The 922,746-nt window shown below is 62.3% G+C and carries 853 protein-coding genes, 5 tRNA genes, 2 pseudogenes and 5 riboswitches (2 of these 865 only partly in view); of the genes and pseudogenes, 345 read left to right on the forward strand and 515 right to left on the reverse strand.

All coding sequences use genetic code 11. The annotated features are described in order from the left end of the window. The 3 genes from FFI94_RS19600 to FFI94_RS19610 form a co-directional block, all read left to right on the forward strand. Window positions 1-777, forward strand: the 3' portion of a protein-coding gene (locus FFI94_RS19600; RefSeq protein ID WP_138869298.1) for an ABC transporter permease. Its footprint begins 87 nt before the window's first position; the window shows 777 of its 864 coding nt (coding positions 88-864); the start codon falls outside the window, past its left edge; it ends in the stop codon at window positions 775-777. 34 nt (window positions 778-811) lie between these two features. Continuing rightward, on the forward strand, window positions 812-1,858 hold the full coding sequence (locus tag FFI94_RS19605) for an isopenicillin N synthase family oxygenase (protein ID WP_138869299.1): 1,047 nt from the start codon (window positions 812-814) through the stop codon (window positions 1,856-1,858). Window positions 1,859-1,922: 64 nt separating this feature from the next. Continuing rightward, window positions 1,923-2,567: a GntR family transcriptional regulator gene (locus tag FFI94_RS19610; RefSeq protein ID WP_138869300.1), complete on the forward strand. Its 645-nt coding sequence runs from the start codon at window positions 1,923-1,925 to the stop codon at window positions 2,565-2,567. A gap of 66 nt (window positions 2,568-2,633) precedes the next feature. Here FFI94_RS19610 and FFI94_RS19615 read toward each other — a convergent pair. Continuing rightward, window positions 2,634-2,707, reverse strand: a tRNA-Met gene (locus FFI94_RS19615). 444 nt (window positions 2,708-3,151) lie between these two features. Between FFI94_RS19615 and FFI94_RS19620 the strand changes: the two genes are divergently transcribed. After that, window positions 3,152-3,706 (forward strand): transglycosylase family protein, encoded by a 555-nt coding sequence (locus FFI94_RS19620; RefSeq protein WP_138869301.1) that lies wholly within the window; start codon window positions 3,152-3,154, stop codon window positions 3,704-3,706. 115 nt (window positions 3,707-3,821) lie between these two features. Here the strand turns inward: FFI94_RS19620 and FFI94_RS19625 are convergent, their stop codons facing one another. Then, entirely contained in the window at window positions 3,822-6,779 is a 2,958-nt protein-coding gene (locus FFI94_RS19625) for a UPF0182 family protein (protein ID WP_138873294.1), read from the reverse strand. Window positions 6,780-6,926: 147 nt separating this feature from the next. Here FFI94_RS19625 and FFI94_RS19630 point away from each other — a divergent pair, with 147 nt between their 5' ends. Beyond that, window positions 6,927-7,529: a PPA1309 family protein gene (locus tag FFI94_RS19630; RefSeq protein WP_138869302.1), complete on the forward strand. Its 603-nt coding sequence runs from the start codon at window positions 6,927-6,929 to the stop codon at window positions 7,527-7,529. A gap of 10 nt (window positions 7,530-7,539) precedes the next feature. Here FFI94_RS19630 and FFI94_RS19635 read toward each other — a convergent pair whose 3' ends face one another. Further along, complete coding sequence (locus tag FFI94_RS19635; protein ID WP_185993258.1) at window positions 7,540-8,586, reverse strand: PDZ domain-containing protein; 1,047 nt, start codon at window positions 8,584-8,586, stop codon at window positions 7,540-7,542. Window positions 8,587-8,677: 91 nt separating this feature from the next. On the opposite strand from FFI94_RS19635, the gene FFI94_RS19640 reads away from it, so the two are divergent. The 3 genes from FFI94_RS19640 (at window position 8,678) to FFI94_RS19650 (ending at window position 12,450) form a co-directional block, all read left to right on the forward strand. Next, window positions 8,678-10,120, forward strand: a complete 1,443-nt coding sequence (locus tag FFI94_RS19640; protein ID WP_138869303.1) for a zinc-dependent metalloprotease — start codon at window positions 8,678-8,680, stop codon at window positions 10,118-10,120. 109 nt (window positions 10,121-10,229) lie between these two features. Continuing rightward, a complete protein-coding gene (locus FFI94_RS19645) occupies window positions 10,230-11,123 on the forward strand; it encodes a hypothetical protein (protein ID WP_138869304.1) in 894 nt (297 codons plus the stop codon). Window positions 11,124-11,127: 4 nt separating this feature from the next. Beyond that, on the forward strand, window positions 11,128-12,450 hold the full coding sequence (locus FFI94_RS19650; protein WP_185993259.1) for an AarF/ABC1/UbiB kinase family protein: 1,323 nt from the start codon (window positions 11,128-11,130) through the stop codon (window positions 12,448-12,450). A gap of 8 nt (window positions 12,451-12,458) precedes the next feature. Here FFI94_RS19650 and FFI94_RS19655 read toward each other — a convergent pair whose 3' ends face one another. Both FFI94_RS19655 and FFI94_RS19660 read right to left on the reverse strand, forming a co-directional pair. Further along, window positions 12,459-12,749: a WhiB family transcriptional regulator gene (locus FFI94_RS19655; protein ID WP_185993260.1), complete on the reverse strand. Its 291-nt coding sequence runs from the start codon at window positions 12,747-12,749 to the stop codon at window positions 12,459-12,461. A gap of 375 nt (window positions 12,750-13,124) precedes the next feature. After that, window positions 13,125-15,248, reverse strand: a complete 2,124-nt coding sequence (locus tag FFI94_RS19660) for an ATP-dependent DNA helicase UvrD2 (protein WP_138869306.1) — start codon at window positions 15,246-15,248, stop codon at window positions 13,125-13,127. 102 nt (window positions 15,249-15,350) lie between these two features. On the opposite strand from FFI94_RS19660, the gene FFI94_RS19665 reads away from it, so the two are divergent. Further along, window positions 15,351-15,608, forward strand: coding sequence for a mycoredoxin (locus FFI94_RS19665; RefSeq protein WP_260684212.1), 258 nt, complete (start codon window positions 15,351-15,353; stop codon window positions 15,606-15,608). A 4-nt stretch (window positions 15,609-15,612) separates the two neighbouring features. On the opposite strand, the gene nudC is transcribed toward FFI94_RS19665, so the two are convergent. Then, window positions 15,613-16,509, reverse strand: coding sequence for an NAD(+) diphosphatase (gene nudC / locus FFI94_RS19670; RefSeq protein WP_138869307.1), 897 nt, complete (start codon window positions 16,507-16,509; stop codon window positions 15,613-15,615). A gap of 42 nt (window positions 16,510-16,551) precedes the next feature. After that, a complete protein-coding gene (locus tag FFI94_RS19675; protein ID WP_138869308.1) occupies window positions 16,552-17,619 on the reverse strand; it encodes a TrkA family potassium uptake protein in 1,068 nt (355 codons plus the stop codon). Between the two features lie 80 nt (window positions 17,620-17,699). On the opposite strand from FFI94_RS19675, the gene FFI94_RS19680 reads away from it, so the two are divergent. After that, a complete protein-coding gene (locus tag FFI94_RS19680; RefSeq protein WP_138869309.1) occupies window positions 17,700-18,113 on the forward strand; it encodes a hypothetical protein in 414 nt (137 codons plus the stop codon). Here the strand turns inward: FFI94_RS19680 and FFI94_RS19685 are convergent. Continuing rightward, complete coding sequence (locus FFI94_RS19685) at window positions 18,110-21,487, reverse strand: ATP-dependent DNA helicase (protein WP_138869310.1); 3,378 nt, start codon at window positions 21,485-21,487, stop codon at window positions 18,110-18,112. The genes FFI94_RS19680 and FFI94_RS19685 overlap by 4 nt on opposite strands. After that, entirely contained in the window at window positions 21,488-24,832 is a 3,345-nt protein-coding gene (locus FFI94_RS19690; protein ID WP_138869311.1) for an ATP-dependent DNA helicase, read from the reverse strand. Window positions 24,833-24,895: 63 nt separating this feature from the next. On the opposite strand from FFI94_RS19690, the gene FFI94_RS19695 reads away from it, so the two are divergent. Genes FFI94_RS19695 through FFI94_RS19705 form a run of 3 tightly spaced genes read left to right on the forward strand, consistent with a single transcriptional unit; the run spans window position 24,896 to window position 27,779 of the window. Continuing rightward, window positions 24,896-25,672, forward strand: a complete 777-nt coding sequence (locus tag FFI94_RS19695; protein WP_138869312.1) for an alpha/beta fold hydrolase — start codon at window positions 24,896-24,898, stop codon at window positions 25,670-25,672. A 41-nt stretch (window positions 25,673-25,713) separates the two neighbouring features. Beyond that, entirely contained in the window at window positions 25,714-26,013 is a 300-nt protein-coding gene (locus FFI94_RS19700) for an MGMT family protein (protein WP_138869313.1), read from the forward strand. 14 nt (window positions 26,014-26,027) lie between these two features. After that, a complete protein-coding gene (locus FFI94_RS19705) occupies window positions 26,028-27,779 on the forward strand; it encodes an NTP transferase domain-containing protein (protein ID WP_138869314.1) in 1,752 nt (583 codons plus the stop codon). A 2-nt stretch (window positions 27,780-27,781) separates the two neighbouring features. Here the strand turns inward: FFI94_RS19705 and FFI94_RS19710 are convergent, their stop codons facing one another. The 8 genes from FFI94_RS19710 to FFI94_RS19745 form a co-directional block, all read right to left on the reverse strand. Continuing rightward, window positions 27,782-28,177: a hypothetical protein gene (locus tag FFI94_RS19710; protein ID WP_138869315.1), complete on the reverse strand. Its 396-nt coding sequence runs from the start codon at window positions 28,175-28,177 to the stop codon at window positions 27,782-27,784. Beyond that, window positions 28,174-28,752: a hypothetical protein gene (locus FFI94_RS19715; protein WP_138869316.1), complete on the reverse strand. Its 579-nt coding sequence runs from the start codon at window positions 28,750-28,752 to the stop codon at window positions 28,174-28,176. Before FFI94_RS19715 ends, FFI94_RS19710 begins: the two co-directional genes overlap by 4 nt. Before the next feature lie 38 nt (window positions 28,753-28,790). Beyond that, window positions 28,791-29,507 carry a sirohydrochlorin chelatase gene (locus tag FFI94_RS19720; protein ID WP_260684213.1) on the reverse strand — a complete coding sequence of 239 codons (717 nt, stop codon included), beginning with the start codon at window positions 29,505-29,507 and terminating at the stop codon, window positions 28,791-28,793. Then, window positions 29,473-30,612, reverse strand: coding sequence for a uroporphyrinogen-III synthase (locus tag FFI94_RS19725; RefSeq protein ID WP_138869317.1), 1,140 nt, complete (start codon window positions 30,610-30,612; stop codon window positions 29,473-29,475). Before FFI94_RS19725 ends, FFI94_RS19720 begins: the two co-directional genes overlap by 35 nt. After that, on the reverse strand, window positions 30,609-31,004 hold the full coding sequence (gene nirD, locus FFI94_RS19730) for a nitrite reductase small subunit NirD (RefSeq protein WP_138869318.1): 396 nt from the start codon (window positions 31,002-31,004) through the stop codon (window positions 30,609-30,611). Before nirD ends, FFI94_RS19725 begins: the two co-directional genes overlap by 4 nt. Window positions 31,005-31,094: 90 nt before the next feature. After that, the gene (gene nirB, locus FFI94_RS19735) at window positions 31,095-33,596 is read right to left on the reverse strand and encodes a nitrite reductase large subunit NirB (RefSeq protein ID WP_138869319.1); all 2,502 of its coding nucleotides are present in this window, start codon (window positions 33,594-33,596) and stop codon (window positions 31,095-31,097) included. Between the two features lie 56 nt (window positions 33,597-33,652). After that, window positions 33,653-35,053, reverse strand: a complete 1,401-nt coding sequence (locus tag FFI94_RS19740) for a nitrate/nitrite transporter (RefSeq protein ID WP_138869320.1) — start codon at window positions 35,051-35,053, stop codon at window positions 33,653-33,655. 115 nt (window positions 35,054-35,168) lie between these two features. Beyond that, window positions 35,169-36,398, reverse strand: coding sequence for a CynX/NimT family MFS transporter (locus FFI94_RS19745; RefSeq protein WP_138869321.1), 1,230 nt, complete (start codon window positions 36,396-36,398; stop codon window positions 35,169-35,171). 91 nt (window positions 36,399-36,489) lie between these two features. Here FFI94_RS19745 and FFI94_RS19750 point away from each other — a divergent pair, with 91 nt between their 5' ends. Next, on the forward strand, window positions 36,490-37,155 hold the full coding sequence (locus FFI94_RS19750) for a FadR/GntR family transcriptional regulator (protein WP_138869322.1): 666 nt from the start codon (window positions 36,490-36,492) through the stop codon (window positions 37,153-37,155). A 21-nt stretch (window positions 37,156-37,176) separates the two neighbouring features. On the opposite strand, the gene FFI94_RS19755 is transcribed toward FFI94_RS19750, so the two are convergent. The 3 genes from FFI94_RS19755 to FFI94_RS19765 are packed head-to-tail and all read right to left on the reverse strand — an operon-like array spanning window position 37,177 to window position 40,439. Continuing rightward, a complete protein-coding gene (locus tag FFI94_RS19755; RefSeq protein ID WP_033231496.1) occupies window positions 37,177-38,031 on the reverse strand; it encodes a TIGR02569 family protein in 855 nt (284 codons plus the stop codon). Between the two features lie 47 nt (window positions 38,032-38,078). Further along, window positions 38,079-39,266, reverse strand: coding sequence for an adenylyltransferase/sulfurtransferase MoeZ (gene moeZ / locus FFI94_RS19760; RefSeq protein ID WP_138869323.1), 1,188 nt, complete (start codon window positions 39,264-39,266; stop codon window positions 38,079-38,081). A gap of 42 nt (window positions 39,267-39,308) precedes the next feature. Further along, window positions 39,309-40,439, reverse strand: coding sequence for a DUF3152 domain-containing protein (locus FFI94_RS19765; protein ID WP_138873299.1), 1,131 nt, complete (start codon window positions 40,437-40,439; stop codon window positions 39,309-39,311). A gap of 285 nt (window positions 40,440-40,724) precedes the next feature. Between FFI94_RS19765 and FFI94_RS19770 the strand changes: the two genes are divergently transcribed. Then, the gene (locus FFI94_RS19770; RefSeq protein ID WP_138869324.1) at window positions 40,725-41,387 is read left to right on the forward strand and encodes a TetR/AcrR family transcriptional regulator; all 663 of its coding nucleotides are present in this window, start codon (window positions 40,725-40,727) and stop codon (window positions 41,385-41,387) included. A gap of 100 nt (window positions 41,388-41,487) precedes the next feature. Here FFI94_RS19770 and FFI94_RS19775 read toward each other — a convergent pair whose 3' ends face one another. Both FFI94_RS19775 and FFI94_RS19780 read right to left on the reverse strand, forming a co-directional pair. Next, on the reverse strand, window positions 41,488-41,718 hold the full coding sequence (locus FFI94_RS19775; protein WP_033231168.1) for a DUF3107 domain-containing protein: 231 nt from the start codon (window positions 41,716-41,718) through the stop codon (window positions 41,488-41,490). Between the two features lie 105 nt (window positions 41,719-41,823). Beyond that, window positions 41,824-42,519, reverse strand: a complete 696-nt coding sequence (locus tag FFI94_RS19780) for a ferritin-like fold-containing protein (RefSeq protein ID WP_138869325.1) — start codon at window positions 42,517-42,519, stop codon at window positions 41,824-41,826. Between the two features lie 429 nt (window positions 42,520-42,948). Here FFI94_RS19780 and FFI94_RS19785 point away from each other — a divergent pair, with 429 nt between their 5' ends. Both FFI94_RS19785 and FFI94_RS19790 read left to right on the forward strand, forming a co-directional pair. Then, complete coding sequence (locus FFI94_RS19785; protein ID WP_260684214.1) at window positions 42,949-44,538, forward strand: DEAD/DEAH box helicase; 1,590 nt, start codon at window positions 42,949-42,951, stop codon at window positions 44,536-44,538. Between the two features lie 9 nt (window positions 44,539-44,547). Further along, window positions 44,548-45,750 carry a PQQ-binding-like beta-propeller repeat protein gene (locus tag FFI94_RS19790; protein ID WP_138869327.1) on the forward strand — a complete coding sequence of 401 codons (1,203 nt, stop codon included), beginning with the start codon at window positions 44,548-44,550 and terminating at the stop codon, window positions 45,748-45,750. A gap of 7 nt (window positions 45,751-45,757) precedes the next feature. Here the strand turns inward: FFI94_RS19790 and FFI94_RS19795 are convergent, their stop codons facing one another. Then, entirely contained in the window at window positions 45,758-46,555 is a 798-nt protein-coding gene (locus FFI94_RS19795; RefSeq protein ID WP_138873300.1) for a ParA family protein, read from the reverse strand. Between the two features lie 84 nt (window positions 46,556-46,639). Between FFI94_RS19795 and FFI94_RS19800 the strand changes: the two genes are divergently transcribed. Beyond that, entirely contained in the window at window positions 46,640-47,260 is a 621-nt protein-coding gene (locus FFI94_RS19800; protein ID WP_138869328.1) for an acid phosphatase, read from the forward strand. 5 nt (window positions 47,261-47,265) lie between these two features. After that, the gene (locus FFI94_RS19805) at window positions 47,266-47,745 is read left to right on the forward strand and encodes a GNAT family N-acetyltransferase (protein ID WP_138869329.1); all 480 of its coding nucleotides are present in this window, start codon (window positions 47,266-47,268) and stop codon (window positions 47,743-47,745) included. A gap of 4 nt (window positions 47,746-47,749) precedes the next feature. On the opposite strand, the gene FFI94_RS19810 is transcribed toward FFI94_RS19805, so the two are convergent. After that, window positions 47,750-48,229, reverse strand: coding sequence for a hypothetical protein (locus tag FFI94_RS19810; protein ID WP_138869330.1), 480 nt, complete (start codon window positions 48,227-48,229; stop codon window positions 47,750-47,752). Between the two features lie 41 nt (window positions 48,230-48,270). On the opposite strand from FFI94_RS19810, the gene FFI94_RS19815 reads away from it, so the two are divergent. Both FFI94_RS19815 and FFI94_RS19820 read left to right on the forward strand, forming a co-directional pair. Continuing rightward, a complete protein-coding gene (locus tag FFI94_RS19815; RefSeq protein WP_138869331.1) occupies window positions 48,271-49,227 on the forward strand; it encodes a diacylglycerol kinase family protein in 957 nt (318 codons plus the stop codon). Between the two features lie 253 nt (window positions 49,228-49,480). Further along, on the forward strand, window positions 49,481-49,735 hold the full coding sequence (locus FFI94_RS19820) for a WhiB family transcriptional regulator (RefSeq protein WP_003940950.1): 255 nt from the start codon (window positions 49,481-49,483) through the stop codon (window positions 49,733-49,735). Between the two features lie 126 nt (window positions 49,736-49,861). On the opposite strand, the gene FFI94_RS19825 is transcribed toward FFI94_RS19820, so the two are convergent. Both FFI94_RS19825 and FFI94_RS19830 read right to left on the reverse strand, forming a co-directional pair. Further along, a complete protein-coding gene (locus FFI94_RS19825; protein ID WP_138869332.1) occupies window positions 49,862-51,364 on the reverse strand; it encodes a sensor histidine kinase in 1,503 nt (500 codons plus the stop codon). 10 nt (window positions 51,365-51,374) lie between these two features. Then, the gene (locus FFI94_RS19830; RefSeq protein WP_033231176.1) at window positions 51,375-51,590 is read right to left on the reverse strand and encodes a biotin/lipoyl-binding carrier protein; all 216 of its coding nucleotides are present in this window, start codon (window positions 51,588-51,590) and stop codon (window positions 51,375-51,377) included. Window positions 51,591-51,718: 128 nt separating this feature from the next. On the opposite strand from FFI94_RS19830, the gene FFI94_RS34780 reads away from it, so the two are divergent. Next, entirely contained in the window at window positions 51,719-51,793 is a 75-nt protein-coding gene (locus FFI94_RS34780) for a 50S ribosomal protein bL37 (protein WP_095887907.1), read from the forward strand. A gap of 92 nt (window positions 51,794-51,885) precedes the next feature. Here the strand turns inward: FFI94_RS34780 and rsrA are convergent, their stop codons facing one another. Beyond that, the gene (rsrA, locus tag FFI94_RS19840; protein WP_033231177.1) at window positions 51,886-52,167 is read right to left on the reverse strand and encodes a mycothiol system anti-sigma-R factor; all 282 of its coding nucleotides are present in this window, start codon (window positions 52,165-52,167) and stop codon (window positions 51,886-51,888) included. Beyond that, window positions 52,164-52,889: a sigma-70 family RNA polymerase sigma factor gene (locus FFI94_RS19845; RefSeq protein WP_260684215.1), complete on the reverse strand. Its 726-nt coding sequence runs from the start codon at window positions 52,887-52,889 to the stop codon at window positions 52,164-52,166. Before FFI94_RS19845 ends, rsrA begins: the two co-directional genes overlap by 4 nt. A gap of 148 nt (window positions 52,890-53,037) precedes the next feature. Between FFI94_RS19845 and ybaK the strand changes: the two genes are divergently transcribed. The 4 genes from ybaK (at window position 53,038) to FFI94_RS19865 (ending at window position 56,477) form a co-directional block, all read left to right on the forward strand. Beyond that, window positions 53,038-53,532 (forward strand): Cys-tRNA(Pro) deacylase, encoded by a 495-nt coding sequence (gene ybaK / locus FFI94_RS19850; protein ID WP_138869333.1) that lies wholly within the window; start codon window positions 53,038-53,040, stop codon window positions 53,530-53,532. Window positions 53,533-53,895: 363 nt separating this feature from the next. Beyond that, window positions 53,896-55,098: an LPXTG cell wall anchor domain-containing protein gene (locus FFI94_RS19855; protein ID WP_138869334.1), complete on the forward strand. Its 1,203-nt coding sequence runs from the start codon at window positions 53,896-53,898 to the stop codon at window positions 55,096-55,098. A gap of 160 nt (window positions 55,099-55,258) precedes the next feature. Further along, complete coding sequence (locus FFI94_RS19860; RefSeq protein WP_185993261.1) at window positions 55,259-55,708, forward strand: class F sortase; 450 nt, start codon at window positions 55,259-55,261, stop codon at window positions 55,706-55,708. Window positions 55,709-55,754: 46 nt separating this feature from the next. Continuing rightward, window positions 55,755-56,477 (forward strand): SIMPL domain-containing protein, encoded by a 723-nt coding sequence (locus FFI94_RS19865; RefSeq protein ID WP_138869336.1) that lies wholly within the window; start codon window positions 55,755-55,757, stop codon window positions 56,475-56,477. On the opposite strand, the gene FFI94_RS19870 is transcribed toward FFI94_RS19865, so the two are convergent. Next, entirely contained in the window at window positions 56,474-57,226 is a 753-nt protein-coding gene (locus FFI94_RS19870; protein ID WP_138869337.1) for an SOS response-associated peptidase, read from the reverse strand. The two genes, FFI94_RS19865 and FFI94_RS19870, sit on opposite strands and share 4 nt — an antisense overlap. 49 nt (window positions 57,227-57,275) lie before the next feature. Between FFI94_RS19870 and aroA the strand changes: the two genes are divergently transcribed. Next, window positions 57,276-58,583 carry a 3-phosphoshikimate 1-carboxyvinyltransferase gene (gene aroA, locus FFI94_RS19875; RefSeq protein WP_138869338.1) on the forward strand — a complete coding sequence of 436 codons (1,308 nt, stop codon included), beginning with the start codon at window positions 57,276-57,278 and terminating at the stop codon, window positions 58,581-58,583. After that, the gene (rsgA, locus tag FFI94_RS19880) at window positions 58,538-59,569 is read left to right on the forward strand and encodes a ribosome small subunit-dependent GTPase A (protein ID WP_138869339.1); all 1,032 of its coding nucleotides are present in this window, start codon (window positions 58,538-58,540) and stop codon (window positions 59,567-59,569) included. Before aroA ends, rsgA begins: the two co-directional genes overlap by 46 nt. A gap of 88 nt (window positions 59,570-59,657) precedes the next feature. On the opposite strand, the gene FFI94_RS19885 is transcribed toward rsgA, so the two are convergent. The 6 genes from FFI94_RS19885 to FFI94_RS19910 form a co-directional block, all read right to left on the reverse strand. Next, complete coding sequence (locus tag FFI94_RS19885; protein ID WP_138869340.1) at window positions 59,658-60,899, reverse strand: fatty acid desaturase; 1,242 nt, start codon at window positions 60,897-60,899, stop codon at window positions 59,658-59,660. A 115-nt stretch (window positions 60,900-61,014) separates the two neighbouring features. Next, window positions 61,015-62,277, reverse strand: a complete 1,263-nt coding sequence (locus FFI94_RS19890) for an acyl-CoA desaturase (RefSeq protein ID WP_138869341.1) — start codon at window positions 62,275-62,277, stop codon at window positions 61,015-61,017. Window positions 62,278-62,301: 24 nt separating this feature from the next. Continuing rightward, entirely contained in the window at window positions 62,302-63,420 is a 1,119-nt protein-coding gene (locus tag FFI94_RS19895) for a ferredoxin reductase (RefSeq protein WP_138869342.1), read from the reverse strand. Window positions 63,421-63,537: 117 nt separating this feature from the next. Continuing rightward, a complete protein-coding gene (locus FFI94_RS19900; RefSeq protein ID WP_138869343.1) occupies window positions 63,538-64,032 on the reverse strand; it encodes a DUF6912 family protein in 495 nt (164 codons plus the stop codon). A gap of 41 nt (window positions 64,033-64,073) precedes the next feature. Continuing rightward, window positions 64,074-65,483 carry a wax ester/triacylglycerol synthase family O-acyltransferase gene (locus tag FFI94_RS19905; RefSeq protein WP_138869344.1) on the reverse strand — a complete coding sequence of 470 codons (1,410 nt, stop codon included), beginning with the start codon at window positions 65,481-65,483 and terminating at the stop codon, window positions 64,074-64,076. Then, complete coding sequence (locus FFI94_RS19910; protein WP_138869345.1) at window positions 65,477-65,941, reverse strand: HAD-IA family hydrolase; 465 nt, start codon at window positions 65,939-65,941, stop codon at window positions 65,477-65,479. Before FFI94_RS19910 ends, FFI94_RS19905 begins: the two co-directional genes overlap by 7 nt. Before the next feature lie 126 nt (window positions 65,942-66,067). Here FFI94_RS19910 and FFI94_RS19915 point away from each other — a divergent pair, with 126 nt between their 5' ends. Next, entirely contained in the window at window positions 66,068-66,604 is a 537-nt protein-coding gene (locus FFI94_RS19915; RefSeq protein WP_138869346.1) for an Rv3235 family protein, read from the forward strand. Between the two features lie 26 nt (window positions 66,605-66,630). On the opposite strand, the gene secA is transcribed toward FFI94_RS19915, so the two are convergent. The 18 genes from secA to FFI94_RS20005 all read right to left on the reverse strand — a co-directional run bounded on the left by secA (window position 66,631) and on the right by FFI94_RS20005 (window position 86,993). After that, window positions 66,631-69,468, reverse strand: coding sequence for a preprotein translocase subunit SecA (gene secA, locus FFI94_RS19920; protein WP_138869347.1), 2,838 nt, complete (start codon window positions 69,466-69,468; stop codon window positions 66,631-66,633). A gap of 133 nt (window positions 69,469-69,601) precedes the next feature. Continuing rightward, entirely contained in the window at window positions 69,602-70,282 is a 681-nt protein-coding gene (gene hpf / locus FFI94_RS19925) for a ribosome hibernation-promoting factor, HPF/YfiA family (protein WP_138869348.1), read from the reverse strand. A 173-nt stretch (window positions 70,283-70,455) separates the two neighbouring features. Further along, window positions 70,456-71,157 (reverse strand): ComF family protein, encoded by a 702-nt coding sequence (locus FFI94_RS19930; RefSeq protein ID WP_138869349.1) that lies wholly within the window; start codon window positions 71,155-71,157, stop codon window positions 70,456-70,458. Between the two features lie 55 nt (window positions 71,158-71,212). Further along, window positions 71,213-72,985, reverse strand: a complete 1,773-nt coding sequence (gene lpqB, locus FFI94_RS19935) for an MtrAB system accessory lipoprotein LpqB (RefSeq protein ID WP_138873302.1) — start codon at window positions 72,983-72,985, stop codon at window positions 71,213-71,215. Continuing rightward, complete coding sequence (mtrB, locus tag FFI94_RS19940) at window positions 72,985-74,724, reverse strand: MtrAB system histidine kinase MtrB (RefSeq protein ID WP_185993262.1); 1,740 nt, start codon at window positions 74,722-74,724, stop codon at window positions 72,985-72,987. The genes lpqB and mtrB overlap by 1 nt, the downstream gene beginning before the upstream one ends. After that, window positions 74,721-75,398 carry an MtrAB system response regulator MtrA gene (mtrA, locus tag FFI94_RS19945; RefSeq protein WP_138869350.1) on the reverse strand — a complete coding sequence of 226 codons (678 nt, stop codon included), beginning with the start codon at window positions 75,396-75,398 and terminating at the stop codon, window positions 74,721-74,723. Before mtrA ends, mtrB begins: the two co-directional genes overlap by 4 nt. 115 nt (window positions 75,399-75,513) lie before the next feature. After that, window positions 75,514-76,155 carry a dTMP kinase gene (locus FFI94_RS19950; RefSeq protein WP_138869351.1) on the reverse strand — a complete coding sequence of 214 codons (642 nt, stop codon included), beginning with the start codon at window positions 76,153-76,155 and terminating at the stop codon, window positions 75,514-75,516. A gap of 78 nt (window positions 76,156-76,233) precedes the next feature. After that, window positions 76,234-77,712: an adenosylhomocysteinase gene (gene ahcY / locus FFI94_RS19955; RefSeq protein WP_138869352.1), complete on the reverse strand. Its 1,479-nt coding sequence runs from the start codon at window positions 77,710-77,712 to the stop codon at window positions 76,234-76,236. Window positions 77,713-77,799: 87 nt separating this feature from the next. Continuing rightward, window positions 77,800-78,420, reverse strand: a complete 621-nt coding sequence (locus FFI94_RS19960) for a TetR family transcriptional regulator (RefSeq protein ID WP_138869353.1) — start codon at window positions 78,418-78,420, stop codon at window positions 77,800-77,802. 34 nt (window positions 78,421-78,454) lie between these two features. Next, window positions 78,455-78,637, reverse strand: coding sequence for a rubredoxin (locus tag FFI94_RS19965; protein ID WP_033231503.1), 183 nt, complete (start codon window positions 78,635-78,637; stop codon window positions 78,455-78,457). 3 nt (window positions 78,638-78,640) lie between these two features. After that, complete coding sequence (locus FFI94_RS19970) at window positions 78,641-78,820, reverse strand: rubredoxin (RefSeq protein WP_138869354.1); 180 nt, start codon at window positions 78,818-78,820, stop codon at window positions 78,641-78,643. Then, window positions 78,817-80,040 carry an alkane 1-monooxygenase gene (locus FFI94_RS19975; protein WP_138869355.1) on the reverse strand — a complete coding sequence of 408 codons (1,224 nt, stop codon included), beginning with the start codon at window positions 80,038-80,040 and terminating at the stop codon, window positions 78,817-78,819. The genes FFI94_RS19970 and FFI94_RS19975 overlap by 4 nt, the downstream gene beginning before the upstream one ends. Window positions 80,041-80,150: 110 nt before the next feature. Beyond that, on the reverse strand, window positions 80,151-81,644 hold the full coding sequence (locus FFI94_RS19980; RefSeq protein ID WP_138869356.1) for an amino acid permease: 1,494 nt from the start codon (window positions 81,642-81,644) through the stop codon (window positions 80,151-80,153). A 51-nt stretch (window positions 81,645-81,695) separates the two neighbouring features. Then, on the reverse strand, window positions 81,696-82,622 hold the full coding sequence (locus FFI94_RS19985) for a cation diffusion facilitator family transporter (RefSeq protein WP_138869357.1): 927 nt from the start codon (window positions 82,620-82,622) through the stop codon (window positions 81,696-81,698). Between the two features lie 2 nt (window positions 82,623-82,624). Beyond that, window positions 82,625-83,842 (reverse strand): mannose-6-phosphate isomerase, class I, encoded by a 1,218-nt coding sequence (gene manA, locus FFI94_RS19990; protein ID WP_138869358.1) that lies wholly within the window; start codon window positions 83,840-83,842, stop codon window positions 82,625-82,627. Next, window positions 83,842-84,951: a tobH protein gene (locus tag FFI94_RS19995; protein ID WP_138869359.1), complete on the reverse strand. Its 1,110-nt coding sequence runs from the start codon at window positions 84,949-84,951 to the stop codon at window positions 83,842-83,844. The genes manA and FFI94_RS19995 overlap by 1 nt, the downstream gene beginning before the upstream one ends. Before the next feature lie 132 nt (window positions 84,952-85,083). Continuing rightward, window positions 85,084-86,457 (reverse strand): phosphomannomutase/phosphoglucomutase, encoded by a 1,374-nt coding sequence (locus tag FFI94_RS20000; protein WP_138869360.1) that lies wholly within the window; start codon window positions 86,455-86,457, stop codon window positions 85,084-85,086. A 137-nt stretch (window positions 86,458-86,594) separates the two neighbouring features. Continuing rightward, window positions 86,595-86,993, reverse strand: a complete 399-nt coding sequence (locus FFI94_RS20005) for a DUF3499 domain-containing protein (RefSeq protein WP_138869361.1) — start codon at window positions 86,991-86,993, stop codon at window positions 86,595-86,597. Window positions 86,994-87,073: 80 nt separating this feature from the next. Between FFI94_RS20005 and FFI94_RS20010 the strand changes: the two genes are divergently transcribed. Next, window positions 87,074-87,562: a metallopeptidase family protein gene (locus tag FFI94_RS20010; RefSeq protein ID WP_138869362.1), complete on the forward strand. Its 489-nt coding sequence runs from the start codon at window positions 87,074-87,076 to the stop codon at window positions 87,560-87,562. A 185-nt stretch (window positions 87,563-87,747) separates the two neighbouring features. On the opposite strand, the gene FFI94_RS20015 is transcribed toward FFI94_RS20010, so the two are convergent. Further along, the gene (locus tag FFI94_RS20015; protein ID WP_165826358.1) at window positions 87,748-88,011 is read right to left on the reverse strand and encodes a WhiB family transcriptional regulator; all 264 of its coding nucleotides are present in this window, start codon (window positions 88,009-88,011) and stop codon (window positions 87,748-87,750) included. Window positions 88,012-88,413: 402 nt separating this feature from the next. Here FFI94_RS20015 and cofD point away from each other — a divergent pair, with 402 nt between their 5' ends. The 3 genes from cofD to FFI94_RS20030 are packed head-to-tail and all read left to right on the forward strand — an operon-like array spanning window position 88,414 to window position 91,328. After that, complete coding sequence (cofD, locus tag FFI94_RS20020; RefSeq protein ID WP_033231206.1) at window positions 88,414-89,406, forward strand: 2-phospho-L-lactate transferase; 993 nt, start codon at window positions 88,414-88,416, stop codon at window positions 89,404-89,406. Next, the gene (locus FFI94_RS20025; protein ID WP_138869363.1) at window positions 89,403-90,770 is read left to right on the forward strand and encodes a coenzyme F420-0:L-glutamate ligase; all 1,368 of its coding nucleotides are present in this window, start codon (window positions 89,403-89,405) and stop codon (window positions 90,768-90,770) included. Before cofD ends, FFI94_RS20025 begins: the two co-directional genes overlap by 4 nt. Beyond that, the gene (locus FFI94_RS20030) at window positions 90,771-91,328 is read left to right on the forward strand and encodes an NUDIX hydrolase (RefSeq protein ID WP_138869364.1); all 558 of its coding nucleotides are present in this window, start codon (window positions 90,771-90,773) and stop codon (window positions 91,326-91,328) included. A gap of 4 nt (window positions 91,329-91,332) precedes the next feature. Here FFI94_RS20030 and FFI94_RS20035 read toward each other — a convergent pair whose 3' ends face one another. From FFI94_RS20035 to rfbD, 4 genes are all read right to left on the reverse strand, one after another. Continuing rightward, complete coding sequence (locus FFI94_RS20035) at window positions 91,333-92,106, reverse strand: SGNH/GDSL hydrolase family protein (protein ID WP_138869365.1); 774 nt, start codon at window positions 92,104-92,106, stop codon at window positions 91,333-91,335. 32 nt (window positions 92,107-92,138) lie between these two features. Continuing rightward, on the reverse strand, window positions 92,139-93,218 hold the full coding sequence (locus tag FFI94_RS20040) for a sugar phosphate nucleotidyltransferase (RefSeq protein WP_138869366.1): 1,080 nt from the start codon (window positions 93,216-93,218) through the stop codon (window positions 92,139-92,141). Between the two features lie 70 nt (window positions 93,219-93,288). Beyond that, window positions 93,289-94,161: a glycosyltransferase family 2 protein gene (locus FFI94_RS20045; protein ID WP_138869367.1), complete on the reverse strand. Its 873-nt coding sequence runs from the start codon at window positions 94,159-94,161 to the stop codon at window positions 93,289-93,291. Between the two features lie 43 nt (window positions 94,162-94,204). Further along, a complete protein-coding gene (rfbD, locus tag FFI94_RS20050; protein ID WP_138869368.1) occupies window positions 94,205-95,059 on the reverse strand; it encodes a dTDP-4-dehydrorhamnose reductase in 855 nt (284 codons plus the stop codon). Between the two features lie 94 nt (window positions 95,060-95,153). Between rfbD and FFI94_RS20055 the strand changes: the two genes are divergently transcribed. Continuing rightward, window positions 95,154-96,668, forward strand: a complete 1,515-nt coding sequence (locus FFI94_RS20055) for an LCP family protein (protein ID WP_313905578.1) — start codon at window positions 95,154-95,156, stop codon at window positions 96,666-96,668. A 21-nt stretch (window positions 96,669-96,689) separates the two neighbouring features. Continuing rightward, complete coding sequence (locus tag FFI94_RS20060) at window positions 96,690-97,403, forward strand: TIGR03089 family protein (RefSeq protein ID WP_138869370.1); 714 nt, start codon at window positions 96,690-96,692, stop codon at window positions 97,401-97,403. A gap of 20 nt (window positions 97,404-97,423) precedes the next feature. Here the strand turns inward: FFI94_RS20060 and FFI94_RS20065 are convergent, their stop codons facing one another. The 7 genes from FFI94_RS20065 to FFI94_RS20095 form a co-directional block, all read right to left on the reverse strand. Then, complete coding sequence (locus tag FFI94_RS20065; protein WP_138869371.1) at window positions 97,424-99,871, reverse strand: ABC transporter permease; 2,448 nt, start codon at window positions 99,869-99,871, stop codon at window positions 97,424-97,426. Then, complete coding sequence (locus FFI94_RS20070; protein ID WP_138869372.1) at window positions 99,868-100,668, reverse strand: ABC transporter ATP-binding protein; 801 nt, start codon at window positions 100,666-100,668, stop codon at window positions 99,868-99,870. Before FFI94_RS20070 ends, FFI94_RS20065 begins: the two co-directional genes overlap by 4 nt. 113 nt (window positions 100,669-100,781) lie before the next feature. Further along, window positions 100,782-101,474, reverse strand: a complete 693-nt coding sequence (locus FFI94_RS20075) for a response regulator transcription factor (protein WP_138869373.1) — start codon at window positions 101,472-101,474, stop codon at window positions 100,782-100,784. Window positions 101,475-101,484: 10 nt separating this feature from the next. Continuing rightward, window positions 101,485-102,666, reverse strand: coding sequence for a sensor histidine kinase (locus tag FFI94_RS20080; protein ID WP_138869374.1), 1,182 nt, complete (start codon window positions 102,664-102,666; stop codon window positions 101,485-101,487). Window positions 102,667-102,686: 20 nt separating this feature from the next. Next, entirely contained in the window at window positions 102,687-103,064 is a 378-nt protein-coding gene (locus FFI94_RS20085) for a hypothetical protein (protein ID WP_138869375.1), read from the reverse strand. Window positions 103,065-103,070: 6 nt separating this feature from the next. Beyond that, a complete protein-coding gene (gene purE / locus FFI94_RS20090) occupies window positions 103,071-103,589 on the reverse strand; it encodes a 5-(carboxyamino)imidazole ribonucleotide mutase (RefSeq protein ID WP_138869376.1) in 519 nt (172 codons plus the stop codon). Then, window positions 103,573-104,841, reverse strand: a complete 1,269-nt coding sequence (locus FFI94_RS20095) for a 5-(carboxyamino)imidazole ribonucleotide synthase (protein WP_138869377.1) — start codon at window positions 104,839-104,841, stop codon at window positions 103,573-103,575. Before FFI94_RS20095 ends, purE begins: the two co-directional genes overlap by 17 nt. A gap of 139 nt (window positions 104,842-104,980) precedes the next feature. On the opposite strand from FFI94_RS20095, the gene FFI94_RS20100 reads away from it, so the two are divergent. Further along, window positions 104,981-105,571 carry a GtrA family protein gene (locus FFI94_RS20100; protein WP_185993263.1) on the forward strand — a complete coding sequence of 197 codons (591 nt, stop codon included), beginning with the start codon at window positions 104,981-104,983 and terminating at the stop codon, window positions 105,569-105,571. A gap of 22 nt (window positions 105,572-105,593) precedes the next feature. On the opposite strand, the gene FFI94_RS20105 is transcribed toward FFI94_RS20100, so the two are convergent. The 5 genes from FFI94_RS20105 to FFI94_RS20125 are packed head-to-tail and all read right to left on the reverse strand — an operon-like array spanning window position 105,594 to window position 109,696. Continuing rightward, complete coding sequence (locus FFI94_RS20105) at window positions 105,594-106,901, reverse strand: HAMP domain-containing sensor histidine kinase (protein ID WP_138869378.1); 1,308 nt, start codon at window positions 106,899-106,901, stop codon at window positions 105,594-105,596. A gap of 8 nt (window positions 106,902-106,909) precedes the next feature. Then, window positions 106,910-107,590, reverse strand: coding sequence for a response regulator transcription factor (locus FFI94_RS20110; RefSeq protein ID WP_138869379.1), 681 nt, complete (start codon window positions 107,588-107,590; stop codon window positions 106,910-106,912). Window positions 107,591-107,627: 37 nt separating this feature from the next. After that, window positions 107,628-108,182: a PH domain-containing protein gene (locus FFI94_RS20115; RefSeq protein ID WP_138869380.1), complete on the reverse strand. Its 555-nt coding sequence runs from the start codon at window positions 108,180-108,182 to the stop codon at window positions 107,628-107,630. Between the two features lie 31 nt (window positions 108,183-108,213). Further along, entirely contained in the window at window positions 108,214-108,789 is a 576-nt protein-coding gene (locus tag FFI94_RS20120; RefSeq protein ID WP_138869381.1) for an HdeD family acid-resistance protein, read from the reverse strand. Between the two features lie 52 nt (window positions 108,790-108,841). Then, the gene (locus FFI94_RS20125) at window positions 108,842-109,696 is read right to left on the reverse strand and encodes a biotin--[acetyl-CoA-carboxylase] ligase (protein ID WP_138869382.1); all 855 of its coding nucleotides are present in this window, start codon (window positions 109,694-109,696) and stop codon (window positions 108,842-108,844) included. A 116-nt stretch (window positions 109,697-109,812) separates the two neighbouring features. Here FFI94_RS20125 and FFI94_RS20130 point away from each other — a divergent pair, with 116 nt between their 5' ends. The 3 genes from FFI94_RS20130 to FFI94_RS20140 are packed head-to-tail and all read left to right on the forward strand — an operon-like array spanning window position 109,813 to window position 112,444. Next, entirely contained in the window at window positions 109,813-111,453 is a 1,641-nt protein-coding gene (locus FFI94_RS20130; RefSeq protein WP_138869383.1) for an acyl-CoA carboxylase subunit beta, read from the forward strand. Next, window positions 111,450-111,788 (forward strand): acyl-CoA carboxylase epsilon subunit, encoded by a 339-nt coding sequence (locus tag FFI94_RS20135; RefSeq protein ID WP_138869384.1) that lies wholly within the window; start codon window positions 111,450-111,452, stop codon window positions 111,786-111,788. The genes FFI94_RS20130 and FFI94_RS20135 overlap by 4 nt, the downstream gene beginning before the upstream one ends. A gap of 14 nt (window positions 111,789-111,802) precedes the next feature. Then, on the forward strand, window positions 111,803-112,444 hold the full coding sequence (locus tag FFI94_RS20140) for a nucleoside triphosphate pyrophosphatase (RefSeq protein ID WP_138869385.1): 642 nt from the start codon (window positions 111,803-111,805) through the stop codon (window positions 112,442-112,444). Here FFI94_RS20140 and FFI94_RS20145 read toward each other — a convergent pair. Further along, window positions 112,429-114,183 carry an MFS transporter gene (locus FFI94_RS20145; RefSeq protein ID WP_138869386.1) on the reverse strand — a complete coding sequence of 585 codons (1,755 nt, stop codon included), beginning with the start codon at window positions 114,181-114,183 and terminating at the stop codon, window positions 112,429-112,431. The genes FFI94_RS20140 and FFI94_RS20145 overlap by 16 nt on opposite strands. A 171-nt stretch (window positions 114,184-114,354) precedes the next feature. Between FFI94_RS20145 and FFI94_RS20150 the strand changes: the two genes are divergently transcribed. The 9 genes from FFI94_RS20150 (at window position 114,355) to FFI94_RS20190 (ending at window position 123,288) form a co-directional block, all read left to right on the forward strand. Continuing rightward, window positions 114,355-115,836, forward strand: coding sequence for a condensation domain-containing protein (locus FFI94_RS20150; RefSeq protein WP_138869387.1), 1,482 nt, complete (start codon window positions 114,355-114,357; stop codon window positions 115,834-115,836). Next, window positions 115,836-117,299, forward strand: coding sequence for a condensation domain-containing protein (locus tag FFI94_RS20155; RefSeq protein WP_138869388.1), 1,464 nt, complete (start codon window positions 115,836-115,838; stop codon window positions 117,297-117,299). Before FFI94_RS20150 ends, FFI94_RS20155 begins: the two co-directional genes overlap by 1 nt. A 130-nt stretch (window positions 117,300-117,429) precedes the next feature. Continuing rightward, entirely contained in the window at window positions 117,430-118,332 is a 903-nt protein-coding gene (locus tag FFI94_RS20160) for a sulfurtransferase (protein ID WP_138869389.1), read from the forward strand. Then, window positions 118,329-118,745, forward strand: coding sequence for a SufE family protein (locus tag FFI94_RS20165; protein WP_138869390.1), 417 nt, complete (start codon window positions 118,329-118,331; stop codon window positions 118,743-118,745). The genes FFI94_RS20160 and FFI94_RS20165 overlap by 4 nt, the downstream gene beginning before the upstream one ends. A gap of 10 nt (window positions 118,746-118,755) precedes the next feature. Further along, complete coding sequence (locus tag FFI94_RS20170) at window positions 118,756-120,168, forward strand: condensation domain-containing protein (RefSeq protein WP_138869391.1); 1,413 nt, start codon at window positions 118,756-118,758, stop codon at window positions 120,166-120,168. A gap of 140 nt (window positions 120,169-120,308) precedes the next feature. Continuing rightward, the gene (locus FFI94_RS20175) at window positions 120,309-122,105 is read left to right on the forward strand and encodes an acetyl/propionyl/methylcrotonyl-CoA carboxylase subunit alpha (protein WP_138873305.1); all 1,797 of its coding nucleotides are present in this window, start codon (window positions 120,309-120,311) and stop codon (window positions 122,103-122,105) included. Window positions 122,106-122,188: 83 nt separating this feature from the next. Then, complete coding sequence (locus FFI94_RS20180; RefSeq protein ID WP_138869392.1) at window positions 122,189-122,599, forward strand: DUF1707 domain-containing protein; 411 nt, start codon at window positions 122,189-122,191, stop codon at window positions 122,597-122,599. 3 nt (window positions 122,600-122,602) lie between these two features. After that, window positions 122,603-122,944 (forward strand): hypothetical protein, encoded by a 342-nt coding sequence (locus FFI94_RS20185; RefSeq protein ID WP_138869393.1) that lies wholly within the window; start codon window positions 122,603-122,605, stop codon window positions 122,942-122,944. Continuing rightward, window positions 122,941-123,288, forward strand: a complete 348-nt coding sequence (locus tag FFI94_RS20190) for a VanZ family protein (RefSeq protein WP_138869394.1) — start codon at window positions 122,941-122,943, stop codon at window positions 123,286-123,288. The genes FFI94_RS20185 and FFI94_RS20190 overlap by 4 nt, the downstream gene beginning before the upstream one ends. Window positions 123,289-123,309: 21 nt before the next feature. Here FFI94_RS20190 and FFI94_RS20195 read toward each other — a convergent pair whose 3' ends face one another. After that, the gene (locus tag FFI94_RS20195) at window positions 123,310-124,110 is read right to left on the reverse strand and encodes a tyrosine-protein phosphatase (RefSeq protein WP_138869395.1); all 801 of its coding nucleotides are present in this window, start codon (window positions 124,108-124,110) and stop codon (window positions 123,310-123,312) included. A gap of 104 nt (window positions 124,111-124,214) precedes the next feature. On the opposite strand from FFI94_RS20195, the gene uraD reads away from it, so the two are divergent. The 6 genes from uraD to FFI94_RS20225 are packed head-to-tail and all read left to right on the forward strand — an operon-like array spanning window position 124,215 to window position 130,893. Further along, on the forward strand, window positions 124,215-124,733 hold the full coding sequence (gene uraD / locus FFI94_RS20200; protein WP_138869396.1) for a 2-oxo-4-hydroxy-4-carboxy-5-ureidoimidazoline decarboxylase: 519 nt from the start codon (window positions 124,215-124,217) through the stop codon (window positions 124,731-124,733). Beyond that, window positions 124,730-125,059, forward strand: coding sequence for a hydroxyisourate hydrolase (gene uraH / locus FFI94_RS20205; protein ID WP_138869397.1), 330 nt, complete (start codon window positions 124,730-124,732; stop codon window positions 125,057-125,059). Before uraD ends, uraH begins: the two co-directional genes overlap by 4 nt. Before the next feature lie 17 nt (window positions 125,060-125,076). Continuing rightward, the gene (gene pucL / locus FFI94_RS20210) at window positions 125,077-126,000 is read left to right on the forward strand and encodes a factor-independent urate hydroxylase (RefSeq protein WP_138873306.1); all 924 of its coding nucleotides are present in this window, start codon (window positions 125,077-125,079) and stop codon (window positions 125,998-126,000) included. Beyond that, complete coding sequence (locus FFI94_RS20215) at window positions 125,988-127,385, forward strand: 8-oxoguanine deaminase (protein WP_138869398.1); 1,398 nt, start codon at window positions 125,988-125,990, stop codon at window positions 127,383-127,385. Before pucL ends, FFI94_RS20215 begins: the two co-directional genes overlap by 13 nt. 8 nt (window positions 127,386-127,393) lie before the next feature. Next, window positions 127,394-128,200 carry an FAD binding domain-containing protein gene (locus FFI94_RS20220; protein ID WP_138873307.1) on the forward strand — a complete coding sequence of 269 codons (807 nt, stop codon included), beginning with the start codon at window positions 127,394-127,396 and terminating at the stop codon, window positions 128,198-128,200. After that, window positions 128,197-130,893 carry a molybdopterin cofactor-binding domain-containing protein gene (locus FFI94_RS20225; protein WP_138869399.1) on the forward strand — a complete coding sequence of 899 codons (2,697 nt, stop codon included), beginning with the start codon at window positions 128,197-128,199 and terminating at the stop codon, window positions 130,891-130,893. Before FFI94_RS20220 ends, FFI94_RS20225 begins: the two co-directional genes overlap by 4 nt. Here FFI94_RS20225 and lat read toward each other — a convergent pair. Both lat and FFI94_RS20235 read right to left on the reverse strand, forming a co-directional pair. Further along, window positions 130,878-132,212, reverse strand: coding sequence for an L-lysine 6-transaminase (gene lat, locus FFI94_RS20230; RefSeq protein WP_138869400.1), 1,335 nt, complete (start codon window positions 132,210-132,212; stop codon window positions 130,878-130,880). The genes FFI94_RS20225 and lat overlap by 16 nt on opposite strands. Window positions 132,213-132,277: 65 nt before the next feature. Then, on the reverse strand, window positions 132,278-132,739 hold the full coding sequence (locus FFI94_RS20235) for an Lrp/AsnC family transcriptional regulator (protein WP_138869401.1): 462 nt from the start codon (window positions 132,737-132,739) through the stop codon (window positions 132,278-132,280). A 30-nt stretch (window positions 132,740-132,769) separates the two neighbouring features. Here FFI94_RS20235 and FFI94_RS20240 point away from each other — a divergent pair, with 30 nt between their 5' ends. Both FFI94_RS20240 and FFI94_RS20245 read left to right on the forward strand, forming a co-directional pair. Beyond that, a complete protein-coding gene (locus tag FFI94_RS20240; RefSeq protein WP_138869402.1) occupies window positions 132,770-134,026 on the forward strand; it encodes a VOC family protein in 1,257 nt (418 codons plus the stop codon). Further along, window positions 134,023-135,528 (forward strand): aldehyde dehydrogenase family protein, encoded by a 1,506-nt coding sequence (locus tag FFI94_RS20245; RefSeq protein ID WP_138869403.1) that lies wholly within the window; start codon window positions 134,023-134,025, stop codon window positions 135,526-135,528. Before FFI94_RS20240 ends, FFI94_RS20245 begins: the two co-directional genes overlap by 4 nt. Here the strand turns inward: FFI94_RS20245 and FFI94_RS20250 are convergent. The 3 genes and pseudogenes from FFI94_RS20250 to FFI94_RS20260 form a co-directional block, all read right to left on the reverse strand. Continuing rightward, window positions 135,479-136,264 (reverse strand): alpha/beta fold hydrolase, encoded by a 786-nt coding sequence (locus FFI94_RS20250; RefSeq protein WP_138869404.1) that lies wholly within the window; start codon window positions 136,262-136,264, stop codon window positions 135,479-135,481. The genes FFI94_RS20245 and FFI94_RS20250 overlap by 50 nt on opposite strands. Beyond that, window positions 136,261-137,326: pseudogene (locus FFI94_RS20255) on the reverse strand (isopenicillin N synthase family dioxygenase). Before FFI94_RS20255 ends, FFI94_RS20250 begins: the two are co-directional and overlap by 4 nt. Then, window positions 137,307-138,698, reverse strand: coding sequence for a uracil-xanthine permease family protein (locus FFI94_RS20260; RefSeq protein ID WP_138869405.1), 1,392 nt, complete (start codon window positions 138,696-138,698; stop codon window positions 137,307-137,309). The pseudogene FFI94_RS20255 and the gene FFI94_RS20260 overlap by 20 nt, the downstream one beginning before the upstream one ends. A 147-nt stretch (window positions 138,699-138,845) precedes the next feature. On the opposite strand from FFI94_RS20260, the gene FFI94_RS20265 reads away from it, so the two are divergent. The 3 genes from FFI94_RS20265 to FFI94_RS20275 are packed head-to-tail and all read left to right on the forward strand — an operon-like array spanning window position 138,846 to window position 141,586. Continuing rightward, window positions 138,846-139,409, forward strand: a complete 564-nt coding sequence (locus FFI94_RS20265; protein WP_138869406.1) for a helix-turn-helix domain-containing protein — start codon at window positions 138,846-138,848, stop codon at window positions 139,407-139,409. Window positions 139,410-139,436: 27 nt separating this feature from the next. Then, window positions 139,437-140,432, forward strand: a complete 996-nt coding sequence (locus tag FFI94_RS20270; RefSeq protein WP_397495574.1) for an acyl-CoA dehydrogenase family protein — start codon at window positions 139,437-139,439, stop codon at window positions 140,430-140,432. Between the two features lie 38 nt (window positions 140,433-140,470). Further along, the gene (locus FFI94_RS20275; RefSeq protein ID WP_260684216.1) at window positions 140,471-141,586 is read left to right on the forward strand and encodes an N-formylglutamate amidohydrolase; all 1,116 of its coding nucleotides are present in this window, start codon (window positions 140,471-140,473) and stop codon (window positions 141,584-141,586) included. Here the strand turns inward: FFI94_RS20275 and FFI94_RS20280 are convergent. Further along, window positions 141,583-142,914: an anaerobic C4-dicarboxylate transporter family protein gene (locus FFI94_RS20280; RefSeq protein ID WP_138869408.1), complete on the reverse strand. Its 1,332-nt coding sequence runs from the start codon at window positions 142,912-142,914 to the stop codon at window positions 141,583-141,585. The two genes, FFI94_RS20275 and FFI94_RS20280, sit on opposite strands and share 4 nt — an antisense overlap. A 118-nt stretch (window positions 142,915-143,032) precedes the next feature. Between FFI94_RS20280 and FFI94_RS20285 the strand changes: the two genes are divergently transcribed. Together FFI94_RS20285 and FFI94_RS20290 are read left to right on the forward strand one after the other, a co-directional pair. Further along, window positions 143,033-147,553: an ATP-dependent helicase gene (locus tag FFI94_RS20285; RefSeq protein ID WP_185993264.1), complete on the forward strand. Its 4,521-nt coding sequence runs from the start codon at window positions 143,033-143,035 to the stop codon at window positions 147,551-147,553. A gap of 14 nt (window positions 147,554-147,567) precedes the next feature. Then, window positions 147,568-148,359 (forward strand): DNA-formamidopyrimidine glycosylase family protein, encoded by a 792-nt coding sequence (locus FFI94_RS20290; protein WP_138869410.1) that lies wholly within the window; start codon window positions 147,568-147,570, stop codon window positions 148,357-148,359. Here FFI94_RS20290 and FFI94_RS20295 read toward each other — a convergent pair. Next, window positions 148,346-148,915, reverse strand: coding sequence for a TetR/AcrR family transcriptional regulator (locus tag FFI94_RS20295; RefSeq protein ID WP_138869411.1), 570 nt, complete (start codon window positions 148,913-148,915; stop codon window positions 148,346-148,348). The two genes, FFI94_RS20290 and FFI94_RS20295, sit on opposite strands and share 14 nt — an antisense overlap. A 52-nt stretch (window positions 148,916-148,967) precedes the next feature. Here FFI94_RS20295 and FFI94_RS20300 point away from each other — a divergent pair, with 52 nt between their 5' ends. Both FFI94_RS20300 and FFI94_RS20305 read left to right on the forward strand, forming a co-directional pair. Continuing rightward, the gene (locus FFI94_RS20300) at window positions 148,968-149,909 is read left to right on the forward strand and encodes an oxygenase MpaB family protein (protein ID WP_138869412.1); all 942 of its coding nucleotides are present in this window, start codon (window positions 148,968-148,970) and stop codon (window positions 149,907-149,909) included. 17 nt (window positions 149,910-149,926) lie between these two features. Further along, the gene (locus FFI94_RS20305; RefSeq protein ID WP_138869413.1) at window positions 149,927-150,463 is read left to right on the forward strand and encodes a hypothetical protein; all 537 of its coding nucleotides are present in this window, start codon (window positions 149,927-149,929) and stop codon (window positions 150,461-150,463) included. Between the two features lie 614 nt (window positions 150,464-151,077). Here FFI94_RS20305 and FFI94_RS33785 read toward each other — a convergent pair. Together FFI94_RS33785 and FFI94_RS20315 are read right to left on the reverse strand one after the other, a co-directional pair. Further along, window positions 151,078-151,254: a hypothetical protein gene (locus FFI94_RS33785; protein ID WP_185993265.1), complete on the reverse strand. Its 177-nt coding sequence runs from the start codon at window positions 151,252-151,254 to the stop codon at window positions 151,078-151,080. Window positions 151,255-151,450: 196 nt separating this feature from the next. Further along, window positions 151,451-152,980, reverse strand: a complete 1,530-nt coding sequence (locus tag FFI94_RS20315) for an HNH endonuclease signature motif containing protein (RefSeq protein WP_138869415.1) — start codon at window positions 152,978-152,980, stop codon at window positions 151,451-151,453. Window positions 152,981-153,510: 530 nt separating this feature from the next. Here FFI94_RS20315 and FFI94_RS20325 point away from each other — a divergent pair. Further along, window positions 153,511-153,825, forward strand: a complete 315-nt coding sequence (locus tag FFI94_RS20325) for a hypothetical protein (protein ID WP_138869417.1) — start codon at window positions 153,511-153,513, stop codon at window positions 153,823-153,825. Here the strand turns inward: FFI94_RS20325 and FFI94_RS20330 are convergent, their stop codons facing one another. Continuing rightward, on the reverse strand, window positions 153,826-155,568 hold the full coding sequence (locus FFI94_RS20330) for a glycerol-3-phosphate dehydrogenase/oxidase (protein ID WP_138869418.1): 1,743 nt from the start codon (window positions 155,566-155,568) through the stop codon (window positions 153,826-153,828). A gap of 89 nt (window positions 155,569-155,657) precedes the next feature. Here FFI94_RS20330 and glpK point away from each other — a divergent pair, with 89 nt between their 5' ends. Beyond that, entirely contained in the window at window positions 155,658-157,148 is a 1,491-nt protein-coding gene (glpK, locus tag FFI94_RS20335) for a glycerol kinase GlpK (RefSeq protein WP_138869419.1), read from the forward strand. Between the two features lie 51 nt (window positions 157,149-157,199). Here the strand turns inward: glpK and FFI94_RS20340 are convergent, their stop codons facing one another. Both FFI94_RS20340 and FFI94_RS20345 read right to left on the reverse strand, forming a co-directional pair. Continuing rightward, a complete protein-coding gene (locus tag FFI94_RS20340; RefSeq protein ID WP_138869420.1) occupies window positions 157,200-158,393 on the reverse strand; it encodes a PLP-dependent aminotransferase family protein in 1,194 nt (397 codons plus the stop codon). Window positions 158,394-158,577: 184 nt separating this feature from the next. Continuing rightward, on the reverse strand, window positions 158,578-159,981 hold the full coding sequence (locus tag FFI94_RS20345; protein ID WP_138869421.1) for an NAD(P)H-quinone dehydrogenase: 1,404 nt from the start codon (window positions 159,979-159,981) through the stop codon (window positions 158,578-158,580). A 178-nt stretch (window positions 159,982-160,159) separates the two neighbouring features. Here FFI94_RS20345 and FFI94_RS20350 point away from each other — a divergent pair, with 178 nt between their 5' ends. Next, window positions 160,160-160,630 carry a gamma-glutamylcyclotransferase gene (locus FFI94_RS20350; protein ID WP_138869422.1) on the forward strand — a complete coding sequence of 157 codons (471 nt, stop codon included), beginning with the start codon at window positions 160,160-160,162 and terminating at the stop codon, window positions 160,628-160,630. 32 nt (window positions 160,631-160,662) lie between these two features. Here FFI94_RS20350 and FFI94_RS20355 read toward each other — a convergent pair whose 3' ends face one another. Genes FFI94_RS20355 through FFI94_RS20370 form a run of 4 tightly spaced genes read right to left on the reverse strand, consistent with a single transcriptional unit; the run spans window position 160,663 to window position 164,811 of the window. Then, window positions 160,663-161,739 (reverse strand): hypothetical protein, encoded by a 1,077-nt coding sequence (locus FFI94_RS20355; protein WP_185993266.1) that lies wholly within the window; start codon window positions 161,737-161,739, stop codon window positions 160,663-160,665. Window positions 161,740-161,794: 55 nt separating this feature from the next. Next, window positions 161,795-162,943 (reverse strand): M20 family metallopeptidase, encoded by a 1,149-nt coding sequence (locus FFI94_RS20360; RefSeq protein WP_138869423.1) that lies wholly within the window; start codon window positions 162,941-162,943, stop codon window positions 161,795-161,797. Next, the gene (locus tag FFI94_RS20365; protein ID WP_138869424.1) at window positions 162,940-164,100 is read right to left on the reverse strand and encodes a M20 family metallopeptidase; all 1,161 of its coding nucleotides are present in this window, start codon (window positions 164,098-164,100) and stop codon (window positions 162,940-162,942) included. Before FFI94_RS20365 ends, FFI94_RS20360 begins: the two co-directional genes overlap by 4 nt. Window positions 164,101-164,112: 12 nt before the next feature. Next, window positions 164,113-164,811 carry an enoyl-CoA hydratase/isomerase family protein gene (locus FFI94_RS20370; protein WP_138869425.1) on the reverse strand — a complete coding sequence of 233 codons (699 nt, stop codon included), beginning with the start codon at window positions 164,809-164,811 and terminating at the stop codon, window positions 164,113-164,115. 67 nt (window positions 164,812-164,878) lie between these two features. On the opposite strand from FFI94_RS20370, the gene FFI94_RS20375 reads away from it, so the two are divergent. Next, entirely contained in the window at window positions 164,879-165,664 is a 786-nt protein-coding gene (locus FFI94_RS20375; RefSeq protein WP_138873310.1) for a purine-nucleoside phosphorylase, read from the forward strand. Then, window positions 165,661-167,265, forward strand: a complete 1,605-nt coding sequence (locus FFI94_RS20380; protein WP_138869426.1) for a phospho-sugar mutase — start codon at window positions 165,661-165,663, stop codon at window positions 167,263-167,265. Before FFI94_RS20375 ends, FFI94_RS20380 begins: the two co-directional genes overlap by 4 nt. A gap of 1 nt (window position 167,266) precedes the next feature. Here the strand turns inward: FFI94_RS20380 and upp are convergent, their stop codons facing one another. After that, entirely contained in the window at window positions 167,267-167,890 is a 624-nt protein-coding gene (gene upp / locus FFI94_RS20385; protein ID WP_138869427.1) for a uracil phosphoribosyltransferase, read from the reverse strand. Window positions 167,891-167,972: 82 nt separating this feature from the next. Between upp and FFI94_RS20390 the strand changes: the two genes are divergently transcribed. Genes FFI94_RS20390 through FFI94_RS20410 form a run of 5 tightly spaced genes read left to right on the forward strand, consistent with a single transcriptional unit; the run spans window position 167,973 to window position 171,198 of the window. Further along, complete coding sequence (locus FFI94_RS20390) at window positions 167,973-168,287, forward strand: hypothetical protein (RefSeq protein WP_138869428.1); 315 nt, start codon at window positions 167,973-167,975, stop codon at window positions 168,285-168,287. Continuing rightward, the gene (locus tag FFI94_RS20395; protein WP_138869429.1) at window positions 168,284-169,261 is read left to right on the forward strand and encodes a C40 family peptidase; all 978 of its coding nucleotides are present in this window, start codon (window positions 168,284-168,286) and stop codon (window positions 169,259-169,261) included. Before FFI94_RS20390 ends, FFI94_RS20395 begins: the two co-directional genes overlap by 4 nt. A 13-nt stretch (window positions 169,262-169,274) precedes the next feature. Beyond that, a complete protein-coding gene (locus tag FFI94_RS20400) occupies window positions 169,275-169,619 on the forward strand; it encodes a hypothetical protein (RefSeq protein ID WP_138869430.1) in 345 nt (114 codons plus the stop codon). Then, window positions 169,616-169,915: a YbaB/EbfC family nucleoid-associated protein gene (locus FFI94_RS20405; protein ID WP_138869431.1), complete on the forward strand. Its 300-nt coding sequence runs from the start codon at window positions 169,616-169,618 to the stop codon at window positions 169,913-169,915. Before FFI94_RS20400 ends, FFI94_RS20405 begins: the two co-directional genes overlap by 4 nt. Before the next feature lie 47 nt (window positions 169,916-169,962). After that, on the forward strand, window positions 169,963-171,198 hold the full coding sequence (locus tag FFI94_RS20410) for a primosomal protein (protein ID WP_138869432.1): 1,236 nt from the start codon (window positions 169,963-169,965) through the stop codon (window positions 171,196-171,198). A gap of 23 nt (window positions 171,199-171,221) precedes the next feature. Here FFI94_RS20410 and FFI94_RS20415 read toward each other — a convergent pair whose 3' ends face one another. Genes FFI94_RS20415 through FFI94_RS20425 form a run of 3 tightly spaced genes read right to left on the reverse strand, consistent with a single transcriptional unit; the run spans window position 171,222 to window position 174,007 of the window. Continuing rightward, window positions 171,222-172,304, reverse strand: a complete 1,083-nt coding sequence (locus FFI94_RS20415) for an adenosine deaminase (protein ID WP_138869433.1) — start codon at window positions 172,302-172,304, stop codon at window positions 171,222-171,224. Between the two features lie 10 nt (window positions 172,305-172,314). Then, window positions 172,315-173,610 (reverse strand): thymidine phosphorylase, encoded by a 1,296-nt coding sequence (locus FFI94_RS20420; RefSeq protein ID WP_138869434.1) that lies wholly within the window; start codon window positions 173,608-173,610, stop codon window positions 172,315-172,317. Further along, window positions 173,603-174,007 (reverse strand): cytidine deaminase, encoded by a 405-nt coding sequence (locus tag FFI94_RS20425; RefSeq protein ID WP_138869435.1) that lies wholly within the window; start codon window positions 174,005-174,007, stop codon window positions 173,603-173,605. The genes FFI94_RS20420 and FFI94_RS20425 overlap by 8 nt, the downstream gene beginning before the upstream one ends. A gap of 252 nt (window positions 174,008-174,259) precedes the next feature. Between FFI94_RS20425 and sdhC the strand changes: the two genes are divergently transcribed. Genes sdhC through FFI94_RS20445 form a run of 4 tightly spaced genes read left to right on the forward strand, consistent with a single transcriptional unit; the run spans window position 174,260 to window position 177,655 of the window. Then, entirely contained in the window at window positions 174,260-174,664 is a 405-nt protein-coding gene (gene sdhC, locus FFI94_RS20430) for a succinate dehydrogenase, cytochrome b556 subunit (RefSeq protein ID WP_072782401.1), read from the forward strand. A gap of 1 nt (window position 174,665) precedes the next feature. Beyond that, window positions 174,666-175,121 carry a succinate dehydrogenase hydrophobic membrane anchor subunit gene (locus FFI94_RS20435; protein ID WP_138869436.1) on the forward strand — a complete coding sequence of 152 codons (456 nt, stop codon included), beginning with the start codon at window positions 174,666-174,668 and terminating at the stop codon, window positions 175,119-175,121. Window positions 175,122-175,136: 15 nt separating this feature from the next. Continuing rightward, a complete protein-coding gene (sdhA, locus tag FFI94_RS20440; RefSeq protein ID WP_138869437.1) occupies window positions 175,137-176,888 on the forward strand; it encodes a succinate dehydrogenase flavoprotein subunit in 1,752 nt (583 codons plus the stop codon). Beyond that, complete coding sequence (locus tag FFI94_RS20445) at window positions 176,888-177,655, forward strand: succinate dehydrogenase iron-sulfur subunit (RefSeq protein WP_033231276.1); 768 nt, start codon at window positions 176,888-176,890, stop codon at window positions 177,653-177,655. Before sdhA ends, FFI94_RS20445 begins: the two co-directional genes overlap by 1 nt. Window positions 177,656-177,716: 61 nt before the next feature. On the opposite strand, the gene FFI94_RS20450 is transcribed toward FFI94_RS20445, so the two are convergent. Continuing rightward, window positions 177,717-178,289: a dihydrofolate reductase family protein gene (locus tag FFI94_RS20450; protein WP_138869438.1), complete on the reverse strand. Its 573-nt coding sequence runs from the start codon at window positions 178,287-178,289 to the stop codon at window positions 177,717-177,719. Window positions 178,290-178,400: 111 nt separating this feature from the next. Between FFI94_RS20450 and FFI94_RS20455 the strand changes: the two genes are divergently transcribed. Then, a complete protein-coding gene (locus FFI94_RS20455; RefSeq protein ID WP_138869439.1) occupies window positions 178,401-179,696 on the forward strand; it encodes a D-alanyl-D-alanine carboxypeptidase family protein in 1,296 nt (431 codons plus the stop codon). 133 nt (window positions 179,697-179,829) lie between these two features. Further along, entirely contained in the window at window positions 179,830-180,975 is a 1,146-nt protein-coding gene (locus FFI94_RS20460; RefSeq protein ID WP_138869440.1) for an LLM class flavin-dependent oxidoreductase, read from the forward strand. Window positions 180,976-180,985: 10 nt separating this feature from the next. Here the strand turns inward: FFI94_RS20460 and yhjD are convergent, their stop codons facing one another. The 7 genes from yhjD to FFI94_RS20495 all read right to left on the reverse strand — a co-directional run bounded on the left by yhjD (window position 180,986) and on the right by FFI94_RS20495 (window position 187,558). Continuing rightward, on the reverse strand, window positions 180,986-182,017 hold the full coding sequence (gene yhjD / locus FFI94_RS20465; RefSeq protein WP_138869441.1) for an inner membrane protein YhjD: 1,032 nt from the start codon (window positions 182,015-182,017) through the stop codon (window positions 180,986-180,988). Between the two features lie 60 nt (window positions 182,018-182,077). Beyond that, a complete protein-coding gene (gene trpS / locus FFI94_RS20470) occupies window positions 182,078-183,112 on the reverse strand; it encodes a tryptophan--tRNA ligase (RefSeq protein ID WP_138869442.1) in 1,035 nt (344 codons plus the stop codon). Between the two features lie 26 nt (window positions 183,113-183,138). Further along, window positions 183,139-183,633, reverse strand: coding sequence for a barstar family protein (locus FFI94_RS20475; protein ID WP_138869443.1), 495 nt, complete (start codon window positions 183,631-183,633; stop codon window positions 183,139-183,141). After that, window positions 183,633-184,100: a ribonuclease domain-containing protein gene (locus tag FFI94_RS20480; RefSeq protein WP_138869444.1), complete on the reverse strand. Its 468-nt coding sequence runs from the start codon at window positions 184,098-184,100 to the stop codon at window positions 183,633-183,635. The genes FFI94_RS20475 and FFI94_RS20480 overlap by 1 nt, the downstream gene beginning before the upstream one ends. 9 nt (window positions 184,101-184,109) lie before the next feature. Then, window positions 184,110-184,955 carry an exodeoxyribonuclease III gene (locus tag FFI94_RS20485; RefSeq protein ID WP_138869445.1) on the reverse strand — a complete coding sequence of 282 codons (846 nt, stop codon included), beginning with the start codon at window positions 184,953-184,955 and terminating at the stop codon, window positions 184,110-184,112. A gap of 25 nt (window positions 184,956-184,980) precedes the next feature. After that, window positions 184,981-186,120, reverse strand: a complete 1,140-nt coding sequence (locus FFI94_RS20490) for an MFS transporter (protein ID WP_138873311.1) — start codon at window positions 186,118-186,120, stop codon at window positions 184,981-184,983. A gap of 214 nt (window positions 186,121-186,334) precedes the next feature. Further along, entirely contained in the window at window positions 186,335-187,558 is a 1,224-nt protein-coding gene (locus tag FFI94_RS20495; protein ID WP_138869446.1) for an NADP-dependent isocitrate dehydrogenase, read from the reverse strand. Between the two features lie 306 nt (window positions 187,559-187,864). Then, a riboswitch (SAM riboswitch) is annotated at window positions 187,865-188,009 on the forward strand. Window positions 188,010-188,152: 143 nt separating this feature from the next. Between FFI94_RS20495 and FFI94_RS20500 the strand changes: the two genes are divergently transcribed. Both FFI94_RS20500 and FFI94_RS20505 read left to right on the forward strand, forming a co-directional pair. Then, window positions 188,153-189,448 (forward strand): bifunctional o-acetylhomoserine/o-acetylserine sulfhydrylase, encoded by a 1,296-nt coding sequence (locus FFI94_RS20500; RefSeq protein WP_138869447.1) that lies wholly within the window; start codon window positions 188,153-188,155, stop codon window positions 189,446-189,448. Window positions 189,449-189,480: 32 nt separating this feature from the next. After that, a complete protein-coding gene (locus FFI94_RS20505; RefSeq protein ID WP_397495575.1) occupies window positions 189,481-190,584 on the forward strand; it encodes a homoserine O-acetyltransferase in 1,104 nt (367 codons plus the stop codon). 4 nt (window positions 190,585-190,588) lie between these two features. Here the strand turns inward: FFI94_RS20505 and FFI94_RS20510 are convergent, their stop codons facing one another. Beyond that, window positions 190,589-191,581: a hypothetical protein gene (locus FFI94_RS20510; protein ID WP_138869449.1), complete on the reverse strand. Its 993-nt coding sequence runs from the start codon at window positions 191,579-191,581 to the stop codon at window positions 190,589-190,591. Between the two features lie 149 nt (window positions 191,582-191,730). Between FFI94_RS20510 and FFI94_RS20515 the strand changes: the two genes are divergently transcribed. Further along, window positions 191,731-193,563: a DEAD/DEAH box helicase gene (locus FFI94_RS20515; RefSeq protein ID WP_260684217.1), complete on the forward strand. Its 1,833-nt coding sequence runs from the start codon at window positions 191,731-191,733 to the stop codon at window positions 193,561-193,563. Continuing rightward, window positions 193,563-194,135 carry a hypothetical protein gene (locus tag FFI94_RS20520; protein WP_138869450.1) on the forward strand — a complete coding sequence of 191 codons (573 nt, stop codon included), beginning with the start codon at window positions 193,563-193,565 and terminating at the stop codon, window positions 194,133-194,135. The genes FFI94_RS20515 and FFI94_RS20520 overlap by 1 nt, the downstream gene beginning before the upstream one ends. Before the next feature lie 3 nt (window positions 194,136-194,138). Here FFI94_RS20520 and FFI94_RS20525 read toward each other — a convergent pair whose 3' ends face one another. Together FFI94_RS20525 and FFI94_RS20530 are read right to left on the reverse strand one after the other, a co-directional pair. After that, a complete protein-coding gene (locus FFI94_RS20525) occupies window positions 194,139-194,423 on the reverse strand; it encodes a DUF3017 domain-containing protein (RefSeq protein ID WP_138869451.1) in 285 nt (94 codons plus the stop codon). A 5-nt stretch (window positions 194,424-194,428) separates the two neighbouring features. Beyond that, window positions 194,429-195,286 carry a bifunctional methylenetetrahydrofolate dehydrogenase/methenyltetrahydrofolate cyclohydrolase gene (locus FFI94_RS20530; protein WP_185993267.1) on the reverse strand — a complete coding sequence of 286 codons (858 nt, stop codon included), beginning with the start codon at window positions 195,284-195,286 and terminating at the stop codon, window positions 194,429-194,431. A gap of 64 nt (window positions 195,287-195,350) precedes the next feature. Between FFI94_RS20530 and FFI94_RS20535 the strand changes: the two genes are divergently transcribed. Further along, complete coding sequence (locus FFI94_RS20535; protein ID WP_138873313.1) at window positions 195,351-195,830, forward strand: GNAT family N-acetyltransferase; 480 nt, start codon at window positions 195,351-195,353, stop codon at window positions 195,828-195,830. A 25-nt stretch (window positions 195,831-195,855) separates the two neighbouring features. Here FFI94_RS20535 and FFI94_RS20540 read toward each other — a convergent pair whose 3' ends face one another. Together FFI94_RS20540 and FFI94_RS20545 are read right to left on the reverse strand one after the other, a co-directional pair. After that, window positions 195,856-196,464 (reverse strand): pentapeptide repeat-containing protein, encoded by a 609-nt coding sequence (locus FFI94_RS20540; protein ID WP_138869453.1) that lies wholly within the window; start codon window positions 196,462-196,464, stop codon window positions 195,856-195,858. 42 nt (window positions 196,465-196,506) lie between these two features. Further along, window positions 196,507-197,175, reverse strand: a complete 669-nt coding sequence (locus FFI94_RS20545; RefSeq protein WP_138869454.1) for an excalibur calcium-binding domain-containing protein — start codon at window positions 197,173-197,175, stop codon at window positions 196,507-196,509. A 118-nt stretch (window positions 197,176-197,293) separates the two neighbouring features. Between FFI94_RS20545 and FFI94_RS20550 the strand changes: the two genes are divergently transcribed. Beyond that, on the forward strand, window positions 197,294-197,758 hold the full coding sequence (locus FFI94_RS20550; RefSeq protein WP_138869455.1) for a tRNA (cytidine(34)-2'-O)-methyltransferase: 465 nt from the start codon (window positions 197,294-197,296) through the stop codon (window positions 197,756-197,758). Window positions 197,759-197,762: 4 nt separating this feature from the next. Here FFI94_RS20550 and FFI94_RS20555 read toward each other — a convergent pair whose 3' ends face one another. Next, a complete protein-coding gene (locus FFI94_RS20555) occupies window positions 197,763-198,674 on the reverse strand; it encodes a LysR family transcriptional regulator (protein ID WP_138869456.1) in 912 nt (303 codons plus the stop codon). Window positions 198,675-198,765: 91 nt separating this feature from the next. Here FFI94_RS20555 and FFI94_RS20560 point away from each other — a divergent pair, with 91 nt between their 5' ends. Then, window positions 198,766-199,851: a TDT family transporter gene (locus FFI94_RS20560; RefSeq protein ID WP_138869457.1), complete on the forward strand. Its 1,086-nt coding sequence runs from the start codon at window positions 198,766-198,768 to the stop codon at window positions 199,849-199,851. Here the strand turns inward: FFI94_RS20560 and FFI94_RS20565 are convergent. Continuing rightward, window positions 199,848-200,159 carry a rhodanese-like domain-containing protein gene (locus FFI94_RS20565; RefSeq protein ID WP_138869458.1) on the reverse strand — a complete coding sequence of 104 codons (312 nt, stop codon included), beginning with the start codon at window positions 200,157-200,159 and terminating at the stop codon, window positions 199,848-199,850. The genes FFI94_RS20560 and FFI94_RS20565 overlap by 4 nt on opposite strands. Window positions 200,160-200,292: 133 nt before the next feature. Here FFI94_RS20565 and FFI94_RS20570 point away from each other — a divergent pair, with 133 nt between their 5' ends. Beyond that, a complete protein-coding gene (locus FFI94_RS20570) occupies window positions 200,293-201,069 on the forward strand; it encodes a BPL-N domain-containing protein (protein WP_260684219.1) in 777 nt (258 codons plus the stop codon). Here FFI94_RS20570 and FFI94_RS20575 read toward each other — a convergent pair. The 8 genes from FFI94_RS20575 to FFI94_RS20610 all read right to left on the reverse strand — a co-directional run bounded on the left by FFI94_RS20575 (window position 201,026) and on the right by FFI94_RS20610 (window position 214,830). Then, window positions 201,026-202,261 carry a heparan-alpha-glucosaminide N-acetyltransferase domain-containing protein gene (locus FFI94_RS20575; RefSeq protein ID WP_138869459.1) on the reverse strand — a complete coding sequence of 412 codons (1,236 nt, stop codon included), beginning with the start codon at window positions 202,259-202,261 and terminating at the stop codon, window positions 201,026-201,028. The two genes, FFI94_RS20570 and FFI94_RS20575, sit on opposite strands and share 44 nt — an antisense overlap. Further along, on the reverse strand, window positions 202,258-202,998 hold the full coding sequence (locus tag FFI94_RS20580) for a BPL-N domain-containing protein (RefSeq protein WP_138869460.1): 741 nt from the start codon (window positions 202,996-202,998) through the stop codon (window positions 202,258-202,260). Before FFI94_RS20580 ends, FFI94_RS20575 begins: the two co-directional genes overlap by 4 nt. Then, window positions 202,995-207,059, reverse strand: a complete 4,065-nt coding sequence (locus FFI94_RS20585) for a Pls/PosA family non-ribosomal peptide synthetase (RefSeq protein ID WP_138869461.1) — start codon at window positions 207,057-207,059, stop codon at window positions 202,995-202,997. Before FFI94_RS20585 ends, FFI94_RS20580 begins: the two co-directional genes overlap by 4 nt. 781 nt (window positions 207,060-207,840) lie before the next feature. After that, window positions 207,841-211,128 carry an error-prone DNA polymerase gene (locus FFI94_RS20590; protein WP_138873315.1) on the reverse strand — a complete coding sequence of 1,096 codons (3,288 nt, stop codon included), beginning with the start codon at window positions 211,126-211,128 and terminating at the stop codon, window positions 207,841-207,843. 123 nt (window positions 211,129-211,251) lie between these two features. Next, window positions 211,252-212,022, reverse strand: coding sequence for a (2Fe-2S)-binding protein (locus FFI94_RS20595; protein ID WP_260684220.1), 771 nt, complete (start codon window positions 212,020-212,022; stop codon window positions 211,252-211,254). Further along, window positions 212,019-212,786 (reverse strand): ABC transporter ATP-binding protein, encoded by a 768-nt coding sequence (locus FFI94_RS20600; protein ID WP_138869462.1) that lies wholly within the window; start codon window positions 212,784-212,786, stop codon window positions 212,019-212,021. Before FFI94_RS20600 ends, FFI94_RS20595 begins: the two co-directional genes overlap by 4 nt. After that, complete coding sequence (locus FFI94_RS20605) at window positions 212,783-213,823, reverse strand: iron ABC transporter permease (RefSeq protein ID WP_138869463.1); 1,041 nt, start codon at window positions 213,821-213,823, stop codon at window positions 212,783-212,785. Before FFI94_RS20605 ends, FFI94_RS20600 begins: the two co-directional genes overlap by 4 nt. Next, complete coding sequence (locus tag FFI94_RS20610) at window positions 213,820-214,830, reverse strand: ABC transporter substrate-binding protein (protein WP_138869464.1); 1,011 nt, start codon at window positions 214,828-214,830, stop codon at window positions 213,820-213,822. The genes FFI94_RS20605 and FFI94_RS20610 overlap by 4 nt, the downstream gene beginning before the upstream one ends. Window positions 214,831-214,948: 118 nt before the next feature. Further along, window positions 214,949-215,096, reverse strand: a riboswitch (cobalamin riboswitch). Window positions 215,097-215,234: 138 nt separating this feature from the next. On the opposite strand from FFI94_RS20610, the gene FFI94_RS20615 reads away from it, so the two are divergent. Then, window positions 215,235-215,735 (forward strand): hypothetical protein, encoded by a 501-nt coding sequence (locus FFI94_RS20615; protein WP_138869465.1) that lies wholly within the window; start codon window positions 215,235-215,237, stop codon window positions 215,733-215,735. 54 nt (window positions 215,736-215,789) lie between these two features. Here the strand turns inward: FFI94_RS20615 and FFI94_RS20620 are convergent, their stop codons facing one another. Then, window positions 215,790-216,155 (reverse strand): hypothetical protein, encoded by a 366-nt coding sequence (locus FFI94_RS20620; protein ID WP_260684221.1) that lies wholly within the window; start codon window positions 216,153-216,155, stop codon window positions 215,790-215,792. Between the two features lie 138 nt (window positions 216,156-216,293). On the opposite strand from FFI94_RS20620, the gene FFI94_RS20625 reads away from it, so the two are divergent. Further along, a complete protein-coding gene (locus FFI94_RS20625; protein WP_138869467.1) occupies window positions 216,294-218,414 on the forward strand; it encodes an MMPL family transporter in 2,121 nt (706 codons plus the stop codon). Between the two features lie 111 nt (window positions 218,415-218,525). Further along, a complete protein-coding gene (locus tag FFI94_RS34320) occupies window positions 218,526-218,648 on the forward strand; it encodes a hypothetical protein (RefSeq protein WP_260684222.1) in 123 nt (40 codons plus the stop codon). 13 nt (window positions 218,649-218,661) lie between these two features. On the opposite strand, the gene FFI94_RS20630 is transcribed toward FFI94_RS34320, so the two are convergent. From FFI94_RS20630 to FFI94_RS20640, 3 genes are read right to left on the reverse strand one after another with little or no spacing between them, the layout of a single operon-like run. Further along, window positions 218,662-219,570 (reverse strand): sucrase ferredoxin, encoded by a 909-nt coding sequence (locus tag FFI94_RS20630; protein WP_138869468.1) that lies wholly within the window; start codon window positions 219,568-219,570, stop codon window positions 218,662-218,664. A gap of 14 nt (window positions 219,571-219,584) precedes the next feature. Beyond that, a complete protein-coding gene (locus tag FFI94_RS20635) occupies window positions 219,585-220,157 on the reverse strand; it encodes a YdeI family protein (protein ID WP_138869469.1) in 573 nt (190 codons plus the stop codon). Window positions 220,158-220,166: 9 nt separating this feature from the next. After that, window positions 220,167-220,670, reverse strand: a complete 504-nt coding sequence (locus tag FFI94_RS20640; protein WP_138873317.1) for a hypothetical protein — start codon at window positions 220,668-220,670, stop codon at window positions 220,167-220,169. Window positions 220,671-220,786: 116 nt separating this feature from the next. Between FFI94_RS20640 and FFI94_RS20645 the strand changes: the two genes are divergently transcribed. Next, window positions 220,787-221,638: an alpha/beta hydrolase gene (locus tag FFI94_RS20645; protein WP_138869470.1), complete on the forward strand. Its 852-nt coding sequence runs from the start codon at window positions 220,787-220,789 to the stop codon at window positions 221,636-221,638. Between the two features lie 81 nt (window positions 221,639-221,719). Here the strand turns inward: FFI94_RS20645 and FFI94_RS20650 are convergent, their stop codons facing one another. The 6 genes from FFI94_RS20650 to FFI94_RS20675 all read right to left on the reverse strand — a co-directional run bounded on the left by FFI94_RS20650 (window position 221,720) and on the right by FFI94_RS20675 (window position 228,936). After that, window positions 221,720-222,904: a 13E12 repeat family protein gene (locus tag FFI94_RS20650; protein ID WP_260684223.1), complete on the reverse strand. Its 1,185-nt coding sequence runs from the start codon at window positions 222,902-222,904 to the stop codon at window positions 221,720-221,722. Window positions 222,905-223,087: 183 nt separating this feature from the next. Beyond that, a complete protein-coding gene (locus FFI94_RS20655; protein ID WP_138869471.1) occupies window positions 223,088-224,044 on the reverse strand; it encodes a R2-like ligand-binding oxidase in 957 nt (318 codons plus the stop codon). A gap of 66 nt (window positions 224,045-224,110) precedes the next feature. After that, on the reverse strand, window positions 224,111-225,772 hold the full coding sequence (locus tag FFI94_RS20660) for a sulfatase-like hydrolase/transferase (protein ID WP_138869472.1): 1,662 nt from the start codon (window positions 225,770-225,772) through the stop codon (window positions 224,111-224,113). 75 nt (window positions 225,773-225,847) lie between these two features. Continuing rightward, on the reverse strand, window positions 225,848-226,603 hold the full coding sequence (locus FFI94_RS20665) for an alpha/beta fold hydrolase (protein WP_138869473.1): 756 nt from the start codon (window positions 226,601-226,603) through the stop codon (window positions 225,848-225,850). A 21-nt stretch (window positions 226,604-226,624) separates the two neighbouring features. Next, window positions 226,625-228,178 carry a DNA polymerase Y family protein gene (locus FFI94_RS20670; protein ID WP_185993269.1) on the reverse strand — a complete coding sequence of 518 codons (1,554 nt, stop codon included), beginning with the start codon at window positions 228,176-228,178 and terminating at the stop codon, window positions 226,625-226,627. Next, a complete protein-coding gene (locus FFI94_RS20675; protein WP_138873318.1) occupies window positions 228,175-228,936 on the reverse strand; it encodes a hypothetical protein in 762 nt (253 codons plus the stop codon). Before FFI94_RS20675 ends, FFI94_RS20670 begins: the two co-directional genes overlap by 4 nt. 275 nt (window positions 228,937-229,211) lie before the next feature. Between FFI94_RS20675 and FFI94_RS20680 the strand changes: the two genes are divergently transcribed. After that, the gene (locus FFI94_RS20680; protein ID WP_138869475.1) at window positions 229,212-230,411 is read left to right on the forward strand and encodes a serine/threonine-protein kinase; all 1,200 of its coding nucleotides are present in this window, start codon (window positions 229,212-229,214) and stop codon (window positions 230,409-230,411) included. Here the strand turns inward: FFI94_RS20680 and FFI94_RS20685 are convergent. Both FFI94_RS20685 and FFI94_RS20690 read right to left on the reverse strand, forming a co-directional pair. After that, window positions 230,401-231,807 carry an FAD-binding oxidoreductase gene (locus FFI94_RS20685; protein WP_138869476.1) on the reverse strand — a complete coding sequence of 469 codons (1,407 nt, stop codon included), beginning with the start codon at window positions 231,805-231,807 and terminating at the stop codon, window positions 230,401-230,403. The genes FFI94_RS20680 and FFI94_RS20685 overlap by 11 nt on opposite strands. Further along, on the reverse strand, window positions 231,804-232,652 hold the full coding sequence (locus FFI94_RS20690) for a class I SAM-dependent methyltransferase (RefSeq protein ID WP_138869477.1): 849 nt from the start codon (window positions 232,650-232,652) through the stop codon (window positions 231,804-231,806). The genes FFI94_RS20685 and FFI94_RS20690 overlap by 4 nt, the downstream gene beginning before the upstream one ends. Before the next feature lie 126 nt (window positions 232,653-232,778). On the opposite strand from FFI94_RS20690, the gene FFI94_RS20695 reads away from it, so the two are divergent. The 6 genes from FFI94_RS20695 (at window position 232,779) to FFI94_RS20720 (ending at window position 238,241) form a co-directional block, all read left to right on the forward strand. Then, window positions 232,779-233,456 carry a helix-turn-helix domain-containing protein gene (locus tag FFI94_RS20695; RefSeq protein ID WP_138869478.1) on the forward strand — a complete coding sequence of 226 codons (678 nt, stop codon included), beginning with the start codon at window positions 232,779-232,781 and terminating at the stop codon, window positions 233,454-233,456. A 111-nt stretch (window positions 233,457-233,567) separates the two neighbouring features. Further along, a complete protein-coding gene (locus FFI94_RS20700; RefSeq protein ID WP_138869479.1) occupies window positions 233,568-234,152 on the forward strand; it encodes a M15 family metallopeptidase in 585 nt (194 codons plus the stop codon). Window positions 234,153-234,154: 2 nt separating this feature from the next. Next, on the forward strand, window positions 234,155-234,796 hold the full coding sequence (locus FFI94_RS20705) for a phosphatase PAP2 family protein (protein ID WP_138869480.1): 642 nt from the start codon (window positions 234,155-234,157) through the stop codon (window positions 234,794-234,796). Between the two features lie 53 nt (window positions 234,797-234,849). Then, window positions 234,850-235,548 (forward strand): response regulator transcription factor, encoded by a 699-nt coding sequence (locus FFI94_RS20710; protein WP_138873319.1) that lies wholly within the window; start codon window positions 234,850-234,852, stop codon window positions 235,546-235,548. Further along, the gene (locus tag FFI94_RS20715; protein WP_138869481.1) at window positions 235,545-236,951 is read left to right on the forward strand and encodes a cell wall metabolism sensor histidine kinase WalK; all 1,407 of its coding nucleotides are present in this window, start codon (window positions 235,545-235,547) and stop codon (window positions 236,949-236,951) included. The genes FFI94_RS20710 and FFI94_RS20715 overlap by 4 nt, the downstream gene beginning before the upstream one ends. Before the next feature lie 84 nt (window positions 236,952-237,035). After that, window positions 237,036-238,241, forward strand: a complete 1,206-nt coding sequence (locus FFI94_RS20720) for an MFS transporter (protein ID WP_138869482.1) — start codon at window positions 237,036-237,038, stop codon at window positions 238,239-238,241. A gap of 6 nt (window positions 238,242-238,247) precedes the next feature. Here the strand turns inward: FFI94_RS20720 and FFI94_RS20725 are convergent, their stop codons facing one another. Genes FFI94_RS20725 through FFI94_RS20735 form a run of 3 tightly spaced genes read right to left on the reverse strand, consistent with a single transcriptional unit; the run spans window position 238,248 to window position 241,730 of the window. Beyond that, a complete protein-coding gene (locus FFI94_RS20725) occupies window positions 238,248-239,702 on the reverse strand; it encodes an MFS transporter (protein WP_138869483.1) in 1,455 nt (484 codons plus the stop codon). A gap of 40 nt (window positions 239,703-239,742) precedes the next feature. Next, window positions 239,743-240,402, reverse strand: coding sequence for a response regulator transcription factor (locus FFI94_RS20730; protein ID WP_138869484.1), 660 nt, complete (start codon window positions 240,400-240,402; stop codon window positions 239,743-239,745). Further along, entirely contained in the window at window positions 240,399-241,730 is a 1,332-nt protein-coding gene (locus FFI94_RS20735) for an ATP-binding protein (protein ID WP_138869485.1), read from the reverse strand. The genes FFI94_RS20730 and FFI94_RS20735 overlap by 4 nt, the downstream gene beginning before the upstream one ends. Before the next feature lie 93 nt (window positions 241,731-241,823). Here FFI94_RS20735 and FFI94_RS20740 point away from each other — a divergent pair, with 93 nt between their 5' ends. Beyond that, a complete protein-coding gene (locus FFI94_RS20740) occupies window positions 241,824-243,182 on the forward strand; it encodes a PspC domain-containing protein (protein ID WP_138869486.1) in 1,359 nt (452 codons plus the stop codon). Beyond that, entirely contained in the window at window positions 243,182-243,418 is a 237-nt protein-coding gene (locus tag FFI94_RS20745; protein WP_138869487.1) for a hypothetical protein, read from the forward strand. The genes FFI94_RS20740 and FFI94_RS20745 overlap by 1 nt, the downstream gene beginning before the upstream one ends. A gap of 54 nt (window positions 243,419-243,472) precedes the next feature. On the opposite strand, the gene guaA is transcribed toward FFI94_RS20745, so the two are convergent. After that, the gene (gene guaA / locus FFI94_RS20750) at window positions 243,473-245,044 is read right to left on the reverse strand and encodes a glutamine-hydrolyzing GMP synthase (RefSeq protein ID WP_138869488.1); all 1,572 of its coding nucleotides are present in this window, start codon (window positions 245,042-245,044) and stop codon (window positions 243,473-243,475) included. A 369-nt stretch (window positions 245,045-245,413) separates the two neighbouring features. On the opposite strand from guaA, the gene FFI94_RS20755 reads away from it, so the two are divergent. Both FFI94_RS20755 and FFI94_RS20760 read left to right on the forward strand, forming a co-directional pair. Then, window positions 245,414-247,180 (forward strand): Ig-like domain-containing protein, encoded by a 1,767-nt coding sequence (locus FFI94_RS20755; RefSeq protein WP_138869489.1) that lies wholly within the window; start codon window positions 245,414-245,416, stop codon window positions 247,178-247,180. Between the two features lie 51 nt (window positions 247,181-247,231). Then, the gene (locus FFI94_RS20760; RefSeq protein WP_138869490.1) at window positions 247,232-248,989 is read left to right on the forward strand and encodes an Ig-like domain-containing protein; all 1,758 of its coding nucleotides are present in this window, start codon (window positions 247,232-247,234) and stop codon (window positions 248,987-248,989) included. A gap of 69 nt (window positions 248,990-249,058) precedes the next feature. On the opposite strand, the gene FFI94_RS20765 is transcribed toward FFI94_RS20760, so the two are convergent. The 3 genes from FFI94_RS20765 to guaB form a co-directional block, all read right to left on the reverse strand. Beyond that, a complete protein-coding gene (locus FFI94_RS20765; protein ID WP_138869491.1) occupies window positions 249,059-250,813 on the reverse strand; it encodes a GMC oxidoreductase in 1,755 nt (584 codons plus the stop codon). 175 nt (window positions 250,814-250,988) lie between these two features. Next, a complete protein-coding gene (locus tag FFI94_RS20770; RefSeq protein ID WP_138869492.1) occupies window positions 250,989-252,128 on the reverse strand; it encodes a GuaB3 family IMP dehydrogenase-related protein in 1,140 nt (379 codons plus the stop codon). A 41-nt stretch (window positions 252,129-252,169) separates the two neighbouring features. Beyond that, window positions 252,170-253,693 (reverse strand): IMP dehydrogenase, encoded by a 1,524-nt coding sequence (guaB, locus tag FFI94_RS20775; protein ID WP_138869493.1) that lies wholly within the window; start codon window positions 253,691-253,693, stop codon window positions 252,170-252,172. A 245-nt stretch (window positions 253,694-253,938) separates the two neighbouring features. On the opposite strand from guaB, the gene FFI94_RS20780 reads away from it, so the two are divergent. After that, the gene (locus tag FFI94_RS20780) at window positions 253,939-254,343 is read left to right on the forward strand and encodes a DUF5319 domain-containing protein (RefSeq protein WP_033231326.1); all 405 of its coding nucleotides are present in this window, start codon (window positions 253,939-253,941) and stop codon (window positions 254,341-254,343) included. A gap of 114 nt (window positions 254,344-254,457) precedes the next feature. On the opposite strand, the gene FFI94_RS20785 is transcribed toward FFI94_RS20780, so the two are convergent. The 3 genes from FFI94_RS20785 to FFI94_RS20795 all read right to left on the reverse strand — a co-directional run bounded on the left by FFI94_RS20785 (window position 254,458) and on the right by FFI94_RS20795 (window position 256,947). After that, window positions 254,458-255,387 carry an anti-sigma-D factor RsdA gene (locus FFI94_RS20785; RefSeq protein WP_138869494.1) on the reverse strand — a complete coding sequence of 310 codons (930 nt, stop codon included), beginning with the start codon at window positions 255,385-255,387 and terminating at the stop codon, window positions 254,458-254,460. Then, window positions 255,380-255,958, reverse strand: a complete 579-nt coding sequence (locus FFI94_RS20790) for a sigma-70 family RNA polymerase sigma factor (protein ID WP_033231328.1) — start codon at window positions 255,956-255,958, stop codon at window positions 255,380-255,382. The genes FFI94_RS20785 and FFI94_RS20790 overlap by 8 nt, the downstream gene beginning before the upstream one ends. Window positions 255,959-256,125: 167 nt before the next feature. Next, a complete protein-coding gene (locus tag FFI94_RS20795) occupies window positions 256,126-256,947 on the reverse strand; it encodes a hypothetical protein (protein WP_260684224.1) in 822 nt (273 codons plus the stop codon). A gap of 582 nt (window positions 256,948-257,529) precedes the next feature. Here FFI94_RS20795 and FFI94_RS20800 point away from each other — a divergent pair. From FFI94_RS20800 to FFI94_RS20815, 4 genes are all read left to right on the forward strand, one after another. Beyond that, on the forward strand, window positions 257,530-257,826 hold the full coding sequence (locus tag FFI94_RS20800; RefSeq protein WP_138869495.1) for a WhiB family transcriptional regulator: 297 nt from the start codon (window positions 257,530-257,532) through the stop codon (window positions 257,824-257,826). A gap of 195 nt (window positions 257,827-258,021) precedes the next feature. Further along, entirely contained in the window at window positions 258,022-258,681 is a 660-nt protein-coding gene (locus FFI94_RS20805) for a fasciclin domain-containing protein (protein ID WP_138869496.1), read from the forward strand. A gap of 86 nt (window positions 258,682-258,767) precedes the next feature. Then, a complete protein-coding gene (locus FFI94_RS20810; protein ID WP_138869497.1) occupies window positions 258,768-259,472 on the forward strand; it encodes a sigma-70 family RNA polymerase sigma factor in 705 nt (234 codons plus the stop codon). 1 nt (window position 259,473) lies between these two features. After that, window positions 259,474-260,208, forward strand: a complete 735-nt coding sequence (locus FFI94_RS20815; RefSeq protein WP_138869498.1) for an anti-sigma factor — start codon at window positions 259,474-259,476, stop codon at window positions 260,206-260,208. A gap of 84 nt (window positions 260,209-260,292) precedes the next feature. Here FFI94_RS20815 and groL (FFI94_RS20820) read toward each other — a convergent pair whose 3' ends face one another. Continuing rightward, window positions 260,293-261,903 carry a chaperonin GroEL gene (gene groL, locus FFI94_RS20820; protein WP_138869499.1) on the reverse strand — a complete coding sequence of 537 codons (1,611 nt, stop codon included), beginning with the start codon at window positions 261,901-261,903 and terminating at the stop codon, window positions 260,293-260,295. A gap of 86 nt (window positions 261,904-261,989) precedes the next feature. After that, complete coding sequence (gene groES / locus FFI94_RS20825) at window positions 261,990-262,289, reverse strand: co-chaperone GroES (RefSeq protein WP_003940763.1); 300 nt, start codon at window positions 262,287-262,289, stop codon at window positions 261,990-261,992. A 229-nt stretch (window positions 262,290-262,518) separates the two neighbouring features. On the opposite strand from groES, the gene FFI94_RS20830 reads away from it, so the two are divergent. Continuing rightward, a complete protein-coding gene (locus tag FFI94_RS20830; RefSeq protein ID WP_138869500.1) occupies window positions 262,519-264,237 on the forward strand; it encodes a TIGR03767 family metallophosphoesterase in 1,719 nt (572 codons plus the stop codon). Here FFI94_RS20830 and FFI94_RS20835 read toward each other — a convergent pair. Beyond that, window positions 264,227-264,766, reverse strand: a complete 540-nt coding sequence (locus tag FFI94_RS20835) for a potassium channel family protein (RefSeq protein WP_260684225.1) — start codon at window positions 264,764-264,766, stop codon at window positions 264,227-264,229. The genes FFI94_RS20830 and FFI94_RS20835 overlap by 11 nt on opposite strands. A 186-nt stretch (window positions 264,767-264,952) precedes the next feature. Between FFI94_RS20835 and FFI94_RS20840 the strand changes: the two genes are divergently transcribed. Beyond that, window positions 264,953-266,488 carry an Hsp70 family protein gene (locus FFI94_RS20840; RefSeq protein ID WP_138869502.1) on the forward strand — a complete coding sequence of 512 codons (1,536 nt, stop codon included), beginning with the start codon at window positions 264,953-264,955 and terminating at the stop codon, window positions 266,486-266,488. A gap of 1 nt (window position 266,489) precedes the next feature. Here FFI94_RS20840 and tsaD read toward each other — a convergent pair whose 3' ends face one another. The 7 genes from tsaD to FFI94_RS20875 are packed head-to-tail and all read right to left on the reverse strand — an operon-like array spanning window position 266,490 to window position 272,937. Then, complete coding sequence (gene tsaD, locus FFI94_RS20845) at window positions 266,490-267,527, reverse strand: tRNA (adenosine(37)-N6)-threonylcarbamoyltransferase complex transferase subunit TsaD (RefSeq protein ID WP_138869503.1); 1,038 nt, start codon at window positions 267,525-267,527, stop codon at window positions 266,490-266,492. Beyond that, window positions 267,524-268,015 (reverse strand): ribosomal protein S18-alanine N-acetyltransferase, encoded by a 492-nt coding sequence (rimI, locus tag FFI94_RS20850; protein WP_138869504.1) that lies wholly within the window; start codon window positions 268,013-268,015, stop codon window positions 267,524-267,526. The genes tsaD and rimI overlap by 4 nt, the downstream gene beginning before the upstream one ends. Next, a complete protein-coding gene (gene tsaB / locus FFI94_RS20855; RefSeq protein WP_138869505.1) occupies window positions 268,012-268,659 on the reverse strand; it encodes a tRNA (adenosine(37)-N6)-threonylcarbamoyltransferase complex dimerization subunit type 1 TsaB in 648 nt (215 codons plus the stop codon). Before tsaB ends, rimI begins: the two co-directional genes overlap by 4 nt. A 53-nt stretch (window positions 268,660-268,712) precedes the next feature. Beyond that, the gene (tsaE, locus tag FFI94_RS20860; protein ID WP_138869506.1) at window positions 268,713-269,195 is read right to left on the reverse strand and encodes a tRNA (adenosine(37)-N6)-threonylcarbamoyltransferase complex ATPase subunit type 1 TsaE; all 483 of its coding nucleotides are present in this window, start codon (window positions 269,193-269,195) and stop codon (window positions 268,713-268,715) included. Beyond that, window positions 269,185-270,240, reverse strand: a complete 1,056-nt coding sequence (locus tag FFI94_RS20865; RefSeq protein ID WP_138869507.1) for an alpha/beta fold hydrolase — start codon at window positions 270,238-270,240, stop codon at window positions 269,185-269,187. The genes tsaE and FFI94_RS20865 overlap by 11 nt, the downstream gene beginning before the upstream one ends. Next, a complete protein-coding gene (gene alr / locus FFI94_RS20870; RefSeq protein ID WP_138869508.1) occupies window positions 270,237-271,442 on the reverse strand; it encodes an alanine racemase in 1,206 nt (401 codons plus the stop codon). Before alr ends, FFI94_RS20865 begins: the two co-directional genes overlap by 4 nt. 55 nt (window positions 271,443-271,497) lie before the next feature. Continuing rightward, on the reverse strand, window positions 271,498-272,937 hold the full coding sequence (locus FFI94_RS20875) for an NAD(P)H-hydrate dehydratase (RefSeq protein WP_138873321.1): 1,440 nt from the start codon (window positions 272,935-272,937) through the stop codon (window positions 271,498-271,500). Between the two features lie 39 nt (window positions 272,938-272,976). Between FFI94_RS20875 and FFI94_RS20880 the strand changes: the two genes are divergently transcribed. Then, window positions 272,977-273,342, forward strand: a complete 366-nt coding sequence (locus FFI94_RS20880) for a plastocyanin/azurin family copper-binding protein (protein WP_138869509.1) — start codon at window positions 272,977-272,979, stop codon at window positions 273,340-273,342. 62 nt (window positions 273,343-273,404) lie between these two features. Here FFI94_RS20880 and glmS read toward each other — a convergent pair whose 3' ends face one another. Then, complete coding sequence (gene glmS, locus FFI94_RS20885) at window positions 273,405-275,267, reverse strand: glutamine--fructose-6-phosphate transaminase (isomerizing) (RefSeq protein ID WP_138869510.1); 1,863 nt, start codon at window positions 275,265-275,267, stop codon at window positions 273,405-273,407. 89 nt (window positions 275,268-275,356) lie between these two features. On the opposite strand from glmS, the gene FFI94_RS20890 reads away from it, so the two are divergent. Further along, window positions 275,357-276,214: a dienelactone hydrolase family protein gene (locus tag FFI94_RS20890; protein ID WP_185993270.1), complete on the forward strand. Its 858-nt coding sequence runs from the start codon at window positions 275,357-275,359 to the stop codon at window positions 276,212-276,214. On the opposite strand, the gene FFI94_RS20895 is transcribed toward FFI94_RS20890, so the two are convergent. The 10 genes from FFI94_RS20895 to eccCa all read right to left on the reverse strand — a co-directional run bounded on the left by FFI94_RS20895 (window position 276,175) and on the right by eccCa (window position 287,333). After that, window positions 276,175-276,486, reverse strand: a complete 312-nt coding sequence (locus FFI94_RS20895; protein WP_138869511.1) for a hypothetical protein — start codon at window positions 276,484-276,486, stop codon at window positions 276,175-276,177. The two genes, FFI94_RS20890 and FFI94_RS20895, sit on opposite strands and share 40 nt — an antisense overlap. Beyond that, window positions 276,483-277,748 (reverse strand): hypothetical protein, encoded by a 1,266-nt coding sequence (locus FFI94_RS20900; RefSeq protein WP_260684226.1) that lies wholly within the window; start codon window positions 277,746-277,748, stop codon window positions 276,483-276,485. Before FFI94_RS20900 ends, FFI94_RS20895 begins: the two co-directional genes overlap by 4 nt. Beyond that, window positions 277,748-278,065 (reverse strand): hypothetical protein, encoded by a 318-nt coding sequence (locus tag FFI94_RS20905; RefSeq protein ID WP_138869512.1) that lies wholly within the window; start codon window positions 278,063-278,065, stop codon window positions 277,748-277,750. The genes FFI94_RS20900 and FFI94_RS20905 overlap by 1 nt, the downstream gene beginning before the upstream one ends. 128 nt (window positions 278,066-278,193) lie before the next feature. Further along, on the reverse strand, window positions 278,194-279,537 hold the full coding sequence (gene glmM, locus FFI94_RS20910) for a phosphoglucosamine mutase (RefSeq protein ID WP_138869513.1): 1,344 nt from the start codon (window positions 279,535-279,537) through the stop codon (window positions 278,194-278,196). 145 nt (window positions 279,538-279,682) lie between these two features. Further along, on the reverse strand, window positions 279,683-280,192 hold the full coding sequence (gene rpsI, locus FFI94_RS20915) for a 30S ribosomal protein S9 (RefSeq protein WP_033231346.1): 510 nt from the start codon (window positions 280,190-280,192) through the stop codon (window positions 279,683-279,685). After that, entirely contained in the window at window positions 280,189-280,632 is a 444-nt protein-coding gene (gene rplM, locus FFI94_RS20920) for a 50S ribosomal protein L13 (protein ID WP_033231347.1), read from the reverse strand. Before rplM ends, rpsI begins: the two co-directional genes overlap by 4 nt. Before the next feature lie 321 nt (window positions 280,633-280,953). Next, window positions 280,954-281,250 (reverse strand): WXG100 family type VII secretion target, encoded by a 297-nt coding sequence (locus FFI94_RS20925; RefSeq protein WP_138869514.1) that lies wholly within the window; start codon window positions 281,248-281,250, stop codon window positions 280,954-280,956. A gap of 117 nt (window positions 281,251-281,367) precedes the next feature. After that, on the reverse strand, window positions 281,368-281,673 hold the full coding sequence (locus FFI94_RS20930; RefSeq protein ID WP_138869515.1) for a WXG100 family type VII secretion target: 306 nt from the start codon (window positions 281,671-281,673) through the stop codon (window positions 281,368-281,370). A gap of 171 nt (window positions 281,674-281,844) precedes the next feature. Then, on the reverse strand, window positions 281,845-283,341 hold the full coding sequence (locus tag FFI94_RS20935) for a type VII secretion-associated protein (protein ID WP_138869516.1): 1,497 nt from the start codon (window positions 283,339-283,341) through the stop codon (window positions 281,845-281,847). Continuing rightward, a complete protein-coding gene (gene eccCa / locus FFI94_RS20940) occupies window positions 283,323-287,333 on the reverse strand; it encodes a type VII secretion protein EccCa (RefSeq protein ID WP_138869517.1) in 4,011 nt (1,336 codons plus the stop codon). The genes FFI94_RS20935 and eccCa overlap by 19 nt, the downstream gene beginning before the upstream one ends. Window positions 287,334-287,577: 244 nt before the next feature. Between eccCa and eccD the strand changes: the two genes are divergently transcribed. Beyond that, window positions 287,578-289,044, forward strand: coding sequence for a type VII secretion integral membrane protein EccD (gene eccD, locus FFI94_RS20945; protein ID WP_138869518.1), 1,467 nt, complete (start codon window positions 287,578-287,580; stop codon window positions 289,042-289,044). Between the two features lie 17 nt (window positions 289,045-289,061). Further along, complete coding sequence (gene mycP, locus FFI94_RS20950; protein ID WP_185993271.1) at window positions 289,062-290,480, forward strand: type VII secretion-associated serine protease mycosin; 1,419 nt, start codon at window positions 289,062-289,064, stop codon at window positions 290,478-290,480. Here mycP and FFI94_RS20955 read toward each other — a convergent pair. Next, complete coding sequence (locus FFI94_RS20955) at window positions 290,459-292,585, reverse strand: ABC transporter permease (RefSeq protein WP_138869519.1); 2,127 nt, start codon at window positions 292,583-292,585, stop codon at window positions 290,459-290,461. The genes mycP and FFI94_RS20955 overlap by 22 nt on opposite strands. A 154-nt stretch (window positions 292,586-292,739) precedes the next feature. Here FFI94_RS20955 and FFI94_RS20960 point away from each other — a divergent pair, with 154 nt between their 5' ends. After that, window positions 292,740-293,390 (forward strand): TetR/AcrR family transcriptional regulator, encoded by a 651-nt coding sequence (locus FFI94_RS20960; protein WP_138869520.1) that lies wholly within the window; start codon window positions 292,740-292,742, stop codon window positions 293,388-293,390. Here the strand turns inward: FFI94_RS20960 and eccB are convergent. After that, window positions 293,383-294,846 carry a type VII secretion protein EccB gene (gene eccB / locus FFI94_RS20965; protein ID WP_138869521.1) on the reverse strand — a complete coding sequence of 488 codons (1,464 nt, stop codon included), beginning with the start codon at window positions 294,844-294,846 and terminating at the stop codon, window positions 293,383-293,385. The genes FFI94_RS20960 and eccB overlap by 8 nt on opposite strands. A gap of 62 nt (window positions 294,847-294,908) precedes the next feature. Between eccB and eccE the strand changes: the two genes are divergently transcribed. Then, the gene (gene eccE, locus FFI94_RS20970) at window positions 294,909-296,552 is read left to right on the forward strand and encodes a type VII secretion protein EccE (protein ID WP_138869522.1); all 1,644 of its coding nucleotides are present in this window, start codon (window positions 294,909-294,911) and stop codon (window positions 296,550-296,552) included. 5 nt (window positions 296,553-296,557) lie between these two features. Here eccE and FFI94_RS20975 read toward each other — a convergent pair whose 3' ends face one another. Both FFI94_RS20975 and FFI94_RS20980 read right to left on the reverse strand, forming a co-directional pair. Further along, window positions 296,558-297,115 carry an NADPH-dependent FMN reductase gene (locus FFI94_RS20975; RefSeq protein WP_138869523.1) on the reverse strand — a complete coding sequence of 186 codons (558 nt, stop codon included), beginning with the start codon at window positions 297,113-297,115 and terminating at the stop codon, window positions 296,558-296,560. Next, window positions 297,112-297,705 carry a TetR/AcrR family transcriptional regulator gene (locus FFI94_RS20980; protein ID WP_138869524.1) on the reverse strand — a complete coding sequence of 198 codons (594 nt, stop codon included), beginning with the start codon at window positions 297,703-297,705 and terminating at the stop codon, window positions 297,112-297,114. Before FFI94_RS20980 ends, FFI94_RS20975 begins: the two co-directional genes overlap by 4 nt. A 57-nt stretch (window positions 297,706-297,762) precedes the next feature. On the opposite strand from FFI94_RS20980, the gene FFI94_RS20985 reads away from it, so the two are divergent. Further along, a complete protein-coding gene (locus FFI94_RS20985; protein ID WP_138869525.1) occupies window positions 297,763-298,905 on the forward strand; it encodes an acyl-CoA dehydrogenase family protein in 1,143 nt (380 codons plus the stop codon). A 56-nt stretch (window positions 298,906-298,961) separates the two neighbouring features. Here FFI94_RS20985 and truA read toward each other — a convergent pair whose 3' ends face one another. From truA to rpsJ, 32 genes are all read right to left on the reverse strand, one after another. Next, entirely contained in the window at window positions 298,962-299,846 is an 885-nt protein-coding gene (gene truA / locus FFI94_RS20990; RefSeq protein WP_138869526.1) for a tRNA pseudouridine(38-40) synthase TruA, read from the reverse strand. 5 nt (window positions 299,847-299,851) lie between these two features. Then, on the reverse strand, window positions 299,852-300,400 hold the full coding sequence (gene rplQ / locus FFI94_RS20995; protein ID WP_138869527.1) for a 50S ribosomal protein L17: 549 nt from the start codon (window positions 300,398-300,400) through the stop codon (window positions 299,852-299,854). 29 nt (window positions 300,401-300,429) lie between these two features. After that, the gene (locus FFI94_RS21000; RefSeq protein WP_033231361.1) at window positions 300,430-301,491 is read right to left on the reverse strand and encodes a DNA-directed RNA polymerase subunit alpha; all 1,062 of its coding nucleotides are present in this window, start codon (window positions 301,489-301,491) and stop codon (window positions 300,430-300,432) included. Window positions 301,492-301,611: 120 nt separating this feature from the next. Next, complete coding sequence (rpsD, locus tag FFI94_RS21005) at window positions 301,612-302,217, reverse strand: 30S ribosomal protein S4 (protein ID WP_033231362.1); 606 nt, start codon at window positions 302,215-302,217, stop codon at window positions 301,612-301,614. A 24-nt stretch (window positions 302,218-302,241) separates the two neighbouring features. Further along, window positions 302,242-302,655: a 30S ribosomal protein S11 gene (rpsK, locus tag FFI94_RS21010; RefSeq protein ID WP_003940683.1), complete on the reverse strand. Its 414-nt coding sequence runs from the start codon at window positions 302,653-302,655 to the stop codon at window positions 302,242-302,244. Beyond that, complete coding sequence (gene rpsM / locus FFI94_RS21015; RefSeq protein ID WP_033231363.1) at window positions 302,655-303,029, reverse strand: 30S ribosomal protein S13; 375 nt, start codon at window positions 303,027-303,029, stop codon at window positions 302,655-302,657. Before rpsM ends, rpsK begins: the two co-directional genes overlap by 1 nt. A 249-nt stretch (window positions 303,030-303,278) precedes the next feature. Beyond that, window positions 303,279-303,392, reverse strand: coding sequence for a 50S ribosomal protein L36 (gene rpmJ, locus FFI94_RS21020; protein WP_003938068.1), 114 nt, complete (start codon window positions 303,390-303,392; stop codon window positions 303,279-303,281). Window positions 303,393-303,483: 91 nt separating this feature from the next. Then, on the reverse strand, window positions 303,484-303,705 hold the full coding sequence (gene infA, locus FFI94_RS21025; RefSeq protein ID WP_003418601.1) for a translation initiation factor IF-1: 222 nt from the start codon (window positions 303,703-303,705) through the stop codon (window positions 303,484-303,486). A gap of 355 nt (window positions 303,706-304,060) precedes the next feature. Further along, on the reverse strand, window positions 304,061-304,858 hold the full coding sequence (map, locus tag FFI94_RS21030; protein ID WP_138869528.1) for a type I methionyl aminopeptidase: 798 nt from the start codon (window positions 304,856-304,858) through the stop codon (window positions 304,061-304,063). After that, window positions 304,858-305,403 carry an adenylate kinase gene (locus tag FFI94_RS21035; protein ID WP_138869529.1) on the reverse strand — a complete coding sequence of 182 codons (546 nt, stop codon included), beginning with the start codon at window positions 305,401-305,403 and terminating at the stop codon, window positions 304,858-304,860. The genes map and FFI94_RS21035 overlap by 1 nt, the downstream gene beginning before the upstream one ends. Continuing rightward, window positions 305,400-306,719, reverse strand: a complete 1,320-nt coding sequence (gene secY, locus FFI94_RS21040; protein ID WP_138869530.1) for a preprotein translocase subunit SecY — start codon at window positions 306,717-306,719, stop codon at window positions 305,400-305,402. The genes FFI94_RS21035 and secY overlap by 4 nt, the downstream gene beginning before the upstream one ends. A gap of 239 nt (window positions 306,720-306,958) precedes the next feature. Then, complete coding sequence (rplO, locus tag FFI94_RS21045; protein ID WP_138869531.1) at window positions 306,959-307,402, reverse strand: 50S ribosomal protein L15; 444 nt, start codon at window positions 307,400-307,402, stop codon at window positions 306,959-306,961. Between the two features lie 2 nt (window positions 307,403-307,404). After that, window positions 307,405-307,584, reverse strand: a complete 180-nt coding sequence (gene rpmD / locus FFI94_RS21050) for a 50S ribosomal protein L30 (protein WP_003940751.1) — start codon at window positions 307,582-307,584, stop codon at window positions 307,405-307,407. Then, window positions 307,584-308,255 (reverse strand): 30S ribosomal protein S5, encoded by a 672-nt coding sequence (rpsE, locus tag FFI94_RS21055; RefSeq protein ID WP_033231368.1) that lies wholly within the window; start codon window positions 308,253-308,255, stop codon window positions 307,584-307,586. Before rpsE ends, rpmD begins: the two co-directional genes overlap by 1 nt. A 31-nt stretch (window positions 308,256-308,286) precedes the next feature. Continuing rightward, entirely contained in the window at window positions 308,287-308,694 is a 408-nt protein-coding gene (gene rplR, locus FFI94_RS21060) for a 50S ribosomal protein L18 (protein WP_003940996.1), read from the reverse strand. A gap of 1 nt (window position 308,695) precedes the next feature. Beyond that, a complete protein-coding gene (gene rplF, locus FFI94_RS21065; RefSeq protein WP_033231370.1) occupies window positions 308,696-309,235 on the reverse strand; it encodes a 50S ribosomal protein L6 in 540 nt (179 codons plus the stop codon). Window positions 309,236-309,250: 15 nt separating this feature from the next. After that, window positions 309,251-309,649: a 30S ribosomal protein S8 gene (gene rpsH, locus FFI94_RS21070; RefSeq protein ID WP_003940873.1), complete on the reverse strand. Its 399-nt coding sequence runs from the start codon at window positions 309,647-309,649 to the stop codon at window positions 309,251-309,253. A gap of 303 nt (window positions 309,650-309,952) precedes the next feature. Then, a complete protein-coding gene (locus tag FFI94_RS21075; protein ID WP_033231372.1) occupies window positions 309,953-310,138 on the reverse strand; it encodes a type Z 30S ribosomal protein S14 in 186 nt (61 codons plus the stop codon). A gap of 4 nt (window positions 310,139-310,142) precedes the next feature. Next, entirely contained in the window at window positions 310,143-310,709 is a 567-nt protein-coding gene (gene rplE, locus FFI94_RS21080) for a 50S ribosomal protein L5 (RefSeq protein WP_033231373.1), read from the reverse strand. 1 nt (window position 310,710) lies between these two features. Then, complete coding sequence (rplX, locus tag FFI94_RS21085; RefSeq protein ID WP_033231374.1) at window positions 310,711-311,028, reverse strand: 50S ribosomal protein L24; 318 nt, start codon at window positions 311,026-311,028, stop codon at window positions 310,711-310,713. Beyond that, a complete protein-coding gene (rplN, locus tag FFI94_RS21090) occupies window positions 311,028-311,396 on the reverse strand; it encodes a 50S ribosomal protein L14 (RefSeq protein WP_003940951.1) in 369 nt (122 codons plus the stop codon). Before rplN ends, rplX begins: the two co-directional genes overlap by 1 nt. A 328-nt stretch (window positions 311,397-311,724) precedes the next feature. Next, window positions 311,725-312,006: a 30S ribosomal protein S17 gene (gene rpsQ / locus FFI94_RS21095; protein ID WP_003941020.1), complete on the reverse strand. Its 282-nt coding sequence runs from the start codon at window positions 312,004-312,006 to the stop codon at window positions 311,725-311,727. Beyond that, window positions 312,003-312,239: a 50S ribosomal protein L29 gene (gene rpmC / locus FFI94_RS21100; protein ID WP_033231375.1), complete on the reverse strand. Its 237-nt coding sequence runs from the start codon at window positions 312,237-312,239 to the stop codon at window positions 312,003-312,005. The genes rpsQ and rpmC overlap by 4 nt, the downstream gene beginning before the upstream one ends. Beyond that, window positions 312,239-312,655, reverse strand: a complete 417-nt coding sequence (gene rplP, locus FFI94_RS21105; RefSeq protein ID WP_003940899.1) for a 50S ribosomal protein L16 — start codon at window positions 312,653-312,655, stop codon at window positions 312,239-312,241. The genes rpmC and rplP overlap by 1 nt, the downstream gene beginning before the upstream one ends. A gap of 3 nt (window positions 312,656-312,658) precedes the next feature. Beyond that, a complete protein-coding gene (rpsC, locus tag FFI94_RS21110) occupies window positions 312,659-313,465 on the reverse strand; it encodes a 30S ribosomal protein S3 (RefSeq protein WP_138869532.1) in 807 nt (268 codons plus the stop codon). Beyond that, the gene (gene rplV / locus FFI94_RS21115) at window positions 313,465-313,869 is read right to left on the reverse strand and encodes a 50S ribosomal protein L22 (RefSeq protein ID WP_033231377.1); all 405 of its coding nucleotides are present in this window, start codon (window positions 313,867-313,869) and stop codon (window positions 313,465-313,467) included. The genes rpsC and rplV overlap by 1 nt, the downstream gene beginning before the upstream one ends. Next, a complete protein-coding gene (gene rpsS, locus FFI94_RS21120; protein WP_003940820.1) occupies window positions 313,866-314,147 on the reverse strand; it encodes a 30S ribosomal protein S19 in 282 nt (93 codons plus the stop codon). The genes rplV and rpsS overlap by 4 nt, the downstream gene beginning before the upstream one ends. 13 nt (window positions 314,148-314,160) lie before the next feature. Further along, window positions 314,161-314,997, reverse strand: coding sequence for a 50S ribosomal protein L2 (gene rplB, locus FFI94_RS21125; protein ID WP_033231378.1), 837 nt, complete (start codon window positions 314,995-314,997; stop codon window positions 314,161-314,163). Between the two features lie 39 nt (window positions 314,998-315,036). Continuing rightward, the gene (gene rplW / locus FFI94_RS21130) at window positions 315,037-315,342 is read right to left on the reverse strand and encodes a 50S ribosomal protein L23 (RefSeq protein WP_033231379.1); all 306 of its coding nucleotides are present in this window, start codon (window positions 315,340-315,342) and stop codon (window positions 315,037-315,039) included. Next, window positions 315,339-316,019: a 50S ribosomal protein L4 gene (gene rplD / locus FFI94_RS21135; protein WP_033231380.1), complete on the reverse strand. Its 681-nt coding sequence runs from the start codon at window positions 316,017-316,019 to the stop codon at window positions 315,339-315,341. The genes rplW and rplD overlap by 4 nt, the downstream gene beginning before the upstream one ends. Continuing rightward, window positions 316,016-316,672, reverse strand: coding sequence for a 50S ribosomal protein L3 (rplC, locus tag FFI94_RS21140; RefSeq protein ID WP_138869533.1), 657 nt, complete (start codon window positions 316,670-316,672; stop codon window positions 316,016-316,018). Before rplC ends, rplD begins: the two co-directional genes overlap by 4 nt. A gap of 17 nt (window positions 316,673-316,689) precedes the next feature. Beyond that, entirely contained in the window at window positions 316,690-316,995 is a 306-nt protein-coding gene (rpsJ, locus tag FFI94_RS21145; protein ID WP_003938093.1) for a 30S ribosomal protein S10, read from the reverse strand. Window positions 316,996-317,497: 502 nt separating this feature from the next. Between rpsJ and FFI94_RS21150 the strand changes: the two genes are divergently transcribed. The 5 genes from FFI94_RS21150 to FFI94_RS21170 all read left to right on the forward strand — a co-directional run bounded on the left by FFI94_RS21150 (window position 317,498) and on the right by FFI94_RS21170 (window position 322,577). Further along, window positions 317,498-317,986 carry a hotdog fold domain-containing protein gene (locus FFI94_RS21150; protein WP_138869534.1) on the forward strand — a complete coding sequence of 163 codons (489 nt, stop codon included), beginning with the start codon at window positions 317,498-317,500 and terminating at the stop codon, window positions 317,984-317,986. 230 nt (window positions 317,987-318,216) lie between these two features. Then, window positions 318,217-318,630: a chorismate mutase family protein gene (locus tag FFI94_RS21155; RefSeq protein ID WP_260684227.1), complete on the forward strand. Its 414-nt coding sequence runs from the start codon at window positions 318,217-318,219 to the stop codon at window positions 318,628-318,630. Beyond that, window positions 318,627-320,726: an aminodeoxychorismate synthase component I gene (pabB, locus tag FFI94_RS21160; protein WP_138869536.1), complete on the forward strand. Its 2,100-nt coding sequence runs from the start codon at window positions 318,627-318,629 to the stop codon at window positions 320,724-320,726. The genes FFI94_RS21155 and pabB overlap by 4 nt, the downstream gene beginning before the upstream one ends. Before the next feature lie 6 nt (window positions 320,727-320,732). Next, entirely contained in the window at window positions 320,733-321,617 is an 885-nt protein-coding gene (locus FFI94_RS21165) for a prephenate dehydrogenase dimerization domain-containing protein (protein ID WP_138869537.1), read from the forward strand. A gap of 9 nt (window positions 321,618-321,626) precedes the next feature. Beyond that, the gene (locus tag FFI94_RS21170) at window positions 321,627-322,577 is read left to right on the forward strand and encodes a diiron oxygenase (RefSeq protein ID WP_138869538.1); all 951 of its coding nucleotides are present in this window, start codon (window positions 321,627-321,629) and stop codon (window positions 322,575-322,577) included. 3 nt (window positions 322,578-322,580) lie between these two features. On the opposite strand, the gene FFI94_RS21175 is transcribed toward FFI94_RS21170, so the two are convergent. After that, window positions 322,581-323,441, reverse strand: a complete 861-nt coding sequence (locus tag FFI94_RS21175) for a glycosyltransferase family 2 protein (protein WP_138869539.1) — start codon at window positions 323,439-323,441, stop codon at window positions 322,581-322,583. A 335-nt stretch (window positions 323,442-323,776) separates the two neighbouring features. On the opposite strand from FFI94_RS21175, the gene FFI94_RS21180 reads away from it, so the two are divergent. From FFI94_RS21180 to FFI94_RS21200, 5 genes are all read left to right on the forward strand, one after another. Further along, window positions 323,777-324,766 carry an ATP-binding cassette domain-containing protein gene (locus FFI94_RS21180; protein ID WP_138869540.1) on the forward strand — a complete coding sequence of 330 codons (990 nt, stop codon included), beginning with the start codon at window positions 323,777-323,779 and terminating at the stop codon, window positions 324,764-324,766. 29 nt (window positions 324,767-324,795) lie between these two features. Further along, the gene (locus FFI94_RS21185; protein WP_397495576.1) at window positions 324,796-325,626 is read left to right on the forward strand and encodes an ABC transporter permease; all 831 of its coding nucleotides are present in this window, start codon (window positions 324,796-324,798) and stop codon (window positions 325,624-325,626) included. Continuing rightward, entirely contained in the window at window positions 325,623-326,489 is an 867-nt protein-coding gene (locus FFI94_RS21190) for an ABC transporter permease (RefSeq protein WP_138869542.1), read from the forward strand. The genes FFI94_RS21185 and FFI94_RS21190 overlap by 4 nt, the downstream gene beginning before the upstream one ends. A gap of 134 nt (window positions 326,490-326,623) precedes the next feature. After that, a complete protein-coding gene (locus tag FFI94_RS21195; RefSeq protein ID WP_397495479.1) occupies window positions 326,624-327,676 on the forward strand; it encodes an alpha/beta hydrolase in 1,053 nt (350 codons plus the stop codon). Between the two features lie 143 nt (window positions 327,677-327,819). Beyond that, complete coding sequence (locus FFI94_RS21200) at window positions 327,820-329,517, forward strand: amidase (protein ID WP_138869543.1); 1,698 nt, start codon at window positions 327,820-327,822, stop codon at window positions 329,515-329,517. 8 nt (window positions 329,518-329,525) lie between these two features. On the opposite strand, the gene FFI94_RS21205 is transcribed toward FFI94_RS21200, so the two are convergent. From FFI94_RS21205 to FFI94_RS21250, 10 genes are all read right to left on the reverse strand, one after another. After that, entirely contained in the window at window positions 329,526-335,321 is a 5,796-nt protein-coding gene (locus tag FFI94_RS21205) for a non-ribosomal peptide synthetase (protein WP_138869544.1), read from the reverse strand. 211 nt (window positions 335,322-335,532) lie between these two features. Beyond that, window positions 335,533-349,212 carry a non-ribosomal peptide synthetase gene (locus tag FFI94_RS21210; protein WP_138869545.1) on the reverse strand — a complete coding sequence of 4,560 codons (13,680 nt, stop codon included), beginning with the start codon at window positions 349,210-349,212 and terminating at the stop codon, window positions 335,533-335,535. 122 nt (window positions 349,213-349,334) lie between these two features. After that, the gene (locus FFI94_RS21215) at window positions 349,335-377,936 is read right to left on the reverse strand and encodes a non-ribosomal peptide synthase/polyketide synthase (RefSeq protein WP_138869546.1); all 28,602 of its coding nucleotides are present in this window, start codon (window positions 377,934-377,936) and stop codon (window positions 349,335-349,337) included. Window positions 377,937-378,429: 493 nt separating this feature from the next. Continuing rightward, window positions 378,430-379,080, reverse strand: coding sequence for a 3-oxoacid CoA-transferase subunit B (locus FFI94_RS21220; protein ID WP_260684228.1), 651 nt, complete (start codon window positions 379,078-379,080; stop codon window positions 378,430-378,432). After that, window positions 379,077-379,832, reverse strand: a complete 756-nt coding sequence (locus FFI94_RS21225) for a CoA transferase subunit A (protein WP_138869547.1) — start codon at window positions 379,830-379,832, stop codon at window positions 379,077-379,079. Before FFI94_RS21225 ends, FFI94_RS21220 begins: the two co-directional genes overlap by 4 nt. A gap of 12 nt (window positions 379,833-379,844) precedes the next feature. After that, complete coding sequence (locus FFI94_RS21230; protein WP_138869548.1) at window positions 379,845-380,663, reverse strand: CoA ester lyase; 819 nt, start codon at window positions 380,661-380,663, stop codon at window positions 379,845-379,847. Further along, a complete protein-coding gene (locus FFI94_RS21235; RefSeq protein WP_138869549.1) occupies window positions 380,660-381,154 on the reverse strand; it encodes a MaoC family dehydratase in 495 nt (164 codons plus the stop codon). Before FFI94_RS21235 ends, FFI94_RS21230 begins: the two co-directional genes overlap by 4 nt. An 11-nt stretch (window positions 381,155-381,165) precedes the next feature. Continuing rightward, window positions 381,166-382,329: an acyl-CoA dehydrogenase family protein gene (locus FFI94_RS21240; RefSeq protein ID WP_033236942.1), complete on the reverse strand. Its 1,164-nt coding sequence runs from the start codon at window positions 382,327-382,329 to the stop codon at window positions 381,166-381,168. After that, window positions 382,329-384,365, reverse strand: a complete 2,037-nt coding sequence (locus FFI94_RS21245) for an acetyl/propionyl/methylcrotonyl-CoA carboxylase subunit alpha (RefSeq protein ID WP_138869550.1) — start codon at window positions 384,363-384,365, stop codon at window positions 382,329-382,331. Before FFI94_RS21245 ends, FFI94_RS21240 begins: the two co-directional genes overlap by 1 nt. Before the next feature lie 5 nt (window positions 384,366-384,370). Further along, a complete protein-coding gene (locus FFI94_RS21250; protein WP_138869551.1) occupies window positions 384,371-385,960 on the reverse strand; it encodes a carboxyl transferase domain-containing protein in 1,590 nt (529 codons plus the stop codon). Between the two features lie 98 nt (window positions 385,961-386,058). On the opposite strand from FFI94_RS21250, the gene FFI94_RS21255 reads away from it, so the two are divergent. Beyond that, window positions 386,059-386,658: a TetR/AcrR family transcriptional regulator gene (locus FFI94_RS21255; RefSeq protein WP_138869552.1), complete on the forward strand. Its 600-nt coding sequence runs from the start codon at window positions 386,059-386,061 to the stop codon at window positions 386,656-386,658. 67 nt (window positions 386,659-386,725) lie between these two features. Continuing rightward, window positions 386,726-387,454 (forward strand): GTP pyrophosphokinase family protein, encoded by a 729-nt coding sequence (locus FFI94_RS21260; protein WP_397495577.1) that lies wholly within the window; start codon window positions 386,726-386,728, stop codon window positions 387,452-387,454. Window positions 387,455-387,608: 154 nt separating this feature from the next. On the opposite strand, the gene FFI94_RS21265 is transcribed toward FFI94_RS21260, so the two are convergent. Continuing rightward, window positions 387,609-387,869, reverse strand: coding sequence for a GlsB/YeaQ/YmgE family stress response membrane protein (locus FFI94_RS21265; protein ID WP_138869553.1), 261 nt, complete (start codon window positions 387,867-387,869; stop codon window positions 387,609-387,611). A 286-nt stretch (window positions 387,870-388,155) separates the two neighbouring features. Here FFI94_RS21265 and dctA point away from each other — a divergent pair, with 286 nt between their 5' ends. Next, window positions 388,156-389,553 carry a C4-dicarboxylate transporter DctA gene (dctA, locus tag FFI94_RS21270; RefSeq protein ID WP_138869554.1) on the forward strand — a complete coding sequence of 466 codons (1,398 nt, stop codon included), beginning with the start codon at window positions 388,156-388,158 and terminating at the stop codon, window positions 389,551-389,553. On the opposite strand, the gene FFI94_RS21275 is transcribed toward dctA, so the two are convergent. From FFI94_RS21275 to FFI94_RS21285, 3 genes are all read right to left on the reverse strand, one after another. Continuing rightward, window positions 389,531-390,895, reverse strand: a complete 1,365-nt coding sequence (locus FFI94_RS21275; RefSeq protein WP_138869555.1) for a PQQ-binding-like beta-propeller repeat protein — start codon at window positions 390,893-390,895, stop codon at window positions 389,531-389,533. The genes dctA and FFI94_RS21275 overlap by 23 nt on opposite strands. Beyond that, complete coding sequence (locus FFI94_RS21280) at window positions 390,892-392,316, reverse strand: hypothetical protein (RefSeq protein ID WP_138869556.1); 1,425 nt, start codon at window positions 392,314-392,316, stop codon at window positions 390,892-390,894. Before FFI94_RS21280 ends, FFI94_RS21275 begins: the two co-directional genes overlap by 4 nt. Window positions 392,317-392,455: 139 nt before the next feature. Then, window positions 392,456-394,690, reverse strand: a complete 2,235-nt coding sequence (locus FFI94_RS21285) for an MMPL family transporter (RefSeq protein ID WP_138869557.1) — start codon at window positions 394,688-394,690, stop codon at window positions 392,456-392,458. A gap of 107 nt (window positions 394,691-394,797) precedes the next feature. On the opposite strand from FFI94_RS21285, the gene FFI94_RS21290 reads away from it, so the two are divergent. Continuing rightward, window positions 394,798-396,261, forward strand: coding sequence for a hypothetical protein (locus FFI94_RS21290; RefSeq protein WP_138869558.1), 1,464 nt, complete (start codon window positions 394,798-394,800; stop codon window positions 396,259-396,261). Window positions 396,262-396,296: 35 nt separating this feature from the next. Here the strand turns inward: FFI94_RS21290 and FFI94_RS21295 are convergent, their stop codons facing one another. The 7 genes from FFI94_RS21295 to FFI94_RS21320 form a co-directional block, all read right to left on the reverse strand. After that, complete coding sequence (locus FFI94_RS21295) at window positions 396,297-397,409, reverse strand: NDMA-dependent alcohol dehydrogenase (RefSeq protein ID WP_138869559.1); 1,113 nt, start codon at window positions 397,407-397,409, stop codon at window positions 396,297-396,299. A gap of 47 nt (window positions 397,410-397,456) precedes the next feature. Further along, complete coding sequence (locus FFI94_RS21300; RefSeq protein WP_019744236.1) at window positions 397,457-398,956, reverse strand: aldehyde dehydrogenase family protein; 1,500 nt, start codon at window positions 398,954-398,956, stop codon at window positions 397,457-397,459. A 223-nt stretch (window positions 398,957-399,179) separates the two neighbouring features. Next, a complete protein-coding gene (locus FFI94_RS34325) occupies window positions 399,180-399,305 on the reverse strand; it encodes a hypothetical protein (protein ID WP_260684229.1) in 126 nt (41 codons plus the stop codon). Between the two features lie 502 nt (window positions 399,306-399,807). Beyond that, window positions 399,808-401,469 carry a sigma-54-dependent Fis family transcriptional regulator gene (locus FFI94_RS21305; protein ID WP_138869560.1) on the reverse strand — a complete coding sequence of 554 codons (1,662 nt, stop codon included), beginning with the start codon at window positions 401,467-401,469 and terminating at the stop codon, window positions 399,808-399,810. A gap of 3 nt (window positions 401,470-401,472) precedes the next feature. After that, on the reverse strand, window positions 401,473-403,110 hold the full coding sequence (locus FFI94_RS21310; protein WP_138869561.1) for an AMP-binding protein: 1,638 nt from the start codon (window positions 403,108-403,110) through the stop codon (window positions 401,473-401,475). Window positions 403,111-403,276: 166 nt separating this feature from the next. Further along, window positions 403,277-404,626, reverse strand: coding sequence for an MFS transporter (locus FFI94_RS21315; RefSeq protein WP_185993273.1), 1,350 nt, complete (start codon window positions 404,624-404,626; stop codon window positions 403,277-403,279). Between the two features lie 220 nt (window positions 404,627-404,846). Continuing rightward, the gene (locus FFI94_RS21320) at window positions 404,847-405,392 is read right to left on the reverse strand and encodes a hypothetical protein (RefSeq protein ID WP_138869562.1); all 546 of its coding nucleotides are present in this window, start codon (window positions 405,390-405,392) and stop codon (window positions 404,847-404,849) included. Between the two features lie 185 nt (window positions 405,393-405,577). Between FFI94_RS21320 and FFI94_RS21325 the strand changes: the two genes are divergently transcribed. Further along, complete coding sequence (locus tag FFI94_RS21325; RefSeq protein WP_138869563.1) at window positions 405,578-406,453, forward strand: glycosyltransferase family 2 protein; 876 nt, start codon at window positions 405,578-405,580, stop codon at window positions 406,451-406,453. 3 nt (window positions 406,454-406,456) lie between these two features. Here FFI94_RS21325 and eutC read toward each other — a convergent pair whose 3' ends face one another. From eutC to mftE, 9 genes are all read right to left on the reverse strand, one after another. After that, complete coding sequence (gene eutC, locus FFI94_RS21330) at window positions 406,457-407,230, reverse strand: ethanolamine ammonia-lyase subunit EutC (protein ID WP_138869564.1); 774 nt, start codon at window positions 407,228-407,230, stop codon at window positions 406,457-406,459. Continuing rightward, window positions 407,227-408,639: an ethanolamine ammonia-lyase subunit EutB gene (locus tag FFI94_RS21335; RefSeq protein WP_138869565.1), complete on the reverse strand. Its 1,413-nt coding sequence runs from the start codon at window positions 408,637-408,639 to the stop codon at window positions 407,227-407,229. Before FFI94_RS21335 ends, eutC begins: the two co-directional genes overlap by 4 nt. Then, window positions 408,636-410,099, reverse strand: a complete 1,464-nt coding sequence (eat, locus tag FFI94_RS21340; RefSeq protein WP_138869566.1) for an ethanolamine permease — start codon at window positions 410,097-410,099, stop codon at window positions 408,636-408,638. The genes FFI94_RS21335 and eat overlap by 4 nt, the downstream gene beginning before the upstream one ends. Window positions 410,100-410,211: 112 nt before the next feature. Next, a complete protein-coding gene (locus FFI94_RS21345; protein ID WP_138869567.1) occupies window positions 410,212-410,784 on the reverse strand; it encodes a DUF779 domain-containing protein in 573 nt (190 codons plus the stop codon). A 57-nt stretch (window positions 410,785-410,841) separates the two neighbouring features. Next, entirely contained in the window at window positions 410,842-412,365 is a 1,524-nt protein-coding gene (gene adh, locus FFI94_RS21350; protein ID WP_138869568.1) for an aldehyde dehydrogenase, read from the reverse strand. 165 nt (window positions 412,366-412,530) lie between these two features. After that, window positions 412,531-413,835, reverse strand: a complete 1,305-nt coding sequence (locus FFI94_RS21355; protein WP_138869569.1) for a transcriptional regulator — start codon at window positions 413,833-413,835, stop codon at window positions 412,531-412,533. Between the two features lie 73 nt (window positions 413,836-413,908). After that, entirely contained in the window at window positions 413,909-415,396 is a 1,488-nt protein-coding gene (mftG, locus tag FFI94_RS21360) for a mycofactocin system GMC family oxidoreductase MftG (RefSeq protein ID WP_138869570.1), read from the reverse strand. Beyond that, a complete protein-coding gene (gene mftF / locus FFI94_RS21365) occupies window positions 415,393-416,790 on the reverse strand; it encodes a mycofactocin biosynthesis glycosyltransferase MftF (RefSeq protein WP_138869571.1) in 1,398 nt (465 codons plus the stop codon). Before mftF ends, mftG begins: the two co-directional genes overlap by 4 nt. Window positions 416,791-416,860: 70 nt before the next feature. Next, window positions 416,861-417,553 carry a mycofactocin biosynthesis peptidyl-dipeptidase MftE gene (gene mftE / locus FFI94_RS21370; RefSeq protein ID WP_138869572.1) on the reverse strand — a complete coding sequence of 231 codons (693 nt, stop codon included), beginning with the start codon at window positions 417,551-417,553 and terminating at the stop codon, window positions 416,861-416,863. 165 nt (window positions 417,554-417,718) lie between these two features. Between mftE and FFI94_RS21375 the strand changes: the two genes are divergently transcribed. Then, the gene (locus tag FFI94_RS21375; protein ID WP_138869573.1) at window positions 417,719-418,957 is read left to right on the forward strand and encodes an HNH endonuclease signature motif containing protein; all 1,239 of its coding nucleotides are present in this window, start codon (window positions 417,719-417,721) and stop codon (window positions 418,955-418,957) included. A gap of 74 nt (window positions 418,958-419,031) precedes the next feature. Here FFI94_RS21375 and FFI94_RS21380 read toward each other — a convergent pair whose 3' ends face one another. From FFI94_RS21380 to mftA, 7 genes are all read right to left on the reverse strand, one after another. Then, window positions 419,032-420,981 (reverse strand): mycofactocin system FadH/OYE family oxidoreductase 2, encoded by a 1,950-nt coding sequence (locus FFI94_RS21380; RefSeq protein ID WP_138869574.1) that lies wholly within the window; start codon window positions 420,979-420,981, stop codon window positions 419,032-419,034. Then, on the reverse strand, window positions 420,981-421,802 hold the full coding sequence (locus tag FFI94_RS21385) for a mycofactocin-coupled SDR family oxidoreductase (RefSeq protein ID WP_033236396.1): 822 nt from the start codon (window positions 421,800-421,802) through the stop codon (window positions 420,981-420,983). Before FFI94_RS21385 ends, FFI94_RS21380 begins: the two co-directional genes overlap by 1 nt. After that, window positions 421,799-423,727, reverse strand: a complete 1,929-nt coding sequence (locus FFI94_RS21390; RefSeq protein WP_138869575.1) for a mycofactocin system FadH/OYE family oxidoreductase 1 — start codon at window positions 423,725-423,727, stop codon at window positions 421,799-421,801. The genes FFI94_RS21385 and FFI94_RS21390 overlap by 4 nt, the downstream gene beginning before the upstream one ends. 26 nt (window positions 423,728-423,753) lie before the next feature. After that, the gene (gene mftD, locus FFI94_RS21395) at window positions 423,754-424,932 is read right to left on the reverse strand and encodes a pre-mycofactocin synthase MftD (protein ID WP_138869576.1); all 1,179 of its coding nucleotides are present in this window, start codon (window positions 424,930-424,932) and stop codon (window positions 423,754-423,756) included. Window positions 424,933-424,972: 40 nt separating this feature from the next. Then, window positions 424,973-426,187: a mycofactocin radical SAM maturase gene (mftC, locus tag FFI94_RS21400; RefSeq protein ID WP_138869577.1), complete on the reverse strand. Its 1,215-nt coding sequence runs from the start codon at window positions 426,185-426,187 to the stop codon at window positions 424,973-424,975. 76 nt (window positions 426,188-426,263) lie between these two features. Beyond that, window positions 426,264-426,551, reverse strand: a complete 288-nt coding sequence (mftB, locus tag FFI94_RS21405) for a mycofactocin biosynthesis chaperone MftB (RefSeq protein ID WP_033236400.1) — start codon at window positions 426,549-426,551, stop codon at window positions 426,264-426,266. Further along, a complete protein-coding gene (gene mftA / locus FFI94_RS21410) occupies window positions 426,536-426,631 on the reverse strand; it encodes a mycofactocin precursor MftA (RefSeq protein WP_072782308.1) in 96 nt (31 codons plus the stop codon). Before mftA ends, mftB begins: the two co-directional genes overlap by 16 nt. 103 nt (window positions 426,632-426,734) lie before the next feature. Between mftA and mftR the strand changes: the two genes are divergently transcribed. Both mftR and mftM read left to right on the forward strand, forming a co-directional pair. Beyond that, entirely contained in the window at window positions 426,735-427,334 is a 600-nt protein-coding gene (mftR, locus tag FFI94_RS21415) for a mycofactocin system transcriptional regulator (RefSeq protein ID WP_138869578.1), read from the forward strand. A 12-nt stretch (window positions 427,335-427,346) separates the two neighbouring features. Next, window positions 427,347-428,171 (forward strand): mycofactocin oligosaccharide methyltransferase MftM, encoded by an 825-nt coding sequence (mftM, locus tag FFI94_RS21420; RefSeq protein ID WP_138869579.1) that lies wholly within the window; start codon window positions 427,347-427,349, stop codon window positions 428,169-428,171. A gap of 20 nt (window positions 428,172-428,191) precedes the next feature. Here the strand turns inward: mftM and FFI94_RS21425 are convergent, their stop codons facing one another. Together FFI94_RS21425 and FFI94_RS21430 are read right to left on the reverse strand one after the other, a co-directional pair. Further along, window positions 428,192-428,401 (reverse strand): DUF4287 domain-containing protein, encoded by a 210-nt coding sequence (locus FFI94_RS21425; protein WP_138869580.1) that lies wholly within the window; start codon window positions 428,399-428,401, stop codon window positions 428,192-428,194. Between the two features lie 41 nt (window positions 428,402-428,442). Continuing rightward, window positions 428,443-428,892 (reverse strand): DUF6314 family protein, encoded by a 450-nt coding sequence (locus FFI94_RS21430; RefSeq protein ID WP_138869581.1) that lies wholly within the window; start codon window positions 428,890-428,892, stop codon window positions 428,443-428,445. A gap of 72 nt (window positions 428,893-428,964) precedes the next feature. Between FFI94_RS21430 and FFI94_RS21435 the strand changes: the two genes are divergently transcribed. Further along, on the forward strand, window positions 428,965-429,435 hold the full coding sequence (locus FFI94_RS21435) for a MaoC/PaaZ C-terminal domain-containing protein (RefSeq protein WP_138869582.1): 471 nt from the start codon (window positions 428,965-428,967) through the stop codon (window positions 429,433-429,435). 8 nt (window positions 429,436-429,443) lie between these two features. Here the strand turns inward: FFI94_RS21435 and FFI94_RS21440 are convergent, their stop codons facing one another. Next, on the reverse strand, window positions 429,444-431,108 hold the full coding sequence (locus FFI94_RS21440; protein ID WP_138869583.1) for an ABC transporter permease: 1,665 nt from the start codon (window positions 431,106-431,108) through the stop codon (window positions 429,444-429,446). Beyond that, window positions 431,105-432,040 carry an ABC transporter ATP-binding protein gene (locus FFI94_RS21445; RefSeq protein WP_138869584.1) on the reverse strand — a complete coding sequence of 312 codons (936 nt, stop codon included), beginning with the start codon at window positions 432,038-432,040 and terminating at the stop codon, window positions 431,105-431,107. Before FFI94_RS21445 ends, FFI94_RS21440 begins: the two co-directional genes overlap by 4 nt. A gap of 68 nt (window positions 432,041-432,108) precedes the next feature. On the opposite strand from FFI94_RS21445, the gene FFI94_RS21450 reads away from it, so the two are divergent. Further along, window positions 432,109-432,600 (forward strand): GbsR/MarR family transcriptional regulator, encoded by a 492-nt coding sequence (locus FFI94_RS21450; RefSeq protein ID WP_138869585.1) that lies wholly within the window; start codon window positions 432,109-432,111, stop codon window positions 432,598-432,600. On the opposite strand, the gene FFI94_RS21455 is transcribed toward FFI94_RS21450, so the two are convergent. From FFI94_RS21455 to mdo, 7 genes are all read right to left on the reverse strand, one after another. Further along, window positions 432,597-433,301 carry a MadR family response regulator transcription factor gene (locus FFI94_RS21455; protein WP_260684230.1) on the reverse strand — a complete coding sequence of 235 codons (705 nt, stop codon included), beginning with the start codon at window positions 433,299-433,301 and terminating at the stop codon, window positions 432,597-432,599. The two genes, FFI94_RS21450 and FFI94_RS21455, sit on opposite strands and share 4 nt — an antisense overlap. After that, window positions 433,298-434,683 carry a MadS family sensor histidine kinase gene (locus FFI94_RS21460; RefSeq protein WP_138869586.1) on the reverse strand — a complete coding sequence of 462 codons (1,386 nt, stop codon included), beginning with the start codon at window positions 434,681-434,683 and terminating at the stop codon, window positions 433,298-433,300. Before FFI94_RS21460 ends, FFI94_RS21455 begins: the two co-directional genes overlap by 4 nt. A gap of 13 nt (window positions 434,684-434,696) precedes the next feature. After that, the gene (locus FFI94_RS21465; RefSeq protein WP_260684510.1) at window positions 434,697-435,839 is read right to left on the reverse strand and encodes an iron-containing alcohol dehydrogenase; all 1,143 of its coding nucleotides are present in this window, start codon (window positions 435,837-435,839) and stop codon (window positions 434,697-434,699) included. 274 nt (window positions 435,840-436,113) lie between these two features. Next, complete coding sequence (locus tag FFI94_RS21470) at window positions 436,114-436,437, reverse strand: hypothetical protein (protein ID WP_138869588.1); 324 nt, start codon at window positions 436,435-436,437, stop codon at window positions 436,114-436,116. A gap of 41 nt (window positions 436,438-436,478) precedes the next feature. Further along, on the reverse strand, window positions 436,479-437,996 hold the full coding sequence (locus FFI94_RS21475) for a MadC family VWA domain-containing protein (RefSeq protein WP_138869589.1): 1,518 nt from the start codon (window positions 437,994-437,996) through the stop codon (window positions 436,479-436,481). Beyond that, window positions 437,993-439,096: a MadB family AAA-type ATPase gene (locus FFI94_RS21480; RefSeq protein ID WP_138869590.1), complete on the reverse strand. Its 1,104-nt coding sequence runs from the start codon at window positions 439,094-439,096 to the stop codon at window positions 437,993-437,995. The genes FFI94_RS21475 and FFI94_RS21480 overlap by 4 nt, the downstream gene beginning before the upstream one ends. A 79-nt stretch (window positions 439,097-439,175) precedes the next feature. Next, the gene (mdo, locus tag FFI94_RS21485; protein ID WP_138869591.1) at window positions 439,176-440,450 is read right to left on the reverse strand and encodes an NDMA-dependent methanol dehydrogenase; all 1,275 of its coding nucleotides are present in this window, start codon (window positions 440,448-440,450) and stop codon (window positions 439,176-439,178) included. A 361-nt stretch (window positions 440,451-440,811) separates the two neighbouring features. On the opposite strand from mdo, the gene FFI94_RS21495 reads away from it, so the two are divergent. After that, entirely contained in the window at window positions 440,812-441,867 is a 1,056-nt protein-coding gene (locus FFI94_RS21495) for a ferredoxin--NADP reductase (RefSeq protein WP_138869593.1), read from the forward strand. Here the strand turns inward: FFI94_RS21495 and FFI94_RS21500 are convergent. Next, complete coding sequence (locus FFI94_RS21500) at window positions 441,851-443,077, reverse strand: glycosyltransferase 87 family protein (RefSeq protein ID WP_138873329.1); 1,227 nt, start codon at window positions 443,075-443,077, stop codon at window positions 441,851-441,853. The genes FFI94_RS21495 and FFI94_RS21500 overlap by 17 nt on opposite strands. 83 nt (window positions 443,078-443,160) lie before the next feature. Beyond that, a complete protein-coding gene (locus tag FFI94_RS21505; protein WP_138869594.1) occupies window positions 443,161-443,907 on the reverse strand; it encodes a DNA alkylation repair protein in 747 nt (248 codons plus the stop codon). Between the two features lie 319 nt (window positions 443,908-444,226). On the opposite strand from FFI94_RS21505, the gene FFI94_RS21510 reads away from it, so the two are divergent. Beyond that, window positions 444,227-444,592 carry an SPW repeat protein gene (locus FFI94_RS21510; RefSeq protein WP_138869595.1) on the forward strand — a complete coding sequence of 122 codons (366 nt, stop codon included), beginning with the start codon at window positions 444,227-444,229 and terminating at the stop codon, window positions 444,590-444,592. A gap of 48 nt (window positions 444,593-444,640) precedes the next feature. Here FFI94_RS21510 and FFI94_RS21515 read toward each other — a convergent pair whose 3' ends face one another. Both FFI94_RS21515 and FFI94_RS21520 read right to left on the reverse strand, forming a co-directional pair. Further along, window positions 444,641-445,408 carry a glutamate racemase gene (locus tag FFI94_RS21515; protein ID WP_138869596.1) on the reverse strand — a complete coding sequence of 256 codons (768 nt, stop codon included), beginning with the start codon at window positions 445,406-445,408 and terminating at the stop codon, window positions 444,641-444,643. A gap of 63 nt (window positions 445,409-445,471) precedes the next feature. Next, entirely contained in the window at window positions 445,472-446,650 is a 1,179-nt protein-coding gene (locus FFI94_RS21520; RefSeq protein ID WP_185993274.1) for an NAD(P)/FAD-dependent oxidoreductase, read from the reverse strand. Between the two features lie 187 nt (window positions 446,651-446,837). Here FFI94_RS21520 and FFI94_RS21525 point away from each other — a divergent pair, with 187 nt between their 5' ends. Genes FFI94_RS21525 through FFI94_RS21545 form a run of 5 tightly spaced genes read left to right on the forward strand, consistent with a single transcriptional unit; the run spans window position 446,838 to window position 449,369 of the window. After that, complete coding sequence (locus tag FFI94_RS21525) at window positions 446,838-447,302, forward strand: Asp23/Gls24 family envelope stress response protein (protein ID WP_138869597.1); 465 nt, start codon at window positions 446,838-446,840, stop codon at window positions 447,300-447,302. Beyond that, window positions 447,299-447,628, forward strand: a complete 330-nt coding sequence (locus tag FFI94_RS21530; RefSeq protein WP_260684231.1) for an Asp23/Gls24 family envelope stress response protein — start codon at window positions 447,299-447,301, stop codon at window positions 447,626-447,628. Before FFI94_RS21525 ends, FFI94_RS21530 begins: the two co-directional genes overlap by 4 nt. 1 nt (window position 447,629) lies before the next feature. Beyond that, window positions 447,630-447,809, forward strand: coding sequence for a hypothetical protein (locus FFI94_RS21535; protein WP_033236416.1), 180 nt, complete (start codon window positions 447,630-447,632; stop codon window positions 447,807-447,809). Then, the gene (locus FFI94_RS21540) at window positions 447,802-448,809 is read left to right on the forward strand and encodes a DUF6286 domain-containing Asp23/Gls24 family envelope stress response protein (RefSeq protein ID WP_260684232.1); all 1,008 of its coding nucleotides are present in this window, start codon (window positions 447,802-447,804) and stop codon (window positions 448,807-448,809) included. The genes FFI94_RS21535 and FFI94_RS21540 overlap by 8 nt, the downstream gene beginning before the upstream one ends. Beyond that, window positions 448,806-449,369 (forward strand): hypothetical protein, encoded by a 564-nt coding sequence (locus FFI94_RS21545; protein WP_138869598.1) that lies wholly within the window; start codon window positions 448,806-448,808, stop codon window positions 449,367-449,369. Before FFI94_RS21540 ends, FFI94_RS21545 begins: the two co-directional genes overlap by 4 nt. Window positions 449,370-449,683: 314 nt before the next feature. On the opposite strand, the gene tuf is transcribed toward FFI94_RS21545, so the two are convergent. The 14 genes from tuf to FFI94_RS21615 form a co-directional block, all read right to left on the reverse strand. After that, window positions 449,684-450,874, reverse strand: a complete 1,191-nt coding sequence (gene tuf / locus FFI94_RS21550; protein WP_138869599.1) for an elongation factor Tu — start codon at window positions 450,872-450,874, stop codon at window positions 449,684-449,686. Between the two features lie 151 nt (window positions 450,875-451,025). Beyond that, on the reverse strand, window positions 451,026-453,128 hold the full coding sequence (gene fusA, locus FFI94_RS21555) for an elongation factor G (RefSeq protein ID WP_138869600.1): 2,103 nt from the start codon (window positions 453,126-453,128) through the stop codon (window positions 451,026-451,028). A 204-nt stretch (window positions 453,129-453,332) separates the two neighbouring features. Beyond that, window positions 453,333-453,803, reverse strand: coding sequence for a 30S ribosomal protein S7 (gene rpsG, locus FFI94_RS21560; protein WP_003941856.1), 471 nt, complete (start codon window positions 453,801-453,803; stop codon window positions 453,333-453,335). Beyond that, complete coding sequence (gene rpsL / locus FFI94_RS21565) at window positions 453,803-454,177, reverse strand: 30S ribosomal protein S12 (protein ID WP_003941908.1); 375 nt, start codon at window positions 454,175-454,177, stop codon at window positions 453,803-453,805. The genes rpsG and rpsL overlap by 1 nt, the downstream gene beginning before the upstream one ends. 364 nt (window positions 454,178-454,541) lie before the next feature. Then, window positions 454,542-455,066 carry a DUF3558 domain-containing protein gene (locus tag FFI94_RS21570; RefSeq protein WP_138869601.1) on the reverse strand — a complete coding sequence of 175 codons (525 nt, stop codon included), beginning with the start codon at window positions 455,064-455,066 and terminating at the stop codon, window positions 454,542-454,544. Continuing rightward, window positions 455,063-455,620: a DUF3558 domain-containing protein gene (locus FFI94_RS21575; RefSeq protein WP_138869602.1), complete on the reverse strand. Its 558-nt coding sequence runs from the start codon at window positions 455,618-455,620 to the stop codon at window positions 455,063-455,065. Before FFI94_RS21575 ends, FFI94_RS21570 begins: the two co-directional genes overlap by 4 nt. A 22-nt stretch (window positions 455,621-455,642) precedes the next feature. Continuing rightward, on the reverse strand, window positions 455,643-456,269 hold the full coding sequence (locus FFI94_RS21580) for a TetR/AcrR family transcriptional regulator (protein ID WP_138869603.1): 627 nt from the start codon (window positions 456,267-456,269) through the stop codon (window positions 455,643-455,645). Between the two features lie 43 nt (window positions 456,270-456,312). Continuing rightward, window positions 456,313-457,098 carry an enoyl-CoA hydratase family protein gene (locus FFI94_RS21585; RefSeq protein WP_138869604.1) on the reverse strand — a complete coding sequence of 262 codons (786 nt, stop codon included), beginning with the start codon at window positions 457,096-457,098 and terminating at the stop codon, window positions 456,313-456,315. 13 nt (window positions 457,099-457,111) lie between these two features. After that, on the reverse strand, window positions 457,112-458,272 hold the full coding sequence (locus FFI94_RS21590) for an acyl-CoA dehydrogenase family protein (RefSeq protein WP_138869605.1): 1,161 nt from the start codon (window positions 458,270-458,272) through the stop codon (window positions 457,112-457,114). Beyond that, window positions 458,272-460,257 carry a biotin carboxylase N-terminal domain-containing protein gene (locus tag FFI94_RS21595; protein WP_138869606.1) on the reverse strand — a complete coding sequence of 662 codons (1,986 nt, stop codon included), beginning with the start codon at window positions 460,255-460,257 and terminating at the stop codon, window positions 458,272-458,274. Before FFI94_RS21595 ends, FFI94_RS21590 begins: the two co-directional genes overlap by 1 nt. Window positions 460,258-460,265: 8 nt before the next feature. After that, the gene (locus FFI94_RS21600) at window positions 460,266-461,864 is read right to left on the reverse strand and encodes an acyl-CoA carboxylase subunit beta (protein WP_019744291.1); all 1,599 of its coding nucleotides are present in this window, start codon (window positions 461,862-461,864) and stop codon (window positions 460,266-460,268) included. Further along, window positions 461,861-463,009: an acyl-CoA dehydrogenase family protein gene (locus FFI94_RS21605; RefSeq protein ID WP_138869607.1), complete on the reverse strand. Its 1,149-nt coding sequence runs from the start codon at window positions 463,007-463,009 to the stop codon at window positions 461,861-461,863. Before FFI94_RS21605 ends, FFI94_RS21600 begins: the two co-directional genes overlap by 4 nt. Then, a complete protein-coding gene (locus FFI94_RS21610; RefSeq protein WP_138869608.1) occupies window positions 463,006-464,727 on the reverse strand; it encodes an acyclic terpene utilization AtuA family protein in 1,722 nt (573 codons plus the stop codon). The genes FFI94_RS21605 and FFI94_RS21610 overlap by 4 nt, the downstream gene beginning before the upstream one ends. After that, window positions 464,724-465,524, reverse strand: a complete 801-nt coding sequence (locus FFI94_RS21615) for a TIGR03084 family metal-binding protein (protein WP_138869609.1) — start codon at window positions 465,522-465,524, stop codon at window positions 464,724-464,726. The genes FFI94_RS21610 and FFI94_RS21615 overlap by 4 nt, the downstream gene beginning before the upstream one ends. A gap of 109 nt (window positions 465,525-465,633) precedes the next feature. On the opposite strand from FFI94_RS21615, the gene FFI94_RS21620 reads away from it, so the two are divergent. Genes FFI94_RS21620 through FFI94_RS21630 form a run of 3 tightly spaced genes read left to right on the forward strand, consistent with a single transcriptional unit; the run spans window position 465,634 to window position 467,854 of the window. After that, entirely contained in the window at window positions 465,634-466,434 is an 801-nt protein-coding gene (locus tag FFI94_RS21620; RefSeq protein WP_138869610.1) for a crotonase/enoyl-CoA hydratase family protein, read from the forward strand. Further along, the gene (locus FFI94_RS21625; RefSeq protein ID WP_138869611.1) at window positions 466,431-467,291 is read left to right on the forward strand and encodes a DMT family transporter; all 861 of its coding nucleotides are present in this window, start codon (window positions 466,431-466,433) and stop codon (window positions 467,289-467,291) included. The genes FFI94_RS21620 and FFI94_RS21625 overlap by 4 nt, the downstream gene beginning before the upstream one ends. A gap of 44 nt (window positions 467,292-467,335) precedes the next feature. Next, on the forward strand, window positions 467,336-467,854 hold the full coding sequence (locus FFI94_RS21630; RefSeq protein ID WP_138869612.1) for a gamma carbonic anhydrase family protein: 519 nt from the start codon (window positions 467,336-467,338) through the stop codon (window positions 467,852-467,854). Between the two features lie 49 nt (window positions 467,855-467,903). Here the strand turns inward: FFI94_RS21630 and FFI94_RS21635 are convergent, their stop codons facing one another. The 5 genes from FFI94_RS21635 to FFI94_RS21655 form a co-directional block, all read right to left on the reverse strand. Further along, entirely contained in the window at window positions 467,904-468,890 is a 987-nt protein-coding gene (locus FFI94_RS21635; protein ID WP_138869613.1) for a pirin family protein, read from the reverse strand. Window positions 468,891-468,930: 40 nt separating this feature from the next. Then, window positions 468,931-470,025, reverse strand: coding sequence for an LLM class flavin-dependent oxidoreductase (locus FFI94_RS21640; RefSeq protein ID WP_138869614.1), 1,095 nt, complete (start codon window positions 470,023-470,025; stop codon window positions 468,931-468,933). A gap of 149 nt (window positions 470,026-470,174) precedes the next feature. Then, window positions 470,175-471,701, reverse strand: a complete 1,527-nt coding sequence (locus tag FFI94_RS21645; protein WP_138869615.1) for a DHA2 family efflux MFS transporter permease subunit — start codon at window positions 471,699-471,701, stop codon at window positions 470,175-470,177. Then, window positions 471,698-472,168 (reverse strand): MarR family winged helix-turn-helix transcriptional regulator, encoded by a 471-nt coding sequence (locus FFI94_RS21650; RefSeq protein WP_138869616.1) that lies wholly within the window; start codon window positions 472,166-472,168, stop codon window positions 471,698-471,700. The genes FFI94_RS21645 and FFI94_RS21650 overlap by 4 nt, the downstream gene beginning before the upstream one ends. A gap of 88 nt (window positions 472,169-472,256) precedes the next feature. Next, window positions 472,257-473,222: an NADPH:quinone oxidoreductase family protein gene (locus FFI94_RS21655; protein WP_138869617.1), complete on the reverse strand. Its 966-nt coding sequence runs from the start codon at window positions 473,220-473,222 to the stop codon at window positions 472,257-472,259. Between the two features lie 377 nt (window positions 473,223-473,599). Here FFI94_RS21655 and FFI94_RS21660 point away from each other — a divergent pair, with 377 nt between their 5' ends. The 8 genes from FFI94_RS21660 to FFI94_RS21690 all read left to right on the forward strand — a co-directional run bounded on the left by FFI94_RS21660 (window position 473,600) and on the right by FFI94_RS21690 (window position 482,976). Then, window positions 473,600-474,319 (forward strand): ANTAR domain-containing response regulator, encoded by a 720-nt coding sequence (locus FFI94_RS21660; RefSeq protein ID WP_185993275.1) that lies wholly within the window; start codon window positions 473,600-473,602, stop codon window positions 474,317-474,319. Between the two features lie 3 nt (window positions 474,320-474,322). Then, window positions 474,323-475,429, forward strand: coding sequence for a glycosyltransferase family 4 protein (locus FFI94_RS21665; protein ID WP_138869619.1), 1,107 nt, complete (start codon window positions 474,323-474,325; stop codon window positions 475,427-475,429). Window positions 475,430-475,545: 116 nt separating this feature from the next. Continuing rightward, entirely contained in the window at window positions 475,546-476,406 is an 861-nt protein-coding gene (locus tag FFI94_RS21670; RefSeq protein WP_138869620.1) for a glycosyltransferase family 2 protein, read from the forward strand. Between the two features lie 5 nt (window positions 476,407-476,411). After that, complete coding sequence (locus FFI94_RS21675; RefSeq protein ID WP_138869621.1) at window positions 476,412-477,572, forward strand: glycosyltransferase family 4 protein; 1,161 nt, start codon at window positions 476,412-476,414, stop codon at window positions 477,570-477,572. Beyond that, a complete protein-coding gene (locus FFI94_RS21680; RefSeq protein ID WP_138869622.1) occupies window positions 477,569-479,464 on the forward strand; it encodes a hypothetical protein in 1,896 nt (631 codons plus the stop codon). The genes FFI94_RS21675 and FFI94_RS21680 overlap by 4 nt, the downstream gene beginning before the upstream one ends. Then, complete coding sequence (locus FFI94_RS21685; RefSeq protein WP_138869623.1) at window positions 479,461-480,417, forward strand: hypothetical protein; 957 nt, start codon at window positions 479,461-479,463, stop codon at window positions 480,415-480,417. The genes FFI94_RS21680 and FFI94_RS21685 overlap by 4 nt, the downstream gene beginning before the upstream one ends. After that, a complete protein-coding gene (locus FFI94_RS33790; RefSeq protein ID WP_185993276.1) occupies window positions 480,414-481,724 on the forward strand; it encodes a lipopolysaccharide biosynthesis protein in 1,311 nt (436 codons plus the stop codon). Before FFI94_RS21685 ends, FFI94_RS33790 begins: the two co-directional genes overlap by 4 nt. Window positions 481,725-481,737: 13 nt before the next feature. Continuing rightward, a complete protein-coding gene (locus tag FFI94_RS21690) occupies window positions 481,738-482,976 on the forward strand; it encodes a glycosyltransferase family 4 protein (RefSeq protein ID WP_185993277.1) in 1,239 nt (412 codons plus the stop codon). Here the strand turns inward: FFI94_RS21690 and FFI94_RS21695 are convergent. Genes FFI94_RS21695 through FFI94_RS21710 form a run of 4 tightly spaced genes read right to left on the reverse strand, consistent with a single transcriptional unit; the run spans window position 482,943 to window position 491,123 of the window. Then, window positions 482,943-483,962 (reverse strand): glycoside hydrolase family 6 protein, encoded by a 1,020-nt coding sequence (locus tag FFI94_RS21695; protein WP_138869625.1) that lies wholly within the window; start codon window positions 483,960-483,962, stop codon window positions 482,943-482,945. The genes FFI94_RS21690 and FFI94_RS21695 overlap by 34 nt on opposite strands. Beyond that, window positions 483,959-488,059 (reverse strand): non-ribosomal peptide synthetase, encoded by a 4,101-nt coding sequence (locus FFI94_RS21700; RefSeq protein ID WP_138869626.1) that lies wholly within the window; start codon window positions 488,057-488,059, stop codon window positions 483,959-483,961. Before FFI94_RS21700 ends, FFI94_RS21695 begins: the two co-directional genes overlap by 4 nt. Continuing rightward, window positions 488,056-489,279, reverse strand: coding sequence for a cytochrome P450 (locus FFI94_RS21705; RefSeq protein ID WP_138869627.1), 1,224 nt, complete (start codon window positions 489,277-489,279; stop codon window positions 488,056-488,058). The genes FFI94_RS21700 and FFI94_RS21705 overlap by 4 nt, the downstream gene beginning before the upstream one ends. Beyond that, window positions 489,276-491,123, reverse strand: coding sequence for a non-ribosomal peptide synthetase (locus tag FFI94_RS21710; RefSeq protein WP_138869628.1), 1,848 nt, complete (start codon window positions 491,121-491,123; stop codon window positions 489,276-489,278). Before FFI94_RS21710 ends, FFI94_RS21705 begins: the two co-directional genes overlap by 4 nt. Window positions 491,124-491,408: 285 nt before the next feature. Here FFI94_RS21710 and FFI94_RS21715 point away from each other — a divergent pair, with 285 nt between their 5' ends. Continuing rightward, a complete protein-coding gene (locus FFI94_RS21715) occupies window positions 491,409-492,104 on the forward strand; it encodes a GAF and ANTAR domain-containing protein (protein ID WP_138869629.1) in 696 nt (231 codons plus the stop codon). A 7-nt stretch (window positions 492,105-492,111) separates the two neighbouring features. Here the strand turns inward: FFI94_RS21715 and FFI94_RS21720 are convergent, their stop codons facing one another. The 3 genes from FFI94_RS21720 to FFI94_RS21730 are packed head-to-tail and all read right to left on the reverse strand — an operon-like array spanning window position 492,112 to window position 496,872. Next, complete coding sequence (locus FFI94_RS21720; protein WP_138869630.1) at window positions 492,112-493,947, reverse strand: bifunctional diguanylate cyclase/phosphodiesterase; 1,836 nt, start codon at window positions 493,945-493,947, stop codon at window positions 492,112-492,114. A gap of 29 nt (window positions 493,948-493,976) precedes the next feature. After that, window positions 493,977-496,136, reverse strand: a complete 2,160-nt coding sequence (locus FFI94_RS21725; RefSeq protein ID WP_260684233.1) for an Rv1355c family protein — start codon at window positions 496,134-496,136, stop codon at window positions 493,977-493,979. After that, window positions 496,105-496,872 carry a hypothetical protein gene (locus FFI94_RS21730; protein ID WP_138869631.1) on the reverse strand — a complete coding sequence of 256 codons (768 nt, stop codon included), beginning with the start codon at window positions 496,870-496,872 and terminating at the stop codon, window positions 496,105-496,107. The genes FFI94_RS21725 and FFI94_RS21730 overlap by 32 nt, the downstream gene beginning before the upstream one ends. Before the next feature lie 148 nt (window positions 496,873-497,020). Here FFI94_RS21730 and FFI94_RS21735 point away from each other — a divergent pair, with 148 nt between their 5' ends. After that, entirely contained in the window at window positions 497,021-497,779 is a 759-nt protein-coding gene (locus tag FFI94_RS21735) for an acyl-[acyl-carrier-protein] thioesterase (protein WP_138869632.1), read from the forward strand. Here FFI94_RS21735 and FFI94_RS21740 read toward each other — a convergent pair. Continuing rightward, entirely contained in the window at window positions 497,776-497,976 is a 201-nt protein-coding gene (locus tag FFI94_RS21740; protein ID WP_138869633.1) for a hypothetical protein, read from the reverse strand. The two genes, FFI94_RS21735 and FFI94_RS21740, sit on opposite strands and share 4 nt — an antisense overlap. Before the next feature lie 73 nt (window positions 497,977-498,049). On the opposite strand from FFI94_RS21740, the gene FFI94_RS21745 reads away from it, so the two are divergent. Then, window positions 498,050-498,547 (forward strand): histidine phosphatase family protein, encoded by a 498-nt coding sequence (locus FFI94_RS21745; RefSeq protein ID WP_138869634.1) that lies wholly within the window; start codon window positions 498,050-498,052, stop codon window positions 498,545-498,547. Here FFI94_RS21745 and FFI94_RS21750 read toward each other — a convergent pair. Beyond that, window positions 498,544-499,551 (reverse strand): MsnO8 family LLM class oxidoreductase, encoded by a 1,008-nt coding sequence (locus FFI94_RS21750; protein WP_138869635.1) that lies wholly within the window; start codon window positions 499,549-499,551, stop codon window positions 498,544-498,546. The genes FFI94_RS21745 and FFI94_RS21750 overlap by 4 nt on opposite strands. Window positions 499,552-499,638: 87 nt before the next feature. Between FFI94_RS21750 and FFI94_RS21755 the strand changes: the two genes are divergently transcribed. Then, the gene (locus tag FFI94_RS21755) at window positions 499,639-500,025 is read left to right on the forward strand and encodes a glyoxalase superfamily protein (RefSeq protein WP_138869636.1); all 387 of its coding nucleotides are present in this window, start codon (window positions 499,639-499,641) and stop codon (window positions 500,023-500,025) included. A 53-nt stretch (window positions 500,026-500,078) separates the two neighbouring features. Here FFI94_RS21755 and FFI94_RS21760 read toward each other — a convergent pair whose 3' ends face one another. The 27 genes from FFI94_RS21760 to FFI94_RS21890 all read right to left on the reverse strand — a co-directional run bounded on the left by FFI94_RS21760 (window position 500,079) and on the right by FFI94_RS21890 (window position 527,209). After that, a complete protein-coding gene (locus FFI94_RS21760; RefSeq protein ID WP_138869637.1) occupies window positions 500,079-504,035 on the reverse strand; it encodes a DNA-directed RNA polymerase subunit beta' in 3,957 nt (1,318 codons plus the stop codon). 115 nt (window positions 504,036-504,150) lie between these two features. Beyond that, on the reverse strand, window positions 504,151-507,657 hold the full coding sequence (gene rpoB, locus FFI94_RS21765; RefSeq protein WP_138869638.1) for a DNA-directed RNA polymerase subunit beta: 3,507 nt from the start codon (window positions 507,655-507,657) through the stop codon (window positions 504,151-504,153). 433 nt (window positions 507,658-508,090) lie between these two features. Further along, window positions 508,091-508,858: a hypothetical protein gene (locus FFI94_RS21770; protein ID WP_138869639.1), complete on the reverse strand. Its 768-nt coding sequence runs from the start codon at window positions 508,856-508,858 to the stop codon at window positions 508,091-508,093. A 36-nt stretch (window positions 508,859-508,894) separates the two neighbouring features. Then, window positions 508,895-509,551 (reverse strand): hypothetical protein, encoded by a 657-nt coding sequence (locus FFI94_RS21775; RefSeq protein ID WP_185993278.1) that lies wholly within the window; start codon window positions 509,549-509,551, stop codon window positions 508,895-508,897. A 102-nt stretch (window positions 509,552-509,653) separates the two neighbouring features. Then, the gene (locus FFI94_RS21780; RefSeq protein ID WP_138869640.1) at window positions 509,654-510,901 is read right to left on the reverse strand and encodes an MCE family protein; all 1,248 of its coding nucleotides are present in this window, start codon (window positions 510,899-510,901) and stop codon (window positions 509,654-509,656) included. Continuing rightward, window positions 510,898-512,130 (reverse strand): MCE family protein, encoded by a 1,233-nt coding sequence (locus FFI94_RS21785; protein WP_138869641.1) that lies wholly within the window; start codon window positions 512,128-512,130, stop codon window positions 510,898-510,900. The genes FFI94_RS21780 and FFI94_RS21785 overlap by 4 nt, the downstream gene beginning before the upstream one ends. Continuing rightward, window positions 512,127-513,374, reverse strand: coding sequence for an MCE family protein (locus FFI94_RS21790; protein ID WP_138869642.1), 1,248 nt, complete (start codon window positions 513,372-513,374; stop codon window positions 512,127-512,129). The genes FFI94_RS21785 and FFI94_RS21790 overlap by 4 nt, the downstream gene beginning before the upstream one ends. Beyond that, the gene (locus tag FFI94_RS21795) at window positions 513,374-514,369 is read right to left on the reverse strand and encodes an MCE family protein (protein WP_138869643.1); all 996 of its coding nucleotides are present in this window, start codon (window positions 514,367-514,369) and stop codon (window positions 513,374-513,376) included. Before FFI94_RS21795 ends, FFI94_RS21790 begins: the two co-directional genes overlap by 1 nt. Beyond that, the gene (locus FFI94_RS21800; protein ID WP_138869644.1) at window positions 514,366-515,445 is read right to left on the reverse strand and encodes an MCE family protein; all 1,080 of its coding nucleotides are present in this window, start codon (window positions 515,443-515,445) and stop codon (window positions 514,366-514,368) included. The genes FFI94_RS21795 and FFI94_RS21800 overlap by 4 nt, the downstream gene beginning before the upstream one ends. Then, window positions 515,442-516,803, reverse strand: a complete 1,362-nt coding sequence (locus FFI94_RS21805) for an MCE family protein (RefSeq protein WP_138873335.1) — start codon at window positions 516,801-516,803, stop codon at window positions 515,442-515,444. The genes FFI94_RS21800 and FFI94_RS21805 overlap by 4 nt, the downstream gene beginning before the upstream one ends. Then, the gene (locus FFI94_RS21810; RefSeq protein ID WP_033236461.1) at window positions 516,800-517,660 is read right to left on the reverse strand and encodes an ABC transporter permease; all 861 of its coding nucleotides are present in this window, start codon (window positions 517,658-517,660) and stop codon (window positions 516,800-516,802) included. Before FFI94_RS21810 ends, FFI94_RS21805 begins: the two co-directional genes overlap by 4 nt. A gap of 5 nt (window positions 517,661-517,665) precedes the next feature. Next, entirely contained in the window at window positions 517,666-518,460 is a 795-nt protein-coding gene (locus FFI94_RS21815; protein ID WP_138869645.1) for an ABC transporter permease, read from the reverse strand. A gap of 9 nt (window positions 518,461-518,469) precedes the next feature. Then, window positions 518,470-519,585 carry an ABC transporter ATP-binding protein gene (locus tag FFI94_RS21820; RefSeq protein ID WP_313905579.1) on the reverse strand — a complete coding sequence of 372 codons (1,116 nt, stop codon included), beginning with the start codon at window positions 519,583-519,585 and terminating at the stop codon, window positions 518,470-518,472. Between the two features lie 255 nt (window positions 519,586-519,840). Then, window positions 519,841-520,227 carry a 50S ribosomal protein L7/L12 gene (gene rplL / locus FFI94_RS21825; protein ID WP_033236464.1) on the reverse strand — a complete coding sequence of 129 codons (387 nt, stop codon included), beginning with the start codon at window positions 520,225-520,227 and terminating at the stop codon, window positions 519,841-519,843. Between the two features lie 78 nt (window positions 520,228-520,305). Continuing rightward, a complete protein-coding gene (gene rplJ / locus FFI94_RS21830; protein ID WP_138869647.1) occupies window positions 520,306-520,899 on the reverse strand; it encodes a 50S ribosomal protein L10 in 594 nt (197 codons plus the stop codon). Between the two features lie 399 nt (window positions 520,900-521,298). Further along, window positions 521,299-521,991 carry a hypothetical protein gene (locus FFI94_RS21835; protein WP_138869648.1) on the reverse strand — a complete coding sequence of 231 codons (693 nt, stop codon included), beginning with the start codon at window positions 521,989-521,991 and terminating at the stop codon, window positions 521,299-521,301. Between the two features lie 159 nt (window positions 521,992-522,150). Continuing rightward, a complete protein-coding gene (gene rplA, locus FFI94_RS21840; protein WP_003941982.1) occupies window positions 522,151-522,870 on the reverse strand; it encodes a 50S ribosomal protein L1 in 720 nt (239 codons plus the stop codon). A gap of 112 nt (window positions 522,871-522,982) precedes the next feature. Continuing rightward, complete coding sequence (rplK, locus tag FFI94_RS21845; protein WP_003941896.1) at window positions 522,983-523,417, reverse strand: 50S ribosomal protein L11; 435 nt, start codon at window positions 523,415-523,417, stop codon at window positions 522,983-522,985. 61 nt (window positions 523,418-523,478) lie between these two features. Then, window positions 523,479-524,330, reverse strand: coding sequence for a transcription termination/antitermination protein NusG (gene nusG / locus FFI94_RS21850; RefSeq protein ID WP_138869649.1), 852 nt, complete (start codon window positions 524,328-524,330; stop codon window positions 523,479-523,481). Between the two features lie 83 nt (window positions 524,331-524,413). Beyond that, on the reverse strand, window positions 524,414-524,905 hold the full coding sequence (gene secE, locus FFI94_RS21855; RefSeq protein ID WP_185993280.1) for a preprotein translocase subunit SecE: 492 nt from the start codon (window positions 524,903-524,905) through the stop codon (window positions 524,414-524,416). Window positions 524,906-524,936: 31 nt separating this feature from the next. Beyond that, window positions 524,937-525,009 (reverse strand) — tRNA-Trp (locus FFI94_RS21860). Between the two features lie 185 nt (window positions 525,010-525,194). Beyond that, the gene (gene hadB / locus FFI94_RS21865; RefSeq protein ID WP_138869651.1) at window positions 525,195-525,620 is read right to left on the reverse strand and encodes a (3R)-hydroxyacyl-ACP dehydratase subunit HadB; all 426 of its coding nucleotides are present in this window, start codon (window positions 525,618-525,620) and stop codon (window positions 525,195-525,197) included. Further along, the gene (gene hadA, locus FFI94_RS21870; protein ID WP_138873336.1) at window positions 525,607-526,119 is read right to left on the reverse strand and encodes a (3R)-hydroxyacyl-ACP dehydratase subunit HadA; all 513 of its coding nucleotides are present in this window, start codon (window positions 526,117-526,119) and stop codon (window positions 525,607-525,609) included. The genes hadB and hadA overlap by 14 nt, the downstream gene beginning before the upstream one ends. A gap of 128 nt (window positions 526,120-526,247) precedes the next feature. Then, entirely contained in the window at window positions 526,248-526,415 is a 168-nt protein-coding gene (gene rpmG, locus FFI94_RS21875; RefSeq protein WP_003941903.1) for a 50S ribosomal protein L33, read from the reverse strand. 61 nt (window positions 526,416-526,476) lie between these two features. Beyond that, a tRNA-Met gene (locus tag FFI94_RS21880) sits at window positions 526,477-526,549 on the reverse strand. Window positions 526,550-526,594: 45 nt separating this feature from the next. Then, window positions 526,595-526,667: transfer RNA gene (locus FFI94_RS21885), tRNA-Thr, on the reverse strand. Between the two features lie 459 nt (window positions 526,668-527,126). Further along, window positions 527,127-527,209, reverse strand: a tRNA-Tyr gene (locus tag FFI94_RS21890). A 222-nt stretch (window positions 527,210-527,431) separates the two neighbouring features. Here FFI94_RS21890 and FFI94_RS21895 point away from each other — a divergent pair. After that, window positions 527,432-527,923, forward strand: a complete 492-nt coding sequence (locus FFI94_RS21895; protein ID WP_033236471.1) for a YajQ family cyclic di-GMP-binding protein — start codon at window positions 527,432-527,434, stop codon at window positions 527,921-527,923. Window positions 527,924-527,990: 67 nt separating this feature from the next. Here FFI94_RS21895 and htpX read toward each other — a convergent pair whose 3' ends face one another. Both htpX and FFI94_RS21905 read right to left on the reverse strand, forming a co-directional pair. Continuing rightward, the gene (htpX, locus tag FFI94_RS21900) at window positions 527,991-528,854 is read right to left on the reverse strand and encodes a zinc metalloprotease HtpX (RefSeq protein WP_138873337.1); all 864 of its coding nucleotides are present in this window, start codon (window positions 528,852-528,854) and stop codon (window positions 527,991-527,993) included. A gap of 139 nt (window positions 528,855-528,993) precedes the next feature. Then, window positions 528,994-530,043 carry a polyprenyl synthetase family protein gene (locus FFI94_RS21905; protein ID WP_138873338.1) on the reverse strand — a complete coding sequence of 350 codons (1,050 nt, stop codon included), beginning with the start codon at window positions 530,041-530,043 and terminating at the stop codon, window positions 528,994-528,996. A 104-nt stretch (window positions 530,044-530,147) separates the two neighbouring features. On the opposite strand from FFI94_RS21905, the gene FFI94_RS21910 reads away from it, so the two are divergent. Further along, window positions 530,148-531,410, forward strand: coding sequence for a geranylgeranyl reductase family protein (locus FFI94_RS21910; protein ID WP_138869652.1), 1,263 nt, complete (start codon window positions 530,148-530,150; stop codon window positions 531,408-531,410). A 13-nt stretch (window positions 531,411-531,423) separates the two neighbouring features. Here the strand turns inward: FFI94_RS21910 and FFI94_RS21915 are convergent, their stop codons facing one another. Genes FFI94_RS21915 through menD form a run of 4 tightly spaced genes read right to left on the reverse strand, consistent with a single transcriptional unit; the run spans window position 531,424 to window position 535,413 of the window. Further along, window positions 531,424-532,122, reverse strand: coding sequence for a demethylmenaquinone methyltransferase (locus FFI94_RS21915; protein ID WP_138869653.1), 699 nt, complete (start codon window positions 532,120-532,122; stop codon window positions 531,424-531,426). A gap of 37 nt (window positions 532,123-532,159) precedes the next feature. Continuing rightward, complete coding sequence (locus FFI94_RS21920; protein WP_221937764.1) at window positions 532,160-533,302, reverse strand: glycosyltransferase family 1 protein; 1,143 nt, start codon at window positions 533,300-533,302, stop codon at window positions 532,160-532,162. Between the two features lie 57 nt (window positions 533,303-533,359). Next, window positions 533,360-533,803, reverse strand: a complete 444-nt coding sequence (locus tag FFI94_RS21925; protein WP_138869654.1) for a DUF3592 domain-containing protein — start codon at window positions 533,801-533,803, stop codon at window positions 533,360-533,362. Continuing rightward, on the reverse strand, window positions 533,800-535,413 hold the full coding sequence (gene menD, locus FFI94_RS21930) for a 2-succinyl-5-enolpyruvyl-6-hydroxy-3-cyclohexene-1-carboxylic-acid synthase (RefSeq protein WP_138869655.1): 1,614 nt from the start codon (window positions 535,411-535,413) through the stop codon (window positions 533,800-533,802). Before menD ends, FFI94_RS21925 begins: the two co-directional genes overlap by 4 nt. A 67-nt stretch (window positions 535,414-535,480) precedes the next feature. Between menD and FFI94_RS21935 the strand changes: the two genes are divergently transcribed. Beyond that, a complete protein-coding gene (locus tag FFI94_RS21935; RefSeq protein WP_138869656.1) occupies window positions 535,481-536,080 on the forward strand; it encodes a flavin reductase family protein in 600 nt (199 codons plus the stop codon). Window positions 536,081-536,123: 43 nt separating this feature from the next. Further along, window positions 536,124-536,951 carry a siderophore-interacting protein gene (locus tag FFI94_RS21940; protein ID WP_138873340.1) on the forward strand — a complete coding sequence of 276 codons (828 nt, stop codon included), beginning with the start codon at window positions 536,124-536,126 and terminating at the stop codon, window positions 536,949-536,951. A gap of 65 nt (window positions 536,952-537,016) precedes the next feature. Here FFI94_RS21940 and FFI94_RS21945 read toward each other — a convergent pair whose 3' ends face one another. Genes FFI94_RS21945 through FFI94_RS21955 form a run of 3 tightly spaced genes read right to left on the reverse strand, consistent with a single transcriptional unit; the run spans window position 537,017 to window position 539,169 of the window. Continuing rightward, the gene (locus tag FFI94_RS21945) at window positions 537,017-537,463 is read right to left on the reverse strand and encodes a DUF6918 family protein (protein WP_185993437.1); all 447 of its coding nucleotides are present in this window, start codon (window positions 537,461-537,463) and stop codon (window positions 537,017-537,019) included. 48 nt (window positions 537,464-537,511) lie between these two features. Next, window positions 537,512-538,522, reverse strand: a complete 1,011-nt coding sequence (locus tag FFI94_RS21950; RefSeq protein ID WP_138869658.1) for an o-succinylbenzoate synthase — start codon at window positions 538,520-538,522, stop codon at window positions 537,512-537,514. A 2-nt stretch (window positions 538,523-538,524) separates the two neighbouring features. After that, complete coding sequence (locus FFI94_RS21955; protein ID WP_138869659.1) at window positions 538,525-539,169, reverse strand: PaaI family thioesterase; 645 nt, start codon at window positions 539,167-539,169, stop codon at window positions 538,525-538,527. A gap of 83 nt (window positions 539,170-539,252) precedes the next feature. Between FFI94_RS21955 and FFI94_RS21960 the strand changes: the two genes are divergently transcribed. After that, window positions 539,253-540,146, forward strand: a complete 894-nt coding sequence (locus FFI94_RS21960) for a 1,4-dihydroxy-2-naphthoyl-CoA synthase (protein WP_138869660.1) — start codon at window positions 539,253-539,255, stop codon at window positions 540,144-540,146. A 47-nt stretch (window positions 540,147-540,193) separates the two neighbouring features. Next, entirely contained in the window at window positions 540,194-540,580 is a 387-nt protein-coding gene (locus tag FFI94_RS21965) for a VOC family protein (protein WP_138869661.1), read from the forward strand. Window positions 540,581-540,648: 68 nt separating this feature from the next. On the opposite strand, the gene FFI94_RS21970 is transcribed toward FFI94_RS21965, so the two are convergent. The 5 genes from FFI94_RS21970 to FFI94_RS21990 form a co-directional block, all read right to left on the reverse strand. Further along, a complete protein-coding gene (locus tag FFI94_RS21970; RefSeq protein WP_144298294.1) occupies window positions 540,649-541,008 on the reverse strand; it encodes a hypothetical protein in 360 nt (119 codons plus the stop codon). Between the two features lie 2 nt (window positions 541,009-541,010). Next, a complete protein-coding gene (locus FFI94_RS21975) occupies window positions 541,011-541,754 on the reverse strand; it encodes an ABC transporter ATP-binding protein (protein WP_138869663.1) in 744 nt (247 codons plus the stop codon). Further along, window positions 541,751-542,494, reverse strand: a complete 744-nt coding sequence (locus FFI94_RS21980) for an ABC transporter ATP-binding protein (RefSeq protein WP_138873341.1) — start codon at window positions 542,492-542,494, stop codon at window positions 541,751-541,753. The genes FFI94_RS21975 and FFI94_RS21980 overlap by 4 nt, the downstream gene beginning before the upstream one ends. 7 nt (window positions 542,495-542,501) lie before the next feature. Next, the gene (locus FFI94_RS21985) at window positions 542,502-544,754 is read right to left on the reverse strand and encodes an ABC transporter permease (RefSeq protein WP_138869664.1); all 2,253 of its coding nucleotides are present in this window, start codon (window positions 544,752-544,754) and stop codon (window positions 542,502-542,504) included. Window positions 544,755-544,833: 79 nt separating this feature from the next. After that, window positions 544,834-546,258, reverse strand: a complete 1,425-nt coding sequence (locus FFI94_RS21990; RefSeq protein WP_138869665.1) for an ABC transporter substrate-binding protein — start codon at window positions 546,256-546,258, stop codon at window positions 544,834-544,836. 262 nt (window positions 546,259-546,520) lie between these two features. Between FFI94_RS21990 and FFI94_RS21995 the strand changes: the two genes are divergently transcribed. From FFI94_RS21995 to menE, 5 genes are read left to right on the forward strand one after another with little or no spacing between them, the layout of a single operon-like run. Beyond that, window positions 546,521-547,714, forward strand: a complete 1,194-nt coding sequence (locus tag FFI94_RS21995; protein ID WP_138869666.1) for an inorganic phosphate transporter — start codon at window positions 546,521-546,523, stop codon at window positions 547,712-547,714. Window positions 547,715-547,720: 6 nt separating this feature from the next. Then, entirely contained in the window at window positions 547,721-547,984 is a 264-nt protein-coding gene (locus FFI94_RS22000; RefSeq protein ID WP_138869667.1) for a hypothetical protein, read from the forward strand. 55 nt (window positions 547,985-548,039) lie between these two features. After that, window positions 548,040-548,369: a DUF3349 domain-containing protein gene (locus FFI94_RS22005; RefSeq protein ID WP_138869668.1), complete on the forward strand. Its 330-nt coding sequence runs from the start codon at window positions 548,040-548,042 to the stop codon at window positions 548,367-548,369. Window positions 548,370-548,373: 4 nt separating this feature from the next. Further along, window positions 548,374-548,679, forward strand: coding sequence for a DUF3349 domain-containing protein (locus FFI94_RS22010; protein WP_033235450.1), 306 nt, complete (start codon window positions 548,374-548,376; stop codon window positions 548,677-548,679). Then, complete coding sequence (gene menE / locus FFI94_RS22015) at window positions 548,676-549,815, forward strand: o-succinylbenzoate--CoA ligase (protein ID WP_138869669.1); 1,140 nt, start codon at window positions 548,676-548,678, stop codon at window positions 549,813-549,815. Before FFI94_RS22010 ends, menE begins: the two co-directional genes overlap by 4 nt. 54 nt (window positions 549,816-549,869) lie before the next feature. On the opposite strand, the gene FFI94_RS22020 is transcribed toward menE, so the two are convergent. Continuing rightward, window positions 549,870-550,763, reverse strand: a complete 894-nt coding sequence (locus FFI94_RS22020; RefSeq protein ID WP_138869670.1) for a type IV toxin-antitoxin system AbiEi family antitoxin domain-containing protein — start codon at window positions 550,761-550,763, stop codon at window positions 549,870-549,872. A 175-nt stretch (window positions 550,764-550,938) separates the two neighbouring features. On the opposite strand from FFI94_RS22020, the gene FFI94_RS22025 reads away from it, so the two are divergent. Beyond that, window positions 550,939-551,946: an ATP-binding cassette domain-containing protein gene (locus FFI94_RS22025; RefSeq protein WP_138869671.1), complete on the forward strand. Its 1,008-nt coding sequence runs from the start codon at window positions 550,939-550,941 to the stop codon at window positions 551,944-551,946. Continuing rightward, window positions 551,943-552,770: an ABC transporter permease gene (locus FFI94_RS22030; protein ID WP_138869672.1), complete on the forward strand. Its 828-nt coding sequence runs from the start codon at window positions 551,943-551,945 to the stop codon at window positions 552,768-552,770. Before FFI94_RS22025 ends, FFI94_RS22030 begins: the two co-directional genes overlap by 4 nt. 9 nt (window positions 552,771-552,779) lie before the next feature. Here the strand turns inward: FFI94_RS22030 and FFI94_RS22035 are convergent, their stop codons facing one another. Continuing rightward, a complete protein-coding gene (locus FFI94_RS22035; RefSeq protein WP_260684234.1) occupies window positions 552,780-555,965 on the reverse strand; it encodes a BTAD domain-containing putative transcriptional regulator in 3,186 nt (1,061 codons plus the stop codon). Between the two features lie 61 nt (window positions 555,966-556,026). Between FFI94_RS22035 and FFI94_RS22040 the strand changes: the two genes are divergently transcribed. Further along, entirely contained in the window at window positions 556,027-556,896 is an 870-nt protein-coding gene (locus tag FFI94_RS22040) for a 1,4-dihydroxy-2-naphthoate polyprenyltransferase (protein ID WP_138869674.1), read from the forward strand. Here FFI94_RS22040 and FFI94_RS22045 read toward each other — a convergent pair whose 3' ends face one another. From FFI94_RS22045 to FFI94_RS22065, 5 genes are all read right to left on the reverse strand, one after another. Continuing rightward, window positions 556,897-557,277 carry a phage holin family protein gene (locus FFI94_RS22045; RefSeq protein WP_138869675.1) on the reverse strand — a complete coding sequence of 127 codons (381 nt, stop codon included), beginning with the start codon at window positions 557,275-557,277 and terminating at the stop codon, window positions 556,897-556,899. It abuts the gene before it with no gap. Between the two features lie 39 nt (window positions 557,278-557,316). Then, complete coding sequence (locus FFI94_RS22050; protein WP_138869676.1) at window positions 557,317-557,865, reverse strand: Clp protease N-terminal domain-containing protein; 549 nt, start codon at window positions 557,863-557,865, stop codon at window positions 557,317-557,319. Between the two features lie 4 nt (window positions 557,866-557,869). Beyond that, window positions 557,870-558,103 carry an HTH domain-containing protein gene (locus tag FFI94_RS22055; RefSeq protein ID WP_138869677.1) on the reverse strand — a complete coding sequence of 78 codons (234 nt, stop codon included), beginning with the start codon at window positions 558,101-558,103 and terminating at the stop codon, window positions 557,870-557,872. 72 nt (window positions 558,104-558,175) lie between these two features. After that, a complete protein-coding gene (locus tag FFI94_RS22060; RefSeq protein WP_138869678.1) occupies window positions 558,176-558,913 on the reverse strand; it encodes a 1-acyl-sn-glycerol-3-phosphate acyltransferase in 738 nt (245 codons plus the stop codon). Window positions 558,914-558,932: 19 nt separating this feature from the next. Beyond that, window positions 558,933-559,205 carry a hypothetical protein gene (locus tag FFI94_RS22065; protein WP_138869679.1) on the reverse strand — a complete coding sequence of 91 codons (273 nt, stop codon included), beginning with the start codon at window positions 559,203-559,205 and terminating at the stop codon, window positions 558,933-558,935. 142 nt (window positions 559,206-559,347) lie between these two features. Here FFI94_RS22065 and FFI94_RS22070 point away from each other — a divergent pair, with 142 nt between their 5' ends. The 21 genes from FFI94_RS22070 to FFI94_RS22160 all read left to right on the forward strand — a co-directional run bounded on the left by FFI94_RS22070 (window position 559,348) and on the right by FFI94_RS22160 (window position 571,312). Beyond that, the gene (locus tag FFI94_RS22070; RefSeq protein WP_138869680.1) at window positions 559,348-559,557 is read left to right on the forward strand and encodes a helix-turn-helix domain-containing protein; all 210 of its coding nucleotides are present in this window, start codon (window positions 559,348-559,350) and stop codon (window positions 559,555-559,557) included. Between the two features lie 71 nt (window positions 559,558-559,628). After that, on the forward strand, window positions 559,629-559,898 hold the full coding sequence (locus FFI94_RS22075) for a hypothetical protein (RefSeq protein WP_138869681.1): 270 nt from the start codon (window positions 559,629-559,631) through the stop codon (window positions 559,896-559,898). Continuing rightward, window positions 559,895-560,029 (forward strand): hypothetical protein, encoded by a 135-nt coding sequence (locus tag FFI94_RS34330; protein WP_260684235.1) that lies wholly within the window; start codon window positions 559,895-559,897, stop codon window positions 560,027-560,029. The genes FFI94_RS22075 and FFI94_RS34330 overlap by 4 nt, the downstream gene beginning before the upstream one ends. Before the next feature lie 140 nt (window positions 560,030-560,169). Beyond that, a complete protein-coding gene (locus FFI94_RS22080; RefSeq protein ID WP_138869682.1) occupies window positions 560,170-560,397 on the forward strand; it encodes a hypothetical protein in 228 nt (75 codons plus the stop codon). Between the two features lie 53 nt (window positions 560,398-560,450). Next, window positions 560,451-560,753, forward strand: coding sequence for a hypothetical protein (locus FFI94_RS22085; RefSeq protein ID WP_144298295.1), 303 nt, complete (start codon window positions 560,451-560,453; stop codon window positions 560,751-560,753). Beyond that, a complete protein-coding gene (locus FFI94_RS22090) occupies window positions 560,750-561,952 on the forward strand; it encodes an RtcB family protein (protein ID WP_138869684.1) in 1,203 nt (400 codons plus the stop codon). Before FFI94_RS22085 ends, FFI94_RS22090 begins: the two co-directional genes overlap by 4 nt. Before the next feature lies 1 nt (window position 561,953). Continuing rightward, window positions 561,954-562,280: a hypothetical protein gene (locus FFI94_RS22095; protein ID WP_138869685.1), complete on the forward strand. Its 327-nt coding sequence runs from the start codon at window positions 561,954-561,956 to the stop codon at window positions 562,278-562,280. Then, window positions 562,277-563,683 carry a ParB/RepB/Spo0J family partition protein gene (locus FFI94_RS22100; RefSeq protein ID WP_138869686.1) on the forward strand — a complete coding sequence of 469 codons (1,407 nt, stop codon included), beginning with the start codon at window positions 562,277-562,279 and terminating at the stop codon, window positions 563,681-563,683. Before FFI94_RS22095 ends, FFI94_RS22100 begins: the two co-directional genes overlap by 4 nt. Then, window positions 563,683-563,832 (forward strand): hypothetical protein, encoded by a 150-nt coding sequence (locus tag FFI94_RS33795; protein WP_185993282.1) that lies wholly within the window; start codon window positions 563,683-563,685, stop codon window positions 563,830-563,832. Before FFI94_RS22100 ends, FFI94_RS33795 begins: the two co-directional genes overlap by 1 nt. A 6-nt stretch (window positions 563,833-563,838) precedes the next feature. After that, on the forward strand, window positions 563,839-564,561 hold the full coding sequence (locus tag FFI94_RS22105; RefSeq protein WP_138869687.1) for a hypothetical protein: 723 nt from the start codon (window positions 563,839-563,841) through the stop codon (window positions 564,559-564,561). Beyond that, a complete protein-coding gene (locus FFI94_RS22110; RefSeq protein WP_138869688.1) occupies window positions 564,558-565,163 on the forward strand; it encodes a hypothetical protein in 606 nt (201 codons plus the stop codon). The genes FFI94_RS22105 and FFI94_RS22110 overlap by 4 nt, the downstream gene beginning before the upstream one ends. Continuing rightward, window positions 565,160-565,468, forward strand: coding sequence for a hypothetical protein (locus FFI94_RS22115; protein ID WP_138869689.1), 309 nt, complete (start codon window positions 565,160-565,162; stop codon window positions 565,466-565,468). The genes FFI94_RS22110 and FFI94_RS22115 overlap by 4 nt, the downstream gene beginning before the upstream one ends. 214 nt (window positions 565,469-565,682) lie before the next feature. Beyond that, window positions 565,683-565,985 carry a hypothetical protein gene (locus FFI94_RS22120; RefSeq protein WP_144298296.1) on the forward strand — a complete coding sequence of 101 codons (303 nt, stop codon included), beginning with the start codon at window positions 565,683-565,685 and terminating at the stop codon, window positions 565,983-565,985. Next, window positions 565,982-566,797 carry a hypothetical protein gene (locus tag FFI94_RS22125; protein ID WP_138869691.1) on the forward strand — a complete coding sequence of 272 codons (816 nt, stop codon included), beginning with the start codon at window positions 565,982-565,984 and terminating at the stop codon, window positions 566,795-566,797. Before FFI94_RS22120 ends, FFI94_RS22125 begins: the two co-directional genes overlap by 4 nt. Then, the gene (locus FFI94_RS22130; RefSeq protein ID WP_138869692.1) at window positions 566,794-567,330 is read left to right on the forward strand and encodes a hypothetical protein; all 537 of its coding nucleotides are present in this window, start codon (window positions 566,794-566,796) and stop codon (window positions 567,328-567,330) included. Before FFI94_RS22125 ends, FFI94_RS22130 begins: the two co-directional genes overlap by 4 nt. Before the next feature lie 332 nt (window positions 567,331-567,662). Next, window positions 567,663-568,625, forward strand: a complete 963-nt coding sequence (locus tag FFI94_RS22135; RefSeq protein WP_144298297.1) for a hypothetical protein — start codon at window positions 567,663-567,665, stop codon at window positions 568,623-568,625. Continuing rightward, a complete protein-coding gene (locus tag FFI94_RS22140; protein WP_138869694.1) occupies window positions 568,618-569,343 on the forward strand; it encodes a hypothetical protein in 726 nt (241 codons plus the stop codon). Before FFI94_RS22135 ends, FFI94_RS22140 begins: the two co-directional genes overlap by 8 nt. Beyond that, entirely contained in the window at window positions 569,340-569,720 is a 381-nt protein-coding gene (locus FFI94_RS22145; RefSeq protein WP_138869695.1) for a hypothetical protein, read from the forward strand. The genes FFI94_RS22140 and FFI94_RS22145 overlap by 4 nt, the downstream gene beginning before the upstream one ends. Before the next feature lie 189 nt (window positions 569,721-569,909). Then, window positions 569,910-570,146, forward strand: a complete 237-nt coding sequence (locus FFI94_RS22150) for a hypothetical protein (RefSeq protein ID WP_138869696.1) — start codon at window positions 569,910-569,912, stop codon at window positions 570,144-570,146. Continuing rightward, the gene (locus FFI94_RS22155; RefSeq protein ID WP_138869697.1) at window positions 570,146-570,484 is read left to right on the forward strand and encodes an HNH endonuclease; all 339 of its coding nucleotides are present in this window, start codon (window positions 570,146-570,148) and stop codon (window positions 570,482-570,484) included. Before FFI94_RS22150 ends, FFI94_RS22155 begins: the two co-directional genes overlap by 1 nt. Before the next feature lie 354 nt (window positions 570,485-570,838). Further along, a complete protein-coding gene (locus FFI94_RS22160; protein WP_221937765.1) occupies window positions 570,839-571,312 on the forward strand; it encodes a hypothetical protein in 474 nt (157 codons plus the stop codon). An 8-nt stretch (window positions 571,313-571,320) separates the two neighbouring features. Here the strand turns inward: FFI94_RS22160 and FFI94_RS22165 are convergent, their stop codons facing one another. Next, entirely contained in the window at window positions 571,321-572,169 is an 849-nt protein-coding gene (locus FFI94_RS22165) for a toll/interleukin-1 receptor domain-containing protein (RefSeq protein WP_138869699.1), read from the reverse strand. A 45-nt stretch (window positions 572,170-572,214) separates the two neighbouring features. Between FFI94_RS22165 and FFI94_RS22170 the strand changes: the two genes are divergently transcribed. From FFI94_RS22170 to FFI94_RS22315, 30 genes are all read left to right on the forward strand, one after another. Continuing rightward, window positions 572,215-572,667: a hypothetical protein gene (locus FFI94_RS22170; protein ID WP_138869700.1), complete on the forward strand. Its 453-nt coding sequence runs from the start codon at window positions 572,215-572,217 to the stop codon at window positions 572,665-572,667. Next, the gene (locus tag FFI94_RS22175; RefSeq protein ID WP_138869701.1) at window positions 572,651-574,297 is read left to right on the forward strand and encodes a terminase; all 1,647 of its coding nucleotides are present in this window, start codon (window positions 572,651-572,653) and stop codon (window positions 574,295-574,297) included. Before FFI94_RS22170 ends, FFI94_RS22175 begins: the two co-directional genes overlap by 17 nt. A 20-nt stretch (window positions 574,298-574,317) precedes the next feature. Then, window positions 574,318-575,703 carry a phage portal protein gene (locus FFI94_RS22180; protein ID WP_138869702.1) on the forward strand — a complete coding sequence of 462 codons (1,386 nt, stop codon included), beginning with the start codon at window positions 574,318-574,320 and terminating at the stop codon, window positions 575,701-575,703. Next, window positions 575,703-577,568: a hypothetical protein gene (locus FFI94_RS22185; RefSeq protein WP_138869703.1), complete on the forward strand. Its 1,866-nt coding sequence runs from the start codon at window positions 575,703-575,705 to the stop codon at window positions 577,566-577,568. Before FFI94_RS22180 ends, FFI94_RS22185 begins: the two co-directional genes overlap by 1 nt. After that, a complete protein-coding gene (locus tag FFI94_RS22190) occupies window positions 577,565-577,813 on the forward strand; it encodes a hypothetical protein (RefSeq protein ID WP_138869704.1) in 249 nt (82 codons plus the stop codon). Before FFI94_RS22185 ends, FFI94_RS22190 begins: the two co-directional genes overlap by 4 nt. Window positions 577,814-577,913: 100 nt before the next feature. After that, window positions 577,914-578,501: a hypothetical protein gene (locus tag FFI94_RS33800; RefSeq protein WP_185993283.1), complete on the forward strand. Its 588-nt coding sequence runs from the start codon at window positions 577,914-577,916 to the stop codon at window positions 578,499-578,501. A 15-nt stretch (window positions 578,502-578,516) separates the two neighbouring features. Beyond that, window positions 578,517-578,900 (forward strand): capsid cement protein, encoded by a 384-nt coding sequence (locus FFI94_RS22200; RefSeq protein ID WP_138869705.1) that lies wholly within the window; start codon window positions 578,517-578,519, stop codon window positions 578,898-578,900. A 17-nt stretch (window positions 578,901-578,917) separates the two neighbouring features. Further along, window positions 578,918-579,874: a major capsid protein gene (locus FFI94_RS22205; RefSeq protein WP_138869706.1), complete on the forward strand. Its 957-nt coding sequence runs from the start codon at window positions 578,918-578,920 to the stop codon at window positions 579,872-579,874. A gap of 12 nt (window positions 579,875-579,886) precedes the next feature. Beyond that, on the forward strand, window positions 579,887-580,279 hold the full coding sequence (locus FFI94_RS22210; RefSeq protein ID WP_138869707.1) for a hypothetical protein: 393 nt from the start codon (window positions 579,887-579,889) through the stop codon (window positions 580,277-580,279). Beyond that, a complete protein-coding gene (locus FFI94_RS22215) occupies window positions 580,279-580,617 on the forward strand; it encodes a hypothetical protein (protein ID WP_138869708.1) in 339 nt (112 codons plus the stop codon). The genes FFI94_RS22210 and FFI94_RS22215 overlap by 1 nt, the downstream gene beginning before the upstream one ends. Beyond that, window positions 580,618-580,953: a hypothetical protein gene (locus FFI94_RS22220; protein WP_138869709.1), complete on the forward strand. Its 336-nt coding sequence runs from the start codon at window positions 580,618-580,620 to the stop codon at window positions 580,951-580,953. It begins immediately after the preceding gene. Beyond that, on the forward strand, window positions 580,950-581,336 hold the full coding sequence (locus tag FFI94_RS22225; RefSeq protein WP_138869710.1) for a hypothetical protein: 387 nt from the start codon (window positions 580,950-580,952) through the stop codon (window positions 581,334-581,336). The genes FFI94_RS22220 and FFI94_RS22225 overlap by 4 nt, the downstream gene beginning before the upstream one ends. A 71-nt stretch (window positions 581,337-581,407) precedes the next feature. Then, window positions 581,408-582,334: an Ig domain-containing protein gene (locus FFI94_RS22230; protein ID WP_138869711.1), complete on the forward strand. Its 927-nt coding sequence runs from the start codon at window positions 581,408-581,410 to the stop codon at window positions 582,332-582,334. 106 nt (window positions 582,335-582,440) lie between these two features. Then, window positions 582,441-582,797 (forward strand): hypothetical protein, encoded by a 357-nt coding sequence (locus FFI94_RS22235; RefSeq protein WP_138869712.1) that lies wholly within the window; start codon window positions 582,441-582,443, stop codon window positions 582,795-582,797. A 45-nt stretch (window positions 582,798-582,842) separates the two neighbouring features. Further along, window positions 582,843-583,187, forward strand: a complete 345-nt coding sequence (locus FFI94_RS22240; RefSeq protein WP_138869713.1) for a hypothetical protein — start codon at window positions 582,843-582,845, stop codon at window positions 583,185-583,187. Between the two features lie 158 nt (window positions 583,188-583,345). Continuing rightward, window positions 583,346-583,630, forward strand: a complete 285-nt coding sequence (locus FFI94_RS22245) for a hypothetical protein (RefSeq protein ID WP_138869714.1) — start codon at window positions 583,346-583,348, stop codon at window positions 583,628-583,630. Between the two features lie 11 nt (window positions 583,631-583,641). Next, complete coding sequence (locus tag FFI94_RS22250; protein WP_138869715.1) at window positions 583,642-588,717, forward strand: hypothetical protein; 5,076 nt, start codon at window positions 583,642-583,644, stop codon at window positions 588,715-588,717. A 9-nt stretch (window positions 588,718-588,726) separates the two neighbouring features. Beyond that, window positions 588,727-589,572, forward strand: a complete 846-nt coding sequence (locus FFI94_RS22255) for a hypothetical protein (RefSeq protein ID WP_138869716.1) — start codon at window positions 588,727-588,729, stop codon at window positions 589,570-589,572. Next, entirely contained in the window at window positions 589,572-591,227 is a 1,656-nt protein-coding gene (locus FFI94_RS22260; protein ID WP_138869717.1) for a hypothetical protein, read from the forward strand. Before FFI94_RS22255 ends, FFI94_RS22260 begins: the two co-directional genes overlap by 1 nt. A gap of 30 nt (window positions 591,228-591,257) precedes the next feature. After that, on the forward strand, window positions 591,258-592,040 hold the full coding sequence (locus FFI94_RS34335) for a peptidoglycan-binding protein (protein ID WP_260684236.1): 783 nt from the start codon (window positions 591,258-591,260) through the stop codon (window positions 592,038-592,040). Window positions 592,041-592,152: 112 nt separating this feature from the next. Then, the gene (locus FFI94_RS22270; protein ID WP_138869718.1) at window positions 592,153-592,566 is read left to right on the forward strand and encodes a hypothetical protein; all 414 of its coding nucleotides are present in this window, start codon (window positions 592,153-592,155) and stop codon (window positions 592,564-592,566) included. Between the two features lie 3 nt (window positions 592,567-592,569). Then, on the forward strand, window positions 592,570-592,872 hold the full coding sequence (locus tag FFI94_RS22275; protein ID WP_138869719.1) for a hypothetical protein: 303 nt from the start codon (window positions 592,570-592,572) through the stop codon (window positions 592,870-592,872). A 3-nt stretch (window positions 592,873-592,875) separates the two neighbouring features. Beyond that, window positions 592,876-593,205, forward strand: a complete 330-nt coding sequence (locus FFI94_RS22280) for a hypothetical protein (protein ID WP_138869720.1) — start codon at window positions 592,876-592,878, stop codon at window positions 593,203-593,205. After that, on the forward strand, window positions 593,198-594,259 hold the full coding sequence (locus tag FFI94_RS22285) for a hypothetical protein (protein ID WP_138869721.1): 1,062 nt from the start codon (window positions 593,198-593,200) through the stop codon (window positions 594,257-594,259). The genes FFI94_RS22280 and FFI94_RS22285 overlap by 8 nt, the downstream gene beginning before the upstream one ends. Continuing rightward, the gene (locus FFI94_RS22290) at window positions 594,256-596,127 is read left to right on the forward strand and encodes a hypothetical protein (RefSeq protein ID WP_138869722.1); all 1,872 of its coding nucleotides are present in this window, start codon (window positions 594,256-594,258) and stop codon (window positions 596,125-596,127) included. Before FFI94_RS22285 ends, FFI94_RS22290 begins: the two co-directional genes overlap by 4 nt. Next, window positions 596,124-596,345, forward strand: a complete 222-nt coding sequence (locus FFI94_RS22295) for a hypothetical protein (protein WP_138869723.1) — start codon at window positions 596,124-596,126, stop codon at window positions 596,343-596,345. Before FFI94_RS22290 ends, FFI94_RS22295 begins: the two co-directional genes overlap by 4 nt. After that, complete coding sequence (locus FFI94_RS22300) at window positions 596,329-597,357, forward strand: hypothetical protein (RefSeq protein ID WP_138869724.1); 1,029 nt, start codon at window positions 596,329-596,331, stop codon at window positions 597,355-597,357. The genes FFI94_RS22295 and FFI94_RS22300 overlap by 17 nt, the downstream gene beginning before the upstream one ends. After that, complete coding sequence (locus FFI94_RS22305) at window positions 597,357-598,244, forward strand: hypothetical protein (RefSeq protein ID WP_138869725.1); 888 nt, start codon at window positions 597,357-597,359, stop codon at window positions 598,242-598,244. Before FFI94_RS22300 ends, FFI94_RS22305 begins: the two co-directional genes overlap by 1 nt. 679 nt (window positions 598,245-598,923) lie before the next feature. Beyond that, on the forward strand, window positions 598,924-599,820 hold the full coding sequence (locus FFI94_RS22310) for an AAA family ATPase (protein ID WP_221937766.1): 897 nt from the start codon (window positions 598,924-598,926) through the stop codon (window positions 599,818-599,820). Then, window positions 599,813-602,047: a S8 family peptidase gene (locus FFI94_RS22315; protein WP_138869727.1), complete on the forward strand. Its 2,235-nt coding sequence runs from the start codon at window positions 599,813-599,815 to the stop codon at window positions 602,045-602,047. The genes FFI94_RS22310 and FFI94_RS22315 overlap by 8 nt, the downstream gene beginning before the upstream one ends. A 474-nt stretch (window positions 602,048-602,521) precedes the next feature. Here the strand turns inward: FFI94_RS22315 and FFI94_RS22320 are convergent, their stop codons facing one another. From FFI94_RS22320 to FFI94_RS22335, 4 genes are all read right to left on the reverse strand, one after another. Beyond that, the gene (locus FFI94_RS22320) at window positions 602,522-603,475 is read right to left on the reverse strand and encodes a hypothetical protein (protein WP_138869728.1); all 954 of its coding nucleotides are present in this window, start codon (window positions 603,473-603,475) and stop codon (window positions 602,522-602,524) included. Window positions 603,476-603,534: 59 nt separating this feature from the next. After that, window positions 603,535-604,254, reverse strand: a complete 720-nt coding sequence (locus FFI94_RS22325; RefSeq protein ID WP_138869729.1) for a DUF2637 domain-containing protein — start codon at window positions 604,252-604,254, stop codon at window positions 603,535-603,537. Beyond that, a complete protein-coding gene (locus tag FFI94_RS22330; RefSeq protein ID WP_138869730.1) occupies window positions 604,251-605,084 on the reverse strand; it encodes a replication protein in 834 nt (277 codons plus the stop codon). The genes FFI94_RS22325 and FFI94_RS22330 overlap by 4 nt, the downstream gene beginning before the upstream one ends. A gap of 141 nt (window positions 605,085-605,225) precedes the next feature. After that, a complete protein-coding gene (locus FFI94_RS22335; protein WP_260684237.1) occupies window positions 605,226-605,840 on the reverse strand; it encodes a tyrosine-type recombinase/integrase in 615 nt (204 codons plus the stop codon). 511 nt (window positions 605,841-606,351) lie between these two features. On the opposite strand from FFI94_RS22335, the gene FFI94_RS22340 reads away from it, so the two are divergent. Further along, window positions 606,352-606,888: a GNAT family N-acetyltransferase gene (locus FFI94_RS22340; protein ID WP_138869732.1), complete on the forward strand. Its 537-nt coding sequence runs from the start codon at window positions 606,352-606,354 to the stop codon at window positions 606,886-606,888. On the opposite strand, the gene FFI94_RS22345 is transcribed toward FFI94_RS22340, so the two are convergent. Continuing rightward, window positions 606,854-607,957 (reverse strand): PLP-dependent cysteine synthase family protein, encoded by a 1,104-nt coding sequence (locus tag FFI94_RS22345; protein WP_138869733.1) that lies wholly within the window; start codon window positions 607,955-607,957, stop codon window positions 606,854-606,856. The genes FFI94_RS22340 and FFI94_RS22345 overlap by 35 nt on opposite strands. Continuing rightward, window positions 607,954-608,340, reverse strand: coding sequence for a DUF4229 domain-containing protein (locus FFI94_RS22350; protein ID WP_138869734.1), 387 nt, complete (start codon window positions 608,338-608,340; stop codon window positions 607,954-607,956). The genes FFI94_RS22345 and FFI94_RS22350 overlap by 4 nt, the downstream gene beginning before the upstream one ends. Before the next feature lie 237 nt (window positions 608,341-608,577). Between FFI94_RS22350 and FFI94_RS22355 the strand changes: the two genes are divergently transcribed. After that, window positions 608,578-608,784 (forward strand): BldC family transcriptional regulator, encoded by a 207-nt coding sequence (locus tag FFI94_RS22355; protein WP_033235774.1) that lies wholly within the window; start codon window positions 608,578-608,580, stop codon window positions 608,782-608,784. Window positions 608,785-608,923: 139 nt separating this feature from the next. Further along, the gene (locus FFI94_RS22360; protein ID WP_033235464.1) at window positions 608,924-609,130 is read left to right on the forward strand and encodes a hypothetical protein; all 207 of its coding nucleotides are present in this window, start codon (window positions 608,924-608,926) and stop codon (window positions 609,128-609,130) included. 142 nt (window positions 609,131-609,272) lie between these two features. Here FFI94_RS22360 and FFI94_RS22365 read toward each other — a convergent pair whose 3' ends face one another. The 7 genes from FFI94_RS22365 to hemL form a co-directional block, all read right to left on the reverse strand. Further along, a complete protein-coding gene (locus FFI94_RS22365; RefSeq protein WP_397495578.1) occupies window positions 609,273-610,676 on the reverse strand; it encodes a MinD/ParA family protein in 1,404 nt (467 codons plus the stop codon). Between the two features lie 333 nt (window positions 610,677-611,009). Next, the gene (gene ccsB, locus FFI94_RS22370; RefSeq protein ID WP_138869736.1) at window positions 611,010-611,972 is read right to left on the reverse strand and encodes a c-type cytochrome biogenesis protein CcsB; all 963 of its coding nucleotides are present in this window, start codon (window positions 611,970-611,972) and stop codon (window positions 611,010-611,012) included. Continuing rightward, the gene (locus FFI94_RS22375) at window positions 611,969-613,630 is read right to left on the reverse strand and encodes a cytochrome c biogenesis protein ResB (protein WP_138869737.1); all 1,662 of its coding nucleotides are present in this window, start codon (window positions 613,628-613,630) and stop codon (window positions 611,969-611,971) included. The genes ccsB and FFI94_RS22375 overlap by 4 nt, the downstream gene beginning before the upstream one ends. Further along, the gene (locus FFI94_RS22380) at window positions 613,627-614,457 is read right to left on the reverse strand and encodes a cytochrome c biogenesis CcdA family protein (RefSeq protein ID WP_138869738.1); all 831 of its coding nucleotides are present in this window, start codon (window positions 614,455-614,457) and stop codon (window positions 613,627-613,629) included. Before FFI94_RS22380 ends, FFI94_RS22375 begins: the two co-directional genes overlap by 4 nt. Beyond that, on the reverse strand, window positions 614,454-615,065 hold the full coding sequence (locus tag FFI94_RS22385; protein WP_138869739.1) for a TlpA disulfide reductase family protein: 612 nt from the start codon (window positions 615,063-615,065) through the stop codon (window positions 614,454-614,456). The genes FFI94_RS22380 and FFI94_RS22385 overlap by 4 nt, the downstream gene beginning before the upstream one ends. Then, complete coding sequence (locus FFI94_RS22390; RefSeq protein ID WP_138869740.1) at window positions 615,062-615,721, reverse strand: histidine phosphatase family protein; 660 nt, start codon at window positions 615,719-615,721, stop codon at window positions 615,062-615,064. Before FFI94_RS22390 ends, FFI94_RS22385 begins: the two co-directional genes overlap by 4 nt. Window positions 615,722-615,774: 53 nt before the next feature. Further along, the gene (gene hemL, locus FFI94_RS22395; RefSeq protein WP_138869741.1) at window positions 615,775-617,100 is read right to left on the reverse strand and encodes a glutamate-1-semialdehyde 2,1-aminomutase; all 1,326 of its coding nucleotides are present in this window, start codon (window positions 617,098-617,100) and stop codon (window positions 615,775-615,777) included. Window positions 617,101-617,210: 110 nt separating this feature from the next. On the opposite strand from hemL, the gene FFI94_RS22400 reads away from it, so the two are divergent. After that, window positions 617,211-617,558, forward strand: coding sequence for a hypothetical protein (locus FFI94_RS22400; RefSeq protein WP_138869742.1), 348 nt, complete (start codon window positions 617,211-617,213; stop codon window positions 617,556-617,558). A 31-nt stretch (window positions 617,559-617,589) separates the two neighbouring features. Further along, window positions 617,590-619,521 (forward strand): acyl-CoA dehydrogenase, encoded by a 1,932-nt coding sequence (locus FFI94_RS22405; protein ID WP_138869743.1) that lies wholly within the window; start codon window positions 617,590-617,592, stop codon window positions 619,519-619,521. Window positions 619,522-619,560: 39 nt separating this feature from the next. Here FFI94_RS22405 and FFI94_RS22410 read toward each other — a convergent pair whose 3' ends face one another. Then, on the reverse strand, window positions 619,561-620,583 hold the full coding sequence (locus tag FFI94_RS22410) for an ABC transporter permease (RefSeq protein WP_138869744.1): 1,023 nt from the start codon (window positions 620,581-620,583) through the stop codon (window positions 619,561-619,563). Between the two features lie 108 nt (window positions 620,584-620,691). On the opposite strand from FFI94_RS22410, the gene FFI94_RS22415 reads away from it, so the two are divergent. Further along, on the forward strand, window positions 620,692-621,279 hold the full coding sequence (locus tag FFI94_RS22415) for a TetR family transcriptional regulator (protein ID WP_313905546.1): 588 nt from the start codon (window positions 620,692-620,694) through the stop codon (window positions 621,277-621,279). Here FFI94_RS22415 and FFI94_RS22420 read toward each other — a convergent pair. The 9 genes from FFI94_RS22420 to FFI94_RS22460 all read right to left on the reverse strand — a co-directional run bounded on the left by FFI94_RS22420 (window position 621,270) and on the right by FFI94_RS22460 (window position 631,044). Next, complete coding sequence (locus tag FFI94_RS22420; RefSeq protein ID WP_138869745.1) at window positions 621,270-622,145, reverse strand: TIGR03619 family F420-dependent LLM class oxidoreductase; 876 nt, start codon at window positions 622,143-622,145, stop codon at window positions 621,270-621,272. The genes FFI94_RS22415 and FFI94_RS22420 overlap by 10 nt on opposite strands. 125 nt (window positions 622,146-622,270) lie before the next feature. Continuing rightward, window positions 622,271-623,884, reverse strand: a complete 1,614-nt coding sequence (locus FFI94_RS22425; RefSeq protein ID WP_138869746.1) for an ABC transporter substrate-binding protein — start codon at window positions 623,882-623,884, stop codon at window positions 622,271-622,273. A 100-nt stretch (window positions 623,885-623,984) separates the two neighbouring features. Continuing rightward, window positions 623,985-625,046 carry a DUF1214 domain-containing protein gene (locus FFI94_RS22430; RefSeq protein ID WP_138869747.1) on the reverse strand — a complete coding sequence of 354 codons (1,062 nt, stop codon included), beginning with the start codon at window positions 625,044-625,046 and terminating at the stop codon, window positions 623,985-623,987. Between the two features lie 52 nt (window positions 625,047-625,098). Next, window positions 625,099-626,244 (reverse strand): sulfotransferase, encoded by a 1,146-nt coding sequence (locus tag FFI94_RS22435; protein WP_138869748.1) that lies wholly within the window; start codon window positions 626,242-626,244, stop codon window positions 625,099-625,101. Window positions 626,245-626,283: 39 nt separating this feature from the next. Next, window positions 626,284-627,075: an SDR family oxidoreductase gene (locus FFI94_RS22440; protein WP_138869749.1), complete on the reverse strand. Its 792-nt coding sequence runs from the start codon at window positions 627,073-627,075 to the stop codon at window positions 626,284-626,286. Beyond that, window positions 627,069-627,428, reverse strand: a complete 360-nt coding sequence (locus FFI94_RS22445) for a nuclear transport factor 2 family protein (RefSeq protein ID WP_138869750.1) — start codon at window positions 627,426-627,428, stop codon at window positions 627,069-627,071. Before FFI94_RS22445 ends, FFI94_RS22440 begins: the two co-directional genes overlap by 7 nt. 66 nt (window positions 627,429-627,494) lie before the next feature. Beyond that, window positions 627,495-629,396, reverse strand: coding sequence for a sulfate adenylyltransferase subunit CysN (cysN, locus tag FFI94_RS22450; RefSeq protein WP_138869751.1), 1,902 nt, complete (start codon window positions 629,394-629,396; stop codon window positions 627,495-627,497). Next, window positions 629,396-630,301, reverse strand: coding sequence for a sulfate adenylyltransferase subunit CysD (cysD, locus tag FFI94_RS22455; RefSeq protein ID WP_138869752.1), 906 nt, complete (start codon window positions 630,299-630,301; stop codon window positions 629,396-629,398). Before cysD ends, cysN begins: the two co-directional genes overlap by 1 nt. Continuing rightward, window positions 630,298-631,044 carry a 3'(2'),5'-bisphosphate nucleotidase CysQ gene (locus tag FFI94_RS22460; protein ID WP_138869753.1) on the reverse strand — a complete coding sequence of 249 codons (747 nt, stop codon included), beginning with the start codon at window positions 631,042-631,044 and terminating at the stop codon, window positions 630,298-630,300. Before FFI94_RS22460 ends, cysD begins: the two co-directional genes overlap by 4 nt. 254 nt (window positions 631,045-631,298) lie before the next feature. Between FFI94_RS22460 and FFI94_RS22465 the strand changes: the two genes are divergently transcribed. Continuing rightward, a complete protein-coding gene (locus FFI94_RS22465) occupies window positions 631,299-631,910 on the forward strand; it encodes a TetR/AcrR family transcriptional regulator (RefSeq protein ID WP_138869754.1) in 612 nt (203 codons plus the stop codon). A 13-nt stretch (window positions 631,911-631,923) separates the two neighbouring features. On the opposite strand, the gene FFI94_RS22470 is transcribed toward FFI94_RS22465, so the two are convergent. The 11 genes from FFI94_RS22470 to FFI94_RS22520 form a co-directional block, all read right to left on the reverse strand. Continuing rightward, window positions 631,924-632,205, reverse strand: a complete 282-nt coding sequence (locus tag FFI94_RS22470) for a metal-sensitive transcriptional regulator (RefSeq protein WP_033235483.1) — start codon at window positions 632,203-632,205, stop codon at window positions 631,924-631,926. A gap of 31 nt (window positions 632,206-632,236) precedes the next feature. Then, window positions 632,237-632,494, reverse strand: a complete 258-nt coding sequence (locus FFI94_RS22475; RefSeq protein ID WP_138869755.1) for a hypothetical protein — start codon at window positions 632,492-632,494, stop codon at window positions 632,237-632,239. Next, window positions 632,487-633,008: a hypothetical protein gene (locus FFI94_RS22480; protein ID WP_138869756.1), complete on the reverse strand. Its 522-nt coding sequence runs from the start codon at window positions 633,006-633,008 to the stop codon at window positions 632,487-632,489. Before FFI94_RS22480 ends, FFI94_RS22475 begins: the two co-directional genes overlap by 8 nt. Then, window positions 633,001-633,438 carry a hypothetical protein gene (locus FFI94_RS22485; RefSeq protein WP_138869757.1) on the reverse strand — a complete coding sequence of 146 codons (438 nt, stop codon included), beginning with the start codon at window positions 633,436-633,438 and terminating at the stop codon, window positions 633,001-633,003. The genes FFI94_RS22480 and FFI94_RS22485 overlap by 8 nt, the downstream gene beginning before the upstream one ends. Window positions 633,439-633,666: 228 nt before the next feature. After that, window positions 633,667-634,317, reverse strand: coding sequence for a hypothetical protein (locus FFI94_RS22490; protein WP_138869758.1), 651 nt, complete (start codon window positions 634,315-634,317; stop codon window positions 633,667-633,669). A gap of 138 nt (window positions 634,318-634,455) precedes the next feature. Next, window positions 634,456-635,430 carry a porphobilinogen synthase gene (gene hemB, locus FFI94_RS22495; protein ID WP_138869759.1) on the reverse strand — a complete coding sequence of 325 codons (975 nt, stop codon included), beginning with the start codon at window positions 635,428-635,430 and terminating at the stop codon, window positions 634,456-634,458. 77 nt (window positions 635,431-635,507) lie between these two features. Further along, the gene (locus FFI94_RS22500; RefSeq protein ID WP_138869760.1) at window positions 635,508-637,070 is read right to left on the reverse strand and encodes a bifunctional uroporphyrinogen-III C-methyltransferase/uroporphyrinogen-III synthase; all 1,563 of its coding nucleotides are present in this window, start codon (window positions 637,068-637,070) and stop codon (window positions 635,508-635,510) included. A 60-nt stretch (window positions 637,071-637,130) separates the two neighbouring features. Next, window positions 637,131-638,120: a hydroxymethylbilane synthase gene (gene hemC / locus FFI94_RS22505; RefSeq protein WP_138869761.1), complete on the reverse strand. Its 990-nt coding sequence runs from the start codon at window positions 638,118-638,120 to the stop codon at window positions 637,131-637,133. Then, window positions 638,117-639,478, reverse strand: a complete 1,362-nt coding sequence (locus tag FFI94_RS22510; RefSeq protein ID WP_138869762.1) for a glutamyl-tRNA reductase — start codon at window positions 639,476-639,478, stop codon at window positions 638,117-638,119. Before FFI94_RS22510 ends, hemC begins: the two co-directional genes overlap by 4 nt. Then, complete coding sequence (locus tag FFI94_RS22515) at window positions 639,475-640,359, reverse strand: redox-sensing transcriptional repressor Rex (protein WP_138869763.1); 885 nt, start codon at window positions 640,357-640,359, stop codon at window positions 639,475-639,477. The genes FFI94_RS22510 and FFI94_RS22515 overlap by 4 nt, the downstream gene beginning before the upstream one ends. 141 nt (window positions 640,360-640,500) lie before the next feature. Continuing rightward, on the reverse strand, window positions 640,501-640,761 hold the full coding sequence (locus FFI94_RS22520; protein WP_033235492.1) for a glutaredoxin family protein: 261 nt from the start codon (window positions 640,759-640,761) through the stop codon (window positions 640,501-640,503). A gap of 201 nt (window positions 640,762-640,962) precedes the next feature. Here FFI94_RS22520 and FFI94_RS22525 point away from each other — a divergent pair, with 201 nt between their 5' ends. After that, a complete protein-coding gene (locus FFI94_RS22525) occupies window positions 640,963-641,958 on the forward strand; it encodes an HAD family phosphatase (protein ID WP_138869764.1) in 996 nt (331 codons plus the stop codon). A gap of 45 nt (window positions 641,959-642,003) precedes the next feature. Here FFI94_RS22525 and FFI94_RS22530 read toward each other — a convergent pair whose 3' ends face one another. The 7 genes from FFI94_RS22530 to FFI94_RS22560 all read right to left on the reverse strand — a co-directional run bounded on the left by FFI94_RS22530 (window position 642,004) and on the right by FFI94_RS22560 (window position 647,497). Beyond that, the gene (locus FFI94_RS22530) at window positions 642,004-643,029 is read right to left on the reverse strand and encodes a lysophospholipid acyltransferase family protein (protein WP_138869765.1); all 1,026 of its coding nucleotides are present in this window, start codon (window positions 643,027-643,029) and stop codon (window positions 642,004-642,006) included. Next, window positions 643,026-644,117, reverse strand: a complete 1,092-nt coding sequence (locus tag FFI94_RS22535; protein ID WP_138873344.1) for an NAD-dependent epimerase/dehydratase family protein — start codon at window positions 644,115-644,117, stop codon at window positions 643,026-643,028. Before FFI94_RS22535 ends, FFI94_RS22530 begins: the two co-directional genes overlap by 4 nt. A gap of 296 nt (window positions 644,118-644,413) precedes the next feature. Next, complete coding sequence (locus tag FFI94_RS22540; RefSeq protein ID WP_003402602.1) at window positions 644,414-644,515, reverse strand: 30S ribosomal protein bS22; 102 nt, start codon at window positions 644,513-644,515, stop codon at window positions 644,414-644,416. A 258-nt stretch (window positions 644,516-644,773) separates the two neighbouring features. Then, window positions 644,774-645,010, reverse strand: coding sequence for a helix-turn-helix domain-containing protein (locus tag FFI94_RS22545; RefSeq protein WP_003941845.1), 237 nt, complete (start codon window positions 645,008-645,010; stop codon window positions 644,774-644,776). Between the two features lie 126 nt (window positions 645,011-645,136). Continuing rightward, complete coding sequence (gene proC, locus FFI94_RS22550; RefSeq protein ID WP_138869766.1) at window positions 645,137-645,952, reverse strand: pyrroline-5-carboxylate reductase; 816 nt, start codon at window positions 645,950-645,952, stop codon at window positions 645,137-645,139. Between the two features lie 34 nt (window positions 645,953-645,986). Continuing rightward, the gene (locus tag FFI94_RS22555) at window positions 645,987-646,847 is read right to left on the reverse strand and encodes a thioesterase family protein (RefSeq protein WP_138869767.1); all 861 of its coding nucleotides are present in this window, start codon (window positions 646,845-646,847) and stop codon (window positions 645,987-645,989) included. After that, window positions 646,847-647,497 carry a MerR family transcriptional regulator gene (locus FFI94_RS22560; protein ID WP_138869768.1) on the reverse strand — a complete coding sequence of 217 codons (651 nt, stop codon included), beginning with the start codon at window positions 647,495-647,497 and terminating at the stop codon, window positions 646,847-646,849. The genes FFI94_RS22555 and FFI94_RS22560 overlap by 1 nt, the downstream gene beginning before the upstream one ends. A gap of 168 nt (window positions 647,498-647,665) precedes the next feature. Here FFI94_RS22560 and FFI94_RS22565 point away from each other — a divergent pair, with 168 nt between their 5' ends. From FFI94_RS22565 to FFI94_RS22580, 4 genes are all read left to right on the forward strand, one after another. After that, complete coding sequence (locus tag FFI94_RS22565; protein ID WP_138869769.1) at window positions 647,666-648,292, forward strand: TetR/AcrR family transcriptional regulator; 627 nt, start codon at window positions 647,666-647,668, stop codon at window positions 648,290-648,292. Between the two features lie 128 nt (window positions 648,293-648,420). Further along, window positions 648,421-649,887, forward strand: a complete 1,467-nt coding sequence (locus FFI94_RS22570; protein WP_138869770.1) for a wax ester/triacylglycerol synthase domain-containing protein — start codon at window positions 648,421-648,423, stop codon at window positions 649,885-649,887. 3 nt (window positions 649,888-649,890) lie between these two features. Next, window positions 649,891-652,203, forward strand: a complete 2,313-nt coding sequence (locus FFI94_RS22575; RefSeq protein WP_138869771.1) for a glycerol-3-phosphate 1-O-acyltransferase — start codon at window positions 649,891-649,893, stop codon at window positions 652,201-652,203. Beyond that, window positions 652,200-653,633: an HAD-IB family hydrolase gene (locus FFI94_RS22580; protein ID WP_138869772.1), complete on the forward strand. Its 1,434-nt coding sequence runs from the start codon at window positions 652,200-652,202 to the stop codon at window positions 653,631-653,633. The genes FFI94_RS22575 and FFI94_RS22580 overlap by 4 nt, the downstream gene beginning before the upstream one ends. A gap of 15 nt (window positions 653,634-653,648) precedes the next feature. Here FFI94_RS22580 and FFI94_RS22585 read toward each other — a convergent pair whose 3' ends face one another. The 3 genes from FFI94_RS22585 to FFI94_RS22595 are packed head-to-tail and all read right to left on the reverse strand — an operon-like array spanning window position 653,649 to window position 656,540. Further along, entirely contained in the window at window positions 653,649-654,482 is an 834-nt protein-coding gene (locus FFI94_RS22585; RefSeq protein ID WP_138869773.1) for a sugar phosphate isomerase/epimerase, read from the reverse strand. A gap of 7 nt (window positions 654,483-654,489) precedes the next feature. Continuing rightward, complete coding sequence (locus FFI94_RS22590) at window positions 654,490-655,590, reverse strand: hypothetical protein (RefSeq protein WP_138869774.1); 1,101 nt, start codon at window positions 655,588-655,590, stop codon at window positions 654,490-654,492. After that, a complete protein-coding gene (locus FFI94_RS22595) occupies window positions 655,590-656,540 on the reverse strand; it encodes a Ppx/GppA phosphatase family protein (RefSeq protein ID WP_138869775.1) in 951 nt (316 codons plus the stop codon). Before FFI94_RS22595 ends, FFI94_RS22590 begins: the two co-directional genes overlap by 1 nt. Before the next feature lie 66 nt (window positions 656,541-656,606). On the opposite strand from FFI94_RS22595, the gene FFI94_RS22600 reads away from it, so the two are divergent. Beyond that, a complete protein-coding gene (locus FFI94_RS22600) occupies window positions 656,607-657,392 on the forward strand; it encodes a hypothetical protein (RefSeq protein WP_138869776.1) in 786 nt (261 codons plus the stop codon). 56 nt (window positions 657,393-657,448) lie between these two features. Here FFI94_RS22600 and FFI94_RS22605 read toward each other — a convergent pair whose 3' ends face one another. The 8 genes from FFI94_RS22605 to FFI94_RS22640 form a co-directional block, all read right to left on the reverse strand. Further along, on the reverse strand, window positions 657,449-658,138 hold the full coding sequence (locus FFI94_RS22605) for a response regulator transcription factor (protein ID WP_138869777.1): 690 nt from the start codon (window positions 658,136-658,138) through the stop codon (window positions 657,449-657,451). Continuing rightward, window positions 658,135-659,370, reverse strand: a complete 1,236-nt coding sequence (locus tag FFI94_RS22610; protein ID WP_138869778.1) for a cell wall metabolism sensor histidine kinase WalK — start codon at window positions 659,368-659,370, stop codon at window positions 658,135-658,137. The genes FFI94_RS22605 and FFI94_RS22610 overlap by 4 nt, the downstream gene beginning before the upstream one ends. A 162-nt stretch (window positions 659,371-659,532) precedes the next feature. Further along, complete coding sequence (locus FFI94_RS22615; protein ID WP_185993285.1) at window positions 659,533-660,288, reverse strand: phosphoglyceromutase; 756 nt, start codon at window positions 660,286-660,288, stop codon at window positions 659,533-659,535. A gap of 80 nt (window positions 660,289-660,368) precedes the next feature. Next, entirely contained in the window at window positions 660,369-661,970 is a 1,602-nt protein-coding gene (locus FFI94_RS22620; RefSeq protein ID WP_138869780.1) for an AMP-binding protein, read from the reverse strand. Between the two features lie 140 nt (window positions 661,971-662,110). Further along, window positions 662,111-662,608, reverse strand: a complete 498-nt coding sequence (locus FFI94_RS22625) for a YbjN domain-containing protein (protein ID WP_138869781.1) — start codon at window positions 662,606-662,608, stop codon at window positions 662,111-662,113. Then, window positions 662,605-663,963, reverse strand: a complete 1,359-nt coding sequence (gene mshA, locus FFI94_RS22630; RefSeq protein WP_185993286.1) for a D-inositol-3-phosphate glycosyltransferase — start codon at window positions 663,961-663,963, stop codon at window positions 662,605-662,607. The genes FFI94_RS22625 and mshA overlap by 4 nt, the downstream gene beginning before the upstream one ends. 12 nt (window positions 663,964-663,975) lie before the next feature. Next, window positions 663,976-664,803 carry an alpha/beta fold hydrolase gene (locus tag FFI94_RS22635; RefSeq protein WP_138869783.1) on the reverse strand — a complete coding sequence of 276 codons (828 nt, stop codon included), beginning with the start codon at window positions 664,801-664,803 and terminating at the stop codon, window positions 663,976-663,978. Further along, the gene (locus FFI94_RS22640) at window positions 664,749-665,975 is read right to left on the reverse strand and encodes an MFS transporter (RefSeq protein WP_138869784.1); all 1,227 of its coding nucleotides are present in this window, start codon (window positions 665,973-665,975) and stop codon (window positions 664,749-664,751) included. Before FFI94_RS22640 ends, FFI94_RS22635 begins: the two co-directional genes overlap by 55 nt. 102 nt (window positions 665,976-666,077) lie before the next feature. On the opposite strand from FFI94_RS22640, the gene FFI94_RS22645 reads away from it, so the two are divergent. Genes FFI94_RS22645 through FFI94_RS22655 form a run of 3 tightly spaced genes read left to right on the forward strand, consistent with a single transcriptional unit; the run spans window position 666,078 to window position 668,290 of the window. Beyond that, a complete protein-coding gene (locus FFI94_RS22645) occupies window positions 666,078-666,851 on the forward strand; it encodes a PIG-L family deacetylase (protein WP_138869785.1) in 774 nt (257 codons plus the stop codon). Window positions 666,852-666,896: 45 nt separating this feature from the next. Beyond that, on the forward strand, window positions 666,897-667,289 hold the full coding sequence (locus FFI94_RS22650; protein ID WP_138869786.1) for a PaaI family thioesterase: 393 nt from the start codon (window positions 666,897-666,899) through the stop codon (window positions 667,287-667,289). After that, complete coding sequence (locus tag FFI94_RS22655; protein ID WP_260684240.1) at window positions 667,286-668,290, forward strand: tocopherol cyclase family protein; 1,005 nt, start codon at window positions 667,286-667,288, stop codon at window positions 668,288-668,290. Before FFI94_RS22650 ends, FFI94_RS22655 begins: the two co-directional genes overlap by 4 nt. Here the strand turns inward: FFI94_RS22655 and FFI94_RS22660 are convergent. After that, complete coding sequence (locus FFI94_RS22660) at window positions 668,256-669,125, reverse strand: LysR family transcriptional regulator (RefSeq protein ID WP_138869787.1); 870 nt, start codon at window positions 669,123-669,125, stop codon at window positions 668,256-668,258. The genes FFI94_RS22655 and FFI94_RS22660 overlap by 35 nt on opposite strands. A 70-nt stretch (window positions 669,126-669,195) precedes the next feature. On the opposite strand from FFI94_RS22660, the gene FFI94_RS22665 reads away from it, so the two are divergent. After that, window positions 669,196-669,552 (forward strand): nuclear transport factor 2 family protein, encoded by a 357-nt coding sequence (locus FFI94_RS22665; RefSeq protein WP_138869788.1) that lies wholly within the window; start codon window positions 669,196-669,198, stop codon window positions 669,550-669,552. Window positions 669,553-669,567: 15 nt separating this feature from the next. Here the strand turns inward: FFI94_RS22665 and FFI94_RS22670 are convergent, their stop codons facing one another. After that, window positions 669,568-670,830, reverse strand: a complete 1,263-nt coding sequence (locus tag FFI94_RS22670; protein WP_138869789.1) for an ROK family protein — start codon at window positions 670,828-670,830, stop codon at window positions 669,568-669,570. Window positions 670,831-671,146: 316 nt separating this feature from the next. On the opposite strand from FFI94_RS22670, the gene FFI94_RS22675 reads away from it, so the two are divergent. Next, entirely contained in the window at window positions 671,147-673,468 is a 2,322-nt protein-coding gene (locus FFI94_RS22675) for an arylsulfatase (protein ID WP_138869790.1), read from the forward strand. Window positions 673,469-673,483: 15 nt separating this feature from the next. Next, window positions 673,484-674,233: an SDR family NAD(P)-dependent oxidoreductase gene (locus tag FFI94_RS22680; RefSeq protein WP_138869791.1), complete on the forward strand. Its 750-nt coding sequence runs from the start codon at window positions 673,484-673,486 to the stop codon at window positions 674,231-674,233. Window positions 674,234-674,263: 30 nt separating this feature from the next. Here the strand turns inward: FFI94_RS22680 and FFI94_RS22685 are convergent, their stop codons facing one another. From FFI94_RS22685 to FFI94_RS22700, 4 genes are all read right to left on the reverse strand, one after another. After that, window positions 674,264-675,001, reverse strand: coding sequence for an ESX secretion-associated protein EspG (locus tag FFI94_RS22685; protein WP_138869792.1), 738 nt, complete (start codon window positions 674,999-675,001; stop codon window positions 674,264-674,266). Next, window positions 674,998-676,539, reverse strand: a complete 1,542-nt coding sequence (locus FFI94_RS22690) for a hypothetical protein (RefSeq protein ID WP_138869793.1) — start codon at window positions 676,537-676,539, stop codon at window positions 674,998-675,000. Before FFI94_RS22690 ends, FFI94_RS22685 begins: the two co-directional genes overlap by 4 nt. 85 nt (window positions 676,540-676,624) lie before the next feature. Continuing rightward, window positions 676,625-677,821 (reverse strand): Ig-like domain-containing protein, encoded by a 1,197-nt coding sequence (locus FFI94_RS22695; RefSeq protein ID WP_138869794.1) that lies wholly within the window; start codon window positions 677,819-677,821, stop codon window positions 676,625-676,627. A 33-nt stretch (window positions 677,822-677,854) separates the two neighbouring features. Then, the gene (locus FFI94_RS22700) at window positions 677,855-678,898 is read right to left on the reverse strand and encodes a UDP-N-acetylmuramate dehydrogenase (RefSeq protein WP_138869795.1); all 1,044 of its coding nucleotides are present in this window, start codon (window positions 678,896-678,898) and stop codon (window positions 677,855-677,857) included. 74 nt (window positions 678,899-678,972) lie between these two features. On the opposite strand from FFI94_RS22700, the gene FFI94_RS22705 reads away from it, so the two are divergent. From FFI94_RS22705 to FFI94_RS22715, 3 genes are read left to right on the forward strand one after another with little or no spacing between them, the layout of a single operon-like run. Continuing rightward, a complete protein-coding gene (locus tag FFI94_RS22705; protein ID WP_138869796.1) occupies window positions 678,973-679,470 on the forward strand; it encodes a DUF2505 domain-containing protein in 498 nt (165 codons plus the stop codon). 60 nt (window positions 679,471-679,530) lie between these two features. After that, window positions 679,531-680,031: a DUF2505 domain-containing protein gene (locus FFI94_RS22710; protein ID WP_045063896.1), complete on the forward strand. Its 501-nt coding sequence runs from the start codon at window positions 679,531-679,533 to the stop codon at window positions 680,029-680,031. Between the two features lie 6 nt (window positions 680,032-680,037). Beyond that, window positions 680,038-680,826 (forward strand): class I SAM-dependent methyltransferase, encoded by a 789-nt coding sequence (locus tag FFI94_RS22715; protein WP_138869797.1) that lies wholly within the window; start codon window positions 680,038-680,040, stop codon window positions 680,824-680,826. Window positions 680,827-680,908: 82 nt separating this feature from the next. Here the strand turns inward: FFI94_RS22715 and FFI94_RS22720 are convergent, their stop codons facing one another. Next, window positions 680,909-682,354: an Ig-like domain-containing protein gene (locus FFI94_RS22720; RefSeq protein WP_185993288.1), complete on the reverse strand. Its 1,446-nt coding sequence runs from the start codon at window positions 682,352-682,354 to the stop codon at window positions 680,909-680,911. A gap of 154 nt (window positions 682,355-682,508) precedes the next feature. Next, on the reverse strand, window positions 682,509-683,087 hold the full coding sequence (locus FFI94_RS22725; protein WP_138869799.1) for a hypothetical protein: 579 nt from the start codon (window positions 683,085-683,087) through the stop codon (window positions 682,509-682,511). Between the two features lie 126 nt (window positions 683,088-683,213). On the opposite strand from FFI94_RS22725, the gene FFI94_RS22730 reads away from it, so the two are divergent. After that, window positions 683,214-683,984 carry a DUF2993 domain-containing protein gene (locus tag FFI94_RS22730; RefSeq protein WP_138869800.1) on the forward strand — a complete coding sequence of 257 codons (771 nt, stop codon included), beginning with the start codon at window positions 683,214-683,216 and terminating at the stop codon, window positions 683,982-683,984. 40 nt (window positions 683,985-684,024) lie between these two features. Here the strand turns inward: FFI94_RS22730 and FFI94_RS22735 are convergent, their stop codons facing one another. After that, complete coding sequence (locus tag FFI94_RS22735; protein WP_138869801.1) at window positions 684,025-685,143, reverse strand: SMI1/KNR4 family protein; 1,119 nt, start codon at window positions 685,141-685,143, stop codon at window positions 684,025-684,027. A 143-nt stretch (window positions 685,144-685,286) separates the two neighbouring features. Between FFI94_RS22735 and FFI94_RS22740 the strand changes: the two genes are divergently transcribed. Then, complete coding sequence (locus FFI94_RS22740; protein ID WP_138869802.1) at window positions 685,287-686,771, forward strand: HNH endonuclease signature motif containing protein; 1,485 nt, start codon at window positions 685,287-685,289, stop codon at window positions 686,769-686,771. Window positions 686,772-686,789: 18 nt separating this feature from the next. Here the strand turns inward: FFI94_RS22740 and deoC are convergent, their stop codons facing one another. Continuing rightward, a complete protein-coding gene (gene deoC / locus FFI94_RS22745) occupies window positions 686,790-687,455 on the reverse strand; it encodes a deoxyribose-phosphate aldolase (RefSeq protein ID WP_138873346.1) in 666 nt (221 codons plus the stop codon). A 64-nt stretch (window positions 687,456-687,519) separates the two neighbouring features. Between deoC and purU the strand changes: the two genes are divergently transcribed. Then, entirely contained in the window at window positions 687,520-688,407 is an 888-nt protein-coding gene (gene purU / locus FFI94_RS22750) for a formyltetrahydrofolate deformylase (RefSeq protein ID WP_138869803.1), read from the forward strand. 16 nt (window positions 688,408-688,423) lie between these two features. Here purU and FFI94_RS22755 read toward each other — a convergent pair whose 3' ends face one another. The 6 genes from FFI94_RS22755 to FFI94_RS22780 form a co-directional block, all read right to left on the reverse strand. Continuing rightward, window positions 688,424-689,455, reverse strand: a complete 1,032-nt coding sequence (locus FFI94_RS22755; RefSeq protein WP_138869804.1) for an alpha/beta fold hydrolase — start codon at window positions 689,453-689,455, stop codon at window positions 688,424-688,426. A 51-nt stretch (window positions 689,456-689,506) separates the two neighbouring features. Next, on the reverse strand, window positions 689,507-690,442 hold the full coding sequence (locus tag FFI94_RS22760; protein WP_138869805.1) for a diiron oxygenase: 936 nt from the start codon (window positions 690,440-690,442) through the stop codon (window positions 689,507-689,509). 105 nt (window positions 690,443-690,547) lie between these two features. Then, window positions 690,548-690,841: a DUF2516 family protein gene (locus FFI94_RS22765; protein WP_033235530.1), complete on the reverse strand. Its 294-nt coding sequence runs from the start codon at window positions 690,839-690,841 to the stop codon at window positions 690,548-690,550. Window positions 690,842-690,934: 93 nt separating this feature from the next. Then, entirely contained in the window at window positions 690,935-691,780 is an 846-nt protein-coding gene (locus FFI94_RS22770; RefSeq protein ID WP_138869806.1) for a heparin-binding hemagglutinin, read from the reverse strand. Further along, the gene (locus FFI94_RS22775; protein WP_260684241.1) at window positions 691,770-692,279 is read right to left on the reverse strand and encodes a helix-turn-helix domain-containing protein; all 510 of its coding nucleotides are present in this window, start codon (window positions 692,277-692,279) and stop codon (window positions 691,770-691,772) included. The genes FFI94_RS22770 and FFI94_RS22775 overlap by 11 nt, the downstream gene beginning before the upstream one ends. Before the next feature lie 106 nt (window positions 692,280-692,385). Then, the gene (locus tag FFI94_RS22780) at window positions 692,386-693,678 is read right to left on the reverse strand and encodes a DUF445 domain-containing protein (protein ID WP_138869807.1); all 1,293 of its coding nucleotides are present in this window, start codon (window positions 693,676-693,678) and stop codon (window positions 692,386-692,388) included. Between the two features lie 127 nt (window positions 693,679-693,805). Between FFI94_RS22780 and FFI94_RS22785 the strand changes: the two genes are divergently transcribed. Both FFI94_RS22785 and FFI94_RS22790 read left to right on the forward strand, forming a co-directional pair. After that, window positions 693,806-694,540 (forward strand): TetR/AcrR family transcriptional regulator, encoded by a 735-nt coding sequence (locus FFI94_RS22785; RefSeq protein WP_033235533.1) that lies wholly within the window; start codon window positions 693,806-693,808, stop codon window positions 694,538-694,540. 49 nt (window positions 694,541-694,589) lie between these two features. Then, a complete protein-coding gene (locus tag FFI94_RS22790; RefSeq protein ID WP_138869808.1) occupies window positions 694,590-695,444 on the forward strand; it encodes a polyphosphate kinase 2 family protein in 855 nt (284 codons plus the stop codon). 7 nt (window positions 695,445-695,451) lie between these two features. Here the strand turns inward: FFI94_RS22790 and FFI94_RS22795 are convergent, their stop codons facing one another. Beyond that, the gene (locus FFI94_RS22795) at window positions 695,452-695,673 is read right to left on the reverse strand and encodes a hypothetical protein (protein ID WP_185993290.1); all 222 of its coding nucleotides are present in this window, start codon (window positions 695,671-695,673) and stop codon (window positions 695,452-695,454) included. Window positions 695,674-695,773: 100 nt separating this feature from the next. Here FFI94_RS22795 and FFI94_RS22800 point away from each other — a divergent pair, with 100 nt between their 5' ends. Beyond that, window positions 695,774-696,352 (forward strand): DUF2231 domain-containing protein, encoded by a 579-nt coding sequence (locus tag FFI94_RS22800; RefSeq protein ID WP_138869809.1) that lies wholly within the window; start codon window positions 695,774-695,776, stop codon window positions 696,350-696,352. Window positions 696,353-696,364: 12 nt separating this feature from the next. On the opposite strand, the gene FFI94_RS22805 is transcribed toward FFI94_RS22800, so the two are convergent. Further along, a complete protein-coding gene (locus FFI94_RS22805; RefSeq protein WP_138869810.1) occupies window positions 696,365-696,793 on the reverse strand; it encodes a DUF6292 family protein in 429 nt (142 codons plus the stop codon). 147 nt (window positions 696,794-696,940) lie between these two features. On the opposite strand from FFI94_RS22805, the gene FFI94_RS22810 reads away from it, so the two are divergent. Beyond that, window positions 696,941-698,212, forward strand: a complete 1,272-nt coding sequence (locus FFI94_RS22810; RefSeq protein WP_138869811.1) for a glycosyltransferase — start codon at window positions 696,941-696,943, stop codon at window positions 698,210-698,212. Between the two features lie 72 nt (window positions 698,213-698,284). On the opposite strand, the gene FFI94_RS34785 is transcribed toward FFI94_RS22810, so the two are convergent. After that, window positions 698,285-698,860 (reverse strand): STAS domain-containing protein, encoded by a 576-nt coding sequence (locus FFI94_RS34785; RefSeq protein WP_397495579.1) that lies wholly within the window; start codon window positions 698,858-698,860, stop codon window positions 698,285-698,287. A gap of 39 nt (window positions 698,861-698,899) precedes the next feature. Between FFI94_RS34785 and FFI94_RS34340 the strand changes: the two genes are divergently transcribed. The 3 genes from FFI94_RS34340 (at window position 698,900) to FFI94_RS22825 (ending at window position 700,443) form a co-directional block, all read left to right on the forward strand. Beyond that, window positions 698,900-699,031: a hypothetical protein gene (locus FFI94_RS34340; protein ID WP_260684242.1), complete on the forward strand. Its 132-nt coding sequence runs from the start codon at window positions 698,900-698,902 to the stop codon at window positions 699,029-699,031. 171 nt (window positions 699,032-699,202) lie between these two features. Continuing rightward, window positions 699,203-699,634, forward strand: a complete 432-nt coding sequence (locus FFI94_RS22820) for an ATP-binding protein (RefSeq protein ID WP_138873348.1) — start codon at window positions 699,203-699,205, stop codon at window positions 699,632-699,634. Continuing rightward, window positions 699,631-700,443 carry a SigB/SigF/SigG family RNA polymerase sigma factor gene (locus FFI94_RS22825; RefSeq protein WP_138869812.1) on the forward strand — a complete coding sequence of 271 codons (813 nt, stop codon included), beginning with the start codon at window positions 699,631-699,633 and terminating at the stop codon, window positions 700,441-700,443. The genes FFI94_RS22820 and FFI94_RS22825 overlap by 4 nt, the downstream gene beginning before the upstream one ends. Before the next feature lie 10 nt (window positions 700,444-700,453). Here the strand turns inward: FFI94_RS22825 and FFI94_RS22830 are convergent, their stop codons facing one another. The 4 genes from FFI94_RS22830 to aceA all read right to left on the reverse strand — a co-directional run bounded on the left by FFI94_RS22830 (window position 700,454) and on the right by aceA (window position 706,320). Continuing rightward, window positions 700,454-701,494 carry an NAD(P)-dependent alcohol dehydrogenase gene (locus FFI94_RS22830; protein ID WP_138869813.1) on the reverse strand — a complete coding sequence of 347 codons (1,041 nt, stop codon included), beginning with the start codon at window positions 701,492-701,494 and terminating at the stop codon, window positions 700,454-700,456. Window positions 701,495-701,558: 64 nt separating this feature from the next. After that, window positions 701,559-703,865, reverse strand: a complete 2,307-nt coding sequence (gene metE / locus FFI94_RS22835) for a 5-methyltetrahydropteroyltriglutamate--homocysteine S-methyltransferase (protein ID WP_138869814.1) — start codon at window positions 703,863-703,865, stop codon at window positions 701,559-701,561. A gap of 91 nt (window positions 703,866-703,956) precedes the next feature. Then, window positions 703,957-704,853 (reverse strand): 3-hydroxybutyryl-CoA dehydrogenase, encoded by an 897-nt coding sequence (locus FFI94_RS22840; protein ID WP_138869815.1) that lies wholly within the window; start codon window positions 704,851-704,853, stop codon window positions 703,957-703,959. A 177-nt stretch (window positions 704,854-705,030) separates the two neighbouring features. Then, entirely contained in the window at window positions 705,031-706,320 is a 1,290-nt protein-coding gene (gene aceA / locus FFI94_RS22845) for an isocitrate lyase (RefSeq protein ID WP_003941533.1), read from the reverse strand. 520 nt (window positions 706,321-706,840) lie between these two features. On the opposite strand from aceA, the gene FFI94_RS22850 reads away from it, so the two are divergent. Beyond that, window positions 706,841-707,128: an FmdB family zinc ribbon protein gene (locus FFI94_RS22850; protein WP_138869816.1), complete on the forward strand. Its 288-nt coding sequence runs from the start codon at window positions 706,841-706,843 to the stop codon at window positions 707,126-707,128. Window positions 707,129-707,156: 28 nt separating this feature from the next. Then, the gene (fmdA, locus tag FFI94_RS22855) at window positions 707,157-708,416 is read left to right on the forward strand and encodes a formamidase (protein ID WP_138869817.1); all 1,260 of its coding nucleotides are present in this window, start codon (window positions 707,157-707,159) and stop codon (window positions 708,414-708,416) included. 1 nt (window position 708,417) lies between these two features. Here fmdA and FFI94_RS22860 read toward each other — a convergent pair whose 3' ends face one another. Continuing rightward, the gene (locus tag FFI94_RS22860) at window positions 708,418-708,957 is read right to left on the reverse strand and encodes a hypothetical protein (RefSeq protein ID WP_260684244.1); all 540 of its coding nucleotides are present in this window, start codon (window positions 708,955-708,957) and stop codon (window positions 708,418-708,420) included. A gap of 136 nt (window positions 708,958-709,093) precedes the next feature. Between FFI94_RS22860 and ramB the strand changes: the two genes are divergently transcribed. Continuing rightward, a complete protein-coding gene (gene ramB / locus FFI94_RS22865; RefSeq protein WP_138869818.1) occupies window positions 709,094-710,506 on the forward strand; it encodes an acetate metabolism transcriptional regulator RamB in 1,413 nt (470 codons plus the stop codon). A gap of 212 nt (window positions 710,507-710,718) precedes the next feature. Here the strand turns inward: ramB and FFI94_RS22870 are convergent, their stop codons facing one another. The 9 genes from FFI94_RS22870 to FFI94_RS22910 form a co-directional block, all read right to left on the reverse strand. Next, a complete protein-coding gene (locus tag FFI94_RS22870; protein WP_138869819.1) occupies window positions 710,719-711,738 on the reverse strand; it encodes an alpha/beta hydrolase in 1,020 nt (339 codons plus the stop codon). Between the two features lie 135 nt (window positions 711,739-711,873). Next, the gene (locus FFI94_RS22875) at window positions 711,874-712,872 is read right to left on the reverse strand and encodes an alpha/beta hydrolase (RefSeq protein ID WP_138869820.1); all 999 of its coding nucleotides are present in this window, start codon (window positions 712,870-712,872) and stop codon (window positions 711,874-711,876) included. Window positions 712,873-712,940: 68 nt separating this feature from the next. Beyond that, window positions 712,941-714,584, reverse strand: coding sequence for a class I adenylate-forming enzyme family protein (locus tag FFI94_RS22880; protein WP_138869821.1), 1,644 nt, complete (start codon window positions 714,582-714,584; stop codon window positions 712,941-712,943). A 9-nt stretch (window positions 714,585-714,593) separates the two neighbouring features. Then, window positions 714,594-715,298: an ABC transporter ATP-binding protein gene (locus tag FFI94_RS22885; protein WP_138869822.1), complete on the reverse strand. Its 705-nt coding sequence runs from the start codon at window positions 715,296-715,298 to the stop codon at window positions 714,594-714,596. Next, window positions 715,282-716,076 carry an ABC transporter ATP-binding protein gene (locus tag FFI94_RS22890; protein ID WP_138869823.1) on the reverse strand — a complete coding sequence of 265 codons (795 nt, stop codon included), beginning with the start codon at window positions 716,074-716,076 and terminating at the stop codon, window positions 715,282-715,284. Before FFI94_RS22890 ends, FFI94_RS22885 begins: the two co-directional genes overlap by 17 nt. Continuing rightward, window positions 716,073-717,077, reverse strand: coding sequence for a branched-chain amino acid ABC transporter permease (locus tag FFI94_RS22895; protein ID WP_138869824.1), 1,005 nt, complete (start codon window positions 717,075-717,077; stop codon window positions 716,073-716,075). Before FFI94_RS22895 ends, FFI94_RS22890 begins: the two co-directional genes overlap by 4 nt. Further along, window positions 717,077-717,952 carry a branched-chain amino acid ABC transporter permease gene (locus FFI94_RS22900; protein WP_138869825.1) on the reverse strand — a complete coding sequence of 292 codons (876 nt, stop codon included), beginning with the start codon at window positions 717,950-717,952 and terminating at the stop codon, window positions 717,077-717,079. Before FFI94_RS22900 ends, FFI94_RS22895 begins: the two co-directional genes overlap by 1 nt. Before the next feature lie 15 nt (window positions 717,953-717,967). Beyond that, window positions 717,968-719,152: an ABC transporter substrate-binding protein gene (locus tag FFI94_RS22905; protein ID WP_138869826.1), complete on the reverse strand. Its 1,185-nt coding sequence runs from the start codon at window positions 719,150-719,152 to the stop codon at window positions 717,968-717,970. Window positions 719,153-719,269: 117 nt separating this feature from the next. Further along, window positions 719,270-720,013, reverse strand: coding sequence for a TetR/AcrR family transcriptional regulator (locus FFI94_RS22910; protein ID WP_138869827.1), 744 nt, complete (start codon window positions 720,011-720,013; stop codon window positions 719,270-719,272). A gap of 265 nt (window positions 720,014-720,278) precedes the next feature. Here FFI94_RS22910 and urtA point away from each other — a divergent pair, with 265 nt between their 5' ends. The 9 genes from urtA (at window position 720,279) to FFI94_RS22955 (ending at window position 728,614) form a co-directional block, all read left to right on the forward strand. Then, on the forward strand, window positions 720,279-721,541 hold the full coding sequence (gene urtA, locus FFI94_RS22915; protein WP_138869828.1) for an urea ABC transporter substrate-binding protein: 1,263 nt from the start codon (window positions 720,279-720,281) through the stop codon (window positions 721,539-721,541). Window positions 721,542-721,589: 48 nt separating this feature from the next. Further along, window positions 721,590-722,474, forward strand: coding sequence for an urea ABC transporter permease subunit UrtB (urtB, locus tag FFI94_RS22920; RefSeq protein WP_138869829.1), 885 nt, complete (start codon window positions 721,590-721,592; stop codon window positions 722,472-722,474). Further along, the gene (urtC, locus tag FFI94_RS22925; RefSeq protein WP_138869830.1) at window positions 722,471-723,577 is read left to right on the forward strand and encodes an urea ABC transporter permease subunit UrtC; all 1,107 of its coding nucleotides are present in this window, start codon (window positions 722,471-722,473) and stop codon (window positions 723,575-723,577) included. The genes urtB and urtC overlap by 4 nt, the downstream gene beginning before the upstream one ends. Beyond that, window positions 723,574-724,392 (forward strand): urea ABC transporter ATP-binding protein UrtD, encoded by an 819-nt coding sequence (urtD, locus tag FFI94_RS22930; protein ID WP_138869831.1) that lies wholly within the window; start codon window positions 723,574-723,576, stop codon window positions 724,390-724,392. Before urtC ends, urtD begins: the two co-directional genes overlap by 4 nt. A gap of 3 nt (window positions 724,393-724,395) precedes the next feature. Further along, entirely contained in the window at window positions 724,396-725,088 is a 693-nt protein-coding gene (gene urtE, locus FFI94_RS22935; protein WP_138869832.1) for an urea ABC transporter ATP-binding subunit UrtE, read from the forward strand. 1 nt (window position 725,089) lies between these two features. Beyond that, on the forward strand, window positions 725,090-725,791 hold the full coding sequence (locus FFI94_RS22940) for a GntR family transcriptional regulator (RefSeq protein ID WP_138869833.1): 702 nt from the start codon (window positions 725,090-725,092) through the stop codon (window positions 725,789-725,791). A gap of 121 nt (window positions 725,792-725,912) precedes the next feature. Then, the gene (locus FFI94_RS22945; protein ID WP_138869834.1) at window positions 725,913-726,902 is read left to right on the forward strand and encodes an LLM class flavin-dependent oxidoreductase; all 990 of its coding nucleotides are present in this window, start codon (window positions 725,913-725,915) and stop codon (window positions 726,900-726,902) included. Window positions 726,903-726,911: 9 nt separating this feature from the next. Further along, window positions 726,912-728,084, forward strand: a complete 1,173-nt coding sequence (locus tag FFI94_RS22950) for an MFS transporter (RefSeq protein WP_138869835.1) — start codon at window positions 726,912-726,914, stop codon at window positions 728,082-728,084. Beyond that, window positions 728,081-728,614: a carboxymuconolactone decarboxylase family protein gene (locus tag FFI94_RS22955; RefSeq protein WP_138869836.1), complete on the forward strand. Its 534-nt coding sequence runs from the start codon at window positions 728,081-728,083 to the stop codon at window positions 728,612-728,614. The genes FFI94_RS22950 and FFI94_RS22955 overlap by 4 nt, the downstream gene beginning before the upstream one ends. Window positions 728,615-728,620: 6 nt before the next feature. Here the strand turns inward: FFI94_RS22955 and FFI94_RS22960 are convergent, their stop codons facing one another. Continuing rightward, complete coding sequence (locus FFI94_RS22960; RefSeq protein ID WP_138869837.1) at window positions 728,621-729,196, reverse strand: TetR family transcriptional regulator; 576 nt, start codon at window positions 729,194-729,196, stop codon at window positions 728,621-728,623. 68 nt (window positions 729,197-729,264) lie between these two features. On the opposite strand from FFI94_RS22960, the gene FFI94_RS22965 reads away from it, so the two are divergent. Beyond that, entirely contained in the window at window positions 729,265-730,863 is a 1,599-nt protein-coding gene (locus FFI94_RS22965; RefSeq protein WP_138869838.1) for an MFS transporter, read from the forward strand. 52 nt (window positions 730,864-730,915) lie between these two features. Here the strand turns inward: FFI94_RS22965 and FFI94_RS22970 are convergent, their stop codons facing one another. Beyond that, window positions 730,916-731,767 carry an SDR family oxidoreductase gene (locus FFI94_RS22970; protein WP_138869839.1) on the reverse strand — a complete coding sequence of 284 codons (852 nt, stop codon included), beginning with the start codon at window positions 731,765-731,767 and terminating at the stop codon, window positions 730,916-730,918. 117 nt (window positions 731,768-731,884) lie between these two features. On the opposite strand from FFI94_RS22970, the gene FFI94_RS22975 reads away from it, so the two are divergent. Further along, the gene (locus tag FFI94_RS22975; RefSeq protein WP_138869840.1) at window positions 731,885-732,298 is read left to right on the forward strand and encodes a helix-turn-helix domain-containing protein; all 414 of its coding nucleotides are present in this window, start codon (window positions 731,885-731,887) and stop codon (window positions 732,296-732,298) included. Window positions 732,299-732,323: 25 nt separating this feature from the next. On the opposite strand, the gene FFI94_RS22980 is transcribed toward FFI94_RS22975, so the two are convergent. From FFI94_RS22980 to FFI94_RS22990, 3 genes are all read right to left on the reverse strand, one after another. Then, complete coding sequence (locus tag FFI94_RS22980; protein ID WP_138869841.1) at window positions 732,324-733,316, reverse strand: iron-siderophore ABC transporter substrate-binding protein; 993 nt, start codon at window positions 733,314-733,316, stop codon at window positions 732,324-732,326. A gap of 134 nt (window positions 733,317-733,450) precedes the next feature. Then, window positions 733,451-734,854, reverse strand: a complete 1,404-nt coding sequence (gene lpdA / locus FFI94_RS22985) for a dihydrolipoyl dehydrogenase (protein WP_138869842.1) — start codon at window positions 734,852-734,854, stop codon at window positions 733,451-733,453. 49 nt (window positions 734,855-734,903) lie between these two features. Next, window positions 734,904-735,890, reverse strand: a complete 987-nt coding sequence (locus tag FFI94_RS22990) for a dipeptidase (protein WP_138869843.1) — start codon at window positions 735,888-735,890, stop codon at window positions 734,904-734,906. Between the two features lie 223 nt (window positions 735,891-736,113). Here FFI94_RS22990 and FFI94_RS22995 point away from each other — a divergent pair, with 223 nt between their 5' ends. The 3 genes from FFI94_RS22995 to FFI94_RS23005 all read left to right on the forward strand — a co-directional run bounded on the left by FFI94_RS22995 (window position 736,114) and on the right by FFI94_RS23005 (window position 740,526). Then, window positions 736,114-737,160 (forward strand): alpha/beta hydrolase family protein, encoded by a 1,047-nt coding sequence (locus FFI94_RS22995; RefSeq protein WP_138869844.1) that lies wholly within the window; start codon window positions 736,114-736,116, stop codon window positions 737,158-737,160. Window positions 737,161-737,345: 185 nt separating this feature from the next. After that, window positions 737,346-738,392 (forward strand): alpha/beta hydrolase family protein, encoded by a 1,047-nt coding sequence (locus tag FFI94_RS23000; RefSeq protein ID WP_138869845.1) that lies wholly within the window; start codon window positions 737,346-737,348, stop codon window positions 738,390-738,392. Between the two features lie 82 nt (window positions 738,393-738,474). After that, a complete protein-coding gene (locus FFI94_RS23005) occupies window positions 738,475-740,526 on the forward strand; it encodes a prolyl oligopeptidase family protein (RefSeq protein WP_138869846.1) in 2,052 nt (683 codons plus the stop codon). 4 nt (window positions 740,527-740,530) lie between these two features. Here the strand turns inward: FFI94_RS23005 and FFI94_RS23010 are convergent, their stop codons facing one another. Both FFI94_RS23010 and ppk2 read right to left on the reverse strand, forming a co-directional pair. Continuing rightward, a complete protein-coding gene (locus tag FFI94_RS23010) occupies window positions 740,531-741,364 on the reverse strand; it encodes an alpha/beta fold hydrolase (protein WP_138869847.1) in 834 nt (277 codons plus the stop codon). Window positions 741,365-741,408: 44 nt separating this feature from the next. After that, window positions 741,409-742,323 carry a polyphosphate kinase 2 gene (gene ppk2 / locus FFI94_RS23015; RefSeq protein WP_138869848.1) on the reverse strand — a complete coding sequence of 305 codons (915 nt, stop codon included), beginning with the start codon at window positions 742,321-742,323 and terminating at the stop codon, window positions 741,409-741,411. 138 nt (window positions 742,324-742,461) lie between these two features. Between ppk2 and FFI94_RS23020 the strand changes: the two genes are divergently transcribed. Continuing rightward, window positions 742,462-742,665, forward strand: a complete 204-nt coding sequence (locus FFI94_RS23020) for a PspC domain-containing protein (protein WP_138869849.1) — start codon at window positions 742,462-742,464, stop codon at window positions 742,663-742,665. 70 nt (window positions 742,666-742,735) lie between these two features. Here the strand turns inward: FFI94_RS23020 and FFI94_RS33805 are convergent, their stop codons facing one another. The 4 genes from FFI94_RS33805 to FFI94_RS23035 all read right to left on the reverse strand — a co-directional run bounded on the left by FFI94_RS33805 (window position 742,736) and on the right by FFI94_RS23035 (window position 745,378). Next, window positions 742,736-742,879 (reverse strand): hypothetical protein, encoded by a 144-nt coding sequence (locus FFI94_RS33805; RefSeq protein WP_165826256.1) that lies wholly within the window; start codon window positions 742,877-742,879, stop codon window positions 742,736-742,738. A gap of 59 nt (window positions 742,880-742,938) precedes the next feature. After that, entirely contained in the window at window positions 742,939-743,130 is a 192-nt protein-coding gene (locus tag FFI94_RS23025) for a hypothetical protein (protein WP_260684246.1), read from the reverse strand. Between the two features lie 185 nt (window positions 743,131-743,315). Next, window positions 743,316-743,462 carry a hypothetical protein gene (locus tag FFI94_RS33810; protein WP_185993291.1) on the reverse strand — a complete coding sequence of 49 codons (147 nt, stop codon included), beginning with the start codon at window positions 743,460-743,462 and terminating at the stop codon, window positions 743,316-743,318. 473 nt (window positions 743,463-743,935) lie between these two features. After that, entirely contained in the window at window positions 743,936-745,378 is a 1,443-nt protein-coding gene (locus tag FFI94_RS23035) for a wax ester/triacylglycerol synthase domain-containing protein (RefSeq protein ID WP_138869851.1), read from the reverse strand. Between the two features lie 275 nt (window positions 745,379-745,653). On the opposite strand from FFI94_RS23035, the gene FFI94_RS23040 reads away from it, so the two are divergent. Then, complete coding sequence (locus FFI94_RS23040) at window positions 745,654-746,463, forward strand: IclR family transcriptional regulator (RefSeq protein ID WP_260684247.1); 810 nt, start codon at window positions 745,654-745,656, stop codon at window positions 746,461-746,463. Here FFI94_RS23040 and FFI94_RS23045 read toward each other — a convergent pair. Continuing rightward, a complete protein-coding gene (locus tag FFI94_RS23045; protein WP_138869853.1) occupies window positions 746,432-746,971 on the reverse strand; it encodes a VOC family protein in 540 nt (179 codons plus the stop codon). The genes FFI94_RS23040 and FFI94_RS23045 overlap by 32 nt on opposite strands. A gap of 25 nt (window positions 746,972-746,996) precedes the next feature. Between FFI94_RS23045 and FFI94_RS23050 the strand changes: the two genes are divergently transcribed. Next, window positions 746,997-747,899 carry a DUF559 domain-containing protein gene (locus tag FFI94_RS23050; RefSeq protein ID WP_313905549.1) on the forward strand — a complete coding sequence of 301 codons (903 nt, stop codon included), beginning with the start codon at window positions 746,997-746,999 and terminating at the stop codon, window positions 747,897-747,899. A 136-nt stretch (window positions 747,900-748,035) separates the two neighbouring features. On the opposite strand, the gene groL (FFI94_RS23055) is transcribed toward FFI94_RS23050, so the two are convergent. The 3 genes from groL (FFI94_RS23055) to FFI94_RS23065 all read right to left on the reverse strand — a co-directional run bounded on the left by groL (FFI94_RS23055) (window position 748,036) and on the right by FFI94_RS23065 (window position 751,329). Continuing rightward, entirely contained in the window at window positions 748,036-749,658 is a 1,623-nt protein-coding gene (gene groL / locus FFI94_RS23055; protein ID WP_033235579.1) for a chaperonin GroEL, read from the reverse strand. A 246-nt stretch (window positions 749,659-749,904) separates the two neighbouring features. Further along, a complete protein-coding gene (locus tag FFI94_RS23060; RefSeq protein ID WP_138869854.1) occupies window positions 749,905-750,462 on the reverse strand; it encodes a DUF6764 family protein in 558 nt (185 codons plus the stop codon). Between the two features lie 81 nt (window positions 750,463-750,543). Continuing rightward, the gene (locus tag FFI94_RS23065; protein WP_138869855.1) at window positions 750,544-751,329 is read right to left on the reverse strand and encodes an HAD-IIA family hydrolase; all 786 of its coding nucleotides are present in this window, start codon (window positions 751,327-751,329) and stop codon (window positions 750,544-750,546) included. Window positions 751,330-751,401: 72 nt separating this feature from the next. Between FFI94_RS23065 and FFI94_RS23070 the strand changes: the two genes are divergently transcribed. The 5 genes and pseudogenes from FFI94_RS23070 to FFI94_RS34790 form a co-directional block, all read left to right on the forward strand. Further along, window positions 751,402-752,550 (forward strand): CdaR family transcriptional regulator, encoded by a 1,149-nt coding sequence (locus FFI94_RS23070; RefSeq protein ID WP_138869856.1) that lies wholly within the window; start codon window positions 751,402-751,404, stop codon window positions 752,548-752,550. Window positions 752,551-753,011: 461 nt separating this feature from the next. Beyond that, window positions 753,012-753,143 carry a hypothetical protein gene (locus FFI94_RS34345; RefSeq protein WP_260684249.1) on the forward strand — a complete coding sequence of 44 codons (132 nt, stop codon included), beginning with the start codon at window positions 753,012-753,014 and terminating at the stop codon, window positions 753,141-753,143. 359 nt (window positions 753,144-753,502) lie between these two features. After that, entirely contained in the window at window positions 753,503-753,625 is a 123-nt protein-coding gene (locus FFI94_RS34350) for a hypothetical protein (protein ID WP_260684250.1), read from the forward strand. A 370-nt stretch (window positions 753,626-753,995) separates the two neighbouring features. After that, window positions 753,996-755,456, forward strand: a complete 1,461-nt coding sequence (locus tag FFI94_RS23080) for a wax ester/triacylglycerol synthase domain-containing protein (protein WP_138869858.1) — start codon at window positions 753,996-753,998, stop codon at window positions 755,454-755,456. Window positions 755,457-756,582: 1,126 nt separating this feature from the next. Beyond that, window positions 756,583-756,719 (forward strand): annotated as a pseudogene (locus FFI94_RS34790) (IS3 family transposase); the annotation flags it as partial. A 452-nt stretch (window positions 756,720-757,171) separates the two neighbouring features. Here FFI94_RS34790 and FFI94_RS23085 read toward each other — a convergent pair. Continuing rightward, complete coding sequence (locus tag FFI94_RS23085) at window positions 757,172-757,660, reverse strand: hypothetical protein (protein ID WP_138869859.1); 489 nt, start codon at window positions 757,658-757,660, stop codon at window positions 757,172-757,174. Between the two features lie 556 nt (window positions 757,661-758,216). Here FFI94_RS23085 and FFI94_RS33815 point away from each other — a divergent pair. Continuing rightward, window positions 758,217-758,360, forward strand: coding sequence for a hypothetical protein (locus tag FFI94_RS33815; RefSeq protein WP_185993292.1), 144 nt, complete (start codon window positions 758,217-758,219; stop codon window positions 758,358-758,360). A 1,191-nt stretch (window positions 758,361-759,551) separates the two neighbouring features. Here the strand turns inward: FFI94_RS33815 and FFI94_RS23090 are convergent. Continuing rightward, window positions 759,552-760,262, reverse strand: a complete 711-nt coding sequence (locus FFI94_RS23090; protein ID WP_138869860.1) for a hypothetical protein — start codon at window positions 760,260-760,262, stop codon at window positions 759,552-759,554. 1,235 nt (window positions 760,263-761,497) lie between these two features. Between FFI94_RS23090 and FFI94_RS23095 the strand changes: the two genes are divergently transcribed. Further along, complete coding sequence (locus tag FFI94_RS23095; protein WP_138869861.1) at window positions 761,498-762,751, forward strand: FAD-binding oxidoreductase; 1,254 nt, start codon at window positions 761,498-761,500, stop codon at window positions 762,749-762,751. On the opposite strand, the gene FFI94_RS23100 is transcribed toward FFI94_RS23095, so the two are convergent. After that, a complete protein-coding gene (locus tag FFI94_RS23100; protein ID WP_397495483.1) occupies window positions 762,717-764,147 on the reverse strand; it encodes an amino acid permease in 1,431 nt (476 codons plus the stop codon). The genes FFI94_RS23095 and FFI94_RS23100 overlap by 35 nt on opposite strands. Before the next feature lie 172 nt (window positions 764,148-764,319). On the opposite strand from FFI94_RS23100, the gene FFI94_RS23105 reads away from it, so the two are divergent. The 8 genes from FFI94_RS23105 (at window position 764,320) to FFI94_RS23140 (ending at window position 772,383) form a co-directional block, all read left to right on the forward strand. Continuing rightward, window positions 764,320-764,787, forward strand: coding sequence for an SRPBCC family protein (locus FFI94_RS23105; protein ID WP_138869862.1), 468 nt, complete (start codon window positions 764,320-764,322; stop codon window positions 764,785-764,787). Between the two features lie 35 nt (window positions 764,788-764,822). Next, window positions 764,823-765,269 carry a hypothetical protein gene (locus FFI94_RS23110; protein ID WP_138873352.1) on the forward strand — a complete coding sequence of 149 codons (447 nt, stop codon included), beginning with the start codon at window positions 764,823-764,825 and terminating at the stop codon, window positions 765,267-765,269. Next, the gene (locus FFI94_RS23115; protein ID WP_138869863.1) at window positions 765,259-766,266 is read left to right on the forward strand and encodes a MerR family DNA-binding transcriptional regulator; all 1,008 of its coding nucleotides are present in this window, start codon (window positions 765,259-765,261) and stop codon (window positions 766,264-766,266) included. Before FFI94_RS23110 ends, FFI94_RS23115 begins: the two co-directional genes overlap by 11 nt. A 26-nt stretch (window positions 766,267-766,292) precedes the next feature. Continuing rightward, the gene (locus FFI94_RS23120; RefSeq protein ID WP_185993293.1) at window positions 766,293-766,790 is read left to right on the forward strand and encodes a hypothetical protein; all 498 of its coding nucleotides are present in this window, start codon (window positions 766,293-766,295) and stop codon (window positions 766,788-766,790) included. A gap of 146 nt (window positions 766,791-766,936) precedes the next feature. Then, window positions 766,937-767,650: a phosphatidylserine decarboxylase gene (locus tag FFI94_RS23125; RefSeq protein WP_138869865.1), complete on the forward strand. Its 714-nt coding sequence runs from the start codon at window positions 766,937-766,939 to the stop codon at window positions 767,648-767,650. A 56-nt stretch (window positions 767,651-767,706) separates the two neighbouring features. Continuing rightward, window positions 767,707-768,543: a phosphatidylcholine/phosphatidylserine synthase gene (locus tag FFI94_RS23130; protein ID WP_138873353.1), complete on the forward strand. Its 837-nt coding sequence runs from the start codon at window positions 767,707-767,709 to the stop codon at window positions 768,541-768,543. Between the two features lie 21 nt (window positions 768,544-768,564). Next, complete coding sequence (locus FFI94_RS23135; protein ID WP_138869866.1) at window positions 768,565-770,751, forward strand: AAA family ATPase; 2,187 nt, start codon at window positions 768,565-768,567, stop codon at window positions 770,749-770,751. Between the two features lie 9 nt (window positions 770,752-770,760). Then, window positions 770,761-772,383, forward strand: a complete 1,623-nt coding sequence (locus FFI94_RS23140) for an amidohydrolase (RefSeq protein WP_138869867.1) — start codon at window positions 770,761-770,763, stop codon at window positions 772,381-772,383. A 105-nt stretch (window positions 772,384-772,488) separates the two neighbouring features. Here the strand turns inward: FFI94_RS23140 and FFI94_RS23145 are convergent, their stop codons facing one another. The 3 genes from FFI94_RS23145 to FFI94_RS23155 are packed head-to-tail and all read right to left on the reverse strand — an operon-like array spanning window position 772,489 to window position 775,579. Then, window positions 772,489-773,508: a DUF2804 domain-containing protein gene (locus FFI94_RS23145; protein WP_138869868.1), complete on the reverse strand. Its 1,020-nt coding sequence runs from the start codon at window positions 773,506-773,508 to the stop codon at window positions 772,489-772,491. A 2-nt stretch (window positions 773,509-773,510) separates the two neighbouring features. Further along, a complete protein-coding gene (locus FFI94_RS23150) occupies window positions 773,511-774,263 on the reverse strand; it encodes an isocitrate lyase/phosphoenolpyruvate mutase family protein (protein WP_138869869.1) in 753 nt (250 codons plus the stop codon). Window positions 774,264-774,310: 47 nt separating this feature from the next. Beyond that, on the reverse strand, window positions 774,311-775,579 hold the full coding sequence (locus FFI94_RS23155; RefSeq protein ID WP_138869870.1) for a cytochrome P450: 1,269 nt from the start codon (window positions 775,577-775,579) through the stop codon (window positions 774,311-774,313). A 117-nt stretch (window positions 775,580-775,696) separates the two neighbouring features. On the opposite strand from FFI94_RS23155, the gene FFI94_RS23160 reads away from it, so the two are divergent. The 3 genes from FFI94_RS23160 to FFI94_RS23175 are packed head-to-tail and all read left to right on the forward strand — an operon-like array spanning window position 775,697 to window position 779,080. Continuing rightward, the gene (locus FFI94_RS23160; RefSeq protein WP_138869871.1) at window positions 775,697-776,311 is read left to right on the forward strand and encodes a TetR/AcrR family transcriptional regulator; all 615 of its coding nucleotides are present in this window, start codon (window positions 775,697-775,699) and stop codon (window positions 776,309-776,311) included. 26 nt (window positions 776,312-776,337) lie between these two features. Beyond that, window positions 776,338-777,723: a hypothetical protein gene (locus FFI94_RS23165; protein ID WP_138869872.1), complete on the forward strand. Its 1,386-nt coding sequence runs from the start codon at window positions 776,338-776,340 to the stop codon at window positions 777,721-777,723. Between the two features lie 13 nt (window positions 777,724-777,736). Beyond that, the gene (locus FFI94_RS23175; RefSeq protein ID WP_260684251.1) at window positions 777,737-779,080 is read left to right on the forward strand and encodes a hypothetical protein; all 1,344 of its coding nucleotides are present in this window, start codon (window positions 777,737-777,739) and stop codon (window positions 779,078-779,080) included. On the opposite strand, the gene FFI94_RS23180 is transcribed toward FFI94_RS23175, so the two are convergent. Further along, window positions 779,037-779,450 carry an NUDIX domain-containing protein gene (locus FFI94_RS23180; protein WP_260684252.1) on the reverse strand — a complete coding sequence of 138 codons (414 nt, stop codon included), beginning with the start codon at window positions 779,448-779,450 and terminating at the stop codon, window positions 779,037-779,039. The genes FFI94_RS23175 and FFI94_RS23180 overlap by 44 nt on opposite strands. A 193-nt stretch (window positions 779,451-779,643) precedes the next feature. On the opposite strand from FFI94_RS23180, the gene FFI94_RS23185 reads away from it, so the two are divergent. From FFI94_RS23185 to mnhG, 6 genes are read left to right on the forward strand one after another with little or no spacing between them, the layout of a single operon-like run. Beyond that, a complete protein-coding gene (locus tag FFI94_RS23185) occupies window positions 779,644-782,478 on the forward strand; it encodes a Na+/H+ antiporter subunit A (RefSeq protein ID WP_138869876.1) in 2,835 nt (944 codons plus the stop codon). Continuing rightward, window positions 782,475-783,092, forward strand: coding sequence for a Na(+)/H(+) antiporter subunit C (locus FFI94_RS23190; protein ID WP_138869877.1), 618 nt, complete (start codon window positions 782,475-782,477; stop codon window positions 783,090-783,092). The genes FFI94_RS23185 and FFI94_RS23190 overlap by 4 nt, the downstream gene beginning before the upstream one ends. Window positions 783,093-783,109: 17 nt before the next feature. After that, window positions 783,110-784,759, forward strand: a complete 1,650-nt coding sequence (locus FFI94_RS23195; RefSeq protein ID WP_397495581.1) for a Na+/H+ antiporter subunit D — start codon at window positions 783,110-783,112, stop codon at window positions 784,757-784,759. Continuing rightward, the gene (locus tag FFI94_RS23200) at window positions 784,756-785,325 is read left to right on the forward strand and encodes a Na+/H+ antiporter subunit E (RefSeq protein ID WP_138869878.1); all 570 of its coding nucleotides are present in this window, start codon (window positions 784,756-784,758) and stop codon (window positions 785,323-785,325) included. The genes FFI94_RS23195 and FFI94_RS23200 overlap by 4 nt, the downstream gene beginning before the upstream one ends. Then, complete coding sequence (locus FFI94_RS23205) at window positions 785,325-785,594, forward strand: monovalent cation/H+ antiporter complex subunit F (protein WP_378652762.1); 270 nt, start codon at window positions 785,325-785,327, stop codon at window positions 785,592-785,594. Before FFI94_RS23200 ends, FFI94_RS23205 begins: the two co-directional genes overlap by 1 nt. Next, entirely contained in the window at window positions 785,591-785,935 is a 345-nt protein-coding gene (gene mnhG / locus FFI94_RS23210; RefSeq protein WP_138869879.1) for a monovalent cation/H(+) antiporter subunit G, read from the forward strand. The genes FFI94_RS23205 and mnhG overlap by 4 nt, the downstream gene beginning before the upstream one ends. Here mnhG and FFI94_RS23215 read toward each other — a convergent pair. The 5 genes from FFI94_RS23215 to FFI94_RS23235 form a co-directional block, all read right to left on the reverse strand. Next, window positions 785,901-787,205: a phosphatase PAP2 family protein gene (locus FFI94_RS23215; RefSeq protein ID WP_185993438.1), complete on the reverse strand. Its 1,305-nt coding sequence runs from the start codon at window positions 787,203-787,205 to the stop codon at window positions 785,901-785,903. The two genes, mnhG and FFI94_RS23215, sit on opposite strands and share 35 nt — an antisense overlap. 185 nt (window positions 787,206-787,390) lie before the next feature. Further along, entirely contained in the window at window positions 787,391-788,515 is a 1,125-nt protein-coding gene (locus FFI94_RS23220; protein ID WP_138869880.1) for a glutamate--cysteine ligase, read from the reverse strand. A gap of 87 nt (window positions 788,516-788,602) precedes the next feature. After that, a complete protein-coding gene (sodC, locus tag FFI94_RS23225; RefSeq protein WP_138869881.1) occupies window positions 788,603-789,307 on the reverse strand; it encodes a superoxide dismutase[Cu-Zn] in 705 nt (234 codons plus the stop codon). 89 nt (window positions 789,308-789,396) lie between these two features. Beyond that, window positions 789,397-789,984, reverse strand: coding sequence for a LytR C-terminal domain-containing protein (locus FFI94_RS23230; protein WP_138869882.1), 588 nt, complete (start codon window positions 789,982-789,984; stop codon window positions 789,397-789,399). A gap of 71 nt (window positions 789,985-790,055) precedes the next feature. Further along, window positions 790,056-790,424, reverse strand: coding sequence for a DUF3263 domain-containing protein (locus tag FFI94_RS23235; protein ID WP_138869883.1), 369 nt, complete (start codon window positions 790,422-790,424; stop codon window positions 790,056-790,058). Between the two features lie 183 nt (window positions 790,425-790,607). Between FFI94_RS23235 and FFI94_RS23240 the strand changes: the two genes are divergently transcribed. The 3 genes from FFI94_RS23240 (at window position 790,608) to FFI94_RS23250 (ending at window position 792,905) form a co-directional block, all read left to right on the forward strand. After that, a complete protein-coding gene (locus tag FFI94_RS23240) occupies window positions 790,608-791,204 on the forward strand; it encodes a peptide deformylase (protein WP_138869884.1) in 597 nt (198 codons plus the stop codon). 71 nt (window positions 791,205-791,275) lie between these two features. Next, window positions 791,276-792,085, forward strand: coding sequence for an N-acetyltransferase (locus FFI94_RS23245; protein WP_138873356.1), 810 nt, complete (start codon window positions 791,276-791,278; stop codon window positions 792,083-792,085). A gap of 16 nt (window positions 792,086-792,101) precedes the next feature. Continuing rightward, a complete protein-coding gene (locus FFI94_RS23250; RefSeq protein ID WP_138869885.1) occupies window positions 792,102-792,905 on the forward strand; it encodes an exodeoxyribonuclease III in 804 nt (267 codons plus the stop codon). Between the two features lie 8 nt (window positions 792,906-792,913). Here FFI94_RS23250 and FFI94_RS23255 read toward each other — a convergent pair whose 3' ends face one another. After that, window positions 792,914-793,300: a GNAT family N-acetyltransferase gene (locus tag FFI94_RS23255; protein WP_138869886.1), complete on the reverse strand. Its 387-nt coding sequence runs from the start codon at window positions 793,298-793,300 to the stop codon at window positions 792,914-792,916. 150 nt (window positions 793,301-793,450) lie between these two features. After that, window positions 793,451-793,558: riboswitch (TPP riboswitch) on the forward strand. Between FFI94_RS23255 and thiC the strand changes: the two genes are divergently transcribed. Continuing rightward, window positions 793,551-795,158, forward strand: a complete 1,608-nt coding sequence (gene thiC, locus FFI94_RS23260; RefSeq protein WP_138869887.1) for a phosphomethylpyrimidine synthase ThiC — start codon at window positions 793,551-793,553, stop codon at window positions 795,156-795,158. It overlaps the preceding riboswitch by 8 nt. Beyond that, window positions 795,155-795,997, forward strand: coding sequence for a bifunctional hydroxymethylpyrimidine kinase/phosphomethylpyrimidine kinase (gene thiD / locus FFI94_RS23265; protein ID WP_138869888.1), 843 nt, complete (start codon window positions 795,155-795,157; stop codon window positions 795,995-795,997). The genes thiC and thiD overlap by 4 nt, the downstream gene beginning before the upstream one ends. 23 nt (window positions 795,998-796,020) lie before the next feature. On the opposite strand, the gene FFI94_RS23270 is transcribed toward thiD, so the two are convergent. From FFI94_RS23270 to thiO, 7 genes are all read right to left on the reverse strand, one after another. After that, window positions 796,021-796,878 carry an adenylate/guanylate cyclase domain-containing protein gene (locus tag FFI94_RS23270; RefSeq protein ID WP_138869889.1) on the reverse strand — a complete coding sequence of 286 codons (858 nt, stop codon included), beginning with the start codon at window positions 796,876-796,878 and terminating at the stop codon, window positions 796,021-796,023. A 42-nt stretch (window positions 796,879-796,920) separates the two neighbouring features. Next, window positions 796,921-798,378 carry a M28 family peptidase gene (locus tag FFI94_RS23275; protein WP_138869890.1) on the reverse strand — a complete coding sequence of 486 codons (1,458 nt, stop codon included), beginning with the start codon at window positions 798,376-798,378 and terminating at the stop codon, window positions 796,921-796,923. 106 nt (window positions 798,379-798,484) lie between these two features. Continuing rightward, on the reverse strand, window positions 798,485-799,255 hold the full coding sequence (locus FFI94_RS23280; protein ID WP_138869891.1) for an ABC transporter permease: 771 nt from the start codon (window positions 799,253-799,255) through the stop codon (window positions 798,485-798,487). After that, the gene (locus tag FFI94_RS23285; RefSeq protein ID WP_138869892.1) at window positions 799,255-800,229 is read right to left on the reverse strand and encodes an ABC transporter ATP-binding protein; all 975 of its coding nucleotides are present in this window, start codon (window positions 800,227-800,229) and stop codon (window positions 799,255-799,257) included. Before FFI94_RS23285 ends, FFI94_RS23280 begins: the two co-directional genes overlap by 1 nt. A 107-nt stretch (window positions 800,230-800,336) precedes the next feature. Then, window positions 800,337-801,089, reverse strand: coding sequence for a thiazole synthase (locus tag FFI94_RS23290; RefSeq protein WP_138869893.1), 753 nt, complete (start codon window positions 801,087-801,089; stop codon window positions 800,337-800,339). Then, window positions 801,082-801,297 carry a sulfur carrier protein ThiS gene (gene thiS / locus FFI94_RS23295; RefSeq protein ID WP_138869894.1) on the reverse strand — a complete coding sequence of 72 codons (216 nt, stop codon included), beginning with the start codon at window positions 801,295-801,297 and terminating at the stop codon, window positions 801,082-801,084. Before thiS ends, FFI94_RS23290 begins: the two co-directional genes overlap by 8 nt. Beyond that, entirely contained in the window at window positions 801,294-802,373 is a 1,080-nt protein-coding gene (gene thiO, locus FFI94_RS23300) for a glycine oxidase ThiO (protein ID WP_138869895.1), read from the reverse strand. Before thiO ends, thiS begins: the two co-directional genes overlap by 4 nt. Next, a riboswitch (TPP riboswitch) is annotated at window positions 802,374-802,519 on the reverse strand. Between the two features lie 26 nt (window positions 802,520-802,545). Between thiO and thiE the strand changes: the two genes are divergently transcribed. After that, window positions 802,546-803,238, forward strand: a complete 693-nt coding sequence (gene thiE, locus FFI94_RS23305; protein ID WP_138869896.1) for a thiamine phosphate synthase — start codon at window positions 802,546-802,548, stop codon at window positions 803,236-803,238. Window positions 803,239-803,457: 219 nt separating this feature from the next. After that, window positions 803,458-803,589 (forward strand): hypothetical protein, encoded by a 132-nt coding sequence (locus tag FFI94_RS34355; protein WP_260684257.1) that lies wholly within the window; start codon window positions 803,458-803,460, stop codon window positions 803,587-803,589. Between the two features lie 100 nt (window positions 803,590-803,689). Here the strand turns inward: FFI94_RS34355 and FFI94_RS23310 are convergent, their stop codons facing one another. Next, window positions 803,690-804,295 (reverse strand): NUDIX hydrolase, encoded by a 606-nt coding sequence (locus tag FFI94_RS23310; protein WP_138869897.1) that lies wholly within the window; start codon window positions 804,293-804,295, stop codon window positions 803,690-803,692. Window positions 804,296-804,459: 164 nt separating this feature from the next. On the opposite strand from FFI94_RS23310, the gene FFI94_RS23315 reads away from it, so the two are divergent. The 3 genes from FFI94_RS23315 to FFI94_RS23325 are packed head-to-tail and all read left to right on the forward strand — an operon-like array spanning window position 804,460 to window position 809,139. Next, window positions 804,460-805,824 (forward strand): hypothetical protein, encoded by a 1,365-nt coding sequence (locus tag FFI94_RS23315; RefSeq protein WP_138869898.1) that lies wholly within the window; start codon window positions 804,460-804,462, stop codon window positions 805,822-805,824. Next, on the forward strand, window positions 805,821-806,807 hold the full coding sequence (locus FFI94_RS23320) for a glutamate ABC transporter substrate-binding protein (protein ID WP_138869899.1): 987 nt from the start codon (window positions 805,821-805,823) through the stop codon (window positions 806,805-806,807). The genes FFI94_RS23315 and FFI94_RS23320 overlap by 4 nt, the downstream gene beginning before the upstream one ends. A 7-nt stretch (window positions 806,808-806,814) precedes the next feature. After that, window positions 806,815-809,139, forward strand: coding sequence for a serine/threonine-protein kinase (locus FFI94_RS23325; RefSeq protein WP_138869900.1), 2,325 nt, complete (start codon window positions 806,815-806,817; stop codon window positions 809,137-809,139). Window positions 809,140-809,166: 27 nt separating this feature from the next. On the opposite strand, the gene FFI94_RS23330 is transcribed toward FFI94_RS23325, so the two are convergent. From FFI94_RS23330 to FFI94_RS23355, 6 genes are all read right to left on the reverse strand, one after another. Then, a complete protein-coding gene (locus tag FFI94_RS23330) occupies window positions 809,167-810,366 on the reverse strand; it encodes an acetate kinase (protein ID WP_138869901.1) in 1,200 nt (399 codons plus the stop codon). Next, complete coding sequence (gene pta, locus FFI94_RS23335; protein ID WP_138869902.1) at window positions 810,363-812,447, reverse strand: phosphate acetyltransferase; 2,085 nt, start codon at window positions 812,445-812,447, stop codon at window positions 810,363-810,365. Before pta ends, FFI94_RS23330 begins: the two co-directional genes overlap by 4 nt. A gap of 146 nt (window positions 812,448-812,593) precedes the next feature. Then, window positions 812,594-813,607, reverse strand: a complete 1,014-nt coding sequence (gene fgd / locus FFI94_RS23340; RefSeq protein WP_138869903.1) for a glucose-6-phosphate dehydrogenase (coenzyme-F420) — start codon at window positions 813,605-813,607, stop codon at window positions 812,594-812,596. 80 nt (window positions 813,608-813,687) lie between these two features. Continuing rightward, the gene (locus tag FFI94_RS23345) at window positions 813,688-814,035 is read right to left on the reverse strand and encodes a YidH family protein (RefSeq protein WP_138869904.1); all 348 of its coding nucleotides are present in this window, start codon (window positions 814,033-814,035) and stop codon (window positions 813,688-813,690) included. Beyond that, on the reverse strand, window positions 814,032-814,508 hold the full coding sequence (locus FFI94_RS23350; protein ID WP_138869905.1) for an RDD family protein: 477 nt from the start codon (window positions 814,506-814,508) through the stop codon (window positions 814,032-814,034). The genes FFI94_RS23345 and FFI94_RS23350 overlap by 4 nt, the downstream gene beginning before the upstream one ends. Next, window positions 814,508-815,191 carry a hypothetical protein gene (locus tag FFI94_RS23355; protein WP_138869906.1) on the reverse strand — a complete coding sequence of 228 codons (684 nt, stop codon included), beginning with the start codon at window positions 815,189-815,191 and terminating at the stop codon, window positions 814,508-814,510. The genes FFI94_RS23350 and FFI94_RS23355 overlap by 1 nt, the downstream gene beginning before the upstream one ends. Window positions 815,192-815,352: 161 nt before the next feature. Here FFI94_RS23355 and FFI94_RS23360 point away from each other — a divergent pair, with 161 nt between their 5' ends. Then, entirely contained in the window at window positions 815,353-816,261 is a 909-nt protein-coding gene (locus FFI94_RS23360; protein WP_138873357.1) for an alpha/beta hydrolase family protein, read from the forward strand. Between the two features lie 15 nt (window positions 816,262-816,276). Here the strand turns inward: FFI94_RS23360 and FFI94_RS23365 are convergent, their stop codons facing one another. The 14 genes from FFI94_RS23365 to FFI94_RS23425 form a co-directional block, all read right to left on the reverse strand. Further along, window positions 816,277-817,419, reverse strand: a complete 1,143-nt coding sequence (locus FFI94_RS23365; RefSeq protein ID WP_138869907.1) for an LLM class flavin-dependent oxidoreductase — start codon at window positions 817,417-817,419, stop codon at window positions 816,277-816,279. A 1-nt stretch (window position 817,420) separates the two neighbouring features. After that, window positions 817,421-818,227 (reverse strand): DUF1684 domain-containing protein, encoded by an 807-nt coding sequence (locus FFI94_RS23370; protein WP_138869908.1) that lies wholly within the window; start codon window positions 818,225-818,227, stop codon window positions 817,421-817,423. Continuing rightward, window positions 818,224-819,594 (reverse strand): NtaA/DmoA family FMN-dependent monooxygenase, encoded by a 1,371-nt coding sequence (locus FFI94_RS23375; RefSeq protein ID WP_138869909.1) that lies wholly within the window; start codon window positions 819,592-819,594, stop codon window positions 818,224-818,226. Before FFI94_RS23375 ends, FFI94_RS23370 begins: the two co-directional genes overlap by 4 nt. Before the next feature lie 26 nt (window positions 819,595-819,620). Then, window positions 819,621-820,739: an LLM class flavin-dependent oxidoreductase gene (locus FFI94_RS23380; RefSeq protein ID WP_138869910.1), complete on the reverse strand. Its 1,119-nt coding sequence runs from the start codon at window positions 820,737-820,739 to the stop codon at window positions 819,621-819,623. Beyond that, the gene (locus tag FFI94_RS23385) at window positions 820,726-822,348 is read right to left on the reverse strand and encodes an ABC transporter ATP-binding protein (protein WP_138869911.1); all 1,623 of its coding nucleotides are present in this window, start codon (window positions 822,346-822,348) and stop codon (window positions 820,726-820,728) included. Before FFI94_RS23385 ends, FFI94_RS23380 begins: the two co-directional genes overlap by 14 nt. Further along, the gene (locus FFI94_RS23390; protein WP_138869912.1) at window positions 822,345-823,235 is read right to left on the reverse strand and encodes an ABC transporter permease; all 891 of its coding nucleotides are present in this window, start codon (window positions 823,233-823,235) and stop codon (window positions 822,345-822,347) included. The genes FFI94_RS23385 and FFI94_RS23390 overlap by 4 nt, the downstream gene beginning before the upstream one ends. Then, entirely contained in the window at window positions 823,228-824,241 is a 1,014-nt protein-coding gene (locus FFI94_RS23395; RefSeq protein ID WP_138869913.1) for an ABC transporter permease, read from the reverse strand. Before FFI94_RS23395 ends, FFI94_RS23390 begins: the two co-directional genes overlap by 8 nt. A 2-nt stretch (window positions 824,242-824,243) precedes the next feature. Further along, complete coding sequence (locus FFI94_RS23400; protein WP_138869914.1) at window positions 824,244-825,884, reverse strand: ABC transporter substrate-binding protein; 1,641 nt, start codon at window positions 825,882-825,884, stop codon at window positions 824,244-824,246. 167 nt (window positions 825,885-826,051) lie between these two features. Further along, on the reverse strand, window positions 826,052-826,141 hold the full coding sequence (locus tag FFI94_RS34795) for a putative leader peptide (RefSeq protein ID WP_317823110.1): 90 nt from the start codon (window positions 826,139-826,141) through the stop codon (window positions 826,052-826,054). Between the two features lie 9 nt (window positions 826,142-826,150). Next, window positions 826,151-826,245: riboswitch (SAM riboswitch) on the reverse strand. Window positions 826,246-826,353: 108 nt separating this feature from the next. After that, window positions 826,354-826,887, reverse strand: a complete 534-nt coding sequence (locus tag FFI94_RS23405; protein ID WP_138869915.1) for a GNAT family N-acetyltransferase — start codon at window positions 826,885-826,887, stop codon at window positions 826,354-826,356. After that, window positions 826,884-827,999, reverse strand: a complete 1,116-nt coding sequence (locus tag FFI94_RS23410) for an FAD-dependent oxidoreductase (protein ID WP_138869916.1) — start codon at window positions 827,997-827,999, stop codon at window positions 826,884-826,886. The genes FFI94_RS23405 and FFI94_RS23410 overlap by 4 nt, the downstream gene beginning before the upstream one ends. 10 nt (window positions 828,000-828,009) lie before the next feature. Further along, window positions 828,010-828,981 (reverse strand): ABC transporter substrate-binding protein, encoded by a 972-nt coding sequence (locus tag FFI94_RS23415; RefSeq protein WP_138869917.1) that lies wholly within the window; start codon window positions 828,979-828,981, stop codon window positions 828,010-828,012. 35 nt (window positions 828,982-829,016) lie between these two features. Beyond that, window positions 829,017-829,802: an amino acid ABC transporter ATP-binding protein gene (locus FFI94_RS23420; RefSeq protein ID WP_138869918.1), complete on the reverse strand. Its 786-nt coding sequence runs from the start codon at window positions 829,800-829,802 to the stop codon at window positions 829,017-829,019. Next, window positions 829,799-830,773 (reverse strand): amino acid ABC transporter permease, encoded by a 975-nt coding sequence (locus FFI94_RS23425; RefSeq protein ID WP_138869919.1) that lies wholly within the window; start codon window positions 830,771-830,773, stop codon window positions 829,799-829,801. The genes FFI94_RS23420 and FFI94_RS23425 overlap by 4 nt, the downstream gene beginning before the upstream one ends. 526 nt (window positions 830,774-831,299) lie before the next feature. Between FFI94_RS23425 and FFI94_RS23430 the strand changes: the two genes are divergently transcribed. The 8 genes from FFI94_RS23430 to FFI94_RS23470 all read left to right on the forward strand — a co-directional run bounded on the left by FFI94_RS23430 (window position 831,300) and on the right by FFI94_RS23470 (window position 837,738). Continuing rightward, complete coding sequence (locus tag FFI94_RS23430) at window positions 831,300-832,067, forward strand: sulfite exporter TauE/SafE family protein (protein WP_138869920.1); 768 nt, start codon at window positions 831,300-831,302, stop codon at window positions 832,065-832,067. Window positions 832,068-832,104: 37 nt separating this feature from the next. Next, window positions 832,105-832,914 (forward strand): HAD-IIA family hydrolase, encoded by an 810-nt coding sequence (locus FFI94_RS23435; protein ID WP_138869921.1) that lies wholly within the window; start codon window positions 832,105-832,107, stop codon window positions 832,912-832,914. Between the two features lie 286 nt (window positions 832,915-833,200). After that, the gene (locus FFI94_RS23440) at window positions 833,201-833,743 is read left to right on the forward strand and encodes an alternate-type signal peptide domain-containing protein (protein ID WP_138869922.1); all 543 of its coding nucleotides are present in this window, start codon (window positions 833,201-833,203) and stop codon (window positions 833,741-833,743) included. A gap of 8 nt (window positions 833,744-833,751) precedes the next feature. Further along, window positions 833,752-834,318, forward strand: a complete 567-nt coding sequence (locus tag FFI94_RS23445) for a hypothetical protein (protein WP_138869923.1) — start codon at window positions 833,752-833,754, stop codon at window positions 834,316-834,318. Continuing rightward, entirely contained in the window at window positions 834,315-834,926 is a 612-nt protein-coding gene (locus tag FFI94_RS23450) for a signal peptidase I (RefSeq protein WP_138869924.1), read from the forward strand. Before FFI94_RS23445 ends, FFI94_RS23450 begins: the two co-directional genes overlap by 4 nt. Before the next feature lie 18 nt (window positions 834,927-834,944). Continuing rightward, on the forward strand, window positions 834,945-835,574 hold the full coding sequence (locus FFI94_RS23455; RefSeq protein ID WP_138869925.1) for a hypothetical protein: 630 nt from the start codon (window positions 834,945-834,947) through the stop codon (window positions 835,572-835,574). Further along, window positions 835,571-837,154: a signal peptidase I gene (locus FFI94_RS33820; protein WP_185993294.1), complete on the forward strand. Its 1,584-nt coding sequence runs from the start codon at window positions 835,571-835,573 to the stop codon at window positions 837,152-837,154. The genes FFI94_RS23455 and FFI94_RS33820 overlap by 4 nt, the downstream gene beginning before the upstream one ends. Further along, window positions 837,151-837,738, forward strand: a complete 588-nt coding sequence (locus FFI94_RS23470) for an alternate-type signal peptide domain-containing protein (protein ID WP_185993295.1) — start codon at window positions 837,151-837,153, stop codon at window positions 837,736-837,738. The genes FFI94_RS33820 and FFI94_RS23470 overlap by 4 nt, the downstream gene beginning before the upstream one ends. 44 nt (window positions 837,739-837,782) lie before the next feature. Here the strand turns inward: FFI94_RS23470 and FFI94_RS23475 are convergent, their stop codons facing one another. Genes FFI94_RS23475 through FFI94_RS23485 form a run of 3 tightly spaced genes read right to left on the reverse strand, consistent with a single transcriptional unit; the run spans window position 837,783 to window position 839,886 of the window. Beyond that, on the reverse strand, window positions 837,783-839,006 hold the full coding sequence (locus tag FFI94_RS23475) for an O-succinylhomoserine sulfhydrylase (RefSeq protein WP_185993296.1): 1,224 nt from the start codon (window positions 839,004-839,006) through the stop codon (window positions 837,783-837,785). Continuing rightward, on the reverse strand, window positions 839,003-839,422 hold the full coding sequence (locus tag FFI94_RS23480; protein ID WP_138873359.1) for a rhodanese-like domain-containing protein: 420 nt from the start codon (window positions 839,420-839,422) through the stop codon (window positions 839,003-839,005). Before FFI94_RS23480 ends, FFI94_RS23475 begins: the two co-directional genes overlap by 4 nt. Window positions 839,423-839,460: 38 nt before the next feature. After that, window positions 839,461-839,886: a hypothetical protein gene (locus FFI94_RS23485; protein WP_138869928.1), complete on the reverse strand. Its 426-nt coding sequence runs from the start codon at window positions 839,884-839,886 to the stop codon at window positions 839,461-839,463. Between the two features lie 230 nt (window positions 839,887-840,116). Here FFI94_RS23485 and FFI94_RS23490 point away from each other — a divergent pair, with 230 nt between their 5' ends. Both FFI94_RS23490 and FFI94_RS23495 read left to right on the forward strand, forming a co-directional pair. Then, window positions 840,117-841,511 carry an FAD-dependent oxidoreductase gene (locus FFI94_RS23490; protein ID WP_138869929.1) on the forward strand — a complete coding sequence of 465 codons (1,395 nt, stop codon included), beginning with the start codon at window positions 840,117-840,119 and terminating at the stop codon, window positions 841,509-841,511. A gap of 119 nt (window positions 841,512-841,630) precedes the next feature. After that, window positions 841,631-842,518, forward strand: coding sequence for an amidohydrolase family protein (locus FFI94_RS23495; RefSeq protein ID WP_138873360.1), 888 nt, complete (start codon window positions 841,631-841,633; stop codon window positions 842,516-842,518). On the opposite strand, the gene FFI94_RS23500 is transcribed toward FFI94_RS23495, so the two are convergent. The 3 genes from FFI94_RS23500 to FFI94_RS23510 all read right to left on the reverse strand — a co-directional run bounded on the left by FFI94_RS23500 (window position 842,422) and on the right by FFI94_RS23510 (window position 845,618). Further along, window positions 842,422-842,904 carry a DUF456 domain-containing protein gene (locus FFI94_RS23500; protein WP_138869930.1) on the reverse strand — a complete coding sequence of 161 codons (483 nt, stop codon included), beginning with the start codon at window positions 842,902-842,904 and terminating at the stop codon, window positions 842,422-842,424. The genes FFI94_RS23495 and FFI94_RS23500 overlap by 97 nt on opposite strands. Next, window positions 842,901-844,136: a formate-dependent phosphoribosylglycinamide formyltransferase gene (gene purT / locus FFI94_RS23505; RefSeq protein WP_138869931.1), complete on the reverse strand. Its 1,236-nt coding sequence runs from the start codon at window positions 844,134-844,136 to the stop codon at window positions 842,901-842,903. The genes FFI94_RS23500 and purT overlap by 4 nt, the downstream gene beginning before the upstream one ends. 63 nt (window positions 844,137-844,199) lie before the next feature. Beyond that, window positions 844,200-845,618, reverse strand: a complete 1,419-nt coding sequence (locus FFI94_RS23510; RefSeq protein ID WP_260684260.1) for a diguanylate cyclase — start codon at window positions 845,616-845,618, stop codon at window positions 844,200-844,202. 978 nt (window positions 845,619-846,596) lie between these two features. Between FFI94_RS23510 and FFI94_RS23515 the strand changes: the two genes are divergently transcribed. The 3 genes from FFI94_RS23515 (at window position 846,597) to FFI94_RS23525 (ending at window position 851,685) form a co-directional block, all read left to right on the forward strand. After that, window positions 846,597-848,330 carry an ABC transporter ATP-binding protein gene (locus FFI94_RS23515; RefSeq protein WP_138869932.1) on the forward strand — a complete coding sequence of 578 codons (1,734 nt, stop codon included), beginning with the start codon at window positions 846,597-846,599 and terminating at the stop codon, window positions 848,328-848,330. After that, a complete protein-coding gene (locus tag FFI94_RS23520) occupies window positions 848,327-850,477 on the forward strand; it encodes an ABC transporter ATP-binding protein (protein WP_138869933.1) in 2,151 nt (716 codons plus the stop codon). Before FFI94_RS23515 ends, FFI94_RS23520 begins: the two co-directional genes overlap by 4 nt. 107 nt (window positions 850,478-850,584) lie before the next feature. Next, entirely contained in the window at window positions 850,585-851,685 is a 1,101-nt protein-coding gene (locus FFI94_RS23525; protein WP_138869934.1) for a CaiB/BaiF CoA-transferase family protein, read from the forward strand. Between the two features lie 52 nt (window positions 851,686-851,737). Here the strand turns inward: FFI94_RS23525 and FFI94_RS23530 are convergent, their stop codons facing one another. Beyond that, the gene (locus tag FFI94_RS23530) at window positions 851,738-852,859 is read right to left on the reverse strand and encodes a bifunctional 2-polyprenyl-6-hydroxyphenol methylase/3-demethylubiquinol 3-O-methyltransferase UbiG (RefSeq protein WP_138869935.1); all 1,122 of its coding nucleotides are present in this window, start codon (window positions 852,857-852,859) and stop codon (window positions 851,738-851,740) included. A gap of 63 nt (window positions 852,860-852,922) precedes the next feature. Continuing rightward, the gene (locus tag FFI94_RS23535) at window positions 852,923-854,398 is read right to left on the reverse strand and encodes a PLP-dependent aminotransferase family protein (RefSeq protein WP_138869936.1); all 1,476 of its coding nucleotides are present in this window, start codon (window positions 854,396-854,398) and stop codon (window positions 852,923-852,925) included. Between the two features lie 340 nt (window positions 854,399-854,738). Between FFI94_RS23535 and FFI94_RS23545 the strand changes: the two genes are divergently transcribed. After that, window positions 854,739-855,209 carry a 5' nucleotidase, NT5C type gene (locus FFI94_RS23545; RefSeq protein WP_138873362.1) on the forward strand — a complete coding sequence of 157 codons (471 nt, stop codon included), beginning with the start codon at window positions 854,739-854,741 and terminating at the stop codon, window positions 855,207-855,209. A 54-nt stretch (window positions 855,210-855,263) separates the two neighbouring features. Here FFI94_RS23545 and FFI94_RS23550 read toward each other — a convergent pair whose 3' ends face one another. Continuing rightward, window positions 855,264-856,553 carry an adenylosuccinate synthase gene (locus FFI94_RS23550; protein WP_138869938.1) on the reverse strand — a complete coding sequence of 430 codons (1,290 nt, stop codon included), beginning with the start codon at window positions 856,551-856,553 and terminating at the stop codon, window positions 855,264-855,266. 305 nt (window positions 856,554-856,858) lie between these two features. On the opposite strand from FFI94_RS23550, the gene FFI94_RS23555 reads away from it, so the two are divergent. The 3 genes from FFI94_RS23555 (at window position 856,859) to FFI94_RS23565 (ending at window position 858,880) form a co-directional block, all read left to right on the forward strand. Next, on the forward strand, window positions 856,859-857,518 hold the full coding sequence (locus FFI94_RS23555; protein WP_138873363.1) for a hypothetical protein: 660 nt from the start codon (window positions 856,859-856,861) through the stop codon (window positions 857,516-857,518). Then, on the forward strand, window positions 857,515-858,285 hold the full coding sequence (locus FFI94_RS23560; RefSeq protein WP_138869939.1) for a site-2 protease family protein: 771 nt from the start codon (window positions 857,515-857,517) through the stop codon (window positions 858,283-858,285). The genes FFI94_RS23555 and FFI94_RS23560 overlap by 4 nt, the downstream gene beginning before the upstream one ends. 103 nt (window positions 858,286-858,388) lie before the next feature. Continuing rightward, window positions 858,389-858,880, forward strand: coding sequence for a GNAT family N-acetyltransferase (locus FFI94_RS23565; RefSeq protein WP_138869940.1), 492 nt, complete (start codon window positions 858,389-858,391; stop codon window positions 858,878-858,880). Between the two features lie 78 nt (window positions 858,881-858,958). Here FFI94_RS23565 and FFI94_RS23570 read toward each other — a convergent pair whose 3' ends face one another. Continuing rightward, window positions 858,959-860,308, reverse strand: a complete 1,350-nt coding sequence (locus FFI94_RS23570) for an HNH endonuclease signature motif containing protein (RefSeq protein ID WP_138869941.1) — start codon at window positions 860,306-860,308, stop codon at window positions 858,959-858,961. Between the two features lie 127 nt (window positions 860,309-860,435). After that, window positions 860,436-860,927 carry a helix-turn-helix domain-containing protein gene (locus tag FFI94_RS23575; protein WP_138873364.1) on the reverse strand — a complete coding sequence of 164 codons (492 nt, stop codon included), beginning with the start codon at window positions 860,925-860,927 and terminating at the stop codon, window positions 860,436-860,438. Between the two features lie 58 nt (window positions 860,928-860,985). On the opposite strand from FFI94_RS23575, the gene FFI94_RS23580 reads away from it, so the two are divergent. From FFI94_RS23580 to FFI94_RS23590, 3 genes are all read left to right on the forward strand, one after another. Then, window positions 860,986-862,401 carry an MFS transporter gene (locus FFI94_RS23580; protein ID WP_138869942.1) on the forward strand — a complete coding sequence of 472 codons (1,416 nt, stop codon included), beginning with the start codon at window positions 860,986-860,988 and terminating at the stop codon, window positions 862,399-862,401. Then, the gene (locus FFI94_RS23585; RefSeq protein WP_138869943.1) at window positions 862,398-863,567 is read left to right on the forward strand and encodes an acetyl-CoA C-acyltransferase; all 1,170 of its coding nucleotides are present in this window, start codon (window positions 862,398-862,400) and stop codon (window positions 863,565-863,567) included. The genes FFI94_RS23580 and FFI94_RS23585 overlap by 4 nt, the downstream gene beginning before the upstream one ends. 156 nt (window positions 863,568-863,723) lie before the next feature. After that, window positions 863,724-864,317, forward strand: coding sequence for a helix-turn-helix domain-containing protein (locus FFI94_RS23590; protein ID WP_138869944.1), 594 nt, complete (start codon window positions 863,724-863,726; stop codon window positions 864,315-864,317). A 25-nt stretch (window positions 864,318-864,342) separates the two neighbouring features. Here the strand turns inward: FFI94_RS23590 and FFI94_RS23595 are convergent, their stop codons facing one another. The 6 genes from FFI94_RS23595 to FFI94_RS23620 form a co-directional block, all read right to left on the reverse strand. Beyond that, window positions 864,343-866,169, reverse strand: coding sequence for an ABC transporter ATP-binding protein (locus FFI94_RS23595; RefSeq protein WP_138869945.1), 1,827 nt, complete (start codon window positions 866,167-866,169; stop codon window positions 864,343-864,345). After that, window positions 866,166-867,026, reverse strand: a complete 861-nt coding sequence (locus FFI94_RS23600) for an ABC transporter permease (protein ID WP_221937768.1) — start codon at window positions 867,024-867,026, stop codon at window positions 866,166-866,168. Before FFI94_RS23600 ends, FFI94_RS23595 begins: the two co-directional genes overlap by 4 nt. Then, the gene (locus FFI94_RS23605; protein ID WP_138869946.1) at window positions 867,023-867,982 is read right to left on the reverse strand and encodes an ABC transporter permease; all 960 of its coding nucleotides are present in this window, start codon (window positions 867,980-867,982) and stop codon (window positions 867,023-867,025) included. Before FFI94_RS23605 ends, FFI94_RS23600 begins: the two co-directional genes overlap by 4 nt. After that, a complete protein-coding gene (locus FFI94_RS23610; protein WP_185993297.1) occupies window positions 867,979-869,901 on the reverse strand; it encodes a prolyl oligopeptidase family serine peptidase in 1,923 nt (640 codons plus the stop codon). The genes FFI94_RS23605 and FFI94_RS23610 overlap by 4 nt, the downstream gene beginning before the upstream one ends. After that, on the reverse strand, window positions 869,898-871,544 hold the full coding sequence (locus tag FFI94_RS23615) for an ABC transporter substrate-binding protein (RefSeq protein WP_185993298.1): 1,647 nt from the start codon (window positions 871,542-871,544) through the stop codon (window positions 869,898-869,900). Before FFI94_RS23615 ends, FFI94_RS23610 begins: the two co-directional genes overlap by 4 nt. A gap of 236 nt (window positions 871,545-871,780) precedes the next feature. Then, complete coding sequence (locus tag FFI94_RS23620; protein WP_138869949.1) at window positions 871,781-872,437, reverse strand: class I SAM-dependent methyltransferase; 657 nt, start codon at window positions 872,435-872,437, stop codon at window positions 871,781-871,783. A gap of 249 nt (window positions 872,438-872,686) precedes the next feature. Between FFI94_RS23620 and FFI94_RS23625 the strand changes: the two genes are divergently transcribed. Then, on the forward strand, window positions 872,687-873,628 hold the full coding sequence (locus FFI94_RS23625; protein ID WP_138869950.1) for a DUF808 domain-containing protein: 942 nt from the start codon (window positions 872,687-872,689) through the stop codon (window positions 873,626-873,628). On the opposite strand, the gene FFI94_RS23630 is transcribed toward FFI94_RS23625, so the two are convergent. The 9 genes from FFI94_RS23630 to FFI94_RS23670 all read right to left on the reverse strand — a co-directional run bounded on the left by FFI94_RS23630 (window position 873,629) and on the right by FFI94_RS23670 (window position 882,896). Next, window positions 873,629-873,952, reverse strand: a complete 324-nt coding sequence (locus tag FFI94_RS23630) for a putative quinol monooxygenase (protein WP_138873366.1) — start codon at window positions 873,950-873,952, stop codon at window positions 873,629-873,631. A gap of 102 nt (window positions 873,953-874,054) precedes the next feature. Beyond that, on the reverse strand, window positions 874,055-875,704 hold the full coding sequence (groL, locus tag FFI94_RS23635) for a chaperonin GroEL (RefSeq protein WP_138869951.1): 1,650 nt from the start codon (window positions 875,702-875,704) through the stop codon (window positions 874,055-874,057). A 92-nt stretch (window positions 875,705-875,796) separates the two neighbouring features. Continuing rightward, the gene (locus FFI94_RS23640) at window positions 875,797-876,822 is read right to left on the reverse strand and encodes an NAD(P)-dependent alcohol dehydrogenase (RefSeq protein ID WP_138869952.1); all 1,026 of its coding nucleotides are present in this window, start codon (window positions 876,820-876,822) and stop codon (window positions 875,797-875,799) included. Further along, the gene (locus FFI94_RS23645; protein ID WP_138869953.1) at window positions 876,819-877,556 is read right to left on the reverse strand and encodes an iron-sulfur cluster assembly protein; all 738 of its coding nucleotides are present in this window, start codon (window positions 877,554-877,556) and stop codon (window positions 876,819-876,821) included. The genes FFI94_RS23640 and FFI94_RS23645 overlap by 4 nt, the downstream gene beginning before the upstream one ends. After that, window positions 877,553-878,599, reverse strand: coding sequence for an amidohydrolase family protein (locus tag FFI94_RS23650; RefSeq protein ID WP_138869954.1), 1,047 nt, complete (start codon window positions 878,597-878,599; stop codon window positions 877,553-877,555). The genes FFI94_RS23645 and FFI94_RS23650 overlap by 4 nt, the downstream gene beginning before the upstream one ends. A 45-nt stretch (window positions 878,600-878,644) precedes the next feature. After that, entirely contained in the window at window positions 878,645-878,986 is a 342-nt protein-coding gene (gene mimD, locus FFI94_RS23655) for a propane 2-monooxygenase effector subunit MimD (RefSeq protein ID WP_138869955.1), read from the reverse strand. Further along, the gene (locus tag FFI94_RS23660; protein ID WP_138869956.1) at window positions 878,983-880,089 is read right to left on the reverse strand and encodes an aromatic/alkene monooxygenase hydroxylase subunit beta; all 1,107 of its coding nucleotides are present in this window, start codon (window positions 880,087-880,089) and stop codon (window positions 878,983-878,985) included. The genes mimD and FFI94_RS23660 overlap by 4 nt, the downstream gene beginning before the upstream one ends. Window positions 880,090-880,118: 29 nt before the next feature. Next, entirely contained in the window at window positions 880,119-881,177 is a 1,059-nt protein-coding gene (locus FFI94_RS23665; RefSeq protein ID WP_138869957.1) for a 2Fe-2S iron-sulfur cluster-binding protein, read from the reverse strand. Window positions 881,178-881,264: 87 nt separating this feature from the next. Then, entirely contained in the window at window positions 881,265-882,896 is a 1,632-nt protein-coding gene (locus FFI94_RS23670) for a methane monooxygenase (RefSeq protein WP_138869958.1), read from the reverse strand. 189 nt (window positions 882,897-883,085) lie between these two features. On the opposite strand from FFI94_RS23670, the gene FFI94_RS23675 reads away from it, so the two are divergent. Beyond that, window positions 883,086-884,870: a sigma-54-dependent Fis family transcriptional regulator gene (locus FFI94_RS23675; protein ID WP_138869959.1), complete on the forward strand. Its 1,785-nt coding sequence runs from the start codon at window positions 883,086-883,088 to the stop codon at window positions 884,868-884,870. Window position 884,871: 1 nt separating this feature from the next. On the opposite strand, the gene FFI94_RS23680 is transcribed toward FFI94_RS23675, so the two are convergent. After that, window positions 884,872-885,828 (reverse strand): YafY family protein, encoded by a 957-nt coding sequence (locus FFI94_RS23680; protein ID WP_138869960.1) that lies wholly within the window; start codon window positions 885,826-885,828, stop codon window positions 884,872-884,874. A gap of 64 nt (window positions 885,829-885,892) precedes the next feature. Between FFI94_RS23680 and FFI94_RS23685 the strand changes: the two genes are divergently transcribed. Next, window positions 885,893-886,357: a pyridoxamine 5'-phosphate oxidase family protein gene (locus tag FFI94_RS23685; RefSeq protein WP_185993299.1), complete on the forward strand. Its 465-nt coding sequence runs from the start codon at window positions 885,893-885,895 to the stop codon at window positions 886,355-886,357. On the opposite strand, the gene FFI94_RS23690 is transcribed toward FFI94_RS23685, so the two are convergent. The 3 genes from FFI94_RS23690 to FFI94_RS23700 all read right to left on the reverse strand — a co-directional run bounded on the left by FFI94_RS23690 (window position 886,347) and on the right by FFI94_RS23700 (window position 888,909). After that, entirely contained in the window at window positions 886,347-887,276 is a 930-nt protein-coding gene (locus FFI94_RS23690; protein WP_138869962.1) for a cation diffusion facilitator family transporter, read from the reverse strand. The two genes, FFI94_RS23685 and FFI94_RS23690, sit on opposite strands and share 11 nt — an antisense overlap. 84 nt (window positions 887,277-887,360) lie before the next feature. Continuing rightward, window positions 887,361-888,506 carry an aromatic acid exporter family protein gene (locus tag FFI94_RS23695; RefSeq protein ID WP_138869963.1) on the reverse strand — a complete coding sequence of 382 codons (1,146 nt, stop codon included), beginning with the start codon at window positions 888,504-888,506 and terminating at the stop codon, window positions 887,361-887,363. Beyond that, a complete protein-coding gene (locus FFI94_RS23700; RefSeq protein ID WP_138869964.1) occupies window positions 888,493-888,909 on the reverse strand; it encodes a DUF3151 domain-containing protein in 417 nt (138 codons plus the stop codon). Before FFI94_RS23700 ends, FFI94_RS23695 begins: the two co-directional genes overlap by 14 nt. A 123-nt stretch (window positions 888,910-889,032) precedes the next feature. Between FFI94_RS23700 and FFI94_RS23705 the strand changes: the two genes are divergently transcribed. Next, on the forward strand, window positions 889,033-889,755 hold the full coding sequence (locus FFI94_RS23705; RefSeq protein ID WP_260684261.1) for a nuclear transport factor 2 family protein: 723 nt from the start codon (window positions 889,033-889,035) through the stop codon (window positions 889,753-889,755). Between the two features lie 95 nt (window positions 889,756-889,850). On the opposite strand, the gene fbaA is transcribed toward FFI94_RS23705, so the two are convergent. Further along, window positions 889,851-890,888 carry a class II fructose-bisphosphate aldolase gene (gene fbaA, locus FFI94_RS23710; RefSeq protein WP_138869965.1) on the reverse strand — a complete coding sequence of 346 codons (1,038 nt, stop codon included), beginning with the start codon at window positions 890,886-890,888 and terminating at the stop codon, window positions 889,851-889,853. 181 nt (window positions 890,889-891,069) lie between these two features. On the opposite strand from fbaA, the gene FFI94_RS23715 reads away from it, so the two are divergent. Both FFI94_RS23715 and FFI94_RS23720 read left to right on the forward strand, forming a co-directional pair. Then, the gene (locus FFI94_RS23715; protein WP_185993300.1) at window positions 891,070-891,804 is read left to right on the forward strand and encodes a VTT domain-containing protein; all 735 of its coding nucleotides are present in this window, start codon (window positions 891,070-891,072) and stop codon (window positions 891,802-891,804) included. 31 nt (window positions 891,805-891,835) lie between these two features. Further along, the gene (locus FFI94_RS23720; RefSeq protein ID WP_138869966.1) at window positions 891,836-892,498 is read left to right on the forward strand and encodes a DedA family protein; all 663 of its coding nucleotides are present in this window, start codon (window positions 891,836-891,838) and stop codon (window positions 892,496-892,498) included. Between the two features lie 65 nt (window positions 892,499-892,563). Here FFI94_RS23720 and FFI94_RS23725 read toward each other — a convergent pair whose 3' ends face one another. The 7 genes from FFI94_RS23725 to FFI94_RS23755 form a co-directional block, all read right to left on the reverse strand. Beyond that, complete coding sequence (locus tag FFI94_RS23725) at window positions 892,564-893,676, reverse strand: GTP-binding protein (protein WP_138869967.1); 1,113 nt, start codon at window positions 893,674-893,676, stop codon at window positions 892,564-892,566. Between the two features lie 26 nt (window positions 893,677-893,702). After that, window positions 893,703-894,827, reverse strand: coding sequence for a glycoside hydrolase family 76 protein (locus FFI94_RS23730; RefSeq protein ID WP_138869968.1), 1,125 nt, complete (start codon window positions 894,825-894,827; stop codon window positions 893,703-893,705). A 67-nt stretch (window positions 894,828-894,894) separates the two neighbouring features. After that, on the reverse strand, window positions 894,895-895,575 hold the full coding sequence (locus tag FFI94_RS23735) for a TrmH family RNA methyltransferase (RefSeq protein ID WP_138869969.1): 681 nt from the start codon (window positions 895,573-895,575) through the stop codon (window positions 894,895-894,897). Then, window positions 895,575-896,171, reverse strand: a complete 597-nt coding sequence (locus FFI94_RS23740) for a hypothetical protein (RefSeq protein WP_138873369.1) — start codon at window positions 896,169-896,171, stop codon at window positions 895,575-895,577. Before FFI94_RS23740 ends, FFI94_RS23735 begins: the two co-directional genes overlap by 1 nt. Before the next feature lie 74 nt (window positions 896,172-896,245). Further along, window positions 896,246-897,028: an SDR family oxidoreductase gene (locus FFI94_RS23745; protein ID WP_138869970.1), complete on the reverse strand. Its 783-nt coding sequence runs from the start codon at window positions 897,026-897,028 to the stop codon at window positions 896,246-896,248. Further along, window positions 897,021-897,731, reverse strand: coding sequence for a lysoplasmalogenase (locus FFI94_RS23750; protein ID WP_138869971.1), 711 nt, complete (start codon window positions 897,729-897,731; stop codon window positions 897,021-897,023). The genes FFI94_RS23745 and FFI94_RS23750 overlap by 8 nt, the downstream gene beginning before the upstream one ends. A gap of 63 nt (window positions 897,732-897,794) precedes the next feature. Then, window positions 897,795-898,475: a 1-acyl-sn-glycerol-3-phosphate acyltransferase gene (locus tag FFI94_RS23755; protein ID WP_138873370.1), complete on the reverse strand. Its 681-nt coding sequence runs from the start codon at window positions 898,473-898,475 to the stop codon at window positions 897,795-897,797. 64 nt (window positions 898,476-898,539) lie between these two features. Between FFI94_RS23755 and FFI94_RS23760 the strand changes: the two genes are divergently transcribed. Together FFI94_RS23760 and FFI94_RS23765 are read left to right on the forward strand one after the other, a co-directional pair. Beyond that, a complete protein-coding gene (locus FFI94_RS23760; RefSeq protein WP_138869972.1) occupies window positions 898,540-899,094 on the forward strand; it encodes a TetR/AcrR family transcriptional regulator in 555 nt (184 codons plus the stop codon). Between the two features lie 55 nt (window positions 899,095-899,149). Continuing rightward, window positions 899,150-899,599 (forward strand): MarR family winged helix-turn-helix transcriptional regulator, encoded by a 450-nt coding sequence (locus FFI94_RS23765; RefSeq protein WP_138869973.1) that lies wholly within the window; start codon window positions 899,150-899,152, stop codon window positions 899,597-899,599. Window positions 899,600-899,643: 44 nt separating this feature from the next. Here the strand turns inward: FFI94_RS23765 and pyrE are convergent, their stop codons facing one another. The 5 genes from pyrE to clpB form a co-directional block, all read right to left on the reverse strand. Next, window positions 899,644-900,177, reverse strand: coding sequence for an orotate phosphoribosyltransferase (gene pyrE, locus FFI94_RS23770; RefSeq protein WP_138869974.1), 534 nt, complete (start codon window positions 900,175-900,177; stop codon window positions 899,644-899,646). A 53-nt stretch (window positions 900,178-900,230) separates the two neighbouring features. Continuing rightward, window positions 900,231-901,031 carry an SDR family oxidoreductase gene (locus FFI94_RS23775; protein ID WP_138869975.1) on the reverse strand — a complete coding sequence of 267 codons (801 nt, stop codon included), beginning with the start codon at window positions 901,029-901,031 and terminating at the stop codon, window positions 900,231-900,233. Window positions 901,032-901,081: 50 nt separating this feature from the next. Beyond that, complete coding sequence (locus FFI94_RS23780; protein WP_260684517.1) at window positions 901,082-901,990, reverse strand: hypothetical protein; 909 nt, start codon at window positions 901,988-901,990, stop codon at window positions 901,082-901,084. Between the two features lie 95 nt (window positions 901,991-902,085). Beyond that, window positions 902,086-903,015: a hypothetical protein gene (locus FFI94_RS23785; RefSeq protein ID WP_260684262.1), complete on the reverse strand. Its 930-nt coding sequence runs from the start codon at window positions 903,013-903,015 to the stop codon at window positions 902,086-902,088. A gap of 163 nt (window positions 903,016-903,178) precedes the next feature. Next, window positions 903,179-905,731: an ATP-dependent chaperone ClpB gene (gene clpB / locus FFI94_RS23790; RefSeq protein ID WP_138869976.1), complete on the reverse strand. Its 2,553-nt coding sequence runs from the start codon at window positions 905,729-905,731 to the stop codon at window positions 903,179-903,181. Between the two features lie 213 nt (window positions 905,732-905,944). Between clpB and FFI94_RS23795 the strand changes: the two genes are divergently transcribed. Both FFI94_RS23795 and FFI94_RS23800 read left to right on the forward strand, forming a co-directional pair. Next, the gene (locus tag FFI94_RS23795) at window positions 905,945-907,123 is read left to right on the forward strand and encodes an FAD-binding oxidoreductase (protein ID WP_185993301.1); all 1,179 of its coding nucleotides are present in this window, start codon (window positions 905,945-905,947) and stop codon (window positions 907,121-907,123) included. A 15-nt stretch (window positions 907,124-907,138) separates the two neighbouring features. Next, window positions 907,139-907,885, forward strand: a complete 747-nt coding sequence (locus FFI94_RS23800; protein ID WP_138869978.1) for an FAD-binding oxidoreductase — start codon at window positions 907,139-907,141, stop codon at window positions 907,883-907,885. 3 nt (window positions 907,886-907,888) lie between these two features. Here the strand turns inward: FFI94_RS23800 and FFI94_RS23805 are convergent, their stop codons facing one another. Then, window positions 907,889-909,049 (reverse strand): globin domain-containing protein, encoded by a 1,161-nt coding sequence (locus FFI94_RS23805; protein WP_138869979.1) that lies wholly within the window; start codon window positions 909,047-909,049, stop codon window positions 907,889-907,891. 250 nt (window positions 909,050-909,299) lie between these two features. Between FFI94_RS23805 and FFI94_RS23810 the strand changes: the two genes are divergently transcribed. Beyond that, window positions 909,300-910,484, forward strand: a complete 1,185-nt coding sequence (locus FFI94_RS23810) for a nitric oxide synthase oxygenase (protein ID WP_138869980.1) — start codon at window positions 909,300-909,302, stop codon at window positions 910,482-910,484. Between the two features lie 19 nt (window positions 910,485-910,503). Here the strand turns inward: FFI94_RS23810 and FFI94_RS23815 are convergent, their stop codons facing one another. Next, window positions 910,504-911,904, reverse strand: a complete 1,401-nt coding sequence (locus tag FFI94_RS23815) for a CitMHS family transporter (protein WP_138869981.1) — start codon at window positions 911,902-911,904, stop codon at window positions 910,504-910,506. An 89-nt stretch (window positions 911,905-911,993) separates the two neighbouring features. After that, a complete protein-coding gene (locus tag FFI94_RS23820; protein ID WP_260684263.1) occupies window positions 911,994-913,001 on the reverse strand; it encodes a tripartite tricarboxylate transporter substrate binding protein in 1,008 nt (335 codons plus the stop codon). 159 nt (window positions 913,002-913,160) lie between these two features. Here FFI94_RS23820 and FFI94_RS23825 point away from each other — a divergent pair, with 159 nt between their 5' ends. Both FFI94_RS23825 and FFI94_RS23830 read left to right on the forward strand, forming a co-directional pair. Further along, complete coding sequence (locus FFI94_RS23825; RefSeq protein ID WP_260684264.1) at window positions 913,161-914,819, forward strand: ATP-binding protein; 1,659 nt, start codon at window positions 913,161-913,163, stop codon at window positions 914,817-914,819. After that, window positions 914,816-915,484 carry a response regulator gene (locus tag FFI94_RS23830; RefSeq protein WP_138869983.1) on the forward strand — a complete coding sequence of 223 codons (669 nt, stop codon included), beginning with the start codon at window positions 914,816-914,818 and terminating at the stop codon, window positions 915,482-915,484. Before FFI94_RS23825 ends, FFI94_RS23830 begins: the two co-directional genes overlap by 4 nt. 9 nt (window positions 915,485-915,493) lie before the next feature. Here FFI94_RS23830 and FFI94_RS23835 read toward each other — a convergent pair whose 3' ends face one another. After that, window positions 915,494-916,168 carry a GntR family transcriptional regulator gene (locus tag FFI94_RS23835; protein ID WP_138869984.1) on the reverse strand — a complete coding sequence of 225 codons (675 nt, stop codon included), beginning with the start codon at window positions 916,166-916,168 and terminating at the stop codon, window positions 915,494-915,496. 274 nt (window positions 916,169-916,442) lie between these two features. Between FFI94_RS23835 and FFI94_RS23840 the strand changes: the two genes are divergently transcribed. After that, a complete protein-coding gene (locus FFI94_RS23840; protein WP_138873372.1) occupies window positions 916,443-917,858 on the forward strand; it encodes an MFS transporter in 1,416 nt (471 codons plus the stop codon). A 2-nt stretch (window positions 917,859-917,860) separates the two neighbouring features. After that, on the forward strand, window positions 917,861-918,562 hold the full coding sequence (locus tag FFI94_RS23845) for an aspartate/glutamate racemase family protein (RefSeq protein ID WP_138869985.1): 702 nt from the start codon (window positions 917,861-917,863) through the stop codon (window positions 918,560-918,562). 92 nt (window positions 918,563-918,654) lie between these two features. On the opposite strand, the gene FFI94_RS23850 is transcribed toward FFI94_RS23845, so the two are convergent. The 3 genes from FFI94_RS23850 to FFI94_RS23860 all read right to left on the reverse strand — a co-directional run. After that, window positions 918,655-920,229 (reverse strand): AMP-binding protein, encoded by a 1,575-nt coding sequence (locus tag FFI94_RS23850; protein ID WP_138869986.1) that lies wholly within the window; start codon window positions 920,227-920,229, stop codon window positions 918,655-918,657. Window positions 920,230-920,337: 108 nt separating this feature from the next. Beyond that, window positions 920,338-922,551, reverse strand: coding sequence for an arylsulfatase (locus tag FFI94_RS23855; protein ID WP_138869987.1), 2,214 nt, complete (start codon window positions 922,549-922,551; stop codon window positions 920,338-920,340). An 11-nt stretch (window positions 922,552-922,562) separates the two neighbouring features. After that, window positions 922,563-922,746, reverse strand: the end of a protein-coding gene (locus tag FFI94_RS23860) for an SDR family NAD(P)-dependent oxidoreductase (protein WP_138869988.1). Its footprint extends 641 nt past the window's final position; 184 of the gene's 825 nt are visible here — the last part of the coding sequence; the start codon falls outside the window, past its right edge; it ends in the stop codon at window positions 922,563-922,565.

The raw sequence follows: 922,746 nt of genomic DNA on the forward strand, positions 1-922,746 counted from the left end.
AAAATCGGGAGCATAATCCTGTTTCCCCTTCTCTCGTTGGCCGGCGCCCTCGCACTCTGGTCGATAGTGAGCAACCTAGTCCTCTCACCCGAACGCCAGTTCATGCTGCCGCCACCCAGTCGAGTGCTCACGCAGTCGCTACTCGACTGGAAACACTTGGGCCCGATGCTCGAAGCTCTGGCCGTCACCGCACAGGTCGCGGCTGTGGGCTTTGTCGTCGCCGTTGCGATCGGCGTCGGAACCGGTGTGCTGATGAGTCAGGCCAAGTGGATCGAACGGATCGTCTACCCGTATGCCGTTGTGCTTCAGGTCATTCCCATTCTCGCGATCGTCCCGTTGATCGGCCTGTGGTTCGGCTACGGCATGACTGCCCGCACCTTGGTGTGTGTACTGATCGCAGCGTTCCCCATCATCACGAACACCCACTTCGGTTTGCAGTCCGTCGACCGGGGACTGCACGAACTCTTCACTCTCGGACGCGCATCCCGCTGGGACCGGCTGGTAAAGCTCGAACTGCGGGCTGCGATGCCTGCCATTCTGACCGGCATCCGCACCGCGTCCGGACTGGTCGTTGTCGGCGCCATTATCGGCGACATGTTCTTCGCGAAAGGACAGCCAGGCATCGGCACCCTTCTCGACGTCTACCGCAGCCGACTCCAGTCCGAGGATCTGATCGGCGCAATCGTCATCGCATCGCTTTTCGGCGTTCTGGTCTTCTCCGTCTTCGGATACCTCGCCCGCGTGCTGGTCGGTAAGTGGCACACGTCAGGCCGCTGATCGACTTGCTCTTACTTGAAAAGGACATACTGACATGAGCTTCGAGATTCCCACTATCGACATCAGCCCCTACCTCGCGAACTCGCCCGACGAACGCCACCACGCCGCCCGCGCTGCCGTCGCTACCGAACTGGACCGGGCCTGCCGCGAAGTCGGCTTCATTCAGATTGTGGGACACGGCATTCCCCGTGAGTCGATCGACGGACTGGCCTGTGCGCTGGACGAATTCTTCGACCTGCCGTTGAACGTGAAGAAGACATACGCTCGCTCGTCTTCCGAGAATCGCGGCTACTCGCCGCCGAAATCGGAGTCGTTGAGCATGAGCCTGGGCGTCGCGTCCGCAAACATGATGAACGACTTCTACGAAGCTGTTGTCGTCGGAACCGAGGTTACCGACTATCCAGGACTCGACCTCCCCGAATCCAGCTACGCCGCCAACACCTGGCCGGACGCCACACCCGGGTTCCGGCCGGCCGTCGAGCACTACTTCTCCCATGCGGAGACTTTGGCCGCAATCCTGATGCGCGCCTTCACCGATGCGTTGGGTTTGGAGAAGGGATATTTCGACTCCATGCTCGACCATTCGATCAACGCGTTGAAGATGAACAACTACGCGCTCGAAGAAGGCGACATCGATGTCGCCGGCGAAATGACCGGCATGGGCGCACACACCGACTTCGGGATTCTGACCATTCTGTGGGCCGATCAGGTTCCCGGCCTTCAGATTCTGGGCGCCGACAATCTCTGGCACGACGCCCAACCCGCAGACAACGCACTGCTGATCAATCTCGGCGACGCAATGGCTCGATGGACCAACGACCGCTGGCGGTCCACGATTCACCGCGTGGACCCGCCGATCGTCGGCGGCCGGATCATCAGACGGCGTTCTGCCGCATTCTTTTTCGACGGCAACTACGACGCCGTAATCGAGGCTCTGCCGGGAACACTGGCGCCAGGTGAGGTCGGATATCCGCCGATCACGATTGCCGAGAACATCGCGGCAAAAGTCGCCGGATTGAAGGGTGGGATCGCCCCGGGTGGGGACTTGCGAGAAGCCGAACGGGTGCGTGCGGCCGGGTAATGTCAGCACTGTGCAAGGGGACCGCGAAAACTATGACCAGCGAATCTATGACCAGCGAGAAATCATGACCACAACCGAACGTGCGCCACTGACCGAATCGGTGCACGAGAGTCTCCGAGAGCTCATCTTCTCCGGCGAACTTGCGCCGGGTACGCCGCTGAGTGTCCCCGCGCTCGCAACCAAGCTGAATGTCAGTAGAACACCGGTTCGTGAGGCCGTGCAGCAGTTGATCTACGAGGGCATCGCGGTGCATACCCGCAACGCCGGTGCGAGGGTCGAATCACTCGATGCGGACTCACTGCGCGCGGTGTTCGAGGTCCGGGAGGTCTTGGACGGCCTGGCAGCATTCAGCGCCACAACGCGCGCAACGCACGACGTCGTGTCGCAACTGAACACGATGGTCGAGGAGCAACGCGAATTGCTGGACACCACACCGGATCGGAGACGCGATTCCGCATTGGATCTCGAGTTCCACAATCTGATTCGAGAGACAGCGGCCAATGTCCCACTCAGCGAGGCTCTGCACCGTCTGGATGGCCAGTCGCACCTGTTTCGGACGGATATGTGGGGTTCGGATCTGAACCGGCGCCTCGCCGTAGCCGAGCATGCCCGGATCGTCTCGGCCATCGAGACCGGTGACGCCATTGGTGCCCGCGCCGCAGCGAGCGCTCACGTCGCCGGACTACTCGTCCGTACGACGCGCTGCTGACCACCACAACACGCGAACAAAAAAGAACCGCCGCACTGGATTCCAGTGCGGCGGTTCTTTCTTTAGTAGCGGGGACAGGATTTGAACCTGCGACCTCTGGGTTATGAGCCCAGCGAGCTACCGAGCTGCTCCACCCCGCGATGCATGGATAAAACTACACGAGCCGGCGAACAGATTGCAAATCGCCTGCGCCAGAGTCACATCCAGGCCTCGAACCGCGATTTTTCGTGACCGGCTTCACAATTTACCCGTGACCATCAACACATAACGAGTATGTAACGGCGCCGCTTCGAATCCGCATCGGTGGGAGTTGACCTGGCGATTGTCCGAAAAATCCCGACCCATACCGAACAGTTCGCTCGTAAAACTGTGAAGTGAACCTTGAAAGCAACTGCCGTACGGTCGATCCCGGCCCGAATCAACCGGGCGAACGCCGACCCGCCGCTGCTTGACTCTGCCCCGCGGGATCGGAACCCCCGAAACCTTCGAGGGGCAGAGACACGGAGAGACAAGCGCCCGGGACGAACGCACCACCTCGACCCGCAGGCCCGCCGTTGTCAGCGAGCGCGGAGAGGATTTACCCCATGTCTTACACCAGCATCAGCAAGCGTGCAGTAGGCACATTGGCCGTAGCCGGCGCCCTCGTTGCAGTGCCCCTCACCATCTCCGCCGGCACAGCATCCGCAGCCACCCACAACTGGGACGGCGTCGCAGCCTGCGAAAGCGGCGGAAACTGGAACATCAACACCGGCAACGGCTACTACGGCGGCCTGCAGTTCTCACAGAGCACCTGGACCGCCAACGGTGGCTCCGGCTCCCCCGCAAACGCGTCGAAGGAAGAGCAGATCCGCGTTGCCGAGAACACCCTGCAGTCCCAGGGTCCGGGCGCATGGCCCAGCTGCGGCAGGCACCTGACCGTCGCATCCGAGGAGCAGGCTCCCGCACCGGCACCGGCCCCCGAAGCAGCACCGGTCGTCGCAGAAGCACCCATCGCCGCATTCCAGATCCCGGCCGAGTTCAAGCCCGCAGCACAGCAGGCCTACGACTCCGCTCGCGCACTTGCCGACCAGTACGGATTCGGCGCGCAGTTCCAGCAGCTCGCCGACACCAACCCGCAGGTGCTCGCAGCACTTCGCTGACACCGGTCGCACAGGAACACACGCACACAAACACGCGTACACAAACACCAAGGCCCACCATCCGATTGGATGGTGGGCCTTCGTGTTCTGCTACAAAGTGTTCTGCTACAAAACCTTACTTCGGCAGCGCCTGGTAGGCGTCAACTGCCTTCTGCAGACGATCCAACGCGGCGCCGTACGCAGCGAAGTCGCCACTCTGCTGGGTAGCTCGCAGATTGGTCAATGCCGCATCGAGCTCCGCGACCACTGCAGCGGTGTCCGTCGGTGCCGGCGCCGGGGCACCGGGCGTCGGATTGGTTTCCGTGCTCGTATCCGGAGTCGGGGCTGTCTCGGCCGTTCCGCCCGGAGCCGTTGCCACCCCGGCAGCACCGCCGTTGTCGAAGATCTGACCGAGAGCCTCGGCCAGCGTCGACGCGTAGCCGACCCGGACACGTCCGGACACACCCGGTTCCTGGTAACTCGCCAAGACACGAGAGAGCTGCGGGAACGACGTACTGGCATTACTGCGTTCGGTGTACATCGGCTCGACGTAGAGAATGCCGCCCTTTGCGATCGGCAACGCCAACTGGTTGCCGTATCGAATCGTGTTGGTTCTCTCGAGGATCGATTTCTCCGAACCCACTCGCGGATCCGAGATCATCGAGTTCTGAGACTGCGACGGACCCTGCGTCTGTTTGTCCGTCGGCAACTGCAGGACGGTGATCTTGCCGTAGTTCTTCGGATCCGAATCCACCGAAATGTGCGCCGAGAGGAACTCACGGCGGAAGCCGACCATCGGGCTGATGAGTCGGAACGACGGCTCACCGGTCTCCTGATCGCCGACCATCACGTAGAACGGCGGCTCGTTCTGATTGGAACCTTCGACCGTCGGCTCGTTGGGCACCGACCAGAACGCGTTGTTGGTGAAGAATTCGGTCGGGTTGTCGACGTGGTACTTCGCCAGCATTTCGCGCTGGACCTTGAACAGATCCTCCGGGTAACGGAAGTGCGCACGCAGATCGTCGGAGATCGCGCTCTGCGGCTGGACGGTGTTCGGGAACACACCCTTCCAGGCGTTGAGGACGGGATCGTTGTCGTCGACCTGGTACAGCGTGACCGTGCCGTCGTAAGCGTCGACGGTGGCCTTCACCGAGTTACGGATGTACGACACCTCCTTCTTCGGGAGAAGTCGGCCGGTGGTGGCGTCGACACTGTCGGCCACCAAGCCCTCTAGCGAACTGCGCTGCGCGTACGGGTAGTTCTCGAGCGTTGTGTACGCGTCGACGATCCAGACGATCTTGCCGTCCACGGCAGCCGGGTAGGCGTCGCCGTCCATCGTCAGCCACGGAGCAACCTGGCCGACGCGATCGCGCGGGTCACGGTTGTAGATGATCTTCGAATCGGAGCCGACCGCACCCGAGAACAGGATGTTGCGCTCGGTGTACTTGGCAGCAAACGCCAACCGGTTGAACCAGTTTCCGATGTCGACACCGCCGGATCCGGTGTACGTGTACTTGGTCTGCTCGGTGTCGTACTCACGCGGTTCCGAGCCGCTCGACCCGCCGACGATCGCGTAGTCCGCAGTGCCCTGAGCGATGACCTCGCCGTAGTAGACACGCGGCTGGTCGACCGGGATGACCTGCGTTCCCGCGGCCAGCGACGCGATGTCACTGACCGTGTAGATCGGGTAACCCGCGTTGTTGTTGGCTGCTTCCTTGGTCGGGTCGAGGACCGGAGCGGTGATCCTGTTGGCCGGTGCTGCCACCAGGCCGTCACCGTGCGTGTAGACGGTGTGCTTGTTGATCCAGTCCGTCTGGTTGCCCTGCAGGTTGTTCGGCGAGAGTTCACGCGCCGCGACGATGTAGTCCTGCATTTCGCCGGCGACCTCGTAGCGGTCGATGTCGAGCGACGGCGGGAACCCGTAGAAGTTCTGACGCTGCTGCTGCTGCGTGAACGTGGGCGAAAGAATGTTGGGATCGAGCAAGCGCGCGTTTGCAATGGTCGTGACATCGGCCGGAACGTCCCGCGGAATTGCGGTGGCGTCACCCGAGTACGGCTGATACGTCACCTTGTCGTCGGTGATGCCGTACGCCTGCCTGGTGGCAGCAATATTGCGCTCGATGTACGTGCTTTCCTTGTCTGCAGCGTTCGGCTTGACCGAGAACTGTTCGACGATCATCGGCCACACGGCACCGACAAGTACCGACGACAGCACGAGCAGAGCAACAGCCATCGCCGGGATACGAAGATCACGCGTGAAGATGGCCGCGAAAAACGCCAGGGCACAGATCACTGCGATCGACAGCAGGATCAGCTTGGCCGGCAGCACCGCGTTGATGTCGGTGTAACCGGGGCCGGTGAATGTGGGCTCCTTACGATCACTCGAGAGCAGCGAGTACCGGTCGAACCAGTACGCCACTGCCTTGAGCAGAACGAAAGTCCCTGCCAAGACTGCCAATTGGATACGCGCAGCCGACGTGAACGTTCCCCCACGGCCGGCGAGTTTGATGCCACCGAAGATGTAGTGCGTGAGAAGGTTCGCCACGAATGCCAGGAGAACCGCGACGAAGAGCCAGTTCAGCACGAAGCGGTAGAACGGCAGATCGAACGTGTAGAAACCGACGTCGAGGTTGAACTGCGGATCGGTGATCCCGAACGAACCGCCGTTGAAGAACAACTGGATCGTGACCCAGTTGGCCTGAGCGATCAACCCGGACAGCAATCCGATCGCGATCGGGACGATGACACCGAACAGACGCAGACGCGACATGACGGTGGTGCGGTAGCGCGCGATCGGATCATTCGGACCCGACACCGGAACGAAAACCGGACGCGAGCGATACGCGAGCATCATCGCCAACCACACGATGGCACCGACTACAACACCCACGACGAGGAAGAGCAGCGCCCGGGTGAGCAGAACCTTGGTGAAAACGCCTCGGAAATTGACCTCGCCGAACCACAGCCAATCGGTGTACATGCTGATCAGCCGGGGACCGATCAGCAGGAGGACCGCAACAATTACGGCTACCCCCAACAGAATTCGACTGCGTCTGGACAGAGAGGGTAAACCTGCGGGGGGCCGCATGCCCACGTGCCACGCTCCAAGATTCGGCGACGCCGAGACGTCGCAACCGAGTGCATCGATCAGTGCAGCCAGGTCCGAGTGGACTTGGCCGTTTCGGACCACTCTACGTAACAACAGTCACGGCATGACAACACGAGGTGCAAGGATGAACGGGTGAGTGAAGAAAATCCGAACAGGTCACCGAAGGCTCTTGCCCGGTGCGTTCATGAAGTTGTCGACCACATCGACGCCGAAGGCTGGGATCAGCCGCCCAAGTTGTATGCCTTGGTACCCACCGAGTTGCTTGCCGCAGCCGAACCGGGCCTCCTCGATCAACTCGAGGACGGGGCCGAATACACCCCGATCGAACAGGAGCCGCTCCCCGACGACATCATCGGCGGATCACGAGCGCTCGAAGAGTTCCTGGCAACGACCAACTGGCCCGAGTCCGTCGAGGGTTGCATCCTCGTTCAGGAAATCGTGGTTCTGCCGCCCGCCGCGGAATCCGATCTCGACCATGCCGTCGAGCCGGTCGTGACCGACGAGCACGCAGCCGACGAAATTGCTCGACTGACGGCCGATGCCCACCCGGATCGACGTGCGGCACGCCTCTTTGTCGGCGTTCTCCGCGACGGCCCGTCCCTGTCGCTGTTGCAGATGCGCCCGGACGAGGACGCAGATCCTTACGCCGAGCCGGCGCTTTTGACGTACGACGGGTTGGCTCCTCACCTCGTTCACGCGCTGTACGCGACGCTCGACGAGGTCGAAGAGGACTAGCACGGAAGAACTAGCAGCTGGGTGCGTCGCCGCCCGAGTTGATGCTGTCGAGTGCGTCCACCGCGCCGGACAGGTTGTCGACCTTCACGAGTCGAAGACCGTCCGGCGCGTTCTGTTTTGCCTCGTCGCAGTTCTGCGCGGGGACGAGGAACGTCGTGGCACCGGCGTCGGCGGCGGCGATGAGCTTGAAGCGGATTCCTCCGATGGGGCCCACGGTGCCGTCCGAATCGATGGTTCCGGTTCCTGCGACGAACTGCCCGCCGTTGAGTTCGCCCGGCGTCAACTTGTCCAGCAGAGCGAGGGTGAACATCAGTCCGGCCGACGGCCCTCCGATATCGGCAAGATTGAACGTCACGTCGAACGGAACGTCGGGAACTTCTTCCGGTGTGATGCCGAGGTAGCCGGACTCCGGTTGGTTGGGCCGGGCTCCGACCGTGACGGGCACAACCGTTTCGGCTCCGTCGCGAATCACGGTGACCGGTACCTGCGTGCCCGGCGCTATCGCCGCAACAGTTTGTTGCACCGCACCGACCGTGTCTACCGGGGTGTCGCCGATCTTCACTAGAGTGTCGCCTTCGGCCAACGCGCCACTGGCAGGGCCGTCTTCGGTGACCTTCGTGACGGTCAACGCGACTGGCTTGCCCAGGAAATTGAGGGCCGCGAGTTCCGCACTGTTCTCGGACTGCTGGAAGTCGGCGGTGTTGGCCTGCTGAATTTCTTCCTTGGTCTTGCTCGGCGGGTACACCTCGGCGCGAGGAACCAATCCGTGGTCGCCGCTGGCCCAGAGACCGAAGGCCTCGAAGAGATTGAGACCGTCGCGAACGGAGACAGTGGTCATATTGAGGTTGCCGGTCGTTGGATCGAGCTCGGTGCCCTCGATGTCGACCACCGACTTCGTGACCTGCTTGCCGTCGACAGTGGTGTCGACTGTGCCCAGCGTGTTGAACGTCGGTCCCGGACCGAGCGCGACGTACGGAACGGTGACGAGGGATCCGACGATGCCCAAGACGACGATGGGAGCTAAGGCGGCCAGGAGAGTCACGATCCGTCGATTCACCTTGTCCAGGGTAGAGCCATTGCCTTCACTGTTCGCCATCAGCGTGACAGCGCGCATTACTCGAGGCCTCGAACCCTTGTACCGTTGAGGTATGAGCAACATGCCGTTCGGCTTCTCCAACTCCGACGACGATCCCGACCGCGACAAGAACGCGGCCGGTGGCAATCCGTTCGGGGGTGGTGACATGCCGTTCGGGTTCGGCGCTGGCGGTGAAGGTTTCGACCCCGCACAACTCGGGCAGATGCTGACCCAGTTCGGCCAGATGCTCAGCGGCATGGGGTCGTCGATGGGTTCCGGCGGGTCCGGTCCTGTCAATTACGACGTCGCGAAGAAACTCGCGCGCCAGCAGATCGGTTCTGTCACACCGATCACGGAGGGCAACGTCAAGGCCATCGCCGACGCGGCTCATCTCGCGGAACTATGGCTGGACGCTGCAACGACGCTGCCTGCCGGCGCCACCAAGACGGTTGCGTGGACGGCTAACGACTGGCTCGACAACACCATCGACACCTGGAAGCGCCTGTGCGATCCGGTTGCCGAGAAGGTGTCTGGCATGTGGGCGCAGGGTTTGCCGCCGGAGGCCGCTCAGATGGCCGGCCCGATGATGGGAATGCTCACGCAGATGGGTGGACTCGCGTTCGGTTCGCAGCTCGGTCAGGCTCTCGGCCAGTTGTCCAAGGAAGTGCTGTCCTCCACCGACATCGGTCTCCCCCTCGGTCCCGCCGGCACCGCCGCGCTTCTTCCCGCAGCAGTTCAGTCGTTCAGTGACGGGCTCGAACAGCCCAATCAGGAAATCCTGGTGTTCCTCGCCGCACGTGAGGCTGCTCACCATCGCCTGTACAGCCATGTGCCGTGGTTGCGCCAGCGAGTGCTGTCCACCGTCGAGGAATATGCCCGTGGGATCACCATGGACTTCTCGGCAATGGAGGAATTCGCGAAGGACCTCGACCCGTCGGCCCTGGCCGACCCGTCCAAGCTCGAAGCCCTCATGCAACAGGGCACCTTCGAACCGCAGACAACACCGGAGCAGAAGGCCGCTCTCGAGCGCCTCGAAACACTGCTGGCCCTGGTCGAGGGCTGGGTGGAGACGGTAGTCACCGCCGGACTCGGCGAACGCCTGCCTGGTGTTGCCGCGATGAGCGAGACGCTTCGCCGTCGACGCGCCACGGGCGGACCGGCAGAGCAGACCTTCGCAACACTCGTCGGTCTCGAACTTCGTCCGCGCAAGGTCCGCGAGGCCGCAACACTGTGGCAGCGCTTGACCGCCGAAGCCGGAATGGAAGCTCGCGACGGCGTCTGGTCGCACCCGGACCTGCTGCCTGACTCCACTGACCTCGATGCCCCGACGTCGTTCATCGAACGTGTCACCGGCGGCGGCGAGGCCGGTAACTTCGACGATCCGATGGCTCAGCTCGAGGCATTGCTGGCCAAGGAACGGGCCGCCGAGGAAGCCATGGACAAGACACAGACAGACAAGACACAGACAGACAAGACACAAGACAAGTCCGCTGAGGACGATCAGGACGGCAAGTAAACCGAAAAGTTGCGATCCACGTCGAAGGGCGAGGTCAGCGCCTCGAAAGCCTGTGGATAACTACGATTTTCGCGATCAGGCGAGCTCAGCTCACTGTCATCATCGGTGAATGAGCACACCGAACACCACACGATCCGTGGGTCCCGAATGGGATTCACGGATCGTTGTTCTTCTGCGCCCGGACGGCCGGCTTCAACTCGGATGGCGACCGGGGAAAGCTGTGGTCCTGACTCCCCCTGCCGGAGTCGACGGCAGGGACCTGCAAGCCCTACTCCGCTTGATGGACGGACGCACGAGTATTGCGACCATCATGTGGACTGCGACCCGGCGCGGCATCAGCACCGCGGTCATGACCGAACTGCTCGCCGAACTCACCACAGGCGGATACCTGCGGCCAGTCCGGGGCGGCACCAGCCGAACCGGAGCAATTCGTGTCCACGGGCAAGGTCCGTTGTCGGACTCCATCACGCAGGCACTACGCCACGGCAGCACGCACATCCAACGCTCGCACGGCTACCGCAGCAGCCATGTCGTTGCCGGGTGGCGGAATGTACTTGTCGTCCTGACCGATGACGTCGTCACCGATCCTCGCCTGGTTGCCGACCTCGTTCGGTGCGGCATCCCCCACCTTGCAGTTCACCTGCGCGACGGCTGCGGCGTCGTCGGACCGTTGGTACTGCCCGGACACTCGAGTTGTCTGCGATGCGCCGACATCACCCGGGCTGCCCACGATCCGGACTGGCTGCACCTGGCTGCGCAGTTGCTCGGTAGCGCCGGCTACGCCGAACCCGCGATGATCCATGCGACCACCGCGCTCGCTCTGTCCGAAATCGAGTCCGCGATCAGTGCGTCCGAAGCGACGCCGCCGGTCAGCTTGTTCTCCACCCTCGAGATTGATCTTGTCCCGTATCGCATCACCACACGTCGCTGGCCTCGGCAAACGTCGTGCAGTTGCCATTACCTCGCACCCGTGACGGGCGCAGGCGGCGTCCGTCAGACATGATGGTGTGGTGTCCGACATCCCGCGCAAAAGCTCCGCCCGTACCGCCAAACTCGCAAGCATTCCGATTGGGATGGCCGGGCGGGCCGCAATGGGCTTCGGGCGCAAGCTCGCCGGTGGTGACAAAGACCAGATCGACGCCCAGCTCAGTGCCCGGGCCGCGGAACAGTTGTTTTCGGTTCTGGGGGAACTCAAGGGCGGCGCCATGAAGCTGGGCCAAGCACTCAGCGTCATGGAAGCGGCCATTCCGGAGGAATTCGCCGAGCCGTATCGCGAGTCCCTGAACAAGCTCCAGGCCGCCGCGCCGCCGTTGCCCGTCAAGCAGGTCCACAAGATGTTGGATCAGCAGCTGGGAACCAAATGGCGTGATCGGTTCCAGTCCTTCGACGACACACCCACCGCGTCGGCAAGCCTCGGGCAGGTCCATCGGGCCGTGTGGTCGGATGGACGGGACGTGGCCGTCAAGGTGCAGTACCCCGGCGCCGACGACGCCCTGCGCGCCGACCTCAAGACTCTCGCCCGATTTGCGGGCCTCTTCGGATCGGTGATGCCCGGCGTCGACGTGCGTCCGGTCATCGAGGAGTTCACCGCGCGCACCGAGGAAGAACTCGACTACCGGATCGAAGCCGACAATCAGCGAGCATTCGCTGCGGAGTTCGACGGCGATCCGCAGTTCGTCGTCCCGCGCGTCGTTGCGAGCGCGCCGAAAGTTGTTGTCACCGAATGGATGACGGCAACACCGCTGACCAGGATCATCGAGAGCGGAACCCCGAACCAGCGCAATGCCGCCGGTGCACTCCTCGCCGAGTTCCACTTCGCGTCACCGGCGCGCGTCGGCCTGTTGCATTGCGATCCGCACCCCGGGAACTTCATGTTGCTCGACGACGGCCGACTGGGTGTCATCGATTTCGGCGCGGCGGCACCGTTCCCGAACGGACTCCCGACAGTCTTGGGAACAATGGTGAGGTTGGCCGTCGACGAACGATTCGACGAACTGACGGAACTGTTGCGCGCCAACGGTTTTGTCATTCCGGGCCGCACGGTCACCGACCAGGAAATCGCCGACTACCTACGCCCGTTCACCGATCCGATCCAGACCGAGTCTTTCCACTTCACTCGAACGTGGCTTCAACGAGCCGCCGGAACTGCGACCGATTTCAACAGCGCGCAGTTCCGGACGGCCCGGGCACTCAACTTGCCGCCCGAGTACCTGATGATCTTCAGAGTCCTCCTCGGCTCGGTGGGCATTTGTGCCCAGTTGGACGCGTACGCCCCGTACATGGAGATCCTGACCCGGTGGCTGCCGGGATTTGCGGAACCGCAGGTGTAACAGGCTCCTCAGGCGCACACGAGTTGCTTACGGGGTCTGCCCCTGGGCCTCTTGGTTGCTATGACCGCACCGTGGTCGAGGATTTCTCCGCCCCACACTCCCCACGGCTCGCCGCGGTCGAGAGCTGCACCCAGGCAGAGGGAGCGGATGGGGCACTGCGCGCAGAGGGCCTTGGCTTGTTCGAGTTCTGCCGGGGACTCCGCGAACCACAGATCGGGATCGGACACGCGGCACGGCAAGTCGTGGCGGGTGGAAGCGATCTCGATGAATGTGACGGCTCGACATGTCTGGGTAGACAACTCGTCTCTCCTAGCTTGGATGCGACGTGGATGTGTCGCAAAAAATGGGTTCGATGGGTGCGAACCACAACCGAGCGGGGAAACCGGAAAGCACGGGATCCAACACAAAGGCCACGGTCCGCGTAATGCGGGGTCCGTGGCCGTAAGTGAACGGATGCGTCTTATCGAGGATTTTCTCGATGGCTTAGAGACACGGACCAGATTGCTGCTGCGCGCAGCTTGGCGGCGGCAACAGCGAAGTGTTCACGCACCGGGTACGAAATCATGTTCGTCATTTTTGCCACCTCCATTTCTGATCGGTCCGGATAATTTCAGCGCACGAGTCTCCCCGTAGCACTGGAAACCAGACTAGAGAATTCTCGGAAACTGCACAACCTATTTTTGACCTGCGGTTTTGCAGATAATGAGGACGTCTTCGCCGTAGTCCTCGAGTTTTTTCGGCCCGATTCCATTGATGGCAACCAAGCCCCGAGCGTCCTGCGGGCGTTGCTCGGCAATGGCGGTCAGTGTGTTGTCACTGAACACGACGTAGGCGGGCACCTTCTTTTCCCTCGACTTGTCGAGGCGCCACGCGCGCAGGTTCTCGAGTAATTCGACGTCGATGTTGGACGGGCATTTCTCGCATCGACCGAGCATCGTGGCCGACGTTCCCATGAGCGGCTTTCCACAGACACGGCAGCGCTGACGCTTCTTGCCCGACTGCGCCGGTGTGGCAATCCGTGAGGCCGGGGAATCCTCGGGGATCAACCCGTTCAGGAACCGTGAGCGGCGTCGGGATTTTCGGCCACCCTCGTTGCGCGCCAATGCCCAGGACAAGTGCAGATGCTCACGGGCGCGCGTGACACCGACGTAGAGGAGCCGACGCTCTTCTTCGACGGCGGCCTCGTCCGGGGCGGAGTTGGCGTCACCGAGCACGTGCTGGATGGGGAGCGTGCCGTCGTTGAGGCCGACCAGGAATACGGCGTCCCACTCGAGGCCCTTGGCGGCATGCAACGACGCCAGCGTGACCCCTTGGACTGTTGGTGGGTGCCGCGCTTCGGCGCGCGCCGTCAGTTCCTGCAAGAGGCCGGGAAGTGTCAGTTCGGGATCGTGGACCAACTGCTCTTCGGTGAGTGCAACGAGCGCGGTCAATGACGCCCAGCGTTCACGCGCCTGGGTGCCTGCCGGTTCCTCGTTGGTCAGTCCGAGTGGTGCCAGTACCGCCCGGACCAGCGAGAGAAGTCCGGTGCCACTGTCTGCGCCGTCAGGGAGATCGTCTCGGCCGCCGGCTTGCCGCAGCGCCGTCACCGCCTGACGAACCTCGGTGCGAGTGAAGAAACCCTCGCCGCCCCGCACCTGGAATGGGATGCCCAGCTTGGTGAGTGCCTGCTCGTGCACTTCGGATTGCGCGTTGATCCGGTACAGGATCGCGATCTCGGCGGCCGGTGTTCCGGCGGCGATCAGACGTTTCACCGACCGGGCAATGGCAAGCGCCTCGGACGGTTCGTCGTTGAATTCCGCGAACTCGGGCTCGGGACCCGGCGCGCGTTGTCCGATGAGCTGCAATCGGGTGCCGGCGATTCGCCCGGTGGCAGCGCCGATGACCCGGTTGGCCAGCGAGACGACCTCCGGCGTCGAGCGATAGTCACGTTCGAGCCGGACCACCGTTGCCTCGGGAAATTTCCGTGAGAAGTCGAGGAGGTAGTTCGGGGTAGCTCCGGTGAACGAGTAGATGGTCTGGTTGGCGTCGCCGACAACGGTGAGGTCGTCGCGGTCACCGAGCCACGCGTCGAGAACGCGCTGCTGCAGCGGCGTGACGTCCTGATACTCGTCCACCACAAAGCAGCGGTAGCGCTCACGGAACTCGTCGGCCACGGACGAGTGCTCCTCGAGTGCGGCAGCGGTGTGCAGGAGGAGATCGTCGAAATCGAGCAGCATGCCGTCCTGGCCGCGCGCCTTCAGTTCTTCGTACGCTGCGTAGACCTGCGCCACCTTCGCCGGATCGGCAGGTGCCTCCCGGCGGAACTTGGCAATAGTGCGGGGGTAGTCCTCCGGCGCGATCAGCGACGCCTTGGACCACTCGATCTCACTCGCGAGGTCGCGCACGCTTTCGGTGCTGGTCGGCAAACCGACCCGGGCAGCGGCGCTGCTGACAACCGCGAACTTGCGATCCAGCAGGCGCCATTCGGTATCGCCGATCACCTGCGGCCAGAAGTACTTGAGTTGCCGCAGCGCAGCAGCGTGGAACGTGCGAGCCTGCACCTGGGGGCCGCTGCCGCCAACACCCAACTCTCGCAGTCGGCCACGCATTTCACCGGCGGCGCGCGCGGTGAACGTGACCGCCAGGACCTGCCCGGCCTGCACATGACCGTCGGCAACCAGGTGGGCAATTCGCCGGGTAATCGTGCGTGTCTTGCCTGTTCCGGCGCCCGCGAGTACACATACCGGGCCGCGTGGAGCGAGCACGGCGGCTGATTGTTCCGGGTCCAGTCCGGTGTCCGCAGGCATGCGCACCATCATGGCAGGGCGTACCGACAGCTCCGCCGCGTGCCCGAGCGGATGTGGGCAAGCGAACACGGCCGGTTACGGAACAACAACCGAACTCGTGGTGTTATATGCGCCGTGACTACTTCCGAAAAAGCTCCTGCCCTCACCATCTACTCGACCACGTGGTGCGGCTACTGCCGTCGCCTCAAGACTCAGCTCAACGCGTCGGGCATCGAGTACACCGAAATCGACATCGAGGACAATCCCTCGGCAGCCGAATTTGTCGGCAGTGTCAACGACGGCAACCACATCGTCCCGACCGTGAAGTACGCCGACGGCAGTGTGGCCACCAACCCCTCGCTCAATCAGGTGAAGGCGGCTCTCGGCCTGTAAGGCGCTACTTGACCCAGCTCTCGAGCATTCCTCGCGCAATCGAGATGGAACCGGGCAGGAGCAGCGGCGCGTCCGCGTCGGATGCCCAGTCCCCCAGTTCGAGAGCAGATCGCACCTCGTCTTTGGTGAACCACCGTCCCTCGGCGATCTCGCCGTCCGCGAACACCAGCGGATCGGCGGGGTCGCCGATGGCCGTGAATCCCAACATCACCGAACGTGGGAACGGCCACGGCTGACTGCCCAGGTAGCGGACGCTGTGGACGTCGACGCCCACCTCTTCCTTGATCTCGCGCACCACACACGTCTCGAGCGACTCCCCGGCTTCGACGAAGCCGGCGAGGATCGAGAACCGTCGCTGCGGCCACGTCGGCTGACGAGCCAGCAGCACTCGATCCGCGCCGTCGTGTACCAGGCAGATCACTGCCGGGTCGGTGCGCGGAAACTCCTCGTGGCCCGTGGTCGTGGAAATGCGTGACCACCCGGACATCGTCGGCTCACTCGGAGCCCCGTCGATCGAGCTGAATCCGGCACTGTCGTGCCAGTTGAGAATGGCGATCGCGCCCGTCAGTAGACCCGCGTCCGCATCGTCGAGGGTTCCGCCCAACATCCGGAGATCCGACAGTTCGCCGGCAAGGAGTGACACGCGCACAGCCCACACATGCTTGTTGTCGCGAATTCCGAGAAACACCGCACCGCGAACAGGTTCCGCACCCAGGTCAGTGGCCTCGCCGAACACCAACTGCCCACCGGAGACCTTCACCTGACTGCGCGAGTTGACGCGCAAGAGCAGCGCGTCACCCCACCCCGCGGTCAGAGCGGCTGCGTCGGACCGCAATTCCTCGGCGCGGCCGACACTCGAGCGGGAAAGCAGAGGGGTTTCGGTCAGCTGGAAGTCGTTCACGCTGACGACATTACTGGGCGCCGAAATATCAGCTGACGAGTATCAGCTGACGACGCGACGGATGTACAACAGTCGATCGTTTGCCTCGACAGCATCGACCTCCGGTGAACCGACCCGAACCAGACGCCCGTCGCGGACAACTCCCAGCACGATGTCGGACAGGTGACGCGGCGATCCACCGACCTCGTCACGTTCGACAGCACGCTCGGCAATCGCGAATCCCGCCTCCGGCGTCAACAGATCCTCGATCATCTCGACAACCGTGGGTGTGGTGGTGGCGATGCCGAGGAGCCTGCCCGCGGTTTCCGAGGAGAGAACCACCGAATCGGCGCCGGACTGACGCAGGAGATGCGCGTTGTCCGCCTCACGAATAGCCGCGGCAATTCGTGCCTTCGGCGCGATCTCGCGAGCGGTCAACGTCACGAGCACCGCCGTGTCGTCGCGGTTGGTTGCGACGATGATCGAATTTGCCCGCTGCGCTCCCGCGAGGCGAAGCACGTCCGACTTGGTCGCCGAACCGAATACCGTCACCAGGCCCTTGGCCTCAGCGGCGTCCAACACAGCCCGATCGGTGTCCACGACCACGATCTCGGATGCGGACACACCGTCGCCGATCATGGCTTCGATTGCTGTGCGCCCCTTGGTGCCGTATCCGACGACGACGGTGTGATTACGCACTTGCTGCCTCCAACGCTGAATTTTGAACGCCTGACGCGAACTCTCGGTCAGAGCTGACAGTGTGGTTCCGACCAACACGATCAAGAAGAAGATACGAAGCGGCGTGATCAACAAAACGTTGACCAGACGCGCCGACGGAGTGAACGGCGTGATGTCGCCGTAGCCGGTAGTCGAGAGCGACACCGTGGCGTAGTAGATGCAGTCGAGAAGCGAGAGCTCGTTGTCCTGCGCGTCGCGATACCCCGCCCGGTCGATGTACACGATGAGCACGGCGGCCGCGAGCGCGCCGAGTGCCACCAGAACCCGTTTGTAGATAGCGCGGGCAGGACTGGTCTGCAGCTGCGGAATTCGCAGCACCCCGACAAGGGCAAAGTCAGGCTGGTCGGCCAATGATTCCGACCTGGAAAAACGCGCCCGGAGCTTACCGGCCATACTTGCAACTCTCTCACTAGTAACTTCGCAGACGCATCACAGTAGTGGCACGGACTGACTCTGTGAGGCAGGGTAGGCCAATGTCCTCGAAAAGTACGACGTCCTCGAAAAGTACGACATCCAGCCAGGCCGCGGCAATTCGACTCTCTGTTTTGTTGCTCGGCGCCGGAACCATGCACTTCGTAGCCCCGTCATTCTTCGACAGCACCGTCCCACGCCAACTCCCCGGCGAAGCTCGCACGTACACCCAGGTATCGGGTGTCGCAGAACTGGCAATCGGGGCTGCCCTGGCGATTCCGAAGACGCGCCGGTTGGGTGCCGGTCTGGCAGCGGCGCTGTTTGTTGCAGTGTTCCCCGCCAACATCCAGATGGCGGTGGACTGGTGCCGCAGCAACAAGACGTCCACAGCCCAGAAGGTGGGGTCGATCGCGCGCCTTCCGGTGCAAATCCCCTTGGTGACCGAAGCTCTCAAGGCGCGACGGAACGCGGGCTAGCTCTCCTCGCGGGCTCCTGCCGTGCGGATGAGGTGCGCCAGCGCTTCACCGTCCGGCAGGTTCTCGGGCGAGATGGTGCGCCCGGTCCGCACGTAATGGAATGCCGCGCGAACCTTGTGCAGTGGAAACTCGTCCTTCCGTCCCGACGCGCGGGCCCGCGCGGACATCAATTCACCCCACGCCACACGGTAGGCGGCCAACTGCATCACGACGGCGTCTTCGTTGGCCGCGGACGGTTCGGCTCCGGTCTTCCAGTCGATGACCGTCCACCCCCCGTCCGAGTCCGCGAACACCGCGTCGATTCGGCCGCGCAAAACCGTTCCGGCAATGGAGGTTTCGAACGGAACCTCCACTTCGACGGGGCTGCGGTTGGCCCACGGAGAACGCAGGAAGGCATCCTGCAGTTTGACCAGATCAGTCTCCGGGCCCGCTCCGGTATCGGCGGCGCCGGGCAGTTCGTCCAGATCCAACAACCGCGTTGCGCCGAAACGTCGCTCGATCCATGCATGGAACGCGGTGCCGCGCCGGGCCAGCGGGTTGGGCGGATATGGTAGCGGCCGACGCAAACGCGCCGCGAGTTCATCGGGATCGGCTTTGAGGTCGACCAACTGTGTGACCGAAAGCTGCGCCGGGAGAATCACTTCGGCACGTGCGTTGGCGCGGGCCTCTCGCTCGGCCAGGAGCACAGTGACATCCGATGCCCAGTTCTCCGGGTCGTCTTCCGGTTTCAGCTCGTCGGGCTCAGCCTCGGAAGGCTCAGTCGCAGTCGGTTTAGCCAACTCTGCCAGTACCGCGGCCGCGCCGGCCTCCACCGCTCCGCGCCGTGAACCGAGCGGATCCGGTGGCCACTGAGCAGTTCTCGGTGTGGATGCCAAGGGGTTCTCGGTATCGGGCTCGGGGTCCGGCGCCCAGGTCTCGACAACTCCGATGCCCGGAGTCTCGGTAACCGTCTGGTGCAATTCGGCCAGGAACTCCGACGGCCCCTTGGGCTCGGCTCCCGACTCGGCCCAGTGGTGCGCCGAAATGAACAGTGCCCGTTCGGTTCGTGTGAGGGCAACGTAGAACAGTCGCCTGTCCTCGTCGAGTCGACGATCTCCGAGAGCCTGCTTGTGTGCGTCGATCGCGTTCTGCAGATCCTTGCGGTTGTAGACATTCTCGAGATCGAGCACGGGGACACCGTCCGCCGAGTCTGCGTCGACGGCACGGTCACCGCGCAACGACGGCGGCAATTCTGCGAGCGCTCCCAGCCACGAACCGGATGCCGTCGACGATGGAAACACCCCGTCACTGACGTGCGGGACGGCAACCACTTCCCATTCCAGGCCCTTCGCGGAGTGCACCGTCAGAATCTGCACCCGATCCGGTGCGACTTCCACTTCGCCGGGCGTCAGCCCCTTTTCGATCTGTTCGGCGGCAGCAAAGAAAGCAAGCATTCCCGTGAGATTCGAGGTGGGCCGCGTGGCGTAGTTGGCAACAACATCGGCAAAGGCGTCGAGGTGCTCGCGACCGGCTGTTCCCAGCACACCGAGCCGGGTGCGCGCGCCTGCCTCGATTCCGATGCCGAGCACCCGCTCGACTTCTGCCACCAATTCTGTGAGCGGTTGTCCGATGCGCTCGCGCAACGACGCCAGTTCACCGGCCACGGCGCCAATGCGCGCATAGCCGAGTGCCGAATAGTTCTCTGCCGGACCAGGGTCCGATATCGCGTCGACAAGTCCTGCCTGCTCGGCCTGCTCACCGGGCAGCGAATCCTGCACGGCTTCGGCGAGCGCTGCCGAATCGGTAACGGCTCCGGCCGTGCCGTAGCCGGCGGAAATCGCGAGCTCCCGGGATCGCTTCGACAGCGCCGCCACGTCCTTGGCGCCGATCTGCCAGCGCGCCCCGGTCAGCAGGCGCACCGCGGCACTGCCCGCCAACGGATCGGCTACTACCCGCAGCATCGCAATGACGTCGGCAACTTCGGGTGTGTGCAGGAGTCCGCCGAGGCCAACCACCTCGACCGGCAAGCCGGCTGCCCGCAGTGCTTCGGCCAGCGGCGCGGCGTCGGCATTGCGGCGGATCAGGACTGCTGCGGTGGGCGGTGGCCGGTTGTCCGCGCGGGCCGCGTCGTACTGCTCGGCAATTTTCTGCGCCACCCACAGCCGTTCCTGCTCGACGTCAGGCAACAACGCGAGCCGGACGTCGCCGGCAACTGCCCCCGGCCGGGCCTTCAATGTGCTGACGGCAACCCCGCGTCGACGAAGCGGCGCCGACGAGAGATTGGCAAGTTCGAGTGCCTCCGGGGGATTGCGCCAGCTGGTCAGCAATTCGAGGGTCGGGGCCGGGTTTCCGTTCGCGAGTGGGAAATCCGACGCAAAACGCGGGAGGTTGGCTGCCGATGCGCCGCGCCACCCGTAGATGGATTGCATCGGATCGCCGACTGCCGTCAAGGCCAGACGAGCATCGGTGCCGCCGCCGAACAGCGAAGACAGCAACACACGCTGAGCGTGACCGGTGTCCTGATACTCGTCGAGAAGGACCACCCGGAAGCGGCTCCGTTCCGCTTCTCCTACTTCGGGGTGCCCCGACGCAACGCGGGCGGAGAGCGACATCTGACTACCGAAGTCGAGGGCTCCTTCCCACCGCAGTGTCTCGGACAGCCTCGCTACCAGCGGCAGGAGTTCGACGCGCTTGTGCTGGACGTCGAGATATCCGAGCAGTTCCTTGCTCGGCCCGCCGCGCTGCTTCGGGCCGGCAGGCAATGTGTGGATCAACGCGTCGAGTTCCGCGTGAGCGCCGCGCAATTGATCCGGGTCGACGAGATGCTCGGAAAGCTGACCGGCAAGTGCCAGAACGGTTTCGGTGATCGACCCGGGATTCTTGTCGGTATCGAGATCACCATCCCAGCCGCTGACAACCCGGTGCGCCACCTGCCACAGTTCCGTCTCCGAGAGAAGTGTCGCCGACGGTTCGATAGGCAGAAGCAGACCGTGTTCGGACAGCAACCGGCCCGCGTACGCGTGATAGGTGCTGACCTCGGGTTCACCGGCCAGGATCCGTCCGCGCACTCCACCGGTGGGGTCGAGGGCGCGCAGAACATCGGAACCGGCCAGCCGCGCGAGGCGCTTGCGGATACGAGTGGTGAGCTGTTGCGCGGCTTTTCGGGTGAACGTCAGGCCCAACACAGCCTCGGGGTCGACAAATCCGTTGGCCACCAGCCAGACGACGCGAGCTGCCATCGTTTCGGTCTTGCCGGCCCCGGCGCCTGCAACCACCAGCGTCGGGCCCAGTGGTGCGGCAATGACCGCTGCCTGTTCCGGCGTCGGCGGATGCTGACCGAGAGCTACCGCTAGATCGACCGGGCTGATCTTGGGTCGCCTCGCTTTGGATGGCATCTAGGAACTCACCTGCCGTCCTTCGTCATGGGCGGGACAACTGGACCGCACCGGGCAGTGGCGGCATCCGTCGTTGACCCTGGCCAGATACTGCGGGCCCTGCGTCGCCGCAGCGGCGTTGTGGATGACATCACGCCACATCTCGACGGCCTCGGCGGTCAACGGCGGCTGAACACGCTGCGTTGCACCGTCTTTCTTGTTGGACTTCGCCACGAATACCAACCGGGCCCCACCCGGTTGCGTAGCCGGCTCACCCGCTATCGCCCCTTCCGCTGCTGCCACCTGATAGGCCGCCAACTGCGCGTGGGACTGCGCCGCGTCGTTGCTGACGGGGTTTCGCGCAGTCTTGACATCGATGACAACGGGGCGCCCCTCGGTGTCGCGCTCGAGTCGGTCGATACGTCCCCGGAGTTTGACGGCCGGTTCCCCTTCTTCGCGCGGCTCGAGGATTCCCTCGACCGCGACCTCCACCCCCACTTCGGTGAGTTCGCCGCGGGTGGAGCTCATCCAGGCGGTGAACGTAGCCAACATTTCCCGAGTGCGATTGAGTTCGCGGCGCGAGTACCACTGCGAACCCAAATCGATGGATTCCCAGGCATTCTCGAGCGCTTTCTCGACCTGATCCGGGGGAATACGCCCCGCGAGCGCCTGCACGAGAGTGTGGACAAGTGTGCCCGCGATGGCATGCGTGTTGTCTCCGTCGGAACCGCCATGACGCTCGAACACCCAACGTAGCGGACATGTTTCGAGCAACTCGATGGTGGACGGCGAGAGTGCCACCGGACCGTCCTCCGGCTGCCATAACGGTTCCAGGGTGCTGGGTGAGCTGGTGCCGTACCACTGATCGGGGTGCGCGCCGCGCACTCCCGCGGCGGCGAGACGCGCCAACTGGCGAGCCGCCCGCGCATGCTTCTCGGGATCGCCCGCGGCGAGATCCGGATCGCACACCACACTGCGCAGTTGGGCAACCAACGCCGGTAAGGACAGCACTCGGGTGTCGCCGGGTTCGGGGGCAAGCACGGCCGGTTCACCCGTGCCGTCGTCATCGAACTGATCACCGCGCAGCAGCTCGTCGACAAACCGTGACGGCACCAGATCGGTGTCACCCGAGGCGGATTCGACGGCTGTCACCAATAATCGACGGCGCGCCCGACTGCACGCCACCAGGAAGAGCCGACGCTCCTCGGCCAGCAGCGGAGCCGTCCGCGACAACCGCTCCTCGGCGGAATCGCTGCCGTCCGAGACACCGTTGATCAGGTCGATGAGCGCCTCGGTCCGAAGAAGCGAACCGCGTGCCCGCAAGCTGGGCCACAGTCCTTCCTGAACACCGGCCACCGCGACAACTGCCCATTCGCGTCCGGCCGCTGCGTGCGCACTGACGACGGTCACAGCATCGGGCGCGATCACCGACCGCGAGCGTGAATCGGTGGGGATTTCCTGACTGGTGAGGTAGTCGACAAAACCCGCGAGCTGCGAACGTGGCAGCCGATCCACGTAGGTGGCTGCGGCATCGAAGAGCGCAACCACTGCGTCGAGGTCGCGATCGGCCTGCGAGCCGATCGGGCCGCCGCGCGCCGACGCGGCCGCCCAGCGGCGTTCGAGCCCGGTGGCCTGCCACGCTGCCCAGAGAACTTCCTCGACGCCGAGCCCCCGATCGAGCGGCACGCGGGCTTTACGCAACACGGACAGCACACGATTCAACGCGGCGGATTCGACGTCGGTGAGCTTGGCGGTCAACCGCTTGGATTCTGCGCGGTCCTCGTCGATCAGAATGAGCCGCAACAGTTCTGCGGAATCGCGATCCTTCCCCGAAGCAAGTTCGATGCGGCGCAGACCACGACGCAACCGCCGCAGCGTGACGGGTTCGGCGCCGCCTACAGGGCCGGACATGAGCGCCAAGGCGTCGTCGCCCGTGAACCCGTCTCGCCCGAGAGCCCGCAGCAGCAGAAGTAGCCCGGACACCCCGTGCTGGCGGGCAAGTGGCAGTTCGGTGGCTGCGGTGGTGACGGGGACGCCTGCCGCCAGCAAGGCGCGCCGCAGCGGAGCCAAGGTACGCGGAACCGAACGCACGATGACCGCCATGTCCGACCACGCAATACCGTCGAGGAGGTGCGCACGCCGCAACGTGTCCGCGACGACGGCCGCTTCCTTGGCCGTGGTGCCCAAGACGCGAACCGACGCGTGACCGGGATTGTCGTCCGACAGGTCGGCGGGTACCGCAATGCGGTGAGCAAGGTTGCCGGGCAATCGTGCGGCGATCTTCGCGGCAATTGCCGCGACGTCGGCGTTGTTGCGGTGCGTAGTCGGCAGGATGACTGCCCGCTCGTCGCCCTTGTCCGCCAGGTCGAGGAGGAAACGGGAATCGGCCCCGCGGAATCCGAACACGGACTGATCCGGGTCGCCGGCGACGACCGTCGTCGCCGTTCCGGTTCCGATCAGCCGAACCAACTGCGCGGCTTGCGGATCCAGATGTTGAGCATCGTCGACCAGGAGGTGACGGATGCGGGCGCGTTCGGATCGCAACAACTCGGGATCCGTGGCAAACGCAGTGAGCGCGGCACCGATCAACTCTGCGGCATCAAGGGCCGGCGCGGTTGCCTCCGGGGCCTCGACGCCGACGGATGCACGCAACAGAACACCCTGCTCGTAGACCTCGGCGAATCGGCCGGCAGCCACCCATTCCGGACGGCCTTTACGCTTGCCGAGCTTGATCAGATCTTCCGGTCCGAGGCCGCGTTCGTTGGCACGCAACATCAGATCGCGCAGTTCGACCGCAAACCCGTTCATGCCCAGCGCCGGCCTCAGTCGCTCCGGCCAGTACTGCGCGCCGTCCTCGATGTCGCCGCGCAACATCTCACGCAACACCGCGTCCTGTTCGGCGCCGGTGATCAACCGCGGCGGAGCATTACCGTGCGCTGCTGCCTGCAACCGCAGCACGGCAAACGCGTAGGAGTGCACGGTACGGACCAGCGGTTCACGAGTTGCCTGCGGGCCACGCTCGCGTTCGAACCCGAAGAGCCCTGCGGTGATCTGTTCACGCACCGCTGTTGCCGCCCGACGCGACTGCGTGAGGACCAGAACGGATTCCGGATCTTCGCCGCCGGAAATCTTGGCCACCGCAAGATCGACCAGCAGTGACGTCTTGCCCGTTCCCGGACCGCCCAGCACTTGCCAGGGATTCCACTGGGCACCGCCGAAGGCCAGCATGAACGGGTCGTCGTCTGGCTCGGCGAACAACTGCGCAGCGGCATCGTCCCACTTCCGCGGAACGAGTGAGGGCGCGGCCCGATGCACCAACCGCGCCCGCGGGATGGTGTTCTTGGTGCGCACTAACGTCTCACTCACCCAGGCATTCCATCAGAGGGCACCGACACGGCACACATTGCCCACGTCGGGCAAGATTGGCCTGTGCCTGCACTCCACACCTATCTGTACGGCCCGGCCGATGCGCCGGAGATACTCTCGCTGCACGGTCTGACCGGCCACGGCCGACGGTGGCAGTCGATGGCCGAGAATCAGCTTCCCGACGCTCGCTGGATCGCTCCCGATCTGCGTGGGCACGGCCGCTCGACCTGGGCTCCGCCGTGGAACATCGAGGCACATGTCGCCAGCCTGATCGATACCCTGGACGAGCATGCACGCGGCCCGGTCCTGATAGTTGCCCACTCGTTCGGCGGCGCTGTGGCACTCCATCTTGCGGCGACGGCGCCGGAGCGCGTCCGCGGCTTGGTGTTGCTCGATCCTGCCATCGGACTCGATCCGGAATTCATGGGCAGAGTGGCCGAACTCACGATCGGTTCCCCCGATTACACGGATGCCGCCGAGGCACGTTCGGAAAAAGTTCACGGTTCCTGGGGCGAGGTGCCCACCGCAGTCCTCGACGAAGAATTCGAGGAACATCTCATCCACCTCGACAACGGACGCGTCAACTGGCGACTCTCCACTCCCGCCGTCGTCACCGCGTGGGGAGAACTCGCGCGGCCACTGGTGCTCCCGCCGAGTTCCATGCCAACGGTGATCGTCCAAGCCATGAAAGTGCAACCGCCTTACGTCACCGACGAGTTCCGGGCGGCAATGACCGAACACCTCGGCCCGCACCTGACCAGCGTGGAGTTCGACTGCGACCACATGGTGCCGCACGTGCGCGCCGACGAGGTTGCGGCCCTGATCCGCACATTGCTCTGACCCTCACTGCTTGCTCTGACCCTTGCACCGAGAGGCACACCATGGCAGCCACCACGGACGAACAGATCGAAGAGGTCCGCCGACTCGTCGCATCCATTCCCTCCGGATTTGTCGCCACCTACGGCGACATCGCCGACGCCGTAGGGCTTTCCAGCCCACGAACGGTCGGGTGGATCATGCGTACCGACTCCTCCGATCTCCCCTGGCATCGGGTTCTGGGTGCATCCGGCAAACCCGCAGCGCACCTGGCCCATCGCCAGATTGCGAAGTTGGAATTGGAAGGCGTGCCGATCAAGGACGGCCGGATCGACATGTCGCGCGCACGGCACACCTTCCCGTAGGGCAGCATGGACTCATGACCGCCCATCCGCCCACGTGTGCGCTGATACTTGCCGGCGGGCGCGGCACCCGGATGGGTGGTGTCGACAAACCCGGACTTGTGGTGCACGGCCGCCGTCTACTCGACATTGCGCTCGCTGCCACAGCACATTTAGGCACCACGGTGGTGGTCGGACCGCATCGCGGGGACCTCGACGCCGGGGTCGTGCAAACCCAGGAGTCACCGATCGGCACCGGGCCGGTAGCCGCACTCTGGGCCGGACTCAATGCCGTCGATCTACCCGACGACGCAGTAGTGGTCGTCCTGGCAGCCGATCTGCCGCAGATCAGTCGCGGCGTCGTCGACGCCCTCGTGGATACTCTCGACACCGCCCCACCCGATAACCCGGTGACGTGCGCCGTCGACGAGAACAACCGAACACAATTTCTGTTGTCCGCGTGGCTATTCCATGAACTTCGCGACCGCATCGCAGCACTGCGCGAACGCGAAGGCCTCGACAATCAGCCGATGAAAAAGATACTGACCCCAGGATTCTCGACACTTCAGGTAAGCGGCACAGCCGATTGTGATACTCCCGAGGATCTCGAACGGGCGCGGGAGCTACCTCGACTGACAATCACCGAGGCCCGCGCCGCGATTCTGGAGTCGCTCACACCCCTGCGCCCCCGCCGAGCCGTGCTAGCAGAGAGTCTGGGCGCCGCACTGGCCGAACCCCTTGTCGCACAGGGCGATCTACCGCGATCGCCCGTCTCCGCGATGGACGGCTATGCCGTCGCAGGTGACGGCCCCTGGCGGATCCGCCAGGAAATCCGCGTCGCCGGCGCCGACGCCACACTTGAATTGGCAGACGGTGAAGCGATCCGCATTGCGACGGGAGCGCACCTTCCGACCGGCGCCAGCGCAGTAGTCCGAGACGAACACGTGGTCGCCGAGGACACTCCCCCGCGGTTGACGCTGCTACCGAACACGCCGCTACGCAACGACGCTCGACCCCAGGGCGAAGACTGGACCGTCGGTTTCACCATCGCACCGGCCGGTACACCGGTGACACCGGTAACCGTTTCGGCAGCCACCAGCGGAGAAGTTGTCGAAGGCGCGGTTCGCGGTCCGGTGCGTGCGCGGGTCGTGACAACCGGTGACGAAATCCGCCGAGACGGACCGCTGCGCGAAGGCCAGACGCGTGATTCCATCGGCGGCATCCTTCCCCTTCTGCTCGAGCGATGCGGTGCGACGTGCATCTCCGACACCCATTTACGCGACACCGCCGACGGTTTCGCGAACACCCTCGCAGCTGACGACAACGCCGATCTCATCGTGATCGTCGGTGCGACAGGCGGCGGCGCTGCCGACGAAATGCGTTCCGCGTTAGACCGTCTCGGTGCCCGAATTGTTGTCGGCCGGGTCGCGTCGCGTCCCGGCGGTTCACAGATCACGGCAGTCCTGCCCACCGGAAAAGTGGTTCTCGGCCTCCCCGGTAATCCCTATGCGGCAGTCACGACGTTGTTGACGATGCTGCCTACCATTGTCAGTGCGCTCACCGGGCGAACTCCCGTGCCGCCGTTGCTCGGCGTTGTCGCGAATGCCTCCCAAGTCAGCTCAGATGCTTTGCGGTTACTTCCGGTGACGCAGATCGATGACGGCCGCTGGCACGCAGATCCTTCGGTACGAACCTCGCATCTGGCGGGTTTGATCGGCAGGGCAGCGTTTGCACTTGTGCCCGCATCTGCACCCGACAATGTCGTTGCCGAACTTGTACTGCTGGGATGAGGTCACCATTCCCGGTATGACGTACCCTGGTACAGCGTGGGCGCGGTGCTCCGGTTGCGTCTGCGGAGTAACACCGCATACAGCACACTCATTGTGACAATCGCGCCGAGCAACAACGAGTACACACCCCACAACACCAGGAATGGTTGCAACCAACCGGCGTCCACGGATTGACCGCGCGCGCCGACGCAGTACAGCGTGAAGTTGGTCGACGTGCCGTCGTCGGTGGCAAAGGTGTCGGAAATAACCATGCCCGTCGGCGCCGGGTCCGCGCAGAACAGTGGTGCCAGGTGTGCAACTTGGCCGGGCCAGATCACCGACGAGATCAGGGCGACAAAAATCGCCACCACGACAACAACGACGGTGGAGATGAACACCGTTCCGAGGCGCCGGCTCACAGCGGCTGCACCATCGTCGGTGTTCCTGACGGATCGAAGACCACCAGGACACGACTGCGGGGTGACTCGACCAGCACCGCCGCGTGGACGGATTCAGTTCTGCTCACGGAGATTCCGGTGACCTCACCATCCTCGAGAGCACTATTCGCGAGTGCGTCGTCGACCAGCATCTCGACGTTGCGCAGGGCCGGAATCTCGTCCAGGGTGAACGATCGCGCGTCGAGATCGTCGGTCACGCTGACCATCACCGGGCTCGGGTCACCGAGCCTGGCGCCGTCGAAGTTGAATCTGTCGAGCTGATCGAGATTATCTGGATCACGCACGGTGACACCCATAGTCGTGTCCGGGCTGATGTCGATGCTCGTCACCGCCAGAGAATTCACCTGGTAGTGCTCGGCGAGTTGCCGAAATCCGTCGTCGACCAAAGCGGTGGTCATCCCACCGCCACGCTCACGCATCTCTTGTTCGAAATCAGCGCGATCCACCGCACCGATGCATCCGCTCAGAGTCGCCGCAGTCAGGCCGGCTCCCACCATCCACACCGTCGAATGCCGCTTCCACCTACCCGACAACATGACGGCAGGATACCCGAACGGCCTGTACCTGAACGACCTCAGATCACCACTACGCCGCGGCGAGCGGCCGAATACCGGTTGACCACAAGGTCCACGACGCCGGGATCAACACCGAGAGGTTCGGTGACGCCGTCGGCGCCGGCCGCACCAAGACGTTCGTGAAACAAACCGTGAGCAAGAAGATACGACGCGATGAACACTCGGCGCGCACCGCGAACCCGCGCCGCTGCAACAACATCCGCAACCTTGGGTGTCCCGGTTGCGATGTACCCGATATCGACCCGCATGTCGGCCTGTTCCGCCAACATCAGTGCGGCGCGCTCGACGTCGCGGAGCGCGCGCGAATCGGAAGAACCGGCTGCGGCAAGGACTATCGCATCGCCGCTGCGCCATCCGGCATCACGCAACCGCCGCATCAGGACGCCGGCCAACGCGGGATCGGGACCGAGTGCGGGCGTCACCGTGACGCCCCTGTGCCCACTTTCTTCCACCTCGCGTCGTACGTCGGTGTGCACGTGATATCCCGACGCCAGGAACGCGGGTACCAAAATGGCCCGGCCGGGAATATCGCGGAGAACCTCCGACGGCGACGGACCCAGGACGTCGACAAAGGCCACCCGAGTTGTCCCTACCCGGGCACTGACCGCTTCGGCCAGTGCGGCAACCATTTCCACGCCCTTCGCACTACGTGTGCCGTGGGCGACCAGAACCAGGACGTCGCTAGAGTTCGGCGTATTCGGTGGGATCGAGCGCAAGACGATAACCTCGTTTCACAACGGTTTGAACGGCTTTGGGAGCGCCGAGGCACGCACGCAGGCGTGCGACGGCGGTTTCGACGGCGTGTGTGTCGTCTCCGCTTCCCGGAAGGGCGGCCAACAGTTCGGCTCGCGAGACGACGTGCCCCGGCCTCGCCCCGAGGGATCGCATGAGCGACATACCCGCCGGTGAGACTGCTCGGACTTCTCCGTCCACGACAACACAGCCACCGCGGATACTGATTTCGTGGTCGCCGGCCTGAATCCGGTTGGCACGCTGCGGAAGTTCGTCGACGATGTGTCTCGCCAGAGCGCCAAGACGGGCCCGAGCCGGCGCTGTGGTCGGAACGTGCAATGCCTCCAGCGGCGCCGAAGTCACCGGCCCGACACACACCGCTGTTACCGGTCCGCGCATGGCATCGAGAATGGTGTCGAGTCGCCCCGTCGTATCCGCGCGCATCAGGATCGACGCAACCGCCGGTGCACTGGTAAAACTGACGGCATCGATTGCGGACGACGCGATGGCGTCGATCATCCGGTCGAGCAGTGTCGGATCTTCCGGCGGTTCCCAGCGATAGACCGGGACTGCGATGACCTGGGCACCCGCGTCACGCAGCACCTGGCAGAAATCGGGGATCGGTTCCCATTCCGTAGTCGCGCCGTGTAGCTGGACGGCAACTACCTTTCCCGAAACTCCCTCGGCCAGCAGATGTTCGAGTACTTCAGCCGAGGATTCGGATGCCGGAGACCATTCTTCGCGCAGGTCCGCTGCCCGAATCGCACCCTTTGCTTTGGGTCCGCGGGCCAGTAGTCGTGCCGAATTGAGTGCGGCGGAGAGATTCTCGGCTTCACCCCACCCGTCCGCAGCTTCGAGCCAACCACGGAATCCGATGCCGGTCGTGGCAACAACCACCTCGGGTGGACTCGCGATAATCTGCCGCGTCACCCGTTCCAATTCGCGGTCGTCGGCGAGCGGGATGATGCGGATAGCCGGAGCGTGCACCACTTCCGCTCCCCGACGGGTCAGCAGCATCGCAAATTCATCGGCACGGCGCGATGCCGTGATCCCGACCGTGAACCCCGCCAGTGGCATGTTGTCAATCACGAGACGGATTCGACAGCCCGAATAGTGCTGTGCACCTGCACGACGCCGGCCCAGACTCTGATCTCGTACACCGGAAGCGACACCGACTCGTCGTCGAGTGCCCGGCCGTCGATCAGCGAGAACGCCTGCTTGAGCAACGGCGACACCACGATCGGTTCACCGTCACGGTCTCCGACGAGTCCTCGCGACATCACCGATGCGCGTCCGTACGGATCGAAGTTGCCGACGGCCCGCAAGGTGCCGTCCTCGAGGAGGAACAGCGCCACCTGCTCACCGCCGCGGAGCAGCACTGCAACCCCGCGTCCCGGGATGAGATGACTCAGTGGGCACGCCGAAGTCCATTCCAGTCGTTCGGAATCCAGCTTGGCGATCTGTGCATCGATGACACTCATCGAAGTCCTCCTGTCGATCCGGCGAGCGCGTCGCACGGGTTCTTGTCTTAGTTTGTACGGACCCCGTGTTACCCACGGGTTACGCAGCGATTACCGGCGCGTGGGGATGCTCGGCATACCCATCAGGACGGGAACCTTGCGCACTCCGGTCACGTCGAACACAACCGTCGGGTCGGCTTCTTCCGGCGCGTTGACAAACGAGACGAACCGCGACAACTTCTCCGGATCACCCAGTACACCAGCCCATTCGTCCTGGTAGCCCTCGACGTGCTTGGCCATCAACGCCTCGAGTTCCTCGCCGATACCCAGACTGTCCTCGCAAATCACGGACTTGAGGTGGTCGAGCCCACCGTCGAGCGAATCCACCCACGGCGCGGTGCGCTGAAGGCGATCAGCGGTGCGGATGTAGAACATGAGATAGCGGTCGATGTACTTGACCAAGGTGACGTCGTCGAGGCCACCAGCGAGCAACTGAGCGTGTTTGGGAGACTGTCCGCCGTTGCCACCCACATACAGATTCCAACCGTTCTCCGTCGCGATGACACCGACGTCCTTGCCGCGGGCTTCCGCACATTCGCGGGCACATCCCGAGACGCCGAACTTGATCTTGTGCGGCGAGCGAAGACCGCGATAGCGGTTCTCGAGGTCGACGGCCATTCCCACCGAGTCCTGAACGCCGTAGCGGCACCAGCTCGACCCGACGCAACTCTTGACCGTTCGCAGGGACTTGCCGTACGCCTGCCCCGACTCCATTCCTGCATCGACCAGGCGCTTCCAGATTGCCGGCAACTGCTCGACCCGAGCGCCGAACAGATCGATGCGCTGGCCGCCGGTCACCTTGGTGTACAGACCGAAATCGCGCGCTACCTCACCGATCACGATGAGCTGTTCCCCGGTGACCTCACCGCCGGGCATGCGCGGCACGACCGAGTACGTACCGTTCTTCTGAATGTTGGCCAGGAAGTGGTCGTTGGTGTCCTGCAACGACGCCTGCTGACGGTGGAGGATGTGATCGGAATCCGTGGATGCCAGGATCGACGCGACGACGGGCTTGCAGATGTCGCAACCGGAACCCTTGCCGTACTTGGAAATCAGAGCCGAGAACGTTCGGGTTTGCGTCGACTGCACGATCTGGAACAGCTCTGCCCGCGACTGCGCGAAGTGCTCGCAGAGCGCCTTCGACATCACGACGCCGGAATCGGCGAGCAACTGCTTGACAGTCGGAAGGCAACCGCCACAGGTGGTTCCTGCGCTGGTGCACGCCTTCACCGACGCGATGTCGCACGCGCCCGCCGCAATCGCACCGCAGATGGCACCCTTGGTCACTCCGTTGCACGAGCACACCTCGGCGTCGTCCGGCAGCGATCCCGCACCCGGCTTCTCCCCCGCGGGCGAAATCAATGCCGCTGGGTCGCCGGGCAATTCGCGACCGACCAGTGGGCGCAGTGACGCGTAGGCTGACGCGTCACCGACAAGAATGCCGCCGAGCAGGATCTTCGCGTCGTCCGAAACGACGAGCTTGGCGTACGTTCCCTTGGCTGCGTCGCTGAGAACAACTTCGAGAGCACCGGGCGAGGTGGCCATGGCATCACCGAAGCTGGCGACGTCGACGCCCATGAGCTTGAGCTTGGTGGACATGTCGGCACCGGGGAAATCTGCGCCGCCGCCGAGCAGACGGTCGGCGACGATCTCGGCCGTCGTGTAGCCGGGAGCGACCAGACCGTAGCAACGGCCCTCTACCGCAGCACATTCACCGACTGCATAGACGTGTCCGTCCGACGTCACGCAACCTAGGTCGGTCAGGATACCGCCGCGCTCACCGACTGCGATGCCGGCGTCGCGGGCCAGCTGATCGCGCGGACGGACTCCGGCGGAGAAGACGAGCAACGACGCGTCGATAGTGGAGCCGTCGGACAGTTCGACCACAACTCCGTTGTCGGACTGTGAGATTCCGGCCGTACCGACGCCGGTGTGGACGGTGAGCCCCAACTCGGTGACGAGCCGAGCGAGCAAAGCACCGCCACCCTCGTCGACCTGCATCGGCATCAGGCGCGCGTTGTGCTCGACGACGTGTGCCGTCATTCCCATGAGCGAGAGCGCATTTGCGGCCTCCAGCCCGAGCAGACCGCCGCCCACTACTACGCCGACAGCGCCTGGGCCTGCCTTCTCTGCTGCGGCCCGGATACCGTCCAGGTCGTCGAGGGTCCGGTAGACAAAGCATCCGTCGCCGTCATGGCCGGGCACCGGCGGAACAAAGGGGTACGAACCGGTTGCCATCACCAGCGCGTCGTAGGAGATCGTGTTGCCGGCCGTTGTCGTGACCGTTCGTGCGTCCTTGTCGATCGAGAGCGCACCCTCCCCCACCCGGAGATCGACCAGGCTGTCACCGACGTAGTCGTTGCCTGCCAGCGCCAATTCCTTCGGATCCCACACTCCCACATAGGAAGACAATCCGACGCGATCGTAGGCGGCGTACTGTTCGTCGCAGAGTACGGTCACCGACCAGACGTTTGCCTCGTCGCGCGAACGTAGTGCCTCGACGAAGCGATGTCCGACCATTCCGTGTCCGATGACAACTACCGATTTGCTCATGACGCGCCTACTTCCAAAGGTAACGAGGGAGTTCTCGAGATTGTGCGGGCCGATCGTCAGGCTGTGACTGAAACCTTCACGTCGTCGACGTCTGTGGTCAGCGTGGACGGCTTGCGCAGGAAGACGAACCAGGTCACCGCGATGCAGGCGATGTAGAAGGCGAGGAACACCCAGAACGCCATGGTGGCCGACTTGGCGGGGCTGGTGTACGACGCGCGCAGCACCAGGTTGATGCCGACACCGCCCAAACCGCCTACCGCACCGGCAAATCCGATGAGCGCACCGGATATGCTGCGCGACCACGTTGCCTTTTCGGCCCGATCCATGTGGTCGAAGCTCTGAGCCTTCGCCTCGAAGATCGCGGGGATCATCTTGTACACGGATCCGTTGCCGATACCCGAGAGCAGGAACAGGGCGATGAACCCGAGAACGAACGTCACCATGATCCCGGCACTTGCGACGCCTGCGGTGTTGTCGTCCATCGTTCCGGCCGTCACGAGGATCGATGCCGCGAATGCCATGGCGACAAACGTCCACATCGTGATCTTGCCGCCGCCGATCCGGTCGGCCAGTTTGCCGCCGAGGGGGCGAGCGATCGAGCCGAGGAGCGGTCCGATGAACGCGATCTGTGCTGCATGCAGCGCCGCCGCGGCCGGAGTGGCACCGCCGGCGAGGAAGTTGATCTGCAGAACCTGACCGAAGGCGAAGCTGAATCCGATGAAGGAGCCGAACGTACCGATGTACAGGAAGCTGATCACCCAGGACTCGGAGAACTTGAGCGCCTTGGCCATCGAACGCAGGTCCGACTTCTGGTTGCCCAGGTTGTCCATGAACAGTGCAGCGCCGACCGCTGCCGCCGCGATGAACACGAGGTAAACAGCGCACACGATCCACGGAGCGCGGTTGCCGACGGTGGCGATCACCAGCAGACCGATCAGCTGGATCATCGGAACACCGATGTTTCCGCCGCCTGCGTTGAGACCGAGCGCCCATCCCTTGAGTCGCTGCGGGTAGAAGGCGTTGATGTTGGTCATCGACGACGCGAAGTTACCGCCGCCGATGCCGGCCGTGGCCGCCACCAACATGAAGGTGGTGTACGACGCACCCGGGTTCATCATCAGATACAGCGTGAGAAGTGTTGGTATGAAAAGGAACAGCGCACTCATAACTGTCCAGTTGCGACCACCGAAGCGCGCGGTGGCGACCGTGTATGGAATGCGGAGGATCGAACCCACCAAGGTGGGAACCGCGACGAGGAAGAACTTTCCGGCCGCGTCGATGCCGTAGATCTCTGTGGGCATGAACAGCACCATGACGGACCAGATCGACCAGATCGAGAAGCCGACGTGTTCGGCTACGACTGACCAGATCAGGTTTCGCTTCGCGATGTCCTTGCCGCCGGATTCCCAGGCGTCGACGTCCTCTGCATCCCAATGCTCGATGTAATGACTCACCAGGGCCTCCTGAATGTGTGGGAGACCTAAAGGTAGAAAACGGTTATTGCGCCGGTGCTGCGCGCCGTGACCGAGAAGTCAATTGATCCTCACCCCGTAACAGGACCTCGTGTGAGAACTATCGAGCGTGCCAGGAGTCCTCGAGCATCCGCGGCTTGCAGGCCTGATAGGCGCCGACCAGCACCACGACGACAGCAACGACGAGCAATCCGAAGGGCGCCGCATAGCCGTCCGTCGCGTCGTGAAACACGCCGAACAGCAACGGTCCAAGGCAGGCCACCGTGTAACCGATGCCCTGAGTGAAGCCGGACAACGCCGATGATCCGACGTGCGAACGCGTACGGAGGTTGATCAGTGTCAGCGCCATCGGGAAGGTGCTCGGACCAAGGCCCAGGACAACCACCCAGACGATCGGTGCGGCCATCGGCGCAAAGTACAGGCCGGCAAAGCCGATGAGATAACAAGCAGCACACGCGATCACTACGGGGAACGGATTGGCGATCCGGGCGCAGAGCGTCGGCGCACCGAAGGCCGAGACCAGACCCATCACCGAGAAAACACCGACCATGGTTCCACCGAAGGCATCACTGGCGCCGGCGTCGCCGAGGATCGACGGGATCCACGTGAACATCGAGTAGGTGATCAGCGACGTCATACCGAACATGCCTGCCATCCCCCAGGCAACGGGTGAACGCCACACCTGACCGCGGCGACTCGCGTCGGCGACCGGTGCCACAACCGTTTCTGCGTCGGCGTTGCGCGAGCGTGCCAGAGTGATCAACCACGGAACGGCGGCGGCAAATCCGAAGGCAGCCCACCATCCGATGGAGAATCTCCATCCGAAGGCGTCGGCCACGGGAACCGCGACAAAGGCCGGAACGATGGTGCCGATCTGCACGGCCACGATGTAGACCGAACTCATGGTGGCAAGGCGATCGGAGAAGTACCGCTTGACCAACGGTGGGATCACGACGTTGCCGATACCCATACCCGCCAGCGCGAGAGCCGACAGGGCCAGCAACGACCAGGTTTGAGACATCATGGCGCGCAACAGCATTCCGACCGCCGCCATGATCATGGCAATCAACGCGGTACGTTCGAGACCGAGCCGCTTCGCCAGGGCCGGCGTGATGAGACCGAAGGCGGCGAACATAGCCGTCGGCACCATCCCGAAGACGCCGACCACAGAACCGGAAAAACCGAACTCGTCCTGGATCTGCGATGCGAGCGGAGAGAACGACGTCACCGCAAGGCGAAGTACGAGCGCAGACATGGCAATGGCAGCGAAGACGAGCACACGGCCTTTGACGAGCGAGCGGGGTTCTGTTCTCTCCAGTTGAGCAGTCACCGAGAAATCATAGGATGACCGGACGAAATGACACAAGGGAGATAATCTAGCGTCACCACCGCTCAGTCACCCGGAAACCGAGGAACACCACGTGCAACCCGTTCGACGCGCCAGCCTCATCTCACAGGTCACCGAACAACTCCGCGACGAAATACGGAGCGGAACGTGGCCCGTCGGAACGAGGATCCCCACCGAACCCGAACTGACGGAACTGACGGGCACCGGGCGCAACACCGTGCGCGAGGCCGTGCAGGCACTGGTCCACGCGGGCATGCTCGAGCGCCGACAAGGCTCGGGAACCTACGTTGTCGCACTCTCCGATCTGGGAAGCACCCTCGGCAACTACTTCGCCGGAGCGCACGAGCGCGACGTACTCGAACTCCGGCGAGCACTCGATATCACCGCGGCGACGCTAGCGGCCGCCCGGCGCACAGACGACGACGTCGCCGAGCTGACACGCCTGCTCGCGGTCCGGGCAGCCACCTGGGAGGGTCACGACACCACAGCGGCCGCCGTCGCCGACGCGGCACTACACCGCGCGATTGTCGCGGCCAGCCACAATGTGGTGTACCTGGAGTTCTACGACTCCCTGCTTCCCGTCATCGAATCAACGATCCATCAGCACATCGACGCCACCGGAGAGGGATTCCACAGCCGGCACCAAAACCTCGTGGCGGCGGTCATCGCTGGCGACGCTCGGGCCGCCTCGGATGCAGCGCGCGATCTTTTCGAAGGCCTGGTCGCCGACTTCGGCTGAGCTCGAGCTAGAGAACTCGAGCTAGAGAAGCAACCGGACGATATCGGAGGTGCGGGCCAGACCGGGAAACGCGTCCGCCGTCGACCGGGGGTGCAGCACATGAACGGCCAAGCGGAACATCACGGCGCGAAGCAGCATCTGCGGCCACTCCGGCAGATCCTCCCACCGACCCACCAGAGCCTCGTCGGCGCCGCCCCACGATATGGCGTCGACAACCGCAACAGCTGCGGCCCAGGCCGCCGGTCGCCAGTACGGCGTGATGTCGGTGATTCCGGGCGCCATGCTGCCCGAGAACAGAACGGTGCCGAACAGGTCACCGTGCACCAATTGGTCGGGACTCTGAACCGGTTTACGGAGCGTGGCAAGGCCCGCGATCAGTTCGAGGCTCTTCCGTCCATCGGGTGTCGGCGACTCGAGCTGCTCGACGCCCTTCGCAATTCTCAGCGGAACCGTTTCCCAGGCCGCGCGGTCGGCGGCGACAAACACGTCGACCTCGGCCCACGGCGGGACAGGCGGCTGGGCGAGGAACCGTGGACGCTCCAGCGACGCCGTAGCGGCGTGGAGCCGGCACGACATGGAGACAACCTCGTCGTGCCGTGGTTCAGGCGTTCCGACGATGAAAGTGTCTGCACGCCAGCCCGATACGACGTATCGACCGTCAGTGGAACGGACCGGACGGGCCAGACGCACCCCGTCGACTTCGAGATTCTCACGCACTTTTGCCGACCAGGCCGCGCGCGCATGATCCGCGACAGCAGAGAGGACGACGTCTCCACACAGCCAACCGCCGTCCCAATCCGCACCGAGTGGGATGGGCTCAACTTCGCGGAGGCCGAAGGTGGAGCACACGTGCTGGGGAGGTTGGCCTGTGCTCACCACCCCAACGCTACCGGTGCGAACCCGGTACGCGGCGCAAGGCACGCCTAGTAGAGCGGCAGAGAAGTATCCACCTGTTTTGCCCACGCGATGGCACCACCCTGCAGATGGACGGCATCGGCGAACCCCGCGCTCTTGACGACAGCAAGCGCCTCGGCCGACCGGATACCGGTTTTGCAGTACAGAACTATCTGCTTGTTCTGCGGCAACGACGCCAACGCCTCACCCGAGACGATCCGCCCCTTCGGAACCAGAACCGCATCCGGCAAGTGCATGATGTCCCACTCGACGGGTTCTCGCACGTCAACGAGCTGCAACCCGCGACCGCTCGCGATCAACTGCGCGAGTTCGGGTGCGGTGATCGTCGAACCGGTCGCAGCGGCACTCGCTTCGTCGGACACCACGCCACAGAACTCGTCGTAATCGATCAGTTCCGTTACCGGCGTCCGCGACGGATCACGTTGCAACCGGATTGTGCGGAACGTCATCGACAACGCGTCGTACATCATCAGGCGGCCCAGCAACGGTTCGCCGATTCCCGTGATCAGTTTCACGGCCTCGGTTGCCATGATCGAACCCACAGTGGCGGGCAGGACGCCGAGCACACCGCCCTCCGCACACGACGGCACCATGCCCGGCGGCGGAGCTTCGGGATACAGATCGCGATAGTTCAGACCCACTCCCCCCGGCGCGTCTTCCCAGAACACGGAAACCTGGCCTTCGAAGCGATAAATCGAACCCCACACGTACGGCTTGCCTGCGATGACGGCCGCGTCGTTCACGAGATAGCGCGTCGCGAAGTTGTCGGTGCCGTCGAGGATGAGGTCGTACTGCGAGAACAATTCCACCGCATTGGAGTTGTCGAGGCGGAACTCGTGCAAGCGCACGTCGACGTGGTCGTTGATCTCGAGAATCGACTCGCGTGCGCTGACCGCCTTGGAGCGGCCGACGTCCGAGCGGCCGTGAATGACCTGCCGCTGCAAATTCGACATGTCGACTTCGTCGAAATCGACGATGCCGATCGTTCCCACTCCCGCCGCAGCGAGGTAGAGCAGAGCGGGCGATCCGAGTCCGCCGGCCCCGATGAACAGGACCTTCGCGTTCTTGAGTCGCTTCTGACCCGACATCCCGACGTTCGGAATGATCAGGTGCCTGCTGTACCTGGCAACTTCTTCCCGGCTCAACTCAGTGGCTGGTTCCACCAGAGGTGGCAGGACGACGGGTGATGCGGACACGCTCAAACTCCTGAATTAGCTACTGACGCTCTCGGATACGGCTCACGCTCTCGGATACGGCCACGGGTTGAAGCGGCAGGTCAGTCCGTTCATCGGGACGACCCCGTCCGGATCGAGGACCGCGATGTCGTTGTTCGCGGTTCCGAACGTCTGCTGCATCATGATCGGCGCCAAACCACCTTCGGTTTCGCACGGCTGATGTTGGGCGTACCCGATGGCATGGCCGACTTCGTGGTTGATCTGATATTGCCGGTACGAACCGATGTCACCCTGGAACGAGATTGCTCCACGAACCCATCGCGGCTCGTTGAGCAGAACTCGATCCATACCCGGGTTGTAGCACGAGCCTTCGAGTTCGATCTCGTAGCCACAACCTTCACGGATGGTCATCTGGGAGGTCAACGAGATACGGAAATCGGGAGAACCGGAATCGATCCGCCGGAACGCAACCTTCGGATCGTTGGTCCAACTCTTGGGATTGGCCAGCGTCTGATCGATCATCCGGCCGTACGACTCGTCGCCACCGAATCCGGTCGTATCGACACCGTCCTCGATTTCGACGGTATAGGTGAACTCACGCTCCGTGCCCTGGCCGACCTTGCCGGTAGTTCCGGGGACGATGTGCCACGTGCCACCACCGGTGACCGCAAACGGTCCGCCCTCCGGAAGCGCTCCGGACGGTATCGACGCCGCGAACTGGCCGTCGGCAGCCGGCGGCGCCCCGATGACATCGGTCCCGTCGGTGCTGTGCGCGAGATCGGCAGTTGCCTTCGTCGACGACGAGGAATCCGAGACAGGATCGGAACGCAGAGCGTCGAAGATCACGAATATCGTCAGAATCACGAGCACGGGAATTGCGTACGCCCGCCACCCGTACGTCGCAACGAACTTGCCCAACCGGCTCTGCTTGCGGGCGCTGCGATCCGGCCGCGGGGTGCGTGGGGTCTTTCCCACCTGTCTCTTCGTGGGATCCCACTGCGCTCGCAACGGCTGGTGCGACGCAATTCCTCGGTAGTCGCGCTCTCCGTACATACGGTCCTCGTGCGTACGGTCTTCCTGCATCGGCGCTTCCTGCACACGCTCTTCACCGTCGGGGTTGCCCCACGGCTCGCTCACTCCGCTGCGCATTCGAAGCTCGTCACGGTCAGGGTTCTGCGTAGATCGTCCACGCATGCGCGGTCCCCCTGGGTCAGTCACGGCTCCAGAATCTCACATCCCACAAGCGGCAGGCTCCGACCGCGCAAAACCCGCAGGCAAGGGCGTGTCAGATGTGCCGACCACCACATCAGACCGATCGAGGATTCCGCTTGCCGAGACGGAAAAACGCGAGCGCGCGACACACGGTATCGTTCATTCAGCTACGGCCGATGTGACGGAGGATACTGGCGAGTACGCATTCGTGACTCGACATATTCGTGCCGCGGCCGAATTTTACTTTTGCTCAGATTGGACAGCGACATGACAGAACTCGCGGATCGGACAGAATCCGATCGCGGTACATCGGCCGGTAAGCCGGCTGGAACCCGTCGCAGCACCCGCCTTCCGCGAGATGCACGCCGACTCCAACTCCTCGCCGCTGCCAGCGAGGTGTTCGTAGCCAACGGCTACCACTCTGCGGGTATGGACGAGATCGCCGAATGCGCGGGCGTCAGCAAGCCGGTCTTGTACCAGCATTTCCCAGGCAAACTCGAACTGTATGTAGCAGTTCTGCAGAGCTACGTCGACAGTCTCATCTCCGGTGTCCGACAGGCCCTGCGCTCCACTACCGACAACAAACAACGCGTACGCGCCGCCGTGCAGGCATTCTTCGATTTTGTCGACAACGATTCACAGGGCTTCCGCCTCGTCTTCGAGTCCGACATCATGGGTGAGCCGCAGGTCCAGACGCGGGTCGAGCAAGCCACCGAAGCGTGCGTCGACGCAGTCTTCGACCTGGTCAGCCACGATTCCGGCCTCGACCCCTACCGGGCGCGCATCCTTGCCGTCGGCCTGGTGGGCGCTAGCCAGTACACAGCACGGTACTGGCTGGAGGCAGCTCGCCCGATCCCCAAGGAAGAAGCCATCGAGATCACGGTGACTCTGGCGTGGGGCGGTCTGTCGAGAGTGCCACTGCAGTCCTAAGACACTGCAGTCCTAAAACACTGCAGTCCTGAACACGTTCGACGAAAAAAGGCGGGCAGTCTCATCCGAGACTGCCCGCCTTTTTCATTTACCTAACGCATCAGACGGTAGGCGCAAACCCAACCTTGCGGATATCGGACGGACCGATCTCCACGTATGCAACGCGGCTCGCCTGCACCAGGAACTTGCGGCCCTTGTCGTCGACGAGCGAAAGAACGGGCTCGCCGCCACCGAGGACGCCTGAGACCAATGCCTCAACCTCGTCCGGGGTCTGTTCGCTGTTGACGATGAGCTCACGCGGGCTGTCGATTACACCGATCTTGACCTCCACGGTCAACCTCCGAACTGTTCGTGAAATACATCAGCTGTCCTGGCCAGGCTAGTGCAGCATCACTCCCACATGCTCGCTGCCGCTCTGTGCCGATAGCGAACAGGCTCAGACCAGTCCGAGCGTGGCCATCCGCTCGGCATGCTTTTCCTGCATACCGTCGAACAACGCGACCACGCCATTGAGATCACCCGAGGCGGAAATCACCAGGTCGGTGAGATCGTCGCGCTGTGCGAGAACAAACTGCGCCTGGGTGATCGCCTCACCGAGCAGTCGGCGTCCCCACAGCATGAGACGGTCCTTGACGCGGCTACTCGCCTCCACTGCGGCCTTCACTTCGAGGACCACGAATTCGGAATGTCCGGTCTGGGAGAGAACGTCCTCGACGATCTCGGCCACGTCCTCCGGCAACGAGTGACCGATTTCCCGATAGAAGTCGGCAGCAATTCCGTCGCCGACGTACGCCTTCACGAGGGATTCCATCCACGTCGACGGGGTGGTCGACGCGTGGTAGTTGTCCAGTGCTCGAACGAAGGGATCCATGACCGCAAAAATCTCGTGCCCACGTTCCGTCAGAGCTGTACTCAACGTCTCGAAGTGCGCCATCTCGGCCGCTGCCATGCTGGCAAATGCAACCTTCCCATGCAGGTCAGGTGCCATCTGCGCGTCTTCGGACAAGCGATAGAACGCTGATATCTCGCCGTACGCGAGTACCGCGAACAAATCGATCACGCCGGGATGGTCGGAAGGCACCCGGCCGGCGGTTCCAGTGTCAGTCGAAGCATCAAGATCGTGTGCGCCCATGCCTACGAACTCTAGTGCCACATCCCCGCTCGGTCCCCTCGATCACCCCATGTCGACAGGGGTGATCTAGGCCATGCTTTGCTGGGAATTGCCCGGTTACCGTTACAATGGTTTCGGGAGTCCGCTTAGTTTCCCCCGCCCGTTCATTCAGCGGGGATGATCTAGTACTCACGGACCCCACAGATAATGTGCGCGCACCTGCATCGAAGGTTGTTGCCCGCTTCGCCGAGATTTCACGGACGGCATCAGAACATCGGTCCGCGAAACCCCAGTGCTGAGGCGTAGGCAAGGCCGACGAACAAGAGGGCATCGACTTCGGCCGATTTACGGCCAGGCCCCTTACCTTGTGCGTGCGTACCGCAACGAGGAAAGGCTAGTCCCCTGAGCAAGATCACGATCGACCACGAAGACGAAGCAACAGAAAACACCGTGTCAGTCCAGCTCGACGACACCCATGTACCCCCGACGTTTGCCGAACTCGGTGTCCGCGACGAAATCGTCCGCGCGCTGAACGAGATCGGCATCGAACGCACTTTTGCCATCCAGGAACTCACACTTCCGTTGGCTCTCGCCGGCGACGACCTCATCGGTCAGGCCCGCACCGGAATGGGCAAGACCTTCGGTTTCGGCGTCCCGCTGCTGCACCGCATCGCCACTGCCTCCAATGGCACCGCTGCCCTCGACGGCACGCCCCGCGCCTTGATCATCGTCCCGACCCGCGAACTGTGCATCCAGGTTGCTCGCGACCTCGAGAACGCCAGTAAGTACCTCCGCGTCGGAGATCGCGGTCTCCAGGTTCTGCCCATCTACGGCGGCCGTCCCTACGAAGCTCAGATCGCGGCACTCCAGAAGGGCGTCGACGTTGTTGTCGGCACCCCGGGCCGCCTGCTCGACCTCGCGAACCAGTCGCACCTGATTCTCGGCAAGGTCGGCGTTCTCGTCCTCGACGAAGCCGACGAAATGCTCGACCTCGGCTTCCTGCCCGACATCGAACGCCTCATGGGCATGGTCCCCGACAAGCGTCAGACGATGCTGTTCTCCGCGACCATGCCTGGCCCGATCATCACCCTGGCGCGCACCTTCCTGACGCAGCCGACGCACATCCGTGCCGAGGAAGCCGAATCGTCCGCCGTGCACGATCGCACGAGCCAGCACATCTACCGTGCACACGCACTCGACAAGGCCGAGATGGTCGCCCGCGTGCTGCAGGCCGAAGGTCGCGGCGCAACCATGATCTTCACCCGCACCAAACGCACCGCCCAGAAAGTCGCCGACGATCTCGCCGAGCGCGGCTTCTCCGTCGGCGCCGTCCACGGTGACCTCGGACAGATCGCCCGCGAGAAGGCTCTGAAGGGCTTCCGCAACGGCAAGGTCGACGTTCTGGTCGCCACCGACGTCGCTGCTCGCGGTATCGACATCGACGACGTCACCCACGTCATCAACTACCAGTGCCCTGAAGACGAGAAGACGTACGTCCACCGCATCGGCCGCACCGGCCGCGCCGGACGCACCGGCATTGCCGTCACGCTGGTCGACTGGGACGACATCCCTCGCTGGCAGCTCATCGACAAGGCACTGAGCCTCGGAATGCCCGACCCGGTCGAGACGTACTCGAGCTCTCCGCACCTGTACGAAGAGTTGTCCATCCCGGCCGACGCCAAGGGGACCATCCGCAAGGCTGCGCCGGAGAAGGCACAAGCCGCACCCGAAAAGGCGAACGCGGAAAAGAAGGCTGCTGCCGACTCCGACGGCACCGAAGAGAAGGCCGCTCCTCGCCGCAACCGGACCCGTCGCCGTACCCGGGCGGGCAGCGAGTCAGCTGACGCAACTCAGACCACAGCAGCTCAGACCACAGCAGCTCAGACCACAGCAGCTCAGACCACAGCAGCACCTACTGCGGATGCTGCTGCACCTGCCGACGATGCTGCCGCGTCAGCCGACTCCGACGCCGCATCCAAGCCGCGCCGCCGCCGTCGTCGTCGCCCGGCGCAAGCCGTTGCGGCAGCCGCAGCAGAGTAAGCTCCCCATGTGCTGGCACCTGAACGGCGTACTCGCTCTGATGTAATCGCGGCGCTCGGTATCGCGCTGGCCGTGATCGTGGCGGTGACCGTGGTGTGGTTGCGCAGTGATGCGCGCGGAACCACCTCGGTCACCGCTGACACGACTCTCCCGCCGTTGACGACGTCCGTGGCTCTTCCGGACGTCTTGCGTGAAGTGTGGGCGTTCCCGAGCGCGGACTCCACGGCTCCGATCGCCGTGGGCAACGCGGCAGTCACAGCGGACGGCTCAGACGTGGTCGGGCGCGACCCGGCTACCGGGGACGAAGTGTGGCGCTACTCGCGCAACTATCCGCTGTGCGGAGCTATCGGATCCTGGGATCGAGTCGTCGCGGTGTACCAGGACAATCGTGGGTGCTCACAGGTCACCTCTCTGGTTGCCGACACCGGAGCGCGTAAAGACCAGCGCAACAGCGACGCCGACCCGTCGGTGACGCTGTCCGCCGACGGCACCTATGTCATCTCACTCGGCGACACCCGCATGGAACTGTGGCGCTCCGATCTGGTGCGCACACTCGAGTACGGCCGCGTCGACGCCCCGGTCAATCCCAACAAGCAGCCGCACGCCGGGTGCGAATTACTCAGTGCCGCTTCCAGTTCCAGCCGTGTATCCGTCCTCCAGAAATGCGAGGGCGACGCGTCGAACCGCCTGACGATCATCAATCCCGCACCGAAGGACGCACAGGAACCGCAGGAATACGGCACCGTTGTCCTTCCGGATTCCGAGGGTGCCCGCGTAGTCGCTGTATCCGGTGAAAAGACCGCCGTCTATCTCCCCGCCGGCAATGGAACCGTCTCACGGCTCAGCATTTTCGACGGCGCCGGCACCGCACTGGTCGACTACCCCGTCGAGGGCGTCGACTCGGAGCGCGCAACCCTACGTGTCGACAAGAATTCCATCACCTGGTGGACAGGCACCCAGACGATCAATCTTCGATCGAACGACTTGACCCCCACCTGGATCGTCGAGGGAACCTCCGGCCCTGGCACCCTGGTGTCCGATCAACTGCTTGTCCCCGTACCCAACGGGATTACCGTGATCAACCCCGCCGACGGCGCCGTCATCCGCATGATCGGCGTCGACCGCGGCGACGTCACGTCACCGATCGTCATCGCGAGCGCCGGCGACACTGTCCTCGAACAGCGCGACGGCACCCTGGTCGCGCTGCGCTGAACTACCGTCAGACCGTCAGATCCGGCACAAAGGTGACGACTTCGCTTCCGGCCCAATGCTTTACGAGGTTCGCCGCCAAATCGCGATACGCGTCGGCGCCCTTGTTCTTTCGGCCGGCCAAGACCGTCGCACCCGACGCCGACGCCTCGGCGAACTTGACGGTCCGCGGGATCGGCGGAGCGAGCACAGGCAACGAGTAGCGATCGCTCACGTCGGCGAGAACGTCACGACTGTGCGTTGTCCGAGCGTCGTAGAGCGTCGGCAGTGCACCGAGCAGAACCAGGTCCGGATTGGTGATGGCCTGCACTTCGCGGACCGTTCGCAAAAGCTGCCCCACACCGCGATGCGCCAGCGTTTCGCATTGCAGCGGAACAAGAACCGACTGCGCCGCCGTCAATCCGTTGAGCGTCAACACACCCAGCGACGGCGGGCAGTCGATGATGACGACATCGTAGTTTCCGAGCAGCGGAGACAGTGCACGCTTGAGCGCGAACTCCCGGCCGGGACGCATCAGCAGGAGCGCCTCCGCTCCCGCCAGATCGATGGTTGCCGGCAACAGGTCCATACCGTCACCGGTCGGCAGGATTGCATCGGCGGCGTCCAGATCCCCCGCCAGGACTTCGTTGACCGACCGTTCGAGCCGATCGGGATTGTGTCCGAGCGAGAACGTCAGGCATCCCTGAGGATCAAGATCCACCACCAGTACGCGTTGACCGAGGGCGGACAATGCCGCACCGAGGGAGGCGACGGTCGTGGTCTTGGCCACGCCGCCCTTTTGATTTGCCACTGCGAGAACCGTCGTCACAGATAGATCCTTGCGCATTTCGAGCGAAGAGGCGAACGCTACACGCGGATGCCGCGTCTCGAGTTGTCCTGCAATGATGGGCACATGGCCTCTTCGGTTCGCAGCACCGGCACGTCCGATCCCCGCGTGATTCTCCTACGTCACGGCGAAACCGAATGGGCCCGCAGCGGTAAACACACCAGCCGCACCGAAGTCCCACTCACCGCGCTCGGCGAGATCCAGGCCACCGCGACCGGCAACCGCATTCGGGCACTCGGCCTCCGCAATCCCATGATCCTGACCAGCCCACGGCTGCGCGCCCAACGCACCGGCGACCTTGCCGGCCTTCCGGACGAGCGGACATGGGATGCATTGTCGGAGTGGGATTACGGGGACTACGAGGGACTCACCACGCCCGAAATTCGGCGAAGCGTCCCCGAGTGGACCGTGTGGACTCATCCGTGCCCTGGCGGCGAGCATGCCGATGAGATCGGCGCCCGCACGGATATGGTGCTGAGCCTCGTGACATCCCAATTGCCCGAGCGGGACGTCATCCTGATCGGACACGGGCACTTCTCCCGCGCTCTCATATCGCGATGGCTCGAACTGCCCGTCTCCGAGGGCCGACGATTTGCCCTCTCCCCCGGCGCCTATTCCGTGCTCGGGTACGAACACGGGTCGACCCATCTCCTGCACCACAACGTGCCACCGCTCGTGGAAGGGTGAGTGCCATGATCCGACGCGCCACTCCCGCCGACATCCAGCCGATCACCGACATGATCTACGAACTGGCCGACTATCAGAAGGCCATCGACGAGTGCACCGTCAAGCCCGCGCAGATCAGCGAAGCCCTCTTCGGTGACGCGGCGTCCGCTTTTGCCCATGTCGCGGTCTCCGACAATGGCGATGTTGTCGGCATGGCGCTGTGGTTCCGCAATTTCTCGACCTGGGAAGGCGTCTACGGCATCTACCTCGAAGACCTGTACGTGAAGCCCTCCGAGCGCGGATCAGGCCACGGCAAAGCCTTGTTGGCGGCGCTCGCGAAGGAATGCACGGACAACAACTACTCACGCCTGTCGTGGTCGGTGCTCAAGTGGAACACACCGTCCATCGAGTTCTACGAGTCCCTCGGCGCCGAGGCCAAAACGGAATGGACCACCTACCGACTGACCGGCGACCACCTGGGTTCGCTGGCCGCGCTGGCTCGCTAGAGCCTCAGCTGTCGGTCTTGTCCTGGTTTGTCTTGTCCTGGGCCGTTTCGGTCTCTTCGGTCTCGATCTCGTCGGAAAACGATCCGTACTCGAGCGCCATCCACTTGGACGTGGGCGCGGAGAACAGGAAAACCAGCGTGGCGAGAACAACCGCGCCGAGTACAACGCCGAGAAACACCTGGTGCGAGTCGGTCAAAAGCGACCAGGCAACCGGCAGAAGAAGCAGCTGCGCGACAACGGCAATAGCTCGTCCCCACCGCCGGCCCGTCAATAGCGCGATACCCGCGGCCAACACGGCACCACCGAGAATCGCCACCCACGCGGCCAACCCGTACCCGTTGGTCACGCTCTGATCGTGCCCGGTCAGACCCCGAATTACCGCTACCACGGCAAAGCCGGCTGCAACAAGACCTTGCAGCGTCACGAGGGCACCCGCCCACCTGACTGTGTTGGGAAGGGTATTCGGACTGGCAGTATTCGGCACGAGACCAGCCTAGAACACGACACCGGATAGGCTGATGCCCCGTGCGCGCACTGCTGATCGTCAATCCCAATGCCACCTCGACCACCGCGGCCGGTCGTGATCTGTTGGCTCACGCTCTCGAGAGCCGGGTGCGACTGACCGTGACGCACACAACCCACCGGGGTCACGCCGCCGAACTCGCACGGCAAGCACACGAAGACGGTTTCGGTGTGGTGATCGTCCACGGCGGCGACGGCACCGTCAACGAAGTGGTCAACGGCCTTCTCGGGTCACCGCACCCCACCTCGATGAAAGCCGTGCCCGTCGGACCCATTCCGACCGTCGCGGTTGTTCCGGGTGGATCAGCCAACGTATTTGCCCGCTCGTTGGGTATCGCGCCTGATCCTGTCGACGCCACCAATCAACTCATCGATCTCCTGAGCGAGCGGACGCGTCGACGCATCGGACTCGCACACGCAGACAATCGTTGGTTCACGTTCAACGCCGGCATGGGCCTCGACGCCGATGTGTGCGAGGCCGTCGACGCCAGTCGTAAGAACGGTGATCCTGCTACACCGAGTCGATACGTGCGCACCGCGATCGCCGCATTCTTCCGGGCCAAGCGAGCCGAACCTGCACTGACCGTCCACCTTCCGGGCCAGGATCCGATTCCGGGCGTCCACTATGCCTTCGTGTCCAATTCCAGCCCGTGGACCTATCTCGAAGCGCGCCCCGTACACACCAATCCCGGAACGACTTTCGACTCGGGGCTCGGACTCTTCGCTATGACGAGCACCAAAGTCCTTCCCTCGCTGAAGGTTGTCCGGCAACTGTTGGCGAGCGGCGCGGAACCGAAATCGAAAGTGCTCGTACGCACCGATGACGTCGCAACCATCACCATCGAATCGTCACGGCCGATCGGTTTTCAGATGGACGGAGATTTCATCGGACTACGCAAATCGGTCGAATTTACCGCCGTACCGGACGCGCTCGAGGTGTTCGCTCCGCTTCCCGCGTGATCCACACAACTGCTTTGACCTGCATAAACAGTGGAAAAACGCCATTGCGCTCCGGTAAAATGCCGATGACTACAAGGTTGCCAACCGGTACGTCCGAATTTAGTGAGTTGGCCCACGAACCTGTCGAAATCTATTGACATACTGCGAGTTCGTGAAAGCATTCACAAGTAACAGTGCGGAAACATTGATTACGCACACACAAACTCATTGGTACCAAACGGTGTATTCACACCCAGCTTAAGGAGCGAAAAGGATGGACTGGCGCCACAACGCAATCTGTCGCGACGAGGATCCCGAACTGTTTTTCCCCGTGGGAAACAGCGGACCGGCCCTCGCACAGATTGCTGATGCCAAGGTTGTCTGCAACCGCTGCCCCGTCACCGCCGAATGCTTGTCCTGGGCTCTCGAGTCCGGTCAGGATGCAGGCGTATGGGGCGGCATGAGCGAAGACGAGCGTCGCGCACTCAAGCGTCGCAACGCACGTACTCGCGCACGCACTTCCGTCTAGGCAAGTACCTCAGACGTTCGACGAGAACGCGAGTACAGCCCCTCCCGTTTTGCCGTCGAAGACGACAGCCCGGCACACCATGGTGCCGGGCTTTTTGTCTGCTCGAAATATCGCGATCGACGCGAATCAGTAACGCGCACTTCGCCTGCCGAGCGGCACACGGAGCACCGCATCGGTTCCGCCGCCACTTCCCGGGTGCAATCCGAGCGAACCACCGAGCTCCGCACCGAGCAGCGTCCGCACGATCTGCAACCCCAGACGGTCGGATTTCTCGAGACTGAAACCCGCAGGCAAACCACGCCCGTTGTCGTGAATGATCACGTCCAGCCACCGCGCCGAACGCTCCGCGCTGAGAGTCACGGTGCCGGCGACGCCTGGATCGAACGCATGCTCTATCGCGTTCTGTACCAACTCCGTCAGCACCATCACCAGCGGCGTCGCCCGCTCGGCGGAGAACACCCCGAAACTGCCCTCACGCCGGATCGTCACGGGCGCACCGACTCCCGCGACATCGGAAAGCATCGGAACCAACCGGTCGATCACTTCGTCGAGGTCGACTTCCTCGTCCACCGACATCGAGAGCGTGTCGTGCACCAACGCAATCGACGTCACTCGTCGTACCGATTCGGTCAGGGCCTGACGCGCTTCGTCATTGCTGGTTCGCCGAGCCTGCAGGCGCAACAGCGCCGCGACGGTCTGCAAATTGTTCTTCACACGGTGGTGAATCTCGCGGATGGTCGCGTCCTTGCTGAGCAGGGCACGATCTCGCCGTTTCACCTCGGTGACGTCACGGACGACAACAGCAGCGCCCACATGGCGTCCACCCGGCTTGAGAACCAACGCACGCAGCAGCACGGTCGCACCGCGCGCTTCGATCTCCATCCGTCGACCGGGCTTGTCCGCCAAAGTATCTCGGATGTAGCCGGCAGCCTCTTGCGATTCGAACGGGTCGGTCACCAGCATCCGCGTCACCGCGGCGAGATCCTGGCCCACGAGGTCCGCACTCAACCCCATCCGGTGATAGGCCGACAACGCATTCGGGCTCGCGTAGACCACCCTTCCCTCGGTATCGAGCCGGATGAAACCGTCGCCCGCACGCGGACTCGAGTTGGTATCCGAACGCGATTCCCGAACCGGGAACGTGCCGTCACTGATCATCTGACACAGGTCGGCGGCACAATCCAGGTATGCCACTTCCAACGGACTCTGCGCCCGCTGCTGCGACAGGTTGGTATCGCGACTCAGGGCGGCAATGACACGGCCGTCCAGTCGCACCGGCAATGCCTCCCGGCGCGGCGGCATACCTTCGCGCCAGTCTGCGTCCTCCGCCCGTACCACCTGTCCCTCGACCAACGCACGCAGAACTTGCGGATGCTCGGACTCCGACACGAGCGTTCCGACAGCGTCCTCCGGGAACGCCGTCGACGCAGTGGTCGGGCGGCAATGCGCGACGCAGATCACGCTTCCGGACGGCTCGGACTGATCCGATTCGGCGGCCACCCACAGGAGGACGTCGGCGAACGAGAGGTCGGCGAGGAGTTGCCACTCACCGACCACCCGTTGCAGATGATCGACGGCGACGCCGGGGAGGTCGGTGTGTTCGGCCAGGAGGTCGCTGAGCGTGGACATTCGCGAACGCTTAGGAGATCACGGCGATCAAGTCGCCTTGCTGAATGACATCGCCGACCTTGACACCCACGGTGGTCACGGTTCCCGCGACCTCTGCCAGCACCGGAATCTCCATCTTCATGGACTCCAGGATGACCAGAGTGTCACCGTCCGCGACAACATCGCCCTCGCTCACGACAACTTGGAACACCGTGGACACCATTTCCGCGCGCACATCTTCTGCCATCGTGAACCTCACTTCTGCCGAGAACCGGTAAGACTTCCGTCGCCGGGAGACCCGATCGACCTGCCAATGGAACCACACCGGCGTGGGCGTGAAAGAATGACGCGAAAGAAACAGAAGGGAGACCAATCATGGGTAAGCGCGGTCGTAAGAAGCGTAGCCGTAAGGGCAGTGCAGCTAACCATGGCAAGCGTCCAAACGCCTGACATGTAGTGCACCAACAACAAGGGGCGGGGAAGCAATGATTGGCTTCCCCGCCCCTTGTTTGTTCTTGACGTCTCAGACGCCCCCAGCCGGACTATTTGTCGGTTTCGGTACTCGTCACGATGATCGTGCGTCGCAACTCGATGGTGAGCCTCTGACGCAGGCTCTCGGGTGCATGTTCGCCACCGCACTTGCGGCTGATCAGACTCTTGACCTTCTCTTCGATTCCGTACGCGGCGAGGCAGGAACCGCAATCGTCGATATGCCGCTGCAGACGTGCGCGACTGGCATCGTCGCATTCACCGTCGAGCATCAACCACACGTCGGCAATGACCGCCGAGCAGTCGAGTCTTTCGAATTCGTCCTGCGTGCTCATCGGACAACACCTTCCGCTTCGGCAGCCACGTCCTTCTCGCCGCGGTTGAACCCGCGGTCCTTCGCGACGTCAGCCAACAATCCGCGCAATTGCTTACGGCCGCGATGCAGCCGCGACATCACAGTTCCGATGGGCGTGCCCATGATCTCCGCGATTTCCTTGTACGGGAAACCCTCGACATCCGCGTAGTACACGGCCATCCGGAACTCTTCGGGCAGCTCTTGCAGGGCAGCCTTGATGTCGTCGTCCGGAAGCGCGTCGAGCGCCTCGACCTCAGCGGAACGCAGCCCGGTGGACGTGTGTTCCGCCGTGGCAGCCAACTGCCAGTCGGTGATCTCGTCGGTCGGATACTGCGCCGGCTGGCGCTGCTTCTTCCGATACGAGTTGATGTACGTGTTGGTGAGAATCCGGTACAGCCAGGCCTTGAGATTGGTTCCGTCGCGGAACGACCGGAAGGCCGTGTACGCCTTGATGTACGTTTCCTGAACCAGATCCTCGGCGTCCGAGGGATTACGCGTCATCCGCAGTGCGGCGCCGTAGAGCTGGTCGAGCAAGGGCAGCGCATCCCGCTCGAAACGGGCAATCAACTCATCCGCAGTTTCGGGCGTTTCGGACGCGACAGCATCGGCGGGTTCGGTGACCTCCGACTGTTCGTCCTTGGGCCGGTCGTGTTCCAGCACTCTGATCCCTTCACTAGCCGTGGGGATCAAGGTTACCGCCATCGTCAGTTCCGACCTATGGGCCGGTCGTGGCTCGCACACAGCCAGCACGGTCGCTCCTTCACTTTTTCCGGATGTATCAAGCAGTACCAACACCACTGCCTCGGACAACATTCCCTCTCTACAGGCGGTACGGACATAGAGTGTCGGAATGGCCGGAACTGCGACCCCTGCGACCAAACTCCTCGAGAACTCGAAGACCGCGCATCATGTTCACAGCTACGACCACGACCCGCGCGCGGAATCCTTCGGCGACGAAGCCGTCACCGCCCTCGCCGGGTCCGTCGGAGTCACGGCAGATCAGATATTCAAGACGCTGGTCATCAAACTCGACACCGGGAAATTGGCCGTCGCCGTACTCCCCGTCCCGAACAAACTCTCACTGAAAGCTGCTGCCGCCGCACTCGGCGCAAGCAAAGCCGCCATGGCCGACCGCGCCGACGCAGAGCGCTCGAGCGGCTACGTCTTCGGTGGCATTTCCCCCTTGGGGCAACGCAAGAAACTGCCAACAGTGATCGACGAGTCAGCACTCGCGTGGGATCGCATCCTGTGCAGCGCGGGTCGACGCGGACTCGAAATCGAACTGGCGCCCGGTGATCTTGTCGAACTGTGCGGCGCAACGACAGCGTCGATTACAGCCGGCTGAGTTTCGAATACTGCGGTTTCGGGCCTGTGGGCCTAAGGTCCCGACCGTCCCTACACCTAAGGTCCCGTCAATAGCCAGCCGACGGGACATTTCTCGGCAAGATTCACCCCTGAAATCACCCTTTGTCCCGAATTCGAAATGCGTTACGACGCAATGGATTAGCGCACTTCTGTGAAATAGCGCACGTTCAGCAAATCGGACTTGACGGACATAGCGACCATCGAGTTACCTTAAGTTGAACATTTGATCAACTACCCGCCGCCATCGGCGCACTCTTCGATCTGCCCTGCCCGGCCCTGATGTGCCGTGCCTCCGATTCGAGCTGTGCATCGCCGCTTCCGGGACCCGAAAGGTCATACTGTCGTGAAGAATCAGCGCGGACGTACCAAGATCTACGCAGCAGCAGTAGCCGTCGCAAGTTTCACCGCATTCGCGGGAGCGGCGCCGGCGGCGGCAACCGACGACGACAACGGCGAGGCGACTACAGCGCAGACAACCGCCGAGTCGCCCACGACCACTGAGTCGGCAACTCCCTCCGAGTCCGCGCCAGCAACAACTCCAGCAACGTCATCGGCAACGTCTGAGACGACAACGACTGCCACCGCGACCACCACGGCAGGCACGACAACACCGTCAGTCGCCGCAAAGTCGACCCCGGCCTGGAACTCACCGACAGACGGAATCGCCGCAGGTGGGCGCGAATATTCGGTCTCCCCTGGAACCGTCACGGTGTATTACCCCGACGGCCAGAGCGCTGCGATGGGCCAGCACATCAACTTGACGATCAAGAACCCTGACACTGGCGCCACCATGCAGCTGGGAACACACATCGACGGCAACGGGCAGTGGACCGAGAAGTACATCGGCCAATCCCCCTGGGTGCTCGACATATCCTCACACCCCAATTTCCCGGGGTGGGAAAACTTCGAGATCGTCTGGGTTCAGGTCGACGGGCAGAACTACCACTACGGCGAGCACGGCGAACCGCCGATGCCCTCCGATCTCAAGACACCCGAAACAACAACCAGCACAACAACACCGGCGACGACCACACCCGCAACCACCACGCCTGTAACGACGACACCAGACACGACGACGACCGTTCCAGACGGCCCGACTCCCCCGACGACAACCGCAGTCGCGACGACCACCGACACCACCGAACCGACCACCACCACGTCCCCGCCTGTCACCATCTCTTCCGCAGTGTCGACACCGTCGGCGACGTCGATTCCCACAACAACCACTCGGGTGATCCTGATTCCCCCGATCATCGTGGGAATCCCGAAAAGCGACGGCGCGACCCCGGCACCCACGACGGGACCGTCGAAGGAACGGGTGTACGTGGTCACTACGCCCGAGGGTTACAAAGTCCACGGTTACGACGATCCACAGGGCACGTTTGTCCCCCTGGCCTACGACGACGCTCTGGTGTTCCAGACCGGGGCAAGTGAGTCCACAGGACCGTCCGGTGTGGTGATCGCGGGAATCGGTGGCGCGGCTTTGCTGGTCTCCGCTGCGGGTGCGTTTGCTCTGCGTCGCAAGAATGCACTGCGCCGGCACTGAGATGCACTGCGCCAGCACTGATCGGTGGCGTGTCCTGATCCTGGCAGTGCTTTTTCTCCTACTGCCAGGGTGCGGGGTCTCCGGGCAAGCTCGGCCGGAGACCCCGCACACATCGGTCGACACGATTCCTCCCGATTCGCTTCAATCGCAGTCGGTCCCGATGGCACAGCCGAGGCAGCTGTCGATCGCCGATCTGGGAATCGATGTACCCGTGCTCCCGATGCCTGCCGGTGCTTGCCCCGTGCTCGATCCGCCGACGTTGGCGGACGCGTACTGGGTCGGGTGCCGCAGTGAACCTGGAACAGACAGTGACGGAACGGTTTTTGTCATCGGGCATGCGGGTGCCGGGACTCCGGCAGTGTTCGACACACTGCCCGAGATCGTGGTCGGCAGCACGGTGCTGATCGAAACGGATTCCGGCACACTCGAGTACACAGTTCGTTCGACCGCGCTGTACGAGAAGCTCGGCGAAGCGCAGGAGTCGCCGGAGTTACGCCTTCGACAGCCGGGACGACTGGTCCTGGTGACGTGTTACCTGGAGAACGGAACAACGCTGTCGTCGAAGAATTTTGTTGCCTACGCCGAGATCACCGGCGCCCGGGCTCGATGACGGGATTCGACCACGCGGCGTAGCGGGAGTCGCTAGCCTCTGGGCCATGAACTTCACGGCCGTCCGACCACACCTGACAACGCTTGCGGTAGCCGCGGCGCTCGCGATCTCGCTCACCGCATGCGCAAGCACCGATAACACGACCAAAGAGGTCACCGTCGTCGGAACAGGTGAGGTGCGCGGGGCCCCCGACATTCTCAGCGCGGGCATCGGAGTCGAGGTTGTTGCTCCGGACGTGTCGGGAGCGGTCTCCCAAGCGAACGAGAGAGCGCGGGCGACGATCGACGCGATGGTCGCCGCAGGTGTGGCTGCCGAAGACATTCAGACCAGTGATCTGTCCATCCAGCCGCAGTACGACGGGACAGGTGGTCCGTTCGGCGGCGCAGCCGTGACGGGTTACCGCGCGACGAACTCGGTGCGAATTGTCGTCCGGGATCTCAGTAAGGCGTCCGCCGTGCTCGACGCGGGAATCGCTGCCGGCGGTGATGCGGCACGCCTGAACACCGTCGCCTTCGATATCGACGACGATTCGGCGTTGCTCGCCGACGCTCGGACCCGCGCATTCGAGGACGCCCAGAACCGTGCAGAGCAATACGCCGATCTTTCCGGGACATCACTCGCGAACGTTGTCACCATCACTGAGGCTCACAACACCACCGGCAACCAGAACATGATGCGTTCCCCGGACGCCTCGATGAGCGACATGGTGATCGCGCCGGGAACCCAGCAGGTGTCCTTCGAGGTCACCGTGACGTGGGCGCTCGATTAGAGGAGGCTGATCTGCTCGCCCGCGCGGTCGATGTCCGGCTCGATCAGTTCGTGTCCGTTGTTCTTGACACTGTTGACGAGGGGCCGGACTCGATCGATCTCGATCTGGTCGAAGAGGTCGGGTACCGGTTCGAGCAACGACGGGTTCGCGCCGTGATCGGGGTCGAGCCACGCCTCCCAGCGGTCGCGAGGTAGCGCCAGTGGCATCCGGTCGTGGACCTGTTCGAGGTGACCGAGTGAGTCGACAGTGACGATGGAGCAGCTCAGGGCGGGGCTCGCATTCTCGACCTTCGGGTCCCGCCACGCTGACCACACGCCTGCCATGAACAGCCGTGATCCATCGCCTGGGTGCATGTAGTACGGGATCTTCGACACTTTTTTGCCGCCCTGCGGTTCGGTCTGCCACTCGTACCACCCGTCCATCGGGACCAGGCAGCGCTTGTACTTGAACGCGGTCCGAAAGGCCGGTTTCTCCGCCAACGAGTCGGCACGAGCGTTGAACAGGACCGGGCCTTTGCCCAGTTCTTTCGTCCACGAGGGCACCAACCCCCATCGCATCTGCCGAATCCGCTTTGTCGGATCACTGTCGGGGTTCTCGCGATCGTGGCGCTCGACAACCGTCAGCACCGGCGTTGTCGGTGCAACGTTGTAGTCCGCTGCGACGGCCGACGAATGTTCCGTCTCGTCGATTGCATCGAGTTCGACTGCCAGGCTCGCCGGGTCCGCTGTGGTCGCATACCTTCCGCACATGACACCCAGGGTGGCACGGTTTCGACCAATCTCCCACCGATGAGAGAAGATGGACCTCGTGAGTCTGAGTCTGTGGAGCGCCCCTGTAGCCAAAACGCCGGTCGACGCAGTGGTGACACTGCCCGGATCGAAGTCCATCACCAACCGAGCTTTGATCCTGGCAGCGTTGGCGGACGGTCCGTCCACCCTCACCGGAGCACTCCGCAGCCGCGACGCCGACCTCATGATCGCGGCATTGCGCGACCTCGGGATCGGTATCGAGGAAGCGGGCGATCCCAGCACGCTTGCCGTCACACCCGGCCCGCTGCGCGGCGGCGACGTCGATTGTGGGCTCGCCGGTACCGTCATGCGATTCCTCCCGCCCCTGGCTGCCATGGCTGACGGCATTGTCCGTTTCGATGGCGACGAGCAGGCCCGGACGCGACCGCTCGGCACCATCCTCGAGGCTCTGCGAGGGCTGGGTGCGCAAATCGACGGCGACGCTCTCCCGTTCACGGTGACCGGCACGGGATCACTGCGCGGCGGAACAGTCACCATCGACGCGTCCGGTTCGTCACAGTTCGTCTCCGGGTTGCTGCTCTCGGCCGCAGCGTTCGAGGAGGGCGTCACCGTGCACCACAGCGGCAAGCCGGTTCCGTCGATGCCCCACATCGACATGACCGTCGACATGCTGCGCGCCGCCGGTGTGTCCGTCACGACACCGGCCACCGGCGGCGACGCCGACACCTGGCGGGTCGAACCCGGACCGGTGCGCGCGATCGACTGGGTCATCGAACCCGATCTGTCCAACGCCACCCCGTTCCTAGCAGCGGCGGCCGTCACCGGCGGAACCGTCAGCGTGCCGTTGTGGCCGTCGTCGACAACGCAGCCCGGTGACGCGATCCGCGACATTCTCACTTCGATGGGAGCCGAGGTCACACTCGCCGACGGCACCCTCACCGTGCGAGGCCCCGAAATCCTGCGTGGCATCGACATCGACCTGCACGACGTCGGTGAACTCACCCCGACAGTCGCGGCGCTCGCAGCCCTCGCAGAGGGAACGTCCCATCTGCGCGGCATCGCGCATCTGCGTGGCCACGAGACGGATCGCCTGGCTGCACTGGCCGACGAGATCAACAAGCTGGGCGGATCCGTCACCGAAACCGATGACGGACTGACCATCGTTCCCGCGAAACTGCATGGCGGGCAATGGCTCTCGTATGCAGATCACCGCATGGCCACGGCCGGCGCGATCATCGGCCTGGTCGTAGACGGTGTCGAGGTCGACGACGTCGCAACGACGGCCAAGACGCTGCCGGGCTTCGAGAACATGTGGACAGACATGCTGACATCCTCCACGCGAAAGGCAAGCTTCTGAGCCCGCGGCAGTACGACGAGTCCGACGTCCGGGTCCGCCCCGGCCGCGGATCACGTCCTCGCACCAAGACCCGTCCCGAACATCTGTCGGCCGAATCGGGGATGGTGGTGTCGAAGGATCGTGGCCGTTGGGGTTGCGTCCTGGGCGGCGATCCCGACCGGCTGATCGTGACGATGCGCGCCCGCGAACTCGGCCGAACACCCATCGTCGTCGGCGATCAGGTGGACATAGTCGGCGATCTGTCGGGCAAAACCGATACGCTCGCTCGCATTGTCCGGGTCTCCGAGCGTTCCACCGTGCTTCGACGCACCGCCGACGATACGGATCCGTTCGAGCGGATCGTGGTCGCCAACGCGCAGCAACTGTTGATCGTGGTTGCGTTGGCCGATCCGCCGCCGCGCACCGGCTTTGTCGAGCGCGCCCTGGTCGCGGCGTACGTGGGCGGTCTCACGCCTATCGTGTGCCTGACCAAGAGCGACCTGGAACCGCCGGAGGAGTTCGCCAGCACGTTCGCCGACCTCGACATCCAGGTGGTTGTAGCCGGTCGTGACGATCCGCTGGACGAACTCACCGCCATCCTGCACGACAAGTTGACGGCCCTGATCGGACACTCGGGCGTCGGCAAGTCAACGTTGGTGAATCGTCTTGTCCCCGATGCCAATCGAGCCGTCGGCATCGTCTCCGGCGTGGGTAAGGGACGGCATACGTCGACACAGTCGGTGGCGCTCCCTCTCGCCGAGGGCGGTTGGGTGATCGACACGCCAGGTATCCGCTCGTTCGGCTTGGCCCACATTTCACCGGAGAATGTCGTCGCCGCTTTCTCCGACCTCGCGGCACAGATCGAGGACTGCCCCCGGGGATGCACGCACCTCGGCCCGCCGGCGGACCCGGAGTGCAAACTCGATCTTCTCGAAGGAAAATCGGCCCGTCGAGTAATTGCCGTGCGGCAACTCCTCGAAGCCATCAAATCCAACGACCAGTACTGACGAACGACCAGTACCGACGAACGACCAGTACCGACGAACGACAAAGCCCAGATACCGAAATCGGTATCTGGGCTTTGTCGGCAGCTGATCAGCGCAAGCCGAGCAGGCTCCGCAGCTTTCCACTCTTACGCTTTTGCGCGATGGCGCTCTTGAGTCCACGACGACGGCCAGTGACAGGATCGATAGTCGAGGAGGCCTCGCCGTCGAACATCAACTCGGATGCCGTTTCCGGCGCATTGTCGACGGTGTCCTTGAGGTACTTGTTGGGCAGCGACAACTTGGCGATGGTGCGCCACGACTTGGCGTACTGCACCAGGAAAGGCCCTGTCGTGTAAGGCAAGTCGTACTTGTCGGTGAGCTCGCGAACCTTGACCGCGATGGCCGGGTACCGGTTGCTCGGCAGGTCGGGGAACAGGTGGTGTTCGATCTGGTAGCTGAGGTTTCCGGACATGAAGTCCATCAGCTTGCTGCCGTCGATATTGGCACTACCGAGCATCTGACGCAGGTACCACTGCGCCTGCGATTCACCGTCGATGTCTGCCTTGGTGAACTTCTCAGCGCCGTCCGGGAAGTGCCCGCAGAAGATGATGGCGTTTGTCCACACGTTGCGGATGATGTTGGCGGTGAAGTTGGCACTGAGCGTGCTCTTCCACGCCGGTCCCGTGAGGGCCGGGTACACGACGTAGTCCTTGACGAGTTGCTTGCCGACCTTTTCGCCGACCTCGCGCAATTTACGACGCGTGTCGTCCATGTCCGCGCGACCCTTGGCCACCTTGCCGAGCTCGAGGTGCTGCGCGGCGATGCCCCACTCGAAGAAGAGCGCAAGCAGAGTGTTGTAGACGAGGTTGCCGGAGTTGAACGGCTTCCATCGCTGGTCGCGGGTGACGCGGAGCAATCCGTATCCGACGTCGTCGTCCATGCCGAGCACGTTGGTGTACTTGTGGTGCAGGAAGTTGTGCGTCTGCTTCCAGTGCGCCGACGGGCCGGTGACGTCCCACTCCCACGAGCTCGAGTGGATTTCCGGATCGTTCATCCAGTCCCACTGCCCGTGCATGACGTTGTGGCCGAGCTCCATGTTCTCGATGATCTTTGCAACACCGAGGATGCCGGTGCCGAGCAGCCACGCGGGGCGCTTGCGGCTGGCAAACAGGATCGCGCGACCACTGACCTCGAGGGTTCGCTGGAGACGAATGACATTGCGGACGTAGCGTGCGTCTTTCTCGCCACGCGAATCTTCTATGTCACGACGGATCGCATCGAGTTCACGACCGAGCGCTTCGACGTCGGCTTCGGTGAGATGCGCATATTCCTTGACGTCTGCAATCGCCATGCGGGCCTCCTACGGTGAGTTCTTGTCGAAAAGTTCATGCCGAACGGATTCAACACGACCTACTCTAGCGTAAGTTACGGCACCGTAGGTTAGCTTTTGCTCGATGTAATCTATATCACTTCTTGCGCTTCGGCAGGCGGGAACGCGCTTGCGACTTCAAAGCAGTCAACAGACCCATTCGCTTGCCGGTCACCGGATCGGTCCGCAGATCGTCGACCATCGCCATTGCAGCACCTTTGATGCCCGGCTCCCGGAACCGCAGTTCCGAGGACGTTTCCGGCGCATTGTCCGAGGTCGCGATCAACCACTTGTCCGGCAAAGCCAGTTTGTGAATGGTGCGAAGCGCAAGCAGATACTGCTTGAACAACGAACCTGTCGTGTACGGAAGATCGAACTTCTCGCACAAGGCCCGCATCTTCACAGCGATCTCCGGATAGCGGTTGCTCGGCAGATCCGGGAACACGTGATGCTCGATCTGGTAACTCAGGTTGCCGCTCATGAACCCCATGAGCTTGCCGGAATTGAAGTTGGCACTGCCGAGCATCTGACGCAGGTACCACTCGTGACGGGTTTCCTGCTCGAACTCGGCGACGGTGAACTTTTCCGCACCATCGGGAAAGTGGCCGCAGAAGATGACGACGTACGCCCACAGGTTGCGAACGAGATTCGCGGTGGCATTGGCCGTCAGCGTCGATTTCCAGGCAGGCCCGGTCAGCAACGGGAAGACCACAAAATCCTTGCCGACCTGCCGGACGATCTTGCGCGCAAAATCCTTGTTGGCCTGAGAATTCAGCTGCCCCTTCGCGGCACCCTCCAACTCCGAAGCCGCAGTCAGGTCGTGGAGCGCGATGCCCCACTCGAACGTCGCCGCCAGAATCACATTGGCGATCGGCTGCAGGAGGTTGATCGGCTTCCACGCCTCGTCCCGCGTCATCCGCAGGATCCCGAAGCCCAGATCCTCGTCCATCCCGACAACATTGGTGTACGTGTGATGCTGGTAGTTGTGTGCACGTTTCCAGTGCTCGGACGGACCCGTCTGATCCCATTCCCACGAGCAGGAATGAATCTCCGGATCGTTCATCCAGTCCCACTGCCCGTGCATCACGTTGTGCCCGAGTTCCATGTTCTCGATGATCTTCGAGATGCTCAGCAGCGCCGTGCCCGCCAACCAGGCGGGCCGGTACTTGCTGCCGAACAGTGCGATTCGGCCGCCGAGTTCCAAGGCGCGCTGAACGCGAATGACCCGACGAATATAGCGAGCATCCCGGATTCCACGAGAGTCTTCGACATCAAGTCGAATCTGGTCCAGTTCACGCCCGAGCGCTTCGACATCAGCTGCGGTGAGGTGCGAAAACTCTTTGATGTCGGTGATTGCCACCGTTGTCCTCCGTGTGCCTAGAAGCTATGCGTCCAGCGTACAGTCGCCCGCCGCAGCGGAAATGCATGTCTGGATGCGTTCACCCTCGACATGCTGCTTTCCCGAGCGTAGGTCGATTGCATGACCGGAAACGAGAGGTACAACACAAGTCTGGCAAATGCCCATTCGGCAACCGAAAGGCATCAGGGCGCCAGATTGCTCCCCAGCTTCGAGAAGGGTTGTCGCACCGTCCACTGTGACGGTCTTTCCCGACTTCTCGAACGTGACGGTGCCACCGTCTGCGGACGCATCGATCCTCGACACCGCGAACCGCTCCATGTGCAGGCGGTCTTCGATCCCCTCGGCCTTCCACACGTCGTCGATCTCGTCGAGCAACGGCAGGGGCCCACACGCCCAGGTGTGGCGCTCACGCCAATCCGGGCACACCTGATCAAGCGAACTGAGCTTGAACTTTCCGTCCCGGCGGGTGAGCTGAATGTGGCTGACAAAATCCTCGTGCTCGCCGTGCAGTGCCGTCAACTCGTCCGCGAACATGACATCGGATTCCGTGGGAGCGGAGTGCACGTGCATGACATCGGGCAACTGGCCGCGCCGGTTCATCGTGCGCAGCATGCCCATGACCGGAGTGATTCCGCTGCCTGCCGTGATGAACAGGATCTTCTCCGGCGGCGGGTCTGGCAACGCGAAGTTGCCGGCCGGCGTGGCCAGGCGGACGATCGTTCCGGACGGAACGGCGCCGCTCACGAGGTGACTCGAGAGGAAGCCCTCGGGCATCGCCTTCACCGCGATGGAAATCTTCTTGTTCTCCCAGTTGGGCGGCGACGTCAACGAGTACGACCGCCAATGCCATCGCCCGTCGATGTGCAGGCCGATGCCGATGTACTGCCCCGGCTGGTAGTTGAAGTCGAACCCCCAACCCGGCTTGATCACGATCGTCGCGGAGTCCTGCGTTTCCGGCCGAACTTCGACGATCCGGCCACGCAGTTCGCGCGCCGACCACAACGGATTTGCCAGATGAAGGTAGTCGTCAGGCAAGAGAGGTGTGGTCAATCGTGCTGCGGCACCGCGCAGCAAATTGAGCTTCGACCGCGCTGCCGGAACTACCGACGCTGCCGGTGCCTCGATCCAGTCCTTCAGACCCATCAGACCTCCACCTCTCACCTGCGATGCTCACGCGCAATACCTATGCCTACGCTATCGTAGGTTATCAGGTTACGGTACCGTAGGTTACTTCATAGTAAGGACAGCGGGTGTCCGATATCAGAGCAGGTCGAGCAGGAACGGCAACTCTTGCGCCGCGTACCACGCCAACTCGTGATCTTCCGCGTCACCGAGGGTGAACTCCGCGTCCGTATCGCCGAGATCAGCAGCATCGACAATCCCCGCAGCCCGCTCGATATCCGGTTCGGCCTGGGCCAGATCAACATGGACGGACGCGACCTGCGCCATCGTGACCGGACCGGCCAAGCGGACCACCGCATCGTCGAGATCCGGACGCAACTTCGCGTCGTCGACATCCGCGGCAACCACCGCGCGGCGGAACGTCACCGGTCCGTCGGCGCCGGCGATCAAACGCAACGACGCGCGCGCCGCCTCACTCATCGCGACTTCCGCCAATTCGTCGTCGTCCCCGGCTGCATAGGCCTCACGCAATGCCGGGGTGACGGCAAACGCAGTCCGACTCATCGGGTCGAACTCCTGATCGGCAACCAAACGCTGCAGAATTTCCACAGTTGCCGGTACGAACACCCTCATGAGACCACCTTCGTTTGACTGTCACGACGCGCGAGAAACACTTACCGACTGGCGTCGGTCAACTCCTCGAGAGACTCGAAGAGCAACGAACGCACCACGTCGACATCCGACATCGCGTCACGGTCGGCATTCAAACCGTAGTAGACATTCCCGTCATACGACGTCAAGGCAATACTGAGTGTCTGATTCTTCAGCAACGGCGAGACCGGATACATCTCTTCCATCCGCGCACCACCGATGTAGAGCGGAAACTGCGGACCCGGCGCATTGGTGATCATGAGATTGAACATGCGCTGCGAGAGACTGCTGGCCGCGCGCGCACTCATCGCGTGGAGAGTGGCCGGCGCGAACCCCGACATCTTCACCATCGTCTGAGCGGTCACCCGACGGCCCTGACGCGCAAAGGCCTCCGTGGCGTGCGCGACGTGCGACAACCGGACGACGGCATTGGGCTCCCCCACCGGCAGGTCGATCAGGAACGACGACACGTGACCCGGCGCCTGCGGGTCTTCGACGTCCGGGCTGTCCGGACCGTCGATGTACACGGACATCGGCACCATCGCGCGGACAACGCTCGCCTCGGTGACCGGCTCTCCCCGCGACAACAGCCAGTTCCGCAAGGCGCCGGTGACCACCGTGAGGATCACGTCGTTGATCTCGCACCCGTACTTCGCCCGGATCCGCCGATAGTCGTTCAGTGGAGTCTTTGCGACGGACAATCGTCGACTCCGCGAGATCGGCGCATTGAGTGGACTGTTAGGGGCTACCTGCGCGGCCGTACGCACGACAGCGGCAACCTTGCCGACAGCACTGACCGCCTCCGTCATCGACGTCGTCACGTCGCCCAGCGCGGCCCTCGCCCGGGCAACACCCTCACCCGGACTCGTCACCAGATCAGCGAGCGCACCGATGAGCAGATTCAGATCACTCGGCGGCGGGGCAGGCATCCACAACTCTTCCGCACCGGGCGAACGCTTCTCTTGCGGGTCGAACAAGACCTGACTGATCTCGAGTGCGGTATCACCGTCGACCAAAGCCGAATGCGATTTTGTGAAGATTGCAAACCTGTCGTCGGCCAGACCCTCCACGAGGTACATCTCCCATAGGGGCCGAGTGTTGTCCAGCGGCCGGGAAATGAGGCGCGCGATCAGATCGTTCAACTGCTCGGCCGACCCCGGTTTCGGTAGCGCCGACCGGCGGACGTGGTACGTGATGTCGAAATCTCGATCGTCGACCCACACCGGACGCGCCAGACCCAGAACAACTTCGCGGACCTTCTGCCGGTACCGCGGCACCAGGCTGAGTCGCTCCTCCACGAGTCGCAGCAATTCGTTGTGATCGATCCCCGTGCCCGGCTGCCGGAAAATCCCCAGCGAACCGACATGCATCGGAGTACTACCGGCTTCGAGAAAGTAGAAGGCCGCGTCCTGAGTCGTCAATCTGTTCACCATGATTGTTCACCCGCTGGTAGATCGTCCAAACCAGCCGCATCATCCAAACCGTCCGCACCGTCTAGGTCGAGCAGTATCGACAACTCCTCGATCGTGCCGGCCGGGTCGTAGTGATGGACACCCACCATGCCGACGGCGACGGCGCCTCGAACATTTTCCTCGAGGTCGTCCACGAACACGCAGTCCTGCGGACGCAGACCCAGCCGTGTCGCGGCCAGAAGATAGATATCGGCATCCGGCTTTGCCATCCCGACGTCACCGGAGAGCACGACGTCGTCCACCAACACCCCGTCGCCGAGATCACGGAGCCACTGCGCGTCCGATCCGCCGGGATCGTTGCTCACGATGCCCGTCACGATGCCCGCGCTACGAGCCCGCCGAACCACCGCACTGAGACCGTCCAGGTCAGACCCCGGACCGAACAGCACGCCACCCACATCCAACAGAAGTCCCCGCACGAGATTTACATTAAGGTGCGGCCGTGATCTCTGCGACATCTGTGGGTGTTCGTGTCATACTTCTCACCATCGTTCGGGGGAGCGATGAAAGAAATCCGCGTTGAAAAATATCCGGGGGGATACATCATGACCATCGACCAACACGTCGACGTGCACAACACACCACAACGATTTCTCCGACCGGCGCCGCAGAGCGAACCGCCGGCCGATTCCCTGATGATCAGGCGAGCACCTGCCCGAACCGAACGAGTGCTGGGCAGCGCGCGCAAAACACCACACAGCGGAACATCGGGACACAGTGCAGCATCGGGACACAGTGCAGTACAAGACAGGCCCGCGGCCGAACCGGTCGCACCCGGTGCCGATGTCTTCTGGAACACGTCACTGCGCCTCGTCCTCGAAGTCCTCGATCAACGACGAAGTCCCGCACATCTCAAGTCCATACTGTCCCCGACGGTGATGGAACTTGTTCAGCGCCTGTCCATTTCACATGATCCCACGCGCGGACTCGGCGCCGCTCGGACACATGTGAACACCACTTCGCCGCACGCCGCCGAAGTGTGCGCGACCTTTCGACGCGGCCCACGAACCTTCGCGATTGCAGCCAAGATCGAGAACACCGACAACAAAGGCTGGATGGTCACCGCACTACACGTGGTGTGACCATCCAGCCTTTGTAGGTGGAAAAATCAGCGCTTGCGCTTGGACTTGGGTGCGCGGTTGCCCTTTGCCTGCGTGCGAGCCGCTTCACGACGCTCTCGACGCGACGCGGTCTCCCCCGCGTCGACGGCCGGATCGCGAGTGGCCTTTGCCTTCCCGTCCTCGTCCGGACCGGTGTACGTCAGCCTGGACGGGCCGTCGTCGTCAAGCCCCTTGGCGCGCAACGCCGATGGAGCCGGCGTACCGGTGTTGCCAGCAGCAGCTTGCTGTGTCGGCAGCGGCTTCGGTGCGGTCGCGGACGCCGCGGCAGCGGAGCCAGCCGTCACCGAGATACCCGAAGTGGGCTGCGCGGGAGCAGATTCGACCTGAAGGTTGAAGAGGAATCCGACGGACTCCTCCTTCAAGCCTTCGAGCATCCCGATGAACATGTCGTAGCCCTCGCGCTGGTACTCGACCAACGGGTCGCGCTGCGCCATGGCACGCAGGCCGATACCTTCCTTGAGGTAGTCCATCTCGTAGAGGTGTTCACGCCACTTGCGGTCGAGCACGGACAGGAATACCCGGCGTTCGAGTTCGCGCATTCCGTTCTCGCCGGCAATCGCGTCGATCTCGGCTTCGCGCTTCTTGTACGCAGCATGCGCGTCGTCGAGCAGGGCGGTGCGCAGTTCGTCCCGCGTGAGGTCGCTGGCGATTCCACCGTCTTCGCCCACGAGAGCCTTGTAGTCGATGCCCACCGGGTAGAGGGTCTTGAGTGCCGTCCACAGCTGCTCGAGATCCCAGTCCTCGACGTATCCCTCGGCGGTCGCGCCGTCGACGTACGCGGTGACGACGTCGGTGATCATCTGTTCGACCTGGCCCTCCATGTCCTCACCCTCGAGGATCTGGCGGCGTTCCTTGTAGATCACGGTGCGCTGCTGATTCATGACCTCGTCGTACTTGAGGACGTTCTTACGAATCTCGAAGTTCTGCTGCTCGACCTGGGTCTGCGCGCTCTTGATGGCCTTGGAGACCATCTTGGCTTCGATCGGAACGTCGTCAGGCAGGTTGAGGCGCGTCATGATCGATTCGAGCGCGGAACCGTTGAATCGGCGCATGAGCTCGTCACCGAGCGAGAGGTAGAACCGCGATTCTCCCGGGTCGCCCTGACGACCGGAACGGCCGCGAAGCTGGTTGTCGATACGACGCGATTCATGGCGTTCGGTGCCCAACACGTACAGGCCGCCGGCTGCGCGAACCTTGTCGGCATCGGCCTTGACGTCTTCCTTCACCCGGCTCAGGACGTCGTCCCACGCGGCTTCGTACTCTTCCGGCGTCGTAACCGGGTCGAGGCCGTTCTTGCGCAACGCGATGTCGGCGATGATGTCCGGGTTACCGCCCAGCACGACGTCGGTACCGCGGCCGGCCATGTTCGTGGCGACCGTCACCGCACCGGAACGACCGGCCTCGGCGATGATGGTTGCTTCCTTCTCGTGGAACTTGGCGTTGAGGACGTTGTGCGCCACGCCGCGCTTGGTGAACTGCTTGGACAGGTACTCCGAGCGTTCGACGCTGGTGGTACCGATCAGAACCGGCTGACCGTTCTCGTGGCGCTCGACGACGTCGTCGACCACGGCGTCGAACTTGGCTTCCTCGGTCTTGTAGATGAGGTCGCCGTTGTCGACACGGATCATGGGGCGGTTGGTCGGGATCGGAATGACGCCAAGGGTGTAGGTCTGGTGAAGCTCGGCGGCCTCGGTCTCGGCGGTACCCGTCATGCCGGACAATTTTTCGTACAGACGGAAGTAGTTCTGCAGGGTGATCGTGGCGAGGGTCTGGTTCTCAGCCTTGATCTCGACTTTTTCCTTGGCCTCGATGGCCTGGTGCATGCCCTCGTTGTATCGACGGCCGACCAGCACGCGGCCGGTGAACTCGTCGACGATGATGACCTCGCCGTCGCGGACGATGTAGTCCTTGTCCTTGGTGTAGAGCTCTTTTGCCTTGATGGCGTTGTTCAGGTAGCTCACCAGCGGCGAGTTCGCGGCCTCGTACAGATTGTCGATTCCGAGCTGATCCTCGACGAGTTCGACTCCGGCCTCGTGAACACCGATGGTGCGCTTGCGGATGTCCACCTCGTAGTGGACGTCCTTCTTCAGGAGCGGCGCGATACGCGCGAACTCGCTGTACCACTTGCTGGAGCCGTCGGCCGGACCCGAGATGATCAGCGGCGTGCGGGCCTCGTCGATCAGGATGGAGTCGACCTCGTCCACGATGGCAAACGCATGTCCACGCTGGACCAGATCGTCCAGGGAGTGCGTCATGTTGTCACGCAGGTAGTCGAACCCGAACTCGTTGTTGGTGCCGTACGTGATGTCGGCCGCATACGCGACCCGACGCTCGGCCGGCGTCATACCGGAGAGGATCACACTGGTCTCGAGACCGAGCGAACGGTGAACACGGCCCATCCACTCGGAGTCACGCTTGGCCAGGTAGTCGTTGACTGTCACGACGTGAACGCCTTCACCCGCGATGGCGTTGAGGTACGCGGGCAACACACAGGTCAGGGTTTTGCCCTCACCGGTCTTCATCTCCGCGACATTGCCGAAGTGCAGGGCCGCGCCACCCATGATCTGCACGTGGAAGTGCTTCTGGTCGATGACTCGCCACGACGCTTCACGCGCGACAGAAAACGCCTCAGGCAGCAGCTCGTCCAGCGTCTCACCAGCGGCGTAACGCTCACGGAACTCGTCGGTCTTGGCCTTGAGTTGATCGTCTGTCAGGCCTTCTACCTCGGGCGACAGTGATTCGACATGCTCAGCAATGTGCTTGAGGCGCTTGACCATGCGACCTTCACCAACACGGAGCAGCTTCGATAGCGACAGCGACGGCACAGTCTTGTTCGTCCTCAATCTTCGGCAACAAATGGGTGACACACTAAAAATCCGGCCGGGGTCCGAAAACTCCGGCCGGATTCCATGGTAGGCGCTAACTCGAGGTTGCGAGGCAACCCCACCTACAGATCGGTCATGTCAGGCGGATCAACCCGTAGTCGAATGCGTGCCGACGGTAGACGACGGACGGCTTGTCCGACTCCTTGTCGTGGAAGAGGAAGAAGTCGTGACCGACCAGTTCCATCTCGTAGAGAGCGTCGTCGATCGTCATCGGCTCTGCCGGGTGATCCTTCGTGCGGACCACGCGTCCTGGGCCGTCGTACTCGTCCGGCTCTTGGCCGTTCAGAGAAATATCGGGTGCGACACCGAGTGAGTCTGCGTCGACGAGCGAGGCGGTTGCCTCGGCGACGGACAGCGGTCGCTTGTCACCGTAATGGACCTTCTTGCGGTCCTTGGTTCGACGGAGGCGGCTCTCGAGTTTGTCGATCACCGATTCGAATGCAGCGTAGAAGCTGTCCGCGGCGGCTTCTGCTCGCGCTACCGGCCCTTTGCCGCGGGCAGTGATCTCGACTCGCTGGCAATTCTTGGACTGACGTCGATTGCGTTCGTGCTGAAGTTCCACATCGAAGTGGAATATGGAGGGGTCGAAGTGTTCCAATCGCGCCAGCTTGTCCGAAACATAAACTCGGAAGTGATCGGGTATCTCGACATTGCGTCCCTTGACGACGATGTCGGACCTCGGAACAGCGGATTGCGCGGAACGCTCGGTGGTGGCGTCCTCGATGAAAAACGAGGCTTGCGAAGGGGTCGTCACTCGTACCTCCCAATTACGGCCCCGCTCAATGATTGAGCGGCGGCAAGTTCTTCAATACCGAGAGGGGATCCGCCCGGCATCAGGATTGAAGTACCACCTCCCACCTGTTTTCGGGTGTGCCGCCGACGCTAGTACGTAATCCGCGCGAGTGCCACTGTTAGCCGGAAATTCATTCACACGCCAGCGATCACGAGCACGAGATTTGTCCGGATTCCAATCCTCGCGAGCGCCCGAATCGATTCTGCCGCAGTCGCTCCCGTCGTCAGAACGTCGTCGAGTAGTACCACGTCGACGTGACGATTCACCAATCCGACCCCCGCGCGTGTCACCGCGATCTTCTCGGCCACATTGGTGGCCCGAGCAGCGGCGGACAAGCCGACGGAATCGCGGACGCCACGTGTCATGGCCAATGCCGAATGAACTTCGACACAGTGCGTCGGCAGGACCTCGCGGGCCGCACGAGCAATGCGGCGGACCGGATCACCGCCGCGTGAACGGGCGGCGCGCGAACGGGACGGGGCCGGGATCAGGACCAAAGGCCGACGCGTCGGATGGTGGAGCTCACCCCACCGGACCAGATGCGTCAGCGCTTCGGCCACAGCGTCTCCCAGTGGCTCAGCGAGGTCGCGTCGGCCCCGCTCCTTGATCTCGATCACGCTGCGCCGTCTGGGGCCACTGTATGGACCGAGCGCCCAGGCCGGCGCGCCGGGATCGACTCGAGGTGTGAGGCGGATCGGATGGTCGCGAAGCGTGGCGGCGCACTCCTCACACCAGCGCACGCCGATCCGTCCGCATCCCCCGCACTCACGCGGCAACACCAGATCGAGCGCTGCTCCCCCGAGACCGCTCCATGTCCGAAATCCACCGACCCCCATACCCGTCAGTGTGCAGAGGCCCACCGACAGCAACCCTCGTGCACCGCCGGATTCCTCAGCCTGGCAGTACCGGAATCGCCTTCTGCCCCGTCAATCCAGGCACCTCACGCCACAACCTGTCGCCCGCGGGATCGTTGTTGTTCAACTGGAAAACCGCCCGGGCGTCGGCAACGTACTCGGTGGTCGGCGACGCGTCGACGGACACCACGGGCGCCGTCAGATTGCCCCGGGGCAACGAGTCCATTCGAGAGCCGTCGATCGCGACTTGCACAACCGGGACATCGGAGTTGTTGCGTGCGATCACGATGGTGTCGCTGTTACTCCAGTCGAGTGAGAGCGCCGTGCTCCCCAATCCCGGAGCCACAGCCCGTGGATTGGTCAAAGCGAAAACTCCGCTGGGCAGGCGGACCACGATCGCCAGATACACCTTGCCGTCGATGATCATCGCCGCTCGAACTCCGTCACGGGACAGGCGCAGTTCGGTGATGTTCGATCCCATGGGGATCAATGCGCCCACGTCCACGTTCATGACCGATACCCGGCCGCTGGTGGGCTCTCGAACCACGCGCACGACGGTGTTGCCGTTGACCGCCGCCCAAATGGTGTTGTTGTCGAGTTCCCACGTCGGCCGGGTGATCACCGGCGCGTCGAGTACCGGAACAGCACCTTCGGCATAGGTGCCCAGCGACAACGAAAACCTTTTTGCAGGATCAGGATTCGCGGTATCCGCCACTGCGGCTACGGCCTTGCCGTCGCGAGAGAGCGCAACGGATGCAAGATTGCCGGCAGTGCCGGCAAATCCGGGAACCGGAGTCACGCCCTGTTCGCCGACACTGACCAGTGAACCGTCACGAAGGGCGTGCAATCCGACTGTCGCACCTGTCGTCGCCAACGGATTCGTGGACGCGACGTCGGCAGTTGTCCAGCCTTCCGGATGTGCAGCATCGAGGGGCGCCCCGTCCACCAGCAGTACGTAGGGTCCGGCGACGTCAGCGCTGGCCAATGTCCAGATGATCTGCGCGGCAAACAATCCGCGAGTTTCGGGGTCCATCGACTGATCGATCCGGAAATCGATGCGGACGCCGCCGAGACCGACACCTACCTGACCGGATCGACCGTCGGCCTTCGTGATGGGCCCGATCACCGAGACACCCGTGCCCAGTTCGTTGCGGACAGCCGACGCGAGCGCCTCCTTGGGCCCCTCGATCAACAGGCCGACCAACTGAGCGGTCACCTGGTCCTGGGAGCCCGATATCCACCGCAGATCCGGAACCATGGTCTGACCGCTGGGATCCGGGAAGAACAACGACTTCCGTTGATACGCACCGAGGAACGCCGGACGCTCCATGATCACACCCGAAGGAAGATCGTTGATCCGCCACTCACCGTCGACCAGAGTCAACGTCATCTTGGCTTCGTAACTGCCGTCTTCGGGAACGTAAATTCCCCCGGGCTCGAGCCGCCCGACCTTGTTCACGCGAATCGTGTAGACCGCTTCCTGATCTGTTCGCGATTCGGACAGTGTGTCGACCTTGTCGACAATGATCGCCGTCGCCGCGTCGTCCCATTTCGCGGACATCTCGGGGGTCAGGTACTGCCGGGCCGCCAGGTGCCGGTTCGCGGGTTCGGTGTTCGCTTTCACGAAGTCCCGCAACAACAAATCGGGCTCACGGCCCGAGGCCGGCGGCGAGACGGGAGTTCCCGGTGCCGCAGTGGCAAGTGTCCCGATCGCCTGCGGCGACGACGATGCCGGCAGACTCGCACACGCGCCGGTCAGGAGCACCGCGCTCAGCCCCAGCGCCAACAGACCACGGCGATATCGCTGCATCACGAACGCTCACCTCCTTGCGAGCCGGTTCGTGATTCGGTGTCGTGCGGCGTCGGAATCGACGACGTGACCTCCCCGACCTCTTCGGCGACGATGTCCGCGTTCGACGGGGTGCGTACGAACTTGGCCGTCGTCGGCTTGAGCGGAAGCGGGCTGGACACCAGCTTCTTGCCGCGCACTCGCGGCAATGTCAGACGGAAGCACGCCCCGACACCTGGCTCACCCCAGGCTTCGAGTTTGCCGTCGTGCAGATTGGCGTCCTCGACGCTGATCGCCAAGCCCAGACCCGTGCCGCCGCTACGACGGACCCGCGACGGATCGGATCGCCAGAAACGGTTGAACACAAGTTTCTCCTCGCCGGGACGCAGTCCGACGCCACTGTCTCGAACGATGAAGGCCAGAGCGTCGTCGTCGGCTCGCAGGCGCAGCAGGATGGGTTTACCTTCCCCGTGATCTATGGCGTTGGCGAGGAGGTTCCGCAGGACCCGTTCGACTCGGCGTGGATCGACGTCGGCGATGACCGGATCGTCTGGCATGTCGACTATCAATTCGGTACCGGATTCACGGGCGAGGTGGCGAACAGTGGACACCGCGGCGCGCGCACACATCCTGACGTCGAGTTGCTCGGACGCCAGTTCCGCAACGCCGGCGTCGTGCCGGGAAATCTCGAGCAGATCGGCCAGCAGACCTTCGAATCGGTCGAGTTCGGCGACAAGCAGTTCCGACGAGCGTCGGAGTATCGGATCGAGGCTCTCGCTGCCGTCGTGGATGAGGTCCGCGGCCATTCGCACCGTAGTGAGCGGGGTGCGCAGTTCGTGGCTGACATCGGACGTGAAGCGTTTCTGCAGATTGCCGAATTCCTCCAGCTGGGTGATCTGCTTCGAGAGGCTCTCGGCCATTTCGTTGAAAGACATTGCGAGACGAGCCATGTCGTCCTCGCCGCGAACCGGCATGCGTTCCTTGAGTCGGCCGTCGGCGAAGCGCACGGCGATCCTCGACGCGGATCGGATCGGCAGCACTACCTGCCGCGCGACGAGCAGCGAGATCGCGGCCAACAGGACCAGCAGGACGGCGCCACCGATCAACAGGGTGCTGCGGACCAGCGACAGGCTGCGATCCTCGCTGGCGAGCGGGAACACGAGATACAACTCGAGGCCCGAGATCGACGACGCTGTGGGACTGCCGATGATCAAGGCCGGACCGGAGTAGCCTTCCGGATCCGAGACCGTCGCGAACTGGTAAGCGATCTGGCCGTTGTGAACGAACTCACGCAAGTTTTCGGGGATCTGGTCCGCCGGTCCGGCATATACCGGATCTCGGGGCCCGTCTTGCTCGACGATCAGCGCGGGATCGAAAGTGCCCGCGGAACCCGATGCTTGACCGCCCGATTGATTGCGGCTCGTCAAGCTTGACGCCGCACTCTCGAGTTGGTCTTTGAGCGCTGCACTGCCGTCGACTCCGGCCAGTTGATCTTCGACGACGCCTCTGGCGCGATCCATCTCCTCCGTGGCGGCGGTGATTTTCGCTTCGAGCAGTCGGTCGGTGATCTGGCTCGTGAGCACAACACCGAGAATCACGATCACGATCAACGACAACGACAGCGTCGAGACGACAACCCGCAGTTGCAGCGATCGTCGCCAGGTGTGGGCGAGGGTGTTGCTCAGTGAGTGGCACCACCGCAGAAAAGGCGTCAGCCACCGATTGAGGCGGCGACGCCAACGAGAAACGCCACCGGTCACGGCGGTCCGGCCTTGTAGCCGACACCCCTCACCGTCAAAACCACTTCGGGATTCTCGGGATCGGTTTCGACCTTGGCGCGCAGACGCTGGACGTGGACGTTGACCAGGCGGGTGTCAGCAGCGTGGCGGTAACCCCACACCTGTTCCAGGAGCACCTCACGGGTGAACACCTGTCGGGGCTTACGCGCAAGAGCAACGAGGAGATCGAATTCGAGCGGGGTGAGCGAAATCTGCTCGCCGCCGCGACTGACCTTGTGCGCCGGCACGTCGATCACGATGTCGGCAATACTCAGCAGTTCTGCCGGTTCTTCCTCGGTGCGACGCAGTCGAGCGCGAACCCGGGCGACCAGTTCCTTGGGCTTGAACGGCTTCATGATGTAGTCGTCCGCGCCGGACTCGAGGCCGAGGCCAACGTCCACGGTGTCGGTCTTTGCAGTCAGCATCACGATGGGAACGCCGGAATCCGCACGCAGGACCCGACATACGTCGATGCCGTTCATGCCGGGCAGCATCAGGTCGAGCAGGACTAGGTCGGGCCGAGTCTCGCGCACTGCCGCAAGTGCAAGAGTTCCGTCGCCTACCACGTAGGGATCAAAACCCTCACCCCGCAGTACGATCGTGAGCATCTCGGCGAGTGCCGTGTCGTCGTCGACAACCAGAATCCTTGGTTTCATATCCCTATCGTTGCATCTTCGAGTCGTAATTAAGACCGTTACGTGACTGTGCGGCGTGCCGCGTGTTCCCTCTACTGTGCCGGAAACTTCCGAATCGGGTCGTCATCGTGACGCATCACGCGAAATCGGCCAGTTTGCGGGCAAGATCCGACGGGTCCGTATCGGGACCAATGACCCACCACGGCGACACCCACTCGGTTGCCGCCAGCTGTGAGTACAGTTCGCCGGTTCGGATCTGCAGGTCTCCGTCGCGCTCGTAAGCATCACGCTCGCGAGTCGAATCTTCCACCTCACGACTGCGAGCACGCTCGTTCGCGAGCGCGATCGGTACGTCGAGGTACATCTGGAGATCAGGTACCGGGAGGCCGAGGCGACTCAGTTCCAGATCGCGAACCCACGCCACCATCTCGCCGTCGACGCCCTGATGCACGCGCGCCGCGTTGTACGCGGCATTGGACGCAACGTAGCGATCGAGTAGGACAATGTCGTTGGCGCTCAACATTTCCGAGATCTGCGACGAAGCGCCGGCCCGATCAAGAGCGAACAGCACCGCCATCGCGTTCACCGAAGCGGCGAGGTCGCCGTGAGCACCCTTGAGCGCCTCTGCGGCAAGGTCCGCATGGATCGACTGACCGTAGCGGGGAAAATCGAGTGTGGCGATCGAAGTACCGCTCCGCTCGAGTTCGTCGACGACCTTGCCGATCAACGTCCGCTTGCCGGCTCCGTCGAGCCCTTCCAACGCCACGAGTACTCCCACGGCTGACAAGCCTATCCCCCAGCCCGCAGACGCGGACCGGGGGACGGTGAGAGCTGGTGACGACCGAACCGAAACAGCTCAGTAGCGGTAGTGCTCGGGCTTGTACGGGCCTTCGACGTCGACGCCGATGTACTCTGCCTGCTCCTTGGTGAGCTTGGTCAGCGTGCCACCGAGTGCCTCGACGTGGATCTTCGCGACCTTCTCGTCGAGGTGCTTCGGGAGGCGGTAAACCTCGTTGTCGTACTCCTCCGGCTTGGTCCACAGTTCGATCTGCGCGATGACCTGGTTGGAGAAGCTGTTGCTCATCACGAACGACGGGTGGCCCGTCGCGTTGCCGAGGTTGAGCAGACGACCCTCGGACAGCACGATGATCGAGTGACCGTCGGCGAACGTGAATTCGTCGACCTGCGGCTTGATGTTGATCCGCGTGACGTCGCCCGACTTCTCGAGGCCGGCCATGTCGATCTCGTTGTCGAAGTGACCGATGTTGCCCAGGATGGCCTGGTGCTTCATGGCCTTCATGTGCTCGAACGTGATGATGTCCTTGTTACCGGTGGACGTGATCACGATGTCGGCCCAGCCGATGGCCTGCTCGACGGTCTTGACCTCGAAGCCGTCCATCAGTGCCTGAAGGGCGTTGATCGGGTCGACCTCGGTGACCGCGACGCGAGCGCCCTGGCCGCGAAGTGCCTCGGCACAACCCTTGCCGACGTCTCCGTAACCGCAGACCAGCGCAGCCTTGCCGCCGATCAGAACGTCGGTGCCGCGGTTGATGCCGTCGAGCAGCGAGTGGCGCGTGCCGTACTTGTTGTCGAACTTGCTCTTGGTGACCGAGTCGTTGACGTTGATAGCGGGGAACGTGAGTTCACCGGCAGCGGCAACCTGGTACAGGCGCAGAACGCCCGTGGTGGTCTCCTCGGTGACGCCCTGGACGGACTCGGCGATTGCCGTCCACTTTCCCTTGTCGGACTCGAGGGACTGACGCAGAAGTGCAAGGAAGACCTTGTACTCGTCGGAATCCTGGTCGTCGTCCGTCGGCGGGACGACGCCGGCCTTCTCGAACTGTGCGCCCTTGAGCACCAGCATGGTGGCGTCGCCGCCATCGTCGAGAATCATGTTGGCAGGCTCACCCGGCCAGGTCAGCATCTGCTCGGCTGCCCACCAGTACTCTTCGAGGGTTTCACCCTTCCAGGCGAAAACCGGAACGCCCTTGGGCTCTTCCGGGGTGCCGTGCGGACCGACGACGATAGCCGCGGCAGCGTGATCCTGCGTGGAGAAGATGTTGCATGAAGCCCAGCGGACCTCGGCGCCGAGCGCGGTCAGCGTCTCGATCAGCACCGCAGTCTGAATGGTCATGTGGAGCGAACCGGAAACGCGAGCGCCCTTGAGCGGCAAGACCTCTGCATATTCACGGCGAAGTGCCATGAGACCCGGCATCTCGTGCTCGGCGAGTCGAATTTCCTTGCGACCGAATTCCGCGAGCGAAAGATCTGCAACTTTGAAGTCGACACCGTTACGGTTGTCGGCCACGGGTGTTGTTGAAACTGAGGTCGTCATCGTCCCTCTCCTGGTTGACGTGCATACTCCACTCAAGGCTATCCGCTCGACCCACGCAGTAGGACATCACCGTGATCACGGCGAGACTCATACCGTGCCGCGCGCACCTCGGGCAACATCGATGAACGGTCCGAGCAGCGCACCAAGATCCTCCGCGACCGACGCCCCCGACTCGGGCGGCATCGAGATGTAACTGAGCCCCAGTCTCGCAATTGCCCTGGCCAGGATGCCCGCGTCCTGGGCCGACGCCTGAATCCATCCACGCTGAAAGCTCTCCGACAACCGGGTCGATGCCCGGTCGATGATCACGGCACTGTCCGTTGTGATCAAACGCAACAAATCGGGTTTCGCCTCCCCCGTCAGGAGCGAATGCACCAATGGATCCATCGCACTCGAGGCAAAAAACGCCCCGAACCCTGACATCAGGGCATCGACACTGCGTCCCTCGTTTGCCGCAACGGCGTCGTCCACAGCGTCGACAAACCCGTCCGCCAGCCGCAGTGCGTACGCCTGCGCCAGGCCTTGCCGCGAACCGAACTCGTTGTAGAGCGTCTGCCGGCTGACACCCGCGTGCTTGGCCAGAACGGTCAGACTCACCTCGGACCAGTCGCGCTCGGTCAGCAATTCGCGCATCGAATCGAGCACCGCCCCGCGCAGCAGCAATCGCGACGCCTCTTTCTGCGACAGGCGGGTGGGCGTCGACATCATGGTCACGAGACTACCGCCGCACCCGCCGACCCACTCAGGCCCGTTCGATCTCCACCATGAAGAAATCACTTTTCGCCGCGCCGCAATCCGGGCAACTCCAGTCGTCCGGAATATCGTCCCAGCGAGTGCCCGGCTCGATGCCGTCGTCGGGCCAGCCTTGCGCCTCGTCGTACTCGAATCCGCACTGCGCGCACTGATACAGCTTGTAGTCGTTCATGATTCACTCCCCTGTCATTGCCGGAACAGCTTCGAAGTCCAATTTTTCTCGAACGCCACAATCCGGACAGCACCAGTCGTCGTGGACCGCTTCCCACGGCGTTCCTGCCGGAAACCCTTCTCGCGGAGCGCCCTTCACCTCGTCGTAGACGTACTCACACACTGGGCATTTGTAGGCACTCATGCGCTCGCTCCGTACCGCGCGAGGATCTTCTCGCGCTTGGCCGGCTGGATATTGACGCGGGTGATATCACCGTCATAGTGAGCAATGACCTTGGGGTCCATTACTTTTCGCCACAGCGGTGGTACGTAGGCCAGCATGATCATGCTGGCATACCCACTCGGAAGATTCGGTGCACCATCCATGCTGCGGAGCGTCTGATAGCGGCGCGTGGGGTTGGCGTGATGATCACTGTGACGCTGCAGGTGATACAGGAAGATGTTGGTGCAGATGTGATCACTGTTCCAGCTGTGTGCCGGAGCGGCACGCTCGTATCGGCCGCTGGCCAACTTCGTCCGCTTCAGTCCGTAATGCTCGAGATAGTTGACCGTCTCGAGCAGGCAGAAGCCGAAGACCGCCTGCAGGAACAGGAACGGCAGAATCGACAGCCCGAACACTGCGGTGAGCACAGCGAACAGCACTACCGACATCAACCACGAATGCAGGACGTCGTTGCGAATTGTCCACGGCTTCTTACCCAATCGATCCAGCCGCGACTTTTCGAGTTCCCATGACGATCGCAGGGATCCCCACACACTGCGCGGCAAGAAGGCCCAGAAGCTCTCACCGAATCGAGAGGACGCGGGATCCTCCGGAGTTGCCACCCGGACGTGATGACCGCGATTGTGCTCGATGTAGAAGTGACCGTAGAAGGACTGCGCCAGGGTGATCTTGGACAGCCATCGTTCGAGATCGTCTTTCTTGTGGCCGAGTTCGTGCGCCGTGTTGATTCCGATGCCCGCAACGCATCCGACGGTGATTGCCACACCGATCTTCGATACCAATCCGAGTCCGCCGTCGATACCGAGCCACGAGAGGTCCGTCGCCGACCACAGGTAGCAGGCCATGACAAGGCTGACCAGCTGGAACGGAATGTAGATGTACGTGCAGTAGCGGTAGTACTTGTCGTTCTCGAGCCTTTCCATGACGTCGTCCGGCGGGTTCTCGCCATCCGGCCCGAAGAAGATATCGAGGATCGGCAGCAGCACGTACACCAGCAGCGGTCCGATCCACCACCACACCGGCGAGACCGCGCCGAGACCGATGTTGTTGAACAGAGCCACCATTCCCACTGCTATGAAAATCGCGACCGGGGGAACCAGGCCGAGCAGCCAGAGATGCCGTTTCTTGTCGCGCCACTCCCCCGATATCTGATCGGATTGTGCGCCCACGTGTGTCGACACTGCGTGCCTCCTCCATCCGGAACGACCCACGACTGTGAGTCACTTCACTCTGAAGTAGACAATACTGGCTATGTTGTAAAAAAACTATACAAATACTGAAATTTGTACACTCATTCGATTTCGCCGCGCTCGCGCTTTCCGATCAACGAATGGCGACGGCTGTACGCGAAGTAGATGACTACGCCGATCGCCATCCAGACGACAAACCGCAACCAGGTCTCCACCGACAGATTGAACATGAGCCACACGCACGCCAGCACCGCAAGAATCGGAACAACCGGAACCCACGGAACTCGGAATCCGCGGGGCAGGTCCGGACGGGTCCTGCGCAGAACAATCACTCCGATCGAGACGAGGACAAACGCGAACAACGTTCCGATGTTCACCATTTCCTCGAGCGTGCCGATCGGAAAAACGCCGGCCAGTACGGCAACCACCACACCGACAAGCACGGTGATCCTGACCGGAGTCCCATGCTTTCCGGTCGGCGCCAACCGACGCGGCATCAAACCGTCGCGGGCCATCGCAAAAAGCACACGGGTCTGCCCCAGCATCAACACCATGACTACGGTTGTGAGTCCGGCGAGGGCACCGAACGAGATCACGTTCTTTGCCCACGTGATGTCGTGGAACGCGAATGCCGTTGCCAGATTGGACGTGTCGCCTTCGAGTTCGCGGTAGTTCACCATCCCCGTGAGTACCAGCGTCACCGCCACGTACAGCACGGTGACGATGAGGAGTGAGCCGAGAATTCCACGCGGCAGGGCCTTCTGCGGTTCCTTCGTTTCCTCCGCGGTGGTGGCGACGACGTCGAATCCGATGAACGCGAAGAACACCAGGCTCGCTGCCGCCAGGAGTCCGTACCACCCGAACGTGCTGCCGCCGGCGCCGGTGACGTACGAGAACAGCGACTGATGGATGCCCTCGCCGGTGCTACCGGGCTGCGACGGCGGAATGTACGGCGTGTAGTTGTCGGTGTCGATGTAGAACATGCCGACGATGATCACGAGCAGCACCACGGCCACCTTGATCGACGTGATCACCAGCGACACCCGTGAGGAGAGCTTGGTTCCGGTCACCAGCAACACCGTGATGACCACGATGATCAGCACGGCGCCCCAGTCGAAGGAGATCGGCCCGAGTTCGACGATCGGACTCCGTGAGCCCATCACCTCGCCGAGATACAGCGACCACCCTTTTGCCACCACCGATGACGCCAACGCGAATTCGAGGATGAGGTCCCAGCCGATGATCCAGGCGACGAACTCGCCGAACGTTGCGTACGAGAAGGTGTACGCGCTTCCCGCGACAGGAACCGTCGACGCGAATTCTGCGTAACAGAGCGCCGCCAGGCCGCAGGCGATCGCGGCGATGACAAAGGCCAGGGACACAGACGGCCCGGCGACATTGCCTGCCGTCCGAGCCGTGAGTGTGAAGATTCCTGCGCCGATGACCACCGCAACACCGAATACGGTGAGATCCCAGGAGTTCAGATCTTTTCGGAGTTTCGTCTCCGGTTCGTCGGTGTCCTTGATGGACTGCTCTATCGATTTGGTTCGGAACAACTTGGAACGACCGGATCCGGCCTCGTCCTTGATCGCCACTGCCGCCTCCTTAGAGATGGCATCAGCCTAAGCCTGTGCGAGAGGCTTTGTTCAGGGTTTGCGAGTGACCAGTTTGTCCAGATCAGGTTCGAGGTAGATCACGCGTGCCGCCGGAACAGCAGCACGCACACGCGCTTCCGCCTCGTCGATTGCGGTCGCGACATCCGAGATGGTCGAACCGAACGGCACGGCAACCTTGGCCGCAACCAGAATCTCCTCGGGACCGAGGTACTGGGTCTTGCAATGGATGACTCGTTCGATGCGGGTTCCGTCGACCAACGCGGCCAGGATCAGATCGGTTTCGGCGCTGGTCGCGCCTTCCCCGATCAACAGGGATTGCATTTCGACGATCAGGACTATCGCGATGATGCCGAGCAGCACGCCGATGCACAGGGTGCCGATGCCGTCGAACACCGGATTGCCGGTCACCATCGTCAGGCCGACGCCGCCCAGTGCCAGTACCAGTCCGATCAGTGCGCCGGTGTCCTCGAGGAGGACTACCGGCAGTTCAGGACTGCGCGACGTACGGATGAACGACCACCACGACGCGTTTCCCTTCAGTGGACGCGATTCCTTCATCGCGGTGAAGAAACTGAACCCTTCCAAGCACATGGCGATGACCAGAATCGCAATGGCCACGAAGGGCGAGTTGAGTTCCTCCGGATGTTGAATCTTGTGAATGCCCTCGTAGATCGCGAACAGCGAACCCAGGGTGAAGAGCACCAGAGCAACCACGAACGAGTAGAAGTAGCGATTGCGCCCGTATCCGAACGGGTGCAGTTGGTCGGCTTCCTTCTCGGCCTTCTTCTGTCCGAGTAGTAGCAGTCCCTGATTGGAGGTGTCGGCCACCGAGTGCACCGACTCGGCGAGCATCGACGACGACCCGGTGATCAAGAATCCAGCAAATTTAGCTACGGCAATTCCGGCATTGGCTCCCAATGCGGCCAGGATTGCTTTCTTTCCGCCCTCTGCCGACACGACTACCTGCCGACCGTGGCGCTGAAAACCTGTGCCGTTTTGCTTCGCGCCGAGATTTCCACGAGCGGTTCGTCCGCGGAAATCCACGCTGCGCGACCACGATCGAGTTTCAGTTCGCCGGCCCCACACCGCAGCGTCACGGAACCGTCCGTGCACATCAGGATGCGTGGTTCCCCGGCCGGAACGACGCTGTCCGTCACATCCCCACCCAACTCGATCCGCGTCAGCCGAAATTCCGGAGCGGGCGTCGGATAGACGATGTCCGCGCTGCCCGCGTGCGGCGCCGGGTCGAGAATCGTGATGTCGGAACCGTTGAAGTCGAGGACTCGAAGCAATTCAGGTACATCGACGTATTTGGGGGTCAGTCCGCCGCGCAGAACGTTGTCGGAGTTCGCCATGATCTCGACAGCCAGCCCGTGCAGGTAGGCATGGAGGTTTCCGGCGGCCAGGAAGAGTCCCTGACCTGGTTCGAGTGTGACCCGATTCAGCAGCAGCGCGGCCAGCACTCCGGCATCACCCGGGTACGACTCGCCGAGTTCGAGTGCTGTGCGGATCTCGGCGGCAAATTCGACGTCTCGGGACGACGCGTAACCGATGCATCCCGCGAGGACGGCCGGCAGCAATGTTCCGAGTGCGGTGGACGGCAAAGTTATCCACGTCGTGAACAACGCCCGCAGACCGTCCGAATCCGGTTGTCCTTCAAGAAGACCGATGTACGGCTCCAGCTCGGGCACCGCCAGTGCGCGCAGCATCTTGACTGTCCTCGTCGGTTCGCGGAATCCCGCGAGCGCTTCGAAGGTGCTCAGCGCGACAACCAGTTCCGGTTTGTGGCTGCCGTCCTTGTAATTGCGGACAGGTGAGTCCATCGGAACACCGAGGTGGTTTTCCCGGTGGAAGCCCTCTTCTGCCTGGCGTGCGCTCGGGTGCGCTTGCAAGGACAGTGGCTCCTCCGCCGCCAACAGCTTGAGCAGGAACGGCAGGCGTTCCCCGAAGTCCTCGATGTTCTGTTCGCCCAATTGCCGTGCCGGATCACTGGCGAGCACATCGAGCAACGACTCGGTGCCATCGTCGGTGACGACGCGCGCAGGATCGCCCGGATGGGCGCCGAGCCACAACTCCGCCTCGGGATGTGTGGATGGCACGGGAAGCCCACGAAGTTCGGCAATAGCCGTACGCGACCCCCAGGCGTAGGACCGCAGAGCGCCCTCGAGTTCTTGCACTAGCGCGACCCACCCGTCAACTGCACGTACGCGGACGCCATGTCCACTCTCGATGCCAAGACAAACACCTGTTCCACTTCCGATACCCCCGTATTGGCGCTGTCCTCGTCTGATGTGATCACCAGATCCGCATCGGCCAGCGCATCCATGCGTCGCGTGACCTCACCGCGTCCCGCTTCCATGGCAAACACGAATGCCCGAACCGGGTCGATCGGCAACGGGCCGTCGAGCTCCGGATCGTGGAAGAACGGATCGTGAAAAACCGAATCGCGAGCCCCGGCTGTCGGAGCGAACAGGGCCCGGGCCGCTGCGATCACATCCGACAGTTCACCGGAAGCCGCGGAGCGCCCTGAGGCCAGAAGCGACGCGCTTGCGTAGTCGGCAAGACCAGTGGCAACCGCGCCAAGGCCACACACGACCACGCGGCGATCACGCATCCTGGTAGCCAGGGATTTGGCCGGATTGTGAAACACCTCGTTCGACACACCGTCGCTGATAGCTTCGGCGTCGACGGCGTCCGCAATCCGATCGAGGGACGACGGTCCGGCTTCGGTCTTCTCACGGTGGTCGATCTCACGGTGGTCGAGCGCCGAAACCACCGCAACGAAGACCGCGAGAAAACGCATCATCGTGTGGCGCGGAGCCGTGAACACACGCGCAGGCAAAGTCATCGTGCGCCCGGCCGCTGCTGCCCGCATCGGTCCCTCTTCGGGAACCGCGACAACAACTTCTGCGCCGCGGCGTACCGCCCCGTCGACGGACTCCACGAGACGCGGATCCCCGGCGTCGTCACCGGCGACCACCACGACGTCGAGGGGTCCCACCCACGACGGCGTCCGATCGAGCAACACCAGAGGGCACGGCACAGCATTGCCGAGCAGGGCGACCGCGATCCGGGCGGCGTATCTGGCGCCGGCCGATCCCGCGATCAACACGACGCTTCGTGGACGCAGCCCGGCCAACCGATCGAGCGAGCCTTCCGCGACGGCCGAAGCCGTCGAACGAATCTGTGCGCCCCCCATGGCTACCGAACGCAGTAGCCCCTCCGAATCGGCAGCTGACAATGCGTCACTGTCGTCGAGGTCGAGGAGCGGTGTCGGCGCTGTCATCTCACCGCACCCCCTTCTCCGTAACAACTTCTCTCGCAACCAACGTCGACCGCAGCACTGCGTGCGCGGATAGTCCCCCAACTATCCCAGGCGGCCGACGCGCCGACAAACCGATCGGGCAGAAAAATGAACTCAGCCTCGAACGATCGCCAGAATCTCGCCGACCAACGCGTCGACATCTGCCTGCGTCGGAGCTTCGACGTTGAGTCGGAGCAACGGTTCCGTGTTGGATGCCCGCAGGTTGAACCACGCATTACCGGACAAGTTGACCGTGACACCGTCGAGGCGGTCGACGGAGTCGGTGCGGTCCGCGAACGCCGCAAGCACGGCCGCGGTTCGATCGGCTGCATCGGCAACGGTCGAGTTGATCTCACCGGATGCGCTGTACCGGGTGTACTCGGCCATCAGTTCCGACAGCGGCCGGTCCTGCTCACCGAGTGCGGCCAGCACGTGCAATGCGGCCAGCATGCCGGAATCGGCACCCCAGAAATCGCGGAAGTAGTAGTGAGCGGAATGTTCGCCGCCGAAAACTGCGCCCGTTTCGGCCATCTGCTGCTTGATGAACGAATGGCCGACGCGGGTGCGGATCGGAACGCCACCCAGTTCGGTGACCAGTTCCGGCACCGCGTGCGAGGTGATGAGGTTGTAGATGATCGACGCGCCTGGCTCCTTGGCCAACTCGCGCTGCGCAACCAGTGCCGTCACGGCGGACGGGGACACCGGATCGCCCTTTTCGTCGACCACGAAGCAGCGGTCCGCGTCACCGTCGAAGGCAAGACCGACATCTGCGCCCGTCTCACGGACATATGCCTGCAGATCGACCAGGTTGGCCGGATCAAGCGGGTTCGCTTCGTGATTGGGGAACGAGCCGTCCAATTCGAAGTACAAGGGCAGAACATCGAGCGGCATCGGACCGAAGACGGCGGGCGCAGTGTGTCCACCCATCCCGTTACCCGCGTCGACGGCAACCTTCATCGCACGCATCTCGGACAGGTCGACAAGCCCGCGCAAGTAGCTTGCGTACTCGTCGAGCACATCCTTACTGCTGACCTGACCGGCCGGACCGTCGAACTCGGGAACTCCGGAGACAACCTCACCCGAGATGACAGCAAGACCGGTGTCCTGACCGACCGGCTTGGCACCGGCGCGGCACAACTTGATGCCGTTGTACTTCGCGGGGTTGTGGCTTGCGGTGAACATCGCACCGGGGCAGTTCAACAACCCGGAAGCAAAATAGAGCTCGTCGGTCGACGCCAGTCCGATGTGCACGACGTCGAGGCCCTGCGCGACGACACCCTCGGCAAACGCAGCCGACAGCGCAGGTGAGGACTCGCGCATGTCGTGACCGATCACGACGGTCGACGCGGCGCCCTCCTCGTCGCGAACCAAACGGGCGAACGACGCGCCGACATCACGGACAAAATCTTCGTCGATCTGCTCACCGACCACGCCACGGACGTCGTACGCCTTGATGATTGCAGCAACCGACTCGGCTGTTCGCCCCACTGAATTCATTCTCCTTGTGTGCGCATCCCGACGGACATTTCCGCAGGACACTGGAAGTTCGCAAGACGCTGGAAGTTCTGAGCAAGCCTAATGCTTCACGCGCGACTACGGGATGTCAGGCGAAAGCGGCCGACAATTCAGGCCGACGGATCCGGCAGAACACGCAGGTGACCGCGACGACCGGTGCGGACCGTGGGAGGTGCAACGGAACGGGCGTCCTCGCCTGCGGACACGCCGGTGTCCTCACGTCCCTTGGCGCGGTCACCGAAACCTGCCTCACGGACAGCTTCGGCAAGAGCGGTCAAATCGTCTTCGTCCGGGGTGCTGGTCGAGAATCCACCCTCGTACCGGACCATTTCCCAGCCCTTCGGGACCGTGATACGCGACGCATGGTTGTCACACAGATCCCACGAGTGCGGTTCAGCGACGGTCGCGAGAGGACCGACTACCGCAGTGGAGTCCGAGTAGACATACGTCAACGTCGCGACGGCGGGGTTCTTGCACCCGGGGCGGCAGCAGCGACGCAGAGATCTCACAGGTACGGAGCCTAGCCCTCCCCGCGGCGGGAACCTACTCGGACACACCGACGGAGCGTCACTGTCGTAATCTCGACGGCATGTCACGCTCCCCCCGCCGACGGTCGGTCACCACCCGTTCGATCGAACGGCACGGCCGCGGCCTGCGCGGACCCTTGTTGCCGCCGGAAGTTCCGGCACGGCGCACCCGAGCGGAGAAATTCGATCTCCTCGTGATGGACGCGTTTGCTCCGGTGGACCTGGCTTGGCACGACCGGCTGAAAAAACTCGACATCGCCGTCGACGAGGTTCCCAAGATTTTTGCCCGTGATCCGGATTCGGTGAACTGGCCACCGGAAGTCGTCGCAGACGGACCTGTTCCGCTCTCACGTTTGATTCCTGCGGGCATCGATCGCCACGGCAAGACGACACGTGCGCGGATTGTGTTGTTCCGTAGACCGTTGGAGCAGCGTGCCAAGAATCCGGACGAACTCACGGATCTGGTTCACGACGTGCTGGTGCATCAGGTCAGTACGTTTCTCGGTGTCGACCCGTCTGTGATCGATCCGACGTTTCCCGAAGAAGACTGAGCTAAGAAAAAGACTGAGCTAAGAAGAAGACTGAATACCCTTACATCAGGGCCGAAAGTCCATATTCCCGAAAGACAAGTATCTCTGAAAGTCTGTGCACGACCTGCAATTCCCCGTTGCAGGTCAAGACTTTTCGCAGACCGTCCCGTCAGCCCCGACGCTGACAGAACCGATTCAGCAGCAGATCAGATGATCCCCCGCTTGAGACGCCGACGCTCGCGCTCCGACAACCCTCCCCAGATTCCGAACCGTTCGTCGTTGGCGAGTGCGTAGTCGAGGCACTCGTCACGAACCTCACAACCGAGGCAAATACGCTTGGCTTCCCGAGTAGATCCACCCTTTTCGGGGAAGAACGCTTCGGGATCGGTCTGTGCACAGAGTGCACGTTCCTGCCATTGATCCTCGATGGTGTCGAACAGTTCCTCGAAGCCGGTCACGAGACTCAGCACCGGCCGAGTTGTCACCGCCTCGATATCACTGCAGGCACCTTCTGCTGCGCCTGCTTGGGAATCGGTCTGCGGTTCGTAGCTCACTGTCATTGCCAGAGCACTGATCTCGACATTTTCATTGGGCATCGTTCCGCCTCCTCACCTGTAATAGCGCAGAATTTCACTCCGTATTTCAACCCTTTTCAACCCCACCCCGTTGACCACTCGAAACTACGTTCGAATGTGATCCCGCTGCAGGCAAACTCGCCGACATCGGTGGAATGACACATTTGAGATTACACACGTCCAGCGTGTCGCGGTCAAGCTAATGCACAGGAATCCATTAGTATTCCGGCCCGAGTTTTGCCTCTGACACACCGCCCAGCAGACACGGCAAGTCGAGCACCGCCTAGGCTTTGTCAAGTGAACGTGACTGTATTGGTTGGCGGCGTCGGCGGAGCTCGTTTCCTCCAAGGAGTGCAACATGCACTCGGCATCTCCGGTGGTGAAACGCTCGAGAAATATCAAGGCCCACACCGGATCACAGCAGTGGTCAACGTCGGCGACGACGTCTGGATGCACGGTCTGCGCATCTGCCCCGACCTCGATACCTGCATGTACACCCTCGGCGGCGGCATCGACACCGAGCGCGGCTGGGGCCACAAAGGCGAGAGTTGGAACGCAAAGGAAGAGCTCGCCGCGTACGGCGCAAAGCCGGACTGGTTCGGGCTCGGCGACCGCGATATCGCCACCCATTTGATCCGGAGCCAGATGCTCCGAACGGGCTATCCACTCTCCGCAGTTACCGAAGCGTTGTGCAATCGTTGGAATCCCGGCGTTGATCTGATACCTGTCAGCGACGATCGCAGCGAAACGCACGTCGTGATCACCGACCCGGAAGACGGCGAGCAAAAAGCTATCCATTTCCAGGAATGGTGGGTACGTCACCGCGCTCACGTCCCGACCCACAGCTTTGCTCACGTCGGCGCCGAACAGGCCAAGCCGGCTCCCGGAGTGCTCGAGGCGATCGAGAACGCGGACGTCGTCCTGATCGCTCCGTCCAACCCGGTTGTCAGTGTCGGCGCGATTCTGGCCGTGCCCGGCATCCGTGGCGCACTACGCACCACCGCTGCCAAGGTGATCGGCCTCTCCCCCGTGATCGGCGGAAAACCGTTGCGCGGAATGGCGGACGAATGCCTCGACGTCATCGGTGTCGAGACGACGTCAGAAGCAATCGGTCGCCACTACGGCGCCCGGTCGATCAACGGCATCCTCGACGGCTGGCTGATCGACGAAGGTGACACCGCCGACGTCGACGGCGTGGATGTGCGCGCCGTCCCGCTGATCATGTCCTCCCCCGCGGCCACCGCCGAGATGGTGGCCACAGCATTCGATATCGCCGGAGTGTCGCTGTGACAACAAACACGACCGAACAGGCCCCCGGCGATCACTCGCCCGGCGCAGCCATCGAAGTGATTCCCGTTCAGGGTCTTCCGGAGTTCCGCCCCGGTGACGATCTGGCGGGCGCCCTCATCGAGGCAACGCCGTGGCTCCGCGACGGCGACGTTCTTGTCGTGACGAGCAAGGTGTTCTCGAAGGTCGAAGGCCGCATCGTCTCGTCCCCGACCGACCCAGACGAGCGTGATGCTGCGCGGCGCGTTCTGGTCGATCAGGAAGCCGTACGCGTCGTAGCGCGCAAAGGCCGAACCCTCATCACGGAGAACAAGCTCGGGATCGTTCAGGCCGCATCCGGCATCGACGGCTCCAACGTCGACGGAGCCGAGTTGGCTTTGCTGCCCGTCGATCCCGACGGTAGCGCTGCCGCGCTCCGCGCTCGGGTGTTCGAGAGCACCGGCAAGTCCGTCGCCGTCGTGGTGACGGACACCATGGGCCGGGCGTGGCGCAACGGACAGACCGACGCTGCGATCGGCGCCGCCGGCATCCCGGTGTTGCACGGCTACCTCGGAGCACAGGACAGTCAAGGCAACGATCTGATCGTGACCGAGATCGCCGTGGCCGACGAAATCGCCGCAGCCGGCGATCTGGTCAAGGGCAAGCTCGGCGGTGTACCGGTTGCCGTCGTGCGCGGACTGCGTTTCCAGGACAACGGTTCCACGGCCCAGGACCTCATCCGGCGCGGAGCCGACGATCTGTTCTGGCTCGGTACGGCAGAAGCAACGACCATGGGCCGCGGCCAGGCACTGCTTCTGCGCCGCTCCATTCGCACGTTCAGCGAGGACCCTGTCGACGCCGACGCAATTCGGTTGTCCATCGCCGAGGCGTTGACCGCGCCGGCGCCGCACCATACCCGACCCGTTCGCTTCGTATGGTTGCGCACCAACACTATTCGTCAGCAGCTACTGGAAGCACTGCGCGAGAAGTGGCTGGCCGATCTGCGCGCAGACGGCCGCACCGAGGAGTCCGCACAGGCCCGTGTCGCCCGCGGCAACATCTTGTTCGACGCCCCGGAAATTGTCATCCCGTTCTGCGTCCCGGACGGCGCGCACAGTTACCCGGACGAGCGCCGCAGCGCTGCGGAGTCCACGATGTTCACCGTGGCTGCCGGAGCGGCAGTGCAGGGCTTGCTGGTCGCGCTCGCCACCCGCGAGATCGGAAGTTGCTGGATCGGTTCGACGATCTTTGCCGCCGACACGGTGCGCGAACATCTTGGCGTACCCGCCGATTGGCAACCACTCGGCGCCATCGCTATCGGCCACCCCCTCGAACCGCTCACTCCCCGTACGGCTCCGACGCCCGGCGACGCATTGGTGGAGATGTAGGTGAGCGCCGAGACTCTGCACGCGTCCGCCACAGGCGTTCTGGAACAGTGGATTACGCCGTCGGCGCACAACGAGTCCCTCCGGCACACCATGTTGGCGTTTCTCGGCTCCGCACCCGACGGATGCCTTCGTCGTCATGCGGCCGGACACATCACCGCGTCGTCGCTGGTTGTCGACGAGAGCCTCCAGCACGTCCTGCTCACTCTGCATCCGCGCGTCGGGAAGTGGATTCAGCTCGGCGGACACTGCGAACCGAGCGATGACACCGTGATCGATTCGGCGTTGCGGGAGGCTCGCGAGGAATCGGGGATTCACGATCTGCACATCGACCCCGCACTTCTCTCCGCGCACACGCACCCCATCACCTGTTCGCTCGGCGTCCCGACGCGTCACCTCGACCTGAGGTTTCTTGTTGTGGCACCGGACAACTCACCGATCGTGCGCAGCGACGAGTCGACGGACCTGCAGTGGTGGCCCGTCGACTCTCTCCCCGACAACGCCGAGCACGAGACCGTCAACCACATGATCTCGCTGGCGAGGTTGCGTCGCCGCGCCTGAACCTTCAGGCTTGGAAAGCGGGCGCCAACTCGGGCCGTTTGGCGCTGACTCCATCACCGGAGGACACACCCTTGACCCGCCGAGCCAGCCACGGCACCAGGAACTCTCGGGTCCATTGACGGTCTTCGCGCCGGGCTTCATTCTTGGTCTGCACCGGCACGGGTCCGAGATCGGGTGCGGTGAGCGTGTGGTCCACACCGATGGCGTCGAGCACGTGAGCGGCCATGTTCTGATGTCCGGCAGGTGACATGTGCAGGCGGTCGAAGTCCCACATCCGCAGATCCTGGTACTCGGCGAACCGCCAGAAGTCGACGATGGTCGCGCCGTGCCGGTCGGCTACTTCACGCACCAATTCGTTGTAGATGGCCATGCGTCCACGGAGTTTGCCGAAGAACGCGGACCACCCGGTGTCGTAGGCGGTGAACATCACTACGCGAGCACCGGATTCGGTGAGCGCGGCAATCGCGGTGTCATAGCGGGCGACCACGGCGTCGAGGTCCAACTTCGGTCGCATCATGTCGTTGCCGCCGGCGTAGATCGTCACGAGGTCCGGCTTCATGGCAAGTGCAGGCCCCAACTGCTCCTCGATGATGGGACCGAGCAGTCGACCCCGAATCGCCAGATTCGCGTACCGGAAGTCCGGGTTGCCGATTGCCAACTGCTCCGCGACACGCTCGGACCAACCTCGTAGTCCGTTGGGGAATCGCTCGTCTGTGTCGCCGACACCCTCGGTGAACGAATCACCGAGGGCGACGTAGCGGCTCGGAAATGAAGTCATCCGACCAGTATTCCAGTTGCGAAGCTCAACAATCACACATCTGTGCTGAAGCGCACGCCGCCGTCCGGCAGCGTCACGCCGGGCCACACCCGCGCGCCGCGGAGCAATTCGCAGCGCGCACCGATATCGGCACCGTCACCGATCACCGCGTCGCGGATGAGAGCGCGAGGCCCCACCCGAACACCGAATCCGAGGATCGATCGCTCGACGACTGCCCCGGCTTCCACCACTGCGCCGTCGAACAGGATTGCGCCGTCGAGGCGGGCGCCGGCGCCCACTTCAGCGCCACGCCCGACAACCGTGCCGCCGATCAGTACCGCTCCGGGCGCCACGCCGGCCCCTGGGTGCACCAGGGACTCGCCGCGCGGGCCGTCGAGTGCGGGTGACGGTGCGATACCGCGAACCAGGTCGGCGGAACCACGCACGAAGTCCTCCGGAGTACCCATGTCACGCCAGTACGACGTGTCGACGTGACCGAAGACGCGTTTGCCCTCCGCCAGCAGGTTCGGGAACACCTCACGCTCGACCGACACCGGGCGACCCTCGGGGATCTGCTCGATGATCTCGCGCTTGAAGACGTAGCAGCCGGCGTTGATCTGATCCGTCGGCGGATCCTGGGTCTTCTCCAGGAATGCGGACACCCGGCCTTCTTCGTCGGTGGGCACACAGCCGAACGCGCGCGGATCGCCGACTCGGACGAGGTGCAGGGTGACGTCCGCATCCGTTTTCGTGTGTGTGTCGAGGATCGCGTTCAGGTCGGTGCCGCCGAGTACGTCACCGTTGAACACCATGATGTTGTCGCCGCGAAGTTTCGGAAGGACGTTGCGGATACCGCCACCGGTTCCGAGCGGTTCGCTTTCGAAGACGTAGTCGATCTCGAGGCCCATCTTCGATCCGTCGCCGAAGTAGTCCTCGAACACCTCTGCCTTGAACGACGTACCGAGCACGACGTGCTTGATGCCCGCAGCTTCGATCCGCGCGAGCAGGTGCGTCAGGAAAGGCAGACCGGCCGTCGGCAACATCGGCTTGGGGGCCGACAAGGTCAGCGGGCGCAGGCGAGTGCCCTTGCCGCCTACCAGGATTACCGCGTCGGTCGGAGTAGGTTCGGTCATCGTTGTTGTCCCCTGGGATTCGAAACTGAAGTGTCATCGGTCGGGTGGTCTGTGCGAGCGCGCGAGCGCACTATTCGTCTGCAGCGCGTTCGCGGACTGCGGATGCGACGGCGATCTTGGAACGAAGTGCCAGGCCGCCGCGCAGCGCCAGACGCAGCGGGGCCTGCCACCAATGCGGGTGGCGGTCGGCTTGGAAACGGTAGGCACTGCGGTGGTGCGCCGGCAGCATCAACTCCGGATGACGCCCTGCCGCATGCCCTTTCGCGTGGGTTACCTCCGCGGAGGGCACAAACACGTTGAGCCAACCCGCTTTTCCGAGGCGATCACCGAAATCGACGTCCTCCATGTACATGAAGTAGCGGGAGTCGAACCCGGAGATCGCATCGAAGGCATCCCGGCGAACGAGCAGGCACGACCCGGACAACCAGCCGACTGCGCGCTCGGTGAGTGCCTCGTTCTCCTGGCGGTAGCGAGTGGTCCACGGATTCTTCGGCCACACCGTGCCCAGAATTGCGTGTCCCGCACCGGAAGTGATGTCGGGCACCGATCGCGCCGACGGGTACACGCTGCCGTCGGGTTCGAGGACCTTGGGCCCCAGCGCACCGGCCCTTGGCCACCGATTTGCCGCAGACACCAATTCGTCGAGTGAACCGGGGCTCCATTGGACGTCCGGATTGGAAATCACGATGAATTCGATAGCGGGATCGATCTCCGCTACAGCCCGATTTATCGCGCCTCCGTACCCGATATTTCCACCGGTACGGAGCAGTCGGACGTGCTCGTACTTGCGCTCAGCGGCCTCGGGAGTTCCGTCGGTCGACCCATTGTCGGCCATGATGACCTGGGGTTTTTCTGTCGTCGCGTCGGCGAGTGTGCTCAAAAAGTTCTCGAGATGCTCGCCGGGCGAGTACGTCACCGTTACCACGGCCAGCTTGGGACTCACGCCGGTCAGCCTAGCCGCCCGGAGCGCTCCATCTGAACTTTGCTCACGCGATTGCGTCGTGAAGCGCCTCACGCCACGGGCGCAACGGGGTCAAGCCAGCGGCCGCCCACGCATCACCGGACAACACGGAGTACGCGGGGCGCGGTGCCGGGCGTACAAATGCGGCGCTGGTGCACGGGCGTACTCGATTCGGATCGGCACCGACCTCCTCGAACACCGCGCGCGCCAGATCGAACCAACTGGCCTGCCCGGCATTGGTGGCGTGCAGCGTCGAGGACCCCGTGAAGGGACGTGACGCCAGTTCCAGCAGACCGGCCGCCAGGTCGACGCTGTACGTCGGCGAACCGATCTGATCGTCGACGACGTCGATGAAGTCCCGTTCACTTTCGAGGCGGCGCATCGTGCCGACAAAATCGCCGGCCTCGCCCGAGTAGACCCAGGCCGTGCGAACGATCACGGAGTCAGCGCCGGATTTGCGGACGGCTTCCTCGCCGGCGAGCTTCGTGCGGCCGTAGACCGTCGACGGCCCGGTGGGCGAATCGACCTCGTAGGGGCTGTGTGCGTCACCGGGGAAGACGTAGTCGGTGGATACGTGGATCAATCGGGCACCCGCCCGAGCGCAGGCCCACGCCAGATTGCTCGGCCCGGTCTCGTTCACTGCCGTAGCCGCTGCCTCATCCGACTCCGCGGCATCCACTGCCGTGTACGCGGCGCAGTTGATCACCACCGTCTCGGGAGAGAGAACATCGGACGTCAGAGCCCGTTCGACGGCGTCATGATCGGTGATGTCCAGCTGCGCTGAACCCAGGGCGACAACGCCTCGACCCGCCGAGAGCGCAAGCGATTCGATACGGCTTCCGAGCTGGCCGCGTGCCCCTGTGAGCAGGATATTAGTCATACCCGTCAGTTTGGCACGCCGCTGCCAGGTACCCGACCTGGAGCGAAGAGACCAGTAACCTGGATGGGTGTCACACCAGCAACCCCCACGTCGCGTGCGTCCGCAGCCTGCGCCTAGTCGAGCGAAGACCAGCCCAGGCCGGATAGCCGTCGCCGTCGTGTCGGTCCTGGTGTTGCTGGTCACCGGCTTCGCGTGGCGCGGGGTGGATTCACTGCGCAACTCCCTGGCCACCGCCAGCGGTCTCGGTTTGGGCGGCGGCAAGGACGGCGCCATCGACATCCTCATGGTGGGAACCGACAGCCGCACGGATGCGCACGGAAATCCACTCACCCAAAGCGAGTTGGATTCACTGCGCGCCGGTGAAGAAGTTGCCTCCAATACCGACACCATCATCTTGATCCGTGTTCCCAACGACGGCAGTTCCGCCACCGCGATCTCCATTCCCCGCGACGCGTACGTCAACGTCCCCGGCATCGGGATGTCGAAGATCAACGGAGCCTTCGGAGCAACCAAGGAGACCGAGCGTCTGCGTCTGGTCAACAACGGAGCCAGCGAATCGGAGTCGGACCGCAAATCCACCGAAGCCGGTCGCGAAGCTCTCATCGAATCCGTCGCGAACCTGACGGGTATCACCGTCGACCACTACGCCGAAGTCGGTCTGCTCGGATTTGTCCTGCTCACCAATGCAGTCGGCGGCGTCGACGTGTGCCTCAACGCTGCAGTGAACGAACCGCTCTCGGGCGCAAACTTTCCGGCCGGCCAACAGACTCTCGACGGATCGAACGCTCTCAGCTTCGTCCGGCAACGTCACGATCTCCCCCGCGGCGACCTCGACCGCATCGTGCGTCAGCAAGTCTTCATGGCCTCCCTCGTGAGCCAGGTCCTCAGTGCAAAAACACTCAGCGATCCCGGCAAACTCAGCTCGTTGACCAACGCCGTTTCACGCTCGGTCGTGATCGACGACGATTGGGACATCATCGAATTCGCGAAACAGCTGCAAAATCTGGCGGGCGGCAAGGTCCAGTTCGAAACCATCCCGGTGCTCGACATCAACGGTATGACCGACTACGGCGAGTCGATAGTCAAGGTCGATCCGAAAGAGGTCAAGAAGTACGTCGCGAACCTCGTCGGCGCCGACGTCGAGGAAGAGGAGACGACTTCGGCGGCGCCCACCGTCGATGCGTCGAAGTTCACCGTCGACGTCGCAAACGCCAGCGATATCGCCGGCCTTGCGAGCGGAGTCTCCGAAGCGCTGAGCGCACTCGGCTACCGCGAGGGTGACGTCGGAAACAACACGGGCGCAGACGTATCCGAGTCAACGGTCTTCGCGAAATCCAAGGACGACGACGCAGCCCTTGCCGTCGCCGAAGCATTGGGCGGTTTGAGTGTGAAAGCGGATTCGTCGTTGCCCTCGAACACCGTTCGGGTTGTTCTCGCCTCCGACTACTCCGGTCCCACGTCCGCCGATTCCGTGTCACCGACGGATTCCGGGTCGGTGTCGGCGTCCGGGACACCGGACTCCGCGAGCACCACCGAAACCAGTCCGACGCCCGCTCCCGCCGGCCCGCCGATCGATGCGGCATCCAGCGGACCACGCTGTGTGAATTAAAGCTCTGCGTAAACTGAGCGGATGCCTTCAACTCCCGACAATCTGACCGACGCACTCCTCGGACCGATCCTCGTGGCCGACCCTGCCGGACCACGGGTCACGTACTACGACGACGCGAGCGGCGAGCGCATCGAGTTGTCGGCAAGCACCCTGGCGAACTGGGCTGCCAAGACCGCAAACATGGTACGAGACGAGTTCGCTCTCGAGCCGGGAGCAAAAGTGGTTGTGCTGCTGCCGGCCCACTGGCAGAGCGTTGCCGTCCTACTCGGGGTGTGGTGGGCCGGGTGCGAGGTTGTCCTCTCCCCCGAGTCCGACGCCGAACTGGCTTTTGTGACGGCGGATCGCCTCGATGACGTCGCCGATGTCCCCGAGGTCGCAGCTCTGTCCCTCGACGCATTCGGCAAAGGACTCAGTGACCTGCCGATCGGAGTTGCCGACTACGCGACGTCCATCCGCGTGCACGGCGATCAGTTCCGCGGCACCGGCGCCGGCGCTGCTCTGGAAGGCCGATCGGTTGCGGAAACCGTGCGCGCGGCAACGGAATCCGCCGCTGCTCGCGACCTCACGTCTTCCGATCGTGTGATGTCCGGTGCGTCGTGGGATTCGGCTGAAGAAATGATCGACGGATTGCTGTCGGTGCTGGCGGCCGGCGCGTCGCTCGTGCAGGTAGCCCACCCGGACGCGGATGCCACCGCGCGCCGAGTGGGCACCGAGAAGGTCACGAAGCAGTTCTGATCGCACTCAACCAGGCAGTCTCAACTCGACAGTGCTGTGACGGGTGAGACCATCCCGGCCCGGCGGGCTGGCAGGAGTGAGGCGATTACTCCTGCGATCCCGCCGATCAAGGTGATGGCCACCAACTGTGCCCAGGGCACGGCGCCGAGCGACACGTCGCCGAGTCCGAAGACCGACGCCGTTCCCGCGACTCCGAACACCAGACCGAAGACAACACCGATCACCGAGGCGACTCCCGCAACCAACAGTGCTTCCCAGATCAGCATCGCTCGAATTCCCTTCCTGGTCAGTCCGAGTGCGCGCAGCAGTCCGGATTCTCGACGCCGCTCGAGAACGGAAAGTGCCAGGGTGTTCCCGACGCCGATCAGCGCGATGATGACGGCAACGGACAGCAAGCCCGCAACCACCATGAGCATGGTGTCGAGGATCGAATCGAGCGTCGAACGCATCTCGGTCATACCTTGAACGTCGCTACCCGGCGCCACCTGACGCGCGAGTTCGGTGATGCGGTCGGTGGCGGCGAGCGCCTCCTCGTCAGTGGGGGTGTCGAGTCTGACCCAGTACGCGTCGATAGTTGGGGTGGATGCCATCGCCAGGTCTGCTCGATCCACCAATGCGGGTTGACCTTTCACACCCTCGATCACACTCACGGTCAGTGGTCCACGATCTCCGCGAACGGTGACGGTGTCACCGGCGCCGAGTCCGTAGTCGCTCAGGTCGGCGGGTGAGAGCACGAGTTGGCCCGGCGCCGGCACTGAAATATCGGTACGCAGAACGTCTTTCACCTGCGCTGCGTCCACGCCGTATCCCTGCAGGTTCCCGTGCCCGTCGAGCAACAGGTCGGCATTGACCAGGCCGCTGACGGCCTGCACTCCCGCTATCGCGTCGATGCCGGTACCCAGGGCCTGCGGCAGTGGCGCGGATCCGGAACTGCTCACCATGACATCGACCGGAAACTGGCTGTCCATCGCGCCCGGCGCAGCGTCTTTCACCGTGGCGATACCCACCACCATGGTGCTCGTCAATGCCACCCCGATCAGCAAAGCCAGTGCTGTCGCAGAGGTTCGGCGCGGATTCCGGCCGGCGTTACCCGCTGCGAGTTCACCCACCGAGCCGATCATCCGCCCGAGGACGCCGCCGGCCGCAGTGATCAGCGCCGGCACGATCCGACCCGCCAGGGCCGCGACGCCGACAAACGAGAGCAACCCGCCGACTGTTGCCACCAGCACTTGCTGCCCGATGACACCCAGCACTGTCGCCGCGACTCCGCCGAGTAGCGCCACGATGCCGAAGGCAACCCGAATCGCCGACGTCGCAGCGCGTTCGGGCTTCGACTCCATCGGTACCAGGGCCGCCAACGGCGACAACCGCGTTGCCGCACGGCCGGGTGCCGATGCCGCAACCATCGTCATCACGATTCCGACGACCAGCCCGACCAGCAGAGTCATCGGTGTGACGGTCAGGGTCGACAGCGGCACCGGTACGTCCGCTGCAGTGGACACCGCACCGATCGTGGCCGCCAATCCGATGCCCAGTCCCACTCCGAGTATCGATGCGATCACACCGACGGCGCCGGCTTCGGTCCGGATGCTGCGACGCACCTGCGTGGCGGTCGCGCCCACACACCGCAGTAACGCGAGTTCCTGCGTTCGAGCGGCCAACAGGACCGCAAACGTGTTGGCGATGACCAGTGCCGCGACAACTACCGCAACCGCACCAAAGGCCAGCAGCACGGTGCTGAGAATGTCCGTGCCGCCGAGGTACTGGGCTGCGGCGGCGTCGGTGGCGGATTCCGCACTGACAACGCTCGACCCGGCCGGCAGCGCGTGGGCCACCCGCTCCACAAGTTGATCCGGCGTCACCGAGCCGTCACCGACGATGCGGAACTCGCGGGTGGCCGAGTCCCCGGCCCACGTCGCTGCCTGCTCCGGTGTAGCAAACACCTTGGTACCGCCGAGCCGTTGCGCCGACCCGCTCAGATCAACAAACCCGACAACCCGACCACGCGGGTCGGCGGCGCCGTCCTCCGAATTCGCAGCGGTCACGATGATCCCGCCGCCGAGGGGAATTCCCGAATCAGCGCTCACGAGAACCTCTCCCGGCGACGTCGGCCATTCCCCTCGGGTGAGGTTTTGCCAACGCAGCTGCGGGCTGTCGGCCACGGACAGCACATCTCCGTAGGACACGCCCTGCTCCGCGGAATCGACCCGCACGTAGCCCGCGATATCCTCGGCCACTGCCGACACACCCGGTACGCCGCGCACGGCCTCGAGGCTCACGTCCGGACCCGACGCGACCGCGTCCGTCATGTTGTACTGCGCCGCAAGCGATGTCCGGACGCTGGCGGTCACCGTCGAACTCAACGTCAACGTCGCGACGATGTAGCCGACGGCGATCACGACGGCCAGTATCGACGCAACATATCGGCCCGCGTGTGCTCGGGCCTGAGCAAAAGCCAGCGCTCTCATCGGAAGACACCGGTAGGTTGCGCGGCATTGTTCGTACCGGCGGTGGTGAGATCGTCCGCCCCGAGTCCACGCATCGCAGCCATCACCGAATCAACGGTGGGGCCGGAGATCTCACCGGCAGTACGACCGTCCGCAATCAACACCACGCGGTCGGCGTACGACGCCGCAACCGGATCATGGGTCACCATGACCACGGTCTGACCACTCTCCCGGACCGCGGTGCGCAGTAACCCGAGAACTTCTGTGCCGGAACGTGAATCCAGATTTCCGGTGGGCTCGTCGGCAAAAATGACGTCCGGCTGCGGCAACAATGCTCGCGCCACCGCGACGCGCTGCTGCTGTCCGCCGGACAGCTCGTGCGGAAGGTGGTCAAGTCGCTGGGTCAGGCCGAGCGTTGTGACCACCTGGTCCATCCACGCCGGTTCGGGTTCACTGCCGGCCAGCTTCATCGGAAGCACCATATTTGCGCGGGCCGTGAGCACCGGAAGCAAGTTGAAGGCCTGGAATACGAAACCGATCCGCTCGCGGCGCAATTCGGTGAGTTCGGTGTCGCCGAGCTTGGTGATCTCCGTGTCTCCGAGATAGACCTGCCCACCCGTCACCGTGTCGAGGCCGGCCAGGCAATGCATGAGCGTCGATTTTCCGGAGCCGGACGGACCCATGATCGCCGTGAACATTCCCCGGCCGAAATCCACGTCGATGCCGCCCAAGGCGTGGACGGCGGTATCGCCGTTGCCGTAGACCTTGGTGACACCGCGCGCCGTGATTGCAGGCGCATTATTCCTGTGCTGATTCATGTTTACGACGCTATGGGAGCACCGGGGGCGGGCGCGTCGGAGCGCGGACCGATTTCGGGTTCACCGGTGTCCTCCCACAGGAGGACACCGGATCAGTCTTCAGCAGTACAAGGCTAGGAGTCAGCACTCAACAAGTCGGCGCGACGGACCAGTCCGATCTGGAACGCAAAGACAACTGCCTGCACCCGATCGCGGGATCGGGTTTTCGAAAGAACCCGTCCCACATGAGTTTTCACGGTCGTTTCGGAGACATGGAACTTGGCGGCGATTTCCGAGTTCGAGAGCCCGTAAGCCATGGCCTCGAGTACTTCGATCTCCCGCGGGGTGAGATCACCTGGCAACGCAGCCTCGGGGGCAGAGCCTTCGAGGAGTGGCCCGACATGCTGAAGCAGACGCCGCGTGGCCCGCGCCTCGATGACGGCGTCGCCTCGGTGAACCGTGCGAATGGCGTCGAGCAACTGCTCCGGCGGCACGTCCTTGAGCAGGAATCCACTGGCACCTGCCCTGATGGCGGACATCACGTACTCGTCGTTGTCGAATGTGGTCAGTACCACAACCTTTGGAGCATCCGCAGTGGTCAACAGCCGCCGCGTTGCCTCGATCCCGTCCATGTTCGGCATCTGGACGTCCATGAGCACCACGTCGACCCGCCGGGTTGCCAACTGCGCCAGGCCTTGCTGCCCGTCGGACGCCTCCAGCACCACTTCGAGGTCGGGTTGCGAGTCGATCACCATCCGGAAGCCCGCTCGAACCAATTGCTGATCGTCGACAAGAGCCACTGCAATCGGGGCCACCGGGTTGTCCATGGATGACACCCTAGATCCTCTCGTACGGCAGCACCGCATGCACGGCGTATCCGCCGCCTGCCTGGGGGCCGGCGGTAATGGTCCCGCCGTGCAGTCGCACACGTTCCGACATCCCGATCAGCCCCTGCCCACCAGGCGAGGATTCGACCAGCGCAGCACTACCGCCGCGGCCGTCGTCGGCGATGCGCAGTACGAGTTGGGTATCGGTCCAGGTGATCTCGACGCCCGCATGGGCACCGGGTCCGGCGTGCTTGAGTACGTTGGTCAGCGATTCCTGCACGATCCGGTACGCGGTCAGACCGGCACCGGCGGACAGGTCGCGTGGTTCGCCGGTCACGGTCGCGTCGACATCGAGTCCACTGCGCCGCAGGTCTCCCAGCAGAGTGTCGATGTCGCCGGCGCCTGGGATCACCGCAAAATCTCGCGGTCGATCTTCGCGGAGTACCGAAAGAAGTGCCCGCATGTCGGTCAAGGCCGCCCGTCCCGTCGACGCGATGGTTTCCAGCGCTCGAACCGCTGCCTGCGGATCCTTGGCTGCGCTGTATCGACCGCCGTCCGCCTGGGCAATCACGACGGTGAGCGAGTGGGCAACGATGTCGTGCATCTCACGGGCGATCCGCGAACGCTCACTGATGGTGGCGATCTCGGCTTCCTGCGCCCGCTCGAGTTCGAGCAGTCGCGCGCGTTCGGTGAGGCCCTCCAACTGCTTGGTGCGCACGCGGCGCAAGTCACCGAATGCCCAGACAGCGAGCATCAAAATCATGAGGCCGACCGATTGAAACATCTGCGCGGAAAGCGTGATGCCGTCGTAGCCGAAATATCGGAACTCCGCGGCGACCGCCCCGAGCAACGCAATCCCCAAGCCGGTGTAACTGCTCCACCGTGCGCCGTAGGCGGCAAGGGCGTACAGCGAGATGGGAACTGCGACAGCCGAGCCGAGCAGAGTGTTCCCGATGACAAGCAGATGCAACACAGCGAATGCAGCGATCAGCATGCCGGACAACTCCGGGCGGGATCGTCGCCACGCCAACGGGATGCTCATTCCGAGCGAGACGATAACGGCCCAGACTCCGGCAGTAGCGGCAGTCACCAAGCTCAGTAAGGCAACCGCGGCGGCAAACGTGATATCGATGCCGCGCGCATGTTCCGTGGTCCAGCGCACAAATCGTTCACTAGTCGGAAAACGAGCCATGCCGCCCACAGTAGCGCTACTCAAACTCGGTAACCGCCGTCTTCCAACCCGGCTTCGATCTCGAACGCGTTGCGCGGGCCGGGGTGGCGCAGTTCCTCACACAGGTACTTCGGACCGAATGTCAGTCCGTGCCTGGCCCATTGGTCGGCGTGAATCGCTTCGTGACGTAACACTGCCCGAGTGGTGTTCCGGCGGGTCAGATACACACCACCGAGAGTTGTTCCGCCGCGGACAAATCCGTGTCGCATCCCGGAAGCCACGAAGATCCCGAACTCGTCGTCGAAGGTGACGTCGGCACCGAGGGCGCGTGCGTAGATCAGTGCCACCCGCGTGACGAAAGCGGCCTGCGCGCTGCCCCGACTCGCTCGGATCAGCGGCAGACCGCTCGGTACGTTCACGAAAACTCAGCCCAGCAATTTTTCGCGCAGCGCCTTGTCCTTCTCGAGCACCATGGCCTCGAGGCTTTCCTGGAAGGTCACCATGGCTGCCTGCAGCGCCGGATCCGAAGCACCGAGGATGCGGGCCGCGAGCAGTCCGGCGTTGCGGGCGCCGCCGATCGACACCGTTGCGACGGGGACACCCGCGGGCATCTGCACGATCGAGAGCAGCGAGTCCATACCGTCGAGGTACTTCAGCGGAACCGGCACACCGATGACCGGCAACGGCGTTGCCGAGGCGACCATTCCGGGCAGGTGCGCGGCGCCGCCCGCGCCGGCGATGATGACCTTGATGCCGCGGCCGGCAGCGTCCTTCGCGTAGTCGAGCATGCGCTGCGGCGTGCGGTGCGCCGAGACCACACCGACCTCGAACCGAATCCCGAACTCTGCGAGCGCTTCGGCTGCGGCTTCCATCGTCGGCCAATCGGAGTCGCTGCCCATGATCAGGCCGACCTGTGCGCTCATGCTCTCACTCACCGTGTACATCCCATCCGTCGGTCCATACTGCATACGAAAGCCAGTGCGCTGCCCGCTCAGCTCGTTCCCGAACTGCGGCAACGTAATTCGGGTCGTCGATCGACCCTGCCCCGCCCACGATGTTGACGTGACCGATCTTGCGGTCCTTGCGCTCACCTTTGCCGTACAGGTGAATCTTGGCGTCGGGCATCCGCGCGAAGAGATGGTGGACACGCTCGTCCATGCTCATCTCGGGAGCTTCGGGAGCGCCCAGAACATTGGCCATCACCGTGACCGGAGCGATCGGTGACGTGTCGCCGAGCGGGTAGTCGAGCACGGCGCGCAGGTGCTGCTCGAACTGCGACGTCCGGGCACCGTCCATGGTCCAGTGACCCGAGTTGTGCGGGCGCATCGCCAATTCGTTGACCACCAGGCGGCCGTCGGTCGTCTCGAAGAGTTCCATGGCCATAGCGCCGACAACCCCGAGCTCCGAGGCGATCCGCAGCGCAAGCTGTTCGGCTTCTGCAGCGACAGCATCAGTCAGATCCGGAGCCGGCGCGATGACAACGGCGCACTGGCCGTTTCGCTGCACGGTCTCCACGACAGGCCACGACGCACCCTGGCCGAACGGTGACCGCGCCACCATCGCCGACAATTCCCGGCGCATCGACACCATTTCCTCGACGATCAGCGGAACACCCTTGTCCAGCTGCTCGGTGACGATCGCCTCGGCTTCGTCGGAGTCGTCGGTAATCCACACACCGCGGCCGTCGTATCCGCCGCGTGTTGCCTTGATGACAACCGGCCAGCCGTGCTCGGCGCCGAAACGCACGACATCCTCGGCCCACGTCACCTCGGCGTACGCGGGCACCGGTGCGCCCAGCTCGGCCAATTTACGACGCATCAGCAGTTTGTCCTGAGCGAAGATCAGTGCCTGCGGCGGCGGCTGCACGTTGACGCCCTCGGCCACCAGCACCTCGAGATGCTCGGTCGGAACCTGCTCGTGATCGAACGTGAGCGCTGTGGATCCGACGGCGGCGCGGCGCAGTGCGTCCAAGTCGTCGTGGCTGCCGAGAACAACGTCGGGGCTGACCTGAGCGGCCGGCTCGCCGGCCGTCCCGGACAACACCCGGAGCGTCTGGCCGAGGGCAACAGCTGCCTGGTGAGTCATGCGCGCGAGCTGTCCACCACCGATCATGGTGACGACAGGCATGGCCTTGTTCGCCGGTCGCGCGGTGGTCGGGCGGGGGGAAGACTGAACTGTGTCGTTATTGCCGGTCACGGCTCTCTATGTTGTCATGCGCCGGATGTTGTCATGCGCCGGGGCGGGCGCATGGCCTGGCAGAGCGTATCTGTGATTCTGCTGATGATTTCCGAACAAAACCATGACTCGGCGGTTTTCTTTCGTAAACTCATCTGTTGTGTCATTTGTCGACGGGGTAATAGCCCGCATACCCCAGCCGTTCCGAGACATTGCCCTGCGTCACAGCGAGCTGATCAAGTTCGCAATCGTCGGCGGCACAACCTTCCTGATCGACTCGGGCATCTTCTACACACTCAAACTCTCGATCCTCGAATCGAAGCCCGTCACGGCCAAGATCATCGCCGGCGTGGTCGCGGTGATCGCGTCGTACATCCTCAATCGTGAGTGGTCGTTCAAGAATCGTGGTGGGCGCGAACCCGCGCACGAGGCAGCGCTGTTCTTCATGATCAGCGCGATCGGCGTGGTGATCAGCTTCATTCCGCTGTACATCTCGAGCTACGTCTTCAACCTGCGCGTTCCCGAAGTCAGCTTGACGACGGAGAACATCGCCGACTTCATCAGCGCCTACGTCATCGGCAATCTTCTGCAGATGGTGTTCCGCTTCTGGTCGTTCCGTAAGTTCGTGTTCCCGGAAGAGAACGCAGAGATCGTGAGCGACGACACCGTCGTTGGTCAGGACACCGTCGTTGGTCAGGACACCGTCGTGGTCGACCCCAACCGCACCGAAGAGGAACTCGACCAAGCCTGACGCGTCGCGTCAAACAAGATTCTCAGCGAGGTTCGCGCAGTCTGTCGACGTCCACCGGCTTTTCGGACGCCACTGGCAGGAACACGGCAAACAGGGCTGGCATGCGACGTTGCAGCTCGAGTCGGCCGCCGTCCGCTTCGATCAGTGCCCGCGCGAGCGCCAATCCGACGCCCGTCGAACCGGCGCCGGAGAAGCCCCGATCGAAAATGTGCGGAGCGAGGTTGTTGTCGACCCCGCCGCCCTCGTCGGTCACCTCGATACAGACCATTGCTTCGCGCTTGGGAACTCCGTCGATCAAGCGAACGGATACGGTGCAGGTTCCGTCGCCGTGGGCAAATGCGTTGTCGACCAGCACGGACACGGCTTCGCGCAGACGAGATCCTGTTGTCGACGCGCTCACGCCGCGGTCGCCGATCAACCGGAGTTGCCGTCCGGCATCTTCGAACTGCGGCCGCCAATCCCGACAGACGCCGTCGAGTTCGCTGACCACCGAGACTGTGGTGGCCGCGGAACCACTGCTGCGCGAGGACCGCACCAGCTCGTCGATGCCCTCCGTCAACCGATCCACTTGGGCCATGGCTTCTTCGGCTTCGTGAACGACGTCAGGATCGCTGTGCACCGACAACTCGTCCAGACGCAGCCGCACTGCGGTGAGTCGGCTGCGCAGTTGATGCGAGACGTCAGCGACCAGCGCTCGCTCCCGCTGTAGCCGGCCGGCAATTTCGACGGTCGCGGCATCGAGAACATCGGACACGCGGTCGAGTTCGGGAATGTCATGGCGTCGTGGGTCGGGCCGGAAATCCCCTTCGGCCAACCTCGCCGCCCGTTCGGCGACGTCTTGCAGGGGGCCGGCCAGTCGACGCGCCGTGACCACCGCGACAACGGCTCCGGTGGTGATCGCAAGGAGGACCAATACCCCCACCGCGCCTACGGCCTGCTTCTGCTGCGTCCGCAATCTCTCCGACGGCACTTCGAGGCGCAGTGACCCGGACGATCCCATCGCCAACGACTCGACCAGCGGATTTTTCACCGTCGCCTCGCCGATGTCGACGCGAGCGGCCCCGTCCGACCGGGTGGGGTACACGACAACCAGTCGAGCGTCGTTCGGAGTGAGCAAGCGGAGCGCGTCGGTATTGAGGGCTCCGTCGACAACGCCGAGAGAACCTTCCTGCGCGATCACCTCGGTGGCCATGCGATCGAGCCGTACCCGCAAATCGTTGCGGCTCACGTCTTCGACCCACAACCAGGCTGTGTAGATGAGCGGAACGCCCAGCAACAACGCCGTGAGGATGACGACCCCGAGAATCGATTGGAGAATCCGCCGACGCATCGTGCGAACTAGTCCGTGTTGATGCGGAAGCCGACCCCACGCACGGTAGCGATCCGACGTTCGACCGCAGGGCCCTCGTCGCCGATCTTCCGTCGCAGCCACGACATGTGCATGTCCAAGGTTTTCGAGCCGCGTAGCTCGACGTCGCCCCAGACCTCACGCAGGATCGTATCGCGCGAAACCACTTCACCAGCGTGCTCGAGGAGCACCCGCAGAAGCTCGTATTCCTTGTTCGCCAAGGCGATCTCGGATCCGTTGACGAGGACGCGCCTGGCGGCCGGTTCGAGGCGGATGCCGCCGACCTCGACGATGCTGTCCTCGCGGCTGCCGTGTCGACGCAGGAGTGCGCGCACTCGGGCCATGAGTTCGGCCAACCGGAACGGCTTGCCCACGTAATCGTCTGCGCCGGCGTCGAGACCGACGACAAAATCGACCTCGTCGGTTCGGGCCGTGAGCATCAGTACGGCCAGGGACGTCCGGTGAGCGCGAATCTGTCGGCACACCTCGAGACCGTCCATTCCGGGCAGGCCCAGGTCGAGGATCAACAGATCGAAGTCACCTTCGAGCGCCTGCTGCAGTGCCGCAGGACCGGTCTGTTCCACCGTGACCGTGTACCCCTCCCGCCCCAATGCTCGGGCAAGTGGTGCGGCAATGGCCTCGTCGTCTTCGGCTAGCAATACGGCAGTCACAGGGACAGCGTACGGACAGCGGGCCTTTGCGCGGTCATTACCAAGCGTTTTCGTCGTCCTCGCCGCGGTCCTCGGGCCGGTTCCGCTCGTGCTGTTGCTGGGTGGAATCGAAAACCTGGTGATAGAGCAGGGAATGCACGTGCTCCACGTCCGGGATGTCGTCGAATTCGAGCGGATCGTCACTGGCCGAGGCGATCACGAGCGTGCCGGTCTTGAGAAGCCTGTCTACCGGGCCGTGCCGGAACTGGACGTTACTGATCCGGCCCATCGGGATGTCGATTCCGGTGTGGGTCAACACACCTTGCCGGATCAGGACCCGTCGATCGGTGACGATGAAATGCGTGAACTTCCAGACGGTGAACGGCGCCACCGATCGCCACGCGATCACTCCCAGCCAGGCAACGCCGATCACGATCGACAGCACGGTGCGCGCCGTCCCGTCGACCTGTTTCTGGGTCACGCCGAGCAAAAACCCCGCCACCGCCGTCGCCAGGACAAACGTGAGCGCGGGAACCACCAGCATCTTCCAATGTGGATGCCGATGCAGGATCAGTTCCTCGTCCTGGGCGAGCGCATCTTCCGGATATCCCATGACGGGAAGTGTGCCATCTCCCCCCGACGGATTACGGCTGGGAGAGCTTGCGCAACACGAACGGCGTGACGACGATGACGATGCCGTAGAGCAGCATCCAGACACCGACGACGATGCGGAAGACCTCGAGCGACAACTCGGGCTGCAGCAGCACAACCGCGCCGGCCACGATGCTGATGACACCGAGCACTATCGACAGGCCACGATCTGCCGTGCCACCCGACGCCGCGTCGACGATGTCGAGCACGCCGCGGAACACCCACCACGCGCCGATCACCAGTGCGATCAGCACGACGGTCTGCAGTGGGCTACGCAGGACGAGGAACCCGAGGAGCACCGCCAGCGCGCCCGAGATCGCGACGAGCGTCCGAGTACCACCGCTCGCGGTGACGTCCGCAAACGATCGGATGATCTGCACGATCCCGAAGGCGAACAGCTGAATGGCGATCACGACCGCGACGACAAAGAGTGTGGCATTGGGCCACACGAGCACCGCGATACCGAGGCCGAGCGTCAAGAGGCCGAACAGGACCGTCATTCCGGTCAGAACGCGCCGTGCGCTTTCTGCCATTTCTGAGTCGGTCGGAAGCACGATCGGTGTGGTCATAACCGAAAAATATCACCCGAAGGCCCAAAAAAGGACAGGACGCGCGGTTCGGCTAGTCGGCGATCGGCGCCGCCCGCAGATGCGTGATGTCGCCTGCGGCAACGGCAAACGTCTCGCCACCACTTCCCTCGATCTCGATGACCACACGACCGGACGTGTCGATGTCCGTCGCCGTGCCGAAAACTTCCTTGTCACCCGGCAGGACCGCCCGCACCCGCTTGCCGAGAGTTCCGCACCGCTCGCGGTACTCGGCTGCCAGCACGCTTGTATCCCATCCCGAGTTCTCCCAGCTGCGGAACTGCGTCGCCAGTTCCCGCGCCAGAGCCCGCACCAACGTGTCCCGATCAACGGTCTCCGCGTTTTCGAGAAGAAGCGACGTGGCCGTCGGCACCGGCAGTTCCTCGGCGCCGAGACTTACGTTCAATCCGATTCCCACGACCACCGCGGGTTCCGGGGTGGTCCGAGCGACCTCGGCGAGAATGCCGGCCACTTTCTTGTCACCGATCAGAACGTCGTTGGGCCACTTCAGTTCTGCGGGCACCTCGGCCACCGTGCGCAACGCGTCGACGACGGCGATTCCGGTGAGCAGCGGCAGCCAACCCATGTCCGCGAGGTTCAGTCCGGGCATGCCGAGCAGAACCGACATCGATATCTGTGCCTGCGCCGGGCTGACCCACGTGCGCGAGTGTCGCCCGCGGGCGCTTTCCTGGTGTTCGGCGAGCAGCACATGGCGATCGGCGCCGAGATCCGACGCGCGCGCCAGAAGGTCCGCGTTGGTCGACCCGGTGCGCTCGACGACGTCGAGCCGATTCCAGAACGCACGCGAATCGCTGGTGCCGTCACTGCGTACGAGTGCGCGTCGCAACGCCGCTTGATCGAGGGGTGGTCGGTTCAGATCAGTCCACATAGCCCCAGCCTAAAGCGACGAGCAGTATGTACTGGTCAGTAGCTTAGGCGGATGAAATCGCAACAATCGGACCTGCCGTCGAACCGGCCCGAGTCGGCTCGTTAAGCTCACGACTCATGACCACTGTCCAAGAGCCCAACGCGCCGGAGGCGGCGACCGCACCCGATATCCATACGACCGCGGGAAAGCTCGCGGATCTGCGGATCCGGCAAGCACAGGCGCAAGCACCGAGTGGCGAAGCCGCCATCGACAAGGTGCACGCCAAAGGCAAGCTGACCGCCCGTGAGCGCATCACCGCCCTCCTCGACGAGGGCTCGTTCGTCGAACTCGACGCCCTCGCCCGTCACCGCTCGGTGAACTTCGGCCTCGCCGAGAACCGTCCCGTCGGCGACGGCGTCGTCACCGGTTACGGCACCATCGACGGCCGCGACGTCTGCGTCTTCAGCCAGGACGCCACCGTCTTCGGTGGATCACTCGGCGAAATCTACGGCGAGAAGATCGTCAAGGTCATGGACCTCGCGATCCGCACCGGCCGCCCGCTGGTCGGCATCAACGAAGGCGCCGGAGCACGTATCCAGGAAGGCGTCGTCTCGCTCGGCCTGTACGGCGAGATCTTCCACCGCAACGTCCAGGCGTCCGGCGTCATCCCGCAGATCTCCCTGATCATGGGCCCCGCCGCCGGTGGCCACGTGTACTCCCCCGCGCTGACCGACTTCGTCGTGATGGTCGACGAGACTTCGCAGATGTTCGTCACCGGCCCCGACGTCATCAAGACCGTCACCGGCGAAGACGTCACCATGGAAGACCTGGGCGGCGCACGCACCCACATGGTCAAGTCCGGTGTCGCGCACTACGTCGCGTCCGGCGAGCAGGATGCCCTCGACTACGTCAAGGACCTGCTGAGCTACCTGCCGTCCAACAACCAGGCAGCAGCACCGCGCGGCGAGATCACCGATCCGATCGTCGGGTCCATCGAGGAGAGCCTCACCGCCGAGGACGTCGAACTCGACACCCTCATCCCGGATTCGGCGAACCAGCCGTACGACATGCACGAGGTCATCCGTCGCATCCTCGACGACGACGAGTTCCTCGAGGTCCAGGCCGAGCGCGCGATGAACATCATCGTCGGCTTCGGTCGCGTCGACGGCCGCAGCGTCGGCATCGTCGCGAACCAGCCGATGCAGTTCGCCGGTTGCCTCGACATCGACGCATCCGAGAAGGCTGCGCGCTTCGTCCGCACCTGCGACGCGTTCAACGTGCCGATCATCACCCTCGTCGACGTTCCGGGCTTCCTGCCTGGCACCGAGCAGGAGTACAACGGCATCATCCGCCGCGGCGCGAAGTTGCTGTACGCGTACGGCGAGGCCACTGTGGGCAAGATCACCGTCATCACCCGCAAGGCTTACGGCGGAGCGTACGACGTCATGGGCTCCAAGCACATGGGCGCGGACCTCAACCTGGCGTGGCCGACCGCACAGATCGCCGTCATGGGCGCATCGGGAGCCGTCGGATTCGTCTACCGCAAGCAGCTTCTCGAAGCAGCGAAGAACGGTGACGACGTCGACGCATTGCGTTTGAAGCTGCAGAACGAGTACGAGGACACCCTCGTCAACCCGTACGTCGCCGCCGAGCGTGGATACGTCGACGCAGTCATCCCGCCGTCGCACACCCGCGGTCAGATCGTTTCCGCTCTGCGCCTGCTCGAGCGCAAGTCCGTTTCCCTTCCGCCCAAGAAGCATGGGAACATTCCCCTATGACCACAATTACCGAGGACATCACGACGGAAGAGGTCACAGTTGTGGCGACTTCGTCCGTCAACGGTGCCGATGTCGACGGCGCCGTCGCTGACGCCGCGGTGACCGAAAAGGCCGAGACTCCGGTTTCGGATGCGGCGGTCATCAAGATCGTCAAGGGCTCGCCCACCGACGTCGAGATTGCCGCGCTGGTCAGCGTTCTTGCCGCTGCATCGGGTGGTTCGGCTCCCGCCGAGTCGCTCCCGACGGAAACGTGGGGAGATCCGACGCAGTTCCATCGCACGCGTGCGCCGTTCTCGCCGTACTCGTACCTGAACCCGTTCGGACGGCGTACCTGATCTAGCCTGCTTGTGTGACTCAACTAGTTCTGGCTTCGGCATCCCCGGCACGCCTCGCAGTTTTGCGGGCGGCCGGGGTTTTGCCTGTTGTACGTGTTTCCGGTGTCGACGAAGACAAGATCGCGGGTGAACTCGGATCGGATGCGGCCCCACAGAAGGTGGTCACGGTGCTGGCCGAGGCAAAGGCCGCGGAGATCGTTCCCGGCCTACTGGGAGACGGCTTGACCGATGTTGTTGTCGTCGGCTGTGATTCGATGCTTCTGATCGACGGGGAGCTTCAGGGAAAACCGGGCAGTGTCGATGTTGCGCGGCGTCGTTGGGCCGCGATGGCTGGCCGTAGCGCCACACTGCTCACCGGCCATTGTGTGATGCGGGCGATCGAAGGGCAGATCGTGCGCGTCGCGTCCGATCACAGTGCCACGGTGGTGCATTTCGCGAATCCGTCCACCGAAGACCTCGAGGCGTACCTCGCCACCGGTGAACCCCTGCAGGTTGCCGGCGCTTTCACGCTGGACAGCTTGGGCGGATGGTTCGTCGAGAAGATCGAAGGCGACCCGTCGAGCGTGATCGGCATCGGATTACCTTTGGTGCGAACCCTTTTGGAGCGCGTCGGTGTGTCCGTCTCCGACTTGTGGCGCACTCAGAGCGTCTTCTGATCTTCCATCACCAGAGTATTGACCTTCGGCAGGCCCAGCGAGGCAAGAGCAATCGCCAGCGCTATGACGGAAATGATCGTCAGCACGCTGCGCTGGGCCTGCAGGAAGGCTTCACCCGCCGCTGATCTGGTGGACGCGTATGCCGCTGTGACGGCCACCTGGGCTGGGCCGCTCGCTGCGGCCGCGGAACCTTTCGAACTGCATTCCGGCGCCACCGTCATCGGTGAGCCGGATTCGAGTTGGCTTGTCGCACAGTCGACAAAGGTCTTTTCGGCAATGTCGCGAATACCGGCGTTCAGGCCTGCAGCTTCGAGGGTAGCGACGTAGTTTTCTCGCTCCCCCTGCACGGCGGCGGGTGCATTGCCGGCGACAAGCGAGAAGAAAACAACTCCGATCAATGCCAGTCCGATCGAGCTGCCTACTTGCTGCACGGTGGGCAGCAGGCCAGACACCGAACCTGCGTGTTGTGGCCGCACGGAAGCGAGAATGGCCGTCTGCAACGGTGCGACGAACAGACCGAGTCCGGCGCCGCCGATCAGGAGTGGTCCAGCCAGCGAAAGCCAGGACGGGTCTGTCCCTACCCGGCCGAGAATGGTCGAGAGTGTCAGTAGTGATCCGGCAAAAACCACCATGCCCACAATGAGCACGCGGTTGCCGAGCAACCGGTACACGGCCGACGAGAGCACTGCCGCCACCCCCATTCCCACCGCCCACGGCAATGTCATGACTCCGGCGCGAAGTGGGGAGAACCCGAAACCGAACTGCAGTGTCAGGCTGATCGTGAAGATCAACGACGTCAGCGTGCCGAAGAAGACGAAGGCCAGGGCTGCGCCCACGGCAAAGGCCCGGTCACGAAAGAGTTCGAGGCGCAGAACAGGATCGCCGCCGCGTTTTCCCAATCTGTATTCATAGAGGACAAACGCCACCGCGATCGGAACCGACGCCGCGATCATCACCACGAGCGGGGTGGGCCACCCGCGGGCACGGCCCTCGGCCAACGGGAAGATGAGCAGGAAGAGCGCCAGTGACGACAACAGCGCGCCCACCAGGTCAAGCGTGCGTACGGCATCCGCCTTGGCGTCGGAAAGGTGGAAGTAGCCCACGATCAGAGCGGCGATGCCGATCGGGATATTGACGAAGAAGATCAGCCGCCAACCCCAGTCGAAGAGATTCCACTCGATGAGCAGTCCGCCGATCAGCGGGCCACTGACCGTCGCCAGACCGATGGTTGCTCCGTAGATCCCGAACACGCGTGGATGACGGGATTTGGGAAACAACCCCGAGATGATCGCAAACGTCTGTGCGGACATCGAACCGGCCGCAAGACCCTGCAAGCCACGACAGACGATGAGCATCGTGGCACTCTGCGCCAGTCCACAGAGCAGCGATGCGACCACGAACACCGACAATGCGGTCAGGAAGACCGCTCGGCGCCCCCACAGGTCACCCAAGCGCGCTGCGGTGATGAGCGAACAGGCAAACGCCAGGACGTACACGCTCACCATCAGCAACTGAGCTGAGACACCGGCGCCCAAATCGACAGCGATGCTGGGCAACGCTACGTTCACGATCGTTGCATCGAGTAACTGCATGAATGCCGCAGCGAGGCTGGTCGCAAGACCGAGCCACGGCGTCAGTGACGATCGGGTGGACGACCGGGTGGACGACCGGTCACGGGTAGTGGGAAGCACCCGGCCACAGTAGACGAGGTAGTTGCCACCCTGTCCGTCTGACGGCATCCTGGATACGTCACTATGGATATCACCCCAATGTTCGACTGATGTGGTTGTGATCATTATCGGTTTAGAAAAGGGAAGAACAGACAATCCGTTCTCCCGAATGGGATAGTTCATCATCTGTCCAACTCCAGGACGGATCTTCTCTCACGACATGCGCAGGAGCCCTACTCGATGGATCTGAACCTGATCACCCATTGGCGTCCACAACCCGGGAGGGTGGTCGAATGGGGGGTCACCGACACGTGCGCCGCGAGCGCTGCCGGAGCACAGATCAATCGGGATCTACCTCCTACGACGATGCAGGATCGTCACTTTCGACGTGCACGGATCGCCGCCGAGAACGGTGATCACCAGTCGCCCTGGATCGGCATCGCCTTCGATTTCGACGGCCCGCTCGACCGGGCGGCGATGACGCGCGCCCTGACGAAGTACGTCCGCCGGCACGACACCCTGCACAGTTGGTTCTCGTTCGACGCCGCAATGACAGATCCTGCAGACACCGACTTCCCGGTTCGACGCCATGTGGTGCCGCCCGAGACCATCGATCTCACATACCGGGAAGGTCCGGAACTGAGCGATCCGGAGGACGTCCGGGCTCTGGTCGAGCAGAAGTTCGCCGCCGAAACCAGTGGATTGGGTTGGCCTGCGTTTGTCTTCGGTGCGATCGAACACCTCTCGACCCCATCACCGCGCTTCACTCTGTTCCACGCGATCGATCACGCGCACACCGACATGTATTCGATGGTGCTGACGTACGCGGAGCTGCGCGCACGCTACGCCGCGGAAACGGCCGGAACCGAAGTCGAGCTTCCGCCTGCGGGCAGTTATGCGCAGCTGGGTCGAGCCGAGAAGGACCTCGCCGCGACCCTGACCATGGAATCTCCTGCGGTTCACGAGTGGCTCGGCTACCTCATGCGCAGCGGTGGGTCCTTCCCCGGATTTGCGCTGCCGCTCGGCGCCGAGGACGCCCCGAAACCGGCGATCGGATCGCGGTTCGATTTGGCCGACGATATTGAATGCGAGAAATTCGGCGCAGTCTGCAAGGAAAACGGATCGAATTTCATCGGTGGAATTTTCACTGCGCTCGCTATTACCGAATTCGAACTGGCAGGCCGGGACAAGTACATCGCGCTCTCGCCGGTCAGCACTCGATCCGAGGCCGACACATTCTCACAAGGTTGGTACGTCAATCTGATTCCGGTCGGAATCGATATCGGGGAGCAACACACGTTCACGCAGTTGGCGGAGATCGGCCAGCAGGCGTATCACCGGGGCAAGGAACTTCTGGACGTTTCCGTTCAGCAAGTGATCGACGTCGTCCTCGCTGCCATGGGTGACGCGGGAGCGTCGACCGGAATTACGAAGACGTTGACGCCGCCCCCCATCGTCTCTTACATCGACGGCCGCCGCACACCGGGAGCGGAAACCTACGTCGAGACCAATGCCACCGGCATCGTCGGTGGTAAGGAAACACAGATCGCCTCGATGTGGATCAATCGGGTGCAAACCGGTACCTGGATGGCCATTTCTCATCCCGACACACCGACGGCACACGAGTCGGTCACCCGCTTCGCCAAGCACTTGTCGAATGTCATCACAACTGTTGCCACACAGGGTGATTACTCGATCTCACGCGCGTCCGGCGTCGCCTGATGCATGTCACATCGATCGATCGATACGGCCTCGAACCTGGCGTAGTCACCGAATGGTCGCTGCAGCCGGCCGACGGCGCGGTCACGGAATCCGCGATTCCACCGTCGTACAATCAGCATTTCCACCTCGAGACTGCGCGCACTCATGGCGTCGGCCGAAGTGTCTGGATGGCAGCAGCTTTCGACCTTCCCGGACAATTGAACCGCCCGGCACTGGATCTGGCTCTTCGCCTGTTCATCAGTCGGCACGACACGTTGCACACCGGCTTCGAGGTCGGCGAGTTCGGTGCGGTTCGAATGGATCTGGACCATGCGACCGCAACCATTGTCACGTCCGAGCCGCTGACGACCGCAACCACCGCTGAATTGCGCAGCCATCTCAAGAAGCGATTCACCGAGGTCTGCGATCCTTTGACCTTCCCCGCGTACACCTTCGCGACCGTCGAGCGCGCCGAGCATTACACGGTCCTGAGCGCGTTCGACCACACCTTGGTGGACGGCTATTCACTGGTCATCGCCCTCGGCGAGCTTCGTCAGATCTACGAAGGTCTGAACGCGCTGCCCGCACTCGACGACGCGGGCGCTGTTGCCGACGTGATGAGCCACCTGGGTGATCCGGGCAGCTTCGTGCGCTACTGCGAACTCGAAGCAGACGGATTGGTTCCCATCGAGAACGATCCGCGTCTGCGGGAGTGGGAGCGGTTCTACGAGATCTGCGGCGGCACGTCGCCGAGTTTCCCCCTCGATCTCGGTGTGGAGGGCGGACATCCGGCGCCGCAAGGTGCGGACGTGCGGGTTCTCCTCGATGCCGATCGCACTGCGGAGTTCGACTCGATCTGCACAGCGGCGGGCGGCAGTGTCTTCACCGGAGTTCTCACGGCGATGGGGATGACGGTGGAATCGACTACCGGGAAATCCACACTGCCCCTGCAGTTTCCGTTGCACATTCGCAAGGATCCGCGCTGGGCGGACGCGATCGGGTGGCTCACCACCAGCGCACCGATCACCGTGCGGGTCACTCCGGACCGCGATTTCGGTGCGTCGCTGGCACATACACACGCGTCGTTCCGCGTGGCACTGACACTCGAAGGTCTCACGATGGCGCAGGTTCGTGATGCGTTGGGCGAGAAGATCCGTCGCACTCGCACCGATGTCTTCATGGTTTCCTACATCGACTACCGCAGGCTTCCCGGCACCGACGATCACGACGAACTGAACGCCCACCACATCAGCAACGTCACAGTGGCCGACGACGCACAGTTCTGGATCTCACGGACGAATCGCGGCCTGTCCTTGCGGTCGCGGTTCCCGGACACCGACGTAGCGAACGTCACGATGGTGAAGTTCCTCACCGAACTCGACCGTGTACTCCACGACATCTGCGATCGCGGCGTGACGCCGATCGGAAGTCTGACCGAACAATTGAGGGATTCGGCGATCGGAGCGGGAACACCGCGGATCTAGCCCGATCCGAGTGCGTGGGCAGCGCGAGCAGGTGCCCACGCACTCGTTCGAGCGACTCTCACGCGGGGAGCGCCTAGAATCGTTGAAGTCCGTCTATCGACCCGATCGATTCGCCTTACAGGAGCCACCCGTGCCCGTTGCCCCCGATCCTTCACCCGCGTTTGCCGAGTTCAGTAATCCCGACCGGTTGGTCTCCACTGAATGGCTGTCGGCAAATATCGGTGCGCCGGGACTGAAGGTGGTCGAATCCGACGAGGACGTGCTGCTCTACGACATCGGGCACATCCCCGGCGCAGTCAAGATCGACTGGCACCTCGACCTCAACGATCGAGTCACGCGCGATTACATCGACGGCGAGGCCTTTGCCGAGCTGATGAATCGCAAGGGCATCAGCCGCGACGACACCGTGGTCATCTACGGCGACAAGAGCAACTGGTGGGCGGCATACGCGCTGTGGGTGTTCACGCTGTTCGGCCATGAGGACGTCCGTCTGCTCGACGGCGGTCGCGACGTGTGGATCGCGGAGAACCGCGACACGTCGTTCGACGTCCCCTTTGCCACCTCCACCGGTTATCCGGTGATCCCGCGCAACGACGCTCCTATCCGCGCCTTCAAGGACGATGTCCTGGCGCATCTCGGTGACGGCCCGCTGATCGATGTGCGGTCGCCGCAGGAGTACACCGGCGAGCGCACCCATATGCCCGATTACCCGGAAGAGGGTGCGCTGCGCGGCGGTCATATCCCCAGCGCCCGGAGCATTCCGTGGGCCAAGGCCGCAGCACCCGACAGCCGGTTCCGCACCCGCGCGGAACTCGACGAGATCTACGGCGATCTGTCACGCGAAGACAAGATCGTGGCGTACTGCCGTATCGGCGAGCGGTCGAGCCACACGTGGTTTGTCCTCACCCACCTCCTCGGGTACCCCGACGTCCGCAACTACGACGGTTCCTGGACCGAGTGGGGCAACGCCGTGCGTGTTCCGATCGCTGTCGGCGAAGAGCCCGGAGACGTTCCCGCCGGAGTATCGGCATGAGCGGATTGCCGGAGCCACTGGCGGAGATCGTCGACGACTTCGCAGCCGTCGGCACCTCGGACAAGCTCACTCTTCTTCTCGAGTTCAGTCGCGAGTTGCCACCGCTGCCGGCCGAGCTCGAACAAGACGCCATGGAACCCGTTCCCGAATGCCAGTCGCCGCTGTTCCTTTCGGTGGACGATTCCGATCGTGACAAGGTCCGTCTGTATTTCAGCGCGCCTGCCGAAGCTCCCACCACTCGCGGTTTTGCCTCCATCCTGGCCCAGGGCCTCGACGGGCAGAGCGCCGACGCGATCCTTGCGGTTCCCGACGATTTCTACTCGGCACTCGGCCTCGCGGAAGCAGTCAGTCCCCTTCGCCTGCGCGGCATGTCCGCGATGCTCGCGCGTATCAAGCGCCGCTTGCGGGGCTGAACACAAGAACATGGAATTCACCGAACTTGCCGACTACGCGATTCCCAGTGGATCGCTCGTCGAATGGCTTCCGTGCGCAACCGGTCAATGGACTCCTGATCCGCGGCCGGCGTCGTACATCCATGAGGCACACCTGCAGCGCTCGTCCGCGGGCGCCGGCGAACAATCTTGGCTGGGAACAGCTTTCGAGATCCCGGGGCCGCTCGACCTCGACGCCTTCCGAACTACTCTGCAGCAGTGGATCGATCGACACGAGGTTCTGCGCTCGCACACGTCGCTCGATACGGAGTCGGGTGAGATCACTCGGCACACGGTTCCCGTGAACGGGATCGATATCGGTGTTGTCGACCACGGATACAACTCGCCGAGCCAGGTCAACTTCGAGCACCTGCACCGTCTGTTCGACGAGTTTGCGTCGCCGCACAGTTGGCCGTCGTACGTCTTCGCGACTCTCACTCCGCGAAGCGACGACGCCCCGTTCACAGTATTCTTCGCGGCCGATCATTCGATCATCGACGGTTTTTCCATCGTCTTGATCGCTCACGAGATCGCGTCGCTGTATCGCGAGAATCTGACCGGTCAGCCTGCCAACTTGTTCCCGGTCGGCAGTTATGTCGATTTCGGGGCTCAGGAACGCGAACAGATGGCCGATCAGGATGCCGAAGACGCTGCTCTCGATGTCTGGCGTGAGGCCCTGGCAGGCAGCGGACTCCCCCAGTTTCCGCTGCCTATCGGCGACCGGGGAACCGAGTCGCAGAACGGGCTGTCGACGTGGCTTCTCGATACCGATCAATCGAAGGCGTTCAGCGCCAGGTGCGCCGCGAGCGGGGTGGGCTACTTCGCGGGACTGCTCAGCCGTCTGGCAGCCGTCGGACACGATGTCGCGGGCGTTGATCGATTCCGGGTCGTGACGCCGATCCACACTCGTACCGCTCAGGAATGGGCCGGCGCGCTGGGGTGGTTCGTCGGTTTGTGTCCACTCGACATCGCGGTTGATTCGGAGCTTTCGTTCGACACTCTCGCCGAGCGCGCGGCGGCATCGATGTCCGCGCGCAAACCAGCCGCGGCGATACCGTTCGATCGCATCGGAGAGAAACTCGGAACTCCGATCCGGCCTCGATTTGTGGTGTCCTACATGGATGTTCGATTTGTCCCTGAAGCGGCGCAGTGGCCCGAATGGAAAGCACGAGCGCTGCGCAGCAAGGCATACACCCATGACGTCTACCTCTGGATCAATCGAACCCCACAGGGCCTCAATCTTGCCGTGCGCTATCCCAACAACGACACCGCGAACTCGTCGGTGCACAGGTATGTGGCAGCGTTCCGTCGAGCGATCGAGGAATCGGTCGCAGGCAACGAAGAGAAGAACCCTACAATCGACGCTCCCGGCTACTCACCGGTAGCTTTGCAAACCGTTTCATGAGCCAGGTCCAGGTAGACCGATCCGGTTGCAACCTGCATCGAAGCAGTGAATACACTCCAAAACGATGCCAGTAAGACTTCGACGGTGACCCCTCGTGAATACACCGGAGGAGACAGATAATGCGAACTACAGGAGGCTCAGTGCCCAGTCATGCCAGCGCGCACATTACGAAGGTGCTTGTCGCGAACCGCGGTGAGATCGCGGTGCGGGTCATTCGGGCAGCCAAGGACGCCGGCTACGGCAGCGTCGCTGTCTACGCCGAACCCGATGCCAACGCACAGTTCGTAAAGCTCGCAGACGAGGCGTTTGCCCTCGGTGGACAGACGTCCGCCGAGTCCTACCTCGTATTCGACAAGATCCTCGACGCTGCCCGTAAGTCCGGTGCAGACGCCATCCACCCGGGCTACGGTTTCCTCTCCGAGAACGCCGACTTCGCGCAGGCCGTCATCGACGCGAACCTGATCTGGATCGGTCCGTCACCGCAGTCCATCCGCGACCTCGGCGACAAGGTCACCGCTCGCCACATCGCAGAGCGCGCCAAGGCTCCCATGGCAGCCGGCACCAAGGACCCGGTCAAGGGCGCCGACGAGGTTGTCGCGTTCGCCAAGGAGTTCGGTGTCCCGGTCGCGATCAAGGCTGCCTTCGGCGGCGGTGGACGCGGCATGAAGGTCGCGCAGACCATCGAGGAAATCCCCGAGCTCTTCGAATCCGCTACGCGTGAGGCCATCGCCGCTTTCGGTCGCGGTGAGTGCTTCGTCGAGCAGTACCTCGACAAGGCCCGCCACGTCGAAGCTCAGGTCATCGCCGACCAGCACGGCAACGTCGTTGTCGCCGGTACCCGCGACTGCTCGCTGCAGCGTCGCTTCCAGAAGCTCGTCGAAGAGGCTCCGGCCCCCTTCCTGACGGACGACCAGCGCGCACGCATCCACGCGTCCGCGAAGGCCATCTGCAAGGAAGCCGGCTACTACGGCGCCGGAACGGTCGAGTACCTGGTTCAGGGCGACACCATCTCCTTCCTCGAGGTCAACACGCGCCTGCAGGTCGAGCACCCGGTCACGGAAGAGACCGCGGGCATCGACCTCGTGCGTCAGCAGTTCCTCATCGCCAACGGCGAAGAACTCTCCATCAAGGAAGATCCCACCCCGCGTGGACACTCCTTCGAGTTCCGCATCAACGGTGAAGATGCCGGCCGCGGCTTCATGCCTGCTCCCGGCCCGGTCTCCGTCTACCGCGAGCCCACGGGCCCCGGCGTTCGCGTCGACTCCGGTGTTGTCGCCGGCGACGTCATCGGCGGACAGTTCGACTCCATGCTCGCCAAGCTCATCGTTACGGGAGCCACCCGCGAAGAAGCTCTCCAGCGGGCTTCGCGCGCGTTGGCCGAGTTCGAGATCGACGGCCTCGCGACCGTCCTCCCGTTCCACCGCCACATCGTCGAGAACCCGGCATTCGTCGGTGACGGCGAGAAGTTCGACATCTACACCAAGTGGATCGAAACCGACTGGGAAAACACCATCGAGCCGTACGCCGGTTCCGGTGCTCCTGTCGACGACGAGGACGAGGCTCTGCCGCGTCAGAACGTTGTCGTCGAGGTCGGTGGACGTCGTGTCGAGGTTTCCCTCCCGGGTCAGTTCTCGCTCGGCAACGGCGGCGGCGCGGCATCCGGTGCCATCCGCAAGAAGCCGAAGGCACGCAAGCGCGGCGGCGCGGGCGGCGGCGCAGCATCCGGTGACGCCGTCACCGCTCCGATGCAGGGCACCGTCGTCAAGGTTGCCGTCACCGAAGGCCAGGAAGTTGCCGAAGGCGACCTCATCGCTGTCCTCGAGGCCATGAAGATGGAAAACCCCGTCAACGCGCACAAGGCCGGTATCGTCACCGGACTGTCCGTCGAGGCCGGCGCAGCCATCACGCAGGGAACGGTTCTCGCAGAACTGAAGTAAGACCATCTGCCTCTGTGCGCCTTCTCGGTAGTTTCCCACTACCGAGAAGGCGCACAGTCGTTTCCGGCCACTAGTCTGTAGCCATGGCTGACGTTCCCGACATTCGTATCGGTACCACTGAACGCGAACAAGCGCTCTCGCTCCTGAGCGAGCACTTTGCCGCCGGTCGCCTCACTGTCTCCGAGTTCGACGAGCGCAGCGCAATCGTCACTGCGGCAACCACCCGCAGCGAACTGACCCCGGTGTTCCAGGACCTGCCAGGTACGGTGCCGACTCCAGCGGTAGACACTGCTCCCGCGGCCCGGAAATTCGACCCCGACTGGTCCGGTCGCATCATGGCGGTCATCCCGATTCTTGCCCTCATCCTCTTCTTCGTCACCGGCACGTGGCTGTGGTTTCTTGCTATCCCCCTGGCCGGTGCCCTGCTGTTCGGGACGGACGCCGAACGCAAGAAGGCACGCAAGAAAAAACGTCGCGACGACAGGAATTCCTGATTCATGGACCCGATAGAAATCAACGCGGGCGCGTGGTATCTGCGAGCGTTGCGCGCAGACGAGCGTGTCGACGACAGACCGGCGCTTGCCGACGGCGGTATCACCGACCCCGAATACGTCGGTCAGCGGAGCGCTCAGTGGCGTGAAAACAGCGTCTACTCGTGGGCGGTGTGCCAACCCAACACCGGTGAGCTTCTCGCGGAGGTCGTCCTGACGCCGCACGCCCCCACTGCCACCCTCGACGGTTGGGCGAGGACCGGTCACGACGACGCTCTCACGACGGCGTGTGCTGCCGTCGCGAGGTTCGCCGAAGGTGCACTGGATCTGAGCGTGACGCAGCAGTGAAGAACCACCGGTACTGGCCACTGGCGATAGCCGTGGTCATCGCGTTGATCATGCTGTTCTCTCCCGGCTCCACCGTTCCGTCCGGGCCGGAGAACAGCGACAAGGTCACCCATACGGTGATGTTCGTCGTTCTGGCGATGACGTCGTTGTACGCCCGAATCCCCTGGTGGCTCACGGCGCTGTGGCTGATCGCCTTTGCCGCGGTATCCGAAGTCCTGCAGGGTGTGTTGCCGATTTCGCGTTCAGGCTCGGTGTGGGACGCGGCCGCGGATCTGGTCGGTATCGCGATCGGCATCGGGATCGCCGCGGCGGTGGGATACCGGCGACGGGCCCGCGCCGTCTGACCCGCGCCGTTTGACCCGAGATCAGCCGATCAGGTTGCTGCGCAAGCGAGTCTGGGTGTCCTGGTCGATCTTCAATCCGTCCGTGAAGTACGACTCGATGGAACCGTGCACCGATTCCACTTCGGCCAGTGACGCCTCCAGGTACTCCGGCCGTACCCCCAGGACACCTTCGAGCAGCGTCGGGTTCCCACCCGAGGCGGCAAATTTCTCGAAGAGCGGCGCGAACAGTGGAAGCAGGATCGTGTTGGTCAGCAGGTAGTCCTCGAACACCGCGTCCTTCGACGCGCCGAGGAAGAGCAGCAGCGCCGCCGCGGCCCATCCCGTCCGGTCTTTCCCCGTCGTGCAGTGGATGAGTGCCGGCGCACTCGACGGCTCTGCCAGATCGAGGAACAACTGGCGGTACGACGCCACCGCGCTTGGCAAGGTCACGAAATCGCGGTAGCTGCCCTCGAAGTACTCGAGCGCCTGACCGCTTCCCAGCAACTCCGACGCGGCCCGCGGATCCGCGATCATCTGCTGCATCTGGGCGGGGATGGCTCGATACTGCTTGTCCGCCAATACGTCCAGTCCGAGTTCCCGGATTCCGGCCGGCGTCCGGTCTGGTGCTGTTTCACGCTCGGAGGCGGTTCGCAGGTCGTAGATCGTGGTGACTGCCAAGTCGGCCAGCGTTTTCTCTCCTTCTGCGTCGAGTGACGCCAGATCGGTAGAGCGGTACACCGCGCCGGTTCGCACCGAACCGCCGAATCGACACTCCGGTCCCCCGATGTCGCGCAGGTTCGCCAGGGAAGGAACAACGGAGGACGGCCGGGGATTGTCAGTCATGTCTATGAAGATACTCACCATGGTGCACAGGACAATTGCGACTGAGCGATCTCCCGTAATTGCTGCGCTACATTTCCGAAACATGTTCGGATAATGCTGTGGACATGCCTACAACGAATTCCAGTGGTCTCGATGCGTTCAACGCACTCGCTGACCAGTCGGCGGCGTCGGCACTGCTCGAATGCTGTCACTCGGACTCCTGGGCGGGCGCGCTCGCGGCGGCGCGGCCTTTCGAGAGCGTCGACGCTCTGCTGGAGTGCGCGGATTCCGTGCTGCGCGACCTACCCGAATCAGAGATCGACAAGGCCCTCGCGGGGCACCCTCGTATCGGTGAGCGCACCGATAGTGCGTCGTCGAGCCGGGAACAGGCCGCGGTATCCACCGCCGGCGACGACGTTCTCGAGCAGTTGCGGATCAAGAACGCCGAGTACGAGGGCAAGTTCGCGCACGTCTATCTGGTCTGTGCGAGCGGCCGGTCGGCCACCGAACTTCTCGACGTTCTCGGCAAGCGCCTGGGAAACGACCCGGAGACCGAACGCCGCGTGCTACGAATCGAGTTGGCCGCTATCAATCGCATCAGACTCACTCGTCTGATCGACTCGTTGTCCGGAGATGACGCATGAGCAAGGTACTGAGTACGCACGTCCTCGATTCGACAACCGGCAACCCGGCGCAGGGTGTCCACGTCCAGCTCTGTGCGTCGGACGGTTCACCGATTTCGCAGGCCGAGACCGACTCCGACGGCCGGGTCGCCGAACTTGCCACAGCCGGCCTGACTCCCGGCATCTACCGCCTGATCTTCGACACCGGAACATATTTCGAGTCGATCGGACAGGAATCCTTCTATCCGGAAGTGACAGTGACCTTCCGGATCGACAACACGAGCCGTGGGTATCACGTCCCGCTGTTGCTGTCCCCCTTTGCCTATTCCACCTATCGCGGAAGCTGAGAACCACTGTGAACACCATCAACACGACCGCCGCACCGCTCTCCGGAACCATCGAACTCACGGGGCATCAGTACGGCAAAGCCGAGAACCGGGTAGTCCGGATCTACCGCGACACCCCTCGCCACGAGATTCACGACGTCAACGTCTCCACTTGTCTGCGAGGCGATTTCGCCGATGCGTATCTCACCGGTGATCAGTCGAAGGTGCTTCCCACCGACACGCAGAAGCAGACCGCATACGCGTACGCCAAGGAGAAGGGGCTGATCTCGATCGAGTCGTACGGACTCGAACTCGCATCGCATTTTGTCGACGACATCGAACCGGTGACGGGCGCCCGGATCGAGATCGAGGAGTACGCCTGGGAGCGCGCGGTGGTCGACGGCGCCGAGCACGATCACACGTGGATTCGTAAGGGCCAGGAAGTGCGCACCGCCTCGATCACGCACGACGACACCGGAACCTGGGTGATCGGCGGCCTGAAGGACCTGGTTCTGCTCAAGTCCACCGGCAGTGAGTTCTCCGGGTTCCTGCAGGACCCGTACACCGTCCTCGAACCCACGCAGGACCGCGTCATGGCCACGACGCTGGTGGCGCAGTGGCGATTTGTCACCACCGACGTCGACTGGGAAGCGGTGTACGTCGCCGTCAAGGCCCAAATCGTCAAGCAGTTCGCGACGGTGCACTCACTTGCACTGCAGCAGACACTTTTTCAGATCGCCAAGGCAATCCTCGAGGAGTTCCCGATCATTGCCGAGGTGCGGTTGTCCGCACCCAACAAGCATCACTTCGATTACGCGCTCGGCCGTTTCGGAATCGAGAACGACAACGAGGTGTTCCATGCCGCGGATCGCCCGTACGGTCTGATCCAGGCTGCCGTCAGCCGCTCGGACGCGCCGGACGCCGGCCCGTCGTGGACCACCTACGCCGGATGGCTTTCGTGACCGACTTCGTCATCAACAGTGCAAACTCCGTGACCGACTTCGTCATCACGGGTGCGCACGTCGTCACGATGGACGGCGCCCGCACCGAATTCACCGACGGATACGTCGCCGTCACCGGGAACACGATCAGCGCCATCGGGCGCGGGCCCGCCCCGGAGTTTCCCGGGGCACAGACCGTCGACGCCCGCGGTTGCCTCGTCACGCCGGGTCTGGTGAACACCCACCACCATCTGTACCAGTGGATCACTCGCGGCCTGGCTGCCGATTCGACGTTGTTCCAGTGGCTGACCACCCTGTACCCGATCTGGGCGGGCATCGACGCCGACGCCGTGCACACAGCCGCGACCGGTGGCCTCGCTGCGTTGGCAAAAACGGGATGCACCACCACCACCGATCATCACTACGTGGTTCCACGCGATGCCGGTGACGTGTTCGAAGCGGAGATCACGGCGGCAGCTCAGGTTGGTCTGCGATTCCATCCGACTCGTGGGTCGATGGACCTCGGGCAGAGTTCTGGTGGACTACCACCCGATCACGTGGTGGAAAAGCTGGACGACATCCTCGCAGGCACCGCATCCGTCATCGACCGGTGGCACGACCCCAGCCCCGATTCGATGCTGCGAATCGCGGTGGCGCCATGCTCCCCGTTCTCGGTCACCGAGGCGTTACTCCGGGAGTCCGCGGTTCTGGCCCGCGAGGCCGGCGTCCGGATGCACACGCATTTGGCGGAGACCCTGGATGAGCAGGACTTCTGCGCAGAACTGTTCGGATGTACTCCGATGGAGTACATGGAGCGAGTCGGTTGGGTCGGCCCGGACGTGTGGTTCGCGCACGCCGTCCACCTCGACGATTCCGCGATTGAAACGATGGCACGCACGGGAACCGCTGCGGCACACTGCCCTACGTCCAATGCGCGACTCGGCGCCGGGATAGCCCGCACCCGCGAATTACTCGACGCCGGCGTCACGATCGGGCTCGGAGTCGACGGCGCAGCCAGCAACGAGGCGTGCAGTCTGGTCGAGGAATCACGTCACGCCCTGCTTTTCGCCCGCGCACGCGGCGGCCCCCAGGCTCTGACGGTTCGCACCGCACTGGAACTCGGGACAATCGGGGGCGCGCGGGTTCTCGGCCGTGAGCACGAGATCGGCTCCCTCGAAGTGGGAAAACTGGCCGACCTCGCGGTGTGGGATCTGAACACACTCGCGCACACCGGAATCACCGACCCGGTCGCGGCATTGGTACTCGGCTCGACACCACCACTGAAACTGCTGATGGTGAACGGAGCGGTTGTTGTCGCAGGCGATCGGGTAACCACAATCGACGAGGACGTCGTCGCATCGGACGTCGCTCGCGCACACCTCGACCTGGTGCGAAAGGCCGGGTGAGCGACGCAATGGATCTGCACACCGTCGATCAGGTTCTGGTACCGGCCACGCGGACCGATCTTCCCGGTCCGTCGACCGGTGTCGGATTCATCGGGGGCGGCACCTGGCTGTACTCGGAACCGCAACCCCATCTGAGCACTCTTGTCGATCTGGCCGGTTTCGGCTGGGAACCGCTCATCGTCAACGAGCGCGGCCTCGAAATCGCCGCGACGTGCACGATCGAAGAGCTGTGCCGCTCGGAACTCTCGGGGCAGTTCCGGGCCGCACAGTTGTTTCGGGACTGCGCGGACGCACTATTGGCATCGTGGAAAGTGTTGCGCCACGCCACCGTCGGCGGAAATATCGCACTGTCGTTTCCCGCCGGCGCCATGACAACGATGGCCGTCACTCTCGATGGCGAACTGACCGTCTGGAGTCCGTGCGGGCGTGAGTACCGAGTGGCCGTGAAGGATTTTGTGACCGGGAACGGCACGAACTCGCTGGCCGTCGGCGAGATCATTCGGAGCATCACGCTCCCCACCCGGTCGCTGCTCGCGCGCACCGCGCTACGCAAGCTGGCTCAGACCTCGCTCGGGCGGTCTGCGGTTGTCGTGGCGGGCCGAAAAGACGTCGCGGGCTTCACGCTCAGTGTCACAGCAGCGACGCAGCGACCCCACGTCTTGCGATTCGACGCGCACCCGACCGCTGCGGAACTGGCCGAATCACTACGCCTGATTCCGAACGACGAATTTTTCACGGACGTCCACGGCAGCGCCCCCTGGCGCGAGTCGATGACAGCACTACTGGCCGAAGAGGTCAGGGAGGAACTCACATGAAGTACTCCGTCGACGGGGTTCCCCGCGACGACGAACCGCGTCCGGGACAGTGTTTGCGGACGTTCCTGCGCGAGCACGGCACCACGTCCGTCAAGAAAGGCTGCGACGCCGGAGATTGCGGCGCGTGTTCGGTGCTGCTGGACGGCACCCCGACCCATTCGTGCATCTTCCCGGCGCACCGCGTCGGCGGACACGAGATTGTGACCGCAACCGGACTCGGCACCGAAGGTGCTCTGCACCCGACGCAACAGGCGTTTGTCGACGCCGGCGGATTTCAGTGTGGTTTCTGCACCGCAGGCATGGTCGTGACGGCGTCGGCGCTCACGTGTGCACAGAAGGCGAACCTGCCGCAGTCGATGAAGGGAAACCTGTGCCGCTGCACAGGATATCGCTCGATCCGCGACGCCTTGGCTGGAACGAAGAACATCGAAAACGTGGATCGCGACGCGGCGCAGGGACGTTCGGTTGCGGCCCCGGCATCGAGTCGAATCGTCACCGGAACGGAACCTTTCACGCTGGATCTGGCCGAAGGCGACGTCCCGTCCGGCCTGACACACGCGGCGGTCCTCAGCAGCCCACACCCCCATGCATACATCAAGAACATCAACACTGCGGCAGCGCAGTCCGCGCCCGGCGTCGTTGCCATCCTGACCTATCTCGACAGCCCGGATGTTCTCTTTTCCACGGCACGCCATCAGGACCGCAGCGACGACCCGGACGACACCCGCATCTTCGACCGCACCGTGCGTTTCATCGGTCAGCGAGTTGCCGCCGTCATCGCAGAAACACCGCGGGACGCGCAGCGTGCATTGGCATTGATCGAGGTCGACTTCGAGGTTCGCGCCGCGGTGTTCGATCCCGAGCCGGCGCGCTCGCCCGGCGCGCCGCTTCTGCACGCGGACAAGGATGTTGCTGCGCGTATCGCCGAGCCGGCGCGCAACGTCGTCGCCGCCCTGCACGACGGCGTGGGCGATGTCGAGAAAGCGCTCCGTGCATCCGCTGCCGTCGTCGAAGGCACCTGGCAGACTGCTCGCGTTCAGCATGTCGCCATGGAAACCCACGCCGCGGTGGGCTGGCTGGACTCAGGTGGCCGGCTTGTCATTCGCAGCAGCACGCAGGTGCCGTTCCTGGTTCGCGACGAGCTGGCGCACATCTTCGGTCTCGCCCGCGAGGAAGTCCGTGTGTTCACCGCGCGTGTGGGCGGCGGTTTCGGCGGCAAGCAGGAAATGCTGACCGAGGACCTGGTTGCCCTTGCCGTCCGGAAGACCCAGCGGCCGGTCCAGTACGAGTTCAGCCGCAGCGATCAGTTCACGACGGCCCCGTCGCGGCATCCCATGCGGGTGTCTGTCCGGCTGGGCGCTGACGAGCACGGCCGTCTGAGCGCGCTGGCGATCGACGTCCTCTCCGACGCCGGGGCGTACGGCAATCATTCGGTCGGAGTGATGTTCCACGGCTGCGCGGAATCGATTGCCGTCTACCGTTGCCCGAACAAACGCGTCGACGCCGAGGCGGTGTACACGAACAACGTGCCGTCTGGTGCGTTCCGCGGCTACGGCCTGGGGCAGATCATCTTTGCCGTCGAATCCGCGATGGATCAGCTTGCTCGGAAAGTCGGTATCGACCCGTTCGAATTCCGTCGGCGCAACGTGGTGGTTCCGGGAGACGACTTCGTGGACTGGCACGTCGAGGACGGCGACCTCGAGTTCGGAAGTTACGGTCTCGACCAGTGTCTTGACCTGGTCGAGCGCGCGCTGTCGAGTGGACGAGGACTGCCGTCGCCCGACGGACACCGATGGCGAACCGGGCAGGGCATGGCTGTCGCGATGATCGCCACGATCCCGCCCCGCGGACATTTTGCCGACACCACGGTCACCCTCGAATCCGACGGGCGGTACGTGGTTCGGATCGGCACAGCCGAATTCGGTAACGGGACAACAACAGTGCATCACCAGATAGCCGCCACCGAGTTGCGCACCACGGTGGATCGCATTGTGATCGCTCAATCCGACACCGATATCGGCGGACACGACACCGGGGCCTTCGGCTCGGCCGGCACGGTCGTGGCGGGCAAGGCTCTCCAGATCGCGTGCGAGCGCCTGCGCGATCGGATACTCGCACGCGCACAGTCCATGGGTGGGCATGCGGTCGAACTCACCGCGGACGGCGTCACCACCACAACCGATCTCATCGGATTCCCGGCGCTCCTCGACGGCGGACCGCTCGCGGCGGACGGGCACCACGACGGCTCGCCGCGGTCGGTGGCGTTCAACGTCCACGGATTTCGGGTCGCGGTGGATACCGCAACGGGCCGGGTGGTCATTCTGCAGTCGGTCCAGGCCGCTGACGCCGGTACCGTGCTGAACCCGGCGCAATTGCGTGGTCAGGTGGAAGGTGGTGTGGGACAAGCACTCGGCGCGGCACTGTTCGAGGAAATCGTCATAGAGGACGGGCGCGTGGTGAATCCGCAACTGCGCAACTATCACGTTCCGCAGTTGGCTGATCTCCCGATCACGGAGGTACTTTTTGCCGACACTTACGACAAGTTGGGACCATTCGGCGCCAAGTCCATGAGCGAAGCGCCGTTCAATCCCGTTGCCCCGGCGCTGGCCAATGCCATCTTCGACGCGGTGGGTGTTCGGTGCCGTGCCACTCCCATGACACCGGATCGGATCTGGGCTCAGCTCACCTCGTAAGCCCGCAAGACCCGCTCGATCGCGTCCACCGCTGCGTCCAACTCACCGGTTGTCACGGTCAGCGGTGGACGGAACCGGATTCCCCGCCGCCCGCTCGGCAGGACGAGAACATGCTCGTTCTCGCGCAGTTCGGCCACCACTCGGTCGCGTAAGTCGCTACTGCTCAGGGTGATAGCGCACAGCAGGCCGCGCCCGCGGGGTTCGGTGACGTCGTCGAACATCTCGCTCGTCGCGGTCAGCCGCGCAAGGAGGTGCGCGCCGGTGAATCGAACCCGGTCGATCAATCGGTCGCGTTCGATGACTTCGAAAATACGCCGGGCGCGCACCATGTCGGTGAGATTGCCGCCCCAGGTCGAGTTGATTCGCGAGCTGACGTGGAAGACGTTGTCCGGCACTTCGTCGACACGGCCGCCGGCCATGATGCCGCAGACTTGAGTCTTCTTCCCGAAGGCAACGACGTCCGGCGTCAACCCCAATTGCTGGTAGGCCCAGGCAGTTCCGGTTGTTCCGCACCCGGTCTGCACTTCGTCGAGGACAAACAAGGTGTCGTTCTCGTGGCACATGTCCTGCATTGCCTGGAGAAACTGCGGCCGGAAATGGTGGTCACCGCCCTCTCCCTGGATGGGTTCGGCGATGAAACAGGCGATGTCGTGCGGATTCTCGTGAAATGCGCGGCGGGCCTGCGCCAGGCTGCCTTGCTCGACTGCCTCGACGTCACGTCCGTCCGCGAGATACGGCGAGTCGATCCGCGGCCAGTCGAACTTGGGGAAGCGGGCAACCTTTCCCGGATCCGTATTGGTAAGCGACATCGTATAGCCACTGCGCCCGTGGAACGCCTCGGTCAAATGCAGGACTTTGGTCCCGAGATCCGGTGAGCGCCCGGCACTTTCGTTCAGCCTGCTCTTCCAGTCGAACGCCACTTTGAGCGCGTTCTCCACAGCAAGTGCGCCACCGTCGACAAAAAACAGGTGCGGCAACGCCGGGTCGCCAAGCACCCGGACGAAGGCCTCGACGAATCGAGCCATAGCCACGCTGTAGATGTCGGAATTGCTCGGTTTGTTTGCTGCAACCATTGCCAATTCGCGCGCGAACGCCTCGTCATCGGCGACGTCGGGATGGTTCATTCCGAGCGCGGATGACCCGAAGAACCCGAACATGTCCAGATAGTCGACACCGGTGCGGAGATCTCGTAGATACACACCGTGTGAGCGCTCGAGATCGAGAACCAGATCAAATCCGTCCGTGAGAATACTGGCGGACAGAACCTCGAACACCGGGAAATCCGCACTGCCGCCGAAGCCTTGCGTCGCGGTACTCATACGCAAAGATTAAGTCAAAATTATTGCCATGTCGATGATTCGATGGAAAAATTACTGCAGATTGGTCATTCGTCGTAAAATGTTTGAAGAATGACCGTACTACGGGTGCTCACATTGGCCGCCGTCCGGATCTCCTGCAACAACGCCTCCAACGCCCGAGGCGAGGCGACCCGAACCAGGAGCACGTAGCTTTCGGCCCCGGCTACCGAGTGGCAGGACACCACTTGGGGCAAGTGCCGAAGCCTGGCCGGCGCATCGTCGGGCTGAGAAGGGTCCAGAGGGGAGATCGCGACAAATGCCGATAGATTCTGACCTACGGCTTCCGGATCGATCTTGGCCGAGTATCCCCGGATCACGTTACGCGATTCAAGCCGACGCACCCGCGATTGCACAGCCGAGATCGACAATCCCGCTTTGTCGGCAAGACTCGCCAAAGTGGCACGCCCGTCCACAACGAGCTCTCGAATCAACAACTTGTCCGTGTCGTCGACCGGAGGAATACCGCCGTCATTCTGTTCGTCACCCACCCGCGAAGATTAACGTAACCGGACATACACATGCTTGAAAAGTGGCAGTTACGTTCTCGGTTCGCCGCCGAGCTTTCGCGGATGTACGGCAACGAGGTTCCCGCATACAACACCCTGGTCGACGTAACACGGCAGGTCAATCGGGATTACACCGCCGCTCATCCTGGATCGGAGCGCTGGGGAACCCTGGGCCGGATCAGTGCGGAACGGCACGGCGCGATCCGGCTGGGCACTCTCGGCGAACTGCGTGACGTCGCGGTGATCTTCGACGCTCTCGGGATGTCTGCCGTGGGGTTCTACGATCTCAGGCTCACCGATCCCCCCGTTCCCGTCGTCTCGACCGCGTTCCGTCCCACGGATCCGGAAGAACTCGCGTTGAATCCGTTCCGCGTCTTCACCTCGGTGCTCGCGACGGGAGACACGCGCTTCTTCAGCGCCGATCTCCAGCGCCGTATCACCGCGTACCTCGACACCCGGTCGCTCTTCTCCCCCGAACTGCTTCGCCTGGCCGCTGCCGCCCAGCGCGATAACGGGTTGCCGGAGCCACAGGCCACACATTTTGTCGACGCCGCCACACGCGCCTTCCGCCTCGGAACCGAGCCGATCGACGCGCCCTGGTACCGAGAACTTGCGCGCATCTCCCCCGTTGCCGCAGATATCGCGGGCCAAAGCTCGACCCACCTCAACCATCTCACCCCGCGCGTCCTCGACATCGACGAGCTGTACCGGCGTATGACCGAGCGCGGTATCACCATGATCGACCGTATTCAGGGACCACCGCGATGGGCTGGACCACCACTCCTGCTGCGGCAGACCTCGTTTCGGGCGTTGGCGGAGAACCGCCCGTTCCGAGAACCCGACGGCTCGGTGCATGATGTCCCCGTCCGGGTGCGCTTCGGCGAAGTCGAGGCTCGCGGGATAGCGTTGACCCGCACAGGCCGCGATATCTACGACGCTCTCATCTCGTCCCCCGAGACGGCGGTATGGGAGGATGCTTTTCCCGCCACCGAGGACGGTCTTGCGGACGCCGGACTGGCATATTTCACCTACCGACGTGACGGCTCGACGATCATTCGGGAACCTATCGTCTACGAGGACTTCTTGCCGGCGTCGGCCGCCGGGATCTTTGCGTCCAACCTCGATTCGCCCGGCGGGTTCGTTTCCGATGCGGACGGCGCCGATTACGGGCAGGATCGACTGGAGGTAGCGATCGGACGCCGCATCCTCGACCCTTTCGAGTTGTACCGCACGCAGCAGGACGCCTCCCGTGAAAGGACTCACCCGTGAACCTTCCCGATCCCTCTGCTCTCACCGAGCGCGCCCGCGCTGCGCTCGCTCGGTGCGGAGCCGAGTGGCCCGCCGGCAACCTGACGGCTCGCACCCCGATTACGGGCACCGAACTTCGCACTCTGGAACAACATTCCGCGAACGATGTCCACAGCGCGGTTGCCGCAGCACATGATGCGTTCGCGGACTGGCGCACAGTTCCCGCGCCGATTCGCGGCGGCGTCGTGCGGCAACTCGGCCGCCTACTGAGCGAGCACAAGGCTGATCTCGCGGAACTCGTCACCCTCGAGGCCGGCAAGATCTCGTCGGAAGCACTTGGCGAGGTGCAGGAAATGATCGACATCTGCGAGTTCGCGGTTGGTCTCTCACGTCAACTCTACGGGCGGACAATGCCTTCGGAACGGCCAGGGCACAGACTGATGGAGACGTGGCATCCGATCGGTGTTGTCGGTGTCATCTCGGCCTTCAACTTCCCGGTCGCGGTCTGGTCGTGGAACACGGCAATTGCCCTGGTGTGCGGTGACACCGTGGTCTGGAAGCCGTCCGAGACCACTCCCTTGACGGCGCTTGCGTGTCATACCTTGATCAGACGCGCCCTCGCTGACTGCGACGCCCCACACGACGTTCACCAACTCGTGATCGGTGGACGCGACGTCGGCGCAGCCCTGGTGGACAATCCGCAGGTCGCTCTGGTGAGTGCTACCGGGTCGGTTCGCATGGGGCGCGAGGTGGCGCCGCGCGTGGCCGCGAGGTTCGGACGGAGCCTGCTCGAACTGGGCGGGAACAACGCCGCCGTTGTCACCCCGTCAGCTGATCTTGATCTCGCAGTCCGCGGAATTGTCTTCTCGGCGGCCGGAACTGCCGGGCAGCGGTGTACGTCGCTGCGCCGGTTGATCGTTCACGAATCGATTGCCGACGAGCTGGTCGCAAAAATTTCTTCCGCCTACGCGCAACTGCGGGTAGGTAATCCGTTCGACGACGGCGTCCTGGTCGGGCCACTGATCAACGACGTCGCATTCGAAGCGATGCAGTCCGCGCTCACCGCCGCGCAGTCGAGCGGCGGCACCGTCGTGTGCGGCGGTGAGCGCGTGGGCGAAACCGGCTGCTATGTGCGCCCGGCTCTGGTTCGGATGCCGACGCAGAGCGAGATCATGCACACCGAAACCTTTGCACCGATCCTCTACGTCGTCACCTACCGCGAGTTCGACGACGCCATCGCACTCCACAATGCTGTACCGCAGGGGCTTTCATCCTCGATTTTCACGCTCGACCAGCGGGAAGCCGAACGGTTCCTCGCTGCTGACGGTTCCGATTGTGGTATTGCCAACGTCAACATCGGTACGTCGGGTGCCGAGATCGGTGGCGCCTTCGGCGGTGAGAAGGACACCGGTGGCGGACGCGAATCGGGTTCCGACGCCTGGAAGGCGTACATGCGCCGCGCAACCAACACGATCAACTACTCGAACCAACTGCCACTGGCTCAAGGCGTCGAGTTCGGCTGAGCGCGTCCCCGGCGAATTCGGTGATTGCGCGAACCAATTCGGCGCGCGCCGACAGCTGCGGTGCATGATCGGTTTCGAGGCTCACCACGCTCGCGCCGGGCACTCGCTGCTGCATTCCCCGCTGCGTCTCGATCGGAACCGTACGGTCCAGCGTGCATTCGACGTACAGGCGAGCAACCGTTCCGAAGCGCTCGGGGGTGATCGTCGGTGCCATCAGGCGGGCGGTTTCCTGTTGGGGAACAAGTTGGCGGGCCGCGGCGATCGCGTCGGCGACCGGCGCCTCGTGGAAGAACACCGCGGCACCGGCTTCGGGCGGAACCACGCTGGAGAACCCGTCATCGGCACTGACCACCCATCGTGAGATCCCGACGGGCGCGGGCAATTCCAGTTCGTTGCACAGCATGCCGAAATCCATGCCGGACGGCAGCATCATCCCGGCGACGTACACGATTCCCGCAACTGCCGCGGGAACGCGCTCCGCAACCTGCGACACCACTATGCCGCCACCCGAGTGACCGACCAGCAGTGCCGGTCCGTCCAGTGAATCGAGGACCGCAACAACGTGATCGGTCACCGTGTCCAAGTCGACGACAGCGTCCTTGTCGAGAACACCGACCCCGGGCAGAGTGACCACTACCGGGTTGAACCCTTGCTCTCGCAGCGGTTCCAGCATCGAGTCCCAGACCCAGCCTCCGGCCCACGCACCATGGACCAGAACAAGATTGCGAGCACTCACGACGTCGCCTCCAGCTGCGCTGCGACGCGAACTCGCTCCGCTTCGCGCCCGGCGGCGGTGTTGGACTTACCCTGACGCGATCCGGCCAGTTTGGCCTTGATGTGATCACGAACGGAGACAGGTTCGTAGGCCAGCCCGGACTCATCGAAGAAGCTCGGCAGAGTTTCGATCACGGCATCGACGTTGCCGTCGTGGAAGAACGCGGCGGACCGACGACGCTTGATAGTGCCGTTCACGACGGGAGGCGCAACGCGGTGCAGCGTCGACATCCAGCGGTCGTTCGTCAGCTGCGCTGTCAGATCACCCAGATTGACCAGTAGCGCATCGTCTTCCGGCCACACGTCGTGCCACCTCTGGTCGCTCCCGAGCACTTGCAGCCCCTCGACCTGATCGGCCCACAGCACGGTGACAAGCCCGAAGTCGGTGTGCTCACCCATCCCCTTCAGCTCCCCGTCCAACGTCACTGTCCCCGCGGGCAACGCGTAGTTGTTCATTCTCAGCACGTCGATCGAGTGGTCGGTAATCGAGTCGAAAAATCCGGGCGCCAGGCCGAGCGCGTCGTCGAAAATTGTTGTCAGTGTGCGGGCCACTCGGGCGGCATGGGTGTAGTACGACTCGATTCGTTCCCGGAATTCGTCGACGTCCGGCCAGACATTGGTACCGTAATCCGCCTCGGAGAGATCAAGATCGGTGAACGACCGTGCCTCGATGCCGATGTTGAACGCCTCGAAAAAATCGTTCATTCGGGTCGCGGATTCCACTCCGAGACTCAGACTCAGCGATTCGCTCTTGGGTGGGCTGTACCCGCGGTTAGCTCCGGCAACGCGGTACTCGTTCTTGGCCGCCATCGGCAGCGCAAAAAAAATCGTCCATCGCTGCGGCGAGACCGGCCGCTGCTCCCGCGGGAATTCCATGACCCCGAATCTGGATGAATCCCACTCTGCTGCACGCGTCGTCGATCTCCGCGGCTACGCGGGCCCGCTCCTGCGGTGTACCGCCCAGAACGTAGGGGGAAATATCGATGACGGGAACTTCGAAGGAGTCAGACGGTGACTGCGACATTGGTGTCTCCTGTATTGACCGGGGATTGCGCGACTGCTGGTGATCCGGGCAAACTCTCGCGTGAACTGCGGGCGAGTTCGCCCAGTCGTGTGTGATTGAACAGCAAGTTGAGTGTGAAGGCGGACGCCGCCGCCAGAGTGATTCCGCTACCGAGCAGGATCTGCGCCGACGACGGGAACTTCTCGAACATTCCTTCCGCGAATTCGGGAAGGAGACCGATTCCGACGGAGACCGCGGCAATGGTCGTATTGATCGGGTCGCTGAGATCAACCTTGCGGAGTGTGTTGATGCCGACAACGGCAACCGTGGAGAACAAGATGATGCCGACGCCGCCCACCACCGGATCAGGCAGTGCTGCAACAACTTCACCCATTCGTGGGATCAGTCCGAGAACAATGAGGATGGCGCCGCTGGTAGCGGTGACGTATCGGCTGTACACGCGAGTGGTCGCAACCGCGCCGACGTTCTGCGAGAACACGGTGTCGACAAAGGCGTTGAAGATTCCGCCGAGCACTCCGGACATTCCGTCGGCCACCAGGCCGCGCGCCAAATCCGCTTTCTTCAAGGGCTTTCCGGTGATCTCACTGACCGCCAACATGCTGGCTGTCGATTCTGCGAAGACGACTGCCATGACGATGCTCATGGCCACCACTGCGGTGACCGGGAACTCGGGTGCTCCGAAGTGGAAGGGCATGGGAATACCGACCCACGCGGAACCGGATACACCACCAAGGTCGATCAGGCCCATCGGAATGGCGATCACGGTGCCGATGACCAGCGCGATCAGCACTCCCAGCTGTGTCCACATACCGCGTCCGAGGCAGATGAAACCGACTGCGATCGCAACGACCGCCGCGGCCAGCGCGAGATTCTTAGGATCTGCGAACGACGCTGCGGTGGGATCGTTTCCGACGATCAGACCACCGGCGACGCCGATCAGCGAGATGCCGATCACTGTCAGAACCACTCCGGTGACGAGTGGCGGGAAGTAACGAACGATCTTGGCAAACGGTACTGCCAGCGCGATTCCGACCACACCACCGACCAGCATGGAGCCGTACACGGCCTGCAATCCGTATTCCTGGGCGATGAGAATCATCGGTGTCAGGCCGGCAAACGTAGCGCCGCAGACGATCGGAAGTCGTACGCCCGCAACCTTCCCCACGCCCAGGCTCTGAATGATGGTGATAATGCCGGCAACAAGCAGATCGGCGCTGATCAGCATGGCAACGGTGCTACGGTCCAGGCCCACGGCCGCACCGAACACCAGCGGTACCGTGATGCAGCCTGTGTACATGATCAGGACGTGCTGAAGAGCAAAAGCTGACTGGCGGGCAAAGGGCAACCGCTCGTCGACTGGATGGATGGCCATGCGCCGATCTCCGTCCGTAGCTGGGAGTGTTTTGTGTACTGCCCTATTGAGCAGGTCGATAATTTCTTACTGTGGTCAATTTTGTTTCGCGCATGTAATGAAATTCTCCGCTCGAAAGCGCCGCCTCGGCACTGCTATGTTCAGCACATGGACGACGACCAAGTGGCGATCGCAACGGCAATCGGAACAGCAGTGCGTCACGCGCGCAAGGAAGCCGGATTGACCATGCGCGAGGTTGCAATGAAATCCGGTCTCTCACAGCCATTTCTGAGTCAGACCGAGAACGGCCGCGCAGTACCGAGTGTGATGAATCTGCACCGACTCGCACAATCGCTGGGCACTACCGCTCACGCGCTTCTCGCCCAAGGCGAGCGCACGCCGTCCAGCCTGGTGCGGGCGAATGAGGGGCGAAAGTTCGAACTGGCCCACGATTCTTCGATCCGATTCTGTTCCACCGGGTCGCACACCATGGAGCCGAACGAAATCACGGCCGGGCCGCACTCCGAAGCGGGTGAGCACACCGAACATGCCGGCGAGGAGTTCATTCACGTTCTCGAGGGGACTGTCGACGTCGAGGTCGGTCTGGACGAACGGCATCGTCTGAACGTCGGGGACACACTGCTGTACGCGGCGACCATTCCTCATCGGTGGTTCAACCGAACCGATCGAATTGCTCGGTTCCTGATCGTGAGTTCTCCCCCGTCCTTCTGACACACCGCATACCCTGAAGCAGTGACCATGTGGCCGGAACTTGCGCGCGAGATCGCCGATACCGTTCTGTTCCCCGTCGCCGACAGCGTCGACGCGGACGGCGAAATTCCCAGCAGTCATTTCGACGCGCTCGCGGCCGACGGGTTCTACGGTCTGGCCGCGCTGGGCGAGGACGGACCATCGGCGGCCGAGCTTGTCGAGGTTGTCGAAACACTGTGCGGCGGTTGCCTCGCGACCGCATTCACCTGGATGCAGCATCACGGCGTCGTCGGCGCCTTGGCATCGACCACCAACACCGCATTGCACGAGCAGTACTGGGACGGGCTCGTCAGCGGAGAACTCCAGGGTGGTGTGGCCTACGCCGGCGCCATCCCCCGACCTCCACTGTTGTGGGCGCGCCGCGTCGATCACGGATACGTCCTCGACGGGATAGCCCCGTTTGTCACCGGTTGGGGAATAGTCGACGTTCTTCTCGTATCCGCCCGCGACGAATTCGACAATTCCATCGTCCACTCGGTTGTCCAGGCAACCGACACCCTCGGCCTGTCGATCGAAGAACTCCCCCTGATCGCCGCTCGCGGAAGCAACACCGTCCGAATAGCTTTCGACGGTTTTGCCGTCCCCGACACCCGCGTCACCGCAGTTGTCGACGACGAGCAGTTCCAGAACAGTCAACTGCCCGGCCTGTGGTTCAACGGAGCCATGGCGATGGGGGTCGCGCGGCGCGCAATGGCAGAGTTGGCGGATCTCGGAGTCGACGCGGAACCGTTCCACGGCCAAGCCGAACTGGCGCGTGCACACCTCGACAGTGCCCTGGCGGGCAACGCCGACATGTCTGCCGCCCGCGCCGGGGCCTCCGAGCTCGCAGTCCGAGTAGCCGCGGCTCTCGTCACCGCCACCGGCTCTCGCTCGCTGGTGGGCAGCAACACAGCCGAACGTCTGATGCGTGAAGCCACCTTCACACTGGTAGCCGCCACCCGCCCCGGCATCAAGACTGCCCTGGTCGAACGCCTGCGCGATTAGCCGAGTGCACCCCGCCGCCCTGGATTACGCTCGGTGTCATGAACAGTGTCATGAACAGTCTTGCGAACGACGGTGCACCTGTACTCATTCCGGCCGGAACCATCTTCACTCCGGACGATCTGACGTTCTACTCCGATCGTGAATCACGCACACTCGACGACGCGATCGCGGGCGCCGATCTTCTTGTGAGCTGCCCGCATTCGGGTTCGGCCATCCCGGAAGAGCTCGCCGAGTTTCTGGCACCCGAGTTCACCAGGCGCCTGCAGTTCGATTTCACCGACATGTCGACCAGCGCGATCGTGCGTCGGTGGGCCGAGATCGATCCGCGCATCGTGTACGTGGAGAATCCTCATCCGCGCATGATCCGCGACCCCAATCGCGCGAAACCGGAAAATCTGGAAGCCTCACTGCGCGAAGCATTTGCACGTGTTCATGAAGCTGGAGCGGGTAACAAGGTCGACCTCACGGGTGTCGACGCCGTCCGCCCCGTCACGTTCTCCTTCTACCCGTTGCTGCTGGAACCGACCGACGACGCAGGATGGAAGCGTCTGGCCGACACGTTCACCGAGACAGCCGAACACGGTTTGCGAGTCTACGAAACAACTCGTGACGCTCTGATCGAATCCATGACGGAGAAGAGTTTCGAGCTGGGTCGATCCTTCGCAACCTTGTCATTCCACGACACGATGAACCACACCACCCGGCGAGACGGTGCCGTCAATGTGCTTCGCCCCGAGGAGGATCGGCTCCCTGACGTTGTGGCACTGTCCAATCGCGGTGATCACGACGGCAATCGACGCGGCGACAATCCCGTGACAATGGACCCCGAACTCATTCGAGCGCTCGCGGCCGCACATCGCAAGGGATTTCACGTCGACGATCCGGGCGCCGTCGCACTCAATCAGCCGTATCTCGGCAGCTTCGAGATCATCGCAGCGGGTGCGCGATTCGCCGAGCAGTCGGCACGCGCGGATGCTGCCGGCATCACACTCAGCGCCGTGCAGGCAGAGTTCAAACGCGAATTCCTGCTCGGCGATGCCCTCGCCGCGCACATCATGGAACCGGGCGTCGACTGGCCGAACTCCGATCCGGAGCGGGTGGACCAGCTCGCCCACGCGTGCAAGGCGAGCTGGGACCACTACCGCGACAGCTAGCCGAGCACCACTCCGAATATCGCGCCGGCGATAATCGTGGTCACGGCCAGGATTATCGTCGGCAGGAAGAACGAGTGGTCAACGAGCTTGGTACCGAGCTTCGTGCTGCCGGAGAGGTCGAAGTTCGCGGCCGCGATCTGCGAACCGTTTGTGGGCAGCAGATAGATACCGGCAAACGCTCCGGCCCACATACCGGTGAGCAGGCCAGGGGCGATACCGGCCGCGAGTCCGATCGGCACAATGGTCCTGGTAGCGGTCGACTGGCTGGTGGTGAGCACACACACCAGGAAGACACCGAGCGCGAAGATCCACGGTGCGGCGCTGACCAAGTCGCCAACGGTGCTGGTGATCAGTTCCAAGTGAGCGCTGATGAACGTATCGGTGAGCCACGCGAGACCGAACAGTGCAATCGCCGAGACCATACCGGCGCGGAACACCGTCGATGTCGGAACGTCGGCAACGTTGGGCCTGCACACGAGCAGGATGAGGGTTCCGACCAGGAACATCAGCATCTCGATGATCGGGGTCATTCCCAGCGGAGAGCCGTCGGCGGCTTCGGGGCGAATTCCCTTGAAGAGTCCGAAGATCACGATCGCCAGAACACCCGCGAGGAAGATCAGCGCAGCGTTGCGGCCGGTCTTGGTCGAAACCAGTTCGGTGGTGGCCGCAGCGCCGGGGCCGGCCAGTTCGCCGGACTTCAGCTTTGCCTGCACCTCAGGATCGTCGGCCAATTCCTTGCCGAGACGGTTCACCGCGAACGACGAGATGATGATGCCGATCACCGCTGCCGGGAAGGTGATCTTGATGATGTCGATGAGCTCGAAATCGTAGGGCGACACGTCCGTCAACGTCACCATCGCCGCCATGGCCGCTGAAACCGGGCTACACGCCAGCGCAACACCGGTCGAGACCACGGACAGTGACAGCGGCCGCGAAGGACGCACCCCGTTCTTGTACGACACGTCGTAGATCACGGGCAGCAGCGGATACAGAATGTTGGACGTTCCGGCGCCGACCGAGAACAGAAACGACACCAATGGCGCGATCAAGGTGATCTGTTTGGGCCTGGATTCGATCAGTTTGGCCGCGATGGTGACCATCCAGTCGATACCGCCCGCTGCCTGCATCATCGACGACGCGAGAACGACGGACAGCACGATCAGAAGAGCGTCGACCGGCGGCGAACCTACGTCCTCCCCGAACACGAACACAAGGACGGCGACGCCCGCACCGCCCCACAGGCCGAGCGCAACACCACTCGATCGAGTGCCCATGACGATTGCCCCGAGCACCACTATGAGCTCAAGAACAATAATTACAGCTTCCATCTGGCACTCGCCTTCTCGAAAAACAGCCAAACCGTCCCGATTACAGAAAAAATATAGTCCCGCTGAGGTCTTCGACAGGTTTGAACACGCTGTCGGTAGGCAGGTGCACTATGGATACGTGACCGACGTCCTCGAAAAGTTCTCGCCCGCGACACGAGAATGGTTCGACGGTGCCTTCAGCGCCCCAACACCGGCTCAACTCGGCGCGTGGGAATCCATAGCAAGCGGCGCGCACACCCTCGTCGTAGCGCCCACCGGATCCGGCAAGACACTGTCCGCTTTTCTGTGGGCACTCGACCAGTTGGCTGCGCGGGACGACAATCACCGCACCACCAAGGTGCTGTACATCTCACCGCTCAAGGCACTCGGGGTGGATGTCGAGCGCAATCTCCGCGCGCCGTTGGTCGGCATCACCCAAACCGCCAAACGCCTCGGTCTCACGCCGCCCGAAATCACCGTCGGCGTCCGCTCCGGTGACACCTCCCCCGCCGATCGACGCTCGTTGATCAAACGGCCGCCGGACATCCTCATCACGACGCCGGAATCGCTGTTCCTGATGCTCACCTCCGCGGCCCGCGAGACGCTGGCCGGCGTCGACACCGTCATCGTCGACGAGGTCCACGCCGTAGCCGGAACCAAACGCGGCTCGCATCTTGCTCTGTCGCTGGAGCGTCTCGACGCACTACTCGAGTCCCCTGCTCAGCGCATCGGTTTGTCCGCGACCGTCCGCCCCCACGAAGAAGTGGGACGATTCCTTTCGGGGTCCGCGCCCATCAGGATCGTTGCGCCGCCGGCCGCCAAGACCTTCGACCTCACCGTCCGTGTTCCCGTCGAGGACATGACCGAACTGGGCATCGCGACACCGGCTGACGGTTCCGAATCCCCGACGCCCCAAGCAGGTTCCATCTGGCCACACGTCGAGGAGCAGATAGTCGATCTTGTCCTCGAACACCGTTCGTCCATCGTGTTCGCCAACTCCCGGCGGCTCGCCGAGCGGTTGACGGCTCGGCTCAACGAAATCCACGCCGAGAGAACCGGTGTTGCAGTCGACAAAATGCCGAAGCCACCGTCACAGATCGGCACACCCACCGAAGTCAATTTCGGTGCCGAACCGCTCCTCGCACGCGCTCACCACGGTTCGGTCAGCAAAGATCAGCGCGCCATCATCGAAGACGACCTCAAGTCAGGGCGATTGCGGTGCGTCGTCGCGACCAGCAGCCTCGAACTCGGAATCGACATGGGCGCAGTCGATCTGGTTATCCAGGTCGAGGCGCCGCCGTCGGTTGCGAGTGGACTCCAGCGCGTCGGCCGGGCCGGGCACCAGGTCGGCGAGATATCCCGCGGTGTGGTGTTTCCGAAACATCGAACCGATCTCATTCACTGCGCCGTAACCGTCGAGCGCATGGTCGAAGGCAAGATCGAAGCCCTGGCCGTTCCTGCCAATCCGCTCGATATACTGGCGCAGCAGACGGTGGCGGCCACCGCACTCGAACCCATCGACGTCGACGACTGGTTCGACACCGTCCGCCGAAGTGGTTCGTTTGCAACACTTCCCCGCTCCGCGTACGAATCCACGCTCGATCTGCTGGCCGGCCGGTACCCCTCGGACGAGTTTGCCGAACTGCGTCCACGCCTGGTCTGGGATCGCGAAGCCAACACACTCACCGGGCGTCCCGGGGCTCAGCGTCTGGCCGTCACCTCCGGCGGCGCCATCCCCGACCGCGGCCTCTTCACCGTCTACATGGTGGGTGAGCGTGCTTCGAGAGTCGGCGAACTCGACGAGGAAATGGTCTACGAATCCCGCGTCGGCGACGTCTTCGCCCTGGGCGCGACCAGTTGGCGCATCGAGGAAATCACCTTCGATCGTGTTCTGGTCAGCCCCGCCTACGGACAACCGGGGCGCCTCCCCTTCTGGCACGGTGACGGTCTCGGACGGCCGGCAGAACTCGGCCAGGCTCTCGGCCAGTTCGTCCGCGAGACCGCGCTCGGCAACGAGGCCGACGTGGTCGAACGCTGCCGAATCGGCGGCCTCGATCACAACGCCACCACCAACCTCATCCAACTGGTGGGCGAGCAGAAAAACGCGACCGGGCAGGTACCGTCGGATCGCACATTGGTGGTCGAGCGGTTCCGCGACGAACTCGGTGACTGGCGCCTGGTCCTGCACTCCCCGTACGGCCAGCGGGTGCACGCTCCGTGGGCGCTTGCCATCGGCGCACGGCTGCAGGAACGATACGGCGTGGATTCCAGCCCCACCGCCTCCGACGACGGCATCATCATCCGTCTCCCGGACACCGAGAACGATCCACCCGGCGCCGAACTCTTTGCATTCGACGTCGAGGACATCGAAGACCTGGTCACCCAAGAAGTCGGCGGGTCCGCGCTGTTTGCTTCACGGTTTCGTGAATGTGCCGCTCGCGCACTGCTTCTGCCCCGCCGAAATCCCGGCAAGCGCGCACCGCTGTGGCAGCAGCGTCAGCGCAGCGCCCAACTCCTCGACGTGGCTCGCAAGTTTCCGACGTTCCCGATCCTGCTCGAGACTGTGCGCGAATGCCTCCAGGACGTCTACGACCTTCCGGCGCTCATGGAACTTCTCGGCAAGATCGCCAAACGTCAGATCCGCATCGTCGATGTCGAGACGGCGTCACCGTCGCCATTTGCGAGTGCGCTGCTGTTCAGCTACGTCGGCGCCTTCATGTACGAAGGCGACAGTCCGCTCGCCGAAAGACGCGCAGCGGCACTTTCTCTCGACTCCACACTGCTCGCCGAACTGTTGGGCCGCGTCGAATTGCGGGAGCTGCTCGACGGCAGTGTCATCGAGCAAGCCGAGCGTGAGCTGCAACGGCTGGTGCCGGAGCGCAAGGCAAAAGACCTCGAAGGTGTTGCTGATCTACTGCGCATGCTCGGCCCACTCACGACGGAGGAGGTAGCGGCGCGTTCCCTCGAAGACCCACACGCGTGGCTCGAAACGCTGGTGTCGGACAAACGCGCCCTTCATGTTTCGTTTGCCGGGCAACAGTGGTGGACAGCCATCGAAGACTCCGCCCGCTTGCGTGACGGCCTCGGAGTGCCCCTACCCATCGGCGTGCCCGCCGCATTCATAGAACCCGTGGATCAGCCGCTCGAGGACTTGTTGAGCCGCTATGCGCGCACGCACGGACCTTTCACGCTCGCCGACGCGGCCGCCAGATTCGGTATCGGCGTTTCGGTAGCGCGCGACGTTCTCGGCCGTCTGGCCTTGGAGAAGCGAGTACTCGAGGGTGAATTCCGGCCCGGATCAGCGGGGAGCGAATGGTGCGACGCCGAGGTTCTCCGGCGATTGCGTCGTCGCTCACTCGCTGCTGCCCGCGCGGATGTGGAACCGGTCAGCACCGCCACGCTGGGCCGCTTCCTCCCCAGCTGGCAGCATGTCGGTGGCACTCTCCGCGGCATCGACGGTGTTGCGACTGTCGTGGATCAGCTTGCCGGAGTTCCTATTCCGGCGTCGGCACTCGAATCGCTGATCCTGCCGAGTCGCATCCCCGACTACTCGCCGGCCATGCTCGACGAACTGACGTCGACGGGTGAAGTCCTGTGGTCGGGGTCCGGAGCCATCTCAGCCAAGGACGGATGGGTTGTCCTGCACCCGGCGGATCTTGCCCCGGCTACCCTCAATCCACCTGCCGACACCGATGTCTCGGACCTGCAGCGGCAAGTCCTCGACGTCCTGACCGCTGGTGGCGCCTACTTCTTCCGTCAATTGGCCGACGCGCTGGACAACCCGGAAGACGGCGCGCTCACGACCGCACTGTGGGAATTGGTGTGGCTCGGACACATCGGTAACGACACTCTGGCTCCCCTTCGGGCCCTACTGTCCGATACCACTCGAACCACAACCAGCCACCGCGCGCCGAGGCGTGTTCCCCGGGCCCGTCCCTATCGACGAATGATGCGTCCGGCGGTGCCCGCGCGCACCGGACCGGCCACCGCCGCCGGACGCTGGTTCCTGCTGCCGGCGGCCGAACCCGATCCGACGGTGCGGGCACACGCGACTGCGGACCTCCTGCTCGAACGTTACGGAGTTGTCACGCGTGGCAGCGTGGTCAGCGAGAACGTCCCCGGCGGATTTGCGTTGATCTACAAGGTACTCAGCACTTTCGAGGACAACGGCCGGGCCAGGCGCGGCTACTTCGTCGACACCTTGGGGGGTGCGCAGTTCTCCACACCAGCCGTCGTGGATCGCCTGCGTACGTTCGGGGAATCCATCGAGGGTCGCCATACCTCGTCTGCCACACTCACTCTTGCTGCCTGCGACCCCGCCAACCCGTACGGCGCGGCTCTCCCGTGGCCTGCATCGAACGCCGAAGAATCACCTGGTCACAGACCAGGCCGCAAAGCGGGCGCGCTTGTCGTTCTTGTCGAAGGCGAGCTGGTGCTCTATGTCGAACGCGGCGGTCGAACCATCCTCACGTTCACCGACGACCCCGGCGTACTCCGCACGGCAGCAACGTCTCTGGCTCAGATCGTGAAGAACAGGTCCGTCGAGAAGATCGTCGTCGAGAAGGTGAACGGAGAAACCATCCACGGCAACAATTTTGCGCCGGTCCTGGTCGAAGCCGGCTTTGCCGCCACCCCACGCGGTTTCAGGTTGAGATCGTGAAGGGCGCTTGACTGATGCCCGAAGGCGATACCGTCTGGCAGACCGCCAATGCGCTTCGCGCGGCACTCGACGGCAAGGTACTCACCACCTGCGACGTACGCGTCCCGCGATATGCCACCGTCGACCTGACCGGCGCACGTGTCGACTCCGTTGTCAGTCGCGGAAAGCACCTGTTGATCCGCGTCGGCGACGCCTCCGTTCACACCCATCTGAAGATGGAGGGCTCTTGGCAGATCTACGCACCGGGTGAGCGGTGGCATCGCCCCGCCCATCAGGCGCGCATCATTCTGGCCACCGAAGATGCTGTTGCCGTAGGTTTTTCGCTTGGCGTCACCGAAGTAATCGAACGCGACCAGGAAGGCTCCGTCGTCGGACATCTTGGTCCGGATCTCCTCGGCCCGGACTGGGACAGTACTGTTGCCGAGGACAATCTGCGCGCTGCGGGCTCCGCGCCGATCGGGGTGGCGCTGCTCGACCAACGGGTCATTGCCGGACTCGGCAACGTGTATCGCAATGAAATCTGTTTTCTCCGTGGGCTTCATCCACGAACTCCGACGGACCTGGTCACCGATCTCGGGGCGGTGGTCGACCTGTCGTACCGCATTATCGGTGCCAACAAGTCACGTCGCGTTCGGGTGACCACCGGCGATACCCGCCCGGGGCGACAGACATGGGTGTACGGCCGCCGCGGGAAACCGTGTCGGCGTTGCGGAACCCGAATCCGCGAAGAGCTGCTCGGACCCGACCAGCTCACCGAACGACAGATATTCTTCTGCCCCTCCTGCCAGCCGATTACGCGCGATTAGCTTTTGTCAGCAGGCGGACGCAGTGCGCGACAAAACGATCACGGCTCACGTCGATTGTGCCGTCGAGGTATCCGATGAACAGGGTGAACAGCGCACCCACCAAGCCCACAGCAGTCAGCTGCTTCTCCACCGGATCACTGATTTCGGAGAGCTGCGCGTACACAAGGTCCACGAAGGCCGGCATCGATTCGATTCCACGGCCGCCGAGAACCGGTTCGGAGAGCGGAGCGATCAACAGCACTCGCCCCATCGCGGGATCGTCGACCATCAACTTCACGAAGGTATCGACCGCTGCGGTGGCAATCGCTTCGGAACCGGTTTCCATCGCCACTGCTGCTGCCAGTGCGGTTTGGGCACGCTCCGCCACAAACGAGTGAACCGACACCACGTACTGGTCGCGGTCGGTGAAGCTCTCGTAGAAATACCGTTCCGTCAGCCCGGCGGCCTTGCAGACTGCTCGCACGTTGACGGCCGGACCGTCGACTGCCCCGAGTAGCGTCACGCCCACATCGAACAGCGATGCCCGTCGCGCTGCACGCCGTTCCTCGATACCCACTGCCCAGCTCCGATGCCTTGACTACTGATGTTGTCGATCCTAATCTGACAACATGCGTAGTCAAAGTGATGACGTGCCGACACCGACACCGCTCGGGCCCGATTCTTTGACCTGGAAGTATTTCGGCGATTGGCGAGGCATGCTTCAGGGCGTGTGGGCGGGTTCGATGCAGAACATGCATCCAGGACTCGGGGCCGGCGTCGAGGAGCATTCGCAGTTCTTCGACGAGCGCTGGGAACGGCTGTACCGATCGCTCTACCCCATCGCCGGAGTTGTCTTCGACGGCGACAGGGCCCAGGAAACCGCTGAACAGGTACGCGGTTACCACACCACCATCAAGGGCGTCGACAAGCTGGGGCGCCGCTACCACGCCCTCGACCCGGACACCTTCTACTGGGCACACGCAACCTTCTTCATGGGCACAATCGTGACGGCGGAGAACTTTTCCGGCGGCCTCACCGAAGCACAGAAACGGCAGTTGTTCACCGAACACATCCAGTGGTATCGCCTCTACGGCATGAGCATGCGCCCCGTCCCCGAAACATGGGAGGCGTTCCAAGAGTACTGGGATCACATGTGCCGCAACGTTCTCGAAGACAACAAGGCCACGCGTGACGTGCTCGACCTCTCCGGCCTGGGTAAGCCGCCATTCATGACGTGGCTACCCGAGCCGATCTGGCGTCTCGCACGCATCCCCGTTGCCCGAGGCTTTGTGTGGCTGACTGTCGGCATGTACGACCAACCGGTGCGCGACCTACTCGGATACTCGTGGAGCGAGCGCGACGCGCGGATTCACACGGTCGTGGGCAAGGCCGTCAACGCGGTCTTCCACCTTGTCCCGTGGCGCTACCGCTATCAACCACGCGCTCGCGCAGGCTGGGACCGAGCCACGGGCAGGACTACTCCCGATGCCCCACTCGTTCACACACCGGCCCGAAATCTGCCTCCCACAACGCGCCGAGACAGTCCGATGCACTACAGCCCAAATGTCTGATCTGCCATAATCAAGCGATGCCGCGGAGCCTACGTACCCTGCTCAATCGCCCGATCACCACCCGCGGTCGCCACCTCGGGCAAGAACGCATCGCTGCCCGAACCACCGCTTACGTGTACGGCAATATCCTGGCTCTGGCCGCTCTGATTCCGGTCACCCAATCGCAGGAATCGCTCGGCGTTGCCATCGTCATCGGCACCGCTCTGTCTACATATATCGCGCATACCTTCGCTGAGGGTGTGGGCGAGAGCATCCGCAATGATCGAGAACTCACTACCGCGGAAAGAATCGAAGCTCTCCGCGATTCTGTGCCTATTCTGACGTCGGCCGTGGTTCCCATCGTCATTCTGGCGACCGCCTGGTTCAACATTCTCGAGCCTCGCACGGCGCAATTGATTGCGGAATTCCTGTTGGTTTTGCGCATCGGGTCGACCAGCTATGTCATCAGCCACCTTCGCGGTGAAAAAGTAAGCACAACAACCCATGTCGTTGCATTCGGTCTCGCGGCAGTCGCGACGCTGATCGTCGCCCTCAAGATCGTGCTGACTCACTAATTTCGGGTTCTGTTCTCACCCACTGCAGCGCCGCGACAAAGCAAGCAGCCAGCGCGATCGGAATGAAAAAGCCATAGGCAACCAGGTGCGGTCGGGATGCAAAGAAGGCACCGAAAGCTCCGAACACCAGAAGTACGGCGACCGTAACGGCAACCCACCGACGAGGTACTACGGCCGGGATTACGCACATCAGAGTCGGCACGGCCAGCCACACAAGAATTGACCAGCCCAGATAGCCCACGATCGATTCACGCAATCACAGCCCATGCCGATCGGAAGAATTTCGTTGCGCTCATCCGGCAAAAGTTACCGTGTCCCCCTGATCCGATATACATAACGCAGACAATTCACCCTCATGACTGATCCGGAGAACCTGCCGATATGAACGCCCCACAACCGCCATATCCGTGGGATTCCCAACCACAGCGAAATTCTCAGTCCCAGCGAAATTCTGAAACGCAGCAGAATGCTCAACCAGAGCCACCCCAAACACCGGCATGGGTGTGGGTTCTTCTCGGTGCCGGGATAGCTGCGATCGTTGTGGTTGTGGGGCTTGTCTGGGTGCGGCCGATACTGTTCGACACAGACACGAATCAATCCGCGCGGTCCTCGACTCAGCTCAGCACAACACCGTCCACCACAACATCTTCATCTGCCGCAACGTCGGCAGCTCCTCGAACCACCACTTCCGCGCCAACGTCAGGTACGGCCGTCCCGGCAAACGCAACTCGCTGCGGACCTGTGTTCTCGAACAACGAATTGCCGAACTCGGCCACTGGGAGCAACGCCACGTCATGCGAGTTCGCCGAAGAAGTGCGGTATCAGTACGTCAGTCAGGGCAAACGAAATACAACAGTGTCGATCAGCGCTGTCAGCCCTGTCACCAATACCCGCTATTCGATGAGTTGCACCGGTAAGAAGGTTGTCACCTGCACTGGCGGTAACAACGCAATTGTTTATCTGTATTGATATTCGTCGAACTCGGCTTCAAAATGGCGGAGGGTCGTCGCCGTAGTCGACGAGCCTTCGCGGCGGGCATTTTCGCGGTGTGGAGATCGGGAAAGTCTGCCGGCGTTTCCGATCCGACTGTTTCGCTGTGCGACGCCGAATCTTTGCTTGTTGATGTTTCCGTTCGGCCCGGATGCGGGCAGCTTTGTTCTCCAACCGTGTCCGTCGCCGGGTGCCGCCTTCCGGTGGCGGCGGTTCCTGTTGTCCCGCGAGTAGCCCGGCCGCTCGGGTGCGGTAGCGATGCCCGGTCTGCGAGGTCAGGGTGATGCTGCGATCCGGGTTCGGGTCTAGCTGCCAGGCTCCGGAATGCTTGAGTCGGTGATGGTTCCGGCAGAACGCACTCAGGTTCGACGCCACCGTCCGCCCGCCGTTCGTGGGATCAGTGTGGTTGAACGGATCGTTGTGGTCGAGGTCGCAGTTCCAGGCCGGGACATCGCAGTGCGGCCACTGGCAGCTCCCCGCGAGGACCCGCAGCCAGGTGTCGAGGGCGGCGCCGGGACGGTACACAAACGCCGATGCAGGCACAGACTCGGGTGTTTCCGGTACCCGTACTTCCCGGACCTGTGCGTCTTTCGCGATGTCACGGGCATGCTCGGCGCTGATCACCCCATACCCGTCCAGATGAGCGGGCTCGTTCGCATCCGGGGTGTCACCGTCGGCCCGCAGAGTGGTTTCGTACATCACCACATGCACGAGTGGTCGGCGCACAACAACGAGGCCACTGCGGTCCTGCGGGCAATCATCACGGCCGCAGTCACACACCAACACCGTCGAACCGCTCACCAGTACCCCCAACGCGTCGGCGCGGCGCTGCTCGTACGTTCGCGAATCATGGCGGCAGACCGACATCGCCAACTCCCGCAACCGCCCGTCGAACGCGCGTGCTTGCTCCGCCGGGATACTGCCCAGGATGCGGGCCATCCCGTCTTCGGCGGCACTGACCCCGACAAACCGATCCGCCACAGCGCGTCGTCGGCGCTCCCGCAGTCCTTCCGGATCGATCCGGGCGACGATCCGGTCGATCGCCGCCGTCAATCGGCGACCCGTCAACCCGATCCCACCGTCCACGGGTGGGGCCAACACCTGCTCGAGGAGCAACCGTTCGACCTCGTCGATCAACTCGTCACCGACATTCGCGGTCGCCGACTCGATCAACGACACCCGGTAGAAGTCGAGTTCACCGCGCGCCATCGCCGCCCGCGTCCGATGCAACCGCGTCTTCAAAGCGAACCCCAACCCGATGAGCTTCCCGGCCGCAGCGCGCCCCATCGTGAGCACTGCGCCGACCTCGGATTCGGCCAACTCGTGCGCCGACGACGTCCACGCTCCGCCCTCGACATGCTCGGCGCTGCGGCGGGTGAAGAATTCCGCCACCACCGCCAGCTTCCGCTCGACCAGCATCGCCTCACACGCATGCAACTCGGCCATCAGATCAATTAGGGCGCAATCGGTTTCGGCACCACTCAGCTGTGCCGAGTTACCGAAAATCCCCACCCCCGGATCGAACATTCCTCAATCTTATTCGAAACTATGTTCGGAGACAACAGTCACAGCCAAATCGGTCGGATATGTCTGGATATTTCTTATGGTTGCCCGCAAAACAAACGCAACGCCACGCCAGGCTTTGGGTTAAGCCCTTGGGGCACGCGGGAGTAGACGCCCCGACTCGATATGAAGCTATCCCTCGATTCGCTCGAACATGCAGACAGCACTCCCAGTTCGTCGAGTACAGCTGTGCCAGTGAGGAATCCGCGCCGTGACAAGGACTTGATCAGGCGGATGAATCGACCTAGGCTGCTTGCGCGGATATGGGATTGACGAGCGGTTCGCATCGCCCGAAAATTCCAACCACTCATCGGATTTGGCCATACCTCGACCGGGGTGGCGTCGCGGCCAGATAGTTATTCGTATGCTGATAGCCGTGCGCGATATTGCGGTTTTTCTTGCAGCTGCCGAGCGGGGGGTCCACGCCGTTGTCGGCGCCGTTGAGTCGGCAGTGAGAGATGCGGCCAGTTCCGACTTCGCGCGGGGGTGAACACGTGCCGGGGATTCTGCGCGCTGTGGATGATGCCCGGGCCGCTGCCGGGTTGGCGCTCGGCGAACTACGGTCCGGGGACGATACGTACCGCATCGGGGTCATGCGCCGCACGAAGGCGTCGAGTCGGGCATGGGGACTGGACCGGCCTTCGCCCGAGTTGCTCTACACCATCGACTGTCCGTGCGGCGGAATGAATGTGTGGCAGCTGCCGAACACGGAATCGAAGCCCGATGAAGGCGACTGCGACTCGTGCGGGCGCACCCTGTTCGACTCTGCCGGTGCCCCGATCGCGCCCATGGTGGTCGAGCCCGCCTGACTACACCCGGTCTTGGACCTCCACTACAGGCTCGAGGATTTCCACGCGCGATTCCGGTGCCGCTGCCCGCAGCGCATCCGCTGCTTCATCGTCGGGCTGAGCCTGCGATTCAACTTCGGCCTTGACCCGGGCACGGTAGGTGTCAACCTCACGATCGACAGCTTCGGCGTCCCAACCCAATACCGGGGCAACAAGTTCTGCCACTTGCTGGGCACAATTGACGCCGCGGTGCGGGTACTCGATCGCAATGCGCGTGCGGCGCGCCAAGATGTCGTCGAGGTGGAGCGCCCCTTCCGCCGCCGCGGCGTACACTGCCTCGACCTGAAGGTAATCGGGCGCATCAGTGATGGGCTGCAACAACTCCGGTGTCTCGCGACCCAATTCCAACACTTCGGTGATCAAGGAGCCATACCGGTCGAGGAGATGCTTGACGCGATACGGATGCAGGCCGTACGTCTCACCCAACTGCATTGTCTGGTTGACCAACGCAAAATATCCGTCGGCACCCACGAGCGGCACCTTCTCGGTGATCGACGAGGCAACTCGCGCCGGAATGTCTTCGGATGCAACGTCAACCGCATCCTCGGCCATAACGCGATACGTCGTGTACTTTCCGCCGGCAATGGCAACAAGACCAGGTGCGACTCGCGCAACGGCATGCTCACGGGACAGCTTCGACGTCTCGTCACTCTCGCCGGCCAGCAGCGGACGAAGGCCGGCATACACACCGTCGATGTCGGCATGGGTCAATGGCGTCACGAGCACCGAATTTACGTGCCCGAGAATGTAATCGATATCAGCTTTGGTTGCGGCGGGATGCGCGAGGTCGAGATTCCAATCGGTATCCGTCGTTCCGATGATCCAGTGGTTGCCCCACGGAATCACGAACAGCACTGATTTTTCGGTGCGCAGGATGATCGCCGCTTCACTGACGATGCGGTCACGAGGAACAACGATGTGGACGCCCTTCGACGCCCGAACCCGGAACCGACCACGCTGACGCGACAGTGCCTGAATCTCATCGGTCCACACGCCCGTCGCATTGATGACGACGTGTCCCTTGACCTCAGCGGTCCGTCCGTCTTCGCAGTCACGAACACGTACACCCGACACCCGATCTGCTTCGCGGAGGAAGCCGACAACCTGCGTCGACGTCCGCACCACAGCGCCGTAGTGCGCCGCAGTCCGCGCAACGGTCATGGTGTGACGGGCGTCGTCGACGACTGTGTCGTAGTACTGGATTCCGCCGGTCAGCGAGCTGCGCTTGAGACTCGGCGACATGCGCAACGCCCCGGCCCGTGTGAGGTGCTTCTGCGAGGGCACCGATTTGGCCCCACCCATCCGGTCGTACAGGAAGATTCCAGCCGCCATGTACGGGCGTTCCCAGACACGGTGAGCCAACGGGAACAGAAATTTGAGGGGCTTGACCAGGTGCGGTGCCAGCGTCGTCAGAGAGAGCTCACGTTCGCGCAATGCCTCACGGACCAGCCCGAATTCGAGTTGCTCTAGATAGCGCAAACCGCCGTGGAACATCTTCGACGATCGAGAAGACGTACCCGACGCATAGTCACGAGCCTCGACCAGCGCGACTTTGAGTCCACGCGTCGCCGCGTCGAGCGCTGTGCCGACACCGACAACGCCGCCACCGACGACGATAACGTCGAACTGCTCGCTCTGAAGCTGCTCCCAGGCAGCTTCTCGCTGCTGTGGGCCGAGAAACTGCACACCCTGCTGCTTACTCAACCCGTATCTCCTGTAAGTCGACGACGAATTCGCATCCAGGCTAGTAGCTTCATGCTCAGACTGCGACAGCGCACGAACCAAGGAGACATGTGAACCAGTACATCGCCGCCATCGACCAAGGCACCACGTCGAGCCGATGCATGATCTTCGACCACGACGGCGCTGTTGTCAGCGTTGCCCAGAAGGAACACGAACAGATCTTTCCGCAAGCCGGTTGGGTCGAACACGACCCGGTGGCGCTGTGGATCAACACTCGCGAAGTGGTGGCGGGCGCACTCGCCAAAGCCGACATCACCCGCGCCGATATCGCGGCCGTCGGAATCACGAATCAACGTGAGACGACGGTGGTCTGGGAGCGAAAGACCGGAAAACCCGTCTACAACGCCATCGTCTGGCAGGACACGCGCACCGATCAGCTGTGCCAGGAACTCGGCGGAGACGCCGGGCCCGAAAAGTACCGCGCCCAGACCGGGCTGCCACTGTCGACGTATTTCTCGGGCCCGAAAGTCCGGTGGATTCTCGACAACGTCGACGGGGCGCGCGCCAAGGCAGAGGCCGGCGAATTGTGCTTCGGCACCATCGACACCTGGATTTTGTGGCACCTCACCGAGGGGCAGCACGTGACAGATGTCACCAATGCGTCACGCACAATGCTGATGGATCTGGAGACTTTGCAGTGGGACGAGTCGATTTGCGCGGATTTCGGGATTCCGATGTCGATGCTTCCGGAAATCCGCAGTTCTTCCGAGATCTACGGCAAAGGTCGTCCGCGGGGCAATCTGGCCGGCGTTCCTGTTGCAGGCATTCTCGGAGACCAGCAGGCAGCCACCTTCGGTCAGGCCTGCCTGTCGGTGGGTGAAGCAAAAAACACCTACGGCACCGGCAATTTTCTCCTGCTCAACACCGGCACCACTCCGGTCCACAGCAAGCACGGCCTCCTGACCACGCTCTGCTACAAACTGGGCGACGCCCCGGCCGTCTATGCGCTGGAAGGTTCTGTTGCCGTATCCGGCTCCCTGATCCAGTGGCTGCGTGACAACCTCGGGATCATTCAGAATGCCAAGGACGTCGAGGCACTAGCCGCCACCGTCGACGACAACGGCGGCGCCTACATCGTTCCCGCCTTCTCCGGTCTGTTCGCCCCGCGCTGGCGTCCCGACGCCCGGGGAGTCATCGTCGGCCTTACCCGCTTCGTGAACAAAGGCCACTTGGCCCGGGCAGCACTCGAAGCCACCGCCTACCAAACCCGCGAGGTCATCGACGCCATGCGCGCCGATTCCGGCGTCGAACTCTCCGCCCTGAAGGTCGACGGAGGCATGGTTGTCAACGAGACCCTGATGCAATTCCAGTCCGACATTCTCGGAGTGCCGGTCATCCGTCCCGTCGTCAACGAGACGACAGCCTTGGGCGCCGCCTACGCTGCCGGTTTGGCCGTTGGCTACTGGTCGGATACCGACGACATCCGCCGCAACTGGGCAGTTGGCAAGACGTGGGAGCCCGACATGGAGGAATCCGAGCGCGCCCGCCTGTACGCGGAATGGAACAAGGCCGTCGAGCGGACCTACAACTGGTCCGATTAGTCAGTTTCAACGGTTCACCCACACTCAATGACAAGTGCTGTGGCGCGGAGTTCAGCCCCGAGACTGAGCGGAAGCATCCCGGAAGGCGTCGCCCAGTTTCTGTGCGGCGTCTTCCAGCACGGTTTCCGGATACGTCGCAAAGCACAGACGGGCTGATCGGCTCAGGTCTGCGTCGACACCGAAGGCCGCACCGGGCACAAAGGCAACACCGTGCTTGACTGCGACGTCGAGAACCACGGCAGTATCAACCGGATCAGCGCTCTCCATCCAACAGAACATGCCGCCCCGCACTGGCGAGAATCGTGCACTGTCGCCGAAACCGGCCTCCAACGCACTGACAAGCGTCTTCGCACGGCCACCGTAGGATGTCCGCAACATGTCCAGATGACCGTCGAACCACGCAGTGTCCGAGAACAAATCAGCCGCGATCTGTTGAGTGAGTGACGACCCGCACAGATCTGCACCCTGTTTGATCAATTCGACGGCCTCGCAGACGCGCCGGTCACCGTGCAGCCACCCCACACGCAAGGCGGGCGCCAGCACCTTCGACGCACTGGACAGCCGAATCACCCTGTCCGACAACGCTGCAACCGGGATCGGCGGCGGCCCGTCGAAGTACAGTTCCCCGTACGGGTCGTCCTCGAGAATCCAGAAGCCGTACGTATCTGCCAGTTTCGCCAGATGCGTGCGGCGTTCGAGCGAGAGAACAGAACCGCGCGGGTTGTGAAAGTTGCTCACGGTATGAACAACTTTCGGACGCAGCCCGCCCGCAAGTTTCTCTTCGAGCACCCCGGTATCCATGCCGTCCGCGTCGACCGGGACGGGGACCAGGCATGCCTGCGCCGTCCGAAAGACCTGCAGGGCGCCGGTATACGCCGGATCCTCCACGACGACGGTGTCACCGGCGTCGAGCAACACCTGAGCCAGCAAACTCAGGCCCTGCTGGGAGCCGTGCGTGACAACCACGTCGGTCGATTCGAGTGTGCGACCGATCTTGACGGATTCGCGGGCCGCAATCACCTCACGAAGATGCCGCAATCCCGAGGTCTCACCGTATTGAACGGACGACGCATCACCGAGAGCGGCAGTCGCCGCCTGTGAAATACGCTCTCGCGGAATGAAATTCGGATCCGGCAAGCCGCCGGCCAAACTGATCACATCAGGGCGAGCAGTCAGGGTGAGCAAGTCACGAATTGCAGAACTACGGAGTCCACCCATTCGAGCAGACAGCGCGGCGTGTTTCATAGAAACTCCCAGGCACGCAAAAAGAAAGATCAGAGGAAAAACACCCTGAGCCGCCGAGGGGTCTACGGGGCGGGGAGAGCGCCGTGGTACCGGTCCATGATTCGACCGATACCACGACTATCCCACCATCACGCCAATATGTGAAATCGAGTTCTCAGATTTCGGGAAACCACATGACGGAGAATCAGTCGAGGTCGTCGTGACGCATGAGCTGACGCGCCGCCTCGGTGATCGAACCGGTCAGCGACGGGTAGACGGAGAAGGTCTGGGCGAGGTCATTGACGCTCAGGTTGTTCTGCACGGCCATCGCGAGCGGCAGGATCAACTCGGATCCGTTGGGCGCGACCACAACTCCGCCGATCACCACACCGGTTGCGGGACGGCAGAAGATCTTCACGAAGCCACGACGCAGTCCGGACATCTTGGCGCGCGGGTTGGTGTTGAGCGGCAACATGACGGTACGGGCCGGAACTTCACCGTTGTCGATTGCAGCCTGCGTCACACCCACCGTCGCGATCTCAGGACGTGTGAATACCGCCGACGCCACCGTCTTCAACTTGATGGGGCTCACGCCTTCACCGAGTGCGTGGTACATCGCGATACGGCCCTGCATGGCGGCCACGGATGCGAGCGGGAGCAGGCCGGTGCAGTCGCCAGCTGCGTAAATACCCGAGACAGCCGTGCGGGAGACGCGGTCGACGCGCAGGTAGCCGCCCTTGTCGAGCTCGATGCCAACCCTCTCGAGACCGAGTCCGTCGGTGTTGGGAACCGAGCCGACGGTCATGAGGGCATGGCTGCCCTCGACGGTGCGGCCGTCGGAAAGCTTGACGATGATTCCGTCCTCGGTGCGCTCGACAGCATCAGCGCGCGCGTGCTTGACCAGGATCACACCGCGCTCGGCCAATGCGTCTTCGAGTACGAGTGCCGCGTCGGCGTCCTCACCCGGGAGCACACGGTCACGGCTGGACACCAGCGTCACCTTGACGCCCATCTCGGTGTACGCGGACACGAACTCGGCACCGGTCACACCGGAACCGACAACAACGAGGTGCGAGGGCAGCTCTTCCAAGTCGTAGAGCTGACGCCACGTCATGATGCGCTCACCGTCCGGCTCGGCGCCGGGGATGATGCGAGGGCTTGCGCCGGTCGCGATGAGGACGACGTCGGCTGCGATGGTGCGCTGTTCACCATCGGCGAGTGTCGCTCGCACCTGGTGCGTCGCCAATCCGAGTTCCTGGTCCGTCAGCTCTGCGGTACCGGAGAGAACCTCGACGCCCACCGTCTGCAGTCGAGCGCGAATGTCCGAGGACTGGGACAACGCGAGTGCCTTCACGCGGGAGTGAATCTTGGGGAGCGAGACAGACGCCTGCTCGGGATCGAGCGTAATTCCCAGATCGGACGCGCGGCGCATGTCGGTGCGGATGCCGGTCGAGGCGATGAACGTCTTCGACGGCACACAGTCGAAGAGGACACACGCACCGCCGACGCCGTCCGAATCGACCAGGGTGACGGTTGCGCCGTGCTGGGCAGCAACCAGCGCTGCCTCATATCCGGCAGGTCCGCCGCCGATGATCACGATCCGGGTCATGTGTCCTCCATGTCGTCAGGCGACCGGCAGGGGTCTCCCGCCAGTCCATACAGCTCAGGTACAGCACGCGTTGGTCACGCTATTGCAGCGATCGAGGTCGCGCAGTGCTTGTACCAGATTACTAGCGTCCGGTGGTCCGCTTCGCGTCACCCTCACACCACCGTTTAGGCTTGCGCCCGTGTCGATTTATGCTGCGTACGGTTCCAACATGCACCCCGAGCAGATGCTGTTGCGCTGCCCACACTCCCCCATGTCGGGAACTGGATGGTTGCGTGGCTGGCGCCTGACCTTCAGTGGCGAAGACCTCGGCTGGGAAGGTGCCCTCGCCACAGTGGTGGAGGACCCGGATTCCAGCGTTTTTGTCGTCCTCTACGACGTGCCGGAAGAGGACGAGGTGAGCCTCGACCGCTGGGAAGGGGCCGAACTCGGACTGCACCGCAAGATCCGCGTACGTGTCGACACCTCTGATGGCGCGGTTCTGGCCTGGCTGTATGTCATGGACGCCTACGAGGGTGGCCTTCCGTCCGCTCGCTACATCGGTGTGATGGCCGACGCCGCCGAGATCGCGGGCGCTCCGGCCGACTACGTCCGGGAACTGCGGACGCGGAACAGCCGGAACGTGGGTCCCGGAAACGGATTGACCGACTGAAGCAGTTCGACCGACTGGCGCAATTCGACCGACTACAGCAGTAAGAAGTAGGCCAGCACCGCGAGCGCGATGATCGCCGCTACGGCGGCTACCGCGATCACGATGCGCGTAGAACCGGACTTGCCACTCTCGGTCTCCGCCACCGACGTACCTTCTGCCTCCGCAGTGGCCACCTGTGCCGCCTCGGCCGACGCGGCAACCCGCGGGACGTTGTCGAATACTTCGGTGACGTCGTGTGACGGCGGCAGTCCGATCGGCACGATCTTGTGCGACGTCGACGTGAAACCGGCAGCAAGAATTGCCGCACCGAGCGCTGCCGACTGTTCCGGCCCCGGTCCGAGTTCACAACGGACATTGAGCTTTTCGGCGACGCCTACAGCAATGGCCGTCATCGCCGCTTTGTCGCCCGCCATGTCACCGTCGCCGGTCACGACAACGGCGTCGAGGTTTTCCGGCATCCATCCGAAGGCGCCGAGCGCCGTCGCGATCCGTGAACTCGGCGAGCTTCCGTCGCCGGCAAATCCGAATGCGCGACCGGCGGCAACACCCGAACGCACCAGGGTGACAGCGGCTCCGGTGTCGTCGACGTGATAGATCCCGATGAGCGTTCCGGCCAGGGCCGCGATTTCCGATTCGAACCACGCCGACACCGCTTCGGCGTCGGAAACCAGGGTGACACGTTCGAGGCCCGCGTAGACCAGCGAATCACGCAGGATCGCCGCCGTCGAAGAATCCCAGCGTGACGGGTACGTCGCCACGATGTCAGGTGCGCCGCCGTCCTTGCCCCCACGATCGGGCAGCGGCTCGCATTCCTGCAACAGACAGCGCAGCGACGTTGCCACCAAATCTTCAGCGCGATAACGGGTATCAGCTGTTCCGGCCACACCGCTCGGATCGCCGACGCGGGCCACGAAACCCGTCCAGCTCTCCGTGAACTCACGGCCGCCGCCCAACTCCGACTCGCCGCCGAGCACGGTGGTGCCGTCCTTGCGTTGATTGAGAACCGTGTCCCGAACGATCACCACCGGATCAGCCGAACCTGGATCGTTCGACGCCACCACTGCCGTCGACACCACTGTGCCGATCCGCACTCCCACACCTATGGACATGCCCGTACCTTCACTCGAACCTTACGAAAAACGGTGCCCCCGACGGGAACCGGAACTAACCGAGAACGAGGCTTGTGAGTACCTTCACACCCACACCGAGCGCGCGCTCGTCGAGATCGAATGTGGGTTGATGGATATCGAGTTGTTCACCTTCGCCGGACCACACGCCCAACCTGGCCATTGCGCCAGGTACGGTCTCGAGGTACCACGAAAAGTCTTCTCCACCACCGGATTGTGGTGTGTCTGCCAGGGCGTCCTGCCCGACGCTGGCGATGGCGTCCTCGAACATACGCGTCGAGACCTCGTCATTGACGACGGGCGGGACACCGCGGCGATAGTTCAGTTGATAGCGGACACCTGTTGGTGCAAGCAGTCCGTGCACGATCTCCTCGACGAGAGGTTCGAGCAGTTCCCAGGTTTCGTGATCGCCGGTTCGGACGGTGCCTGTCATCATGCCGGTCTGCGGGATCGCATTAGGCGCCTGACCGGCGCTGACCGCACCCCACACCATGACGGTTCCGGTGCGCGGATCGATGCGACGGCTGAGCATTCCCGGCAAACCCGTGACAACAGTTCCGAGCGCGTAAATAAGATCGGTGGTCAGGTGAGGCCGCGACGTATGACCACCGGGTGAGTCCAGAACCACTTCGACGGTATCGGCTGCGGACGTGATCGCACCGAGTCGCATACCGACCTGGCCGGCTTCCAGGCGCGGATCACAATGCAGAGCAAAGATTCTCGATACACCGTCGAGCGCTCCGGCCGCGATGACGTCGAGCGCACCGCCGGGCATCACCTCTTCGGCCGGCTGGAAGATCAACCGAACTCCGACGGGAAGTTCCGGCAACGACGCCAAGGCCAGACCCGCGCCCAACAGGATCGTGGTGTGCGCGTCGTGCCCACAAGCATGGGAAACACCCGGGACCGTGGACGAGTACGTGGCGCCCGTCGCCTCCTGCATCGGCAGTGCGTCCATGTCGGCGCGCAGGGCGATGCGGGGTCCGTCCGGACCGATGTCACACGTCAAACCCGTGCCGCCGGGAAGCACCTTCGGTGAGAGTCCCGCCGCGGTGAGCCGCGTCGCGACAAATTCCGTTGTCGCGTACTCGTGGCGAGCCAGTTCGGGGTTGGCGTGAATGTGCCGTCGCCACGCGACCAGATCGTCGGTATGCGCGTGAATCCAAGTATCGATTGCCGCGTTCACCGGCGATCTACTCCTTCCAACAGACGGGCGCGTTCCGAAGGATCGGACGCTACCCGGACAGCAGTGCGAGCCAAGGCTATTGCGCCGTCGACAACAGCGCGATCAGCGGATTCCGTGACACATGCCGCCGCGAACTCCGGCTGATGTGTCACTGCCCCAGCTGAATCCAAACCGATAACGGGATGAATTCCAGGAATCACGTTGGTGACATTACCCATGTCGGTACTCCCGAGCGGACGGGAACGCTCCCATTCCGGTGCCAACGGCACCCGGCCCAGATCCAGGATCTGTTCGCGGTACACATCAGCAAGCCACGGATCTGGAGTCAGCTCGGTGTAGGTAGGCGACACGGTGCGGATCTCGTGAGTGCAGCCGGTGCCCAGAGCGCCGGCGGCAAAACAGGCATCGGCCCGCTCGGACAGATTGGCCAGCGACGCGGCGGTCTCCGCCCGCAGGTAGTACAACAGTTCCGAACGCGCCGGCACGATGTTCGGGGCGGTTCCGCCGTCACTGACGATGCCGTGAATCTGCTGACCGGGGAGCAGGTGCTGGCGCAACAGTCCCACTGCCACCTGAGCCAGTGTTGCCGCATCGGCGGCATTGAGCCCGAATTCCGGCGCCGCGGACGCGTGGGCCTCTCGGCCGTGGTAGCTGACGGCGATATCCGCCAAGGCCAACGACGTCGCACCGATGATGTCGATCGGGCCGGGGTGAACCATCATCGCAGCGCCGACGCCGTCGAACGCGCCGCGTTCGAGCATCAGCACTTTGCCGCCACCGGTTTCCTCGGCGGGCGTTCCGATCACCCGAACCGTGATGCCGAGTTGATCCGCCACCGACGCCAAGGCGATGCCGGCGCCTACCGCCGCCGAAGCGATGATGTTGTGTCCGCACGCGTGACCGATGTCCGGAAGGGCGTCGTACTCGGCGCAGATCGCGATGACGAGTTCTCCGCTGCCGTACGTCGCGTCGAACGCCGTGGGCAGATCGACCAGACCGCGGGTGATCGCGAAGTCGTGCTCCTCCAACAGGTCAGCGGTCTTGGCGCTGCTGCGGTATTCCTCGAATGCGAGCTCCGGATCACCGTGAATCGAGTGCGACAGCGCAATCAGATCGGTCTCCACAGACCTGACTACGCCGTCGACTTCATGATTCACCGAATCATTGTCTCACCCGAACGAGAAGTTGCTCTTGTCAGTCACCCGTCCAAGATCAACCAACAGGTCGCGATGAATCCCGGCCTTGATTCCGGCCAGGTTCGGTCCGTGCGTTGGCGTGAGCGCAGCGGCCTTGGCCACGGCGGTCGCGAGCACCGAATCGCCCTCGACGGTTTCCTGGACAATTCCGGCAGATAGTGCGTCGGCGCCACCGAACCGGCGCCCGGTGGTCATGGCCTCCACGGCCGTCTGCTTGGGAAGTCTGCTGTTCAGCAAGGCCGACATGCCCACGGTGAACGGCATGTTCAGGCCAACCTCGGGCAAGCAGTAGAAGCCGCGGCCGGCGCGCATGATCTGGAAATCGTGCGCCGTCGCGAACATCGCTCCCGCTCCGAAGGCGTGGCCACCGATCGCCGCAACCGTCGCCATCGGGAAGGTCAGCAAGCGGGTGTACAGCGTGTGCACCTTGTCGAGGTACCCCGGAAGGCCGTCGAGATTGGCGAAGATCCACGTCGTGTCGAGACCGTTCGTGTAGAACTTGCCTGTCGCCGTGGTGACCAGCGCAGCCGGCCCCTCGTGTGCTTCGACCTCGTCCAGTGCGCTGTGCACAGTCTGGATCCAGTCAGGAGTGAAACGGTTCTCGTTGTCCGTTTCGCCCTCGTTGCCGAGGTACAGGATGAATACGTCGCCGTCGCGTTCGAGATAAGGCATGAAAGGCAGAGTAATGCCCGGTAGGTCATCCGACGAACCGACCCGACTCGTCAGTAAGGTTGCGCACATGGGAACGATCGCCGAAGCCGCCGCTGCTGCTCTGTCCGCTATGACCGGAAGCGCGCCGCCGTCCGTCGCCGTAGTCCTCGGCTCGGGGTGGACTGACGCTGCCGACCAGTTCGGCGAGCCCACCGCCGAGGTGTCGATGGCCGACCTACCCGGCTTTGCTCCGCCGTCGGCGCTCGGCCATGCCGGAACCATCCGCACCGTCACGGTCGGTGATACCCAGGTTCTGCTGCTCCTCGGGCGCACCCACGCCTACGAGGGCCATGAACTCAGCTCAGTGGTCCATCCCGTTCGCACCGCCATCGCAGCGGGTGCGGACACCGTCATCCTCACCAATGCCGCCGGCGGTATCCGCGAGGACTACACCGTCGGTCAACCGGTCCTGATCAGTGACCACCTCAATCTGACAGCCCGTTCACCGTTGGTCGGCGCGGAATTTGTCGACCTCGTCGACGCGTACTCCCCCGAACTCCGAGCGCTCGCCCGCTCCATCGACCCCGAACTGGTCGAAGGCGTGTACGCCGGACTGCCAGGGCCCCATTACGAAACGCCGGCCGAAATCCGAATGCTGCGTACCCTCGGCGCCGACCTCGTGGGCATGTCGACTGTCCACGAGACCATCGCGGCCCGTGCGCTGGGGGCACGCGTGTTGGGCATCTCGATGGTCACCAATCTTGCGGCGGGCATCACCGGCGCACCACTCGATCACCAGGAAGTGCTCGCGGCAGGCAAGGCTTCCGCCACCCGAGTGGGAACGCTGCTGCGCCAACTGGTCCGCGAACTGTGAACCAAGCGGTACAGGAGTGGATCAACTCCGATCCCGACCCCGAGACGCGGCGCGAACTCGAATCGCTCTCCGAACATGAACTGGCCGAACGTTTTTCCGCCCCACTGACCTTTGGTACAGCGGGGTTGCGCGGTCCGGTACGAGGTGGCCCACACGGAATGAACGTGGCCGTTGTCATCCGCACCACCGCCGGACTCGGAGCGTGGCTGAAAGCGCACGGTCACAGCGGCTCTCACGTTGTTGTCGGCCGCGACGCTCGCCACGGTTCCGAAGCATTTGCGACTGCCGCCGCCGAGGTCCTGGCCGCCGACGGATTCGACGTGACCCTTCTCCCCCGCCCGCTGCCGACTCCGGTGCTCGCATTTGCCGTTCGATCACTCGGCGCCACTGCCGGAATCCAGATCACCGCGTCGCACAACCCCGCCGCGGATAACGGCTACAAGGTGTACTTGGACGGCGGATCGCAACTGGTCTCACCGGCCGATCGTGAGATCGAAAGCGCAATCGCGAAGGTCAGTGGTGCGTCGAGCATCGCCAGAACCCCGGTGACGGCGGTGGACAATACGGCGCCGGATAACTCCGTGATCGACAACTACATACGACGCGTCTCGACCCTTCCGCACGGGCAAGCCCGCAACATTCGCATCGCACTGACACCACTACACGGCGTCGGTGGCGACACCGCACTGGCTGCGTTGCATGCCGCCGGTTTCACCGACGTCCACGTAGTCGCCGAGCAGTTCGATCCCGATCCCGATTTCCCGACCGTCGCCTTTCCCAATCCGGAAGAGCCGGGCGCTGCCGATGCGCTCCTCGCGCTGGCCGACACCGTAAACGCTGATCTCGCGATAGCTCTCGATCCGGATGCCGACCGCTGCGCCGTCGGGGTACACGACGGCGACGGGTGGCGGATGCTCCGTGGAGACGAGACCGGCGTGCTGCTTGCCGACCACGTACTTTCCACGGCGCAACCGAATTCGCTGGTAGCAACCACCATCGTGTCGTCCACTCTGCTCTCGAAATTGGCTCCCACTCGCGGCGCCCGGTTCGCGTGCACCCTCACCGGGTTCAAATGGCTCACCCGAGCGGGCGACGGCCTTGTCTACGCCTACGAAGAAGCGATCGGCCACTGTGTCGACCCCGACGCCGTCCGGGACAAGGACGGAATCTCCGCCGCCGTTCTGGTTGCCGATCTGGTTGCCACCCTCTCGGAAAACGACCGAACCTTGCTGGATGTGCTCGACGACTACGCCCTCGAATTCGGCTACCACCACGGGGACCAAGTTTCCCGCAGAGTCGACGACGTTGCCGACATCACCACGATCATGGATCGCGTGCGGAACAATCCACCACACGAAATCTGCGGCGAAGCAGTCATGTTCGAAGATCTGGCCACACCCGACTCGCCACTGCGCACCGACGCTGTGGTGTTCACCGGCGCGACGACGCGCATCGTCATCCGCCCGTCCGGCACCGAGCCCAAACTCAAGTGCTACCTCGAAGTCGTGATTCCGGTAGCGGCCCGCAGCGAACTCGTCGACGCCCAGGCAGCAGCGAAGGCCCGGACAACACAACTCCGGGCCTTCGCAGAAAATTTGTAGGCTAGCGCGGTCCGAACTGCCGATCGCCCGCGTCGCCGAGTCCGGGCAGGATGAAAGCGTTCTCGTCCAAGCCGTCGTCGATGCTCGCCAGAACCAGCCGAACCGGGTGGCCGGACTCCGCAAGCGCGTCGACGCCACGCGGTGCCGCAACAACACACACTGCCGTGACGTCGGTAGCGCCGCGCGCAACGAGCAGGTCGATCGTGTGAACCATCGATCCACCGGTTGCCAGCATCGGATCGAGTACGAATACCGGGATTCCGGAAAGATCAGCAGGCAGCGACTCGAGATACGGAACGGGTGCGTGAGTCTTCTCGTCGCGCGCCATTCCCACAAAGCCGACACCGGCCGAAGGGATCAACGCACTGGCCTGCTCGACCATGCCCAGACCGGCGCGCAGCACCGGGACCAGCAACGGAGGCTTGGCAAGTCGAATACCTGTTGTCGCCGCCACCGGTGTGTCGACGGGGAACTCTTCGATCTCCGCATCGCGCATTGCCTCGTACACGAGCATGTGCGTGAGTCGACGCAGAGCTGACCGGAATGTCGAATTGTCACTGCGTGCATCACGCATTGTCGTCAGGAGTGCCGCTGCCAGCGGATGGTCGACTACGTGCGTTTGCATGACCATGAGGATAGTTCCTCGGGAACCGAGCGGCCCCCGGCGGCGTCCAAGAAAGGAGTAAGCGCAACGGGGGGAAGAGAAGTTGGACAATTTTCTAGCTCACACAGAAGACATCACGGACTTCGGTTCGCGTCTGGCCGCCATCGCCGACACCGTCGCGCGCGCCCAGGCCGACGCGGCCCGTCACGATCACACTGCGCTCGGCGCAGTCCTGGGATTGATCGCCGAGGACTTCGTCCGTGTCACCGGCGAAGCACAACAGGCTCAGATCGACGACCTCGGCCGTCTCGCCACCGTTGTATCCAGCGCCGCAGCCGCCACACACAGCGCCCGCGACCTGTATGCCGGCACTGACGAGTCGGTTCGCTCCGCCATCGTCGAAGCGGCCCGGACATGATCCCCGTCGAGGCCCTTGCCCGGCCGATCATCGACCTGGTGGCAACCCTGGGGTCCGGCGTCACCGACTCGAACGGACCTGAGGTCGGACTCCGCATCGCGTCGGACGTTCTGGAGATCGCCTACCAACTCGGTACCGCCGCGCTGGGGGAACTGTCCGGCGGCGGAACATCCACCGCGGGCATGAACGCCGCAACAGCGATGACCGAGCAGACCCAAGCGGCAACTCGAACACTCACCGACCGAGGCACCGACATCGCCGGAATTGTCGACGAGGCAACCATGACGGTGTCCGCCGGGATCAACGAATTGAACGGCATCTTGCAGTCGTTTCTCGGTATCGCCGCCAAAGCCGGTCCGGCTCTCCTGACACCACCAGGTCAATTGATGCTCGTTGCAGCGGCATTCGACCATCTGGGGCGCGCAATATCCGTCGTGGAGAGAATGCGCGGCGATCTCACCGGGTCCACCGACAAAATGTCCGCTCTGGTGCCGCCGGTAGCGCTACCGGATACCGCGCCCGGGGCCACGAATGCGGAGTCGTCAACCGGTTCCGTTGCGAGTACCGGCAGTGCGGCAGCGGGATTGCAGATCGATTTGCCCGACGGTTCTGTTGCGACTGCGCCAAACGCCGAAGCCGCCGCTGCGGTGCGCAATGCGCTCACCCAGCAAGGAGTGCCGTACGAGTGGGGCGGAACCTCACCCGGAGTAGGCCTCGACTGCAGTGGTTTGACGCAATGGGCCTACGGACAAGCGGGCGTCGACATTCCGCGCCTTGCTCAGGAACAAGGCATCGGCAGCCCCGTCGATCAGGCCAATCTCCTGCCGGGCGACCTCGCAGTCTGGGACGGCCACGTCGCCATGGTGATCGGCAACGGCCAGATGGTCGAGGCCGGCGACCCCGTCAGCGTCAGCCCCGTCCGAACATCCAACATCGGCATGGGATTTCACGGCTTCTACCGACCCACCGAGTGAAATGAGCACGATTATGCACGACACACCGCGCCCACCGAGCGTCATCACCGCAGTGGCGGCAAATCGCCGCGGGACAATCGCCTTACGGGCCACCGAACAGGGCATTCCCATCGATATCCGAATCCATCACAGCGAATTACGCTACGGCGGTGCTCGGCTGGCAACCGAGATCATGGCCCTCGCCGCCCGGGCCGCCATGGAGGCCGGGGTCCGCCACCGTCTCGAACTGGAAGCGGATGGCGTTCCGGCGGACATCGTAAACGCTTTGGGACTCGCAACACGCGAGCAATTGGCCGACGCCCAAGCAGCCGAAGAGCACACCGACACAGCCCCGGCTACCTGGATGCGATCGATATGAACGAGATGGACCGAATCATGGAGCGCGCCAAGAGTCAGTGCGGTTTGATGCAGGACGCCGTCGGAGGCGTCGACGCTATCCGGGCCACCGCAGCTAGCCCTGACGGCACGGTTGTCGCCTGTGTCAACGGACTGGGCGCGTTAGTCGAACTGACCATCACCGACGCCGTGACCACCATGGAACCGAAGGCTGTCACCGCACTGACCATTGCCACCATCCACCAGGCAGTTCACCGCAGTAACGTCGAACGCGAACGTCTGATGAATCAACTCGGGCGCTCACTCGGCGAGGTGTGAGTAACCCGCGCTATGCGCAGGGCGATCGGGTCGATAGGCTTCCGCCCATGGCTGGAGATATCGTCCCGATCGAAATCGGTCTCACAAGTGGAGACCTCGTCACGTTGTGGGCGCCTCGGTGGCGTGAGGGCGACGACGAATGGGAGGCCTTCCTCGGTCACGAGGAAGATCTGTACGGGTTTGCCTCGGTCGCGGAACTCGCTGCCTTCATCCGCACCGATACCGACAACGATTTGGTCGACCACCCCGCCTGGAGTGTTGTGGCCGGACTTTCCGCTGCGGAACTCGAACCGGAGGAGAACTTCACGTTCGACTTCGTGGGAGTGCCGGAACTTGCTGCCGGGGACCCGGAACCGCTGGTCGTCTCGGAACTCGAAGACACCTTGAACATGGCCCGCAATATCGGTGAAGTCTGCGAACTGGATTCCGTGATCCGGTTCTTCAGCGGCCACCCGATTCTGGGTGCACTCGCGACGGGCGCGAGCACGTTCGACGGTCGTGAAGGACTCGAGATCTGGGATCAGGTCGGCGCAGCCATCGCCAAGGACTGGGACAAGGTTCTCGACGCGATCGACAACGTGGTGACGTCACCCAAGGTTGATGCCGGCGCCGTGGCAGTCGCCGAAGCCGAACTCCTCGCCGCCGCCGAGAACACCGTCGATGCGGACGACGTCGCCGAAGAGGGCGAGGACGAGGAATTCGACGAAGACGACCTCGACGAGGAAGACGAGATCGAGACGTTTTGGGGCGAGGTCGGCGTCGATCCGGTCCGCATCATCACCTCGGCCGACACCTTCTACACTCTGCGCTGCTACATGGGCGAACAGGCAATCTTCCTCGGTAAGGACGGGTTGATCACGGTCTTCCGGTCCGAGCGCGCTCTCGCACGGTATCTCGCCGACAATCACGAGCACGATCTGTCACAGGTGAGCACGTACGGCCTGATCCAGAATGCAGCCGTCGACGGTTCACTCGACATCGAGGTCACCGACGAGAATGTCTACGTTCTCCCCGGCATCGCCGACGACCTTGCCCAGGGCCCGGATGCCGTCGACGTCGAACAGCTCGAACTTGCTGTCGAATTGTTCACCGATGCAGCCGATTTCGCTGACGACGACTCCACCGAGGAAACCCTGTCCGCGTCCAACGAGCTCGGGTGGTACGTCTCGTACCTCCTCAACCCCGATCCGTCCCGGATGGCTCCCAGTGCGCCGTTCACCAAGGAATCCGAAGGATGGCGCGAACTCGAGCGTGAGTTCGAGACACGTCTGCGTCCTGAGTAAACGGCGCTATCCGGTCAGTTCGGCTAGCCGATCAGTACGGCGTACCCGGGCTTGATGACGTCGTCGATGTACGCGAGACGCTGGTCGAACGGGATGAACGCAGATTTCATGGCGTTGATCGTGAATCGTTCGAGGTCGGTCCAGCCGTAGCCGAACGTGTCGACCAGCGCCGCCATCTCGCGACTCATGCTGGTATCACCCATGAGCCGATTGTCGGTGTTGACGGTGACCCGGAACCGCAGGTCTGCCAACAGGCCGAACGGGTGATCGGCCAAGGCGGCTACGGCGCCGGTCTGGACGTTCGAGCTCGGGCACAGCTCCAACGGGATGCGCATGTCTCGAACGAAGTTCGCGAGCCTGCCCAACTCGTGACGACCGTCGATGGCGGTGACGTCGTCCACGATGCGCACACCATGCCCCAACCGGTCGGCTCCACAAAATGCGATAGCTTCGTGAATCGACGGCAACCCGAACGCTTCACCGGCATGGATGGTGAAGTGCGCGTTGGCATCCCGCATGTACTCGAAGGCGTCCAGATGACGACTCGGCGGATTCCCGGCCTCGGCACCGGCGATGTCGAAGCCGACCACACCGCGGTCACGGAATCGCACAGCCAGTTCGGCGATTTCACGAGACCTGGCGGCATGACGCATGGCGGTCAACAAGCAGCCGATCTGGATGTTGCGCCCCTGTGCCTGGGCCGCTGACTCCCCTGCCCGGAATCCTTCGAGCACGTGCTCAACCACTTCGTCGAGCGTCAACCCCTGTTCGAGATGCTGTTCGGGCGCAAACCGCACCTCCGCGTACACCACGTTGTCGTCGGCTAGATCCTCGGCGCATTCCTGCGCCACGCGTGAGAGTCCCTCGGCGGTCTGCATCACGGCCACGGTGTGCGCGAAGGTCTCGAGGTACAACTCGAGCGAACCGCTGTCTGCTGCGGTTCGAAACCACTGCGCGAGTTCGGCAGACGTGTGCGCCGGCAGATCCGTGTATCCGGAATGCTCCGCCAGTTCCAGGATTGTCTGTGGACGCAGACCACCGTCGAGGTGGTCGTGCAGTAGAACTTTGGGCGCGCTACGAATCGAGTTCAACACCGGTGCGTTCATGCAACATAAGCTAACGCGAGTCACCCCCAATCCGCTCGATGAGCAGCGGCCGCGACACTGTGTCGGATTCGGGCCCGATTGCCCAACTCCCGTCGAGACTTCGGCGGGCGGCGTCAAATCGTTCGGGCGTGTCCGTGTGCAGTGTCAGTAACTTCTGCCCGGCACGGACCACGTCACCAGGCTTTGCGTGCATCTGCACCCCGGCACCGGCTTGGACTGCGTCGCCTTGGCGCTCGCGTCCCGCTCCCAGTTTCCACGCTGCGATACCGACGCCCATGGCATCCAATCGGGTGAGAACACCATCGCGGTCGGCAGTCACGACCGCGGTGTGCCGAGCCACCGGCAAGTCCGCATCCGGATTGCCGCCCTGCGCTTCGATCATGGCCCGCCACCGATCCATGGCACTGCCGTCGGCGAGCTTCTGCGCGGGATCCACATCGTCGATTCCGGCCGCCGACAACATTTCCCGAGCCAGGAGGAGGGTGAGTTCGACGACGTCAGCAGGTCCGCCGCCCGCCAGCACCTCGACCGATTCGCGCACTTCAAGGGCGTTACCGGCAGTCAGGCCGAGTGGCGTCCCCATCTCGGTGATGAATGCCGTTGTGCGCATACCGGCGTCGTTGCCCAGTTCGACCATGGTGCGCGCCAACTCCCGCGCGTCGCCGAGTTCCTTCATATATGCACCCGAACCGACCTTCACGTCCAGCACCAGGGCACCGGTTCCTTCGGCGATCTTCTTGCTCATGATCGAACTCGCGATCAGCGGAATGGATTCCACCGTCCCCGTGACGTCCCGCAGGGCGTAGAGCTTCTTGTCTGCCGGCGCGAGATTTGCACCCGCAGCACAGATGACCGCACCGATCTTCGGGTTCGCGAGGATCTCCACCATCTCGGCTGCGGTGAGATCGGCACGCCAACCCGGGATCGCCTCGAGTTTGTCGAGAGTTCCACCGGCATGGCCGAGTCCACGCCCTGACAGCTGCGGAACGGCAAGACCACACGCCGCAACCAGAGGTGCCAGCGGAAGCGTGATCTTGTCTCCCACACCACCGGTCGAATGCTTGTCCACCGTCGCAATCGGCAAGTCCGAAAAGTCCATGGTGCCGCCGGATTCGATCATCGCCCGCGTCCAGCGGCCGGTCTCCGAGCGCGTCATCCCGCGGAAGTAGATCGCCATGGCGAGGGCCGCCATCTGCTCGTCGGGTACAACACCCGCAGTGAACGCCTGCACGATCCAATCGATCTCGGTACCCGAGAGCTCCCGACCGTCACGTTTTGCTCTGATGATCGACACGGCGTCAAACATGGCGAAGTCCTTCCGTTTGATCCGGTCCGAATGCGTCCGGGAGTAACTCCGCGAGTGGGCGCGGTCCGCGAGTGGTGTCGATCAGAAGTTCCGCGCCGCCGTGTTCGAGTAGGAGCTGTCGGCACCGGCCACACGGCATCAGTATCGCGCCGTCGGCGTCGGCGCACGAGAAGGCAATCAAGCGTCCGCCGCCGGTGGCCGCTAAGTTACTCACCAGTCCACATTCGGCGCACAAGCTCAAACCGTATGAGACATTTTCCACATTGCATCCTGAGACGATTCGACCATCGTCCACTAGTGCCGCGGCACCTACCGCATATCCGGAGTACGGGGCATAGGCCCGACGCATGACTTGTTGCGCGTTGTCGCGCAACAACTTCCAGTCGATTTCACCCATGGTTCACAATCCAATCACGCCAACTGAATGCATGCAGAAACGACACGATACGGCCACAATAAAGATTGGAAAGGCAAACCTTACAAAGACATTGGTTGGTGTACGAATCCCACGGCTGATTAGTTCCCCGTTTCACATAGGTTTAGAGTTTGGGTCAAGTCGGTTCAGGACCACGTCGAGCCCGGGCTGAGTACCTCGAAGCTCTCTGCAAGCTCGGCGCGTCCACCAATGACGTTGGAGGCACAGCACTCGATGAGTACTACGACTGAAGCCGCTCCTCAGAAGGAGCGCACGAGGTCGCTTTACCGGGGCGACCCCGGAATGTGGTCCTGGGTTCTACACCGGATCACAGGCGTCGCAACTTTCTTCTTCCTATTCGTACACGTTCTCGATACAGCCCTCGTGCGGGTCAACCCCGACACGTATGACGCTGTCATCGACACGTACAAGAACCCCGTCGTCGGTCTCATGGAGATCGGCCTCGTCGGTGTGGTTCTCTACCACGCCCTCAACGGCGTGCGCGTGATGCTCGTGGACTTCTGGTCGAAGGGCCCGAAGTACCAGCGCGTCATGCTCTGGACCATTCTGGCGATCTGGTTCCTGGTGATGATCCCGGGCGCCGGACGCATCCTCATCAACATGTTTGCGGAGCACTGACATGGCGACTACTCACGGACCCGAAGCCAAGAGCCTCGGCACCTCATACGACCGTCCGGCCAGCCTGGACAACCCGCGTTCCCCGCGGGCAAAGGCCAAGAACAACTTCGAGCTGTACGCGTGGCTGTTCATGCGTTTCTCCGGCGTCGCCCTGATCGTCCTGGTCCTGGGCCACATGTTCATCATGCTGATGCTCGACGGTGGCGTTCACCGTCTGAACTTCGCATTCGTCGCAGGCCGCTGGTCCAGCCCGTTCTGGCAGATCTGGGATCTGACGATGCTCTGGCTGGCGCAGCTTCACGGCGGCAACGGCCTGCGCACGGTCATCGCGGACTACTCCCGCAAGGACTCCACGCGCTTCTGGCTGACCACGATCCTCGTCATCTCGATGATTCTGATCATGGCACTGGGCACGTACGTCATCTTCACCTTCGACCCCAATATCTCGGCGAGCTAGGGGAGCACAGACTTCATGCAGGAACATCGTTATGACGTGGTCATCGTCGGTGCCGGCGGCGCCGGCATGCGTGCGGCAATCGAGGCTGGCCCCCGCGCCCGCACGGCCGTACTGACCAAGCTCTACCCCACCCGCAGCCACACCGGCGCGGCCCAGGGCGGCATGTGTGCCGCACTGGCGAACGTGGAGGAAGACAACTGGGAGTGGCACACCTTCGACACCGTCAAGGGCGGCGACTACCTCGCCGACCAGGACGCCGTCGAGATCATGGCCAAAGAGGCCATCGACGCGGTGCTCGACCTCGAGAAGATGGGCCTGCCGTTCAACCGCACGCCCGAAGGCAAGATCGACCAGCGTCGCTTCGGTGGCCACACCCGCGATCACGGCAAGGCCCCGGTTCGCCGCGCGTGCTACGCCGCCGACCGCACCGGTCACATGATCCTGCAGACGCTCTACCAGAACTGCGTCAAGCACGACGTCGAGTTCTTCAACGAGTTCTACGCACTCGACATCGCCATCACCGAGACCGAAGACGGCCCGGTTGCCACCGGCGTCATCTGCTACGAGCTCTCGACCGGCGAGCTCCACATCTTCCACGCCAAGTCGATCGTCTTCGCGACCGGCGGCTCGGGACGCATGTACAAGACGACGTCCAACGCACACACCCTCACCGGTGACGGCATGGGCATCATCTTCCGCAAGGGCCTCCCCCTCGAGGACATGGAGTTCCACCAGTTCCACCCGACAGGACTCGCCGGCCTCGGCATCCTGATCTCCGAAGCAGTTCGTGGTGAAGGCGGCATTCTCCGTAATGCCGACGGTGAGCGCTTCATGGAGCGCTACGCCCCCACCATCAAGGACCTCGCTCCCCGAGACATCGTCGCTCGCTCGATGGTTCTCGAAGTTCTCGAAGGCCGCGGTGCCGGCCCGAACAAGGACTACGTCTACATCGACGTGACGCACATCCCCGAGGAAGTTCTCGACGAGAAGCTCCCCGACATCATGGAGTTCTCGCGCACCTACCTCGGCGTGGACCCCGTCAAGGAGCCCGTGCCCGTCTACCCGACGTGCCACTACGTCATGGGCGGTATCCCCACCAAGATCAACGGTGAGGTTCTGCGCAACAACGACGAGGTCGTCAAGGGCCTGTACGCCGCCGGCGAATGTGCCTGCGTCTCCGTGCACGGTGCCAACCGCCTCGGCACCAACTCGCTCCTCGACATCAACGTCTTCGGCCGCCGCGCCGGCATCGCCGCCGCCGCGTACGCGAACTCCACCGAGTTCGTCGACCTGCCCGAGACCCCGGCCGCCATGGTCGAGGACTGGGTCGGCGTCATCCTGTCCGATCACGGCCACGAGCGCGTTGCGGACATCCGCACCGAACTCCAGCAGTCGATGGACAACAACGCATCCGTGTTCCGTACCGAAGAGCGCCTCACCCAGGCACTCAAGGACGTGCGCGCTCTCAAGGAGCGCTACAACCACATCACGGTTCAGGACAAGGGCAAGCGCTACAACAGCGACCTGCTCGAAGCCATCGAACTGGGCTTCCTGCTCGAAATGGCAGAGGTCACCGTCGTCGGTGCGCTCAACCGCAAGGAATCACGTGGCGGCCACGCTCGTGAGGACTTCCCGGATCGCAATGACGCCGAGTACATGAAGCACACGATGGCATACAAGGAGGGCGACGGCCTGCTCTCCGACATCCGTCTGGACTACAAGCCGGTGGTACAGACCCGCTACGAGCCGATGGAGCGTAAGTACTGATGTCTGCGCCTGCTGTAGAAGCACCAGCCCTCCCCCCGGTCCCCGAAGGCGCCGTCATGGTGACCCTCAAGATCGCGCGGATGAACCCGGAATCGGGCGACGGTCAGCACTGGGACAGCTTCCAGGTCCCGGCTCTGCCCACCGACCGCATGCTCAACCTGCTGCTGTACGTGAAGGGCTACCTCGACGGCACCCTCACGTTCCGTCGTAGCTGCGCACACGGTGTCTGTGGCTCCGACGCCATGCGCATCAACGGCGTCAACCGCCTGGCGTGCAAGATCCTCATGAAGGACATGCTCCCCAAGGACGGCAAGCCGGTCACCATCACCATCGAGCCCATCCGCGGCTTGCCGGTGGAGAAGGACCTCGTTGTCGACATGGAACCCTTCTTCGACGCATTCCGCGCCGTGAAGCCGTTCCTCATCACCAGTGGCAACGAGCCCACTCGTGAGCGCATCCAGAGCCAGCACGACCGTGCTCGTTTCGACGACACCACCAAGTGCATCCTCTGCGCATGTTGCACCACGTCGTGCCCCGTGTACTGGAGCGACGGCAGCTACTTCGGTCCCGCTGCCATCGTGAATGCACACCGGTTCATCTTCGACAGCCGTGACGAGGCCGCTTCCGAGCGTCTCGACATCCTGAACGACAAGGACGGTGTGTGGCGCTGCCGCACCACGTTCAACTGCACCGACGCCTGCCCCCGCGGCATCCAGGTGACAAAGGCGATTCAGGAAGTCAAGCGAGCACTGCTGTTCGCACGCTAGATCTCTCCACTCGAATGCCCCTTCCGCTGTGCGGGAGGGGCATTCGTCATTTTTCGGGTCGCTACTTCACGGCTGGGTGGTACGCCAGTACCTGAACACCCGAGTTGTATCGACGATCTTCGACCAACTCCAGGACGATCTTGTCCGCCGATTCTGGGAACACTCTTCCACCGGAGCCCAGGATCACTGGAAAAACCATCAAACGCAGCTCGTCGACCAGACCGGCCAACAGCAATGCGTGAACGAGCGTCCGACTTCCCGCCACCAGGATTTCGCCGTCAATCTGTTCCTTGAGCTTCGGGACGGATTCCTCGATAGGGCCGGTGAGAGCCGTCGAGTTATTCCATTCGAGTGGCTCTGTACTGCTCGTGACAACGTACTTCGGCATCTCGTTCATCTTGTCTGCAAAGCCCTGGTCGTCTTCACGCTCAGGCCACGCACCGGCAAAACTCTCGTACGTCCGTCGACCGAGCAGGAGCACATCCGCGGCGAGGGTTTCGTCGAGTTTGAACTTCATCTGGTCGCCCTCCTGATATGGAAAGACCCAGCCGGTGTGCGCGTAGCCCGGTTCACCGCCTGGCGCCTCCATGACCATGTCCAGGGACACGAACTCCGTCACCACAATCTTGCCCATACCGATCCCCTGCCCTTGACGTTGTGCACCGATCGAAAACTGACCCTTCCACTGTGGCAGACGGCACGGCGATTCGGCGGTTACGCGCAATGCGCCTACCCTCGGATAACGATGATGTGGCGTCGAGCGTGTGCAGTTGTTGTTGCCGGAACAGTGATCTCCGGAATCGGAGGGGTGTCTGGAATTGCCGGCACGGTGACCGCGCAACCCGTCCCACCGCCGACTACGTCGGCACCATTCACCACGCCTAATACCGACAGTTGCCCGTTCACGAGCCTGCCGGCTCCCGCAGTGGACCTCTCGGAGATTCCCGCACCCGGAACAACTGTGCCCGCGCCCGTACCGGTACCGGACCAACCGGTCGGAGGTGACCGACTCGGTAGTTGCGGAGTTGTTCTGCCTGCCGGAGCGCCGCCACTGCCCGCCGACATCGCCGCCTCCGGTTGGGTGGTCGCCGACGCGGAAACCGGTGAAGTGCTCGCCGCCAAAGATCCGCACGGCCGCTACCGTCCCGCCAGCACCATCAAGATGCTCCTGGCGCTCGTCGCGCTCGACACGTTGAATCTCGACACCGTCGTCACCGCCACCGCAGAGGATGCAAATGCCGAAGGCAGCGCTGTCGGACTCGGCAAAGGCGGCACGTACACCAATCGGCAGCTGATGCAGGGACTGGTCATGGCGTCGGGCAACGACGCCGCCCACGCGCTGGCCAGTCAGCTCGGAGGTGACGACGCCGCGGTGAAGAAGATGAACGCGCTGGCCGAGGAACTGGGCGCACTCGATACCCGCACCGCCACACCCTCCGGACTGGACGGCCCCGGAATGAGCAGTTCACCCTACGACCTTGCGGTGATATTCCATGCGGCACTGCAGAATCCGACGTTCGCCGAGTTGATCCACACTGAGACGGTTCAGTTTCCGGGATTCCCCAAAGACCCCACAATCCCCGAAGATCAAGACCGCCCAGGTTTCACCCTCGCGAACGACAACCAACTGCTCTACAACTACGACGGCGCGTTGGGCGGCAAGACCGGCTTCACCGACGACGCCCGTCATACCTATGTCGGTGCGGCCCAGCGGAATGGCCGAACCCTCCTGGTCACATTGATGGGCGGCGAAGCACAGCCGATCCGTCCGTGGGAGCAAGCCGCCCGCCTCCTCGACTACGGATTCGGACTCTCCCCCACGATGACCGTCGGAACACTGACCGACACCGTGGCCGACAACAGCCGACCGGAGATCGCCACCACCACCGCACCAGGGGCGCCTGGAGCGGTCTCTGCGGCCGGCACGTCCCCTGACGCCGGATTCAGCTCGACGGCGCGCACAGCCGTCGCAGTCGGCGGCACTGTCGTTGTCCTCGGTCTGATCCTCGGGGCGATCCTGGTGGGCCGCCGTCGCCGTTAGTCGGTTCCACCACACTTCTCAAGCAGTGACATCGCATGTGCCGCGGAGGATCATTGGCACGGACAGACCACCTTTGAACGCAACCCGGCAGCGGCCTGTATGCCCTGAGTCCGTTGCTCGAAGGGATCTCATCGTGAACGGTTTCAAAACCGGTGTCATGGATGCGGCGCTTCACACTAGATACACACCCGATTTCATGATGCGGACCACTCGCCAAATAGCCGCCGCAAGTGGCGCAGACTCCATTTGGATTCCCGACCATCTCAACGGGCTGTTCCCCACCTCGATCTGGAAATCGCAGTACGTCGGCGCGAGCAAGGTCGCGCCATTCGCGAATGCGTATTACGAGCCCTGGACTGTCCTGGGGAATATCGCAGCCCACAATCGTTTCACCCGACTACAACTCGGCGTCGGTGTCACCGACGCCGGCCGGCGCAATCCGGCAGTGACTGCGCAGGCAGCCGCCACCCTTCATCATCTCAGTCGCGGACGAGCAATCCTCGGCATAGGCCCTGGTGAACGCGAAGGCAACGAACCCTATGGCGTCGAATGGAATGCCCCGGTCTCTCGCTTTGAGGAGGCCCTTGCAACCATCCGCGCGTTATGGGACTCGGGCGGAGACCCTGTGACGCGCGATTCACCGTACTTCCCACTGCGCAACGCAGTGTTCGAAATCCCACCCCACAGGAATGGCAGACCCCCGATGTGGGTGGCCGCTCACGGGCCACGAATGCTGAAACTCGCCGGAAAGTACGCAAACGCCTGGTTCCCCGCGTTCGCACAGTTACCAGAACAGTATCGAGACAAACTCGAACGGATCCGATCCGCTGCATCCGACTTCAACCGAGACCCCCAGAGCATCACTCCAGCCGCGTACTTCTTTGTCCTGACATCACGAAGCAGCAACGAGGTAGATGAGATGGTCGAGTCGGTGGGGACCCGTTCGTTTACTCTCGGCGCCCCTGCCGACGCCTGGGCCAGGCACGGCGTGCAGCATCCGATGGGAAGCGACTTCTCCGGTGCGCAGGACTTGGTTCCGCACACCATCGACGAATCGACCGCCTTGAAGTACTCACGACTCGTTCCTGACGGTCTCGTTCGCGACATCTACTTGACTGGAAGACCTTCCGAAATCATCGACAAGATGAGTGTCTGGCGTGACCACGGTGTTCGCTATGCGGTGTTGATGAACCTGGGCGGACTTCATCCGAAATTCCGCACCGGATTCGCATCGTCACTGCCCTTGATGCAGGTACTTCGTGGCCTGCGGAAACTCTGAGCGCTCAACCTTATCGACGGCGCAAGAGCCCTGAAAGTCCGAGTCCAGCCACGGCACCTGTCCCGATCAGTGCGGCGACGCGTGACGGTGACATACCCTCGCTGACGACCACCCGCGGCGCGATGATCGCCGGGTCGGGCGGCGGGATGTAAGCCAATGCCATGCTTTCCTGTGTCGTCGCAGCCCAGGCAGTACAGAAAAGCAGCATGCGCGACGCGGTGAACACGAAGACAAGCAAACCGATGATCGGTCCGAATGCGACGCCGGCGGGGCCGCTACTGACCGCCGAAAGATAAATCGCACCAACCTGTTTGAACACTTCGAAAACCAGAGCTGCCATCAGTGCTGCACCGGCGGCACTGCGTAAGCTCACCGGTTCACGCGGTAATCGTGCGATCACCCACAGGAACACAGCCCAGGTGGCCAGGATCGACAGCAGGGTCGACAAGACTCGCAGTCCGACGCCGACCCCGGTGATGTTCTCGAGGTTGAGCCACACAAGAACCTGACGCGCTACCGGCCCACTGCTGAGCGCCGACATGCCGAGTGAAACGACCAAAGCTGCGCCCAGACCGAGCAGTGCCCCGATGTCACCGACTTTGGTTCTGACAAACCCTTTGGAATCACGCTTGCTCTCCCACATCGCGGTGAGCGCATCGCGGACGTTGGCCATCCAGCCGAGGCCTGCGTACGACGCAACAAGAAGGCCGATAACACCGACGCTGGCGCGGGAATCGATCGCCGATTGAATCAAGCTGTTGATGGTGTCGCCAAGGCTGCCGGGGATGGATTTGGTGATCTCTTCCTGAATGGTAGTGAGATATTCGGGGTGGCCGGCCAGGACAAAACCGGCCACCGCGAACGCAACCATCAGGATCGGAATCAACGCGAGGACGCTGAAGTACGTGATTCCGGCGGCGTAGTAGTCGCCCTTCTGGTTCTGAAATCTCATACCGGCACGAACAAGGTGATCGAGCCACGGCCGTGCCGCGCGCTGTTTGTCGAAAAAGCTCGGCTCCTCGACGACAACTGATTCAGCCACAGATTTCCCCCTGTATTCGTGTCGACCTGTTTCGTGCCAACCGGTTCACGATCCCCGGGATCAGCCCTTGGGCGGCAGGAATCCAACCTTGTCGTACACGGCGGCAAGCGTGCGCGACGAGACCTCACGGGCCCGGTGTGCACCGGCGGCAATGATGCGGTCCAACTCCGCCTCATCGGCAAGATAGCCGTCGACCTTGGCCTTGAGCGGAGTCACGAACTGCGCCAACACGTCTGCCGTATCGGACTTGAGATCGCCGTAGCCCTTGCCCTCGTAGCCCGCGACCAGAGTCTCGATCGGAACACCGGACAGAGCCGACTGAATGGTGAGCAGGTTGCTGACGCCAGGCTTGGCCTGCGGGTCGTAGCGGATCTCACGCTCGTTGTCGGTGACTGCCGACTTGATCTTCTTGGCCGACACCTTGGGATCGTCGAGCAGATTGATCAGACCAGCGTCGCTCGCTGCCGACTTGCTCATCTTCGACGTCGGGTCCTGCAAGTCGTAGATCTTGGCGGTGCCCTTGATGATCTGCGGTTCCGGGATGACAAAGGCTTTGCCGTAGCGACTGTTGAACCGACCGGCCAGATCTCGTGCCAGTTCGAGGTGCTGACGCTGATCCTCACCCACCGGGACGCGTTGCGGGCGGTACAGCAAGATATCGGCGGCCATCAGAACCGGATACGTGAACAGGCCGACACTGGCATTGTCACTGCCCTGTTTGGACGACTTGTCTTTGAACTGCGTCATCCGGCTGGCCTCACCGAAACCGGTGATGCAATTCAGGACCCAGGCAAGTTGAGCGTGCTCGGGAACCTGGCTCTGGACGAAGATCGTGGCGCGGTCGGGGTCGATCCCGATAGCAAGTAGCTGCGCCACGGCAACCTTGGTGCGCCGACGCAGTTCCTTGGGGTCCTGGGTCACGGTGATGGCATGCAAGTCCGGGATGAAGTAGAAGGCATCGAAGTCGTCCTGCAACGGCACCCACTGCTGCAGCGCGCCCAAGTAGTTACCGAGGTGGAAGGAATCCGACGTCGGTTGGATACCGGAGAGCACGCGAGGTTTTGCCGTGGGCTTCTGTTCTGCAGGGGTCGACATGCTTCCGATCTTTCCACGAGGGTGATTCAGTGGGTGTGTGTGGTGTCCGGGTAACGAAGCACCGCGAGTTCCGAGGCAAAAGTTCCTTCGGAGTCCGAGCCGAATTGATATGCGGTGCCGAACACGGTGGGCGCCCATTCTTCGGCGTAGAAATCCATCGACTCCCGGAACCACGGCACCTGATCAGGTTCGCCGCGCAGCAACAGCTCAGTGTCTCGAACGAGAACGACGAACCCGGCGCCGAGTCCGAGTACGTCGTCGAGATCACGCATGACGTCGTCGAAGGCGTCCTTGTTGCGGCCGAAGTGTGACGGAAACTGAAATGCTGCCGCAAATTCGTCGAAGACCTGTGCGGCGGTCTGCATGTGCGATCCGCGAACGACGCGAACAACAAGATCGCGCATCCGGAGATCCCTCGCCAACTCGTCCAGAAGCGCCGGCTCGCCGGACACCGCCACCGACGAGACGCCGGATTCCGGTTCGAGCCACCGGTCCACACTGACAGCTCCGAGATCAGACATCAGCGGATCCTCGTAAAGGTCTCGTAGTGATCGAGGGTGTACCACGCGGAACCGTCGTTGCCGGTGACGATCCGCTCGGCATCACGGCCTTGACCGTTCTTCTTCGGATTGACATCCCACTCCTGGTAGACAACCCGGCCACCACCTGCCCCGACGGCAGGCAATCTGCCCTCGCTGTTGCGGAATGTGACGCCGCCTTTTGTTCCCACCGCATTCGCGGAATCCGGCCACCGTCCGGCGTCGATTTCCACCAACGTTGCGAGTACCCGCGCCGGCGCATCGCTGCTCACTTGCTGGGCTGACGACTTCTGGGCCGATGTTGCCACCGAAGCCGACGTGCTCGAAGTAGCCGAGCCCGCCGTCGCCGAACTGTCGGAGTCCTGAGAGGACAGCACCATCGCGAGTACGACGGCGATCACGGCGACGACGACGGTGCCTAAAGCCTTGAGAGTCTTGGCACTGGGCATATCCGATGCCTACCGGTAGGAGACGGTGACGGGAGCGTGATCGGACCAACGCAGATCGTAGGACTCCGCGCGTTCGATGACGCCTACCTTGGCGCGCTCGGCAAATGCTCGGGTTGCCACCTGGTAGTCGATGCGCCAGCCGGAATCGTTGTCGAATGCCTTACCCCGGTACGACCACCACGAGTACGGCCCCTCGACACCCGGATGCAACGTCCGGAACACGTCGACCCACGCCGACTCGTCTCCGAACAGAACGTCCATCCACTCCCTCTCGCTTGGCAGGAAGCCGGAAGACTTCTTGTTTCCCTTCCAGTTCTTCAAGTCGGCTTCGTTGTGCGCGATGTTCCAGTCACCACTGACCACAACGTGGCGCCCGGCCGACTCGGCCGCAGCGGCGGTGACCGCGAGGTGAGCCGCGAATGAACTCATGAACCGTTCTTTCGCTTCTTGCTTCGGGGTCAGCGCCTCCCCCGTCGGCAGGTACAGACTGGCCACCGTGAGGTCGGCAAAGTCCGCTTCGATGTAGCGTCCGGCGTCCTGAAATTCTTCGTCACCGAAACCGATGCGAACGGCGTCGGCTTCGACGCGGGACAGGACGGCGACGCCGTTGCGTCCCTTGGCCGACGGCTCAGCCGAAACGAGGAACCAACCGTTCGACAGCGCTGGTTCGAGAGTCTCGTGCAACTGCTTGTCGGATGCTCGGGTTTCCTGCAGACAGATGAAATCCGCGTCGGTCTTCTCGAGCCATTCGGTCATGCCCTTGCGGGCTGCGGCTCGAATGCCGTTGACGTTCACCGACGTGATCGTGTGAGGCGCGAGAATATGAGAGTCAGCTGTTTGTGGCACGGCAAGCACCGTAGCCGATGGTGCCGACGTGTTCTCAGTTCACGGCTCTACGCTGCAGGATCACCGCAACCACCAGGACGCCGAGGCCGGCGACGGCAAGAAGAGAGCCGACCGCAGCGGGGGCGGTGTAACCGAAGCCTGCGGCGATAACAACTCCACCGATCCAGGCTCCGAACGCGTTCGCGATGTTGAGGGCGGCGTGGTTGAGCGACGCGGCCAGGGTCTGAGCGTCCTCGGCTACATCCATCAGCCGGGTCTGAAGCCCCGGAACCATGGACGCACCGGCCAAACCGATGAGGAAGACGAAGAGCAACGCCGTGTACGGGTTGCGAACGGCGAGGACAAAGACCGCAAGGATGACCGCAAGCGACGCCATCGACACGAACAGGCCCTTCATGAGCGCCCGATCCGCGAGGAAACCACCGACAAAGTTGCCGGCCACCATGCCGAGGCCGTAGAGCATCAGCGCCAACGGAACAAATGACGCACCCAACCCGGACACGTCTGTCAACGTCGTGCTGATGTAGGTGTAGACGGCAAACATGCCACCGAATCCGACCATGCCGACTATCAGCGTCATCCACACCTGGATGCGGCCCAGTGCCTTGAGTTCGGTGATCGGGTTGGTGATCGGCATGGCGTCGAGGCGCGGGATCCAGACGAGCAGCGACGCCACAGTTGCGACACCGATGACCGCGACCAGTGCGAATGCACTCCGCCAGCCCACGGTTTGCCCGAGCCACGCGGCGGCCGGCACACCGACGACATTGGCAACGGAAAGACCCATCATCACCATGGCAACAGCTTTGGCGCGCTTACCCGGTTCGGCCAGGTGCGCCGCAACCAGGGCGGCAACACCGAAGTAAGCACCGTGCGGCAACCCCGCGACAAATCGGGCGAGCATCAACGTCGTGTACGACGGCGCGAACACCGACGCGGCGTTGCCCACCGTGAACGCGATCATGAGTGCGATCAACAGCGTCCGCCGCGGGATCCGAGCAGTCAGGGCCGCGATTAGCGGCGCACCGACTACAACGCCGAGCGCATACGCGGAGATGACATGCCCGGCGGTGGGCTCGGACACACCCAGCCCGGTTGCCATCTCCGGCAGGAGACCCATCGCCACGAACTCGGTGGTGCCGATTCCGAATCCGCCGAGTGCCAACGCGAGCATCGCCGGGCCCCTGGCAGAACGGAGCCCGGATGTCGGGGCATCAGGGAGTGAAAGGGTAGACGACGTCACTGGTCAATTGTGGTCGCAGACTTGGTTGAACTTCCAAGTGAGAGCCGGTGAGTTCGCTCACGTGAGACCGCAGACACAGAGCAGACACAGATGGGACGCCCGGAGTGCCCGGGCGTCCCATCTGAAGGTGAAGCTGTGGAACTTACTACTTGGCTGCCATCGACTTCTGCAGGTTCACGTCGAGCGCACCGAGGAATTCTTCGGTGGTCAGGTAACCCTGGTCGCCGCCGACCAGCATCGAGAGGTCCTTGGTCATCTGGCCGCTTTCGACGGTCTTGATGACAACGTCTTCGAGCTGCTGCGCGAAGCCGATGACCTCAGGGGTGCTGTCGAGCTTGCCACGGTGCTCGAGCCCACGGGTCCACGCGAAGATGGACGCGATCGGGTTGGTCGAGGTGGGCTTGCCCTGCTGGTGCTGACGGTAGTGACGCGTCACGGTGCCGTGAGCAGCTTCTGCCTCACAGGTCTTTCCGTCCGGTGTCAGCAGAACCGACGTCATGAGGCCGAGCGAGCCGAAGCCCTGGGCCACGGTGTCGGACTGGACGTCGCCGTCGTAGTTCTTGCATGCCCAGACGTAGCCGCCCTCCCACTTGAGTGCGGAAGCGACCATGTCGTCGATGAGGCGGTGCTCGTAGGTCAGACCTGCGGCATCGAACTCGGCCTTGAACTCGGTCTCGTAGACGTGCTGGAAGATGTCCTTGAAGGCACCGTCGTACGCCTTGAGAATGGTGTTCTTGGTGGACAGGTACACCGGGTAGTTCTGCTGCAGACCATAGGTGAGCGACGCGCGAGCGAAGTCACGAATGGAATCGTTGAAGTTGTACTGCCCCTGGACGATGCCGCCATTCTCGGGGAAGTTGACCAGTTCGTGCTCGATCGGTGCGCTTCCGTCCTCAGGCGTGTAGGTGATCATCACCTTGCCGGGGCCGGGGACCTTGAAGTCTGTGGCGCGGTACTGGTCACCGAATGCGTGACGGCCGATGATGATCGGCTTGGTCCAGCCCGGGACGAGTCGCGGAACGTTCGAGATGATGATCGGTGCACGGAAGATCGTGCCGCCGAGAATGTTGCGGATCGTTCCGTTGGGGGAACGCCACATCTTCTTGAGACCGAATTCCTCGACACGTGCCTCGTCCGGCGTGATGGTGGCGCACTTGACGCCCACGCCGTGCTTCTGGATCGCGTGTGCGGCATCGATGGTGACCTGGTCATCCGTCTCGTCGCGGTACTCGATACCGAGGTCGTAGTACTCGAGGTTCACATCGAGGTACGGGTGGATCAACTTGTCTTTGATGAACTGCCAGATAATGCGTGTCATCTCGTCGCCGTCGAGTTCGACGACGGTGCCCTCAACCTTTATTTTGGACATGGGTGCTTCGCGTCCTCCTAGGAAGTTTCCCCTGGTTACACGGTTGCGGTCACACTTTGTGAGTGGGTCCGCGAACGGTTCGATTATCAAACCTAGACTGTGTGGACTGATCCCGGGAGATGAGTCCCAAACAAGACAAGCGTACTGCTAACCCTCGGGACCGCAACCGGCAGCCCCTCCTCCGAGTCGCTACCGACCGGTAACTTTTGCCTGCTAGTGGGCACCCTCGCGCCGAATGGTGACTGGTGACACCGCACACTTCGACCCGCGTCATGCGTCGGCTTCACTCCCGGTAGAATTCAGCTCGGTCATGAGTACCAGCGTCAAGCCCCGGCTCGCTGGACGGCAACCCTCCAACCGCGGTGGGGTGCCCCGGGTGATGACCAGGTCGCCTCGAGGCGAAACTGCGCAGTTGCAGCTTCACCGGATTTCCAGGCGACAAGCGCGGGTCCGACAGGGACGGACCCCAGACCGGGCCGAGCCCCACGGAGGTTTTTCAGTATGTGTCGCACTTGTAGATAGACCCCAGCACGGGGCGGCGATCATTCGCCCCCGTCCGACAGCTATCCGTCAGACCACTGGAGTACACAAATCATGACCGACATCTCAGCTAACTGGTCCTTCGAGACCAAGCAGGTCCACGCCGGACAAACCGCAGACACCGCGACCAACGCACGCGCTCTGCCGATCTACCAGACAACCAGCTACGTGTTCGACAACACCGATCACGCTGCCGCGCTGTTCGGTCTGGCCGAGCCGGGCAACATCTACACGCGCATCATGAATCCGACGCAGGATGCCGTCGAGCAACGCATCGCCGCACTCGAAGGTGGAGTCGCCGCGCTCCTCCTGTCGTCGGGTCAGGCTGCCGAGACCCTCGCGATCCTGAACCTCGCCGAAGCCGGAGACCACATCGTCGCCTCGCCCTACCTCTACGGCGGCACGTACAACCTCCTGCATTACACGCTTCGCAAGCTCGGCATCGAAACCACCTTCGTCGAGGATCCGGACAACCTCGACCAGTGGGCAGCTGCCATCCGCCCCAACACCAAAGCGTTCTTCGGTGAAACCATCGCCAACCCCAAGAACCACATCCTCGACATCCCCGGCATCAGCGCCCTCGCCCATGAGAACGGGCTCCCGCTGATCGTCGACAACACCGTCGCCACCCCGTACCTGCTCCGCCCCCTCGAACACGGCGCGGACATCGTCCTGCACTCCGCCACCAAATACCTCGGCGGGCACGGCACCGCTATCGCCGGCGTCATCGTCGACGGCGGAACCTTCGACTGGACCCAGGGACGGCACACCAACTTCACCACCCCCGACCCGAGCTACAACGGCGTCACCTTCGCCGACCTCGGCGCACCCGCGTACGCACTCAAGGCCCGCGTACAGCTCTTGCGCGACCTCGGCTCCGCCGTGGCACCGTTCAACGCGTTCCTCATCGCCCAAGGCATCGAAACCTTGAGCCTGCGCATCGAACGCCATGTCGCCAACGCAAAGCAGGTGGCCGAATTCCTCGAAGGCCACCCCGCCGTTGCATCCGTCTCCTACGCCGGACTCCCCTCCTCGCCGTGGTACGAACGCGGAAAGCAACTGACCCCCAAGGGAACCGGCGCCATCGTCACCTTCGAGCTGCCCGGCGGTGTCGACGCAGGCAAGAAGTTCGTCAACGCCCTCACCCTGCACAGCCATGTCGCCAACATCGGTGACGTCCGCTCCCTCGTCATCCACCCAGCCTCCACCACCCACGCCCAACTCACCCCCGCGGAACAGCTCGCGGCCGGCGTCACGCCCGGACTCGTCCGACTCGCCGTCGGAATCGAAGGCATCACCGATATCCTCGCCGACCTCGAAACCGGCCTCACCGCGGCGGCGGCATCTTGACCGTCAACGAAGCCCAGACGAAGGTCGCCGATATCCTGCCACCGCCGGACGGCCGGGTCGGAACCGTCGACATCGGCTCACTGCAGCTCGAGAACGGTGCAGTGTTGCCGTCGGTATCACTTGCAGTTCAACGATGGGGTGAGCTGTCTCCGAACCGCGACAACGTCGTTCTGGTCGAGCATGCGCTGACCGGAGACTCACACGTCACCGGCCCGGCATCCGACACCCAGCCCTCCCCCGGTTGGTGGAACGGGATGGTGGGCCCCGGCGAACCTGTCGACACCGGCGAATGGTGTGTCATTGCAACCAATGTTCTGGGCGGTTGCCGTGGTACCACCGGTCCGAGTTCGCTTGCCGAGGACGGCAAGCCGTGGGGTAGCCGGTTTCCGGGCATCTCCATTCGCGATCAGGTCGCAGCCGAAAAGAAGCTGATCGACCTGCTCGGTATCGATCGGCTTGCTTCAGTGGTCGGCGGCTCCATGGGCGGCATGCGGACCCTCGAATGGGCCGTGTCGTACCCGGAGAATCTGAACTCCGCACTGGTCTTGGCCACGGGTTCACGCGCCACTGCCGATCAAATCGGTACCCAGACAACACAAATCGCCGCCATCATGTCCGACCCCGATTGGCAGGGCGGCGATTACCACGGGACCGGACGAACTCCCCGCGCCGGACTCGGGATCGCCAGGCGCATCGCGCACCTCACCTACCGCGCCGAATCGGAACTCGACACCCGGTTCGAGAACACCGCCCAAGGACATGAAAACCCCTGGAACGGTGGTCGATACGCGGTTCAGAGCTACCTCGAACATCAGGCAGACAAGCTCGTGTCGCGTTTCGATCCCAGCACCTACGTGTTGTTGACCGAGGCCATGAACCGTCATGACATTGGCCGCGGACGCGGTGGAGTCGCGGCGGCATTGGCGTCGATCACAGTTCCGGTAGTTGTCGGCGGAGTCGATTCCGATCGGCTCTACCCGCTGCGCCTGCAGGAAGAGATCGCGGCCGGAATCCCGACGTGCACCGGCCTCGAAATCCTGAACTCCAAGGACGGGCACGACGGTTTCCTCACCGAAGCCGACGCCGTGGCAAAATTGCTGCGCCGGACAATGGAGTTGGCCCGCACGGTTCGTTGAGCACTCAGCTACCGGTCACGCTTCCCAGTGATCCGGTAGACGCCGTCTGCGCGCCGAGGGCGATCGAATGGTAAGCCCCGGCCGCGATGGCGGTGTATCCGTCTCCGGTCGGGACACCGCCCAGTTGCCCGTTCTCGTTGTTGCCCCACGCAGTGATCGTTCCGTCGGCAGACAGCGCCACCGAATGACGGAAGCCGCCGGCGATCGCGGTGAAACCACCACCGGTCGGAGTGCCGGCTCGCTGCCCGTATTCGTTGCTGCCCCAGATCACGATGTGACCGTCGGCGGTCAACGCGAGGGAATGGTCCTCACCGGCGGCGATCGCAGTGAACCCACCCTCGGTCGGCAGCCCGTCACGCTGCCCCTCGGCACTGCCGCCCCACATGACGATATGACCGTCGGCAGTCAGCGCCAGGGAATGGAAGTTGCCGGCGGCGATAGCGGTGAACCCACTTTCGGTCGGAACCTCGGCCCGCTGCCCGTACTCCTCGCTTCCCCAGTCGACGATTGTTCCTTCGGGGGTCAACGCCAGCCCATGGTAGGTACCGGCCGCAATCCTGGTGAAACCACCACGGGCCGGGAGATCGTCCTGTTGCCCGAATTCGGAACTTCCCCACGCGACAACGTGACCGTCAGCGGTGAGCGCTACCGCGTGGTCCTCACCTGCCGCGATCGCGGTGAAACCACCGCCGGTCGGAACTCCGTCACGCTCTCCCCATGCACTGTGTCCCCACGCGGTGATATGACCGTCGGTGGTCAACGCCACCGAATGCTGATCACCGGCAGCAAGTGCGGTGTAGCCACCCCGAACGGGGACGCCGTCGCGCTGATTATCGCCCGCCCCGCCCCACATGGTGACGGCACCAGGATGTGCAACGGGAACACCGACCGGCGCGGCGGCGGCACCGGTTGCGGTAGCCAACGCCAGCACTGCCACACCGACAGCAGCGACAAGCACTCGAAAATGCCTGCCTGAGAGATTTATTCGTCGCTTCATGTGGTTCCTTGTTCGCAGGTGTCAGGTGAACGGGATCAACGGACCGATCTGGATCATCGGACAATGACTATCACGTCCGATGCAGGAAAGGTTCGGTTCTCCGGCAGAGCGTGGCCCCTATTCACCGATCACGGCTACCATCGACGCTCGTGACTCAACCGTGCCCGGATCAGCTGCAGGCGACCTACCTTCCCGAAAATATGGCGTTCGGGTTCTGGGGTATGCCGGATACGGCCAGGCATCTTGCGGAGTTGGGGCTCCCGACCGGCAGTGCCGCCGTCGCCCGAATGGCAGTACCGGTCGACGGCGTCATCACGCCTGTAGACGTCGACACTCAAACCGTCGAATTCGCCGAAGCAGTAACCGCATTGCAGGCTGTGAACGCAGATCAACCCGGCATCGGAGAATCGGTGCGCGCCTGGAAGCGAGCGATCGAGAGCGGCGTGCCCGGCACCATGCCACCAGCCGGACACGCCGCTCTCTACCGCGACGACACTGTCATCAGAAGTGCTGCCGCGTCGGTGCAGCGCTTCACCCACGCGCAGACTCTGGTGGACGCACTCGATCGTGCGCAGGTTCAGGCAACTTTGCGTCCGTACCAGGTTCAGGGCGTGGAATGGTTGACGTCGCTGACCGAGACCGGTGGCGGCATACTGGCCGACGAGATGGGCCTGGGTAAGACACTGCAAGCCATTTCGATGATCGCAATCAGAGCCGACGACGGTCCTCATCTTGTTGTGTGCCCGACGTCGGTTATCGGAAACTGGCGGCGCGAATTCGGCCGGTTCGCCCCGCACCTGAGCCTGCACGTGCATCACGGGTCCGGCCGCGCACTTCCTGCCGAACCAGCGGCAGGCACCGTGGTGCTCACCAGCTACAGCGTCTTACGTTCGGATACAGACGAATTGGAGAGCGTGCCATGGGCGTCGGCTGTCTTCGACGAGGCGCAGCAGATCAAGAATCCGTCTTCGCTGGCTGCCAAGGCAGCTATGCGACTCAACGCCACCGTCAAGCTGGCGATGACCGGCACGCCGGTCGAGAACCGCCTCGAAGAGTTGTGGAGTTTGTTTCACGTCGCCAATCCCGCGGTATTGGGTACGCGGGCACGCTTTCGGCAGCGTTTTGCCGTCCCGATCGAATCCGGCCGCTCGGCGTCCGCCGCAACGAGGTTGGCAACGATCATCGACCCCTACGTCCTGCGCCGCACCAAAGATACTGTTGCCAAGGATCTTCCGCCGAAACAGTTCTCCACCGTCGAGTGCACACTCACGTCGGAGCAGGCACGTATCTACCGGGCAGCGGTCTCCGACGCGTTCGATACCGGATTGGGCACCGGCATTGCCCGACGCGGCAACGTCCTGGCACTGCTCACCACTCTCAAACAGGTATGCAATCATCCCGCTCAAGTCACCGGCGACAGCGAGGATCTGCGTGGCCGTTCCGGAAAGTTCGATCGCGCAACCGAAATGCTCGCCGAGATCGTCGACGACGGTGATCGGGCCCTGGTGTTCACGCAGTACCGAACGATGGGCGAACTGCTGTCGAAGCACCTCACGGCCGAGCTGGGCATCGCAGACGTTCCGTTCCTCCACGGCGGCCTGAATGTTGCCAGTCGCGACGCCATGGTCGACGCCTTCCAAACCGACGACGCATCATCGCCCGTTCTCATTCTGAGCCTGCGAGCGGCCGGGTTCGGTCTCAATCTCACCCGCGCCAGTCACGTCGTTCACTACGACAGGTGGTGGAACCCTGCTGTGGAAGACCAAGCCACCGACCGGGCCCATCGAATCGGTCAGCAGCGCACCGTCAACGTCCACACCCTGGTCACCGGAGGAACCGTCGAAGATCACATCGCCGCCATGCACGAATCCAAAAGAGCTGTAGCCGAATCTATTTCCGGAAACTCCGAAGGAGCGCTCGCAGATCTTCCCGACAGTGAACTACGTGAACTACTCGAACTCGATGGTGCGGTGATCATCTGATGGCTACAGAATTCGGAGTGACCGCCTGGGGTCGCGTGTGGTTGCGAACGATCGAGCAAACGTCGACGTCCGGACGTAACCCCGCCCTGCCCACCGCACGCACACTGGCCCGAGGCGGCGGTGTGACCTTCACGGATATTTCTGCGGGCACGCTTGCCGCGCAGGTCACCGCGAAGGGAAAGACCTCGACTGTTGTTGTCAGCGTGCCGCTCTGGGACAAAACACAATCCGACACCGCTGCGCGGCTGATTCGAGCAAGTGGCACCACGAACCGATCCGTATCGACCGGAGAACTACCGGACAGTGTCGTCGCGGATCTACGGGCACGCGATATCACTGTGGCCGTGGATCTTTCCGAATGCAGCGCCACGTGTGACTGTTCGAGTCGGCGCGCCCCGTGCGTCCATCATCTTGCTGCGATCTACGCGCTGGCGGGCCGGATCGACGAAGAACCTGCACTTGCCGTCACGCTACGAACCAAGCAGGGACGAAAGCGGAACTCGACCACAAAGAAGGAACGCGGAGAGTGGATTCCGTTGCGCGAGATAGACGTCGCGACGTTCTACAGCTGAACCTCAGTCGGTGCCGAGTGGATCGATGGTCAGGGCAAGAGTCACGATCAACGCACCCATGACGCCCATCGCCGCCGTATCGAACTTCTTGCCTCGCACCGCAAGCAGTCCCACTCGATTCTCCGGGAAACACCAACGGGCGGCCGCGCCGATAATGACCGCCACCCCCAAGACCAGCGAGCCGCGACGCCACCGGTCGGCCAGGACAAGAACAACCGCGGCTGCAATCACGGCAAGAACCGTGATCATCGGCAGATTCTTCTTCACGAGGCCAACCGGTGAGGTCATCTGCGTCAGACTCCGGCCAGAACTCGCTCGGCCCGCTCCACCACGTTGGTGATCAGGAATGCGCGGGTCAGCGGACCCACTCCACCGGGGTTGGGCGAGACGAAGCCCGCAACGTCGTTGACGTCGGCAGCTACATCGCCGCGCAAACCGTCGTCGGTGCGGCTGACTCCGACGTCGAGCACAGCTGCGCCCGGCTTGACCATGTCGGCGGTGATGAGTCCGGGAACGCCCGCGGCTGCAACGATGATGTCTGCGCGACGAACTTCAGCAGCCAGGTCGCGGGTACCGGTGTGGCACAGCGTGACGGTGGCGTTCTCGCTACGACGCGTCAGCAACAGTCCGATGGGGCGACCGACGGTGACACCGCGCCCGACAACAACGACGTGAGCGCCGGCGATCGGCACCTCGTAGCGGCGGAGCAGGTGCAGGATTCCGCGCGGAGTACACGGCAGCGGGGCTTCCTTGCCGAGAACCAGACGGCCGAGGTTCACCGGATGCAGGCCGTCGGCGTCCTTGTCGGGATCGATGCGCTCGAGCGCTGCGTTCTCGTCGAGGTGCTTGGGCAGCGGCAACTGCACGATGTATCCGGTGCACTCGGGGTTGGCGTTGAGTTCGTCGATGGTGGCGTTGAGCTGCTCTTGCGTGATGTCGGCCGGCAGGTCGCGGCGGAGGGAGTTGATGCCGACCTTGGCGCAGTCGTTGTGCTTGCCCCGCACGTACGCCGCGGATCCCGGGTCGTCGCCGACGAGAATGGTGCCAAGTCCGGGCGTGATACCCGCTGCCTTCAGCGCGTTCACCCGCACCTTCAGGTCTTCGAAGATTTCGTCGCGGGTAGCTTTGCCGTCCAGGATCGTTGCAGTCACGGCGACCATTGTTCCAGGTTAGGGTCGATGCGTGACAACGGCTCCGGAACTACGCGGCCCGAGGGTGGTTCTTACGCCCGTCGACGCCGATGATCACGCCCGATTGCGGGCCATCCATCTACATCCCGACGTACGTGAGTGGTGGCAGAATCCGGCCGACGACTGGCCTGCCGCTCCGGAGCCCGGCACCACTCGCTACAGCATTTTCCACGACGGCACCCTGATCGGATTCATCCAGTGGTATGCCGACGAGGACAACCCCGACTTCCGCCATGCCGGGCTCGATCTTTTTCTCGATCCGGCTGTCCACGGACGCGGATTCGGCCGCGAGTCGATACGCGTTCTGTGCGCGCACCTGATCGACGATCTGAAGTTTCACCGATTGATCATCGATCCGGAAGTGGAGAACACCGTGGCAATCGCGTGTTATCGATCGGTCGGGTTCAAGGACGTCGGGGTGATGCGCGAATACTCACGCGATCGCCACGGCGTGTGGAAGGACGGACTGCTCATGGATCTGCTCGCCCGAGAATTCATCCGCTGACCCCCGGAACGGCAACTCCTGTTCCTTACAGGTCGACAACCAAACCGTGCGCCGACGCGTACGCCACCGCCTGCATCAGTTCGATCTTCGCGTTTGCCACGACTGCAGACGTCCACAGACCCGGATCGACACGCGCGCCGCGCAGGTCCGCACCGTCGAGTTTGAGCCCACCGGTACGGGCACCGGACAGATCCGCCGACACCAGAATCGCATCACGCATATCCGTACGCACGAGATTCGCTTCACGGAAACGGCACGACGTGAAGTCGATCTTCCGCAGATCCGCACCGCCCAACGAGGTGAGTGAGAAGTCCACCTCGTCGAGCGTCAACGGCCGGATGCGACATCCGTCGAATGTAGAGCCCATCAAACTGCAATTGCGGAAAGTGCTGTGCCACAGGCTGGTCCGAGCGAAGTTGCAGGAACGGAACGCGCTACCGATGTGTTCCGACTCCCCCAGATCCGCACCGGTGAAATCACAATTGTCGAAGACAACCGATTCCGTCGTCATGCCCGTGAGGTCTGCATCACGGAACATGCAATTCGTGAACGTGCGCTGACGCCACACCTTGCCGGACAATCGCGCGTCGGAATAGTCTTCGCCGACAACGTCGCCGGTTTCTTCGAGAGCCATGGCCTACATACTGCCCCGCACTACCGACAGCACTGCACTCGACTAGCTCTCGCAGGCCACGCCGTCATTGTCTCGGTCGAGCTTCGACGAGTAACCCGGCTCACCGCGGTAAATCGGCGCAGCACCGGCAGCCTTGACCGCTGAACAGTTCGCGTAATACACCCCCGCGTCAGGCACCTTGACCGGCGGCGGAATGTAGGCGGGCTCGGTTGTCTTCGGCGGCGTATAGGCGGGAGGAGGCGGAACGTACTGGGTCGTCGTGGTCACCTGCGGCACCAACGGGACCACGGCAACTGTTGTCGTGGTGGTGGGAACCACCACCGTGGTCGTGGTGACCGGCGCGAGAGTTGTCGTCGTGACTTTTGTTGTCACCGTTGTGGTTTTTGTGGTGGTTGCTGCCGCTGTGGTCGAGGAAGCGGTGATGGAGGACGTCACCGCAGGGGTTGTGGATTCTTCGGATTCCCCTGTTCCGGCAGCAATTCCGATTGCGGCAACCGCGGCAACAGCGGCGCCGGCGAACCAGGGCCACTTGCGGCGTTTCCCGTCTTCCGGCGCTGTGGGATCCGGCTGCGGCGAGCCTGGTGCTCCGAACACCTGTGTCGGTTCGTTGGAGCCCCCGGGCCGGGTTTGAGCTGTCCACTGCTGGCCATCCCAGTAGCGGTCGATGGTGGGGTCGATGGGGTCGGGATTCCAACCGGCTGGAGTGTTCATTTTGTCCGTTCTATGAAGATTGCGACCCATAGAATTGCACATACTGTCCGGTTTGTTAACCGAATCGAGCAAACCTGCCCTCGCAGCTGACTCAGATGTACCCGGTAGGGTTTTGGTGGTGTTCCGAGTGATGTTCCACGAGCCCCGCATTCCACCCAATACCGGTAACGCGATCCGCATGGTCGCCGGCACCGGTTGTGAATTACACCTGGTGGGCCCGCTCGGGTTCGACCTGTCCGAACCGAAGCTCAAGCGGGCAGGGTTGGACTACCACGACTTGGCGACCGTGACTGTTCACGAGAACCTGGCCGCAGCGTGGGAGGCTGTCACTCCGGCGCGGGTGTTTGCCTTCACCGCGCATGCCACGGTGCCGTATACCGACATCGCGTACGAACGTGGCGATGTTCTGCTGTTCGGCCCCGAACCCACGGGGCTGTCCGAGGAAGTTCTGGCCGACGAGCACATCACCGAGCGTCTGCGGATTCCGATGCTCCCCGGCCGACGCTCACTCAATCTCTCCAACGCGGCAGCGTTGGTCACCTACGAAGCGTGGCGCCAGCACGGCTTCCAAGGCGCGGTCTGACCTGTCAGCGCGAGTGAACGGCAGCGTTGGAGCCGAGTGCGATGTCGAGAAAATCTCGGGCCGCGCCCCGCAATCCGCGTACCGGATCCCAGACTGCCTGCAATCTGCGGGGCATCCGTAGGCCTTCGACGGTCACAGCCACCAATCTGCCGTCGGTGAGATCAGCGGCAACAGCCAAGGACGAGAGCACGGCCGGCGCGTTGCCCGCCACTACTGCGGCCTTGACGGCGGTGCACGACGTCAATTCGAGAAGCGGTGGCGCACAATCGGGTACCGCATTCTCGAGTGTCAGTCGAGTGCCAGATCCCGATTCCCGTTGAATGAGCGGCGTACGGGCCAACTCCTCAACCGGAACGGAAGCGCCGAGCGCCCATTCGTGGTTTGGCGGCACAACAACAACCAGATGGTCACGCGCCACTTCACAGGACGCGAGTGAGGTCGGTACGTCCGGACCTTCGACAAAACCGATATCGGCTCGGCCTGCCTGAACCTGCGCGGAGACGTCGGAAGAATTGTGAAGACTGACCGAAGCTACGACGCTCGGGAACTTGTGGCGCATAGCCACCGTCCACCCCGGTACGAGATATTCGGCGATGGTCATACTTGCCGCAACCGTCACGGCTGCGTCACGTTCGCCGCGCAGCGCCGCAACTCCGGACGCCATCTCTTCCGCTGTGACGAGTATGTGACTGGCCCATTCGAGAATCAGCCCGCCTTCCGCCGTCGGGCGAACACCGGTTGCGGCGCGATCGAAGACTTTGATCCCGAGTTGACGTTCGACCGATCTGACCCGGGCGCTGACAGCCTGTTGGCTCAGTCCGTGCTCCCGACCGGCAGCGCCCATGCTTCCGAGGCGGCCCACGGACAGCAGGACGTCGAGGGCACCGAGTTCCGGCACTCGAGGGGACAGCGACATGAGTTCAGATTAGACCCACAAGCGCCATTTGTGGGCATTCAACAACAGGCCCTCTACCGTCGGTAAACCCAACACCGACACACTGGATTACATGAGCACCGCTACGCCGTCCGCATTCGCCCACATCACGCCGAACTGGTTCGCGGCCGCGATGGGAACGGGAATCGTGTCGGTGGCAGCGGCGTCCCTCCAACACGAGGTTGCGGCTCTGCAGGTCGTGGCAGAACTCTTCTGGTTTCTGGCCGCGATCATCCTGATCACCTTGATCGGCGCCTTTGCCGCGCATTGGATCACCCACCGTGATCTGGCTCTCGCCTACCTCCGTAGCCCCGCGATGTTCCCGTTCTACGGCGCTGTGGCAATGGCCCTGCTGACCGTCGGATCCGCGACCGGTGTCACCGGCGCTACCTACCTGGGGCACAGCGCGGCGGCGACAATATCGATAGCGCTCTGGGTGCTGGGCACAACCCTGGGGCTGTGCACGTACGTCGTCATGATGGTGCGTCTGGTCCGCGACGCCGGGATGGCGACGGCCATGCCGTTCTGGCTCATGCCCGTCGTACCGCCGATGGTTTCCGCCACAACGGGAGCGGCTGTGACGTCGCACCTGACTGAAGGTGCACTCCGTACGTCGGTTCTCGTGTTCTGTTACGTGATGTTCGCCCTGGCACTCTCGGCGGCACTGGTCATCGTTGTTGCCGTCGCTCGGCAGTTCGCCGCCAACCGTGCTCGCGGCGTCGACGCGATCCCCTTCAATGCCATTCCGTCACTGTGGATCCCGCTGGGCGTGATCGGGCAGTCGATCGGCGCCGCCAATCTCTTGGCCGACGCAGCGCGCCACGCCGTGGGCGCAGGCACGGCCGACGCCCTGCACACCTTCGGCCTTGTGTACGGCACTGTGGTCGGCACACTCGGCGTCGTTGCGTTCCTCGCCGTCACGACGGTCACGGTCCGGGCACTACGACGCGGGCTGTCGTTCTCCCTCGGCTGGTGGAGTTTCACCTTCCCGATCGGGGCCTGCGCCGTCGGCGCCAACGCTTTCGGTATCGCCACCGGTTCGCAACTGATCCTCGCCGTGGCCGCTGCGCTGCTGCTCGTACTCATCCCCATCTGGGCCACAGTGGCAGCGCGCACCGTGAACTCCATTCGCAGCGGAGCGTTGCCCGCGCCCGCCTAGAGGCCGCCGGTTTCGACCTGACGCCCGGACTGGTGCCACTCCATCGTTCCGCCTCGTACCGAAACTGCGTTGATCCCGCGGCCCTGGAGGTACTCGGCAACCTGCAGGCTGCGGCCACCGACTGCGCAGATCACGTACACCGTCTCGGCATCGGGGATCTCCCCCATGCGCGATACGAACTCGCTCATCGGGATAAGTACGGCACCGGGGACGCGTACCTGAGCGAACTCGTCGGCCTCCCGCACGTCGATCAACGGCTCACCTGCCGCCAGCGCCGCTTCCAGTGCAGTGATATCGACTTCCAACATTGTGCGCAGTCCTACTCTCGTATCGGCGGTTGCCGGTGTCATCGGTAACCAAGCTTCGCCGTAACGGTACGCGGGTGGTACCGGCACCGGACGCGACGACCTGATCGAATCGTGGGTTCGATAAGGTAAACCTGTGAATCGCCGCACCTTCCTCGTCGCGGCCGGCGCGCTGGTCGCCATCGGCGGAACTGTTGTCGCGTCAGCCGATTCCACCCGAAGCAGTCCCCGTCGTGCATTGGTCTACCGCGGCCCGGCATCCTCGCCCGGTTGCCCGGAGGCGGTAGCTCGGTTACTCGAATCCTCATCCGATCCGTACGACGTCACATTTTGCGGTCCGGACGAAGATGTTCCGTTGACGGCGGCGACGTTGGCGAGCGCATCGCTCTACGCACAACCTGGCGGCGGGGAACTCTCGTCGGCGTGGATCCACATGGAACAACACGCGGAGTCGATCCGAGAGTGGGTCCGAACCGGCGGACACTACCTCGGTTTCTGCCTCGGCGGTTACTTGGCCGGAGCCACACCAGGTTTCGGACTCATCCCCGGCGACACGGCTCGATACATCTCGTCCCGGAAATCCGAGATCGACACAACGAACAACACGATCGTCACGGTCTCCTGGCGGGAGGAGGAGCGCACGATGTTCTTCCAGGACGGCCCGATTTTCGTGTTGCGTGACGATGCCCCGGTGGAGGTCTTGGCCCGCTACCGCAACGGAAAGGTCGCAGCCGTGGTTGCCGACTTCGGCCTCGGCCGCGTCGGCGTTGTCGGACCCCACCCGGAGGCTGAGCGATCCTGGTACACACGCGGTCTCACCAATCCGGACGGAATCCGGTTCGACCTGGGCCACGATCTGATCGATACGGTCACACTTGGTGCGCAGGAGCAGTTGCCGACGCCCTCTCCGTAACCGCCCGCTTGCTTCGATTTGCCACCATCGTCACGAAGGCTTCCAATGGGCCACGCCCGGTAGTCAGCTTCACGAAGAGTCCGATTGCAAGGGCTGCCAGTACCTGCAGGATGTATCCCGTCCACGCGCCGTACGTGTCGTAGTTCGAATTGATGAACCAGATGTGAAGCACGTACAGCGTCAAGGTCATCGAACCGGCCGCAGCCAAAGGCACCATCACGACCTTGACCAGCATGTCGAGCCGTGTCCCCGCCAGATGCCCGAGAAACAGCATCGCCCCGATCACGGCCATCGACGACCCGATGGTTCCCAGGATGTCCAACGGCGTACTGCTGTGCGGGCCGTCGACGGCAAGCCACCACCACGTCGAACCGAACACCGAACCGTCCGCGCCGTAGTCGATGATGTCGAGAATCTCCTCGCGCGACAATGCGCTGCCCGCCATGAGGTGATCGAGTCCACCGAGATGAAAGATCAAGACCTCGGACAGAATTCGTGCGCCGACCGCGAGTGCGGAGCCGAGCACCAACAAGGAACCGGCTACGTTGGCAGACGTCAACTTCAACCGGCCGATGACAATGCCGGCACAGATGTATGCAGCCCACGGAAGCGCCGGGAACTCCCCGTTCAAGAGCAGTTCGACGGTCCATCCGAGTGGATTCTCGACGATGCCGACCACCGTCACATTGTCCAAGCTCGGCGCAGGCAACGACGTCCCGAAGAATTCGATGACAGCCGGCACTGCTACCGCGATGAACAATCCGAGCGCAGCGACCACGCGAGTGGGCAAGAAAACCAGCGGAATCGCGATGACGAAAAGTATCGCGTAGTACGGCAGGATCACAACCGCAAGTTCGGGTTCGGCGTATCCCATGATCAATCCGATGGCACCGACCGCCGCGGCGCGAGCTGCCAGTGACGCTGCGGCGGCGGCTCGATCACCGCGGCCGACACGCGCCCGCCCGGTCGTGAAGGCAATTCCGACACCGGCCAGAACTGCGAACAACGCCGACGATCGCCCCGCCGCAATACCGTACGAGAGCGTCGGCGATCCGTCGTCGCCCACCGCGACCAGCGAGTGGACGGCCATCATTCCCAGCAGCGCGATACCGCGGGCAGCGTCGATCCCGAAAAGTCGCTGTTTTGCCACTACCGGGATCTGTTCCGTCGGCGCGAGTGGACTGACTGTCATCGGGTCATCACCGCGTTGATCAAACGGTAACCCAGATCGGTCGCAAGGTGCTCTGGTTCACGCAAACCGTCTCCCCGATACCAGGATTCGTCCGCTTCGGGATGCGGCCCGACTACCCCGACCCGGCCTTTGCCGTAGTCGATCTTGAGCGCCGCGATACTTCCGTTCTGATACCGCGCGAGAATGGCGGCTTCGGAATCGTAGTAATCCCGGTAGTGCCGATCGAGCGAGAAGTACGGTCCGTCCTGGAAGTACATTTCCTCGATCCGACCGCTCCACTCCACTTCGAGCACAGCACCTTTTGTGTCATGCACTTCGGCGTTCTGCAGCGCGACGTACTGGTCCGCATCGCCGGGAAACAGCTCGAAACCCGGGCTCCGGCCCGCGAGGTAACCACCGAGGCAGAATCCCAGGTACCGTCCACCGGATCGTACGAACTGCTGGATCGCCGGAACGTGGCGGCGCAGGTGCGTGAACGCGCCATCCAGGTCACCGCCGCCGGGTTGTGCATACAGCGCAGCCGAATGGAGTGTGGACTCGTCGATCTGCAACTCCTCGTCGGGGCCGACGAAGCGCACGTCGAAGTTCCAGGCGCTCGACGACAGCAGGTCTGCGACGGCTTCCGGGCATCCCGGCAACGAAGCCGGGCCGCGGTACACGAGTGCCCGCGGGTGTGGCCGCGTGCTGTACGTAGTACTTCGACGAGTCTTGTTGCGGGACAACGATACCCATTTCATGCGGAAACTCCTTCATCGACGATGACGTCGGCGGCAGTCTTGTCGAGGAGAACGCTCGAACCGAGGACAACAGTCGAGCTGTCGTCGGCGCGAATCCCCTCGGCGGGAATTCCGCGCCAACTCGTGTGCGCCGGAAGCTCTTCGCCCTTCATGAGCAACGACAGCGGACTGAGTGATGCTTCCTCGCCGACAATCGTGTCGTAGAGGATGATCGAACGCGTGCCGATGCTGGCCCCGTCCGCGATGGTGATCGTGGACATCTTCATGACACGGTCCTCGAACAGGTGTGTCTGCAGCGACGCCTCGGTTCCGATGGTGGCGTCATCGCCGACATGAACCAGGTCGAATTCGGTGAGATACGTGGTTCCGAACCACACTCGCCTACCGATTGTCGCGCCGAACCACCGCAACACCATCGGCAGGAACGGGGTACCCACCAACATTCCGACGCCGATCGGGACAGCTGCGCTTTCGTAGAGCCCGGTAGCGAACTCGGATCGTCGGACGAACTTGCTCCACAGTGGTTCCACTCGAGGCTTGTATCGTCCCACGGTGTTTCGCTTCACGGCTGCGCAGAATCCGATCACCGCAAGGCTCGACGCCATTGCGACCAGAGGCGCAACCAGCGCCGGAACGGGAAGTGCGCGCCCGAATGCCAGGGATGACAAGACCAACAGATAGAGATAGAAGCTCACGCCGAGAACAGTGGGCGGCAAGGTCGCACGGAAGAACTCGATGACGTAGCGGTCCCGCACGACATCCTGAGGCGGCGTATAGATGAGCGCGTCGTCGTAATCTCCGCTGTCCTGGCGATTCGGCAGGAAGATGGCCGGCGAACCGAGCCAGGACGTACCTTCCGGAACACCGTTCACCGGCGGCACCGTCGCGACACCGATCAACGCATTGTCACCGATCTCCATGCCGGACGGAATCACCGCGGCATTGCCGATGAAGGTGCGATCACCGATGCGGGTGGGCTGGAACATGATCCGGCCGTTCGCGAAGCTCGCACTTCCCACGCTGGCCATGTCGGCGATGAAGCTGTCCTTGCCGACGGTGAGCATGTCCGGGTCGATATGCGAGACGGTGGAAACCTCGGCGCCACGGCCGATGTCCGCCCCGAGCAACCGCAACCACGGCGCGGTGTAGAGCGTTGCGTACAGCGAGTTCGTGAACAACAAACTGAACTCGAGCAACTTGTCGACCATCCACTTGCGGATACCCAGACCCGAACGGACAGGATGCATTCCAGCAGGTGCGTTGCGAAGAACGAGGCGCTTGTTCACCGCGACAAAGACGCACACCGTGATCACGAAAATCGGTCCGGTGAGCAACGTTGCCACCAGTCCCGCCAACACACCCCATGCCAGGAGGGCACCCCAGACCAGCGCGATACCGGGAACCATCAGGGCAATGGCACCCACTTCGAGCGCCGTCAGACCGGCGAGTGCTGCCAGGATGTGACGCACTTTCCAACGCGTCCGGACACTTTCGGCCCGCATCATGGTTTCCACCGCCGGGTCCAAGAACTCGGCAGGCACCGCCGGCGATCCCGCCCACCGCGCCTCCTGCGGCACGATGTGCCCGGTCGGAAGCAGCGACTGATCGCCGAGCGCAGCGCGCGCCCCGACGGTCGATCCAGGTTCGAGCACCACGTTTGCGCCGACAAATGCACCTGACTCGATGACGATCTTCCCGACCGTCACCGAACCGGATTCGACGCGCCACGGCCTGATTGTCGCGCCGTAGCCGATCGATGCACCGTCACCGATCTCGACCAATGTCGGCAACGATATCGAGGATGTCGCGATGGTAGTGCGATGTCCGACGCTCGCACCGAGAATGCGGAGATAGATCGACATCAACGGCGATCCACTGACTACCGGCAAAGCACCGACAGCGAGAAGCAGGTCGAGTGTCCACAGTCGCAGATACGTCGGGCCCCAAAGTTTGTATCGCCCAGGCTTGATTCCGGCGGCAAGTGGACGCGCACTGATCACCGGCAGGAACCAGCGCACGCAGAGATACGTGAGCATGATCGCGGCCAACATCTCGAACAGGACCGGCACCGACACAAAACCGTCGTTCTTCGTGTAGACGTACGAGACGGGAAGCGTCGTGATCAGCAGGAACAGGTAGATCACTGCCAGCTGAATGCCGCCGGCGCGGGCCACGTCCGTATCCGCGTGTTTGACAGACACATTCGGGGCAATCGGATGCTGGGCGCCCACTGCTCCCAGCGCGTGTGTGATCGAGCGAACCGTGGGATGGCTGTATAGATCGCGGATCGACGGAGTTGCACCGATGCCGCTTTCACGCAGAGCGGAGACAACCGTTGCGGCCAGCAGCGAATGGCCACCGAGATCCTCGAAGAAATTCGCTTCGACCGACATCTCTTCTGCCGGTATGCCGAACGCCCGGGCCCAGATATCGCGAACTGCCGCTTCCTGCTCGTTTCGCGGTTCGATGACCGGGCCTGTCGGAGCCGAGAATCGTCGCCGGGTCGGGTCGGGGAGCTTCGATCGATCCACTTTGCCACTGGGCATCACGGGCAATGCGGGGATGAAGTCGACAAATGCCGGTGCCATGTACGCCGGAAGGCGTTGCGACACTGCTTTCGCGAGTTCCCCGACAAGGTACTCGTCTTCCACCGGGTCGACGAGCACCATGTACGCGCACAATTCGGACGGCGTCTCGCCTTCCGACGCGGCGACCAGCGCCACTACGGCCTCCGACACCGACGGATGTTCCAGGAGAACACTTTCGATCTCACCGAGATCGACGCGGTGACCACGAATCTTGACCTCGGCGTCGGCGCGGCCCAGGTACTCGATCTCACCGTCGGGTGTCCAGCGTCCGAGATCGCCGGTCCGGTAGAGCTTCTGACCGGCCGGAACGGAAAAGTGATCGATGAACTTGTCTGCCGTCAGGTCGGGGCGTCCGACATAGCCACGCGCAACACCGCGCCCGCCGATGCAGATTTCCCCGACCTCACCGTGGGGAACCAGTCCGCGGGCCTCGTCGAGAATCACGACGGAATACGTCGGCAACGGGCGACCGATCGTCACCGTCCGACCTGGCAGGAGTTCGCCCCACGTCGCGGTGACCGTCGCCTCGGTCGGTCCGTAGGTGTTGAGGATCTTGCGCCCCGGACGCGCCCACCGTTCCACCAGTTCACGTGGGCATGCTTCACCACCGACCAGCAGGTTACGAATCTTGGGCAGGTCGCGTGGGATCGTGGCAAGCAGCGTCGGCACGCAGTAGAGCGTCGTGATGGCGCGTTCTTCGAGGAAATCCGCCAACTCGCCGCCCAGCCGTCGACTGTCCGTTGGTCCGGCGACGATTGTTGCGCCGCGTGCCCAGGTAGGCCAGATCTCCTCGATCGAGAAGTCGAAGGAAATTGTCATGCCCTGGTAGACACGATCATTCGGCTGAACATCGTAGACGTCAGGGACCACGTCGAGGAAGTTGCAGATACTCGACTGAGCTACTTCGACGCCTTTGGGTCGGCCACTCGAACCCGATGTGTACAGGATGTAGCAGGCCGGATCGGGGTCCGATTGGTCCAGAATCGGCCGATGGTATGGCTGGAAGTTCAACACCGCTACCTGCGTGTCGAGGGTGAGCCGCGCTACGTTGCACTCTTCGGTGTTCGGCGCCAACTCTGTCGAGGTCAGCACGAGCTGAACTCCCGCGTCCTCGACCACGTACGCGACACGATCGGACGGCGCTCCCGGGTCGATCGGTACGAAAGTACCGCCGGCCTTGAGCACACCCAACAGGCTCACATAGGTATCCACCGAACGGTTCAGGAAAATCGCAACACGTGAGCCGGCCCCGACACCCTCACCGATCAACAAGTGGGCCAGCTGATTCGATCGATCTTCGAGCTGACGGTAGGTGATCGCAAATCCATCGCACTCGAGCGCAATTGCGTCCGGAACCGAGTCTGCACTCGCTTCGAAGACGTGATTCAAGCGGCGAGGTGTTGTCGGCCGAGCGCCGTGCGTGGTCCCCAACCCGGACCAGGCATCAGCCCACAGGCCCTTGTGTTCCGACATGATTTCCCTCCGCGGGATCTATCCCGCCCCTCAGCACTGCGTTCCGGCTTCCCAGCTCGGAACCCCGCCCTGCACTTCGCTACCTGTACTTCACTACTCAACTAGCTGATTGATTGCACCGATGGACGCTACGTCGTTCCTATTGAAAAAACCAGCGCGAAAATTGCTCGATTTTAGAGGTTTAAAATCCGAAAGTGCAGTAATTCTTTGTCGCACCAACCGCGAGCATTTCAAGAAATACCCACTGCCAGCAGATTCACGGGTAACTCGCAGACAACTGTCAGCGGAAGCGCCTCGTCCCGTGTCCGTTTTTGGACGGAATGCCGCCTATGTGACTTTCGTCCCATTTCTCTGAAGCGACCCTCTCCAGCACCTACTCAGACATTGCCTTCTGGCAATTTTTCACCGCCAAGGCAACCTGAAAATTGGTCAATAAATCCAGTTCAGACCTATTTGTCGCATGGATTCCTCATCGCGCTACCTCCCTGCTATATCCACCAGGTCGGACCTCCACCGCCGCCGAAGGTCCCTCACAGTGGCGCCGAAACCGCACCGCAACCGCTTCAGGCCGAACATTGCCCGCACGGACGCCCGGGGTTGCCCCGGCGAGTCCTCGAACACCGAGAAGATACTCGAACAATGCGACAAAGAATGAGAAAGAAAGGATGAAACCAGGGGTGAATGACACTACTGCGGTGCCATTCACCAAAAGGGTGATATCGGGGGTGAATTTCATCGATTGAATTGCCAAAAATGCGCTGGATACGCTAATCGCGCGCCGTCAGCGGAAGTCCCGAGACTTCGCAGTGACCCGGAGGTCCATCCGCTGCATTCGGTCTGCCACGACGGTCACAGCGCCCTCCGCGTTTTGCACCCTTCCCCGGATGAGGAGAGCCGGCGCCGTGTTGGCCAGCTTTCGATACTTGGCCCACAACCCCACCGAACACACCACATTGACCATCCCGGTTTCGTCCTCGAGGTTGATGAATGTGACACCACCTGCGGTTGCCGGTCGCTGACGGTGGGTGACCGCTCCCCCGACCAACACTCGATCACCATCCGCAATGTCGAGCAGCCCGGACGCCGGGACCACACCCAGTGCGTCGAGTTGCGGGCGAAGGAACTGCGTCGGATAAGTGTCGGGAGATACTCCGGTAGCCCACACGTCGGCAGCCGCCAGTTCGACGTCGCTCATACCGGGCAAGGTGGGTGCCGTGACCGATGCCCCCATCCCCGGTAACCGGCCAGGACGCTCCCCCGCTGCAGCGCCGGCAGCCCAGAGCGCTTCTCGTCGAGAAATCCCGAAACTACCGAGCGCACCGGCCGTCGCCAGCGATTCCGCCTGGGCCGTCGTAAGTTCCACTCTTCCGGTCAGATCGAGAAACGACGTGAACCGACCTCCGCGAGCGCGTTGTTCGACGATCTTCTCGGCCAGGGCGTCGCCGATACTGCGCACGTCGCCCAGCCCCAATCGCACTTCGAGCCCCGCCGCTTCGACGGTGGCATGCGCCAGGCTGACGTTGACGTCGGCTCCATGCACTCGCACCCCGTGCCTGCGGGCGTCGGCGACCAGCGACTGCGGTGAATAGAACCCCATCGGTTGCGCCCGGAGCAGTCCGGCGCAGAATGCAGCCGGATGATGCAGTTTGAACCACGACGAGTAGAAGACGAGCGCGGCAAAACTCTGCGAATGGCTTTCCGGGAAACCGAAATTGGCAAAGGCGTACAACTTCTCGTAGATACGGTCGGCAACGGTGTCACCGATTCCGTGAAGGTCGCGCATTCCCTGATACAACCGCGCTCGCAGTTGTTCCATCTTCTCCGTGGACCGCTTCGACCCCATAGCCCGACGCAGTTGGTCTGCCTCGGACGGCGTGAATCCCGCGACGTCGACGGCCATCTGCATCAACTGTTCCTGAAACAACGGAACACCGAGTGTGCGCTTCAAGGACTTTTCCAGTGACGGGTGATCGTAGGTGACCGGTTCGAGTTCGTTGCGCCGACGAATATAGGGGTGCACCGACCCGCCTTGGATCGGGCCGGGCCGGATGAGGGCAACCTCGACGACCAGATCGTAGAAATTCCGAGGCTTCAGACGCGGCAGCGTCGCCATCTGCGCACGTGATTCCACCTGGAACACCCCCACGGAATCTGCCCGCTGAAGCATCTCGTACACCGCAGTTTCCTTCAGATCCAGCTGCGCGAGATCAACGGTGATGCCTTTGTGCTCAGCCACCAGATCCATCATGTAGTGCAGAGCCGACAGCATTCCCAGGCCCAGGAGGTCGAACTTGACCAGCCCAGCGGCCGCACAATCGTCTTTGTCCCACTGCAGGACACTACGATTGGCCATGCGCGCCCACTCCACGGGGCAGACGTCGGCAATAGGGCGGTCGCAGATAACCATGCCGCCGGAGTGGATACCGAGATGCCGGGGAAACCCCTCGATCTGTGCAGCCAGTTCCAGCACCGGGCGCGGTATATCCGTCTCGGCATTCTTGTCGATGCCGCCCCACCGTCCGACCTGCTTGCTCCACGCGTCTTGCTGCCCCTGCGAAAAGCCCAGTGCCCGAGCCATATCCCGCACAGACGATTTTCCTCGATAGGTGATGACATTGGCTACCTGCGCGGCGTACTCACGGCCGTACTTGGTGTACACGTGCTGGATAGCCTCTTCGCGGCGGTCGGATTCGATGTCCACGTCGATGTCCGGCGGACCGTCGCGCTCAGGTGCGAGGAATCTCTCGAACAAGAGCTCGTTACGAATCGGGTCGACATTGGTGATGCCGATGGCGTAACACACCGCCGAGTTTGCCGCGGAACCTCTTCCCTGGCAGAGGATGTCATTGTTCTTGCAAAAAGAGACAATGTCGTGGACTACGAGGAAATACCCGGGAAAGTCCAAGGACGTGATGATGTCCAGCTCATGTTCCAGCTGTCGATACGCCTTCTCCGCACCCTCGGGCGGGCCGTAACGATCCAACGCCCCCGCCATCGTGAGCTCACGCAACCACGACGCCTCGGTGTGCCCCGGCGGTACGTCGAACGGTGGCAGTTTGGGAGCGATGAGCCTCAGATCGAAAGCGCACTCGCGGGCAAGTTCGGCAGCTCCGCTGACTGCCTCCGGGTAGAGCGAGAACAGCGACGCCATTTCCTCGCCCGAACGCAAGTGCGCTCCACCCGTCGGAGCCAACCATCCGGCGGCGTCGTCCAGACTTTGCCGGGAGCGGACCGCGGCCATCGCCATGGCCAACCGGCGCCGTGGGGGCGCCGCGAAATGCGCCGCCGTGGTCGCGACTGTTCGCAATCCTTGTTCGGCGGCAAGCTGAGCCAGAACAGCATTGCGCTTGTCGTCCTCCGGTAACCCGTGATGGGTGAGTTCCACCGCCACCCGATCGGCACCGAAACGCTCGACCAGATCTCGCAAGGCCGCTGCGGCGCCACTTTTCCCACTGGAGGTGAGGGCTTGCCGCACATGGCCTTTCCGGCACCCGGTCAGTATCTGCCAGTGCCCACCCGCAGCTTCGGTCAAGGTGTCGAAGTTGTACTGCAACTTCCCTTTCTCACCACCGGCCAGGTGGGCCGCAGCGATCTCGCGGGAGAGCCGGCGGTAGCCTTCCTGCCCCCGTGCGAGGACCAACAGGTGCGTCCCACCTGGATCTGCCGCTCCCACTCGCGGCGTGGAGTCCAAGGACAATTCCGCCCCGAACACCGTCCGCATTCCCCATTCACGAGCAGCCTCGGCAAACCGCACCACTCCGTAGAAACCGTCGTGATCGGTGACAGCAATAGCCTCGAGGCCCAATCGAACGGCTTCTTCCACCAACTCTTCCGGAGGTGAGGCGCCGTCGAGAAAACTGAACGCAGAGTGGGCATGGAGTTCGGCGTACGGCACGGTGCTGTTGCCGCGAGCCAGTTCACCGGCGGAGTACTCCCCGCGCTTGCGTGACCAGGCCGGACTGTCGTTTCCGTCGCCGGGAAACAGATCTTCGTGCTCGACGCGGCCGGCGCGCCCCGACAAAACTCGTTCCATCTCGGACCACGTCGGCGGTCCGTTACCCCAACCCATACTTGCCTCACGACCTGTCGAACTGCTGCGTTGTCGAACAGTGATGATGCTGGGAGGGAAGGCGCATCGCGTATCGAACTCATGTTCGATACCTTCAAAGTCTGGCAGCTCATCCGCCATCCGTCAAACAAGAGCAGCAAGCAACCCCACACGATCCTCGGGTGCACGCTTGGGACAACTGGTGCACTTGGCTTCGCCAGGCACCTCGTAGATCAGGCAACACGACGCCCGCTGGGTGAACCGTCGACGATCCGCCGGCACCGGCGTCAACGGATTCTCGACTCGCGCGGCGCTCTCCCCCGCGCTCACGTCCACGAAACGAGGCCGCGGAATAGGCGCGCCCGCACTTCGAAGGGCATCGATCAATCCAGCGGCACAGGCACTTCCGCGCTCACGCCGCAGCCCGGCCGCGTCGAGCGCGCGGTTGGCAATGGAATCGGTGGTGATCGCCCACAATGCCTTCTCACGCACTCCGGACACCTCGGCGAGCACCTCGATGACAGGCGTCAAGGCCTGGCACATCGCCTGCGCCAACTCGGCAACACCGGTCGTGATCGGGATGAGAGAGGCGGCAGCAAAACCGCCGAGATAGCCGTCGCCGCGCAAGAAGATCCGAGCTCGAGAGAGCGACGGGTCAGCGGCAAAACCGGTGACCAACCCAGTTCCGAGCGGAATGCCGGTCAACGTCGAACTGGCCGAATACCACCACAAGGTGCCGTTGACCCGGCTCTCGTCGCTCCCCCACCGCCTGGCTGTATCCGCGACGCGCGCCGCCATCCAGTCCGGGTCCGTCATCACCTCGGCCGGGATGGTGGCCGGGTAGGCGTCGAGGCTTTCGAAAAACGGAACCGCGGCCGCCATCCGCGCGTAGATCGCGCCTATCTCGTCATTCACGCCAGCCCCACAATCTCCATCCGCGGACGCAGTCCCTGCTCCACGCGAGCCTTGATCCCGAAAACCTCGGCCAGCAACGATTCTTCCAGTACCTCGGCAGTGGCCCCACAGGCGCGCAGGTTTCCCTCGTGAAGCACTGCCAGTCGATCGCAGTATTCGACGGCCAATCGAAGATCATGCATCGTGACGACCACGGCCAATCCCTGTGATGCCAACTCCGTGAGCAGTTCCATCACGATCAACTGGTGCCGCAGGTCGAGATGATTGGTCGGCTCGTCCAACAACAGGATCTTCGGTTGCTGCGCCAGCGCCCGGGCAATGGACACTCGCTGACGCTCACCGCCGGACAACGTCGCGACATCCCGGCCGGACAGCGCCGCGAGACCGACCTGTTCCAGGCACCGATCCACGATAGTGCCATCTCGCTCCGTTGTGCGATCCAGCCAATTTCGATGCGGGGTTCGTCCGAGAGCAACGGATTCACGGACTGAAAGCCCACCGGACACTGCCGGTTCCTGAACACTCGCCGAAACGGTTCGCGCAATCTCCCGGCGCGACAACGATGTCGCGTCCACTCCATCGATCAGCACCGCACCACCGCTGGGGGCCAGTGCGTTGTAACAGCAACGCAGCGCAGTGGTCTTGCCACTGCCGTTCGGGCCGACCAAGCCGAGAATCTCACCTGCGGAAGCCTGGAAACCTATGCCGTGCAGCACTTCACGATTCCCCAGGCGGGCCCGCGTGTCGACGAGTTCCAGAATCACTGCTCCAGCCTCCTGTACTGCCGGTAGAGCATCCAGACGAATATCGGCGCTCCCACCAAGGCGGTGATCACACCCACCGGTAGCTCGGTCGATTCCGACACCGATCGCGCCACCGTGTCAGCGGCTACCATCGCCACTGCGCCCAGCAACGCGGCAGCAGGAAGAAGGCGAATTGCTCTGGTCCCCACCACAAATCCGGCAAGATGCGGAATCAGCAATCCGATGAAACCGATGCCACCGGCGACGCTCACCGCCGCGCCGGCCAGTACCGACACCGCGAGAAGCGACAGCACCCGGAAGCGCCGCACGTTCATACCCAAGGCTGCTGCACCGTCGTCACCGGTCTGCAGGACGTCCATCCACCGCGCGCTGAGCATCAACGCAGCTCCGACGACAAGAAGCGCTACGGTCGGGAAGATCAGCGTCGACCATCTCGAGTCGCCGAATCCGCCTGCTATCCAGTGCATCACGGACGTCACGTGCCGATCGTCGGCCAAAACCAGAATGCAGAACGTGATGAGCGCCGAGAATATCTGGGCCAGAGCAACTCCCACCAGGATGATCGCCGTAGGCTGGGGGTATCTGCCACCGATCACAAGGGCGAGAAACAGCGGAATCATCGCGCCGACAAAGGCCGCGACGGGAATCGTGAAAACTCCCAGGACACCGACACCAATGCCCAGCACGGATACCAGCACCACCATGAAACCCGCGCCGGACGACACACCGAGAAGATAGGGATCAGCCAACGGATTGCGTGTGACCGCCTGCGCCACCGCGCCTGAGATCGCCAACGACGCACCCACCACAGCGGCGGTGAGGGCGCGCGGCAGACGGGAGTCGATCACTATCGACTCCCGCGCCGCCGACCACCAGGTCTCGAAAGTCCCTGGCGCCAAGCGCGCTCCGACTATCGCCCACACGTCACCGACCGGAATGCGCACCGACCCGAAGGACACCGCCAACCCCAGCATCGCTGCCAGGGCTACCAGCAGTCCGGCCAGCAGGGCGCCGTAACCGGAACGTGAAAGTGTCACTTCGACGCGTCGGTGCCTGTTGTGACAGCGCTCGGATGGAAAGCGCTTGCGATGGTGTGCGCCGAGCGCACCAGACGAGAACTCTCGAAGAGATCAGCGAGAGGCACCACAACAAATCGGTTCTGCGCCACAGCCGGAGTGGTTGCCATCAACGGCTGCGACCGCAGGAATTCGATCTTCTGATCCGCTGTCTTGTCGCCGTAGTCGATGACAACTATCGCCTGGGGCGCACGCTCGGCAACAGCCTCCCAGCTTGCATCGACGTAGGGCTTGGCACCTTCGGAGAAGATGTTCGTCACGCCGGAGTACTCGGCAACCAGTTGCCCGACGCCGACGCCGCCGATCGTGGTCGGAACATCCTCACCGCTGTCGTAGAAGAAGGTGGATACCGGTGCGGCGTCGCCGACCGAAGCGCGGACTGCGTCAAGGCCAGAGCTGATCTGTTCGGCTACCGCGCGAGCGGAATCTTCGACGCCCAAGACGCGTCCGAGTTGTGTGTAGTCGTTTTCGAGCAGTCCGATGTCGGGGAAACCGGTGCCGCAGTATTCCGAGAAGAGGAAGGTATTGATCCCTTTCTCGGCAAACGCGTCGCGTGATCTTCCTTGCTTCTCGTTGAATGCGCTGGTCATGCCGCCGACAACGAAGTCCGGGTCCACGTCCAGAATCTGCTCGGCACTCGGAAACGTATCGGACAGACTGGGAATCTTGTTGAACTGTTCAGCCGTCTCCGCGGTGGGCGGATTGTCGCTGTATGCCCGTCCGACAATGCGGTCACCCGCACCGATCTCGATAAGTGCTTCGGTGACATGGCCGTTCAAGGACACAATTCGCTGCGGCGGTGAATCGAAGGTCATTTCACGGTCGCAATTGGTGATGCTGACCGACTGAGCGAACGACTCGGTCGACGCAGAGTTTTCGGTTGCCTCGCCTTTCGAACAACCGGCGGCCACCAACGCGACCCCGATCAACGCGGCAACGGCGCGGGTGGTGGAAATCTTGAGTGACACGGGACCTCACAAAAGGGCTCAGAGCCACGAATGAGAATCCTGGGAGAACACTTACCGCGCATACGGAATCCGCGGGCAGGGCTCTCGCTGGACTTCCGGTTCGTAGACCACGACGAATGGATGTCGCACACCACGCGGCGGGCATTCGGGCTCATTCGTTCTCGATGATTCGACAACGAACCTACCGTTGCGGGTCAGCGCCGGATTTCGACCGGCTTCCCCCACACGCATGGCTTGCAAGTGCTTCCAGCAGTATGCATGACACACCCGAACCGATTCGCAGGCGCCCTCGTCACGCACATTCCGGCCCCGCGGCTGAGCACGGTATTGCGCCATGCACCTCGAAAAAGGATTAGCATGCGGTACCACCGAAATTCGGAGACTCTGGACAGATCGGAATAGACGTGAAAAAGATTCTGAATTCCCTTTCCGAGGACGAATACGTGTTGATCCTCGAGACCAAAAAGGATCAGATTGCCGAACTCGACGAAGACGAACTGATCGCCCTGCACACGCGCATTCGTCGGGCCAGAAACAAGTACACGAAGTTGTACCGACGTGCGGGTTCGGCAAAAGTTGCCGAGAAGAAGGGACGCGGTTCCGGTAAGTCGGCAAATGCGCGCAACGCCGGTAAGGCAGAAGTTTTCGAAGACGCGCTCAGCCGGGTGAGCCGCCGTTTGGCCGCGGTCTCCCGCCAAAGCGCCCGCGAACTCAAGGACGCGCGACTGGGCCGGGCTCGCAAGGACGCTCCGTCGTTCAGCGATATCGACACCGGTAGCGGAAAGGTCGCGTCCGCGGGAAAGGCTCGCGTCGACGAAACTCGTAGCTCTCCTGGCAAGAAGAAGTTCGAAGCGTCCAGTATCGCCGCCGGTGCACGGCGCCAGGCCAAGAAGGACAATCGCTGATTCTGCACACCAGTCGTCGCCCCTGAACGTGATTCGTTCGGGGGCGACTGCGTGTCACCGAGTTCGCACTTCCTCCCAGGCATCGCCAGTCCAGCAGATATCGATGGGATACTCGCTGTTGACACCGACGGCCCAGTAATCGACGACCCCGTGGTCCGGTGAATCGAGTTCGATCCAGCCGATGACAAACTCGTCGCGCAGAGTCTTTTGTGCACGCCGGTCGATATCTCCCAGCGAGGCGCACAGCCCGCGAATCCGCGACTCGATCCAGCCTGCGGACGAATCCGGGACCGTGATCTCCAAGTCGCTCTTGTCACTGAGCGGGATCACGATCAGAAGTTCGGAGTTCGGTCGGATCTCCTTTCTCGCGAACCGCTCATAGGCTCGCAACAGGTCTTCCGGTTCGTAGAGTGCGCGCACGACACCGAGCCGTCTTGACCGACCGAAAGGAAACACGGACTCATTCTCCGACACTGTCGATTCGGCGTTTCACCGCACCGGCTGAACCCCCGATACAGTCGGTACGGCCATGTCCGAAAATTTCACCGGAGTTGATCAATGACACGCTGGGCCCAAACCGTCGTTTCCCGAAAATGGTGGGTGCTCTCGCTCGCAGTTCTCATCGTGCTTATCAGTGGCGTGTGGGGTCTCGGAGTTTTCGGAAAGCTCAGCCAAGGTGGGTTTGTCGACCCGGGAAGTGACTCCGCGAAGGTCGCAGCAATCGTCGAAGAGAACCTCGGACCGCAAACCCCGGACATCATTGCGATCTACACACCGACCGAAGGCAGAAGTCTCGACGACATCGGCCCGGCCGTGACAGCCACAGTCGACGAGTTCACGGCCAACGTCCCGACTGCCTCGGTGAAGTCGTATTGGACAGCCGACGCCGCGACAAAGGCAAATCTGGTCTCCAACGACGGAACGATGGGCGCGGTCGCCATCACCTTGGCACCGGACTCCGGAGTTACCGCCGCCACATTTTCCGATCTGCTCCCCACGCTCGAAGTGGAAGGCGCGCAAGCACAATTCGCCGGAAACACGGTGGTGGGTGTCGCCTTCAACACCACGCTGGAGAAGGATCTTGTTGTCGCCGAGGCGATAGCCATCCCGATCACCCTCGTGTTGTTGGTCTTCATCTTCGGCGGGCTTGTCGCTGCAGCCGTACCGGTTTTTGTCGGGGTCCTGAGCGTGCTGAGTGCCTTGGCCGTCCTGCGAATTCTGACGTCGGTCACCGAGGTCAGTTCGTTCTCGATCAACGTGGCCTCACTACTGGGGCTCGGTCTAGCCATCGACTACGGATTGTTTGTCGTCGGCCGATTCCGAGAGGAACTGAACTCCGGTTCCGAACCCGGCGCCGCAGCCACCCGCACAGTTCTGACGGCCGGTCGTACCGTGATGTTCTCAGGGCTGCTGCTGATCTGCGCGTTCAGCGGCATGCTCGTGTTCCCACAAGCTGTGATTCGTTCACTGGGATTCGGTGCCATCGCCGCCGTGCTGAGCGCTGCCGTACTGTCGTTGACCGCGGTGCCCGCCTTGCTTGCCATCCTGGGCCACCGCATCAACTCGTTGACGTGGCGCAAGGGCGCAGCCCAACGCGGAGAAGAACGCTCACAAAGGTTCTGGGGCCGCGTCGTCTCGTGGGTGATGAAACGACCTGTTGCCGTGTCCATCACGATTGTCACCCTGCTTCTCGTGCTGGCGTCGCCGCTACTGGGCGCACGACTGGGCGAACTCTCGTACACCGCATTACCGGCCGACGACCCCGCCCGTACCGCGATGGACACGCTGGTCAACGACTTTCCCCAAACCGGCAACGGCGCGACCTTGATCCTGCAAGCCGAGGGCGATACCGTACTCAACCCAGCCGAAGGCACGGCAATAGCCGAAGCCGCCAGCCAAGTCGAGGGCATCGGGCAGGCTAGCGTCGTCGCGAGCACCAATTCGCTGATCGCGATCCAAGCGTTCTACAGCGAAGGTTCCACGTCGCAGTCCCAAAGTAATGCGGTCACCGATCTACGCGAGATACCGGCGCCCGACGGCGCCGAATTATTGGTCGGCGGCGGACAAGCCACCGTCGACGACGGCAACAACGCTGTCCTGCACTGGTTGCCGGTCATGATTCTGATCATGGTCGGTTCGACGCTGATCCTGCTGTTCCTCGCGTTCGGATCAATTGTGTTGCCCATCAAGGCTGTGCTGATGGCTGCCTTGAGTTTGGCAACCACCTTCGGTGTCCTCACCTTCGTCTTCCAGGAAGGCCACGGCGTCGAACTTCTCGGTGTCAGCCAGACACCGCTCGAAGCAACATTTGTCGTCCTGATCCTGGCCGTTGTCTTCGGATTGTCCACCGACTACGAAGTGTTCCTGATGTCGCGCATGGTCGAAGCCAAGAACGACGGCGCGACAACGGAAGAGGCCGTCAAGTTCGGCACCGAGCGAACGGGCCGCATCGTGACGGCCGCAGCACTACTCCTCATCGTCGTGACGGGTGCTTTTGCGATGTCAGGTCTGGGAGTGATGAAGTTCCTCGGAGTCGGCATGATCGTGGCACTGATCGTCGACGCGACCATCATCCGCATGCTCCTCGTTCCGTCCCTGGTGAAACTCATGGGCGAAGCAAACTGGTGGGCGCCGGCGTGGATGAAGAAAATCCACGCGAAAGTCGGCATCGGACACTGATCGCTCCTGGTTTCCCCTGATCGGGTAGTCATCCTCCGGGATGACTACCCGATTGCGTATATCGATCCCCGGGGCGATGTTCTTCGGCGTGTGGGTCGTCAGACTTGAAGCATGACAATTTTCGAGTGGGTCCTCACCATCCCCGCCGTCGCCGTTGGCGGGGCATTCCTGTTCTCAGGCATCGTCACGGCGGGACTGGACTTCGATGCCGACGACGGAATCCTGTTGAACTGATGCACGATTCCGGCTAGTTCAACATCAGGCCCGAACCCAGTTCACGAACGGACGTGGCAACAACGGGCCGAACAGGTTTGGGATCCGCCCCACAACTGGGCGGACGCGGAGCCAACTCCGACGTCTGCGTTTCCACTTCCCAACTCCGACCGTCGGCGTGCTCGACAATGCACAGCTGACCGCCCAGATCGTCGACACTCAGATCATCGATGCCACAGGGAATATACTGTCGCACAGCAATTTCCGCGACCTGACCCACCGAGTTCCACTGACTCCGGCCCCGCAGCCCCGGAAGATGAACCTCACCACGAACCGCCGACTCCACCGCCGCGAGGCTTTCCGCCCCGGACAGCCGGCCGTAGGTGTAGCCACTGGGCAACAGGATCATCGACGGCGCAAACCGGTGGCCGCCAGTATGCGAGCATTCCCACACGTTCTCGCCGAACGACGGAACCAACTCCGCTGCAATCGGCCTGCCCAGAACTGCGCAACACTGATCACGCTTTCCGTGCGCGCACACCAACACCACCGGTTCCTCGACCCTGACGCCTAAGCCTGGGGCCGGCCCACCGAGCAACGCGAAGTCGATATCGAGAAGATCGACCGGCGAATCGATCTGCAATCGCTCGCACCACGAATCGTCAGGATCGGAACGCGCAAGAAGCACCGTGTGACCGGCAGACAATGTCTCGTGTCGACCGGGATGCCTGATGAACATCACGCGCACGTCCGCAGCGTCCGCGCGCCGACTCAGTTCAGTGGCAAGCTCCTCCCCGAGCGCTGTGCCGTCGAGAACATCCCGTCCCCATGCACCGACAAACTCGAGGCACACCCAACCGCGCACAACAGCCGCTGTGCCTTCCAACGGTTCGTCGACGGCAGACAGCGCTGAGCAGGTCTTGGCTTCGGTCACGAGTGCCATTGTGTCAGCACTCGTCAGTGAAACTTCTTGCCCTCCTCGAGTTGGCTGATGAAGTTCTGTATCCGGCGGGTCCTGGTCTCGGGACGCTTCGCCTCCTGCAACCGATAGAAGATCGTGAACCGATTGGTCGAATTCAGCGTTTCGTAGAAAGCCTGCGCCTGGGGGTTCAAGGCCAATGCGTCGAGAAAATCCTGCGGCACCTCGGCTTTCGCGGAACCTTCGTACGCGCGTTCCCATCTACCGTCGGATTTGGCTTTCTCGATAGCCGCAATGCCAGCGGGCTCGAGCAATCCTTCGCTCTCGAGCCTCGCAACAATCTCGACGTTACGTTTCGACCACGGGCTACGCGGCGTACGCGGTGAGAACTTCCGCAGAAAGAAGTGGTCGTCGACCTTCCTCGGCAGGCTGTCAATCCAGCCGAAACACAGGGCGACATCAAGCGCCTGGTCGTAGTCGATCGACGAATGGGGTGACGTCTTCTTGGCCATTTTCAGCCACACCCCGGGACTCACCTCGTGGTGTTCGGACAACCACCGACGGAATTCCTCACCGTCCGCGAAGTATTCGATATCCAATTCCGCCGCCATCAATACTCCCTATCGTCGAGTTACCCATACTCTGACAAACCCCAGCGACAGATATCCGAGAGTTCCCAGTGCAAGCACCCATTTGCCGATGCTCACCGCCGTGGTGAGCCGCACCGTCGTATCGGTGATGCCGCCCCGGTTGTCCAGCAGATGCAGTCCGACAACGTTCTCGACATAATCACCGGCAGCGGACAACACCGGCGCCACGGCAATGGCCTTGCGAACAGTCGGCGAGAGCGGCGTGCGCTCCCCCAACCGTCGGCCGGCGGCGCGCAATGCCATCGCGTAGATCGCCGGATGGACAAAGTCCGGGTAATAGTGACTACGGAAACGCGCCGTCTCCGCGCCATTCATCTTCGCCAAAACCTCGTGGTACCGACGTGCGGAGAATGCTGTCTGCACCTCGAGAACCCGCGGACCCACCGGCCCCAGCAGTCTCACGATATTCGCCTGGGAAAGCACAAATACCGCGGACCATACGGCCATGGATCGCTGATTCGAGGTTCTGAACATGTCGGCAATCTTGCCAGCTGCATGACGTCGGCGTTGTCGTCGACGGACCGGGTGAATGAGTTGAGCAAAATTGGGCATCCCCTGACGATCAGAACCGATCGATCACAGGAGAACACATGCCCACTGCCGTCAAACCCACGGTCCTTTTCATCCACGGATTGTGGATGCATCCCAGCGCGTGGGAGCCCTGGACCCAGGTCTTCACCGAACGTGGGTACGGCACCATGGCACCCGGATGGCCCGGCGACGGCGCCACCGTCGGAGAATCCCGAGAACACCCGGAAGAAATCGCCGGACACGGAATCGACGAGATCACCGCCCACTACGCCAAGGTGATCGCCGATTTGGATACTCCACCGATCGTGGTCGGCCATTCCTTCGGCGGACTGATCGCACAGAAGCTTCTCGGGCAGAACCTAGCCTCCGCGGCAATTGCGATCGACCCCGCACAACCGAAAGGTGTGCTGAAACTCCCCCTCGTGCAACTCCGCACGGTTCTCCCGGTCTTGTCCAATCCGGCCAACTACCGGAAGGCTTATTCACACACCAGAGAGTCCTTTCACAAATCCTTTGCCAGTGCGATCACCAAGAGCGAATCCGACGCACTGTACGAGCGGTACGTGATTCCGGCACCCGGGCAACCACTCTTCGAAGCTGCACTCGCCAACTTCAGTCCCCACAGCCCCGCACACGTCGACTTCAACGCCGAGCGCGGACCGCTGCTGATAATCGGCGGCGGAAAAGATCGCACGGTCCCGAAAGCCAGCACGGACAGCTCGTTCAAGATGTATCACAAAGCACCAACAGTCAACGAGTACAAGGTATTCGACGACCGTGGACACTCCCTCACCATCGATCACGGTTGGCGTGAAATTGCGGACTACAGCTTGGCATGGTTGAGCCGCAACACAGCAAGCACTCAGAACGGTGGAGCGAGCACTCAGAACGGTGGTGTGTCGTCGCCATAGTCGACGGGTTTGTGGGGCGCGCGTTTTCGGGGTGTGGTTGTCCGGCGTTTCCGTTCGGCCCGGATGCGGGCAGCCTTGTTCTCAAGTCGAGTTCGCCGTCTGGTGCCGCCTTCCGGTGGCGGTGGATCCTGTTGTCCCGCGAGTAGCCCGGCCGCTCGGGTTCGGTAGCGATGCCCGGTTTGTGAGGTCAGGGTGATGCTGCGGTCCGGATTCGGGTCGAGCTGCCACTTGCCGGAATGCTTGAGGCGGTAGTGGTTCCGGCAGAACGCACTCAGATTCGACGCCACCGTCTGCCCACTGGCAGCTGCCCGCGAGGACCCGTAGCCACGTGTCGAGTGCGGCGCCGGGGCGGTACACCGTCGCCGAGGCGGGCTCAGGTGTCGGTTCGGGGTCTGCGGGTACGCGCACTTCTTTTATCGTGGCGCCTTTTGCGATGTCACGGGCATGCTCAGCGCTGATCACCCCGTACCCGTCGAGATGAGCAGGTTCATTCGATCCTGCGAGTGCGGAATCGTGGATCACCACATGCACCAACGGCCTGCGCATGATCACCAGACCACTACGGTCCTGCGGGCAATCATCGCGATCGCAGTCGCACACCAACACCGTCGACCCACTCACCAGCACACCCAACGCGTCAGCGCGGCGCTGCTCATAGGTGCGCGAATCGTGGCGGCAGACCGACATCGCCAACTCCCGCAACCGTCCATCGAAAGCCCGAGCCTGCTCCGCCGGGATACTCCCCAGGATGCGGGCCATCCCGTCCTCGGCAGCACTGACCCCGACAAACCTGTCGGCGAGGGCGCGTCGCCGGCGTTCCCGTAGACCCTCCGGATCAACCCGGGCGAGAATCCGGTCGATCGCCGCCGTCAACCGGCGACCCGTCAACCCGGTACCGCCATCCACCGGCGGGGCCAACACCTGCTCGAGGAGCAAGCGTTCGACCTCGTCGATCAACTCGTCACCGACATTCGCGGTCGCCGACTCGATCAACGAAACCCGATAGAAGTCGAGTTCACCGCGCGCCATCGCCGCCCGCGTCCGATGCAACCGCGTCCTCAAAGCAAAACCCAACCCGATGAGCTTCCCGGCCGCAGCGCGCCCCATCGTCAAGACCGCACCGACCTCGGATTCCGCCAACTCGTGCGCCCCCGACGTCCACGCACCGCCCTCGACATGCTCGGCGCTGCGGCGGGTGAAGAACTCCGCCACCACCGCCAACTTCCGCTCGACCAGCATCGCCTCACACGCATGCAGTTCAGCCATAAAATCAACGAGGGCACAATCGGTTTCGGATCACTCAGCTGCGCCGAGCAACCGAAAATCCCACCCCCGGATCGAACATTCCCCACCATATTCGAAACTATGTTCGGAGACAACAGTCAGAATCAAATCAGTCGGAAAAGTCCGAATATCGACGGAAAACTCAGGGCGACTTAGCTTTTGGCTCTAACTACCGGCTTCAATCATCACCGCCGCGTCTTCGGCACCGAATTTCTCCTCGAGAGTCTCGGGTGAGTAGTCGAGGTCGATCTCGGCCACGTCGCGCCCACGCGCAGACTCGATTGCAGAGAGCCTCCGCTGCGCACGATCGGCCGCGTACTCGAGAAACTCCTGGTTGTCGAGGCCAAAGGGCTGGACTTCGAATTGATCGTTGACCCAGTTGATCAGGCCAAGAGCCATAGGCATCAGCTCACCCATGCGTTCCTGCACGACATCCCACAGGGCGTCGTCCGCGGCCACGTGCCGACGGCACGTGAAAGTTCCCCACGCCATATGACGACGCTCGTCGTCGCCGATCTTTTTGATCAACTGCTGCATTCCGGGCAGGATTCCCCTTGTGGCACATACTTTTTGCCAGGCGTAGTAGCCCGTCAACGCAAGGCTGCCCTCGATGACATGGTTGTAGGTGACGCTCGCCCGCACTTGGTTGACCGGACTGGGATCGGTCTGGAGAATACGCAGCGACGCCGGCAACTCCTCGTAGAACAGTTGCCGATAGTCCGGATTATCGGCAACGTAGGAATGCAGGTCGTCAGTGAGCCCGACTTCATCCATCCACAGCCGGAAAACCTGAGTGTGCTTGGCTTCCTCGAAGCAGAATTGGGTCAGGTACATCTCGTCACTGAACCGGCCTTCAGCAGACATCGCCTGCATGAACGGTTGGATGTCCTCGGTCACTGCTTCTTCACCGGCGATGAACTGCGCGCACAGATACGTTGCGCTGCGCTGCTGCTCGCTGGTCAACTCCTGCCAGTCTCGAGCGTCTTTCGAAAAATCGAGGTCTGCCGGGTTCCAGAATTTGGCATTTCCTTTTGTGAACAATCGGAGGGGAAAACAATCCCAGTTCAACCCTCCTGATCGGAGGGAACTGAATCCTTCTCGCCCCGGCGAGGTGACGGTCATGACAATCCTTCTTCCCGAAACGAAGACATATGTCCAGCAGGAATGCCCGGAGAACCGCACCGTGAATCAGTTTTGCGGAATATTGCTCGACTCGGCCAGCGAAACACCCTTGGCGTCCATCGCGGCAAAGAGTTTTGCGTTCATCTCGGCTGCTTTGGCGGGCTGGTATGACTCGGAATTGAACGGGTTGGCCAGGTTGTTCGTCTCCAGGGGATCAGCATTCAGGTCGTACAGTTCGTATTGGGGCGCAGCACTTCCCGCCGGGTCGAAGTACATCGTGTACTTCCACCGACTGTCCCGAATGCAGCGAATATGGTTTGGCGCCCTGACGATGTTCTGGCCGTCGGGCGTCGCACAGTTCTGATCGTCGTAGGTGAAGAGAATCGTGTCCTGAACCTGCATGCTGGGCGCGTTCGGATACGCCGCCGCATCGACGAGCACCGGGGTGAGATCGGTGCCGAGAAAGTTCCACGACGCACGGTCCGGCACCTGCGCGAGGTTTGCGAGAGTGGGCATCACGTCGATCAACGACGCCAGGGCATCCGTCTGAACGGGTTGCGGGAACAACAACGGATTGCTGATAACGAGTGGGATGCGCAGAGTTTCCTCGTACGCGTTGAACACCTTCTGCCGCAAGCCTCCATGCGACATCCCCATCTCACCGTGATCGGACATCCGCACGATGACGGTGTCGTCGAGCAACCCCGGTGTGGCTTCCAAGGCGTCGAGAACGCTGCCGATGCGCTCGTCCACGACCTTGTGCATGTAGGCGTAGAAGTTGATGTACTTCCTCGCCTGATCGGGTCCGAGTAGTGGGCCGAGTCCGGCGGCGAGCAACAACTCCGACTGCACCTGAGCGCTCGGCTTGTAATTGAAGGCAAGGATTTCGTCGTAGGTCGGCGGGAGTTCGATGCCCTGCTCGAAAGCGCCAGGCGCATCGGAACCGTAGTTGTCGCACGTACCGCTCATCGCATCCCACGACTGCGGGTACGCAAGGACGTCGTGCGGATTGACAAACGAAACGATCAACGCAAAAGGCTTGTCTCCTCGCGCATCCGGACCGGTGAGAAATTCGACGGCCTCCTCGGCAGCGCGGCGGTCGTGATCGGCACATCCGCCGCCGAAATGGTCGGGGTTGGTGTCCTGCCCGGCATCAGGTGGCGTCCACCCGCCGAAACCGAACGCTGCGACGTCGTCGCTGGACGGATCACCGCCGGACGCACCCTTGCTCAGATGCCATTTCCCCCGGTACTGGACGTTGTACCCGGCGGACGCCAGCATCTTCGCCATGTTCTGTTCCGACGTCTGCAACTGCGGTTCGGTGGGAGAAACCGTGCCGCCCTCGGTCAGGGTTCTGGTCACGCCGTGTTGCGCCGGATACAAACCGGTGAAGAACGTGCTCCGACTGGGAGAACACATCGCCGTGTTGCAGACGGCTTGGTCGAAAGTCAGTCCGTGACGCGCAATGCGTTGGCGGTGAGGAAGATTCCGCTCCGCCCACCCCGCCGGCCAGTACATCGGCCGTCGCTCCTGATCGGTGATGATGACCACGATGTTGGGCTGAGCGGGAAACGAATCACTGGGAGCTGCCCGCGAGGGCGTGGCCGCGGCACCCGCCGACCCGATATCCGTCATACCCGCCAGAGCCAAAGCGCCCATCCCGCCCAAGAACATCCGACGCGGTAATCCGTGACTGCACTGCGGGACGTTCGCGGGTTCTGGGCTCACGTGACGACGTCCTCTCGGAGTGTGTCTGCACAGAGTTGACCGTCGGCGGGTTCTCTACACATCTGGACGCCCGGTTTACGAAATAAAGGGCACCACTGCCGCCTCGAACTCACGGTAACCGTCACGATGCACGCTGTGACCGGTGCGAAATGACTTGACCTCGCAACGCTTGACCGTAGCCGTGACCTCACGTAGCCGGTCGGGATCCACCATGCCGCCGAGGCCGCCGCGCAGGAACAACGTGTCCGCTTCGATCAGCGGCAACGATTCCCACCACAGTTGGTCCGGTTGACGGAACTGCGTCAGCGCCGATCCCGTCATCGACTTGTCGAAGGCCAGAGCAGCCCGCGGGTGACGCACCAAACTTGTTGTTGCGTGCCACAGCTCGGACATACTCGGGAACGTGCGGGAAAACACCTGCTCCGGATCGCCCGGCCGAAGCGGGAGCGGTGCTTCCTCGATGACCAGCTTGCGTACGCCGCTCGTCCGCCGCTGCGCGATCAACGACGCCGCGTGCCCGCCGAGCGAGTGCCCCACCAGATCGACGTGATCGAGTTCCAAGTGATCACACACGTCCATGATGTCCTCGGCAAATTCCTCGAACAGGTACGACGATGCCCGAGCACTGCGCCCGTGCCCACGAAGGTCCACCGAGACGACGCGTCGATCACGGGACCGCAAGGTTCTGGCGAATCGGTCCCACGTGCCGCTGTCGCCGCCCATGCCGTGCACGAGGACAACCGGAGGCAGTTCGGCACTCCCGGAACCAGCCCCCGAATCTCGGTAGCTGATCTCGATTCCACCGGCACTGCGCACGTTAGCGATACTCACGATATTCCAGATTAGCCGTACTCACTCGTACACACCTTCCACAGACCACTCGCCGCCCTCGCAGATCATCAACAACGCGCGTGATTGTTCCAACAACACCTGCGCCCGCGCCGCCGTTCGCACCGCGGCCGTATCCCACCATCGCTCGTCGACCGGCCACGGACCAGCCCACCCCTGCACCGCCCATTCCTTGCTCCCCCACTTCAGCCTCGCCGGATGCGCACTGAACACTCCCCGTTCCGTGACATACACAGCTTTGCCCGACACATCTCCCAGCCACACTCGTGGATTGTCGGCATAAACCGATCCCGGCGACGGCTGCGGCAGCCGCCCTGGCCACGGAGCTTGCGGGTCATGCGCCGCTACCCGCTCATCACCCAAGGGCACCAACGTAATTCGCTCCAAAGGCCCCCTCCCGCCACTGAGGACACCCACCTGGACCGACTCGCCGCCCAAGAGCCCCTGCACTCGTACCAGCGCTCGCTTCGCCCGTTCGTCCTCGTCGCCCACCCCGCCCCAGAGACCCAATTGCAAGGCGCCGGCGTTGACCACCTCCACCGGTTCGAGGCGCAGCACGGTAATTCCTGCGGTGGGCTTGTCCTCACTGCGACCGGTAAGCCATCCGTCGAGTTGCCACCGCACTCGATCAGCAGTTCCTTCCGGCGTCAGTGGCTCGGCGCAGCGCCACGTGCGAGACAGGTGCTCGCCGTTTCCGGTGCTCGCCGATATCAGCAATCGCGTGCAGGCGACGCCGGCGGCAGACAACGTGCCATGTAGAAGAACCGCCAGGGCGCGCCCGGCAAAGGCTGCGGCGTCCACTCGTTCGATAGGCGGATCGTAATGCTGCTCCACATCGAGATCCGGTGGCAACGCCCGGGCCGACGGTGGTCGTTCCGGTTCACCGCGCGCCGCCCGGTGCGCCAGCACAGCGTCGGTACCGAACCGCGACGCCACGTCGACGGCAGGCAAGTCCGCAAAGGCCCCGATGGTTCTGATCCCGAGTCGGCGCAGCAGATCCACCAGCTCACCACGATGCGGCGCGGACAAACTCGGCTCGGCCGCCAACTCCGACATCGGCAGCGGAGCGAGAAACCGAGCGCCCTCACCGAGCGGCACCAGTGCGGCTCGTCGTGCAGCGATCACCGCCGTCGACAACTGATCGGCCACCCCGATCTGGCATTCGACTCCCACGGCAGCAACCTGATCCACCAGCCGTTCTGCCGCGGCCTCCTCGCTGCCGAAATAGCGACTGGCACCGCGTGAACTCAGCACCAACAGCCCCGGACGAAGCACCTCCACACCGGGTGCCGCCGCATCGACAGCCGCTGCAACCGGCTCGAACAACCGGGCATCCCGCTCTGGATCTGCCGCCGCCACATACAGTTCCGGGCACCGTGCCTGCGACTCGCGTCGACGCAGCCCACGACGAACCCCTTCCGATCGGGCCGTCGCGCTGCACGCAATCACCCTGTTGCCGGACGTCACCGCAACCGGGTGGGTAGCCGGAAGGTCGGCTACAGCAGCAGCTGCCACTGCCGGCCAGTCCGGACACCAGAGCGCCAGAACCCTGCTCACAGCGCCACCACCTGAGCTGCACTCACCTCGCGAGCAGGCTTCCATTCCACCCGTCCCGCTGCGCTGCAGATGTCCAGACGTGTGGTGCGAGGCTGGAACGAGCGCCCACGGGCACGCACGGCAAGGCTGAGCGATTCGAGTCGGCCCCGCCCCAACGCGCGTCCGCACCCGAAGCCACCGTAACCGTTGACCTGCGCCTCCAACCGCACCTCCACACCGTCCCAATGACCATCCGTCACAACAAGAGTGGAACCTTTACTGCGCGCGCGGGCCACCACTGCCCGCGCGCGCGACGGCGGCACCGACGCTCCCGCCAATCCCAGAATCACCAGATCCATACCGTCGAGCAGCACTGCGGCAACTTCGACCGGATCCGGCCCCGGATCCGGGACAAACGCGAGACGCTCCAACTGCGCACCCATCTCGTACGCGGCCAACACTCCTAGCTGCGGCTTGCCGACAACGGCAACATGCCCGCCTGACGCAGTCACCGTCGCCACCAACCCCACCAGCAACGACGCGGCCCCGGATACGGACACCACTGTTCCCCGCACCAATCCACCCTGCGGCAGCAACTCGGCGATACCGGCAGGCACCGGCAGGATTCCCGCCTTGTCCGCTCGGTCGCCGACCACTCCTACCGCGGCCTCCCCTACTGCGACCCCGAGGGGAACCGACGACACAACGTGCCCGTCACCGCGAGCAGGGATGGAGGCCATCCGGCTGCGGAGTTCCGCCAACCGATCCTGACGGGACATACCTGCCCCGTCGAATGAGGTCTCCACTGCTGAGGTCTCCACTACTTCGGTCACCTCGTGTACATCCCCGTTCCGCGACATTTCCGTGATATTCGGAAGCCGGCAAACCACGGGGAAGTCGTGGTCTGACACACATCGAACAGACAACAGTCGAACATATTTTCGATTCGTTTCCCAGTAAAGCCTGCCCCTGAGGACTCGTCAAGTAGCGACAAAAGTCCCAGTTCACACAAACCTCGAGGGTCACACCCGTATCAATCCTCTAACCTGGATACGTGACATCTCGAGAGCAGACAGGGAGGGGCATCGGCCCCGAATACCTGCTGGCAGGGCGGTACCGACTCCGATCCAAAATCGGCGGCGGCGGCATGGGCGCCGTCTGGCTGGCCCGCGACACCCTCCTCAGCCGCGACGTCGCGGTGAAACAGGTCACAACCACCGCCGGCCTCGACAACGAGAGCGCCGAGGAGATCCGCGCACGAACACTTCGTGAAGGCCGCAACGCCGCCAAACTCTCGCACCCCCACTCCATCGGCATGTACGACGTCGCTCTCGAAGCCGGCGAACCGTGGCTGGTCATGGAGTACTTCCCGTCTCGCAGCCTCGCACAGGCCATGAACCTCGCCGACACGCTGCCACCCCTCGAAGTTGCCCAGATCGGCGCTCAGATCGCCGCGGCACTCGCAGAATCGCACGCCGCCGGAATCGTCCATCGCGACATCAAACCGGGCAACATCCTCATTGCCGATCGCGGCGACTCCCTGGGCATCGTCAAGATCAGCGACTTCGGAATCGCGCGCGCCAAGAGTGACGGATCGGACCGCCAAGACGAAGTCATCACCGGCACCCCCGCCTACTTCGCCCCCGAAGTCGCCCGCGGCGACGACCCCACCGAAGCCAGCGACGTCTTCTCCCTCGGCTCGACTCTCTTCACGGTGATCGAAGGTCAACCGCCCTTCGGAATCGACTCCGACGCAATTGCATTGCTGCACCGAGTCGCCAAAGCCGAGATCTACCGTCCCACCAGATCCGGACCGCTCACGGACGTACTGCTCCAGCTTCTCGAACCGGATCCGACGCGCCGGCCCACCATGGCACAGGCCCGCGACGCACTCGCCGCGGTGGCAACCGGGGGCGGTTCCGTCGATCAGCTGATCGACATCCCCGTCTACTCATCCGACGGAGCGGTTCCGGCGTGGGCACACCGCACCACCCAACTCCCCGACCCGCACCGACGCAATCGTCTGGTCGGCCACACGGTCACCGGACTGCCTGCGGTGCAACAGAACACGCCACTCGGCTCTGTCCCCAGCCCGCTTGACCTGTTTTCGTGGCCGCCTCGGATACCCACCGGACCCGCCGACGCGAGCACCCGCGACAAAGTGGTCGCCTGGGCGCCGCTGGCCATGACCGCGATGGTGGCGATCATCATCGCGGCAATACTCATCGTGCTTGTCCTGGTGTTCACTGTTTGAGCGCCGATGCAGCCGGCTGGATATTGGCGTTGAGATGAAACACGTTGTCCGGGTCGTACCGTGCCTTGATCTGGGACAGACGCGCGTACTTGCCCGTTCCGTACGAGCTGCGAACCCGCTCTTCGTCCGCGTCGGTCATGAAATTGACGTAGCCACCAGGATTGGTCGACAAGGGACGCAACGCTTCCCAGAGATTCCGCACCCACGTTCGATCCAGATCCAGAGTCCCGGCATCCGTTGCCGTGGCGGTCATGTTGCACACGTAGTGCGGGGAGCGGGAACCACCGAACGCGGTATCGTCCTCGCCGACCGCGGTGAAGGCGCCTTGCAGCGGGAAGATCGGGATGAAAGACATCGGTGACGACTTCTTCACCGCATGTTCGGTCAGAACACCGATCACCTCATCGGAGAGATCCCCCAGGTCCAAAGCCTTCTCGTACGCGTACGCACCCCACGGTTCGGCGTCGTCGAGCATCGACTGCAACCCCGTGTACGGGAGCGGTGTGACGAACTCGAACAACGGCGGCAACGCTTCCCTGATGGGCGCAATCACCTGTGCATGCTCCTGCGCGGAACCGAAACCGGCTACCAGCAAGGCATATCCGGGATGAAAGTGGAATTGCTCCGGCACAAAGGCCGCCGGCGGCGCGGACAGCGTGGAGGCAATCAACGCACCGACGTTACGAGGCAGAGCAGGCACCACGTCGCGGCACAAACGCAGCGCATCCGGCCCGTCGTCCATCCCCCAGAAGAAGAACCCGAGATGCACTTCCGGTCCGATCGCGCTCAGCCGATACTCGAACTCGGTCACCACACCGAAGTTGCCTCCCCCGCCCCGCAACGCCCAGAACAAATCGGGGTGGTCGTCTTGCGACGCGCGCACAACCTCCCCGTCGGCAAGTACCACCTCCGCCGATGCCAGGTTGTCGATCGACAAGCCGAGCGTTCGGGTCAGCCACCCCATACCGCCGCCGAGTGTCAGACCGCCCACTCCGGTATCGCTGATCACCCCACCGGTCACTGCCAGGCCGTGTTCCTGCGTCGCGGCATCCAGGTTTGCCAAGGTCGCCCCGCCGCCTGCTCGCGCCGTACGAGCCGACGGATCCACACTCACGGTGTTCAGCGCGCTGAGATCGATCATCAGGCCGCCCTCGCACACCGAAGCCCCACGATACGAATGCCCACCACCGCGAACAGACACCTCCAGATCGTGTTCTCGCGCATACCCCAGCGCCGCAGCCACGTCCGCCGGCGAAAGACATCGGGCGATCCCAGCCGGCCGGTGATCGATCGAGCCGTTCCAGATGGCCCGAGCGTCGTCGTAGCCCGAATCTTCCGGGCCGAAAACCGGGCCGGTGACAGACGATCTCAACGGCTCGATATCAATGATTGTCATGACGTACTCCTGACACCTGTGACGAGTAGGTACTCCCAGCCCATGCCCGGGGAATCCCCTCCTGCCATGTACCTTCGAGCCAAGTCGACAAGATCCCGGTCGAGGGCCTCCGCCTTGGCGACGTCGTCGGCAATGTTGCGGTAGACGGCGATCGTCGGCCCGTAATTCTCCTTGAAAAAGTCGCGAAACTCTTCCGGATCACGGAACCTGCTCACCTGCAGCACTTCTCGGCGCATCGTCAGGTCGCGAACCCGATCACCGAACAACTCTCGAACATGACCCTCCTCACCCCACAACGGTGGCGGCTGCGAACCAGGAGGCGGGGCAGGTGCATACGGTTTCATGACTTTGAACATCTCTCCGATGAAACCTGTTGGCGTCCAACTCAGTACAGCAATTCTCCCGCCTTCCTTGCATACTCGAACAAGCTCATCTGCTGCTCGCTGGTGATGCGGCGCGAACATGACCCCGACGCACGAGAGCACCACGTCGAACTCACCGTCTGCATAAGGCAGATCCTCGGCATCAGCCTCCCGCCACTCGAGTTCGACACCCGCCTCGGACGCCATCTTCCTTCCCACATCGAACAATTCGGGAGTCAAGTCGGTTGCCACCACCTGCGCTCCGAGCGCCGCCGCGGGAATAGCCACATTGCCGGAACCCGCCGCGATGTCGAGAACCTGATCACCGGCGCGCACGCCACCGGCCGCCGCCACAACAGGGCCGAGTTCCGAGATGACCTCTATTGCCACCGCCGGATAATTGCCCAACCCCCACATCACTCTGTGCTTGGACTTGAGGGCCCGATCCGCCTCCACTGATTCAGATTGCGCTGCCTCAGTCATTATCGTTCTCCTCCATCAATTTTCGAAGTACCGATTTTCGCTCTGACCTCGACGTTACGACCATCGAGCGTCACTGATCCAGTACTGGATCTGTACCAGCCCCACCCATCGGCCTACGATTGACAAGTGGGGTCGTCGTACCGCCAGTTCTGCCCCGTCGCCAAGGCGATGGAGCTACTCGACGAGCGCTGGACGCTCCTGGTCCTGCGTGAACTCATCATGGGAAGTACCCATTTCAACGACCTTCGACGCGGCCTCCCCCGCATGTCGCCGACATTGCTGTCCAAACGTCTGCACCAACTCACTGCTGCCGGAATCACTTACCGAGACAACACCGACGGAGCCGTCACGTACCGCCTCACCGACGCCGGGCACGAGCTCCGCCCCGTCGTCGAGGCATTGGGAATCTGGGGCACCCGCTGGATCGGCGAACTCGGCGATCAGGATCTCGATCCCAAACTCCTTCTGTGGGACATGCATCGACGGGTGGATCACTCCGCTGTACCCGACGGAAAAACAGTGGTGCACTTCATCTTTTCCGAAATCGATCGACATTCACGAAACTGGTGGCTGGTCATCAACTCCGACGACGTCGAGGTCTGCGACCTCGACCCGGGATTCGACGTCACTGTGTCCATATCTGCCGGGCTCAGGCCGCTGACCGAGATCTGGCGCGGCGACCTGACGTGGTCCGACGCCATCCGATCCGGTGAGGTCACCATCTCCGGGCCGGAACCCCTGCGCCGTAGCCTGCCGTCGTGGTTCGAACTCTCCACCTTTGCCGCAACTCCCCGGCCTGTATAGCGCACACCCCACCAGCCCCGTTCCATCCCGTTACAGAGTTGTTGCACACCGTGACACAGTCGACGAACAGTGACCACCTGACGGTGACACTGACCGAGCAGCCTCGTCTGTATGCCCAGCCACCGTGGAATCATCCGCATCCTCGCACTCGGTGCAGTCGCATTCGGAGCACTCACGCTCAGCGCGTGCTCGTACACCGAAGCGGCTGAACCCAAGCGCGGTAACTACCTTGCCACTCAGCCTGATTCAGGACCCTCAGGTGGTGAGATCGAGGACAGTCTCAGCGTGGAGGACACTCATGTGCCCGCACTGGCCCGTCTCGATTCCGCACTTCTCACAGCGCTACAGTCGGCGGCAGCCGATGCCCGGGCGTCAGGGGTGGACATGCACGTCACCTCCGGATGGCGGTCCGCCGCCTACCAACAGAGACTGTTCGACGAAGCCGTTGTCAAGTACGGAAGCGTGAATGAAGCGTCCAAGTGGGTGCACACCCCGAGCCTGTCCAAACACGTCAGCGGACAGGCCGTCGACATCGGTCCGACAGACGCTAACGACTGGCTCGTCAGGCACGGCAGCGACTACGGCCTCTGTCAGACCTATTCCAACGAGATGTGGCATTTCGAATTGGCCACCACCCCGGGTGGAGAATGCCCGCCCCAGCTGAGCAACCCTTCGGACGAGAGAGCGGAAGGCTGACAGTGACACGAGTCAAACCAACGAGACTGATTGCCGCACTGGCACTCTTGATCCTCGGAGTCATCGAGTTCGAAGTGGCGGTCAACACGACCGGAGGTCAGATCGTCGACCAACAACTCATGGTGGGCGCGGCCACGTCCGGAGGACTCAGGGCGTTCTCCACCGAGTTCATCGGCCTCGTCACCCCAATTCTGCTAGTGGGAGGAGTGCTCATGGTGCTCATGATCACGTTGCGCAACAACCCGATTGCGCTGGCACTGCGCGTCGCCGTCGTGACCCTCGGCCCCATCACCACGGCGTGGGTTCTCAAACAATCGCTGGATCGACCTAATCTGAATGGTCTGGTGATGCACAATTCTTTTCCCAGCGGGACGCTGACGGCTATCGCTGCACTCGTCTGCGCGATCGTGCTCGCCACACCCGCCAGATGGCGGGTACTCGTCGCCGTCAACGGCGCGCTCATCACCATCGGGACCGCGATCTCCGTAGTCGTGTTGCAATGGCACCGGCCGAGTGACGTTCTCGGTGCACTACTCCTCGTCGGTTGCTACACCCTCGCGGTGTCGGCATTTCCGTTGAACACCACCGCCGCACGGCACGCGGTACTGGCAAACTCCGGTAACGAACGACTCTCGAGTGTGTGACACCTGTACCGTGGGCTGACCGAGATTCCTCCGACCACGGAAGGCCTGAGATCATGGTGAGCATCCTGTTCATAGAAGACGATCCAGCGGTGGCCGAGGCAATCACGTTGGGGCTGAACCGACTCGGGCACAACGTCAGCCATCGCCCCGACGGTAACGGCGATTTCGACGACGCCCTGGGCGCCACAGATCTCGTCCTGCTCGACCTCGGGCTCCCAGGGGCTGACGGTTACGAGATCTGTCGACGAATCCGCACCCGCAGTTCGATCCCGATCATCATCCTGACCGCTCGATCCGACGACATCGACACCGTTGCCGGTCTCGAGGCCGGCGCCGACGACTACGTCGTCAAACCGGCCAGTCCGCGTGTCCTCGATGCTCGGATCAAAGCCGTCGTGCGGCGCTCGGCGCCCGCAACGACGCGTCCAGACGTGGCGCCGGGTGCAGAGACGTTCGGCGACCTGGAATTGGATCGGTCGTCATTGCAGGTCCGCAAGGCCGGGACGCTGTTGACGCTCACCCCCACCGAACTCCGACTGATACTGGCACTGACCGAGAATCCCGGACAGGTTCTCAGCCGTCGACAGTTGTTGTCCGCAGCCTGGGACCAGGAGTACCTGGGCGATTCCCGAATCGTCGACGCAGCGGTGCAGCGACTGCGTGGAAAGATCGAGGACGACCCAGCAGTACCGACAGTCATCGAAACCGTGCGCGGCTTCGGCTATCGCTTCAACACCGGCTCAGCTCGATGAGACCGACCTGGTTTCGGGTCGACGGCCTGCGGACCCGGCTCGTGCTCGTGTTCATCGCGATCGTCGTGATCATCGCCGGAGGAACAGCCGGCGTCGTCTCGCTCATGGCGCGGTCATGGATCTATTCCAATGCTCAGGACGTGGCAACGGCACAGTTTCGCGACGAACTACAGTCGCTGAACGGCATGCCGGTGGACGGATTGACACCCGCCAATCTCTCCCAGGTCTTCCCCTCCGACATGACACTGATCGCGGGCGGTGAGGTAATCCGCCAAGGATCCGTCGATCCCTCGACGATCCCACCGAGCTTCGACAGCGGTTTGGACAGTGCCAAACTCATTCGCTTCGAACGGCTCGACTCCCAGCGCATTCTGCTGGGAATGTCGGTCTACGTCACGGACACGACCTCGGCGGACGGTTACGACGACCAGACACTCGTGAAGGCCGTCACTGTCCGGCCACTGGTGGGCGTGCAAGACAAGTTCGACGACTTGCTTCGGGCTGTCGGCCTCACCCTCGCTGCGGGCGTATTGGTGAGTGGCCTGCTCGGACTCTGGATCGCGTCGACGCTGGTGCGTCCGCTGAAGCGTCTGGACGACGCTGCGGCCCGTGCCGCCGACGGCGACCTGAGCGTCCGGCTCCCCGAAGACGGAGTAGCCGAACTCGCTCAGGTGACAACAACATTCAACAACCTGGTGGCCCGCAACGAAGCGGTGATCACCGGGCTCGAAGAATCGGAAGAGCAGGCAAGACGGTTCGTCGCCGACGTCTCTCACGAGCTTCGGACGCCATTGGCCGCCCTGGTGCCGGTCAGCGAAATACTTCGCGAAGAGATCCCTAACCTTCCGCCGGACGCCGGCGCCGCCGCGCGCATCGTGAGCAGTGAAATCGGCAAACTCGCCCGACTGGTCGAAGACCTGATCGAAATGTCTCGCCACGACTCACAACAGGCAAAACTCGTCCTCGACGACGTCGACCTCGTCGAACTGGCCGAGCGCACACTCGCAAGCCGAGGCTGGACCGAAACCGTCGAACTGAACGCGCCCGAAAGCATCAGCGGCAGAGTGGATTCGCGTCGGATCGACGTAGTCGTCGCGAACCTCGTCGGCAATGCGCTGCGTCACGGTTCACCCCCGGTTCGCGTCGAGTTGAGCGGCGAATCAGGTTACGCCGTCATCGCCGTCGTCGACCACGGTCCCGGGATTTCGCCCCAGGACCGGCAGGCGGTATTTCGCCGGTTCTACAAGGTGGACACCGCGCGCGGACGGAGCGAGGGCAGCGGGTTGGGACTCTCGCTTGCTGTCGAGAACGTCCACTTGCACGGCGGCACCATCGGCGTCGACCAGGTGGATGGACACACAGTTTTCACAGTTCGCCTCCCCATTGACAACCAATACCCATGACCACATTTTGGGATTCAAGTTTCAGCATGTGAAATAGCCGGAGTACCGTCAGAGCCCTCAGCTAAGAAGAACGGGAGGCTCACCATGACGGAGGCGTCACGGCTGGAAAAATCGGTAGTCACACCGCGGGCGTGGGCGATGCTTGCCCTCGGTGTTGCCGCCCAAGCCGCCGGAACCGTCTTCGTCAGCACACCTGCCTTCCTGATCCCGCTCCTGCATTCCGAGCACGGACTCTCCCTCGCGCAGGCCGGAACACTCGCTGCAGCACCCACTTTCGGCATGGTTCTCACACTCGTCGCATGGGGCGCGCTGGCCGACAGATTCGGCGAGAAGTGGGTCATCTCGATCGGACTTGCCTTGCCGGCAGTTGCCGCTCTGGCGGCCACCACCACCGACAACTACGCGTTGCTCGGTATCGCATTCCTGTTCGGCGGTATGTCGGCCGCCGCCACCAACGCCGCCAGCGGGCGCGTGGTTGTCGGGTGGTTCCCCAAGGACCGCCGCGGATTGGCAATGGGCATCCGGCAGATGTCCCAACCATTGGGCGTCACCATCGCGTCGGTCACCGTCCCGACGCTGGCTGCTCACTCGGGAATAGCTTCGGCGGTTGCTCTGTCCGTGGTTCTGAACGGGGCACTTGCACTTGTCTGCGCACTTGCCCTGGTCAATCCCCCTCGGCCCGTCGCCACCGCGCACGCACCCACCGCGGCCGTCAACCCCTACCGGTCGAACTCGTTCTTGTGGCGCATCCACCTGGCGTCCGCTCTGCTGGTGTTTCCGCAGTTCACACTGTCGACCTTCGGACTGGTCTGGCTGATCAACGAGCAACAGTGGGAGGCCGCACCCGCCGGTCTGCTCATCGGTGCATCGCAGTTCGTCGGGGCACTGGGACGCATCGTCGTCGGAATGTGGAGTGACCGTGCCGGCAGTCGGGTCCGGCCGCTGCGCCTGGTGTCGATATCGGCTGCCGTAGTCATGCTGGCCATGGCCGCCGCCGACGCCGCCCCCTGGGGAATCCCGGCGCTGGTACTGCTGATCGCCACCACCGTCAGTGTCGCGGACAACGGCTTGGCATTCACGTCCGTCGCCGAAGCGTCCGGGTCGCAGTGGCAGGGAAAAGCGTTGGGCGCTCAGAACACCGGGCAATTCATTGCCGCGTCCGCTGTGGGGCCGGTAGTCGGCGCACTCATCGGCGTGGTCGGGTATCCCATCGCGTTTGCGATAGTCGCAGCCTTTCCCGCCGCGGCAATCCCGTTGATACCGACACACGATCGAGATATCAGCGTCTAGTTTCGTCTAGTTCTCGGCCGGATTCGGTTGTACCGCAGGCCCCGTCAGATCACAATGAGGTTTGCAGGCAACCGAATCCGTTTCGGGCATCGGCGGCGCCGCCGGAGTGCGGATCAGTACCGCCGCAATAGCCGCCCCGAGCAACAACAACCCCACGCAGATATACATCGCGATCGTGAATCCGTCGGAGAACAACCCCGGATCCACCAGAGCCTCGGTGCCTATCCCCGCGATTCCCGGCAACGCCGCAACCGCCAGGAGTTGACTGGTGCGGGCAACGGCGTTGTTCACACCCGACGCAATGCCCGACTGTTCCACCGGAACCGAACCCAGCACGGCCGCGGTCAGCGGCGCCACCATCACCGACAACCCCAGACCGAACACGAGCACTCCGGGCAGCACATCGGTGAGGTACGACGCGTCGACCCCGATCCGCGTCATCAACACCAATCCCACTGCTGCCACCGCCGGGCCGGCCGTCATCGGCAACCGCGGTCCGTGAACCTGCGCGTATCTACCGGCACGCGACGAAAAGAGCAGCAGCGCCAGCGTGATCGGCACCGTAGCGACCCCCGCTGCCACCGGTGAATAGCCCGCGACCAGTTGCAACTGCAGCACCAGAAGAAAGAACACACCACCCAGCGCCGCATACACCGCGAGGGTCACCAGATTGGCGGCGACAAACATTCTCGACCGGAACAACGACGGTGGCACCACCGCACTCGGCGACCGCCGCTCCACAACGACGAACAGGCACAACACGAGCCCGCCCACCACTCCCGCGACCAGATTCATCTCGATCAACCCGTAGGTCAATCCGCCGAGACCGAGTACCGCACAGGCAGATCCCAGCACATCCAGACGTTCCGGCGGATGCGGGTCACGGCTCTCGGGAACGTGCCGCACACTCGCCCACACCACAAGAGCAGCCAACGGCAAGTTCAGGAAGAACACCGACCGCCACCCGGCGACCTCCACGAGCCAACCACCGAACAGCGGACCTATCGCTCCCGCAACACCCCCGAGCCCAGACCACAAACCGATTGCAGCGCCCCGATCCTCCTCCCGTAACGACGCCGAGATAATGGCCAGGCTGCCCGGTGTCAGCAATGCCGCACCCACGCCTTGCAAGATTCGTGCCACCACGAGAAACGTGATGTCGGGAGCAATGCCGCACAGCAGCGACGCCACCGCGAACCACACCGTGCCCCACACGAACACCCGGCGCCTGCCCCACCGATCCCCCAGAGCGCCGCCGAGCAGAATCAACGACGCCAAGGCCAACGTGTATCCGCTGAGCGTCCACTGCAAGCCCGCCACCCCGGACCCCAACTCCTCGCCGATGTGCGGTAGCGCGATATTGACCACCGTGCCGTCGAGAAGAGCCATGCTCGAACCCAGAACCGTCGCGGCAACAACCCAGCGCCCCCGTGCCGATGCCAGCGCCAATGGTTCCGTCATGTGGTCCATGGTGCGCGCCCGAGGACGCTCGCGGAAGAGTTCAGTCGATCTGGCGGCGATGAGCCCAACGCGTCAGGGCATTGCGATTGGACTGCTGAGTCTTTCGCAGGACGTTGGACGCATGCGTCTCGACGGTCTTCACGGAGATCACCAGTTCTTCCGCAATCTCGCGATAGGTGTACCCCCGCGCGAGCAACCGCAGGACCTCGAGTTCACGGGGAGTCAGTGAATCGAGTTCCGGATCGAGTTGAGGTTCCGGTGCGGCAGATCGACCGGTGAAGGAATCGAGCACAAACCCCGCCAACCGGGGTCCGAAGACGGCGTCGCCGCCTGCGACCCGGCGAACACCGTCTGCCAGTTCCGACCCGGAAATCGTTTTGGTGACGTAGCCCCGAGCACCCGCCCGGATCACCGCGATGACGTCCTCAGCCGCATCGGAGACGCTGAGCGCCAGGCACACCGGACCGGAATCTATCCCGCGCAGCACGGCGACTCCGCCACCGTCCGGCATGTGTACGTCGAGCAGGACCACGTGCGGTTTCATCGAATTGATCCCGGCGATCGCCTCGGCCACACCGCCGGCTTCGCCGACAATCTCCATGTCGTCCTCGCGAGACAATTCGGCCCGAACCCCGGAGCGGAACACCCCGTGATCGTCGACCAGAAAAACGCGATACGGGGGTGTGGGCGGAACTGTCACTGGGGCGCTTCCTCCGGGTTGTCGACATGATCTGCAGGCTCGTCCCACTGTAAGTCAGAGTCGGTGCTCGTCTTACCCCCGAGCGGCATGTGCACCCGAATCTCCGTCCCCTTGCCGATGGTGGAGCGAACCACGACGCGGCCACCACGACGCTCGATCCGGCCGCGAATCGACTTTGCCAGACCCTGACGGTCCTCTGGCACCGCGTCGACGTCGAATCCCACGCCGCGATCTCGAACGAAGATACTCACCTGATCACCCTCCACCTCGGCAAACAGGTTGATCTCCTTCTCTCCGGAATGCTTCGCGGCGTTGACCAGAGCCTCCCGCGTCGCACCGAGAAGAGCCGTGAACGCTTCCTTCGGCAGACCGTCCTCACCATCGAGCTGCACGTCGCCCACCGTCACCGGCCGAACCGTCACGCCGTGCTGATCCTCGACCTCACCCGCGATGATCTTGAGTCCCTCGGTCAAGCTCGTGTGGTCGATCTCGCCGCCACTGAACAGCCACTTCCGTAGCTCGCGCTCCTGCCCACGGGCAAGCCTCGCCACCTCCGCCGGATTGTCGGACTGCTTCTGGATCAACGCCAGCGTCTGCAACACAGAATCATGCAGGTGCGACGCGATCTCTTCACGCTCGTCGTTGCGAATTCGAGCGGCTCGCTCGGCACCGAGCGCCCGCCACATCCGCAACCACAACGGAACCGTCAGCAAGCCGGCACCGATCAACGTCACGACGACGGCCAACAACGACGACCGCAACGCGTCGATGTCGACCTGCGCCAACACCACCACGGCCAGACCCAGCACGATCATCGAGGCGCCGCCGACCACACGCGTCCACGTCAGGACGGTCGGCCGCGCCGGCAACCCGATGACGGTGCGCGGGCCGTCGGAATCGAACTCCCGCCACACCAGCGCCGCACCGACGGCAACAACAAAGAACGGCGCCAGTACCGAACCCGCCGTGCCACTGAACAACCACGACAATGCCGCCGCGCCGCCCAGACCGAGAGCGGCCAGACCGTAAGCGCGCTGACGCTCCGCCGCGCTCGGCTTGTCGGTGTCGGTACCCGCCGAAACGAAAACCCAGAGAATTCCGTACGCCACGATGCCCGCACCGGCCATCGCAGCCAAAATCGCAAACGCAACGCGAACCTTCAGCGCGTCGATGCCAAGGTGATCCGCGATACCGCCAGCAACACCACCCACAATTCGACCGCCGGCGCGCCGCTCCAACTTTCGTATCGGCAGCGGCGCACTCACGAGCGCGGGATCAGACACAGATTGCACATAGTCGATACTGGCACGAACCCTGCTCGAACACATCAGGGTCCAACCCTGAAGTCAGGCTCGCAGCGCGCCAAAGATCAGGGTCCACCCCTGATGCGGCAACACCACCGAACACACCACGATGGAGCCATGAGTAATCCGACCTTCCAGGAACAGATCAACGATCTGTGGCGGACCCGCCCCGTGCGTCTACCGGACCAGGGTCACGTTGCCGGCGTATGCGCAGGAATCGGATACCGATACGGTGTCGACCCGATCCTCGTGCGCGTCGCCTTTGTCATCTCGACCATCTTCGGCGGCTCCGGAATATTGCTGTACGTCCTGGCCTGGCTGACTTTCCCACGCGCCGACATCGGCCACACCGCAGCAGTGCCCGGGCGCCGCCATCGATCGGACAAGCACACAAAAACCATCGTCCTGGTGGTCGCTCTTGCCATCGCCGCGACCACTATCGGTCCTCTCGGCGCCGGCCAAGGCGGTTCGGGGCTGATCGGCGTCATGCTGATGCTCGGTGGCCTGTGGCTGCTCTACCAACGCCAACCCGTCCCACCGGCGCTGCCACCGTCATTCACGCAGCACATCGGCGCCGGAACGGTCTATCCCGGAACAGGATTCACCCCCGGACCATTCACCCCCGGATACTTCACCCCCGGCAATTTCGACCCTGGTAATTTCGCCCCGAACCAGCCGTCGACGTACACGCCGTACACCAAGCTTCCCGACAGCTACGTTCCCACCGAACCGAGCACGACAACTGCGGCATCGGAATCTGCACCAGCAGTTGATCTCTCGAAGAACGAGCCCACGATCACTCCCCCGGCCTGGGATCCGCTGGGCGTCGCCCCCTTCGCCTGGGATCTCCCCGACCCCGTCACCAAAAACCCGCCCCTGCTCCCGCTTCCACCTCGGCGCCGACGCTCCCGCTGGACCCTGACCGTCCTGGGCCTGGCGATCATCGCCGCCTCCGCAGTAGGAGCCGCAGGCGCCGCAACCGGCAACGACTGGTTCACCCCAGGCCGCGTCGGCGCAGTCGGACTTGCCGTGATCGCCCTCGGGATGATCTTCGGGGCATTCTTCCGCAAGGGATACGGACTGCTGATCGTCACCGGACCACTCGTCGGATTCGTGATCCTCGCGTCGCTGGTGTATCCCCTCGAATTCGACGCGTCGGGTGAACAGAAGTGGACACCGACAAGTGTGTCCGAGATCGAGTCGTCGTACTCCGGCGGCTTCGGCAGCTTCACCCTGGATCTGAGCAAGGTCGCGTTCACCGAGGACAAAACCATCGACGTCTCAGCAGCATTCGGCGAATTCAAGGTCTACGTGCCGGACAACGTCAAGGTACAGAACGACTGCACAGTCGTGATGGGTGACGGATCCCGTTGCCTCGACGGTGGTGTCCACGCGGGCGCCCAGGCCGGACCCGATGCCCCCACCCTGACGATCAATGCCAAAGCCACATTCGGCGCCTTGGAGGTACACCAGTGATGAGCGATTTCGACGACATCGGTAACAGCACCGACGAGCACGAGGAAACCCCGAAGTCCAAGCGTCCGTCAGCACTTCTGCTCATAGCGGGAATCGCGGCATTCCTGGTCAGCGGATGGGCCCTCCTCGGACCCTTCTCCCTCGCGCCGGCCGGAGACATCCAATTCCGGTGGCTGTTCGTGGGAGCAGCAGTCATCGCCGGCCTGCTGCTGGTAATTCTGCCGAACCGCAAATAGCACTGTGCGCCTTTGTCAACCGCCCGCGGTTGACAAAGGCGCACAGCAATCAGCTCACTCCCACTCGATCGTTCCCGGCGGCTTGCTCGTCACGTCGAGAACAACGCGATTGACATCCGGAACCTCGTTGGTGATGCGGGTGGAGATGCGCTCGAGGGTCTCGTACGGCAAACGCGTCCAGTCTGCGGTCATGGCGTCTTCACTCGACACCGGACGCAAGACGATCGGATGGCCGTAGGTACGGCCGTCGCCCTGCACACCCACGCTGCGCACGTCGGCAAGGAGGACAACCGGGCACTGCCAGATCGTCCCGTCGAGGCCCGCGGACGTAAGTTCTTCACGCGCAATGGAATCCGCCTGGCGGAGGATTTCAAGGCGATCACGGGTGACCTCACCGATGATGCGAATACCCAGACCCGGTCCGGGGAACGGTTGGCGTCCGACGATCTCTTCCGGCAAGCCGAGTTCGCGACCGACTGCCCGGACCTCGTCCTTGAACAGCAGGCGCAGCGGTTCCACCAACTTGAACTGCAGATCTTCCGGCAGGCCACCGACGTTGTGGTGGCTCTTGATGTTTGCAGTCCCGGTGCCACCACCGGACTCCACGACATCCGGGTACAGGGTGCCCTGAACGAGGAAGTCGACAGTTGCGCCCTGAGAAGCGTTCTCGCCCAGGACATCGCTGACAGCGCCTTCGAAGCTGCGAATGAATTCGCGGCCGATGATCTTGCGCTTGGTTTCGGGGTCGGTGACACCGGCCAGTTCACCGATGAAGGTGTCGGCGGCATCAACCGTAATCAGGCGAGCGCCCGTCGCGGCAACAAAGTCCTTCTCGACCTGGGTACGCTCACCGGCACGCATCAAGCCGTGATCGACGAACACACAGGTCAACCGGTCGCCGATAGCGCGCTGAACCAACGCAGCGGCAACAGCGGAGTCGACGCCACCGGACAGACCACAGATCGCATGGCCGTCGCCGACCTGCTCGCGGACCTGCTCGATGAGCGCGTCGGCGATATTGGACGCCGTCCACGCCGCCGGGATACCGGCGATCTCATGCAGGAAGCGGCTCAGGACCTGTTGCCCGTGCGGGGAATGCAGAACCTCAGGGTGGTACTGGACGCCGGCCAGCTTGCGAGCGCGATCCTCGAACGCCGCGACGGGAGCGCCATCGCTGGTCGCGGTGACCTCGAAGCCCGAAGGCGCTTCGGTGACGGCGTCGCCGTGGCTCATCCACACCGGCTGCGTCGTGGGAAGTCCGTCGTGGAGCAGACCACCGGACACCGAGATGTCGGTGCGCCCGTACTCACGGGTTCCGGTCTCGGCAACGGTTCCGCCGAGGGCTCCGGCCATGGCCTGGAATCCGTAGCAAATGCCGAACACCGGAATGTCATGGTCGAACAGGGCCGGATCGAGCTTCGGAGCGCCGTCGGCGTACACGCTGGACGGCCCGCCGGAGAGCACAACAGCCAAGGGCTTCTTGGCCACAATCTCCTCGACGGTCATGGTGTGCGGAATCACCTCCGAGTAGACCTTGGCCTCACGGACTCGACGCGCGATCAGCTGCGCGTACTGCGCACCGAAGTCGACGACAAGAACTGGTCTCTGTTGCTCGATATCTGCCACACGTGCAGTCTAATCGCCTCAGCCCGTGCTTCTGCCCACGCCCGGACTCCGCCTGCGCCGCGATCGAATGGACGCGACGTACGTCACTGCGCAGCCGGACCCGTAGAAAGTCGGGGCGACCGCCCGTCGATCTAGACGACTGTCCAGGTCAGTGGCCACCCCTGCACTTGCCGCTTAGTTTCGACAACTAATTCTATGACGTCGTCGCAGGCCAGAGCCTTAAATCGACGAAGGGTGAATTTTCTGGACGTTTGACCGATTCGACTAAACCAAACGTCCAGTAGAGGTAATCTCACTCGTCAAGTGATCAAGATCACGATCACTTGACGGCCGGCGTCGCCGAACGGCGCTCACCCTCGAGGAGGACCTGTGCGTCGATTCATACGACGACTCGCCATACCCGTCGCGGCTGTGACGGCTGCCGCCGGACTTCTAGTCCTCGGCACCCCGGCCGCTGCTGACGAAGCCCCGCCGACCAGCTTCACCGGCACGGCCGACAACCTCGACTACACGAGGAGCGTCGTCGGAAACGCCGTGGTTCATCCCGGCGACACCGTGACATACAGAACCGAGATCAGTCGCCGTAGCGGCGTCGAGCGATATGTCACGAAGATCAGGGAGTACCCGCCGGCAGGCTTCACGCTGGTTCCCGGCAGCGCCGTCGTGACCTACACCGGGTCCACCACCAAAGCCACCATCACGCCCGAAAGCGACGGCGGTGTCTCCGCCAAGTGCAGCAGCGGGTGCTCGTTCCTCGGGAGCGGTTTCGTGATCAAGAGCGGTCAATCGGTGACTCTGGAAGCCAAGTACACAGTTCCCGCGAACGCGACGTTCGGCACCCACGACAGCGGTCTGATCTTCGAGGTCTACACCTTCAGCACCTCTCAGGGACTGAACCCTATGAACGTCAACGTCCAGGTCGTCGACCCGTCCGTCGCCACCGGAACGACGCTTGTCGCACCCGCAACGGCGAAGGTCGGCACACCGGTCGACCTGACCGCGACAGTTGCGCCGTCCAACGCGACGGGGACCGTCCAGTTCAAGGACAGCGGAAACGACATCGGCTCGCCGGTCACGGTGTCGAACGGCAGCGCCACCCTCTCGCATACCTTCAACAGCGTCGGCGCGCATGACATCACCGCCGCCTACACGGCCGGGCCCGGATTCCACAGTTCGACCTCCGGAGTCCAGACCGTCGACGTCTCCGCAGACACCACCACCACGATCTCCGCTCCGAACGCCGCACTGGTCGGCGACAGCATCACCGTGAGCGCCGTCGTCACCCCGGCTACCGCCGTGGGCACGGTGCAGTTCAAGGACGGCGACACCAACCTCGGCGCACCGGTTGCCGTTGTCGACGGAACAGCCTCACTCACCCGTAGCTACGACGCTTCCGGCACCCACAGCTTCACCGCAGTCTTCACCGGCGAGGCCGGCTACGGCGATTCCGTCTCCACCGCAACCCAACTCGACGTCAGTGACCCCGACTGGGGCACCACGACAACAGTTGTCGAGCCCCTCACCGCCGTTGTCGGTGAACCGACCAACCTCTCGGCCACCGTCTCCCCCATCCCGAGCAGCGGAACCGTCACGTTCAAGGTCGACGGCATCGATGTCGGTACGGCACCCGTCGGCACCGGTGACGGCGTCGCGATCCTCCCGCACACCTTCACATCAGCAGGCGCAGCAGCCGTGACAGCCGAGTTCTCCGGCGGAACCGGATTCATCGAGTCCACGTCCACTTCGTTCACCGTGAACGTGACCGCCCCCGAACCCGCCCGCGCGGACACCACGACAACCCTGACCGTCAGTGGCTCTGCCCTGGTCGGACAGGCAGTGCAACTCAAGGCCACCGTTGCACCCGGAACGGCAAACGGCATGATCCAGTTCAAGTCCGGCACGACTCCCATCGGCGCACCGGTTCCCGTCGTCAACGGCGTCGCGACGCTCACACACACCTTCGACGACGAGGGAACGTTCGGCATCACGGCCGGCTTCGTCGGCGACACCGGTTGGAAGAACTCCGTTTCCGGCCCGACCGTCCTGCAGGTCGGCACCGCACCAACTGACGGCGGCGGCACCGGAAGCGTGGATACCGGATCGCTCAGCGGTCTCATCCCGCTCTTCGGAAGCTAGTCCCCCACATCAGCTTTGGACACCACTCCCGTAATCGACTCAGGAGAATCCATGTTCGTGCATTCCAGACGCCGCATCGCGGCGCCGATCGCCGTCACGGCACTCGCCGGTGGCGTCATCCTCGCGGGAATCCCCGCATCAGCCGCCCCGGTGACATCAACCTTCGGAACAAGTTGCCTCGCAACCCCGTCCGCTGTCGCCGGCCCGACCACGGAGTCCCAGTCCGGCTCGGTCATCGTCGACGCACCGGACAGCGTCGCGGCCGGTGAAACATTCGAAGTCACCATCCAACCCGGCCCCATCGCATTCCCCGGATCCGCTTCGGGGGCGACCGTCCAGAACGTCTCCCGCATCAAAGTCGACGTCGACGTTCCCGCAAACGCCACCCTCGTGGAAGCCACCATCGTTCCCGGGACCTCCGTGGGACTCAGCGGTGTCGCACCGAATATCCTGCGCGTCAACGAGAACGGCAACGTCGATTCCAACGGAACGATTCTCCGGCTATCGGGAAACAATCAGGTGATCGGAAACAGCCCGAGCTCGAGCATCAACTCCGAGGGTGGAATCGTCGTCAAGGCGACCGGCAAGAACATCGACGGCTCCAACAACGCCGACGGTTACACCCAGTTCCAGCTCCCCCAGGTCAAGGCCGTTCTCAAAGCCGGCGCCTCGGGAGAGGTAGCCATGAAGGTCCGCACCGGCGGTAGCGCGGGAACGTGGAACAACGATCGCAACTTCCTCACGTTCCTCCCCAAGGCCACCCTGGTGATCACCGCGTGGGCACCCACCCGGTGCACCCCGCGTGACGCGGAGAACGGCCCCCTCAACAGCGGCGCAGGCCCCCTCGCCACAACCCGAATCATCGAGGCGGACAAAGCAACCACCACAACGGTGGTCGGACCGGCCAACGCCAAGAACGGAACCCCGGTCACGCTGTCGGCCAACGTGAGCGGCGGCGCAAACGGGGGAACAGTCCAGTTCTTCGACGGCGACAACCCTCTCGGGGACGCGGTACCGGTAGCGGCCGGATCGGCCAGCATCTCCCCGACCTTCACCGAGGACGGACCGCACTCCATCACCGCGAGTTACAGCGGCACAACCGGATTCCTGGCGTCGACCTCCGTGTCGGCCAAGATCGTGACCGTCACGACGGACGCACCGCCTGACGCCGTGACCACTACCGCAACGGTGTCGCCGTCGACCGCGAAGGTCGGTCAGGACGTGAACCTCACCGCCAAGGTCGATCCTCAGGGAACCGGCGGCACCGTCGACTTCATCGTCGACGGCACCGAAACGCTCACTGCCACGGTCGGAACCGACGGAGTTGCCATCGCGCCGTACACCTTCACCTCCACCGGAACGCACAAGGTTGTCGCGAAGTTCACCGGCTCACCCGGGTTCGCGCCGTCCGCTGCCCCGGCATTCCCGGTCAGCGTCACGACGCCGGCTCCGGCTGACGTCGAGACGACCACGGTTCTGGGCGAAGTCGGAACCGTCCAGAAAAACACCCCCGTGACGCTCAAGGCAACGATCGATCCGGCCGGCGCCACCGGCAAGGTCCAGTTCAAGGTCGGTGACACCCTGATCGGCGGACCGGTCGACGTGGTCAACGGCGTCGCAACGGTGCCGGCGACGTTCTACAACTCCGGGACCTACAGTGTCACTGCCGAATTCGTGGGCGCTTCAGGCTACACATCTTCGGCATCCGCGCCGCAGACCCTGACCGTCCCCGGTGATCCGGACGGCGGAACCGGTGGCGGAACCGGAAGCCTCGACCTCGGCACCCTCTTCGGGTCGCTCGGAGGCTGACACCCTGAAACAGAAAGGAGGCGTGCCGTCGAATGTTCGACGGCACGCCTCTTCTTCGTTTGCGGCGACCTACCCGGCTGCGGGCTCCACCGGAACCGCCGGCGCGGTCTTGCCGCCGGTGATCTTCACGATCGGCAGAACCAGTGCCGCTGGTGCCGACGCCGGAACCACCGGCGACTTCGGCGCGATCGGAGTCAACCGCTCGTAGCCGGTGCCCTGAGCCGGACGCAGGTCCGCCTCCCCCTTGTTCGGCCAGAGCGACGCCGCGCGCTCGGCCTGAGCGGCAATAGTCAACGACGGGTTCACACCGAGGTTCGCGGATACTGCGGCACCGTCGACGACGCTGAGCGTCGGATAGCCGAAGACGCGGTGATACGGATCGATCACACCGTGGTCGGCATCCTCCGCGATAGCGCAACCGCCGAGGAAGTGCGCCGTCAGCGGGACGTTGAAGATCTCGCCCCACGTGCCGCCTGCGACACCGTCGATCTTCTCGGCAACGCGGCGCGTCGCGTCGTTACCCTCGGGGATCCACGTCGGGTTGGGCTGACCGTGGCCTTGCTTGCTGGTGACCTTGCGGCGGCCGAACAAGCCCTTCTTCGTGTACGTGGTGATGGAGTTGTCGAGATTCTGCATGACCAGGGCGATGATCGTGCGCTCACTCCAGTCCTTGACCGTGAGCATGCGCAGCATCTGGTACGGATTCTTCGCGACCACTCCGAGGAACTTGACCCACCGCGGCTTGTTTCCGCCGCCGTCGGTCATCAGCGTCTGCAGCAAGCCCATCGCATTGGAGCCCTTGCCATAGCGAACCGGCTCGATATGCGTGTCCTTGCTCGGATGGAACGACGACGTGATCGCAACTCCGTGCGTCAGATCGAGGTTGGGATCGACCTTGTATTTGCCTGCGCCGACAATGGATTCGGAGTTGGTGCGCGTGAGCTCGCCGAGTGTGCCGGACAGCTTGGGCAGCGCTCCGGTGTCTTTCATGTCGAACAGCAGGTGCTGCGTGCCCCACGTTCCGGCCGCGAGAATCACATGAGCGGCGGTGTACGTCCGACGGTTCTTGCGCGCGTATGCGCCGGTGCGCTCGGTGAACACATCCCAGGTGCCGTCATGTTGTTCGCGAAGTCCCGAGACGGTGGTCATGGGAATGATGTCGGCGCCTGCGCTCTCGGCCAGGCCGAGGTAGTTCTTGAGGAGCGTGTTCTTGGCGCCGTGCCGGCAGCCCGTCATGCACTCGCCGCACTCGATGCACCCGGTGCGCTCGGGACCGACACCACCGAAGTACGGGTCGGCGGCTTTCTTGCCCGGCTCACCGAAGTACACCCCGACCGGCGTCTGGATGAAGGTGTCGCCGACGCCCATGTCGTCCGCAACGGATTTCATGATCTCGTCGGCCGGTGTCATGTGCGGATTCCGGACGACTCCGAGCATCTTCTGCGCCTGCTCGTAGTACGGCGTGAGTTCGCTACGCCAATCGGTGATGTGCGCCCACTGCTTGTCCTGGAAGAACGGCTCCGGCGGCTGGTACAGCGTGTTCGCGTAGTTCAGAGAACCACCACCGACACCCGCGCCGGCCAGAATCAAGCAGTCGCGAAGCAGGTGAACCCGCTGAATACCGAAGCAGCCGAGCTTGGGCGCCCACAGGAACTTCTTCAGATCCCAGCTCGTCTTCGCGAACTCTGCATCGGCGTACCGTCGGCCCGCTTCGAGGACACCTACCTTGTAGCCCTTCTCCACGAGACGAAGCGCGCTCACACTTCCGCCGAATCCGGACCCGACAATCAGTACGTCGTAATCCGTCGCGCGTTGCTTGCCCATCAGGACACCTCCACCGTGAAAACGTAGTTACCCGTCAGTATGCACCCGAATGTTGTGACTGCCACCACAAGGGTGCCCTAAGCGTAACCATAAGTATCACCAACGCGCGAAAGTCCTGAATACAGACCTGTGGCCCCGGTTCCACTAGGAAGCCAGGGCCACAGATGCAGACAAATCAGGCGCGAACTGTCAGTCCGACCTTCTGGAACTCCTTGAGAGTGGAGTAGCCGGCCTTAGCCATGGAACGACGCAAGCCGCCGACGAAGTTCAGCGAACCGTACGGATCGTCGGACGGCCCGGCCAGAACCTTGTCCAGCGACGGCCGCTCACCGTAGGAAACCGGGAGAAGCGCGCCACGCGGAACCGAAGGATGCGCAGCAGCGGACGGCCAGTACCAGCCGCCGCCTGCAGCTTCAGCCGACACAGCCAACGGAGTGCCGAGAACAGCGGCGTCCGCACCACACGCGATCGCCTTTGCCAGTTCACCCGACGTAGCGATGTCACCGTCGGCGATGACGTGGACGTAGCGTCCGCCCGTCTCGTCGAGGTAGTCGCGGCGAGCCGCAGCGGCATCAGCGATAGCGGTCGCCATCGGGACCCCGATACCGAGAACCTCACCCGTCGTGGTTGCACCCTCGGCAGAGCCGTAGCCGACGATGACACCCGCAGCACCGGTCCGCATCAGATGCAGAGCCGTGCGGTGATCACTCACACCACCCGCGATAACCGGAACGTCGAGCTCCGAGATGAACGTCTTGAGGTTGAGCGGCTCTTCCTCCGTGCGCACGACATGCTCGGCGGAGATGATCGTGCCGTGAACGACCAGCAGGTCGATTCCCGCCTTGATCAACGCCGGCGTCAGAGCGCGCGCATTCTGCGGGCTGACGCGAACGGCCGTCGTGACACCCGCGTCACGAACCTGCGCGACTGCTGCTGCCAGCAATTCCGCCTGCAACGGCGCCGCATGCAGTTCCTGCAGGTACCGGATCGCGGCGTCGACGCCACCGTCGGTTTCGGCGATTTCGACAAGACGAGTCAGCTTTGCCTCGACGTCGGCATGACGGCCCCACAGGCCCTCGCCGTTGATGACGCCGAGCCCGCCGCGCTTACCCAATTCGATTGCGAAGGTCGGCGAGACCAACGCGTCGGTCGGGTGGGCGAGGATGGGAATGTCGAACCTGTACGCGTCGATCTGCCACGTCGTCGACACCTCCTTCGACGAACGAGTCCGCCGGGAGGGAACGATGTTCACATCGTCCAGTTCGTAGGTACGACGGGCCGTACGACCCATTCCGATTTCAACGAGGTCGCGCACGCGCGCCCCTTTCTCGTGACTGGTGAACTAGCGAACTGAACTTAGCGGGCGGCGTAATTGGGCGCTTCGACCGTCATCGTGATGTCGTGCGGGTGGCTTTCCTTGAGTCCCGCAGCCGTGATCTGAACGAACTGAGCGTTCTGGAGATGCTCGATCGTGGCAGAGCCCGTGTAACCCATTGCCGCGCGCAAACCGCCGGTGAGCTGATGCGTCACCTGCGAGAGCGGTCCGCGGAACGGAACACGACCCTCGATGCCCTCCGGAACCAACTTGTCCTCGGAGAGAACGTCGTCCTGGAAGTAGCGATCCTTGGAGTACGACTTGGCCTCACCGCGCGACTGCATCGCACCCAGTGAACCCATACCGCGATAGCTCTTGAACTGCTTGCCGCCGACCAGGATCAGTTCACCCGGCGATTCGGCCGTACCAGCGAGGAGCGAGCCGAGCATCGCCGTCGACGCACCGGCAGCAAGCGCCTTGGCGATGTCGCCGGAGAACTGCAGACCACCGTCGGCGATGACGGGGACACCGAGCGGCTTGCACGCGGCAACCGCTTCGAGGATGGCCGTGATCTGGGGGGCGCCGACACCGGCGATGACACGCGTCGTGCAAATGGAACCGGGACCGACACCGACCTTGACGGCGTCTGCGCCTGCCTCGACGAGCGCCAAAGCACCCGCGCGGGTTGCGACATTGCCACCGATGATCTGCACACGATCACCGATTTCGGCCTTGAGGCGACGAATCATGTCCAGAACACCAGCGCTGTGGCCGTGTGCGCTGTCCACGACGACAACGTCGACACCGGCATCAGTGAGAGCCATGGCACGCGCCCAGGCTTCATCTCCGGCACCGACAGCGGCACCGACCAGCAGCCGGCCGTCGCGGTCCTTGGTTGCGAACGGATGCTGCTCGGTCTTGACGAAGTCCTTGACCGTGATCAGGCCGGTGAGCTTGCCGTTGCCGTCGACGATCGGGAGCTTCTCGATCTTGTGGCGGCGAAGCAAACCCAGCGCGACGTCAGCGGTGACGCCTTCCTGCGCGGTGATCAGCGGCATCTTGGTCATGATCTCGGCGACCGGACGATTCTGGTCGACCTCGAAACGCATGTCGCGGTTCGTGACAATGCCGACCAATTGTCCGGCGTCGTCGGTGACCGGCAGACCCGAGATACGGAAGCGAGCGCACTTCGCGTCGACCTCACCCATCGTGTCCGACGGCTTACACGTCACCGGATCGGTGACCATGCCGGCCTCCGAACGCTTGACGGTCTCGACCTGGCCGGCCTGAACCTCGACGGACGAATTGCGGTGCAGAACGCCCATTCCGCCCGCGCGAGCCATAGCGATGGCCATCCGCGACTCGGTGACCGTGTCCATCGCCGAACTGACCAACGGGATTCGCAGACGGATATCGCGGGTCAGCTGACTCGACGTATCAACCTGACTCGGAATGACATCGGACGCCGCAGGCAACAGCAGTACGTCGTCATATGTCAGCCCGAGCATCGCAACCTTGTTGGGGTTGTCTCCTCCGGTGTGTACATGCCCTGCAGAACTAGTCATGCGGTCAGGACCCTCCATGGACCTAGATTCGCCTGTTCGGTAGCCGCTGTAGCAGCCACCTCGAAGCGGATTACGAAAGCTGGATATCGGATAGAAGGCACCTGCACAGAAAGATATTCCTGGCACCTTTTCCCGGCGTTGAACACCATGGTATCGGGCCGCACATTGGTCCGAACCATCCCACCCACGCTGCAAGTACGCGTAACGAGTGGCGCTGACCCCCCTGACCTGCGTACCGTGGTGCTGTGCGTGATCAACTGCCTCCCGGTCTGCCGCCAGATCCCTTTGCCGGCGACCCCGCTGACCCTTCCGCGGCTCTCGATGCCATCGAGCCGGGTCAACCACTCGACCCCCAAGAACGGCAGGCGGTCGAGGAAGATCTCGCTGACCTGGCCGTATACGAGGCCCTCCTGGCTCATCGTGGCATCCGCGGACTCGTGGTGTGCTGCGAAGACTGCCAACAGGACCACTACCACGATTGGGACATGTTGCGGGCAAACCTGCTTCAACTCCTCGTCGACGGCACAGTCCGGCCCCACGAACCTGCCTACGATCCGATGCCTGAGGCATATGTCACGTGGGACTACTGCCGTGGATACGCCGACGCATCCATGAACGAAGCGATGCACGGCGACGGATTCGACGCCTGACACATACCTACAACAGTGGGCCGGCAAGCATGACGCTTGCCGGCCCACTGTTTTTGATTTCGCTGATTGACGTTGCTACTGACTTACGTTGGTGCCGAACAGGTCTCGCGACGCTCAGGACGGCGTGTTCACATTCGGCGACGTAGTCGTCGTCTTCGATGACGACGGGGTAGTTGTCGTCGGCAAGGTTGTCGTTGTTGTTGTCGTCGGGTTCGACGAGGGACTCGGGATGGTTGACGACGGCGGCACGAGCGCAGGATTGGGCGTCGATGTTGTCGGACCCGTGCCAGGCAACTCCAGATCCGAGGTCGGGCCGGGCAACACAGGAATCGAGGTAACCAGAGGGGGCTCGAACGTTGTCACTCCGTCGGTTGTGCTCGACGGCGGCGGAGCAGCCTGGGTGGTTGTCTCCTGAACCTGGGTCATCAGCTTGCCCCAGCGTTCGACGAGATCTGTCTTCGCCTGCGAATCCTTCACAGCACCGGCACGTTGAGCCGCGTTGTCGAGAACCTTCTTCGCTTCGGGAATGTCTCCGGCAGCCAACAGCCGCTCAGCCTTCTCGAGCTCGGACGTGGTGTCGATCTTCGCGACCGTCGAATTTGCTTCTTCCGCGAAGACAACCTGCTTCACGCCCCACAGTGCGTCACCCGGTTCAGCACCGTAAGTGAGCATCGAGCCGCCACCGATCACAACCGCAGCGACGGCTGCGGCAGCGGCAACGGGACGCAGCAGCCGAAGACGTGAACGGGAGCGTTCGCGATCGGCAATGCTGGGCGGTGCCGATTCGATAGCTGCGATCACATCGTCGAGAAGTGGACCCTCCGGCATCGGAGTCGACACGACGTCATCGCGCCACTTCGACAAGATCAACGCCAGTTCGTACTGCTCAGTGCTATCGGTTGCTACCGGCCCACCATGCGAAATTGCCTCGATCAGCGCGTCGTCGCGCCGAACCGCAGCCAGATCCACCGGTGCACCGTCGTCGGCGAGACCGGCTGTGAGGTCATCGAGATCGGAAGAATCACGATTCTCGTCTCTAGCCATAGCTCTCACCCGCTTTCGTTACTACTTTTTTCAGTTTCGCGATCGCCCTGTGCTGGGCGACTCGTACAGCTCCGGCGGTACTCCCGACGGCGGCGGCCGTTTCTTCAGCCGACAGTCCGACAACCAACCGGAGAATCAAGATCTCTCGATGCTTCTCCGGCAAGGTGCCGAGCAGTTCCTGCATGTGCCGACTGGATTCCGAATCGAGTGCTCGCTGCTCGGGTCCATCGTCAAGTGCAATTACATCCGGTACTTCGGCTACGGGCTCCGACTTGTTACGGGCGGAGCTTCGATGGGCGTCAGCAACCTTGTGTGCGGCAATGCCGTACACAAAAGCCATGAAGGGACGTCCCTGATCTTGATAACGCGGCAACGCGGTCATCACGGCGAGACACACCTCCTGCGCGACGTCGTCGGCCGACAGGTGACCTCTCTCCGCCGCACCCACCCGACCACGGCAATAGCGCACCACCATGGGTCGAATGTTTTCCAAAACCAAAGCTAGAGCTGTACGGTCGCCCTGCGCTGCAGCGGCGACCGCGGAGTCCAACTCATCGCTCGTATTTGTCATCGTCAGCGAAAATCCTGGCGTTACAGTGGCACTTCCCGAGCGGGTGTGCTTCCACTCTCAGCGGAACCCTATAAGAGTAACCATCCAGACCGACTGGTCCGCGCACGCCTGGCCAGCCGGCGCAATGTTTCGACGTGTACAACTTGTCGGCTACCACGTGGCACACCTCACAGTGACATATCGCGGAATGCTCCCCCACGCGCGGCAACCGCAGCGCCCAACTCGGCCGAATTCGGCGACGTGGCGATCCCGCTCACACCCTCGATCAGCATCGAGGACGCCCACGCCAGAGGTAACAACCCGGACGAACGACACTCGTCGAACACTTCACGTGCAAGCGTTGCCGCCCGGCCCGGATCAAAACCCGTCATTGCGGCGCATCGCAGAAGGTTCGACTTGACCCTGTGCCTGAGCGATTCACAACCGGCGGCGAGTTCGACGGCGCGCTCGGCGTGCCCCAGCGCCCGCGTGAAATCACCGCCGGCGAGTGCAAGTTCAGCCGAGACCCACTCGAGCCTGATCAACTGACGCCACAGCTGCGCCGACTGGCCTTCCGGCCGGTGCATCCGCTCTACGCACAGCTCCAACAGGCGCCATCCCAGCGCCAGACGACCCTGACCGAGTGCGTCGGCTGCAAGTCCGGTCAACGCGTCACAGACGGCGGCGACCGACTCAGGAGAGTCGCCGTGTCCGGCGACAATGGCAAGAGCACGCCCGTCGTCATACGACGCCTTCCTGTGCCAGCCGGTTTGCCGCAGGAACGACGCTCGCGTACTTGCGGACAACGAGGCATAAACACGGTCACCATCCCCGGCTAAGCCGGCGGTGCGACGATCCACCACATCCAAGGCCGCCCGCGCCTGCGCATAACGCCCTTGGCCACCGAGTGCGACGGCCGTCAACCACCAATCCTCGATCGTTGCCGGAGCGGACAGCGGTGCACGTCCGGGCTCTGCCCCGAATGCCACGGACTGAAGAGTTATCGACACGGTCAAATCATTGCAGTGACCTCAACCGCAGAGGGTTCCGAGGGGAGCATGATGACGCGGCACCTGTGATTTCGCAGCCATTCACCAAATGTTCAACTGAAATTGAAAATTGCATTTTCTCGGAATATTAACGAATACATATCCATTAGGTTAACTACGGGTTACCTATTGGACAAATGTCCAAAGTGCAATATGGGAACTTAGTCCCAATTCAGTCATTCGAAAGTCGCACTACGGCGCCGACGATCACAGACATTCGCGAGCGATTCCTCTTTGTCCATAATACGAATACTCTGCCTGATCTGCCACTTCAGACGAAAAATATCTGCAAGACTTTACACATCACTACTCACTGTCAATTAGTCCCAAGGGAATCGCTTACACACGAGCTGGCCGAAATGTAAATATTTCTCTCGTTAAATCTTGCTTTGCGAGATATGCCGCTCGCCACGCATCGAGGCTATTGACGCGATTTACTCAGCACCCTTACGGTTAGCAAGCGTGAACGATAGAAAGCCCGGATAATCTTCGGGCTACTTGGTCCGCTCGTTGATCACGACGAGCTTGCAGTAAGGAGTCAACATGCCTGCACCGAATCATCTTCCCGGGCCGAACGCAGACATCTGGGACTGGCAGATGCACGGACTGTGCCGCGGAGTCGACTCCTCGATGTTCTTTCACCCGGACGGCGAACGCGGACGAGCCCGAGCGCAGCGCGAAACACGCGCCAAGGAAATGTGCCACCAGTGCCCTGTCCTGATTCAGTGCCGCTCGCACGCACTGACCGTCTCGGAGCCGTACGGCATCTGGGGCGGGATGTCGGAAACCGAACGCGAACTGCACGCACGACACCGCCGAAACGGCCGCCTGGCGTCGTAACATCTACAGCACTGCACGACCTGCTTACCCCTGCAGACCGAGACCAGAGAGCCCCCGACGAACTCGGGGGCTTTCTCGTGTCTCGAGCTCGTGTCTCGAGGTCTTTTTGCATCTCGACCCATCCACCGCACTGCCGCCTCCGAATGCCTTGTACGGAACGTGCACACCAGCACTTCATTTACGGAAGGCAGACCCATGAACACCTCCTCTCGAGTTCTGGCAGTCACGGCAGCAGCGTCATTTGCACTCGTCGGCGTTGTCGGTTGTTCCTCCGACAGCGATGATTCGTCGGCTGACACCTCCAGCGCTGCGACGACAACGTCGAGCATGTCGATGTCGACGACCAGTGCGATGGCAGAGCCCGCATCGGATCTGGTCGGGGCAGGTTGTGCGGACTACGCAGCGGCAGTGCCCACGGGCGCCGGATCGGTCAGCGGAATGGCTCAGGACCCGGTCGCGACAGCGGCGTCGAACAATCCCCTCCTCACCACACTGACCGCTGCCGTATCCGGTCAGCTCAATCCGGACGTCAATCTGGTCGACACGCTCAACGGTGGTGAGTTCACCGTCTTCGCTCCCGTCGACGCCGCATTCGCGAAAATCGATCCGGCCACCATCGACAGCCTCAAGACCGACAGCGCAACGCTGACGAAGATCCTCACCTACCACGTGGTTCCCGGTCAGATCGCGCCCGCCGATATCGACGGCACCCACCCCACCGCCGAGGGCGGAACGGTCACCGTCACCGGGTCGGGCGACAACATCAAGGTCAACGACGCGACCGTCATCTGTGGTGGCGTCAAGACCGCAAATGCCACCGTCTACCTCATCGATTCGGTGTTGATGCCGCAGTAATCCCCTCTCCTGTGCGCCTTTGTCAACCGCGGGCGGTTAACAAAGGCGCACAGCGGTTACGGCGGGCCAACAGAAAAGAACCGGACATGCACGCTACGGTTGTACTCGATGAAACAAGACGAACCTTCGGGGCGGGATTACTCCGCGCGGGTGAGCCACGCGACGTGAGTGAACCGAACGAGGCCCCAGAGAACACCGACGCTTGTCCGATCGACAATTCTGCCGCCCGCACCGCCCGGACCACGGAATCCCGCGAACTTGCGCTGATACTCGAGAGCATCGCTCGCGGCGATCAGTCAGCATTCGCCGAGTTCTACGATCGGACCAGCGCCCGGGTCTACGGGATGGTGCTCCGAGTTCTCCGTGATCCGGGGTTCTCCGAAGAAACTGTTCAAGAGGTATATCTCCAAGCTTGGAAAACCGTGGACACGTTCGATCCGGCACGCGGGTCGGCACTGTCCTGGCTCCTCACCCTCGCACACCGACGAGCTGTGGACCGGGTGCGGTCCGAGCAGTCGAGTACCGATCGCCAAGCCCTCTACGACACCACGAATGCGACACCGGAATTCGACGTCGTCAGCGAAGAAGTCACTCGCAAAGACGAACATCGCGCCGTCACCGACTGTTTGGAATCGGTGACGGCAACCCAGCGAGAAGCATTGACACTGGCGTACTACGGCGGGCGAACGTACCGAGAAGTAGCCGAAGACCTCGGCGTGGCGATTCCCACGATAAAGTCACGAATCCGCGACGGACTGCTGCGGTTGCGAAAATGTCTGGGGGTGAACTGAGATGGACGAAGAGCTGATCGGCTGGGCGTACCCCTACGCGATCGACGCCCTCGACCCCGACGAGCGTCGGGCCGTCGACGTTCTCCTGGAAGGCACTGACGCGGCCACCCGCGCGGAATTCGGGTCTCAGGTCCGGCTCACAGCCGAGACGATGGCTGCGCTGAGCATTCTGGATGCGGTCGAACCTCCGCCAGGACTTCGTGGACGGTTGCTCGACACTATTGCCGAGATACCTCAAACCCCGGAAGTGGCTCCGCCTGTTTCCCTTGCCAGTCGCCGCAAGCGTCGACGCCCGTGGACCGTCGCTTTGGCTGCCGCTGCTGCGGTGGTGATCGTGGTCGGAGGAATCGGGATCGGCAGCCGGATCAACGACAACCCTGCGTCTCCGAACACCGTTTCGGAGATCATGGCGGCGCCAGACGTGCACACCACTACTTTGGATGTCCCTGGCGGCGGCACCGCGACGACGGCCTTCTCGCCCTCCGAGGATGCTGCGGTGTTGACGATGAACGGCGTGACTCCTCCGAGCCCGGACAAGGTCTACCAAATGTGGTTGGTCGAGAACGAAACCACCATGACACCGGCAGGCACGATGGCCCCCGCCGACGTCAAACCCACCACTCAGGTTGTCCTCGACGGTATCGGTTCCAACACGAAGTTGGCGTTCACGGTCGAACCTCCGGGAGGCTCGACTCAGCCGACCAGCCCGCCGTTTGCGGTCATTCCCCTGGTGTGAGCTGCAACTGAAATCTGAGCTGCAACTGAAAAAAGATATCCCCCACCAACTTTCGGTGGGGGATATCTTTTTCGTGTGTGAAGCCTAGTGGCTGTGACCGTGTCCGGTGTCAGCTACCTCTTCGGTCGGCTTCTCGACGACAGCGCTCTCGGTGGTCAGGATCATCCGAGCAACGGAAGCGGCGTTGACCACTGCCGAGCGGGTGACCTTGACGGGGTCGATGACGCCGTCGGCGAGCAGGTCGCCGTAGGTCAGGGTCGCGGCGTTAAAACCGTGGCCCTTGGGGAGATCTGCAACCTTGCTGACAACGACGGAACCGTCGACGCCGGCGTTGGAGGCGATCCAGAACAGCGGCGCGTTGAGTGCTGCGCGGACCACTGCGACTCCGGTGGCTTCGTCACCGGTGAAGCCGAGGTTGTCGGCGAGCTCGACGCCGGCCTGAACGAGTGCAGATCCACCGCCGGGGACGATGCCCTCGGCAACAGCAGCCTTGGCCGCGTTGACGGCGTCTTCGACGCGGAACTTACGTTCCTTGAGGTCGGTCTCGGTGGCTGCGCCGACCTTGATGACCGCAACTCCGCCGGACAGCTTTGCCAGACGCTCTTCGAGCTTCTCGCGATCCCAGTCGGAATCGGTGTTCTCGATTTCGCGGCGAAGCTGAGCAACGCGGGTCGCGATGTCGTCTGCCGTGCCTGCGCCGTCGACGATGACCGTCTCGTCCTTGGTGACGACAACGCGGCGTGCGCTGCCGAGCAGGTCGAGTCCGGCTTCCTTGAGGGAGAGTCCGACGTCGGTGTTGATGACGGTGCCTGCGGTGACAACGGCCAGATCGTCGAGGAACGCCTTGCGACGGTCACCGAAGAACGGTGCCTTCACGGCGACGGCCTTGATGGTCTTGCGGATGGAGTTGACCACCAGGGTGGAGAGAACTTCACCCTCGACGTCTTCGGCGATGATCAAGAGCGGCTTGCCGGATTCGGCAACCTTCTCGAGCAGCGGCAGGAAGTCGGGCAGTGAGCTGATCTTCTCGCGGAAGAGCAGGATCAGTGCGTCTTCGTAGATTGCCTTCTGCGCATCGATGTCGGTGACGAAGTAGGGCGAGAGGTAACCCTTGTCGAACTGCACACCTTCGGTGACAACGAGTTCGGTTGCAACGGTGGAGGATTCCTCGACCGTGACAACGCCGTCGGTGCCGACGCGGGTGAGTGCTTCGCCGACCATTTCGCCGATTTCCTCGTCACGCGAGGAGACGGTGGCAACCTGAGCGATGGACTTCTTGCCCTCGACCGGGGTGGCCGCGGCGATGAGTGCCTCGACAACCTTGTCTGCGGCAGCGTTGATTCCGACGCCGAGTGCCATCGGGTTTGCGCCGGCGGCGATGTTCTTCAGGCCACCGCGGACGATCGCCTGAGCGAGGACCGTAGCGGTGGTGGTGCCGTCGCCGGCAACATCGTTGGTCTTGGTGGCGACGCTCTTGACGAGCTGTGCGCCGAGGTTCTCGAAGGGATCTTCGAGGTCGATCTCACGGGCGATGCTCACACCGTCGTTGGTGACGGTGGGCCCGCCGAAGGCCTTGGCGAGCACGACGTGGCGTCCACGCGGGCCCAAGGTCACCTTGACGGCGTCGGCGAGCTTGTCGACGCCTGCTTCGAGAGCACGCCGCGCGGTCTCGTTGAACGCAATTTGCTTGGACATCTGTTCTGTCAGCTCCTGAATCTTCGGGGCGTGAACGCATTCCGCCCCGGGATCCTGTGTGGACTCCGGGGCGGATCACGTGTGTCTTACTTGGAGACGACAGCCAGCACGTCGCGTGCCGACAGAATCAGGTACTCCTGGCCGGCGTACTTGATCTCGGTTCCGCCGTACTTGGAGTAGATGACCGTGTCACCCTCCTTGACGTCGACCGGGATGCGGTTGCCCTGCTCGTTGACGCGGCCTTCGCCGACTGCAACAACGGTGCCCTCCTGGGGCTTTTCCTTGGCCGTGTCAGGAATGACCAGGCCGGAAGCCGTCGTCGTTTCAGCCTCGTTGGCCTGTACGAGGATCTTGTCCTCGAGCGGCTTGATGTTGACGCTCGCCACGATGAGCCCTCCACTTTGGGTATGTGCGCCCGAGGGTTGCTCGAGACGCGATGGGTTTGACGTTTACGGCGCGTCACTGCAGTCCCGTCGTCGCGGGTGCCGGAACTCGATCAGCGCCAATTGGCACTCTATACGTGAGAGTGCCAACCCTCAAGGACTGGGCGCGTTTTTTCTCTTCGTCCTGAGCGAAATCAGACCCACGTCCAATTTGTTCACCTATTGTTCATTCGTGACGAACATCAATCGCCGTAGTTTCCTGACCTTTGCCGGACTCGGCGCCGTGGGCGCAGTAGGTCTGAGCGCCAAGCCTTGGGGACTGCAATATGCCGGCGCCGCTCCCCTGCCCACCTCGGGCGCGGGCACCACTCTCGAAGCAGTCGCGACGCCGATCGGCAGCAGCGGCTACCGCAAACTGGGAGCCGGTCCCGGCTGGGCGAACATCGTGCGCGGCGAACTCGCCGAACCCAGGTCCGGACGCGAAGACCGTCGCACCGCTTTGGCATCTTTTGTGCAGTTGACCGACGTCCACATCCTCGACGCGCAGTCGCCGATGCGTTTCGAATACGTCCACCAGATCACCGGTTCCGCTTTCCGCCCGCAGGAAACCCTGACTGCGCACGGACTGATTTCGCTTGTCCGAGCTGTCAATTCCATCGGATCCGGCCCGCACACGGCACGACCGTTCGACGCGGTGGTCACCACCGGCGACAACACCGACAACAAGGAACATGCCGAACTCGACTGGTTCCTGACGGCGCTCAACGGCGGCACGATCGTCGCGAACACCGGCGCGAAGGACCGTTACGAGGGTGTCCAGAACTCCGGGGCGGATCTGTACTGGAACCCTGAATCCCCGATGCTCGACATGTACAAGAAGGCCGGCTTCCCCGAGATTCCCAATTTCTTCGGCGCCGCCTTCACGCCTGTCTCGAGCCCTGGCCTGGACACTCCCTGGTACTGCGTGTTCGGCAACCACGACGATTCGGTGTCCGGCACAGTTCCCAGTGGCATCCCGCCGCTCGAGGCCATGTACACCGGATCGCTCAAGTTCGAGGTTCCGGGCTCACCTGAGCAAGCCAAGCAGATCGACATCGCCACCAAGTTCGATCCGAGTGCGATTCCGGGCATTCTGTCCGCCTTCACGACGCCGCCGCGACAGGTCACCCCCGACCCGGCACGTGCTCCCTTCACTCCGAAGCAGTTCATCGCGGCGCACCTCGATCCGGCGCACGCCGGTCCGGGCCCGGTCGGTCACGGATTTGCACCGGACGCCGATCACACCGGCATCGGTTACTACTCGTTCGAGATAGCTCCCGGCGTCGTCGGAATCAGCATGGACTCCACCAACCGCGCCGGCTTTGTCGACGGTTCGCTGGGTGCCGCGCAGTTCCGCTGGATCGAGGACACCCTTCGCGCCGGCAGCAGCACTTACTACGACGCAGCGGGCTCTCGTGTCACCGAGTCGCGCAGTGACATGTACTTCGTATTGTTCAGTCACCACACGAGCGACACGATGGACAATCTCATCCCCGATCCCGAGAACATCCTCGAGCCGCGCTTCCGAGGTTCGCAGCTTCTCGATCTGCTACACCGCTTCCCGAATGTTCTTGCCTGGGTCAACGGCCACACCCACGAGAACAAGATCACCCCGAGGCCCGGCGCCACGCCGGAGCAGGGATTCTGGGAGATCAATACCGCCTCGCACATCGACTTCCCGCAACTCGGCCGAATCATCGAGATCGCGGACAACGCCGACGGCACAGTCTCGCTGCTCGCGACGCTCTTCGAAGCCGAGAGCCCGTACTCGGTCGATCACAGCAACAAGACACCGGAAGGCCTGGCGTCGCTGTATCGCGAGTTGTCGTTCAACGACATTCACCGCGACCCCAAGCTGACCGGAGCCGGCGTCGATCAGAATGTCGAGCTGCTGGTTCCTGTCATTCGGTAGCGTCACCCGCCTTCTGCTGTCGTGTCCTGTGTTTCTTCGACCAGGACACGGCAGCAACAACAAAGCGGACGCCGAAGCCGATCAGCACCAGGTTGCAGACGATCTGAAGTGACACCAATGCCCGGGCCGGATCGGTTCGGGCGGCAATGTCCCCGAACCCCACCGTCGAGAACACCGAGAGCGAGAAGTAGAGCGCTGCCATTCTCGACAGTGGTTCGGTGAAGCTGGCCGGGTCGGCTCGGGCGACGACGAAGTACGTGATCGAGACGAGTAGAAGGTACGTCGGCATCACCACCGATACGGCTTCGACGGCCTGCAGCGACGGGACATCCGATTTCAGGATTCGACTGATCTGCCACGAGGCAACCCCGACGACCGCGGCGCCTCCTCCGATCAGCAAAACGAATGCCCTGCCGGTATGCGCATCGGTCCACGGCAACAGGAAATACGCGCTTCCCAATGCGATGACGGTCAGCATCGGCCGCAGTAACGCCTCGGCGATCAATCGGCGACGTTGACGCGTATCCATCGACCGAGATTCGACTTTTTTCCGCATAATTCAATATTCGGCAATCCTGCTGGTAAAACCACCCTTTCGGTCCGAAAAGTTCACCTTCTTGCGGAAAACCACTGAGCAATCATGACGATCGTTCTGTAACGTTCATGTAACGGCGACTGATATGCCGTCACAGAAACACCTGCGAGGAGGTGCAAGATGGGTTCATCACTGGGAATGTCGACGGGGTCGTCTGGCGTCTACTCCGCGCTGGTCGATACCGATTCCGCCGACGCCACACCCGGCAGTTTGCCGGCCGAAACACGATTCGTCTCCGCCGATCAGGTCAACACGAATGTGGGCGATCTGGTGCGCGCGTCGATCAAGCTGATGACCACTCAGGTCTCCGACCGCGCCGCTACGCCGCGATCCATCGGGGTCACGTATTCGACCGACCAACAGCTCGCGAGCATCCGATCCTCGCTCGCCAAATCGCCGAGCCTCGTTCGGCTCATCCCCGAGCCCGCCGCAGTGCACGCCTATCTCGCCGAAACCGGCAAGACCGCGCGCTACGGCACCACCGCGCAGATAGACCTCGGCGACAACGGCCTGAGCGTGTCCGTAATCGATCACAGCGGCGAGGTCCTCGTCGCCGAGCGCACCGAGGCTCTGGCCGGCGCCGGCATCGACCGCGCCCTCGTCGCGTTTGTCACCGACAAATATCCGCATCCCCTCGGCCGACACACCGACACCGAACTACTAGTGTCGCGCTGCCACGTCGCCAAGGAACAGCTTTCCACCACTCGCAGTGTCACGATCGACCTGCCACGTGGGCCCATGACAATCACGCGGGTCGAGTTCGAGGACATCATCGCCGCAGATCTCGAGCGCGCCGTCACCCTGATCCGCAGCGTCTTGAGCGCAGCGCCGCAACCTGTCGAGGCCATCGTCCTCATCGGCGGGGGCGCCCACATCCCCGCTGTGCGTACCGCAATCGCCGACGCCGCACGAGTCCCCGTCGTCGAGTTCGACGAGCCCGAAGCAGCTGCCGCGAAAGGCGCTGCACTACTTGCCGACTCCGCGGTGTCGCTGCGGTATCCGTTGGCCGGTGCGGAAACTTCCGAGCGTAGCCGCCCGGCCGCCAAAGCGTCGGGTGCATTGATCGGCGCACTGGTGGTCGGCGGGCTCGTATTGGGTTACGCCGCCAAGGAATTCGTCCCAAGCGACAACACACCGATTTCGCCGGTCGGCACCGGATCAACCACGTTGAACACCACCACCGACGTCGTTCCGACCACCGGTTCCACAGTCATCCCGTCCAACGACCCGGTGCCCACGGTTGAACACAGCACGATCCCCTACCAACCCCAGCCTTACGTGACACAGCCCTATCGAACTCAGCCGTACGAGACACATCAGTTCACGCTGTCGCCGGCGCCGCCGTCGAACACGTCTACACCGACGACAACCGTTCCGCCGACAACCACGACCACCACCCCGGTCCGGCCGACTCTTCCCGGCATCACGCTGCCGGATACACCGTCGTGGTGGCCGGAAAACCTGCCACAGATACCAAGCGGACCAACGGAAATCGGGCCGGGCGAAGGCGGAAACGCCGGTTCCGGTGCAACCGAAACCACGGCCCCCACTCCGACAGAGTCCGTGTCACCGGAGCCGACGCCCCCGCAGAACTCCGCGCCGAACGGGAGCGTCGCGCCGACCTTGACCGGCCAGGAGCCTGTCCCGGTCGGCTGACCTAGCTCAGAACTTGACTGATCGAGACGGACAATCCCGGATCGGTTGCAACACTCAGTTCCGACGGCCCGGCTCCCGCACCGATCAGGTGCGCGGCCAGTGACGCGATCATCACTCCGTTGTCCGTGCACAGTCGCGGCTTCGGGATACGCAGCGTGAGACCGGATTCGGCACATCGCTGCTCGGCGAGGCTACGAATGCGAGAGTTCGCGGTTGCTCCTCCGCCGAGTACCACGGTGTCGACTCCGACATCCTTGGCCGCTCGAACCGCCTTCATCGTCAGGACGTCGGCAACGGCCTCCTGGAACGACGCGGCGATGTCCGGGATCGAAAAAGCCTCTTCTGCACGCTGTTTCGACTCGACATAGCGGGCCACGGACGTCTTGAGTCCGGAGAAGGAGAAGTCGTGGCGCGAGTCGCGCGGGCCGGTCATGCCTCGAGGGAACGGGATTGCGTTCGGATCGCCTTCCTGCGCAGCAGCATCCAATGCCGGTCCACCGGGGAACCCGAGACCGAGAAGCCGCGCAACCTTGTCGAACGCCTCGCCGGCAGCGTCGTCGACGGTTGTTCCGAGTTCGACGATCGGCTTTCCGAGATCCTCGACGTGCAACAAATGCGTGTGGCCACCGGAGACCAGAAGAGCGACACACGACGGCAACGGTCCGTGCTCGAGGGTGTCGACCGACACGTGTCCACCCAGGTGATTGACCGCATAGAACGGGATGTTCCACGCTGCCGCATAGGCTTTGGCGGCCGCCACACCCACCAACAGGGCTCCGGCCAGGCCGGGCCCGATCGTCACGGCAAGAGCGTCGGGCTTCTCGATCCCCGCCACTGCGAGAGCACGCCGCATGGTCGGAACGATCGCCTCGAGATGAGCGCGCGATGCCACCTCCGGCACCACGCCGCCGTACCGGGCGTGCTGATCCACACTCGACGCCACTTCGTCCGCCAACAACTCGCAGGTTCCGTCACCGTTCCAACGAACGATGCCGACTCCTGTTTCGTCGCACGAGCTTTCGACACCCATGACGATCATGCTTGCTGCTCCTCATTCTTGCGAACACCCGCGGCCGGCCGCCGCATCGTGAACGCATCTGCCCCGCTGGGCTGGTAGTACTTCTTTCGGGTTCCGACGATCTCGAATCCCTCACGCCGATACAGAGCGATTGCCGGTTCGTTGTCAGTGCGCACTTCCAGGAACACGTCCGCTCCCCGCTCGTCCGCGAGAGCCAAGAGCGCATCAAGCAAAGCCCCGCCGATACCGCGGCGCTGCGCACCCGGATCCGTTCCGATGGTGTGCACTTCGGCTTCGATGTTGGGCGGCGCGCCCAACAATGCAACTCCGGCGTACCCCAGAACACGACCGTCGGGCTCACGAGCCACGAAGTAGTGATTGTGCGAGCCGGCCAACTCGGAGACAAAAGCCTGAGCGGTCCACGGCCCGTCCCCCGCAAAGAGGGCACGTTCCAACTCGGCACACCGCTCCGCGTCGCCGACCGTCATCGGCGTGATGGCGTAACTCATTTGCCGCGTTCCGCCAAGGTCTTGGCATCTGGGCGGCGCAGATACAGTGGCTCGAGCGGTTCCGGAATCGCACCGGCCAGAATGTCTTGCGCTGCAACAGTGACCAAACCGGCCGGCGACGGCGTCTCTGCAGGCTCGACCCGGAGATCGAAAAGGTCGACGTGCGAAGCAGATCCGGCAACAATCGTCGACGGAGACGCGTCCACGTCGCCCGGGGAATTCACCGCGGGGCCTTCCACTCGAACACCCACATCGTAACGGGCCCAATAGATTTCGCGTCGACGCGCATCCGTCACGACAAGCAGGTTGCCAGACGTCTGCACAGCCGCGGCAATAGCGTCGAGGCTGCACGCACCGTAGACCGGGATGCTCAGCGCGTCACCGAACGCGGCGCCGGTAGCCATCCCCACCCGCAGGCCCGTATACGGACCCGGTCCCACACCCACCACGACGGCACCCAGGTCTGCAGGGGTGATCGAGGCCTCGGCGATGCATTCGAGAACATGTGGCGTGAGCACCTCGGCATGCGCGCGGGGGTTCACGGTCACCCGGACGGCGAGCGTCGAAACCTCACCGAGAGGCGAGAGTGAGACAACTCCGGCAGTGACGGCCGGTGTGGAGGTATCAATCGCGAGAACAAGCACGATAACTCAGGGTACTCGCACGTGAAGAACTGCTTTCACCAGTGGGAGGAGTGTCACGACGTCCATGCCCAACTCGCCGTCCGGACATCCGACTCCGGTTCACGGTGAAGTTGCACTCGCAAGTGGCGCTCGACAAGTCGCTCCACGACATCGCCGCCCCACTCCACCACGACCACGGCGTCGGTGAGGTCGGTGTCCAGGTCGAGAGCATCAAGTTCGTCGAGAGCGTGCGGGCCACTGTCGCCGAGGCGATACGCGTCGACGTGAATCATCCCGACCGGCGTTCTGCCGCCGGGCCGAACTCCGGGGCGGTGCTCACGAGCGATGACGAATGTCGGTGACGTCACCCGCCCCTGCACCCCGAGGCCGGCACCGATACCGCGGGTCAGGGCAGTTTTTCCGGCGCCGAGAGGGCCGTCGAGAACCACGAGGTCACCGGCGACGAGCCCGGCCGCCAGCCTGCGACCGAATGCCTCCGTGTCCTCCGTCGTCTCCAGAGTGACGGTTCCTGATTCAGGGAGGGTTTCAGCCGACATCGGACCTCAATTGAGTATGTGTACGTGAGACGAGGCGCTCGATCGCCTCCGTGACGATAGCCGGGAACTCCAGCTGAATCAGGTGACCGGCACCGCGAACCCGCACCAAATCGGATTCGGGCAACGCGTCCGCCAACAGTTGCGAGCTGGCAAACGGAATCATCATGTCCTGATCGCCGCAGATCACCACAGCCGGAGTGTGCGCGAGGACGGGCAGAGAGTCACTCTCGTCATGCAATTCGAGGGTCCGCAGGAAATTGACGATGGTGACAACCGACGTACGGTCGAGCATCCCGTCCGACAGCTCGTGCAGCCGGGGGCTCACGTCCGTGCCGTACGACGCGGCCCGCAGAATCGGCGTGATGAGCACGCGCGCAGCGCCGCGGGCATGCTGCACGATGCCCGGTGACGTCCGCACGGCCAGTCGGAAACCGTCGATGATCGGATTCTGCAGATTGCGAGTGAGCCCGGTTTCGGCGAGACCTGCTGCCGTCGTCGACACCAACCCGACACCGACAACCCGGCCGCCGGCGAACCATTCCGGTCGCTGACCGGCCAGCGCGAGCACTGTCATGCCGCCCATCGAATGACCGACAAGCACAACCGGACCTATCGGCACCTTGGCTTCGATGACAGACGCCAGATCACGTCCGAGCTGCGAGACCGTGCAGCTCTTTGCACGGGGCATGCCCGAATCTCCGTGCCCGCGCTGGTCGTAAAACACCATCCGAACGTCGTCACCCCACCGCTCGGCCAGCTCACGACGCTGAAAATGCCAGGACAACGCGCTCAGGCAGTATCCGTGCACAAAGACAACCGTCAGAGGAGCGTCGTCCGGCCCGACTTCGCGGACAGCCAGATCAACACCGTCGTCGGTACGTACGACACTCGCGCGGTCGCGGGTCATCAGGTCGAAGTCTTCGTCCGCGTAGATCTCGCGTCCCGGCCGAGCGACCGTCTTCAATGCGTTGACTCCGGCCATGGAACCGAGCGCGACCGCACTGAGGAGCCCACCGAGGATGCTCATTCGCCCTGCCGTTTTCACGAGATACCCTCCCCGCCGATATACGTACGTTGGGTTCGCCCCCGCAGGCCGGTCACGATCTCGTAGTGAATGGTGTCCAGTGCTTCCGCCCAGGCTTGCGCATTGGGTTCGCCTTGATCGCCGTTACCGAAGAAAATGGCGGTGTCGCCTTCGCGAACGCCGTCACCGTCCGGTCCGAGGTCGACCATCACCTGGTCCATGCAGATCCGTCCCACGGCTTGGCGACGCTTTCCACCGAGTTGGACCTCGAAGCGCCCGCTCAGCGAACGCGGAAGCCCGTCCGCGTATCCGACGGGTAGCAGCGCCAGAGTGGTGTCCCGCGGCGCCGTCCAGAGGTGTCCGTAGGAAACCCCCTCACCGGCGGCCACCTTCTTCACCAGAATCACCTTCGCTCGCAACGTCATTGCCGGTCGGAGACCGAAGTCGCCCATCTCCGGTACTGGCGACAATCCGTATATCGCAATTCCCGGCCGAACCATGTCAAATCGCAGGTCAGGACGGGTAACCGTCGCTGCCGAGTTGGAAAGGTGCACAACTTCGGGTTCGAATCCGTGTGCCCGGACGTCGGCAACGGCATCGATCAGACGTTGCTTCTGGTGGTCGATGACATCGTGGTGCGGTTCGTCCGAGTGCGCTAGATGCGAGAACACTCCGCGCAACCGGATCGCGCCCTCGTCTCGCGCCGAGACCAGGTCCGCCAGCATCTGCGGCCAGTCCGTCTGCGAGACACCGTTGCGATTGAGGCCGGTGTCGACCTTCAACGTCACCGTCGCGGTGCGTCCGAGCTCCCGCGCTGCGGCTACCACCGCCGCCAGATGCCGCGGTGACGACACTCCGATTTCCACATCGGCGGAAATGGCCGCGGCAAAATCGGCGTCGACGCCATGCAGCCACGCCAGTACCGGGGCGGTGATCCCCGCTGCCCGCAGGACCAGAGCCTCACCGATCGTGGTGACACCGAGTTCGCGGGCACCGGCAGCAAGTGCAGTGCGCGCAACAGCGACGGCGCCGTGGTTGTATCCGTCAGCTTTGATGACTGCCATCAGTGCCGCGTCACCGGCGAACTCGCGAAGAACGCGCACGTTATGGGCGATGGCATCAAGGTCCACGACCGCCTCGGTCTGTGGACCTCCCGTTGCCGTGGCGCTTGCCGATTCCCCTTCTTCTGGGTCTTTCGGGGCTCTTCCTTCGGCAAGCTTCATGGCGTCAATCCTGCCACTCTCGAGAATTCCTACACCAATTCGGGTTTGAGATCACTCAATTCCGGGCAACGGTGCGAAGCACTCGAACAGCGTCACGCACACTTGTCAGCAGCGGCGATGCGGAGATCGGTGCGCCGGCAACGTCTGCGAGACCGCCTGCGGCTGCCAAATTAGCGGCCAGCGAGTGTGTCCTGGCTCCCACTGCCGCAGCGTCGAGCGGCGCAAGCCCGGCAGCGAGCAGCGCCCCAATTATTCCGGACAAAACGTCACCCGATCCGGCCGTCGACGCCCACGAGCCGCCGGCATCGTTGACCAGGACCTCACCGCCGGGATCGGAGATCACCGTCGTGTGGCCTTTGAGAAGCACCGTCACACCGAGATCCGACGCCAAGGCGCGCGCGGCACCGACCCGATCAGACCCCACCTCGGTACCCGCCAATCGTGCGAACTCGCCCGCATGCGGAGTCAGCAGCGTCGGTGCGGTGCGCCTGCGTGCCAGGTCCAGATTTGCTGCCAGCACTGTCAGCCCGTCCGCATCGACCAGGACCGGGACATCCGTCGCGAGAACGGACGCGAGCAGAGCCGCCGCATCGGCATCGGTCCCCATTCCCGGGCCCACCACCCATGCCTGCACCCGCCCAGCGTCGTCGAAGGTCGCGCTCGCGATCACTTCGGGGAAACGTGAGAGCACTTCGGCTGCGCCGTGACCCGCATACCGCACCAGCCCCGACGTCGCCGTGACCGCGGCCCCCGTGCACAACACACCCGCCCCCGGATACTGCGCACTCCCCGCAATCACGCCCACAACTCCCTGCGAGTACTTGTCGTCACTCGGCCCTGGAACCGGCCAGAGCGCACCCACGTCTACCGGATCGAGGGAGCCGAAAGCCGGCTCGCCGAGATTCAACCCGATGTCGATCAACTCCACCCGACCGCACCGCTGCGGCGCCAAGACGTGTACCGGTTTGAGCGCACCGAACGTCACGGTCACCGCAGCCGTCACAGCGGGCCCGTCGACGCCACCGGTATTCGCGTCGACACCGCTGGGCAGATCCACCGCGACGATCGGGCAGCGAACCTGCTCCACCAGAGCAGCCGCCGCGCGGCGCAACGAACCGCGGCCCGAGATTCCGACAATGCCGTCGATCACCAGGTCCGGTGTACCGAGATCGGACTCGACGCGTCCACCCGCTCGGCGGAAAGCCCCGAGGCCGCGCTGATGCGCGCGCTCCTGGTCGAGCAGCACCGCACGCACAGCCACCCCGCGCTTACGCAGGAACACACCAGCCCAGAGCGCGTCACCGCCGTTGTCGCCGCTGCCCACCAGCAGAGTCACCGAACGGGAGGTGAGTGATCCTGTGTACAAACGCAATTCGTCGGCAACAACTCGCGCAAGTCCGTACGCGGCCCGGCGCATCAACACTCCATCGGGCAACGACGCCAGCAACGGCGCCTCCGCTTCGCGAACCTGATCTGCCGTGTAGTACCCGCGCATGCCGGAACCCTTCGTTTGCAAGTCGCTACCCTCGGAACCATGAAATCACGTCTCGTCCCGATGTTCGCGGGCCTCGTTCTCACCGCCGGCCTCGTCGGGTGCAGTTCCAGCACGGATTCCACCCCCGCCGCACCCGAAACCACGCCGAGTGGCCCCGTCGTCACCGTCACCAACATGGCCTACTCCCCCAGTTCCATCACCGTCAACGTCGGCGACACCGTCACGTGGGTGTTCGACGACGGAGGAATGGCCCACGACGTCAAAGGCATCGGAACATCCCGCAGCCTGATCCGCAGCCCGCTCAAGAAGTCCGGAACCTTCACCGTCACCTTCGACGAAGCCGGAACTTACGACTACACCTGCACACCGCACCCCGATATGCGTGGCACGGTGATCGTTCAATAACTTTTCGGCAGCAATGAGGCCCGCAACCGGAAGGTTGCGGGCCTCACTGATTTCACCGAAAACTATTCGACGGTAACCGATTTCGCCAAGTTACGCGGCTTGTCGACGTCGTAGCCACGTGCCGCAGCGACCTCCGCGGCAAAGATCTGCAACGGTACCGTCGACAGCAACGGCTGCAACAGGGTCGGCGATGCGGGGATCTCGATCAAGTGATCGGCATGCGCACGAACCACGTCGTCGCCTTCCTCGGCAATCACGATCGTCGTTGCACCACGCGCCTTGATCTCCTGGATGTTGGACACCAACTTCGAGTGCAACACCGCACGCCCCTTCGGCGACGGCATCACGATGATGACCGGCAGGCCCTCCTCGATCAACGCGATAGGCCCATGCTTGAGCTCACCCGCCGCAAAACCCTCGGCATGCATGTACGCAAGCTCCTTGAGCTTGAGCGCACCCTCGAGCGCAACCGGGTACCCCACATGACGCCCCAGGAACAGAACCGTCGACGCGTGTGCAAATGTGCGCGCCAATTCACGGATCGGTTCAGCCTTCTCGATAACCTTGGCCACGAGAGCCGGCATCGCCTCGAGGTCCGCGTACTCACGCGCAACTTCGTCCGGGTACTTGGTGCCACGCGCCTGCGCCAGGGCCAACCCGACCAGATAATTTGCCGTCACCTGCGCCAGGAAAGCCTTGGTGGACGCGACGGCGATTTCCGGTCCCGCCCGCGTGTAGAGAACAGCGTCGGCCTCGCGGGGGATCTGCGCGCCGTTGGTGTTGCAGATCGCGAGAACCCGAGCCTTCTGATCCTTGGCATGCTTGACCGCTTCGAGCGTATCCGCGGTTTCACCGGACTGCGAGATAGCAACAACCAGCGTCGAACGGTCCAGAACCGGGTCCCGGTACCGGAATTCGCTCGCCAGCTCCACCTCGACGGGAAGTCGCGTCCAATGTTCGATCGCGTACTTCGCCAACAATCCGGAGTGATAGGCGCTGCCACAGGCCACGACAAAAACCTTGTCGACGTCGCGCAGCTCCTGATCGGACAAACGCTGCTCGTCGAGAACGATCTTGCCGTTCTCGAAGTGACCGAGAAGCGTGTCCGCAACCGCGGTCGGCTGCTCCTCGATCTCCTTGAGCATGAAGTAGTCGTGACCGCCCTTTTCGGCAGCCGCAAGATCCCAATCGATCCGGAACGGGCGCCCCTGCGCTTCGTTACCGGAGAAATCGGAAATCCGGTAACTGTTCGCGGTGATCACCACCGCCTGATCCTGCCCGAGCTCCACCGCGTCGCGCGTGTGCTCGATGAACGCCGCCACATCGGAACCGAGGAACATCTCGCCCTCACCGACACCCACCACCAACGGCGTCGAACGACGCGCAGCGACAATCGTGTCCGCATGATCGGCGTGCGTGAACAGCAACGTGAACGCACCCTCGAGGCGACGGACAACCGACAACGCGCTCTCCACGAAATCACCCGCAGTCGGGCCCTCCGCGTACGCGCGAGCCACCAGATGAACCGTTACCTCGGTATCAGTGTCGCTGAGCAGTTCGATACCCGCAGCCTCGAGCTCAGCGCGCAGCGGCGCGAAGTTCTCGATGATGCCGTTGTGGACCACCGCAAGCTTCCCGCTTGCATCACGATGCGGGTGAGCATTCCGATCGGTCGGCCGACCATGCGTCGCCCACCGGGTATGACCCATACCCGTGGAGCCGACAAAGCTGTCGGCACCGATCTCTTCCAACTCGGCTTCGAGGTTGGCCAGCTTCCCGGCCTTACGCTCGATCTCAACGCCACCCACTCCATCGAGAATCGCGATTCCCGAGGAGTCGTAGCCGCGATATTCCATTCGCCGCAAAGCCTCCACCACAACACCCAGAGCTGGGCGGTGGCCGACGTATCCCACGATTCCGCACATGGTGAATCAGGGTACTTGGACACCCGTCGCACGCGCATTCTGCGGTTGCCAGGGCACGCCGACGTCCGCATCGGATAACGTCTTGATCCGTGGCACCGAAACTGAAGGCACTGACCCGTGAGCTGTCCAAGCGCGGACCGCACCGTGTTCTGCGCGGCAACCTCGCCCTGGCCGGTCAACCAGGAGTCGTCTACACCCCGGAAGCGGGCTTCAATCTCCCCGCCGTCGCCTTCGGGCACGGCTGGATGGTCGGCGCACATAAATACGAACAGACACTTCAGCATCTAGCTTCCTGGGGAATTGTCGCCGCAGCACCCGAAAGTGAGCGTGGCCCCGTCCCCTCGCACCTCGGATTGGCCGCGGACCTGCGCTCGACCCTCGACATCTGCGTCGGCGTCCGACTCGGTCCCGGACAGATCAGCGTCCATCCCGACCACGTCGCATTTGCCGGACACGGAATGGGTGCCGGTGCCGCAGTCCTCGCTGCCGCACAACGTGGAAACGTCGCAGCCGTCGCCGCGCTCTTCCCCGCACCCACCGCCCCCAAAGCCGAGAACTACGCGTCCAAGATCACAGCCCCCGGATTGATCCTCGCCGGTGAAGACGACGTCGACTCACTCACCAGCAATGCCCGCCCCCTCACCCGCGAATGGGGCGGCCCCGTAATCGGACGAACCATCGACGACGCCCAAGACGCCGGGCTTATCGAAGGGCGGCGCCTTCTGGGAGCCCTGGGCCTTGGCGGGTCCGAACGCAAAACACAGGCCACGACGCGATGCCTGCTGACGGGATTCCTTCTCTTCCACCTCACCGGCGACAAGCGCTACGAAGCATTTGCCGACCAGAACACCGAATTCCCGCACACCTCGCCCATGTTCGACGCCGATTCCGGGCCCGATTCCGATACTCAGTCCGACACGCGCCGGAGCCAGGCAGTTTCCCGGTAGTCGGCCCTCGAATCTCCGGTCGTGTGGCCGGGCGTCGCGGCACCTGCGGGGGTCGCGGTGTCGCCGGGCATCGACTCGGACGCTGACCGTAGAAACGCACCCTGCTCGACAGGCGCGTGCCCGAAATCCTCAACCTCGGTAGACACCACGACGTCACCGAATTGTGCATACCGCTGTTCGTAGACACGTTCGGCAGCAGAGCGTCGCACGCGAAACTCGGCGAGCTGCGAATCCATGACCGCATTGATCACGTCGAATTGCGGCACACTCATATCGGCCCCGCTCCCGCCAATTCGGCTCCGGTCGTATCCGGTTCACTCAGTGGCTCGGGATCCGCTGTCGGTGCAGGGTCCATTGCCGGTTCCGGATCCGCTGGTGCCGGATTCGGGGGTTGGTACGGCTGCGGCTCAGGCTCCGGCGTCTCGGAAGCAATGGGAGCGGTATCCGTATCCACCGCGATTGTCGGCCAGCCGCGCTCGTCCAATTCCACAGTGACAGTGACGGACTCCCCCGACAGGTCACGAACCTCGAGACTGACCCCACGGCCGTCCGGCGCAACAGAGAACCCCCAGGTATCGGTACCGACCGTCAACTCCAGGGAAGGTGCAACACCGTCCACCGCCGGCTCGGCTACCTGCGACACGGATGTCGGCAATGTGTCCGGCGGAACCGAAAACTGTCCAGCGTCGGTAGATTCACTCTCGACCGGAAACAGTTCGGCGACAAGACCGGCGGCAACCTCGAACGCGTCGGTCAGAGCCAGCCGGGCCTGCTCACAGGCGCGGTCGAACTCGTCACGGGTGTCCACGTACACCGGCCGGAAGATCTGATCGATCCAGTTATCGGCGAGATCTGCTGCCACTCTGCAGGTTTCGATCTGATCGAGCGCAGCGGCGTATCGCACCGTCCTGAATTTCCCATCCGACAACGGCGCAAACCACTGGGCAGCCTTCGCAACTGCGTCGACGCCCCCTTGCTGCATGCTCACGTCCACCAGCTGATCGATGTGCTGCGCATCGAGACCACCGATCATTTCTCGATCCAGCGAAGCAACCTTGAAAGCCTTGTCCGCCACAGCAGTTCGCACAGTTCCCGTCAACTCGTCGGCGACGGAAATCAGCAGCGGCATTGATTCAGCCTCGACTTCAGCTCTCCGCCGCTCATCGTGCACTCGTCCGGCAACGTCGTCCACCCCTTCGACATTCCAGATCTCCTCGAGAGAATCGGACAGCACCGCGAAGTCCCGCGAATCGTGCGATGACGCTTCCACCGCCATGGACATCGTCGATACGTCAGCGTTCAGAGCCGGCAGATCGATTCCCGATTCGGCACGATACATCTCGTCGTAGCTACCCAACGGTCGCATTTCGATACCGAGGCGAGTGGCCGCGTCGTGAAAGCGCTCGAAAAACGTCAATCCGACACTACCGGTGTCGAGAATATCGTCCGGAACGAAAATCGAATTACGTTGCGCAATAATCATTTCCGCAGCATCGGTGACAGAGCTCGCGGTACCCGCAGCGCGAAGCGACATCAGAAACCCGATTTCGGATACCCGCGTCCGTGCATTCGCAATTGATCCGCCAACCTCAGATCAACATCCGCAATCGCTCTGGACGAACTACCGATACGCGCACCGAGAGCCTCGACAAATTGGGCCCGTTCCACCATCCGCATTCGGAGCATACCCAGCGCAGCAGCAAGCCTGTTGCCACACTCGGCATAATCCCGGCCCGCGCACTCGCCCGAGAACGCGGGGAAATCCAACGTTCGTGCGGTGACGCCCATCTGTTGCGCAAGCGCCGCTGTGCGGCGCTCGAGTTCATCTGTAGCAGTGCGGTCGATATTCATGCGGAACTCCGTTTCGCCCGGCCGCACGAAAGATCCGGCGGTCCATGACTACTTGGACGCACGAACCCCGTCGGCCGTTCCCTCGAAAGTTCAGTTCCCCACAGGATCGACGATCACGCTACGTACCGCTACACCGCTGCGACGGTTTCCGCCAGCTCGTCGGCAAGCTTGCGTGCCACACCGAGATCTGCAGCTTCGACCATCACACGCACCAATTGTTCGGTACCCGATGGCCGAAGCAGAACACGGCCACCGTCACCGAGGACACGCTCTGCATCGGCGACCGCAGCCATCACCGAGGTCGCTGCGGCAACTGCTGCCTTGTCGTCTACCCTCACATTCACCAAGACCTGCGGAAGCGACGTCATCGTTGCGGCGAGCTGCGACGACGACTTACCCGTCTGCGCCATCCTGGCCAGCAACCGAAGTCCGGTGAGCACGCCGTCTCCGGTGGTTCCGAATCCGGGGAACACGACGTGTCCGGACTGTTCGCCGCCCAGACTGTAGCCACCGGTACGGAGTTCTTCCAGCACATAACGGTCACCGACCGCGGCTGTGACAACGTCGATGCCCGCTGCCCGCATCGCAAGATGCAGTCCCAAGTTGCTCATGACAGTCGCCACGAGTGTGTTGTCGACCAATTCTCCGGATTCGTGCATCGCCACTGCCAGCACGGCCATGATCACGTCACCGTCGATCACTGCCCCGGTCTCGTCGACAGCAAGGCAACGGTCTGCGTCACCGTCGTGGGCAAGACCAAGATCTGCCCCGTGCTCGACCACTGCTTTCTGCAGATTCTCCAGGTGAGTGGATCCACAACCGTCGTTGATGTTGAGGCCATCTGGTTCAGCGCTGATCGCGATCACGCTCGCACCCGCGGCACGATAGGCCGCGGGGCCGACCTCGGAGGCTGCCCCGTTTGCACAGTCCACAACAACGGTCAATCCGTCGAGCGGCTGGGCAAGTGCGGTGCCGAGATGCTGCAAGTAGAGCGCGGCGGCATCACTGACCGGGCGCACTCGACCGATACCCGCGCCGGTCGGCAGCTTCGGCGCCACACCACCGTCGATGGCGGCCTCGATGGCGGCCTCGACATCGTCGTCGAGCTTGTGTCCACCAGCAGCAAAGATCTTGATGCCGTTGTCCGGCATCGGATTGTGAGAGGCGGAAATCATCACGCCGAGACTCGCATCGAACACACCGGTCAGATAGGCAACTGCCGGGGTCGGCAGAACGCCGACATCCAGGACGTCGATGCCGGCCGACGTCAGCCCCGCGGTGACAGCAGCCTGGAGCATTTCACCGCTCGCACGAGGATCGCGTCCGACGACGGCAGTCGGGCGGGTCCCGCCACCGGTTGTTTCAGCTGTCAGAACGTGCGCCGCCGCGATCGACAATCGCAGCGCAAGATCCGCCGTCAGATCGCCATTGGCCAACCCGCGCACACCATCAGTTCCGAACAACCGCCCCATCGAACAACTCCCTGAATATCTCGTGCGAGTTCTGTGGAATATCTTTCCCGAAAAAACACAAGAGCAGGCGTCCGGTAACGATGGACGCCTGCTCTCGAGTCGAACAGGTGCCGAAGCAGACCAGTCGGTCAACCTCGGCGAAGCATCAACGCTTCGAGTACTGCGATGCCTTACGTGCCTTCTTCAGTCCGTACTTCTTACGCTCGACTGCGCGGGCGTCACGGGTCAGGAAGCCGGCCTTCTTGAGTGCCGGACGATCATCGGGGGTGACCTCGATGAGCGCACGAGCGATAGCCAGACGCAATGCGCCTGCCTGACCGGACGGTCCGCCACCGTGCAGCAGTGCAACGATGTCGAAGGACTCGGGACGCTCAACCGTAACCAGCGGAGCCTTGATCAGCTGCTGGTGCACCTTGTTCGGGAAGTAATCCTCGATGGTGCGGCCGTTGAGCTTGAACTGGCCGGTGCCGGGAATCATGCGGACGCGGACGACCGCTTCCTTACGACGACCAACGGTCTGGATCGGGCGATCGATGACGATCGGTGCCAGCGTAGCCGCTGCAACCTCTTCGACGACCTCGACTGCTTCGGCGGCGAATTCTTCCACTGCCTCGATGTTTTCTTCGGTCACGTTCTGCTCTTCCGGCGATGTCACTGTGCGACCTGCTTGATCTCGAACGGCACCGGCTGCTGCGCGGTGTGGGGGTGATTCGGGCCCGCGTAGACCTTCAGCTTGCTGCTCATCGCGCGACCAAGCTTGGTCTTCGGGAGCATGCCGACGATGGCCTTCTCCACGAGGCGATCGGGGGTCCGGTCGAGGACCTCTCCGACGGTGCGGGACTTCAGACCACCCGGGAAACCGGAGTGGTGGTAGACCTTCTTGCCTACGAGCTTGTTGCCGCTGATGGCAACCTTCTCAGCGTTGATGACGACGACGAAGTCGCCACCATCGATGTGCGGAGCGTAGGTGGGCTTGTGCTTACCGCGCAGCAAGGTCGCTGCCTGAACGGCAAGACGGCCCAGCACCACGTCGGTGGCGTCGATGACGTGCCACGTGTGGGTCACATCTCCGGCCTTCGGGGTGTACGTAGACACAGAACTTCCTCGTCTTAATTCATTCCACTGCTGACCATGTGCGTATCGCATAGACAATTCTCGGCGGCCAGTTGAGACCCGAGAACCGCTGGACCCTGCGCATCGAGTTCCGGGAATCGAACGTGCAATCGAACACACGAACACACGATCAAACATCCGGACATCAACATGCGGAGGCCTACGGCACGCCACCGATAGACGATACCGGTAGCACCTGTCTCCGGTCAAAGAGACTCCGGACCACCCCACCCCAAGAGCTTTCTACCCCGACGACCGATTGCTCGTCGGGGTAGAGAGCGGAACACGATATTCGGCGTGAGGTCAGCGTCCGAAGCCGTTCGCTGCCGCACGATCAGCGTCGCGCATCGAATCGGAACCATTCGCAGTTGCGTTGGCAATCTGGGCCAGCACGATGTTCAACTCTTCCGACGCCTGTCCCCACCGACGCTGCGCGTCGTTCCACGCCTCCGAACCCGCGCCTTCCCATCCCGCCTGCAGGTTGTCGACAACAACCTTGATCTCACCCTGCTTGTCGTTGATTGCCTGCGCCTGACGCTTCATTTCGTCGGACAGCATGGCAAGTCCGCCGAAGTCGTACCTGATCATGTTCTCGCTCATAACCACTCCCATTCCACTTTTGCGTCCACATCGAGTCTGATCTGTAAGGTCGTTCACATCCGGGTCGATCTGAGTTATCTCACCGAATGTTCCTGCGCGGAGCCTGATTCAGAGCGCTCAGGACATGTTGACGGTCGCGCCGCGCAACGAGCTCACGTTGTCGGATTCTGCGCTGTCGAATGTTCCTGCCGACTGTTTGATCTGCTCACAGATATCGCCCAGCGCGGTGTCGAGTTTCATGGCAGCGTTGTTGTAGCGCACCATGATGTCTGCGTATTCGGTGTGTGCACTGCCCTTCCACGAACCGCTCGACGCCTCCGCTTCGGATCGAACAGCATTCACCAGTCCTCTGATGTCACCCAAATGGCCGTCGATGACATTCGACGAACTGATCAATTCAGCGGTTGTTGCGGTAAAGCCCATGTCTTCCCCCTGGTTGTGACGTGCATGCGCGGTGTCGGCGGTGGCTCACATCCGGCGGACCTTCTCTGGCGACAAACACCTGATGTGCGCTACACATACTTGGACGCCGCTTACTCGCAGACGGTTCCGACGGTTCGAAACAAATTTCGCGCGTCAGTTCACGTAAGCCAGTCAGTTCACGTAGGACAGGGATTCGACGATCTGAATGCACTCCGGCTCGAGCGCATCCCATTCACCGACGATGTACTGGCACCCGATGCTCACCTGCGTGCCCCGTTCGACAAATACCTGCCACCGAACTTCGGAGTATCCATCCGGAAATTCGCTGTACAACAGAACCTTTCGTCCGTCCGTCGCAACAGCGGACTCGAGGTTCCCGAAGCGGAGTGGATCCTCGATCGCGGCAAGTTGCTCACGTAGATCGACCTCGACTGCATCGAACTCGACGCCTGCCCGGAGTTCTTTCTCCACGATCACGATTTTGCGGTCGTTCCCCGACGGCGGAATCAAGTCCATCCGTCCTGCGGTCGATCGGTTCGGATCGGGCGCCCACCCCGCCGGCACTTCAACGATCACGTTGCCACCACCGAGCGGGATTGTCGTCGTTGCCGCGGCCGACGTAGTGGAAGGCACCGGTGCGCTCGGCTGCGTACTCCCCAGTGTGGTCGGCAGTGTCGTCGGCAGTACGGTCACCGACTCGACATCGGCGGACTGACCGTCAGCAGGTCGGGCTTGGACGGCAGTGCCTTCGACGCCGCGCCCGGTCGCGACCGCCACGCCTATCCCGAACAGTCCGACAACAACGACCAACACCGCCAGCGCCGGCCACCAGCGACGCGGGCGGTCACTCGAATCGGTCTGCGCGACTAGCGTTGACGGCGGCACCCACCGATCTCCGAATGCCGAGTTGTCGACGGCTCGCCCCGCCGAGTTTTCTGCCGTGACCGACTCCAGGCGCACCCGCGGATCCACGATCGCTCGGACGATCCGGCTCTCGTCGAGAACACGCACGCTCGCATAGCCGTGAATGCTTCGCGACCCACGCTCCAAGGACGACGCAATCGAATGCGAATGCCGCCCGACAACTACCACGGAGTCTCGAACAGTCAGTTCCTCGAATTCGCCGAACACCTGTGGCAATTCCGGCAGTGATCTGCGCTGAGTACTCAGGATCGTGACGTCTCCGTCGAAGTCGCGCACACACGAAACGACTGCGTCACCACCGCGGATCTCTACCACTATGCACCTCGCCCGCCAGCTACCGCGGGTAGCACGGGCAATCGCAATCGCGGTCGGTACCAGGACGACGTCATACGCGACCCGGCGCGCAGCGTCGAGCAAACGCCCCTTCCGTGTATTCCCCCACTCGGTCGGATAGCTCAGATACAACACATCCACATCGGCCAGACCGCAACCTTGCACAGCATGCTGAATCAAGTGCACCAGTTCGAGGTCGGTAGGCGCGATTCGGCCACCGATCTCCATGTAGTTGTCGTCGATGAAATCGAGCGGATTGACAGCAGGCAACGCGGCGGCAGGCGACGAATGCTGCTCGGTGTCTACTCTGCAACAGAATTCGCGCTGTCCTGTTGCCGACCACGCGTGCAGTGAACCTATGTGAACGGAGACCGACAACGTATGACCCGGTGTCACAGCGGTGGCATCCACGGTAGCTGCACCAGCTGGGTCCGCGACCGAGAAACGTAGGTACCCCGTCCCTGCGGCATCTCCACACCGCGCACGGCGCCAACCAGATTTCCCTCGTCACGGCTGCCGCTCATCACGACGCCGGCCGGAGCCATGTCGCGGATTCGGGCAATCACCGGCTCGAACAGCGCTCGCCCTGCCCCGCCGGATCGTCGTGCGATCACCAGATGCAGTCCCACGTCTTTCGAGTGGGGAATGAACTCGAGTAGTGCCGCGACCGGATTGCCGGTGGATGTTGCCACCAGGTCGTAGTCATCGATGATCACGTAGATTTCCGGTCCCGACCACCACGAGCGTTCTCTCAGTTGTTGTTGCGTCGTATCCGAATTCGGCATTCTGCCGCCGACAATCCGAGCAAGGTCCGCCATCAGTTCACCGAATGTCACTGTTGAGGCCGAGTATCCACCGAGGTGATTGCCGTCGACGACACCCAACATCGAATGCCGGTAGTCACCGATGATCAATTTTGCCTGCGCCGGCGTGTTCGATGCCATGATTCCTTCTGCGATGCCGCGGAGCAGCGACGTCTTCCCGCAGGCGGTATCGCCGAATATCAGGAGGTGCGGGTGCTCTGCGAAGTCCATGTAGACGGGTTCGAGGTCGGTTTCGCCCAACCCGATAGGTACCTGCAAACACCGACCGTCTCCCGCGCTCGCCTGCGGCCACCTGCCTCCGACGGCCGTGAGAAGTTCTGCACGCGTGTATGATTCAGGAAGCATCCGAACCGGCGGAGCGGGTCGGGACGTCGACATAGCTGCAATGCGCATCACTGCATCGGATACCGCGGCACTGAGTTCTACGCTGCTGGAGATACCATCCATTCGCGGAAGCCCGGTCAACAGGTGAAGCCCTTCACGCGTGATTCCGCGCCCCGCATGACGTTCCGGAACCAGATTTGCTTTCTGACGTCCCGCGTCGGAGTCTCCCGGGTCACCCAGACGAAGTTCGATTCGTGTGCCGAGCTGATCTTTCAATGCCGGCCGAATATCTGCCCACCTCGGCGCGGTGACCATGACGTGGACCCCGAACGATAATCCCTGCGCCGCAAGAATATTGATCGTCCCTTCCAGAGACTCGAAGTCGGAACGAACGCTTGGCCACCCGTCGATCACCAGGAAGACATCACCGAATCTATCGCGCTCGAGACCGGCCGCGACGCCTACTCCCCGAGGATCGGCAGCGCGCAACCGCCGGAATTCGACCATCGAATCGATACCGAGATCACGGAAGAGTCGTTCCCGCTGTTGCACTACCGTCGCAACCTCCGCGACTGTTCGCCGGACCCTGTCCTCGTCGAGACGATTTGCCACCGAACCGACGTGCGGAAGGTCCCGCAGTCCCAGCAAAGTTCCGCCGCCGAAATCGAGGCAATAGAACTGCACCTGCTCCGAAGTGTGCGTCAAAGCAAACGCCATGATCAGAGTCCGCAGTGCCGTCGATTTCCCCGACTGCGGGCCGCCGACGATCGCTACATTTCCGGTCGACCCGTTGAGATCGACGACAAGTGGGTCGCGCCGCTGATCGAACGGCCTGTCGACAATTCCGAACGCTGCACTCAGACTGCCGCGGGGCAGATTCGGATCACGTGACACGGCGCGCGGAAGAAGCTGGTCGAGTGTCGGGGACGCGGAGAGTGGAGGAAGCCACACTTCATGCGCGCGCGGACCGTACTCCTTGATCCTGTCGACGAGAACTCCCATGAGCGTCCGTGATTCGTCACCGGCTTCCCCCATATCGACGAAGTCCGGCTCCACCGCATCCTCCGGGACGTGATCACTGATCACCGTCGCAGCAGTGAACAACACCGGAGCCAGAGCAACAGCTTGTTCCGTCGCAAGACGCGTCGGCGCAATCCTCGCGCCCTCGTAGGGTCCGGAGACGTACGCGCCTTGAAAGCGCACGATCTCGGCTGAATCTGCTTTCACGTATCCGGCGCCTGGATTTCCGGGTAGGTAGTACGCGTCGGGTACGCCCAATACTGTTCGAGACTCGTTGGCGGAAAACGTCTTCAATCCGATTCGGTACGACAGATGACTGTCGAGCCCACGCAACTTCCCTTCGTCCAGACGTTGACTGGCAAGCAGCAGATGGATGTGCAACGATCGACCAAGCCGTCCTATCGCCACGAACAGGTCGGCGAATTCCGGTTGCTGACTGAGCAATTCGGAGAACTCGTCCACTACGACGAACAGGGCAGGTAGCGGGTCCAGAGCGGCGCCCGCCACCCGCGCTTTCTCGTAGTCCGACACATTTGCGAAGTTTCCCGCAGACCGGAGGAGTTCTTGGCGGCGGTTCATTTCACCGGCAAGTGCGTCGCGCATTCGATCGACCATGGCCAGTTCTTCGGCAAGGTTGGTGATGACGGCCGCAACGTGCGGCGCGTCTTCGAGACCGAGGAACGTGGCCCCACCTTTGAAATCCACGAGGACAAGATTCAGTGCGTTCGGCGAGTGTGTCGCAATCAACCCCAGTACAAGCGTCCGTAGAAACTCCGATTTGCCCGAACCGGTTGCCCCGATACATAAACCGTGCGGCCCCATTCCGTTCTCAGCGGATTCCTTGAGGTCGAGTTCGACGGGTTGTCCGTCAGCGCCGACTCCGATCGGTACTCGCAGTCGATCACGCCCCTGACGAGGCAACCAGGCATGCTCGGGGTTGAACCGCGCCGCGTTTCCGATGCCCAGCATCTGACTCCACGACCGCGACGCCGTGTCGTCGTCCCCCGAATCGACGGCATTCTGTGAAGCAGCACGGTACGGCGCCATCCGCCGGCCGAAGGTCTGCGCGGTGGTCGTCGAGACGGAATCCGGGCGCGCGAACTTCTCCACTCCGGCACTGCTGACCGCGCCCACCTGATCAGGAGCGACCACCAGGCGCAAACCACGACTTGCGGACAACGACGACGAGAAACCGCACAGGTCCAGGATTGTCACCGAATCCAGACCTGATCCGGTCAACAGACCCGAATCGCCTTCCAACAATCCGCCGTCGACGACCACGACTATATGCGGAACGCCCGCCGTAGCGGGCGCGTTGCGCGAGTACCGTCCGCGCATCGAAAGTTGCTCACCCAGAGCACCTTCCAATTCGAGATAAGAGCCGTAGACCATCCGCGCCGCACCGGCACCGTCGTACGCCTCCGGATGCTGCGTGTGCGGCAACCATTTGACCCACTCCCATTGGGACTGCGTATCGGGGCCACACACCAGCGCGATCTGCAGTATGTCGGGTCCGTGAAAAGTGCACAGCTGCATCAGCATCGCTCTGACCAACGAACGGGCGGCGTCACGTTGACCTTCGAGGGCTATCGAAGCGAACCCTCGCAACGACACCGCAGTCGGAAGATCCTCGACCACAGAATGGGAACGGACGAATCGCCGAAGTGACACGGATGCAACCGGTTCGAGGTCTTCGACCGGCCCGGTCTCCGGTGAGATCAGACGTGTCGCCAATCTCTGACTGCCGAGGCCCACGCGTACGTGACAATAGTCGGGGTCCGTTATCTGACGCTCCCACATGCGTGACGTGCCCGCCAGTGTCCACAGCAACGACGGTTGCGGACTACTCCATTCGAGTGCCCGGCGTTGCGCCTGTCCGGTCTCGTCGACGTCGCGACGCAACTGATCGAGATAGCGAAGGTAGTCTTTGCGGTCTTCGTTTACCTCAGCGACGCGCGCGCCACCACTACGACCGCCACCGGCCAACATCCCGAGCATCGAGACCATCATCATGATCGGAAACAGCAATGACATGGGATTTCGCGCCATTCCTGATGCGAACATCAACGCGACCATTCCGATCATTGCCACCACCATCACCACTGGCAGCAATTTGGTGAGCAGATTTCCCGGAGTCGCACGAGGGATCTCGGGCGGCGCCTGCAAGGTCACCTCGCCGCCTGGCGCCCGCGGCGCCTCCCGCCGAGCTCGACGCAAAAATCTGACTGTACTCACTTCGCCCCCCCTACAGCGCTGCGATGTGTCCGATATCAATCGGACCGCCCCCACGGCACAAAGTCCACGCAACGAGAAGACACTAACCCATCGGGCCGACAAGACCTTGGCGTGCAACCGTTCTACTAGGCAATGACGGCAGCAATTCCCAGTCCGGTGTCGTATGGTTCCGATAAAGAAGGGGTGACGCGAACGGGGAATCGCGTCGAAGGTGGGGTTCGACAGTGAACGGTGGGGTTGATTCATGAGCATATCGGCAACTGACACGGCGCCGGCGGCGTCAGGTGATCGTCGAACAGCACCGTCGGCAGAGCTGTGTCGACTGACAGTTCTCTCGGCACACTCGCAGGTCGATCTTGCAGTACCGCTGCGCATTCCGCTCACACTGGTCATTCCCGGCATAGTCGACACTATTCGAAGCCACAGCGGTTCCAATGATTTCGACACGGTATCCGAACAATTCGAACCGACAGACTGGACCCTGTCCAAGGTCGGCCGCGCACCCCTCTCCGGCACGCTCTCACTTCACGAGCATGGAATCCGTGACGGAGAACTGCTCGTTCTCGAAGCCGCAGACGCTGCGGCTCCGCCGCCACTGTTCGACGACATCATGTACACCGTCGCCGCCACCGATGCTCATACCTATCGACGGTGGACACCGGTGGCTGCACGGATCACCGGCTCCGTGATCGCTGTCCTCGCATCGTTGCTCGGCTCGGCTGCGTTGATCGTCGGCGAAACCGGAATACCCGGTGCTACTTGCGCTTTCATTACATCCATTGTGCTGACCATTGCGTCGATCGTGTCGGCCCGCGTCTACCATGACAGTGGTAGCGCCCTGGTCCTCGGCTGCGCCGGGGTTCCACTCGCATTCACCGCCGGTCTCCTTGTCGTTCCCGACGAACTCCAAGCGCCGCACCTTCTCATGGGTTCCGTGCTCGTCGCATCGGTGGCATTACTATGCCTGCGTCTGTGTGGCGTCGGATTAGCCACATTCACAGCACTTTTCGGCATCTCGTCGGCGGCAACGGCAGCTACTGCGGTCGCAACGCTGCTTCCACGCGTTTCGCTGGACACGATCAGTGCAGTCGCCATCGCACTCGCGCTCATCGCGCTAGCCTACGCGGCCCGGCTCTCGATGATTCTTGCCAAGCTTCCGCTGCCTCCAGTGCCGGTACCCGCAAATCCGTTGGACGAGGCTCGTGATCTTGTCACCGAACCCGAAATGCCGAATTTCGATGAATTGACTGAGCGAACCGGACGCGCCCGCAGTTACCTGACCGGTTTGGTGGTTGCGACATCCGCGACAGCGATGACCGGGGCGCTGAGTGTGGCCGCAGTCCATACCGATAACGGAATCGCCTGGTCCGGCCTTGCCCTGGCCGGAGTTACCGCGGGCGTTCTGATGCTCCGCGGCCGCACATTTGCCGGTACCGCCCAGGCTGTTCCCCTCATCGCGTGCGGGGCGGCCATCGTGCTCGTTGTGCTGGGCGCACAGATCTGGTCGAGCAAGGACGACCCCGTCATAGTATTTGCCCTCGCCATGGCCGTTCTCATCCTGGCCCTGGTGCTGGGAATCCTCGCACCGAACCGGGTGTTCAGCCCGGTGATGCGACGGGTTGCAGAGTTGATCGACTTGGCTGCGATCGCGCTGATCGTGCCTCTGATTTGTTGGGTGACCGATCTGTTTTCGGTCATGCGCGGACTCTGAGCGTCGGACAGACACGCATGAATCGTGGAATATCCTGGACTGCAACACTCCTCGCCATGGCTGCACTCGCACTCTGTGCGGGGCAGGGCGTAGCCGTCGGCGCGATGCCGCCACCCATCGATCCGTTAATTCTTCCCGAGGACGGCCCCGCGGCGCCACCTCAGTCCACGCAACAACGCACACTGTGCGTCGCACCAGTATCAGGCGGCGACGGTGCCGATATCCCACCTGCCCAGCTGGACTTGGCATTCGACGCGGTCTGGCCGATCACCACAGGCACAGGGCAGCGTGTCGCGGTAATCGATACCGGAGTGAACCGTCATCCCCGACTTCCCAATCTGGAACCCGGTGGCGACTACGTGGGGACCGCCGACGGAACCGAGGACTGCGACGCACACGGTACGGTTGTCGCTGGGTTGATCGGGGCCCAACCGGTTACTGGGTCAGGCTTCTCCGGTGCCGCACCCGGCGCTACGATCATCACGATCCGACAGTCCAGCTCCGCGTATTCCCTTGCCGGCAGCCAGGACGATCCGAATATCGCCGAGAACTCGTCCGGGTACGGAAATGTCGACACGATGGCCATGGCTGTGCGTCACGCCGCCGACATGGGAGCCACCGTCATCAACATCTCGGAAGTTGCATGTAAGCCGGCGGCCGAGGGCATCAACGATCAACGCCTCGGTGCCGCGATCCAGTACGCCGCCGTCGTCAAGGACATCGTTGTCGTAGCCGCCGCGGGAAATGTCGGATCCGGCGGCTGCAAAACCCAGAATCCCCCACCCAACCCGCTGACACCTGGTGCAGACCTGTGGAACTCGGTCAACACGCTCGCGAGCCCTGCCTGGTATGACGACTTCGTACTGACCGTCGGATCCGTCGATCCCACCGGGGTGGCAAGTTCGTTCAGCCTCGGTGGACCCTGGGTCGACGTGGCCGCTCCCGGTACCGGAATCGTGTCACTCCATCCAACCGAAACTGGATTGACCAACGGAACGTACGGCCCGGACGGTGCCGTTCAAGCAATCAACGGGACAAGTTTTGCGGCCCCCTATGTCGCAGCAACCGCGGCGCTGGTTCGATCCCGCTACCCGGATATCACTGCTGCACAAGTAGTTCAGCGTATCGAGTCGACGGCCCATGCCCCGGCCGAGGGCTGGAACCCCTACGTCGGGCATGGGATAGTCGATCCGTTGGCAGCAGTCACAGCGCTGCCGAGCGACGCCGAAACCTATCCATTGGGCCACCACACCGCGACTTTAGCCGCGCTGCCCGTACCGCCGCCGCCGGACAATCGCGCGCGCGACGCGGCACTGCTCGGAGTCGCGGCCGTCGGTTCGCTCGGAGTCCTCGCCCTGCTGTCATCGTTTCCGATACGTCGTGTGTTTGCAGAGCGAGGACACCGTTCACGTCATCAGGAAACGGCAGAGAGCTGATCCTGAGGCAGATCCGTGTGCTCCGGAGGCAGATCCTCGGCCCGACCGGAACGAATCTTGTCGATCACCATGACGCACAGCAAGGAGGCAACGCCCCAGATCACAAACGTGATCAGATGCGAACCGACTGTGTCCGCGCCGAAGTACAGAATCGACCGAACCGACTCCACAGCAGCAGGCATCGGCAGGATGCCGTGCAGCACCCGGAATATCTCGGGTTCCATGTAGACCGACATCGCGCCACCCGACGCCGGAACCCCGAGGAACATCAAAATTGCAACCGCCGGGATGACTGCGAGGAGTCCGAGTAGCCGAACGAACACCGTCGTGAACAATGCCGTACAGAAAATTGCGACGATTCCGGTTCCCAAGAGTTGCCAGAAGTGCCCGTCGATCGCTCCGACTATCGGTCCGGCAATCGTCCAGATCACAGCGGACATGAAGACCGACCAGCCTGCGAGCACGGGGAGCAGGGTCCGCAGCTTCATCACAGTGGGCGCGGCACTACTCGCGACGACGATGATCATGAAGCCGGACATGATCCAGCCCATCGCGATGTACATGCTGACCGTGCCACTGGAATCGGAGCCGGCAAGCGGCGCGAGGTCCTGCGTGGTCAGCGGCACCTGCTGGCCCGCCGCAACCTTCGTGAAAACAGCGGCAACTGCTTGCTGCTGACTCACACCGGCAGCCTGGCTGGTGATCAAAGTCGCGGTCGGCGAATCAGCGGACGGCAGTGCGTACGCAGCGACCACCGTACGGTCCTGAACCAGGGCGCGAGCTTCGTCAACCGAATCGACTGCACGCAAATCGAACAAACCACCCAAATTCTGTTCAAGTCCGACGACGGCTTGCTCCGTATGCTCACTCGTCGCGGCTACCACGGCGACCGGCATGTCGCGGGGCGCCGGCTGATACATCGCACCGAGCATGACCGAGAGCATCAGCACAACCATGGCAAACGGGAAGAACGCGAGAGTGGCGTATCGAACCTTGTTGCTGGTGGGGCGTGCTCCCGCTGTCAACGACTCCATCGTCACCTCAGGAGTACCACCTTCAGGACTGCGACGACGTTTGAGCGCGTCGACACCCAAGGTCGCGAGAAGTGCCAACGCTGCGCCGAGAGCCAGGACGATCAGGTGCGAGCCGAGACCGTCGCCGCCGAAGTACAGCACCGATCGCAGAGCCTCACCCGTTGCCGCGGTGGGCAGGAAACCGTGCAGCGTCGCGTAGATCGACGGCAGGGTGTAGACCGACATTCCCATGTTCGACGCCGGGACTCCGAGCACCATGATGAACAGCATGCCGACCAGAACCGCCATCGGCCCGAATATCCGCGTGAGGAACAACTGCACCGAACCCACAGCAAAGACGGCCAGCCAGGAGATTCCGAGAACAGCCGCCGTATGTCCCTCCACTGCACCGAGAATCGGGCCCGTGACCAACCACACGAGCGCTGCGATCAGGGCAGACCATCCCGCTAGGAGTGGCACGACTCGACGGAATCGCAACAGCTCCGGCGAGTTCGACAGTGTGATGCTCAACGGCATGTAGCCCGCAAGCATGAGCGCTGTTGCCATGAACATCGCCGCCAGGCCAGCGGTGTCGTGGGCCGGAAGTGGAGCCAGATCCTCGACTGTCACGTTGAGCCCCTGCTCCAGCACTTGTGGGGCAACGAGACCGGTGACGGTCGAGACCTGGGCAGCGCCCGCCGCACTCGCGGTGTATACCGTTGCGGTGTCACCGCCCGCCGTGGGCAATGCCACAACTCCGGATACCTCACGGTCGAGAAGGAGTTGACGCGCTTCTTCCTCGCTGCCGACTACTCGCACGTCGACTGCTGACGGATCGGATGCTTCGAGCGCAGCAGCGAACTGATCGGCCTGCTGTATCGGCCCGGCAATCGCGATCGGCATGTTGTTCGGGGACGGCGCATGCATCGCAGCCAGATACCCCGTGATCATCATGCCGACCATCAGGAAGGGCAGCAGAATCATCGCGACGTATCGCCCGATCTGCTCTTTTCGGGCGCGAGCGGCAGCGGCTTCGGCGTCCGTGGACTCGCCTGGTGGATGCTCGGTTTCCGGCGATGCGGTGGTGGTCATAGTCGAACTCCTAAATTTCAAAAATTACGCTGCGCGTCTTAAAAAAATTACGCCGCATGACTTAGAATGGCAATCGGTAGAGTCGTGACGTTGGTCCCACTTCCGCGGCGTCGCGCCGGAAAGCCAGTCAGGGGACAAGTAGACGGAGGAAAAAATGGGGCAACACGGAGACCGGGTACGGCAGTCATTGCTGGACTCAGCAGAGGAACTCTTTGCCACCCACGGCATCGACGCCGTGTCGAACCGCCATATCGCCGAACACGCCGGCAACGCCAATCACTCCGCGGTGGCCTACCACTTCGGCGGACGCGACGAACTCATCCGAGCCCTCTTGGAGCGCCACGCGACCGAGACCAGAATGCGCCGCACAGAACTTGTCGCCGTCATGGGCGAGAATCCCGATCTCCGAGACTTGCTGAGCTGCCTCATTCTTCCGTGGACCGATCAGCTGGCGTCGTTGCCGCGGCCGAGCTGGCGTGCGCGCCTACTGCAACAATTGAGGTCCGTGCCATCGGGAATCGAGCTCATCTCCATGATGTCGGACCCGCTCGAAGATGACCTCATTCAGCAAACGAGAGCCTTCCTCGTGGACGTGCCACCACCCGTACTGGCCGGCCGGGCCTGGATCATGGGACGCATGGTCACCGACGTCTGCGCCCGGTACGAGTTGCTGGTCGAGCAAGATTCGATCGACCCGCACTGGACTGACTTGGCCTACTTCATCGTCGACGCTGCCGTGGGCATTCTGTCGGCGCCTGTTACCAGCGTCGGAGACTTTCTCAGCGTGCGTACGACAGCTAGTTGACCGGCGCCGCCGGAAACGGATCGGGTGCCATTCCATCATGTGCAACAAGGGCATTCGATCTGTCGAGCGACGGCCCCGAGGCCAATAACTCCAACATTTGCCAAGGCGCACGATCGGGGGGCCTCGACAGTCCGAGCGCCTTGGCCGAATCTTCGTTCGGCACGCCGTATTTCACGCCGGTATCGGCAACATAGAACACACTGTCGCGCCGAGTGCTATCCGTCTCGATCCCGGTCGCTTGAACAAATCCCCCCATACCCGGGGCAATGTAGGCAAAATCCAGCCGATCCCCCGAACCGTCCGCCTGCACCAGTGCAACCACCCTGGCGTCGGCAGCAATCGGCAAGTCGCTGCCGACGACCACACTCGAGCTCGCGGAGCTGCGCTGCGCCGCAACCGAGACCGGATCCGGTTTCCAGACAAGACAACTGACCGGAGCTGCGTCTTCGTTCACGACACTCGGGGCCACCGCCGGGAGTGCAGCAGTGGCAAGCTCATTCACCGAGGGAATGCGATTGATCGCATCTGGAGTCACAGTGGCAATCCCCGAGTCACCCTGCGAATCAGCGAAGTAGATCAGTTGCGCCACAGCTGAACCGACCTTCTGGATACCGTTCTCGAGCACGACGTAGTACATCATCTCAGCGCCGGCGGACACTTGAACAACAGATCCGACTGTCTTGTCCGCCAATGGATACCGCGGCACCGTACCAAGACCACGAATGGACGGAGCCTGGATGCGCGGAACCTCCGGGATTGCATTGAGCATGCCGATACTGATCGGCCGCGGCTCGATTCCTTCCAGTCCCAATGCTCGCGTGATCGCCGGATCGCCGATGTCGATCGCGGCCCGTTTCCCGTCGTAGACGAGAAAATGATCACCACCGGAACGCACGAGAAGCGCCTGATCAGAAGGCAAGTACGACGCCACGTCGCGCATCTCGGGTTCGCCGACCAGCACCGTCGAGGTTATGGATCGACTGCCGTCGGCGCCTACTGTGTCGCACACGGTCCAGGGCGCATTTGTCGGATCTGCCGCCTCCGGCAGTGCCGACGGCCCACCTGGTATCCCGACCAGCGCTCCCCGAGGCTTACCGTCGATTTCGGATTCCTTCACGATCGAAGGCTTGTCCGGCGAACCGATGATCAACCTCGCAGACGCAAGATTCAGAACCGGGTGAAATGTACCCTCCATTGCGACAAACATTGCACCCGAGTCTTTTCCGACCACGATGGTTGCGTCGGCAATCTTGTCCTGAGGCCGAAAAAGCGCAAGCACGCCGCACCCCGCAAGACCCAACGACGCCAGCACGATACCGACGACCAGAGCCCTCGATTGCGATCGCATCGGATCGTGCAACATCCGCACATCCCGCCTGACCAGTGCATGTTCCATGCGCCGCACCAGGAAGCGGTATCCGTTGACCTGCCATCGAGTTGTAGGTGTAGCAGCCATCTTTCCCCCCGTACCTGACATCCCCTGAGATGACACAGTACAGTTCCCCCGGGGGTGGAACCGTGGACAGATCACGTTTGAAGAACTGGCCGTCGTCGCACAGGATCTCGGCGCGCCAGCTCGTGGTTGCACAGGCCGTGGGTATCAGCGCAGCGTGCCTCGCCCTGTTTGCCGGACTCGAACTGCAGTGGGCAATCGTGATCGCATGCATCGTCGCTGTGATTCTGCTGTTGCAGATCGGTGGACGATCGATCGCGACGTGGATACAGACCGCCATTCGCTACCTACGAGGGCGCCAGACCTCCAGCGGTACCATCGTGAGCTTCCAGACGCCGAGCGAGCAATCCATCGGCCTACGCGTGGACGGTTCGACGCTGGTGAGCGTCGTCGAGATCATGGCGCCACACGACTATCTGACGCGAATCGGACGAACGTCATTCGACGCGTCGCATGCCCTTCCCACTGCCGCACTCGCAGATTGTCTTCACCAACACGACATTTCGCTCACCGGGATCGACATCGTCAGCCACGGATTTCGAGTGGCGTCCGGAACACCGGCAACCGAAGTGTACGACCGTCTCATCGGCCCACTACCCGCCACGGCCACCAGAATCGTTTGGCTTGCACTACGATTCGACCGAATCGAAGGTTCCGATGCCGTCGACCGGCGCGGTGGTGGCGACGACGGAGCATCTCGCAGCATCGCTGTCGCGACAAGTCGCGTGGTCCGGGTTCTCGAAGCCGCCGGTGCCCGGGCACGCATCTTGACAGCACCCGAGATCTCCTCGTCGATCGCACAGGTCAGTCGCGGTGTGGAAGTCGCAGACGTGGCCCAAACATGGTATTCCACACCACTTCCCGGTGTATCGAATCTCGGTTACGGAATCGAACCGAAGTCGATCACCAAAGACAGTCTTGCGCAGGTGTGGGCGGCCGCGACACTGGGTACCTCGGTCACGGTTCGACTCCGACCGCGCCCCGAAACCGGACTGACAACAGTGAGCGCAACGTGTCGATTCACAACTCGGCATCTCCCGAAGACTGCCCCGGTCGCCGGGCTGGTATCCATGCGTGGCCGCCAACACGATGCTCTGCTGACCAACGTGCCGACAGCACTCACCGCGCTCGACTCCATCTCGCCCGCTCGAACGATGGATGCTGCCGAACTGACCGCACTCGAGCTCCCACTAGCGGGATGCGGACAACTTCTCGGATCCGATGATCGAGGCCAAGGCGTTGCTGCCCTCGTTGCGGGAACCGGCGTGAATACCGTCTTCGTAGCCGGGGAACTCTATCTCGCTCAACAATTGATCTTCCGTGCCGTCGCCACCGGAACCCGCGTTCTGATCCATACGGATCGGCCCGAGACCTGGACACCCTTGATCGACTCGATGGGGGTGCCCGATCGCCTCCGAGTTTCCGGCCACGGACAAGGAGCCGAGGGAACCTTCAACGCCGTTGTCTTCGACGGTGTTCGGGCTCTTCCCCCGCGTGCCGGTGTCACCGCGGTCTACGTGTACGGCACCCCGGCGCAATGGCCCGAGATCGATCCCGATCTCACGATCGTCCAGCCGAATGCTCTCGGGGATCGGATTGTTGTTGCAACGAACAAGACGAGCGTCGAACTCACTTTGGTGACCATCGCCGCTGAAACATCTTTCATCGGACGGCCGCGGGCAGGGGCCGAGTTCCCGGTGCCGTCGTAGCCGGGTCACCCGGGATAGGGCTGCCGCCCGCGATGGTCGCGCAGTCCTCGTCCCCACCAGTCCAATTGGTCGATCATCCGGTCGGCGGCATCCGATGCGATCGGGTCGAGAACAGGATTTGGTGCACGAAATTGCTTGCGGGCCTGGTGGATACTCACGCTTTGGCGAACCGAGACCATGTGCAATTCGGCTACCACCTGACGCAGTTGTTCCGTCGCTCGCAAACCGCCCGACACTCCCCCGTACGACACGAAACCGATCGGCTTTGCCCGCCATTCGTGTTTCACCGAGTCGAGAGCCGTCTTCAGAGAAGCGGAATATCCATGGTTGTACTCGGGTGTGACCGCAACAACGGCGTCGGCGCGCTCGATGCGTCGACGCAATTGTTCGGTGGCTTCCGACGGCGAAAAATCCGTTGGAAGCACCAATTCGGCGAGGTCGATGACCGAGACAGACCAATCCGGTTGCTGCGCAGCACGCGCAACAAACCAATCGGCCACAGCCATACCGATTCGTCCCTCGCGCACGGAACCGACAATTACCTCGACAAACAGATCGGTCATGTCGTTGATGGTAACGGCGCACCTGTCGCAGCAATCCCGGTGGTGATGAGGGCGGCAAGTTCGCGGTACGCCTGCGCGTCGTCCAATCCGGTCGCCTTGTAGACGTCACGTTGCTGTATCCGCACCATCGTGGTCGAGGCGGCGTCAGCGACAAACGATGCGTGCACTTCGCGAAACGCGCCGGTCTCCACACCTCGAACAATCAGTTCGCGAACTCGACTCGCCGCGATCGAGGTGTTCTTCTCGTACACCTGACGCGCCGACGCGGACGCGGCGAGGTCCTCCATGAACTGGTGTGATGCGGCGGAAAGTTGATCGCCGACGGCTTCGAGGTATGCGCTCACCTGCTGCAATGGATCCGTGTGCGCCGCAACCGCGTCTTCGACGGCACTTGTCGCTGCACGAAAGAAATGAACCGTGACGGCGCGCACGAGATCATCTTTGCCGGCCGCAACCGTGTAGAGGGTGCTCTTGGAGCAATGCAGACGCGCAGCTATCTCGTCGAGAGTGAGATGAGCAAATCCTTCACCGAGGAAAAGCTCGACCAACTGATCGAATAGCTGCGCTCTGCGTGCCGTCACTCTTGCCATACTAGAAACAGTACTGCAGTATCGTTGTCAGTACTACTACAGAAACAGGAGTCGACAGTGCCGGTCGAACGTCTGATGCCCAGCCAAGAAGCTCGCGATCTCATCGAACTGACCCGAGACGTGGCAGACAAGGTCCTCGCCCCCAAGGTCAACGAATACGAGAAGGCCGAGAAGTACCCGGACGGAGTCTTCCCCGCACTCGGCCAAGCCGGGCTGCTGAGCCTGCCGTACCCCGAGGAATTCGGCGGCGGCGATCAGCCGTACGAGGTCTACTTGCAGGTTCTCGAAGAGATTGCCTCACGTTGGGCTGCGGTAGCCGTCGCAGTGAGCGTTCACAGCCTCTCCTGCTTCCCACTCTTCACCTTCGGCACCGACGAGCAGAAGAACAAGTGGCTGCCGGACATGTTGGGCGGCAATACCATCGGCGCCTACAGCCTCTCCGAAGCCCAGGCAGGATCCGACGCAGCAGCACTGTCCTGCAAGGCTGCACCCGTCGACGGCGGATACCGCATCAACGGCAGCAAAGCCTGGATCACGAACGGCGGCAAGGCAGACTTCTACAACCTCTTCGCCCGCACCAGCGACGACGGCTCACGCGGCATCTCCTGCCTCCTGGTGGACAAGGACACCGAAGGCCTGAGTTTCGGCAAACCCGAGGAAAAGATGGGACTGCGTGCGGTTCCCACCGCCTCCGCGAACTACGACGACGCCTTCATTCCTGACGAGCGCCTCATCGGCCAACGCGGTCAGGGACTTCCCATTGCGTTCAGCGCCCTCGACTCCGGCCGGTTGGGTATCGCAGCAGTTGCAGTCGGCATCGCCCAGGGCGCACTCGACGACGCGGTTGCCTACGCCAAGGAACGTAAGGCTTTCGGCAAGCGGATCATCGATCATCAGGGGCTCGGCTTCATTCTCGCCGACATGGCCGCAGCCGTCGACTCGGCACGTGCCACCTACCTCGATGCGGCCCGCCGCCGCGACGCCGGAGTGCCGTACTCCCGCAACGCCAGCGTCGCCAAACTGATTGCCACGGACGCCGCGATGAAGGTCACGACCGACGCCGTACAGGTATTCGGCGGCTACGGCTACACCCAGGACTTCCCGGTCGAACGGTACATGCGTGAAGCCAAGATTACCCAGATCTTCGAGGGCACCAACCAGATTCAGCGTCTGGTCATCGCCCGCCAATTGGCGGGATAGCGATCTACGACAATTGCCCTCCCACAATCGTGGGAGGGCAATTTCCGTATGAGCGCTCAGTCGCCGCAGCAACCGCCGACCGACGGCAATTCGCGGGTCTCACGGGTAATCGCGTTGCGGGCCGCCAACTCCGAGTAGTCCGGGTAATCGACTCGCACCAACGACAATCCATGAGCGGGCGCCACCAGGATGGAACTCGACCGCGAGGTTTCATCGAGCAACCCGGCCAGCCAATCCGACGTACGACGCCCCTCGCCGACGGACAATACGGCGCCGACAAGACTCCGGACCATCGACCAGCAGAACGCGTCGGCATTCACGTAGGCAGTGAACACCGTGCCCTCTTGTACCCAGTCGAACCGCTGAAGTTCGCGTACCGTCGTTGCACCTTCGCGGCGCTTACAGAATGCGGCAAAGTCGTGGAGCCCCAGAAGCCGCTGCGACGCTTCCTGCATCGCAGACAGATCAAGAGGCTTCGGGTACGAAACCATGTCACGCACACGAAGTGGTTCGACGCCGAACATCGCGTTGGACACCCGGTACTCGTAATAGCGTCGCATCGCGGAGAATCGCGCGTCGAAATCCGCCGGGACAACGGAAATATTCTTGACTCGAACATCTTTCGGCAAGAACCGAGCGAGTCGCCGAACCAACCGCGACGGATCGGCCGGCAGGAGATCAGCGGGCACGTCGACGTGCGCCACCTGGCCACTCGCGTGGACGCCGGCGTCCGTCCGACCGGCGACAGTCAACTGAACGGGTTGCCGTAGAACAGTTCCCAGTTTGTCTTCGATCTCACCGCACACCGTGCGTAGATCGGACTGCCGGGCCCACCCGGAGAAATCGGTGCCGTCGTAGGAAATGTCGAGCCGCAATCGAACGAGCCCGCCGTCCCCGAGGGGGGCGGCGGGCTCGTTCGATTCAGCGTGTGCTGAAACCAAGGGAACTAGTCCTTCTTGGCCTCGGGGGCGTCGGCCGCAGTTGCGGTCTCGTCCTCGATAGCTTCGACAACTGCATCGGCGTTCTCGACCTCAGCTTCGGTTGCCTCGGCCTCAACGGCCTCGACGACGTTCTCTGCGGCGGGAGCATCCTGCGAAGCCTTGACGCGACGTGCGCGGTCAGCCTCGGAGGTGACGGTCTTTTCCTTGACGAGCTCGATGATTGCCATCGGAGCGTTGTCGCCCTTGCGGGGGATCGTCTTGATGATGCGGGTGTATCCACCGTTACGGTCCGCGTAGAACGGGCCGATCTCGGCGAACAGGGTGTGAACGACATCCTTGTTGCGGATGACCTTCAGCACCTCACGACGGTGAGCCAGCGTGCCGGCCTTGGCGTGCGTGACGAGCTTCTCGGCGTAGGGGCGCAGTGCCTTGGCCTTGGACTCGGTGGTGGTGATGCGACCGTGCTCGAAGAGCGCGGTAGCCAGATTGGCGAAAATCGCCTTCTGGTGGGAAGCCGACCCGCCGAAGCGGGCACCCTTCTTGGGCTTGGGCATGATGATCTCCTAGTAAAGGACCTGAGCTGCTACAGCTGTTCGGTCTCGGCGTAGTCCTCGGTACCGTCGGCATCGCCGAAGGAACCGGCATCGGTGTCACTCCACGTTCCGGTGGCGGCGTCGTAGCCTGCAACGGTCGTGGGATCGAAGGATGCGGGGCTGTCCTTGAGGGACAGGCCGAGCGAATGCAGCTTGACCTTGACCTCGTCGATGGACTTCTGTCCGAAGTTGCGGATGTCGAGCAGATCGGACTCGGTACGGCCGACAAGCTCACCGACGGTGTGAACACCTTCGCGCTTGAGGCAGTTGTAGGAACGGACCGTGAGGTCCAGATCCTCGATGGGGAGTCCGAAGGATGCGATGTGATCGGCCTCGGCGGGCGAGGGTCCGATCTCGATGCCTTCTGCTTCGACGTTCAGCTCACGGGCCAGGCCGAAGAGCTCAACCAGGGTCTTGCCCGCAGAAGCGAGCGCGTCCCGTGCGGTGATGGAGTTCTTCGTTTCCACGTCGAGAACGAGCCGATCGAAGTCGGTGCGCTGTTCGACGCGAGTGGCCTCCACCTTGTAGGTGACCTTGAGCACCGGCGAGTAGATCGAGTCGACCGGAATGCGGCCGATCTCTGCGCCGGACGCCTTGTTCTGGACGGCGGGGACATAGCCACGACCGCGCTCGACTACGAGCTCGATCTCCAGCTTGCCCTTGTCGTTCAGGGTGGCGATGTGCAGATCAGGGTTGTTCACGATGACGCCGGCCGGGGGCACGATGTCGCCTGCAGTAACAGCGCCGGGGCCCTGCTTGCGGACGTACATGGTGACCGGCTCGTCCTCTTCGGAGCTCACGACGAGGCCCTTGAGGTTCAGGATGATGTCGGTGACGTCTTCCTTGACTCCGGGGACCGTGGTGAACTCGTGGAGAACGCCGTCGATGCGGATGCTGGTGACAGCAGCGCCGGGGATCGACGAGAGCAGCGTGCGGCGCAGCGAATTGCCGAGCGTGTACCCGAAACCTGGCTCCAGGGGCTCGATGACGAACTTCGAGCGGTTATCAGCGATGACCTCTTCGGTCAGCGTGGGTCGCTGAGAAATGAGCATTGGTATTTCCTCCTGTACGGACGTCCACTATTTGACGCCCACGATGGGAAAGGGCTTGCGGCCCCGTGCGCCTTTCCAGTAGTCGGAACTACCGAAAAGGCGCACAGGGCGCGGAGCACCTTACTTCGAGTAGTACTCGACGATGAGCTGTTCCTGCAGAGCAATGTCGATCTGCGCACGCTCGGGAAGCTGGTGAACCAGGATCCGCAGACGCGAGCCGACAACCTGCAGCCACGCGGGAACCGGGCGATCGCCGACGGTCTCACGGGCAACCTGGAACGGAAGCGTTGCGAGCGACTTCTCCTTGACATCGATGATGTCGTACTGCGAGACGCGGTAGCTCGGGATGTCGACCTTCTTGTTGTTCACGAGAAGGTGACCGTGCGTGACCAGCTGACGTGCCTGACGGCGCGTACGAGCGAGGCCTGCGCGGTACACGACGTTGTCGAGACGCGACTCCAGGATGGTGAGCAGGTTCTCGCCGGTCTTACCGGGGCGGTTGTTCGCCTCCTTGTAGTACAGACGGAACTGCTTCTCCATGACGCCGTAGGTGAAGCGAGCCTTCTGCTTCTCCTGCAGCTGGAGCAGGTACTCGCTCTCCTTGATACGCGCGCGGCCGTGCTGTCCGGGCGGGTACGGGCGACGCTCGAATGCCTGGTCGCCTCCAACGAGGTCGACGCGCAGACGACGCGACTTGCGGGTGATGGGTCCGGTATAACGTGCCATGATTTTCTACCTATTCCTTCCCGCTTATACCCGACGCCGCTTGGGCGGACGGCAGCCGTTGTGCGGCTGGGGAGTTACATCGGAAATGGTGCCGACCTCGAGGCCTGCGGCCTGGAGCGAACGAATCGCGGTCTCGCGACCCGAACCCGGTCCCTTGACGAAGACGTCAACCTTCTTGACACCGTGCTCCTGCGCCTTGCGGGCAGCGCTCTCAGCAGCAAGCTGAGCGGCGAAGGGAGTCGACTTACGCGAACCCTTGAAGCCGACGTGTCCCGAAGACGCCCAGGAAATGACATTTCCGGCGGGGTCCGTGATGGACACGATGGTGTTGTTGAAGGTGCTCTTGATGTGAGCGGCGCCGTGCGGGATGTTCTTCTTATCCCTGCGACGCGTCTTCTGGGTCTTCTTCGGACCGGTGCTACGTGACTTCGGGGGCATTACTTCGCCTTCTTCTTGCCGGCAATGGTGCGCTTCGGACCCTTACGGGTACGGGCGTTGGTCTTGGTGCGCTGACCACGCACGGGCAGACCACGACGGTGGCGCAGGCCCTGGTAGCAGCCGATCTCGATCTTGCGACGGATGTCGGCCTGAACCTCGCGGCGAAGGTCACCCTCAACCTTGAGCGACTCCTCGATGTACTCGCGGAGCTTTGCCAGGTCCTCGTCCGAGAGGTCCTTGCTCCGGAGATCCGGGTTGACGCCGGTGGCGTCAAGGATTTCCTTGGAGCGGGTACGGCCGATGCCGTAGATGTATGTCAGTGCGATCTCCATACGCTTTTCGCGAGGAAGATCAACACCAGAGAGACGTGCCATGTTGGCATTTCCTATCGGTGTGCGGAGGTCTGCTCCCAGCCCATCCCCTGTGCCTCTTGCCGAGTAACCACGTCCGAGAACGTGGCTGGTCTCATCAACTAACTCAGTGGGGCCCCGGCCTCCGTGCCGGGGGTGAACCATTGTCCGACCTTGTCGATCGGTAAACGATCGCGTGGGGTCTCGTCAACAATGGCTGGTACTGGAAGGTCTTCTTTGCTTGTTGCCAAGCAGATCTTCGAAAAGCTAGATCTAGCCCTGACGCTGCTTGTGACGCAGGTTCTCGCAGATCACCATGACCCGGCCGTTACGGCGGATTACTTTGCACTTTTCGCAGATCTTCTTGACGCTCGGCTGAACCTTCACGTCTTCTGATCTCCTGTTTTGTCGCAGTCCACCAAGGTGAAACCCTGGCAGACGTACTTCTCCCTGACCCAGGTCAGATCCGGGAAGTTCGTTACTTGTAGCGGTAAACGATGCGTCCGCGCGACAAATCGTAGGGCGAGAGCTCTACGACAACGCGATCTTCCGGGAGGATGCGAATGTAGTGCTGACGCATCTTTCCGCTGATGTGGGCGAGGACCTTGTGGCCATTCTCGAGCTCAATGCGGAACATCGCATTGGGCAGCGGCTCGACTACTCGTCCTTCGACCTCGATGGCCCCGTCTTTCTTAGCCATATCCTCCGCGATCCGTTTGGTTTGGCATGCTTCGTGCATCGGCTTCCGTTACATTGGCACGCAATGGTTTCTTCATCGACATGATTTTTACATCGACTCGGTGCGTTGTTCCCCGTAGCGGCAGTCCTTCACACACAAGCTGTCGACACGCATGGCGCACCGCCTAGCTATGCTACGCGAAGAGAACGACCAGGCCAAATGCACCTCCCCCCGGACACCGCATCTCGGCGGCAATCCATGCATCGACGGCCACCCAAACGGCGAACGAAAAAGTCCCGACCCAGGTGGGATCGGGACTTCTCGAACAGCGAATCACTCTCGCCGTCAACACTTGTCGAGCACTGGAGCAGAAGAACTACTCCGGCCGCAACGTCAGAATTCGTGGGCCGTCCGCCGTGACGGCAACCGTGTGCTCCCAATGAGCAGCACGCGAACCGTCTGTGGTCACCACAGTCCAGTCGTCTTCGAGAATCACGGTATCCGTGGTCCCCAGGGTCAACATCGGTTCGATCGCCAAGCACGACCCGATCACCAACTCGGGCCCCTTGCCCGGGGCACCTTCGTTGGCCAAGAACGGATCCATGTGCATCTCACGACCGATACCGTGACCGCCGTAGCCGTCGACGATTCCGTATGAACGGCCGTGTAGCTTCTCGGCAGCGTGGGTGCCGACCTCGATGGCATGCGACACGTCCGTCAGACGGTTGCCAGCGATCATCGCCGCAATGCCGGCTTCCATCGACAACCGAGTCGCTTCACTCAGGTCTCGATCGGCTGCACTGATCTCGCCGACGCCGAACGTCCACGCGGAGTCTCCGTGCCAACCGTCGAGGATCGCGCCGCAGTCGATGGACACCAGGTCCCCCTCGGCGAGGATGTCCTGCGCCGACGGGATCCCGTGAACAACCCGGTCGTTGACCGAAGAACAGATCGAACCGGTGAAACCGTTGTAACCGAGGAATGACGGCACCGCTCCGGCATCGCGGATGACAGACTCGGCAACCGCATCCAACTCCAGGGTGCTGACACCGGGCTTTGCCGCAGCGCGTACCGCCACCAACGCCGATCCCACGATTGCGCCGGCCGCAGCCATTGCGTCGAGTTCACCCGCGGAGCGGAACGGAACAACCTTGCGTTTACGCCCGAAAACCATTACTTACCCAGCGCTGCCAGGGCGCGAGCGTTGACTTCTTCGACCTCGCCGATCGCGTCGACGGAGACGATGCTGTCCTTGTAGTAGTCGAACAGCGGCGACGTCTCGTCGCGGTAGACCCGGAGGCGGTTGCGGATAACGTCCTCGGTGTCGTCTGCACGGCCGCGGGCAAGCATCCGCTCCACCACGATGTCTTCGTCGACGACGAAGGAGAGGACGCCGTCGAGCTTCGTATCGAGATCCTTCAGGATGCCTTCGAGGGCCTCTGCCTGATCCACCGAACGCGGGAATCCGTCGAGCAGGAATCCGTTGGCGGCATCCGGCTCGGCGATGCGTGCCTTCACCATGTCGTTGGTGATCGAGCTGGGAACAAGCTCACCGGCGTCGATGAACTTCTTCGCTTCCACACCGAGCGGGGTGGACTGGCCGATATTGGCTCGGAAGAGGTCACCCGTCGAGATATGGGGAACGCCGAACTTCTCGGACAGGATCGCGGCCTGGGTGCCCTTGCCGGCACCGGGAGGACCAAGGAGGACAAGTCTCACTTGAGGAACCCTTCATAGTTGCGCTGCATTAGCTGACTCTCGATCTGCTTCACGGTGTCCAGGCCGACGCTGACCATGATCAGCACCGCGGTGCCACCGAACGGCAGGTTCTGCGCGCCGCCGCCATTCCCGATGTCGAGGAACAGATTGGGCAGAACAGCAATGGTGCCAAGGTAGATCGCACCCGGAAGGGTGATGCGACTCAGCACGTAGTTGAGATAGTCCGCGGTCGGCTGACCGGGACGGATACCTGGAATGAATCCACCGAACTTCTTCATCTCGTCGGCGCGCTCTTCTGGATTGAAGGTGATCGCGACGTAGAAGTACGTGAAGAACACGATAAGACCGAAGTAGATCAGGATGTACACCGGGTTGGCGGGATTGACCAAGTAGGTGTTGATGATGCGCTGCCACCAACTGGGTTCGACCGCAGTGCTGGCCGACGTGAGCTGCGCAATCAGGTTGGGGAGGTACAGCAGCGACGACGCGAAGATCACCGGGATGACACCGGCCTGGTTCACCTTGAGCGGCAGGTACGTCGACGAACCGCCGTACATCTTGCGTCCCACCATGCGCTTGGCGTACTGCACGGGGATTCGACGCTGGCCCTGCTCGACGAAAACGACGCCGGCAATGATCAGGAGTGCCGCGACGCAGACCAGAGCGAAGACCAGTGGACCGCGGCTGTCGAGAATCGACTTGCCTTCGCTCGGGATACGCGAGGCGATACCGGCGAAGATGAGGAGCGACATACCGTTACCGACACCGCGCTCGGTGATGAGCTCACCGAACCACATGACGAGTGCAGCGCCGGCAGTCATGACCAGCACCAGGATGATCAAGCCGAAGATCGACTTGTCGGCGATGATGTCGTCACAGCCCTGCAGTAGCTGTCCCCTAGCTGCGAGCGCAACGATGCCCGTCGACTGAAGCACAGCCAGAGCGATGGAGAGATAGCGCGTGTACTGCGTCATCTTGGCCTGGCCGGACTGGCCTTCCTTGCGAAGTTCCTCGAACTTCGGGATGACGACGGTCAGCAACTGAACGATGATGCTGGCGGTGATGTACGGCATGATGCCGATCGCGAACACCGACAGCTGTAGGAGCGCTCCGCCGGAGAACAGGTTGATCAGCGAGTAGATACCGGCGGAGTCGCCGGAGTTGGCGATATCGATGCACTCACGCACCCGGGCGTAGTCCATACCAGGTGACGGAAGCACTGCGCCGACCCGGTAAAGGGCTACCAGGCCGAGGGTGAAAAGGATCTTCCGCCTCAGGTCGGGTGTCCTGAGGGCCGAAACGAAGGCGGAAAGCAAAGATCCTCCTGGCACGACGGTTGGGGGCAGATCTTTTGACCTGCCGAACTTCAGAACTCTAACAGTCAACTTATGGGAGCTATACGAGCCGACCACGAAATTCGGGTAAGCCGAAGATACAACCAGTGTGCCTTACCCCGTCGACGGGGCCACACTTTCGGGACGAACCGCACAGACGCCGATGGCCGCAGCACAGCAAATGCTGCGCTGCGGCCATCGGACTAGCTACGCGTGATTACTCACAGCTCGGTGGCGGAACCACCGGCAGCAGCAATCTTTTCCTTGGCGGAGCCGGTGAACTTGTCGACGGTCACCTGAACGGCAACAGTCAGTTCGCCGTCGCCCAGAACCTTGACGAGCTGGTTCTTGCGGACTGCGCCCTTGGCAACGAGATCCTCGACCGTGATTGCTCCACCTTCGGGGAACAGACGGGCGATGTCGCCGACATTGACGACCTGGTACTCGGTGCGGAAGGGGTTCTTGAAGCCCTTGAGCTTGGGCAGACGCATGTGAAGCGGCATCTGTCCACCCTCGAAGCCCACGCGCACGGTGTTACGTGCCTTGGTGCCCTTGGTACCGCGACCTGCGGTCTTACCACGCTTGCCGCCCTCGCCGCGTCCAACACGAATCTTGTTGGACTTGGATCCGGGAGCGGGGCGCAGGTGGTGCAGTTTGATGGTCATGGTTAGACCTCCTCAACTGTTACGAGGTGGCGCACCACGTTGATCAGACCGCGGTTCTGTGCGTTGTCCTCACGAACAACGGTCTGACGGATGCCCTTGAGACCGAGCGTGCGCAGAGAATCCTTCTGGTTCTGCTTGGTCCCGATGATGCTCTTGATCTGAGTGACCTTGAGATCTGCCATTACTTCACACTCCCAGCAGCCTGTGCGCGAGCGCGCAGCATGCCGGCGGGTGCAACCTCTTCGAGGGTGAGGCCGCGGCGAGCCGCAACTTCCTCGGGACGCTGCAGACCCTTGAGCGCAGCAACGGTCGCGTGCACGACGTTGATGGCGTTGTCGCTACCGAGCGACTTCGACAGGATGTCCGCGATACCAGCGCACTCCAGCACGGCACGCACCGCGCCACCGGCGATAACACCGGTACCGGGGCTTGCCGGGCGAAGCATGACGATGCCGGCAGCAGCCTCACCCTGAACGGGGTGAGTGATGGTGTTGCCGATCATCGGGACGCGGAAGAAGCTCTTGCGAGCCTCCTCGACACCCTTCTGGATGGCCGCGGGAACTTCCTTGGCCTTTCCGTAGCCGACGCCGACCAGTCCGTTGCCGTCTCCGACGATCACGAGGGCGGTGAAGCTGAAGCGACGACCACCCTTGACGACCTTGGAGACGCGGTTGATCGTGACAACGCGCTCGATGAACTGTGACTTCTCCGCAGCGTTTCCGCCACGGCCACCGTCGCGACGGTCACGGCCGCCACCACGGTTGTCCCCACGAGCGTTGCTGTTGTCGCCGCTGTTGGGGCCATTCTGTCCGGCGGGTCCGCTTCCGCCGTCACGCCTTTGACGTCCCGGCATCAGGCTGTCCTTCCGTTGAAAATGTTGGTCATCAGAACTTCAACCCGCCTTCGCGAGCTGCGTCTGCCAAGGCCGCGATACGACCGTGGTAGCCGTGTCCGCCGTGGTCGAAGACCACTGCTTCCACGCCGGCAGCCTTCGCGCGCTCGGCGATCAGCTGACCGACCTTCGCGCTCGCAGCCTTCTTGTCGCCTTCGGCCACGCGCACGTCGGCTTCGATGGTCGACGCGGAAGCCAGAGTGTGGCCTGCCAGGTCGTCCACGAGCTGGACGTGGATGTGGCGTGAGGACCGGTTGACGACCAAGCGGGGACGCTCGGGCGTGCCGGAGACCTTCTTGCGGAGACGGAAGTGACGACGTGTCTTCGAGAGACGACGCTTCGTGGACGCATCCTTGCCCAGCGGAATCCGCTTGGCTTTCTGGTTTGCAGTCTGGCTCATATCACTTACCCGTCTTTCCGACCTTGCGGCGGATCTGCTCACCCTCGTAACGCACGCCCTTACCCTTGTACGGGTCCGGACGACGGAGACGACGGATGTTGGCCGAGATCTGCCCGACCTTCTGCTTGTCGATGCCGGACACCGAGAACCGGGTGGGCGACTCGACGACGAAGGTGATGCCTTCGGGAGCCTCGATCGGCACCGGGTGGCTGAAGCCGAGCGCGAACTCGAGGTCCTTGCCCTTCAGTGCCACACGGTAACCGACACCGTGGATTTCCATCTTCTTGGTGTAACCCTCGGTAACACCGGTGATGATGTTCGCAACCAAGGTCCGCGACAGACCGTGCAGCGCACGGCTGCGACGCTCGTCATCGGGGCGAGTGACGCTCAGGGAGCCGTCCTCAGCCTTGGCGATCTCGATGGGCTCGGCGATCGTCAGTGCCAGGGTGCCCTTGGGCCCCTTGACCGTGACGTCCTGGCCGGCGATCGTAACGTCGACGCCCGCTGGGACGTTGACCGGAATCTTTCCAATACGCGACATTGTGGTGGCCTCCCTCTACCAGACGTAGGCGAGGACTTCCCCGCCTACTCCTTGATTGGCCGCCTGGCGATCGGTGAGCAGACCGGACGACGTGGAGATGATCGCCACGCCGAGGCCTCCGAGGACCTTGGGCAGGTTGGTGGACTTCGCGTAAACCCGGAGACCGGGCTTGGAAACGCGACGCACGCCGGCGAGGCTACGCTCGCGGCTGGGGCCGTACTTCAGATCGACGATGAGGGTCTTGCCAACCTCTGCGTCTTCGGTACGGAAGTCGGAGATGTAGCCCTCGCGCTTGAGGATCTCGGCAATGTTCGCCTTGATCTTCGAGTGGGGAAGCTTCACCTCATCGTGGTACGCCGTGTTGGCGTTGCGCAGACGCGTCAAGAAGTCTGCGATGGGGTCAGTCATGGTCATAGGTCGACCTCGACACCTTTCTCGCTGTGGTTCCCATGCAACACCGGACAAAGTCCGGTCGTGGGCCTCCAGCAATTCGGCTGGGCCGTCCGACTTATGTCAGACGGCGTAAGTTACCGCACCGAGCTGAACGCATGCGTCAGCCACGGCAACCGGTCTAGTGTAGGGAACATTGCTCGCCCTGTCCAACCAGGGTGTCCCCGATGTCTGGGAAATACCCGACAAATGCCGAATGGGCGTGGGTTCCCGAAGGAACCCACGCCCATTCACAAGCGTGTGGTGACAAGACCCGAAGGTCTCAGATCACCAGGAGCTCTTGCGAACTCCGGGAAGCTCGCCGGCGTGTGCCATCTCGCGCAAGCAGATTCGGCACAGGCCGAACTTGCGGAACACAGCGTGCGGGCGACCGCAGCGCTGGCAGCGGGTGTAGGCGCGAACCGCGAACTTGGGCTTCTTGTTGGCCTTGTTGACCAATGCCTTCTTAGCCATGCGCTCAGTTCTCCTTGAACGGGAAGCCGAGGTGCTTGAGCAGTGCACGGCCTTCTTCGTTGTTGGTTGCGGTGGTCACGACGGTGATGTCCATACCGCGGGGGCGATCGATCTTGTCCACGTCGATCTCATGGAACATCGACTGCTCGTTGAGGCCGAACGTGTAGTTGCCGTTGCCGTCGAACTGGTTGCCCGAGAGGCCGCGGAAGTCGCGGATACGGGGCAGTGCGACAGACACGAGGCGGTCCAGGAACTCCCACATACGGTCGCCACGGAGGGTGACGCGTGCGCCGATGGGCATGCCTTCGCGAAGCTTGAACTGCGCGATGGACTTACGTGCCTTACGGATCTCGGGCTTCTGGCCCGTGATGAGAGACAAGTCGTGGACAGCGCCGTTGATCAGCTTGGCGTCACGGGCAGCGTCGCCGACGCCCATGTTGACGACAACCTTGACAACACCGGGGATCTGCATGACGTTGGCGTAGTCGAACTCGCTGTTGAGCGCGTCCTTGATCTCAGCGCGGTAGCGTGCCTTGAGGCGCGGCTGGACCTTGTTTTCGGTGGAGGTCATGTCAGATGTCCTTCCCGTTCTTCCGGGAAACCCGTACGCGCTTGCCGGTTTCTTCATCGGTGCGGTAGCCCACGCGAGTGGGGTTTCCGTCCGAGTCGACGACTGCAACGTTGGATACGTGGATCGGAGCTTCCTGCGTGACGATGCCGCCGGAGGATGCTCCGCGCTCGTTCGCGGAAACCGCGGTGTGCTTCTTGATTCGGTTCACGCCTTCGACGAGGACCTTGTCGGTCGCGGGGAAAGCCTGAATGACCTTGCCCTTCGCGCCCTTGTCCTTGCCGGCGATGACCAGAACGGTGTCACCCTTGTGCACCTTCATCACAGCACCTCCGGGGCGAGCGAAACGATCTTCATGAACTTCTTCTCGCGCAGCTCACGGCCGACGGGTCCGAAGATGCGGGTTCCACGGGGATCGCTGTCAGCCTTGATGAGCACTGCTGCGTTCTCGTCGAACTTGATGTAAGAACCGTCCGGACGACGGCGCTCCTTGGTCGTGCGAACGATGACGGCCTTGACGACCTCACCCTTCTTGATGTTTCCACCGGGGATTGCGTCCTTGACGGTGGCGACGATGACGTCACCGATCCCGGCGTAGCGACGTGACGAACCGCCGAGAACGCGAATGCAAAGGATTTCCTTGGCACCCGTGTTATCAGCGACGCGAACTCGCGACTCCTGCTGAATCACTTGATCTCCCTAGACCTGGAATTTCGTGCGCAACGGATTACCGACCCGGTGCGCGCGGTCATTGTTGCCACCTGCGTCGTGTCTGAGCTGCTGCCTCACCGAAATTCATCGGCAAGACGATCACTGCAAGCACCGGTCGAGCTGCGCACGTGAAGACACACCTCTGCCACAGGCAACCGTTCTATTGTAGGGAACCGCACTCCGATTACCAAATCAGCGGCCACCTTGCCCATTGCAGCCCTTTCGCACCAAAAGCCGAATGGCCCACTCCCCCAAGGGGAAGCGGGCCATTCGGTGGTTCTCGATCAGCTCGAGGTTTCAATCAGGCTTACTTGGCCTTTTCGAGGACCTCGACCAGACGCCAGTGCTTCGTCGCGGACAGCGGACGGGTTTCCATCAGCTGAACGCGGTCGCCGACGCCGGCAACGCCGTTCTCGTCATGCGCCTTCACCTTGGTCGTACGGCGGATGATCTTGCCGTAGAGCTTGTGCTTGACGCGGTCTTCGAGCTCGACCACGATCGTCTTTTCCATCTTGTCGGAAACTACGTATCCGACACGGACCTTACGGCTCGCGCGCTCTTCTGTGCTCACTGCTTTTTCCTCACTCATGCCGCGTCACCTGCATCCGGACCCACAGCGAGTCCGAGCTCACGCTCACGCAGGACGGTGTAGATGCGCGCGATCTCGTGACGAACGGTGCGCAGTCGTCGGTTGTTGTCCATCTGGCCTGTGGCCATCTGGAAACGAAGGTTGAAAAGTTCTTCCTTCGCTTCGCGGAGCCGGGTGACCAGCTCGTCTTCACTGAGCTCGCGGAGCTCTGCTGCTGGGGTTCCAGTAGCCATCAGAACTGCTCCTCTCTGGTCACGATCCGGCACTTGCACGGGAGCTTGTGCATCGCGCGGCGCAGTGCCTCACGAGCGATCTCCTCGTTGGGGTATGTCATCTCGAACAGAACGCGTCCGGGCTTGACGTTGGCAATCCACCACTCGGGCGAACCCTTACCGGAACCCATTCGGGTTTCGGCCGGCTTCTTCGTGAGGGGGCGATCCGGGAAGATGTTGATCCAGATCTTGCCGCCACGCTTGATGTGCCGAGTCATGGCGATACGAGCGGACTCGATCTGCCGGTTGGTGATGTAGGCAGGCTCGAGAGCCTGGATGCCGTAGTCACCGAATGTCACCTGGGTACCGCCCTTGGCGGCACCCGAACGGCTCGGGTGGTGCTGCTTGCGGTGCTTGACCCGCCTAGGGATCAACATGCGTCAGCCCTCCTGATTCTGATCAGTAGCGGGAGCATCGGCGGTTGCGGTCGCTGCGCGGCCGGCCTCGGTGCTAGTCGCGGTGGTGCCGGTTGCGCCGGAACGACGGGGACGGCTCGGACGCTCGCGGCGCGGGCGATCCCCGGCCGGAGCGGCGGTGCTGGCTGCGAGCTCACGCTTGCCGCCAACGATGTCGCCCTTGTAGATCCAGACCTTGACGCCGATGCGACCGAAGGTGGTCTTGGCCTCGTAGAGGCCGTAGTCGATGTCCGCACGAAGCGTGTGCAGCGGCACACGGCCTTCGCGGTAGAACTCAGACCGGGACATCTCGGCGCCGCCGAGACGACCGGAGCACTGAACGCGAATTCCCTTGACGTTCGGCTGACGCATGGCCGACTGAATGGCCTTGCGCATTGCACGACGGAAAGCGACGCGGTTCGAGAGCTGCTCGGCCACACCCTGTGCGACGAGCTGTGCTTCAGCTTCTGCGTTCTTGACCTCGAGGATGTTCAGCTGAACCTGCTTGCCGGTCAGCTTCTCGAGCTCGGAGCGGATGCGATCGGCTTCGGCGCCGCGGCGGCCGATGACGATGCCCGGACGTGCCGTGTGGATGTCCACGCGAACACGGTCACGGGTGCGCTCGATCTCGACCTTCGCGATTCCCGCGCGCTCCATGCCGGTGGCGAGGAGCTTACGGATCGCGACGTCTTCCTTGACGTACTCCGCGTACTGCTTGTCTGCGTACCAGCGAGACTTCCAGTCGGTGGTGATGCCGAGACGGAAGCCGTGCGGGTTGATTTTCTGGCCCACTACTGAGCACTTCCCTTCCGGCGATTACGGGTCGATGTTCCGGACTTCGGCAGGCTCTCCACGATCACGGTGATGTGACTGGTGCGCTTGCGAATACGGAACGCACGTCCCTGTGCACGCGGCTGGAACCGCTTGAGGGTCGCGCCCTCGTCCACGAACGCCGTCGCGACGACAAGCGTGCTCGGGTCGAGGTCGAGGTTGTTCTCGGCGTTGGCTGCTGCGGAGGCGATCACCTTGGCGACCGGCTCGCTCGCTGCCTGCGGCGCGAACTTCAGAATGTTCAGGGCGTCTTCAACCGAGCGCCCGCGGACCAGGTCCACAACACGACGTGCCTTCATCGGTGTAACGCGCACGTGGCGCGCTACTGCCTTGGCAGTCGGGTTGGCGGTTTCGGTGTTGCTCATCGCCTCTTCGCCTTCCGATCATCCTTGATGTGACCCTTGAACGTACGGGTCGGTGCAAACTCTCCGAGCTTGTGTCCGACCATAGAGTCGGAAACGAACACGGGGACATGCTTACGGCCGTCGTGAACCGCAAACGTGTGGCCGATGAAGTCCGGGATGATGGTCGAACGACGGGACCAGGTCTTGATGACCTGCTTGGTTCCCTTTTCGTTCTGTACATCCACCTTCGCGAGGAGGTGGTCATCGACGAACGGGCCCTTCTTAAGGCTGCGTGGCATCCTTCACTCCCTCCTAGCGCTTGTTCTTGCCGGTACGGCGGCGACGAACAATCATCTTGTCGCTTGCCTTGTTCTTGCGGGTACGGCCTTCCGGCTTACCCCACGGGCTGACCGGGTGGCGACCACCGGAGGTCTTGCCCTCGCCGCCACCATGCGGGTGGTCGACCGGGTTCATCACGACACCACGAACGGTCGGGCGCTTGCCCTTCCAACGCATACGGCCGGCCTTGCCCCAGTTGATGTTCGACTGCTCGGCGTTGCCGACCTCGCCGACGGATGCGCGGCAGCGCACGTCGACGCGACGGATTTCACCGGACGGCATACGCAGCGTTGCGTAGGAGCCTTCCTTACCGAGGAGCTGGATGCTGGCACCTGCGGAACGGGCCATCTTGGCTCCGCCGCCGGGACGCAGTTCCACACCGTGGATGGTGGTACCAGTCGGGATGTTGCGCAGCGGCAGGTTGTTGCCCGGCTTGATGTCGGCGCCTGCACCGGACTCGATCGGTGAACCCTGCACCAGGCCCTTGGGGGCGATGATGTAGCGCTTCTCACCGTCTGCGTAATGCAGGAGTGCGATGTTTGCTGTGCGGTTGGGGTCGTACTCGATGTGAGCGACCTTGGCCGGGATTCCGTCCTTGTCGTTGCGACGGAAATCGATCAGTCGGTAGGCGCGCTTGTGTCCGCCGCCCTTGTGACGGGTGGTGATACGACCGTGTGCGTTACGGCCACCACGGCCGTGCAGCGGGCGAACCAGCGACTTCTCGGGGGTCGACCGAGTGATCTCGGCGAAGTCCGAGACGCTCGAGCCACGACGGCCCGGTGTTGTCGGCTTGTACTTACGGATTGCCATGAGTCTTCTCGTCCTCTATGTCTCGTCAAGTCCCGGCGCTTACGCGACCGGTCCTCCGAAGATCTCGATGGGCTTGCTGTCGGCGGCGAGAGTCACGAGAGCGCGCTTGGTGTTCTTGCGCTTTCCGTAACCGAACTTCGTCCGCTTACGCTTGCCCTGACGGTTGGCGGTGTTGACGCTGGTCACAGTGACACCGAAGACCTTCTCGACGGCAATCTTGATCTGCGTCTTGTTCGAGTCCGGGTGCACCAGGAAGGTGTAGGTGCCTTCCTCGATCAGTCCGTAGGACTTCTCGGAGATGACCGGTGCCAGCAGGATGTCGCGGGGGTCAGCGATGGTCGTCACTTGGCCTCCTCCTTGTTCTCTTCCTGGGCGGTCTCGGCGGGCCCGTGGATGAACGCGTTGAGCGCCTCGACGCTGAACACGACGTCATCCGCATTGAGCACGTCGTAGGTGTTGAGCTGGTCGGGTGCAATGGGATGCACGCCTTCCAGGTTCTGCACGCTCTTCCAAGCGGCTACGTCCTGGCGACCCACGACGAGCAGCAGCTTCTTGCGATCCGAGATCTCGCCGAGGAACGCGATTGCGTTCTTGGTCGAAGGCGTCTGCCCTGCAACCAGTTCGGTGATGACGTGGATGCGCTCGTTGCGTGCGCGGTCAGAGAGGGCTCCGCGGAGAGCGGCTGCCTTCATCTTCTTGGGGGTGCGCTGGCTGTAGTCACGCGGCTGCGGGCCGTGAACGGTTCCACCACCGACGAACTGAGGTGCGCGAGTCGAGCCCTGGCGTGCGCGGCCGGTGCCCTTCTGGCGGTACGGCTTCTTGCCACCGCCGCGGACTTCACCGCGGGTCTTGGTGGAGTGGGTTCCCTGACGAGCAGCGGCGAGCTGCGCGACGACAACCTGATGCAGAAGCGCGATGTTGGCCGGAGCGTCGAAGATCTCAGCGGGGAGATCGACGGTGCCGTTGGTCTTGCCGCCGGCGACCTTGACGTCCAGGGTCAACTTGGTCTCGGTGCTGGTCATGCTCGTGCACCACCCTTCACTGCACTCTTGACGATCACGAGGCCGCCCTTGCGGCCGGGGATCGCACCCTTGATCAGCAGCAGGCCGTTCTCGGCGTCCACCTTGTGGACCGAGAGGTTCTGCGTCGTGATGCGGTCGCTACCCATGCGTCCGGACATGCGCATGCCCTTGAACACGCGGCCGGGAGTTGCACAGCCGCCGATGGAGCCGGGGCGACGGTGAACGGCCTGGGTACCGTGCGATGCACCCTGTCCCTTGAAGCCGTGACGCTTCATGGTTCCGGCGAATCCCTTACCCTTGCTGGTTCCGGTGACGTCGACGAATGCGCCGTCCTCGAAAACCTCAGCGGTGAGTTCCTGGCCGACCTCGTAGTCGGAGGCATCCGCAACGCGGAGCTCGACGACGTGGCGACGCGGGGTCACACCAGCCTTGGAGAACTGGCCGGAGACCGGCTTGTTCACCTTGCGCGGGTCGATTGCGCCGAACGCGAGCTGAACAGCCGTGTAGCCGTCACGCTCTTCGGTACGAATCTGGGTTACGACGTTCGGCCCAGCCTTGACGACGGTGACCGGGACAACCCGGTTGTTCTCGTCGAAGACCTGGGTCATGCCGAGCTTGGTGCCCAGGATTCCCTTGATCTTGGTATCAGTCATTGTTTTTGTCTCCGCCGTCACTGAATGTTCACGTCGACACTGGCCGGAAGGTCGATGCGCATGAGCGCGTCAACCGTCTTCGGCGTCGGGTCGAGAATGTCGATCAGCCGCTTGTGAGTACGCATCTCGAAGTGCTCGCGCGAGTCCTTGTACTTGTGCGGCGAGCGGATGACGCAATATACGTTCTTCTCGGTCGGCAACGGCACAGGTCCAACGACGCGGGCACCCGTACGGGTTACCGTCTCGACGATCTTGCGCGCTGACGCGTCGATCGCCTCGTGGTCGTAGGCCTTGAGCCTGATGCGGATCTTTTGTCCCGCCACGCTTAGTGTCCTTTTCTTGCCGCGTTTCGTAGCCCACCTGGTCAGGCTCGAGCTACCTCGTCTGCACAGTCCTTGCCTGGACGATGACACGACGAACACTTAAGCGATCGGGACGTATCCAGATCCGCTGCCGCTGTTCGTTTGTCATTGTTCTCCGGTACACGCGGTCGGGCGTGTCGCTCTCTCACTCATCCTGCGCCGATGATCTTTCGACCATCTGGCGCGTGATGTGTACCGGACGTGTTCGAAGTCGAACACAAAGTAGGTACTGCTTCCGTCTTGCTTTACATCTCGTCTTACTTGGCCACGATCACCGCCGGGTTACCCCAACTTGATGTTCGTGACGTCTTCACCCTTGACTGCTCTTGGCCGCAAACGACCCAGTCCCAGACAAGGCAACCCGACTAGTATGCCGTAGGCGTGCGAATTACTCAACTCCGGGCGCTCACGTTCTGATCGTGATGTGGGCGACAACGATCTTACTCCCAAGTAAGGTTGGATCATGACTTCGAGCACGAGTACAACGACTCCCACCTATCGCGCCTGGCAGAAGCTCCCGGACAACACTTTCGGGCAGGCCGTCTTCTCGCTGGCCATGTCGGTTCGCGTTCCCTACTTCGCATCCATTCTCCCCCGCGTCACAACATTGGAACCTGGCCTGTGCGAGGTGCGTGCCCCGAAGTGGTGGGGCGTACACAATCATCTCGGCACTTTCCACGCGATTGCGGCATGCAACCTGGCCGAGGTCGCGATGGGGATGTTGTGCGAAGCCACGGTCCCCGGCACCCACCGATGGATTCCGAAATCGATGAACGTGGAGTACCTGGCCAAGGCAGAAACCGGACTCCGCGCCGTGGCTCGACTTTCGTCCGTGCCCGATTTCGACGCCATCTCCACCGGCACCGAATTGGTCGTGCCGATCACGATCGTCGATCGCGCCGGCAAGGAAGTTGTCCGCGCCGAGATCACCACCTGGGTGACGAAGAAGTAACAACGGGGCCTAATGCCTCTGGGTAACAGGATGATTCACGAACCTCGACTTCGTCCACGACAGCCAGAAGCGGCCTTTCACGGCAAAGAACATCCGGGTTTCGAGTCGCAGGATTGGTGGAACACCTTCCCGAACGGCGATGATCGGTCGGGGTACCGGTAGCTGGCGCCTACTGAACGCGTCGGCCGCTGGTGGGCGTCGCCTCCGAGAGCGCAGCAGCAGGAGGCACCGTGGCAGACTTCCAGCACTCGACCGGCACCGGCGCGCACAGGGAGATCGCGCGTACCGAAACTCACGATCGCAGCCCCGGGGACGACCTCGAGAAGTTCAGACGCCAACTCGATGCCATCGACGCCACCCTGCTGGAGACCGTGCGTGAGCGACTCCTGTTGTGCCTGGAAATCGGCGAGTGGAAGCGGTCTAGTCACGTTCCGATGATGCAGCCGTCTCGGGTGCATGTCGTTCAGGAACGGGCGCGTCAATTTGCTCGCCAGCACGACCTGTCACCTGAGTTCTTCAGCTCGCTCTACGAGCTGCTGATCGCTGAAACTTGCCGGCTCGAGGACCTGGTGATCGACGGGTCCGAAGCAAACGTGGAAAATGTGCGGGAATCAGTCGGCCGGAGATCAGGATTAACGAGATGAGTTCCCACACGCTCCTCGTGGACAATTACGACTCGTTCACGTACAACCTTTTTACCCTGTTGACCAAGGTCAACGGCATCGTGCCCACCGTCGTAACCAATGACGCCGAGTGGGATTCCCTCGATCTTGCCGAGTTCGACAATGTGGTGATCTCACCTGGGCCGGGACGCCCTGATCGGGAACGCGATTTCGGGATCAGTCGCAGGTTCATCGAGGAAGGTCCCCTCCCCCTGCTCGGTGTATGCCTCGGGCATCAAGGCTTGTGTCAACTGTTCGGCGCAGATGTCGTCCTGGCACCGGAGCCCATGCACGGCCGTATTTCCCTGGTCGATCACGACGGGTCCGGAGTCTTCGCCGGCCTGCCCTCCCCGTTCCGTGCGGTCCGCTACCACTCACTGACCGTCGAAAATCTTCCCGACGCGTTTGTACGCACCGCCTGGACGTCGGACGGCGTGATCATGGGAGTCCGGCATCGAACGAAGCCGATGTGGGGCGTTCAGTTCCATCCCGAATCGATCAGCACCGAATTCGGGGTGGAACTGCTGACGAACTTCCGCGATCTGTCTGTCGGCCGAACTCTCGAGTCCGTGATGCGCCGCGATCCGACGCCACAGGCGCCGATCTGGCGGCCGGCGTCGTCGTACCAGGTCGACAAGGTTCGACTCGATTTTGCGGTGGATCCATCCGCCGCGTATGCCGCACTGTTTGCGGAAGGACCCAACGCGTATTGGCTCGACCGAGCCGCCACGTCGGAACCGGACGCGAGGTTCTCGATTCTGGGCGATTCGTCCGGCCCGCTGGCAGAGTTCATCACCTACGACGTCGACGCCGGAACTCTCACGGTGACCCGAGAGGGATTGCCAGACGAGCACATCCACGTCCCGTTCTTCGACTATCTCGAGGGGCAACTCGCGACGCGATACATTCCCCCAGATCCGGAGCTGGACTTCAATCTCGGATACGTCGGCTACCTCGGTTATGAGTTGAAGGCGCAAACCGGTGGCCACCGCGCGCACTCGTCCGACGCACCCGACGCGGCAATGGTTTTCGCGGATCGTGCGATCGTCATCGATCACACCGCCGGCCGAACCCATGTCTTGCGACTACGCGAGGCCCCCGTGCGTGAAACACAGCAGGCAGACGATCCCGACGATTGGCTTGCGCATGCCGTCGACGTTCTTGCCGCCGTCGGCGCCGCTGACGAGGAGCGAATCCCGGTTCCACTGATCAGCGAAACTGTATGGGCACAAGCACGTTTGCGTCACGACCGCGCTCGGTACCTGTCGTTGATCGAGGACGCACTCGAACAGATCCACGTCGGCGAATCGTACGAGGTGTGCCTGACCAATATGGCCGCTGTCGACGGGGCAATCGACTCCCTGCGCACGTTCGAGTATCTGCGCGCCATCAACCCCACGCCATACAGCGCGCTGCTCGACTTCACCGGAATTGCCGTCATCTCAGCCTCACCGGAACGGTTCCTACGAGTCGATTCCGACGGCAAGGTCGAGAGCAAACCGATCAAAGGCACTCGTCCGCGTGGCGTCACTCGGGCGCGGGACGCGGCACTGCGGCAAGACCTCCTCGACAGCGAGAAGGACCGCGCGGAAAACCTGATGATCGTCGATCTCACCCGAAACGACCTGGCGAAGGTCTGCGTCCCGGGAAGTGTCCACGTGCCACGGTTGTTCGGGATCGAATCGTATTCGTCCGTTCACCAGATGGTCTCGACAGTGCGCGGAAAACTGCGCGGCGATTCGTCAGCGGTCGACTGCGTTCGAGCGGCGTTCCCCGGCGGGTCGATGACAGGTGCGCCGAAAGTCCGCACGATGGAAATCATCGACCGACTCGAATCAGGTCCTCGCGGAGTGTATTCCGGCTCGATCGGATACTTTGCGCTCGGCGGCGCTGCCGATCTGTCGATCGTTATCCGCTCGCTTGTCTCGACGTCGTCCGGAGTGAGCTTCGGGATCGGCGGCGCTATCACCGCACTGTCGGACGCAGAAGAGGAATTCGACGAGACAACGGTCAAAGCGTCGACGATGCTCCGCGCCCTCGACGTGGCGCCGAGCCACCGGAAAGGCACAGGAAGGTAGCCCACGATGGCGGCGCGGGGTGATGTGATCGTGGTGGGTGGCGCCGGCGCGGTGGGATCCATGTTCGTCGACCTCCTGCGCGACGACGGCAGATCAGTGACGGTTCTGGACCGGACGCGCGGCAGCGATCTCATCGGCGACGTCTCCTGCCCCGACGGACCGATACTCGACGCACTCGCCCAGGCGGAACTGATAGTCCTGGCCGTCGCCGAGCAGACCGCGCTCGCAGCATTGCCGACACTGACGCGTGCCGCCCGCGCCGACACGCTGATCGTCGACACCTTGTCGGTCAAGTCCCGCATAGCCGTCGCCGTCGAGGAATCCGACCGCACGGGTGAATTCCTCGGACTCAACCCGATGTTCCGGCCTTCCCTCGGCCCACGCGGTCGTGCGGTCGTCGCGGTTCCTTACGTCGACGGCCCGCTGGGCCGCGAGTTCCTCGACGAGGTCCGATCATGGGGTGCGTCGACGCCCGTCATGGATCCGGACCGTCACGACCGTCTGGCCGCTGCCACCCAGGCCCTGACTCACGCTGCGGTGTTGGCTTTCGGTCTCGCGTTGGCGGAACTCGACGTGGCACCGGATCTGATGGCCGACGTCGGCCCGCCGCCGCATCGCACTCTCTCGGCGTTGCTTGCCCGAATCGTGGAGGGCGAGCCCGAGGTGTACTGGGATGTTCAATCGGGCAATCCCTATGCCGCGGCTGCCCGCAAAGCGCTGAGTGCTGCGGCAGCTTCGGTGGAGGTGGCCACAGGAAATTTCGACAGCTTTTCGAATCTCGTGGCGTCGGCGGGCGGCGCTCTGGGTAATCGGTCGGAAGACCTGAACGACTTGTGCAGAACGCTCTTCGAGGACATCAGCTCGCGAGAAGCCAAGCACGCCCCGGATTAGGAGGGATCGATGCGCAATCGAGTGGCACCGCCCGCGCTTCCCGGCTTCGACGCCGAGGATCCCGTCGAGAGCGCCATCGTGCGTCGACTTTCCGAGAATTGGCCGCGCCGCGCCGCCGTCAAGCGGCCCGAACCTGACTTGGACGATCTCTTCGACGAGACAAAACTCGACTATCCGGACTCGTTGTTGCCGTTCGCCGCGCACCCCGTGTACGTGGCATTGACACCGGAGCAACAAGGACGACTCCGCGCGTGGGCCTGGATTGCGTTCAACAAGAACGTCATGGATATCGAGCGGTCCGTGGTGAATCCGGGGTTCGAACTTCTGGCGGTGGACGCGTTCGATGTGGGATTCGGCGATTCAGTTGCGGTTGCTGTCAATCAGGCCATGGTCGACGAGCAGTACCACACGCTGATGCATCTCAACGCAAGTTCGTCGACCCGCCGCGGACGTGGATGGTCGCTGCCGACGAAGTCTCTCCCGGACGTTCTGACGGTGCGTGCTCGCGCCCGAGCACTGTCGGAGTGCCCGGACGAGCGTTCACGCGCAGTGGTCGCACTTGCGTACATGACCGTCGCCGAAATTTCGATCAGCTCATACCTCGACGTGATCATCGAAGGCGAAGACATTCAGCCGGTCAATCGTGCGACGGTCCGACTTCACAATCGCGACGAGCTCTGTCACGCGTCCATCGCGGACGCTCTCGCTGTGTCCGTGTTCGAGAATCTCGATTCGGATTCGCGTCGACGGTTCGTCGACGGAGCGGCCGATGCGATGACAGCATTTGCCGGCAACGATTTCGGCGCGTGGCGGGCGATCATGGATGCCGAGGGCATTGTCGGCGGTGACCGGATGATCGACGACGTCGAGCACTCCCCCGACTCCGCCTTACTCGTGCAGGACTTCAGTGGGATCAAGAAGTTGTACGACGCGCTTGGCGTCGACCGACCCGTGCCGTAAGGATCAGCTTCCTGATGCCTCGACGGGCATCTGGCGGGCGGCGGGCCTGAAGAACAATCGCTTCACCGACATTGTGTCGGCGCTCTTGTCGTACATGCGATATGCGGGCCACAGAACAGCGTGAAGTATCGAACTGCGGAAAATCATGAAACGCAGTCGACGGTTCATCGCACCGTGGTGTTTCAGTGTTGCGATCGATGCTTTGTTGTAAGAAAGAAATTCGATCGGACCGGTTTCTCCGCGGCGTCCGGACACTTCTGCGCGCATCGCAAGGTTCTGAACGATCTTCATTCCGTGTCCGAGAAGGCAGTACGACAGATCGACGTCTTCGTGGAAATCCTTACGATCACTGACGGAACCCTGCACGGCCAGCCACGCCGATTTCCGGATCGCCATATTCGACCCTGTCAGGGAGGGTGCGTCTTTCAATCCGCCGAGATTTCCGAGACTGTCCTGCTTTGCGACGGCTTTGCGCTGGGCGGTTGCAAACGGCGATTCGTAAAACAACGAGAACCCGGTGACAGCGTCGAATTCCGTATCCGTGAAAAGTTCATGTATCTCGCGAGCCCAGCCGGGCAATACCCGCGTATCGGCGTCTACTCTGCCGATCAATTCTCCTTGTGCCGCATTGAAACCGAGATCCCTGGCAAATACAACACCTTGCCGAGTTTCCACTAGATAGCGAATCTTCGACGACCGTCGTTCGAATTCTTTGATTATCTCCACTGTTCCATCGGTCGAGTTATTGTCTACGACCACTATCTCGAAGATATCGTCACCTTGCCGCAACAAGGATTCCAGGCAATCCGAAAGATATTCGTTTTCGTTGTAAACAGGAACAACAACCGACAGCTGGACACCCATGGACGGCACGCTATCACCAAGCGTGAGTTTCAATCGATGCAGTTAGGCATCGGACACGGAGTACAGAGTGTGCGATGCCACACAAGTTGGCCTCGGCCCAACTGCAGGCTTGCTCGCCCAGTCAGGCAAAAGCGCCGAATCACCCCGTCTGAGGCCAAAGTCGCATGTGTCACCTCCGGTAACATGCTCAGTGCGTTCGGAGATAGACAACCAAGGTTCCCGCAATCCGTGTGGGTTATCCGCGGCTGCGCCCTCCGGCCTCACTACTAGCCGGATCGGCACAACCAGGCCACCTAAGGTAGCCCCACCTTGTTCACGTAGACAGCGGAGAATTGATGCCCTTTCCCACGGACGCGGCCGTAGTCGTGGAGGACGTTCACAAGTCCTTCAAAGATGTCCACGCCCTGCGTGGTATCAACTTCCAGGCCCCCAAAGGATCGGTCCTCGGCATTCTCGGACCCAACGGTGCAGGCAAGACCACCACGGTCAAGGTGCTCTCGACGCTCATTCGTCCCGACAGTGGACGCGCGATGATCGCCGGATACGACGCGGTGCGCAATGCTCCGGAAGTTCGCCGTTCGATCATGATGACGGGGCAGTTCGCAGCACTCGACAATGCACTGACCGGTCGCGAGAACATCGAACTGTTTGCTCAGTTGATGGGCTTGGATCGTGCGTCGGCAAAGCAGCGGGCCGCTGATCTCCTGGAAGAGTTCGACCTGGTCGAAGCCGGCGCCCGGACGGTGGCCAACTACTCGGGCGGTATGCGTCGTCGCATCGACATCGCGTGTGGGCTTGTCGTTCGCCCCGAGGTCGTGTTCCTGGACGAACCGACCACCGGATTGGACCCGCGCAGCCGTCAGAGCGTATGGAATCTGGTTCAAACGCTGAAGGAACAAGGCATCACGGTTCTGCTGACAACGCAGTACCTCGAAGAAGCCGACCTTCTGAGCGACAACATCATCGTGATCGACAAGGGCTCGGTCATCGCCGAAGGAACCGCGGATCAGCTCAAGGCCCGGACCGGAGCGAGCTTCTGCGAGATCGTTCCCCTGTCGGCCGAGCTGCTCGGCCCCGCAGCCAACGCGCTGGGCAACCTACTTCCGCCGGACTTCCGTTTCGATCTAGCCAAGGACAACGGAAAGATCGCGATCCCGGCTCCCCGTGGTTCCGCAACCCTTGCCGAGGCCTTGCGCCGCCTCGATCACGCGAGAATTCCGCTTGCCGACATCGCGTTGCGTCGCCCGTCGCTCGACGATGTTTTCCTCTCGCTGACCGGACGCCCCCAGGCCGCCGAACCCGGTAAGGCCGGTGAGCCAGCGTGACCACGACGACCAAGTACCAAACCCCGAACCTGACGTTGCAGAAGACCGGTCGCCGCGAAATCTCGGTTCCGGCAGCCACGAGGGTAGGGCGTCACCGTCGTCCGAATCCGTCGGCACTCATGCAGTGGTGGGTTCTCACGGGTCGCACGTTGCGGGCTATGGTTCGACGCTACGAACTGGTCATCGCCGTCATCGCTCCGCTGATCTTCACGGTGGGCTTCTACTTGCCGTTGAAGTTCGTGATGCAGCTCCAAGGCATCGACTACGCGCAGTTCCTGATGCCGATCATCGTGCTGCAGGCCATGGCGTTCACGTCGATCTCGGCCGCGCAGATGTCGGCAAAAGAGAAGATCACCGGATTCAGCTCACGCATGCAGACCATGCCGGTGTACGGGCCTGTTCCCTTGCTGTCCCGGATGAGCAGCGGATTCGTCCGTTCAGTGGTGTCGTTGACGGCCGCACTCGTCTACGGACACGCGATCGGTTTTCGATTCACCGAGGGGCTCGGTCAGGCAGCGCTCTTCTGCGCCTTGGCCTTGGTATTCAGCACGTGCTTGTCGCTGGGCGCCGACGCGATCGGTTCGCTTTCGAAGAGTCCGCAGGCAACCAGCCAGGCGCTGACGCTTCCCCAGCTGATCCTGGGCATGCTCTCGTGTGGGTTTGCCCCCGAGACCGGTTTTCCCGAGTGGATCCGTCCCTTCGTGCGTAACCAACCTGTCTCACAGTTTTCCTTCGCGATGCGCGATCTCGCGCACGGTGGCGTCACGTGGAACACCATGTTCCCGGTTGTCATGTGGTCGTTGGGACTGCTGGTCGTCTGCGCTCCCCTTGCCTACTGGGCAAGCACAAGGCGGGCATGATGACCAGTATCGACAGAAGCGAACTCGACCACAGCGAGCCACGACGTGGTCGCACGCTCAACTTCCCGGAACCCAATGCAGCGTTTCCGGAAAACTCCGCAAAGGCTCTGTGGACTCACAGCCTGATTCAGGCTCGGCGTCTGCTCGTCAGTTGGGCGCGCGATCCGTCCACCGCGATCCAAGCGTTGCTGTACCCGGCTCTGACTCTCATCATGTTCCGAGTTGTCCTCGGAAACTCGATCAGCGCCGCCACCGGCCAGCCGAGTATCTACGGAACTGTTCCGCTGATCATTCTGGTCGGCGCGATGTTCGGTTCCATTGCGAGTGCTGTCGGGCTTCGGACCGAGAAGACCAGCGGACTGCTCAGCCGCTTCTGGACGCTTCCGGCACACCGCGCGTCGGGGTTGGTCGGTCGAATGATCGCCGAGGCCATCCGTGTCCTCGTGACGACCATCGTGATCATCGGAGTCGGATTCATCGCCGGTTTCCGGTTCAATCAAGGGCCCGTTGCCGCGATCGGAATGCTTCTTCTACCGATCGTGTTCGGTATCGGATTTGCCGTGATGGTGACGGCTCTCGCTACAGTGTCCGACAATCTTCCGCTCGTCGAAATCGTTTCCATCGGATGCACGCTGCTGATGTTCTTCAACAGTGGTTTTGTGCCCACGATGGCATATCCCGTCTGGTTGCAACCGGTGATCGCGGCCCAACCGATGTCGGTAGCGGTCGAAGCGATGCGAGGAATGTCGCTGGGTGGGCCCGTTCTCGAACCCGTCCTCAAGACATTTGCGTGGTCCTTCGGAATGATCGCAATATTCATATATCCGGCAATTCAGGGATACCGTCGGGCTGCATCGGACTAACGCCTGAATGAAATTTCGATCTACCGTGTCGGCGGCGCAGCGTAACGTATCCGACGGTCGGATCGACATATCCAATCGGGAAGCAAAGACCGTCGCTTTTTCCGAAAACCGTTTCAACCGAGAGGTAAGAAGTCTTGACGCGAAACACGAAACCAGCCTGGCGTCGCGCCACACAAGCCGGAGTTCTGGCAATCGCCTGCACATTGTTCACCGCCGGTATTGCGCAAGCCGCACCCGACAATTCAGGCAATTCCGCATCCGACGTGGCCGCGAACGGTTCGTACGTCAAGTCCGTGCAGAAGATCAACGACCGGCAACTCGTCGTCAATGTTTATGCTGCGTCGATGGACAAGGTGGTGCCCATTCAGGTCATCACGCCGGCCGATAATTCCGAACCGCGGCCCATTCTCTACCTCTTGAACGGTGCCGGCGGTGGCGAAGACTCCGCGACGTGGCAGCGCCAGACGGACGTCGTCGATTTCTTCAGTGACAAGAACGTCAATGTCGCGACCCCCGTGGGCGGACGCCTCTCCTATTACACGGATTGGGAGCAGGACGACCCGAAGGCCGGACGCAACAAGTGGTCGACCTTCCTCGGCGAGGAACTGCCGCCACTCCTGAACAAGGAACTGGGCAGCAACGGGGAACAGGCACTGTCCGCGATCTCGATGTCCGGTACGTCAGTTCTGAACCTGGCTATCGAGCACCCCGGACTGTACAACTCTGTTGCCGCGTACAGTGGCTGCGCTCAGACCAGTGACCCGCTCGGCCAGCAGTTCGTCAGAATCACCACCGAATGGATCGGTGGAGTCGACGACGTCACCAACATGTGGGGCCCGCTCGACGGTCAGGGCTGGCGCGATCACGATCCGCTGGTCAACGCCGAAAAGCTCCGCGGAACTCCGATCTACATGAGCACCGGCAACGGTCTTCCCGGCTTCCCGAACGACACGAGCCTCAACCCTCGCATGAATGACGGACGCGCAAATCTGGAGAACCAGATCATCGTCGGCGGCGTCATCGAAGCTGCAACCAACCTGTGCACCTCCAACATGGCCAAGCGCCTGTACGAGTTGAACATTCCGGCTGTGGTGGACTTCCGCCCGACAGGCACCCACTCGTGGGGCTACTGGCAGGACGATCTCCACAAGTCGTGGCCGTTCATCGCCGACTCGTTGAACGTCTGAGGCACAATCGCTTTTCAGCTGGATTGGCCGCTATCCCTCGGACTATGGGTTCGAAGGGATAGCGGCTCTTTCATTTGTCGACCACACACCCTGATCTACGACTGTGCCGACCAGCTGTCGCTACAAACCAGAAAGCAGCACTCGTGACCGCACGCATCTCCCGACGAGGCTTCCTCGGCACCGCAACAACACTCGGTATCGCCGGTGCGGCAGTCGGCATCTCTGCCCAGCCCGCATCTGCACAACCTGCTGCGGCCACGCCGATTCGTTCGACGCCTCGACACAGTCAATTACCGGCCCCTGGCACGATCGATGCGACCGACCCGGCACTGCTCAGCGCCACCGAAGCCGCCAGTCTGCTCCAGGATGGCATCCTTCATCCACGCGAGCTCCTCGACGCCTGTCTGACACGCAGTCACGAGTACGACGGCGGGATCGGTTCATGGATCCGGATCTATCCGGAAGTCGCGTACGACGCTGCCGACAAAGCGGCGCAACGACTCTCGAGCGCAGGGCGTACCAGTGCAGGTGAAGCGCCACCACTGGTCTGCGGACTCCCCCTCGCATTGAAGGACATGTTCGCAGTATCCGGATTGCCGGTCACCGCATCGAGTCGTGTCCTCGAAGGGAACATCGCTGCAGGAGACTCGACCGTCTGGCGTCGCCTGAGTGAAGCAGGCATGGTGTTGATGGGTCATGCACACTGCGACGAGTTCGCCATCGGTGTGGCGACGGCGCAAGTCGGAAACCCCTGGAACCCGGAGTACTCACCAGGTGGGTCGTCGGGCGGCAGTGCTGCGGTCCTCGCCGCCCGCTTCAGTCCTCTTGCAACAGGAACCGACACCGGCGGGTCACTCCGCCTTCCGGCAAGCGCTACGGGCATCACCTCTGTCAAACCGACTTTCGGGCGTTGCAGCACGTACGGAACGATCCCCCTCAATTGGACCCGCGACCATACCGGTCCCATGGCGCGAAGTGCGGCCGATGCGTCTTTGCTGCTCAGCTACATGGCCGGCGTGGACGCCAACGATCCCACCACGTCAGTCGGCCCGCCGGTTCCGGCCGAGGGGTATCCCGTGGCTGCTGAGGGCGGAAAGTCACCGCTCGCCGGCCGCCGATTCGGTATCCCGCGTAAAGGCGTCGACAAATTGCCGGGATCGTTGGGGACTCTGTTCGCCGAGTTCACAGACACTGTCGTCGCGCTCGGAGGCACGCTGATCGATGTGACGATGCCGACCTATCCGACGGGACTGCTGACCGGCGATATGGCCGAGGCGGGCAATTATCACCAACAGTTCGCCGACCGCATCGGGTTGTACAAACCGGAACGGGCACTCTTTGTCGGGCAGGCACTTGCATCGATGGCTGTTCCGGTTGCCGACTACATGACGTTGGCTCACAACAGGCTTCGCTACCAACACGAATACAACCACATGCTCTCCGAACACAATCTCGATGCCATTCTCGTACCCGGTGCCGGTGTCGACGGCAGTAAGCGCTCTGAGGTCGCGGGCATCGCACTGTTCGACGGTGTCACTGCCGATGTCGCGTGGGCCAACTACACCGGCGCTCCGGTTGTCACGACGCCCGCCGGAAGGTCGAAGGAGACCGGACTTCCTTTCGGCATCCAACTCGGAGGTCGCATGTGGGACGAAGCCGGCCTCATCCAGATTGCGCTGGAACTCCAAGCTGCCCAACCTTTTTGGCAGGAAGCTCCGCCCTTGGTCCGAAATGCGAGGGAGATCCCGACATCGGTGCTTGCCCAGCCCGGGCTCGGACCTGACCCGACAAACACGCAGAACGTCGGCTTATCGTTCAGATTTGTGCCGACGTCCTCTTAACGCTCCGATCAATTCCTGAAGAAAGCCGCAACTCGAGGACCGATCAGCTCGAGCTGATCGGTTTCCATCATCGAGTGATGCGAACTCTGCACTGCTGTCTCCGTCAATGTTCCGTTCACATAGGGCTTCCATTCTGCGGCCAGTTCCGTTGTGGAACCGACTCCCACAGTGGCGCTGAGAAGTACAGCGTCACCGTCGAACACGCTCGGCTCGTACTCGTCGATCATCGAGGCGGCAGAAGTCGCAAAATCGTACAGCGATCCAAGTTGGTCGTCGGTGAGGAACGACAAGGAATCGAGCGAACGGCCTAACGTCAGGATCTCGTCTCTGCCCAGCGAACCGAGATCAAGAGTATCCCCGACGTCGACTCCCCACCCTGCGGCCAATTCGGCCACATTGTCATGCGCCTGGTTTTCTCCGACTTCGGTTGTCCCGCGCGGGTCGATCATCGCGAGCTTGACGTCGAAACCCTTCGAGCGCAACAGAACTGCACACGCATGTCCGATGAAGCCACCGAGCGAGTACCCGACGATATGGAAAGGGCCGCTCGGATTCACACTCAACATCTCGAGAACGTAGCGCTGCGCCAGGGCATCGACCGATGTGGGAAGTGCCCACGATTCCGCCATTACCGGCGCCTGCAGGCCGTAGAGCGGTGTCTGCACGTCGAGATGAGGAATCAAGCCGGATGCCTTCCATGCCAACCCGCTCATCGGGTGGATGAAGAACACCGGTACGGCCGATCCAGCTTCCCGGATCGGTAAGAGAACATCGAGTGCGTGATTCGACTCCTGCGCGCCACCACCAAGTGCGTCTTCGATTCGGGCAGAGAGGGATTCAACCGTCGATGCACCGAACAGCGTGCGCACCGGTACGTCGGCACCGACAGAGTTACTCAGTTCAGACGCCAGCTTCATCGCGATGAGGGAGTTGCCACCCAACTCGAAGAAATCATCATCCAACCCCACCCGATCAACACCCAACACACCCACAAACGCCGACGCCACCACCAACTCCACCGAAGACACCGGAGCCCGAAACACCCGAGCCTCGAACACCGGCTCCGGCAACAACGCCCGATCCAACTTCCCCGACGAATTCAACGGAAACGCATCCAACACCACCACAGCAGCCGGAACCATATAACCCGGAACCCGCTCCCCCACAAACCCCCGCAACACCGACACATCCACAACCGACCCCACAGCCGGCACCACATACCCCACCAACTGATCACCCGTCGCAGACCCACGCACCACCACCGCAGCCGACAACACCGAACCATGCGCCGTGAGCGCCGCCTCGATCTCCCCCAACTCAATCCGCTGACCACGAAACTTCACCTGAAAATCAGTACGACCAATGTACTCGAGTTCACCAGAGGTATTCCAACGAACAAGATCACCACTGCGATACATCCGCTCACCCGAACCGAACGGAGACGCCACAAACCGATCCGCACTCAAATCCGGACGACCCACATACCCCCGAGCCAACTGCACACCCGACAAATACAACTCACCCGCAACACCCACCGGCACCGGACGAAGGCGCGAATCCAACACAAACACCCGGCAATTCCACTCCGGCACACCCACCGACACCACAGACCCCGACCCAGCATCCGTCACATCCGCAAACGTAAACGACACCGCAGCCTCAGTCGGACCATACAAATTATGCAACCGCGCCGACGACACCAACCCGAACTCACGCACCGCCTCCACCGGCAACGCCTCACCAATGACCAACACATCACGCAACGAACCCAACAACCCCGGATCCACCAACGACGAAAACGTCGACAACATCGTCGGCACAAAATCCGTCACCGACACACCCTGCTCGTCAATCACCGACGCCAAATACCCCGGATCCCGATGACCATCAACCGACGCCAACACCAACACCGCACCCACCCGCAACGGCATGAAAAAACCCCACAACGACACATCGAACGTCGTCGCCGTCTTCTGCAAATACACATCATCCGACGTCAAGCAGTACTCGCCCTGCATGAACTCCAACTGATTCACAATCGCGCCATGCGAAACCGCCACACCCTTCGGCCGACCCGTCGACCCCGACGTGAAAATCACATACGCCGTATTCGACGCCCGCAACGGCAACAACCGATCCACATCAGAAACCCGCGCACCCGAAAAACCAGACACATCAACAACATCCACACACACAACCCGACGACCCGACGCCACGAAACCATCACGCTCCGTCGACACCACACACACCGGATCAGCCGAATCCAACACATACTCATTACGCGAAGACGGCGCATCCGGATCCAAAGGCACCCACGCCCCACCCGCACGCACAATCGCATACAACCCCACCAACAAATCCACCGACCGACGAACAGCCAACCCCACCAACGACTCCGGCCCCACACCCACCGAAATCAAATACCGCGCAAACCTGTTAACCCGCTCATCAAACTCCCCATACGAAAGCACCACATCACCACACACCACCGCCCGCGAACCCGAACACACCCCCACCACAGAATCAAAACCATCCAACAACAACCCACCCACAGACTCGTGAGACGTGTCATTGAAACCCTCGACGATGTGCTGCATTTCGTTGGTGGACAACAGTTCCACGTCACCCACAGCAGTTCCGGGCTCCGTCACGATCGCACGGAGAATGCGGGTCAACCGCTCTGCGAGTGCAACAACGGTAGGGGCGTCGAAAAGATCTGTCGCGTATAGCCACGACATGACCATGCCGGCACCGACACCGGCCGCGTCTTCGACCGGAGAGGCCGTCAACTGAAGGTCGAATTTAGCGATATCGATACCCGCATCGAACTCCGAAACCCGCAGGCCAGGCAATTCCAGAGCCTCGCCCGCCATATTCTGGAAGAACAACGCAACCTGGAACAACGGATGATGCGCCTGCGAACGGGCCGGATCGAGAACCTCCACCAAACGCTCGAAAGGCAAGTCCGCGTTGGCAAAAGCACCCAGATCAGTGTCCCGAACCTGATCGAGAAGCTCAGCGAACGACATACTCGGAGCCACCGATGTGCGCAACACCAAAGTGTTGACAAACATCCCGATCACATCGTCGAGCGCAGGCTCACCCCGACCGGAAATCGGCGAACCGACCACCACGTCGTCAGTCGACGCCACCCGCGCAAGCAATACCGCAAGCGCAGCATGCACAACCATGAACAGTGAAACACCACGATCCAACGCCAACTGTTCCAGAGCCCGATGCAATTCACCATCGATATCGAAACGATGCACCGCACCACGCGTCGACGCAACAGCAGGACGCGGCCGATCGAGCGGTAAGTCGATCTTCTCCGGCAACCCCGCGAGATTCTCACTCCAATAACGCAATTGCTCCGACATGAGCGACGCCGGATCGGAATCGACACCCAAAACCTGATGCTGCCACAACGCAAAGTCCGCATACTGCACCGACAACGGTGACCACGCCGGAGCCTCGCCCTGCGCTCGGGCAAGATAAGCTAACGCAACATCACGCACAAGAGGCCCAACCGACACACCATCGGCAGAAATGTGGTGAACCACCATCGCAAGAACGAAATCACCTGGGCCGGTACGGAAAAGACGGACCCGAAGCGGAACAGCCACGGAAACATCGAATCCCACGGAGACCAGTGGCAGCAAAGCTGCAAGCAACTCCGACTCGTCGAGATCCTGAGGATCCAGATCGATATCAGCGGTGGACACCTCGAGAACGTCCTGATAACCCAGACCACCGAACTCCGGATACACAGTCCGCAAAACCTCATGCCGAGCGACAACGTCCGCAACTGCCTGCGCAAGGGCACTCACGTCCAGTTCACCGGACAGCCGCAACACGATCGGAATATTGTTCACCGCAGATTCCGCATCGAAGCGGCTCAAGAACCACATACGCTGCTGCGCCAAGGACAGTGGCACTCGATCGGGCCGCGGCATCGGAGCCAGCACCACATGCCCGATCGACCCCGTCTCGGCTTCGATACGGGCCGCCAACTCCTCGACAGTGGACGCTTCGAACAGTGTCTTTACTTGAACCCGGGTATCAAACGCTGCGCCCAGACGTCCGGCCAGCTTGGCCGCGATCAAGGAGTTGCCGCCCAACTCGAAGAAGTCGTCCGAGGCGCCCACCTGCTCGAGGCCGAGGAGATCGGCAATCGCGTCGGCCACACGCTTCTGGGCAGGTGTGGACGGCGCCTGGTACGCCCGCGATTCGAACGTCGGCTCCGGTAGTGCGTCTATGTCGAGCTTGCCCACCGGGGTCAGCGGAATGTCCTCGATCATCACGATTGCTGCCGGGACCATATGCCGAGGAAGTGCGCCGCACGCGTGGACCGTCAACGCATGAGCGTCGAGCGCGTTCGCGACCTTTACATACGACACCAAGGCTGCTTCGCCCGTCGGCCCACTCCGCGGGAGTGTCGCAACAAATTCGACGCCGGACACTGATGCCAGAACTGCGTCGATCTCTCCGAGTTCGATGCGGAATCCACGAATCTTGACCTGCGAGTCTCCGCGGCCCAGGTATTCGAGGCTGCGTTGGTCGTCGTCGGCCTTGATCCAGCGAACGGTATCGCCGGTGCGGTACAGACGTTCACCCGTGTCAGCGAACGGGTTTGCGACAAAACTTGCTGCGGTCGTCGCCGGCAGATGGTTGTATCCGCGTGCGAGATGTGTTCCGGAAACATACAATTCGCCGGCAGTGCCGGTCGCAACGGGCTGCAGGCGGGAGTCGAGAACGTAGAGTCCGGCACCGCGTATCGGGCCGCCGATCATGACCGGACTATCCACCGTCAGTTCGGCAATCGAAGCGACGACCGTAGTTTCGGTCGGGCCGTACGCGTTGAAGAACGCACGTCCTGGCGCCCACTGCGTCACCAGTGCCGGTGAACATGCTTCGCCGCCGACAACAACAACGTCGAGCGCGTCGAAACCGCCATCGGCAGAAAGCGATCCCAATGCCGCCGGCGTCATGAATGCGTGGGTGATCTTTTCTTCGGTGAGCAGTTCGGCGAGTTCGTCGCCGCCGTACACGTCGGGCCGTGCGATCACCATCGTGGAACCGCTGCCGAACGCGAGGAGCAATTCCAGAACGGAGGCATCGAAGCTGGGTGACGCAAAGTGCATGGTTCGCGATGCAGCATTAAGACCGTAACGTTCGACCTGCTCGGCGCACAGGTCCGCAATGCCGCCATGCGTGACGACAACGCCCTTGGGCCGGCCGGTCGAACCCGAGGTGTAGATCACGTACGCGGGATGCTCGGCACGGAGAGTTCCGACGCGTTCGGTGTAGGACACCGGGTCGGCAGGAAGCTCGGCAGCCTTCGCCAGAACCTCTGCGCTGTCGAGTTCCCACCACTGCAGGCTCGTAGGCAGTCCGGCCGAGACGGCGGCTACCGTCAAGCCGATCGAGACACCGGAATCGGAGAGCATGTGCAGTGCGCGATCAGCCGGGTAGTTGGGGTCCACCGGGACAAATGCGGCGCCGGTCTTCGCGACCGCCCACAGAGCACACACCGACTCGACGGAGCGTGGGATGGAGATGGCTACCCGATCCTCCGGGCCCACCCCGTGATCAATGAGGAGACGTGCCAGCTGCGACGACGCGGCATCCAGCTCGGCGTAGGTGACAGAACGACCGTCGAAGCGGATGGCGTCGGCGCTCGGATCGATATCGACGGCAGCCGCCAGTAGCTGCGGCAGCAGAGGCACGCGGACGCGCCGAGTGCGAGTGGGGCGGGGTTTGCGGCTACCGCGTGTCTTTGCGGGGGTCAGCTCGTCTGCGCTCATGCGATCACGTCCGGTGATCGATCTGCGTGTACGTCGGCCCCTTGCGCCATCAGACAACTCACCTTCGCGTAATACTTGTTTTCACGGCAATCCAGCCCGTTCCGGCTCCCCACAATGCATCGGCAACCGAGTGCCATTGTTACAGCCGCGGAGTTGCCGACAGCCGTGTACCGCGAGTGGATATGAGTTCCACCACTCGCGGTACACAGCATCACCAGGCTTGTGGGCTCTGCTCGTCGAGGACGTGTCCGAGATCCGGCAGTTCGCTGTGATCGACGCTCGCAGCGTCCTGCACCGCCAGGACCGCGTGCGTCACCCATTCGTCGGCCAGCAGGTCGTCGAGTGATTCGACATCGCCGGCTGCCACCACCCACGCAGCACCCGCCGCCGCGGCGAGCAGAATTGCCGGAACCCGTCCGCTCGCGTCGAATGCACCGGAGTGCAGCACACGTGACTCCACGTCGATCGTGTACTTCTCGCACCAGGTCGCCAAGGTTGCGGTGAGTTCTCCGTACGTCTGCTCCCAGGCGCCATCTCCGAACACCTGGAATGCGGTGTCGTCGGCAGTGAGCGGACGAATGCGGTCGGCGTAGCTGATTGCCCGCGTGGGCTGTGAGCCTGCGGCGCCGAGTGTTTCCGGCGTGATCGCGACAGAGTCCGGAGTCTTTCCGGCCTTCCCGACTGCTACCGCTGCGCCGGTCTTGACAATTGCCCAGCACGCCACCACTTCGTCTGCTCCCGATAGACCGGACAGGCTCACGATGTTTCCGGGGCCGACGCCATTCTCGATGAGCAGCCGCGCAAGTTGCGAGGACCGTGAATCGACGCCGGCGTAGTCGATCTCCTCGTCGCCGACGACAACTGCCGGAGCTTCCGGATCGGCCTCGACCACCGACGCCAGCACTTGCGGCAGGAGCGCCGCACTCGACCCGCTCGGCGCGCTCGGTTGAACGCTCGCGCCGACCGCCTCGTCTTTCTCTGCTGCGGTGAGTAATTCGATATCGCCGACCGGCGCCGACGGGTTGTCGGTGACCTGTTCGAGTACTCGAACAAAACGCTCCACGAACGATTCGACGGTTCCCTGGTCGAACAGATCAGTCGAGTAGATCCAGACGCCGGAGAGTCCGTATCCGTCCGCTGCGCTACTGAGTGTCAGTTGCAGGTCGAACTTGGTGGTCACTACGGGCGACTCGACGCCGCTGATCGTCAAGTCCGGCAGCGAGAACTCAGCTCCGCCAGCGGGTTCCAGCGACAAGATGATCTGGAAGAGTCCATCGGCCGATGCACCCAACGCTTCGGATACCTCTTCGAAGGGGATGTCGGCTTTCCCGAAGGCTTCCAGATCGACGTCGCGCACAGCAACAACCAGATCGTCGAAACTTGCTGCAGGGTCGACGTGTGTCCGCAAGGCTAGCGTGTTCACGAACATTCCAACCAGATCGTCGAGGGCGCGCTCCCCTCGCCCACCCACGGCGGTGCCGATCGCAAAGTCGTCGGTCGCCCCCACTCGGGAAACCAGCACGGCCAGTGCGGCGTGCAATGCCATGAAGGCAGTTGCATTCCGTTCGCGGGCGATCTCTACCAACCTCGCGTGGATCTCCTCACTGACGGTGAACTCGACAGCACCCGCTGCCGGTGACACAGCACTCGGGCGGGGGCGATCCGTCGGAAGTCCGGCCATCGAGGGAAGAGCAGCAAGCTTGCTCCGCCAGTACTCGAGTTGAGCGGCAGCGACACTACCGATCTCGTCGGCCGTACCCACGACGTCACGCTGCCACAGCGCGAAGTCCGCGTACTGCACGGTCAACGGACTCCACCCCGGAATACTTCCCCTGGTCCGGGCTTCGTACGCGATCATCATGTCGCGCGCCAACGGCGCCATCGACTCACCGTCGGCGGCAATGTGGTGCGCAACAAGGGCAAAGACGTAATCGCCGGTCCCGCAGTGCAGAAGTTCCATTCGCACAGGCACTTCGGTGGAGACGTCGAATCCCGTCGACATCACAGCGGCGACGCGTGCGTACAACTCGGATTCGTCACCGACGGCGACGACGGCGCACTGCGGTGCCTCGTCGACATCGAGAATCCGTTGCGTGGGTCCATTGTCGTCAGCCGGATAGAACGTCCGGAGCGATTCGTGCCGGTCAGTGACGTCGCGCAGCGCGGCCCGCAACGCGTCGATATCGAGGTCGCCGGTCAACCGCAGCGCCATCGGAATGTTGTACGTTCCTGCGGCCGTGTCCATCTGGTTGACAAGCCACATTCGCTGCTGCGCCAGAGACAAAGGCAACCGATCGGGCCGTTCGGCGGCCTCGAGCGACTTTCGTCGACCAGAACCCACGGACGCCGCAATGGCGAGGGCCAGTGCCTCGACCGTCGTGGCGTCGAACAGCATCCGAACCGGAACGGTGGTATCGAGCGCCTGGCCGAGACGGGCCGCGAGCCTCGTTGCGATGAGCGAGTTTCCACCGAGCGCAAAGAAATCGTCGTCGAGTCCGACCCGGTCCACACCGAGGAGGTCGGCAAAAACAACTGCAACAGCCTTCTCCGCAACGGTGAGCGGTTCGCGGTACTGCGCCGTGTCGAACACCGGATCGGGCAGGCGTCGACGATCGATCTTGCCGTTCGCATTGAGCGGCACCGAGTCGAGGACGATGAACGCCGACGGAACCATGTACTCCGGCAGTCGCTGCGCCACAGCGTCCCTCAAGATTTCCGGAACGATCACGGCGTCAGGTACACCGACGACGTAGGCGACCAACCGATCCCCCACCGCCGCATCGGAGTGCACGGTCACGACGGCGGTCCCGACGGATTCCACAGCGTTCAACGCCGCTTCGATCTCGCCTAGTTCGATGCGCAACCCACGGATCTTGACCTGGAAGTCCGTGCGCCCGATGTACTCGAGTTCACCAGCGGTGGTGCGACGCACGAGGTCGCCGGTTCGATACATGCGCTCGCCGGCCACGTCGAAGGGGTTGGCAACAAACCGTTCCGCAGTCAGGTCGTACCGGTTACCGTACCCACGGCCGACACCGACACCACCGACGTACAGCTCGCCGACCACTCCGGACGGAACAAGACCCAAGCGTGAATCCAGCACGTAGAGATCGATGTTCGGCACCGGTGAGCCGATCGGAACGCCAAGTGTGTCCGCCGGCGTCGCCTGCTGGAACGACACCACATCCGACGCTTCGGTCGGACCGTAGCTGTTCACGATTCGAACTCCGCGCGAGAGCAAGTCCCCCAGACGGCTGATCTGTATCGACTCTCCGCCGAGGAACACCACCTCGAGGCTTGCCAGCACATCGTCGGCATCGGAATCGATGAGAGCGTCGAACGCACTGGGCGACATGTTTGCCGTCGTGACCCGCTCATCGGCGATGACGCGAAGAATCTCGCTCGGGTCGAAGCCCGCGGGTGCCGGGTGCACACTTCCACCACTCGTCAGTGGTCCCCACACGTTCTTCTGCGTGAGATCGAAACTCGGTGACGACGCCACTGCCACCCCGGCACGTGGCGGAAGCGACTGGCGATACCACGCAACGGTATTCGCGATACCAGCCATCGGAACGACGGTCGGCTTCGGTCGCCCGGTCGAACCGGAAGTGGAAATGACGTAGCCGACTCGGGCATCCGCGCCGTCCTCACGCCAGTGATCGACCCAGGCCGGTACATCAACAGTGACCACAGGTTCGTCACCGATCAGCACCACAGGAAGATCGAGGACAGGCTTCACTGTCGCCACCACGCACCGTGCCGCGGTGTCAGCAAGCAGAGTGCTCACCCGCTCTTCCGGAAGAGCGGGATCGATCGGAAGATAGCCGGCACCGGCTTTCCACACGGCCACCATCGCCACTACCCACTGCCACGACCTCGGCAGGATCAATCCGACAACGTCGTCAGGACGGACGCCGGCGTCGACGAGTTGCGCAGCCACAACCGAAGACAGCGCATCGAGGTCCCCGTAGGACAATTCAACGTCACCGGCCACCACTGCGCACGCCGACGGATCGGTGTCGACGTACTGCGCGAACAGCGCCATCGGTGACGCGTCTATCCGGCTCTCGTCGCTGCCCCGTGACCACTCGAGAATCTCTGCCTGCTCAGATGTTTCGATGATATCGATATCACCGACCACCTGCGACGAGTCGGCGACCGCAGCGTGCAGAACGCGCAGGAAGCGGTTCGCGAGAGACGCAATTGTCGACTCGTCGAACAGGTCGCTCGCGTACGTGAACTGGGCGGTCAGTCCCCCGTTGCCCGACGACTCGGACTCGATCAACGTCAGTTGCAGATCGACTTTCGCCATCAGGTCCGGCAACGCGAAGTCGGCTACGTCCAGATTCTCCAACTGCAGAACCGACCGTTGCAGGTTCTGGAACGCAAGACCGACCTGGAACAACGCATGCCTGGCCTGAGAGCGCTCCGGGTTGAGAATTTCGACGAGCCGTTCGAAGGGGACGTCCGCGTGCGAGAACGCACCGAGATCCGCGTCGCGGACATGGGTGACAAGGTCCGCGAACGACAATTCGGCGTCGACCTCGGCGCGTAGCACCAGGGTGTTGACGAACATTCCGATCAGATCGTCAAGAGCACGTTCGCCGCGACCGGCGGCCGGCGTACCGATCACGATGTCCGATGTCCCGGACAACCGCGCGAGCACAATCGCGAAGGCGCTGTGCACCACCATGAAGAGCGACGCGTTGACCTCACGGGCAACTCGATCGAGACCGGCGCGAACATCGGCGTCGATCGAAAAGCTGTATCCCGCACCACTGTGCGACTCGATGCGCGGACGGGGGCGATCCGTCGGCAGATCAAGCTGGACGGGAATGCCGGCCAAACGCTCCTGCCAGTACCTGACTTGTTCGGAGATAACCGATTCCGCATCGTCCTCGCTGCCGAGGATCTGCCGCTGCCACAGCGCAAAGTCGGCATACTGCACCGGCAATGGTTCCCACTGCGGCGATTGGCCTTGCGAGCGTGCAACATACGCGGAGACGAAGTCGCGGATCAGCGGGCCCATCGAGAAGCCGTCGCCGCTGATGTGATGGACCACAAAAACGAGGACGTATTCAGACTCGCCCAGATCGAACAGCTGCGCCCGAACCGATGCCTCGTGGGTGACGTCGAACCCGGGAAGAATCACGCCTGCCACCCGATCGATGACCACGGATTCGTGAATGCGTACCGGCGAAAGATCCGGAATCATCCGCTCGACATCCATCAATTGCTGATATCCGACCCCGTCGATCTCGGGATATACCGTCCGCAGGATCTCGTGCCGTTCGAACACGTCACCCAGCGCCGCCTGCATCGCCGCGATGTCCAACTCTCCGGTCAGCCTGATGGCCACCGGAATGTTGTCCACACCCGAGGACGCGTCGAACCGGTTGAGGAACCACATACGCTGCTGCGCAATCGACAACGGAACAAGTTCCGGTCGTTCCTGCGCCACCAGCGGCGGGCGGGCACCCTTACCGGACAGCGAGTCTATAAGTGATGCAAAGGATTCAACTGTTGACGCGTCGAACAGCAGTCGGACGGGGACAGTCGTGTCGAGCGCTTCGCCGAGTCGTGCGACAACCTGCGTCGCGATGAGCGAGTTGCCACCGAGTGAGAAGAAATCGTCGTCGAGCCCAACCTGCTCGATATCGAGCAGATCGGAGAAAATCCGCGCGATCGCATGCTCTGCAGCGCTGCGCGGCGCACGGAAAGAAGCTATCTGGGCTACTGGATCGGGCAACTGCTTCCGATCCAACTTGCCGGAAGCACCCAGCGGAAACGCCTCGAGCACCACGTGCGCCGTCGGGACCATGTAGCCGGGCAGTCGCGCTGCCAGTGCCGCCTCGACCGATGCCCAGTCCACTACCCCGCCGGCGTGTCCCACGAGGTAAGCAACCAATTGTTCGTTGCGCACTGCCACCGCGGCCGACGCAACGGACGGCTGGTCGCGCAGTGCTGCCTCGATCTCGCCCAGTTCGATTCGCAATCCGCGCAGCTTGACCTGGAAGTCAGTCCGCCCGATGTATTCGACCTCACCAACGCTGTTCCACCGCACCAAATCCCCCGTACGATACAGGCGACTGCCGGAGGTTCCGTACGGATCGGCCACAAAACGATCTGCGGTGAGGTCCGGCCGCCCGACGTATCCGCGCGCCAACTGAATTCCCGCTAGGTACAGCTCACCCGCGACACCCACCGGTACCGGGCGCAGACGCGAATCCAATACCAGGACACGAGTGTTCCAGACCGGCGACCCGATCGGGACGATCTCGGAATCCGACGGCGTGACCTCGTGGAACGTGACATCGACTGCCGCTTCGGTGGGCCCGTACAGATTGTGCAGTCGAGCCTGTGGAAGGAGTGCGCACAGTTCCTGCGCAACCTGCGGTGGCAGTGCTTCGCCCGAGGCAAATACCCGACGCAGAGCATCCGCTCCGCGAACTGCGGGTTCTGCGACAAACAGTTCGAGCATCGAGGGCACGAAGTGCACAGTGGTGACGCCGTGTTCTGCGATAGCAGCTGCGAGGTATGCCGGTTCCCGGTGTCCGTCCACTGCAGCAACGACCAATCGAGCGCCAACCTGCAACGGCCAGAAGAACTCCCACACCGATACGTCGAACGTGAATGGCGTCTTCTGCAACACCACGTCGCTCTCGGTCAGCCCGTACTCGGACTGCATCCACACCAGACGATTCACGATCGCCCGATGCGACACCGCGACACCCTTCGGCTTACCGGTCGAACCGGAAGTGAAGATCACGTACGCGGTGTTTTCCGACCGGAGCGGTGTCAGCCGATCGGCATCGGAGATCGCAGCGTCCGAGTGAGCGGACACGGCGATCGTGTCCACGTGAACGACCGGACAGGCTGACGTTTCGAATCGATCCAACTCGGTCGTGAGAACACAGATCGGAGCAGCGGTGGCAAGCACGTACTCGTTACGTTCGGTCGGCTGATCCGGATCGATCGGAACGTACGCGCCGCCCGCCTTGGCTATCGCGTACATCGCAACGAGCAGATCGAGTGATCGCCGCATCGACAATCCCACCATGGCGTCGGGTCCAACACCGATCGAGATCAAATGGCGTGCAAGACGATTGATGCGAGCGTCGAATTCCGCATATGTCAGTGTCACACGGTCGAAAGTGACCGCAGGCGCATCGGGTGTCACCGACACCTGGGCGTCGAAAAGATCAACCAGCGTGGAGTCGGGAACACTGTGCTCGGTCGAGTTCCATTCGACGAGCACTCGCGCACGCTCGTCGGCACTCGCAACGTCGATGTCGCCGATTACGGCAGAAGAATCATCAGCCAGGGCTCGCAGAATCGTGACGTAACGCTGCGCAAACAGTTCCACGGTAGCCGCGTCGAAAAGGTCTGTTGCATAGTTGAACTGCGCAAGAAGACCGCCCTGCGGCGATTCGCTCACCGTCAACTGAAGATCGAATTTTGCGACGGGTGATTCGATGTCCACGGCGGACGCGACAACACCGTTCATTGCTGCCGACTCCGAACCGGTGCCGCCGAGGTTCTGCATCGTCAGCATGACCTGGAACAACGGGTTTCGGGCTTGAGACCGTTCCGGATTGATGATCTCGACAAGGCTCTCGAACGGGACATCAGCGTGATCGAACGCGCCGAGATCCGTTTCACGGGCACGGTGGATCAGGTCGGCGACCGTCGACGCCGGATCGACGTCGGTTCGCAATACCAAGGTGTTGACGAACATCCCGATCACGTTGTCGAGCACTTGCTCACCGCGGCCCGCTACCGGAGTGCCGATCACGATGTCGGTGGTACTCGACAACTTCGCGAGCAGCAGCGCAAGCGCAGAATGCACAACCATGAACAACGACGCGTTCGAAGCTTGCGCTACCGCATTCAAACGCGCGAGCAGATCCGCGTCAATGGAGAAGTCATGGTAAGCACCCTGATTGGACGCGATTCGCGGACGAGGTCGATCTGTCGGCAATTCGAGCTGATCCGGAACGCCGGCCAATTGTGTTCGCCAGTAGTCGAACTGCCCGGAAATCACCGAGTCCGGATCGCTCTCGCTACCCAGGACTTCGCGCTGCCACAAAGCAAAATCGGCGAACTGCACCGGAAGCGGTTCCCACTGCGGCGTCGCGCCGGCCGATCGCGCACCGTACGCCGCGACGACGTCCCGAATCAACGGAAGCATCGAGAATCCGTCACCACTGATGTGATGGACGACAAATACGAGAACGAACTCGGAATCAGCGATCCTCAGGAGCGAAACACGAATGGGCACTTCGGTGGTCACGTCGAATCCGGGGGCCACCACACTGGCAACCTGTGCCACGACGTCATCGGCGTCCACGTCGATCGGTGCCACGTCGATCAGACGAGTGGGTTCGAGCACCTGCTGGTACCCGACTCCGTCGATCTCGGGGTAAATGGTGCGCAAGCTCTCGTGGCGACGCACCAGATCGTCGAGAGCATCCTGCAACGCCGTGATGTCGAGCGCGCCGCTCAATCGCAGTGCGGCCGGGATGTTGTCGACATTCGATTCCGGTTCGAAACGGTTGAGGAACCACATGCGTTGCTGCGCGAGCGAGAGCGGCACACGCTCCGGCCGAACCTGTGCGGTGAGCGGAGGTCGCGCTGCTGTTGTGGTTCCCGAATCGATACGCGCAGCAAGGCCCCCGACGGTCGGCGCGTCGAACAGCGTCCGCACACCGATGGTGGTGCCGAGTTTCTGTCCCAGCCGCGCAACAACTTGAGTTGCCATGAGGGAGTTACCCCCGAGGGCAAAGAAGCTATCGCCGAGCCCGACGTGTTCCACGCTCAGCAGGTCCGAGAAGACCTGAGCCACAGCAATTTCGACATCTGTGACCGGCGCCTGGAACTCGGCACTACGAGCCACCGGATCCGGCAGCTGCGCGCGATCGAGCTTCCCGGCGGAGCCCAACGGGAACGCGTCGAGCACCACATGGGTGGCCGGAACCATGTAGCCGGGCAACCGCTGGGACAGCGTCGCGGCGATGATGTCCCAATCGATGACGGCCCCCGGCGCGGGCGTCAGGTACGCAACCAGTTGGTCGTTTCGAACCAGCACTACCGCCCCGGACACCGCCGGGTGATCGCGTAGAGCCGACTCGATTTCACCGAGCTCGATGCGCAGTCCACGCAGCTTGACCTGGAAATCCGTTCGACCGATATACTCAATCTCACCAAAACTGTTCCACCGCACCAGATCACCGGTGCGATACAACCGCTGACCGTTGCCGGAGAAGGGATCCGCGACAAATCGATCCGCACTCAGATCGGGCCGCGCCAGATAGCCGCGCGCAAGCTGAACACCGGCGAGGTACAACTCGCCCGCAACTCCGACGGGCACCGGACGCAGCCGCGAGTCCAGAACCAGGGCCCGGGTGTTCCAGACCGGCGCACCGATCGGCACACTTGCGACGTCGGATTCGCTGACCTCGTGGTACGTCACGTCGACTGCGGCCTCGGTCGGACCGTAGAGGTTGTGCAGGACAACAGCCGGAAGAACCTTCCGCAGCGTTGACGCCACCTGTGGCGTCAACGCCTCACCCGACGCGAAGACCCGCGTCAGCGAAGTACACGCCGCCACCGACGGTTCGCCGACAAACACGTCGAGCATCGACGGAACAAAGTGGGCAGTGGTGACGCCGTACTCCGAAATGGCTGAGGCGAGGTACGCGGGGTCACGGTGTCCGTCCGGCTCGGCAACAGCCAACCGAGCACCAACCTGCAACGGCCAGAAGAACTCCCACACCGATACGTCGAACGTGAACGGCGTCTTCTGCAACACCACGTCGTTCTCGGTCAGCCCGTACTCGGACTGCATCCACACCAGACGATTCACGATTGCCCGATGCGAAACCGCAACACCCTTCGGCTTACCGGTGGAACCGGAGGTAAAGATCACGTACGCGATGTTGTCCGATAGGAGCGGTGTCAGCCGATCGGTGTCGGCCAGCGCAGTGTCCGAGAACTGTTCGGTATCCAGCGAATCCAACGAGACAACCGTGGTGCCCGCAGTGAAACCATCACGATCGGTGGTCAGCACGCATACCGGTCGGGCCGTCTCCAGAACGTACTCGTTGCGCTCGGCGGGCTGATCGGGATCGATCGGCAGATAAGCTCCACCGGCTTCGATCACCGCGTACATCGCGACAACCAGGTCGATGGACCGCCTCATTGCCAGGCCCACCAACGTGTCAGGTCCGACGCCCATCGTCACCAGCATCCGGGCTAGTCGATGCACTCGGGCCGCGAATTCGCGATAAGTGAGCAGCTCGTCCCCGTAGACGAGTGCCGTGGCGTCCGGGGTCCGTTGCGTCTGCTCGACAAACATGTCGGCCAGCGTCTTTTCCGGTACCTCGTGGTCGGTCGCATTCCACGTGCCTATTACCAATTCGCGCTCGGCGACGGTCAGCAGATCGATGTCACCGACCACGACCGCCGGATCTTCCGCGACGGCGGCCAGAAGCGCACTCAACCGCGAGGCAACAGAATCGATGGTCGACGAGTCGAAAAGATCTGTGGCGTAATCGATCATGATCGACAGTCCGCCATGCTCGGTGTCTTCCCAGACGGTAAACTGGAGGTCGAACTTGGCAACCGCGGATTCCAGCTCGACACCGGTGACCGTCAACCCGCCGATCTCGGTAGCGCCGTGTTCACTCTGGCCGAGGTTCTGAAACGCCAGCATGACTTGGAACAGTGGGTTGTGCGCCTGCGAACGGGCGGGATCGAGGACCTCGACAAGGCGCTCGAACGGAACGTCCGTATGACCGAAAGCATCAAGATCCGTAGCGCGCGCGGTTTTCAGCACGTCCACGAACGAACTCGCAGAGTCGATCTCGGTGCGCAGCACCAGCGTGTTGACGAACATTCCGATCACGTCGTCGAGAGCACGATCGCCACGCCCTGCGACCGGGGTACCAATCGCGATATCGGAGGTGGCGGACAAACGGGCAAGAAGAACGGCAATGGCACTGTGCAGCACCATGAAGACCGAAGCCTTGTGTTGCTGAGCCAGCGATTCGAGCTTGACGAGCAGGTTCCGCTCGATCGAGAACTGTTGTGACGCACCACGGTTTGTCGCCACGGCCGGGCGCGGTCGGTCTGTCGGCAGTTCGAGCAGTTCCGGCATCCCTGCCAACTGATGCGTCCAGTAATCGATTTGGCGTGAAATCAACGATTCCGGGTCGCTCTCGTCACCGAGAACGGAGCGCTGCCACAACGTGAAGTCCGCGTACTGGACCCCCAAAGGAGCGATATCGGGTGCTGCGCCCTGTGATCGAGCTGCGTAGGCAGTTACAACGTCGCGGACCAGTGGCCCCATCGAGAAACCGTCACCGCTGATGTGGTGAACCACAAAGACAAGGACATACTCCGAGTCTGCGACCTGGAACAGGCGCACCCGCAAGGGAACTTGCGTCGTGACGTCGAAGCCCTCGGTGACAACGGCAGTGATGCGACTGATCAGGTCGGATTCCGTGACTGCAACCGGAGTCACGTCCAGCGGGACGTCGGACGTGGAAAGAACCTGCTGGTATCCGACACCGTCAATTTCGGGATACACGGTGCGCAGGCTCTCATGGCGCTCGACCAGATCGGTGATCGCGCCGCGCAAGGCCTCGACGTCGAGAGCGCCACTCAAGCGGAGGGCTACCGGAATGTGATCGACGGCCGACGCGGAATCGAACCGATTGAGGAACCACATGCGCTGCTGCGCCAACGACAGCGGAATCTGCGCGGGGCGTTCCTGGGCAACCAGCGGAGCTCTGGTACCGCCACCAGCAGAATCGCCTACGAGAGAAGCTAATTCGGATACCGTCGGAGCATCGAAGAAAGCTCGCATGTCGAGTTCCACGCCGAGTTCGGCGTTCGCGCGCGCCACCACTCGCGTCGCGAGCAGTGAATTGCCCCCGAGGTCGAAGAATCCGTCGTCGACACCGAGGTCGTCTCGGCCGAGCAGATCGGCAAAGATCGCAACCAACGTCTTCTCGACCGGCGTACTCGGTGCCCGGTATTCGACAACCTGCGCTGTGAACTCGGGTGCCGGCAGCGCCTTGCGGTCCAGCTTGCCACTCGCGTTGAGCGGAAACGCATCAAGTTCGACAAACAGCGACGGCACCATGTAGTCCGGTAGACGTCCACCCAATTCACGTGCAAGAGCGTCGGTGTCGAGCACAACTCCTGATGCGAGAACCACGTACGCCACCAGGTTGTCACCCAGCGCCGCGTCGGAGTGGACAAGCACAGCCGCCTGCGCCACTGCAGTGTTGTCGAGAAGTGCTGATTCGATCTCGCCGAGTTCGATGCGCAGCCCGCGCAGTTTCACCTGGAAGTCGGTGCGGCCGATGTATTCGAGAAGTCGCTGAGCGCCAAGTCCGCGCCAGCGAACGAGGTCGCCGGTACGGTACATACGGGCACCGGCTTCGGTGGGATGTGCAACAAACCGATCGGCCGAGAGATCAGGGCGGGCGACGTAGCCGCGCGCCAATTGGACACCGGCCAGGTACAACTCACCGGGCACGCCGGGAGGAACCGCTCGCAAGGCGTCGTCGAGCACGAGCAATTCGGTTTCGGCTACCGCACGCCCGATCGGAACGGACACCTCGTCCTGCTCGCCTGTTGCGTAGTAAGTAACGTCGACGGCAGCTTCGGTTGGACCGTAAAGATTGTGCAGCGCAGCCGAACTGACGTCGCGCAGTCGAGCCGCCGTCTGAGCTGGAAGCGCTTCACCGGACGCAAAAACGTAACGGAGAGTGGTGATCTCGGAAACCGAGGGCTCGGCGACAAAGACGGCCAGCATCGACGGCACGAAGTGAACGACCGTGACGCCGTATTCGATCATGGTGCGAGCGACATAGGCGGGATCACGATGGCCGTCCGGCTCCGCGATGACAAGCGATGCACCGATCTGCAACGGCCAGAAGAACTCCCACACCGACACGTCGAACGTAAAGGGCGTTTTCTGAAAAATGACATCCGCAGCGGCGAAGGCGTATTCGGTCTGCCGCCACTCGAGGTTGGCAACAATGGCGCCGTGGGCAACCCCGACGCCCTTGGGCCGCCCGGTGGAGCCGGATGTGAAGATGACATACGCGAGGTTCTCAGCGCGCAGGGGCGATCGCCGGTCGGCATCGGAGAGTTGCTCGGTCGAGTGCACCGACACGTCCACCGTGTCCATCTCGAGGACGGAAACACCGTCCGGAAGTGTCAGTGCGTCAGTGGACACCGTCAGTACCAGAACCGGCGCCGCAACATCGAGGACGTAGGCAACTCGTTCGGCCGGATGATCGGGATCGAGCGGCACGTACGCGCCGCCCGCCTTGACGATCGCGTACATCGCCACCAGCAGTTCCACAGACCGCCTGATACCGAGACCGACCAGCGTGTCCGGCCCGACTCCGCGTCGGACCAGTTCGCGGGCGAGCTGATTGGCGCGGCCGTCGAATTCGGCATACGTCAGCGCGGCGTCACCGAATCGGAGTGCAATCGCGTCGGGTGTTCGCGACACCTGCTCGTCGAACAGGCTCACCAGGGTTGCTGGGGCAACGGTCGGCACGTCGACGGCAACCACAGACGTGGCGTCGGCGATCAGGGCGTCCACGACGGCGCCGAGTCCGCCCTCCTGGGATGCGATCAACTCGGGTAGCACGGTGGAGATCACAACGGGGACGAGTGCGTCGGCACCCAACGCGCCGCCCATCGCGGCGTCGAGGGTTGTGAGCTCGCTGTTGAGACGTTCGTAGCTGATGTCCGTATCGCCGTGAGCAAGTGCGCGCCGGCCCGGTTCCACCTCGGCAACGGCTGCGATCAGTCTCGGAAGATCCTCAATCGTCAGCGACTGTGCTCCAGGTATTCCGACGGACATCTAGGCTTCCTCCAACTGACTGCGCACGAGCCGACAACAGCACGAACTGACAACACACGAGAAGCACCGGTAAGGCACAGCGTGTGCCGCCCCGATGCCTCCCACTGGGCAAATACTGCATATTACCCGTCGATACGGTCACCCTTTTCCGATGTTGCCTGCGCGTCTGCGATCAAAGAGCTCACCAACGAGGCAATTCCGTCAGCCCCGAGGGCCGGGAGAATTCCCGGAACCAGGCCGGTCAGAGACACCGAGACCAAGGCATCGGCACCCAATGCGGCACCCATCGTCGCTCTCATCAGCGCCAACTTCTCGGCCAGCTGTGTGAAGGTCACCACGGTGTCTGCGTGTGTGAAGGCCACGGCCGTCGGATCTGATGCGGCGGCTGCTGCTGCCAGCTCCGGAAGGTCTGCGGCGGTCTTCGGCTCGGCTGCCTCGATCAACGCGCGTTCGAAGTCCGTCACGATGTCGATGGTCCGCAGAACCACGGTCGGATCAGCGGCAACGGCGTCGACGACAGCCCGCAACCTGGCCGCGAACAGTTCCATCGTCGAGGCGTCGTACAGATCGGTTGCATAGGTGAAGCGCATCCGGATATCGGACAGTGCTCCGCGCTCGTCGAACTCCTCGATACCGGTGAGCTGCAGGTCGAACATCGCCGAATCGAATCCGTCGTCGACAGCCGACAGTTCGAGGCCGGGCAGTGCAAACGTGCCCAGCGCCATGTTCTGGAACGTGAGCATCACCTGGAACAGTGGCGAGTAGGCCTGTGAACGCTCGCGCCCGACCTGCTCGACCAGACGCTCGAAGGGGACATCCGCGTTTCCGAATGCCGCGAGGTCCTTCTCCTTCACCTGCTGCAATAGGTCGACAAACGTGGTTGCCGGTTTCACCTGCGTGCGCAGCACCAGCGTGTTGACGAACATACCGACCAGGTCGTCGAGGACTCGCTCACCGCGGCCCGCCACCGGTGTACCGATCGCGATGTCGTTCGAACCACTGAGCTTGGACAGCAGCACCGAGAACGCGGCGTGCACGACCATGAACACGGTCGAGTTCTGCTCACGCGCGATCTCCGCGATTCGACGCGTGGAGTCGGCGCCGAGTGTGAACAGGAAGTCCGCTCCCTTCATCGACTGCGTCGGTGGACGCGGACGGTCCGTCGGCAGTTCCAGAAGTTCGGGAACGCCGGCGAGTTCCCGGTCCCAGTAGGCGAGCTGAGTCGACAGCTCACTCTCCGGATCGTCTTCGGAACCCAGGACGTCGCGCTGCCATAACGTGTAGTCCGCGTACTGGACTTCCAGCGGCGCCCACTCGGGTGCCGCTCCGCCGGTACGCGCGGTGTACGCGATCATCGTGTCCCGGATCATCGGCGCCATCGAGAATGCGTCGCCGCTGATGTGGTGGACGACCACGATCAGGACGTGCTCGGTGGGTGTGATCTGGAACAGGCGAACGCGCAGCGGAACGGCGGCAGTGACGTCGAAGCCCTGACCGACAACCTTTGCGACCTCCGCCGCAATCGTGTCCTCACCGACGTACAGCACGGACATGTCGACGGCGGCAGCCGAGCGCGACTGAATCGACTGAACCGGGCCGTCACCGAGGTCGGGGTAGAACGTCCGCAGGATCTCGTGTCGGGCGACGAGGTCGGACACAGCCGACTGCAGGGCTGCCGAGTCGAGATCGCCGGACATCCGAATCGCGACCGGGATGTTGTACGCCGCAGACCTGCGATCGATCTGGTTGAGAACCCACATCCGCTGCTGAGCGAGCGACAACGGAATCTGCGACGGTCGTTCCTGTGCCACCAACTGTGCCCGCGAGCCGGAACCGGCATGTTCGAGCACCCGTGACGCCAGCAGTCCGACGGTCGACGCTTCGAAGATGATCCGCACCGGAATCTGGGCGTCGAGCGCTTGACCCAACCTGGCGACGACTTGGGTGGCGATCAGTGAGTTTCCGCCCAGATCGAAGAAGTCGTCGTCCAGCCCGACTCGCGGAACACCGAGGACCTCGGCAAACACCGACGCGACGATCTCCTCGACCGGGTTGCTCGGGGCACGGAACTCCGTTGTCTCGAATTCGGGTTCCGGCAGTGTCTTTCGATCGATCTTGCCGTTGATGTTGAGCGGCAATTCGCTCAGCACCATCAATGCAGACGGCACCATGTAGCTCGGCAACTCGCGGACGAGCTCCGCCTTCACGCTGTCGACGTCGATGCTGACCCCGGCCTGCGGAACAAGGTAGCCGACCAGTCGATCACCCAGTCGCGGATCAGTTTTCGCGACTACAACCGCGGCCTCCACCGACGGCGCAGCCCTGATGACGGCTTCGATCTCACCGAGTTCGATGCGGTAACCGCGGATCTTGACCTGGAAGTCGGCACGATCGACGTACTCGAGTTCACCGCCGTTGCGCCAGACGACAAGGTCGCCGGTGCGGTACAGACGGGTGCCCGGGTCACCGAAGATGTTGGCGACAAAGCGTTCCGACGTCAGGTCGGCGCGGCCGTGATAGCCACGAGCCAACTGGGTTCCAGCAAGATACAGCTCGCCGGTCACTCCAACCGGGACCGGATGGAGTCGCTCGTCGAGCACGTAGACCTGTGTATTCCATTCCGGAGCACCGATCGAGACCGACGAGGTGTCGCTCGCGTCCACGTCGTGTGCGGTGACCGACACCGCGGCCTCGGTCGGACCGTACAGATTGACCAGCGCTGCATCAGACACCTTGCGGAACTCTGCCGCGGTCGCCGCAGGCAAGGCCTCGCCGATGGCAAGGACCCGCTCGAGTGACTGCGGAAGTGCACCGTCCGCCGCGGCCGTCAGCATCGAGAGCATCGACGGCACCGCGTGCAGCGTCGTCACCTTCTCCTGGGCCATCAGTGCCAGCATGTACTCGGCGTCCTTGTGCCCGTCCGGGTCGGCGACGACCAGGCGTGAACCGGATGTCAACGCAGACCAGAACTCCCAGACCGAGAGGTCGAAGGTTGCTGCGGTCTTGAGCAGCATTGCGTCGGTCTGGTCGAGCCCGTACTGATCGCGCTTCCACAGGAGCTGGTTGACGATCGCGGCATGGGACAGCGCCACACCCTTCGGCTTGCCGGTCGATCCCGATGTGAAGATCACGTACGCGGTATTCGCCGAACGAAGCGGTGCGATCCGCTCGTCGCCGCGCACCGGCGCTCCGGAGACGCCCGAGAGATCCAGAGTGTCGATGAGTAGGACGTTGTCGATACCGGCGAGCGACGGTGCGTCGTTCTCGGTGCTGAGCACGCACACCGGCGCGGCCATCTCGAGGACGTACCCGGTGCGATCGGCCGGATGATCCGGATCGACCGGAACGTAACCGCCGCCGGCCTTGGCAACGGCGTACATGCCGATCACCAGGTCGATGGAGCGTCGCATTCCCAATGCCACCAACGATTCCGGGCCGACACCGAGTCCGATCAGATGACGCGCAAGCCTGTTGACCTTGTCGTCGAACTCCGCATACGTCAGTGAATCGAGTCCGTGGACCAACGCAACGGAATCACCGTGCGCAGCCACCTGCTGATCGAACAGATCGACCAGTGTCGCCTCGGTGTCGAGCACCTGCTCCGTTGCATTCCATTCCTGCAGAACCTGATTCGACTCACGCGGATCGAGCACGTCGATGTCGCCGACCACGATCGACGGATCGGCAACCACCGCTGCCAGAACAGTATTGAACCGATCGGCGAAGGACTGGACCGTCGACTCGTCGAAAAGGTCGTGCGCGTAGCTGAATACAGCCGAGATACCGGAGGCAACACCACGCTCGTCGTAGTTGTCACCGACGATCAACTGCAGATCGAACTGAGCGACGCCGTTGTCGATCTCGAGACCCTTGACCGTGAGGCCAGGCAGTTCCAGGCTTGCCTGTTCCATGTTCTGGAAGAGGAAGCCCACCTGGTACAGCGGGTGCCGAGCGGTCGAACGTGCGGGGTTGAGAACTTCGACCAGCCGCTCGAACGGAACGTCGGCATGCGCAAACGCCTGCAGGTCGTTCTCTCGTACGCGGGCAAGCAGTTCCGTGAAGCTGTCACTGCCGTCGACGTGTGTCCGGAATACCAGCGTGTTGACGAACATGCCGATCAGATCGTCGAGCGCACGCTCACCACGACCGGCAATCGGGGTGCCCACTGCGATGTCGTCGGTTCCGGACAAGCGCGCCAACAGAACTGCAAACGCCGCATGCGTGACCATGAACAAGGTGGTTCCGTGCTCACGGGCCAGTGCCGACAAGCCCTGATGCACTGCTGCGTCGATCTCGAACTGAAGGTAGCCGCCACGGTAAGACTGCGCGGCGGGACGCAGACGGTCGGTCGGCAGGTCCAGCTGATCCGGCAACCCTGCCAAAGCCTGGCTCCAGTAGGCGATCTGCTCGGACGACACGGATTCCGGGTCGTCCTCGCTACCGAGCACCTCGCGCTGCCACAGACTGTAATCGGCGTACTGCACATCCAGCGGAGCCCAACCCGGCGCCGTACCCTGAGCCCTGGCCGCGTAGGCCATGACGAGGTCGCGAGCGAACGGGGTGGTCGAGGAACCGTCCGCGGCGATGTGGTGCACCACCACAGCGAGGACGTACTCGTTCTCGGCAACCTGGAACAACCGAATCCGCAGCGGGATCTCGGCCGTCACGTCAAACCTCGTCGACGCCAATTCGACCAGCTTGCCGACAATCTCGGCTTCCGTGACGCTTTCGACGTCGAGTTTCACCGGCGCATGTCCCACCGGTTCGATGACCTGGACGGGTCCCGATTCGGTTTCCGGATACACGGTGCGCAGCGTTTCGTGACGGGCGACGACATCGCCGATCGCCGCACGCATTGCAGCCAGATCGAGTTCGCCGCTCAGTCGTAGAGCAAACGGCATGTTGTAGGCGCCGGCCGAGCCGTCGAACCGGTTGAGGAACCACATACGTTGCTGCGCAAGAGAAAGCGGAATCTCTTCCGGTCGATCCTGAGCCGTCAGCGCAAGGCGGCTTCCTTCACCGACGTGCGATTCGAGACGTGCAGCAAGGTCCTGGACGGTGGACGCTTCGAACAGCAGGCGAACGGGTACAGCCGTGTCGAGTTCTTCGGCGATGCGCATGACAACCCGAGTTGCGATGAGGGAGTTGCCACCCAACTCGAAGAAATCATCATCCAACCCCACCCGATCAACACCCAACACACCCACAAACGCCGACGCCACCACCAACTCCACCGAAGACACCGGAGCCCGAAACACCCGAGCCTCGAACACCGGCTCCGGCAACAACGCCCGATCCAACTTCCCCGACGAATTCAACGGAAACGCATCCAACACCACCACAGCAGCCGGAACCATATAACCCGGAACCCGCTCCCCCACAAACCCCCGCAACACCGACACATCCACAACCGACCCCACAGCCGGCACCACATACCCCACCAACTGATCACCCGTCGCAGACCCACGCACCACCACCGCAGCCGACAACACCGAACCATGCGCCGTGAGCGCCGCCTCGATCTCCCCCAACTCAATCCGCTGACCACGAAACTTCACCTGAAAATCAGTACGACCAATGTACTCGAGTTCACCAGAGGTATTCCAACGAACAAGATCACCACTGCGATACATCCGCTCACCCGAACCGAACGGAGACGCCACAAACCGATCCGCACTCAAATCCGGACGACCCACATACCCCCGAGCCAACTGCACACCCGACAAATACAACTCACCCGCAACACCCACCGGCACCGGACGAAGGCGCGAATCCAACACAAACACCCGGCAATTCCACTCCGGCACACCCACCGACACCACAGACCCCGACCCAGCATCCGTCACATCCGCAAACGTAAACGACACCGCAGCCTCAGTCGGACCATACAAATTATGCAACCGCGCCGACGACACCAACCCGAACTCACGCACCGCCTCCACCGGCAACGCCTCACCAATGACCAACACATCACGCAACGAACCCAACAACCCCGGATCCACCAACGACGAAAACGTCGACAACATCGTCGGCACAAAATCCGTCACCGACACACCCTGCTCGTCAATCACCGACGCCAAATACCCCGGATCCCGATGACCATCAACCGACGCCAACACCAACACCGCACCCACCCGCAACGGCATGAAAAAACCCCACAACGACACATCGAACGTCGTCGCCGTCTTCTGCAAATACACATCATCCGACGTCAAGCAGTACTCGCCCTGCATGAACTCCAACTGATTCACAATCGCGCCATGCGAAACCGCCACACCCTTCGGCCGACCCGTCGACCCCGACGTGAAAATCACATACGCCGTATTCGACGCCCGCAACGGCAACAACCGATCCACATCAGAAACCCGCGCACCCGAAAAACCAGACACATCAACAACATCCACACACACAACCCGACGACCCGACGCCACGAAACCATCACGCTCCGTCGACACCACACACACCGGATCAGCCGAATCCAACACATACTCATTACGCGAAGACGGCGCATCCGGATCCAAAGGCACCCACGCCCCACCCGCACGCACAATCGCATACAACCCCACCAACAAATCCACCGACCGACGAACAGCCAACCCCACCAACGACTCCGGCCCCACACCCACCGAAATCAAATACCGCGCAAACCTGTTAACCCGCTCATCAAACTCCCCATACGAAAGCACCACATCACCACACACCACCGCCCGCGAACCCGAACACACCCCCACCACAGAATCAAAACCATCCAACAACAACCCACCCACAGACTCGTGAGACGTGTCGTTCCAGGTGTCGAGCACCAATGTGCGCTCGGGCGCAGTCATGATCTCGATGTCACCGACTGCGGTAGAAGGTGTTTCACCGATTTCGGTCAGCAGAGTCTCGAGGCGACCCAGGAGTGCCTGCGCGTACGACTCGTCGAAGAAGTCGGGTAGGTAGCGAAGCGTCAGGTGCAGTTGGTCGTCGAGACCGATCAGCAGTGTGAGCGGGTAGTTCGTGGAATCGTCGGAGGCGACATCGTCGATCACCATGCCGTCCAAGAACTCCGCTTGCGCTGCAAGACCGTCACGGTCGACCGGGTAGGACTCGAAGATCACCAGGGTGTCGAAGAGTCCACCGACGCCCGCGGCGCTCTGCACGTCGGTCAGTCCGAGGTAATGGTGATCGAGCAATCCGGCCTGCTCGATCTGAACCCGTGAGAGCAATGCCTCGACGGACTCGGCCAGGTCCAGTTGGACACGAACGGGCAGCGTGTTGATGAACAGGCCCACCATCTTCTCGACGCTGTCGAGTTGTGGCGGACGGCCGGAGACCGTGGCACCGAAGACGATGTCCTGGCGACCGGTCATGCGTCCCAGCAGAATTGCCCAGGCAGCCTGGACGATCGTGTTGGCGGTAACGCCGGTCCTCGATGCCAAGCCGGTCAGTGTCGCGGTCACGGATTCACTGAGCGAGAGCTGCAACTTCTGTGACAGCGCACTGAATTCCTGACCAACGACGTTGGGAGCCAACAGCGTCGGCTCTTCGACGCCGCCCAATGCCTGAGCCCAGGCGTCCATGGACACACTGCGATCCTGCTGAACCAGCCACGCGAGGTAATTCCGGTAACTCAGGGCCCGCGTCTGAGCGGGAATGTTCCCGCGCATGGCGTAGTGGCCGAGAAGCGTCTGGAGCAGCAGCGGCATCGACCAGCCGTCGAGGATGATGTGGTGGTTTGCCACGACAAGACGGTATTCGCTCGCTGCGATCTTGATTAGCGTGAACTTGATCAACGGCGGGTTGGACATGTCGAAGTGCGTCGCCTGGTCCTCGATCAGAACCCGGTCCAACTCGGCGCGTCGTTCCTCGCTGTCGGCGATCGTGGTGAGATCAAGTTCGCGCCACGGCACTTCGATGCCACCGAGAACTACCTGGACCGGCGTACCCGTTCCGTCGACCACAAAGGCGGTGCGCAGGTTCGGGTGACGATCGATGATGGCCTGTGCTGCGGCGTGGAGGCGATCCGCGTCGACGCGGCCGGACAGCGAGAGCACCATCTGCACGGAGTACAAGTCGACGGTCGACTCGGCCATGACGGCGTGGAACAGCAGACCCGACTGCAACGGAGCCAGCGGCCAGACGTCCTGGACCGCGGGGAAGCGCTGCTCGAACCCGTCGAGATCGTGCTGAGTCAGCGTTACCAGCGGCACGTCCGACGGTGTGAGACCGCCTGCGCCGACGGTCTGTGCGTGCTGCGCCAGTGCGGTGAGTGCGCCGACCCACAGGTCTGCCAGAGCCTGCACCTCGGTGGCACTCAGCAATCCGTTCGGGAAGGCAAACGATGCTTCGAGCACCGCGCCGTCGGGGCCGTCGTTGACGATGGCATTGATGTCGACAACCTTGTTAGCCGGCATGTCCGGGTCTTCCGGCGCAGCGACGTCCGAGAAGTCGCGTGCGGGAATCCAACCCAGGCCTTGCGCTGCAGCCGGAATATCTTCCGCCACAATGCGGCCCAGGTAGTTGAAGCTGACCTGTCCGCTGCTCAGCTTCGACAGCTCTGCGCGGGTGTCGTCGTTGACGTACCGCAGCAGTCCGTAGCCGACACCCTTGTCGGGGGCGGCAAGCAACTGTTCCTTGACTGCCTTGATCGCCGCTCCTGCACCGGCTCCGGCGTCAAAGGCGTCGTCGATGTCGATACCGGCAAGGTCGAGCGCGACCGGGAAGGCCGCCGTGAACCAGCCGACGGTGCGCGAGAGATCAGCGCCCGGAACGACACCCTCTTCGCGGCCGTGACCCTCGAGTTGGAGCAGAGCCGCGTCGGTGTCGACACCCCGGTCACGGCGCCAACGCACCAGTGCCAATGCAAGTCCAGCGAGCAAACCGTCGTTGGCTCCGCCGCGGAACACCTCGGGCAGCGTTGTCAGCAGGGTCTCGGTGACGTCTGCAGACAGTTCGACGCGCACACGCTCGACCGTTGCCGCAACATCGACAGACGGATCGAACGCGCGCGAACCGAGGATCGGGTCGGGTGTCGACAGTGTCTTACGCCAGCGTGCCAGTTCTGCCAGGCGGTTCTCCGAACGTGATTCCGCAGCCAACGAGTGCGCCCAGGTACGCATGGATGTACCTGTCGGTTCGAGCACGGGTACACTTCCGCCGCTGCGCTGAGCCCACGCGGAAATCAAGTCCGGCACGATGATTCGCCAGGAGACACCGTCGACGATCAGGTGATGCGCGGCCACGATCAACCGGCCGGTGCGTGCGTCTCCGAAGTCGATCCACACGAACTGAGCCATGACACCGGCGGCCGGATCCAACCGTCCGAGAGCGTCGTCGAGAGCGCCGGACGCGATGGCCGTCAGCTCTGTATCCGCAATCGCGGGATCCACCGATACCCGGCGCACCCACGCATCGACGTCGACGGTTCCGGGCGCGGACACAGCCATGCCCGGACCACGCTGATCGTCGACGAGTCGTGAGCGGAACATGTCGTGGTGATCGATGACGGCGGCCAATGTGTCGACGACACCGCCGCGGTCGATGCCGAGCGGCAATTCCAACGTCAACAACTGGTTGAAACGCTGGTAACTGCCCGGCCGTTCGAACATGAATCGTTTGATCGGGGTGAGCGGCATCCAACCGACGCCGCCGCCGTCGATCTCGGCGAGGACAGTGATCGCGTCGGCATCGGAACCGAAGACGGCGACCTCCGCCAACTCTGCCACCGTCTTGTTCTCGAACACGTCCTTAGGCGTGAAGAGAACGCCACGAGCCTTGGCCCGGGACACCAACTGGATCGACATGATCGAGTCGCCGCCCTGAGCGAAGAACGAATCGTCGGTGCCGATCTGGTCGAGGCCGAGTACGTCGGCAAAGACCTCGCTGAGGATGCGTTCCAGCTCCGTGGTGGGAGCGCGGAACTCCTTGACCTCGAACACCGGCTCCGGCAGAGCTTTTCGGTCCAGCTTGCCGGCCGGGGTCAGCGGCATGTCGGTCAGAACCATGATCGATGCAGGAACCATGTGCGCCGGCAGGGTGCGCGAGACGAACTCACTCAAATCCGCCGAACTGACGGCAGATTCCTTGCCGACAAACACATACGAAACCAGTGCGGGGGCACCGGACGCCAGAGTAGTACCCATCGTTGCCGCGAACTCGACGTCCGAATGCGCCGTCAGGGCCGCGTCGATCTCACCGAGTTCGATGCGGAAACCGCGGATCTTCACCTGGAAGTCGTTGCGGCCCAAGTACTCGACCGCATATTGGTCAGTCCAACGCACAACGTCACCCGTGCGGTACATCCGCTCGCCGGGCAGGCCGTGCGGGTTGGCAACAAAGCGATCCGCGCTTAGTCCAGGCCGACGATGATAGCCGCGGGTGACCTGCGGACCCGACAGGTACAGCTCACCGGCAACGCCCACCGGAACAGGTTGCAGACGCGTGTCGAGAACAAACGCGGCCATGTCGCCGATGGTTCCACCGATGGTCATCCGGTCGCCCGGCATGAGCGGCACACTGACGTTGGTGACGATGGTGGTCTCGGTGGGGCCGTAGACATTGAGGAATGTGCGTCGACGGTTCGGCTGATCCGCCCACTTGGCCATCAACTCCGGCGAGTACGCCTCGCCGCCGACACCAACCACCTCGAGGTCACTCAGACCCGATGGATCCATGGAAGCCAACGCTGCGGGTGTGATGAAGGCGTGCGTGACGCGTTCGGACTTGAACAGCGCGGTCAGCTCGTCGCCGCCGAAGATCGATGTCGGGACGATCACCATGGCAGCACCTGTCGCGACAGCCAGGAACAACTCCAACATCGAGGCGTCGAAGCTCGGCGACGCAAAATGCAGCGTGCGAGAGTTCGGCGTCACGAGGTAGTGCTGTGCCTGCGTTGCACTGAAGCTCGCGAGGCCTGCACCGGTAGCGACAACACCCTTGGGCAAGCCCGTTGTGCCCGACGTGTAGATCACCCAGGCCGGGTGCGCCGGAAGGACGCGGCGCACCCGTTCGTCTTCACGAATCGGTGAACTGTCCTGTGCTGCCATCAGTTCCGCACAGCCAGCACTGTCGACGGCCAGCCACTCGACGGTGGTGGTGAGTCCGTCGAGTTCGGCTTCGAGGGTCAGACCGACCGAAACGCCGGAGTCGGAGACCATGTGCGCGATGCGGTCGGCCGGGTAGTGCGGATCGATGGGGACAACCGCCGCGCCCGTCTTGGAGACCGCCCACACCAGCAGGACCGATTCGATGGAACGCGGAATCGACACCGCGACCAGATCTTCGGCGCCCAGGCCGCGAGCTATCAGGACTCGTGCAAGGCGGGACGACCACTCGTCGACCTCGGCGTAGGTCATCGACCGGTCCTGGTAGCGGAGTGCCTCGTTGGACGGGTACCGCTGCGCGGTCTCGGCCAGGATGTCGGCCAACGGCTTCGGTTCGATGCCCGAAGTTGCGCGGCGACTGGTCAGTTCGAGACGCTCAGGCACATCGAGGATGTTGATGTCGCCGACGGGCTGTGCAGCGTCCGCGACAACGGCGTCGAGAATACGAGTCAACCGCTCGGCAAAGGAGACAACTGTCCCCTCGTCGAAGAGATCCGTTGCATACGTGAAGGTCGCGGTCATGCCGTGTCCGTCGGGAGCTTCCACCACGGTCAGCTGAAGGTCGAACTTGGCTACAGTTTCCGCGATATCGAACTCGGCGATCTCGAGTCCCGGCAAAGTCAGGTGATTCTGTCCCAGGTTCTGGAATGCCAAGGCTACCTGGAACAACGGGTTGTGAGCCTGCGAGCGAACAGGATCGAGTACCTCGACCAGTCGCTCGAACGGGACGTCACCGTGCGCGAACGCCGCGAGATCGCTCTCCCGCGCGGACGCCAGCAGATCCAGGAAAGGCATCCCCGGATCCACCTCGGTACGCAGCACGAGCGTATTGACGAACATGCCGATCAGATCGTCGAGTTCGGCTTCACCGCGACCGGCCACCGGGGTACCGACTGCGATGTCGGTGGTGCCGGACAACCGCGCAAGTAGTGTTGCCAACGCCGAGTGCATCACCATGAACAGTGACGCGTGGTGCTCGCGTCCCACAGCGGCCAGACCGCGGTGAACATCCGCCGAAATCGGGAAGCTGTAGGTCGCGCCGCGGCCGGTGAACACGGCCGGACGCGCCCGATCGCTCGGCAAGGTGATCTGGTCCGGAACTCCGTCGAGAGCCTTCGCCCAGTAGTCGATCTGCTCTGCGAGTACGGATTCCGCGTCGCTCTCGGAGCCGAGAACCTCGCGCTGCCACAGCGCGTAGTCGGCGTACTGCACCGGCAACGGCTCCCATACCGGGGTCTGACCCTGTGAGCGCGCGTAGTACGCCGCCATCACGTCGCGGATCAACGGGCCCATCGAGAAACCGTCGGTCGAGATGTGATGAATCACGATCGCGAGGACAAACGTGTCCTCGGCGAGTTGGAAAAGCTTGGCCCGCAACGGAACCTCAGCAGTGACATCAAAACCGGACGAGACGAAGTCCGTCACGGCCGCCACGACGTCGGACGATTCGAGTTGCACAGGAGCAAGGTCCACCGGAACCGCTGCCGCCGGCAGGATCCGCTGGTAACCGGTTCCGTCGACCTCCGGGTACACCGTGCGCAGAACCTCGTGACGCTTCAGCACGTCCCGGACGGCGTCGTACAACGCCGCCTGATCCAGCTCTCCGGTGAGTGTGATCGCCATCGGAATGTTGTTGGACGCCGACTCACGGTCCAGCTGGTTGAGGAACCACATGCGCTGCTGCGCAAACGACAACGGCACCTGAGCCGGACGCACCTGAGCAGTCAACGCGGCGCGTGAACCGCCACCAACATGAGAGGCGAGGCGGGCAGCAAGGCCCTCGACGGTCGAAGCCTCGAACAACTCCCGCACACTCACCGAAGCGTCCAGAGCCTGACTCAACCGAGACGTCACCTGCGTCGCGATCAGCGAGTTACCACCGAGCGCAAAGAAATCATCATCCAACCCCACACGCGGGACGCCCAGAACATCCGCAAACGTCTGCGCCACAACCTCTTCCACCACCGACGTCGGAGCCCGGAACACCCGAACCTCGAACGACGGCGCCGGCAACGCCCGACGATCCAACTTCCCGTTCACCGTCAACGGAATCGCATCCAGCACCACAAACGCCGACGGCACCATGTACTCCGGCAACAACGAACCGACACCGGTGCGGACATCGTCGACCGACACGCTCACACCCGCAGCCGGAACCACATACGCCACCAACCGCTGATCACCCGGCGAATCCTCACGAACAACCACCGCCGTCTGCGCCACCGACACATCCGCCAACACCGCAGCCTCGATCTCACCGATCTCGATCCGGAAACCACGAATCTTCACCTGATCATCCGCGCGACCCAGATACTCCAAATCACCAGCGCTGTTCCACGAAGCGACGTCACCCGTGCGGTACAACACCTCGCCGGCATTGAACGGATTCGCCACAAACCGCGTCGACGTCAACCCCGCCTGACCCAGATAACCGCGAGCCAACTGAACACCAGAGACATACATCTCACCCGCGACACCAACAGGCACCGGAGCCAAACGCGTATCGAGCACGAACACCTGCAGACCCGAAATAGCCTGACCCACAACACTCGCCGACGCATCCGCCGCCATCGCAGCATCCAACACACGATGGCTCACATGCACCGTCGTCTCCGTGATGCCGTACATGTTCACCAACGTCGGCGCACTGTCACCACGACGGCCGTACCAGTCCGACAAGCGACGCAACTCGAGCGCCTCGCCGCCGAAAACAACCCACCGCAACGACAACTCGGGTGCCCCGCCGGATTCCGACGCCAGCCGGTCAGCCTCGGCCAACTGATAGAACGCCGACGGCGTCTGATTGAGCACCGTCACCCGCTCAGCAGCAAGCAATTCCAGGAACTGCTCCGGCGAACGCGACGTCACATAATCCACAACCACCAACGTGCCGCCGTACAACAGCGGACCCCACAACTCCCACACCGAGAAGTCGAACGCATAACTGTGGAACATCGTCCACACATCGGATTCGTCGAACCCGTACACACTCTCTGTGTTCGCAAACAACTTCGCCACCGTCGTGTGCGGAACCTGCACACCCTTCGGGCGACCCGTCGAACCCGACGTGTAAATCACATACGCAACATTCGACGACCGCAACGGCGCAACACGATCCGCATCCGCCAACGCCGAACCATCGAACTCCGACAAATCCACCGTGTCGACATCTACCACCGGCAAACCAGCAGGCAACACCAACTCACGCCCGGACCACGAAATCGCAGCCACCGGAGCAGCATCGGCCAACATGAACTCGACACGATCGGCCGGATACGACGGATCCACCGGCAAATACCCCGCACCGGACTTCACCACAGCCAACAACGCCACCACAAGATCCGCCGACCGCGGCAACGCCACCGCCACCAACGTCTCCGGACCACAACCCAAAGCAATCAACCTACGCGCCAAACGATTCGCCCGAACCGACAACTCCGCATACGTCAACGACTCGTCACCGAACCGCACCGCGGTCCGATCACCGAACCGCTCAACAGCATCATCGAACCACGCCGACAACGTCGACTCCACACCGCTGTCGACACCCGTGTCACTCCAGGCCAGAACACGATCCAGCTCACCGGCGGTCAGGACATCCACGTCACCCACGGCAGCAGCCGGATTCGCGACAACACCACGCAGCACGGACACGAACCGACCAGCGAACTCTGCCGCTGTCGACGCGTCGAACAGATCCGTCGCGTAGGTCAGGATGCCGGACATACCGGCATCAGCGGCCTCTTCAAGAGTGAACTGCAGGTCGAACTTGGCCAGTGCAGCGTCGAACTCCACCGCAGCGGCGGTAAGTCCGGGCAGCTCCAGAGCGCTCTGCCCCAGGTTCTGGAACGTCAGAGCTACCTGGAACAACGGATGGTGCGCCTGTGAGCGCACCGGATCGAGTGCTTCCACGATCCGCTCGAACGGAACATCTGCATTCGCAAACGCCTGCAGATCCACCTCACGCACGGAAGCCAAGAGATCCGTGAACGACATCGCCGGATCAACCTCGGTGCGCAGCACCAAAGTGTTGACGAACATGCCGATCAAATCGTCGAGTTCGGCGCCGCCGCGACCGGCGACAGGAGCGCCGACGGCAATGTCGGTTGTCGCGGACAACCGCGCCAACAGCACAGCCAGGGCAGAGTGGACAACCATGAACGGGGTTGCGCCCGCCGCCTGACCTGTTGCTTCCACGTCGGCCCACAGCTGCGGGTCGATCGTGAAGGTGTGGTTTGCTCCTCGGCCCGTTGCGATCTCGGGCCGCGTGCGATCACTCGGCAGGTCCAACAACTCGGGCAGGTCAGCCAAAGCGCTCGACCAGTATCCGATCTGCTGCGCGATGACGGATGTGGAATCGTCCTCCGAGCCGAGAACCTCACGCTGCCACAGCGCGTAGTCGGCGTACTGCACCGGCAACGGCTCCCACGTCGGTGCTTGGTCCTGTGAACGCGCGTAGTACGCGGTCATCACGTCGCGGGTCAACGGGCCCATCGAGAAGCCGTCGGTGGCGATGTGGTGCACCACGAAGGACAAAACAAATTCACGGTCTTCAACGTGGAAGAGCTTGGCCCGCAACGGAACCTCGGCAGTGACGTCGAATCCCTCGGCAAAGAAAGCATAGAGCTCTGCCTGAAGGTCGCTCTCGGCAGTGCGCACCGTATCGAATTCGATCGAGGCATCCTCCGGCGAGAGGATCTGCTGGTAACCAACGCCGTCAATTTCCGGATATAGAGTGCGCAGAACCTCATGTCGCGCAATGACATCGGTAATCGCCGCACGAAGCGCATCCACTTTCAGATCACCGGTGAGACGAACTGCAACAGGAATGTTGTTGACGGCCGACGCTGTGTCGAAGCGGTTGAGGAACCACATGCGCTGCTGCGCCAGCGACAACGGCACCTGCGCCGGACGCACCTGCGCTGTCAATGCTCGCGCGCCATCGCCACCGACGTGTGCTTCGATGCGCGCAGCGAGTTCTTCCACAGTCGACGCGTCGAACAGCACCCGGACGGGAATCTTGGTTTCGAGCGCTTGCCCCAGACGAGACATTACCCGGGTCGCGATCAGCGAGTTGCCACCGAGCGCGAAGAAATCGTCGTCCAATCCGATCTGTTCGATACCCAGGACATCGGAGAACACCTGCGCCACAGACTGTTCCACGTCGCCGGTCGGCGCCCGAAACGCTGCGGCCTCGAACGCAGGTGTCGGCAATGCGCGCCGATCCACCTTGCCGTTGGCGTTGAGCGGAAGGGCGGCCAACACCATGAAGACTGCCGGAACCATGTAACCCGGCAACGCTTCGGTGAGGCGATGGCGTAGCTCCGTCTCATCGACGACGGCTCCGCCTGTCGGCTCCACGTACGCAACGAGTGTGTCCTCGACGACCGCGACAGCAGCTAGGGATACAACGTCTTGTGCCGCCAGCAGCGTCTCGATCTCACCGAGTTCGATTCTCTGACCACGCAACTTCACCTGGAAGTCGGAACGTCCGACAAATTCGAGTGAACCGGAGCGCGTCCGGCGGACGAGATCGCCGGTTCGGTACAAGCGCTCGCCGGTTCCCGAGAACGGGTGTGCGACAAAGCGTTCTGCTGTACGTACGACGTCCCCGAAGTATCCCCGGGCCAACTGGGTACCGGATACGTACAACTCGCCGGTGACACCGAGTGGCACCTGGAGCATTCTGGAGTCGAGTACCCACAATCCGGTGTTCCACGCCGGGGTCCCGAGGGGCACAACATTGCCGTCGAGATCCGAACTGCGATGACTGGTGACCTGGACCGTCGTTTCGGTCGGTCCGTACAGATTGTGAACATCACTGCCGGTCAGCGCGCGGAAGCGGGCCGCGAGAGCACTGTTCAACTGCTCCCCGCCCGCGAATGTCGCACGCAACGAAGTAGGCGCCGTGGTCTCGAACTCGTCGGCCATCGCTGCAAGCACCGATGGCACGAACTGCGCAACCGTCACCGATTCGGCCACGATGATGCTGCTCAGATATGCGGGATCACGGTGACCGCCGGCCTCCGCGACCACCATTCGAGCACCGATCATCAAGGACCAGAACAGCTCCCAGACCGAGGCGTCGAAAGTTGCGGGTGTCTTGTACAGCACCACATCCGACGAAACAAGGCCGTAGGTAGCCTGCATCCACGACAGCTGGCTGACGATGGCCGTGTGCGTAACACCGACACCCTTCGGGCGTCCTGTCGATCCGGACGTAAACAGCACGTACGCCAGGTGTTCCGGGCACAGCGGAACGCTCCGCTCGTCGTCGCGTATCCGCGACGACGAGTAAGCCTGCAGGTCAAGGGTGTCGATACCGAGTACCGGCCACCCTGCGGGGACGTCACCACGTTCGGAATCGGTGGTCAGCACGCAGACCGGCGCCGCGGAGGCCACGATGTACTGATTGCGCTCGGCGGGCTGTTCGGGATCAACGGGAACGTAGGCCCCGCCTGCGCGGAGCACGGCGTACACGCCGATCACCTGGTGGATCGAGCGGCGCATCACGAGCGCGACTCGCGATTCGGGGCCGACGCCGAGGTCAATCAGTTGACGCGCCAATCGGTTGACGTGTGCATCGAATTCGGCGTAGGTGAGAGTGACATCGCCACTGACTACTGCGACGTCAGTCGATGTACTCGCCAGTCCTCGGTCGAGTACATCGACCAAGGTCTTGTTGTCCGACGGCACTGTCGACCCGGCCGAGACGCGTGACAGCACGCTACGTTCCGAGCTGGCGACAATGTCGATATCGCTCGGCGCTACGCTCGGGTCGGCAACGAGTGCCTGTGCCAAAGCAATGAACTGTGTCGCCGTCGCGGCAATCGTGGCTTCGTCGAACAGGTCCGTCGCATAGACCATCTGAACGTGCAGCCCGGCATCGGTATTCGTCGCGCCGACCGGTTCGGTGACCGTAATCGACAGGTCGAATTTTGCGCTCTCCGAGTCAGGTTCGAAGGTCGTGACCTCGAGACCACCCAACGTGAAGTCGACACGATCCAGGTTCTGGAATGCCAACATCACCTGGAACAACGGATTACGTGCCCTCGACCGCTCGGGATCGAGTACCTCGACCAACCGCTCGAAGGGCACATCCGCATGCGCAAATGCTGCCAGATCGGCGCCGCGCACCTGAGCCAGGAAGTCCGCGAAGGGAACGCCGGAACCGACCTCGGTGCGAAGCACGAGGGTGTTGACGAACATACCCACAACATCGTCGAGCGCGGCGTCTCCACGACCGGCAACGGGAGTGCCGATCGTGACGTCGTCTGTAGCGGCCAATCGAGCGAACAACGACGCGAATACCGCGTGCACGACCATGAACAACGATGCGCCGTTGGCGCGCCCCAGCTCGGCCATTCCGCGATGAGTCGCCGCGTCGATATCGAAGGTGTACGCCTGTCCTCGGCCCGAAGCCTGCGCCGGGCGGGGGCGATCCGTGGGCAGTTCGAGCTGTACCGGAGCATCGGCGAGCGTTGTGGTCCAGAATTCGATCTGACGCGACATCGTCGACTGCGGGTCGTCTTCGGAACCGAGTACCTCGCGCTGCCAGAGCGTGTAGTCCGCGTACTGCACCGGTAGCGGTGCCCACGACGGAGCGCCGCCGCGAGTCCGGGCCTCGTAAGCGACCATGACGTCGCGGGTAAGAGGTCCCATGGAGAAACCGTCAGTAGAGATGTGGTGAACGACGAACAGAAGTACGTAATCAGCCTCGTCGACGCGATACAGCGTTGCCCGCAACGGAATGTCCGCTGTGACATCGAAACCTGCCATCGCAGACTTCGCCACGGCGGCGGGCAATTCGGCTGCCGTCAACGGCCGGGGTGCCAAGTCGAGTGCAACATCGGCAGTCGGCAGAATCTGTTGATATCCGACACCGTCGATATCGGGGTAGACAGTCCGCAATACCTCATGCCGATCGATCACATCGAGCACAGCGGCGCCCAGCGCTGCCGCGTCCAGATCGCCCGCGATACGGATCGCGACGGGAATGTTGTTGACCGCGGATTCCGGTTCGAGGCGGTTCAGGAACCACATGCGTTGCTGCGCAAGCGACAACGGGATCCGATTCGGACGTGTCTGCGGAACCAGCGGCGCTACCGCGCCGGAGCCGGCATGGACTTCCAGTCGAGCAGCCAGAGCGTCCACGGTCGATGCCTCGAACAGCGCCCGTACCGGGACTGTTGTGTCGAGTGCCTCGCCGAGCCTTGCGGCAACCCGAGTCGCAACCAGAGAGTTTCCGCCGAGATCGAAGAAGTCGTCGCCGCGGCCGACCGGTGAAACACCCAACACCTCGGAAAATACCTGCGCCACGATCGATTCAGCTGCAGTGACCGGAGCGACGTATGCCTTGGCCACAAACGTCGGCGCCGGGAGCGCCTTGGTATCGGTCTTGCCTGCCGTGGTCAACGGAATGGAATCGAGCACGAGGACGGCGTCGGGCACCATGTAGCCGGTGAGGAACTTCGACACGGAATCGATCACCGCAGCAGGTTCGACGGTGGCCCCGGCGCTGGGCACCACGTAGCCGACCAGTCGATCACCGAATTCTTCGTCCGTGTGGACCAGGGCAACTGCCTGTGCGACGCCCTCACAACGGGACAGCGCTGCTTCGATCTCACCGAGTTCGATACGGAATCCACGAATCTTCACCTGGAAGTCACTGCGGCCCACGTACTCCACCGCGCGGCCGTCGATCCAGCGGACAACGTCACCCGTGCGATACAGACGATCACCGGCGTCGCCGAACGGGTCGGCAACAAATCGACTTGCCGTCAGTGCGGGCTGGCCCAGGTATCCCCTGGCGACCTGGATGCCGGAGACGTAGAGCTCTCCTGCAACACCGACCGGGACCGGCTGCATCCGGTCGTCGAGGATACGTGCAGACATTCCGCGAACTGGCCCACCGATGTTCATCCGGTCGAATGCCGTCAGCGTGTCGCTGATATTACTCGCGACAGTGGATTCGGTGGGACCGTAGGCATTGAAGAAGCCACGTACGGAGCCGTCCGGTAGCGGTACCGCCCACTTGGCGACCAGTGCCCGCGGGCTTGCTTCACCACCGACGACAACAACTCGTAGGGCGTCGAGGCCCGCCGGGTCCACCGACGCCAAGGCTGCGGGCGTGATGAATGCGTGCGTCACCGCCTCGGACTTCAGGATCTCGGCCAATTCGGCGCCGCCGTAGACGGTGGTCGGCGCGATCACCATGGTCGATGCGGCGCCAAATGCCAAGAGCAACTCCAACACCGATGCGTCGAAGCTCGGGGACGCGAAGTGCAGGGTTCGGGCGCCTGCGGTCAACTCGTAGTGTTCGACCTGTACAGCACAGAAATTCGCCACTCCGGCGTTGTCGACGACTACGCCCTTGGGCAACCCGGTGGTACCGGAGGTGTAGATGACGTATGCGGCATTGCCCGCCCGGATGACGTCCCGCAGCTCCTCGGCGCGAATAGGTGCGCCGGACTCCTCGGCCAAGGCCGCGTCCTCGAGCGTGATCCAGTTCGATCCGGCCGGAAGCTCCGATACGAACTCTTCCGTCGTGAGACCGAAGGTGGCACCGGAATCCGAGACCATGTGGGTGATGCGATCGACCGGATAGGTGGGGTCTACCGGCACAAATGCGGCCCCGGTCTTGGCGACTGCCCACAGTGCGAGCACAGAGTCCGCCGATCGTGGAATGGCAATGGCCACTCGATCTTCGGCGCCGACACCGCGGCCGATCAAGACACGAGCCACCCGGGAAGAGCGCTCGTCGAGCTCACGGTAGGTGATCGTCTCGCCGGCGTAGCGGATAGCCTCCGCATCCGGGTTCACCGCTACGGCATCGTCAAGAATTCCTGCAAGAGTTCCCGAAACACCGCGCGCTCCACGCACATCCGTCAGCGCAAGCCGCTCGGAGGATTCGAGAAGATCGATGTCACCCACAGCGACTGCGGGGTCCCCGACCACGGATTCGAGAATGCGTACCAGTCGGCGGGCAAAACCCTCGACGGTATCCCGGTCGAACAGATCGGCAGCGTAGGTGAACTCCGCTGCGATGCCTTGCAGTTCGCCGTGCACTCCGATCGACTCGGACACCGACAGTTCGAGATCGAATTTTGCTGTTGTCGTGTCGATCTCGGCAGCCTTGACGGCCAGGCCGGGAAGCTCCAGCTCGGTCTGCGCCAGATTCTGCAACGACAGAACAACCTGGAACAGCGGATGCCTGGCCTGGGACCTGGCCGGAGCCAGGACGTCGACCAACCGCTCGAACGGCACGTCTGCGTGTGCGAATGCGCTCAGCGCGGCATCACTCGACGCCGCAATCAGTTCCGTGAACGGAGCCGCCGTGTCTACTGCGGTTCGCAGGACCAGAGTGTTGACGAACATGCCGACCAGATCGTCGAGCGCTGCCTCACCGCGGCCGGCGACGGGGGTACCCACCGAGATGTCCGACGTTCCGCTGAGACGAGCAAGCAGAACCGCGAGGGCAGCATGCAGCGCCATGAACAGCGTGGCATTGTGCTCCCGAGCAAGGGCGTCGAGGCGAACGTGCAACTCGGGCGCGATGTCGAAGGCGAATCGTTCGCCGCGCATCGACGCCACATCGGGGCGAGCCCGGTCAGCAGGCAGTTCGATCCGATCCGGCAGACCCGAGAGCGTCTCGCTCCAGAACGAAATCTGCTGGGACATCAGCGACGCTGCGTCGTCCTCGGAGCCGAGAACTTCACGCTGCCACAGTGCGTAGTCCGCGTACTGCACAGAGAGGGGTTGCCACTGCGGAACAATCCCGTCCTTGCGCGCCGAGTACGCGATCATCACATCGCGACCCAGCGGCGCCATCGACCAGCCGTCCGCGGCAATGTGGTGAACCATGATCGCCAGCACATGCTCGGTGTCGCCCCGCGTCAGCAACTGCACCCGGATCGGCACGTCCACGGTGATGTCGAGGGCGGTGGAACCGACTGCGGCAATAGCGTCGTCGAGTTCATCGGCGTCGACGGATACGACATCGAGGCCGTGGAAGACATCGTCGACGTCGAGAATCGACTGCACCGGACCGGATTCGGTATCCGGGTACACCGTGCGCAGAACTTCGTGGCGGGCCAGCACGTCCTCGAATGCTGCTTCCATCGCGGCAACGTCGAGGTTTCCGCTCAGGTGAAGCGCGAAGGTGATGTTGTACGCCGCAGACGCCGTGTCGTAGCGGTTGAGGAACCACATACGCTGCTGGGCAAGCGACAACGGAATACTGCTCGGACGCGCCTGCGCGGCGAGCGCTGTGCGACCGCCACTGCCCGCCTGTGTTTCCACGCGAGCGGCGAGTGCCTCGACGCTCGAGACGTCGAACAACGTACGAACCGGCACCGTGGTGTCCAGTGCGGCGCCCAATCGCGAGGTGACCTGCGTCGCGACGAGTGAATTGCCACCGAGAGCGAAGAAGTCGTCATCGAGTCCGACTCGCTCGACCCCGAGGACATCGGCAATGATCTGGGCGACGATTTCCTCGACCGGTGTTGTGGGCGCGCGGAATTCACGGACCTCGAACACCGGCTCCGGCAGCGCGTCCCGGTCGAGCTTTCCGACCGGAGTCAACGGAACCTCGTCCAAGGCCATGATGACCGACGGAACCATGTAGCTCGGCAGGGATTCACCGACAAAACCAGCGAGGCGTTCGGCATCGAAGCTCGCACCGGCTTCGAGTTGAACATAGGAGACCAGGGCAGTGACTCCCGCGATGCCTTCGCGTCCGAGCGTCACGGCGAAGCGCACGTCCTCGTGAGCCGTCAGCGCAGCATCGATCTCGCCGAGTTCGATGCGGAAACCACGGACCTTGACCTGGAAGTCACTGCGGCCCATGTATTCCAGAACGCCCTGCTCGCCTTCGAGAGAGGTACCGGTCCACCGCACGACGTCTCCGGTGCGGTACATCCGGGAACCGTCCGACGAGTACGGGTTGGCGACAAACCGCTCCGACGTCAGCGCGTAGCGATCGTGGTAGCCACGGGCCAATGCCGCACCCGCAAAATAGAGTTCACCCCTGGTACCGACCGGGACGGGGTGAAGTCGCTCGTCGAGGACAAGCGCCGACATTCCCTCGACGGGACGGCCGATATCGATAGGCTGACCTGCCGTGAGGTGCCCGTACGACGAAATAATGGTGGTCTCGGTGGGACCGTAGCCGTTGAAATACTCGCGACCTGGCTGCCACGTTGCCAGCAGTTCCGGCGTGGTGACATCGCCACCGACGGATACGAGTGCCAACTCCGGCAGTTGCGCCTCGTCCATCGTGCCGAGTACAGCGGGAGTGATAATCGCGTGGGTGACATGCTCGTCACGCAGCAGCGTGGTGAGTTCGGGGCCGCCGATGATCGCCGGCGGAACGATGACAAGAGTGGCGCCGGTGGAGAAAGCCACCATCCATTCGAGTACCGACGGATCGAAACTCGGCGAACAGATATGCAGGAACCGGGACTCCTCGTCGACGCCGTACCGACGCTGCGCGGCATCACGAACACCTCGGAGACCGCCATGGGTAACGCTGACGCCCTTCGGCTTTCCCGTGGAACCCGAGGTGTAGATCAGGTACGCCACGTGCGCATCGCGCAGTGGGGTGGTTCGCTCGGAATCGACGACCGGAGCGCCCGATTGGGCGTCGACAAGGCTCACAGTGGACGGCTCGTCCAGTGCCCACCATTCGGTGGCGTCCGGCAGTTGTCCCAGGAATTCGGATGACGTCAGGCCGATGCGTGCCGCGGAATCCGACAGCATGTGGCGAACACGGTCGTCCGGGTAGTTCGGATCGACCGGAACGTAGGCAGCACCGGTCTTAGCCACTGCCCAGACTGCGCGCACCATGTCGTAGGATCGCGGAAACGCCAGCGCAACAGTGGTTTCCGGACCGATATCGCGCGCAATGAGAGCGCGGGCCAACCGGGACGACTGCTCGTCGAGCTCACGGTAGGTGACCGAGCGCCCCTCGAATCGCACCGCAACCGATTCCGGATCGGCCGCACCCGAAGTGAAGATGTCGGCCAGGCTCGCTCGCGGCATCGCGTCGTCGGATGCGACGTAGGTGAGGTCGACGAATTCCGTCGGCGAGAGCAGTTCGAGATCCCCGACCGTGGTTGCCGGTCGAGCGGTGACCGCGTCGAGTATCCGGACGAAGCGAGTGGCAAACGTTGCTACGGTCGACGCATCGAACAGATCTGTGGCATAGGTGAAGGTAGCGTCCAGGACATCTGAATCTTCGCTTCCTTCAGGACTTTCCGACACCATCAGCTCGAGGTCGAACTTGGCGACCGGCACTTCCAGTTCGGTGGCAACCGCAGTGATCCCCGAGAACTGCAACTGGCGGCGTCCACTGATCTCGGCGGTCAGAGCGACCTGGAACAGCGGATGACGCGACTGGGAACGCGCGGGATTCAAGACCTCGACAAGACGTTCGAACGGCACGTCCGCGTGTCCGTACGCACTCAGGCCCGACTCGCGCACCCTGGCGAGCAACTCTTCGAAGGTCTCGCCCGCATCTACCTCGGTCCGCAACACCATGGTGTTGACGAACATCCCGATGACATCGCTCAGCACCTCGTCACCTCGACCACCGACAGGAGCACCGATGGCAATATCCGTGGTGCCGCTGAGGCGGCTGAGAAGCGCCGCATACGCCGCTTGCAGAACCATGAAGAGCGACGCGTTCTTCGAACGTGCCAACGCGTTCAGCTTGCGGGTGGTGCGTTCGCTGATGTGGAAGTGGTGCTTGGCCCCGCGGTTGGATGCAACGGCCGGGCGCGGGCGGTCGGTCGGCAGATCCAGCTGGTCGGGAAGTCCCGCCAGCGACTCGCGCCAGAAAGCGATCTGGCGTGCCGATTCCGACGAGGGATCATCTTCGGACCCCAGGGCCGCACGTTGCCACAGTGCGTAATCCGCGTACTGCACCGGCAATGGCGTCCAGGCCGGTGCGGTGTGCTCACTCCGTGCGGAATACGCAACCAGGAGATCGCGGGCCAATGGGCGGAACGACAAGCCGTCGGCCGCAATATGGTGCAGCACCATGACGAGCACAAAATCGGTCGGTGTGACCTCGAACAGAGTAACGCGCAACGGGATCTCGGTTGCCACGTCGAATCCGCGTCCGGCGATCTCGACGGCAGCGGCCTGCACCTCACGCTTGGAGGTCCGCAACGGAGTCAGGTCGATCGACACCTGGTCGATCGGCAGAATCACCTGCTGCGCGGTGCCGTTGGTGTCGGGATACAGCGTACGCAGCGACTCGTGCCGCTCGAGGAGATCCATTACCGAGGCGTGCAATGCGGCAGCATCGACGGTACCGGTCAGCCGAACAGTGAACGGAAGGTTGTAGACCGGCGTCGACGGGTCGAGCTTGTTGAGGAACCACATTCGCTGCTGCGCCAGCGACACCGGAATAACATCGGGACGCGGCTTTGCGACCAGCGGCGCCAGCGGCCGGACATTTCCCGCCAACGATTCGGCCCGAGCGGCGAGGGTGGCCACCGTCGTCGACTCGAAGAGCTCACGCACACCGAGCTGAACGCCCATCGCAGAACCGACTCTGGTGACCACTTGTGTTGCCACCAGCGAGTTTCCACCGAGTTCGAAGAAATCGTCGTCGAGACCGACTCGCTCCACACCGAGGACGTCGGCAAAGACGTCGGCAACAACCCGCTCGGTATCCGTGCGCGGTTCCCGATACTGCTTGGCACTGGCGAAGACGGGTTCCGGGAGTCCAGCACGATCAAGCTTGCCACTGGTATTGAGCGGCAACGCTTCCAAGACCATCAGCGCAGCGGGAACCATGTACGACGGCAGGCTTCGACCCGCGAACTCGCTCAACTCTGCCGATTCGACGGAGCGGCCCGGACTCGGCACGATATAGCCGACCAACTGATCTCCGGTCGAGGTCTGAACCACCAACACGACAGCCTGCGAGACGTCGGGATGGGCGAGCAGCACGGTCTCGATCTCGCCGAGTTCGATGCGCTGGCCGCGGAACTTGACCTGGAAGTCGGTGCGCCCGATGTAGTCCAGGTTGCCGTCGTCGCGTCGACGCACGAGGTCGCCGGTTCGGTACATCCGTTCCCCGGCAGGACCGTAGGGGTTTGCCACAAACCGATCGGAGCTGAGGTCGGGCCGACCGACGTATCCGCGGGCCAACTGCACTCCGGCGAGGTACAGCTCACCTGGCTGACCGATCGGCGTCGCACGGAGGTGCGAATCGAGGACGTAAGCCTGGGTGTTCCACTGCGGCAAGCCGATCGGCACCGAAGTGGTGTCGGAGCGGCGAGCCTCGTAGTACGTCACCGAGACCGCAGCTTCAGTGGGGCCGTACAGGTTGTGCAGATCAGCGCTGCACAGTTCGCGGAATGCCGTAGCCGTCTCGGGCGGCAAGGCTTCGCCGATGACAAAGACGTGACGCAGCGAATCACATGATCCGGCAGGAGCATTCGCGGTGAAGAGCGTGAGCATCGACGGGACGAAGTCCGTGACGGTGACACGATGTTCCGCGATCTTGGCCGCAACGTACATCGGGTCCCGATGGCCGTCGGGTGTCGCGACCACGAGGGTCGCACCGACCCGGAGCGGCATGAAGAATCCCCACAGAGACACGTCGAACGTGGTCGCAGTCTTTTGCAGATACACGTCCGATGCCCCGAGGCGATACTCGGAGTTCATCCACTGGAGCTGGTTGTTGATCGCCGCATGGGTGACCGCAACACCCTTCGGGCGACCCGTCGAACCGGACGTGTAGATGACATAGGCCGTGTTCGAATACCGCAGAGGCGAAACACGATCCGAGTCGGTGACGGGCCTGGTGTCGAGTTCCGCGTCGTCGAGTTGGTCGATTTCGAGAACGCGGGTTCCGAGCGGCAGGTCCACCTGATCCCGAGCGGTGGTCAGAACACACACCGGCCGTGCGGAATCGAGGATGTACGCCGTGCGATCTGCCGGATGGTCTGGATCCACCGGCACCCAAGCGCCGCCGGCCTTCGCAATCGCATACAGTCCGACCATGAGGTCGAGTGAACGCCGAATAGCCAAGCCCACAAGTGATTCCGGCCCGACGCCCATGTCGATGAGCTTGCGAGCGAGACCGTTGACCTTGGCATCGAACTCCGCGTAGGTGAGAGAACTCCCCTCGAAGATCAGCGCGGTGGCGTCCGGGGTTCGATCGACCTGTCGCTCGAACGGTTCGGTGATGGACTGCGAAAGCACGTGGTACCCAGTGCGATTCCAGAGTGCAACCTTCTTGCGCTCCTCTTCGGACGCAATGGGTAGATCCCACACCCGGCGCGATGTCTCGGCAGAGATGAACTTTTCGAGGAACTCGACAAAACGCGAGTGATTCCGCTCGGCGACCGACGCGGAGTACAGGTTGGGATTCGACTCGAAGTCGATGTGCGTCCGCGTGTCGCCGACGCTCTGATACAGGTTTACACCGAGGTCTTCGATCAAACCCGTTGACAGGATGTGCAATTCACCGACCAGCGGCCCGAAGGCAAGTTCGGTGGAGAACATCATGATGTTGATCCACGGACCGAAGAAGCCGCCCTGACCGGGGCCGTCGCCGTCGCGGACCATGTCTTCGTGGCGGTAACGCTGGTGACGCAGGGCGCCGGACATCTCGCTACTGACGGCGTCGAGAAGTTCCTGGACAGTTGTCGTCGAGGTAATCCTCAAGCGCAGTGGCACCACGTTGGACACCATTCCGCCGGATCGGCGGAGCACTGCAGTGGTGCGGCCCGAGACGGGCAGCGACAGCGACACGTCCTCGCTTCCGGTCATCTGAGCCAGGTACGCGGCAAACGCTGCGACCACTGTGCCGGCGACCGTCGTCTTCTCTACGCGTTCGAGGAATCGCGCGAGCAGTGCTTCCACGTGATTGGACAGCGCTGCGCTGTCGATGCGGCTGACCGGCGTCGGCGGGGCACTACGCCCGGCCAGGCTCGAAATCTCGTCGAGGTCGGCGATCTTCTCGGCCCAGAAAGCGCGGTCGGTGTCGAACCGGTGGGAGTTGCGATAGGTGTTGTCGACCTCGTAGACGTCACGCAGGTCGGACGCCTCGTTTGGCGTGGGCTCGCGGCCTTCGACGCGGGCCGAGTACAACTCGGCGACACGGGTGACAAATGTCGAAGCGCCGAAGCCGTCGAGGATCGTGTGATGAACCCGGGTGTACCAGTAGTAGCGGTCCTGTTCGAGACGCAGAATGGTGGCCGAGATCAACCGGTCCTCGAGCATGTCCACTGGACGGCTTCGGTCTGCGCGCATCCATCGCATTGCCGCGTCGTGCGGATCTGCCTCACTACGGACGTCGACATAGCCGATCGAGTCGTCCAGTGTGTCGTCGATGATCTGAAACGGCTGTGCATCAACTTCGATGATGCGAACGAAGGCCGAACCGATTTCACGGCCGGCGTCGGCGCACGCCGCCCGGAGCACGTTGAGCTGCAATGCGCCACGAAGTTCGACGTACTGCGCGATGTTGACGGGGACGCTGGGATCCAGGTGCTGCGCGAACCACATTCCGAGCTGTGCGGCCGAGAGTGGGAATGCACCTGATCGCTGAACTTCTTCCGGCGAGCTGCCGACCTCCGACGTACCGCTCTCCAGTTTTCCGTTTTCCAGCGACTTCACGCCCACAGCCTCTCTTCCACACCATTACGCACACGCTGTGACGCACATCTCTTCGCCACAACTTGTACCGATCTCATCTACCCTCAATGAGCCAGAACGATCCATCATCTCCGATGGGCCGCAGGCATGACAAAGCCACACCCAGACATATCGACTTTGAAGTGAAGGTTCGTTACAGCAACGAGCCACCATTCGCCCACCGCGAAGCCACGCCTCGGGATCCGACAAACCCAGCGGATAATTCTCCCCCTCACCCCCCGATCCAACGGTCACGATCGAACTGTTTCCGCGCGGCCTATCGCGCGCGCGAATCCCCCGCGTAGCCGCCCGATCAATGTACAGGCTCGGCAAAAACGGAGGATTGACGCTGTTCAGCAGGGCTTTGATTCAGACATAACGACGGCTGCTGTTCGGTTCGCACTCCACGCGGGGCCCTACACACGAAGAAACGCGCCGGCATTGCGCCGACGCGTTTCTCCTACTCACAACTCATTTACACGAGCGTAACGCCCGTCACATTCCGCAGGTGATCGGCATTGACCCCCGGCGCCAGTTCCACCAGCGCGATGCCCTCTGTTGTGACATCCAGCACGGCCAGATCGGTAATGATGCGATGTACCACACCTTGGCCGGTCAACGGCAAAGTGCACCGCTCGAGGATCTTCGGGTTTCCCTCCCGGTCGGTATGCTCCATCACCACGATCACGCGGCGGGCACCGTGGACAAGATCCATCGCGCCGCCCATCCCCTTGACCATCTTGCCGGGCACCATCCAGTTCGCGAGATCACCGGTACTCGACACCTGCATTCCGCCGAGGACGGCGGTATCGATGTGCCCGCCACGAATCATGCCGAAGGACAGTGCAGAGTCGAAGAACGCGGCGCCCGGATTGACGGTGACGGTTTCCTTGCCCGCGTTGATGAGGTCAGCGTCGACCTGATCCTCGGTCGGGTACGGCCCGGTGCCAAGGATGCCGTTCTCACTGTGCAGGACGACCCTCACGCCCTCAGGAAGGTAGCTCGGGATCAGTGTCGGCAGGCCGATCCCCAAATTGACGTACTCGCCCGGCCGCATCTCGGCGGCAGCACGTGCGGCCATCTCATGGCGAGTCCAGCCGACACGAGTTTCCTCCGAACTACTCACCGGACGCCTCCTGAAACGGTTCGCTTCTCGATCCTCTTGTCCTGCACACCCGTATGTACAACGCGCTGGACGAACACGCCAGGTAGATGAACGTGTGCCGGGTCGATCTCACCGGGCTCGACCAGATGTTCCACCTGCGCGATGGTGATCCGACCAGCCATTGCGGCAAGCGGATTGAAGTTCATCGCGGTCTTGTTGAAGACGAGGTTGCCTTCGGTATCACCGTAATCGGCATGCACCAGCGCAAAATCCGCTGTGATCGCTTCTTCCAGCACATAGCGGCGATCTCCGAATACGGCGGTCGCTTTGGGCGGAGATGCGACGGCAACCGATCCGTCGGCGTTGTAACGCCAAGGCAACCCGCCCTCTTCGATGGGGGTGCCCACGCCTGCTGGTGTGTAGAACGCCGGGATGCCGGCGCCTCCGGCACGCAGACGCTCGGCCAGGGTTCCCTGCGGTGTCAGCTCGACTTCCAGCTCACCCGAAAGGTACTGGCGTGCAAACTCTTTGTTCTCCCCCACGTACGACGCTGTCACCCGCGCAATGCGATGAGCACTCAGGAGAATTCCGAGACCGTAGTCGTCAACGCCGCAGTTGTTGGAGAACACTTCCAGATCGGTGGCGGCGCCCACGGCTATCGCCGCGATCAACGCGTCCGGAATTCCGCACAGTCCGAAACCGCCAACGGCAAGCGTGGCTCCGCTGGCGATGTCGGCAACCGCCTCGGCTGGCGAACTCACAACTTTGCTCATGCGTTGTTCTCCTTACTCGGGGAGGATACCGGCGCGATGCAGCAGTTTCTCGGCGTGCCGCAGCACTGGCGCGTCCACCATCTTGCCTTCGAAGGCAAACACACCACGTTCGTGAGCCACCGCCGCAAGAACCCTTTGTGCCCAGTCGATTTCCGACTCCGACGGCGCGAAGGCCGCGCGGATGACGTCGACCTGGCTGGGGTGAATCGCAACCTTGACATCGAACCCGACGGCAACTGCGTCGGCGGATTCGACGCCCAGCCCCACCAGATCCTTGATGTCGAGGTATACGGAATCAACGGCCAGCCGGCCGTAGCTCTTTGCCGCCAGCAAGGTATTCGAGCGCACATGCCTCGCGACGTCGCGGTACGAACCATCCAGGTGCCGGCTGGAATTACCGCCGAGTCCGGCGATCAGATCCTCAGCGCCCCACATCACGCCGATTGTGTTCGCCGCCAGAGCAATTTCTTGCACGGCAAGTGCGCCGAGCGGAGACTCGACCAACGCGATGATCTCGGCCGGGGCCAGCGAGAGAACGTCGTCCGCTGATTCGCATTTCGAGAGCATCAAACGCGTGTAATGGGTGCCGTCGAGGGCAAGGAGGTCGAGTTCGTGCTCGCGGGTGCCAACAGGATTGACGCGCACCACGGTGCGGTCCGGGTCGAGCGGTGTGTCGATCAGCGCGGTGCGCGCCGCCTCTTTGTCGTCAGCCGCGACGCCGTCCTCGAGGTCGAGAATGACGACGTCGGCTGCCGCTGCCGCCTTCGCGTAGCGCTCCGGACGGTCCGCCGGACAGAACAGCCACGCCGGCCCCGGCGGAATCCACGTCACGACGATTCTCCTTGCGGCCGCAACTGCACCAACGTTTTACGAGTCGCAACAGCTACGACGTCGCCGTGCTGATTTCGGCCGGTGTGTACCAACGTCACGATGCCCTCACCAGGGCGGCTCTTCGATTCACGCTTGTCCGCGATCAGCGTCTCCGCGTACAGGGTATCGCCGTGGAAGAGCGGCTTCGGGAAACTGATATCCGAGAACCCGAGATTTGCCACGATTGTTCCCTGCGTCAACTGCGCTACCGAAAGTCCCACGATCGTGGACAACGTGAACATCGAATTGACCAGACGCACACCGAACTGGGTGTCCTCGCTGTACGCGGCATCGAGGTGCAGCGCCTGCGTATTCATCGTCAGCGTCGTGAACAACACGTTGTCGGCCTCGGTGACTGTGCGACCTGGTCGGTGTTCGTAGACCGCGCCAAGTTCGAACTCCTCGAACCAGAGTCCGCGCTGAGTGATCTTCTTGGTCTCTGCGTTGTTCATTTGAGAGTTCGTCACAACCCTGCCTCACGTGCGATGAGCATCAACTGCACCTCGGTAGTGCCTTCGCCGATCTCCAGAATCTTACTGTCACGGTAGTGCCGCGCGACGGCGTATTCGTTCATGAATCCGTATCCACCGTGGATCTGGGTGGCATCGCGAGCGTTGTCCATGGCAGCTTCGGAGGAAATGAGCTTGGCGATGGATGCCTGCTTCTTGAACGGCTTGCCGGACAGCATCAGTGCGGCCGCGTCGTAATACGCGGTGCGGGCCACGTGGGCGCGAGCCTCCATGCGCGCAATCTTGAACGCGATTGCCTGGTTCTGGCCGATGGGGCGTCCGAAAGCCTCGCGCTCCTTCGCGTACTTGATCGACTCGTCGACGCAGCCCTGAGCGGCACCGACGCTCAACGCGGAAATGGCGATGCGGCCTTCGTCGAGGATGCGCAGGAAGTTCGCGTAGCCGCGGCCGCGCTCACCGAGCAGATTCTCTTCGGGGACACGAACATCCGCGAACGTGAGCGGGTGGGTGTCTGACGCATTCCAGCCGACCTTGTTGTATGCAGGCTCAGCCGTGAAGCCCGGCGTCGTGGTCGGCACGAGGATCGTGGAAATCTCCTTCTTGCCACCGTCCTTGACTCCCGTCACCGCGGTGACCGTAACCAGCTTCGTGATGTCGGTGCCCGAGTTGGTGATGAACTGCTTGTTGCCGTTGATGATCCACTCGCCGCTGTCGAACTTGGCGGTGGTCTTGGTTCCACCGGCGTCGCTACCCGCACCTGGCTCGGTCAAACCGAAGGCAGCAAGCGACTTGCCGCTGGTGAGCTGCGGCAGCCATTCTTCCTTCTGCGCGTCGTTGCCGAATCGGTAGATCGGCATGGCACCGAGGGACACTCCGGCTTCGAGAGTGATCGCGACACTCTGATCAACCTTGCCCAATTCCTCGAGCGCGAGGCACAGGGCAAAGTAGTCGCCGCCCATTCCGCCGTACTCCTCGGGGAACGGCAGACCGAACAGGCCCATCTCTGCCATCCCGGCAACAACCTCATACGGGAACGTGTGATTGGCGTCGTGCTCGGCGGCAACCGGCGCCACAACCGTCTTGGCAAAGTCCGCAACGGTTTTCGCGAGCTGCTGGTACTCGTCCGGAAGCGCTCCGGTGGCAAGGTAATCGGACATCAGGCTTCTTCCTTCTGAGTCGGGTTCTCGGTCTCTTCTGCAGTCTCTTCGTCTTGGACAGGTACGACGCGGGCCAGAATCTGATCCACCATCACCTGATCGCCCTGACGGACAAGCACTTCCACGGTTCCGTCGATCGGCGAGGTAAGCGAGTGCTCCATCTTCATGGCCTCGACAACCACCAGCGCCTGCCCTGCCGACACAGCGGCGCCGCTCTCGACGTTGACCGCGATCACAGCACCTGGCATCGGACTGGCGATTTCGGCGTCGCCCGCGTGTGCGTCGTCGCCTCGAACACTGACCTCGGCAACTTCGCGGACATGCCAGGTTCCGCCGCCGGCCAGCCACAGACCACCGTCGGTCTCGGCGACGACAAACGTGCGCCTGCGCCCGTCGATCACCACAGCCAGTTCCGATCCCGTCAAGACCGCACTGAAGGCCTGCGGCTGCGAACCTTCGACCTCGACCTTTGCCTCAGCAGGAGTACCGACTATCGACACGTGCGCAATGCGGGTTCCGGCCGACAGGCGGATGCTGGTCGGAGCCGGAGTCCCCACCCGCCAGCCGCTGGGAACGTCCCAGGGGTCTACCGATGCCGCAGTTGTCCACCGCGCCAGCCAGCGATATGCCGCAGCGGCAATGAGGACCTCGTCGGTGGCGTCCGCCGCAACAAAGTCTTCGACCCGGCGATCGAGCAGACCGGTGTCGAGGTTGCCCGCGATCACATCCGGATCGGCGAGGAGGAAGCGCGCAAATTCGATATTGGTGACCACGCCGAGAACCGCGGTGTCGCCGAGCGCGCGATCGAGCTTGCGCAGTGCGCCGGCGCGGTCGGAAGCGTGCGCGATGACCTTGCTGAGCATGGGGTCGTAGTCGCTACCGACGACAGTTCCCTCGAGCAGGCCCGAATCGACGCGCACGCCGGATCCCGACGGTTCGACGAGACCGACGACGCTGCCGCCGGTCGGCAGGAATCCGCGACTCGGATCTTCGGCGTACACGCGGGCTTCGATGGCATGTCCGGTCAGTGTGATGTCGCCCTGCTCGAAAGCCAGCTTCTCCCCTGCCGCGACGCGTACCTGCCACTCGACCAGGTCGAGTCCGGTGACCATCTCGGTGACCGGATGCTCAACCTGCAGGCGGGTGTTCATCTCCATGAAGAAGAACTCGTCCGGCTTGTCGGCCGAGACGATGAATTCGACGGTGCCTGCGCCGGTGTAGTCGACGCTGCGAGCGGTGTTGCACGCGGCAGCGCCGATGCGATCACGAGTCACCTGATCCAGCAGTGGTGACGGCGCCTCTTCGATGACCTTCTGGTGACGCCGCTGCAGGCTGCACTCACGCTCACCGAGGTGGACGACGTTGCCGTGCTGATCGGCCAGAACCTGGACCTCGATGTGCCGGGGCCGCAGCACAAACCGTTCGAGGAACAGGGTGTCGTCACCGAACGACGACGCGGCCTCGCGGCGAGCGCTGCGCAGCGCCTCCGCCAGATTGGCCGGGTCCTCGACCAGCCGCATACCCTTGCCGCCGCCGCCGGCCGAGGGCTTGACGAGCACCGGATAGCCGATGTCCTCGGCTGCCGCGATCAGTTCTTCATCGGTCAGATTCGGCCGTGCGATACCCGGAACCACCGGGACGTCGAACGCGGCAACCGCGTTCTTTGCGGTGATCTTGTCACCCATCACCTCGATGGCTCGCTCGGAAGGCCCGAGGAAGGCGATCCCGGCCGCAGCGCAGGCCGCTGAGAACGCCGAGTTCTCCGACAGGAAGCCGTAACCGGGGTGAATACCCTGCGCGCCCGTGGACTTGGCCGCGTCGATCACCTTGTCGATGACGAGGTAGCTTTCACGCGCGGCAGCCGGTCCGATGTTGACGGCGGTGTCGGCCTCGCGGACGTGGCGAGCATTCGCGTCGGCGTCGCTGTAGACCGCAACGCTGCGAATTCCCAACTCACGCAACGTGCGGATCACGCGAACCGCGATCTCACCGCGGTTGGCCACGAGAACAGTATCGATAGTGCGCAACTCAGTCATTTCGCTCACATCCGGAAGACGCCGTAGGAGACCGGCTCGATCGGCGCGTTTGCGCACACCGAGAGAGCCAGGCCGAGAACAGTTCTGGTATCCGCGGGGTCGATGACACCGTCGTCCCAGAGTCGCGCAGTGGAGTAGTACGGATTGCCCTGCGCCTCGTACTGCTCACGGATCGGCGCCTTGAAGGCCTCTTCGTCCTCAGCCGACCACGGATTACCCGCGCTGTCGAGCTGCTCGCTACGAACCGTCGAGAGCACAGAAGCGGCCTGCTCACCGCCCATGACCGAGATTCGTGCATTCGGCCACATCCACAGGAAGCGAGGCGAATACGCCCGTCCACACATGGAGTAGTTGCCGGCGCCGTAAGAGCCGCCGATGACAACCGTCAGCTTCGGAACTCGTGCGCACGCAACTGCCGTGACCATCTTGGCGCCGTGCTTGGCGATGCCGCCCGCCTCGTAGTCCCGTCCCACCATGAAGCCTGCGATGTTCTGGAGGAACAACAAGGGAACACTGCGCTTGTCACACAATTCGATGAAATGTGCACCCTTCATGGCTGATTCGCCGAAGAGCACACCGTTGTTGGCGATGATGCCGACCGGATGGCCCTCGATGTGGGCGAATCCGGTGACGAGCGTCTTGCCGTACTCGGCCTTGAACTCCTGGAACGCGCCACCGTCGACAAGCTTGGTGATCACCTCATGCACGTCGTACGGGGTACGGGGATCGGTCGGGACGACGTCGTAGAGCTCACTCTGGTCAGCGACGGACGGGACTGTCGATACTACGTCCCACGGACGCTCGGAGCGGGGGCCGAGCGTGGCAATGATGTTGCGCACGACATGAAGTGCGTCGCGGTCGTCCTCGGCCAGGTGGTCGGTGACGCCCGAAACCTTGGAGTGCAGATCGCCACCGCCCAGTTCCTCGGCCGTCACGATCTCACCGGTGGCAGCCTTCACCAGCGGCGGGCCACCGAGGAAGATGGTGCCCTGATTGCGGACGATCACAGCTTCGTCACTCATTGCCGGTACGTAAGCGCCGCCGGCCGTGCACGAACCGAGAACGGCAGCAATCTGGGGAATCCCCTTGGCGCTCATGGTCGCCTGGTTGTAGAAGATCCGGCCGAAGTGCTCACGGTCCGGGAAGACTTCGTCCTGGCGCGGCAAGAAGGCTCCACCGGAGTCGACGAGGTAGATGCACGGAAGATTGTTCTGTAGCGCCACTTCCTGCGCGCGCAGGTGCTTCTTCACCGTCATCGGGTAGTAGGTGCCACCCTTGACCGTGGCGTCGTTAGCGACGATGACACATTCTCGTCCCGACACTCGGCCGATACCGGTGATGACGCCGGCGCCGGGGCACTCGTCGTCGTACAGGCCGTTGGCGGCCAGCGGTGACAACTCCAGGAAGGGGCTGCCCGGATCGAGCAGCGAATCCACCCGATCCCGAGGAAGCAGCTTCCCGCGACTGACGTGCCGATCCCTCGATTTCTGGTTGCCGCCGAGGGCGGCTTGAGCCAGTTTCTTCTTCAGTTCTTCCACCAGAACGGTGTGATCGGATCGGTATCCCGACCCTTGCGTGATTCCACTGGGAGTCATCCCGCCGCCTTCGCCATGAGTTAATGCTCGATAACTGAAACTAGATTAACTATGATTAACTGAGTTGTCCAGATCTCCCACCGAGAAAGATCGAGAGAATGCCATCTGACCAGGTAGCCGCTCCGACACGTCGCGATCAAATGAAGGCAGATCGCCGGCGTCAGCTCCTCGGCGCCGCCGCCCGCCTGATCGCCGAACGCGGATTTGTGAGCGTTCGCCTCGAAGATCTCGGTGCAGCGGTCGGCATCAGTGGACCCGCCGTCTACCGGCACTTCCCCAACAAGGATGCCGTCCTGGTCGAACTGCTCGTCGGGATCAGCACGCGACTGTACGAGGGCGGCTCGGCGGCAACCGAAACAGCCGACTCCCCGACGTCCGCGCTCGACGCCCTCGTCGAGTTCCATCTCGACTTCGCGCTCGGCGAACCGGACCTGATCCGCATCCAGGATCGCGACCTCGAAAGCCTGCCGGCCGACGCGCGACGACAAGTCCGTCAGACACAGCGCAAATACGTAGAACTGTGGGTCGGCGTCCTCGAACAGCTTGATCCGACACTCGAGGAAGCCGACGCGCGAATCATGGCCCACGCAACATTCGGCCTGATCAACTCCACTCCGCACAGCGCCAACCCGGCGTCACCGGCCCGGACGCGCCGCGTCTTACGCACTATGACGCTCGCCGCACTGCGTACGCCCTGAACCGGACACCTCGAATTCAGTGGCAGACTGGTTACACCAGCTAACAGATGAGGGTGCCGTGCCGAACGTGGAAGACAGCAGTGCAATGAGTCGAACGGACTTCGCCGAACTGCGAACCGAGTTCTCCCGATTCATGATGCTGTACCAATTCGGTATCGCCGAACTGATGACCAAGGTGAACATCCTCAAGGACGAATTCACCCACATCAATCAGTACAGTCCCATCGAACACGTGGCATCTCGGGTGAAGACGCCGGAGAGCATCCTGCGCAAAGCCGAGCGACTTGGCATCCCGATCACCATCGAGGACATCTCGAAGAACATCTTCGACATCGCCGGCGTGCGTATTACCTGCAGCTTCATTTCCGACACCTATCGGATCGCCGAGATGCTCACCAGCCAGTCGGATCTGCGGGTGATCGAGCGCGAGGACTACATCGCTAATCCCAAGCCCAACGGATACAAGAGTCTGCACCTGATTGTCGAAGTGCCCGTCTTCATGAGCGACAGCGTCCGCCACGTGCCGATCGAACTCCAGATCCGTACCATCGCAATGGATTTCTGGGCCAGTCTCGAGCACAAGATCTACTACAAGTACAACCGGGACGTGCCGGCCGAACTGCTGGACGAGCTCACCGAGGCGGCTGCCGCCGCGCACCGTCTGGACGTCAAGATGGAGCGCCTCAACGACGAGTTCGCCAAGATCAAGGCTCTCCCCCACGCCGACGACAAAAGCGTCGAACTCGAACTGCCGGCTCAGTTTCTCAACGCTCTGCGTCTGCAGCGCGGGATCTAATCTGGGTCTTTCGTCGGCTTTTTGAGCTGCCCCATTCGAGCGAACGTACCTTTCGGCGCATCCAAGGCGACGCACGTACCTTTCGCTCGAGTCGGGACAAAAAATGTGCGCCCTCCCTTCCGGGAGAGCGCACATTTCAGGCCGAGCGATATGCCTATTTCTTGCCCGTCACGGCGCTGTAGCCGAGGGACAGAACTGCCGCTGCCGCGATGCTGATGATCCAGCGAATCCAGTCAATTCCGCCGGTATCTCCCTTGTCCGAAATCGCACCCCAGACCCAGTAGCCGATCAATGCGCCGGCAATACCGAGGACTACGGTGATGATTATCCCGTACTGCTGCTTACCTGGCAGTACCAGGCGCGCAAGGATTCCGATAACTGCGCCGAAAATGATGGTCCCGATGATCTGTCCCATGACAGCCCCTCTCACATGTCGTGCATGCGTGCGGCCGAAAAATCTCCGCCCAGTCGAACAATAACCACAGTTACAGGTAACAGTCGCCTGTTGCCCGAATTATTGTCCGAGATGCAACCTGCAGCACACGGCCACCAGACGCGACCGACACACAGAACACTACACATGGCAACTTGTCAGCAATCGATTCCGACAACTAATTCGAGCATTAAAATGGGACGCCGGTAACCTAAAGGACACACCGGAGTTATTATTTCGCAATCGCACGTGTTTAGCGTCTGCGCCTATGACAACATCCGTTTCGATCCCTGACAGCCGACAGGCAAAAAAGCCGCCGTGGTACCGATCGCTGTTCCTTCAGCTCATCGTCGCGATAGTCGTCGGCGTGCTGATCGGATGGTTGTGGCCTGAGTTCGGCGCTAACCTCAAGCCTTTGGCGGACGGATTCATCAAGCTCATCAAGATGCTGGTCGCGCCAATCATCTTCTGCACCGTCGTCATTGGAATTGCGCATGTCGGCGACCTCAAAGCGGTAGGACGAATAGGCGTCAAGGCCCTCATCTACTTCGAGGTGGTCACCACCTTCGCCCTGCTGTTCGGCCTGCTGATCGGCAACCTCATGCAACCCGGCGCAGGCTTCAACATCAACCCTGAAACCCTGGCACACGGAGCGGACGCCGTCGCAGCCAAGACCGGAAGCGGCGAACTCCCCCACACCGTCGAGTTCCTACTCAACATCATTCCGGTGTCAATCGCCTCAGCGTTCGCCGAAAACGCACTGCTGCAAGTACTTTTCTTTGCCGTCCTGTTCGGCCTCGCGCTGGCAAAAGCCGGCGAGAGCGGACCACCGATCGTGTTCGAACTCGTAGATCGACTGAGCCACTTGTTCTTCACGATCATCGGGTGGATCATGCGACTCGCACCCATCGGCGCGCTGGGCGCCATGGCCTACATCGTCGGCCAGTACGGAATCGCATCGCTCGGAAGCTACGCAAAACTGATCGCCGCGTGCTACATCGGCGCCGCCCTGTTCATCCTCATCCTGGCCGCTATCGTCCGATACTTCGCCGGTGTGAACCTGTGGAAGTTCGTGAAATACATCAAAGATGAGCTGTTCCTTGCACTGGGCACTGCATCGACAGAGGTTGTCCTGCCCCGAATCATGGTCAAACTCACCAACGCCGGATGCTCGCGTACGACAACGGGACTCGTCGTGCCCACCGGATACTCCTTCAACCTCGACGGTGCCACCCTGTACTTGTCGATCTGCATGTTGTTTCTCGCCCAGGCGCTCGGTGTCGACCTGACACTCGGCGAACAAATCACCGCCGTACCGGTATTGATGCTCACGTCGAAAGGTATGGCCGGGGTTCCCGGATCGTCGTTCCTTGCACTGTCCGCCACTGTGGCTGCAATCGGGCACGGCGCGATTCCCGTTGCCGCCGTTGCACTTCTCTTGGGTGCCGACCGCATCATGGACTCGATGCGAGTGTCGGTGAATCTGCTCGGAAATTGCGTCGCAACATTTGTCGTCGCAAACTGGGAGGGACAACTCGACAAGGAGCGCATGCGCAATGTCCTCAACGGTGAGGAAGTCCCACCTCTCGAAGAAATTGACCCCCTCACTGCGAAAAGTATCCCGGCGCCGGAGTCCGGAGCACTTACGAGCGCTTCAACGCCGTAATGCGGTCCTCGCTCACGCGCAACAGCACCCGCTCTCCTCCCCACAACTCGCGCGGTTGCACCCAGCTACCGAAGCCGTCGTCTCCGTCAGGTTCCACACGAACCTCCCAGGTGCGCTGACCTGTTCGTGCATTCACTCCGTACACAACACCCTCGTCGACAACCAGGTCACCGTTCCACGAAACGTCGCCGGTTCGTTCGGTACGGGTATCCCACAGGACCTCCCCGCTGAACAGATCAACGACGCGGATCGTGGCATCGGTGTCCGTCACCGCAACCACGTCTCCGATCACCGCCAGTGATCGCGCAGACCCGAACACCTCCCGATTGGTCCACAGCTTCTCCCCGGTCTTTCTATCGAAGCCGCTGTCCCCCAGAATGATCGGAACCGTACCCCCGGACGGCTCATCGCGGCTGTAGCGCCAACTGAAAGACGAGCCCGATCCGGTCGGCGGTGAATCCGCGCTGGCAAATTCGTGTCCGTACTGATCTATCGCGTACTCACTCCTCGCCTGCCCATCGCCTTCGCAGTCACGTTCTGAAACCAAAGTGACACCGTCCGAGGATGTGTGGGTGGACGAGCACGTGGTGTAGCCGTACAACCACCGCTGATCGCCGGTCTTCGGATCAAAACCCAAGGTCTCGTCGAGGGAAATCAAGCCCAGACCGCCGCGCACCGACATCACCGGCTCCACGTAGCCGGATTCCCACGATCCGCCGACGTCGAATGCCTTGGACCAGTTGGCTTGCGGATCGTCGACGGTTCCGCTGTGCACACGGACGTCGTTGCTCTCGATATCACCTTCGAGTGCCAAGACGTTGTCACCCCAGACAACCGCAATGATCGGAGTCCACGGCGTGACTACGTCTCTACGCTCGCCGCTCTCGATGTCGAAAATCGAATACGCATCGGCGGAAACATACGGCCCCGAGTAGCACAGCAGCGAACCGTCGAGCAATGTCGGAGAACACCCACCGATATCGACGGCCGAGCTGCGCCAGCGCACCGAGCCGTCCGCCGCATCGAGCGCGACCAGCTCCGCGTCGTCGAGTGAATATGACTGCCGATCCGGCATGCCGGCCATCGTCACGACAACCGAGTCCGCGTCGATGAATCCGCCCATCTCCATGTTGAATTCGGTTCCGCCGAGCGGGCTGCGAAAGATAGCAAATTCTCGTCCGAGAACCTCGGCGGCGTCGACGGCCCACAGCGGTGACCCGAGGTCAAGAGACTGGGCACGGTTTCCCGCGTCGATCACGGTGAGCACCGCTGCGGCAACGGTCACTACCGCGGCCACGGCCGCGATACGAAGACGGGTTCGTGGGGAAAACCGCGTGGTCATCGAATCTCCAGCCCATCGATCGTTGCGAGAAACTCCAGTTGCTCGAACGTCATCGGAGCGTTCGGAGTCGCTGCCGACGAACGAACCGACACCCGTGTGCCGTTCGGCTTCGTCAATGTCACCGATCGACTCTGCTCACTCGTTGATTCGCGACTGCTGTCGCCATTCCCCATCGACATGACCGAGTACTGACGCTGGTCGCGCACGATCACTGCACCACCATCGACCTCCGTTACCGAGATCGGATGCCCGTCGTACGACGGGTCGTACTTGTTCGGCGCCTTGGGAAGGCTCTGCCCGCTGGTGATCGAGATACTCAGATCCGACTCGTTGCCGCCCGATCGCGCAACAAGATCCTGACAAGCAGTCGTGCTGTCGCGCTCGGCTAGAACCAATGTCCCAAGCCTGGGTTCGAGAACTGGCATTCCGGGAGGTGCCGCGCGCCAACCGGATTCAAGAGTCCTTCCCAGCTCCTCGACGGTGCCCCGATCCAACTTCCTCCCTGACGGGTCGGGCGTCGATCCCTGACAACCTGGCACCATCGGGGCCGTACCGGGTGGAACCGGAGCCGTCATGCGCAGTTGCGGAAGGCTGACCAGTCCGATCAGCTCGTCGACGGTCAACGGAACCACGCCACTGATCTCCACCTCGGGACCACCGGAATACACCTCATCGGTTGCACTCGCTTGGATGAAGGTCTTGTCCGCGCCGTACAGAAGCGCCGAACGCGACAACGTGCGAACGCCGTTGGTTTCGCTCCACGTGTCCTGCGCGTCCACGACAGAACCGTCAGCGAGGGTGCGACGCTCGACGAGCGAGCCGGCAATACACGGAGGCACCGGCCCGGTGTGGGACGTCATTCGGATGCTGAGTGCTCCGGCCTTTCCGTCCCGGACCAGCGTCGCGGATGCCGTCGTATCTGCCATTTCCTCGAGTGAGAACCCCTCGGGCAGTTCGGATGACTCCGACGGAACATGGAGAGGCCCGAAGTTCAACGATTCATCCGGGCTGGCGAACTCGATCACGGCGGATGTCGGCAACGACCGCTGAACTGCTTCGGACATCACGGTTGCCTTGGGCCCGGAGAACCACGGGAACCGTGGATCGTCGTAGGTGTGCGACCCGGTCGACCAGTACGAGATAGCCGACAAGCTGTCGTCGGGCGCCTCGACGGTTGTGCATCCCGGGATGCTCGTCGGGTACACCACTGTCGGTGTTACGTAGGTGTACTCGGAGTCGGCCACCGTCTCCTCGGCCGGCTGCGTCGTACCAACGGTCGACGCAGCCGGTTCACCAGAGTCCGAACCGCTCCATCGATCGACTACTCCGGCAAAGACGATGCCGCCGGCCATCAACGACACCACTGTGAGCGCGGTCGTCCACTTTTCGGTCCGATCGGAACCCGAATTCTCCTCGGCCACCAGCCCTCGCAGTCTCCGTCATGGGCACGCCCGGTAGGCGGTGCCTCTCCCAGGACCTGTCGCGCCGGCACCGAATTTTGTTACCAACCGGATGGTTTCCATTGAAGAAGGCATTACCCAAGGCTGCGAAGACCACCCGTTACACCCTGACCGGTACCGGATCCGAGTCAGGATCCTGTTCGATCGGAATGAGCCGGATTGCTTCACCCTCGATATCGACGTTGGGCAGGATCTTGTCGAGCCAGGCCGGTAGCTTCCACGCCGAATCTCCGAGAATCGACATGACCGCGGGGATGACGATCATGCGAATGATGAAGGCGTCGAAGAAGACTGCCGCTGCAAGTCCGAAGCCCATCATCTTGCTGGTGGTTTCCGACGACAACATGAACGCGCCGAACACCGAGATCATGATGATTGCCGCCGACGCAACCACCCGCGCTCCGTGGGTGTACCCCGAGACGATGGCGTCCTTTGCCGACAACCCGTGCACGTATTCCTCACGCATTCGAGTCACGAGGAATACCTGGTAATCCATTGCCAGACCGAAGACCACACCGATCATGAAGATCGGCAGGAAAGAGATGATCGGCTGGGTGTGCTGGATCAGCCCGAAAGCACCCTCCTGGAAGATCGCCACCGTGGCACCGAATGTGGCGCAGATGGAGAACAAGAATCCGAGAGTTGCAGTCAGCGGCACCAGGATCGAACGGAAGACGACCATCATGATGATGAACGCCAAGCCGACGACCACAATCAGATACGGAATGAGCGCAGAGCTGAGTTTCGACGACATGTCGGCAACAATCGCCGTCTGGCCCGCGACACCGAGTTCGGCACCATCAGCCTTCACCGTCGATCCGTATTCGCGGATCTGATCCATCAGCGCGTGAGTTTCGGGACCACTCGGCGACAGCTGCGGAGTGACGGCAATCAGGGCGGAGTTGGCTCCGACCATCGGATTTGCCGCGTCCGGACCGTTGCCGGTCCACATCAGGAGATCCGGCGTAGCGACATTGTCCAGGCCCTTGATGTACGCGATCGTCTCTGTGGCGATCGGTGTGATGTCCGTACCGGCCGGCGCGTCGAGAACCACAAACAACTTACCGTTGACGCCCTCACCGAAACCGCGCTGCATCAGAGCCAGAGCGGGTTGCTCTTCGTCCTGAGTGAAGGAAAGTCCGAGCTCGAGCTTTGTCATCGGAATCGCGGCGATCACCAGGAGAACCAACGCAATGCCGGCGATCGGCCACGGGTACTTGGTGACGACCTTCGCCCACCTGTGCCCGTTCGATTCCATCGATTCGGGCTCGTCGCCGTGACGCAGTCCGGGAATGCGTGGGGAAAACGCGAATCGCCCGAAAAGCCCCAGCACAGCCGGGATCAACGTGATTGCGCCCAATACTGCGATGATGACGGCAATCGCAGCCGAGATTCCCATCTGAGTGATCATCGGAACGCCGACCACGGCCAGCGCTGCCAACGCAACCACAACGGTCAGGCCGGCAAAGACAACGGACGAACCGGCAGTGCCCACCGCACGACCGACTGCTGCCTCCCTGCTGCCGCCCAGATTGAGCTCACTGCGGTACCGCGAGACGATGAACAACGCATAGTCGATCGAGACGGCGATGCCGATCATCGTCACGATGCCCGTGACACCTTCATTGATGTCGAAGAAGCCCGCACCGAGTGTGACGCTCAGCGTTGCGAGTGCAATTCCGAGAATTGCCGTGAACAGCGGAATGAACGCCGCGACCAGCGCGCCGAAGGCGACGATCATGACGATGAACGCCACCGCGAAGCCGAGCATCTCCGACAGGCCGCCGGCAGTCTGAACCTGCATCAGCGAACCGGTGCCCTCGACTTGCAAACCGCCGGTACGGAATTTGGCCATCAGATCAAGGAAAGCCGTCTTGTTGGCCTGCGTCTGATCCTCGATGCGGATCGACTGGTTGAGCTGGATCAAGCCGACCTTGCCGTTGTCGCCCAGCACGGCGGAAGCAAGGGCCGGTTCGGCAGCCGCCAAGGCGACCGGGTTGACGATAGTTTCGGGATCAACGATGTCCGGGAGAGTTTTTGCCTGCGCGATCAGTTGGTCGATCTGATCACTGTGCGCGGCAAGTCCGTCGTCGGCCGCGACGAGAATGCTGGTGGATGCCTTACTTTGTTGCTCGGCCGCAGCCGCAAAATTCTCGTTCATCAGTTCGGTGGCACGCTGGGAATCCGTGCCGGGAAGGTTGAATTCCTTCGAGAATGTCGGGCTCGTGGCGCCGATCGCGCCGCCGACAATCGCGATGACAATGACCCACGTTGCCAACACAAGATACTTGTGACGGAATGCAAACTTCCCAAGCCTGTACAAATAGGTAGCCAACGTCAGCCTCTTTCGCCGTGGACTCTCGATGCCACGTCATACGGTACGGTCCGATTCGCGTTATGGCACTCGATATTTGCCAAGAAGCCCCCACGAAAGGCATTCGCATGACACACGGCGAGACCGTCGACCGCGACCAACTTCTCTCCGCGCAACGACGCCTCGACGCGCTGGGGCCGCGATTGACCGGCAGCGACGCGCATCATGCGGTCGTAGAAGAAGTAGCTCGGGAATTCGCGGAACTCGGACTCGAGGTTCACCGTGATTCGCACACCTTCGAGCGCTGGGATCTACCTCGGAGCGCCGACGGACTGCGCGTCGAACTGCCGACCGGACCGGTTCAAGTCTCGTCCGCGTTCCCGTACTCCGGAATCACCGGGCCGGCTGGAATCACGGCACCTCTGGTCTATCTCGAGGCCAAGCGCCCCTCGTGGTCGAAGGCCAAAGGCGCTGTCGCGGTGATCGAAGTTCCCCACATCGATCTTCCGCGCTCGCTGCTGGTGAGCGAGTGGGGGCCGATGGTGACGGACGAAACCTTGCGCAATCCCGTACTCTCCGCAACGCTCTTGGGGCCAAAACTCGAGAAGGCGCGCAAAGCCGGTGCTGTCGGCGTGATCGCGGTGTGGCGCGGCATTGCCCTGGACAACGCTCTGGGACAGTATCTTCCGTTCACCCAGCCGTACCACGACATTCCGGCGCTATGGGTTGCCGGCGACGAAGGCGCGCAGGTGGTTGCCGCCGCCCGTTCCGGTCAGCAGGCGACTCTGGTTCTGGACGCGACCTTGCATCCCGGAACTACAACCGACACCGTGTGGGCCGTCGCCCCCGGCACGTCGCCGGAGGAAACGATCCTGGTCATCACGCACAGTGACGGCACCAACGGGGTCGAGGAGAACGGCCACTTGGGCATGTTGGAGTTGGCTCGCCATGCCGTTGCCCAGCCTCATCGCCGGTCGTACGTCTTCGTGTTGACCACCGGCCACCTACGCATTCCCGCGGTGTCCAAGCACGGGCAGGCAACGTCGACGTGGCTCGAAGCACACCCCGAAATGTGGAAGGGCGAAGCCGGTCAGGCGCGCGCAGTAGCGGGGATCGCGATCGAACACCTCGGTGCTCTGGGAGACATCGAGGACACCACAACCGGAAGCTACTCGTTGGATGCCACCCCGGAGCCGGAACTTCTGTACGCGACCAGCCGGGAAGTACACGATATCGCCGCGCCACTGTGGCGCGACATCGGTAGCGGCGACCGCCGAATCGTCGCCCCCGGCCCCGTCATCCATTTCGGTGAGGGTGAACCACTTTTCGAACGCAAGATCCCGGCAGTCGCCTTGGTGACGGCGCCGCAGTACCTGCTCGCTCTGCGTGAGGCAGACGCCGTCACCCACGTCGATCTCGACGCAATGGTCAAGCAGATCGAAAGCTTCCGCGATCTGCTCGACGCGTTCGATGCGACGGACTCCGCAGCTTTCGGCTCGGTTGTCTCTCGTTCGGTATTCGCGAAGTTTTCGGCACTGTTGAAGCTGATGCAGATCCTGAAACGAGCAAAAACTGCTGTGCGCCTTTATTAACCGCGGGCGGTTAACAAAGGCGCACAGCACATGTCCTACTTGTCGTGAATGATCACGCCACGGATGTTCTTGCCGTCACGCAGATCCTGGTAGCCCTGGTTGACGTCTTCGAGGCTGTAGGTGTTGGTGATCAGTTCGTCGAGCTTGAGTTGGCCGGCATCGTAGAGACGCAGCAGTCGCACGATGTCGTACTGCGGATTCATGGATCCGAACAGCGTGCCCTTGATCGTCTTCTGATTCAGCGTCAGGTCGGTGCCCGACACGTGAACGGTCAGCTTGGCCGGATCGGCGAGACCCGTGATCACCACGGTTCCGCCCTTACCGATCACTGCTGTCGCTGCACTGACCACGTCCTCGTCGACGGTGCCGACAAGAATGAGCGCAGCGTCGGCGCCCTGTCCCCAGGTCAGCTCGTTGACCTTGGCAGCCGCGCTCTCGGCGTCCGCAAAGGCGTGCGTTGCACCGAATTTCAGTGCTGTCTCACGCTTGAGAGCAACCGGGTCGACCACCACGACGTACTTGCAACCGGCCGAAACAGCGCCCTGGACGGCGTTGATGCCGAGGCCACCGATGCCGTAGATCACGGCAGTGTCGCCGGCGCGCAGGTTACCGGCGTTGACGGCGGTTCCCCAGCCCGACGGAACGCCGCAACCGACGACCACTGCGGTCTCCAACGGGAGCCAGTCGTCGATCTTGACGACCGAGTGCTGGGAGATGGTGGCGCGCTCGGAAAACGTTCCGAGCATGCACATTCCGCCGAAGTCCAGACCGTTGCCGTGGAATCGGAAGGACCCGTCCGTCATCGAGCCTTCGAGGATCGTGGCACCCATGTCGCAGAGGTTCTGACGGCCGGTCGAGCAGTAGCGACACGTACCGCAGTTGGGGATGAAGCTACACACGACGTGGTCGCCCGGCTTCACCTTCGTGACACCGGGTCCAACCTCTTCGATGATGCCCGAGCCTTCGTGTCCGCCGACGATCGGATAGCGCGGCGGGAGATCACCGTCGGTGAGGTGCAGATCCGAATGGCACAGTCCGGCAGCGGTGTACTTGATCAGTACCTCACCCACCCCCGGGCCGTCGAGATCGAGTTCCATGATCTCGAAAGGCTTTCCGGGCTCGAGCAGTACAGCAGCTTTGGTCTTCACTGGTGATCTCCTTGATTTGTCGGGCGAGGTTGGTAAGTGGGATGGACTCAGAGGGCGATGTTGACGGCCTTGGTCTGGGTGTAGAGGTCGATGGCGGAAGCGCCGAGTTCGCGGCCCCAGCCGGACTGCTTGTATCCACCGAAGGGCATCGCGGTGTCGAATCCGTTGTACTGGTTGATCCACACCGAGCCGGCCTTCAGGCGCTTGGCCGTGCGGTGGGCCTTGGAGATGTCACGGGTCCAGATGCCGGCGGCGAGACCGTAGATGGAATCGTTTGCGGCAGTGATGGGTCCGTCGTCCGCGTTGAACGGCAGCGCCGCCACGACGGGTCCGAAGATCTCCTCCTGAACGATAGAGAATTCGGGCTTGACGTCGACGAAGACAGTAGGCTCGACGAAGTAGCCCTGATCGCCCCAGCGGTTACCGCCGGTGAGTGCACGCGCGCCGTCGGCGATTCCCTCACGCAAATACCCGGTGACCTTGTCGAACTGCTCCTGCGAGACCAGCGGCCCGAGCTGAGTGGTGGGATCGAGGCCTGGTCCGATCTTGACCTGACTTGCAGCGTGCGCGACGGCCTCGGTGAACTTCTCGAAGATGGTGTCCTCGACGTACAGACGGGTTCCCGCAACGCAGCACTGTCCATGGTTGAACAGCCAGGCGTTGAGCGAACCTTCCACTGCGGAATCGAAATCCGCGTCGGCGAACACGATGTTGGGGCTCTTGCCGCCGAGTTCGAGAGTGACCTTCTTCAGATTTCCCTTGGCTGCGTCGACGATCTTCTTGCCCACTTCGGTCGAACCGGTGAACGCAACCTTGTCGACGTCGTCGTGACCGGACAGTGCCGCGCCGGCGTCACCGAAACCGGGAACGATGTTGACGACGCCGGGCGGGAAGCCGGCTTCCTCGAATACCTCTGCGAGAAGCAGTGCGGTGAGCGGGGTTTGCTCGGCGGGCTTGAGGATCACGGTGTTTCCGGCCGCGAGCGCGGGTGCGAGCTTCCACGACGACATGAGTAGCGGGAAGTTCCACGGCACGATCAGGCCGCAGACGCCGATGGCCTCACGCAGCGTGTAGGCGTGGAACTCACCGCCGGGAGAGAACGGCATGGACACGTTGACCGTGCTGCCTTCGATCTTCGTGGCCCAGCCCGCGTAGTAGCGGAAAACGTCTGCGGCCCAGGCCACGTCGACTGCGGTGGCGATAGCAACGGACTTGCCGTTGTCGAGAGCTTCGAGCTGGCCGAATTCTTCGGCGCGGGCACTGAGAATGTCGCCGACGCGCCAGATCATGCGCTCGCGCTCGTTTGCCTTCATGCGCGACCATGGTCCGTCTTCGAAAGCCGTACGAGCGGCACGTACCGCGCGGTCGATGTCTTCGGCCTGTCCATGCGCCACGTCTGCGAGCTTCTGACCGTCAGCCGGGTTGTACGTCGCGAAGGTCTGACCCGAAGCTGCGTCGACGAATTCGCCGCCGATGTAGAGCTTCTTCGGTCCGTTCAGGAAACCCTGTACCGCGGAACTGATGGTGTGTTCGGCTACTGCCGTCATCGGAAACTCCCCTGAAGTAGTGAGGTGCGAATGTGATGCACGCCATACTTCCCTGCGACGACGGGGGCTAACTGTCCAAAGTTTGTACACACTGCACGCGAGTGCGTGAAGCAATCCGCGCTCGTTCAAGAAATGTAAAAGAGTTTCACACGAATCGGACTGGCGGTCGTTTCAACTTCCCCAACGAGGAAAGTCGAAACGACCGCCAGAATCAAGGCCTGAACTACACCGGGCCACCACCACTGCTTCCGGCACTACCACTACCGGTACCGCCTTCGCTTCCAGCAGAGGAACCGAAGCTGAAGCAGAATTCGATAAATGCCTGGAATGCGGCAAAGAGATTGGGCATGGTCGAGCCTTCCTGGTTGAGGGAATGCCGAACACGGTAAGCGATTAACACGGCGGCACAGAAAACGTACCGTCGACACTCACCGAAATAGGTCGATCTTGCATTCTTACCGATCGTCTAGCTGCGACAACCGGCAAGAAGGTGGCACGCCCACTTGAGCGCTCATTGATGTCACCACGAGCAATATAGAGACAATTCAGGCGAGAGTGCCAGGCACACGGGGTAACGGTTACTTAAATGTAATAAATCCCAACAAAGAAAGAATGATGTTTCAAAACGAATATCGAGGGTAGAACATAACCCCATTAACCAAACCGTGTGAGATGTTTTCGGATATGAGAATCCCGGCCGCCAGAGCGAATAGAAAATTCGTTCATACCAATCGGCTACGAGGAACTAAGCGTTACTCACCTTTTCCACTTCATTAGCCGGGTTATCGAAACCGCGATCTTCAAACAACACTGTTGCCAAAGAAAGCGCGGGTCGCGCTGAACTACTCAGGTCAGATGTCCAACGCCCGCATCCGTGCGTACAAAGTACTGCGACTGATCCCGAGTTGCGCCGACGCGTGAACCTTGTTGCCACCACAATCCTTCAACGCTCCGACGATGGCTTGACGCTCTGCTTTTTCCCGGCCCGCCAACCGTGACACCTTGGTAGTGGTGCGGTATTCCTCGGGCAGGTCAGAGACATCGACGCGATTGCTGGAACGCTCGTTCACGGCATGTGTCAAGACAACTCGCAGTTCTGCGAGGTTTCCCGGCCAACTGGCGGCCGTCAAAGCTTCGACTGCGCTTGCGGTCAAGCGCAGTTCCGGCGCCATCGATTCCATCATCGCCCGTGCCAGTTCGGCGATGTCGGCGTCACGCTCGCGCAGCGGCGGTACCACTACCCGCAGCGCACAACGGGATACGAGTGCAGCGATTGCGGAAGGGAGCTCACCGGCCGGGCTGCTGGTCAATACAACTTTGGGGCCGACGGTGCTCGAATCGACCAGTTCGGTAAGTATCGGTACCACCGAATCCGGTAGCAATTGAATCTGTTCGATCACCACGACGCCCGAACGCTTACGGGCGGCACGCACGAGATCGGTGACCCATTTCTCGCGGCCGTCGAATGCGATTCGTGTGGCATCGAGCCAACTCGCGTCGACGGTGCCCACCACGTCCGCTGCCGCCGACGTTCGACCTGAGCCCGCCTCACCCGAAATCGCCACGGCGGCAGAAACAGTCCGCGCTCGCATCAGGTCGCGACGGAGTCGTTCACCCGGAGACGGTGCCCGCTCGTGCGTTCTACGGATCGGCGCCCGTTCCCGCTGGAGTGGTTCGACCAGGAACAACGCGCCGCCGTCTGCCCCGGAAATCCGGTCGGCTTGAACTCGCGCGAGCGCACCGGACGCCAATTCGACTGTCACCAGCCGTGATTGGTCCGGGTTGAGGTCGGCAATCAAGGATCGAAGCGATACATGATCGGCGGTGTCGAGCAGATCCAAGGCGGTTCGGTTGCTCAGCAGGATGTCGTCGCCGATGGCCGCGACGGCAATGTTGCGTTGATGGGACACTCGCTGGAATGCGTCGACCAATCGCTGCTCCGACGCTTTCGAGCCCTCGAGTAACCGCTTCTCGATGTCCGCTGCCGCTCGCGCCAGGAAGGGCGCGAACAGCGGGTTGGCCTGCGAGACAACACCAGTCATGTCGAGAATTCCCTCGACGCGACGCGTGACGGGATGCAGGATCGGCTGGCCGTAACAGCTGAGTCCTTTGAGACTGTCGAGGAAATGCTCGTCACCGTGGATCACCACACTTCGGCCTACCTCGAGCGGCGTCCCGAGCGCGTTGGTGCCCGCGTGCTCTTCGCCGAATCGCGAACCGTTGACGACGCCCAACCGCTCGATCGTCCGCTCGACTCGACTGTCGGAGTACACCGAAGCGACCACTCGGCACTCTCGATCAGCCAACAGGACGCAGAACCCGGTGCCCGCGATCTGACGGGCAACTTCGTCGAGTACCGGAGAAGCAGCGCGCAGCAACCGACTCTCTGCGTCCTGGTCGGCAGTATCGACTGCGATCGCCGCGGACGGGTCGACTCCACTGAGCCGCGAGCGTTTCCAGGAGAGCGCGATCTCCGGGCGAACCGGATCATGATCTCCTGAAGAATCGAACACGACTCAGCCCTGCCCGATCAGTTCCATTGCCTGTTCGCGCATGGCTATCTTGCGCACCTTGCCGGTGACGGTCATAGGGAATTCGTCGACAACGTGTACGTACCGCGGAATCTTGTAGTGCGCCAATTTACCGGTGCAGTAAGCACGTACGGCTTCGGCATCCAGTTCGGGCGCCCCCTCCCGCATCTGAATCCACACCATCAACTCCTCGCCGTACTTTGCGTCCGGCACGCCGATCACCTGTGCGTCGAGGATGTCGGGGTGGGTGTAAAGGAACTCCTCGATCTCACGCGGATAGACATTCTCGCCGCCGCGGATGACCATGTCCTTGATGCGTCCGGTGATCGCGACGTACCCGGCCTCGTCCATCACTCCGATATCGCCGGTGTGCATCCACCGGGCAGCGTCGATCGCTTCGGCGCTCTTCTCCGGGTTCTCCCAGTAACCGAGCATGACCGAGTACCCGCGGGTGCACAGCTCGCCCGGCTCTCCGCGCGGTACCGTCAATCCCGTTGCCGGGTCCACGATTTTGATCTCGAGATGCGGCCCGACGCGTCCGACCGTTTCGGTGCGTTGCGCGATCGAATCGTCCGAGCGAGTCTGCAGCGACACCGGCGACGTCTCCGTCATGCCGTAGCAGATGGACACCTCAGCCATTCCCATCCGATCGATGACCTGCTTCATCACCTCGACCGGGCAGGGCGAGCCCGCCATGATGCCGGTGCGCAGGCTCGACAGATCGAAGCTCTCGAAGTCCGGCAACGCCAACTCGGCGATGAACATCGTCGGAACGCCGTAGAGGGACGTGCACTTTTCGGCCTGCACCGCTTCGAGTGCAGCGCGCGGATCGAACGCCGGGCCCGGAATAACCATGGCAGCACCGTGACTGGTGCACGCAAGGTTGCCCATCACCATGCCGAAGCAGTGATAGAACGGCACCGGAATACACACCCGGTCGACCTCGCTGTAGTGACACAACTCGCCGACGAAGTAGCCGTTGTTGAGGATGTTGTGGTGGCTGAGTGTCGCCCCCTTCGGGAAACCGGTAGTGCCCGAGGTGTATTGGATGTTGATCGCATCGTCGGCCGACAACGCGGCTTGGGCAGCGGCGAGCGGAGCTGGATCACTTGCCTGCGCTGCCAACCCGTCTGCGAGCACCGCATCCCACTCTGGTGAACCGAGCAGGAGCACCGACGTCAAATCCGGGCACTGTGGCCGCACCGCCTCGATCATCGACGCGTAGTCCGACGTCTTGAAACTCGCCGCCGCCACCAGTGTCGAAATCCCGGCCTGCTCGAGCACGTACTGCAACTCGTGCGAGCGATACGCCGGGTTGATGTTGACCAGGATCGCCCCGATCTTTGCCGTCGCATACTGCGTGAAGGTCCATTCCGGACAGTTGGGAGCCCAGATCCCTACCCGATCACCCTTCCCCACACCACGGGAAAGGAGTCCGGCAGCGAGCCCGTTCACTTGTTCGGCGAACTCCCGGTACGTCCATCGTCGACCGCTGGCATGGTCGATCAATGCATCGCGGTCACCGTGCGCGGCAACCGTGCGATCCAGGTTGTCTCCGATGGTGTCGCCCAGCATCGGACCGTCCCATACTCCGGACGTATAGCTGGGCAGCGGCGTACTCATGTGTTCTGTCCTCTCCGGATACCTCTTCAGGCACCTATGAGAGGGGCCGCCGCAGCGGACCCTCTCATCTACGAATTTACTCGATTCGGTGTGATGTACGACATACTTCCCGGTGCGGGGTGTCCGTAACTGTCTGAAGTCCGGACACCCCGACCGACTGCTGTGGTTACAGCGCGTGGTCCTTGGTCTCGACGAGCGCCCAAGTGCAGACGAGGCTCACCACACCGAGGATTGCCAGCATGATGCCGATTGCCATGCTTCCGTACGCCGAAGCCAGCGGGGCCGCGATCAGCGGGGGCACCGCGCCGCCGAGGACGCCGGCGAGGTTGTAGCCGAGGCCGGCACCGGTGTAGCGGTAACGCGTCTGGAACATTTCCGGAAGCAGTGCACCGCAGGGGCCGTAGGCGATTCCGAAGATCATCAGAGTGCCGAACATTCCGAGAATGAAGGCGAGGGGCGTTCCGGTATCGAGGAGCGGGAACAGAATGAGCGCCCACACCACTGCCAGACCACACGAGATCATGATGACCTTGCGACGCCCGATCCGGTCGGAGTACAGCGCGGACACGATGATCGCGGCGCCGAAGACGAAGGCGGACGCGATACCGACCGACAGGACGAACGGGCGGGAGAACCCGAGCGTCTTCGTGCCGTAGCTCGTCAGGAATGCCGTGCCCATGTAGAAGAAGGCAAACAGGCAGGCCAGCGCACCGGCCGAGAGGAGAATTTCCTTGGTTTGGAAGCGCCAGGCGTCCAGGAACGGGAGGGTGCGAGGGGCTTCGTTCTTCTCTGCCGCGACGCGATCAGCTTGCTCTGCCTTGAAGACCGGAGTTTCTTCGATAGCGAGGCGCATGTAGAGGCCGATACCGACGAGCACGATGGAGAACAGGAACGGGATTCGCCAGCCGTAATCGAGGAATGCCTGATTGGTGTCGCCGAGAACTGCGCCGGTGATGAGGAACGTGCTGCTCGAGAGAACAAAAGCGATGGCCGGGCCGAGCTGGGGGAACATCGCGTACAGACCGCGTTTGCCGGGCGGGGCATATTCCGCGGTGAGCAGAGTTGCGCCTGCCCATTCACCACCGACTGCAAATCCTTGACCGAATCGCAAGAGCACCAAGATGATCGGAGCGGCGACACCGATAGTTGCCGCACCGGGCAGCAAGCCGATCAGGAGCGTCGAGATACCCATCAGCAACAGAGTGGAGATCAGCGTCTTCTTGCGGCCGATGCGATCTCCGAAGTGCCCGAACAACATTGCGCCGACCGGCCGTGCAATGAAGGCAACGGCGAAGGTCGCGAACGACGCCACAGTGCCGGCAGTGGCTCCGAGCGCCGGAAAGAAGACCGTCGGAAAAACAAGCGCCGCAGCGGTTCCGTAGATGAAGAAGTCGTAGAACTCAATGGTCGTGCCGATACAACTGGCGATGGCAACGCGCCGCACACTCGTTGTCTTCGCGGGGGCTGCCGCAGTGCCTGCGGCACTCGATCCCCCTGCTGGAGAGACTGTGGTCACTCGATTCCTCCGTGGTCCGGTGGTGGTGCCCTGTGGGCATCACCGTCGATAGGAGGAAAGGTAGTGATCCGGCTCACCCTCGCACTACCCCCGAAAGGGGGTAGGCGTGATGCGCATCACGATTCATGTCCTTAAGTAACGAGTTTCACGTCGCCGCGACACGGCAAAGGCCGTCCGACTCCCAGGGAATCGGACGGCCTCGGCAGCACAGAGGATCCGCTCAGTTTTCCGACTTACCGGCCGCCTCGCAGAGCTCCTGGCGGATCTCCACCCACACCGTGGCGTAGGAGTCGATACCCGGTTCGGCAATCCACTTCGACTCCCCCGCTTGAACTTTCGCAAGCGCGTCAGAGAACAAGTCCTGATAGCGCGACAGGCGCGGAACAAACGCGGACAGATCATCGAACACGTTGGACGCGCGACGATCCAAGTCTGCCAGCGACGCTGCGTCGGCACTGGCGACGAGAGCAGAGAATTCTTCGTCTAGCGGCAGGAAGGCTTCGAGGACGTCGAGAATCGAATCCTCGTCGATGGAAACGCGCTCGGCATCAAGCTGATCGTTCAGCTCGGCGAGACCCTTGTCGGTCAGACTGATCTGATTGTCACTCTCCACCGCCTTACCCTGTTCGACCAAGGCGTCGTACGCAGCCTGCCCGGATGCCGCACTCACTCCCAGGTGCTCGGCAAGAACACCAGATCCGACGCGTTCCTTGAGCCGCACCGACTGAAGCAGCGCCAATTCGTCCACGTTGCCGGCAAAGGCCATCGTTCTCTCCTCATCACGTGCCGCCTGGGCGGCTCTCACACTGTGCGAACTCGCCGAAACAGAATCCGCAGCCCCGACGGGCTCGACAGCAATCACATCACAGAGGCGGCCACACCAGCGTTGCTACCTGCGATCAACGCAAATCCGACCCAGCGGCTTTACCAGGCATACGGTATCTTTGGCGCGTGAAACCGCACCTTGTGTCCGTGGTGATCCCGGCGTACAACGCCATGGACCACATCGGCGAACAGCTGAATGCCCTGTCCTCCCAGGACTACGACGGAGCGTTCGAAGTCGTCGTCGCAGACAACGGCTCCACCGACGGTCTCGCGCACTTCATCACCAACCATCCGTCGACCGATACCCTCTCGCTCCGCCTGGTGGACGCGTCGGCCGGCCGAGGTGGCGGCTACGCACGCAACGTCGGAGTTGCCGCATCCAGTGGCGATTTCATCGCATTCTGTGACGCAGACGATCGTGTCCACCCGTCGTGGCTCAGTGCGATCGTCCGCGCAGCCGAAAACTCGGATGCTGTTGGCGGAGTGGTGGAAACCGCGTCGATCAACTCGAGTGAAGTTGCCACGTGGCGCACCTTCAACGGTACGCAGTTCGGCAGTGAAGATTTTCTCCCCTACGGCATTACGTGCACCTTCGGCATCTGGCGCGCAGCCTTCGACAAGGTCGACGGATTTGATCTCCGATACGTGAATTCCGGTGAGGACATCGACCTCTGCTGGCGCCTGCAGTTGGCCGGCATGACGTTGGCGCACGCGCCCGATGCCGTGGTTGCGTACCGACTTCGCGACACGTATCGCGGAACGTGGAATCAAACCCGCGCCTACGGGATCGCCACAGCACAGTTGTACTCACGGTTCCGCGACCACGGTCAGCGCCGGACTACTCCCCGGATCGTCGCCGCGACCCTGCTTGCCTTGCTTCTCTTCAACCCGCTTGTGCCCCGCCGGATCTCCCCGATGCCTCGCGGGCGATGGTTCGTCCACGCCGGCAACCTGGTCGGGAAACTTCAGGGCAGCATCAAATACCGGGTGCTCTACATCTGAGCGTTACTCGAGTGTCAGCACCTCACCCGACGCCAACTGAACTGCCCGCGACGTGTCTTTGAGGTCGACGCCGGAACGCCCCAGCTTTCGGGCGCCGGCCACCAAACCCGCAACGACGCGGGCTGCCTGCTCGTAGCCCAGACCTTCAGGCGGATGGATGTTGGAGATGCAGTTTCTATCCGCGTCTGTGCGTCCGACTCGTGGGAGATGGGTTAGATAGATCCCGACGCTGTCTGCAACCGAGAGCCCCGGACGCTCGCCGATCAGGACCACAGCAGTTTGCACACCCATTGCCGCCGCGATGTGATCACCCAACGCAACCCGCGCATTGGTCGCGATCACCGGCGGCGCAATCGAATACGTCGTTCCCAACTCGGCGACAAGCGCTGCGAGCAACTGCTCACCGTGATCCATGAGGGCGCGCGGTGAAAGTCCGTCCGCGAGAATGAATCCGATCTCGTTGTCCGACGTGGTGATCGCGCTGATATCTGCCGGTCGGCGTCCGAGATCGGGTCGGCGTAGGTACTCGCTCCGCGTGGACGCGCCGCTGGTGACCACCACCGGCGCCCCGATTCCGACGGCTTCGACCCGCCGAGCGAGGACCTCCGAATCGAGCGGAACATGAACAGCATCCCGCGCGGCAGCATGAGCGGCCTTGAACTCGAGCACTCGACTGGTGGGCAACGAATCTCCGGTGCGGCCCAATCCGATTCGCGACTGCGTTGTCGCACGAAGCGGACTCCAGAAGTCGACGACCGGTGCCGCGTCGTCGCTCATCGATTCACCGTCAGTGCTCGCAGTGGCGAGAGAGAAGCGTCTACCGGCAGCACTCGTCCGTCTCCGTCCGTCATCCCCAAACCGTGAAGCCAGGCCTCGAACTCCGGGGCAGGTTGCAGGCCCAACACCCGCCGCACGTACAACGCGTCGTGGAAAGCCAGACTCTGATACCCGAGCATCACGTCGTCCGCCCCGGGAACCGCGATCACAAATGCCGCCCCCGCCACTCCGAGCAGGGTCAACAGGTTGTCCATGTCGTCCTGGTCGGCTTCGGCGTGGTTGGTATAACAGACGTCCACACCCATCGGCAGTCCCAGCAGTTTGCCGCAGAAATGATCCTCGAGGCCCGCCCGGATAATCTGTTTGCCGTCGTACAGGTACTCGGGCCCGATGAATCCGACGACAGTGTTGACCAAGAGGGGTTCGAGGTCGCGGGCCACCGCGTACGCGCGGGTTTCGAGAGTCTGCTGATCGACGGGCGCGCCGCCGGTGCCCAGGTGAGCGCCGGAACTGAGCGCAGACCCCTGTCCGGTCTCGAGGTACATGACGTTGTTCCCGACAGTCCCCCGGTTCAAGGATCGGCCGGCGTCGTTACCTTCCCGGAGCAGCGGAATATTCACTCCGAAGCCGGAATTGGCGCCTTCGGTACCGGCAATCGACTGGAAGACCAGATCGACCGGCACACCGGATTCGATCAGTCCGATCGTCGTGGTCACGTGCGAGAGCACGCAGGATTGTGTCGGGATCTCGAATCGCTGCCGGATGTCGTCGAGAAGATGCAGCAGATCCGATGTGGCCTGCGGAGAGTCCGTCGCCGGGTTGATTCCGATGACGGCATCGCCGCAACCCAGGAGGAGACCGTCCAGCGTGGCCGCGGCAATTCCCCGTGGGTCGTCGGTGGGATGGTTTGGTTGTAGCCGCGTGCTCAATCGCCCCGGTAGACCGATGGTGGTCCGGAAGCCGGCGGTGACGGTGATCGCCTTCGCGACGGCAATCAGATCCTGATTACGCATGATCTTGCTGACCGCCGCCACCATCTCCGGAGTCAAGCCAGGACTGACCGCCGCAAGGTGGGCCGCGGCACCCGGCGCCGACGCCGTTTCGAGGAGCCAGTCCCGCAAGCCGCCGACGGTCAGATGCGCGACCGGTTGGAACGCCAGACGGTTGTGACTGTCGATGATAAGCCGGGTGACTTCGTCGTCCTCGTAAGGAACCAGAAGATCTTCCAGGAAGACCTTCAACGGAAGATCCGCCAGAACCCATTGGGCAGCAGCACGTTCCGCGTCGGAGTGCGCAGCGCAGCCGGCCAGTTCGTCACCCGATCGCAGTGGTGTCGCCTTGGCCATGACGTCGACGAGACTCTCGAACGAGTATGTCGTGCCCGAAACCTGTTGGTGGTACATGGTCATTCCAGTTCTTCTTCCGCCTGTGCAAGTACAGCAAACTCCTCGTCGGGCGAGTTGGCAACAAGATGATGTCGACTGTAGAGACCAAAATATGCCATGAGAACGCCGAACGCTGCGAGAGTGAGAAGTGCTGCAATCGGATCGACCAGGAATGTGGCGACCACCGATATCGCGGCGACAACCAGAGCAAACGAGGTGGTGGCAATTCCGCCGGGAGTCCGATAGGGGCGGGGCATGTTCGGCTCTCGCTTACGAAGCACGATGTGACTCACCATCATCAGCACATAGCTGACAGCGGCGCCGAACACCGCCATGTTCAGCAGCATCGCGCCTTCTCCGGTGAGCGAGAGCGCAAAACCGATGACTCCGGGAACAACGAGTGCCAATGTCGGGGCCTTGCGCTTGTTCGTCACCGACAGGTTCTTCGGGAGGTATCCGGCGCGCGAGAGTGCAAAGGTCTGGCGGGAGTACGCGTACATGATCGAGAAGAAACTTGCCACCAGACCGGCGAGCCCGATGTAGTTGACAACCTTGGCGCTGCCACTGTCACCGAGTGCTTCGACCAGCGGGTTTCCGGAGGTGGACAACGCGTCGGCGCCCAATGCCCCCGTAGCCAGGAAGAGAACCGTTGCGCCGGTGACGATCAGGAGCAACATGCTGATGATGATGCCGCGCGGGACGTTCTTCTCCGGCTCGCGCGCCTCCTCGGCTGCGAGCGGAACACCCTCCACCGCAAGGAAGAACCAGATCGCGAAGGGAACTGCCGCCCAGATACCGATCAAACCGAAGGGCAGGAACGACGACGACCCCGCGGCGGACGTATCGACGGCAATGTCGGTGAGATTCGACGAATCGAACAGTCCCACAGCGGAAATCGCAAAGACGACAAGACCGACGAGAGCAATGGCGGTAATCACGAACATCGCCTTGAGTGCTTCACCCGCACCGGTGAGGTGAATACCGATGAAGATCGCATACACCGCGAGGTAGACCCACCACCCGTCGGTGATTCCGAACAGATTGAGCGATTCGACGTAGGCACCGATGAAGGTCGCGATGGCTGCCGGCGCGATGGAATACTCGATGAGAATTGCAGTGCCGGTGGCAAATCCACCCCACGGCCCCAACGCGCGACGGGCAAACGTGTACCCGCCACCAGCAGCGGGTAGCGCCGACGACATCTCGGCCATGCCCAGCACCATCGCCAGGTACATTCCGGCGATGACGACGGCAGCGATGAGCAGACCGCCGAAACCGCCTTCGGCGAGACCGTTGTTCCATCCGGCGTAGTCGCCGGAAATCACATAGCTGACTCCCAATCCGGCCAGCAGCACCCATCCTGCCGTACCTTTGCGGAGTGTTCGTTTTTCGAGATACGAATTGTCTTCTGCATGAAAATCTGCGCCGTCGTGGTGCGCACCCGTCGGCTTGTCCGGCACGTGCTCGGAAAGAGACATGTCCATCCTCTGAATCGGTCAAGAATTCAACGACGCCAGTGCCCGGCGCCGCGTGGCTCAACAGTATGGGTGAGAAGTAACTAACGATCGCCGCGGCGATGACCGGGCTGTTAAACGCTCAGGCTCGTCCGGCCATGCCCGGAACCGGGCAGGCGTCCACCGCTTCGGCGACAACCTGCGGAACCGTCGGCGGGAGGGGACGCACCCCAGCCTCCCACTCGGCGCCGACCAGAATCGCGGACGAGTTGAGCGCGTCGTTCTCTTGCGGCGTGAAAGTCCTTGCTCGACTGAGGAATCGGAATCCTCCAGGAGACTCCAGGCTGAACCCGCTGCCCCGTCCGGGCACCACGTCCAGAACCAGCTGGGTATGCTTCCACGCTTCGAACTGGGATCCGGAAATCCAGACCTGGACGGCGTCCGTACCTATTGGCAGGTCGACGGGAACCTCACCGACACCTAGCCGCAGATCGATGACGCCGAGCAGTACATCACGGTCACCGACGATGAATTCACCTGCGGGATAACACATCGGCGCGCTGCCATCGCAGCAACCACCCGATTGGTGCATCATCAGTTCGCCGTGGTTTCCGCTGAGGCGGCGCAGAAGATCAGCCGCCCCAGCGGTGGTCACGAGACGGGGTGGAACGACGCCTGCAGTGTCATCAGGTGCGGTGACATCGGTAGCGTCCATTCCAACCTCCGTGCGTTCGTATTCTCGTGTTGTCTTACCTGCTGCGCGAAGCGAGGATCAGAAGAAGCCCTGAGCCTTCTGCGCGTAGCTGACCAGGAGGTTCTTGGTCTGCTGGTAGTGCGAGAGCATCATCAGGTGGTTCTCGCGGCCGATACCGGACTGCTTGTATCCACCGAAGGCGGCGTGTGCCGGGTACTGGTGATACGTGTTGGTCCACACTCGGCCGGCCTGGATATCGCGGCCCGCACGGTAAGCAACTCCACCGTCACGCGACCAGACGCCCGCGCCGAGACCGTAGAGGGTGTCATTGGCAAGTTCGATGGCCTCGTCGTAATCCTTGAAGGACGTGACGGACACGACCGGTCCGAAGATCTCTTCCTGGAAGATGCGCATCTTGTTGTTGCCGGTGAAGACCGTCGGCTGCACGTAGTAGCCGCCGGCGAGGTCGCCGCCCAGCTGCGCCCGCTCGCCGCCGGTGATGACCTTGGCACCTTCGGCCTTGCCGATCTCGATGTAGGACAGAATCTTCTCGAGCTGGTCGTTGCTGGCCTGCGCACCGATCATGGTGTCGGTGTCGAGCGGATCGCCCTGGCGCACAGCCTTGGTGCGGATGGCAGCCATTGCGAGGAAGTCGTCGAAGATGTCTTCCTGGATCAACGAACGCGACGGGCACGTGCATACCTCGCCCTGGTTGAGCGCGAACATCGTGAAGCCTTCGAGGGCCTTGTCCTGGTAGTCGTCGTTGGCGGCGAGCACGTCGGAGAAGAAGATGTTGGGGCTCTTGCCACCGAGTTCGAGGGTGACCGGGATCAGGTTCTGCGACGCGTACTGCATGATGAGGCGTCCGGTGGTGGTTTCGCCGGTGAACGCGATCTTCTTGATGCGCGGGCTCGATGCAAGCGGCTTGCCTGCCTCCACGCCGAAGCCGTTGACGATGTTGAGAACACCGGCAGGCAGCAGGTCACCGATGATGCCGATGAGGTGCAGGATCGAGACGGGAGTCTGCTCTGCGGGCTTGAGCACGATGGCATTGCCGGCAGCGAGCGCGGGAGCAAGCTTCCACACTGCCATCAGGATCGGGAAGTTCCACGGAATGATCTGGCCGACTACACCGAGCGGCTCATGGAAGTGGTAGGCAACCGTGTCGGAGTTGATCTCCGAGAGCGAACCTTCTTGTGCGCGAATGGCTCCCGCAAAGTAGCGGAAGTGATCGATGGCGAGCGGGATGTCGGCGTTGAGGGTCTCGCGGATCGGCTTGCCGTTGTCCCATGACTCGGCGAGTGCGATGGATTCGAGGTTCTCCTCCATACGATCTGCGATCTTGTTCAAGATGATCGCGCGCTCGGCGACCGAGGTCTTGCCCCAGGCCGGAGCTGCTGCGTGTGCTGCGTCGAGAGCGAGCTCGATGTCTTCTGCGGTGGAACGAGCCACATCGCAGAAGTTCTGTCCGGTCACCGGTGTCGGGTTCTCGAAGTACTGACCCTTGACCGGAGCAACCCATTCGTTGCCGATCCAGTTGTCGTATCGAGACTGGAAGGACATGATCGCGTCAGCGGTACCTGGGCGGGCGTACACGGTCATTGCAAGCTCCTATGTAAACGTGATCTTCCTGGGCACAGTCCCGAAATCGGTGACTGCAGTCCCACCCCCCGGCGGGGTGTGATTCACAACACTAGGAGTTGCAACGTTGCAACTACGTTGCGTCGGTGCAACGTGCCCGTTCCGTCAGTGCAACGTGCCCGTTTCTCAGAGACCGAGCTGCCGGTCCAGCAGATCAATTTTGGCCTTGACCTGCGAATACAGAGCAGATTGCGGGTCGAGCGTCGACAGGTACGCCTCCCAGACGACGGAATCCTCCCGGCCATGGACGGAGGTGGTCCACTTGGCAAGAAGGGTGGCGTCGTCGCCGCGCAGCAGTGCGGCCTGAACCCGAGTGCGCAATTCGTCCCGGATTGCGTCGATACCCGGAGCGGTGGAACCGCTCAGGACCGGGCCGGAATACAAGCGCATGGCTGTCGCCGCGTCCCCACGGTCCAGTGCCTTGCGGACGTCGTCGACGTCCGTGGCGAACTCGGTGATGATGCGATAGGGCCTCGACGCCAGCCGATCGGCGCCGAAAACCTTGCGAAGGCGAGACATCTCGGCGCGAATGGTGACACCGTCCAGCTCACCTTCATCGAGGAGAACGGCCAGGTGATCGGCACTGAGCCCTTCTGGATGTTCGGAGAGCAGAAGCAAGATTTCGGCGTGGCGTTGTGAGATCGGAATCCGCTCACCGCCGCGGACGAGAGTTGGCCGTCCGCCGCCGAACGTCTCCAGCCTCGGAGCCGAGGCAGTGAGCGGGATCGGCGAATTGAGCAGGTGGAACCGCAATTCCGATTCAGCTGCGGCCACCGTTGCACGAATCAACGACAACACTTCGGGGACGGCAACCCGGGGGCCACCGGTGATGTCGATCGCGCCGAGAATCTGTCCGGTGGTGGGATCGTGGACGGGCGCCGCCGAACAACTCCAGTCATGCACGGTCCGATTGAAATGTTCCGAACCGAAAATCTGCACCGAGTGATCGAGCGCCAGTGCCGTCCCCGGAGCATTGGTGCCGACGCGATCTTCACTCCAGTCCGCGCCTTCGACAAAATTCATCGACAGTGCGCGGTCCTTGGCGGCACTATCGCCCTCCACCCACAGCAACCGGCCGTGCGCATCGCTGATCGCGATCAACAGGCCGGTTTCGGCTGCGTCCTCTACCAGCAGTTTTCGAACCACAGGACGAATGAGAGACATGGGATGCGACGAGCGATAACTTTCGAGATCGAGCCCTTCGAGCATCGCCGGAGCGCCGACGACGTCAGGATCGACACCGTTGTTTCTGCTACGCATCCAGGATTCGAGCACAACAGACCGCACGCGTGAATCGTCCGTGCCGGGCCCGTCGTGGGCGTCGATGAAAGACTGATGGGCACTCGACAGTCGACGTGCCAGCACCGCTACGTCGTCTCCGGGCCGCACCGCTACCCACGGGTTGCCGTACACAGCCTGTTCACGTGCCATATTCTGTGTTCCTCCGCTCCCCTGCCACTGTAGTGCCGATCACATCACAATGGTGAAGATGGTCGGTTGGTTCTTACGATCGCGCAGCGTCACGCACCAATTCACTGGCTCGCTCGGCCACCATCACCGCAGTTGCATGGGGCCCGCGGGTGGGAATCACCGGCATGATCGATGTGTCGACAATACTGAGTGCGTCGACTCCGAGAACGCTGCATCGATCGTCGACAACCGCTCCCGGATCGAACTCCGAACCCATGACGCAACTACCCGACATGTGTAGTGACGTGCCCAACCGCGATTCGATCCACTCGTCCGAATACTCGATCTCGGGCCGCCGGATCATCCCGGTCTTTGCAATAGTCTCGAGCAGGTCCTCGGCGATCTGCATCCCCCTCCTGACGACTTGTCGATCGTGCGCGGACTCGACGTAGTTGTATCGGATCCTCGGCGAACCACCCGGCGCCTTCGGATCGAGTTCGACGGTTCCTCGGCTGTGCGGCGCCATCAGTACCACTCCGATCCCATGGTCCATCTGTGGAATCCCGGGCACCAGATCGGTGAACGACGCTGTATAGGGCCGGATTTCGAGGTCCGCGTCGTTGAGAGTCATCTCCAGCACCGGGGTCTGCGGTCGCAGAGTCTCCGGAACCGAATATTGATAAGGCAGTAGCACTTCCGGATGATCGACAAAACCCTGCCCCACTCCCGGAAGGTCGACAACAACCGGAACATCGTGAGCCACAAGCTGATCAGCCGATCCGATGCCTGAGTTCAGGAGCAGGAGCGGAGTGGCCACCGCGCCGGAGCACACCACGATGTGACGTCCGTGGATACGCCGCACCCCGGTGCCGTCGAGAACATCGACTCCTACGGCCCGCGTCCCCGAGAACACGATTCGCAGGACGGTGACACCGACATCGACGGTGAGATTGCGACGCTTCATCGCCGGTAGCAGGTAACCGACCGCAGTACTGATACGACGATGGTCGAAGATATTCAGTGGGACTGGCCCGACGCCGTCCGAATCCGGCGCATTCTTGTCTGCGTCCTCGGGGAAACCAGCCGAGAGTGCCGCGTCGTGGAACCGACTGCTGAGTGGATGCATCTCGTCGCGGCGGCGCCGACGGACCGGAATTGGACCACTGTCGCCGTGGTAAGGCCCGCCGAAATCGTGATCGGTCTCCGACTTCCGAAAATACGGCAGTACCTTCTCGTAGCTCCAGGAATCGGGCCAGAGGTCAAAGTCTGCGCGCGTTGCCCTCGCGAAGTACGCACCATTTACCGCGCCGCTGCCACCGAGAGTTCGTCCACGCGAGACGGTGGTAAGTCGACTCGGCGTCAACTCGACCGGATACGTCCAGGTGTGTTCACTCTTCGGCCCCACCGGTAGCAGGTACGGATCATCGAGAACACCCGGAAGATCAACCGTCGAACGATACCCACTTCCCGCCTCGAGAAGTAGCACCTGCGCGGCCGGGTCCTCGCTGAGCCTGGACGCAATCACACACCCCGTGGTGCCGCCACCGACCACAACGAAGTCTGCGTGATCCGTAACGCTCACTTGGTGATTCGAGGCTTCAAAGCCGCAGGATCCTGCGCCTCGATCGCACCACGCCACAGGCCGAATCCGTAAGCGACGTCATCGGCTCGTTTGAACAACACGTACCGCACCGGCCCCAAACCACCCTCTTCACGGTGGCGATACCAATCCACCAGCCCCTCACTGACTGCCGCGGCAAGAGCTAACCGCCGGATCTTGCGTGACGTGATCACCGCCAACAACGTCACCGGCCAGTAGTGACGGCACATCGCCGACGCCAATTGCCAGAACCCGCCCACAAAACCTTGGGCTGTCAGAATCGCCGCGATACGCGTCGGCTGCTTCAAGCCGGTGAACATCTTCCGCAATCGGAACACGGTGAACAGTAAAGCTCCGAGCGCTCCAGCCAACCCCGACTTGGTGAGCGTTGCTGCCGCGACACACGCGAACAGCGTCGAGACCGACATGGCCATCGGCGGCACCGAACCCGGATGTCGCGCAGCCAGCGGCGCGGCGCCGGTTCCGTAGAAAGCGCGTCGGCTGAACCACTTCCCGAACTGAACCCGATGATCATGGGCGACATTGGCAACCGGTTCGTAGCGCAGTCGCCAACCGGCAGACTGGAGACGCCAACAGAAATCGACGTCCTCTGCCACCTCGAGGTTTTCATCGAATCCCTCACAGTCGAGAGCCACATCGCGCCGGACGATCATGGCCGCGCTGGGTACATACGACACGGGACTGCCGGACTTGACGGCTGCTTCCTTCCGCCCCAGATCCAGGGAGGAACGCATACTCTCGTACCGAGCCAATGCCGTCCCGTACGGATCGAGTGCCACAATTCGCGGCGCCACCAGAGCCACACCCGGATCACTGAAGTGACCGAGCATCAGCTCGAGCCAGCCCGCTCGCGGAATGACATCCGAGTCGAGGAACGCCACGAAACGTGTTTGTGCCGAACGCAATCCCGTATTGCGGGCCGATGACGGACCACGCGCGTGCTCGTGCCGGACCACGGTGACCGTTCCCGTACCCGGGTAGTCCCGACGCGGATCAAGTGGAACCTCGGACCCGTCGTCGACCACGATCACTGCCAGATCCTTGAGAACCGGCAACAACCGCTCGATCCCGGCAACGTTGTCCTTCACCGGAATCACGACGGTGACGTCGGAAGCCGACGGAGTCGACATCGGCCGAGGATTCGCAACACCGGAATCGAGCAGATGGCGCGCCACCGCAGCGCTCTGCTGATCGACAACCTCGAGGAAGCCGTCGCCGATCATCGCAGCTGCAGTCGGAGCCAGCTTGAGCATGCGCGTCGGCGAACCACCGATGAGCACGCGGCCACCCGAGTACGTGCGAACTTTGGGATCCAACCGAATGCCGAAGCCGTCGGGGAGTCGTGCGGGTCGCATCAGGCGATCGTCAGGGAAAACACCGCGAATCGGTTCGGGTAGATCGCCCGCCCCCCATCGGTAACAACCATCACCGAAGCCTCCCATCCGGGCCCGGATTCCACCGGGCCAGTCCATCCGTCACGCGTTGCACCAACTCGTCGAAAATGCGCGCGCCGTCCACGGCACTTGCCTGAACTGGATCGCCCAGAACACCGTTATCCGACACAGCGACCATACCGCCCGAACGCAATCCTGGCATCAGGTCTGCGATAGGAGAAATATTTCCGACCTCCGCCACGTTCATGTCCACACATTCAGGCGAAAGGTGCAGTAAGAGGCTGGTTTCTGTCTTGCCTGCATGAGCGTCCGCCCCGGGAATCGCGCAGGGCACCCAGGCTGCATCGCGGCCCTCGTATCGCAAGAGCGCCACAGCCTTTGCCAACGCGGGACCGTTTCCGCCGTGACCACTGACAAACAACACCCGCCCCGCCCACCGACAGGCAGACCGCCCGTACTCGACAACCACCATTTCCATGACCTCGGCCCCGATGGAAATCGTCCCGGCAAAACCCTCGTGCTCCCCGCTCGCGCCATACTCGAGAGCCGGGGCAACCACAACGCCGGGCAGCTCGTTCGACACCGCTCTCGCAATCCGGGTATCAGTGTCAAGCGGCAAGTGCGGACCATGCTGCTCGAAAGAACCGACCGGAACCACGACGGTGTGCGCAGACCCCTCGAGCCGGGGGCTCGGGATAGCGGACAGATCACGGGTTTCGGTCATGCAGTGATCATATTCGTCGGCAGTTCTCACCTGAGCAGCGCACGTGGACAACATGCGTCGATGATTCGAATATTCCTGCACATCAACAAGTCTCGAGCTTGGATTCGTGAAAACCTGTCCGATATGTCCCTAGGAATCGAAATCCTGTTCGACTAAAATTAGTGCATGAACAGTCGGGAAGCGTGGCAATACGACGGCGAGGGCCTCAAGACGGAGATACTCGACCTCGCCCGCGCCCGGCACGAGATAGCCTCCCGCATGATTGTGATGATCACCGAAATGTTCACTCGCGACACACTCGGCGGCCGAGGATTCCGCGCCATCGCGCAGTGGCTGCACCAGTCCACAAACCTCGAGATCGGCGAATGTAGTCAACTGGTCGGCCTGGCGCGGTTGTTCATGCTCGAACCTGTTGTCGGGCAATCCTTTCACAACGGCGATATCGATGCGTCGAAGGCGCGTCAGGTAGCGCACTTCTGCCAGCACCCACCCAAGAACATGAGCCTCGTCGACGTCGAGAAGGCCCGCGACATCCTCCTGACCCTCGCCTCCAAAAAGGTTACCGACTGCGATTCCGTCCGCGCGGCCATCCGGCGGATCCAGAAACAGTACGGCAACCGCGCCGACGGCATACCCGCCGGTGAAGACTCCGAACTCAACGAGTTCTACGCTTCCCGTGGCCTGTACGGGCGAGTCAGCGTCAAAGGTGACCTCGACGCCGTCAACGGTGCCCGCCTCATCGCGCTACTGTCCGCCCTGTCGGCGCCCACCCCGGAGAAAGACGGCGTGAAAGACGAACGCACCCCGGCACTTCGACGCGCCGACGGATTTTGTGAACTGCTGCGCCGCTACGAAGCCGCCGGCCTCGGACCCGTCGAAGGTGGCGTCAAACCGCACCTGACGATCACCGCCACCGCAAAAGACCTCACCGATCTCCAAGTACTGAAAGACCTGTTACCCTCCACCGAAGAACTCGGCTACGCGATCACCAACTGGGCCGGCCCCATCAGCCTCGACACCGCACGCATGCTGGCCTGTGACTGCGAGGTCACCCGAATCCTTCTCGACGACAACGGTGTTCCCCTCAATCACGGCATGAAGGCGCGGCTCGCGACCGTCCCGCAGCGTCGAGCCCTCACGGTACGAGACGGCGGCTGCGCCTTTCCCGGTTGCGGAACCCCGCCAGGCTGGTGCGACGCCCATCATCTGATTCACTGGCTCGATGACGGCCCGACGGATCTCGATAATCTGATTTTGTTGTGCGGTCATCATCATCGGATGATGCATCACACCGAGTGGCGAGTCGATATCGGAGACGACCGGAAAACCCGGTTCTATCCACCGATGTCGGTAGATCCGTATCAAGTTCCCGTTCCCGGGAACACACCGCCAACAGCGGCCTGAAAACCCGGCGTGCGCACCGGGGATCAAACATGCCCCGGTGCACAAGGCTGCTTTCATCACATTGGCGGCTGCGGCTAGATGTTCAGCGCAACCCTGTGACCTTCGATGACGGCGCTATGCGAACGCCTCGGGGACAGGGCATCACCAATACGGTGGACCTCGAAGGAACTGCCACGCAGCGCCTTCCACAGTTCATCCACCGGTTCCTGCTGCGTCGCAAACACAACCCAGTCCACGATCACAGATTCGGAGACTCCAGTGGGATGGTGCACCAGTTCGACGGCCACAGGCCCTTCGCCGTGCACCGCGGTGACCATCAGGTCCGTACGCTGAACTATCGACTTTTCGTGCGCCCGGCGGTTCCAGCCTTCGAAATCCAGAGTGATACTCAAATCCTGGGCCACCACCATCCCGTTAGTGGCGACCGTGACAGTGCACCCTCGATCTGCCAGGAACTCCGCAACCGATGCACCCTGATGGAACCCCAGTTCGTCGAATACCAACACCGAACCGGTCGGCAGCATCTTCCCGTCGAGTACATCGCGGACACCGACCACTCTGCGTACGTCTCCCGCCCACGCCGGACGCAGTGGCCTCGCTCCCGTAGCCACAACCACCACATCCGGGTCCAGTTCGATCAATCTCTCCGCTGTCACTGCCGCATCGAGTTCGATGGTGACACCACTTCTGCGGCATTCGGATTCGAGATTGCGAATCAGATCACCCAGCTCCCGGCGAACCGGCATCACACAGGCAGTTCGGATCTGCCCACCGAGAATGGCGTCACGTTCGAATAGCGTCACCCGATGCCCCCGCTGCGCGGCGGTAGCTGCGGCCTGCAGACCGGCTGGGCCGCCGCCGACAACTACGACGCTGCGCCCCTTCAACTGTAACAGGGGCAAGGCAACCGATTCTCGTCCTGCCCGCGGGTTCTCGGTACAGCCCAACCAACGGTTGAGTCCCATCCGTCCGACGCATTCCTGATTGCAGGACAGGCAGGTTCGCACCTGTGACGACTGGCCTGCGCGTGCCTTGTTCACAAAATCCGGGTCCGCGATCTGACCGCGCACCACTCCCACGAGATCGCATAGACCCTCGTCCAACGCCTGCTCAGCTTGCTCCGGTGTCTTGAATCGGCCGACACCGATCACGGGGAGCGAGACAACTTCCTTGATCGCCGATGGAATGAAGTTCGCGTAACCACTCGGCACTGCCATCGATGCCTCGATCAAATGCAAAGTCTCTGTGGCCATTCCGATAGCGGTGTTGATGTAGTCGACCTGACCGTCGGCTTCCACCAACTGCGCAGTCAACACCGCGTCCGGCAACTCGATACCACCTCGGGTTCCTTCGTAACCGCTCAGCCGAACTCCGAGTATCCGATCAGGGCCAATGGCGCGGCGAAGAACTCGCAAAACTTCCAGGAGGAACTGGGCACGATTCTCGGCGGGACCGCCGTATCGATCCGTGCGGCGGTTTGTCGACGGCGCCAAGAACGCTCGGACAATCGACGACTGCGACGCCTGCAACTCGACGCCGTCGAATCCGCCGGAGATGCAGTTACGCGCGACTAAAGAGAAACCGTCGAGAATCTCCGCGATATCGCTGTCGTCAACAGCTTTGGGGACTTCGCGGAACAGTGGATCGGCAATAGCACTGGGCGCCCAGAGTGGGAGCCTCGAATACGTGCCGGCGCCCTGCCCGCCGTTGTGATTGATCTGCGCGAGGATCACCGATCCGTGCGCGTGCACGGCATCGGTGATCCGTCGATAACCCTCGACCACTCCGGGTCGGTACCCGGCAATCATCTTTTCGTACGGTCGATCCGACGGGTGCGTCGACTGTTCCTCGCTGATGATCAACCCGGCCCCACCCCGCGCCCTCGCCTCGTAATAGGCGGCGTGCTGCGCTGTCGGCAACCCGTTCTCGGCGTAGTTGGTCAGGTGCGCAGAGAACACCACTCGGTTACGCAGTGTGAAATCACGCAGGCGCAACGGCTCGAAGAGGCGAGGATACGGTGTCATCAGACCTTGGAGTTACCTTGATCAAGAGCAATATGACTTGCTGTCACGGTGCGTGACCCGTCACCGGCCAACCACACGACGGTATCGGAGATCTCGTCGGGCTCGGCAAAAGCGGTCTCGGTGAGAATGGGCGTGAAGTTCGGGAGATATTGCGGGTAGTTCTGGAAGACGGCGAGTGCGCCCTGATCAACACCCATCGGAGTGTTGACCCCGTACGGATGGATGGAGTTGACGCGGATCCTGTACTCTCCCAGTTCCTTTGCCGCCGCCTGAGTGAGCCCGACCAGACCGAACTTTGCACTGCCGTAGTGCGCCTGACCAGGCATCGCCTTGAGTCCCGCGACCGAGCTGATCACGACGATCGATCCGCCGCGACCACCCTCGATGATGGACGGCACCGCAGCCTTGAGTGTTTTCCACACACCGGTGAGATTGATGTCGATGAGGGTTTCCCACTGCTCGTCCGACATCTCCCAAAATCGATTCCAGTTGCAGACGCCCGCATTTGCCACCACGATGTCGAGTCGACCGAACTGCTCGACTCCGTCCTTCACCACAGCAGCGAGCGCGGCACTGTCCCGGACGTCGGCCTCCCGCGCGAGGATCTTGCCACCCTCGGCTTCGACAAGACGGACGGTTTCAGTGAAGTCTTCCGAGGTAGCCGCGTCGTACGTGTTGTGCTCGGCGACAGCACTGCAGACGTCGATCGCAATGATCGACGCGCCTTCCCTGGCCAGGCGAATTGCGTGAGAGCGGCCCTGACCACGCGCCGCGCCGGTAATGAATGCAACACGGCCTTCGAGTGAACGTACCTGGGTCATGAATCGATCCTCTCCACGGAATTGAAACCTGTTCCAGTAGTAAACCCTGCGCGGCGCCCTTCGTGGATGGATTCGAGAACAGTTCTCGGAGCAATCGTGTCGCCGACGCCGGCGCACCCCGAATAGTGCAGGGAGGTGTCAGGCAGTCGAGGCGAGCAGTCGATGACGGTCGCGCACCGGATGTGTGCCACAACGTCCGTGTAGACGTTCTCGATCTGCACGACGCCGTCGACAACCGCCCGTACCCGCGAGGAACACACCCGGTTCACCCCAACCTGCTGAAGTCTCGTGTTCGCGCCCACAAGGTCGCCACTCATACCCAACCGCGAACCGACGATCGTGTCCGGTGTGACGATCGAGACGTCGAGTCCGCACTCTGCCAACATCTCCGCAAGCGCAACAGCCATCGGTCCACCCAACGGATCCACCAGTACAACAGGACCTTCGATCGAATCACCGCCAAGCTCGAGCGCCTGCACCGGATCCATCCAGAGAACGGATGTGTCCACGGGATAGGTCGGCAGCCTGGGAACGCTGCCCGACGCAACCACTACATCACCATGGCCGCGGGCATCATCGATCTCCGATGAGCTGATCGTGTGCTCGGTCAGCATGGTCACACCGCTTCTACGGCATTCGTCCTCGAGCCACTGCGCGAGCACAGCAAATCGGCTGCGGCCCTTCCCTTGCGCAAAAGTTCGGATCATCCCGCCGAACCGCGACGATCGTTCCGACACCGTCACTGCAGCGCCGCGCCCGGCCATGATCCGCGCAGCTTCCAATCCGGCCGGACCACCCCCGACCACAAGAACAGGACCCGAGATCAATTCCTGCCTTCGTTCGTCAGGATCTACCGTCTCGAATCCCGCACTCGGATTTCCGACGCACGTCACCACCGGATTACGCGGATCGCGCACAAGGCACGTTTGATTGCACAGGACGCACGGCCGTGGCTGATCGCCGCGGGCTGACTTCACCACCAGATCCGGGTCGGCGATCTGCGCTCTGGTCATTTCCACGTAATCCACGTGCGCGAGCGCCTCGTGGGCGTCTGCGATGTCGACGACGCTCCCCTGCAACGCAACGGGAATCGAGACTGTGGCCTTGACGATTCGGCACAGTTCACGGTTGAAGTTCGGTTCTTCGTGAAAGTCCGGGCGATACCCCGCGGTCGAGTAGAGGCCGCCGCGCACCACAATCAACAGATCGAGATACCGCTCCAGTTCACTGACATATCCAACCGTCAGTTCCGGCGTCACGCCCGCCCACGGCGCCTGCTCGTCGCACGACAACCGCAGGGAAACAACATGGTTCGCACCGACAGCGCCGCGAACTGTCTGAAGGACTTCCCGCAGCAGCGTCAGTCGATCAGTTCCGTACCTGTCCGCGCGTGTGTTGGTCAACCCCGAAAGGAACTGCCGCAGAATGCTTCGTGGGCCGGCATCGATCTCGACGCCGGCCATCCCCGAGTCCACGGCAAGCGCTGCCGAGGCGCGGAAACCCTCGACCACACGATCGATGTCGCCCTGCTCCATCATCATCGGCAGCTCACGCGTCACCGGATCAGCGACCCGCGACGGCCCCCACAGAACCGACTGTGAGTAAGCGCTCGATCCCTGCATCCCGGTGTGCCCCAGGCCCGCAAGAACCAGAGCGCCGTGCGGGACGCAGGCCGCTGAGATCGCTCGCCAACCAGGCCCACACAGAGTTGCCAACGGTGCCCGCTCGTAGGGCCAGTCGTTGTCCAGAACCGACGCCGTTTCGGCGACGATGATCCCGGCACCGCCCTCGGCCCGTCGCTGGTAGTACGCGCGGTGCCGATCGGAAAGCGTTCGTCCCACAGCAAGATTGGTCTCGTGTGGACCGAAAACAACCCTGGACCGGACACTGCGTCCGGCCAGGGTTGTGTGTTCGTGAAGGCTCAACTCACAGCTCGATCAGAGCCAGAGGTTCAGCTCGCGCCCAGCGTGCGGGTGAAGCCTTCCGGAATGACCAGGTCATCCTTGCTGAGCTCGGTGATCGACGAGTGGCCGAGACCCATGAGTCCCGAGTCGATGCCCATGCGCATGAGGTCGAGAACGTTCTCGACGCCGGCCTGGCCGTTTGCCGAGAGGCCCCACAGGTACGCGCGGCCGAGCATGACTGCCTTGGCACCGAGTGCAAGGGCCTTGACGACGTCGCCGCCGCGTCGGATGCCGCCGTCGAGAACAACTTCCACCTGATCGCCCACAGCTTCGGCGATACCCGGGAGCACGCGAATCGGCGCTGGGGTGCCGTCGAGGTTGTTGCCACCGTGGTTGGAGACGGAGATAGCGGAGACACCGGCGTCGACTGCGCGCTTGGCGTCGTCGATACGCATGATGCCCTTGAGCATGAAGGGGCCACCCCACTGCTCACGCAGCCAGGCAATGTCTTCCCACGTCGGAAGCGGAGTCTGCATCCACTCGCCGTACGCGCCGAAGAACGTCGGTGCCGGCTGACCGGGAGCCGCGAGGTTGGGTGTTGTCAGGTCCGGGATCTTGCCGGTCTTGGCGAACTCCAACAACCACTTCGGGCGCATGATGCCTTCGGGCGCGAACTGGAACATCGCCTTGAGGTCCATCTTTTCGGGGATGGACGGGCTGCCCCAGTCACGACCGTACGAGAAGGACCAGTCGGTCGTGATGATCAGGCCCTTGGCACCGGCAGCGCGAGCGCGCTCCATACGCTGCAGGAGCACGTCGCGGCTGCCGACCCAGTACATCTGGAAGAACACCTGCGGGTTCGCCGCAGCAACCTCTTCGATGGACTTGCTGGCAAAAGAACTCAGGCCGATGGCCGTTCCCCGCGCCGCAGCAGCACGCGCGACCGCTACCTCACCGTCGGGGTGCACTGCCTGCACACCGGTCGGCGAGATCATCACCGGAAGCGAAATGTCCTGCCCCATAATGGAGGTGGCCATGTTCCGCTCGTTCGGCAATCCGGCCGCATGCGGAGCGAAACCCAGTTCGCTGTATGCCGCGACATTGTCGTCGACGGTCAGACCCTTTTCGGATCCGGCCACCAGCGCCGCATACACGGACTTGGGCAACCTCTTCTGCGCACGTCGCTGTGCTTCAGCGACGGTCTCGAAGAATGCGTTCTTTGCCATCAATCAAACCTCTCGTATCGCAAGTAGCCAGGAAAGCTACTTACATTCCCGCTAGCGGGTTTTCGTCACAAATCTTGGCGGGCGGACGCATCATCAGTGTCAAGGGCACCGATGCACGCGGGGTTTTACGTTGACCGGAACGTGAGTGGTCGACGCTGGACTTGGGGATCTCTCCCGCGCCGGCCAACGCCATTTCACCGTTTCCGATGACGCACTCGGGATCAGGTCCGTCCATGGGCAGTCCGGTGAAGAACTTGGCTGCCATGCAACCGCCGCGGCAGGAGTCGTAGTGGTTGCACTTGCTGCACGCACCACCGGTCTGCGGCGAACGCAGCTCCTGGAACAGATCCGAGTGCTGCCAGACGTGCTGGAAGCCGCCGTCTTTCACGATGTTTCCGGCGAGGAACTGATCGTGAATCGCGAACGGACACGCGTACACGTCACCGACCGGGTCGATGAGGCACACAACGCGACCCGCGCCGCACAGGTTCAATCCGGGCAGTGCATCGCCGAATGCGGACAGGTGGAAGAAGGAATCGCCCGTCAAGACGCCCTCACCGTTGGCGACCAGCCAGTTGTAGAGTTCACGCTGCTGCTCGGGACGCGGATGCAGATCGTCCCACACGTCGGCGCCGCGGCCCGAAGGACGCAAGCGGGTGATGCGCAGGGTCGCGTCGTACTTGTCCGCGAGAGCCTTGAACTCGTCGAGCTGACTGACGTTGTGCCGCGTGACGACAACAGAAATCTTGGCGTCCTTGAAGCCGGCTTCCTTCAGGTTGGCAAGCGCACGCTCGGCCATCGCGAACGAACCAGGGCCGCGCACAGCATCATTGACCTCAGCGGTGGCGCCGTCGATGGAAATCTGCACGTCGACGTAGTCGCTGGCGGCAAGGCGCGCAGCAACCTTCTTGTCGATCTTCACGCCGTTGGTGGAGAACTTCACACCAACCTGATGGTCCGTCGCGTAGTCGACGAGCTCCCAGAAGTCGGAGCGCACGGTCGGCTCGCCGCCACCGATGTTGACGTAGAAAACCTGCATACGCTGCAGCTCGTCGATGATGGCTTTGCACTGCTCGGTGCTCAGCTCGTTGGGATCACGACGACCCGACGACGAGAGGCAGTGCACGCAGGACAGGTTGCAGGCGTAGGTGAGTTCCCACGTCAGGCAGATCGGGGCGTCGAGTCCGAGTTCGAACTGGTCGACGAGGCGACCCACCTGGGCGGGCGGGGAGGGCTGTTCAAGAACTGAGGTCATGGCTGTGTCCTCGCAAAGAAATGAAGCGGGCGAACGTGCAGAAGGGCTGTTCCACACGTGGGAGCGAGCGTCTGACTCAGACCGGCACAATCATGTGCGAGTCGGCGAGAGTGCTCAGCGCGCGGGCATATTGGGGAGCCGCGTCATCTTCGATGCCTTGCGCACGCAGTGCGGATCGGACATCAGGATGGTCTGGCAACGCCTTGACCACCGCAACGATGGTCGTGTTCTTCAGGAACGAGAGCTTGCGCGTTCCGAAGTGGTAGAGCAACGCCCCGAAAGGTTCGGGGCGAAGCGCTACCTGCGGGTGGAGTTTCCACCCCGCATCGAGATTCAAAGCAGGCACGGTCAGTACACGCCGCACATGCCGTCGATCGAAACCTCTTCGACCAGCGATTCTTCGATGAGGTCGTTGTCGAGTGCCTTATTGTCACGATCGGACATGGATTCCTCCTGAATCTGTGGTCACGAGTGGGACTTCACTGTGACTCGGTTCACCACTGTAATGGCATCGAGTGCAGAATGACAGACTGGGAGCAGAAAAAGAATGCGAAGCCGCAAAAACCCGTCCGCTCGGATAGGTCGTCGCCCCTCCACGACCAGGGAAGGGATCTCTACGATCGGCATCGAACTCTTTTCCACACTCGGCTTCAACGAGGTCAGTGTCGACCAGATTGCCGATGCCGCCGGGATCGCTCGTCGGACGTTCTTCCGCTACTTTCCCTCGAAGAACGCCGTGCCGTGGGGCGACTTCGACGGGCACCTGGCTCAGATGCGTGAACACTTCAATTCGCTGCCCGAGGACATGCCACTGGTCGACGCCCTCGAATCCGCACTCCTGACGTTCAACACGTTTCCCCCGGAAGAGACTGCCGTGCACCGCAAACGGATGGAACTCATCCTCACCGTGCCCACACTTCAGGCATACTCGTCGGTGATGTACGAAGGCTGGCGCCAGGTTGTCGCCGAGTACGCTGCCAAGCGAATGAAGCTCGAACCGACCGATCACGGTCCGCGGACTGTGGGCTACCTTCTGCTCGGTGTCGCGATGGCCGCCTACGAACAGTGGCTCACCGACGACGCACTGGAACTACCCGAACTTCTGCGAACCGGCACGCAGTCCTTGCGCACCGGTATCAGCATCTGAGGAAGGCCCACCATGTCAGCACCCGCCGCACCGGTCATGGATTCACTCGCGCCCTCGACGCCTGGTCGATGGTCGTTCGGCCACGTCACGGTCGAGCGGGTGGCATCGGGTCCGCTCACTCTCGACCGTAGTGACGGCGCACTTCTCGTGCGGCATTCCCTGACCGCGGACGACCTCAGCGAACGCCTCGTCGCGGGCGTCACCGCCTCGATCCAGGACGCCGACTTCGGGCAGGACGAATTCGAACTCACGATGGTCGGACTGGTTCGCTCCACAGTCGACGGAGCACTCGAATCCTGGACCACCTACTACCGGAATTCGCTACGCGAACTACTGGACGGCAGTGCCGATTTCGCGCCCATCCACGAGAAGGCACACGAACTCGTGCGCGGGTCCGTCCTCGACCTCGGGTCGTGCTTCGGATTCCTGCCGTTGCGCCTTGCCGGCGCCGGAATGGACGTCACCGCGACGGATATCCTGCCAGGAACCATGATCCTGCTCGACGCGGTCGCCCCCGAACTGGGCATCACGATCAACACACTGATCTGCGACGCCGGTGAGGTACCCGCACCCGACAAGAGCGCGGACACCGTCACGGCGATTCATCTCCTCGAACACGTCGACCATGCCGTGGGCGAGAAGGTGATCGCGCAGGCTCTGCGGATCGCTCGCGAGCGTGTTGTCATCGCGGTCCCGTTCGAGGACGAAGCAACTGCCTGCCACGGGCATATCCGGACTTTCGATCTCGAATCACTGCGTGCCGTCGGCGAGAAGACCGGCGTGCCGTTCGAGGTGTTCGAGCATCACGGTGGATGGTTGGTGCTCGACGCACGGTAAGCGCGCTAACTGGCATCTTCCTACGCGATGTCTTCCTTCAGCGTGTGCGCCACGAGAGCATTGGCATGACCGTGTCCCAGCCCGTGCTCGGACTTCAGCCAGTTGACCAGTTCCATATGCTTGGTCAACTCGGAACTGCGGATCAGCTCCTGCCACTCGCTGATCGGCCGTCCGTACTTCTGCTCGATCGACGGGAAGTACGACGCCGGGCCTTTCACAGGTTCAGTCATGACCCGAAATCTACCGCGGCCATGCGCACGTCGTGCGTTATCTACGACGCTCTCGTGAGGTGCGTCGTCATCGTGTAGTCCTTGCTCGGCCCGGTCACCGTCCACTCGACGGACCACGAAGCCTGCGAATCTGCTGCAGCTTCCTCGATAGCAATGTCGATGTCGATGCGGCCCCGGTAGATATCCGCGCCGCACAGATGCTCGACGTCGTCTCCGGGCGCCCAGTCGTGGAACTCTCGACCGTCCTCGAAGGTGACTGCCCAATCGCCGTCGTGCCGCTCGATGAACAGAGTTCGGTAAACGGGTAACTCCAGGTCACCGTCGAACAGTGTTCCGCTCTCGTACCAGCGAAGTCGGCTGCCGTCGGCACCTTCGATGGTGGTGGTTCCCGCGACGCGTTTTGTTACGTCTGCGCGGCGGTCGACGATCGTTCGCTCGAAGTTCCACTCCCCTACCAGGGCATGTGGATCGAGGTGCATGTCGTTGACCATCTGCCGATTCTAGTTGCCCGTCGGTGGCGTATGTTCCGGGTACAGACCTACCCGCAGGAGATCTAGAAGAACATGAACGATTCTGCCGCCCGCCGTCATCGCTCCGTCTACGCCGAAGATCTCCGGATCGGCCAGACCATGGAGCTCGATTCGTACACGGTGTCCGAAGACGAAATTCTCGACTTTGCATCGCAGTGGGATCCGCAGTGGTTCCACACCGACAAACAGGCCGCCGAATCCGGCGTGTTCGGCGGGTTGATCGGCAGCGGAGTACACACTTTGGCCATCTGCCAGAAACTTGTGGTCGCGAGCATCTACGACCGCTGGAACGTCATCGCCGGAAAGTCCATGCGCGACGTCCGGTTTCTGCGCCCCCTGCGTCCCGGTGACACATTGAGTGGCACGCTCACCGTGGACAACGTGGTACTCGACGGCCGTGCTCGCGGGTTGGTGACGACAACTGCCGAATTGGTTAACGCGCAGGGCAATCGCATGTTCGAGGTTGTCACCGACGCGTATCTCCACTGCCGGCCGAGGTCGTGATCGACCCGCTACATGCGGATGTCACGGCGCGCGAACGCGGCAATTGCGGCCACACCGAGAGCTAGTGCCAGAGCGGTCAACACGACTAGCGGCAGAGCCGTCACCGCTTCGGCGGGTGCTGTCGGAACGTGCGTGAACGGTGACAGGTCCAGGACTACTTGGGGCAGCTTGAACAGAACCCCGAATTGCCCGAGAACGATGCAGGCCGCAAAAATGCCCCAGGACAGCGACGACGCAATCGCCGGAAACAGTCCGAAAACCAAAGCCACGACTGCAAGAACGACCAGCACTGCGGGTAGATACGCCAGCGCCGCGCCTGTCATCCGCGCAGTGTTGCCGGCGATGTCGTCGGTAACCAAGCCGAATGCAAACCCGGTGAACGCGCCGGCCAGAATGTGCGCGAGCACCACCCCGCCGACAACAATGCTCACGTGCGACAGCATCCACTTCCAGCGCGGAAGTGCCGTAGCCAGGAGCGGTTCCAACCTCCCCGAGGATTCTTCCCCGTGCATGCGGAGAATGCTTTGAACCGCATATGCCGCAATAACTATGGACAGGAAACCCAACGCGGTGGCCAGGTAGGCGTCGACCAAGGCGGCTGATCCCCCACCAAGTTGCTCGAACAGGTCAGCGGTCTGCTGCGACGAACCCACCAACTGGTCGATCTCGTTTCCGACTGCCCCGTACGCGAATCCGAGAATGACCACCGAGAACAGCCACCAGAACATCGTCACTCTCTGCATGCGCCACGCTAGACCCCCCGCCGACGGCAACGACCGCGCAGCAACCGGTGGTCCCGGCCTCGGCTGAACCAGCCCCGCCCCCTGATCACGATGGCCAATGAGCACGTAGGCAATCGCGATGTGAACTGCGGCAAAACCGAAGAGCAACAGCAGTATCCACCAGGCATCGTCGTCGAACGGTCGTATCTGTTGCGCCCACCCGATCGGCGAGAGCCACGACATCCACCCACTGACCACGCGGGTACCGTCGTCCACCACGGTGCTGTCGACGTCGCCGACGGCCCGCAGCATGAACGCAATTCCGATGGCCGCACCCGCGATACCGTTTGCCGTGCGCGCACCGTCGGTGATTTGAGCCGCCACTGCCGCAACGCCGGCAAACGCGATACCGGTGCCACCGATCGACGCTCCCAGCGCCAGCGAACCGCCCGCCGGAAACCCGATGGCCACCAGACCGACTGCACTGGCAAGAGCCAGAACGATATTCGCACCGATCGTGACAACAAGCGCAGAGGTCAGTAGCGCACGCCTACCGACAACCGCAGCGCCGATCATCTCGGCGCGTCCGGTCTCCTCGTTCTGCCGAGTGTGGCGCACCACCGCCAGCGTGCTCATCAATGCCGCAGCCAGGGCAAACACCAGAACGCTCTGGCTCGCGACTATCGCCCCCTCGGAATACCCCGACACTATGCCGTTGGTGGCCAACGCGACGGGCGAGACTGCGGATCCGACGGCAACGGAACGCAATTCTTCCGGCGTGGTGTAGAGGCCACCCACACTGGCAGCGACGAAGAGCAGGAACACGGTCAGCGATATCAGCCACACCGGAAGCTGAATTCGATCGCGTCGCAACGCAAGCCGAACCAACCGTGATGTACCCGTGAACTGAGTTCCCTCGGATGCGTCGACCGGCCGGGTCAGAACAGTCACGGCCGCGCCCCAGACTCCGCGCGCAGATGTTCCGAACTCTCCTTCGCTCGTTCGTCCCCGTAATGACGCAGAAACAGTTCCTCGAGAGTTGGCGGCGTTGACGTCAGCGCCACGATCCCGAAGCCGACAAGATGTTCCATCAGTGCGCCGAGTCGAACACTGTCGACCTCGCACTTCACGTGGTCACCGTCCACGACTACGTCGTACGTACCCTCGAAGGCATCGAGTCCGGTGACCGGTGTGCGCGTCGTGACCGACACCGATGTGCGGGTCAGATGCCGCAGTTCCGACAGCGTTCCGGACTCCACCGTTCGCCCATCACGAATGATGCTGACACGATCGCACAGCGCTTCCACCTCTGCCAGAATGTGACTCGACAGCAGAACCGTCTTCCCGGCATGGGTCAACTCGTGCACACAGTCCTGGAAAACCGCCTCCATCAACGGGTCCAGCCCGGACGTCGGTTCGTCGAGAACGTACAGATCGACGTCCGAAGCGAATGCGGCGACGAGCGCCACTTTCTGCCGGTTCCCTTTCGAGTACGTTCTCGCCTTCTTCGTGGGATCGAGCTCGAAACGATCGAGTAACTCTGCACGCGTGGACACATCGATCCCGCCGCGCAAGCCGGCGAGCAGGTCGATGGCCTCACCGCCGGTCAAATTCGGCCACAGATTCACCTCACCCGGCACGTACGCCAGACGCCGATGCAGGGCGACGGAATCTCGCCACGGATCCCCGCCGAGGACCGTCGCCTCACCGGAATCCGACCGTAGTAGGCCGAGCAGTACCCGTATGGTGGTCGACTTGCCCGAACCATTCGGCCCGAGAAAGCCGTGAATCTCGCCTTCGGAAACCTCGAGATCCAAGCCGTCCAACGCTCGGGTCGGGCCGAACGTCTTGACCAGGTCATTCACCGAAACTGCGGCACCCATGAATTCGACCGTACGCTGATTTCACAAATGTGTGAAGATAGAAAAAAGGAAAGATCGGACACTCCCCGATGACCGATACGAACCAGACCGATATGAACCAGACCGACCATCCCGATGAGAGCCGACAGTTGGTCGAGCGCCTCTCGCTGGTGCTGATCAACATGGGCTTCCCGCCCATGCCGGCGCGTGTCTGGGCCGCACTGATGACCAGCAATAAGCCGTCGTCGACTCCCGGCGATCTCGGTGAGGTACTCGGTGTGAGCCCTGCCGCTATCTCCGGCGCGGTGCGATATCTACAGCAGGTCAGCCTGATCGAACGCGTCGCCGTCCCGGGATCGCGGCGTCAGCACTACCGCGCCAGCGTAGACCTGTGGGCCGACGCGTTTGTCACCAAACAGTCTGCGCTGTACCAGGTATCGGAGGTAGCAGCAGACGGCATTCGCGTTCTTGGCGAAAGCACCCGCGGCGGTGAACTCATGGCCGACCTTCGTGACTTCTTCGACTTCATGGCCGCGGAGATGCCTCGGATGCTGGCCGACTGGCGAGCTACGCGCGTCTAGATCAATCCCTGCTTACTAGCCGCATACACGGCCTCGGCACGCCTACTCACCTCGAGTTTGCGCATGATGTTGCTGACGTGGAACTTCACTGTCGTCGGTGAGATGAACAACCTCTCACCGATCCTGATGTTGGACAACCCGTTCGCGAGCAACCGCAGCACTTCGAGTTCACGTTCCGTCAGACGGTCCTTTGACGTCGACTGGCCGTTGAGCGAGCGCACCACCGCGGAAGCACTGCGCGAATCGAAGGCGCTCTCACCACGAGATACCGCCCGAATTGCACGAACCAACTCCGTGGTGTCGACGTCTTTGACAACGTATCCACGCGCTCCCGCATGCACAGCTCTTACTACTAGTTGGTCGTCGAGAAATGTTGTGAGTACCAGTAATCCGAGTTTCGGATGCGCCACGGACAGCTGCGAGCAGAGCGTCAATCCCTCGTAGTCCGAGCTTGCCGAGAGCTTGAGGTCCATGAGCACGATGTCGGGGCTGACCCGATCCACAACCGACAGTGCCTCCGGTAGCGACGATGCCTCACCGACGATGCGCAAATCGTTCTCTCGCTCGAGCACCGACCGCAGTCCTTGCCGCAGTATCGCGTGATCGTCGACAAGCACGATGCGGACAACACGGCTCTCGGTTGGCCTGGCAGGGTCTCTGGGCCCGACGTGGCCTGCGGAGACGGGGCGTGCTGTAGTCATCGTTCCTCGATCTCGGTTGTGGGACACGTATCTTCGCTGTCAGTCTCGGCAGCGCTGTCAGGCCCGGTAGCAAGAGGTACCCGAACCAGCACTTGCACTCCCCCGATTCTCGCCCGGCGAACGTCGAGCGTGCCTCCCAATTCGCGAGCCCGGGACTGCATGTTGGCCAAGCCCCGGTGCCGTCCGTCGAGATCGTTGCTTGCCGCGAGCTTGAGGATCAGTCGCATTCGCGCGGGATCTCCGTCACCGTCGTCCGAAATGGACAAGATGACGGTCTCGGCGCGATACGTCAACCGGAGAACCGCCCGGGTGGCGTGGGCGTGAACAGCCGCGTTGAAGAGCGCTTCGCCCGCAATCCGCAACAATGCGTGCTCGGTTCCACCGGGAAGCTCGGCCGGTGTGCCCCCGACTCGCAGGCTCACCGCCAACTCGTCTGGCATGTGGACCACACTGAGCTGCTCGAGCATCTCCGGCAACGAGGTCCGGCCTTCGTCCGACGAGTGGTTGAGGGCGTAGATCGCCGAGCGCAGTTGCTCCACGGCCCGCCTGGTCAGATCCTTTGCCAGGTCCAGTCTTTCGCTTCGCTCGGCGTCGGGAATGTCGCTGCGACACACTTCGATCTGCATGCCCGCCGAAAGCACCGCCTGGGTCACACTGTCGTGCAGTTCACGGGCGATGCGGTGACGTTCGTCGTCGACCACCTGGTGCCGGTGCGCCACCCCGAGTTGACGTTGCGTCGATTCCAGCTCACTGTTTCGCACCGCCAGATCGGCGGCAGTTCGATTGGCCTCGGCAAATGCCTCTTCGGCACGCGCCAACAGCAGTTGCCCACGCTGGTACAAAGCCGAATTCTGCAGCGCAACAGCCGTTTGACTGGCCAAGATGCTGAGCACCGCTCCGTCGGTGGAATCGAGAGTGCGATTCTGCGGAGTCCAGGCCGCAAAGGCGCCGACAACACCGCCTCCGAGCACGATCGGCACAAACGCATAGTGGGGATCGACCACGGAATTCGATTCGATACTGCCGCAACGGATGTCGTTGAGACAATCCACCACATCGTCCGGTAGCGGCGGGCCCTCGACGTTGTCGACCAGGAACGGAGTGGCATCCGGCCCGAGAACCAACCGCCGCGGCCCAGCGTCGGGCAGAGTACCGTCGGCAAGCGCAAAAACCACCCATTGCGCACTCAGATGAGCACGAGCGGCCTCGGCGACAGCACAGACCAGCGTCTCCGGGCCGTCGACGGTTCGAACCAGCGCCCGCGAAATCAACTCCAGCGCATGCACGACGCGCTCGAGCCGTTCGGCAGCGCCGCGGTACTGCGGATAGAAGGTGCTCTTTCCCGAACGTAATCCGGTGAGCCTCGACAGGTCTGCGGTCATGACCTCACTCGCTTCACAGTGCACTCCGGAACAACGCCACCATCTGTTCCTGGGTGGCTTCACGCGGATTAGTGGACATGCACGCATCACGCAGCGCAAAACTTGCCAACCGGCTCAAGTCCTCTTCCCGAACACCCAACTCCGCCAATCCCTTCGGGACTCCCACCTCACGGGCAAGCCGCTCGACGCGATCCGCGACCGCCAACGCGGCTTCTTCAGCACTGCCACGCTGCTCCGGAAGATTCAGCGCCGCAGCAATTGCCACGAACGGCGCCGCGTCGGTTGTGGAGTTGAAGCGAATAACGTGGGGAAGCAAAATCCCGTTGATGACGCCGTGCGGGAGATCCAGCATGCCGCCCACCTGATGACTCATCGCATGGGCCGCACCGAGAATCGCGTTGGTGAAAGCAAGCCCGGCTTCGAGGCTTGCCTGAGCCATGACGGATCGAGCCTCCATTTCCATCGGCTCATGAATTGTGCGCACCAGATTCTCGGTAACCAAGCCGACCGCCCGCAATGCGTGATGATCTGTGAGCGGGTTATGGGCGAGCGACACAAAAGCCTCGATGCCGTGCGTCAACGCATCCAATCCGGTTGCGGCATTAAGCCATTCGGGCATGGTAGTGAGCAAGCGTGGATCGATGACCGTGACATCGGGAACCAACGCTCGTCCGATGATCGTGATCTTCGTGCCCCTGGCAGTGTCCGTGACAATGCAGAACTGGGACACGTCCGCTCCGGTACCCGACGTGGTCGGCACCATCACCAGGGGAGGAATCGGCTTGGTCGCTTGATCGACCCCCTCGTAATCGAGGATGTTTCCACCGTTTGCAGCCAGAACCGCGACGCCCTTGGCCGCATCGATGACAGACCCACCACCGAGCGCGATGATGACGTCACACTCACCCTCCTGGTACACCTCGAAACCGGCCGCAATCTCGTAATCCTTGGGATTGGGAGTCAGCCCCGCCCAGACCGTCGGCCGCAACCCCTGCTCGGCCAGGTGCGCCTCGAGTTCACTGACCCATCCCGACTCGACCAGGCCTGGGTCGGTGACGAGGAAAGGGCGAAAACCGCCGAATCGGAGAGTTGCGTGAGCGGCTTCGACCAGCGAACCGATTCCGAATACAATTTCCGGGGCATGAAACTTCACCAACCGCGCAGCCGTGTCACGGGGGCGCGCAGCTCCATCTTGACGGCGTTCACCTGCGTCTTGATGGTGTTCACCTGCGTCAACGGCTTCCGGAACATCCACCGACACGGCTCCCACTCTCCTCTCGCTGGGCGCCGAGTCTGTGATCCACTTAACAAGCGCCGGTTCCGAGACTACGCGGGCATTGACAGACGCACACCCGCCCAAGGAGAGGTGAATACCTACCCGATCGGGTAGGTACAGTCTTTATGCCTCGGCCGCGCGTCCACGGAGGCCCTTACTCCTGACGACGACGCTCCCGCCCGCCGAACACCACGAACACGATGCCGGCGAGCAAGCCGACCACGGTCGGTCCGAGGACCAATCCGGAATACAACCACGGCGCAGGCTCTGCGGGGAACAGGTCCATAAAGCTGGCTCCGGTGAACCCAGGCTCGGGATCAAAGTATGCGCCGCCAGTGAGGATGTGCGGCGATGCCAACGATTGCCACCACCACTGGAAGACTCCCAAAGCAACAAGGCCGCATACCGCACCGAGTACCGTCAGCAGCAGTATCGGTTTCCAGCGCAGCGCCGACTTCTCGGCCTTCGTCACCGTCATGGATATCAGTACATCACTACTCTCGGATTACCTGTCGCACCTCAGCGAAGTGCGTGCCCCAGTTCCGCCGCCTTGGCCATCAGCTGCGCGGCATCGCGCGCCACCACAACCTCGTCGCAGATCTTCGAGTACTCCGGCATCGCACACGACGCCTGGTTCCAGTAGCGCTGTGGTTCCGGCGTGATCCAGGCCAGTCGATGAACCTTGCGTCGTAGTTCTTCGAGCTTCTCGACCTGTGGTGGCAATCCGTTGCACCGCCCGTCGCCGACGATGATGACCGAGGTTCGCGAGTTCAAGGCGTTGCCGTGCTCGTCCAGCAATTCGGTGAGCACCCGCCCGTAATCGCTGCTGGCTTCCAGATCCAGACCCGGATGCGCCAGGACCGCCGCCAGAGCGCCGTCACCACTGCTGGCGAGCAGCGTGTCCGTGACGTCGACGGGTCGATCGACGAACGCGAGCACTTCACAACGATCTGCCCGGCGATGCATAGCTTGCGCCAGTCGCAACGTGAATGCGGTGATCGGTCTGACCGACAGTGAGACGTCGGCGATCAACAACAACCGAACCCGGTCGGGGCGCGGCGCTTTCACCACAAGGTGGAAAGGAATGCCTTCGGTCCGCAAACTCGACCGTACCGTCCGGCGCATGTCGAGACGCCCACGGGAGCGTTCACGGGGGCGCGGCCTCGACGGGCCTCGCATCCGCCGCAGCACTTCGTGGCACGCAAGTTCGATGTCGTTGTGTGAAGGGCCGGCAGCCGATTCACTGTCCGGCGCATCGGGAGCGGACTCCGCGAGAGCAGCGGCGGAGAGTGCCTGGACAAACGCTTCGACAGCTTCGACCAAGCGGTTCAACTGTGCCTGCGTCAGCGGTCCGTCGTCGGAGACGTCCGCGTACGCCTTGCTCGGATCGTACGCGTCGAGCCACGCGAGAATAGACGTCGGATCGTCCCAGGACAACGAACCCACCACTGCAGCAGCAACACTGGTGCTGAGGTCTCCGACTACTGCCGACGATGCTCGGTCCACGTCCACGGTGTAGCTGACTCCCCGGCGCCCGGTCTCGGAACCGGTGTCCACCGACAATTCAGCATCACTCGACGTCATCGACACGTCGTCGTCGTCCTTGTGCGGGTTGAAACCCTTTTCTGCCTCCGGAGTATCGAAGTAGTCACCCACCTCGGCGGCACGCTCGTTATACTCCGCGTATCGGCCGACTTCCTGATCCTCGTCGATACCGAGCGCGGTGGGCAGGCCGTCGGCAACTTCCGCTCTGGACGCGATACGTTCTGGATTCTTCGCGTCTCGCTTCGGACGGAACAGCGCGTCGAATGCCCGATCGAAGCCCGGTTGCTCGTGAGAATACTTGGCGCACACCGACCGTAGGCAGGCACGCAAGACGTCGCGATCCGACGCACCGACCATCGCCAGCACTCGCCGAACCTCGATCACCTCGGCCGGCGACGCCGACACTCCGGCCGCCCTCAGCAATCGGCCGAAGCTCGCCGACACCACGTCGAGGACAAACGACGGCTTTTCGGCAGCGCTGAGCATTGTCATCGCGACGAGCGGAGTCCGCTGCCGCCGCGGACTCCCGGTTGATTCGAATCCCGCCCGCCGGTCCCCCGGAACACGGCCGTCGTCGTGTTGGCAGGCCTGCTTGCGACAGTGGCACGTTCGACTGGCGCGTCACTGCTACGCACAGGCGACTCCAGAGGCGACTCCAGCACTTTCCCGTCAAATCGTTCCTTTGCGAGCGTCACATCCGACGAGTACTTGAGTAGCGCTGCCAGCAGGATATCGCGCACCTTGGCGTCCGACGACGCGCCCAATCCGCTGGCCGCGAGAACCGTCGCCGCTCTTGCCGCATCGATCACCTCGGAGATGGACGGGCTCTTGCGTAGTGGGAGATCGCGCAGAATCCGAGCCAATTCGACTACCTCGGACGCGGTGGCTTGATCGACCTCCGGCGCACGGGCGGTGACGATCTCACGCTCACGCTCCGACGTCGGGTAACCGAGGTGGTAGTGCAGACAGCGACGCTTGAGCGCCGGTGACAGTTCACGAGTGTCGTTGGAGGTCAGGATGACCCAGGGCTGCGACCGGGCCACGAAGGTACCGACCTCGGGAATGGTGATCTGCTGCTCCGCGAGAATTTCCAGGAGAAGCGCCTCCATCGATTCCTCGGTGCGGTCCACTTCATCAACCAGGAGCACCACCGGTTCCGGTGACAGGATCGCTTCGAGTAGCGGCCGCACGGACAGGAAATTCTCGGAGTACAAGCCAAAATCTTGATCTGCCAGAAACTTCGACGCTTCGGCGACGCTGTCGAACTCCGAGACCTGGTCGCTGATCCGGTCGCGGAGCATCTGCACGTGCAGCAATTGCTTGGCGTAGTCCCATTCGTACAGCGACCGATTGTCGTCCAGCCCTTCATAGCACTGCAGACGCACAAGCTTGCGGCCGCCGATCGCAGCCAAAGACTTCGCGAGTTCCGTCTTGCCTACCCCAGCCGGCCCTTCGAGCAGGAGCGGACGCCCCAATGCCGTCGCAAGATGAACAACCACCGCAAACTCGTCGTCGGCGATGTAGTCCTGTTCGCGCAGAGCATCTTTCACTTCGATTCCGCTGGAGAAGCTGCGAGCGGTCGCGATCGTCATCGGGGCGGTTCCTTTCATAGCGCTACGCGCTGTGCGCCTTTGTCAACCGCGGGCGGTTGACAAAGGCGCACAGCAGGGGTCAGAAGTACGACTTGTTGATCGCGTGATCGACAACCGGAATCATCGACTCCACAGTGACCTCACGGGGGTTGCCCGGGGTGCACCAGTCGTCCTGAATGTGCTCGGAAATGGCGCGCACAGTCTTCTCGTCACCCGTGATGACATCACCACGACCCTCGTACTTCTTGGTGTTCATCTGGTTCTTCGCGTACGAATCGGTGCGCACCTGACTGAAGTTGTCGGGGATACCGACGTCCTTGGCCAGACGGATCGCAGCCTCGACGGCTGCATCGGCAGCCTGCACCGTCGTGAGGTTGCGGGTGTCGACGCCGAGTGCGCCGGCCAACTGGGCGTAACGCTCGTAGCGCGACGGCAGGTTGTACTCCCACACCCGCGGCAGCGCGATGGCGTTATTCAGACCGTGGTGACTGTCGAAGAAGGCGCTCACCGCGTGGGAGATCGAGTGAACGATTCCCAGTCCGCCGGAGTTGAAGGCCTGGCCGGCAATGTACTGCGCGTTCATCATTCCCTCGCGGGCCTTGAGGTTCCGCGGCTCGAATACGGCCTCGCGCAGGTTCTTGGCGACCAACTCGACCGAGTAGATCGCGTTACCGAGCGACGGCGCAAAATCGAGACGAGACACGAACGGCTCACTACCGTGTGCGAGTACGTCGAAGCCGCAGTACGCGGTGAAGTGCTGAGGGCAGGTGTAGTAGAGCAGCGGGTCGTCGACCGCGAGAGTCACGATGGTCGCTTCGTCGAAGCCCACCCACTTGTGCGGGTTGTTCATGTCCGACGTGTCGGTGATGACGTACGCCCACGACGTCTCGGAACCGGTACCGGCCGTGGTGGATACGGCGATGTGCGGTGGGTTCTCCTTGTTCGTGGACTTGGCAAATCCCTCGAACTCGTTGATGTTGCGACCGTCGTGCGCGATCACGACGCGGGCACCCTTGGCGGCGTCGTGGCTCGAACCACCACCGATCGAGATGATCGAGTCGCACTTCTCCTTCTGGTAGAGAGCCGCGGCCTCCATGACGTTGTAATCCTTGGGGTTGGACTCCACCTTGTCGTAGAGAACCACCTCGACGCCCTGGTACTCGATCTTGCCGATCAGTTCTTCGATGATTCCCGAGCCGCGCAGACCCGTCGTCATCAACAGGGTGCGCTTGAATCCGAGGTTCTTGGCTTCGACGCCGATGATGTCGTGAGCGCCCACACCCATCAGCGCACGGGGGAATGGATGAAATTCCTTGATCGGGAAATCCCAGATCTGGTTGAGCTCGATTGCCATCTTCTTTGCTCCTCGCGAATGCGTGAATGTGACGGTGGGAGTGATTCGAGCCGCTTGTTTGTGATCGGCGTCTCATCTGCACTCCACTGTGGACCGGCCGACAGCCCGAACCCAGAGTTCTCGGCGTTTACCGCCCGGACGCCGCTCCCGAACCGCCCTTTCGGGCAGGTTGTGACCACCCCGGCGTGCCAGGCCTCACCATCGCGGACGGTCTGATTCCCGCTGATCGGGAACGTATTGCCGCACGACTAGGATCCCCAGTAGCTTTTCATCACTGCTAGCATTGAACTAGAACACGTTCTAGCTCTAGCATTTCACTGACCTGCGCTTTACCCAGCTTCACGAGAGGACTTGCTTCGCGATGACGACAGTCGAGGTACCGCACAGCTCGCGATCGGCGGTACTCACCGTGTCCGGAGTCGTGGAAGAGACTTCGGACGCCCGGTCGCTGGTATTCGAGATCCCCGAGGACCTGAAGGGCAAGTTCGACTACAAGCCCGGACAGTTCCTCACCCTGCGCATCCCCAGCGACCAGACCGGTTCCGTTGCACGGTGCTACTCCCTGGCCAGTTCACCGTTCACCGACGACGCCCCCAAGGTGACCGTCAAGCGAACCGTCGACGGCTACGGCTCCAACTGGCTGTGCGACAAGGTCCAGGTCGGCGACACCATCGAAGTGCTGCCGCCGTCCGGTGTGTTCACCCCCAAGTCGCTCGATCACGACTTCCTGCTCTTCGGCGCGGGCAGCGGCATCACTCCGGTGATCTCGATCCTCAAGTCCGCCCTCACTCAGGGCAGCGGCAACGTTGTCCTCGTGTACGCAAACCGCGACGAGAAGTCCGTCATCTTCGGCGCAGAACTGCGTGAACTCTCGGCCAAGTACGCCGGCCGCCTCACCGTCATTCACTGGATCGAATCGGTCCAGGGACTCCCAGCCGTATCGCAGCTGGCAACGCTGGCCAAGCCGTTCGTCGCGTACGAAGCCTTCATGTGCGGCCCCGGCCCCTTCATGGACGCCGTGCACAGCGCACTCGCCGAAGCCGGAATGCCCCGCACACAGGTCCACGCCGAGGTCTTCAACTCCCTCGCCGGTGATCCGTTCAAGGACGTCGAGCTCGCCGAGGTCACCGACGAAGAAGCAGCCGACGCCGCTACAGTCGAGATCGAGCTGGACGGCGAAACTCACACCCTCGTGTGGCCACGCAAGCAGACCCTTGTCGACATCATGCTCGCCAAGGGACTCGATGTGCCGTACTCCTGCCAGGAAGGCGAATGCGGGTCCTGCGCCTGCACCGTCACCGAAGGTGAAGTGCAGATGGACAATTCCGAGATCCTCGACGCCGAGGACATCGCAAACGGATACATTCTCGGCTGCCAGGCAAAGCCTGTCACCGACACCCTCAAGATCGAGTTCTGACACCGGATTCTTCGATACGGTTCGGCCCCTGATTCCCTTCGGTTTCGGGGGCCGAGCCGTTTTCCGCCAACTCAGTTGTCTGACGAGGCCGCATCTGCCACAACGCAACAATCGCCGCGGCGCTGACCAGGATGAAGCCCTCACGCAAGATCACACCGACCGGCACTAACAGCGTCGACGCGTCCATCAGCTGCTGTCCCATACTCGGTCCGCAGTAGATCACCACCAGAGCGGCCGCAAACACCGCAAAGCCTCGACGCGAACGCAGTCGGAACAATATCGTGACCGCCGCCGGAATCAGGTACACCCAGTGATGGATCCAGCTGATCGGCGACAGAATCGGCGCACTCAACCCGACCACAAGTGCCGCGTCGACGCTGCGTCCGTCGAGATAGATCCGCCGTGAGATCCACAGCGCCACTGCGCCGACCAGCACGATCAACGGCATCACCACTGCATCCGTCCAGGAACCCATCGCCGCCAAAGTGCCTTGCAGTGATCCGTTACCCGAACTCGCAATCGCCTCGCCTGTCAGATCCACTCGGCCGCTGAGACTCCACACGACCTCGGTCCAGAAAGTCCTGCTCAGGGCCGGATCGACCAGTGCGGCAGCAATAGTGGCAGCGGCAGCACCCACCGAACTCCAGATCGCCAGTCGCCATTGCCGTGTCACCAGGAAATAGACGATGAACAATGCCGGGGTCAGCTTGACTGCGGTCGCAATGCCGATCAACAGTCCACGCGGGAAGTATCGGCCGAGAATCGAGTTGTCGCGGCGGGTGATGTCGAATAACACCAAACCCATCAACAGCAGATTTACCTGACCGAACGAAATGTGCGCGCTGACCGTCGGTGTCACCGACACCCCGATCAGAATTGCGGACATGACCAACGGCCGCAATCGAACCCACCTCGGAGTGAATCGCGCAACCGTCCACGCCACCACGAGAATGCACAACAGCGACCACAGAAGGTACGCGGTCCACCAGTCGAAAATCGCTGTCGGCCACAACAACAACACCGCAAACGGCGTATAGGTAAACGGCATCCCCTCGGGCTCGATCAGCGGGCCGAACAGGTTCCCGGCATAGATGTCGCCTCCACCGGCAAACATCTCGGCGGCGTACCGGTACACAAGAAAATCGACAGGTTCGACGGCTCGTACGACGAACACCAGGTATGCCAACACCACGCATGCTGCCGTGAACATCGACGCGATGGTTGTCGCAGTAACTAGTCGAGCTGAGGAGGCCGGCACCCCTCGATCGTGTCACAGACCGTTACGACGCAGACTCACACCGGCGCACGGAGCGATCGAAAGTGCGCGCGCTCCTCCACGCTCAGGTGCTCACACGCATAACTCAACGCGGTACGACCCATATCGTGCGCGTGTAACTCCAGGAATCCGGTCAGCAGACCTCGGTCGACGCGTTTGCCCACCTCGCGCAGCATCCAACCCATCGCTTTCTGGGTCAGATCACGACGATCACCACAGACGGATGCTGCGAGCTCGAGGGTTGTCGACGCGTCACCTCGAGTGATGAAACCGTACGTCGTCAACAACGCCACGCGCCGACGCCACAGGTCGCCCGAAGCCGACAGCTCGAACACCAGACGTCGATCCCGATCGAATAACCATCCGCCGAGGATCTGACCAGCCGACGAATCGACCAGATCCCAGTTGTTCACCCGCCCCCGCTCCACCGCATCGAGATAGAACTCGGCGATCGTGCGCCGGGCTGCGTCGTCGAAAGACCGCTGCCTGCTTGCCTTCTCGAACTGCGTCACGAGAATCAACAGGCCGGCGAGGCGATGCTCGTGAACTTCACTGTCGAGCAGAACACGCACCTCGGTCAAGTCGAGATCGCTGAACCGTTTGACCACGGTCCGCGTTTTGGGCACCCGAACCCCGATGAAGACATCACCCTCGCCGTACTCCCCCGGCCCGGTTTTGAAGAACCGCTGCAGGTGAACGGCATCCTCCGGATCGGACAGCTCCGCCAACGCCTCGCACACCGCACGAGCACTCAGATCACCCATGCCGACACGATCTCACAATTCACAGCGTCCTCACATGCGACGCCCCAGGTAAGCACAGCCCAGGCGACAACACTGAAACCATGCTTACAACCGCACTGGCGTTCACCACGCTCACACTGATGGCACTCTCCGGCCACATCGCAGCCACCGCCCCACGCGGGCTGGTCGCGGCCCGCACCTATGATCACAAATCTTGATACAAACCTCCACTGCGTACCGGTAACTGCAACCCGAATGCAATTGCCGGAGAGTTGAACTCGACCTCAGGAAGGCGTCTACTCGAGAGTGAAGAAGTCCATTCGCTCGAGGAGGTTTCGCCATGAAGTCGTGGAATCGAATGCAGGATGCCGTAGCCGTGGTTCTCGGTGTCTTTGCCGCACTGTCACCGATCTGGTTGACCACCAACGACCGGGCTATGTGGTCACTGATCGTCCTGGGTGTCCTCGTTGCACTCGCCGGCCTGGCTCACATGGCGCGACCCGACATGGCCGTCGCCGACTATGCGATGGGTGTCTTCGGTGTTCTGATGTTCATCTCCCCCTGGGTCATGAACTTCCACGCCTTCGAAGGCGCAGCCTGGACAGCCTGGGTTGTCGGAGTCCTCACCGTAGTGGTGGCAGTCAGTGCGATGCCGGTGATGAGCGCCAGATTGCATCACGGCGATCACGGAGTGGCCGCCCATTAGAGCAGTGATCACGGAGTGGCCGCCCATTAGAGCAGCATCACTGGGTGATCAGGCCCTGACTGCTCCCAGCAACCGCCCGGCGTCGAATGCTTCGGCGCTGGGCGGAAGGCTGCCGGGGCGTCCGCTCACAAACACCTCGACAGTCCCGGAACCGGCAGGGGCGTCCATCGCGGCTGCGTCGATCCGGCGCAGTGTCTGCCTGGCGACGGCTTCGGCGCTGTCGAAGAGCAGGACGCCTTCGGGTAGCGCGGCAACAATTTCGTCCCGCAGCAACGGGTAGTGGGTGCAGCCCAGAACAACACCTTGCACGCCCTCTGGCGTCCGGGCGGCGGCATCGCCGATCGCGGCCAACGCGCCCGCTCGGTCGCCCCGGTCGATGGCGTCGGCCAAGCCGTGGCACGCGACGCCGACCACCTCGGATCCATCAGCGAACTCCGCGATCAGATCTGCCTGATAGCGGCTGGCCGTGGTGGCCGCCGTAGCCCAGATCGCCACCGACTCACATGCGGCGGCCGCTGGTTTGATCGCCGGTACCGTTCCGATTACCGGAATATCTGGCCCGACCAGCTCACGGACCTGCTCGAGCGCCGTCACACTCGCCGTGTTGCACGGCAGCACGATGACCTGCGCGCCCCGGTCGAGGCTTCGCTGCGCTGCGCCCAGCACCCGATCGATCACCCACGGCACCGGCTTCGGCCCCCATGGTGCGCCGTCAGGATCCAAGGACAGCACCAGATCCAGTTCGGGACGCAGGCGGCGAAGCCAGGCGGAAGTCGGGAGCAAACCTAGTCCCGAGTCGATGAGCGCAACGATCACCGAACAAATCTAGCGTCCCGAACCCGCCCTGGCCGCATCAGCTCACACGCGGCGTCCATCAACTCACACTGCTGCGGCTTCCAGCACCTCGGCGATCGGAGTTCCCGCAGCGATCTTCGCGCGCATCTTCATCACAGCCGCAGGACTGCCGCAACCGACCACAGCTGCCAGCACTCCGTCACGCTCGTAGTACGCGACGAATTTGCGGCCGTCGTCCTTGACGATATGCACCTGATCCGTGGGTGACACAGTTCCCAGAGCCTGAATCTTCACGTCGAATTGATCGCTCCAGAAGTACGGAACCTGCGCGGGTGCATTCGGGTCGCCTGTCCCGGTCAATGCTCCGGCAAGAACCTTCGCCTGGTCCCCGGCGTTGCTCCAATGTTCGACGCGCTTGCGATTTTCCCCGATCGTCCACGCGGCGACGTCACCGATCGCCCACACGTTCTCGACGCTTGTCCGGCCCACCGCGTCGCACAGCACGCCGTTGCCGAGTTCGATTCCTGAATCTGCGAGCCAGTCCGTCACCGGCAATGATCCGACGCCGATGGCAACCACGTCGACCGCAATTTCGGAACCGTCACCGAGTACAGCGGTGTCGACGACGCCGTCGCCTGACAGAGTCTCCAGCCCGACACCAACCCGGACGTCGATGCCGGCGTCGCGGTGCAGTCGCTCGACCAGGGCTCCCACCGTCGTGCCGAGTACCGATGCAAGCGGTGTCGCCTGCGGCTCGAGCAGGACGACGTCAACGCCGTGCGACTTCATGCTCGACGCCAACTCGCAGCCGATGAAGCCTGCTCCGACGATCAGCGCTCGCTTGCCAGGCGCAAGATCCGCGCGCAGAGCAAGTGCTTCCTCGATGGAGCGCAGCACGTGCACACCCGACAGCTCAGGCAGACCGCCGATGCGCCGGGGGGTCAGTCCCGTGGCGATAATCAGATCGTCGTACGTCAGCTCCGAACCGTCGGCAAACGTGACGGTCTTGGACGCGGTATCCACCGACTGCGCTGGGGAACCGAGCTTCAAGTCGATCGCATTCTCGGTGAAGAACTCCGCCGGACGCAGAGTCGTCTCGTCCTTGTCTCCGCGGATGACTTCCTTGGACAGCGGCGGACGGTCGTACGGCAGATGTACCTCACCACCGGCGAGCACTATCTCACCCTCGAAACCGACTCGCCGCAGCTCCTCCGCGGCTCGTAGCCCCGACAAACCTGCGCCCACGATCACAATCCGTGCCACCACACACCCACCCGTCTGTTCTTGCGTCACTATCGGCGCTCACTATGAGAGCCGTCACGTCTTCACGTCAGACTCTGTCATACCAAATTCGGACGTAAGCGTGGTGCACCCGCTGACAAGCAGCGGTTGTCACTAGAGTTGAGGGCAGGTGAGACGCACACACTGAAACTCGAGCAGGGAGCACAGTATGACCAGCGATTCCAGTGGAAGCAGTAGCGTCCAGTTCGGCGCGGACGGTGGCGCCGCGCTCCACAGCACACAGGGCAAAACGATCATCGCCGACGCCGTCGTCGCCAAGATCGCCGGCATCGCCACCCGCGAGATCAACGGCGTCTACGACGTCGGCGGGGGTACCGCACGCGCTGTCGGCGCACTCCGCGACCGCATCCCCGGCGCGCGCGTCAATCACGCCCAGGGCGTGGCTGTCGAGGTCGGCGAGAAGCAGGCCGCGATCGACATCGGAATCGTCGCCGAATACGGCGTCGCGCTCCACGAGTTGGCGCTCGGAATCAGGCGCAACGTCATAGCTGCAGTCGAAAGAATGACCGGCCTCGAAGTCACCGAAGTCAACATCACCGTCTTCGACGTGATGCTCTTCGGCGAAGCCGAGAACCCGGGCACCGAGCCGGAAGCGAAGCCGAGAGTTCAGTGAGCGGTACCGACCGGATCGATCTCGGTAAGGCAGCCGAAACCGTTGCCGACGCCGCGCTGGCAGTTCACGGCGTTGCCGCACTGCACGGCGGCGAGTTCGGCGAAGTCGGAACCTACCTCCCCGGCAAACGCCTCACGGGCGTCGTCATCGACGAAACCGGTTGCAACGTACACATATCCGTGACTTACCCGGCAAACGTCGTGACTGTCGCGCAGCAAGTCCGCGACGCGGTCGGGAAGGTCATCGACTTACCGATCACCGTCACCGTCGGCGACGTCAGCCACCCTGACGATCAAGGCGCACCCCTCATCGAAGAAAGGAACTGATGTGAACAGCACGACAGTCGGCCTGCTGGTCGGTCTGCTTCTCGCCCTCGCCGGAATTCTGGGCGGATTCAGCGGATTCCTCTTCGCGGTCCTCCTCGGCGCAGCCGGTATGGCGATCGGCGCCCACCGCGACGGCCACCTCGACCTCGGCGCAATCCTCCGAAGCCGTGGCCGTGGCTGAGTCCACACCACCCGCCCCGTCGACGCCGGGCACGTCACAACCCGGTCCCGTCGAACGCGAGGTCGATCCCGGCCTTCGCGGCGTACTGGTCATCAAAGACCGTGCGATGTCGAAAATCGCCACAGCCGCCGCGATCACAGTCCCCGGAGTTGTCCGGCAAACCGGTGGACTCAGCAAGTTGACCGGACGAGAACTACCGCGGGCCGACATCGCGACGGGCTCCGACGCCGTATCCGTCAATCTCTTCCTTGCGGTCAACTGGCCATGCTCCGTTGTCGATCTGACAGGCCGCGTGCACCACGAGGTCGCCACGAGCGTCGAGTCTCTCACCGGTTACCCGCTGCACGAAATGAATGTCCTGATCGCCGCAACCGCCGCCCCCGAGGACGGGGACGTCTCGGGGATCACCACCCCCGAAGACACTGCCGAGCAACCGGTTTCGCAGTGGACTCCCCCTCGCGCGCCTGCCGCCGCACCCGCCGCAGCGGTCTCGGCAGTAGTGATCGCATTCGGACTACTCGCGCTTGCTTTTGTGGTCTCGCGTGAATGGTTCATCAATCGTGGCACCTTCGAATCCGCGCCGTGGATCGCGAACTCGGTTGAATGGGCATCACGATTGCACTGGCAGACGTGGCTGTTGCCGACGGCGATCGCAGCAGTCGTCGCCGGAGTTGTCCTGATCATGACGGCCCTGAAGCGACGCGCCAAAACTCATGTGCCGCTCGGTAACCCGAACGCCGGCACGGTCTGGATGCGCCCAACGGACATCGCCCGCATGTGTAGCGGGCAGGCCGCTACGGTGCCCGGCGTCGAACGCGCCCACACCACGGTCGACCGCAAACATGCCAAGGTCCATATCGATACCGTCGGCGGGGATCGGGACACGCTGATCGCGGCAGTCGAAACAGCGGTTCAACCACACCTCGACGTCCTGCAGCGTCCCGTACGTCTGACCGTTCTCGCCCGCGAAATCGCAGCAAGACAGAAGGTCGAATCGTGAACCGCTACATTGCTGGGCTCGACCGAATTGTTGTGCTGATCATCGGCATCGCCCTCGTCGTGGCCGGCGCATACATCATTGCCTGGGATGCCGGTGTCCGCCTGATCCGGACGTGGGTATCACGGCTGGACCGGCCGACACTCCTCGGAATTCCCGAGCAACCCTGGTGGCATTGGGTTCTCACCGGAACTTTTGTTTTCTGCGTTGTTGCCGGATTCGGCTTGCTGTACCTCAATTTACGACTGCGCCGCGCCCGAGCAGTGACACTGCGACATGCCGAATCCGGCACCGACATCAGTGTTGATCTCGGTCCGATCGCCGATGGTGTTGCAGCTGAACTCGCACAATTGCCCGGCGTCCGCACCACCAAAGGACGAGCCACCGTAGACCGTGGACTGCCGACACTCTCCGTCGTGGTCAACGCCGATCCCGGAATCAACGTCGTCGACTTCACCACCCGCGCCGAGGAAATCGCGTCGGCTACGCGCAGAAATCTTGACGGTTCGGATGTTGCAGTGCAGGTTCTACTCCATCTCGACCGGGTGGACGCGGCAAGCTGATCCGCCCGTCACATACCTGAGCCGCCGGAGAGCATACCGATCGTCAGGAGGATGCCTCCGACAATTCCCACCAGTGGACTGTTGCTGTTGAGCAGCCAGTCGTTCAGTGATCCCATGGAATACCTCTTTCCGGTTTTGATCGGTTGACCGGCCGAGCATATCGACAGATAGAGTCCGATATGTCACTTCCGTGAACCTGGGGGCCGGAAACACCAGAAGTACAACACCGGAAACACAGAAAAGGCGCTCACTCCCCGTAAAGGGAATGAGCGCCTTTTCTTGCGTGCTATGAATCAGCTAGCAAGACAAGAGTCTCACTTGATGATCTTGGCAACCTTGCCGGCGCCGACCGTACGGCCGCCTTCGCGAATTGCGAAGCGCAGGCCCTCGTCCATGGCGACAGGCTGGATGAGCTTGACGGACATCTCGGTGTTGTCACCGGGCATGACCATCTCGGTGCCCTCAGGCAGCGTCACAACGCCCGTAACGTCCGTGGTACGGAAGTAGAACTGCGGGCGGTAGTTGTTGAAGAACGGGGTGTGGCGGCCGCCCTCGTCCTTCGACAGGATGTATGCCTGGCCCTCGAACTCCGTGTGGGGAGTCGTGGTGCCCGGCTTGACGACAACCTGTCCACGCTCGACATCTTCGCGCTTGATGCCACGAACGAGCAGTCCGACGTTGTCGCCGGCCTGGCCCGAGTCGAGCAGCTTGCGGAACATTTCGATGCCCGTGACGGTGGTCTTGGTGGAGGTCTCCTTGATGCCGACGATCTCCACCTCCTCGTTCACGTTGACAACGCCACGCTCGATACGACCGGTGACAACGGTGCCACGGCCGGTGATCGTGAAGACATCCTCGACGGGCATGAGGAAGGGCTTCTCGGTCTCACGAACCGGAGTCGGGATGGACTCGTCGACAGCAGCCATGAGGTCGAGGATGGACTGGGTCCACTTCGGGTCGCCCTCGAGTGCCTTGAGTGCCGAGATCGGGATGACCGGGGCGTCCTCGTCGAATTCCTGAGCGGCCAGCAGTTCGCGGACCTCCATCTCGACGAGCTCGAGGATCTCTTCGTCGTCAACCATGTCGGCCTTGTTCAGGGCGACGAGGATGTACGGAACGCCAACCTGGCGAGCGAGCAGGACATGCTCGCGCGTCTGGGGCATCGGGCCATCGGTGGCTGCAACGACGAGGATAGCGCCGTCCATCTGAGCCGCGCCGGTGATCATGTTCTTGATGTAGTCGGCGTGACCCGGTGCATCGACGTGCGCGTAGTGGCGCTTGTCCGTCTGGTACTCAACATGCGAGATGTTGATCGTGATGCCGCGAGCCTTTTCCTCGGGAGCCTTGTCGATCTGATCGAAAGCCGAAGCCTCGTTCAGGTCGGGGTAAGCATCCGCAAGCACCTTGGTGATGGCCGCCGTCGTCGTGGTCTTGCCGTGGTCGACGTGACCGATGGTGCCGATGTTCACGTGCGGCTTCGTCCGCTCGAACTTCGCCTTCGCCACTTTGTGTCCTCCTGGACTGATAATTGCTTGCCGTATGCAGCAGTGCGGTTGGTTATTACTTGGTCGTGCTTCGTGCCGAAAGCAACCGAGGTTACTTACCGGCGCGGGCTGGGGAGCTCGCGGTAATTACTGCTGACGCAGTACTTACTACTTACTCGCCCGTCGCCTTGGCGATGATTTCCTTCGAGACGTTCGCGGGAACCTCTGCGTAGGAATCGAACACCATGGAGAAGTTCGCCCGGCCCTGGGTCCTGGACCGCAGGTCACCGATGTAACCGAACATCTCCGAGAGCGGAACCAGCGCCTTCACGACACGGGCACCACTGCGTTCCTCCATGGCCTGAATCTGGCCACGGCGGGAGTTGATATCGCCGATCACGTCGCCCATGTACTCCTCGGGCGTTGTGACCTCGACAGCCATAAGGGGCTCGAGGATGACGGGGCCGGCCTTGCGGGCGGCTTCCTTCAGTGCCTGCGAACCGGCAACCTTGAACGCCATTTCCGAGGAGTCGACGTCGTGGTAAGCACCATCGAGCAGCGACAGCTTCAGGTTCACGAGCGGGTAGCCGGCGAGAACACCGTACTGCATCGCGTCCTGTGCGCCTGCATCCACGGAGGGGATGTACTCGCGCGGGATACGTCCGCCGGAGACCTTGTTCTCGAATGCGTAGGTAGCACCGTCTTCGCCCACGAAAGGCTCCAGAGCGATGATGACCTTTGCGAACTGGCCCGAGCCACCGGTCTGCTTCTTGTGGGTGTAGTCGTGCTTCTCGACCGTCTTGGTGATGGTCTCGCGGTACGCAACCTGCGGCTTGCCGACGTTTGCCTCGACCTTGAACTCGCGACGCATACGGTCGACGAGGATGTCGAGGTGGAGCTCGCCCATGCCGCCGATGACGGTCTGACCGGTCTCGTCGTCGAGTTCGACCGAGAAGGTCGGGTCCTCTTCGGCGAGCTTCTGGATCGCGATGCCCAGCTTTTCCTGGTCGGACTTGGTCTTGGGCTCGATGGAGACTTGGATGACCGGTGCGGGGAACGACATCGACTCGAGGACGATGGGGTTCGCCTGATCGCACAGGGTGTCACCGGTGGTGGTGTCCTTGAGGCCGATCATTGCGTAGATGTGGCCGGCTACGGCCTCTTCTACCGGGTTCTCCTTGTTGGCGTGCATCTGGAAGAGCTTTCCGATGCGCTCCTTCTTGCCCTTGGTTGCGTTAAGCACCTGAGCGCCCGGATCGATACGACCCGAGTACACGCGGACGAAGGTCAGCTTGCCGAAGAACGGGTGAGCAGCGATCTTGAAGGCGAGAGCCGAGAACGGCTCTTCCTTGCTCGGCTTGCGAGTGATCTCTACTTCTTCGTCATTGAGCTTGTGTCCGACAACCTCGCCGATATCCAGCGGGTTCGGCAGGTAATCGATGACTGCGTCGAGCATGGGCTGAACGCCCTTGTTCTTGAACGCGGAGCCACAGATAACCGGGTACAGCTCGGAAGCGACCGTCATCTTGCGGATGGCGCCCTTGATTTCCTCGACCGTGAGCTCTTCGCCGCCGAAGTACTTCTCCATGAGAGCTTCGTCGGACTCGGCAACGGTTTCGAGCAGCTTCTCGCGGTACTCTGCAGCCTTCTCGACGAGATCCGCGGGGATCTCTTCGATGGTCGGCAGTGCACCGGTCGGAACTACGCCGCGCCAGGTGATGGCACGCATCTCGACCAGGTCGACGACGCCGTCGAAGTCGTCCTCAGCGCCGATGGGCAGCTGGAGAACGAGCGGCTTCGCGCCGAGACGGTCGATGATGGTCTGCACGGTGAAGTAGAAATCCGCGCCCATCTTGTCCATCTTGTTGACGAAGCAGATGCGCGGAACGTCGTACTTGGCAGCCTGACGCCACACCTGCTCGGACTGCGGCTCGACACCCTCTTTACCGTCGAACACAGCAACTGCGCCGTCGAGCACGCGCAGCGACCGCTCCACCTCGACCGTGAAGTCGACGTGGCCGGGGGTATCGATGATGTTGATCTGGTTGTTGTTCCAGAAGCAAGTCACGGCGGCAGACGTGATCGTGATGCCGCGTTCCTTCTCCTGCTCCATCCAGTCCGTCGTCGACGCACCGTCGTGCGTCTCACCGATCTTGTAATTGACACCGGTGTAGAACAGGATGCGCTCGGTGGTGGTGGTTTTGCCGGCATCGATGTGCGCCATGATGCCGATGTTGCGGACCTTGTTCAGGTCAGTCAGCACTTCCTGTGCCACAGGTTTCTTCCCCGCTCGTTGCTTGGTTTTTCGGGTGTCGGCCGTATCCGGTGTGTTCCACCATCAGGGCCATGGTCTTTCAATTATGTCTCTGCCGTGGCAACCCGACCACCTCTGTCCGAATTTAACCGGTCAATGTGATCAGGTCGCCAACGGCGACAGCGTCGGAGCACCCACCCGATGGCAGTTGCTCCGACGCTTACATCACCAGCGGTAGTGGGCGAATGCCTTGTTGGCTTCGGCCATCTTGTGAGTGTCTTCGCGACGCTTCACAGCTGCACCGAGGCCATTGCTGGCATCGAGGAGCTCGTTGGCGAGACGCTCGACCATGGTCTTCTCACGACGTGCACGCGAGAAGGTGACCAGCCAGCGCAGTGCCAGCGTGGTGGAACGACCGGGACGAACCTCGACCGGCACCTGGTAGGTAGCGCCACCGACGCGGCGGCTACGAACCTCGAGTGCAGGCTTGACGTTGTCCAGGGCGCGCTTGAGCGTGACGACCGGATCGGTGCCGGTCTTCTCGCGTGCCTGCTCGAGAGCCTGGTACACGATTCGCTCTGCGGTGGACTTCTTGCCGTCCAGCAGGATCTTGTTGACGAGCTGCGTCACCAACGGGGAACCGTAAACCGGGTCGTTGATGAGCGGGCGCTTCGGAGCGGGGCCCTTACGTGGCATTAGCTCTTCTCCTTCTTGGCGCCGTAGCGGCTGCGTGCCTGCTTGCGACCCTTGACACCCTGGGTGTCGAGGGAGCCGCGGATGATCTTGTAACGGACACCCGGGAGGTCCTTCACACGACCGCCACGGACGAGCACCATGGAGTGCTCCTGAAGGTTGTGGCCTTCACCGGGGATGTACGCGGTGACCTCGACCGAAGTCGTCAGGCGAACGCGAGCGACCTTACGGAGCGCGGAGTTCGGCTTCTTGGGAGTGGTGGTGTACACGCGAGTGCACACGCCACGACGCTGCGGGCTGCCCTTGAGGGCTGCCGTCTTGACCTTGGCGGTCTTGTCGCGGCGACCCTTGCGGACCAGCTGGTTGATGGTTGGCATTTACCGGCTTTCTACGTCGGAACAGACTGCTCGAAGCAACCTTGGCTGTTCTGAAATTAGGGATCTAGCAGTTGGAGCAAGAGAGCTGCTGCTCCTCACCCACCTCTGATACTGCTGCGCTGCGCAAATGCGCTTCGCTCTGCACCCGAGGTCGGGCGTGTCGCATACCCCCACACAGGCAGCCGGATGCTCGTTCTGAAGCAATAACTGCTCGAACGTGCGCACGGCAATACCTAGCTAGGCACACAGATCGGCCCGGGCATGCCGGACACGACCCATAACGATACCTGCCAGCGTGCTATGTGGTCAAAATGAGCACCAAGTGATAGGGAACTCACAGCAACGGCAGGGTTCGACAGCAATTTCAGATACTGACGTTGAGGGTCAATTCTCCGAGTTTGGTGACTCCCGCACACGCATCCATACCACCGGCCGGCTGGCGAACCCACCACCCGAACACTCCTCCAGCCGGAGCGCCGGCGGTGATTCCACAGCTCTGCGGATCCGCCGGTTGCCGGACGAGGTAGGCGTCGCTGCCCTTGACAGTGATCTTCTCGACCACATATCCGAGATGCTCGAACGCGGCGACCTCGTGATCGGTGGTGCCGGTCTCGAACCAGTTGAAGGTGACGTGGACCGGACCTGCGGCACCAGCCCCGTCCCACCGACAGATTGCCCCGTAGAAACCACGGTCGACGCCGTCGGCCCCGATCGCCGCCGCGATCTGTGGGTCGGACACCGCCTCACATTCCTGCAAAACGTTGGCGAACTTCTCGCTCCCACTGCCCCGAAAGCCGCCCTCGGCCACCGGCGTTCCCGTCACCGTCGAACCGCACCCCGTCAACAGGATCAACGACGCACCCAGCGCCGCCGCCCGTGCGCGACTCACTGTGCCCTCGAGACGGTGAGTTCCATGAGGCTCTTCCCGACAACGCACGGATCGGCAGGCGGAGCGACAAACCCGGAATTCACGGAGCCGTAGTTCACCGACCAATGGACAAAATCGCCGCCGAAGGAAATACCCAACTCGCACAACACGCTTTCTCGAGACGCGATGAAACCGGAGTAGCCGCCGATCGTGATGTCGGCGGCAGGCCGGCCGAGGAGATCAGAGCCGGCGCGCTCACGCCCGATGGGGCTGCCTCGGTACCAGGAGAAGGCGACGCTGGGCCCCAACGATCCGGCAACCGTCCATTCACACCCCACACCGTTTCTGGTGACATCGGTGAACGTGAGCCCGAAAGCGGCGACCACCTCGTCATCGGTCACTGACCCGCATTCTGCGACCATCGGACCTGGATCGGTCGCTACCTGGGCGGTTGATGGTGAACCCGCGGACTGATCCGCTGTGCTGTCTTCGGAACCGCAGCCTGTAACCAACGTCAGCACCGCAGCCGCGACCGCCAACGGGGTACTGACAGTCAGGGCTCTGCGGTGCGGCATGCAGGTGACTGTACTTCCGGGATCAGAACTGTGCGATCGCCGACGCCGGAGCTGACACCCGCACGAGCGTCGAGTCGAGTTGCGCCGCCCACGTTCTGACCACTTCGGACCGTCTACGCGAGTCGTCGGTGAGCACGTCGGCGAGCCCCAACCCGCGGGCAAGGTCCAATGTCGCCTGCACCAGACGATGCGTCGTCGGATCTGCGTCGTCTGCGCCGAGACTCTGGACGGCCATGCGGTGCGCGATGCGGCCGAACCGTTCTTCGAGAGGCAATACTCGTGCTCGCAAGTCCGGGTCGGAGGCTGCCGCCGTCCACACCTGAAGCGCGGCCTTGAACAGGGTGCCGGTGTAGTACTCGACCAATCGGGAGATGATCGCCTCGGTTCGACCCGCGCCTGCGGGAAGATCACTGGACTCTTTGCGGGCCTGGTCCATCCGCGCGTCGAACATCACCTCGAGCGCAGCGGTGATCAGGTCCTCACGCGTCGGGAAATGGTGTTGCATGGCCCCTCGCGACATCCCGGCCCGCTGCGCGACGACGCTCATCGTCGTTGCGCCCCATCCGAGCTCGGCAAGACACTCCACCGTCACTTCGAGCAGGTGGGAGCGCGTGACTCGACTTCGGTCCTGCTTGGGTTCTCGGGTCACCGCGCTGCCATCCCTTCTACTGCCGTGTTCTGTTGCGTCTGTTCTAGTGCGCCCAGGCCGCTGGACGCTTCTGCAAGAAGGACATCATGCCCTCACGGGCCTCTTCGGAGGAAAACAGCCGAGCCGACTGCGCGATCATCTCCTCACCGTCTCGGTCGAATCCGGCCAGGACCTCCCTGGTCGTAAGCCATTTCGATTCGGCCAATCCCTGTGGCGAGCACCCCCGCAATGTGACCAACAGTTCAGTGACCGACTCGGCGGTGTCCTGTGACGCTTCCGTCACCAGCCCGATAGCGTGAGCCTCGTGCTGTCCGAACTTCTCCCCCGTGAGCAGATACCGACTCGCAGATCGTTGATCGAGCCTCGGCAGGACCGTCAGCGAAATAATGGACGCAGCCAAACCCAATCGTGATTCCGTCACCGCGAAGGTGCTCGCCGGTCCTGCCACGACGATGTCGCACGCCCCGACAAGACCCATGCCTCCGGCCCGGACGTGACCGTCGATGCGCCCGATCACCGGCTTGGGAAGCTCGAGAATGCTGCGCAAGAGCGTCAGCATCCCCCGCCCTCGCTCCTTGACGGCCTCCTCCGGAGATGCGGACGACCCGGATGCCTCACTGAGATCGGCTCCCGCACAGAATGTTCCACCGGCGTGGGTGAGCACCACCGCTCGAACCGCTGGATCGGCGGCCGCCGACGTCAACCCCGCCTGCACCTCAGTGACCAACCGCGCCGAGATCGCGTTGCGGTTGTGGGGTGAGTCGAGAGTGATCGTGGCCGCACCGCCCGATACTTCGTACCGTACGTATGGCTTGTCCTGATCCGTCATGAGTCGCCTCTTCCTAGTAGGACCGCGGCAGACCGAGGGAATGCTGCGAGACGAAGTTGAGGATCATCTCGCGGCTCACCGGCGCGACGCGGGCGATGCGTGCCGCGCCGAGCATGGCAGCCAGTCCGTATTCCTTCGTCAGGCCGGCACCGCCGTGCGTCTGGATCGCCTGATCGAGTGCCTTGATGCTGGCCTCGGCAGCGGCGTACTTTGCCATGTTCGCGGCCTCGGCGGCACCGAAATCGTCACCGCTGTCGTAGAGCACCGCGGCCTTCTGCATCATCAGCTTGGCGAGTTCGAGTTCGATTTTCACCTGCGCGAGCGGATGCGAAATGCCTTGGTGCGCACCGATCGGCGTCTTCCACACCGTTCGCTCGTTCGCGAACTTCACCGCAGCGTTGAGGGCGTAACGGCCCATCCCGATCGCCATCGACGCACCCAGAATGCGCTCCGGATTGAGGCCGGCGAACAACTGCATCAGGGCGGCATCAGCTTCACCGACCAGAGCGTCGGCCGGCAGGCGCACGTCGTCGAGGAACAAGATGAACTGGTGGTCCGGTTCGATGATGTCCATCTCCATCTGCGTCTTCACGAATCCGGGAGAATCCGTGGGGACGATGAACAGAGCGGGCTTGAGCTTGCCGGTCTTGGAGTCCTCGGTGCGCGCAACGATGAGGACCGCGTCAGCTTGATCGACGCCCGAGATGTAGATCTTGTTGCCGCTCAGGATCCAGTCTTCGCCGTCGCGACGAGCAGTCGTCGTGATCTGGTGAGAGTTGGAACCTGCGTCGGCCTCGGTGATTCCGAACGCCATGATCTTGGAGCCGTCGGCGAGACTGGGTAGCCACTGCTGCTTCTGGTCCGCAGTGCCGTACTTGCCGATGATGGTGCCGCAGATAGCCGGCGAGACGACAACGAGGAGCAGACCGGCACCCTGCGCCGCCAATTCCTCCTGCACCAGCGCGAGTTCGTAGATGCCTGCACCGCCGCCGCCGTATTCCTCCGGCAGGTTGACGCCCAGGAATCCGAGTTTGCCCGCCTCGTTCCACAATTCGGTGAGCGGCTCACCCTTGCGCGCCTTGGGCAGCACGTAGTCGACGTAGTTGAAGCGCTCACCCAGTTTGGAAACGGATGCCCGCAGTTCCTTCTGCTCTTCGGTTTCGATGAAACTCATCATGCTTCCTCTTCTGTAGCGGGTTCTTCCACACGTGCGAGTACCGATCCGACCTCGACCTGCTGGCCGACGGCGACCGGAAGTTCTACCAGGACACCGGCAGTCGGTGCCGTGACGGTATGTTCCATCTTCATGGCCTCGAGCCAGAGAATCGGCTGGCCGGCAGTGACGGTGTCACCGAGAGCGGCGCCGAGGCGGATAACCGATCCCGGCATGGGAGCGAGCAACGAACCGGCAGCGACTTCCGCCGACGGATCCACGAAGCGCGGTGCTGCCGTCAAGGCGACGGGTCCGAGCGAGGAGTCGACAAAAATCTCACTCGCGTATGCAGCCACGTCGAACGAACGCCGAACTCCGCTCTGCTCGAGCACTACCCGGGTCGCAGTTGCCGACACCAGGCTCACGTCGTCGAAGCCTTCTACACTCAGCACACCACTTCGACTCAGCGAGTACCGGACGTCGTAGTCGCCCGACGCAGTGGAGTAACTCTTGCTCTGCGGCTGCGACGGGAGGTTGCGCCACCCGCTGGGCAAGCGGCCGATGACGCGGGCCGACGCCCGGTTGTGCGCGGCATCGGCAAGTGCCGCCGCCAGCGCCGAGATCCTTTCGGCGTCGGTGTCGGCCAGAGGCTTTGACAGCTTCTCGAGGTCGTGAGTCTCGAAGAAGGCCGTGTCGGTATCTCCGGCAATGAAGGCCGGATGGGCCAAGACGTTGACGAGCAGGTCGCGGTTGGTACGCAAGCCGTGAATCCTGGTGCGCGCCAGCGTCGATACGAGCAGCCGCGCAGCTGCCGTTCGCGTCGGCGCGTAGGAGATGACCTTGGCCAGCATCGGGTCGTAATGGACGCCGACGACACTGCCGTCGATGACACCCGAGTCGAGGCGAACACCCTGCTCACGCAGAACACTGAATTCTGCCACGTCACCGGGCAACTCGATGTGGTGAACGGTACCGCTCTGCGGCTGCCAGTTCTTCGCGGGGTCTTCGGCGTACAGACGCACCTCGATCGAATGCCCGCGGATCTGCGGCTGCTCGTCTGGGAGCGCGTCACCGGAAGCGACCTGCAATTGCAGCTCCACCAGATCGAGTCCGGTGGTGCACTCGGTGACCGGGTGCTCCACCTGCAAACGGGTGTTCATCTCGAGAAAGAAGAAGTCGCCCTTTTCGTCGGCGAGGAACTCGACGGTTCCTGCACCTTCGTAGCCGATGGCATTGGCGGCAAGCCGCGAGGCGTCGAACAGCTTGTCGCGCATGGCGGGGATGCGTTGCACGAGCGGTGACGGTGCTTCTTCGACGACCTTCTGGTGCCGACGCTGGATCGAGCACTCGCGCTCCCCCACCGCCCACACCCCACCGTGGCGGTCGGCCATGACCTGGACCTCGATGTGCCGACCGGTCTCGAGGTAGCGCTCACAGAAGACCGTGGGGTCGCCGAATGCGGACTGCGCCTCACGCCGAGCCGCTTCCAGTTCGCCGTCCAGCGCGGACAATTCACGAACGACACGCATTCCGCGTCCGCCGCCACCGGCCGACGCCTTGATGAGCACCGGCAGATGAGCTTCGGTCACCGCGGCGGGATCGAGTTCGGAAAGTACCGGAACTCCGGCGGCGTCCATGATCTTCTTGGACTCGACCTTCGATCCCATGAGCTCGATAGATTCGACGGGCGGGCCGATCCACGTCAGCCCTGCGTCGATGACGCTGCGCGCGAACTCCGCGTTCTCGGAGAGGAATCCATAGCCGGGATGAATCGCGTCAGCGCCCGAAGCCTTGGCGGCGGCGATGATGAGCTCACCCCGCAGGTACGTCTCGGCAGGTGTGTTACCCGGCAGCCGAACCGAGGCGTCGGCTTCGGCGACGTGCGGGCTGTCGGCATCTGCGTCGGAAAATACCGCGACGGTGCCGATTCCGTTCTTGCGACACGTTGCAAAGACACGGCGGGCGATTTCGCCACGATTGGCGACCAGTACTGAAGTGATTGTCACGGCGTGCCTCACATACGGAAGACGCCGAAGTTCTCGGTGCCTTCGATCGGGGCGGTGGCAATGGCCGACAGGCACATTCCCACCACGGTGCGGGTATCTCGGGGGTCGATGACGCCGTCGTCGTAAAGACGCCCGGACAAGAACATCGGAAGTGACTCGGCCTCGATCTGGTTCTCGATCATCGCGCGCATGCCGGCATCGGCCTGCTCGTCGAAGACCTGGCCGCGCGCCTCGGCGGCAGCGCGTCCCACGATGGAGATGACGCCTGCGAGCTGCGCACCGCCCATGACGGCGGACTTGGAACTGGGCCAGGCGAAGAGGAATCGCGGATCGAACGCCCGCCCGCACATGCCGTAGTGACCGGCGCCGTACGACGCTCCGAGCAGGATGGAGATGTGCGGAACCTTGGAGTTGGCAACCGCATTGATCATCATCGATCCGTGCTTGATCATGCCGCCCTCCTCGTATTCCTTGCCCACCATGTAGCCGGTGGTGTTGTGCAGGAACAGCAACGGCGTGTTGGAGCGGTTGGCGAGCTGGATGAACTGTGTGGCCTTCTGCGATTCCTCGCTGAAGAGAACTCCACGGGCGTTCGCCAGGATGCCGATCGGGTAGCCGTTCAGCTCCGCCCAGCCGGTCACGAGAGACGACCCGTAGAGGGGCTTGAACTCGTCGAAGTCGGAACCGTCGACGATGCGGGCGATAACCTCACGCGGATCGAACGGGATCTTCAGGTCGGCGGGAACGATGCCGAGCAACTCTTCCGGATCCTCGAGCGGTTCGATGATTTCGGCACGGGGCGCCGGCCCCTTCTTGGTCCAGTTGAGTCGCTTGACGATCGAGCGCCCGATGCGGATCGCGTCCTGCTCGTCGGCGGCGAAGTAGTCGGCCAGTCCGGATTTGCGGGCGTGCATTTCGGCGCCGCCGAGTGCCTCGTCGTCGGATTCCTCACCGGTGGCCATCTTGACCAGCGGCGGGCCTGCGAGAAACACCTTGGAGCGTTCCTTGATCATCACGACGTGGTCGGACATGCCGGGGATGTACGCGCCGCCGGCCGTCGAGTTGCCGAAGACCAGTGCGATGGTGGGGATTCCGGCTGCGGAGAGCTGCGTAAGGTCACGGAACATACGCCCACCCGGGATGAACACCTCTTTCTGCGTCGGCAAGTCTGCGCCACCGGACTCGACCAGGGAGATCACCGGGAGGCGGTTCTGCATGGCGATGTCGTTGGCGCGGAAACCCTTACGCAGGGTCCACGGGTTGCTGGTGCCGCCGCGCACGGTGGGATCGTTGGCAACGATCAGGCATTCGACGCCTTCGACGACGCCGATACCGACCACGGTGCTGGCGCCGACCGGGAAATCGCTTCCCCACGCGGCGAGCGGGCACAGCTCGAGGAACGGTGAATCCTGATCGAGGAGAAGCTCGATCCGCTCACGCGCCAGGAGTTTTCCTCGCTTGTGGTGCCGCTCGGTGTACTTCTCGCCGCCACCCGCCAGGGCCTTGGCATGCTCGACCTCGATCTCGGCGAGCTTGGTGTTCATGGTCGATGTTGCGGTCTGGTACACCTCGGAATTGGTGTCCAGTGTGGACCGGATGACACTCATGACTGATACCCCAATCGCTTGGCCGCGAGGCCGGTGAGGATTTCGGTGGTACCGCCACCGATTCCCAGAATTCGCATGTCCCGGTACTGCCTCTCCACTTCGCTTTCCTGCATGTATCCGAGGCCGCCGAACAGCTGAACGGCTTGGTTGGCAACCCATTCACCGGTTTCGACGGCCGTGTTTTTAGCGAAGCACACCTCGGCGATCAGATCTCCGTCACCGGCCATGTGCCGCTCGATCACCGAGTGCGTGTACACCTTGGCCACATCGATCTTGCGGGCCATCTCGGTGACGGTGTTCTGCACTGCCTGACGGCTAATGAGGGGGCGTCCGAAAGTCTCACGAGCGCGGCACCATTCGAGGGTCAACTCGAGGCATCGCTCCGCGCTGGCATACGCCTGCGCAGCGAGGGCGACACGCTCGGAGACGAATGCCTGCGCGATCTGCGCGAAGCCGCTGTTCTCTGCGCCGACCAGATTCTCCACCGGAACCCTGGCGTCGACAAAGGACAGCTCCGCGGTATCGGACGCGCGCCACCCCATCTTTTCGAGCTTGCGTGACACCGTGAATCCCGGTGTGCCCTTCTCGATCACGAGCAGCGAGACACCACCAGCACCGGAGCCACCAGTGCGCACTGCGGTGACGACGAAGTCTGCGCGGACCCCGGAGGTGATGAACGTCTTGGCGCCGTTGACGACGTAATGGTCGCCGTCGCGCTTGGCTGTGGTTGTCAGGTGTCCGACGTCGCTGCCACCGCCCGGTTCGGTGATGGCAAGCGAGCCGATCTTCTCCCCGCGCAGGGTTGACTTGACCCACTTCTCGATCTGCGCCTCGTCGCCGGCGGCAATCAGGTGCGGCACAGCGATACCGCAGGTGAACAGTGAGGCAAACAATCCGCCAGACGCACCAGCCTGATGCATCTCCTCACAGATCACGATGGAGTCGACGGCGTCACCGCCCTCACCGCCCGCCGATTCGGGAGCACTGGCCCCGAGGAGACCCAGAGCGCCTGCCTTTCGGTGCAATTCGCGCGGGATCTCACCGTCACGCTCCCACTGCGTCAGGTGCGGCAGAATCTCCTGGTTCACGAATCCGCGTACGGTCTCACGAAGCGCAAGCCTTTCCGGTGTGGTCCACACGGTCACCGTGAATCCTCTTTCTCGTCAGTTGCGGGAAGTAGCGAAATCGGGATGTCGATGTGGCGCGAGCGCAACCATTCGCCAATTCCCTTGGCTTGCGGATCGAACCGCGCCTGCGAGGCCACACCCTGCCCGAGGATTCCCTCGATCACGAAGTTGACGGCACGAAGGTGCGGAAGCTGGTATCGAGTGACGGTCAACTCTGCCGCTTCCGGCAGTAGTTCCTTGAGCTTGTCGACGGTGAGAGTGTGCGCCAACCACTTCCACTGATCGTCCGTGCGAACCCAGACGCCTACGTTGGCGTTTCCACCCTTGTCGCCGCTGCGTGCACCGGCGATCGTGCCGAGCGGCACCGAGAGCGACGACTGTGGCGGCAAGGGCTCCGGACGCTCAGGTTCATCGACAGGTTCGAGGTCCTGCGTCAGCGTCGACGGAGCGATGTCCACCCGAGTGCCGTCAGGAAGCACGGCGATGTGAGGCACCGATCCCGCGTCGACGTAGCCGGGGGTGAACACTCCGTACGGTTGGCCGTTGCTCGGGGGTGCGGTAAGCGAGAAGCCTGGGTAGCTGGCAAGTGCCATTTCCACCGCAACCGCGGAGAAGGGCCTCCCGATCACCGTGGGATCGGAATCGCGAACCACGCAGCGCAGCAACGCACTTGCGGTTTCTTCGGTATCGGAATCCGGATGATCCGTGCGAGCGAGGGTCCAGACCAATTCGGCCGGCTTCTTCGTCAGCCAGGATTCGAGTTGCCCCTTTGCCAGATCCGCTTTGGCCTCGATGTCGAGACCGGTGAGGATGAACGTGGCCTCGTTGCGGAACCCGGCCAGTGTGTTCAGCGAGACCTTGTACTGCGGCGGCGGAGCCTCGCCTGTGACGCCGCTGATCAGCACCCGATCCGGACCTTCCTGGGTGAGCACTGCGTTGTCGATGCGGGTGGTCACGTCCGGGCCCGCGTAGCGTCCGCCCGTGATCTCGTACAACAGCTGCGCCGTCACGGTGCCGACGCTCACCTCGCCATCCGTTCCGACATGCTTGGTGATGACGGACGAGCCGTCCGCGTTGATCTCGGCGATCGGGAAGCCAGGGCGGCCCAGATTGGGAATCTCGGTGAAGAACGCGTAGTTGCCGCCAGTCGCCTGGGTGCCGCACTCGATGACGTGACCCGCCGCGACGGCACCGGCCAACCGATCGAAATCATCTCGCTTCCAACCGAAGTGATGGGCGGCCGGACCGACGATCACCGACGCATCGGTGACACGTCCGGTGACCACGACATCGGCGTCGGCCGACAATGCTGCGACTATGCCCCAGGCGCCGAGGTACGCATTGGCCGTCAGCGGGGAGCCGAGTCCGAGTTCGTCTGCTCGAGAGATCAAATCGTCGCCCTCGACGTGGGCGATCTTTGCGTTCAACCCCAGCTTGGTGTTGACCTCGCGCAGCGCGTCGGCCAGTCCGGCCGGGTTGAGGCCGCCGGCGTTCGCAACGATCTTCACGCCCTTCTCGAGCGCAAGGCCGAGGGTGTCCTCCACCTGCCGCAGGAACGTCTTCGCATAGCCGAGCGACGGGTCCTTCATCCGATCCCGGCCGAGGATCAACATCGTCAGTTCGGCAAGGTAGTCGCCGGTCAGGTAGTCGAGTTCGCCGCCCTCGAGCATCTCGCGCATCGCCGAGACGCGGTCGCCGTAGAAGCCGGAGCAGTTACCGATCCGTACCGAACTCATTTGCCCACCTTCGCTTCTCGTGCCGATCGCCCCTCGCCGCTGGGACCGGCAAATGCCTGCGCGAACCCGAGCCACTCGTCCGCGTCGCCGCCGTCGGCGACCAGATCGAGATCGGCACGATTGGCGCGCTGAGTGACCAGCAAGCAGAAGTCCAACGCCGGCCCCGTCACCTTCTGCGCCGCATCTTCCGGCCCCCAGGTCCAGAGCGAACCGTCGGGCGCCGTCAACTCCACCCGGAAGTCCTCGGCAGGCGGCGCCTTCTCGTTGACCGAGTAGGCAAAGTTTCGCGTGCGGACACCCAGGTGAGCGATGTTCTTGATGCGCGCCGTCGGAACTCGTTCGACGCGGAGTGCGTCGGCGACGTCCTGCCCGTGGGCCCACGTCTCCATCAACCGGGCAGTTGCCATGGAGACGCCGCCCATGGGCGGGCCGTACCAGGAGAACTTGGTGCCGGCCGGGGCCGCGGTGAGCGCCTCGACGAGAGCGATGCGTCCCGCTCGCCAATCGGCGAGCAACTCCGCGGGTGGTCGGGCCGCCTGCTCGGCAGCACCGTCGTCGACAAACCCCGCCGGATTCACGAACGCCGCCTTCAACTGCTCCGCGAACCCGTCCGGGTCGGTGATCGCCAGGATCGCTGCACTGTCCGTCCAGTGCAGGTGCCCGATCTGATGCGCGATGGTCCACCCCTCCGCGGGCGTCGGTGTCGCCCATTTCTCCTCGGGCAGATCCGCAACCAGGGCATCGAGGCTGTCGCCTTCGGCCCGCAAGTCATCGATGAACGTCTGAAGTTCGGCCATGCGACCAGCATCACACCGGCGTCCATAAAAATCAAGCATGAATGATTGTTATTGCGAAATCTTGTGGTGAGAGACTGAGCCCAACTGCCATCGACTACCAGGAGCACCCATGAGCGACGCCGTACTCATCTCCCGAACCGGCGACGTGGTCACGTGGACCCTCAATCGCCCGGACACCCGCAATGCCATCTCCGAGATCGACATGATCGAAGCTCTCGAAGACGCGGTCACTGCGGTTAACCGTGATCAGAGCGTGCGCGCGGTCATCCTCACCGGAGCCGGATCGGCCTTCTCCTCCGGCGGGAACGTCAAACACATGCGGGACAAGGAAGGCATGTTCGGCGGCGCACCCGGCGAGATCCGCCAGGGCTACCGGCACGGGATCCAGCGCATCCCACTCGCCCTGTACACGTGTGAGGTACCGACCATCGCCGCCGTCAACGGCCCAGCCATCGGAGCGGGCTGCGATCTCTCCCTCATGTGCGACCTTCGCATCGGGTCCACAGCCGCAGTCTTCGCCGAGAGCTTCGTCAAAGTAGGACTCATCCCCGGCGACGGCGGAGCGTGGCTGCTCCCCCGCGCGATCGGCAACGCCCGCGCCGCCGAGATGGCGTTCACCGGCGAACCGATCGACGCCGCCAAGGCACTCGACTGGGGGCTGATCTCGCAGGTCACCGCGCCCGAAGAATTGCTCTCCGCCGCGCACGCCTTGGCAGCGCGAGTAGCAGCCAATCCCCCGCAGGTGCTCCGCATGACCAAGAAACTGCTCCGTGAGGGCCAGCACCAAAGCCTCGAGAGCCTGCTCGAACTCTCCGCCGCCATGCAGTCGATCGCGCATCACACTCGCGATCACCACGAAGCCGTCGCCGCGATGCTCGAACGTCGTAGTCCTGAGTTCACCGGAGAATGAAGGCCGGCAGTCAGCTACTGCCGGTCGGTGCAGTCCTCACCTCGATACTTTCGCTCCAGTTCGGAGCGGCATTCGCGACGACGCTGTTCTCACAGATCGGGCCGGCCGGAGCGACGACGCTGCGACTGACGATCGCCGCGATCATCCTCGGCGTCATCGTCCGTCCGAGATGGAGCAGGTGGTCGAACCGGCAGCGCAAAGGCATCTTCGCGTTGGGTATCGCGCTGGCCGTCATGAACGGTGCCTTTTACCTCGCCCTCGACACGGTGCCCATCGGCACCGCTGTCACCATCGAGTTTCTCGGACCGTTGACGCTGGCCGCAGTGCTGTCTCGTCGATGGGCCGACGGAGCGTGGGTGCTTCTCGCCTTCGGCGGAGTGTTGCTGCTCGGGTTGGGAGATCACGGCGAATCCGGATTGGACCCGGTCGGGGTGATGTTCGCGTTGATCGCCGCTGCTGCGTGGGCCGGCTACATCGTGGCCGGTTCCCACCTCGCTGCGACCCTCCCGAGCGCCGACGGATTGGCCGGCGCAAGCATCGTTGCGGCGGTATTGACGCTGCCCTTCGGCGTCGTCTCCGGCGGCAGCGAGTTGCTGGATCCGAAGATGCTGGCGGCAGGTGCGGCCGTCGCCATCCTCTCGTCCGTCATCCCATACAGCCTGGAGATGTGGGCGCTGCGATCCTTGGCCAAGAAGGTCTTTGCGGTCCTCATCGCCCTCGAACCGGCAGCGGCGGCATTGGCCGGCGTGGTCGTTATCGGTCAGGCCCTCGATTCCATGACCCTCGTTGCCATCGGGCTCGTTGTCGTGGCGGGCATCGGCACCGTTGTCATGAATCGAAAGCCCACTTCGAAATAGTCCAGGTACGGTCGAAGCACTTTCATCCCACGCTCAGGAGAACCATGACCAACCCGATCATCGCCACCGTCAACGGACGCACTCCGGCAATCGACGACAGCGCTTTCATCGCACCCAACGCCACAGTGGTCGGTGACGTAACCATCGCCGCGGGCGCCAGCATCTGGTACGGCGCGGTTCTCCGCGGCGACGCCGAATCGATCTCCATCGGCGCGGACACCAATATCCAGGACAATTGCACGGTCCACGCAGACCCGACATTCCCCGCGGTACTGGGCGAGCGAATCTCGGTCGGCCACAACGCGGTGCTGCACGGGTGCACCGTCGAGGACGACGTGCTTGTCGGCATGGGCGCTGTGGTGCTCAACGGCGCCCACATCGGATCCGGTTCACTGATCGCTGCCGGCGCCGTCGTGTCGCAGGGGATGCAGATCCCGCCCGGATCGTTGGTCGCCGGTGTGCCCGCCAAGGTCAAACGTGAACTCTCCGAAGGCGAAAAGGCAGGTATCAGCGCCAACGGCGCCGGATACCTGCTCCTGGCGAAAGCTCACCGGGACATCTGATCGTGAAGGATTTCACTCGCTCAGCGAGTGAAATCCTTCACGATCGGAGCTAGCCCCGCGGCTTCAACGTACTGTTCGGCAACTCGGGCGCGGGCAGCGCGGGACCGTCGTATCCCGGCACGACACCAAAACGCTGATCCGGGACGCTACCGTCGAATCCGGAGGCCAGTTCAGCTTGCCACTTGCGTCGATACTCGACGATCTCTTCATGGGTGCGGCCCATGAAGTTCCACCACATGATGACCTGCTCTCCCAAGGGCTTACCCCCGAGCAGCAGAACCCGAGCCGGTTCGGAACCCGGATTGCGCAACGTCAGCTTCCCGAAACCCGGTGCTTGATAACCCAACTCGGCCCAGCCGACAGTGGTGCCTCGCAGCACAACCGATCCTTGATCGACGATCACGCCGTGTTCGTGGGAACGATCGACATCGAGGGCGATTTCAGCGCCCGGATCGAGAATCACCTCGGCACCGAGCAATTCAGTGAAGGTAGATACCGGCGACGTCTCGCCGGCAAGCGAGCCGAGGAACACGCTGAGCCTGGCGCCCCCAATCGTCACCGACTCCGGTCGATAGTGAACAAACGCGGGCGCGGTATCGCGCGCCACATCCGGAAGCGCCACCCACAACTGCATGCCGTGCAGAACCTTGGTGTCCGGCGTCGAGACCTCCGAGTGCGCGATACCGCGCCCGGCCGTCATCAAGTTCAGTTCGCCCGGCCGCACCATGGCGTGTGAGCCGATGCTGTCGCGGTGCTCAATCTCCCCGGTGAACAGCCAACTGACCGTCTGCAAACCGGTATGCGGATGCGGCGGCACATGCATGCCGGGTCCACTGCCGACATCGTCAGGTCCGTAGTGATCGGCAAAACACCACGCACCGATCAACGAACGATCACGCTGCGGCAGAGTGCGTCGTACCCGCATTGCCCGTGGGCCGCCGAGCGGAACATCCCGCGGCGTGAGGATCTGGATCTCGGTGTTGTCGGGTTTGCCTTCACACTCTTGCTCTACGGGGTGCACGTCGAGGTTGCTCATCTCTTTATCCTGCCTCGGGTTGCGCCGAGGTGCCTGCGAACTACGCCGAGACCGCGCTGTTGTCACGGGCGGCCTTCATCGACGCGTGGGTGGGCGGGTTGTCCGGGACATGCGCCGGACGACGGGCCGCGAACTCACGACGCAGAGCCGGCACAACTTCCTCGCCGAGAAGGTCGAGTTGCTCGAGCACCGTCTTGAGCGGAAGGCCCGCGTGGTCCATGAGGAACAGCTGACGCTGGTAGTCGCCGAAGAAGTCCGCGAACGCCAGGGTCTTCTCGATGACCTGCTCCGGCGAACCGACTGTCAGCGGAGTCTGCTCGGTGAACTCCTCGAGCGACGGTCCGTGGCCGTATACCGGCGCATTGTTGAAATACGGGCGGAATTCCTTGACGGCGTCCTGACTGTTCTTTCGCATGAAGACCTGACCGCCCAGCCCGACAATCGCCTGATCGGCGGTGCCGTGTCCGTAGTGCTCGTAGCGCTGACGGTAAAGGTTGATGAGCTCGACGTAGTGCTCCTTGGGCCAGAAGATGTTGTTCGCGAAGAACCCGTCACCGTGATAAGCAGCAATTTCCGCGATCTCGGGACTGCGAATCGAGCCGTGCCACACGAAGGGCGCAATGCCGTCGAGGGGGCGCGGTGTGGATGTGAAACCTTGCAACGGAGTGCGGTACTCCCCTTGCCAGTTCACCACTTCCTCGTCCCAGAGTCGGCGCAGGAGTTGGTAGTTCTCGAGGGCCAACGGAATCCCCGCGCGAATGTCCTTGCCGAACCACGGGTACACGGGCGCGGTGTTGCCACGACCCATCATGAGGTCGACGCGTCCCTCCGCGAGATGCTGGAGCATCGCGTAGTCCTCGGCGATCTTCACCGGATCATTCGTGGTGATCAGCGTCGTGGACGTGGACAGCGTGATCTTCTCGGTCTGGGCGGCAATGTAGCCGAGCATAGTGGTGGGTGACGACGGCACAAATGGCTTGTTGTGATGCTCGCCGGTCGCGAAGACGTCGAGGCCTACTTCTTCGGCATGCTTGGCAATGGTGGTCATCGCCTTGATGCGCTCGTGCTCAGTGGGCGTGACCCCTGTCGTGGGGTCAGTAGTGACGTCACCGACCGTGAAGATTCCGAACTGCATGGTTACTCCTATTCAAGGGGCGTTGATCCCTACGACTTCATATAGGTAATTTAACATTCAACCATCTAGTGATATTCCCACCCTTCACAACGCCGAGGACGGTAAGCACAATGCGTGCTTACCGCCCTCAAACGTTCTGGAAAATCAGATCAGTGCATCATGATCGGCGCGGACGAATCACCCTCGGCCACGACCCTCGTCGTCTTGCTACGCGGCAGGAAGAATGCTGGGATGAACGTCAGGACGATCAGTACGGTCGCCACGAGGAACGTATTGCCGAATGCGTCGGCGGCAGAACTCAGAATCGAATCGACCATCGACGGATCCGGTCCCACCGGAGGCGGAAGGTGCGCCATACCGACCTCGACACTTGTCAGATCGCGATTGAGCAACTGGTTCGTCAGCACCACGGACATCACAGCGGTTCCGATGGAACCAGCGGTCTGCTGAACGATATTCATGAGTGTCGAACCGCGAGCGATCTGCTCGTTGGACAGCGTCACGATCGCGGCCGTCATCAGCGGCATCATCGTGCAGCCCATGCCCATGCCCATCACGAACAGGGCGGCCATCAGCATCCAGGTCGGCGAATCCGATGCGACCTGAGTGAAGACACCCATGCCGATCAAGATCAACGGCAGACCCGTCAACACGATCTTGCCTGCGCCCATCTTGTCGACGAGGCGGCCGGCGATCGGCATTGTCAGCATTGCGCCGAGACCCTGCGGAGCCATGAGCAGTCCGGCCTCGAGAGTCGTGTGGCCGCCCACCTGGATGAAGAAGCTCGGGAACAACAGACCAGCTCCCATGAACGCGACGATGAACAGGGACGTCGTGATGACAGCGACGGACAGCTGCCGGTTCCTGAACAACCGCAGGTCGATCAGCGGATGATCCTTACGCAGCGCGTGGAACACAAACGCGATGATCAGAACCAAACCGATACCGGCGGAGACCAAAACCCTGGCCGACGCGACGGTCCCGACCTCGGGGATCGAGGACACGCCGAAGAGGAACAGCGCCAGACCCGGTGACAGCAGCACCATTCCGAGGAAGTCGAACGACTCCGAGGGTTGGGGCTTGTCCGACGGGAGAATCTTGAATGCCGCAACCAAGGCAATGGCACCGATCGGCAGGTTGATCAGGAAGATCCAGTGCCAGCTTGCGACCTCGATCAGCCAACCACCGAGAATCGGTCCACCAATGGGGCCGAGCAGCATCGGAATACCGAGCACAGCCATGACGCGACCGACTCGCTCCGGACCGGCAGCCTTGGTCATGATCGTCATACCGAGCGGCATCAACATGCCGCCGCCCAGGCCCTGCAGAACTCGGAAACCGATCAACGACGTGATGTCCCACGCCATCGCGCAGGCAACCGAACCCAGCACGAACAGTACAAGGGCTGTCATATACAGGCGCTTGGTGCCAAATCGATCAGCGGCCCATCCCGTTACCGGAATGACGGTCGCCAGAGCGAGTGTGTACGCAGTCATCGTCCACGCAACAGTCGCGTACGACGTCTGGAAGTCCTCGGCAAAAGTGGTGAGCGCAACGCTCACCACGGTCACGTCGAGAATCGACATGATGGCACCGAGCACCACCACGGATGCGATTTTGAGTACCGCACCGTCTAATTTGTCGGACGCCGGTGCCGGCGCGTTCGGCGATGTCATCGCGAAGTCTCCTGGGTAGATGCTCGCAGATAGTCACCCGCGAGAATGGGCTCGAGCGCCTCGACAAGTCGAAGCCGTTCCGGCGCGGGCACGCGCGACGCAAAATCACGAAGCTGTCCACGCTTGCATTCGATGTGAGTGGACGTGACCTTAACGCCGGCCTCCGACAGGGAAACCCGTTTGACGCGTCGGTCACGTTCGTCCTCACGCCGCACGACCAATCCCATGTGCACGAGTTGGTCGATATTGCGTCCCGTCGCCGCCACCGACAGCCGAAGCTCGTCGGCGACCTCGTGGATCGGAACAGGTGCAGCACACTGCCCGAGCGCAAACAGCACACGCACCTGACTGAACGAGAGATCCAACTCGATCAACGCATCGATCGACTCCGAATCACCGGCGCTCATCAGGCGAGTGAACAACTCGTCGAGTGCTCCGAACAGGTCATCAGAATCCGAGGCGATCACCTGGCGAATAGTAGTGCGGATGCAACTATTGCCCAACCGTAACTAACCCGCAACCCGATTTTCGGTGAGCAACATCACCCTCGATGACTCATTCCTGCACCAAAATCGCCTTTCCGAGAACTTTGCCCGTTTCCAGATCAGTGAGCGCCAAGGCCGCATCCTCCAGAAGGTATCGAGCTTTGACGAGGGGTCGCAACCCATTTTCGACATGGCGAACCAACGACGCATGCACCTGAGCAACTGCCTCGCGATCAGTACGTGTGAACTCACCCCATGCCGCTCCGACGATGCTGATGTTGCGGAACAGCACCCGATTCACCTTCACTTCGGGAATCCCGCCGCCGGCGAACCCGATCACGACAAGCCGGCCTTCAGGCGCCAAGACACGGACCGCCTCGTCGAAAGCGTCACCGCCGACAGGATCAACCACTATCTGCGCCCCCTTGCCACCGGTCAACTCACGAACCCGCTCTCCCCAACCCGGCGCCAGTGCCACTACCTCGTCGGCCCCCAACTCGCGGAGGAACTCCTCTACACCGGGGCGCCGAACCACAGCAATCACCCGCGCGCCATGCGCCTTGGCCAACTGGATGGTCGCGGTGCCCACCCCGCCCGCCGCGCCGAGCACAACCACGGTTTCGCCGGCCACGATCTTGGCGCGACGAGCCAGCGCGAACTCCATCGTCTGGTAATTGATGATCAACGACGCGGCTTCGTCGAAATCCAACGAGTCCGGAATTCGCAATACCTGCGACGGGTCGACTGCTATCCGTTCCGCATATCCCCCGAGATACGTCGCCGCGAGTACCCGATCGCCCGGAGCGAATCCCGACTCCTCCGGAGCCGAGATCACGACGCCCGAGATTTCTGCACCCGGAACAAACGGGGGCTCCGGACGAATCTGATACTTGCCGTAGGTGATCAACAAGTCCGGAAAGCAGACCCCACTTGCCTTGACGTCGATGAGAACCTTGCCAGACGCATCGGGTTCGGGGATCTCCTCGAGGTCGAGTCCTTGCGGGCCGGACAACTCGGTAACAACCATCGCGCGCACAGCAACTCCTCGTCGGGAACGTAGTCGGACATCCTGTATTCCCGACCTTAGCCTCCCGCCTCACCATCGTCGCAAGGGAACCGAACGCAAGGTATGAAAATGCGCACCGCAAGAGCCACAAGGATATTCGTCGCCAACCGAACGCCTTGTGGGTTCACATCCATTCCCCCGGTATGTAAGCTTGGACGATATCGGGGTTTCAGTTTGTTTCCGAAAATTCACGCACAGCCTCGCGAACGACGGACACAGACCTCAGGCCACACAGATCCGAACCTTGAGTGCTGGAACAAGATACGGACCACCGAGCAAGCCAGCGCTGTTGCCGGTTCTGCGCCGGACACTCCACGGCACCGATGACGAACAAGGGCGGGATAACCATGCATGATGACGCTCTATACCTCTGTGCCCTGACCCATTTCGCGTCGCCGCCGCTCGAATGCACATCGGCAACGCACACACTTCATGAACTGGCGTGCTACATCGCCGACATATTCGGTACCGCAGCGGCAAGCATCACCGTGACCCTTCCCGATCAACCGGACATCACATCGGTCAGCGACACCGAATTCGACCGGTGCGAACAGGAGTTTCGAACAGGTCCGGGCAGGTTACCCCCACTCCACAGCCTGCAGATCACCGATGTTCCAGGAGCGGCACACGCCTGGCCGGCCTTTGCGGCACAAGCGAGCCATCTGGGTGTCAAAGCCGTGGCGACACTTCCGCTTTACCGTGAAACGAGAAACGTGGGCGGGTCGGCATCCCCCACGCAGAAAGGTATCGGAACCCTTACCGTGTTCTCACACGAGATGATCGTCTGGGACGACGACGATGCGACTGCGGCCCGGGCACTGACCAACGTTGCAATGGGATTCATACTCATGTCGCTCGAATTGCAAGAGCGCGAACGAGTATCCCTGCAACTGCAACACGCACTCGAAACCCGGATAGTTGTCGAACAGGCCAAGGGCATCATCTCCAAGGACCACAACACCACCATCGACTCTGCTTACCAACTCATCCGCCGGCGCGCACGAAGCCACAACGCGACGGTACTGTCCGTCGCGCGGGCGATTGTCGAACTCGGATTGAAGGTGTGATCGATGCGCGTTGCATTGGTGACACCGGCATTCCCCCCGTCCATCGGCGGAGTCGAAGACCACGTCTCTCAGTTGGCCACACATCTGATCGCCACCGGGATCGACGTCGAAGTTTTCAGCGGCAGCCGTCGATCGGAAGCACCGCAGACTCCGTACACACCCGATCCGATCGTCCATCGCTACCGCGCCTGGAGAACCACCGCCGTGTCCGTCTCACCCCGGCTCTTGATCCGAACCATGCACCTCGACAAGACGTTTGACATCGTCCATGTACACAGCTATCACGCGTCCTCCGCTGTGACCGCACTGACGGGGTTACGTCGGCCGGTGGTCTTCACTCCACATTTTCACGGCAGCGGGCACACTCGATCCACCCGCATGCTGCATACGCTCTACCGGAAATTCTCCCGATCGCTCTTCGCATCGAGTTCGGCCGTGATCTGTGTGTCAGACGCGGAACTCGAGTTGGTGCACACATACTTCCCAGGCCTCGACACGGATATGACGGTCATTCCCAACGGCGTCGACGCCACCACCGTGCGCGCCGCCGTGCCGTACCCCGACGAGAGTGCCACGCTGGTGTTTCACGGCCGCTTGGAACCCTACAAGCGCGTAGACCGCATCATCGAGGCCATGGTCGAACTACCCGACACCATCCAACTTGTTGTCGTCGGCGAAGGTTCAGCTCGAAATGCACTGGCTGCCAGTTCCGCCCGCCTCGGACTCGGCAATCGGGTGCAGTTTCCGGGGCGGCTGGACACTTCCGGTGTGCATCGCTGGCTCAGGACGGCAGACGTGTCCATCTCGTTGTCCGAGCATGAAGCATTTGGCATCGCCCCCCTCGAATCCGCCGCAGCGGGGTCACGAATCATCCTCAGCGACATACCTGCTCATCGTGAGATCGTCCGTCGATTCCTCGGCGCCGAGGCAATTCTGATCCCACCGACTGCCGGTGCCACATCCATAGCCCGCGCGATCGCGCGACAGTTGAGTGCCGGACTCGCTGACGAAGTGTTCTTGCCGGACTGGACCAGCGTTGCAGCCGCAACGGCTGATGTGTACCGACGTGTACTGGAGCGGGCCGTAGCGGCGAGAGTCGTCGAGGAGTAAGTTCAGATTAGTCGGCATGCCCTTGTTCCCTGGTACTTCCGCACCGATATTCGGAGCTGCCCCTGATTCCCGGTAGCTCGTCCATCCCCGTACGGACGAGTCAGGTGGCACCCGCGATGAATCAGCCTTCGTTTCCGCACAACCGGGCACAGATCGGATCAGCAACCCGCAGCGGGGTCAGCCTCTCGATACTGATGCCGGTCTTCAACGAGGAACGCACACTGAAGTCTGCGATAGACCGCGTATTCGCCGTTCACTACCCGTGCAGAATGGAACTGATCGTCGTCGACGACGGCAGCACCGATCGCACCGCTGAAATTCTCGACGCTCAGCGATCAGATACGCGAACAGCGAAAGACATTGTTGTAGTCACTCATCCGTCCAACCGCGGCAAGGGAGCGGCTATTCGAACCGGATTGGACTACGCCGCGGGAAGTCATCTCGTCATACTCGATGCGGATCTCGAGTATCTGCCGAGCGACATTCCGTCGCTGATCGCACCGGTGCTGGCCGGGTACTCCGATCACGTGTTCGGCGCGAGGGTCCGCGGAGTCAACGCCTGCTTTCCGTCATTTCGGTTTGCCATCGGCGGACGCGCAACCACCTTTTTCGCCAACGTGTTGTACGACGCCTGCCTGACGGACATGCACACCTGCCTCAAACTCATTCCGACCGAACAACTTCGCTCCCTGACATTGACCGAAGGAGGCTTCGGCCTCGACACGGAAATGACAGCACGATTATTGCGGTGCGGCATCCGGCCTCTCGAAGTGCCGGTGTCCTATCACGGACGATCTGTGTCGGAAGGAAAGAAAATCACCTGGCGCGATGGTGTTGCCTGCCTTGCCGTCATGGCCCGCGTTCGGGTGCAGCACCGACCGGAGATCGCACCGGTTGTAGGCCGAATCGCGGTAGTCGGAGCAGCACAAGGTGATCCGCCGCGCAGGGTTCTACATCTGCCGAAGGCTGTGGGGTGAGCCGTATGACTGCCGAAAGCAGAATCAAAGTAGTGGTCGTGGGACCGAGCTTTTACTTCCTCAGCGGTTTGTCTGCCTACACCTGCACACTCGCCAACGAACTGAGCCGAAAACACGATGTGGCGGTGCTCCTGCTGCGGCGGGTCATCCCGCGGCGGTTGTATCCGACTACTCGCCGCTCACCGAGTGCCGGAACAGCACTTCGATACGGCAACAACGTCACTCGTATCGGCGAACTCGACTGGTATTGGATCCCCGGCTTGCTGGGGACCCTGGCACGACTACGGTCGACAAAGCCGGATCTTCTTGTTCTGCAATGGTGGACTGTAGCAACACTGCACACCTACATCGCCCTGGCGCTGGCTGCACGGGCACTCGGCATTCGTGTTGCCGTCGAGTTTCACGAGACCCAGGACAGCAGTGAGGCATCGGTCTTCGGCGCCGACATGTACTGCCGACGCGGTGTGCCCCTTCTACTCTCGCTCGCTCACGGTGCGGTCGTCCACAACAACCACGATTTGCAGTTGCTGAAAGCAACGTTCGGCTCGGGCACGTTCGACAGACTCGAGATCGAAACAGCACCCCACGGACCGTACACACACCTCGCCGACGGTCGCGTCGATCCCGCGACATCTCACGATTCCCGGAGTGGGCCAACCCGACTGCTGTTCTTCGGACTCATCAGGCCGTACAAGGGGCTCGACGATCTCCTGGTTGCCTTCAACCAATTCACTCCGGAGCAGGCAGCACAGTTTCACCTCACGATCGTCGGTGAAACCTGGGAGAACTGGCAGATCCCGGCTGCACTGATAACCGCCAGTCCACACCGTCGTCACATCACTTTCGTCAATCGCTACGTCAGCGACGCCGAGGCAGCCCAATTCTTCCGTGACGCAGACGTAGTGGTGCTTCCCTATCGAAGGGCGTCGGCCAGCGGTCCGCTGCAGATCGCTATGCACTCCGGGTTGCATGTCGTGCTCTACGCGGTTGGCGGACTCGTCGAAGCAACACGCACCTACGAAGGCGCCCATCTGGTCGAACCCGATAACGTCGACGCACTCCGTCACGCGTTGATGTCGATTCCGCCGGACCGCCGCCGCCGATTCACCGACCATACCTCGTGGTCGACCATGCTCGGTGCGATCGAACGGTTGGCGCGATCATGATTGCACTCGCTCCGAGCGATACCGAACCGAGTCCGCGGCACCGGTTCTCCGGCAGCTCACGCTCGCCGCTGTTGTCCTGGACAGTGATTGGCGTATCGGTTGCGCTCGGAACACTCCTGATCGGTGTGTCGTACCGGATGTCGACCGAGGGCTCACCGCCGAACGTCTACTACGCAACCTTCTGGGCCGGGATGTTGCTCGGGGTGATACCACTCGCAGCAAAATTGGCAGCTTCCGAGACAACAGTTGGTCAACGCATCGGCTCGATAACGGTGCTCGGGCTCTTCACGGCAGTTCCCAAGTATCTCCGAAACCCTTTCGGCCCTTCCTATCACGACGAGTATGCGCACTGGCGTGAATCCGTCGATGTCATGACGAGCGGCCAATTGTTCCCACCCAACTCGATCATTCCGATCGTCGAATATTTTCCCGGCACGTCGGCCCTGTCCGCTTCCCTGTCCCAACTGACCGGCCTCTCGGCCTGGTCCGCGGGGGAAGTGTTGATGGTCATCGCCCATGTCATGACAATTCTCGGCACGTATGTGCTCGGAACTTCGCTGCTGCGCTCCGCCCGTGCCGGTGCCGTGGCAGCCCTGATCTACGCCCTCAATCCGTCGGCCATCTATTTCGACACCCAATTCGCGTACGAAGGTGTTGCCATCACATTCTTCATGTGGGCGTTGGCATTGACCTCGCTTGCCGCACGTTCGGACGATCGTCGACGGCGAATCTCGTATCTGTCGATCGCGGTCACCTGCGGCGCCGTGTGCGTCGTCACCCACCATCTGACCACCATCGCACTGCTCCTGATCTCGGCGGCAATCGCCGTCACCGTCACAGCATTCGGATTCGTACGCACGCACCAAAGGCCATACGTGTGGTGGATTCTGCTGGGCGGCACCGGAACCGTCGGCGCCGCCTGGCTTGTCTTCGTGGCATCGCCGACCGTGAGCTACCTCTCGCCGTATCTCGCCAACTCGTTGACTCAGCTGAGTAGCATCGCCACGTCGCAATCGAGTGGCCGCGAACTCCTCGCCGCCAATGTTCAGCCGCTCTGGGAACGAGCTTTCACCGCAGCCGCTCCGGCAGCGGTGGCAGCGATATTCGCGTTGGGCCTGTTGGTGATCGCGCGCGTGCGGAGCAAAGTCACCTCCGCGACCCTTGCATTCATCGCCGTCGGAGCGGTCTACTTCCCGTCGGTGCTGTTTGTGCTGGCCCCGTCGGGCGCCGAGGGGGCCAGGCGCTCGTGGGCATTCAGTTACGTCGGGGTGGCAGTGATGTGCGCCCTCGTAGTCGCATTCCAGGATCGATTGCCGCACGTAGTGATCCGGTTCCGGACGTTGATCTCGCTGGCCGTCCTGACCGTCCTGCTCATCGGAAATGTCGGCGCCGGCCTCAACGATCCCTACCGATTTCCCGGCCCGTTCCTGTGGGGCTCCGATACCAGATCCGCGAGCGCCGAAGCCCGGACGGTGGCAGAACACATTCGACTGAGAGAAGGCCGCGTGCGCGTCGTGACCGATCGCTACACAACGCTGGCACTCGCAGCGTACGGCGAACTCTACGTCTCCGAACCATCATCCGATTTTCCGGTGTGGGAGCTCACCCAGACCGACTCCGACCCCGATACAAAACTGGCTTCCGACCTGGCCGGGGCGACGTACGACTATCTTGTCGTCGATACCCGGATGGCGGATTCCCCACCCTTCAACGGGGACAACTACGGCAGCGGGGATCCATTGGCCGGCCTGCCGACACCGTCCTCGTATCTCGACCGACTCGATCACGTGCCATGGGCGTCACTGATCATGTCGACCGAACATCTCCGGGTGTACCGACTCGATACGGCGAGCGTCGGCACCGAACTGATCACTCCGACGGGAACACCATGAAACGCAACGACATCGCCAATCGAAGTGGCCGACTCCTAGTCGCGGTACTGACGTGCGATCTCCGTACCGGAGTGAGGGTTTCCGCCGTGGTCGCCGCAGTGTCTCTCGCCGCGATACTCCTGCGAGCTCCCGTGGAAGTTCGGATACTTGTCGTGGCCGCACTCCTCGTCATCGCGGCCTGGGCAGCGTCTACGTTGATTCTGGGCGACATACCGGATGGAACTGACCCACACGATCTCGACGCGCGAGGAGACGGACTCGAAAGACCACTACGCGTGCTCCTTCCATCCCTGTTCACCCTCGTCATCTTGCTCGGCACCGTTCTCGCGCTGGGCCCCTTGGGCTTTCAACTGACCACATCCACCATCGCGCTCGCCCTCTTCGCGGTGGCAGCAGCACTGCTGTCCCTGACGGCAATTCGCGTTCGGCAGACTCCGCGGAATGCCGAGGCGCCCCCAGTCCCCGATATAGCGTGGCGCAGTGTAGGAAAAACCGCGCTCGTCTCACTCGCCCTGACAGCGCTGTGCGTCGGAGCGTTGTTCGGTGCGCTTGCCATGCAGACAACCCAACCCGAACGGTACGTCAACACGATTCTCACCGGCCCCGACACCGCCATCGCCGGTCAACTCGAGGTGGCGCCCGATTCCCCGGTCGACATCGAATGGACCTCGTACAGTTACGGTTTCCTCTTTCCCAGCCTGCCGCCGTACGTCACGGCAACCATCGGCGGCGAGTCACCGACCGATCCACGGTTCGTCACGACACCACCGACCGCACCCTTCGACACCAACACCAACGCCCGTAGTGCCCAGGTCGGAACCGTGTCGTTCCTCGCACCGAACGAACCCGGCCGGTACCGAGTTGCGATTGACATCGCGATCGCCCAGACTCCCGACACCGTCGGTATCGGGCCGACATCCCTCGTGCTCTATCTGTCTGTGACGCCCCGATGAAGGTGACACTCGGCTCTCTCCCCCAGATCGTACGGACCCGAATAGCCGAAGACTCGATGCTGCGCAACAGTTCCTACATGATGGCGAGCACCGTTCTCACCTCCCTCATGGGCTATGTGTTCTGGCTCGTAGTCGCCCACACGACATCTACCGAGGACATCGGCGTCGCAGCGGCCACCACCAGCGCCATGCAGGCAACGGCGCTGATCGCCAGCGTCGGCGCCGCCACCGCAATGGTCGAGTGGCTACCGCGCACTCTTACGGTTGAACGCTGGCGGCGAATACTCACCGCCGCAGTGACAGTCGTAATTGTGACCGCGGTGATCGGGTCTGCGATCGTGGTGCTCACTCTGGGATTTGTTCTGCACACTCTCCCCTCGCTGACCACTGCACTCGCTGCAACGGCATTCACGATCGGAGCTACATTCTTCGCTCTGGGAACACTGGCCGACTGTGTGGCGGTTGCTCTGCGCCGCAGCGGACTACTCCTCGCACGCAATGTACTGTTCACCGGCTTGCGCATTCCGTTGCTGTTCCTCCCCGTACTCATCCGAGGCACACACAACCACATACTCACGGCTTGGAGCGCCTCGGCGGTGATTTCGGTAGCGTTCTCGACGTTCTGGTGCAGACGAATACGCGGCGAGCACAGTATGCGACCGCTATTCGGGCATCTCGTCGCCGACATCCGGGATATGAGCGCATCACTGCTGGGACAACACGTGGTGACGGTGGCGTCGAACGTCACGTCCTTCGTACTGCCCATCATCGTGCTGGCCAGGCTGTCGGAATCCGACGGAGCCTACTTCTACGCGACGTGGATGCTCGGAGCGGTGTTCTTCATGATCAGTCCATGCATTGCCATGGCGCTGTTCGCCGAGACCGCAACTGATCCCGAAGACATCCCGGGTCTCGCCCGGCGTTGCAGTCGGATCATCGCCGCGTTGCTCGGCCCACTGATCCTCGTCTACCTCATCGGCGGCGGGTGGGTGCTGCGAGTATTCGGCGAGTCGTACAGTGCTCACGGGCAATTGCTGCTGATCGTACTGACTCTCTCTGCCATCCCGGATGCCGTCACCAACATCGCGGTGGCGGTTCTGCGCGCAGTCGGCAGACTCCGCGAGGCCATGACACTCAATGTGTCGATGCTGCTCACCTGCCTGGCACTCTCCTGGATCCTATTGCCGTCCATGGGAATTGTTGCCGTCGGAATCAGCTGGATCGTCGCGCAGAGCCTCGGCGCACTCTGGGCCTTGGGACGGTGGCGCTACATCGTTGTACCAGCACGGCCGAGAGTGCTTCGATGAAGGGGATTATCCGGTGAGAGTCCTACTGGTCTCCGACAGCTACCCACCGGCCGCCGGTGGACTCGAACGCGCCGTGCACGCCCTGGCTACCGGGTTGGCCGGCGACGGAACCGAAGTCACGGTCGCCACACTCAGCCGAGGCAGTACGGCGTCGCAGTCACTCGACGGTCTGGTCGCAGTGCACCACCTGCCTGGCTGGACGCGATTCCTGCGGCCGTTCACCTCCGATGCCGCCCACCAATTTCATCCCACTGCACCCGATCCCGCGCTGGCCTGGCACCTTCAGCGCCTTGTCGATGAACTACAACCCGATGTCGTGCACGCCCACGGATGGATCCTGCACTCGTGTCTGCGATTACATCTCCCGCGGCGAACCGCACTGGTAGTCACCCTCCACGATTACGGACTGAGCTGTGCAAAGAAGACTCTGGTACCCAAGAGCGCCCTCGATACCGTCTGCCCTGGACCAGGAATCACGCGATGCCTTCGGTGTGCCCGCGATTTCTACGGGACACCGAAAGCCGTGCCGCTGGTCCTCGGACTCGCCGAGAGCCAGCACCTCCTCGACCGCGTCACACTGTTTCTTCCGATCAGCACGGCGGTAGCGCAATCATGCCTGGCGGGAGTCGATCCGGATCGTGTTGCCGTAATACCCTCGTTTGTGCCCGACGCTATAAGCGACGAAGGACGCGGGAATGGCACAGATTTCCTGCCCGCCACCGACTATCTCCTCTTCATCGGTGCCATCGGCCCACACAAGGGAATCACAACACTTCTGGACGCTCACCGGCTCATGCACTCACCGATGCCACTGGTGGTGATCGGAATGCAACGCCCCGATACTCCCCCGATGACCGGCGACTCCGAGCGTCCGGTCATCGTGCGTACCGATGTCGGACACGATCAGGTCATGACTGCCATGCGGGGAGCTCGCGTAGTCTGTGTTCCCTCGAGATGGGCGGAACCACAAGGACTTGTCGCTATTGAAGCGATGAGTGTGGGAACCCCGGTGGTCGCGTCCGACATCGGCGGGTTACGAGACGTGATCGAGCACGAACACTCCGGCCTACTTGTTCCCCCCGGCGATACCTACGAACTCGCACGTGCACTCGAACGCATACTCGAGGATCAGACACTGCACACCAGTGTGGTCGAGGGTGGTCGAATCAGAGCCCGCGCCTACACCGAATCGGCTGTTCTACCCCAGGTTCGACGCGCCTACGCTAGGGCTATCTCACAGCGGGCCATCTGAGAACCTCTGCGCCGTCCCGAATTCTGCACGATCGCAACAGCATACGCATTCCACCACACACTCGACGGCGGCTCACCCCGATTGCAGGTGCCGTCAGACTCGCCGGGATGTTTGACCCACAAGTACGCGGCCGCGTGCGCTGCCCGGGTTTGTGTCGTCGGCGCCGAACCCAGCGCGCGATCCGGCGGATTGCACCAGTTCAGCGGCCCTTCGGGGGGCGGTCCGGCGCCGTTGCGTGACGTGTCGACGACGTAGGTCTTTCCGTCGGTCAGCGCCGATACGGACTCCCCGTAGGCTTCCTGCTCCGCGGTCGTGTAGAAATTGGCGACATTGAGACTGAATCCCCGGGCGCGATCCACCCCGGCCGATTCGAGACGGCTCGCCAGCTCGGGAGCATCGAGCCACCGCGAATGACCACCGTCGATGTACACCGCGGTATTCGGATCCGAGGCAAGCGCATTCACCGAATAGCGGAGAAGATCGACTCGCTCTGTTGCCTGCTCGGAGGACAGACACGACCAGTCGGTGAGCGCGTCCGGTTCCACGATCACAACCGCTTCACGGTTACCGATTCCCGCCGCAACATTGTCCGACCATGTTCGGTAGTCCGAGCCGTTGCTGTATCCGCCGGCAGAGTAGGAACCACAGTCACGTTGCGGAATCGCGTACGTGACCAACACCGCAACCGCGTTCGCACGGGCAGCAGCATCGACGTACCGGGACACCTCGTTGGCAACCGCCGTCGGCGGCGAGGTTGCACTGAGCCAGAACGCCTGTGGTGTATCGGCCAGTCTGGCAACGATCGAGGCGGTCTCCGGGTAGTCCACCATCGCGCGTGCCGCACTCGAATTCGGATCGACATAGAATCCTCCGGACGCGACGCGTTGCGCGGTGTCCACGTCGTCGCGCGCCCCCGCCGCACAACAACTCGAACCTGTCATGAGCACAACCGCGCACGCACACGCGATGATTCGATTCCACCTCATGGTAGATCCACCCTCGCATCATGAAGACCGGCCAGCATGATCGCTGCCAGTTCTTCGATTTGTGGACTGTCGAGAATCGAGTCGTGACTTCCGCACAGAAAGTGCGTGCGCACCCGGCCTTCATGGAACGTATCCCACCCCAGAATCGGTGTTCGCACTTCCGCCGCTGTCGACGACGTGACAAACAGTTCGAGTGGCACGCTGTGCCCACGCTGTTCGTAGCGCGCCATGATGTCCCAGACACCCCGCAAATCGAAATCCTCCGTCGCCGAACGTCGAACGAGTCCCGCGGCGATCAATCTCTCCCGACCGGCCCATCCGAGGTTGCGGGCATAATCGGCCACAAGCTTGATCCTGCCGGGCTGGCGCAGTCTCTCGAGTCGTCCCGACGACGACTTCCATCGCTTCATCACTCGCCCTGCAGTTTCCGGCGTCGGAGTATCGAGTATCCCCAGCCACGCGACCTGTTGCCCGTCGCGATCCAACTGCCGGGCAAGCTCGTACGCCACGAGCCCCCCGAACGAGAACCCGGCCAGTGCATACGGCCCTTCCGGTTGAACGGCACGCATGGCCGTCATCGTGGGCTCCACGAGTTCCTCGACGGTTTCCCAGCGCTGCGGGCGCATCGACGCGGCAAGCGGGAGCAGTGGATGCACACACTGTTCGTCGCCCCAGAGCGCACGTAGATGCCGCAGGCTCATCGCGCTCGGCAGATCGGGGAAGACGAAGAAGGCGGGCCGCCGATCCGTTACGAGTTCGGGTGCGGGTTGCAACTCGGCCGGCGATGAAGCGTCGTCCACGAGGCGCGCCAACCCCGCGACGGTAGTTCCCTTGTCGAGGAAGTCGACCAACGACACCTGCGCGCCCATCCGATGTTCGATCTGCGCCACAAGATTCGCGGCCAGGATCGAATGCCCGCCGAGATCGAAGAAGTTCCGATCCAGATCAGACACCTCGGTGGCGAGTAGCATCGACCACAGCGAAGCCACCTTCTGTTCCGTCGGCGTGAGCACTCTCTCGGAAGTAATTGCCGCGCTGCGATATTCATCTGCGTCGCTGCGCGCCCGGGCAGCCAGGTCGCGTAACGCCCGGCGATCGAGTTTCCCACTCGCCGACGTGGGAAGTGTCGGCACTCGAATGATCTCGGCCGGCACCATGTACTCCGGCAGTCGTTGCCGAGTCCACGCCCGCAGATTCGCGTCGTCGTCCGGTCGAGGCTGGTTGTTGTAGCGCGCGGCCGGGACGATGTAGGCAACTAACGTCGGTTGCCCACGGTGGTCGGTGCCGACGTCCACGGACACCGTGGCCACGCCGGGGTGTTCTCGTAGTGTCGCTTCGATCTCGCCCAGTTCTATCCTGAACCCGCGGATCTTGACCTGATCGTCCAGTCTCCCGAGGTGCCGGAGCCTTCCGTCCGCGATGTACCGCCCGCGGTCACCGCTACGGTAGACGCGCTCTCCGGGCACATACGGATCCGGACCGAACCGTTGCGCCGTCTCACCCATGCGGTGGAGATACCCTCGCGACACCCCCGGTCCGCCGATGACAATCTCACCTGGCACGCCCATCGGAAGAATCCGCCCATTCGAATCCGTCACGTACAGGCGTGTTCCCGGCATCGGTCGTCCCACGGTAACAGGTTCATCCGATGAGACTGCTCCACCACCGGCAAATACCGTGGTCTCGGTTGGGCCCCAGCCGTTCCACACACCTGCGCAGAGACTGGACAGCGACGTTGCCACCGACTGCGGCAGCGGCTCGCCCACCGCACCAGCGATCAACCCGGGGCGTCCCGGCCAGCCTGATTCGATCAGTGCAGCCCAACTGGTGGGTGTTGCGCTCATCCGCGTCGCGCCGCACTGCTCGATCACGGACGCAAGCCGACGCGGGTCATGCATCTCCTCGGTGGTTGCGACCACTAGGCCGGCCCCGACCCCGAGTGTCACGAAGTAGTCTCCGACCGACATGTCGAAGGTGTACGAGGCCACCGAGAGCACAACGTCGTCGGAAGTCAGATCTACGGCCGCCGGCAACGACGCCATCAGGTCCAGTACGTTGCGGTGTTCCACCTGAACACCTTTGGGTGTCCCGGTCGAGCCCGATGTGTAGATGATGTAGGCCAAATTTTCAGGCCGAACTGCACAGCGAGCGTCGACCAACCGTTCGGTGCTTCGATCGGAAAGATCTGGACCGTCCACCGTCACGACGGGGCAGTCGACCCACGTCAATTCCTGTGCCAGCGATTCAGCAGTCAGCACCACCGCCGCGCCGGCGTCGTCGAGCATGAACCGGGCCCGTCGCACCGGTTGCCTCGGCTCGATCGGCAGATAGGCAGCACCCACCATCAGGACCGCCAGGATCGCCGGCACAAGATCGATCGTGCGCGGCATCAACACCGCCACAACAGTACCCGGACCGACGCCCGAACGGGTGAGACGTCCCGCAATCGAACGGGCCCGATTCACCAGTTCCCGGTAGGTCAGGCAGATCGGACCCACCGTCACTGCCGGCGCATTCGGCGTACTACCGGCCCGATTCACGATTACCTCGTGGATGGTTTCCGGAGGGCTCGGTCCGATCAAATCCGGCTCGGCGGCAGCAGGATTCAGATTCAGCTGCCGAGCCACGTCTTCGGAATCCGCGAGGGACAGCGCGCTCAGAACAGCGGTCGGGTTTTCCGCGCACCGACGCAGCAACAGGTTCAGATGGCGCCCCATCAACGCGATCGTGCCCGGATCGAAAAGGTCTGTGTTGTAACTGATTCTGCCCACTAGCCGGCCGTCGGCGCGCTCGTCCAGCTCGAGACTCAGATCGAACTTCACCTGTCCTACTCCTGCGCCGACTGCGTTCTCCATCAACTTCATCGACCACTCGAGGTCAACCGGAACCGCCGGGGGTTCGAGAACCAGGACCGATTGGAAAAGCGGGTTCATTCGTGGATCTCGCGGCACGTCCAGTCCCCGGACCAGCCGTTCGAAAGGCACTACCCGCCCGAGCGCATCCAGCACTTCGTTACGCATGGCGCCGACTGCCTCGGCAAAGGTCCACTCCGTGCCCAGACGGGCACGCAGCACAGTCGGGGTGAGGCAGTACCCCACCATGGACTCGAGTTCGGACCGCTGACGCAGGTCGGTCGGAGTCGCGAACGTGACATCATTACTGCCCGTGTAACACTGGAGCCAGTAGGCGTACGCTGCGGCCAACGCATGGAACAACGTTGCTCCCTGTTGCCCCGCCGAGGAACGCAACGCCGCCACCGTGTCGGCATCAACGGAGATCGGCTCCACCGAGCCGACAAACCGTGGACGCGGCGGACGCGGCCGGTCGAGCGGGAGATCCAAGGCCGGCGCTCCCTCGAAGTGCCGTCGATAGCATTCGACCCGGTTCGCCACTTCGTCGCCCTCCACCCACTTCCGCTCCCACGAGGAATAGTCCCCATGTTGAACTGGCGGCTCAGTCAGCGCCGGTAGGGTGCCCGCGATCCGAGAGTTGTACAACGACACCAGCTCCGGCAGAAATATGCGATACAGCGTGACGCCGTCGAAGATCAGATGATGCAGTCCGAGGTACAGCCGATGACATGAGGCGGACACTCGCACCAACTGCGGACGAATCAATGGGCCCGCGCTCATGTCGTAGGGTTGACGTGTCTGCTCGACGGCAAGATTCGTTGCCACTCCAACCGCTTCGTCGAACGGTAGGTGGCTCACGTCCAGGACCGGCAGATCCGTCACGGCCGGCGGATGGATCACCTGCCGCGGCTCGTCGCCCACCATCGCAAACGTGGTGCGCCACGCTTCATGCCGACGGATGAACTCGTTGAAGGCCCAGCAGAGAGCTTCTACGTCGAAAGCCCCGTCCTTGGACACGATGGCAAGTTCGTTGTAAGCAAGACCTTTCGGGGCCAGCCGATTGAGGTACCACAGTTGCAACTGTGCGGCCGACAACGGCGCGTAGTGCACACCGGTCTCGCTCCCCCGTCTCCGCTGCACGGAAGGCGGAACAGGCGGTACGCCGTCTGCCTGTGCTCCCCGCAATCGGTTCTCGAGCAAAGCTTTCCGCGCCGCGATGCGACGCTCGTTGTCGAGGGTAGTCACAGTGACCACCGCACGTTCATCGACGCCAGGCCACGTAATCCCAGATTGGGGCGCCACCGGATCGGTCCAGGTTCCAGTTCCAGGCCGGGCAGTCGGGCGAGCACCGTACCGAAAGCCGCCTGCGCCTCCATCCGGGCCAACGGGGCACCGAAGCAGAAGTGCCCAGCCCAACCGAATGCGAGGTGACGATTGGGTGCGCGATGCAAGTTCAGCCGACCAGGATCGCTGAACTTCGAAGGGTCGCGATTCGCGGACCCCATCACGGCGATCACCGCTTGCCCTGCCGGAATCTCCTGTCCGGCAATCTCCACCGCGTCCGGAGCAATCCGTGCTGTGTGCTGGCTCGGACTTTCGAACCGCAACAGTTCCTCGATGGCTGCACTCAGACCTGAGGGATCGTCGATCAATTCCTCGAACTGATCGCGGTGACGGAGCAACGTGAGCAGTCCGTTGCCGATCAGATTAGTGGTTGTCTCCTGCCCGCCGACCATGGTCACCACCACGTTGGCCACTATCTCGTCTTCGCTGAGACTGTCGCCGTCGATCTCGGCCGCGTACAGCGCGCCGATCAAACCGTCGGTGGGGTGCGTGGCCTCATTGCGCACCGCAGCCTGGAAATATTCCGTCATCTGCTCCACGCTGCGCAGGACCCCGGCAACACGGCCGGGATTGTGCTGGAAATTGCCGAGCATCTCGGCGAAGTCACTCGACCAGTTCTTCAGCAGTTCATGATCTTCGGTGGGCACTCCCAACATCTCCGCGGTCACGATGGCGGGCAGAGGGTTCGCCAGGGTGTCCATCACCTCCATGCCGCCGTCGTCGACGACCGCGTCGATCAGTGAATCGGTGATCTCCTGGATGTGACCGCGCAGGGCCGCAATGCGACGCGGTGTGAAGGCCGCGGCCGCCAACCCGCGAACCCGTCCGTGTTGCGGCGGGTCGAGGAACAGCATCTGACGGACCATCACCTGCGCCACCGGAGCCAGCTGCTCCATCCCCAACTCTGCCAACTTTGCCGGAGTGGGCGTGCGGTCGGCTTTGAACCGCGTGAGTACGTCAGCGACATCCGCGTAGCGCGTCACCACCCAAGCATGTAAGTACGGATCCCACATCACCGGTGCCTCGTCGCGCAAGGATTGGTAGAGCGGGTAGGGATCGGCCAGCACTTCGGGGTCGAGTAGTCGAATCAGGCTGGGCGCCTTGGTCGGTGTCGTGGTCATCGTTCACTCCGTCCTGCATCGAGAAGCTCCTGGTCACTCATCCCGGAAATCTGCTCCACGACCAGTTGTTCCACCTTGGCTGCCATGTCACGAACCGTGGGATTGTCGAAAAGCTCGAGCAATGTCATTTCGACGCCGTACATCTCCGCAATGCGAATGATCAACTGAGCACCCAACATCGAATGGCCGCCAAGGACGAAGAAGTTCTCGTCGATCCCCACTGCCGGCAGATCCAGTCGTGTGGCGACGATCTCGGCGAGCGCGGACTCGACCTCGTTTCGAGGCGCGACCAACGACCCGCGGTCGACACGGATACGCGACTGCGCCTCGCGTTCCAACTCCGCACGATCGATTTTTCCGTGGGTGGTGGTGGGGAACGCGTCGAGTTCGATGATGGAACGAGGCAACATGTGATCAGGAAGGTGGGCCGAGAGATACGTCTGTAGTCCCGACAAGTCCGCCGTGTTGTCACCCCGAACGACAAATGCGGCCAGTGAGGGATTCGCCCGTTCACCGTGAACGATCACTACGCTGGCCTGCACTGCCGGGTGTCGATCGAGTACCCCGGCGATCTCGCCGACTTCGACCCGATTACCGCGTATCTGCACTTGATCGTCGCGTCGGCTGGAGAACTCGATATCACCGAACCTGTTGACCCGAACCAGATCACCGGTCCGGTACTCGCGCCGCGCAGGGTCGTCGCCGTAGTGCGAGAACTTCTGCGCAGTCAGTTCCGGTTGGCCGAGATATCCGCGGGCTACGGATACGCCCCGCACCACCAGTTCGCCGACCTCGCCGGCACGTACCGGGGAACCGTCCTCACCGACTACCGCGATGTCGACACCGTCGATCGCGCGGCCGAGCGCAGGTAACGCGTCCGCTGGAGTGTCGCCGGCGAGCGGTTCGACCTCGCCCGACACGGAGACGACACTCGCCTCGGACAGTCCGTAATTATTCACAAGAGTGAACGGCAGGCCGGGCGGTGGACGGTGATACAACACATCGCCGCCAGTCAACAGAATTCGCAAGCACGTGTGATCCGGCCACGTCATCGCAATCAACGATTCTGCGAGAGGAGTGGGCATGAAGCACACGCTCACGCGCTCGGTGACCAGCCAATCGCGCAGTCTCACCGGATCGTTTTCCAATCCCAGCGGAACTACGTGCAACGACGCTCCCGCCGTCAGAGCCGGCCACAGTTCCCACACTGCTGCGTCGAACCCCGGACTCGCGATCAACGTGCATCGATCGTCCGAGGTGAGCTCGAATGCTCTTTGGTGCCAGTCGATCAGGTTGAGCAATCCACCATGCTGGGCCACAACACCTTTCGGCTCACCAGTCGAACCCGACGTGTAGACGACGTATGCGACATCGTCCGGTTCAGCACTGACAGTCTGGGCACCGACGGTTTCGCCGTCCACCGATGCGCCCACTGCCTGAGCAGGAACAACCGGGTCGACCCAATCGAGCCTGGCAGCAACATCGGGGAATGCAACCAGCGCACGAACAGAACTGTCCTGCAGGGCAAACCGAAGTCGCGCATCAGGCGCTCGCGGGTCGAGTGCCACGTAGGCCGCGCCCGCCGAGAGTATCCCCACCGCACCGACTGCCCAGTCCGTCGAACGTGGCACACAGAGAGCCACAAGATCGCCGGGAACTACGCCAGCGGACCGCAGGTCCTGCGCGAGCGCGTTTGCGCGAGAATGCAGTTCGCCGTAGTCGAGCTGTTCTTCTACCGAGACGACGGCTACGCTCCGGGGCGCGGATTCCACCACCCGCGCAATCCGCCGCACCACGGAATCGCCGGGTACATGGGAGTGAATGTGACGCTGTATGTGATTCATGAGTGCCTGCCTACTCGTCCAGCCGATCGGACGAGCCACCAGGAATCAGGGGTAGCTCCACGCACCGCGCCACCAGGAATCAGGGGCGGAACGGCTCTGAATTGAAAGTTACTCCACTGCCGGGTCGATGGCTAGATGGCTAGATGGCACACCGGCAAGGATCGGTGTAACTTTCGACTAGGCGGCAATCTGCCCTTCCACACCCGGCAGCGCTGCGGTCCTCTCCAGAGCTACCCCTGATGCCCGGCAGCTCGTCCTCGCTGCGCGCACGAGTAGGTTGCCACGATGAATCTCGAATTCGCCGATCTTCTTGCACATTTTGTGCAGCTACTCCCGACCGTCTACGTGGTAGACGACGTGATGACGGAGTTGCTGGAAAACGGTGTCGACGTGCTCGGAGTCTCGGGTGGCAGCATCAGCCTGGTCAGCGGCGGCGAGCTGAGATGCATCACGTCGGTCGCCGATTCCGCTGCCGACATCGAACGATGTCAGGAAGGGCTTCAGGCGGGCCCCGGCCGGACAGCATACGAGAAGGGCGAGCGGATCGCGGTCACCGATATACGTCAACGGCCCGATCTCTGGCCGGAATTCGCCGAGAACGCCAAACGGTTGAACATCGCAGCCACTGCGAGCGTCCCGATGTCGATCAACGGCGAAACGATCGGTGTTGTCAGTCTGTACGCACACGAGCCACGCACGTGGTCCGCCGACGACATCATGTTCACGTACCTGGTGGCGAACATGGCAACGGGGTACTGCGTCAACGCGTCGAAACGTCATCAACTGCAGCAGATTCGTTCCCAGCTACAGGAATCGTTGAAGGTGCGCATCATTCTCGAACAAGCCAAAGGCATCACCGCCGACGCTAGGCGCACCGGAATCGACGAAGCGTACGCACTGATCCAGGCTCACGCACACTTGTGCAATGCCTCGGTGTCCGCGGTCGCGCGCGCAATTGTCGATGTCGGACTGCGGGTGTGACGGCGCGTCAGGGCTGCAACACGTGGGTGGGCGACCTGTGGCCTGCCTGCAGCATCGCAGCGATGCGGTCGGGTTGCACCGGTGGACTGAAAAGAAAGCCCTGCGCAAATCGACATCCGAGATCGAGCAGAATTCGCGCCGCCCGACTGGAGTCCACGCCTTCGGCGACCACATCGAGACCGAAGGAATCCGCAAGTCCCACAATCGACTGGACTATCGCCAGATCGTCGTGATCGATTCCCAATTCGTGAACGAATCCCCGATCGATCTTGACCGTATCGACCGGCAGGATCTTCAACTGAGCCAACGAACTGTACCCGGTTCCGAAATCGTCGAGAGCAATGCGAACGCCGAGGTCCTCCAGTCCGCGCAACGTCACCAGCACATGAGCAAGATCGTGCATCACCGCCCTCTCCGTGATTTCAATACACAAGCTACTACCCGAGAGACCGTAGGTTGCCAACTCGTGTGCAACGGACCCCACGAAGTCGCTGGTAATCAACTGCGCCGGTGATACATTCACACACATGTACAGCAGGCGGCCGGAACCTGTCGCATTCCACTGTGCAAGCTGGCGGCAGGCCTCGTGCAGCACCTGTCGACCGAGTTCTCCCGACAAGTTTGCCGCCTCGGCAATGTCGATAAACGAATCCGGTTGAAGCACACCGCGAATCGGATGGTTCCACCGAACCAGCGCTTCGACTCCTGACATCACACCCGACTCCAGATCGACGACAGGTTGGTAGTACACCTCCAACTGACCGTCTCGGATCGCTGCCCGCAAGTGCATCTCCATTTCCGCATGATCGTCGTTGGCCGCCCGCATTTCGTCGCTGCAGACGACTACCGCATTTCCCCCATCGGATTTTGCAGCAAGCACGGCCTCGTCGGCGCACCTGAGTAATTCATTGACGCTGCACTCTCCCGGTTTCGCCACCGCGATACCGATACTCACGCTTCTGCCCACCTCTTCGGTCCCCAGCGCGATCGGCGTCGATGCAACCGACTGTGCCACTCGGGCAATCACTTCGGCCTGCGCTGCCTCCATCGGTTCCGCGAGCACTATGACAAATTCGTCGCCGCCGAGGCGGACGACGACGTCGCCGGGGAATCTGTCTTCGAGTCGGTTTCCGAGTTCGTGAATGAACGCATCGCCTGCATTGTGTCCCAGCAGATCGTTGACCACCTTCAGCCTGTCGACGTCCAGGAACAGCAGCGCGACGGGCCCAGGCTCCCCCGCCTGCAGACGTCGTTCGAGTTCACCCAAGAGCATCCTCCGATTGGACAGCCCGGTCAGCTCGTCGTGATCCGCCAGGTAACGTAAGCGGCCCTCCGCGGCCACCCGCGCCTGCAGTTGAGCAAACAGAGTGGCAATGGCGCTCAGCGCATTGATCTCTCGAGTCGACCACTCCCGGTCGCCGAACTTCACGAATCCCAGGACCCCAGTAGTGACGGGACCGGACAGCAACGGCACCGCGGCCATCGACGTCTCGACTACACCTGCGCCGCTTCGGATTCTGTCCTGATACCCACTCGGTTCCGGACGGATTATCAGGGTTTCTCGCGCATTCTCCGCAGCCGCAAAAACGGGATCCGCATCCCGAAAGTACACCACCCCAAGAGGGTCCGGATCGGGAATATCCTGGCGCTGCGGCCACTCCGCCACCAGCACCGTCGCGCCGATCGTGTGATCGTTGCGCCGCAGGAAGCTGACGTCGACGCCGAAGTACTCGACCAGATCACGCAGGATCTCGGTAGCTACCGCGACCGACGTCGTCGAGTCGGCCGGCATCAGCCGACCGGCAACCTCGGTCACCAACTGTTCGAGACTACGGTCGTCCATGATTTCTCCTGCACCTCGTCTACCAGGCCTCAGCGCCGAATCCGGTTCGCCGGCAGTCGCGCACTGCGCACTGTTTCCGGTGGACAGTGGCTCAGACGCAGCACCAGCGCAATGGACTCCTCGCCACTTAGATCGAGTAGCCCTCGCATGCTCACGCGCAACGCATCGAGTTCGCTCGCAAACGGGTCCGACAATCGCACGCAGTCATAGCTGTCGCGGGCATACAGAAAAACCGGTGACATCGGTTGAACACCAAATCCGTTCTCCTGCGCGCACACCCACACGGCTTCAGCGGCCGAACCGCCGCGCACATAATCCTCGAGGCGAGAACCAGGCACCGTCACCACACCAAGCGCCGAGCTCGACGTGATGCGGTCGCGTGCACTGATCCCCAGAGCTTCTCCCGCGCCCCAGCGCGCCAGCCGCGTCACCACGTCGCTGCGGCGGACGACATCGAGGAATGCCCCCTCACCGTTGCCGAGCCCCAGGGTGCGGATGTCGATACCGGTGCGGGCCGTGTCCGATCCAGGCCAACGCAATTCGCCGATCATCTGCTCGTGCAGCATCGGCGTCAGGTATCGGATTCGGTCAGCGGCGCCCACAACATCCCCGAACGCGGCAAGCTCATGCGGATCCGTATACAGATGAAGACGACCACCCTCGTCACGCGCGGCATCCCCGAGAGCATCCTCGAGACCACGGTCGATCGGGACTCGTGCACCCACTCCGCGATTGGTTCTTCGCTCCAGCATCGACGGGTAGCGCTGCGCCAGAAATTGATTCCGGTGGTCCCCGAGCGTGACGGTGGCCACCAGATCCACCGAGTCGGGATCGGGTAGGAGAACGGTGTGGCCCAGAATTCCGTGTGCCGCCGCAGCGACCTTCGCGTTGTAGACGGCAGCACCGATCGCCACATGGGTTGCGCGGCCGTCTACATCCATCAACGACGTTCGATCACGATCCGCATGAATATGGATCAGCGGCCCATCGACCTGAAGGGACCACGGCTGGGCATTTCCGCCCGACGGCGCCCACCTGATCGCCTCGAGTACAGCCTCGACGCCGTCGGCCGGCCGCGTCGGCGCCACAGCAGATTCCACACTCGATTCAGGAATGTCGCTATGCGAGCCGTCATCGTCGACCAGCGGATCACGCAGACCATTCAGCAGGGTGCCAGAATCGATCCGAACGCGGCCGGACGGCAGTGATTCGCCCAAGCCGAACCTCCGTACCGCAGTCGCCACTGCCGATGCTCCGGCAAGCACTTCACTTCCGAGTTGCGGCCACGTCGAGAGCGTCGACCCGACCTCCACCAGTGACGCAGCCATCTTCACCGATAGTTCTGCGGCCGACAGGAGCGCCAACGCGTAGGGAATCTTCTCCTGAGCCGTCAATCCGGCCACCGACGCTTCGTCGAGATCACCGAGGAGTCCGTGAAACAACGGTCGCTGCGGCTCGAGATCGAACCGCTCGATGTCCAGGAGTCCCCGATCGGTCGTTTCCATGATCACCGGGATGCCACGACCGCGCGCCGCCCGTCGTACCGACATCTTTACGTCCAGCGAATCACATTCCTCGACAACCAGATCCAACCCGTCGACCATCGCGTCGACGCTCGCGTCCGTCACACCCGCCGTATGCACCGACACGGAAAGATACGGATCGAGTTCGGCAATACGCCGCGCTGCGACCACCGCCTTGTTGACGCCCACATCCGTGATCCCCACCGGGATCCGGTTCAGATTCGAAAGGTCGATGCTGTCGAAATCCGCCAATCTCAGCTCGCCGCACAATCCTTCGAGTGCCAGCGCCTGCGCGATGGCATTCCCGACGCTCAACCCGACGATGCCCACTCGCAGTCGTCTCAGTCGTGCCTGCTCGTCACGAGTGATCTTGTTCCGGTTCCGATCCAAACGTACAAGCGAGAAAGACTGCGGGCCAATAATTCCCACCAGTTCTCGCCGCCACGGGTAGTGCACCCAGCGACACGGCTCGTCGACAATTCGGCGATCAGGCAGGTCTCGAAGTCCGGACAACTCGTCACGCAGCCGAGCCCGATGGTCGAGCGTCACCGTATCGGGTTGTCGCCTAACCTCTTCCAAAGCGGCAACATCGGCGGCACGACGCTCGTCGAAGACTCTCGCTCGCCAGAGCGCCTCATTCCCGGCCGACACCATCGCCGAGTCCATCGGTCGCGAAGCTGCCAACCGGCACTCGCACCCTCTCGAGTTGGGCCGCCTCGGCCAGAAGTGACGGCAACTGAGTGTTGTGAGTCTTGTCGACGTAGGTGCGCTTGTCCCACCACATCATCCGAGTGGAATAGCGCTCGTCCGGATACGGCACCCCGGGAATCGACTCCTCCAGGACACCGCCACAGGTGGCCCAGCGGTCGAGTACGTACCCCGCGGCCGTCGCGAATGCGAACCTCACTCCGAGCAGCGACAACGCGTGCGGTGCGATACGTGACAACGCCGAAGTCAGCTCACCGCGTCTCTCCGCTTGCGCCCCGCACCAGGCTGTCTTGAGTTCGATCACACCACTTGGGATACGCCCGTCGATCATCGCGTAAACCTGAACGATTCCGGGATGATCGGTCCATTCCTGGACAGCATGTGCCTGGTCCGCGCACATGTACGGTCCCTGCACCCGCACGCCGCCGACAACACGCCCCACGTTGTCCAGAGCCACGAAGAACAGCGTCGTCGAGAACCCGTCCACTATCGCGTCGTACTCGACAACGCTCTCGACTCCGTGATGGCGATAGTTCTCCCGCGCACCATCTAGATACTCGCGCCATAATCGCGGATGCGACGCCGGCGTGGCAACAAGGAACCGGCAATTGGACGTAGCGTCGAAATAGTCACATTCCGACGCTGTCGTCGTGGGTACTGCAGTAACAGAGGATGCGCTCGCCGCTCGAGTCATGACAGTCCCGTCCACACCATAGGTGCGTAGTCGAAGCGCGAGGAGCGAATCTCATTGTCGCAAGAAATCGGCACCGGTGCTCGAATCCCCGCCTCAACCGGCCACCTGGCAGAATTCAAGCAACCCCTCGGCGAACAGGAATCACTCGGTGAACTCAGATCTCGCACTCACGCCGCAACCCGGCCGCGGACCGACTTTCGTGAAAACCCGCCCGGTGCGCACCGGCGACATCAACGCGGCAAAAGCGCTCCGACTGGACGGCGTCGCCCGATACCTGCAAGACATCGCCACCGACAACATCGAGGCCATCGATGCATTCGATACCCACCCGCTCTGGATCGTGCGCCGTACCGTCATCGACGTCATACGTCCGGCGATCTGGCCCGAGAGCCTGACCATGACGCGGTGGTGCTCCGCATTCTCGACGCGGTGGGCCAACATGCGTGTCCGCTTCGACGGCAGCAACGGTGCGCTGATCGAGACGGAAGGGTTCTGGATCCACATCAGTGCAGAGTCCGGTATGCCTACCCGGATGAGCGACGACTTCATGAAACCACTCGAGGAATCGACCGACGAACATCGCCTCAAATGGAAGCGTGTGATCGCCGACAACGCCCCGGATGCCGAAGCACCGGGCATCATCGACACACCGTTCACCCTGCGTGTCACCGATATCGACCCGTTCGACCACGTCAACAACGCCGTTTACTGGCAAGCCGTCGAACAGGTGATCAGTTCGCGTTCCGAACTGAGAAGTTCGCCGCATCGGGCGGTGATCGAATACCTCTCACCCCTTGTTGCCGGCGACGACGTAGTTCTACGAAGCCGCGTGGAGGATTCGCGCCTCACCGTGTGGTTCCTGGTGGGCGATGCGCTGCGCGCCGTCGCGCAGGTGAGCGCGCTCTAACGCAGTGCGCGGGTAGCCACCGCCGCGACGCCGAACACCAGAGCGAGAAGTATCGCGGCCCAGAAACCGAACAACCACCACACGACACCGAAGACGACAACAGCCGGCGCCACCGTGATGAGTGCGATGGTGGGGCTTTCCCGTACCACCTCGAGAGCCGTTCGAGTATGCGTGCGATCGAGCTTCTTGCCTGCCATGAAAACCTCCTTCAAGGTCCTGACCATCCAGAGTAACCGTCACTGGTAGCCACAAAGCAGATAACGTGAAGGCATGGCAGACCACCGCACCCTCGTTCTCATGAGACACGGAAAGTCCAGCTATCCCGAAGGCATTCGCGATCACGAGCGTCCTCTCGCCGAACGGGGACTGCGCGAAGCCCGCCTCGGCGGCGAATGGATCCGCGAGAACGTCCCGCCCATCGACGCCGTATTGTGCTCGACGTCGCGGCGCACCGTCGACACCCTCGCCGCCACCGCAGTCGACGCTCCGACCGGCTTCGACAAGTCGATCTACGGCGGCTCCCAGGCCGACGTCATCAACGCGGTGCGGACAACGTCCGCCAATGTCAGCACGCTCCTGGTCATCGGCCACGAACCGGGAATTCCCTGGACTGCACTGGATTTGGCATCGAACGAGAATTCCGAAGCAGCCCAGCGGATTCGGGACAAGTTTCCGACGTCGGCAATCGCCGTCCTGTCCGTACCCGTACCGTGGTCCGAACTCGACGACGCCGCAGCCACGCTGCTGGAGTTCCACGTTCCCCGCTAAATCACCTCGCGCAGTAACTGATCCGAATGTTCCAAGGCGGCGCGGTCGAAGGTCGACGTCGAGGCAAGCAGCTCGTCTGCGCCGGTCCGCTCGGCCAGGTCGTTCAGGTGCTCCTTCACCTCGATCGCGGTCCCGTACAGTGCCGAAGCCAGGAACGAGTCGATACGCCTGGTGGTCCGATCACCGAGCGCTGCGCCCCTGATCTCGTCCGGAGACGCGAGCGGCGGGAACTCCCCTGTCCGTGACGATTCCGCGATCGCATACGCCTCCGGAATCAACAGATCACGGGCCGCCTCAGTGGTGTCGGCGACCATGACTTCGAGTGACACCACAACGTAGGGATCGGGATATGCGTCCGTGGCCTGGAAAGCCCGACGGTACTCTTCCAGCGCCTTCACGCGGCCGGCGGTGCCGATTCCGAGCAGCGGCCCACCCACGACTACCGGAAGTCCTAGCTGCGCTGCCACTTTCAGCCCCGTGCGCGTGGCAAGCACAAAGATCGGCACCCTGCCAGGCGACGCCGGCCGAGCGGTAACAACGGCAGTTCCTTCCAGGTACCGTCGTAACTCCAGGGCATCAGTGGCAAACGTGTCCGGCGCGTCCTTGCTGCGTCGTAGCGCCTGGCGAACCGGTTCCGTGAAGCCCAACGACCGCCCGAGTCCCAGATCGATCCGACCCGGATACTGGGCCTCCAACATCAGAAACTGTTCGGCGACAACCAACGGTTGATGGTTCGGCAACATGACGCCGCCGCTGCCCAGGCGAATGTCTCGCGTGTGCGCGCCGATAGCCGCGAGCAGCACGGCCGGCGACCCACTCGCGATACCGGGAACCGCGTGATGCTCGGCGACCCAGAACCGGTGATAGCCGAGTGCGTCCGCATGGATGGCACGTTCGAGCGAATGCGTCAGAGCGGCGGAGTCGGGGTATCCGCTCCGGGTTCGGGATCGGTCGAGGAGTGAGAGAAGCACTCTCGGAGCAACAAGGAATTCGGAAAGTTTCATCCGACGTGAATCGAGGACCGTTTCTGACCGCAATACGCGCAACACTGGACCTGTCGCCGGAACTCACCACCACATGAAGGGCACGTCATGGACATCAAGCTCGAACTGGTCGCCATTCCCGTCACCGACATCGACCGCGCCAAAGACTTCTACGTTCGACTCGGATTCAACGCCGACCACGATCACACCGTCAACGAGAACCTGCGTTTCGTTCAGCTGACCCCACCCGGTTCCGCCTGCTCCATCTGCATCGGCAAAGGCATCACCGACGCGCAGCCTGGTTCCGTCGTCGGCATGCAGGTGGTGGTCAAGGACATCGAAGAAGCCGAACGCGAATTCAAGAGCCGCGGAATCGACATCAGCCCGATCGACGACCAGGCCTGGGGACGATTCATCTACTTCGCCGACCCCGACGGCAACAAATGGGCCGTGCAGGAAATCGTGATCCCGGACCTAAGCGGCAGCAACTCCTGAAATAAAAAATCCCCCGCCTCTGATGAGGCGGGGGATTTTTCACGAACTAACCGCTAGCGGTAGTCGTTGCTGAAGCCGTAGTCGTCCAGCGGAACTGCAGCACCGGTGTTCTGGCCGAAGCCGTCCGGGCTGTAGTACTGGTCGTCGTACGCGGGCACTGCGTAAGCAGCGGCGCGGGCCTCTTCGGTGGGCTGAACCTGGATGTTGCGGTAACGGTTGATACCGGTACCGGCAGGGATCAGCTTGCCGATGATGACATTTTCCTTCAGACCGATCAGCTTGTCCGAGCGGCAGTTGATTGCAGCGTCGGTCAAGACACGAGTGGTCTCCTGGAACGATGCCGCGGACAGCCACGAATCCGTCGCGAGCGACGCCTTCGTGATACCCATGAGCACCGGACGGCCTGCTGCGGGCTCGCGGCCCTCAGCGACAACGCGGCGGTTGGCCGACTCGAACTCGGCGCGCTCAGTGAGCGAACCGGGCAGGAACTCGGTGGCACCGGAATCGATGATCGTCACGCGACGAAGCATCTGGCGCACGATGACCTCGATGTGCTTGTCGTGGATCGACACACCCTGGCTCCGGTACACCTCCTGGACCTCGTTGACCAAGTGGATCTGAACCTGACGCGGACCCATGACTCGCAGGACCTCGTGGGGATCGGCAGCACCTTCCATGAGCTGCTGTCCGACCTCGACGTGGTCACCGTCTGCCAGAAGGCGGTCTTCGCCGTCGCTGTGCTTGAAGCTACGCAGACGCTGACGCTTGGAGAGCTTGTCGTAGACAACCTCTTCACCGCCGTCGTCCGGCACGATCGTGATCTTGTAGAAACGATCGCCGTCTTCGAGCTGTACCCGACCGGTGACGTCCGCGATAGGAGCCTTGCCCTTCGGCACACGTGCCTCGAACAGTTCCTGGACACGCGGCAGACCACCGGTGATGTCGGCACCGGCCACACCACCCTGGTGGAAGGTACGCATGGTCAGCTGGGTACCGGGCTCACCGATCGACTGTGCGGCGACAATACCGACAGCCTCACCGATGTCGACCAGCTTGCCGGTGGCCATGGAGCGGCCGTAGCAAGTGGCGCAGACGCCGGTGCCGGTGGTGCAGGTCAGGACCGAACGGACCTTGACCTGCGTGATGCCGGCCTCGAGCAGGGCGTCGATCGCGGGGTCACCGAGATCGTGTCCACGCTCGACGATGACCTTGCCGTTCTCGTCGACTGCGTCGGCAGCCAACGTGCGGGCGTACGTGCTGGTCTCCACATGCGCATCGCGGATCATCGATCCGTTGGCCTGCTTCTCCGAGATCGTGGTGACAATGCCACGCTCGGTGCCACAGTCGGTCTCGCGAACGATGACGTCCTGCGACACGTCCACCAGACGACGGGTCAGGTAACCCGAGTCGGCGGTACGCAGAGCGGTATCGGCCAGACCCTTACGAGCACCGTGCGTGTTGATGAAGTACTCGAGAACGGTCAGGCCTTCCTTGAAGGAAGACTTGATCGGACGCGGGATGAACTCACCCTTCGGGTTTGTCACCAGGCCCTTCATACCGGCAAGCGAACGAACCTGAGTCATGTTGCCGGCTGCGCCGGACTTCACGATCATCGGGATCGGGTTGTTGTCGGGGAAGTGAGCCTCCATGGCCTTGCCGACCTTTTCGGTCGCTTCCTGCCAAATGGTGACCAGAGCGCTGTTGCGCTCCTTCTTGTCCAAAGCACCACGCTGGTACTGCTTCTCGATCTTGTCGGCCTGAGCCTCGAAGTCCTCGATGATGGCAGGCTTCTCCGGCGGAACCAGAACGTCCGAGATGGAGATGGTGACACCGGAACGCGTAGCCCAGTGGAAGCCGACATCCTTGAGCTTGTCGACGGTCTGAGCAACCACGATCATCGGGTAACGCTCGGCGAGATCGTTGATGATCGTTGCCTGACGCTTCTTCGGCATCTGCTCGTTGACGAACGGGTAGTCCGCCGGAAGCAGCTCGTTGAAGAGCACGCGACCCAAAGTGGTGACAGCGGTCCAGCCGTCGCCGTAGCTCCAGCCCTCGGGGAACAGTTCCGCTTCGCGATCACGCGGCGGACGCTGGTTGGTCAGACGCACCTTGATCTGCGACTGAACCGTCAGCGCGCCACGATCCACAGCCATCTGAGCCTCGGCGGGGCTGGAGTACACGCCCTGCTCCGGACCCTCGGACGTAGCTGCAGCGAGCTCACCCGCAACGCCCTCGTCGAGACGCGTCAGGTGGAACAGACCGGTCACCATGTCGAGACGCGGCATAGCGAGCGGACGACCCGAAGCAGGCGAGAGGATGTTGTTCGAGGACAGCATCAAGATGCGTGCCTCGGCCTGAGCCTCTGCCGACAGCGGAAGGTGAACAGCCATCTGGTCACCGTCGAAGTCGGCGTTGAAGGCCTCACACACCAGCGGGTGGAGCTGAATGGCCTTGCCCTCGACGAGCTGCGGCTCGAATGCCTGGATACCCAGACGGTGCAGCGTAGGTGCACGGTTGAGCAGCACGGGGTGCTCTGCGATGACCTCTTCGAGGACATCCCACACCTGGACGCGCTTGCGCTCGACCATGCGCTTGGCCGACTTGATGTTCTGCGCGTGGTTCAGATCGACCAGACGCTTCATCACGAACGGCTTGAACAGCTCGAGAGCCATCAGCTTCGGCAGACCACACTGGTGCAGCTTGAGCTGAGGACCGACGACGATCACGGAACGACCCGAGTAGTCGACGCGCTTTCCGAGGAGGTTCTGACGGAAACGACCCTGCTTGCCCTTGAGCAGATCGCTCAGGGACTTCAGCGGGCGGTTACCCGGTCCGGTGACCGGACGTCCACGACGACCGTTGTCGAACAGGGCGTCGACCGACTCCTGCAGCATCCGCTTCTCGTTGTTGACGATGATCTCGGGAGCACCGAGGTCGATCAGTCGCTTGAGGCGGTTGTTGCGGTTGATGACACGGCGGTACAGATCGTTGAGGTCGGACGTCGCGAAACGTCCACCGTCGAGCTGAACCATCGGGCGAAGCTCCGGCGGGATCACCGGAACAGCGTTGAGGACCATGCCCATCGGCGAGTTGCCGTTGGTCTGGAAAGCCGCAACCACCTTGAGGCGCTTGAGAGCACGCAGCTTCTTCTGGCCCTTACCGCTGCGGATGGTCTCGCGAAGAGACTCCGCCTCGGCGTCGAGGTCGAAGTTCTGCATCAGGATCTGGATGGACTCTGCGCCCATCGCACCCGTGAAGTACTCGCCGTAACGGTCGACAAGCTCGCGGTACAGGAGCTCGTCGATGATGAGCTGCTTGACGCTCAGCTTGGTGAAGGTGCTCCAGATCTCGTCGAGACGATCCAGCTCACGCTGCGCGCGGTCACGGAGCTGACGCATTTCGCGCTCGCCGCCGTCCTTGACCTTGCGGCGGACATCGGACTTGGCGCCCTCTGCCTCCAGCTCGGCGATATCGGCTTCGAGCTTCTGCGCGCGTGCCTCGAGATCGGCGTCGCGCTGATCGGCGACAGCCTTCTTCTCGACCTGCATCTCGGCTTCGAGGGTGGACAGCTCGTTGTGACGGAGCTCCTCGTCGACGCCGACGATGACGTAAGCCGCGAAGTAGATGATCTTTTCGAGATCCTTCGGAGCCAGGTCGAGCAGGTAACCGAGGCGGCTCGGCACACCCTTGAAGTACCAGATGTGCGTGACCGGTGCGGCCAGTTCGATGTGACCCATACGCTCACGACGAACCTTGGCGCGAGTGACCTCGACGCCACAGCGCTCACAGATGATGCCCTTGAAGCGGACACGCTTGTACTTACCGCAGTAGCACTCCCAGTCCCGGGTGGGGCCGAAGATCTTCTCGCAGAAGAGGCCGTCCTTCTCGGGCTTGAGCGTGCGGTAGTTGATGGTCTCCGGCTTCTTGACCTCGCCGTAGGACCAATTGCGGATGTCCTCTGCGCTGGCCAAGCCAATGCGGAGTTCATCGAAGAAGTTGACGTCGAGCACGTAACTTCCTTTCCCCGTTGGGGTTACGGTTGCCGGTCACCCGGCAACCTGACTGCCAATTCAAATGTGAACTACGCCCCCGGGCCGCTCCGTAGAGCAACCCGGGGACCGAAACCTAGTTCGCGAGGTCGTCGACCGTTGCCGCTTCGTTCCTGGACAGGTTGATGCCCAAGTTCGCCGCAGCTCGCTCCAAGTCCTCGTCGTCGCCGTCCGCCATCGTGATGGCCGCGCCGTCCGAGGACAGCACCTCCACGTTGAGGCAGAGCGACTGGAGCTCCTTGAGGAGCACCTTGAACGACTCGGGGATGCCGGGTTCCGGAATGTTCTCGCCCTTGACGATGGCTTCGTACACCTTCACGCGACCAACCACGTCGTCCGACTTGATGGTCAGCAGTTCCTGCAGCGTGTAAGCCGCGCCGTAGGCCTGCATAGCCCAGCACTCCATCTCACCGAAGCGCTGGCCACCGAACTGGGCCTTACCGCCGAGAGGCTGCTGCGTGATCATCGAGTACGGGCCGGTCGAACGAGCGTGGATCTTGTCGTCGACCAAGTGGTGCAGCTTGATGATGTACATGTAACCGACCGAGACCGGGTACGGGAACGGCTCGCCGGAGCGGCCGTCGAACAACGTGGCCTTTCCGTCGGGGCCGACCATCTGCTCGCCGTCGCGGTTCGGCAACGTGGACTCGAGGAGACCAGTGAGCTCGTCTTCCTTCGCGCCGTCGAACACCGGGGTGGCGATGTTCGAGTCGGCAGGAGCGGCGAGCATCTCTTCCGGCAGGGTCGCAGCCCAATCCGGACGAGTGCCGTCAGCGGCGATCTGAACATTCCAGCCGGTCTTGCCGATCCACCCGAGGTGGGTCTCCAAGACCTGACCGATGTTCATACGACGCGGGACGCCGTGCGTGTTCAGGATGATGTCGACAGGCGTGCCGTCCGAAAGGAACGGCATGTCTTCCTGCGGGAGGATCTTGCCGATAACACCCTTGTTGCCGTGGCGGCCGGCGAGCTTGTCGCCGTCCTGGATCTTGCGCTTCTGGGCCACGTACACGCGAACGAGCTCGTTGACACCGGGAGGCAGATCGTCGTCGTCATCGCGCGAGAAGACGCGGATGCCGATGACCTTGCCGGTCTCACCGTGAGGAACCTTGAGGGACGTGTCACGAACCTCGCGAGCCTTCTCACCGAAGATGGCGCGAAGGAGGCGCTCTTCGGGGGTCAGCTCGGTCTCGCCCTTCGGCGTGACCTTTCCGACCAGCACGTCGCCGTCACGAACCTCGGCACCGATACGGATGATGCCGCGCTCGTCGAGGTCAGCGAGGACCTCGTCGGAGACGTTCGGGATGTCGCGAGTGATTTCCTCGGCACCGAGCTTGGTGTCGCGGGCATCGATCTCGTGCTCCTCGATGTGAATCGAGGTCAGGACGTCCTCTTCCACGAGGCGCTGCGACAGAATGATCGCGTCCTCGTAGTTGTGGCCTTCCCACGGCATGATCGCCAGGAGCAGGTTCTTACCGAGAGCCATTTCACCGTTTTCGGTGCAAGGGCCGTCAGCGAGGACCTGGCCGGCATCGACGCGCTGTCCCTCGTCCACGATCGGACGCTGGTTGGCGCACGTGCCCTGGTTGGAACGCGCGAACTTGCGCATCCGGTAGGTCTTGCGGCTTCCGTCATCGGCCATGACCGTGATGTAGTCCGCGGAGACCTCTTCGACAACACCGGTCTTCTCGGTGATGACGACGTCACCGGCGTCGACAGCTGCACGCAGCTCCATGCCGGTACCGACGAGAGGCGCTTCGCTGCGAACCAGCGGAACAGCCTGACGCTGCATGTTCGCACCCATCAGGGCGCGGTTTGCATCGTCGTGCTCGAGGAACGGGATCATCGCGGTAGCGACGGACACCATCTGGCGCGGCGAAACGTCCATGTAATCGATGTCGGAGGACGAGACGAACTCGACCTCGCCACCCTTACGACGAACGAGAATCTTCGCGTCGGTGAAGCGGCCCTCACGGTCGATGGCCGAGTTGGCCTGTGCGACGACGTGGCGGTCCTCTTCGTCAGCGGTCAGGTAATCGACCTGATCGGTGACCTGACCGTCGACAACCCGGCGGTACGGCGTCTCGATGAAGCCGAACGGGTTGACGCGTGCGTACACCGACAGCGAACCGATCAGGCCGATGTTCGGGCCTTCCGGGGTCTCGATCGGGCACATGCGGCCGTAGTGCGACGCGTGAACGTCACGAACCTCGAGGCCGGCGCGCTCACGGGACAGACCACCCGGGCCGAGGGCAGACAGACGACGCTTGTGCGTCAGCCCCGACAGCGGGTTGTTCTGGTCCATGAACTGCGACAGCTGGGACGTTCCGAAGAACTCCTTGATCGCAGCGACGACCGGGCGGATGTTGATCAGGGTCTGAGGCGTAATTGCCTCGACGTCCTGCGTGGTCATGCGCTCACGAACAACACGCTCCATGCGGGACAGGCCCACGCGGATCTGGTTCTGGATGAGCTCACCGACGGTGCGCAGACGACGGTTACCGAAGTGGTCGATATCGTCGACCTCGACGGGAACCTCGACGCCGTCCGGTGCCGTCATCGAGGTGTCACCAGCGTGCAAACGCACGAGGTACTCGACGGTGGCGACGATGTCTTCTTCGGTCAGCGTCGACGCAACAATCGGCTGACCTGCGTTGAGGCCGAGCTTCTTGTTGATCTTGTAACGACCCACGCGAGCGAGGTCGTAACGCTTGTCCTTGAAGAACAGGTTCTCCAGAAGGGTCTGCGCGCTCTCCTTGGTGGGGGGCTCGCCCGGACGCAGCTTGCGGTAGATGTCGAGCAACGCCTCATCGGTACCGGCGGTGTTGTCCTTCTCCAGCGTGGCCATGAGGATCTCGGAGAAGCCGAAGCGCTCCGTGATCTGCTCCGTGGTCCAGCCGAGTGCCTTGAGCAGGACGGTGACGGGCTGGCGACGCTTACGGTCGATGCGGACACCAACGGTGTCACGCTTGTCGACGTCGAACTCGAGCCATGCGCCGCGACCCGGGATCACCTTGACGCTGTGCAGGTCCTTCTCGGTGCTCTTGTCGACACTCTTGTCGAAGTACACACCGGGGGAACGCACGAGCTGCGAGACAACCACGCGCTCCGTGCCGTTGATGATGAAGGTGCCCTTGTCGGTCATCATCGGGAAATCACCCATGAAGACCGTCTGGCTCTTGATCTCACCAGTGTTGTTGTTGATGAACTCCGCGGTGACGAACAAAGGCGCCGCGTAGGTCATGTCCTTGTCTTTGCACTCGTCCGTCGAGGCCTTGACCTCGTCGAATCGAGGATCAGAGAAGGAGAGTGACATAGAGCCGGAGAAATCCTCGATCGGAGAAAGCTCCGCGAGGATGTCTTCGAGACCGCCGGACACTGCATTGTCGCCGAGAGCTGCTGCTCGTTCGCGCCAACTCTGCGCGCCGATCAACCACTCGAACGAATCGGTTTGAACATCAAGAAGCCCGGGAACTTCGAGGGGTTCGCGAACTTTCGCGAACGAAACCCTCTTCGGGGCTCCGGGGATTCCGGAAACTGCCTTGGTCTGGCTAGAGACTGCCAAGATGCGTCCTTCCAGCACCTCACGCGGGCCGCTCCGTACTGTTGCGACCGCCGCTGTATCTGCTTCGAATTTCGCTGGTTACAACCCGAACGAAACCCGTCGCAGAAAGCAAGAAGTACTTGACTTCGCAGCGGTTGAGACGAGGGGTGGACAGGAGGCAGCCAGCGCAACGTCCAAAAGTACACCCTTACTCAGGAAATGTCGAGTCGGGTGTAGCTGAGGGTCTGATTCAGGTGCTGACGTGAGACTGCCGATCACTCGTCCGTGCATGTTCACCGATCAGAGTGGACCTTACGGACCGCCCCGTCAAGAGCGCCGAGGTAAGTCGTGGCATTCGAACAGTCAACCGACTCGATTCGAACACCATCGTCGGTAGTGTAGCCAGTCACCGAGCCGGATACGAAAAACTGGACCGGAATCCATTTCCGGTCCAGCTCGTCGCACACATTTGTCAGCGGTCGCGAATCTCCGAGATCAGCCAATTACCGTCCTGCTTCTCCAAGCTGACGACAACCATCCCGGACCGGGAATCGGCAGCGACACCACTCTGCGTGGAACTCACGTTCAACTGCGCGAGCAGCTGCGCTCGATCCTCTTCGAGCCGGGTGACACCGATCTCCGTGACATCCGCTGTCGTTGCCGTCTGGGTCTGTTCGACGCCCGCCTTCTGGGTGTCCTTGTACTGCGTCAGCTGATCACGCATGGCCTGGTTCAGACCCTGCAAGCCCTTGTCGAAATCAGCATCGAACGTGCTGGGTGCAAACGTGAACACCGCTTCCAGCGCCGGCGGAGTAACCCGCAGCACCTCAGCCGTCGCGCCCTCGTCGACCCATGCCACGTCGTCCATCTGGGCGCCGACCTTGAAGAACGCCAAACCTGCAAGGACCGCGACCACCACCGCTGCTGCCCCTACCCCGACAACCAGCGGCCACGAGGTACGACTCGTCTGCTTAATTTCCTCGGACTCCGGCGCAGGCGGTTCCTTCTCCGGACTGGGCTTGGCTTCCTTCCGGATACTTACCTTCGGGGCCGCCGCCTTGGTTTCGGCTGGTTTGGTCTCGACTGGTTTGGTCTCGACTGGTTTGGTCTCGACTGCCTCGACGTTCACCGGTTCCTCGGGCGACGTCCCCGCGGGGACGTTCAGCGAGCGGGCCGATCCGGCTATCTTCGGCCGACGGTTCTGGTTTGCAGGCATACCGGCTTTGCGCTTCGGTGGCATTACGCGCTTCTCCTTCGGATGGCTGATCGAGGCTGACTACTGGCCACCTGAATCGCCCCCTACGCTCGGTGCGGGCGCCTCGATGGGCGCTGGTGTGCCCTCGGTTGCCGGCGTCGACCCATCGGAACTGGCGGTGCCGTCGGCGCCCGGCAATGTGCCCGACTCCAGATCGATCCGGTTGCCGACGGGTTCGGCCGACTGAGCTTTCCAGATACCGTCCACCTCGACCATGCCCAATCGCATGCCGACCTGGTTCTTCACGTACTGGTTGCCTTGGGTAGTGGTTACCTTCACGACGACAAGAGCCGTCGCAGTCCTGTCATCGGTGTTGAGTTCGGTGAGCGCAGCGGACATCACCTCGGCATCGGCCTTGGATCCGGAGTTCCGCAGTTCGTCCGTGATGGAGTCTTGAACGCTCTGGAGATACACCGTCATCTCGTCGCCGGTGACCGAAGACCGCATGGTCTCGATCGACGCATCGAGATTCGCCGAGTCTGCGTTGTTGAGGTTGATCGCAACCTGCTGGGCGCCGATCAACGCCTCGTCGCGAATCTCTGCGGTGGTGCGGTCGGTGGTCAGCGCCTTCACGTACGGGACGCCGAACACACCTAGCGCAACAAGTGCGGCTACGAGGAGAACGCCGACCGCAACAAGCGGTGCCGTCAACCCCTTCGGACTGCTTTTCTGAATCACGCTTACTACCCTACTTACCTGTTCTGTCCGGACTCTGGCGGCGCATGCTTCATGGCCGTGAATCCTCAACTGCCCCAACCCAATAGCGCACCTTGGGGCACTTTACTTCGGCGTCACTCCGAGAATCGGCGCCAACTGGGTAGCGATCGGATTGAGATTCAACTTGTCAGGATCGACCTTCGGTGTGAAGTCCCACGGTTGAATCGTGCCGGGATCCGCGTAGATAACCCGATTGGCACTGCGAACGCCCGTCTCGCTGCCCAACGGAACCTCACACGACGCCGCGGTGTTCAACGGGAAATCCTGCTGCGTGTCGTCGAAGTTGGGATCCTGACGCTTCATGTCAGCGAGAATCGCCATGGTGCCTTCGTATCCGACGGTGCACGACAGCGGGTTGTTCGTCTCCAACACCAGCCCTTGATGCACGGTTCCGTCACCAGGAGCCACCGTCGGCGCGGCCGCAGCCAGGCCGGGGAGGAAGATCAGGAACGGTTGCAACGCAATGGCCCGGGGTGCCAGCGTTTGGGTGAACGACGCCAGGTTGGTCAGGTCGGTTGTCAGTGCCGGCCCGGTCTCGTTGACAAGTGCCCCGATCTGCTCGCTGGCCGGGATGCCGTTGTCGATCAGACGCCTGATATCGGGATCGCTGGTCCGTAGTTGTGCGGCAATGACGTCGAGGTCGGCGCTGAACTGCTTGATGGACGACGATTGGTCCGACTGGGTCGTGAGCACCGTCTGGCTGTCCCGGATCAATCCGAGCGTCTGAGGCAAGGTGTCGAGGCCGGACTGGGAGAGTCCGGACAACGAGTCGGCCAGAACCTGAATGTCCTCACCCTTGCCGTTGAAGGCTGCACCGAGCTCGACTGCGACGGTGTGCAGGGCGTCAACGGGCACGGAATGGACCAGACCATTGGCACTGGTCAACACTTCTTCAACCGGAACGGGCGTCGCGGTGTCCCCCACTGCGATCACCGAACCGTCCTCGAGGAACGGGCCCTGATCGGTATCGGGGACCAGATCGACGAACTGTTCGCCGATTGCCGAACGGTTGGCCACGACGGCCCTCGTCGACGCCGGGATCTGCGGGGCATTGTTGTCGATCTTCAGATCAACTTCGATCCCGTCCTCCGTCAACGACAAGTCGCCGACCCGCCCCACCGGCACACCGCGATATGTCACTTCGGCATTGGTGAAGATGCCGCCTGACGTCTGCAGTTCCGTCTTGACCGTGTACTGCCCGAAACCCAGGAGATTGTCGAGGCGAACGTACTTGCCGCCCACATAGACGAGCCCGAGGAGCGCCACCAACACGAAGCCGACGAGCTGCCATCTGACCAGAGCCGATCTCATTGTCCACCACCGATTCCGAACTGATCCAGCATTCCCTGGATGGGGTTGAGCGGGGCGCCGACTGTAGGTGCTACCGGCAACTGCGGCAGGATCGGAGCGATCGGGAGCAGTGACACTGTGGGCCACCCCGGCCGTGGGCCGTTTCCGTTGTAATACGGATTGGACGGATCCACCACCGGCTTGGGATCACCGAACTTTGGCTGGCGATACTCGGGATCTCCCTGCCCGACACCAAGTCCGGAGAGTGTGTTACCGATTTGCAGGTCGACAGCCAGAAACAGATTCACCGATCCACCCTGAGCGATCTTCTCCACTCCGTCCGGGAACGGGAAGGTCGGCAGGAAAGGTAGGGCACCCACGAAGTCGTCACCCGAATCCGCCAAGGCCTGCAACGTCGGCCGCAAAGCCTGAAGATCCGCGATCAGATCGTCCTTGGACTGTGTCAAGACGTCGGTTCCCACTGTTCCGAGGCGGTCCACCTGCGCGAGCATCTGCGTCAACTGCGGTCGCTGCTCGTTGAGCACCGCAGTTGCCACCGGGAGTTCGTCGAGAATCTTGGCGATCTTGTCGTTCTGCTCGTTGACTCGACTGGACAACACGTCGAGACCGTCGAGCGCGCGAGTAATGTCCTCACGCTGTTCGTTCAGGCCACCGATCAGAGCATTTGCCTGTTCCAGAAGACTTCTCGTCTTTCCTTCACGTCCGTCGAATGCCGCGCCGAGTTCCTTGACGATGGGCTGCAACTGGCCGACACCGCCGCCGTTGAGCAGCAGTGACAATGCACCGAGAACCTGTTCGATCTCGGTGGCGTGCCGCGTGCGATCCAACGGAATCAGGTCACCGTCTGCCAGCTTCGCGGTGGTGTCCGCTCCACTCGGTGGAGCCGACAGCTGAATGAACTTCTCGCCGAGCAAGTTGGTCTGTTCCACGGCCGCAACCGCGTTGGCCGGCAAGTCCACCGACGAATCCAGGATGATCCCCACATCGGCGGTCCATCCGTCCGGACCCACCCCGATCTTCTCTACCCGACCGACCGGAACTCCGTCCACCTTGACCGCGGACTGCGGAACAAGATCGAGGACGTCGTCGAATTGAATGGTCAGGTTCATGGGATTCGAACCGACGTCAGGACCGCCCGGAAGCGGTACGGCATAGATCCCCTCCGATGAGCAAGCACTCGCACCGAGCAGGACTACAAGCCCAGCTCCGGCAATCACTGTGCGCTTCACTCGCCCTCCCCGCTGCTCAGTCGCGGTGACACGACACCGGGAACAGTGCCGGGAACTACCTGCATCTGACGCTCCGGACCGGCCAGGATGCCGAACGGAAGATTCATGTTCTTGGCCTGGTCGGCCGCATCTGTCATGGCTGCCACCGCCACACACTGATCAATGGCGGGCTGCATCTGCCGTCCCAACTCTTCGAATTGAGGATTACCCGGAACGAGTTTGCCGAGATCCATCAACTTGCACATCACCTCAGCCGGGTTCTGCAAGTCCGGGAAGGCCAGACGTGAAGCGAGAACACCGGATTCGGCGTCGTACGAATTCACGAGATTCGAAATGGCGAGCGGCAACATGGTCAAGGTGTTGGCAAGCCCTTCCTTGTTGTTCGCCAACGTCTGTGTCGGCGCAATCAGGCCTTCCGCCGTGGTCGCCAACTGATCACGGTTGTCTGCCACGAACTTCGCGACATCACCGAGAGCGAAGGACAACTGATTCAGAGCGGCACCGAGATCGTCGCGTTCACCGGCCAGAAATCCCGTGAGGTCGGACAACTGAGTGTTGAACTGACGCACCTGTTGATCGTTGGTCGCCAACGCTCCGACAAACGTGTTGAGATTCTTGATGGTGACCGCGATGTTGTCACGCGAGTCGTTCAACGTACGAGCCGCATCGGACAACTGGGTGATGCTCTCCCCCAACGCGGCACCGTTTCCGTCGAGGTTCGCGGCACCGGTCTCGACGAACTTGGACAGCGCACCGTCCTTGTTGGCACCTTCCGGTCCGAGCGCCGACGCAAGGTCGTTGATGCTCGCGTACAACTGATCAACCTCGACCGGGGTGGCGGTGCGCTCGATCGGAATCACCGAACCGCTGGTCATCTTGTTGCCGCCGGTGAACACCGGAGTCAACTGAATGTAGCGGTCCGCCACCACTGACGGAGTCACCTGTGCTGCATTGGCATCCGCCGGTATGTCGATTCCGCGATCCACCCGGAGGTCGACCTTGACCTGATCACCCTGCGGCTGCACCGAGGTGACAGTGCCGACCTTTACGCCCAGAACCCGGACGTCGGAACCGTCGTAGATACCGATGGACTTGTCGAAGTACGCCGTGATCGTTGTCGTGCCCGCGCGGGTGAACACCCACCACAGGGCGCCACCGACCACCATCACGCCGACCAACGCTGCGGCAACGATCGCCAGAGTTCGCTTCTTGGAGCCACTTTCGGCTTCAGTGATATCAGCCATCAGTTACCTCCCAACGTGCGAATCGGATCACGAGGGCCCGGAATCAGAGGCAGACCAGGAGGAAGAAGGTTGACAACAACCTGGTCGAACCAACGGCCGTTGCCGACCACGTTGGCGTACAGGCGAATAAAGGGTTCGTAGAGCTTCAGAGCCTTGTCCAAGTTCTCGTTGTTGGCTTCCAGGATGTCGATGACACCGTTGAGTTGCGTCAACGCCGGCCCGATTGCCGCTTCGTTGTCGCGAACCAATCCGGTGAGTTGCTGTGACACCCGCTGAGTTCCGGTGAGCAACTGGGAGATCGCCTGCTGGCGGTTGTTCAACTCCTGCACCAGCAGAGCGCCGTCGCTGATCAGTTGCGTGAACTCTTTGTTCCGGTCCGCCAAGATCTGCGACGTCTTCCCCGTTGCCTCGAACAGTTTCTGCAGGTCCTGATCGCGGCTCGCAATTGTCTGCGACAACCGGCTCACACCGTCGAGCGATGCCCGGACGTCATCCGGCGTCTCGGAGAAAGCCTCCGACAACGTCTCCATACTCTGCGCCAACTGGTCTGTGTCGATGTCACCGACAGTGTCGGCGGCCGACGAGAAAGCCTCGACGACGTCGTACGGAGCCGTCGTGCGCTCCAACGGAATTCGGTCCTTCGGGTTCAGATTTTCAGTACCACGCGGATCCAGCGCCAAGTACTTCTGCCCCAGAATCGTCTTGATCTGGATGGACGCCGACGTCTGATCGCCGACCCACGCATCCTTGACCTTGAAGTCGACCAGAACGCGGTCACCGTCGAGATCGACTGATGTCACCTTGCCGACCTTCACACCCGCGATGCGGACCTCGTTACCTGGCTTGAGCCCCGCAGCTTCCGAGAATTCTGCCGCGTACGAAGAACCTGCCCCGACAAAGGGGAGCGAATCCATGAAGAAGGCGGACACCGTTGCGAGAAGCACCACGACGATACCTATGGCGCCGGCCATTGCCGGACTACGACGCTTTTTCATCGGCCCTGCAACTCCTTCATTCCGTCTTGAGTGCATCGCTTGGCCGCGTTGGTGTAGATCGGCATATTGACAGTCGGCAACCCGGTCGGCAGGTTCAGCGAAGCCGACTGGCCGGGACCTGCAACGATGTCAATTCCGCACAGGTAGAACTGGAACCACGAACCGTAGCTTGCGACCCTGGCCAACTTGTCGAGCTTGACGGGCAAGGTCTCGAGCACTGCATTCACATCGTCGCTACGACGGTTCAGCGTTGTCGCCAGTGTGTCCAGTGCCGTGATCGATCCCTGGATCGACGGTCGCGTCGGCTCCAGCAGGTCCGCTGTTGCATCCGTCAGTCCGGCAAGCGAGGTGACTGCAGAGCCGACAACTCCGCGTTCGTTTGCAAGTCCGGTGACCAGCTGCTGTGTGTTGACGATGAGCGAATCGAGATTCTTGTCGTTCGCGTTCACCGTCGACAGCACTTCGTTGAGGTTCTTGATCACCGCACCGATGACAATGTCCTTGTCCGCCACGGTGTTTGTCAGGCTCGCGGTGTTGCGGACGAGTTCGCTGATGGTTCCCGATTCACCTTGGAAAACCTGGATGATCTGGTACGACAGCTTGTTGACGTCGTCGGCGCTCAGCGTCGTGAACAACGGCTTGAAACCGTTGAACAGCGTCGTGAGGTTGACGGCCGGTCGGGTCTGCTCGAGAGGGAGTGTTTCGCCTGCGGTCAGCTTCTTGCCCTGGCTGCCTTCACCCTGAGACAGCGAGATGTAACGCTGACCGACCAGGTTCCGGAAGCGGATCGTGGCAATGGAACTGGCCGGCAACCAATCTCGATCGGAAACCGAGAACTGCACTTCGGCCTGGTTGTCGTTGACGATGGCGATCTTCTCGACCTGGCCGACCCGCACGCCGGCAATCCGAACCTCGTCGCCCTCGTTCAGCGAGGTGACGTCGGAAAACACGGCATTGAACTTGGTTCCGCCGCCTCCTCCGAGGTTTGCGATACTCGCCGCCAGCAAGCCTGTTGCCAGGATCGTGACGACCACAAAAATGATGAGCTTGGTCAGCGGTGCTGCAAGACCTCTCATTGGAAGCTCACCTCCGCACCGGTGAAAGCGGGAGCGCTGACCATGGTGGTCCAGGACGGAACATTCTCCGGTGCAACACCATTAGCCTGGCCGTAGATGACCTTCAACGTATCCTCTTCGAGTTGCGAACCCGCATATCCGGCTTGCTGCACCGGACCTGTGGTGTTGGTCGAGAACATCTGCGGTCCCGAACCTTCCGGAGCCGGCAGGAACTGCAGTGTTTCCGGACCGCCGTTGCGTGAGGGAACCTGATAAGAGCCGTCGCCGTACGAACCGCCGGGATACTGCGGGAACGGTCGACCGGGCTCGGTGACATTGTCGTAGCAAACCGGTCCGCGATTGTCGACCAGTCGGGGCTCGTCCTGGTTGGGGATGTAGCGCCCCTTCGGATTCACAATCTGAATGTTCGCGCGGACACCGGGGTTGGGCGCATCCACGGACAAGATCTTGGCAGCCTCCGGCGCAGTGTCGGAGAAACCCTTGAAGGTGCATCCGAACGTCGGCGAGTACTGCGCGAGCAGTTGCAGTGCCTCGCGGGAGTCTGCGGCAAAGGTGATGATCGACTGCGCGTTCGTCTCGAGGAACGCCGCAGTGGTCGACGACGTCGCCGTCAGCGAAGCCAACAGAGTGTTGACCTGTTTCTGCTTCTCCACCACGGTGTTTCCGGTGGTGCGCAGAGTGTCGAGAGCGTTCACCAGATCCGGCGCGGCCTCCGAATAAGTCTGCGAGAAGTCGGCGAACTTGCGCAGATCCTCCTGCAGAGCCGGAAGTTCCGTGTTGACCTCACGGAAAATTTCCTCGAGGCGGTCCACCGTGAATCCCAGCTCAGCTCCGCGACCGGTCAAGCCTTGTGCCAGCGAGCCCAGGGTGTTCGCCAGATCCTGCGGCGGTATGGCCTGCAGCAACGGGAGCAACCCGTCCAAGACCTCGCCGACCTCGATCGCATTGCCGCTCTTGTCCTGATGGAGCACAGTGCCGGCCGATATAGGCGGAGCCGTTGTCCCTTCCGGGATGATCAGCGACACGTACCGCTCACCGAACAGTGTCTTCGGAAGCAAACGAGCCGTCGCGTCGGAGGGAATCAACTCGGCCTTGTCCGGCTCGATCGCGAGGACCGACGTGACGACGCCATCGGTCGTCGACGCGGATCGCACCTCACCGACCAACATTCCACGAACCTTGACATCCGCGTTGGGAGGTAACGCATTTCCGACGGAATCGGACAGGAGATCGACCTTCACCACGTCTGTAAACGTCTTGTTGAACGCACCGATCGTGAAAGTGAGGAACAGTGCCAACACAACGAAGAACACAATTCCCAGCACACGACGGCGCAGAACAGACGGAGCCTCGATCATCCGGCCACCCTCACTGTTGTCGTAGTTCCCCAAATTGCGAGGCTGAGGAAGAAGTCCAGCACTGCGATAGTCACGATTGCCGCACGAACGGCGCGCCCGACGGCCACACCGACGCCGGCCGGTCCACCCGAAGCGTGAAATCCGTAGTAGCAGTGGATCAGAATCAGAACGAACGCGAAGACCAGAACCTTGGCAAACGAATACAGCACGTCCTGCGGTGGCAGGAACAAGTTGAAGTAGTGGTCGTAAGACCCCGTCGACTGGCCGTTGAACACCGTGCTGATTACGCGCGAGGCCAGATAGGCGGCAAGCAAACCGACGATATAGAGCGGGATGACGGCGACAAAGCCGGCGATCATGCGAGTCGTCACCAGGAAGGGAACCGACGGAACCGCCATCACCTCGAGTGCGTCGATCTCCTCGGAGATACGCATAGCTCCGAGTTGTGCGGTGAAACCACACCCGACGGTCGCCGAAAGGGCTAGCGCGGCAACGATCGGCGCGATCTCACGGGTATTGACGTACGCAGACAGGAAGCCGGTCAGGACCGAGCTGCCCAACTGTTCCAGCGCCGCGAACCCCTGCAATCCCACGACGACGCCGGTGAACCCGGACATCATCGCGATGACGCCGATAGTTCCACCGATGACGGCCAACGCTCCACTGCCGAAGGTCACTTCAGCCAGCAGGCGCAGTGTTTCCTTGCGGTAGCGGTGCAGTGTGCGCGGTGTCCAGGCGATGGCCCGCGCGTAGAACGACATCTGCTCTCCCGCGCGATCAAGCACGTTGAGCGGCATTCTGGCTACTTTGCGGCTTTTCAGCAGAAACTGATCGCCGCGGCCTCGTGCGATGGTCATGTAGGTCAGGATCCCTTCGCCGGCACGATCTGGAGGTACACCATCGTCAGAATCAGATTGGCGAAGAACAACAACAGGAACGTGATGACAACGGCCTGGTTAACCGCCTCGCCAACACCTTTGGGTCCACCCGACGGGTGCAGCCCCTTGTAGGCGGAGATGACTCCGGCAATGACACCGAACACCGCAGCCTTGATCTCACCGCTCCAGATATCCGGAAGCTGCGCAAACGCCGAGAACGATGCGATGTACGCACCGGGGTTACCGCCCTGCAGGATCACATTGAAGAAGTAGCCACCCGCGATACCGACTACGGAAACCAATCCGTTCAGCAGCACGGCAATGAGCACCATCGCCAGCACTCGCGGAACCACAAGTCGCTGAATGGGATTGATGCCGAGGACTTCCATGGCGTCGATCTCTTCGCGGATTGTCCGCGAACCCAGGTCGGCGGTGACCGCCGACCCGGCCGCACCAGCAACCAGCAAGGCGGTCACCAGTGGACTGCCCTGCTGAATCACCGCGAGAACACTCGCTGCGCCGGTGAACGATTCAGCACCCAACTGCTTGATCAGCGAACCGGTCTGCAGCGAAACGACAGCACCGAACGGAATCGCGACAAGCGCCGTCGGCAAAATCGTGACGCTGGCGATGAACCAGGCCTGCTCGATGAACTCGCGAAACTGAAACGGCCGTCTGAACGTGTTCTTCACGACGTCGACAAATAGCTCGACGATGTTGCCGGCCTGAGTCAGTGCCCCGTGTACAGGACTCAGAACCGAGTTGCGGGTACCCGCCATTCGTTATGCCTACCCTTGTCCGTGAGTTGTGTTTCCGTACGGATCACCCTCATAAGCTGGAATTACCTGTGTGTCCTGCGAACTGCCGTCCCACTCCCCCTGGTACTCATTGGCGTCCGCGTAAGCGTGGTCGAACTGACCGGCCTCCTCGTTGAGGCTGTCCTGGATTGCCGCCTGCGCGTTCACCGGCAGCGTGTGCATGATCTGGCGGACGCGTTCCTGACGACGACGAACAGCCTGGCGCTCGGGATTGCCCGGCGTGGCTTTCATCTGCGGCACAATGCCTTCCACGCCATCGACACCACCAGCATGGTGACCGGCATCCACGAGCGCCTGCTCGTGCGCCATCTGAGCCTCGTCCTTCTCCTCCGACATACCGATCGGACCGATCATCGTGCCGTTCAAGAACTGCTTGACCACCGGCTCATCCGACGTCAGCAACACCTCACGCGGACCGAACATCACCAGCTGCCGACGGAACAACATCCCGATATTGTCCGGAACCGTCCGAGCAAGATTGATGTTGTGCGAAACGATCAAAATCGTGGCATCGGACTGCGCATTGATGTCGATCAACGTCTGACTGATGTACGTCGTACGCACCGGATCGAGACCCGAGTCCGGCTCGTCCACCAAGATGATCTCCGGATCCAGAACCAACGCCCGAGCCAGGCCGGCGCGCTTACGCATACCACCGGAAATCTCACCCGGAAGTTTGTCCTCGGCCCCGACCAGACCCGTCAGATCGAGCTTCTCCATCACGATCTTGCGGATATCGGATTCCGACTTCTTCGTATGCTCACGCAACGGAAACGCAATATTGTCGTACAAATTCATCGAACCGAACAACGCACCGTCCTGAAACAGCACACCGAACAACTTGCGGATCTCGTAGAGCTCCTTCGACGAACACTGCAAAATATCGGTGCCGTCGATCACGATGGAACCCTGCTCGGGGCGAAGCAAACCGATCAACGACTTCAAGAACACCGACTTGCCGGTACCAGACGGCCCCAGCAACGCGCTGACCTCACCGGCCGGAAGCGTCAACGACACGTCCTGCCAAATCCTCTGCGACCCGAAAGACTTAGTCAGTCCGTCTACCGCTACCTCTACTCCCACCACTACCTCCGCGCAGTCCGATGCATCCACCCGATGTGGGTTGGGTCACTCTATCGCATGGAAGTGTTACCCGTGACTGCGAATACTACTAACGAGTAAGTAAGAAGCACAAACTAACACGCACCCTGAATCGGACACGTTTCCGACCTGCAGCGATCCGGACATTCTCCCCGGATCCACCACACAAAAAAGAGGGCCACTTCCCGTAGGAAGTGACCCTCTTTTGGACTACTCGGAGTGAGCAGCGGAGAAACCGTCTTACTTGACGGAGATCTTCGCGCCGGCGCCTTCGAGCTTTTCCTTTGCAGCTTCAGCTGCTTCCTTCGAAACCTTCTCCAGGATTGCCTTCGGAGCGCTCTCGACGAGATCCTTGGCTTCCTTCAGGCCGAGGCCGGAAACGACCTCACGGACGACCTTGATGACCTGGATCTTCTTGTCGCCAGCCGACTCGAGGACGACGTCGAACTCGTCCTGCTCTTCAGCAGCTTCTGCGCCGGCAGCCGGTGCGCCTGCAGCGGCGACGGCGACGGGAGCAGCAGCGGTGACCTCGAAGGTCTCCTCGAATGCCTTAACGAACTCCGAGAGCTCGAGGAGGGTGAGCTCCTTGAACTGGTCCAACAACTCTTCGGTGCTGAGCTTCGCCATTGTGGCGGTCCTTCCTGTAAGTCCCATGTCGCTGATCCGCGACCGGGCGGGGTTATAGCAGTGATGCGCGGGTGCGGATCAGCTTTCGGCTTCAGCCTCGGCCGGAGCCTCGGTAGCAGCCTCTGCGGCAGCGGCCGGAGCTTCTGCAGCTCCGCCTTCTGCGGCCTTCTTCTCCTGCAGTGCAGCGGCCAAACGGGCCATCTGCGAAGCGGGAGCATTGAACAGGCCTGCGGCCTTTGCCAAGTTGCCCTTCATCGCGCCGGCGAGCTTAGCCAACAGGATTTCGCGGGATTCGAGATCCGCGATCTTGTTGACCTCGTCCACGGACAGCGCAGCGCCGTCCATGTAGCCGCCCTTGATGATGAGCGCCTTGTTTTCCTTTGCGAAGTTCTTCAGTGCCTTCGCAGCGTCGACCGGTTCGCCCTTGATGAATGCAATGGCGGTCGGTCCGACGAACAGGTCATCAAGGCCCTCGATGCCAGCCTCAGCGGCGGCACGCTTAACCAGGGTGTTCTTGGCGACGGAGTAGGTGGCACCTTCTCCGAGAGCGCGTCGCAGTGTCGTGATGTTGCCCACTGACAGACCACGGTATTCCGTGACCACAGCAGCGGTCGAACCCTTGAACTGCTCGGTGATTTCCGCAACTGCGGAAACCTTCTCAGGCTTTGCCATACTTCGCCTCCTCTCGTGACAGTCGTTATCCCACTTCGGAACCGCCGCGGCTCACCAGGAGAACCTGACAAGCCACAAGTCGTAGACATGCAAAACGCCCCGGCGCAGGGCGCACGGGGCGTACAGAGGAGACAAACGGAAGCGAAAAGAACCACCACAGAATGCATTCCCCCTTACCTCGTCCTCCTGCGTGGGTCGCCGGACACTTCCGGACTTTCAACTGCACTCATCGCTAAGCGCAATAACCAACGGTCTTGGGTAGAACATGATTTTGGGGTGAAGTTCATATCCAGCACTGAACTCCGCGTTGAAGACTACCCGACAGCTCTCCGGAAATCCAAATCGGCGTCGTCGGGCGCCCGCTTCTTCACGCCCCTGCTTCTTCACGCACCTGCTTCTTCACGCACCTATGGCCCTGGCGATCTTGTGTTCGATCTCCGCCCGAGCTCGGTCCGGCAATACAAGCAGTCCATCGAGTTCCTTGTGGGCCTTCCGGTACGCGCTCTGACGTTCCTGTGGCGTCGCGCCCTCGTCCATGGCCAGTCGCAGCAGACGCTGCGCTCGTACCAGACGCTCTTGTTCGACGAGGGTGAAGCCGCTGCGTCTACGGCGCTTGGCTTCCGCTTCCGCGATTTCGAAGGCGATCGCGTAAGCGTGCACCGACTCGCGGTATTCGGTTTGTGCCTGCTGGTTTCCGATCATCGTCTCGGGATTACCTGGTCGAAGTAGATCGGCACGATATTTGGCTCGATGAAAATCGGCCGTCAACGGCTCGCGCATGTCCGTCATCATCGGAGTGTCGAGCAGCGTGACCGGGTCGAGCTCGTACGAGAACCATCTGGCGTCGACCTCGTCGTGCTGCTCGACGGCTTTCGCCAGCTCGCGACGCTGCGTCTCCTCATCGGTGTGATGTTGCGCCTTGGCTTGCGCGATGGCGACCTTGGTCTGCTGTTTGAGCCGGAAACGCTCTTGCCGGCGCTCGATCCGCCTTTCGTTGGCAACCGCGACACCTTTCAGCGCCCCACCGATGGTGCCGCCGAAAACGAACAGCACCCACCAGAAATTTCCGAGGACCTGGAACGCTTCGTGCATACACCCGATGATGCCACTGCTGGGCCGGATGCTACTGCTGGACCGGATACCACTGCTGGACCGGATACCACCGGGGCAGCGAGGCAGACCTGCCCACAACAGACAAGAAGGCCGGTAGGGAGTGATCCCTACCGGCCTTCGTGTTCGTATGCGAATTGCTTACGCGTCTGCAGCATCCTCGAGGAGGTTGCGGGTACGGTTCGGATCCACCGGGATGCCCGGACCGGTGGTGGTCGAAACCGTGATCTTCTTCACGTAGCGACCCTTGGCCGACGAGGGCTTCGCACGCAGGATCTCGTCCAGCGCTGCGCCGTAGTTCTCCACCAGCTTCTCATCGTCGAACGATGCCTTGCCGATGACGAAGTGCAGGTTGGCCTGCTTGTCGACGCGGAAGTTGATCTTTCCGCCCTTGATGTCGTTGACAGCCTTCGTGACATCCGCGGTAACGGTGCCCGTCTTGGGGTTCGGCATCAGGCCACGGGGTCCGAGGACACGGGCGATGCGGCCGACCTTGGCCATCTGATCAGGAGTCGCGATTGCGGCGTCGAAATCGACCCATCCACCCTGGATGCGCTCGATCAGGTCTTCTGCACCGACTACGTCAGCGCCTGCAGCCTCAGCTTCTGCTGCCTTCTCGCCAACGGCGAACACGATGACGCGAGCGGTCTTACCGGTGCCGTGGGGCAGGTTGACCGTTCCGCGGACCATCTGGTCTGCCTTACGGGGGTCGACGCCCAGACGAACTGCAACCTCAACGGTTGCATCCATCTTGGTGGACGACGTCTCCTTGGCGAGCTTTGCAGCCTGAAGCGGGCTGTAGAGCTTGTCTGCGTCGATCTTCTCAGCGGCGGCGAGGTACGCCTTGCTGCGCTTTGCCATTTCTTCTGTCCTTACTTATCACTGCAGAGAGTTACTTGATGCAGTGGTGAATGGTTCAGTTGTGGTCAGGGCCTGGCCGGCCCTCCCACGTGATGCTGTGGAGCTGGCTGAATCAGCCCTGGACCGTGATGCCCATGGAACGAGCGGTGCCGGCGATGATCTTCGCGGCCTGCTCGATGTCATTGGCATTGAGGTCTTCAGCCTTGGTCTTCGCGATTTCGCGCACCTGATCCATGGTCACCGAGGCAACCTTGGTCTTGTGCGGTTCGCCGGAGCCCTTGGCTACGCCGGCTGCCTTGAGGAGCAGCTTGGCAGCGGGAGGGGTCTTCAGCTTGAAATCGAAGGTCCGGTCTTCGTAGACCGAGATCTCGACCGGCACAACGTTGCCGCGCTGGGACTCAGTCGCCGCGTTGTAGGCCTTGCAGAACTCCATGATGTTCACGCCATGCTGACCGAGCGCAGGACCCACGGGAGGTGCAGGGTTAGCCTGACCTGCCTGGATCTGCAGCTTGATGAGCCCGGCGAGCTTCTTCTTCTTTGGGGGCATCTCTAGTTCCTAGTTTCTAGCTTGGGTGTGTGTCTTGCGTCTAACAGTGCAAGTGTGGGGGTTAGATCTTCGCGACCTGGTTGAAGTTCAACTCAACCGGAGTTTCACGACCGAAGATCGATACGAGGACCTTGAGCTTCTGCTGCTCTCCGTTGACCTCGCTGATGCTGGCAGGCAATGTCGCGAACGGGCCGTCCATGACCGTGACGGATTCGCCGATCTCGAAGTCGACCTCGATGAGGGGCTTGCCGAAGGACTCGACCGGAGCCTCGCCCGCTGCGACGGCAGCTGCTGCAGCCTGCTGCTTCTTCTGCTCTTGCTGAGGAAGCAGGAACTTGACGACGTCGTTGAGAGACAGCGGCGACGGACGCGAGGTGGCACCGACAAATCCGGTGACGCCAGGCGTGTTGCGCACTGCGCCCCACGATTCGTCGTTGAGTTCCATGCGGACCAGGATGTAGCCGGGCAGAACCTTGCGGTTGACCTGCTTGCGCTGGCCGTTCTTGATCTCGGTGACCTCTTCGGTGGGAACTTCCACCTGGAAGATGTAGTCGCCGACATCGAGGTTCTGAACACGCGTCTCGAGGTTGGTCTTGACCTTGTTCTCGTAACCGGCGTACGAGTGGATGACGTACCAGTCGCCTGGTGCGCGGCGCAGAGCAGCCTTCAGTTCCGCAACCGGATCCTCGACTTCGATGTCGGCCGCCGGAGCAGCGTCTTCGGAGTTCTCGGCGTCCTCGGAGATGACGTCCTCGGTTGCCTCAGTCTGCGCGGCTTCGGTGCCGTCTGCAGCGTCTTCGACAGCGTCGGTATCGGTGCCTTCGCCAGCCTCGACATCTACTTCGGCTGCCGCCTCGGCAGAAACACGCTCTTCGGCCAAGGCCTCATTCGTGTCGTTCTCGGGGGTGCTCACTGGGGCACTCGCTTCCTCTCGTTACTCGGACCCGTGCGGGTCTTTCTCGCGCTCGCAGGCAAAGACGCCCGACGATTCGACAATTAGCCGAACAGCCAGGTAACGCCCTTGATCACAGCGATATCGACGCCGCTGATGAAAGCGACCATGAAGACCACGAACGTCAGCACGACGCTGGTGTAGGTGATCATCTGCTTGCGGTTCGGCCAGATGACCTTTTGGAGTTCTGCTTTGACCTCGCGGAAGAATTTGCGAAGGCGCTTGAAGATGTTGTCCTTCTTCGCCTTGGGCTTCTTGCCGGGGTTCTTTGCAGTCGGCTTTGCCGGTGCCGTCCGTGCCGGAGTCTTCACGGTGGACGCTGCGACCGAGGCGCCGCGTGCAGCGCGCTTGCCGGTCGGCTTGTTGGAAACCCCACTCGATGCGGAAGGTGCCTCAACGGCATCTCCCTTGTCCAGCGACAGATCGGAACGCGTGGCCGCGTCAGCTGCAGTGTCGTCGACAGCCTTCGAACCGGTAGACGGTGAAGTCTCCGCGTCCGAAGCGTCGGCGTCGCGCTTGTCGCGATCCTCGCTCACGTCGTTCCTCTCAGTCGCTGGCATCCGGGGGCAGGGGCGACAGGACTTGAACCTGCAACCTGCGGTTTTGGAGACCGCTGCTCTGCCAGTTGAGCTACGCCCCTTTGGTTGACGTCCACAGCCGACACTTTCATGCCCTGCTGGTTCGGTTAACCGCTCTGCGATCACACAACATACGCGCTACCCCACTTGAACATCTTGCGACGTTCAGGGCAGCGCGCAGCGCTGAGGAATCCCAGAAATCTCAGTGTACTTCAAAGCCCCGGAACAAACACAATCTACCCGGCTATCAGGCCAGACGGACTGTGGCCGTGGCGCGGCCGAAGATTTTTCTGCCTTCGGATTTTGCCACAATTGCCAGTACTGCAGTCTTGCTGTCTTCGTCGATCGACTTCACCTTGGCAGTGAATTCGATCTCGGCAGCTGTATCAGCTGCCACTATCACCGGACTAGTAAACCGTACATTGTATTCGGTTACCGCACCCGGGTCCCCCAGCCATTCGGTGACGTATCCGGCACCCATGCCCATGGAGAGCATGCCCTGCGCCACCACATCGGGTAGGCCGGCAAGTCGAGCAACTTCGTCACTGAAGTGAATCGGGTTGGGATCTCCCGACACACCGGTGTAGTTGACGAGGTTTCCACGCGTGAGAGTGACGGTCTTCTCAGGGAGAAGATCGCCGACGCTCACGTCGGAAAATTTACGAAGCGACATGCATCATCACGTCCTTGACTGCGTGGGCGATGTTCTCGTCCACCTCACCACCGGTACGGGCAACCAGGGTTGTCCACATCGTGACGGTCTCACGACCGTGCTGATTGGTGATGATGTTCTTGGTCACGATGATGTCGCTACCTGCTGCCTGTCTGAACGAATCCAGATAGACGTCGCAGAAAAGTCGATCCCCCACCTGGATCGGTTCGTGAAGCACGATCCGTTGATCCGTATGGAGAATCTGACTCAAGTCGTAGCCGGTGACAACTTCTTCGAAGAGTCGACGTTGAGCAATGCCGCCCACAATCGCAACAAACGTCACCGGCGCAACCAGGCCTTCGTATCCGAGGCCCTTGGCAACAGCTTCGTCGTAATGCGCAGGATGGGAATCCTGGACGGAACGAGCGAACTCGCGCACCTTCTCGCGCCCGACCTCGTAGAAGTCTTCGACACGATAATGGTGACCGACCATCTGGACGGCATGAGCGGCCGGGTCCATAGGGACCTCGGCCGCTGCCTTGTTCTCTTGCAAATCAGTCACGCGGAGAAACTCTCTTCTAGCTGGGACCCGAAGACGCAGGCCCCGAGAGGGTTTTCCGCGAAAATCGTCGTCCCGTTAAGGACTTGCTACTTCGACTCGCGATGCGACTGGTGGGTTCCGCAGTTGGGGCAGAACTTCTTGAGCTCCAGGCGATCGGGGTCGTTGCGCCGATTCTTCTTGGTGATGTAGTTACGGTGCTTGCATACCTCGCAGGCCAAGGTGATCTTGGGCCGAACGTCGGTCGAGGAGGCCACGGGATGCCTTCTTTCGGGTGTATCTGATTACGAACAATCAGGGTGGATCATGCATATTGTGTAGCGGTGACCGGACTTGAACCGGCGACGCAACGATTATGAGTCGTTTGCTCTACCAACTGAGCTACACCGCCTCGGTGTCGAGTGTCGCGCAAAAAGCACGGCACCACAATCCAGCGAGCCCCCTAACGGAATCGAACCGTTGACCTTTTCCTTACCATGGAAACGCTCTACCGACTGAGCTAAGGGGGCGTGGCTTCCGGAGTGCGTTGCCGCTCTCTTGAAGCCTCCGAAAGATTACACACGAACGCGCTCCAGCACCAAATCGCCAGGTCATCGGGGCAAAATCAGTGCCGCAGCCCATTGTTGCACCGATCCGAGCTCATGGCGAGGGCTTTGACGCAACGGGAATCGGCGCAATGACGCCCGGTCACGCCCGATAACTCGCCGCTCATGCCCCGAGAACGGTCGTGACACCGCTTCTGACGACTTGTGCACCGCTTCTCTGCACCTACAAACCACTAGTTCACCTACAACTACTGTTCGGCCGCCGCACGGTGCTGTTCCTGGGCGCTGCCCCGCGGTGCTGTTCCTGGACCGAGCCGCACGTACCGCGGCGGAACGAACACGAAGCGGCGGCACAAACACGAGAAGGCACAAACACAAAAAAGTCAGCCCCGATCCTGATTCAGGATCGGGGCTGACTTGGTGTGGCAGATGTAGGATTCGAACCTACGTAGGCATACGCCGACGGATTTACAGTCCGCTCCCATTGGCCGCTCGGGCAATCTGCCGTGCTGCACCAGGCCTTGATCCGATGCACTCGCAAGTATATCGCGGCGCGCAGCGGCCAAGAACGGCTTCCTTGGTGCGGAAAGAAGAATACAACGAACCCACCCCCATTTTGCAAACCGGGTGGTGAGCGGCGGTGCCGACCCGATAACGTCGAGGTGTCCACCGGCACGGAAGGTGGGCAGACCTCGATGTTGTGACTACCGGAAAGCGGGAGTGTAGAAGTGGCTGATTCGTCCTTCGACGTGGTGAGCAAAGTAGATCGTCAAGAGGTGGACAACGCCCTGCATCAAGCTGCCAAGGAGCTGACCACACGCTTCGACTTCCGGAACACCGGTGCGTCGATCGAGTGGTCGGGTGAAGAAACGATCACGTTGAACGCCGACACCGAGGAGCGCTTGCTGGCGGCCCTCGAGGTGTTCAAGGAAAAGTTGATTCGCCGGGACATCTCCCTGAAGGCGTTCGACGCCGGCGAGCCGGCGCAGTCCGGAAAGATCTACAAGCTGTCCGGAACGTTGGTCCAGGGCATCTCCAGTGAGAATGCAAAGAAGATCACCAAGAAGATCCGTGACGAGGGCCCCAAGGGCGTCAAAGCACAGATCCAGGGTGAGGAGTTGCGCGTCAGCAGTAAGAAGCGCGACGACCTTCAAGGTGTTATTTCGCTGCTCAAGGGTGAGGACTTCGGTATCGCGTTGCAGTTCGTGAACTACCGGTAAGCGCCCCGCCCTTGTGCGCCTTCATTCACCGCGAACGGTCATGAAGGCGCACAAGGGCCGCAGGGCCCTACATCCCTGCCATCTTCTCCAACCGCTCGATCCGCTCCGCCATCGGCGGATGCGTCGAGAAGAGCTTGCTCATCTTCTCCCCCGCGCGAAACGGGTTTGCGATCATCAGGTGCGACTGTGCCGCCAATCGAGGCTCAGGGGGCAATGGAGCCGCCGCTACACCGGCCTCCAGCTTTCGTAGCGCCGACGCCAGCGCCAGTGGGTCACCGGTGAGCTCGGCTCCCGATTGATCGGCCTGATACTCCCGTGAGCGCGAGACAGCCAGCTTGACCACAGTGGCGGCGATCGGTCCCAGAAGCGAGACCAGTAGCAACGCAATCGGGTTGCTTCCCTGACCGTTGCCTCGTCCGCCGAACATGCTGGCGTACATCGCGAAGTTCGCCAGCCCGGATATGACGGCTGCCATGGCGCCGGCGACCGACGAGATCAGGATGTCGCGGTTGTAGACGTGCGAGAGTTCGTGCCCGAGCACTGCTCGCAGTTCTCGTTCGTTCAACAAACCCATGATTCCGCTGGTCACACAGACTGCGGCGTGGCGCGGATTACGACCGGTCGCGAAAGCATTCGGTGCGTTTGTCGGGCTGATGTAGAGCCTGGGCATCGGCTGATGCGCCGTCGTCGCCAGTTCACGCACGATGCGATAGATCACCGGTGCCTCGACTTCGGTGATGGGCTGGGCATGCATCGATCGCAACGCCAGCTTGTCACTGTTGAAGTAGACGTAGGCATTCATTCCGACCGCAAAAAGTACGGACAACCACAAGACGGTCGGGTTCCCGAACAACGATCCGATGAACACGATCAGGGCAGACATGCCCAGCAGCAGCCCGAAAGTCTTGGCTCCGTTTGCGTAGCCGTGCACAGCGCTCACCCCTTACCCGTCACGAGCTCGATTGCTCGCGTATAACTTCGCGGCTTTTGCAGCCGACCCGTTAGCACAACGAAGAGCAGGGGTGTTCGGGTTCCCCGCAGGGGACGGGGAGGACGAACGCGGTTAAAAGTCAGCCAACCCGTCGAACCGTGTAGTCGATCAAGCGAACGAGGGCGTCGTTGGCCGGGCCTTGCGGCAACTCTGCGAGCTGAGCCAGCGCTTCGTCGACGAATTCGCCCAGCTTCGCTTTGGCTTTGGTCATTCCCGGCGAGCGTTCGAGCAGCGCGAGGGCTTCCGCGACGTCTGCATCCTCGGTGACCGGGCCGGCAAGCAGTTCGCGGAGGCGATCCGCATCCGTGCCCTCTTCCTCGAAGGCGTACAGCACAGGAAGCGTGTGGACCCCTTCGCGGAGGTCGGTGCCAGGGGTTTTACCCGACTGTTCCGATACCGACGAGATGTCGATGATGTCGTCGACGATTTGGAATGCGGTGCCGACGGCGTCGCCGAGACGCTCGAGGCGCTCGATATGGGTGGCGTCGGATCCGGAGAACGTGCCGCCGAATCGACCGGACGCGGCGATCAGCGAACCGGTTTTCTCCCACACGACCTTGAGGTAGTGCTCGATCGGATCCTGTTCCTGCCTGGCGCCGATCGTCTCGCGCATTTGGCCGGTGACCAGTTCGGCGAAGGTTTCCGCGATGATCCGAACTGCTTCGGGCCCGAGCGTCGACACCAATCGTGACGCGTGAGCGAACAGGTAGTCACCGGCGAGGATGGCAATACTGTTGCCCCAGCGAGCATTTGCACTGGGTGCGCCGCGGCGCATTTCCGCTTCGTCCATGACGTCGTCGTGATAGAGCGTCGCGAGGTGCACGAGTTCGGTGACCGTGGCCGCGGTGACGATGGACGGATCGGTCGGATTGGGTCCGAGCTGAGCCGTCAGGATCGTGAACAGCGGCCGGAACCGCTTTCCGCCGGCTCGCGCGAGGTGCAGGGCGGCTTCGGTGAGGAAGTCCTCCCCGTCGGACAGCTCGCTGACCAACAACTCCTCGACATCGGCGAGTCCACTACGGACAACATCAGCAAGCTTCTCGTCGCCCAGGTCGATGCCCGCTACGACGGTGCTCACTGCCGTTGTGTCGGCAGCAGTTTTTTCGGTGCTCACGATGTCAGTACCCATTCCTGTCGTCAGTGACGGCTCGGTTCCCACGGTAGTGAACCTAGCGGTTCGCACTTGGCACGGCCTCGCCACGGTCTCGATCGCGAGCCTGGGAAGATGTGAGAGTGTCCGCTACCGAGCAGTCCCCCGCCGTGAATTCCCAGCCGAGCGAAACTGACATTGTGGTCATCGGCGCTGGTCCCGCGGGTTCTTCGGCCGCGGCGTGGGCCGCGCGCAGTGGCCGCGACGTCGTTCTGATCGATGCGGCTGTGTTCCCCCGAGACAAGACATGTGGTGATGGACTCACTCCACGGGCCGTCGCCGAGCTTGACCGACTGGGCCTCGGCGAGTGGGTTAGATCACATACGACAAACAAAGGGCTCCGCCTCTCGGGCTTCGGCCAGGAGCTGGAAATGGAGTGGCCGTCGACAGCGTTCCCGTCTATCGGCAGCGCTGTCCCCCGCACCGAGCTCGACGATCGGATCCGCCGATGCGCGATCGAGTCGGGTGCGGTGATGATCGAAGGCACCAAAGCCGTCGATGTCGAACGCGACGGTGATCGGATCAGCGGCGTTGTCCTGTCCGGTCCCTCCGGAACGAGCACTCTGCGGTGCCGGACCCTGATCGTCGCCGACGGTGTTCGTTCGACGCTCGGCAAGAAGCTGGGCCGGCAGTGGCATCGGGACACCGCGTACGGAGTCGCCGCGCGCGCGTACGTCGGCACCCCCCGTAGTGCCGATCCCTGGATTACGTCACACCTGGAATTGCGCGACGGCGACGGCACCTTGCAGGCGGGATACGGCTGGATTTTTCCGTTGGGAACAGGTGAGGTGAACATCGGCGTCGGCACCCTGGCCACGGCCAAGCGGCCGGCCACCGGAGCGTTGCGCCCGCTCCTGGATCTGTACACCGATCAACGCCGCGACGAATGGCGATGGAACAGTGACATTCATTCCGTTGCTTCGGCTTTGCTACCGATGGGCGGCGCGGTTTCCACTATCGCCGGACGTAACTGGGCGATCATCGGCGACGCCGCGGCGTGTGTGAACCCACTCAACGGCGAGGGAATCGACTACGGCCTCGAGGGTGGACGGTTGATCGTCGAACACCTCGACGACGGCGACCTGACCGAGCTGTGGCCGAGCGTCCTACGCGAGCATTACGGGCAGGCGTTCTCCGTCGCGCGGCGCCTCGCGGGGCTGCTCACGGTTCCGCGGTTCCTGCCCGCGTCCGGCCCGATCGCGATGCGGTCGAAGGCAATGATGACCGTCGCGGTCAGGGTGATGGGCAACCTCGTCACCGACGCCGACGCCGATCTGACGGCGCGGATGTGGCGAGCGTCGGGAGCCGCATCCCGAAGGATCGACTCCCGTCCGCTGTTCGGCTGATTACCTGTGCAGGTCAGCGCGTCGCGTGATGTAGCGCCACGACACCGCCGGTGAGGTTGCGCCACTTGACGTTCTTCCAGCCGGCGGCCTGGATCTTGCGTGCCAGCTCTTCCTGCGTCGGCCAGGCTCGAATGGATTCGGCGAGGTAGACGTACGCGTCTGGATTGCTGCTGACGGCGCGCGCCACCTGCGGGAGCGCCTTCATGAGGTACTCCATGTAGACGGTGCGGAACGGCCCGAAGACCGGCGTCGAGAACTCACTGACGACCAGGCGTCCACCTGGCTTGGTCACGCGGGCGATCTCTCGCAGGCCCGCCTCGAAGTCGGAGACGTTGCGCAAGCCGAAGGAGATGGTCGCGGCGTCGAATACGTCGTCGGCGTACGGAAGATTCATGGCGTCGCCTGCCACCATCGGGACGTTGCGTGAGCGACCTGCCTGCAGCATTCCCTTGGAGAAGTCGGTGGCGACGCACCACGCGCCGGAGCGTCCCAGTTCGACGGTGGAGACTCCGGTGCCTGCGGCGAGGTCGAGAACCTTCTCGCCCGGCTTGAGGTCGAGGGCCTCACGTGTTGCCTTGCGCCATCCTTTGTCCTGGCCGAAGGACAGCACGGTGTTTGTCAGGTCGTATCGTTCGGCGACGTCGTCGAACATCGACGCGACCTCGCGCGGTTGTTTGTCGAGGGTTGCCCGGGTTCCGTGTGTAGTCGCCACACGTCAAACGCTACCAACACTCGCGAGGTGGCCTGGTTCAGGCCGCTTGGGCACCGGCGCGCCGGCCCAGGCCTTGCACGTCCTCGTAGTGGCCGAGCAACTCGTCGCAGATGGCCGGCCACGTCCGGTGCAGCACAGAGCGTCGCGCTGCGGATCCGAACTGAACTCGCAGATCACGCTGACGGAGGGCGTCGATCGCGCTGGGTAGGAGTTCACCGAATCTGTCCACCGGCAAGAGGTAGCCGTTGCGGCAATGCGAGACGAGATCCCGGGGTCCGCCTGCGTCCGGCCCGACAACGGGCACGCCGCTGGCCAGAGCTTCCTGGACTGCTTGGCAGAACGTCTCGTGTTCGCCCGGGTGAACGAACACGTCCAGGCTGGCGTACGCGTCGGCAAGATCGGTTCCGCCGAGCGCTCCGGTGAAGATCGCGTCGGGCAACAGTGTGCGCAAGCGCTCTCGGTCTGGTCCGTCGCCGACGATCACGAGTTGCAGACTGCGATCGGTGGCCAACGCGGCCAGTCGTTCGACGTGCTTCTCCGGCGCGAGCCGTCCGACAAATCCGACGACCAGGCGATCGGTGTCCCCGATCCAGGTTCTGCGCAACGCGGAGCTACGACGCGACGGTGCGAATCTTGCTGCGTCGACGCCCCTGGCCCACTTGTGGACCCGCGGAACTCCATGATGTTCGAGGGCGTCGACGGCAGAGGTGGATGGCGCGAGGGTTCTGGTGCAGCTCTTGTGAATTCGCCGGGTCCACGCCCACGCTGCCCGGCTGGTGAGGCCGAGTCCGTAGCTTTCGGCGAAGCCCGCGACATCGGTTTGATAGACGGCGACGGTAGGAACGTGCAGTCGTTTGGCGATGCCTACTCCCCCGGCGCCGAGGAGGAAGGGTGACGCGAGGTGCATGACGTCGGGTGCAAAGGCGCGGACGGCAGCCGTCAATCGTGGCTGTGGCAGTCCGACTGGTAGCGAGCTGACTTTCGGAACCATGACGGCAGGCACTCGGAGTACCGCGACGCCTTCGTGTCGGGTGGGGGCGTGCCCACTGCCTACGACGTCCGGCGCAATGACCATCGCGTCGTGGCCGGTTCGATCGAGGTGTTCGAGCACGCGTAGTACCGAGTTGGTGACGCCGTTCATGTTGGGCAGGAATGACTCCGCAACGATGGCTACTCTCACACCGATCACGGTGACAGTGCGAAGGAAAGTCCGTGCCGTGTTCGTGTGAAGCGCAGGCTAATTCGAGGTGACGGGCTCCGGTGTGCGTGTCAGGGCCTCACGTTTGCGCAGGTACCAGACGGCGGGGCCGGCCAGGAGCCAGGTCACGACGATGACGGATCCGGCTGGGATCAGCGCAACACTCGCGCTGCGGCCGGCCACGCGAACCAGATCGGGGTCACTCTTCGAGTACTCGACCTCGATACGTTGTCCCACAGTCAGATTGGTGGGATACAGGACACCGAGCTCGGGGTTGTGGTTTGCGCCGTCCGGGGTGACAAAGCTGATCGCGGACCGTAGCGAACCGGCCGAGAGGACTTCAGCGGTTGCCGTGCCCATGTCGGCTTCGATGGTCCGGTCGTTGCGCCACGCACCGAGAACGAGGATGACCGCGAGAACCGAGACGCCGATCGCGACCACGAGGATTCCGATGCGGAAACGACGCAGAACTACTTCGCTCACAGTTGTGCTCGCACAGATGCGTGCAGTTCGCGCAAACCGCTGCGGTCGGTGGGAACTTCCAGAACCCGGATGCCTGCTGCGGGTTGCGCCAGCGCTTCCGTGAGCTTGTCGACGCTCACGGCGGTGTGGGGAACGCGGTACGCGGCGCACAGTGCTGCCAGGTCCATGCCGTGCGGCGTGCCGAAAACGCGCTCGAACACTCCGGCGTACTGCGGATCGCCCTGCTCGAGCAGTTCGAATATTCCGCCGCCGTCGTCGTTGGCGACGATGATCGTGAGGTCACGGGGCCGCGGTTCCCCGGTCCCGATCAGGAGACCGGAGGCGTCGTGCAAGAAGGTGAGGTCGCCCATCAGGGCGATGGTTCGGCCATCGTCGTAGGCCAGTGCGGCGCCGACTGCGGCCGAGACCGTGCCGTCGATGCCGGCGACACCGCGGTTGGACAGGACCCGCACGGACGGCTTCGGGTAGCTCACCAGCGCCGCGTCGCGCACCGGGTTGGAGGCTCCGAGCAGCAGTTGGTCGCCATCGCCCAGAGAACTCATCACAGCGGCGGCTACGTGCAGGCCGGTGGCCTTGGGGTGGGCAGCCAATTGCTTGGCTACGGCCGCGTCGGCGTGCTCGGTCAACGACAGGCACCGCGCGATCCAGGCCGGATCCGGTGTTCCGCTCACCACGGCCCTGGTTCCGGTGGCAAGGACGTTGCCGGACACGTCGGGCCAGCGCGGCCCGGTTGTCAGGGCGTAGACGTCGACGCTCGGGTCGGCCAGCACTTTGGACACCTGACGATGCAGGGTGGGACGGCCGGTGATGACTACTTGCCGGGGCTTGAGTTGTGCCAAAGCCAGCGGATGCAGGGGAATTCCGTGCAGCGGCGCCGTGGGTTCGGCGACGGTCGGCAGTCCCGCGAGTTCCGGTCGCAGCGCACTGCCGTGGCCGGAGACGACGACGGTGTCGACGCTCAGATCCAGGTCGAGGGGGACGTCGAGCGTCGCGTTCTGCGTCGTGGTCCAGGCTGCGCCGCCGGGGCGGCCTTCCGGAACCGGCCCCTGCATGTGCACGTCGGGAACCAGCGGTTCACGCAACGGCATGTCGAAGTGCACCGGCCCGGCGTTGCCTGACCGGGTGCCGCGGGCGGCGGCGAGCACGCGGCACACTGCGGAACGCCATTGGCTGTTCTGCGTCGCATCGTCTTCGGCCAGTCCCAGGCTGATGGTGGCGCGTACCTGGCTGCCGAACAATCCGAGCTGCTCGACGGTCTGGTTGGCGCCGGTTCCGAGCATTTCGTACGGCCGGTTGGCGCTCAGGACAACGAGGGGCACGCGTGCGTAGTTCGCTTCGAGCACTGCCGGCCCGAGGTTCGCGACGGCGGTTCCGGACGTCATGACGATGGGCACTGGTCGCTGACCGGCGATTGCCAGTCCGAGTGCGAGGAAACCTGCTGTCCGCTCGTCGATCCGCATGTGCAGGCGCAGGCGCCCCTCGACGTCTGCGGCTTGGAGGGCAAATGCGAGCGGTGCGCTGCGTGAGCCTGGGCAGAGCACGACTTCACGCACGCCACCACGAACCAGTTCGTCGACGACGGCTGTGGCTTGTGCTGTGGACGGATTCACGCCTTCAAGAGTGTCAGATGTTCGGGCCGGGCCGTGCCGAGGGGCGAGTCTGCGGCACCATGTGTGAGTGCGCACACTCTTCGATCCTTCGGACACCTCGCCTCGCCGGTTCTATCAGTTGCTCACGGCGACGGTGGTTCCGCGGCCGATCGCCTGGGTGTCGACGCTCTCGGCCGACGGCGTCGGCAATCTGGCGCCGCACAGCTTCTTCACCGTGGCAAGTGCGGCTCCGCCGGTGGTGCAGTTCACTTCGGTGGGCCGTAAGGACAGTTTGCGCAACATCGAGGCGACGGGTGAGTTCGTGATCAACGTGGCTACGGCGTCGTTGTTCGACATGGTCAACGACAGTTCGGCCCCCTACTCTCCGGACGCCGACGAGTTTCTCGAGTTGGGCATTCGCAGTGAGCCGAGTGAACGGGTGCGCCCGCTTCGGGTCGCGGAGTCGCCGGTTGCGATCGAGTGCACGCTGCGCCAGGTCATCGAGGTCGGAGATTCGTTTGTGGTGATGGGCGATGTGGTTGCCGTCGCAGTGCGCCCGGACGCGTTGGCCGACGACGGTTTGCCGGAGTTCGCGGCGTTGGCGCCGCTGAGCCGGTTGGGCCGCTCGGAGTGGGGCCTGCCGCCGGAGGTTGTCGTCAAAGAGCGGCCCAGCACACCGAGACAGTAAGTTAGGATTGCCTGACCTACTGTCGTCGATCGAGGGTTCCGTCATGGCCAAGCGCTCCAAGTTCGTGAAACCGGTGTCACGCAGCATCACCTCTGCCGAGGTCGTGGCGAACAAGAGGATCAGTCCCACCTTCATCCGCATCACGATTGCCGGCGACGAACTCGGCACCATCACTCCGATGGGCGCCGATCACTGGTTCCGCCTCTTCATCCCACAAGCCGGTCAGAGTGAGCTACGACTGCCGTCCGCGGCAAACAACCTCTGGTACGCGCAGTACCTGATGATGTCCAAGGACACCCGTCCCGTGGTGCGCAATTACACGATCCGTGAGTTCCGGCCGGCCGGATCCGGGGTCTTCGGCGACACAGCGGAAATCGACATCGATTTCGCCTTTCACGGCGACATCGGCCCGGCATCCGCTTGGGCGGACACCGCGTCCAGCGGTGACAAGGTGGCGATTCTCGACGAAGGCTGCATTTACAACCCGACCGCCGATTGCACCTGGCAGCTGTTGGTCGGAGACGAAAGTGCCCTGCCCGCGATCGCCGGAATTCTCGACACCGCCGACGCCGACCTGCGTGCCGAAGTGTTTCTCGAGATACCGAACGTCGAGGACAAGCAGGAAATCCCTGACCTCGCGAACGTCAACGTTCACTGGCTCGTTCGCGGCGACGAGCACGCCAAGCCGGGAACACCTGCCCTCGCGGCCGTTCGCGCGGCCGAATTGCCCGAAGGCGCGTCGTACACGTTTGTCGCCGGTGAACAGGCCCTCACCACCGGGCTTCGACGCCACCTCGTGAACGACCGCAAGTTCCCGAAAACCGACATCACGTTCACCGGCTTCTGGCGCGACGGCCACGCCGCGAATTGATCTTGACTCCACAGAAACGACAAGCGGCCCGGGAGTGTTCACTCCCGGGCCGCTCTCTGTCCTGCTTATGCAGCGTGCTTCTGGATCAGATCTCCCAGACGCGGCAGTGCAGCCGTGACGTGCTTCTGCGCCGAACCACGCAGCTTCGAGTACATCGACTTGACGACGGCCTTGTCGCTGCCTTCGATGCGCTCGTCCGTCACCTGGAGCAGTGAGTTGGCAACGGCGTCGCCGCGAGCCGTGATGAACTCCGAGAAGCTTCCGCCGCCCGAGGCGGAGAATTCCTGCCAGTACGGCTCGAGCTTTGCCACGAAATCGGGCAGCAGTGCGGTGACCGCGTCCGGCACGATGGACGGGCTCACCTTCTTGACTGCGCCGTAGCCGCCCTTGAGAGCTAGCCCTGAGGCCCCCGACTTATCCGAAACCTCTGCGTCGATCAAGGTCTGCACGTCCGCGACGACCGCGGGAAGCCGTGAATCCTCGAGCAGGGTTTCGTTCAGAGCTGCAACCACTTTCGATCCCTTCATTGTTCACTGATGTTCATCAGGTCGGGCCCGAGACTATACGAAATTCAGCGCGCCTCGTTGATCGAGTAGCTGATGACAGCGCCGGACGCGGCCCAGCCACCACGCAGTGCGTTCGGGCGTGGCCGCCAACTGCGTGAGGATCGACGGATCAGGCTCGACCTCACCTACGGACAAAGCACCCGAGATTGCCGGATCGACAACTGCGACGTCGCGGACGAACAGCCCACCGGTGCCCAATCCGCACGCAAACGGCAACTCCGGCAATGCTGCTGCGGCCGCGAGCCCCGACGCCATCCCGACCGCCGTATCGAGTGCGCTGGACACCACCACCGGCACGCCGTACTCGGCCAGTTGGGTACTCAACGTGACCACCGCTCGCATACCGCCCAGCGGGGGCACCTTGACTATCGCGACGTCGGCTCCCCCCGCCCGCACCACCCGCAGCGGGTCTTCCGCGCGCCTGATGCTCTCGTCCGCAGCAATCCGCACACCCGTTCCGGCTGCGCGCACCCGCACCAGTTCTTCGACGCTTGCGCACGGCTGCTCCGCGTACTCGAGTTCACCGTCCTCGGTGAGCGCCCGCAGCGCTGCAACGGCCTCGTCGACGCTCCACCCACCGTTCGCGTCGACCCGCACGTTGGGGATGTGTCGACGAACCTCGTTTACCCGGGCAATGTCATCCGCCAACGACTGTCCCTTTTCGGCAACCTTGATCTTGGCTGTTCGCGATCCGGGGAAACGCTTCAACATTTCCGGTACCGCCGACGCGTCGATCGCGGGAACCGTGGCGTTGACCGGCACAGTGGTCCGAAGTGCAGGTGGGGGGCCGAGCCACGCCGCCTCGATCCCGGCGCGCAGCCAGTGCGCAGCTTCCTCGTCGTCGTACTCGACAAACGGAGCGAACTCACCCCACCCTGCCGGGCCGCGGAGAAGCAGAGCCTCACGCGTCGTGATTCCGCGGAAACGCACCCGCATGGGCAGGCTCACCACAACCGCGTCGGCGATCAGCTCGTCGAACGACGGCAAGTCGAAGGTGCAAGTCATGTTCAGGGCTGCCCGGGCAGGAGCTCGATCATGAGTGCGTCACCGTCGACAAGAAGCTTCCCGTCCAGGTCGGTCAGCCGGGCGCTGACAAACGTTTTACGGCCCTCCACACGATCCACTTTTCCTTCGATCACCAGTGGTGTATTCAACGGGGTGATCGCGCGGTAGTTGATGTGCAGGTATCCGGTGCGGGACATCGGGCGACCACCCGCGTGGGTGGTCATGCCGAAGATATCGTCGAAGAGCAATGGCACGATTCCGCCGTGAGCTGCGCCGTTACCACCGAGGTGGTAGCGGCGGAACATGCCGGTGCTTCGCACACCTTCGGCGTCGAATCGCTCGAGCGTCCACGGCGGCATGAGGAGACTGCCCCGACCCGGCAGGTGAATGTTCGAGCCGGCAGGCGACGATCCTTCCGGAACCTCGTACGGAGCCAGGCGATCGGCAAGCTCCTCCGCTTGCGTGGCGAGTTCCGCCAGAACCTCGTCGGGGACATGCGTCGACACCGAAAGGTCCTGCAACCTCCGCATGGCCTCGACAAAACGGCCGAAATCGGGACCTGCGGGTATGTGTCGGAAGACTGGGAAACCGCCCCGACGCTCGTCGGGAACGACGGTCTCCTTGCCTTCTACGGTGGGTTCGCTCATGACCTGCACGTTATCGCGCCAGAGAACATGTTCTACTCCAGGTAGTCGTTCGGGTTACGGTGCCTGCCTCTATCGTGACCTACGTGACCTTCAACCCGCAGCTTTGGCGCCCAGTTCCCGGATTCGAGAATCTCACCGACATCACTTATCACCGCCATGTCAGTCAAGGCACAGTTCGTATCGCCTTCGACCGCCCCGAGGTACGCAATGCGTTTCGCCCACACACCGTCGACGAGCTGTACCGGGCACTCGACCACGCCCGGATGACGTCCGACGTGGGCGCCGTACTGCTCACCGGCAACGGACCGAGCGAGAAGGACGGCGGCTGGGCCTTCTGCTCCGGCGGCGATCAGCGCATCCGTGGCCGTAGCGGCTACCAGTACGCGGAAGGCGAAACGGCCGACACCGTCGACAAGGCCCGCGCCGGACGCCTCCACATCCTCGAAGTCCAGCGACTGATTCGTTTCATGCCCAAGGTGGTCATCTGCCTGGTCAACGGTTGGGCCGCCGGCGGCGGACACAGCCTGCACGTCGTCTGCGACCTGACTCTCGCGAGTCGCGAACATGCCCGGTTCAAGCAGACCGATGCGGACGTCGGAAGTTTCGACGGCGGGTACGGCAGCGCCTACCTCGCAAAGATGGTGGGCCAGAAGTTCGCTCGCGAGATCTTCTTCCTCGGCGAGACCTATTCCGCCGAGGAAATGCATCAGATGGGCGCCGTCAACAAGGTTGTCGATCACGCCGAGCTCGAGAACGTTGCCATCGAGTGGGCCGGCAAGATCAACGGCAAGTCCCCGCAGGCTCAGCGCATGCTCAAGTACGCGTTCAACCTGCAGGACGACGGCTTGGTCGGTCAGCAGCTATTTGCCGGTGAGGCAACGCGTTTGGCCTACATGACCGACGAAGCTGTCGAGGGCCGCGACTCCTTCCTCGAGAAGCGTGATCCCGACTGGTCGCCGTACCCCTGGTATTTCTGATTCATCAGGTCCAGGTATCGCAGAGCGAGACGTGGAAGGATAGTTCCGTGGAGATTCTGAGCAGCCGAACGATATTGCGCCCCGCCGACTACGAGCTGACGCTGAGCTTCTACCGGGACACGCTCGGGCTGGCTATTGCCCGTGAATATCCCGGCGGCACAGTGTTCTTCGCTGGCCAGGGCTTGATCGAGATCGCCGCACACGGCGGCACCGGCAACGGCGGGTTCCGTGGCGCGATCTGGCTGCAGGTTCGCGATCTCACCGCCGCCCAGACGGAATTAGTACTCGTCGGAGTCAAGATTGCCCGGGAGGCACGTCAGGAACCGTGGGGTCTTCACGAAATGTGGATCGCCGATCCCGATGGGACGCCGATCGTCATGGTGCAGATCCCGGAGGATCATCCGATCCGCCGTGATTCCCGAACACCGCAGTAGCGCACCGACGACTGCACTGACAATGCCCGCCACGGTTTCGTGGCGGGCATTGTCGGTTGAACCGGGTATCAGATGCGGGTGTTCAGTGCCTGGGCGATCTGATCGGTCTGGGCCTGGCCTTCGAGCAGCTGACGCACCAGCCACAGGCGCAGTACCTTCGCGACGGACGCGGCGATGAACATCGCCGCCCCGATGACCGTCAATGCCAGGAACGCGATCGCCAGAATCTGGTACGACGCGATGTTCCGCAGATCCGATTCGGTGAGCGAGGAAATGTAGAGCACACACGCGCCGACCACACCCACCACCATCAGGATCAGGCCACCGAACAGTGTTTTGGCGTCGCCACCGGACTGGCCCTTGTCGAGCCCCAGCTCCGCGATGTTCTTCTTGAATTCGCCACGGCGATCTTGTGCAACAGTAGTCATCGTCATCCTCCTAGATAACTGGTAGAAAGTTCTTGTTCGATCTCATGCGGGTCACCGACCCGAGTAACGCGGCCCTGCAACATCAACGCCGCCGACGTCGCGATCGGCAACACCGCCCGCGCGAACTGCTCCGCGACGAGGATGGAAATACCCTCTGCGGCAAGTGAACCCACCACGTCGTACATCTGCGAGACAATTCGAGGGGCCAGGCCCATCGACAACTCGTCGAGCAGCAGCACCGTCGGATGAGTTCCCAACGCCCGAGAGAGCGCGAGCATCTGCTGCTCACCGCCGGACATCGAACCCGCCAACTGAGCCCGCCGCTCCCCCAGAATCGGGAACCTGGTGTACGCAACCTCTTCGAGGTCCGCGAGCGAGGCTCCGGTTCCGGTGGCGATCCACAGGTTCTCCCGCACCGAGAGGTTCGCGAAGATCCCGCGGCCTTCCGGGATGGAGCACACACCCAACCGGGCGAGTTCGGACGCTTCGACGCCGTTCACGACGCGGCCGGCGAGCTTGAACTCACCGCGCGTGACCGGCAGGACACCGGAGCACACTTTCAGGGTCGAGGTTTTTCCGCCGCCGTTCGGGCCGAGCAAGGCCACCACGGCGCCGGGCTCGAGTACGAGGTCCACGCCGTGCAGGACCTCGATGGATCCGTAACCGGCACGCACACCCGATAATTCGAGCAACGGCTCCGGGCGGGTCGATCCGGTGGCCGCCGGATCGATCGTTGCTGCGGTCATACTGCTTCCTCCTCGGTGCCGATGTACGCGGCGATCACTTCGGGATCGGTGCGGATCTTCTCCGGATCACCCGAAGCCAGCACGGCTCCGTAATCGAGCACGTGAATCGTCGAGCACACCTTCATGACCAACGGAATATCGTGCTCCACCAAACAGATTCCGAGACCACCGGCCGCAAGATCGGTGAGCATCTGCGCGAACACCTCGGTTTCCTGCTCCGTCTGACCCGACGCCGGCTCGTCCAGAAGCAGGATCCGCGGATTCGTCATCAGTGCCCGCGCAACCTCGACGACGCGAGCGCGGCCGGTGGGGATGTCGGAGACATCTTTCTCCGCGACGTCCGTCAGTCCGGTCAGCTCGAGCAGTCGATCCGTTTCGGCGTCGACGTCGATCTTGTTGCCGCTGTTCGCTTTGTGGATATCCCCGGCGACACGCAAATTGTCGCGCACCGACAGGGAGACGAACAGCTCCAGTCGCTGGAACGTGCGCGCCAAACCTTTGTTGGCCCGCTTGTGCGGCGCCAGTTTCGTCACGTCCACACCATCGAGGAACACCTGCCCCGACGTCGGTTTCTGCAGTCCGGTGATGGTGTTGAACAGGGTGGTCTTCCCGGCACCGTTAGGGCCGATCAACCCGGTCACCGTTCCCGGAGCCACCGACAGCGAGACGTCCTTGACGGCGACATGACCGCCGAAACGAACAGTGACACCACGAGTTTCGAGAAGTGGGGTTTCGAGCAAAGGCGACTCAGACATGGGCGGCCAACTCCTTTTCGGACTTGCTCAGATCGATGCCGAGTTCGCGGTCGATCTCGTCGCGGACCTCGTCGCTGTACGGGACGTCGATCCCGACCTCTTCCGGCACCAGCGTCTTCTTCGCTGCCAACTCTTCCGCAGTGAGAACCGCTGCCGGCATCACCATTTCGCCGATCACCGGCAGCATGAACACCACCGCGATGGTGATGGACGCAAACCACCAGTTCCCGAGTACCCCGGTCAGGGCGAGCAGATACGTCACCGCGATCACGGCAGCGCCGCCGTAGAGGACCGGCTTCGCGTTCGTCAAACGCCGGTAGCCTTCGACGATCTGGTGGATGGTGCCACTGGGGTTCGCGCCGACACCGATACCGATCAACGCCGGGCTCACGGCGGCGATGTTGCCGAAGAGCAGCCACATGCCTTCGAGTTCGGGCTGCGCGGAGGCGAGATTGGTGAACGAGACCATGATGACGGCAAAACCGATACCCGCCATCAAACCACCGAACAACGCGCCACTGACGTAGCCGATTCCGGCGACGACGGTGAGCATCAGCAGCGACAGCGAGACCATGATCGCGAAACTCTCACCCGAGACCGAACCCATCGCGCTCGACATCAAGATGCCACCCAATCCGGCGATGCCGGAGGAGATCATGAACACGCTGAGCTTGAGGCGAACCAGGGACTGGCCGAGCATCGCCGATCCGGCGGGGCTGTCCTTCATCGCCGCGAGACGACGGCCGTAACCGCTGTTGCGCAACGCGATCACCCCGACACCGAGAACCGAGAACAGTGCGGTCACGGTCATCAGGAACACCGTGTCGTTGCTCAGATCGAGCGGACCGACCTTGAGCGGCGGGATCGCGATATTGCCGTCCTTGAACAGCGAATACCGGATGCCGAACATCTCGTGTTCGGTGGTATCACGCAACACCATGTTCGAGAGGAACACTCCGAACGCCATCGTTGCGAGCGCCAGATACAACCCGCGCAGACGCAACGCCGGCAGCGCGACGATTCCGCCGATGACGGCGGTGACGAGAACACCGACGATGATGCCCCACAGGTTCAGGTGCGCCGCCAACCCACTGCCGGAAATACCGAAGTGGAACGCGACGATGGTGGCGATGGCTCCGAAAGAGACCGGCGCCAAGTTCAATTCACCGGCATACCCGGTCAACAAGGTCAGCGAGAGCGCGATGATCGCGAACGTCATACCGATCGTCAGCGTCGTGATCGCCGAGGTGACCATCAGCAGACGCAGCAGGTACACGATGACAATGAGCGCGATACCCCAGATGACGGCCTTGCGGACCGTCGGCACGTGATACCGCTCGCGGGTACGGGTGACGGCGCCGCGCAGACGATCCTGCGGCAGCACGATCAACACCACGAACAGCGCGATCATCGGCAGGGAGACACGGAAATTCGACGTCCACGACCAACTCGTCGGGAAGTACGCCAACACGTACGTACCCGCCAAACCGAGAACGACAGCGCCGACGAACGTGCGGGGAATGCTGCGCAACCGGCCGAACATCGCGGCGGCAAACGCGTCGATCACCAACAGCGTCAACATGTTCGCCTCGAGGGTGCCGCCGCTGATCGGGGTGATCAAAATGCCGGCCAACACCGCCAACGTCGAACCCATCGCCCACGACAACGCGGCGAGACGTTCCGGGTTGTGACCGTTGAGGCGCAACAAATCCGGATCGTCGACCACACCGCGCATCGCAACACCAGCGCGAGTTTTGGTGAACAGGATTCGCAATCCCACGGCGATAGCGATGGCAACGAAGATGCAGATCAACTCGTGATAGCGGATATTGGCGCCGAACACCGTGATCTTGGACTGATCGCCGAAGAACATCTGCATGGTGCGCGCCGTCTCCGGATGCCAGAACCAATGCGAAATCGACAGCATACCCAGCAGAATCGACACCGTGACAACAATTTTGGTGACCTCCGCGGTATCGCGCAGGCCCTTCATCACAAGCAGATACAAGCCCAACCCCATCAAGGGGCCGACCACAACCAAAGAAATCAACAGCGCAACGACGGTCGGGAGTTCCCAGCCGTACCGCAACTGCCAGTAGATGAACGCGCCCAGCATCGCCTGAGCGCCGTGCGCGAAATTGAAAATGCCGGACGTGTTGTACGTGAGCACCAACCCGGAAGCTGCGATCGCGTACACCGACCCCAGGACCAAACCCAGAATCGTGAAGGTGACAAAAGTGTTCATAACTGAACCCTCGTTAGGGGACACCGGCGGCGCGCACCACGCACAAGGCACACAGTGCGCGCCACCGGCATCAAGTCGATCAGGACTGCGGCTTGATCACATTCGCGTTCTGGTACTTCGTGGAGATGCGATCGGCACCCAGTTCGGTGCCCCACGTGCTCTTGTCCGTGGCAACCATGTACTTCGGGTCGCACTTGAACTCGCCGGCCGTGGTCGGGAAAGCCTGTGAGTATTCGTCGCCTGTCAGCGCGGTCATCAGGCCGCAGGTGGCCGGCATGTTCTTGCCCGGATCGGTGACGGCGTGCAATCCGCCGCCATCCCACTCATGGATGCTCGAGAGCTCGTTGACCATGCACTGACGCGTCAGATCGCTACCGCACTCATCCGCCGCGGTAGCCCACAGCAGGAACGACGATGCCGCCTGCATACCGAGGAGTGCCGTCTTGCCACCTTCTTCGCTGACCAGGTCTGCGTACTGCTTCACAGCCGGAACCTTGTCCGCGTTCTCGAGCATCTGGAACGTCATGCCGGCGTTGAGGTTGTCGAGCAGTCCGGTGTCCTTGTTCCACGCCTTGACGGCGTCGCCGTACCACGTGGCTTCACCGAAGAAGATCGGATCGATGCCGACCTGGTCGAGGGCCTTGACGAAGTTGAACTCGGCCGGAACCGCCGAACGAGACGTCCACAATCCCTTGACGCCGCATTCCTTGTACTTCTCGGCGAACGGGACGTAGCTGGATTCACCGTCGTAGTTCAGCGTGACGCCGCAGTCCTTGAGCTTGAAGCCCGCAGCCTCGGCAATCGAACGAATCTTGGTGGTGGAGGAGATGATCGTCGGCATCGTGCTGTTGACGACGTCGAAGTCGTTCACCAGATCCGGATGCATCTCAGCCATCTGGAACCACTGCGAACCGTTGGCGTAGTCGACGGGGAACGGCACGCCCTGGAAGGTCATCGGGCCGTTGGCAGCGTCAGGTGACACCGTGAAACCGGGAACCGACACCAAGTTGCAGGCCACGCGGGTCTGCTCTGCGGTCTGGTCCATCGCGAAGCCGTAGCCGACCATCATGAACTGGCTGGCGCACGCTTCCTGCATGACCGAGTTCGCTTGCGTCATCGCTGCGTCGTAGTCGGTGCCGACAACCTTGCGGCCGTTGATGCCGCCCTGATCGTTGCACCAGGAGATGAGGGCGTTGACCGCGTCGCTCATTTCCTTGTTCAGGCCGGGTGACTTCACGTAGCCGCGGTCGTCGCCGAAGCCGATCTTGATCTCGGTGTCACTGACACCCTGATCCGTGGCGCCCTTTGCATCGCCGTCGCCACACGGCGAGGCGAGAGTTCCGAACTTTGCATCGGAACTCTTCGACACGGCGTCGGCCGTCGCAACGGATGCACCGTTCGACGTGGCCGACGGGTCGTCGCCTCGGTCGCCGGCACAGGCAGAGACCAATGCAGCTGTTGCGGCAAGTGCCACAACCAGCTTCGCGGTCTTGTTGGGCTTCACTTCGAGATTCTCCTTCTCACACACGTGCGCTGCCGGACAGCGCGCTCAGTGCCGTAGGTAATCAGCGTTCAAAGGACGACGACTGTGCTTTCCCGGTCAGTGAGACGGAGAAGTGAAACGCAACACAAGAGTTCAGCGCAGTGTCGCTGAACACGCCCTCAGCTGCAGCGGCGCAGCCCACGCGCCCGCCTCTACCGCATGAGCCGGAAGGTCACATCGCGTTGGCTGTACATTTACGCGTTCGATACGCACAATTCACGTTGTGACCGCAGAGCTCGTAATCCTCCTGGTGGTAGTTGTCACCGCCCTCGCGTTCGATTTCACGAACGGATTTCACGACACAGGCAATGCAATGGCCACATCCATTGCCACCGGTGCACTCAAACCGAAGGTCGCGGTCACACTCTCCGCAATCCTGAACCTGGTTGGTGCCTTCCTGTCCGTCGAAGTTGCGGCGACCGTCGCAAAAGGCGTCGTCAACCTCGGCGCCGTCAGCGGGCAGGACCTTCTGCTGATCGTTTTTGCCGGTCTGGTCGGCGGCATCATCTGGAACTTGGCGACGTGGTTGCTCGGCCTTCCGTCGAGTTCGTCCCACGCTCTGTTCGGTGGATTGATCGGCGCGGCGATCGCCTCCATCGGAATGGGCGGCGTCGAGTGGGGTGGCGTCCTCACCAAGGTTGTCGTCCCGGCTCTCCTCGCCCCCGTGGTCGCAGCACTTGTTGCGGGTGTCGGCACCAAGCTCGTCTACCGGATCACCGCATCCGTCAAGGAAGACGAGCGTGAGCGCGGATTCCGTTTCGGTCAGATCGGCACCGCTTCACTGATCTCCCTCGCGCACGGCACCAATGACGCCCAAAAGACAATGGGCGTCATCTTTTTGGCCTTGGTCGCTCACGGGTCAATCACCGCCGAGACGGAGATGCCGTTCTGGGTCAAGTTCACGTGTGCCGTCGCTATCGCATTGGGCACCTACCTCGGCGGATGGCGAATCATCCGCACGCTGGGCAAGGGACTCGTCGAGATTTCCGCACCGCAGGGACTCGCTGCCGAAGCATCCTCGGCCGCAATCATTCTTACGTCGAGCCACCTCGGACTCCCCCTGTCCACCACCCACGTCGCCACCGGATCCATCCTCGGCACCGGCCTCGGACGCAAGGGCGCCGAAGTTCGCTGGGGCGTCGCCGGACGCATGGGCGCTGCGTGGTTGATCACTCTCCCGTCCGCCGCGATCGTCGGCGCGATCTGCTGGGCAATCGCCCATTTCATCGGCGGACTCGCCGGTGTTCTGGTCGTCTTCGCCGCACTGATCGCCTTCGCGGTCTTCATGTACGTGCGTTCGCGTAAAGAACCCGTCGACGCGGCCAACGTGACCGCTGAGTGGGACGAGAATCAAGCTGTGCCCGTCGCAGATCCGACGCCGACCGTCGAGACCACCCACAACTCCGGAAAGGGGTAGACGAGAATGCATCTCCTCACCGACACTCTCCAATCGCTCTGGCAGGTAGTTGCCGTCGGGCTGCTCTTCGGCGCCGGATTGCCCGCGATCTTTGCGCTCGGCCTCAAATCGCTGAGTCTGCAGAACGCCGACGGCACCGACGGACCCACACCGCTCGGCAGGGCCGGAGCGTATCTGTGCTTTGCCGTCGTGCTGATCACGATCTTCGCTGGAATACTGCTGCTGATGAAGAACTTCCTGGCCAGCACGTTCGGAATCAACGTCTTCTGAACCGGGTGCACGGGCGATCCGACTCCACCACCGAAACGAAAAAGAGGCCGAGGATTTGAGCAAGTATTCATTGCGCAGCGTGCTCGACTGGCTGCGGGCGGGATACCCCGAAGGAATCCCGGACAAGGATCATTTTGCGCTGCTCGCCGTGTTGCGTCGACGCCTGACCGACGAGGAAATCGAGCAGGTCGTCGCGATGTCCATCGAATCCGCGCACGAAGTTCCGGATCGGCACGTCGACTACGACACGCTCCGGGCGATCATCGCGGGAATCCTCAACGAGGAATCCTCCGAAGAGGACGTCGAACGTGTGACCGCGCGTCTGCGCGCAGGCGGGTGGCCCGTGACCGACGACGCCGAACACGAAGTTCGAGACGTGAGCTGACGTCATGGCCCTTCCGCCCTTCCTCACCTCGATAGTCGGTTGGTTGCGGGCCGGCTATCCCAACGGCGTTCCCGAACAGGACTACATTCCGCTGTTTGCTCTGCTGACGCGTCGACTCTCCGAGACAGAGGTCGACGCGGTTGCCGACGCCTTGATCGAAGACGGTGATCTCCCGATCGAGAAGACCGACATCCAGGTCCTGATCACCAAGATCACTAACGAAATGCCTCTGGAGACCGACGTCGATCGTGTCCGCAGTCATCTTGCCGCCGGCGGTTGGCCGTTGGCCGGACCGGACGTTCGGCGGTGAACATTCTCGAAGCACTGCCCGTTCCGCAGGGTGAGGCTGTGCGCGGCGTTCTGCCGCGGATCGCCCGGATCCTCGACGGCACAAGCCCTGCCGTCCTTCCTGTCCCGGCCGCTGATTCGCTCGAGACCGCCAGGCTCACCGACGCTCTGCACCCCGGCGAACCCATCGACGACGGCATTGCCCTGGTCGTGGCTACATCGGGAACCACCGGCACGCCGAAGGGCGCGATGCTGCGCGCCGACGCACTACGCGCGAGCGGTGAGGCCACCCACGAGCACCTCGGCGGGCCCGGTTCCTGGCTACTCGTCCTTCCGCCGCACCACATCGCGGGTATGCAGGTTCTGCTGCGCAGCGCACTTGCCGGAACCGAACCCGTTGTCGTCGACGTCAGCACAGGTTTTGATCCCGCCGCGCTTCCCGCTGCGGTTGCCGCGATGAGCGGCCCGCGAAAGTACACGTCGATGGTCCCGACGCAGTTGATCAAAGCGCTTGCTGATCCCGGTGCCGTCGACGCGCTGGCGTCCCTCGACGCCGTACTGCTCGGTGGAGCCGCAACTCCCGCACCGGTTCTCGCGCAGGCCACCGCTGCTGGCATCACGGTTGTGCGGACCTACGGCATGAGCGAAACCGCCGGCGGCTGCGTGTACGACGGAATCCCGCTGGCCGGGGCCCGTATTCGCATCGACAACGGCCGGGTTCTGCTGGGCGGGCCGATGCTCGCATCCGGGTATCGGGGGCTCCCGGATCACCCGGCCTTCGCCGAGCCCGGCTGGTTTCGTACCGACGACGCCGGTTCGGTGGTCGACGGCGTTCTGCGCATCAGCGGGCGCCTCGACGAAGCGATCTCCACCGGCGGGCTGACCGTGGTGCCGCAGGTGGTCGAAGCCGCCCTCGCTGATCATCCCGCTGTTCGGGAGTGCGCTGTCATCGGCGTCGCCGATCCGCGTCTCGGCCAACGGGTAGTGGTGTGTGTTGTGCCCGATGGCGCTCCCCCGACTCTCGACGAACTGCGCGCGCATGCTCAGCGGACACTCGATGTGACGGCCGCGCCGCGCGAGTTGTTCATCGTGGACGCACTACCCGTGCGCGGTCCCGGCAAGCTCGACCGGGCCGCCCTGGTAGCCAGGTTCAGCTAGCTCCCGCAGGCCGAATGTTCAGCCGCAGCCCGAACTAGCCCTGCGGCTGCAGAATCAGCGCGCGACGCCGCGCAGGCACGCCCGATCGAAGCGTTCCCGCACCCGATCGAAGTCCCGCAGATCCGCCCACACCCACCGGAACACCTCGAACCCCGCGTCGCGAATTGCATCCTCACGCAGCTTCTCGCGCTCCACCACCGCACCCGGATTCTCGCTGCGATACTTCACCATCCCGTCGAACTCGCCCACCACACCGTGTTCTTTCCAGAAGAAGTCGACCCTCCCGACAAACCGTCCAACGACGCGGATCTCTTGCTGCAAGATCGGCGGCGGCCAACCGTCGGCGCGCATACGAACCCTGCTGACGGACTCCCCTGGACTCTCGGCACCCGGTTCGATGAACTCGGCCGCGACCCGCGCTCGGCTCATTCCGCGGCGGCCGTGCAATCGTTCGAGCGCGACTGCCACGTCCTCACGTCTCATCCCCCGGCGCAGCGCACAGTCACCGATGACCACCGCATTCTCGAACGACGTCGTGCGCGCGATATCGACAAACGTGCGCGCCAGCGATGTTGTTGCCACACCGTCGACAACCACGATCTCCTCCGGAACCAACGGCGCCGGGTGTAGGTGGAAGCTGGCACTCTTTCGCCCACCTGAGCTTCTACTCCGCGTCACGTGAACAACATTGAGACCCAACGCGCCGCAGTCGAGACCGTGCATCACAGCCGCGGATACATGGCTGAGGATTGCGCCTGGTCCGCAGGCCGCAGCAGCGGCAATGGCGGTGTGGCGGTGACGGGCCCGCGCATCGAGTTCGCGGTAGTAATCCGCCCGCATGTAGATTCCCGCGGCGATTCGGTGCAGCTCACCGCGCTTGACCGCCCGCTGCAACTGTTCGTCGCTGATACCGTCCCGATGGGCCTGTGCCCGCGTGAGAATTCCCATGTGGCGAGCGTGCCGCCTCCATCGACGTTTATCGCCAGCGATTATTCGGCTGGGGATAACGATGCCGCTGTGGAGAACGCCGTCAGCGTCGAGAACACTGCGCACTGTCACCCTTGCATGGGTGCGCAAGTTCCACGCAAGGCAAATGCAAGCGCACTCTGTCACGCTTGATCTCATGAACCACACAGCTTCGCCTCTTGCCATCGAGGCCGAGGGGCTAGTCAAGATGTTCGGCGAGCAACGCGCCGTCGACGGTGTCAGCCTCACCGTGCCCACAGGATCGGTGTTCGGAGTACTCGGCCCCAACGGCGCGGGCAAAACCACCACCGTTCGCATGCTCGCCACCCTCCTACGCCCCGACGGCGGTGAGGCCCGCATCTTCGGTCGCGATGTCAGCCGCGAGCCCGTGGCAGTGCGATCCCTGATCGGCGTCACCGGGCAGTACGCGTCCGTCGACGAGGACCTGACGGCCACCGAGAACCTGGTGATCTTCTCCCGTCTGCTCGGTCTGAGCCGCAAGGACTCCCGCAAGAAATCACTCGAACTTCTCGAGGAATTCGACCTCACCGAGGCCGCGGCCAAACCTCTCAAGAACTTCTCCGGCGGTATGCGTCGACGCCTCGACCTCGCGGCCAGCCTGATCGCCCGCCCACCTCTGCTGTTCCTCGACGAACCCACGACCGGCCTCGACCCGCGTACTCGCGCCCAGATGTGGGAGACGATCAGGCGACTGGTTGCCGAGGGCTCGACGGTCATGCTGACCACGCAATACCTGGACGAGGCCGATCAGCTGGCGGACCGGATCGCGGTGATCGACCGTGGCCGAGTGATCGCGAACGGCACTGCCGATGAACTCAAGGCGTCGGTGGGCATTTCGTCGTTGCACCTCAAACTCGTCGAGCGTGATCGAACCGACGAGGCTCGATCCGTCATCGCGTCGATGCTCGGAGTCGAGGTGGGTGTCACACCCGAGGTCGGCCGGATCACTGCCCCGCTGAGCGACCCATCCGTAACCGCCGATCTCTTGATTCGCTTGCGGGAGCGGGGTATCGCCGTCGAGGAGATCAACGTGCAGAAACCCAGTCTGGACGAGGTGTTCCTCACCATCACCGGACATCAACCAGAAGACGGTGGCCGCAACGACGCCGATTCCGACAACAATTCCGATCGGATTCCCGCATGACCACTACCCTCACCACTACCAAATCCCCAGTCGCCGATCCCACTTCGGCTCCGCGACGAATCAGTCTCGAGCAGAGTTTCGCAAACACGTTCACGATGGCGTACCGCGGCATTCTCAAGATCAAGCACAATCCCGAGCAACTGTTCGACGTCGTCATTCAGCCGATCATCTTCACGTTGATGTTCACGTACATCTTCGGCGGCGCCATCGCCGGCGACGTCACGGCGTACTTGCCGACGATCATTCCCGGCATCCTCGTCCAGACGGTCATCACCGGTTCCATCGTCACCGGCACTCAGCTTCGCGAAGACATGGACAAGGGTGTGTTCGACCGCTTCAAGTCGTTGCCGATCGCCCGGATCGCTCCCCTCTCCGGCGCCCTGCTCGCCGACGTCGTGCGGTACGGAATCGCCACCACCATCACGTTCATCGTGGGCTTCGCCATGGGATACCGCCCGGCCGGTGGTGCGATCGGCATCCTGTCCGCCGCGATTCTGGTGATGGTGTGCGCATTCTCGATCAGTTGGATCTTTGCGCTCATGGGCGTGATGATGAACAAAGCGTCTACGGTGCAGGGTGTTTCGATGCTCGTGCTGTTCCCCTTGACGTTCATGTCGAATGCTTTCGTCGATCCTGCCACCATGCCGAGCTGGCTTCAGAAGTTCGTCAACGTCAATCCGGTTTCACAATTGGTGACTGCTGTCCGCGAACTCGCGAATGACGGGCACTTCGGTATCCACGTGGTGTGGTCGCTCGTCGGAGCGGCGGTCATCGTGGCTGTCATGGCACCACTGACGGTACGGATGTACATGCGCAAGACCTGAGCGAGGCGATTACGCCCGCGATCCGCGAAGCGCGTCGAGAACGGCTTCGCGGATTGCGGCGCGCGGGTATCTCGAAACCTTGTTCACCGCGGAAAGCCACTGTTCCTCACCGACAATTTCGCTCGCAAGGGCGGTCAGTCGAGCGTGCTGCAGTGAGGCAAAATCCTGCCGTCCTCGCATCACGACGGCCAGGGCCAACAGTTCCGTGCCGGGACCGGTGTTACCAACGGACAGATCGTAGGCACCGACGCCCGCCGCGACCGCCCCTGTCAACGGCAAGTCGGTATATCCGTTGGGATGCAACTTGATCAGACTCGACTCGACCATCCGCTGCACGTGATCCGCAATCTTCGCCGACTGCCCGGCCTGTGCGTGTGCGCACACCGCGGCAGCGCTGAGCAGGATGACAAACGGATCGCCGTAGATGTTTTCCACCGCGCCGCCAAGCGAATTCAGCGCATCTCGATACTGGCGCAGGCCGAGTTCGACATTGCCGTCCGCCAGGTCGGCTTCGGCAAGATTGGCCAGTAGCGCTGCCCGACGCTGATGGTTCTCCATTGTTGCGTTGGCGCTGATCTGCGCCACGGCGGGTCGCAGCTCGTCCAACAACGCGCGTCCGCCGACGGAATCTCCGCTCGCAATCAACGCGCTGGCTTGAAACCCGATGAGTTGCAATGCCTCGTCGTGGGCGCCGAGACGTTCACTGGCCGCTACTGCCAGCGCGTAGTACTCGACAGCTTCGCCGTAATTTGTCGATTGACTGTGGATCGAGCCGACGTGTTGAGCGGCCATCGCGACACCCCACTCGTCTCCGATCTCTCGGGCGTACCGAAGTAGGTTCTCGGCATCACGATGAGCACCCCGCACGTCGCCGATGTTCTCGCGCAAGTTCGACCGGGCGAACAACGCCGCCGTCCGTGTCTCGATGTCAGCGCTACGGACTCCGTCCGCGAGCAACCGCGCGACGCCGTACCCGGACCGCGGACTGTTCAGCAAGCGGATGAAAAAGACGAAGATCGGCCGCAGATCATCTCTCTCGCGCAGCATCTTTCGGAGACGGACCCGCGCCCGAGCATGTTCGCGCCCGAGTTCGCCGAACAGCAGGTGCATCGCCACCAACATGAACGTCGTGGCCGCCAAATCGCCCGTGACGCTGCGAAGATCGTGATCTCGGGTTGCTTCCATCACCTTCGGCGCCCAATTTGATACTTCCGTGTGCGCACCGCGAATCGACCAGAGCATCCCGAGAACCGGAAAGACGCTCGCTGTCGTCGTGGCATCGCCGTCGTCGACGGCCCATCGCAGAACGGCAAGGAGATTGTCGTGTTCGGCGTCGATCTCACCGACCAGGCGCACCTGATCGGACCGTGCCCGCAGTCGCGCGTTCTCGGCGATCGCGACGGCCCAGTCACCGCGTCGGCGAAGGACTTCCGTTCCCTCACCGAGCTCGGCGAGTTTCTCCTCGCCGTATTCACGAACCGTCTCGAGCATGTGATAGCGCAACCCGCTCGGCCCGTCGACAACGGTGAGCAACGACTGGTTGACCAGAGCCTCGATCGCGTCGGCTACGTCGCCCACTCCATCCCACTCTGCGACCGATTGCGCCGACGCCAACGTGAAACCTGCCGGGAATCGGCACAACCGCGCCAATGCCACTCGATGCTCGGTGCCGAGCAGATTCCAACTCCAGTCGATCACCGCGTGCAGAGTGCGATGGCGATCCGGTGACGTGGGGTCACCTGAACGCAGTAGCGCAAAACGATCGCTCAGCCGCGCCGAAATTTCCTCGACGCTCATCGTTCGCACGCGAGCGGCTGCGAGTTCGATGGCCAACGGCAACCCGTCGAGCGTCGCGCACAGCACTCCGACGGCCACCAGATCGAGATGAACGGACGGTCGCACTGCCCTGGCCCGAGCGGCGAACAATTCGACCGCGGATCCGGAATCTCCGTGAATCTCCAACGGAGGCAGCGGGTAGACGACCTCGGCACTGAGCATGAGCGGAGATCGACTTGTGGTGAGAACGGTCAGCTGAGCACTGGCTGCGATCATCTCGGCAACGATGTCCGCGCAGGCCCCGATCACATGTTCACAGTTGTCGAGTATCAATGTCATCGGTCCGGCCGAAAGCACTTCGACCAATCGCTCGCGGGCGGAATGAGTTCGCCCGACGGTAAGTCGGCCAGGTGCCAGATCTGCTTCACTGATTCCGAGGGTGCTGCCGATGGCCGCGATCACGTCGTCGCTGCTTCGCAACGATGCCAGTTCGACCAGCGCAACGGACGTGCGCGCCGAGGCCCGCGAACCCAATTCGTGTGCCAGCCGGGTTTTTCCCGCGCCGCCGGGTCCGAGAATCGTCACGACGCGAGACCGTTCGAGGAGTGACTCGAGGTTGTCGATATCGTCTCGGCGGCCGAACATGGCATTGGGCGCCGCACGCAGACCGATCGCCCGGGAACTCCGGACCGGCGTGGCAGCCGCACCGAGCAAGTCCGCATTGAGCGCCACCAGAGCCGGCGACGGATCAACACCCAACCGGTCAGCCAGACGCTCTCGGTGTACCGCGAACATCTCGAGCGCCTCGTTGACGCGGTCCGAGCCGGCGAGCGCCCGCATCAGGTTCCCGGCAGCTGCGTCGTCGAAAGGATTGTCGGCGTGAGCTTCACGCGCCAGTAGAAGTGCTTCGGAGAAATCCCCGCGCTCGAGAAGGGAGCGCAATCGCAGCGCGACAAGTTCGTCGCGCAGGCCCTGGGCACGCGCCGCCAACTGCTCCCCCGCCGGACCGACGACATCCGCGCCGGGGCTCCCCCGCCAGAGACTCAGAGTTGCAGTGACTCTCGCCAGGAGCTCCCCCGGATGCACGTCAGCGCCGCGAACGGATCGGACCGCGTCTTCCGCTCGTGCGAGATCAACATGTTCCCGCGCCACCGTGAGTCGATAGCCGGCCGATGTCACTTCCAGGGCGCCTTCGGGGAGCGCGGATCGCAACCGGGATACCTGCGTGTGTAAAGCGTTGGTCGGCGAGCGTGGCGGCTCCGACCCCCAGATGTCGGAGATCAGGCTCTGGGGCGAACACGGTTGCCCCGGATCGAGCGCCAACGCAGTGAGCAGGGCGCGAGCTCGCGGGCCAGGCACTCCAACCCACTCATCCGCCGCCCTGATTGCCACGGGGCCGAGCAGGGCTATGCCAGTCACGTCTCGAGTCTTGTCCTGATCCACCGCGTTCGATCGTATGGCACAGTGCAAAGATCGATGCATGGCTACAGCTGCTCAATGGATCGAAGGCGCGAGACCGCGCACCCTCCCGAATGCTATTGCCCCGGTGCTGGTCGGCACCGGAGCAGCGGCGTCACTGGATCATGCAGTGTGGTGGAAGGCGCTCCTCGCGCTGATCGTTGCCCTGGCTTTGATCGTCGGGGTGAACTTCGCAAACGATTACTCCGACGGAATTCGCGGGACAGACGACGATCGTGTCGGGCCGATTCGCCTGGTCGGATCGAAGATTGTCAGCCCCGGCACCGTCAAGGCCGCAGCTATCGGTTGCTTCTCGGTGGCGGCTGTCGCCGGATTTGTCCTGGCCGCAACAACGGCCTGGTGGCTGGTCGCGGTGGGCGTGTTCTGCATCATCGGCGCTTGGTACTACACCGGCGGCAAGAAGCCGTACGGGTACAGCGGATTCGGCGAGATCGCCGTATTCGTGTTCTTCGGTCTGGTCGCGGTTCTGGGAACTCAGTTCGTCCAGGCAGAACGCATTGATCTGGCCGGACTTGCCGGCGCGGTTGCCGTCGGTTCCTTCTCGAGCGCAGTTCTTGTGGCCAACAACTTGCGAGACATCCCGACGGACACCGAATCCGGCAAGATCACACTCGCCGTGCGACTCGGAGACGCAAAAACCCGCACGTTGCACATCGTCTTGCTGGCCGTCCCGTTCATCGCGACACTGCTGCTGGTTCTGCGAACGCCGTGGGCGCTGCTCGGACTGCTTGCGTTGCCACTCGCAGTCCGAGCCAACGCACCACTGCGCTCTGGCGGTCAGGGTATGGCCCTCATCCCGGCCCTGCGCGACACCGGACTCGCAATGCTTGTCTGGGGTGCCACGACGGCAGTTGCGCTCAGCCTGGCTTGATCAGCGATTCTCGGGCACAAACGCGCTGAGCACGAAGTTCACGATCGAGATGATCAGTGCGCCCCACACAGCAGTCCAGAATCCGTCGACGGTCAGGCCGGCGTCCAGTGACGTCGAGATCCAGGCCGTCAACAGAAGCATGAGCGCGTTGATGACCAGCGTGAACAACCCGAGAGTGAGAATCAACAGCGGGAGGGACAGTAGCTTCAGCAATGGCTTGATAAAGGCGTTGACGACGGTGAAGATCAGCGCAATTATGGCGATGACCAGGATGTTTCCCCAGGTGTCGTCTTGATTGCTGTCGATAGTGATTCCGGTGACCCACATGGAGGCGAGCCAGATAGCTATTCCGTTGACTATGAGACGTGCCAGAAATGTCATATCTGAATGCTGGCACACGACCCCGTCATGTCGTGGTGTCTAGGCCGCTCGAGTCATCGCAGATTCCAACCGACGACGAATCTCCGGGATGCTGACCTGCGCTTCGAGCGCCGTGCGTGTCGGACCGTCGGCAACACGCAGGATGCCGAGGAGTATGTGCTCGGCTCCGATGTGGCTGCTCTTGTGCGCAACCGCTTCCCGCAGTGACAGTTCGAGAACTTTCTTCGAATTCTTGTCGAATCGCGAGCGGGGGAAGACGAATCTGCCACGACGCGAACCGATCCCGGCGGGCACGGCGGCGTCGTCGAGTGCACCCTCCCCGAATGATTGCTCGAGACTCTCCCGAACTGCTGCCAGGTCGATGCCGATCGATGCCAGCACGTCGGCGTCCTGATCAAGGTCGTGGGACGGCGGAGTCTCGCTGCGAACGGATTCCGCGGTGACGCCGACGTCGGTCAAGGTCGCGGTGGCGATACCGCGATCAGTCGTCAGCAACGCCGCCAACAACTGCTGGGGAGTCACCTGGTCGGCGCCGGCGACTGCGTCGACGACAACGGCGCGGGCGTCTGCAGTAAACCTCTCGAACATTTCCCTACCTGCCTTTGCCTCGTGGCGACTCTGCGCCTGCATGCTTCTTGTGGACGGCCTGACGGCTCACTTCGAGAGTCTCGGCGATTGCCTGCCACGACCATCCCTGCTTGCGCGCGTTGGCAACCTGGATGGCTTCGAGTCGTTCGAGGAGTCGTCGCAGTGCCCGCACGGCCCGCAGTCCCTCGGCTGGGTCAGGACTTCCTGCGGCGGTGGCGAGTGAGGTCGCTTCGGTCATGTTGTCAATATAGGTTGACAACATGCGGGCGTCAACCAAAGTTGACACATGCGTTCGGAGGACAGGCGGGGATCAGTAACTGGCCACGGCGCCGTCCACCGCACGCTGCAGATCACCCGCGACGACGCGGGCAATGTCCATCGGCTTCCCACCGAGGTCGGCTACCGGAGTCCCGATGAAAACCCGAGCACTCTTGACGTGACCCGCCTCCGGCCCGTAGCTGATGCCGACCGACAGGAGCGCAGGCGAACATCCCAATTTCTCTGCGCGCGAGACGATGTGGCCGATTCCACTGTTGACGTGCTGCAGCGTCCGAGGATCCACGGTATTGCATGTCCCCTCGGGAAAAATCGCCAAACAGTCACCGTCTTTCAGTCTCTCCGCCGCGACGTCCATCATCACGCGACCAGCGTCCGACACCGCGCGCAGACCGTGATTCTTACTGCGGAACACCGGAATACTGCCCATCATGTCGACCTTCTTACGCTGGGCCGGATCAACGAAGAGCTCATCCTTGGCCAGTACGCGAGTCCGCCCGATCACCCGCCGCAGCGGCGTGCGCCACGCCGTCGCCGCAAGCGTGAATTGGTCACTCTCCGTGAGGTGATTGACAGCGATGACCAGTTGCGCCCCGCGCTCGAGTAGCGCTTTCAACGCCGCCTCCGCGCCGGGCGCATAGGTGACTCGGGGACGATACTTCAGCGCCAAGCCGGCATACGCGAGCTTCGCTACAAACCGATTCTGCTGATGAACCCGGTAGTACTCGTACACGGCCTCATAGTTGTCGAGCGAAACCTCGGGAGCGTCCATCGCTCAAACGATACACAACCTACGGTTCCGTAGGTTTGCCTACTCTCGGCAGATAATCGAACGGATTCTTGGTCAAATCAGCCACATCTACCCCCAGTTTTTCGGCTACATGATCGAGGTCGTCCAGTTGCCAGGCGTTGCGCCGAAGGCAGCGACTCGTCTTCGCTGTCGTCCAGCCGAGGAGCTCGGCAAGGTCATTGTCTCGGCGCAAACCACGGCTGGGCATCAAAGTCAGCACGTTGGCGCTAATGCGCTCACGAAGTGTCTGTGTCGGGCGTTCCGTCGTGGTCATGTCAACAATCTTGCATGTAACTTGCCGCACTCGCAAGTGTACTGGTCAAACACGGAAAATTACAGTGATGTAGTAATGGTTTTGTTATGCATCTTGACTATTTAGTTGCATGATCTGCAACAAACGACGTACCTTTCGTGACATGCAACCGACAACGACCCCCAGGGCTGCCGCATCTGCAGCTCTCGGAGAAGACGTACGGGAGTGGATCGAACGCCAACGCAATACCCCCGCCAAGCTCAGCTACCGGCAAATCGCCGACACCCTCTCTGCGGAGACCGGAGTAACGGTCACCAGGGAAGCCCTTCGGCAATGGCATTCAGAGATTCATGCCGGCACGTCTGCAGCGTAAATGCCCAGAAAAAAGCCCGCCCGGTGCTCGAACACCGAACGGGCAACGCCCTAACCATGAAAAGGAAAGCCATGGCCCAGCATCCGGCACCCCTGATCGACCCGGAATACCTTGCAACACTGAACGAGCCGATGAAGAACGTCCTCACGCACATCTTCTCGTCACCGAACCCAGTCGCCTTCCACCTCGACGGCACCATTCCCGTTGACACCATCACACCCGCCCAGCCACCCCAGGGCGTCGACTACCGCCACGGTGGCTACTACCTGATCGAATACGTCGGAGGCGGCACAGCAGAGGCCTACGGCGACCAGATCCTCATGATGGCCGGTGCAGCATGATCGCCGCCGCCGAGCTGCTCATCCTCGGACTCCGCATCAGCCTTCACGTCATCGGTCTCGCCGTCACAGTCCTCGTCGTCGGGTCCGCTGTCGACTGGGCCGCAGGCGTCTTGATCGGCGATATCGACTAGGCAGTCGCTAATCGTCCCTTCGCTGCCTCTGCCCACGGGTAGTTGGCGCAGGGATATCCCGGGGCGGGCGACTGCAACAGATTCGACGCCCGACCCGGTTGATCCACCCTCAATCCTTCTCTCGCGAAAGAAGACTCGCCATGCCACGGACCAGGATCTCCGACGACATCATTACTCTGCCGAGCCCACAACTCGACGCAGCCGCCGAACTCATTGACGAACAACGCAAAGCTCTCAGCCGAGACAAAGGCCGGCACCGCATCCAAACCGCCGGCATGAGTCGGCGAGTACTCGGAACACTGTCCGCAGCGGTCCTCGCCGGATGCGGAATCGCTTACTTCGCAACAGATCACGGACTAATCCAGTGAGCGTCCCACCTGAGCATCGCTGTGCTGTGCATCCGGATCGGTACGAGCCATGTGTGAGCTGCGACTGGCTGCACATCCGCCGCTCCCCAGCGGCCGAATGGAGCGTCGAGGACCTGCGAGATATGGCGAATGCGCTCGGACCACAGGTGATGATCGTCCACCTGCCCCAGACCCCGACGCTGCCGTGGTGCTCGATCGACGAGCAAGCCGGTTTCACCGTCAACGACGCCGGCGAACTCGCCATCCGGACCACCGGCCCGATCTCGCCCTACACAGCAATGGAACTCGCGTCCGCGATCACCGCCCACGAGATGCATTACCACCAGCAGACACAGACTCCGGAAGGCCCGTCATGACACCGACCCAACTCCCCGGAAGCCACGTCCTGAGCTTCGCATCGATCCTCGACGACCAGACAGCCAAGCAGGCGATCGAACTCTCGCAGTTGCCGTTCATGTACCCGCACATCGCACTGATGCCAGATGCGCACTTCGGCAGCGGGTCGTCCGTCGGAACGGTCATCCCCACGAAGGGTGCTGTCATCCCTGCCGCAGTCGGCGTAGATATCGGGTGCGGAATGATCGCCGTCCGAACACAGTTCACGAAAGACGACATTGAAGCCAAGGGACGCATCGATCCTTGGATTCTTCGTGACCTCCGTCGTGAAATCGAGTGTGCGATCCCGGTGTCGGCCGGAAACTACAACGACGCTGATTCGCTCGACCGTTGGTACGCGGCATCGAAGATCACTTTGCTCGAAGAGGCAGCGAAGTCGCGGCGTGTGGACCTGGAGCACTCGCCCAAGTGGCGTGAGCAGCTCGGCACGCTCGGTGGCGGCAACCATTTCATCGAACTGTGCCTCGACGAGGAAGACCGCGTCTGGTTGTTCCTGCACTCCGGATCGCGGGGCGTCGGAAACAAGATCGCCAAGAAGCACATCAAGATAGCTCAACAGCTTTGTAAGACATGGCACATCGAACTCGCCGACAAAGACCACGCCTACCTCCCCGAAGGTATCCCGCAGTTCCAGGCGTACCTGAACGAGTTGTGGTGGGCGCAGCAGTTCGCGCACCTCAACCGCGCCGAAATGATGGACCGTTTCGCCCACGTCTTCGGTCAGTGGATCGGCGCCGCCGTTATCGAGGAAGACCGAATCAACTGCCACCACAACTACACCGAGCAGGAACACCTCTTCAACGAGGACGTGTGGGTAACCCGCAAGGGCGCCATCAACGCCCACACCGGCGTCAAGGGAGTCATCCCCGGATCCATGGGCACCCGCTCCTACGTCGTCGTCGGCAAAGGCAACAAGTCCGGCCTCTACTCCGCACCCCACGGCGCCGGCCGACTGTTCTCCCGCAACGAAGCACGCAAACGCTTCAACGCCGACGACCTCGCGAAGCGGATGGAAGGCATCGAATACCGCCACGGAGACGAATGGGTCGACGAAATACCCGACGCGTACAAGGACATCGACGTCGTAATGGCAGACGCCGCAGACCTCGTCGAGATCACCCACACCCTCCGACAAATCCTGAACGTCAAGGGAACCTGACATGGCGGCGCAGTGCAGAGATTGCGGACTCGACATCCGCTGGTTCCAACCCATGCGCCTGGACGGCAAAGCAATACCCGTGGACATCTCACCAGACCCAGACCACGGCACCGTTCGCCAGCACATATCAGGGACCGCCGACAAGACCGTCCTGCGCGGAGAAATCCTCAAAGGAACCGCACTCGACAACGCCCACGCCGACGGCGAAGCCCTGTGGATGCGGCACGCCGAAACCTGCACTGCGCACAAGCCATACAACCCGAAACCAGCACACGTCGTTCTCGACATCCCTGCCCCGCCTCGCAGACCTCGACGGAGATACCGATGACCACCGCCGCCACCCCACGCATCGTTAGTCTGACGCTCGCGCAGATCGTTCCGCACCCCCGCAACGTCCGCCACACGTTGACCGACCTGGCCCCGCTCGCCGCGTCGATCAAAGAGGACGGCATCCTGCAGCCCCTCGTCGTCGCACCCGGCGACACCAAGGGCACCTACGTCCTGATCGCCGGTCACAGACGCCACGCAGCCGCAGGAAAGGCCGGTCTGCACGAACTGCCGTGCCTCGTCCGCGACGACCTCACCGACAAAGCCGACCAGCTGCAGGCGATGCTCACCGAGAACCTGCAACGCACCGACCTCAACCCGATCGAAGAGGGCGACGCATTTCAAGAGTTGCTCGACCTCGGTATCAAGCCCGCAGTTCTCGCCAAGCGCACCGGCCGCACCGCCAAGCTGATCCGGACGCGCGTCAAGATCGCCTCCGGACCCGCCGAACTCCGCGACCGCGTCATCGCCCGCGAGGTCACCCTCGACGAAGCCCTGATCCTCGAAGGGTTCAGCAAGTACTCCGAGATCTACGACCAGCTCTCCCAGTATGTCGGCACCAGGAACTGGTCCTGGGCTGTCGGACGCGCCAAAGAAGACACCACCCACCTCATCGCCGTCACCAAACGCACCAAAGAACTCACCGCGGGAGGCGTCCAGGTCCTCGACGACGACGGACTCGAGGAACACCGACTCCGCGCCGAAGCAGTCGGACTGGACCGAGTCTGGCAGAAACTCGACGAACGACCCGATGACGCAACATCCGAGGACGTCGCAGTCACCTTCCCCTTCCGCAACCCTGACAAAGTGCAGTGGCACCGTCTCGTCGACGCAACTGTCGCCGCAGGAGCGAGCAGCCCGAAGAAGCCTGCCGGTAAAAAGACCACAACCGCAGTCGACGCCGCGACCGACCGAGACCTCGAGGCCGACCGAGCCCGAGTCGAAGCCGACATCGCAGCAGCTAACCAGCTCGCCGCCGACCTCAAGACCGCCACACCAGTCCGCCGCGCGCACCTCAAGAACTCGATCTCCAACGCCGACACAGACATCGCCGCTGAGTGCCTCCGCCGCCTGCTCGCCAGCCAACTCGGATTTCTCGACGCCGATCAGATCCTCATCTTCGCCGGTATCGCCGGACTGAACCCGGACACAGTGAGCGACAACGACCTCGAACTGTGGGCGTACAGCCTCACTGTCAACCAGCTCGCTGTCGCCTTGCGGGTGGCCGATTCCGTTGAATCCGAGGAAAGCCTCGAACAGCTCACCGGGTGGCAATACCGAAGCTACCTCGGCAAGAACACCGCACCCTGGCGCGACGAACTCGGAACCACCTTCGGTTACGAATGGTCCGACGTTGAAGCCGACCTACTCACCCAATTCGCCACGGACGCAGCAAAAAGCTGATGGACGCAGCCCGAGCCGCCGACGAATGGTGGCACACCCTCCCCGCCGAACGCCGCGCACAGATCCACAAATGGGTCGACCGCCCAGAAGAACACCGACCCATCGCCGGCCAACTCGAAATCCCCATCCCCGCACCACGAAGGAGGTGACACCCCATGACAAAAATCCTCGTAGAAACCAACGACCTTCGCGCCGGACTCATCTCCACCGTCGCGCACGCATCCAACGGGAAGTACTACCCATCCCTCGCCCGCGTACGACTCGACGTCGGCCCCGTCAACATCAACATCACCGCCACCGACACCCACACAGTCGGCTGGGCAGTCGTCTCCGTCGTCAGCCATGTCGAACCAGAACTGGAAACCATCGACATCAGCGTCACCGACGTCGAGAAAATCCTCACCGTATTCAAAGCCGTTCGCACCAAAGGCGACGAACCAGAACACACACTCTGCATCGCCACCACCGAACAAGAAATCACAATCACCGACGCATCGGGACTCTTCGCGGGCGAAGAATCTCTCACCGTCATTCGGCTACCCGCCGAAGAGAAGTTCCCCGACATCCCAGCATCATTCGCGCACGCACAACACTCACGGCCGCGCCCGATCGACTGGCTCCTTGTCGGTGACTCTCTGGTCCGCAAGTTCCACGCAGCAGCAGCCTGCTACCACGAACCTTTCACCTTCGAAACAGTCCGAACGTCGAGTTCCATCATCGTTCGCTGCGGCGAATCATTCATCGGCCGGATGCCGCAACCCGAGCTCCGCCCTGCCGTCAAGGAAGAACTCGCCCGATGGAGATCCGGATGGGACGCCCGGATCCCCACACCTGCCGAAGTCGAAGCCAAACAAAGAGAACAGGACACCCAGAAATGACTGTCGAGAACACCTCTAACCGCGACGACATGCTCCACCTCGCGGGAGTAATGAGCGAAGGCCAAACCGGATACATCGAAGGCATGGAAGCCGCGGGCCAGGCACAGCTCGTCCACTCCGATGTCCTCCCAGCCGAAGCAGCGAACGACTACAACTCCGAGGGCGGTACCGACCAGTGGCCACTCCTCGAAGCGCTCGGAATCGTCCGCGGCGAACCCGTCGCAGGTGACCCACTGTTCGTGCACGCGACCCTCCCTGACGGCTGGACCCGTGAAGCATCCGAACACGCCATGCACTCATACCTGCTCGACGCCCGCGGAGTCCGCCGCGTAGCCATCTTCTACAAGGCAGCGTTCTACGACCGCCGCGCCGACCTCCGAGTCGTCAACGTCGGCACCGAACTCGCCAGCGAAGCCATCTACGGCGACGACCCCGCAGTCCTACCTCCCGTGTGGCCCAAGCTGACAACCGCTGAACGCGCCGACTTCTGCGCCGGACTCGAAAGCTACCGAGAAAGCGCACTCCGCAGCCCGTCCATCTACGGCGACCGACTGCCACGCATCGATGCGCTCTCCGACGCCGCGCACGGAACCACCGCATGAGCGAAACCAGCGTCGCATCACCACTGTCGGGCAACTGGTCCCTCCCCGACACCTCACTCGGCTGGAGTGCCCCACCGACAAAACCTTCCGGTGTCCAACTCTTGCGTGAGATCGGAGTAGCCCGCAACGGCCGCATCATCTACGCCGAGATTGACTGCAGCGTCATCTACGCCGGCCGCGACGCCGACGACATTGACTGGTGGGCAGTCCGCACCGTCACCGACGAGTGGATTCTCCCGACCGATCAAATCGTCTGCTACTACCTGCCGGCCAACGCACGACTATCCGGAATTGATGCCGCGTGATCGAAGACATCGCAGCAATCGCGGCCGTCGTGGCACTCGTCGCCGTCGGAACCTTCATCACCGTTATTGCCCGCATGATCCGCAAAGACACCGGAGGCAAGTCATGAGTAGCGGCCAACTCCCTCGGACACCAAAGCATTTCCCGAAGATGAAGCATCGGGCGCGAAAGCGTCAGCACCGCAACCATGTGCACTGGTGCCTTCCACAGGATCGAATGGGTGTTGCCACCGTATCGATCACCCCCGTTACCGACAGGTTCGAATCTCAGATCAGCCGCGCTCTCGAAGCTATCCGTCGAATCGCACTCGGCCTCCCACTCGCTGACCTCGATCCCGCGGCCGACAACACGGTGCCACCGCTCAAACACGCGAAAACCCCAACCTTGCCGAGGGGCGCATCGGCGGACAGGTTCCTACTGGACGAAACGTTCAACGAATTCGCGTTGCCCTCACTCCCGGTAGACCGCCCCGTCCGCCGCACCATCATTCTGAATCCGAATGTAAGGAAACAACGTTGAGATTCCACCGCTACAACATCAATGAAGCTGCGAACCATCCGAAAGCAACGGTGTTCTCGCACATGCGCCGGTTCCTCACCGTCTTCGGCGCCAACGATGAACAAGTAATCTTCGGTGGTCATATCGAGACGATCATCCGGAAACCGCAGCCCGAGTTCAGTCTCCGGTTCCACGTCGGGACAGAAGGTTCCGAGACACCGTTCGACGGACACGTAACGATCCTCGGATCAGGTCTCTACTGGGGAATTGAGAACGGCCGCAAACTCGCTGACTGGATCACTCGCGAGGCGAAACACAAGTACGAAGGCCGTGACCTGAAGTTGCGGGCCTATCACGGGACCCTTTACTGGAGCGTCTGGGTCCACCAGAACCGCCACGAAAAGGGCGAGTTCGCGAAGTGGCGGGATTCCAGTCTCAACCTCAATCTGTTCGACCACCTCTACGGGCCAAAGAGATACAGCTACGAAGACATCATGCGGGCTGATATCGATATTCAACTCCCCGAAGGGTCATACCCGGTCACCGCGACCCTGCAACGACAGATCCTCGGCCGCGCCGGCCACCCCAAAAAGATCGAAAAACTCACCATCGATGTCGAGGCACACAACGGAATCCCCAACCGCTTCGACAAGTCCGGCGGGTGGAAAGGCGACCGCGTCTACGGATTCTCCGTTCCCTTCAACTGTGTCGTGGCCTCCGACTGGTGGATCGACGCGAAAGCCGCCATCACCGCACGCATCCTGCAAGACCGCGCCAATTCCGGATTTCGCAAAGCCCAAGCCCCGGAACCCGTGGGAACGGACGAAGCATGAAAGCGACCTCGACCTACGAATGCCACGTCTGCAACCACACTGTCCACGCCGGAGACGAGATCTACCTCGTCGGAGGAGACCTCCGATGTGAGAAGTGCTCACCGCGAATCAATACGACGCAGATCATCCCCGATGGTGGACCGATGCGCTACGACCGCGACTTCGCGTTCGCTGAAACCGCGACCGAAGCGAACCTCAAAATCACCGCCAAACGTTGGCTACCAAGTGAAACCACCCCCTCAATCCCGTACGACGAGATGCGCAGACTGTGTGGACTGCCCGACGTCAGTGCTTACATCGCACGTCGCGATGCCGAGCGCGCATGGATCCGCCTGAATGCGACGTTCGCCGCGTTCGGTGAAGCGTTCCTCGTAGTCGGCAAGGAATTGGATAAATCTCTGGAACCGTTGAGGCAGTTCGTCGCTGCGGTTCAAGTGAAGCCGAAGCACACACCTCCGATGTGGGCTGTCGTTCCCGGCCACAGTCCGCGCACCCGTAACCGCGCCACCGATATCCGGACCCCGTTCCGGTGACCACCACCCGCGCTCAAGCGCGTGCACCGCCGGCCATCCTTCGACCACGCACAACGACCCATGAGACGAGGACCAATGATGCTCTCCACTAACGCAATCCGATCCAGGCCGGTTGGTGCCTGACTGTGCCTTGGGTCCGCTGGGGAGACACATCGGCTAACCACCCGATCGTGTTGTCAGTCCTCGAACACGAAGAATGCGACGACCGGCTCGTCAACGAAGTTCACGGATTCATCTCGCGATGCTCAGCCCAATCCGGCGCCCACACGACTGACTACGTTGTTTCCCGCGGTACAGCGGTTCTGATAGCTGGCCACTCTCGCGTGGACGTCATGATTGCCGTTTCAGTGTTCGCGGGATACATGACAGAGATCGACATCGACGGCCGCACCGCCTACAAACTCGTCGACGACGACCCCGACTTCCTGCACCTGCGCCTCAAGGCAGAGGTCGATTGGGAGAAGCAACGCAAGTCCGACAACAGCAACCCGGCCCTCATCGTTCCCGTCCGCATCCGCGACGGCGACGCATGCCGGTGGTGCGGCGACGTCGTGAACTGGCAGTCCCGCACCGGTGGACGCAACGGAACATACGACCACCTCGAACCCGGGCAGCCCGCCACGATCGACACCTACGTCGTCGCGTGCGGCTCGTGCAACAGCTCCCGAGGTGACGGCACCAAAGCCGCCGGCCAACGCCAACTGTTGCCCGCCCCGTCAGTGCCGTACTTCTCGCAGTACAGCTCCGAGTGGATCCGCGACAACAAGTGGGCACAGAACAACGCCTACGACCCGCCAGCACCGTCCCGCAAGAAAGTTCGACCCGGAACCCCGGCCCCACACATTGCGGCCACCACGACGCGCCAGAGCCCCGCCACGGCGGCGAGCACGGCACCAGCAGGAGAGCGACCCGACAACCTGTCGGAGACCGCGGGCACGCCCGATCTCACAGACGCTCCTGCACAGCGAACCGACCCCAAGTCGGCGAACGCACCGTCGAACACGCGAACCGACAGCCAGTCGGCGAACGCACCGGAACCGGAATCGACCAGCACGGACAACCGGCCTGACAGAACCCCGCAGAACCCGATAAGCGAGAAGCCTGCGCTTTCTGTCGCCACTGGACGGGACGGGACTGGGCGGGACGGGTCGGGTCGGGACGGGGACCCCGCTGTTTCCAGCTACCCACCCTCCGAATCTTCAACACCTCGGAAATTCCCACGTGGTCGTCGCCGTCGTAAACGTGGACCTGCCAACCAATCTCAGAACCCATCATCAGGAGATACCCGTGGATGAATCACACCTGTGCAGAGCGGGCGCATCCTGCAGCGGACGAACCCGCAAAGACCTGGACTGGATCCCCCGAACGACCGTCATGCCGAACACCGTCTGCCCGCGCTGCATCCAAACCATCCAGACCACGGTCAATCAACTGTGGTCCGATTACCTCGCACTCGATCGACTGTTCCTCGTCCCGACCACCCACGCCGGTTCCGAAATCCGCAGCGGCGAACCGAAATCACAAGTCCCCGTCAATGTCATGTCCGATGCCCTGATGAACGAGATCGTCGACGCCGTCTTCCGATGCGCCGCCGCAATCGCCTGCCAGCTCGACCGACCGCTCCGCGAATCAGGCCAATTCGTGTACTGGCTCGACGTCGTCAACGACAACATCGAAGTCCTGATCGAAGCACCCGAGACCGAAGTACTCGCATGGAACCGAGCGGGCGACGCATTCGGCCCGGTGATGATGGACGGCGTGCAGCTCGGCCTCGCACTCGTCGAGCTTCACCGCCGCGCGGCCGCAATGGTCGGCGTCGAACGACCACGCGAACGCATGCCGGTTCCTTGCCCGAGATGCGAGGCGAACCAACTCAGTCGAGTCATCAACAAATCCATGGTCGTCATCGCTGACATCGACTGCCGTGCATGCGGAGCGGTGTGGACCGACGCCGAATACCGAACCCTCACCCAGATCGGGGCCCAGCTGCACCGAGAAGGCGGCGCACCGTGAGCACCGACTGGCCATGGCCGGCCGACACACCACTGGACATCGCCCGCCGTCTACTGCAGTCCTACCGCCAAGCACTCATGTCCATCGACCCCGAGTCCTGCCGACTCATCGATGTACATGCCGCCACAGTTGGCCAGGGTTGGGTCGCACCGAGAGTCGAGACAGTCGACCTCGACGACCTCGTGGTCGCCGCCGACGCAGCAGCGCTCGCCGGTGTCACCGTGCAAGTCATCCGCCAGTGGGCATACCGCGGATACATCCCCCGACATCACGCCGCCGGGCACCCGACTAGATACCGAGTCGGCGACATCCTTGACCACGTCGCACAGACGCGACAGGCCCGGGCAAAAGCCCGGACTGGACAGCGCGCGACATAACGCGTTATGGTTCTGCCACTGGCCGACGTGACTTCAAAGCACGTTGGCCTTCGTGGTTTCCAGGGCAAATGCTGCAACGCTGGCCCGAACCAATCCCCCTGAACGCTGCCGCCGGTGACGAGTGGACGCCCTGTCGTGAGGGTGGTTTCTTGTCGTGCCGGCGGCAGTCATCGAACCCGAGGAGCAGCCATGCCGGAACAACTGCGAGGCAGCGTCGGCGGAGCGATCAAGCGCCTAGTGCCGATCATCGGCGGTGGGTACTTCTTCCCTGCCCGCGAGTTCGCCGCCGGTGGACAGATCGCTGGGCCGCAGTCTGATTCGATCATGGGCGTGGATGTTGGTGAGGCCGCACGGACTGTGTGGCTCGACGATCCGATCGTGCCGACGCGCGAGATGATCGAGCACTCGTGCGAAGAGTGCACCTGATGGCGTGGGGAACGGGTGCGAGAGATCGCACAAGTACTGCCGCACACAAGGCCCGTACCGCGAGAGTGCTTGAGCGCGACGGTTACCAGTGCCAGCTCCGAGGGCCACGCTGCGTCGGCCATGCCACACAGAACGACCACATCAAGAACGTCAAGTCCTTTGCCAACGAAGCTGAGGCCGAGCATGACGACAACTGCCAGGCCGCTTGCGCTCCTTGCCATCTGGAGAAGACCGCTCGCGAGGGCGTCGCGGCCAGGCAACAGCGGCGCTCGCGACTGCGCCTGCCGCAAGGCCGGCACCCGGGCGACCTGATCGGGCGGGCCGGGAGTGGGGGGTGACCCTCCTCGGCCCAATCCCGTTCTGTCGCTACGCATACCGCTTGAGATTCTGTACGGGTTAGAGGGTTTTCGCCCTGGTCGTGAGGGGTGAGCCCTGGTCGCGCCGGTGCCTGCCGAACGGGCTGAACCTGGGGTGATTTGGACCCTCGAAACGGTAGATCCACCTCGTGAATCGGCTCCGAAATCTGCCAAATATGCGCAGGTCAGAGTAGGTAATTCGTTACATCGACGGTATGATGAGGTATGCCTTGCAACTGGTGTGGTGAGCAGATTGCGCGAAATGGCGCACGCGGTCGAACGGCGAGCTATTGCTCGGGTCGTTGCCGGGTCGCCGCGCACCGATTTCGATCACGCGTGCCGGCCGAACTCGCTTCCGAGGATCGGTGGGTTCGCCATTCCCGAAAGCGTCCGATCACAACTGGCGGCCGCTCCGCGTCGAGCACGAACTCGCGAACGTGGACCTCACTCGCGAACGTCGACGCCGCCGCGGTTGGCGACGGAATCGGTTTCGTCCTCAACGGCGACGGCATCGCGTGCATCGACATCGACCACTGCCTGCGCCCTGACGGCGCTCTGGAGCCGTGGGCTGCTCGACTGCTCCGCGATGTACCCCCGACGTGGATTGAGGTCTCTCCGTCGCGTACGGGGCTGCACGTTTGGGGTATCGCGACGGTAGGTGCCGGTCGAATGTTGAAGATGCCGAACGGTGGTGGCGTCGAGGTGTACGACCGCGGTCGCTACATCACCGTCACCCGCAACTCGTACGGCAAGTGCCCGAAAACGCTCGCAGACCTCTCTGACGTCGTCGACCGACTCCTATCGGAATAACGCGATCGCTATGAAGGCGATGAGCCGTGGCCTGTCGGCTCATGTAGGAAGGTCATTGAATAACCTTCCCGAGACGCCAGTTTGCGAGCAGCAGCCGCCTGCTTCGGTTCTGGCATGGTATTGCACGACACCTCCACTGTCATGCCGGTGGAGGAAGTGCCTAACTCGAACGAAGACACATCGCCGATTCCCACAGTGCTCAAAATATCGATAATTGTGTCGGTGTTCCCGTAGCGTTCGCGACTCTCGCGTGCACTACTAGGCCTCTCCAGACCTCGCTTTTCGATCGAGTTGAGCCTAGCCAGAATTTCTTGTAGCAGATCGGATTCCGTCACGTCGGGAGCCTTCGGTTGTGGGCCTGCTTCGGCGCGCGCAACTTCAATGGCCTTTTCGAAGTCCTTCCAGGACCATTCGAATCTCGCCTCGATCATCGGCCAGTCCGATCCAGCAATATTCGTGATCGACTGTAGTAGTTCACGCATCCCGTCTTTATCGAGCATGACACCTTGAAACTGACGGATAGGACCTTCGATTTGATAGAAATCGTCAAAGTTGACGAGGATCGGAACTACTCGTCCTGACCCACCTTCAAATCGCTTAGACAGTGCCCCTGCTTCAAAATTCAGCCAGGTTTTGTGCTGATTCTCTGTGGTGACAACAATTATCCCGAATGAACTATTGTTCAACCGATCTTCGATCAGCTGGAGACCCCGCGTACCGGCTTGGATATCAATATCAGACATCCAAGGGTCGATCCGATCGAATAGCTTGGGCAACCAGGTTCGGATTTCTCGGGTAACAGCTTTGGCCAATTCGCCGGACCAGCTAATAAAAATCTTCAAATCGTTATCTGCCATGCGCAGAGACTAGCAAGCAACATCTTCGGACCGAGGAGGACTTAAATGCCTGGACCACCTCCCAGCCGGAGCAGTGAGCGTCGTCGACGCAACAAGCCGAAGGACGTCGAGCCTGCTGCGCCGAACGTTGTTGCGCTCGGTGGCGCTGCCGTCGTCAAAGCGCCGGCCGAATCGCGCGAGTGGCATGTCCTCGCGAAGGGCTGGTATCGCTCGCTGAAGCAATCGGGGCAGGCGAAGTACTTTGAACCGTCTGACTGGCAGGCTGCGCGTTTCTGTGCGCATGTGATGACCGAGCACCTCAATGCCGGCCCGCTTCGTGCGGGCATGGTGCAGCAGATCTGGTCGATGATGGGCGATCTGCTCACTACGGAGGCTGACCGTAGACGCGTGCGAGTCGAACTGTCGCGCACTGAGACCGGCGATCCGGAGACTGATGCGTCCGTGACGGTCATGCAGGATTACGCGAAAATGCTCGAAGCGCATGGAATCGGGCAATAGGCTTGCCGCCGCCGACCGACTGATCACACTCCCTGAAGGCTTACCGAAGCTCACTCTCGGATGGGAAGCTCTCCGTTTCGCTGCGCAGTATCTCAAGCACCCCAACGGCATTCGTGCCGGTATGCGTTGGAGGTACACGCCGGAACAGGCGCGTTTCCTGCTGTGGTGGTACGCGCTCGACGAGGACGGGCAGTGGCTGTTCTATCACGCAGCCCGCAGGCTTTCGAAGGGTTCGGGTAAGTCGCCGTTCGCGGGTTCGTTAGCGCTGATCGAGTTCTGTGCTCCGGTGCGGCTGAAGGATTTCGATCCGAAGTTGCCCGGGGGTTGTAAGGGCAAGCGCGTCGATATGCCGTTGGTGCAGATTGCGGCGACGTCGGAGAAGCAGACCGCGAACACGATGCGTCAGATTCGGGCGATGGCGCCGAAGGGATCGCTGATCGTTCGAGACTTCCTGCTCGATCCTGGTCGCTCGCAGTACAACATGCTGCCCGAAGGCACCCTCGAAGTGATTACGTCGTCAGCAGCGACTGCGGAAGGCGCGGAAGCGACATTCGTGGTTGGTGACGAGACCGAGCACTGGTTGCCGGCCAATGGCGGCCCGGACTTGTTCTCGACGCTGGTGGACAACCTGACCAAGTCCGGCAATCGGATGCTCGAGACGGCGAACGCACCGAAGCCCGGCAAGGGTGCCGTCATCGACGACACCTACGACGCGTGGTGTGCGCAGGAAGACGGCAAGCAGGCCGGTGATCGTCGGATCTTGTTTGATGCGAGGATCGCGCCACCGGAGACGGTGATGGAAGATCCTGCGAGCCTGCGGACAGCACTGGAATTTGTGTACGCGGATTGTGAGTGGGCGAGCATCGACGCGATCATCACTCGCATTCAAGCGAAGAACGCGAAGAAGGACGACTCGAAACGCAAGTATCTGAATTGGCCTACGACAGTGGCGAATGCATGGGCGGATCCGCAGCTATGGAAGAAGCTCGCACGCCCGGACATCGTGGTCGAGCCTGGAACTCGCATTGTCATGTTCTTCGACGGCTCGAAGTCACGAGACGACACTGCGTTACTCGGGTGCCGGATCGACGACGGTCACGTGTTCACGATCGACGTGTGGTCTCCCGGCAACAGCCACGACAGCGAAGACGAGACACCCACGATCGATGTGGAAGCTGTTGACGCGAAGGTTGACTGGGCGATGGATACCTACGACGTCGTCGCGTTCTTCTCAGACGTCAAGGAGTGGGAAGGGTTCGCGAAGGTCACCTGGCCGCAGCGATACCGTGATCGCCTCACATTGCATGCTGTGCCGTCCGGTAGGTCTCCGGAACCGATCGCGTGGGACATGCGCAGTCGAGACTTCGAGTTCACGATGGCCGCCGAGCTGGTGGAAGCGGAGATCGCCGATGCCGCATTCACCCACGACGGAGATCCGCGAACAACCGAACACGTGCTCAATGCACTACGTAAGGACGGACGCTTCGGTGTCTCGATCCAAAAGCGAACGCCGAACAGCCCCGACAAGATTGACGCCGCGGTCTGCGTAATCGGTGTCCGAATGGTGCGCCGACTGGTGTTGGCGGCCAAGACAGTTCCCGAACGCTCGAACGAAGCGTTCTTCATCTGAGATACGAAAGGTGGTCTCGGGTGAACAAGAACGCCGCGATCGACGCCGTGCAAGAAATTCTCAAGGGTGCCAGGGCTTCCGAGTCCGTGCGTTTGGAGAAGCTCGCGGATGCGATGCAGCCGTGGACGCCGGAAACGGCGGTGACCAAGGTTCAGATCAAGGGTGTTCCGGAAGGGCCGAGTGCCGGTATCGCGGCGCGGTCCCAAACGAATTTCCTACCGCTGGTCTTGGACGTCTTCTCGCAGGCGCTGAAGGTCGACGACTATCTTTCGTCGAAGACGAAGTCGACAGCAGGGCCGTGGCAGTGGTGGCAGCGCAACAAACTCGGCGCGGTGCAGACCGGAGTTCATAGGTCCACGCTGCACTACGGCGCATCGTATTGCACTGTGTTGCCGTCGATGTCACCGGGCGACAGCACACCCGGTGCGTTCGTTCGTGGTGTGGCGCCTCGGAAGATGACGGCGATGTACGGCGAGCCAATGGAATGGGCGCCAAGTGCCGGCGGCCCGGTCGATGATGACTGGCCGATGATGGCCTTGGAGATGCACGGGTCGTTGATCCGTTTGTATGACGAGGAGTCCGTGCATTTCGTCGGCATCAAAAACCTTCCTCGCTCGACTTTCGGATGGTCGGACCCGGCGTATCTGAAAGACAACTTCGAGTACATCGAGCCACGCGGCCACGGTGTCGGAGTGTGTCCGATCGTGCGGTTCCGGGATCGGATCCTGCTCGACGGTGAGGAACAGTTCGGGATTATCGAGCCACTGCTGACAATTCAGTCGCGGATCGACGAGACCTCGTTCGAGATGGCGACGACGCAGTACTGGGCAGCGTTCATGCAGCGGTACGTCATGGGTTGGCTCCCGAAGGATGAGGCGGAAGCGTTTCGTCAGTCCGCCTCGGACACCATGTTCTTCAAGGAGAAGGACGTCAAGGTCGGACAGTTCGAAGCGTCCCCGCTCGGGCCCTACATCGAATCGCATGACTCTGCATTGCGTGACCTCTCGGCCATCTCGCAGGTTCCTGCGATGAACCTTGGTCTCTCCGGAGTCTCCAACATCGCGGAGGGCACGCTCGCCGGTGTCGAAGCGGGTAAGGACCGCAAGGCTGACGAGATCGCGACATCGCTTGGTGAATCGTGGGAACAGGTGCTGCGCACCAGCGCCCACATCACCGGGGACGCCGAGAGTGCCGCCGATTTCGGAGCTGAGGTGAAGTGGCGCGATCAGACAGCTCGCACGTTCGCTCAGATCGTCGACGGTCTCGGCAAACTCGCGCAATCTCTTGATATTCCGCCGGAGGCACTGTGGGAGGACGTTCCGGGATGGACCAAGGAACGGGTCGATCGTATTCGGGAAATCGCTGCCGCTCGTGATTCAGGATTGGCGTATTCCGGGGGTGAGTAGTGAATCAGTCCCGATTCCGTCGCCTCGTAGCCCTGCTGATGAAGACGTTGGGCCGACAGGTCCGCCGCACCATCCGAACTCAGGGCGTCCCGATCACAGCGGAGCAGCGTGCGGAGGTTGCGGCGGCACTGCTGCCGCACATCCGCCGTGCTCGGGCTCAGTCGCACGCGTTGGGCGCGGCGATGCTCGAACCTCAAGCACGCTCTCTCGGTGTGGTGACGCCTCCGGTGCGCCCGGTGCGTCCCTACCCTCAGCGTGCGGTCGAGACGATGCTCGAGAACGTCACGAACGTGAACCCTCGGCCGTCTCGGGCTCGGGTCACCGTCGACGGGAACGCTCAGGACGGGGCGCGCGGCCCCCGGGTGTCTGTGCAGGCGCTCGATCCGGTCACGCGGCGTCGTGCTCGGGTCACTGTCGATGTGACAGAGGAGAATCGGCGCGACTCGCAAGTGGTCAAGGTCGTCACCGCGCGGCTGGAAGCTGCTGCTGAGCGTCACGCACGGATGCCGAGCCGTGAAGCTCTGACCGATGCTTTGGAGTCGACGCCGATTGTTCCCCTGCAGTCAGCTCCGGACGAGGATCCTGAAGCCGATTTCGTGTGGGACGACGACGATCTGCTCTCACCCGACGACGTAAATGCCGGCCGTGCGGCTTTGATCGGATGGGCACGAGTACTCACCGGAACGGAATCGTGCCCCTGGTGCGCGATGCTCGCCTCTCGCGGGCCGGTGTTCAAGTCCGAACGGGACGCGCAGTTCATCACGTCCAGGTCCGAACGATTCGATTCCCGCGAACTCAAGCTCTACCACGACAACTGCGACTGCGAAATCGTCATGGTCCGTGAGGGCGTCGACTGGAATGGCCGTGAACAATACGAGGCGCTCGAACAGTTGTGGATCGAATCCACTCTCGACACGTCGGGGCAGGACTCGGTAAAGGCGTTCTCGCAGGCGTTCAACCAACGTGCCGCCGACGGTGATATCGATCAGTTCATCGCGACGTTCCCCGACGAGACGGATGACGATTCCATCGAGGTTCCCCCTGAACCGGATACGTCTGTGCCTGAGTCTGATCCGGTCGATCGACTGCAAGAGTCGAGAGATCGTCTGGCCTGGCTCGAAGAGTCCCGTGCGACTCTCGAATGGCTCGAAGCGGAAAGAAACTTCAACGCCGCACCCCCGGCTCTGTCTGCGGACTACGACTCCTCCGTTACTCCGGAGCAGAGAGCATCGATCGATCGTGACCTGTCGGTCATTCCGATTTCGGTGCGTCAGCAACTCGCGGCCGAGGGTGTTCGATTACAGGTCGGTGACACGGTCGAGAACACTCCACTGGGTGCGATCTACCGCGGTCAGCTGACCTCAGACGGTCGACCGCTCACCGATGGTGTCGGCGGCTTCTACGATCCGCCCGAGAACGCCGTGCTGATTTCGTCGACCGTTCCTCACGGATCGGTGAACGTGATCGCCCACGAACTCGGACATGCACTGGACTACACCGCACTTCGCAATCGACCCGTCGATGTGGAGATGTCGATTCAGGGCACGCGCGGGCAGCAGAATCTGCCTGCGTCGACACTGGCATCGGTCATCCAGCAGCCTCGGGTCCGGCGAATCACACAGATCGTGCAGGACCCGTACTTGGAGTTCGCGCACGCGATGGTCGTCGCGTCGACTACTGGTCGCGAGTACTTCAAATCCGGCTCCGCCGGCACTCGTGAGGATGGTCGCCGGGAGTGGATCGCCGAAGGCATCGCTGCGATCATCGAAGGTGATGATGCGGTACTGCTGGAGATCTCCGGTGGAAGCGCTCAAGCTGCGGATATACTCAAATGGTCCCTACGTCGATTGGAGGTGCTGCCGTGATCGCTCCCGTGCTGTACCTCGGTGACAATCGCTATCTGACCGTGCAAGGCACCATCGTCGAAGGCCAACCCAAGACAGCCGACGACATTGAGTTCAGTCGCATGCTCGATCCGGACTACGAACCGGCCGAGACGGATGGCGCGCCGGCCCCGGTTGCGCCCCTGACTGATGCGAACCGATCAGGTTGGGAATTAGCAGCACAGCGTGGCGGATACGTCCTCGACGAACTGCTGACTGCCTCGTAACCACATTCACTAATCATCTGACCCCGTAGCACTCGCTGCGGGGTTTTTTATGCCCAGACCACGGTCGTGGGCGCATCCACCCCAGGAGGGTTTCTTCGTCATGACTGCACCCGTCACACCGCCCGCACCGGCCGCTCCGCCCGCACCCCCGGCACCATCAGTTGATCCGGCACCCCCGGCGACTCCTCCGGCCCCTGCCGCTCCAGCTGCCCCGGCCACACCACCCGCACCTGCGGCAAACGAGCCGACACTTGAGCAGCTCACTGCACAGCTCGCAGCGGCACAGGCGCAGTTGGCGGAAGCGGCTCCAATCCTGGAGGCCCACACGGCGACGCAGGAACAGAACAAGACCGAGGTGCAGAAAGCTCTCGATCGTGCCGACGCAGCGGAGAAGCGCGAAGCTGCGTTGGCACTCAAATATGTTGCCGCATCGCACGGTATCGCCGAGGAGAATATCGACCTGCTCGGCACCGGAACGCTTGAGGAAATCCAGGCCCGCGCGGCGCGCATCGCCGCTCTCGTCCCGGCACCGACCGAACCTCCCACACCCGTCGATCCTGCGCCGCTGGGCGCGCCGCCGTCGCAGCGCCCGGTCGAGGCACTCAAACCCGGCGCTTCCCCCGCACCGCCCGTCGCCCCCGACGACTCGTACCCGGCGTCCTGGCTTCCGCCAGTTCGCTCCAACTAGAAAGGCAAGTCCCTCATGGCAAATGAGTGCATTCCCTTTTACTCGCCCGGGCTGGACCTCACTGTTCAGACCACGACGGCGGTGAAGGGCAAGACGTTCCTCAATATCAATGGCGCTCTCGATCCGGCCGCCGGAACTCTCGCGAAGGCAACGACCGCTGCTGCGGCCGGTCTCGTGATCGGTGTCGCCTCACGTGATGCCGCATCCGGTGCGCGGGTGCCGGTGATCCGAGGCCCTGGCCGCATCGTCCCGGTCACGGCCGGCGGCGCAATCGCTGCGGGCGCCGAAGTCGAGGTCGGCGCTGGCGGTAAGGCCGTCACGCTCGCCGCCGGCAAGGCCGTCGGCCGCGCGTGGAGCGCCGGAGTCAACAACGGCGACGTCGCCGTATCCCTCTACTAGGAAAGGAGTACTCGATCATGGCACTCAACCCCTCGCATCACCCACTCGCAGGTCCAGTGGTCGACGGAACGAACTACACCGTCGACCTCATGCTCAAGGAACCGACTCGCATCACGCGGTATCTCTCGGATCTGATGTTGCCCAAGTACTTCATGCACCGCATCTTCAGTAGCGGTGGATCGGTCAGTGGCGGATCGGTCGTCTTCGATCAGCTCACCAAGAATGATCTGTACTCCGACCGCGACGTCCAGAACGTCGAGCCCGGTGGCGAATTCCCGATCATGACTTCATCCCGCCAGGCACCGCGCACGGCTCAGGTCGAGAAGTTCGGTGGCAAGTTCGAGGTGCTCGACGAGGCGAAGGATCGCAACGATCCGTCCTCCATCAAGCAGGAAACGACGAAGCTGTCGAACACGATCAACCGCGGTATCCACATTCGCGGTGTCCGCGAGCTCGAAGCGGCGATCGCCGAGTACAGCTCCGGCGACTACGCCGACTGGACCCCGGACAGGGAAGCCCCGGCCGGAAAGATCCTCGGCGTCACGATGGCGGGTGCGTCGTGGAAGAGCGCCACGACCACCAAGGCAGCGGACAAGACGGCCGCGACCGACCCGTCGGCGAACTTCGCCCTCGCCGAATTGCGCTCGGAGAAGATCGAACTCGGGGTGAACTACAACCTGTGGCTCGTCAACCCGACCGACAAGACGAACTTCCAGATGACCTACGGCGAGAACTGGGAGAACATCCTCAAGAACTGGGGCGTCGAGCTTCAGTCCTCGAACATCGTCCCCGTGGGCACCGCCTACGCGGTCGCCGAGGGCCAGGTCGGTGAAACCCGGCTCGAGAAGCCGCTGTCCACCGAGACGTGGCGCACGCCCGAAACCGAGTCGAGCTGGGTACAGACCTCGGTCCGACCGGTGATGTACGTGACTAACCCGTTCTCGGTTCTCAAGATCACCGGCCTAAACGCCTGATCGGAGGTAGCTGTGGCTACGCCGTTCGCAACAATCGTTGATCTGAAGTCCCGTCCATCTGCGCTGACCGAAGCACAGATGGACGGGTCCGGTCAGCTCCTCAAAGACGCGTCGCTGTGGATGCGGGTGTGGTTCCCCGGAGCCGCGGACGCAATCGGTTCAAACGAGGATCTGGCAGAGGCGCTATCAATGGTGTGTTGCTCGATGGTCAAGCGCGCCTTGATCGCTGGCGAGCGAGAAGGGCTCACCTCGCACAGCGAGACGATCGACGGGTACGCCGAGCAGGTTGTGCTCAGTAATCCTGACGGGAACTTGTACGTCACGAATGCGGAGAAAGATCTGATCGAGAAACTCCTCGAGGTCAAGACCGTCACCGCGGTATCTATGACGATGCGAGGTACGTGATGTGGAGTCGTGGGGAAACGGTCACGGTCTTTCGGAAGAAGGAACGTGACCGGCCCGGTGACGCGGTCGACGGCGGCACAGACGGATACGTCGAGCACCATCCGATCGAGAACGTCGTCATTCGTTGGCTGGACTCACAGGATCTGACCGATCAGCGGGTCGGCTCGGAAACATCTGTGCGGCTGTCGTGCCCGTCGGGTGCGGATGTACTTGCCACAGACCGAATCCGACTACCAGACGGCGATATGTACGCCGTCGACGGCAAACCGAAGCGGCCCAGGTCGCCCAAGAGTGGCCGTCAACCGTACGTCGGTGTGATGTTGAAGGCGGTGACGTAAATGGCGCAGCCGAAGGATTACACGCCCAACCACGCCGGTGTCGGCAAGATGCTGGTAGGTCCGGAGATGCGGTCGCTGGTGCAGGAACGTGCCGAAATGGGCGCTGCCCTGTACCGCGAACGGGTCAAGAAGCACACCGGCGAGAACGCCAGAACCGTTCGCGTGCACACCGAGATCGGCGGCAAGAAAAACGACCGCTGGACCGGCGTCGTGACGGCCTTCGCTCCGCACGCCGCTGCCCGAGAGTTCGGCAACTTCCGCAAGCGCGGCAAAGGGTTCCAGGGCGAGCACGTCTTGCGCACCATCGCAAACGATCTGGAAGCAGGTATCGAATGACCTGGCAATTCCCCGACGCTGAAAACGTGATGTGCGATCTTCTCGACCCCATCGCTCCGGCATCGACATGGCTCGGTGACGACTGGGAGAAAAACCTCCCCCAGATCCAGGTCAACCGGATTGGCGGCGGCCTCGACCCGGACGAGGTCACCGACACCGCCCGCCTGCAGGTTGCTGTGTTCGCCGTCAACCGTGCAGAAGTCCAGCGGTTGAACACGCTGGTGCGCAATGCGGTTCGGGAAGCCGAGTTCAGCGAAGTCGGTGGTGTGCAGATCGACACCACCTCGGAAGCGATCGCCGGGCAGCAAGTGCCCGACAGCAATCCGGACGATCGGCGCGTCATCTCGACGTACACCCTCGCATTCCGCGAACAAGACCTCTAACACCACTAGCGACCAACCAGCGCGCTCCCACTTCGGGTTCGGCGCTTCTTTGTCGTACCCGAAAGGACATCATGACCTCCATCGAACAGATCCGCGACGTCCACAAGGGCCAGATCCGCAAGGGCGGCGCCGGCGCGGTCCTCCTCGGACCCGAAGACGCCGATCCCATCCTGACGCTGACCACCGGCGCCAGCGCAGGCCTCGCGGAAATCCCCAAGGGACCCAAGGGCTACAAGTCCATGGGCAAGCATCCCCGCGACGGCGCTCCGACATTCACCTCCGAGCAGGAGCAGTCCGAGGTCTTTACCTGGGGCGAGCTGGAAGCCTCTCGTATCGACAATATCTCGAAGACCTCGACCATCGCGTGGACCTGCCAGGACACCCGCAAGAGTGTGCTTTCCGCGCACACCGGCGTCGATCTCGACACCATCGAACTCGATCCGGTCACCGGCGAGCTCCAGATCATCGAGCCCACCGATCCGGACATCCGGTACTACCGCGCCATCTTCATCACCGTCGACGGCCGCGGCGAGAACGCCTACTTCATCGCCCGCTACTGCCCCCGATTCGTCATCACCACCATCGGTGAGGAGTCGTGGAACGCGGAGAACCCGATCGTCTACCCCTTCACCGGTCGCGCACTCGTCGACGACGACCTCGGATACGCCGTCAAGCGTCTCTACGGCGGACCGGGATGGAAGAAGGGTGCGCAGGCCGCTGGGTTCACACTGGGCTCGCTCGAGATCACCACGGCCACCCTCCCCGGCGGCAAGGTTGGCACTGCGTACTCGCAGACGCTGCTCTCCGCCGGCGGCACCGCATCGCGCACCTGGACCATCTCCACAGGCTCACTGCCTGCAGGGCTGACCCTCAACGCCGCGACCGGCCTCATCTCCGGAACCCCGACCACTGCGGGCACGGTGAACTTCACCGTCCAGGTCGTAGACGACGGATCGACCATCGCACAGAAGGCGCTGACCATCGTCGTCACCGCCTGACCCCTGTTCGTCAGCCCGCGCCGTTGCATACCCCGGTGCGGCGCGGGCTGATTCCCACCCCCGCCGGGGACAACAACTTTCACCACCTCCCATCGAAGGGGCTCCCATGTCTTTCCCGTCCCATCTCGTCTCACCCAGCGGCGTCACCGTCGCCGTCGGCTCCGCCCGCGAACACGTCAATCTGCGCTCTCTCGGCTACAAGACGCCCGAGCAGGTCACCGCCGCTGCGGAACAGGCGGCTGCACAGGCCACCGCGAACGTCGCCGCAGCAGAAGCATCGGTCGAGGACGCTGCCGCGAATTCGTCAGCCGCACAATCCGATCTCGACTCCGCCCGCGAAAACGCGACATCGACCCTGTCCGAACTCAAGGACGAACTGGGCGACGGCGGCGATCCTGCCCTACCGGTCGATGGCGATCCCGTCGCCCCCAAGCCAACCGGCCGCGCCGGCCGCACCAAGTAGTTCCCACCCATCCGTAAACAACCAACACAGAACCGGGGTTCCATCATGGCCAAGAAGAACGAATACGACTACTTCGCAATGAAAGCCGCTGCCGAGAAGAAGTCACGCGGCCCGTTCATCCTCCCGCTCCCGCCGAAGGAAGAGGAGGACGGTTCGTTCACCGACCGCAAGATCGTCGTCGAACCGTTCACGGTGAAAAAGGCATTCAAGGCGAACCCTGGAGCGGGTCCGAACGAGCAGTTGAAATTCGCATTCGGCGCCGAGCAGTGGGAAATGCTGCTTGATGTTGTCGGGGATGAGGATGTGCTTGTCCTGCAGGAGATTGCACAAACATTCAGTAACCATTTCTACGGTGATGTCGAGGGCGTCGACGGGGGAAAAGAGCAGTAGTCGAACTGATCGACCAGTGGGCAGGTGAACTCGAATACGACCTGCACGCTTACCTCGGAATAGATCTCGATGATTTCTTCCGAGGTAAGTGGCCCTGGGCCAAACTGTTTCGGCTCATCTCGCAACTGCCGAACGGCTCGCGCTACAAAGCCGGACTGATGCTCGATCCGGAGTTGGCCGAGTGGATCGTCGATCAGCTCGAAGACGACGGCGAGGAGCTGACCGCCAGGTCGTCGTTCGTCGACGAGACCGTCGATACCGCGATTCTGCGCGACATTCACAACGCGGTGCGCTACCTGGTGTCGCCGATCCTCGCGCCTCACGTGAAGAAGCCTCCGCGCATCGACCCCATCAAAGGCCCTGTCCCGGAGTGGAAACGCGTCCAGAACGGGCGCGACATGGACGACGTCGACGAGATGTTGGCGTACTACGGAATTGAATAGGCGGTGCCCTGATGGCGACGTACGAAACCGGTCAAGCGGCCATCCGGATCGTCCCGAATCTGACTGGGTTTCATAAGACGTCGAACGAGAAGTTGAAGGAGCGTCCACTTCGGGCGCCGGTTCAGTTGGTGCCGAACCTGAAAGGGTTCATCACCGATGCGAACACCAAGATCGCGGCACTGAATCTCAAGCCTGCCAAGGTCCAGATCGTTCCGGACATAACCGGTTTCGCGACGGCGCTCGACAACAAGCTCAAAGCCGTGCACGCCGAGTTCGACGTGCAGATCCTTCCGGACATCACGGGTTTCGCGACCGAGCTGGATACCCAATTGGCGACGGTTCCCGAGCACAAACTCGAAGTTGGACTTGAGGTCACGGAAGCGGAAATCCAGCGGTTCCTTCGGGACCTGCAGGCGCATCTGAGCAAGGCCGATATCAGGGTGCCGGTAAGGCTCGATCTCGACGAGGGCAACTACCTCGAACGGATCGCATGGCTGACCCGGCCGCGCAATCAGAAAATCGACATCCACACCGACGAGTCCGGCATCAAAAAGATGAGCGGAGCACTCGGTGGGTTGACCTCGGGTCTGGGTGGAATCTTGCGAGGTGTCGCACCGATAGCGGCAATCGGTTTCGCCGCGGCCGGCGCGGTCGGCCCGATCGGTGCGCTGGTGGCGGCTCTCGGTACCGCTGCCGGTGCTTTGGCGGCGCTTCCGGCTCTCGGTGTCGCTGCCGGTGCGGGTTTGGCTGCTGTGATGATCGGCGCTAACGGTGTCTCCGGAGCGTTTTCCGAGATGAAGAAGTCCAGCAGCGCTGGCGCCGACACATCAAAGGCGGTCGAGGCAGCGCAACAGCGAATTGCATCAGCCGAACGAGGCGTCGCAGCGGCACAGCGCACATCCAAGCGCGCCCAACAGGACCTCAACGACGCCCGCAAGGACGCTGCGAAGCGTCTGCGCGACATGAATGACGAACTGCAGAACTCGGCACTCGACGAGGAAGCCGCCGTTCTGGCAGTCAATCGCGCACGTAAAGACCTGGAGCAGACGAAGAAGGACCAAGCCAAGGGCGAGGCTGACGGCGACGATGTCGCCGAAGCTGACCTTGCCTATCGACAGGCCATCGCGGCAATGGAGGCGCAACGCAAGTCTGCTACCGAACTCGCAAGTGAGACAGCGCTTGCCAACCAGGCCGGTGTCGAAGGTTCACGCGAGGTCATTGATGCCAAGCAAGGAGTCATTGACGCGACCCAGGGCGAAGCAGACGCGCAGCAGGATCTAGCCAACGCTGTTCGTGATCTCGGTGACGCCGGGAAGGGCTCCGGCGGGGTCGACAAGTTCGCCGAAGCGATGGACAAGCTCTCCGCGAATGCGCAGGACTTCGTCTACGCGATGCAAGATCTCGGTCCTGCGTGGACCGATGTGCGGAAGTCGATCCAGGATGATCTGTTCGAGGGGCTGGGTGACTCTGTCACCAACCTCGCGAATACGCAGTTGCCGGTCCTCAAGACCGGGCTCGGTGCCATCGCATCCGAGATCAACGGTGGCCTGCGATCGGCAATCGCACAGTTTTCGACGGAGTCTGCTGCGCTGGACTTTTCGAAGGTGCTGGGCAGCTCGGCGGATATGTTCTCCGGGATCGCGGATTCCATGGCGCCGCTCTCCCAAGCGTTCATGGACATCGTGTGGGTCGGCTCGGACTTTCTCGGCGGTGTCGGGTCCGGGATAAGTGATTGGGCCTCTGGGTTCGCCGACACGATCGCGGAGATGCGGGCCGACGGCAGCTTGAAAGAGATGATCCAGAACGGCTTGGACATGCTCAAGAAGCTCGGGTCCATGCTTGCCGATGTCGGTGGCATCATCACCGGAGTCTTCGGCGCCGCGATGGAGGCCGGCGGCGACACCATGGCCGGTCTCGGTCAGGTGCTGGACATGGTCAACAAGTTCGTCAATTCCGTTGACGGACAGGCTGCGTTGAAGGACTTCTTCACCGCTATCGGTGCTGCGATCAGTGCTGTTATGCCGATCATTTTGCAGATCGCTGAGGTCATCGGAACTACGGTGGCACCGGCGATCTCGGAGATGATTGTCGCGATGGGACCGGGGATCTCCGTCCTTGTCGACGGTCTCGCGGCGGGTTTGGAGGCATTGGCTCCGGCGATGGGGCCGATCGGCGAAATGATCGGCGCTATCGGTGCCGCTCTCGCTCCCCTGATGGAGCCGTTGGGTGCGCTCATTGGTGTCATCGCGGGCGGTCTCGCGCAGGCGATCACGGCGATCATGCCGGGCATCACGGCTATCACGGAAGCGCTCTCGACGGCTTTGATGCCGATCCTTCCGATACTGACCGGGTTGTTCGAGCAACTCACTCCGATCATCGGAGAGATCGCGACTGTGCTGGGAGACGTTCTCGGATCGGTTATTTCGGTAATCGCTGAGGCGCTCTCTGCGGCACTGGTGCCGATTCTCCCGATCCTGACCGGGTTGTTCGAACAGATGGCCCCGATCATCGGGCAACTGGCGACAGTGCTCGGTGATGTTCTGGGAACGGTCCTTTCGGTGCTCGCACCGATCCTTCCGGTGATCATCGGTTACTGGGCGGATCTGCTCGATGCAGTGTTGCCGTTGCTTGAACCACTGATGAGTTTGGCGGTGGCGATTCTCGAACCGCTGCTCACCGTGATCATGGAACTGATTCCGATCATTGCGGAGATCGCCGGCGTCATTGCCGGGGTACTCGGCGAAGCGGTCGAGATGCTGGTGCCGATCCTCGAACAGTTGTCGCCGATGTTCGGTGAAGTCGCGAGCATCGTCGGCGAGTTGTTGATGGCGGCGGTGCGGGCGCTTGCTCCGCTGATTCCGCCACTGGCAGATGCGTTCTTGAAGATCATCGAGGCGCTGCTGCCGCTGCTTCCGGTGATACTGGATCTGGCGATGAAGCTGCTTCCACCGTTGGTGGACATCATCATGGCGCTGATTCCGGCGATCGAACCGGTGATCGGCATCGTGACGATCCTGATCGACATCTTCGCCGAGCTGGTGGCATTCCTTGTCCCGATATTGATTCCGGCTGTCGAGCTGATCGGATCGATTGTTTCGACGGTATTCGGCGTGATCGGTGACGTGATCTCCGGAACCATCAACAACGTCGTGACACCGGTGCTCAACACCTTCGAGACGGTGATCGGCAAGGCCCGCGATTTCATCAGCGGCGCTATCGACGCGATCAAGGGATTCTTCACCGGTCTCGGTGACGTCGTCGGCAACGTCTTCAACGGAATTACGACCGGAATCGCCAAGGCCATCAAGGGCATCGGCAGCCTGATGTCGAAGTTCAAGAATGTCCCAGGTCTCGGATGGGTCGGCGAAACCGGTGAGTCCATGACTCGTTGGGCTGATGAGCGACTTGCTCAGAAGCTCGCGACTGGTGGTCAGGTCGAAGCCGGCCGCGACAGCCGCGGTGTGTTGTTCGGTCCCGGAACCGGTACGTCGGACAGCATTCTCGGCCGCGACGAGAATGGAATGCCGACGGCGCTGGTGTCGGCCGGTGAGATGGTCGTCAACAAGAAGCAGACGGACAAGAATCTGCCCTTGCTGACAGCGATCAATGCCGGGTGGACACCGCCAGCGGAGTTCCTGCACGCAATGCTGCCCGGCTTCGCTGGCGGTGGCCAGGTCGAGTCGATGGAGAAGATCGTCGGCGAACGCTGGCCGTCGCTGCTCCAAGGCGGCCATGCGTTCTCGTCGTACCGCAACAGCAACGATCACCACGGTTCCGGTCTCGCTGCGGACTTCTCCAACGGCGGTGACGCCGGCAGTCCGGAGATGCAGGAGTTGGCGGCGTACATTGCCGACAACTATCTCGGGCAGACACTCGAGCTGATCCACTCACCGTTCGACCGCAACATCAAGAACGGTGAGTACGTCGGCGACGGAATGGGCTACTACGGCGCCGGTCTGATGGCGCAGCACCGCAATCACGTGCACTGGGCTGTGGCCGAACCTGTCGGTGAACCAACTCCACAGATCGTTCCGGAGCTCAACCCGTTCGCCGGTAGTGGCCCGTCGGCGCAGACACCGTCCACGTCTGCATCGGAGGCGAAAGTTCCGGACACCGGGATCTATGCCGGGATCAAGGACGGCAGCACCACCACCGATTCCGGGGCATTGCCGACGATGGCGGATATCGCTGCCGATGCGGCGAGGGAAACCACCGAGGGCGTGTTCGACTTCTTCGGACTCAAGGACACCGTGTTCTTCGATCCGAACCTGTCGCCCTTCGTTCGCGGCGCTACCGCGGCCGAGGACGCTCGCAAGCAGCAGAACTCCGATGCCAACTCTGCATTCAACGCACACCAGGGAACCGGGTTCGCGCCGGGAACGGTGGCCTCGGAGGTAGTTCCGACGTTCACCTCACCGTTAGCTCCGGAGCCTGATCACATCTGGGATCCGAATCAGGGTGCAGCGCAGTGGGACAGCACGATCCTCAAGGCGCTGAACATGATGGGGCTGCCGGAATCGAATCTCGGTCGCACTCGTGAGCAGATCGACATCGAGTCCTCGGGTAATCCGGACATCGTCAACTACGGCTACACCGGCGAGGACGGCAGCCACCCGACCGGGTTGTTGCAGTGCTTGCAGGCCACGTACGACGCGATGGTCCATCCCGACCTTGCGGGTCGTCCGATCACCGATCCGCTGGCGAACATCACCGGCGGTCTCGGCTGGGTGGTCAACCGGTGGGGCGGTCCGGAGCAGAAGTGGCCCACCCGCGCCGGATACCGCGACGGCGGATTTATCTGGGGCGGCGGTGACGGCACGTCGGACTCCGTACCGATCGATGCCAGCACCGGTGAGTTCATTGTCCGAGAGGCGAAGGCCCGCAAGTACGGGCCGGTCCTCGAGGCCATCAACTCCGGCGTGATGGATCAGATGCTCCAAGCGGGCCGGGCCGGGTTCCGCGGCTCGGGCGCCGGCCGCGACATCTCGTTGTCGATCGGCGAAATCAACACCTACGGCGAGGCCGCAGCGGTGCGCGAGTACAAGCGCGCCGTCCGCGCTGCCGTGACGTCCGACGCGCTGGCATAGGAGGCGAATGTGAGTTTCATCCGTGGTGATGCCACGTACTCCGACTATGTCGGCCCGTCCGGGCGGGTGTACCCGCTCACCGGCCCGCGCCGGGGAACGATGGGGATTCAGATGCTCCCCGGCGCAGACGGGCTCCTGGGGCCGTCCGGCGGGCTGCTCACTGACAGTGCAGCCCGCCAGCACGGCATCGACATCTCCGGGGTGTCGATCGGTGCCGCGTACTACGAGTACAACTTCGACGTGTGGGGCAAAACCGCACGCGAATGGGCTGTGGTCAACCGGATGTGGCTCGACGACTGGGATTTCCTGCGCCCGGGGTTCCTGCGTTATTACACATCGGATTTCGGGTGGCGCTGGGCGCAGGTTCAGCAGGGCCGGGATCACTCCGGAGCGTACAAGTTCGACCCCCGCCGTACCCGCCAAGCGACCTACGCGCAGGTCGCAGTCGCACCATCGGCGTACTGGCGAGCCAAGGACGTCGAAGATTCCTGGATCGACGAGGGCACGCACATCGTGCGAATGAAGCTCTACAACGGTGGTGACGTTCCGGCGTGGCCGCAGCTGACGTTGACCGGTGAGTGCGGGTTCCGGATCCGGTGGCGCTCGAACGACTTCGAGGTCCCGAAGTTGCTCCCCGGCGAGGACGCCGTGGTGTCGTCGCTGCAGACCGATCAATCGATCCGGACGATGAAGGCAGACGGCTCTCGCGGCCGCAATCTGCTGCCCCTCACCAAGGGCCGCTACTTCAAAGACCCGATCGATCCGGGGGTCGTGGAGACCGTGATCATCGAAACCATCGGTGGCGCAGGCAAAGTGCAGGCCCGCGTCCCTCAACAGTTCAAGAGGCCCATCTGATGGCTTACATCGACATGTACAACGACGTGTACGGGGCGCAAGCCGAAGATCTTCTCGATCCCGCGTTCATCAACGAGATGCGCGAAAAGTTCGCGAAGATCGAGGAACAGGCGGAGAAGGACCGCCAGCTTTACGGCTATCCCAAGGCTCATGTGCGGATGATGACCAAGCACATGGAAGTTGCTGCGATCTGCACCGACTACCGCGAGCTGAAGTTCAGCGACAAGATGAACGCTGCCGGGTCCCTGCAACTGAAGTTGCCGTACAGCGAGAAGTGGATCGAGGCGGTCGCCGACATCGACGTCGACGAAGTCATTCCGATCATCGTCGATCTGCCCGGCTATCAGACGGTGTGGTTTGTCACCGACTCCTACGAGGTCGAGGACGAGGACGGCAGCGAGTGGATCGAAGTCGTCGCGATCAACGACTGGGAGTTCATGAACCGCATGGTGTTCTGGGCCTCGCCTGGCGCACCGGCATCGTTCCAGCTGCCTAAGGAATGGGTGGGTATCGGGTCGGCGATTTCGCTGCTCAAGTACTGGTTCATCCTGCCGAACCTCGCGCGCCTGCAGGCACCGTTCTACGGGTTCCCGGACGGCGATCTGCTGTCGCTGAAAACGTGGAACATTCTGCGGAACGCGCAGTGGCCGATCATGGTGAAGCCGACGTCGATCATCCACGACACCAGCCCTATCGTTGCGCTCTCGACGCGCTTCGATGTTGCTGGTGCTGCAGTCGGGGACATTCTGAAAACCGAAGGCCTGCAGCTGGTCACCGAGATCTACATTCACGGTGAGTCGGAGCAGCCGTTCCCGGACATCATGATTCTCGACCGCACGACGATCATCATCGACATCGTGCAGAAGGCAGACCTGCGCGCCTTCACCGGAACGTTCGTCGACGGCATCATCCGCACCGGACTCGAGATCCTCGACAGTGGCCTGTCGTGGTTGGCGTACCCAATCCTGAGTCAGGACGATTACAGCGACTACTTCCAAACCCTTTTGGGGACACTGCCGTACAAACCGTGGATTGTCTTCCACAAAGGCACCACCCGAAGCAGTCGCGTCGGCAAACACAAACCGATGGCGTCGCGAGCGACCGTCGGCGGCCACTCTCCGGAGTGGATGAACAAACTCGCCGTCGCCGCCTCGAACACCCTCCTCGGGTTGCTCGGCACCGCAATCGGTATCCCCGGCCTCGGCGTCGGGATCCTCGAAGACGAAGTCAAGAACGTCGCGATGGCCTTCCATACCTGGGAAGACCAAGCCCGGGCGAAACGGTCCGGGCCGTGGCGATTCCGAGAAGTGTTCAAGGAAGCCTCCAGCGGCCTGTCGCTGAACGCGCTCGCCGCGATCAAGACAGCGTTGTGGGAGAACCGCGGCTATCTCTCGCACGAGATTTCGGTGACGAACGGAAGACCGTTCTACCTGGGATTGCATATCGGTCTCGGAGATCCGTGCGGCTACGAGAAGCGCGGCAAGATCCACACCGACTACGTCTACGGCATCGACTACGAGGACACCCCAGGTGTTCGCGGTCATGTCGTGATGCAAATCGGCGACGGTACAAGAGATTTGGACCCCGGCGCACTCGCGCTCGGGAAGATCCGCACCTTCGGGTCGGCGCTGAGCAAGATGGCCCTCGCCAGCTGACCCCCATCGAAAGCAAAAGGGGAACAACTCGTGTCGCAATTTCGAACCGCGTACGGCAACACCTATTCCGAGAACGGTTGGCGCATGTGCAACCGGGAAGCGTGCGAGCGCATCTACATCCCGGGCGCCGACAATACGTTCCTCGCCGCGATGATCGTCCGCTCCGGACCGTCCGAAGTCGTACTTCGTGCCTGGGCAACCTGGTATCACCGCAACGTCGAACGCCTCGATCTGTACAAGGCCGGCGTCGGCGACGACTGGGGCTGGTCCGCAGTCAATGACGTCGCGAACTCGAACCACCTCTCGGGTACCGCGCTCGACTTCAACGCCGTGCAGTACCCGTGGGGTTCGCGCACGATGCCCACCGCCCGCAAACAGAAGATCCGCGAAGGCTTGAACCTATTTCAGGACAACATCTTCTGGGGTGCGGACTGGCCTCGTGCCGACGAGATGCACTACCAACTCAACCGCGGCACTGCCTCCGGTGACGGCGCATCGAACAAGCTCATCGCATTCGCGAGAGATCTCAACGCCGGATACCTCGGACTCCTTGCCGGGGTTTCGGTGCCTCCGACAATTCCGACACCTGCACCGGTGTCTCGTCCGACGTTGCGTCGCGGCTCGACAGGCGGCGACGTGACGTATCTCCAAGGACTGCTGAACCGCATGTTCGCCAGCTACTCCAAGTTGATCGTAGACGGCGACTTCGGTCCCGCAACGGAATCCGTTGTCCGGCAGGTGCAGAGCCGATCCAACCTTGCCGTCGACGGCATCGTTGGCCCGGCCACCTGGCGCGTCCTCGGCGTGAAGTAATGCGCACCGCACTTGCCGGCGGCGCACTGCTCCTGATCTGGGCAGTGCGCCGCTGGGTCAACCAGCACGAAGCGATCGTCGCTTCGGACTCCCTCGAACGATAGGAAACCTCATGTCTGCCACCACCGGAACGATCACCCACATCGCGAAAGCTCTCCCCGGAGGTATCGTCGCGTCCAACGAAATTCGTGCCTGGATCTACCCGCTCGTCACTCCGCTGCTCGCAGTACTCGTCGCACTCGGCTACCTGTCCGACTCCATCGCGCCGATCATCGGTGCTGTAGTACTCGCTGCGCTCGGCTCCGGTCTCGCCTGGGTCAACACCGGCGCGTTCTGGCGTAAGTGGGCGTACGGGCTGATCGCACCGCTCTCTGCATTGGTGCTCGCTCTTGGCTGGGCTAACGCGAGTGTTGTTACGGCGGTTGTCGCGCTGATTGTTCCTGCGCTCGGATTCACTCTTGCCTCCCGCCGCACTCCCACGGCGATCGAAGGCGAACTCGTCAGCGTGACTGATACGGAGCTCTGATCGGTGGACGCACTGCTGGAGTTGCTGAGCCCTGAGCGCATCCAAGCAATCGGTATCTCGTTCACCGGGTTTCTCACCGTCTGGGTGAGCAGGCAGGCCGCGCAGGTGCGGCAGTTGCGCGGTGAGGTCACCGAACTCAAGAGCGGGCGGATCAAGGACCAGGGCGTGATCAAGGCGTCCGTGAAGTACATCCGTGCGCTCGGTGTCCACAACGGCGTGCTGACCGGACTGCTCCGCCACCATGCCCCGCACGTCGAGATCCCTGCCGAACCTGTGATGCCCGAAGTACTGCGAGAAGAGGTCTGAGATATGAGCCAGCCGAACCGCCGCTACAAGCAACGCCGGACTGCGCTGCTCCGCGAGGAGATGGAGGGACGCCTGCAGAACCCGTTCGGGTTCGACGAGACGCTGACGCCGGCCGAGCAGGAGGAGATCAAACACCTCGCCGCGCTGATCGCCCGCATCTACGTTCCGGAGCAGCGTCCGTTCCCGGAGGTGGACATCGTGTTCACCGGTCCGGTGGCTCGGATCGCGACGCAGTGGTGGAAGCAGGGACTGCGAGTAGTTCCGGAGAAGGCGCGGGTCGCTGTCGTCGTCGAGAACGGCAAGGCGAAGAACGTGGAGGTTGATCGTGGCTAACGAATACGGCGATCCGATCGAGCGGTTCATTGCCGAGGTGGAAGTGTTCGGGATGGCGCAACTGCCCGGGCAGCCGCCGCAGACCGAAGCGTTCTTCCAGATCCGTCGGCGCCAGGACGGCGGCGCCGAAGGAGTACTCGGGTTGCCGGCGTACAAGGGCGACACGGGTGATCGTGGTCCTGCGTTGCAGATCTTCGTTGTCCCGGCTGCGGCGAACATTCCGCAGCCGGGAACGCTGACCAGTGCCGACTACGGCAAGGGCTGGCGGGTCGCAGGCGAGAACACGGTCAAGTTTTGGACGTCGCAAGGCTTCCAGACGCACCAGAACTGGATCGGCAGCGAAGGGCCACCCGGCGGTGTAGGTCCGGCGAACAAGCTCTCCCCGGGCACCATCGAGATGCTGCCCGAAGGTGCGGTTCCGACGATCGACATCACCGGTACCGCGCCGAATCAGACCCTGTCGATCGGCATTCCAGCTGTGCCCGGGGAGCAGGGCGAGATCGGGCCTGCAGCTGCGATCGCGGCCTCGACGGACTACTCCGACGGCGGCACACCCGCCACCGTCGGCCAGGTCATCGCGATGGGTGCAGACGGGAAGTTTCATCCTGTGCAGCCGATCTCCGTCCTCGAGGAGTACGTTGTCCCGCCGGCCTCGTTCCCGAACGCGTCCAAGTCGTCGTCGGATCAGCGACATCAGTTGGTGTCGGTCCCGATTCCGGCGAAGCCCTATCCGTATCGGTTCAACTTCACCGGCGGTGTCGACGTGCAGAACAAGGTCGGTCATCAGGTCGACGTCGAGATCCGGATCGAAAACCCGACCACCGGAACGCTCGTGGGGCTCGGCAAGGGCCAAGACGGTGAAGGGTGGCGTGAAGTGATGTTCCGTGCACACTCCGATACCGCGTATCAGCCGGGATCCACTGTCGGTGTCATCCCGCCGGGAACACCGGTCACGTTGTATTGCGTTGCGGTACTTCGGTCAGGGTTCCTGCTCGGGTGGGCTGTGCGGAAGGACTTCGCGCAGTTGCGGATTCAGTTGGTCAGTGCGGCATGAGTATCTACGAGGAGGTATTCGCGCCGCAGACGCCACCTCAGATCGATCTCACTGCCGACGAGTCCGCTGACGTCATGTCCCGCCGGGCCGCTCAGATCGGCGAGTGGCTCGGCGGCGGGTGGATCGAGGGATTGTTCGGCGCTGCACTGGAGTTCGTCGAGGACGGACTCGAAACCCTCGAACGCATCGTCGGTCAGATCATCGACATCTTCAACGGCTTCGTCATCACCCCGATCAATAACCTCATTCAGGGCGTCAAAGACTGGTGGCACAACCTGATCAACTGGCGTGGATCCACCGACAGCACTGCCGAGGCACAGCAGTCGCAGATCATCGACCAGCAGGGCCGTCTGATCCTGACCGAGGCGGAAGCTGCTGCCGCTACCCAAAAAGCATTTGACGCCTCCACCCTGGCTGCAGTGTCCGAGGGCTTGGCGATCGCTGCTGATGCGAGGATCGACAACCTGAACTCGACCCTCGCCACGAAGATCGAGTTCGCGGACATCCCAACCGACGTTCCCGGCTGGTACTCGTTGAACCCGGTCGACGACGTAGCGTTCCCGCGCGCGGACCTGATCAAGATTCCGTCGATCGTCAATGCGGACACCTCGAACGAGTTTGCTGCCGAGTTCGGTCCTCACACGCACAAGCACAATGCGACTCTCACGTGGGTGGACCCGCTCTATACCCCGACCGTCAACCGCATCGACTTCATCTACATCAACACCACGCGTCGACGCATCTACAACACCCTCAGCTTCGCGGTCGGACCGAAACCCTCCGGCACCGCCGCAGCGTTTTATGCCGCGGTCTACAAGATGGACACCGACGCCAACGGGTTGGAGAACGGGAACATCACCCGGAAGTGGGCTAGCGGCAACGTCGCTGCCACCCTGCCTGCCTCCGGGGATGCCTCGGTCGAGTTCCCGGACCTCGCCGCCGAACCCGGCGACTGGCACGTGGTTGCCCTGGTGCAGGGCAGCGGTGTGATCCGGCCGTTGTTCTACAAGAATGCGGCCGGGTTGCCGCCGATTTCCGGGTTCAATCCAGCGAAGGCGTCGATGACGAACAGCGCGTCCGGTGGGGCGCTCTCGGCGTCCTTCGCCAAGGGCGCGTTGGACACCGCGACGACCATCGTGCCGTGGGCGGCCCTCGGCCAGAAGACCTCGCTCGTGCTCGAGTCCTGGTCCGATTTGTTCGACCGGACGAATGCGGACGCTCTCGGGGTGGACTGGTCCGTCTTCGGTGTCGGTATCGTGATCCGGGGCTTCGCTGCGCAGTCCAAGCAAGTCGACTACGGCGCATTCAAGTCGCGGGAAAACTACTCCACCGCCGCGTACACGAAACCGACCGTCACCCGCTCGCAGGGCACCTCGATCCAGCTCGGGTCCTGGTCGGATTACAGCGGCAACTCGTCCATCAGCAGCAAGCCGTACACCACGATGGTCTGGTCGCGCGGTAATACAGACCTCACTCGGGGTGTGGCCGTGATGATCTACCCGAACAGAGTGGAAATCCGCGGCTTCAACGCCGCGAATCCTCGCAACACGTCCGATCCGGCAGCGATCGGCGGCTTGTTACTCGCCGAAGTCCCGCACACCGCCGGGACCGGCAACAACACCTGGTATCTACACGCCACCGGGGTCGCCGGGACGTACGTGCTCTACAAGAACGGGGAAACCCCCGACGTACACAATGTGCTGTCGTGGTCAGACTCCGAGACCAACCCGCAGTACGCCACAAACCGCAACGACAAGTACGGCGGAATCTCCGTCTACTGCTACTCACACGGCAACCTGCTCCCGACTAACGGGCAGTACATCTCTGCGCCGGTCAAGGAATGGAAGTTGAGGGACCTGACGGTATGAGCGACGACTACACGCAATTCAAAGCCGACTACGAGATCCCGTCCCGCCCCGACGTCGCATTCACCACCTGGTACGACCCGGACCGGGACTGGCTCACACTCGAAGCCCGAGACAAGGCGACCGGCGCGCTCGTCAGTGCCGTCGGCTGCCGAATGGAGATGGCAGTTCCACTCCCAGTCCCGGAACAGATCGGAGACAACGATGACGCTGCGGGATGACATCGCGAACCTGCCACTGGTCGTGAAAGACAAAGACGAGGGCCACAACTCGCACCACATGGTCCTGCACAAGGCCGTGCAGGACCATGACGCCAGACTCGACAGTGCAATCCAGGACGATGACCCTCGTCTGTCGAATGAACGCACGCCGACCAATTCCAGTGTGGTCACTACGAAGATCGCCGATCTGGCGGTCACTGGCACCAAGGTTGCCGATGGCACGATCAACGGTGGGCAGAAGCTGGTCGACAGTTCCGTTCCGTCTTCCAAGTTGGCGACGAATGCAGTTGCTACAGCGAAGATCGCGGACACTGCGGTCACGAAACCGAAACTGGCGACGGCGTTGCAGGCGTCGATCGACAAGGCCGACAGTGCGGTGCAACCTGCCGCGCTCACGACGAAAGCGGATCTGGTCGGCGGGCTCATCCCGCAGGCGCAGCTCCCCGCGATCGCTGTCACCGAGTTCCTGGGCGCGGTTGCGACACAATCTGCGATGCTCGCACTGGCCGGACAGCGCGGCGATTGGTGCACTCGCACCGATCGCGGCACCGATTGGCAACTGATCGCCGAACCGCCAACCACGTTGGCGAATTGGCGTGAACGCACCTATCCGGCATCTCCGGTGTCGTCGGTGGCGGGCCGCAACGGTGCTGTCACGTTGTCAGTTGCGGATGTTTCGGGTGCTGCGCCGACCGTTCACTCGCATACGACCGCGCAGGTGACAGGTCTTGATGCGGCGATCGCAGCGAGGGTGGCACGCGGCGTTACGGCCTGGAAGCTTTACGGCACAGCGGATTCCGGAGGTGTGGTTGTCGATCAGCTTCTCGACTATTCGGCGGTCGCGAATGCGTGGCAGATCGCGCAGAGGTACGACGATGGCCGTTTGCGGGTTGGTGCGGCGGTAGAGGGTGGGGACGCTGTGACGAAAAACCAGTTGGACACGAAAATTCAGGTTGTCGCATCGTGGCCCGCGTCGCCTGTCGCGGGTGTGCTCTATCTGATGGCGGAATAATGCCAATTCGGAGCATGGCGGTAGTGCCGGCGAACACAACGGGGTCGGGTGGCGCGCTGACCGATGTGACGGGCGTCAGTTACAGCGCGTCCAACGGGTACGGCTCGAAATATCACCTGTACGCGGCCGGACTCGACTGGACGAAACCAGTCGGGCTGCTCGTCCACTTCCACGGCGACGGCGCGTTCGAGTACAACAACCCAACCAACGCGTGGATGCTCGGCGGAGTAAACGGGATGATCGCGCAGGCGAAAGCCCGCAACATGATCCTGCTCGTTCCGCTCACCCCGGATGATGCGGTCGGCCGATTCACGTGGTGGGCGTGGTACGGCAAAGAGGAAAACCCGAGGTACGCGAAGGATCTGATCGCGTACATCCTGGGCCGGTACAAGATCGACAAGAAACGGATCTGGCTCTCCGGGTATTCCGGCGGAAGCCAGTTCATTACCCGGTATCTGTTGCCTCACTTTGGTGTCGACCTCGGCATCGTCGGCGGCGGCTTCATCTGCTTTGCTGGCGGGCAAGCGCCCGCGTCGACATTCGCACCGTACAACCCAGCATTCAAGGCGGCGTGGCATTGCAGATGGGTTGCCGGTGCCCTCGACGACGGCACCGGTTCGTCCGATGGATTCAACGCGATCGCAGCATCGAATGCCGGTGCCGCCTGGTATTCCGGGCAAGGCTTCGTCACCGAGGTCACCCAACTCGCAGGGAAGGGTCACGACCTCGACGGACTGTACGGTCCGAACACCGGATCCGAGATCGACGCCCGGCCCGTCCCCGCAACACTCGCCGAGATGAAGAAACTACGCCATGGAGGGCAAGTCATCAAAGAAGGCCGCACCTTGATTGGCGGAGTCCTCACCACCGTCTATAAATCCACCTGAATACCTACCGCACAAACGCCCCACTCTCCTAGTGAGGGTGGGGCCTTTGTGCATTGAAGTGAGGGAGGAGCTCACCGGTGCAGGCGGTGGTCACGGTGCGCCGTTCGAGGGCACACCCGGCGAGCGACAGTTGGTAGGCAGGCAATCTGTGGCGAACCTCGCGTCCGATATCGCCGCGGCAACCGATGGGATCGGGTCGAACCCTCCCGCCACTGACGAAATAAGTAGCCAGAAAGCGGACCTGATGCCTCGGACATAGACAGGCCCCGCTGGATGGGTCGGCGCAACTGACGAGCGACCGAGGCAGGCGCCGACGCCGCGGCGCGTGTCCTATCCACCCCCTGCGACAAGGCCTTTTGCGGTGAGTGGACTAGAATTGACTCACAACTAGAGAAAATCGTCCACTTGAATGTAGAGTTTCCCCATGTCTCGCACCATAGAATCGTCACCTCGGAATACTAGTGAGCAAATCAGAACTGATTTAGTCCAGCTTGCGCGCTTGGCTCTAGCCGGACGTCCGCAGGATGTTGAAGCCTACATTCAACGCCTCGTTCGCCGTTACAGACCCACAGACTCAGAGGTGGCAGATTCACTCCGGGACCTTCTCCGATCAGGAGCGGTGGCAGGCGCTCCCCTACGCTCCGCGACATCGCCGGCACCCGTCGACGTCGATTCGCGAATGACACTGTTACGTTCGGATATGACCGGCGCACCGCAATTTGCGCCGATATTGCAAGCGGCCGCAATGGATGGATTGGTTCAACTCCGTGATGAGAGGAGAGGAGCTGATCGGTTGGAGGAAGCAGGTCTGTTGCCAAGCAGGACTGCACTTTTCACAGGGCCGCCTGGAGTTGGCAAGACGTTGTCCGCACGTTGGCTGGCCGCCGAACTTGACCTGCCGCTTCTGGTACTTGACCTCAGCGCGGTAATGAGCAGCATGTTGGGCCGCACGGGCTCGAACCTACGGCGTGTTCTTGATTACGCCAAGCAGCAACCAAGCGTGCTTTTGCTAGACGAACTCGACGCAGTTGCCAAGAAACGAAACGATTCTACAGAGGTTGGAGAGCTCAAAAGGCTTGTCACAGTCCTGATTCAAGAGATCGATGATTGGCCGACGACTTCTTTGTTATTAGCGGCAACGAACCATGCCGAACTGCTCGATCCGGCAATTTGGAGAAGATTCGATCATGTGATTCCATTCGGCTTGCCCGGGCAGGTCGAGCTAGTATCGGCGATCGAGCGTTTTCTCTTGCCGAGCACTATTGAGCGTAGCCTCGTTGATTCCCTGGCAATCGCTATGGACGGCGCTTCCTTCAGTGATGTCGAGCGTGTCATAAACGCGGCTCGCAGGAAGTCTGCAATCACTCAAAGTGAATTGAGTGAGGAACTGCTGGCGTTCGTTCAGCGACACGTAGAAGACCTGCCTGCGCACGAGCGCCGAAGGCTTGCCGTTACTCTCTCTCAGCAGAAGTCCATTTCGCAGCGACGCGCTAGTGAAATCACTGGTGTAAGCAGAGACACGATTAGGTCGTACGCAAAGAGCGTGCGTGAGGGTGAAGGAACTGAAAATGGCTAGTTCGAATAGGAATTTCATCCTTGGGTACGGCGAGCGACTCGTCAAACCGATAAACGCGCCGCCTAGTCAGCTGATTAAGGCTGATGCCTACACAATCGAAGAGGCATTCGTACGCCTCGCTCCGATGGCCAGTGCAGCAGTCGCAGCTTTCGACTCATTGCCTGATCTTGCGCGACCACGTGACGAAGTTGTCGGGGTGATTACTCTTCATCCAGAGTGGATCGCCAAGTCTTATTATCCGCAGCAGCTATTGAATTCGACTGGTTTGAGAGCAGTTGGCAGCAAGCCTGTCGAGATAACTCCCTCGAAGTGGACCCGCAAGGGTGATCCCGAACCTCGACCGTCGACGGACTTGTTTGTTGCTGGCGAACGCTCCGCGTTCCGCGATTGGGCCCAGATCCTAAATTCAGGGCAACTCTCAGCGAGCTCCGCCGAGATTACTCAAATCGAAACAATCCGTGCGGCCACGGTTTCAGAGCGACTGAAGGTTGGAATCGAGTCCGAAGAACCCGCCGATTTCTATGAGATCGTGCTGCATGCGACGTCGTCCGGTAGCTCAAGTTACATCCTTGAAGGCTTCGTGGAGTATGCCGACTCGATTGGCGTAACAGCCTTGGCAGATCGTCGAGTATTTGCTGGTGGGCTTTGCTTCATGCCAGTTGGCACTGATTCGTCAGGTGCCTCGGAGCTTTCGAAATTCTCGTTCCTGAGGACTGCACGGCCGTTGCCCCGACTCCGTTCACTCAGCCCGATTGAACGATCGACGCCTGCGACCAATGTCCCTCCTTCGGCGCTTCCGGATGCCGACGCTGTCGATCCGAACGTAACCATCGCTGTCTTCGATGGAGGTCTGGCTCCGTCCGACCTGGACAGGTGGGCAGACGCACACGACCCCATAGGAATTGGTCTGGCCGATGATGTTTACCTCGACCATGGGCACAATGTCACTTCGGCGCTTCTGTTTGGTTCACTGACACCTGGACGTCCAGCAGAACGTCCATTCACACGAGTTCATCACCACAGGGTTTTGGACGATAACTCACACTCCGACCCTCTCGAACTTTTCGATGTACTTGAGCGAATCGTAAATATTCTCGAGCAGCGCCCTTACGAGTTCGTAAGTATGAGTATCGGCCCGGCTCTACCGATCGAGGACGATGAAGTCCATGTCTGGACTGCGAAGCTCGACGAAATGTGGTCAAGCGGTGCGGTACTTGCGGCGGTTGCAGTAGGCAATACTGGCGAAATGGATCGAGCTTCAGGTAATGCTCGCGTTCAGGTCCCGAGTGATTGCGTCAATAGCCTAGGAATAGGTGCTGCCGATAGCTCTACAGCGGACTGGCGGCGAGCGGCTTATAGCTCAGTCGGCCCAGGGCGTTCCCCAGGTTTGATCAAGCCTGATGTGCTCAGTTTCGGCGGCGGGGAAAAAGAACCCTTCTACGTCTATGGAACAGACGCTCCGGCACTTCGACACACTGCGGGCACAAGCTTTGCCACTCCAGCAACAATTCGACTTGCCGCAGGAGTTCGCGCCCACTTCGGCAATCACTTAACTCCGGTTGCGTTAAAGGCGCTTCTCATCAATGCAAGTTCGAGTCGATCAGAGCTCGCCAGAAATGAAGTGGGTTGGGGTCGAATTCCGTCTACCCTGGACGAGCTTGTTATCTGCCCCGATGGGACTGCGCGGGTCGTGTACCAAGGAAAGATACGGCCAGGAGGTTGGACGCGAGCCGCACTTCCACTGCCCGAAGGCGACCTCGATGGCATGATCACTGTGCGCGCCACGTTCTGTTTCTTTGCGCCGGTAGACCCTCAGGACCCCGGAAACTATACCCAGGCAGGATTGGAAGTCGTATTTCGTCCTCACCTCGAAAAGTTCGATAATCCTGACGCAGCCAATCCGAGTACGAAGTCCTTCTTCAAACGAAGTGACTATATGCACGAGGATGAACTACGTATCGACGCTCACAAATGGGAAACAACACTGCATCGCAGCCAGAGATTTCAGTCGAAAACACTGCATCGCTCGGTATTTGACATTCACTACAATGCTCGCGAGGGCGGCTCTCAGAGTCGAGCGACCGAAGAACTGAGCTATGCCTTAGTGATCTCGCTGGAATCCGCGAAAACTCCTGACCTGTATGACCGAGTTGTCCGCACCTACGCCACACAGCTAGAAGTCCTCAGCCCTACAATATCGATCCCAATCACAACTGGGACACCGTAAAGTGTTGCGTAACTAAACCTTACGGATTAGCAGCACATCGACTACGACTAACCCCGCCGATCCTCACGGATCGGCGGGGTTTGTCGCGGCTTGGTTGGCATACCAACCTCGCATGCGAGTATCGGTCAGGTCGATCGCGGGGCCCGGCTAGTCTTCCCTTACCCTCCGGACCCCGCATGGTCAACGATAGCATTAATCGAACGTATGTGCGAACATTCGAGTGTGTCGACCGTCGAACAATCCCCCATTTGCTGCCCCAACGGACACCCATTCACGGCCAACTCGTGCTTGGTCGGATGGGAAGTCTGTGGATGCGTCCAGGCGGAGAATGGCGGGCATCGGACCCACTACTGCAAAGCCTGCGGCGAGACTGTTCGGACGCCGCAGTGCGCGGGAGCTATGCCGCAGACGGATCGATGGAGCAGTCGGTAGATCACAAAGTCAACTCGTAGCATATCTACCGGAGAGGTTCTGTCAGGTGTTGGCGCGGCAGTACTCATCAGTGTTGCCAGCGTCCTTGCAGGCCCACCAGTCGATCTGCGATTGAACCCACGGTGATGGCGTTTTGGGTGCGTTCTCGTCCGGGCGTGTAGCACCGTTCGGGTAGGTGCAGATAGTGCCGTCACAGGTGGCTGTGTTCGCTGCGCTTTCAGCGTCGGCCGAGGCCTGCAATTGGGATGCGCAGTAGTCGGTCTGGCCACGAGTTCCGTCGGAGTACAGGGTGTTTTCGTAGATGGGGTAGTCACATTTGACGATGACTTTCGGTGTCACCGGTTCGGGTTCTGGCTCGACCGAGGGGGCTACAGGGGGTGCGCTCGTGGTTGTCACCACAGGAGTGTTCGTTGGAACGGTGACAGCTGGCATCGCGATCGTGCTACTGGCGGGTGTTGATTGCGTGACCTCGAATGCGCCCTGATTGTCGAGGGTGAGGAACAGTGGCTCGTGTACGAATGCCTGAGGGTTTGGGAATCGGTTGGCTACTGTGATCCAGCCTTGCGATTTTCCTCCGACCAGGGCGGTGACTGCTTCGGGATATGCGTCGCGACAAGAATGATCCCCGGAATCGAGTGCTTGCGTGAATCCGCCTTCGTCGTTGATTCTCAAGGTCGACGAGTCCGGTGCCACCATGTCTCTCGTTCCGGCATGGAGTTCAACTTTGATGCCGAGCAGTTGCCCTGGCCCGTTGGTTTCAGCGTCGAATTCGCTTACGCAGGCCTGGGGAATCGCAGCGACTTCACGGAAGACAATCGATCCTAGAGTCGCGCCGGCATCGTCCTTGTAGTCGATCCTGTCTCCGAATGATGTCGCCTTGGCGCTCTCGGACGAGGGCACTACTGCATCTGCCGATGACGGTTGATTGCCTGTCTCGCCGCAACCCGCGAGCATTGCTATGGCGATGCTCGCGGCTGCGACTGTCGTCTTTTTCATGCATGGATCAAACCAGACGGAAGGTTCGTAACAGTTAACTCGGTCGGTTTCAATGCGCATCAGGCTGCCGGTAGTTCGCTGGCAGCTGCTTTGTCGCGCCATCGCCGTACCGTAGCTTCGCTGACTCCGACCTGCTTTGCGATGTCGCGGCCGCTGAGACCGCCGGCGGCGAGGAGGTCGAGCGCAAGCTGGCGCGCGTCGCCGGCCACCTGTGCGACGGGTGCGTCAGCAGCTTCGACGGCTGGCACATCGACCGAGACGAGTTGCGCGACGCGATCGGGTTCCGGCGCGTCATCAGCATCCAGTGAGCGATCTTCGGCCAGCGGTGCGTTATCGCTTGGCGCAGCGTCTACTTGTGGTGACGCATGCAATGCGACGGCTTGATCCGCGTCTTGTCGCACCCTGGCGCGGACGACGGCGAGGTGCGTCATGGCGAGTGCGGCGACGGGTGGCACGACTGCGACGACGGCTGCGATGGCGGGGTGAACGGGTCCGGCGGGAAGCAAGGCGTGTGCGACATTTCCGGCGATGCTCATCGCTGCGGCGCACCCGAGCAATGTCCAGGCGTACTTGCGTGCGTCGTGCGCGCCGAAGGTTACGACTGCGCGCGTCGCGGCGAGGATAAGCCCGTCGACGACGAGTGGCCACGCTGCGGCCTGCGCCTGTCCGATCCCTGCGCGCGACGCGAGATCGGCGAGTGCGGTGTAGCTGATCCACAGCCCGAGCGCGGCGAGGGCATATGTCAGGGCCGCGTCGAACCGGGTCACCTTCATGTTCATTGGTTCGCTCCGTGCGTGCGGGTCCAGCACTGGCAGCGGCCAAGGGATGGATCATCATTGAGCCAGCCGGTTGGTCCGCAGTGACCGCAGGACGTCCACGACAACGGAGCAACGACACGCGGCATCTCGTCCCACATCGGGATCCATCCGGACGCGAACCTGGTCGGGTTGATCGGATTGTGCAGCGCCTTGACGTGAGCAACCAGAGCAGGGACGCCATGAGTCTCGACGTGCGCGGCGATTGCCGTGATGTTGTGCGGCTTCAGGTGGCGCCAGGTCGCCGTCAGTCCGGCCTTCTGGCTCGCTGCGGCCAACTCGTCGACGCACTCCAGTTGCTCGCTGTTCGGTTTGGCGATCTTCGGAGAATTCACCACCACCGATTTCGGATCCGCTTTGCGCGACGGTTGGTTGGTCTCAGTCCTTTGGAGATCAATCCTTGGTAAAGCGACGGACTCTTCGACGTCGGTCCCCCCGGTAGACGATTTATCAGGCCCCGGAGTATCAAGCGGATTCTCGAAGATGGTTTGGATCATGTGCCAGCGACCAAGATCGTCCTGGACACGGTTACGCACGAGGTATCCAAAAGCTTCCATCTCACGCATCGCGGACCGGACAGCGTCACGGCCATCCTTGTCAGACTGTGCGGCGATCGACTCCGAGCGCGTGCGCCAATCGGCAGGCTTAGACAAGAGGTAGATCAGAACACCGCGGGCGCGGAAGCTGAGACGTCGATCGTTGACGACGGCATTGGTGATGATGGTGAATTGATCGACTTGTCGCGGTCCGCGACGGATCCCGCCTTGTGGGCGGGTGGGGATATGATTGTTCACGTTCGACTCCTTGATAGTCGGACACCGGCCCGCTGGGAGTCTCTAGCTCTCGGTGGGCCTTTTTGTTTGATTCGATGCGTCCCCACCCGCGGGTGAGGGTGGGGACCTTCAGCACTTACGTATCAATTGGGATTCGGGACCTTATTGGTCGTCGTCACGGTTGTTACGCCGCGCAGCTGCCTGCCGCTTGGCCATTGCTGCAAATCCACGCCCAAGCTTGTCGACCGACATGGTGGACCGTCGAGTATTCGATGCGAGGTACAGCGTTGTCGTCGACAGGTGCGCATGACCGAGCGCAGCCTGAACGTCGCGCACGTCGGCGCCGAGGTCAGCCAAGCGTGTGGCGAAACGATGTCGAAGCGTATGGAGCGTGTACGGCAATCCGATTGCCTTCAGGTGCGCAGATGTGATCTGGGTCAGTCGATTTGGTGTGTAGGCGCGACCGTTCTTAGATACAAACAGGAATCCTGTGCGATACATGAGTGCGCGCACTTCCGCATAAATGTCGGGCGCGATGCGAATGATGCGCTCATGTCCACCCTTGCCGTGAACTACGAGGTAAGCGCCCTTGCCGTTCTCGTCTTCGCGCACATCACTGCGCGAAATGCGCGTGATCTCGCCACACCGGAGACCGCAGTAACCGGCGAGCAAAAACGCGCAGAAGAGCTGGTGGTCATAGCGGGCGGTAGTTAATGCTGCAGACAGATCCTTTTCGGGGATCGGCCGCGGCATGCGACGCTTTAGTTTCGGCGTCACGAGGTGAATCGTCGGGTCGATTTCGACTAACCCATTCAACAGCGCCCAGCGGTAAAAGGATCGAATATGCGCGGTGTAAGTGGCGATACTCGACGGCGAAATCCGCAAAGTTGTCTGCCATGTTACGAGATCCTCGGAAGTCGCTTCGACCAGAGGCTTTCCGAGCTTTGCCTGGATGCGTTGCAGATTATCCAGGCGATGCCGAATTGTCGTGGGGCTCGAATTATGAAGTCGAAGGTTGTCGAGATGCTGTGAAATGTGTTCGGTGGTCATCGCCTGTTGTACGTCAGACCCATCTGCGAAATAAACGTTATTCGCAATGTTAAGGACTTTCGTCATGAACCAGACTTCGGCTGCCGGACATTCTTCTCGCAGAGTAGCGATGTGGACCTCGGCCCTGAGCTTTTCGGCTGCCGATCGGCAAGACTACGGCGCACCTTTGGTTCCGTAGGTTTGGGTCTCACGACAGTCTCGGTGGGAAAAACTCAGCGCTCGAGGTACAACGGTTTCCGTGATCCGCTTGGCCGTCCCCACTGACCTACCAGCTCTGCAACTGATCGAAACAGCCGCGGGTGCGCCCTTCCGAGACATCGGAATGGACGCCGTTGCCGACGATCCCCCACCGACTCTGGAAGAGCTCGCGAAGTACCTCGGTGACGATCACATCTGGGTGATGACCGACGCCCACAGCACCCTTGTCGCGTATGCCCTTGTCGACATCATCGACGTCGGCGTTCACATCGAGCAGGTTTCCGTCCACCCCGAGCACTCACACAAAGGCTTCGGGGCACAGTTGATCGACTCCGTCACCGACTGGGCTATGACACATCATCACGATCTGGTGAGCCTGACTACGTTTGTCGACGTTCCCTGGAACGCGCCGTACTACGAGCGACTCGGCTTCGAGCGCATCCCCGAGAGCAGGCTCTCCCCTGATCTCGTCCGGATCCGCTCGCACGAACAAGCGGCCGGACTGGATTCATGGCCCAGGGTCGCGATGAGCCGGCCCACACTCAGGCGTCCGCCACCCACGTCCCGGATCGGATGAACTCGTCGAGCACCGCTGTCGGAGTCTCGAGTGACATACCTTCGGACGCAACCCACTCGTCGTTGTAGTACGTCCCCGAATAGCGTTCCCCACCGTCACAGAGCAAGGTGACGACACTACCGCTGCGTCCTGCCGCCATCATCTCCGCGATCAAGGCAAATGAGCCCCACAGGTTCGTTCCGGTCGAGCCACCGACCTTGCGTCCCAACGCGTCGCTGGCGTGGCGTGCGGCCGCAATGGAGCCGGCGTCTGGCACCTTGATCATCCGATCGACGACCTGACCGACAAACGACGGTTCGACGCGAGGTCGGCCGATGCCTTCGATTCGTGACCCGCGGGTACCGACGACGGACGGATCACCGGCCCGCCAGGCGTCGAAGAACACGGAGTGCTCCGGATCGACCACGCACAGTCCGGTGTCGAACTTGCCGTAGCGAAGAAAACGACCGATGGTCGCGCCCGTTCCACCGGTGCCTGCGCCGACGACAACCCACTCAGGAACCGGGTTTTCCTCACGTTCGAGTTGAGTGAAGATCGACGCCGCGATGTTGTTGTTTCCGCGCCAATCCGTCGCGCGTTCGGCATGCGTGAACTGATCCATGTAGTGCCCGCCCAACTCGTGCGCGAGCCGTTGGGATTCGGAGTAGATAGACGACGGGTCGGTGACGAAGTGGCAACGTCCGCCGTGCGCCTCGATCAGGGCGATCTTCGCGGGACTGGTGTGAGCGGGCATAACAGCCACGAATTCGAGTCCCAGCAACTTCGCGAAGTACGCCTCACTGACGGCTGTCGATCCGGACGAAGCTTCGATAACGGGCGTGCTTTCGGTAACCCAACCGTTGCAGATGGAATACAGGAACAACGAGCGCGCAAGACGGTGCTTGAGGCTGCCGGTGATGTGCGTCGACTCGTCCTTGAGGTAGAGCTGGACGGGCCAGTGGCTCGGTAGCGGGTACCGCAGGAGGTGGGTGTCTGCGCTGCGCTGAGCGTCAGCTTCGATCAGTCGGACCGCGTTGTCGACCCAACTTCTCGCGCTACGACGCGAGACGTCGACCACCTCCGACGTCACCGCTGGTCACCACGTAGTTTGGCGCGCAAGTCGTCACGGTCTTCGCGGCGCTGAGCGTCAACTGCGGCAATGCCGACATTGACGCGTTTACGCAACCGGGCAAACAGCAGCAGCGAGAGCGGAAGTGCGATCAAGACGGCAAACAGGGCAGCTACGAGCAGGGGAACCTCTGCACCGACGGCCTTTCCACCGAACATGATGATGGCACCGATTACGACTACCAGCAGGAGTCGGGCAACCGAGTAGAGCACGACATCTCTCGCCAATTGCCCCTTCGTGACAACCCCACCAGAGGCAATTGCTTGCCCAGAGTTAACGGGCTCCGACTTGGTCAAGTCAGGCTTAGAAGGCTGGTTTTCCGGACTTTCAGGCAACTTACTCACACTGCAAGGTTACCTACTCCGAGCGGCTAAAATAATCGGCCCGCTTTATCCGGTTTGTCCTTTACTTTTCCTTTACTTAAATATTAAGGATCGACTAACTGGGCAACTCTGTGCAAACATTGCGCTACCAATCCAAAAAAGGTCGAACGTGAGCAGCGGCCGCCGAAACAAACTCGGCGTAGGTTTTGAGCTACTGTTTCGAAACACATGTTCGACGCCAAGACGGAGGAACATCAGATGAGCGCACCAACATACAACGTAGCCGCAGACGCACTCATGACACCCGGCCAGGTCGCGGCTCTGTTTCACGTAGATCCCAAGACAGTCACACGCTGGGCACACGCCGGCCGACTGGGATCACTCCGCACTCCGGGCGGACACCGTCGCTTCCGCGAGACCGAGGTCATGCAGCTTCTGCGCTCACTGACCACCGAAGCCAACTGAAATACCGGAGCTTGCGCTCTACCCGAATGCTCTACACAAATACAGCACGGCGCACCCAGCCGCACCCACGTCCCAGGGATTCTGGTGATCCAGACCCGAGACTGAGTAGGCTCTTCCTTGTACTTGAAGGAGGTGCGCCGTGCTGTATCTGTTGGCGTTAGTAGGTTTGGTGACATTGGTCGTCCTGATGTGGAAAGCATTCGGACCGTCCCCCACTTCCCGAGCCTCGGGTGGCGGCGTGAAGGGGCCTGACGACGATCCCGAGTTCCTGTGGAATGTAAATCAGCAAACTCGACGCAAGCAGCAGGGCGGCCAAGACGGCGCTCCGACTGATTCGTCACAGTAGGTCCCGCTCATCCCAGTAGATCCTGATTTGCCTAGATCCTGATTTGTCACAGTAGGACCCGCACCAGGGCGATCGCCCCTACACAAGTACCAAGTAGGGCGGTCGCCCTGTGCGTGAGTAGGGCGACCGCCCGGTGCATGCTTCAGCGCTGCAGCGGACGGCCGTAGTGCGAACGCGGGAAGTCGTCGGCAACGGCGGCAGCAAGTTCGAAGAGAGCGTCCCTGGTACCCGATCGAAGTCGATCGAGGTCAATCTCGGCGCCTTCTTCGAGGTGCGGATCGAATGGAATCAGCCGAACGGTGCGGCACCGCTGTTCGAAATGCTCCACTACCCGAGGCAGATCGACCTTCCCGGAACCAGGCCGTACCGCATTGATGACGGCAACGGCGTTGGAAACCAGCGCGCTGTGTCCATGTGCGTCGAGCCAATCCAAGGTGGCGGAGGCACTGCGAGCACCGTCGACGGAACCGGAACTCACGACGATCAACGAATCTGCCTGTTCCAGAACCGCAGTCATGGCCGAGTGCATCAATCCGGTTCCGCAATCGGTGAGAACAATGCTGTAGAACTTTTCGAGCATCGTGACGGTGCGGGTGTAGTCCTCCCCGCTGAATGCTTCGGAAACCGCCGGATCACTGTCGGAGGCAAGCACTTCCAGACGGTGCCGACTCTGTGACGTGTAGCCGCGAACGTCGCTGTACTTCTCGATGGTCGCTTCGTCGCGCAGAAGGTTACGGACCGTGGCCGGGGTTTCGAGAGGAACTTTCTGGCTGAGCGTTCCACGATCCGGATTTGCGTCGATTGCGATGACACGATCACCGCGGACAGATGCAAACGTCGAGCCGAGAGTCGCTGTTGTCGTTGTTTTTCCAACCCCACCTTTGAGGCTGAGTACCGCAACTTTGTAGCAGCCCTGCATGGGCTGATTGATCTTGTTCGTCAACTCGAGCATCTGCTGATCTTTGGCGCCGTTGCCGAGGTTGAGGCTTCGCCCCGACAACGTGTACACCGCCTTGCGCCAGCCGCCGACCGGAGCGGGCTTCACTGGCTTGAGCAACAGCGCATTCGACAGATCTTGTGCCGACATCGGCAGCGATGACGGCAGGGGCTGATTCGGCAGAGGCTGATTCGGCAGGGGTGGCGAAACCGGAATCCGGGCAGCAGGCGGCATCTGACCGGCAGGCGCGGGCGCAGCCGGAAAATGGGGGCGGGGCGCCGGCGCCTGTTGCGCCGCAGCGGGATTCATCGCACCGAGATAGGCCGCACCAGGATTCACTGCCCCGAGATTGGCCGTACCCGGATTCACCCCTGAAGGATTGGCCGCACCAGGATTCCGGCCGACCCCAGGCGACGGTTCATAGGTTTGCGGCGGCAACGAAGCCGCGAATGGCCCGGACGCAAACTGCCCGTTGGCCGGCCCGGGAGGACCACCGGGGTACTGAATGGCAGGCGCACGCCCCGCGCTGGGGGCAGGCGGATTCGGGGCAGGGGCAGCAGTAGCGGGCGGAACTGTGTTGTCTGTCGGAGCGACAAACAAGCTTCGCATTCCCGGATCGACATCCTTGGGCGAGATAGGAGTCGGCGCATGCACAGGCTTCGGTGCGGCCTGCTGCTGTTGAGCCGGCGCCGGACGCACCGGTTCCCAGATCCCCGCGCCCGCGTCGTCCTTCTTGTCAGCCATGGTCCCGCCCCTGTCGAAATCTTCTGTGTCGATCACCCAGCCCGGTGTCTCCACCCAGCCCGGTACAGACACGACCATACAGCTATCGCGTAGCTAGTTTCCAAAGCCGGTACCCGTCCGCTGCGTACCCCACCGCACGTACATCGGGCGGGCACAAAAGCCCGACCGGTCGGCGACAACCCACCGTACCGGATCGACTCAGGTCAGTCCCGCGTAGGAATGCAGGCCGGACACAACCATGTTGATGATGAACAGATTGAAGAGCATCGCCACAAAACCGGCGATGTTGATCCAGGCGGCTTTCGTCTCGCGCCAACCGGATGTTGCTCGGGCGTGCAGGTAGGCGGCGTAGATCACCCAGGCGATGAAGGACACCGTCTCCTTGGGATCCCAGCCCCAGAACCGGCCCCACGCCGCTTCCGCCCAGATAGCACCCAGAATGACTCCGGCACCGAAGAGCGGGAAGGCGATGATGGTGCTCTTGTACGCCAGGCGGTCGAGCGTCTGGGCGTCGGGAAGCCGCTCGGCGATCCGGCCACCGATGCCTGAACCTTCTTCACCGGGAGGGAACTTCAGGCGCAGCAGGAACAAGATGCTGGCGATGCCACCGATCATGAAGATGCCGGATCCGACGCTCACGATGGTCACGTGAATCGGCAGCCAGTAGGACCGCAGTGCGGGAACCACAGGTGCGGCGTCGGCGTAGAGAACGGTTCCGGCCAGGAACATCAGGATCAGAACCGGAACGAGGAGGAAGACCCACATCGACCGATACGTTGCCTTTGCCAGCAGAACATGGCCGACCAACAACGCCGCAGCACATGCCATGGCAACAAACTCGTACATATTGCCGAGCGGGAATCGTGACGTGGCAAATCCACGGAGCACGATCGACGCGATGATCAGAACGGTGCCGACAACCAGGACTGCGCGGCCCATGCCACCGAAGCGCTCGGAGAGCGGCTTGGTCGGCTGCTCGGTCACGCGGCCAGGCAGAAGGGCGTCCCCACCCCCCGCGGCAACAAGCTCCCTCTCCTGAACGGATTTGGCGCGAGCGGACGCGTACTCCACGATCAGCAGTACAAACGCCAGAACCAGCACCGTGAAGGCCGATTTGAAGGCCCAGTCGCTGTACTGAGCGAGAGTCTCGTTGGTTGTCATCGGGCATTCTCCTGCACGTGCGGTGTGGTCACCGAGTTAGTCGAGTTGCTGTCTAGTAAACGATCTGCGAGACGCTCGAACTCGTCGCCCCAACCGGCGTGGTCGGTACGGGCAAGTCCGCCGAGCTCTACTACCGTACGTCGTTCGTCATCGAGATAGATACGGGCCCAGATTCTTCGACGCTTGATCAGGAGCGAGACCAGCAGTCCCGCCATCATGGTCAGTGCCGAGACCAGGACCCACTGCTGGGCGGGGTCGTGCGAAACCTGCAGGTTGACGAAGTCGACGGCGCCGTCGAATCGTACCTGCGTGCCGTCCGCCAATGTTGCGCTCTCGCCGGGGAACAGGTTGACACGATCCTGCTTGACCAGTCGGCCCTGATTGATGAGTTCGGTGTTGAGTTCGAACAGCGATTGCGGATTGCCGGTGTCGAGTCCGGTGTCACCCTTGTAGATGTCGATGGCAACGGCCGGATCGTTCATCGCCGGGAAGCTCGACGACAGCAGATTTCCGTGGAACAGTGCCGTCGGCGCGAACAACCCTTCGATGGCGATCTGATTCTTGCGTCGCTCGTCGGCATCCGGGTACATACCGCCGGGCGGGTCGAAACGCATCGCACCACTGCTCAGGAAGGTGGTGGCGTCGTCGGGTCGCCACTGGAGGGTCTCGGTGCGGGTCTCCCCGTTGGGGAAGGTGACCGTGAATGTCGGTGCGTAACCGTGGCCCTGCAAGTACACGCGATCACCGGCAATGCGCAGCGGGTGATTCACCGCGATGCTCGTGTCGCGCCAGGTGTCGGAGTCGATGTCATCGCCCGACTGGTACGAGATGTCCGAGGTGAACATCTCGGCCTGCCCGGTTTCCAGGTAGTCGGCCTCGAAGTTCTTGACCCGCACACACAGCGGCGTCATCCCGGTGCCGTCGAGGCTGAGTCCGGCGATGAAGGAGTCGAAGACGGCCGGCGACGTGGTGCAGAATCCCGGTCCGTCGTTGGCGATCACAATGCGGTTGCCTTCGTAGCCGAACAGCTTTCCGGCCGCGATGGCAATCAGGAGTCCGACCAGCGAGAGGTGGAAAACGAGGTTGCCGAATTCTCGGAGGTATCCCTTCTCCGCGGAGATCGTGATTTCACCGTCTCGCTTCGACCGCTCGTCGTCAGTGCGGGTCTCGACGCGCCAGCCTTTGAGCTCCTTGGACACACGCGCAGCCAACTCTTCGGGCGCGTCAGGGACGACGCTCGACGTGTGGTGCGGCAAGCGGGAGAGGTTGCGCGGCGCCGCCACGGGGCGGGTACGCAGAGCCTTCGCGTGTTCGACGCAGCGCGGCAGGATGCAGCCGACGAGCGAGATGAACAGCAGGGCGTAGATCGCGGTGAACCAGAAACTGCTGAATACGTCGAACAGTTCGAGCTTGTCCATCCACGGACCCAAGGTGGGCCGCGCGGCGATGTAGTCCGCAACCTTGCCCTCGTTGAGAGAACGCTGGGGCAACAGCGCGCCTGGAATTGCGGCGAGCGCGAGGAGGAAGAGCAGCATGAGCGCGGTCTTCATCGAGGTGAGACCACGCCACGTGTTGCGTCCGAGCGCGATGACTCGACCGATCAGCGACTGCCCAGGCAATGCCGAAGTCGAGTTGTCGTGATTATCGTCAGCTGTCATATCGGCAGCGTCACCTCCGAGATAAATGCGTCACGGACCCAGCCGACGAACTGGTCCCACGCGCCCGTGACGAGGGCAATGCCCACCGCCACCAACATGATTCCGCCGAAAATCTGAATTGTTCGCGCGTTGCGGCGCAGCCAACCGACGCCGTTCAAGGCGCGGGCCGACCCGAGGGCCAGGAAGATGAACGGCAAGCCGAGCCCGATGCAGTACGCCACGATCAACGTGACACCGCGAGCTGCGGTCATGCCTTCGGTTCCGGCGGCCACGGACATGACGCCGGCCAGCGTCGGGCCAAGGCATGGCGTCCAACCGAGCGCGAAAACACCACCGAGCAGCGGAGCGCCCACCAAGGACGACACTCGACGCGGCTCGAAGCGGACGTCTTTCTGCAGCGCGGGCACCAGGCCGATGAAGACGAGGCCCATCGCGATCGTGACAACACCGCCGACGCGCATCAGCACGTCGCGGTTGATCAACAGTGTGGAGATGACCCCGAACACGGAGGCTGTCGCCAGCACGAAGACGACGGTGAAGCCGGCCACGAACAGTCCGGCGGCGCCGGCAACTCGCAGACGACTGCTGCGAGCGATCGTTCGAGTCCTGGCTTCGTCGGCCGTGATTGCCGGGGCGTCCGCACCGACCACCCCGGCCAGGTAGGACAGGTAACCGGGAACCAGCGGCACTACGCACGGTGAGGCAAACGAGACCAGACCGGCGAGCAGGCACGCCCCCAGTGCAAGAAATAGTGGACCGGACGAGGCCGCATTTTGAAATGCTTCACCGACGCCCGCGCCGAGTGTTTCAGTACTTGCGAGTGTCATTGCTGCGCAGGCTCTTCCGCTGCAATTCGTTCGACCACGGGCAGGAGGTCCTCGGCAAGAAGTTCCTGCAGGAACACCGCGGCGACGCGATGCTGGCGGTCGAGGACGATGGTGGTCGGGATGACCGACGTCGGGTATCCCTTGCCCAGTGCGATCAGCGAGCGCATCGACGGGTCGTAGATCGAGGGGTACGAGACCTTGTTGTCGATGACGAAGTCCTGGGCCTTGTTCTTGGTGTCGTCGCGAACGTTGATGCCGAGGAACTGCACTCCGGAATCACGCGTCTGTTCGTAGACCTGTTCCAAGTCGTCGGCCTCGGCGCGGCACGGCCCACACCACTGGCCCCAGACATTGAGCACGACAACCTGGTCCGGGAAATCGCTGAGGGCGACAGTTGTGCCCTCCGTCATCAGATCCGGCCCGGCGAGCTTTCCGATGGTGCCTCGATCGGACGGCGGATCGTAGAAGATCTTCGTCTGGCCACCGGGCGAGACGAAGTCGAAAGTGCCGCCCGTCTGAACGGCGTCGTCGCCGGTCGCGCAGGACGAGAGAACGAGCATCGCTGCGGCAGCCGTGGCGACTGCTGCCGCGACCTTGCGGAAAATCATGCTCCGGTCACTCTCGGATCGGATGCGCCTGCGGGCTCGGAGTAGATGATGTCGACGAGGGTGTCACCTTCGTAGACGAGCGATGTGAGCGACGCGAGTCCGCACTGACGGTGACGCGGGTCGTGCCACAGGCGTTCGCCCTGCAGGAAGCGTCGCAGAGTCCACACCGGCAGCTGATGGCTCACAATGACGGCTTCGTGTCCGACGGCGGCAACGCGAGCGGCATTCACGGCAGCGAGCATGCGATGCGCAATCTGCAGGTAGGGCTCGCCCCACGACGGGGTGAACGGATCGCGCAACTTCCACCAGTGGCGCGGACGCGAGAGTGCGCCGTCACCGACGGCAACCTTCAGGCCCTCGAACTCGTTGCCGGCTTCGATCACGTTGTCGTCGGTGGTGATGTCGAGGCCGTGCGCCTCGGCGATCGGGGTCGCCGTTTCCTGTGCCCGCTGCAACGGCGACGCGACAACATGGGTGATGTCGTGATCGGCGAGAACAGCCGCGACCGCCCGGGCCTGCGCCTCACCCGCCACCGACAACCGGAATCCCGGTAGCCGTCCGTACAGGATCCCGCGCGGGTTGTGTACTTCACCGTGGCGAAGCACATGCACGATCGTGCGGGTGGACGTGTGGTCTGGGTGATCGGCGTCGGTCACAGTCGAGGGTCCTAGCTGAAGTAGGTGTGGGCTGAAGAAGGTGAGTGCAGATCTCAGGGCTTGACGGCTGCCGCGGCAGCCTTTGCTGCGTGTGGCAGAGCGTCGGCGATGATCGAGAATGCGCGATCGTCGAGTGCGGCCGAGACGAACCACGCTTCGAATGCGCTCGGCGGCGCGTACACGCCGCGAGCGAGCAATTCGTGGAAGAACGCGGGGAACCGCCACGTCTGCGCGGCCTTTGCCTCGTCGTAGTTCGTCACGGTGTTTTCGGAGAAGAACACGCTGACCAGTGTGCCCGCGTACTGCACCTTATGGACGACGCCTTCCGCGGTGAGTGCGTCGGACATGAGCGCGCCGAGGGTGGTGGCGTTCTTTCCGAGCTTGGCGTACACATCGGCGTCGGCAGCGCGCAGGTTCGCGAGACCGGCAGCAACGGCGACGGGGTTACCGGAGAGGGTGCCTGCCTGGTAAACCGGGCCGTCTGGCGCGAGATGGCCCATGATGTCGGCGCGACCGCCGAACGCCGCGGCCGGAAGACCGCCGCTCATGACCTTGCCGAAGGTGTAAAGGTCGCCGGCAACGTTGTCGATGCCGTACCAACCGGACGCGCTGACGCGGAATCCCGTCATCACCTCGTCCATGATCAGCAGGGCGCCGTGCTCACGGGTGAGTGCGCGCAGTCCCGCGTTGAAACCGGGCAGCGGAGCAACAGCACCCATGTTTCCGGCAGCGGCCTCGGTGATGACACACGCGATGGCGTCCGGGTTGGCCGCGAAGGCTGCGGCGACGGCGTCGAGATCGTTGTAGCGGACCACGATGGTGTCTTCGGCCTGGGCGCCGGTCACACCGGGTGACGTCGGCAATCCGAAGGTGGCAAGGCCAGATCCGGCGTCGGCCAGCAGGGCGTCGACGTGCCCGTGATAGCAACCGGAGAACTTGATGATCTTGGTGCGACCGGTGAAGCCGCGGGCCAGGCGCACTGCGCTCATGGTGGCTTCGGTGCCGGAGTTGACGAGGCGAACCTTCTCGACGGGCGCGACGCGGGCAACAATTTCTTCGGCCAGCTCGATTTCACCTTCGGTGGGAGCACCGAAGGACAGGCCGCCGAGGGCTGCCTCGCGGACAGCTTCCACTACTGCGGGGTGGGCGTGTCCGAGGATCATCGGCCCCCACGACGACACGAGATCGACGTACTTGTTGTCGTCGACGTCGGTCAGTGTGTAGCCGGATGCCTCACGGATGAATCGGGGTGTTCCACCCACCGAACCGAACGCTCGGACCGGCGAATTGACGCCACCTGGAATCACGTTGCCGGCCCGCTCGAAGAGCCGAGCCGAGTTCGTTGCATGCACGTCGAAATCACCGGAAGACACAGTCACGACCTCCAGTGTCCCAGTTCTGTCGAATCTGACAACGACAGGGTGTAGGAGTTACGGCACCGAAATGCGTTTTCCGGCCCCAACAGGCCAATTATGGGACTATTTGGGCCATGAGGCGACTGCTGACCACGCTGTTGATTCCAGTTGCGATTCTTGTCACATCCTGCAGTTCCGACGGGAAAACAGAGGCACCGACCGCTACGACGGTGACATCCGCTGCCGGTTCGGCAGTCAGCGCAGCCCCGGCCGCACCCCGCACCGAACCCGCTTTTCTGGGCGGTTGCTCGGCGGTCTCCGTCTACGTCACGCAGCAGACACAGACCGGAGGCGCCCCGGCGGACGCAGCGGCGAACTTCCTGAAAATCGTGGAAAACGACCCGTCGTATCAAGCGATGCCCGACGCGGACAAAGAACTGTTCAGAGAAGGAATCGAAGCCGGCGCCGCCGGAAACTGCTGACAGGTTCCACGCTCGCGCTAGGGTCGATCCCATGGCCACCACAGCGGACCACCTCAGGATTACTCTCGACGGACGCTGGCGGGAGGTGCGTGAGCGAGTTCGCGGCGAACTGTCCGACGAACGTTTTGCTCCGCATTACACTCCGAATCTCGCCATCGCCCGCACCAAGACCCTCGAACAGATGCGAATTCTTGCCGATCTCGGTTATGCCGCAAACGGTTTCGCGGTAGCACACGGCGGAACCGGAGATGCGGGCGGCGCCGTCACCAGTATCGAAATGCTCGCAATGTCCGACCTGTCCCTCATGGTCAAGGCCGGCGTCCAATGGGGACTGTTCGGCGGAGCCATCGAGAACCTCGGCACCGAACGCCACCACCAGGCCTACGTCAAACCCCTCATCGATCTGGAACTGCTCGGGTGTTTTGCCATGACCGAGACCGGCCACGGCAGCGACGTCCAGGAACTCGAGACCACCGCGACCTACGACGCGTCCACCGGCGAATTCGTGATCGACTCCCCCACGCCGTCGTCGCGTAAGGACTACATCGGCGGGGCTGCCGAACATGCCACCGTCGCAGCAGTGTTCGCGCAACTGATCACCGGCGGCGAGAGCCAGGGCGTGCACTGCTTCGTCGTTCCGATTCGCGATGCCGCCGGAAACGACCTCCCCGGCGTCACGACGTCGGATTGCGGTTTCAAGGGCGGACTACCCGGGGTCGACAACGGGCGCATCATGTTCGATCACGTGCGCATCCCCCGCGACAACCTTCTCAACCGCTACGCCGACGTTGCCGAGGACGGTACGTACAGCTCGGCGATCGAGAACCCGAATCGGCGGTTCTTCACGATGGTGGGAACGCTGGTTCGTGGACGTGTCACCGTCGGCGGTTCCGCAGCAGCAGCAGCACGGGTCGGCCTGGCCATCGCCAGCCGATACGCCCTGCAGCGCAGGCAGTTCAGCGCCCCCAAGAGCGACAACGAAGTCCTGATCATGGACTACCTCGTCCACCAGAAACGCCTGCTCCCCCTGATCGCGCGCTCGTACGCTCTGCAGTTCGCGCAGAACGAACTGGTTGCCGCAATGCATGACATCCAGAGCAGCGAGAACCCGGAACCACAGGAGCAGCGAGAACTCGAGGGACGAGCCGCCGGACTCAAGGCAGCCAACACGTGGCATGCCACTCGCGCCATTCAGGAGGCACGCGAAGCCTGCGGCGGCGCAGGCTATCTCGCCGAGAACCGCCTCACCGCGTTGAAAGCCGACACCGATGTCTTCACGACATTCGAGGGCGACAACCATGTACTGACACAACTGGTTGCCAAGGAACTGCTGACGTCCTACGCCGACGAAGTGCGCGGCATGAGCCCCGTCGACTGGATGCGTTTCGCCGCTACGACGGTCTCCGATGTGGTCAAGAAACGTACTGCGGCCCAACAGATCCTGCAGACCATTGTCGACACGCGACAGGACAACGAGGAGGACGGCAGCCTCTTCAACCGCGGCACTCAGATGAAGATGTTCGAGGATCGCGAGGAGTACCTACTCTCCACGGCAGCACGGAGATTGCAGGCAGCGCAGAAGCGCGAGGAGAATCCGTTCGACGCTTTCAACTTCGTGCAGGACCACGTGCTCAAAGCCGCGCAGGCGCACATCGAGCGCGTCATCCTGGAAGCCTTTGTTGCCGGTATCGATTCGTGCGAGGACGAGGCGGCGAAGGAACTTCTCGGTGAGGTCTGCGACCTCTACGCGCTCTCCGTCATCGAGGAAGACAAGGCCTGGTTCATGGAGCACCGGCACCTGTCCGTGGAACGGTCGAAGGCCGTCACGCGCGGCATCAACGAACGCTGCCGCACTCTGCGCCCGCATGTCGCGACGCTGATCGAAGGGTTCGGGATTCCGGAATCGCTGCTGGGCTCGGCGATGCTCGACCGGGACGGCACGGACGCCGTACGGCTGAAGTAAAAATCAGGTGGGGCTGGTAAGTACCAGCCCCACCGATTCTTATTGTGCTACTGCTTTCTTCGACTGTCGCGAGGCAACTAAACCGGTGAGTCCGAGAGCCGCGACCAACCAGATACCGAGAACGATCAGGTGCGGGCCGGCGCCGTTGCCACCGAAGTAGATGACGGAACGAATGGGCTCCATGGCCGCTGACCCCAGCCAGAACGAGTGGATGTGCTGCCAGAACCCCGGCAGGAACGACACCGGAATCGCGCCGCCCGAACTCGGGAAGTTGATGAAGACCAACACCGTCAAGACTGCGAAGATCGCGGCCTGGCCGAGCAGTCGATTCAGCAGGATGCTCACGGCACCGACGGTGAAGGTGTACAGCATCGAGATCCCCAGCAGTTGCAGGATCTGACCGAATGACGCCCCGAATGCGTGCATGAAGATGCTGGTGATTCCGAAGGCGATGAGCGGGGTGAGGATGGCCGCACCAGCCAGAATCGAATACTGCTCTTTGAGGCGCATTCTCGGCGCGACCTGGCTGAGCACCGTGATGGTCAGGTATCCACCGAGGGTGCAGACGATCAGGAAGTAGAACAGTCCGACGGTCGACGAATCACGCGCGGTGACGGGTGCCGAGTCGACCACGGTGACCTGTTGTCCGGTTTGATCCGCGATGGAATGGGCCAGATTCGTCACCACGGAAACCGTCGAGGCGCCCGCTCCGGTGGCGACGTGTGCGGTGACGGTGTCGCCGATCTCGATTGCGCCGATGGCATCGCGATTGTTGATGCGATCGATGGCGTCGTCGACATTGTCGGTGGCAACGATGTCGAACTTGTCGCCAGACGACGCTTCGATTCCGTCGATCAGGGGCGCCGTGACGGATGCGGGGCCGGCCACGACGATCGGCGCCTGATTCGGCATCGGCGAGTGGAAGGCACTGACGTAGCACAGGCAGAACATGATGACGAAGAACAGTGGGAAGGCTAGGCCACTTCCCACCATTTTCCAGTTCGTGGGTGGATCGACCGGCTGCGCCGTTTCGCTCGGGATCCTGACGTCGGTTTCTGTCATATTTTCTGCCCTTTTCCGCTATCCGCACCTACTGTCAACACTGTTGACAGACTCAACAGTCAACACCGTTGACAGGCTAGAGTCAACACTGTTGACATTGAGGTCGGCGTGAGAACGAGCACAGAGGTCGATGTCGTGACGCAGCGCAAACAGATTTCAGAGCAAGAGCATCCCTCGACGCCTGAGGCGATTCGCGCTGCGGCATTCCAACTGTTCGGCGAGCACGGGTTCGGCGGCACATCAGTTCGGGCCATCGCCAAACTCGCCGGAATAGATCCGGCGCTGGTGATACGACACTTCGGTTCGAAGGAATCACTATTCCTCGAGACCACACCGGTCGAGGACTACTTCAAGGGGTCGTTCGACGGCCCACTCGACACACTCGGCGAGCAGATCGCCTCATTTGTCCTGGGTAAAGCGGACGCCCGGATGCTGTCGGTACACACCGCACTCATGCGGGCGTCCGACAGTCCGCGCATCCGCGAGCGACTTCGCGAGATGTCAGGCACGTTTGCCACCAACCTCGCCGCCCGTTTGCCGGGCGACGACGCCTACACGCGCGCACTCCTCGTCTCTGCCCAGGTTTCAGGATTGTTGAGCACGCTCAGCGCCGAGAGCATTCCACCGACGACCGATCGAGACCAGTTGGCAAAACTCTACGGCCGAGCGATGCAGACGCTGATCGATCAGTACTGAGAAATGACCTCGTCGGCAAATCGCCGAATCGAGTCGAGCCTGCCCTGACGATCTCCCGGGTCGACGCCGTAGCGATACCACGGCAGCACCCTGATTTCCGTGACGCCGAGGGTTTCGAGTTCGCGATATCCGCCGAGATCGCGAACATCCGTCGGCGATACGTTGATGTCGAAGGGGACGTCTGCGCGTCCGAATTCGGCACGCAGTTGCGTGAGACGGTCGATGGCAGAGGCCAATTCGGCTTTGGTCGTGTTTACCGACATCCAACCGTCGGCGAGCCTGGCGGCGCGGCGCAATCCAGGTTCACTGTGGCCACCGATGTAGATCGGAACGGGAATCTCCGGAGCCGGACTGATCATAAGTGCGTCGAAATCGTAGTGCTTGCCGTGGTATTCAACCCATTCCGGGCCACGACCGGCACACACTGCCTTGATGATCTCGATTGCTTCATCGGTGCGCGCACCACGGGTACGCATCTCGGTGCCGGTGAAGGTGAATTCCTCGGGAATCCAGGACAACCCGACGCCGAGCGCGACGCGGTTCCCCGACATCACCGCCATGGTCGATACCTGCTTGGCCGTCAACAACGGATCACGGAGCGGAAGCTTGAATACATTGGTGTAAAACTGGATTCGTGACGTCACCGCTGCCATTGCCGTCATGGCAATGAAAGGATCCGGCATCGGGGTCTCGGGTGCCCACATCCGCTTGCCGTCAGCGGTGTACGGATACGGCGCCGACACCTGCTCCGGATAGAACACGGAATCCGGCATCGCGATACTGTCGAACCCTGCTTCTTCTGCGGCCTGAGCCAACTCGCACAGTTCCAGAGCGTCGATCATCGCGCCCGCCAACGACCACTTCATCGTTCCACCATTTTCATCGGTACTCGACTGACATTGTCATACACGACCGTATTGTCTTGCGGCAGGCAATCACTCGACAGATCCTGATGACCGGGACGGTCATCAGGATCGCTCTCGCACCCAACTTACTTCGGCGAGATCCAGGCGTCGTCGAGGAACATGATGTCGGTGATGTTGCGTTTGACGCCGTGAATGTTGTCGTCCCACGCGGTCAATACCGATGCCGGGCCCCAGATTGCGTAAGGCACAGTCTGATTGGCATACTCCTGCACCTTGCTGATGGCGTCACGGACAGCATCGTCCGTCGGCGCAGTCTGCACAGCTGTGACCAGTGTGTCCATCTGCGGGTCCGCGAAACCGGAAGGATTGTTCTTCGAATCACTGGCCATACTGTTGTACAAATTGATGTACGGCGCTTCTTCTCCGACCGGAGCACCGCCTCGCGTCATATCGAAATCATGGTCTTTGTACACCCGGCGGACCAGATCCGTCACGTCGGTTGCATAGTCGATAGCGACGTCGAAGCCGATGGCATTCAGTGACGCCTGCACCGTCAATGCCGTCGCCTGCTGGCCCGGCTCCGAGGTTGTGAGGTAACGGAGTTTCCCGTCGTACCCGTCTGCCTTCGCTTGATCGAGCAGCGCCTTTGCCTTTACCTGATCGAACGGAATACCCGCGGTGTTGTTGTACCAGCGCGACGTCTCCGGAACCAGTTCGGAACTGGCGGTACCTAATCCGTTGTTCGCACGGGTATTGATCGCTTCCGGATCCACCCCGTAGGCGATCGCCTGGCGGACGCGAACATCGGCTCCCGGCCTGCCCTCACGGTTGTTGATCGTGCCGATCCCGTTCTGCCCGGTGGGACTGAGATAGCCGGAGTACCCGTCGTCGAGAGCTTGTTTGATAACTGCCTCGTCGCGAAGAATGTACGTCATGTCGATCTGACCACTCTTCAGCGATTCATACTGAGATACTGCGCCCGACGTGGGAACAAACCGTACCGTGTCGAGCGGAGGTCTACCACCCGGATAGTCCGTGCGTGCGGCGAGTATCAGCTCTTCGTGCGGCGCGAACTTGGCCAAAGTGAACGGCCCCGCCCCGATCGGGGTGAATGTTCCACCGGCCTCGGAGCTTCGCGCAACGATCATGCCGGGCCCGAGCGACAACAACGCCGGGAATTGATTCCATGGTCTTGTGAGCCTGAACTCCACCGTGGTGGCGTTCGGCGTATCGACTCGGTCGACGATGTTCAACCAGGTCTGGGACACATCGCCCTTGCCCGCAACGAATCGATCGATGCTCCACTTCACCGCTTCCGCGTCGAGTGGGCTTCCGTCACTGAAGGTCAGACCGTCTGCCAAAGTGACGGTGTACGAAGTGAAGTCGCCGTTGTTCGTCAGCGCCTTCGCGAGTTGCGGCACAAAGCTCCCGCTTACGGAGTCGCTGCGCACCAGCGTGTCGTAAATTGCGGCCATTTCGGTTCCGCCGGTCGAGCCGGCGGCTTGAGTTTTGGTGGGATCCAACGAGGACGGGAACGAGTAGGACCCGAAGGTCACGGTCCCGCCGTCAACTGGCTCTCCGGCGTCCTGCGCGCCTACAAAACCCGCTGCACCGCCACTTGTTTGAGAGTTCGCGTCTGACGACTCGCCATTGCTCGACGCGCAGCCGGTCAACAACAATGCACCGGCTATGCCGAGCGCGATCAGTCGAGTTCCTGATCGAATTATTCTGGTGTGCATACGATTCCCATACTGAAGTTGCGCGCCGGATGTCGTACTACGCGGCCGATACGACCGCGTAGTACGACTGTTCACACCGGACCGGGTGAGCCTGCCTGCTTTAGAGCTTGATTACCTTCGACGTCGGGATCGGGTGCGAGTCCGCCTTGATCCAGCGCAGCGCCCACGTCCCCTCCGCGTGCGAATCCGTGTTGATCCAGTTGCCGTAACCCGGATCCTTCGCCGCCACCACGATTGTCAGGGTGCCGTCGTCATTGAGCTTCGCGGTGTGATTGTTGATGTAGATGTTCGTCCGGTTGTAGTCGAGCGACTCCACCCAGAAGTTCTGCAGCACAAAGTTGAAGTACTCGCAGTTGGGGACCTCGGTTTCGATGACCCACGCCTCGTCCTCGGCGAGCTTCCAGTAGCCGTGCAAGTAGAAGATCGTCGGATCACCGCCGGCGTTCTGGAAGTAGTCCTGTCCCCAGTCGAAGATCTCGTTGGCGCGGGGCTGGAACTTGCGCGACCATTCGAGGAAGGTCTCCGCCATCCCCTTCACGATCCCGACCGACTTACTCAGGCGCACGCCCAACTCTTCCGGACTCAGCGGCTCGAAGTCGCCGTCCGGGTTCAGGCACTCGATGTTCAGATCACCAACGACCTCGTTGCGCCGATCCTGGTGGGTCTGCCGGACCGAGATGAGGTTGCTGTCGACGGCCAACGGCAGCCAAGCACCCTCTGCGGGCTTCTCCACGCTCGCGATGAACTCGAAACGGCCGTTCTCGTCGACCTCGAGGTCCTGAATATGCAGGTCACCGGTCTGCAGCATCGTGCCATCGATGTGGTACCGATTGACGCGGGAGCCGAAGGTGATCAGCGGGACAGTGCCGCGGGTGCCGATGATCCGGTAGCTGTACTTACCGGAAATGTTGGCGCGCATGTAGACGTTGTCCGGGTTGTCGGCACCGATCTTCGTCATCATGTTGGGGTTCGGCGCCGAGGTGAACTTCGGCCAACGCGGATCGGTGTACTCGACGCAGTTGATCGTGCCGTAGCGGAGCAACCGACTCAGGTAGCGGACGCCTTCGGCCTGGGTCAGCGGATCCTGAGGAACGATCTCGTCCTCGAGGACCTTCCCGACCTCGAGCAGCTCTGCGCAGAACTTTTCCCAAGTGGCATTCATACGAGTATCCCTGTTCTGGTTGATGTTTCGATGGTCATGACTGTCTCGGTGTTCAGGGCGTTGTGGCGAATTTCGCTTCGACGTCCGCAGCCGTCACGCCGAACTCCTCGAGCGAGTAGCGGTGCGACGGACGACGGTGCTCAGCCAGGCTGGCCTGGTGCGACGCCTCCACCGCGGCGCGAGCCTCGTCGGTGAAGGGCAGGGCGAACTGTGCGTAGATCTTCTCGACGGTGCCGACTGCATCGGAGATGAAGTCTTTGTAGTCGACGTCGATGAACTGATCCGGGTTGTAGCGGGTGCGCGCACTGTTGAAGTTCGCATTCCCGCGCGCCCACAGGTCGAGCTGGGTGCGCCCGATGGCCGGACGGTCGAAGGCCCTCGACATGTCGTGTCCGCCCTGTTCCGCGAGGCTGAAAGTGGACGCCATCGACGTCAGCGGGTCCCGGAAGGTGCGAACGAACAAGGCGTCGGGATAGACCTTCATGATCTCGTCGATCGCGAAGACATGGCTCGGACTCTTGAGCACCCACCGTCGGTCCGTGTCGTGGAGTCCGATCAGCTGCAGGTTCTTCTTGTGCCGCGCGTACGTTTCGGTCCAGTCCTGCCCTGCGAGCCACTGGGTGTAACTCGGCACGTATGCGACGGTCTCGAAGGCAGTGGAGAGCATCGTCTGCTGCAGCAGCCGCCAGCATTCCTCGACTTCCTCCGCACCCATGAAATGCACCTTCATCAGGTCCGCCTCGTTGCGCTGACGGGCACGGTAGAAGGCGTCGGCACGCACGTAATCCTCGTTCTCCGACCACTTGTCGCGATCGGGACGCGGCTGCGGCGTCTCCGCGAGCCACATCTCGGCGCCCTGGTGTGCCGGGTCCGCGCCGAGCAACCGATGGAGCGCGGTGCTACCGGTTCGCGTCAATCCGACTACGAAGATCGGACGCTCGATCGGAACGTCGACATGCTCGGGGTATTTCGCAAATCCGGCCTCGCTGGTCAGACGCCCCGCGAGCGCACCGATGATCATCTTGCGAGCGATCACCTTGCCGTGCGGGGTAAGGTCAGCGTCCTGCTGGAACGACTCGAGCAGAACCTGAAGGCCCTCGAGGTAACCGTCGCTGCCGAAATCTTCGTAGCCGGCCACCTCGCGCGCGGCCTGGTGCAGATCCTCGATCGAACCGATGCCGTCGTAATCCTGTGTCATCTGTAATTCCTGTGTTCCGTAGTTGCGGGTGAGAGTGGTTCAGTGGTGGGTGTGACCGCAGTTGACGTCGAGACATTGCCCGGCGATGGCTCTGGCCGAATCGGACAAGAGGAAGACGACGGCATTGGCGATGTCGTCGGGTTCGGGTAGCCGGCGCAAATCGGCGCCCGCAGCAACCTCGTCGTAAATGACCTTGGGGTCGACTCCTGCTGCCGCCGCCTTCTTCTCGAACATATTCTTGACCGAGTCCGCCCAGATGTAGCCGGGAGCAACCGAGTTCACTCGAATCCCCTTGGGGCCGAGATCGATCGACAAGCTTCGCGCCATTGCCAGGAGTCCGGCCTTCATAATGCGGTAGGCCCCGAACCCCGGAAGCTGATTGCGCAGCACCATGGACGTCACCATCACCACGGAGCCCTGCGCCTCGGTCAATGCCGGCACCAAGGCGCGTGTGACGTTCAACGCCGCAAGCAGGTTGATGTCGATACCCGACTGGATGGACGCCAAGTCCGCGTCCAGAAGCGGGACCTGTGCCGGTTGGACGAACGCGTTGTTCACGAGGCAGTCCACGGCACCGAACTCGGCGACCGCAGTCTCCGCCAACGACGCGATCGAATCGACGTCGGTGAGATCGGTCGGAACGGCCAGTGCAATTCCACCGCGATCACGGATCTCGGTCGCCACCGATTCCAAACGTTCAGGAGTGCGGGCAGCCAGAACAACTTTCGCTCCGGCCGCCGCACTCTGCAGCGCGATCGAACGACCCAGCGCCGGCCCCACTCCGGATACCACCACAACTTTGCCGGCCAGCAGGCCGTTGGCGCTCAACACAGTGCCTGCGGATCGAGAACCACACTCAGAGAAACGATCTTGCAGTTCTCGTCGAACTCGAAGAGATCCGAGGCTGCGAAGTCGGGGATACCAACGCGCTGCACCCGCAGCTGCATGGCTGCATACTTTCCCGCCACCACAATCGGCCCGAGCAGGCTCACCGTGAAGTCGACCTGCGCGTTCGCCGTGTCGAATGCGCGAATCTCGTCGATCCCTCGGTAGGTCTTTACCCCCAGAGGTTCGTGTTGAACGGCGTCGGCGGCAAACAGCGCAACCAACTGGTCAACGTCGTGACTTCCGAGATACTTGACGTAATCTTCTACGGCAGAAATGATTTCAGCCCTGTCAGGCACAGCTACTCCTCGTTGTTCGGCGGGTGCGGGAAAGTAGTTCTACGGGTCAGGCGGCAGTTCGACGCATCACGAGATGGTTCCGCGGGCGCGGAGGTAGTCGATGATCATGCCCGCAGCTTCCTCGGTCGTCGTCACGGCGGTGTCGATGTGGATATCAGGGTTCTGCGGCGCTTCGTACGGCGAGTCGATGCCGGTGAAATTCACCAACTCCCCCCGTCGAGCCTTCTTGTACAGCCCCTTGGGATCTCGCTCTTCTGCGACGGCGAGAGCGGTATCGACGAAGATCTCGACGAACTGGCTATCGCCGATCAATTCACGAGCCGCATGACGTTCAGCCTCGAACGGCGAAATGAACGACGCGAGGACGATCAGGCCCGCGTCCACCATCAAGCGGGTGACTTCGGTGACGCGGCGGATGTTCTCGACGCGGTCGGCTTCGGTGAACCCGAGGTCTCGATTCAACCCGTGGCGGACATTGTCACCGTCGAGAAGGTAGGTGTGTGCACCGAGAGCGTGTAGCTGGCGTTCGAGATCGTTGGCGATAGTCGACTTACCCGAACCGGAAAGACCGGTGAACCACAGAACTGCGGGTTTGTGTCCCTTGAGCCTGGTGTGCGCAGCCTCGTCGACGTCGACGGATTGCCAGTGAATGTTGTCGGACCGGCGCAGCGAGTGCGTGATCATGCCGGCACCGACGGTTCCGTTGGTGAGGCGGTCGATGAGGATGAAACTGCCCGTGTCGCGGTTGCCCACGTACGGATCGAACGGGACCGGCCGATCGAAACTGATGTTGCACACACCGATTTCGTTCAGCTCGAGGGTTGTCGTTGCAGTCTTTTCCAGTGTGTTGACGTTGATCTTGTGTTTCGGTTTCGTGATGCGCGCGGTGACGGTGACGGTACCGATCTGGCACAGGAACGGCCGTTCGGGCAGCATGGGCGCCTCGCCCATCCAGACGATGTGGGCCTCGAACTGATCGGCGACGGCCGGTGGATTGTCGCCGATGGACAGCACGTCGCCGCGACTGATGTCGATCTCGTCGGTGAGCGTGATGGTGACCGAGCGGCCGGCACCGGCAACGTCGAGGTCGCCGCCCATGGTCACGATGCGCTCGACGGTGGACGTCTTTCCGCTGGGGAGCACGCGGATGGGATCACCGGGAGAGACTGTCCCGGAGACGATCTGGCCGGAGAATCCCCGGAAATCGAGGTCCGGTCGGTTGACCCACTGCACCGGCATCCGGAACGGAGCCGCGGCGGCGGCATCGTCGATGTCCACACTTTCGAGATGTTCGATCAGGCTCGGCCCGGAGTACCACGGCGTGCGATCGCTGCGCTCGGTGAGATTGTCACCCAGGTATGCCGACATCGGAATGGCGACAAATCCGTCGAGACCGATCTCGTGAGCGAATGCCGTGTAGTCCGCGGTGATGGCGTCGAAGACCTCTTGCGAGTAGTCGACGAGGTCGAGTTTGTTGACCGCGAGCACCACGTGCTTGATCCCGAGCAACGACACCAGATACGAGTGTCGACGGGTCTGAGTCAGGATGCCTTTGCGGGAGTCGACAAGGATCACCGCGAGATCGGCTGTCGATGCGCCGGTCACCATGTTTCGGGTGTACTGCTCATGGCCCGGAGTATCGGCGACTACGAACTTACGACGCTCGGTCGTGAAGTAGCGGTAGGCAACGTCGATGGTGATGCCCTGCTCACGTTCGGCTGCGAGACCGTCGACGAGGAGCGCGAAGTCGAGCCCTTCACCTTGGGTGCCGCTCTTGCGTGAGTCCGCTTCGAGCGCCGTCAACTGGTCGTCGAAGACGAGTTTCGATTCGTAGAGCAGACGGCCGATCAGGGTGCTCTTGCCGTCGTCGACGCTGCCACAGGTGATGAATCGCAGCATGCTCTTGTTCGCGTGACGCTCGAGGTATGTCTCGATGTCGTCGGCGATCAGATCCGAGGAAACAGTCATCAGAAGTACCCTTCTTGCTTCTTCTTTTCCATCGACGCGCTGGAGTCGTGGTCGATGACCCGTCCCTGGCGTTCGGAAGTGGTGGTGAGCAACATTTCCGAGATGATCTCGGTCAAGCTGGTGGCGGTCGACTCGACAGCGCCGGTCAGTGGATAGCAGCCGAGGGTTCGGAAACGAACACTCTTGAGTTCCGGAGTTTCTCCCGGCAGCAACGGCATCCGGTCGTCGTCGACCATGATCAGTGCGCCGTCGCGTTCGACGACGGGACGCTTGTCGGCAAAGTACAGCGGAACGATCGGAATCTCTTCCTGGCGTATGTATTCCCACACATCCAGCTCGGTCCAGTTCGAGAGCGGGAAGACGCGCAGGCTTTCACCCGGCGCTTTGCGGACGTTGTACATCCGCCACAACTCCGGTCGCTGCTGCTTGGGATCCCAGCGGTGCGCAGCTGATCGGATCGAGAAGATCCGTTCCTTCGCCCGGGATTTTTCCTCGTCACGGCGGGCGCCGCCGAATGCCGCGTCGAACTTGTAGTGATCGAGGGCTTGTTTGAGGCCCTCGGTTTTCCACATGTCGGTGTGGACAGCGCTGCCGTGCGTGAACGGGTTGATCCCCTGCTTCACGCAGTCCGGATTGGTGTGGACGATCAGATCGAGATCGCCTGCAGCAGCGGTACTGTCACGAAGTTTGTACATTTCGCGGAACTTCCACGTCGTGTCGACGTGCAGCAGCGGAAACGGCAGCTTCGACGGGTAGAAGGCCTTACGCGCGAGATGCAGCATCACGGCGGAGTCCTTACCCACCGAGTACAACATCACCGGGTTCTCGCTCTGCGCAACAGCTTCACGCATGATGTGGATGCTCTCGGCTTCGAGCCGTTCGAGATGAGTCAGTGTCGTGGTCATCGGCCCAGTTCCTCCAGTGCTTTCGGGGCGAGTTCTGGTCGGCAGATCAGCAGATCCGGCAACCACGGGTTTTCCTGGTTGTAGCGAAGTTCGCTGCCATCGATACGTGAAACATGCAGTCCCGCAGCACGTGCGACAGCGACCGGCGCCGCCGAATCCCACTCGTACTGCCCGCCCGCATGGGCATAGATGTCTGCGTCACCGGATACAACCGCCATTGCCTTGGCTCCGGCGGATCCCATTTCGATCAACTCCGCGCCCATCGAGTCGGCCATTCGCATGACCGGTTCCGGACGACGCGTCCGCGACACCACAACGCGAACCGGCGTCGCAGTATCCCGTCCGGTCCGGTCGTCACTGCTTGCATAGGTGACACCGAGGGCAGGCATTGCGACCGCACCTGCTGTGAGCACACCGTTTTCGGTCAGTGCAACATGCACGGCCCAGTCCGATCGGCCGGCTTCACCGTATTCACGGGTGCCGTCGAGTGGGTCGACGATCCACACCCGATCCGCGTTCAACCTCGCGAGGTCGTCAGCGCCTTCCTCAGACAGCACTGCATCAGCGGGGAAGCGTCGGGCAAGTTCGGCGACGATGAAGTCGTGACTGAGCCGATCTGCGGCGTTCTTGAAAGTCACGGCATCCACGTCCGCCGCACCGAGGGATTTCCGGTGTTCGAGCAGAAGTTCTCCAGCCGCAGCGGCGATGTCGATCGCCGCGCGTTCATCGTTGGTGCGTGTCATAGGTACTCCACAACTGTGTAGACCTCCCGATGGATACGGGAAGAAACGTCAGGCCGACCGCAGAGTGTCCAGCGCTATGCACTGGTCTCGATGTGGTCTGCGCCATAGCGTAGCACCAGAATGAACGATGTTCATTCTATTTCGAACAATGTTCTTTCTGTGATTCATATCACTAAACTGTAAAACCTATGGTCGAGAACGAACGACGTTCATTCGCAATTGAGGTTGCAGCGCGACCCGACTACGGTGATCAAATGAGCAGTACCAGCACTAACTCGATCTACGGCGACGCCGAAGCGCGCCGACGCCGTACCTTGGACGCGGCGATCGCACTCCTGGACGAAGGCGGCTACTCCGCCCTCACGATCCGCGCGGTGGCGAAACGCTCGGGAACCAGCACCGGCCTGATCTACCAGTACTTCGTCGATAAGCAGGACATCTTTGCCGCGTTGCTCAGCGAGAGCCAACTGGAAATGGCGGACTTCGTAAGCTCGCTCCCCCGCGAGCAAGGACTGACGCCGCTACTCGAGTCCATGATTCCCGAATTCGCGCGGCATTGGGCACGGGTCGGCAGGCTCACGACCACGTGGCGCGACATCGAGGGAATGGCCGGATCCGACCGGGAGAGCATGCGGGAACTTCACGCATCAGTGGCGGTCTTCAACTCGGCATTGCTTGCGGCGCTTGCCGAATCAGCGGCAAGCGAGGGACGCATCTTGGTAGACGACCCCGCGCTGATCCATGTTGTGCTCTCGGGACTCAAAGGCTTGTCGGACACCATCGTCGTCAACATCGCCAAAGAAATCACACCCGAGCATTTTGTGAACTTCTCCGCCCGCGCGCTTGCGCGCTCGATCACGGAGTGAGTCGAACAGCGGTTCAGGAACGAACCAGGCGAGCGATAGCCGCCTGAGCTTCTTTGATCTTGGCATCGGCTTCCGGGCCGCCTTGTTTGGCGGCTTCGACAACACACCCGGCAAGGTGGGCGTCGAGAAGCTTCAGGGACACGGACTGCAACGCACTGGTTGCGGCCGACACCTGCGTCAGTACGTCGATGCAGTACCGATCGTCGGCAACCATGCGCGAGATACCCGCGACCTGACCTTCGATGCGGCGGAGACGTTTGAGCAGATCATCCTGCTCGGGGCTGTAACCACTCATAACGCCACTATACCCCCTACCCGTATAGTGCTCACTCGGATGCGACGTAAGCCATACGGAGCCGACGTGTCACATCGATCGCCATGAGCCCGGCCAGCAACAGAGCCAGACCGGCGCCGGAAATCCACAGTCCGTCGTAGTGTGTGCCCTCGAACGACGGCGCGCCCTCGATAATCGGATCGAAGGTCGACGTCGTCAGCCCTGATCTCCAGCACACGACGGCCAGCGCCAGAGACGCGACCATACCGAGAATGCCTACTCCGGTCTTGAAGTCGACTTTTCTAGTCATCGGACACCCTCTCGGAATCTCGGGCACTTTCCGCTTCGCCGCGGCCTGCCATCACCTGATTCAACGCTTCGCGCAGCGCGACGTCGTCCTTCGCCCAGGCCCGGACCAGACCGCCCGTTGTCAGTCGCAATCCGATGCTGTGACGACGACGCGGCACTCCCGACAGTTCGCCAAGTGCGCGGGCAGTTTCCCACGGCTCCATCTCGTCTTCGTACGCGGCGTCGTCCGATTCGGGAAACACCTCGGCAATTTCGTCGACCGGAACCTCCTCGGTGCCCTGCCGCAACATCGTGTTGGTCAACTCGACGCTGACATGCCGACGCGCGGCAGTGACCTGCACGTAGACCAATCCCGTCAGAATTACCGCGAACATCGCCAATCCGAACCAGTGCACCACCGGCCCGGTGAACAGTTCGATCACCAGCGCGACGAGGCAGAACGCCGGACCGAGCGCAACAGCTGACATCCGCGAACCGGGCTCGTAGAACAGAACCCCGGAAGCCTCGTCACCCATGGGCGAACCAGCTGCGCGTCGAGCTTCGATAGATCGACACCCCCGCGCTGATCAGCATCACGGGAACAACCAACGCCAGAGCCGTACTGATTCCGGCAATCACCAGCGCTATCTGAAGTAGCGCAAAAACTCCCGAATAGATCACGAGAATTCGTCGACACAGACTCCGGCCAAGGCGCGTCGGGCCGGCCAAGCCGCCGACGATCAATCCGCTCAGCAACAGCGCCACTCCGGATACCCGAACGAACGTGACATACGTATCGATGTTGTCCGCCGGTACGCCCTGATCGGCGAACTGTTCGCGGAGCGCGTACGACGCGCTGGACATATTGATCAAGCCGAACAGGATCAGCAGGAATGCACTTGCTATCCACAACCAGAAGGCGGCGTTGACAGCAGTGGGGGGACGGATCTTCTTCGATATCGTCACGGGCAGCGAGTCCGCGCTAGCCGCTCACGAGTCCTGGCACGACAACCAGGAGCGCGGTGGAGATCACGGATATGCCCAACAGCAGAAATACGATCAACTCGGTTCGCGAACTGCGTCGCGGTCGTGAGGCGTCATGTGTGCCCTCGGCGTTCAAAGCGTCTCGAGAATGCACTGCGCTTGCCTCTCCCAACTACCGTCGTGACCTGATTCACAGTACCCGCATGATGTTCACCGAGTCGACGGGGGGAACCTCAGGAAGTACGGATTCGAGTCCTTGCGATGCATCATGACAATGGCACCAACCGCCGCGACGGCTTGCAGGATCTGCGCTCCACCGAACAGCAGTGTTGCGCCGTCACCGCCCCCGCCGAGACCGAGAATCACCGGAATCGCGGAGACCAGCATGAAGACCCCGCCGAACGTCAGCAGCATGCGCGCCCAGTTCTTACCGCGACTCATCGATCGGACCACCAGCAAGAAGAGCGCGGTGAAGATAACGATCATGATCACCGACACCACCACGGCCATCGGGAAGACACTCTCGATGTCCGAGCGCGTGAGACCCGCGTCGGCGGCGGCCGGATTGCTCATCATCTCGTCGATGAACGACGACTTCTGACCGAGCATCATCGCGATCATTGCGCCGCCCTGCACCACACCGAGCACAGCCACTGCCCACCACAGCTGAATCGCCGTCACCACATCGGTCGGCGGTTCGGACTTCTGCTTGCCCGAGGGATGCGACGACGGATTGGTCGGCATCGGTCCGAGCGGGTGGAACTGATTCTGGAACTGCTGGTTCTGATACTGCTGGTTGTCGTACGAGGGTTGGTTGTCGTACGGCGGTTCCTGGCGAGGGGGCTGCCACGGCTCGGTCATAGTGACAGCCTATCTGTCCGGGACTTGATGATCATCAGGCTTGGTTCGAGCTCACAGCCAACCGGAGGCTTGGTTCGAGTTCACAGCCAACCGGAGGCTTGGTTCGAGTTCACAGCCAACCGGAGGCTTGGTTCGAGTTCACAGCCAACCGGCGACCTCGGACGCCCAGTACGTGAGAACGACGTCGGCACCGGCCCGCCTGATGCTGGTCAGTGATTCGAGAATTGCGGCGTCACGATCGATCCATCCGTTCTGCGCCGCCGCCGTGATCATCGAGTACTCCCCCGAGATCTGATACGCAGCTACCGGCACCGGCGAACGGTCCGCAGTCTCGCGCAGGATGTCGAGATACGACATGGCGGGCTTCACCATCACCATGTCCGCGCCCTCGGCAACGTCGAGATCGACTTCGCGCAACGACTCACGACGGTTCGCGCCGTCCTGCTGGTAAGTACGGCGGTCGCCCTGCAGCGAGGATCCGACAGCTTCACGGAACGGCCCGTAGAACGCCGACGCGTACTTCGCCGCGTACGCCAACTGGCCCACCTCGGTGTACCCCGCCGCGTCGAGTGCGCCGCGGATCGCCCCGACCTGGCCGTCCATCATTCCGCTCGGTCCGAGGAGATGTGCACCCGAATCTGCTTGAGCCAACGCCATCTCGACGTATCGGATCAACGTCGCGTCGTTGTCGACAGTGCCGGCCGGTGTCAGTACGCCGCAGTGTCCGTGATCGGTGAACTCGTCGAGGCACGTGTCGGCCATGATGACTGTCGAATCACCGAGTTCGTCTGCGAGAGCCCGCAATCCGACGTTGAGAATTCCGTCGGGGTCGATGGCACCCGATCCCTGTGCGTCCTTGTCCTCGGGCTTGGGCACACCGAACAGCATCAGACCGCCGACGCCTGCGCTCACCGCCTCGGTGGCCGCTGCGCGCAGCGAGTCGAGAGTGTGCTGGTACACGCCGGGCATGGAGGAGATCTCACGCGGGGCGGCGATCCCGTCTGCAACGAACATCGGCAGCACGAGGTGCCGCGGTTCGAGTGTCGTCTCCGCTACCAGCCGCCGAAGCGCAGGGGTTCGCCGGAGTCGGCGCGGACGATGGGTGGGAAACACGAGACGGGTTCTCCTTCGTCGGACCTTGCTGTGCGCCTTTATCAACCGCGGGGGGTTGATAAAGGCGCACAAGCGTGTTAACGCCTACGGGACTTCTTGCGCGGAGGAGGCAATGCACCCTCGGCGCGCAGGCGAGCAGCATGCTCTGCCAGTGCCTCGACCAGCGGTCCCACCTGTGAGGTTTCAGGCTGCACGTCGACGCGCAGTCCGAACTCGATAGCGGTTTCGGCGGTCTTCGGGCCGATGCACGCCACCAGAGTGCGAGCGTGCGGCTTGCCGGCGATGCCGACGAGGTTGCGCACCGTCGAGGACGACGTGAAGCACACCGCGTCGAAGCCGCCGGTCTTGATCATCTCGCGGGTCTCGGCGGCCGGCGGTGCGGCGCGCACCGTGCGGTACGCGGTGACGTCGTCGATTTCCCAGCCACGTTCGCGCAGACCCTCGGCGAGGGTTTCGGTCGCGATGTCGGCGCGGGGCAACAGAACTCGGTTGACCGGGTCGAAAACGTCGTCGTACGGCGCGAATTCGGCCAGCAGCCCTTCGCTGGACTGATCACCCTTCGGTACCAGTTCGGGGTTGATACCGAACGAGCGGACCTTGGCTGCCGTGGCTTCGCCGATGCAGGCGATCTTCACGCCGGAGAAGGCGCGGGCATCGAGGCCGAACTCTTCGAACTTCTCCCACACTGCGCGAACAGCATTCGTGGAAGTGAAGACGACCCACTGGTAGCGACCGTCGACGAGACCCTTGACGGAGCGTTCCATCTGAGCGGGGCTGCGCGGCGGTTCGACGGCGATGGTCGGGACCTCGATCGGGATGGCGCCGTGAGTGACCAGACGGTCACTCATCTCGCCGGCCTGATCCTTGGTACGCGGCACGAGGACGGTCCAGCCGTACAGTGCGCGTGATTCCCACCAGGACATCTTGTTCCGCTGGCTCACAACCTTGCCGACGGTGATGACCAGGGAGCCGACCAGTTCGGAACCGGCCTCGTTGAGCGTCGCCAGTGTTGCTTCGACGGTGCGCTGCTGCCGGGTGGTGCCGCGCACGGTGATCGCTGCGGGGGTCTGCGGAGCCATGCCGTTCTCGACCAGCGCGCTGGCGGTCTCGGCGAGGTGTCCGGACGTTGCGTGCAGTACGAGCGGTCCCGGTGCTGCGGCCAGTGCGGCCCAGTCGACCTCGCCGCGCACGTCGGCTTCGGTGTGTCCCGAGCCCAGTGCCATACCGGCGTAGCTGGGAACGGCTGAGCCGGAGGGCAGTCCTGGCAGGACCTCGAACTGAACCTGGGTACGTGCGACTGCGGTGACCTCGGCGATCACGGAATCCGTGGTAAGCGGATCACCGGATACGAGACGGACGACGTCGTGGCCGTTCTTGGCTTCGTGCACAAGAGTTTTGGCGACCTCGGCCGGTTCCCCGAGCGCGGGACGCACGTCGGCGATCAGTTCGCCGGTTTCCTCGTCGCGACCCATGTCGATGCCCACGAGAGCGACGACGCCCTTGTCCACATCAGGATCGGTGAATGCCAAGGCTGCGCCGGTGAGGACGTCGCGTGCGCGAACGGTGAGCAGGGCGGGGTCGCCCGGTCCCGATCCCACGAACAGGATCCGTCCGGGAGTGTTCTTTCGGACTCGGGTCATCGGTGATTCTCCAGTGCGCTGTATCGAAATGGGAACTTGGTGCAAGTGCAATAGGTTGTGTCAAACATCGGCGGCCTCGCCTGTGGTCACGTTCATCAACTCTCGGGCGCCGAGTTCGAGTAACTCTCGGGCCACCGCTCTGCCGAGTTCCTCGGCGTTGCCCGGCGCACCGACTGCGCCGGTACGGATGACGTCCGAACCGTCGAATGCGGCTGCGCAGCCGCGGATCGACAGTTCGTCGAAAATTCTGCCGTTGTCGTCGATTGATTCGACAACTTCGGCGAGTGCCCCGACCGGGGCAGTACATCCCGCTTCGAGTTCGGCCAGCAGAGCACGTTCGGCGATGACCGCCGCACGAGTATCCGCATGGTCGAGCTCTGCGAGTATCGCCACCAATTCTTCATTGGCAGAGAGACATTCGACGGCCAGCGCACCCTGCGCCGGCGCCGGCAACATCTGAACGGGCTCGATGTTCTCGGTGATGAGATCAAGGAGACCGATGCGGGACAGACCGGCGCGAGCAAGGATCACGGCATCGAGTTCACCGGATTCGACCTTGCCCAGCCTGCGCTGCAGGTTTCCGCGCAACGGCACGATGTCGAGACCGAGGCCGAGGGCCGACAGCTGCGAAACACGGCGCGGCGCAGAGGTACCGACCTTGGACCCGGCCGGAAGTTCACCGAGCACCAGGCCGTCACGGGCGACCAGCGCATCACGCGGATCTTCGCGAGGCGGGATCGCCGCGATCACGAAACGCTCGTCCTGCGCAGTGGGCAGATCCTTGTACGAATGCACGGCAACGTCGACGCGGTTGTCCGCCAACGCTTCTCGGAGCTCCGCCGTGAACACGCCGACGCCGATCTTCTGCACGGGATCGGTGGACTGATCACCCTTGGTCTTGATGATGACCAGTTCAGCCGGATGCCCGGCCGCAATGAGTGCGTCGCGCACGGTTCCGGCTTGCGTGGTGGCGAGAAGGCTTCCCCGAGTACCGATCCGCAGAGTTCCCTCGGAGTGCAACGTTTCAGAATGTGAAGGTGTGGCGCTCATACCTGCTTGTCCCTTCCGGCGCGATCGCCGTCCACCCGGTCGGTGGGTGCGGCCACTGCCGCAGGCAATGCCGGGCTGAGTTCGAATAGTTCACGCAATGCCGCCGCGTAGGAGTCTCCGCCCGGCGCCGACGCCAGTTGCTTGACGCGCACGGTGGGTGCGTGGAGCAGTTTGTCGACGACGCGTCGCACTGTGCGGGCGACTTCGTCACGCTGCGGATCGCCGAGATCAGGCAACCTCGAATCGAGGCGCATGAGTTCGGATTCGACGACGTCTGCGGCGCGCTGCCGCAGGGCTGTGACCGTGGGAGTGACTTCTGCGAGTCGCTGACCAGCGAGGTACATTGCCAGCTCGCTGGCGACGATGGCGCGTGCGGCGTCGGCGTCGGATGCCGCGGCACCGGCGGCCGGATCCCGTTGCAGCGCTTCCATGTCCAGGACCGTGACGTCGGGCAGGCCTGCTACTGCCGGGTCGATATCGCGGGGCAGACCGAGGTCGCAGATCACCAGGTGCTTGTTCGGGAGGCGATCGGGTTCGGCGAGTGCGCGGTGCGCATCGGCCAATGTCACTACTGCCCCGACCGCGCCGGTGCAGGTCACCAGCACGTCCGCCTGCGCCATGACCGCTGAAAGCTGCTCGAAATCAACAGCTTCGGCGACGACTCCGTTGGAGCGAGCGGTGTCCGCCAGGTGCTCGGCGCGCTCGCGGGTGCGGTTGACGACAATGATGCGATCGATGCCCGCGCGGGTCAGGTGCGCAACCGACAGTCCGCCCATCGCGCCGGCGCCGACTACAACTGCGGTGCGTCCGACCAGTCCGCCGTCACCGAGGATTCCGGCGGCGCGGTCGAGCGCCACCGATACCACTGATGCTCCGGCAGAATCGATTCCAGTTTCGGAGTGCACCCGCTTGCCGACGCGCAGCGCCTGCTGGGCAAGTTCGTGCACAACTCGCCCGGCCGCCTGCTGCGCGTCGGACGACGCGTAAGCAGTGCGAATCTGGCCGAGGATCTGCTGCTCGCCGATCACCATCGAGTCGAGGCCGCTTGCAACGGCAAAGAGGTGCTCGACGGCAGCTTCGCTGTACCGCACGTAGGCGTGGGCATGCAGGGCCGTGAGGTCCAGACCGGAATGGTCGGAGAGGATCTCGCCGACCTCGGTGAGAGCGCCGTGGAATGCGTCCACGACTGCGTAGACCTCTACCCGATTGCAGGTGGAGACGATCATCGCCTCGGTGATGTGCGACGACGCCAGAAGCTTGTCGATCAACTTCGGACGGTCGGTGTCGGTCACCGCCACTCGCTCGAGAACCGGCACGGGCGCAGTTCTATGCGAAACCCCGACAAGCAAAACACTCACGGCGCGATCACTGATCCGTTTCTTGTCGAACCTGCTCCGACCGGAGCGGGTGAACTTGTGGAGGGACGGGACGAAGCGGGTGCCGCATGAGCGACGCGCACTCGTGGTGCAGCAGACGCCTGATCTGCGTTGCGTGCACTGTTGAACGAAAGAACCTGCATTTCGACGGCCAGGTCCACGCGTCGCAGTTCCACGTGATCCGGAACGTCGAGCGCGATCGGCGAGAAACTCATGATGCAGAGGAGGCCGGCGCGAACGAACTGATCGCACACTTCCTGAGCGGCCTCGTCCGGTGTGGAGATGACGCCGATGGTGGCCTTCAGCTCACGGCACGCGAATTCGAGTTCGGCGATGTCCCGCACGGTCAGATCGCCCACCTGGGTTCCGACACGGGCGGAGTCGCTGTCGAAGAGTCCGACCATCTCGAATCCACGACGACTGAATCCGCCGTAGCCGACCAGTGCTTTTCCGAGGTTTCCGACGCCGACCAGAACGACCTTGTGTCCGCGGTCGAGTCCGAGCGCACGCTCGATGCGGATGCGGAGTTTGGTGACGTCGTATCCGACTCCGCGAACACCGTTGGGACCGAGGAACGACAGATCCTTGCGCAACTTCGCTGATCCGACGCCTGACGCCTGTGCAAGTTCTTCGCTGGAGACGATGGACGTACCGCGGTCGGACATGACTCCGAGGACCCGCAGGTATGCCGCCAACCGGGTCACCGTAGCCTGGGGGATGACGCGATCCTGTGTGGTTGCGGAATCGACCTCAGCAGCAGTAGTAGCGACAGGACGGCCCGCAGCGCCGGTGACGCGCTGAGCCAATGGCTCGTGCGTCTGGTGCGGTTCGGTCACGTCGTTGGCTCCTCGTCCGACCGACACAGCTGTCGACCTCCACGATGCTCCGGGGGGAATGTTCACACCACGGTAACCGCTTGTGAACCCATGCACAAAGTTGCTTGGAACGGGTTCGATGTGCCTTTAACCTGCAGAGCGGCAGATTTCCCCATATTTAGCGTTGCCTTACTTGCGTAAATCGGCTCGAAGTCTCTCTTCGTCGACTTCCCAATAACCGTGCTCGCGCCCGTCGAGAAGAATGACCGGTAGCCGATCGCCGTACTCAGCTCTCAGCTCGGGGTCGCTCGCTGCGGCTTCGTCCACGTCGATGCACGTCACTTCAAGCTCGAACTCACTGCAGACCCGCGCCAGCACCTCCGCAGCGCCTACACAGGAGGCGCATCCTGCGCGGGTCAACAAGGTCACTTCATGGGTGTTCACAGTCATCGAGTAAGGACCTTTCCTCAGGCGCGATGTTCGTCTACGTGTCGGTCAAGTCTGCCTTCTGCGCCCGCCCCGATACCAAATCGCCCGAGAGGAAGGTCACACACACTCACACTCATCGCCATCCACACCTTGGAGCCTCACCGCGGAGGATAGGCTGACTTCAAGAGTTCTCTGCTCAACGGTGCAACACGGGAGGTGCGGGTGCCTGCGCGATCACTACCGAACGGTTCCGGATTCGGGTCGGGGCTGGCCGGGGTCATTCTCCCCGGTCGTCGCCGGGCCAAGAATCCGCTGGGACCGAGCGAATCGGAAGTTCGAGCCAACCTTGCCGGTGAGGCCAGCGTGGACGCGGCGCTTGCACTCACCGCGGCCGCCCATCCGGAAGAACCGGCCGCCGACGACGCCGTACCGGCGGTGCCGCGGGACCTCACTGCTGCGGCGTTCTTCGACGTCGACAACACCATGGTCCAGGGTGCGTCCATCATTCACTTCGCCCGTGGGTTGGCCGCCCGGAAGTACCTGAAGACGTCGGACCTGGTGGATTTCGCCTGGAAACAGGTCAAGTTCCGGGTCACCGGACGCGAGAGCAGTGACGACGTCGCCGAGGGCCGTGAGAAGGCCCTCTCGTTCGTGGCGGGCCGGTCCACGGCCGAACTCGCCCGCCTCGGCGAGGAAATCTACGACGAGGTGATCGCGGACAAGATCTGGCCGGGCACCCGGGCGCTGGCTCAGATGCACCTGGACGCGGGTCAGCAGGTCTGGTTGGTGACGGCCACCCCCGTCGAACTCGCGCAGGTCATTGCCGAGAAACTAGGTCTGACTGGAGCCTTGGGTACCGTCGCGGAAAGCGAGGACGGCGTCTTCACCGGCCGTCTTGTCGGTGACATCCTGCATGGAATGGGCAAGGCGCATGCAGTCCGTACCCTCGCGGTTCGTGAGGGACTCAACCTCAAGCGGTGCTCCGCGTACTCCGACTCGCACAACGACGTCCCGATGCTCTCCCTGGTCGGTACCGCCGTTGCGATCAACCCCGACGCCGATCTTCGTGAACTCGCGAAGAACCGCGGCTGGGAAGTGCGTGATTTCCGCACCGCCCGCAAAGCCGCCAAGATCGGCGTTCCCACAGCGCTGGTACTCGGGGCGATCAGCGGGGCACTCGCGGTCATTCTCGCGCGTCGCAAAGAACAGAGCGCCTGACGGAACGTACGAAGTCCGGATCGAATCGATCCGGACTTCGTACGTTCAGCCGAGGAAAATATTGCGGCGCTTGGCCAGCAACCGGTAGAGCGTCTGCTGGATGGTCTCACGCACGTGGTCGGTCACTTCGAAGAGAACCATCGGATCCTCTTCGGCGCCTGCGTCGTACGTGTCCGTGACAATCGGCGTCCCGAATTCGATGTGCCATTTCGACGGTAGCGGGACAAGCCCGAGCGGTCCTAGATGCGGAAACAACGGAGTGACCGGGAAATACGGAAGGCCCAACAACCGCGACAGCGTCGTCAGGTCGCCGATTTTCGGGTAGATCTCTTCCGAGCCGACTATCGAGCACGGAATGATCGGAACTCCGGTACGCATTGCGGCCGACACGAATCCGCCGCGTCCGAACCGCTGCAACTTGTACCGTTCACTGAACGGCTTTCCGATTCCCTTGAACCCTTCGGGGAAGACTGCGGCCACTTCACCCTCACGCAGAAGCCGCTCGGCGTCCGGGTTGCAGGCCAGGGTATGCCCGGCTTTGCGTGCGAGTCCACCGACCAGCGGCATCTCGAATGCCATGTCCGCAGCCAGCATTCGCAGTGGCCGGTGCGCCGGATGGTGATCGTGTACGGCAACGGACGTCATCAGCCCGTCGATCGGAATCACGCCGGCATGATTCGCAACCACGAGCGCGCCGCCGGTAAGGGGAATGTTCTCGATTCCGCTGACCTCGACACGAAACCACTTCTCGAACAGTGGCCGGAGCATCGGCATGACGATGTGGTCCGCGAAGTGCGGGTCGAACCCGAACTCGTCGACCTCGTAGTCACCGGCCATCCGGCGACGCAGGAACTCCGCAGTCGACGCGATCTGATCGACAAGTCCCGAGCGGACGGTGTCGACAAACGATCCGTCATTGGGAGTCTTGGGCGGCAACGTCGAACTCGAAGGATGCCGGCGCTCGCTTTGCTCTCGCACCAAACGCTCGGCGCCGGTTACCGATTCACCCGAGCGAGCTTCACTTCGGGCCGGGTGCGGCCGCAACGGAATTACCTTTGCCACGTCACTCATCGCTCCACCACACCTCGGTCCGGGGTCATCATCGACATCACGTCGGCGCTCGGCGACGCACTGGCTCCGTTGCCGCCGACGATCGCGGTCAGCGTTTTCTCCGCACGGTCGATCCACTCGGACCCGATGATCCGCCGCGTCTGCATGGCCCGGACGAAGTCGTCGAGCGCTTGCATCGTCGTCCACCTCGGCTCGAAGCCCATCTCACTGCGCATGCGTGTGGTGTCCAGGCCGCAACCGAACCGGAAGTACTCGAGTTGTTCGTCGGTGTACAACCGCATCGACGAACCGACCAAGGCATTGCCGACGCTACGGAACAGCGCCAACGGCATCGGAACTTCGATGCGTCCGGCTCGCCTGATGGCCTGCGACATCATCACAACCCCGTCTGCGGCGATGTTGTACGTTCCCGACACCGGGGTGATGGTGGCGCATTCGAGCGCGGCAAGCGCGTCCTCGGCGTGCAGTAACTGCAGGCGTGCGTTGCGTCCAGCGATGGTCGGAACCACCGGTGCGCTGACGTAGTGCCCGACCGTCGCGGTGAGTTGGGGTCCGATCAGCGGGGCAAGCCTCAGAATCGCGACGTCGATGTCGGGCCGGCGACGCCCCATGCCGCGGAGATACCCCTCGATTTCGAGGGTGTCGCGGGCGTACCCTCCTGGCGGGCGCCGACGCGCGCTCATCTCCTCGGTGAACTGAGCCGGATCCTTGGCACTGCACCCGTACACCACCGACGCGGATCGGAGCACGACTTTACGAACGGTGGGGGCCTTCTGACACACAGCGAACAACTGCATGGCGCCGATGACATTCATGTCCTTCATCGCTGCGCGCGAACCTGATTTGGGGGCCTTCTGCAAGGTCGACGCGTGTACGACGGTATCAACTTCGGCGTTCCGGATGACCTTGCCGATGAGAGGATTGCGGATGTCGGCGCGCACGAATTCGGCACGGCCCATTCTGCGCAACATGTCTTTGCTGGGACTCACCGAATCAACGGCGATCACTCGCTCGATTGCCGGATTCTGCGCCAGTCTGGTCACCAGGTAACCGCCCAGAAATCGGCTTGTGCCGGTCACGAGAACCACGCGGGGAACTACATTGTCCGATTTCGTGTCGCCTGCTGATTTTTCGTCGGCTGCTGTGTCACGAACTACCACCAAGTACCCCCATATCCAGGACGGACGAGCGTTCCCGAATCACTTTTGTGACAAGTTTCCCCCACCATACGGCCAGTCGGGGTCTCGCGCTGTTTACCCGCATCACGCTCATTCAAGACATATCTCCCACCTAGTGGGACGGCGTGTCCATAACCCCGAACAGACAGCGATGCCCGCCGCTTCCGAAGAAGTGGCGGGCATCGACGCTTAGTGCACAGTACTGCTTATTTACCGAGTTTCCTGCGCTGCACTCGGGTACGACGAAGCAACTTGCGGTGCTTCTTCTTGGACATGCGCTTGCGACGCTTCTTGATCACTGAACCCATAGCGGGTGTCCCTCACGTTCTTCTATAGCGTTCCTGCGCACGCCGGTCACGTACGCCTGCGCCAAGCAACTGGCGCCTGGCCCTCGTTTTAACTAGCTCAGCGCCTTACGACACCAGCTTGCTGGTACGACAGTTGATCATCGTACCGGTGCGGAGTCACACGACATAAACCGAGCCTCCGGCACAGCTTCCGCTGTGCCCGCGACAGGGCTCACGCCGAACTCGTCCTCTCCGAATCGGCTGGCCAGCATCGGCTGGTCAGCCTGCGTCGAAGTACGAGGTTTCGAGATAATCGTGCACGGCTTTCGCATGTACACGGAACGAACGTCCCACTCGAACAGCGGGCAGTTCGCCGCTGTGCACCAAGCGGTACACAGTCATCTTCGACACCCTCATCAGCGTTGCCACTTCGGCAACTGTGAGGAATTGTGTTCCGGCCACAGCCGGTTTTCCGTCGTGGGACGAACCCATGGACGGCTTGTTTGCAGACACCATAAATCCACATACCTCCAGTACGACTCGCGCCGCCGGCTTCCCCTCCGGCGGAACAGACACGTACGTACTAACCCGAGCTTAGCTGTACTTGTGGGGTTAAAGCGACGGGTGTGGCGTAATGGGCGTCTATTCGACAGCTGCACCCATGGCCACGGAACGTGCCTTGGCAGCGTCGAGAGCGTTGTAGAACGCGGTCCGGATGCCACCTGCTTCCAGTTCGCGAACGGCGGCGGCCGTCGTCCCACCGGGTGAGGTCACGGCAGCCCGAAGATCCCCGGCACTGTCGCCGGTGCGATCGAGCATCGCTGCCGATCCGACCATGGTCTGAACAACCAGTTCCGACGCCACCGCGCGAGTGAGACCGAGACTGACGCCGGCATCGATCATCGCTTCGGCCACCAGGAACATGTACGCCGGACCGGAACCGGAAACCGCCGTGACAGCGTCGATCTGCGATTCGGGCACCGTGACGACCTTGCCGACGCTGCCGAGAATTCCGCGGACCAATTCCAGGTGCTCAGGCTTGACGTGTCGGCCAGGAGCCATGACGCTCACACCTTCGCCGACCAGCATCGGAGTGTTCGGCATGACCCGAATCACCGGGAACCCCGCCGGCAGACGCGTTTCGTAGAACCCGACCGGGATACCGGCGGCGAGCGAGACGATCAACTGCTCGAGGTCGCCGTCGAGATCCACCTTCGACAGCGCGGTCAAAGCTGCCTCGACGTCGTTCGGCTTGACGGCGATCACGATGACGTCAGCACCCTCGGCCGCGTCCTCGATCGTGGTGACGCGGATGGAGTACTCGGCGATCAGTTCCGCCACGCGCGGCTGATACTGCTCGGCAACAACCAGATCCTTGATCGCATGGCCGGCTTGCAGCAGCCCGGAGATCAGCGCCTCGCCGATCTTGCCGCCACCGATAATCGCAATTCTTGTCATGCCGTCAAGCCTGCCACGACACCGTCGAACCGGATTACCGGGGCATCATGGCCAGCTGCCTACTTTGCACCACCACTGCCCCGGTGGAATCGAGGATGTCGTGATCCTCTTCGAACCACGTGCTGCCCAACACATCCGAACTCGCCCGCACCCGCAGCCAGCCCGGCGCAGGCAGCCGGCGCAGGTACGTCGTCAACTGCACGGTCGGCGCCCAACCGAAAAGTCCACGGTTCATCGTGACCGGAGCGCTGATGTCCCCGGCCATGATCGCGAACAACACCGCGGTGTCGACGTCCGCTTCGTCGTCGGGCCGAGCGCGCACCCACATCCGCACCTCCGGCTCCCCCTGAGCGCCGGTGAGAAAATGCGCGGACGTCGTGTCGATTCGCATGTCGCACCCTTGACCGACGTGCACGATCTGCGCCATCGGATGATCGCCCTCTACTGCGGCGGCATGCTCCGACGGTTCTGCGGGCATGTCGTCGATCGACGAGGCGCTCACGAAGGCAGGCACATCGCCGTCGGGAATGCCGAGGGTGACCGCGGCGCGGACGGCAATCCGTCCGCCTTGACTCAACTCGACGTCGACGAGAGACACCTGGCGCCCTTGTTTCTGCACTGTCACCGCTAGATCGACGTCACCAGGATCGGGTGCGGCAAGGTAATTCGCACTGACGGCAATAGGTTGCATTGCGCGTACATCGTTGTTGTCAGACCCACTGTTCGCGGCACCGGCGTCTCGCAGCGCCGCTCTCGCAGCCGCCGCGCACACGGCCATCATGGACCCGCCGTGAACCTTGGGACCGATGGTCCAGATGGGGTCGATCGTTGCGCGGAAGCGGCCGTCGCCGAGCGATTCCAGTCGGTTCAGATCACGAAAAGGGCTGCTGCTCATCAATTTTCCTTCATCTGGGTTGTCACGTGCTGTGCAGGTGGCGTGAACTTTGTGGATCCTGATCCGAGGTCTTGGTGCGCAAGGCGTCGTAGTGCCGTCAGGACGGGTTCGTACATCGCTGTCCCGAGAACCGCGTACCGGACTGCCTCCTCCGTCGACCCGACGGGCATCAGATCGATTTCCACCTCGGCGATTCCCCGAATGTGTTCGCCGTAGGCGCGCAGTCGTTCATCGCTCAACGTCAGACCTGCGTCTTCGAGACCGATCAGCGCTTGCTCGAGATGCGCGACGGCGACGTAGCGCGGGTCATAGACCTGTCCGAGAAACTCCAGAACCTTCCGCGCCCGTGGAAATTCGCGTATCGGATCTGGGTCGACGTGGGGTGGCAACTGCGCGATGGCCCGTCCGATCCGCTCGAATTCGGTGAGATCCGTCGCCGAGATCAGATCGAGAATCGCGCGAATGCGAGGAATGGAGAGGCCGGCCCCGGACAGCGCTCTGATCAGTCCGAGCCGACGAACGTGGTCGTCTCCGTACTGAGCCCCGGTCGCACTGGTGGGCGCGCCCGCCATCAGCAGACCCTCACGCAGGTAGTACTTCACGGTGGGCAGAGCCACACCGGACCTGGCCGACAGTTCGGAAATCTTCATCGCTCTCTTCGCCCTCGTATTAGATACCAATACTATCTAACTGAACTCCGCCCCTGATCCAGACCCCTGCGTGGACTATCGTCGGACGTTCTAGCGAACACTAAAAGACGCGAATACCAAGAGATGCGAACACCAAGACACGATTGTCGAGCGGAGCTCACAGACACAATGGCAAGAAAAACTTCGGCGGCCTCGGACGAGGCGTGGCGCACCGTGGAACCGTTGACACTCACACCGCTCCTCACCGCAGCCCTGGCCACCTTCCACGAATTCGGATACCACGGCGCCTCCGTCCGCGACATCGCCAAACGCGCCGGCGTCACCGTTCCGACGCTGTACTACCACCACGAAAACAAGCAGGGCATCCTCGTGGCCTTGATGATGACCGGCATCGAGGCGGTCACCGCCCGGGCGCGCGAGGCGGTCGACGCTGCCGGCCCCTCCCCTACTCGACAATTCGGAAACCTCGTCGAAGCCTGTGTCCTGCACATGACCAGCCGAACGGATATCGCGTTCCTCGATTCAGAACTGCGCTACCTCGAGGATGCAGAACGAAAGGCCTATGCGGCCAAGCGAAAGCACCTCGAGAACCTTCTTGCCGACGTGCTGACAGCCGGTGTCGAACAAGGCGAGTTCACCGTCACCGACATCGCCGGCACCGGACGCGCCATGCTGGGAATGTGCCAATCGGTGGCGCTCTGGTTCCGACCCGACGGCCCTCAGACGCCTTACGAGGTCAGTGTCTTCTATCGAGAAATCGCACTCAACGCAGTAGGCGCGGTCGCCTCTGCCTGAATTGGCCGGGTCAGTCGAACGTCACATCTGTTCACTGACACCGAAACCGGGACGCGCCGATGGTCTCGGGTCCACACTTGTAGATAGAACGACGGGGTGGACCCGAAGACCGAGGGAGTTCTTGAAGTATGGCCGACAACAATCCATTTGTTCCTCCTAGTGCGGTCGACGTCGACCTCTCTGCGGTCGCGTGGGGCGCGAACCGGACGATGTCCGATTTCGAGACCGGGATGTGGCGGATGGAAGAAGCGCAACCACAATTGCGCTCACCGATCGTCGCGGTAGAAGTCCTCGACCAGGCTCCCGACTGGGATCGCCTCCTCGAGGCCGTCGAATGGGCGTCGCACGTCGTACCCCGCATCCGGATGCGCGCTGTCGACCCTGCCCTGAATCTGGGCAACCCGGTGTGGTCGGTCGACCCCGAATTCGACATCGGGTACCACTTGCGACGCGTCCGTCTCCCCGCTCCGGCAGATTTCGATCACGCGCTGCGTATGTGCAGGCACCTCGCGACCGAACCGTTCGACAAGGCTCGCCCACCGTGGAGTGCACTGCTCATCGAAGGGCTCGACGACGGCCGCGCTGTCTTCGTCGTCAAAACCCACCACTCCATCACCGACGGTATGGGCGGCATCCAGATGATGACGCTCCTGCACAGCAGGCGCGCCGATCCCACACCGAACAAACCTGATCGCACTCCGCCGCCGGCGGAGCACCTGTCCTCGATCGGCGCTTTCGGCGAAGAAGTTGTCGGCGAGATCCGTCGTGCGCCGTCCCGCGTGGCACGCCTCGTCCGCGGCGCCACCAACATCGCGGCCACCGCGATCACGCAACCGATCAGCACTGCCACCGAGGTCTTGGATTACGCCAACTCACTGCGCCGAATTGTCACGCCGCCCGCTCGTTCCGGTTCTCCGCTACTCCACGAACGTGGTCTCGGCCGCTGGTTCGGAACCTTGGAAGTTGGTGTGCCCGAACTCAAAGCGGGCGCAAAAGCGGCCGGCGGTTCACTCAACGACGCGTACGTCGCAGCACTACTCGGCGGATTCCGTCGCTACCACGACGCGTTCGGCCAATCGGTGCAGAGCATTCCCATGGGTATGCCCGTCAGCATGCGTACCGGTTCGGATCCGTCCGGCGGCAACAGATTTGCCGCCGTGCGCTTCAGCGGCCCGATCTCCGAAACGGACCCGGCAAAACGAATCCGCCAGGTCCGCGAAATCGTCCTGAACCTTCGCGAAGAACCGGCGCTCGACGCGATCGACCTGGCCGCGCCCGTCCTCGCTCGCCTGCCAAATCAGCTCCTCGCGAGCTGGTATCTCTCCCAGTCCACCGGACTGGATCTGCAAGCGAGCAACGTTGCCGGCGTTCCCGTCCCGGTCTATCTTGCCGGCGCGAAGATCGAGCGGATGTTCCCGTTCGGTCCGGCACCTGGCTGCGCTGTGATGGCAACGCTCGTCTCGCACGTCGGAATCTGCTGCATCGGAATCAATATCGACACCGCAGCCGTCACCAAACCGGCATTACTCATGCAGTGCATCCAAGACAGCCTCGACGAAATCGTGGCCCTCGGAACCACTGCGGAAGGTGCGTGAGTCATGACCACCGACGTGACCCAACAGAATGTCTACCTCACCGAGCCGATGACCGAAGCCGAAGCCGGCGTTCTACGAAAGTGGTTGGCCGACAAGGCTCGCGCCACGGCGCAGCCGTCCACCACCGTAGCGATCACCGATCGCACCCTCGGCGAACTGGCCCGCCGCACCGACGACCCGATGCTCGCACCGCTGCGAGTGGTGTGGCTACCCGATACCCAGACCGAACAGAATGTCGTCGGACGCCTTCGCAACGCACTCGCCCCGCGCGATCCGTTGCACCCCGGACGGAGCGCGCAACGACGCACGCTGCGCACCGACCCCGACCGGTGCCGGGTCATCGAGGGTCAACCCGCCCCGCTCAGTGACCTCTCGCGCCGCCTCGACGAGAGCGGCGGCGGATCGCTGCCCGAGTACATCCGCCGTCAGGCTGCTCTCTCCCTCGAGCGAGCAGAACTCGACTTGATCGGCGGCCAGTACAAGGTGTCGCGATTTGTCGTCGACGAAATCACCGACACCCGGCGCTTCACCACCGAGACCATGGCCCTTGCCGACCGCCTCGGCATCGCTGTCGCCGAAGTGGACCGGCGTGCACGCGAAGCCCTCGAGGAAATGGTCGCCACCCAGAGTCGCCAGGCAATCGCGGTGTGGGATCGCTTGGGACGCTACTTCGCTCGCGCGTACACGATCGACGTCGACACCAGCCGATTCGAAGAACTTCGGGAGCTCAACAAGGAACATTCGCTGGTCTTCCTGCCAAGCCACCGCTCCTATCTCGATCCGCTGGTGCTGCGCCCCGCTCTGATCAACAACGGACTCCCGCTCAATCACGTGATGGGCGGACTCAACATCAGTTTCTGGCCCATGGGCTCCATCCTCAAGCGCAGCGGCACGGTCTTCATCCGCCGCAGTATCGGCGACGACGAGGTCTACAAATGGTCGATGCACGAGTACATGCGTTACCTGCTCACCAAACGATTCAATCTCGAGTGGTACATCGAAGGTGGCCGTGGGCGCACCGGGAAGCTGCGTCCGCCGCGCTTCGGGTTGATGACGTATCTGGCCAAGGCTTTTCACGTCAGTGGCGCCTCCGACGTCTATCTGGTGCCGGTGGCGCTGAGCTACGACCAACTCTACGAAGTCGGTGCCATGGCCGCCGAGGCCCTCGGCGCCGAGAAGAAGCCTGAAGGTCTGCGCTGGATGTTCGGATACGTACGCGCGCAAGGCAAGCGAGAAGGCGTCGCGCACGTGACGATCGGGCGACCGCTCTCCTTTGCCGAAGCACTCCGGCAGGAACCCGACCAGCGTCTGGCCATTCAGAAGGCCGCTATCGAGGTGTGTCACCGCATCAACGAGGTAACACCGATTACGGTGTCTTCTCTTGCGATGCTTCCCTTCCTCGGAATCGAGGATCGCGCGCTCACCGTCACCGAACTGACTCTCATTCTGACTCCGCTGTTCGAATACATCACGGCCCGCAAACTGCCGCTCGCCGGCGATGTGGAGCTGGACGATCCGTATGTCATCGAGAAGGCACTGCAGACGCACGTCGACTCGGGCGTTCTGATGCACTTCGACAAGGGCGGCGAGAAGGTCTTCTACCTCGGCAAGGATCAGGGGCTTGTTGCAGCGTTCTACCGCAACAACACCATTCACTTCCTGGTTGCCCGGGCAATCGCGGAACTGGTACTGCAGGCTGCAGTGGACGAGCAGTTCGCCGACCCGATCCTCGACGGCTGGAACGAAGCCAAACGCATTCGGGACCTGATGAAGTTCGAGTTCTTCTTCAGCGACCGCGACACCTTCGAAGAAGAGATGCGCACCGAACTGGACCTGATCGACCCCAGTTGGAGTTCGGTCACCGCCGACCCGAACCGCACAGCGCACATCATCGAAGGCGTTCGCCCGTACCTGGCACACCGCGTACTGCAACCGTTCCTCGAGGCCTACCAGGTGGTGGCCGATCAACTGGTCCTCGCGCCGGTATCGAAGTCCTTCGACGAAAAGTCCTTCACCCGCAACTGCATCGACGTTGCCCACGAACGCCGGCTACGCCAGCAGATAGCCAGCAGCGAATCGGTATCCGGCGAATTATTTGCCACCGCACTCAATCTGGCGCGCAATCGCAATCTCGTGGAAGCCGCGGACGACGGAGTCACCGCGCGTCGGATTGCCTTTGCCGAAGAACTCCGGGTATTGGTCGACCGGTTGCGTCGAATCCGCGAACTCGCCCACTCCCGCCTCGACGCGGCAACCAGATCCTATGGCGTCACAACGACTCCCAATCCCACCCCCCACGAGGAAGCAGGACCGTGACCGGACTCGAGCGTCTGCACGCCGCGATCAAAGCGGCACCATCCGGACCAGACACCATAGCCGCGTTCGACCTGGACGGCACCCTCATCAGCGGGTACTCCGCGAGCGTTGTCTACCGTGATCGACTGCGGCGCTTCGATATCAGCCTGGGCGAACTGTTGCGAACCACCGGCGCCGCCATCGACACCCAGTTCCGCGGTGCCGACGTCGGCGCGCTCATGGACATCGCCGTCCGTGCGCTTGCCGGCCGCACCGAGGAAGAACTGAACGACTGGGGCGAGCGGCTGTTCAAGCAGGAAATCGCCGCGATGATCTACCCGGACGCTCGTGGAATTCTCGCGGCGCATCGAAAGGCCGGTCACACCATTGTGATGGCGACATCGGCCACGCCGTTCCAGGCCAGAGGCGTTGCCGAGGATCTCGACATCGAAGACGTACTGTGCACGGAAATCGAAGTGATCGACGGCATGCTCACCGGCGAACTGTCTTCGCCGGCGCTGTGGGGTCCCGCGAAGGCCGACGCACTCGCGACCTACGCCGAGAAGCGCGGCGCTGATCTGCGGAACGCTTTTGCGTATTCCAATGGTGCCGAGGATGTCCCGATGCTCGAATCCGTCGGTCGTCCCGTCGCCCTGAATCCGGATCGCACCCTGGCGAGCGTCGCGAGGCGCAACGGTTGGCCCTCCGTCACACTGCGCAAACCACAACGCGGCGCAACTCCCCTCTCGACGGTGCGCACCGCCACCGCGATGGGTGCGCTGGCCGCGACAGCCATGGTGGGCGCGTCTGCCGGATTGGTGACCGGCAACCGGCAACTGGGAGCCAACCTCGTGGGCACCTACGGCCCGGACATCTCCCTGTCACTACTGGGCATCGACGTCGAGATCGACGGTGAGCACAACGTGTGGGATCACCGCCCCGCCGTCTTCATGTTCAATCATCAAAGCTCACTGGACCTGCTGGTACTGGGCACCGTCATCAAACGCGACGTGACGGGAGTGGCGAAGAAGGAAGCCGCAAACGATCCTCGCTTCATTCCGATCGGCGCACTGTTGGACGTCGCCTACATCGATCGATCCAACACCGCCAAGGCAAAGGCGGCATTGCAACCGGCTGTCGACAAGTTGAAGAACGGTGTCTCGATAGTCATCGCCCCTGAGGGAACCCGTTCCGCCACACCAAAACTCGGGGCTTTCAAGAAGGGTGCATTCCACCTGGCCATGCAAGCGGGCGTTCCCATTGTGCCGGTCGTGATCCACAATGCCGGTGAACGCATGTGGCGTAATTCCCTTGTCGCTCACCCGGGCCCGGTCTACGTTTCGGTTCTCGACCCGATCTCCACCGCTGACTGGCAACTCGACGACCTCGATTCCCACATCGAGGAAGTCCGCTCACAGTTCGACGCAGCACTCACTGCCGGGCATCGCTGAACGCCCGGAGCAAACTCACCGGGCCAGGTGCTCGCGTGCAAACGCGAGTGCCTGCGCCAGCATCGAGGACCGCTCCCGCCGCGTGCGCGCATTCTGGGTATTGATCTCGAGGACGGCCTGGCCGGTGAAGCCTGTTGCGGCCAGGTGCCGGCAGATCTCGGCGCACGGTTGCGATCCGTGACCGGGGATCAGGTGCTCGTCCATCGACGCGCCTCGCCCGTCCGCGAGATGCAGATGCTGGAGCCCCTTGCCCATTCTCGCCGCCAGTTCGAAAGCGTCCATGCCCGCAGTGGCGGTGTGCGACAAGTCGAGTGTGTAGTGGGAATGATCGGAATCGGTGGGATCGTACGACGGACTGAACGCCGACAACGCCGCCCCCGGACCACCACGCTTACGTAGTCTCTCGGCCGAGCGGTCCTTGCCGCCGAAAAAGCTGTCGGCACGCATGGGAAACATATTCTCCACAGCTACGACGACGCTGCTTCGCGATTCCAGGTCGACAACCTGATCGGCAAAGCCGTCGGCGTACTTGCGTTGCCACCGAAACGGCGGGTGCACCACGACGGTGGTGGCGCCCAACGTCTCCGCAGTGCGGACGGACCGCTCGAGCTTCTCGATCGGATCGGCGCCCCACACCCGCTGCGAAATCAACAGACACGGCGCATGAACTGCCTGCACCGGAATCCCGTACTTGCGGACCAACGCCGCAACGCCACCGACGTCCTGGCTGACCGACTCGGCCCACACCATCAACTCGATACCGTCGTACCCCAAGTCCGCCGCGTAGCGAAACGCGGCTTCGGTGTTCTCGGGATAAACCGATGCCGTCGACAAGCCCACAGCGATCATCGTCGGATCAACCCGAGGTCAACAAGAACGCCAGCGGACCCAAGGTCACGATCATGCCGACAACGACCGCAATCACAAAGCTCGTGATGTCGTCCGTTTTCCGCAGAACTCGAACTACCGCCACCAGGCCGACGATGACGATCAGCGCAAGCACCAGAGCCACCCACGGCAGCATGTCCCAGAGCTTCTCGAAACCCTTGAACATCGCGCCGCCGATGATGAGCGCAACAACAACCTGGCCGGCCAGGATCGCCCATTCACGGATCGAGTTCCGATCGCCGGTGTCTTCTGCGGTGGCAGGCTCGGTCGATGCAACCTCTTCGGAAGCAGCAGGCTCACGTTCCGGCGCGGCGGTGGCGGGTTCCGAGGAACCGGCCGTATTCGCTGCAGCAGTCTTGGTGGGATCGTCGCTGATCGAATCCATCATCTCGGTACTGACATCAGCGTCAGCCGCGGTCGGCGCCACTCGCGGAGGCAGGATCGGCGCGCGCATCGACGGATTCTGGGCAACCTCGCGCTCTTGCCGCATGAGGTCACCCGCCAACGTCTGACCAGACAGCAGCGCAGGCTCCTGCGTCACCTTCGGTGGCCCCGCCGGAACCGACTTCCTGGCCGGGGTCTCCGCCGGCGGCGCGGGAACAACCGGCACAGCCTGGGTCGGGGCGGGAACAACCGGCACAGCCTGGGTCGGCTCGAGAGGCACGGCCTTCTTCGGCGTGACGGGTGCCCGGCTGACCCACTGACCCGGCGCGCTCTTGGAGATCGGCTTGTGAAGGTCGATCCTGGTGTCGTCCGGCTCGTCGTTCCCGACCGGCGGCTTGGCGTCGGTCACGGGAGCCGGGCTGGGCTCGGCAGACTTGGGCTCGAGAGACTTGGGCTCGTCAGGCTTGATCTCGTCAGGCTTGGCTTCAGGCTGTTCCGGTGGTGCGTCCGATTCGGCTGCCGAACGTGAACCGGCAGGCCGAACGATCGGAATTTCGCCGGTGAGCTCAGCTACGGAGATACCTCCGGCTACGCCCCTACGACGACGCCCACCTCGGGATTCGACCGTCTGACCGTTCCGCTTGAGCAGTTCCGCTACGGAAATCTGCTGACTGTCCTCGGCCATCAAGCACTCACCACCAATTCACCGCCCATTTCTGTGTCGAGCTTCCGCAGAATCAGACCCTCGCGCAATGCCCACGGACAAATTTCGAGTTCGTCCACTCCGAGCGCTCGCATGGCTGCTTCTGCGATGAGTGCGCCGGCCACAATCTGCTGCGACCGATCTGCACTCACTCCTTCCAATTCTGCACGGTCTGACGCCGTCATCCTGGATATGAAGGCTATGAGTTGCCTGAGTCCGCTGGCCGTCAGGGTCCGTTTGGCACGTGGCCCGGCTGCTGATGGGGCTGCGCCGGTGAGCCTGGCCAGGGAGCGGAAGGTCTTCGAGGTGCCGACGGTCCGGTCCCACTCGCCGGCTGCGCGGAGTTCTTTGGCTGGTCCGAGCAGTTCTGCGTCCAACCAGTCGCGGAGTACGGCGACGCGTCGCTTGCCGGGCGGGTCGGCTTGGAGCCAGTCGCGGGTGAGTCGGCCTGCGCCGAGTTGGAGTGAGAACGCGACGTCGGGATCCTCGTCGCCGCCTGCGGTGAGTTCGAGCGATCCTCCACCGATGTCGAGGTTCAGGATGCGTCCGGCGCTCCAGCCGTACCAACGGCGGACTGCGAGGAAGGTCAATCGGGCTTCGTCGACACCGGAGAGCACCTCGAGCCCTACGCCCGTCTCGGCGCGCACGCGGGCGAGCACGGCTTCGGAATTGTTGGCATCACGCACGGCGGAGGTGGCAAACGCCATCATTTCCTCACATCCGGACGTTTTGGCGATACCGGCGAATTCCCCGACCGTGGAGACCAGTCGATCGGCTCCGACGACGGTGATATCTCCGCGGTCGTCGGTGTTTTCCGCCAGCCTCAAAGTCGCCTTGGTGGAGCTCATGGGTGTTGGGTGGCCGCCACGGTGGGCGTCCACTACCAGTAGATGAACGGTGTTGCTTCCGACGTCGAGTACCCCTAGTCGCACATCGCCACGTTACTGGGTCTACGGTCTGCCCTTGTGACAGCAGGTAACCCAGACCGGTCCCACAAGATGACTCCTAGCCCCGAGGTCGACCTCGATTTCCCTCGCGAGTGGGTCGAATTTGTCGACCCCGACAACTCCGAACACCTCATCGCCGCTGATATGACGTGGCTGCTCTCGCACTGGACCTGCGTGTTCGGCACTCCGGCATGCCAGGGCATTCTCAGCGACCGCCCAGACGACGGATGCTGCTCGCACGGCGCGTTTCTCTCCGATCAAGAGGATCAGGACAAGCTCGATGCGTCAGTGAAACTGCTCACAGCCGAGGACTGGCAGTTCATGGAGAAGGGTCTCGGCAAGAAGGGCTACGTCGAGGAAGACGACCTCGAGGACGAGCCGGCTCTGCGGACTCGCCGCTACAAGGGTGCGTGCATTTTCCTCAACCGGCCGGGTTTTGCGGGCGGTCAGGGCTGTGCGCTTCACTCCATGGCTCTCAAGAAGGGCATCGAGCCACTCGAGGTGAAGCCGGACGTGTGCTGGCAGCTTCCGATCCGCCGTACCCAGGACTGGGTGGACCGGCCGGACGGGGTGCAGATCCTCAAGACCACGATCACCGAATACGACCGTCGCGGCTGGGGCGAGGGCGGCGACGACCTGTCCTGGTACTGCTCGGGATCACCCGACGCTCATGTCGGCCAGAAACAGGTCTGGCAGTCGTATGCCCCCGAACTGACGGAGCTACTCGGTAAGGCTGTTTACGACGAGCTGGCTCGCCTCTGTAGGCGTCGGGCAGGGCTCGGGCTTATAGCAGTCCACCCGGCAACCACGATCGCTCAGAACAAAGCTCAGGCGTAAAAACGAGTTCAGCCGCCCACGCACTGCGTGGGCGGCTGAACTTCTTCGGAAGTTTCTCAGGCTTCGAGCTTGTATCCCAGACCGCGCACCGTCACGAGATGTTCCGGCTTGGCCGGGTCGGCTTCGATCTTGGAACGTAGCCGCTTCACGTGCACGTCAAGGGTTTTGGTGTCGCCGACGTAGTCCGCTCCCCACACGCGATCGATCAGCTGGCCGCGGGTGAGCACGCGCCCGGAGTTGCGGAGCAGGTACTCGAGAAGATCGAACTCCTTGAGCGGCAACGTGATCGGATTCCCGCCCACCTGGACGACGTGACGTTCGACGTCCATACGGACCGGTCCGGCTTCGAGCACACCGTTGTCCGAAGCCAGGTCTGCCTCGTTCTCGATGCCGCGGCGCAGGACGGCCCGGATCCGGGCGATGAGTTCGCGGGCCGAGTACGGCTTGGTCACGTAGTCGTCCGCACCGAGTTCCAGACCGACAACCTTGTCGATCTCGCTGTCACGTGCGGTCACCATGATGACGGGCACACCGGAACGAGTGCGCAACGCCTTGCACACGTCGGTACCGCTCATACCGGGCAGCATGAGGTCCAGCAGGACGATATCTGCGCCGGAACGATCGAATTCCGCCAACGCCGACGGTCCGTCGTTGACGATGGTGGTCTCGAACCCTTCCTTGCGGAGCAGGAACGCCAGCGGATCCGCCAACGACTCCTCGTCCTCCACGATCAGCACCCTCGTCATCGTTTGGCCTCCATGCCTGTGTCTTTACTGCCTGAGTCTCGTCTACCGCTTCGCCCGGAACCGATGGTTCCCGCGTCGCCGTCGTCGAGGTCGTCGGTCTCCTCCACATGCGCTGGTATCTGCAAGGTGAAGGTGGACCCGGTTCCTGGTTTGCTCCATACGTCGATGGAGCCGTTGTGGTTGGCCGCAACATGTTTGACGATCGCGAGTCCCAGTCCGGTGCCTCCGGTCTGGCGCGATCGAGCTTTGTCGACGCGGAAGAATCGCTCGAATACGCGTTCCTGGTCGGCTTTTGCGATTCCCTCGCCGCGGTCGGTCACGGCGATGGCGACGTTTCCGCCGCGCATCGAGCGGCTGACCGACACCGGAGAACCCTTGGGCGAGTATGCAATCGCATTTTCAATGAGGTTGGACAGTGCGGTCACGAGCAAGGTCTGATCGCCCAGCACCTCCAACCCACTCGGATGATCGGTGGTGACGGTGATCTCGGCAGCCTCGGCCGACAGCCTCGATCGCGACAATGCTTCGGAAACAACGGTATCCACGTCCACGACATCGAGGTCGGGAAGTTTCTCCGCCCCCTGCAGCCGCGAGAGCGCGATCAATTCCGTGACCATCTTACCGAGGCGAATCGACTCGCTGTGCACTCGTTCTCCGAAGTGCCGCACCGATTCCGGATCATCCGCGGATTCGAGCAACGCCTCCGCGAGCAAGCTCATGGCCCCGACCGGGGTCTTGAGTTCGTGACTGACATTCGCAACGAAGTCGCGTCTCGTCGCCTCCATCCGAACCTGCTCGGAATCGTCATCGGCGAACAGGACGACGAAGTTTCGCTCGTCCTTACTGAGCAAACGCGCAACCCCACGGACCGCGATCTTGTCGCGTCCCCGTTGCGTAGTTGTTGCCGTCAGATCTACTTCGACGGATTGACCGGTCTCGAGAACCTTCAGGGCCGCCTGCCATGCCCGCTCGTCGACGCGGCGATTCTTGACCAGCCCCAACTCTTCCGCGCGAGGGTTGAAGAGCACCACGTCGTGATAACCGTCGACAACGGCGATGCCACTCTCCGACGCCAGAACGATCAGGTCCAGGACCTGAGACATGGTGAGCCCCGTCTGTTCTGCAGCCCGTTCCCGGTGCCGTGAACTCAGCCTCGGAATCAGCACACCTCCGACGAGGTATCCGATCAAGCCGCCGATCACGATCAGCAGCACTGCAGTTGCGACACTCACGGCGTAATCGTACGTTCGCACGTCGGGTGGGTTACGGCGGGTTCGAGCATTTCCGCCCGCGTCATCCGCCCGGCGGGCGGCGTTGGCGCCCTGTTCACCTGCCGTTTGCCGGAGCCCCTCGAACCAGCAGTTCGAGGGGCTCCGGAGGTAACCATGTGCGCGTTACTTCGCGCCCTGATTTGCCACCGCGGCGGCGCCTGCTGCGGCCGCCTCGGGGTCGAGGTAGGTGCCGCCCGGGTTGAGCGGCTGCAGGTTCTCGTCGAGGTCGTACCGCAGCGGGATACCCGTCGGGATGTTGAGGCCCGCGATGTCCTCGTCGGAAATACCGTCGAGGTGCTTGACCAATGCGCGTAGCGAATTGCCGTGAGCGGTGACCAGAACGTTCTTGCCTGCGAGCAGGTCCTGGGAGATCGTGTCTTCCCAGTACGGGATCAACCGCTTGACTACGTCGAGCAGGCACTCGGTCAACGGAACCTCGTCGAGGTTTGCGTAACGAGGATCGGTGTCCTGGCTGTATTCGCTACCGGCTTCGATGGCCGGCGGCGGGGTGTCGTAGCTACGACGCCACAGCATGAACTGCTCGTTGCCGTACTCCTCTTTGGTCTGGGCCTTGTTCTTGCCCTGCAGAGCGCCGTAGTGACGCTCGTTGAGGCGCCAGTCGCGGACGACGGGGATCCAGTGGCGATCGGCCGCATCGAGCGCGAGATTGGCGGTGCTGATCGCGCGGCGAAGCAGCGAGGTGTAGAGGACGTCGGGCAGCAGGCCGTGCTCGGCGAGCAGTTCGCCGGCGCGCTTGCCTTCGGCCATGCCCTTGTCGGTCAGGTGTACGTCCACCCAGCCGGTGAACAGATTGAGTGCATTCCATTCGCTCTCGCCGTGGCGAAGCAGGACCAGTGTTCCGATACTCATGCCGTTCATCCTGGCATGAGTATCGGAACCCGTCTTGATCAACCCTGTGCCGAAATCAACCCTGCGTCGAAATCAACCCTGCATCGAAATCAGCTGTGCGCTGCTTCTGCGGTCCGCAGATCCTTGCGGAGGATCTTTCCGGCTGCCGACTTGGGGACGGTGCTGATGAAGGCGACCTTGCGAACCTTCTTGTGCGGTGAGACGCGCTCGGCGACAAACGCGATGACGTCGGCCTCGGACAACGTGGCACCATCCTGCAGGACGACAAACGCCTTCGGCACCTCCTCGCCCTCGTCGTCGAGGACTCCGATGACGGCGGCGTCGGCGATCTGGGGGTGAGTGAGCAGCAGAGCTTCGAGTTCTGCCGGCGGCACCTGGTAGCCCTTGTATTTGATCAGTTCCTTGAGACGGTCGACGATGGTGACGACACCTTCGGCGTCGACGGTCGCAATGTCGCCGGTACGCAGGTAACCGTCGGCGTCGAGGGTGTCTTTGGTGGCCTGCTCGTTTCCGAGGTACCCGGCCATGATGTTGGGGCCCTTGCACCACAGCTCACCGGGCGCGCTGACCTCGCCGGAACCGACGGCCGGGTACGCGACCTCTTCACCGGTGCCCGGATCGACGAGCTTGCATTCCATGTTCGCGATGGTGGGGCCGCACGAGTCGAGTGCGATGTCGTCGCGGTCGAACGGAATCGCGTGGCTGACGGGGCTCATCTCGGACATTCCGTAGCCCTGACGGACGCGGCAGTTCAGACGCTCGGCGACGGCCTTGCCGAGTGCGGCGTCGAGCGGAGCGGCGCCGGAGAAGATGGTGTGCACGCTCGACAGGTCGTACTGGTCGACCAGCGGATGCTTGGCCAACGCGACGGCGACAGGCGGGGCGACAAAGATGTACGTCGACTTCTGCTCGGCGACAATCCGCAGGAACTCCACGAGATCGAACTTCGGCATCGTGATCAGGCTCGCGCGTGCGTAGAGCGCAGCGTTGAGCAGCACCGTCATGCCGTAGATGTGGAAGAACGGCAGGACAGCGAGGATCTTGTCGTCGGCACCGATGCCCATCCGCGGCATGATCTGGCAGACGTTGGCGACCAGGTTGCGGTGGGTGAGCATGACGCCCTTGGGGCGCCCGGTGGTGCCGGACGAGTACGGCAGCACGGCGAGTTGGGTGGCCGGATCGAAGGACACGTCCGGTGCCTGTGCTCCTTCGCCGAGCAGATCGCGCAACGAGAGGTGGCCTTCGGCGCCGTCGAGGACGAAGACGTTCTCGGCCGGGATACCGACCTGATCGGCTGCGACCTTCGCTTGCGGAAGCAGCGGCGAGACCGTGAAGAGGAACGTGGCCTTCGAGTCGGTGAGCTGCTTGGCAATGTCCTCGGCGGTGTAGAGCGCGTTGATCGTGGTCGCGACACCACCGGCGCGCAGGATGCCGTGGAAGACGGAACCGAACGCCGGAACATTCGGTGAATGCAGGGCGACAACATCCCCCACCGCGAGTCCGCGCGCGGCGAGGGCTCCTGCGACGCCGTTGATCTGTGCGATCAGCGATGCGTATGTGGTGACTGCGCCCGAGCTACCTTCGACGAATGCCGTCTTGTCGAGGTCTGCGGGGTCGACGTTTCCGAACAGGAAGTCGTAGACGCTGAGGTTGGGGATTTCAACGTCGGGGAACGGACTCTTGAAGCTCAACGGTGCTCCTCGAAAGGTTGCGCGGCGGGGTGGTGTGACCAACTTACTGTGACTGACGGGAACAGCATTATCCCGTGACGACAGTCACAAGCAAAGATCACTTTACGTGACACATCCGCGATGTGTCTCACCCCCGCGGGTCAGCTCTGCGCGGGCTCTTCCTCGATGAGGTGCTTGAACGGTTGCAGATTCGCCAGCGACTCCCCCCGCGACACGCGCCACGCCCACTCACGCTTGATGGACGACGAGAAACCGAGTTCGAGGATGACGTTGAAATCTCCGTCCGCAGCCTCGAGAACCTGGCCGAGCACTCGATCGAGTTCGTCACCGGTCACCGCATGCTCGGAGATCTTGCCGACGAGATAGATGTCCCCGACCTTGTCGAGCGTGTACGCCACCCCGTACAGGCGACGGTTCCGCTTGAGCAGGAACTTGTAGACACCCTCGAAGTTCTCGTCGACCTTGCGGCACACAAATGCTTCGACCCGCACGCCGTGGTTCCCGACGGTCAGCAAGGTCGACGTCTTGAGTTTGTGCTCACCGGGAAGTTCGACGATGAAATGGGTGCCGTCGCGCTTCGTGAATTCGAGTTCACGCTCGGTGAGGGCTTGTTCGATCGTGTCGGAAACACTGCTCATGTACGCACTCCTCCGGTCCGTCGCAGACGCCACAGTCCCCGCGCGCGGCGGGGCGAGAAGTCACTGGGACCGGTTCCGTTGTTGTAGTTGACGGCGGCTTTGCGGTAACTCTCGAGGAGTCCGTCCGCGGTGTGTTCCCACGAAAAGTTCTCCGCGTGACGCGGAGCGCGGTCAGCGAGGGCTGCGAGACGGGCGGGTTCGGTGACCAGCGTTTCGAGAGCGCCGGCCCAATCCGCCGTCTTGTGCCCCTGCACCAGCAGACCCGTTTCACCGTTGCGGACGGCAACACCCAAACCGCCGACGTCAGCGGCGATCACGGGAGTCCCACAGGCTTGCGCCTCGATGGCCACCAGGCCAAATGATTCCGAATAGCTCGGTACCGCAACAAGATCCGACGCCCGGTACACATCGGCCAGCCGCGTCGGAGCTTGCGGCGGCAGGAAGGTCACCTGCGCCGTGATGCCGAGAGTGCGTGCCAGTTCGATCAAGACGTCCGGCTGAGCCAGGCCGGTGCCGGAAGGACCACCGACGACCAGGATGCGCAACGGCAAGCCCGGATGGCGACTGATGACTTCCGCAGCGGAACGCAGCAGGACATCGGGCGCCTTGAGCGGTTGAATGCGACCGACGAACGTCACGATGACTTCGCCGGGATTCAGGCCGAGCGACGCCCTGGCCTGATCACGATCACCTGGACGATAGAGCGTCAGATCCGCACCCGGAGCGACGACGTCGATACGCGTCGGGTCGGCCCCGTACAACTCGTGAAGAGCTTTAGCTTCGTCGGTGGTGTTGGCAACAAGTCGATCGGACTCGGCCACAACCTGTTGCTCACCGATCTGCCGAGCGGCGGGTTCGGGAGTGTCCCCCTCAGCCATCGACAGGTTCTTGACGGCGGCAAGCGTGTGCGCGGTGTGGACGAGCGGAACACCCCAGCGGTCGCGCGCCAACCAGCCGACCTGCCCGGACAGCCAGTAGTGCGAGTGAATCAGGCTGTAGTAGCCCGGTTCACGACGTGCTTCCTCCCGCAGAACTCCGGCGACGAACGCGCAGAGCTGCGTCGGCAAATCTGTCTTGTCGAGGCCCTCGAACGGTCCGGCAGCGACGTTGCGCACCCGGACCCCCGGTGCGGCTTCGACGACGGGCGCGTCTGCCGATGACGTCGCGCGAGTGAAAATCTCCACCTCGACACCACGTTTTGCCAACTGAATCGCGGATTGCAGGACGTAGACGTTCATCCCACCTGCATCACCGGTGCCTGGTTGCGCCAAGGGCGAGGTGTGGACCGACAGTACGGCCACCCGGCGAGGGCGCGAAATGTGCGTGGGTGTCACGGCTCCATAGTGCCCCCTCACCGGGCGCGAACTCTAACCGAGGCTGGAGACGAACGTTCTCACTTCGGACACGAATCGCGTCGGATCCTCCACGAACGGCCCGTGATTGCAGCCGTCCCAGTACGACGCCTGCGACTTCGGAATGAGTTCCTCGGCGTGTTTACCTGCACTCACGTCGACAACGGAGTCCTCGGTGCCGTGCAGGACCAGCGCCGGGATGTCGAGGGAACGGAGCAATTCGTCGTGACCGACCGCACGGTTGAAAAGTGCCGCCCGCACACGCGGGCGGGTCGCGAGGCTCGCACCGAACAGAGCCTGCGATTGTGCTCCCTTGCCCTCCGGCGGGCCCGTGAGCGCGTTGCCGAAAGCGCCGAGTGCCCGAATTGCCTCACGCGGATCTTCGGACATCGCACCGGGAACAGCGCTGCGCATCGCGGCACCCACCTTGCCGCCCTTCTCGCCGCGTCCGATGCTCGTGATCGCTCCGACCAGGACAATGCCTGCCACCGCGTCGGTTCCGTGTGCTGCCAGGTAATCGCAGATCACCAGTCCGCCGTACGACCACCCGAGCAGCACGGCGTTCTCGGTGATGCCCTCGGCGGCCAGGACAGCGGCAACGTCGCCGGCCCAGTTCGCACTGTTGTCGTAGCCGGCTTCGGGGGCGTCGGAGTATCCGTGGCCGCGTAAATCGACGGCGATCAACCGGTGCGAGGCTGCCAGCTCACTCAGAACCTGGTCACCCCAGCACTGTGCGGACTGCGCCCAGCCGTGGAGCAGGACCAGCGGGGTTGCTTCCGGGGTTCCCGTTAGTCGGTAGACGATGGACGTGCCGTCGACGCTGACGGCTTCACGAATAGACATGCCGTCACGATAGAGGCTGTGACCGCCGCACCGACGGCAAGCGTGTATGCCGACGAAACTCCGTAGCGGTCGATCAGCTGCCCCGCCAGCGCGGATCCGAGCGCCACGCCGACGCCAAGGCCGGTCACCGTCAACGTCATACCTTCGGTGAGTTTCTCGGGTGGAACGATCTGCTCGACAAGAGCCGTGGCGATGATGAGCGTCGGCGCGATTGTCGCGCCGGCCAGGACGTAGGCCGCTGCCAGTCCCGCGACGTTGCCGACCAGCAGGAGCGGAATGCTCAGGACGGTCACGGCAAGGGACGCGATCATCAACTGGCCGCGGAGCGAGCGCACCGGGTGGCGGGAGCCGAACACCAGTCCCACAATTCCCGATCCACCGGCAAACAGGGCGAGGACGACGGTCGCTGACCCGGGCGAATTCTGTTCCTGGGTGAACGCGATGGCACCCACGTCGATGACGCCGAACATGGTTCCCAGCATCACCATCACGACGATGACGATCCACATCGCCGGATTCGCGAGAACGGAGCGCCCGCGGCCCGGTCGGCGTGGATGAATCTTGGGTTCCGTCGATCGCTGCGCCACCAGGAGGAGCGTGCCGACCACCAGAAGAATCACTCCTGCCAGCGGACCGGCTTCGGGAAACAGCCCGATACTCAGACCGACCGAGAGCACCGGCCCCACCACGAAACAGAGTTCGTCGACGACGGATTCGAACGCAAAAGCTGTGCGTAACTCGGGTTTACCGACGTAGATCGCAACCCACCTGGCGCGGACCATCGCACCGATCGTCGGGGTCGCACCGGCCGGGATCACCAGAGCGAACAGCACCCAGTCCGGCGCTTCGAGTCTCACGGACAGCAACAGCGCACCGATGGAGATGGCGCTGACCGCGGCGGCCAGGGGCAGAACCGCGCGCTGCCCGAAGCGATCCACTGTGCGGGACACCAACGGCGCAATGACGGCGCTGGACAGCGCGAACACTGCGGCGAGCGCGCCGGCCAGCCCGTAGTCACCACGAAGTTGCGAGATCATCGTCACGATTCCGATGCCGATCATCGCGATCGGCAACCTCGCGATGAAACCGGCTGCGGAAAAGGCAACCGCGCCAGGGGCGGCGAATATTTCGCGATACGCCCCCATCAGGCCTTTATCGTCGGAACTGGTCATGACTGATTCTCGTGCACCACACAAGGTTCACAGAATAAGTGCAGCCACCACAAATCCGCCGCCGGCGTTGACCTGTCGGTAACTTGCCCTACCATTGCGCGAATGAGTGTCCTGGTGTGTTTCCACGCCCATCCCGACGACGAAGTATTCATCACGGGTGGCGTCATGAGAATGGCTGCCGACGCGGGTCATCGCGTTGTAGTCGTCACTGCCACCGACGGTGCGCTGGGTGAGTATCCCGACGGCCTGCTGGACGAGCACGAAACGTTGGCACAGCGCCGCAGTCGTGAACTCGAGGCATCCACCGACGCACTCGGCGCCAGCCGGGTCGTGTCGTTGCACTATCCGGATTCCGGAATGGTCGGCACCCCTGAGAACGAGAATCCCGACGCCTTCTGCAACGCCGACATCGACGAGGCAGCCGAGCGTCTGGCAGAGGTTCTTCGTGAGGAGAACGCCGACATCCTGACGATCTACGACTCCAACGGCGGCTACGGCCACCCGGATCACATTCAGGTCCACCATGTCGGTATTCGGGCGGCCGAGCTTGCGGGTACCCCGCTGGTCTACGAGGCCTCCACCAACCGCGATCACATGAAGATGCTGATGCTGGCCAACCCGGAGTGGACAGAAGAGGCCCAGCCTCCGGACATCGAGACGTTCGGACTTCCCGCCGAACAGCTCACCACGGCCGTCGACGTCAGTTCGGTGATCAGCTCCAAGCGTGCGGCCATGTACGCGCACGCCACCCAGGTCGGGGATTTCGGGCCGTTCCTCGAGATGCCCACCGAGCAGCTCACCGCGGCCTTCGGTACCGAGTGGTTCCGCCGGCGAGGCGCCCCTGACGGTCTGTCGGAAACTGCGCTTCCGCTGTAGCCGAAGCTCCACATCGGCTTCAAGTTCTGGTTAGCATCGGTAGGCATGGACCTCGAACAACTTGTCGCGAGCATGCCTTTTGCCGTTCACACCGGAGTGCAGTTGGACAGTGCGGCAGCCGAAGAGGTTGTCGGACATCTCGATTGGGACAACCACCGCACCACTGCAGGTAACGGAATGCACGGCGGCGCCTTGATGACGCTGGCTGACAGCGTCGGCGCCGTCTGTGCATTCCTCAACCTGCCCGCCGGCGCTGGCACCTCGACCACGAGTTCGTCGACGGTCTTCACTCGCGGTGTCCGCAAGGGCACCGTCACTGCAACGGCCCGGCCATTGCATGCCGGCCGCAGCACCATCGCGATAGTCACCGAGCTCCGTGACGACGAAGGCCGACTGGTCGCTCAGGTCACGGCATCACAGGCAGTGTTGGGGCCGTGAAACTTCCCGGGTACCGGTCGTCCGGCGCCACCACTCCGTACGGCAATCTGTTTGCCTCGCACGATGTTGCGATGGAGGGCTACTTCTGGCGGTTCACGCTGCCGGAAAGCGGCCGCGTGGTCATCGCACTGGCCGGGATCAATCGAGCCGCCGACGGCCATTGGTCGACGCTTGCGATTGCCGCGCATCCCGGCGGTTTCCTCAGCGACACAGAGCATCCCAGCGGATATGCCGACCCCGACCGGCTAGGCGCTTACGCGGACGACGCTTTTCGCGGCACGACGCATCGGGTGCACGCCGATCTCGAAGCCGCACGCCTGGACGTTCGTATTACGGACCAGCGATTCTGGCCGCGTCGACGCTTCGGCGGGTCCAGCTATTTCCAGTCTGTTCCAGCCCTCAATCAGTATTGGCATCCCTGGCTTCTCGGTGGCCGGGCCGAGGGAACCGCGATCATCGACGGTGAGGTCTGGGATCTCACCGGCGCTCAGGTGTACGGCGAGAAGAACTGGGGCAAGGGCGGTTTCCCCGACTACTGGTGGTGGGGCCAGGCTCAGGGATTTGCCGATCCGAATGCCTGCGTCGCCTTCGCGGGCGGGCAGATCAGCGCCGGACCGCTACGCACCGAGGTCACCGCTGTTGTTGTTGCTCTGCCCGACGGGACCGTGTTCCGGTTGGGAAACCCGGTCACCTCGCCGGTGACCACGGTGGTTGCCGACGACCGCTGGACACTGCGCGGCCGAAATCATCTCTGGAGCATCGAGATCGAGGGCAGCGCCCCCTTGTCGGATGCCCACATTCTTCCGGTCCCCCTCCCTTCGGAACGCCGCAATGTTCCCGGTGCGCTGGAACATCTTGGTGCCACGTTGACTGTGACTGTGCGTCGGCGAGGCGCTGTGTACTGGACCGGCACTTCTCATCTCGCTGCCCTCGAGCACGGCGGGTTGGAGCGCGCCCAGGCTGAAGTCACGAGGCGGGAGCAGATCGCGCCAGATCTATGAGCGCCGACGCCGCCGGATTCTTACCGCCGCGGGCGCGCCACACCATTTCCAGCCGGGACCGGGCTTCGGGTTCGAGGTCGATCCGATGCAACTGTCCCACTGCGGATTCCGGGAGAACTGCCATCCCCAATCCTTGCGCTGCAAGTGAGACGATTATTCCGAGATTGCTGGCCTCGAGCGAAACCGCGGGAGTGACACCGACGGTTGCGCAGGCCGCGTCGAGGCACGTCCTGATACCGGTTCCCGGCGGAAGGCAGATCACGGATCGCTCCTCGAGTTCGGCGAACGGCAGTGTGTCCCTGTCGGCAAGTGGATGATTCAGGGCAACTCCGGCCACCAAACGCTCGTCGGTGATGACGCGGGATTCGAGTCCCGCCGGCAACTCCCCTGCGATCCCGACGACCGCTATGTCGAACCTTCCGTCCACGACACCGGCCACAAGGTTGCGTGAATCGTCTTCGGTGAGAGAAATATCCAACCCTGGATGCCGTGTGTGCAGCCGTGCCAGGAGATCTGTCAGATCTGCCGAGGCACAGGCCGTCACCATTCCGACGGAAACCGATCCGCGGACCAATCCGTTGAGCGCGTCCACGACGTCGCGGGCGCTGTGCACGGAGGCCAAGGCAGCGCGGGCGTGAGGCAGCACCGCGCGCCCCGCCTCGGTCGGACGCACGGTTCGCCCGCTGCGATCGAGCAGCTCCTGGCCCAACTCGCGTTCGAGGCGTTTGATCTGGGCACTCACGCCTGGTTGAGCGACATGGAGGCGCTCGGCCGCGCGGGTGAAGTTCGCTTCGTCCACCACTGCGACGAAGTATTCGAGCTGCCGAAGTTCCATAACTGTTGATTCTAGCTATGAGACAAACTAGATCTTGGACTTATCGTCAGCGTCGCAGCACGATGGAAACATGACAACCAATACAACTCGAACAGCCCGGACCCCGGAAGATATCGCCCGCCTCTTTGTCGAGTTCGCCAATGCCGGCGACGCCGACGCAGTAGCCGGACTCTACGAAGAGGACGCCGTAATGGCATTTCCGCCCGGATCTCTAACCGTCGGACGTTCGGCCATCCGCGACGTGATCGCACAGATGCTCGCCGCCGCACCCACATTCACCGTCGAGAAGGCACTGCCGACCGTCATCAGCGGCGATCTCGCGATGACGTCCACTGCCCCGGCCGACGGTACCGGCGGACGCACTCAGGTTGCGCGCCGCCAGCCCGACGGAGCCTGGTTGCGGGTACTCGACCGACCGGAACTGTAACCGGCGCAGACGAAGTCAGATAACTGCCGCCCGGCGCATCGCCGCTGCCGGATCGGCGAACAACGAACTCAGCGACACCACCGTCGACGCGTATTCCTGCACCCGATTCCCGAAGCCGGTGATCCGAATGTCCTTACGCTCCAAGGACGACGTCGTCGAAAACGCCTCGGCGACGTACGGCGCACCGGCCGGGTAATCGGTGAAGGCCTGACCACCGAGGATCACCCGATCCGGGTTGAACAGATCACGCAACAGCGCCACCGTGCGACCGAGCACCCGTGCACGTTCAACCAGGAGTTCGTGTGCCGCAGCCGAACCGGCAGTGGCAGCGGCGTACACGTCGGCGATGGTGATGCGCTCGCTGCCCTGAACCACCGCACCGCTCGACAGCGCCTGCGTCACTATCGCTCGATCACTGATCGTTGCTTCCAAGCAGCCCACGGAACCGCAGACGCATTGCGCCGACGACCCGGTCGGAAGGTGCGCGATCGAACCGGGTCCGCTGGACGGGGTATGCACACGACCCTCGAAAGTGATCGCGATGCCGGATGTTTCGCGTGCATAGAAGTACAGCGCAGTGGTACCAGTCGCCGGGGTCTCGGTGCGATCGGCGCTCAGCAGCAATTCGGATGCGGCCATGGCCTCGACGTGCGCGGCAACCGAAACCGGCAAGCCCAACCCGGCTCCGATGACGGCACCGACCTTTGCACCCTTCCATCCCAACCGGGGATGGTCGACCACGCCGGTAGCGGAGTCGACTCGGCCACCGATAGCAACGCCGACAGCAAGCGGTCGACGCTTGTGCCACCGGGACATGAACGATTTTGCCGATCGCGCGATGGTGGCAAGTGCAACAGAAGAATTGGTGGCGGGCGTCGGGATTTCGACGGCGCCGAGTACACGGCCACGAATATCGCTGGCGATGATGCTGGTGACGGCGGCACCGATGTGGATGCCCACCGTCAGATACGGCTCGTGGTTCACCTCGAACGGAACCTTCGGGCGACCGATGGCACCTGAGGCAATCAGGTCAGCTCGCTCACGGACTACTCCGAGGTCGAGCAGGCTGGTGACCTGCCGATTCACGGTTGCAATGCTCAGCCCGGACGCCTTGGCCGCAGTGTCACGCGAAATCGGACCTCGCAGCCGAGCGATGCGGAGGACCGTTGCCGCCGGTCCGTCGGCGATGCGCAGTTCGGGTGCAACAACTTGGGGCCGTGGTCCGGAGAGAACGGTTCGTGATCGAAGCGGTGGAGCGGAAAGTGTGGGTGTCGACATAGCAGTCCCTTGCAGAAAGAGGAGAAAGCGCACACTTCAGCCATCGAACCGGCATCAATGCTGGTCCTGGAAGAAAGACTGGAGAGCGGCGCAGAAAATTAGCTGCAGAAAGAACGGCGGCAACAACACAGTTCGCGTGCCAGAGGCAGACGCGACCCCAACGCAGCGGTCACATAGGTGACACGCAAAGCGGCAGGCTGGTCGGTCGACATAGATCCAAAAATAGCAGCTCTGCCCGATTTCACCAATCGGGGCGGTAACGATCACAGTGAATACAACTCTGGCCGACCGCACAAACTCCTGTTTGAGTGCTGTCATGACCGGCGCAAACACCACTCCTCCACCACACGCACGCGGCTACGAGGGGTTCGGTGGTCGGATCGGCCGAACCGCAGCCGGTTCTGTCCCGTCTTGGCCGTCGACGCCGTCGCCCGCCTCGGAATCACCCAACATCGTTGTCGTCCTGATCGACGACATGGGATACAGCGATATCGGCCCGTTCGGATCGGAAATCGAAACACCCACCCTGGACCGGCTTGCCGCCCAGGGAGTTCGATTCACCAACTACCACACAACACCCCTGTGCTCGCCCTCGCGGGCAGCGCTCCTCACCGGCGTAAATCCGCATCGTGCGGGTTACGGGTTCGTGGCAAACGCCGATCCCGGCTACCCGGGACTGCGGCTCGAGCTTGGCGACGACATCCTGACCCTTCCCGAAATCCTTCGCGAATCCGGTTACGCCACATACGCCGTCGGAAAATGGCACCTTGTCCGTGACGCAAACCTCGCCCCGGGCCGCACCCGAGACTCCTGGCCGACGCAGCGCGGATTCGACCGCTACTACGGATCGCTCGAAGGGCTCAACTCCTTCTACCATCCCAACCAGCTGATCTCCGACAACTCCGTCGTCGACGTCGACGAGTACCCCGAGAACTATTATCTGACAGACGATCTCACCGACAAAGCTGTCAGCTACATCAAAGATCTCCGTGCGCACGACGCGGAGAAGCCGTTTTTCCTCTACTTCGCACACGTTGCCATGCACGGACCGTTGCAGGCCAAACCCGAAGATCAAGCCAAGTACCGGGGCCGCTACGACGAAGGGTGGGACCGAATCCGGGAGTCCCGCTTTGCCGCTCAGCTCGCAGCGGGACTGTTCCCCGAAGGAACGCGGCAGGCACCGCGTAATTCCGAGCCGGGCTTCGACGTTCCCGAATGGGATTCACTGACGCCGCAGCAGCAGTCGCGGTTTGCCCGATACATGGAAGTGTATGCGGGCATGGTGGATTCGGTTGATCAAAGCGTGGGCCGCATTGTCGAGACACTCGAAGAACTCGGCGAGCTGGACAACACCATCATCGTCTTCACCTCCGACAACGGTGGCACCGCGGAGGGCGGGTCGGACGGCACGCGCAGCTACTTCGCGCAATTCGCGCACGTGCAGGATCCCGAGTGGGTTGGCGACGTCCCGCACGACGAATCGTTGATCGGTGGTCCACAGTTGGGTGTTCACTACCCTCGCGGGTGGGGACAGACGTCCAACACCCCGTTCCGTTTCTACAAGGGCCAGTCGTTCGCCGGTGGCGTCCGAGTACCGTTTGTCCTGTCGTGGCCGGCAGGTATCAAGCCAGGCGCAAGCGACAACGGCATTCGAGACCAGTTTGCCTACGTCACCGATCTGACCCCGACCCTCCTCGATCTTGCGGGCATCGACGTTCCCACCGTGCGTCACGGCCTGCCCGCAAAGGAATTCGACGGCGTTTCGGCTGCCCACCTTCTGCACTCACCGGTCGCACCGAGTTCCCACACCGAGCAGTACACCGAGATGACCGGCAACCGCGGGTACTACAAAGACGGCTGGAAACTGCTGGCGCTGGCCCCCGAAAACATCGACGAACCCGACTGGCAACTGTTCGACGTCACCGCCGACCCCACCGAACTGAACAATCTTGCCGCGCAGTACCCGGACAAGGTCCGCGAACTCGCCGACGCCTGGGACAACTCGGCGTGGGCAAACACCGTCTTCCCACTGCTGGGCTACGGCGTCGGGGCAGTGCGCCGGCCCGAAGAACAAGCACTGTCGCGGCCCGTACGAATCCTGGCCGGCACCCCAACGCTGGAGCGATACCGATCGTCGAGGCTCATCGCCTTCCGCGATTTCGACATCACCGTAGAACTGAGCGATTACCAGATCGGCGACGCCGGTGTCCTCGTCTCACACGGCGACCCCCAAGGCGGGTACATCCTGTACGTCGAAGACGGCCATCTCCATCTCGGATACAACGCCTTCGGGGACTACCGAAGCATCGACACCGGGCCACTCGCAGCGGGCAGCACCCGCATCGACGTGGCGGTGACAGTCGCGCCCCGCCTGCGCTGGAATCTCGACGTCAGCGTCGACGGCGTCCCGGCCGGCCAACTCCGCGATCAGGTCCAACTTGTGGGCATGGCGCCGTGGACCGGTATCTCGGTCGGCGTCGATGCCCGCGGACCGGTGTCCTGGGACCTGCACGGTCGGCGTGGCAGCTTCCGCTACAGCGGCGCGCTCCGAGCCGTCACGTACACCCCGGGAGCCGTCCAGGTCCCGGCTCGTCACATCGAATCCATCGAGCGGGAGGCAGAGTACGCGGCCGACTAGCCCTACGATTACGTCATGACCATTTCTTCCGATGCCCGCGTCGCTGTTGTCACCGGAGCCAGCTCCGGAATCGGCGAGGCCACTGCCCGTACACTCGCCGATCAGGGATTTCATGTTGTGATCGGGGCCCGGCGCCTCGATCGCCTCGAGAAAATCGCCGAGGAGATCGGCGGCACCGCCCTCGAACTCGACGTCACCGACGAGGATTCCGTCGACGCTTTTGCCGCAGTCCTGCCGCGAGTCGACGTCCTGATCAACAATGCCGGTGGCGCCAAAGGCCTCGCGACGGTCATGGAGGCCGATCTCGACGACTGGCGCTGGATGTGGGAAACCAACGTGCTCGGCACATTGCGCGTCACAAAAGCGTTGCTGCCCAAGCTCATCGATTCCGGCGACGGTCTGGTGGTCACCATCACCTCGATCGCCGCACTCGAGGCATACGACAACGGTTCCGGGTACACCACCGCGAAACATGCTCAGGCCGTTCTGCATCGGACTCTGCGCGGCGAATTGTTGGGCAAGCCTGTTCGATTGACAGAGATCGCTCCCGGCGCCGTCGAAACCGAATTCTCCCTGGTCCGTTTCGAGGGTGATCAGGAGAAGGCCGACAAGGTGTACGAAGGCATCACTCCGCTCGTGGCTCAGGACATCGCCGAGATCATCGGGTTTGTCGCGGCGCGGCCGTCACACGTGAACCTCGATCAGATCGTCGTACGCCCGCGTGATCAGGCAGGTGCGGGACGCTTCCACCGCACAACCACATAGAGCTACCTCTTCGTGACTACCACTTCGTGACTACCTCGTCGTGGGAATGGCAGTGCTGATCGCCGTTTCCACGTCGAGGTCGGAAGCCGCAACAGCGCTGAGCGTTTCGCCACCTCTCACGATGTACCGACCGTCGTCGGCGAAGTCGTTCCACTGAAAGACCACATCACCCCGGTGCGGTCTGCTGTCTACAGCACTGCCCGACGAGATGGTGATTTCACCGATCGACGTACGCGGCCGACGAAAGAACCTCCCCAGCTCCTCGGCTGGTCGCGGATCATCAGCTCGACTCAAGATCGACTCTCCCGAAACATGTTTCACGTTCCGAGCTGACGCAACCCGAACCTTCCCCGCGGGGCACTGCGGCAAATGTGCGACCATCGCCGGCACCAACACCGACGCCCGCTGCACCGAAAGAACAACATCGGAGCCGGAATCAGCTGACTCACCGGGCAACTGCGCTAGCAGCACACCCCATTCGCCTGCGATCACACCGTGCAGTCGTATCACCGTGTTCATCTGAGGGCCGTGAAATCCTGACACTTCGATGCGCACCGTGGGCTCCGCCAGCATCGCCGCAGCGGCGGTCACACTCTCGTCGAGAATCTGCTGGATCCGTTGTGCAGCGTTTGTCCGTTGCACAGTCAGTTCGGTCATGGTTTCGGCCACCGGACAGAATTTCAACGGGTACGGCAGTCTGTCCCGACCGGTGGCTTCCCACAGAATCTGGAATTCCAATCCGGTGAAACGCCACTGTGGTGCGTTCACTGCCCCAGCACCGGCGGCGTGACCAGCGGCAGGTCCCCGATCAGTTCGTTTCCGTTGTCGAGTGTGATGAGGTAGCCCGGCGTCTCGTGCATTTTGTCGTCGTCGCCTTGTCCGCGGCCGCCTGCCATGCCTCCCATTCCGCCGGCCATCATGCCGCGGCTACCGGCTGCCCCGAGACTGCCGCCGCCGCGAGCACCGCCACTACCGCCGGCACCACCCAGGCCGCCGCCCGCGACGCTGCCGCCCAAACCACTGCCACCCAAACCACTGCCACCCAAAGCACGGCCGGCTAAACCACTCGTGCCCAGTCCACCGCCCGTGAGGCCACCACCTGCCCCACCTGCAGATCCACCGCCGCCAGATCCACCAGTTCCAAATCCACCAGTTCCAAATCCACCCGTTCCAGGTCCACCGGTGAGACCGTTGCCTCCACCGAATCCGGTGATGTTTCCGGCTCCGGGGACGGACTGCGGCCCAGCGGAAGCCGCCGAGGTGGTGGCCGGCCCAAAATCACCTTCACCCTGGCCGTTTTCCAACCCCGATAGCGGTCCGCCATCGCCGACCCCGGCGCCGGGCGTCGCACCTGATCCACCGGCCGACCCACTGTTACTCGTGCCGTCGACAGGCGGTTCGGTACCCGTACCACCGGCCGAATCCGCTGCGCGTTGTTCCGGCCCGCCAGATATTTGGTAGTTGCCCATGGCAGATGCCGCTTGCTCACGCGACGCCTGATCGGCACCGATCTGGAAGGGACTACTGCCGCCGGAGGTTCCGCCGCCGGCATTGATGGGATTGAATGCGGGCGGCAGGACGGGAACCTGATCGTCGGCACGCTTCAGGTACGGCAAGTAGACCTCTTTCATGACTTGCCGTGCCAGCCGCTCTGCTTCTTCTGCCTCGTGTTGCGCCTGACGCCACGACTCCCCCGGAATCATGCTGATGACCTGTTCCACAACCGACGCGTCGCTGGGCCGCGGTATCGACTGTTTTGCCTGTCCCAGCGCAATCTTTGCTTCTTCGACTTTGTTGGCAATCAGTTGCACGCGGGTCTGAAGTTCTCGGCCGTCAGCGGAGTACGCAATAACTGCCTCCAAGGCCGCAGATCCGCCCTTGCCCTGCCAGCCGTCGCCGATTGCCGATCCCACGGCGTCGTTGAAGGCCGAGATCCCCGTCGCGACCCGCCCCGAAATCTCTGTCCACGCGGTGCTGATCGCGGCAAGGACGTCTGGCTTCATCTCGTCGACATGCGCGAAAATTCGAGCATGAGACATGGCGTCGAAAGGATCGTCTTCCATGATGGCGTGTTCGCTGTACTCCAACGCTGTCGCCCGCGGAGTCACCGCATCACGGATCGCCCAATTCATTTCGCGTTCCACATCAGCGAGCCTCGATGCTTCGGCAATTGTGTCGTCGAACTCGCCGCGATCATCGGTGAAATGTTGGAGCACACTGGTCGGGGCCAATCCGACATCGACAACTCGACCCGGGATCGCCGCCAACTGGCCGAATACGCCCGTCACAATTTCTGAACCGCCCACGACCGTCCCCCGAATTCATCCGTGTCTACCTGGGTAGACGCATCGGTGATGCCAGCGGTTCCGTCGCGGGAAAGTTTCTTGTTGCTCAGGCGAGCGCGGACATGGACTTCCAGGTCGGGAGATCGATCGCCCAGTCGTAGATGTCGCCGTCGGCGGCGGAGAGGTCGATCGACGTCCCGGTCACCTCGACGGGATCGCCGTACAGCGCGGTTCCGAAATACTCCTGCGCATCCGACATCGAGAGATTGATGCATCCGTTGGTGACGTTGGACGAACCCTGAACTCCCGTGGTTTCCGGGTTTGCGTGGATGAACTCACCGTTGTTGGAAATGCGGACAGCCCACCGTTCGCGAACGTTCTCGTAGAACGGTGGATTGGACATGAGAAAGTCTTCGTACTTCTCGGTCACCATGTGGATACCGCTGCGCGTGACGTTGCGGGCTTCGTTGCCTTCGCCGTAGCTGACGGGGATATCCATGATGGTTTGGCCGTCACGGACGACCTGCATACGGTGGCTGGGCGCGTTTGCCTTCACGATCTGGCTACGACCGATAGTGAAATCGAGCGTCAGGTCCTGATCGCCGTACGCGCCGCCGCCGTAGTTCAGTCCGTACAGCTTCGCGTCCAGGTGAACCACGGTTCCCGGCACCCAGTACTCGGCGGGACGCCAATGCGCTCGCGAGCCCCCGTTATCGTCCGGCAGCCACGCCCACGAACCTGCGGTCGGCGGAACACTCGTGACGACAAGCGCCTTCTCCACTGCCGCTTTGTCGACGACGGAGCTGTCGAACTGGAGGGTGATCGGCGCTGCTATTCCAACTTCTTGACCGTCGGCGATATTGAGGGTGCCGCCGGTTTGTGATTCGGGAGTCAGCGTCGTGAAACTGCCCTCGACGGAAACGGTTTTCCCGTCCGTGCCGGTGGCGGAACCGGACCACGAATACGTGGCCGCGTACCCGAGAGGCTCGCTGACGACGTACGACGTCCGGTCTGCAGACAGCTGACCTGCGACGGGTGTGCCCGCCGAGTTGTTGAGCGCAACCTCGTCGAGAGTGCCGCCCGTGACGGTGACGGACACCGGCGCAATCGGGCTGACGTCCCTGGCACCGACAACAGGCGTAGCAACAACCTGCGCAACGGGTGCTTTCTCAGCTGGTGATGCCTCGCCGGCCGTCTCGGCGCCACCGATGGTGCATCCCGCAACAGCGAGCATCGCCGCAAGCAGAACAGCTACCAAAGCAGCAAGACGCGAACGTTTTCTCCGAATACCCAGCTGATGCACCTCAACAGGCTACCCGCGCTCACTACTGTCAGCTCATATCCGGCAACCCACTGTGACCGGTTCGGGCTCGAGACGCACACCGAATGCGGCTTCGACGCCGTCCCGCACGGTGCGGGCGAGAGTCACGATGTCCGAGCACTTCGCGTCACCGCGGTTTGTCAGGGCAAGGGTGTGACGCGTCGACAACCGAGCCGGCGCGTCCTCACCCGGATATCCCTTGGAGAAGCCGGCTCGTTCGATCAGCCACCCCGCCGACAGCTTGGTTCCGCCAACCCCCGGATACTGCGGGACCGTCACATCCCCGAGCTGCGTGGTAATCGCGGACAGAACTGCGGGCAACCGATCCTCGGGCACAACCGGATTGGTGAAGAAGGAACCAGCACTCCACGTGTCGTGATCGTAAGGATCGAGCACCATCGCCTTACCGGCGCGCAGACCCAGAACAGCTTCACGGACCTGCGACGACGGCAATCGATCACCTTCCTGAGCGTCGAGTGCCGTAACCAGTTCCCGGTAGGCCAGGGGTGCACTCAGCCCGTCTGTTGTTGCGTCGAGTTCGACAGCCAGAACCAGCGCTGCGTCCGAATGCTTGAGGACGCTCGACCGGTAGCCGAGTTGCAGTGTCGACGGATCGACCCACGACACCTCTCCGGTGCGGCGATCGAGCAACTGGACCCGCCGAAGTCGCGAGCCCACCTCGATGCCGTAGGCGCCGACGTTCTGAACCGGGGTCGCGCCCGTCGAACCGGGGATTCCCGACAGGGCTTCGAGTCCGCCCAACTCCGCGGCAACGGATTGACCGACCACCTCGTCCCAGACGGCTCCTGCCTCTGCGACAACACGATCAGTGTCGAGGGTCACCGTGGTGTTCGCCACACGAACCACAACTCCGTCGAAACCCTCGTCCGAAATGACGAGATTCGACCCGCCCGCCAAGATCAGCGTCGGCACCTTCTCGCGATCGAGAAGCCGAACGACGTCGACCAGAGACTGCGTCGTCGGGCATTCTGCGAGCAGTCGCGCAGGTCCTCCTACCCGGAGCGTCGTCAATCCGGACAGGTCAATGTTCTCGGACACGAAAGCGCCGGAATCTACGACGCGTTGGCCAATGGTTACGTCCCACACATCGGTAAACGGTAGCCTCCACAATCGTGAGCCGTCGCATCGAGCATTCATCGAAGTACACCGTCCCCGTCGCCAAGGTCCATGAGGCGGTGACGTCGGAGCAGTATTGGCGTGACCGTATCGCCGCAGTAGGTGGCCCTGGCGCCACCATCGACGAACTGACTGTCCGGGACGAAACCGTCGCAGTCACCATGTCTCAGGTCATTCCGGCCGAACACCTTCCCTCCATGGTCTCGAACTTCATCAAGGGTGACATCGTCATCAAGCGCAGCGAGACCATCGCGCCCTTGAACGACGGAACCGCGACGGGAACCTTCTCGGCGCATGTCGACGGCGTCCCAGCGCGCATCGAGGGCACCCAAGTGCTCAGCGGAGACGACACGAGTTGCACCCTCAGCGCCACCGGTGAGGTCGAGGTCAAGATCCCGATTTTCGGCGGCAAGATCGAAAGCGCGATCGTCGACGAGGTCACCCGTCTGATCGAGGCGGAGCAGGACTTCACGCGGGAGTGGATCTCAAAATAGGGCATTGCGGGCGGGGTAGGTTTTTTCTGTAACAGCAGGTAGCCGGTATCGTTTGCGATCATGGCTCGACGCATCGACTACTCCGCCCGCTACCAGCACTCCCCCGAACAGGTCTACGAAGCACTGACCGATCGCGGATACTGGGACGCTCGGGTCGAGGAGATGCGCAAGCATTCCGAAAATCGGGTGGAACATTTCGAGGTCAGCGATTCCGGGATCGAACTTGTCCTGCACCATGTCCTGCCCCGCACCGATCTGCCCGACATCGCGCAGACAGTCATGCGCAACGACCTGATCATCACGCGCACCGAGTCGTACAGCCCGTTCGGTGACACGGTCACGGGAACCTACGAGGCCTCCATCCCGGCCGGACCGGGCAGCCTCACCGGAACCATGGAACTGTTCGGCACCGAAACAGGATGCACCTTGCGGACGTCGTCGGAAGCCAAAGTGCACATCCCTTTTGTCGGCGGAAAATTGGAAGAGCTGATGCTCACCAATCTTGTCGACCTGTTCCGCACCGAAGCTCAGGTCACCGCGACCTGGCTCGCCGCCCGCTGACCCCCGGTGAAGACTGCTCCACCCCCGAGGATCGAGGGTGTCATCACACGCGGCACAACCGGCATCAACCGTCTGCGACGCAGTGACCGCTGGCTCGTACACAACCGGGCCGTTCAACGTGCACTGCACAACGCTGCCGACCCACTGATAGTCGACCTCGGCTACGGCGCTCGCCCCGACACGACGTTCGAGATGGCCGACCGTCTCACCGCGGTACGACGCGATCGCAGAGTCATCGGACTCGAAATCGACCCGGCCCGCGTGGTGGAAAGCCGCAACGGCGTCAGTTTCGCGCGCGGTGGGTTCGAATTAGCCGGGCTGTCACCGGTTTTCGTTCGCGCCTTCAACGTGTTGCGCCAGTATCCCGAAGAGGCGGTGGAATCGGCATGGTCGCACATCCAATCCGGTTTGGCGCCAGGCGGTTTGATACTCGACGGAACGTGCGACGAACTGGGGCGTCGGTGCGCCTGGGTGCTGCTCGACGCACACAGGCCACTGACCCTGACCTTGGCATGGGATCCCTTCGACATCGAGAAACCGTCGGACATCGCAGAACGCTTGCCCAAGGCCCTCATTCACCGCAATATCCCGGGAGAGCCGATACACGCACTGCTCACCGCCGCCGATCGCGCGTGGGCCACTGCGGCGCCCCACGCGTCGTTCGGCCCCAGGCATCGCTGGGCCGCGGCGCTGGAAATTCTTCGGGCACAAGGAGTTCCCGTCCAACCTGCGCGTCGACGCCTTCGTGATTGCATCCTGACAGTGCCCTGGCACGTCGTAGCGCCGAACCCCTGACCTCGCAAAAAACGAAGCGCCCCACCGCGGAGAGTATCTCCGCGGTGGGGCGCTCTGGTTCGAGCATCACTGCTGGTACGGACTAGGACCCGAAGATGTTGCCCAGGCTGCCGAGCGAACCGGTTCCACCGGTGCCAGGCTCTCCACCGTCGACAGGCGCTGCGATCTGAACTGAAATCTGATCGGCCGACGCCGTCACCGTTCCGGCGCCCGAGTACTCGGCCGCGACGATTCGCTGGCCCTGAGTTGCCGGTGTCCACGAAATACTGGCTTTTCCGGACGAATCGACCGTCGCCGTGCCGATAACCGTCTCACCGTCCTTGAAGGTGACTGTGCCACCGGCGTTTGCGGGACTGATCTGGGCCGAAATGGTTTGCGCTACGCCGACCTGGCCCGCTCCAACACTGAGACCTGTTGTCGAGCCTGTGGTTCCGGCGGGTTGTTCGGCAACTGTCGTACTTGCCGTGGTGCTCGATCCGGTGACACCGGATCGGCCGGCGAACACAGCTTCGATCGTCTGCGTACCCGCAACGGTCGGAACCCAGGCGTAGGTGGCGTCACCGTTACCGGCAACCGGTACCGAAGCCAGAACCGTTCCACCGATCTTGAACGTGACCGTTCCACCGGTTCCCGACGCAGACACCGTCGCCTTGAGGGTGGTCGACTTACCCACCTGGGCGCCCGAGATCGGGGCCAGCGTGGTGGTCGACGGAGAATCAGCCTGCGAAACACTCACGGTTCGCGCCGCCGACTGCGAACCGACAGCCTTCGCCGTGTCCGCAAACTTCGCAGTAATCGAGTGATCTCCGCGAGTGGTCGGCGTCCAGGCAAGTGTTGCAACGCCATTGGCGAGCGTGCCGACGCCGATCTTGGAACCGGCGTCGAAGAACTCCACCTGATCACCGTCGGCACCACCGGTGACCGTCGCCTCCAGCGACACCGCTTGCCCCACCTGGGCGCCGCTGACCGGAGACACGGTAGTGGTCGAGATGTTCTTCTGAACATTGATCGACGGACCAACACCCTTGAGCTGCCCCGACCCCAAAGTCCCACTCACATGCAACTCAGACGTCAAATTCACATTCCGCGCACAACCCTCGCCCACTGTGTAGCTGAATTCAACGGTTCGGAACTTCGGTTTGATCAAACCATCGTTCCAGTACACCGCCCAGCTACCCGTGATCTTCGCGTAGTCGTCAGCCACCTCGACCTTGTTGCTGCCGATCACGTCGCCGTCGACCTTGGCCGAATCCTTGACATATGTAAGACAATCCGGATGAACGTCCTTGACCTGCTGAAGGTACTCGAGACTACCGGTTCGCGTCAGTACCGACGTGACGGTAATCGTCTCACCTACACTCGGTTTCCCGTTGGAAATAGTGCGGGCAACATGATAATCGTGTACGTTGCCCTCCGCCGTCACCGGCTCAGCCCCCGCGACACCGACGCCAGCAACCGCCGCGAAGCCCGCAGCAACAGCAAACACACTCAAACCACCGACAACACGACGAACACCACTCACGGACATCCATATCCCTCTCGACGACGGAGCAGACAGGTGTCCAGTACAGGTGTCCAGGACAAGCGTCCATCTGCTTTCGATGCCGTGACGTTATCCCTTTACCTGTAACGTGGCTGGGCTTTTCGAAAAATTGGTGAATTCGGCGCAAACTTGGCTCCGCCTACAGGCTTGCGGTGAGCGCCAACTCCACCCGAACAGCCACATCGACAGCGGCACTTTCACACGAGCGGTACAACTCGTGGGCGTCGAGTCGACCGATCGCGACGCCGTCCGACACCACTTCGTTGAGCAGTTCCTGGGAAATGCCACCCGACGCAATGTCGAGGACAGTGCGCACCGGTGTCGTAATTCGGATGGCTCCGAACTGCTCGCATTCCGATTCCGCAAGCAAACACCGGTGCAAAGCAAGCTGACGGGTTGGCGCTGAGACGGGTACGCCGACCGACAGGTGCAGGAACCGTGGCTGCAAGTGGCCGAGACCGTGAAGTTCGGCAGCGCTGTAGTGCGAGACGGTTGCTCGGCCGGCAAACCACGTGCACCATTTGGCAAATTCGTCCATCGCGGTGCGGCGTACTCGATCCAGTCGAAATAGCTCCGGACACTCCGAAATCCAGGTTCCGGATTCCAAGAGCCAGTCCCAGTCATGACCGGAAAAACCCAGGGCGGCGGCCTGATCCGTCGCAACAAACCCGCATTGGCGCAGTGCCAACAATTCGAGTGCTTCGTAGTCTGGAGCCATGACCACCTCCGGTGACCGTCTGGAGCGCTTTCCCGCCAGGCTACGGCATTCTGTGTTTCAGATCACAGTATCGGATGAGCGCGTATTCACAGAGTTCGTTCAGAGTCGTCGGGAAGAATCCCTGAGATGACTGTCGCAGCAAACAACGCGCCCCCGCGCAATCGTGTGCTCATCATCCTGCTCGTCGTGATCGCTGTACTGGTCGCAGCGCTTGTAGGCGGCGAACTCTACGTACGCAATCAAGTCAAAAGCTGCATGGCCGACCAGTTTCAGAGTGAACTCGGCTCACAGGTAGACGTGGGCTTGAGCTGGAAACCCGTTCTACTGCAAGCCATCGACAAGAAGGTCCCCTACATCACCATCGACAGCGACGATTCGTCGTTCGGGCCGGCCACCGGAATGCAGGTCCACGCCAAGGTCAACGACATCAATCTCCAACCGTCCGCCGGAAACAGCGGAACCGTCGGAAGCTCGAGCGCCGACGTCAACTGGTCAACTGCCGGAATCCTGGCCACCCTCCAGGAACAGACCTTCGGTGGGCTTGTCACCGGCGTCACGGCCGATTCCGCCGCCGGCACTTTGGCCTTCGACGTCGGACCAGCCGGCCTTGCCAAGCTCACAGTCAAGCCGACCATCTCGAACGGAGTTGTCGACGTACAAACCGTCGGCGCCGAGATTCTGGGCTTCGGACTGCCGACCGACCTTGTCGACGGCATCGTCCAGACATTGACGGACAGCTTGCAGACCTACCCGCTGGACATGAAGCCCACAGAGCTCACCGTGACCGACGACGCGATCAAGATTTCACTCGAAGGCGGCGCCTACGCAATGCCTGTCGCCAATGCATCGGCGCAGAATGCATCCGCGGTTCCCGACAGCTGCGGAATTCTTACCTGACGCGGAAGCACGCAAGTTCAGGAGTCCTCGAAGCTCCACATCAGCGTTGCTTGCACGGGGTTAGGTCGCCAGCGACCCCGAAACAGAGCCCCAGATTCGAGTGCATTCGCGAGTTCGGTGAGCAAGACCGCCAACGACGGCCACACTGGACCGGCGTCATCGGCGGCGTCGCGGCCACACTCGGTAATACATCCGCGCAACGGACCGGTTCGGGTGTCGCACACGAGTAGGTAGCCGTCGCGTTCAGCGATAGGCACAAACGATTCGAGGTACACCCCGGCAGGAGTCCCGCGTCGCGTTGTTCAGGTTGCCGTTCGGTGATGAACTGGGCGATGTCCGGGTCCTCGTGAGCGAGTTCGTGCGTCAGCGCAAGGTGTTCCTCTTGGAGGGTACGAACACCGTCGAGTGAGAGTAGGTCGTGTTCGGGAAGGATTTGCGCCCAATCCCCGGGGCGAAATCCGTTGTGCAGGCGATAGAAGTTGCGTAGGTCGTCGGGCCACGGACAAGGAAACAGTGACTCGACCGCATCGACGTCCTGCTGTGAGGCGGGATCGGCGAGTGCGGCGAGGACATCGGGGGCGTGGTGTCCGCACCAATCCGTGATGCGTTGCCAAGTCCCGGAAACTGTTGCGGTACTGACTGTTTTCGAGACATCGGGCTGATCTTCGGGGAAGATTGGGTAGTTTTCGGTATAGGCGGTTTCGCAGCGCAGACCGTCGGTGTCGCGAAGTGTGGACGTTGGTGTGTCGGTCTCGGTTTCCGCTAGTTCGATTCGGACACGAGCGGAGTCGGCGCGTAGGCGGTGCGCCGCCCCAACTCTGATCCGGTAGGTGCCAGGTTCGAGGGATTCGAGGTCGATGATTATCTCCCCGGTCAGACCTTGCACGCGTGGATTCCGGCCGGACAGGCGGACAGTTCCCTCCTCGATCGCATCCCACTCGTCGCCGAATTCGCCGAGTTCGCTGACGGAATCGCGAAGCTGGACGACAACGGAGACCGGTCCGGGTTCCTTCGCAGTCCGCAGTACGGCTCCGTTTATGACACCGCCGATGCAAAGCAGCGGTCCTTCCATCATTACTTCGCTTGATAAATCATCGTCACGGACAAGGAGGAACGGGTGAGGAAGGTCGGCGATTGCGGAGCACTCCGATGGACGCATGACGTGATACTAAGCGCTGACATTCCGCCACCGATGGGACTCTTGATCTGCTGATATGTCTCGCGGTGGAGGAATATCCAGACATTTCCGACTGATTTTGAGAACCCCTCGAATTCGAACAGGATTTCGATTACGGTGGGGGAATGTTCGATCCGGGGGTGGGGATTTTCGGTAACTCGGCACAGCTGAGTGGTACCGAAACCGACTGTGCCCTCGTCGATCTGATGGCCGAGTTGCATGCGTGTGAGGCGATGCTGGTCGAGCGGAAACTGGCGGTGGTGGCGGAGTTCTTCACCCGCCGCAGCACCGAACATGTCGAGGGCGGGGCGTGGACGTCGTCGGCGCACGAACTCGCCGAATCCGAAGTCGGCGCAGTGCTCACGATGGGGCGCGCCGCCGCCGGAAAGCTCATCGGGTTGGGGTTTGCCCTCAAGACGCGGCTGCATCGGACACGGGCGGCAATGGCGCGCGGTGAACTCGACTTCTACCGGGTTTCGTTGATCGAGTCGGCGACCGCGAATGTCGGTGACGAGTTGATCGACGAGGTGGAGCGTTTACTCCTCGAGCAGGTCCTCGCCCCACCCGTTGACGGCGGTACCGGATTGACGGGTCGGCGGTTGACGGCGGCGATCGACCGGATCGTCGCCCGCGTCGATCCGGAAGGACTACGGGAACGCCGACGCCGAGCCCTCGCCGACAGATTCGTCGGCGTCAGCGCCGCCGAAGACGGCATGGCCCGCATCCTGGGCAGTATCCCGGCCGAGCAAGCACGCGCTTTCGACGGACGGTTGCGGGAGTTGGCGATGTCGGTCTGCCGCCATGATTCGCGCACCTATGAGCAGCGCCGCGCGGATGCGTTGGGCGCGTTGGTGAGTGGTTCCACGGTGTTGGTGTGTGACTGCGACCGCAGCGATTGCCCGCAGGACCGCAGTGGCCTCGTTGTTGTGCGTAGGCCGTTGGTGCATGTGGTGATGTACGAAACCACTCTGCAGGCCGACGGCGACACCCCAGACGCGAACGAGCCCGCGCATCTCGACGGATACGGGGTGATCAGCGCCGAGCATGCCCGTGACATCGCGAAAGATGCCACGATAAAAGAAGTGCGCGTACCCGCAGACCCCGAACCGACACCTGAGCCCGCCTCGGCGACGGTGTACCGCCCCGGCACGGCACTCGACACCTGGCTACGCGCGCTCGCAGGGAGTTGCCAGTGGCCGCACTGTGATGTCCCGGCCTGGAACTGCGACCTCGACCACAACGATCCGTTCAACCACACCGATCCTGCGCAGGGTGGGAAAACCCTCGCGTCGAATCTGAGCGCGTTCTGCCGGAACCACCACCGCCTCAAGCACTCCGGAGCCTGGCAGCTCGACCCGAACCCGGATCGCAGCATCACCCTGACCTCACAAACCGGGCATCGCTACCGAACCAGACCGGCCGGGCTACTCGCCGGAAGGCAGGAACCACCGCCGCCGGAAGGCGGCACCCGGCGACGAACACGACTCGAGAACAAAGCTGCCCGCATCCGGGCCGAACGCAAACGCCGGACAACCCGCCGGACACCCACACCCCGAAAATGCCCGCCCCACAAACCCGTCGACTACGGCAACGACCCACCGCCATTCTGAATCAGGGGCAACCCGGTGCTACTCCCCCAGACCGTCGAGCACAGCACGGGTTCCCGAAAGTCCGAGGCGTGTGGCGCCCGCAGCGATCATGTCGAGCGCTGCCTGCGTGGTGCGGATTCCTCCGCTGGCCTTGACTCCCACCGATGGACCGACGGTTTTGGCCATCAACGCGACAGCCTCCACGCTTGCGCCACCAGCGGGGTGGAAGCCGGTGGAAGTCTTCACGAAGTTCGCGCCCGCATGCACTGCCGCGCGGCAACATTCGACTATCGCTTCGTCGGGCAATGCCGCAGTTTCGAGGATCACCTTCAGCACGGCGCGCTCGCCCATCGCTTCACGGACCGTGAGTACGTCGGCAAGCACAGCGTTGTAGTCACCAGCGAGCGCGGCTCCGACATCGATGACCATGTCGATTTCGCGTGCACCTTGATCAACAGCGAGACGAGCTTCGGCGCCCTTCACCAGTGAGTGATGCTTGCCGGACGGAAAGCCGACCACCGCGGCGGTAATCAGACCGTCGGCGCGGATCGGCAGCATCGACGGTGAGACGCACACAGCAAGAACACCTAGTTCCCGGGCCTCGTCGATCAGCGCCGTCACGTCGGCGGCCGTGGCTTCGGGTTTGAGCAAGGTGTGGTCGACCATTGCGGCAACCTGTGAACGAGTGAGCGCAGCATGGGCCATGAAAGAAAGCTTGGCATACGACCATGCGTCGAGCGGCACTGCGACACCTGAGAGACTAGACGGCATGACCGCTGCACCCTCGACTGATGATCGACGCTACGTACTCTCCCTCGGCTGCCCCGACACGACGGGTATCGTCGCGCGCATTTCGTCCTTCCTCACCGATGTCGGTGGCTGGATCGTCGAAGCTGCGTATCACGCTGACGCAGACACCGGATGGTTCTTCACCCGTCAGGCTGTGCGGGCGTCGTCGGTGAGCATCAGTATCGAGGAACTGCGTGATCGGTTCGAAGCCGTGGCGGCCGAGATCGGACCCGAAACCGAGTGGACGCTGCACGATTCGGGGGCTCCCAAGAAGATCGTGCTTCTCGTGAGCAAGGAAGGTCACTGCCTGCACGACCTTCTCGGTCGCGCAGCGGGTGGCGAGCTCCCAGCCGAAATCAGCGCCGTCATCGGAAACCACGAGGACTTGCGGAGCGTGACCGAGCGTCACGGGATCGACTTCCACCACGTTCCGTTCTCCAAGGACCCGGCCGAGCGCGGGCCGTCTTTCGAGAAGGTGCGCGCCCTGGTCGACGCACATAATCCGGACGCTGTTGTGCTGGCTCGGTTCATGCAGGTTCTGCCGCAGTCACTGTGCGAGCACTGGGCGGGCCGCGCGATCAACATTCATCACAGCTTCTTGCCGTCGTTCATCGGGGCCCGCCCGTACCACCAGGCTTTTGCTCGGGGTGTGAAGCTGATCGGTGCGACGTGCCACTACGTCACCGCAGAACTGGATGCCGGCCCGATCATCGAGCAGGACGTGATCCGCGTCGACCATGCCGACGATGTTGCCGACATGGTCCGTCAGGGTCGCGATATCGAAAAGCTTGTTCTTTCCCGCGGTTTGCGGTGGCACCTCGAGGATCGAGTGTTGGTGCACGGCCGCAAGACTGTGGTGTTCAGCTAGCAGGGTGTTCAGCTAGCTAGAGATTGCGCAACCGCACGATCTCGCGGTCGAACTCGTCGATGCTTTCGATGGACGACATGTGACCGACGCCGGGAATCACGATCAGCCGTTCGAGGTTGCCGGCTTCGTCGAGCACCTGCGCGAGTTTGCGCGCGTGGACGGGTGGTGTGAGCCGATCGAGTGATCCGACGAGCACGGTGGTCGGCACTTCGAGATTGTCGAGACCCTCGTGAATGTCGAGCGTGCTCAGGGCCGCTCCCCAACCGCCACGAATGCGTGGCTTGCACTCGCGAACGATGTTCTCGCAGAACTGAACTTCGGCTTTGGTGGCGTTGGGTGACATCGAGACGTACTGGATTGCCTTGGTCATCGCGCCCGAGGACACGAATGGCACGGGCGAGCTGAGGATGGCGCGTCCGACCGGAACCGGCACTCGCGGGAAGCGTTCCGGCAGCGGAATCACCGTGGTTTCGGCAATCAGTCGATCACTCGCCGTGCTGGCCAGCATCACCGCCGACGCGTACTTCTTGACGTCGTCCGGGTGCTTTCCGGCCCAGGCGATGATGCTCATTCCGCCCATGCTGTGTCCGACGATGACGGCTTTCTTGTCTTCACGGACGGTCGCTCCGAGCACTGCCGAGAGGTCGTCGGCCAGTACGTCGGGCCCCAGCGGGAGGGTGCCGACGGTGCTGCGTCCGTGACCGCGCTGGTCGTACGTGATGACGCGGTATTCGCCGGCCAGCGCATTGACCTGCGGGTACCAGAATTCTGTTGAGCAGGTCCAGCCGTGACTCAGCACAATCGGATCACCGTCGACTGGTCCGTATGCCCGGATGTTGATGATCGCGCCGTCTTCGGTGGTCAGTTCGCTGATGTCCGCTTTGAATGTCGGGGTCTGCAGGAGTGCGTTTGGTTCGACGTCGGCAACGAGGGTGAGTCCTCTGGTGGAGTTCCGACGACGGAGAACGGCGACTGCTGCTGCGAGCGCCCCGGCTCCGGCAACTCCGGCCAATACCCGGAGTGTGGTGGTTCGCGAACTGCTGGACATGCATGTACCCCTGACTGAATTCGAAGGAAATTCGATACGGATGATTGGGTGTCAGATGATGTGCGCTCGGCGCAGCAACATCGTGGACGGGCCGCCGATCAGGCCGACCTCGGTAAGAAACTCGACGGTATTCGCGCATCCTCGACGCACCATGTCGTGGTAGTGGACATTGTTCTTCGCGGCGTGGATTGCCGCTTCGGCGTCGAGTCCGGCGGCTGCGTAAACGTTGTTGTTCACGAGGCTGGTGACCACGAAGTATGCGGTGACGGCGAGGACGAACCGGATGCGGGCTTGCTGGAACCGGGTGATGTGGGCTGCTCGTCGGACGGTTTCCTCGCGGGCGAATCTGATGTGGCGGGCTTCTTCGACCACGTGGATTCTGCTGACGGTTCGGGTGAGCGGTTGGACTCGGATGTCTCGCATGAATTCGCGTTGCATCATGTCGAGGATTTCTTCGGCGAAGAGTGTTCCGCCGTAGGCCAAGGATCCGGTGGCTGTTGCCTTGAAGGGGCGTGCGGCGGTGCGGATCCAGGTCTTCGGCCGGTAGGACGGGACGCCGAATTTGGCTGCGGAGCGAGCGAACATCGTGGAGTGCCGGCATTCGTCGGCGATTTCGGTGAGCGCAAATTGCACGTGCGCTGTGGACGGATCGTGGAAGTAGATGTCGCGGACGAGCATCTGCATGAGGATCATTTCGAACCAGATGCCGGTGCCCGCGATGCTGGCTGCTTCGTGGATGGTGAGGGTGACGCGTTGTTGCTGCGTCATCTCGTCCCACATCGGTGTGCCGTAGAGGCTGCACCATTCGGGACTCATCCCGTACAGGTCGTCCGGGACGGGCGCTTCCCAGTCGATCTCGATCAACGGATCGTAGGAGGTGCGGGCAGCTGAGGCGAGGAGCTTGGATGCCGTGTCCTGGCGGTCACCGGCACGGGTCAGTCGGGATTGGCGCCGATCGTTCTCGGATCGGTCAGGCTCGACAGACATCGCAGTTCACTCCCCACGAGGACCGGCAAGCTATGTGTGACTGCCGTTAACCCACAATAGCACCGCATAGTGCCACCCCGCGGGGGCCGAACTGCGAAAGACGCGCTACCAGCGAGGACCGCGCTGAATGTCGTCCACGCGAGGCCGCACGTCAACGAGGTAGACGCAGATTGCGACTACCGCGATGATGCCCAGCATTCCCACCGGAGACGTCACCAACAACACCAAGGCCGCCACGACAAGGATGCCGAGCCAGATCGGCTTGGTCAGCTTGTTGACTGCGGTGAACGCGTCAGGGCGCTGCCGCACGGCATGCACGATCGCGAAGACAGCGCCTGCCAAGGCAAGCAACTTCAGTGCGAGAAAAATCAGGCCGATAATGCCATCCACAGCTACCACGTCTTACATCCTAGTTTCCGTAGGCCGACATCACGAACAGAAGGCTCCCACACCCGAGAGCGCAGGAGCCTTCTTACTGTTCGATCCAGCCGATCAAGCCTTCTTGGTCGGTGCAGCCTTGGTCGGTGCAGCAGCCTTGGCGGGAGCGGCCTTCGCCGGTGCAGCCTTCGCCGGTGCGGCCTTGGCCGGAGCAGCCTTCGCGGGTTCAGCCTTCTTGGCAGCGGTTGCGCGCTCCTGGACATCGGATGCGGCAGCGGTCACGCGAGCTGCAGCTTCTTTGGAAGCCTCGTCGGCCTGATCGCCGAGGTCGAGGACCTTGAGCGCAGCTTCGTCACCCACATCGGCGATCTTCTCACCGGCGTCGGCGATCTTCTCGCCAACCTCTTCAGCGGTATCGGAGATGCGTCCGGCAGCGCGGCCGGCCAGCTTGGCAGCCTGCTCGCCAACGGCGCGGGTCTGACGGGCAACAGTTCCGAGTGCGTCTTCGGTCAGCTCGACGGCGTCACCGAGAGCGGACTCCGCAGCGGCGATGCCCTCTTCGACGGCCGGCTGCTTGCGGATGCGCTCAACTGCATCTTCGCCGCGCTCTGCCAGCGAGTTGTACAGATCGCCTGCAACCTTGAGGTAGGCCTCGGCAACCTTGCGGAGCTCCTCGGGTGCGAACTTCTCGCGCAGCTCGGCAAGCTCCTCCGGCAGCTCGGACGGCAGGCCGGCGAGACGCTCACGAAGAGCCTCAACGCTTTCCACGACGTCGCCCTGCACTGCGGCGAACTTTTCGCGTGCACCGTCGACGCGGCCGGTGACCTCGTCCTGGCTGGTCTCGGCGCGCTCGCGAACCTGGGCAACAACGTCGGCAACGGCCTGGACGACGAGGTCGCCGGCTCCGACTGCGGCGTAGATCGAGGTCTTGACGTTGTCGATAGCGGTCTTATCGGTCATGGTGTTCTCCTTCTGGGAGGTCTGAGTCCGGATGTGTGGTGGGGGCTGCGCTCTGGGCTACTGCAGCGGGCCGCGTCGAATCGTTCTCCCGACGGAACGAGTCGTAGATCTCGAGCAGCACTTGTTTCTGTCGCTCGCTGATGGAGGTATCTGCGAGTACGGCGTCACGGATCGGACTGTGAGGCCGTTGTTCGAGATATCCGGCCTGGACGTAGAGGACTTCCGAAGACACTCGGAGCCCTTTTGCTATTTGCGCGAGCACGTCGGCGGACGGTTTCCGTAGCCCTCGTTCGATCTGGCTGAGGTACGGATTGCTTACACCGGCGAGCTGCGCAAGTTGGCGCATCGAGACTTGTGCGGCTTCGCGCTGCGCACGAATGAATCCCCCGATGTCATGTGCCGCAGAGCTGACGACGCGCGCTGCCAAGTCACTGGCTCCGGCTGCGGCACCGGATGATTCACGTTCTCCTTCATCGGAGTCCGTCGACTTCGCAGACATTGCGCCTTCCCTTTCCTGTGGACATTTCCCAGAGTAAGAGAGGGTGCTAACTATTGCAAGCACTACTGCTAGCAGTAGGGCGCACGTCACATTCGATGAGCCACTGCTAGCCGAAAATCAGCGTCGACACCGTGTAGATGAACAGACCCGCTATCGCACCGACCACCGTGCCGTTGATGCGGATGAACTGGAGATCGCGACCGACCTGGAGCTCGATTTTCCGACTGGCTTCTTCGGCGTCCCAGCGCTCGACGGTGTCACTGATGACGCCGGTGATCTCGTCGGTGTAGTTCTCCGCGATGTACGTCGTACCCGCCGCCAACCACCCGTCGACCTTGCCTCGCATCGACTCGTCGTCGCGCAGGCGGATGCCCAATCCGACGACGTTCTCGGCAACCTTGGTCCGCAGGGTGCTGTTGGGATCGTCGACCGATTCCATGATCAGCCGCTTCGCGACCTTCCACGTCGCCGATGCGAGTCCGGTAACTTCCTCGCGCCCCATGATCTCGGCCTTGATTCCTTCGGCCTTCTTGATCGTCTCCGGATCGTTCTGCAGATCGTCCGCAAAGTCGATCAGGAAGCGATTGGCCGCAAGCCGCACCTCGTGCTCGGGATTTGCCCGCACTTTCCACGTGAACTCGACCAGTTCCTTGTAGATCTTCTCGCCGAGCATCGCGTCGACGAATTTCGGAGACCACGCCGGCGAATCACGGACGATCACGCGGTCGATGGTCTCCTGACTTCCGAGCGCCCACTGATGGGCGCGTTCGGCCAGCAGTTCGATGATCGGCAGTTGCTTGTTTTCCTTCAGAAGCTCACCGAGCACCCGGCCGATCGGCGGGCCCCACATCGGCTCCGCCAGACGTTTGACGATCGTGTGGTCGATGACCTGCGCGATGTCCTCGTCGCGCAGCACCTCGACCAGGCCGCGCAGGATCGTCGACGTCTCCGCGGCAACACGCGCAGCATTGTCCCGCTCGGCCATCCATGTACCGAGTCGCAGCGGGATCTGCGCTTGCTTCACCTTCGCGGACACGACGTCGGGGGCCAGGAAGTTCTGACCGACAAACGAACTCAAGCTCGCCCCGAGCTGGTCTTTCTTGCGTTTGATGATCGCGGTGTGTGGAATCGGTATCCCCATCGGATGCCGAAACAGTGCCGTGACGGCAAACCAGTCAGCCAACGCGCCGACCATGCCCGCCTCGGACGCTGCCCTCACGTACCCGACCCACTCGCCCGCGCCGCGGGATTCCTGCCATCGACAGAACAGATAGACGACCGTCGCGAAACCGAGGAGACCAGTCGCGAAGAACTTCATCTTGCGGAGGTCCCGACGCTTGGCATCGTCGCCGAAAGCCGAGCCGAAAGCGTTAACGCTCAATTGCTGCACCCTTGCCATTGTGCCGAAAGCTCGCCTCGGGTGCGTCGAAGCTGCAGGTGCGTGCCCACCGTAATTGCCCGGACACTAAGCTGAAACGGAATGAGACCGCTCGGACGTGGATCGCACCACAGATATGAGATACCCCGTGGCTAAGAACGCTGTGCAGGACAACGAGCAGGTAGACGGCCCAGTTGTCGCTGACACGAAGCCCGAGAAGTCCGACGGACGCAAACGGCGCTGGCGCGAGCACAAGATCGCCCGACGCGAAGAGCTTGTCGACGGCACCATCGCAGCGATCCGTGCGCGTGGCCGTGAAATCGGTATGGATGAGATCGCGTCCGAAATCGGTGTCTCCAAGACTGTTCTCTACCGCTACTTCACCGACAAGAGCGACCTGACGACGGCCACGATGATGCGGTATGTCGAGACAATTCTCGCGCCGCGCATCTATCAGGCCATCAGCGACGAACTCGACGATTTCGAGCTGACACACGCCACGATCACCGCGTACGTCGAGACTGTTGCGTCCGACCCGGCGATCTACCTCTACGTCATGGCAAACGGAGCCGGTGCGAGTCGTGACGTCGTGGCCGAGTCGGAGCGCATGATCGCCGAACTCCTGTCAACGGTGCTGGGCAATCGCCTGCGCGAGATGGAAATGGATTCCGGCGGGTCGCTGCCGTGGGCGTATGGAATCGTCGGCGGCATCCAGTTGGCGACGCACTGGTGGATCTCCAACAAGTCGATGTCCGCCGAATCGTTGATCGACTACCTGACGATGATGACGTGGGGCGGCATCACCGGTATCGCCGCCGTCAAGGGTTCACCGGCCAAGTTCAAATCCATGCCGCATCCGCTGATCGCTCCCGAGAACGACTGAGCCTGAAGTTCCCACGCACGCCACCTCCGCTGTGGCACAGTCTCCGGGTATGACAGACGACTCGCTGTGGGAAACACCGGCCGTGACCATCCTCCGATCAGAGCCTGGCTTCGATCTCGAAGGTCTCGACCGCAACAGCACTCCGGGATTCACGGGGAAGAAAGCTGACGGCGAGCGTCTCCTCGAAGAACGCGGCGCCGTGCTGTCGGGCTTGCAGGAATTGTTGTACGCCAACGGTCGCTCGGGTGACTCGCGATCTGTCCTCCTCGTCCTACAAGGAATGGACACCTCGGGCAAGGGTGGAATGGTGCGCCACGTCGTGGGACACGTCGATCCGCAGGGCGTCGATCACGCGTCGTTCGGGGTTCCGACGGACGAGGAAAAGCAGCACCACTACCTGTGGCGGATCAAGAAGCAACTCCCCCGCGGCGGCTATCTCGGAGTGTTCGACCGCTCCCACTACGAGGACGTCCTGGTGGTGCGAGTCCACGATCTTGTGCCGCCGGATGTGTGGGGAGCGCGCTACGACGAGATCAATCAGTTCGAGAAAGAACTCGTCGACGCCGGCACCACCATCGTCAAGGTCGCGATGTTCGTGTCGCTGGACGAGCAGAAGAAGCGTCTCCAGGAGCGACTCGACCGGCCGGAGAAGTACTGGAAGTACAACCCGGGCGACGTGACCGAACGGAAACTGTGGCCCGCCTATCAAGAGGCCTATCAGGCGATGCTCGACAAGACGTCCACCGAGCACGCGCCGTGGTACGTGGTGCCGTGTGATCGCAAGTGGTACAGCCGCATCGCCGTCACCGAGCTGTTGATCGACGCATTCGCAAACCTCGACCTGTCATGGCCACCAGCCGATTTCGACGTCGAGATCGAGAAGGCCCGCCTCGCCGAGTCCTGATACCGGCTCAGAACAGATGGGGTGTTTCCCGATGCACCTTGTGATCGTGGCGAACGGTTCCGGTGTACAACGCGATCATGAGGCCGATGGACACGGCTGCCGCCAACCCGGAAATCAGCGCCCAGCCGCCATTACCTGATCCGGCGGCGACCAGGAATCCGCCCAGACAGACGACAGTGACAAGAACCAGGAAGTACGACGCCCAGGCCGCAAAGAGATTGAGCTTCATGATGGCTCCTCGGGTCGGATCTCTTTCGATTCGACCGTACGCCGCAGACCTATGCGCGACAAGCGGGTTTCTCCGGCTGAACCTGGGGTAGCCGAATTACATGAATATCGGAAACCTTTTCCGCAGAATCGAATCCGCCGACCAACTGGACGGTCCGTCCACAGGTCTTCAGCGAAGAATCCTCGACGCGGCCTCATACTCCCCGGCCACACGCAAAGTCGCGTCCATCCTTCGCGGATCACCAGTCGAGCACCCGCTACATCCTGCGTTGGTGGCCGTCCCCATCGGCGCGTGGACGTCGGCCGTCGTGTTCGATTATGTTGCGCGGGAGCCGAAAACAGTGCGCAACCTGATCCTGCTCGGACTCGTCACAACGCCGCCGGCACTTATCACTGGCTGGCTCGATTGGTCTGAACGCAACACGGTCGCGCGCCGCGTCGGGCTGGTTCACGCCGCGAGCAACGCGGTAGGCATCGATGCCTTCCTGGTGTCGTACTTCTTGCGCAGCAAGGATTCCCCGCCGCCGCTACTTGCGCGGTTGCTCTCACTGGTCGGGTTGAGCGCTATCGGTATCGGCGGCGCAATCGGCGGGCACATCGTGTTCCGGCTGATGGACGATTTCGACACGGAGACTGCGTCAGCGCCGGTCCTCGATCCGGCGCTGAACGTGGTGAATTAGCGGATCTGAAGTTCAGCGCGCGTCGTGACCGTACTGACGAAGCAGGCGGGCAGTTCGATCGGAATCCGCCAGCGGACGATCGTTGGTCCAGGACGCGCGTCGGCGCATCCGGGCGTCAGGGGTACCGACGCTCGCTCCGAATGCTGCGACCGCGTCCGGAGCCGGAACTGCGTCGTCCCCTAGATATCCGAGAACGATCAGATCCTCACCCGATCGGGTTTCCACTGCCAACGCCCAACCACACGTTTCCTCCCACAGCAACGCAACTTCCCGACCGGGGAAGCGTGGCACCTCTCGATCGAGGGCGATGTACGCCTCCATCGGATGCTCGCCCCGGCAGCACCATTGCTCGATTCCTGCGCCGACGCCCTCGGCCACCGACTGGATGTACCGCTGGAATCCGAGCCCCACATTCGCGTCGACAAGTACCTGTTCGGTCATCGATCCACTCCTCACCTTGCGTGCTTGAAATGTGCCCATCCCGGGGCGCAGCGAAACCCGCTTCAGATCCCCGGGGCGAAGCGATGCCGGTTCAGATCACGGACTGCGGGTATCCGAAGACGAAACAGTCAACCGAGAGGTGCCCAGATGACTTATTCGCCCGCCATCGCACCCGGACGAATGCTCAATATCTCCATGGTGTCGGTCAACGCGGACCCACTGGCTCAAGTGGGCAATTCCGTTGCCGGACGCCAGCATCTGCACGTCGACGAACTGTCATCGGCGCTCGTTCGCGCGGGCCATGACGTAACGGTGTACACGCGGCGGCAGAGTGCACACGGTCCCGACCGTGTTCGCGCGCGTGGCGGTTACACCGTCGTGTATGCCGAAGCCGGTCCGCCGCATGCGCTGAGCGACAAGGAACTCCTGCAGCATCTCGGCGAATTCGGTGGTGAACTACGCAATTTGTGGACTCTGGACCGGCCCGACGTAGTGCACGCTCATTTTTGGATGTCGGGTATCGCCACGGAATTGGCAACGCGGATCCTCGGCATTCCGGTTTTGCAAACATTCCATTCGCTCGGTATCACGGAGCGGCGCCATCTCGGCTTGTCCGACGAAAACCCCTCGGAGCGTTCCCATCTGGAGCAGTTGGTCGCCAAAGGTGCGACGCATGTCATCGCGACGAGTTCCGACGAGGTATTCGATCTAGTCCGGCTCGGCTCGCCTCGCTCGCGGACGACCATGGTTCCGTCCGGCGTCGACGTCGACCACTTCACCCCGGAGGGGCCGCGGGCAAAACGAAATGCACCGCACCGATTGTTGTGCGTCGGAAGGTTGGTAGAACAGAAGGGATTCGACGTCGCGGTTGCGGCTCTGGCGTCGCTGCCCGATACGGAATTGATAGTGGCGGGTGGGCCGCCGTCGTCAGGTCTGCCGACCGACGAGGTCGCTACGCAATTGCAGAAACTCGCTGAACGACTAGGCGTCGAGGATCGGGTGAAACTTCTCGGCCGCGTCCCGCATCATGCGCTACCGAAGTTGATGCGGTCGGCCGATGCACTTCTCTGCACGGCCCGCTACGAACCATTCGGCATAGTCGCACTCGAGGCTATGGCCTGTGGAGTTCCCGTTGTCGCAACCCCGGTCGGCGGACTGCGCGACACCGTGGTCGACGGACTGACCGGACACCGCGTTCCAGTCGACAATCCCAAGCAGACCGCGAGGGTTGTGCGGCATTTGCTCGACAACGCCGAGGAAGGCGCTCTGTTCTCCCGCGCGGGCCGGGCCCGGATGTGCGAATCGTATTCGTGGGAACACGTCGCGGGTGAAGTAGTGCGGACCTATGGTCGCTGCGTCACCGCGCCTCCCCGCGTTCGCGCGCACAGAGTCGCTCACCGAAGCGAAGTAGCTCGGTGAGCGACCTGAAACTCCTTACTGTGAATAACTTGAATGCTGTGTGACCTTGAATGCTGTGTGGCTCGGCGCCTTTCAGGCAAGGAAACGTTTGGTTTCGCCCAGACCGACTGCGTGCTCCAACGAGGTGTAGCAGTCGAACATGGATTCCTGGCCGGCAGCTTTGAGGAGACGCTGAACCGGTCGACCACAGATCAAGGCAAGAGCACCGCCGGCATCGCGGGTGAGCGTGGAGAGGATCGACAACGATGACAACCCGCACATACCCATGAATTCGAGATCCGACATGTCGACAACCAGGGTCCGATCCGGCGCAACCTGGGTGGACAGATAATCGCGGAATGCGTTGACGCTCAACAAGTCGATTTCACCGCGAACCGATACCACGACCGTACTGGCACTGACCTTGTGCGCCCGAAATGAGGCGGTGGACGTCGCCGATGGCGGCGGACCGTAGTCGAGCGAACCTCTACCTGCATAAGAGAAGCCTGGTTTCGGCTTCCCAGAAACAGGTGATCCTGGAACAGATGATTTTGGAACAACAGTCATGGTTCTCCCATCCCGCAACGGCATACACTGTGCAAAGAAACGGGGGACATCCATCAGGGGCGCACGCGATATCGGGCCCATTGTTAATGGATTATCCCTCATCGGCTGTGTGCTCAACCTCGGTTGGAACAGTACCCCGAGATGACGGCGGTCACAACCGCAGTTCGAGCGTTCGGTTCGGTCGCGGAGCACAAACTGGTGGTCGAGATTTTGGACCGCGGTGGCGTGAACTGCGACAACCCCTGGTCGGACCGCTACAAGCCTGTGGTTTGAATTGCCACAAACCTTTGGTTTCAACTGCACCGAAAAGTGGTAATCCCCCTGAAGCGTCTGCGCACCGGCGTAGATATTTTCTGTATAGGGGTGTCTGTGATCGTATCGGTCGGTATGGTTCACCGCACCAGCGTCCGGGGCCGGCACCTGGTACGACGATCCGGAGAACTCATGCAACATCTCAGCGCAATCGAACCCGATCAGGATCGCACTCAACCAGTAGTCGAGTTGAGAATCCGGGCAACCCTTGACCAGTTGTCGATATTGCGGGCGCTCGCTGCGACCGTCGCAATTCAAGAGAACTTCGACCTCGACGCCATTGCCGACATCAGGCTGGCCATGGATGAGATCTGTACGCATCTCATCGTGCGAGCTCTCCCCGATTCAGTGCTGGTGTGCCGATTTGTCTGTGCGGCGTCCCAGCTACATATTTCGGTCTCGACCACGACAGCTGCGTCCGACGGCGCCGACCAGCGCTCCTTCGGTTGGCACGTCCTGACGGCTCTCACCGACTCGATTTCCCTCGATCAAGAAGAAGATCCGAATGGTGCCGGGTACATCACGACTATGAAGTTCACCAAAGCTGACGGCAGGCGCCAGTGACATCGTCCGCTCATGGGACATCGTCCGAGCATGGCCCACCGCGGCCGCGTCGTCGGTCTACAGACGAGTATCGAGACGTCATAGCGGTTTTCGAGAAGCTGAGCACCCTCGATCGGTCGGGAACCGAGTACGAACGAGTGCGAGCGGCACTCATCACACGCTGCCTGCCTTTGGCCGAGCACATCGCCCGGCGGTTCGACGGCCGCGGCGAAGCACACGACGATCTTGTTCAGGTCGCACGGCTCGGCCTGGTCAACGCTGTCGACCGGTTCGACGTCAGTCGTGGATCGGACTTCGTATCGTTTGCCGTCCCCACGGTTATGGGCGAAGTACGTCGACACTTCCGAGACACCGGTTGGGCAGTCCGCGTTCCGCGCCGCATGAAGGAACTGCACTTTCAACTCGGCCAGGCGATCAGCGAACTGTCACAGCAGTTGGGGCATGCTCCGACCGTCGACGAACTTGCGGCGACGCTGGGCGTCGAACGCGAAGAAGTCGCCCAAGCGCTCATTGCCGGAAATGCCTATCAGACTGTGTCGGTCGACGGCGCGGCGTCCAATCACACCGACGACCTTCCTCTGGTGGAGACACTGGGTGACTACGACGCAGCCCTCGAGAATGTCGAAAATCACGAGGCACTGCGTCCACTGCTCGAGAAGCTGCCGGACCGCGAGAGGACCGTGTTGATGCTGCGGTTCTTCGGCAATCTCACGCAGACACAGATCGCCGAAAAGGTCGGAGTATCGCAGATGCACGTGTCGAGGTTGCTCGCGAAAACCCTCAGCAGCCTTCGCGAGCAACTCGACTGACGAGCAGCGTTCAGATGGTGGCCGTGTCGATGACAAATCGGTAGCGAACGTTGCTTGCGACCACGCGGTCGTAAGCGGCGTTGATCTCACTGGCGGGGATGAGTTCGATCTCGGCCCCGATGCCGTGTTCGGCGCAGAAGTTCAGCATCTCCTGCGTCTGCGGAATGCCGCCAACCATGCTGCCGGCCAAGCTACGACGGTTTGCGGCGAGGGAGAACGCGCGCACCTCGATCGGCTTCTCGGGCAATCCCAATTCGACCAATGTTCCGTTGAGCGCAAGCAAAGACATGTGCGCATCGATGTCGAGATTGACCGACACGGTGTTGAGGATCAGGTCGAACTGTCCACGCAATGCCTTGAACGTGCCGGGATCCTTGGTGGCGTAGTAGTGATCCGCACCGAAACGCAGACCGTCGTCCTGCTTGCTCAGTGATTGACTCAGGACGGTGACCTCGGCGCCCATCGCTTTGGCGATCTTCACACCGACGTGACCGAGACCACCGAAGCCGATGATCGCAACCTTCGTGCCCGGTCCGGTTTTCCAATGCCGCAGCGGCGAGTACAACGTGATGCCTGCGCACAGAAGTGGCGCCGCGACGTCGAGTTCGATGCCGTCGGGAATCGACAGAACGAAGTGTTCAGTGACGACGATGTGCGTCGAGTACCCACCCTGAGTGCGCTCGCCGTCACGGCCGGTGGCGTTGTACGTACCGGTCACACCCTTGCGGCAGTACTGCTCCTCACCGGCGACGCAGGCGTCGCACTCACCGCACGAGTCGACGAAGCAGCCGACGCCGACGCGGTCGCCGACCTTGTGCTTGGTGACATCGGAACCCACCGCGGCGACTACGCCGGCGATTTCGTGTCCGGGAACGATCGGGTATTTGGCTCCGCCCCACTCGTTTCGGGCGGTGTGGATGTCGGAGTGGCAGATTCCGGAAAACTTGATGTCGATGAGAATGTCGAGTGGACCGAGCTCGCGTCGTTCGATGGTGGTCTTCTCGAGGGGGCCGTCAGCGGACGTCGCGGCATAAGCAGCAGCAGTAACCATGAGTACATGCCTACTCGCGCAAGAAGGGACCTGCAAATTGCAGGTCCCTTCTGTGCCGATTTGTCTAGCTACCGGTATCCTGAGCGTTCTCGGCCCGGCGACGCAGTCGTCTCGCCGCGGCAACCAAGTTGCGCAGTGACGGCTCGAGCTGCCACGGATGGCGAGTCTTGAGCCCGCCGTCCGGGTTCGCCCACAAGCGATCGAGAGAAATCGATTCGCTTGCCTCCGTGAGCAATTCGTCGAGTTCGTCGATATCCGGGATCCTCGCCGAACGGGACTCGTACACACCGGGGCCGACGCCGTGCGTGAGCGCGCCTTCCTTCAGTGCATCGAGCACCCACGTGATGGAGCGGGTCGCGACGATAGCCGTCACATCGGCGTCCAACCGTTCGATGGCGTCGACCACCGACGACCGAGCGGAGTACGTCAGATGTGTGTGGATCTGTGTTTCCGGCTTCGCTCCACCTGTTGCCAGACGGAACGCGTCGACGGCCCACTCCAGGTAGGCCTCCCGGCCGTCCTCACGTAGCGGCAGCAGTTCACGAATTGCCGGTTCGTCCACCTGGATGATGGCGATGCCGGCCGCTTCGAGATCTGCAATTTCGTCCCGAATGACAAGGGCCAGTTGCTCTGCCGTTTCGTAGAGCGGCTGATCCTGACGGACGAAAGAACGGGCGATCATGGTGACAGGTCCGGTGAGCATGCCCTTCACCGGCTTGTCGGTCAGTGACTGCGCGTACGCAATCCACTCGACCGTCATCGGCTTCGGACGTGCGATGTCCCCGTAGAGAATCGGCGGACGCGTACAACGGGATCCGTATGCCTGAACCCAACCGTTGTGCGTGAAGGCATACCCTTCGAGCAGTTCGGCGAAGTACTGGATCATGTCGTTGCGCTCGTGCTCACCGTGCACGAGAACATCGAGTCCGATGTCCTCCTGCAGGCGGATGGTGCGTTCGATCTCTTCCTGGATGCGCTTGTAGTAGTCGTCCCACGCCAACCGGCCTTCACCGAGTTCGTAACGCGCCTGGCGGATTTCGTTGGTCTGCGGGAACGAGCCCAATGTCTGAGCCGGCACCAACGGCAGGTTCAACCGTTCCTGCTGCACCTTGCGACGCTCTTCGTACGGCGCTCGAATACGATCTTCGGGCTTGATGGCGTTGACCCGGGCTCGCACCGCGTGCTTGAGCTTGAAGTGCACCTTCGTCGGACGCTTACGCCACTTGTCCGACGGACCTTCGGTGAGCGCCTTCGCGAGTGTGACGACCTCGCCGACCTTCTGCTTGGCAAAGGCCAGACGATCAGCGACGTCTCCCGGGATGTCGTACTCGGAGAGCACGTCGTACGGCACGTGCAGCAGCGAAGACGACGTGGAGACAACAAGATCCGGGACAACGTCCTTGAGCTCGTTGAGGTACGTCAAGGTGTTGAAACGATCGACTCGCCAGACGTTTCGTCCGTCGACCACACCGGCGTAGATGCGCTTGCGCTTGATGTGGGGAACCGCGGCCAGCTCTTCGGCCGTGATTCGACCGTGCACGAGGTCCAGTCCGAATGCCTCGATCTTGGTGGCAGCCAGAATGTTAAGAGCCTCGCCGAATTTGCCGTACGGTCCCGTGACCAGCAGACGCGGACGCAGCGGTGCCGTCGACAGCTTCTCGTACGCCCGCTTGAGTGCATCGAGTTCTTCGGCCGAGCGATCCTCCGTCACCGAAGGCTCGTCCAGCTGGACGCACGTCGCGCCGGCCTTGGCCAACTGCTCGAACAGCTTCTCGTACACGGGAAGTAGATCGTCGAGTCGGTCGAGCGGTGTGAACTCGGAGTCAACCGCTTCGGTTGCCGGCCCCACCTTGGAGAGCAGAAGCAACGACACCGGTCCCATGATCACGGGACGCAGTTCGATGCCTCGTTCCTTGGCACGCTCGAATTCGTCGAGCAGTGCCTCCGAGTTGAGTGAGAACTCCGTCGCGGCGTCGATCTCGGGCTGACGGTAGTAGTAGTTGGTGCCGAAGAACCTGACCAACTCGAGGGGCGGGAAGTCGGGACGTCCACGCGCCATCGTGAAGTAGAAATCGAGTGGGTCCAAAGCGCTTTCGAGCGGCTTGAAGCGCTCGGGGACGGCGCCGAACAGCAAGGCGTTGTCGAGAACGTGATCGTAGAACGAGAAGGTGTTGCCGGGAACCTGGCTCAATCCCGTTGCAGCCAATTCACTCCAGGTCGATTCCTGAAGTTCCTTGGCGACCGCGAGAAGTGCATCCTTGTCGGAATTGCCGTGCCAGTAGGACTCGAGGGCACGCTTGAGCTCCCGCCGCGGCCCGATGCGCGGGTACCCCAGGACGCTGGAGCCGAATGCTGCAGTGCTGCTGGACATGCGGTCGACCTTTCTAACCGAGGGGCGCAAGCGCCCTGTGCGCCTTCGTGGTAGCCGGAACTACCAACAAAGGCGCACAGGGCCATTGGCCTTAGCTTGCCTGCTTGGCGGAACGACCGTTGTCGGTGTACTCGTAGAACCCTGCGCCGGACTTCTTGCCCGTCAGACCTGCCTCGACCATACGGAGGAGCAGCGGCGGAGCGGAGTACAGCGGCTCCTTGAACTCTTCGTACATGGAGTCGGCGATGGACTTGACGGTGTCGAGTCCGACCAGATCCGTCAGGGCCAGCGGACCCATGGGGTGCGCGAGGCCGAGAACCGTTGCCTTGTCGATGTCTTCCTTCGTAGCGAAGCCGGACTCGACCATGCGGATGGCGGAGAGCAGGTACGGCACCAGGAGTGCGTTGACGACAAAGCCGGAGCGGTCGGCGCTGCGGACAACCTGCTTGCCGAGAATGTCACTGGCAAAAGCCTCGGCGCGCTGGCTCACGGTGGAGCTGGTCTTGAGCGTCGTCACCAATTCGACGAGCGGCAGAACCGGAACCGGGTTGAAGAAGTGCATACCGATGACGCGCTCGGGACGCTTGGTCGAGATGCCGAGCTTCATGATCGGGATCGACGACGTGTTGGACGCGAGAACCGCATCCGGGTCCGTCACGACCGCGTCGAGCTCGGCGAAGATTTCGCTCTTGATCTTCTCGTCTTCGACGACGGCCTCCACGACGAGCTGGCGGTCCGCGAAATCTCCCAGATCGGAGGTGAAACGCAGACGCCATGCGGCCTGCTCACGCTCACGTTCTGTGATCTTTCCGCTGCTCACGCCGCGGTCGAGCGAACGCAGGATGCGTGAACGCCCGGCTGCAGCAAGCTCGCGAGTCTGCTCGAAGACCAGAACATCGACATGTGCGCGGGCGCACACCTCGGCGATTCCGGCACCCATGATTCCGGCGCCGATAACGCCGACGCGCTGAATTTTTTCGCTGGTCACGTCAGCTCCTTGTTTGTCTCGTGGAGTGTGTCTGGTGGAGGTGTTGCATAAGAAGCACTTCGAACCGCGTCGACACTGGTGGCCGACGCAATCGGAACTGCCTTGAAGACGAAAGGTCGTGATAAAAAGCAGGGGAGAGACCCGAAGCCGAGCCTCTCCCCCACCCGATGTCAGTTCTTAGTGGAACTGTCCCTCTTCGGTGGAGCCCTTGAGAGCTGCCGTCGAGGTGTTGGGGTCAACGGTGGTGGCGATGGTGTCGAAGTAGCCGGCGCCAACCTCACGCTGGTGCTTGATGGCGGTGAAGCCGCGCTCTTCGGCAGCCTTGAACTCGCGCTCCTGCAGGTCGACGAATGCCGTCATGCCTTCGCGGGCGTAGCCGTAGGCCAGGTCGAACATGCCGTAGTTGAGCGAGTGGAAGCCAGCGAGCGTGATGAACTGGAACTTGAAGCCCATTGCGCCGAGCTCCTTCTGGAACTTCGCGATGGTCGCGTCGTCCAGGTGCGCCTTCCAGTTGAAGGACGGGGAGCAGTTGTAGGCCAGGAGCTGGTCCGGGAATTCGCTGCGAACGGACTCGGCGAACTTCTTTGCAACCTCGAGGTCCGGCACGCCGGTCTCCATCCAGATGAGGTCTGCGTACGGTGCGTAAGCCTTGGCGCGAGCGATGCAGGGCTCGATGCCGTTCTTGACGCCGTAGAAGCCTTCGGCCGTGCGGGTTCCGTCGAGGAACGGGCGGTCACGCTCGTCCACGTCGGAGGTGATGAGGGTTGCAGCCTCGGCGTCGGTGCGGGCGATGATGACGGACGGAACGTCCGCGACATCGGAAGCCAGACGAGCCGAGGTCAGGGTGCGGATGTGCTGCTGCGTGGGGATGAGCACCTTGCCGCCGAGGTGGCCGCACTTCTTCTCCGAAGCGAGCTGATCCTCCCAGTGGACACCGGCAGCGCCGGCGCCGATCATGGCCTTCTGCAGCTCGTATGCGTTGAGAGCGCCACCGAAGCCGGCTTCGGCGTCGGCAACGATCGGAGCGAGCCAGTTGCTGACGGAGGTGTCACCCTCGGTCTTGGCGATCTCGTCGGCGCGCAGCAGTGCGTTGTTGATGCGACGAACGACGGTCGGCACCGAGTTGGCCGGGTAGAGGCTCTGGTCCGGGTAGGTGTGGCCCGAGAGGTTAGCGTCGCCGGCAACCTGCCAGCCGGAGAGGTAGATGGCCTTGAGGCCGGCGCGAACCTGCTGCACAGCCATGTTGCCGGTAAGTGCACCGAGGGAGTTGATGTAGTCCTCGTTGTTCACGAGATCCCAGAGGATCTCGGATCCGCGACGAGCGAGGGTCTGCTCCTCGACGACGGTGCCCTGGAGCTTGACGACCTGATCGGCCGTGTAGTTACGAGTTACGCCCTTCCAGCGAGGGTTGGTGTCCCAATCCTGCTGAAGCTCTGCTGCGGTCTTCGGGGTGCCGGTGGTCGACATCAAGACTCCATCTCTTTGATCTACTGGTCCGGCCCGTTGTGAGCAGTACGTGAGCGGTACATCCGTACTGCTTCACATCCTTGCCAGGCCCTTTTTGTGTACTCATCGAGAATGGCACATCGAAAAAGTGCCGTCTACCTGTTGCTACTGCCAATCTTCGCTATCTTTTCAACACACTTTGCTAAGCCTGCGAAGATCTAAGGGGGTCCAAACCTCACCAATCGGGCAGGTTTCCTACTGGCCAGTAGCAAGAAACTGCAGGCTGTGAACGAAATGCACACAACCTCCTGCGGCGATGCGAGCACGCCGACGACGAGCAACTTCAGCATCACTTCCAGCAACATTTTCGGGCTCGGAGTGACCGCAATCACGCCGATTTCGTGGATTCGCCGTTCTGGGCGGGATTTTCTGCACACAAGTCGTCTCGATACGCGGGTTCCAGCGCGGTTTCGCAATCTTGTGTGCACACAGGCTCGTCGTTCCGCTGCCGCCGACGCCAACCTCCACTAGCGTGACGCCCATGCCCCTGTACGAGTTTCGCTGCACCGGCTGCGGACCGCTCGAGCGGTCGTTTGCGATGGCCGAGGTCCCCTCGTCAATTGTGTGCCCTCAATGCTCCGGCGATTCCCGACGCGTGATGTCGACGCCGAGATTGAGCCACGCATCCTCTGCCGCGATGGGACTCCTGGACGCCACGGCGCGATCCGCCCATGAGCCGGCAGTAGTGAGCGGTTCACTACCGGGCGCTCGCCGCTCCGCTCCCCCGACTACGTCTAATCCGTTGCACCGCAAGCTACCTCGCCCCTGAAAGTCCCACCCGATGATGAGGAGTTCACATGCCGGAGTTGCTGTTCCCCCTCGATTCCACCAAGAAGTTCACCGAGCAGGCCATCGTCGGCCATAACCGCTGGCACCCGGACATTCCGGCCGCGGTCACAGTGAAGCCGGGGGACTCGTTCCGTGTCCACTGCCGCGAGTGGTTCGACGGCGCCATTCACAACGACGATTCCGCGGACGACATTCTCAACGCGCCACTCACCACCGTGCACACGCTTTCCGGTCCTTTCGCCGTAGAAGGGGCAAAGCCCGGCGACCTCTTGATCGTCGACATTCTCGACATCGGCCCTATCCCCCAAGAAGATTCGGGTCCGTTGGCCGGCCAGGGCTGGGGGTACACCGGCATCTTCCCGCGCAACAACGGCGGAGGATTCCTCACCGAGCAGTTCCCCGACGCATACAAAGCGGTGTGGGATTTCTCGGGGCAAACCGCGACGTCGCGCCATATCCCACACGTATCGTTCACCGGAATAGTGCACCCGGGACTCATGGGCACTGCGCCGTCAGCAGCCCTACTCTCGAAGTGGAACGCCCGCGAAGGCGCACTGATTGCCACTGATCCCAATCGCGTTCCCCCACTGGCACTTCCGCCCGAGCCCCGGGACGCCGTGCTCGGAACACTCACCGGCGACGACTACATCCGAGTTGCCGGCGAAGCTGCCCGCACCGCTCCCCCGCGTGAAAACGGCGGCAACCAGGACATCAAGAACCTGACAAAGGGCAGCCGAATCTTCTACCCCGTATTTGTCGACGGCGCGAACTTGTCCGTCGGAGACCTGCACTTCTCCCAGGGCGACGGTGAGATCACTTTCTGCGGCGCCATCGAGATGGGCGGCTTCATCGATCTGCGCGTCGACATCATCAAAGGCGGCATGGACACCTACGGGGTGTCCGAGAATGCGATCTTCATGCCGGGCAACACAGACCCGCAGTATTCCGAGTGGCTGGCGTTCTCGGGCACATCCGTGACGCTGGACGGTGAGCAGAAGTATCTGGACTCCCACCTCTCCTACCAGCGCGCGTGCCTGCACGCGATCGAGTACCTCACGAAGTTCGGCTACGCCCCGGAGCAGGCGTATCTACTTCTCGGCGCCGCACCGATCGAAGGCCGACTCTCCGGCGTCGTCGATATTCCGAACTCCTGCTCGACGGTGTATCTCCCGACCGCGATCTTCGACTTCCCGCTTGCTCCGTCTGCGAGCGGGCCATTCCAGATCGATCCGGGAATGGGTGCTCCGCGTTCGGAGAACAAAGTTTGATCTACGAAACCTGGATGATTCCGAATCCCGCATTCACCGGAATCTGAGGCCAGCGATCGCTCGCGGGTGGGTAGACGGATGCAGTCACGTCGGCGATCGCGGTCACTGTGCCGCTTTCGGTGACTACCGTGGTCGGTTCGTATCGGCACCATTCGTTCGGTGCAACAGGTCGACTGAAATCCGGCCGGACAGCGCGGAGCACCGTGGCGCCCGCAGCGCCGGTGGTCAGGTTGCGCCAGTTCACCGACACATCGATGCAGTCGAGCGTGGTGACCGAGATCGTCGGCGACGGGTTTGCCGCAAAGGTCACCACGCCGGGTGTGCCCGTTGTTGCCGACGGCGTCACGCTTGCCAGCAGGTAGGGCACCCAGCATCTGAAACCGACCGTGCTGCATGCCGAGACGAACGTTACCGGGACCTGGAAATTCGTGGTCGAGGTCGGCGGGTCTGCCGCCGCGGTGCCGGGGAATTGTGACAGGAAGAAAGCAGCCACAGACGCCGCCAAGGCGACCGACGTACGGAAGACTGGTGGAGCGCCCATAACGTAGACCTCCGGAATCGAATGCGACGGTGCTCACTGGATACGGCACATGACGGTCCTTCAAACCTGACCAGGACTTCGCTAAGTCTGCAAACTCGAAATTGCGAACCGGCAGAACCCCTCGTATCCTGGCTGAATGTCGAAAACCTTTGTCGGTGTCCGGCTCCGCCAACTACGCACCGAGCGTGGGCTGAGCCAAGCGTCGCTCGCAAAGACGCTCGAAATTTCGGCGAGCTACCTCAACCAGATCGAACATGACGTTCGCCCGCTGACCGTCCCCGTCCTGCTGCGGATCAGTGAGGTGTTCGGTGTCGACACCACCTTCTTCTCGTCGCAGGACGACACCCGTCTGATCGCCGAAATGCGCGAGGTGGCTCTCGACCAGGAGATGGGTATCGACGCGGACGCGCATGAGATCGCCGAGATGGTGTCGAGTCATCCGGGGTTGGCAAAGGCGATGGTCAACATGCACCGCCGCTTCCGCAACACCACGGCGCAGTTGGCTGCGGCCACCGAGGATCGCTTTTCGGACGGCAGTGGCAGTGGTTCCATCACGATGCCCCACGAGGAAGTGCGCGACTACTTCTATCAACGGCAGAACTACATCCACGACCTCGATACCGCCGCGGAAGAACTGACGTCACGCCTGCGTTTCCACCGCGGCGACATCGCGGGCGAAATCGCTCGCCGTCTGGAAACGATCCACGACGTGCAGATCGTTCGCCGAATCGACCTCGGCGAGAACATCCTGCATCGGTACGACCCCGAGAACCGGGTCCTCGAAATCTCGTCGCACCTCTCCGGCGGTCAGCAGGTATTCAAGTTCGCCACCGAACTGGCCTACCTCGAACACAACGACCTGCTCGACTCTCTCGTCGCGGAAGGCAACTTCACCAGCGAGGAGTCGGTGTCGCTGGCTCGCCTCGGCCTGGCCAACTACTTCGCCGCGGCTACTGTCCTCCCGTACGGACAGTTTCACGACGTCGCTGAGGATTTCCGCTACGACATCGAGCGCATGTCGGCGTTCTACTCCGCCAGCTACGAAACGATCTGCCATCGGCTGTCGACATTGCAGAGACCGAAACTGCGCGGTGTCCCGTTCATGTTCGTGCGCGTCGATCGCGCGGGAAACATGTCGAAGCGTCAGTCCGCCACCGGCTTTCACTTCTCCACCAGCGGCGGCACCTGCCCGCTGTGGAATGTGTACGAGACCTTCTCCTACCCGGGCAAGATCATGCCGCAGATCGCCCAGATGCCCGACGGCCGACGGTACCTGTGGGTGGCGCGCACAGTCGAGCGTCGGGCCGCGAGGTACGGCCAGCCACAGAAAATCTTTGCCATCGGACTTGGCTGCGAAATCCGCCATGCTCATCGACTCGTCTACGGCGACGGTTTGGACTTGGACGAGTCCAATCCCGGCACACCGATCGGCTCGGGTTGCCGAGTGTGCGAACGCTTGAACTGCCCGCAGCGCGCTTTCCCTCCGTTGGGCAAGGCTTTGGACATCAGCGAGCATCGAAGCTCGATCTCGCCGTATGTAATTCGCTAACCATAAGCATTTCCGCACCATCTCATCGGTACGCTCGAGAGCATGGGGTGGGACTTGTTACTGCTGTTCGCCATAGGGTGTTCGGCTCCACATCAACCGCGATAAGGCTCGGTAGCGCAGAGATGACGGCACCACCAGCCAAGCTGGGTGAGCCCCCGCCTTGCTCTGGTCGGTCCGTAACCCTTGGTCAGTCCCCTCGGTTCAATCAAGAACTACGAATACTCCTGCAAGAAGGCCACGGTGCGGTCGAACGCGATCTGCCCGTCGGGAGTATCCAGATCGAACTGGTACTCGTGCTCGAGCGGCGGTTGGTAGTCATCCGGGTAGAAGAGGGCGTCGACGTCGACGCCCAGCCGAATGAGTTTATCCGCAAACGGTTTCGACTGGCCTGCGGTCAGTTCGTCGGCGTTGCCGCCCGTGATGAAGGTCGGCGGAAAGGCCGACGTGACGGCGTTGATCGTCGACATCTGCCTGATCGCCGGCGAGTTCTCGAAGTCCTTGGTCCCCGTGTATGCCCAAACGGATTCGCGATCTGCCGTCCAACCGAATCTGCCGTCGGAGTTGAGGAATTCGTCCATGTCGTAGACGCCGCAGTCCAGGACTACGCCTCTGACCTGACGCGGCGTAAGGCTGGGCGCGACTCCGACTTCGGCGGCGTAGTGCGGATCGGTGATCATTGCAGCGATCTGGCTGGAGATCTGGCCGCCGGCAGAATCGCCGCCGAGGAAGAGTGCGTTCGGATCGACGTGCAACGGCTCTGCATTGTCGGTGATGTACCGATAGGCGTCGTTCAGTTGATGGAGCACTGTCGGATACGTCGCGTCCGGGCCCAGTGAGTAGTCCAGGGAAATGACCGTGAACCCTTCGCCGGCCAGACTCTTGTAGTAGCCCGAGTAATCTTCCTTGTCGCCGTAGACCCAACTGCCGCCGTGAGTCCAGATCAGTGTGGGCAGAGCCGCTGACGCCGAGCCCGGGAAGTAGGCGTCGAGTAAGGCATCCGGATCGCCGTCGCGGTAGCTCACGTCGGTAAGCGTCTCGATGCCGGGCGGAGCCAACTCGGAGAGCGTCGCAGAAACCGAATCTGCACTCCCTTCCGCCATCCACCGCATTGCCAGGGTTCCGGGCCACGGACTGAAGTACGTCGCCAATCCCCCGACGATCATCAGGGCGAACACCGCGCTCAACAGGCCGAGCGCCCACCGGGGCAATCGACGTGGGGACGACTTGGGCACAGCAACTCCTGGGCGTCGGAAAACATACATCAGGCACAAGGCTAGCGGAGATGCGGTTCCTGGGAATTGCCTGGCAATTACCTACGACCTGATTGCCGGGAATGTCATATTCTCAAGCAGAACAAGGGAATACGATCAGTCGACCCGCGACGAGAGAAAGTCGACGGTGCGCTCGAAGGCCGCCATACCGTCTGCATTGTCGAGGTTGAACTGGTATTCATGCCCGAGCGCCGGCTCGTGATCATCCGGGTAGAACAACGTGTCAACCTTGACGCCGAATCCAGTCAGCTTGTCGGCCAACGGTTTCGACTGACGATCTGTCAGTGGGTCGGCATTGCCGCCACTGATGTAGACGGGCGGGAAATCCGCAGTGACGTGATGGAGCGTCGACATCTGTTCTGCAGCAGCACTATCGATAAAACGGCGATCGCCGGTATATGCCCACAGCGAGCGGTCGACACCCCAGCCGACGATGCCGGGGCCGCCCACCATGTTCGCGACGTCGTAGATTCCGCAGTTCAGCACAACGCCGCGCAGTTGATCCGGATGCAAGGCCGGCGTCACACAAACATGTTTCGCGTACTCGGGATTGGTGATGATCGCTGCCAATTGGCTCGACAACTGAGCACCTGCCGAATCACCGGCCAGAAATATCTTGGACGGATCGACGTGCAATCTCTCGGCGTTCTCGAGGATGTACGCGTGCGCGTCGTTGAGCTGACCGATCGCGGTCGGATACCGATGCTCTGGTCCGATCGAGTAATCCAGCGACACCACGGTGAAACCGCGAGAGGCAAGCAATTCGAAGTACGTAGCGTTGTTGGACTTGTTGCCGGAAATCCACGCCCCACCGTGTGTCCACACCACGGTGGGGAGCGCGGTCTGCGTACCGGCCGGAAAATACACGTCCAGTCGGGCATCGGAATCACGCGCGCGATACTGCTGATCGCGAATGGCGTCGACGCCTCCCGGCGCGTGTTTGCGCAGCGTGTCGGTAACCTTTGCGGCGTCGCGGCCGAAGACCCAGCGCACAACCAGTGCGCCGGGCCTCGGGCTGCGTATCCCCGCGAGGACCGCACCTCCGACGGTGAGTGCCAGTACGGTCCATCGCAATATCCTGAATCGATGTGGCATCGGAGTCCTGACAGCTCGGCACTAGGTCCGAATCAGACTAACCCGACACCGTCGAGGTTGCCGGATTGTCAGGCCGACTCAGCGAGTTTCTCGCGCACGAGTTCCTTGACGGCTCCCTTGGCGACCTTTCCGCCGGCTGCCATCGGCAACTCCGCCAACGTCATCACGTACTCCGGAATGTATTCGCGCGTGACACCCTGCTCACGCATCCACCCGGTAAGTTCCGCCGCGGACAGTACCTCGTTATCCGTGGTCACGACAACGGCGCACACCTTTTCGCCGAAGAGTGCGTCGTCGACGCCCACTGCGGCAACCAAATCCACCAGCGGGTGCGCGCGGACATATTCCTCGACTTCGACGGCGGAGATGTTCTTGCCGCCCCGAATGATGATGTCGGCCTTACGGCCCACCACACGAACGCGACCGTCCTCGTCGATTTCGACGATGTCGCCGAGCAGCATCCAGCCGTCTCCGGTGTACAACTCGTTGTTGGCCTCGACGTCGCCCCAGTAGCCCTGACACATCAACGGTCCGTTGACCGCCGGTTGGCCGCGGCGCATAGCCCCGACCACTTCTGTTGCCGTGTCGTCGAATACCCGAACCTGCATCCGGTCGATGACGTGTCCGCAGGTACGCAGCCGGGTATCGGAGTCGTCGTCGACAGTAGTGACGGAGACGGCCCCGGTCTCGTTGGAACCGTAGAACTGCAGCACGGCGGCTCCGGTCCGCTCCTCGAATGCCAGGGCCTCCGAATACGGAACCGCTTCTCCCCCGGTGAACATGACGCGCAACGAATCGAGATTGGCGTCGGCTGCGGCATCGGATCGCAACAGCATCTTGAATTGTGTACTCACACAGTTCAACACCGTGACGCTCTCACGCTCGATGAGATCGATCATCACCGCGACGTCGAAACGCTCCATGACCACGTTGGGGGCACCCAGCAGTGCGGGCAGGAAGTGCGACGTCCAGAGGCCGAAACCGAAGGGAGCCGGAACGGCGCCGAGGAAGACTTCGTCGGGTCCGACATCGGCTGCCTCTGCGCCGATCTCGGAGAATGCAACCCACCGATCTTCCGTCTGGGTCACCAACTTCGGGAGGCCGGTCGTGCCGGAGGTCGAGTTCAGCATGGACACGGCGGCAGTCGAGAAGGTCGGGCTTGTCGCTGCGAATGCCCGCGCCGGCACGGGAAGAGAAACAACACCGCCCGTCGCGGCAGCTCGTTCGAAGCTCACTGCTCCGGTGTCGTCGGCAAATACCACGTCCAGAGCGGGATGCGCCTGCCGCAGTTGTGAGATCAACTCCGTGGTGTCGACCCCGCGCAGAGTTCGAGCCGTCACCAGCACTGTGGCGTCGGAACGTTCGATCAGATGTGAGATCTCGCGGAGCCCGGATCGCGATCCGATTCCCACGGCCACCCGGCCGGTGCGGTACGCGGCGCACAGCGCGGCGTGGAACACCATGGTGTCCGGAAGCAGCACCGCTACATGCCCGTATCCCTCGCTGGAGAGTTCGAGTGCCGATGCGATGGCGTCGGCGGCCGCGTCGTACTGCGCCCACGAAATTCGCGACGTCGGAGTGATGAACGCTGTGCGGTCCGGGATGGTCTCCGACCAGTGCCGGACTATTTCACTGATACTGACGCCGGAAAATCGATCCGGATCGAGGGCAAACTCGCCGATTGCCACGTCCAACGTTGTGACTTCCTGCATGATCGTCGTTCATCTCCCCTCGGCGCTGTGCACGCCCATCGATAGTTTGTATGCAGCGTCGAGCGAAGCGGCGGAATCGCATTCGCGCACAATCTCGCCGCGTTGCATTACGTACCCACGGTCCACGACCGCCTTCAATGCAGACAAAGCCGGCTCGGACACGATTACCGTAACCCCTTCCTCTGCCAGTTGTCCTACAAGCGTGCGTAATTCAGCCACGATCTTGGGCGCCAGACCCGTCATCATCTCGTCGAGAAGCAGCAACGACGGTTTTGCCAGCAGCGCCCGGCCCAGAACCAGCATCTGTTGCTCACCACCGCTGAGTACCCCGGCATAACTTTCGGCGCGCTCTTTCAGAATCGGAAAGCGTGCAAATGCTGAATCCACCGCATCGGCTGTGAGGCCCAGGAGGTCGGCGCCTACCCGGAGATTTTCGCGAACCGACATACGCATGAACAACTGCCGCCCTTGCGGAACATACGCAAAACCGCTGCGTGCGCGCTGCAACGCCGACATCTTCTCGACACTGCGACCGTCGACGGTGATCCGGCCGGACGCCGGCACAGAACCGTAGATCGCGCCCATCAGCGAAGTCTTGCCAGCACCGTTGGGTCCGACCAGGGCGGTGACCTGACCGGGCGGCGCGACAAAGCTGACGTCGCGCACCGCGATCGCCGATCCGTAACGGACAGTGACCTTATCGACCTCGAGCATTGCTCACACCCTCTTCGTCGTCGGAGCCGAAATAGACCTCACGCATCGCGTCGCTGGACAGGCATTCCTGCGGCGGCCCGTAGAAGGCGACTCCGCCGAAGTTCAGCAGAACCACCGTTGTCGCGAGTTCTGCGATGAGGTCGACGTTGTGATCGACGAGAACAACACCCTTGCCCTGTGCGGCAATGGAACGGACTGCGCCGGAGATGGCGTCGATGCCGTCGTGATCCGCGCCGGCAAACGGTTCGTCCAGGAGCAGCACTTCCGGTCCGGTTGCCATCGCACGTGCAACCTCGACCAACCGCTGAGCACCCAGACTCAGATCGCCACACGCGCTTTCGGTGTCGGTGATCGAATACTCCCGCGCCAGCGCTGAAGCCTGATCCGAGGCCTTGTCCCAGTTCTCGAACGGCCCCTTGATCGCCCACCACAGCGAGTGCAGCGGCGAGGTGATCCGGTGTCCGTAGAGTCCCGGGATGATGTTGTCGACGGCATTGAGTTCGAGCGCCAGTTGCGGGTGCTGGAAGGTCCGTGAGAGCCCGTGCCTGGCACGACGTTCCGAAGGGCCGCTCAGCGTCTTACCGGCCAGGCTCACCGTTCCGGAATCGGCTTGCTGGGTACCGAAGATGCAGTCGACGAGTGTTGTCTTGCCCGCGCCGTTTGGTCCGACCAGACCGATGACTTCACCGGGGCCGACGCTGAACGACACGTCGTCGACCGCCCGCACACCGCCGTAGGACTTGTGGAGGCCACGAACCTCGAGTAACGGATCGGTCATCGGGAATCACGCTCCTGGTAGGTAGCAGTCAGCCGGTTGATCAACGCACGAGTCCAGCCGATCACGCCGCCCGGGGCGACGATCAGAATGACCAGAACCGCACCGGCAAGCAGGAGTTCGCCACTGCCCTGATATCCGGGCATGTTGAGTGTCACGATCACCACGATGAGCGCACCGAGCGGCGCACCCCATGCGGAGCCGCGGCCACCGATGATCGGCATGAAGATAGCGAGGAAAACGATGCTGAGCGTGAAGGTTTCCGGCGTCACCGCTTGAACCGAGACGGTGAAGAGAGATCCACCGGTCGACGCGATCGCGGCGCCGATCGCCAGTGCCACGACTGTCAGGTGCATCGGGTTGACGCCTGAGGACCTGGCGACGTTCCGATTGTCCCGCGAAGCCTGCAACATCAGGCCCCACACGGACTTCCGCAGTCGATCGACCGCAATGGCGATGACGCAGACGAACAGAATCGCGAACACGACCAACGCGTATCGCGGCGGTTCCCAACCGAACATCGTGAGAGCCTGAACTCCGGAGATGCCGGCCGAACCGCCGGTGAAGCTGGGTCCGTCGATGAGCCAGTGCTCGAAGGCAATTCCGAACAGCAGAGTCACAGCCGCGAGGTAGAAACCCGAAAGTTTCTGCGTGGCAAGACTGAGGAGCACCGCTACGCACGCTGCAACCAACGCGCCGATCAGCCAGCCCCACCACATCGACATCCCGGTCTTCACAGACATCAAGGCAACCGCGTAGGCACCGATCGCCGCATAGGCGCTGTAGGCCATCGACAGGGAACCTGCCAGGACGAAGGGAACATACATTCCCAGCGCAATCAGTGAGTAGGTGGCGGCAAGGAAGATGAGGTCCTGTCGGTACAGGCTGGGCCCCATCCACAGGAGAACTACGGCAACAACAGTCACCGTTATCAGGGCTTCGCGCGACACGTTGCCCAGCCGCGCTCGCGACCTGATCGCGCGAGGTGTGGTTATCGCACCCATCAGACGCGCACCTTTCTCGAGAGCAGACCTTCCGGGCGGAAGGCGAAGAAGACCAGTGCGATCAGGAGGATCGCGGTCTGAGCGGCGCTGGCACCGAAGTAGTACGGCGCGAACACCTGGACGATGCCCAGCAACATTCCGCCGATCAGCGGCGCCCAGCTACGTCCGGTACCACCGATGACCAGCGCGATGAAAGCGGTAAGCGTCCAGGACAATCCGCTGGTGAACTGCACACCGGCCTTGGGGGCGAACAACAGTCCCGCGATCGCGGCAATGACGCCCGCCAGTGTGAAGGCGATCAGTCGAACCCGGTCCACCGGCAAGCCGAGTACCCGTGCCGCGTCGGGGTTGTCGCCCACGGCCCGTAGCAACCGGCCGGCAGTGGACGTGTTCAGCCACAGTCCGATTCCGATGAACACCAGCGCAGTACCCACGATCAGAACCACGGTCGCGCTGTCGACGGTGGCGCCGGCAACGGTGATCGGATCGAAGTCGAAGATCTTCTGTCCCGGCAGCGGTGTACGCCCGAACACGGTTCCCGCCAGTTGCTGAATACCGAAGAGCACCGCAGTCACGGCCACCAAAGCCGGTAGCTCACCACGTCCCGAGCGCTTCTGAACCTGCTTCACCACCAGCTTTTCGGTCAATACCGAAAGCACCACTGCAACAGCAATTCCCAGCGGCATTGCCAGCCACAGAGCCAGTCCGTGGTTGACCGCGATCCAGCTGCTCGCCATAGCCGCTGCCATGGCGTACGGACCCATGGCGAAGTTGAAGAAATCCGCGCCGACCACCACGAGGTACATCCCCAAGGCGATCAACGAGAAGAAAGCACCGATCTCGATGGCTGCAAGCCAGAGTTGTGCGTCTGTCATGTCAAAGCTCCTCGGTTATCCGCACGGGGGCTGATAGGAATCCCATGGATGGGCGGGCTTGTTGTCGTCACCGAATTCGACGAGCACCAGTCCGCACAGGCTGTCCGGGGCCAAGTGGTCCCCCGGGCTGAAGGACAGCGTCAAATCGTCCTGACCGAAACTGGCAGGAAGACCCGAAACCTGCTGGAGCGCATCCCGAACAGCGGTTCGGTCCTGATGACCACCGGCGATCTCGATGGCCTTCGCCAGCATCATGACGGCGTCGTACGCTTGCGCGTCGTACGCGGTCAACTGATAGTCGGCACCCTTGACAGCCCGGACCTTCTCGGTCAACTCCGCAGTGCGCACGTTGTCGGCACTGAGCGATCCCATGTAGACCATGCCACTGAGCGCCTTCGGATCAGCCAAAGCCCAGGACGCCGGCTGATTTCCGATGGAGGCCAGAGAGAAGCGCTGCGTCTCGGGGACGATCTTCGAGAGTGTGTTGTGCGCCAGGATCTCGAAGTGGCCACCGATGCTGGCCACGAGAATGGCGTCTGGTTTCGTTTCCGCGAGTCGCGACACCTGCGCCGTGAGGTCCGCGGCGTCTACCGGGGCCTTCTCGACGGCGGTGACCGTTGCGCACTTCTCCAACGCCGGGCGCAGCGTCTTGATGATGCCGTCGATGGAAGCGCTTGCGTCACCGAGGATTCCGAGCGAGTTATAGCCCAGCTTCTCGAACGCTCCGCAATACACCTCGGCGTACTGCTTGAGCGAGTTGGGAATCATGAAGGAGTAGTCGTTGCCGGGAGGGGAGGCAAACGCGTCGCTGAGGACAACGGGCGCGATTGCCGGGATCTTCGACTGCTCGAGAATCGACTTCGCCTGCAGGACCGAGCCGCTGCCGGTCGCCAGAATCACGGCACTGGCGCCCTGATCCACCAGCTTCCGAATGATCGACGGCGTCTTGGTGGGACTGCTCTCGTCGTTCTCGACCACCAGTCGTACCGGTTTGCCGTTGATCCCACCTGCCTGGTTGATCAAATCGACGCTCAAGCGAACCGTCTTGCCTGCGATGGTGCTGTACGACGCACCAGGCCCGGTCGAATCCTCGTCCAGACCGATCACGATCTCGTCGTCCGGAATGACCCCGGCGGACGCACACGCACCAGTCCCGAGCACGACTGCCGCGGCCAAGGCTATCGCCTTTCCGAGTCTCACATCCCACTCCTGTCCAAGCAATATTTGGTAAATCAAACAAGCGCTTGATTTACGAAGCTGGGCAGAAGTATGCACTGGGTCACACCGATAGTCAAAACCGCAGTAAATACGGGGAAATCAGCCCCGTTGCTCGGCCTGCAGATCACGAATCGCGGAGCTCAGATCGCGAATCACCGACTTCAACTCGTCCACATCCGAACGCAGTTCGGCCACCGACCCGGCCGGCGGTACAACGTCGACTTTGTCAGCGGGGGCCTTCGCTCGAGCCGGCGCTTTCGTACCGTCGCCGCGCAGGGCAAACCCGTCGAGAAACACCAGGATCAAATTCCGCTGCAGTTCCGGCGCCAGCTCAGCCAGCTGCGACCGATATTGAGCCACAGTCGACCACACCGACTCCCGCATCAAGCGATGAAACTGCTCGGGATCGATGTCTTCGCGAAACTCGCCGTCGGCAATCCCCCGCGCAATTGCCGTGCGCCAGTAGCTGTGCGCTTTCTGGACCGCAACAGTGATGGGAGCGTCGGCCGGCTGGGATGACAGAATCGCTTCGCCTTGATAGACCTCGGTGGCGTACGGGTGGTCGAGTGCGGTGTTGAACGACACCTCGACCATGGACGCCAGCCGGTCGCGAGCTGATCCCGCCGGTTCGATCGAGTTCTCGTATCTGATGTTGAGATCTTCGAGGAAACGCACGACTATTTCGTGCGCCATCGCATCCTTGGATTCGAAGTAGTGATAGAGGCTCCCGGACAGAATGCCGACCTCGTCGGCGATATCTCGCACCGTCGTTGCCGCGATACCGCGCTCGCTGAACAATTTGGCAGCGTGAGTGAGTATCTCTTCCCGTCGGGTCGAACGCACTGACCTATCCCCCTCGTCAATCGCCAAGCGAATGCTTGATCGAATATTGAGGATGCTAACACCGTGCCTGCTCTGACCTGCGGAGTGAGCACGCGTTCATCAAACCGACATATCGGACACATGATGGTGATCGAGTCTCATTCTTCCAGAAACACACTCTCCCTACGCTCATCCGCATCGACGAATACAGCGCCGTATACGCGAGCCGGATACATCACTTCCGGCAGTCCGTTTCCCCGAAGTCCTGAAGACGAAAGGCCCGTCTATGCGAACCTTCTCGAAGCGCACCCTTGCCGCTCCGGCAGCTCTTGCCGCTCTGGGTTTGGTACTCACCGGTTGCGGAAGCAAAGCCTCTGACACCATGTCGGGAGACACCACCGCAGCATCGTGTGTCGATACCTCCGGCGACACGATCAAGGTCGGTTCACTCAACTCGTTGTCCGGCACCATGGCCATCAGTGAAGTGACAGTGCGCGATTCGATTGCACTCGCGGTTCAGGAGATCAACGACGCCGGTGGCGTTCTGGGCAAGAAGGTGCAAATCGTCGCCGAGGACGGCGCGTCCGAGCCGACGGTCTTCGCGGAGAAGGCAGAGAAGCTCATCAGCAGCGACTGTGTCGCAGCAGTTTTCGGCGGCTGGACGTCGTCGAGCCGCAAGGCCATGCTCCCGGTCTTCGAAGACAACAATTCGCTCCTCTACTACCCCGTTCAGTACGAGGGCCTCGAGGATTCCAAGAACATTTTCTACACGGGCGCTACGACCAATCAGCAGATCATTCCCGCACTGGACTACCTGAAGGAAAAGGGCGTCAAGTCCCTTTACCTGGTCGGAAGTGACTACGTCTTCCCACAGACCGCGAATCGCATCATCAAGGCATACGCCGCGGCCAACGGCATCGAGATCAAGGGCGAGGACTACACGCCGCTCGGTTCGACCGACTTCTCCACCATTGTCAACAAGGTCCGCACGGCAGACGCCGACGCCGTATTCAACACGCTCAACGGCGATTCGAACGTCGCGTTCTTCCGCGAGTACACCAATGTGGGCCTCAAGCCGGCCGACATGCCTGTTGTCTCGGTGTCCATCGCCGAGGAAGAGGTGGGCGGTATCGGCGTCCAGAACGTCGAAGGTCAGCTGACAGCCTGGAACTACTACCAGACCATCGACACCCCGGTGAACAACAAGTTCGTCGCGGCATACAAGGCGAAGTACGGCCAGGACAAGCCCACGTCCGACCCCATGGAAGCCGCATACACCTCCGTGTACCTGTGGAAGAACACGGTCGAAAAGGCCGATTCCTTTGCTGTCAAGGATATTCAGGACAACGCTGACGGCGTGACCTTCGAGGCTCCCGAAGGCCTGGTCACCATCGACGGCGACAACCACCACATCACCAAGACCGCCCGCATCGGCGAAATCCGAAGCGACGGACTGATCTACACCGTCTGGGATTCCGGCCAGCCGATCAAGCCAGACCCGTACCTCGAGAGCTACCCGTGGGCCTCGGGTCTCGGCAGCAGCAAGTAACTATCCGACCGCAATGAAACCGACTGGTAGAGAGGTGGAACGTCTGTCATGGATGTTGTGATCGGACAGCTGTTCACAGGTTTGAGCATCGGCTCGATTCTGTTGTTGGCTGCATTGGGACTTTCGCTCACGTTCGGCCAAATGGGTGTCATCAACATGGCCCACGGAGAGTTCATCATGGCCGGCTCGTACACGGCCTACGTTGTGCAGCAGGTAATTTCCAATGCAACCGGTTCGTTGATCATCTCTCTACTGGTCGGTTTTGTCGTCGGCGGATTGATGGGCGTGGCACTGGAAGTGCTTCTGGTGTCACGGATGTACCACCGCCCCCTCGACACGTTGCTGGTGACGTTCGGCGTCGGACTGATACTTCAGCAGTTGGCGCGCGACATCTTCGGCGCACCCGCCGTCAACACCACCGCCCCGTCCTGGCTTTCGGGTGGAGTCGACATTCTCGGCGCCGTAGTTCCGAAAACCCGCATCTTCATTCTGGTGCTGGCGATCGCTGCAGTGATCGCGCTGTCGCTGGCACTGAAGCAGTCGTCGATGGGTAGGCGTATCCGCGCCGTTGTCCAGAACCGGGATTTGGCGGAGACCAGCGGAATATCCTCCCGCCGTACCGATATCACTACCTTCTTCCTCGGATCCGGTCTTGCCGGTGTGGCCGGTGTCGCGTTGACCTTGATCGGTTCCACCAGTCCGACCATCGGGCAGTCGTATCTGATCGACGCGTTCCTCGTGGTGGTCGTCGGCGGACTCGGACAGATGAAGGGCGCGGTGATCGCCGCGTTTGCACTCGGCATCCTGAACTCCTTCATCGAGTACTCCACCACCGCCTCGATTGCCAAGGTCATCTTGTTCGTCATCATCGTCGTCTTCCTCCAGGTACGTCCCCAGGGACTGTTTGCAGTCAAGACAAGGAGCCTCGTATGAGCGTCCTGACCAATCCCCGCATCCGGGTCTGGGGCGGATTCGCCATCGCCGCGATCATTCTGTTCGGTGTTGCCCCCGCCGTGCTCTCCGACTTCCGGCTTTCTTTGCTGGGAAAGTTTTTGTGCTTCGCGATCGTCGCGGTCGGCATCGGACTTGCCTGGGGCCGAGGCGGAATGCTCACCCTCGGCCAAGGTGTGTTCTTCGGTATCGGCGCCTACGTCATGGCTATGCACCTCAAGATCGCCGACGCCGAACTCAAGGGCGACGCCGTACCCGATTTCATGGCAATTGCCGGCAAGACCGAACTACCGGGCTACTGGCAGCCGTTTGCCTCACCGTTCGTGGCTATCTTCGCGGTCCTGTTTCTCCCCGCGACGGTTGCGTTTCTCCTCGGTCTCGGTGTTTTCAAACGACGCGTCAAGGGTGCGTACTTCGCGATCCTCTCGCAGGCTCTCGCCGCTGCCTTCGCGATCCTGCTGATCGGTCAACAGACCATCGGCGGCAGCAACGGGCTCAACCGTTTCCGCACGTTCTTCGGCTTCAACCTCAACGACCCTGCCAACAAGCAGATGCTGTTCTTCATCGCCTCGGGAGTCCTGCTCGCCTCCGTCGCCTTGATCCGGCAACTGATGAACTCCCGCTACGGTGAACTGCTTGTCGCAGTGCGAGATCAGGAAGAGCGCGTGCGCTTCCTCGGGTACGACCCCGCCAACATCAAACTGGTCGCCTACGTCACCGCTGCCTTCCTGGCCGGTATCGCCGGAGCGTTGTTCGTGCCCATCGTCGGCATCATCTCCCCCGCCGACGTCGGAATCGTTCCCTCCATCGCCTTCCTCATCGGTGTGGCGATCGGCGGCCGCGCAACACTTCTCGGTCCCGTACTCGGTGCCATCGGTGTTGCCTGGGCACAGTCGGCCTTCTCGGAGAAATTGCCGTCCGGCTGGATCTACGCCCAGGGCCTGATGTTCATCGTCGTGGTCGGGTTCTTCCCCGCCGGAGTCGCCGGACTCTTTGCTCTCCTGCGTCACCGTCGCAAGCGCGACAAGTCCGCTCCCGAAACCCCGAAAATCAGCGAACCTGAAACTGTGGAGGTGTCCGTATGACCAGCACCGGTACAACCGACACAAGCGCACCGAGCCCCGTACTGGGCGGCAATGCCGGTATGTCATCCGAATACCTGGAAGTAAGGGATCTGAGCGTCAGCTTCGACGGATTCAAGGCCGTCGACAGCGTGAACCTGACGCTGATGCAGGGTGACCTCCGCTTTCTGATCGGACCGAACGGCGCCGGCAAAACCACACTTGTCGACGCCATCACCGGGCTGGTACCGGCGACGGGTTCGATCACCAAATCCGGTGAACAGTTGCTGGGTAAGAAGGTTCACAAGATCGCCCGTCTCGGGGTCGGCCGTACCTTCCAGACGGCCAGCGTCTTCGAAGAACTCTCCGTCCTGCAAAACCTGGACATCGCCGCCGGTGCCGGCCGCTCCCCCTGGGAGTTGTTACGCACCCGCAAATCCGTCCTCCCCGAGATCGAGGAAGCCCTCGAAACCACCGGACTCGAAGCTCTGCGCGACACGCCCGCCGGGATCCTCGCGCACGGACAGAAACAGTGGCTCGAAATCGGAATGCTTCTGGTGCAGAACTGTTCGGTACTTCTGCTCGACGAACCGGTCGCAGGAATGAGCCTGGAAGAACGCGAGGAAACCGGCAACCTCCTGCGTCGGATCGGTGGCGCGCGCACCGTTGTCGTCGTCGAGCACGACATGGACTTCATGCGAGCATTTGCCACCTCGGTCACGGTCCTCGCGGCCGGCAAGGTGCTTGCCGAGGGAACTGTCGCGCAGGTTCAGGCCGATCCCAAAGTCCAAGAGGTCTACCTCGGCACGGCTGCGGCCGTGCCACACGGCGAGGAGTGAATCATGCTCGAAATCAAGGACGTCCGCGCCGGATACGGACGCACCGAAGTCATCCACGGAATCTCGCTCACCGTTCCGGGTAACGGTGTCGCCGCCGTCATGGGCCACAATGGTGCCGGGAAGACGACATTGCTCCGGGCCGCGGTCGGGTTGATCAAACCGACCGGTGGAACAATTCTCCTGAACGGCGAGGACATCACGACACTGCGGCCGAGCGCCCGCGTCGCCCGGGGACTCGCCTACGTCCCCCAAGGACAACAATCGTTCGGCCAACTCACCACCGCGGAGAACCTTCAGGTTGTCGCGGACGGTCGCAAACGTGGAAAGGCACTGATTGCAGAAGCATTGGATATGTTTCCCGCACTGACCACGCTCCTCGATCGGCGAGCGGGCTTGCTCTCTGGTGGGCAAAGACAACAACTCGCCATCGCCCGCGCTCTCATCACCGAACCGAAGATTCTGATCCTCGACGAGCCCACCGAAGGCATCCAACCCAACGTCGTGGCCGAGATCGAACGCACCATCATCGATCTCACCAACCGCGGCGATCTCGGAGTTCTCCTGGTCGAACAGCACATCGGTTTTGCGCTCCAGTCGGCGCAGCATTACAGCGTTCTCGCGGCCGGTCATGTGACGTCGACCGGAGAGGGAGGCACCACATCCACTGACGCCGTCCGCCGAGCGATGGCCATCTGACATGTCCCCCGTCGAACATTCGACCGGGTCGCTGCGGGATCAGGTGTATCAGTCGATCCGGGCCGATCTGATGACCGGGAAAATCACGCCGGCAGAACGCCTGAGTGAGGAGCGGCTAGCCCAGATCTACGGTGTTTCGAGAACTCCGGTGCGAGAAGCTCTGGCCCGGTTGCAATCTGACGGTTTGGTTCAACGAGGCGAGCACGGGCTGTACCCGTACCGGCCGCGCCTGGAAGACCTCAACGGATTGTACGAGCTGCGAATACTGCTCGAACTACAGGGAATTCGCCGAGTGCTCGACACCGAGTACGCCCGGCACAACGCTGATGTTCTGGGAGCCGAACTCGACAAGTGGTATGCGTTGCGCACGCACTCACCCAACCCGGATTCCAGCTTTGTCACCCTCGACGAGGAGTTTCACACGGCGCTGTTGGTCTCGGCCGGAAATCCCGCACTGACCGAGGCCTTGGCTACCGTCAATGCCAAGATCCGGCCGGTGCGGATGTTCGACTATCCGACGCCGGCCGGAATCGAAGCTACGGTCGACGAGCACATCGCGATCGCTGAACTCGTCCTCGACAACAAGCTGCCGCAAGCCTTGGACTCATTGCGGGCGCACATCGACGACGGGCGGCTCGTGGTAGTCGAGCACGCCCGCCAGGCACTGTCGTTGGCGGCCCTGGCGAGCGCGGTTCGATACTGAAAGCGTCGGCGCGGGACATCTCGGTTCCGACCTTTTTGGGTGTTGAGGAAATAGGAATGCACTCCAGGCGGTTGCACCTCACAACAAGACTTTTCTGCCTGCCTCGAAAGGTGCCCACTTCATGTCGGTTCCACTCTCCATCCTCGATCTTGCGCACATCGGCCAGAACGAGACCGCCAAAGACAGCTTCGACGCCAGTGTGACGCTGGCGCAGCGAGCCGAGGAGTGGGGCTACCAGCGAATCTGGTACGCGGAGCACCACAACATGGGCTCCATCGCGTCGTCCGCGACCAGTGTCCTGATCGGCCACGTTGCAGCTCACACCACCAAAATCCGGCTTGGTGCCGGTGGCATCATGCTCCCCAACCACGCACCGCTCACCATCGCCGAACAGTTCGGCACGCTCGAGACACTGCACCCCGGACGCATTGATCTTGGTCTCGGCCGCGCTCCCGGCAGCGATCAGAAGACGATGCAGGCTCTGCGCCGCGACCCCAGTTCGTCCGACAGCTTCCCTCAGGACGTCCTCGAACTTCAGGGATATCTCGGCGACACATCGCGTATTCCCGGCATCAACGCGGTGCCCGGTAAGGGCACCCACGTCCCCCTCTACATCCTCGGTTCGTCGTTGTTCGGTGCAAAACTGGCCGCCATGCTCGGCCTCCCGTACGCGTTTGCGTCACATTTTGCGCCCAACGCGCTTCGCGACGCCGTGACCATCTACCGCCGCGAATTCAAGCCGTCGGAGCAGTTGGCCGAGCCGTACGTGATCGCGGGCGTCAATGTGATCGCCGCCGATACCACCGAGCAGGCGCAGCAGGAATTCCTCGAATCCAAGCGCAATCGTGTCAGTCTGCTTCTCGGCCGCGGTCGCACGTTTACCGACGACGAGGCCGATATGCTGCTCGACTCCCCCGCCGGTCAGCAGGTTCTCCAAATGGCCAGGTACAGCGCAGTCGGCACTCCCGCCGAAGTCCGCGCGTACCTGGACGAATTCACCGAGCACGCGCAGGCCGACGAGCTGATCACCGTCTCCACCGGCACCAACCGCGCCGCGTGGCTGCGCACGTTCGAACTACTCGCCGACGTCAGCAACCTGGTGCCCGCCTAAGCTGCGGGTATGGGCGATCCATCCCGTCGCGGGTTCATCTCGGTACTGGCCGTACTTCTCTCGACGGGGTGGGCTGCCAACCACTTTGCCTCCCTCATCCCGGTATTGCGGGACCATGAGGGTCTCTCGCACGCCGTTCTCGACGGTGTGTTCGGCATCTACGCACTCGGTCTACTTCCCGGACTGTTGACCGGTGGCGTGCTCTCCGATCGTGTCGGCCGAGCGGCCGTTGTCCTGCCCGGAGCGCTTGTCGCCGCACTGGGCACGGTATTTCTGCTGCTGTGGCACAACACTTCCGGCCTCCTGGTGGGTCGTCTGGTCGTCGGTATCGGTGCCGGTCTGGCAATCGGCGCGGGCACGGCCTGGGCCGCTGATCTGCGCGGCAAGGCGGGAACCGTGCTGGCGGGCGTGGTCCTCACCGCCGGTTTTGCTCTGGGCCCCTTGATCTCCGGCCTGATGGCCCAGTTCGCAGCCTTTCCCTTGGTCACACCCTTTGTTGTCTCGGCGTTGCTCTCCGTGTGTTCCGTTGCCGCCGCAGCGATGTGGAGCCGAACACCTACTCCGCCTTCCGCAGTGATCCCGTTGCCTGCCGACGGTCGACGATCGGTCCGCTCAGCCCTGATCTGGGCGCTGCCACTGGCGCCCTGGGTGTTTGCCAGTGCGACAGTCTCGTTCGTGACGATGTCCGCGCGACTCGGCGACCGCTACTCCGGCCCACTGCTCCCCGGAATTGCTGCGGCAATCACACTCGGTGCGGGCATCACCGTTCAAACCGTTGCGCGTCATCGCAATTGGGGCCGGCAAGCCGGAAGCGCAGGTGCCGGGTTGGCAGCGCTCGGATACTGCCTCGTCGCGGCCGGCGGAGCCCACCCGCCGCTGGTCCTGTTTGTCGTCTGCGCCCTCGTCCTTGGAACCGCATACGGCTTGTGTCTGCGCAGTGGTCTTCTCGACCTCGAAACCCTTGCGCCACCGGCATCACGCGGAACATTGACGGGCATCTTCTACGTCGGAACGTACCTCGGCTTCGGATTGCCCGTACTTCTTGTCGTCCTCGAACCGAGCCTGGGTCCGTCCGTGCCCATGCTTGCCCTCGCTGCACTTGCCGCGTTGGTTGCCGTGATTCGATTCCGGGCAGTGTTAGCGTCGTACCAGCCCACGACACCCAAGGAGTTCGCGTCATGAACGCTCGCATCCAGCCTGGCCGGTTGAAAGAACTCGGCCCGATCAACTGGGGAATCTGGCGTGTCCTCTCGAAAGCCGCCGGCGCACCGGACGCACACCTCTTCAGCACCTTGGGCCGTACCGGTGGCCTGTTCCGCGGTTGGCTGCACTACTCCGGGTCTTTGATGCCCGGCGGCAAGATCTCACGCCACGACACCGAACTGATCATCCTGCGCGTCGCACATCTACGCGAGTGCGACTACGAAATGGATCACCACATCAGGCTCGGCCGAAAGGCTGGAATCGACGCACAACACCTTGCCCGAATTATCGAGGGCCCCACAGCTTCCGGGTTGAGTTCTCGTCACCAGGCGATCTTGGCTGCGGTCGACGAGTTGGTCACCACCAAAGACGTCTCCGACTCGACCTGGAAGACGTTGTCCCAGCACCTCGACGACCGTCGGCTCATCGAGTTCACGTTGCTGGTAACCCAGTACGACGGGTTGGCCACCACGATCGGGACGTTGCGCATCCAACGCGATTTTTCGTAGCCGCTCTCAGGGCTTGCAGATACGAATTATCGCTTCGCGCACCACTTCACGACGGTGATCGAGTTCCTGCGCGTCCACCGATTGGTTGTCGGCAATGCCGGGCGCGACCACCCAGGCGAGCACGAGGCCGAAGATCAGGGTGATGAGGTCTTCCGGATTCCAGTGAGCGGCGATTGTGCCGTCGTCCTGGGCCTTGCGAATCGCGGTGATCCGCGGGAGCCAACTGGAATGCTCTTCTGCTTGTTTGCGCATCCGAGGTCCTTCGCCCTGCAGTTGACCCCAGATCATCATGCGCTGGATGTGCGGCTTCCTGGTCATGGCATCGAACAATTCGACAGCATGCTGCGGTACGTCGCCGCCCACCCATTCGACAGATTCCATGGCTTCGACGAAGTCCGCGTCGAGCACGGCATGAAAGAGCGCCACTTTGTCCCCGAAGTACGCGTAAAGCCGTTCCTTGCTGGCGTTACCGTTCTTCGCGATGCGATCGATTCGTGCGCCGGCGAGTCCGTAGGTGCCGAACTCTTCCAGTGCAGCGTCGAGGATTCGCTGCTTCGTCGCGGTCACATCTGTGGGAGCCATAGTGATTATCGTAACCGAACGAACTATTTCGTTTGACTCTCGAAGAAGTGCTCACTTACCTTGTAACGATGACCACCACTGACGTCGAAAGCGGCGCAACGCCGCCGTCTCCGGAGATCTCCGAGAACCCGAATCATCAACGACGCTGGCTGGTGCTCTGCATCGTCGCGTTTGCACAACTCATGGTGGTGCTCGACGGCACCATCGTCTCCATCGCCCTGCCCGCCGCGCAGGAAGAACTCGGCATCAGCGACCTCGATCGCGCCTGGGTTGTCACCTCGTACGCGCTGGCATTCGGCGCACTGCTACTCCTCGGTGGCCGCATCGCCGACTACTGGGGACGTAAGCGCTCCTTCATCGTCGGCATGGCCGGCTTTGCCGTGGCGTCGGGCATCGGCGGCATCGCCCAGTCCGGCATCGAACTCTTCATCGCCCGTGCCGGCCAGGGTGTCTTCGCGGCACTTCTCGCGCCCGCCGCACTGTCGATGCTCACCACGACCTTCATCGGAGAAAAGGAGCGCGCCAAGGCTTTTGCCGTCTACGGCGCGATCTCCGGCGGTGGCGCGGCTATCGGTCTGCTGCTCGGCGGCGTCCTGACTCAGTACGTCGACTGGCGCTGGTGCCTGCTCGTGAACATCCCGATCGCTCTCATCGCGATTGGTGCTGCCGTCCCGATCGTCAAGGAAACCAAGGCGCACGGCGACACGAGCTACGACCTTCCGGGCGCTGTCCTCATCGCGCTCGGACTCGGCTCCCTGGTCTACGGATTCACGCGCGCCGAACACGGCTGGGGTCAGACCGACACCCTGCTGTTCATCGCCCTCGGCTTGGTTTTCCTCGCGCTGTTCGTGGTCGTCGAAAGCCGCAGCAAGAATCCGCTTCTGCCACTGAGCGTTCCGTGGCATCGCGACCGCGGCGCGGCACTGATCGGCTCCATGCTCGTCGGCGCAGCCCTTCTCGGCGGCACCTTGTACCTCACGTTCTACCTGCAGATCGTGCTCGGATTCAGCCCCGTCATGGCCGGCGTCGGTTCACTGCCGATGGCCTTCTTCATCGTGCTGGCTTCCACCGCGGCTGCTCAGCTGTCCACCAAGATCGGCCCCAAGCCGCTCATGGTTGCCGGCCCCTTGGTCGCCGCAGTCGGACTTCTTCTGCTCACCCAGATCGAGGTTCACAGCTCGTACTGGACCCACGTGTTCCCGGGCCTTGCCATCTTCGGCTTCGGTTTGGGCCTGCTGATGGTGCCCATGCAGAACCTCGCGCTGATCGGTGTTCCGGACCACGACGCCGGCGCAGCCAGCGCCCTCGTCAACGCAACCCTGCAGATCGGCGGCGCACTGGGAACCGCACTCTTCACCACGATCTACGCGTCGGCCAAGTCCGCATTCACCGCAGACAACGCGGCGCCGATCCCCCCGGAAGGCATGCCTGCCGACTTGTCGAACGCGGCCGTCCCGACCGGCGACGAATTGGCTCTACTCCCCCAGCCGGTGCAGGACTTCATCGCCTCGATGACCGACTACTTCTTCGGCGCCGAGGTTTCGGGATACTCCGCCGCATTCGGTTGGGCCGCAATCCTGTTGGCGATCATCGCACCCGTCGTCGTGGTGCTGGTTCGCGCCAAGAAGGGTGATCTCCCCGCCGAAGGCGCGGTACATATGGGCTAAACCCTTGTGCGCCTTTATTAACCGCCCGCGGTTGATAAAGGCGCACAGCAGGTTAGGCCTGCTTCAAGACCTCAGCCACCGGCGTGCTGCTGCGGCCGATCAGTTTCTGCAGGTCACCGGACTCGGTGTCCAATGCTCCCGTGGCGATTGCCGCATCGGAATCGGCAAGAATCTCCGCGACCGGAGCAGGCAATCCGACGCTCTCGAGAATCCCCTTGTATGCGTCCTCGCTCACGAACTGGTACGCGACGGACTTGCCGGCGAACTCGCTGACCTTCTCCGCGAACTGAGCGTAGGTAAGGCGCTCGTCGCCGCCCAATTCGTAGACCGCGCCTTCGTGGCCGTCCGTCGTGACTACTGCCGCTGCGGCATCCGCGTAATCCGCCCGCGCTGCGCCGGCAACCTTTCCGTCCGCGCCCGCTCCGACCACTGCGCCGCGCTCGATAACGCCGGCCAGGTCGTTGAGGAAGTTCTCCCAGTACCACCCGTTGCGCAGCAGTGCGAACGCAACGCCACTCGCGGCCAGTACATCCTCGGTTGCCTTGTGCTCGGCAGCGAGCTTCATCACAGTGTCCTGCGCGTTCAAAATGCTTGTGTACGCGATGAATCCGACGCCCGCAGCCTTTGCTGCGTTGATGACGTTGGTGTGCTGGGCAAGTCGCTGGCCCACTTCGCTGCCCGAGATCAGCACCACTTTGTCGACGCCGGCAAAGGCTGCTTCCAATGCGGCGACATCGGTGTAGTCCGCCTTGCGAACCACCACGCCGCGGGCTGCGAGATCCGCAGCCTTCTCCGGATTACGAACCACGGCGACGATGTCCGACGCGGGTGTACCCCGCGTGATGAGTGCCTCGACAACAAGGTGTCCGAGGTTTCCCGTTGCGCCGGTGACTGCGATGCTCATGTGAACTCCCGTTTAGGTTGAAGCGTGAACGTGCTCTGCAACCATCATGCACTAATTTTTAGTAAGTGCAACCACAAGAGTTAGCGCTATCGGTATGTTTAGTAGTACCCTGGGGACATGACCAGCACCGATATCCCTTCCTGTGCTGCCGAAACAGATCAGGATCCCACTCTCGAGGCCGATGTGTTCGCTCGCGGATGCAATTCCCGGGCAGCGCTCCAGAACGCAACCGGCCGCTGGGGCGCTCTGGCATTGGCAGCGCTACACGAAGGCCCGTACCGGTTCAGCGCGCTGCGTCGACGCGTCGACGGCGTCAGTGAGCGGATGCTCTCGCAGACCCTGCAAGCACTCGAGCGGGATGGCCTCGTGCACCGTGAAGTGCTCGAAACCATCCCGCCCAAAGTGGAATACAGTTTGACCGAACTCGGCGCCGACGTCGCGGGCAAGATCACCGCACTGATCGAACTCCTCGAATCGAGGGTGCCGACAATCGTTGATTCACAAGCGTCTTACGACGCCCGCAATCAGTAACACCCGCAATCAGTCACGCCCGCAATCAGTCGAGCGCCCCCGAAAGCTGAGCAATGAACTCGTCGAACGCATACGGGACGCTCAAGACCGTCGGCGCGGATGTTGCCATCGCGTAATCCATTCCGACGAGGCGCACGATCCGGTCGTTCGACACCGAGGTCATGTTGGCAAACGGACCGAAGGCCATCAGCATGTCGAGATTGGTGCCGTCGGCGTCGACGAGAATGAAGACGTCCGCGTCGAGAGTTTCGATGGACTCCATTCCCACGGACACCGAACTGTCGCCGGACGTGCACACCGCGTCCACCCCGGGAGAAGTTTTCAGTCCGAGCTGCCCCAGCAGACGGATTCGAGGATCGGTGTTGCAGAACACGATCAGGCCTTCGTCGGTACGCATCGCGTACGTTGCGGTCTTGCCCGCGAACTGCGGATGCTCGGCAGCTTGCCGCTCGAAATACGCTCCGGTGTCGTCGATCAACTGCTGCGCGCGTGCCGGCTGCCCGAGTGCCGCCCCGATCATGCTCATCTGCTTGTCCCAGTCGGTATCCCAAGGCTGATCGGGGAAGGCGACGGTGGGTGCGATGTCACGCAGTCGCTGATACTTCTCCGCGGTGATCCCCGAATACACGGCCAGAATCACATCCGGATCGAGCGCCAGGATCTGCTCGAACGGCACATCCGGGTTGGTGGTCATCAGAACCGGCGTCGCACCGTTCAACAGTGAAGCGTCCCAAGGCAAGATGTTGTTCTCGATACCGTCACCCGAGAAGCTCTCCATCGCGACGGGCACCTTGTTCAGCGCGAGCACCGAATCTTGGCCGCTCCACCCGATGGTCACGATCCGCATGGGTTCGGTGTCGATCGTGGTCGAACCGTAGGCGTGATCGACTGTCACCGGAAACGCCCCCGCCTCAGCGGCTCCCGTCGACGAAACGGTCGACTCGGTGCCGGCAGAGCTTCCGCAAGCGGTGAGACCGAGCGCGAGCGCAGCCGCGAGCAGTGCAAAACGAGTTTTCATGTACCGGGACGCTAGTGCTCCACCAGCCCAGACCTGGACTCGAAGTCGCGATCTGGCGCATTGGCAACACAACTAGGCAAAAAAGACCCCGTGCACCCTTCTCGGAAGGGCGCACGGGGCCGAAGGCCGTGCTGTCAGAAGTTGATCATGTGGCCGGCGAGGCCGTGGATCGCTTCCTGGAGCGCCTCACTGAGGGTGGGGTGCGTGTGGACGTTGCGTGCCAACTCGTTGACCGTGAGGTCCCACTTCTGGGCCAGGGTCAGCTCGGGCAGCAGTTCCGAGACGTCCGGTCCGATGAGGTGTCCACCGAGCAGTTCGCCGTGTGTGGTGTCGGCGATCAGCTTCACGAAGCCGGTCGGGTCACCGAGACCGTGGGCCTTGCCGTTGGCAGCGAACGGGAAGTTCGCGACCTTGATGTTGTAGCCCTCGGCCTTGGCCTGCTCTTCGGTCAATCCGAAGGACGCGACCTGCGGCTGGCAGAACGTCGCCCGCGGCATCATCCGGTAGTCACCGAGCGTCTGCGTGTCCGCGCCACCGATGGTTTCGGCAGCGACGACGGCCTGCGCTTCTGCGACGTGTGCGAGCTGCAGCTTGGCGGTCACGTCGCCGATGGCAAAGATGTTCTCGACGTTGGTGCGCATGTAGTCGTCGATGGCGATGGCGCCGCGGTCGGTGAGGGCGACACCGGTGTTCTCGAGGCCGAAGCCCTCGACACGCGGTGCGAAACCGACGGACTGCAGAACCTTGTCCACGACCACGGTTTCGATCTCACCGGACTTGTTGTCCTTGATCGAGACGCTGACCTTGCTGCCGTCGTCACTGATGGACTGGACAGCGGCGCCGGTCTTGATGGTGACGCCGAGCTTCTTGTACTGCTTGGCGATTTCCTTCGAGACGTCGGCGTCCTCGTTGGGCAGTGCCCGGTCGAGGAACTCCACGATCGTCACATCGACGCCGTAGTTCTTGAGGACGTAACCGAACTCCATGCCGATCGCGCCGGCGCCGACGATGAGGATCGAGCCCGGCAGGTCGCGGGTGAGGATCTGCTCTTCGTAGGTCACCACGTTCTCGCTCAGCGAGGTGCCCGGCAGCAGCTTGGTGTAGGAACCGGTGGCGATGATCGCGTTGTCGAACGTGATCGTCTCGGTGCCTCCCTTGCTGAGCTCGACGTTGATGGTGTTGGCGTCGGCGAACGTGCCTTTGCCGTCGAATTCGGCGATCTTGTTCTTCTTCATCAAGAAGTGGATGCCCTTGACTCGCCCGTCGGCAACCTTGCGGCTGCGATCGAAGGCGGAGCCGAAATCGAAGGACACGTCTCCGGACATGCCGAACGTCTTCGCTTCTTTTGTAAAGATATGCGCGAGTTCGGCATTGCGGAGAAGCGCCTTGGACGGGATGCAGCCCACGTTCAGGCACACACCGCCCCAGTACTTCTGCTCGATGATGGCAGTGCTCAGGCCCAGTTGTGCCGCGCGGATAGCAGCGACGTACCCACCGGGGCCGGCTCCGAGGACAACGACGTCATAGTGTGAGGTCACGATGTAACAGGGTAGTCCTGCATCGTTTTCCTGTCCCCGGATGGTCGCCTTACCGGCCAGTAGACCAAACTTCTGCGGCAACTCGGGTGAAATTTCCGCCGTAGATCGCTTCGATCGAGGACTCGTCGAAACCCCGCCGACGCAGAACGACGTCCAAGGTGAGGGTGTCTTCCGGCGGAACCCACTGCAGCGGTCCCCACGCGGTGTATGCCTCGGAGAACGACGCCGCGTGATGAGTGATCTCGTCGAGGAAGTCCTCGGCGTCGAAGGAATAGTCCGATCCGATCCCGACGTGATCGACACCGACGAGTCCGACGGCTTCCTCAATGTGATCGGCCATTGCCTCGAGCCTGGCTTTGTTGTCGTCCGGGCCGTTGACGCCGAGGAAAATCCCCACGCCGTTGATCCCGATAACTCCCCCGGTATCGGCACACGCCTTGGCCTGATCGTCGGTGATGTTTCGGGGGTGCTCCCACAATCTGCGGAGATTCGAATGGCTGTAGATCATGGGTCGCGCCGTGGCGGCGGCCAGGTCCAGACCGGTCCGAACCGAGCAGTGCGAACCGTCCACCATCATGCCGACGCGGTTCATCTCGGCAACGAGTTCGCGGCCGTACGCGGTCAAGCCCGTGTCGACGGCGTCGAGGCACCCACAGCCGGCGGCATTGGCGTGGTTGTACGTCGGCAACATCGACCGGACACCCAGATCGTAGAAGTACGCGATGTTGTCGGGATCACCGTCCAGCGGGTTGGAATCCTCGAGGTCGAATGCCAGCGCGATTCCGCCGGATCGCTGGACGTCGGCAACATCGAGGATCGTCGAGACGGGTGTGATGTCCGGATACTCGACGCGCGCCTGCCAGGCAAAGCTCTTGACCAGCGCAGTCGAATCCGCACGCGTGTGAGGCGCATAACCGACATTGACCGAAACGTAACTGCCCTCAGGGCGCCGGTACCGCAATAGCTCCGCAATAGAGGCATTGGACTGCAACGGCAGGCAGCAGTGCTGTTCCCAGATCGGATATGTCCGGTTCACCCGTTGAGCATATAGGTAAACAGTGGGCCCGATTCGAAACTGGTCAATCGTTCAGCAAATCCTCGGTTCACTGGCGAATAGCGCGTCGATGCTGTAGAAAGATCAAGACTTGCACGCTCTATATGCGTCGGGATGCAAAAACCCATACGGAGAAGTGTCGACGAAGGATCGTTCCACCCGGGGCGGATCTACAAGGTAATTCAGGTGGAGGGTTCTTAAGCCTATGCGTTCTCGTTCATTCAAGCGCGGCCGTGTGATCGCCGCGATTGCAGCGGTGTCCGTGCTGCCGATGCTTGTCAGTCCGGCCATGGCTTCTGCCGGTGGTGACACCGCTGCGACTCAGACCACACCCGCGGCGTACTCGACGGATTCCAAACTGACGAGCCGCAGCGACAACGGCCGCAAGTCCACGATCACCGTGTACTCGCCGTCGATGGGCCGCGACATTCCGCTCGAGGTCATCCTCCCCGCAGACAACAGCGAACCCCGCCCGACGCTCTACCTCCTCAACGGCGCAGGCGGCGGCGAAGACCGTGCGACCTGGCAGCGCCAGACCGATGTCATGGACTTCTTCAACGAGAAGAACGTCAATGTCGTCACGCCGATCGAAGGCGCGTTCAGCTACTACACCGACTGGGTGAACGAAGATCCGGCTCTCGGTGTTCAGAAGTGGCAGACGTTCCTGACGCAGGAACTCCCGCCCGTCATCGACAAGGAATTCAACACCAACAAGGTGCAGTCGATCTCCGCGATCTCCATGACCGCCACGTCGGTACTCAACCTCGCGATCGCAGCCCCCGGCCTCTACAAGAGTGTCGGCGCGTTCAGTGGTTGCGCCGAGACCAGCACTCCGGTCGGCCAGAGCTCCATCGAACTGGTTGTCGGCATGCGCGGCGACGCAGACGTCACCAACATGTGGGGCCCGCTCGACGGCCAGGGCTGGATCGACAACGACCCGGTTGTCAACGCCGAGAAGCTCCGCGGCACCGAGCTGTACATCTCCACCGGATCCGGTCTGCCCGGCCCGCACGACACCCTCGCCAATGAGGCAGTCGACGGCCAGGTCGGCGTGCTCGCCAACCAGATCATCGTCGGCGGCGTCATCGAGGCAGCAGTCAACTACTGCACCCACAACCTCGCGTACCGTCTGAACGAACTGCAGATCCCGGCAACGTTCGACTTCAAGCCCACCGGCACCCACTCGTGGGGCTACTGGCAGGACGATCTCCACAACTCCTGGCCGATGATCGCCAACTCCATGGGCATCTGACACCACAGATAAACAGGTTTTCCTCCGCACAACCCCGCTCTCCGAATCTTCGAGAGCGGGGTTGTGTGCTGCACGGAAGCTGGAACCACGAAACGCTCCCCTGACCATGGCAATTCTGGTTTACTGGCCAATGACATCGACCCAGGTCACACACCGGGTTACACGTAGTGGAGGTTTCAGTTCGTATGGGCGCTCGTACATTCACGCGGGGACGTTTGGTCGCTGCAGTCGCAGCACTGTCCGTGATTCCGATGCTGATCAGTCCCGCCATCGCCTCAGCGGGCGGCGATTCCTCAGGCACCACGGCACAAGCCACGTCAGGCGCCGCTGGTTCGTACCTGGCGAGTCGTAGCGACGTCGGCCGCAAGTCCACGATCGCCGTGTACTCGGCGTCGATGGGCCGCAACATTCCCCTCGAGGTCATCCTCCCCGCGGACAACAGCGCACCGCGCCCGACGCTCTATCTCCTCAACGGCGCAGGCGGCGGCGAAGACTCCGCGACGTGGCAGCGCAAGACCGACGTGATGAACTTCTTCCAGGACAAGAACCTCAACGTCGTGACGCCACTCGAAGGCGCGTTCAGCTACTACACCGACTGGGTCAACGACGATCCCGAACTCGGTCGTCAGAAGTGGCAGACGTTCCTGACACAGGAACTCCCGCCCGTCATCGACAAGGAATTCAACACCAACAAGGTCCAGTCGATCTCCGCGATCTCCATGACCGCCACCTCGGTACTCAACCTCGCGATCGCAGCCCCCGGCCTCTACAAGAGCGTCGGCGCGTACAGCGGTTGCGCCGAGACCAGCACCCCGGTCGGTCAGGGTGCTATTCAGTTGGTCACCGGCGTCCGTGGCGGTGCCGACATCGCGAACATGTGGGGCCCGGTCGGTAGCCAGGGCTGGATCGACAACGACCCGGTTGTCAACGCCGAGAAGCTCCGCGGCACCGAACTGTACGTTTCTACCGGCTCGGGTCTGCCCGGCCCGCACGACACCCTCGCCAACCCTGCGATGAACGGCGAACCCGCCAATCTGGCCAACCAGATCATCGTGGGTGGCCTCATCGAGGCGGCAGTCAACTACTGCACCCACAACCTCGCCTACCGTCTGAACGAGCTGCAGATCCCCGCGCAGTTCGACTTCAAGCCCACCGGCACCCACTCGTGGGGCTACTGGCAGGACGATCTCCACAACTCGTGGCCGATGATCGCGCGTTCGCTGAACGTCTGAGTTCACGACTTTCGACCCCGCTTCCACCGGCTTTCGGGAGCGGGGTCGAATGCTGTCGGCGGGAAGCAGTAAGAATGGAGCCATGACATCCGATCAGCACGCCCCGACTGACAACGATCCGTACCTCTGGCTCGAAGACGTCACGGGCGAGGCCGCTCTTGATTGGGTGCGTGCGCACAACGCTGTCGCCGAAGCGCAACTCGCAACCGGTGAGCGCTTCGAGCGGATGCAGTCCGATGTCCGCGAGGTCCTCGACACCGACGCCCGCATCCCGTACGTGCGTCGCCGCGGCGAGTATCTGTACAACTTCTGGCGCGACGGCACCAATATTCGCGGGTTGTGGCGTCGAACCACTCTCGAGCAGTATCAACGCGACAACCCCGAATGGGATGTGTTGGTCGATCTCGACGCGCTGGCCGAAGCCGAGGGCGAGAACTGGGTCTGGAAGGGAACACAGTTGCTGCGCCCCCACCGCAATCGAGCCTTGATCAGCTTGTCGCGCGGCGGAGCGGACGCCGCAGTGGTCCGCGAATTCGACATCGAGACAAGGCAATTCCTCTCTCCTGACGGAGAGTATTCAGGTTTCTATCTTCCCGAGGCCAAGACCGACATCGACTGGATCGACATCGACACCGTCTATGTCGGAACGGATACCGGGCCGGGATCACTCACCGATTCCGGTTACCCTCGCCTGGCGCAGCGATGGAAGCGCGGCACTCCCCTCTCCAGCGCCGAGACGCTTTACGCGGGCGAGAGCACCGATGTTGCGATCTCCGCATCACATGATCCGACGCCTGGCTTCGAGCGCGACTTCGTGACCCGCTCCGTCGATTTCTACAATTCACGACGGTTCCAGCTCACACTCGACGACGAACTGGTTCTGATCGATACACCCGAAGACGCCGGCATCTCGATTCACCACGAGTGGTTGCTGATTCGCACCAAATCACCGTGGACGGTCGAGGGCGCCGAGTACGCGACGGGCACCTTGCTGGCTGCTCGGTACGAGGATTACCTCGCCGGCACTCGCAACCTCACGGTCCTGTTCGAGCCCGACGAGCATTCGTCGCTCGACCACTACAGTTGGACCCGCGATCATCTGATTCTTGTAGTTCTGACCGACGTCCGAACCACCCTGCGGATTCTGACTCCCGCCGATAATGCCTGGGACGAGCGGCCTTTCGAGGGGCTACCGGAACTCACCACCATCGAGATCCTCGACACCGACCCCGATTCCGGCAACGAGTACTTCCTCAACGCCAGCGGATACACCTCACCGGCAACGCTGCTGCACGGAGTGATCGGGGAATCGGAACCGACGGTCGTCAAAGCCGCGCCCGCATTTTTTGATGCCACAAACATTGTCACGCAACAGTTCTTCGCAACCTCGGCCGACGGTACCCAGGTCCCGTACTTCGTGGTCGGAACCGAAGACAGCACACCCGGACCCACCCTCCTCTACGGTTACGGCGGATTCGAGGTCTCGCTGACGCCGTCGTACAGCGGTTCCATCGGGCGAGCCTGGCTCACCCAAGGTGGCACGTACGTCGTGGCCAACATCCGCGGCGGCGGCGAGTACGGACCAGGCTGGCACACACAGGTTCTCAAGTCCGGGCGCCACAAGGTGCATGAGGATTTTGCGGCAGTCGCCCGCGATCTGGTCGACCGCGGCATCACCACACCCGAGTTGTTGGCTGCCCAAGGTGGCAGCAACGGCGGACTCCTCATGGGCATCATGCTCACGAAGTACCCAGAACTGTTCGGCGCCATAGTTTGCCAGGTTCCACTCCTCGACATGCGACGGTTCCATCTCCTCCTCGCCGGCGCATCCTGGATGGCGGAGTACGGCGACCCGGACAACGCCGACGAGTGGTCCTTCATCTCGGAGTACAGCCCCTATCAGAACATCGACGCCGATGCGTCGTACCCGCCGATCCTCATCGCGACGTCCACACGCGACGACCGCGTCCATCCCGCCCACGCTCGCAAGATGGCCGCACGGCTGGAAGAGTTGGGCAAGCCGGTGCTGTACTTCGAGAACATCGAAGGTGGGCACGGCGGCGCTGCGGACAACGCTCAGTTGGCGTACAAGACCGCGCTCACCTACGAGTTCCTGTGGCAGAAATTCAGCTGAGTTGTCAGCGGTCGCGTAGCCACGCGACGACGCGCTTGGTCACCGCATCCGGTTTCCGGATCCAGCCGTTGTGACCGAGCGGTTCGTCGACGTGCACCATCGTGACCTGTGATCCGGTGAGCTTGTCCACCAAGTTCTTTGCGGATCGGCGCGGAGCGAGATCGTAGCCGTCGATGGTGACGGACAGGACCGGCAGGTTCAGTCGAGCGATCCGCTCCTCGTAATCGATGTCGGCGCCGACGGGGTCGATGGTGCCGGTACGCGCAAATCTGGCCCAGTCGGTGATCAACACCTTCGATTGCCGTCCGAACCCACCGACACTCAGGCGATCACCGGGCCAGAATCCGGCGATGTTGGCCGTCACCGACATCGCCGACGAACCCAGATACAGCCCCGGAGCGCGGATTCCCGGGAAGCCCCGGTGGTAGGGCGAGCCGGACGCCACGAGGATCAAACCGCCGAGGCGTCCGCGAATCCTTGCCGCGTACATCGTCCCCAACTGGCCACCCATACTGTGACCGAGCAGGAATGGTGTACTCGCCGGGAATCTTTCGCGCACCACTTCGAACGTGGCCGGGAAATCCACCGACACCAACTCCTGGTATCCGAAGGTCGACGACGCGCTCGGCCGTGGCCGACTGTCACCCTGACCGCGCAATTCCCCGATCACCGCATTGAAACCCTCGGCAACCAACGCTTCGGCAACCGGATCGTAGAAGCCTGCCGGCACGCCCAGACCAGGAAAGATCACGACGACGGGAGCGTCGTCAACCGGTCCCGGAAACAGGCGGATCGGAGTCACGGTTCCATCGGGAAGTTGGATCGGCACGGTCTCCATGCGTCTCACACTATCCACCGCGGAGCCGTCGGTCAGCCGTCTTGCTATTCCAGGCTGCCCACGATCAGCGGGTCAGGCGTTCCGACGATGTCGTGGTCCTTGTTGTCGTAGTCGAACTGGCTCAGCACATGTCGCATCGCGTTGATCCGGGCGCGCTTCTTGTCGTTGCTCTTGATGACGGTCCACGGTGCGGTTGCCGTATCGGTGAACCTGATCATCTCTTCCTTCGCCGCGGTGTACGCATCCCACTTGTCCAGGGACGCAATATCCATCGGGGAGAGTTTCCACTGGCGCACCGGATCGACCTGGCGAATCGCAAACCTCGTCCGCTGCTCGAGCGGCGACACCGAGAACCAGAACTTGATGAGGCTGATGCCGTCGTCGACAAGCATCTGCTCGAAGAGCGGCACCTGACGCAGAAAACGATCGTGCTCCTCGTCCGTGCAAAACCCCATGACGCGCTCGACTCCGGCCCGGTTGTACCAGGAGCGATCGAACATCACGAGCTCACCGGCCGCCGGGAGGTGCTGCACGTAGCGCTGGAAATACCACTGCGTCGACTCGCGCGCCGACGGCTTTTCCAGTGCAACGACGCGTGCGCCACGAGGATTGAGGTGTTCCATGAAGCGCTTGATGGTGCCGCCCTTGCCTGCTGCGTCGCGTCCTTCGAACACAATCGCGTGGCGGGCACCGGTTTCCTTGGACCAATTCTGCAGCTTCAGCAGTTCGATCTGCAGGAGACGCTTGGCGATCTCGTACTCCTCGCGTGACATCCGAGAGTCGTACGGGTATCCCTCGCGCCAGGTATCGACCTCGAAACCCTCTGGTGCCGTGAGCAACACGGGGTCGTCGTCGTCACTGTCGTCGACGGTGAATGCCGTCGTGTCTGTCAGGTCCACCGCGCTCGACAGGTCGGCGAAGGCACTGAGGAAGGGACGGCGCTCTGCTGTTTCGGTCATTCCTGACAGGCTAGCCACCTTCAGCAACCATTTGGTGACGCCACGGTGAACGGGCGCATTCGCTGCCGGGCGAAGATCAGGGATAGATGGGGGTGATTCCCGATGGTCGAAGTGGCCTGGTCAGGCCAGACTTGAACCATGACATTCGAGAGCAACACACCACGCCCCTTCACCCGATCCACCGAAAACAAGATGTTCGCCGGAGTGTGCGGCGGGATTGCAGAATACTTTGACGTCGACGTCAATTTGGTGCGCGTTCTGGCTGTTATCGCCGCCGTGTGCACCGGCGGAACCGCAGCCTTGGTTTATCTTGCAGCCTGGATGCTGATGCCTTTGGGATAGCGCACTCGAGAAAAGAATTGCGGGGCCCACACATTTCGCGCGTGGACCCCACAATCAAGAAATTCTCGACTTACTTGGCAGCTTTGAGTGTTCCGCCACTGAGTTCGGCAAGCGCCGTCAAGCCTTTGACAGCGATCTCGCTGACACTTCCTAGTCCCTGGCCGATAAGAGTTCCGACCGAACCCGCAGCATCCATTACGGAGCCTTCAATCATGTTTGTTCTCCTTCTATCCACCCAGTTACGGGATGGTCAGATAATTCAGACCTGCAAGACTACGGAGCAACAACGGCGGGTGCGAAACTGATTGCGTCAAAAGATCCGGAGATCCCACCGAATGTGTCACTCAACGAGCCGAACAAGTTGGCACCCATGTTATCCAACCCTAACAGTACATTCACCAGGGCTTGAGTTGCGGTTTCGCCATTCTCCATGACATAACCGAGGATGTTTACCAGCGACCCCATTTTTGACTCCTCAACAGAAAACTTGCGGAAATTGCCTATCAGCACGGTAGCGGCAAAACTGAAATTCAGTGGTGAAACGGAAGATTGTTTTTCTATCAGCGATGTCGGAGCGTAAATATGCAGGTCCAGAGCATTTGGGGCCCGTGCGCCGTGCGCCCAGGCCCCAAAAGGAAACTCGAAACTGGCTACTTACCGGCAGCCTTGAGTTCTCCACCGCTCAGCGCAGCAAGAGCGGTGAGGCCCTTGACGGCGATGTCCGCAACGCTGCCCATACCCTGGCCGATAAGGGTGCCGACGGAACCCGCAGCATCCATGACGGATCCTTCAATCATGTTGTACTCCTATATATCTGTTGAGTGAAGTGGATGTGCCAACTGCTCAGATTGCAGGATCAAGCTGGCGGGATAACTTCAGGCAGGAAACTAATCGTGTCGAGAGATCCGGAGATCCCGCCAAATGTGTCACTCAGCGAGCCGAATAGATTAGCACCCATGTTATCCAAGCCCATCAGCATGTTGAGAAGGCTCCCCAACTGAGTGCCCATCCCGTCTGGTCCAAGAAGAATGTCCATCAAAGAACCCATTGTCTGAACTCCCTACGTAGAAGGCTCCCCACCCGACCGCCAAAGAATCGGTTCCGGTGAAGGTTCACCGTTGATGTGTCATCTGCGACTTTAGTGTTAACCCTAGAACCTGTGTCCGAAATGAACGATTAACGTAAATTTTCCAATTTTTGAAACACTTTCCCGGCCAAGGAACCGCACTGCCCACAACAATTCCGGCCTGCCGGGCACCTGACCGGAAAATCATTCGGCAGCTGGGACGTCGTACTCCACGGCTTGCCGCAACTCGTCGAAACTCTCGCGCAGCAGCACGACATAATGCTCCGGATCCGGCATCGCTCCCCGCGCCACGATGACATTGAGCGTCAGGGAACCTCCGGCCGCGGCAATCAGAAAGTGGCGCAGAACATCTCCGTCAACAGGAGCCTGCCCACCCAACACGGCAACAGCGGGCGCACCCTCGAACACGTTCCCGTCGATCGTCACCGGGACGTTGCTGATCGTGGTGTGCTGCATGACCTCGCGGTCCGTGTTCAGCTTGTTGAGGCGCCTGGCCAGCCCGGTCAGCCGCAGCAACGGCGCAGGTGACGTCTCGATGCGTGTGCTGAATTTCCGTACCGCCAAATGTGAGCTACGTTCCTTCGCGACCTGCGCAGAATCCCGGATAAGCGCCAGTTTCTCCACCGGATCCGCAACGTCGGAATGGAGATCGACGGTCAGGAGTGCAAGCTGATTGGCCGACTCCCATTCTGCAATCTGCCGCATCGAGCGCGGAACCATGGCTGCGAGAGGGCGTTCCGGTCGCTCGCCCTTCTCCTCGAGATACTTCTCGAGCGCACCGGCCACCACCGCCAGGAAGATATCGTTCACCGTCGCCCCAGGTACGGCTGCTCGGATCGCCTTGATATCAGCGCCGTCGAGCGTTACGAACTCCAGCGCCAGATCACCTTCCAGCACGTGGTTGAAACGTGTCGGCGGACGGTCTGCGACGTACTTCGCCAACTCTCCGGATTCCTCCGCCTGCGTGATCTCCTCTGCCGCTACCTTTGTCGCCGACAGGCCCTTCCCGAACCGGATCAGTTGCCCTGGGAACCCGAGAACGCTGCGCCCCATCATCTCCACCAGCGGCAGCCCCGACTCCCGCGCAGATGCCTTGGGTTTGGCCGGCCCCGAGAACAATCGGTTGGTGAGATTCCTGATCTCCAGACCGTCGCCCGCGCTGTGGTGCGTCTTGAGCATGATCAAGGTCAAGTCACCGGGGAGATCGTCAATTCCGCTGATTCCGGTCATGACCTCCAATTCCCAGGGAGGCCGCGTCAGATCCATCGGCGCGCTCAGAGACCGGCCCAACAATGCCCGCACCGGCGCCCACCCCGGCCCCGATGCCTTGTGCACCCGAACATGATCATCGACAGTGAAATCAGCGGCCGGTACCCAGTACGGATAGTCCAGATCGAGAGGAACTCGCTGCACTCTGCTCGTGAACAGCGGCCAGTAGCCGAACCGCTCGGAAATCCATCGGACCGCGTCGGCGTGTGTCATGTCGGCCAGCGGATGGCCCGCAGTGTCGAAGAAGTACGCGCACACCATGTGACTGAGGTGCCCCTCGGACTCGTTGTAGATGAACTCCGCATCCCGCGGGCCCATCTGAGATACCCCGGCTGACAACGAGTTCCGAAAGATCATGTGTGCCCCTCACATCCGACGCTGGAAGATTGTCCGGATTGTAACGAGGCGACGCCCGATTATCTGGCGTTTCCCCAAGCTCGCCGCCCGGACCTGAGTGCACACAAATGCCAGCCGGCATGCGTATCCCGCCCTCTCGAGACGAGTTGTGTGCAACCGTGCAACCGCGAGCCGCGCAGTCATTCCCGCTGGCCGGGCCAAACGATTGCCGACGCGAATCGGGCCACACTAAGGTGACTGCGATCACACAGTTGTGGCGAGGACAGGAGTTCAGGGTGAGAACCACTCGCAAGGTGGACGATCCGGTGTCGGTAGTCGATCGAATTTCAGCCATCCTCGAAACCTTCGAGAACACAGGGCCTCTCACACTCGCGGAGGTAACTCAACGAACGGGGATCCCGCGCTCCACCGCTCACCGATTGCTCGAACAACTCGTCACGAAGCGGTGGATCACTCGACAAGAACACCGCTACGAACTCGGAAGCAAATCCTACGAACTCGGCCAGTGGGCACTCAATCAGAATCGGCTACGCCACGGAGCCGTGCCAGTCTTGAACCGGCTGGCTCGTTCGACTGGGCTGACGGTACATCTGGCGGCACTGAACAACGGCGACGTCTTGTACTTGGACCGCATCCCTGGACGTACGCCGCTCGCACTCCCCAGCCGTGTGGGCTCACGACTCCCCGCACACGTCACTGCCGTCGGCAAAGCTATTCTGGCCAATCTCGAGCCCGGCAAGATGCAGAGCGTCACTCGTTCTCCGCTCCGCAGGACAACGCCGTACAGCATCACGTCCCCAGAGCACCTCCTCACGGAACTCGAACGCGTCCGCGATCACGGAGCGGCAATGGACCGCGAAGAATCAGTGCTCGGAATCTCCTGTGTGGCAACCTCTATCGGACCTCGGGATCACTACTACGGAAATCGCGCGGCAATCTCGGTGTGCGGGCCGATCGGCGACATGAAGATGAATCAACTCGTGTCAACCGTGCGAATTGCTGCACGCGATATCTGGGATATCTGCGTCGCGAACGACCTCAAGTCGGCTACACCTACTGGTTCTGCTCCGCGGCGCGCGCCATGAGTTGCGCGTAGATCGCACGATCGGTGCGCGGACCACCAGGCGTCGACGCACCGTAACGTTCGATTTCGGCAGCGATGTCCAGTGGTCGCGTGTGCGCGACGCCCGGCACGAGTTCACCGTCTAGTTGTCCGTCCGGAACCAGCCAGGTGACCTCGAATTCGATTCCGTCGGGGTCGCGGCCGTAGAGGGCTTTAGTCGCAGCGTGATTGGACGCTCCGCTGAGTGCCTTTGCAGCCAGCATCCGATCCCGGCACTCTGCGAGTTCACCGAGCGTCTCCACCTCCCAGGCCAGGTGATAGAGACCTACCGAGCCGTCCCGTGCGCGAGGTGCGTTGGCCTGAAAGAGTCCCAAGTCGTGATCGTTTGCCGAATTGGCTCCCCGCAGGAACGCTCCACCGGGAAACTCGACCGGAAGCTTCTCGAAACCCAGTACCTCGCAATAGAACGACGCACTCCGCTGGACATCGGAGACGAACAGCACCGCATGGTTCAGGCTTCGAATAGCCATTGCACTCCCTCATCTGTACACAGCCGTGTTGGTTATCCACAGACTATTTCTTACGTCCGCATATCGGCTTCGATACAGCCACAGTATCTACGTGGACGTCCTCACCCGGAACCAGCTCCTCGAACGAGGACTCAGCCGAAGTGCGATTGCGCGTGCCACGAACTCGGGGAGACTCCACCGCGTGCTCCCGTCCGTTTACTCCACCGGCAATCCCGGATACTTCGAACGTTGCGTCGCGGTCACTCTCTGGAAGCCCGACTCGGTACTCAGTCACTCGAGTGCCGCTTGGCTGTGGGGATTGCTCGACGAGGAGCCGCGGCAGGTTGACGCCACCGTGCTGCGGTCGGCTCAGGTACGCGGGCCGGAATGGGTGCGGCTGCACCGGCGGGATCTGAAGTCGAGTGATCAGTGCATGGGCTTGCCCGTCGTACCCGTCGAACAGTGTTTCATCGACGTCGCGGTCACTCTTCCGCGCCCCCAGTTGGAGGCGTTCTTCGACGCAGCGGTGTCGACGCGGGTGCCGTGGACGTTGATCGCGCTGCGATGCGACGAGATGAAAGGCATGCACGGAATCCCTGCTGTGCGCGAACAACTTCGAACCTGCTGCCCGGGGACGCTGTCGGAGCCGGAGCGCATCGTCGCCCGGGCGTTGTCGCGGCGCCGCTTCCCGCTCGAGATCAATGGCAAGGTCGGCAGATACTACGGCGACCTGATGTGCCGCAGAGCCCGGGTAATCGTCGAGATCGACGGCCGTGAATTCCATATAGCGCCTGAGGTATTCAACAATGACCGGCGCCGCCAGAATGCGTTGGTTCTCGACGGCTGGCTGGTGCTGCGCTATTCCGCGGCAACTGTGATGGCTCACCTCGACGCGGTGGTGGACGAGGTCATCGCGGTGGTGCGCAGACGCCGCCACAACCGGGCCTGAGTGCACACAAATCGCGCGCATGAACGGGAACCCGCACGCCGCTCGAACTTGTGCGCAAGAAATACTCACCCGCCCACGCAAAAGCCCGGCCCACCAAATATGGTGGACCGGGCTTCTAGGAGCTGAGGGGATGGACTTAGAAGTCCATGCCGCCCATGCCGCCGGTGGGATCGCCTGCGGGAGCAGACTTCTCCGGCTTGTCAGCGACAACAGCTTCGGTCGTCAGGAACAGAGCCGCGATGGACGCTGCGTTCTGCAGTGCCGAGCGGGTGACCTTGACCGGGTCGTTGATGCCTGCAGCGAGCAGGTCTTCGTACTCGTTGGTCGCAGCGTTGAGGCCGTGACCTGCGGGCAGGTTGGAGACCTTGTCCGCAACAACGCCGGGCTCGAGGCCTGCGTTGAATGCGATCTGCTTGAGCGGTGCGGACAGTGCAACGCGAACGATGTTCGCGCCGGTTGCCTCGTCACCTTCGAGCTTGAGGTCGTCCAGGGCGGGAGCTGCCTGGATGAGTGCTACGCCGCCACCGGCGACGATGCCCTCTTCGACAGCTGCCTTTGCGTTGCGCACTGCATCTTCGATGCGGTGCTTGCGCTCCTTGAGCTCAACCTCGGTTGCAGCGCCGGCCTTGATGACTGCAACGCCGCCGGCCAGCTTGGCCAGACGTTCCTGCAGCTTCTCACGGTCGTAATCCGAGTCGCTGTTCTCGATCTCAGCGCGGATCTGGCTGACGCGACCTGCGATGGCGTCGGCGTCGCCGGCACCTTCGACGATGGTGGTCTCGTCCTTGGTGATGACAACCTTGCGTGCCTGGCCGAGGAGCTCGAGGCCTGCGGTCTCCAAGGAGAGTCCGACCTCTTCGCTGATGACCTCTCCACCCGTGAGGATGGCGATGTCGGCGAGCTGAGCCTTACGACGGTCACCGAAGCCGGGAGCCTTGACGGCAACAGACTTGAAGGTGCCACGGATCTTGTTGACGACGAGGGTGGAGAGAGCTTCGCCCTCAACGTCCTCGGCGATGATCAGGAGCGGCTTGCCGGACTGGATGACCTTCTCCAGCAGGGGCAGCAGGTCCTTGACCGTGGAGATCTTGGAGCTGACGAGCAGGATGTAGACGTCTTCGAGGACGGCTTCCTGACGCTCTGCATCGGTGGCGAAGTACGCCGAGATGTAGCCCTTGTCGAAGCGCATGCCCTCGGTGAGCTCGAGCTGCAGGCCGAAGGTGTTGGACTCCTCGACCGTGATGACGCCTTCCTTGCCGACCTTGTCCATTGCCTCGGCGATGAGCTCGCCGATGGACGGGTCGCCTGCGGAGATGCCGGCGGTAGCAGCGATCTGCTCCTTGGTGTCGATCTCCTTGGCGGTCTCGAGCAGGCGAGCTGTGACAGCCTCGACAGCCTTCTCGATGCCGCGCTTGAGGCCGAGCGGGTTCGCGCCGGCTGCGACGTTACGCAGGCCTTCGCGGACCAGTGCCTGTGCGAGGACGGTGGCGGTGGTGGTGCCGTCGCCAGCGACGTCGTCAGTCTTCTTGGCGACCTCCTTGACGAGCTCCGCGCCGATCTTCTCGTACGGGTCGTCGAGTTCGATCTCCTTGGCGATGGAAACACCATCGTTGGTGATCGTGGGGGCGCCCCACTTCTTTTCGAGAACGACGTTGCGACCCTTGGGGCCCAACGTCACCTTGACAGCGTCGGCGAGGGCATTGAGGCCTCGCTCGAGGCCGCGACGTGCCTCTTCGTCGAACGCGATGATCTTTGCCATTGCGAAGTGATCCTCCGGATAGGGGGTGACACACAAGGTGACCGCTCGTCGGGTCACCTCATCGGCACAGGGCGACCGAATTTTGCTTAGGTCACCCATCTAGCCTGTGGTCTTAAGCCAGTGCCCGCGACGGACGACCGGGGGTGTCGATGGTTCCCGGTCTCACTGACTCGACCTGGCACTCACAGCTCGCGAGTGCCAATTGCATTTTTAGCACTCGAGCGTGCCGAGTGCAAGGTTCAGGACTCAGCCTGCGATGCAGAACTGTCCGTTGGTGAAGTTCACCGCGAAGGACAAGGTGCCCATGCAGTCGACTCCGTTTGCGTCGGCGGTAGCCCCGGCGCCCCAACCGGCGATGGCAACGGTGAAGTTTCCGTCAGCCGCACCGGCCCGCGCGATGCCGCCGCCGAGCGCATAGGCGTGCGCCTGACCGTTGCCGCGCGAAGCACCGAGAGCCGTTCCGAAACCGTTGGCGTAGGTGTTGGTGTAGCTGTTGTCCGCCGAGACGCTGACAGCCGTTCCGCTCTCCATGGCGCCGGCCTGTGAGCGTCCCGCTCCAACAGCCTGCGCGCCACAGCTCGCAGTGTCGGACACCTGGATGTCATTGACCAACGGCGGCGACACACACGTGACGGGCGCAGCCGAAGCCACTCCCCCGCCGGCCAGCGCCAGACCCGCAACCAAGCCCATCCCCGCAGTCACAACAGCCCCTGTTCTCGCCAGGCGGCCCCCCAACCGATTACTGGTACTTCCGTTTCCTCGCGAGGAAGAGCGGCGGAACCAGACTGACGAGATCAAGGGCATAGAAAACTCCTTCTTGGAACACGTTCATGGATTCGGGCGCGAGAGTACCCGCTCTTATGACGTGCCGTCACGCATTGCAGGTCACGACTCGAGCAAGGTTTCCAGCAGCGCCGGAAGATCCGCCACGGAATCGATGACATAGTCCGGCTGTTGCGTTGCCAATTCGAGCACTGCCTGCCGAAACTTGCCGGTGCGCACCAGAACTCCGGTCAACCCGACCCTTTGCGACGACAAGATGTCGCCGATCAGATCGTCTCCCACCATGACCGTCGCCTCGGCGTCGACGTCCATCAATTCGGTGGCCGCGAGAAAGCCCGTGAGCGACGGCTTGCCGACGGCTGCGATGTTGACTCCGGCCACTTCCTCGAAACCCGGTAGGTATGTTCCGGTGTCGATCCGCAAGCCCGTGTCGGTCTCCCACATCATCCCGCGGTGCATCGCGACCACTGGGACACCGTCGAGCAAATACTCGAGAACCTGACTCAGTGCCTCGTGTGTGAATTCGGGACCCGCGCCGCCGAGAATGACGACATCCGGGTTCTTGTCGACGAGTTCGATCCCCTCGAGGTCGCTGGACACATCGCCGTTGTTGAGCACCCAGGCCTTTGCTTCGGGATACGTGGTGCGCACGTATTCCGCCGTGAGCCGTGCTGCAGTGACAATCTGGCTGGGCTCGACCGCAATTCCCGCATCGCACAACCCTTCGGCGATCAGCGACGAACTGCGCGAGGTGGTGTTGGTGAGAAACCCGCACGCCAAGCCTCGGTTACGCACATCGCGGACCGCCTCGCCGGCACCCTCGATGGGCTGCCAGGACGTGAGCAGGACTCCGTCGATGTCGAACAGAACACCTTCGATGTCAGCCATTGCACCAGCCTATAGTTGCAACCGCCGACCGTCGCACCACACGAAACGAACCGGCTCAGTAGGCTCAGCCTCATGGACCTGCGCGACGACGATCTCTTCACCGTCGCGGGGTCCTTGGCGGAATTGCTCGGAGCTCCCGTCACGATCGAGGACGAGAACTCGACCGTCCTGGCGTACTCCGGCGGCGAACAAGCAGTGGACGAAGCTCGGATCGGCACCATCCTCGGCCGTCAGGTGCCCAGCCGGATACGTGAACTGCTCTCACATGCAGGTGTTTTCGAGCGCCTGCATCGCGAGACGGACCCTATCTACGTCGACCTCGCCGACCCGGCCATCACTCCCCGGCTCGTCATCGCAGTGCGGGACAACAACATTGCCGTCGGCTCGATCTGGGTGGCACTGTCCGGACAGCCGACACCGACTCAGGAATCGACACTGCGCGCTGCGGTAGCCGTGGTTGCGGAGCACATTGCGTCCGAGCGCGACCGCATCAACAGCACCAGACGACGCCAGACCGAGCGAGTCAAAGCGCTGATCGGCGGCGGGGAGCAGGCATTCCGCGCTGCCGAGGACCTGCGACTGCTCGGACCGCTGACCGTTGTAGCTGTCGGCGCGACAACCGGGTTCATGCCGAGCACTGTGGCTGCGTCGTTGGGCCTGTATCTCGACACTCTTGCCGTCGACGCCGTTGTCGCGCAGTTAGTCGATTCGACGTATCTTGTTGTCGCCGCTGACGAAGCGAACACCCGCCGGTTGCTGGAAGACTTTCTCAGCCGGGCCCGCGAACGCGCACAACTTGCTGTTGCGGTGGGTCGCACCGTGAAATCCGCCAGCGAATGCCATCTGTCGCGCGCCGACGCCGACCACGTCCTGGGCGCGCTGCGGCACAACCAGTCCGGCGGGATTGTCGCGGGAATGAAAGACACCTTGGCGTCGGTGCTGGCGTTGCATGTAGCTGACATTTTCGACGGACTGGGCGACTCCACACCTCTGAGTGCTCTGGAAGACCACGATCGCCGGCACGGCAGCGAACTCGTCGCCACAGCACGCACCTTCCTCGACAAGGGCGGTGATGTCGCGAATTCTTCCGCGGCACTGCACGTTCACCCCAACACCCTCCGCAACCGCCTACGTCGGTGCAAGGACATGTGCGGGGTCGACCTGACCGACGCGGACACTCGCCTGATCCTGATGCTTCAGTTCAAACTGCGAACCTCCTGAGCGGACGAGGAAGATATCGGAGCACCGCCGATGCTGCACTGTTTTGGCGAATTTTCGATCAAATATCCGACTAAAGTATTAACAATCCATCCACCAAAAGTACCAATTAACGACCGCCAATGCTGAATCAGCAATTCGGCAATCGTCAAGTTGCCAATCTAGTTAGCCTTCCGCAAGATTTCCATCCGACGGCCAAAAGAAGCATTTTTGGACGCCTGACCAGCAGGAATGGAACACGTTTCAGTTAGTTCTACAAATTCCTAGTCAAAGTGGACTTGCTCGAGCTAACCTCATTCTCGTCACGCCACATAAGACCTCAAGGGGGCAATGGAAATCTCAGCGGCACGATTGCAGAGCCTCCATATACCGACCGAATCTGCTCTTTGTGGAATCCATCTGCCAAACCTGCGGCAGGTGTACAAATGCGTTTTCCGAGATCAAGCGAAAGGGTGGAACTCTGCATGATCGTAATGTTCCTTCAAGCAACAGCAGCATTGTTCACTGACTTACTGGGCGTCGGCTGGACCGGGTCGATGCTTCCCGGCACCTACGCCGCCCTAGGTTCGCTGGCCGAAGCAACCAGCCTCAGCTGATGACAAGAACGAGTCATTTCCGAGCATTTTCTGATAAAAGGAGTGAATGATGGGAAGTTTGGGATCGGTAGCTGATGTCCTTAATGGTCCGATGGGATTATTTGTCAAGTCGATAGTCGCCGCCGTGATGTATAACCCAGTAATGTTCTCTGTCGATTTAGGCTGGGTACCTCCGCCAATCGAAGTGTAGTTGGCACTCCTAGGTTCAATCAGTTCCTGAAGCTCGTTGACCTCGGCTAAATCTTTGCCAATCAACGAAATCACCAACAGTAAGGATGTGAAAGATAGTGGATACAGCAAGTTTGTTCAGCGCGCTAGCTAGCATTGATCCCAACTCAATCCAGCTCCCACTGGCGGCTGTGACTGCCATCATCGATGGCGTGTTCGACACCATTTCCGCCTTCATCAACCTGGGCGTAACAGGCTCCGGAGCTTCAGCCGAACTCATCCAAGTGGGCCTCGGCTCCATCGCCGGCGCGTAGTCGGGAGAGGAAACAATGCTCAATATCTTTCTAACGTACCTGTCCGAATTGGTCGGTTTCGGCTCTGTTGATTTGGTTAGTACGTTTGGAACTTACCTAACCGCGCTGTCATCGTACCCAGTTTAAATAAAGGAGATTCCTGATGATTCAGAGGTATCTGATCGCATTGGTGGGCTTTGTCTCGGGACTTGCAGGGCTGACCAATATGGGGAGTGGCATGATACAGAACAAGTAGTCAGTTTTGTGGAATCGGTAACCCAATACACCACTGAACTCCGAGGATCCCCGAGGCCGCAATTAGCCTCGGGGATCCTCGGAGTTTCACGAATGCCACGACACGATTGCCGGCACCGCCGCACAAGGAGCACCCATGAGATTGTCCAACCCATTGGCTAGGGGCGTTGAACCGTTGAACCCACGCGATGCCGACTTCATCTACAACGAAGCCGACGGGCACCTGGGCCACCTCATCGGCGTGTACTTCTTCGAAACCTCGCAGCACCCAGAGGCGGAATTCTCGGAAGAACAAGCGATCGAGTGGGCAACCGCACGCCTCGGTCACAACCGCATGTTCACACAGCATATTCAGCGGACACCACTTGGCCTCGAACATCCGCATTGGATCCCCGCACTAAACTTCGATGTCCGTGACCACGTTCGGGTCACCAACATCACCGAATCTGGCTGGGAACCTTTACAAAAGCCGCTCAGCAAGCTGTTGACCTCCAGGATGGATCTAGCTCGTCCACCCTGGGAGCTGCATTTCTTCAACGGAATAGAAGGATTGGACGATCTGCCTGGTCGTCTGACGGCTGTAGTCCTCAAATCGCATCATAGCGGCGCTGATGGCATTGCCATCCGAATGTTGGGTGAGGCCATTTTTTCGGAGAATTTGCGGCAAGCGAGTTTCGACCCCGCAATGCCTTTCGTGAAGAGTCGTGTGTTCCTCAAATCAGTCCTGGGATTTCCACGACAAATTTTGCGATTCACTAAGCATATCCCTGGCAATCGAGCCGCAGAAAGAGCTGTAGCCGATGCAAAAGCTGCCGGCGATTGGGTCGAGAGTCTCAAAGAACGTCCAGCCACCCGATTTAACGGCAAGGTAAGTGGGTCCGGAACTCTCAAGCAGATCACGCTCCCGGGAACAGAGGTGCGGCAGGTCAAAGATGCGGTACCCGAGGCCACGATTAACGATGTCTTGTTGGCCGTCGTCGGCGGCGCCTTGATGCGGTACCTCACCGAGAATGGAGAAAAGCCCGAGGGTTCTCTCGTAGCGATGGTGCCTAGGTCCATGCGCAAAGTCGAGGAATGGGAGTCGGCAAACCAGTTAGTGACGTTGTCTGTCAATATGCACACAGACATCGAAGATCCGTTGGAACGGGTGGCGCTCATTGCGGAGTCCGCCCGCTCGGAGAAGACCCGCACCTCTCACCTAGCAGTCCGCCGCGTGAACGCCGCGATTGAGACCATCCCGGCCCCACTGTCCCGATTGTTCGCAACAGCACGTGCGAAGAACCCCTATGATTTGAATCGTCCTCGCTACCAGCACACAACGGTGAGCAACATTCCGCTTTCTGTCGATGGGCTGACCTTGAACGGCGCGCCCGGCACAGCGGTGCTCGCTACCCAACCGCCAGTAGACGGGGATGGACTGCGGCACTTTATGGTTGCCGCAGCTGGCGGAGGGTTGACGTTGAACGTAATTACGGACACTGCGATGATGCCGGATCTGGGCCACTACCTGGAGTTGCTTCGCGCCAGTTTCGCGGAACTCAAGGAAGCGGTCAACAGCCGCGAATTGGAGAGTGGAGCTGCCGAGATCGCATCCTGAGACCGATCTCCAACTGGCCCTACGGGACGCGGCGGGATGTTCGCAGTTGCACGCAACCCACCTCGAGACGGCCGAATGTGCTTACCTACTTGAGTGCACTCACGCCAGCTGCGCCGTCGAATGGCGCGTGATGACGGAGCCGATCGTTGTTGAATACCTCAGGTGCGATGTACAAATCGCGGCCGATCGATCCAAAACTCTATCCAGACAGCACTTTCACGACAATGCGCTCCGCGGACTTTGGCAACTACGTCGATGAAGCACAGCGGTCTCAGAGATTCCCGATTATTCAGAGGTAAGCGACCACCTGTGCGCGATACGCCATACGTGCTCTAATGCATTAGGATGCAACAAGTTCCGAACACGATCCCCACCACTTATCCTTCACGCACACCATCCAGCCCGATCGCCACACCACCGCGACTCACACAATCCCTCTACTTTGACACCAGAGCCGGACCCCAACTATTACGTCGCCTCGGAATTCCGGTACGAGGCTGACTTGACACAGACCCTTGAGGTCCGTTTGCGGGCGTCCCCGTGACAGTCCTGTCGATCAGGCCTGACGCCAGTGCGCAACCCATGGCGAATCGGATCGACATTCTGGAGGACGGCCCGTTTGTTATCGGCCATTAGTGTCACCGCCGACTCAGACGAATTTTCCCAGTTACTCTCGTGGGCTGAGTCATTCGGACAGCCGATAGCTTTCGGTATCGGAGGCACCTGCATTGCCATGACGCAGTCGCCCGTACACCAGGGCCTCGGGAAAGTCCCCACCGTCGAATTCCGCTAACCGCCCACACGCTGGCATGCGTCGCTACTACCTGCTTCGTTGAAAACTCTCAATACAGTCCGGCCTCGGCCGGCGACTGCTACCGGCGTGCCCGTTCGCGGGGTGCTCTGCACCCTCACACTGCACGGATATTTGCCCTCTGATAGGTCCGGGTGATCTGGGCGTGCTGGACCACCGACACCCTTTACGCTCCTTCCGGACACCGCGGCGAACAACTGCTTGTCACCGCGACTTGACCAAGAGGGCTCAAACGCTATGTCAATCGCGAGGTTAGTCATCTCGTCAACAATCCTGTGACCAGTGCAGACGCGAGTTTACAACCATTGAGGCCTCAACCCGGTCATCGAATCATTTTGTGGAAGAACGCAAACCGAGCTCTGAATCGGAAGAGATGGAAAACAAGGATCGAATTGGCCAACACGATGTTCGAGTTCCTCGAGATCTTTCACAACCGCCAGCGTCGGCATAGCCCCTCTGGATGCTGCGGCGATCGAGTTCGAGAACATAAACTTCAAACTCTAACCCGTTACCTAAAGTCAAGTATGACGACTCCATAACACCCAGGGCACGTCAAAGTCTCCGAATTCGCCGGTGCGTCTCACCTGATTGCTGCGCGAAGAGTTGAGAAGCCTTTGATTTAGTGTATTCGTAGTTGAAGTATTTTAGCGCCGATGGGGTGCCCCATCGGCGCTAGAATACTTTGGTTTCCATAACTCAACTGCGCATCGAAAAGTAAAGTTCAACATGTCGAATGTCTCAGGCTCACTATCCGCTTGTGGCGACATTCAAAATTTTTCTCTCTGCTTCTGACTGCGGGAGCCAGATTTAACGCGACCACGGCCGAAGCTAGCTAACAGTGCTTGGAGATGTCGACAGAAAAAAGAATGCGCGTTGAGATTCGACGGACGAGCATCGAGTTCGGTTAGGAGACGACGAGGTTGAACCCGGTTGCGCCGCCGCCAGCGAGAGTGTGAGCATTCAGTTGTGTGGAATTGATTCCAGTGGGACCGGGGTGCTGCTGTGCACTGGTAACGCCAGGAGTGGTCAGGACCACCTTTCCTGTTGTCGCGCCGACAGTAAGTAGCCACGTGTAATCACCCTGGAGGCAGAACTCCCCGTTGGCATCGCTCACGGTAGACATTGACATCGAAGTGCCGAGGAAAGTCGACGAAGCTGTGGCTACGACTGTTACGCCGCTCACCCGCGTAGCCGTGTTGGGGATTCCGACGCTGGCTCCGCCGCCGCCATGATAATTGTCAACCAGGGCCGCCCCGGAATACACGGTGCCGCACAGTGCGTAGTAGGCCGGGGTTGGATCAGGACGAGGGGTGGCGTTAGCCACGCCGGAGCCAAGGATTGCGAGCGCCGCGGCGCCACCGACGATTGACGTGATCATGCTGTTTCTTCTCATGGTTTTCCTTCTGCTAAATGAAAAATTCCGGAGTCGGGAATTTCAGTTGGACACGCATCTCCCGTTGAGTTCTTGGCCTATTGCGGGAAATTAATTTCGCACGATGGGGGTCACGTTAAATTGCAATAATGGAACAAGTTTCACTCTTGGATATTTGAGGCTCATTAAGATAGTTTCATCGCGCCGGTTGGACTAAACCAACCTAAAATTCAGATCGCATTTCCCATTTTGGGATGAATTCACCTTAGCTTTACCATTCCAGCCTGACGTAAGTCAAGTCAGCCCTGGAAGCGCGATTCAATGCAGATTAATCTCTTAGTACTTTGGTATGACAAGCTGTACATGCTAGTGCAGGGGACCTGCACCAGCGTTCAATACCGGAGACGAACCGGGAGACGCGGGAACCGTATTCGATGGGATGCACGACGCGTTCGCCGAGAAAGGGAATGGGAAGGGAAGCCCATTGGACGTAAACCGGTAGAAGTTTCCAGGGAAGTATCCGAACTCGGATTCACGGAAGCTGGAGGTATTCAGGTTCAAATCAAATGATGATGACGTGGTCTTCACCGCGATTGTCGGCGGCGCAAAGGTCCCAGGATTGACACGCGGAACGGTCATCCGCAATATCGGTGTGCCGCTGTTTGTCGAGGTCGTAGCGACGAGCGTGGGCGTTCCGGTGATCCCGTATCCGCCACTGTAGGAAACGTTGCCCGGCGTAGCCGGGTTCAGCGTGGCAGGGTTGTATTGGATGTCATACTGTATGTTCGTGAAACTTGCGACGGAGCCCGGCACTGTCTGAGGATCGAAATTGATCGTGTAAGCGTTAGTCCCGGGCGCGGGATTTACAAGCGTGTGGTTGACCGTAACCCCGAACGCTTGTGCTTGTGCGGCGTTGACCGGGCTTCCCGTCCAGCAAGCTATGTTGAATGGCGTATAAGTACTCCCCACGGTGGCTGACGCAATGGTCGTCGAACCGAGGAGAAGGCCGACCGATGCCGCGATCGTGCATACGACGAGTGGGATCCTCCGTTTGAGTGCATGCATTTTTAACTCCATCTCTCTGCTGTGTAATGGTTGTTTGACTTGAATCCGCCTTCGAAAAGCGCCTGTTCAGCTAATGGCTGCCTTCGGCTGCTTTCCTCTTCTTCAGCGACTCCTTGGCGATCGGTCGTCGATCCGGCGATCAGTCGTCGAGGACGATTTTCAGCTCCAACTGAGGCACAGCGAACAAAACCTACGGCGATCGATGAACCGATCCTCCAAATGCGCAGGGCGATAATTCTATGCCTCGTTTCCTACACGCCACATAAAGATATTGGTTTAGCAATGACACTCGAATCGAATTCGAGAAATATATTTCGATAAATGATGTGAGATCCGACAGTGATACACATCCGAACACGTGGTAAATAGATTATTTCACCCGCATTCCCAACCGGACTCATACGATTGACCTAATTAACAACGTCGATATAATTCATTCCCACAACCAAACTGGTGCAATGTTCGACCGTCGCGGATTCCGGGCCGCCCACCACTGGCGCTCATGTGATGGTTATCAGCCTAGCCCGCCTCGGTGGAACTTGTAATAGTTTTCCGAAAATTTTTTTCTCAGCAAAACGGAAGAGCAACTTAGACCTAACCGAGGAAATTCACTCCGATGCTTCAATCCTGAAAATATCTGCTACCTCAACTACTATCAAATGCGGGAGGCTCTAAAGAGACAAAAGCCCAATGGCAAGCAAAGGGTTGAGCGAACCAACAAGTCTCTCAAGCATGGCACTGAGACTGAGGATCTCCGGGCGACAGCAGCCGCCCGGAGATCTCGGATCATTCTCTACGTGCCGACCCCTGGCTCAATTCGACACAGGCTCATGCTTGGGCACCTAGCCTAGGGGTGCAGGGTGCCGGCACCAGCGTTCAACGTCGGATACGAACCTGCAGACGAGGGAAGGGTATTCGACGGGATGCACGACGTGTTTGCCGAGTAAGAGATCCCGAAGGACTTCCCATTGGACGTAAACCGGTAGTAGTTGCCTGGGTAGTACCCGAACTCGGCTTCGCGAAGGCTGGAGGTATTCAGCTTCAAATCAAATGTTGATGAAGTGGTCGTCACATTGAGTGTCGGTGGTACAAAGGTCCCCGGCGCGACAGTCGGAATGGTCACACGCAGGATCGGCGTGCCACTGTTTGTCGAGGTCGTAGCAGCAACGGTTGCCGTTCCTGTGTACCCGGATCCACCACTGAGAGTAACGTTGGCACCCGCGGTGGGGGCAAAAATTGGGGTCAGCGTGGCAGGGTTGTATTGGATGTCGTACTGAAGATTGGTGAGATTTGTGAGGGTATAGCCGAAGCCGCCGGTCGGTATCGTCTGACCATCGATGCTGATCGCGTAGGTGTTTGGCAAAGTGTGGGTAACCGTAACGCCGCTCGCTTGCGATTGTGCGACGTTGCCCGGGCTACCCGCCCAGCATGCCGAGTTGAATGGAGTGTAAGTACTCCCCGCTGTGGCTGATGCCATGGACGTCGAACCGAGGATCAGGCCAGCCGATGCGGCAATCGTGCATAGGACGACCGGGATCTTCCGTTTGAGTGCATGCATATTAAACTCCATTTCTCGGGTGTGTAATGGTTGTTTTACTTGCATCCGCCGTCAAACAGGGACCTATTCGGCTGACGGCCGCATTCGGCGGCTTCCCTCTTATTCAGCGACCCCTTGGCGATCATTCGTCAAGGAAGATTTTCAGTTCCAACTGGGAACACAGAGTGCGAAAACAATGGTGATCGATGAGTCGATCTAGATGAGCTGGGCGATAATTTCGTGCAGCGATTTCCAATTCCTGCACGCCAAAGAAAGATACTAGTTTACTACCGAAATTCGAATCGTATACAATAAATATATTTCGAGTCCGAATGATGTGAAATCCATTCGCGATCCACGTCCAACCACGTAAGGAAGAGGTTATTTCGCTCCTCTAACAATCTGGAACCACGCGATAATCTAATTGGCAACGTCGGTATGCATTCGTTCCTCCAATCAACTGGTGCCATGTTCGATCGCCGTGAGTTCTATCGAGATTCCCAAATATCGAACAACAACCTAGAAGTCTTGATCTAAAGTCCGGGAGCCGTTCACCACTGCCGCTTATGTGATGGTTGTCACCATAGCCCGTATCGGTGGAACTTGTAACAGTTTTTTGAAGAAAGTTTTTTCAGGAGGCTTGGCGGACCCATTTACCTTCACTCAAAGGATTCTGCTAACTAATCCTAAAGTCGTAAGCCGACCACCTATTTTCGAGAATTATGGGTACTAAAGTAGCAGAAACGAGCAACTTTCCGGGCGCGCTTAATACTTTAGTACTAACCTTAAAGTGCCTACCGCAAGATCGGCCACATATGGAAAATTTATTCATTTCCTTAGTTAAACAAACGAGATGGCGTCAAATTTCAGCCTCCTGCGAGCGAAAATCAGCAATTTCGAGCCCCACCATGAGACCGGTTCTACATCGGACGTGATGGCACACTCAGCGTCTAGGCACGGGCATCAACCCCGCGCCGCAGAGAACTCGGTCGTTAGCCCGTCTCAGCCCGACGCTTCTCCAACGAATACGCACCTGTCTGCACGCAACTCACCTCCACGCTGACCGGATGCGCCACCTCACTCGTGGTTGCGTGCATCTGCGAACATTTCAAACTCGGGCGGCCTGTGCACATGCACAACACATCCTCCGAAGCTGTGGCCGAACGGCCACTCCTTTCACCCACTCCCCAGCCCATGCTTGAAGCAGACCCGGTGTGACCGGCGTCTCGGATGTCAGCGGAGCAAAGGAGAAGGTCATGGGAACTCGTCAGAGCCCCGATCGTGTGGTCGTGGTCGGCGCAGGCATGGTCGGATTGTCGACGGCCTGGTTCCTGCAAGAACGTGGAGTCGACGTCACCGTCGTCGATCGGGATGGCGTCGCCGCTGACGCAAGCTGGGGAAACGCCGGCTGGCTAGCACCCGCACTCACGCTTCCCCTTCCCGAACCTGCTGTCCTTCAATACGGCCTGCGTGCGATGCTCAGCCCGTCGTCACCGGTGTATGTCCCGCTGACGACGGATCTGAAATTGATCCGGTTCCTGGTCGGCTTCGCCCGTCACTGCACGCCGTCGAAGTGGCAGGAAGCAATGTCCGTCTACACGGAAGTGAACCGAACGGCGCTGGGCGCATTCGACGAGCTTGCCGACGGTGGCGTCCGGGAGCACACCCGCTTGGCTGATCCGTTCCTCGCCGCGTTTGCCTCGGAGCAGGATCGCCAGACTCTGGTGGACGAGTTCCACCACGTCGAGGCCGCAGGCGGCGAAGTCGATTTCGATCTCCTCGACCACGACGCGATCCACTCGCTCGAGCCGACCCTCGGTACCGGAGTGAAGGCCGGAATCCGGCTCCGGGGTCAGCGTTTCATCGATCCCCCGCAGTTCGTGAACTCGCTGGCCGATGCCGTCCGTGAGCGCGGCGCAGACATCGTCACCGGATTTGATGTCGCGTCCATCGATGATCGCGCCGGCGGCGTGAGTGTTCGCTCCGCCCGCGGCGATTCACGCACAGCAGATGCCGTCGTCATTTCCAGCGGCGCTCGGTTGAACAAGCTGGCAGCACCGTTCGGTGTTCGCAAGCTGGTGCAGGCGGGACGCGGATACAGCTTCAGCGTCACACCCGATCACTTGCCGAAAAACCCGGTGTACTTTCCCACCCAGCGCGTCGCGTGCACGCCATTGCATGACAGATTCCGGGTCGCCGGAATGATGGAGTTCCGCAGCCCCGATGCCCAACTGGATCCGCGTCGAGTGCAGGCGATCATCGACGCCGCAAAGCCCATGCTCCGCGGCATCGACTGGACTGCGCGTGAAGAGGAATGGGTCGGCTCGCGTCCCTGCACCACTGACGGATTGCCCCTGATCGGAGCTACGAAGTCGCCGCGCGTCCACGTCGCAGGTGGTCATGGCATGTGGGGTATCGCGCTGGGTCCGTTGACCGGAAAGATGATGGCGGAGTCCATGACAGCAGGCACTATGCCTACTGTGATGCGCCACTTCGATCCACTTCGCTGACGGCGGGTTTCACCCACTTGTAGTACGCGCCGGCCAGCAGGACGAGCCACACTGCCCCGGCCGCCAGTGCAACCCGGGTCTCGGACATGATGCCCAGCAGAATGACGACGAAGGTCAAGAACACGATCGCGAAGATCTGACCGTACGGCCACAGCGGCACTGGAAACTTCAGTGCCGCTGTTTCGTCGGCGCTCATCTGGCGTCGGGAACGGTACTGCGACAGCAAAATCATGACCCACACGAAGATCGTGGCGAAGGTCGCGAGAGACGCAATCACGAGGAAAACCTGATCCGGGATCAGGTAGTTGAGCACCACGCCGACCAACAACGCGACGGTCATGATGACAACGGTCATCCACGGAACTCCGTTGCGCGATACCTTCTTCATGACCTGCGGCGCCTGACCGGCGTGGGACATGCCGAACATCATGCGGCCGGCCCCGAATACGTCGCTGTTGATGGCCGACAAAGCCGCGGTGATGACCACGATGTTGAGTATCGAAGCGGCGGTGCCCAATCCGAGGTTCTCGAAGATCTGCACAAATGGGCTGTTGTCCGAGGTGATGGTCTGCCACGGAATGATGATCATGATGACTGCGAGAGTGCAGATGTAGAACAAAATGATGCGCACCGGAACGGTATTGACCGCTTTCCTGATCGTGCGCGCCGGGTCTTCTGCCTCACCGGCGGTGATTCCGATGATCTCGGTACCACCGAACGCGAACATCACGATGGCGAAGCACGCCAGGAACCCGCCGATACCGGTAGCGAAGAACCCGCCGTCGGACCACAGGTTGCTCAGGCCCGTGTCGGTCTCGTGGACTCCGAAGCCGAACACGATGATGGCGATACCACCTGCGATCATGGCGATAATTGCGGTGATCTTGACGAGCGTGAACCAGAATTCGAGCTCACCGAACACCTTGACGCTCAAGAGGTTCAACGCGCCGATGAAGAAGACGACTGCCAGAACCCAGATCCAGCGCGGCACGTCCGGGAACCAGAACTGCATGTACAGACCGAACGCGGTGACGTCGGCGAGACAGACGATCACCATCTCGAACGTGTACGTCCACCCCGTCATGAATCCGGCGAGCGGCCCCAGATGCTGATTGGCGTATTCACTGAACGAACCGGAAACCGGGTTTCGCACTGCCATCTCACCGAGAGCGCGCAGCACGAGGTACACCGCTAGGCCACCGATCAGGTAGGCCAGCAGAACCGACGGCCCGGCCCGCTTGATCGCTTCGGCACTGCCGTAGAAGAGTCCCGTTCCGATTGCCGATCCCAGAGCAATGAAACGAATGTGCCGCGCCGTCAGCCCCCTCTTGAGTCCAGCCCGTTTCTCGGGCAAGGCGTCGGTGTTCACTCGGTACTCCAGTCGGGTGGCAGACATGCGTGCGCGGTTTCGCGCGCCGTCTATTCTCCGCTACCTCCCCGCAGCCTCCCGCGCACCCCTCCCACCTGCCCGTACAGTGACTCGAGGCACACGGACTCTTGACGGATCACGTACCCTTCGACCAAAGTGTTTGTAACTCGTCGTATCACCAAATTGACTGGAGAAGCCGTTGTCCAACACCCTCGAAGCCAGCATCGACATCAATGCATCCCCGCAGGATGTGTGGGCGATCGTCGCCGACCTCCAGCGGATGGGCGAATGGAGCCCCCAGTGCAAGAAGATGAAGGTCATCGGCGGCACCGTCCGTGAGGGCGCCAAGACCGTGAACATCAACCGCAAGGGCCTGCTCGTCTGGCCGACAACCGCCAAGGTTGTTCGGTTCGAGCCGAACAAGTCCGTCGCCTTCCGCATCGCCGAGAACCGCACTATCTGGTCCTACAACCTCGAAGCAACCGAAACCGGAACCAAGCTCACCGAGCGTCGTGAAGCTCCCACCGGAACGTCACAGGTCTCGCAGTTCCTGGTCAAGACGGTTTTCGGTGGCAACGACAGCTTCGAGGTCGAACTCGTCAAGGGCATGAACGCCACCCTCGACCGGGTGAAGAAGGAAGCGGAAGCAGCCAGCGTTCTCGCTTGACCCTCGACCAGGTCGAGGCTTCAGGATCTTCGTTCATGGATCCCGTGATGAATCGAATAATGCAGGCACAGGAATTGGCGAGCTCCGGCGATCGAGTCGGGGCTCGCTCTGCGTTCGAGAACGTGTGGCGTGACGTCGGCGCAGATCCGTTGCACGTGGTCACCCTCGCCCACTACATGGCCGACGTTCAAGACGATCCCGCCGTCGAGCTTGCGTGGGATCTACGCGCGCTAGAGGCGGCTGATTCACTGACCGATGCGCGAGCGCAGAAACACCATGCAACGTTGCAGGTTGCCGGTTTCTACCCGTCGCTGCATCTCAACCTTGCCGCCGACTACAAGAAGCTCGGCCGGGACGCCGAGGCCCACCTGCATCTCACACAAGCACAAAAGGCCGTCGGAGCCCTCGGCGACGACGAGTACGGCCACATGATCCGCAGTGGTATCGAACGACTGCGGGCAGAATTGACCCGTGACCACTAGCCGCGCGCTCCTGACGATCGGTGAGATGGCGAGGGCGTCGGCGCTACCGGTCAGCGCGCTGCGGTTCTACGACAAGGAAGGCGTGCTTGTTCCGCACTCCGTCGACCCGCACACCGGTTATCGCTGGTACACCGACAACCAACTCCGCGACGCACGACTGATCGCGGGAATGCGGCGCGTCGGGGTCCCGGTTCGGGAGATGACAGCAGTCCTGACCGGTCCGGACCCACACTCCCGGTTGGACGCACACCTGCGCAATCTCGAAGACGGACTCGCTGACGCCCGCGCCGAACTCGACCGAATCCATCGGCTCATCGATTCCCGGCCGACCGCCACTGGCGTCGACCTCGATTCCTGGGATGTACGACGCGCACTCGACGCCGTGCTTTTTGCGGTGGACGAGGACTCCGAATTTCCGATCCTTCGCGGCGTCCACATCGACATTCATGACGGCGTCGCGGCGTTTGTGACCACCGATCGATACCGTCTCGCGGTCGCAGAAGTGCGCGTGCGCGCCGCCCTGACTGTCTCGGCGGTTGTGCCACTCGCCTTTGCCCGACTGATCCGGGACATCGCCGGCGTCGTGACGCTCACCTTCTCCACCCGCACGGTGACCGCGTCGTACCCAGGTGGAGAGGTGTCGAGCCCGCTCATCGAGGACGGCGAGTTCCCCGATCACCGGATCCTTCACGAACACTGTGACGCAGCCGAATTGAGCGGCGACAAACTCGCCGCTCTACTCAACGGCACCGCCAGAACAGCCGTTGTCAGCGTCGACGCCGGCGGTGACACTCGGGTCGATCCGGCAGGGATGGTTCCCGACGAGCAATTCCGGGTACTGGTCGATCGCCAGCGACTGCGCGAAGCCGCAGCAGCCCAACCCGGTCGGGCACTGGTGATTCGGGCAAGCGGCGCGGCGCTCCCCCTCGCTGTCCGCACCGCCGATCACGCCGGGTTCTTCTCGTACTTGATGCCGATTCGGGCTGCACAGACGTAGTAATAGAGTTGCCCACGATGAAAGCAATGTCGCGGACAGTGTTGTGGCTCGCGTTCGGCATATTTGCCATTGCCTGGATGTGGGTGGCAGCAACAGCAGGCGACGAGATTCCCGGCCAGTTCGGCTCGTCCGGCGCGGTAACCCGGTGGGATTCGAAGTGGTCGTTCCTCGGCCCGATCGGTGGAATCGGTATCGGCTTCACCCTGGCGGCCGCAGCGGCGAGGGTCCTGATCCCCCGCGTTCCCCGGCACGCGATCAACCTCCCGAACCAGAACGCGCATCGGTACTGGACGGACCCGGTCAACCGCGCGGAGTTCGATCGAAGAATTTCCGAAGACCTCGAATGGCTTGGAACTGCCACCGTACTGTTACTCGCCGCGATGACAGCGGTCGCGGGCACGGTCACGGCTGATTCCGTCAGCGTGTGGTTACTCGCCGTTCCGACCGCTCTTTACCTGATCGGTGTGCTCGGCTACTGCGGCTCCATGATCTGGGGCGGACGCTATCGGGTACCGCAGAGATGAGTGCCCGGATACTGTGTCCTGTGCGACTAGCACGTAGGGACTCAGCAGGGCATCACCGAGGCGGTCCTGACGTAATCTAGTGGTGCACGACGCCCCGTACTGTCAGTGCGGCCAGCAGTAAACCGACCGAGTAGTTAGAGGAGCCTGTGGCACGCCGACCCACACCCCCCGGAACCCCGCAACCCACCGGGATCGGACATATCGTCGATCTGGTTCGTCATGCGATTCCGCCGCTTCATCCCGCCGGCCTGCCGTTTGTGCTCGCTCCGCTGGGTGTTGCTGCCCTGGGCCGCAACCGCAAGTGGGTGCGTCGCGCCGGTTTGGCGTCCGCCGCTGCGTGCGCCACGTTCTTCCGTCACCCGCATCGGGTGCCGCCGAACCGCATCGGCGTCGTCGTAGCGCCGGCTGACGGCGAGGTCGCATTGGTCGACAATGCAGTCCCGCCGGCCGAGCTGAATCTGGGCAGCGAACCCCGCCCCCGGGTGAGCATCTTCCTGTCTGTTCTGGACGTACATGTCCAGCGCGCTCCCGTCGGGGGCACCGTCAAAACGGTTGTTCATCAGCCCGGCAAGTTTCTCTCCGCAGACCTTGCCGATGCCAGCGAGGTCAACGAGCGCAACAGCATGCTCATCGAGACCGCGACCGGACACGACGTCGCCGTCGTACAGATCGCCGGCCTGCTCGCGCGTCGTATCGTCTGCTACGCGGGTGTCGGCGACGCCCTCCCCATCGGTGATACCTACGGGCTGATCCGATTCGGCTCACGCGTCGACACGTACTTCCCGGCCGGAACGACCTTGCTGGTCGAACCCGGTCAGCGCACAATCGGTGCTGAAACCGTCATCGCGCAACTACCGTGAAGACACCGAGAATGAAGCCAGCCGTGAAGAGACCGGTGGTGACAACCAGCCCGGCCATGAAGGTGCCCAAACGCACCCAAGCCGTGCGGTTGTTGCCGTCCGTCATCACGATCCTCGCGCTGTGTGCGGGCCTGTCCGCCGTCAAGTTCGCACTCGACGGAGAGCCGGGCATCTCGCTCGCGATGGTCGGCGCCGCCGCGGTTCTCGATTCACTCGACGGCCGGATCGCCCGACTTCTCGACGCGACCAGCAAAATCGGTGCCGAGCTCGATTCGCTGTCCGATGCCATCTCGTTCGGCGTTGCCCCGGCGTTGGTCCTGTACGTGACGTTGTTGGACGACACCAACTTCGGCTGGATCATCGCGTTGGTCTACGCCGTGAGCATCGTGCTTCGTTTGGCCCGGTTCAACACCCTCCTCGACGAAGACGACGTGCCCGCTTACGCCCGCGAGTACTTCGTCGGAGTGCCCGCTCCCGCAGGCGCCCTGATCGCCCTCACTCCCCTGACTGCAACCATCCAGTGGGGCGACGGGTGGTGGTCGTCGCAGGTAGTTGTCGTCGTGTGGATGTTGTTCTCCGCGGCTCTGATCGTCAGCCGCATCCCGACCCTGGCCATGAAATCGGTATCCGTACCGCCGCACATGGCTGCTGCGCTGCTGGTGCTCGTGGCCTTGACCGCAGCCGCACTCATCACCTTCCCGTACGTGCTGCTGATCGTTCTCGTTGCGATCTACCTGGTCCACATTCCGTTTGCCGTCCACTCCAAGCGCTGGGTGGCGGCACGCCCGGAAACGTGGAACATCAAGCCGTCGGAACGTCGGGCGATCCGCCGTCAGCCCACAGCGGGCGGACGACGCTCGATGGTGCGCCTCGGCTTACGTCGGCCTCGGTAGGTCAGGACGTAGTCTCGGTATGTGACTTCGCCGGAACTCGCCCTGACTGTCCGACTCAACACCTCCGCCGCAGATTTACGACGCGGTGTTGTGCGCCTGCATCCCGAAGCATTGGCCGCGTTGGGTATCCGTGAGTGGGATGCCATCGCCTTGATGGGTGCGCGCGGAACCGCAGCCGTGGCGGGCCGGGCCCCCACCGGAACACCGGCAGGCACGATCTTGCTGGACGACGTCACGATGTCCAACGTGGGACTCACCGAAAACTCTTCCGTCGTGGTGGGTCCGGTGACGGTGTACGGAGCGCGATCCGTCTCCGTCACCGGTTCCACCATGGCAACCCAGTCGATCAGCCCCACCGTTCTACGTCAGGCGCTGCTCGGCAAAGTCGTGAGCGTCGGCGACACCGTCTCGCTTCTGCCCCGCGATCTGGGCCCCGGCACCAGCACTTCCGAAGCCACTCAAGCTCTTTCCCGCACCTTCGGTGTCGCCTGGACGTCGGAACTGCTCACCGTCACGGGCGTCGACCCGGCAGGTGGGCCGGTCAGTGTGCAGCCGAATTCGGCGGTGGACTGGGGAACAGCCGCCGCTGTATCTACTGCTGTCTCGGCCTCGGCCTCTGCCTCAGTTTCCTCTGCCTCAGTTTCGGTCGAACCCACCCCTTCCGTTCCCCTCGACCACCTCGTAGGCGCTCAGACGCAGGCCGCCAAACTCACCGAATGGCTCGGCCTGGCGCTCGACGAACCGGAACTACTGCGCACCCTCGGCGCCTCCCCACACCTCGGTGTTCTGATCACCGGACCCGCCGGAGTCGGCAAGGCGACACTGGCCCGATCGGTTCTCTCGGCGCGAAAGCTCGTGGAACTCGACGGCCCCGGAGTTGGTGCAACCGAACCGAATACCCGCCTCCAGCGCATCGTCGACGCCGTAGCCGCAGTGCGCGGCGGCGGAGTCCTCCTGATCAGCGACATCGACGCACTACTGCCCGCCACACCGGAACCCGTCTCCGCGCTCATCCTCGAGCAGCTGCGCAGCGCTGTCGCCACTCCCGGGGTCGCATTCGTGGCGACGTCCGCTCACCCCGAAGCCGTCGACGCCCGCGTGCGCGGTCAAGACCTGTGCGACCGTGAACTCTCCCTGAGCCTGCCCGACGGAGCCACCCGCAAAGCGCTCCTCGAACTGCTGCTTCGCAGAGTTCCCACCGGCACTCTGGAACTCGACGCCATCGCCTCCCGTGCTCCCGGCTTTGTGGTTGCCGACCTTGCGGCATTGTGCCGCGAAGCCGCACTCCGAGCCGCGACCAGAGCGTCCAAATCCGCCGAAGCCCCGGAGATTACCCAGGAGGACCTCGTAGGAGCCCTCGACGTGATCCGGCCGCTGTCCCGGTCCAGCACCGAAGAACTGTCCATCGGCAGTGTCACTCTCGACGACGTCGGCGACATGGTCGAAACCAAGCAGGCACTCACCGAAGCGGTGCTCTGGCCGCTGCAGCACCCCGATTCCTTTGCCCGCCTCGGTGTCGACCCGCCCCGCGGCGTACTCCTCTACGGTCCACCCGGCTGCGGCAAGACGTATCTTGTTCGCGCGCTTGCCAGCTCGGGCCACCTGAGCGTGCACGCCGTCAAGGGTGCCGAGCTGATGGACAAGTGGGTGGGCGCCTCGGAAAAGGCAGTACGTGAATTGTTCCAGCGCGCCCGCGATTCCGCGCCCTCGCTCATCTTCCTCGACGAAATCGACGCCCTCGCCCCGCGCCGCGGGCAGAGTTCCGACTCCGGGGTGTCGGATCGCGTCGTCGCTGCACTGCTGACGGAGATGGACGGCGTCGAACCGCTGCGCGATGTGGTCGTGCTCGGCGCCACCAACCGTCCCGATCTGATCGACCCCGCACTGCTGCGGCCAGGCAGACTGGAACGCCTGGTGTTTGTCCCGCCGCCGGATGCAGACGCACGCAAGGCAATTCTCAAGGCGTCCGGCAAGTCTGTGCCGCTGGCGGAGGATGTCGACCTCGATGCACTGGCCGTGGATCTGGAAGGCTACTCGGCAGCCGACTGCTCAGCGCTGTTGCGTGAAGCTGCCCTGGCAGCCATGCGCCGCAGCATGGACGCAGCCGACGTGACCGCCGCCGATGTGGCCACCGCGCGCGAAAAGGTCCGCCCATCACTCGATCCCGAGCAAGTCGCCCACCTGCAGGCGTACGCCGACAACCGATGAGGACTCACCATGGACGCTGATCTTGTTCTGTACGGCGACATCGTCACCATGCACGAGGACGTTCCGCACGCGAACGCGCTGGCCGTGACCGGCGGGCGGATCACTGCGGTGGGTGAGAGAGCCGAGATCGAGTCGTTTATCGGTGGCAGCACCCACGTGGTGGACCTCGGAACTGCCGCCGTCCTACCAGGATTCATCGAACCGCACGGGCATCCACTGGAAGAAGCCATCGTGCTCGGCCCTGCGGTTGTCGACATCCGCCCCGTCACCATCGCCGGTGCGGATACCGTCGTTGCCACCGTCATCGACACCGTGGCCGCCCGCGGTGCGTCCGGCGCTTCCCTCAACGGTTGGGATCCGCTGCTCCAGAAGGGGCTACCCGAACCCACGCTCGCATGGCTCGACATGGTTGCTCCTGATCATCCCCTCGTCATCATGCACAATTCTGGCCACGTCGCCTACTTCAACACTGCCGCCGCGGCACAAGCCGGGATTACCCGAGACACCCCCGATCCGATCGGCGGATCGTACGGCCACGATTCATCGGGGGAACTCGACGGCGCAGCCTACGAGACACCCGCCGTGTTTGCCGTTGCCGGCCATGCGATGACCATCGGGAGCGACTATCCCCAACTGTTGGCCGCCGAGTGCGCCCGACTCAATGCAGCTGGCATCACCACCGTTGCCGAAATGTCGTTCGACCCACGAATGCGCCCGGCTTTGAAAGCAATTGCCGATGCCGGCGGACTCACCACCAGGTTCCGTCTCTACGAAATGTCGACGCCGGAACGCACCACCGATGCCACCCCCGGCGAGGGCGATGATCTGGTCAAGCAGATCGGCATCAAGGTCTGGTCCGACGGTTCACCGTGGGTCGGTAACGTCGCGACCAGTTTCCCGTACCTGGACACCGCAGCTACTCGCGGACTCGGAATCGCCTGCACCCACGGCCATGCCAACTACACCGGCGAACAGATCCACGACATCAGCGCCGCCTACTTCGAGCAGGGGTGGCAGATCGCGTGCCACGCCCACGGCGACGACGCGATCACCATGGTGCTCGACGCGTGGGAGCAACTGCTGCAGGAATATCCGCGCCGCGATCACCGCTTGCGCCTCGAACACGTCGGCGCCATGCGCGCGGATCAATTCCGCCGGGCCACGCAACTGGGCGTCACCGTCAGTATCTTCATCGATCACCTCCACTACTGGGGCGACGTGTTGGTCGACGACCTGTTCGGCCCCGAGCACGGCGGAGCGTGGGCGGCAGCAGGTTCCGCCCTTGCCGCCGGGCAACGGTTCACCTTCCACAACGACGGCCCGGTCACCCCGGCCAATCCGCTGCGGAACATGCAGGACGCGGTCACGCGGCTCTCGCCCAGTGGCCAGGTGCGTGCGCCGGAGGAACGCATTCCCGTCAACGCCGCCCTGCGCGCTCACACCGTCAATGCCGCTTGGCAACTCTTCAGTGAAGAGAGCATCGGCGCAATTTTCCCGGGCGGCTACGCGGATCTTGTTGTGCTCTCGGCAAACCCCCTCGATGTGCTGCCCACCGAATTGGCCGGCATCGAGGTACGCGCCACCATTCTCGAAGGGCGAACGGTGTACGGAGAACTCACAGACATCCGGTAACTACGAGTCCGTCGGCGAAGCTAGCACGGTTTGTGCACAGCGAACACTGCTTCCCGCAGACCGGAAAGGGTGCTCGCCTCACACAAACGGTGCCAGCTTCCTCCCCTACCAGCGGTTGCGCACCTCCTCGGCAAATCCGAGGAGGTCGCGAACTTCCACCGCTGTACCGCCGTCGAGAACCACGGTTCCGGTGAACCGGCCGAACACCTGGTGCTGAATGGACCGCAGCACCCCGACGTCGAAGGTCGCGGCCCTGTCGATGATCGGTTCGAACTTCATCTCGAAGCGGCCGTCGTTGCTGCTGAACTTCCACGGCGCACCGTCGTAGGTACCCTGCGGGATCTCGAACTCGAGCCGATCCAGTTTGTGCGCAACACCATTCACAAACGCGATGTTCTCACTGGCCGCTGCGGTGTCCCCGAACCCGTAGCCGATGTTGAAGCCGAATCGCTCGCCGTTCACCAATCCCGATGCCGAACCCCAGTACCACGTGTTGTCGTAGGTCCAGACTCCGCGGCCCCAATCCAGCACTCCGAAAGCATCTTCCGAAGCAAATCCAAACTCCTGGGCACCGACTCGAACCGTTCCGGTCGCGGGCAGGCAGTTGACCTTCTGGTTGTAGTAGAACGAGCGCGGAGCCTTCGGAAACGGTGTGGCGATCACCATTCGATCGTCGTCGGGGCTTTCGAGAAACAGATCCGCGTGCAATCCCTTACCACCGTCGAAAGCCGGGTAGTCCACGATCAGCCGACGACCACCGTCGACATGCCTGAACTCGAAGCGCGCCTTGCCTTTCGACACGACAACGTCGCCGGAGTCCGCACTGGACGGCAAACCCAGCTTGCCCATCGGGAAGGGCAGCATGACGTTTTCCGTGACCTCACGCGGAGTAGTGAAATCCAGCCACGACACCCCGAGCAAACCCATGTATCCGTTGTCCGCGACGGTCAGCGCAATGCCGTATTCCGGTGTGAGCACGCAGTAGTAATCCCACTCCTTGAGTCGGAACTTCGGTGCCCGAACGGCGGACCGCTGGTAGCTCTTGACCTCCGACGGCGCCCAACCCGCCTCTACGAGGTGCCCACGCGCATCGAGAAGCGGGCCTGGCGACATCACATTCTGCATAGTTACTTCCAGCGCCCCAGGATCTCGTTGGCCTGATTCGACAACGCCATCTGGAAAAACGGCCCGAAGCTCACGCGGGCTACGCCGAGCGGCCCGAAACTGGCCGGGTCGTCCTGATCCGGAATACCGATTGCATTGACCGGCAGCGGAAGCTCCGACGTCAGACGACGCTGAACCGCGTCGTCGTGGCGTCCGACGGGGTAGAGAACATCGGCACCCGCATCCGCGGCCAATTTCAGTCGAGCAATGGCCCGGTCCACCCGATCGGCCTCGTCACCCACCTGCTTGACGAACAAGTCGGTGCGCGCGTTGACAACTACGTGCACACCGGCGGCGTCGGCGGCCTGGCGAAGCCCACCCACGAAGTCGGCGTGCTCCTGCGCCTCGCGCAGACGGCCACCCTCACTGTGCACGGTGTCCTCGATGTTGAGACCGACAGCGCCGGCATCGATCAACCCTTCGATGAGCACAGCGGGTTCGAGTCCGTAGCCACTCTCGATGTCCACGGAGATGGGAGCGTCGACGGCCCCCGTGATCTGCTTGATCCGACGCACCAACTCACCGAACGTGATGCCTTCGTTGTCCGGCTTGCCGATGGAATCCGATACGGGGTGGCTGCCCACGGTCAGGGCCGCGAAACCGGCGGCCACCGCAAGATTTGCCGACCACGCATCCCACACCGTTGGCAGAATGACGGTGTTGCCTGGCTGGTGCAATGCCAGTAGAGCGGTGGCCTTGTCGTTGATCGATGTCATGCGGTGGCTCCTTCGGTACGTAGGTGCAAACCTCTCACCTACCGACTCTAGTGAGCTACGGGGCAGCCCGTGCTCTTGTAATCCACCTGGAACTCCTTGATGCCGTTGATCCAACCCGAGCGCAGGCGACGGGGATCACCGATCTTGGTGATGTCCGGGACGTTGTCGGCGAGTGCGTTGAACATCAGGTCGATCTCCATGCGGGCAAGGTTCGCGCCGATGCAGAAGTGCGCACCCGTTCCACCGAAACCCAAGTGAGGATTGGGGTTACGGGTGATGTCGAAGGTCATCGGATCCTCGAACACGTCCTCGTCGAAGTTGGCGGAGCTGTACAGCATGACCACCCGCTGCCCCTTCTTGATCGAGACGCCGGCGAGTTCGGTGTCCTCGAGGGCGGTGCGCTGGAACGCGGTGACCGGTGTTGCCCAGCGGACGATCTCGTCAGCCGTGGTCTTGGGCCGCTCCTTCTTGTACAGCTCCCACTGCTCGGGATTCTCGAGGAACGCAATCATGCCGTGGGTGATGGCATTTCGGGTTGTCTCGTTACCCGCCACCGCGAGGATCAGGACGAAGAATCCGAACTCTTCGGGGCTCAGGGCGTCGCCGTCGATGTCGGCCTGCACCAGTGTGGTGACGATGTCGTCGGCCGGGCAACTGCGACGCGCATCGGCCATTTGGTACGCGTATCCAAGTACCTCGGTGGACGCGACAGCCGGATCACCCACGTACTCGGGATCGTCGTAGCCCATCATCTCGTTGGACCACTTGAACAGCTTGTCGCGATCGTCCTGCGGCACGCCGATAAGATCCGCGATCGCCTGCAGCGGCAGTTCACTGGCGATCTGCTTCACGAAATCACCCGGGCCTTCACCTACAGCGGTGTCGACGATGTTGCGAGCGCGGCGGTCCAATTCATCGCGCATACCGTTGATCGCACGCGGGGTGAACAGCTTGGAAATCAGCTTGCGGAGTTTGGTGTGCTCCGGCGCATCCTTGTTGAGGAGCAGGTGCCGCAGCATCTCGATTGCCTCGCGCGGCATGTCGTCGGCGAAGCGTGCGATGGCGGTGTTCTCCCAGCTCGAGAAGATATCGCTGCGCTGGCTGACCTCTTTGACGTCCGCATGGCGGGAGACAACCCAGTAGCCGTCGTCCTGGAATCCGCCGACGGTGGGCGGTTGTTCGCACCACCAGACCGGTGCATTGCGGCGAAGTTCGGCGAACTCCTCGAACGGAATCCGCTCGCCGAGGAGGCCGGGGTCGGTGACGTCGAATCCGGCTGGCAGGTCAGGTGTGCGCGTTGCGTCCGAGATTGTCATGGCGTCCTCTGATCGGTCGATTGTGCCCTGCACCACAGAGTAGCTTTCACTAACGGCCTGTCAAGTGACAGACGGATAGTCTCGTGCAAACTCGTCGACAGCCGTAAGATTCCTTCAATGACAGACACCGCCGCCAAACCGACTCTGCGCGAAAAGCAGAAGCTGCAGACCCGCGCCGACCTGGTGGCCGCCGCCGACGCTCTGTTCACCGAACGGGGCTACGCAGCCGTCACCGTGGAAGACATCGCGGCCGCAGTCGGGTGTAGCCGGGCCACGTTCTATCTGCACTTCCCCGGCAAACTCGACATACTCAAAGCCCTCGGTTCCAACTCCGTCGTCATCAGCACACTCGCGATATTCCAGGACCTCGACCACGTCCTCGATTCCGGTTCACGCGCAGAATTTGCGGCGTGGATCAACCGCACACTCGACTGGTGCCGCGATCACCACCACCTGATGCGCGCGTGGGACGAGGCCATGGTTCTCGAACCCGAATTTCGTGCCCTCGCCCGCGACGGCATCTCGGCGCTCCCCAATGCGATGACGTCGTACCTTGCCCGCTGGCCACAGGAGCGCCACGACGAGGCAAAACTCCGAGTTGAACTGCTACTCACCCAGATCGAACGGTTTTTCATCCGCTGGGCAGAGCAGGGCGCCATCACCGCAGGCGCCGACGTGGCTGCCGAAGTCCTGACCGACATCTGGTTTCCCGCGTTGACCCCGCCGGCCTGAGAGCGTGCCCGCGATAGGTTGGTTCGATGCCAGTCGATTTCCGAGCGATCCTCACCACCCTCGCGGCACTCGCGTCGGGGGCACTTGCCGCCTTCGCCCTGACCAACCCACCACTGCAGGACTGGGCGATTGTCGCCTCGCAGTCCGAACTCGACCGCTGGATCAGCAGCGGTCCCACCTCGGTTGCACTCGGCGCAGTCGTAGCCGCCCTCACCTGTGCGCTGGCTCAGCGGAGCGGTTCCCGAAGAGCAGCCTGGATCGCCGTTGCCGTGGCAACAGCGATCATCACACTGATCCGGGTTGCCGTTCCGGAAGTTGCCGTTCTCGACCTGCTGATCACTCTCGAAGTACTCAAAAGCATTGCGGCGGGCGTCATTCTGGGCTGCGCAGTTGCCGCGAGCTGGGATCGGGTCGCCGCTAAGAACGGCGTACTCCTGGGTGTGATCGCCGGTTTCTTGTCCGCACGTGCCTTCGGCACCACAACGGGGCGCCTGAGTACCTCCGCGGTGGGCGAACCGGCTTGGGCACTTCTCGCAGCAACTGCCGTGCTGGCAATCGCGTGCGCAATAACCGCTCAGTCCGGATTCCGCATCAGACGCCCTGACGCCGGCGAAATCCGCATCGCGCTCATTGCCGTGTTCGCCTTGGCAATCGGCCACCGGGTACTGGGATCCGTGATCGATCGCCAGAAGTATGCGAGTGAAGGCACTGCCTGGGCCGTCATGGTCGTGTGCGCCGCAGCGGCATTGACACTGACGGCCTTTGCAGCACATCGGCTCGGCGACCAGTCCGGCGCAGGCGGCAAGTTCCTCTGGGCCGCAACAGCTCTCGCGGCCGCGTCGGCACCGACGCTGATGCTCCTCAATGGCGGATTCGACGAGTGGGCGTCGCTGGAATCTCCCTGGATTACGGTGCTCGCCACCGGCGTGGCCGTCGCACTGGGGTTGCGACTGTGCAAGCTCGTCCCCGCTACCGTCGCCGTGGTCATTCTTGCTGCGGTGCCCTTGTCGGAGCTTCTCCCTTTCGCCTCTGCGCACGGAACCGTTTCCGTCGTGGTGAAGCTCGCTGCCTTGGGGTTCGGCGGAGCGGCATTGCTCGGTGCGCTTGCTCCCGGCAGCCTGGTCGACGCCACCCTCGGACTGACAATTCCATTCGCGGCAATGACGTTCACCTCGATCGCTGTACTCACTGATCAACTCTCCACAGTGACGATTTACGTAGGGAGTTACTTGAAATCCGATTCCGATCCGACCGCAGAATCGTTCCCCACGTTTCCCGTCGACTACGTCACTGCCCAGACAATCGGAACCGCACTCCTCTTCGTAGCGATCATCGCGGTGTGCGGCGCCGCCGTCAGACGAGCGCCGCACAACTCCAATTCAGCAGAATCCGGCGTAGCCGACGCTCATTGACTACCGTGAAGTGGTGCCCGTCAAAAGCAGGACGCCCCGCCTGATACTCGGCGGTCTGACGGCATTCGTAGTCACCGTGGTTGGCCTGGCCCCCTTCCTCGAAAGCCAGTCCCGGTCGATTTGGTCAGGCGATCGGTTCTGGTCCATCGGCACGATCGGGGCCGGTGTTCTGGCGGTTGTTGCCGTCGGCACTGCGGCCGGTCTCGCTCGCACCCGCATCCGGACGGCTGCCTTGGTGACGCTCGGCGGGCTCCTGCTGGAACTGCCAGGCCTGTACTACCAAGCATTCGAGGCCCTGTCCCCCGTCGGGGCCGGTGTTGCGCTCGGAGCCGTGACGGTCACGATCCCCCGAATGGTGCGGGCAGCCACCGTCGCGGGTGTGCTTGTGGCCGTGTTCGTTTCGGATGCACTGCTCGATCCCACCGCTGTTCCGCGGCGCTATGCGGACTACCTCGCGCAGGACACCGCGCAGTTTCAGCCGCCGATCGTGGCCGCCACGCTCACTGCTCTCGGGCTGACCGCGCTGACGATAGCGGTGTGGTGGCGCAGCAATGCCGACCGACATCGAGACGAGCCACCGGAGCGGATGGCAGTGCGGCCTGTGGTTATCTCGGCGGTGCTGACGCTCATGGGCGTGGCACTGAACTGGTGGATCACCATCAACACGGTGTGGGCAGCAATTCCCCTTGTCGCCTGTGCGCTTCTGGTCACCGTTGTCGCCGCGCGCATCTTGGAGAACGGCGGTCAGATCCTGCTGATGGCGACTGCCGCTGCGGCCATGCTGGCAGCAGCGGTGGCAAACAGCCTGTCGTCGACGGTGAGTACCGAGGTGTCGGCGCCCCTACCGACAGCGATCTTTCTGACGGTCCTCATCGTCGCGGCAGCAACGCTCGCCGCGTTCCGCCCCTCCCTCGTAGTCGGCTACATCCTGCTCCTTGCGCTGACGGTTACCGGAATTGCGAGCTACGTGGCAACAACCACGTTCTCGTTGGACAGCGCCACGTCGGTCAGTGACATCCTGATCCTCGTCTGCGGCGCCGGCGCGGCGTACACGATTGTCAGCGCCATGCAGTCCGAACCGGCGCGGACGGGTGCTTCGCGACTACTGGTCGGGCTTGGCGTGATCTTCGGACCCACGGCGTTTGCGTTGCTGGTGTACCCGCAGTTCTCCTACGGGTGGACCGACTACACACCCATCACCGGAGACAGCGCTGCCAGTCGGTTCGAACCCTCCGATGATGTCCTGATCCTCAACGGTGCAGCCCTCGCGATCGTGGTCATCTGCGCCTACGCCAGCTACCGACTGCGCCTGGTCAGTCAATCAGGTCCATCGACACCAAGCGTCGAAACACTTTGAGCGAGCCTGGCGCCACCTCGTCCATGGCTTCGTACTCGGCCGAGGTGAAGTACCGGATCTCGGCGATCTCGCTCGTCGGACGGGGTTCGCCGTCCATCTCGGCGCGATAGCAACTCATGTGCAGCGCCGTCCCCACCGAATGACCGAATGCCTGGGCCTCGAACACGTCGAGAAACTCGACGGTGCCCGGCACCAGTCCGACATCGAGTTCCTCACGAATCTCGCGATGCAGCGCCTGTTCCGTCGTCTCGCCCGGATCGATTTTGCCGCCGGCCATGTAGAACGCTGTCTTACCGACCGACCGGGTCTGAATCAGTCGGCGATCCCGAATGTGAGCAAGGGCAGCGGTGCGGATGATCTGCGATTTCACCTGGTCCAACATACGTGTATCAGTTCACACGGTTGTAGTTCGAAGCGACTCACTGCACGGCAAAAGAAGACGGGCCGGTAATATATACACGCAGACGATGTCCTTGTGAAGAGAATTCGTCCCGAAAATACCGATAGGTTCGATTTGTTCGGACACCCCGCCGCCCGCTGAACACAACACGACGGAGTGCCTTTTGCTCAGTATTCTGCTTGCCCATGCCGTTGCCGCCCTCTTGGCTCCGCTTGTGGTGCGCAGGTTCGGGCGAAACGGATTTTTCCCGCTCTCTCTGGTTCCGCTGATCAGCCTCGGTTGGGTCATCGACAAATGGGGCACAGTCGAGACACTGCACATCACGTGGGCTCCTGGCCTGTCGATGGACATCGACTTCAGGTTCGACGCGCTCTCCGCGATCATGGCCGTGCTGGTCCTCGGAGTCGGCACGCTGATCCTGATCTACTGTGCACGATATTTCAACGACGACGAACCCCGCCTCGGTATCTTCGCCGCCGAGATGGTGGCGTTCGCCGGCGCCATGTTCGGCCTCGTGACCAGCGACAACATGTTGCTGCTCTACATGTTCTGGGAACTGACCACGGTTCTGTCGTTCCTGTTGGTCGGCCACTACGCCGAGCGCGCCACCAGTCGCCGCGCCGCAACCCAGGCACTGTTGGTCACCACTGCGGGTGGTCTCGCGATGTTGGTCGGCATGATCATCCTCGGTCAGGCCGGCGGCAGCTACAACCTGTCCGACCTGGTCGCGTCGCCGCCCACCGGATGGTTGCCGTCCGTCGCGATTGTCCTGATCCTGATCGGCGCATTGTCGAAATCCGCCATCGTCCCGCTGCACTTCTGGCTACCCGGCGCCATGGCCGCACCCACCCCAGTCAGCGGTTATCTCCATGCCGCCGCGATGGTCAAGGCCGGCATCTACCTCGTTGCACGTCTCGCCCCGGGATACGCGGATTCACCGCCGTGGCGCATCACCATCATCAGCCTCGGTTTGTTGTCGATGATCCTTGCCGGTTGGCGAGCCATGCGGGCGTACGACCTCAAACTCGTCCTAGCGTTCGGCACCGTCAGCCAACTCGGTTTCATGATGGTTCTGGTCGGTCTGGGTACCCGCGACGCGGCCCTCGCCGGCATGACGATGGTGGTGGCGCACGCCATGTTCAAGGCTGCGCTCTTCATGGTGGTCGGCATCATCGACCACACCACCGGCACACGTGACCTGCGCAAACTTGCCCACCTCGGTAAAACGGCCCCCGCCCTGGCGATCATCGCGGCCCTCGCCGCCGCCAGCATGGCCGGGCTACCGCCGCTTCTCGGATTTGTCGGTAAGGAAGCCGCCCTCGAATCGGTCCTCGAAACCGACGTCCTCGGCCACTGGTCGTCCATCGCCGTCATCACCGTCATCGTGATGGGCTCGATCCTGACCGTCGGATACAGCATCCGATTCATCTGGGGCGCATTCGGTCGCAAGACGCTGAGCAAGCCCAGCCCCGCGGTGAGCAAGATGCATGCGCCCAGCTGGCTGTTCCTGTTCTCCCCCGGCCTGCTCGCCGTTGCCGGACTGGCCGCCGGAATACTGTCCCCGCAGCTCGAGAAGCTGCTCACGCCGTACTCCACCACCCTGCCCGCCGGTCCGCACGCCGACTATCACCTGGCGTTATGGCACGGCGTCAACACGCCGCTGCTGCTTACCTGCGTGGTCATCGCCGGAGGTTTTGCGCTCTACATCGCACAGCGCCAAATCAGTCGCCTGCACTTCGAGCACCCTCCGCTCGGCAACGCCGACCGAATCTACGACGCGACCCTGCGCGGCATGGACACCATCTCCATGCGTCTGACCGGCGTCACGCAGCGTGGTTCACTACCCCGGACGCAGTCGACCATCCTCGCGACGCTGGTCATCGTGCCGCTGGTCCTGCTGATCATCGACACCGACACGGGCGTCAACCTGCGGTTGTGGGATTCCCCCATTCAGCTGACCATCGCGCTGATGATGATCGCCGCGGCCATCGCTGCAACCGTCATGCGCAACCGTCTGGCCGCCGTGATCCTCGTCGGACTCACCGGCTACGGCTCCGGCGTGTTGTTCGCGCTGCACGGTGCTCCCGACCTGGCTCTTACCCAATTCCTGGTCGAGACACTGACATTGGTCATCTTCGTGCTGGTGCTGCGGAAGTTCCCGGCGGAGATCGACGAGAGCAAGGCGATCGGGTTCAAGTTGCCGCGCGCTCTTCTCGCGGGTGCCGTCGGAATCACGATCACCGCCATCGCCGCGTACGCCGTCAACGCACGCAATACGCGTCCGATCTACGAACTGCTTCCCGACGCCGCGTACACCATCGGCAACGGCAAGAACGTAGTCAACGTCCTCCTCGTCGACATTCGCGCATGGGACACCCTCGGCGAGATCTCGGTGCTGCTGGTTGCCGCAACAGGCGTCGCGAGCCTCGTCTTCCGCAACCGCCGCTTCGGTATCGCGCCCCGCGTGTCCGACGCACCGTCCTTGATCGTCGACAAAGCGGCCGCGAGCACAGACACGACGTGGCTACGCGGCGGCGATCTCATCGATCCGCGTCACCGCTCGCTGGTCCTCGAGGTCACCACCCGGTTGGTCTTCCCGACCATCATGGTGCTGTCGATCTACTTCTTCTTCTCCGGCCACAACGCGCCAGGCGGCGGCTTTGCCGGCGGATTGACGGCCGGGCTCGCACTCGTGTTGCGCTACCTCGCCGGTGGACGGTACGAACTCGGTGAAGCCGTTCCCATCGACGCCGGAAAAATCCTCGGCCTGGGCTTGGCCCTCTCGGCGGGAACCGCGATCACCTCGCTGTTCCTCGGTGCCCCGGCGCTCTCGTCGGCAGTCTTCGAGTTCACACTCCCCCTGATCGGCCACGTCAAACTGGTCACCGCACTGTTCTTCGACCTCGGCGTCTACCTCATCGTGGTCGGCCTGGTGCTGGACGTACTCCGAAGTCTCGGCGCACGCCTCGACGCAGAAATCGAGGTGAAAGCATCGTGAGCGCAAATATCGGAATGCTCCTCCTGATCGCCGTCCTGACGTCGACGGGTGTGTACCTGCTGATCGAGCGCGGCATCACCCGCATGTTGCTGGGAATGCTTCTGCTCGGCAACGGCATCAACCTCCTGATCCTCACCGTCGGCGGCAGCGACGGCAATCCTCCGATCGTGGGCCGCGAGTCCGTGCACGAGGAAATCGCCGACCCCCTGGCGCAGGGCATGATCCTCACCGCGATCGTCATCACGATGGGCATGGCCGGCTTTGTTCTGGCACTGGCGTACCGGTCTTACAAGATCAACACAGCAGACGCCGTCGAAGACGATCCCGAGGACACCAAGGTCTTGCTGCGCCGACTGCCCGCCGACGCCCCCGACCACGACCGATCCGACGACCCCGTCACCGGTGCGCCCAGCATCGGCGGCGACGCATTCGACAAGGACGGCAACCCCATTCCCCTGGAACAACTGGTCAACCTCGAAGACATCGAGTGCTACGAAGACCTCCGCGACGGCGACTTCGAAGACGAACCCGTGCCGGACTGGGCAACCGACCTCGCCCGCAAGAAAGAGCCTGAGAAGCGCCAGAAAGACGGTAAGGGAGGTGCGCGCACGTGACCATCTCGTCCAACCTCATGGGAGCACTTGCGCCCCTGCCCGTCCTGATCCCGATGCTGGGCGCCGCCGCAACACTTGTTGTCGGCCGGCGTCCCCGCTTCCAACGAGTCATCACCCTGATTGCTCTCGTCGGCGTCGTCGCAGTGTCCGCAATGCTGCTCTATCTCGCCGACCGCGACGGCACCACCGCAGTTCAGGTCGGCGGCTGGGATTCGCCGATCGGCATCACCCTCGTCGTCGACCGACTGTCGGCGATAATGCTGTTGGTCTCGTCGATCGTTCTGCTCACCGTCATGGTGTACGCGATCGGTCAGGGTATTCGCGACGGCAACGAAGCGCAGCCGGTGTCGATCTTCCTACCGACATATCTCGCACTCACCGCCGGCATTTCCAACGCGTTCCTCGCCGGCGACCTCTTCAACCTGTACGTCGGGTTCGAGGTGCTACTGTCCGCGAGCTTCGTGCTGCTGACATTGGGAGCGAGCGCCGACCGCGTTCGAGCCGGCGTCTCGTACGTCATGGTCTCGATGGTGTCGTCGCTGATCTTCCTGGCCGGCATCGCCTTTGCGTACGCCGCGACGGGCACTCTCAACATGGCTGACATGGCCCTGCGATTCGACAACATCCCCGCCGGCACCCGCACCGCGATCTTCGGCGTCCTCCTCGTCGCATTCGGCATCAAAGCTGCTGTCTTCCCACTCTCGGCGTGGCTTCCCGACTCCTACCCGACCGCACCTGCGCCCATTACCGCAGTTTTTGCCGGCTTGCTCACCAAGGTCGGTGTGTACGCGATCATCCGCGCGCACTCACTCCTGTTCCCGCAAGGTGAACTCGACAACGTCCTGATGGTGTGTGGTCTGTTGACCATGGTGGTCGGCATCATGGGCGCTATCGCCCAGAGCGACATCAAACGATTACTGTCCTTCACCCTGGTCAGCCATATCGGCTACATGATCTTCGGTATCGCGCTCTCCACCACGTCTGGCTTGTCCGGCGCCATCTACTACGTCGCGCACCACATCATCGTGCAGACGACGCTCTTCCTCGTCGTGGGTCTGATCGAACGACAAGCCGGAAGCTCGTCCCTGAGGCGCCTCGGCGGTTTGGCCGCGGCCAGCCCGATTCTGGCAATCGTGTTCCTGGTTCCCGCGCTCAATCTTGGTGGTATCCCGCCGTTCTCGGGCTTCATCGGCAAGGTTGCGCTTCTGCAAGCCGGCGCTGCCGACGCCAGCGCGCTCGCCTGGATTCTGGTGGCAGGCGGCACCGTCACCAGCCTTCTGACGCTCTACGCTGTGGCCCGGGTGTGGACCAAGGCATTCTGGCGCGCCCGCGCCGACGCCCCCGAAGGCGACCTCGCCGATGTCAGCCCGTCAGCTCTGATCGACGAATCCGAAGAGGACATCGCGTTCGACGACCGCGAGGACGTCGGCAAGATTCCCGCCTTCATGCTGATCCCGACAGTCGCACTGGTCGGAGTGGGCCTGGCGTTGACGGTGTTTGCCGGGCAGATCATCGACATCAGTGACCGCGCGGCGAAGGATCTACAGGATCGGTCCATCTACATCGACGCGGTTCTCGGAGATCACCGGCCGATACCGATGGCTACCGATTCCGGCCAAGAACCGGTCGGCCCAGATTCACCCGACACCGAGGAGGCACCGCGATGAATCGCTCGCACGTACTCCGTATCGGAATTCTCCTGTGGCTCATGATCGTGTGGATCCTGCTGTGGGGCAATGTCAGCTGGGGCAACATCTTCGGCGGAATTGCCGTCGGCCTGGTCATCATGGTTCTCCTGCCGTTGCCCCCGGTCCCCGTGGAAGGTCGAGTGCATGTGCTCTCGATCCTGCGTCTGATCGGCGTGATCGTGTACTACGCGGTCGTCTCCAGCATCCAGGTTGCGTGGCTCGCCATCCGGCCGTCGCCGCCGCCCGTCACCGGTGTCCTGCGCTACCAACTGGGTATCAAGTCGGACCTAGTGCTGACCCTGTGCATCGACGTCTTGAACCTCATCCCGGGAACGATGGTTCTCGAGATCGACCAGAACCGTCGCATCGTCTACGTCCACGTCCTCGACGTGGGTTCGCAGAAAGCGGTGAGCGCGTTCTATCGCTCGGTCGAAGATCTCGAGCGACTGTTCATCGCATCGTTCGAGCGTGACTCCGACTGGCAACCAAGCCCGTGGCACCAGCGTGACTACGAATTCGATGCGCCCCGAGCGGAGGATCAATAATGAACGGATTCATCACCACCATCCTGGTCATCTCCGGTGTGATGCTCGCGGTCGCCGCAGTGCTGACCACTTTCCGGCTCATCGACGGGCCGAGCTCACTCGACCGTCTGGTCGCGCTGGACACGATTGTCGCCGTTGCGATGTGTGGACTTGCCGTATGGGCCGCGTACAGCGGAGACACCACGATCGTTCCCGCTATCGTCGCTCTCGCTCTGGTCGGATTCATCGGATCCGTCTCCGTCGCACGATTCCGGGTGAGTGACCGATGATCGGCAACATTCTCGACGTCATCGGCGTCATCGCGATCTTCCTCGGCTCGGTTCTCGCCCTGACCGCCGCTGTCGGCATCGTGCGATTCCCCGACACCTTGCGACGGATGCACGCGGCCACCAAACCTCAGGTCGTCGGACTCGTTCTTGTTCTCATGGGCGCGGTGTTCCTGCTGCGCGGCAGCGTCGACATCTGGATGCTCGTCCTGGTCGGCATCTTCACCATGTTGACGGCCCCGGTGATCGCGCACAGCGTGGGCCGCGTGGCCTACCGCGAGCAGCGCGAGCAGGACGCCGTCATGAAGATCAACGAACTGGAAGACCCGCCGCAGAATCCGTAGCGTCGGAATCCGTGACGCCGGAAACGTCTGCGTCGCGGCCGCCCCACCGGGCGAGCGCAGTGCCCGGCCTGGCGTAGAACGTCGCGAAGAACGCCACCGACATCGCGGTCAGAACTCCGACAAGCAGCGGCCCGAACAGTTCCGGGTACGCCGCCATCTGCACCGACGCAAACCGGTACGACAACAGCAATCCGACGAGTGCCGCACTGCCCCCGAGCACCAGCCGGATACGGAACCAACCCCAGCCACGTTCCGGATCGTGCAGTGCCGCGTCGAGGGTCAGGCACAAAACCGCGCCGGCGATGAGGTCGACGCCGTAGTGGAACCCGAAGCCCAACGTTGCCGTCAAGGTCGCGAGAAGCCAGAACGTACCCAAGGTGCGCAACCACCACGGGCCACGCCGCGAGTGGGTGAACAGTGCCACCGCCCACGCGGTATGAAGGCTCGGCATGCAGTTACGCGGCGCGGCGTCGTCGAACGGCAGCGACGCGGGGGCCGAGAAATCCACGTTCGGAACGATATTCGGCCAGAAGTCGCCGATCTGGAATCCGAGTCCGCGCGGTCCGAACGCAAATACCGGGCCCACCACGGGGAACAGAATGTAGAAGATCGGCCCGATCAACCCGATCAGCAGGAACGTCTGCAGAAGGTGATGCGACGGCCAACCCTTACGGCACTGGTACAGCGCGACAACAATGATCGCCACCGGCAATTCGACGTAGATCCAGTCGAGGATCGCCGCTCCCACCGGACCGAGCGCGTCGACAACCTGACCCATGACCCACGACGGGTTGCCCAACGCCTGATCCGCCAGGAACACGTACTCGTCCCACACGTCGGTGCCGACAAGAATGGTGAGGCACAGCCACGTCTCGGCTACCTTCGCGGCAACGATCAGCAGAATGCCCAACACGGCGCCGCGCAGGACGCTGCTGCGGCGCTCGCCGGACAGTTTCCAGAACGCGTAGACCACAACGGCAGTGAGCACCCAGGTGCCGCCGGTACCCATCGTGATCGGCCCGCCGGCAGACCAGCGGATAACTCCGACCACCAAGTCGATGGCGACAGCAGCGGAGACCGCGTACACACGCTCGCGGTTATTGAGCCCGACCAGGGCCAATGCCAGCCCCACCCACGGCATCGTGGCCGAACGAGGAACCAGGAAGTAGTCCCCGAAAAGGCTTTCCACCGGACCGAGATACCCGTGGTACGACGCAAAGGCTTGCACACCGAGAACCAGGGCGAGCACCGCTGCACTGCCCAGGATCAGGACCTTGTGCGACGCGGCCCAGGACTGGCCCGTCTGGCCTGCTGAAGCTCCGCTTCCGGACCCCGCTGAAGCCCCGCTTCGGGACACACTGTCTGTCAACACCGGATAATAGTAAACGGCGTGTGAACGAAGCCTGGACGGCGTCTGGACAAACGTACGGTTTACCGAAACCGCTCAACGAGGTGTCAGGTACCCAATTCCGCAACCAACGCGTCGACGACAGCCACCAGATCTCCACCGTGAGCTTCCGCCACACGCCGTTGACGCTGGTACGACGCTCCGCGTCGGGGAATCTCGGCGACCGATGCCAACTCGTCGGCGCACCCGAGCGATACCGCGACCGGCGTGAGATCTTCGAGCAGTCGCTCCAAGTCGTCGGTGACCAGACATTCGTTCGCGGCCGAGTCCAGGATGATCTCGGCGTCGAGACCGTATCTGGCTGCGCGCCACTTGTTTTCCTTCACATGCCACGGCTGCATGTTCGGCAACGTCTCCCCCGCGCTGAGGCGGCGGTCGAGATCAACGATGAGGCAGTGAACCAACGCGACCAGCGCGCCCAGTTCCGCGCGCGTCGACACCCCGTCGAACACCCGCACTTCGATGGTTCCCCACTTGGGTGCCGGGCGAATATCCCAATGCATGCCACCGATCTTGGTGATCACGCCGGTCTTCATCTGGTCGTCGATGAACGACTCGTATTCGGCCCAGCTCTCGAACTGGTACGGCAGACCCGCCGTTGGCAACTGCTGGAACATCAGTGCCCGGTTGGACGCATAGCCGGTATCGACACCCGCCCACATCGGCGACGACGCCGACAGCGCCAACAGATGCGGATACCGCTGCAACAGTGCGTTGATGATGGGGAACACCCGATCCGCCGAGGACACGCCGACGTGAACGTGCACACCCCAGATCAGCATCTGACGGCCCCACCACTGCGTGCGCTCGATCAGCTCGTCGTAATCAGGCGTGCGCGTGACCAACTGAGTCGACCACTGAGCAAACGGATGGGTACCCGCACAGATGAGGTCGACGCCCAGCGGATTCGCGGCGCGGCGCAGCAGGTCGAGTGATGCGTCGAGATCGCTCATGGCTTCACCGACAGTGTCGTGAATGCCCGTCACCAACTCGACGGTGTTACGCAGCAACTCTTTGGTGATGTGCGGAGTCTCGGAGCCCGCAAGCTCCTCGACCGCCGAAAACACCTCGGCAGCTGTATTGGAGAGATCTCTGGTCACACGATCGACCAGGGCGATCTCCCATTCCACGCCCAGCGTCGGACGCGGCGAACCCGGAAATGGAACTACCACGCAGAGAATCCAACCACAATGATCGCGAGAACACCGTGCTGGCTACTGCGTGGTAGTTGCCGAAGTGATGCAGAACTCAGAGCAGGATCAGCTCTTGGTGATGACACCACACGCAACGCGTGCACCGGCGTCACCGGTATCGAGGGTCTGCTGATCCGGCGCCGGCGCGTAACGCGTCGGAATGTTGCCGAAGTTGTCGGCGCCCGCGTGGATCATGACGGAGGTGCCGCCGTTTGCCACCAGGTCGTCGACAGTGAACGCGTCGGTGGTGGTGACGAGGGTGGCAGAGCCGTCCTCGAGAACCTGCACGGACGTCAGGTCACCGCTGGCGGGATGACCGGTGTGGCCCTCTGCCTGGAAGTGTCCGCCGGCCGAGAGGAAGTTGCCCGGCTCGCCGCCGCTGGGCGCCACCGAGTTGGTCTCGCACTTGGCAACCTGGTGAACGTGGAAGCCGTGGAAGCCCGGCGTCAGGCCCTTTGCATCGAGGGTGACCTTGACGTCACTACCTTCCTGCGTGAAGGTGACCGTGCCGACCTTGCTGCCGTCTGCGCCGGTCAAGGTCGAGGTGACCGTCTCGGTTGCGGAGCTACCGGCATGAGCAGTCGACGACGCTCCGTGGCTTTCGCTCTCGTGTGCGCTGGGGTCGGCCGCACCCGTCCACACAGGCGGAGTTGTACCGGGGACGTTGCTGGGCTCTTCGTTGTTACTGCAGGCAGTCAAGCCGAAAGCGGCTAGTGCGACTACGGGGGCAACGACGCGCCAGGACATACGCCGGGTGCTGCTGGGGGCCATCGAACCGCTCCTTTGGGTGGCGAGGAAGTGCAACTGATCATAACGGCGTGAGTAGTACACAGACCCGACGGGTGGTCCGAACCGACGGGTCAGTTGGACGTGACGATGACGATCACACCGGGCGACGCGTTTGCGATACCGGCAAATCGTGGCTCTGCCGTCACACCGAGTTCGGCGGCAATCTGCTGCGCCGCTGCCTTCTCTGCCGCGGAAGATCCGTAGAACACCGTGGTGGTGCTCACCGTTCCTTCGCTGTAGTTACCCGTCTCCTCGACATTCCAACCCGCTGCGGTCAACTCTTCCGCAGTACCTGCTGCGAGACCGGACACCGTGCTGTTGTTCAGGACCCGGACACTGACACTCGACGGGTCGACGCTCACCGACGCGCCGGCCGAGGCCGAGGTCGTGGTGGCGGACGGGCGTGTCGTCGTTGTTGCCGTCGTGGTTTCCGCGGAATCGGTGCCGGTGTTTGGAGCCGGCGCAGTTGTCGCCGGGGCTACCGCCGTTGTGGTCGCGGCTGCTGCGCTCGTCTCGGTCTGCTCGGCCGCCGTGGTGTCGGAATCGGAGCCGCCGAGCGACGCCGCACCGAGCCCGATGAACACGATCGCGAGGGCGATCAGCACCATGGCGATAGCGCGTAGGGGTGGTCCGGACGGCTGCTCTTTCGGGGTACTCACGCTCACGACCCTATCGCCAGTGGGCGGTTCGACCGTTCATCGACAGAGATTCGAGCGCAGGTTTTGCGGCTTCATGTCACCTCGAAGCCGAGGCGACGAGCTGCCCTCGCCTTCTGACGGCTGGCGCGCAACCGACGCAGGCGCTTGACCAGCATCGGATCTGCTGCCAGCGATTCGGGGCGATCAACGAGTGCATTGAGCACCTGGTAGTAGCGGGTTGCCGACATGTCGAACAACTCTTTGATCGCTACTTCCTTCGCGCCGGCGTACTTCCACCACTGGCGTTCGAAGGAGAGAATGTCGTGTTCTCTACGGGTGAGCCCGTCCTCGCCGACATCGTTGATTCCCGGACTGTTGATTCCCGGACTGTTGACAGCTGCTGAATCTTCGACTTCGGCGCCATCGGTCTGGCTTCGACTGTGCGCTACTGCGCTGTCCATGTCACTCCTCGACTGCTGTATTCGCCGTCAGTGAGACTGTGTCCCCCTGTTGCCCGCGTTCCCCCGGGCACATGGCCCGACCGAGCAACAAATCACATCGTTGTACTTCAGCAACCATTGAACCACGAGGTATCGGACGGGCCGCGATAACCACGCGGGCGCGCCGCAACTATCCTTGACACCATGGCTATCCTCCCCATTCGAATCGTCGGCGACCCGGTACTGCACGAGCCCACAAAGCCGGTTACACAGTCTCCGGCGGAAATCGCCGAACTGATCGCCGACATGTACGAGACGATGGACGCCGCCAACGGCGTCGGCCTCGCGGCCAATCAGGTCGGTGTTTCGCTGCGTCTGTTCGTGTTCGATTGCCCAGGTGACGATCGTAGCGACACCCGCCGACGCGGAGTTGTAGTCAACCCCGTCCTGGAGACGTCGGAAATCCCGGAGACGATGCCCGATCCCGACGACGACTTCGAAGGTTGCCTCTCGGTTCCCGGCGAGCAGTTCCCCACCGGCCGCGCCGACTGGGCCAAGGTCACGGGCACCGATGCCGATGGCAACCCGATCGAAATCGAAGGCACCGGTTTCTTCGCCCGGATGCTCCAGCACGAAACCGGCCACCTCGACGGCTTCCTTTACACCGACGTCCTGATCGGCCGGAATGCGCGCGCCGCGAAGAAGGCCATCAAGCAGTCCGGTTGGGGTAAGCCCGGATTGACGTGGACTCCTGGCACTGTCGATGATCCGTTCGGTCACGACGACGAATACGAAGACTGAGAAGTTTGCCCATCTCGATCGGTAGCCGGGTGGTGTTGCGATACAAGCTCCCACCCGGTTACTCGCATCCGATGACCGATGTGATCGGCACCCTCGAATCCGCGGACCCGATCACGGTCCGCGGCAACGACGGGCGGGTCGTCACCGTATCGGCGGATCAGGTGATCGCACTCAAAGTTCTTGCTGCGCGCCCTATTCGAGTGGGCGACATCCGCAATCTCGAGATCGCGGCTGCCGCCGGTTCACCGGGAACCGAGCAGGCCCGGATCGACGGTTGGCTGCTGCGCATCGGGCACTCACCACATGACACGGACTCCGCGCTCCCCCTCGGTGAACCCGGTGGCAGTGCTTCACGAACTCCGGAAACGCTGAGCGCCATCCGTTCGTGGTTCGCCGATCGGGGACGTCCGACCACGCTGATGCTGCCCGACCGCCTCGGAATTGCGCCGTCGACCTGGATTTCCGGCGGCGAGGGCATCATGTTTGCCGCCGATCTCGACAACGTCGCCCCGACGCCGCCACAATTCACGACCACCATCGACGACGCTCACGCCGGGGACACCCTCTCGCGCGTGGCGATCGGAACGATCGGCAGCGCCGACACGATGATCCTGGCTTCGGTGCGAGCCGCCGTCAGCGACGCCCCCGACGGCCGACGGTGGGCCGGCCTGCTCGATCTCGAGGTGGCAGATGCGCACCGACGGCACGGAATCGGCACTCTGATCTGCACGGACCTACTCGGGTGGAGCCGAACTCAGGGCGCAACCCATGCCTACCTGGCCGTTCCCGAAGACAACACGGCGGCGGTCGCTACGGCACGCTCACTCGGCTTCGTCGAGCATCATCGCTACCGGTACGCCACCGCGCCTGTCGGTGCCTGACGCTAGGCTTGCCCGCGTGCGCATAGCTACCTGGAACGTCAACTCCGTCCGTGCCCGTACCGACCGGATCATCGATTGGCTCGACCGATCCGACGTCGACGTCCTGGCGATGCAGGAAACCAAGTGCAAGGACGAGCAGTTCCCGTACGAACGTTTCGAAGAGATCGGCTACAAGGTCGCTCACGTCGGACTCAGTCAGTGGAACGGCGTTGCCATCGCCTCTCGTGTCGGTCTCGACGACGTGCAGATCGGCTTCGAGGATCAGCCGGGCTTCACCAAGGACCCCGAAGCGGAGCAGGTGCGCGAGGCCCGCGCGATCGGCGCGACGTGCGGCGGGGTGCGGGTGTGGAGCCTGTACGTTCCCAACGGCCGTGAACTCGACGATCCCCATTACGCATACAAGTTGGACTGGCTCGCCAAGCTCCGCGACGACGCCGAAGGTTGGCTGAAGCAGAATCCGGACGAGCAGATCGCCCTCGTCGGCGACTGGAATGTCGCACCCACCGACGAGGACGTCTGGGATCCCGCTGTCTTCGAGGGCAAGACTCACACGTCGCCGGCCGAACGCGCTGCCTTCGACGCCTTCATCTCGTCCGGTTTCACGGACGTCGTCCGCCCCCACACTCCCGGTCCCGGCGTGTACACGTACTGGGACTACACGCAGCTCCGTTTCCCCAAGAAGCAGGGAATGCGCATCGACTTCATTCTCGGCTCACCCGCATTCGCAGCGCGGGTCGAGTCGGCAGAGATCGATCGGAACGAGCGTAAAGGCAAGGGCGCCAGCGATCACGCCCCTGTCATCGCGCAGCTGGGTTCCTGAAAAAGCGGTCAGTCCTCGACGAGCAGATCGAGGTATTCGGGATGCTCGCCGAGGTATCGCTGCACGTACGAGCACACCGGGCGCACCGACCACTCACGTTCGCGGGCGCAGTCCATCGAGAACTGCACGAGTACGGCTGCCATTCCCTGGCCGCCGTACTCTTCCTTGACGACGGTGTGCATGTACGCGACCACGTCGCCGGCGTCGGCGCCGTATCCGAGGATCTCGTCTTCGTCCCGATACCCGAGGATGCCGACCAGTTCGTCGCCTGCGAGTAATTCGAACCGTTCATGTGACGGGTTGTCGACCAGCGTGATGTCGGTGTTGTTCATGGCGGAGTTGTTCATGGTGGAAACCTCCACTGCTGCACGCACGGTACCCAAACTGTGATCCATGCCACTTATAGAAACAGTTACCGACGACGCTGTCCCGGGTTCGCCCAATTTTTGCACCGAGAGTGACACGACCGCAATGGCACCGAGAGTTTATTTCGGCACTGAGATAGAGTCGCGCGGTGCCGTTGTGACAGCGCGCACACAATTTCACACGACCACCACGGGGGCTCGCACCAGCGGGCTGAGAGGACGGCTAGGGCCGTCGACCGGATGAACCTGACCGGGTAATGCCGGCGTAGGGAGCGCATTAATGCACGAGAAGTCTGTCGACAAGGCTGCCGAAGGTATCGCAGCTGTGACTACCGGCCCGATCGAGGGCAGCAGCAAGCACTATCTCGAATCGGATTCGCTACGGATTCCACTTCGACGCGTCACCCTCACCACTGGTGAGCATCTTGACCTGTACGACACGTCAGGTCCGTACACCGACACGACCGTCGAGATCGACCTCGACGGCGGCCTCCCCAGAACGCGTGACACGTGGGAGCGGAGTTCGAGTTCGACTCAGCTGGAATGTGCCAGAGCCGGCGTGATCACCCCGGAGATGCGGTATTGCGCTGCCCGAGAGGATGTTTCCGCAGAACTCGTCCGTTCCGAGGTGGCCAGAGGCCGGGCGGTGATCCCGGCCAACCATCACCACGGCGAACTGGAACCGATGATCATCGGCAAGAAGTTTGCCGTCAAGATCAATGCCAACATCGGAAACTCCGCCGTAACATCCTCTGTGGCAGAGGAAGTCGAGAAGATGGTGTGGGCAATCCGGTGGGGCGCCGACACCATCATGGATCTCTCGACGGGCAAGGACATCCATCTCACCCGTGAGTGGATTCTGCGGAACTCACCCGTTCCCGTTGGCACTGTTCCGATCTATCAGGCGCTCGAGAAAGTCAACGGCGACCCCACGGCCCTGACGTGGGAGATTTACCGCGACACGGTAATCGAACAGTGTGAGCAGGGTGTGGACTATATGACCGTCCATGCAGGTGTGCGAATCGGCTACATCGCTCTGACCGCTGACCGAGTGACGGGAATCGTCTCCCGCGGCGGCGCGATCATGGCTGCGTGGTGCATGCACCATCGTCAGGAGTCGTTCCTGTACACCCACTTCGAGGAACTGTGCGAGATTCTGCGGCGTTACGACGTCACGTTCTCGCTCGGGGACGGCCTTCGACCCGGTTCGATTGCCGACGCAAACGACGCTGCGCAATTCGCGGAGTTGCGCACGCTGGGTGAGCTCACCCAGATCGCGAAAGCCGCTGGCGTCCAGGTCATGATCGAGGGTCCGGGACACGTCCCCATGGACAAGATCGAAGAGAATGTCCGCCTCGAGGAAGAACTGTGCGACGAGGCACCGTTCTACACGCTCGGACCGCTGGCGACGGACATCGCGCCTGCCTACGATCACATAACGTCGGCTATCGGAGCGGCGATGATCGCGCGGGCCGGAACCGCGATACTCTGTTACGTCACACCCAAGGAACACCTCGGCCTGCCCAACCGCGACGACGTGAAAACCGGAGTGATCACGTACAAGATTGCCGCGCACGCAGCAGACCTCGCCAAGGGACACCCCCATGCCCAGGCCCGGGACGACGCACTGTCCAAGGCGCGCTTCGAGTTTCGTTGGCGCGATCAGTTCGCGTTGTCACTCGATCCGGATACGGCACGAGAATTCCACGACGAAACGCTTCCGGCCGAGCCCGCCAAAACCGCCCATTTCTGTTCGATGTGCGGTCCGAAGTTCTGCTCGATGCGCATCTCGGCGGACGTGCGTGCGTACGCGGATCTCCAGGAAACCGAACCTACCCGGACCGAACTGCCGTTTCCCCAGGTCCGATCGGTAGGCTCGTCGTCGTGAACCTGCTTCCCCTGACACCCTCCGGCCAGACGCCGATTCGTGCCCTCACCATCGCCGGAACCGATTCCGGCGGCGGCGCCGGCATTCAAGCCGACTCCCGAACGATGGCAATGTGCGGCGTGCACGCCTGCGTGGCCGTTGCGGCCGTCACCGTGCAGAATTCGGTGGGCGTCAGCGGTTTCCACGAGATTCCGCCGCAGGTAGTCGCCGATCAGGTGCGGACCGTGGTCTCGGATATCGGCATCGGCGCCGCCAAGACCGGCATGCTGGCGTCGACAACGATCATCGAAGCGGTAGCCGCCGTTGCCGCAGAGGTGGGGATCGGCCGCGACCGGCCGATCCCGCTTGTTGTCGACCCGGTCTGCGCGTCGATGCACGGAGATCCGCTCCTGCACGCCGAAGCGCTCGACGCCGTCCGCAACGTCCTCATCCCGGCCGCAACTGTTGTGACACCGAACCTCGACGAAATCCGGTTGATCACCGGAATCGACGTGCAGGACGACGCCACTGCCCGCCGCGCCGCCGAGGCACTGCACGGCCTGGGCGCTCAGTGGTCCATCGTGAAGGGCGGACATCTGCGTACCTCGGACATGAGCACGGACCTGCTCTTCGACGGCGATACTTTCCTCGAGTTCAGCAGTCCCCGCATCCAGACCGGCAACGACCACGGCGGTGGCGACACCCTGGCCGCAGCCATCACGTGCGCACTCGCGCATGGTTATTCGGTTCCCGACGCCGTCGCCTTCGGCAAGGAATGGGTGACCAAGTGCCTCGAGGCGTCGTACGACCTCGGAGCCGGTCACGGTCCCGTGTCACCGTTGTGGCGGCTGGAAGTCTAGAAGAACGCTGGAAGTCTAGAAAACTACGCCTTCCACACGCGCCAGATACCCAGATCCTGCGGCACTCCGTTGGGCGTCGTCGCAAAGAAGCCGCGGCGCCACGGCCGGATCTCCAGGTTCAGCTCTTCGAGGGTTCCCGGCGCAAGTTCTTCGAGAGTTGCCGCAGACATCATGACGTTGCCGTCGCCGCCCAATCCCATCATGCGGGCGGCGATGGTCACGTCGACGCCCAACCAGTCGTCGCCCAGTTGCCGGGGTGTTCCGGTGTGGAGTCCGACCCGCATTTTGGGCCGATAGCCGTCGAGGTTGACCTGGGCAATGGCGTCCTGCGCCGCAAAGACGGCGGCCACTGCGGCATCTGGACTGGTGAACACCGCCATGAGTCCGTCGCCCATTCGTTTCACCACGTGACCGTACCGATCCGTGATGGGCGTTTCGACCGCTTGCGCGACTGCCCGCAGAAGCGCGAGCGTGGCCCCGTCGCCGGCGTGGAGTGACCACGTGGAGAAACCGACGAGGTCGGTGAAGACGATAGTCAGTTCCTGATCGCCGCGGCCGCGGCCCATCTTCTTGAGGGCCGCCTGCCACACCTGTAGAGCGCCGAGGCTCATTTCCCTGGTAGCGGCCGGTTTGTGGTCGAGAAAACGATCAGCGACACGGGCCACCGCGCGTGCGCCGCCCGGCCCGGACAGGGAGAGCGGGTCGCCGAACCCCGGGTCACCCGGAAGCAACCGCCGGATGCGTCGTAGTGCGTCGATGAGTTGCTGATGTCCGTTCAGATCCGACGCAGTGTTGAGCACGGATCCAATGACCGAGCGGACGCCAACCGGAGCGGCATCGCGCACGTCACCGGGTACTTCACTCGGGATCGGATCGCTCATTACTCGAGAGTAACCCAGAGCTGCGGACCGCGCGCCGCATGTTCATTTGGTCCGAGCCGAGGTTCTGGCTTCACCTACCGGAACTCCGTTGACGCCCCCGAGATCCTGCGCATACGTTGCCACCGCAAATGCCACTGCGGCGGAATTCGCGGCCAGTGCGCTCTGATCGATGTTCGCAAGATCGTCCAGCGCGGTGTGATAGTTCGGATCGAAACTCACTCCGGGCTCGCCGCCCCACTTCAAAGCTTGTTCGACGGATTTCAGTTCCTCGGCGCCACTGAACACGCCGCCGGCTGGAATCCCGATCTCGATGAACGGGCCGTAGTCCGATCGTCCGTCGAAGTCGGTTCCGTCTGTCACGATTCCCCGACCGGCAAGGAAGTCGACAAACGTGCGTTCGATGCCGACCGAGCCTTCCGGTCCCGGACCTTCTCCGAGACCATCCGAATTGTCGCCGTCGTAGACCAGATATCCGGGGTTGGGTGAGCCGAGCATGTCGAAATTCAGGTACAACGCGATGGCTGCCTGTTCTTCCGGACTGAGCCCGGCAACGTACTCTGTCGAGCCGACAAGGCCCAATTCCTCGGCACCCCAGAACGCAAACCGCACCGCGTTGGTGATGTCCGGCGAACTCCCCAGTTGCAGCGCCGTCTCCAGAATTGCCGCGCTACCGCTGCCGTTGTCGTTGATACCCGGCCCCTCGGGAACGCTGTCGAGATGAGCGCCGACCATGACCACGTCGCTGGTCGATCCGGTCTTCGTTTGCGCGATAACGTTGCGCGAGCGTGTTGTGGTCGTGACCGTGTCCAGCACCAGTGTGACGACGCCGCCGGCGGAGGCAAGCTGCTGTCCCGACGACAAGCTGATGCCTCCCGTGGGAATTCGCGCGATATCCGGATCGCCCAAGGTTCCGCCGTCCAACATCGCATCTTCGTTGTTGACGACTAACAGTGCAGCAGCGCCCTGATCTGCGGCGATAGTTTGCTTGGCGCCGAACTGGCAGACCCCGCGGGTAACCAGGACGATCGCGCCCGCAGCATCGAGGCCGTCGTAGTCGGAAGCTTCACAACCCGGCGTCTCGTCTGCGGGTACCGACACGACGGGTGCGGTGATCCCGTCCGGTCCCGTGGACGTCGAGTAGGTCAAAGCCCGAACGGGAAGGTTCATTCCGTCGACCGTGGTCAACGACTCGGTTCCCGGATCGAAGGAACTGAACTCGAACTCCGGGGTTTCCACATCGAAGCCCTTGTCTTCGAGCAGGTTTGCCACGTAGTCGACGCTGGCGTCGTACCCCGGGGTTTCGGTAGACCGGGTACCCCCGTTGGCAGCTGCGATCTTGCCGAATTGCTCGAGATGGCCCATCACAGCGTCGGCGGTGACGCTCTCCGAGAAGGCTTGCGGTTCGATCAGTGCAGTATCTGCAGGCCTGGCCCCGGCCGAACATCCACCAAGCACCAGAACCCCGGCTACGCCGATTGCCAACGCGTGATGGAGTCTCATGCGCGAAAGAGTAACCGCGCGGGCCGATAAGGAAACTGCTGTGCGCCTTTGTTAACCGCGGGCGGTTAACAAAGGCGCACAGTGTCAGCGTCAGAGGAGCACAGGGTCAGGCGTCTCGACGATTCACAAGGACAACGCTGACACCGAAGATGACCAGCACGAAAGCGGCGAAGTAGATCAGGCTTCCCCACGGTCCCCAATGGAAATCGATACTCGACTCAGTCGAACTCATGAAGTGGTTCGCATTCGCGAACGGCAGGAACGGGGTGATCTTCTCGCCCACACTGCCGAACAGACCGAAGAGGCTCTCGATGAGCAGCGGCCACAGCAGCAGCAGTGCGATCGCACCGGCCGACTGGCGAATGATCGCACCGACGGCCACGGCCAGAATCACGCTGAAGAACGAGATGATCGAAAGGCCGTAAATGGCACGCCAGTCGCTGTCACTCGACAGGGTCAGCCCGACGCTGGCGTCGGTGCCGGCAAAGGCCTTGGCCATTGCGAAGGCACCGAATGCGAGGACAAAGGTCAAGACAGCGCCGAAGACACCGATCAGACCGGCCTTTGCCATGAGAACGGAAGCCCGGTTCGGGACGGCCTGGAACGTGGTGCGAATGGTCCCGAAGCGGTACTCACTCGTGATCGCCAGAGCGGCCATGATCATCAGAACCATCATGCCGAATCCCGAGATACCGGCGGTGGCCACTGAGACGTCGAGATCGGGGGCACCCTGAATGTCGGTCGACGTCAGAGCAGATTTGGCTACCGTACCCATGATGGCGGCAAATCCGAGCCCGAGAACAACGATGATGACCGAGCACCACAGTGGCGATTTGGTTGTAGTGATCTTGATGCGTTCAGCACTGAGAACAGTCATTACAGTGCACCTCCCATGGCATTCTGATGAGCATTCGGTTGGGCGACAGCAGGACCGGTGACCCCGGTCGCGTGGTACTGGACATCGTCGCCGGTGAGCTTCATGAAGGCGTCCTCGAGCGAACCACGCTGAGAAGCCAACTCGTGCAACACAATTCCGTGCGACCCTGCCAAGTCACCCACAACTTCGGTGGTGGAATCGACAACCACCAACGCCGGGACAACTCCCGAGCCGTCTTCACGAACCGTCAGCCCCTGTGAAATCAGTGTGCTCCGAAGAGCATCGAGCTGAGGACTACGCACCCGAACCGTCGACTCCGACGAGCGATCGACGAACTCGGCGACAGTCGAATCCGAGATCAGTCGGCCTCGGCCGATGACAACCAACTGCTCCGCGGTGAGCGCCATCTCGGAGAGAAGGTGGCTCGACACGAGAACCGTGCGGCCCTCGGCGGCCAATCGCTGCATGAACTTACGAATCCAGACGATGCCCTCCGGATCGAGACCGTTGACCGGCTCGTCGAACAGGAGCACCTTCGGGTCGCCCAGGAGCGCACCGGCCAGGCCGAGTCGCTGCGACATACCGAGCGAGAATCCGCCGGCCTTCTTGCCGGCAACCTCGGACAGTCCCACCAGGCCGAGAACCTCGTCCACCCGAGACTTCGGAATCCCGTTCGATGCAGCCATCCACTGCAGATGCGCCCGGGCGCTGCGGTTCGGATGAACCCACTTCGCGTCCAGCAGCGCACCGACGGTACGCAGCGGTTCCTTCAGCTCGCGGTACGACTTGCCTTCGATCAGCGCCTCACCGGACGTCGGGCGATCCAGCCCCAGGATCATCCGCATCGTCGTCGACTTGCCGGCGCCGTTGGGTCCGAGGAACCCCGTGACGATGCCGGGACGGACGGTGAACGTCAGATCGTCCACAGCTTTGGTCGGTCCGTAAACCTTGGTCAGTCCCCTCAGTTCAATCATGAGGAGAACTTTGCCTGATCCGACCCCGCCCGCACATCAGCCGCAGGTCTAGTTCGACGTGGTACCCAGGTAGGACAACGACCCCGGGTACCACCCCGAGGGAACCCCTAGGAGGACGCCTGCGCCCAGAATCGTTTCGGGATCCGGCCGGCGTGCCTGGCCTCGAAACCGGCGACGACGGCATGGCGCATCGCCGACGCCATGAGCGCGGGATTCTTGGCCCGGGTGACCGCGGTTGCGAGAAGCACCGCGTCGCAGCCCAGTTCCATCGCCAGTGTTGCATCGCTGGCCGTTCCGATTCCGGCGTCGAGGATGACCGGCACACCGGCGCGCTCGACGATCATCTCGATATTGTGCGGATTCGCGATGCCCAGTCCGGTCCCGATGGGTGAACCGAGCGGCATGACCGCAGCGCAACCGACCTCTTCGAGCCGAAGTGCCAGAACCGGATCGTCCGTCGTATAGGGCAGCACCGTGAATCCGTCGTCCACCAATTGTTCTGCGGCGGAGACGAGTTCGATGGCGTCGGGAAGCAGGGTTCGCTCGTCGGCGATGACTTCGAGTTTCACCCAGCTGGTCTCGAGCGCCTCACGTGCCAACTGCGCCGTCAACACTGCTTCGGCCGCGCCGCGGCAGCCGGCTGTGTTCGGCAGTGGCTCGATTCCGAGGCGCCCCAGCAGATCCAGCACGCCGGTGCCGCCGGCAGCGTCGACGCGTCGCATCGCGACCGTGGTCAGTTCGGTACCGGACGCGACCAGAGCCTCTTCGAGAACAGCGAGGTTCGCAGCGCCGCCGGTGCCGGTGATGAGCCGGGAGCCGAAGGTGCGGCCCGCGATAGTCAGGAGATCGTGTTCAGCCACCCTGCACCGCCGTGAGGATCTCGATTTCCCAGCCACGCGCGACGGATTCGTCCCAGCGCCCGCGCGGGAACAGCGCACCGTCGACGGCGACGGCAATTCCCTTGCTGGGCAGTTCGAGGTGCGTCAGAAGTTCGGTCACCGTGACGGCTCGATCGAATTCGAGTTCCTCGCCATTGACGGTGATCCCGATCGGGACCTGCTCACTCATGAATTTTCCTTCACTGCTGCGAACCGCTCGGGTTCGGTTCCTTTGACCTCGACCAATGATGTGCCGTTCAACAACGCGAGTGTTGCGTCTGCCGTGACCGGAGTCAGGAGCACGCCGTTGCGGCCGTGCCCGGTGGAGATGACAACTCGCTCCGAGACCCGCCCGATCAGCGGCAGGTTGTCCGGCGTCATCGGACGCAAACCGGCCGCGCACTCGTAGAGTTCGTATTCACCGATCGCCGGCATCAGGGCTTCGGCGTCGTTGATCAGATCTCGCACACCGGCCATGGTGACCTGCGTGTCCTCGCCGGATTCGTATTGTGTTGCACCGACCACGATTCCGTCGCCGCGCGGCACGAGGTACGCGGGTCGGCCGTGGACGCTACCTCGGATGGTTCGACTGGGCGCGGGCGTCACTCCCGGCCGGCTGCGCAAACGCAGGATCTCACCTTTGACCGGCCGCACGGGTAGTCCCGGCCACAGCTTCGGTGAGGCGATTCCTGCGCTCAGCACGATCTGGTCGGTGTCGAGTTCTGCGAGATCGTGCACGGCGCGGTTGATCAATTCGACGCCCGACGCCATGCAAGCCGCCTGCAGCGCGGCCAACAACACACGATTGTCGACGGCGGATTCACCGACGGCCATGAGGCCCGAGCGAATTCCGCGGCCGAGCATCGGTTCGAGTTCACGGATCTGCGCTCGGCCGAGGATCTCCAATTCGTGTCCCTGCGCGCTGACCCACTCTGCGATAGTCGCCAGGTCTTGGGCGTCGGCGCTGTCGAGAGCGACGGTGAGTGAACTGTCGGTGGTGAACACCGACGGTCCGAATTTCTGGAGATCGGCGCCGAACTCCGGCCACCGCGCCAACGAGGCCGCGCCGACAGTCAACGCTGTTTCCTCGCCCGGCCATCCTTCGGACAACGGGGCAAGCATTCCACCAGCGACCCAGGAGGCGCCGGTTCCGATCGCCGGGTCGTACAGCTGTACTGCCCATCCGTCGCGCGCTGCGTACCAGGCAATGGACAGTCCGATGACTCCCCCGCCGATCACCGCAACCGAGCGTGCGTGCGTGCTCATGACAATTCCACCTTTTCTTCCTGCGCCGGCATGATCCGGGTCAGGTCTGACGGTCGGGATCTTGTCGCGATCCCCTCTCAGCCCCACGAACTTTGCCTTCGCGACAAATGCGACGGCGCAGTTTCGGGACTCCCGTGTCGAACCTTGCTTCCTAGAGGCTACCGTTTGCTTCGTGCACCCCACACATCCCAGTAACCTCTTCGACCGGCGCGAGCGCCTGGCAGCAGCACGGCTGTACCTGTGCACCGACGCACGTCGCGACAAAGGCGACCTCGCACAGTTCGCGGAGGCCGCGTTGTCGGGTGGTGTCGACATCATTCAACTCCGGGACAAGGGTTCCGCGGGTGAGCGCGAATTCGGGCCGCTCGAAGCCAAGGACGAACTGATCGCGCTCGGGGTTCTCTCGGCCGCCGCGAGACGTCACGGCGCACTCCTTGCCGTGAACGACCGCGCTGACCTGGCAATGGCGTCGGGCGCCGACGTGTTGCATCTGGGCCAGAACGACATCCCCGTCCCCTACGCGCGGACAGTTGTCGGCGACGACGTCGTCATCGGCCGTTCCACGAGTTCACGCGCTCAGGCCAGCCTGGCTGCGATCGAAGAGGGCGTCGACTACTTCTGTACCGGACCGGTCTGGGCAACACCGACCAAGCCGAACCGCAGTGCTGCCGGCCTGGATCTGGTGCGCTCCACTGCTGATGCAACGCCGACGCGTCCCTGGTTCGCGATCGGCGGTATCGACGAGGCTCGGGTTCCGGAAGTCCTGGCAGCGGGAGCTACCCGGATCGTCGTTGTTCGAGCCATCACCGAGGCAGCTGATCCACAGGCTGCCGCTCGTCGACTGGCCGACCTACTCGCGACCTAGTTACCTCTCAGCTCAGCCTTTGGTCCCGCACCGCTTGCACTGTGATTGTTCACAGCCCAGCCTGTGCGGACCGACAAGAAATAGGCTGCGCATTTGTCCGATCAACGTCCAAAAAGATGCCGAACTGTGATTTTCACCACAGAATTGTCCGTTGGATCCCGACCAATCAGTCTTCTGATATAGCTTATCCCCAGTTAACAATTCGACGTAGGAGTTTTCATGGGATCGTTCGACACCGCCTCGCTGAGCACCGAATCGCTCGAGGATCTGAACCTCGGCAAGATCAGCGAACTGCTCAAGCTCGGCATCACCGCCGTTTCCTTCATCACCGCGCTGAACTCGCTCAGCTGAGCGCCGTTTCGGCCCCTTGCGCCGAAACACCAGCCAAAAGGGTCGGACTCACATGAAGCGAGTCCGACCCTTTTGTGTGCTGTCTTATGCCTGAGCTGTCTTATGCCTGAGCACGTGAACTTTCCGATCTGTCCTGGGTAGACCCCGACTGCACGGAATCCGCGTCCCCAGGAGTCCAACCGAAACCGCCGCCGGGCAAAACGACCGTCCGGGCTCCGCCGCCGTCGTTTTCCGCGTCGCTCGTAACAACGGACGTTCGCAAACTCGGCCAGGCCGAATGAAATCCCGGATGTAGCGGCAAGCTCTCGACGTCGTCCTCACGAACCCATCGCAGTTCGGTGCTCTCACCATTCGCGACTGTCTCCAGTGGACTCTCGACGTCGGCAACGACCGTCGTATACGTCCATCCACTGTCAGCGCGCATGGTGACCACGTCACCCCGCACGCGTACGGCCGACGAGTCGATTCCGGCTTCTTCGTGCGCTTCCCGGACGGCTGCATGCGTCGTACTTTCGTGCGAATCACGCGCTCCGCCCGGCAAAGCCCACGTTCCGCCCTGATGGCTCCACGCCGCGCGATGCTGAAGCAGCACCATCGGAGTTCCGTCTATGTCAGGGGCACGCAACAACAATCCGGCGGCGCCATGACGCCCCCAATGCCGAGTTCCGTCCGATCCGACCGACCAACCGTCACCGTCACCACGCATCGACTACCTCGCCCTGCCTTTGAAGGCCCACTGCCTATTCGCCACTATCCTGACCCACACTAACCCGTTCAATCTGCCCTCGGTGCGGACCATACTTATATGCTCGCGAAGAGGCCGCAATCCAGCGATCCGCCGGCTCGAGTGCAGAGAGGGAGAGATGTTCGATGGTCAGCCGTGTGACACCTTCCCTCGAGCCTCGCACCGCTCCCGAGACGCTTCGCGACAACCCGGTGGATACAGCCGCTGCGAGGCCGCTGATCGAGAGCGAACTTCGCGGTTTCATGACGTCGACGCCCGGGCGGCTCACCGCTATCGGGATCGTCCTGATCCTTCTCACGGTGGCAGCGGGATTCCTGGCCGCCGCGACCATCGAGAATCGCCAAGCGCGTCTGGGCAGCGTTCTGACGGAAACCGAACCTCTCGCCAACTCCGCTCAAAATCTCTACAGCGCTCTGTCGGTAGCCGACGCGGCCGCAGCCACCGCGTTCATCTGGGGTGGGCTGGAGCCGCCGGCGGTGCGTGACCGCTACACCCAATCGATCGGCGAGGCGTCGGCGGAAATAGTGAACGCGTCCGCCGGGCTCGACACTCTGGACATGGCGGGCCAAGCCGCCCTCACCTCCATCTCGACCGACCTCACTGTGTACACCGGACTCGTCGAGACTGCGCGCGCCAACAATCGCGTCGGAAACCCCGTCGGCGCCGCGTATCTCGGTGAGGCGTCGAATCTGATGCAGACATCGCTGCTGCCCACCGCTCAGCACCTGCATTCGGCACAGGAAGCGCAAGTCACCCAGGTGCAGAATGATTTCGTCCGCCCACCGTGGTGGCCGATCATCGCGTTTGCACTGGCACTGTCCATGCTGATCGCGGTTCAGATCCGCATCGCGCAACACAGCCGTCGACGCTTCAACCTCGGGTTGATCCTCGCCTCGATATCTGTTGCCGCGGCGCTGATCTGGCTGTTGACAGTCGGGGTGATCTCGGCGATGTCCACCACCCGCGCACTCGACGCGGGAGCAGGCCCACTGCACGAGTTGACCGAGGCCCGCATCATGGCCCAGCAAGCGCGAACCGTGGAGACCCTGAGTTTGGCCCAGCGCGATTCCGATGGAGACGACAGCACCATCTTCGTCAACAAGGTGAACAACGTCGACGACATTCTCCGTCAGTTGCAGAGTGATCAACGCGCTGGAATCGATGCCGCCGTGCTCTCGCAGGCAATCGACGCCCGCGATCAATGGGTGGCTGCGCACGGCCGGATGACCGATCGACTCGGTGTCGGAGATTTCATGGGAGCCGCGAATATCGCCGTCGGATCGGGTACGGAGGATTCGGCGGCCGAGTACGGTGCGCTCGACGAATCCCTGTGGCAAGCGATAGTTGATTCCCGCGAGAATCTTCGCGCCGACATCTCTCATGCCTCGCGGGTGTTGTCGGCGTCGGCCCCCGGAGTGACGATGCTGGCTGTGCTTGCCGTTGTCGGGATCGCCGTCGGATTCTGGCCACGGTTGCGGGAGTACCAGTGAGTGGCGGATCGAGAGTGCGTGCGTGTGTTGCGGTGGGTGCGGCAGCGTTACTCCTGGTTGCGTGCGGCGGAAATCGCAACGAGGATCTGACGCCGTCCACTGCCACGTCCTACACGCAGCCGCCGCTGCCGGCCGAAGCGACCATCGCGCCAAGCCCTACCCCCACAACACCGACCGACTGTGGAGATCCGACGGCCAGCCTGCGCCCGGTCCCTGCCGACGCGAATCCTCGCCCGCCGCAGCCGAGCGTCGACAAGATTCGCGAACGTGGCCGCCTCATCGTCGGACTCGACACCGGAAGCAACCTCATGAGCTTCCGCGACCCCGCGACGGGACGCCTCGAGGGTTTCGACGTCGACATAGCGCGTGAAGTTGCCCGCGATCTCCTCGGCGATCCGGAGAAGATCGAGTATCGCATCCTGACGTCCAACGAGCGGATCGAAGCACTCCAGAATTCCACCGTTGATATCGTCGTCAAGACCATGTCCATCACGTGCGAACGCCGGGAAAAAATCGAGTTCTCCAGCGAATACTTCAATGCCCTCCAACGCATTCTGGTCGTACGGGGATCCGATATTCGCGGTATCGACGATCTGGCCGACAAACGTGTCTGCGTCGCGAACGGGACGACGTCACTGAGCCGCATCCAGAAACTTCAACCGGCGGCCACGGTTGTCACGGTCCCCATGTGGTCGGATTGCCTTGTCGTACTTCAGCAAGGGCAAGTCGACGCAATCAGCACCGACGACACCATCCTCGCCGGCCTGGCCTCGCAGGACCCGTATCTCGACATGGTCGGCAGTTCGTTGGGCATCGAACCGTACGGAATCGGTATCAACATCGGCAACACCGATCTGGTCCGTTTCGTGAACGGCACCCTGGACCGGATCCGCGCCGACGGCACCTGGAACAATCTCTACAACCGTTGGCTCACCATGCTCGGACCGACTCCAGGTCCCCCACCGGCCGCATATCGGGATTGAGGCGCTCATGACTGAATCTCGAGACCCGAAGGACGAGGATCCGGCCGACGCCGAGTCCGAACATGCTGCTACACAGGCGGCGCCGCGATTCGAGCCGGATTTCACCGCAGCCACTGCCCGTCCCGAACAGACGTCCGCCCAGTTGCGCGGCTCCGTTCCGTCCGCAGTATCGACGCCGACAGGTCGGTCCACTCGTTCCCGACGCTCGCGCTCGACTCGCAAACTCCGTCTGGGCGGCGGACTGGTCGAAGTTCCCCCGGTTCCCCACGTCGACCCGGCGTCGGCGGTCATGAGCGATGCGACGGTCCCCGAACGCAAACGTTTCTGTTGGAAGTGCGGAGAACCAGTGGGCCGCAAAGCGGCCGGTACGTCGGCACGTCAGAGCGGCGTGTGCCCCAAATGTGGTTCGACGTTCGACTTCCGCCCATTGCTCGAAGAAGGCGAACTGGTTTCCGGTCAATACGAGGTGCAGGGGCCGATAGCGCACGGCGGACTCGGCTGGATTTATCTTGCGATCGACCGCAATGTCAGCGACCGATGGGTAGTCCTGAAGGGACTCTTGCACTTCGGTGATTCCGAGGCTCAGGCCGTCGCGGTTGCGGAGCGTCAGTTCCTGGCAGAAGTAGCGCACCCCAGCATCGTCAAGATTTTCAACTTCGTCGAGCATCCTCGCCCCGACGGCACCCCCATGGGCTACATCGTCATGGAATACGTCGGTGGGCGATCGCTCCGAGAAGTGCTCGCCACGTTCCCCGACGGCCGGCACATGCCGATCGAGCAGGCGATCGGGTACATCCTGGAAATCCTTCCCGCCCTGAGTTATCTGCACTCCACCGGCCTGGCGTACAACGACCTCAAACCCGAGAACATCATGGTCACCGAGGACCAGTTGAAACTCATCGACCTCGGCGCCGTGTCGGGAATCGAGGATTACGGATACCTGTACGGCACAGCGGGTTACCAGGCTCCCGAGATCATCGAGACGGGGCCGACCGTGGCATCCGACATCTTCACCGTCGGCCGCACACTGGCCGTGCTCACACTCGACATGCCGTCCAAGCACGGTCGCTACATCGACGGGCTCCCCGATCCCGCCGACGAGCCGGTGCTGCGAGAGTACGAGTTCTTTCACCGTCTGCTCCTGCGTGCCACCGATCCGGATCCGAAGAAGCGATTCCAGTCTGCGGACGAGATCGGCGGCCAACTTGTCGGTGTCCTCCGCGAAGTGCTGGCTCAGCAGAGCGGGCAGGAAAACCCGGGGCTCTCCCTCGTATTCAGTAGACAGCGAACCTCTTTCGGTACCGATGATCTGGTTGCGCAGACCGACGTGTACGTCGACGGCATTTCCCGCGATACCGGACTCGATCCGGTCGAGGTTGCGCATGCGCTTCCCATCCCGTTGGTCGACCCCGCCGATCCGAGCGCGCCGTTGTTGGCCGCGGCCGTCCACAGTGAACCGTCCCAGACCCTCGACGCACTCCGCCGAGCCCGCGAAGGTGGAATCGATCGAGTTGCCTCGGCAACCGAGGTGGCGTTTTCCGGAGAGTTCAGACTGGCCGAAGCCAAAGCGCATCTGGATCTGGGTGACCCGGATGCCGCGCACACGATACTCGACGAGCTGCATTCCACCATCGGTGATCATTGGAAGATCGAGTGGTACCGCGGTCTGGTGGGGTTGCAGCAGAGCGCATTCGAATCGGCTTTCACCCATTTCGAATCGGTTCTTACGGCCCTGCCTGGCGAGCTTGCACCCAAACTTGCACTTGCGGCAACCGCCGAACTGGTACTGCAACAATGGGATTCCGAGGATCCCGATCAATGGTGTCGCTTCGCCAGTAAGTTCTACCGCACGGTATGGCGGACCGATCACAACTACGTCAGCGCGGCATTCGGTTTGGCTCGCCAACTCGCCGAACGCGGCGACACCGCTGCCGCTGTCACAGCGCTGGACGAAGTCCCCACCAGCTCACGCCATTACAACGTTGCCCGCATGACCAGCGTGCTGACGATGCTCTCCAGCACCGAGATTGCGAACCTCGACGAATCGACTCTCCGAGAAGCAGCCAGACGCGTCCGTGCCCTGCCGGCCGACGAGGGGCGCTGTCTACAGATGCGGACCCTGGTGCTGGGTACGGCACTGGACTGGATCAAGGCGGGAAACCGAGCCCACGACGAACTCGAACCGATCCTCGATCTGCCCTTCACCGAGCATGGTTTACGCACCGGCGCCGAACTGTGCCTACGGACCTTGGCCCGCACCACCGTCTCTCGAACGCATCGCTACGCGCTGGTCGACCTCGCGAACAGCGTTCGCCCGCACAGTAATTTCTAGAAGGCACCAGCGAATTTCCAGGTGGCACTAGCGCGCCGTCACGAACTCCTGGGCCGCTCGCGCGATGGCCAACTCCTCGTTGGTCGGAACAACCAGCACGGTCACCTCAGATTCCGCGCTGGAGATCCGACGCTCGTCGCGACTCTTCGCCTCGTTGAGTGCGGCGTCGACCTCGATGCCCAGGCGCCCGAGGCCGGCGAGGCTGTCGCGCCGGACGTCGATGTTGTTCTCACCCACTCCACCGGTGAAGGTGATGACGTCAACGCCGCCCAGTTGAACGATGAAGGCGCCGATGTACTTTCGCAGCATGTGAATGTAGACGTCGTACGCGAGTTTCGCGTGCTCGTCTCCGGCGGCGATCAGCTCGAGCAGCGCCCGGAAGTCGTTGACACCCGAGAGGCCCTTCAGTCCGGAGCGGCGGTTGAGAAGGTCGTCGATCTCGTCGACCTTCATGCCCGAGTTCCGGTTGAGGTGCAAGATGATGCCGGGGTCGATGTCTCCGCTGCGAGTTCCCATGACCAGGCCCTCTAGCGGGGTGAGACCCATCGTGGTGTCGATTGCCTTGCCACCCTTGATCGCCGACGCCGACGCGCCATTGCCCAGGTGCAGGACAATCTGATTCAGCTCCGCCGGATCCTTGCCGAGGAACTCCGCGACCCGGCCGGATACGTATTCGTGGGACGTGCCGTGGAATCCGTATCGCCGAATCTGGTTGGCTTCGGCAACGTCCCGGTCGATTGCGTACGTCGACGCGGCCGCGGGAAGAGTGTGGAAGAACGCGGTGTCGAACACGGCGACGTGCGGCACGTCGGGTAATTCTTCACGCGCCACCTCGATGCCGATCGCGTTTGCCGGATTGTGCAGTGGCGCAAGAGTCGAGAGATCGGCGATGGCCTTGACAACGGAATCGTCGATCAGCGTCGGCGCGTAGAAGACGTTCCCGCCGTGCACGACCCGGTGCCCGACAGCGATGACGCCGGCCTCGCTCAGCGGCCGCCCCACTTCGGCGACAATCTCGAGAACCATCTTCAGTCCGGCGCGATGGTCGGGAATGAACAGGTTGCGGTTCTCGGTTCCGGTGCGGTGGTTGTAGACGATATGACCGTCCGATTCACCGATGCGCTCGATGAGTCCGTGTGCCACCAACTCCGCCGTATCGGGGTGTACGAGTTGAAATTTGATGGACGAGGAACCGGAATTGATGACCAGTACGGTGCCGTCGCTCATGCTTGCGCTCCCTGCGCCTGAATGGCCGTGATAGCCACTGTGTTGACAATGTCCTGAACCAGCGCGCCGCGCGAGAGATCGTTGACGGGTTTGTTCAACCCCTGCAGAACAGGGCCGACGGCAATCGCCCCGGCACTGCGTTGCACTGCCTTGTATGTGTTGTTGCCCGTGTTGAGGTCGGGGAACACGAATACGGTGGCCTTACCTGCGACCAGGGAATCCGGCAATTTCTTGTCGGCCACGCTCTGCTCGACAGCGGCGTCATACTGAATGGGACCTTCCACCAACAAGTCCGGGCGTCGCTCGCGCACCAGAGCGGTTGCGGCCCGCACCTTGTCGACGTCGGCGCCGGAGCCCGAATCCCCGGTGGAGTACGAGAGCATCGCAATACGCGGATCGATACCGAACTGGCTCGCAGTCTGCGCGGACGAGATAGCGATGTCCGCCAACTGCTGTGCGCTGGGGTCCGGGACCACGGCGCAATCGCCGTACGCCAGCACCCGATCGGCCAGACACATCAGGAAAATGCTCGATACCGTCGACACACCCGGCGCCGTCTTGATGATCTCGAACGACGGCCGGATCGTGTGCGCGGTGGTGTGCGCGGCACCGGAGACCATACCGTCGGCAATTCCCAAGTGCACCATCATGGTTCCGAAGTACGAGATGTCCGCGATCACCTCGCGGGCCCGTTCGACCGTCATGCCCTTGTGGGCTCGAATCGCGGTGTACTCCTGCGCAAATCGTTCCGTGTACTCGGATTGCGCCGGAGCCAGGATGCGTGCTGCGCTGAGGTCGACGCCTAGTTCACCAGCCCGTCGGCGCACGCTCGCCTCGTCGCCGAGAATGGTGAGATCGGCAATCTGCCGCTGCAGAACTCGACCGGCGGCCCGCAGAATACGGTCGTCGCCACCTTCCGGCAGGACGATGTGCTTGCGGTCTTCGCGGGCGCGGTCGATCAGCTTGTACTCGAACATCTGCGGCGTCATGACCGACGGAATGGGTAGGGCCATCCGGCCCAACAGAGTTTCGGCGTCGACATGACGTTCCATCAGACTCAACGCGGTGTCGACCTTGCGCTGCGATCCGACGGCGACGCGGCCGCGCGTTTGCGCTGCGGCACTGGCGGTGTCGAACGTTCCGAGTGTTGTCGTCAGGATGGGCAGTCGCTGTTTGAGCCCGGCCATCAGGGCGGCGATCGCCGGATGCGGCGTAATTCCACCGTTCATGATGATGCCGGCCAAAGACGGAAACCCTTCTGCTTCATGTGCATTCATCAATGCCAGCAGAACGTCGGAGCGATCACCGGGGGCGATCACCACCATTCCCTCGGTGAGCCGCTCGAGAATATGTTCGGCGGTCATCCCGCCCACCATCACCTTCAGTGCTTCGCGGTGCAGCAATTCGGAATCACCCGAATAGAATTCGCCATTGGTGGCCTCCATCAACTCGGCCATCGTGGGCGAGATGAGGAGCGGAATCTCCGGCAGGCTCCACGTGGGAACACCCAGTCCGGACAACGCGGCGTTCACGTCGTCGAGTGTGGCGGGGTCACAGCGATTGGCAACCACGGCCAGCAGATGTGCGTGGTTCGAGGACAATTCGGATGCACACAGTTGGGCCAGCTGAACTATCTCCGCAGTGGTGCGGCGAGCGCCCCGCAGTGCCAACAACACCGGGGAACCCAGATTTGCGGCGATGCGGGCGTTGAAACCCAACTCGCTGGGACTCGCGATATCCGTGTAGTCGCTGCCGATGATCACGACGGCATCGCTGCGCTCGGCCACCTCGTGGTACTTCGCGACGATGTCCGCGAGCGCCGCCTCCGGGTCTTCGTGCACCTGCTCGTACGTGACGCCGAGAGCGTCCTCGTACGACAATTCCGCGGTGGTGTGCTCTAACAGCAATTCGAGGATGTAGTCGGTCTCCGCAGTCGACCGGGCGATGGGGCGGAAGACGCCGACGCGAGCGACCGTCGCGCACAACATCTGCATCACGCCCAATGCAATGGTGGACTTTCCGGTATCACCTTCGGGAGAAGCGATGTAGACACTCGACACGGGTGCAGGCGCGCTGGACATGCCCCACAGCCTAGTGTGGCCGTCCACGCAGCTTGCCCGAACGAGTGGTGACCATCACCGAGAATCAGGTCACCGGTGGCGCTGAGACAGACGAACGGTGCCTGCCACGCGGCGAGTGGCAGGCACCGTAAGGATGTTGTTGTCCGTCACCCCAGTGCGCGCAACCGCGGCGCCAGATCGCGCTCGAACAGTTCGAGGAAACGACGCTGATCATGGCCGGGTGCATGGAACACGAGGTGGTTCAGTCCGGCGTCGACGTAGGCCTTGACCTGTTCGACGGCGTCGTCGGGATCGGACGCGACGATCCAGCGCTTCGCGACCTGCTCGATGGGAAGGGCGTCGGCTGCTGCTTCCATTTCGATGGGATCTTCGATGCTGTGCTTCTGCTCGGGGGTGAGCGAGAGCGGCGCCCAGAAACGGGTGTTCTCGAGTGCAGCGTCCGGATCGGTGTCGTAGCTGATCTTGATCTCGATCATCTTGTCGATCTCGGCGACGTCGCGCTCTGCCTTGGCAGCGCCTTCTGCCACTGCCGGGAGCAGCTTCTCGGTGTAGAGATCCATGCCCTTGCCGGACGTGCAGATGAAACCGTCACCGGCGCGGCCGGCGTACCGTGCGACAACCGGACCACCCGCGGCGATGTACACGGGGATACCGCCTTCGGGGACGTCGTAGATCGACGCGCCACGAGTCGTGAAGTACTCGCCCTCGAAGTCGACGCGGTCACCGAGCCACAGCTCGCGCATCAACCGAACCGACTCGCGCAGCCGCGCAAAGCGTTCCTTGAACTCCGGCCATTCGCCCTGGAATCCGGTGGCGATCTCGTTGAGCGCCTCACCACTGCCCACACCGAGCATGATGCGTCCCGGGTACAGGCAACCCATGGTCGCAAATGCCTGCGCGATGACAGCCGGGTTGTAGCGGAATGTCGGAGTCATCACCGACGTGCCGATCTGTACGCGCTCGGTCCGCTCACCCACCGCCGTCATCCAGGCAAGGGAGAAGGGTGCGTGGCCACCGTTGTGTCGCCACGGCTGGAAATGATCACTGACCGCAACGGAATCCATGCCGTGCTGTTCGGCGAGAACTGCCAGCTCCACCAGCTCCCGAGGCCCGAACTGCTCCGCCGAGGCCTTGTATCCGAGCTTGAGCTCCTGCGCCACTGTGTGCTCCTCTTCGTCTTTGATGTCAATTCGACTTCTCTGCACACTATCCAGGCCGCCCGCGGACTTCTACGCGTGGATCAGCGGGCGAGGCTCGTGATGATCGTCGCCACGCCGGCCACAACCGAAACGGCGGCCAAGGCCAGGGCAAACAGCCAGAGCGCGTGCGGTTCCGGCATCGGGGCGCCGTCCTCGAGCGCTTTCTTCACCTGCAACCACCGACGCATCCCCACGAGTGCGGCCGCCGCTGCCAACATGATCAGGACAAGTCCGAGTGTGGTGCGCACCCACCCGGTGCTCCATTCGGGAACCAACTGCACTATCGCGATCCCACCGGCCAACAACGCCAACGAACTTCGCATCCACGCCAGAAAGGTTCGCTCGCTGGCGAGAGTAAATCGTTCGTCCGGTCGATTGGGGTCGGTCACAAGTGCTCCACTTCGTGGGTAACGACGATGTCCGGATCCTGGCGCCAGTCGTACACCACCGTCGTCCGCAGCACTATGTCCTGCAACGAGCGCCGACGCCGGTCGATTACCGCCCAGCCGAGGCCGAAGGCGAAGAGCACACACGAGATGGCCCGGAGAAGTGCCAGCGGCCAGCGTACGAGGCGATGCCCCGACGTGATGACGCGTAGCCCCATCACCACGTTGCCGACAGTTCGGCCGGTCGTCGCCCAACACGCCGTCAAGTACACGGTGGAGACCGTGATGAACGCCGAGGTGGACAGGAAAACCCCGGGCTGGGAGAAGGTGAACGTCTGCGGCGAGAACAGCAGTCGCACAAACGCCACGGCGAGGTATCCGCTGCCCATGAGAACAAGTACGACGCCCAGGTCGATTGCTCCGGCGATACCGCGAGTGACAATTCCGGCCGGGCCGGAATTCTGGGATACCGCCACTACTCCTGCCCCACGATCTTGTCGTTCTTGTCGCGTCCGAACAGTCGACCGACAAAATCCGCCACAGCGTCGTCCGCTTGCTTCCCCTGCACGCGAGCGCCCTGCACCGCTTCGGTGGACAACGACCCGGTGGACTCGCGGATGATCTGGGGCAGATCTACGCCCTCGATGACCTGGTCCGCGATCTTCACCAGATCGACTCGGTAGATCTGCCGTTCGATGTCCACCGAATCGACGATGCCGTCGAGATCTAGCCGATTGATTACTGCCTCGACATCCAATCGTCGCGCTATGTCGTCCACGTCGATGCGATCGATGATCGGCTCCAGCGACACTCGTTCGGCGATCCTGTCGACGTCGATGGTTTCGGCAATAGTGTCGAGGTCGACGTTGTCGATAACGATCTTCGTGATGTCGACTTCGTCCAGCGCCGCTGCTACCACTGCCTTGATCACCGTCCGCAACGTCGTGTCGGCAAACGCGGCGGTGGACGCGATTGCGTCGTTGCCGAGCGCACTCACCTGCCCAATCGCGTGATCCAGTTGTTCTCCGACAATCGGAATCCGCGGAACCGAGTCCAGCGCGGCCGTTGCCGTTCTGCGCGCGGTGGCCAGCGCGATCGACGCCAATCCGAAGCCCAGGCGTACAAGGTCGGGCGCCTGTCGATCCGGTTGTGCACCCACGAGACCGCCCTCCACCACTCACCCGGCTGAATAACGGACATTCGTTACTCTGCTTCGCATTGTGCCACTGTTGGTATACACAATTCGCCAGGACAAAGCTGCGACCGTGGGGAGACGTGATCGTGACGCGATTCGGGAAACACTTCGGTATCCATCTCACGATGGCGGCGGTGATGGTCGCAGGTTTTCTGAGCCTGACTGCGCCCACCGCGTCCGCGCAGTCCACGGTCACCAGATTCGACGTCTATTCACCGTCGATGGACCGGTGGATCAGCAACGACGTCATCTCCCCCGCCGGCGGCGGACCGGCTCCCACGTTCTACCTGCTGACCGGGGTCGGCGGTGGTGAAGACGGGATCTCGTGGTTCAACAACACCGGGGTTCGCGATTTCTTCGACGACAAGCACGTCAACGTGGTGATGCCGATCGGCGGCAAGTACAGCATGTACACCGACTGGAATGCCGACGACCCGGTGCTCGGCCGCAACAAGTGGCAGACGTACCTGACACAGGAACTCCCCGCAGCGGTGAACTCTCGCTACAACACGACCGGAGTGAACGCTCTCGGCGGCGTCTCGATGGCAGGGGGCCCGGTCCTGGACCTCGCTATTCAGGCGCCGGGGCTGTACCGCGCTGTCGGTTCGTACAGCGGTTGCCCCCGGACCGTCGACGGATTGGGACAGACGGCGGTTCGATCGATGGTGGAAGTTCTCGGACGCGGCAACGTCCACAACATGTGGGGCCGGCCGGGCGGACCGCAGTGGGCTGCGCACGACCCGCTGGTCAACGCCGAAAAGCTCCGCGGCACACAGCTCTTCATCGCCACGGGTAACGGTATCCCGGGACCGGTGGACGGAATCAACTCGATTCCGGCCATTGCCGGCGTCATTCCCGGGGGCGTGCTCGAGGGAATCACTCAACTGTGTACTGCTGCGCTGCAGGGACGGTTCGCACAGCTCGGCATACCTGCGACCTTCAGCTACCGCCCCGAGGGCACCCACACGTGGGGGCTCTTCGAAGCCGACATGCGCGCGTCCTGGCCGATGATCGCGGGGGCGATCGGAGCATAGAGGCTTGGCGCCGACTCAGGCCGCCAGCAAGGCGGGCAATCCCCACTCCCTTGCCAGCAGCTCGTACGAACGCAGACGGTCCTCGTGCCGATGAGTGACGCCGGTGATCACCAATTCGTCCGCACCGGTCAGCTTCTGCAGACTGTCGAGTCGGTCCGCAACAGTGCTGGGCGAGCCGACGAACTGCGTGATCAGCCGGTCCTCGACAACCGCGCGGTTCTTCTCCGACAACGGGAGTGCCGTCGCCGGATCCGGGTACGGAATTGCTCCGGCACCACTGCGGATACTGTGCGCCCAATGGCCGAACGTGGACGCCAACTCCCGTGCTGTTGCGTCGTCCTCCGCCGCGACAACATCGGCGGAGACCACGACGTACGGCTCCGCCAGCGTTTCCGACGGCTGGAAGGCCGCGCGGTAGGCCTCGACCGCATCGAGTGTGCTCGACGGCGCCACATGGTAATTCGCGCCGAACGGCAACCCGAGCTTTCCCGCGAGTTCGGCACTCGGTCCGGCGCTGCTGCCGAATACCCACACCTCGACGTCAGCGCCCTCGCCCGGACTTGCGTGCAATTCGATACCGTCACGGCTGCGATGAGTGCCGTTCAACAGGCCAAGGATGTCGTTGACGTGCTTCTCGAAGTCTGGTGCCTGCGCGCCGGGAAATGACAGCGCCTCGAACGACGCCTGCAGTCGCGGTGACGTGAGCAGTCCCGAAATATCGAAGGGTGCCGGGATCACCACCCCGTCACGCACCACGGTCTCCGTCGGTACATCGCCTAGCGCGGCCTTGCCGGCGGCAACGGCTTGCAGCGCTTCCACCCGGCGCTGGCCGCTACGACCGATACCCAGATCGATCCGGCCCGGGTACAACGCGTCGACGGTACCGAATGCCTCCACCACCGCTGCTGCCGTGTTGTTCCCCAGCAGCACGGCAGCGGAGCCGACGCGAATAGTGTTGGTGGCGGCCGCTATCAGCCCGATCAGTACCGCCGGAGACGAACTCGCCACACCGACAAAGTGGTGCTCGGCAACCCAATACCGCTTGTATCCCCAGGTTTCCGCGGACCGGGCGAGATCCAGCGAATTTCGCAACGCATCTCGCGCGGAACTACCCTCGCTGATCGGCGACAGATCCAGAACTGACAGCGGCACCGTCATGTCAGCGCCCTTCTGGAGTCTTCTCGCCGGACTCCACCGCGAACGGCAGACGATTCTCGGCGGGCGCTACCGGGCAGGTTGCATAGTCGGTGAAGGCGCACGGCAGATTCGACGCCCGGTTGAAGTCGAGGACAACCGCGCCGCCCGGAGCCGATGCGCCGATGTGGAGCGAACGTGCCGCCGGATAGGTCGACACTCCACTGGTCGCATCGGTGAACAGAATGTGGAACCCGTTGTCCTGGCCGGCAAACGCAATCAGCGTGTGTGGCTGACCGTCGTACTCGAAGTTGATGACTCCCCGCGCGTCGTGGTGGTGCTCGAGGCCCTCGACGACAGCGCCCGTCGTGACCGTGCGAGCCTCGGGATAGGCGCTGAACGTACCCTCGATCACCCACTCCGGCCGCGGCTCGAACGTCGGGATGCCGCGAAACTGCGCCAAGCCGGGTGCCGACGAATCACGAACCCGCAGAGCAACATTACCGGTACGGCGGATTACCTCGACCAGACGTGCCCCCTGCGTGACGACGAGTCCCGGCGCCCCTTCGGCCGGTTCGAGGGTGACCGAACCGTCCACAACAACGCCGCCGATCGACAGATCGTCCGCCGCCGTTGCCGTCACAACTACGGCATCGGCGTTTGCGCGCCACGCACCCGGTAGGTCCTCGAAAGTGGTATCGGTGTCCACCAACCAATGCAGGGCGGTCAGGCTCAGCCAGCCGAGCGGTTCGCTGAAAGTGGTGTCGCGCGAGGCATGCCAAGCATTCCAGTCGCTGACGAAGGTACTGGTAGCGGTGTCGGTTACGGTCATGATGCGCGGACTCCTTCAGCCTGCTCGTGTGGGTGGCGCAGCCCGAGGTGGCTACGCAGCGTTGTTCCTGTGTATTCGGTTCGGAAGCTGCCGCGGTCCTGCAGTTCCGGTACGACGGTGTCGATGAACTCGTCGAGTCCCGCGGGGGTGAGATGCGGGACGAGGATGAAACCGTCGCTCGCATCGCCCTGGACGTAGCTGTCGATCTCGGCGGCCACTTCGGCTGCGCTGCCCACAAATTGCTGGCGGGCAGTGACATCGATGATCAGTTCACGAATGCTGAGGTTCTCCGCTTCAGCTTTTGCTCGCCACTGATCGGCGACGGCGCGGGGATCCTTGACGTGGCGGACGCGTCCACGGGTGATGTTGACGTCGTCCGACGGATCTTCCTTCGGCAGCGGACCTTCGGCATCGTAGTTGGAAAGGTCTCGGCCCCATACCTGTTCGAGGAAGGCGATAGCGGTCTGCGGACCGACCTGCTGCCTCCGAATATGATACGCCTTCTCCTGTGCGTCAGCCGCGTTGTCGCCGAGGACAAAGGTGGCGGCGGGAAGAATTTTGAGGTCGGCGTGCGTCCGTCCGTACTTGGCGAGGCGGCCCTTGACGTCCGCATAGAAGGTCTTTCCGGCCTCGAGGGTTCCGTGGCCGGTGAAGATGGCGTCAGCTTTGGCCGCACCGAATTCTCGACCTTCGTCGGAATCACCGGCCTGCAGGAGAACTGGATGCCCCTGCGGGCTTCGGGGTACTTCGAATCGTCCGGAGATGTCGAATTGTTCTCCGGTATGGGAGAACTGGCCGACCTGCTGGTCGGTGGCAAAGATTCCACGTTCACGGTCGACGAGCGGGCGGGTGACACTCCAGCTGTCCCACAGTGTCCGCACCGCATCGACCAATTCGTTGGCGCGCGCGTATCGCTGTGAGTGCTCCAGATATCCACCGCGGCGGAAGTTCTCACCGGTGAAGGCGTCCGACGAGGTGACCAGATTCCAGGCTGCTCGACCGTCCGAGAGGTGATCGAGCGTGGAGAACTGTTTTGCCAACTCGTAGGGTTCGTTGAACGTGGTGTTGATCGTTCCGGCCAGGCCGAGATGTGTTGTCACACCGGCAATCGCATTGAGAATGCTGAAGGTGTCCGGGCGGCCGACCACGTCGAGGTCGTGGATCTTGCCCTGGTGTTCGCGCAGCCGCAGTCCTTCGGCGAGGAAGAAGAAGTCGAACAATCCGCGTTCGGCGCTGCGTGCAAGATGCTCGAACGAGCTGAACTCGATCTGACTCTTCGAGGCCGGATCGGCCCAGACGGTGGTGTTGTTCACGCCGGGAAAGTGAGCGCCCAGATGAACTTGCTTACGAATCTTGTTCTGTGTCATCGAAATTCCTGTTCTTCTCTGGCCGGCTACGCAAACTGGTTGACGGGTAACTCGAACCCCAACCGCTCTCGCAGGGTCGGAGCGAGGTTCGGGCGCGGATTGAAAGCCGGCAACACGGTGGTGACGATCTTCTGGACACCGGATGCCAATGCCAGGGGCCGCAGTACTACTCCGTCCAGCCCGGCCGAACCGCTGATCTCGCGAAGCAGCGTGGTCAACCCAGCGGCGTCGCCGCGATAGAACACCGAATGCAGCGTGTATGGAACTCCTGCCCACTCTTCGAGTTCGGCGAGCGCGTCGTCGGCCGCCGCGCGATCGGCACCGAGCAGGACGTCCACGTCGAGCAGAACGCGCACGGTGCGGCCGATCCTTGCAGCGTGCTCGTGGACCAGGCGGGCTGTTGCCTGTGCCTCACTCAGGTCGGCAGCGGAGATTCGGATGAGATCGGCACGCTCGGTTGCCAGCTCGCGTGCCTCGGGTCGACTCGCGTCCACCACGATCAGGGGTTGCCCTTGCGGCGAACGCGGTGTGATGGACGGCCCCTTGACCGAGAAGTTCTTGCCTTCGAAATCTATGTAGTGCAGCTTGTCCCGGTCGATGAAACGGCCGGTCGGCACATCTCTGATCTCGGCGTCGTCCTCCCAGCTGTCCCACAATCTGCTGACGACCGTGACGGCCTCCGATGCTTCCTCCCACAGGGACGGCGCACTCTGAACGGCCTTCCGGCCGAACAGCGCGCTCGCCTCGTCGGTATCCGACACCGCCACCTGCCAGCCCGCCCGGCCCGAGGAGGAGAAGTCGATGCTCGCGATCGCCTTCGAGATGTGGAACGGCTCGGTGTGAGTGACAGTCGCGGTGGGAACCAACCCGATCCGTGATGTCACCGCGCTCAATCGGGCTGCTGTTGCAACTGCTTCCAGACGGCCACGCGTTGCATGCTGTCCCTGGGTCTGCAGGGCAAACGAATCCGGGAAGAAGGCAAGGTCTACGCCTGCCCGATCGGCCGCGGTCACCAGATCCACCCAGTACGACGAGGTGAACACTTCTTCGGCCCGCGAATCCTGACGGCGCCACGAATGGGGATGCACACCGGTACCCGCGAATTCGAGGCCGATGAGAAATGCTGCGGAATTATGCTCGGACATGTTCGGCCTTTCCTGCTGCGTGGTCCCGCCCGGGGATGGCACCGAGCAGCGTTCGGGTGTAGTCGTGGCGGGGATTGTCGAATATCTCCGTGGTGGTGCCGATTTCGACCAGCTGACCGGATTGCATGACGCCGACGATGTCGCTGATCTGCCGCACTACCGCCAGATCGTGTGAGATGAAGAGGTAGGTCAATCCGAGTTCGCGCTGCAAATCGTCGAGGAGCGCGAGGATCTGCGCTTGCACCGAGACGTCGAGTGCGGATACCGGTTCGTCGAGTACGAGCAGATCCGGCTTCAGCGCGAGTGCACGTGCGATTGCTACTCGCTGCCGCTGCCCACCGGACAGTTCGGCGGGCTTGCGGCTACTGAATTGCCCGGGCAGAGCGACCTGATCGAGTAGTTCCGCGGCGCGGGCCTGCTGTTCGATTCGACTGCCTACCTTGAAGGCTCGCAACGGCTCCGCCACGATGTCGACTATCGAAAGCTTGGGGTCGAGAGACGCGTACGGGTTCTGGTAGACAAGCTGGATCTTGCGGCGCAGTTCACGGAGATCACTGCCCTTGACCCGCGTGATGTCCCGGCCGTCGAAGGTGATGGTGCCGGCATCCGCCTGTTCGAATCGCACGGCAATGCGCGCGGTCGTGGACTTACCGGAACCGGACTCCCCCACCAGAGACACCGTCTGACCACGCGGTACGGTCAGCGAGACATCGTTCACCGCGGTGATCGAACTCCCGCGGCCCACGTTGAAGCGCTTGGTGATTCCGGACAGCGTCAGTAGCGGCGTCGTATCCTGACGAACGGGGCGATCGACCGGTCCCGAAGAAAGGCTCGGCGCCGCGCTCAGCAACTTCCTCGTGTACTCGTGTTGTGGATTTTCCAAAATCTCTGCGGTACGGCCGGATTCCACAATTCGGCCACCCTGCATCACCAAAATCCGATCTGCGCGGTCCGCCGCCACACCCAGGTCATGTGTGATGAGGAGAACCGCGGACCCGGATTCGGCAATCCGCTCGTCCAAGTGGTCGAGGATTCGTCGTTGCACTGTGACGTCCAGGGCACTGGTGGGCTCGTCGGCAATGATCAGTGCCGGGTTTGCCACCAGCGCGATACCGATCAGAACTCGTTGCCGCATACCGCCGGAGAGCGCGTGCGGGTACTGCCGTGCCCGGATCTCCGGGCGATCGATTCCCGCGCGTTCGAGAACCTCGATGGCGTCCAACCGCGCTTTCCGCCGGTCGGCCAGGCCGTGAATGCGAAGTACTTCCGCAACCTGATCCCCGATCCGGGTCACCGGGTTGAGCGACGTGGTGGGGTCCTGCGGCACCAAACCGATACGCGCGCCGCGGATTTTCTGCCACGCCCGATCCGAGTACTCGTCGATACGTTCGCCCTCGAACTCGACGCCGCCTCCGGTGACGTGGCCGCTACCCGAGAGAAGCCCGAGAATGGCGTGAGCTGTGGTGGACTTTCCGGATCCTGATTCACCCACCACCGCAACAACTTCACCGCGGCCGACTGTGAAGCTCACGCCGGTGACGGCAGGAGTGTCTCCGTAGGAGATCTGCAGATCGGTGACGGAAAGCAACTGATCCTCAGTGGTACTCATCGCCGGTTGCTCCTTTCGATTTCGTGACCGATGCGATGCGCCGAGATGACGACGGCAACAATCGCCAGGCCGGGAAGTGTTGTCATCCACCAGGCATTAGCGAGGTAGTTCCGTCCCTCGGACACCAGCGATCCCCATTCCGGGGTGGGTGGTACCGCTCCGAAGCCCAGGAAACTCAACGCGGACACCGCAAGTACTGCCTGACCGAACTCGACTGCCGAGAGTGCAATCACGGGGGCGTAGGAGTTGGGCAGGATATGCCGGCGCAGAACCCCGAGCCACTGCACTCCCGATCCGAAAGCCGCCTCGACGTACTGGGCACTGCGCACTCGCATCACCTCCGCACGCATCACGCGGGCAAAGTTTGCAACCATTGCCACACCGACAGCGATCGCGACGTTGATGGTGCCGAAACCGAGTGCCGTGACCAGTGCCAGTGACAACAGCAAAGCGGGAATCGAGAGCAGAACGTCGACGATGCGCATCAGCACTGCGTCGACCACGCCACCGACAAATCCTGCAATCAGCCCGATCAACGATCCGACGACCAGCGCAATCCCCACGGCAACCAGCGTCGCCGTCAAGGACAACGCGGCGCCGTGCACGAACCGGGTGTAGAGGTCTCGCCCCAGATTGTCGGTTCCGAACCAGTGCGCCAGGCTCGGTCCCTGCAGTTTGTCCGCGGGGACGCCGGACAGCGGGTCGCCGCTGGCAAACACACCAGGCGCCACGGCAAAACCGATGGCCAGCAACACGATCAGCACCGGAATCACCAGACCCGGCTTGCGGATCAAGCTGATCACAGTGGACTTGCGGCCCGGAGCGACCGGTGTCTTCTCGTCGACGCTCGGATCGAGGAGCAGGGGTTCGATCAGTGTGTCAGACATGTGTCGGCTCCAGATCGGTCGAGCTTTCAGGGTTTGATTTCTCGGTGTTTGATTTCTCGGCGACGGTCTTCTTCGCCTGGATGATGCGTGGATCGATCAGCGGGTAGAAGAGGTCCACCGCAAGGTTGACGAGCACGAACACCAGGGAGGCGAACACGACAACACCCTGAACCACCGGGATGTCCTGCGCCATCACCGAAGTCTGTGTCAAACGGCCGACGCCGGCGCGGGAGAACACCGTCTCGACAACCACCGAACCGGCGAGCAATGTTCCGACCAGCACGCCGGCGATGGTGAATGCCGGGATGCTCGCGAGTCGCAACGCGTGACGGGTGTGAACCCGCCAACGGCTTGCCCCTTTTGCGTACGCGGTCTCGGCATGCGGTGAACGCAGCGTCGACTGCAGGCTGGTCGTGAGCACCTGAGCGATCACGGCACCGGTCGGTATGGCCAAGGTGATTGCCGGGAGAATCACTGTCGCGAAGCCCTTGTCACCGAACGCCGGGAAGATGTGCAACCGGAACGAGAAGAGCTGCAGGAGAATCAGTCCCACCCAGAAGGTAGGCACGGCCACTCCGAGTGGCGGCAGCGAGAACAGCAGATTCGCGAGCCATCGCTTGCGGGTGTACGTCGCGAAGAAGGCAATCGTCACACCGAACAAGACGGCGAGAACCAGCCCGGTGACGGCCAGTACCAGCGTGCTCGGCAAGGCCGAGAAGATCGCATCGGTGACCGATTGACCGGTCGCGATCGACGTACCGAAATCGCCGCGAAGTGCATTCGTCAGCGACGTCCAGTACTGCACCCACACCGACTGGTCCAAGCCGTATCGTGCCCGAAGCTGATCGAGCGCAGCTTGATCCACGGCAACACCCTGCCCCGACGATTCTGCCGCCATGCTGACCGGGTCACTGGGCAACAGAAAGAGAATCACGAACGAGATGGTGAAGGCCGCCCAGAGGACCAGCGCGGCTTGGCCCAGTCGGGTGAGTACGTATCGAGTCATGATTACTTACCCGACAACCATGCGTCGTAGAACTGCAGACGTGAGGAGGCCTCGAAGTTCAGGTCCTGCACCGACGCTCCGGCTCCCACTGCCTGCGAAAGTTCGATGGTCGGAATCGACAGTCCACGGTCGATGATCAGTTCCTGCGCTTCACTGACCAATTCACCACGCGCAGCGGAGTCGGTTGTTGCCAACTGCTCCGTCAGGACCTTGTCGAGCTCCGGATCAGCAGCACGCTTGTTGAGATTTCGGCCCTCGACACCGAAGGTGGTCCGGAGGATATCCGCATCCGCGCGGGTGGCGTTGTAGTAGACGGCGTCGTAATCGCCCGAGTTCTGCTTCTCGGTCAGTTCCCCGTTGGACAGGAGGTTGAGTTTGAGATCGACACCCACCTTCTTGAGCTGCTGCTGAACCAGCTCGAGGATTGCCTGGTTGCCGGCGAACACCGGACTGAAGGAAATCGCGAAAGTCAGCTTCTGGCCGTCCTTCTCACGTATTCCGTCGGAGCCGGTCTTCCATCCCGCCGCGTCGAGCAGCTTTCCGGCTTTGTCCGCGTCGTAGGTCACGACTCCGGACTGATCTGCGTAGAGCGGCGTGGTGTGCGCCAGCGGGCTCGTCGCGGGGAAGAAACTCGGATCCAGCACCGTGTCGACGAGTTCCTGCCGGTTGATGGCGGGGATGATCGCTTGTCGGACAGCCTGATCTGCGAGAACTCCGCGACTGACGTTGGGCTGGAAGAAGAACACGATTCCGGGATTCGGACGAGTCAAGACCCGCCCGCCTGCGGCTTCGATCTGGGGAGCGTCCTGCGTCAACGCGTCACTGACCGCGTCGAGCTGGCCGGAAGCAACGCTGCCGGCCCGAACTCCGGACTCCGGAACGACGGTGAAGTCGACGCCGTCGAGGTATGCCTCACCCTGGTGCGCGGTTGCGTCCGACGCCCAGTTGTACCCGGTTCGCTTCTTGATCGAGACCGAGCGATCCTGCTGCCAATCGGAGTAGACAAACGGACCGGAACCGATCACGGCGTCACCGGCGCAACGCTGCTCCGACGGCCGCGCCGTGGTGGAATCCGCCAGTATTCCGAGCTGCGGCGTCGAAGTTGCCTGCAGGAACTGCACATTGGGTCCCGAGAAGTTCACCTTTGCGGTGTGCTCGTCGATAACGTCGGTGCCGGTGTAGGTGGACAGATAACTCTTCGCCAGTGCGGCGTTGGGGCCCAGATCCTTGACGACATCGAAGTTCTTCTTGATCGAAGCCGCGGTGACCGGGGTGCCGTCGCTGAAGGTGACGTCGTCGCGCAGATTGAATGTGAAGCTTGCGGCGTCGGGGCTGATGCCCCAGCTCTTGGCGAGCCACGGCGTGATCTCGCCGGTCTCCACATTCTGGTCCGTCAGCGAATCCACCACGCTGCGAGTGACATAGACGGTCTGATTCGTGCCGGCCTGGGCCGGGTCTGCGCAGGTAGGCGCCGTGGAAAGTCCGTAGCGGAGGGTTCCGCCCGATTGGGCGGGACCGGCGTCTGCACTGGTGTCACCGCTACTGGTGCTGCAACCGGCAAGTACGGTGCCGAGGACCGAAATAGCGCCGATACCGGCGACGACGGTGACGCGTGAGCGTGCACCGATTGAGCGTGAAGACACCGAGAACTCCTAATGAGACATGCGGAAAAGCGCGCTCGTCACCACCGGACAACGGGGCAACCAAGCACGAATCAGCTACGAAGAGAATAGAAAACAGGCTTACCCACGTACGGGAGCCTCGAGATACTGACCAGGGTCAAACTACGATGCGAACATCGCTGCCATGGTCAGTGAGTACAGAATGATCCTGCTGTACGGCACAGGTCTACGTGACGACGCGACCACGCGGTATCGAAACCGCCTTCAACTGCCTTCATTACTGCATTCCTCCATCGATCCTGGCGGTAGCACCCTCACGCGATGACGCGAAGGGTTGCTGCGACTTCATTGAGCCAGGTCTCTCTGTCGCTCGAGATGGTCGTTCGCAAGTCTACGAGATGATCGCGAATTGTCAACTTGCTCAGTAGGAATTGCAGCGTACGCCACATTTTCGGGAACTCCCCCGCATTCATGCCGACACTCTCAGCATTCATGCCGACACTCTCCGGTCGTAGTCATGCCCAACGTGCAGCTTCTTTTCGAATGGGTGAATTCCCACCTCGAGTGGCGCAAGCGTGGTGTCGTACAGCGGCGTATATCCACACGAGCGGTACAGGGCAACCGCTTCGGGTTGACGGGGACCGGTCGTGAGAAATACCCGCCGATAGCCCCGCGCTGCGATCTCGGTCTCCAGTTCCCGGACGACGACCTTTCCGAGACCACGCTGACGGAAGGAGGCCGACGTCCAGATCCGCTTGAGTTCGGCAGTATCGGAATCGAATTGGCGGAACGCACCGCCCGCGATCGGTTGATCCCCGAGAGTCAGAACCAGCAATGCACCATGTGGAGGCGCAAACTCCTCTGCCGGATACGTTGTCAGATCGTCGAACACCTCGTCACGAGTGCCGCCGTATCGCGAGCTGTACTCCACTGCCAATTCCTCGATGAGCGGAGCAGCCAGCGGATCGTCCTGCAACACCGACCGCACCTCTACGCCGCCGATTCCCGCAATCTCGATTGTCATGGGAAACGCACCCCCAATCGGAATTCCTGCGGTGACAGCGCCTTTCCTTCCACCAGATCGGCCACCAACTCGCCGAGCGCCGGCCCGAATTTGAATCCGTGCCCGGAAAATCCTGCGGCGACAGTGACGGCGCCAACCCGGTCGATTACAAAATTGCTGTCGGGGGTACTGGTGTACAGGCAGGTCAGGGACTCGACCTGCGTCGAATCGACACCGGGCAACCAGGCCTCGGCGTACTCGACCAGACGCTGCTCGCCGTCGGCATCAGGGATGTAGCTGCGAGTCTGCGGAGTCACTTCCGGCCCCGTCGCATGCTCGCCGATCTTGATTCCGTCCTCTGACCCGAGTCCGTAGATTCCGGCGGTACTCAGCTCCGCACCGGGATGATGAACAAAACTCGGCCACGGCGTTCCCGGATCCAATGGCGCGAAGTGTGCCGGTTGTTCCTGCGTCGTACGCAAGGTCGGCAACACGACCTGCCCGCCGAGTTCACTTCGATCGATCAATTCAGCAGTCCAGGCGCCGGCTGCAACAACAACGTGCTGAGCTCTCAGAGTCCCGGTGTCCGTGATCACGTCGACGCCGTACGACGCCTCCGCGATTGTCAGCACGCGAGTGCCGTGGCGTACGTCGGCTCCCGCGAATCGTGAACCCGCTTCGAGCGCTACGACGGCGCGATCCGCATGTAGCCTGCCCGCATCGGGGTGATGCAGGACTGTCGTGTCGAATCGCAATCCAGGCCAGCGATCGGATGCCTCAGCGGGAGTGAGGATCTCACCCTTGATGCCCGCTTCGGTGAGCACCCGAGCCTTGGTGACCACGGCCTGCGGCAGGCCGTGATCGATGGCACCCGTCAACTCCAGGAAACCGATGTCCGTCGTGGTTTCCAGCTCCCGCCACAGCGGGAGAGCCGACGCCGCCAACCCCGTGTACAGGTGATTGTCGTACGCCTGTCGGTAGATCCGGGAAGTACCGTGCGACGCGCCGTGCTTGTGCCCTGGCGCGTACTGCTCGAGTTGGACGACGCGACGTCCGCGGGCGGCGAGCCGCCAGGCCGCTGAGGACCCGACCAGTCCGCCGCCGATGACGATTACATCGAGAATTTCACTCATCGACGCTGGCTCACTTGGTCTTCGGGAGTCCGGGCGGGTTGATCAGGGAGGTGTCGACGGCTTCGCCGGTGATGTTCCACCGCTCGAGAATCTGCTGGTACGTACCGTTCTCGATCGCGTGGTTGATGGCGTCGTTGATTGCCTTGATCAGTCCGTTGTCCTTCTTCACCAACACGGCGATCTGCCCCTGCAAGGCGTCACCGGCTCCGGAGAACTCACCGACGACTTCGGTTTCGCCCGACTGCTTGGCGTGGAACTGCGACGACGGGTTCGGTCCGAAGTAGGCGTCGATCCGGCCGGACTGCAGCGGCAAGTAGTAGTCGGTGGTGTTCTGATAGTAGGAGATGTCGGTGGGGGCCAGGCCGGCGGCGACGTTCTGCTCGTTCCACTTGACCAGCAGCGCTTCCTGATTGGTGCCGGATCCCACCGCGATCTTCAGCCCGGCAATATCCTTGGGCTCCTTGATGGAAACCCCAGCGCCCTTCTTGGCTTCGAACGCGAGAGTGTCGAGTCGGTAGGTGGCGAAGTCGTACTTCTCCTTGCGTTCTTCCGTCACAGTCACATTGGAGATGAACGCGTCGGCTTCCCCGGAGTCGATCCGGACGAAGTTCTGTGCCCAGTCGGCCGTCTGCAGGTCCACCTTCAATCCGAGAACGTCGCCGATCAGGTAAGCGAAGTCGGTTTCGGAGCCGATGAGCGTCGTGTCGTCGTCGGCGTAGAAGCGAAGCGGCGGAGCGGAACCGGCGCTGCCGGTAACTCGCAGCGTGCCACGGTCGCGGATTTCTCGAGGCACCTCCGCAGCGATGGAATCCACCTTGTCGGTGGTAATGCGATTCTGCTCCGCGGTGAGGTTGTAGCCCGCGGCGGCGGTGACCTGGCTACCGTCGGACTCGGCGTCCGCGCTGCTGCAGGCTGCGCTGAGCAGTCCGACTGTGGCAAGAGCCGAGATCAGGAAAGTAGCGCGACGGGATCGGGAAAACATCAGTGTGTGCCTTTCGGAAATGTATCTGTGACGCGTCAGAGAACGCGGGAGAGAAAAGCTTTGGTCCGTTCGTGGACCGGGTTGTCGATCACTTGCGACGGTGGGCCCTGCTCGACGATGACTCCGCCGTCCATGAAGACTGCGGTGTCCGCCACCTCCCGAGCGAATCCGACCTCGTGCGTGACGATCACCAATGTGGCGCCGTCGCGGGCAAGCTGGGCAAGAACTTCGAGGACTTCACCGACCAATTCGGGATCGAGCGCCGAGGTCGGTTCGTCGAAGAGAATGACAGCCGGACGCAGTGCCAATGCCCTGGCAATGGCGACACGTTGCTGCTGACCACCGGAGAGTTGACGGGGATACTCGTCTGCCTTGTCCCCCACGCCCACTCGCTCGAGAAGCGCACGAGCCTCGCGGTACACGTCGTCGCGGTCGCGCTTCTGGGCCGACAGCGGTGCTTCCACCACGTTTTCGAGCGCCGTGAGATGCGGAAACAGATTGAAGTTCTGGAACACGAAACCGATGTTCGAGCGCTGCTTCAGGATCTCGCGGTCACGCAGCTCGTGAAGCCGATTTCCCTTGCGCCGGTAGCCGATCAACTCTCCGTCGATCCGCACCGTGCCGCGATCGACCTTCTCGAGATGATTGAGTGTGCGCAGCAAGGTGGACTTGCCGGAACCCGACGGCCCGAGAATCACGGTGACCTCCCCCTTGCGAACCAGGAGATCAACGCCGGCAAGCACTTCCAGAGCGCCGAACGACTTGTGGATACCGCGCGCTTCGACGGCGTACAGCGTCTCGTCGGTCAGTTCTGCGGTCATCGGGATGCACCTCTCGGAATGTCGAGACGCGCGTCGCGGATCTCTTCGAACTTCTTGCGCACCTTCTGCACCGGAGTCAGCGGGAGAGCACGGGCGGACCCTCGTGCGTAGTGCCTCTCGACGTAGTACTGGCCGATCGAGAGCAGCGTCGTGAGGATGATGTACCAGATGGTGGCGACCATCAGAAGGGGGACCACTCGTCCGTTGCGTCCGAAGATTACCTGCACCTGGTAGAACAGCTCGGCGATCGCCATGGTGGAAACGATGGAGGTTCCCTTGAAGAGTCCGATGACCTCGTTGGCTGCATTGGGAAGAATTGCCCGCATCGCTTGCGGGAGAACGATCTTGAAGAACTGACGGCTGCGCGGGATACCGAGCGAGTGCGCGGCTTCGATCTGACCGTGATCCACCGAGATAATTCCGGAACGGATGATCTCTGCCGAATATGCAGCCTGATGCAACGCCAAACCGATGACGGCCGCGGTGAATCCACCGATCACGCCACTGACCTGGAACGTGAAGAACTCAGGGCCGAAAGGTATTCCGAGCGAAAGTGTTTGATACAGGTACGTGATGTTGAACCAGAAGAGCAACTGCACGATGAGCGGAATCGAGCGGAACGCCCAGATATAGGTCCAGGCGATGACCTGCAGGACCGGATTCTTCGACAACCGACCGAGCGCCAGGAACACGCCGAGTCCGAACCCGAGTATCGTCCCCCACAGTGTCAGCTTGATCGTCATCCACAATGCGGCAAGTACCGATTTCGCGGTGAAGTACTGAGCGAAGGTCGGCCAGTCCCAGCCCGGATTGACGACGAGCCCGTGAATGAACTGGGCAAGCAGTACCAGAACGATCGCGCTGATCACCCAACGAAGCGGGTGCCAGGTGCGGGCAACAACAAGCTCGGAGTCGGGAAGTTCCGGCTCGGCCACCCGCTTTTCCGGGCGGATCTCGGTGGGCGCGCTCACGGCGCACTGCCAGACGGAGTAGACATCACAAAATAGGCCTTTCGGAAAATGGGAATGCTGCGCGACGACTTTCGAGTGCAGCGAACTTTCGAGTGCCGAGAAGTTCGGTCAGCGACAGTGACACGACGCTGTACGACGCAGGTCGATGTGACGTCGACGGTGCGGTGCGTACGCGTTCGAACCGGCGCACGGAGCGGTACCGGCGCAGCGAGTGATACTCATGTGATGCCTTCCATCGGTCCTGGCAGAAAGCACCCGCTCCCGATTACTCGGGGGGTTGCTGCGACGTCGACGAGCCAGGTCTCTCGGTCGCTCGAGATGGTGAGCAAATACTAGACGCAGAATCCCTAGTCGTCAAATGTTGTATTTCCCTGCGCGGCAAGGGAAATAGCGTCAATCCCGCGTTGAAATCAGGCTGAATTCAACCCTCCCGAAACGGGCAGATGACGTGTTGAATGGATAAGCCATATCCACTGCCCCCGAGCCACCGAGCACCCCCGAATCACCCTGCAGTACCGTCTGCGGAGTGAGCGGACTGGACGCATTTTTTATTCTCGTGGCAGGCATCGGAGCCGGGGCCATCAACGCCGTGGTGGGCAGTGGAACCCTGATCACCTTCCCCACTCTCGTAGCTTTCGGCATGCCTCCGGTCACCGCGACGATGTCCAACGCCGTTGGCCTTGTTGCCGGCGGAGTTTCCGGCACCTGGGGTTACCGACGCGAATTGTCGGGGCAATGGGACCGGCTTCGGTGGCAGATTCCGGCGTCACTCGCCGGCGCCCTGCTCGGCTCGTGGTTGCTGATGCACCTACCCGAGAAATTGTTCGAGACGATAGTTCCGGTATTGCTGATCCTGGCGCTCGCTCTCGTCGTTCTCCAGCCACGCATCCAGGCCTGGGCGAAAAAACGCTCCACCGAAGAGACGACGTTGTCGACCACGAGGTTGATGCTCCTGACCGCAGGCACGTTTGCCGTCGGTATCTACGGCGGCTATTTCACCGCCGCGCAGGGCATCCTCCTGATCGGTGTGATGGGTGCCATTCTTCCCGAAACCCTGCAGCGAATGAACGGAGCGAAGAACCTCCTCTCGCTGCTCGTCAACATCGTCGCCGCGGCAATGTACATCACCTTGGCCTTCGACCAGATCAATTGGGCAGCAGCCGGTTTGATCGCAGTCGGCTCGCTCGGCGGAGGTGTGCTCGGAGCCCGCTACGGACGACGCCTGTCTCCCACTGCGCTGCGGTACACGATTGTCGTCGTCGGCCTGATCGGGCTGTGGCGTCTTCTCGCTTGACCGCCCACCTCGGACGCGGTTCCCACATACTTGAGACATGACCACAACCGCGAATGAATCCCAGTGGACCTACCTCATGGACATGGACGGAGTCCTCGTTCACGAAGAACACTTGGTGCTGGGAGCGGACACGTTCCTCGCCGAACTGGCATCGAACAACATCCCGTACATGGTGCTGACCAACAACTCGATCAGAACTCCGCGAGACTTGCGTGCACGCCTACTCAACTCCGGCCTCGACATCCCCGAGAAGTCCATTTGGACCTCAGCTCTGGCGACTGCCACCTTCCTCGCCAATCAGCGACCAGGTGGCAGCGCATACGTGGTCGGCGAATCAGGCCTGACCACGGCGCTGCACGACATCGGGTACGTCCTGACGGACAGCGATCCCGACTACGTCGTCCTGGGCGAAACCCGTACATACTCGTTCGAGGCCATCACCACTGCCATCAGGTTGGTCGAGCGTGGTTCGCGGTTCATTGCCACCAACCCCGACGCCACCGGACCGTCACGGGATGGCTCCCTGCCTGCCACCGGTTCCGTAGCCGCCTTGATCACCAAAGCCACGGGGCGCGACCCGTACTACGTCGGCAAGCCGAATGCCCTCATGATGCGATCGGCCTTGCGGTCCATCGGCGCCCATTCCGCCAATACGTTGATGATCGGCGACCGCATGGACACCGACATCGTGTGCGGCCTGGAGGCCGGCTTGCAGACCATCCTCGTGATGACCGGGATCTCGACACCGGCGTCCGTGGAGCTGTATCCGTACCGCCCCACCATCGTTCTGGAATCCGTCGCCGCACTTGTCGGAAATACGACGGATCCTTTTCGTAACAATAAGTAAAGACAATTAGGACATATCGCCTATATAGAACGAGTAGTTAACCAGACGAATGAATACTGAAAACAAATGAAACGGTAAACCTTTGTCGAGTTGGACAAACAGGAGGTTTCTTTAACGTTGAACTAACAAACTGGTGACTAGTTGCTGGTAGACGGCTTTTCCCAGTTCAAACCTAAAATTTCAATTTGGGCGAAATATTCTTTTCAAAACCGGTAACGAATCGTTTGCCATGGCTGATACTCATTTCTGAACGACCCAATTCGGACTCCCCAGAAATGAGCTCTCCATGAAGAAACAGACAAAGGGTGCAATCGCGGCAGCAGCTGCGGGCGCACTACTCCTCGGCGGTGCAGGCAGCTACGCGGTCTGGAATGACAGCAAGGACATCAGCACCGGATCAGTCACCTCGGGAGTCCTGACGCTGGGCGCCTGCACGCCCGCCGCCGGGACGGGATGGACGTCGCTCAATCCGACGGCCGCTCCGATCAGCGCGATCACCAGCTACCGCATCGTGCCCACCGAGGTTGTTGCGTTCAACTGCGATGCTGTCGTGACCGCCGTCGGCGACCGCTTGACTGCGACCATCGTCGCCGACCCTTCGAGCATCAGCGGAGCGCTCGCATCCAATGTCACTGCAACCACTACCCTCAAGAAGGGCACGACCGTGGTCAGCGGCATTACCGCGATTCCCGGCACCCCCACACAGAGCGTCAACGTCGAAGTCCGACTCGCATTCAACAACGTGACCGGAACTACCGCGCAGAACCAGGCAGTCGACCTGACTGCTCTGAAGCTCGTTCTCACTCAGACCGCGCTGACTGCTCCGTAAATCACATCGTGCGCAAAAAAGTCTGGGGATCGATCGCACTCGCGACGGCTGCTGTGGCGATATTCGTATCGTCACAGCAGACCTTCGCGCTGTGGTCCGATTCCAAAAGCGCTGCCGGTGGAACTGCGACCGGAGCGAAGCTGGAGATGAAGGTCAAGAGTGGCAGCGGCGCGCTCAGCGCTGCATTTGTCCCCATCCCGATCGGTGGCACAAAATTGTTGCCTGGCAGCACGATGCAGGCACCGCTCACGATCACCAACACCGGCGAACTACCGATGAACTGGCGGTTGGAGTCGACAAGCATCTACACCGGGCTGACACTGAGCATCTTCCCCGTCACCAGTGAGTCGTTGTGCCCAGTGGGTGCCGGCCAGACGACTCCGACAGGGACACCTCCTCTCAACGCACAATCGATGAGCTCATCGGTGCAATTTCCGAACGGAGGGTGGTCGAGCGCTCCGCTCGGTGTCGGAGCATCGGCGGTCTGGTGTTTCCGCGTCGGTGTGACAGCGACTGGGGTGCAACCGGCGACACCCAAGATCGTGTTCACCATGGCAGGGACGTACATACCATGACATCCGGCGCGCATCGCACCCAGAAAACCGGGCCGCTCTGGTGGGCCACGTCGATCATCAGCTGGACACTGCTCCTTGCCGTCAGCGCGCTGATCACCGCGACAATCGTGGTTCCCTATTTCGCCGGAGCACAACGCTTTACAGTCCTCACCGGTTCGATGAGGCCCACCTACGATCCTGGGTCCCTGATCGTCGTCAAACCGGTGAACACGGACGAACTCATGATCGGCCAGGCCATTACGTACCAGATGGAATCGGGACAGGCCGCCGTCGTCACCCACCGGATCATCGAGATCAGCGAGAACCAAAAGGGCGAAAGAACATTCACCACCCAGGGTGATGCGAACGGACAACCCGACGAGAAGGAAGTACGACCTGTCCAGATCAGAGGCAAGGTCTGGTACGGCCTCCCTTATCTCGGGTATGTGAACAACTGGCTGACCGGAGAACAAAGAACCGTGATCGTCGGGATCGCCGTCGGCGCACTCGTCATCTATGCCGTCTTCATGTTCGTCAGTGGCACTCGTGACAGCCGCAGACGAAAAAAGCAGACGAGCATCGACGTCTCCACACCCCGAGTCGTCGCCTCGCCAGCACCCGAATCCTGATAAGAAAAGGACGCCACGATGTATCCCGACAGCGACCGAACCGCTGCGACCACCCCTGGATGGATCCGCCGATCCGTGGGTAGTACGCGAGTGCGAGCACTACTTTCGCTCGGCATGGTTCTTGGTATCGGAGCCGTCGGCACACAAGCCGCGTGGACGACCAGTGCAACAGCAACGTCGAACGACATCACACTCGCTTCGGTCAAGATGGTGGTCAACGGTGTGAACCCGTACGCGCACCCGTCCTTCAGTATCGCCGGCTTGCAACCGGGACAGTCCAAAGCCGCGATGATCAGTCCCGGCAACCTCGGCGATACCGGACTCAAATACACCATGACTGTGGACTCCTCGAGCACGAATCGCCAGTACTATCGTTTTTCCGCCTACTCCGGGGCAACAGTTTCGGGAACCACGCAGCCGATGACGTGCACCGGTGGAACACTGATCAACCCCGCCGTCGTCATTCCCACCACGGCAACCTCGGCCACGGTAATTTCGACAGCGCGCAATTTGGGTGCCTCGACCAACGGCACGACCCCGACAGCGGAAAACATCTGCGTAATGGCCCAGATGCTCCCCGACGCCCCTGCCACCATCGCCTCCTCGATAGTGACCGCCACACTCACCCTGACGGGGGTTCTGCAATGAGCGTCGTCGAGCACGGAACAACATCGGGCACCGTGGCCCGCCATCTGCGGGAGTCTGCCCTGACTGTCGGCGCCGTACTCGGAGTCATGTGCGTCGTAGCTGCCTTGGCATCGTGGATGTTCGGGGTCACACCGCTGGTCTTCACATCAGGTTCGATGTCACCGTCAATCGAGACCGGGGCTTTGGGGTTCGCACGCACTGTTGATGCCGACGACCTCGCTGTGGGCGATGTCGTGAGCGTGACAAATACCTCCGGAACACGTATTTCCCACCGGATCGAGCAGATCACCCCACAAGGCGACGGCACCGCTGCTCTGGTCCTCAAAGGAGATGCAAACGATCAATCCGATCTCGAACCGTACGTGGTTGCGGATGCCGATCGAATCCTGTTCTCCGTCAACAAGGCCGGATACGTCGTCGCTTGGTTGTCCGGACCGTCCGGTGCATTTCTCGGGGGCATAGTTGCATGTGCGCTACTGTTCATAGCTTTTCGGCGGCCTCCACGCGACACGACAGCACCCAACTCGACAGAGACCACGGTTCCGCCTACCGACCAACGCGCCGTCAAACCGAAGTCAGCCGGCACAGCCAAATCCGTTGTTGCACTCGGCGCTGTGGGGCTCGCCGTTCTCGGAGCTACACACACAACATCGACGCGCGCGGACTTCACGAGCACAGCAACAGTGACCGGACTGAGCTTCACAGCAGCGTCCACGATCACTGTCGCACCCGCAGCTCCCGTTCTCTCCAAAGTGATGTGCTCATCGCTCCTGGTCGCTTTGACAATGTCGTGGGACGCGGTCCCCGGTGCGACCGGATACCGAATCATCGTCCGGGATTCGAATCAAATTCAGGTGGGTTCCACCGATCAAACAGCGCTCAGCTACACCGCATTCGGAACTCTGAATCTGCAAAATGGTACCTACCTTGTCGAAGTTCACTCGATGAACGGTCTTGCCGTCTCACCGGGATGGAGCGGATGGACAATCAATTACACGATTGGACTCCTTGTGTCATGTGGCAGCAGAACCTCGGGAACAAGTCAGGCCGGTGCACTGAGGATGGCCGCTCCCGCAGCACCCGCCACAACAACAACTTCCACGACAACCGCTCCCACCACCAGTGCCACCGAAACACCGCTCACAACAACGTCTTCCGTTGCGCCTACCTCGACAACTCCGCCTACACCGACAACCTCGACCGGTGTGACGACTGAGGAAACAACAACCAGCACAACCCCCTCGACAACAACACCGACAACCACAACACCAGTAACTACGGCCACCACCACACCTGTCGAAACGCCACTGGGTGATGCGACCTCATCGGGCCAATTCACGGCAGAGACCGTCAGCACATCTTCAGGAAATGTCGTGATCGTGAGTGATCAATCCGGGGTTGAACTCTTCCGCACCCCAGTAGATCCTTCAACCGAACTACACTGGCTCAGCGGCACGAACGAACTGTGGTTGATCAACTCTGCAGGTGTCAGGAAGGTTGATGCGTCGACGGGAGCGTGGACGAAGTCGACTGTCACGGGCACACTTCCGGACGAAATCCAGGAGTTGGTGTCCCCGTGAAGAAACAGCTGAAAGCCGCGCTCGCGATAGGCGCTGCGGGAGCGATACTGATTGGCGGATCCGGCACACTTGCCACCTGGACCAACAACGGCACCGTATCCAACTCGACAATCACGTCTGGCGTTCTGACTCTCGGCCCCTGCGCCAACGGCAGTTGGTACTCGCAGATCTACGTCAATTCCCCTGTCAATCCGAATCCGCAGGTCTACATTCCCAATATCAGCACCTACCGACTCCGGCCCGGATTCAACTACACCTACTACTGCGATTCACTGGTGAAAGTCACCGGCGGGCGAATCAAAGCCAATGTCACAGTGGACAAGTCGAAATTGACGGGCGGGTTGACGACATCAAGTTTGGCGCTCCGCACCTACGCTCTGGATGCGAGCGGGAACGTCCTCTACGACAGCAGTGCGCCCGTACCGAATACCGGAACTGTCACACAGACGCTGAACAACACCAATCTGACCGTTCAGATTCTCTTCACGATTGCACCTGATGACTCGGCCAGTGCCGGGGCAACGTTGAGCACGCAAAATTTGACTATCGACATCCAACAGCTGCCACTTACCGCTGTTCCCTGACCCCTGCCGGCAATCAGCTCGCCGCGGCAGCGGTCAGGGACGGATCAGCCCAGCGCTCGCTTCAGGTCCGCCAGCAGATCTACAGTGTCTTCGAGTCCGACGGACAGACGAACCACACCGTCGGTAATACCCACTGCCGCACGGCCTTCCGGCCCCATGGCGCGGTGAGTCGTGGTGGCGGGATGGGTGATCAAGGACTTGGAGTCACCGAGGTTGTTGGAGATGTCGATGACCCGCAGCGCGTTCAGGACCTCGAATGCCCGCTTCTTGCCCTCGTCATCGGGGGCGTTGAGTTCGAAGGTGACAACTGTTCCGCCGCCGCTCATTTGGGACTTCGCAAGCTCGTGCTGCGGGTGCGATGTCAGGTACGGGTACTTGACCCACTTGACGCCGGGGTGAGCTTCCAGGAATTCGGCGATCTCGAGAGCCGAAGCCACGGAATGCCGGATGCGAACGGGCATGGTCTCGAGCCCCTTGAGCAGAGTCCACGCGTTGAACGGGCTGAGCGCAGGTCCGGTGTGCCGCATCAACTCTCGGACGGGACCGCTGATGTATTCCTCGGTTCCGAGGATCGCTCCACCGAGAACACGACCCTGACCGTCGATGTGCTTGGTTCCGGAGTACACGACGACGTCGGCACCCAAATCGAAGCTGCGCTGCAGGAGCGGTGTCGCGAAGACGTTGTCCAGCACCACCTTTGCGCCGGCAGCATGCGCGAGTTCGGCGACGCGTCGTACGTCCACGATCGACTGCATCGGGTTGGAGGGTGTTTCGAAGAACACCGCCGTGGTGGGCACCGAGAGCGCTTCTTCCCACTGCGCGTTGTCTTCGCCGTCGACAAAAACGACGTCGACTCCCCAGCGCGGGAGGATTTCGTTGCACACGACAAAGCAGGAACCGAAGAGGCTGCGTGCGGCAACCAGTCGGTCTCCGTTGCCCAACAATGCGCCCAACGCCGTGAATACAGCCGACATTCCGCTGGCCGTCGCAAAGCACGCTTCCGCGCCCTCGATGAGCCGCAGACGCTCCTCGAACATCTTGACCGTCGGATTGCCGTAGCGGGAGTAGACAAAATGGTCTACTTCCCCGGTGAAGGCCTGTTCGGCGGCTTCTGCACTCTCGTAGACGAATCCGGAGTTGAGGAACAGCGCTTCGGAGGTTTCTTCGAAGCCCGTTCGCATCAATCCACCGCGAACACCGAGTGTGCCGAGACCGACGTCGTCCGGCAACGCCCGTTGAAATGCGCCGCCCTGGGGAATTCCGCTCACTGCTGCCTCCACGGCAGGCCGATGGCCCGCCAACCTACAACTCCACGATGTCCGTCGGCGTCCAAGCCGCCTTCGAACCCGTCGAGCACGTTGTACGACGGACCGATGCCCGCCGCTGTCGCACTTTCTGCAGCCCCGATCGATCGCTGACCGGATCGACACAGGAAGATCACGGGTTTCCCGGATCCAGGCACAACACCGGATTCCTTCAACTCGTCGATGAAGTTGTCGTTGCGTGCACCGTTCGGGTAGCTCACCCATTCGATCTGCACAGCCGAGTTGCCGAGGGAGGTGACATCGGGGATACCGACGTACTTCCACTCTGCGTCGGTGCGCACGTCAACGAGCACTGCTTCGGGGTTTTCGCGGAGCAGCTCCCAGGCTTGCTCCGGCGTCAGATCGCCTGCGTAACTCACGTTGTCCATGTTTTCACAAGACCGGATTGTGTGGGCGATCAGGTGCAGATATTCCAGCTGTCGCCGTCGCGCGTGAGCGTCCAGACCTCGACGCGCTGATCCTGGCCGCCACCGGAGAGTCGAACATCGACGGTGGCGCGGTCACCGCTGACCGAGGATTCGTTGATGCCCTGCATCTCGACGTCACCTTCGGCCTCGGCGAGGGGACCGGTCTTCGGATCGAAGTTCGCGCAGGTCAGGGTCTGGAGCGTCTTGGTGTCGTTCTCGTTGCTGGCAGCGACGTAGTCCGCGACGACACGGCTGATGCGGTCATCTTCGCTGACGTTTTCATCAGCCGGGGACAGCCAGGACGAGACGAAGATTCCGCCGAGGATCAGCGCGACAATTGCCACTGCCAGGATGAACGGCCCCGCCGATGCTGTCTTGCTTTCGGAGTTGCCGGAATCGTCACGCTGGTCATTCATGAACCCAATAGTCCCCCACAAACTCAGCTTGTGACCTGTCAAGTGGTGGACCCCTACCGCTTCGAACCGCACTTGCAGGAGAATTAACAGAAAGAAACGGTTTACCGACGCCCGTTCGGGTGAAAGTGTGAACCGGTCGAACCGCAAACACTCCACGGTGCTTAGGTTCGGCTAAATTGGATACTTGTCGATACGTTGTCCGAACTTCGAAGAAGGTAGCTGTCTTTACGATGACTGACTCCAACCGCCCACTCCGGGTCGCGATCGTCGGCGCCGGCCCCGCCGGCATCTACGCCGCCGATGCCCTCATGAAGTCCGATACCGCAGTCTCCGGCCGCGGTGTCAGCATCGACCTCTTCGAGCGCATGCCAGCGCCCTTCGGCCTCATCCGCTACGGCGTCGCACCCGACCACCCGCGCATCAAGGGCATCATCACCGCCCTGCACAAGGTCCTCGACAAGCCGCAGGTCCGCCTCCTCGGCAACATCGACTACGGCACCGACATCACCCTCGACGACCTCCAGTCGTTCTACGACGCCGTGATCTTCTCCACCGGCGCCAACGCGGACCGCGCGCTCGGCATCCCGGGCATCGACCTCGACGGCAGCTACGGCGCCGCCGACTTCGTCTCCTGGTACGACGGCCATCCCGACGTCCCCCGCGAATGGCCCCTCACCGCGGAGAAGGTTGCCGTCCTCGGCGTCGGCAACGTCGCCCTCGACATCGCCCGCGTCCTCGCCAAGACCGGCGACGAACTGCTCCCCACCGAGATTCCCGCCAACGTCTACGAGGGCCTCAAGAACAACAAGGCCGTCGAGGTCCACGTCTTCGGACGACGCGGCCCCGCTCAGGCCAAGTTCACGCCGCTCGAACTGCGTGAACTCGACCATTCCCCCACCATCGAGGTCATCGTCGACCCCGAGGACATCGACTACGACGAGGGCTCCGAGCAGGCTCGACGCAACTCCAAGCAGGTCGACATGGTCGCGAACACCCTGCAGGACTGGGCAATCCGCGACGTCGGAAGCCGCCCGCACAAGCTGTTCCTGCACTTCTTCGAATCCCCCACCGAGGTTCTCGGTGAGGACGGCAAGGTTGTCGGCCTGCGCACCGAGCGCACCGCGCTCGACGGCACCGGCAACGTCAAGGGCACCGGCACCTACAAGGACTGGGACGTTCAGGCCGTGTACCGCGCAGTCGGCTACCTGTCGCAGAACGTCACTCAGCTGCCCTTCGACGACCAGGCCGGCACCGTCCCCAACGACGCCGGACGCGTTGTCGCCGACGACACCGCCGAAGGCGCTGCCCGGTTCATGCCGGCCACCTACGTCACCGGCTGGATCAAGCGCGGCCCCGTCGGCCTCATCGGCCACACCAAGGGTGACGCCAACGAAACCGTCGCGAATCTCCTCGAGGACTCGGCTAGCTTTACCGGTGCCGCACACCCCGACGAGAACGCCGTCATCGAATTCCTCGAAGGCAAGCAGGTGCCGTACACGACGTGGCAGGGCTGGTACCGCCTCGACGCGCACGAGCGCAGCCTCGGCGAGCCGGAGGGCCGCGAGCGCATCAAGGTTGTCGAACGCCACGACATGCTGAAGGCCTCGGAGCCAGAGAAGGCTTAACCGCCAGGTAGAACAGACCGATCGGCCCGATATGACTGAAATTCGCCCCACAGCGATCCAGGTCACATCGGGCCGGTCGTCTGTTCGACGTCATATTGACAGCGTGCAAAATGAATGACGTGTTTGACGCCCATGTTCACATCATCGACCCGCGCTTTCCGCTGGTCGAGAATCACGGCTACCTGCCCGAGCCGTTCACTGTCCCCGATTACCGGTCCAGGGTGGCGGCGCTCGAAGGGCTCAGTGTGGACGGCGGAGCCGTGGTGACGGCGTCGTACCAGGGCACCGATCAGGAGTACCTCAAAACTGCACTCGCCGAACTCGGCCCCGGCTGGGTTGGCGTCACGGCTCTCGGCGACGACGTCAGCGACAAAGAGATAGTCGACCTCGACGCGCTCGGTGTTCGCGCAGTCCGATTCAACCTCCGACGCGGCGCAACAGATCTACGTCAACTCGCCGATCTGGCCAACCGGGCTTTCGATCTGGTCGGCTGGCACGCCGAGTTCTACGTCGACGCGACCCTACTTCTCTCGCTCGAGCCGGTTTTTGCAAAGCTGCCGGCCGTGTCGATCGACCACCTGGGCATGTCGACGCGTGGTCTGCCGTACCTCCTCAATCTGGTAGACCGCGGCGTACGAGTCAAAGCCACCGGATTCGGACGCACCACCATCTCCGACGTCGGCGATGTCCTCCGCCAGATCCACGCCGTCAATCCCCAGGCACTGATGTTCGGTACCGATCTACCAGGAACCCGCGCGCGCCGAGCCTTCGAGATCCACGACCTCGACGTGATCGCCGACGCCGTCGGGGATGATCTTCCGGCAGTGATGGGTGGCAACGCCCGAGCCTGGTATCGGTGTGAACGGGCCAGCGCCTACCCCAAAACGAGTGCTCACACGAGAACGACTGTTCACACGAAAACGACTGCGCCCAACCAGAGCCCCGCCGCGACCAACGCACCGAACAACTCCACCACCATGGACAACCCCACGGCTTTCACCGCGTGAAGCGTCGACGCCCACGCGATGTTGACGTTGCGTAACCGCGCCAGTTCAGCGACGTACGTTCCCACGATGAAACCGAGAAACAGCCCCACCACCGGTACGACAAAAAATCCGATGATGCCGACGAGCCCGCCCACCATCACGGACAGGTTCGGCACTCCCCCGGCACGCATTCGCTGACCGGGCCACGTGTACTTCACGACGCCGGTGACCACCAGGGCCAATGCTGCCAACACGAAGACCGTCCACGCGGTTGCGCCACCGGTCATCAACGCCCACACCAGAATTGCTGCCGCGATGAGCAGTGTTCCCGGAATGATCGGCACAACCACGCCGACCAGACCGATCAGAATCGCCAACCCGACAACAACTTCCGCAGCCGGGCTCATCCGACGGGGCGAACCTTCGACGCCGCTTCGCGCGCACGAGAGCGAGCAGTGTCGACATCTGCGGCAGCGGAGACGGCAACGCCCATCCGTCGACGCGTGAAACTTTCCGGCTTACCGAACAGCCGAAGATCCGTCTCGGGAACCGCGAGAGCCTCTGCGACGCCGTCGAATCCGATTGCCTGCGCTTCGACACCTCCGTAGATGACAGCTGAAGCCCCGGGCGAGATGAGCGTCGTGTCGACCGGGAGTCCCAGGATGGCACGGGCGTGCAATTCGAATTCGGAGAGCCGCTGGGTGCGCAGCGTGACCAGGCCGGTGTCGTGCGGACGTGGGCTCACCTCGGAGAAGTACACGTTGTCGCCCTTGACGAACAACTCGACGCCGAAGACTCCGCGACCGCCGAGCGCCGACGTGACTTTCTCGGACACCTCGCGAGCGGCCGCGAGGGCGAGCGCCGACATCTGCTGCGGTTGCCAGGATTCGACGTAATCTCCCGACTGCTGCAGGTGACCGATAGGTTCACAGAACGACGTTTCGACCTTGCCGCTACTGCCGACTGCCCGAACCGTCAATTGTGTTATCTCGTAATCGAAATCGACAAAACCCTCGACGATGACCCGGCCATGATTGACACGTCCACCGGCCATCGCGTAATCCCACGCTGCCGCAAGTTCATCGGCGGTACGCACCGTCGACTGCCCTTTGCCGGAGGACGACATGACGGGCTTGATCACGCACGGGAATCCGGTGAGTTCGGTGGCAGCGCGAACCTCCTCGAGCGAGTCCGCAAATGCATACGGCGAGGTGGGCAAGCCCAATTCCTCGGCGGCAAGTCGCCGGATACCTTCCCGGTTCATGGTCAACTGTGTTGCCCTGGCCGTGGGGATGACCACGGTCTCACCTCGCGCTTCGACGATAGCCAGCGCGTCGGTCGCGATTGCCTCGATCTCGGGCACGACAAAATGCGGCTTCTCGAGTTCGATCACCGCCAGCAGTGCATCGGGGTCGGTCATGTCGACAGTGTGTGCCCGGTGCGCAACCTGGTGCCCTGGTGCGTTCGGGTACCGATCCACCGCGATGACCTCGACGCCCAATCGCTGCAACGCGATGACAACTTCCTTGCCCAGTTCACCGGATCCCAACATCATCACTCTGATCGCGTTCTCGGTGAGCGGTGTGCCGAAACGGAGCGGAAGAGCGGAAGGGTGCGAAGGTGTTGAATCAGGCTGCATGGCTGCGACTATATGCCAATCCCGATGCAGGTCAGAGTGCCTGAAAGGACGCGATGACGGAACTCACGCGGTTCTGGTGATCCGCTCGGGCACGACGCCACTGACGTTCTGGGCTTTCACGACATTTCGGCCTGCGTGCTTGGCTTCGTACAGGGCTGCGTCGGCGGAGGCCATCAGCGATGCCAAGGTGGGCGTCGAGTCATCTGTCCAGGCAAGTCCGACACTCACAGTGCTGTCATGCCCGGATCGCGCTGAGTCGTGGATCTGAGCATGACGGATCTCTTCGGCAACTTCGGTTGCCCGGGCGAAACTGGAACCGGCGAGCAAGACCGCGAACTCCTCACCGCCGAGTCGACCGACCAGATCGGTATCGGAGAGGCGTTCTGTCATGCGCGCACCGAAATCAGCGAGAACACTGTCGCCGACCATGTGCCCGTACGTGTCGTTGACGGCTTTGAAATGGTCAAGATCGAGCATCAGCAATCCGACAGGCAACGCCGTCTGTGTTGTGTGCCGTAGTCGTTCCTCGGCTTGACGGAGGAACGGCCCGCGCGAGAGAACTCCGGTGAGGCTGTCGTATTCGACGGCGCGGAACAACTCGCGCTCGGCGGCCCGGCGCTCCTGCGTCGCGCACGCCACGGCAATCGGGCCCAACGCAACCAGAGTGACTGCGATCGACGTGATTACCGCCTCGTTCACATTTGCGTCACCCTGTTCCCCGAGTGCCAACCTGCCGGTGTCGGCCATCATGAGCGACCACACCGACCACACTGCCGAGACCAACGCCGTACTCGGAACCGAGATCCGGGTAGCGCACCACAACAGCGCGGGGATGGGAAGAAGAAGCGCAATCGGTCCCTCGATGCTGAGCGCGATCGGCATACAGGCTGCGGTAACCAGCAACGGGACCGCCATGGCCAGAACTGCCCTGACCGTCGTCTTACTGCGGATCTCCGCAAAGCTCGACGGAATGGTCATGGACAGAATCAGTGGCAGCACCAGCAGATAGGCCATGAACTCCGTGCTGCCCCAGTGAACAAGCGTGTCCGCAAACGACTCATCGCGAAAGATCCAATCCATCAGCCCAGCTGTTGCCGCGGTCGCACAGGCACTGAACCCGGCGACGACAACCATCCACATCAGAGACTGCGAATCGACCAAACGAAACGGAGTTCGTTTGAGGTAGTGGAGCAGGAATACGCCAACCGTGACCCCGACCAGGTTGGCACCGTTCAATTGAAGTGCCATCGAAACGGTATTACCGGTCAGCAGATCAGCACTCACATAGGCAACGCCGGCGGCAATCCACGTGGGCCACTCGATCAGAATCGGCCACCGCACCATCATTCCCAGCAGCAAGGCGTTCGCGCACCAGAATGTCGCGAGCAGTCCTGGCGGTCGGGTGAGAATTCCGATGAGCGCGGCAAGCAGTACAACGACAAAGACAACAAGCAGCCGCGTTATTCGGCCCATTCTCGCCATTTGTCACCTCACCGTCGCTCCAGAAAAGGCGTGTCGGGCGACTGCCGAATCTTATCGTCACGTTCACACCACATTGCCCTCTGACCGATGACGTGGTCAGAGGGCAATGCGAAGTGACCGACCATCACAGTACCGAGCAATCGGCACCTGATAGGTCTTGTTCAGCGGTTGGTCTTATTCAGCAGATCCGCTGGATCCCGAGGATCCCGAGTCGCCCTCGAGTGAGGAGGTGTCTACCGACTTGAGGAAAACGCCGAGTGCTGAGAGCAGAGGTCCGAGTGCGCTGAGTGATCCGAACATAGGAGTTCTCCTGGTGCGTAGAGGTGATGTGAAATGTTCAGCGACGTTTCGGCCGCAGGCGGTGACCGAACAGTCTGGGAACTCATGCCGCTCAGGGGCGAAATATTCTGCCGCCCCCTGCGACATCCCGTGCTGTGATGCAGCGCACTAATGAGCGCTGACAGCATTTATAGACCGCAGGAGAGCGCTTGTCTAGCTATCGAATAGCTACTAGCCAGCACTGCCAGTAACATCATCCTTCAAAACTGCAGCTCAACAGTAAAATTGAACGTAGATTGCAACACAAATTGTGATGTGCATCACAGTCAAAATGCGCAAAGTGTGGCTCACAGTCAATTGTGAGCCACACTTTCGGACAATCCGGACTTACTTCTCAGCGGCCGAGTCGGTCGAACCCGAGAAAACCTCCGATTACGCGCTCAACTCGACCACTCGAGCGAGGACGCTCTCCGGGAAGGTTCAAGAACAAGGGTCCCGCGCAACAGGTTGAAGCAATACGTAAACCTGCGGATCGAGACACGAGACTCGAACTGGACCTCAAATTGACTGTGATCGAGATCACAGTCGAAAGAGACAAAGCGCAGCAAAGGTAAGAGTCGGTGCCCGCGCCGACCACGATCTGTCATACCGTGTGCATGTGATCAATCCTGAACGCGTGGCAACCAGATCGGGATCGCCGTGTTAGCAAAACTGCTCAAGGCGTACCTGCCGCCGTACCGTTGGTTGCTCGCGGGAGTATTGGCACTGCAACTGTTCGGTGCCATCGCGTCGCTGATCCTGCCGACCCTGAATGCCCGAATCATCGACGACGGCGTCGCCCGTGGTGATACCGGATTCATCGTGTCCACCGGTGGAATCATGCTGGTGGTCTCGTTGGCGTCGATCATCGCCTCGGTCGCGTCGACGTATCTGGCGGCAAAATCCTCGATGGGCTTCGGCCACGACGTCCGGGCTGCCGTCTACAAGGCCGTCGGCACTTTCTCCGACCGTGAATTCGCCGGTTTCGGCGCCCCCACCTTGATCACCAGAAACACCAACGATGTCCTCCAGATCCAGACGCTGGTGATGCTGACATCGTCGATGCTCGTCAGCGCACCGCTCATGTGCATCGGCGGCATAGTCATGGCGCTGCGCGAGAATCTGCAAATGTCGTGGCTCCTGACCATTTCGGTGCCGCTCCTGGGCATCACCGTCGCAGTGGTCGTCGCCCGCCTCATTCCGCACTTCCGGACCATGCAGGCTCGCATCGACAAGATCAACCGCGCACTTCGCGAGCAGCTCACCGGTATGCGTGTGATTCGCGCGTTTGTCCGCGAACCCGACGAAACCATGCGTTTCGACCAGGCCAACAAGGAACTGACCGACACCGCGCTGCTCATCGGCCGATACCAAGCCGTTCTCCTGCCGACGGTCATGCTGATCGCGAACCTGACCGGCGTTGCGGTCATGTGGTTCGGCGCTCACCTCGTGGACACCGGTGACATGCAGATCGGACAGATCAGCGCGTTCCTCGCGTACGTCATGCAAATTCTGATGTCCGTCGTTATGGCAACAATGTTGGCCGTCGTGATTCCGCGTGCCGCCGTCTGCGCCGACCGCATCACCGAAGTGATCGACACGAAGCCATCGGTGCCGGCGCCGTCTCAACCGCTGCGCCCCACCAACCCGTACGGCGTCGTCGAGTTCGGTGGAGCCGGATTCAGCTATCCCGGTGCCGAGACTCCGGTTCTGAGCGGTGTGACGATGCGATGTCTACCCGGAACCGTCACAGCGATCGTCGGTAGCACCGGCAGCGGAAAATCCACCCTCGTCTCACTCATCCCCCGATTGTTCGACGTCACCGCCGGTGCGGTTCTGATCGACGGACTCGACGTTCGCGGCTGGGATCAGGACGAACTGTTCACCAACTTCGGCTACGTCCCGCAAAAGACTTACCTGTTCGCCGGCACTGTCGCCACCAATATCCGGTACGGAAATCCGTCGGCCACCGACGACGACATCTGGGCGGCACTCGCCGTCGCGCAAGCCGACGGCTTCGTCCGGGAACTCCCGCAGGGCCTGGACTCCCCGATAGCCCAGGGTGGCTCGAATCTCTCCGGCGGCCAGCGGCAGCGCTTGGCCATCGCCCGAGCCGTCGTCCGCCGACCGCGGATCTACATTTTCGACGATTCCTTCTCAGCCCTCGACATGCATACCGACGCGGCCGTGCGCGCGGCGCTGCGCGCCATCACGACGAACAGCACCGTCATCGTTGTCGCGCAACGCGTATCTTCGATCATCGATGCCGACCAGATCATGGTTCTCGAGGACGGCGCTCCCGTCGGACTCGGCGACCACAACTTCCTGCTGGCCAACTGCCCGACGTACCAAGAGATCGTGGCCTCCCAGATCCCCGCGGAGATGAGCGCATGACCATTCCGCAAGGTCCCGGTTTCGGTCCGGGCAGTCGCCAGTACTTCGACGACGCTCCTACCGTCGTCTTTGCCAAGATCCCCGCGGAGCCGGACACAGCGCAGCCTGCCGAAGCTGCGCCCCAGTACGGTCCAGCTCAGGCCGGACCATCACAGGCCGGACCACCACCTGCCGGACCACCACCCGCCGAACCGCCACCCGGCGACGAGCCCAAGGCAGACGCCCCGGCACCCAAGCCTGCATCCACCACACCGACAACCAAACCGAAGCAGTTCAAAGCCACGATGAAACGGCTGCTCGGTCTGCTGAAGCCGCACAAGGTCGCGGTGTTCGTCGTAGTGCTCTCGACGATCGGCAGTATCTCGCTGTCCGTCGCGGTCCCGAAAATCCTGGGCCACGTCACCGACCTCATCTTCGCCGGGTTCATCGGCAAGAGCCTGCCGGCCGGCATCAGTCGTGACGAGGCCGCCGAAGCGATTCGCGCATCCGGTAATTCGACGTTCGCGGATCTGGTTCAGAACTCGGCCGACGTCGTCCCCGGTGTCGGACTGAACTTCGACGCCATCGGCAAGGTCATCGTCATCGCCATCGGCGTGTACCTGATGGCGTCGCTGCTCGCCTGGGTGGAAGCGTTCCTGCTCAACATCATCGTGCAGAAGACGATCTACAAGTTGCGTGCGGAGGTCGAAGCAAAGATTCACCGACTGCCGTTGCCGTACTTCGACAAGACGCCTCGCGGTGAAGTTCTCAGCCGCGTCACCAACGACATCGACAATGTCTCGTCGACCCTGTCCCAAACTCTGACGTCGCTGCTGACCGCGGTGCTGACAGTCATCGGTGTCCTCACCATGATGTTCGTCATCTCGCCGATGCTCTCACTCATCGCGCTCATCGCCGTTCCCGTATCGGTCGTGTTGGTGGCCCGTGTCGCCAAGCGCGCGCAGGTCCTGTTCAAAGCGCAGTGGGAAGAGACCGGCAAGATCAACGCACAGATCGAAGAGACCTACAGCGGTCGCGATCTGGTGCGCGTCTACGGCCATCAGACCGAAGCCGAGCGCGAATTCGCGGTACAGAACAAGAAACTTCTCGACGCGTCGTTCGGCGCCCAGTTCCTGTCCAGCCTGATCATGCCCGTCATGAACTTCGTCGGAAACATCACCTACGTGCTGCTCGCGGTGGTGGGCGCCCTGAAGGTGGCCAGCGGCAATATGTCGCTCGGCGACGTCCAGGCGTTCATCGTCTACTCCCGCCAGTTCAGCTCACCGCTCACCCAGATCGCCTCGATGTCGTCGAGCCTGCAGTCGGGCGCCGCGTCGGCGGAACGCGTCTTCGAACTGCTCGACGAAACCGAGCAGACTCCGGACATCGCGAACCCCGTCCTACCCGAGCAAGCCGGCCGCCATCGCACCGTCGGCACGGTCGTGTTCGAGAACGTCTCGTTCCGGTACGACAAGGACGTCCCGCTCATCGAGAACGTCAACCTCACTGCCGAATCCGGACAGACCGTTGCCATCGTCGGCCCGACCGGCGCAGGCAAGACAACGCTGGTGAACCTCATCATGAGGTTCTACGAAGTCGACTCCGGCCGGATCACGATCGACGACGTCGACATCGCACACATGCGGCGCGCCGACCTCCGCGCGCACGTCGGCATGGTTCTGCAGGACACGTGGTTGTTCGGCGGCACCATCCGCGAGAACATCGCCTACGGGCGGACCGGCGCCAGCGAGGCCGAGATCCAAGCGGCAGCCCGCGCCTCGTTCGCTGACCGCTTCATCCACACCCTGCCCGACGGCTACGACACCGTACTCGACGAGGAAGCGTCCAATATCAGTTCAGGCGAGAAGCAGCTCATCACGATCGCCCGAGCCTTCCTGTCCGAGCCGTCGCTGCTGATTCTCGACGAAGCGACCAGCTCGGTCGACACTCGCACGGAACAGCTTGTCCAACACGCCATGTCGGCACTGCGAGTCGGCCGCACGAGCTTCATCATCGCGCACCGACTGTCCACGATCCGCAATGCGGATCTGATCGTGGTCATGGAGGCAGGTCAGATCGTCGAGCAAGGCACACACGATCAGCTCATCGCCCATGGTGGTGCGTACTTCCGTCTCTACAATGCCCAGTTCGAGGGCGCCGCCGTCTAGTGATCGACGACTCCCCCAGTAGACAGAGTGCCCCGAAGCACACCTGATGGATCCGACAGGTTACCGTCGGGTCAGAAGTGTTGTCGCCGTCTGAATTGGGAGTGCGTGTGTCTGCAGAAACTGTGGAAAAGAAGGGCCCGCTCGCGGGCATTCGGATCGTGGAATTCGCTGGATTGGGACCGGCGCCGCACGCGGCGACTCTGCTCGCCGACATGGGCGCCGACATCGTCATCGTGCAGCGCGCAGGCCAGATCCCACAGGACGCCAACGCCTCCGACCAGATCAAGCGTGGCCGTCGCGTCGTCGAAGCCAACCTGAAGGATCCGGCCGACGTCGCCAAGGTGCTCGATCTACTCGAGCGCTCCGACGTCCTCATCGAAGGCTTCCGCCCCGGCGTCATGGAACGCATGGGACTCGGACCCGACGTGGTCTCGGAGCGTAATCCTCGGCTCGTCTACGCCCGCATGACGGGTTGGGGCCAGGAAGGTCCCCTCGCCAACGCAGCCGGACACGACATCAACTACATCTCCCTCACCGGCGTTCTCAACGCCATCGGCCGCAAGGGTGAGCGTCCCATCCCGCCGCTCAACATGGTCGGCGACTTCGGTGGCGGTTCCATGTTCCTGATCTTCGGCATCCTCTCCGCCCTGGTCGAGCGTTCGGTCTCCGGCAAGGGGCAGGTAGTCGACGCTGCCATGGTCGACGGCACCCTCGCCCTGTCCCACATGATGTGGGCCTTCCGCGGCCGCGGCGTGTGGTCCGACGAGCGTGGCGTCAACCTCCTCGACACCGGCGCCCCGTTCTACGACACCTACGAGACCTCCGACGGTAAGTACATGGCCGTCGGTTCCATCGAGCCACAGTTCTACGCGCTGCTCCTCGAAGGCCTCGAACTGGACCCGTCGACGCTTCCGCATCAGATGGACTCCAGCAAGTGGGACGACATGAAGGCGCTCTTCACCGAGAAGTTCCTGTCCAAGACGCGCGACGAGTGGGCCAAGATCTTCCTCGGCACCGACGCCTGCGTCTCGCCGGTCCTGACCTTCGCCGAGGCACCGTCGAACGAGCACATCGCAGCGCGCGGCTCGCTCATCGACATCGACGGCGTCACCCAGCACGCACCGGCGCCGCGTTTCTCACGCACGCCCACCACGACGCCCGCTGCCCCGGCACGTGAGGCAACGGATATCGACACGGTCTGGACCTAGTTTGCTGTGCGCCTTTGTTAACCGCCCGCGGTTGACAAAGGCGCACAGTACGTCAGCCCAACCGATAGAACCGCAAGAACTCATGCTCGATCGGCAGTACATCCACCCTCTCGAAACCTGCTGCCAGAGCAAAACTTTCGAGAGTCGACTTCCGCATGACCGTCCCCGTCCCGACACTTCCCGGGTGCGAGAGACTGTCCGGCAGGCAACAGGTCAGCGAGTACCCGTAGAGCAGTTGCTCCACCTGCCCGGCGCCTGGATCGAAAGAACTCGCAGTGCGCTCGTCCATCACGATCACCGGCGCGCCAGGACGCGCGATCGACCGGGCGGTGGACAGAAACCCGACCGGGTCCGGCACGTCGTGCAGACACTCGAACGCAAAAACAGCGTCGTAGGTGCCCGACTCCACCCGCTCCTGCTCAGGAGCTTGACCGGCCACGTCGACCAACGAGAAATGCACACGCTCGTCGACGCCGTAGTCGCTCGCATGCCGTCGCGCCGCGGCTACCGACGCCGCGTCCACGTCGAAGCCGTGGACCTCGACTTTCGGGTATCCGAGGGCCAGTGCCACGGATGACCATCCCTCCCCCATTCCCAGATCCGCGACCTTCGCCCCGTCTGTCAACGTGGTGTGCAGATCCGGAATAGTCGGCAGAAACTCCTGACACAACTGACGCAGGAACATCGGGCGGTTCAGCAGCGCTTGCCCCTCACGGGCGTCCACTCCCATCGACTCCCAGGTCACCCCGCCGCCGTGGCGATACGCGTCGAGCAGCCTCGGCATCGACGTTGTTGTCGCCACGAACAGTCGGGCCATCGGCGCCACGTACAGCAGACTGTCCGGATCTACGAGTACCGCGGCGTGCGCTGCGGACAAGGTATATCGGCGGTCGGCATCGGTATTGACGTCCAGATACCCGGCCACGGCCTGCTGTTCGAGCCATTCACGGGCGTACCGTTCCACGGTTGCGGTCCGATCGGCGAGTTCCGTCGACGTGAGAGGCCCGAAGTCGGCCAGCGCGCGATACCAGCCGAGTCGATCGCCGAGGTAGACCGCTTGCAGTTCTGCCGCACCGATCGCGGCCGCGAACACCCGTTCCGCCAATACCTCCGAGGTGCTGACGTCCTCCGATTCGCCGGCTCCCTCTGCATTGACTCCCTCGACGGTTGCCATCAAAACCTCCTGGATTCACCTTCGTTTCCAGGTGGGTACCCCCGGCAAGCGCAGGCTAGCCGCTCAGACGACGACGAGGCGTTGATCGGCGGCATCCCGATCGGTGGCAAGGGTGTCGTATGCAGCGGCGATGGACGCAACGCCCCGGATCAGATCTTCCGACGACCGGGCGTACGGCACCCGGATGAACCGCTCGAAAGCACCTTCGACGCCAAATCTCGGGCCGGCTGCGAGAAGCACTCCGAAGTTGGGCGCCACCGCCGCCAAGGCCGTCGACACGGGTGCCGACATGCGCATCCACACCGACATTCCGCCCGAGCCGAGGGTGGGACTCCAGTCCGGGAGCCGCTCGGCTACCGCGTCGAGCAGAACTGATCGTTGCTCACGGAGCACCGCGCGACGCTCGTCGAGCAGCGAGTGGTCATCGGCAAGGAGATACGCCGCGGCAAGCTGATCCATGACCGGAGTACCGAGGTCGACAGCCGCGCGAGCGCCCACCAACTGTGTGATCAGTGCCGGGTCGGCCCGAATCCAGCCGACGCGCAAGCCACCCCACAGCGACTTCGCGGTGGAACCGAGGGTCACGACATCCGTCTTGGCGGCGCCGCGGCCGTGCGCTGCCACCGGCGCGGGCGGCGGCGCATCGAGCCACAGGTCAACCATGGTCTCGTCGACAACAAGCGTCATTCGGGTCTCGTGTGCGATCTTGGCAAGTTCCGCGCGGCCGGCGGAATCCATGCACAGTCCCGTCGGATTGTGAAAGTCTGGAATCAGGTAGGCCATGCGAGCCGCGGTTTGCCTTGCGGCACTGCGAATTCCGTCGAGATCCCAGGCTCCGGCGGCGGCAAACTCCGGACGCACCGGCACCGGGACCGGCCTGGCCCCGTTGCGCCGAATCGCTTCCAGCGCATTGGGATACGTGGGGTGATCCACCAGCACCCGTTCACCGGGAGAAGTGAGCACCGACAACAACAACCGCAAAGCATGCTGAGCACCGGAGGTCACCATGATCTGCTCGGGCGTCGTCGGTAATCCGCGTTCGGTGTAGCGACGGGCAATGACGTCTCGCAGATCACCGATGCCGATCGGCTCCATGCCGTGCGTGGGCAGGAACTGTGGAAGTGACTCCAGCGCAGACGCATACGCCTGTTGCACCTGCTCGGCTGGGGCGGCCATCGCGGCATAACTCAGATCGACGACGGCGCCACTCGGGCCGGGTTGGTGCTGACGGAACATCAGACCGTTGGGCCGCGCGCCGGCCGGCAACGCGACGGTACTGCGTGAACCCTGACGGCTGATCAGATACCCCTCGTCCCGCAGAACCGAGTACGACGACGTGATCGTGGTTCGACTCAGTTCGAGCACGGTTGCGAGTTCACGCTCGCTCGGCAGAGCCACGCCCAGTGGCACGCGCCCGTCGTGCACGAGCAGGCGAATACCGTCGGCGAGCGCACGGTAGGCGGGACGCCGTCCCGATTCCTCCTGCCAGGACCCAAGATCACGCGCAAGGGAACGGGCACCGAGAACTCGAGTCATCATGCGGTCCAGTATCGAGCACTTGGCTATGTAATTCAATACCAGTGAACCTGATGATGGGCTCATGACTACCTTCGCAACGCTTATCGGCATCGGACTCTTTGTAGCCGTCGTGTACTTTTTTGCGCCCGCAGAAGGTGAAAGTACGTACATTCGAGTGGAACAGTTTCGCCTGGCAGCACCCCTCGGTGGCATCTTCGGCGAGGTCGGCGAACGGTCCGGGAACAACTCTGTCGGACCACCGTGCAATTGTGATGAGGGGGAAGAATTCATTGATCTCAGTCCAGTTCGATAAAACTGGACTCTTTCTGCTCGAAGAAAGGCGCTCATGCCTGAATCCAAGATGTCCGGTTCCAAGAAGATTCTCTATATCGACCTCGACAACACGCTGGTGAACTTCCAGTCCGGTATCGATCGCCTTACCGACAATGTCCGCAAGAAATTCGAAAACGACCTCGACGAGGCCCCACACATCTTTTCTCGGATGGACCCCCTCGACGGCGCGATCGAGGCGTACCACCAGCTTGCGCAGCAGTTCGACACCTACATCCTGTCGACTGCGCCCTGGAAGAACGCAACCGCGTGGCACGACAAGGTCTTGTGGGTCCAGGAACACCTCGGGTTGGAGGAAGGCAGCGTCGCATACAAGCGGTTGATCCTCTCGCACCACAAGCACCTCAACCGAGGCGACTTCCTCGTCGACGATCGCGGTGCCAACGGTGCAGACAAGTTCGAGGGCGAGTGGATCCAGTTCGGCACCACCGACTTTCCCGACTGGACGGCCGTCACCAAGCACCTGGCGACGCGAGCCTGAAACACGAAATCCCCGCTCCTGTTTGAAAGGAACGGGGATTTCGACAAACAATCTCTAGCGGATGACCTCGCGGCGAACGATCGTCTCGTCGCGGCCGGGACCGACACCGATGCAGGACATGAACGCACCCGACAGTTCTTCGAGCCGAAGCACGTAGTTCTGTGCGGCCTGCGGAAGCTCCTCGAAGGTGCGTGCCTTCGAGATGTCCTCGGACCAACCCGGCATCTCTTCGTAGATCGGCTTGGCGTGGTGAATGTCAGTCTGCGACATCGGCATTTCGTCGTGGCGGACACCGTCGACGTCGTACGCGACACAAATCGGGACCGTCTCGAGGCTGCTGAGCACGTCGAGCTTGGTCAGGAAGTAGTCGGTGATGCCGTTGACGCGCGTTGCATAACGGGCGATCACGGCGTCGAACCAACCGGTGCGGCGGCCACGACCGGTGGTGACACCGACCTCGCCGCCCTTGTCGGCCAGGTACACACCGAACTCGTCGAACAGTTCTGTCGGGAACGGGCCCGAGCCGACGCGTGTGGTGTACGCCTTCAGGATTCCGAGAACAGTGGTGATCTTGGTGGGGCCGATGCCCGAACCAACCGCTGCGCCACCGGAAGTGGGGTTGGACGACGTCACGTACGGGTATGTGCCGTGGTCGACGTCGAGCAATGTTCCCTGTGAACCCTCGAGCAGGACGGTCTCGCCGCGCTCGAGAGCGAGGTTGAGTTCGAGTCGCGTGTCCGAGATGCGGTGCTTGAAGCCCTCGGCCTGCGCCAGAACTTCTTCGACGACCTGCTGGGGATCAAGAGCCTTGCGGTTGTAGATCTTGACCAGCACCTGGTTCTTGAATTCGAGTGCCGCCTCGACCTTCTGAGTCAGGATCTTCTCGTCCAGGACATCCGCTGCGCGTACGCCGACACGAGCGATCTTGTCCTGGTAGCACGGGCCGATTCCGCGACCGGTGGTGCCGATCTTCTTGGCCCCGAGGAAGCGCTCGGTGACCTTGTCGATGGCCACGTGGTACGGCATGATCAGGTGCGCATCGGCGGAAAGAAGCAGGCGGGACGTGTCCACGCCACGCGATTCCAGGCCCGCGAGTTCGGTGAGCAGCACTCCCGGATCCACCACGACACCGTTTCCGATCACGTTGGTGACGGCCGGTGTGAGGATTCCGGACGGGATGAGGTGCAGTGCGAATTTTTCACCGTTCGGCAGAACTACGGTGTGTCCGGCATTGTTGCCGCCCTGGTATCGCACGACCCACTGAAGCTGCTCGCCCAGTAGATCTGTAGCTTTGCCCTTACCTTCGTCGCCCCACTGGGCGCCGATCAGGACGATTGCCGGCATGACGTTGTCTCCTACGGTCGACGTGCAGCAGTTGTCCCGCCGCATTGGTACTGCCTGTATCCGCGCACTCTTGTGCAGCCGAGCTGTTGCAGTGACCGAAGGAGAAGTCTAGCCCAGAGCACAAGATCGAACCCTTCGGTCCAGAAATCGGCTCGTTGTTGTCGCAGTTGTCGGCCTGTACGCGGCGTCGCATTAGGATCGTGGTCTGCAATTCTGACGACTGTTCCCCAGCCAGGTGAGCGGTGCCGGTGGTGCGACCACCGCCGACAAAGTCTTGATCGAGCTAGGAGCGCGCGTTGACCCCCGTGGTACTCAGATGTGGCGATTCACCAGTGCCTCTCCCGTTGGGCGAGGTCACGTCGTTCGCGCTGCCGGAGGTGCCCGAAAAAGATGACTTCAGCGAGGTCGTGGCACAACTGAAGGTCGTCTCCGTTCCCCGCTTGATAGTGGTCGGCACGGACGCGGCGTTTGCTGCTGTACTGACGCGATTGATGCGTCTCGAGCTGTTGGACGTCGAACTTGCCTACGTCACGGAGAATCGGTCGGACGCCACCGATGCGTACAAGCTGTCCACGGGCGCAAAAGCTGCCCGCGCAGCACTCAAAGGCACTGCGCACGTCGTGCCGTTGATCCGCGACGACGCCGGGATAGCGCTGGTCGGTGCTGCGACGATCACCGGGCCCGGCGGGACCGAGGAATTGGTCGGCGAGGCGTACGTGGACGACAACAAACTCTTCTCGGGAACGGTGCCGGGTGTTCGGATAGTTCCCAGCCCCAAGCTGCCGGGTATCCGGGCATCCGCCGATCGCCGCAGTCGCTGGGCAGGACGGCGATGGCTGGAAGGTCGAGCTGTCCAACTGGGAGCACCGGCTGCCCACCTCGTGCGCGACGGTATTGCGAACCCCCGGGACCTCAAACGCTCGACGTTCTATCGCCACGACAAGACCTGGTTGTTGGTCCGGTGAGAACCGGCGCGGCAAGGTCAGCCGTGCGGCCGAGCCCTGTCTTCTTCGGGGTGGTGGCGCTCGCTGTTCTCGGCGGCGTTGTTGCGTGGGGTTCCGACTGGGGTTCCGTGTCCGGCCGCGCCGGGGTCTTTGTTCTTGTTGTTGCCGGTTGGGTGGTGACTCTCTGTCTCCACGAGTTTGCGCACGCATTTATCGCGTGGCGTCACGGTGACACCGATGTCGAGGCTCGTGGATATCTGACGCTCAACCCGTTGAAGTACAGCCATCCCTTGCTGTCGATCGGGCTTCCCGTGCTGTTCATTGCGATAGGCGGTATCGGTCTACCCGGCGGTGCGGTTTATTTGCGCACCGGCATGTTCGCGCCCAAGATCCAGGCCCGCATCTCCCTGGCTGGTCCGGCAACCAACGCCCTCGCCGCCATAGTCCTGCTTGTTGTCATACGTACGTATGGATCCGGACCCGAGCATCTGACATTTTGGGCGGGGCTGAGTTTCCTCGCGTTCCTGCAGGTGATGGCCACTGTCCTCAACCTGTTGCCGGTTCCGGGACTCGACGGCTACGGCGCCATCGAACCGTTCCTGAAACCCTCGACCCGCGCCCAACTCGACCAGTTCAAACCGTATGGATTACTCCTTCTTGTCGCGATTCTCTTTGTCCCTCAGATCCAAGTGATCTTTTTCGACACGATCTATTGGATCTTCGAGCTCAGCGGGGTATCCCAGTACTACGCGGCGGTCGGCAATTCGTTGATGCGCTTCTGGACATAGCCGAATCCGGACGTGACCCAGATCGCACCCTTCCGAACAATGGCGAACGACGACATGAGAACCTGACATTTCGGTCTATTACTTTTTCACAGGAGCACCACTGATGATTTCGGCGTCGATAGAGTGCGGCAATTCGGTTTACACCATCCGAAAGGCAGAGCTTCGCGACGTAGGTACCCTGGTGGACCTTCTGGCCGACGACCCCATCGGTTCCACTCGTGAAACAACCAATCCCGACGCACGAACGATCTACGAAAAAGCATTCGAGAAAATCGATGCCGACGACGCACACTTGCTTCTTGTCGTCGCCACGGCCGACGACAACGTGATCGGCACCGTGCAACTGACCTTCATCCCCGGACTGAGCCGGATGGGCGCAACGCGAATGCAGATCGAAGCCGTCCGGGTGCACGAGGATCACCGCAGCCAGGGCATCGGAAGCGCGATGCTGCGGTGGGCGTGTGAAGAAGGTGCCCGCCGCGGCGCATTCCTGGCGCAGCTCACCTCCGATCAGACGCGCACCGAAGCTCACGAGTTCTACGAGCGCCTCGGCTTTGTCGCCTCACACATCGGGTTCAAGAAGTCTTTGAGCTAGCGCATGCGTGTGGGCTTCGCATCGTCTGGCTGGTGATGCGAAGCTCTGGCGCGGTATTCAGTTCTGGCAGGGCCGGATTCAGTCTCGGTGGACGGGGCCTTGCCTCGTGGTGGAGCGGCGACGTCGTTGTTTCGGGTCGATCGCCGACGGTGGGATGAACCAGGGTTTGTGATCATCACCCATCTTGATTTCCCAAATGCCGCGGAACCCACTGGTGCTGTGCATCAACGTGTGGTGGCTGCGGCATAACAAAGTGAGGTTGTCCATGACCGTCACACCGCCCGTCGACCACGGTTTTATATGGTGCGCGTCGCACCACGCCGGAACCGCATCGCAGTTCGGGAAGGCACAACCTTTGTCCCGGGCGATCAACGCGATGCGTTGTTCGGCTGTGACGAGACGCTTGAGCGGTGCCGCATCCAGGGGTGCGCCCTTGCCGTCCATCAACACGGTCGAGAGCATGCAATCACAGGCGAGCATCCGGGTTTTACTCACACTCAGCGGCCCCATCCACGGCATGTACCCGACATCAAGATCCTCGAACGCAGACTCATCGTTCAGATCTGCTGCGTCATCGTTGTCTGCTCGTGTTGTGGCGCATTCCCGATGCTCCGCAAGGTCTTTCGCGGTGATATGTACATTCACATGCGGACGCTGACCACCATCCACCCCGGTGACAGCATTGTCCAAATATCGTCGAATCAACTCCGTGAACGCATCGGCGGTGCGTTTGGCTGCCGACCGCTGATCCGGAGTCCCGTCCGCCGCCGGTTTCGGCATCGACAACCCCGACAGCGCCGACAACAACATCTCACCGGTCAACGCATCGAAATCACCCTTGATGACCACCCGACCATTCAATGTCGGCGCGATGCGCAACACATTCAGATCATTATCCTCACCGGGCGGCGGCTCCTCGGATTCGAAAATTCGCTCCAGAACCGCAATCGCATACCGCACCTTCACAGTCGTAGCCTCAACCCCGGATGCGGCGGCCAGCAGTGTTTTCATACTTGGCATTAACGCGATGTCCGGCATCCCCTTTGGCGGGGACTCGCAGAACGCGGCGATCAACGCCGCATGATCGAGCGAGAGGTCACCGGCTTCGAATTGCGCAGCAATATCCGGGAACACCCGCAGTGCGGCACCGAGAGCAGCGATCTTGTTACCGGCCGCATTCTGCAGCATCGTATTGGCCGCCAACCACCGGCCCACACCGCGGTAACACAGCACTTGTTCGTCGGGATTGAGTGCTAGCTCGTCCACAGCGGCCACCCGAATCGCTTCCAACCGAAGAATTTCCGCCGACACCGACACCGCAACATCACGAATCTCGGCCGGACGTAACCGCCACAACCTGGCGCGCACACCCACAGCCGAACCGGCTACAACATCCCCCACCGCAATTGAATCGCTAACAATGGTCATCAAGGCCTCCCCACCCGTGACCTAATTATACTCGAACATCCATTCGATTCAAGAGACATATCGGGCAGGTTTCGACAAATAGTCACTCGAGAGCCATTGATGCACAGCAAGATTCGATGATGCCAGATTATCTACGGGTCCGACCGCCGTTCACGGACACCCGCAACTCTCCCAGCGGCACGACGTCGCCGGATTGGTTGCGCACCTCGACCGTCACCGGCTCACCAGTACTGTCGTCGGCAACGTTGAGCGGCCCACCCCGGCCCTCGTGCAGGTACTTGTCACCCCATTGCATGAGCGCCAACACCGCCGGCAGCAAATCCCGCCCCATCTCGGTGAGCACGTACTCATGCCTGGTGCGTTTCCCCGGCTCCTTGTACGGCCGACGCTCGAAAATGCCGGCGGCAGTGAGATCCTTCAGGCGCGCCGACGCCACCGCTTCGGTAATGCCGACCCGCGACGCAAAATCGTCGAAACGGGTCGTGCCGTAATAAGCCTCACGCAGAATCAGCATCGCCGACCTGGTGCCGACCACTTCCATTGCGCGCCCGATCGAGCAATGCGTGGCCTGCCACGCGTCCCGATCAGCCAAAACTCCGGTCAGTCGCACTGCCTCCATGCCCATCACCATACTCCCTGACTTGCCATTGCCATAGTCAGGGTTTAAGTTGCTGACTATGGAACTCAATAGCCAGCCTACGAGGACAGGCCCACTGCTCGCGATACTGTCGGGCGCGCCGTTTGTCGCCAGCTTGGACCTGTTCGTGGTCAATGTGGCATTCGGCGACATCGCGAAGAGCTACCCCGGACACTCGCTCGGAGAGTTCAGTTGGATCCTCAACGGCTACGCGATCGTGTACGCAGCACTACTGATCCCCCTCGGTCGATGGGCGGACCGCATCGGTCACAAACGTGCTTTCCTGGCCGGTCTCGCACTGTTCACCCTCGCGAGCGCAGCGTGCGCGTTCAGCCCTTCACTGTGGATGCTGGTGGCCTTCCGCATTCTGCAGGCAGTTGGCGCTGCAGCACTGACTCCCGCGAGTCTCGGACTCCTGATCAACGCACTCCCCGCATCGAAACGTCAATCCGGCGTTCGTATCTGGGCTGCGGCAGGCGCTGCGGCGGCGGCATTCGGTCCCGTTGTCGGCGGCGTCCTCGTCGAAGCCTCCTGGCGATGGGTTTTCCTGATCAACATCCCCATCGGAATCGTCTTGCTGTACTTCGCGGTTCGACTGGTCCCTGACAAGGCCGACAAGGATACCGAAGCGGGAATCGACATCGCCGGTGCGGCTTTACTGACAGTCGGAATCGGCGCGCTCGCACTAGCTCTCGTTCAAGGACCGGATTGGGGCTGGACCGACGCACTCGTCTTGATCTCGTTCGCCGTTGCAGCGGCAACCCTTCTCGCTTTCTGGTGGAGCAACTCTCGTCATCGAACACCGTTGATAGCTCCGGACCTTCTGAAAGTCCGGTCGTTTGCCTGGTCCAACGTCACGGCCATTCTCTTCAGTGCGACATTCGCAGCCGGACTACTCTCGAACATCTTGTGGCTCCAGGAAGTCTGGGGATACTCGGCACTGCGAACAGGTCTTGCCGTCGCGCCTGGCCCGTTGATGGTCCCGTTGTTCGCCATCGCCGGAGGATCTCTGACCCGCAAGTACTCGGCCGGACGCGTCGCCGCACTCGGGAGCGTTCTGTGGGCCGTCGGAACACTCCTGGTGCTTGTATCGGTCGGGACGACACCCCACTACGCGACCGAACTCCTGCCCGGCTGGATCGTCGCCGGAATCGGTGTCGGCCTTGCCTTGCCGACAATCCTGTCGCAGGCAACTGCCGATCTGGCACCTGCCCGCTCCGCCACCGGAAGCGCCATCGTCAGCATGAGTCGACAGATCGGAACCGTTCTCGGCGTGAGCATTCTGGTCGCGATTCTCGGCTCCGCCGTCGACCCCGACACCTTCCGTCAGGCCTGGTGGGTGATCTTCGCTGTCGCACTCGCCTCCGCCCTGGCATCGCTGGGAATGACCCCAGCGACTTCACCCACCCCGGTTGTTCCCGCTGAATCCGCCATCCCTGAAAGGAATTTGTCATGAGAGACGCAGTTATCGTCGAAGCCGTTCGAACACCGATCGGCAAGGGAAAGGCGAACGGCGCACTGCACGGCATCAATGCCGTCGACCTCCTCGCCCACAGCCTCAAAGCTGTCGTCGAACGCAGTGGAATCGACCCCGCGCTGATCGACGACGTCATCGGCGGGGCTGTCAGCCAAGTCGGTGAACAGAGCCAGAATGTGACCCGCACAGCGCTACTCGCCGCCGGCTACCCCGAGTCCGTCCCCGGGACGACCGTCGACCGGCAATGCGGCAGCAGCCAGCAAGCGGTGCACTTTGCCGCTCAAGGCGTGATCGCCGGGGCTTACGACATCGTCGTCGCCGCCGGAGTCGAATCGATGAGCCGAATTCCGATGGGTTCGAGCAGCATCGGCCGAGAATCACTGGGTGTCGGTTTCGAAGAGCGCTATCCGGACGGTCTGGTACCGCAGGGCATCAGCGCCGAATTGATCGCCGCCAAATGGGGTCTCGGTCGCACACGACTCGACGAGTTCTCGGCGTCGAGTCATCGGAAGGCCGCATTGGCGACCGAAAGTGGGTATTTCACCAAAGAACTCGCCACTCTCCCCCAACTGTCGGTCGACGAGGCGATCCGCCCAGGTACGACGGTCGAAACACTTGCCGGGCTACCGGCCGCTTTCGAATCCGAGTACTACGCACAGCGATTCCCACAGATCAACTGGTCCGTCACTGCCGGTAGCAGCAGTCCCCTCTCGGACGGTAGCTCGGCCGTGATGATCACGACCAGCGAGATCGCCGCGAAACTCGGTCTCACCCCGAAGGCGAGGCTGCACAGCTTTGCCGTCGCCGGCGACGATCCGCTCTACATGCTCACCGCCGTCATCCCGGCCACCCGGAAGGTCCTGGCCCGAGCCGGTTTGAGTGTCTCCGACATCGATCTGTTCGAGGTCAACGAGGCCTTCGCCCCTGTCGTCCTTTCGTGGGCGGCGGACACCGGCGTCGACCTGTCCAAGGTGAACGTCCACGGCGGGGCCATCGCACTCGGTCACCCACTGGGCGGCAGTGGAACCCGAATCATGACCACTCTGGTGAACGCGATGGAGCAGCGCGGCGCCCGATTCGGGCTCCAGACCATGTGTGAGGCGGGCGGACTGGCCAACGCGACCATCCTGGAACGACTGGCCTGAGCAACCCTCGAGGCGGCGGGGCATAGTCTGCTCCGCCGCCGATCGGCGAAGCCGCGATCCGACTGGAGCGGCCACTGCGTCGAGCGCAATCCTTATGCTCACCGCAGTTTGTCGACCCAGTCACATCGGACGGCATCCGGACGGCATAATGGAGCCGTGAGTTCATCGCCGGAATCCGCGTCCGAGCAATCTTCGACGGCAGGTGCCAGTGTCCGGGATGCCGTCGCCACCAACCTGAGACGCGCCCGGATGGCGCGCGGCTACAGTCTGCGTGATCTTGCGGAGCTGACCGGCATCAGCAAGGCACTGTTGTCACAGATGGAACGCCGAGTTGCCAATCCGACTGTCGAGATTCTCGTACGCGCCGGCGCTGCAGTCGACCTGTCGTTTGCCGAGCTGACGAGGGCGGCACTGTTGGCACCGGAAGTCATCCGCGCGCAGGACGGTCCTTCGATGGTGTCCGGAGATGTCACCATCAGGACGTTGTTCGGCACCTCGGATCGACGCCGATTCGAGATGTCCGAAGGTATTGTGCCCGAGCACACTTCGAGCTCCAAGTCGTCGCACGGGCTGGGTTCGATCGAGTACACGTATGTGGTTTCGGGACACTTGCGTGTTGCATCGCAGGATTGGTCGTACGAACTCGGACCAGGAGACTCGGTCAGATTCTCCTGCGAACACGAGCATTCGTACAGTACCGATCACCGCAGTGCGCGCATCCTCACGCTCATCTCGTTCAGCGACGACTGAACAGACGACTGATCACCAGCTCTCGTCAGTTCTCCTTCAACCAGCTCGCATTGCTTCGTGGAACGCTCGCGAGCAGTGCCCGGGTGTAGGTGTGTTGCGGTTGATCCAGCACGCGCCCCGTCGGACCGTCTTCCACGCATTCTCCGTTGCGGAGGACGTAGACGTGATCGGTGACCTGCCGGACCACCGCGAGATCGTGAGTGATGAACAGCAGAGCCATTGACATCTCGCGTCGTAGTTCGGCGAGTAGGTCGATGATCTGAGCCTGCACCGACACGTCGAGCGCCGATACGGATTCGTCGCACACCAGGATCGAGGGGCGGCGCGAGACCGCGCGGGCGAATGCCACCCGCTGTAATTGTCCGCCGGACAACGCAGACGGACGCTTGATGCTCACCGAGTCCGGTAGTCCCACAAGATCGAGCAGCTCACGGACGTCGCCTGACGAACTCGAACGCCCCGCAGCCTGCAGAGCTTCGGCAAGCGTCGCCTTGACGGTCCTGGCGGGATTGAGGGTGCTGAAAGGATCCTGGAATACCATCTGGATGCCGGATCGCACGGTCGCCAGATCCCGGCGGGAAAGTCCGCGGTAACTCGAGCAATCGATGCCCTCGACGACGATACTGCCGGTGTCGGGGGTTTCGAGCCCGACCAGGCATCTGGCCAGGGTCGTCTTACCCGATCCGGATTCTCCGACGACACCCACCGCCTCGCCGGCGCGGATCTCGAGGTCCACTGATTTCAACGCGAGCTGCGCCGTCGAGGAGAACCGCTTCGACAGGCCGACTACCGAAACCAGCGGGGCGGCATCGGTACGGGTGGTCACGTCGAATCCCGCCACGGGCGCGTTGGTCGCTGCGATGTCGTCGGCGATCTCGTCGATACGAATGCACGATGAACTGTGCTGGCCGGCTTCTGGTTTCAAGGTAGGCCGGTGGGCGACGCAGTTCAGTTGCGCCCAACGACAACGTTCCGCAAACGCACAGCGGCCCACAACATCGACGTGTGCCGGCACCCGCCCCGGAACCGAGGGGAGAGTGGCGACGCGGTGTTCCACCGGTGGTTCTGCGAGCAGCAACGCACGGGTATACGGATGGCGTTGGCGATCGAGAACGGTACTGGACACACCGCGTTCGAGCATCTGACCGGCATAGAGCACGAGTACCTCGTCACTCATGCTGAATCCGACGCGGAGGTCGTGCGTGATCAGGACGAAGCTCATGCCGCGTTGCGCCTGAATCGTTTTGACGAGAGTGAGCACTTCGCGTTGAGTCGTGACGTCGAGTGCGGTGGTGGGTTCGTCGGCCACCAGGATCTCCGGATCAGCGGCCAGCGCAGCAGCGATACCGACTCGCTGACGCATCCCACCGGAAAGTTCGTGCGGGTAACGATCAGCGATCTCGGGTGCGAGACCGACCTCGGCCAGTCGGCGGACAACTTCCTCCCCGTCGGCCTGCCGTCCCCGGCTGCGGGGAAATCCGTCGGAGATCTGTCGCCCGACGCGCCTCGTGGGATTCAGCAGAGTAAACGGGTCCTGCATGATGAGCGACACCGTCTGACCACGTACGTCCGCAAAGTCGCTTGGTCCCTCCATCGTTCGTCCGGCAATCCGAATGCCTCCGGTTGCACTCAACCCAGCCGGAAGCAGCCCGAGTACCGCCCGAACCGTCAAGGATTTTCCCGAGCCGGACTCCCCCACGATCGCCAGTGAGCGCCCACGCGGCACCTCGAAAGAAACCTCGGACAACAACGGCGTCCCGGTGGCCGTCGTGACACACAGATTGTCCACCACGAGCGCCGGTTCACCGCCGAACCTGTCCGCGGTTTCCACCAGCGCTGTCACCTCGGTCATCGCTTGCTCCCTACGCTGGATCGAGCGGCAAGCCAGTCGCCGAGGATGTTCACCGACGCTGCGGTGATGATGATCGCGAGTCCGGGCGCGATTGCGGCCCACGGGTTGTCGAAAAGCAACGTGCGGCTTTCCGCGAGGGTGCGCCCCCAGTCCGGTGACCCCGGCCCGACGCCGAGTCCGAGGAACGACAACGACGCCAGGGCCACGAGAGCAAAGGCGAAGTTGAGGAAAGCATTGGCCAAGGACAGTGGGGCTACGTTGGGCCACACGTGCCGGCCCAAGATCCTGGTCGAGGACAGGCCAAGGACCCGAGCAGCTTCGACGTACGGTTTGTGGGCCTGCTCGAGTGCCCCGCTCCTCGCCACCCGCGTGTCACCCGGTGAGAAGAGGACGATGAGAACTCCGATCGCCAAGATGTAGCCACCACCCATGACGCCGGACACCACGATGGCGACGAGCAACGCCGGAATCGAGAACATCAGGTCGGTCCAGCGCATCGCCACCGAGTCGAAACGCCCACCGAAGTAACCGGCCGGTGTTCCGATGAGTACGCCGATCAGCATCGACCCGGCTGCAATGGCCAAGGCTCCGAGAACCGACGTGGTCGCGCCGGCCAGCAACAGCGAGAAAACATCTCGGCCGAGTTCGTCGGTGCCCAACGGGTGACCGTCGCCGGGCGCAGTGACGCCGAGTAGAACGTCTTGCTGCGTCGCGTCTTTCAAGAAGATCGGAGCCAGGCAGGCAACAACAAGCACGACGACGACAACAACAAGTGCACCGATGCGAACCCACGGCGCTCTCGACAGCGTCCGCCACCCTCGCCGCGCCGGAGCAGTCGTGCCAAGGATGCGGTTCACGAGGCGGTCCCCAATTTCACGCGAGGGTCGGCAAAGGCGTATGCGATGTCCACGGCTGTATTGGTGATCGCAATGAGCACCGCCATGAGTAGAACAATCGCCTGGACGACCGGAATGTCCTTGAAACTCACCGAGTCGACGAGAAGCGTCCCGAGACCGGGCACCGCAAAGGTGACCTCGACCAACACCGTTCCTACGATCGTCGAGGTGACGACAAGCCCCACCGCAGTGAGTACGGGCATCAGGGAATTACGCAGCGCGTAACGGCGAGTGGCCTGCGTCGACAAACCTCTGGCCCTGGCGAAGGTCACGTAATCCTGGTCGAGCTGAGCAATGAGTGCAGTGCGGGTGAAGCGGGCAATCAGTCCGGCGCCCCCGATAGCCAACGTGATCGCCGGGAGCACCAGATGCCACAGACCGTCGGCCCAGCCGGATCCGATTCCGTAGGACGGGAACCACGGCAGCTGTACCGAGAAGAGCAACAGCAACACGAGGCCGAGCGCAAACGGTGGAGCACTGATCCCGGCCACGGCGACCACGGCGATCGAACTGTCAAGCGCACGACCCTTTTTGAGCGCGGCCGCGACTCCAGACGGCACTCCGATCAGTACCGCGAGAACAACGGACATCACCACCAGCACGCCTGTCCGCCCCAACCGCGATCCGATCATGTCGCTGGTCGATTCACCGGTTCGGATGGAAACACCGAAGTCCCCGCGCAGAGCGCCGCCCAACCACCTCAGGTATTGGGACACAAGCGAATCGTCGAGATGGTACTGCGCACGAACCGCGGCCAACGACTCCGCGGTCACCGGCTTGGTACCCAGCAAAGTGCGTTCGACCGAACCCGGTGCGAGGTAAAGCAATCCGAATACCCCGATCGACAACACCAACAACACGACCAGGGTGCCGGCTACTCGGGTAGCGAGAAACCGAGACCAGCCGTGTTTTCTCACCCCAGAACTCCGTGCTCTTCGAGCCAGCTCAGCACCCGATGGGCCGCATCGGTACGGTGTGCGGCATCGACGAACTCGTGTCCCTCCCCCGGATACACCACCAATTCGGTTGGCACCTCGGCAAACCGGAATGCCCGGTGCAGCATCTCGGCTTGCACCAACGGAGTGGTGCGGTCCAACTGACCGTGCAGGATCAGCGTGGGAGTCGATTCCTTGCCGACGCGGTACACCGGCGAGACACTGACGAGCTTTTCGCGACCGTCCGCGGTTCCGGGACCGATTCCCTGGTGGTACACATGGTCGTAGCCGCCGCCGAGATTGCTCGTGGTGCGAAAACTCAGCCAATCCGAGACCCCGGACATGACCACGGCAGCGCGGAACTGCCGAATGTCCGTCGCCGCCAAAGCTGCCAGATAGCCGCCGTAGCTCGAGCCGATGATCGAAGTTCGTGCAGGATCGACGAGTCCCTGGTGCACCAGAACATCCACCCCGGCGATGACGTCCTCGAGATCGAGACCGCCGACCTCACCGATCACCCCGCGGGCAAATTCCTGCCCGCGGCCACTGCTACCCCGCGGATTGGGCAACAGAACGACGGCCCCGGCGTGCACCAGTGGTAGCGCCAGGTTGTTCGACTCGGCCGGCGCAAACGCCTCCGACCACAACCAGGTCGGACCACCATGGGCAATGACCACCAACGGCTGCGGACCGATCGCGTGGGCGCGGCGAATGACAATGCCGTCGATTTCCAGACCGTCGGTGGACACCCAACTCACCGTCTCGGAGATCACCCCGCTCACCAGATGCTCGGTAGCCCTGTTCAGCTCCGTCACTGCCGTCCAGCCGGGTTCACCGAATTGCAGACGCACCACTTCTGCTGGGCTGCCGTGCATTTCGGCCACAGCCAGCGCGTCGCCGTCGGCCGTCAGAGTCAAGGTGGGTTGGCCGTCCGGTCCGTGCAAGCTTCCCGGCGACGTCCACCGCTCGATCTTGTTCCCGTCTCGGTCGGCGGTGCCGACCTGCACTCCCGTGCGATGCCAGCCGGCGAACCACATCCGCTCGGTGTCGATCCAGCCGAGATCGGTGACGTCGTCGATATCCGGCCACCGGCGCGTTGCTCCGGTGCCGACGTCGATGGACAGCACCGGGCCGGACACGATCGACAGACCCTCGACGACCAGAGCGGTCCGTCCGTCAGCCGACAGCCGAGGCTGGGCAAGTTGCCATTGAGACTGATAGAGAGGGGTTATGGCGCCGGTGACGCCGTCGATCCGAATCAGTTGCGACGCATAGAATCCGGCCTGACGTGGGTCGCTCGACACGACAGCCACGACGTTACCGTCGTCGTCCCGGTCCGCGGCCCAGACATTGAAGCCGTCTGCGGGCACTTCGGTGCACCGACTGCCGTCCGCTGCAACCACATACAGGCTCCGACGAGCCCGATCGGTACGGTCGATCATCGGGTCGCCTGCCGGTCCGACCCGGGTACCCAGATGACTGCCGTCGCGCTCGGTTCCGTATGCCGCGACCAGGACGAGCATTCCGTCGACGCCGGGACGGATGTCCTCGATAGCACCCGGCATCGACATCGTCCACGCCACCGTCGCGGTTGCCGAGAAACCGAGCGACGGGACGGAAAGGGCTGTCAGTGTGGAGCATTCACCGTCGGAGCCGCGGGTCGCACAGATCAGACCGGTAGGACCCGACCAGCGCAGCAGCCCACAATCGATACCTTCGTCGAGATCGAGTTCGATCGGCGTTCCGAATCCAGGCGCCGACGAGACAAGGTGAACCCGCAACTCACCATCGGGACCGGTGGCAAGCAGACAGGCGGCAATCGGCAGTGCCCGGTGGGCCACCAACTCGAAGGGCGTACGAAGAAGCTCGATTTGGGCGTGAATATCCAGTGCAGTCATCATGCCCGGGCGAAAACCTGAGTCGCCCATGGGCCGATGAAGAAATAAGGGCTGTACGTCGATGTGCCGACGACAGGACCGAAAGCAGTTGCGCCTTCGCCCCACCACAACGGCTGGTACGGCACGTCCGCTGCGGCGAGAACCAATGCCTCGGAAAGCAATTGACCACGGGCAGCCGGATCGGTTTCGAGGCGCTCGCGGCGAAGGAGATCCGTGACGGCATCGTTTCGGTAGTCGGCGATGTTGGTGCCGTTGACGCCCGCGTTGTCAGCGTTGAGCAACTGCTGCGTGTACTCGGCCGGGTCACCGGTGGTCGCGAAGTACCAGCCCAAACTGATACCGGCCTCGTGTTTGCCGAGGTCTGCTATCCACTGCTCCAAGCTCACCTCTTCGACCTCGAGCGTGATCCCGATCTTCTTGACGTTCTCGGCGAGGCTCAGAAGTGCCTTGCCGATCTGCGGGCCGCTGTTGGGATAGGTGACGGTATCGGAAAAGCCGTTCGGCACCGAAGACTGCGCCAATTCCTTGCCGGCCGCGTCGAGGTCGAAGTCGAATTGCGGAATGCGCTGGTAGAGCTCGTCGACCGCGCCGGGATCGAGCACGCCACCCCATTGCTGCCGGGTGGGTAGCGTGGCTGCCACCTCACCGTGGGTACGCAGCACACTCTTGACGATGGCGGCGCGATCGATCGAGTGCGCAACCGCAGCACGAACATGCTTGTCGTTCCAGGGCGCCTTGGTGGTGTTGAACGCAAGCGCCACCACCGAGTTGTCGGACGCCGTCTGTACGTCGACGCCGTCGAGACCGCTCCACTGCTCGAGCTGATCGAAGGGAACGCTCGTCGCCATGTCGAAGGAATTCTGGCGCATGGCGATCAAGCGCGTCGTTTCATCACCCACAAATTCGATCCGCACCTGCGCGGCCTTCGGAGCCTCACTCCACCAACCGTCGTTGCGCTGCAAGGTCACATGGGAGTCCGGCACGAACTCGGCCACCGCATACGGCCCCGTACCGAGGATCTTCGTTGCGGGGGTGCCGATGGTTCCGGCATTCTGCGCGAGAAACGCCCGGCTGGTGATCTGAAGTGTGCCCGGGCTCAGCGCCCACGAGAACAACGAATCAGGGGCACTGAGAGTAATCGTCAATTCTCGATCACCGGTCTGGGTAACCGACACGACATTTGTGTACGCGTAAGCGAAAGCCGACGTCGATCCCTTGACCGAGTGCTGTTCGATCGACGCGATCACGTCGTCGACCGTCAACAAGGTCCCATCCGAAAAACGCACGTCCGGCCGGATCTTGTAGACGTAGGTTGTGGCGTCCGGCCTGGTCCAGGATTCAGCCAGACCAGGCGCGAGGGTGCCGTCGGCAGCCACCGTGACCAGCGCTTCCTGGACGAGCAGCGCCACCGTGAGATTCGCGATTCCGGCAGACTTGCTGACGTCGAGTGTGCTGATGGAAGCAGGCAACGCGACTGTGAGCAGATCGATCGGGCCATCACTTTGCGTGACCGTCACCCCGCTGCCCGATTTCTCGTCAGTGGAACAGGCTGCAAGCAAGCCCGGAACCGCGATAACGCCCGAGGCGATCGCAATGCCTCGCAGAAGATCTCGGCGACTGAGGCGGGGCTGGGGTAGAGCGTCCATGTGCGCAACCTGTCTACTGATGGTGTCCAATCGGGACGTTACACTATACAGATGACCTGTCGCCGTCAACGCGAAAGGGCGCCATCGTGTCCTCCGACACACAGCCGTCGACGTAATCGGGGCCGCGGCAAACCCTGCCCTTGAAAAGCCCCTGAAAAGCCCCTGAAAAGCACTGTGCGCCTTTATTAACCGCGGGCGGTTAACAAAGGCGCACAGCAAACTGCAGGATTTGTCGGTTAGTGCCCCAGCGCCGTCCATTCGGGATCCGGCTTGCTCGCCACTATCCGGAACACGACGCCACCCCGTCCGCTGCGCTGCACTTCGTCGATCAGGAAACCCGCGTCCTCGAGATACCCGATGGGATCACGAGTGAGGTGGTCGGAACCGAAACGCACGAAGAGCGGTTCGACCACCTTCATCACGGCACGCGCAAGAACATTGGTGCTCGGCCCATGTTCCGCCAGTACAAATCGACCACCGGGCACCAGAACGCGAAAGGCTTCGACTGCGGCTCGGCCCGGATCCGGAATCGTGCAGAACGCGTAGGTGGACAGCAGCGTGTCGACGCACTCGTCGGGAATATCAAGTTCCTGCACGTCGCCGTACCGAAGATCGACGCTGGTGCTCACTCCCTCGAAGACCTTGGCTCGTGCCTGATCGAGCATCGCTTTCGAGATGTCCACACCGATGACGTAGTCGACGTCCTTCCCGTAGAGCGGCAGGTTCAGCCCGGTGCCCACGGCAATCTCGACGACGCGGCCACGAGCTTGGTCGACGGCCCATCTGCGTGCGTCACCGAGCGCAAAGCGTTCGAAGCGTCCGATCTGTCGGTCGTAGTGAGTCGCCATCGCATCGAAACTCTTGGCGACCTGTGCTGTGTCCGGTTCGCGCATGATGCCCCATTCGCTCGATCCTCTGTGCAGTCTCGCACGCGAACAACTAGCCCGGAAGCCCTTAACGCAACGACGTCTGCAGAGTTGGGAGCGGGTCTGCGCTACTAACGCTGTGAACTCGCCGGTATCGTTCGAGGTGACCTGCCGCCGCCTCCGACGTTCATGGGATAGAGACCTCGTGCGATCAACCACCCGCATTACCGGATCCGTCCGGCCACCCTTTTCCACTGACTCAACTGGAGGTCTGTGATGGCCGGTGGACTCTTTGCCCTGCTCGACGACGTCGCCGCTCTGGCCCGCATGGCAGCAGCGTCGATCGACGACGTTGCTGCTGCGACCGGCAAGGCAACCGCCAAGGCGGCAGGCGTCGTGATCGACGACGCTGCTGTCACTCCGCAGTACGTGCGCGGTTTGGCGGCCGAACGCGAGCTGCCGATCATCAAGCGCATCGCGATCGGCTCGCTTCGTAACAAACTGTTGATCATTCTGCCGATCGCTCTGCTGCTCAGCCAGTTTCTCCCCGGGCTGCTGACTCCCCTGCTGATGGTGGGTGGCTGTTACCTCAGCTACGAAGCTGTCCACAAAATTTGGGGAGCGATTTTCGGCCACGGTGACCATCACGAGAGCGCCGACGAGCATCCCCGTGACGAAGAGGCTGTTGTCTCCGGCGCCGTGCGTACCGACCTGATTCTGTCGGCCGAGATCATGGTGATCGCACTCAACACCATCGCGAGCGAAGGTTTCTGGAGCCGACTGGTGATCCTTGCCGTCGTCGCTGTGGTGATCACCGTTGTCGTCTACGGCGTTGTCGGATTGATCGTGAAGATGGACGACATCGGTCTGCGGATCGCCGAGTCGTCATCCGGCTTCACTCACAAGGTCGGCCGTGGCCTCGTTCGCGGCATGCCGCACGTGATGTCGGTGCTCTCCGTCGTCGGCACCGCCGCGATGCTGTGGGTCGGTGGCCACATTCTTCTGGTCGGCATCGACGAGTTGGGCTTCCATCCCCTCTACGACGCCGTTCATCACGGCGAAGAAGCTGTCGAGGATATTGCCGGCATCGGCGGTGTCCTGGCATGGATTGTCAACACCCTTGCGTCCGCAGCTCTCGGTCTGGTGGTCGGCGCCGTGATCGTCGCGGCACAGCTGGGTATCACCAACCTGTTGGCAAAGCGTTCTGCCGCCGCTTGATCAGCTGATCTCCAGCTCCCCCATCCGTGACCAGTCGACGCCGGGAATGTCGGCGTTGATGATTCGCGGCGTTTCACTCAACGCCGGGCGCATGGATTCGAGCCCACGGCGAAAGTGATCACTGTTGACGTGATCGGACCCGGCCTCGGGATCCCGGAATGCCTCCACCAGGAGGTACTGTCCGGGATTCTCGGCACTGTGGAACCAGTCGAACCAGAGGTTGCCAGGTTCCGATCTCGTCGCGTCGGTGAATTCCTTCGTCCGTTCCAGCCAGGTGTCACGATGTTCTTCGAGCACATCGAACTTCACCACGATGAAGATCATTGCTACCCCAATCTGTGCATTCGCCTCATGCGCGCGGTCTGCCACTTCTCATTCAAGCGTGGCAGACCGCGCGCCGTGTCCGACGGTGGTTTCAGTAGATATTCAGTAAATATTCGAGGGACGAATCATGCCCTCGGCCAAGTCTCCGAAACCAGGCGCCACAATGGCACCGGGGTTACCGAACACCTCCTCGACCACGGCAGTCTCCGTTGTGATGAGCAGCGCCGCAATTGACGCCGCACTCTCGAGCGCCGCGCGGGTGACCTTGAACGGATCGATGACGCCGTCTTCGAACAGATCGCCGTACTCTCCGGTGAGCGCGTTGAACCCATGACCTTGCGGCAACCCCGCAACGATGTCGACTACCTCGTCGCCGTCGAATCCGGCGTTGATCGCGATCCATCGCAGCGGCTCGGCCAGCGCCCGGCGAACGATCTCACATCCGATCCCCTCGTCGCCGGGAAGATCGAGTCCGGTCAATGCGCGATGAGCCTGCGTCAGTGCGGTGCCACCACCGGATACGAGACCCTCTTCCAGCGCAGCTCGGGTAGCTGCCAAGGCGTCTTCGACACGCAACATCCGTTCCTTGAGTTCGACGCTCGTCGCACCGCCGACCCGAATCACGGCGACCCGACCGGTGAGCCTGGCAACCCGCAACTCGAGACTGTCTCGATCGGCGTCGATCTTCGCCCGCTCGAGTTGAGCGGCAATTTGCGCGACCCTCGCATCAACCAGATTCGGATCGCCGTGCCCGCCGACGATCGTCGTCTCGTTCTCGGTAACAGTGATGCGGTCACACGAGCCGAGGTGTTCGAGAGTGATCTCGGACAGTTCGATTCCCGTGTCCTTGGCGATGACGTGTCCACCGAGTGCCACGGCAAGATCCTGCAGTTCCGCAACCCGGCGGTGGCCGAAGCCCGGTGCCCGGACAACCACCGACGCCATGGTCCGGTGCATGTTTCCGCCGACCAGTAACTGCAGTGCTGGTCCGTCGACGTCCTCCGCCAGGACGACGAGGGGCCGATCGGCTCGTTTGGCCACCTCGATGCTGGGCATGATGTCCTGCACCTTGTCGATCTTCTTGTTGGTCAACAGAATCAGTGGACGTTCGTGCACCGCTTCCATTCGTTCGGGGTCGGTGACCATGTAGCCCGAAATGTAGCCGTGGTCGAATTCGATCCCGTCGACGATGTCGACCGACATGCCAAGCGTGTCACTTTCCTCGGTGGTCACGATGCCGGACTTCCCGACGTAGTCGACGGCCTGAGCGATAGCCTGCCCGATGACCTCGTCATCACTGGCCGCCAGACTCGCAACTCTCTGGAGATCGCCCGGACCGGCCACCTGAACAGACTGTGCGCGAAGCGAATCCACGACGACGGGGATGGTTCGCTCGATACCGCGTCGCACCCGCATCGGATTGGCGCCGGCCTCGACCGCGCGCATTCCCTCGCGCACCATCGCCTGAGCCAGCACCGTCGCCGTGGTGGTGCCGTCCCCGACGGCGCCGTTGGTCTTCATGGCAACTTCCTTGACCAACTGCGCGCCCATGTTGGCAAAAGGGTCACGCAATTGAATTTCCCGGGCGATGGTGACGCCGTCATTGGTGATGGTCGGTGGCCCCGTGAGCTTTTCGAGTACCGCGTTCCGTCCCTTCGGGCCGAGCGTCACCTTGACCGCGTCGGCCAGAGCATTGACACCGTGTTCGAGCAGAAGGCGGGCTTCCTTGTTGTACCGCAGTTCCTTGGCCATGTCTGTGTCCTTTTCGATCTGACGGATATGACTAACTGACAGAAGTGACTAACTGACAGAAGTGACTAACTGACAGAGGTGACTGGCGCCGACTACGGAACGAGGATCGCCCGCCCACGCACACGCCCTGAATCCAAATCGTCGAGTGCGTTCTGGAACTCCTCGAGCGGGTATTTGGTTGTATGCAGAGTCACTTTGCCTTGGGCTGCAAGGATCATGAGTTCCTGCAAGTCGTTGTAGGAACCGACCAGATTGCCGATGAAGTTGATCTCGGTCGAAATCACGTCAATTGTGGGAACGTCGATGTTCTCGCCGTATCCGATGACGTAGTAGTTGCCCGCGCGGCGAAGCATGGCGATCCCCTCCGCGGTGGCGCCGCCCTCACCGACAAAGTCGACGACAGCCTCCGCGCCGTGACCTCTCGTCAAGTCCAGGACTTGCTGCACATGGGTGCCGTCAGCGACGATCCCGTGGTCGGCGCCGATGTCGACGGCCAGCTTGACCGCCTCGGGATTTCGGTCGAGTACCACCACCGTCACTCCCGAAATCGCTTTGAGCACTTGAATTCCGATGTGACCGAGCCCGCCGGCACCGATCACCACACACACGTCACCTGGCCTGGTCGCGCCCGCGACCTTCGCGACTGCGTGGTACGCCGTCAGTCCGGCGTCCGCGAGGGCGGCGACATCAGCGGGATTGAGCGAGTCGTCGATCCGCACGACGCTGCGAGCCGTGGTGCGAAGGTATTCCGCGTAGCCGCCGTTGGTGTCGATTCCCGGGAATTGACTGTTCTCACAGTGCACGTCGTCGCCGAACCGGCACGCACGACACAACCCGCACGTGATCAGTGGATGCAGAATCACCGTGTCGCCCACCGAAACATTGGTGACGGCATCGCCCACGGCATGAACCCAGCCGGCGTTCTCGTGACCGATCGTGTACGGCAGTTCGACCCCGCTCTTTTCCTTCCACTGACCTTCGAGAACGTGAATGTCGGTACGGCACACGCCCGCTCCCCCGATCCGCACTATGACATCGAGCGGGCTCTCGATCTTCGGCTCCGGAATGTCGGTGAGCTGCAACTTGGTGTGATACCCCACAACTTGTACGGCCTTCATTGTGAGCTCCTGAGGTTGGTGATCGAGGGTAGGGCGCCGGCGGGTTCTTCGTCGGCGTAGCGGGTGGCGAGCAGGCCGCGGCAGAAATGTGCGTTGCCTTCCATCGAAATTCGGACCGACTTGGCAAATCGCAGACGCATGGGCACGTCGTCACGGGCTATGGCATGCCCCTCCTCGTCGACGACGACTCGGCTGTTCGGGCACGTGCTCAGACCGATGGCAACACGGCGACGCATCAACGCCGCCTTGTTTTTCCCGGCCGGGAGGTCGCGCAACGTCAATGCACTGATCTGGTCTACCGCCAACGAGGTTCTCTTCAGAAGAAATTCGACGCATCGTTCCATCGCCGCTGTATGCGCCTTGCGGAGGAAAATTCTGCGCAGCTCACTCAGACTTTCCTCCGCCTCGACACCGAAGGTGCCGACATAGCCGGCGTCCGCAGCCAATCCGTTGTTGATCTTGTTGCTGTCGTGATGATCGTCGAGCATGATCCGCACCTCGCCGACATCATCGACCAAACGCAGAGCGTCCTGAGCGTCGGATGCCATGAGGTAAGCGAAGTTCGGCGAACAGAATGCGGTGGGCAGCCGCAGATGCACGGTGACTCCGTTGTCGTCGATCGCCACCGAGCGCACGAATCCCAATTCGGTGATCGGCTCGTCGAGTTCCGGATCTGTGACAGTCGCGAGGGCCTCGAGGATGTCCTGCTCCACCGAGACCGCAAGTGCGGTCATGACGACACAACCTCTCGCGCTCCAGCTGCGACCTCAACACCCTCCTGCCCTGCCGGCTCGGCCGGCCGCAGTTCAGCGGGAACGTCGATGTCGTAGAGGGCCGCCGCATTGAGCCCGAGGATCTTCTTCTTCTGTTCCACGGTGATCGGAGCGTATTCGGACTGCATGTCCTCCGGAATCTGGAAGTCGACGAACTTCTCGATCAGCCATTTCGGCGTCCAGATTCCGTAGTCGCTACTGAAGAGGATCTTGTCTTCGCCGATCCAGTACAGGAGCTCCCCGATGATCTGGGCGAAATACCTTGGGCGAGTGTGGATGAACGGCAATGCGACCGCCAATCCGCCGTACACGTTGGACTCCTGGGTTGCGATCCAGCAGAAGTCCTCCAACCGGGGCAAGCCAACGTGCTCGACGACAAATCGTAGGTCGAGGTAGTCGGTCGCGACCTTGTCGACGTCCGCCACGTCGAACGCGTCACGGTCGAGCGGGCGAATCGTCGGACCTTTGTGCACGTGAACGTTCTTGATACCCAACGTGATGCACTCTTCGAGGTACCGCCGCGACCACGGGTCGTCGAGTTTGTATCCGCGGGAGTCGCCATGCCACTCGGCCGTGTAGAGCTTGACGCCCTGCAGGTTCATCCGCTCGGCGTCCCGGCGCAGTTGTTCCAGGCCTGCCTCCTCGTAGCGAGGATCGTAGGCATGGTTGTACGTGAGCTTGTCCGGGTGCTTCTGTGTCAAGGCAAAGGCCTCCTCGGTCTGCCCGAATCCGTTGACGTAGAAGTCACTGAGCAGCGTGGCCTGGAAGATCGCGTGATCGACGTAGCCGTCCACGAAAAGATCCTTCATCAGCCGATCCGAACCGTAGTAGGTGTAGGTGTCGTAGTCCCACACCTCGTCCTCGGGGCTCAGGTTCTTGTGGTAATCGTAGAAACAGTCGATGAACTGCTTGCCGTGCACGTTCTTGTGGTTCGACTCGCGCCCGTCCCAGAGGTGCACGTGCCCGTCGACGATGAAATACTTGTGCCCGTCCTTCTGATACATCGCTTCCCTCGCTTCGCTTTTCAGTTCGTACAGGGTGGGTAACGGTCAGCTCGCCGTGAGATCGAAACCGATGTACTCGGCGGCGTCCTCGGGGCTGGCGAACAACATCGTCTTGTCGTCGAGATGGACCATGCGTCCGTAGTGGGTGGAGCTGATCTCCTCGAAAATGGAGCCGTCGAATTCCGAACCCAGTGCGTCGGTGAGCTCCTCGTAGTCGAAGTTGAGAAGGCGCTTACCGTCCACACGAATCATGGAGGGGTACTCGGTGAGTTCGACACCGTCCTTGGCTCCCATCACCTCCGCGACGACACGGCCGGTCGGAGTATTCATCAGGGTGACACCACACATGTTCGAGAACTCCGTATCGGATCCGAAGTGCATGCTCATTTTGCCAACTCCTTGGGGATATCGAGCCCGAGATCCTCGAGCAGGGAACTGAACTTCGCCGTTGCGGCGTCGAGACTGTCGGCAAACGTGACCGCCTTGTCGGCCGGCTGCGACCAGATCGGTTGCAGAGCACGCGCCGCGTCGAGGCACCGCGGCACCCACGTAGCGAGCCACGTGCCGAAGAGCTCCTTGTTGGACTCACCGGTCTCGGGATCCCGTGTCAGCAACTGGAAGAGGTTGCGCGTGTAGGCAAGGTCGCGGTCGTAGTCGTGTTCGCCGGTACCGACGATCGTCGGGGTGATGTAATCGCCGTTGCGAGCGGCGATCTGCATGACAAGTTCGCTGCGGAACAGCGATCCCACCAATTGCTCGAACACGATGTTGGTCGCGAACAGCAACTCGCACCAGTCCGGCACCGCGGTCAACCGCTCCACGACCTCACGGGTGGGCTGCCATTCCGGCGCTGACTGCCACACGTCTTTGTGCGCTCCCCCGTCGAACGTGTCGACCGCTTCGGACAGGTCGAGATTGAACAGCGCAAGATCCTGCGCGAATCGCATCTTGTGGACCGCATTGACCGCGACGGCGGTGTTGATCATGTTTGTCGGTCCGGACCGCTGAACGGCAGTGAACACATGCAACGCCAAACCGTTCTCCGCGTGCATCCATGCACCCAGATTGCGCTCGATGAACTTGAGCCACGGCGCATTCCAGCTCTCGTACACCCTGGCCCGCTTGGCGTTGGACAGACACAGCTCCACCTGGTGCACAACCTTGGAGTTGTTCCGGAAGATCGTCTGATCCCATTCCTCGTTCGGGTCCAGAAATGCGTGCCAGTTCGACGACGTCGCGGCCGTCCATTCCTTCGGGTATCCGCCCGGACCGTCGCCGAAGCCGTAGATCCAGCCCTGAGACAAATGCCGCTCGGGGTCCGGTTGCACGTCGACGGTGACGTCCTCGTACATCGTTGCCCGTCGTTTAGCCGGCGTGTAGTAGTTGTACGTTCTGCTCTTCGAACTCGGGAACTCGAGCGCACCTGCCTCGGAATCCGTGAACTCGATCGAGGGAAAGCTCCGTTGCTTGGTCCCGCTGGTGACGGTCATGTCGTTTCAGTTCCTTTCGGTGGCTGTGGTCAATCGAAAGCCGGGCTGGTGAACTTGTCGTAGAAGACTTGGTCTTTCGGAACCCCATTGGCGTCGAGTAATGCAAGGGCGGCATCAACCATGGGCGGCGGCCCGCACAGATAGACCTCGGACTTGCCCAACTCGCTTTCACTGCGATCGACGACGTCGGTGACGTTGCCCTCTTCAACGGTCACGGAATCCGGCAACTCCGAACCGGGCAGGGACTGGTCCACAACTTCCGAAAGGCACGCCACAAACCTGAAGTCCTTCAAATGTGTTCCGAGTTCGAGGATTTCGTTCAGGTAGAACAGGTCTCGAGCCGTTCGAGCCCCGTAGTAGAAGTGCACCGGCCGGGTATTGGCACTCTCACTCAGGTGGCGTAGCAGCGAGAGAATGGGCGCCATCCCGGCCCCACCACCGATGCACACGATCGGAAGCACGTGTCCGTCCTTGATCGTGAAGGACCCGTACGGTCCGGTCAAGGACAGCGGGTCACCGACCTTCATCGTGCTGTCCAACAAGCCGGCGAACTTTCCCCCGGGGTACTTCTTGATCAGAAACTCCACCTGACCTGGCGTCGATTGTGTTGTCGCCATGGAGAACGAGCGGTGTTCGTCGCCGTCCGGGAGATGCAGGTCGGCATACTGCCCCGGTTTGAATTCGAAAATCTCGGGTTCGACGGCCCGCAGGCGCAGCGACACGATGTCCGGTGTCATCGGCTCCAGTGCAACCACTTCGGTGCGCACCGTCTGGATAGGTATACCTCCGAGGAGTTCGTCTTCGTCGAAGTTGAGCAACTCGATCGTGCAATCGCTGTATGCGTACGACCGGCAAAGCAATACGTATCCCTCCTCTTCCTCTGCGTCGTTGCAGGCGAAGGTCGAGTAGTTCTCCATCTGAATCTCGCCGTCGAGAAGGTAGGACTTGCACGCCGAGCATCGCCCTTCGCGGCAGCCGTGCATCAGATGAATGCCCTGCCGGAAGGCTGCATCGAGGATGTTCTCGTCCTCGCCTACTTCCATCTCGATATCTACGGGCTCGAAGTTGATCCGGTGAATGTCGGCCACGGGTGTCTCCTGGGCTGATCGAGTGATGGTTGCGTCAGGTGGCGCGGAATGGTGCCACGCGCCACCTGACGAAACTGGATACGGCGCTCAGGCCGGAGTCGCCCCGGCGCGGTATTCCGCGATATGGGCGATGCGTTCGGCGTCGGACATCTGGTTCAAGAGCACATTCGGGCTCATGAACGTGTTGCCACGAACGTCGTCGAGAGTCCACAGCTTCTTCGGGTCGTCCAAGTGCAGGTGCGGCTGGCCGACCAGAGTCTTCCCGTCGTCTCGGACATAGCCGAGATCCTTGACGATGTCCGCGAGATCCTTGTCGTGGTGCAAGGTTTCCCACTCACGAAATCCGGTGAGCCGGCCCATGTTCGGCGTCGGCCTGCCCTGATATTCCTCGCGGAAGGCCACCGCATCGGTCCAGTAGCACGTTTCCGAGCAGTAGGTCCGCCACTGGTTGTCGACCTTCTCCACGACCATGTCTTCACGAATGAGAGCAGGCACCATGCAGGTCCAGCACCGGTGCGGATACTGGTATCCCACTTCCTCGAAGGCAATCGGCTTGTTCCGGCCCGGGTAGGCGAGGCGGTTGTACTCCTCCCACCACTTGCCGTACTTCGAGTACCAACCGGGATACTTGTGCTCGAACCACTCGAAGTCCTTGTCGGTCATCGTGTCGATCCGCCAGTAGTTGACCGGCCATCCGGTTGCGAAGAAACGCGCAACCTCGTGCACATATCCCTTGTTGGTGATGCGATTCCAGGCTTCCTCGACCAGATCGTGCGGGATGGTCAGGCCGTACTTCTCCAGCGGAATCAGGTAGCTGCGGTAGTAGTCGTCGTAGATCCACCGACGCCACATCTCGGCGTAACTCTCCCTGTCCTTGCGCCGATCCTTGGTGCCGTATTCGATGAACGTGCCGATCGCAGCATCCACCACACAGTGGTTGTTCCACCACGCGTAGCGCAGATCCCGCTCGAGCAGCGGACGGTTACGTTCGTCGGCCAAGGCCATCAACAGAATCGAATAGCCGTTGGAGATGTGCCGCGACTCGTCGGACTGCACCGAGTGAAACACAGTGGGCAGCAGGTAATCACCGTTTGCCGCTGCTTCGTCTGGCATGGCCACGAACAGGGTGTTCGTGAACGCCGTCTCCGCAACGACCGTCAGGTAGATATTGGCCGCCGTGATCGCGTCGCCGGTGATGAAACCTTCACCGAACTGCCGGCCGATGGTGCCCGCGTAGTTGTTCGCGAACGCCTTCTCCGTCATGTCGAACCCGGCCGGGTCGATGTAGTTGTTCATGTAGAGCTTCTTGAGATTCATCTGAATCGTCGAGTGTCGTACCTCGTCGATCATCTGCACTGCCAGGCCGTTGTGAATTTCCGGGTTCGGGACGGCGTCGATGGCCATCGGCATCGCCCTGGCCGCGGAGATCTCCGGGAACGGAATGATCGACAGGAACAGCTTCTGCCACTCCATCCAGCGCTGCTGGACCTGGCGGAACATGTTGCCGCGGATCGCGCCGTCCATGGCGCCGTAGACCCTGTTGTCCTTCTCTTCCTCCATCGGGAAGTATGACCGCATGATCTGCTTGAGAGGGTCCTTCTTCGGAGCCTTCTCGAACGTGTAGTCGGTGCCGAATCGGGTAGCCGGGGTTGCGAATGTCGGATCCCAGGTCAACTCGCTGATCTTCGCGTGGGCCTTTGTCAGACTCTGCTTACTCAATGTGCGCCTCCTAGATCGAGTGCCGGCCTTGTGCCGGCTTGGGGGGACGTTGTGTAATTCACTCAACCCTGTGGTGCACATCTCAATCGTCTCAGTTTGAGATTGACGTCACACATATCGCTTTTTACGCTGACCCAGCCAAGAAACAGCACGCATAACGCACGCAAAGCCAACCCCAGGAGATCGACGATGGCCCACAATCTCGGGACCTCGAAAGTAGCTGTGCCCCCGCACTTTCCTTCGATCGATTCCGCTGACCCTGCCGAGCTCGAACTGCGCCACTGGCTTCGCGTTTCATGGTCGCGCTCGCGAGACGCACTCGGCGAGACGGACGAACCGACGGCTGACTATGTCGAGCAGGTTCCGGTCGACACCGTTCTCACCCGCGCCGCGTATCCCGTTTTATCTGCTCTGTCGGCCGAGATCGACAACGAACCGGTGTCCCTGATTCTCACCGACGCCTCGGGTACCGTGCTCAGCCGCCACGGCGGTGACCGCGGTCTGCTTGCCGCTCTCGACCGCGTCGACCTCGCCCCCGGGTTTCGGTACGCGGAATCACAAGTCGGAACCAACGGAATCGGCACCGCTCTCGAAGTCGGCGCTCCGGTCGTCATCGACGGAAGCGAACATTTCAGTGGCCTTCTCCGCTCGTTCTCCTGCGCCGGCGCGCTTGTGACCCACCCCCTCACCGGAGCGGTCCTGGGCGTCGTCGACCTGACCACCAAGTCGGAACACATGAACGCACTGCTGCTCTCGTTTGCCAAACTCGCAGCCGCGCGCATCAAGGAACGCATTCTCGACGACGCCAACGAGCACGACCTCGCCGTGCTGAGCGACTACCACGCGGTCAGTCATACCGGCCAGCCGGTGATCGCACTCGGCGACGAAGTCCTGATGATCAACGCGCTGACACAACAGCAGTTCGACTCACACGATCAGGCAGCGATCATCGACCGCATCCGTGACGCTCGTGGGCAGGCCAAGTCCTTCACGATGCTCACCGACCTGCCGAGCGGAGCCACCGCTCGGTTGTCGTACCAGCCGACGTTTGTGGGCGACAAGTTGGCGGGCGGCATCGTGCGGATCACGGAACAACTTGCGACCCGTACCGCGCCGGTGGTGACCACTCCGATCCTGCGCGCCGTGACCGGTAACAGTGCCGTGTGGCGACGCACGGTTCACGGTGTCGTCGAGAGTTGCCGACGGCGAGAATGGCTTGTGCTCGAGGGCGAACCCGGCGTCGGCAAGACGACGCTGATTCAGGCAGCACACGAACACGTTTCGGGCACACACCATCTCGCGGTACTCGACGCGTCCACACTCGGCGGGGAAGATCTGCTCGCGCATGCCGCAACCGAATTGGCCGGCGGATCGGACCTGGCGGTTCTCCACGCACACACATTGAGCGACAACGATCTCGACGAGCTGAGCCAACTACTGCAAGAAGTCGAACAGGGCTCACTCCCCCGCGAGCCCTGGGTGGCGCTGACGATGTATCCGCAAGAGCCCAGCGCCACATCCGCACTGCTGCGGCTCTTTCCGAAGTCGATCAGTGTGCCGCCCCTGCGCTACCACCTCGAAGACATCCCAGAACTGGTCCCGGCGTTACTACGGACGCTCGGCGCCCCCGACCTCACACTCTCTGCCGCGTCGTTGAACCAACTCAGCCGGCTGGCCTGGCGCGGGAACGTCGCGCACCTGCGTAGCGTCCTCTACGAGATTCATCGCCGCCGTCGCTCCGGCGTCGTGGAACCAGACGCCTTGCCCTCGGAATGCCGAGCGACCACCCGCCGGAACCTGACGCAGCTGCAGTCCCTCGAACGCGATGCGATAGTGGACGCGCTTGCGCTCCACTCCGGCGACAAGACAGCTGCCGCACAGGCTTTGGGCATGTCTCGAGCCACGATCTACCGCAAGATCCGCGGCTTCGGCATCATCTACCGAGCCTCGGCAGTCCAGCCCATGCCCGAGTGATTCACCGTCCACGGCGCTGGTGGCGCCGCACCATCTGCTGCGCAACCTCGAACACCGCGCCGCGCAGCGACAACGGTTCCAGCACTTCGACATCCGCGCCCAATCCGATCAACTGGGACAGCGCGACATCAGAGCTTTCCAATCGCAGTTCGACGTCCATCCACCCGGCGTCGTCAGGCGGGCCTGGCGTCACCCGCGACGCCTCGACTCCCACCACGTCGGGGAGCCGGCGCCACCCGTTGGGCGACAACCGAATCCGGCAGTCAAAGCGCAGCAGTGAACGGTCGAACTCAGCCATGGACGCCGCCCACCACGCTGCCAAATCGAAATCCACAGGCCGAACGGCTACGTCGTCACACACCACGGGGCCGGTGATTCGGCCGACCCGAAACGACAGAGTTCGGCTCCCCAGGTGTGCCACCAAATACCAGACCCCGGCCTTGATCACGAGACCGAGCGGATCGACTGTCCGTTCCTTGTCACGATAGGTGAAACGTAGTCGGCGTGAATCCAGCACCGCCGACGCAAGAGTGGGCAGCGCCGCGATGTCGTCGCTGCCGCCGAACCATCCGGGCACGTCCACAAGAATGCGGTCCTGCCACAACCGCGCACCTTTCTGAAGGCTCGGTGGCATCGTGCTCAGTAGTTTTGCCGCCGCCGCTTCCGCGGAATCCGTCCGGCCCAGATCGGCCGCGATGGAGGGCACGCCCAGCAACATCAGCGCCGAGGTCTCGTCGTCCGTCATTCCCGAGAGCTTGGACTGCCACCCGTCGAGCAAGCGGATACCCCCGCCCGGCCCGCTTTCGGTCCAGATCGGCACACCGGCAGCAGACAGCGAGGCAACGTCTCGGTAGATCGTCCGTACCGACACCCCGAACTCACCGGCCAACTGCTCGGCGACGACGCCTCGACTGCCCTGCAGGCGCAGCATGAGCTGAAGCAGGCGCGCGGATCTCATGGATCGAACATTACCCAGAATCACTGACAGAAGTTGTCAGGAATAGGGGTGCAGAATGACCGTCATGGTCACTTGGAAGCAGTTCTCCGAAGAAGTTCCCGCCCTAGCCACAGCCGTAGAAGCGCGATTCACAGCCCACAAGCATCACGTCCTCGCAACGCTGCGCAAGGACGGTTCACCACGGGTCAGCGGCACCGAAGTGGAAATGCTCGACGGGCGCCTGGTTCTCGGCTCGATGTTCGGCGCCCTCAAAGCGAAGGACCTCTTCCGCGATGGGCGCTACGCCCTCCACAGCAATCCCGGCGAGCACACGATGGAAGGCGGCGACGCGAAGATCGCCGGAATCGCCCGCGAGGTGTCCGGCGAGGAGTTCGAGACTGTGCTGGCCAGCTACACCTACGAGGTTCCGAAACCCCTGCACCTCTTTATCCTCGACATCACGGAGGTGGTGCACACGACCGTCGACGACGAGCATATGTACGTCGATCTCTGGAAGCCCGGCAAGGAGATCGCCCGCTTCACCAAGTGACGTTCTTCTCGCAATGCTCTCCGTTGGCGCAGGATTCCACCTGCACCGTCGCATGTGAAAGCCCGTGACTTTCCAAGATGGCGCGGGCGGATTCGAGCACATGCGACGAATCGGCGTCGCTGGTCAAATGCACTGTCGCAACGTCCATTCCCGTCGTCAGGGTCCAGATATGCAGATCGTGGACGCCCTTGACATTGGGTAGCGCAGCCAAATCGGCTTCGACGGATTCGACATCGACATCGGCCGGCGACGCCTGCGTCAGAATACGCAGCGACGCGGCCGCCAACTTGAGTGCGCGGGGCACCACCCACAGCGAGATGAGCACACCGACAACGACGTCTGCCCACGTCCAGCCGAACAGAAGGACCACGGCGCCGGCGATCAGAACACCAACGCTGCCAACAGCATCCGCGAGCACTTCGAGGTAGGCGCCGCGCACTGCGAGGCTGTCTTTGGAGTCGCCGCGCAACATGAGCATGACCACGATGTTGGCAAGCAGACCTGCGGCGGCCGTGATGATGAGGGCGCCGCCGGGAATCTCAGGTTCGTCACCGATGCGGCCGATGGCCTCGTACATCACCCACGCCGCGACAGCCAGAAGCATCGCGGCATTGGCCATGGCCGTGAGAACTTCGGCGCGATGCCAGCCGAAAGTCCGTGCAGCGGTGGTACTCCCCTTCTTGGCAAGCAGAAGCGCTGTCAACCCCATGGCCATGCCCACAACATCGGTGAGCATGTGGCCGGCGTCGGCGAGCAGAGCGAGTGAGCCGATGAGCAATCCGACGGTCGCCTCGAGAACGAGGAAGGCAACCAGGATCGCGAGTGCGATCACCATCTTCCGGATGCGCGTCGGACTCGGACCTACTCCGACCGAATCTGCCGCCGAATGACCGTGAGAATGACCGTGCCCTGACCCCATGTGACCGCTTACCTCCTGAGTTCTCCCGATCATATGCATACATTCGCATATATACAATGGGATGCTCAGTGAGTGGCACGCACGTCAGTGTTCGGGCTGGTACGCGGGCTTCTCCACAGTCGGCGGCAACGTGGCGATTGCCGAAATACGCTTCATCCCCGCCACCTGAAGAAGGTCGACGACCAACGATCGGATCTGCGCGAACACCACTGTCGCCGACAGACCGGCGGTCTCGACAATTGCCGGCTTCAGTTCCTTCGCGACCGAACGCAGCACCCGGGCGGCCTCAGCCTGATCAGGCTGCTCGCCCGGTTCCGCGAGGATCATTTCCCGCAAGACCTCGACGGCCTTCGACAACTTCTCCACCTGCGTCACCAAACGCGGATCGAGAATTTCGTCGTCCCGGACCAACGTCAACGAACGCCGCGACAGAACTCGAATGTTGCGCATCGCATTGTCGATCGGATCAGCCGTCGCCATGAGTCGTTCGAGCCGTGGGCGGGTGTTCCAGTACAGCGGCGAGATCCTACTGATCTCCTGCCCACCTTTGAGATTGGAGCGCAAACCGTCGATTGCCGACTGCGTCGCGCGGGCCTTACGCAGGGCCTTCACGATCGGCTCGGGATCGTTGGCCCGCAATCCGTCGGCCACCAACGCCAATACCTCCGACGACGTCGTGAGAATCGCCGCAGCGTCCTTGCGAGCGCGTCGCACGGGATGGGTGGGGATGATCGCAACCACCGCGATGCCCACCAAACCGCCGACCAACGCGTCGATCATGCGATCGATTCCGCCGGTGCCCCCTGGCGGGATCAACGTCGCCACCAGTACAGCGGAATTTCCGGCCTGCATCGAGAAGATGGGGCCACTGTTCAGCAGCACTGCCACCGACATCGCCAGCACCACCACGAGGCAGATCTGCCACGGGCCGCTGCCGATACCGGAAATGATCAGATCGCCGATACCGATGCCGACCGTCACGCCGGCCACCAACTCGAACGAGCGACGCAGCCGAGCGCCCAACGACAAGCCGAGAGACACAACAGCGGCAATAGGCGCGAAGAAGGGCGAATGATGCCCGATCACCGTGGTGGCAACCCACCACGCCAATCCGGCAGCCAGTGCACATTGAAGAATCGGTAGCGCCGACGTCCTGAGCCGGCGCACCGACTTACGAGCGCGATCCTTGATGCTCGACGCGCTCGGACGGAAACTGCTAACCGAGGCCAAGCGCTTCGGCAGCGTTGGGGTCGCAATCCTCGAGCAGATCCAGGCAACGGGCGTACTCGTCTGCTTCACCGATCGACTGCGCGGCCTTGGCCAGCACCGCTACACAACGGAGGAAACCGCGATTGGGCTCGTGGCTGTACGGGACGGGCCCGAAGCCCTTCCAGCCATTGCGACGAAGCTGATCGAGTCCACGGTGGTAGCCGGTACGCGCGTAGGCATACGCGGTGATGGTCGCACCACTCTCGAATGCGGCCTCGGCCAGATAAGCCCACGCGATGGACGCAGTGGGATGATCGGCCGCAACCTGAGCCGGATCAGCATGGTTGAGCAGGGCTGATTCCGCGTCGTCGTCGCCGGGAAGCAAAGTGGGCTTGGGTCCGAGCAGGTCACCGAATTGGGTCATGGGCTTATTGTGCCCGCTCCCGTCCGTGGGCACCCGGCCGCCTCACCCGTGGTCGCCGTTACGGCCGGATTCGACCGATCGTTACGCTGAGGACGCCAATTGCCCCAGACCGAAGGATGACCGGTGCCGGACTCGAACGACGACAACTCGACAAAGAGAACGCCGGAAAGCTCGACGCCGACCGAACCCGCTACCGTCGCGATGCCCAAGGCACAGCCGTCGCCTGAGCCCGCAACAGTAGCCATTCCCAGAACGCCACAGCCCATGCCGCAGCAGGCCATGTCACAGCCCAAGCAGCAGCCGGTCCGGGCCGCACCGCAACGCGTCGGAGTAGCAGCGGGAATTCCGCCGCATCAGCCTCTTCCCACTCGAATCGAGCCGGCGGAGCCGGAGCCGACGAAGCGCGGCGGCAAGGGTTGGTACATCGCGGCCGGAGCAGCAGCTGTCGCCATCGTGGCCGTAATCGGTGTCGCACTGTACGTCTCGTCCGAGAGCAGCAGCGGGAGCAACTCCCCCGAAGCTCAGGTCCAGACGGCGATCAGCACCTACGTCGACGCTCTCGCGTCCGGCGACATTGCCGCTCTGCGCACCGCTACGTGCGGCTCTCTGGCCGACTACTACCAGTCCGTCCCGGACGATGCCTTCGCCCAGGTCCACCAGAATGCGGTAACGCAGAAGACGATTCCCCAGGTCAGTGCCGTCGACGCCGTCCGGATCACCGACGACACGGCTATCGCCCAGGTCGAGGCGAGCATCCCGGCCACCGGGGAACGCTCGTGGCGAACCTTCGACCTGGAACGTCAGGACGGAACCTGGAAGGTGTGCGACCCGAGTCAGACCGGTTAAACACTCGAACGCTTGAACACTGGAACGCTTAAACAAGCTGGGCGCGCCCACGAAGTCGTCACTTCGTGGGCGCGCCCAGTTTTCGAGCGTGCTGCTTAGCTTCCGGACACCGAGCGGCCGGCCGACTTCAGGTCGTTGCATGCCTCGATGACACGAGCAGTCATGCCTGCTTCGGCCTTCTTGAGGTAGCTACGCGGGTCGTAGGCCTTCTTGTTTCCGACCTCGCCGTCGACCTTGAGGACGCCGTCGTAGTTGGTGAAGAAGTGCCCGGCGATCGGACGGGAGAACGCGTACTGCGTGTCGGTGTCGACGTTCATCTTGACGACGCCGAAGTTCAGCGAATCCTCGATCTCGGACTTCAGCGAGCCCGATCCACCGTGGAACACGAAGTCGAACGGCTGCGAACCGGCAGCAAGACCGAGCTTCGCTGCGGCAACGCGCTGACCCTCGTCGAGAACCTCGGGCTTGAGCTTGACGTTGCCCGGCTTGTACACACCGTGCACGTTGCCGAAGGTGGCAGCGAGGAGGTACTTACCCTGCTCGCCGACGCCCAGAGCGTCGACCGTCTTCTCGAAGTCTTCCTTCGACGTGTACAGCTTGTCGTTGATCTCGGCTTCGACGCCGTCTTCTTCGCCGCCGACAACACCGATCTCGACCTCGAGGATGATGTTCGCAGCCTTCGACAGTGCAAGCAGTTCCTTGGCGATCGCCAGGTTCTCGTCGATCGGGACAGCCGAACCGTCCCACATGTGGGACTGGAAGAGCGGGTTACGGCCGGCGCTGACGCGTTCCTGCGAGATGGCGAGCAGCGGACGCACAAACGTGTCCAGCTTGTCCTTCGGGCAGTGGTCGGTGTGCAGCGCAATGGTGACGTCGTACTTGGCGGCGATCACGTGAGCGAACTCGGCGAGTGCAACAGCACCGGTAACCATGTCCTTGATGCCCAGACCGGAACCGAACTCGGCACCGCCGGTCGAGAACTGGATGATGCCGTCACTGCCGGCGTCCGCAAAGCCCTTGATGGCTGCGTTGATGGATTCGGAGCCGACACAGTTGATAGCGGGGAAGGCAAAGGAATGCTCCTTGGCCCGACCAAGCATCTCGGCATAGACCTCGGGAGTTGCGATAGGCACGGCGGGAGTCCTCCATTTACGTGTCGTTCGGAGCGCTCGACGATGTAAAAGCGCTTCGTGTGGTCCTAGCAGTATGGCAAGTCGTGGTCGCCACGTCTCTTTGCGGTCTCGCCGTGACGTGGACGACGCGGTGACCTGCAGCGGTGGGAAACACTCAGATGCTGCCGGTAGTCTGGCCTCCGTGAATGTGCAGGCAGCAACTGAATCCGTGACGAACCTGGCCTTGCTGCCCGGCTTCCTCGATCCCGTGAACCTCTTGAACTCCTTCGGAACGTGGGTTCTGGTGGGATTGCTTCTGGTGGTCTTCATCGAATCCGGCCTGCTGTTTCCCCTTCTGCCTGGCGATTCCCTCCTCTTCACCGCAGGGTTGATCGCGGCGTCCAAGTCCACCGAGATCGAGCCGTTCGCGCCGTTGTGGGTGCTGTTGGTGACCATTCCGATTGCCGCGATCCTGGGTGACCAGGTTGGTTTCTACATCGGCGCCAAGGGTGGAACCGCCCTGTTCAAGAACGACGACGCGAAGTTCTTCAAGAAGAAGTACATCGACGAGTCACACGCGTTCTTCGAAAAGCACGGCCCGATCACCATCATCCTGGCCCGCTTCGTGCCGATCGTGCGTACCTTCGCACCGGTTGTCGCCGGCGCTTCGAAGATGAAGTACTCGCTCTTCCTCACGTACAACATCGTCGGCGGCATTCTGTGGGGTGCCGGCGTTACGATGCTCGGCTACCTCCTGGGCCAGATCGAATTCATCCGAGACAATGTCGACTACATCTTCATCTTGATCGTCCTGGTGTCTGTCCTGCCGATCGTTTTCGAAATCGGAAAGCGCCTTCTCGCGTCACGACGCGGCGAGACGGCGAATACTTCAACTACGGACAATTCGGAACCCGTGACCGAGGAACCGACTCACTGATCACCCGAACCGAGGCGAGAAACTGACCACTATGACGATCGCGTCCGGCAGTTTCGGTCCCCTCGAAACCGCCGGTCCTGCACTGGTGTGGATCATCGTCGTGACATTCGTGTTCATCGAATGCGCGATCATTCTGGGGTTGTTCCTTCCCGGCGATTCTCTACTCATCACCGCGGGAATTGTGCTGGCCGGTCACGAATCCGGCGCCGGACACGTGTGGGCTCTCTCGGTGGGTGCCATGATTGCCGCCATTGCCGGTAATCAAGTCGGGTACGTCATAGGTCACCGCACGGGCAATCACATCAAGGCCCGCAAAGGTGGCAAGTACTTCACCGAGAAGAACCTGCACCGGGTCAACATCCTGTTGGAGAAACACGGCTTCTGGGCTGTCCTGATCGCCCGGTGGATCCCCTGGGTACGCACCCTGTGCCCCATGGTCGCTGGCGCAGCCAAGATGAACCACACGCGGTACACCGTGGCCAGCACCATCGGCGCGATCATCTGGGCGCCGGTACTGCTGCTCATCGGCTTCTACGGCGGCTCGTTCCTCGATCGTGTGCCGTGGCTGCTCCCCGGTGTCCTGATCGTGATGACCGTCAGCCTTGTCGTCGGCACCGGTCTCGGCATCTGGCAGTACCGCAAGGAAATGGCACGCCCCGCCGAGGACGTCGAGGTCGAAGAAGTTCTCGACTGAGACCTGATTCGTTTCGGCGGCGTCATTCCCACTTCCATCATTCCCACGCCATCATTCCCACATCATCATTCCCAGATCGGTAGCCGGTCTTCGTAACCGATCCAGGTCCTTGGTCCCGCCCGCAGTTCGTCGTCGGTCAGGAGCGCTGGATCGAGGATCCGGGCAGGCTCCGCAAGGTCGAGTTTCACACCGATGAACACGATTTCCTGACTTGGCTCCTCATCGGCAGACGACCACAATTGCGCGGGTTCGATGACAAGGTTGGGGCCGGCCTGCGACCAGATCGCGGCGTACTCGGGCCGACTGGCGATCCAGCAGAATCCCTTACTGCGCAACAGTCCGGTGAATTGATCGAGCGCCTGCTCGAGCCTGAGCGGATGAAACGGCCGCGACGCTCGGTACGTGACACTACGGATTCCGTATTCCTCGGTTTCAGGGGTGTGTCCGCCGGCCAGTTCCTCGTCCCAACCGGGAACCTGCGCAGCCAGTTCCGGGTTGTAGAGACCAGTTTCCAGCACCCGAGCAAGATCAACTTCTCCGTGGTCCGTCCGGATCACCTGGGCGCCCGGGTTCAGCCGACGCAGAGTTGCCTCGACTGTGCCCGCTGCCCGGTCACTGACCAGGTCGGTCTTGTTGAGCAGAATGACGTCGGCGAACTCCACCTGGTCTACGAGGAGGTCGGAAATACTGCGCCCGTCGCCCTCCCCCGCTTCGAGGTTTCGCTCGTCGAGGCGCTCCCCCTTGGCAAGTTCGCTCAGGAACGTGGAGGCGTCAACCACCGTCACCATCGTGTCGAGCTTCGCCAACGAACCGAGGCTGAATCCGTCCTCGAACTCCCAGTCGAAGGTGGCGGCGACGGGCATCGGCTCCGAGATCCCGGTCGATTCGACAACCAACTGATCGAACCGTCCCTCCCGAGCCAGCGCCCCGACGGTGTCGATCAGATCTTCGCGCAGCGTGCAGCAGATACAACCGTTGGTCAGCTCGACCAACTTCTCCTCGGTGCGGTCGAAGTGCCCTTGACCCGCGACGAGGGCCGCGTCGATGTTGATCTCACTCATGTCGTTGACGATGACCGCGACGCGTCGACCGCCGCGGTTGGCGAGGATGTGATTGAGCAGAGTGGTCTTGCCCGCGCCGAGAAATCCGGACAGCACTGTTACCGGTAGCCGATTCATTCACTAATGATAACCGTTATCGTTATCTATTGACGCGCACGCGGATACCCTGCCGCTGATACGACGTAGGCCGCTTCCATCAGCATCCAACCGCCCACCTGCACAGACAGGTCACGTTCCGGGACACTCGACGAGCGCACCGTGCCTCCCTCGAATGTCGCCAGCTCGCCGGAGAGCCTCGGCAGCGTGGCGTCACGGGTCCAGTCGTGACCGAACAGCGGCAACCCCTCCACCTCAAGGCGGTTCTTCCACGCGGCTTCCGCCGACGCCAACACGATCTGCGCGGCGATCTCCTTCGCCCGAATATCCTCGTTGCTCTCCCACGTCAGGTTGACCACGACAAACGCCAGATACCGCGCCAGGATCGCATTGAACAGGCCACCGTCACCCCCGCCGCCCCCGATGATGACGCCGCGATCGGTCAAACCGTCGTACACCGCGTTCACCAGAGCGTGAACCCGCTCGCGGTGCCGAGGTTCACCCAACCGCGTCGCCAGCTCCGTCTCGAGGCCGAGAGTTACACCTTGGCAATACGAGTAGACCGCCCGCTCGAGTGTGCCGTCGCGGCGGATACCGTCGAAGATCAGGCCGGACTCGGGATCACGCAGGGTCTCCTCGATCCAGTCGGCGTGCGCCTGAGCTCGCCACAGTTTGCCGGTCCGCGCGAGCATGATCCCGGCCGGACCGTTGGCCGGGGTGTTGTAGAAATCGGAGCCCTTGCACCAGGGAATTCCGCCACCGTCCTCCGGCGACCACGAGTCGAAGAGCTGAGATTCGAGCGCTTGTACGGCGCTCCGATGGTCCAGTGCAAACAGTCGCTGGGCGCGTTCGAGCGACAACCCCAGCCACGCCATGTCGTCGTAGTAACTGTTGGTCCAGGCACTGACGTTTCGGACCCGGACGCTGCGGGCAACCTTGGCAATCCGGCGACGACGCTTGGGCGTCGGGTCACGTTCGAGCGCGTCGACGGCGGTGTCGAGCAGATGCGCTTGCCACCAGTAATGCCACGGGCGAAACATGCGCTCGCGGCGCACTGCCGGCCACGCCACGACACCCAACGCTGTTCTCGGCATTCCCCACAACCGGCGCAGATGCCGACTGACAATGGCCCCTTCGGCCGCATCTGCGCGTTCCGCCCACACTTGCTGCATAAGACATATCCTGTCCCCTCGGAGCCCGCGGCGCTAGCGCCTACTCAGCTAACAGGCTCCGACAAGGTCAGCGGGAGTTACGGAGATCCGCGTGTTCGCGCACCCAGGCATGCATCGCGATACCTGCCGCGACGCCGGCGTTGATGCTGCGGGTGGAGCCGAATTGCGCAATCGATACCGTCATGGACGCAACCTCTTTCGCAAGTTCGGTCACGCCGGGACCTTCCTGGCCGAACAGCAGAATGCAGTCTTTCGGCAGGCTCGCGGTTTCGAGCGGTACGGATCCGGGAGTGTTGTCGACGGCGACAATAGTGAGCGAATTCTCACGCGCGTACTCGACCAACTCACCGATATCGGCGTGGTGCACGATGTGCTGGTACCGATCGGTGACCATGGCGCCGCGTCGGTTCCAGCGTCGTCGGCCAACGATGTGCACGGCCGCCGCGGCAAATGCGTTGGCAGTGCGCACCACGGTGCCGATGTTGGCGTCGTGGGCAAAATTCTCGATGGCTACGTGCATCGGATGACGCCGCGAGTCGATGTCCTCGACAATTGCCTCCCGAGTCCAGTACCTGTACTCGTCCAACACGTTTCGACGGTCACCCTCAGCCAGGAGCACCGGATCGTAACGATCGTCGGTGGGGATGTCCGTCCCGTGAAACTCCGCCCACGGGCCGACACCGTTGGGATTTTCGCCCCATTCTGTCGGACCGACCTCGTCGGCCGGGTCTACGCTCACGTCGGACATCAGAACACCTCGTTGGAATCAGCAGCCACGGTGAATCCGTGTGTGGTCTGCTCGTTGACACACGAGACATCCGTCGCCGTGGTAGTACATGTGAAGCCCAGCTTAGACAGTGGCGTTCCGGGAGGAAGCACCGGATCCGCCTCCGGCCCGCCGGACATGTATACCGGGCCGCCCGAGCACATAAAGGCACCTTCACCCTCATCTTGAACTCGAATTCCGTTGCCCCAGTTCACCATGCAACTTTCCGGACGCGGCGGTACCGGAGTTGTCGTACCCTCGCACCCTGCTTCGATGCGGGTGGGCAGTCTGATGATGCCGCACTGGAAGTTCCCGTCAGGAGTGGTGAAGTAGTAGGACTCGTTGCGCTCGAAGTGCACGTCCGTCAATGTGGTCGTCGGCGGCACAGTTGTGGCCGGTACCTCCGTGGTGGAGACGACGGGCGCCGGAACCGTCGTGGTCACCTGGGTCGTGGTCGCGACTGCCGTCGTGGGTTGCGCAGTCGGTGTCGGCGCGGACTGCGCGTCACCACCACAACCGGTGAGAAATATCGCCGAACCCACACTCAGACAAAGCAATCCCACCCGAACACGTACCACCGCGACTACCTCCACCCATGTCTTCTGCCCTCAACCCCGCCCACGAACGATGTCGAACTATATCGCGAATTCGATTACGTTCCGGTTAAACGTTTGTTCGTCAACCTCGACAGCCACGCAGGCGAGAACCGCGACACAGCGAGAAGCGCTTTCGCCTGCACTCCCACCGGATAGTGAACCTTGGGCATGCGGCCGGCGCCGCGCGTCGCATCCCAGAGTTCCTGCGCGACTTCCGTTGCAGTGAGCTTGATTCCGAGCGATCGCGTCGACCCGGTGTCCATCCCGGCGACCATGGCGGTCTGAACGAAGAGAGGCCACAAGGCAATCACCCGGATGTCATGTTCGGCCCATTCGAGGTCGAGTGCCTCCGTCAACCCCCGGACCGCGAACTTCGTGGCCCCGTACGTCGCCAGTTCGGGCTGTCCGTAAATGGCCGAAGCCGAACACATATTCACGACCTGAGCACCCGGTGTGCTGCGCAGATACGGAAACGCCGTGTGCGTGCCATTGAGAACGCCGGTGACGTTGATATCGACCATGCGGCGATGCGCAGCAAGGGAAATGCTCTCGAATTTCCCCGACGACAGAACCCCGGCATTGTTGACCAGGATGTCGAGTCGGCCCGACGCACCCACAAAATCGGCCAACTGTTTCGACCACTGCTCCGGATCCGTCACGTCGAGTGCGCCGGTCACCGCCGCACCCCCGAACCCGTTGATCTCGGCGGCCAGGGTCGTCAACCCGGACACGTCGATGTCATAGGCGCCAACCCGATAACCCTTGCGCGCAAACAGCAACGCTGCCTCACGGCCGATTCCCGATGCCGCCCCGGTGACGAAGATGCTCCGCTCAGGCATTTTTACGACCGAGAGCAAGCATTCCCTCGACAAGCATCAACTGGGCTGCCGCATACGATGCGAGAATCACGCCTTCAGCGGCCGCGCGTCCTGTCTTTCCCCGAATGAGCAAGCGTCGCACCACAATCAAACCGTCGGACGCGGTGAACAGCACGCCGCCCACCCCCAGCCAGGATCGCCGTTCCTGGCCCGGTACCACCACGTCCAGCACCGTCTTGGTTCCCGGCGCCAAAGCCGGATCCGCCGACAACGTCGAGGTAGTTCCCAACAGCAATCCGTACGCGGTCAACGGTGTCGACACCTCAGGAGCCTTCGCGCGCAGCAACCCGGAAGCCGTGGACCACCCGCTCATACGAGGCTTGAGCGCAGCCCTCGTCGGCCGGGCACCACGACGCAACAGCAGCGCCGAATAACTCGACTGCATGACGGCAAACGAAGACGCACCCTTCACCAGGCGAGCATCGTTGTCCGGGTCGATCATGAACACGTCACCGATCGTTGCCGCAGCAAGACCCGCCAGGAGCAGCGCAGTATCGGCGGTATCCGTCTCGGATCGCTTGCGCAGCACCCTGACCGCAAGCGACGGCGCAATCAACGGCTTGGCAATCTGTTGAACACGCTCATTACCGAGCACCGCCCCAGCCACCGTAGCCGCCGTTGCCGCCGCAAAAACCGCGTGCTCGATGCCCCACTTGCCTGCCATGCCCAGTCCTCCTGTTGGTTGCGCGCTGTTGGTTACGCGTCCAAGACGACCGTACTGGGTAATTCAGTGGGAATCACGAGATTTGACGTCAGCTCCGTACAGGTCGACGTATTCCTGCCCGGACTGCTCGCACAGTGCCGCCATCAACTCGTCAGTTGCGGCGCGGACAACAGCCTGATGGCTCCGCAGTTCTCGGTAGCGGGAGAAATCGATCGGCTCGCCCACACTGACGTGCACCTTGCTGAATCGCCACATCCTGGTGCCAGGCGGATTCACCGCGTCGCCGCCGTGAACAACAACCGGGATAACGGGAACACCCGTTTCCAACGCAACCCGGATCACCCCCGTTTTACCTTTGTGCAGACGACCGTCCGGCGATCGTGTCCCCTCGGGGTAGATCGCCCACACTCCACCCCGTTCGAGGATTCCGACGGCAGTGTCCAGCGCCGCACGTGAAGCGTCGGCGCCACTGCGGTCGATGGGAACTTGACCTGCGCCGCCGAAGAACCAGCGCTGCAACGCGCCCTTGATGCCGGAACCTGTGAAGTACTCGCTCTTTGCAACAAAGGTGATCCGTCGGCGCACCTTCAGAACCAGGAAGAACGAGTCGACAACCGCCCGGTGATTGCCGGCAAGTATCACCGGCCCCTTCCTGGGAATATTGCGGTGTCCCTCGATCGTGGGGCGCCCGAAGACCCACAGCACCGGCCCGATCAGGACGTATTTAAACAGTCGATACAGCACGCAAGCACCCCGATCAGTGAGAGTAGACACTGTCTACTTACCTGAATGGTAGACACTGACTTCCATGTCTGCCACCACACTCCGCGACACCCTGGTCGCCACGGGCGTCGACATTCTCGACACCGACGGCCTCGCCGCCCTGACGTTGCGAGAGATAACCCGCCGAGCAGGCGTGTCCCATGGAGCGCCCAGACGTTACTTCCCGACACACAACAGCCTACTTGCGGCGATCGCCTCACGGGGTCTACAGGATCTGAGCGCGCGACTCGCACCGACACTCGGCGCGTCCACGCCGGCGCGAGCTCGATTGATCTCTGCCGCAATCGAATACGTCGCCTTTGCGCAGGAGCGGCCGGCGATGTTCGAGCTGATGTTCCGCCACGATGTACTCGAAGGCGCCGGCTCGAACCTCCGTGCAACATCGCTTCCACTCTTCGAGGCACTGCGAACTCTGGCCGAAGCAGACCAAGCCCCGGATCCGAACGCGGCCGCACTGAAGATCTGGACGGGGACACACGGAATTGCAGTCTTGGCCGCAAACCGCAGTCTGGATCTCGTGGCCCCAGAACTTGCCATCGAAGATCTCGTCAGATCGGCCGTCGTGGCACATCTCCCTTGAACCATGTTGCCAAAGACTCGTTTACACAGTCATTACCTTATGGAAGGATTCGAGCGTGCCCGATCAGGAACAGAGATTGCACGACCTACTGGTCGACTTGGTGAGCAACACCCATCGCTTCACCAAGATGGCGACGTCACTTGCTGCCGATCGCTACCCCCGGACCTGGCTCCGCGCACTGGCGTTGCTCGAGGAATACGGCGAAATGCGAATCAGTGACTTCGCCAGAATCGATCACTGCTCACAGCCGTCGGCAACCGCTGTGATGCGCACTCTCGGCGAGCGCGGTTTGGTCGAACGACGCCCGGATCCGGACGACGCCCGAGCCGTACTGGTCGCAATGACCGATGTGGGACGAAAGACCCTAGCTGACGGCCGACACGCCATCGCTGACGCCCTGATTCCGCATTTTGCCGACCTCGAACCCGAGCAAATCGAACGCCTGACCGTGGGATTGGCCGAGCTGCGATCGATGATCACATCGGCAAGGCCTTCGGCCCTGTGAGCCCTTTCCGGTAGCGCGAACTACCGGAAAAAGCTCACGGGGCGTCAGCTCAAGTTGAGATCGTCCAAGCCCAGAAGCGAGCGGTACTCCACACCCTCTGCACCGATAACGGCGTCGGCGCCGGTCGCGCGATCCACCACTGTCGCCACACCGACCACGATGGCGCCCGCATCACGAAGTGCCTTCACCGCGGTGAGCGGAGAGTTACCCGTGGTCGTGGTGTCCTCGACAACCAGAACACGCTTGCCAACCACATCGGGGCCCTCGATCTGACGCTGCATTCCGTGAGCCTTGGCGGCCTTACGGACGACAAACGCGTCGATCGGACGGCCGGGAGCGTGCATCACTGCCATCGCCACCGGGTCTGCGCCCATGGTCAAACCGCCCACGGCGTCGAAATCCCAGTCCGAAACGAGTTCACGCAGCAGTGAACCGATCAACGGTCCTGCCTTGTGGTGAAGCGTCGCGCGGCGAAGATCCACGTAGTAGTCGGCTTCCTTGCCCGAGGACAACGTCACCTTTCCGTGCACAACTGCCAGTTCGCGCACCAGCGCAGCCAAATCTTCACGATCGCTCATGAGTGCTCAGCCTACCGACCACAGCGCCGTCGCAATAATCAACGTACGACCTGTTACGTACGACCCCGCCCGCGTCCGACAAGGTTGGTCATCTTACGAACCAGACCCTTGGGCACCAGACGTCCGGCAGTGGTGAGGATCTTGTACTGAATGCCGGGAATGCTGATGACCTTGTTGTCGCCGAGGTCCTTCATCGACGTCGCAACCACCTGATCGACGCTCAACCACATCGGCTTCGGAATCGACGACATCTCGATTCCAGCTCGCTCGTGGAACTCCGTCCGGATGAACCCCGGGCACAGCGCTTGAACTCGAACTCCGGTTCCGGCCAGCCCGCCGGACAATCCTTCGGTGAACGAAATCACGTAGGCCTTGCTGGCCGAATACGTCGAACCGCGCCCGGACAGCAGTCCCGCGACACTGGCGACATTGACGATGGTTCCGTTCGCGGACGCGATCATGCTGGGCAACGCCGCACGGGTCAAGCGCATAACGGCAGTGACATTGACGTCGAGTTGAGCTTGCAGAAGAGCCGGATCAGCGGTCCAGAATTCACCGGACGTACCGAACCCGGCGTTGTTGACCAGGACGTCCACGCCGCGGGCCAACCGGTCGGCGACCGCGTCACGACCAGGTTCCGTGGCGAGGTCGGACACCAGAATTTCCGATTCGGTCCCGAACATCGCGGACAGTTCGGAGGCAAGATCACGCAATCTCACTTCGTCCCGTGCAACAAGCACCAGGTCGTAGCCGATCGACGCATATTTCTTGGCAAACCCGGCACCCAGACCTGACGTAGGGCCGGTGACCAGGGCTACAGGACGCGCAGGGCGATCCGAGTTCGATGACGACATACCGGCCACGCTAGTGCGTCGAGGCTCCAAACGTGCGGCTTACACGCGGCTCAATCGACGGGGCGTACGGTTCCCGAGCGCTGGGTGCCGGTATTCGGTTTCGGCGTGGTCGGCGGGGCGGGAAACTCGCGACGAGGTGCATCCGGGGCAGCACGACGAGGCAATTCGGGCGCCTCACGACGCTGCGATTCGGGAACCTCACGAGGGGCCTGTTGTGCGTTGCGAACGGCCTGCGGTGCTTCCCGGTTCTGCGGTGCTTCCCGGTTCTGCGGTGCTTCGCGGTTCTGGGATGCATCAGCGCCTTCGCCGCGGGGTCGAGGACGGCTCGGGTCGTGGTCGACTTCGAGTTCACGCGGATCCGTGACGGGAGGGAGAACGTGCAAGATGCCGGACAACCGCGCGACAGCTTCGATGGCAGCATCCCAATCGCGCCCCGTGCTCGAGACCGGAAGAGAGCCGAGAGTCCAGCGACCCTCACTCCACAGCATGCTGATTGCCGGCGGAACTGATTCGGTGAACGCGACCATGCGCTGGTCACAGACCCGTCGAGCGATTTCGAGGTCGGTGGCAAACACGACGCGCGGGCCGATTGCGCCCAGCAGGTTGAGGTCGCCGTCCTTGGGCGGTGCCGTCGATTTGAGCCGTAGGTCAATGTCGACGTCAGACCCGATTTCGCGTCGAACCGCCACGATGGTTGCGGTTTCCTCGAGGTCGAAGAGCACGAACTGCTCACCCCGCCTGGTACCGCGCACGACGTCGGTGGCGGTCAGATAATCCTGCTTGGCCATCGCTGCACGGTGCCACTCGCCGGCAAGCTGATCGTCGGCACCGGTGTACGTGTAGCCCTGCGCTTTTGCCCAAATCTGCCGTACGCGGCCGGATTGATCACGCCTTGTTCTATCGACGTACAGAAGCGCACCCGCGCCTGCGAGTGCCACTAATGCGAGTCCGAACCACATTCCAGTCATCACTGCCAGCCTAGCGACTTCCGTCGACAACCTCCCGCAACACCCTGACGAATCCCCCGGTGTGTCCCACGCGACCTCAGTCCGGTTCAGTTGCCGAACGACGGCAACGATGTATCGAGAATGGTCTTTGCGGTCATCGTTCCGTTCTCCACGGCGGTGCCGTCGACGACGATGTTGTCACCTGGTTGCAGGTCAGCGACAGACGAGCGATTGAACGCGATCAACGTCGTCTCGGACGTAGTGAGAATGGTGGTCTGAGATCCACCGATCGAGTTGATGACCAGGGTGCCGCCGTCGTTGGACACGACTGTGCCGACAGCTCCGCCGGCTTGGCCGATGACATCACCGAGGCCGCCAGGCAGTTTGTCGAGCGGCGACGACGTCGGCGACGGCGCAGGTGCGGTGGTCGTAGGTTTTGGCGTCGTCGGCGCAACAGTGCTGGTGGGCGGAGCGAAGGCCGTCTGCGTTCCCGATTCACCCGAGGAACCGAACAGTGAAATCCCGATGATCGCGACTACGGCAACCAGGATGCCGACAACTCCGGCCGCGATCCAGGTCCCGAGCTTGCGCCGCTTCCCACCATCCGGTGGCCCACCATCCGGCGACCGACTGTCCAAGAACGGTTGTTCCGGCGGCACCCCGCCGCCGCCTCCACCCGCAACCGGATACTGCTGTGTCTGCCCGTACTGCTGCGTCTGCCCGTACTGCTGCGCGTCGTACGTCGGGTACGCCTGCGTCGCGCCGGGCGGCGGGGCCTGCGGATCGAATTGCGGGTTGTACGGCGGAAACGCCTGCGTCGGGTTCGGCTGGCCCTGCTGGTTCGGCTGGCCCTGCTGGTTCGGCTGGCCCTGCTGGTTCGGCTGGCCCAAGTACTCGGTGTTCTGATCCGGCCCACCACCGTAGGGATACTGCTGTTGACCTGGGTACTGCTGCTGCCCCTGATTTTGGTACTGCTGAGGTATCTCGAAATGCTCGGTCGGCTGGTCCGACTTACACGGATCGTTTTGATCGGTCATTCCTGGCCACCTTCATGTCGGACGTACGGGTGCGGGCTACATCTGCCGTACGAGGATCCAGCCGTCCAGCGTAGACAAAATCCAGGGTAGAGAAAACGCGAATGCCCCGCCGATCCGTGTGGATCGACGGGGCATTCCGCTTACTGGATCAGGACAGAACCAGTTAGGACAGAACCAACTGGTCCGCGTCCTCGCTGACACCGACGTGCACGGTGTCGCCGTCCTGGACCTTGCCGGCCAGGAGCAGCTTGGCGAGCTGGTCGCCGATCGACTGCTGGACGAGTCGACGCAGAGGCCGAGCGCCGTACAGCGGGTCGTAGCCGCGCACCGCGAGCCACATCCGAGCCGCACCGTTCACCTCGAGGGTGAGTCGACGCGCAGCCAGACGCTTCTGCAGCTGCTCGAGCTGGATGTCCACGATGTGCTCCAACTGCTCTTCGGAGAGCGAGTCGAAGATGACCACGTCGTCGAGACGGTTGATGAACTCGGGCTTGAACGCGTGACGTACCGCGTCCATGACCTGCTCCCTCGTTCCACCGGATCCCAGGTTTGAGGTCAGGATCAGGATGGTGTTGCGGAAGTCCACCGTGCGGCCTTGACCGTCGGTGAGTCGGCCTTCGTCGAGCACTGCGAGCAGTACGTCGAACACGTCGGGGTGTGCCTTCTCGACCTCGTCGAAGAGGACCACCGAGTACGGGCGTCGCCGAACTGCTTCGGTGAGCTGGCCGCCGGCTTCGTAACCGACGTATCCCGGAGGGGCACCGACGAGTCGGGCCACCGAGTGCTTCTCACCGTATTCGCTCATGTCGATGCGGATCATCGCGCGCTCGTCGTCGAAGAGGAAGTCCGCCAAGGCTTTGGCGAGCTCCGTCTTACCGACGCCGGTCGGGCCGAGGAACAGGAACGAACCGGTGGGCCGATTGGGATCGGCAACGCCTGCACGGGCGCGGCGAACCGCATCCGAGACGGCGACGACGGCGTCAGTCTGTCCGACAACGCGCTTGCCGAGTTCGGACTCCATGCGGAGCAGCTTCTCGGTTTCGCCTTCCATCATGCGACCGGCCGGAATACCGGTCCAGGCTGCGACCACGTCTGCGACGTCGTCGGGCCCGACCTCTTCCTTGAGCATCACGTCGCCGTCGGAGGCGGCGCCGGAAGCCTCTGCTGCGGCTTCGAGTTCCTTCTCCAATGCGGGGATGCGGCCGTACCGCAGCTCGGCTGCCTTGCCCAGATCGCCGTCACGCTCAGCGCGTTCGGACTCTCCTCGCAGGGATTCGAGCTGTTCCTTGAGCACGCGCACCGAGTCGATGGCCTGCTTCTCGTTCTGCCAGCGAGTGCTGAGCTGGCTGAGCTTTTCGCGGTCGTCGGCGAGTTCCTGGCGCAGCTTTTCGAGCCGCGCCTTCGAGGCGTCGTCGGTTTCCTTCTCGAGTGCCACTTCCTCGATTTCGAGTCGGCGAACTGTGCGTTCCACCTCGTCGATCTCGACGGGACGCGAGTCGATCTCCATGCGCAGACGCGATGCTGCTTCGTCGACGAGGTCGATGGCCTTGTCCGGCAGGAACCGCGACGTGATGTAGCGGTCCGACAGCGAAGCTGCTGCTACCAGTGCGGAGTCGGTGATGCGCACGCCGTGGTGCACTTCGTAGCGCTCCTTGAGGCCGCGCAGGATGCCGACGGTGTCCTCCACCGAGGGCTCACCGACAAGTACCTGCTGGAAGCGACGCTCGAGTGCGGCGTCCTTCTCGATGTACTTGCGGTATTCCTCGAGCGTGGTGGCACCGACCAGTCGCAGCTCACCGCGGGCGAGCATCGGCTTGATCATGTTGCCTGCGTCCATCGCGGATTCGCCGGTGGCTCCGGCGCCGACGATGGTGTGCAGCTCGTCGATGAAGGTGATGACCTGTCCGGCGCTGTTCTTGATGTCGTCGAGAACTGCCTTGAGGCGTTCCTCGAATTCACCGCGATACTTGGCACCGGCCACCATGGACCCGAGGTCCAGGGAGATGACGGTCTTTCCGCGCAGCGATTCCGGGACGTCGCCCGCGACGATGCGTTGGGCCAGGCCCTCCACGATCGCGGTCTTACCGACGCCGGGCTCACCGATGAGTACGGGGTTGTTCTTGGTACGACGCGAAAGCACCTGCACAACGCGTCGAATCTCCGTGTCGCGGCCGATCACCGGGTCGAGCTTGCCGCTGCGTGCGGCTTCGGTGAGGTCGGTGGAGTACTTTTCCAGCGCTTGGTAAGTGCCTTCCGGCTCCGGGCTGGTGACACGCGCGCTGCCGCGAACTGTGGTGAATGCCTCACGGAGCGCGATGGGTGTCGCACCGTGATTCTTCAGCAGGGTCGCGACGTCGGAATCACCGTCGGCAAGTCCGTACAGCACGTGCTCGGTGGAGACGTACTCGTCGTCCATCTCGGTGGCGAGGTGCTGCGCGGAGGTCAGCGCCGCGAGTGCTTCACGCCCGAGTTGGGGTGTGGAGCTGGCACCGGTGGTTTTCGGCAGGCGATCCACCAGATTCTGAGCTTCGCGATGCACGACGGTGGGATCGACGCCTACTGCTTTGAGCAGCGGGCCGGCGATTCCGTCGGTTTGGTCGAGGAGTGCGACCAGCAGGTGTGCCGGTCGAATGTCGGGGTTACCCGCCGACGACGCCGACTGCAGTGCAGCCGTCATCGCAGCCTGGGTCTTGGTTGTTGGTGTGAACGAGTCCACTTGTCACCTTTCTGGCCGGGCTCCGGTCGCCACAAGCGCGTCGAAGTCGAAGTTGTGGGCCGCTCCGGGTGGTGGTGCGGCCGTGTCAATATGCTCAACGCGGACAAACTTGAGTCTATTCCGCTCAAGTTTGTTTTGGCCAGTTCGATTCCAACTTTCCCAGCCGTACTAGAATTGGGGCGAGTGTTGCTGCTGTTGCGAAAGGGGTGTCGTTTGGATCCGACGGTGATCGCCCGCCTGCAATCCAGCCTCGACGCTCTGGCCGACGACGACGACTCTCGCGCCCACTTTTCGGCTCTGTTCTATACCGCCCTCTTTGCCGAACATCCTCTGTACCGCTCATTGTTCCCGGCCGGCATGGAGTCTCAGGGGCACAGGTTTGTCACCGCGATCGAATTTGTCGTGAAGAATTTGCCGCAGCAGCGCCGGATCCGGAAGTTCCTGAATCAACTCGGCCGCGACCACCGTCGCTACGGTGTCGAACGCGAGCACTACCGGGCCGCTGGGGTTGCTTTGCGGCGTGCCGTGAAGTCGATGCACGGAACCAGCGCTCACAGCCGATACAAGTGGACACCGGAACTCGACGACGCGTGGTCCGAGTTCGCCGAGTTCGTCGTGAGCACGATGGCGGAAGGCGCCGAGTCCGACACAACCCCGGCATTGTGGGGCGGGACCGTCGTCAGCCACGAACGGGTGCTCGACGATCTTGCGATCGTGCGCCTCGAAACCGACCCGCCCATTCCGTACGGAGCCGGTCAGTACGTCGGGGTGCAGATTCCCCAACGCCCCCGAATGTGGCGGTACTACTCCCCCGCGATCCCGACCAACCCTTTCGGTCAACTCGAGTTCCACGTCCGCAAGGTCTCCGGCGGCTGGGTGAGCCCGGCAATCGTCAGTGAGACCAATATCGGCGATCAGTGGGTCATGTCCACTCCCCTCGGCGGCCTCGAGGTGGACTTCACGGACGACCGCGACGTTCTCATGATCGGCTCAGGCACCGGAATCGCACCGTTGCGCGCCCAGGTGATGGAAATGTCTCAGCGAGCGAAGAATCCGCGTGTTCATCTTTTTGTCGGCGGACGCTACCCGTGTGATCTCTACGATCTCGAGACCCTGTGGCACATTTCGCTCAGCAATCCGTGGCTGACCGTCGTACCGGTGTCCGAGGAAGCCGAGAATCCGTGGTGGCACAGTGGGCCGGCACTCGAGCCGCCGTTCGGTATGCATTCGCGACTGACCGGACCCATCGGTCGCGTCGTGGCGCGGTTCGGTTCGTGGGCGGACCGTCAGATCCAGATCTCGGGGTCGCCGTCGATGATCAAGACCACGATCTACGCGTTGCGGGCCGGCGGCACTCCACTCGACCAGATCCTGCACGACCCGCTCTACTGACTTTCAGGAGACACCATGACTTCACGATCCTGGACCAGCACCGTCGTCGAACATCACCGCTTGCGTGAGGATCTGGCCGTGGTCCGCCTGGTCGGCGACGTCGTGCCGTTCCGGCCCGGTCAGTACGTGGATGTGAGCGTTCCGCAGAATCCCCGTTTGCTTCGTCGGCTGTCTCCCGCGCTGCCACCGTCACAGGACGGGAAGCTCGAGTTCCACGTCAAGACCGTTCCCGGCGGTTGGGTCAGTGGTGCGATAGTCAAAGACACTCAACCGGGCGACACTTGGACGATCATCGATCCGCGCGGCTCGCTTGCCGTCGACGAGAACGGTCCGCCCGTCATCATGATCGCGGGCGGAACCGGGTTGGCGCCGATGCGGTCGATCATCCTCGATCTGGCGCAGTCTCCGAATCCGCCTCTGGTCTACCTGTTTTTCGGCGGTCGCACGCTCCGCGACCTGTACGCGGCGGACATGCTGTGGATACTCGCCCATGAACTGCCGTGGCTGCAACCGATTCCCGTCGTCGAAGATCTCACGGACGCCGGCCCACCCGACGGCTGGGCCGAAAGACTCGGCGTCGACATCGGTTTCGGCGAGGACCATTTGGTCGAGGGAACGCTGGCCGACGTCGTCTCGTCGTACGGGGCTTTCACCGAGCATCAGGTGTTGGTGTGCGGATCGGCTGCGATGGTGCGTTCGACGCGAGATCGTCTGATTGCGACGGGGACTCCGGCCGAGGTCATCAGCTTCGACCCTTACTGACGGTCAGTACGTCGGATCACTCCGGACTGTCGCGGCGTCGATGCCGACGGCCCGGAGCCGGAATTTGGTGCTGTTCACGACGGATTCGTTGCCGACGAGTTGGATGTCGTATCCCGCCCAGCCTCCGAACGAGGTGACAACCTTGCCGACTTTTCCGGTCAGACGCTTCTGCATACCGATCGGCGACAGCGGTTCGGCCTCGGTGTGCCACCACGGGTTGGTGTCGTCTTCCGATACCGGGATGACGGTGAGCCACGGATGTCGCTCGGCGAGGGCCCACAGATGTGGGAGGTCGTACAGATCGCACGGATGAGTACCGGAGTAGAACAGGTGAACCTTGCGAGTGTTGCCGCGGCGGACCAGTTCCAGGATCTGCGCGCGCAGCGGCGCAACGCCGGTTCCCGACGCGATCATCAGGAGATCCTTGGTGTTCTCCGGAATTCCGAGGGCGCCGATCGGTGATCCGATCACCCAGGTGTCTCCGACGGTGGTCTGGGTGACCATCGCGGGGCTGACCCAGCCGCCGGTCACCTGGCGGATGTGGAACTCGATGATTCCCGAACCGTCCGGCGGATTGGCCGGGGAGAGATATCGCCACATCCGGGGACGCGCGGCAACCTGCACGCTGACGTATTGACCGGGCCGGTAGTCCATGGGCTGATCGAGTTGGACTCGCACGATCGCGACTCCTTTGATCGCGGTGCGCGTCTCGATCACGGTGGCGCTCCACGCGGGCGGTCCGTCTTGTGCGTTTGCCGCATCCATCATGGCGGCGGAAATGACGGCCAAGGCGTTGCGCCAGGCGCTGTCGACCTCGTCGGTCCACATCTCGGCGCCACCGAACATCTCGAACGCTTCGATCATCGAATTGCCGACGGCTTGGTAATGCTCGTCCGTTACACCGTATTTGCGATGATCGCGGCCCAATTGCGCGAGGTATTCGAGAATTTCGCCAGTCTCGTCGAGTCGTTCGACAACGTAAGCTATCGCCGTGAACAGACGGTCACGTTGCACGTCCATTGCAGCCGGAAAGAACTCGCGCGTCTGCGGCGATCGCGCGAACAGCAGCGAATAGAAGGTCCGGGCAAGCCGCTCCGGGCCACCTTCTTCGGCGACGATGGACTTGAAGCTCGACCGGACCAGAGAAATTGCTTGCGAATCCACGCTTATCCCCGTTTGCTTGTCCTGGTCCCGATGTCTCGCGGCAGACCCGCCGCAAACTTTCCGAGGGGAGCTTATGTCACAAATGTCCCACTCGTAAATGTTTGGCCGTATATGTCACACGTCACGTCCATTTTTTCGGTACGCCCGTCCCTTTTTCGCTGGGGGGTGCAAAATAAGCAAGGGTTTCGACACGCTCGACAGTTGAGCTAACGTCCAGCGAAATCCAAACCAGCCAAACAGGAGTCGTGCCGTGGATATTGTTCGACCGGATGCATTGCCAACAGGTAGCGCTCCTTCAGCTCCGCACGTAACACATCCTCCGGTACCAACCGATCTTCAACGCCGCGAACTCGAGTGCGTGGAGTTCTTCGACTCCCCCGAACTGAGCCACCTGCCGACGTCGAGACGGCACGAAGCGCTCCGCGAACTGCACCGGACCGGAACGTACACGCACACCCCCGAAGAACTCCTGGTCGGAGCCAAACTCGCGTGGCGCAACCACGCACGCTGCGTCGGACGCGCACATTGGCGCACCCTCAAGCTGCTCGACGCCCGCGATGCCGTCACCGCCGCCGCGCTCGCCGAGGCCTGCTGGGAACACTTGCGCGTGTCGACGAACGGCGGCGCACTGCAGTCCGTCGTCACCGTCGGACCGCTTCCGCGAGAGGACGGACAGGAGTACCGCATCCTGAGCCCGCAACTGATCCGCTACGCCGGCTACCGGCAGTCGGACGGCACAATTCTGGGCGATCCGTGGCACGTCGAACTGACAGAACAGGTTACGTCGATGGGCTGGAAGGGCGCCGGTACCCCGTTCGACGTTCTACCCCTGCTCATTTCGGTTCCGGACGAACCACTCCAATACTTCGACGTGCCTGCCGACCTCGTTCTCGAGGTACCCATCGAGCACCCCGACTACCCGTGGTTCGCTGACCTGGGCCTTAAGTGGCACGCGGTCCCGGCCGTCTCGGACATGAATCTCGATATCGGCGGAATCGTCTACCCGTGCACTCCGTTCAGCGGTTGGTACGTCAGTACCGAAGTGGGCGCTCGCAACTTCAGCGACACCGATCGCTACAACATGCTTCCCACCGTGGCGGCGCATCTGGAACTCGACACCAGCACCGATCGAACTCTGTGGAAAGACCGCGCGCTGGTCGAATTGAACCGCGCAGTTATTCACAGCTACCGCAAGTCCGGCGTCATCATGGTCGACCACCACACTGTCGCAAAACAATTCATCGACCACATCGCTCGCGAAGAGAAGGCGGGACGCAAGTGCCCGACGGACTGGTCCTGGGTGAACCCGCCGATGTCCAGTTCTCTCACTCCGACGTTCCATCGCCTCTACGACGAGCCTGATCTCTCCATCCGCCCCAACTTCGTGACGAAGAAGAAGGGCACCGACCAAGGTCGGTGCCCCTTCCATCAGTGATAGCGCTCGGTGATCATGCTCAGAACGGGATCTGCCCCAACGCAACTCCGACCACGAGCATCGTGATCGAGATGAGGCCGGCTCGCCACAGGACCTTCTTGTGGTGATCCGCCAAGGACACACCGGCTAACGTCACGAGCAGCAGAATCGCCGGAACCAGCGGGCTCTGCATGTGGACTGCCTGCCCGGTGATCGATGCCCGGGCCATTTCCACCGGCTCGATTCCGTACTGCGCCGCCGTTTCCGACAGCACCGGCAGAACACCGAAGTAGAAGGCGTCGTTGGTCATGAAAAACGTCAGCGGAATGCTCAGGACGCCGGTGATGACGGCCAGGTGGGAGCCCATCGCGTCGGGAATGACCTGCAAGAGCCACTCGGCCATTGCCTCGACCATGCCGGTTCCCTGGAAAACGCCGGTCAGCACGGCCGCCGCCAACACCATCGCGACAACGGACACGATGCTCGCCGAGTGCCGGGCAATTGCCTCACCCTGATCCTTGACGGCCGGGAAATTCACCGCGAGTGCGATCGACGACGCGATCATGAAGAGCACCGGAATGGGCAGCACATCCATGACGAGGACAACCAGAAGGATCGTCGTCAAGGCAGCGTTGAACCACAGGAGCTTCGGCCGCAAGGTGTCCCGCTTGGGATCGAGGCCGTCGATGAAGCGTCCGGTGTCGCCGCCGTCGTCGGTGTTGCCAAGGCCGTCGGTGTTGTCGGTGCCACCCGTTCGCGGCGTTCCGGCGCTGGAAGTTCCTCCGTTTCCGACCTTTTCGAGGATGCGTTCAGAAGTGAGGACCAAAGTCCCGATGCGTCGACGCTCCATGATCCCGAGATGAACGGAAAACCCGAGCACCATGATCAATCCGACGACCAGCGACGGCACCATCGGAACAAAGACGTCGGACGGCGAAAGTCCCAAGGCGCTTGCTGCCCGGACGGTGGGACCGCCCCACGGGATGATGTTCATCGTCGCGTTGGCGAGACCCGCGACCACGGTCAGCACCACGGGACTTACTCCGAGTTTGAGGTAGAGCGGCAACATCGCGGACGTCACGATGATGAATGTCGTGGAACCGTCGCCGTCGAGAGAAACCACCATTGCCAGCACTGCGGTGCCGACCACCAATCGCATCGGATCGTCACGCACCAACCGGAGGATGAACTTCACGAGCGGATCGAAGAGTCCGACGTCGATCATGATGCCGAAGAAGATGATCGCGAAGAACAACAGCGCTGCGGTGGGGGCAAGCGATTTGATGCCGTCCGTGATCATGTCGCCGATCCCGAGTCCCGCCCCGGCCAGCAACCCGAAGGCTACGGGGACCAGGGTCAGCCCCACCACCGGTGTTGCACGTTTGGTGAGGATGAGAAACATGAACACCGCAACCATGAGGAAGCCGAGTGTGACGAGCATGGTGAACTCCTTTGCGTACGGAACGAGGAGATAGAGGCACGACAAATCGAGCCGGTGTCTTCGCGAATCGGGAACTTCGAGGGATACTTCTAATTGAGGCTTTGTGCGTCCAAAGTCGCAGCGACAAAACGTGATTGATCGCGCAGGAACTCGGAGAACTCGGGCTCGGTGAGAACTGCACTGTTCCAGCCGTTTCGGCGGGAGAGCTCGTTCCATCGCGGACTGGACGTCAAGTCCGTCACCAGTGTCTGCAGACGCAGTCGCTGATCGTCGGTCAGCCCTGGCGGCGCCATGAGTCCTCGCCAGTTCGTGAAGATGACGTCGACGCCCAGTTCAGCCAGGGTGGGTGCGTCCACCGCCGGCGAGCGCTGCGGTGAACTGACCGCAAGCACCCGAACCGTGCCTGCCGCAATCTGATCCAGGTATTCACCGAGACCGGTTGCCGCGACATCGACCTGCCCCGTCAGCAGTGCCGGAAGCAGTTCACCGCCGCCGTCGTAGGTGCGCGCCGGGGACAGCGATGGATCGACGCCGACGGCCCGCGCCAGGAGGAGTCGGAACAGCCCGTCCGGTCCACCTTCGCTCGAACCTCCGCCGATCGAGATCGACGACGGGTCCTGGGTCCACGCCGATGTCAGGCCCGCCAGGGTCGTGATCGGCGAATCTGCCGGAACCAGAACAGCTTCCGGCTCGTCCATCAACCGCGCAATCGGGGTCGCATCGGTAAGTGCGTGCTGGGACGGCAGAATTTCCACGGATCCGAGCACACCGAGCCCCATCACCATGAGGAGGTCGGGGTTGCCGCGTTCGAGAACCAACCGGTTGAGTCCGACAACGCCACCCGATCCGGGCAGAACGACGACGTCGGCGGTTGCGGCCCCCTCGTCGGCCAGGGCTTGCACCATGGTTCGGGCAGTGAGGTCGTACCCGCCACCGGCCACTGACGGGACCAGGATGCGCAATTCCTCGGAACTGCCTCCAGCCTGGCCGCCAGTGAGGAAGGACTCGACCGGAGTGCATCCGATCGCCAGCACGAGTGCCATCGCACAGGCACTCAGCAGGGCGATATGCCTGCTCAGCCGCGTCGATGCACTCATGATGATCGTCCTTTCCTGCCTGGTTCGATATGTGAACAGATTTCATACTGGCGCACTTTGTGACTGGAGTCACCATTGGGAACGCAAAGTGCTTTGTGCTCATTGTGCTCACAAACAGCCACTTTCCTACCGCCCGACTACCGCGCTATGGTCTGGCAGATGTCCTCAGGAAACGTGCAGGCCGAGCGCATACCTCTGCGCGCCCGTTTCCGTCGGCGACGACAGACCTTGGCGACACAGCTTCTCGAACTGCAACTATTGATAGTCGTCGCGGTTTTGGTCTGTGTGACCGCACTCTCGCTTGCGCAGTCTTCGGCAAGTTTCCAGCGCGAGGAGGGACGCCGAGCACTCTCGGCGGCCGAGTCGCTTGCCGCCAATCCAGCGGTGCGAGAACTACTCCCCGGTGCGCAGACCCGTATCCGCTCGGGACTACAGGGTTCTGTCGACTCGGTGCGCGCAATCTCGGGCGTCACCTACGTCTCTCTTGTCGATCGGGACGGCACCGTTGTCATCTCCACGCGTCCCGGCGACGTCGGCACTGCCGCACCACAGAGTCAGGGCCGCTCGGAGACGGGGTTGGTCGACACGTCGTCCGGCAAGGCCGTCGAAGCGCAGGTTCCGATTCTCGGCACCGAGGGTTCCATCACGGGCAGTGCGATAGTCGGGATCGAGTATCCGTCGATCTGGACTCGGCTTCTGCAGTCGGCGCCGAACCTCCTGGTGTATCTTGCGGTTGCTTCGGTAATCGGCACGGTCGGCTCGATCCTGTTGGCCCGCAGGGTCAAACGGCAGACCCTCGACATGGAACCGGGCGAGATCCTGGATCTGGTTCGCCACCGCGAGGCGATGCTGCGCGGCCTCAAGGAGGGAGTCATCGCTTTCGACGCCCAGGGCCGGGTGGTGCTCATGAGCGAAAGCGCCCACCAACTTCTCGACATCGCCTACGGCAGTGCGGGGAAATACGTCCGCGAACTGGGGCTCGACGATCGGTTGCAGAGTGTTCTGACCTCCGGGACAACGGAATCCGATCAGTTGGTTCTGGTCGGCGATCGGCTCCTTGTTCTCAACACAGTGCTCATCGAGTCCAAAGGCCGCACCATCGGGTCGGTCACCACGTTCCGCGATCGCACCGAATTGCGAACTGTGGAAGAAGAACTCGACGTCACCAAGACCAGCACCGACGCTCTGCGCGCCCACATTCACGAGTTCGACAATCAACTGCACACCATTTCGGGCCTCATCCAGTTGGGCGAATACGACGAAGTTGTCGGCTACGTCGAGGGGTTGACCATGGACCGGGCACAGATCAGCGCGGCGGTCACCGACAAGATCGCCGACGTGGGCACCGCCGCTCTTGTCATTGCCAAGATCGGCGCGGCGGCACAGGGATTCGTGACAGTCGAACTGTCGGACGATTCGGATCTGGGCACGCTCGAACGCGCGCTCGGGCGCGATGTGGCGACGGTGGTCGGAAACCTCGTCGACAATGCCGTCGATGCCGTCGCCGAGATGACGGAGGCAACTCGACGCACAGTTCGGTTGTCGATTCGCAGCCTCGGTACCTCCGTCGAAGTGCGTGTCGAGGACGCCGGCCCCGGTATCACGCCCGATAATCGCGAGCGGGTGTTCAGCCAGGGGTGGAGTACCAAGGGACAATCGAGTGACGGGCACGGGTTCGGTTTGGCCCTGGTGCGCTTGACCTGTCGGCGGCGCGGCGGTGACGTCTCCGTGAGCACGCGCGCTGCGGAGGGTCTCGAGTGGACGGTCTTCACGGCAGTGCTGCGCCGAACCGATTCCAATGACGGAGAGAGCACATGATCCGAGTTCTGGTAGTCGACGACGACTTCATGGTTGCGCGTGTGCACAGCGGATTTGTCTCGCGGATAGACGGTTTCGAGGTGTGCGGTGTTGCCCACTCAGCCGAGGCTGCACTCGCCGCGGTCGGAGAATTGATTCCCGATCTGGTGCTTCTCGACGTCCACCTGCCCGGAACGACGGGGCTCGATCTGATCGCTCCGTTCCGGGAGCTGGTTCCCGAGCTTGATGTTCTGGTGATCACCAGCGAGCGCGAGGCAGGCTCGGTGAAGAAGGCACTACGCAGCGGGGTTGTGCATTACCTGATGAAGCCGTTCACATTCGACGTTCTCCGTGATCGCCTCGAGCGGTACCGGTCGACCTACGCGAACCTCGACAGTGCGGGCGAAGCCGAACAGACCGCCGTCGACGAAGCATTCGGTGTAGCAGGCGTCGTGGCTGCCTCCTTGCCGAAGGGTTTGAGCCCCGAGACCCTGCGGTTGGTCGAGGACGCACTGCGCGGAGAAGCCGAACCCGCCTCGGCAACAGATATTTCCGAACGCGTCGGCATCTCACGGGCCAGCGCTCGCCGTTACCTCGAGCACCTGTGCGCGAGCGGGCAGTCCACTACGTCTCTGAAGTACGGAGTGGTGGGCCGCCCGGAACGACGCTACATCTGGAAACGCTGAGACGCAGCGCTACTGATTCGGATCGTATCCCGGCACCGACGAAAGCGTCTCGAAGGTGCGTGCCCTCCCCCATTCCACGTGCGAGTAGGCAACTGCCGCAGCTAGTTCGACGTCGGCTTGGGCAATGGCTTCGACCAGGGCGACGTGCTCGCCGTGGCGTTTGGCGGGATCTCGTTCCATGTTTGCCACGTTCAGTCGCTCACTACGTTCCCGCAACGGTTCGGTGATGGTCACGTACAGCGTGTTACCTGCCAGCGCTTCGATTCCCTTGTGTACCTGCCCACTCGAGTAGTGAAATGCGTCGAGATCACCGCCGTCCAGGGCGACGCCTGCCCGTTCGAGCGCCCCCATCAGCACCGACGCGTCCGCACCGCGAACCACCGCTGCAGCCGCCTTTTTCGCGATCAGCGGTTCGAGCGCCGATCGGATGTCGTACAACTCGTCGACGCCGCTTCGCGTGACAAAGGTGACCACTGCCGGCCGGCGCTTCGACAGCTTCACCAAACCGGCGGCTTCCAGTAGCGGAAGCGCCTCACGGATCGGTACCCGGGAAACGTCGAGTTCTGCACTGATGTCGCGTTCGGGTAGCGGCTCTCCTGCGCGCAGGCGGCCGTCGAGAATCCGCGCCCGGATTTCGTCGAACACAACACGTGACAGGCTTTCCGGTCTCTCTGGTGCGCCCACTTGGGTTATGGCTCCTCTTTCGTCGATGTTCTCCCACACGATATCCAGCGCACCGAAACACCGTCGTTGGTATACCAACTATGCATGTGACTCCTGGCTCGATCCATGTGATCACCCCAATCTGCAGGTCGTACACACAAGATATACGCACTTGGAAACACAATTGTTACGGCCGGGCAATCGCTTCGCCGAAAACCGGACATAGATTCCTGAACCAGCTCAGGTATACCAATTGGCTCTTTTTACCGTCCTCGAACAGACGAAAGGCACCGCAATGGTGACTGTTGATCCACACACGAAACCGCACGGCGAACCACCCATCGAGCGCACGAGTCTCAGCAACCAGATCGAGGCGTCGTACAGCAAGATCGGTATCACCTCTGCCCATATCGGCATCGTCGCGATGGTTCTGTTCGGTGTCTTCTTCGACGCGATCGAGCAGAACACCGTCGGAATCGCCGGTCCCGCTCTCAAGGAACAGTGGGGAATCGGCGGAACCCAAATCGGGCTCCTGAACACAGCGACGTTCACCGCCGTTGCCTTGGGCCGACTCCTTGCCGGGGCGTTGATGGACCGCTTCGGACGCCGAACCCTGCTCGGCGCAAACCTGTTGGTATTTGCCGTTGGTTCGTTGCTGTGTGCACTGGCACCGAATTACGAGGTCCTCGTCGGTGCGCGGTTCCTCGTCGGATTGGGCCTGGGCGGCGAAATCGCTACGGCCGTGATCATGCTGTCCGAGTTCTTCTCCGCAAAGCACCGCGGCACCGCTGTCGGCCTGATCAATGTTGCCGCAGCAGGTTTGGGAAATATGCTCGCTCCGCTCTTCGGTGTCATCGTCTTTGCCGTCTTCTCCGGTGACAACGCCTGGCGCTGGCTCTTCGGTGTGCTGATCCTGCCGGCCTTGGCGGTTGTCGTCTATCGCCGGGCGTTGCCGGAAACACCGCGCTATCTTGCCGCGACCGGACGGATCGACGAAGCAAACATCGTGATCAATCGCCTTGCCCAGGGCAAACTTCGGGGCGAACTCGAGGTTCAGGAACAGTATCTCGACGCGTCGACGGTCGCAGAAGTCTCCACGACGCAAACCACGCGATGGACCGAGATGTTCGGAAAGCGGTATCGCCGCGCAACACTCGCACTGGGCACCGCGGTGTGCATGTCCTACGCGGCTCAGATCTCGATGCTGACCCTGATCCCCGTCATTCTCACCGAGCGCGGCATGTCGATCACCAGCGCGCTGTGGTACACGCTGATCATGCAGTCCGGTTCGTTGGTCGGCGCGCTGACAGCAGCCATGATCGCTCGTCGTTTGCCCCGCAAGGTCACACTGACCGCCGCTGCGATCTTCGGCGTCGTTGCCGGTCTGGGGTTCGGGTTCTTTGCGGTCAACATGCCGCTTGTCCTCATCTTCGGAGCACTGTTCAACTTCTGCGTCATCGTCCTCAACACCACGATCTGGCTGTTTGCGCCGGAGCAGTACCCGACGCGCATCCGCGGGCTCGCCACGTCGGTCATCCTCGCCCTGGGTTCACTGTCGGGCGGATTGTTCCCGTTGATCGCGGGTGCAGTTCTCGACGCATCCGGTGTCGGAGCCATGTTCGCGATGCTTGCCGGCCTGTTCGCGGTTTGCGCCATCGCCGTTCAGTTCCCCAGAGAAACCGTGGGTCAGCCCATGCCGGAGGATGACTGATCATGCCCACCGATACCGATCACCCCCGCACCATCCTGCTCGTCAATCCGAACACCAACCCCGACACCACCGATCGCATGGTCGCCAAGGCCAACACGGTGTTGACCGGCACAGGTTTCCGCACGGTCGGTGTCACGGCGGCGCGCGGTCCGAAGATGATCGTCGAACCGCAGGCGTTGGCGGACTCTGCTCGGTGGGCGGTCGACGCAGCGATGGCGGGTATCGATCGGTTTCAACCGGTCGCGGTGATCGTCAGCGCGTTCGGCGATCCCGGCACCGAAGAACTACGCTCTCGCATCGAGATCCCCGTCATCGGTATCGGCCAGGCCTCGATTCTAGAAGCCGCGCATAATGGTCGACGCTTTGCCATCGCCACCACCACCGGACTGCTCGCCGACGCGATGAACGATCTTGTCCACTGGTATTGCCCGACAGGCGATTACGCCGGGCTGTGGTTGACCGAGGGAGATCCCCTTGCGCTGGCGCAGGACACCACTGCCAGCGTCCGTCAGTTGGGGAACGCGATCGACGGGGCAGTCGCGGCGGGCGCGCGCGCCGTGGTGATCGGCGGCGGGCCGCTGAGTGAACCCGCACAAGTACTTTCGCTGCGCACCGACGCCACGGTAATCGAACCTATTCCCAGCGCCGTCCGGAAAGTGCTGGCGGAGTTCAGGGTGCCGGAGTGCAGTGTAACCGGAAGCTGACACGGTTTTTGTGAAGTGAGCAGCCCCTGCATCGTGATGCAGGGGCTGCTCACTCCGGGAAAACTATGCTCACTTCTAAACTGCATTCACTCCTACACAGCGCGGTCGCTGGTCTCCCAGTACTGCGCGCGCAGAGCCTTCTTGTCGGGTTTGCCGAGCGGTGTCAGCGGCAGGCTGTCCACGAAATCGATGCTCTTGGGTGCGTGCACTGATCCCTTGGCCGCCTTCACCCGTTCGACCAGTTCCTCGGCGGCGACGGTGAGCCCGCCGCGCAAGACCACGCAGGCCTTGACGGCTTCACCCCACTTGTCGTCCGGTACACCCACTACCGCCACGGAGGCGACGGACGGGTGCGCGGAGATCACGTCCTCGATTTCGCGCGGGAACACGTTGAAGCCGCCCGTCACGATCATGTCCTTCTTGCGATCGACGATGGACAGGAAGCCGTCGACATCCTTGCGCGCGATGTCGCCGGTGTGCAGCCAGCCGCCGCGGAAGGCTTCAGCGGTTTCGGCGGGCTTCTTCCAGTACCCCTTCATGACCAACGGCCCTCGGACGCAGATCTCTCCGAGTTCGCCCTGCGGCACTTCGTTCAGGTCGTCGTCGAGCAGCCGGACGTCGAGCCATGGCACCGGACGGCCACACGTGGCAAGGCGGGCCGGGTCGTCGGCGAGATGCTCTTCTTTGCGGAGCACCGAGATGGTCATGCCGCATTCGCTCTGACCGTAGAACTGGAAGAAGATCTGCCCGAACTTCTTGATGCCTTCCTGCAAGCGTGCCGGTGACATCGCGGACGCACCGTAGAAGAGCGTCTGCAGACTCGAGACGTCCCGCTTCTCGAGGTCCGGATGGTCCATGAGCATGTAGATCATGGTGGGCACCAACATGGTTGCGGTGATCTTGTACTTTTCGATCGCTTCGAGAACTGCTCCGGGCTCGAAGGCCGGCAGCACGATCAGCGCGCCGCCGCGCAGGAGCGTCGGAGTGAAGAAGGCGGCACCGGCATGGGAAAGCGGCGTGCAGATGAGGAAGCGATTCTCCTCGGGCCACTGCCATTCCGACATCTGGATCTGGTTGAGCGCCGCGCCCGAACGGAAGGACCCGATAACACCTTTGGGCTTTCCGGTGGTGCCGCCGGTGTACACCATGCTGCTGGCGTCCTCGGCGTCGACGTGCGCGGCCTTCAGTGGCGCCGGCTCGAAAGTTGCCGCGAGAGCCAGGATGTCGACGCCGATCTCGGACGGGCCCATCGACAAGATCGTGGTCAACGACGGCGACGACGCCGTCAACTCGGCGGCCCGGTCCTCGAAAGCGTTGGGGTCGAAGATGAGGGTCTCGATCTCGGCGTCGTCGACGATGTACTTGTGGTCGTCGAGTGAGCCCATCGGATTGAGAGCACTGGCGCGACAACCGGTGATCATGGTGGCGCCCATGCTGATGAGCACTTCGGGACGGTTCTTGGAGAGCATCGCCGTACTGGTGCCCTGCGTGATTCCGAGCGAAGCGAGTGCCTGGGCGAAGCAGCTGATCTGATCGCGCATCTGTCCGCCGGTGAGAACAACGTCGCCGATGTACAGCGCCGGCTTGTCGTGGTTCCGTTCGAGGGCGGTGATGAGCAGGTCCGGACCGTAAATCGGTCGGTGGAGGTCAGCAAACTCGTCTGTCATCTGGTCTTCCTTCTGCTCGGCGTGCCGTCATCGAGATGTGCTCCCGGTCACGAATACGTTATCCAGAATCGCACAAAACTGGAACAGGTTCCAGAGGGGGTCCGGCTCCTACTGCACTGCAAACGCAATCCGTGCGAGGTCTGCTTCCGTTTCACGCGGCGGCAGGTCATCCAGATCGACCCGGACGGATCGCACCGTCCCCACAAATCGATCCCTGTCGCTGTAATCGGAACTGATTGCGACGCCGTGGCATCGCCCGATTGTGAGCAGTCCGGTTCCACCGATGTAGAACGGTGTTGTCCGCTCGATCCGTTCCGACGCAACAACGGAGCCGTCCACGACAAGCACGATCTGCGCGCCGGCGCCCAATCCGTCGCCCTCGTAGTGCAGTTCCATTCGAAGGTCGTGATGGCCGGGTTCGATCATCATCCCGCTACGAACATGCTGCACGTGCAGATCTGCGACGTTGTTGCAGTACGTCAGGGCGCCGTCGTGCAAATACAGACTCCACCCGCCGTCGGCGCGCGCACCCTGGGCCACAACAACGCCGGTCCGCCCAGCCTCCGACAGTTCGACGTCCGCGGTGATCGCATGCGAACGATTGAACAGTTTGGGTGCCGCATCCGGCAGCAAGGGCGGCATCGATCCGGGATAGGTGTGCGAACTCCGCGCCGGTTTCACCGCGCCCTTACGCATCCGCTGCATCCGAGTGTTGTCGAGTAAGACCTGGTTTCGGTCCGCCTCGCGTTCGAACACCGCTTGAAGTTCGGCGAGCTTGTCCGGCCGGGTCGACGCCAGGTCGACGGCTTCGGTCCAGTCGGCGTTGGTGTCGTACAGCTCCCAGACATCATCTTCGAAGGGCTTGTCGCCGGATGCCGCCTGCATCGGGACGCGGTGAGCGGTACACGCCACCCAGCCCTCGTGGTAGATCCCGCGATTGCCGAAGATCTCGAAATATTGCGTGGTCCGCTGATCACGCGCCTGCGGATTGTCGAAGCTGTAGAGCATCGACACTCCGTCCATCGGCTGCTGTGCCACGCCGCCGACAATGTCCGGTTGAGCGATTCCCGCAGCCTCGAGCACTGTGGGAACAACGTCGGACACAAAGTGCCATTGCTCGCGAATCTCGCCGCCCGAGTTGATTCCGGACGGCCAGTGCACGATCAACGGATTTCGGGTGCCGCCGTAGTGCGACGCGACCTGCTTCACCCACTGGTACGGCGTATCCATCGCGAGCGCCCACCCGATCGGGTATTGCGGAGCCGTGCTCGGCCCACCCAATTCCGCGCTCTTGGCGATGATCCGTGCCGACGTGTCCTGCAGTCCGTTGAAAAGGATTCCCTCGTTAGCGGTGCCGAGCATGCCGCCTTCACCGGCCGCGCCGTTGTCGCCGAGAATGTAGAAAACCAGGGTATTTTCGAGCGAGCCCATAGCTTCGAGCGCGTCGATCACCCGACCGACCTGAGCGTCGGTGTGCTCGGCAAAACCTGCGTACAACTCCATGAGCAATTCCGCCGCACGACAATCTTCGTCGCTCATCGAATCCCATTCCGGAATGAAATCAAGCCACGCAGTCAGCTGTCCGTCCTCCGGTACGACGCCCAACTCGTGCTGGCGTGCCACAGTGATGTCGCGCTGACGGTTCCACCCGTGTGCAAACTTACCGGCATATTTGTCCCGCCACTGCGCAGGCACCTGAAGGGGTGAATGTGTCGCTCCCAGAGCCAGATACGTGAAGAACGGTTTGTCCGGCGCAGCCGCCTGTTGGTGGCGCACCCAGTCGACAAGGTGGTCGGCGAGGTCTTCGGAGAGGTGGTAGCCCTCGGCCGGACCTGCCGGGGCGTCCACGGGAGTAATGCCGTTGTAGAGAGCCGGGTAGTACTGATCGGTGGAGCCGCCGAGAAATCCGTAGAAGTGCTCGAACCCCTCCCCTGTCGGCCAACGATCGAATGGCCCGGCCGGTCCGGTCTCGACGCCGGGCGTCTGGTGCCATTTCCCGAAAGCTGCTGTGTTGTAACCATTCTCAAGCAAGGTCATCGCCAGCGTTGCAGCACTATCCGGCCTCGTACAGTTGTATCCGGGGTCTGCGCTTTCGAAATTGGTGACGGTACCGAACCCCACCGCGTGTGGATTTCGACCGGTCAGCAGCGACGCTCTGGTCGGCGAACATAGTGCCGTGGTGTGAAACCTGTTGTACTTCAGACCATGATCGGACAGTCGCTGCGCCGTGGGCATCTCGATCGGTCCACCGAAAGGCGAGGTGGCGCCAAATCCCATGTCGTCGACCAGCACGATCAGTACGTTGGGGGCCTTGCCTGTCATAGCAGTACCTTTCAGTTCCGGCCGTCGAACAGTGCGTCCGGACGAAGTTTTCCGGTCAGAACTTCGGCCCGCTTTCCAGCCAGGCGGTCGAACGAATCAGGATGAGTGAGGATCCAGAACTCCTCCTGCGCAAGGCCATCGAAGTAGATTTTCGCCGCAGCGGCCGGCGACATGCCTTCTCTGATGTTCTCCCGC

This window comes from Rhodococcus sp. KBS0724, assembly GCF_005938745.2.
Classification (GTDB): Bacteria; Actinomycetota; Actinomycetes; order Mycobacteriales; family Mycobacteriaceae; genus Rhodococcus_F.

Coding starts and splice junctions, on each gene's coding strand:
- FFI94_RS21675 (WP_138869621.1), top strand. CDS start 476,412: ATGACTGCCGAAAGCAGAATCAAAGTAGTGGTCGTGGGACCGAGCTTT.
- hemC (WP_138869761.1), bottom strand. CDS start 638,120: ATGAGCGCCACACCTTCACATTCTGAAACGTTGCACTCCGAGGGAACT.
- FFI94_RS22110 (WP_138869688.1), top strand. CDS start 564,558: ATGACTGTCGAGAACACCTCTAACCGCGACGACATGCTCCACCTCGCG.
- FFI94_RS23035 (WP_138869851.1), bottom strand. CDS start 745,378: ATGATCTTTCGGAACTCGTTGTCAGCCGGGGTATCTCAGATGGGCCCG.
- rplF (WP_033231370.1), bottom strand. CDS start 309,235: ATGTCGCGTATTGGAAAGATTCCGGTCAACGTCCCAGCGGGCGTCGAC.
- FFI94_RS20785 (WP_138869494.1), bottom strand. CDS start 255,387: ATGGCTAGAGACGAGAATCGTGATTCTTCCGATCTCGATGACCTCACA.
- FFI94_RS20080 (WP_138869374.1), bottom strand. CDS start 102,666: ATGGCTCGTTTTCCGACTAGTGAACGATTTGTGCGCTGGACCACGGAA.
- uraD (WP_138869396.1), top strand. CDS start 124,215: ATGCCTACAACGAATTCCAGTGGTCTCGATGCGTTCAACGCACTCGCT.
- proC (WP_138869766.1), bottom strand. CDS start 645,952: ATGACAAGAATTGCGATTATCGGTGGCGGCAAGATCGGCGAGGCGCTG.
- rplX (WP_033231374.1), bottom strand. CDS start 311,028: ATGAAGGTGCACAAGGGTGACACCGTTCTGGTCATCGCCGGCAAGGAC.
- FFI94_RS23585 (WP_138869943.1), top strand. CDS start 862,398: ATGAGAGACGCAGTTATCGTCGAAGCCGTTCGAACACCGATCGGCAAG.
- FFI94_RS23070 (WP_138869856.1), top strand. CDS start 751,402: ATGGACCTGCGCGACGACGATCTCTTCACCGTCGCGGGGTCCTTGGCG.
- FFI94_RS23675 (WP_138869959.1), top strand. CDS start 883,086: ATGGCCCACAATCTCGGGACCTCGAAAGTAGCTGTGCCCCCGCACTTT.
- rplE (WP_033231373.1), bottom strand. CDS start 310,709: ATGACCTCCACCGAAAACAAGGTCCAGCCGCGCCTCAAGGCACGCTAC.
- FFI94_RS23485 (WP_138869928.1), bottom strand. CDS start 839,886: ATGAATGACCAGCGTGACGATTCCGGCAACTCCGAAAGCAAGACAGCA.
- FFI94_RS20510 (WP_138869449.1), bottom strand. CDS start 191,581: ATGAAGCGACGAATAAATCTCTCAGGCAGGCATTTTCGAGTGCTTGTC.
- FFI94_RS20790 (WP_033231328.1), bottom strand. CDS start 255,958: ATGACAAATACGAGCGATGAGTTGGACTCCGCGGTCGCCGCTGCAGCG.
- FFI94_RS22600 (WP_138869776.1), top strand. CDS start 656,607: ATGACTCCTAGCCCCGAGGTCGACCTCGATTTCCCTCGCGAGTGGGTC.
- FFI94_RS19660 (WP_138869306.1), bottom strand. CDS start 15,248: ATGATGGTGCGCATGCCTGCGGACACCGGACTGGACCCGGAACAATCA.
- FFI94_RS21170 (WP_138869538.1), top strand. CDS start 321,627: ATGCGCAATCGAGTGGCACCGCCCGCGCTTCCCGGCTTCGACGCCGAG.
- FFI94_RS20420 (WP_138869434.1), bottom strand. CDS start 173,610: ATGTTTGACGCCGTGTCGATCATCAGAGCAAAACGTGACGGTCGGGAG.
- FFI94_RS23085 (WP_138869859.1), bottom strand. CDS start 757,660: ATGAGAAGAAACAGCATGATCACGTCAATCGTCGGTGGCGCCGCGGCG.
- FFI94_RS19900 (WP_138869343.1), bottom strand. CDS start 64,032: ATGAGGGTGTTCGTACCGGCAACTGTGGAAATTCTGCAGCGTTTGGTT.
- FFI94_RS23455 (WP_138869925.1), top strand. CDS start 834,945: ATGTATCCCGACAGCGACCGAACCGCTGCGACCACCCCTGGATGGATC.
- FFI94_RS22165 (WP_138869699.1), bottom strand. CDS start 572,169: ATGGCAGATAACGATTTGAAGATTTTTATTAGCTGGTCCGGCGAATTG.
- FFI94_RS22585 (WP_138869773.1), bottom strand. CDS start 654,482: ATGATCGCTGTGGGCTTGTCGACGGCATCGGTTTATCCCGAGAACACC.
- FFI94_RS20645 (WP_138869470.1), top strand. CDS start 220,787: ATGCCCACTGCCGTCAAACCCACGGTCCTTTTCATCCACGGATTGTGG.
- FFI94_RS22675 (WP_138869790.1), top strand. CDS start 671,147: ATGACCGGCGCAAACACCACTCCTCCACCACACGCACGCGGCTACGAG.
- FFI94_RS22320 (WP_138869728.1), bottom strand. CDS start 603,475: ATGAAAAAGACGACAGTCGCAGCCGCGAGCATCGCCATAGCAATGCTC.
- FFI94_RS20300 (WP_138869412.1), top strand. CDS start 148,968: ATGCGTAGTCAAAGTGATGACGTGCCGACACCGACACCGCTCGGGCCC.
- FFI94_RS22635 (WP_138869783.1), bottom strand. CDS start 664,803: ATGTCTATTCGTGAAGCCGTCAGCGTCGACGGCACGTCCATCGTCTAC.
- FFI94_RS21435 (WP_138869582.1), top strand. CDS start 428,965: ATGAACGATTCTGCCGCCCGCCGTCATCGCTCCGTCTACGCCGAAGAT.
- FFI94_RS23815 (WP_138869981.1), bottom strand. CDS start 911,904: ATGCTCGTCACACTCGGCTTCCTCATGGTTGCGGTGTTCATGTTTCTC.
- FFI94_RS22325 (WP_138869729.1), bottom strand. CDS start 604,254: ATGAACATGAAGGTGACCCGGTTCGACGCGGCCCTGACATATGCCCTC.
- FFI94_RS21630 (WP_138869612.1), top strand. CDS start 467,336: ATGACCAACCCGATCATCGCCACCGTCAACGGACGCACTCCGGCAATC.
- FFI94_RS21750 (WP_138869635.1), bottom strand. CDS start 499,551: ATGAAACTTTCCGAATTCCTTGTTGCTCCGAGAGTGCTTCTCTCACTC.
- FFI94_RS22895 (WP_138869824.1), bottom strand. CDS start 717,077: ATGGGTGCGATAACCACACCTCGCGCGATCAGGTCGCGAGCGCGGCTG.
- rpsH (WP_003940873.1), bottom strand. CDS start 309,649: ATGACCATGACTGACCCCATCGCAGACTTCTTGACGCGTCTGCGCAAC.
- FFI94_RS19715 (WP_138869316.1), bottom strand. CDS start 28,752: ATGTTGTCGGGTAGGTGGAAGCGGCATTCGACGGTGTGGATGGTGGGA.
- groL (WP_138869951.1), bottom strand. CDS start 875,704: ATGGCCAAGGAACTGCGGTACAACAAGGAAGCCCGCCTTCTGCTCGAA.
- FFI94_RS20590 (WP_138873315.1), bottom strand. CDS start 211,128: ATGGGTTGGGGTAACGGACCGCCGACGTGGTCCGAGATGGAACGAGTT.
- FFI94_RS19645 (WP_138869304.1), top strand. CDS start 10,230: ATGAGCACACCGAACACCACACGATCCGTGGGTCCCGAATGGGATTCA.
- FFI94_RS22150 (WP_138869696.1), top strand. CDS start 569,910: ATGCCGGAACAACTGCGAGGCAGCGTCGGCGGAGCGATCAAGCGCCTA.
- FFI94_RS23720 (WP_138869966.1), top strand. CDS start 891,836: ATGACGATCGCGTCCGGCAGTTTCGGTCCCCTCGAAACCGCCGGTCCT.
- FFI94_RS22555 (WP_138869767.1), bottom strand. CDS start 646,847: ATGAGCAGCAGCCCTTTTCGTGATCTGAACCGACTGGAATCGCTCGGC.
- FFI94_RS21640 (WP_138869614.1), bottom strand. CDS start 470,025: ATGCAGTTCGGAATCTTCACGGTCGGTGACGTCACTACTGACCCCACG.
- FFI94_RS23845 (WP_138869985.1), top strand. CDS start 917,861: ATGCCCACCGATACCGATCACCCCCGCACCATCCTGCTCGTCAATCCG.
- FFI94_RS23360 (WP_138873357.1), top strand. CDS start 815,353: ATGGCGGCGGTGATGGTCGCAGGTTTTCTGAGCCTGACTGCGCCCACC.
- FFI94_RS20975 (WP_138869523.1), bottom strand. CDS start 297,115: ATGACCGATCTGTTTGTCGAGGTAATTGTCGGTTCCGTGCGCGAGGGA.
- deoC (WP_138873346.1), bottom strand. CDS start 687,455: ATGGCCCATGCTGCGCTCACTCGTTCACAGGTTGCCGCAATGGTCGAC.
- FFI94_RS19845 (WP_260684215.1), bottom strand. CDS start 52,889: ATGGCGGTAACCTTGATCCCCACGGCTAGTGAAGGGATCAGAGTGCTG.
- rpmD (WP_003940751.1), bottom strand. CDS start 307,584: ATGGCAGATCTCAAGGTCACTCAGATCAAGAGCATCATCGGGACCAAG.
- FFI94_RS22730 (WP_138869800.1), top strand. CDS start 683,214: ATGACTGTCGCAGCAAACAACGCGCCCCCGCGCAATCGTGTGCTCATC.
- FFI94_RS22885 (WP_138869822.1), bottom strand. CDS start 715,298: ATGCTCGAGGTCGATAAGGTCACTGTCCGTTACGGATCGGCGATCGCG.
- FFI94_RS20565 (WP_138869458.1), bottom strand. CDS start 200,159: ATGTTGGAAGTCGATATCACTGCACTGGAAGCGGCGCTGGCGGCAGGT.
- rpmC (WP_033231375.1), bottom strand. CDS start 312,239: ATGGCTACTGGAACCCCAGCAGCAGAGCTCCGCGAGCTCAGTGAAGAC.
- FFI94_RS20880 (WP_138869509.1), top strand. CDS start 272,977: ATGAAATCACGTCTCGTCCCGATGTTCGCGGGCCTCGTTCTCACCGCC.
- FFI94_RS21790 (WP_138869642.1), bottom strand. CDS start 513,374: ATGGCTGATATCACTGAAGCCGAAAGTGGCTCCAAGAAGCGAACTCTG.
- FFI94_RS20835 (WP_260684225.1), bottom strand. CDS start 264,766: ATGGATACGCGTCAACGTCGCCGATTGATCGCCGAGGCGTTACTGCGG.
- FFI94_RS22880 (WP_138869821.1), bottom strand. CDS start 714,584: ATGCAGGAAGTCACAACGTTGGACGTGGCAATCGGCGAGTTTGCCCTC.
- FFI94_RS19685 (WP_138869310.1), bottom strand. CDS start 21,487: ATGCCATCCAAAGCGAGGCGACCCAAGATCAGCCCGGTCGATCTAGCG.
- FFI94_RS23730 (WP_138869968.1), bottom strand. CDS start 894,827: ATGCAGCAAGTGTGGGCGGAACGCGCAGATGCGGCCGAAGGGGCCATT.
- FFI94_RS22575 (WP_138869771.1), top strand. CDS start 649,891: ATGACCACCGACGTGACCCAACAGAATGTCTACCTCACCGAGCCGATG.
- mimD (WP_138869955.1), bottom strand. CDS start 878,986: ATGAGCATGCACTTCGGATCCGATACGGAGTTCTCGAACATGTGTGGT.
- FFI94_RS21970 (WP_144298294.1), bottom strand. CDS start 541,008: ATGACTACTGTTGCACAAGATCGCCGTGGCGAATTCAAGAAGAACATC.
- FFI94_RS20145 (WP_138869386.1), bottom strand. CDS start 114,183: ATGCCGTCAGACGGACAGGGTGGCAACTACCTCGTCTACTGTGGCCGG.
- FFI94_RS23785 (WP_260684262.1), bottom strand. CDS start 903,015: ATGACCGATCAAAACGATCCGTGTAAGTCGGACCAGCCGACCGAGCAT.
- FFI94_RS22735 (WP_138869801.1), bottom strand. CDS start 685,143: ATGCGTCCATCGGAGTGCTCCGCAATCGCCGACCTTCCTCACCCGTTC.
- mftD (WP_138869576.1), bottom strand. CDS start 424,932: ATGGCAAAGAACGCATTCTTCGAGACCGTCGCTGAAGCACAGCGACGT.
- FFI94_RS23415 (WP_138869917.1), bottom strand. CDS start 828,981: ATGTTTTCCCGATCCCGTCGCGCTACTTTCCTGATCTCGGCTCTTGCC.
- FFI94_RS20010 (WP_138869362.1), top strand. CDS start 87,074: ATGTCACGCTCCCCCCGCCGACGGTCGGTCACCACCCGTTCGATCGAA.
- FFI94_RS22820 (WP_138873348.1), top strand. CDS start 699,203: ATGCAACATCTCAGCGCAATCGAACCCGATCAGGATCGCACTCAACCA.
- FFI94_RS21780 (WP_138869640.1), bottom strand. CDS start 510,901: ATGAGATCGGCTCTGGTCAGATGGCAGCTCGTCGGCTTCGTGTTGGTG.
- FFI94_RS21480 (WP_138869590.1), bottom strand. CDS start 439,096: ATGACGATCGCGACCGCTCGCAGCTTCTCCAGCGGAATCGAAGTGAAA.
- FFI94_RS23005 (WP_138869846.1), top strand. CDS start 738,475: ATGACATCCGATCAGCACGCCCCGACTGACAACGATCCGTACCTCTGG.
- FFI94_RS22760 (WP_138869805.1), bottom strand. CDS start 690,442: ATGTCTGTCGAGCCTGACCGATCCGAGAACGATCGGCGCCAATCCCGA.
- FFI94_RS20240 (WP_138869402.1), top strand. CDS start 132,770: ATGCTTGAAAAGTGGCAGTTACGTTCTCGGTTCGCCGCCGAGCTTTCG.
- FFI94_RS20405 (WP_138869431.1), top strand. CDS start 169,616: ATGAACGAGATGGACCGAATCATGGAGCGCGCCAAGAGTCAGTGCGGT.
- FFI94_RS21575 (WP_138869602.1), bottom strand. CDS start 455,620: ATGCCGCACCGCAGAGCCCTGACTGTCAGTACCCCGTTGGCGGTCGCG.
- FFI94_RS22680 (WP_138869791.1), top strand. CDS start 673,484: ATGACCATTTCTTCCGATGCCCGCGTCGCTGTTGTCACCGGAGCCAGC.
- FFI94_RS20580 (WP_138869460.1), bottom strand. CDS start 202,998: ATGAAATGGGTATCGTTGTCCCGCAACAAGACTCGTCGAAGTACTACG.
- FFI94_RS23855 (WP_138869987.1), bottom strand. CDS start 922,551: ATGACAGGCAAGGCCCCCAACGTACTGATCGTGCTGGTCGACGACATG.
- FFI94_RS22355 (WP_033235774.1), top strand. CDS start 608,578: ATGAGCGCACCAACATACAACGTAGCCGCAGACGCACTCATGACACCC.
- FFI94_RS23745 (WP_138869970.1), bottom strand. CDS start 897,028: ATGCCTGAGCGGAGCATCTTCGTCACCGGGGCGGCATCGGGAATCGGC.
- FFI94_RS23420 (WP_138869918.1), bottom strand. CDS start 829,802: ATGACCGCAGAACTGACCGACGAGACGCTGTACGCCGTCGAAGCGCGC.
- FFI94_RS23830 (WP_138869983.1), top strand. CDS start 914,816: ATGATCCGAGTTCTGGTAGTCGACGACGACTTCATGGTTGCGCGTGTG.
- cysN (WP_138869751.1), bottom strand. CDS start 629,396: ATGACTGTTTCCTCGGATCTGATCGCCGACGACATCGAGACATACCTC.
- FFI94_RS23410 (WP_138869916.1), bottom strand. CDS start 827,999: ATGAGTGAAATTCTCGATGTAATCGTCATCGGCGGCGGACTGGTCGGG.
- FFI94_RS23275 (WP_138869890.1), bottom strand. CDS start 798,378: ATGAGACTCCATCACGCGTTGGCAATCGGCGTAGCCGGGGTTCTGGTG.
- FFI94_RS22435 (WP_138869748.1), bottom strand. CDS start 626,244: ATGACACAGGATTACGACGGCATCGGTTCGATCGAGGATCTGCACCAG.
- FFI94_RS20415 (WP_138869433.1), bottom strand. CDS start 172,304: ATGAACGCACCGGTGTTGAACTCGATTCGTAGCGCGCCCAAAGTTCTA.
- mnhG (WP_138869879.1), top strand. CDS start 785,591: ATGATCGGCAACATTCTCGACGTCATCGGCGTCATCGCGATCTTCCTC.
- FFI94_RS23270 (WP_138869889.1), bottom strand. CDS start 796,878: ATGAGCGATCCGATCCCGAGTGAAGTACCCGGTGACGTGCGCGATGCC.
- FFI94_RS23780 (WP_260684517.1), bottom strand. CDS start 901,990: ATGTGGTTCGGACTCGCATTAGTGGCACTCGCAGGCGCGGGTGCGCTT.
- FFI94_RS21355 (WP_138869569.1), bottom strand. CDS start 413,835: ATGGCACGTGAACAGGCTGTGTACGGCAACCCGTGGGTAGCGGTGCGG.
- FFI94_RS22300 (WP_138869724.1), top strand. CDS start 596,329: ATGACGCTGCGGGATGACATCGCGAACCTGCCACTGGTCGTGAAAGAC.
- FFI94_RS23570 (WP_138869941.1), bottom strand. CDS start 860,308: ATGACCATTGTTAGCGATTCAATTGCGGTGGGGGATGTTGTAGCCGGT.
- FFI94_RS19820 (WP_003940950.1), top strand. CDS start 49,481: ATGGACTGGCGCCACAACGCAATCTGTCGCGACGAGGATCCCGAACTG.
- FFI94_RS19895 (WP_138869342.1), bottom strand. CDS start 63,420: ATGGGTCTGAAGGACTGGATCGAGGCACCGGCAGCGTCGGTAGTTCCG.
- FFI94_RS22475 (WP_138869755.1), bottom strand. CDS start 632,494: ATGACTAGAAAAGTCGACTTCAAGACCGGAGTAGGCATTCTCGGTATG.
- alr (WP_138869508.1), bottom strand. CDS start 271,442: ATGAAGCTTGCCGAAGGAAGAGCCCCGAAAGACCCAGAAGAAGGGGAA.
- FFI94_RS22075 (WP_138869681.1), top strand. CDS start 559,629: ATGGCCCAGCATCCGGCACCCCTGATCGACCCGGAATACCTTGCAACA.
- FFI94_RS22490 (WP_138869758.1), bottom strand. CDS start 634,317: ATGACCGAGCCGTGGCAGCCCCCTCGCCAGGAACCGCCGTACGACAAC.
- dctA (WP_138869554.1), top strand. CDS start 388,156: ATGACAACATCCGTTTCGATCCCTGACAGCCGACAGGCAAAAAAGCCG.
- FFI94_RS22260 (WP_138869717.1), top strand. CDS start 589,572: ATGGCTTACATCGACATGTACAACGACGTGTACGGGGCGCAAGCCGAA.
- FFI94_RS21205 (WP_138869544.1), bottom strand. CDS start 335,321: ATGAGCGCAGACGAGCTGACCCCCGCAAAGACACGCGGTAGCCGCAAA.
- rplC (WP_138869533.1), bottom strand. CDS start 316,672: ATGACTGATACCAAGATCAAGGGAATCCTGGGCACCAAGCTCGGCATG.
- FFI94_RS23640 (WP_138869952.1), bottom strand. CDS start 876,822: ATGAAGGCCGTACAAGTTGTGGGGTATCACACCAAGTTGCAGCTCACC.
- FFI94_RS23150 (WP_138869869.1), bottom strand. CDS start 774,263: ATGACATCGATCAACGACAAGGCCACCGCTCTACTGGCATTGCACCAG.
- FFI94_RS20105 (WP_138869378.1), bottom strand. CDS start 106,901: ATGCGTCGGCGGATTCTCCAATCGATTCTCGGGGTCGTCATCCTCACG.
- sodC (WP_138869881.1), bottom strand. CDS start 789,307: ATGGCCCCCAGCAGCACCCGGCGTATGTCCTGGCGCGTCGTTGCCCCC.
- FFI94_RS20960 (WP_138869520.1), top strand. CDS start 292,740: ATGGGGCAACACGGAGACCGGGTACGGCAGTCATTGCTGGACTCAGCA.
- FFI94_RS21685 (WP_138869623.1), top strand. CDS start 479,461: ATGAAACGCAACGACATCGCCAATCGAAGTGGCCGACTCCTAGTCGCG.
- FFI94_RS19860 (WP_185993261.1), top strand. CDS start 55,259: ATGGCACAGCCGAGGCAGCTGTCGATCGCCGATCTGGGAATCGATGTA.
- thiO (WP_138869895.1), bottom strand. CDS start 802,373: ATGAGCACGCACGCACGCTCGGTTGCGGTGATCGGCGGGGGAGTCATC.
- FFI94_RS21320 (WP_138869562.1), bottom strand. CDS start 405,392: ATGGCCTTTGCCGGCAACGTGGACGAATTGGCGCTGCTTCAGTCGGTG.
- FFI94_RS20060 (WP_138869370.1), top strand. CDS start 96,690: ATGCCTTCAACTCCCGACAATCTGACCGACGCACTCCTCGGACCGATC.
- FFI94_RS23120 (WP_185993293.1), top strand. CDS start 766,293: ATGTCGCGGACAGTGTTGTGGCTCGCGTTCGGCATATTTGCCATTGCC.
- FFI94_RS20220 (WP_138873307.1), top strand. CDS start 127,394: ATGGATCTGCACACCGTCGATCAGGTTCTGGTACCGGCCACGCGGACC.
- FFI94_RS20900 (WP_260684226.1), bottom strand. CDS start 277,748: ATGTCGCTTCGCGCTGCGGGTACCGCGAGCTCTGTCACCGATGCTGCG.
- FFI94_RS22460 (WP_138869753.1), bottom strand. CDS start 631,044: ATGACACGCACCAACGATGAACGCGCGGCGATCGACATCGCCGCTGCG.
- FFI94_RS23310 (WP_138869897.1), bottom strand. CDS start 804,295: ATGCGTGGTGACGGTGACGGTTGGTCGGTCGGATCGGACGGAACTCGG.
- FFI94_RS23625 (WP_138869950.1), top strand. CDS start 872,687: ATGGCCGGTGGACTCTTTGCCCTGCTCGACGACGTCGCCGCTCTGGCC.
- FFI94_RS19605 (WP_138869299.1), top strand. CDS start 812: ATGAGCTTCGAGATTCCCACTATCGACATCAGCCCCTACCTCGCGAAC.
- FFI94_RS23045 (WP_138869853.1), bottom strand. CDS start 746,971: ATGGCTATTCGAAGCCTGAACCATGCGGTGCTGTTCGTCTCCGATGTC.
- rplA (WP_003941982.1), bottom strand. CDS start 522,870: ATGGCAAAGCGCAGCAAGGCGTACCTCGCCGCCGCTGAGAAGATCGAC.
- FFI94_RS19915 (WP_138869346.1), top strand. CDS start 66,068: ATGACCATCGACCAACACGTCGACGTGCACAACACACCACAACGATTT.
- FFI94_RS20495 (WP_138869446.1), bottom strand. CDS start 187,558: ATGTCCAAAATAAAGGTTGAGGGCACCGTCGTCGAACTCGACGGCGAC.
- FFI94_RS19970 (WP_138869354.1), bottom strand. CDS start 78,820: ATGAGTGCCTACAAATGCCCAGTGTGTGAGTACGTCTACGACGAGGTG.
- FFI94_RS21445 (WP_138869584.1), bottom strand. CDS start 432,040: ATGGGTGCCGCAGTTTCGGTGAATGACCTGGTCAAGACGTTCGGCCCG.
- FFI94_RS23095 (WP_138869861.1), top strand. CDS start 761,498: ATGGGAACTCGTCAGAGCCCCGATCGTGTGGTCGTGGTCGGCGCAGGC.
- hadA (WP_138873336.1), bottom strand. CDS start 526,119: ATGGACCCGGCCGCTCATGCCGTCCAGATGGTCGGTCACCATTATCGT.
- FFI94_RS21835 (WP_138869648.1), bottom strand. CDS start 521,991: ATGCACGAAGCGTTCCAGGTCCTCGGAAATTTCTGGTGGGTGCTGTTC.
- FFI94_RS21660 (WP_185993275.1), top strand. CDS start 473,600: ATGCATGATGACGCTCTATACCTCTGTGCCCTGACCCATTTCGCGTCG.
- FFI94_RS20625 (WP_138869467.1), top strand. CDS start 216,294: ATGACACGCTGGGCCCAAACCGTCGTTTCCCGAAAATGGTGGGTGCTC.
- FFI94_RS21225 (WP_138869547.1), bottom strand. CDS start 379,832: ATGAGCAAAGTTGTGAGTTCGCCAGCCGAGGCGGTTGCCGACATCGCC.
- FFI94_RS21165 (WP_138869537.1), top strand. CDS start 320,733: ATGGCGGCGCGGGGTGATGTGATCGTGGTGGGTGGCGCCGGCGCGGTG.
- FFI94_RS22060 (WP_138869678.1), bottom strand. CDS start 558,913: ATGGACGCTCCCGAGGTTTCGCTCGACAACTATGAGGCCGTGTACGAG.
- FFI94_RS22430 (WP_138869747.1), bottom strand. CDS start 625,046: ATGAATGCCACTTGGGAAAAGTTCTGCGCAGAGCTGCTCGAGGTCGGG.
- FFI94_RS23580 (WP_138869942.1), top strand. CDS start 860,986: ATGGAACTCAATAGCCAGCCTACGAGGACAGGCCCACTGCTCGCGATA.
- FFI94_RS19905 (WP_138869344.1), bottom strand. CDS start 65,483: ATGGTGAACAGATTGACGACTCAGGACGCGGCCTTCTACTTTCTCGAA.
- rpsE (WP_033231368.1), bottom strand. CDS start 308,255: ATGCCGGGACGTCAAAGGCGTGACGGCGGAAGCGGACCCGCCGGACAG.
- FFI94_RS22050 (WP_138869676.1), bottom strand. CDS start 557,865: ATGTTCGAGAGGTTTACTGCAGACGCCCGCGCCGTTGTCGTCGACGCA.
- FFI94_RS20155 (WP_138869388.1), top strand. CDS start 115,836: ATGCATGTCACATCGATCGATCGATACGGCCTCGAACCTGGCGTAGTC.
- uraH (WP_138869397.1), top strand. CDS start 124,730: ATGAGCAAGGTACTGAGTACGCACGTCCTCGATTCGACAACCGGCAAC.
- FFI94_RS22500 (WP_138869760.1), bottom strand. CDS start 637,070: ATGACCCGAGTCCGAAAGAACACTCCCGGACGGATCCTGTTCGTGGGA.
- FFI94_RS21000 (WP_033231361.1), bottom strand. CDS start 301,491: ATGCTCATTTCTCAGCGACCCACGCTGACCGAAGAGGTCATCGCTGAT.
- FFI94_RS20260 (WP_138869405.1), bottom strand. CDS start 138,698: ATGGCCATCCATCCAGTCGACGAGCGGTTGCCCTTTGCCCGCCAGTCA.
- FFI94_RS23545 (WP_138873362.1), top strand. CDS start 854,739: ATGTCCGGTTCCAAGAAGATTCTCTATATCGACCTCGACAACACGCTG.
- FFI94_RS21290 (WP_138869558.1), top strand. CDS start 394,798: ATGACACACGGCGAGACCGTCGACCGCGACCAACTTCTCTCCGCGCAA.
- FFI94_RS20745 (WP_138869487.1), top strand. CDS start 243,182: ATGAGCGATTTCGACGACATCGGTAACAGCACCGACGAGCACGAGGAA.
- FFI94_RS23020 (WP_138869849.1), top strand. CDS start 742,462: ATGACATTCGAGAGCAACACACCACGCCCCTTCACCCGATCCACCGAA.
- FFI94_RS23090 (WP_138869860.1), bottom strand. CDS start 760,262: ATGCATGCACTCAAACGGAAGATCCCGGTCGTCCTATGCACGATTGCC.
- thiC (WP_138869887.1), top strand. CDS start 793,551: ATGCACGAGAAGTCTGTCGACAAGGCTGCCGAAGGTATCGCAGCTGTG.
- FFI94_RS22225 (WP_138869710.1), top strand. CDS start 580,950: ATGACCTGGCAATTCCCCGACGCTGAAAACGTGATGTGCGATCTTCTC.
- FFI94_RS23800 (WP_138869978.1), top strand. CDS start 907,139: ATGACTTCACGATCCTGGACCAGCACCGTCGTCGAACATCACCGCTTG.
- FFI94_RS20215 (WP_138869398.1), top strand. CDS start 125,988: ATGGCTTTCGTGACCGACTTCGTCATCAACAGTGCAAACTCCGTGACC.
- FFI94_RS23010 (WP_138869847.1), bottom strand. CDS start 741,364: ATGGAGACCGTGCCGATCCAACTTCCCGATGGAACCGTGACTCCGATC.
- FFI94_RS23530 (WP_138869935.1), bottom strand. CDS start 852,859: ATGGCAACCGTCGAGGGAGTCAATGCAGAGGGAGCCGGCGAATCGGAG.
- FFI94_RS23500 (WP_138869930.1), bottom strand. CDS start 842,904: ATGAGCCCGGCTGCGGAAGTTGTTGTCGGGTTGGCGATTCTGATCGGT.
- FFI94_RS23760 (WP_138869972.1), top strand. CDS start 898,540: ATGTCTGCCACCACACTCCGCGACACCCTGGTCGCCACGGGCGTCGAC.
- pyrE (WP_138869974.1), bottom strand. CDS start 900,177: ATGAGCGATCGTGAAGATTTGGCTGCGCTGGTGCGCGAACTGGCAGTT.
- FFI94_RS21255 (WP_138869552.1), top strand. CDS start 386,059: ATGCCATCTGACCAGGTAGCCGCTCCGACACGTCGCGATCAAATGAAG.
- FFI94_RS22520 (WP_033235492.1), bottom strand. CDS start 640,761: ATGACTGTGAACACCCATGAAGTGACCTTGTTGACCCGCGCAGGATGC.
- FFI94_RS20735 (WP_138869485.1), bottom strand. CDS start 241,730: ATGTGTTCGAGCAGGGTTCGTGCCAGTATCGACTATGTGCAATCTGTG.
- aroA (WP_138869338.1), top strand. CDS start 57,276: ATGGACCTCGTGAGTCTGAGTCTGTGGAGCGCCCCTGTAGCCAAAACG.
- FFI94_RS21470 (WP_138869588.1), bottom strand. CDS start 436,437: ATGACGGTGACGAAGGCCGAGAAGTCGGCGCTGCGCTGGAAACCGATA.
- FFI94_RS22570 (WP_138869770.1), top strand. CDS start 648,421: ATGGCCGACAACAATCCATTTGTTCCTCCTAGTGCGGTCGACGTCGAC.
- FFI94_RS20375 (WP_138873310.1), top strand. CDS start 164,879: ATGGGAACGATCGCCGAAGCCGCCGCTGCTGCTCTGTCCGCTATGACC.
- urtC (WP_138869830.1), top strand. CDS start 722,471: ATGAGCGTCCTGACCAATCCCCGCATCCGGGTCTGGGGCGGATTCGCC.
- rplV (WP_033231377.1), bottom strand. CDS start 313,869: ATGAGCAACACCGAAACCGCCAACCCGACTGCCAAGGCAGTAGCGCGC.
- FFI94_RS20195 (WP_138869395.1), bottom strand. CDS start 124,110: ATGACTGACAATCCCCGGCCGTCCTCCGTTGTTCCTTCCCTGGCGAAC.
- nirB (WP_138869319.1), bottom strand. CDS start 33,596: ATGAGCAAATCGGTAGTTGTCATCGGACACGGAATGGTCGGACATCGC.
- FFI94_RS21275 (WP_138869555.1), bottom strand. CDS start 390,895: ATGACCACGCGGTTTTCCCCACGAACCCGTCTTCGTATCGCGGCCGTG.
- FFI94_RS22170 (WP_138869700.1), top strand. CDS start 572,215: ATGCCTGGACCACCTCCCAGCCGGAGCAGTGAGCGTCGTCGACGCAAC.
- FFI94_RS23370 (WP_138869908.1), bottom strand. CDS start 818,227: ATGACCGTAACCGACACCGCTACCAGTACCTTCGTCAGCGACTGGAAT.
- trpS (WP_138869442.1), bottom strand. CDS start 183,112: ATGTCGACCCCTGCAGAACAGAAGCCCACGGCAAAACCTCGCGTGCTC.
- rpsK (WP_003940683.1), bottom strand. CDS start 302,655: ATGCCCCCGAAGTCACGTAGCACCGGTCCGAAGAAGACCCAGAAGACG.
- FFI94_RS19620 (WP_138869301.1), top strand. CDS start 3,152: ATGTCTTACACCAGCATCAGCAAGCGTGCAGTAGGCACATTGGCCGTA.
- rpsD (WP_033231362.1), bottom strand. CDS start 302,217: ATGGCACGTTATACCGGACCCATCACCCGCAAGTCGCGTCGTCTGCGC.
- FFI94_RS20475 (WP_138869443.1), bottom strand. CDS start 183,633: ATGTCTGATCTCGGAGCTGTCAGTGTGGACCGGTGGCTCGAACCGGAA.
- FFI94_RS22310 (WP_221937766.1), top strand. CDS start 598,924: ATGACACTGTTACGTTCGGATATGACCGGCGCACCGCAATTTGCGCCG.
- FFI94_RS21645 (WP_138869615.1), bottom strand. CDS start 471,701: ATGACATCGCCGAACGCGCCGGCACCGGCGTCCGACAAATTAGACGGT.
- FFI94_RS19870 (WP_138869337.1), bottom strand. CDS start 57,226: ATGTGCGGAAGGTATGCGACCACAGCGGACCCGGCGAGCCTGGCAGTC.
- FFI94_RS21460 (WP_138869586.1), bottom strand. CDS start 434,683: ATGACCGCAGACCTGTCGAGGCTCACCGGATTACGTTCGGGAAAGAGC.
- FFI94_RS21150 (WP_138869534.1), top strand. CDS start 317,498: ATGACTTCGAGCACGAGTACAACGACTCCCACCTATCGCGCCTGGCAG.
- FFI94_RS19610 (WP_138869300.1), top strand. CDS start 1,923: ATGACCACAACCGAACGTGCGCCACTGACCGAATCGGTGCACGAGAGT.
- FFI94_RS21180 (WP_138869540.1), top strand. CDS start 323,777: ATGCCCTTTCCCACGGACGCGGCCGTAGTCGTGGAGGACGTTCACAAG.
- FFI94_RS21635 (WP_138869613.1), bottom strand. CDS start 468,890: ATGAGCAACCTCGACGTGCACCCCGTAGAGCAAGAGTGTGAAGGCAAA.
- FFI94_RS23395 (WP_138869913.1), bottom strand. CDS start 824,241: ATGACTCGATACGTACTCACCCGACTGGGCCAAGCCGCGCTGGTCCTC.
- FFI94_RS23060 (WP_138869854.1), bottom strand. CDS start 750,462: ATGCCCTTGATCTCGTCAGTCTGGTTCCGCCGCTCTTCCTCGCGAGGA.
- nirD (WP_138869318.1), bottom strand. CDS start 31,004: ATGAGTGTCATCGATGCACAGATCGCCAAGCTGGATTCCGAACGACTG.
- sdhC (WP_072782401.1), top strand. CDS start 174,260: ATGAGTACTACGACTGAAGCCGCTCCTCAGAAGGAGCGCACGAGGTCG.
- FFI94_RS21475 (WP_138869589.1), bottom strand. CDS start 437,996: ATGACAATGCTCAGCGCTGCCGAAAAGCCGTCGTTTGTCCTCGACGTG.
- FFI94_RS22900 (WP_138869825.1), bottom strand. CDS start 717,952: ATGACAGACGCACAACTCTGGCTTGCAGCCATCGAGATCGGTGCTTTC.
- FFI94_RS21175 (WP_138869539.1), bottom strand. CDS start 323,441: ATGGGTGTCCAGCTGTCGGTTGTTGTTCCTGTTTACAACGAAAACGAA.
- FFI94_RS23245 (WP_138873356.1), top strand. CDS start 791,276: ATGACCGATGTGATCGGCACCCTCGAATCCGCGGACCCGATCACGGTC.
- FFI94_RS22530 (WP_138869765.1), bottom strand. CDS start 643,029: ATGAGTGACGTGGCAAAGGTAATTCCGTTGCGGCCGCACCCGGCCCGA.
- FFI94_RS20125 (WP_138869382.1), bottom strand. CDS start 109,696: ATGTGGACTGATCTGAACCGACCACCCCTCGATCAAGCGGCGTTGCGA.
- FFI94_RS20130 (WP_138869383.1), top strand. CDS start 109,813: ATGACCACTGTCCAAGAGCCCAACGCGCCGGAGGCGGCGACCGCACCC.
- FFI94_RS23235 (WP_138869883.1), bottom strand. CDS start 790,424: ATGGACAGCGCAGTAGCGCACAGTCGAAGCCAGACCGATGGCGCCGAA.
- FFI94_RS20905 (WP_138869512.1), bottom strand. CDS start 278,065: ATGAATATCGACCGCACTGCTACAGATGAACTCGAGCGCCGCACAGCG.
- FFI94_RS22405 (WP_138869743.1), top strand. CDS start 617,590: ATGGCCACCACAGCGGACCACCTCAGGATTACTCTCGACGGACGCTGG.
- FFI94_RS22850 (WP_138869816.1), top strand. CDS start 706,841: ATGCCCCTGTACGAGTTTCGCTGCACCGGCTGCGGACCGCTCGAGCGG.
- FFI94_RS21985 (WP_138869664.1), bottom strand. CDS start 544,754: ATGAACACTTTTGTCACCTTCACGATTCTGGGTTTGGTCCTGGGGTCG.
- FFI94_RS22250 (WP_138869715.1), top strand. CDS start 583,642: ATGGCGACGTACGAAACCGGTCAAGCGGCCATCCGGATCGTCCCGAAT.
- FFI94_RS23510 (WP_260684260.1), bottom strand. CDS start 845,618: ATGGCGAGAATGGGCCGAATAACGCGGCTGCTTGTTGTCTTTGTCGTT.
- lat (WP_138869400.1), bottom strand. CDS start 132,212: ATGAGTACCGCGACGCAAGGCTTCGGCGGCAGTGCGGATTTCCCGGTG.
- mftR (WP_138869578.1), top strand. CDS start 426,735: ATGCGAAGCCGCAAAAACCCGTCCGCTCGGATAGGTCGTCGCCCCTCC.
- FFI94_RS34795 (WP_317823110.1), bottom strand. CDS start 826,141: ATGAAGGCAGTTGAAGGCGGTTTCGATACCGCGTGGTCGCGTCGTCAC.
- eutC (WP_138869564.1), bottom strand. CDS start 407,230: ATGAGCGACGACGCGGCACCGGTCGTCGACTTCTGGAGTCCGCTTCGT.
- FFI94_RS23280 (WP_138869891.1), bottom strand. CDS start 799,255: ATGACTGTTCTCAGTGCTGAACGCATCAAGATCACTACAACCAAATCG.
- FFI94_RS21510 (WP_138869595.1), top strand. CDS start 444,227: ATGAAGTCGTGGAATCGAATGCAGGATGCCGTAGCCGTGGTTCTCGGT.
- thiS (WP_138869894.1), bottom strand. CDS start 801,297: ATGAGTGAGCAGGTCCCGATCGGGATCACCGTCAATGGCGAGGAACTC.
- FFI94_RS23450 (WP_138869924.1), top strand. CDS start 834,315: ATGACATCCGGCGCGCATCGCACCCAGAAAACCGGGCCGCTCTGGTGG.
- FFI94_RS23365 (WP_138869907.1), bottom strand. CDS start 817,419: ATGACGGTGCCGCTGTCAGTTCTGGATCTGTCGCCGATCAGCGAGGGT.
- FFI94_RS19705 (WP_138869314.1), top strand. CDS start 26,028: ATGACCGCCCATCCGCCCACGTGTGCGCTGATACTTGCCGGCGGGCGC.
- FFI94_RS21815 (WP_138869645.1), bottom strand. CDS start 518,460: ATGGCGGGTACCCGCAACTCGGTTCTGAGTCCTGTACACGGGGCACTG.
- FFI94_RS22940 (WP_138869833.1), top strand. CDS start 725,090: ATGTCCCCCGTCGAACATTCGACCGGGTCGCTGCGGGATCAGGTGTAT.
- ybaK (WP_138869333.1), top strand. CDS start 53,038: ATGGCCGGAACTGCGACCCCTGCGACCAAACTCCTCGAGAACTCGAAG.
- FFI94_RS19995 (WP_138869359.1), bottom strand. CDS start 84,951: ATGACAGCGCCGACACCGCTCCTCGACCTCGACGACAGTGACGCATTG.
- mycP (WP_185993271.1), top strand. CDS start 289,062: ATGAATCGTGGAATATCCTGGACTGCAACACTCCTCGCCATGGCTGCA.
- FFI94_RS22670 (WP_138869789.1), bottom strand. CDS start 670,830: ATGTCGACACCCACACTTTCCGCTCCACCGCTTCGATCACGAACCGTT.
- FFI94_RS20395 (WP_138869429.1), top strand. CDS start 168,284: ATGATCCCCGTCGAGGCCCTTGCCCGGCCGATCATCGACCTGGTGGCA.
- FFI94_RS20165 (WP_138869390.1), top strand. CDS start 118,329: ATGAGCGGATTGCCGGAGCCACTGGCGGAGATCGTCGACGACTTCGCA.
- FFI94_RS22810 (WP_138869811.1), top strand. CDS start 696,941: ATGACTTATTCGCCCGCCATCGCACCCGGACGAATGCTCAATATCTCC.
- urtA (WP_138869828.1), top strand. CDS start 720,279: ATGCGAACCTTCTCGAAGCGCACCCTTGCCGCTCCGGCAGCTCTTGCC.
- FFI94_RS23700 (WP_138869964.1), bottom strand. CDS start 888,909: ATGACCCAATTCGGTGACCTGCTCGGACCCAAGCCCACTTTGCTTCCC.
- FFI94_RS21625 (WP_138869611.1), top strand. CDS start 466,431: ATGAAGGCCGGCAGTCAGCTACTGCCGGTCGGTGCAGTCCTCACCTCG.
- FFI94_RS22290 (WP_138869722.1), top strand. CDS start 594,256: ATGAGTATCTACGAGGAGGTATTCGCGCCGCAGACGCCACCTCAGATC.
- FFI94_RS22055 (WP_138869677.1), bottom strand. CDS start 558,103: ATGACCGAAGCGACCTCACTCGCCACCGCCGCAGGAAGTCCTGACCCA.
- FFI94_RS19700 (WP_138869313.1), top strand. CDS start 25,714: ATGGCAGCCACCACGGACGAACAGATCGAAGAGGTCCGCCGACTCGTC.
- FFI94_RS23285 (WP_138869892.1), bottom strand. CDS start 800,229: ATGATTGAACTGAGGGGACTGACCAAGGTTTACGGACCGACCAAAGCT.
- FFI94_RS22465 (WP_138869754.1), top strand. CDS start 631,299: ATGAGCAGTACCAGCACTAACTCGATCTACGGCGACGCCGAAGCGCGC.
- FFI94_RS22800 (WP_138869809.1), top strand. CDS start 695,774: ATGAATATCGGAAACCTTTTCCGCAGAATCGAATCCGCCGACCAACTG.
- FFI94_RS21250 (WP_138869551.1), bottom strand. CDS start 385,960: ATGACTCCCAGTGGAATCACGCAAGGGTCGGGATACCGATCCGATCAC.
- FFI94_RS21725 (WP_260684233.1), bottom strand. CDS start 496,136: ATGGACTCGGCGATGGTGTCGGCCGGGAATGAGGCGCTCTGGCGAGCG.
- FFI94_RS22790 (WP_138869808.1), top strand. CDS start 694,590: ATGACAGACGACTCGCTGTGGGAAACACCGGCCGTGACCATCCTCCGA.
- FFI94_RS23820 (WP_260684263.1), bottom strand. CDS start 913,001: ATGAGTGCATCGACGCGGCTGAGCAGGCATATCGCCCTGCTGAGTGCC.
- FFI94_RS22090 (WP_138869684.1), top strand. CDS start 560,750: ATGACACCGACCCAACTCCCCGGAAGCCACGTCCTGAGCTTCGCATCG.
- FFI94_RS21745 (WP_138869634.1), top strand. CDS start 498,050: ATGGCAGACCACCGCACCCTCGTTCTCATGAGACACGGAAAGTCCAGC.
- FFI94_RS23100 (WP_397495483.1), bottom strand. CDS start 764,147: ATGTCTGCCACCCGACTGGAGTACCGAGTGAACACCGACGCCTTGCCC.
- groL (WP_138869499.1), bottom strand. CDS start 261,903: ATGTCCAAGCAAATTGCGTTCAACGAGACCGCGCGGCGTGCTCTCGAA.
- FFI94_RS22975 (WP_138869840.1), top strand. CDS start 731,885: ATGACCAGCACCGATATCCCTTCCTGTGCTGCCGAAACAGATCAGGAT.
- FFI94_RS23610 (WP_185993297.1), bottom strand. CDS start 869,901: ATGATGACTGCACTGGATATTCACGCCCAAATCGAGCTTCTTCGTACG.
- FFI94_RS22240 (WP_138869713.1), top strand. CDS start 582,843: ATGGCCAAGAAGAACGAATACGACTACTTCGCAATGAAAGCCGCTGCC.
- FFI94_RS22280 (WP_138869720.1), top strand. CDS start 592,876: ATGAGCCAGCCGAACCGCCGCTACAAGCAACGCCGGACTGCGCTGCTC.
- FFI94_RS22480 (WP_138869756.1), bottom strand. CDS start 633,008: ATGGGTGACGAGGCTTCCGGGGTTCTGTTCTACGAGCCCGGTTCGCGG.
- FFI94_RS21525 (WP_138869597.1), top strand. CDS start 446,838: ATGACCAGCGATTCCAGTGGAAGCAGTAGCGTCCAGTTCGGCGCGGAC.
- FFI94_RS21665 (WP_138869619.1), top strand. CDS start 474,323: ATGCGCGTTGCATTGGTGACACCGGCATTCCCCCCGTCCATCGGCGGA.
- FFI94_RS20490 (WP_138873311.1), bottom strand. CDS start 186,120: ATGCTCGCGTTGGCACTCGGCGGATTCGGAATCGGCACCACCGAGTTC.
- FFI94_RS21795 (WP_138869643.1), bottom strand. CDS start 514,369: ATGAAAAAGCGTCGTAGTCCGGCAATGGCCGGCGCCATAGGTATCGTC.
- FFI94_RS19680 (WP_138869309.1), top strand. CDS start 17,700: ATGTCCTCGAAAAGTACGACGTCCTCGAAAAGTACGACATCCAGCCAG.
- FFI94_RS22755 (WP_138869804.1), bottom strand. CDS start 689,455: ATGTCCAGCAGTTCGCGAACCACCACACTCCGGGTATTGGCCGGAGTT.
- FFI94_RS20135 (WP_138869384.1), top strand. CDS start 111,450: ATGACCACAATTACCGAGGACATCACGACGGAAGAGGTCACAGTTGTG.
- FFI94_RS20545 (WP_138869454.1), bottom strand. CDS start 197,175: ATGAACACTCCAGCCGGTTGGAATCCCGACCCCATCGACCCCACCATC.
- FFI94_RS19825 (WP_138869332.1), bottom strand. CDS start 51,364: ATGTCCACGCTCAGCGACCTCCTGGCCGAACACACCGACCTCCCCGGC.
- FFI94_RS22970 (WP_138869839.1), bottom strand. CDS start 731,767: ATGAGCATCGCAGTCACCGGCGCAACGGGAAACCTCGGACACCTTGTT.
- FFI94_RS22960 (WP_138869837.1), bottom strand. CDS start 729,196: ATGGCTCCCACAGATGTGACCGCGACGAAGCAGCGAATCCTCGACGCT.
- FFI94_RS23110 (WP_138873352.1), top strand. CDS start 764,823: ATGGATCCCGTGATGAATCGAATAATGCAGGCACAGGAATTGGCGAGC.
- FFI94_RS22470 (WP_033235483.1), bottom strand. CDS start 632,205: ATGAGTGGTTACAGCCCCGAGCAGGATGATCTGCTCAAACGTCTCCGC.
- FFI94_RS20280 (WP_138869408.1), bottom strand. CDS start 142,914: ATGGAAGCTGTAATTATTGTTCTTGAGCTCATAGTGGTGCTCGGGGCA.
- FFI94_RS23155 (WP_138869870.1), bottom strand. CDS start 775,579: ATGACAATCTCGGACGCAACGCGCACACCTGACCTGCCAGCCGGATTC.
- metE (WP_138869814.1), bottom strand. CDS start 703,865: ATGTCCAGCAGCACTGCAGCATTCGGCTCCAGCGTCCTGGGGTACCCG.
- FFI94_RS22425 (WP_138869746.1), bottom strand. CDS start 623,884: ATGCACACCAGAATAATTCGATCAGGAACTCGACTGATCGCGCTCGGC.
- FFI94_RS19965 (WP_033231503.1), bottom strand. CDS start 78,637: ATGAACGACTACAAGCTGTATCAGTGCGCGCAGTGCGGATTCGAGTAC.
- FFI94_RS23200 (WP_138869878.1), top strand. CDS start 784,756: ATGAATCGCTCGCACGTACTCCGTATCGGAATTCTCCTGTGGCTCATG.
- FFI94_RS22200 (WP_138869705.1), top strand. CDS start 578,517: ATGGCAAATGAGTGCATTCCCTTTTACTCGCCCGGGCTGGACCTCACT.
- FFI94_RS20840 (WP_138869502.1), top strand. CDS start 264,953: ATGGGTTCATCACTGGGAATGTCGACGGGGTCGTCTGGCGTCTACTCC.
- ccsB (WP_138869736.1), bottom strand. CDS start 611,972: ATGACAACCAACGAGACTCTCGCTCAGTACAGCGACTGGGCCTTCAAA.
- rplR (WP_003940996.1), bottom strand. CDS start 308,694: ATGAGCCAGACTGCAAACCAGAAAGCCAAGCGGATTCCGCTGGGCAAG.
- FFI94_RS22420 (WP_138869745.1), bottom strand. CDS start 622,145: ATGAAGTGGTCGTTGGCGGGCGCGATGATCGACGCTCTGGAACTGTGC.
- mftM (WP_138869579.1), top strand. CDS start 427,347: ATGTCAGCACCCGCCGCACCGGTCATGGATTCACTCGCGCCCTCGACG.
- FFI94_RS21715 (WP_138869629.1), top strand. CDS start 491,409: ATGAATCTCGAATTCGCCGATCTTCTTGCACATTTTGTGCAGCTACTC.
- FFI94_RS23620 (WP_138869949.1), bottom strand. CDS start 872,437: ATGCGCGAACCGGACACAGCACAGGTCGCCAAGAGTTTCGATGCGATG.
- FFI94_RS20675 (WP_138873318.1), bottom strand. CDS start 228,936: ATGTCCCGTCAGGATCGGTTGGCGGAACTCCGCAGCCGGATGGCCTCC.
- FFI94_RS20955 (WP_138869519.1), bottom strand. CDS start 292,585: ATGACCACCACCGCATCGCCGGAAACCGAGCATCCACCAGGCGAGTCC.
- FFI94_RS23160 (WP_138869871.1), top strand. CDS start 775,697: ATGACAGACACCGCCGCCAAACCGACTCTGCGCGAAAAGCAGAAGCTG.
- FFI94_RS22540 (WP_003402602.1), bottom strand. CDS start 644,515: ATGGGTTCAGTGATCAAGAAGCGTCGCAAGCGCATGTCCAAGAAGAAG.
- FFI94_RS20180 (WP_138869392.1), top strand. CDS start 122,189: ATGGCTGACGTTCCCGACATTCGTATCGGTACCACTGAACGCGAACAA.
- FFI94_RS19865 (WP_138869336.1), top strand. CDS start 55,755: ATGAACTTCACGGCCGTCCGACCACACCTGACAACGCTTGCGGTAGCC.
- FFI94_RS21335 (WP_138869565.1), bottom strand. CDS start 408,639: ATGACCATGTACCACCAACAGGTTTCGGGCACGACATACTCGTTCGAG.
- FFI94_RS20520 (WP_138869450.1), top strand. CDS start 193,563: ATGGCTACAGAATTCGGAGTGACCGCCTGGGGTCGCGTGTGGTTGCGA.
- FFI94_RS22115 (WP_138869689.1), top strand. CDS start 565,160: ATGAGCGAAACCAGCGTCGCATCACCACTGTCGGGCAACTGGTCCCTC.
- FFI94_RS33790 (WP_185993276.1), top strand. CDS start 480,414: ATGAAGGTGACACTCGGCTCTCTCCCCCAGATCGTACGGACCCGAATA.
- FFI94_RS20400 (WP_138869430.1), top strand. CDS start 169,275: ATGCACGACACACCGCGCCCACCGAGCGTCATCACCGCAGTGGCGGCA.
- FFI94_RS22245 (WP_138869714.1), top strand. CDS start 583,346: ATGCTCGATCCGGAGTTGGCCGAGTGGATCGTCGATCAGCTCGAAGAC.
- FFI94_RS19830 (WP_033231176.1), bottom strand. CDS start 51,590: ATGGCAGAAGATGTGCGCGCGGAAATGGTGTCCACGGTGTTCCAAGTT.
- FFI94_RS34785 (WP_397495579.1), bottom strand. CDS start 698,860: ATGAGGGATAATCCATTAACAATGGGCCCGATATCGCGTGCGCCCCTG.
- FFI94_RS19800 (WP_138869328.1), top strand. CDS start 46,640: ATGGCCTCTTCGGTTCGCAGCACCGGCACGTCCGATCCCCGCGTGATT.
- FFI94_RS19765 (WP_138873299.1), bottom strand. CDS start 40,439: ATGCGTGGACGATCTACGCAGAACCCTGACCGTGACGAGCTTCGAATG.
- mftF (WP_138869571.1), bottom strand. CDS start 416,790: ATGCGACCCGCACGACTCCCCGACGGCTTCGGCATTCGGTTGGATCCC.
- tsaE (WP_138869506.1), bottom strand. CDS start 269,195: ATGTCGGCTGAAACCCTCCCTGAATCAGGAACCGTCACTCTGGAGACG.
- mdo (WP_138869591.1), bottom strand. CDS start 440,450: ATGGCAATCGAGCTCAACCAGATCTGGGATTTCCCGATCAAGGAATTT.
- FFI94_RS20925 (WP_138869514.1), bottom strand. CDS start 281,250: ATGAGCGAGAACATGATCAGGTACGACTTCGGCGGACTTGCCATGCTG.
- FFI94_RS23735 (WP_138869969.1), bottom strand. CDS start 895,575: ATGTCCGACGTGAGCGTAGACCCGGCCGACGAGGTCGGTCCGACAGAA.
- mftC (WP_138869577.1), bottom strand. CDS start 426,187: ATGACCTCAGTTCTTGAACAGCCCTCCCCGCCCGCCCAGGTGGGTCGC.
- FFI94_RS23435 (WP_138869921.1), top strand. CDS start 832,105: ATGACCACAACCGCGAATGAATCCCAGTGGACCTACCTCATGGACATG.
- FFI94_RS20265 (WP_138869406.1), top strand. CDS start 138,846: ATGGACGACGACCAAGTGGCGATCGCAACGGCAATCGGAACAGCAGTG.
- adh (WP_138869568.1), bottom strand. CDS start 412,365: ATGACCGTGTACGCCCGCCCAGGTACCGCTGACGCGATCATGTCCTTC.
- FFI94_RS23645 (WP_138869953.1), bottom strand. CDS start 877,556: ATGACCGCACTTGCGGTCTCGGTGGAGCAGGACATCCTCGAGGCCCTC.
- cysD (WP_138869752.1), bottom strand. CDS start 630,301: ATGACCACGACACTGACTCATCTCGAACGGCTCGAAGCCGAGAGCATC.
- FFI94_RS22725 (WP_138869799.1), bottom strand. CDS start 683,087: ATGGCTCCAGACTACGAAGCACTCGAATTGTTGGCACTGCGCCAATGC.
- FFI94_RS23025 (WP_260684246.1), bottom strand. CDS start 743,130: ATGGGGTCGCTGGTAAACATCCTCGGTTATGTCATGGAGAATGGCGAA.
- ppk2 (WP_138869848.1), bottom strand. CDS start 742,323: ATGACCGAAACAGCAGAGCGCCGTCCCTTCCTCAGTGCCTTCGCCGAC.
- FFI94_RS23325 (WP_138869900.1), top strand. CDS start 806,815: ATGACTGAATCTCGAGACCCGAAGGACGAGGATCCGGCCGACGCCGAG.
- FFI94_RS20525 (WP_138869451.1), bottom strand. CDS start 194,423: ATGACCTCACCGGTTGGCCTCGTGAAGAAGAATCTGCCGATGATCACG.
- FFI94_RS20075 (WP_138869373.1), bottom strand. CDS start 101,474: ATGGACAACCCGGTGGCCCCGATTGCAGTGGCTCTTGTCGACGATCAG.
- FFI94_RS22650 (WP_138869786.1), top strand. CDS start 666,897: ATGGACCTCGAACAACTTGTCGCGAGCATGCCTTTTGCCGTTCACACC.
- FFI94_RS20690 (WP_138869477.1), bottom strand. CDS start 232,652: ATGACTGAGGCAGCGCAATCTGAATCAGTGGAGGCGGATCGGGCCCTC.
- mtrA (WP_138869350.1), bottom strand. CDS start 75,398: ATGAAACCAAGGATTCTGGTTGTCGACGACGACACGGCACTCGCCGAG.
- FFI94_RS22080 (WP_138869682.1), top strand. CDS start 560,170: ATGCCACGGACCAGGATCTCCGACGACATCATTACTCTGCCGAGCCCA.
- rimI (WP_138869504.1), bottom strand. CDS start 268,015: ATGAGTTACGCCATCACGCCGATGACGGTCGGCGACGCGGAGCGGTGT.
- FFI94_RS34330 (WP_260684235.1), top strand. CDS start 559,895: ATGATCGCCGCCGCCGAGCTGCTCATCCTCGGACTCCGCATCAGCCTT.
- FFI94_RS23240 (WP_138869884.1), top strand. CDS start 790,608: ATGGCTATCCTCCCCATTCGAATCGTCGGCGACCCGGTACTGCACGAG.
- FFI94_RS20445 (WP_033231276.1), top strand. CDS start 176,888: ATGTCTGCGCCTGCTGTAGAAGCACCAGCCCTCCCCCCGGTCCCCGAA.
- FFI94_RS23315 (WP_138869898.1), top strand. CDS start 804,460: ATGGTCAGCCGTGTGACACCTTCCCTCGAGCCTCGCACCGCTCCCGAG.
- FFI94_RS20450 (WP_138869438.1), bottom strand. CDS start 178,289: ATGGGCAAGATTGTGGTGACGGAGTTCGTGTCCCTGGACATGGTCATG.
- FFI94_RS23690 (WP_138869962.1), bottom strand. CDS start 887,276: ATGGGGTCAGGGCACGGTCATTCTCACGGTCATTCGGCGGCAGATTCG.
- FFI94_RS20480 (WP_138869444.1), bottom strand. CDS start 184,100: ATGCCCAGTGCCAAGACTCTCAAGGCTTTAGGCACCGTCGTCGTCGCC.
- FFI94_RS21615 (WP_138869609.1), bottom strand. CDS start 465,524: ATGGCCGAACTTCAGACGTTCATCGATGACTTGCGGGCCGAAGGCGAC.
- FFI94_RS21620 (WP_138869610.1), top strand. CDS start 465,634: ATGAGCGACGCCGTACTCATCTCCCGAACCGGCGACGTGGTCACGTGG.
- rplP (WP_003940899.1), bottom strand. CDS start 312,655: ATGTTGATCCCTAGGCGGGTCAAGCACCGCAAGCAGCACCACCCGAGC.
- rpsG (WP_003941856.1), bottom strand. CDS start 453,803: ATGCCACGTAAGGGCCCCGCTCCGAAGCGCCCGCTCATCAACGACCCG.
- FFI94_RS19930 (WP_138869349.1), bottom strand. CDS start 71,157: ATGGGGGTCGGTGGATTTCGGACATGGAGCGGTCTCGGGGGAGCAGCG.
- ramB (WP_138869818.1), top strand. CDS start 709,094: ATGTCGAAAACCTTTGTCGGTGTCCGGCTCCGCCAACTACGCACCGAG.
- purT (WP_138869931.1), bottom strand. CDS start 844,136: ATGCAGCCTGATTCAACACCTTCGCACCCTTCCGCTCTTCCGCTCCGT.
- FFI94_RS20070 (WP_138869372.1), bottom strand. CDS start 100,668: ATGAATCAGCACAGGAATAATGCGCCTGCAATCACGGCGCGCGGTGTC.
- FFI94_RS21385 (WP_033236396.1), bottom strand. CDS start 421,802: ATGACCCAGGTACGTTCACTCGAAGGCCGTGTTGCATTCATTACCGGC.
- FFI94_RS20655 (WP_138869471.1), bottom strand. CDS start 224,044: ATGACCGTCACCTCGCCGGGGCGAGAAGGATTCAGTTCCCTCCGATCA.
- FFI94_RS21505 (WP_138869594.1), bottom strand. CDS start 443,907: ATGGGTGATCTGAGTGCTCGTGCGGTGTGCGAGGCGTTGGCGGAGCTG.
- FFI94_RS23575 (WP_138873364.1), bottom strand. CDS start 860,927: ATGGAGGCAGTGCGACTGACCGGAGTTTTGGCTGATCGGGACGCGTGG.
- FFI94_RS21500 (WP_138873329.1), bottom strand. CDS start 443,077: ATGTTCACGGCAGCATGCGTGGTGTTGGCATACCTGGTGTTCGTCGTA.
- FFI94_RS22965 (WP_138869838.1), top strand. CDS start 729,265: ATGACCACCACTGACGTCGAAAGCGGCGCAACGCCGCCGTCTCCGGAG.
- FFI94_RS34325 (WP_260684229.1), bottom strand. CDS start 399,305: ATGCCCAATCTCTTTGCCGCATTCCAGGCATTTATCGAATTCTGCTTC.
- FFI94_RS21075 (WP_033231372.1), bottom strand. CDS start 310,138: ATGGCTAAGAAGGCATTGGTCAACAAGGCCAACAAGAAGCCCAAGTTC.
- FFI94_RS21210 (WP_138869545.1), bottom strand. CDS start 349,212: ATGTCCGTCGGAATACCTGGAGCACAGTCGCTGACGATTGAGGATCTT.
- FFI94_RS21810 (WP_033236461.1), bottom strand. CDS start 517,660: ATGACCATCGCACGAGGCCGCGGCGATCAGTTTCTGCTGAAAAGCCGC.
- purE (WP_138869376.1), bottom strand. CDS start 103,589: ATGTACACGGTGAGTGAGAGCATGAGCGCACAGGTCGGCCTGATCATG.
- rplO (WP_138869531.1), bottom strand. CDS start 307,402: ATGACCATCAAACTGCACCACCTGCGCCCCGCTCCCGGATCCAAGTCC.
- FFI94_RS20185 (WP_138869393.1), top strand. CDS start 122,603: ATGGACCCGATAGAAATCAACGCGGGCGCGTGGTATCTGCGAGCGTTG.
- FFI94_RS20800 (WP_138869495.1), top strand. CDS start 257,530: ATGCCTGCACCGAATCATCTTCCCGGGCCGAACGCAGACATCTGGGAC.
- FFI94_RS20725 (WP_138869483.1), bottom strand. CDS start 239,702: ATGACGGAACCATTGGCGCTGGCATCGGCACGGGGGCGCTGGGTTGTT.
- FFI94_RS20040 (WP_138869366.1), bottom strand. CDS start 93,218: ATGACCGAACCTACTCCGACCGACGCGGTAATCCTGGTAGGCGGCAAG.
- FFI94_RS23205 (WP_378652762.1), top strand. CDS start 785,325: ATGAACGGATTCATCACCACCATCCTGGTCATCTCCGGTGTGATGCTC.
- FFI94_RS23000 (WP_138869845.1), top strand. CDS start 737,346: ATGGGCGCTCGTACATTCACGCGGGGACGTTTGGTCGCTGCAGTCGCA.
- rplJ (WP_138869647.1), bottom strand. CDS start 520,899: ATGGCAAAGCCTGAGAAGGTTTCCGCAGTTGCGGAAATCACCGAGCAG.
- FFI94_RS21495 (WP_138869593.1), top strand. CDS start 440,812: ATGACGACAGTCGAGGTACCGCACAGCTCGCGATCGGCGGTACTCACC.
- FFI94_RS21245 (WP_138869550.1), bottom strand. CDS start 384,365: ATGACTGAGTTGCGCACTATCGATACTGTTCTCGTGGCCAACCGCGGT.
- FFI94_RS22710 (WP_045063896.1), top strand. CDS start 679,531: ATGGCTCGACGCATCGACTACTCCGCCCGCTACCAGCACTCCCCCGAA.
- FFI94_RS23725 (WP_138869967.1), bottom strand. CDS start 893,676: ATGAATCGGCTACCGGTAACAGTGCTGTCCGGATTTCTCGGCGCGGGC.
- FFI94_RS22890 (WP_138869823.1), bottom strand. CDS start 716,076: ATGACCGATCCGTTACTCGAGGTTCGTGGCCTCCACAAGTCCTACGGC.
- FFI94_RS21430 (WP_138869581.1), bottom strand. CDS start 428,892: ATGGTCAACGACATGCACCTCGATCCACATGCCCTGGTAGGGGAGTGG.
- FFI94_RS33805 (WP_165826256.1), bottom strand. CDS start 742,879: ATGATTGAAGGCTCCGTAATGGATGCTGCGGGTTCGGTCGGAACTCTT.
- lpqB (WP_138873302.1), bottom strand. CDS start 72,985: ATGCAGCGATATCGCCGTGGTCTGTTGGCGCTGGGGCTGAGCGCGGTG.
- FFI94_RS22385 (WP_138869739.1), bottom strand. CDS start 615,065: ATGATTTTCCGCAAGGTCGCGGCAGCAGTCGCCACGGCTGCCGCAGCG.
- FFI94_RS20035 (WP_138869365.1), bottom strand. CDS start 92,106: ATGACTTCATTTCCGAGCCGCTACGTCGCCCTCGGTGATTCGTTCACC.
- FFI94_RS22230 (WP_138869711.1), top strand. CDS start 581,408: ATGACCTCCATCGAACAGATCCGCGACGTCCACAAGGGCCAGATCCGC.
- FFI94_RS23825 (WP_260684264.1), top strand. CDS start 913,161: ATGTCCTCAGGAAACGTGCAGGCCGAGCGCATACCTCTGCGCGCCCGT.
- rpsL (WP_003941908.1), bottom strand. CDS start 454,177: ATGCCAACCATCAACCAGCTGGTCCGCAAGGGTCGCCGCGACAAGACC.
- rplD (WP_033231380.1), bottom strand. CDS start 316,019: ATGACCAGCACCGAGACCAAGTTGACCCTGGACGTCAAGGTCGCCGGC.
- pabB (WP_138869536.1), top strand. CDS start 318,627: ATGAGTTCCCACACGCTCCTCGTGGACAATTACGACTCGTTCACGTAC.
- rpsQ (WP_003941020.1), bottom strand. CDS start 312,006: ATGAGTGAGGAAAAAGCAGTGAGCACAGAAGAGCGCGCGAGCCGTAAG.
- rplQ (WP_138869527.1), bottom strand. CDS start 300,400: ATGCCCAAGCCCAAGAAGGGTGCCCGCTTCGGCGGGTCGGCTTCCCAC.
- FFI94_RS22235 (WP_138869712.1), top strand. CDS start 582,441: ATGTCTTTCCCGTCCCATCTCGTCTCACCCAGCGGCGTCACCGTCGCC.
- glmM (WP_138869513.1), bottom strand. CDS start 279,537: ATGGGGCGGTTGTTCGGAACTGATGGTGTGCGCGGGTTGGCCAATGGC.
- sdhA (WP_138869437.1), top strand. CDS start 175,137: ATGCAGGAACATCGTTATGACGTGGTCATCGTCGGTGCCGGCGGCGCC.
- FFI94_RS22070 (WP_138869680.1), top strand. CDS start 559,348: ATGCAACCGACAACGACCCCCAGGGCTGCCGCATCTGCAGCTCTCGGA.
- urtE (WP_138869832.1), top strand. CDS start 724,396: ATGCTCGAAATCAAGGACGTCCGCGCCGGATACGGACGCACCGAAGTC.
- map (WP_138869528.1), bottom strand. CDS start 304,858: ATGGTTTTCGGGCGTAAACGCAAGGTTGTTCCGTTCCGCTCCGCGGGT.
- FFI94_RS22645 (WP_138869785.1), top strand. CDS start 666,078: ATGAGTGTCCTGGTGTGTTTCCACGCCCATCCCGACGACGAAGTATTC.
- FFI94_RS19780 (WP_138869325.1), bottom strand. CDS start 42,519: ATGGGCGCACACGATCTTGATGCTTCGACTGACACTGGAACCGCCGGC.
- FFI94_RS20275 (WP_260684216.1), top strand. CDS start 140,471: ATGAACAGTGTCATGAACAGTCTTGCGAACGACGGTGCACCTGTACTC.
- FFI94_RS21590 (WP_138869605.1), bottom strand. CDS start 458,272: ATGAGTTTCATCGAAACCGAAGAGCAGAAGGAACTGCGGGCATCCGTT.
- FFI94_RS22775 (WP_260684241.1), bottom strand. CDS start 692,279: ATGTCTGCGAAGTCGACGGACTCCGATGAAGGAGAACGTGAATCATCC.
- FFI94_RS23195 (WP_397495581.1), top strand. CDS start 783,110: ATGGGAGCACTTGCGCCCCTGCCCGTCCTGATCCCGATGCTGGGCGCC.
- FFI94_RS33810 (WP_185993291.1), bottom strand. CDS start 743,462: ATGATTGAAGGATCCGTCATGGATGCTGCGGGTTCCGTCGGCACCCTT.
- FFI94_RS23385 (WP_138869911.1), bottom strand. CDS start 822,348: ATGAGTACCACTGAGGATCAGTTGCTTTCCGTCACCGATCTGCAGATC.
- FFI94_RS23680 (WP_138869960.1), bottom strand. CDS start 885,828: ATGAGATCCGCGCGCCTGCTTCAGCTCATGCTGCGCCTGCAGGGCAGT.
- FFI94_RS22830 (WP_138869813.1), bottom strand. CDS start 701,494: ATGGTTACTGCTGCTGCTTATGCCGCGACGTCCGCTGACGGCCCCCTC.
- FFI94_RS22020 (WP_138869670.1), bottom strand. CDS start 550,763: ATGGGAATTCTCACGCGGGCACAGGCCCATCGGGACGGTATCAGCGAC.
- FFI94_RS19675 (WP_138869308.1), bottom strand. CDS start 17,619: ATGGCCGGTAAGCTCCGGGCGCGTTTTTCCAGGTCGGAATCATTGGCC.
- FFI94_RS21670 (WP_138869620.1), top strand. CDS start 475,546: ATGAATCAGCCTTCGTTTCCGCACAACCGGGCACAGATCGGATCAGCA.
- FFI94_RS22860 (WP_260684244.1), bottom strand. CDS start 708,957: ATGGGCGCTCCACCAGTCTTCCGTACGTCGGTCGCCTTGGCGGCGTCT.
- FFI94_RS22000 (WP_138869667.1), top strand. CDS start 547,721: ATGCATCTCCTCACCGACACTCTCCAATCGCTCTGGCAGGTAGTTGCC.
- urtB (WP_138869829.1), top strand. CDS start 721,590: ATGGATGTTGTGATCGGACAGCTGTTCACAGGTTTGAGCATCGGCTCG.
- FFI94_RS22605 (WP_138869777.1), bottom strand. CDS start 658,138: ATGACGAGGGTGCTGATCGTGGAGGACGAGGAGTCGTTGGCGGATCCG.
- FFI94_RS20065 (WP_138869371.1), bottom strand. CDS start 99,871: ATGAGAGCGCTGGCTTTTGCTCAGGCCCGAGCACACGCGGGCCGATAT.
- FFI94_RS19640 (WP_138869303.1), top strand. CDS start 8,678: ATGAGCAACATGCCGTTCGGCTTCTCCAACTCCGACGACGATCCCGAC.
- FFI94_RS21800 (WP_138869644.1), bottom strand. CDS start 515,445: ATGAGAGGTCTTGCAGCACCGCTGACCAAGCTCATCATTTTTGTGGTC.
- FFI94_RS20575 (WP_138869459.1), bottom strand. CDS start 202,261: ATGACAGTCAGTCCACTCGCGCCGACGGAACAGATCCCGGTAGTGGCA.
- FFI94_RS23650 (WP_138869954.1), bottom strand. CDS start 878,599: ATGTATCAGAAGGACGGGCACAAGTATTTCATCGTCGACGGGCACGTG.
- FFI94_RS20875 (WP_138873321.1), bottom strand. CDS start 272,937: ATGCGCGGGTACTACACGGCAGATCAGGTTCGCGAAGCGGAGGCGCCG.
- FFI94_RS21680 (WP_138869622.1), top strand. CDS start 477,569: ATGATTGCACTCGCTCCGAGCGATACCGAACCGAGTCCGCGGCACCGG.
- FFI94_RS23165 (WP_138869872.1), top strand. CDS start 776,338: ATGCCAGTCGATTTCCGAGCGATCCTCACCACCCTCGCGGCACTCGCG.
- FFI94_RS21740 (WP_138869633.1), bottom strand. CDS start 497,976: ATGGCAGGCAAGAAGCTCGATCGCACGCATACTCGAACGGCTCTCGAG.
- FFI94_RS22135 (WP_144298297.1), top strand. CDS start 567,663: ATGATTGCCGTTTCAGTGTTCGCGGGATACATGACAGAGATCGACATC.
- FFI94_RS23080 (WP_138869858.1), top strand. CDS start 753,996: ATGAGATTGTCCAACCCATTGGCTAGGGGCGTTGAACCGTTGAACCCA.
- aceA (WP_003941533.1), bottom strand. CDS start 706,320: ATGTCGACCACCGGCACCCCGAAGACCGCAGCAGAGCTTCAGCAGGAT.
- FFI94_RS22205 (WP_138869706.1), top strand. CDS start 578,918: ATGGCACTCAACCCCTCGCATCACCCACTCGCAGGTCCAGTGGTCGAC.
- FFI94_RS22065 (WP_138869679.1), bottom strand. CDS start 559,205: ATGACCACGACGGAACGCCCGACACAGACACTTCGTGAGCGCATTAGC.
- FFI94_RS21450 (WP_138869585.1), top strand. CDS start 432,109: ATGACCGATACGAACCAGACCGATATGAACCAGACCGACCATCCCGAT.
- FFI94_RS21975 (WP_138869663.1), bottom strand. CDS start 541,754: ATGACCGCAGCAACGATCGATCCGGCGGCCACCGGATCGACCCGCCCG.
- FFI94_RS34320 (WP_260684222.1), top strand. CDS start 218,526: ATGACAATTTTCGAGTGGGTCCTCACCATCCCCGCCGTCGCCGTTGGC.
- FFI94_RS21345 (WP_138869567.1), bottom strand. CDS start 410,784: ATGGACGCTACCGATGTCACCGCACCTGATGACACTGCAGGCGTCGTT.
- FFI94_RS19960 (WP_138869353.1), bottom strand. CDS start 78,420: ATGATGTCGACGCCCACCCGCCTGTCGCAGAAAGAGGCGTCGCGATTG.
- infA (WP_003418601.1), bottom strand. CDS start 303,705: ATGGCTAAGAAAGACGGGGCCATCGAGGTCGAAGGACGAGTAGTCGAG.
- rplK (WP_003941896.1), bottom strand. CDS start 523,417: ATGCCCCCAAAGAAGAAGAAGCTCGCCGGGCTCATCAAGCTGCAGATC.
- FFI94_RS33800 (WP_185993283.1), top strand. CDS start 577,914: ATGACTGCACCCGTCACACCGCCCGCACCGGCCGCTCCGCCCGCACCC.
- FFI94_RS23750 (WP_138869971.1), bottom strand. CDS start 897,731: ATGGCAGGCAAGTGGGGCATCGAGCACGCGGTTTTTGCGGCGGCAACG.
- FFI94_RS20685 (WP_138869476.1), bottom strand. CDS start 231,807: ATGACAATCATTGATATCGAGCCGTTGAGATCGTCTGTCACCGGCCCG.
- FFI94_RS22305 (WP_138869725.1), top strand. CDS start 597,357: ATGCCAATTCGGAGCATGGCGGTAGTGCCGGCGAACACAACGGGGTCG.
- FFI94_RS23390 (WP_138869912.1), bottom strand. CDS start 823,235: ATGTCTGACACACTGATCGAACCCCTGCTCCTCGATCCGAGCGTCGAC.
- hadB (WP_138869651.1), bottom strand. CDS start 525,620: ATGTCGCTTCGTAAATTTTCCGACGTGAGCGTCGGCGATCTTCTCCCT.
- FFI94_RS19770 (WP_138869324.1), top strand. CDS start 40,725: ATGACAGAACTCGCGGATCGGACAGAATCCGATCGCGGTACATCGGCC.
- FFI94_RS20270 (WP_397495574.1), top strand. CDS start 139,437: ATGTGGCCGGAACTTGCGCGCGAGATCGCCGATACCGTTCTGTTCCCC.
- FFI94_RS20120 (WP_138869381.1), bottom strand. CDS start 108,789: ATGACCACACCGATCGTGCTTCCGACCGACTCAGAAATGGCAGAAAGC.
- FFI94_RS20410 (WP_138869432.1), top strand. CDS start 169,963: ATGGCTGGAGATATCGTCCCGATCGAAATCGGTCTCACAAGTGGAGAC.
- FFI94_RS21955 (WP_138869659.1), bottom strand. CDS start 539,169: ATGAGCGAACCCACCGTAGAAGGCAAGGAGACCGTCGTTCCCGACGAG.
- FFI94_RS22040 (WP_138869674.1), top strand. CDS start 556,027: ATGGCTACAGCTGCTCAATGGATCGAAGGCGCGAGACCGCGCACCCTC.
- FFI94_RS22095 (WP_138869685.1), top strand. CDS start 561,954: ATGGCGGCGCAGTGCAGAGATTGCGGACTCGACATCCGCTGGTTCCAA.
- FFI94_RS21190 (WP_138869542.1), top strand. CDS start 325,623: ATGATGACCAGTATCGACAGAAGCGAACTCGACCACAGCGAGCCACGA.
- FFI94_RS20760 (WP_138869490.1), top strand. CDS start 247,232: ATGTTCGTGCATTCCAGACGCCGCATCGCGGCGCCGATCGCCGTCACG.
- FFI94_RS23490 (WP_138869929.1), top strand. CDS start 840,117: ATGACTGACTCCAACCGCCCACTCCGGGTCGCGATCGTCGGCGCCGGC.
- FFI94_RS22295 (WP_138869723.1), top strand. CDS start 596,124: ATGAGCGACGACTACACGCAATTCAAAGCCGACTACGAGATCCCGTCC.
- FFI94_RS21720 (WP_138869630.1), bottom strand. CDS start 493,947: ATGGACGACCGTAGTCTCGAACAGTTGGTGACCGAGGTTGCCGGTCGG.
- FFI94_RS20425 (WP_138869435.1), bottom strand. CDS start 174,007: ATGGGTGAAATCGACTGGAAGTTGTTGCGCGACAACGCGCAACAAGTC.
- FFI94_RS22545 (WP_003941845.1), bottom strand. CDS start 645,010: ATGGTGTCTGCAAACAAGCCGTCCATGGGTTCGTCCCACGACGGAAAA.
- FFI94_RS21235 (WP_138869549.1), bottom strand. CDS start 381,154: ATGAACAACGCAGAGACCAAGAAGATCACTCAGCGCGGACTCTGGTTC.
- FFI94_RS21755 (WP_138869636.1), top strand. CDS start 499,639: ATGGACATCAAGCTCGAACTGGTCGCCATTCCCGTCACCGACATCGAC.
- FFI94_RS22025 (WP_138869671.1), top strand. CDS start 550,939: ATGAACCACACAGCTTCGCCTCTTGCCATCGAGGCCGAGGGGCTAGTC.
- FFI94_RS22770 (WP_138869806.1), bottom strand. CDS start 691,780: ATGACCGATAAGACCGCTATCGACAACGTCAAGACCTCGATCTACGCC.
- FFI94_RS19885 (WP_138869340.1), bottom strand. CDS start 60,899: ATGGCGATTGCAGACGTCAAGGAATATGCGCATCTCACCGAAGCCGAC.
- FFI94_RS21585 (WP_138869604.1), bottom strand. CDS start 457,098: ATGACGGATCAGGACAAGCCATACGTACGGTACGAAGTATCGGGCGGT.
- FFI94_RS20740 (WP_138869486.1), top strand. CDS start 241,824: ATGAGTAATCCGACCTTCCAGGAACAGATCAACGATCTGTGGCGGACC.
- rplB (WP_033231378.1), bottom strand. CDS start 314,997: ATGGCAATCCGTAAGTACAAGCCGACAACACCGGGCCGTCGTGGCTCG.
- FFI94_RS22945 (WP_138869834.1), top strand. CDS start 725,913: ATGTCGGTTCCACTCTCCATCCTCGATCTTGCGCACATCGGCCAGAAC.
- eat (WP_138869566.1), bottom strand. CDS start 410,099: ATGGACATGTCTCTTTCCGAGCACGTGCCGGACAAGCCGACGGGTGCG.
- FFI94_RS23145 (WP_138869868.1), bottom strand. CDS start 773,508: ATGCAGAATGTGATGTCGCCAGGCCCGCTTCTCGATGCGCGTGGGCAC.
- FFI94_RS21695 (WP_138869625.1), bottom strand. CDS start 483,962: ATGAGGTGGAATCGAATCATCGCGTGTGCGTGCGCGGTTGTGCTCATG.
- FFI94_RS21455 (WP_260684230.1), bottom strand. CDS start 433,301: ATGACTACAGCACGCCCCGTCTCCGCAGGCCACGTCGGGCCCAGAGAC.
- FFI94_RS20815 (WP_138869498.1), top strand. CDS start 259,474: ATGGACGAAGAGCTGATCGGCTGGGCGTACCCCTACGCGATCGACGCC.
- FFI94_RS20895 (WP_138869511.1), bottom strand. CDS start 276,486: ATGAGTGTGCCGCAATTCGACGTGATCAATGCGGTCATGGATTCGCAG.
- FFI94_RS23065 (WP_138869855.1), bottom strand. CDS start 751,329: ATGGCTGACATCGAAGGTGTTCTGTTCGACATCGACGGAGTCCTGCTC.
- rpsM (WP_033231363.1), bottom strand. CDS start 303,029: ATGGCACGTCTCTCTGGTGTTGATCTTCCTCGCGAAAAGCGTATGGAG.
- groL (WP_033235579.1), bottom strand. CDS start 749,658: ATGGCAAAGATCATCGCGTTCGACGAAGAGGCACGTCGCGGCCTCGAG.
- FFI94_RS22740 (WP_138869802.1), top strand. CDS start 685,287: ATGTTCGATCCGGGGGTGGGGATTTTCGGTAACTCGGCACAGCTGAGT.
- FFI94_RS20355 (WP_185993266.1), bottom strand. CDS start 161,739: ATGTCCATAGGTGTGGGAGTGCGGATCGGCACAGTGGTGTCGACGGCA.
- FFI94_RS20700 (WP_138869479.1), top strand. CDS start 233,568: ATGCCCAGCCACCGTGGAATCATCCGCATCCTCGCACTCGGTGCAGTC.
- FFI94_RS22805 (WP_138869810.1), bottom strand. CDS start 696,793: ATGACCGAACAGGTACTTGTCGACGCGAATGTGGGGCTCGGATTCCAG.
- FFI94_RS33820 (WP_185993294.1), top strand. CDS start 835,571: ATGAGCGTCGTCGAGCACGGAACAACATCGGGCACCGTGGCCCGCCAT.
- urtD (WP_138869831.1), top strand. CDS start 723,574: ATGACCAGCACCGGTACAACCGACACAAGCGCACCGAGCCCCGTACTG.
- FFI94_RS22590 (WP_138869774.1), bottom strand. CDS start 655,590: ATGGCCGAGGACAGTCAGCAGATTTCCGTAGCGGAACTGCTCAAGCGG.
- FFI94_RS21375 (WP_138869573.1), top strand. CDS start 417,719: ATGAACAGTCGGGAAGCGTGGCAATACGACGGCGAGGGCCTCAAGACG.
- FFI94_RS21610 (WP_138869608.1), bottom strand. CDS start 464,727: ATGAGTTCGGTACGGATCGGTAACTGCTCCGGCTTCTACGGCGACCGC.
- FFI94_RS23660 (WP_138869956.1), bottom strand. CDS start 880,089: ATGACCGTCACCAGCGGGACCAAGCAACGGAGCTTTCCCTCGATCGAG.
- mftA (WP_072782308.1), bottom strand. CDS start 426,631: ATGTCCGATCGTGACAATAAGGCACTCGACAACGACCTCATCGAAGAA.
- FFI94_RS21310 (WP_138869561.1), bottom strand. CDS start 403,110: ATGAGTACGCCGCTGCCCAGCTATACGTCCGGAGTATGGGACGGTCCG.
- rsrA (WP_033231177.1), bottom strand. CDS start 52,167: ATGAGCACGCAGGACGAATTCGAAAGACTCGACTGCTCGGCGGTCATT.
- FFI94_RS21380 (WP_138869574.1), bottom strand. CDS start 420,981: ATGACACCGTATCCTCGCCTCTTCGAGCCGTTGCGCCTGCGTGATTTC.
- FFI94_RS22100 (WP_138869686.1), top strand. CDS start 562,277: ATGACCACCGCCGCCACCCCACGCATCGTTAGTCTGACGCTCGCGCAG.
- FFI94_RS22995 (WP_138869844.1), top strand. CDS start 736,114: ATGCGTTCTCGTTCATTCAAGCGCGGCCGTGTGATCGCCGCGATTGCA.
- FFI94_RS22155 (WP_138869697.1), top strand. CDS start 570,146: ATGGCGTGGGGAACGGGTGCGAGAGATCGCACAAGTACTGCCGCACAC.
- tsaD (WP_138869503.1), bottom strand. CDS start 267,527: ATGATCGTCATGGGTGTCGAAAGCTCGTGCGACGAAACAGGAGTCGGC.
- FFI94_RS22400 (WP_138869742.1), top strand. CDS start 617,211: ATGAGGCGACTGCTGACCACGCTGTTGATTCCAGTTGCGATTCTTGTC.
- purU (WP_138869803.1), top strand. CDS start 687,520: ATGACCGCTGCACCCTCGACTGATGATCGACGCTACGTACTCTCCCTC.
- FFI94_RS22720 (WP_185993288.1), bottom strand. CDS start 682,354: ATGTCCGTGAGTGGTGTTCGTCGTGTTGTCGGTGGTTTGAGTGTGTTT.
- pta (WP_138869902.1), bottom strand. CDS start 812,447: ATGTCCAGCGCGCCTGCACCCGTGTCGAGTGTCTACATCGCTTCTCCC.
- FFI94_RS22315 (WP_138869727.1), top strand. CDS start 599,813: ATGGCTAGTTCGAATAGGAATTTCATCCTTGGGTACGGCGAGCGACTC.
- FFI94_RS21730 (WP_138869631.1), bottom strand. CDS start 496,872: ATGACTCGAGCGGCGAGCGCATCCTCTGTTACTGCAGTACCCACGACG.
- FFI94_RS23440 (WP_138869922.1), top strand. CDS start 833,201: ATGAAGAAACAGACAAAGGGTGCAATCGCGGCAGCAGCTGCGGGCGCA.
- FFI94_RS20810 (WP_138869497.1), top strand. CDS start 258,768: ATGCACGCTACGGTTGTACTCGATGAAACAAGACGAACCTTCGGGGCG.
- FFI94_RS20345 (WP_138869421.1), bottom strand. CDS start 159,981: ATGACCCGGATCGTGATCATCGGCGGCGGACCTGCCGGATATGAGGCA.
- FFI94_RS20720 (WP_138869482.1), top strand. CDS start 237,036: ATGACGGAGGCGTCACGGCTGGAAAAATCGGTAGTCACACCGCGGGCG.
- FFI94_RS20435 (WP_138869436.1), top strand. CDS start 174,666: ATGGCGACTACTCACGGACCCGAAGCCAAGAGCCTCGGCACCTCATAC.
- FFI94_RS23375 (WP_138869909.1), bottom strand. CDS start 819,594: ATGACACAGAACAAGATTCGTAAGCAAGTTCATCTGGGCGCTCACTTT.
- rpsS (WP_003940820.1), bottom strand. CDS start 314,147: ATGCCACGCAGCCTTAAGAAGGGCCCGTTCGTCGATGACCACCTCCTC.
- FFI94_RS22365 (WP_397495578.1), bottom strand. CDS start 610,676: ATGCGAAGCTTGTTTGTCGCTCCGACAGACAACACAGTTCCGCCCGCT.
- FFI94_RS21600 (WP_019744291.1), bottom strand. CDS start 461,864: ATGAGTGTCATCCGGTCCACACTGGACACCAATTCCGAGGTGTACCAG.
- FFI94_RS23775 (WP_138869975.1), bottom strand. CDS start 901,031: ATGTCGTCATCGAACTCGGATCGCCCTGCGCGTCCTGTAGCCCTGGTC.
- FFI94_RS23380 (WP_138869910.1), bottom strand. CDS start 820,739: ATGTCCGAGCATAATTCCGCAGCATTTCTCATCGGCCTCGAATTCGCG.
- FFI94_RS23840 (WP_138873372.1), top strand. CDS start 916,443: ATGGTGACTGTTGATCCACACACGAAACCGCACGGCGAACCACCCATC.
- FFI94_RS20560 (WP_138869457.1), top strand. CDS start 198,766: ATGAGCACCGCTACGCCGTCCGCATTCGCCCACATCACGCCGAACTGG.
- FFI94_RS20150 (WP_138869387.1), top strand. CDS start 114,355: ATGGATCTGAACCTGATCACCCATTGGCGTCCACAACCCGGGAGGGTG.
- FFI94_RS20170 (WP_138869391.1), top strand. CDS start 118,756: ATGGAATTCACCGAACTTGCCGACTACGCGATTCCCAGTGGATCGCTC.
- FFI94_RS34340 (WP_260684242.1), top strand. CDS start 698,900: ATGACGGCGGTCACAACCGCAGTTCGAGCGTTCGGTTCGGTCGCGGAG.
- FFI94_RS22270 (WP_138869718.1), top strand. CDS start 592,153: ATGTCTGCCACCACCGGAACGATCACCCACATCGCGAAAGCTCTCCCC.
- FFI94_RS22380 (WP_138869738.1), bottom strand. CDS start 614,457: ATGACACTCGCAAGTACTGAAACACTCGGCGCGGGCGTCGGTGAAGCA.
- FFI94_RS20585 (WP_138869461.1), bottom strand. CDS start 207,059: ATGTCGGAACACAAGGGCCTGTGGGCTGATGCCTGGTCCGGGTTGGGG.
- FFI94_RS20370 (WP_138869425.1), bottom strand. CDS start 164,811: ATGCCTTATCTCGAACGCGACGGCGACGTATTCATCCTGTACCTCGGC.
- FFI94_RS20980 (WP_138869524.1), bottom strand. CDS start 297,705: ATGGCAAGAGTGACGGCACGCAGAGCGCAGCTATTCGATCAGTTGGTC.
- FFI94_RS22625 (WP_138869781.1), bottom strand. CDS start 662,608: ATGAGCAGTGTTTCCGACACGATCGAACAAGCCCTCACCGAGCGTGAA.
- FFI94_RS22950 (WP_138869835.1), top strand. CDS start 726,912: ATGGGCGATCCATCCCGTCGCGGGTTCATCTCGGTACTGGCCGTACTT.
- FFI94_RS21940 (WP_138873340.1), top strand. CDS start 536,124: ATGGCCAAGCGCTCCAAGTTCGTGAAACCGGTGTCACGCAGCATCACC.
- FFI94_RS23520 (WP_138869933.1), top strand. CDS start 848,327: ATGACCATTCCGCAAGGTCCCGGTTTCGGTCCGGGCAGTCGCCAGTAC.
- FFI94_RS22875 (WP_138869820.1), bottom strand. CDS start 712,872: ATGCCACATCGATTCAGGATATTGCGATGGACCGTACTGGCACTCACC.
- rplL (WP_033236464.1), bottom strand. CDS start 520,227: ATGGCGAAGCTCAGCACCGAAGAGTTGTTGGACCAGTTCAAGGAGCTC.
- FFI94_RS20710 (WP_138873319.1), top strand. CDS start 234,850: ATGGTGAGCATCCTGTTCATAGAAGACGATCCAGCGGTGGCCGAGGCA.
- FFI94_RS20115 (WP_138869380.1), bottom strand. CDS start 108,182: ATGGGATATCCGGAAGATGCGCTCGCCCAGGACGAGGAACTGATCCTG.
- FFI94_RS23255 (WP_138869886.1), bottom strand. CDS start 793,300: ATGGATCACAGTTTGGGTACCGTGCGTGCAGCAGTGGAGGTTTCCACC.
- FFI94_RS21950 (WP_138869658.1), bottom strand. CDS start 538,522: ATGACTTGCACCTTCGACTTGCCGTCGTTCGACGAGCTGATCGCCGAC.
- FFI94_RS23535 (WP_138869936.1), bottom strand. CDS start 854,398: ATGATGACTCGAGTTCTCGGTGCCCGTTCCCTTGCGCGTGATCTTGGG.
- FFI94_RS19805 (WP_138869329.1), top strand. CDS start 47,266: ATGATCCGACGCGCCACTCCCGCCGACATCCAGCCGATCACCGACATG.
- FFI94_RS22660 (WP_138869787.1), bottom strand. CDS start 669,125: ATGGAACTTCGGCAGCTCGAATACTTCGTCGCAGTGGTGGACGAAGCG.
- FFI94_RS22105 (WP_138869687.1), top strand. CDS start 563,839: ATGACAAAAATCCTCGTAGAAACCAACGACCTTCGCGCCGGACTCATC.
- FFI94_RS22640 (WP_138869784.1), bottom strand. CDS start 665,975: ATGACCAGTTCCGACGATAAAGGCCTGATGGGGGCGTATCGCGAAATA.
- FFI94_RS23685 (WP_185993299.1), top strand. CDS start 885,893: ATGGTCACTTGGAAGCAGTTCTCCGAAGAAGTTCCCGCCCTAGCCACA.
- glmS (WP_138869510.1), bottom strand. CDS start 275,267: ATGTGCGGAATCGTGGGATACGTCGGCCACCGCCCAGCTCTGGGTGTT.
- eccB (WP_138869521.1), bottom strand. CDS start 294,846: ATGGCTGCTACACCTACAACTCGATGGCAGGTCAACGGATACCGCTTC.
- FFI94_RS22615 (WP_185993285.1), bottom strand. CDS start 660,288: ATGAACGGCATGAGTATCGGAACACTGGTCCTGCTTCGCCACGGCGAG.
- ahcY (WP_138869352.1), bottom strand. CDS start 77,712: ATGACGACCTCAGTTTCAACAACACCCGTGGCCGACAACCGTAACGGT.
- FFI94_RS20225 (WP_138869399.1), top strand. CDS start 128,197: ATGAAGTACTCCGTCGACGGGGTTCCCCGCGACGACGAACCGCGTCCG.
- FFI94_RS23550 (WP_138869938.1), bottom strand. CDS start 856,553: ATGCCGGCAATCGTCCTGATCGGCGCCCAGTGGGGCGACGAAGGTAAG.
- FFI94_RS23595 (WP_138869945.1), bottom strand. CDS start 866,169: ATGACCGAGGTGACAGCGCTGGTGGAAACCGCGGACAGGTTCGGCGGT.
- guaB (WP_138869493.1), bottom strand. CDS start 253,693: ATGACTAGTTCTGCAGGGCATGTACACACCGGAGGAGACAACCCCAAC.
- upp (WP_138869427.1), bottom strand. CDS start 167,890: ATGCAAACGCACGTAGTCGACCATCCGCTGGCAGCGGCACTCCTGACG.
- FFI94_RS21805 (WP_138873335.1), bottom strand. CDS start 516,803: ATGATCGAGGCTCCGTCTGTTCTGCGCCGTCGTGTGCTGGGAATTGTG.
- FFI94_RS22375 (WP_138869737.1), bottom strand. CDS start 613,630: ATGACAGCTGACGATAATCACGACAACTCGACTTCGGCATTGCCTGGG.
- FFI94_RS21425 (WP_138869580.1), bottom strand. CDS start 428,401: ATGACTGAACCTGTGAAAGGCCCGGCGTCGTACTTCCCGTCGATCGAG.
- FFI94_RS34355 (WP_260684257.1), top strand. CDS start 803,458: ATGGGATCGTTCGACACCGCCTCGCTGAGCACCGAATCGCTCGAGGAT.
- FFI94_RS23140 (WP_138869867.1), top strand. CDS start 770,761: ATGGACGCTGATCTTGTTCTGTACGGCGACATCGTCACCATGCACGAG.
- FFI94_RS20340 (WP_138869420.1), bottom strand. CDS start 158,393: ATGAAACACGCCGCGCTGTCTGCTCGAATGGGTGGACTCCGTAGTTCT.
- FFI94_RS22220 (WP_138869709.1), top strand. CDS start 580,618: ATGGCGCAGCCGAAGGATTACACGCCCAACCACGCCGGTGTCGGCAAG.
- FFI94_RS20540 (WP_138869453.1), bottom strand. CDS start 196,464: ATGGCTCTCGAAGAAACCGGCGACGTTGTCGGCGAAGACTATTCCGAC.
- FFI94_RS20555 (WP_138869456.1), bottom strand. CDS start 198,674: ATGTCGCTGTCCCCTCGAGTGCCGGAACTCGGTGCCCTCGACGTCCTG.
- FFI94_RS23405 (WP_138869915.1), bottom strand. CDS start 826,887: ATGACAATCGAGATTGCGGGAATCGGCGGCGTAGAGGTGCGGTCGGTG.
- FFI94_RS22780 (WP_138869807.1), bottom strand. CDS start 693,678: ATGGCAAGGGTGCAGCAATTGAGCGTTAACGCTTTCGGCTCGGCTTTC.
- FFI94_RS20455 (WP_138869439.1), top strand. CDS start 178,401: ATGATGTGGCGTCGAGCGTGTGCAGTTGTTGTTGCCGGAACAGTGATC.
- FFI94_RS20500 (WP_138869447.1), top strand. CDS start 188,153: ATGACCGACATCTCAGCTAACTGGTCCTTCGAGACCAAGCAGGTCCAC.
- FFI94_RS21770 (WP_138869639.1), bottom strand. CDS start 508,858: ATGCCACCGAAGCGCAAAGCCGGTATGCCTGCAAACCAGAACCGTCGG.
- FFI94_RS21710 (WP_138869628.1), bottom strand. CDS start 491,123: ATGAATCACATACAGCGTCACATTCACTCCCATGTACCCGGCGATTCC.
- FFI94_RS20640 (WP_138873317.1), bottom strand. CDS start 220,670: ATGTTCAGAACCTCGAATCAGCGATCCATGGCCGTATGGTCCGCGGTA.
- FFI94_RS21265 (WP_138869553.1), bottom strand. CDS start 387,869: ATGGGACAGATCATCGGGACCATCATTTTCGGCGCAGTTATCGGAATC.
- FFI94_RS21300 (WP_019744236.1), bottom strand. CDS start 398,956: ATGACGGCAGTAGCCGAACACACCATCAGTTCCGCGGTACAGGGTTTC.
- FFI94_RS20930 (WP_138869515.1), bottom strand. CDS start 281,673: ATGGGCTTTACCGCAACAACCGCTGAATTGATCAGTTCGTCGAATGTC.
- FFI94_RS20765 (WP_138869491.1), bottom strand. CDS start 250,813: ATGGGCAAGCAACGCGCGACGGATTACGACGTACTGATTGTCGGGTCC.
- FFI94_RS20635 (WP_138869469.1), bottom strand. CDS start 220,157: ATGGCGGCGGAATTGGATATCGAATACTTCGCGGACGGTGAGGAATTC.
- FFI94_RS22565 (WP_138869769.1), top strand. CDS start 647,666: ATGGCAAGAAAAACTTCGGCGGCCTCGGACGAGGCGTGGCGCACCGTG.
- FFI94_RS20305 (WP_138869413.1), top strand. CDS start 149,927: ATGCCGCGGAGCCTACGTACCCTGCTCAATCGCCCGATCACCACCCGC.
- FFI94_RS23630 (WP_138873366.1), bottom strand. CDS start 873,952: ATGATCTTCATCGTGGTGAAGTTCGATGTGCTCGAAGAACATCGTGAC.
- FFI94_RS22795 (WP_185993290.1), bottom strand. CDS start 695,673: ATGAAGCTCAATCTCTTTGCGGCCTGGGCGTCGTACTTCCTGGTTCTT.
- eccD (WP_138869518.1), top strand. CDS start 287,578: ATGAGCATATCGGCAACTGACACGGCGCCGGCGGCGTCAGGTGATCGT.
- FFI94_RS21240 (WP_033236942.1), bottom strand. CDS start 382,329: ATGTCCGATTACCTTGCCACCGGAGCGCTTCCGGACGAGTACCAGCAG.
- FFI94_RS22980 (WP_138869841.1), bottom strand. CDS start 733,316: ATGAAAACTCGTTTTGCACTGCTCGCGGCTGCGCTCGCGCTCGGTCTC.
- FFI94_RS22045 (WP_138869675.1), bottom strand. CDS start 557,277: ATGACATTTCTGGCACGTCTCATAGTCAACGGAATAGCTATCTGGCTC.
- FFI94_RS33795 (WP_185993282.1), top strand. CDS start 563,683: ATGGACGCAGCCCGAGCCGCCGACGAATGGTGGCACACCCTCCCCGCC.
- FFI94_RS22560 (WP_138869768.1), bottom strand. CDS start 647,497: ATGAAGATTTCCGAACTGTCGGCCAGGTCCGGTGTGGCTCTGCCCACC.
- FFI94_RS23330 (WP_138869901.1), bottom strand. CDS start 810,366: ATGAGCGACGGCACCGTACTGGTCATCAATTCCGGTTCCTCGTCCATC.
- FFI94_RS21705 (WP_138869627.1), bottom strand. CDS start 489,279: ATGACCACGACACCGACCAAGGCGCCCAGCCTGATTCGACTACTCGAC.
- FFI94_RS22130 (WP_138869692.1), top strand. CDS start 566,794: ATGAAAGCGACCTCGACCTACGAATGCCACGTCTGCAACCACACTGTC.
- FFI94_RS22410 (WP_138869744.1), bottom strand. CDS start 620,583: ATGACAGAAACCGACGTCAGGATCCCGAGCGAAACGGCGCAGCCGGTC.
- FFI94_RS20630 (WP_138869468.1), bottom strand. CDS start 219,570: ATGGCACTCGTGACCGAAGCCAAGACCTGCTCAGCGCTGTCTGCCGTC.
- FFI94_RS22030 (WP_138869672.1), top strand. CDS start 551,943: ATGACCACTACCCTCACCACTACCAAATCCCCAGTCGCCGATCCCACT.
- FFI94_RS22955 (WP_138869836.1), top strand. CDS start 728,081: ATGAACGCTCGCATCCAGCCTGGCCGGTTGAAAGAACTCGGCCCGATC.
- FFI94_RS20315 (WP_138869415.1), bottom strand. CDS start 152,980: ATGTTCGATCCGGGGGTGGGGATTTTCGGTAACTCGGCACAGCTGAGT.
- fmdA (WP_138869817.1), top strand. CDS start 707,157: ATGCCGGAGTTGCTGTTCCCCCTCGATTCCACCAAGAAGTTCACCGAG.
- FFI94_RS22215 (WP_138869708.1), top strand. CDS start 580,279: ATGTGGAGTCGTGGGGAAACGGTCACGGTCTTTCGGAAGAAGGAACGT.
- FFI94_RS23565 (WP_138869940.1), top strand. CDS start 858,389: ATGATTTCGGCGTCGATAGAGTGCGGCAATTCGGTTTACACCATCCGA.
- FFI94_RS20715 (WP_138869481.1), top strand. CDS start 235,545: ATGAGACCGACCTGGTTTCGGGTCGACGGCCTGCGGACCCGGCTCGTG.
- FFI94_RS22010 (WP_033235450.1), top strand. CDS start 548,374: ATGGCCCTTCCGCCCTTCCTCACCTCGATAGTCGGTTGGTTGCGGGCC.
- FFI94_RS22120 (WP_144298296.1), top strand. CDS start 565,683: ATGGGTGTTGCCACCGTATCGATCACCCCCGTTACCGACAGGTTCGAA.
- FFI94_RS23850 (WP_138869986.1), bottom strand. CDS start 920,229: ATGACAGACGAGTTTGCTGACCTCCACCGACCGATTTACGGTCCGGAC.
- mftE (WP_138869572.1), bottom strand. CDS start 417,553: ATGACCGAAACCCGTGATCTGTCCGCTATCCCGAGCCCCCGGCTCGAG.
- FFI94_RS20650 (WP_260684223.1), bottom strand. CDS start 222,904: ATGGCTGAACTGCATGCGTGTGAGGCGATGCTGGTCGAGCGGAAGTTG.
- FFI94_RS22665 (WP_138869788.1), top strand. CDS start 669,196: ATGACAACCAATACAACTCGAACAGCCCGGACCCCGGAAGATATCGCC.
- FFI94_RS20290 (WP_138869410.1), top strand. CDS start 147,568: ATGCCCGAAGGCGATACCGTCTGGCAGACCGCCAATGCGCTTCGCGCG.
- rfbD (WP_138869368.1), bottom strand. CDS start 95,059: ATGACTAATATCCTGCTCACAGGGGCACGCGGCCAGCTCGGAAGCCGT.
- FFI94_RS22175 (WP_138869701.1), top strand. CDS start 572,651: ATGGAATCGGGCAATAGGCTTGCCGCCGCCGACCGACTGATCACACTC.
- FFI94_RS23130 (WP_138873353.1), top strand. CDS start 767,707: ATGAAGGTGCCCAAACGCACCCAAGCCGTGCGGTTGTTGCCGTCCGTC.
- FFI94_RS34345 (WP_260684249.1), top strand. CDS start 753,012: ATGATCGTAATGTTCCTTCAAGCAACAGCAGCATTGTTCACTGACTTA.
- FFI94_RS21905 (WP_138873338.1), bottom strand. CDS start 530,043: ATGGGTACTGACATCGTGAGCACCGAAAAAACTGCTGCCGACACAACG.
- FFI94_RS20805 (WP_138869496.1), top strand. CDS start 258,022: ATGAACACCTCCTCTCGAGTTCTGGCAGTCACGGCAGCAGCGTCATTT.
- FFI94_RS23615 (WP_185993298.1), bottom strand. CDS start 871,544: ATGGACGCTCTACCCCAGCCCCGCCTCAGTCGCCGAGATCTTCTGCGA.